Source organism: Pseudomonas sp. GW822-FHT05A08, assembly GCF_058800485.1.
Genome location: NZ_CM179511.1, coordinates 3,928,556 through 4,832,622, shown reverse-complemented (window position 1 = coordinate 4,832,622; position 904,067 = coordinate 3,928,556). Strand labels below are relative to the sequence as shown.

Genomic DNA, 904,067 nt, shown 5'->3' with positions numbered 1-904,067 from the left:
GAACTGTGAGCCCCGCAACCTATGTCATTGCTTTCGCCTGTCGCTATTTCGTGCCCATCCGGGGCGGATAGCTGGATGAATACGACCAAAGGTAGCTCCTCATGGCAAACGAATCGAAATGCCCGTTCAACCATGCCGCCGGCGGTGGGGTAACCAACCGCGACTGGTGGCCGAACCAACTGAACCTGAAGATCCTGCACCAGCACTCGTCCCTGTCCGACCCCATGGGCGAGGACTTCAACTATGCCGAAGCCTTCAAGCGCCTGGATTTCCAGGCCCTGAAACAAGACCTGCATGCGCTGATGACCGACTCCCAGGACTGGTGGCCCGCCGACTTCGGCCACTATGGGCCGCTGTTTATCCGCATGGCCTGGCACAGCGCCGGGACCTACCGCGTCGGTGACGGCCGTGGCGGCGCCGGTTCCGGCCAGCAGCGTTTCGCCCCGCTCAACAGCTGGCCGGACAACGTCAGCCTCGACAAGGCGCGCCGGCTGCTGTGGCCGATCAAACAGAAGTACGGCCGCAACATCTCCTGGGCCGACCTGATCGTGCTTACCGGCAACGTCGCCCTGGAATCCATGGGCTTCAAGACCTTCGGTTTTTCCGGCGGTCGCCCGGACGCCTGGGAGCCGGACGAAGACGTCTATTGGGGCTCGGAAAACAAATGGCTGGGCGGCGACACCCGCTACGGCAAACCGGATAAAGCCGCCATGCAAGAACCCGGCGAGGGCCAACTGGTGGCCGAGCCTGGCAATGAAGAAAGCCGCACCGACCAGGGGCGCAACCTGGAAAACCCCCTGGCCGCGGTGCAGATGGGCCTGATCTATGTGAACCCCGAAGGCCCCGAGGGCAACCCGGACCCGGTGGCCGCCGGGGTAGATATCCGCGAAACCTTCGCCCGAATGGCGATGAACGACGAAGAAACCGTGGCCCTGATCGCCGGCGGCCACGCCTTCGGCAAGACCCACGGCGCCGGCCCCGCCGACAATGTCGGCGCCGAACCCGAAGCCGCCGGCCTGGAACTGCAGGGCCTGGGCTGGAAGAGCACCTTCGGCAGCGGCAAGGGCGCCGACACCATCACCAGCGGCCTGGAAGTGATCTGGACCACCACGCCCACCCGCTGGAGCAACAACTACCTGGAAAACCTGTTCGGCTTCGAGTGGGAACTGACCAAGAGCCCGGCGGGCGCGCACCAGTGGACGCCCAAAGGTGGCGCCGGCGCCGGCATCATCCCCGATGCCCACGACCCCTCCAAGCGACGCAACCCGACCATGCTGACCACCGACCTGTCGCTGCGCTTCGACCCGATCTACGAGCCGATCTCGCGACGCTTCCTGGCGAACCCCGATCAGCTGGCCGACGCCTTCGCCCGCGCCTGGTTCAAGCTGATCCACCGCGACATGGGCCCGCTCTCGCGTTACCTCGGCCCGGAACTGCCCCATGAAGAACTGCTGTGGCAAGACCCGATCCCCGCGGTGGACCATGCCCTGGTCAACGACAGCGATATCGCCACACTCAAGGCCAAATTGCTGGCCTCGGGCCTGTCGGTGTCGCAACTGGTGTCCACCGCCTGGGCGGCAGCTTCCAGCTTCCGTGGCTCCGACAAACGCGGCGGCGCCAACGGCGGGCGCCTGCGCCTGGCCCCGCAAAAGGACTGGCCAGTCAACCAGCCCGAGCAACTGGCCAAGGTGCTGGCGACCCTCGAAGGGGTCCAGAAGGACTTCAACAGTGCGCAATCCGGTGGCAAGAAAGTCTCCCTGGCCGACCTGATCGTGCTCGGCGGTAGCGCCGGCATCGAACAGGCCGCGAAAAACGCCGGCCTCGACATCAGCGTGCCGTTTTCCCCAGGGCGCATGGACGCTAGCCAGGAGCAGACGGACGTCGAGTCGTTCGGCTACCTCGAACCCATCGCCGATGGCTTTCGCAACTACCTCAAGACCCGCTACGCGGTACCGGCCGAAGCGCTGCTGATCGACAAGGCGCAACTGCTGACCCTCACCGCCCCCCAAATGACGGTGCTGATCGGCGGCCTGCGCGTGCTCGACATCAACGTCGGCCACACCCCCCACGGCGTCTTCACCACACGGCCGGGCGCGCTGACCAACGACTTCTTCGTCAACCTGCTGGACATGGGCGTGGAATGGAAACCTGTCTCCGACGCCCAACAAGAGTTCGAAGCCCGCGACCGCAAGACCGGCCAGGTCAAATGGACCGGCACCCGCGTCGACCTGGTCTTCGGCTCCAACGCCCAGTTGCGGGCATTGGCCGAGGTCTATGCCAGCGCGGATGGGCAGGGGCAGTTCGTGCAGGACTTTGTCGCGGCCTGGGTCAAGGTGATGAATCTGGATCGGTTTGATCTGAGGTGAGGGGAAGCGCCTTGAGGTCTGGAAACAGGGCTCTCGACCCGATGGTTCAGGTCGGGGGCACCAGGCCGGAGGTAGGCGCCTCATAAACCATTCGGTGTTTTTGAAAGTTGCTGACGCCTCCCAGTGTGGAGGCGTTTTTTTGTCCGAGGGGAAGGTAGCGGTGACTGTTCGCGGGGTGGAGATTGCCTGGGCTCATTGGGACAGAACGGGGGATATCCATCTCTTGATAGGTGTCGATGACCTGTCCTTTCTCTGACTGCTCAAGTGCATTTGATCTGATCAGGATCAGGTTTTCCTTACGGCAATTTTGGATAATTCCTACCCCTATACCTTCGTCTCTTTGGGTATGGTGGCAAGCCTGATTTGGACGCCTGATGTGGCGGCCACAGGCCCATCAGATCGGGCGTCGAGAACATGCAAACGGTGTGAGTGCGGAGTTGACCCTCGTGCATTTTTACAAATAGGTTGCTGCCGTCAAGGATGATGAGAACGGCAGTTACAACGGTTGGTTCCGCCGTGGCCTGCCTGCTGTGGTCGAAGGTCCGCTACGGTTTGCCGTGACACAGGAGTCATCTGGCAGCGGTGGGGACGGGACCGTTCCCACCGACTCCGGACTGGCCCCCGGCAGAGCCGGCATCAAGGCCAGCTTCCGCCAGGGCGGCAAGGGCGTCGGGCAGTACAACACCGACAAAGGCTACGAACATCAAAAAAGCTACAACGACAAACGTGCCCAATGGGCCACTCTCTATGGCGTTATCAAGATTGCCCAGCATGCTGACTGGGCAGGAGGTTCATGATGCGCCGGCGTCAGTTCTTCGCTGTTCTTGGCATGGTCGCCTTGACCAGTATCACCAGTTGCACATCATTCTCCTCTTCTCGGAACCCTTCCATGGACAAGACCGGATGGATTACCCATTGCTTTGGCAGATTCCTGATTGATTTGCCGCCCCAGGCGGAAATTAGAGCGGGGTACTATCTCTGGGGCGACAACATCGAAGCGCTCGATGAAACACCGGTCACTCTGGCTGCCAGAATTAATTAGCGTGAACAGGAACTGAAGGCCCAACTGCATAGAAGGCAACAAGGCAGTCTGTTTCTTCGCCGACTAGACCTAGGGGGGAACTCGACGGGACTGCTTTCCTGGAAATCCAATGCTAGTACAGCGATGTATCTATTGGATGCTTATGCTGTTTCCAAACCGACTTGGCGTGCTTACCGTTGGATGGGCGGTGTATCGAAAAGCCTTGAAGCGCAGGGTATTGAAAGTGCGACTTCTCTGGCCCACAGCCTACGTTCTCGTGAAGTCGACGAGATTCCCTCTGAGCCTGGTTTTTGTATTGACCGAGCCTATATCGCGGGTAACAGCTTTCAAGGTGAGCGTTTCGATATCGGCGTGACCTTCCCGGATCATCCCGGCGCCCACTTCGAATTCACTTCTAGCACCGGAGCAGAAGAGAACCGTCTGCTGGATCGAGTGAGTGGTTTCCTCGCAGGTGCCGCCAGGATGGTGCTGGGGATCGAGACCCTGCGCAAAAGGGAGCGTGGTGGACCGGTTCCGGCCGACGAATACCTGTTGGCCAGTACTGACAAGGGGCAGCGTATCTATACCTTTGCCTGGGAAACCCAGGGCAAGGGTGGCTCGATCATCGAACCCAATATCTCCGCCGCGCTCGGTGTACTTCAACGTAGCCCCGACAGCAACGGCAGGCTGCCAGCGCCGCCATTCAAATCAGACAAAGAAGCGCTGGCGTTCTGGGACACCATCATCGGCTCCGTCCGCCTGCGCCCGGTGTCTTCGCATGACGGTAATACAGCAGGTTCCTGAATATTTATCCTTCGGAGGGCGCAAGGCCCAAGGAGAGAGGAGTGTTTGTGAGTACAACGGAAAAGGAGCAGACATGGACATCATCCGACTCGGCGATTCCACCAGTCACGGTGGAACCGTGATCGAAGCGTTCAACCAGACCGACCTGAACGGCAAACCCATGGCCGGGGTCGGGCACAAGGTCACCTGCCCTCTATGCAAAGGTGTGTTTCCTATTGCCGAGGGCAGTGCCTTGCTGGATGTCGGCGGTGTTCCCGTGGCGCTCCATGGAATGAAAACCGCCTGTGGCGCCAGCCTGATCGCCAGCGGGCCCAAAGGCGACGCCGGGAGTTAGTCAGGTAGAGGGTGGGTAGCTACACGGACTTGCCCACCCGTTTGCATTCGACCTGCCATGACATCTCCTCGTTTTGATTCGTTCTTAACTAGCGAAAGACAACCGCTCCCTACCATTGCGTCAAACTCGACGATCCGTGCTTCACCGCGCCAACCTCTGCGAAGGCGACGACGCAACCGGAGAAGGGAATCTGTGCTCTCAAACCAGCATCGACTGCTGGGCGAAGATACCCGCCATCGCGCCTTGCCATGATGCCGTGGTGACCGATGCCATGAGGGGGTTTGCCAGGTCGCCGGCAGCGTAGATGCCAGGCATGCTGGTTTCGCGGCGCTCGTCGACCTTGAGGGCGATGCCCAGGGGTGTATCGACCGTGTCGAGGCCCAGCGATTCATGCAGGCGTGCGGACGGCTTGTTGCGCGGATGGGCGAACAGGATGTCGACCGCGACAGAGGGGCCGGCGTCGAGCCTGACGGTGGCGTTATGGCTCTCGTCATGGTCGATTTCGGTGAGTCGGCCATCGACGACAGGGATGCCGCGGCGCGTCAGATCGGCCCGGATGTCGGGTGGAATGTCGTGACCATTGGCGAAGACCGTCAATGTGTCGGTCCAGTCGTGGTACAGCTTGACGTAGTTGTGCGACGGCGGGCCGGACCAGACGAGGCCCCAATGCCGGCCGGCAACTTCAAAGCCGTCGCAATAGGGGCAGGGCACGATGGAGGAGCCCCAGCCTTCGGCAAAGCCGGGAACTTCAGGCATCTGGTCGGCGACGCCATAGCTCAGGATCAGGCGGCGCGCCCTGAGGCTTTCGCCATCGCCAGTGAGGACGGAGAAATCGTCGATGACGCCGGAGATGCTCTCGGCCCGCGCAGTGGCCAGCCTGACCGTGGGATAGCGCGCCAGCTGCTGCCGCGCCTCGGCCAGGATCTCCAGCGGTGGCTTGTGGTCGTGGCCGAGCAGGCCATGCGAGTGGTCGGCGAAGCGATTGCGCGGCAGGCCGGTGTCGAGAACGGTGACCTTGCGCCGGGCACGGCCGAGCTGCAAGGCGGCGGCAAGACCGGCAAAACTGCCGCCGATGATGATGACGTCATTCATGGTGATGGGCTCCGCGCTGTGGATGAAGGGAGATCGGCTTGCACACTTAAGATACTTTGGAGTACCCTAATTCAAGAATTAGAATACTGTCAAGTACTGGAATTTTTATGAGCGAAAACAGCCAGAGCCGGCGCGGCCGGCCCGCCAACGAGGCGCTTGGCCAAACGATAGCCGACGCCGCGTGCGAACTTTTTGTGGAATTGGGTTTTCAAGCGACGACCATGGATAAGGTCGCCAAGCGGGCGAAGATATCCAAGCTAAGCATCTATCGGCACTTCGAGAACAAGGAGGCGCTGTTCAGCGCGGCCATCGCGGCCCACTGCCAGCAGTTTGCACCTCAGGCCCTTTTTGAAGGTGTCGACGGTTCGGCCGAAGATCAGCTCATGGCGGTGGGATCAACCCTGCTTCGCACGCTGTTGAGCCCGGACGTGCGCAGTGTCGAAGCCATGATCATGGCCGACAAGACCAATCAAAAGTCGTTAAGCAAGCGCCAATATGAAGCCGGCCCCGCCTATGTCATCGCCCAAATCGAGGCCCTGTTGCGTCAGTTGCACGCGAAGGCGGTTCTGAACGTGCCCGATCCTCTACGGTCAGCTCGCTTGTTTGCCGCGCTTTTCAAAGGGTCCGATCTTCTGATTATCGCGCGCTTCGATGAGGCGAGAGCCGAGGACGATAACGAAATCGAATCCTATTGCCGGTCGGCCGTCGCCATGTTCATCGCCGCGCACGGTGGCAACGACCATGCGGGCGGATAAGCATTTGATTGCTCCGGGCAGCTTGGCCTGGGCGGTCGTCCAGGCGCTTCGTCATATTGGGCTGGCGCGCGTCAATATGGCGACAGTATCGAAACGTTGCTTTGGTGGATCAATGGCAGCCCTCGGAAAACCCTAAACTACGAAACGCCCGCTGAACGATTTAGCCAGTCTGTTGCATCGACCGGTTGAACCCACAGCCAGAAGCGGGCATTCGTTCGTGTTGGCCAACGACGAAATGAAAGCGAGTCAGCACGCGTTGTGCGACATCCATCTATCTCCTCTACGACTGAGTCTGCGATTGGCTAGATAATGATTCGGTCATTTGCGCGTGACACACCGCCAGAATCTCATCGGCCAGCGCCGAGTCGTCAGGACAGGCGCGCGACAAGATGATCGCCCCGACCGCGCGCGCCAGCAGGTCGATCATTTTCACCCTCGCTTCACCCGGCGCCGCATCCGGCCCGGTCGGGTATTTTTCGCCGAGCGTTTGCAATGTGCGCTCGATGCCTTCGGCGAATGCCGACTTCAAATCGTCCGACTGACGCGCCGCGTCACCGCACAACGCCGCCATGGTGCAACCCGTGGCGCGCCCATCGCGATGATCCCTGGACACATACACATCGATGAAATCCTTCACGCTCAATTCTTCGGCGCTGGCAAGTGACTGCGCAAGGCTGTTAGCCGAGGCTTCGGCCATCAGGTCCGCCTTCGAACCGAAATGTTTGTAGAAACCGCCATGGGTGAAACCGGCGGCGGCCATCAAGTCGGCCACGCCGACACCGTCAAAACCGCGCTCGCGAAACATGATTGAGGCCGTTTCGACGATGTGCTCCCGATTTAGCTGGGCCTGAGCCTTGGACACTCGCATGGGAAATACCTCGCTACCGCTGGAAATTCATCGGCTGATGATACATAGATGTTGACCATAATCAAAATCGTTGACAGTTTAGATTTCGATCATCATCCTAATAGCAAGCGACCTGACCATTTCCCAACGGACACGGAACAAACACCCATGAGCGACCTGAATCTGTTTACCCCTTACACGCTTGGCGCGCTGACGCTGGCGAATCGCGTGGTTCTCGCGCCACTGACGCGCAATCGCGCAGGCAAAGGCTTTGTGCCGAGCGAGTTCGCGGCTGCCTATTACGGCCAGAGGGCCAGCGCGGGCTTGCTGATTTCCGAAGCCTCGCAGATCTCGCAGCAGGGGCAGGGCTATCAGGACACCCCGGGCATTTACACGCAGCCGCAGATAGAGGGATGGCGCAAGGTGACCGATGCCGTGCACGCCAAGGGCGGGAGAATTTTCCTGCAGTTGTGGCATGTGGGCCGCGTATCCCATGTGGATCTGCAACAGCACGGCGCGGCGCCGGTAGCCCCTTCCGCGCTTCGTCCTGCGACCAAGGTGTTCGTCAACAATCGCTTCGAGGACGTTTCCGAGCCGCGAGCGCTGGAGACTGACGAACTGCCGGGCATCGTCGACGATTTCCGCCAAGCGGCGGCAAACGCCATTGCGGCAGGCTTCGACGGCGTGGAAATCCATGGTGCAAACGGCTATTTGCTGGACCAGTTCATCAAGGACGGCTCCAACCAGCGTACGGATGCGTACGGCGGCTCGATCGCCAACCGTGCGCGCCTGCTGCTGGAAGTGACGGCCGCCGTGGTCGCCGAAATTGGCGCTGATCGCACGGGCATCCGCCTTTCGCCTGTCTCGCCGGCCAATGGCATATCGAGCAGTGACCCACAGGCTCAGTTCGATTACATCGTCGAGCAACTCAATGCTCTGGACATCGTTTATCTGCACGTCGTCGAAGGCGCGACCGGTGGGCCACGCGATGTGGCGCCCTTTGATTTCGATGCCTTGCGCCGGCGCTTCAAGAACACTTACATCGCCAACAACGGCTATGACCTGGACCTGGCCACGGCACGCCTTGCGCATGACAAGGCTGACCTGATCGCCTTTGGCCGTCCATTTATCGGCAACCCTGATCTGGTGGAGCGGCTCAAGACCGGTGCGCCACTGTCCGCCTTCGACCCCACCACGCTCTACGGCGGCGGTGCGGCGGGATACATCGACTACCCGACGCTTGCCGAATCAAGCGCTGCCGCGAACTAGGCACTGGCCGATCGAGCCTGGTTTTACTCGTGCATCAATCCCCATCCATGTTCCCGAACAAGAGCTGACATCATGACGACTCGCCCCACCGTTCTCATCACTGGCGCTTCCACCGGCATCGGCGCGGTTTACGCCGAGCGTTTCGCCCAACGCGGGCATGCTCTGGTGTTGGTCGCCCGCGACCACTCGCGGCTGGAGACGCTCGCCGCAACGTTGCGTGGCGAACACAACGTCGCCATTGAAGTGCTTCCGGCCGACCTGACTCAACTCAGCGACCTGCACATCGTCGAAGCACGCCTGCGGGATGACGAGCGCATCGGCATCCTCGTCAACAATGCCGGCGTCGCACAGTCCGGCCACTTCATCGAGCAAAGCACCGACAGCGTTGCACAACTGGTGGCCCTCAACACCACCGCGCTGGTGCGGCTCGCCAGCGCCATCGCGCCACGCCTGGCCAAGGCAGGTGAAGGCGCGATCATCAACATCGGTTCGGTGGTGGGGCTGGCGCCGGAGTTCGGCATGTCGGTCTACGGGGCGACCAAGGCGTTTGTGCTATTCCTTTCCCAAGGCCTGAGCCTGGAACTTTCGCCGCAGGGTGTTTATGTGCAAGCCGTACTGCCCGCCGCCACCCGCACGGAGATTTGGGATCGCGCCGGTATCGACATCAACACCTTGAGCGAAATCATGGAAGTGGGTGATCTGGTCGATGCCGCACTGGTTGGTTTCGACCGTCGCGAACCGGTGACCATTCCTCCGTTGCAAGAAGGCGAGCGCTGGGATGCCTTGCAAGCCGCGCGCCAGGGGCTTTTGTCGCAGATCAGGCAATCCGCCGTGGCGCAACGCTATTTGACTCAGGTCTGAACCCTGTCGAGCAGGTCGGCCTCGCCCCGCAATCGGAGGGAATAAACATGACCCCCATGGCTAGCAGCAATCACCCGGGTTCGCAGCCGTCATTTATCAATGCGGTGAACCAGTCGGTTCTGATTGGCGGGATACCCTTCGCCTATCGTGACCTGGGACCCAAGACGGAGGTTCCGCTGGTCATGTTTAACCATTGGGGGGCCGTGCTGGATAACTTTGACCCCCGCATCGTCGACGGTCTGGCAAAAAACCGGCGTGTCATCACGACCGATTACCGCGGTATCGGTGGCTCGGGTGGCTCCGCGCCATTGACCGTCGGTGAAATGGCTGACGATGCCATCGGCCTGATTCGTGCGCTGGGTTTTGACCAGGTTGACTTGCTCGGTTTTTCACTCGGTGGCTTCATCGCTCAAGACATCGCCCTGAAAGCTCCCGAACGAGTGCGCAGATTGATCCTCACCGGAAGCGGACCGGCCGGTGGCACAGGCATCGACAGCCTCGGTTCGGTGACCTGGCCCTTGATGATCAAAGGTTTGCTGACGCTGCGAGACCCCAAGTTCTACCTGTTCTTTACCACCACGGCCAATGGCCAACGCGCCGCGTCCGAGTATCTGCAACGTTTGAAAGAGCGCCAGGAAGATCGGGACAAAGGCCCGACACCCCGCGCGTTTCTACGGCAGTTCAAAGCCATTACCGCGTGGGGCAGGCAGGCCTCGCAAGATCTCGGTCGCCTGCGGATGCCGACCCTGATCGTCAACGGGGACAACGACATCATGGTGCCCACCGTGAACTCGATCGAGCTGGCGCAGCGAATCCCCAACGCGCAACTGATCATTTATCAGGACGCCGGGCACGGCAGCATTTTCCAGTACCACACCGATTTCGTGGCCAAGGCCGTGGCGTTCCTCGACGCCTGACGGCCTGCACGTCTAATCGCATCAAGGTTGCCGTGGCCGCGCCCATTCTCACTTCACCGACAAGAGTATCTGCAACATGAAGGCATTTTTTATCGACCGCTACGGCAAGCAGGACGGAGTGCTTGGCGAAGTGCCCGACCCAGCGGTCGGTGTGCATGACGTTCTGATCCAGGTGCATGCAACGAGCGTGAACCCGTTGGACTCAAAGATCAGAACGGGGGAGTTCAAGTTGATCCTGCCCTATACCTTTCCATTGGTATTGGGCAACGACCTGGCCGGAGTTGTTGTTCGCACAGGATCGGCGGTGAAGCGATTCAAGCCAGGAGACGAAGTCTATGCCCGTCCTCCCGAGGCCCGGATCGGCACCTTTGCCGAACTGATCGCCGTGAACGAAAGCTCGCTCGCGCTGAAACCCTCGAATCTCGATATGGCCGAAGCGGCTTCCATTCCCTTGGCCGCCTTGACGGCCTGGCAGGCGCTGGTTGAGACCGCCCAGGTGAAAAAGGGCCAGAAGGTGTTGATTCATGCCGGATCCGGCGGTGTCGGCACGCTTGCCATCCAGCTCGCCAAACACCTCGGCGCCTTCGTTGCGACCACCACCAGCACGGCGAATGTCGAATGGGTGAAAGCACTCGGGGCGGATGTGGTCATCGATTACAAACAGCAGGATTTTGCAAACGAGTTACGTGATTTCGACGTGGTGTTGAACAGCCTCGGCGCCGATGTACTGGAGAACTCGCTCAAGGTTCTCAAGGCTGGCGGACAGCTCATTTCCCTTTCGGGGCCGCCGACCGCGCAATTTGCCCAAGAGCAAGGTTTGTCCTGGGTGCTGGGGCAAGTCATGCGCCTGCTGAGCAGCGGTATTCGCAGAAAAGCCCGCAAGCACGGGGTGAACTATACCTTTTTGTTTATGCGCGCCGACGGGATGCAACTGCAGAAAATCACCTCGCTTATCGAGGCTGGCGTCATCAAACCGGTCATCGATCGTTCCTTCCCTTTTGAATCGATTGCAGAGGCGTTGCGGTACATCGAGCAGGGCCGATCAAAAGGCAAAGTCACCGTCACAATCAAATAGCGCACTACAAAACATGTCGGTAGATAACCTAGACGCCACCCAGTATCAGGCTCCCGCGCCTGAACCAGAGTCGCCGCCCACCATGCCCACACAGGAGCCGTTGCCACCGAAAGTCGTGCCTGCAGAAAAGCCGACGATCATCTGGCGCAGTTTGCTGCTTGAGCAGTAACGAGAAATGCTTCATTGCAATTGAAACGATGCTTGCTGCGTCACCGGTTTCCAGCGAATGGCAAGTTCGCCGAAAACCGCCATTCACGAAAGGGCCATCGGACGACCAGAACCCCCGCGCACCAAGCCCCGCCAGCCGCCGAACTATAATTAACAAGCACCCCATCTGCCTGGCGAGTACCGCTGCGCCCATCGGTTACCCAGCAAGCTCACCCGCCCGGCAGAGGGCAGTCCAACCAATGGGACGGGACGCCCAACTGATGACACGAGAGGGACCCGCCATGAAACTTCATTCCTTCCAGCATTACTCCCATGGCCTGGAAATGGCCGTTCACGATGCATGGGTCACCACCAAGGTGAGGTCGGCCCTGACCTTTGCCGAATCGACCCGTGGTTTGCCTATCCATGTCAAAACCCATGCCGGCATGGTTACCTTGAGCGGTCGGCTCAACACCCATAAACAGTGTGAGCAGGCTGTCAGCCTGACCCGTGGGGTACACGGCGTCGCCGGCATCGATGCCAGCGATTTGCAGACCCATATGTTCACGCCGGGAAGCCTGCCCGAAGCGCCCAACGCCGAAGAGAGCAGCGAATACCCTTCGCCGTCGGCGACGAAGAGGGACGACAAATGACCAAGGCGAAGGCTTGAGCGTCGCGCCGGGAGGCCAGGGCGGCGCAGGGTTCGCTAGCCTTTTCGGCGGGGCCTCAGGAGGATCGCCAGCACGTTGAAAGCCCTGCCCGGTCGGGTGGGGCTTTCTCTCAGTTGCCAAAGGGTTGCACCCAGCCAGGCTGTATCTGACCCGTTGCAATGCGCAGGCAGTCCCTTCAGCCCAGCGCGGCCAGCATCAAATCCAGATTCTCCACCGCCGCCCCTGCCGCGCCTTTGCCCAGGTTGTCGAACACCGCCGCCAGCAACACCTGGCCCTCACCCTCGAACACCATCAAGCGCATAGCGTCGCTATCGTTCAGCGCCCGCGGATCAAGCCCCGTGAGTTCTTGTGCATGCCGAAGCGACATCACCTGTACACAACCGCTCCCGGCGTAGTGCTGCTCCAGGCAGGTCTGGATACGCGTGGCGTCCACGCCTGGAGCGAGCAGGCGCAGCTGTAGAGGAATGGTCAGCACAATGCCCTGGCGAAACGCACCGTAGGCCGGGACGAACAGCGGCCGTTCGCTCAGGCCACTGTGTTGTTGGATTTCCGGCACATGCTTGTGGGCCAGGCCCAGGCCGTAGACCTGGAAAGGGGCGGTTTGGGAAGCATTCGGCCCTTCGTGGGCTTTGACCGCGGCGCGGCCGCCGCCGGAGTAACCGGAGATGGCGTTGATGCTGATCGGGTAGTCCTTCGGCAGCAGTCCGGCTTGCAGCAAGGGGCGCAGCAGGCCGATGGCGCCAGTGGGGTAGCAGCCGGGGTTGCTCACGCGCTTGGAGGTGGCGATGCGTTGTGCCTGTTGCGGGTGCATCTGGGCGAAACCGTAGGTCCAGTGGGGGTGGGTGCGGTGCGCCGAGCTGGCGTCGATCACCCGCACCGCCGGGTTGCGAATACTGGCGACCGCATCACGGGCGGCGGCGTCGGGCAGGCAGAGCAGGGCGATGTCGCAGGCGTTGATGGCTTCGGCGCGACGTTGCGGGTCTTTGCGCTGGTCGGCGGCGAGGGTCAGCAGGTGCAGGTCGCTGCGGCCTTGCAGGCGCTGGTGGATCTGCAACCCGGTGGTGCCCTGGTCGCCGTCGATAAATACGAGGGGTGTGCTCATGCTGTGTGCTCGCAAGCGGGAATAGATTGGGCAAATCTTCCGGCTGAAGCTGAAATAGAGAAAGTTGAATTTAATAACGCTAAGATTCAGTTTTTCTGAATCTGGAGCAGGCCATGCGTGAGATCAGCCTCGACCGGCTGCGCACCCTGGTGGCGATTGTCGACCTGGGGTCCTTTGCCGAAGCGGCCCGCGCGCTGAACCTGGCGCCGCCCACGGTCAGCCTGCATATCGCCGACCTGGAGGCGCGGGTGGGCGGCTCGCTGTTGTCGCGCACCCGCGGTCGGGTGCAGCCGTCGGCCATTGGCGAAACCCTGGTGGAACGGGCGCGGCGGCTGTTGGCCGATGCCGAGCAGGCGCTGGAGGATGTGCAGCGCCAGGTGCTGGGCCTGGCCGGGCGGGTGCGCCTGGGGGCGTCCACCGGCGCCATTGCCCAATTGCTGCCCCAGGCCCTGGAAACCCTTGGCCAACGCCATCCGGGCATCGACCTGCAGGTGGCGGTACTGACCTCCCAGGAGAGTTTGAAGAAGCTCGCCGAAGGTTCGCTGGATATTGGCCTGGTGGCCTTGCCGCAAACCCCGGTCAAGGGTTTGCGCATCGAGCCCTGGCGCAAGGACCCGGTCATGGCTTTCCTGCCGGCCCGCTGGCAATGCCCCGATCCGGTGACGCCGCAATGGCTGGCCGCCCAGCCGCTGATCCTCAACGACCACAGCACCCGGCTGTCGCGCCTGACTTCGGAGTGGTTCGCACTGGGCGGCCAGCAGCCCACGGCGCGCATCCAGCTCAACTACAACGACGCGATCAAGAGCCTGGTGGCCGCCGGTTATGGCGCCACCTTGCTGCCCCACGAAGCCGCCACGCCGCTGCCCGACACCCGGATCGCCATGCGCCCGTTGCAGCCGCCGCTGTGGCGCCAGCTGGGCATTGCCCATCGGGACGGCGACGTGGAGCGCTCGACCCAGCATGTGCTGGAGGTGCTGTGGGGGCTGAGCGCCGATTGATAACGGAGCGCCTTAGCCCAGCAGGTGCCTGGAAATGTGCTTCGAGATTTCCACCATCGAAGTCTTGCCGGTGAATTCAAACTTCACCTGGCCCAGCGATGAAAAGTAGATCTCCAGCTCGGAGTCCAGGTCGAAGGTGCCGGAGGTTTCCACCGAGTAGGCAACGATGTTTTTGTAGGGCAGGGAGGTGAAATCCTTTTTGCTGCCGGTGATGCCCTGCACGTTGACCGCGATGATGCGCTTGTTGGTAAACACCACGCCGTCGCGCATGGCTTTATAGGCGTCGATCACCTGCTCGCCTTCCAGCAACAGGTCGCTGACCCGCTCGGCGTATTCGTCGTTTTGCTTGAGCTTGAAGAAGCCTTTGTTGTTGAAGTCGATCATGGGGAGCGTCCTTATTTTTGAAGTAATATTCCAGGTTTTTGCTAGCTGTTAAGGCGTATCGGACCCGGCTCAGGTTCCATCGCCGCTTGGGTACAGCGTTATACCAAGAGTTTGCTGGTAGCAGATACCAGTTAAGGCGATGTCTCTGATGGCCTTTGAATTATTCTGATCGACTTTTAACTGGAATTAATAATTCATGAGGTAGCTACTACTTTGGATTGCACATGATTCTCGGCATCACTGGAAGAGCAACTATTAGGAACTGAAAGGATGAAACGGATTTTAGCGGTATGGCTGTTGATTGCCGGCAACATGGGGAGTGTTGCCTATGCTGGGGGCGATATTACAGCGGCCCGGCAGTCGTTGAAGAATTACGGCCTTGGCTATTGCATCGTTAATCAGTTCAAAAATGAGTCCGATGTGAAGAGCGATATAGAGTCGGCTATTGGCGCCTATTCCTTCATGGGGAGTGGTATGCACACCATTCTTCAGAGTGAAGATACCCTGGAGACTCTGCATAATCCTTATGATGCAACGACGAATTTTGTATTCTCCATGTATGAGAAAACCCAAGCCAGTAGCAAATATACGGATAAGAAAGTCGTGTTTTATGCCTGCCTCGATATCTATAACTCCAAGGCACTCGACGACTTTATCAAGATACAGGACCCGTACATTACACAATGATGGGTAAAGAACTGGCCGAGCGCGATATCCCATATCGCGCTCGCCACCCTGCCTTAAAACAACTTCCAGCTATAACTCAGCAACAACCGGTTCTCATTGATATCGGTCCGATAATTCGAGCGCGCCAGCACATTGCGCACCTTGATCCCCAGCCCGCCCAACGGGCCGGACTGGATCACGTAACCGATATCCAGGTCGCGCTCCCAGTCCTTGCCTTCATAACCCTTGCCGGTGTCGACGTTGTCGCCGCGGATGTAACGCACGGTGCTGGTCAGGCCGGGCAGGCCGCGGGCGGCGAAGTCGTAGTCGTAGCGCAGTTGCCAGGAGCGTTCGTCGGTGTAGGCGAACTCGTAGGTGGGCACTTCGTTGCCCAGCGGGGTGATGTTGGCGAAGACCCGGGGAAAGGCGCTGTCGCCGAACATGCCCTGGTAGCCGACATAAAAGGTGTGGCCACTGCGCTTGGCCGATAGCAGGGAGAAGAAGGCCTGGTTGTCGATGGCGCCGAGCAGCTGTTTGCCGTCTTCTTCGCTGTCGTAGTAGCCGAGGTTGGCGCCGAGTATCCAGTTGCCCAGCGGCTGGCTGTGTTTCAGGCCGAGGAAGCGCTGGTGGTAGATGTCTTCCAGCTGGCCGTACCAGGCGCTGACGCTGCTGCGTTTGTCGTTGAAGGCGTAGTCGGCGCCGGCGTAGTTGAAGGCGTCGCTGCTGACGGCGCGTTTCGGTACGTGGCCGAGCATGGCTTGCAGTTTGCCGTCGCCGGATTCGTTGCGCAGGCTGGTGGAGCGCAGGCGGCCGCCTTGCAGGGTCAGGCCGTCGATGTCGTTGGAGACGATGCTCGCGCCCTGGTAGGACGGCGGCAGCAGGCGGATGTCGCTGAAGCTGAGTACCGGCAGGTTGGGTTGCAGTTCGCCGATGCGCAGCTCGCTTTTTGCCAGGCGCAGTTTCAGTGCCAGGCCGAGGCGGCTGTAGTTGTCGGCGGCTTCGCCATCCTCCTGCACCGGCAGTAGGCCGCTGTTGACCCGGCCCTTGCCGCTGTCGAGCTTGAGCCCCAGGGTGCCGATGGCATCCAGGCCTAGGCCTAGGGTGCCGGGGGTGTAGCCGGACTTGAGGTTGAGGATAAAACCCTGGGCCCATTCCTGGGCCATGGACTGCTCGGTGCCGCGGATATCCGAATAGTCGCGGCTGAAGAAGTAGTTGCGGGCCTGGAGGGTGGCGGTGGCGTCCTTGATAAAACCGCCTTCTGCGGCCAGCAGCGGCTGGGGCGCGCTCAGGCACACCGCGCTGGTGCCCAGCGCGGCGAGGGTCTTTGCAGGTTTCATTGCTTTTACTCTTATTGTTATGGAAAGCAGTTCACTGCCCGGCAGGCTAGGGGCGGGTGTGGGGCGGGTGCTATCCATTGCCTGCAGACCTGTATCCCTTTTCTGCAGGTGCGCTTTTTTGCGGTAAGGGGAGGTGGGCGCAACCGCGAGTCGGCTGCGCGCGAGGAGTCAGGCCTCGGGGTGTTCGGCGCGCAGTTCGTCGATCATGCGCAAGCAGTGGCTGAGCCCCGCCGACACATCGCCGACCCTGCGGCTGATGATGATCGGCGAGGTGGCGTTGGCTTCCAGCAGCGGGCTGAAGCCGATGTCGTCGCGGTGCAGCAATTGCACCGAGGCCGGCACCAGGGTGATGCCGATGCCGGCGCCCACCAGGCCGATGGCGGTCTGCAGTTCGTTGGTCCACTGCACGATGCGGATGTTCAGGCCGTGGGTGTTGAACAGCGCGATCACATGGTCGGCGTAGCTCGGGCGCGGGTTGCCGGGGTAGAGCACGAAAGGCTCGTCGGCCAGTTGCGCGAGGCTCACCGGCTGGCCGATCAGCGGATGGCCGGCGGGCAGGGCGGCCACCAGGCGATCCTCGGTCTGCACCTTCTGCACGATGGCCGGGTCGTCGATGCGGATCCGCCCGAAGCCGATATCGATGCGCCCGGCCTTGAGCGCTTCCACCTGTTGCAGGGTGGTCATTTCCGACAGCCCCAGTTCCAGGGCCAGGGTCTCGTGGCTGCGCAGGCGGCGGATCAGTTCCGGCAGCAGGCCGTACAGGGTCGAGGGGGCAAAGCCGATGCCGAGCCAGGTCTTTTCGCCGTGGCCGATGCGCCGGGTGTTGTCGCAGACCTTGGCCAGTTGCTCCAGCAGCACGCTGGAATGCTCATAGAAAAAGCGCCCGGCTTCGGTCAGGCGCAACGGCCGGCCGCGCTCCAGCAGCAACACCCCGAGTTCCTCTTCCAGTTGCTGGATCTGCCGGCTCAGGGGCGGCTGGGCGATGTGCAGGCGCTCGGCGGCCTTGGTGAAGTTGAGGGTCTGGCCCAGCACCTGGAAGTAACGCAGATGACGCAGTTCCATAAGGCCTCCGCGGGCAAAGGTTGGATACCTTCAAGGTATCGAGCCAGACCAATTCTATATTGGAACCCCGGAAAAAGCCGTACGAGAATCGGTTCCATAACTTCAAGAACCTGATGGGTATGGAAATGCTTTCAAGTGTCATTGAATCGATCGAAACGATCATTGTCGATCTGCCCACCATCCGCCCGCACAAGCTGGCGATGCACACCATGCAGAACCAGACCCTGGTGCTGATCCGCCTGCGCTGCGCCGACGGCATCGAAGGCCTGGGCGAAGCCACCACCATCGGCGGCCTGGCCTATGGCAATGAAAGCCCGGACAGCATCAAGACCAATATCGACCGCTTCTTCACGCCGCTGCTGCTCGGCCAGGACGGCGCCAATATCAATGCCGCCATGCAGCGCCTGGAGCGCAGCATCCGCGGCAACACCTTCGCCAAATCCGGTATCGAAAGCGCCTTGCTCGACGCCCAGGGCAAACGCCTGGGGCTGCCGGTCAGCGAACTGCTCGGCGGCCGGGTGCGCGACGCCTTGCCGGTGGCCTGGACCCTGGCCAGCGGCGACACCGCCAAGGACATCGCCGAAGCAGAAAAGATGCTCGACCTGCGTCGCCACCGCATCTTCAAGCTGAAGATTGGCGCTGGCGAGGTGGACCGCGACCTGGCCCACGTGATCGCGATCAAGAAGGCCCTGGGCGACCGCGCCAGCGTGCGGGTCGACGTCAACCAGGCGTGGGACGAAGCGGTGGCGGTGCGTGCCTGCCGGGTGCTGGGCGGCAACGGTATCGACCTGATCGAACAGCCGATCTCGCGCAACAACCGCGCCGGCATGGTGCGCCTGAATGCCATCAGCCCGGCGCCGATCATGGCCGACGAATCCATCGAGTGCGTGGAGGACGCCTTCAACCTGGCCCGCGAAGGCGCGGCTTCGGTGTTCGCCCTGAAGATCGCCAAGAACGGCGGCCCGCGCGCCGTGTTGCGCACCGCGGCGATCGCCGAGGCGGCGGGCATCGGCCTGTACGGCGGCACCATGCTCGAAGGCGGCATCGGCACCCTGGCGTCGGCCCATGCTTTCCTGACCCTCAATACCTTGAGCTGGGACACCGAACTGTTCGGCCCACTGCTGCTGACCGAGGACATCCTCGCCGAGCCGCCGCTGTACCGAGATTTCCAATTGCACGTATCCCGGGCGCCGGGCCTCGGCCTGAGCCTGGACGAGGAGCGCCTGGCGTTCTTCCGCCGCGACCAAGCCTGAACTGCCATTCATCACGTCTTAAGGAGAGCACCATGCTGTTCCACGTCAAAATGACCGTGAACCTGCCGGTCGACATGAACCCCGAGCGCGCCGCCCAGCTCAAGGCCGACGAAAAGGCCCTGGCCCAGCGCCTGCAAGAGCAGGGCAAGTGGCGGCATCTGTGGCGCATCGCCGGCCTGTATGCCAACTACAGCGTGTTCGACGTCGACAGCGTGCAGGAACTGCACGACCTGCTGATGCAACTGCCGCTGTACCCGTACATGGCTATCGAAGTGAACGCGCTGTGCAGGCATCCTTCGTCCATTCGTGCGGATGACCGCTGAGCCCGCGCCAGCCTGCTCCACACTCTAATAAATACAAGATGAGGAATAACCATGAACGTCCGAATTTCCCACACTGCCAGCGCCCAGAAATTTCTCGAAGAAGTCAGCGGCCAATTCAACGATCAGGGCAACCCTCGCACCAAGGCCCTGGTGTACCGCATCCTGCGTGACACGGTGAACATCATCGAAGACCTCGACGTGACCCCGGAAGAATTCTGGAAGGCGGTCAACTACCTCAACGTGCTCGGCGCGCGCCAGGAAGCCGGGCTGCTGGTGGCCGGCCTGGGCCTGGAGCACTACCTGGACCTGCTGATGGACGCCGCCGACGAACAGGCCGGCAAGACCGGCGGCACCCCGCGCACCATCGAAGGCCCGCTGTACGTGGCCGGCGCGCCGCTGAGCCAGGGTCAAGCGCGCCTCGACGATGGCGTCGATCCGGGCGTGGTGCTGTTCATGCAGGGCCAGGTGCGCAACACCGCTGGCGAACCGCTGGCCGGGGCCATTGTCGATGTCTGGCACGCCAACACCGGCGGCACCTATTCCTACTTCGACACCACCCAGTCCGAGTTCAACCTGCGTCGGCGCATCGTCACCGATGCCGAAGGCCGCTACCGTTTTCGCAGCATCGTGCCTTCGGGCTACGGCTGCCCACCGGACGGTCCGACCCAGCAGTTGCTCGACCAGTTGGGCCGCCACGGCCAGCGTCCGGCGCATATCCACTTCTTCATCTCGGCCGATGACCACCGTCACCTGACCACCCAGATCAATCTCGATGGCGACGAATACCTGCACGATGATTTCGCCTACGCCACCCGTGACGAACTGATCGCCAAGATCACCTTCAGCGACGATCAGCAGCGTGCGGCGCAGCATGGGGTCAGCGGGCGTTTTGCCGAGATCGACTTCGACTTCACCCTGCAGTCGTCGGCCCAGCCCGAAGAACAGCAGCGCCTGGAGCGGGTGCGAGCGCTGGAGGACTGACAGCGCGGCAGATCCCGATTCGGGGCCACGGGATAACGTGAGTGATCCCGTGGTTTTTGCCGTTGTGAGCCGTGGTCGAAGTCTTGCGTGATGGGCCAGCGGTGGCGAACGATCACCGCCCGGCAATAACAATCCCAATAACAAAAACGGGGAGTGACCCGCTTATGGAAACCCATCTGTTGAGTGAGCGCAGCCGGGTATTCGCCCAGGCCGATCCCTACGCTGTGTCCGGCTATGTCAACCAGCATGTGGGCAGCCACTGCATCCGTTTGCCCAAGGCCGGCAGCCCCCAGGCCAGCCTCAATCATCGGCAGTTCGCCAGCCTCGACCTGTGCTCGATCAGCTACGGCGGCAGCGTGCGCGTCACCTCGCCGGCGCTGGAAACCATCTACCACCTGCAAGTGTTGCTACGCGGCCACTGCCTGTGGCGTGGCCATCGCCAGGAGCATTACTTCGCCCCCGGCGAGTTGCTGCTGATCAACCCTGACGATCCGGTGGACCTGACCTACTCCGACGACTGCGAGAAATTCATCATCAAGGTGCCCACCCGCCTGCTGGAGTCGGTGTGTGAGGAGCAGCGCTGGCTGTATCCGGGGCAGGGCGTGCGCTTTGTGGGCAACCGCTACCAGTTGGATGAGCTGGAAGGTTTTATCAACCTGCTGAACGTGGTCTGCCGCGAAGCCGAAGCCGCCGAATGCATCCCCCGGGTGCAGGAGCATTACGCGCAGATCGTTGCGAGCAAGATGCTCAGCCTGATGAAGACCAACATCCGGCGGGTGGGCCTGGGCTCGTCGTCGGCGACCTTCGAGGCCATCGCCGACTACATCGAGCGCAACCTCAAGCAGGACATCGGCTGCGAAGAGCTGGCGCAACAGGCGCAGATGAGCCTGCGTTCGCTGTATGCGCTGTTCGAGCGCAACGCCCGCACCACGCCCATGCGCTACATCCGCCAGAAGAAACTCGAGCGGATCCACGCCTGCCTGCGCGACCCCGGCTGCAACGTGCGCAACATCACCGAACTGGCCATGGACTTCGGTTTCCTGCACCTGGGACGCTTCTCGGAAAGCTACCGCAAACAGTTCGGCGAACTGCCGTCCGACACCCTCAGACGCCGGCATTGACCCGCCCATGCTTCTGTAGGAGCGGCCGGTCGACGTTCGATTGCCGGCGATGGCGAACGACGCGCAGGCGTCTGATCCGACGCCCTCGCGAGCAAGCTTCGCTCCTACAGAAGCCGTGCCCGCCACGTCATCCCCGATTCCTCGTAGCCGCTGCCGAGCCCGCGAGGCTGCGATCGACTGCGTAGCAGTCGCAAAACCTGAAACCGTATTCGCTCTGGATAAATGCGCGGCCCGAGTAGCGGCCGCTACGTCGGAATGCCGCCCAACCCGATCGCAGCCTCGCAGGCTCGGCAGCGGCTACAGCAGCGGCTACCCATGTAGGACTTGCCCTACAAAACTCTGCAGAAAACGGATAGTGGTCTGCACGCAACGGATATTGCCCCCGCGTACCCCGCCCTAGCATGAGCCTTGCCTGAATAAAAACAATGGAGGCGGCGGCCATGACCCTGCGACCCGAATACCTTCACTCCCTGCTTGAAGAAGACCGTGACCGGGGCGTCTACCGCTGCAAGCGGGAGATGTTCACCGACCCCCGGTTGTTCGACCTGGAAATGCAGCACATCTTCGAGGGCAACTGGCTGTACCTCGCCCACGAGAGCCAGATCCCCAACAACAACGACTACTACACCACCACCATGGGCCGGCAGTCGGTGTTCATCGCGCGCAACAAGGACGGTGAACTCAATGCCTTCCTCAATGCCTGCAGCCACCGCGGCGCCATGCTCTGCCGGCACAAGACTGGCAACAAGTCGTCCTACACCTGCCCGTTCCACGGCTGGACCTTCAACAACTCCGGCAAGCTGCTCAAGGTCAAGGACCCGGCCGCCGCGGGCTACCCGTCGAGCTTCAACTGCGAAGGCTCCCACGACCTGACCAGGGTCGCGCGCTTCGAGTCCTATCGCGGCTTCCTGTTCGGCAGCCTCAACCCCGACGTGTTGCCCCTGGTGGAGCACCTGGGCGAGTCGGCGAAGATCATCGACATGATCGTCGATCAGTCCGCCGACGGCCTGGAAGTGCTGCGCGGTTCCTCGAGCTACATCTACGAAGGCAACTGGAAACTCACCGCGGAAAACGGTGCCGACGGCTACCACGTAAGCTCGGTGCACTGGAACTACGCGGCCACCCAGAGCCAGCGCAAGCAGCGCGAAGCCGGGGAAGCGATCAAGACCATGAGCGCCGGCAGCTGGGCCAAGCAGGGCGGCGGTTTCTATTCCTTCGACAAGGGCCACATGCTGCTCTGGACCCGCTGGTCCAACCCCGAGGACCGCCCGCTCTACGAGCGTCGCGATGAGCTGGCCCGGGACTTCGGCCAGGCTCGCGCCGACTGGATGATCGAGAACTCGCGCAACCTGTGCCTGTACCCCAACGTCTACCTGATGGACCAGTTCAGCTCGCAGATCCGCATCGCCCGGCCGATCTCGGTGGACCGCACCGAAATCACCATCTACTGCATCGCGCCCAGGGGCGAAAGCGACGAAGCCCGCGCCATGCGCATCCGCCAGTACGAGGACTTCTTCAACGTCAGCGGCATGGCCACCCCGGACGATCTGGAGGAATTCCGTTCCTGCCAGATGGGCTATCAGGGCTGCAACAGCGCCTGGAACGACATGTCCCGCGGCGCCGAACACTGGGTCGAGGGCGCGGACGACGCGGCCCGGGAAATCGACCTGCAACCGATCCTCAGCGGCGTGCGCACCGAAGACGAAGGCCTGTTCGTGATGCAGCACAAGTACTGGCAGCAAACCATGCTCGAGGCGCTTGCCGCCGAAGCCGCGCGAACCATTGCCGTGGAGGCTGTGTGATGAGCATTTCCCATGACACCGTGCGCGACTTTCTCTACCGCGAAGCGCGCTACCTGGACGACAAGGACTGGGACAGCTGGCTGGAGCTCTACGCCGCCGACGCGACCTTCTGGATGCCGTCCTGGGACGACAACGACGAACTCACCGAAGACCCGCAGCGGGAAATCTCGCTGATCTGGTACGGCAGCCGCTGCGGCCTGGAAGACCGGGTGTTCCGGATCAAGACCGAGCGCTCCAGCGCGAGCATTCCCGACACCCGCACCTCACACAACCTGAGCAATATCGAGCTGCTGGAGCAGGCCGACGGCCTGTGCAAGGTGCGCTTCAACTGGCACACCCTGAGCTTTCGCTACAAGACCGTCGACAGCTACTTCGGCACCAGCTTCTACACCCTCGATGTGCGGGGCGAGACCCCGCGGATCCTGGCCAAGAAGGTCATCCTGAAGAACGATTACGTTCGTCAGGTCGTCGATGTCTACCACCTCTGAGGCGACCGCCATGACTCATCACATCGCACTCAATTTCGAAGACGGGGTGACCCGCTTCGTCGCCGCCAACGCCGGCGAAACCGTGGCCGATGCCGCCTACCGCCAGGGCATCAATATCCCCCTGGACTGCCGCGACGGCGCCTGCGGCACCTGCAAGTGTTTCGCCGAAGCCGGGCGCTACGACCTGGGCGAGGAATACATCGACGATGCGCTGACCGCGGCTGAAGCCGAGCAGGGCTTCGTGCTGACCTGCCAGATGCGTGCCTTGAGCGACTGCGTGGTGCGGGTGCCGGCTTCGTCGCAGGTTTGCCGCACCGCCCAGGCCACCTTCGACGCCACCATCAGCACGGTGCGCCAGCTATCCGACAGCACCATCGCCCTGTCGATCAAGGGCGAGGCCCTGAGCAAGCTGGCGTTTCTGCCGGGGCAATACGTCAACCTCGGCGTGCCCGGCAGCGAGCAGACCCGGGCCTATTCCTTCAGCTCGCTGCAGCGCGACGGCGAGGTCAGCTTCCTGATCCGCAACGTGCCGGGCGGCCTGATGAGCAGCTTCCTCACCGGCCTGGCGAAAGCCGGTGACCCCATGAGCCTGGCCGGGCCCCTGGGCAGCTTCTACCTGCGCGATATTCGCCGGCCGCTGTTGCTGCTGGCCGGGGGCACCGGGCTGGCGCCGTTCACCGCGATGCTGGAGAAAATCGCCGAGCAGGGCAGCGAGCATCCGCTGCACCTGATCTACGGGGTGACCAACGATTTCGACCTGGTGGAAATGGATCGCCTGGAAGCCTTAGCCGCGCGCATCCCCAACTTCAGCTTCAGCGCCTGCGTGGCCAACCCCGAGAGTCGCCACCCGCTCAAGGGCTACGTGACCCAGCATATCGAGCCCAGGCACCTGAACGACGGTGATGTGGATGTGTACCTGTGCGGCCCGCCGCCGATGGTCGAGGCGGTGAGCCAGTTCATCCGCGAGCAGGGCATCGCCCCGGCCAATTTCTATTACGAAAAATTCGCCGCCAGCGCGGCCTGACAGCCCCCGCGCCCTATGTAGGAGCGAGGCTTGCCCGCGATGGCGATAGTGGGGCAACGCTGACCTTTCAGCCTGTCGGCTGATCGCGGGCAAGCCTCGCTCCTACAGATGAAGGGGGGTGGTGCGTCGGTACATTGGCATGAGGTTTTGAAATGAGCAGATTCGAGGAAAAAGTCGCCCTGGTCACCGGGGCGGCGCAGGGCATTGGCCGGCGGGTCGCCGAGCGCCTGGCCGCGGAGGGTGCGCGGCTGGTGCTGGTGGATCGCTCCGAGCTGGTGTTCGAGTTGCAGGCCGAGCTGGCCCCCAGGTTCGAGGTGCTGGCGCTGACCGCCGACCTTGAGCAGTACGCCGAATGCAGCCGGGCGATGGCCGCGGCCGTCGAGCGTTTCGGGCGCATCGACGTGCTGGTCAACAACGTCGGCGGCACCATTTGGGCCAAGCCGTTCGAGCACTATGCAGAGCAGCAGATCGAAGCCGAAGTGCGTCGTTCGCTGTTCCCCACCTTGTGGTGCTGCCACGCGGCGCTGCCGTACATGCTGGAGCAGGGCAGCGGCGCCATCGTCAATGTGTCGTCCATCGCCACCCGCAGCATCAACCGCGTGCCCTATGGCGCGGCCAAGGGCGGGGTGAATGCCCTGACCGCCTGCCTGGCGTTCGAGACCGCCGGGCGCGGGGTGCGGGTCAACGCCACCGCCCCCGGCGGCACCGAAGCGCCGCCACGGCGCATTCCGCGCAACAGCGCCGAGCAGAGCGCCGAGGAACAGGTCTGGTACCGGCAGATCGTCGACCAGACCGTCGACAGCACCCTGATGAAACGCTACGGCACCATCGACGAGCAGGCCGCGGCGATCCTGTTCCTGGCCTCCGACGAGGCGTCCTACATCACCGGCCTGGTCATGCCGGTAGGCGGTGGCGACCAGGGCTGAAGTATCAGGCGTCATTGAAAATTGCACCCTGACGGTAGGAGCGAGGCTTGCCCGCGATGGCGTCCGGCCTGGCACACCGCAGCGCTCCAATCGCGGGCAAGCCTCGCTCCTACAGGACTGCGCAAACGCACATCCGGTTTCTCATAAAACAACAACAAGAGTCAGATGCCATGCGAAACATAGACAGCAATCAATTGATCGACGGGGCACGCTTCAATGCCTTCCACTGGCGCGTGCTGTTCTGGTGCGCGCTGATCATCATCTTCGACGGCTACGACCTGGTGATCTACGGCGTAGTGCTGCCGGTGCTGATGCAGGAGTGGGGCCTGAGCCCGCTGCAGGCCGGGGCGCTGGGCAGTTATGCGCTGTTCGGCATGATGTTCGGCGCGCTGTTTTTCGGCACGCTGTCGGAGCGCATCGGCTGCAAGAAAGTCATCGCCATCTGCGTGGTGCTGTTCAGCGGTTTCACCCTGCTCAACGGCTTCACCACCACGCCCACCCAGTTCGGCATCTGCCGCTTTATCGCCGGCCTCGGCATCGGCGGGGTGATGCCCAACGTGGTGGCGCTGATGAACGAATACGCGCCGAAGAAAATCCGCAGCACCCTGGTGGCGATCATGCTCAGCGGCTACTCGGTGGGCGGCACGCTGTCCGCCGGCCTGGGCATCGTGCTGCTGCCGAATTTCGGCTGGCAGGCGGTGTTCTATGTGGCGGCGATCCCGTTGTTGCTGTTGCCGCTGATTCTCAGATTCCTGCCCGAATCCCTGGGCTTCCTGCTGCGCCAGGGCCGGGACGACGAAGCGCGCCAGGTGCTGCAATGGGTCGAGCCGGGCTTCGTCGCGCAACCCGGCGACTCGTTCGTCAAGGCCAACCTCAAGACCGCCGGCGCACCGGTGGTGCAGCTGTTCCGCGAAGGCCGGGCGCTGGGCACCCTGATGCTCTGGGTGGTGTTCTTCTGCTGCCTGCTGATGGTCTACGCGCTCAACTCCTGGCTGCCCAAGCTGATGGCCAGCGCCGGTTACAGCCTGGGCTCGAGCCTGATGTTCCTGCTGGTGCTGAACCTCGGGGCGATTTTCGGCGCCGTGGGCGGCGGCTGGATCGGCGATCGCCTGCAGCTGCAAAAGGTCCTGGTGGCGTTTTTTATCGTGGCCGCGGTGTCTATCAGCCTGCTCGGCTTCAAGAGCCCGCACGGGTTGCTGTACGCCCTGATCGCGATTGCCGGGGCCACCACCATCGGCACGCAGATCCTGGCCTTCGCCTGCGTCGCCCAGTTCTATCCGGTGACGATCCGCTCCACCGGCATTGGCTGGGCCTCGGGGATCGGCCGCAGCGGGGCCATTGTCGGGCCGCTGCTGGGCGGTGCCTTGGTGAGCATCGAGCTGCCGCTGCACTATAACTTCATGGCCTTTGCCATTCCGGGGGCGGTGGCGGCGCTGGCGATGTGCTTCGTCTACCCGCGGCCCGCCAAGGCGCTGCCGGTCAGCCAGGCCAGCGCGCCGTCCCTGTAGCTGGGGCCATGACCGGTGCGGGCGCCCAGGTGCCGGCACCGGTGGTTCAGTCATGCCATGCCTCAGGGCTTCGGGGCTTGCATGCAGCCGTTGATCAAGGATTTTTCATTGTCGGCGCTGGTGGCCGGGTTTATCGCCACGCTGATTTCCTATGCCGGGCCGCTGGTGATCATCTTCCAGGCGGCCCTGGCCGGGCTCGCCCTGTTCGCCGCCCTGTTCGCCGCCGTGGGCGGCGCCCTGAGCAGCGCCATGGCCGTGTCGCGGGATCGCGAGGCGGCGTTGATCACCTTCCTGGTGACGGTGTCGGGCATGTCGCTGTTCGGCTTGTCGGCGGCCTTCTGGGGGCTGCTGTTTGGCCTGGTGGCCCGTGGCGTGCTGACCCTACCGTCGGCGGGGGAGGCACAGGCGCGTAATTGACAGTGCCGCGGCATTGGCCATGTATCGAAATCCTTGCACAGGCCAATCACCTCCGGCCCGGCCAGGGGCTGCGGGGTTGCCGTTCGCTGCTGCCGAAATGAGCGTGCAGGTCCCTGGAAACCTGTGGGTTTTTCGATACAACCCTTACCCATTCTTTACCTTCATGTGGTGCTCGATGTCGCACAAACGCTGTCTGAAACGGCGAGAAACTTGTGGTTCTCGTCCTGAAAGAGAGTGAAGCGATGATATTGAGTCGAGTTGCAAAAGTGGCGGTAGTGATCGCCTTGTTGTCGTCCCTGTCGGGCTGCTGGATGTTCTTCCCGCCGGGTGGCGGCGGTGGCGGGCATGGCGGCGGTGGCGGCGGCCCGCATGGCGGTTTTGGCGCAGGTCCCGGCGGTGGCGGTCCACGCTGACCACGACTGACCTGCTTCTGTAGGAGCCAGGCTTGCCGGCGATCGAGGCGCCGCGGTGTATCAGGCCGGACGCCATCGCGGGTAAGCGGCTGGTCGGATACGCCGTCGCGAACCCCTTCTTGCGCCTGGGGCGCAAACCCCCAGCACCTATACTCAATCCAGGCATGGTCGTGTGGTATCCGGTTGAAGCCTGCCCCGTCGTGAGCGGGTGGCCGTGGTCGACGCTGTGCGAGGGTTGCCATCTTGTACCTGCGTGCGCTGATCGTCGTGATGCTGCTGGTGCTGGCCGGATGCGCCGCGACCCAGCGTGTCCGCGAGGTGGTGGCGCCGGTGGTGGTGCCGGCCAGCACCTGGCGCCAGGTGGACCGGGAGATCGCCGAGGCTTCGCAGCAGGCGGTGATCCAGGTCAAGGTCTTTGCCCGCGGCTCCATGGAGCACTGGCGGGTGCGGGTCTATGCCGTTACCGAGGAAACCTTCATCCCCTGGTTCAGCAGTTACTGGACCCAGGAGTGGATGGCCATGAAAGTCAGTTGGTACAGCCTCACCGCCGGCGACGAGCAGGACGCGGCGGCGACGCGGCTGGCGGAGTACCTCAAGGAACAGTATCAGGAGCAGGTGCTGGCACCGGTGGCGGTGGAGATCGACCCGGATGCGATTCTCAACCAGGCCACGGAGTTCTATATCGAGCTGCTGGACAAGCAGGTGCAGGTTATCGCCCAGCGTTATCGGTTGCCGGCCAAGCAACTCGATCAACGGCTCAATGGCATCCAGGCGATTCGCCTGGGGCCGCCGCCGGCGCGCGATGCGTCGTTGTATCAGGTGTTGCATGCCAAGCCCCTGACTACGCTGCCGGCCTACTCGGCGCTGTACCAGCAGATCCATAGCGCGCCGGCGGGCACCGGCGAGGTGTCGTCCGAGGCCGGGATTGTCTCGGTGGCCAGGCAGGCCAGCGAAAAATTCGAAGCGCAGATGGCCGGCCGTGGCATTGCCGGCGCCGCGTCGGCGGTGGCCGGCAAGGTCGCCGGCGCGGTGATCTCCCTGGGCGCCGCGGGGTTTCGCGCGATTGCCCATGAGAGCGACCGGGCCGAGACCGAGGCGCAGATTCGCCAGAGCCTGGGCAAGGCGTTCGACCAGGCCTGGTTCAAGCTGTTGAACAACACCGGCAACGGGGTGATGGCCGGGGTGTATTACCTGGCCGGGCATATCGAGGGCGAACTGGGCCAAAGCGCGGTGCCGGAGCCCCCGCTGGAGACGGTGCCGGGCACTGTGCATCCGCCCGCGACGCCGGGCCTGAGTGCCCCGCAAACCGGTTGGCAGCCGGAGCCATGAAGCCCGTCGGTCGGTCGATTCAGGTTTTTTCGCGCCGACTTGTCGATTGTCGGCGATGCGGATCGACCAGTTCCCAGAGTGACCGACAGCAAGGTCGGGATCCGATGTTCAACCCCAATCAGCAGGAGCAGGAGCAGGATCATGTCTTATGTCGATGGTTGTGTACTGGCGGTACCCACCGCCAACCGCGAGGCCTTCAAGCAGCATGCGCAGGTCGCGGCGAAGGTGTTCAAGGAGTTCGGCGCCTTGAGCGTGGTCGATTGCTGGGGCGACGACGTGCCCGAGGGCAAGCTGACCTCGTTCCCCATGGCGGTCAAGCTCAAGGCGGACGAGACGGTGGTGTTCAGCTGGATCATCTGGCCGTCCCGCGAAATTCGCGACGCGGGCATGCAAAGAGCCATGGAAGACCCGCGGCTCAAGCCCGATGTCTGCCCGATGCCGTTCGACGGCCAGCGCATGATTTATGGCGGGTTCACGATGCTGGTGAATGCCTGAGGCGTCACCAGCGGAACATCGGTAGCGGCCGCAGCGGCGTACGCAGCAACTGCCGGGCCGAAGCGCGTGCCAGCATCCAGTGAAACCCCTGGTCGGGGTAGCGTGCCTGCACCTCGCGGATAAACGGGCGGGGCAGGCCGAAGTTGAGCAAGCCCAGGGAGACGTCGATCGTGTCGGCCTGCCGGAACGCTTCGACGCTCGCGGCGCGGGCCTGGTGATAGGGGCGCAGTGTGTGATGCTGCTCGATCAGCGCGCTGACCTGCTCCGCCAGCCGTGACTCGCCGCGCTCGGCCAGAAAGGCCCGGGCCAGCTGGATCGACGGCGTCAGGTAGTCGAGGGTGCCGTGGGTCCAGATACCCAGGTCATGAAAGGCCGCGGCGATCTGCACCGCGCAGGACAGCGGCCGGTCCTGCGGATTGAGCGCGGTGTAGAAGCTCAGCACGCGATACACATGATTGCGATAGCCGGGCAGGTCCTTGCCGATCACCGTGGCGAAAGAGGCAAGGATCTGTTCGGTGAGCGGGCATTCGAGAACGACGTCCATGTGGTCTGCCCCGGGTCTGGAGGGGCGACAGTATAAGGCTCGGCGCAGGGCTTGAGGATGCGGGCGTCGCGGCGTATTCGGCAGGTCGCGGATCGATTCAACGCCAGGAACAAAGGGCGGACCCGATGCTGGCCCGCCCTTTTTTCATTGCGCCGTTCGCTGGCGGTATTCGGTGGTGGTCATGCCGGCGTAGCCCCAGTTGTCGGTGTCGACTTCCTCGATGACGATGTGGGTCAGTTCCGGGGCCTTGTTCAGCACCCGTTGCAGGGTTTCGGTGATCTCGCGGATGACCTGGGCTTTCTGTTCGCGGGTCACGCCGTCACGGGTGATGCGGACGTTGACGAAAGGCATGGCATTACTCCTGAGGAAAAGATTGGGGGGTGCAAGGGACGGGAGGCACGCGGGCCTCCCGCCGGGTTTACCATTTGCCGCTGCTCATGCCGCCGTCCACCGGCAGCACCACGCCGGTGGTGAAGCCGGCGCCGGACAGGTAGAGCACCGCGTCGGCGATTTCCTCGATGCGTCCGACCCGTCCGGCCGGTTGCAGGCCGTCGAGGAAGGCGCGGTGCGCCGGGTCGTGCATCGGCGTGTCGATGATCCCCGGGGCCACCGCGTTGACCTGGATATTGAACGGCGACAGCTCCAGGGCCAGGGCGCGGGTCATCTGGTTCACGCCGCCCTTGATCAGCACCGGCAACGCCGCCGGGACCGCCAGGTTCGGTTGCAGCGCGACGCTGGCGCTGATGTTGATGATGCGGCCCCGGCGCCGTTCGATCATGTGCCGCGCGGCGGCCTGGGAGGCGTAGACCACACCCTTGAGGTTGGTCTCCAGCAGGCTTTCCAGCTCCTCGGGGCTGTAGTCGATAAACGCCTTGGGCAGGAAGAAGCCGGCGTTGTTGACCAGCACATCGACCTGGCCGAAGCGGTCGATGGCGCGTTCGACCAGTTGTGTGGCGGTGGCCGGGTCGGCAATGTCGCCTTCGACCCCGAGAAAACGCTCGCTGTGGCCCAGGGTTTCGGCCGCCGCGGCCAGCCGCTGTGCCGAGCGGGCATTGCCGACCACGTTGTAGCCGCGGGCCAGGTAGGCCTGGGCCAGGCCGAGGCCGATGCCGCTGGAGGCGCCGGTGATGATGACGGTGCTGTTGTGGTTCAGGGTGTGGCTCATGGGGATAGTCCTGTTTTGCGGTGAGAGGGGTTCCAGCGCTGTTGGGCAGAACTATATTTGTGTGCGGAATGCTGATAAACAGCGCTTCAGGTACTTCACTTGATACATGGTGTAATCAATGACTCGGCAATTCGACGACGTGCTGCTGGGCAGCATCGAGCTGTTCTGCATGGCGGCGGAGATCGGCAGCTTTACCGGCGCGGCGCTGGCGGCCGGGGTCACGCCGGCGGCGGTCAGCCGCTCGGTGTCGCGCCTGGAAGAACGGCTCGGCGTCCGCCTGTTCGTGCGCACCACCCGCAGCATCCGCCTGACCGACGGCGGGCGTGACTATCACCAGCAATGCCGCAGCGCGCTGAACCAGATGCTCGAAGCCGAGCGCCAGTTGACCGGGCAGCAGCTGGCGCCTTCCGGCACCTTGCGCATCAGCCTGCCGACCACCTACGGCCATCTGCGGATCCTGCCGCTGCTGCCGGAGTTTCGCCGGCGCTACCCGCAGATGCGGGTGGAGGTCAACCTGAGCAACCGCAATATCGATTTCGTCGAAGGGGGCTACGACATGGCGATCCGGGTGCGCGCGCAGCCGGATTCCGGGCTGGTCGCGCGGTTGCTGGAGGACGCCGAACTGGTGGTGTTCGCCGCCCCGGATTACTTGGCGCGGGCCGGTACCCCGCAGCGGCTCGACGACCTGGCGCAGCACGAGTGCATCCAGTTCGAGCTGCCCAGCAGCGGCCGGCGCATCGCCTGGCTGTTCAACGGCGCCGATGGCCCCTGCGAAGTGCTCGCCGAGGGGGCCTACGTGTGTTCGGAAGACCTACAGGGGGGCGTGATCTTGGCCAGGCACGGCGCCGGCCTGTTCCAGACCTACCGTTTCATGGTCGAGCGCGAGCTGGCCGAGGGTTCCCTGGTGGAGGTGCTGCAGCCTTACGGCGGCCGTTCGCGGCCCTTCAGCCTGCTGTATCCCCACAACCGGCACGTGCCGTTGCGTCTGCGCGCCTTTATCGATTTCCTGCTGGAGAAACAGCCGGGCTGGAAGACCTGAAGCAGGGATGGGCAGCCCGGGATGGATTGGTTAGTATGGCGGCCGGGCTTCCTGGGCGCCCACCTCGCGAAAGCGCAAGCACCTTCAATTCCCGCAAGCAGCACGCTTGCATACCCCCTCCGGGCCAATAGCGAGCAGGCCGATTCTCTTGGAGTTGGTATGCCTATCCAGAAATCCGTTCCCCGTTCACCCGCCAGTCAGGCCGCCAGCCTGGTACTGCGCGAAGCCAAACGCCTGCATCGCACTGCAACCAGTGGTTCGCTGGCCGGCGCCTTGCCGATCCTGCGGCGCTTGCTGGCGAGCAACAGTTTGCCTGGCCTGTCGTTGCCCGAGCTGTATCGGCAGCGCGACAAGGTGCAGCGCAAACACCTGTTGCGCACCCTGGCCAGCGAGGCCGGTTTTGCCAGTTGGGAGACCTACCGCCAGGTTCTCGACGAGCTGGCGCCCGAGCAGTTGCAGCATTTTGAACTGGTCTACCGCCAGGCGGGCCATCTCAACTGCTGGTTCTCGTCGCCGGACGAGGCCCGGGAGTATGTGGCCCATCATGGCGGGCGGCTGTTGTGCGTAGGGCAACAGGCGGTGGTGCTGGTGGATCTGCCGGCGGCGTAAGACAGGCACGGCACCCGGGATTTCCCCGAGTGCCGTTTTTTCATTGGCATGCGGCACCTGCGTGTCCCCGTAGGAGCGAGGCTTGCCCGCGATGGCGCCCTCCCTGAGCCACCGCGGCGCCCCGATCGCCGGCAAGTCGGATCGCCGCCCGCTGGCTCCTGCAGGATCGCATCGCTCGCACGATCCTCCTTCATTTACGTGCCTCGAGAATCAGGTTGAACGGCGTCTCCGCGGCCCGGCGGAACTGGCTGAAGCCGGCTTCGCTGAAGACCTGGCGCAGGCGCGCTTCGCCGGCCTGGGCACCGAGCCCCAGGCCGACTTCCTGGGACAGCGAGTTGGGCGTGCAGATAAAGGTCGAGGCGGCATAGAACAGCCGGCCGACCGGGGTGATGTTCTGGTCCAGTTTATCGTTGGCGAACGGCTCGACCAGCAGCACGCTGCCGTCGTCTTTCAGCGCCTGGAAGGCATGTTGCGCGGCGCCCACCGGGTCGCCCATGTCGTGCAGGCAGTCGAAGAAGCAGATCAGGTCGTAGTCGTTGCCGGGGTAGGTCTTGGCGCTGGCCTGGGAGAACTGCACGCGGGCGGTCACCCCGGCTTCCTCGGCGCGTTGTGTCGCAGTGGCGATGGAGGGCTGGTGGTAGTCGAAGCCGAAAAACTGCGAGGCGGGATAGGCCTGGGCCATGATCACTGTCGAGGCGCCATGCCCGCAGCCGACATCCGCCACCTTGGCCCCGGCCTGCAGTTTTTCCACCACGCCGTCCAGGGCCGGCAGCCACTCGGCCACCAGGTGCGCCCGATAGCCGGGGCGGAAGAAGCGCTCGGTGCCGCTGAACATGCACGGATGGTGGTCGCCCCAGGCCAGGGCGCCGTCGCCGCGCATCGCCGCCAGTAGTTTGTCCTTGTCGTGAAACAGCGCGGAGACCACCACGGCGCCACCGGCCACGTACACCGGCGAGTCCTCGATAGCCAGCGCCAGGGCCTGTTCTTCCGGCAGGCGGAACTGGCCGCCCTGGTGTTCCATGTAGCCGGACGCGGCATGGGCGCTCAGCCATTCGCGCAGCAGCCGTGCGTTGCAGCCGGTCTTGGCGGCCAGCGCTTCGGGGCTGACGAAACGACTGTCGGCCATGGCCCGGTACAGGCCCAGTTCTTCGCCGACAATCATATTGGCGAGCATCGCCGCGCCGCCCATGTCTGACACCAGCTTGCCCATGAAATCGTTGAGCTTGGCTTCGTCCATGGCCTGGTCCTCCGCTGTGAGGGTCACTGCCGCCGACGGCCCGGCAGTGGCCGGATGGAGATACGCGGCGTGCGCGGGGAGGCCATGTCCCGGCGCTGCCGAATGAGCGGGCCTGGCAGGGCCGGCCCGTATTCTGAAGAGCTGACGCAGGCCTCCCGCGGGGGACGGGGTGCGTGCCTACCGTTCAGGCAGGTGAGGCTGGCCATCGGGCCTGGGCGTCGAACCCGTGGCGGCAGGCGAGGCTGCGCGCGGGTTCCGGGACGCCCGGAGCAAGCGATTGCCGGTCGGTAGATGAGTCAGTTTAGTTGCCCGGCGGGGGCGGCGCGGGGTTGGCCGATGAGGGGGCGGGGCGCCGCTGACGGCGCCCCGGGGCAAGGTCGGTCAGGCCGTCAAGGCGTGCCGAACATCGCGGTCCAGTAGATGCCGGCATCGCTTTTCGGATCGACCGCATAGGACGCGCCCAGCTCGCGATACTGCGGGTTCATCAGGTTGGCGCAATGGCCCGGGCTGGCCAGCCAGCCATCGACCACCTTGCGCACGCTGTCCTGGCCGGCGGCGATGTTCTCGCCGATCTGCTGGCCGGCATAACCCGCCAGTTCGGCGCGGTCGCCGGGGGTGCGACCGTCGCGGTCCTTGTGATCGAAGAAGTTGTGATTGGCCATGTCCCGGGTATGGTCCTGGGCCGCGCTGGCCAGGGTGGCGTTCCAGGCCAGCGGGGTGGCGGCGGCGAAGATCTGGTTGCCGCACTGGCGCGGCTGCGCGCGGGCGCTATTGAGGGTTTCCAGGAGCTTCTGGCCCTCGGCCTGCCAGTCGCCGAGGCGTGCGGTCAACAGTGGCCGGGCGAGGACGATGCGCCATTCCTGGCCGGTGCGGCTGACACCGATATCGACGAACTGCGGGTCCAGCACCACCTGGCAGAAACTTTCCTGCACCGCCTTCATGGCCGCCTGGGCATTGCGCGGTCCGGACAGGCTGATGGCCTGCACATTGACCATCGGGTAGGCACTGCTGGCCAGGGCCTGTTGCAGATTGCCGATGCTATTGGCTGGCAGCACCAGGCGCGGGTCGGCGGCCAGCGGCGGCAGTTCCTGGGACACCTGGCCGGCGCAGCGCTGGACCTGGCTGCGGTAGCTATTGATCGATGTCACCAGTTGCGTCTCGTCGCTCGCCACGGCAGCGGTGGCGAAGGCCATGCTCAGCGACAACAGGGTCAGCGGCAGAACGGAGGATAGGCAGCGCATGGAGGTCTCCCTTGAGCGAATTGCGCCCATGATGCGCGATTTTGCCCCGTTCGGCGCAAGGTCTTTTTGCCGAAAACCGGCGCCGTTATCCGTCCTTGCCGTTGCTGGCGCGGTGCAGGTTACGGGCGGACGGCGGCGAACTACACTCAAGTCCAGTCGCTGCCAGCCGGCAGGCTGGCGGCGGCTTTTCCGTGCCCGGATCGGGTTTTTGGCGAAGGTACGAGCATGCGCCCGACAGCGATTGCCGGCGGTTTTCTGATCCTCCTGTGCGGGGGGCTGGCAATGGCCGCGGGTGAAACAGCGGACCCCGAAGTGGCGCAGGACAAGGCCCAGGTCCTGGAACAGAAAGCCGCGGACCAGCAGCCGGCGCCACGCGGCGAAACCATTACCCCTCCCGAGGCCCAGGCGGTGGACCCGGCGGGCGCCGCGCCGCTGGACGACGCCATTACTTGCCTGGCGCGGTCCATCTACTGGGAAGCCAAGGGCGGGGCCGCCGCCGACATGGAAGCCGTGGCCAGCGTGGTGCTCAACCGGCTCGGCCATGAGGGGTTTCCCGATACGGTGTGCGCGGTGGTCAAGCAGGGGTCGGAGCAGCGCGCCTGTCAGTTTTCCTGGTGGTGCGACGGGCGTGCGGATCAGGTGAAGGAAGATGAGCCCTACATCGCGGCCAAGGAAATCGCGCGCAAGGCGCTCAACCAGCAACTCGCGGACCGCACCCACGGCGCCCTGTATTTCCATGACCGGCGCGTGCGGCCCGATTGGGCCAGGCAATACCGCAAGACCGCCGAGACCGGCAAGTTCCTGTTCTACAAGCCACGAGGCGACAGCGCCCGTTAGCCCCGCGTGGCCCTGTAGGAGCGAGGCTTGCCCGCGATGGCGTCATTCCTGACACACCGCGGCGCCTGGATCGCCGGCAAGTCGGATCGCCGCCCGCAGGCTCCTACAGAGGCAGATCGCGGTACGGCCTTGGCGCGACAACGGGTTATCATGCCGGCCCGCCGCCGACGCCTGCTGTCCCAGGCGTGCCTCAACCTTTGGAGCCCACCGCGCAATGCCGATCATCAGCCACTTCCAGACCCCGTGCCCGGAAGCCGTCAACAGCCAGATCCTGCAAATGGTGGTCGACTACCTGACCGACATCAGCGCGGTAGCGATCCCGCCCAGCAACCTGCTGTACAACATCTACCAGTACGCCATCGGCTTTGAGGTGCATCTGTATCTGCAGGCCCTGGACGGCTCCCGGGGCATCGCCGTGGAACTGCTGGTGGCCACTGACGAGGACGACCCGCAGCAGGTGCTGGGTTTTGTGCTGTACCTGCCGGTCAAGGACGATCCCGAGGCGTGCGGCGTGGCCTATATGGCGGTGCGTGCCAGCCATCGCCGGCAGGGGATCGCGCGGGCGCTGCTGGCACGGATGCGCGAGCGCTACCCCCATGCCGAACTGACCTGCGCGGTGGGCAAGGTGGCCTGGTTCGAAGCGCTGGGTTTCCAGGTGCTGGGCGTGCGTGGCCCGCAGGTGCTGATGAATACCCGCGATCACGCTACCGACGGTTTGATGGGCCTGCTGGACACGGCGCCGATCTATCGCTCGCTGGAGGTACGGCAGATCCACAGCTACCTGCTGCAAAAGCATGGCAAGCGGGCAATGCTCGATGCCGAAAAACAGCGTGACCGCCACCTCGACCAGATGACCCGCAACGCCCAGGCCCTGGTCCGCGAGCGCCTGGGGCAGGGCTGAAGCCGCCCGGTTTCACCTGCCAGGTTTCAGCCGCAAGACCCCTGGTACCGGGCGGTCAGGCTGCTTGTACTGGTCGGCGGCCATGATCGACGGCGTCAGGGAAATCCCCGTGAGCAGGCAGATGGCCGTGAGCGGCACCTTCTGCTTCTGGAAGGTGTTGGCCAGGTCCTGGACGGCTTCCTTGACGTTAAGGCCGAACTCCTTGATGACCTCGCTCTGATCGAACAGGAATCCGTAGGCCAGCAGTTCCGGGGTGCGCGATTCGTCCTTGGGCACTATGACGATTTTCCAGAAGCGGGTCGGGTAGCGCACCGGGCCCTTGCCGAAGTCCTGTTCCACGCAGGAGGTCTGGTCCAGTACCGGGCCGGCGAAGATGATCGCCTGGCCGCCGCCCGTTTCGATCTGCTCGGCCAGCTCGTTTTCGAAGTAACCCCAGACCCCTTTGCGATTGCGGTATTCGGCACCGTCGGGCGATTCCTGGTTGAACAGCTCGTGCTGCGGCGTGCAGTTGGTCCAGTGGTAGGTGTCGGCGTTGGCGTACTCGGTATCGAGCCCCGGCTGCCCCCAGCAGCTGTCTTCGCGGCGCACGATATGGCCACGATCGAAGTTGCCGGCCGGCCCGTAGATATCGCCGTTGGTGAGCTGGTAGCGGCTCGGCACCCGGCGGTCGAGGCGCCAGCTTTCGCCACCGTACTTCTTGCGCGCGCGGGTATCGCCACGGACCTCGGGCCGGTAGTCGACATTGCAGGCGGTCCACATCGGCATGCGGTAATCCTTGTTCATCACCAGCGAATAGTGGTGGTAGGGCAGGGCCAGCGGCGCCTCGTCATCCAGGCCGGCAAGCGGCACTGGCGGTACGTTGCGGGCCGAGGCGAAGTGTTCGCGGTAGTCGCCGACCCGGTAGAGCTGGGCCAGCCGCATGCCCTCGATAGCGGGCGGCGGGACGGGCACCCCAAGAAAATCCGGGTCGTAGCCTTTGCGGGCGGCGTAGTCGAGGTCGAAGGTCAGGGTCTTTTCCAGCGCCGCGGCTGCCGGAGCCGGCGCGGCAGGCACCGGCTCGGCAGGCGCCAGGTTGAGGATGGGCATGACGCTGGCCGGGCTGTCCGCGGCGTGGCTGACGATGTTGATGGTGGCGGGGCCGGAGATATGAAAGATGTTCTGCGACATATCGGGCGCTCCTGGGCGGTGTGGCGCCGCGGGCAGGGTTTCGTTGGTGCTGAGCACGGCTAGCGGGTCGGGGGTCAGCTCCATGAGCTGGGCCAGCAGCTCGGCCGGCCTGCCACTCAGTTGCAGGGCCTTGAGCGCGCCAATGATGCTGCTGACCCGGGTGCCCTCGTTGGCCACCCAGTCCACCGTGCTTTCCTCGTCCCCTTCGGGGTTCCAGATGCTGTGGTCGGTCTTGAGGATGTTGCCGGCTTCGTCGGTCCTGGGGATGCCGCAGTGGTGCAAGGCGATCAGCTCCCAGTTGTCGCTGAACACCGGGGAGCCGGAAGCGCCTTCGGCGGTGTCGGTTTCGTAATGCAGGAAGCCCTGGTCGAGGATGTCCAGCAGCCGGTTGTGGGTGGTGGCGTACTGGCGCGGGCCGCCATCGGGGTGCTGGATGATGTTCATCGGCCGGCCACGCAGGGTCTTGCCGGTGGCTTCGATCAGGCGGATGCAGCCGTAGTCCGACAGCGCCTCGCCGCGTGAGCCCTGCGTGGAGATGGCCACCAGGCAGAAGTCCAGCGCCTCGTCGGCGAAGTAGAACTGGTCCGGCTGCAGGTTGAAGTAGGTGCCTTCGTTGATGCCGCGCTCCTGCCTTTCGTAGAGAAAGTTGGCGGCGCAATCCACGGCATCCACATACCGGGGGAATACATGCTGGTTGGTCAGCAACAGGCTGGGCGAGACCAGGAAACCGGTAGCGAAACCCTCGACCACCGTGCCCGGGCGTGGCGCATTGACCAACCGCGCCACCGGCCTTGCCGCCTGGCGGGCGGCCTCGCTGGGGGCGTAGAAGGTCGGGTCCCAGGTGCCGATCCGGCGTTCCAGCCCGGCCCGGGTCAACAGGGCACGGGCGTTCTCGCGGGCGATCCACTTGGCCAATTGCTGCGGTGAGTCGCCGGCGCCCGGGCCCAGTTCGCGGATGCGCGACTGCGATTCGCTGCGTGCTCCGGCCTGCTGGTTCCAGCGTTGCAGGGCTTTGGCCATGTTGCTTCGGCGGGCAGTGGCAACGGCATCTGGCGTCTTGCTCATGGGCAGCTCCTGGCGAGTACGGGATTCCTTTCAGGCTAGCCATTTGAGCGTAGACAACCAGCGCGCTGGCAGACGGCTGGCGGCATGCCGGCTCGTCGGATCCACCGGCCTTTACGCGCCTTTGCCGGCACGCTCCTGCAAGCGTTCCAGCAACACCTTGGCCACGCCCTGGGCCGAGCCTGGGTTCTGCCCGGTCACCAGCTCGCGGTCGATCACCACGTTCTCGCTCCATGGCGAGCGGTTGCTGCGGTACAGGCCGCCGGCCTGTTCCAGGGCGGTTTGCGGGTAGAAGCGCATGGCGCCGCCGCCCAGCAGGCCCTTGGCCAATTCCTCTTCCTGGTTGCTGATCACCGTGAACCGGTAGCCGGCGTAGATCCAGCCCGGGGCGCTGGCCTTGCCGCCGCTGGCCAGTTGCCGGGTGAAGTCCTGCGCCTGGGGCAGGGTTGACAGCAGGGCGATCGGGCCGTGGCAGACCAGGGCGGTGGTTTTGTTGTTCTGATGGAAATTGCTCAGCAGCCGGCCCAGCTCGGGGCTGTGCAGCAGGTCCTGCATCGGCGCGTGGCCGCCGGGCACGTACAGCGCATCGAAATGCTCGTAGCCGATCTGCTCGACCCGGGCCAGGCTGATCACCGGCGATTCGCCGGGGGAGGTGATTTTCAACTGGTCGAGCAGCGCCTGGTGCGCCTGCAGCGCGGCGACATCGTTGTTGAAATACATCTTGTCGGTGGACGAGCGGTCCAGGGTCGGGGCCTTGCCCTGCGGGGTGGCGAAGGTCACCGAGTGGCCGGCGTCGAGCAGCTGTTTGACCGGCTGCATCAGTTCGTTGAGGTAGAAGCCGGTGGCAAACACCTTGCCGTCCTTGAGGTCGAGGTGGTCGGCGTCCGAGAGCACCACCAGGACGTTTGCGGCCTGGGCATTGAAGGTGGCGGCGGTGATGCTCATGGCAAGAGCGAGGGTACTGAGTGGGCGCATGTGGGTTTCCAGGGTGTGAGGTCAGGGAGCCGGCGGTGGCCGACGGGTGATTCACTGTATTCATGCCTTTGTGGGCGATAAACTCGCGCCACTGGAAATCACTTGTTCCCTGGAGATAAAGGTGAGCCGTCGATTCGATTATCTGGCTGACGTCGAGGTGTTCGTCAGCGTGGTGGAAAAGGGCTCGTTGAGCGCTGGCGCGGTGGCCTTGGGCACCACGCCTTCAGTGGTCAGCCGGGCGATTTCCCGGCTGGAGGCGCGCCTGGGCGTGCAGTTGCTACGGCGTACCACCAGACGCCTGAGCCTGACCGAAGCCGGCCTGTTGTACCTGGAACAGTCGCGGGCGGCGTTCGAGCTGATCGACGGCGCGGAGCGCAGCATCCAGGGCCAGGACGGCGAGCTGAACGGGCGGGTGCGCCTGAGCGTGCCGACCACCTATGGCCATTACCGGCTGCCGGCGCTGCTCGGCGGCTTTGCCCGGCACTACCCGCAGGTGCGCATCGAGCTGAGCATCAGCAACCGCAATGTCGACCTGGTGGCCGAGGGTTACGACCTGGCGATCCGCCTCGGGCCACTGCCCGACAGCGGCCTGGTCGGGCGCAAGCTGGAGGACGCGCCGCTGTGCCTGGTGGCGTCCCCCGACTACCTGCGCCGCGCCGGCACGCCACGGCGCCTGGAGGACCTGGCGGCCCATGCCTGCCTGCCGTTCATCATGCCCAGCAGCGGGCGGGTCGCTGCCTGGCTGCTGCGCGAGCAGGGGCGGGACCTGGAGTGGACGCCCCAGGCGAATATCCAGGTGGCCGACGATGTGCTGGGCATCGTGTCCCTGGCCGAACACGGCATGGGCATTTGCCAGACCTACGAGTTCATCGTCCGCGAGCGGATCGCCAGCGGCCGCCTGGTGGAACTGCTGCCGCAGGCGGGCGGACGTTCGCGGCCTTTCTCGGTGATCTACCCGCCGCACCGCCAGCTGTCGGCGGCGGCGCGGGCCCTGATCGATCACCTGACCCAGGCCGTGGCGCAGTGACAGGCCGACTGGCCATCAGTCCCGCCGTTGCTCGGGAGAAGGATTAAAAAAGCGCCAACTCCCGTGGGGTAGGGGATTTACTGAGAATCAGGCGCTGATTACAATGATAATCATTGCTATTCATGTCCTTCCCTCCCTTGAGTGCACACCTTGAAGTCATCCTGTCCGCGTGCCCGCCGTAAAACCCTGATCAAACGCCTGTTACCGACACTGTCCTGCTGTCTGGTCGCCAGCCCGCTGTGGGCCCAGGAGGCGGTCGAACTGCCGACCACCGATATCCAGGCCGATCGCCTCGGCCAGGACACCGGCTACACCACCTCGCAAGCCAGCACGGCGAGCAAAAGCAATGTGCCGATCAAGGAGGAGGCGCAGTCGATCAACGTGGTGACCCAGCAGACCCTGGCCGACTATCAGGTGCGCTCGCTGAGCGACGCGATGAAGTTCGTCAGCGGCGTCAGCCAGGGCAACACCCTGGGCGGCTCCCGGGACTCGCTGGTCAAGCGCGGTTTCGGCACCAACGACGACGGCTCGATCCTGCGCGATGGCGTGCGTTCCAACCTGGGGCAGAACTTCAGCGCCACCACCGAGCGGGTCGAAGTGCTCAAGGGCCCGGCGTCGATGCTCTACGGCGCCCTGGAACCCGGCGGCCTGGTGAACATCATCAGCAAGCAGCCGCAGTATTCCCAGAGCACCACCCTCAGCGGCTCGGCCTACAGCGAGGGTGGCGGCAGCATGGCCCTGGACACCACCGGGCCGCTGGGCGATACCGGCCTGGCCTACCGCCTGATCGCCGAGCGCGGCCATGAGGACTACTGGCGCAACTACGGAGTCAACGAGCACACCCTGGTGGCGCCGTCGCTGACTTGGACTGGCGAGCGCGCCAGCCTGACCCTGAACTACGAATACAACGACTACTCCAGCCCCTTCGACCGCGGCACCGTGTTCACCAACGGGCACCCGGCGGACATCGACTACGACAAGCGCCTGGACGAACGCTGGGCGAAAAGCGTGGGCATTCGCGAAGTGGCCAGCGCGCGCTTCGAGTACCAGTTGAGCGACGCCTGGAAAACCCGCGTCACCTACGGCTGGAACAACGACCGCTACAGCCTGTCGATCGCCCAGCCCAACAGCCTGACCGGCAACACCCTGCGCCGGGCCGCCAACGGCGCCCACTACGACGACGAAACCCGCTACGCCAGCTGGGACTTCATCGGCCAGCAGGAGCTGTTCGGCCAGCGCCACGACCTGCTGGTGGGCGTCGACAGCGAGCACTCCGACCAGTACCGCGGCAAGACCTACCGCAACACCGCCCAGGGCGGTTTCAACATCACCGCGCCGGTCTACGGCAATCTGGCCGAGCCGAGCCTGGTCAGCACCGCCCAGAGCAACCTGCGCAACCAGCTGACTTCGAGCTCGCTGTACTTCAAGGACAACTGGCATTTAAGTGAACAGTGGATCCTGGTCTTCGGTGGCCGCCAGCAGCATTACGACCAGTACAGCGACCAGGGCCTGGGCAAGAGCTACAAGGTCAACCGCGACAGCAACGGCGACACCTTCGTGCCGTTCCTCGGCCTGGTGTTCAAGGCCACCGACAGCCTGTCGCTGTACGGCAACTACAGCCGTTCGTTCAAACCCAACACCGATGTCGACGACACCGGTAAGACCTTCGATCCGGAAGAGGGCCGCAGCTACGAGGTGGGGGCCAAGTACGATCCGCTGCCGGGCCTGAACATCAACCTGGCGCTGTACGACATCGAGAAGAAGAACGTGGTGACCACTACCACGGTCAATGGCGTGAGCCTTTCGGAAGCCGCCGGCAAGGTCGGCTCCCAGGGCGTGGAACTGGACGTCACCGGGCGCATCGCCGAGCGTTGGGACCTGATCGGCACCTACGCCTACAACCACACGGAAATCCTCGACGACCCGAGCAACGAAGGCCATCGCCTGGCCAACGCGCCCAAGCACACCGCCAGCCTGTACCTCAGTCATCACCTGAACGTACCTGCGGAATTCGGTGCCTGGCATGCGGGCGGCGGCGCCCGTTATGTCGGCGAGCGCGCGGCCAACAACGCCAACGATTTCTGGCTCAGCAGCTACACCGTGGCCGATGCCTTCGTGCGCTGGGAGTCGCCGCTGTTCGGCTACCAGACCAGTTTGCAGTTCAACGTCGACAACCTGTTCGACAAGCAGTACTACCCGTCGTCCACCGGCAGCCAGCTGCAGGTCAACGTCGGCGAGCCACGCACCGCACGCCTGAGCGCCAGCGTGACCTTCTGACCACCACCGGACCGCTGCGCGTCGCCCTGCGGGGTGGCGCGTCGGCGGGATCCGTCTCACCGCTGTCGCTCTTCCCCCGTCCATTGCGCCCTTCATGGCATTCCCGCCAATCTCCCGACTTTGCCCACTCGCGGCCCGACTCCCCGCGGCCCGGCGTCAAGAAAGCCCTGGCCCGGTCGATAGTTGAAAGGCGAATTGGGCTATTTGCCACTATCGTTGCTGACTGAACCGCTCGCCGAAGGCGGTCATTCCGTTTTGCCCTCTGCCGTTTTTCTTCCCGCCCCGTACATGGAGTAAGAGTGCATGGCTTTCCCCCCACGTTTTCTCGAGTATTACCGCAAAGCCGACCGCATCATGATGGGCCTGATCTGGCTGATGTTCGCCTATGCGCTGGGCCTGGCGTTCTGGCACGACACCTTCACCCAGGCGCTGCTGGTGGGCGGTGGCACCACCCTGGTCCTGAGCCTGCTGTACCGCGCCATCAGCGGCACGCGCCTGATGCGCTGCTGCATCGCCATCGGCTTCATGCTCATGGCGGCGCTGCACATCAACCAGGCCAAGGGATTGATCGAAGCGCACTTCGGTATTTTTGTGCTGCTGGCGGTGCTGACCTTCTATCGCGACTGGCTGCCGATCCTGCTGGCAGCGGTGACCATCGCCCTGCATCACGTGCTGTTCCATGTGCTGCAGCACCAAGGGTTTCCTGTCTACGTCATGGCCCATCACGGCGGTTTCGGCATGGTGGCGGTGCACGCCTTCTATGTGGTGGTGGAGACGGTGATCCTGCTGTACCTGGCCCTGCACAGCCATGCCGACGCGGTGGAGAGCCAGGACATGCTGGACAAGATGCTCGCCGCCACCTCCCAGCTGACCGTCGAGGTTCATCAGGGCGAAAGCGCCAAGGCGCATGTGTCGCTGGCCCAGCGTTTCGACCACTTCATGCAGCAGATCACCGCCCTGGTGGATGGCGTGGTGCGCGACACCCACGGCTTGCGCGAACTGGGCCAGGACCTGGCGAAAACCAGCCAGACCCTGGAGCAGGGCGCCCAGCACCAGTTGACGGAAATCACCCAGATGACCGGCTCCATGCAGCGCATGGGCGATGCCATGGGCGACATCGCCGTGCATGTCGAGCAGGCGGTCGAGCGCGCCGGCCAGGCCAGCGCGCAAATCAGCCGCGGCCAGCAAAGCGTCGATCGCGCCCAGGCGGAAATCACCCAGTTGGCGTCACGCATCAACGGCACCAACGAAACCGTGCAACGCCTGGCGGGGCAGGCGCAGCAGATCGGCAACGTGCTGGAGGTGATCGGCAGCATCGCCGCCCAGACCAACCTGCTGGCCCTCAACGCCGCCATCGAGGCCGCCCGCGCAGGCGAAGCCGGCCGCGGTTTCGCCGTGGTCGCCGATGAGGTGCGCAACCTGGCCCAGCGCACCGCGCTGTCCACCCAGGAAATCAAGACCATCATCGAAGCCCTGCAACAGGGCAGCCGCCAGGCCGCCGAAGCCATGCACGACAGCCACGAAGGCGCCCAGCGCTGCGTCGAAGACAGCCGCCAGGCCTCCGCGATGTTCCAGGCCGTCGGCACCGACATCTCCCATATCGACCAACTCAACGGCCGCATCGTCAGCACCACCCGCGAACAATCCAGCGCCAGCCTCGACATCGTCGGCCGCCTGCACTCGGTCCAGGCCATCGCCCAGAACACCGCCGACGACATGGGCAACCTGGCCCTGAGCAGCCAGCGCCTGCCACCGATCGCGATCCGGTTGGAGGCGTTGGGGCAGACGTTTCACAAGTAACGGGGAGTGGCGCCTGCTCGCCGATAGGCAGCGGGCGCCATCACTGCTGCTGGTTCGCAGGCCCTGACCGGAATCCGGACTACAGGTCATTCAGACCGGTCAACGTCAATCTCAGAGTTCTCCAAGTTTCCAAGGGCGAGCCGTTTCGCCAACTTGAGATATCGACAACCTGAGTGTCGTTACACCGAAACATCACATCGACATTCACGGAGATGGATGACGTTTATCAATGAAGAACAACATCACTGACTTTACCGAAGACGAATTTGTCAGCTATCTGAAAGAACTGCTCACCGCTAACAAGACCGCAACCGACGATGTACTTGACGACCTTCTAGAGAAGTTCTGCGAGATTACCGGTCATCCAGACGGCACCGATTTGATTTACTACCCGGAGGACGGTTCAAGGGGAACCGCTGAAGACATCACGCGCGTTGTGAAAGCATGGCGTGCCGCGCATGGTTTGCCGGGCTTCAAGGGTTAAGGTGCTTATGAAAAACAACTTCTCTGATTACACAGAGTCCGAGTTCATCAAGCTTTTGGAGGAGCTTCGTAGAGCAGACGAGGAAGATGAAACAGACGCTCGTGCGGACGTGCTTTTGTTGCACTTCAAGAAAGTCAGCCAGCACCCGGCAGGCTCCGACCTCATCTACTACCCCGAAGAGGGTGCAGATAACTCGCCCGAAGGTGTCACGCAAATTGTAAAAGCATGGCGTGCCGCGCATGGTTTGCCGGGCTTCAAGGCGGGATGACTTAGCTGGTTGAGCACCAAGTAGAAACGAAAAAAAGCCCCGCTCATGCGGGGCTTTTTCATGGCCGGGAACGGCTCAGCCGGGTGGCAGGCTGGCGCGGATGTGGCCGACGCGTTGTTTCACGCCTTGCCACGGCGCCTGGCCTGCCAGGTCCTGGCGCAGGAAGCCCAGCAGGTCGGCGATCTGCTGGTCGTCGAGGCTGTGGCGGAACGCGGGCATGTAGCCCAGTTCCGGGTTGGCCGGCTGGGCGATGCCTTCGAGGATCACGCGGATCGCGTTGTCGGGGCTGTCGGCGTAGAGGTTGCTGTTGAGGGCCAGGGAAGGGCGCACGCCGGTCAGGGTCGGGCCTTTTTCCTGGGCGTGGCAGGCCATGCAGGCCCCCGAGAACAGGCGGGCGCCGGGGGAGCCTAGGGGTTCGGTGCGTTGCTCGGCCTGGTGGTTCAGGGTGGCGGCGCTGGCTTGCGTGGCGCTGGCCGGCTGCAGGCTGGACAGGTAATGGGCGATGGCCTGCAGGTCGGCGTCCGGCAGTTGCGCCAGGCCTTCGTGGATCACCGGCGCCATCGGGCCGGCGGCGACGCCGTGGCGCGGGCTGTAGCCGTGGCGCAGGAAGTCCAGCAGGTCCTGCTCGGTCCAGGCCAGCGGCGCATTGCCGCCGGCCAGGGCATGGGCGCTCCAGTCTTCGGCGATGCCGCCGCTGAGGTGGAGGGCACCGCCGCGTTCGCCGAACAGCGGGTCGCGGGGCGAGTGGCAGGCGCTGCAATGTCCCAGGCCCTCGCTCAGGTAGGCGCCACGGTTCCACTGGGCGCTGCGCCCGGGATCGTCGGCCATGGCGCCGGGCCTGAGGTAGAGCCAGTTCCAGGCGAGGATGCCCGGGCGGATATTGAAGGGGAAATGCAGGTCGGTCTGCGGTGGCTGGTGGCGGACCGGCGGCTGGCTCATCAGGTAGGCGTAGAGCGCCTTGAGGTCTTCGTCGCGGGTCTTGGTGAAGGCGGTGTAGGGGAACGCCGGGTACAGGTAACGCCCGTTGCGGTCGATGCCGTGGCGCATGGCGCGCTCGAAGGCCGGATAGGACCAGCTGCCGATCCCCGTCTCGGGATCGGGGGTGATGTTGGTGCTGTACAGGGTGCCGAACGGGATGCGCATGGCCAGGCCACCCGCGTTGCGTGCCCCGCCCGGCGCGGTATGGCAGACCGCGCAATCGCCCACGGCTGCCAGTTGCTCGCCCCGGGCGACTTGCTCATGGCTGAAGTACTGGGTGTCGTGATTGTCCAGCGGCGCGATAGCCGGCTGCCAGCTGAGAAAGGCGCCTGCGGTGGCGACCAGGCTCAAGGCGGTCAGGCTCCAGCCGGCGATGCTCTTGAGTTTGCTCATGGGCGGGCCTCCTGGCCAGGGCGGTCAGTCTCGGGAGCTCGCTGCAAGGCTTGCAACACCCGCTCCGGGGTAAAGGGCACTTGCCGCAGGCGCACGCCGACTGCGTCGAAGATCGCGTTGGCGATGGCCGCCGCGCTGGGTACCGAGGCCGACTCGCCGGCGCCCATGGACGGTTCTTCCGGGCGGTCCAGCAGCTGCACATCCACCTCGGGCAATTCGTCGAAGCGCAGGATCGGATAGCCGCCCCATTCCAGGGAGGTGCTGCCGGAGCGGTCGAAGCTGACGTATTCCTTGAGCACCCGGCTGCACGACTGGACGATATTGCCGTGCACCTGGTGACGCACGCCGGCCGGGTTGACCATGCGCCCGCAGTCGTGGCTGACGAAGATCTTGTCCAGGCGAATCTGCCCGGTGCGCCGGTTGACGCTCAGGTCGCAGACCCACGCGGCCCAGGCGGCGCCGAAGCCGGGGAACTTGCTGTGGAAATACCGGGCATAGGCAAAACCCCGGCCCTTGGCCCATTCCTGCGAGGCCGGCGCCGGGTAGCGGTGGGCGCTGCCGTCCTGCCAGCCGGCCTGTTTTTTCAGCGCCTCGATCAGCGCCAGGGCCCGCGGGTCGTCCAGGTAGCGCAGGCGGAAGGCGATCGGGTCCTGCTGGGCGATGTAGGCCAGCTCGTCGATCCAGGATTCGTGGGCGAAGACATTGGGCAGCGCGGAGACCCCGCGCATCCACGAGGCGCGAACGATCGGCGTGGCGTCCTGGCAGACGATGCGCATCTGCGGGAAGCGGTATTGCGGGATCGCCGTGCGGTCGCCCATCTGCTGGATGTCGGGGCGGTTGGCGACGGTGCCGGTGAGCAACAGCGCCAGGGTCCGGGCGTTGTTCGAGGGGTAGCAGGTCTTCAATTCGTAGGCGGCCACTTCGCGTTTGCCGTCGAGGCCACCGCGGACCTGCATCAGCTGCGCGGTGCCCTTGGGTTCCCAGCCGGCCTCCTGCTCGCGCATCAGTTGCACCCGTACCGGCCGCCCGACCGCCTGGGAGAGCAGGGCGGCGTCGGCGGCCACGTCGTCGGCGCAGTTGCGTCCGTAACAGCCCGAGGCCTCCATGCGGTTGATCTGCACCTGTTGCGGCGCGCGCCCCAGCAGCAGGGCGATGTCCTTGCGCAGGTCATGGGGGTTCTGGCTGCCGGTCCAGACCTCGGCGCGCTCGGCGTCGATCATCGCCACCGCGCAGGACGGGCCGATGGAGGCATGCAGGTGGTAGGGCCAGACATAGTCGACATCGAGCGGGCTGTTGAGCGTGCCCAGGCTGCTGTCGATACCGGGATCGTCACGCAGCACGCGGTCCTGCTTGGGGTGGGCCTGGAGCGTTTCACGCAGGATGTCCGGCCGCAGGTCGGGCAGCGCGTCCCAGGGTTTCCACTGGACCTTGAGCTGGCGCATGGCGTCGATGGCCTGCTCCTCGCGCTCGGTGACGATGCCGACAAAGTCACCGATCACCACCAGTCTGACGATGCCCGGCAAGTGCGCGATGGACGCTGCGTCCACCGCGATCAGTGCGTGGCCCAAGGGCGCGCTGGCGTCGGCGCCGGGGTAGGGCGGGCGTACCACGCGGCCGTGGAGCATGCCGTCCAGGCGCAGGTCGTGGACATAGGTCAGTTGGCCGGTGACCTTGGCCGGGATGTCCACGCGCGGGGTGGACTGGCCGACATAGCGACCGGCGCCGACCGCCTTGAGTTTGACGCGCGGGTCCAGGGGCAGGTGCAGGTCCTGCCCGCGGGCCAGTTCGGCGTAGCTCAGGCGCCGTTTGGGGCGCGCACTGGCGTAGATCTGCCCGCGCTCGACCCGCAACCCGGCAATCGGCTGGTCGAGGATTTCCGCTGCGCCTTCCAGCAGCCACTGGCGCAACTGGGCGGCGGCCTGGCGCAGGGGCAGGGCGCTGACCTGCAGGGTCGCGCTGGCGATGGTCGGGCCCTGGTCCGGGGTGCTGGCGGTGTCGCCGAGAATCATCCGCACCTGTTCGAAATCGACATCCAGTTCGTCGGCGACGATCTGTGCCAGCGCGGTGCGTACCCCGGTGCCGAGATCGACATGACCGCAGAACGCGGTGACGTGGCCGTCGGCGTCCAGGGCGATGAAGCTGTCGATGTGGTCCGGCGTCGGGTCCGCTGGCAATGCGCCCGAGTTAAGAATCTCGGCCGTGGCCAGCAGGGGTTTGGGCAGCAGGGTGCTGATCATGATCAGGCCGCCGGCCTGGAGCAGGCGGCGACGGGTCAACGGCAGGTCGTTCATGGCCGCCCCCGCTCTGCCAGCAGCTGGCGGGCTCGTGCCGCCGCTTGCAGAATCTCGAAGTGCGCGCCGCAGCGGCAGAGGTTGTAGGCCAGTTCGTTCTTGATCCGCTGCTCGTCGGCCTCGGGTTCGCGCTCGAACAGCGCCACCAGGGTCATGATCATGCCGTTGCTGCAATAGCCGCATTGCGCGGCCTGCTCATCGATGAACGCCTGTTGCACCGGGTGCAGGCGCTCTTCCTGCACCAGGCCTTCCAGGGTGGTGACGTGTTTGCCTTGCACGCTGGACAGCGGCAGGGTGCAGGAGCGGGCGGCGATGCCGTCCACCAGCACCGTGCAGGCGCCGCATTGGCCCAGGCCGCAGCCGTACTTGGGGCCATTGAGGCCGAAGTCGTTGCGCAGGGCATACAGCAAGGGAGTGTTCGGCGGCAGCTGATCCAGTAAAAGGCGGCGGCCGTTGAGGGTAAAAGTCATGGCAGCTGGGGTCCTGTGGGTGAGTGGCGTGGCGCGTTGAGAACGCGGCAGCGGTCAGGGCAGGTGTGAGCCGGCAACGTGTCCCGGTCAGAGACTGGACAACCAGGTTGCGCTCAGGTGCTGGGCAGATTTGCGGGGGCGAAGCATGCGGGGTTTGAGCTGGTCGATAAATAAGACGATTCTGGTTTTTTGTAGGCCAAAGCCAGGGGGGGATTCGGTTTTATCTGATCCGAGGCCTGAGAAAATGATGGCTAGTAGCCATAATTGTCGCTTGTGACAGCCTTGGTCACGGCGTAGGATGCGCGCCCTGATCAGCCTGGCTGAACCGTTTTACCCGAATGCGACATGGATTGTTATGACCCACTCCCCCCGTTTTTTCTCGCCGTTGCTCATCCTGGCAATGGCGACGATGCCGGCTTTCGCCGATCCCGGTGCCCAGCGTGCCGAGCTGCTGCAGGTTTACCGCCAGGCCGTCGAGCATGACGCCCAGCTGTCCGCGGCGCGCCACGAGTACCAGGCCCAGCGCGAAAGCGTCCCCCAGGCCCGGGCCGGTTTGCTCCCTACACTCAATGCCGGCAGCACCGTGGAGTCGGTGCGCCTGGAGCGGGATGAGCCCGGCCTGACCCGCACGCGCAGCACCAGGGTATTCCAGGCCAATCTCAACCAGCCGCTGTTTCGTGCCGATCGCTGGTTTCAACTGGAAGCCGCCCATGCCAGCACCGCCCAGGCCGAGCTTGAATTGGGCGCGAAGGAGCAGGGGCTGGTGCTGACCACGGCCCAGGCCTATTTCGAAACCTTGCGCGCCCTGGACCTGCTCGCCGCCTCCAAGGCCGAGGAAGCGGCGCTCAAGCGCCAGCAGCAACAGGCCCAGGCCCGCCTGGAAAACGGTGCCTCGAGCATCACCGATGTGCTCGACGCCCAGGCCGCCCATGACAACGCCGGGGCCAATCGCAAACTCGCCGAGCGCAAGGTCGACGATGCCTTCGAGGCCTTGTCCCGCCTGACCCGCCAGGACTATTCGACGATCGAAGGCATTCAGCATCAACTGCCGGTGGAGCTGCCGGTGCCCAACGATGCCAACGAATGGGTCAGCCGCGCGGTGCGCCAGAACCTGGCGTTGCAGGCCAGCAGCTACGCGGTGCTGGCCGCCGAACAGACCCACCGCCAGCGCAAGGCCGGTTATGCGCCGACCGTCGATGCGGTGGCGTCCTGGCGCAAAGGTGAAAACGACAGCTTCGGCTACAGCAACCCCACCGATTTCGGACGGGATGGCTATCGGGGCAATGTCACGCAAAGCAGCATCGGCCTGGAGCTGAATATTCCGCTGTACTCCGGCGGCATGACCCGCTCGCAGGTGCGCGAGGCGACCGAGCGGCTGGCCCAGAGTGAAGACGAGCGCGAGGACCGTCGCCGTGAAGTGGTGCAGAACACGCGCAATTTCTACCGCGCGGTGAATTCCGATATCGAGCAGGTCATTGCCCGGCGGCAGACGATTCGTTCCGGCCAGGCCTCGGTCAAGGCCAATCAGGTAGGGCGGGACCTGGGCTCGCGTAACACCGCGGATGTGCTCAATGCCCAGCGTCAGCTGTACAGCGCGGTGCGTGAGTACAACAACGCGCGCTACGACTACATCATCGACACCCTCAAGCTCAAGCAGGCGGCGGGAACCCTGAGCCCGAAGGACCTGAGCGATCTGGCGATGTACCTGACGAAAGACTACGACGCCGATCGGGATTTCCTGCCACCGCAGGAGCGCAAGGCGCTCTGACGGGCAGCTCATACAGCTGAGTGAAATAAATCTCAATCAATGATGTCGTATTGATACTAATTGTTTCTTGTTTGATATAACATCTTGAAATATTAGGACTTTACGGCCGCAACGCGGCATGCATGGAAGCTTATGAGCGAACAAGGAAGGGGCGCCGAGTCGCCCACGCCAGACACTGGCCTGGTCTGTCTGGTGATGCTGGCCCGGTTTCATTCGGTGGCGGCGTCCGCCGAGCAACTGGCCCATGAATTCGCTCCAGAGAACCAGCCGTTCACCCAGCGCGAACTGCTGCTCGCCGCCCGCAAGCTGGGGCTCAGGGCCAAGTCGGTCAGCACTTCCATCGCGCGCCTGGAGCGCACGCCATTGCCGGCGATCGCGGCCGATGGCGACGGCACATTCTTCATCATCGCCAAGCTGGATCAGGGCCAGGCGCTGATCCAGGACCCGCGTGCGGACCGGCCTGAGGTGATCTCCTTCGAGGCCCTGGCCGCGCGCTGGACCGGCAAGCTGGTGCTGCTGCGTTCCGAAGCCGGGTTGCCGGAGGAAACCTCGCGGTTCGATTTCACCTGGTTCATTCCCGCCATCGTCAAATACCGCAAGTTGCTGGGCGAGGTGCTGCTGGTGTCCTTTGCCCTGCAGCTGTTTGCCCTGGTGACGCCGTTGTTTTTCCAGGTGGTGATGGACAAGGTGCTGGTGCACCACGGGCTGACCACCCTGGATGTCATCGCCGCCGGGTTGCTGGGCATCATGCTGTTCGAGTCGGCCTTGAGCGGCTTGCGCAGCTACGTGTTCGCCCATACCGCCAGCCGTATCGATGTGGAGCTGGGCTCGCGCTTGTTCCGTCATCTGATCAACCTGCCGCTGGCGTATTTCCAGGCGCGCCGGGTCGGCGATTCGGTGGCCAGGGTGCGTGAGCTGGAGAACATCCGCAGCTTCCTGACCGGCAACGCCATTACCTTGTTGCTGGACGTGCTGTTCTCGCTGGTGTTCGTCCTGGTGATGTTCTACTACAGCGGCTGGCTGACCCTGGTGGTGCTGTTGTCGCTGCCGCTGTATGTGCTGGTCTCGCTGTTTGTCACCCCGCTGCTGCGCGCCCGCTTGCAGGACAGTTTCACCCGCGGTGCGGAGAACCAGGCGTTCCTGGTGGAGACGGTGAACGGCATCGACACGGTGAAGTCCATGGCCGTCGAACCCCAGGCGATTCGCAAGTGGGACAACCAGATGGCCGCTTATGTCGCGGCCGGGTTCAAGACCCAGACCTTGTCCACCATCGCCAACGAGAGCGTGTCGCTGATCGGCAAGCTGGTCACGGTGGCGACCCTCTGGCTGGGCGCGCGGTTGGTGATCGACGGACAGCTTTCGGTGGGCGAACTGATCGCCTTCAACATGCTGGCCGGCCGGGTCAGCGGCCCGATCATGCGCCTGGCGCAGTTGTGGACCAGCTTCCAGCAGACCGGTGTTTCCGTGCAGCGCCTGGGCGATATCCTCAACACCCGTACCGAGCTTTCCCAGGCCACCCGCAGCGCCTTGCCGCCGCTCAGGGGGCAGATCGAATTCGACCAGGTGCATTTCCGTTATCGCGCCGACGGCTCGGAGATCCTGCGTGGGATCAACCTGCAGATCGCCGCCGGCGAGGTGATTGGCGTGGTGGGGCGTTCCGGCTCGGGCAAAAGCACGCTGACGCGCTTGCTCCAGCGCCTGTACGTGCCCGAGCGTGGGCGGGTGCTGGTGGACGGCATGGACCTGGCGCTGGCGGACGTGTCCTCGCTGCGCCGGCAGATCGGCGTGGTGTTGCAGGACAACATGCTGTTCAACCGCAGCATCCGCGAAAACATCGCCCTGAGCGATCCGGGCGCGCCGCTGGAAACGGTGATGCATGCCGCCAGCATGGCCGGGGCCCACGAATTCATCCTGGAGTTGCCCGAAGGCTACGACACCATGGTCGGGGAACATGGCACCTCGCTGTCCGGCGGCCAGCGGCAACGCATCGCCATCGCCCGGGCCTTGATCGGCAACCCACGGATCCTGATTTTCGACGAGGCCACCAGTGCGCTGGACTACGAGTCCGAACGGATCATCCAGCAGAACATGCAAAGCATCTGCGCCGGGCGCACGGTGATCATCATCGCTCACCGGTTGTCGGCGGTCCGCGATGCCAATCGCATCCTGGTGGTCGACCGCGGGCAGATCGTCGAGCAGGGCAACCATGCCGAACTGCTGGCGCACCAGGCCGGCCACTATTCGCGTCTGCACCGCATGCAGCAGGGCTGAACAGCGCCCGATTCACAGGTTATTTGTTCGGCCAACGCCCTCGCCGCAGGGGGCGGGGCTGGATGCCATCCGGATTCAAGGACCGATTGCCCATGAGCGCCACTCCTTCGTTATTGCAGCGCTACCGCGACGCCTGGCAGCACGCCTGGCGCCAGCGCAAAAGCATGGACAGCGTGCAGCGCCTGCCCCATGAGGCGCAGTTTTTGCCCGCCGCCCTGGAGTTGCAGGACACCCCCGTGCACCCGGCGCCGCGGATCTTTATCTGGAGCATCCTCGGCTTTGCCGTGCTGGCCTTGCTGTGGGCCTTTATCGGCAAGATCGAAGTGGTGGCGGTGGCGCCGGGCAAGATCGTGCCCAATGGCAAGACCAAGCTGATTCAGTCCAGCGAAACGGCGGTGGTCAGGGCGATCCACGTCAGTGACGGCCAGGTGGTGAAAGTCGGCGAGCTGCTGGTGGAACTCGACCCGACGGCGGCGGATGCCGACGTCAGGCGGATCCAGAGCGAGCTGCTGGCGGCCCGCGTCGACAGCGCCCGTGGCGCGGCCATGCTCGATGCAATCAACCAGCAACAGCCACCGGCCTCGCTGCTCGGCCCGCTTGCCAACGCCGGCGCCAACGCCAACCCGGAGCAGGTGCAGAGCGCCCAGCGCTGGTTGCAGGGGCAGTACCAGGAGTACCGCAGCAACCTGGAGCTGGTGGACGCGGAAATCCTCCAGCGCAGCGCCGAAATCCAGTCGGCCCAGGCCCAGGTGGCCAGCCTGCGGAAAACGGTGCCGATCGCCACGCAATTGGCCGAGGACTACCGGCGGTTGCTGGAGCAACAGTACGTGGCGCGCCACGAGTACCTGGAAAAGGAGCAGGCGCGCCTCGACCTGCTGCGCCAGCTGAGCGTGCAGCAGGCCAGTGTCTTGCAGTCCACCGCCGCCCAGGCCGAAGCGCGGCGCCGGCGCGAAGGCGTGGTCGCGCAGAACCGCCGGGCCATGCTCGACCTGCAACAGGAAGCCAATCAGAAAGCCGCGAGCCTGGTCCAGGAACTGGCCAAGGCCCGTTACCAGGAAACCCTGACCAGCCTCAAGGCCCCGGTGGACGGCACCGTGCAACAACTGGCGATCCACACCGTCGGCGGCGTGGTCACCCCGGCCCAGCCTCTGATGGTCATCGTGCCCGCCGACCAGCCGGTCGAAGTCGAAGCGATGCTGGAAAACAAGGACGTGGGCTTCGTCCGCGCCGGCCAGCCGGTCACGGTGAAAGTGGAAACCTTCACCTTCACCAAATACGGCACCGTCGACGGCGAAGTGCTGAATGTCTCGAACGACGCCATCGAAGATGAGAAGCGCGGACCGATCTACAGCAGCCGCATTCGCCTGAAGTCCGATCACCTGATGGTCAATGGCCAACGCGTGGCGCTGTCGCCGGGCATGTCGATCACCGCGGAAGTGAAGACCGACCAGCGCCGGGTGATCGACTACTTCCTGAGCCCCTTGCAACAGCATGTGGATGAGAGTCTGCGCGAGCGCTAGGACGGTTGAAGTGAAGTTCCCGGCGTATCGCCAGGCATCAATGATTTTTTCAGTGTGTGGGGAGTAACCGGTATGGCCAGATCCGTAAGTCGAAGTCTGTATTGGCTTGGTGCGGCAGCGGCAGTCGTGCTGCTTCTGTACTCCTTGCTGCCAACCACGCAAGACAGCCCCAATATGAAACTTCATTCAACGGGGGATGGCAGTGTTTTTACCGGGTGTGAGTTTTCATCCATCAAGCACGACGTGCCTGCCTTTCGATTCGCCATGAGTCCGCAGGCCTGTCGCCTGGTGCGTTATGACGGCAGCAGCGGCATCGAATTCACCCTCGAGTATCCAACGGCAGAGGTGGTCAGCGACGACGCCAAGGGCAGCCGTTACCCGATAGCCTTGTTTATCGAGCGTATCTCCATGGAAGGCTTCGACGCCGACAGGCACCTGCGCGGGAAGCATCCCGTGGCGCTGGCGGATGGGGTCGAGGGTTATGAGGTCGGTGGTTTCCAGGAGCGCAAGTTCACAGGGAAAGACGGTGTCTCGGTGTATGTCTCGGACTATGTGGCGACGGTCCGGGCGAACCGCCTGTATGGCAGCGGATTATGGGTTTTCTACCAATACCCAAAGGAACTTACGGATGTAAGGGCAGTGGACGATTTTGTTCTCGGTGCCCTCGGTAAGGTAATAGTGAAATAAGGAAATAGAGCGTGGCACTGGTAACCTTTAATGAAGCACAGTTACAAGAATTGCAGCGTCTCTCGGATAAGAAAGATTATCCGGGAGCCTATGGCTATATACGCGATGTGGTCGCGGGTGAAATTGCCAAAGGTAACAGGCCCGAGGACATGGCCGACCTGCAGGCGGTAGCGACGTGGTTGACGACGGCCAAAGCCATCAACTCGAATGATCGCAGCAACTTTCTGACCGATCTGGTTCGCGGGTCGATCCAGTACTCGGTAGCGAAAACCGGGCGCCCACTCAGTGATGACGCCTTCCAGGTTGTCTCCGACAAACTTGCCATCGATACCATCAGCAATGTGCTGAAAGGCGGCGGTGTGACCTCGGCCAACATCGTCACGGTTCTTGAAACCAAAGGCATGGTCAAGGAGCTGAAGCTGGAAGCCTGGCAATGGCCCGGTGCGATTGCCGATATGCTGCCGCCGCCTTTTGGCATGGGCCGTGACTTCATCGAGGTTTCGGGGGCGACCAAGACCGAGACTGCGCTCAATATCATGAGCTCCATGGTGTCCAACATGGCCGGCCTCGAGCGGGTGATCAACAGGGATTCGGTGCTCGATGCCAGCCCAACCTGGAAGCTCTGGCGCGAACTCAACAGCTTCATGGCGGATAACCGCTACCGGCTGTTCGAAGGTGGCACAGGGGCAACGCCGGAAAAGGACCTGATCAATATCACGATCAACCCATCCCCCCAACCCCAACAACACATCCAGGGAGAAAGCAAAGCCCAGCAGGACGTCGCCAACGGTTATATCCAGAACGCCGCGACGCACAATATCTTTGCCGTCGGTGGCATCCTCAACAAAACCGACTTCACCTCGACCCAGATGGCCAGCCTGGCCTCGGGCGGTATTCGTCCTGGTGAGATGCAGCTCGACCTCAACGCCCGGCCCAACACCTACCTGTCGAATTTCTACCAGACTCCGGACAGCACCAAGCCGGACTTCAGCCTGCGCAATGCCGTGACCCTGAACGGTCTGTCGGCCATGACCACCTTCAACACCTACGTCGATCCGCTGCTGCTGGACCTGACCGGCAACGGCGTGCACATGACCGACATCCGTGACGGCGTGCTGTTCGACACCGACCACAGCGGCACGCTCAAGCGCAGCGGCTGGGCCGATCGCAGCACCGGCATGCTGGTGATCGACGATGGCAGCGGCCAGATCAAGGACGTCAGCCAGATGTTCTCCGAGTACTACGGCGGCAAGGCCGGCGTGAATGGCGCGGCGGGCGAGGCGAAGTTCAAGGACGGTTTTGCCGCCCTGGCCAGCGAGGATGGCAACAAGGACGGCGTGATCGATCAGCGTGATCCGATCTGGAGCAAGCTGCGGGTCTGGGTCGACGGCACCCATGACGCGAAAGTCGATGCCGGCGAACTCAAGACCCTGGCCGAGCTGGGCATCACCCAGATCAACGTGCGGGCCGCGGCGTCCACTCAAACCGAAGTGCGGGACGGCAACCGGGTGCTCGCCACCGGTTCCTTCACCATCAACGGCAAGAGCCAGGAAGCGCTGGCGGTGGATTTCCTCGGTGACCCGGTCAGCAACACCTTGAGCGCCCAGGGCGCGGGCACCAAGGTGACCTCGACCAGCAACGGCATCACCACCACCGCCTATGCCAGCCAGAGCACCACGGGCGAAACCCTGGACGCCGCGCAGCTGGGCGTGGGCAACCTGTACGGCGGCAGCGGCAACGACACGCTGATCGCCGCGCCGGCCGGTGGCTGGCTGGTGGGTGGCGGCGGCAGCAACACCTATGTCGGCGGCAAGGGCGACGATGTGTTTGTGGTCAGCGCCTCGGATGACATGAAGAACCTCCACGGCAACGGCGGCCACGATACGGCGATCGTCGTCGGCGACAAAGGCGTGGTGTTGAACATGGCCCAGGCCGGCCTGACCATCGCCCAGGGTGGCAGCGGCGACGACACCCTGATCAGCGGCGGCAACGGCAGCGCCTTCATCAAGGGCGGCTCCGGCAACTCGACCCTGGTGGGCGGTGGCGGCAGCGACGTGCTGGTTGGCGGCAGCGGCCACAACACCATCATCGGCGGCAGCGGCAAGGCGGTGATCTACGCCGGGCCCCAGGGCGACGTGATCTACGCCGCCGAAGGCGGCAGCATCATTCACGCCGGTGGCGGCGCCGACCGGATTTTCGGCGGCGCGGGCAATGACGTGATCGAAGTCGGCCACGGCAACGCAACCATCGACGGCGACGGCGGGATCAACCTGGTGACGCTGCATGGCAACCATGGCGACTACCGCATCACCCGCACCGCCAGCGGCTATGAAGTGGCCGACAAGGTCGCCGGGCGCGACGGTACGGTGACCCTGAAAAACATCCAGAAGCTGAATTTCTCGGATATCTCGGCGGTCGATCTGCAGACCCCCAACGCCATGCCGGTGGCCGACGTGCTGAGCCTCGATAAGGACGGCAAGGCCTTCAACCGGACCCAGCCTCACCTGATTGCCGCACAGAGCCTGCTGGCCAACGATCAACACCTCAACAGCCAGGGCGCGCTGCGCATCGCCAACGTCGGCGACGCGGTTGGCGGCTCTGTCAGCCTCACGGCCCAGGGCGACGTGCTCTTCACTCCGGATGCCCGCTACACCGGCCTGCTCAGCTTCAAGTACGGCGTGGTCGATGCCGCCGGCAACCTGTCGGCTTCGGTGGTGGACCTGAGCAGCGGGCAGACCGCGCCGATGCGCGCCGGGGTGACCTTGCTGACGCCGGAAGTGCCGCTGGACCCGTTGGCGGCCCAGGAGTGGTACCTCAGCGATACCAATGTGCTGCCGGTCTGGCAGGACTACACCGGCAAGGGCGTGCGCATCGGCCAGTTCGAGCCGGGCGGCCAGTTCGCCACCGCGCCCGAGATCTTCGACATCGCCCACCCGGACCTGGCCGCCAACGTTGACCAGGCCTGGCTGCAGACCCAGCAGAGCAACGGCAGCTTGCCGGGCCTGGTGTCCAACCACGCCACCATGGTGGCGGGGGTGATGGTCGCGGCCAAGAATGGCACGGGCGGGGTAGGGGTGGCCTACGGCGCGACGCTGGGCGGCTATTACCTGGCCAACAGCGGCGCCGACCTCGCCGGGCTGGGACACATGGTCAGCTTCGACATAGCCAACAACAGCTGGGGCTTCACCAACGATTTCGCCCTCAGCAGCTTTCAGGACGGTTTCGTCAACACCGCCACGGCGCTGAGCATGAATGCCCAGTACGCCGCGAGTAACGGTCGCGGTGGCCTGGGCACGATCATTGTCGCGGCCGGCGGCAACAGCCGTGCAACCGGCGGCAATGCCCAGGGCTCCTTGACCAACAACAACCGCTTCTCGGTGGAAGTCGGCGCGATCAATGCCCAGGGCGACTTGTCGACCCTGCAGATCGGCTCCTCGCCGTTCTCCAACCCGGGCGCCAGCCTGCTGGTGTCGGCGCCGGGCAGCAACGTGGTGTCCACCAGCCATATGCTGGAAACCGACCGTGGCTCGACCTTCGGCAACGACTACACCAGCATGCAGGGCACCAGCTTTGCCGCGCCGATCGTCTCCGGCATCGTCGCGCTGATGCTCGAGGCCAACCCGAACCTGGGCTACCGCGACGTGCAGCAGATCCTCGCGTTGTCGGCGCGCAAGATCAACGATCCGTCCAGCCAGTGGAGCGACAACGCCGCCCACAATTGGAACGGCGGCGGCATGCATACCAGTAACGACTACGGCTTCGGCGAAGTCGATGCGCGGGCCGCGGTGCGCTTGGCCGAAGCCTGGATGACCCAGAGCACCGGCGCCAACGAGTATGTCTACAGCGCCTCCAGCGGCGCCCTGGGCAAGAACCTGGTGGCGGGGGGCACGCTGAGCACGTCCATCGCCATGAATGCCGGCCTGAATGTCGAGCACGTCGAGATCGACTTTGACGCCCAGGTGGGCCGCCTTGGCGACCTGACGCTCAAGCTGATCTCGCCCGACGGTACCCAGAGCATCCTGCTCAACCGCCAGGGCAAGGTGCCGGACGGCATGCCGGGGGCGAGCGCCACGGACCTTGGCAGCACGCAGTCGGGATCGTTCAAATACACCTTCATGACGACCCATGACTTCGGCGAGCGCTCGGCGGGCAACTGGACCTTGCAGGTGAGCGATTCGGCTTCCGGCCTGCCGGTCACGCTCAATGCCTGGTCGCTGCGTTTGTACGGCAGCAAGAGCACCCCGGACGACACCTACTTCTACACCGACGAATACCTCAAGTCGGTGGTCGGGCATGCCAACCGTGGCGTCCTGGACGACGCGGTCAACGGTGTCGCGGGCGGGCGCAATACCCTCAACGCGGCGGCCGTTTCGGGGGATAGCTCGATCAACCTGCTGACCGGTGTCGCCAGCCTCGGCGGCGCGGCGTTGACGGTGAAAAATCCGGCGAGCATTCAGAACATCGTCACCGGCGACGGCAACGATGTGCTGGTGGCTGGCAATGCCGATGCCTTGCTCGACGGTGGGCGTGGCAACAACAGCCTGACGGGGGGCGCGGGCAAGGACTTCTTCGTGGTCCATCGCCGCGATGGCGGCAGCGATGTCATCAGCCACTTCGAGGCTGCCCGTGGCGAGATCATCGACCTGGTGGGGTTTGCCGGGAAGAAGTTCACCGACCTGGTGCTCAGCCAGCAAGGTGCGGACGTCAAGATCGACCTGGCCAAGGGCCAGAGCATTGTCCTGAAGAACCAGTCGCTGGCCGGGATCGGCGCGGCGAACTTCAAGTTCCAGGACACCTTTGTCGCCCCGACGGCCTACGTCAACAGCGACGCCTCGGCGGTCCAGCCGCAGGAAGGCCTGGGCACCGTGCTGCTCAACGGCGGCGGCAAGGGCGTGATGTACAGCAGCGACGCCCAGGGCAAGATGGTCGCTTCGTTGAGCGGTACGATCTACAGCCATGACAGCGCGACTTCGGATGTGTTCGTGGTGGCGGCCCAGTCGGGCGTCAAGGACTACAACAACGCCCTGCGCGGCTTCCGTCATGGCATCGACAAGATCGACCTGCGCCAGACCGGAGTGACCGATTTCAGCCAGCTGACCATCGAGCACAAGAATCGCGCGACCCTCAACGGCCTGACGCAGATTCACGGGGTGTATGTGACGCGTACCGGCGCCCAGGGCGCCGACTCGAACGTCAACCTGCTGTACCTGGATGCGCTGGATGTGGCGCAGGTCAGCGCCTCGGACTTCATCTTCGCCGAGCATGCACCGCAGGTGGTGGCGCCAGTCGGCCCGGTGGTGGCTCCGGTGGAACAGCCGACGGTGACTGTACCGGGTACGCTGACGCCAATTGTCGAGCGTCCTGGTGTCGACAAGCCTGTCGTGGTGCCGCCGCTGCCGCCTGTCGATCTGCATCCGACCGTCAGCGTTCCAGTGGTCGATCCGGTGCTGCAACCTTCGGTGACCATCCCGGACATCACCCTGCCGGAACACAAGACGATCGAGCAGATCCTCGCCGAACGCGGTGTCGACCTGAATCCGAAAGTGCCGGAACACAAGACCATCGACCAGATCCTGGCCGAGCGTGGCGGCAATCAGGGGCCGACGGTTCCCGAGCGCAAGACGATCGAGCAGATTCTCGCCGAGCGCGGCATCGGTTCGCTGCAGCCGTCGAAGCTGCCGGATATCGGCCCGGTCGGGCGCGATCAAGGGGGACGCACGCCGGTGGATGTGCCGAGCCCGCGGCCGATTGTGATTCCCGATATCCCGGTGGTCGATACCAGCCATCGCGACCTGGATATTGTGAGTCGCCCGCGGGTTACTGTGCCCGATTTCCCGACGGCGTCGGACCCGCGGTTCAAGTTCGATGATCCGGTGCCATCGGTGACTGACACCGAGGATTTCTCGTTCGCGTCGATCCGCGACAGAATCCGTTCGCGTCCAACGCCCACCACCGTGGACCCGGTGACCAGCTCGTCGCGCGACCCGCTCACGTTGAGCCCGTTGCCGAGCGTCGATCCCGCGCCCGTGGCCAGCGATCCCAACACCATGACGGTCAAGGGCTTCTTCGCCAACGTCACCTTGGGCGACGAAAGCAAGACCATCAACGTCGAGGCGTCGAGCGCCAAGCTGGTGGCCGGCAACGGTGACAACAAGGTTAACGTGACGGGCAGCCGCGCCGAGATCACCCTGGGCAACGGCAACAACGTGATCGCCGGCGACATCAACAAGCTCACGGTCGGCCATGGCAACAACAGCATCACCGACAGCGGCTCCTTCGCCACGGTGAAGCTGGGCGATGGCAACAACAAGGTGCTGGTCAGCGGCAGCATGCCCACCGTGGAAGTCGGGCACGGGGTCAACGACCTCGAGTTCAGCGGCAGCATGGGCCAGCTGGTGTTCGGCCAGGACATCAGCCCCGAACGCCTGTGGTTCCAGCATGAAGGGCAGGACCTGCAGATCTCGGTGATCGGCAGCCAGCAGGAGGTCACGCTGCACAACTGGTACGCCGCGACCCCCGAGCGTCCACGGGACATCATGACCGGCGACCGTCACCGCTTGCTGGGCAACGATGTGGAAAACCTGGTCCAGGCCATGGCGGCGTTCGCGCCGGCAGCACCGGCGACCATGACCTTCGGCGCGGCCGAGCAACAGGCCTTGCAACCTGTGCTGGCGGCCAACTGGACGTGACCGCGCAAGCTTGACCGGTAACAGGGCCCGCGATGCTTGTCGCGGGCTTTTGCCGCTCTCGTTCGGGAGCGGTTCTTTTCTCATTCCCCTGTCTCGATAAAACCGGTGTTGAAGTCCTGCAACGGGGCTGCCGCCAGGTCGCCGACATTTCCCATATCGACCCACTCAATGGCCGCATCGTCAGCACCTCTCGCGACCGGACAGGCCCCGGCTGGAATGGAGTCCAGACTACAGGTCATTCAGACCTATCAACGTTAATCTAAGAGTTTTCCAGGTTTCCAGGGCGGGGGCGATTCGCCAGCTTGGGAGACTTCGCGCTGGGCATGCCAGTGACGAAGTCTTCTTGGGGGAAACAGGAAACGACCTGGATGAGTGGGGATGTCCCGGATTGAGGATTACACCGAGAATGAGTTCCTGCAGCTCATCAACGAGTTCTTCAGTGAGACCAACAATCTCGAGGGGGCCAAGCTCGAAAAATACCTGAGCAGGCTAGCCGCTCATTTCGAAGCAATCACAAGGCACCCCGCCGGTTACGGACTCATTTATTACCCGGACCAGAACGGCATAGAGGATAGTCCTGAGGCTGTTCTGAATGAGGTAAAAGCCTGGCGCGCGGCTAATGGGTTGCCTGGGTTCAAACGGTGATGTCTCGATCCAGGGATCTTAACGAAGCCGATAAGAGACAGGTCCAAAGGACTTGCCTCTACCTATCCGGAATCTGGTGCTCAGGGGATGAGTTTCCCGAGTAGTGAGCCAATCAACGCACCAATAGCGCCGGCAAGTGCGGTCCACCAACGTTTGTCCTTCTGATGTTCAAGTGCTCGTGAGTGGAGATTCACCGCGGTATCCACAAGCGCCTTGATATCTGAGGAGGGTAAAGGTAGTCGGGAGACTCGAGTACTTTTTTTCGAAGCGTCGAGCTTTTGATAATCCTCCAGGCTCAGCACTCGCTCAGCATCTACATCGTATCGGCGGGGAAACTGCCGGCGCCACACCAAGGAAGCCTTTTCCCTGGCGCCGTCCAGGCGAAAGAATTCAGGGTGTTCAATGAAAATGGTTTTCCATTTTTCGGAGTCGTTTTTATCTGCTGATATTCGATCAGCCCATTCTTCGAACGACAACTTATAGAACTTGTACACCGACATCACTTGAATCGCGGCGATCACATCGCCCAGTCGGGATGAGTCCTTCAGATATGGTGACGTTGCCATGATGCCTCCGAGGTGATGGACATGAGCTGCGTTACTAACGATAGCTGTCACTTTGATATTATCTAGCAGCCCTCGTAACTGCGATGACTATGGAGTTGTGTTCGGGCAGTTGTATCGGGAGTGTAAATCCGTGGCGCACATTGATCCGCTTAACAGGCCTGACTGACCAACTCTGGTTGGACGATATGAACGTGCACAGCCGATAAATGAAGTGCCGAACTCTCTTGGGCCTGGCCGGCCGAACGGTATGTTGTTGCGGAATATTTTCGCCTACTGCCCATCCTGAGTGATGGTTGTCAGAGAGCTGTGGGAGTAGCTGATTTGGGTCGAAATCTGAGGCTGTTTCAGATTTGCCTGGGGAGCGCTCGATCCCCTTTGTTGTGCTCGCTACCTTAGTTCGCGTGGTGCTAACGGGTAGGTAAGCCCTAGATACACCTGAGTACCGAAGAAGCCCTGAGCAACGCTTGCGAAATCCTCGAGTCCGCAGCAAGCGCCACTTATCAATCTATCGACGATATGCTTGTGACGAGCCGCAAGGTGGTACTGGCAGGCGTGCGCTTGATCGAGATGACGCAGGTGCTAGTGGAGGCGGTGTTGGCGAGGGAAGAGGGGAGTGGGCGTAGGTAGTTATTAAAGAGCCTCGCGGATGCGGGGCTCTTTTTTATAGAGAGTTGAGTGTGCTAGCAGAAAATTTCTGTAAGTTGCTGTTTGTCGGTTGTTGGCCTAGAGGGGACTGTCAGAAGTTTTGTGTTCGGGCAATAACTTATGAAAAAGGTGCATGTATGCCAATGAAAAAGAAACCGGCTCGGCCCGGCCATCGCCCAGAACACCGCTGATACGATGGGCTGCCTGGCCTGAGCTGCCAGCGCCTGCTACTTATCGCGCTTCGCTGGAGCCGCTAGGGGCAGATGTCTCATTGATACGAGTGGGAGGGAGGCGAGCGCATAAGTAATGTAGACCTCCTCGTGCATGTCGTTTTTTTAGCGATAGACCTTAGGGGAGGGTTGGTTTAGAGGCCGGTTTTGCGTTGTTACGGTTGAAGAGAACAGGTTCGACGGACGAAATGTGCATATTAACTCTGGTAGGAGGTGGTGAGGTGCTTGAGGGATGTGAACGGTATTTTTAGATATTTTGTTTTTAAGATGGTGGTGTTTTTGCATTTGATTGATATGGGGTAATTGAATAGTAGGTGGCTTGTTTTTTATGGTAATGATTGGCTGTTGTGATGGGGGATTTCATGGGGAGGCGGACCCCATGGGGTCCGCTGGTGTTTTGTGATGTTGATATTTGTATTTTTATGTGGGTAAGTTTAGTTATTTTATTCTTAGCACGTCTCTGTAGCTTGGGTGTACTTCCCAAGACATTCCATCATCAAGATTGACGTTGGAGGTAAGTAGGTTTGGTCGTTCCTCGTGGCGTATGAAGCCCAAACCTGTAACGTTAGTTTCATCTCGGGCTGCAATAAAGCCACATCTGAAAAGGAAGTGTGCTACAGATAGAGCTCCTTTTTCAGCGCTTATTCCATCAATTGCAGGGATGCCGATCCGTTTGATTACTTTATCTGTTATGTGATTGGTTAACTGATTGGTGGTGAAGCGATAGACTCCGCCACTGAAAGACTCAATAATTTCCTGCAACATCGGGCATTGATGGCGATGCTCTTTGTATAGGTCGCTAACACGGAATTTTCCGTATGTTCTTAGAACTTCTTTGATGTGTCCCATAGAAATGTGGGAGTAGGCTTTGTCATATGCGTCACGACCGGCGAGTTTGCATAATTGAGCTGCCCATCTAGGTCGTCCGGCTGACAAAATATGAATTGGTCTGAAGGAATCTAATGGCCGGCCAGACCAATGAAATGGCTCCTTGAATATGATCTTTCGAATCTTCGCTCCATCAGTTTCAGGGCGTAAGGATGTGAATTTTGGGTCGTCACTATAATAACGAGAGAAATAGCTGCTAATTTTATTTTCTAAAATTCGCCCTGTTTCTGTTGTACTCCAGGCCAAGTCAAGCATGTACTGTTCACATTTGTCTAGTGCTTCATCATGTTGGGCCAGTACGGACCATACATCACTTCTGACAGACGCACGAATGCAAAGACCTTTCACAGAGCTTATTAGGTTTCGGCATGCGCTGAAGAATGTGCTTGCCTTAAGACGTTCATGTTCAGTGTTGACAAAAGTAGCGTCTACATCATCAACAAATAGCCATACGGTTACATCTTTGTTTTCAAGTACTCGTTGAAGTACGGCGTGAGAGTCAGTTGCTTTAAGTCTTGTACGTTCGATTTCAGCCCCCAAGCCTTTTATTTTAAGCCTGTAAAATAAAGCACTTACAATGTTTCTGTTTCTAAAGCCTGCGATCTCTGCTGACTCAATTAATAGCATTGAATCATCGGTAAATCCAAATTGTAATGCTGCTCCCAATTCTAAGTTTATTTGTGAGCAGATTCGTTGTTGCCAGCCATAGAGTAATTCATCGGGTGAGCTTGACTTTACATCTTGCATGGCTATTAGGTCTGCAGCTTTGACATATATTAATATGTCTCCTGTCTTCTTTTCTTGTTGTAGATACATTGTCTGTTTTAGTAAGGCTGACTTTCCCACACCTTTCCTTGATCTGACGAATGAAAGCCGAGTGTTGGTTGAATAAAATCGCTCAAACTCTGGCTTGCCTAAAAAGTAACTATTTAATACTTCGAGGTCTTCGTCGTCGCCAGCTTCGTTTCCAAATAGTTCTGGATTAATTAGATCGCTGCGCTTTGAATTTGAAATATTCTTACTGTTTTGAGTAGGGGGTGAAGCGCTCATTTTTACGTCCTTGATATTGGTTTTTGTAAGGTTTATGGTTGAGCTAGAGTTGTTTGTTATAATTAATTATTATTATGATAAGCTTCTCGGCGAACTATTTTGGCAGAGCGTTGGAAGAGCAAAAATGCATGTCTTTAATGGTCTATTGGTTGATGACGCTAGCAAATAGCCATCCTGGTGTCCAACCCCTTGAGTTTTCTGTTGAGGAAATTCGAATCATGACTCATGGGGGAGAGAAGAATCAGCTGATCAAGCATTCATCTCATTGCAAGCTTGAACCAATTGCCGCCTTTAATAAGAAGCATTACTATTCACGCCTCCCCACCCTCAGCACGCCGCAATGACCCCCAAGCCTCCCCGCCGCCCAGGCTTTTTCGAGCACTACGAAGAGTTGATCGGCACCTGGACGCGTCGGCTGAAGAACCGTTCGCAGGCGGAAGACCTGGCTCATGACACCTTTGTCCGGGTGCTGGAGGCGGATGCGGCGGCGGTGCAGCAGCCGCGGGCGTATCTGCACCAGACGGCGCGTAATATCGCGGTGGATGCTTATCGCCGCGAGGATCGGCGCGGCGCCATGGAGGCGGTGTATCCAGTTGCGTCGCCCAGCGGCGACCCGGAGCATTTCATGCATGCGATCCAGCTGGCTGATTCCATCGAACGGGCCCTTGGCGAGTTGCCGTTGAACTGCCGCAAGGTGTTTGTCTGGCAGAAGCTCGAAGGCCTGACCCAGGCCGAGATTGCCGAGCGCCTGGGGCTGTCAAAAAACATGGTGGAAAAGTATATGATCCGCACCCTGCGGCATCTGCGCGAGCGCGTGGACGGGCCGCGCTGATGAATGCCATGACTGTTTCACCCCCAGCCCAACAGGATGTTCCATGACGCAGACTCGTGAGTGCGCGTGCGGGCAGGCGACGGTTCGCGATGAGGCGGCGCTGTGGTTTGTGCGCCTGCAAGAACCGGCGATCGATGCCGAGGAGCGGCAGCGTTTCGACGCCTGGCTGGCGCAGCACGAGGCGCATCGGGATGAATTCCAGCTGCTGCACACCCTGTGGGCGGCCACGGATCGGGTGCCCAAGGCGCGTTTGCAGGCGCTATGCGCAACCCCGAGCCCGAGCATCAGGCGTCGCTCGTTGTTGCGTTATGCGGTGGCGGCCAGTGTGCTGGCGGTGGCCGTGGGCCTGGGGTTGTTCAGCGGCCTGAACCAGCCTGCCGGGTACAGCGCCGAGTTCGCCACGGCCCCGGGCGAGCGCCGCCATGTGGCCTTGCCCGATGGTTCCCAGGTGGACCTGAACAGCCGCAGTCGCTTGCGGGTGCGTTATGAACAAGGCCTGCGCAGCGTCGAGTTGAGCGAAGGCGAGGCAATGTTCAGTGTCGAGCACGACAGCAGCCGGCCCTTTGTGGTGGCGGCCGGGCCCGGCAAGGTCACGGTCACCGGCACGCGCTTCGATGTGCGCCGCGATGCTGCCCAGACCCGGGTGGCGGTGGAGCAGGGCACCGTGCGGGTGCAGGGGCGCGATGCCGCCGACAGCGACTTCGTCAACCTGACCGCGGGCCTGGGCACCGCAGTCGATGCCCGGGGCCAAGTGGCCGCGGCCTACGCGGTGGATCCCCAGGCGCTGACCGCCTGGCGCAGTGGCAAGCTGGTGTTCAACAACGCCAGCCTCAACGAGGTGGCCGCCGAGGTGTCGCGTTATCGCGCCCAGCCGCTGCGGGTCGGCAGCGAGGCGGTGGGCAGGTTGCGCCTGACCAGTGTGTTCAAGGCCGACGACACCGACGCGCTGCTCAAGGCCTTGCCGAGCATCCTGCCGGTGGCGGTGAAGACCCACGCCGACGGTAGCCAGGAAATAATTGCGCGATAGATTCAGGTTTTTTTCGAGTTCTTCGTCTTCTTGTCCAACTGCAACTGGTTTGCATTAACAGACGCATCTTCTTGCGATCAACAGGACTGCTCGAACTTGAAACGCCTCGACCTGAATAACAACAATCCTTGCTCGCCTTCCACCCGCTGGCTGCCGCTGGCCCTGGCCCTGGCGGTCAGTGCCGCGCTGCCCCAGGCCCATGCCGAGCAGGCGCCGAGCGCTATCCATATCCAGGCCCAGCCGTTGGGCCAGGCCCTGAGCCAGCTGGGGCTGCAAACCTTGCTGCAGGTGTTTTTCAGCCCTGAGCTGGTGGCCGGCAAGCAGGCCCCGGCCGTGGACGGCAAGCTGTCGCCGGAGCAAGCGTTGCGCCAGTTGCTGCAAGGCAGCGGCCTGCAATACCAGATCGACGGTGGCTCGGTGACCCTCAGCCCGGCGCCGTCGGCGGCGGGTGGCGGTCCTCTGGAACTGGGCGCCACCAGCATCAGCGTGGTGGGTGACTGGCTGGGCGACGCCAACGCGGCGGTGGTGCAGAACCACCCGGGCGCGCGTACGGTGATCCGCCGTGAAGCCATGCTCGAGCAGGGCGCGATGAACGTCGGCGACGTACTGCGTCGGGTCCCGGGCGTGCAGGTGCAGGACGCCAACGGCACCGGCGGCAGCGATATTTCCCTCAACGTCGGCGTGCGCGGCCTGACGTCGCGCCTGTCGCCGCGCTCCACGGTGCTGATCGACGGCGTGCCGGCGGCCTTCGCCCCTTATGGCCAGCCACAGTTGTCGATGGCGCCGATCTCCTCGGGCAACCTCGACAGCATCGACGTGGTGCGTGGCGCCGGTTCCGTGCGTTATGGGCCGCAGAACGTCGGCGGGGTGATCAACTTCGTGACCCGGGCCATCCCGGAAAAAGCCACCGGGGAAATCGGCAGCACCCTGGAAACCTCCCAGCGCGGCGGCTGGAAGCACATCGACACGGCCTTCCTCGGCGGCACCGCGGACAACGGCATCGGCGCCGCGCTGCTGTACTCCGGGGTCAACGGCAACGGTTATCGCGCCAGCAACAACGGCAACGACATCGACGACGTGATCCTCAAGACCCATTGGGCGCCCACCGACCAGGACGATTTCAGCCTCAACTTCCACTACTACGACGCCAAGGCCGACATGCCCGGCGGCCTGACCCAGAAGCAGTACGACGCCGACCCCTATCAGTCGGACCGCGACTGGGACAACTTCAGCGGCCGCCGCAAGGATGTGTCGTTCAAGTACCTGCGCCAGATCGACGACCGCACCCAGTTCGAAGTGCTGACCTACTACTCCGACAGCTTCCGTGGCAGCACCATCGCCGCCCGCGACCAGAAGACCCTGGTGTCCTATCCGCGCACCTACTACACCTTCGGCATCGAGCCGCGGGTGTCCCATGTGTTCGACCTCGGCCCGACCACCCAGGAAGCCAGCGTCGGCATGCGCTACCTGAAAGAAGGCATGCACGAAGAAGCCAGCCGCCTGGCCCTGGTCAACAACCAGCCGGTGGTGCGCCCGGGCTCCGACGGCCATGTGTACCAGGACCGCACCGGCGGCACCGAGGCCACCGCCTTCTACATCGACGACAAGATCGACGTCGGCAACTGGACCATCACCCCGGGGATCCGCTTCGAGAACATCCGCACCGAATGGCACGACCGCCCGGTGGCCGGTACCAATGGCGTGCCGGTGCAGGAGAAGCGCCGCGAGATCAACAGCAACGAGCCGCTGCCGGCGCTGAGCGTGATGTACCACCTCTCCGATGCGTGGAAGCTGTTCGCCAACTACGAGACGTCGTTCGGCAGCCTGCAGTACTTCCAGCTGGGCCAGGGCGGCGTGGGCGACCAGACCGCCAACGGCCTGAATCCGGAGAAGGCCAAGACCTACGAGATCGGTACGCGCTACAACGATGAGGTGTGGGGCGGTGAGCTGACGGCGTTCTACATCGACTTCTCGGACGAGCTGCAATACATCAGCAACGATGTCGGCTGGACCAACCTCGGCGCGACCAAGCACCAAGGGATCGAGGCATCGGTGCACTACGACCTGGCCGCGCTGGACCCGCGCCTCGACGGCCTGACCGCCAACGCCGGTTTCACCTACACCCGCGCGACCTATGAAGGGGGCAGCTCGGCGTTCAAGGATCGCGACCTGCCGTTCTATTCGCGGCAGGTCGCGACGCTCGGCCTGCGTTACGACATCAACCGCTGGACCTACAACATCGATGCCTTCGCCCAGTCCAAGCAGCGCTCGCCGGGCAGCATGGTCAACGCCGACGGCAGCTTCAACGACAACTACATCACCGAAGGCAGCGCCGACGGCCAGTACGGTGATATGCCGGGCTACGTCACCTGGAACGTGCGTGGCGGTTATGACTTCGGTTCCCAGCTGTCGAACCTCAAGCTCGGCGCCGGGGTGAAGAACCTCTTCGACAAGCAGTACTTCACCCGCTCCAGCGACAACAACTCCGGCATCTACGTCGGCGCGCCACGGACCTTCTTCGTCCAGGCCAGCGTCGGCTTCTGACCGACCGCGTCGCGCCCATCGCGGGCAAGCAGAAGCGAGGCTTACCCGCGATTTTTATGCCCGGCGCAAACCCCTGTAGCCGCTGCCGCAGGCTGCGATCGAGCGGCACGCTCGTGGAGATCTTGCGGGCGCTGGAGACCCTGCGGGTCTATCGCAGCCTCGCAGGCTCGGCAGCGGCTACAGGGATGGGGGACATCCTCGATATTCTGGTCAGGCCCGATGTTTGTGTAGCCGCTGCCGCAGGCTGCGATCGAGCGGCACGCTCGCGGGGATCTTGCGGGCGCTGGAGACCCTGCGGGTCTATCGCAGCCTCGCGGGCTCGGCAGCGGCTACAGGGAGCGGTGACGCCCTCGATATTCCTGTCAGCCCCGATGCTTGTGTAGCCGCTGCCGCAGGCTGCGAAAAGGCCCGCAGGGCCTTCCTGCGATCTCGAAAACGATGGCCCGCGAAAGGGCTCAGACCTTCAACACTTTGCCGCTGGCCGCCACGCCAATCAGCATCACCGCGATCAGGCCGAAGGCGATGCTCAGGCTGCTGCCATGGGCGATAAAGCCGATCAGCGCCGGGCCGGCGAGGATGCCGGCGTACCCCAGGGTGGTGATGGCCGGTACGGCGATGGCTTCGGGCATGACGGTCTGTTTGCCCACCGCGGTGTACAGCACCGGCACGATGTTCGAGCAGCCGACGCCCACCAGCGCGTAACCCACCAGCGCGGCTTCCCAGGCCGGTGCCAGGGTCGCCAGCAGCAGGCCCGCGGCGGCCACCGAGCCGCCCATGACGATCACCCGCGTGGCCCCCAGCTTGTGCACGATGGCATCGCCGGTCAGGCGGCCGACGGTCATGGTCAGGGCGAAGGCCGCGTAACCCAGGCCGGCATAGGCGGCATCCACCTGGCGCTCGGCGCTGAGGAACACCGCGCTCCAGTCCAGCACCGCGCCTTCGGCGAGGAACACCACGAAGCACAGGCAGCCAATGAACAGCACCACGCCGTGGGGCACGGCAAAGGCCGGGCCCGAACTCTGGCTGCCGTACGGCAACATGTGCGGCGCCGCCTTGAGCAGGGCGATGATCAGCAAGGCCACCACCACCAGGGTCGCGCCCAGCGGCGACAGGCCCAGGCCGAGCATGGCGCTGACCCCGGCCGCGCCGACGATGCCGCCGAGGCTGAACAGACCATGGAAGCCCGACATCATCGGCCGGCCGCTGGCCCGTTCGACGATCACCGCCTGCAGGTTCACCGTGGAATCCACCGTGCCCAGCCCGGCGCCGAACATGAACAGCCCGGCGATCAGCAGCGGCACCGTGCTTACCGTGGCCAGCAGCGGCAGGGCCAGGCAGATCAGCAGGCTGCCGGCGGCCATCACCCGCCGGCAACCGAAGCGCCCGGCAAGCACCCCGGCGATCGGCATCGCCAGGATCGAACCCACGCCCAGGCACAGCAGCAACAGGCCCAGGGTGCCTTCATCGAGCCCGGCCCGGGCCTTGGCGTAGGGCACCAGCGGCGCCCAGGCGGCGATGCCGAAACCGGCGATGAAAAAGGCGATGCGCGTGGCCATCTGTTCCAGGCGGCCGGGGCTGATCTGTTGCTCTGAGGTGTGGGTGTTGAGGGCTGTCATAAAAATCCTTGGCGGTCAGCTCCAGGCGCCTGTCGGGCAATCGGCGGTTGCCGCTGGAGGACCGGGCCGGCCGTTTCACCGACCCGTTGTTGATACACCGCCGGCGACATGGCGCCTTCGGTGTGGATAAGCAGGACGCGCGAGTGGGCGTCGAGGTGCGCGACTTTGCGCCGCGCGCCATCCTTGCACATCAGGCTCAGTCCCGCGAGGCCCGCGGCAGCGGATTCGCCGGCCAGCAGGGGAATGTCCCGGGCGCTGCCGGTGGCCAGCTGGCGCATGGCGCCGGCGGTGAGCGCGTCGGGGAGTGTGACCAGGCAATCGTTCGAAGGTTGCAGGAAGCGCCAGGCCGGGTCAGCCATCGACGAGCCCAGCGCGCCACTGGCCAGGCCCCGGCTCGCAGCCCTGGAAATAATATTGCGTGGCTGGCGAATTTGTTTCGCATAATCGCCAGCCTTTGCACAATTTCATTCCATTGATTGCCCACCACTGATTGCCCGCCCATGGATTGCCCGCATGACCACCAGCCTGGATACCTACGACCTGAAACTGCTCGCCGAACTGCAACGCGATGCGCGCACCCCGCAAAGCGAGCTGGGGTTGCGGGTGAACCTGTCCACCGCGGCGGTCAACCGGCGCCTCAAGCGCCTGAGCGATGAAGGGGTGATCGAACGCTACAGCGCGGTCATCGCTCCCGAGGCCCTGGGCTATGAGCTGAGCATCATTGTCGAGGTGGAGGTGGAGAGCGAACGCATCGATCAGCTCGATGCGCTCAAGCGCAGCTTCCAGGCCTGCCCGCAGGTGCAGCAGTGCTACTACGTGGCGGGCGAGTGCGATTTTGTGCTGATCTTCACCGTGCGCAACATGGCCCAGTACAACGAACTGACTCGTGAGCTGTTCTTCGAGAACAACAACGTCAAGCGCTTCAAGACCCTGGTGGCCATGAGTCGGGTCAAGGTCGGGCTGGATGTGCCGACCACCCCTTGAAACACCTTAATTCCCTGTAGGAGCGAGCTTGCTCGCGATCAGCCGCCAGGCTGAAAGACATGGCGGTGCATGCGGGATTTTTATCGCGAGCAAGCTCGCTTGTATGTCTTAAGGTGGGCAAGGGGCTCTTGTCACGAAACAAAACGACAACGCGGCGCCCTTGGGCGCCGTGTTGTCGTGGGGAGGCCGATCAGCCCTGGCGACGGGCATCCAGGCTGAAGCGACCGGCGCCGAAGGCCACCACTTGCAGCAGGCCGCCGGCCATGGCGATGTTCTTGAAGAAGTGGATGAATTGGTTCTGGTCGCCCAGGTTGTTGTGGAAGGCCAGGGCGGTGGCCACGCTGAACACGGCCAGGCCCAGGGCAACCAGGCGGGTGCGGTAGCCGGCGATCAGCAGCAGGCCGCCACCCAGTTCCACGGCGATGGCGATGCCCAGGGCCAGTTGCGGGAAGGGCAGGCCGACCGATTGGATGTAGCCGACCATGGCGGCCGGCGCGGCGATTTTCGAGAAGCCGGAAAGGATGAAAATGGCGCTGAGCAGGACGCGCCCGATCAGGCTGATGCTGGCGTTGCTGTTCGAGGTAGTGGACAGGCTGTTGGTCAGTGTGGACATGCTGGATTCTCTCAGTGGGTTCGGCCTCACCACCTTGGTGCGCCGCGATGGAGAGAAGTTTGCCACTGGCGTTATGAACGTAATAGCCGAATAATTTCGAGTGTCAGGTTCGATTTTTTAGAACGTAGCCTTTGCGAGAACAACCCCATGTCCAGCAACCCCGGTACGCCCACCCTCGATCAATTGCGCATCTTCCTCACCATCGTCGAGGTCGGCAGCTTTGCCGGCGCGGCGCGCAAGCTGCATCGCGCCACCTCGGTGATCAGCTATTCCATGGCCAACCTGGAGCTGCAACTGGGGGTCAGCCTGTTCGACCGCAAGACCACCCGCAAACCCCAGCTCACCGAGGCCGGGCGCACGGTGCTGGCCGAGGCGCGGAGTATCTATAACGGCATCGACGGCCTGCGGGCCAAGGTCAAGGGGCTGCTGCAAGGCCTGGAAGCAGAGGTTCACCTGGTGATCGACGTGATGTTCCCGGCGGCGCGCATCGTCGATGCGCTGAAAAACTTCCGCCGCGAGTTCCCCACGGTGCAGCTGCACCTGCACATGGAGGCCCTGGGCGCGGTGGCCGAGATGGTGCTGGCGGGGCGCGCCGCGGTGGGTGTCAGCGGCATGGTGAACCGCAATATTCCCGGTATCGAGCGGGTGCAGGTGGGGTTCGTCCGGTTGATCCCGGTCGCCGCCCCGGAACACCCGCTGGCGCAAGCATCGGTCAACCTGCCGGGGGCTGGTCGCGAGCATGTGCAGCTGGTGCTGTCAGACCGTTCCGAGCTGACGCGCAATCAGGATTTCGGCGTGGTTGGCACCCACAGCTGGCGCCTGGCGGACCTGGGCTCCAAGCATATGCTGCTCAGGGAAGGCATCGGCTGGGGCAACATGCCGGCGCCGATGGTCGAGGAGGACCTGGCCGGTGGGCGCCTGGTGCAACTCGATCTGCCGGGCGGCCAGGGCCTGCCTTATGGCTTCGACGCCATCTACCGCCTCGACACGCCACCGGGGCCGGCGGCGTCCTGGCTGATCGATTGGCTGGTGGCCCAGGCTCAGTCCGCCTGAGGCATTGCCTGATCGGCTTCCTGGAGCGGGCCGAGGGCCTGGGCCAGGAAGTCGACGAAGAAGCGGATCTTCTGCGACACATGGCGATTGCTGGCATACACCGCGTAGATGGTCCGGCGTGGCATGGAATAGCAGGGTAGGACCCGCTGCAACTGGCCGCTGTCGAGCAGCGGCTGGGCGATGAACGAGGGCAGGGCGCCAATGCCCAGCCCGGCCTGGAGCATGTCGCTGAGCATCAGGCTGTTGTCCACGGCAAAACGCACCGGCAGTTCCAGGCGGCTGCTGCCTTGCGGGCCTTCCAGCTGCCAGTGGCCGGGGTGTTCGGCCAGGCGATAGGCCAGGCAGCTGTGCTCGCGCAGATCATCGACCGTCTGTGGGCTGCCCTTGGCCTGCAGGTAGGCCGGGGCGGCGCAGATCACCTGTTCGATTTCCCCCAGGCGCCGGGCGATCAGCGACGAGTCGCTCAACTGTCGGCGTATCCGCAGCGACACGTCGAAGCCTTCGCTCACCACATCCAGCAGGCGGTCGTCGAGGGTCAGGTCGATGTGAAATTGCGGGTAGCGCCGCATGAAGTCGGCCAGGATCGGCGACAGCACCTTGAGGCCGAACGACAGCGGCGCGTTGACCCGCAAGCGGCCGCCGGGCTCGCGGGTGCCGGCGCGGGTCGCGCATTCCAGGGCCGTCAGTTCGTCGAGCAGGTGGCAGCACTCGCTGAAGTAGGCCTGGCCGGCGTCCGACAGGCTCATGCGGCGCGTGGTACGCAGCAGCAACAGGCTGCCCAGGTGTTCCTCCAGCTGGCGCACCTGCTTGCTGACCGCGGCGGTGGATTGCCCCAGGTCGTTGGCCGCGAGGCTGAAGCTGGCGCGCTCCACCACGCGGCGAAAGGTGCGCATGGCTGCCAGCACATCCATATTGTTTCTCCTGGGTTGAATATGTCTTAACGAAACGGCTGATTATCGCCGAATTGTTAATCCATACCATGGGCACTTCATTTCACAGGAGTGTCGTCATGGCTGTTTCCCGTTTGTTGTCTGTCATCCCCGGCCTGGCCGCCTTGTCGCTGTTCAGTGCGCTGTGCGGCGCCGCGCCCCAGGCCGAAGTCGGCGTCAGCCCCTGGGGGCCGAAGGATGAGATCGGCCGCCTGAACCTGATCACCGAGCAGTCGCGGGCGGCGATCATGGCTCGGGTCAGCGGCAGCCAGGCCTACGACCTGGCGGTCGAGTATTTCGTCGGCATGCCCAGCTGGCAGGCGGCGGGCGATCCGCCGTACCAAATGTGGATGACCCACACCCCGCACGGCAATGTGATCGCCGACCCGATGCAGGTCGGCGAGCCGATGAACCGGCATGTCAGCTATACCGGCTCGGCGGTGTCGATGTATGCCCACATGGGCACCCATATCGATGCGCTCAACCACTTCGGCCTCGACGGCAAGATCTGGAACGGCTTTCGCGCCGACCAGCACCTGGGCGACCGTGGCTGGAATGTCACCGGCGCGGAAAAACTGCCGCCGATCGTTGCCCGCGGGGTGCTGATCGACGTTGCCGCGGCCAAGGGCGTGGACATGCTGGCGGACAATTACCGGGTGACCCGCGCCGACCTGCAACAGGCGCTGAAGGCGCAGAAGGTCAGCCTGGAAAAGGGCGACGTGGTGCTGATCCGCACCGGGCGCATGCGCGACTATGAAAAGGCCCAGGCCTATATGGCCAACCCGCCGGGCATGAGCCTGGACGCGGCGAAGTTCCTGGTGGAGGAGGGCGGCGCGATGGTGGTGGGCGCCGACAACCTGAGTTTCGAGACCTTCCCGTCGGAGGTGGAAGGCAATTACTTGCCGTTGCATACCTACCTGCTGGCGATGCAGGGTGCGCCGATCCTGGAGCTGGTCAACCTCGAAGGCCTGTCGCGGGACCGGGTGTACCAGTTCGCCTTTATCGGCGCGTCGTTGAAGTTGCGCGGTGCCGATGCCGCGCCGATTCGGCCGATTGCCTTGCCGATTCGCTAGCCGCCAGTCGTGCGACCTGTAACCGCTGCCGCTCGCTCAGCCCCGATGTTTATGTAGCCGCTGCCGCAGGCTGCGATCGAGCGGCACGCTCGCGGGGATCTTGCGGACGCTGGAGACCCTGCGGGTCTATCGCAGCCTCGCGGGCTCGGCAGCGGCTACAGGAGGGGGCACCCTCGATATTCCGCTCAGGCCCGATGTTTATGTAGCCGCTGCCGCAGGCTGCGATCGAGCGGCACGCTCGCGGGGATTTTGTGGGTGCTGGAGACCCTGCGGGTCTATCGCAGCCTCGCGGGCTCGGCAGCGGCTACAGGGGCTGTCGGCGTTAGTCTTGCTCGCATAACGCCCGCAGGGCCGGGTCGCGCACTTGCATCAGCTCGAACAGCCCCAGGACCCTGAGTGCCGGCAGGGCTGCCCGCAGATCCTCCTCGGCTATGCGCCGCTGCTGCGCCGAGGTGCCCGGGTCGCTCCACAGCCGGGCATTGATCAGAAAGGCCCCCACCGTACCCTTGCGTACCCGGGTGCCGTTGAAGTCGCCATGGTTGAGTTGATCGGGTAACAGGTCTTCGGCGCGCATGGATCGATCCTCGTGTGAATGAGCGCTCAGTCTGCGGCCTGGGGATTGGCTAAACTGCCTGGTTCTTGCCATTGAATAACGTAAAACAGCCAATGTCCCAACCTTTGGTTTCCCCCTTACTCGCTCAAGCCGAGGACGGCCCTCTGCTGGTTGCGACGTGGCAACACAGCCCGATCGAACGGCAGACCGCCGCCCACAGTCATGCCCGCGGCCAATTGCTCGGCGCCCGGCGCGGCCTGCTGTCGGTGACGGCGGCCGACAGCCAGTGGGTGGTGCCGGCGACCCATGCGGTGTGGGTGCCGCCCCGCTGCGAACACGCCCTGCGTTCCCATGGCCCGTTCGACGGCTGGAGCATCTATGTCGAGCCCGAGACCTGCCACGAACTGCCGGCGCAACCACGGATCATTGCCACCTCCGGGCTGTTGCGGGAGGCGGTGATGCGTGCGGCGAGCTGGCCACAAGGCGCGCTGGATGAGCCGCAATTGCGCATCGCCCGGGTGATCCTCGATGAACTGGGCAGCCTGCCGGTGGAACCCTTTGGCCTGCCATTGCCTGTGGACCCGCGGTTGCGGCGGATCTGCCAGGTGCTGGCCGACGACCTGGCGGACAGCCGCGGCCTGGAGGCCTGGGCGCAATGGGCGGGGATCTCGCCACGAACCCTGGCCCGGCGTTTTGTCGCCGAGACCGGTTTTGCCTTCAGCCAGTGGCGGCAGCGCGCGCGATTGCTGCGGGCCCTGGAGCGCCTGGCGGCGGGCGATGCAGTGACCCGGGTGGCGCTGGACCTGGGCTACGACAATGTCAGCGCCTTTATCGCCATGTTCCGCCGTCAGTTCGGGGTGACGCCGGGGCGCTATTTCGCCCGGCACGGAACAGGCTGAGCGTCGCTACCCCGGTACAAGCGGGCGCATGCCCTCACCCCGCGGAAAACCGCTCCCGGCTGTTGCTCAGGTGGGTCCACATCGCCGCCCGCGCCGCATCCGGGTCCTGGCGGCGGATGGCGGCGTAGAGGGTTTCGTGTTCCTGGTTGGCCAGGGTCGCCAGTTGCGCCAGGTCGACATCGCCGCGCTCGGCGTCGCGCACCCGGGTCCGGGGGATCAGGGCGTTGCCCAGCGATTGCAGGATCTGCACGAAATAGGGGTTGCCGGTGGCTTCGGCGATCAGCAGGTGGAAACGCTGGTCGGCCTCCACGCAACTGTCGTTGTTGGCCAGCAGTTGCTGGTAGTCGTCCAGCGCCTGGCGCATCTGCGCCAGTTGCTCGGCGCTGCGCCGGCGGGCGGCGAGAGCCACCGCCTGGGTTTCCAGGCCCAGGCGCAATTCGAGGATGTCGCGCACGCTCAGGGCGGTATCGACGTTCAAGCGCAGGCCGTGGGTGTCCTGGCGCTCCAGGACAAAACTGCCGACGCCATGGTGGGTTTCCACCCAGCCGGCGGCCTGCAGTTTGGAGATGGCTTCGCGCACCACGGTGCGGCTGACGCCATGGGCGCGGACGATGGTGCTTTCCGACGGCAGCTTGTCACCGGGCTTGAGCAGGCCGCGCATGATCTGTTGGGTCAGGTCGCTGACCAGGTCATGGGCCAGGTTGGTGGAAGGGCGACGGCGGCCCGGGGCGATATCGGATTCGGTGCTCATGGCAAGGTCGCGCGGGGAGGAAGCAAAAAGCTTATCACCGAAGTGGCCGAGCAGGGCTCAACTTGTCTGACATGTATGACAAGTTGTCGGATAAGTCACTTCAGGGTTCAGTGCAGGTTCTTAGCGCGAGTGCAGCCTGAAAAATATTTCAGTGCCTGTGTTTTTTATTTATATGAATTAAATCAATCAGTTAAGTTTATTTTTCAACATTCTCTTCGATCAGTAGAGCCTCGCGTACTGACTTCTGCGACGAGTCTGCGCTTGTGACGCTATTTTTCTACTTGTATGATGACTGTTAACTGAGGCGCTCGCCCAGTCACCCGCACACAACAACAAACAAGTGGGAGAGGCATCGTGAATACCACCCTCAATCCGGCCGGCGACGATTCCCTGCTGGCCATCGCCGTGGCGAAGGTCAAGCGCCATGTGCTGCCGCTGTTCGTCATCATGTTCATCGTCAACTACATCGACCGGGTCAACATCGGCTTCGTCCGCACCCACCTGGAACATGACCTGGGCATCGGTGCCGCGGCCTACGGTTTTGGCGCCGGGCTGTTCTTCATCGGTTACGCGTTGTTCGAAGTGCCGTCCAACATGCTGTTGCAGCGGGTCGGCGCGCGGATCTGGCTGACCCGCATCATGTTCACTTGGGGGTTGGTGGCCACGGCCATGGCCTTCGTGCAGAACGAAACCCAGTTCTATGTGCTGCGCTTCCTGCTGGGGGTGGCCGAGGCCGGGTTCTTCCCCGGGGTGATCTACTACTTCACCCGCTGGCTGCCCGGCGTGGAGCGGGGCAAGGCGATCGCCATTTTCCTAAGCGGTTCGGCCGTGGCTTCACTGGTCTCCGGCCCATTGTCCGGAGCGCTGTTGCAGATCGAGGGCCTGGGCTGGCACGGCTGGCAGTGGATGTTCATCGTCGAGGGCATGGCCTCGGTGCTGCTCTGCGGTTTTGTCTGGTTCTGGCTCGACTCCACGCCCCGCGACGCCAAGTGGCTGAGCCCCGCCGAGCAGGAGGCGCTGGTGCGGGCGATCGACAGCGAACAGCGCGAGCGCGAAGCGGCGATGCCGGTCAAGCCGTCGCTCTGGACCCTGCTCAAGGACCGGCAGATCCTGCTGTTCTGCCTGATCTACTTCTGCATCCAGCTGACCATCTACGCCGCGACCTTCTGGCTGCCGAGCATCATCAAGAAGATGGGCGACCTCAGCGACCTGCAGGTGGGCTTCTTCAATTCCATTCCCTGGCTGATCTCGATCATCGCCATGTATGCCTTCGCCGCGGCGTCCGGCAAATGGAAGTTCCAGCAGGCCTGGGTCGCCAGCGCCTTGCTGGTGGCGGCTGCGGGGATGTTCCTGTCCACCACCGGCGGGCCGGTGTTCGCCTTCGTCGCCGTGTGCTTCGCCGCTATCGGCTTCAAGTCGGCATCCGCGCTGTTCTGGCCGATTCCCCAGGCCTACCTGGATGCGCGCATCGCCGCCGCGGTGATCGCCCTGATCAACTCCATCGGCAACCTCGGCGGCTTCGTCGCCCCGGCCACCTTCGGCCTGCTGGAGCAGCGCACCGGGTCGATCCAGGGTGGCCTGTACGGCCTGGCGGCGACCTCGATCATCGCCGCGATCATCGTGTTTTTCGCCCGCACCCGGCCCAAGGCCCATGTCATGCCGACGCCCTTGGACGATGCCCGCCCGCTGCTGGACAAAACCCACTGACTTTTGCCGACAGGAACCGACCCATGACTTTTGAATCCACCCATCATCACCCTGGCCAGACACCACTCATCACCCGACTGCAAGTGGTGCCGGTGGCCGGGCATGACAGCATGCTGCTCAACCTCAGCGGCGCCCACGGCCCGTTTTTCACCCGCAATATCGTGATCCTTACCGACAGCGCCGGTAACACCGGGGTCGGTGAAGTGCCGGGGGGCGAGCGGATTCGCGCCACCCTCGAGGAGGCCCGCGAACTGCTGGTCGGCCAGCCCATCGGCCATTACCAGAAGCTGCTCAACCAGGTGCGCCATCGTTTTGCCGAGCGCGATGCCGGCGGGCGGGGCCAGCAGACTTTCGACCTGCGCATCGCCATCCATGCGGTGACCGCGCTGGAAGCGGCGCTGCTCGACCTGCTCGGCCAGTTCCTCGGGGTGCCGGTGGCGGCGCTGCTCGGCGAAGGCCAGCAACGCGAATCGGTGAAGATGCTCGGCTACCTGTTCTACATCGGCGACCGGCACCAGACCGACCTGGCCTACCGCAACGAAGCCGAGGCCGACGATGCCTGGCTGCGCCTGCGCCATGAACCGGCCCTGAACGCCGAGAGCATCGTGCGCCTGGCCGAGGCGGCCAAGGCGCGGTATGGCTTCAACGACTTCAAGCTCAAGGGCGGCGTGCTGCGCGGCGAAGAGGAAATGGAGGCCGTCACCGCCCTGGCCGAATGCTTTCCCAAGGCGCGCATCACCCTCGACCCCAACGGTGCCTGGTCGCTGAAACAGGCAATCGCCCTGTGTCGCGATCAACACCGGGTGCTGGCCTATGCCGAAGACCCCTGCGGCGCGGAAAACGGTTATTCCGGGCGCGAGGTGATGGCCGAATTCCGCCGCGCCACCGGGCTGCCCACCGCGACCAACATGATCGCCACCGACTGGCGGGAAATGGGCCACGCGATCCAGTTGCAAGCGGTGGACATTCCCCTGGCCGATCCGCATTTCTGGACGATGCAGGGTTCGGTGCGGGTGGCGCAGATGTGCCATGAATGGGGCCTGACCTGGGGCTCGCATTCCAACAACCACTTCGACATTTCCCTGGCCATGTTCACCCATGTGGCGGCCGCGGCGCCGGGCGAGATCACCGCCATCGACACCCACTGGATCTGGCAGGACGGCCAGCACCTGACCCGCAATCCGCTGCAGATCGTCGAGGGCTGCGTGGCGGTGCCGCAGACGCCGGGGCTGGGCGTCGAACTGGACCTGGACGCGCTGGCCCGCGCCCATGAGCTGTACAACAGCCGGGGCCTGGGGGCGCGGGACGACAGCGTGGCCATGCAGTTCCTGATCCCGGGCTGGCGCTTCGACAACAAGCAGCCGTGCCTGGTGCGCTGAGCCAGGCAGGAGAAGCTTGGCCGGGCCGCTGCATTCACAGTAATGTCAGCGGCCCGTCTGCTTTTGGAGCCCTGCAATGACTGCTTTCTACGATGCCCGCGGCAATCTTTACGGCGTGGTGGCGCCCGAGGCGGTACGCCGGTTGGGGATCGCCTTGCCGGCCAGCGCGGCCGAGGCGGCGCTGGCCCGGGCCAATTGGAGCGAGCAGGCCATCGAAGCCCTGTGCAGTTGGCCCTCCGGCACCCGGCCGGAAGGGGCCAAGGCCCATCGCAGCGACGGTTTGCTGGTCGGGCCGTTCCAGGACGCGCCGCCGTTCGACCTGCTGATCGTCAACACCGACGGCACCCTGGCCGAGCGCAGCGGCAACGGCCTGACCATCTTTTCCCAGGCCTTGACCGAGCAAGGGCTGCTGCCGGCCCAGGGGCCTGCGCAGCTGCGGGTGCATCACGACAAGCCGGACGGGGTGTCGCCGCTGGCGACCCTGGTCGAGCCGGCACAGGTCGCCGGGGTATCCGGCTTCTGGCTGGACCTCGGGCAACCGGCGTTCGGCCCGCACGCCGTCGGTGCGCAACACGGGGTCGAGCATGACGGTTCGAGCTGTGTCGAGCTGAGCCGGGTGCGCGGGCTGGCGCGGTTGCACCCGCAATGGTGCCGTAGCCAGTTCGTGCGTATTGGCAACCCCCATTGCGTGACCCTGGTCAGTGACGCCAGCGCCTTGCCGGGCAACCGGCAGATGAGCGAAGCGCCCCTGGCCGAGGCCCTGACCCGTATCGCCTACGCCCTGCCCACCGGCAGCGGTGAACCCTGTCCGGCCGGGGTGAACCTGCAATGGGCGTGGCTGGAGGGCCCGCAGCGCATCGCTGCACGGGTGTTCGAACGCGGCGAAGGCCCCACGGCATCCTCCGGCACCAGCGCCAGCGCGGTGTGGCGGGTCGGTTGGGTCAAGGCCGGCGAAGTCGCGGTGGTGATGCCCGGCGGCACCGCGCCGCTGCGCCTGGAAGCGCGGGGTGGGGAGTTGGTGCGGGTCAGTCTGTTCGGTACCGCCCGCGCCCTGTAGCCGCTGCCGCAGGCTGCGTAAAGATCCGCAGGATCTTCCGACGTCCTTGAGATCGCTGCGACCGTGCCGGTCGATCGCAGCCTGCGGCAGCGGCTACAGAGGAGGCGATGACGTCAGCGGTCGTTACACAAAACCTGCGTCGCCCGGCAGCTCGACCTGGGCCATCTGCCGTTTCATCAGCACCTTGCCGTCGCGGATCGAGTACAGCGGCAAGCCCTGGCTGCGGATCATTTCGTAGTCGCTGTCGGCCGACAGGATCAGCAGGTTGGCCGGCCGGCCTTCTTCCAGGCCGTAGCGCTCGCCCAGGGCCAGGGCCTTGGCGCTGTTGTCGGTGACCAGGTCGAGGGCGCTCTGCAGGTTGCGGTAGCCGAGCATGTGGCAGATATGCAGGCCGGCTTCCAGCACCCGCAGGATGTTGCCGTTACCCAGGGGGTACCAGGGATCGACGATCGAGTCCTGGCCGAAACACACGTTCATCCCGGCTTCCAGCAGCTCGTTGACCCGGGTCACGCCGCGGCGTTTCGGGAAGCTGTCGAAGCGCCCCTGCAGGTGGATGCTTTCGGTGGGGCAGGAGACGAAGCTGATGCCCGAGTGGCCGAGCAGGCGGAACAGCTTGGCGCAGTAGGCGTTGTCGTAGGAGCCCATGGCGGTGGTGTGGCTGGCGGTCACCCGCGAACCCATGTCGCGGCTGCGAGCTTCCTCGGCCAGCACTTCGAGAAAACGCGAATGCGGGTCGTCGGTCTCGTCGCAATGCACGTCCACCAGGCAGCCGGTGCGTTCGGCCAGGTCCATGAGGAACTTCACCGAGCTGACGCCCTGGTCGCGGGTGTACTCGAAGTGCGGGATACCGCCCACCACATCGGCGCCCAGGCGGATCGCCTCTTCCATCAACTCGCGGCCGTTGCGGTAGCTTTCGATGCCTTCCTGAGGGAAGGCGACGATCTGCATGTCCACCAGGTGCGCGCTTTGCTCGCGCACTTCGAGCATGGCCTTGAGCGCGGTCAGCTCCGGGTCGGTGACATCGACATGGGTACGCACGTGCTGGATGCCGTGGGCGGCGAGGGCGCGCAGGGTTTTCCGGGCGCGGGCCTTGGTGTCTTCCTGGGTGATGGTGACCTTGCGCTCGCCCCAGCATTCGATGCCTTCGAACAGGGTGCCGCTCATGTTCCAGCGCGGCTCGCCCGCGGTGAGGGTGGCGTCCAGGTGAATGTGCGGCTCGACGAAGGGCGGCACCACCAGGTTGCCGCCGGCGTCGAGGTCGTCGGGGCCCAGGGTCGGGGCTTCGGTCTGCCGGGCGATGCTGGCGATGCGACCGTTCTCCAGGTGCAGTTCGTGCAGGCCTTCGCGGTTGCGCAGGCGGGCGTTGATGATGAGCATCGGAGCGATTCCTTTTTCAATCCAGGCGGTCAGGGTACGGCGCTCGGGCCGGCGGCCGCAACGTCGCGTGGCCCGGGCTCATGCCTGGATGTCCGCGGCGGTGGTGGCGCGTGCGCCGAGCAGGCTGCTCAGCAGCATGTAGCTCAGGGCGGCGGCTGCGATGCCTACCAGTGGAGCGACCCAGGGCGAGCCGAAGGCCGCCACGGTGCCGATGGCATAGGCGCCCAGGCCGGCCCAGTTGAACGCCGGCAATTTGCTGTCGGCCAGGCGCGGGTACTGGCCGCGGTAGCGATAGAAGAAGTCGGCCATGATCACCCCGCCAATCGGCGGGATCACCGTGCCCAGCAGAATCAGGTAGGGCACCAGCATGTCGTACATGCCCAGCAGCGCCAGCAGGGTGCCGATCACCGCCCCGGCCAGGGTCACAGTCTTGCGTCGGCCAGTGCGCAGCAGGTTGCAGCCGGCGACGGCGAAGTTGTAGATGGTGTTGTCCTGGGTGCTCCAGATATTCAGCAGGAGCATGGCCATGGCGGCCATGGCGAAGCCCTGCAACAGCAGCACTTCGACCACGTCCGGCTGCTGGTAGACGATGGCGCCGTAGGCACCGATCAGCACCATCAGGCCGTTGCCGATAAAAAAGCCGATCAGGCTGGCCAGCACGGCGACCCTGGCCGAGCGGGAAAAACGCGTCCAGTTGGTGGCCTGGGTGGCGCCGCTGACGAAGGTGCCGAACACCAGGGTGATGGCCGTGGACAGGTCGAGGCTGGCGCTCGGCACCACGGCCAGCAACCCCTCGAGGCCGCCGACCTTGACCGTGGCCACCCACATCGACAGCAACAGCAGCAGGGCCATGGCCGGCACCGCGATCCAGGAGAGGATTTCCAGCCCGCGATAACCGACGTAGGCGGTGACGCAGAACACCAGACCGAACAGCACCATCAGCCCCAGCACGGTGCCCTGGCCCAGTTCGAAATACTTGCCCAGCACCACCGCGGCGGTGGCGGTGCCCCAGGCGTACCAGCCGATCTGGGTGAACCCGAGGATCAGGTCGCTGAGCTTGCTGCCCACCTCGCCGAAACAGAAGCGCCCCATCAACACCGAGTTCAGGCCGCTCTTGAAGGCGATATAGCCCAGGCCCGCCGCATACAGGCCCAGCAGCAGGTTGCCGAGGACGATCACCCCGAGCATCTGGCCGAAGCTGAAGGCCACGCCGAGCTTGCCGCCGGCGAACATGGTGGCGGTGAAAAAGGTGAAGCCCAGCAGCACCATGGCCGTGGAGGCCAGGCCCTTGCGCGCGTGCATCGGCACTTCGCTGAGCGGGTAGTCGTTGCCTGGATCGTTCTGCGTCATGTGCCTTCCCCTGATTGGCCCAGGCGTGGCCTGGTGCGTAAGCGACGCAGGCATCTGCTGCAGTCGCCGTGCCAACGCCCCCAGGGTCAGGGGCGTTCGGCTGGCGCTGTGCAACCTGCAGGAGATTTATAGACAAGCAGGGGATTTTTGCTTTCCGGCGCGGCCGATTGGCCGGCTCAGGCGCGAAAGCGGTGCGCCGGTGAGACAAATTGGATCACGGACGCCCGATCAATCGAACAGGGTCAGGCGGGTTTCGCCGCGGTGGAAGGCAAAGGCGGCTTCGATATCGCTTTCCACGGTGCGGCCGCGGGACAGTTCGGGCAGGGCGTCGAGGGCGAAGAACCCGGCGTCGCTGACTTCCGAGCCGGCCACCGGGGCGCTGCGCTCACTGCGCTCGCAGAGAAAATACAGCTTGTAGAAGTCCCGGGTGTCGGGGGTGAAGGGGCCCTTGGCCTTGTGCCGGACGCTGTAGAGGGCGCGGGCCGAGACGCTGAGCCCGGCCTCTTCGTGGATCTCCTTGACGATGTTTTCGGCGGCCGACAAGCCGATGTCGGCATACCCGCCGGGCATGGCCCAGCGCCCGTCGGTCTGTTCGCGGACCAGGAGGATGCGCTGGTCTTCGATCAAGGCGCCGCGCACATCCACCAGGGGTGTCGAGTAGCGTTTGGCGAAGTCCGACACCAGGCCGGCGATGCGTTCCAGGGGCACGTCGGCCAGTTGCGCGAGCATGCTGTGGGCGATGTCGGCGACTTCCTGGTAACGCTCGCGATCGAACGGGTCCTTGCAAAAATGCAGCCCGGTGGAGGCCAGGGCCTGCAAGCGTTTGGCGTGGGTGAGCCAGGTGTTTTCCATGGTGCGTGTCCTCAGGTAATCGCTGGGGCTGAATCCGTCACTGTAGGCGCGAGCTTGCTCGCGATGAGGCCCTTGAGCATTGCATCGGCCTTGAAGACTTATCGCGAGCAAGCTCGCGCCTACAGGGGAGGGGGCGGCCGTTGCCGTGCGAGATAAGCGGCCAGGCGCGGCAGGGCTTCTTCGGCGCTGCCGCTGTGGCCGGCCCAGGTGCAGGCCAGCATCAGGTTGCGCGGCAGGTGGAAGTCCTCCACCAGGAAACCTTCGGCGTCGCGGCCGTCGGCGTCATGGGGCACCTGTTCGCGCAGGGTCGCGGGCGCCTCGAACCAGGCCCACACCGGTTTGCCCAGGGCGATGGCCATGCCCACCTCGAAGGCGGTGCCGGAGTCCGGCTCCAGGCCGCGAAAGTCGTTGAGGTTGGCCAGCACCGCGTCGCAGCCGCGGATTAGCTGCATGTTCTGCTGGCAGATCAGCTGCGCGGTCTGCTCCGGCGTCGGCTGGGCCGGCACCTGCTGGTCGAAGGGGTAGAGGCCTTGCAGGCCCTGGGCGTGGCACAGGTGCTTGAGGTATTCGCCGCGGGCGATGGCATCGCGGCGAAACAGGTCGAAGCCGGCGAGGTAGATACGTGGGTTCATGCCTGGCTCCCGGCCTGGGGCAGAAAGCGCAGCAGCGCGGCGATGATGGCTTCCGGTGCGTCTTCCTGCAGCAGGTGGCCGGCGTTGGGCACCGCCTGGAACCGTGAGCCGGGGATCAGCCGGTGCAACTGGCGCCCGCGTTCGATGGGGATCCACTGATCGTCCTCGCCCCAGAGGATCTGGGTCGGGCAGCGAATGCTCGGATAAAGCCCGGCCACCTCCGCGGTGTAGCGCTCGTCCATTTGCGCGATCTGCCGGTAGAACGCGGCCTGGCCGCTGGCGCCGAGCCAGGGCTGGACGTAGGGCGCCAGTTCCCGGTCGGGGATCTCGCGCTGGATCGCTCCACGAATGTAGGCCGGCACTATGGCGCGCTGGATATAGTCCGGCACCCCGCTGAAGGCCTGTTCATGCTGGCGCACGTGCTGCACGAACGGCGAGCCCCAGGGCGACAGCGCCACCGGGTCGAGCAGGGTCAGGCTGCGGTAGTCCTTGCCGTTGAGCAGGTGGGCGCGCAGGGCGGTGGCGCCACCGAAGTCGTGGGCCACCACGTCCGGGCGCTCCAGGCCCCAGTGTTCCAGCAGTTCGGCCAGCAGCTGGTTCTGCACGCCGAGGGACACATCCTGGCCGGCGGACTGTTCCGACTGGCCGTAGCCCAGCAGGTCGAAATAGTGCACCCGGTGGCTGGTGCTGAAATGCGGGGCGATGCGGTGCCAGACGTAGGAAGAAAAGGGTGTGCCGTGCACGAATACCAGAGGCGGCCCATCGCCGTGAATGGCGTAGCGCACCTTTTGTCCGTTGAAGCTGTAGGTTCGATCCAGCGGCCAGTCACTCATGTTGTGGTCCTCTGTGGGTGATCGGTCCGGCGCCTTGCTCATGCAGGCCCGGCGCAGCCCATGCTCCTCGGCGCGATGAGTCTCGGTGTCAGCGCGGCGCGAGCACAGGCGATGTTTTCGCTCATGGCTGGGTTGGTGTAAAGCCGGATGTGGCTATGACCCGAGGGTCGAGCGGGCAAGCATAGGCATAAAAAAACCACCGCGGGCGGTGGTTTTTTTCAGGCGGCGACGGTTTATTCGCCGCGATAGATGCAGCCGCTGGTGCAGGTCTCGTGAATGCGGATCGCACTCAGCTCCGGCAGCAGGGGTTTGAGCTCGTTCCAGATCCACTTGGCCAGCACTTCGCTGGTGGGGTTTTCCAGGCCGGGGATGTCGTTCAGGTAGTTGTGGTCCAGGCGCTCGTAGAGCGGCTTGAAGATCTCCTTGATCTCGGAGAAATCGCGAATCCAGCCGGTGTGCGGATCGAGGTCGCCGCTCAGGTGGATGGCCACCTTGAACGAGTGGCCGTGCAGGCGCCCGCACTTGTGGCCTGCAGGCACGTGGGGCAGGCGGTGGGCGGATTCGAAGGTAAATTCTTTGAAGATTTCCACAGTGTCGGTCAGCTCGGTCAGGTGGCTATCGCCGCGGGCGATGTAAGGCAGGCGGCGAGTTTACCAGCTTGGTTATACGGTTGCGGGAAAACACTGACTAAAGGGTCAATAGCTGTTCGCCGAGACGACCGCTACCGGCCAGCTCGAGGAACTCGTCGCCCAGGCGCCGGCTTTCGTCCATCGCGCTGCGCCAGTATTTCTGGCGGCTGGCGTCGTCGCCCATGAAGCGCTTGAAGTCGTTGCGGTCCGGCAGTTTGCCGTAGGGCAGGCGCGCCAGGTATTCCTTCGACGGTGCCAGCAGCAATACGTCCTGCAAACGGCCCGGGTTGCCGCGGCGCCAGGGCAGGGTCTTGTCGAACCAGCCGGGAATCACCCGGTCGGTGAAGTGCGGGTAGAGCACGATATCGTCGCCGCTGTAGGGCAGGTCGAGGTGGTAGTCCAGCAGGCCGCCGTCGCGGAAGGTGCCGGCCCCGGCGCCGGGCAGGTCGCGCACGCCTTGCATGACCATCGGGATCGAACCCGAGGCCAGCAGGGCCTGGCGCAGGTTGCCGGTGTCCAGCGGCACGAAGCGTGAGGGGAAGTCTTCGAGGGCATGCAGCGGCGGCGCCAGGCGCGGGTCATGCAGCACCAGGCGTTCGAAGTGCCGCGCCAGGCGCGCGCGACCACGCAGGTTGTCGGCGATCACCGAGGACAGCCCCAGGCCCAGCCGCCCGCGATGGTCGTCGGCGAGCAGGCCGTGGCTTTTCACCACCATGATGTTCAGCCGGTAGTGCGGGTTGTCGAGAATGCTTGCGTCGCGGCCGTCGAGCAGCTCGTGCAGCATGCGTTGCGAGCTCTGGCTGATCTGCGCCATGCTCACGCCCTTGGCGAAACTCTGGGCGTTGTACAGCTGGCCCAGGCGGCGGATGCCTTCGGCGGCGTCCGGCAGGCAGGCGCTGGCGAAGCGCCAGGAACCCACCGAGGCGCCAATCAGCGAACGTTCCCGTGGCGCCGCTGGCAGCCATTCGCCGAACAGCGCCAGGTCCAGCCCCTGGATGCCCAGGGCTTTCGGCCCGCCGGCGGCGCCGGGCAGGGTGCCGACTTCGGCCGCGCTCAGGCCGTTGGCGCGAATGCGCGCCAGGGCGCGTGGGCCGGCCTTGAGGGTCAGGGCGGGGAACTTGATGTGGATAGCGGTCATACCGGCCTCAATCTCGAGCGACAGCCGAGTATAAAAGCTCGGGCCCGCGGCGCCGAATGAAACCTGCGCGGCGCCGATGATGGCCATTCAGTTTCAATTAAGTTCGACCGGCTATCGTGAGCCCCGTAGCAACACATAACGAGAAATTCGGAGACACCCCATGAAAACCCTGACTGCCCTGTTCACCGCGACCCTCATCGGTATGACCGCCAGCCTGGCCCATGCCCGCGACCTGGGGCCCGACGAGGCCCTGAGACTGCGCGACGCTGGTACCATTGTGTCCTTTGAAAAACTCAATGCCACGGCATTGGCCAAGCACCCGGGCGCGACCATCACCGAAACCGAGCTGGAAGAGGAGTACGGCAAGTACATCTACCAGATCGAGATGCGCGACCCTCAAGGGGTTGAGTGGGACCTGGAATTGGACGCAGTGAGCGGCCAGGTGCTCAAGGATCATCAGGATACGTAATGAAGGTGAATCTACGCGCCGGCAGCAGGGTGGCCCTGGCGCTTCTGGCTTTTTGCTCGGTGGCGCTGGCCCGCGACCTGGACCAGGACGAAGCCCTGCGCCTGCGCCAGCAAGGGGTGATCCTGCCGCTGGAGCAATTGCTGCAGCAGGCCCTGGACCGTTACCCCGGGGCCAAGTTGCTGGAGGCCGAGCTGGAAGAAAAACACGACGTCTACATCTATGAAGTCGAGCTGCTGACCGCCGAGGGCGTGGTCCGCGAGCTGGACCTGGAGGCCACCACCGGCCGCTTACTGAAAGACAAGGAAGATGACTGATGCGCCTGCTCCTGGTGGAAGACCACGTCTCCCTGGCCGACGAACTGCTGGCCGGGCTCAACCGCCAGGGCTACGCCGTGGACTGGCTGGCCGACGGCCGTGACGCGCTGTACCAGGGCGCCAGCGAGCCCTACGACCTGATCGTGCTCGACCTCGGCCTGCCGGGGGTGCCGGGCCTGGAAGTGCTGACCAAATGGCGCGCCGGCGGCCTGGCGACCCCGGTGCTGATCCTCACCGCCCGCGGGTCCTGGGCCGAGCGCATCGAAGGCCTCAAGGCCGGCGCCGACGACTACCTGACCAAACCCTTCCACCCGGAAGAATTGCACCTGCGCATCCAGGCGCTGCTGCGCCGTTCCCATGGCCAGGCCAACCAGCCGACATTGCAGGCCGCCGGGCTGCACCTCGACGAAGGCCGCCAGTGCGTGCTGCGCGACGGCGTGGACATCCAGCTGACCGCCGCCGAGTTCCGCCTGTTGCGCTACTTCATGCTGCACCCGGAGCAGATCCTTTCGAAAAGCCATTTGGCCGAACACCTCTACGACGGTGAGACCGAGCGCGATTCCAACGTGCTGGAAGTCCACGTCAACCACCTGCGGCGCAAGCTCGGGCGCAGCGTGATCGAAACCCGCCGCGGCCAGGGCTACCTGTTCGGCGGGAACGCCCAGTGAGGTCGATCCAGCGCCGCCTGAGCCTGGGCCTGATCAGCGTGATGGTGATTGTCGGCCTGGTGCTGGCGCAGACCAGCCTGTGGCTGTTCGAGATGGGCTTGCAACGCTACCTGGAAGCCGGCTTGCGCAACGACAGCGAAAGCCTGCTGGTGGCGCTGGTCCGGGGCCCCCAGGGTTTGCAGCTGGACGAGCGGCGGTTGTCGCCGGCTTATCAGCGGCCGTTTTCCGGGCATTACTTTCGCATCGACTTCGATGACGTGCACTGGCGCTCCCGCTCGCTGTGGGACCAGGACCTGCCAGCGCTGGCGCAGACCGGCCTGCACAGCAACCTGCAACTGGGGCCGGAAGGCCAACGCCTGCTGGTGCTGCGCACCGACTACCGGCGCCTCGGGCAGTCGATTTCCATCAGCGTGGCCCAGGACTACACCCCAGTGCGCGAGAGCTTCCTGCGCATGCAACAGGTGGGCCTGGGCCTGGGCCTGGCCGGCCTGCTGCTGATCCTGATCCTGCAGCGGGTTACCGTGCGCCGCGCCTTGCGCCCGCTGGAGCAGGCCCGCGAGCAGATCGCCCAATTGCAGCGCGGCCAGCGTTCGCAACTGGACGAACAGGTGCCGCTGGAGCTGGAACCGCTGGTGGCGCAGATCAACCATTTGCTGGCCCATACCGAAGACAGCCTGAAGCGTTCGCGCAATGCCCTGGGCAACCTCGGGCACGCGCTGAAGACCCCGCTGGCGGTGCTGCTGAGCCTGGCGTCCAACCCCAAGTTGCAGGCGCACCCGGAGCTGCGCCAGTTGCTCGAGGAGCAGCTGGCGCAGGTGCAGCAGCGGCTCAACCGCGAGTTGAACCGCGCGCGCCTGGCCGGCGATGCGTTACCCGGCGCGCTGTTCGATTGCGACGCCGAGCTGCCGGGACTGCTGGCGACCCTGAACATGATCCATGGCGAGCACCTGGACCTGAGCTATCAGGCGGCCCCCGGCCTGCAACTGCCCTGGGACCGGGAAGACCTGCTGGAACTGCTGGGCAACCTGCTGGACAACGCCTGCAAGTGGGCCGATGCCGAAGTGGCGCTGAGCGTGTGGCAGACCGCCGAGGGTTATGGCCTGGCGGTGGACGACGACGGGCCGGGGATTCCCGAGGAGCAGCGCAGCCAGGTGTTCAGCCGTGGCACGCGCCTGGACGAGCAGACCGACGGCCACGGGCTCGGCCTGGGCATCGTGCGCGATATCGTAGAAAGCTGGGGCGGGGCACTGCGCTTGCTGGAAAGCCCGCAGGGCGGCCTGCGGGTGTTGATCGAGTTGCCTGGGCGCTGATATTGCCGGTGCTGAATCCCTGAATCCCTGAATCCCTGTAGCCGCTGCCGAGGCACGAGGCTGCGATCGGGTTGGGCGGCATTCCGACGAAGCGCCCGCCAACCCTATGCCTGCGGTGTATCTGATCGACCGAGTCGCCGGGTCTACGACTGCTGCGCAGCCGATCGCAGCCTCGTGCCTCGGCAGCGGCTACACCGAGGCGTTTTTGAAAGGGGAGGTCAGACCCGGAACTGGTCCATCAGGCTCTGCTGCTGGTTGGCCAGGCTGTTCAGTGACTGGCTGACCCGCGCCGATTCGTTGGCCTGTTCCGACAGCGATTCGGTGACGTCGCGGATGGTCGCCACGTTGTTGTTGATCTCCTCGGCCACCGCGCTTTGCTCTTCGGCGGCGCTGGCGATCTGCAGGTTCATGTCGCTGATCACCGTCACCGCGTCGCCGATCTGCCGCAGGGCGGTGACCGCCTGGCCGACCTGTTCGACGCTGCCCTGGGCCTGGCGATGGCTGTTGCCCATCGAGCCGACCACCTCCTGGGTGCCGCTTTGCAGCTGCTCGATGACCTGGCGGGTTTCCTCCACAGACTCCTGGGTGCGCCGGGCGAGGTTGCGCACTTCGTCGGCGACCACCGCGAAACCACGCCCGGCCTCGCCGGCGCGGGCGGCCTCGATGGCGGCGTTGAGGGCCAGCAGGTTGGTCTGCTCGGCGATGGCGCGAATCACTTCCAGCACCGAGCCGATCTTTTCACTGTTGGCGGCCAGGCCTTCGACCTGGGTCATGGCGGTGCTCATGTCGGCCGCCAGGTGATCGATGCTCGCGGTGGTGCGGTCGATCACGCTCAGGCCCTGGCGCGTGGCCTGGTCGGCATCGCGGGCGGCCTGCGCGGCCTGGGCCGCGCTGCGGGCGACGTCCTGGGCGGTGGCGCTCATCTCGTGGGAAGCGGTGGCCACCTGGTCGACCTGGCGATACTGCTGCTCCATGCCGGCGCTGGTCTGGGTGGCGATGGCCGAGGACTGGTCGGCAGTGCCGCGGGCGTCCTGCACCGAGCGTTTCACCTCGGCGATGATCGGTTGCAGCTTGTCGAGGAAGCGGTTGAACCAGCCGGCCAGCTGGCCCAGTTCGTCTTTCTTGTCGTAGGCCAGGCGCCGGGTCAGGTCGCCTTCGCCGCTGGCGATGTCTTCCAGCATGTGCGCCACGCCGAGGATCGGCCGGGTCACGCTGCGCGCCATCAGCCACACCAGTAGCAGGCCGAGCACCGCGGCCAGCAGGCCCAGGCCCAGTTCGACCAGGGTGCCGGCCTTATTGCTCTGGTCTAGCTGGTTCTTCAGAGCTTCGGCCGGGCCCACCAGGACCCGCTCCGGCACTTGCAGCAGCACGCCCCAGGGCTTGCCGCCGGGAATCGGGGTGAAGGGCGCGAGCACTTTCAGGGCGTTGTCGTTGTGCAGGCTCTGGGTCTGGGTGCTGGCCGACAGCAGGCGGATCAGCTCGGTGCCGTTGGCTTGGTCCAGTTGGTCCAGGCGCTGGCTGAGCTTGCTGGCGTCGGCGCTGTAGCCGGCGAGCAGGCCGACCGGGCTGATGATGCTGACCGTGGTCTGGCCGTCGTAGAGCGCCTTGCTCGCTTGCTGGCTGACCGATTGCAGGCTGTTGAGGTTGATGTCCACCGACAGCGAGGCGATGACTTTGCCGTTCACCAGCAGCGGGAACACGATGCTGGTCATCAGCACGTTCTGGCCGTCGATCACATAGAAGTAAGGCTCGATCACACAAGGCTTGAGGGTGCTACGCGGGCAGGTGAACCAGGCGTTGGCCGGCTGGCCGCTGGGGCCGGTGGTGGTGTCGCTCATGTCGCTTTCCGGCAGCGCCATGGAGGTCAGCTTGCCCGGGGTCGGCTGCGACCAGTAGAGGGCGAAGCGGCCCTTGTCGTTGCTGCCCAGTTCGCTCTGGCCGCTGAAGAGTTCGTCCTTGCCGTCCAGCGCGTTGGCTTCGAACACCAGCGACAGGCCGAGCAGGTCGGGGTTGGCCTGCAGCGCCGACTTCACCTGGCGGGTCAGGTCCTCGCGCAGGTCGAAGGCATCGAGGAAGCGCTTTTCGGCCTGCTCGCGCAGGAACAGCACCTGGCGCGAGAAGCCGTGGCCGTATTGATAGGCGTCCATGAATTGCTGGCGGATGCCCAGCGCCTGAACCTCGCCCTGGGCCTCGATGCGGGCCTGGGCGGCTTCGTTGAGCATCTCCATGCTCGAGGCCTTCACCAGTGCGGAGCTGTGCTCCATGCGGTACAGCGAAAGCCCCACCAGCAGGGTCACTACACCGGCCAGGCAGAGGCCGGCGAGCAGGGTGATTTTCCACTGGATGGAAAGTTGTCTGAGCGACATGGAGACGTCCTTATTCGATATTTATTTGAGACTTTGCAGCGTATCGGCCGAAGAACGGCCTTCTTTAAACGCTCGTTCGAATGCCGCTCCCTGTAGCCGCTGCCGCAGGCTGCGATCGAGTGCGCAGCACTCGCAAAGGCACGCAATGCGACTGGCCTGGAAGACTCGATCCTCAGCCCGGCGTCCGCTGCGCGGCCGATCGCAGGCTGCGCCAGCGGCTACAAGTGACGGCGGAGCTGCCGGCGCAGGCGGTAGTCGGTCGGGCAGCGAGTGCCCGCCGGTTTTGACAAGCGTTGCCCGCTGCTGCAAAGTGCGCGCCCTCTAATAAGACCCTCCTTTTTCAATCCGGCGTCGGCAATGGTTGCCCTCTGGCCGGACTCATTCCTTTTGCGGCGTTTTCCCGCCGCAGTGCCATGAGGTAACGATGATTAATGCAGTAATTGCCGCGGTTGGCGTCATGCTGGTCCTCAGCCTGTCCCGCGTGCATGTGGTGATCGCGCTGATCGTAGGCGCGCTGGTGGGAGGGCTGACCGGTGGCCTGGGCATCGAGGCGACCCTCAAGGCTTTCAACAATGGCCTCGGCGGCGGGGCGACGGTGGCCTTGTCCTACGCCTTGCTCGGCGCCTTTGCGGTGGCGATCGCCAAGTCCGGCCTGGCCCACGCCCTGGCGGACAAGATCCTGCTGCTGGTGGACCGCCAGGACGCCAACGGCGGCGGCAACGTCAAATGGCTGCTGATCGGCCTGTTGTGGGTGGTGGCGATCGCCTCGCAGAACATCCTGCCGATCCATATCGCCTTCATCCCGCTGCTGGTGCCGCCGCTGTTGTATGTGCTGAGCAAACTGCAGCTGGACCGACGGCTGATCGCCTGCGTCATCACCTTCGGCTTGATCACCCCGTACATGTTCCTGCCGGTGGGGTTCGGCAACATCTTCCTCAACGAGATCCTGCTGGCCAACGTCGCCCGCAGTGGCGTGGACATCAGCAATATCAATGTCACCCACGCCATGGGCATTCCGGCCCTGGGCATGGTCTTCGGCCTGCTGCTGGCCTTTGTCAGCTACCGCAAGAAGCGCGTGTATGACCTGGAACTGATCGAGAAAGTCGAGCAGGTGACGGTGCAATACAACCCGCGCACGCTGCTGGTGGCGGGTCTGGCGATTGTCGCGGCCTTTGTCATCCAGCTGTTGCTGGACTCGATGATTATCGGGGCGTTGTCTGGTTTCCTGATCTTCTCGGTGTCGGGCATCGTGCGCTGGCGCGAGACCGACGACCTGTTCACCGAAGGCATGAAGATGATGGCGATGATCGGCTTCATCATGATCGCCGCCGCCGGTTTCGCCGAAGTGATGAAGGCCACCGGCGAGGTGAAAAGCCTGGTGGAGTCCTCGGCCAGCTGGATCGGCCACAGCAAGGGCGTGGGTGCCTTGTTGATGCTGCTGGTGGGGTTGCTGGTGACCATGGGCATCGGCTCGTCGTTCTCCACCGTGCCGATCCTGGCGACCATCTTCGTGCCGCTGTGCGTGCAGCTGGGCTTCAGCCCGCTGGCCATCGTCTGCATCGTCGGCACCGCCGGCGCATTGGGCGACGCCGGCTCGCCGGCCTCGGACTCGACCCTGGGCCCGACCTCCGGCCTGAACATCGACGGCCAGCACCACCACATCTGGGACACCGTGGTCCCGACCTTCCTGCACTACAACCTGCCGTTGCTGGCGTTCGGCTGGGTGGCCGCCATGGTGCTCTGAGCCCGCGGGGGTTCAGTTGCACCGCGTTGTCCTTATCGCGAGCAAGCTTCGCTCCTACAGAAGCGTGAAGCTTGCTCGCGAAAGATCTCAAGGGCGCTGCGCGGCCGCAGATTCAGCGCATCGTCCTGCGGGGCTCAACTTTTGTTCCGGCGTGCCGTTAAGTCTGTATCACGCCAACAACATCAAGAGTGAACCTCCTATGCGCTTAAGTCTGAAGGGCAAAGTCCTGTCCCTCGCGGTCCTCCCGGTCCTGTTGTTTGCGCTGGTGATCAGCCTGACCACGGTCGTCATGCTCAAGGAGCAGGCGCAGAACGAGGTGGACGAGACCCGGCAGCGCCTGCTCGGCGAGGCCAAGACCACGCTGCAAAGCTATGTGGAGGTGGCCCTGAGCACCATCAAGCCGCTCTACGACGCGGCGGCGCCCGGCGATACCGCGGCCCGCGCCCAAGTGGTGAAGCTGCTGTCGAACATCACCTACGGCAAGGACGGTTACTTCTTCGGCTACGACTCCGAGACGGTGCGCCTGTTCAAGGGCAACAGCCCGGACGGCGTCGGCAAGAGCTTCAAGGACAACCGCGACCCCAACGGCGTGTACGTCAACCGCGAGCTGGTCAAGGTCGGCAAGGACGGCACGCATTATGTGCAGTACAGCTCGACCCAACCGGGCAGCGACGTGCTGGTGCCGAAGCTGGGGTACACCGAATACCTGCCCAAGTGGGACCTGATTGTCGGCTCCTCGGTGAACCTGGACGGCATCGACGCCCAGGTGGCCGAGGTCGAGGCCAGCGTCAACCAGCGCATGCGGGGCATGGTCCTGAGCATCATCGGCATCGCCGTGGTGGTGCTGCTGGTGATCGCCGCCATCGGCCTGCTAGTGGCCAATACCATCCTGCGGCCGCTGAACCTGATGAAGCTCAACCTCGACGATATCGCCGCCGGCGAAGGCGACCTGACCCGCCGCCTGGCCATCACCAGCCAGGACGAGCTGGGCGACCTGGCCAGTTCCTTCAACCGTTTCGTCGACAAGATCCACGGCCTGGTGCGGCAGATCACCGAGATGACCGGCCAACTCACCGGCCTGGTGACCCAGGTGTCCGAACAGGCCCAGCGTTCCGAGCAGGCCATGGAGCGCCAGCGTCACGAGACCGATCAGGTGGCCACGGCGATCAATCAAATGTCGTCGGCGGCCCAGGAAGTGGCGCGCAGTGCCCAGGGCGCGGCCGTGGCGGCGCAGCAGACCGACGAGGAAGGCCAGGCGGCCAAGCGCGTGGTGGATGGCAGCATCCAGCAGATTCACGCGCTGGTCAGCGATATCCGCAGCAGCGGCACCTCCCTGGACAGCCTGCAGAAGGACGTGGCGTCGATTGTCAGCGTGCTCGACGTGATCCGCTCCATCGCCGAACAGACCAACCTGCTGGCCCTCAACGCCGCCATCGAGGCGGCGCGGGCCGGTGAGGCCGGGCGTGGCTTCGCGGTGGTGGCCGACGAGGTCAGGGCGCTGGCCAGCCGCACCCAGCAGAGCACCCAGGAAATCCAGGGCATGATCGACCGCCTGCAACAGGGCACGCGCACTGCCGTGGAGGCCATGCGCCGCTCCAGCGACGCCGGCGACGGCACCTCGCACCAGGCCAACGAGGCCGGGGCGTCGCTGGATGCCATGGCGCAACTGATCGGCACCATCAACTCGATGAACGCGCAGATCGCCAGTGCCGCGGAAGAACAGACCGCGGTGGCCGAAGAGATCAACCGCAGCGTGCACCAGATCGCGGTGGCGGTGGACAGCGTCGCCGACGAAACCCAGCTTGGCGCCCAGACCTCGCGCAGCCTGGCCGACCTCGGCCAGCGCCTGGGCAAGCTGGTGGGGCAGTTCCGTATCTGACGCTGGAGGCTCTTTTGTAGCCGCTGCCGCAGGCTGCGATAAGGTCCGAAGGACCTTCCGAGGCCCTCAAGAGCACGGCTCCTTCGGAGCCGATCGCAGCCTGCGGCAGCGGCTACAGGGGCTGTCAGGCATTCACATCGAGCCAGCCCCTGTACCCCGATAAAAACCGCCTCACGGCTTGCTCGGTTTGCCGCTGCCCGGGATATGCAGGTAGGACATCACGCTTTCGGTCAGCTCGGTCGCCAGCTTGACCGCTTCCTTGTTGCGCGCCATCACCCCGGCCACCAAGCCTTCGATCAGGGCCAGCACCGCGATGTTGGAGCTGGTCATCACCGGATGGTCGGCGGGGGCGAACAGCACATGTTCGGCAATGCTGGTCAACGGCGAGGCGGGGGAGTCGGTGATGGCCAGCACCGTGGCGCCGCGTTCGTTGGCGAAACGGGCGAGTTGCAGGGTATCGAGGGAGTAGCGCGGCAGGGAGATGGCCAGCAGGACGTCCTGATCGGTGATCGCGGCCAGGCGGTAGGCGGCGTTTTCGTTGCCGCCCTCCATGCTGATGGCGGTGGCGTCGGCACAGAAGGGCATCAGGGTCGAGGCGGCGAGGCCGGCGAAGTAGACGCTGTTGCCGAAGCCCAGGATGTAGATCTTGCGCGCCTGGACCAGGCTGGTGACGAAGGCGTCGAAGGTCTGGGCATGATTGTTGGTCGCCGCCATGGCGAGGTTGCTGCTGGCGCTCTGGATCTGCTCGTGCAGGCCGAAGGCGCCACCGGGACGATGGGCCAGTTCGTTGCGCAGCTTGTCGACCGGCGAGACCATTTGCTGCAGCGTCGTCACCAGCTCGGCCTTCATGCCGGTGTAGCCGCCGAGGTCGAGGGTCTTGGCCAGCCGGTTGACCGCCGCCGGCGAGGTCGAGGTTGCGTGGGCCATCTCCTCGATGGTCAGCGTCGCGGCCTTCAACGGATGGCGCAGGATAAAGTCCGCGACCTTGCGCAGCGACGGCGGCAGGTCGGCAACGATTTGTGCCAGTTTGCGCATCACCGGCGCGGCATAGACCGTGGTGTCTTTCAGTGGGGTCGGCATATCCGGCTCAACATGTCCTGAGGATGGGAGGAGGGGCACAAGGTTGACGGAGTGTATCCGAAGCCGCCCCCTGGCGTGCAGCGCCAGGCCAGGGGGGCGCCGCGTCGGGTTATTTCAGGCTGCCGGCGAGGAACTGCCGCAGGCGTTCGGACTGGGGCCTGGCCAGCACTTCGCGCGGCTCGCCGCGTTCTTCGACCAGGCCCTGGTGGAGGAATACCAGCTGGTTCGAAACCTCGCGGGCAAAGCCCATTTCGTGGGTCACCACGACCATGGTCCGGCCTTCCTGGGCGAGGTCCTGCATCACCTTGAGCACGTCGCCGACCAGTTCCGGGTCGAGTGCCGAGGTCGGCTCGTCGAACAGCATCACTTCCGGTTCCATGGCCAGCGCCCGGGCAATCGCCACGCGCTGCTGCTCGCCGCCCGACATATGGGCCGGCCAGGCGTCCATACGGTGCGCCACGCCGACCTTGTCCAGGTAGTGCCCGGCTTTTTCCCGGGCCTCCTGCTTGCTCAGGCCCAGCACATGCACCGGTGCTTCCATGACGTTTTCCAGGGCGCTCATGTGCGACCACAGGTTGAAGTGCTGGAACACCATCGACAGCCGCGAACGCATGCGTTGCAACTGCCTGGGGTCGGCCGCCTTGAGGCTGCCGAGTTTACTGGCGCGCAGTTCGAGGGGGTCGCCATTGAGCACGATGCTGCCTGCGCTGGGCTGCTCCAGCAGGTTGATGCAGCGCAGGAAGGTGCTTTTGCCGGAACCGCTGGAGCCGATGAGGCTGATCACGTCGCCGGCTTTCGCCTGCAGGGACACACCCTTGAGCACCTGGTGCGCGCCGTAGCTTTTGTGCAGGTCCTGAATTTCAAGTTTGTACATGGTTGCGATTCTCTGGAGTCAGTCGCTGAGCAGGCGACCCTGGCGGATGGGGGTATTGCCGGCCACCTTGGCCAGCCACAGACCGGGTTGGGCAAAACGCAGGCGCTCGCGGGCATAAAGGATGCCGTTGGTCTCGGCGCGCACCAGGCTGTGGTGATCGGTCAGCGGGTCGATGACCTCGAACAGCGGGTCGCCGACCTTGACCCGGGCCCCCAGGGGTTGCAGAAAACTCACCACCCCCGGGTGCGGCGCATAGGCGTACTGCGCGCCGGCGAAGGGCGTCGCTTCGCAGATGCACGGTGGCGCTGGCGGCCAGCCGCCGCTGATCAGGCCCTGGTCGGCGAGGTAGCCGAGAATGGCCTGGGCGCTGTCGGCGCAGGGCTCGCGCTCGGTGTCGGCCATGCCGCGCAACTCGATGGTAGTGGCCACGCACGCCAGCGGAATATCGGCCGCCGGAAAGCGCTCGGCCAACTGTAGCCAGGGGATCGCGCAGGCTTCATCGAAGGCGCTGCCGCCCGCGGCCTCGGCCAGCAGGGCGGCCCCTGCGTACAGGCGCGCGGCCAGAGAGCGCAGGTGTGGCCAGTTCTGCGGCATGGCGTACAGCAGCATCACCGACTCGAAGTCGCAGTGCAGGTCCAGCACCACATCGGCATCGCAGGCATGCTGCAACAACAGGCGGCGCAGGCCGTCGAGTTCCGAGTCTGGCGCCGGCATGTCTGCCAGGGCATCGAGCAGGGCGCGGCGGATCAGCGCGATGTTGGCGCTGGCGTCGTCGCCCAGCCGGCCTTCCAGCAACGGCGTCACGGCCTCGGTCAGCTCCGGGAAATCGCGATTGAAGTTCTTGCCGCTGCCGAACTCGAAGCGGCCTTGGTGGGTGGCCTGGAACATCTGGGCGATGCCGATCGGGTTGGCCATCGGCACCAGCTCTATCACCCCCGTCAGGCGGCCTTGTTCTTCCAGTTCGAGCAGGCGCCGCTTGAGTTCGACGGCCACCCGCATGCCCGGCAGCTCGTCGGCGTGCAGGGACGCCTGGATGTAGGCCTTGCGCGACCCGCTGCCGAAACGAAACAGCGTCAGCTGGCGTTCGGTACCCGAAGCGCTCCAGGGCAAGCGGTATTGAATGTGTTCCATAACAGCTCCTCAGTGCTTGCGCGGTGCCAGGTACGCCAGCCAGCGGCGCTCGGCGAGCTTGAACAGGCGGACCAGGATGAAAGTCAGGACCAGGTAGATGAGCCCGGCGGTGATGAACGCCTCGAACGGCAGGTAGAAGCGCGAACTGACGGTGCGCGCGGCGCCGGTGATGTCGACGAGGGTGACGATGGAGGCCAGGCTGGTGGTTTGCAGCATCATCAGCACTTCGTTGCTGTACTGCGGCAGCGCCCGGCGCAAGGCCGAGGGCAGGAGAATGCGCCGGTACAGGGTCAGGCGCGACATGCCCATGGCCCTGGCGGCCTCGATCTCGCCGTGGGCCGTGGCCTTCAGGCTGCCGGCCAGCAGTTCGGCGCTATAGGCGCCGGTGTTGAGCGCGAAGGCCAGGCAGGCACAGAAGGTGGCGCTGGAGAGGTAAGGCCAGAGCAGGCTCTGGCGTACCGCTTCGAACTGGGCCAGGCCGTAGTAGATCAGGAACAGCTGCACCAGCATCGGCGTGCCGCGGATCACGTAGGTGTAGAGCCACGCCGGGAAGTTGATCAGCGGCGAGCGGGACACCCGCATCAGCGCCAACGGAACCGCCAGCAGCAGGCCGCAGGCCAGGGAAATCAGCAGCACTTTGAGGGTCACCAGTACGCCACCGAAATACAGCGGCAGGTTCTCCCAGATCAGGTGGTAGTCGAGAATCATGGGGGCTCCCAATCACAGTTCGGCGGCTTTGAGGCCGACCGAGTAGTGTTTTTCCAGATAACGCAGCACCAGCAACGACAGGCTGGTCAGCAGCAGGTAAAGCGCCGCCACGGCGAGAAAGAAGGTGAAGGGTTCGTGGGTGGCGTCCGCCGCATTCTTGGCCTTGAACATCATGTCCTGCAGGCCGATCACCGAAATCAGCGCGGTGGACTTGGTCAGTACCAGCCAGTTGTTGGTGAAGCCGGGAATGGCGAAGCGAATCATTTGCGGCACCAGAATCCGCCAGAACACTTGGGCGCCACTCATGCCATAAGCCGCGCCAGCCTCGGCCTGGCCCTTGGGGATCGCCATGAAGGCGCCGCGAAAGGTCTCCGAGAGATAGGCGCCAAAAATGAAGCCCATGGTGCAGACGCCGGCGATAAACGGGTTGATGTCGAAATAGCGGGTGTAACCGAGCGCCAGGGCAAGGCGGTTCACCAGATCCTGGCCGCCGTAGAAGATCAGCAGGATCAACACCAGGTCGGGAATCCCGCGAATCAGGGTCGTATACCCTTCGCCCAGCATCGCCAGCCATTTCAGCGGCGACAGGCGAAAGGCCGCGCCGACCAGGCCCAGGGCAATGGCCAGGGTCATGGAGGTCAGCGCCAGGTTGATGGTCAGCCAGGCGCCATCGAGAATGCTCGATCCGTAGCCGTGGAGCATGATGAAGTTCCTCAAGCGAGCGCCGCGAGGCGCAAGGCGGGCGCGGCACCGGCAACGGGCCGGCGCCAGGGCCCTGGGTCAGGCTTATTCGCCGTAGATATCGAACGCGAAGTAACGGGCCATTACCTGCTGGTACTTGCCGTTGGCGCGGATGGCGTCGATGGCCGCATTGAGGCGCGCGGCATTGGCGCTATCGCCCTTGCGCACGGCGATCCCGGCGCCCCTGCCGAAATAGTTCGGGTCGCTGATGTCCGGCCCGACCAGGGCGAAACCCTTGCCTGCCGCGGTCTTGATAAAGCTCTCGTCGGTGTTGACGATGTCGGCGAGGGTGGCGTCCAGACGGCCCGAGGCGAGGTCGAGGAAGGCTTCGTTCTGCGAGGCATAGCGAACCACCTCGATCCCGGCGTTGGCCAGTTGCTCGGTGGCGAAACGGTCGTAGGTCGAGGAGCGTTGCACGCCGACTTTCTTGCCCTTGAGGTCCTGCACCGGGTCGTTGATCACGTTGCCGGCCTTCATCGCGAACTTGCCCGGCGTGTGGTAGTACTTTTTGCTGAAGTCGACCGACTTCATCCGGTCCTCGGTGATCGACATCGACGACAGCACGGCATCGATCTTGCGCACCTTGAGCGACGGGATCATGCCGTCGAATTCCTGGATGACCCACTCGCATTTCACCTTCATCTCTGCGCACAAGGCGTTGCCGATGTCGTAGTCGAAACCACTGACGTTGCCCTCAGGCGTCTTGAAGGAAAAGGGCGGGTAGGCGGCTTCGATGCCGATACGCAGGCGGTCTTCGTCGGCATGGGCCAGGAAGCTTGCGGCGCACAGCGCCAGAGCACCTAGAAGTTCTGTCTTGTTCATATTGTTGACTCCTTGGAGGGGCGTTGGGGTGGTACGGGTACAAGCCGTCCGGTCTGGCGTGCTTCGGTCCTGGTGATTTTGGTGTGGCTATAAATGACATGTATTATTTCAGAAATCAATATTGTGAAAATAATAATGTCAGAATAGCCCGTGCGGATATCTGGTCGCACCGGTCGGCGCAGCCTGTTGGGATGGATTTGGGGGAGGGGGGCGTACGTGATGCAGGGGCAGGGTTATTGCGGTGTAGAAGCGAGCGGGCGGCGATCCGGCTTGCCCGCGATGGCGTCATCAGCGACGCCACCTCAATCAGGATTACACCGCGCTGTTCGCCGTCACATCGCGCATCAACAAGGCAAAACGCAGATCCACCGCGTCCGGGATCGGCAGGTACACGGTGTGTCCGTCCCCCGGCGCGACCTCGATCGGCTCGCCGCGCACGTTGTGCAACTGGTGCAGGTCGAAGTGGAAGTTACCCTTGGGGGTCATCAGTTCCATATGGTCGCCCAGGGCAAAGCGGTTCTTCACCTTCACTTCTGCCAGCCGGTCGCGGCGTTCGCCGGTGAGTTCGCCGACGAACTGCTGGCGTTCCGATACCGAGCTGCCGTTCTGGTAGTTCTGGTACTCGTCGTGCACGTGGCGGCGCAGGAAACCTTCGGTGTAGCCACGCTGGGCCAGGGACTCCAGGTCGTTCATCAGGCTGCGGTCGAACTCGCGGCCGGCCACTGCGTCGTCGATGGCCCGGCGATAGACCTGGGTGGTGCGGGCGCAATAGAAGTGCGACTTGGTGCGGCCCTCGATCTTCAATGAGTGCACGCCCATGCGCGTCAGGCGCTCGACATGCTGCACCGCGCGCAGATCCTTGGCGTTCATGATGTAGGTGCCGTGCTCGTCCTCGAAGGCCGGCATCGCTTCGTCCGGGCGATTGGCCTCGCGCAGCAGGAACACCTGGTCGGTCGGCGCGCCCAGGCCCAGGGTCGGTTCCGGCTGGAACTGCCGGACGATCTCGCCGACGGTATTCTCCGTGGCTGCCTCGGCCTGGTATTTCCAGCGGCAGGCATTGGTGCAGGTGCCCTGGTTGGCGTCGCGCTTGTTCATGTACCCCGACAGCAGGCAGCGCCCGGAATAGGCCATGCACAGCGCGCCGTGGACGAATACCTCGAGCTCCATGGCCGGCACTTGCTGGCGGATTTCCTCGATCTCTTCCAGGGACAGCTCGCGGGACAGGATGATCCGGCTCAGGCCCTGTTGCTGCCAGAACTCGACGCTGGCCCAGTTCACCGTATTGGCCTGCACCGACAGGTGGATCGGCATCTGCGGGAAGTGCCGGCGCACCAGCATGATCAGCCCCGGGTCGGACATGATCAGCGCGTCCGGGGCCATGGCGATCACCGGCTCCAGGTCCTTGAGGAAGGTCTTGAGCTTGGCGTTGTGCGGGGCGATGTTGACCACCACGTAGAAGCGCTTGCCCTGGGCCTGGGCCTCGCGAATGCCGAGGGCCAGGTTGGCGTGGTCGAATTCGTTGTTGCGCACCCGCAGGCTGTAGCGCGGTTGGCCGGCGTACACCGCGTCGGCGCCATAGGCGAAGGCGTAGCGCATGTTTTTCAGGGTGCCGGCGGGGGCGAGCAGTTCGGGGCGGGTCAGGGGCGTCATGGCGATTGTCGATGGCAAAAGGTCGCGAGGGTAAGGCCAGGGCCGGTTGGCGGCATTGATCTGGGTCTATGCTCGACGAATAAAACAGGGCACTTGGCCGAACGCCGGCGGACTAACGCTGTAGGAGCGCTTTGCGGCGTCCTGGACCTTATTGACGGGGAGCGGACATGAACCAGCACCTCATGCAACACAAAAGCCTGTTGCTTCTGCTGACCCTGGTGACCGTCGCCTTTATCTGGCTTCTGCTGCCCTTTTACGGCCCGGTGTTCTGGGCGGTGATTCTCGGCATCCTGTTCGACCCGCTGCAACGGCGCCTGCAACTCAAGTTCGGTTGGCCACGCAACCTGACCGCCCTGTGCACCCTGAGCATCTGCCTGGTCATCGCCATTCTGCCGGTGGCGATCATCAGCACCTTGCTGGTGCAGGAGGGCGCCAACCTCTACCAGAGCATCGAAAGCGGCAAGCTGGACATCGCCGGTCACCTGGACCGGTTCAAGCACAGCCTGCCGCCGTACTTCCAGCAACTGCTGGACCGTTTCGGCCTGGGTGAGCTGGAGAGCGTGCGCGAGAAAATCGTCAAGAATGCGCTGCAAGGCAGCCAGTTCTTCGCCACCCAGGCGTTCAGCGTCGGCCAGGGCACCTTCAAGTTCGTGGTGAGCTTTTTCGTGATGCTGTACCTGTTGTTCTTCTTTTTGCGCGATGGCCCCGAACTGGTACGCAAGGTGCGCATCGCGGTGCCGTTGGCCGAGCACCAGAAACGCCGGCTGCAGCTCAAGTTCAATCGGGTGGTGCGGGCCACGGTGAAGGGTAACGTGCTGGTGGCGATCAGCCAGGGGCTGCTGGGCGGGTTGATCTTCTGGTTTCTGGAGATTCCCAGCCCGCTGCTGTGGGCGGTGCTGATGGCCCTGCTGTCGTTGTTGCCGGCGGTGGGTGCGGCGATCGTCTGGGGCCCGGTGGCCCTGTACTTCCTGTTCAGCGGGGCGATCTGGCAAGGGGTGCTGCTGGGCTTGTACGGGGTGTTCGTGATCGGCCTGGTGGACAACGTGCTGCGCCCGATCCTGGTGGGCAAGGACACCAGGATGCCGGATTACCTGATTCTGATTTCGACCCTGGGGGGCCTGGCGATCTTCGGCCTGAACGGCTTTGTCATCGGGCCATTGATCGCCGCGCTGTTCATCTCCAGCTGGGGTCTGTTCGTCGATACCCGGCCGCGGCCACAGCTGCCGTTGCCTTAGGCATGCAGGACGCGCTGCTCGATCTTTTGCGACAGGGCCTGGGCGGCGGTCAGCGAAGTGAGCGGGCCGCTGACCGGCTCGCCGTCGCGCACCAGGTACCAACACGCCAGCAACCCCAGTTCCCTGAGCGAGGTGGGAACGGCGCTACCGATAACGGACATGATCTGAACCTTGGGCATAAGTACCTCCATCAATCTGTGGAGTTACCTTACGGACCGGCAGGTGCTACGAAAAATCACCGCGCTCGATAGTGGACATCGATACCGGCGAAAAAAGCGCCAGCCCGATCAGTCGACGACCTGATCGAGCATGTAGACCACTTCCGGGTCGTGCAGCAGGCCCTTGCGCACCAGGTGCTCGGCCAGCAAGGCCAGGAACTTGGCGCTGCGGTGGCCTTCCAGGTGCTTGAGTTCGGTCAGGGCGCTGTACACCTTGCTCGCGGTACCCAGGGTGGGGGAGTGATGGGGGTTCTGTGTCGGCATGGGAGTCGTCCTTGTTGTTATGGGGCTGTTTTGTGGACAGATCCGATCTTGCGGACCTGGCATGACATAAATATGACAGTCGTGGGCTCGCCTGCACGGGCTGCCGTTGGGCAACACTATTGCCGGATTGAATCGCAAAAACTGTTCCAGCAACGACCTTTGCAAGATTTATTCAGACGTTTGGCAAAACGCAACAGGCCCCGCTGGTGAAGGCGGGGCCTGTAGGTGTGTGGTCGCCTGGCTTACCAGCGGCCGGGGCCATAGTAGTAATGGCGGGGCGGGCCGTAGTAGCCACGAGGTGGGCCGTAGTACACCGGGGCCGGGCGGTAATAGACCGGCGGGCCTTCCACGTACACCGGCTGTGGCTGGTAGTAGACCGGTGGCGGCGCGGCATAGACCGGCTGCGGCTGGACGTAGACTGGCTGTTGCACGTAGACCGGGCGGCTGTGGCTGGCGATCACCGAACCCACTACCGCGGCGCCGACCACCGCACCGACTACCGCCGGGCCACCCCAACCACCGCCACCGTGGGCGGACGCTTGACCGGCGACAGCAAGTGCACCAATGAGCAAGGCTATCTTGGGGATTTTACGCATCATGGCTATTCCTCGGTTCCGACCCCGGCGCTCGGTCTGCAATAGACGCGAGGACTGTCGCGGGGATACTTCTAAGACCGCTTTTTTCTGAAAAACTGCACAGCCGCCGGGTAAATTTTGTGTAAGGTCTGTACCGGTTTATTGACCCTCGTCCGTGGGCGGCAGGCCCGTCTTTCAGGCACGTCGATATGATCGGGCAGAACCCGATGACTGGCTAATCCCGTCTATCCGAAAGTGCGTTCCAAGGAGATCAACATGCAGATGAACCCCAACAAAGACACCCAATTGTGTATGTCGCTGTCAGGGCGTCCGGGGAATTTCGGCTTGCGCTTTCACAATCACTTGTATGAACAGCTGGGCTTGAACTTCTACTACAAGGCCTTCAGCAGCCAGGACCTGCCAGGCGCCGTCGGCGGGATCCGCGCCCTGGGCATTCGTGGCTGTGGCGTGTCCATGCCGTTCAAGGAAGCCTGCATTGCCCTGGTGGACGAACTGGACGCCTCGGCCAGCGCCATCCAGTCGATCAACACCATCGTCAACACCAATGGCCACCTCAAGGCCTACAACACCGACTACATCGCCGTCGCCCAGTTGCTCGAGCGCCACCGGATTCCCAAGGACACCCGCTTTGCCCTGCGCGGCAGCGGCGGCATGGCCAAGGCGGTGGCCAGTGCCTTGCGCGATGGTGGCTACCGCGATGGCCTGATAGTTGCCCGCAATGCCCAAGCCGGGCAGGCCCTCGCCGACTCCTTGGGCTATGCCTGGCAGGCGGAGCTGGGCGAATTGCGCCTGCAGATGCTGATCAACGTCACCCCGATCGGCATGAGCGGCGGTCCGGAGGCCGACCAGCTGGCGTTCCCGGTCGAGGCGATCGAGGCTGCGCGCACGGTGTTCGACGTGGTGGCGGTTCCGGCGGAAACCCCGCTGATCCTGCGCGCCCGGATGGAGGGCAAGCAGGTGATCACCGGCCTGGAAGTGATCGCCATCCAGGCCCTGGAGCAGTTCGTGCTGTACACCGGTGTGCGCCCCAGCGCCGAGCAGTTCCAGCAGGCGGTGGCTTTCGCACGGGCCTGATCGACGGCGGGATCGGGGCAGGTCCGTGGGGCGCAAAGCCCTGCCTATACTGGTCGCCAGCAAGCTCAGACTTGCCCCTGTTCCCTGCCACCGTGATCGAGGTCTGTATGCCACCTGCCATTCTCAATCTGGATCAGGCGGACCTTCAGCCGCTGCCTGAAGCCCTGAGCCCCACCGGCGAGACCGCCGGCCGTTATGTCCAGCGCATCGCCCGCATCGGCCAGCAACTGGGCGCCCAGAAGCTCGGCTACCGGCTGATTGCCCTGGGCCCGGGGATGCGTGCCAGCCCCTTCCATAACCATCGCGTCAACGAAGAGATGTTCTACATAGTCACCGGCGAGGGCGAGATCCGCCTCGGCGCCGAGCGTTTTGCCATCCGCGCCGGCGATGTGATCGCCTGCCCGCCGGGCGATATGGACAGCGCGCACCAGATCATCAACACCAGCCAGGGCGAATTGCGCTACCTGGCGGTCAGTACCCAGGAAGCGCCGGACATCTGCGAATACCCGGACTCCGGCAAATATGTGGTGATGAAGGACTTCAAGATCGACGATGAGGGCAACGCCTCGGGATTCGTCGCGGTGGCGCGGCATGCGGACGGGGTGGATTACTGGGACGGGGAGTAGCGGGAAGTCTTCTGAGGCTTTACCCCGACTGCGTCGGCGATCGCAGCCTGCGGCAGCGACTATAAGGCGCTGCCGCAGGAGCGGGGATCAGCCTTCGAGTTTCGCCAGGCGTTCTTCGAGGGCGGCGATGCGCGCTTCCAGCTCTTCGATGCGCTCCGCCGATACGCCGCTGGCCGAGCCGCGTTCCACCGGGTTCTGCCGGGCGGCGAGGATCGCTTCGATATCCGCCGGGTCGCCCAGGGCATGCATGTAGCGATCTTCGCGCTGCCCGGCCTGGCGCGGAATCAGCAGCGCCAGGCCACGGGCGATCAGGCGTTCCAGTTGGTGCACCACCTGTTCGCTGTCTTCGAAGTCGTGCATGCGGCCGCTGCGGGTCAGCAGTTCGTTGACGGTCTGCGGACCGCGCAAGAACAGCAGTCCGGCCAGGGCCACCTGTGCTGGTACCAGCTCCAGCGCCTTGTCCAGGCGATGCTCCCAGCGGTCGGCGCGGCTGCCCATCACCAGGCGGGCGAAGCCGCGGTTTTCCAGGGCGCGCAGGCTCTGGCCGACCTGGCCCTGGGTGAGGTTCATCACCGGTTCGCGGCTGGTTTTCTGGTTGCAGGCGATGACCAGGGCATTGAGGGTCAGCGGATAGGTTTCCGGGCTGGTGGCCTGCTTCTCGATCAGCGATCCGAGAATGCGCAGTTCGGTGCTGCTCAGTTGCAATTGCTCGCTCAAGGTTTCTTGCTCGATGCTCATCGCGCGTTCCCTATGCTGTCGAAGGCGACTAGCCTAATCCTTGCTGGATAAAAGACAAGCCGCCGGCGGCACCCAAGCAGGTCTATAATCGCGCCACCTTTGTTTGTGCTTTTTTCCATCAGCCTGTCGAGATCACCATGACTATTTCCCTGTACGCCGCCTCCGTTCCTGTCTTCAAGCAAATGCTCAACGCCCTGAGCGATGTCCTGAACAAGGCCGAAGCCCACGCCACCGCCAAGAACATCGACCCGAATGCCTTCCTCCAGGCGCGCCTGTACCCGGACATGTTCCCGCTGATCCGCCAGGTGCAGATCGCCGTCGATTTCGCCAAGGGCGTTTCCGCTCGCCTGGCCGAAGTCGAACTGCCGAAGTACGACGACACCGAAACCACCTTTGCCGAGCTGCAGGCGCTGCTGGCCAAGGTCCTGGCCTTTATCGACGGCATCCAGCCAGCGCAGATCGATGGCAAGGAAGGCATCGAGATCGTCACCCGTCCGGGCACCCCGAAAGAGAAGCGCTTCAGCGGCCAGTCCTACCTGCTGAGCTACGGCCTGCCGCAGTTCTTCTTCCACGTCACCACCACCTACGCGATCCTGCGCCACAACGGCGTGGAAATCGGCAAGCGCGACTACATGGGCGCTTTCTGATGTAGTTGGGGGCCAGGCCCATAAAAAAGCCCGGCAAGGTGCGAGCCTTGCCGGGCTTTTTAGTGCGCGCTATTCGTGCAGGATCAGGCGGTCTGGCGGACCTTCTCTTCCTGGGCCATGCACGCGGCGGCGGTGAAGAGCACGTCGGTGGAGGAGTTCAGCGCGGTTTCCGCCGAGTCCTGCAGCACGCCGATGATGAAGCCGACGGCGACCACCTGCATGGCGATTTCGCTGGGGATGCCGAACAGGCTGCAGGCCAGCGGAATCAACAGCAGCGAACCGCCGGCCACGCCGGAAGCGCCGCAGGCACAGATGGCGGCGACTACGCTGAGCAGCACGGCGGTGGGCAGGTCGACGGCGATACCCAGGGTATGCACGGCCGCCAGGGTCAGCACAGTGATGGTGATGGCGGCGCCGGCCATGTTGATGGTGGCGCCCAGCGGGATCGACACCGAATAGGTGTCTTCATGCAGGCCCAGGCGCTTGCTCAGCTCCAGGTTGACCGGAATGTTGGCTGCCGAACTGCGGGTGAAGAAGGCGGTGATGCCGCTTTCGCGCAGGCACATGAGCACCAGCGGGAACGGGTTGCGGCGGATTTTCCAGAACACGATCAGCGGGTTCATCACCAGCGCGACGAACAGCATGCAGCCGATCAGCACCGCCAGCAGGTGCATATAACCGAGCAGGGCGCCGAAGCCGGAGGTGGCCAGGGTCGAAGCCACCAGGCCGAAGATGCCCAGGGGGGCGAAGCGGATCACCACTCGGACGATCAGGGTCACGCCGTTGGACAGGTCGTCCAGCACGGTGCGGGTGGTGACGCCGGCATGGCGGATGGCCACGCCCATGCCGATGGCCCAGGCCAGGATGCCGATGAAGTTGGCGTTCATCAGCGCGCTGACCGGGTTGTCCACCACGCTCAGCAGCAGGCTTTGCAGGACTTCGCTGATGCCGCCGGGGGCGGAGATGGCGACATCATGGGTGCTCAGCACCAGGGAGGAGGGGAACAGGCTGCTGGCGATCACCGCCACCACCGCCGCGGCGAAAGTGCCCAGCAGGTAGAGCCAGAGGATCGGGCGGATATGGGTTTCCTGGCCGTGCTTGTGGTTGGCGATGGAGGCCATCACCAGCACGAACACCAGGATCGGCGCCACGGCTTTCAGCGCCGAGACAAAGACCTTGCCGATAAAGGCGGTGGACTTCGCCAGTTCGGGGGCCAGCAGCGCCAGGGCGATACCGGCGATCAGGCCGATGACGATCTGCGTGACCAGGCTGGTGCGTTTGAGTTTTTCCAGGAGCGACGGGGGCGAAGCAGTCATAGCGGTATCTCTGATTTTTTTAATATGCCGTGCGTCGACGTGGGACGCCGTGCTGATGAGTTGCTGAAGGTACGGGGTGTTGCGGCAGGGGGCGGACTTTATCACACGGGGTTCGCCCACGGATGTGACGATCTGCCACCTGAGCCTTCAGAGTAGCCTGCGGTTTTTTCGCCGCTGCCCCCAGACACGGGCGGACACATTCTGTTAGGATTCGCCATCCTCTTCTCATCTCCAGTCAGCGGGCCACCAGGCCATCGCTGATGTCGTCGTTTCCGGAGTTTTCCATGCTGTTGCCCATTCTGCTGTTGTCAGCCGCCGGTTTTACCGTGCTGACGACGGAGTTCATCATTGTCGGCCTGCTGCCTTCGATTGCCCGGGACCTTGCGGTCAGCGTGCCGCAGGCCGGCCTGCTGGTGACCTTGTTCGCCTTCACCGTGGCGGCGTTCGGACCGTTCCTGACGGCCTACTTTGCCCGCTTCCAGCGCAAGCGCCTGTTCATTTCGGTGCTGGTGATGTTCGGCCTGGCCAACACCCTGGCGGCGCTGGCGCCGAATATCTGGGTGATGGCGGTGGCGCGGTTGATCCCGGCGCTGGGCTTGCCGGTGTTCTGGGCTTTGGCCAGCGAAACCGCGGTGGACATCGTCGGCCCCGACTACGCCGGGCGGGCCATCGCCAAGATCGGCTTCGGCATCGTCTGCGCCACGGTGTTCGGCATTCCGGTGGGTACGCTGATTTCCGATGCCTTCGGCTGGCGCGCCGCGTTCGGCATCCTGGCGCTGGTGGCCTTTGCCAAGGCGTTGCTGCTGTATGTCTACCTGCCGCAGACCCGCGTGCACAACGAGCAGGCCAGCCTGCGCTCGCAGTTCGGCATCCTGCGCAGCCCCTTGATGCAGGGGCATGTGCTGCTGTCGATCCTGGTGTTCAGCGGCATGTTCACCGCCTACACCTACCTGGCGGATATCCTCGAGCGCCTGGCCGGTTTCAACGGCACGCTGGTCGGTTGGTGCCTGATGGGCTTCGGCGCGGTGGGGCTGATCGGCAACTCGCTGGGCGGCCGCGCGGTGGACCGCCATCCGTTGCTGGCCTCCATGGGCTTCTGCGCCTTGATGATCGGCAGCATGGTGGCGCTGGTGCCGAGCATCCACTCGCCGCTGGGCCTGGCCGCGGCCATGGGCATCTGGGGCGTGACCCAGGCGGCGCTGTTTCTGGTCAGCCATGTCCGCCTGATCAAGGCTGCGCCCCAGGCGCCGGCGTTTGCCGCTTCGCTGAACATCGCCGGAGCCAACCTGGGCATCGGCCTGGGCGCCATGGTCGGCGGCCGAGTGATCGACACCCTGGGGCTTGGCAGCCTGGGGTTCGCCGCCGCCGGTTTTATCCTGGTGTCGATCCTGCTGGCCCTGCTGTTGATGACCCTCAAGCCACAGGCCAGCTGCGCCTGACTCTCCTCAAGCGCCCATGGCGGTGAACAGCTCGCGGCGGGCGCCTTCGGTGATCGCCACGATGCCGGGGTGCTTGACTTTTCGTTCGACTGAAATGGCGTAGAACGACTCGCTGACCGCATCGGTCTGGCCGATCAGTTGCACGCCGTATTGGCGCCGCACTTCGTCGGCGATCACGCTGGGGCTGATAAAGATCCCGCTGCCCGACTGGCCGAATGCCTGCATCAAGGCGCTGTCGTCGAACTCACCGATGATCCTGGGTTGTATCTGCTGCTCGGCCAGCCAGCGCAGCAGCCGGCTGCGCACCACGGTTTCCTGCCCGGGAATCAGCAGCGGAGCGCCATGCAGGCTATGGGGAAAGTTCGTTCCATAGCGCTCGGCCAGTTCTTCGGTGGCGAAAAAACTGATGCCGCATTCGCCGAGTTTCTGGCTGTAGCCCTTGATATCCAGGTGCGAAGGCATGGGGCTGTCGGAAATCACCAGGTCCAGGCGCTGGATGGCCAGGTCGGCCAGCAGGCGTTCGAGTTTGTCCTCGCGGCAGGTGATGCGGATCGGTTCGTTCAGCTCCATGGTCGGGGCGATCAGGCGGTAGACGATCGATTTGGGCACCACATCGGCCACGCCGACCCGAAACAGGATCTGCTGTTCGTTGGGCTGGGCCTGGAACATGGCTTCCAGCTCGCCGCCGAGCTGGAACATCTGCTCGGCGTAGGGCAGGGTCTGGCGCCCGGCTTCGGTCAGTTCCAGTTGCCGGCCGACCCGGCGAAACAACTCGATGCCATAGGTTTGTTCGAGCAGGGTGATCTGGCCGCTGATGGTTTGTGGGGTCAGGTTCAGTTGCTCGCAGGCCCGGACGATGCTGCCGGTCTTGGCGACGACCCAGAAGTAGTGCAGTTGGCGATAGTTGAGCATGGCTGGCTTTGATTCGTAAAAATCGAAGTATAGCTGTTAAAAATACGAATTTTCCTGAAGTGTTCGGGTCCATAGAATGCCTCGCTATTGACGGGCCATCATCTCGGCCCGGTCCGTTCTAACGAGGAAAGCGCAATGACCTATAAATCCATCGCCGCATCGTTGCTGGCGTTGTCGTTGATCACCCTTGCCGGTTGCGAGCAGGCGGAAAAAAGCGCGCAGCAGCTGTTGGGCAAGGCCGCGGAAAACGCCAAGCAGGCGATCGACGACACGCACAAGGCTGCCGAACAGGCGATCAGCGACGCGACCCAAGGCTTGATCAGCAAGCAGGAAAAGCCGGCTGACGAGGCCAAAGAAGCCACCTCGTCGTCCCAGGAAATCTGATCTCCCATACCCCCGACTCAGGACTGAGCCATGGAATACCTTTTACAACTCGCCGCCAGCCCCACCGCCTGGGTCGCCCTGGCAACCCTGGTGGTCATGGAAATCGTGCTCGGCATCGATAACCTGATCTTCATTTCGATCCTGACCAACAAGCTGCCCGAGCAGCACCGGGCCAAGGCCCGGCGGATCGGTATCGGCATGGCCCTGATCCTGCGTCTGGCACTGCTCAGCACCATCGCCTTCATTGTGCAACTGACCGAGCCAGTGATTGATGTCTTCGGCCAGGTCTTTTCCTGGAAGGACATGATCCTGATTGCCGGCGGCCTGTTCCTGCTGTGGAAGGCCACCACGGAGATCCATCACAGCATGGACCCGGAGCCGCAGGACAGCAAAAGCGAGACCGCTGGCGTGTCCTTGGGGTTCGCCGCGGCGATCGGCCAGATCCTGATGCTGGACATGGTGTTCTCCATCGACAGCATCATCACCGCGGTCGGCATGACCGAGCACTTGCCGATCATGATCATTGCGGTGGTGGTGTCGGTACTGGTGATGTTGCTGGCGGCCGAGCCTCTGGCCAAGTTCATCAATGACAACCCGACGGTGGTCATGCTAGCCCTGGGCTTCCTGATCATGATCGGCATGACCCTGATCGCCGAAGGTTTCGGTGCCCATGTGCCAAAAGGTTATGTGTACGCGGCCATGGCTTTCTCGGCGGCTATCGAGGGGCTGAATATGCTGGCTCGTCGTGCCCGGCAGAAGCGGGTGGTGGCGGAGGCGGAAGTCGAAGCCTGATTTACGGCAATAACCGACGGCGGCCTGTGTTCAAGGACACAGGCCGCCGTTTTTTATTGGGCAGAAGAAAAAGTGCCAGTCAGTGCGCGGTGGCGTGATGCCGGGACGGTTTTGCGGTTTTCGCCGCGGGAGTCGGCAAACGCGGATGATGGTGCCGGCGAACGATCCGCAAGACACCCCAGAGCATGGCAGCGGCAACGGCCAGCCAGCCGCCGATCAGCATCAGGATTGTCGTTGTCAGGCTCATGTATGCCTCCTTGTTGCCCTGTCCAGGGCACACACTCTTCGCAATGGACAGTCTAGTCGCGGATGTGTTTCAAGCCATTGACCAATAGTCGAGTGTCATCGACCGCTTTGCTCTATGGGGCGCAAATTACCGCGGCTTAACGCTATACCCCTGCATCGCGGCGCCCTATGATCAGCGTTTCGGCCGGGGCTCCTGGCTTGGCGTCTGCACAAGAGAGTCATGATGGAACGGATGTTTCTGCGATTTCGAACACTGTTGTTGGCGGGCGCTTGCGCCCTGACGCTGGCCGGTTGCGCCAGCAGCGTGCAGCCGGAGATTCAGCGCCTGCCCGAGCGGGTGGAACTCAACGGCGTGCCGTTTTTCCGCGGCGAAACCTATCAGAGCGGCCCGGGCACCCTGGCCAGCATGCTGTCCCAGCAAGGCATCGCGATCACCCCAGGTCTGCTGGACAAGCCGCTGCATCTGCCAGGCGCCGAGGCGAAGTTGCAGCAGAACATGCTGACCCTGGCGCGTGAGTACGGGATGGTGGTCTATCCGCTGGACGACAATTTATCGGCGCTGCTGACTCAGGTTGCCGCCGGATACCCGGTGATGGTGCGTTACACCGAAGGTTCGGCGTTCTGGGCCGAACCTCGTTATGCCGTGCTAGCGGGCTATAACCGGCATAAACAGACGGTGCTGCTGCGAGCGGGAATGAATCGTCGTCTGTTGATGGACTTTGCCAAGTTCGAGTCGGCCTGGAGCAGTGCGGGGCACTGGGCGGTGTTGATTCAGGGGCCGACCCAGGTGCCAGCCCAGGTCGATCGCCAGCGTTGGTTGAAGGCAGCCGATGAGTTGGCCCAGGCCGGGCAGGAGAACGCGGCGGCACGGGCGACCAAGGCGTTGAGCGCGAACTGAGGTTGCAGAAACGCTGACGGCGCCCAGGGGCGCCGTCTTTGAAAGGGCCGCGATCGACAGATCCGCGGCCTTTTTTGTGTCTGCCAGCTTCTATTCGGCAGTCTGGGCGACACCGCTCTGACGGCTTTTCAGGTTTTTGCCGGCCTTGTAGCTCAAGGCGGCATTCGGTACCGAGCCGCTTTTACCGGTTTCCAGCCACTGGCGGATACGGCTGGCATCGGCGAAGTGCGTGTATTTGCCAAAGGCGTCGAGAATCACCAGGGCCACCGGGCGATTGCTCATGCTGGTCACCAGTACCAGGCAGTGGCCTGCTTCATCGGTAAAGCCGGTCTTGGTCAGCTTGATGTCCCAGTTGGCCCTGTTGACCAGGTGATCGGTGTTGCGAAAGCCCAGGGTGTAGTTGGGTTTGCGGAACGCCACGGTCTTTTCCTTGGTGGTGCTCAGCTCGCTCAGCAGCGGGTATTTGCGCGCCGCCAGCAACAGTTTGCTCAGGTCGCGGGCGGTGGACACGTTATGGACCGACAGGCCGGTCGGCTCGACATAGTGCGTGCTGGTCATGCCCAGTGCCTTGGCCTTGGCGTTCATGGCGGCAATAAAGGCTGCGTACCCGCCCGGGTAGTGGTGGGCGAGGCTGGCGGCGGCACGGTTTTCCGACGACATCAGGGCGATCAGCAGCATCTCTTTGCGCGGGAGTTCGCTCTTGAGCTTGACCCGGGAAAACACGCCTTTCATTTCCGGGGTGTTGCTGATGTCCACGGAAATGTACTCATCCAGTGGTTGTTTGGCGTCGAGTACGATCAGACCGGTCATCAGCTTGGTCACCGAAGCGATGGGCACGACCACGTCGGGGTTGCTGGAATAGATGACCTTGTTGGTCTGCAGATCCAGGAGCATGGCGCTGCCGGAGGCGATGTGCAGTTGGGAGGGGTCGCGTGGCGCTTCGGTGGTTTCGCGAGCGACGGCGCTCTGCGCGATAAAGGTGCCTGTAAATGCAAAAAATAGGCTCAGGATAGAAAGACGGATTTTCACGCGGGCGGACTCATGAAGTGGATATGCCGTTCTGCAACGGGCTGCTTTCAGAAAAACGTTACATTTTATGAGTATGTGCCAGGAAAGAGCTACACGCCCGTAGGTAAAGGGCTTCAGGTAAATTAAATTTCATCCTGTATCAGTTTTGTATCAGTTCGGTTCCCTCCTTTCTGATGAGTTATCGTCACTGCAAGCGGGGGCTACTCGCTTCAGGCTTTCGGCGAGCAGAAACAAAGAACCCCGCCAGTGGCGGGGTTCTTTTATCCGGGCTATTTCCCAGCGTCAGTCGTGCAGCGTTTCTGCCGCATACAAGGTGTTTTCCAGCAGGCAGGCGCGAGTCATCGGGCCAACACCGCCCGGTACCGGGGTGATCCAGCCGGCGCGGGGCAGGGCGGTCTCGTAGACCACGTCGCCCACCAGCTTGCCGTCTTCCTGGCGGTTGATGCCGACGTCGATGACGATGGCGCCTTCCTTGATCCACTCACCCTTGACCAGGCCCGGCTTGCCGGCGGCCACGACCACCAGGTCGGCACGCCCGACGTGGCCGGCCAGATCCTTGGTGAAGCGGTGGGTAACGGTAACGGTGCAGCCGGCGAGCAGCAGCTCCATCGCCATCGGGCGCCCGACGATGTTGGACGCACCGACCACTACCGCATCCATGCCGTACAGATCGGCACCGGTGCTTTCCAGCAGGGTCATGATGCCTTTCGGCGTGCATGGGCGTAGCAGAGGGATACGTTGGGCCAGGCGGCCGACGTTATAAGGATGGAAACCATCCACGTCTTTATCCGGGCGGATGCGCTCCAGCAGCTTGGAGGCATCGAGGTGTTCGGGCAGTGGCAGTTGCAGCAGGACGCCATCGATGTTCGGGTCATCGTTGAGGCGGTCGATCAGGCCGGCCAGTGCTTCTTGAGTGGTGTCAGAAGGTAAGTCATAGGCTTGTGAAAGAAAGCCGACCTCTTCGCAGTCTTTACGCTTGTGCGAGACATAAACCTGAGAGGCCGGGTCGCTGCCGACCAGGATCACCGCGAGGCCTGGAGTACGCAGGCCTTGCTGGCGACGCTCGGCGACACGTTTGGCGATCTGCTGGCGCAGGCTAGCGGCGATCGCTTTGCCGTCGATTAGTTGTGCAGTCATGACGCGTGATTAACCATCGAGAGGGAGAGAAAAAGAGAACGCATTCTCGCATGCCAGGACGTGAGGGCAAAGGCGCTTGGTCTGCAAATTCCCCTAACTCCTTTAATTAAATGAATTTTTTTCAAAAAAGAGTTGACGACCTAACGGCTCGTCTATAACATTCGTCGCACTTGTCGGGCACAGCCTAGCACTGGTTAAGAAGGTCGGGCAGAGTTGATGTTTAACTCGTAACGACTGAAAGCACTTAGTTTGTAATCATTAAAGAATACAGATTAATAAGGCGCCCGTAGCTCAGCTGGATAGAGCATCCGCCTTCTAAGCGGATGGTCGCAGGTTCGAGTCCTGCCGGGTGCGCCATTAGGCAGCTTTGGCACAGGTAACGCAACAACGCAATATGGTGGGCGTAGCTCAGTTGGTAGAGCACAGGATTGTGACTCCTGTTGTCGTGGGTTCGATCCCCATCGTCCACCCCATATTCCGAAAGGCGCCAGATTAATAGTCTGGCGCCTTTGCTTTAAAAGCTTGATACGCGGACGTGGTGGAATTGGTAGACACACTGGATTTAGGTTCCAGCGCCGCAAGGTGTAAGAGTTCGAGTCTCTTCGTCCGCACCAATTAAGTAGCTATTTATATAGCAGATAACGGCGCAGCACCTGAAAAGGGCTGCGCCGTTTTCGTTTCAGAAGTCTGTATTTCCAGCAGGTCGCAGGTGGTGGGCCGGGGAGGCGACGAAACACTCGTCCTTTTGTCGCTGGAATGCTGAAGGTTTACCGGTCGGGCTGTGGTTTGGTCCGGTCATCCGGGGTGTGACGCGCCGTTCCTTCTATATATAGAAGCACGGGTGCAGAGGCCCTGGTTTGATTCGCTGTATTTGCTCTCAGGGCGCGGCTCAACCGTTGGTCCCCGCCTTTAAATCGCCAGCTGTTTTTTTACCCGTTTTCAGTAGGGTGACTTCTTGAGTTTGACCCACTAGAATGCATGCCCTTGATTCTGGGGTCGGAAACGGCCGGCTAACGTCTGTGCAACGAGGAATATCCATGCAAGTTTCTGTTGAAAATACTTCTGCTCTTGAGCGCCGCATGAGCATCACCGTGCCGGCTGAGCGCATCGAGACACAGGTCAACAAGCGTCTGCAGCAGACTGCCCAAAAGGCCAAGATTCCAGGCTTCCGTCCTGGCAAAGTCCCAATGAGCGTGATCCGTCAGCGTTATGAAGCTGATGCGCGTCAAGAAGCTGTGGGCGACGTGATCCAGGCTTCCTTCTACGAAGCTGTTGTCGAGCAGAAGCTGAACCCGGCTGGCGCTCCTTCGGTTGAGCCAAAGGTTCTGGAGAAGGGCAAGGATCTGGAATACGTTGCAACCTTCGAAGTGTTCCCTGAGTTCACCGTTGCTGGTTTCGAGTCCATCGCTGTTGAGCGCCTGAGCGCTGACGTGGCTGATGCCGACCTGGACAACATGCTGGAAATCCTGCGCAAGCAGAACATTCGCTTCGAAGTGGCCGACCGCGCCGCCCAGAACGAAGACCAACTGAACATCGATTTCGTCGGCAAGGTCGACGGTGAAGTGTTCGCTGGCGGTTCCGCCAAGGGTACTCAGCTGGTGCTGGGTTCCGGCCGCATGATCCCAGGCTTCGAAGAAGGCCTGGTTGGCGCCAAAGCGGGTGAAGAGCGTGTTCTGAACCTGACTTTCCCAGAGAACTACCAGAACCTGGACCTGGCTAACAAAACCGCCGAGTTCACTGTCACCGTCAACACCGTTTCCGAGCCTAAGCTGCCAGAGCTGACCGAAGAGTTCTTCGCTCAATTTGGTATCAAAGAAGCCGGTCTGGAAGGTTTCCGCGCCGAAGTTCGCAAGAACATGGAGCGCGAACTGCGTCAGGCCATCAAGTCCAAGGTCAAGAACCAGGTAATGGACGGCCTGCTGGCTGCCAACCCGATCGAAGTGCCTAAGGCTCTGCTGGACAACGAAGTGAACCGTCTGCGCGTTCAGGCCGTTCAACAGTTCGGTGGCAACATCAAGCCTGATCAACTGCCGGCCGAGCTGTTCGAAGAGCAAGCCAAGCGTCGCGTTGTACTGGGTCTGATCGTGGCCGAAGTGGTCAAGCAATTCGACCTCAAGCCTGACGAAGCCCGCGTGCGTGAGCTGATTCAGGAAATGGCTTCTGCTTACCAAGAGCCAGAGCAGGTCGTGTCCTGGTACTACAAGAACGAGCAGCAACTGAACGAAGTCCGTTCGGTTGTGCTGGAAGAACAAGTTGTGGATACTGTTCTGCAGAAAGCTAGCGTGACCGACAAATCGGTCTCTTACGAAGAAGCGGTCAAGCCGGTAGAAGCACCACAAGCCGACTGATTTTTTACTCGTTCGAAAATACACACCATAAGCCAGCCTTCGCGCTGGCTTATGCGTATTCAAGACATGACTATTTGGGAGTGACTGCAGGACATGTCCCGCAATTCTTATTATCAGCAGAGCTCTGACATCCAGGCCGCAGGCGGCCTGGTCCCGATGGTTATCGAGCAGTCCGCCCGTGGCGAACGCGCCTATGACATCTACTCGCGCCTCCTCAAGGAGCGGGTGATCTTCCTGATTGGCCCGGTAGAAGACTACATGGCCAACCTGGTCGCGGCACAATTGCTCTTCCTTGAAGCGGAAAACCCGGACAAGGACATCCATCTCTATATCAACTCGCCAGGCGGTTCGGTGACAGCAGGCATGTCGATCTACGACACCATGCAATTCATCAAGCCGGACGTTTCCACCATCTGCATCGGCCAGGCCTGCAGCATGGGGGCCTTCCTGCTCGCCGGTGGCGCAGCGGGCAAGCGTCATTGCCTGCCTAACTCGCGGATGATGATTCACCAGCCATTGGGCGGTTTCCAGGGTCAGGCATCGGATATCGACATCCATGCCAAGGAAATCCTGCACATCCGTTCGCGTCTGAACTCGCTGCTGGCTCATCACACCGGTCAGAGCCTCGAGACCATCGAGCGCGACACCGAGCGCGACAACTTCATGAGCGCAGAGCGTGCGGCTGAATACGGCCTGATTGACTCCGTGATCACCAAGCGTCAAATGCCTGCCTAAGCAACTCAAATGTAGGTGGTTGGTTTAACCGGCCACCTGTGGGCCTTGAAAAAGCCCGCAATTGCCTTCATCTTGTGTTGCAAGCCTATCGGATTTGGATCGATCGAATGACTGACACCCGCAACGGCGAGGACAACGGCAAACTGCTTTATTGCTCCTTCTGTGGCAAAAGCCAGCATGAAGTACGCAAATTGATTGCCGGCCCCTCGGTCTTTATCTGCGACGAGTGCGTCGACCTGTGCAATGACATCATCCGTGAGGAGGTGCAGGAAGCACAGGCCGAAAGCAGCGCGCATAAATTGCCTTCGCCTAAAGAAATCAGCGGCATCCTTGATCAGTATGTGATTGGTCAGGAACGTGCGAAAAAGGTTCTGGCAGTAGCGGTATACAACCACTACAAGCGCCTCAACCAGCGTGACAAGAAGAATGACGAGGTCGAACTGGGCAAGAGCAACATCTTGCTGATCGGCCCTACAGGTTCGGGCAAGACTCTGCTGGCAGAGACCCTGGCACGCCTGTTGAATGTACCGTTCACCATTGCCGACGCCACCACCTTGACCGAAGCCGGTTATGTGGGTGAGGACGTCGAGAACATCATTCAGAAACTGCTGCAGAAGTGCGATTACGATGTAGAGAAAGCTCAAATGGGCATCGTCTATATCGATGAAATCGACAAGATTTCCCGCAAGTCTGACAACCCTTCGATTACCCGTGACGTTTCGGGTGAAGGCGTTCAGCAGGCCCTGTTGAAACTGATCGAAGGTACTGTGGCTTCCGTTCCGCCTCAAGGTGGGCGCAAGCATCCGCAGCAAGAGTTCCTGCAGGTCGATACACGCAACATCCTGTTCATCTGCGGTGGTGCGTTCTCGGGTCTGGAAAAGGTTATTCAGAACCGTTCGACTCGCGGCGGCATCGGCTTCAATGCCGAAGTACGCAGCAAGGAAGAGGGCAAGAAGGTCGGTGAATCCCTGCGTGAAGTCGAACCGGACGATCTGGTCAAGTTCGGCCTGATTCCGGAGTTCGTGGGTCGTCTGCCGGTTCTGGCAACCTTGGACGAGTTGGATGAAGCCGCGCTGATCCAGATCCTCACCGAGCCGAAGAACGCCTTGACCAAGCAGTATGCCAAGCTGTTCGAGATGGAAGGCGTCGATCTGGAGTTCCGTACCGATGCCCTCAAGTCGGTCGCCAAGCGTGCGCTTGAGCGCAAGACCGGTGCTCGCGGATTGCGTTCGATCCTCGAAGGCGTGTTGCTCGACACTATGTACGAAATCCCCTCGCAGTCCGAGGTAAGTAAAGTAGTGATCGACGAAAGCGTTATAGAAGGCAAGTCCAAGCCACTGTATATCTATGAAAACAGTGAGCCGACTGCCAAGGCAGCCCCGGACGCCTAAGCGCCGGACTGCTGGTTTGACAGAAGGGGCCTTAGGGCCCCTTTGCTTTTACTGCCTTTAAAGTACTGTCTTTGAGCTTGTTTTTTTTCGAGGCAGCCCCCATCTTGGTTTCAAGCTTACTTCCATCTGTTTACGGCCTTATGGCCGCCGTAGAGGCGAAATCATGAAGACAACCATCGAATTGCCTCTCCTGCCATTGCGTGATGTCGTGGTTTATCCGCACATGGTTATCCCGCTGTTCGTGGGGCGCGAGAAGTCTATCGAAGCCCTCGAGGCCGCGATGACGGGCGACAAGCAGATTCTTCTGTTGGCTCAGAAAAATCCTGCTGATGATGATCCCGGTGAAGATGCACTCTATCGCGTAGGTACCATTGCCACTGTTCTGCAATTGCTCAAGTTGCCCGACGGCACCGTCAAAGTACTGGTCGAGGGCGAGCAGCGGGGCGCTGTGGAGCGTTTCAGCGAAGTGGATGGCCACTGCCGTGCCGAAGTCTCCCTGATTGACGAGGTGGACGCTCCTGAGCGCGAGTCGGAAGTCTTTGTCCGCAGTCTGCTGTCCCAGTTCGAGCAGTACGTGCAGTTGGGCAAGAAAGTCCCCGCCGAAGTGCTGTCGTCCCTCAACAGCATCGATGAGCCGAGCCGCCTGGTAGATACCATGGCCGCCCATATGGCGCTGAAGATCGAGCAGAAGCAGGAAATTCTCGAAATCATCGACCTGTCGGCGCGTGTCGAACACGTGCTGGCGTTGCTGGATGCGGAAATCGATCTGTTGCAGGTCGAGAAGCGCATTCGCGGTCGCGTGAAGAAACAAATGGAGCGCAGCCAGCGCGAGTACTACCTGAATGAGCAGATGAAGGCCATTCAGAAAGAGCTGGGCGACGGTGACGAAGGTCACAACGAAGTCGAAGAGCTGAAAAAGCGCATCGACGCCGCCGGCTTGCCAAAGGATGCCCTGGCCAAGGCCCAGGCCGAGCTGAACAAGCTCAAGCAAATGTCGCCGATGTCGGCTGAAGCCACAGTGGTGCGTTCGTACATCGACTGGCTGGTTCAGGTGCCCTGGAAGGCCCAAAGCAAGGTTCGCCTGGACCTGGCGCGTGCCGAAGACATCCTCGACGCCGACCACTATGGCCTGGAAGAAGTCAAAGAGCGGATTCTCGAATACCTCGCCGTGCAAAAGCGCGTGAAGAAGATTCGTGGTCCGGTACTGTGCCTGGTCGGACCTCCAGGGGTCGGTAAAACCTCCCTGGCAGAGTCGATTGCTCACGCCACTAACCGTAAATTCGTACGCATGGCCCTTGGCGGCGTGCGCGATGAAGCGGAAATTCGCGGCCATCGTCGTACCTATATTGGTTCGATGCCGGGAAGATTGATTCAAAAGATGACAAAGGTGGGCGTTCGCAACCCGCTGTTCCTGCTCGATGAAATCGACAAGATGGGCAGCGATATGCGCGGCGATCCGGCTTCGGCATTGCTCGAAGTGCTCGATCCCGAGCAGAACCACAACTTCAACGACCACTATCTGGAAGTCGATTACGACCTCTCCGATGTGATGTTCCTTTGCACCTCCAACTCGATGAATATTCCGCCAGCGTTGCTGGACCGGATGGAGGTGATTCGTCTGCCGGGTTACACCGAGGACGAGAAGATCAACATCGCGGTCAAATACCTGTCGCCGAAGCAGATCCAGGCCAACGGCCTGAAGAAAGGCGAGCTGGAGTTCGACGAAGAAGCGATTCGCGACATCATCCGCTACTACACCCGCGAAGCCGGTGTCCGTGGGCTGGAACGCCAGATCGCCAAGGTTTGCCGCAAGGCGGTGAAGGAGCATGCGCTGGAAAAACGCTTCTCGGTGAAGGTCACTTCCGACCTGCTGGAGCACTTCCTCGGCGTGCGCAAATTCCGCTACGGCCTGGCCGAGCAACAGGATCAGATCGGTCAGGTAACGGGCCTGGCCTGGACCCAGGTCGGTGGCGAGCTACTGACCATCGAAGCCGCCGTGGTACCTGGCAAAGGTCAGTTGATCAAGACCGGTTCGCTGGGCGACGTGATGGTCGAATCGATCACCGCGGCACTGACGGTGGTGCGCAGCCGTGCGAAGAGCCTGGGAATCCCCCTGGACTTCCACGAGAAGCGCGACACCCATATCCATATGCCGGAAGGGGCGACCCCGAAAGACGGCCCTAGCGCTGGCGTAGGCATGTGCACGGCCCTGGTTTCTGCACTGACCGGTATTCCGGTGCGGGCTGATGTGGCTATGACCGGGGAAATCACCCTGCGTGGTCAGGTGTTGGCTATCGGTGGTTTGAAAGAGAAACTTCTTGCAGCACATCGTGGTGGAATCAAGACCGTCATCATTCCAGAAGAGAATGTGCGCGATTTGAAGGAAATTCCTGACAATATCAAGCAGGATCTGCAAATTAAGCCAGTTAAATGGATTGACGAAGTCCTCCAAATTGCGCTGCAATACGCGCCGGAGCCCTTGCCGGATGTGGCTCCAGAGATAGTTGCAAAGGATGAAAAACGCGAGTCTGACTCTAAGGAAAGAATTAGCACGCATTAGTACCCATTAGCCTGGGGGGCTTCCTTGACAGCTTTTTAGAGCCCTTGTTATAAAGCGGCTCTTAAGTGTCTGTAGGCCATTCAGCACTGGTTTTTGCTTTCACCAAAAAACTTAGAATCATACTCAAATAGATATATAAGGGGACTTAGAGTGAACAAGTCGGAACTGATTGATGCTATCGCTGCATCTGCTGATATCCCGAAAGCTGCTGCTGGCCGTGCGCTGGATGCAGTAATCGAATCCGTCACTGGCGCTCTTAAGGCTGGCGACTCCGTTGTACTGGTTGGTTTCGGTACTTTCTCTGTTACCGATCGTCCTGCTCGCATTGGTCGTAACCCACAGACCGGTAAGACGCTGGAAATCGCTGCAGCCAAAAAACCAGGTTTCAAAGCCGGTAAAGCACTGAAAGAAGCCGTTAACTAAGCTTCCTTCAAGCCTTTGCCTACCCGGGTCGGGGTCTTTCCCGACCTGGCAGCGGAGCGGTAGGGCAGCCGGTTAGAAATCCGGTTTGTCACATCGGGGATCGAAGGTTCGAACCCCTGTCCGCTCCGCCAGTTACGAGAAAGGCGCATCCTCGGATGCGCCTTTCTTCTATCCGGACTCTACCCACGCTCCACGGTTGCTTAATTTGAAGTACAACCGTTTCTGGGGGACGCATGCTGCAGAATATCAGGGACAATTCACAAGGCTGGATTGCCAAGACCATTATCGGGGTCATCGTCGCACTGATGGCGCTGACCGGTTTCGATGCCATTTTTCAAGCCACTTCCACCAGTCAGGACGCGGCCAAGGTCAATGGCGAAGAAATCACCCAGAATGAGCTGAGCCAGGCGGTTGATATGCAACGCCGCCAGCTCATGCAACAACTGGGCAAGGATTTCGACGCTTCCTTGCTCGACGAGAAGCTGCTGCGTGAAGCCGCTCTCAAAGGTCTGATCGACCGCAAGCTGCTGCTGCAGGGCGCGGAAAACTCCAAGTTCGCTTTCTCTGACGCCGCTCTGGATCAAGTGATCCTGCAAACGCCGGAATTCCTGGTGGACGGCAAGTTCAGCCCTGAGCGTTTCGACCAGGTGATCCGTCAGCTGGGTTATAGCCGGATGCAGTTCCGTCAGATGCTGGCGCAGGAAATGCTGATCGGCCAGGTACGCGCCGGTCTGGCTGGCAGCGGTTTCGTGACCGATGCCCAGGTGCTGGCATTCGCTCGTCTGGAAAAGCAGACCCGCGATTACGCTTCCCTGACCATCAAGGCCGACCCCGCGGCAGTCAAGCTGACCGACGATGAGGTCAAGGCTTACTACGACGAACACGCCAAGGAATTCATGTCGCCGGACCAGGTGGTTATCGACTATCTGGAGTTGAAGAAGGCTTCTTTCTTCGATCAGGTCAGCGTCAAGGACGAAGACCTGCAGGCGCTGTATCAGAAAGAAACCGCTAACCTGTCCGAGCAGCGTCGTGCCGCGCACATCCTGATCGAAGTGAACGACAAGGTGAACGAAGCGCAGGCCAAGGCCAAGATCGAAGAGATCCAGGCGCGTCTGGCCAAGGGCGAAAGCTTCGAGGCGCTGGCCAAGGAGTTCTCCCAGGATCCGGGTTCGGCGAACAACGGTGGTGACCTCGGTTATGCCGGCCCTGGCGTCTATGACCCGGCCTTCGAGGAAGCGCTGTACGCCTTGAACAAGGACCAGGTATCGGCACCGGTACGCACCGGTTTCGGTTTCCACCTGATCAAGCTGCTGGGCGTCGAGGCACCTGAAGTGCCAAGTTTCGCCAGCCTGAAAGACAAGCTGACCCGCGAGCTGAAAACCCAGCAGGTCGAGCAACGTTTTGTCGAGGCGACCAAGCAGCTGGAAGACTCCTCGTTCGAAGCCTCGGATCTGGCCCAGCCGGCTCAAGAGCTGAAACTGACCGTACACACTTCCGCACCGTTCGGGCGTGAAGGGGGCGAGGGCATCGCCGCCAACCGCGCCGTGATTCAGGCTGCTTTCAGCCCTGAAGTGCTGGATGAGGGTGCCAACAGCACCGCTATCGAGCTGGACCCGGAAACCGTAGTGGTCCTGCGCGCCAAAGAGCACCGCAAGCCAGAGCAGCTGCCGTTGGAAAGCGTCGCCAGCAGCATCCGCGCGCAATTGGCCAAGGAGCACGCCAGTGCTGCCGCCAAGGCCAAGGCCGATGCCTTGATCGCCAGCCTGCGTGAAGGCAAGACTGCGCTGAAGGCGCCTGTCGACGGTCAGAGCTGGAAGGTTTCCGAAGCGGTGACCCGTGGCCAGGAAGGCGTCGAGCCGATCGTGCTGCAGACCCTGTTCCGCATGGCCAAGCCAGCGGCCAAGGACAAGCCGACCTTCAGCAGCGTGACGCTGCCGAACGGCAGCCTGGTGGTCTTGCAACTGAGTGGTGTGAACGAAGCCGCTGCTCCAACCGATGAAGAGAAGGCTCAGTACCGTCGCTTCCTCGCGTCGCGTGTGGGTCAGCAAGACTTCGCCGCGTACCGCAAGCAGTTGGAAAACCAGGCTGACATCAAGCGCTTCTGATGCCCGACTGAAGTAACAAACAGGGACCCCGGCCAACGCGCCGGGGTTTTTGTTTTCAGCGTATGGCGGGAAACCCATGGCGTCGGGCGTTCACGGCCACCAGCAGGCAAGCCAGCAACAGGCCGATGATCACCCAGGGAAACGACAATACGCCCGGGCCTTCCAGCAGCACGCCACCCACCAGCCCGCCCCCGGCGATCGCCAGGTTCCAGGCGGTCACCAGCATCGACTGCGCGGCATCGGCAGCGCTCCCGGCAGCCTTGGCCAGCGCGGTTTGCAGCAACGTGGCCAGGCCTCCGAACGACAATCCCCAGAGGGCTATCGAGGCATAGACCGCCATCGGCGTATCGGCCTGGAACGCCAGCAGCAGCGCCGAAAGAGCGAACAGGACGCAACTGACCAGTACCAGTTGACGCAACCAGCGATCGATCAGCAGGCCGACGATCCAGATGCTCAGCAGTGCGCTCAGGCCGAACGTCAGCAGTACCCGGTCAATTTGCCCGCCGATGCCGGCCGGCTCCAGAAACGGTGCGATATAGGTGTACAGGATGTTGTGGCCCAGGACATAAGCGAAGGTCACGAACAACACCGGCTTGACCCCGGGCAAAGCGAACACGCCCGTGAGCGGCAAGCGTTTGTCGGCGCGCTGGCCGGGAAAGTCCGGCACCTGCCAGCGCACCCAGCCGAGCAACAACAGCGTCAGCAGAGTCATCAGGGCAAAGCTCACCCGCCAGCCCACCAGCGTGCCGAGCAGTGTGCCCGCAGGGATCCCCAGGGACAGTGCCAGTGGTGCGCCAAGCATGGCCACGGCGATGGCCCGCCCCTGCAGGTGCGGCGCGACCATGCGGCTTGCGTAGCCGGCCAGCAGGGCCCAGAGCAGCCCGGCAAATACCCCGGCGAACAAGCGGGCGACCAGGGTCAGGCTGTAGTTGGTGGAGATCGCGGTGACACTGTTGACCAGGGCAAAACCGCCGATTGCGATCATCAGCAAAGGGCGGCGGCGCCAGCCTTGGGTGAGGATCACCAACGGGATCGCCGCCAGTAGTGAGCCAATGGCGTACAGGGTGACCAGTTGGCCGACCAGCGCCGGGGACACCGCCAGGTCCTGGCTCATCTGCGGCAGCAGGCCCGCGGGCATGGCCTCGGTAAGAATGGTGATGAAGCCGGCGGTCGCCAGCGCCAGCAGGCCACCCAGTGGAAGTCGGTCGCGACGCCTGGACTCGATGTCCAGCAGGTCGGCGGTGCCAAGAGGTTTGGTCATGGTGTCAGGCTCGCTACAGGTTTCAGGAAGTAGGGAGGCTGAGGGTAGGGCGCTGTGGTAAAGAGAAAAATAGGCTAAGGTTCCGAACTTATCGGACATCTGTGTCCGTAATGGTGAGGTCGGCGATGGACTGGTTGAGCAATATCTCGGTCTTCCTGCATGTGGCGAAAACCCGCAGTTTCACCGAGGCGGGGCGGTTGTTGGGGGTATCCTCGTCGGCTGTCGGCAAGAGTATCGCGCGGCTCGAGGAGCGCCTGGAGACCCGGCTGTTCCATCGCAGTACCCGCAGCATCACCCTGACCGCCGAAGGCGCGAGTTTTCTCGAGCGCTGCCGCAGAATTGTCGCCGAGGCCGAGGCGGCCGAATTCGATCTGTGCAAGTCTTCCAGTGCCCCGCGGGGCAAGTTGCGAGTCAGCCTGCCGCAGGTTCACGGCCTGGTGATGCCGGTATTGGTGGAGTTCATGCAGCGTTATCCGCAGATCGAACTGGATATCGAGCTGACGGACCGCATAGTGGATGTCGTGGAGGAGGGCTTCGATGCCGTGATACGGACCGGCAGCCCCGGCGACTCGCGGCTGGTGGCCCGGTCGCTGGGCCAGTTCCGCCTGGTGCTGGTGGGCACGCCTGGGTACTTTCGCGAGCGGGGCGTTCCGCAGGCCCCCGCGGACCTGGCTAACCACGGGTGCTTGCGGCATACCTTCCATAACACCGGCAAATTCGAGCATTGGCCGCTGCGACGAGCGGTCGATGCCCCGGAGCCGCTGTTGCCGACGCGTTTTGTCAGTACCTCTATCGAAGCGGTGGACCACGCCGTGCGCAGTGGGCTGGGGATCGCCTGCCTGCCCGATTTCATGGTGCGTGAGGCGGTTGCACGGGGCGAGTTGCAGCAGGTGCTCGATGAGCATCTGGAACACAGCGGCACCTTCTGGCTGCTCTGGCCTGCGAGCCGGCACACCGCCGCCAAGCTGCGGGTGTTCATCGATCATCTGTGCGCGCGACTTTTTCCGGCAAACCGTGGTCAGTAACCTTGTATTAATTTTTAAGACACTAATCCGCGCGCCCTGGGGCCTCGAACTGTTGCACAATACGCCCCGGACCGTTTTCCTCAGGATTTTCGATGCATAGATCATTTCACCTGCGTGCTGCCGGGTTGACGCTGCTGCTGGCGGCCGTCGCCGGTTGTTCGTCGCAGAAGACCGCCATTTACGAGCATGAAAACTTCGATGACTCCGGCACTTTTTCGCGCAATTACCCGGTGAATGAGACGGCGTCCTGCGAGGCCGCCCGTCGCGCCTTGCTCAGCCAGGGCTACATCATCACCAGCAGTGATCCGAAGCTGGTCAGTGGTCACAAGAGCTTCCAGCAGACCGGCGAAACCCACATGGAGATCAGCTTCAGCGTGGTGTGCGCCCAGGATGGCAACAGCGGCCACCGTTCCACGGTGTTCGCCAACGCCCTGCAAGACCGTTATGCCCTGAAGAAGGTCAACAACTCGGCAAGCCTGGGGGTGGGTGTGCTGGGCTCGGTATCGATGCCGATCGGCTCGACCGACGACTCGATGGTCAAGGTCGCCAGCGAGACGGTTTCCTCGGCGAAGTTCTACGAGCGTTATTTCGCTCTGGTGGAGCTGTTCCTGCCGCAGGAAGCGAAAAAGGCCGCGCACATCATCGAGAAACCCAAGACCGATCTGGGCGTGCCTGAACCCAAGCCCGCCGAGCCTGCCGCAGCGCCGGCCCCGGCGCCAGTGATGCCACAACCGGCGCCTGTCGTACCGGCCGTCGAGCCGGCCCCGGCCACCCCTCCGGTTGTGCCAGCCGAATCGAACCTCTCGCAACCGCTGGCACCACCGGCGGAAGCGGCGCCCATTGCGCCGGGCGCACCTGCCGAGCCGACGCCGCCCACCGAGATCGTTACCCCGCCTCCCGCCAGCACCTTGCCGGCCCCGACAGAGCCGATTCCGGCGCTGCCACAGTAAGCATCTGCAGATAGCTGCGAGATCGACCCAGGTGTCGATCCCGCGGTTGCCGAGCCTCTCTGAAAATTTCTTTGCCAGCCCACGGTAAATCCGTTGCCAACTGCTACGTTCCATTTAAGGGACGCAGATTGCGCGCGGTATTTTTTCTGTCACACCGGCACTTTATGCTGGTGGCCAAGGTCAGTAAGAAGACTACTCAGCGAGCAGATTACCTACACCCCACACACAAGGAGTCCGCCATGGACGATTACCAAGAAGAACTGCTGGAATTCCAGGCTTTCGAACTGGACCCGCTGGAACCCGCAGAAGACGCCACCGAGCTGTAACGCCGGTGGCGTTTTTTTTAGGCGGACTGCCGGTGGCTGCGACGAAACTCCCCCGGTGTCTGGCCGCTCCAGCGCTTGAAGGCGCGTTGAAACGCCTCGGCTGAGGCAAACCCCAACAGATAGGCAATTTCCCCGAAGGCCAGTTCGGTATCGCGAATGTAGGTCATGGCCAGGTCGCGACGGGTGTCGTTGAGAATGGCGCGAAACTGCGTGCCTTCCTCGGCCAGTTTGCGGCGCAAGGTCCAGGTTGGCAGCTTCAGGCGTGCCGCCACTTCTTCCAGGTCGGGTTCCCGGCCACCATTGAGCAAAGGCCCCAGCAACTGAGTGATGCGTTCACGCAGGCTGCGGGTACGGGTCAGTTGCTCCAGTTCCCGTTCACAGAGTTGCAGCAGATGGCGCCAGGTACTGGGGCAGTGCTCGACATTGCGCTGGGCCAGGGTGGCCTGGCTCAGGCGCAGCTGATTGTGCTCGGCGCCGAACTGGATCGGGCAATCCCCCAGGCTGGTGTAGCGTTCGCGGTAATCGGTCTGGGCAAACTCGATCTCGATGCGTTCGGCCTTGACCGGTAAACCGAGGCTGCCCAGTTGCTGGAGCCAGCCGGCCAGGATCGAGTCCACCACAAAACGGTTGTAAGCGTTATAGGGGCTGATGGAGTAGAAGCGCAGCCAGGCGCCGTCGGCGTCTTCGTGGAAGCTCGACTGGCCGCGATAGTTCGAGCCATACAGGGCCTCGAAGCGGGTCAGGCAGCGTGCGGCTTCACGTACGGTCGGCGCCTGGGCGGCGGTGACGCCCGCCAGCCCGGCCTGGCTCAGACGGCTGAGCTGGCCCATGCGCAGCCCCAGCGCCGGATCGCCGGTCAGTTGAATCGCCGCGTGGCCCAGGCGCATGTAACGGGGAATCGACAGCCGCGCCCCGGCCTCGGCCAGGCGTGCGGTATCCAGTCCGTATTGTTCCAGCAGCGGCTGCGGGTCGAGGCCATGGCTGCGCACCGCGTCGGCCAGGCTATGGACGAAGCCCACCGACAGGTCTCCGAGGCGCATCGGCTGGGGCTTCATGGATTTACAACCAGATATTCAGCAAGCGCGCGCCACGGGCATCGCCATCGGCGAAGTGCTCGCCGTTGCTGTTGATGAAACTTTGTCCGGCGCTGCCCTGATCCCAGAACTGGCCGCGCAGAAACACGCTGACGCCGGCGCTGGCCAGGCTGCTGGGCGCGCGGCCGGTCAGGGTCAGGCGGCGCCAGGCTTCGCCTTCGCTGACTTCTTCCGGCTTGAGGCTGACCTCGCTCGGGGTCGAGAGGTTCTTGTAGCCACGCCACGGCCGGTCCCAGGCGCCACGGCCCATGACGAAGGCCGGGACCGCCACCAGTTGCGCGCCCTGGGCGTTGAGCTTGCGGTAGTTGTCCGGGTACCAGCTGTCGCTGCCGATCAGCACCCCCAGGCGGCCGGCCGGGGTGTCGACCACCTGGACAGCCTGGTCGGTGCTGGCCTGGATAAAACCGCGCTCGTCGAAGGTCGGGTACAGCTGGCGTTGCGGCTGGCCGATCGGCAGGCCGTCGCTGCCGAAGACCAGGGTGGTGTTGTACAGCGCGCCGCTGCCGATGCGCAGGTTGCTGCCTTCGATCACCGGCTCGGGCAGGACAATGGAGCCGGCCACCAGGGTGATGCCAAATTCCTTGGCCAGGCCACCGAACAGCCGCTGGTATTGATCGGCCATGCTCCTGGCCTTCATCCGCAGGTGCGCGTCGTCCAGGCGATTGTCACCCTTGGCAGTGATCAGCGCGCGCAGGAAGGGCAGTGGGTTGCTCACCGCCAGCCAGTTCATCGCCTCTTTCAGGCTGGCGGCCTGGTACAGCTCGTTTTTCTCGCCGCTGACCATCAGCCAGGTGCCGATGTGCTCCGGCAGCACCACCACGGTCTTTTCATTCAGCAGCCCCTGGTCCCGGGCCTGCTGCAGGTAGGCCGCAAGCTTGCGGTGCAGGCGCTCGGGGCTCTGGTAATCGGTGGGGAACAGCTCGGGCTGGATGCCCAGCAGATTGCCGTGATCGGCCGGAGTGCCCTGGTCCACCGCGAGCTGGATGCGCAGGTCGGACAGGTAGTGACCGATCGGCCGCTCGCGGGTCCACAAGGCGTAGCTGGTCAGGGCGGCAATCAGGGCCAGGGTGAAGGTGAAGTACAGAAGTTTGCGCATGGGAAGACAGTCGGCAGCCGTGTGCGGGATTCGCTGACTAGGGTAGGGCCCATGTCCGCGATTGCCAAGGCCGGGCTGCGCATTTGGATCAATAAGTTGTCAGTTACGGTCATTGAGCGCCTCGGGGGCTGCTCTTAGTCTGTCGAACATGACCGACGGAGGCCGCAGAGCTTCCGCATTTTTTCCGTGATCGTTCGATGTGGAGTTACCGATGGCCGCCGCTCACTACCCGCATTTGCTGGCCCCGCTGGACCTGGGCTTTACCACCCTGCGCAACCGTACCCTGATGGGCTCGATGCACACCGGCCTGGAAGAAAAACCCGGTGGTTTCGAGCGCATGGCCGCCTACTTCGCCGAGCGCGCCCGTGGCGGCGTCGGCCTGATGGTCACCGGCGGCATCGGCCCCAACGACGAAGGCGGCGTGTACTCCGGCGCGGCCAAGCTGACCACCGAGGAAGAGGCGCTCAAGCACCGCATCGTCACCCGCGCGGTCCACGAGGCAGGCGGCAAGATCTGCATGCAGATCCTCCACGCCGGGCGTTATGCCTACAGCCCGAAGCAGGTGGCGCCGAGCGCGATCCAGGCGCCGATCAACCCGTTCAAGCCCAAGGAGCTGGACGAAGAAGGCATCGAGAAACAGATCCGCGACTTCGTCACCTGCTCCAGCCTGGCGCAGCAGGCCGAGTACGACGGCGTCGAGATCATGGGTTCCGAGGGCTACTTCATTAACCAGTTCCTCGCCGCGCACACCAACCATCGGACCGACCGCTGGGGCGGCAGCTACGAAAACCGCATGCGCCTGCCGGTGGAAATCGTCCGCCGCGTGCGCGAAGCGGTAGGCCCGAACTTCATCATCATCTTCCGCCTGTCGATGCTCGACCTGGTGGAAGGCGGCAGTACCTGGGAAGAAATCGTGCAACTGGCCCAGGCCATCGAGCAGGCCGGCGCGACCCTCATCAACACCGGGATCGGCTGGCACGAAGCGCGGATCCCGACCATCGCCACCAAGGTGCCGCGTGCCGCCTTCAGCAAGGTCACGGCCAAGCTGCGCGGTTCGGTATCGATCCCGTTGATCACCACCAACCGCATCAACACCCCGGAAGTGGCCGAGCAGATCCTCGCCGAAGGCGACGCCGACATGGTCTCCATGGCGCGGCCGTTCCTCGCTGACCCGGAGTTCGTCAACAAGGCGGCCGCGGGGCGTGGCGACGAAATCAATACCTGCATCGGCTGCAACCAGGCCTGCCTGGACCATACCTTCGGCGGCAAGCTCACCAGCTGCCTGGTCAACCCGCGGGCCTGCCACGAGACCGAACTCAACTATTTGCCGGTGCAGCAGATCAAGAAGATCGCCGTGGTCGGCGCCGGCCCTGCCGGGCTGTCCGCCGCGACCGTGGCGGCCGAGCGCGGCCACCAGGTGACGCTGTTCGATTCGGCCAGCGAAATCGGCGGCCAGTTCAATGTCGCCAAACGCGTGCCGGGTAAGGAGGAGTTCTTCGAAACCCTGCGCTACTTCAAGCGCAAGCTGCAGACCACCCACGTCGAGCTGTGCCTGAACCGCCGGGTCGATGTCGAGCAACTGGTGGCCGGCGGCTATGACGAAATCATCCTGGCCACCGGTATCGCCCCGCGCACGCCGGCGATCCCGGGTGTCGACCACGCCAAGGTCCTGAGCTACCTGGACGTGCTCTTGCAGCGCAAGCCGGTGGGCCAGAAAGTGGCGGTGATCGGGGCCGGCGGCATCGGCTTCGACGTCTCCGAGTTCCTCGTGCATCAGGGCGTGGCCACCAGCCAGGACCGTGAAGCGTTCTGGAAGGAGTGGGGCATCGACACGCACCTGGAGGCCCGTGGCGGCGTCGCCGGCATCAAGCCCGAGCGCCATGCCCCGGCGCGCCAGGTGTTCCTGTTGCAGCGCAAGACCTCCAAGGTCGGCGACGGCCTGGGCAAGACCACCGGCTGGATCCACCGTACCGGCCTGAAGAACAAGCAGGTGCAGATGCTCAACAGCGTCGAGTACCTGAAGATCGACGACGCCGGCCTGCACATCCGCATCGGCGAGAGTGGCGAACCGCAGGTCTTGCCGGTGGACAACATTGTGATCTGCGCCGGCCAGGACCCGCTGCGCGAACTGCACGAAGGCCTGGTGGCCGCCGGGCAGAACGTGCACCTGATCGGTGGCGCCGACGTGGCCGCCGAGCTGGACGCCAAGCGCGCGATCAACCAGGGCTCGCGCCTGGCCGCCGAACTCTGATCCAGCGGTAATCAAGGCCACTGCGATTCCGGATCGCGGTGGCCTTGTTGCGTCCGCTGCGCGGCCGATCGCAGCCTGCGGCAGCGGCTACGAAGTAGGGGTGTAGCCGCTGGCGAAGCCTGCGATCGGGGCCGCAGGACCCACTATCAGGGACTCCGCGGTTTTGCTGATAGACTCCCCGCCTCATTCCTTCCAAACCTCCCCATCCATGGCGTTTCCTGCTTCCTTCGACTGGCTGCCCAGCGCACCCTTGCAACCCCTGGACCTCGACTGGCTGACCGAGGCCGGGGTCGAGGTGGCGGTCTTGCGCCTGGACCAGATCGATCCGCTGATCTCCGGCAACAAGTGGTTCAAGCTCGCCCCGCATCTGGCGGCGGCTCGCCAAGCCGGCGCCCGGGGCATCATCAGCCTGGGCGGCGCGCACTCCAATCACCTGCACGCGCTGGCGGCCGCCGGCAAGCGTTTTGGTTTCGCCACCGTGGGGCTGCTGCGCGGCCATCCGCAGGACACGCCCACCGTGCTCGACCTGCAAGGCTTCGGCATGCAGCTGCACTGGCTCGGTTACGCCGGCTACCGGGCGCGGCATGAGCCTGATTTCTGGCAACCCTGGCAGGCGCAGTACCCCAGGCTGTTCCCGGTGGCGGAGGGCGGCGGTGGCTTGCTTGGGGCAACCGGCTGCATGCCGCTGGTGAAGCAGCTGCGCAGCCAGCTGGATGCCCTGGGTTGGGACGACTATCACGGCTGGTGGCTGGCCGCCGGCACCGGCACCACCCTGGCCGGGCTGGTGTTGGGGGAAGCCGGCGCCCGGCCGGTGTATGGCGCGCTGGCGGTGCCGGACGATCATGGCGTCGCGCAACAGGTGGCGGCGATTGTGCGGGAGGCGGGGCTGCAGGCTGCGGGCTATGAACTGCTCGATAGCAGTCGTGGCGGTTTCGCCAAGGTCGACCCGCTGCTGCTGGAATTTATCGAGGAGAGCGAACGGCACAGCGGCATCCCCCTGGAGCCGCTGTACACCGGCAAGGCCTTGCTGGCCCTCAAGCAACAGGTCGAGGCCGGGCGGTTTGCCGCCGGCAGCCGGCTGATCTTCGTCCATAGCGGCGGCTTGCAGGGCCGCCGGGGTTTCGCCGCGCCAGCGCAGCCTTAGCCGCGCTTGGGCAGCATGCGTTGCAGGGTGTTGTCGCGCATAAAGTAGTGGTGATAAAGCCCGGCCACCGCATGCAGCCCGATCAGCCAGTAGCCGGCGGTGCCCAGCAGCACGTGCCAGCCTTCGACCTGCTTGGCGAACTGTTTGTCTTCAGCCACCAGCAGCGGCAGGTCGATGCCGTAGAACATCACCTGATGGCCTTCGGCGCTGGTGATCAGCCAGCCGAGGATCGGCATGGCGATCATGAACAGGTACAGGGCCCAGTGCATCAGCTTGGCCAGGACCGTCTGCCAGCTCGGCGGTGTGGGCAGGATCTTCGGCGCCACCCCCAGGCTGCGGGCGAACAGGCGCAGCCAGACCAGCACGAACACGGTCAGGCCGAGCATGAAGTGCGCTTCCTTGATCAGCGTCCGGCCACCGCTGCCCTTGGGGAAAATGCCGCGCAGTTCGATGCAGGCGTACACCGCGATCAACAACACCAGCATCAGCCAATGCAATGCAATCGACACCGTACTGTAACGGCTGTCGGAGTTCTTCCAGGGCATAGATCCTTCCTCGTTCATCAGGTCAGTTGTCTCCGTTCTTAACGACGGAGTGCTGTAACTGTAATCCTGTTTCCGAGGCTCTGCCCGGGGCAAATGCGTGGTTTGAGCGGGTATCGGAAAAAAACGGCAGCCGCGGATCGGGGCTGCCGTTGGGGGGCAAGTGGCCGATCAGCTGCTTTGCGGCATCTCGCCGCTGGCCAGGCGCTGGTTGATGTCGGCGATCACCTGCGGCAGGTCGCTGATGGTGTCGATCATGTAGTGCGGGCGCGAACCTTCGAACAACGCGTGGATGCGCTGGCGCTCGCCGGCCAGGGTGTCGCTGCCCAGGGCGCGATAACCTTCGTAGGTCAGCCCCAGGGCGTTGCCGGAGCAGATCAGGGCCACGGTCCACATGCCCGCGCGCCGTCCTTCGAGAATGCCCGGCACGGTGTCGTCGATCTTCACGCAGGCGGCAACATCGTCGATCCCCAGGGCGATCACGTTGGCCAGGGCCTGGGCCGGCCATGGGCGGCCGTTCGGTACTTCATCGGTGGCCACCACATGGTCGGCGACGTAGCCATGGGTCGCGGCCAGTTCCACCACCTTGTCCATGACCGGTTTCGGGTAGCCGGAGCAGGAGCCGATCTTTATGCCTTGCTGGCGCAGGTTGGCGATGGTCTCCAGGGCGCCGGGAATCAGCGCCGAATGTTCGGCGATCTTTTCGATCTGCAGCGGCATGAAGCGCTGGTAGATGGCGGTGACATCCTCATCGGTCGGGGCGCGGCCGAACACCTGGCGATAACGCTCGGCAATCTGCGGCAGGTCGCACAGGGTGCGGATATGGTCCCACTTGCCCATACCCATCGGGCCGCGGGCTTCTTCGATGGAGACCTGCACATCGAACTCGGCGAAGGCTTCGACGAAGATCTGGGTCGGCGCGAAGGAGCCAAAATCGACCACGGTGCCGGCCCAGTCGAGGATGGCGGCTTGCAGCTGGTTGGGGGTGTTGTAGTTCATGTGTCGAAGACCTGTGTGGGGGAGAGGCTTGCCCGCGATGATGAGGTTGACCTGAAAGAGCGCGGTGCCCGCATTCGCGGGCGAGCCTCGCTCCTACAGGTTGTGTGTCGGGGTCAGATATCCAGTACTTGCATTTCCCGCAGCACGTCGGCGATGGCCTGGACCGCGGTGCGCATCCCGGGTGGGTCGACATGGCCGATGCAGCCGACGCGGAAGGTTTCGACCTGGGTCAGCTTGCCGGGATAGAGGATGAAACCCTTGGCCTTGACCCGTTCGTAGAACTCCTTGAACTGGTAGCGCGGATCTTTCGGCGCGTGGAAGGTGACGATGATCGGCGCCTGGATCGCCGCCGGCAGAAAGCTGCGCAGGCCCAGTCGCGCCATGCCGTCGAGCAGCGCCTGGCAGTTGGCGGCATAGCGCTGGTGGCGCGCCGGCAGGCCGCCTTCTTCGTGGTATTGCAGCAGCGCTTCGTGCAGCGCCGCGACCACATGGGTCGGCGGTGTGAAGCGCCATTGCCCGGTCTTGACCATGTAGCTGTGCTGGTCGTGCAGGTCCATGGCCAGCGAGTGCGAGTTGCCGGCGGCCGCGGCCAGGGCTTCCTTGCGGGCGAAGACGAAGCCCATGCCGGGGACGCCTTCCAGGCATTTGCCGGACGCGGCGATCAGCGCGTCGAATGGCACCTGTCGGGCATCGATCGGCAGCGCGCCGAAGGAACTCATGGCGTCGATGATCAGGCGCTTGCCATGCCCGGCCACGACCTGGGCGATCTCCGGCAGCGGGTTGAGGATGCCGGTGCTGGTTTCGCAGTGGATCAGCGCCACATGGCTGATGGTGGCATCGGCGCGCAGTAGGCGATCGACGTCGGCGGCGCTGGTCGGCTGGTCCTCGGCGGTTTCGAAGGTGCTGAAGTCGCGCCCCAGCACTTCGCAGATCTTCGCCAGGCGCTTGCCGTAGGCACCGTTGATCAGCACCAGCACCTTGCCGCCCCGTGGCACCAGGGTGCCGATGGCGGCTTCCATGGCGAAGGTGCCGCTGCCTTGCAGGGGCACGCAGTGGTGGCTGGCGGCGCCGTTGACGATGGCCAGCAGCTGTTCGCAGAGGCTGGCGGTCAGTTGGTTGAAACGGTCATCCCAGGAACCCCAGTCCACCAGCATCGCCTGGCGGGTGCGAGCCGAGGTGGTCAGGGGGCCGGGAGTGAGCAGGATCGGCGCGGCAGTACTCAATTCAGGTGTCCTCGCAAAAGCGTTATGGGATGCGCTTGGGATAAAAACTACGGGGCCTAAATTGCAGTTTGGCTCTTTATCAATCAAATTGTTTGTCGTTATGCCAGCCATAAGTGAGGCCGATAGATATGAACCTGTTCCAACTGCGCGCATTCGATGCCGTGGCCCGTGAAGGCAGCTTCACCCGCGCCGCGGCGCGGCTGTTCATCAGCCAGCCGGCGGTCACCGGGCATATCAAGGCGCTGGAGGAGCACTACCAGATCACCCTGCTGCGCCGCACCGCGCGCCGGGTCGAACTGACGGAAGAGGGCACCAGGCTGGCGGCGATCACCCGCGCCATGTTCGGCCTGGCCGAAGAGGCCCAGGCCATGCTCGAAGCCAACCGGCAACTGCTCACCGGGCGCCTGGAAGTGGCGGCGGACGGCCCGCACCTGGTGATGCCGATGCTCGCCAGCCTGCGCGAGCGCTATCCGGGGATTACCGTCAACCTGCGCCTGGGCAATGCCCAGGAAACCCTGGCGGCGCTGCTTTCGGAGCACGCCGATGTGGCGGTGCTGACCGAGGTCGAGCCGCGCAAGGGCCTGCATCTGCAAAGCCTTGGCGAGTCGCGGATCTGCGCGCTGGTGCCGCAAGGCCATCCATGGCTGGCCAAACCCGAGGGTGTGCGGCTGGAGCTGCTGGACCAGGTGATCATGGTCCTGCGTGAACCCAGCTCGATTACCCGCCGCACCTTCGACCAGGCCTGCGCCCAGGCTGGGGTCAACCCCAAGGTGCTGCTGGAGCTGGACAGCCGCGAGGCGGTGACCGAGGCGGTGGCGGCGCAACTGGGGGTGGGCGTGGTGTCGTCGCTGGAACTGAGCCCCGACCCGCGGGTGCGGGCGGTGCCGATCATCGGCGAGGGGCTGTTGAACCGGCACATGCTCGGCTGTATGGAGCGGCGCCGGGACTTGCGCTTGATCCAGGCCTTCCTGGGGCTGGCCCCCACAGGCTGACACTGAACCTGTAGCCGCTGCCGCAGGCTGCGATCGGCCCGGAACGGGACGCGCTCTTGAGGCCCCGGGAAGTTTGTCGCAGCCTGCGACCGCGGCTACAGGTCGCGGATCTGACTTTTTGGTCGATTGGTGCCTTCAGGCCGTATAAACTTGCCCATCGCGTCGGCCACATCCAACTCGACGCCACAGATCAAAGAGAGTGAGTAATGGGCGCACAGTGGAAGGTTAAACACAAAGAAGCAGCAGCCAACGCCAAGGGCAAGATCTTCGGCAAGCTGGTCAAAGAGATCACCATTGCTGCCCGCAACGGCGCTGACGTCGCCACCAACGCACACCTGCGTCTGGTGGTGGAGCAGGCGAAAAAGGCCTCGATGCCCCGCGAGACCCTGGAGCGTGCGATCAAGAAAGGTTCGGGCCAGCTCGGCGAGACCGTGCAGTACCACCGCGTGACCTACGAAGGTTTCGCGCCGCACCAGGTGCCGCTGATCGTCGAATGCGTGACGGACAACATCAACCGCACCGTGGCGGAGATCCGCGTGGCCTTCCGCAAGGGCCAGCTGGGCGCTTCGGGTTCGGTGTCCTGGGACTTCAACCATGTCGGCATGATCGAAGCCGCGCCGGACAGCCCGGACGCCGATCCGGAGCTGGCGGCCATCGAAGCCGGGGCCCAGGATTTCGAGCCTGGGGACGAGGGCGCGACCCTGTTCCTGACCGAGCCTGCCGACCTCGACGCGGTGCAGAAAGCCCTGCCCGAGCAAGGCTTCACCGTGCTCTCGGCCAAGCTCGGCTACCAGCCGAAGAACCCGGTCAGCGGCCTGTCCGACGAGCAGATGGCGGAAGTCGAAGCCTTCCTCGAAGGCCTGGACAACCATGACGACGTGCAGGACATGTTCGTCGGCCTGGCGGGTTGAGCCCGGCCCGGTGAATCGCGCTACTTGAGCGATTCTTGCGCCAGCCGGCAAGCTCCAGCAGGAGCGAGTTGGCTGGCGATGCTCTTCAAATCCCCCGCAACACGTCCCCGACTTCGGCAAATCCCGGTCGCGCCAGCACCTGCGGCTGACAGCAGTCGTTGACCAGCGCCGCCAGGCGTTCATGCTGCCGCGGGCTCAGGCCCGACTCGATCCTTGCCAGCAGCTCCTCCAGCAGAATGCCGAAGGCCCGCACTTCGATGCGTTGCAGGGCCCGGGTTTCCTCGGTGTCGGCCAGCGCATGGAAGGACGCCGCGCCAAAATCCCCCAGCAGGCACTCGCCCTGTGGGTTCCACAGAATGTTATGGCCGTACAGGTCGCCGTGGGTGATGCCCTGGTGGTGCAGGTGTGCGCCGACCGAGGCGATGCCACGGGCCATGCGCAAGGCCGCGTCGGCGCTGAAGCGGGTGCGCTCGTCGTAGATGTCCCGGGTGCAGGAGGCCAGGCTCGGCAAGGCCGCCAGGTTGCGGTAGCTCGGCTCGATCAACTGCATCACCAGGCCGTTCTGCCCTTCGGGATGATCGCTGATCCGGCCTTCGACCCGGATCAGGTTCGGGTGCCGGCCGGCGCTGATGCAGGCGTTCATTTCATGCAGCGGCGAGCCGTCGCTGGTCATGCTGCCCTTGTACAGCTTGACCGCCACCTCGCTTGGCGCTTGCCCGGGGGGCTGCCAGCGCGCCTGGTGAATCACTCCGGACGCGCCTTCGCCCAGGCGCTGCTGCACTTCCAGCTCGGCCCAGGGAATGCGTGCCACCGATTCCAGCGCCGCGGCGTCGGCCTCGGATTCCAGCGGGTTGCCGGCATAGGCCAGCCAGGTCAGGCGCGGCAGGCCAAGCAGGAAGGCCGGCAGTGCGCTGAGCCGGTTGGCGGCGATGCGGATCAGCTCCAACTGCTGGCATTGGCCGAGGCTCTGGGGCAACCGGGTCAGGCGGTTGCCGGAGAGCATCAGCTTTTGCAGGTGCGGGCGCTGGCCCAGCTCGTCCGGCAGTTCCTCGATGCGGTTGTCGGTGAGGATCAGCCAGCGCAATAGCGGCGGCAGGGCGGCGGCGGGCACCCGCGCGATGCGGTTGGCCTTGAAGCCGACCATGCTCAGTTGTGCGCACTGGCCGACACAGGCCGGCATCTCGGTGAAGAGGTTATCGGAGCAGAACAGCACCCGCAGGCGGGTCAGGCGGTGCAAGTCGTCCGGCAGGCTGCTCAGGGCATTGCCGCTGAGGTTGAGGACTTCCAGCGAGTCCGCCAGGTCGAAAATTTCCCGGGGGAATTCGCTCAGCCCGCAAGACAGGTCCAGACGCTTGAGCCCGGTCAATTGGCCGGCTCGCAGTTGGGCAAGGGTATCCATGAACAGGTTCGACACTCAGGCAGGAGGAGGGCGCGTGGCCCTGGAAATGGCCGCCATGATAGCGGCGTGGAGCAGTGGGTGGCGACCGCCGGTTCAGCCCGGCGGCGTATCCGTGCTGATTTCCTGCAGCTGGCCCAGGCGGCTGCGGGTGCGCGCCAGGTCGATGGCGTTACCGCCCAGGCTTTCGCGCAGGGAGCGTTCGCCGATCAAGGTCAGGTGCTTGTCCTGGTCGTACAGCACGTCGATCAGGTTGATAAAGCGTTGCTGCACGGCAATTGGGCATTCGCCCAGCTCGGGCAGCTCGTCGATGATCCAGTGGTCGAAACGCCGGCTCAGCTCCAGGTAGTCCATGACCGCGGTCGGCTGTTCGCACAGGTCACTGAAGGCAAAACCCACGCTGTGTTGTTCGCACAACCGTACCTGGAGCTGACGCGCGCCGACCATCAGCGCCGAGGTCGGGCCGTTGCGCCGCGGCAGGCCCAGGCTCAGGCGTTGCTGCTCGCTGCCGGGCCACAGGTAGCGGCCCTGGGTGAATACCTGCTGCGAATGGCTGCGGGGCTGGCTGCGGTAGTCGTGGGGGCCGCCGACCTCCATCACCTGCATGCGGCTGGCGATCAGGTCGATCACCGGTTTGAAGCGCGCATGGTAGAGCGGGTTGGGCAGCAAGCCCTGGGGCGCGTAGTTGGAGGTCACCAGCAGCAGGATGCCGCGCTGGAACAGGGCCTTGAACAGCCGCGTGATCAGCATCGCATCGCCGATGTCGTGGACATGGAACTCGTCGAAGCACAATACGCGGCAGTCGTTGAGCAGTTCGTCGAGGGTGGCCTGCAGGGCGTCGGGCTGCTCGCGGTGGCGGAACATGCCTTGATGCAATTGGGCGAAGAAATCGTGGAAGTGCAAGCGCTGTTTTTCCGCCAGCGGGATGGCGCGGAAGAAACCGTCCAGCAGCCAGCTCTTGCCCCGTCCCACCGCGCCATACAGGTACAGGCTGCGGCTGGCGTTTGGCTTGGCGTCTGGCTGGAGCAGGGCGTTGGCCTGCTGGGCCATGTAGTCGATCACCCGCTGCTGGCTGTGGCTCAGGGTGTAGCCCTGGTCGTGGGCCTTGTGCCGGAAATACTCGTGAATCACTCGGCCGTGGCTGGTGCTGGCGGCGGGCCGGGCGAAGGCCTTGCCGAAGAACGCGCGCAGCCTGGGCCAGCGCGATGGGCGTAGCGAGCGGTTTGGCGGTAAAGCGGCCAATGGTGTCACCCCGATGGTTCCAGGCCCGCTCCCCCCCTGGAACCGGCGCGGTAATTTAACCAATCCCCGGCCCGGCATCCAGCGCTGTCTGAAGGCGCTGATTTATTCTACGAAAAGTTCTGGTCGGTACAGTTTTTTGCCCGTGTCACTGTGTTCGACCCTGGTGCATCGGGCGCCCAAGGGGTTGTTTCATTGGCGGGCGGCTTGCCCCCGGCGCTGGCGATTTCCCCGGCGCTGACTAACCTGAGCTGTACCTATCGTTCCTCAAAAGGATTGAGGCGTTGAATGGCAAGCCGGTTTTTTGCAGTCATGAGCATGCTGCTCGCCGCAACAGCATCGGCCGTGGAACTCCAGGTGGAGGTCCGGGTCGACGTGCAGCGTGGCTGCCAGCTGGTGGGACAGCAGCGCGACGCCGGCGTCGAGCAACTGGGCGTGCTGGATTTCGGCAGCAGCCCGCGTCTCGACAACCCCGCCGGCCCCCTCAGCGCGGCGTTGCTCGACACTCGCCTGCCCAGGCTCGAGTGCAACCCGGACACCCCTTATCAAGTGCGCGTCGATGGCGGGCAACACGGGGGCGTCGGCGAAGTGCGCTACCTGGCCGGCAGTGCCGCACACAGCAAGCCCATTCCCTATCGCCTGTACCAGGACGCGGCCCGGCGCATTCCGCTGCCGGTGAATGTGCCGGTGAGCGGCCGGGTGCCGGACTCGGGTTCGGTGGACCTGCCGTTGTACGGGCGGATCGAGCCGCTGGCCGAGATCCCGCGGGTCAGCCGTTATTCCGATCTGCTGAAAGTGACGGTCACCTGGTAGTGGCGGCGCGGGAGCTGCCCGGTGGATCCGGGCAGCGCAGGGAGACCGCGCACCAAGGGCGGTCAAGGTGAGAGAGCCCATGGCTCCAGGAGGGCGGCGATGACGATCAGAAGCTGGACGCTGGCCGCCCTGGGTTCGTTGCTCCTGCCGGCTGGTGACACGCAAGCGGCGATCAGCGGGCAGATACACGCGCGGCTGACCATCATCGCCGGCTGTGAAGTGACCAATGGTGCGATCCGCACGCCCGAGAATCCGGTCGACGACTTCGGCCTGCTGGATTTCGGCCAGCATGGCCCGACCTGGAGTGCGCCCCTGAGAGCCAATGTCAGCGGTAGCGGCAGCGGGCGCCTGGAGGTGGCCTGCAACCCTTCGGTGACCGGTTTCACCGTGACCATCGACGGCGGCCGCAATGGCGACGGCAACACCCGGCGCCTGAGCAATGGTCGCCAGACCATTGCCTATCGGCTGTTCCTCGATGCCTCCGGCAGCGACAGCTACAGCATCGGTCAGCAACGCAATTTCGCCGTTACCAGTGGGGCCCAGGTACCGATCCCGGTGTTTGGCTCGGTGGTCGCGAATAGCCATGCGCTGCCGGCGGGGGTCTACACCGACACCCTGACGGTGACGCTGGATTGGTAAACCCAAAGAGGACGAATGTCATGCACATGCTTGTATCCCGGATCGCCTTGTCGCTGCTTGGACTGGCCATGTTTTCCGTGGCCCAGGCCGCGACGGTCACCGGCCAGATCACGTCCAGCCTGATTCTCACCAGCAGTTGCCAGGTCAATGGCGCGGGCGGCAGCAGCGGCCTGAACTTCGGCGCCCTGAACTTCGGCACCACCGACAGCCTGTTCACCCAGGCTACGGCCCAGGTACTCGGTGGCGGCGGCGGGGCCTTGTCGATCCTCTGCTCCAGTGGCACCAGCCCGGTGGTGACGGTCCGCGCGGGCACCCATGACGGCCAGTCCGCCGGCGGCACCCGGGCCCTGGCCGATGGCAGCGGCAACTTCGTGCCTTACGACTTGTACACCGACTCCGGGCACACGCAGCTCCTGGCCATCGACGATGCCATCAACCTGGCCACCAGCACCGGCGTGGCGCAGACCGTCAATATCTACGGCAAGGCGCTCGGCAAGGCTGGCCTGCCGGCGGGCACCTACACCGATACCGTCGCCGTCGAACTGACCTTCTGACGCCATGACCCGTCACGCGTGCGCGGCGCTGGTACTGCTCGGTGCCAGCAGCCTGCCGCTGCCCCTGGCGGCGGTGACCAGCCAGAGCTTCCAGGTCAGCGCCACGGTGGTCGCCGGGTGCCTGGTGGTGGGTGGCGTGAGCAATTACGGCAACCTGAACTTCGGCAGCCAGTCGGCGTTGTCCACCAGCACGCTGCAGGTCGCCCTGGCGAACAGCGTGCAACTGCAATGCACGCCGGGGGTGACCCTGAACATGAGCGTCGACGGCGGCCAGTACAACAGCAGCGGACGACACATGCAGCTCGATGGCGGCAGTGCGCGGGTGGCTTATCAGCTGTTTCGCGACGCGGCATTCAGCCAGAGCCTGGGCATCGGCCAGAGCGTGGCGGTGGCCTATAGCGACGCGAACAACATCAGCCTGCCGATCTACGGCCAGGTGCAATTACCAGGTAATCAGCCTGGGGGGACGTACAGCGATGTGCTGCAGGTGCAGCTGTCGTGGTGATGGGGCAAGACCATAAGGAGTAGCGGTATGTATTCGACTTCCCGGCGGTTGCAGGTCGTTGGTTGTGCCGTGCTGGCCATGGCGTTGCTGGGGGCGGTTCAGGCAAGGGCCGCCAGCTCGGTGCTGATCTGGCCGATCGACCCGGTGCTGGAGGCCGACCAGCAGGCCAGCGCGCTGTGGCTGGAAAACCGCGGCACGGAAACCGCGAACCTGCAGATCCGGGTCTTTGCCTGGAGCCAGAGCGGCTTCGAGGACCAGTACCAGAACCAGAGGGAGGTGATCGGCAGCCCGCCGGTGGCGAAGATCGCGCCCGGGCAGAGGCAACTGGTCCGCCTGACCCGGACCCGCGAAGTCCCGCCCGGCCAGGAGCTGGCCTACCGGATCATCATCGATGAAATCCCCTTGGCGCAGCCGCCGATCCCCGAAGGCGAGGGCAAGACGGCGGCGGCCATCCGTTTCCAGATGCGTTATTCGGTGCCGCTGTTCGCCTACGGTGCCGGGCTCTGGAGCAAGGAAGACAGCACTCGCCAGCGTGATCCGAAAAGCGCCGGCGTGCCCCAGCTGAGCTGGCGCAAGGTGGCGGTGGATGGCCGCAATTACGTCGAGGTACGCAACCAGGGCGCGGTGCATGCGCGCCTGACCGACGTGGCGCTCAAGCAGGCGGGGCAGACCCGGTCGCTGGTGGAAGGGCTGCTGGGCTACGTGCTGCCGGGGGCGATCATGCGTTGGCCGGTGCCCGCCGCGCCAACCGCGGACGCGGCGTTGCAGGTGCGGGTCAATGGCGCGCCGCAGGTGCAGAACGTTGCGCCGGCCCGCTGAGGCCATCTACCGCTGCGGGCAGACAAGGTTGCGGGGCTGTCCGGCGATCGGCGATTCAGGCTGACCGGTAGCGGCAGTCACTGCAAGCCATGGAAGAAAGGTGTCCATCGATGGGCGTAACGCTTCAATGAACCTCGGCGCGGCTCGTCGTTTCTGGCGCCCGGGGTGGGCGGTGAGCGGGCTGTGTTGCTGGGTGTTCGCCTCCGGCAGCCTGGGTGGCGAACTGCCGCCGCCGCCCAGCGGCATGGAAGCGATCAGCGATGCCCAACTGTTTCTGGAACTGGTGGTCAATCAGATGAATACCGGGCGAGTGATCGCCGTCGAGCAACGTGCCGGACGCCTGTTCGTACCGGCCCAGGCCCTGCGGGAAAGCGGGATGAAATTGCCCGAAGGGCTCGACGCCCAGGTCGCCCTCGACAGCCTGCAAGGGCTGCACAGCGACTACGACAGCCAGGGCCAGCGGCTGTTGCTGGAGGTGCCGCCGGACTGGCTGCCGGAGCAATTGATCGGCAGCCGCCAGGCCTATCCACGAACCCCGGCGCTGAGCAGTTTCGGCGCCTTGCTCAATTACGATCTGTACCTCAACGACACCGACGATGCCGGCACTTACCTGGCGGCCTGGAACGAGGTGCGGCTGTTCGACGGCTGGGGCACCCTGTCTAACACCGGCCAGTACCGGCGGACCTTTTCCGGCCTGGGCGAGGGCGTGCTGAACAATGGCTACCGGCGCTATGACACCACCTGGCGTTACTCCGACGACGAGCGGTTGCTGACCTACGAGGCCGGCGACCTGGTCAGTGGCGCCTTGCCCTGGAGCAACTCGGTGCGCCTGGGCGGTGTGCAACTGTCGCGCGATTTTGCCGTGCGCCCGGACCTGGTGACCTACCCCTTGCCGCAGTTCGCCGGGGAGGCGGCGGTGCCGTCCTCGGTGGACCTGTTTATCAACGGCTACAAGTCCAGCAGCGCCGACCTGCAGCCGGGGCCCTACACCCTGACCAATATCCCGTTCATCAACGGTGCCGGCGAAGCCGTGGTGGTGACCACCGATGCCCTGGGGCGACAGGTGTCCACCACCGTGCCGTTCTATGTCACCAGCAGCCTGCTGCAAAAAGGCCTGAGCGATTTCTCGGTGGCCGCCGGGACCCTGCGCCGCGACTACACGCTGCGGGATTTCAGCTACGGCCCCGGCGTCACTTCCGGCAGCCTGCGCTACGGTCTGAGCGACAACCTGACCCTGGAAGGCCACGCCGAGGCGGCGCAGTCCCTGACCCTCGGCGGTTTCGGTGGCAACCTGCGCCTGGGCAATTTCGGTGTGCTCAACAGCGCCATCAGCCAGAGCCGCTTCGACGGCCAGGGTGGGCAGCAGGTCAGTCTCGGTTATCAGTACAGCAGCCGGCGCTACAGCCTGTCCTACCAGCGCATGCAGCGCCGCGACGGCTACGCCGACCTGACGGTGGTGGACAGCCCCTACGCCAGCCTCAGCCAGCGCAGTGAGCAACTGACCCTGAGCCTCAACCTCGAGCGCTACGGCAGCCTCGGTGTTGGCTATTTCGATGTGCGCGCCACGGACGATTCGCGCACCCGCCTGCTCAACCTGACCTGGAGCAAGCCGCTGTGGCGCAGCAGCAGTTTCTACCTGTCGGCCAACCGCGAGATCGGCGACAGCAACTGGGCGGTCCAGGCCCAGCTGGTGATTCCGTTCGACCTTCACGGCAGCCTGAGCCTGAGCAGCGAGCGCAGCAAGGACGGGCAGGACCGACAGCGGGTCAACTACAGCCGGGCGGTGCCCAGCGAAGGTGGTGTCGGCTTCAATCTCGGTTATGCCCAGGGCGATGCGCCGGCCTACCGCCAGGCCGACCTGACCTGGCGTTTGCAGTCGGTGCAATTGCAGGCCGGGGTCTATGGTTCCAGCGAGGCCGAAACCCGTTGGGCCGATGCCAGTGGTTCGCTGGTGTGGATGGACCATCAGGTGTTCGCCGCCAACCGCATCGACGACGCTTTCGTGGTGGTCAGCACCGACGGCTACCGGGATATTCCGGTGCGCTATGAAAACCAGCTGGTGGGACGCACCGATAAGAACGGCCATCTGTTGGTGCCCTGGAGCAGCGCCTATTACCGCGGCAAATACGAGATCGACCCGCTGAACCTGCCGGCCAACGTGCAGAGCCCGCTGGTCGAACAGCGGGTCGCGGTGCGTCGCGGCAGTGGCTACCTGGTGGCGTTCCCCTTGACCCGCATCGTCGCCGCCAGCGTGGTCCTGGTGGACGCCCGGCACCAGGAGCTGCCCCTGGGCAGCCTGGTGACCCACGAGCAGAGCGGCGCCCAGGCAGTGGTGGGTTGGGATGGCCTGGTGTACCTGGAAAACCTGGCGCCGAACAACAGCCTGCGGGTCAGCCTGGCCGACGGCAGCAGTTGCCAGGTGAGCTTTACCCTGGAGCCGGAGCAGGAACAGGTGCCGTTGATCGGGCCTTTGCTGTGCCAGTGAGGATTCATGAACGGAATCGGGAGGCGGTGAACATGGACAGGTTGTGTCGCTATTGGGGCCAGGGGCTGTTGCTGATGGCGCTGCTGTCGCCGGGGGCGGCCCAGGCCCTGTGTTCGGTGGTCAGTACCTCGCCGGCGAGTTTCGGCACCCTCAGCTCGATCCTGGTGCGCACCACCTCGCAGTCCGCTTCCAGCACCAACGCCGGCCTGGCCTGTACCGGCTCGTTGGCGACCCTGATGGCCAGCAACGACCATTTCTACGCCACCATCACCTCCTCGCAGAGCGGGCTGTTGGGCCCCACCGGCGATGTCATCGGCTATACCATCTACGGCGACAACAGCACCAACTACCCCATCAACCGTGGCGTGCAGTTCGACTTCGCGCGCAACTCCATCGTCGATGCCCTGGGGCTGCTGGGCAGCCCGACCGTGGCCAAGGCCATTCCGGTCTACCTGGGTAGCATCACCGGCAGCAACGTCGCCGCCGGCATCTACACCGAGACCCTGAGCATCGCCTGGAGCTGGAACTACTGCGCGGGGATCGGTGTGCTGGGCGCATGCCTGGGGCGCGATATCGGCAGCGGCGTCGCCAGCCTGACGGTCAACCTGACGGTGGCCAACGACTGCGTGATCACCGCGCCCAATATCAGTTTCGGCAGTGCGCCGGTGATCAGCGCCTTCGCCACCGTCAGCGGGCAGACCATCAACCTCGCCTGTACCAAGGGCAGTGCCTACACCGTGGGCCTGGACGATGGCCAGCATGCCGTCAGCGTCGGCGGGCGGCGGCGGATGATCTCGGGGAGCAATTACCTGGCCTACGACATCTTCAAGAGTGCCGGCACCACCCGCTGGGGCAGCGTGGGCGCGGCACGGCGGGCCAGTTCCGATGCCGAGGTGAACCCGGGCAACGGCCTGGGCACCGGCAGCCAGGTGTTCAACTACAACGCCCGGATCTACACCGACCAGGCCACGCCGCCGGCGGGGACCTATATCGACAATGTGGTGCTGGATGTGGGGTTTTAAGGGAGGAGGGACCCTATTGCGCTAGTCGCAAGTGTTTGTGGCGTGGCGCAGATCCTGCGGCTGCTTCGCTGCCGATCGCAGCCTACGGCAGCGGCTACAGGAGGGGTAACGGCGTTCGGGAGAGGTGTAGCCGCTGCCGAAGGCTGCGATAGGTCCGAAGGACCTTTGGCGGTTTCAAGGCTGGCCCACGGGGTGCGGGTACTGTGGCTCAAAATTTCTGGGTGTCCTGCAGCCGCTGCGCCACCGCCGAACCACTGGGGCTGACCATGGCGTAGTTGTAGCCGCTGTCGGACCAGTAGTCGGCCTGCAGTTCGCCATCGCTGCGGCTGCCCCGGGGCAGCAGGTAGTTTTTCGGTCCCGGCGGGCGGATATAGAAGCTGATCTTGTGCCCGCCCTGGTCCTCGTACAGCACCATCGCCGCCGGTCCTTGATCGGTGCTCAGCAGGCGCCCGCTGACCGCCTGGAACCCGGATTCGCGCAGGTCCGGCAGGCGCTCGGCCTGGGTGAAGTAACGGTCGAGCCAGGCCTGCATGGCGCCATTGCCCTGGACCTTGAGGTCGGCCGGGAGGACGCCTTGCTGGGCAAACAGGCGGTAGGCCTGCAGGGCGTCGGTCATTGGCAGCGGGGCGCTGGCCAGGGTCATTTCCCGCGCCTGCCAGCCACTCAGGCCGCCGATGCCGAGGGCGATCAACAGCAGCGCGGCACTGGCCAGCTGGCGGCGCGACTGGCGCTTGAGGCGCTGGCGAATCAGCGCCGGGTCGAGGTCGGGGTTGGCCGGTTGTTGCAGGGCGCCGCCGAGGGCCGCGCGCAACTGCTGGGCGTCCTGTTGCCAGGCCTGGACCTGGGCGGCGAGCTGCGGGTGGCTGCTCAGGTAGGTTTCCAGCAGGCGCCGGTCACTCTCGTTGAGCCGATGATCGACATAGGCGTGCAGGTCGCGTTCGCTGGGGGGCAGGCTGATCATTTGAGTATCCGCAAAGAAGGGCTGCTGATTTCGCCGTCGCTGAGCTGGCGCAGGGCCTGGCGCGCCCGGGACAGGCGAGACATCACGGTGCCGGTGGGCACCTCGAGGATGGTGGCGACTTCCTTGTAGCTCAGGCCTTCCACCGAGACCCAGAGCAGCAGCGCGCGCTGCTCGGCGGGCAGGCGGTCGAAGGCTTCCAGGGTCGATTGCGCGACCACGCTGCGTTCCACCGAAGGCTGGGCGTCGTCACGCCCGGTGAAGAATTCCAGCATGCGCGCATAACGCCGTGAGCGGCGGTGCGCGTCGAGAAACTGCCGGTAGAGGATGGCGAACAGCCAGGCCCGCAGATCGCCCTCGGGGCGTTTTTCGCTCCAACTCGACAGCGCCCGTTCCAGGCTCGCCTGCACCAGGTCGTCGGCGCTGCTGGGCTGACGGCTCAGGGACAGGGCGAAGCGCCGTAGCCGGGGGATGATTTCACGCAGCTGTTCGTCGATATCGTTCATGGGTTCCTGCGGGTCGTTGGCCAGTCGCTACGCTTGCAACAGCACACTTGCGCCAGACGCCCGGCAACGCAGGTTATTCCCGTGCCGGAAAAATAAATAGCGGGCCAGGGAATAACCGCTGCCGGGGTTCGTCTGACCTGTCCTTTCCACCTGTGGCCCGCGGCCCTGGAGATATTCATGGTAGATCGCCCATCACCCCCTGATCGTCCGCCCTTGAGCGCGGCCAGCCTGAGCCTGCGTCTGGCCGGGATCGCCCTGGTGGTCGCGGCCCTGGCCGGCGCCATGGCTTATGTAAACGGCACTTTCGATCCGCAGCGCCTGACCCCCAAGGCCCTGGTGGATGTGCTGGAGAAAAACAACGGCGTGCATCCGGGCTTTCGTCGCAACCACGCCAAGGGCGTGTGCGTGGCCGGTTATTTCGAGAGCAGCGGCGAGGCCCGCAGTTATTCCAGCGCCCAGGTGTTCAACGAAGCGCGGACCCCGGTGGTCGGGCGTTTCGCCTTGCCCCCCGGCAACCCCTATGCGCCTGACGGCAGCGTGCCGATCCGCAGCCTGGCCCTGCGTTTCACCCAGGCCAACGGTCAGCAGTGGCGCACCGGGATGAACAGCATGCCGGTGTTCCCGGTGGGCACCCCCGAGGCGTTTTACCAGTTGCAGCAAGCCAGTTCGCCCGACCCGGCGACCGGCAAGCCGAACCCGGCCAGCGTGCCGGCGTTTTTCGCCGCCCACCCCGAAGCCATGCCGTTCCTGCAATGGATCAAGGGCGCCAAGCCCTCGGCCAGCTATGCCACCGAGACCTACAACGGCATCAACGCGTTTTACCTGGTGAGCGCCAGCGGGCAACGCCAGGCCGTGCGCTGGGGGGTGGTGCCGCTGACCCAGGACGCACCCGGCGCGATAGCGCCAGAGGGTAACGACTTCCTGGAAAAAGACCTGGTGCAGCGCCTGGCCGCGGGGCCGTTGCGCTGGCGCTTGAACATCACCCTGGCCAACCCGGGCGACCCGACCGACGACGCCAGCAAGGCCTGGCCCAGCGAGCGCAAGGTGCTGAATGCCGGGACCCTGGTGCTGGAGCGCAGCCAACCGCAGAACGATGGTGAATGCCGCGACATCAACTACGACCCGCTGGTGCTGCCGAGCGGCATTGTCGCCTCCGACGACCCGCTGCTGGCGGCCCGTTCGGCGGTCTATGCCAGTTCTTATCTGCGCCGCACCAGTGAAGTCGGCCAATTGCCCAGTGCAGCCCAGGAGTCCCGCCCATGAGCGCCCAACCGAACCACTTCGCGCCACTGGCGCGCCTGCTGCACTGGCTGATGGCGCTGATGATCATTGCCATGCTGTTTATCGGCGCCGGCATGGTGGCCTCGGTGTCCGAGCGTCACCAATGGCTGATCCACCTGCACAAGCCGCTGGGCATTGCCATTCTGTTGCTGGTGATCGTGCGTCTGGTCGTGCGCTTTTCCACCCGGCAACCGCCCTTGCCGGCGGACCTGCCGGGCTGGCAGGCGGTGGCGGCCAAGGCCTCCCATGTGCTGCTGTACGTGCTGATGCTGATCCTGCCGCTGCTGGGCTGGGCGATGCTTTCGGCGGCCGGCGACCCGGTGATGCTCGGCAGTTCGCTGCAGTTGCCGGCGATCCTGCCGGCGATCCTGCCGGCGAATGCCCAGCTGTTCGCCTTGCTGCGCAAGGCTCACGGCTTTCTCGCCTACCTGCTGTTTTTGACGGTGCTGCTGCATCTGGCGGCGGCGCTGTTCCATGGCTGGGTGCGCCGCGACGGGGTGTTGGAGAGCATGCTGCGCGGCAAGGAGTGAGGGGGGGCGGTGCGGTCGAGAAGGACCGCACGGGCCCCGTCTCAACCGGCACATACCAGGGTTTTGCGCGGGTTCAGGCTCCATAGCCAGTACAGCAGCGCCACGCCATTGATCGCGGCGCCCAGCAGGCACACCCCGGTCCAGCCCGCCCAGGCGTACATGGCGGTGGCGCCGATCGAGCCGCTGGCGCTGCCGATCGAATAGAACAGCATGTAGCCCGCGGCCAGGCGGCTCTGGGCCTCGGGGCGGGTGCTGTAGATCAGGCTCTGGCTGGTGACATGCACCGCTTGCAAGCCCAGGTCGAAGACGATCACCCCCAGCAGCAGGGCCCAGAGCGACGACTGGGTATAGGCGATGGGTAACCAGGAGGCCAGCATCAGGCTCAGTGCCAGGCCGCTGGTCCACTGGCCCAGGCCACGGTCGGCCAGGCGTCCGGCGCGCGAAGCACCCAGGGCCCCGGCCGCGCCGGCGAGGCCGAACAGACCGATCTCGGTATGGGACAACGACAGCGGCGGGGCGCTCAGGGGCAGCACCAGCGGGGTCCACAACACGGTGCCGGCGCCGAAGATCAGCATCGCCAGCACCGCCCGATCGCGCAGGATTTTTTCTTCGCGAAACAGACCGAACAGCGAGCGGATCAGCTGGCTGTAGCCGTGCAGCGCCGCCGGTTGCTCGACCTTGGGCAGTACCCGCCACAACAGCAGCGCCATGACCAGGGTCAGCCCGGCCGACAGCAGGTACACCGAACGCCAGCCGGCCAGGTCGGCCATGGTGCCCGATACCGTGCGCGCCAGCAGGATTCCGAGTACGATGCCGCTGGTCACGCTGCCCACCACCCGGCCACGTTCGCCCGGCGCGGCCAGGTTGGCGGCATAGGCCACCAGCACCTGGGTCACCACCGCGAGCAGCCCGGTCAGGGTCATGCCCAGCAACAGCCAGGTGCTGTCCGCGGCCAGCGCCACCATCAACAGGGCCGCGACCGACAAGCTCGTCTGGCCGACGATCAGCCGCCGCCGGTTCAGCAGATCGCCCAGCGGCACCAGGAACAGCAGGCCGAGGCCGTAGCCAACCTGGGTCAGGGTGATGACCAGGCCGATGGTCGCCGGCGGCATGCCCAGGCTGTGGGCCATGGCATCGAGCAGGGGTTGGGCGTAATAGACATTGCCCACCGCCAGCCCGCAGGCAATGGCAAAGAGCAGCACCACCGACGCCGGAATGGTGGCGGATGGCAGAGGGGCAATTGCGGCTGTCATGCTCGGCTCCGTGAGTTATGGTTGCGTTATGAAACCAGTTGTACGGTAGAGAGGCTGGTTTTATATTGCAACCACTTTCCTGTCGCGAGTCTGCATCATGGTCAAACGCACAAGCCTGGAGGGCGCCGAATGCCCGGTGGCCCGTTCCCTGGACGCTATTGGCGACTGGTGGTCGCTGCTGATCATTCGCGATGCCTTCGACGGTATCCGCCGCTTCAGCGAGTTCCAGCGCAACCTGGGGATGGCCAAGAACATCCTCGCCGCCCGCCTGCGCACCCTGGTGGCCCATGGCATCTTCGAGGTGCTACCGGCGTCGGATGGCAGTGCCTATCAGGAGTATGTGCTGACGCAGAAGGGCAACGGCCTGTTCAACCTGATCATCGGTCTGCGGCAGTGGGGCGAGGCGTATTTCTATGAGGCGGGGGAGGCGCATTCGCTGATGGTCGACCGCGAGCAGGGGCAGCCGCTGCGACCGCTGGAGTTGCGCTCGGCGGACGGGCGCCTGCTCGGGCCCGAGGATTGCCGGCGGGTGCCGGTGCAATAGACGCTGGCCGCGGTTCGAGCCGCGGCCAGCGCAGCAGGATCAGCGCAGGATGCCGACCATGTCGGCCACGGTGCTGAGGACGTCCTTGCCCAGCTGCATCGAGCGTTTGCCCGACCAGCCGGTGAGCGGGTTGGGGTTGTCGTCGTGGTCCTTGAACGGCATTTCCAGGGTCAGCGACAGGCAGTCGAACTTCTCGCCGACGCTGTTGCAGGCCAGGGTCATGTTGGCTTCGCCGGGTTTGTCCCTGGTGTAGCCGTGGGTGGTCTGGAAGTCCCGGGTCTTGTGTTTCAGGTGGCTGCGGAAATGCTCCTCGAGCTTGGCCAGGCGCGGCGTGTAGCCCGGGTTGCCTTCGCAGCCGGCGGTGAACACATGGGGGATTTCTTCGTCGCCGTGCACGTCGAGGAACAGGTCGACACCGTACTGCTCCATCTGCTGCTGGACGAACAGCACTTCCGGGCTGAGCTCCTGGCTGGCGCTCTGCCAGGCGCGGTTCAGGTCCTGGCCCATGGCATTGGTGCGCAAATGACCGTGGAAAGCGCCGTCGGGGTTCATGTTCGGCACCAGGTACAGGTCGGCGCTGGCCAGCAGCCTGTTCAGCTCGGCATCGTCACGGTGCTGCAGGCGCTCGATCACGCCCTCCATGAACCATTCGGCCATGTGCTCGCCAGGGTGCTGCTGGGCGATGATCCAGACCTTGCGCCGGCCTTCGTCGCCGTTGCCTTTGCGCAGCAGCTGGATGTCACGACCCTCGACGCTTTTGCCGGTGGCCAGCAGTTCGGCGCCGGCCTTGGTCAGTGCCTGATCGATCAGCCAGTCGTGCCGACCGCGGCTGTAGGGTTCGAAGTAGGCGAACCAGGCGTGGGTCTGGGTGGCTTCCAGGCAGAAGCGCAGGGTGTCGCCTTCAAAAATCGTCGGCACGCGGAACCAGTTGACGTGATCGTAGGAGGCCACCGCCTGATAGCCGCTCCAGGCCTTGTTGTACGAGGATTTGCTGGCATTGCTCAGGCGGAACCAGTGTTCCTGGCCGACATGCAGGCCGCTGGCCTTGAAGTGGAACCACTGGAAATGCGCGCTGCGGGTGTCGGGCTTGATGGCCAGCAGGACTTGCGAGGGGTTGCTGGCATCCAGTACTTCGATATTGCCGCTGTCGAAATTGGCAGAGATTTGAAACGAGCTTTGGGCCACGGTCATGATTCCTGAGCAGGATTTTTATGGCCGTTACTTTAGCAAGGCGGGGGAGTTACAGGGGGGCAATTTCGGCGGGAGAGGGGGGGCGTCGTCCTTGACGCGAAAGCAGCTTAGAAGCTATGCGATTGATTCTCAAGCGCTGTTTTTACATTTGCGAGCCGTTGCGGCGGGCGTCGGCTTGCAATGAGGCATTCTTTTGCTATCATCGGCGCCAATTTAGCGGTACCCAGTCTTCATTAGCCTGAAGCCAAGCCAGAAAAACTGGCAGAAAAAAAAGACCCGGCAAAAAGCCGGGTCAAAAACCGTGATTAGCCTGATGAGGAGATAATCCAGGAGTCCGACCTAAGGTCTCTTGGGTTATCGACTGATCTCGCGACCAGCTGCTTGCAATAATAATCATTATCATTTGCAAGTCAAATGTTTTTCCCCGCCTTTTAGAAAATAATTTCCTGCCCCTGTTGCCAGCCCTGTTCATCGGCCGGATCGCCCGTGGGCGAATTCTGCCGTGGCGCTCATTCCGGGCGATGGCTGTCCAGCGAGCGATCCACCAGCGCCTTGGCCATGTCGATCATGTGCACCACGGAAAACGCCAGGTCGCGGCGGGTACCCCGCAGGTGGTCGGCGGCCTCGTAGGCACTGGCCGCGGCGCAACGCAGCAGGTCGGAAGCGTGGATCATCGCTTCCTCGCTGCTGATGCTGTGTTTGACCTCGAAGAACTTCTCGTCGATCGACGATTCTGCAATAGCCGGTTTCAAGTAGTAGTCCATGGCCCGGCGAGCGGCCTCGCTGTCCTTGAGGGCGTTGAAGCCGACATCGGTTTCCAGTTCCGGTGCATCTTTGCTGGTTGTGCTCATGAGCGGTTCCATCCTTTGACGTGGAATAAGAGGGTCTGAGGAATGGTAATACTTAATGTATTTGTGACTAGGTTTCAAATACTACAACTTGTGTGTTGAGGGCCGAAATACACAACGTATTGTTCCGCTCCATGGACAAATGGATCGAGTTGGTTAAATCCAACATGAAGGACCGCAAGGTCACACAAGAAAAGCTCGCGGAACGCCTGGGCATGTCCCAGGGCGGCATCGGCCACTGGCTGAGCAAACGGCGCCAGCCGAAGATCGAAGACATGAACCGGGTGCTGGAAGAAATCGGCCTGGGTTTTCTCGAAGTCGCGCTGGTGATCCGCGAAAAACCACAGGTGGATGACGAGGGCCAATTGCTGCTGGAAGGGCCGTCGTTGGTGCAGAAGTACAACCCGTACTTCCGCTATCCGGTCAGCGACTGGCGGGGCGTTGGCGAGGTGCGCGAGGCCGGTGGCGTGGGCTACGCCAGCGAGCGTTACGAGCTCTCTGACTACCAGGCCGAAGGCTCGGCTTTCTGGCTGGTCGTGGTGGGCGACGCGATGATTGCCCCCAGTGGCCTGAGCATCGCCCAGGACATGTTGATCCTGGTGGATCCGGCGGTGGAGGCGGTTCCCGGCAAGCTGGTGATCGTGCAATGCCCGGGCAGTACCGAAGCGATTTTCCGCAAGCTGGTGGAGGAGGGTGGGCAACGCTATCTGGTGCCGCTGAATCCGACTTACCCGAAGGTGCTTTACAGCGATGACTGTCGGATTATTGGTGTCGTGGTGCAGGCTACCGCTAAATTCTGACGTAAAAATACGATCGTTCCCGCAAGGCTGCGGGAACGATCTTCTGCCTCAGGAGCTTATTCCAGCTCCACCAGGGCACTTCCCTCACTGACCATCTCGCCTTCTTGGCAATACAGCGCCTTGACCACCCCGGCTTGCGGTGCGCGGATGCTGTGTTCCATCTTCATCGCCTCCAGGACCACCAGTTGCGCGCCGGCTTCGACACTCTGCCCGGCCTGCACCAGGACCCGCACGATGCTGCCGTTCATTGGCGCGGTCAGGCCGCCATGATGACTGTGGCTGGCCTCCACCGCGGCAATCGGGTCATAGGCCGTGACCCGGTGCATCTCGCCCTGCCACTGCAGGTACAGGCTGTCGCCCTGGCGAATCGCCCGATGCTGCTGGCGCAGCCCCTTGTGTTCGATCGACAGCTGCTCGCCGTGCAAGGCCATGGCCGCGTTGTGGGGGTCCAGCTTGATCGCCCGGTCCTGGCCCTCGCAGTCGAGGTGCAGCACGGTTTCCCGCGGCAGGCCGATGCGCAGGCCGCTGGCCTTGGCCCAGGGGGAATAGCGGTCGTCGGCGCGCGTCTGGTCCGGCTGGCTCTGGGCGAACGCCTGGGCGGCGGCTTGCCAGAACTCGTCGCTCAAGGCGCTGGCCGGTGGCAGCAACTGGTCCTGATAGCGCGGGATAAAACCGGTATCCAGCTCGGCGGCGGCGAAGGCCGGGTGGGCGATGATGCGCCGCAGGAACGCCAGGTTGGTCTTCAGCCCGCCAATGGCGAACTCGTCGAGCATGCCCAGCAGGCGCAAACGCGCCTGCTCGCGGTTTTCGCCCCAGGCGATCAGCTTGCCGAGCATCGGGTCGTAGAACGGCGACACGCTGTCGCCTTGCTCGACACCGCTGTCCACCCGACGTCCAGGACCCGCCGCCGATTCGCGGTACAGCGCCAGGCGCCCGGTGGCCGGGAGGAAGTCGTTGCCCGGGTCCTCGGCGTACAGCCGCACTTCGATCGCGTGCCCGATCAGCGGCACCTGGTCCTGGGTGATCGGCAGCGCTTCGCCCTGGGCCACGCGGATTTGCCAGGCCACCAGGTCCAGCCCGGTGATGGCTTCGGTGACCGGGTGCTCCACTTGCAGGCGGGTGTTCATTTCCATGAAGAAGAATTCGCCGCGCGAATCCAGCAGGAACTCCACGGTGCCGGCGCCGACGTAACCGATGGCCTGCGCCGCGCGCACCGCGGCTTCGCCCATGGCCTTGCGCTGCTCGACGCTCAGGCCGGGGGCCGGGGCTTCTTCGACGACTTTCTGGTGGCGCCGCTGGATCGAGCAATCGCGCTCGTTGAGGTACAGACAGTTGCCGTGCTGGTCGGCGAACACCTGGATCTCCACGTGACGCGGCTTGAGCACGTACTTTTCCACCAGCATCCGCGAATCGCCGAAGGACGACTGCGCCTCACGCTGGGCCGAGGCCAGGGCTTCGGCCAGCTGGCTGACGTCCTCCACCACTTTCATGCCCTTGCCGCCACCGCCGGCGGTGGCCTTGAGCAGCACCGGGTAGCCGATGCGTTCGGCGGCGACGCTGAAGGTTTCCAGGTCCTGGGCTTCGCCGTGGTAACCGGGGACCAGGGGCACGCCAGCGGTTTCCATCAGTGCCTTGGCCGCCGATTTGCTGCCCATGGCGTCGATGGCCGACGCCGGCGGGCCGAGGAAGATCAGGCCAGCGGCTTCGATGGCGCGGGCGAAGCCGGCGTTCTCCGACAGAAAACCGTAGCCCGGGTGAATCGCCTGGGCGCCGCTGGCCTTGGCGGCGGCAATCAGTTTGTCGATCTGCAGGTAGCTGTCGGCGGCCTTGCTGCCGCCCAGGTCGATGCGCAGGTCGGCTTCGCGGCTGTGGCGGGCGTCACGGTCGGTGGCGCTGTGCACGGCCACGGTGGTCAGGCCCAGGGCCTTGGCGGTGCGCATCACGCGGCAGGCGATCTCGCCGCGGTTGGCCACCAGCAGGGTGGTCAGGACAGGGGCGCTCATTAACGCGACTCCTTGGTGATCTGGTCGGGCTGCCAGTTGGGCGAGCGCTTTTGCAGAAAGGCGCGCAGGCCTTCCTGGCCTTCGGGGCTGACGCGGATGCGGGCAATGGCGTTTTCGCAGTAACGGCGCAGGGCCGGGGTCAGGGCGCCGTTGCCGACTTCGCGCAGCAGGTCCTTGCTGGCGCGCATGGCGCACGGGCTGTTGAGCAGCAGGTTGTCGATCCACGACGCCACTTGCTGTTCCAGCTCGGCCGCCGGGTAGCTTTCCGCCAGCAGGCCGATTTCCCGGGCCCGCTGGCCGCTGAAGCGCTCGGCGGTCAGGGCGTAGCGGCGCGCCGCGCGTTCGCCGATGGCTTGCACCACGAACGGGCTGATCACCGCCGGGGCCAGGCCGATGCGGACTTCCGACAGACAGAACTGCGCGTCGTCGGCACCGATGGCCATGTCGCAGCAACTGATCAGGCCCAGGGCCCCGCCAAAGGCCGCGCCTTGCACCACGGCCAGGGTCGGGATCTTCAGCTTGGCCAGGTTGTACATCAGCTCGGCCAGCTCGCGGGCGTCGTCGAGGTTGGTGTGGTAGTCGAGTTCGGCCGACTGCTGCATCCAGGCCAGGTCGGCGCCGGCGCTGAAGTGCTTGCCGCGGCCGCGCACCAGCAAAAAGCGCAGGGCCGGATCGCTTTGCACCTGATCCAGGGCGAGGATCAGCTCGCGGATCATTTCGGCGTTGAAGGCGTTGTTCTTTTCCTCACGGCTGAGCCACAGGGTGGCAAAACCACGCGGGTCCTTCAGCAGTTCCAGGGTGTTGAAGTCGTTCATGTCGGTTTCGCTCCGGGTCACATGCGGAACACGCCGAAGCGGCTCTGTTCGATAGGGGCGTTGAGGGACGCGGACAAGGCCAGCGCCAGGACGTCGCGAGTCTGCGCCGGGTCGATGACGCCGTCGTCCCACAGCCGGGCGCTGGAGTAATACGGATGGCCCTGGTGTTCGTACTGGTCGAGGATCGGCTGCTGGATCTCGGCTTCCTGGGCGGCGCTGAACGTCTGTCCGCCGCGTTCGGCCTGTTCGCGCTTGACCTGCACCAGCACCCCGGCGGCTTGTTCGGCGCCCATCACGCCGATCCTCGCGTTGGGCCACATCCACAGGAAACGTGGGTCGTAGGCGCGGCCGCACATGCCGTAGTTACCGGCGCCGAAGCTGCCGCCGATGATCACCGTGAACTTCGGCACCTTGGCGCAGGCCACTGCGGTCACCAGCTTGGCGCCGTGCTTGGCGATGCCGCCGGCTTCGTATTTCTGCCCGACCATGAAGCCGGTGATGTTCTGCAGGAACAGCAGCGGGATGCCGCGCTGGCAGGCCAGTTCGATGAAGTGCGCGCCTTTCTGCGCGGCCTCGGCGAAGAGGATGCCGTTGTTGGCGAGGATGGCGATCGGGTAACCGTGCAGGTGGGCGAAGCCGCACACCAGGGTGGTGCCGAACAGCGCCTTGAACTCATCGAAGACCGAAGCGTCCACCAGCCGCGCGATGACTTCGCGCACATCGAAAGGTTGTTTGGCGTCCGCCGGGATCACTCCGTATAGCTCGTCGCTGGCATACAGCGGGGCGATCGGCGCGCGTTGCTGCAACTCGCCCTGTTTGCGCCAGTTGAGGTTGGCGATGCTGCGCCGGGCCAGGGCCAGGGCGTGTTCATCGCTGTCGGCGTAGTGGTCGGCGACACCGGAGATCTTGCAGTGCACATCGGCGCCGCCGAGGTCTTCGGCGCTGACCACTTCACCGGTGGCGGCTTTCACCAGCGGCGGGCCGGCGAGGAAGATGGTGGCCTGCTCGCGGACCATGATCGCTTCGTCGGCCATGGCCGGCACGTAGGCGCCACCGGCGGTGCAGGAGCCCATGACCACGGCGATCTGCGGGATGCCCAGGGCGCTCATATTGGCCTGGTTGAAGAAGATCCGCCCGAAGTGTTCGCGGTCGGGGAACACCTCGTCCTGGCGCGGCAGGTTGGCGCCGCCCGAATCCACCAGGTAGATGCAGGGCAGGCGGTTCTGCTGGGCGATGGTCTGGGCGCGCAGGTGTTTTTTCACGGTCAGCGGGTAATAGGAGCCGCCTTTCACCGTGGCGTCGTTGGCCACGATCATGCATTCGACGCCTTCGACCCGGCCGATGCCGGCAATCACCCCGGCGGCCGGCACGTCTTCGCCATACACCTGATACGCCGCCAGCTGGCTGACTTCGAGGAAGGGCGAGCCCGGGTCGAGCAGGCGGTTGATGCGCTCGCGCGGCAGCAGTTTGCCACGCGAGGTATGCCGTTCCTGGGCCTTGGCGCCACCGCCTTGCTGGACCTGGGCGAGCAGGGTGTGCAGGGCGTCGACCTGGGCCAGCATGCTGGCAGCGTTCTGCGCGAATTCCGGCGATCTTGGGTTTAACTGAGATTTCAGAATCATTGAGGCTCCCAGCGCAGCTCGAAGCGACAAGCTTCAAGCTGCAAGAGTAAATCGGCGTTACGGCAGCTATGGCTTGCCGCTTGTAGCTCGCAACTTGCAGCTGCTCTTACTTGGTTTCGTTGAACAGTTCGCGACCGATCAGCATGCGGCGGATTTCGCTGGTGCCGGCGCCGATTTCATACAACTTGGCGTCACGCAGCAGGCGGCCGGCGGGGAACTCGTTGATGTAGCCGTTGCCGCCAAGGATCTGGATTGCGTCCAGGGCCATCTGGGTGGCGCGTTCGGCGCTGTAGAGGATCACCCCGGCGGCGTCCTTGCGCGTGGTCTCGCCGCGCTCGCAGGCCTGGGCCACGGCATACAGGTAGGCGCGGCTGGCGTTGAGCTGGGTGTACATGTCGGCGACCTTGCCCTGGATCAGCTGGAACTCGCCGATGCTCTGGCCGAACTGCTTGCGGTCATGGATGTAGGGCACTACCAGGTCCATGCAGGCCTGCATGATCCCGGTCGGGCCGCCGGAGAGCACCACGCGCTCGTAGTCCAGGCCGCTCATCAGCACCTTAACGCCGCCATTGAGCACGCCGAGGATGTTCTCTTCCGGCACTTCCACATCGTCGAAGAACAGCTCGCAGGTGTTGGAGCCGCGCATGCCCAGCTTGTCGAACTTGTTGCTGCGGCTGAAGCCTTTCCAGTCGCGCTCGACGATAAACGCGGTGATGCCGTGCGGGCCCTTTTCCAGGTCGGTCTTGGCGTAGATCACATAGGTGTTGGCGTCGGGGCCGTTGGTGATCCAGGTCTTGCTGCCGTTGAGCACGTAGCGATCGCCACGCTTGTCGGCGCGCAGCTTCATCGAGACCACGTCGGAGCCGGCGTTGGGTTCGCTCATGGCCAGGGCGCCGATGTGTTCGCCGCTGATCAGCTTGGGCAGGTAGTGGCTTTTCTGTTGGTGGTTGCCGTTGCGGTTGATCTGGTTGACGCAGAGGTTGGAGTGGGCGCCGTAGGAGAGGGCGACCGAGGCCGAGCCGCGGCTGATTTCTTCCATGGCCACCACGTGGGCCAGGTAGCCCAGGCCGGCGCCGCCGTATTCTTCCGGCACGGTGATGCCCAGCAGGCCCATGTCGCCGAACTTGCGCCACATGTCGGCGGGGAACAGGTTGTCGATGTCGATCTGTGCCGCCCGTGGCGCCAGCTCGGCCTTGACGAAGGCCTGCACCTGGTCGCGGAGCATGTCGATGGTTTCGCCGAGGGCAAAGTTCAGGGTCGGATAGCTCATGGGGGCACCTTCAAACTTGTTTTTATGTAAGGGAGTCGGGCTGTGGAGAGCGGCTGATTCGGCTCTCACCTTTACGTTAACGTAAGCCTGCGACGGGTGGCTGTCAATCACCCTTTACGTAAACGTCAACTTGCGCGAATCTGTAGGAGCCGAGCTTGCTGGCGATGAAGGATAACGCGGTCGTATAGCGACACCGCGGCGCTCCAATCGCGGGCAAGCCTCGCTCCTACAATAAAGACAATAGGGGGTCATCATGGATCAACCCGCATCCGCGCCGGGGCGCAGCTACACTCGCGGCACGCAGGACAAGGCCTTGCTGGTGCTGACCATCGGTCAGGCGTTCGATCGCACGGTGGCGTCATACCCTCGGGGCGAAGCCCTGGTGGTGCGTCATCAGCAGCTGCGCTACAGCTGGCAGCAACTGGCCGAAACCGTCGATCTGCATGCCCGGGCGCTGCTGGCCCTGGGGCTCAAGACCGGCGACCGGCTGGGCATCTGGGCCCCCAACTGTGCCCAGTGGTGCATCAGCCAGTTCGCCAGCGCCAAGATCGGCGCGATCCTGGTGAACATCAATCCGGCCTATCGCAGCTCCGAACTGGAATACGTGCTCAAGCAGTCCGGCTGCCAGTGGCTGGTATGCGCCGGCGCGTTCAAGACCTCCGATTACCACGCCATGCTCCAGGGCCTGGCGCCCGAACTGGCGCAGCAGTCCATCGGCCAGCTGCAAAGCGAGCGCCTGCCGGATTTGCGCGGCGTGATCAGCCTCGATGCCCAGCCGCCGTCGGGCTTTCTGCCCTGGTCGCAGCTGGCCGACCTGGGGGCCGGCGTCAGCGTCGAAGCGCTGCGCGAACGCCAGGACAGCCTGGACCCCGACCAGGCGGTGAATATCCAGTACACCTCCGGCACCACCGGTTTCCCCAAGGGCGCGACCCTCAGCCACTACAACATCCTCAACAACGGTTACATGGTCGGCGAGAGCCTGGGCCTGGGCCACGAGGACCGCCTGGTGATCCCGGTGCCGCTGTACCACTGCTTCGGCATGGTCATGGGCAACCTGGGCTGCGTGACCCACGGCACGACCATGATCTACCCCAACGATGCCTTCGATCCGCTGCTGACCCTGGGCGCCGTGGCCGAGGAAAAGGCCACCGGGCTGTACGGTGTGCCGACCATGTTCATCGCCATGCTCGACCAGCCACGGCGGGCCGAGTTCGACCTGTCGAGCCTGCGCACCGGGATCATGGCCGGGGCCACCTGTCCGATCGAGGTGATGCGGCGGGTGATCAGCGAGATGCACATGAGCGAAGTGCAGATCGCCTACGGCATGACCGAAACCAGCCCGGTGTCGTTGCAGACCGGCCCGGCGGACGACCTTGAGCTGCGCGTGACCACGGTCGGGCGCACCCAGCCGCAGCTGGAAAGCAAGATCATCGACGAGGCGGGCAATATCGTGCCGCGCGGCACCATCGGCGAGCTGTGCACCCGCGGTTACAGCGTGATGCTGGGCTACTGGAACAACCCCCAGGGCACGGCCGAAGCCATCGACCAGGCCGGCTGGATGCACACCGGCGACCTGGCGACCATGAACGAGCAGGGTTACGTGTGCATCGCCGGGCGTAACAAGGACATGATCATCCGCGGCGGCGAGAACATTTATCCGCGCGAGCTGGAGGAGTTTTTCTTCACCCACCCGGCGGTGGCCGACGTGCAGGTGATCGGCATCCCGTGCTCGAAATATGGCGAAGAGATCGTCGCCTGGATCAAGTTCCACCCCGGCCACAGCGCCAGCGAGGAGGAACTGCAGGCCTGGTGCAAGGCGCGTATCGCTCACTTCAAGACGCCGCGGTACTTCAAGTTCGTCGAGGAATTCCCGATGACCGTGACCGGCAAGATCCAGAAGTTCAGGATGCGCGAGATCAGCATCGAGGAGTTGCGCGGGCGTTCCTGACCCTGTTCCAGCAGGCTCCCGCACGTGAATACCTGCGGGAGCGGCTCGCGAGCCGTTTTGGAGGCCGCAGCCGAGCCAGGAGAGGGGAGGGAAACAGGAAGGCCGGAAAGCACAAAGGGGAGCCGAAGCTCCCCTTTAATTTTTGTCGTTGCGTGCTCTTTTTTTATTATTGAGGGGCGGTCTGTTGTTGTTTTTGGCAACCGTTACCCTTTACCGCTGTTTTTGGCGATCCCCATCCGGGATCAAGAGCAAACGTATTTTTTTGAGCGCTGATCTATTTTCTCGCTTGAGCGACCAACCAGTTCGGGAGCTACCTTGGGGTAGTTTTATTGTTCTCTGCCCGGTTGCGGGTGGCTCTTATTGTTAAAGACACCCTGGAAAACACATCCTCTCCAAAAAAATCTGTTAGCTGCGTCTCTGCCGTGTTGTTTTTGTTATGTCAGAGTCGTTTCGTCTTATTTTTATTAGCTTTGCTGCTTTTTATTCTTGTTATGCCAGAGATATAGCAGAAGCCATGCCAACTTTTTAAAATCCTTTAAAATCAATGGTTTGATAAAATTGGTCTTTCATCTGTACCGCTAGAAAATCGACAAACTGTTTCCGTGTTACCCGTTTCGAGCGTGCGCCAGGGCGGCCGGTAACACCCTGAAACAGGCGTGCCCCTCAACCTGGGTAACGGGCCTTGGCGACGCGCGAGCCGGTGGGCCGCCCCAGCACCGAGCAGATCTGCTGGCCGGCGAGGATCAGGCGCTCCATGTCGATACCGGTTTCGATGCCCAGCCCGTTGAGCAGGTACAGCACGTCCTCGCTGGCGACGTTGCCGCTGGCGCCCTTGGCATAGGGGCAGCCGCCGAGCCCGGCGATGGAGCTGTCGAACACCGCGATGCCTTCCAGCAGGCTGGCGTAGATATTGGCCAGGGCCTGGCCATAAGTGTCGTGGAAGTGCCCGGCGAGCTTGTCCCGCGGAACATGGGCGGCCACCACCTCGAACATGCGGCGGGTAGCGCCGGCGGTACCGGTGCCGATGGTGTCGCCCAGGGACACTTCGTAGCAGCCCATGCTGTACAGCTCGCGGGCGACCACGGCGACCTGTTCCGGCGCTACCTCGCCTTCGTAAGGGCAGCCCAGCACGCAGGACACGTAACCGCGCACGGTAACGCCGTGCTGTTTCGCTGCTTCCATGATCGGCACGAAGCGCTCCAGGCTCTCGCTGATGGAGCAGTTGATGTTGCGCTGGGAAAACGCCTCGGAGGCGGCGGCGAACACCGCGACTTCCTTGACCCCGGCGGCCAGGGCGTCTTCGAAACCGCGCAGGTTCGGGGCGAGGGCGCCGTAGGTCACCCCCGGCTTGCGCTGGATCTGCGCGAATACCTCGGCGGACCCGGCCATCTGCGGCACCCATTTGGGCGAGACGAAACTGCCGACTTCTATATAGCCGAGCCCGGCCGCGCTCAGGGCATCCACCAGTTGCACCTTGTGGGCGACGTTGATGGGCTGGGCTTCGTTCTGCAAACCGTCGCGAGGACCGACTTCGACCAGGCGGACATGGGTGGGGAGGGACATGAGAGCTTTACCTATATTAAGTGGGCACTAATGTAGCCGCTGCCGCAGGCTGCGCTCGGCGACGAAGTCGACGCAAAACCAGGCGCTACGGTCTGTCTGGCAGATTGTCTGTGTTGCTGGCGCGGCCGCTTTGCGAGCGATCGCCGCCTGGGGTGGTTACTGCACGGCGCTTTTCTGATTCTGGATGGTCTGCTCCAGCGCCTGGGTGCAGCGCTCTTCCGCGGTGTCCAGCTCCAGCTTCATCTGTTCGATGTCCAGCAGCTGCTGTTCCAGCTGTTCGCGGCGCTCGGCGATTTTCGCCAGCATGCTGTGCAGCTGTTTCAGGTTGCCGCTGCTGGGGTCGTAGAGTTCGATCAGCTCGCGGCATTCGGCCAGGGAGAAGCCGATGCGCTTGCCGCGCAGGATCAGTTTCAGGCTGACCTTGTCCCGTGGCGAGTAGATGCGTTCCTGGCCACGGCGTTCGGGGGCGAGCAGGCCTTGTTCTTCATAAAAACGGATGGCCCGGGTGGTGATGTCGAGCTCGCGGGCGAGGTCGGAAATGCTGTAGGTCTGGCTGCTCATGGGGGCACTCGAAAAAGGTCTTGGCGTTAAGCTAATTCGAGGTTGACGTATACGTCAAGCAGGATGCCGCCCTATCCGTAGGAGCGAGGCTTGCCCGCGATGGGTCCGCAGAGGTTTCCCTTAACCACCACGTTCTCCCTTATCGCGGGCAAGCCTCGTTCCTACCGGTCACTTCTCGAGTTTTTTCTCGTGGGCCGTCACCTGCTGGCACAGCTCGATCATCTGCTCGCGCATCCAGCGGTTGGCCGGGTCCTGGTCGGTGCTTTCGTGCCAATAGAGGTGGGTCTCCAGCGGTGGCACGTCGTTGACCGGCAGGTTGAACGCCTGCAGGTCATGGCGGCGGGCGAAGCGCTCGGGCACGGTCATGACCATGTCGGTCTGTTGCAGCACTTGCGAAGCCATCAGGTAATGCTGGGAACGCAGGGCGATCTTGCGCTGGATGCCCATCTTGCCCAGGGCCAGGTCGACGTAACCCAGGCCGCTGCGACGGCTGGAAATATGGATGTGGGTCAGCGACAGGTAGTCGTCGAGGCTGAGTTTTTCCTTGTTCGCCAGCGGGTGGCTCTTGCGCATGGCGCACACATAGCGGTCTTCCATCAGCTTGACGTGGCGGACCTGCGGGTCGGTGTTGAGCGGGGCATCGACGGCGAAATCCAGGCGGCCGGCGGCCAGTTCCTTGGTGGTTTCCCGGCGTTTGGACAGGAAACTCTCGATGATCACCGTGGGCGCCAGGCGCCGCAGGCGCTGGAACAGCGGCGGCAGGATCACTGCCTCGGTCAGGTCGGTCATGCTGATGCGGTAGGTCTTGACCGCCTGCAAGGGGTTGAAGATGCGGCTTTCCTGCACCGACACCCGCAGCAGCGAAAGGGCGTTGCGCACCGGGCCGATGATGTTCTGCGCCATGGGCGTGGGCACCATGCCCTGGGCGGTCCGCACGAACAGCGGGTCGTTGAAGGTCTCGCGCAGGCGGGCCAGGGCATTGGAGACAGCGGGCTGAGTGATGCCGACGATTTGCCCGGCGCGGGTCAGGTTGGCTTCGGTGTAGATCGCGTCGAAGACGATGAAAAGGTTGAGGTCGACCTTGCTCAGATTCATTGCGCTGCACTCTTATTGTTAGGGGCCGGTATTGTCAGGGGCCGGAGGCTGGACTGATTGGCCTGCCCAATCAGTCAATCATATATCGGTGATGAATGTTAATACACGCCGAGAATAGGCTAGGTAAATTTTCGTAAGCTGTTCTAGCATCGATTCCATGCCCTCAACCACCTCGCCAAGAAGGTAGCTGCCCATGGATTTCGCCTATTCACCCAAGGTTCAGGAACTGCGTGAGCGCGTGACCGCGTTCATGGACACCTATGTCTATCCGGCTGAAGCGGTGTTCGAGCGCCAGGTCGCCGAAGGCGATCGCTGGCAGCCGACGGCGATCATGGAAGAGCTCAAACTCAAGGCCAAGGCCGAGGGGTTGTGGAACCTGTTCCTGCCCGAGTCGGAACTCGGCGCCGGCCTGACCAACCTGGAATACGCGCCGCTGGCGGAAATCATGGGCCGCTCCCTGCTGGGGCCGGAACCCTTCAACTGCTCGGCACCGGACACCGGCAACATGGAAGTGCTGGTGCGTTACGCCAATGAAGAGCAGAAGCAACGCTGGCTGGAGCCGCTGCTGCGCGGCGAGATCCGCTCCGCCTTCGCCATGACCGAGCCGGACGTGGCGTCGTCCGACGCCACCAACATGGCGGCCCGCGCCGTGCGCGATGGCGACGAATGGGTGATCAACGGGAAGAAGTGGTGGACCTCGGGGGCCTGCGACCCGCGTTGCAAGATCCTGATCTTCATGGGCCTGAGCAACCCGGACGCGCCGCGCCACCAGCAGCATTCGATGATCCTGGTGCCGGTCGACACCCCCGGGGTGAAGATTGTCCGGCCGCTGCCGGTGTTCGGTTACGACGACGCGCCCCACGGCCATGCCGAAGTGCTGTTCGACAATGTGCGGGTGCCGTACGAGAACGTGCTGCTGGGCGAAGGCCGTGGTTTCGAGATCGCCCAGGGCCGCCTTGGCCCGGGCCGGATTCACCACTGCATGCGTTCGATCGGCATGGCCGAGCGCGCGCTGGAACTGATGTGCAAGCGTTCGGTAAGTCGTACCGCATTCGGCAAGCCACTGGCGCGCCTAGGCGGCAATATCGACAAGATCGCCGACTCGCGGATGGAGATCGACATGGCACGCCTGCTGACCCTGAAGGCGGCATACATGATGGACACCGTCGGCAACAAGGTGGCGAAAAGCGAGATCGCGCAGATCAAGGTGGTGGCGCCGAACGTGGCCTTGAAGGTGATCGACCGGGCCATCCAGATTCATGGCGGGGCCGGGGTCTCCAACGATTTCCCGCTGGCCTACATGTACGCCATGCAGCGTACGCTGCGCCTGGCCGACGGCCCGGACGAAGTGCACCGCGCGGCCATTGGCAAGTTCGAAATCGGCAAGTACGTGCCCAAGGAAATGCTGCGCAGCGGGCATTAAAGTGATCGCGGGCAAGCCTCGCTCCTACGGAAGAATCTGTAGGAGCGAGGCTTGCCCGCGAAGCGGCCTCGATTACACCGCTGGTTTCTCTCTCAATACACCCAGACTTCCACCCGCCGATTCTTGATCCGCCCCTCGTCCGCGGTATTGGCCGCGACCGGCATCTGCGCGCCAAAACCGCGGATCTCGCGCAACACCACACCGTTTCTCACCAGCTCCCGGCGCACGGTCATGGCTCTGAGCTTGGACAACAGCGCCGCGCGTGCCGGATCGTTCTTGGCATCGCCGAAGCCGACCAGGGTCACGCGCTTGGCCAGCTTGTCGTGGCGCTTGAGAAAGTCCAGGACCCGTGGCAGGTCCTGGCGCGCCTTGTTGTCGAGGGTGGCGCTGCCTTCCTCGAAGCGAAAATTCACGGTCAGGCGCTGCGCCTGCCGGGCGATGGCCTGGTAACCCTCGGGCATCTGCGGGGCGGGGGCGACACTCATGGCCAGCACCGTCTGGGCAATAAAACCGTTGGCCGCGACTATGGCCTGGCCCCTGGCGCTCTGGGCGAAACGCACCAGGGCCCTGGCCCAGGGGTTTTGCTCATCGGGCGGCAGGTAGAAGTACAGGCGCCGTGACAGTGGGTAGTCCTCGGTGGCGATCAGGCTGTCGAGGGGCAGCATCGGTTGCGAGCCGCCGTCGACGATCGCCACGGTCTTGGCCTGGCGCACATAAGGCAGGCCGATAAAACCGATGCCCTGGGGATCGCGGCTGACCGCGTCAGAGAGTTGTTCGCTGGACTCGAAGCGTTTCGCCGCGGGGCTCAGGTTCTTGTCGCGGCGGGCCAGCACCAGTTCCTTGAAGGTGTCGTAGGTGCCGGAGCGGTCATCGCGGGCGTACAGGTGAATGGCGCCGCCGACGCCGCCCAGTTCTTCCCAGGTTTTCACCTCGCCGCTGAACACCCGCGACAGTTGTTCGGTGTCCAGCCGCGCCAGCGGGTTGTGCGGGTGGAGGATGATGGCCAGGCCGTCGATGGCGATCACCTGTTCGGCGTCGGGGTCTTTCAGGTCGCCGAGGGCTTCCAGCTCCACCAGTTCGCTGTCCTTGATCGGTCGCGACGCGGCGGCGAGGTCGGCGCTGGCGTTCTTCAACGCAGCAAAGCCGGTACTGGAGCCATGCGCGGCGATCTCGACGACAACGCGCCGGCCCTGGGCACTCTGGCCGGTCACCCGACGCTCGTTGTCTTTGCCCGTCGCCTCAATCCGTATGTCGAGCAAACCCTGTTCTTGCATCAGGCCCTTGACCAGGGCCGGGCCCAGCGCGGCACCGATGGTGTTGGAACCCTGGATGCGCAGCACCGGCTGGTCGTCGCCGGCCAGGGGCAGGGCGGCGAACACCGACCAGGGCAGGGCGTAGCAGACGAAGCCGACCAGCAGCAGGCAGAGGGTTCGGCACCAGAGGTCCGGTTCACTGACGGTACAAACGCGTGACATGCGGCAATGGCCTTCTATGGCGGGAGCGAGTGCGGCGAGATTAAGTCAGGGAGGTGACGGGGATGTGACGGTTGATGGGGGTAATCGGAGCGTTCCCCTGGCTTTTCAGAATGCTCTTAAAGACCCGGCAGGGCGGGCTCAGTAGAGTTGAAAACTTTGTCTGGAGGGGAATTGGCGCACGCCGACTCTCGTCGTCACCAGGCGTCGATGCAGCCCTGGCTGCAATTTGCTTGTGTCAAAGGAGTATGAAATGAGTGGCTGGTTCGAGCTGAAGCAATATGGCAGCGGTGGTTTCAGGTTCTTGCTGAAGTCCAAGGACGCGCAGACCATGCTTCAAAGCGACCGTTACCCTTGTCGTGAGAGTGTCGAGGCAGCCATTGCGCTGCTCCGCAAGCACTGCACGTCCCCGGGTAGTTACGAAAAGAAGATCGCCCCCGGTGGCAAACCTTACTTCAATCTCAAGGCCGGCAAGGAGGTGATCCTGGTCAGCCACTTGTATGACTCGGAGCCGACCCGTGAGTCCGCCATCGAGGCCATCATGCAGGCTGGCACCAGCACCCGGATCGAGCTGTGTTGAGACGCTGAAGCATTAAAAAAGCCCATCTCAGGATGGGCTTTTTTGTGCCGGGCGATCAGCTCAGCTCGAGCCAGATCGGTGCGTGGTCGGAAGGTTTCTCCATGCCGCGCAGGTCGTAGTCGACCCCGGCATCCTTGATCCGTGGCAGCAGGCCGCGAGAGGCCATGATCAGGTCGATGCGCAGGCCGCGCTTGGGCTCGTCCTCGAAACCGCGGCTGCGGTAGTCGAACCAGCTGAAACGATCGGCCACCTCGGGATTGAGGTGACGGAAACTGTCCACCAGGCCCCAGTTCTTCAGGCGGGCCATCCACTCGCGCTCTTCCGGCAGGAAGCTGCACTTGCCGGTTTTCAGCCAGCGTTTCATGTTGTCCGGGCCGATGCCGATGTCGCAGTCTTCCGGGGAAATGTTCACGTCGCCCATGACCAGCAGCGGCTGCTCGTTGCTGAAGCGGGTTTCCAGCAGGTGCTGCAGGTCGCTGTAGAAGCGCTGCTTGGCCGGGAACTTGGTGGGGTGGTCACGGCTTTCGCCCTGGGGGAAGTAGCCGTTCATGATGGTCACCGGGGTGCCATCGGCATCGGCGAAGGTGCCCCAGATAAAACGTCGCTGGGCATCTTCATCGTCGCCATCGAAGCCTTTGTACAGGTCCAGCGGCGCCTGGCGCGAGAGCAGGGCGACGCCGTAGTGGCCTTTCTGCCCGTGGTAATGCACGTGATAACCCAGCGCCTGGACTTCGGCCAGGGGGAACTGGTCGTCCGACACCTTGGTTTCCTGCAGGCCGATGACGTCCGGTTGATGCTTTTCGATCAGCGCCGCCAACTGATGGGGGCGGGCGCGCAGCCCGTTGATGTTGAACGAGACGATCTTCATGGTCGGCAGTCCTGGCAAAACTGCGATGCTAGCCGACAAGTCGCGCGGCGGCCAGCGTGGCGGCAGTGCAGATGCGCTGCTAAGGTCCATGGGCGGTGGAACGATCACGAGCCTGAAAGGCTCGTAGCTATAACAACCGCGCAGAAGAACGCCGTCACCCAGCGCGGCCACTTCAAGCCGGGCCCAGGGGAGACCAATCGCCATGCCTGAAACCTCGACTGCCATCGCCGACATTCACATGCTCGACAGCGGCTATGCCCGCGAAGCCCGTTCCCTGCTGTATCAGGCTTATCGCCACGAGCCGACCTTCGCTTATCTGTTCGAGTCCGAACGCCCGGGATACGAACAACGGGTGCGGGCCACGGTACGGGAGCTGGTCAAGCAGCACTTCATTCAGGACCTGCCGGCCATCGGCCTGTTGGTCAATGACCGGCTGATCGGCATCGCCCTGATCGCGCCGCCCCAGCGTCGCCTGGGCATTACCGAGAGTTGGGCCTGGCGCCTGCGGATGGTGCTCAGTACCGGTTTCCGTTGCACCCGGCGTTACCTGGACTATCACGCCGCGGTGCTGGGTTGCCTGCCCAGCGATTCGGTGCACGTCCTGCCCTTGCTGGGGATTCATCCGCAATTCCAGGGCAGGCACTTCGGTGAGCAGTTGCTGCAGGCGGTGCACAACTGGTGCGCGGTGGACGAACACTCCCAGGGTGTGGTGCTGGACACCGGCAACCCGCGTTACCTGGCGTTCTATGAGCGCCAGGGTTATGAAGAGATTGGCGAGATCGCCGTCGGTCCGGTCCGCGAGCACGTTTTCTTTCACGCCAACCCGCAGGTTCTGCAAAGCGCGACCGGCTGAACAGAACTTTCCTCACATTTGTGCGCTCTATCGGGCTCCCAGCTCGTGATAGCATTCGCGCCTATGAAGTTTTCAGGAAGATTCACCAGCGGCTTGTTGCTGCTGTTCACAAGCTGTGCGGCACTGGCGCAAAGCGAATTGGACGTCAGGGTCAAACCCTCCAACGATGAACTCAAGGCCAATGTGGAAGGCTACATCGGCGGGGTGGGCGATCGCGACGAGGAAGCCCTGCTGCGTTTCAGCCGTGGCGCCGAGGAGCAGGCCCGCAAGGCCGCCCAGGCCCTGGGCTACTACCAGCCGCAGATCAGCAGCGAAGTCAAAGGCGGCGAAAAGCCGCGTTTGGTGCTGAATATCGATCCTGGCGAGCCGGTGCACCTGCGCAACGTCACCATCCGGGTCGACGGCCCGGCGGCCTCCCTCAAGGGCTTTCGGGTGCCCAGGAGCGACCAGCTGAAAAGCGGCGCGGTCCTCAATCACGGTCATTACGAAGACGCCAAGCGGCTGATCCAGAACCAGGCGTCGCGCTATGGCTTTTTCAGTGGGCGTTTCACCCGGCAGAAGCTGGCCGTGGACCCCCAGGCCGGGGTGGCGGATATCGAGCTGGTCTACGAAAGCGGTCCGCGTTACGCCCTGGGCAAGGTCAGTTTTGCCGGCGATACACCGTTCGACGAAGACCTGCTGCAACGCATGGTGCCGTTCAAGGCCGGCACTCCCTACGATTCCGAGCTGATCGCCGAGCTTAACCAGGCACTGCAATCGAGCGGTTACTTCGAGGGCGTGCGGGTCGACGCGGCGCCGACCGCGGCCGCCGCCGAGGTGATTCCGGTGGCGGTCCAGCTGGAAACCCGCAAGCCGCGCACCATGGGCCTGGGCCTGGGCTTTTCCACCGACGTCGGGCCGCGGGCCAAGGCCAACTGGACCCGGCACTGGGTCAACGCCCAAGGCCACAGCTACGGCTGGGAGGCGGAAGTCTCCGCGCCGCGACAGAACGTCGGCCTGTTCTACGACATACCGCTGGACCCGCCGCTGACCGACAAGCTGCGTTTTGCCGGCGGCTACCAGAACGAAGAAATCGCCAATACCGACACCCTGAGCAAGCTGCTCACCCTCGGTCCCGAGTGGCACAGCAAGTTGCCCAGCGGCTGGCAGCGAGTCATCTCGTTGAAGTGGCAACGCGAGGAATACCGCCTTGGCGACGACTCGGGCCTGAGTACCCTGTTGATGCCCGGCATCAGCTATTCCTACCTGCGCAGCGATAACCGCATCGACCCGCACAACGGCTATCGCCTGCAATTCGACAGCAAGGTGGCCAAGGAAGGGCTGGGTTCGGACACCAACCTGTTATATGGCACCGTGCTGCTCAAGGGCCTGACCACGGTGTGGGACAACCATCGCTTCCTCGGCCGGGTGCAGTTCGGTGGCAGTGCCACCAACGGTTACAAGAAGATCCCGCCGTCGCTGCGCTTTTTCGCCGGTGGCGATCAGAGCGTGCGCGGTTACGACTACCAGAGCCTGTCGCCGGAGAACTCCGACGGCGACCGGATCGGCGGGCGCTACATGGTGGCCGGCAGCGTCGAGTATCAGTACTCCATCGCGGAAAAATGGCGCCTGGCGACCTTTGTCGACCAGGGCAACTCCTTCGACAAACTTGAACTGCCGAACCTCAAGACCGGGGTCGGTGTCGGCGTGCGCTGGGTGTCCCCGGTGGGGCCGATCCGCCTCGACCTGGCCCATGCGCTGGACGATGACGGCGGCATTCGCTTGCACTTTTCCATGGGGCCTGAGCTGTGAAGCGTGGTTTGAAGATCGCGGCGCTGGCGCTGCTTGTGCTGGTGGCGGTGCTGGTACTGGCGCTGGCTTCGATACTCGGCACCCAGGCCGGCAGTCGCTGGGCCCTGGGCCTAGTGCCGGGCTTGACCGTGGAAAACTTCGCCGGCCACTTAGGGGGACAGTGGAGCGCCGATCACCTGTTGTGGCAGCAGGGCAGCAGCCGGGTCGAACTCCAGGCGCCGAAATTCGCTTGGTCGCCGGCGTGCCTGATGCGCATGACCCTGTGCATCGAGCAACTGGACGTGGAACAGGTCAGCCTGCAATTCCCGCCGGGCGCGGAAGAACAAAGCAGCGGCCCGATCAGCCTGCCGGATCTGCAGTTGCCCCTGGCTATCGAGCTGGGGCAGGTACGGGTCGGCAGCCTGCAGTTCAATGGCAGCGAGGAACTCAAGGGCCTGCAGCTGGCGGCGCAGTGGACGGCCAAGGGCCTGCAGATCGACTCGGTGAGCCTGCAACGCGACGACCTCAGCCTGAATCTTTCGGGGTTGCTGTCGCCCAGCGGCGACTGGCCACTGAGTGCCACCGGTACCCTGACCCTGCCGGCGCCGGGCAGTGAACCCTGGGCTCTGGCGCTGAAGGTCGATGGCGACCTGTTGAAGACCCTCAAGCTTGCGGCGGACAGCAGCGGTTACCTGCAAGGCCAATTGAGCGGTGAGCTGCAACCGTTGGTGGAGAACCTGCCGGCCCAGGTGCGGATCACCGCCGATGGCTTCAAGGCCAGCGCCGAGCTGCCCGATACCCTGATGCTCAACCAGCTGGAGCTGACCGGCAAAGGCGACCTCAAGGCGGGTTACCAACTGCTGGGCAAGGCCAGCCTGCCGGCCGAGCAGGGGCCGGTGGCCCTGGCGCTGCAAGGCAAGGTCGACGCCAAGGGCGCGCAGATCGCCGCGCTGGACCTGAGCGCCAACGACAAGCAGAACCTCAAGCTGACGGGCCAGCTGGACTGGAGCCAGGGCCTGAACGCCGAAGCCAGGCTCGACTGGCTGGATTTCCCCTGGCATCGCCTGTACCCGCTGATCGAAGAGCCCGCGGTGGCGGTGCGCCGCTTCACTGCCGAGGTCGCCTACCGCGATGGCAACTACCTGGGCAACTTCAAGGGTGACCTCGATGGCCCGGCGGGGGCGTTCAGCCTCAGCAGCCCGTTCAGCGGCGACCTGACGAAAGTCTTCCTGCCCCAGTTCAAGCTGGCCGCCGGCCAGGGCAAGGCTGAAGGCCACCTGAACCTGCAATTCGCCGACGGCATCGCCTGGGATACCGCCCTGGATCTGTCGGCGATCAACCCGGCGTACTGGGTCGCCGAGCTGCCGGGCACTTTGGCCGGGCCGCTGCGCAGCCAGGGCGAAATGAAGAACGAGCAACTCAAGCTCAACGCCGACCTCGACCTCAAGGGCAAGCTGCGCGGCCAGCCCGCGGTGCTGCAGGCCAAGGCCGATGGCGCTGGCGAGCAGTGGAACCTGAATACCCTGGACATCCGCCTGGGCGACAACCGCATCAACGGTTCCGGCCGCCTGCAACAGCGTTTGGCCGGGCAACTCGATATCAAGCTGCCGCGTCTCGGCCAGCTGTGGCCCGAGCTGCGTGGCCAGCTCAACGGCCGCCTCGATGTGGCGGGCACCCTGAAGGCGCCGCAGGGCAAGCTCGACCTGCAAGGCCAGCAACTGGTGTTCGTCGACAATCGCCTGCAGAGCCTCAAGCTCGATGCCAGCCTGGACAGCGCGCAACGGGCGCAAATCGACCTCAAGGGGGCCGGCATCCAGGTCGGTGAAACCGCGCTGGGCACGCTGACGGCCAGCGGCCAGGGCGATATCAAGAGCCAGAAGCTGCAACTGGACCTGCAAGGCCCGCAGCTCAAGCTGGCACTGGGCCTGGACGGCAAGCTGGACCAGGGCAACTGGCGCGGGCGCCTGGCCAGCGGCGATATCCAGACCGGTGGCCAGGACTGGAGGCTGCAAGCCCCGGCCAGGCTCGAATACCTGGCCGACGGCAAGCTCAACTTCGGCGCCCATTGCTGGGCCAGCGGCGATGCCAGCCTGTGTGGCGAGGATCAGCGGCTGATGCCCGAGCCCAAGTTGCGCTACCACCTCAAGCAGTTCCCGATCGACAGCCTCGCGCAGTGGTTGCCCAAGGACTTCGCCTGGAAGGGCCGGCTCAATGCCGATATCAAGCTGGACGTACCGGCTGGCGGCCCGCAGGGGCGGATCCTGCTGGACGCCAGCGGCGGCACCTTGCGGGTCAAGGAAAAGCAGCAGTGGCTGGACTTCCCGTACCAGACGCTGAAACTCGACACCACCCTCAACCCCAAGCGTATCGACACCCAGCTGGCGTTCAGTGGCGGCAAGCTCGGTGAGCTGATGCTGCAGGCGCAGATCAATCCGCTGCCGAAAAACAAGCCGCTGTCCGGCGAGTTCCGCCTCAGCGGCCTGGACCTGGCGGTGGCGCGGCCGTTCGTGCCAATGGTCGAAAAGCTCACCGGCACCCTCAATGGCAGCGGGCGCATCTCCGGCGGTCTGCTGGCGCCGCAGGTCAATGGCAACCTGGCCCTTAGTGGCGGCGAAGTTTCCGGCCCTGAATTGCCCATCAGCCTCCAGGACCTGCAATTGCAGGCGCTGATCGCCGGTGAAAGCGTGCAGTTGAGCGGTGGCTGGAAGAGTGGCAAGGCCGGGCAGGGTAGCCTGAACGGCAATATCGCCTGGGGCCAGGCGCTGGTGGTGGACCTGAGCCTGAAAGGCTCGCAGCTGCCGGTCACCGTCGAACCCTATGCGGTGCTGGACGTGGCGCCGGACCTGAAGATCTCGATGAAGGACGACAAGCTGGCGATCGCCGGCAAGGTCCATGTGCCCAAGGGTGAAATCACCATCCGTGAATTGCCGCCATCGACGGTCAAGGTGTCGGACGACACGGTGATCATCGGCCACCAGACCGAGGAGGGCAAAGCACCGATGGCCATGGCGATGGACATCGATGTGGTGGTCGGCGAGGACAAGCTCAGCTTCACCGGCTTCGGCCTGACCGCCAACCTGCAAGGCCACGTGCACATCGGCGACAACATGGACACCCGTGGCGAACTGTGGCTCAACGACGGCCGCTACCGCGCCTACGGCCAGCGCCTGACCGTGCGCCGGGCACGCCTGCTGTTCGCCGGGCCGATCGACCAGCCGTACCTGGACATCGAGGCGATCCGCCAGACCGATGACGTGATCGCCGGTATCCGCCTCAGTGGCAGCGCCGAACAGCCGACCACGCAGATCTTCTCGGAGCCGGCCATGAGCCAGGAGCAGGCGCTGTCCTACCTGGTGCTCGGGCGTCCCTTGAGCACCACCGGCGAGGACAACAACATGCTGGCGCAAGCTGCCCTGGGCCTGGGCCTGATGGGCAGCTCGAACATCACCGGCGGGCTGGCCAAGGACCTGGGGATCGACGACTTCCAGCTCGACACCCAGGGCAGCGGCAACACCACCAGCGTGGTGGCCAGCGGCAATATCTCCGAGCGGCTCAGCCTGCGTTACGGGGTGGGGGTCTTCGAGCCGGCCAACACCATCGCCCTGCGCTACAAGCTGAGCAAAAAGGTCTACCTGGAAGCGGCCAGCGGCGTCGCCAGCTCGCTGGATATCTTCTACAAGCGCGACTTCTAGCTCGTCGGCAATCCAGTCCCCTTTGGCGAGGGGGCTGGTGTTCACCACGCCGCCCCTCCAGCCGGTATTTCTCCCGCCGATTTTCGACTTCAAGGCTTTCCCATTAATTAGCTTAATAGTAAGCATGCTAATTATTGTTTGGATATTGGCTGCCTAGGCAGTAACATCTCGACATACTTTCGCTGCCTAGGCAGCTAACAGGTGGTCAGATGAAGCACTTCACCCCAGACGATTTCCACAATTGCCACCTCGGGCTCTTGCTGGGCCGCGCGGCCCTGCTCAAGGACCGGATCATCGACACCCACATGGAACCCCACGGCATCACCGCCGCGCAGTTCAAGGTGCTGATCATCATGGCCCAGTTCGGCGTCGACACCCCGGCCGAGCTGTGCCGCCACCTGTCCCTGGACAGCGGTTCCATGACCCGCATGCTCGATCGCCTGGAGCAGAAGGACTTCCTCGCCCGCCAACGCTCGGAGCACGACCGTCGTCAGGTGCGCCTGGTGCTCACCGAGGAGGGCCAGAAGCTCGCCGACTGCCTGCCGCACATCGGCGCCAACGCCATGAACCAACTGGCCGGCGCCATCACCCCCGAAGAGTTGAAAACCCTGGAACAGATCCTCAAGAAAATTTTGCTGGCGGCCGGTGACCCGATCACCGTGTTGCGGGTAGGTGATAAGTAAATGAGCAGTAAAACCTTGCGTGCCCGTTTGAGCCTGGTGCTGCTGGCCATGAGCCTGGCGGGATGTGCCAACTACAGCGGCCTGACAACCGAAGGCGTGAGCCTCGATGCCAAATCCCTCAAGGCCGGACAATCCCTGAGTGGCGTGACCCTGTCGCCGGCGGCCTGGCCGAAGAGCGACTGGTGGAAGAGCCTGGGCGATCCACAGCTCGACGGCCTGATCCGCGAGGCCCTGCACGACAGCCCCGACATGCAGATCGCCCGCGCCCGCGCCCACCAGGCCAGCGCGGCGGCCTATGCCGCGGACGCGGCACGCATGCCGACCCTGGACGCCAGCGGCAGTGTCAGCCGCTCGCGCCTGTCCCGTTCGCAGGACCCGAGTGGGCAGGGCGACAACTACAGCACGATGCGCAGCCTGACAGGCAACTTCAATTACACCTTCGACCTCTGGGGCGGCCAGCGCGATACCTGGGAAGCCGCCCTGGGCCAGGCGCGCGCCGCCGAGATCGATCGCCAGGCCGCGCAACTGACCCTGGCCGCCGACGTGGCTCGGGCCTACAGCGACCTGGGCCAGGCGCATATCGTCCATGACCTGGCCACTGAAGACCTCAAGCGCACCCGGCAGATGCTCGACCTGAGCCAGAAGCGCCTGAGCTCGGGCATCGACAGCCAGTACCAGTACCAGCAGACCGAAAGCCTGGAGGCCAGCTCCGAAGCCAGCCTGATCGACGCCGAGAAAAACCTGCAGAGCGCCAAGATCGCCCTCGCGGTATTGCTCGGCAAAGGCCCGGACCGGGGCAACGAAATCGCCCGGCCGAAAGTCCTGCAGGCCAGCGCGGTGGCACTGCCGTCGGTGCTGCCGGCGGAACTGCTGGGCCGCCGTCCGGACCTGGTGGCCGCGCGCTGGCGGGTCGAGGCGGCGAGCAAGAGCATCGACGCCGGCAAGACCAACTTCTATCCCAACCTCAACCTGAGCGCCGCTGCCGGCACTCAAGCGTTGCTGGGGGACGCGATGTTCGGATCGGCCAGCCGCTTCTTCAACATCGCCCCGACCGTGTCGCTGCCGATCTTCGACGGTGGCCGCCTGCGCGCCGACCTGGATGCCCGGGACGCCGACTACGACCTGGCCGTGGCGCAGTACAACAAGAGCCTGGTGAATGCCCTGGGGGATGTCAGCGACACCATTTCCCAGCTGCGTGACATCGGTCGGCAGATCGCCGCCCAGCAACACGCCACCGACATCGCCCAGGACTCCTACGACACCGTGGTCCAGCGTTATGGCTCGGGGATCGGCAATTACCTGGACGTGCTCAGCATCGAGCAGCAATTACTGCAGGCCCAGCGTCAGCTGGCGACCCTGAATGCCCAGCAGATCGACCTGTCGATCCAACTGATGCAGGCCCTGGGCGGTGGTTTCCAGACCGACAATCTGGCCGCGGCCACCCCGACCCCAGCCTCGCGCACTCAATAATTCAAGGTACTCATCATGGCCACTGCCGCAACCAACAACGCTCCTGAAAACACCCCGGACACCGCCAACCCGCGCAAGCGCAAGGTCATGCTGCTGGGCCTGGTGGCGCTGATCGTCCTGGGCGGGCTGGGGGTCTTTGCCTGGTATGAACTCTACGGACGCTGGAACGAAGGCACCGACGACGCCTATGTGAACGGCAACGTGGTGGAAATCACCCCGCTGGTCACCGGTACGGTGGTCAGCATCGGTGCCGACGATGGCGACCTGGTCCACGAAGGCCAGGTGCTGATCAACTTCGACCCCAACGATGCCGAGGTCGGCCTGCAAAGCGCCGAGGCCAACCTGGCCCGCACCGTGCGCCAGGTGCGCGGGCTGTACAGCAATGTCGACGGCATGCGCGCCCAGGTGGCGGCGCAGAAGGCCGAAGTGCAGAAGGCCCAGGACAACTTCAACCGTCGCCGGACCCTCGCCAGCAGCGGGGCGATTTCCCAGGAAGAACTGTCCCACGCCCGCGACGACCTGACCTCGGCGCAGAACGCCCTGGCCAATGCCCAGCAGCAGCTCAACACCACCAACGCGCTGGTGGACGACACCGTGGTATCGAACCATCCGGACGTGCAGGCGGCCGCCGCGCAACTGCGCCAGGCCTACCTGACCAACGCCCGCAGCACCCTGATCGCCCCGGTGACCGGTTATGTCGCCAAGCGCACCGTGCAACTGGGCCAGCGGGTACAGCCGGGCACTGCGTTGATGGCGGTGATCCCGCTCGACCAACTGTGGATCGACGCCAACTTCAAGGAAACCCAGCTGCGTGACATGCGCATCGGCCAGCCGGTGGACATCGAGGCCGATATCTACGGCAGCGACGTCAAGTACAGCGGCACCATCGACAGCCTGGGCGCCGGTACCGGCAGTGCCTTCGCCCTGTTGCCGGCGCAGAACGCCACCGGCAACTGGATCAAGATCGTGCAGCGGGTACCGGTGCGCATCCATGTGAATGCCGAAGAACTGGCCAGGCACCCGCTGCGGGTCGGCCTGTCGACGGTGGTCAACGTCGACCTGCATGACCAGAGCGGCCCCGTGCTGGCCCAGCAGCCGCCACAAAAGGCGTCGTTCAGCACCAGCGTCTACGACCGCCAGCTGGGCGAGGCCGATGCCCTGATTGCTCGCCTGATCCACGACAACAGCGCCGTCATCGGCAAGACCGCGCAGCGCTGATTCGCCGATCCCTCTGCTGCGGCCGTTAGCGGCCGCGGCGCCTGCCTCGCTTCATAGGATTCGCGATGAGCAATAACGCCTCTTTCACGCCGCCCAGCCTGTTGCTCAGCACCATCGGCCTGTCGCTGGCGACCTTCATGCAGGTGCTCGACACCACCATCGCCAACGTGGCCTTGCCGACCATCTCCGGCAACCTCGGGGTGAGTTCGGAGCAGGGCACCTGGGTGATCACCTCGTTTGCCGTGAGCAACGCCATCGCTTTGCCGCTGACCGGCTGGCTGAGCCGGCGCTTCGGCGAAGTGAAGCTGTTTATCTGGGCCACCCTGCTGTTCGTGCTGGCCTCGTTCCTCTGCGGGATTTCCACTTCCATGCCCGAGCTGGTGGGCTTTCGTGTGCTGCAAGGGGTAGTGGCCGGGCCGTTGTACCCGATGACCCAGACCCTGCTGATCGCGGTCTACCCGCCGGCGAAAAGGGGCATGGCCCTGGCGCTGCTGGCGATGGTCACGGTGGTGGCGCCGATTGCCGGGCCGATTCTCGGTGGCTGGATCACCGACAGTTACAGCTGGCCGTGGATCTTTTTCATCAACGTGCCGATCGGCCTGTTCGCCGCCTGGGTGGTCAAGCAGCAACTGAAGGCGCGGCCGGTGGTGACCAGTCGCCAGCCGATGGACTACATCGGCCTGCTGAGCCTGATCGTCGGCGTCGGTGCCTTGCAGATCGTGCTCGACAAGGGCAACGACCTGGACTGGTTCGAATCCAACTTCATCGTTATCGGCACGCTGATTTCGCTGATCGCCCTGGCGGTGTTCGTGATCTGGGAAATGACCGACCGCCATCCGGTGGTCAACCTGCGGCTGTTCGCCCACCGCAACTTCCGCATCGGCACCATCGTGCTGGTGGGCGGTTATGCCGGCTTCTTCGGCATCAACCTGATCCTGCCGCAGTGGTTGCAGACCCAGATGGGCTATACCGCGACCTGGGCCGGCCTGGCGGTGGCGCCGATCGGCATCCTGCCGGTGCTGATGTCGCCTTTCGTCGGCAAGTACGCGCACAAGTTCGACCTGCGCTTGCTGGCCGGTCTGGCGTTCCTGGCGATCGGTCTGAGCTGCTTTATGCGCGCCGGGTTCACCAACGAGGTGGACTTCCAGCACATCGCCCTGGTGCAGCTGTTCATGGGCATCGGCGTGGCGCTGTTCTTCATGCCGACCCTGAGCATCCTGATGTCGGACCTGCCGCCGCAGCAGATCGCCGATGGCGCCGGCCTGGCCACCTTCCTGCGGACCCTGGGCGGCAGCTTCGCCGCGTCGTTGACCACCTGGATCTGGATCCGCCGGGCGAACGAGCACCATGCCTACATGAGTGAACACATCAGCAGCTTCGAGCCGGCCACCCGCGATGCCCTGAACGCCCTGGGCGGTGCCAGCAACCAGGCCTACGCGCAGCTGGACCAGGTGCTGACCGGGCAGGCGTACATGATGTCCACCGTGGACTACTTCACGTTGCTGGGCTGGAGCTTCATGGCGCTGATCCTGCTGGTGTGGCTGGCCAAGCCACCGTTCACGGCCAAGGCCGGGCCGGCGTCGGCGGGTCATTGAGGGTGCGGTAGGGCAGAGGAATTATCGCGAGCAAGCTCGCTCCTACAGGGGAGGTACCTTTTTGTAGGAGCGAGCTTGTTTGCGATAGAGCGCGCAGCGTTCGCCTGGCAGGCCTCGCGAGGCCCTTCGGGCCTTATTGCAGCCTGCGGGGCGCTACAGGCGGGGCAATGCCTGCTGTGACGGCACGAAGTCGAAAGCCGCCAGCTGGAAGCCCTGTTCATCCACCTGCAAGGCCCAGCCCTGACGGTCCCAGTCCCCCAGCACGATGCGCTTGGCGGCCTGGTCGCCGATCTGCAACTTGTGGATGGCCGGGCGGTGGGTGTGTCCGTGGACCAGGGTCCGCACCTTGAACGCCTGCATGATCCGCGGCACTTCGTCCGGGGTCACGTCGACGATGTCGTTGGCCTTCATGCGGGTTTGCGCGCGGCTTTCATTGCGCAGCTTGCGCGCCAGCTTGTGCCGGGTGCGCAGCGGCAGGTGCCTGAGGATCCACAACGAAACCGGGTTGCGCAGGTAGCGGCGCATGCGCATGTAGGCTTCGTCGCGGGTGCACAGGCTGTCGCCGTGCATCAGCAGCACCGGCTCGCCGTAGAAGTCGACCACGCTCGGGTCCTTGAGCAGGGTCGCGCCCGCGGCTTTGCAGAAGGCCTTGCCGAGCATGAAGTCGCGATTGCCATGCATCAGGAAAACCTGCGTGCCGCTGTCGCTGAGCTCGCGCAGTGCCTGGCAAATGGAAAGCTGGTAGGGGGTCATGGCGTCGTCGCCGATCCAGACCTCGAAGAAATCTCCCAGGATGTACAGCGCCTGCGCCGAGCGGGCACGCCCGCCCAGTAAATCCAGAAACGCCCGGGTAATGTCCGGGCGCTCCTCTTCCAGATGCAAATCTGAAATCAGCAGTATCACTCAACGATCTCGGCTTTCTCGATGATCACGTCTTCTGCCGGTACGTCCTGGTGGCCGGCCTTCATGGTGGTGGCCACGCCTTTGATCTTGTCGACCACTTCGGTGCCGGCAACCACTTTGCCGAATACCGCGTAGCCCCAGCCCTGCACGGTCTTGCCGCTGTGGTTGAGGAAGCTGTTGTCAGCGACGTTGATGAAGAACTGCGCGGAAGCCGAATGCGGCTCCATGGTGCGGGCCATGGCGACGGTGTACTTGTCGTTGGAAAGACCGTTGTCGGCTTCGTTCTGGATGCTTGGACGCTTGTCTTTCTTTTCTTTCATGCCTGGCTCGAAACCGCCGCCCTGGATCATGAAGTTACCGATGACGCGGTGGAATACGGTGTTTTCGTAATGACCGGCTTTAACGTATTCGATGAAGTTGGCCACGGTGACCGGGGCTTTCTCGGCGTTCAGTTCCAGCACGATGTCGCCGTGGTTGGTGGTCAGTTTGACTTGGGTCATGATCGGTACTCTTTATAAGGAGGAGCGTTTTCAAGGAATTCCCGGGTTCCGGGAGACAGGCATGGGGCCCGCAGGCCGGAACCGCGCCGGCAAAAATCCGCCAAGGTGCGCAGTTTAGCGTGCCGGGCGTGAAATTCGAGGCTGTTTTTTCATTTGCGACGGATTAATCGCGGCAGATTTAAAGCCCGCTCTGTCAGGGGCTTGACCGCATCGGCTATGATATCCGTTTTGATTTATCAGGCCGCACCGGCCGCGCACTTGTACGTTCAAGGATCCTATGAGCAAGCCCACTGTCGACCCTACCTCGAATTCCAAGACCGGACCGGCCGTTCCGGTCAACTTCCTGCGCCCGATCATCCAGGCGGACCTGGACTCGGGTAAGCACACACAGATCGTGACCCGCTTCCCGCCGGAACCCAACGGCTACCTGCACATCGGTCACGCCAAGTCGATCTGCGTGAACTTCGGGCTGGCCCAGGAATTCGGCGGCGTCACCCACCTGCGTTTCGACGACACCAACCCGGCCAAGGAAGACCAGGAATACATCGACGCCATCGAAAGCGACGTCAAGTGGCTGGGCTTCGAGTGGTCCGGTGAAGTGCGCTACGCCTCGCAATACTTCGACCAGCTGCACGACTGGGCGGTGGAGCTGATCAAGGCGGGCAAGGCCTATGTCGACGACCTGACCCCCGAGCAGGCCAAGGAATACCGTGGCAGCCTGACCGAGCCGGGCAAGAACAGCCCGTTCCGCGATCGCAGCGTCGAAGAGAACCTGGACCTGTTTGCCCGCATGCGCGCTGGCGAATTCCCGGACGGTGCACGTGTGCTGCGGGCCAAGATCGACATGGCCTCGCCGAACATGAACCTGCGCGACCCGATCATGTATCGCATCCGCCATGCGCATCACCACCAGACCGGCGACAAGTGGTGCATCTACCCGAACTACGACTTCACTCACGGTCAGTCGGACGCCATCGAAGGCATCACCCACTCGATCTGCACCCTGGAGTTCGAAAGCCATCGCCCGCTGTACGAATGGTTCCTGGAGAACCTGCCGGTGCCGGCACAGCCGCGCCAGTACGAGTTCAGCCGCCTGAACCTGAACTACACCATCACCAGCAAACGCAAGCTCAAGCAACTGGTGGACGAGAAGCACGTCAACGGTTGGGACGACCCGCGCATGTCGACCCTGTCGGGCTTCCGTCGTCGTGGCTACACGCCGAAATCCATCCGCAATTTCTGCGAAATGGTCGGCACCAACCGTTCCGACGGCGTGGTGGACTTCGGCATGCTGGAATTCAGCATCCGTGACGACCTCGACCACAGCGCCCCGCGCGCCATGTGCGTGCTGCGTCCGCTGAAGGTGGTGATCACCAACTACCCTGAAGGCCAGGTCGAGAACCTCGAATTGCCGCGTCACCCGAAAGAAGACATGGGTGTGCGGGTGTTGCCGTTCGCCCGTGAAATCTACATCGATCGCGACGACTTCATGGAAGAGCCGCCAAAGGGCTACAAGCGCCTGGAGCCGGCCGGCGAAGTGCGCCTGCGCGGCAGCTACGTGATCCGCGCCGACGAGGCGATCAAGGACGCCGATGGCAACATCGTCGAGCTGCGTTGCTCGTACGACCCGGACACCCTGGGCAAGAACCCGGAAGGGCGCAAAGTCAAGGGCGTGATCCACTGGGTGCCGGCCGCCGCCAGCGTCGAGTGCGAAGTGCGCCTGTACGATCGCCTGTTCCGTTCGCCGAACCCGGAGAAGGCCGAGGACAGCGCAAGTTTCCTGGACAACATCAACCCTGACTCCCTGCAGGTCCTCACTGGTTGTCGTGCCGAACCCTCGCTGGGCAACGCACAGCCGGAAGACCGTTTCCAGTTCGAGCGCGAAGGTTACTTCTGCGCGGATATCAAGGACTCGAAACCGGGCGCACCGGTATTCAACCGTACCGTGACCCTGCGCGACTCCTGGGGTCAGTGATCAGTTAAGGAACTCCTTGTGCTAACGATCTACAACACGCTCACCAAGAGCAAAGAAGTCTTCAAGCCGCTCGATGGCAACAAGGTGCGCATGTACGTGTGCGGCATGACCGTGTACGACTATTGCCACCTGGGCCACGGCCGCAGCATGGTCGCCTTCGACCTGGTGACCCGCTGGCTGCGCTTCAGCGGCTACGACCTGACCTATGTGCGCAACATCACCGACATCGACGACAAGATCATCAATCGGGCCAACGAGAACGGCGAATCGTTCGAGGCGTTGACCGAGCGCATGATCGCGGCGATGCACGAAGACGAAGCGCGCCTGAACATCAAGAAGCCGGACATGGAACCGCGTGCCACCGACCATATCGCCGGCATGCACGCGATGATCCAGACCCTGATCGACAAGGGCTACGCCTACGCGCCGGGCAACGGCGACGTGTACTACCGGGTCGGCAAGTTCCTCGGTTACGGCAAGCTGTCGCGCAAGAAGATCGAAGACCTGCGCATCGGCGCGCGCATCGAAGTCGACGAGTCGAAGCAGGACCCGCTGGACTTCGTGCTGTGGAAAGCCGCCAAGCCGGGCGAGCCGAGCTGGGAATCGCCATGGGGCGCCGGGCGTCCGGGCTGGCACATCGAATGCTCGGTGATGTCGACTTGCTGCCTGGGCGAGACCTTCGACATTCATGGCGGCGGCAGCGACCTCGAGTTCCCGCACCATGAAAACGAGATCGCCCAGAGCGAGGCGGCCACCGGCAAGACCTACGCCAATGCCTGGATGCATTGCGGCATGATCCGCATCAATGGCGAGAAGATGTCCAAGTCCTTGAACAACTTCTTCACCATCCGCGACGTGCTCGACAAGTACCATCCGGAAGTGGTGCGTTACCTGCTGGTGTCGAGCCACTACCGCAGCGCGATCAACTACTCGGAAGACAACCTCAAGGACGCCAAGGGCGCCCTGGAGCGTTTCTACCACGCCCTCAAAGGCCTGCCGACTGTACCGGCCGCCGGTGGCGAAGCCTTCGTCGAGCGTTTCACCGAGGTGATGAACGACGACTTCGGCACGCCGGAAGCCTGTGCGGTGCTGTTCGAGATGGTGCGCGAGATCAACCGTCTGCGCGAGAGCGATCTCAATGCGGCGGCCGGTCTGGCGGCGCGCCTGCGGGAACTGGCGGACGTGCTGGGTGTGCTGCAGCTGGACGCCGATGACTTCCTGCAGGCCGGTGCCGAAGGCCGGGTCGACGCGGCGCAGGTCGAAGCGTTGATCCAGGCGCGCCTGGCTGCCCGGGCCAACAAGGACTGGGCCGAGTCCGACCGCATCCGCGACCAGATCACCGCCATGGGCGTGGTGCTGGAAGACGGCAAGGGCGGGACTACCTGGCGCCTGGCTGACTGATCGTTGTACTGGCGACAAACAGAAACCCGCCTTGTGCGGGTTTTTGTTTGCCTGCGATTTATCTGTGCGGGATCAAACCAGAATGGCCAGGGAGCTGTACTTGGCGACTAGCGGGTCGGCGGTCAGCAGTTTCATCGGTTCGCTGATCGCGGTGGCCACAATCAGCCGGTCAAAGGGATCGCGGTGGTGATGTTCAAGGTCTTTGACCGCAATGGCGTGTTCCGAGGTGATGGCCAGTTCGATGAAACCGCTCGCCAGGCAATATTCGCGAATCTCTTCCAGGTCCACATCAAGCTTGCCCAGGCCAACCTTGATGGCCATCTCCCAGAAAGACGCGGCGCTGATATAGATTTCGGCAGCGCTTTCAATCAGCTTTCGGGCCTTGGCCGACAACTTCGGATCGTCGCTGAGGGTCCAGAGCAGAATATGCGTGTCGAGCAGGACTCTCACTCCCGGGTACCTTCGAAGGCGTCGAGCATGTCGTCCGGCAGCGGGGCGTCAAAGTCGTCGGGAAGCACCAGTTTGCCTTTCATTGCACCAATGCGCTGCCCCGACGGTTTGCCGACGGGAACCAGGCGGGCGAGGGCACGACCGTGTTTGGCGATGGTAATGACCTGTCCTGCCGCGGCATCGTCGACCAGTTTGGACAGGTTGTTTTTGGCTTCTGCCAGCGGGACAGTGATCATGAGGTTTCTCCAATATTCTGGACAAATATAGCCAGAATATTCGATCCCGGCCAAGCCGAGGCAGACGGCAGGTCAGGTTTTATGTATCCAGCTGTCGCAAGCGCTTGTACAGGGTATTGCGACTCACCCCCAGGCGCCGGGCCAATAGGGAGATGTTGCCACCCACGGCCTTGAGCTGGCGGTGCAGGTCGGGGGTGTCTTGCAGGTCGATGTCGCCGGGCGGTTCGTGGCTGGTGGCTGGCTCCATGTCCAGGTCGACAAAAAAGTCGTCCGGCAGGTGCTCGGCGCGGATCGGCTGTTCTTCGGCCATGGCCAGTGCTACCTGCATCACACTGCTGACCTGGCGCAGGTTGCCCGGCCAGGGATGGCGCTCGAACAGTTCCTGGACATCGCGGCTGAGCCCGGCCCATTGGCCGGACTCGCGATGCTGTTCCCAGATGCGCTTGAACAGCGCCTGTTTGTCGCTGCGTTCGCGCAGGGGCGGCAACTCCAGGGTCAGGCCGCCGATGCGGTAATACAGGTCCTCGCGAAAACGCCCGAGTTGTACCTGTTCGCGCAGGGAGCGGTTGGTCGCCGAGATGATGCGGATGTCCACCGGGAACAGCTCGCTGCTACCCACCGGTTGTACGCAGCGCTCCTGCAGCACACGCAACAGGCGGGCCTGGGTCGGCAAGGGCATGTCGCCGATTTCGTCGAGGAACAGCGTGCCTTTGTCGGCCTTGCGGATCAGGCCGATGCTGCCTTTCTGGCTGGCGCCGGTGAAGGCGCCTTTCTCGTAGCCGAACAACTCGGACTCCACCAGTTCGGCGGGAATCGCCGCGCAGTTGACGGCAATGAACGCCTGTTTGCTCCGCGAGCTGGCTTGGTGCAGGGCCTTGACGAAAACTTCCTTGCCGACGCCGGTTTCGCCGTGGATCAGCAGCGGAATGTCCTTTTCCAGCAGCCGTTCGGCCTGGCGCACGGCTTTCTCCACCCGGCTGTCGCCGAAGTGCAGGGTGTTCAGGCTGATGGCATCTGTGTTGGCGGGAGCCGGACGGGAAGGTGGCTCGACGAAGACTCGGGCCTGGATCGGCATCTGCCTTGGACGCTTGAGCAGGCAATGGAAGCGGTTGCGACCGGCAGCCTGCAGGGCGAAGGGCAGGCCTTCGGGCTGGTTGAGCAATTCCAGCAGTGACACCTTGAACAGGCTTTCGATGCCGACCCGCGACAGGCTGATGCCCAGCAGGTTGTCGGCGCGGCGGTTGGCCGAAAGCACCTGGCCGCTGTCATCGAAGATCAACAGGCCGGCCCATTGGCTGTCGAGGTTGTTCAGGCCGGTGTTGAAGGTCAGCTGGAAATGCCGGCCCTCAAACAGGTTGAGGATCAGCCGGTTCTCCACGGTCTGGCTCATCATCTTGACCATGCCCAGGGTATGGGAGGGCGGCAGGTAGCTGTCGCTGGAGACGTCCAGCACCGCGATCACCCGGCGCTCGGCATCGAAGATCGGCGCGGCCGAGCCGGTCATGAAGCGGTTGGCCTTGAGAAAGTGTTCATCGTGCTCGATATGCACCGCCTGTTCGCAAGCCAGGGCGGTGCCGATGGCGTTGGTCCCGCTGCAGTGTTCCAGCCAGCTGGCGCCGGCGCTGAAACCACGGGCCAGGCTCGGCTCGATAAAACGCTGGGTGCCCCAGGAGGTCAGCACCTGGCCCTGGTTGTCGGCGAGCATGATCAGGCAATTGGAGTTGCTGAGGATGTTCTCGTAGTAGGGCAGGACTTCCTGGTGGGTGGTCTGCACCAGGGCATGCTGGCTCTCCAGCAACTGGGCGATGCGCTCGGCGGGCAGTTGGTCGAAGGCGGGCGCGCTCTGGTGGCTGAGGCCAAAGGCCCGGCAGCGACTCCAGGAGTCCTTGATGATGGTCTCGTGAGACAGCGGTGAGGCAGGTGCGCTCATGGCGGTAGGTCTCTGAAAACGCTTTTATTGTTGTTATTGGCCTAGGCCCGGGACTGTGGCGTTTACGGGCAAAAGCGTCCATCCAGTGTTGTTCACTCTTGTTCATTGTCAACCGCCGGACTGTTCAGTTGTTCAGTGCGGGTTGTTCATTTCTGTTCAGCTGTGAACCTTCCAATAGCCGGTCTTTTAATAAATATCAGGCTTATCAGTGGCTTGGTTTGGTGCCGCGGTTCTGGCACGAAAGTCGCTCTGCTGCTGCGGTCGCTTGACTCCAATAATAAAAAAGGCCGAGCCATGTCATTAACGCTGGAGCACGTCAGCCGTGTCGTCGAGGGCCAGACCTGGATCGATGACATCTCGCTGCGCTTTGAACCCGGTTCCTTCAATGTCCTGCTGGGGCGCACGCTGTCCGGCAAGACCAGCCTGATGCGCTTGATCGCCGGGCTCGACAAGCCCGCCAGCGGGCGCATCCTGATGAACGGCGTGGACGTCACCGGGCGCCCGGTGCGGTTGCGCAACGTGTCGATGGTCTATCAGCAGTTCATCAACTACCCGACCATGACCGTGTTCGAGAATATTGCCTCGCCGCTGCGCCAGGCCGGCGTTTCGGCGCAACTGATCGAGAGCAAGGTGCTGGAGACGGCGAAGATGCTGCGGATCGAGAAGTTCCTGCAGCGCCATCCGCTGGAGCTGTCCGGCGGCCAGCAGCAGCGCACGGCGATGGCCCGGGCGCTGGTCAAGGATGCCGAGCTGATCCTGTTCGACGAACCGCTGGTCAATCTCGACTACAAGCTGCGCGAAGAGCTGCGCCAGGAGATGCGCGAGCTGTTCCAGGCCCGCCACACCATCGCCATCTATGCCACCACCGAGCCCAACGAGGCGCTGGCCCTGGGCGGCACCACCACCATCCTCCACGAGGGGCGTCTGGTGCAGAGCGGCAAGACCGCCGAGGTCTATCACCAGCCCCAGACCGTGCTGGCCGCCGAGCTGTTCTCCGAGCCGCCGATCAACCTGATGCCGGGGCGCATCGCCGGCAATGAAGTGAGCTTCGCCAATTTCGTGCACTTTCCGCTGAACGTCGATCTGCGCCCGGTCGGCGAGGGCGAGTTCCGCTTCGGCGTGCGGCCCAGCCATATCTCCCTGGTGCCGAGCAACGACGACGACCTGGAGCTGGCGGTGACCGTCGAGGTGGCGGAAATCAGCGGCTCGGAAACCTTCCTGCATGTGCGCAACGAACAATTCCTGTTGGTGCTGCACCTGCCCGGCGTGCACGAATACGACGTCGACGCGCCGATCCGTATCTATATCCCCACCCACAAACTGTTCGTCTTCGATGCCCAGGGCCGTCTGGTCCAGGCGCCGGGGCGGCGCGTCGCGAGGGTTGCCTGATGGCCGAGATCCGTTTGCACAACCTCGCCCACAGTTACACCAGTAGCCCGGCCGGTCCCGAGGACTATGCGATCCGCGAGATGAACCACGTCTGGGAGCAGGGCGGCGCCTATGCCTTGCTCGGGCCGTCCGGCTGCGGCAAGTCGACCTTGCTCAACATCATTTCCGGGCTGCTCAGCCCGTCCCAGGGGCAGGTGCTGTTCGATACCCGGGTGGTCAACGAGCTGACTCCCGAGAAGCGCAACATCGCCCAGGTTTTCCAGTTCCCGGTGGTCTACGACACCATGACGGTGTTCGACAACCTGGCCTTTCCGCTGCGCAACCAGGGCCTGGCCGAGGCCAAGGTGCACAGCAAGGTGCAGGAGATCGCCGAGGTCCTCGACTTGCAGGCGCTGCTGAACAAGAAGGCCCGCAACCTCAGCGCCGACGAAAAGCAGAAGGTTTCCATGGGCCGCGGTCTGGTGCGCGACGACGTGTCGGCGATCCTGTTCGACGAGCCGCTGACGGTGATCGACCCGCACCTGAAGTGGAAGCTGCGGCGCAAGCTCAAGCAGATCCACGAGCAGTTCAACATCACCATGGTCTATGTCACCCACGACCAGCTCGAAGCCTCGACCTTCGCCGACAAGATCGCGGTGATGTACGGCGGGCAGATCGTCCAGTTCGGTACCCCGAGGGAGCTGTTCGAGCGGCCGAGCCACACCTTTGTCGGCTACTTCATCGGCAGCCCGGGGATGAACCTGATCGAGGTCCGGGCGGAAGCCGGCGGTGTCGGCTTCGCGGGCACCCACCTGCCATTACCTGAAGCCTTGCAGCAGCGAATCGCCGAGACCGATTACCAGAGCCTGAAAGTCGGCATTCGCCCGGAGTTCATCCATGTCTGGGACGAGCCTTACGAGGAGGCGCTGCAGGCCGAGGTGGTCCATATCGAGGATCTGGGCACCTACAAGATCATGACCCTGAACCTCGACGGCGCGGTCTTGAAAGTGCGGCTGGCCGAAGACAAAACGGTGCCGCAGGGCAGGGCCTGCATCAGCTTCCCCGCGCAGTGGCTGATGGTCTACGCCGACGAATACCTGCTGGAGGCCCACGCCACGAACGAGGTTCAGCCATGAACAAAGTGCAGAACAACAAGGCCTGGTGGCTGGTATTGCCGGTGTTCCTGCTGGTGGCCTTCAGCGCGGTGATCCCGATGATGACCGTGGTCAACTATTCGGTGCAGGACATTTTCGACCAGTCCAGCCGCTACTTCGTCGGCGCCGACTGGTACCGCCAGGTGCTGCTCGACCCGCGCCTGCACGACTCGCTGCTGCGCCAGTTCATCTATTCGGCCTGCGTGCTGCTGATCGAAATTCCCTTGGGCATCGCCATCGCCCTGACCATGCCGAGCAAGGGGCGCTGGTCGTCGGTGGTGCTGATCATCCTCGCCATTCCGCTGCTGATCCCGTGGAACGTGGTGGGCACCATCTGGCAGATCTTCGGTCGCGCCGACATCGGCCTGATGGGCTCGGCGCTGAATGCCCTGGGTATCGATTACAACTACGCGGCCAACACCATGGATGCCTGGGTCACGGTGCTGGTGATGGACGTGTGGCACTGGACCTCGCTGGTGGCGCTGCTCTGCTTTTCGGGGCTGCGGGCGATCCCGGACGTGTATTACCAGGCGGCGCGCATCGACCGGGCGTCGAACTGGGCGGTGTTCCGCCATATCCAGTTGCCGAAGATGAAAAGCGTGCTGCTGATCGCGGTGATGCTGCGTTTCATGGACAGCTTCATGATCTACACCGAGCCGTTCGTGCTCACCGGCGGCGGGCCGGGCAACGCCACGACCTTCCTCAGCCAGACCCTGACCCAGATGGCGATCGGTCAGTTCGACCTGGGCCCCGCCGCAGCGTTCTCCCTGGTGTACTTCCTGATCATCCTGCTGGTGTCCTGGCTGTTCTACACCGCCATGACCCACTCCGACGCCAATCGCTGAGGACGGCCGCCATGACCAAGCGCAAGCTGATACCGCTGCTGATCTACATCCTGTTCCTGCTGGTGCCGATCTACTGGTTGCTGAACATGTCGTTCAAGAGCAACAACGAGATCCTCGGCAGCCTGACCCTGTGGCCCCAGGACTTCACCTGGCACAACTACAAGGTGATCTTCACCGACCCCAGCTGGTACACCGGCTACCTCAACTCGCTGTATTACGTCAGCCTGAACACGGTGATTTCCCTGAGCGTGGCGCTGCCGGCGGCCTACGCCTTTTCGCGCTACCGCTTCCTCGGCGACAAGCACCTGTTCTTCTGGCTGCTGACCAACCGCATGGCGCCGCCGGCGGTATTTCTGCTGCCGTTCTTCCAGCTGTATTCGTCCATCGGCCTGTTCGATACGCACATTGCCGTGGCCCTGGCCCACTGCCTGTTCAACGTGCCGCTGGCGGTATGGATTCTCGAAGGCTTCATGTCCGGGGTGCCGAAGGAAATCGACGAGACCGCCTACATCGATGGCTACAGCTTTCCCAAATTCTTCGTGAAGATCTTCGTCCCGCTGATCGGCTCGGGGATCGGTGTGACGGCGTTCTTCTGCTTCATGTTTTCCTGGGTCGAGCTGCTGCTGGCGCGGACTTTGACCTCGGTGAACGCCAAGCCGATCGCCGCGGTGATGACCCGCACCGTGTCCGCCTCCGGTATCGACTGGGGCGTGCTGGCGGCCGCCGGGGTGCTGACCATCCTGCCGGGCATGCTGGTGATCTGGTTTGTTCGCAACCATGTGGCCAAGGGCTTCGCCCTGGGCCGGGTATGAGGAACCGTTGATGGAATGGATGAACTGGACCGCCCCGACGGCGGCATTCTTTGGTGTCATTGCCTTGATCCTGCTGGGCATGACCACGTGGGAGCTGCGTTCGCCGAGCATCCCTCGGCGTGGCTTCCTGCCGATTGCCACCACCCGTGGCGATCGTCTGTTTATCGGTCTTCTCGGCAGCGCCTACCTGCATCTGCTGGTAATCGGCGCCACCGACTGGAGCATCTGGGCGGCGTTCGTGCTGTCCCTGGTGTGGCTGTTGGCTGTGATGCGTTGGGGCTAGCCGGGCGCGGGCGCGGCGGTCCTGCTTCGAAATTCAACCGGGAGGTCTCTATGTTCGACAAAAACAATAAGCTGCGACATAGCGTTTCATTGGCGGCCATGCTGGCATTGAGCGGCCTGAGCGCGACGGCCTGGGCCGACGCCTATGAGGACGCCGCGAAAAAGTGGATCGGCAGCGAGTTCAAGCCATCCACGCTGACCGCGGAACAACAGCTGGAAGAGCTGAAGTGGTTCATCAAGGCGTCCGAGCCGTTTCGCGGGATGAAGATCAACGTGGTCTCGGAAACCATCGCCACCCATGAGTACGAGTCCAAGGTGCTGGCCAAGGCTTTCAGCGAAATCACCGGGATCAAGCTGACCCACGACCTGCTGCAGGAGGGCGACGTGGTGGAGAAGCTGCAGACCCAGATGCAGTCGGACAAGAACATCTATGACGGCTGGGTCAACGACTCCGACCTGATCGGCACGCACTTTCGTTATGGCAAGACCGAATCCATCACCGACCTGATGGCCAACGAAGGCAAGGACTACACCTCGCCGACCCTGGACATCAAGGACTTCATCGGCATCTCCTTCACCACCGCGCCGGACGGCAAGATCTATCAGTTGCCCGACCAGCAATTCGCCAACCTGTACTGGTTCCGCGCCGACTGGTTCGAGCGGGCCGACCTGAAAGCCAGGTTCAAGGAGAAGTACGGCTACGAGCTGGGTGTACCGGTGAACTGGTCGGCCTATGAGGACATCGCCAAGTTCTTCAGCGAGGACGTCAAGGAGATCGACGGCAAGCGGGTCTATGGGCATATGGACTACGGCAAGAAGGACCCGTCCCTGGGCTGGCGCTTCACCGATGCCTGGTTCTCCATGGCCGGCGGTGGCGACAAGGGCTTGCCCAACGGTTTGCCGGTGGACGAGTGGGGGATCCGCGTCGAGGACTGTCATCCGGTGGGCTCCAGCGTGACCCGCGGCGGCGACACCAACGGCCCGGCGGCGGTGTTCGCCACCACCAAATACGTCGACTGGATGAAAAAGTACGCGCCACCGGAGGCGGCGGGCATGACCTTCTCCGAGTCAGGGCCGGTGCCGTCCCAGGGCAATATTGCCCAGCAGATCTTCTGGTACACCGCCTTCACTGCCGACATGACCAAGCCGGGCCTGGCGGTGATGAACGCCGACGGCACGCCGAAATGGCGCATGGCGCCGTCGCCGCGTGGACCGTACTGGGAAGAGGGCATGAAGCTGGGGTATCAGGACGTGGGTTCCTGGACCTTCATGAAGTCCACCCCGGAGAAGCAGAAACTCGCGGCCTGGCTCTATGCCCAGTTCGTGACCTCGAAAACCGTGTCGCTGAAGAAAACCATCGTCGGCCTGACACCGATCCGTGAGTCGGACATCAACTCCCAGGCGATGACCGACCTGGCGCCGAAGCTCGGTGGCCTGGTGGAGTTCTATCGCAGCCCGGCCCGCGTGCAGTGGACGCCGACCGGCACCAACGTGCCGGACTATCCACGCCTGGCGCAGTTGTGGTGGAGCCATATCGCCGAAGCCGCCAGCGGCGAGAAAACCCCGCAACAGGCGCTCGATGGCCTGGCCAAGGACCAGGACGCGATCATGACCCGGCTCGAGCGCTCGAAAGCCCAGGCCACCTGCGCGCCGAAAATGAACCCCGAGCGCGACGCGCAATACTGGTTCGACCAGCCGGGCGCGCCGAAACCGAAACTGGCCAACGAGAAACCCAAGGGGGAAACCGTGAGCTACAACGAACTGCTCAAGTCGTGGGAGGCAGCGCGCAAATAAGGTTGTGGATCGGTAATGCGCAACGGCACCTTCGGGTGCCGTTGTGTTTTGGGAATGGCTGTTGTGCTGTCAGGGCAATCGCTGTCGCGGGCAGACCAGGTGGCGAAGACACTGCTTGTCTGTAGGAGCGAGGCTTGCCCGCGATGATGTCCCTCGAACCGGCGCAGATCTTCAGGCCAGTGCTGCCAGCCGCTCCACCGTATCGGGAAAGCGCTGTACCAGGCGGATCAGGGTGGTGGCCTGAGCGTTGGGTTTTGCCCGTCCTTGCTCCCAGTTCTCCAGGGTTCGAGTGTTGGTGCGCAGGTACATGGCAAATACCGATCTGGACAGGTTCAGCTGTTCGCGCACTGCCAGCACTTCTTCGGCGGTGATCGGGAGCAATGCGCTCAGCTTGACCTTGTGGCTACGCAGCGTGAGCTTGCCTTGGCGCTCTTTGGCCAGGGCGTCGAAACCTTCGACCAGTTCGGAAAAGATGTCACGTTTCATGATGGGTCCTTGCCTCGACTTCTCTGTTCAACAGTTGCTTGAGCAGTTTTTTCTGTTGGGGTGTCAGGTCGTTCTGCTCGTTCTTTGCGTAAAGGGTGAAGAGCCAGAACTGGGCGCCTCCGGACCACCAGTAATAGATCACCCTGATTCCGCCGCGTTTGCCCTTGTGTCTTCGCTCATCGACAAAACGGATCTTGCGCAAGCCACCGGTTCCTTCGATGAGATCTCCGGCTTCGGGGGCTTTGAGCAATTCAAGCTGCAGGCTACGAAAAAGCTCGTCGTCCAGATAGTCCTGTCGATAGCGCTGGAACGGGGGTAACTCAATAAAAAGTGCGTCCATGCTTTGTACGTAACCTACGTATATTTTTGATTGGATAGGTCAAGAGGTCAAGGCGTTGCGCATGACGCTCGTCGCCTTTTAATGACCTTAGACTTAGCAATCAGGATGAGACGTAGGACGCGTCTTTGAAGCCTGAAAGGCAATTCCTTTCAGGCGGCAGGAGGAAGGGCAGGGCGGTTTTCTTCGGAAAACAAAACGGCGCCCGAAGGCGCCGTCTTGTTTTACTGCGGATCGTGCTTGAGCGATCAGCCCGCCAGACCGGATTGCTGGACCAGGATCAGCAGCGGTTGTGGGTAGACGCCGAGGAAGAACGCCAGGACCGCGATGGCCAGCAGCATCACGCCGCCGGCTTTCTGTTCCCAGTGCAGCTGGGCGTCGACGCGGCGCAGGTTCGGCTCGATCAGGTACAGGGTGACCATGACGCGCAGGTAGTAGAACACGCCGATGGCGCTGCCCAGGACCAGGGAACCGACCAGCCACCATTGGTGCGCTTCGACACCGGTGGCGATGATGTAGAACTTGCCGATGAAGCCTGCGGTCAGCGGGATGCCGGCCAGGGACAGCATCATCACGGTGAGTACGGCGGTCAGGTACGGACGGCGCCAGAACAGGCCGCGGTACTCATACAGGGCATCCGCGTCGCGACCCTTGTAAGGCGAGGACATCAGGGTGATCACACCGAAGGCGCCGAGGCTGGTGATCACGTAAGTGACCAGGTAGACGCCGATGGCTTCCATCGCCAGGCCCTTGCTCGCCACCAGGGCGATCAGCAGGTAACCGAAGTGGGCGATGGACGAGTAACCCAGCAGACGCTTGAGGTTGCTCTGGGTCAGCGCCAGCAGGTTACCGAACAGGATCGAGGCAATCGCGATCAGGGTCAGCACGGTGTTCAGGACACCGCTGCTGGCCACCGGCGAGATCTGGAACAGACGCACCATCACCGCGAATACCGCCACCTTGCTCGCGGTGGCCAGGAAGGCCGCCACAGGCGCCGGGGCCCCTTCGTAGACGTCCGGGGTCCACAGGTGGAACGGTACCAGCGACAGCTTGAACGCCAGGCCGATCAGCATCATGCCCAGGCCCAGTTGGGCCAGCGGGCTAGGCAGGCCGGTCGCGGCCAGGGCCTGACCGATGCCGTTGAAGCTCAGGCTGCCGGCTTCGGCGTAGAGCAGGGCCATGCCGAACAGCAGGAACGCGGAACCAGCGGCCGACAGCACCATGTACTTGATGCCGGCTTCCAGCGAGCGCTTGTTGAAGAAGGCATAAGCCACCAGGCCGTAGACCGGTACCGAGAGCAGCTCCAGGCCGATGAACAAGCCGGCCAGGTGCTGTGCGCTGACCAGGACCAGGCCGCCGGCGGCGGCCATCAGGATCAGCAGGTACAGCTCTTCGCGGTTGCCTGGGTAGCCGGTGCCGCCGTCGCCCAGGTAGGCGTGGGCGAGGGTGACGCAGGCCAGGGTGGCCACCAGGATCAGCGCCATGTACAGGCAGGCGAACTGGTCGATCTGCAGCAATGGAGTCACCGCCAGAGGGGTGACTTTCAGGGCCGGCAGAATCGACAGCAACGCCAGGTTCAGACCGGCGACCGACAGCAGGAAGGTTTGCGAGTGGTTGCGACGCCAGGCGATAGCCAGCATCACCACAATGATGGTGAGGCTGGTGATCAACAGCGGCGCAAGCGCGATAAAGTGTTGAATCGTAAAGTCCATAGCGCTCTTACCGGGCCGAAGCGAGTTGAGTGAAGGCGGTGCCGAGCCATTGCTGCACGCCACTCATGGTGGCGGCAGAGGTATCGAGGAACGGTTGCGGGTAGATGCCGATGTAGATCAGCAGCGCCGCCAGTCCGACCACCATGATCAGTTCGCGAGCGTCCATGCCGTGCAGGACCGCGTCCGACTTGGCCGGGCCGAAGTAGGCGCGGTGAATCATGATCAGCGAATAGACCGAACCGAACACCAGGCCGGACGTCGCGAGCACGGTGACCCATGGCGCGCTGGCGAAGGTGCCGATCAGGATCAGGAATTCGCCGACGAAGTTACCGGTCGCCGGCAAGCCCAGCGAGGCCGCGGCGAAGAACAGGCTGATGGCTGGCAGGTAGGCGATCTTCGACCACAGGCCGCCCATTTCACGCATGTCGCGGGTGTGGGTGCGTTCGTACAGCTGGCCGCACAGGATAAAGAGTGCTGCCGCCGACAGACCGTGCGCGAGCATCTGGATCACCGCGCCCTGCAGGGCCAGCTGGCTGCCGGAGTAGATGCCGATCAGCACGAAGCCCATGTGCGAAACGCTGGAGAATGCCACCAGGCGCTTGATGTCGGTCTGGGCGAAGGCCAGGAAGGCACCGTAGAAGATCCCGATCAGACCCAGGGTCATGGCGATCGGCGCGAACTCGGCCGAGGCATTCGGGAACAGCGGCAGGGCGAAACGCAGCAGGCCGTAGGCCGCGGTCTTCAGCAAGATACCGGCGAGGTCCACGGAGCCCGCGGTCGGTGCCTGGGCGTGAGCGTCAGGCAGCCAGGAGTGGAACGGCACCACCGGCAATTTCACCGCGAAGGCGATGAAGAAGCCGAGCATCAGCACGTACTCGGTGGTGGTCGACATCTTGGTCTTCAACAGGTCGGCGTAGTTGAAGGTGATCACGCCGGTGTCGTTGAAGTTGACCAGCACCAGACCGAGGATCGCCACCAGCATGATCAGGCCGGAAGCCTGAGTGAAGATGAAGAACTTGGTCGCGGCGTAGATCCGGGTTTTCTTGCCGTCCGAAGAACTGTGACCCCAGAGCGCGATGAGGAAGTACATCGGCACCAGCATCATTTCCCAGAAGAAGAAGAACATGAACAGGTCGAGGGCGAGGAACACGCCGACGACACCGCCCAGGATCCACATCAGGTTCAGGTGGAAGAAGCCCACGTGACGCTGGATCTCTTTCCAGGAGCAGAGGACGGACAGCACGCCCAGGAGGCCGGTCAGCAGGATCATCAACAGCGACAGGCCATCGAGGGCCAGGTGCACGTTGATGCCGAAGCGCTCGATCCAGACGTGCTTGAACTCCAGGGTCCAGGTCGGATCGGCGCCAGGTGCCGGAGCGAGTGAATAGTCGCCGTGGGCCCACAGCCAGAGGCCGAGGGTGAGCAGCAGGGACATGGTGATCAGCGCAATCCAGCGGGGGAGGGTGGCGCCGAAGCGCTCACCCATCCAGCACAGCAGGCCGCCGATGAAGGGGATCAGGATTAGCCAAGGCAGAATCATGACGGGCTCAATTCCTTTCGCAAGTTCGCAAGGTTCATATCAGACCGCTACCAGCACGACGGCGCCGATAACCAGCACGGCACCAGCAGCCATCGAGGCGGCGTACCAACGCAGTTGACCGGTTTCCGTACGGCTCAGGGAGTTGTGGCCCCCTTTGGCCAGGCGCGGGATCAGACCGATGGTCTGGTCGAGCGGGTCTTTGCGCAGTACATGGCTGATCGCCAGATATGGCTTGACGAACAGTTTGTCGTAGATCCAGTCGAAGCCCCAGGCAGCGAACCACCAGGCCGAGAGGATGCGGCCGATGCTGCTGTTGGCGACGGCGGTAACGAAGCGACGCTTGCCGAGGAACAGCAGCGCGGCCAGCAGGATACCGGCGATGGCGATGGCGCCCGACGCCAGTTCCAGGCTGTGCTTGGCTTCGCCACCGGCATGGCCGACGCTTTGCGGCAGCACACCGTGCAGCGGTGGAGTGATCATGGCGCCGACGGCGGTCGACAGAATGATCAGCACCGACAGCGGCAGCCAGTGGCTGATGCCGTGGCCGGCATGGGCTTCGGTCTTGGCTTCACCGTGGAAGGTGATGAAGATCAGGCGGAAGGTGTACAGCGAGGTCATGAAGGCCCCCACCAGACCGGCATACAGCAGGCCGTGGTTACCGCTGGCGAAGGCTTCCCAGAGGATCTCGTCCTTGGAGTAGAAACCGGCGGTGACCAGTGGCAGGGCCGCCAGGGCCGCGCCGCCGACGATGAAGCTGGCGTAGGCCAGTGGCAGTTTCTTCCACAGGCCGCCCATCTTGAAGATGTTCTGCTCGTGGTGGCAGGCAACGATCACCGCACCGGAGGCAAGGAACAGCAGGGCCTTGAAGAAGGCGTGGGTCATCAGGTGGAAGATCGCGCCGTCCCAGGCGCCAACGCCCAGGGCCAGGAACATGTAGCCGATCTGGCTCATGGTCGAGTAGGCGAGAATCCGCTTGATGTCGGTCTGGACCAGCGCGGCGAAGCCGGCCAGGACCAGAGTCACGCCACCGACGACGCCCACCAGGTGCAGGATATCCGGCGCCAGGGCGAACAGACCGTGGGTACGGGCGATCAGGTAGACACCGGCAGTCACCATGGTTGCGGCGTGGATCAGTGCCGAAACCGGAGTAGGACCGGCCATCGCGTCCGCCAGCCAGGTCTGCAGCGGCAGCTGGGCGGATTTACCGACCGCGCCACCCAGCAGCATCAGGGTCGCCAGGACGATCCAGAAGTCGCCGGCCTGGAACTTCGCAGGCGCCGCGACCAGCAGTTGCTGGATATTCAGGGTGCCCAGCTGCTGGAACAGGATGAACAGGCCGATGGCCATGAACACGTCGCCGATGCGAGTGACGATGAAGGCCTTGAGTGCCGCGTTACCGTTGTTGCGGTTGCTGTAGTAGAAACCGATCAGCAGGTACGAACACAGGCCCACACCTTCCCAGCCGAAGTACAGGAACAACAGGTCATCGCCGAGCACCAGGAACAGCATGCTGGCGATGAACAGGTTGGTGTAGGCGAAGAAGCGCGAGTAACCGTCTTCACCGCGCATGTACCAGGACGCGAACAGGTGGATCAGGAAGCCCACGCCCACCACCACGCCGAGCATGGTCACGGACAGGCCATCCAGATACAGGGCGAAGGTCGGCTTGAAGTCGCCTACGGTCATCCACTGCCACAGCACCTGGGTGTAGTGGCCACCTTCCGGCGGGGCGACGTTGAATTGCCAGATCACATAAGCCGCGACAATCGCCGACAGGCCAACGGAGCCGACACCGATCAGGGCGGCGAGGTTTTCCGAGAGGCGTCCACGGGAGAACGACAGCAGCAGGAAACCGATCAGGGGGAACAGGAAAGTCAGATAGAGAAGGTTCATCCGCGCATCTCGCTGGCAGCGTCGATATCGAGAGTGTGGAAGCGGCGATACAGCTGCAACAGGATCGCCAGGCCGATACTGGCCTCGGCGGCTGCCAGGCTGATCACCAGGATGAACATGATCTGTCCATCCGGCTGCGCCCATCTGGCACCTGCGACGATGAAGGCCAGGGCGGAGGCGTTCATCATCACTTCCAGGCTCATCAGCACGAAGAGAATGTTGCGGCGCACCATCAGGCCGACCAGGCCGAGGCAGAACAGGATGCCGGCAACGGCCAGGCCATGCTCCAGAGGGATAGTTCCGATAGTAGGCATGGTCTTACTCCTTCGCCTCGTTGCGGCCCAGGTGGAACGCCGTGACGGCTGCGGCGAGCAGCAGCATCGAGGCGAGTTCGACCACCAGCAGATAAGGACCGAACAGGCTGATACCCACGGCCTTGGCGTCCACGGTGGTGTGGCCGACACCGGTACCGCTCTGGTGGCTGAACAGCACGTACAGCAGCTCCACCAGCAGCAGGGTGGCGAGCACCACCGGCCCCAGCCAGATTCCGGGCTTGAGCCAGATGCGTTCCTGCTGAACCGAGGCAGGCCCCAGGTTCAGCATCATCACCACGAACACGAACAGCACCATGATGGCGCCAGCATAGGCGATCACTTCCAGTACGCCGGCGAACGGCGCGCCGAGGCTGAAGAAGGTCATCGCCACGGCGATCAGCGAAATGATCAGGTAGAGCAGGGCGTGCACAGGGTTGGTGTTGGTCACCACGCGGAGCGTGGAGACAACGGCGACACCTGACGCGAAATAGAAAGCGAATTCCATCTTTCTTCCTTAAGGCAGCAAGCTCTTCACGTTGATCGGCTCGGCTTCGTTTTGCGCGGAGCCTTTTGGCTTACCGGCAATGGCCATACCTGCAACACGATAGAAGTTGTAATCAGGGTTCTTTCCGGGGCCGGAGATCAGCAGATCTTCTTTCTCGTAAACCAGGTCCTGACGTTTGAACTCGGCCATCTCGAAATCCGGGGTCAGCTGGATCGCGGTGGTCGGGCAGGCTTCCTCGCAGAGGCCGCAGAAGATGCAACGCGAGAAGTTGATGCGGAAGAAGTCCGGGTACCAGCGACCGTCTTCGGTTTCAGCTTTCTGCAGCGAGATGCATCCCACCGGGCATGCCACGGCGCACAGGTTGCAGGCTACGCAACGCTCTTCGCCATCGGGGTCGCGGGTCAGCACGATGCGGCCACGGTAGCGGGGCGGCAGGTAGACCGGCTCTTCCGGGTATTGCAGGGTGTCGCGCTTGCGAAAGCCATGGCCGAAGACCATCACCAGGCTGCGCAGTTGGGTACCAGTACCCTTAACGATGTCGCCAATATATTTGAACATGGGTCAAATCCTCACTGAACCGCGCCTGCTGGCGTGTTCAACAACACAAGCGCAGCAGTCACCAGCAAATTGATCAGGGTCAGCGGCAGGCAGAATTTCCAGCTGAAGTCCATCACCTGGTCATAACGCGGACGCGGGATGGAAGCGCGCAGCAGGATGAACAGCATGATGAAGAACGCGGTCTTCAGGGCGAACCAGACGAAGGACAGTTGCGGCAGGATGCCGAACGGACCGTGCCAGCCACCGAAGAACAGGGTGACCAGCAGTGCCGAGATCAGGATGATGCCGATGTACTCGCCAACGAAGAACATGCCCCATTTCATGCCGGCGTATTCAATGTGGTAACCGTCGGCCAGTTCCTGTTCCGCTTCCGGCTGGTCGAACGGGTGACGGTGAGTCACGGCCACGCCAGCGATGAAGAAGGTACAGAAGCCGAAGAACTGCGGAATGATGAACCACAGGTTCTGCGCCTGGTAGTCGACGATGTCGCGCATGTTGAACGAACCGACCTGGGCCACGATGCCCATCAGCGCCAGGCCCATGAACACTTCATAGGACACGGTCTGGGCCGAGGCGCGCAGGCTGCCGAGCAGGGCGAACTTGTTGTTGCTCGACCAGCCGGCGAACAGCACCGCGTAGACCGACAGGCCGGCCATGGCGAAGAAGAACAGCAGGCCGATGTTCAGGTCCGCCACGCCCCAGGTCGGGGTGATCGGGATGATCGCGAAAGCGATCAGCAAGGCGCTCATGGCCACGACCGGTGCCAGGGTGAAGATCACCTTGTCGGCAAACGGCGGGGTCCAGTCTTCCTTGAAGAACATCTTCAGCATGTCGGCGGCGATCTGGAACATGCCGAACGGGCCAACGCGGTTCGGACCGTAACGGTCCTGCCACCAGCCCAGCAGGCGACGTTCGACAAAGCTGAGCAAGGCACCTGCGACCACCACGGCCAGCATGATGACCAGGGCTTTGACGACCGCCAGGATCACGTCGATCACTTCGGGGGTGAACCAGGTCATTGCGCTGCCTCCTGCAGACCGTCAACGGATTTGCCAAAGAACGCCGGTGGAATGCCCGCCAGGCCTGCCGGCAGGGCCACCAGGCCAGCGCCCAGCTCTTCGTTGATGCGCAGCGGCAGACGCAGGGTCTGGCCCGCCACGCTCACGGCGAGCAGCGCGCCATCGTTGACGCCCAGGCGGTCGGCTTCGGACTTGGCCAGGGAGACGTAGGCGGCCGGGATGCGTTCCTGGACCGGAGCGGCTTTCGAAGAGTTCTCCTCGCTGCCGAACAGGTGGTAGAACGGCACCGCCTGCCAGGTGCCCTGGGCAGGAGAGAAGGCGCGCGGCACGTTGGCGAACCAGCCGAGGCTGTCGCCCTGGCTTTCGATCAGGCGGGTGCCCGGATCGCCGGCACGCAGATGACCACCGACTTCGTCCTGGAACTTGTTCCAGGCTTGCGGCGAGTTCCAGCCCGGCGACCAGGCGAACGGCACCTGGGAGCGCGGTTCCACGGAGCCCGAGTAACCTTCCATGGAGAAGGAAAACGCGGTGTCCTGGTCCTGCGGGGTACGTGGCTCGTGCACGCTGATATCGGCGCGCATGGCGGTACGGCCGCTGTAACGCAGCGGTTCGCGAGCCAGCTTCAGGCCCTTGATGCGGAACGACGCCGATGGCGCGGCATCGACGATGTGCGCCAGTTGCGGGTTGCTCTGGGCGCAGGCGGCGGTCACGTGGTCCAGCTGGGTCCAGTCCACCGGCTTGTTCAGCAGGGTAGAGCGCAGGGCATGCAGCCAGCGCCAGCCTTCGTGAACCAGGATGCTGGCATCCATATAGGTTGGATCGAACACCTGGAAGAAGCGCTGGGCACGGCCTTCCTGGCTGACCAGGGTGCCGTCGCCCTCGGCGAAGCTGGCCGCTGGCAGGACCAGGTGCGCGCGATCGCTGGTGGCGGTCTTCTGGTGGTCGGCGACGATCAGCACTTTCGCGGCGTTTAGCGCGGCATCGACCTTGGCAGCGTCGGTGCGGGTGTACAGATCGTTTTCCAGCACGACCAGGGCGTCGGCCTTACCGTCGATCACCGCTTGCAGCGCGGCGTCCACCGATTCGCCACCGAGCATGGCCAGGCCGAGGCTGTTGGCCTCGGGCACGATCAGGCTGATGGAACCGTTCTTCTCGCGCAGCTTGAGGGCCTTGGCAATGTTCGCCGCGGCTTCGATCAGCGCCTTGGAACCCAGGGAGGTGCCGGCGATGATCAGTGGGCGCTTGGCGGCGAGGAGGGCGTCGGCGATGCGCTTGGCCAGCTCAAAGGCTTCGCTGTCCAGACCTTCGACGGCCGGGGCGCTGGCATCCAGGGCGTGGGCCACGGCAAAACCGATGCGCGCCAGGTCGTCGGGAGCGGCGTGTACACACTCTTCGGCGACGTCGTCGAGCTTGGTTTCAGCAATGCTTGCAATGAACAGCGGGTTCAGCGCGTGCTGGCCGATGTTTTTCACCGCGGCGTCGAGCCATGGCTGGACGCGCATGGCGTCGGCCATCTCTTCGGCCTTGCCCTTGACCGACTGGCGCAGGGCCAGGGCCATGCGGGCGGCGGTCTGGGTCAGGTCCTCGCCGAGGACGAACACCGCATCGTGGTCTTCGATGTCGCGCATGGTCGGCACAGGCAGCGGGCTGTTTCTCAGCACTTGCAGGACCAGGCGGATGCGCTCCAGTTCGGCGGCTTCGATACCGCTGTAGAAGTGCTCGGCGCCTACCAGTTCACGCAGGGCGTAGTTGCTTTCCAGGCTGGCGCGAGGCGAACCGATACCGACAATATTGCGCCCGCGCAGCAGGTCGGCGGCCTTGTCCAGCGCCTGGTCCAGGTTCAGCTTGGTACCGTCGTTCAGCAGCGGCTGGCGTGGACGGTCTTCGCGGTTGACGTAGCCGTAGCCGAAACGGCCACGGTCGCACAGGAAGTACTGATTCACCGAACCGTTGTAGCGGTTCTCGATGCGCCGCAGTTCGCCGTAGCGCTCGCCCGGGGAAATGTTGCAACCGCTGGAGCAGCCATGGCAGATGCTCGGCGAGAACTGCATGTCCCATTTGCGGTTGTAGCGCTCGGAGTGAGTCTTGTCGGTGAACACACCGGTCGGGCAGACCTCGGTGAGGTTGCCGGAGAACTCGCTTTCCAGGGTGCCGTCTTCAACACGACCGAAGTACACGTTGTCGTGGGCGCCGAACACACCGAGGTCGGTGCCGCCGGCATAGTCCTTGTAGAAACGCACGCAACGGTAGCAGGCGATGCAGCGGTTCATCTCGTGGGCGATGAACGGGCCGAGTTCCTGGTTCTGGTGGGTACGCTTGGTGAAGCGATAACGGCGCTCGTTGTGGCCGGTCATCACGGTCATGTCTTGCAGGTGGCAGTGACCGCCTTCCTCGCAGACCGGGCAGTCGTGCGGGTGGTTGGTCATCAGCCATTCGACGACACTGGCGCGGAAGGCCTTGGATTCTTCATCGTCGATGGAGATCCAGGTGTTGTCGGTGGCGGGAGTCATGCAGGACATGACGATGCGACCACGGGTGTCGTTCTCGTCGGTGTACTGCTTGACCGCGCACTGGCGACAGGCACCGACGCTACCGAGAGCGGGGTGCCAGCAGAAATAAGGGATGTCGAGGCCTAGTGACAGACATGCCTGTAACAGGTTGTCCGCCCCATCGACTTCGAGCGCTTTGCCGTCTACGTGGATAGTGGCCATGGTTCAAAGTTCTTCGTTGGCCCGGTGTCAGCGGGCGTGGCTAATGGAATCTTGGTGCTCGCCTGGCGCGTCGCGGCGTCTTCAGGCGATACGAGGGCGGCACGGACCACCCTCGTTCGATACGTTTACGCGCCGACTACGATCGGCCGGGCCAGGGGCGGGACGGCGGCAGCACTGGTGGCTGCGATGCCGGCCTCGAACTCTGGACGGAAATACTTGATGGCACTGCCCAATGGCTCCACGGCGCCTGGTGCGTGAGCACAGAAGGTCTTGCCTGGGCCGAGGAAACCGACCAGACCCAGTAGGGTCTCGATATCGCCGGCTTGCCCTTCGCCTTTCTCGAGGGCGCGCAGCAGCTTGACGCTCCACGGCAGGCCATCGCGGCAAGGGGTGCAGAAGCCGCAGGATTCGCGGGCAAAGAACTCTTCCATGTTGCGCAGCAGCGACACCATGTTGATGCTGTCGTCGACCGCCATCGCCAGGCCGGTACCCATGCGGGTGCCTACCTTGGCGATGCCGCCGGCGTACATTTGCGCATCCAGGTGTTCAGGCAACAGGAAACCGGTACCGGCGCCGCCGGGCTGCCAGCACTTGAGCTTGAAACCGTCGCGCATGCCACCGGCGTAGTCTTCGAACAGCTCGCGCGCGGTCACGCCGAACGGCAGCTCCCACAGGCCAGGGTTCTTCACTTTGCCGGAGAAGCCCATCAGCTTGGTGCCGTGGTCTTCACTGCCTTCGCGAGCGAGGGATTTGTACCACTCCACGCCGTCGCCGATGATCGCCGGCACGTTGCACAGGGTCTCGACGTTGTTCACGCAGGTCGGCTTGCCCCACACGCCGACGGCGGCAGGGAAGGGCGGTTTGGAGCGCGGATTGGCACGGCGGCCTTCGAGGGAGTTGATCAGTGCGGTTTCTTCACCGCAGATGTAACGCCCGGCGCCGGTGTGGACGAACAGCTCGAAGTCGAAGCCCGAGCCCAGGATGTTCTTGCCCAGCAGGCCTGCGGCCTTGGCTTCTTCCACGGCACGGTTGAGGTGCTTGGCGGCGGTGGTGTACTCGCCCCGCAGGAAGATGTAGCCGCGGTAGGTTTTCAGCGCGCGGGCACTGATCAGCATGCCTTCGATCAGCAGATGGGGCAGTTGCTCCATCAGCATGCGGTCTTTCCAGGTGTTGGGTTCCATTTCATCCGCGTTGCACAGCAGGTAGCGGATGTTCATGGATTCGTCTTTGGGCATCAGGCCCCACTTCACACCAGTGGGGAAGCCCGCGCCGCCGCGGCCCTTGAGGCCGGCGTCCTTGACGGTCTGGACGATGTCGTCCTGGGACAGGTCGGCGAAGGCCTTGCGCGCAGCGGCGTAGCCGTTCTTGGCCTGGTACTCGTCGAGCCATACCGGCTCGCCGTCGTCGCGCAGGCGCCAGGTCAGCGGATGAGTTTCCGGGCTGCGCTGGATGCGGTTGGCAGGGCCGAAGGATGTCAGGGTCATACGTAGCCCTCCAACAGTTTGGCCACGCCAGCAGGTTGCACGTCGCCGAAAGTGTCGTCGTCGATCATCAGCGCCGGGGCCTTGTCGCAGTTGCCCAGGCAGCATACCGGCAGCAGGGTGAAGCGGCCGTCGGCGGTGGTCTGGCCGAGGCCGATGCCCAGCTCGCTCTGGATTTGGCTGACCACGGACTCGTGGCCGCCGATGTAGCAAACCATGCTGTCGCAGACACGGATGATGTGACGGCCGACCGGCTGACGGAAGATCTGGCTGTAGAACGTCGCAACGCCTTCTACGTCGCTGGCCGGGATGCCGAGGATCTCGCCGATGGCGTAGAGCGCGCCATCAGGCACCCAGCCACGTTCCTTCTGGACGATCTTCAGGGCTTCGATAGACGCCGCGCGCGGGTCTTCGTAGTGATGCAGCTCGTGCTCGATGGCCGAGCGCTCGGTTTCGCTCAGGGCGAAACGGTCTGTCTGGATAAGCGTGCTGTTCATGCTTAGCGGTCCACGTCGGCCATAACGAAGTCGATACTACCCAGGTACGCGATCAAGTCCGCGACCATGCTGCCGCGGATCACCGAAGGGATCTGCTGCAGGTGGGCGAAGCTCGGGGTGCGAATCCGGGTGCGGTAGCTCATGGTGCCGCCATCGCTCGTCAGGTAATAACTGTTGATGCCCTTGGTCGCTTCGATCATCTGGAAGGACTCGTTGGCCGGCATGACCGGGCCCCACGAAACCTGCAGGAAGTGCGTGATCAGGGTCTCGATGTGCTGCAGCGTGCGCTCTTTCGGCGGCGGCGTGGTCAGCGGGTGGTCCGCCTTGTACGGGCCTTCCGGCATGTTGCGCAGGCACTGGTCGATGATCTTGATGCTCTGGCGCATCTCTTCGACGCGGACCATGCAGCGGTCGTAGGCATCGCCGTTGGCCGCCAGCGGTACTTCGAATTCGAAGTTCTCGTAGCCGGAGTAGGGGCGCGCTTTACGCAGGTCGAAATCGCAACCGGTGGAACGCAGGCCGGCACCGGTGACGCCCCATTCCAGGGCTTCCTTGGTGTTGTAGGCGGCGACGCCGATGGTACGACCCTTGAGGATGCTGTTCTGCAGGGCGGCCTTGGTGTATTCGTCGAGGCGCTTGGGCAGCCAGTCGACGAAGTCTTTCACCAGTTTTTCCCAGCCGCGCGGCAGGTCGTGGGCGACGCCGCCGATGCGGTACCAGGCCGGGTGCAGGCGGAAACCGGTGATCGCTTCGATCACGGTGTAGGCGCGCTGACGGTCGGTGAAGGTGAAGAACACCGGGGTCATGGCGCCGACGTCCTGGATGTAGGTGCCCAGGAACAGCAGGTGGCTGGTGATCCGGAAGAACTCGGCCATCATGATGCGGATGACGTCGACCTTCTCCGGCACCTTGATCCCGGCCAGTTTCTCGACCGAGAGCACGTACGGCAGGTTGTTCATCACGCCGCCGAGGTAGTCGATACGGTCGGTGTACGGGATGAAGCTGTGCCAGGACTGACGCTCGGCCATCTTCTCAGCGCCACGGTGGTGGTAGCCGATGTCCGGTACGCAGTCGACGATCTCTTCGCCGTCCAGCTGCAGGATGATGCGGAAGGCACCGTGGGCCGAAGGGTGGTTCGGGCCCAGGTTGAGGAACATGTAGTCCTCGTTGGCGCCGGAACGCTTCATGCCCCAGTCTTCCGGCTTGAAGCGCGCGGCTTCTTCTTCCAGTTGTTGCTTGGCCAGGGTCAGGCTGAACGGATCGAACTCGGTGGCGCGCGCCGGGAAGTCCTTGCGCAGCGGGTGACCTTCCCAGGTCGGCGGCATCATGATGCGCGACAGGTGAGGGTGGCCGGCGAAGTCGATGCCGAACATGTCCCAGACTTCACGCTCGTACCAGTTGGCGTTCGGCCAGATACCGGTCACGGTCGGCAAGCTGAGGTCGCTCTCGGACAAGGCGACCTTGATCATTACGTCACTATTACGCTCGATCGACAGCAGGTGGTAGAACACGCTGAAGTCGGCGCCTGGCAGCCCTTGACGCTTGGTGCGCAGACGCTCGTCCACGCCATGCAGGTCATAGAGCATGACGTACGGCTTGGGCAGGTTGCGCAGGAAGGTCAGGACTTCGACGAGTTTGGCGCGGGTAACCCACAGCACCGGCATGCCGGTGCGGGTGGCCTGGGCGGTGAACGCCTCAGGGCCAAAGCGGTTATTGAGTTCGACGACCACATCCTGGTCGTCTGCCTTATAAGGCGGGATGTACAGAGCACTGCCTGTAGTCATGGTTTTTTATCGCTTTCGGTCAACGTAAAGAATGAAGCCAGTTTTTCGTTCTTTGTAAGAAGCGTTCTGGAATCAGACTTCGTCGGGGCTGCGCAGGTTGGTTACCTGAATACGCTGTTCGCGGCGCTGTTCCTTTTGCGACGGCATTTCGGCGCGATACACGCCTTGGTCACCGACGACCCAGGAAAGTGGGCGACGCTCCTGGCCAATCGACTCCTGCAAGAGCATCAGGCCTTGCAGAAAAGCTTCAGGGCGGGGCGGGCAGCCAGGCACGTAGACGTCCACGGGCAGGAACTTGTCCACCCCTTGAACGACGGAATAGATGTCGTACATGCCACCGGAGTTGGCGCACGAACCCATGGAGATGACCCACTTCGGCTCGAGCATTTGCTCGTAGAGACGCTGAATGATCGGCGCCATCTTGATGAAGCAGGTTCCAGCAATAACCATGAAATCCGCCTGGCGCGGTGATGCCCGGATAACTTCGGCGCCGAAGCGCGCGATGTCATGGGGCGCCGTGAAGGCGGTGGTCATTTCCACGTAGCAGCAGGACAGGCCGAAGTTGTACGGCCACAGGGAGTTCTTACGCCCCCAGTTGACCGCGCCGCTCAGCACGTCTTCCAGCTTGCCCATGAAGATGTTTTTGTGGACTTGATCTTCTAACGGATCGGAAACGGTTTCCCGTTCGCCGATCGGATACTGCTCGTTAGGAGCATCGGGGTCGATCCTGGTGAGATTGTATTGCATCGCCAAAGCCTCATTGTTTTAGCTTCGCCTGCCGCTTACGGCGACCTTCCGGAGCCCAATCAAGAGCCCCCACCCGCCAAAGGTAGACAAGACCTGCCAACAGAATTGCTATGAAAACGAGAGCTTCGACGAATCCGGTCCAGCCGCTTTCGCGGACGGACACAGACCAGGCAAAGAGAAAGAGGGCTTCGATATCGAAGATCACGAAGAGCATCGCGACCAGATAGAATTTGGCTGAGAGCCGCAAGCGGGCGCCACCGGTAGGTAGCATGCCGGACTCGAACGGTTCGTTTTTGCTGCGGCCCCAGGCTTTTGACCCGAGGAGGCTGGAGACGCCGAGCATGAAGGCGCAGAGGCCGCCTACACCCAGAAGGAAAATGGCAAAGCCCCAGTTGTGGGCCATGAGTCCTGTCGCTTCGGGCATGCTGGTAATCCTTAACAGAGAGCAAAGGTCTCTGAGCTTGATAAAGAAATAAAGCAGTGACGATATGTCGCAGTGCAATCAATCGCCGTGATTTTATGGCTAAACACCGGGCAAGTAAATTTTCATGGCGAAATTATTTAGCGGAATAAGGACATAGCTCCCCTTGCAAGCCCCGTAAGCCACGGCCTGTGGGCATTAGCGGGTGTTTTGTTAATTATGTTTTGTCCTCGCTGTAACGAACATTACTGCCTCTAAATGATAATCAATATTATTTAGCGCTGCTTTTAAACAATGGTTCCCATGAAGAGCCGCTAAGTTGTCTTTTATATGCTCGTTACTGCAAGTTGCGAGCGAGCCCCTTTTACCCGCTTTTTTCTCCACGCATACCGCTCTGGATCAATGTTTTGCCTGATTGGCAGGGTGTCCGGGCCGATGTCGTCGCGAGCAGGCTCGTTGTTGTCGCAGCTTGGGGGTTGCCGGTGATGCCTGCAAAAGCTGCAGGCAAAAAAACGCCCCGAACCAGTCGGGGCGTCAGATGTGCAGCACTGCAGTTAGCTTTTACCGGGTCTGCAATGGCCGTTTTTCAGCGCGAAGTCGAATCAGTGGAACTGTTCTTCTTCGGTGGAGCCGGTCAGTGCGGTTACCGAAGACGAGCCGCCCTGGATTACGGTGGTCATGTCGTCGAAGTAGCCGGTGCCCACTTCCTGCTGGTGAGCCACGAAGGTGTAACCCTTGGCGGCGTCGGCGAATTCCTGCTCCTGCAGCTTCACGTAGGCGGTCATGTCGTTGCGGGCGTAGTCGTGCGCCAGGTTGAACATGCTGTGCCACATGTTGTGAATGCCGGCCAGGGTGATGAACTGGTGCTTGTAGCCCATGGCGGACAGTTCGCGCTGGAACTTGGCGATGGTCGCGTCGTCCAGGTTCTTCTTCCAGTTGAAGGAAGGCGAGCAGTTGTACGACAGGATCTGATCCGGGTATTCCTTCTTGATCGCTTCGGCGAAGCGGCGGGCTTCGTCCAGGTCCGGCTTGGCGGTTTCGCACCAGATCAGGTCGGCATACGGCGCGTAGGCCAGGCCGCGAGCGATGGCCTGGTCGAGGCCGGCGCGCACTTTATAGAAGCCTTCCTGGGTGCGGGTGCCGGTCACGAACGGCTGGTCGTACGGGTCGCAGTCGGAGGTCAGCAGGTCGGCGGCGTTAGCGTCGGTGCGGGCCAGGATGATGGTCGGTACGCCGGCAACGTCGGCCGCCAGACGGGCAGCGGTCAGCTTCTGCACGGCTTCCTGGGTCGGAACCAGTACCTTGCCGCCCATGTGGCCGCATTTCTTCACGGAAGCCAGCTGGTCTTCGAAGTGAACGCCAGCGGCGCCTGCTTCGATCATGCTTTTCATCAGCTCGTAGGCGTTCAGCACGCCGCCGAAACCGGCTTCGGCGTCAGCCACGATCGGTGCGAAGTAGTCGATATAGCCTTCGTCGCCCGGGTTCTTGCCGGACTTCCACTGGATCTGGTCGGCGCGACGGAACGAGTTGTTGATGCGCTTGACCACGGTTGGCACGGAGTCCACCGGGTACAGCGACTGGTCCGGGTACATCGATTCGGCGGAGTTGTTGTCCGCGGCAACCTGCCAGCCCGACAGGTAGATCGCCTGGATGCCGGCTTTGACTTGCTGTACAGCCTGGCCGCCGGTCAGGGCGCCCATGCAGTTGACGAAATCTTTCTCAGGACGGAAGGACGGTTTGGCACCCTGGGTCACCAGGTTCCAGAGCTTCTCGGCGCCCATGCGTGCCAGGGTGTGCTCAGGTTGAACCGAGCCACGCAGACGGACAACGTCGGCAGCGGAATAAGTGCGAGTCACGCCTTTCCAGCGCGGGTTTTCAGCCCAGTCTTTTTCAAGGGCTGCAATTTGCTGTTCGCGTGTCAGTGCCATGGAGATAAACCTCGTCGCGTCTTGTGTGAAAAGTCGTTCTTGGGCGGAAAATTCCGACTCGCCAGATACGCAGGTCAAAGGGTGCGTAGTTGGCTGCTCGCTGACCAGAAGCTTAGGCGGTCAAGTCGGGTATGACGCGATGGCGACGGTTGAACGATGGGCTCAAGGGGAAAGTGAGCAGGTGAGGGCCAGCTGTCGGGCGCATTCGGGCGTCGTGGGCCTTCATACGAACCATCAGTGTGTTGCCGATCTACCTAATTAGCTTCCGTCCCTCGGGACAACCTCGTTCCAGTCGCAATCTCGTCAAACACACCTTGTGGGCGGTACAGACACGAATCGGCTCAGGTGGGTAGGTTAGAGCTGCGATCCGAAGGCCCTTGCCAGGGCCCCTGATTAGCGGGAGCGAGGCCATCATGCCTTCGGTTTTTTGCCTCGTCAAACGTTTTGTAGTGCTTTTTTTTCACCACTACATCTTTGGTCTAATACGACTAATCAGTCAGTTTCCGGTGCTTTAGTCCAAGGCGTCGACTTTCACTCGCAAGGTCATGTCATCCCGGCCCTGAGTCGAGTAGCTGCGGGTTGTAGCCTGTTTGTCGGCCTGGTTCTGGCGATTGACGCCGGCCAGGGTGATCCACTCGCCAAGACGGCCGCTGACAGTTGTGTCGGTACTTTGCACATTCACTACATCGGGACGTTCCTGGCTCATGCGGTCACGGTTGGTACTGATGCTCAGGTGGACGGTTTCGCCGGTGACGCTGGCCGTGACGTAGAAACCCTGGGTGACGTTGCGATACTGGGTCTGGTTCTGCAGGCGGCCGTAAGGATCGGTCTGGGTGGTGGTCAGCGGCACGCTCTGGCCGACCTGGATCAGGGCCGGTATGCCTTCGCTGGCCTGGATCTGCTGGATGCCGCCATCGCGGCTGACGGTGCTGCGGCTGATGATGCGGGTTTGCGGCGCGCCGTTGAGCGAATAACCCTGGTTGTTCTGGGTGTTGTTTTCGTTGGTGTCGACCGTGATCAGCAGGCGTTTGGCGGCGGTATCCAGTTGCGCGATGAAGGCGCGCAGTTCCTCGATCTTCTCAGGTTCCGCATTGACGATCAGCTGGTTGCCGTAGGCGCTGACCTGGCCTTCCTTGCCGAGGAAGTTCTGTGCGACGGGCAGCAGGTCGGCGCTGGTGCGGTTGTTCAGGGGCACGATCTCGGTCGCGGCCGAGACTGAAAAGCTTGCAGTCAGCAGCAGCGTCGTGAGCAGGGTGCGTAGGGACATGTCCGTTATCTCCGCTAGGGGTGGAAGCCTTGAGTTTGACAGTTTGTCGGCCCGCGGTGGGGCAAGTTGAATCGCCGATGGCAAAACGCCCCAGCCTCCCTGGAGCCAGCTTAGCTTGCTGGATCCGGGGAGGCCGGGGCGTTTTGTGACGCTTGGCAGGGCATCGTCAGCAGGTTCGCTGCTGCGCGGGGCTTGTCAGGCGTTGCCGCGAACCATGTCGACGTGAGGAATGCCCGCTTCCAGGAACTCCTCGCTGACGATGCTGAAACCCAGGCGCTCATAGAAGGCGGTAGCCTGGACCTGGGCGCTGAGCATCAGCTGCTTGAGGCCACGTTTCTCGGCTTCGCCGATCACTGCCTGCATCAGCGCATCGCCGACCTTCAGGCCGCGCCAGTCCTTGAGCACCGATACCCGGCCGATCTGCCCATCGGGCAGCAGGCGTGCGGTGCCGATCGGAAAGTCGCCTTCGAGCGCGAGGAAATGCACCGCGCTGTCGTCGTCGGCGTCCCACTCCAGTTCAGGGGGGACGGATTGCTCGATGATGAACACCGCTTCACGAATGCGCCGGATCTCGGCGTTATCCTTTTGCCAGTCTGCGACACGTACGCGAATCTTATTCATCGGCAAATCCCAGGCTTCCTTGCTTGACCAGTTCGCACAGCAGGCTGCGTCCATCGTCGTCCGCCAGCCATGGGCCAAGGTTGTCGAGGTGCAGCGCGTCGGCGGCGCAAATCATCTTCAGCAGTTCGCGCAGCTTGCCCGGCAGGTAGCGGCTCTGGCCGCTGGCGAACAGCAGCAGGTCGTCGTCGACTTCGGACCAGGCCAGGCGCGCGCTCGGGTTGCGGATCAGGATGGCGCCCTGCTCGAGGCTGCCGAGCAGGTCTTCTTCTTCCAGCTCGGGGCCGACCACCAGTTCCGGGTAGCGCGGCTCGGTCATGAACTGGCCGAACCAGGTCAGCAGCATGCGCTCGTCGCTCATGTGCTCGGCCAGCAGGCCCTTGAGGCGATCGAGGGCGTCGTGCTGGATCTGGTGCGGGTCGCTGACAGGTTGCACGTCGGCGTCGGTATAACGCTCTTCATCCGGCAGGTACTGGCTGAGGAAGTCGGTGAAGTGGGTCAGCACTTCGGCGGCGCTCGGCGCGCGGAAGCCCACCGAGTAGGTCATGCAGTCGTTCACCGCGACGCCGTAGTGGGCCAGGCGCGGTGGCAGGTAGAGCATGTCGCCGGGTTCCAGGACCCAGCTTTCGGTTTCTTCGAACTCGGCGAGGATGCGCAGGTCCGCGTGCTGCAGCAGCGGGCTTTCGGCGTCGCACATCTGGCCGATCTTCCAGTTGCGCTTGCCGTGGCCTTGCAGCAGGAACACATCGTAGTTATCGAAGTGCGGGCCGACGTTACCACCGGGAGCGGCGAAGCTGATCATCACATCGTCGATGCGCCAGCTCGGCAGGAAACGGAAATGCTCCAGCAGTTCGGCGACTTCCGGCACGAACTGGTCGACGGCCTGGACCAGCAGGGTCCAGTCACGCTCCGGCAGCTTGCTGAACTCGTCTTCGGCGAACGGGCCGCGGCGCAGTTCCCAGGGGCGTTCGCCATGCTCGATGACCAGGCGCGATTCGACCTCTTCTTCCAGCGCCAGGCCGGCCAGTTCGTCGGCGTCGATCGGGCTTTCGAAGTCGGGCAGGGCCTGACGGATCAGCAGGGGCTTTTTCTGCCAGTAGTCACGCAGGAATTCCCGTGCGCTGATGCCGCCCAGAAGTTGAAGAGGAATATCAGGATTCATGTGTAACCTATTGAAAAAATGCACTTTTCATACGGGAATAAAAACGCCCGGCGCTGCCGGGCGTCAAAGGTCTTGCCATCGATCAGATGCGTTTGGCTTGCGCCGCGGCATTGCCGATGTAGCTGGCCGGGGTGAGCTTTTTCAGCTCGGCCTTGGCGGCTTCAGGCATTTCCAACGCGTCGATGAAGGTCTGCAGTGCTTCAGGGCTGATGCCCTTGCCGCGCGTCAGTTCCTTGAGTTTTTCGTACGGGTTTTCGATGTTGTAGCGGCGCATCACGGTCTGGATCGGCTCGGCCAGGACTTCCCAGCAGGCATCCAGGTCTTCGGCGATTTTCTGGGCGTTGAGCTCCAGCTTGCTGATGCCTTTGAGGCTGGCCTCGTAAGCGATCACGCTGTGGGCGAAACCGACGCCCAGGTTACGCAGGACGGTGGAGTCGGTCAGGTCGCGCTGCCAGCGGGAGATCGGCAGTTTGCTCGCCAGGTGCTGGAACAGCGCGTTGGCGATACCCAGGTTGCCTTCGGAGTTTTCGAAGTCGATCGGGTTGACCTTGTGCGGCATGGTCGAGGAACCGATTTCGCCGGCGATGGTGCGCTGCTTGAAGTAGCCCAGGGAGATGTAACCCCAGATATCGCGATCGAAGTCGATCAGGATGGTGTTGAAGCGCGCGATGGCGTCGAACAGCTCGGCGATGTAGTCGTGCGGCTCGATCTGCGTGGTGTACGGGTTGAAGCTCAGGCCCAGCTCGTCTTCGATGAAGGCGCGGGCGTTGGCTTCCCAGTCGATTTCCGGGTAGGCCGACAGGTGTGCGTTGTAGTTGCCCACGGCACCGTTGATCTTGCCCAGCAGTGGCACGGCGGCGACCTGAGCGATCTGGCGCTCCAGGCGGTACACCACGTTCGCCAGTTCCTTGCCCAGGGTGGTCGGCGAGGCCGGCTGGCCGTGGGTACGCGACAGCATCGGCACGTCGGCGAAGCGCAGGGCCAGTTCGCGGATGGCCCCGGCGGTCTGGCGCATCAGCGGCAGCATCACTTCGTCGCGGCCTTCGCGCAGCATCAGGGCGTGGGACAGGTTGTTGATGTCCTCGCTGGTGCAGGCGAAGTGGATGAATTCGCTGACGTTGGCCAGTTCAGGCAGCTTGGCGGCCTGTTCCTTGAGCAGGTACTCGATGGCCTTGACGTCGTGGTTGGTAGTGCGTTCGATCTCTTTGACACGCTCGGCGTGCTCCAGAGAGAAGTTTTCCGCCAGGGTGTTCAGCACGGCGTTGGCTTCGGCGGAGAACGCCGGCACTTCGCTGATGGCGGAATGGGCGGCCAGGCGCTGGAGCCAGCGCACCTCGACCAGGACGCGAGCACGGATCAGGCCGTATTCGCTGAAAATGGGGCGCAGGGCCTGGGTTTTGCCGGCGTAGCGGCCGTCAACAGGGGAAACCGCAGTGAGCGAAGAGAGCTGCATGGGGTGTTCTCGGACAGTCGGGCAACGAAATGGGGCGCGTATCATACATGAAAATATCCGCCGGTCCGTTGCCAACTGACCAGCGTCTTACGCGTTACTGACTACAAAAGGTCTTGCGGGCGCAGTTCAGCTGCTGCGCATCAGCGGATAAAGCTCTTTGAGCAGTTTGCGGCGGCTGATCACCAGCTGCCAGCGATGGCCGCCCAGTTGGCGCCACAGCCGCGCCGAACGGATGCCGGCCAGCAGCAGGGCGCGGATCTTCGAGGCATTGCTCGGCTGCTGCAGGTTGCGCATGTCGCCATGCACCTGGATCCGCTGGCGCAAGGTGCTCAGGGTGTCCTGGTACAGCGAGCCGCAAGCGGCAACCACGTTTTCGTGGGCCGGGCCGAAATGTTCGACCTGGGACTGAATCTGCGGCAGGCGCTTGCCGATGATTTCCAGCAGGTCGTCGCGCTTGGCCAGCTGGCGCTCCAGGCCGAGCATCGACAGGGCGTAGCGCAATGGTTCGCGCTGCAGGGTGCTGGGGTCGCGTTCCAGGGCGCCGATCAGGGCGCGATAACCTTCACGCAGGTTGATGTCGTCGCCACCGTAGACTTCCAGGGTGTCTTTCGGGTCGCGGATCAGCAGGCTGCCAAGCATGCAGCTCAAGGCTGCTTCGGTGACCTGGCCGGTCTTGGCGATCTTGTCCACCAGCACGGCGGCGAGAAACACGCCGCCCAATGCCGTCAGTTGCTCCTGGGTCGGGCTCATGCCTTGCTGCTCCAGGGCTCTGCGACTTCGATCACGCCGCCGCCCAGACAGATTTCGCCGTCATAGAAGACTACGGATTGGCCGGGGGTGACCGCGCGTTGCGGGTCATCGAAGGTGGCGCGGTAGCCGCTGACGGTCTGTTCCAGGGTGCAAGGCTGGTCGCTCTGGCGGTAGCGCACTTTCGCGGTGAGGCGGCGCGGTTGGCTCAGGTCGATCGGGTTGACCCAATAGATGTCGGAGGCGAGCAGGGCGCGGGAGAACAACCACGGGTGATCGTTGCCCTGGCCAACGATCAGCTCGTTGTGTTCCAGGTCCTTGATCAGCACGTACCACGGCTCATCGCCGGCGTCCTTGAGGCCGCCGATGCCCAGGCCCTGGCGCTGGCCGATGGTGTGGTACATCAGGCCGTGGTGGCGGCCGATCACTTCACCTTCGGTGGTCTTGATCTCGCCGGGCTGGGCCGGCAGGTATTGCTTGAGGAAGTCGCTGAAACGCCGTTCACCAATAAAGCAGATACCGGTGGAGTCCTTCTTCTTGGCGGTGGCCAGGTCGTGTTTCTCGGCGATCGCGCGGACTTCGGGCTTTTCCAGCTCGCCGACCGGGAACAGGGTCTTGGCGATCTGTTCGCCGCCGACAGCATGCAGGAAGTAACTCTGGTCCTTGTTCGGATCCAGGCCCTTGAGCAGTTCGGTGCGCCCGTCGATGTCGCGGCGGCGCACATAGTGGCCTGTGGCGATCAGGTCGGCGCCAAGCATCATGGCGTAGTCGAGGAACGCCTTGAACTTGATTTCACGGTTGCACAGGATGTCCGGGTTCGGCGTGCGGCCGGCCTTGTATTCGGCCAGGAAGTGCTCGAACACGTTGTCCCAGTACTCGGCGGCGAAGTTGGCGGTGTGCAGCTTGATGCCGATCTTGTCGCACACGGCCTGGGCGTCCGCGAGGTCGTCCATGGCGGTGCAGTACTCGGTTCCGTCGTCTTCCTCCCAGTTCTTCATGAACAGGCCTTCCACCTGGTAACCCTGCTCCATCAGCAGGAGGGCGGAAACGGAAGAGTCCACGCCGCCGGACATGCCGACGATGACGCGCTTCTTTTGGGTGTCAGAAGGGGCTGGATCACGCATAGGAATTCAACGGGTGTCTTGAAAAAGGACGCGATTCTAACAGGCTGAGGCCTGCAAGGCTAAAACTGCGGTTAAAGCGACGGACGGATCAGCTCGAGGCTGTGCAGTTGGCCGGCCAGATAGTCGTCGACACAGCGGATAATCAGCTCGCTGCGCCATTGCGGGCGCAAGGCCAGCAGTTCGTCGCGGCTCAGCCAGCGCGGGCCGATGATGCCGTCGTCCAATTGATAGTCAGGGTGGTGCCTGAGCGGTTTGCCGGCAAAGCAGACGCGTTGGTAGGTCACGCCATTGCTGGGGGCGGTGTACAGGTAGATGCCGACCACGCCGGTCAGCTCGATGTCCCAGCCAGTTTCTTCCAGGGTTTCGCGAATGGCCGCCTGGAGCAGGCTTTCGTCCGGGTCCAGGTGCCCAGCGGGCTGGTTGAACACCGCCTGCTCGCCCTGGAACTCCTCGACGAACAGGAAGCGCCCCTGATCCTCAACGATGGTGGCGACGGTGATGTGGGGTTGCCATTCCATATACAAAGCTCTGTCTTGAGTGGGTGGTCATCATAAGGCGAACGCCAGTCCTATGGGTGTTGTCCAAAAAGCACAAACCCCGGCACCTGGCCGGGGTTTGTATGACAGCGGTGTTGCTTAAACCAGCGCAGCGATAGCCGCGTTGAGGGTGGTGCTTGGACGCATGGCCTTGCTCACCAGTTCAGGGTTGGCGCTGTAGTAGCCGCCGATGTCCACTGGCTTGCCTTGAACGCCGTTGAGTTCGGCGACGATGGTCGCTTCGTTCTCGGTCAGGGTCTTGGCCAGGGTGCTGAACTGCGCTTGCAGGGCGCTATCTTCAGTCTGGGCGGCCAGGGCCTGGGCCCAGTACAGCGCCAGGTAGAAGTGGCTGCCGCGGTTGTCGATGTTGCCGACTTTGCGCGATGGCGACTTGTTGTTGTCCAGGAACTGACCGGTTGCCTGGTCGAGGGTCTTGGCCAATACCAGCGCTTTCGGGTTGTTGTAAGTGTTGCCCAGGTGCTCCAGGGAAGCGGCCAGGGCCAGGAACTCACCCAGGGAATCCCAGCGCAGGAAGTTCTCTTCCAGCAGCTGTTGTACGTGCTTCGGAGCCGAACCGCCGGCGCCGGTTTCGAACAGGCCGCCACCGTTCATCAGCGGCACGATCGACAGCATCTTGGCGCTGGTGCCCAGTTCCATGATCGGGAACAGGTCGGTCAGGTAGTCGCGCAGCACGTTGCCGGTGACGGAGATGGTGTCCTTGCCTTCGCGGGTGCGGGCCAGGGTGAACTTCATGGCATCGACTGGCGACATCACGCGGATGTCCAGGCCGACGGTGTCGTGATCCTTCAGGTAAGCCTGAACCTTCTCGATCATCACGCCGTCGTGGGCGCGCATCGGGTCCAGCCAGAAAATCGCTGGCGTGCTGCTGGCGCGAGCGCGGTTGACGGCCAGTTTGACCCAGTCCTGGATCGGCGCGTCCTTGGTCTGGCACATGCGGAAGATGTCGCCGGCTTCGACGGTCTGTTCCAGCAGCAGGTTGCCCTTGCTGTCGGTGACGCGAACGACGCCGTCAGCCTTGATCTGGAAGGTCTTGTCGTGGGAGCCGTATTCTTCGGCTTTCTTCGCCATCAGGCCAACGTTCGGCACGCTGCCCATGGTGGTCGGGTCGAAGGCGCCATTGGCCTTGCAGTCTTCGATCACGGCCTGGTAGATGGTGGCGTAGCAGCGATCCGGAATCAGCGCCTTGGTGTCGTGCAACTGGCCGTCGGTGCCCCACATTTTGCCGGAGTCACGGATCATGGCTGGCATCGAGGCGTCGACGATCACGTCGCTCGGCACGTGCAGGTTGGTGATGCCTTTGTCGGAGTTGACCATGGCCAGGGCAGGGCGCACGGCGTAGACGGCCTGGATGTCGGCTTCGATCTGCGCTTGTTGCTCCGCGGGCAGGGCCTTGATGCGGGCGTACAGGTCGCCGATGCCGTTGTTCAGGTTGAAGCCGATCTGGCTCAGCACATCAGCGTGCTTGCTCAGGGCGTCCTGATAGAACTCGGCAACGATCTGGCCGAACATGATCGGGTCGGAAACCTTCATCATGGTGGCTTTCAGGTGCACCGACAGCAGTACGCCTTGCTTCTTGGCGTCTTCGATCTCGGCGGCAACGAAAGCCCGCAGGGCCTTCTTGCTCATGACTGCGCAATCGAGGATCTCGCCGGCTTGTACGGCGGTTTTTTCCTTCAGGACGGTAGTGCTACCGTCTTGAGCGATCAGCTCGATCTTCACAGTGTCCTGGGCGTCGATCAGGGCGGCTTTTTCGCTGCCGTAGAAATCGCCCTGGCTCATGTGAGCAACGTGGGACTTGGAGTCTTTGGCCCAGGCGCCCATTTTGTGCGGGTGCTTGCGCGCGTAGTTCTTGACCGACAGCGGAGCGCGGCGGTCGGAGTTGCCTTCACGCAGGACCGGGTTCACGGCGCTGCCCTTGACCTTGTCGTAGCGCGCCTTGGTGTCTTTGTCGGCGTCGCTGGTCACGGTTTCCGGGTAGTCCGGCAGGGCGTAGCCCTTGGCTTGCAGTTCTTTGATCGCGGCCTGAAGCTGCGGTGCCGAAGCACTGATGTTCGGCAGCTTGATGATGTTGGCTTCAGGCGTTACGGCCAGGTCGCCCAGCTCGGCCAGGTGGTCTGGTACGGCTTTGTCGCCCAGCAGCTCCGGGAAGCTGGCAAGAATACGCCCTGCGAGAGAGATGTCGCGGGTTTCCACGGCAATATCAGCGGAAGCGGTGAAGGCTTCGACGATAGGGAGCAGCGAGTAGGTGGCGAGGGCGGGGGCTTCGTCGGTGAAGGTATAGATGATCTTCGAGCGGGTGGGCATATTCGGATTAACTCTCTTCTTTGCTAAAGCGTGCGCAGAAACTCGAGGGGGCGCCGGGTAAGCGCGTTCGTTCAAAGTCATCCGTGAACCGAATGTCGAGGTTTCTTAGCGGTGATGTTGGGTGCATCAGTCGAGCGTCAAGCGGGTGGGCTGCGGTAACAACCCGGCTTTGGGCGGAAAGTCTCGGCTCCTTTTTTCCAGTAGCAGAGCGCTCAGCCGTCGTGACTCTGTGGTCAGCGGCGGCATTATACATAGGTAGCTGGCAAAACGCCGACGGTTCATATGCAACCGATCTCGTCCATTGGTCTAAAGGTCGCAGGCGGGGCGGCGGCGTAGAGTCCTGCGCAGTGCTCAAGTTTGGCGCTTTTCCCTTTGCTTTCAGGCTTGTAGGCCACGAACTGCGCAGCCTTCACGGCATATGAGCGGAACATGAGGTTCCCGTCCAGATTCAACTGGGGTACGCTCGAACGCAGCCAGATGTTCAATCCACACAACGGAGTTCAGCATGGGATACAAGAAGATTCAGGTTCCAGCAGTCGGCGACAAAATCACCGTCAACGCAGACCATTCTCTCAATGTTCCTAACAACCCGATTATCCCTTTCATCGAAGGCGATGGTATTGGCGTTGATATCAGCCCGGTCATGATCAAGGTTGTCGATGCTGCTGTTAAGAAGGCCTACGGCGGCGAGCGCAAAATCTCCTGGATGGAAGTCTATGCCGGCGAGAAAGCAACTCAAGTGTACGACCAGGACACCTGGCTCCCTCAGGAAACCCTGGACGCAGTCAAGGATTACGTGGTTTCCATCAAGGGCCCGCTGACCACTCCGGTAGGTGGCGGTATCCGTTCCCTGAACGTGGCCCTGCGTCAGCAGCTTGACCTGTATGTGTGCCTGCGCCCGGTGCGCTGGTTCGAAGGCGTGCCGAGCCCGGTGAAGAAGCCTGGCGATGTCGACATGACCATTTTTCGTGAGAACTCGGAAGACATTTACGCCGGTATCGAATGGAAGGCCGGCTCCGCCGAAGCCACCAAGGTCATCAAGTTCCTCAAAGAAGAAATGGGCGTCACCAAGATCCGTTTCGACGAAAACTGCGGTATTGGCGTCAAGCCGGTTTCCCTGCAGGGCACCAAGCGTCTGGCGCGCAAAGCGCTGCAATATGTGGTCGACAACGACCGCGATTCGCTGACCATCGTGCATAAAGGCAACATCATGAAGTTCACCGAAGGTGCCTTCAAGGAGTGGGCCTATGAAGTGGCGGCGGAAGAATTTGGCGCGACGCTGCTCGATGGCGGCCCGTGGATGCAGTTCAAGAATCCGAAAACCGGCAAGAACGTGATCGTCAAGGACGCCATCGCCGATGCGATGCTCCAGCAGATCCTGCTGCGTCCGGCCGAATATGACGTGATCGCGACCCTCAACCTGAACGGTGACTACCTGTCCGACGCACTGGCGGCTGAAGTGGGCGGGATCGGCATCGCTCCGGGCGCCAACCTGTCCGACACCGTGGCCATGTTCGAGGCGACCCACGGTACGGCGCCGAAGTACGCGGGCAAGGACCAGGTGAACCCGGGTTCGCTGATCCTGTCCGCGGAAATGATGCTGCGTCACATGGGCTGGACCGAAGCGGCCGACCTGATCATCAAGGGCACCAACGGCGCCATTGGTGCCAAGACCGTGACCTACGACTTCGAGCGCCTGATGGAAGGTGCCACGCTGTTGTCGTCTTCGGCGTTCGGCGATGCGCTGATCTCTCACATGTAAATTGACGCGCTCCAAATGAAACGGCCGGCTCAATCGATTGAGCCGGCCGTTTTTTTATGACTGTTTTTATGACTGGATGCTGAAGATTTTCAGCTCAGGGCCGTTTCCTGGTAGGAGGGGGCTGCGACGGGGGTGTTCTGGGTCTTGATGGATTGGATTTTCACGGCGTGCAGGCCCTTGGGTCCTTGAGTGATCTCGAAGCTCACGGCCTGGCCGGCTTTCAAGGTTTTGTAGCCTTCCATCTCGATGGCCGAGTAGTGGGCGAAAAGGTCGTCGCTTTTACCCTCCTCATTAATGAAGCCATAACCCTTGGCGTTGTTGAACCACTTGACCTTGCCGCTTGCCATGCTCATATCCCTCTGCAACAGACTCCATCACTGGAGTATCATCCAGTTCATCCGTACCGGAATCCGAAAATATAGGATTGACGGTACGGACCTTTATTACCCAATGTGGGCTCTATTGGTTGTAACACCGTTTTGCCGATAGTCAAGGTGACCCGGCGGTCGGAGTTGAAATCCCCCTGGAGTGCCCCCACCACTGTATTTGCTCAACTAACGAACCTTTCTTTCCATGCATGCAATCAGCCAGATTCGACTAACATTCAATCAGGATCGCCCGGATTTCCAAGACGACGATTCCGCTGGCTTGGCTGTACAGGAAGCTAAGCCGACGTTGCAGGCTCCGCCGATGTACAAGGTGGTTTTGTTCAATGATGACTACACACCGATGGATTTCGTCGTCGAAGTGCTCGAGGTGTTTTTTAACCTGAATCGCGAGCTGGCGACCAAGGTAATGCTGGCCGTTCATACAGAAGGACGGGCAGTATGTGGATTGTTTACCCGCGACATCGCCGAGACCAAGGCCATGCAGGTCAACCAGTACGCCAGGGAAAGCCAGCATCCGCTACTCTGTGAAATCGAGAAGGACGGTTAACGCCGACCACTTGGGTATGAGGTGAAGCTATGTTAAACCGCGAGCTCGAAGTCACCCTCAATCTCGCCTTCAAAGAGGCTCGTTCGAAGCGTCATGAGTTCATGACCGTCGAGCACCTCTTGTTGGCTCTTTTGGATAATGAGGCCGCCGCCACCGTTTTGCGTGCCTGCGGAGCAAACCTCGACAAACTCAAGCACGACCTGCAGGAGTTCATCGACTCCACCACGCCGCTGATTCCTGTGCACGACGAGGATCGCGAAACCCAGCCAACCCTGGGCTTCCAGCGTGTGCTGCAACGTGCTGTCTTTCATGTGCAGAGCTCGGGCAAGCGCGAAGTGACCGGCGCCAATGTGCTGGTTGCGATCTTCAGTGAGCAAGAGAGTCAGGCGGTGTTCCTGCTGAAACAGCAGAGCGTTGCCCGCATCGATGTCGTCAACTACATCGCCCATGGCATCTCCAAAGTGCCGGGGCATGGCGATCATTCCGAAGGTGAGCAGGATATGCAGGACGATGAAGGCGGTGAGTCTTCCTCTTCAGGTAATCCGCTGGATGCTTATGCCAGCAATCTCAATGAGCTGGCGCGCCAGGGGCGTATCGACCCGTTGGTCGGGCGTGAGCAGGAAGTCGAGCGTGTGGCGCAGATTCTTGCGCGCCGGCGCAAGAACAACCCGCTGCTGGTGGGCGAGGCCGGGGTCGGTAAAACGGCCATCGCCGAAGGTCTGGCCAAGCGCATCGTCGACAGTCAGGTGCCTGACCTGTTGGCCAGCAGCGTGGTGTACTCCCTGGATCTCGGCGCGTTGCTGGCGGGTACCAAATACCGCGGCGATTTCGAGAAGCGCTTCAAGGCGTTGCTGGGCGAGTTGAAGAAACGTCCGCAGGCGATCCTGTTCATCGACGAGATTCATACCATCATTGGCGCTGGTGCGGCGTCCGGTGGGGTGATGGATGCCTCGAACCTGCTCAAGCCGCTGCTTTCCTCGGGCGACATCCGTTGCATCGGTTCGACCACCTTCCAGGAATTCCGTGGAATTTTCGAGAAGGACCGGGCCTTGGCTCGCCGTTTCCAGAAGGTCGATGTGTCCGAGCCTTCGGTAGAGGACACCATCGGCATTCTGCGCGGCCTCAAGGGGCGTTTCGAGCTGCACCACAGCATCGAGTACAGCGATGAGGCATTGCGCGCCGCCGCCGAACTGGCGTCGCGTTATATCAATGACCGGCATATGCCCGACAAGGCGATCGACGTGATCGACGAGGCGGGCGCCTATCAGCGTCTGCAGCCTGTCGACAAGCGCGTAAAACGCATAGAGGTTGCTCAGGTCGAGGATATCGTGGCGAAAATCGCGCGGATTCCGCCGAAACACGTCACCAGTTCCGACAAGGAGCTGCTGCGTAACCTCGAGCGCGACCTGAAGCTGACGGTGTTCGGCCAGGATGCGGCGATCGACTCGCTGTCGACCGCGATCAAGCTGTCCCGTGCCGGCCTGAAGTCGCCGGACAAGCCTGTCGGTTCGTTCCTGTTCGCCGGGCCTACCGGTGTCGGTAAGACCGAGGCTGCACGGCAGTTGGCCAAGGCGCTGGGTATCGAACTGGTGCGTTTCGACATGTCCGAGTACATGGAGCGTCACACCGTATCGCGTCTGATCGGTGCGCCTCCGGGTTATGTCGGTTTCGACCAGGGCGGTTTGCTGACCGAAGCGATTACCAAGCAGCCTCATTGCGTATTGCTGCTCGATGAAATCGAAAAGGCCCACCCGGAAGTCTTCAACCTGCTGCTGCAGGTGATGGACCACGGTACCTTGACCGATAACAACGGGCGCAAGGCGGATTTCCGCAACGTGATCGTGATCATGACCACCAACGCAGGTGCCGAGACTGCGGCGCGGGCTTCCATCGGGTTCACTCATCAGGATCACTCTTCCGATGCCATGGAAGTGATCAAGAAGAGCTTCACGCCGGAATTCCGTAACCGTCTGGACACCATTATCCAGTTTGGTCGCCTCAGTCATGAGGTCATCAAGAGCGTGGTGGACAAGTTCCTTACCGAACTGCAGGCGCAGCTGGAGGACAAGCGCGTTCAGCTGGAAGTCACCGATGCGGCCCGCAGCTGGCTGGCGGCTGGTGGTTACGATGTGACCATGGGCGCTCGTCCTATGGCGCGCCTGATCCAGGACAAGATCAAGCGTCCGCTGGCGGAGGAGATACTCTTTGGCGAACTGGCCGAACATGGCGGTGTGGTGCACATCGACATCAAGGATGGCGAGCTGACCTTCGAGTTCGAGACCACCGCAGAAATGGCCTGACCGGCCGCAATAAAAAAGGCGCCGCAAGGCGCCTTTTTTATATCTGTTCTGTAGGCAGGCAGAGTAAATCGCAGGCAAACAAAAACGCCCGGCATGGGCCGGGCGTCTTGTATTGACTTGCTTAGCGAGCGCGGTAAGTGATGCGCCCTTTGCTCAAGTCATAGGGCGTCAGTTCGACGCGCACTTTGTCACCGGTAAGAATACGAATGTAGTTCTTGCGCATCTTGCCGGAGATATGCGCGGTTACGACGTGCCCATTTTCCAACTCCACACGAAACATGGTGTTGGGCAGGGTGTCGACGACAGTGCCTTCCATTTCGAAGCTGTCTTCTTTCGACATGCAGTAAAGCCCTCGGTGTCCAATGAATGGCCCGGTGCAACTGCGCCAGGCAAAAGCGGCGTGCATTGTGCCCGAAAAGTGGGGTTCAAGCCAAGGGCTTCTAGTTCAGGATGACCCATCTCTGGTTAATCAGCAGCTCAATGGGCCGATATTGGGTCTTGTAGTTCATCTTTTTGCAGTTCTTGATCCAGTATCCGAGGTAGACCGCGTCCAGACCCAGGCGCAAGGCTTCGCCGATCTGCCACAGAATGGCGTAGCGGCCGAGGCTGCGGCGCTCTTCATCGGGTTCGTAGAAGGTGTAGACCGCGGAAAGGCCATTGGGTAGCAGATCGGTGACGGCCACGGCGAGCAGGCGCCCATCGAGGCGGAACTCGTAGAATCTGGAGAAGGGCAGATCGCGAACCAGAAAGGTCGAGAACTGATCGCGGCTGGGTGGGTACATGTCGCCATCGGCGTGGCGTTGCTCGATATAACGCTGGTAAAGGTCGAAATACTCTTCGCTGAACCCCGGTTTGGCAGGCTGGACTTTCAGGTCGGCATTGCGTTTGAGAATACGTTTTTGCTGACGATTGGGTACAAACTGCGCGGCAGGAATGCGTGCCGGAACACAGGCATTGCAGTTCTGGCAATGCGGCCGGTACAGGTGGTCGCCACTGCGGCGAAAGCCCATTTCCGACAGATCTGCGTAGACATGCACATCCATGGGCTGACTAGGATCGAGGAACAGCGTGGTCGCCTGTTCTTCGGGCAGGTAGCTGCAAGAGTGGGGCTGAGTGGCATAAAACTTCAAACGCGCCAACTCGGTCATGAATCAACCCTCGGGATTAGCTTTGAATTAAGTGTAAGCCACACCGGCAAAACCCGCCTAGGAAACCCATATGGCGCGGCTGGGCTGGTCCAGATGGCGCCGCAGATAGCCGGCGAACTCCTGGCGGGGGATGGCGCGGGCGCCCAGGCTGTGCAAGTGGTCGGTGGGCATCTGGCAGTCGATCAGGGCGAAGCCCCATGCCCGTAAATGTTGGACCAGCGTGACGAAGCCGAATTTCGACGCATTGTCGGCCCGACTGAACATCGATTCGCCAAAAAACAGCTGGCCCATTGCTAGCCCATACAGCCCGCCCACCAGCAAACCCTGATCCCAGACTTCGACCGAATGGGCATAACCGCGCTTGTGCAGTTCAAGGTAGGCATCCTGCATCGATTCGGTGATCCAGGTGCCGTCGGCATAAGGGCGTGGCGCCGCGCAGGCGCTGATGACCGCGGCAAAATCCTGATCGAAGGTGACCTGGTAGCGTTGCTGGCGCAGCAGCTTGCCCAGGCTGCGGGATACATGCAGTTCGTCTGGAAATAACACTGTGCGTGGGTCGGGTGACCACCAGAGGATGGGCTGGCCTTCGGAAAACCAGGGAAAGCAGCCGTGGCGATAGGCCTGGATCAACCGGTCGGCCGACAGGTCGCCGCCGGCGGCCAACAGGCCGTTGGGGGTGCGCAGGGCCTTTTCCAGCGGGGGAAAGTCGAAGGTGTTGCGTTGTAACCAGGTCAGCATGGCATTCAGACTTGCGGAAGGGGAGGGCGGTGGCGGGCCTGCAAGGCCCGCCGCAAGCGTAGGTCGGGAGGTCAGTTGTCGTCGAGGAATTTCTCTGCATCCAGGGCCGCCATGCAGCCCGCGCCCGCGGAAGTGACGGCCTGGCGGTACACATGGTCGGCTACATCGCCCGCGGCGAACACGCCCGGGATGCCGGTAGCCGTGACTTCACCTTCGCTGCCACCCTTGACCAGCAGATAGCCATCGCGCATTTCCAACTGGCCCTTGAACAGATCCGTATTGGGCTTGTGACCGATGGCGATGAATACGCCGGCCAGCGCCAGTTCCTGGGTCTCTCCGGTCAGGCTGTCGCGCAGTCGGGCGCCGGTGACGCCGCTGGCATCGCCCAGCACCTCATCGAGATTCTGGTTCCAGTGCAGACGGATATTGCCCTTGGCGGCTTTGTCGAACAGCTTGTCCTGGAGGATTTTCTCCGCGCGCAGCTTGTCGCGCCGGTGCACCAGGTGAACCTCTTTGGCGATGTTGGAGAGGTACAGGGCTTCCTCCACGGCGGTGTTGCCGCCACCGATTACGGCAACTACTTGATTGCGATAGAAAAAGCCGTCACAGGTAGCGCAGGCGGATACACCCTTGCCGGCGAAGGCTTCTTCGGAGGGCAGGCCCAGGTACTGGGCCGATGCACCCGTGGCGATGATCAGTGCGTCGCAGCTGTAGGTGCCGCTGTCGCCCTTGAGGATAAAGGGTCGCTGCTGCAACTCCGCGGTATGGATGTGGTCGTAGACGATCTCGGTGTCGAAGCGTTCAGCGTGTTTTTGCATGCGCTCCATCAGCACCGGGCCGGTCAGGCCTTCGACATCGCCAGGCCAATTGTCGACCTCGACGGTGGTGGTCAGTTGACCGCCCGCTTGCAGGCCGGTGATGACGGTCGGTTTGAGGTTGGCGCGGGCGGCATAAACGGCAGCGCTGTAACCGGCAGGGCCGGAGCCCAGAATGATCAGGCGTGAATGCTTCGCTTCGGTCATAAAAACACCTCATAAGCCTTTGTCACAAAAGAGAATGCATGCTCAAATTGAATACTGCGTAAAGTGTTCCTGATTATGCTACACCCAGTATTGAGCAGCGTGGCACGGCGCTTACAAACCCGTACAATGCGGGTTTGTATCCCTATATGGAATACATCGGCATTGCACGCGGCAGCTCTTACAGTTTCGCAATGCGTGGGCAGAATGTTAAAAGTAGCCCCAGTTACGCTCGTCAACTTTTTTACCTGCCTGGATTGGGCAGTATTTTTTAGTCGATCAACAGTTGGACGCGCCCATGGCGCAGGAAAAGACGCGTTTTGAAGAAATCCACCGCAGCACCTAAAACAGTAGTCCCACTCTGGCGCCAGCAATTGCACTACCGGCTCAAGGAAGGTGCGTTGATCGCCATTGGGGCCTTGTGCCTGTTCCTGATGATGGCATTGCTGACATATGGCAAGGACGATCCGGGCTGGAGTCATAACAGCAAGATTGAAGATGTACAGAACTTCGGTGGTCCTGCGGGCTCTTACAGCGCCGATATCCTGTTTATGGTGTTGGGTTACTTCGCCTATATCTTCCCGTTGTTATTGGCGATCAAGACTTATCAGATCTTCCGTCAGCGCCATGAGCCGTGGCAGTGGAGCGGCTGGCTGTTTTCCTGGCGTTTGATCGGCCTGGTATTCCTGGTGCTGTCCGGTGCCGCGTTGGCGCATATCCATTTCCACGCGGCGACCGGCCTGCCGGCTGGCGCAGGTGGGGCGCTGGGTGAAAGCCTGGGCGACCTAGCCAAGAACGCGCTGAATATCCAGGGCAGTACCCTGATGTTTATCGCGCTGTTCCTGTTCGGCCTGACCGTTTTTACCGATCTTTCCTGGTTCAAGGTCATGGATGTGACCGGCAAGATCACCCTCGACCTGTTCGAACTGTTCCAGGGCGCCGCCAACCGCTGGTGGGCGGCCCGTACCGAGCGCAAGCAACTGGTCGCCCAATTGCGTGAAGTGGATGCCCGGGTCGACGAAGTGGTCGCTCCGACCGTGACCGACAAGCGTGAGCAGGCCAAGGTCAAGGAGCGCCTGATCGAGCGCGAGCAGGCCCTGAGCAAGCACATGTCCGACCGTGAGAAACAGGTCCCGCCGGTGATTGCCCCGGCCCCGGTCAAAGCGCCCGAACCCAGCAAGCGCGTGCAGAAAGAGAAACAGGTCCCGCTGTTCATCGACAGCGCGGTCGAAGGCACCTTGCCGCCTATCTCTATTCTCGATCCGGCGGAAAAGAAACAACTCAACTACTCCCCCGAGTCGCTGGCCGCTGTCGGCCATCTGCTGGAAATCAAGCTCAAGGAGTTCGGGGTCGAGGTGTCGGTGGACTCGATCCACCCGGGCCCGGTGATTACCCGTTACGAAATCCAGCCGGCCGCCGGTGTGAAAGTCAGCCGTATCGCCAACCTGGCCAAGGACCTGGCGCGTTCGCTGGCGGTGACCAGCGTGCGGGTAGTGGAAGTGATTCCCGGCAAGACCACCGTGGGTATCGAGATTCCCAACGAAGACCGGCAGATCGTGCGCTTCTCCGAAGTGCTGTCGACCCCGGAATACGACAACTTCAAATCCCCGGTCACTCTGGCCCTGGGCCACGATATCGGCGGCAAGCCGATCATCACCGACCTGGCCAAGATGCCTCACCTGCTGGTGGCCGGGACCACCGGTTCCGGTAAGTCGGTGGGTGTGAACGCGATGATTCTGTCGATCCTGTTCAAGTCCGGCCCGGAAGACGCCAAGCTGATCATGATCGACCCGAAAATGCTCGAGCTGTCGATCTACGAAGGCATCCCGCACCTGTTGTGCCCGGTGGTGACCGACATGAAGGACGCCGCCAACGCCCTGCGCTGGAGCGTGGCCGAGATGGAGCGGCGCTACAAGCTGATGGCGAAGATGGGCGTGCGTAACCTGTCGGGCTTCAACGCCAAGGTTAAAGAAGCGATCGAAGCCGGTACGCCGCTGACCGACCCACTGTACAACCGCGAAAGTATTCACGACGAAGCGCCGCTGCTGACCAAGCTGCCGACCATCGTCGTGGTGGTCGACGAATTCGCCGACATGATGATGATCGTCGGCAAGAAGGTCGAAGAACTGATCGCGCGGATCGCCCAGAAAGCCCGTGCCGCGGGGATCCACCTGATCCTGGCGACCCAGCGTCCGTCGGTGGACGTGATCACCGGCCTGATCAAGGCCAACATCCCGACCCGCATGGCGTTCCAGGTATCGAGCAAGATCGACTCGCGGACCATCATCGACCAGGGCGGCGCCGAACAGCTGCTGGGGCACGGTGACATGCTCTACATGCCGCCGGGCACCAGCCTGCCGATCCGCGTCCATGGCGCCTTCGTCTCCGACGATGAGGTGCACCGTGTGGTGGAGGCCTGGAAACTGCGTGGCGCACCGGAGTACAACGACGACATCCTCAACGGTGTCGAAGAAGCCGGTAGCGGCTTCGACGGCAGCAGCGGCGGTGGTGACGGTGACGACGCCGAGACCGACGCGCTGTACGACGAGGCGGTGCAGTTCGTCCTCGAGAGCCGCCGGGCATCGATCTCCGCGGTTCAGCGCAAGCTCAAGATCGGCTACAACCGCGCGGCCCGCATGATCGAAGCCATGGAAATGGCCGGTGTGGTGACCGCCATGAACACCAACGGCTCGCGCGAAGTGATAGCGCCGGGTCCGATGCGCGACTAATGACCCGACACAGGCGGCGCGCCCCAGCGCCGCCGGTTTTTTCCACGAATCTAATGAGGACTCCCATGCGTCTTATCCGCATGTTGCTGGTACCGGTACTGGCTTTAACGACGCTGTCGGCCCATGCCGATCAGAAAGACGTGGCGCGCCTGACCCAGTTGCTCGAAAAGTCCCAGACCCTGACCGCGCGTTTCTCGCAACTGACCCTAGACGGCAGCGGCACCCAGCTGCAGGAAACCGCTGGCGACATGGCGCTGAAGCGCCCGGGCCTGTTCTACTGGCACACCGATGCGCCGCAGGAGCAACTGATGGTCTCCGACGGCAAGAAGGTTTCCCTGTGGGACCCGGACCTGGAGCAGGTCACCATCAAGACCCTGGACCAGCGCCTGACCCAGACCCCAGCCTTGTTGTTGTCGGGCGATGTGTCGAAAATCAGCGAAAGCTTCGACATCAGCGCCAAGGAAGCCGGTGGCGTGGTGGACTTCATCCTCAAGCCGAAAACCAAGGACACCCTGTTCGACAGCCTGCGCCTGTCGTTCCGCAATGGCCTGGTGAATGACATGCAACTGATCGACAGCGTTGGCCAGCGCACCAATATCCTGTTCACCGGGGTCAAGGCCAATGAGCCGATCGCCGCTTCCAAGTTCAAGTTCGACATCCCCAAGGGTGCCGACGTGATCCAAGAATAAGTCGACGCCAAGAGGTTTCAATCGTCCGCCATGGATCTGTTTCGCAGTGACCCGATCGCCCAACCCCTGGCCGCGCGCCTGCGCCCGGCCAACCTGGACGAGTACGTCGGTCAGGAACATGTGCTCGCCCGCGGCAAGCCTCTGCGCGAAGCGCTGGAGCAGGGGGCCTTGCACTCGATGATCTTCTGGGGGCCGCCGGGCGTGGGCAAGACCACCCTGGCGCGGCTCCTGGCGAAAGTCTCGGATGCGCACTTCGAAACGGTCTCGGCGGTACTGGCCGGGGTCAAGGAGATCCGCCAGGCGGTGGAAATCGCCAAGCAGCAGGCGGCCCAGTACGGGCGTCGGACCATCCTGTTCGTCGACGAAGTGCACCGTTTCAACAAGTCGCAGCAGGATGCCTTCCTGCCCTATGTCGAAGATGGCACCCTGATTTTCATTGGTGCGACCACCGAGAACCCGTCCTTCGAGCTGAACAACGCACTGTTGTCCCGGGCCCGGGTGTATGTGCTCAAGAGCCTCGACGAGGCGGCGCTGCACAAGCTGGTACAGCGGGCCTTGACTGAGGAACGCGGGCTGGGCAAGCGCCAGCTGAGCCTCAGCGACGAAGGCTTCCAGATGCTCCTGGCAGCGGCGGACGGCGATGGCCGGCGCCTGCTCAACTTGCTGGAGAATGCCTCGGATCTCGCCGAAGACGGGACGCAAATCGGTGTCGAGCTGCTGCAAAGCCTGTTGGGCGATACCCGCCGGCGTTTCGACAAGGGCGGCGAAGCCTTCTACGACCAGATATCGGCGCTGCACAAGTCGGTCCGCGGTTCCAACCCGGACGGGGCCCTGTACTGGTTCGCGCGGATGCTCGACGGCGGTTGCGACCCGCTGTACCTGGCGCGGCGCGTGGTGCGCATGGCCAGCGAAGACATCGGCAACGCCGATCCACGGGCCCTGAGCCTGTGCCTGGCGGCCTGGGACGTGCAGGAGCGCCTCGGCAGCCCCGAAGGCGAGCTGGCGGTGGCCCAGGCCATCACCTACCTGGCCTGCGCGCCAAAAAGCAACGCCGTGTACATGGGCTTCAAGGCCGCCATGCGCAGCGCTGCCGAGCATGGGTCGCTGGAAGTGCCGCTGCACCTGCGCAATGCGCCGACCAAACTGATGAAGCAACTGGGTTACGGCGACGAATATCGTTATGCCCATGATGAGCCGGATGCCTACGCGGCCGGCGAAGACTACTTTCCCGAGGCGCTGGAGCCGCAACCCTTCTATCAACCCGTGCCCCGTGGCCTGGAACTGAAGATCGGCGAGAAGCTCAAGCACCTGACGGAGCTTGACCGGGCCAGCTCCAAGCAGCGGAGAAAACCGTGATCCCGTTGATCCTTGCCGTCTCGGTGGGTGGTATTGCCGGAACCCTGTTGCGCTTTGCCACCGGTAACTGGATCAGCGCCAATTGGCCGCGGCACTTCTATACCGCGACGCTGGCCGTTAATATCGTGGGCTGCCTGCTGATCGGCGTGCTGTACGGCCTGTTTCTGATACGCCCGGAGGTGCCCATCGAGGTGCGCGCCGGGTTGATGGTGGGCTTCCTTGGCGGCCTGACGACTTTTTCATCCTTTTCACTGGATACGGTGCGTCTGCTGGAAAGCGGACAGATACCGCTGGCCCTGGGCTATGCGGCCATCAGCGTATTCGGCGGGCTGCTCGCGACCTGGGCCGGCCTGTCCCTGACCAAACTTTGATAAACGAGAGACCGACATGCTCGATTCCAAACTGTTACGTAGCAACCTTCAGGACGTAGCGGACCGCCTGGCATCCCGTGGCTTTGCCCTGGATGTAGCACGCATCGAAGCGCTGGAAGAACAGCGCAAGACCGTCCAGACCCGCACCGAACAACTGCAGGCCGAACGTAACGCGCGCTCCAAGTCCATCGGTCAGGCCAAGCAGCGCGGCGAAGACATCGCGCCGCTGATGGCCGACGTCGAGCGCATGGCGGGCGAGTTGGCGGTCGGCAAGGTTGAGCTGGACGCCATTCAAACCGAGCTGGATGCGATCCTGCAGGGCGTCCCGAACCTGCCCCACGAATCGGTGCCGGTTGGCGACGACGAAGAGGGCAACGTCGAAGTGCGCCGCTGGGGCACGCCGACGGCGTTCGACTTCCCGATCCTGGACCACGTCGCCCTGGGCGAAAAACACGGCTGGCTGGACTTCGAGACCGCGGCCAAGCTGTCGGGCGCGCGTTTTGCCCTGCTGCGCGGACCGATCGCCCGTCTGCACCGCGCACTGGCGCAGTTCATGATCAACCTGCACACCAGCGAGCACGGCTACGAAGAGGCCTACACCCCTTACCTGGTGCAGGCACCGGCGTTGATGGGTACCGGTCAGTTGCCGAAGTTCGAAGAAGACCTGTTCAAGATCAGCCGTGAAAACGAAGCCGATCTGTACCTGATCCCGACCGCCGAAGTGTCGCTGACCAATATCGTGGCCGGCGAGATCCTCGATCCGAAGCAGCTGCCGATCAAGTTCGTCGCCCATACCCCGTGCTTCCGCAGCGAAGCCGGTTCGTCGGGCCGCGACACCCGCGGCATGATCCGCCAGCACCAGTTCGACAAGGTCGAGATGGTCCAGATCGTCGAGCCATCGACCTCCATGGAAGCCCTGGAAGGTTTGACCGCCAACGCCGAGAAAGTCCTGCAACTGCTGGAACTGCCTTACCGCACCCTGGCGCTGTGCACCGGCGACATGGGCTTCAGCGCGGTCAAGACCTATGACCTGGAAGTGTGGATCCCGAGCCAGGACAAGTACCGCGAGATTTCGTCGTGCTCCAACTGCGGCGACTTCCAGGCCCGTCGCATGCAGGCGCGCTTCCGCAATCCGGAAACCGGCAAGCCGGAACTGGTGCATACCCTGAACGGTTCCGGCCTGGCGGTCGGTCGTACCCTGGTGGCGGTGCTGGAGAACTACCAGCAGGCCGACGGTTCGATCCGTGTGCCTGAGGTGCTCAAGCCTTACATGGGCGGCCTCGAGGTCATCGGCTAAATGGAATTTCTGCCGCTGTTTCATAACCTGCGCGGCAGTCGTGTGTTGGTGGTCGGCGGCGGGGAGATTGCCTTGCGCAAATCCCGCCTGCTGGCCGACGCCGGTGCGCTGCTGCGGGTAGTTGCACCTGAAGTGGAACCCCAGTTGCGCGAGCTGGTCACGGCCAGCGGCGGCGAATGCCTGTCGCGCGGTTATGTCGAGGCGGACCTGGACGGCTGCGTGCTGATCATCGCCGCCACCGACGACGAACCGCTCAATGCCCAGGTCTCCGCCGACGCTCATCGGCGCTGCGTGCCGGTCAATGTGGTGGACGCGCCGGCCCTGTGCAGCGTGATCTTCCCGGCGATCGTCGACCGTTCGCCGTTGGTGATCGCGGTCTCCAGCGGCGGCGATGCGCCGGTGCTGGCGCGCCTGATCCGGGCCAAGCTGGAAACCTGGATTCCCTCGACCTACGGTCAACTGGCCGGCCTGGCCGCGCGTTTTCGCAATCAGGTCAAAGGCCTGTTTCCGGACGTGCAGCAGCGTCGTGCCTTTTGGGAAGACGTGTTCCAGGGACCGATCGCCGACCGGCAGCTGGCCGGGCAGGGCGAGGAGGCCGAGCGCTTGCTGCAGGCCAAGATCGCCGGCGAAGCGCCCCATGCGCCGGGCGAGGTGTATCTGGTGGGGGCCGGGCCGGGCGATCCGGACCTGCTGACCTTCCGCGCCTTGCGCCTGATGCAGCAAGCCGATGTGGTGCTCTACGACCGCCTCGTAGCTCCGGCGATTCTCGAGCTGTGCCGGCGCGATGCCGAGCGGGTGTATGTCGGCAAGCGCCGCGCTGATCACGCCTTGCCCCAGGAACAGATCAACCAGCAATTGGTGGACCTGGCCAAACAGGGCAAGCGCGTGCTGCGTCTGAAGGGTGGCGATCCGTTCATCTTCGGCCGTGGTGGCGAAGAGATCGAAGAGCTGGCGGCCCATGGCATTCCGTTCCAGGTGGTGCCGGGGATTACCGCGGCCAGTGGCTGCGCGGCCTATGCCGGCATTCCTTTGACCCACCGTGACTATGCGCAGTCCGTGCGTTTCGTCACCGGACACCTGAAGGATGGCACCACCGATCTGCCCTGGGCCGACCTGGTCGCGCCTGCGCAGACCCTGGTGTTCTACATGGGCCTGGTGGGCTTGCCGGTGATCTGCGAGCAACTGATCCGGCATGGCCGTTCGGCGGATACGCCGGCCGCCTTGATCCAGCAGGGCACGACCGCCAACCAGCGAGTGTTCACCGGCACCCTGGCGGATCTGCCGAAGCTGGTGGCGGAGCATGAAGTGCATGCGCCGACCCTGGTGATCGTCGGCGAAGTGGTGCAGCTTCGCGAGAAGCTCGCCTGGTTCGAAGGCGCGCAGTCGCAGGTCTGACAAAAGCATCGCGAGCAAGCTCGCTCCTACAGGTATCCGCGATCCCTGTAGGAGCGAGCTTGCTCGCGATAGCGATCTCAACCTTTGCGCCAAACTCCACGCCCGCTCAAACGCTCGCGATCATGCGCCGCATCGAAGTCCTGCGCCGGCCCTTTCGGCACGATGCCGGTCGGGTTGATGGTGCGATGGCTGGCGTAGTAGTGCCCCTTGATATGGGTGAAGTCCACGGTTTCGCCGATCCCCGGCCATTGGTACAGCTCGCGCAGCCAGTTCGACAGGTTCGGATAGTCGGCGATCCGCCGCAGGTTGCACTTGAAGTGACCGTAATACACCGCGTCGAAGCGGATCAGCGTGGTAAACAGGCGGATGTCCGCTTCCGTCAGGTATTCGCCGGCCAGGTAGCGTTGGCCGCCCAGGCGCCGTTCCAGCCAGTCGAGTTCGGCGAACAGATCGTCGAAGGCCGCTTCGTAGGCTTGTTGCGAAGTGGCGAAGCCGGCGCGATACACGCCATTGTTCACCGCCGGATAGATGCGCGCGTTCAGTTCGTCGATTTCGCGGCGTAGCGGCTCCGGATAGAAATCCAGGCCGTTACCGCTCAGGTCATCGAAGGCGCTGTTGAACATGCGGATGATTTCCGCCGATTCGTTGCTGACGATGCGTTTCTGTTGTTTGTCCCAGAGCACGGGCACGGTGACGCGGCCGGTGTAGTCGCGGGTGTCGGCGGTGTAGCGTTGGTGGAGGAAATCCAGATGATCCAGATGGTCGCCGCTGGAGCCCAGGGCCCGGTCGAAAGTCCAGCCCTGTTCCAGCATCAGCCAGCTGACCACCGACACATCGACCAGGCTTTCCAAACCCTTGAGCTTGCGCAGGATCAGCGTGCGGTGCGCCCAGGGGCAGGCCAGGGATACGTACAGATGATAACGGCCGGCTTCCGCGCGAAAACCGCCTTCGCCGCTAGGGCCTGGTTTGCCGTCAACGGTCACCCAGTTGCGGCGTTGCGCCTGTTCGCGCTGGAAGGCGCCGTCTTTGCTGCTTTCGTACCACTGGTCGTGCCAGCGTCCTTCAATCAGCAGGCCCATAAAAAACTCCTCGGTCAGCGTGCATTGGAGTGCAGTCTAATCCGAGGGGTTCGAACGAATTACGCAAAAGTCCGGCAGTTATGATCGGTTAAATCGATCTATCGCGAGCATCCCAGTAGTGCTGAGCTTGCTCGAAAGCCTGTTCCCGGGGTATGCCGAGCCCGCGCAGGGCCAGGGCCATGGTGGCGATCAGCGCCAGCTGCGGGTAGCTGTCCTGCACATCGCCGCGCCAGACGGCTTTCAGGTGCTCGGGGTCGAGGCTGGCCGGTTTGACATGGCGCTGCTCGGACAGCGCCGGCCATTCCTCATCCCAACTGATACCGCCGGTGCTGCCATACAGATGGCTGGCGCTGTCCGGGTTGATCTCGATTTCGCCGCCGTCGCCCTTGATCACAATGACGTTGTCCCCCAGCAGGCCGCTGGCATCGCGATGCACGCCCTGATAGCCGGGGTGGAAGATGCTTTGCAGGCCGCAGCGCGCGCCCAACGGGTTGAGGATGCGCGCCAGGGAGTGGATCGGCGAGCGCAGGCCCAGGGTGTTGCGCAGGTCGATCATGCGTTGCAGTTGGGGTGCCCAGTCGCCCAGGGGGATGAAGGCCAGGTTGCCCTGGGCCAGCGCGGCATCGACCGCCTGCCAGTCGCGGCACAGCGGGATGTGCAGTTGCTCCAGCAATTGCTCGGTGTACAGCCGGCCGGCGGTATGGGCGCCACCGCCGTGCAGCAGGATACGCACGCCGTTTTGCGCCAGGCACTTGGCGGCCAGCAGGAACCAGGGCAGGTGGCGCTTTTTGCCGGCATAGCTGGGCCAGTCCAGGTCGACCTTGATTGGTGGCGCCTGCAGTCGCTGGCGCAGGGCTTCGGTAAAGCCCGCCAGCTCCTCGGGGCTTTCTTCCTTGTGCCGCAACAGCATCAGGAAGGCGCCGAGCTGGGTGTCCTCGACCTTGTCGTCGAGCAGCAAGCCCATGGCTTCCCGGGCTTCTTCGCGGGTGAGGCTGCGGGCGCCGCGTTTGCCTTTGCCGAGAATGCGTACGAACTGCGCGAAAGGATGCTCGGCGGGCGTCTCGATGGTCAGCGGGGTGTAATCGGTCATAAGCAATTGGTCGGCTTGGGCAGGCCCGCCAGCTTGGCGGCAAGTTTGGCGGGAGTGCCTTTGAACAGTCGGTTCAGGTGCAGGCTGTTGCCCTTGTCCGGGCCCAGCTTCAAGGCGGTGTATTTGATCAGTGGGCGGGTCGCGGGCGACAGCTGGAACTCCTGGTAGAAGCCGCGCAGCAGCTCGAGGATTTCCCAGTGCTCGGGGGTCAGTTCGATCTGTTCCGCCGCGGCCAGGGCAGCGGCCACTTCGCTGGACCAGTCGCCCAGTTCCACCAGGTAGCCGTCCTTGTCCAGGGCGATGGCGCGTTCGCCGACAGTCAGTGCGTTCATAACCAGCTGTTGACCTTGTCGTACTGGATCGACAGCGCGACGAACGCCGGGTAATCGATACTCGTGGCCCAGGCCGGAACCTCCAGGCCTCGGGCCTGGTGGTCTTCCGCCAAAATGTAGAGCGACAGCGTCTCGCCGCGTGCCTGCAGGGCCGCCAGCGGCGCGCTGCCAGGCTGCAGGGCGTACACCGCATCGCCGCACAGGAGGATGGCATCCTGCGGGCCGAGCAGGCGCAGACAACTGGTCAGCCGGGAGTCGGTGAAGGGCGAGTGGGACAGCACGTGCAAGGTCGACATCAGAGGGTGATCACCTGGTCAAAACGGTCAATAAGTGCGCCGAGTTCGGCCGGGGCCAGAACCTGCACCTCGTCCAGGTTCAGCGCGGCCGGGTCCAGGCCGCGTTCCGCCACGCTGGCGCCGCAGGCGAACAACTGCTCCACACCAAACAGCGGCAGGGCCTGCAGATTGGCGCTGAGGTCCTTTTGCTGCACGGCAGCGGCTTTTTGCCCGGGGGCCAGCTGAAACACGCCATCGTCAAGAAACAGCAGGCCGATCGGCAAGTCGAAGGCGCCGCCCGCCAGCACGATATCCAGGGCTTCGCGGGCACCGGGGCCGGACCAGGGTGCCTGGCGGCTGATGATCAACAGGGATTGCGCCATGTTTCATGGCCCTCCGAAACAGATCAAGCGGTCGGCCGCCTGTACGGCGTCGTGCAACTGGCCGAGCCCGGAAAGCTCCCAGGGCGCGCTCAGGTTGACGGCCGGGCGCTGGTAGCGCGCGGCTTCCTCCTGGTTCAACACCCCGCGGCGCAGGGCCGCGGCAATGCACACCACGCCATCGAGCTGGTGCTCGCTGACGAAGGTTCGCCATTGCGCGGGCAGGTCCGGTTCGTCCTGCGGGGTGACGATGTTGTCCGATGCGCTGTGCACGCCATCCTGATAGAAAAACAGCCGCACGATCTCGTGGCCGCCAGCCAGCGCTGCCTGGGCGAATGCCAGGGCGCGGCGCGAGGAGGGCGCGTGAGCGGCGGAAAAAAGGGCAATGGCGAACTTCATGTAGAACTCTGTCTGCAAACCTGGGGCCATGATAAAGCTTTATGCCGGGCCCGGCGAAGTGGCTTTAGCGCGGCATATAGCCCAGCTGCCAGCGATGGGGGATCTTCAGCGACAACAGCCCCAGCAGCGCCGACAGCAGGCCGCTGACGAACAGGGCCGCGAGGCCCAGATGCTGTTCCAGAACGGCGCCCAGCACGGCGCCGGCGAACATGCCGCCCCAGGGCACCAGCTGGATGCGCCAGCCATTGCGCCGCTCGCCGAGCATCCAGCGGCCCAGGCCGCGGCCAAAGCGCGACAGGGCGCCGGTGACATAGGTCAGGCCCACGGGCAGCCCGTTCACTTCCTCGACGGCAGCATTGAGCATGCCCATGGCGATGATCGCGGCCAGCACCGCCGGTAGCTGTTGTTCAAACGGCCAGGCGGCTGCCGCGCACAGCAGCGTGGCAATGCACAATAGCAGCGGCAAGGCCCGGCGGCCGCCCAAGCGGCTGACGACGATGCCCAGGGCGTTGCCGGCGATGAAGGTGACGACCAGCAGCACCAGATGCAGGGTCAGGGCCAGGTCGGTATCGCTGATGGCGACGGCCAGGCGCGTGGTGTTGCCGCTCATGAAGGAGACGAAGTCCCCGGTGGCCATGAAGCCGATGGCGTCGGTCATGCCGGCCAGCACCGACAGGCTGGCGACCAGGCACAGGCCTATGCGGCCGCGCCATTTCTGGCGCCGCAGCAGCTCCGGGTTACTGCGAAGGCTGGTGGAAGAGGGCAGCATCAGCGTTGACTCATGGTGACAATGATCCTTTATCGAAGGCCCGAGCTGTGCTCAATCGCGTGGCAGGCCGTGTAGCTCGCAATACTCGCTCCAGGGCATGCCGGCCATTTCCGCCACTTCCCGGTGCACTTCGAGCCGCCGCGCGGCAAATTCCTCCACGCTCTGCACGGTCAACTGCAGGCTCAGTTCCCAGGCAAACAGACCCTGGCGTTCCGCCTCGGCCTCGAAGGCTTCGTGCAGTCGCTCCGCGCGGTATTGCTCCTGGGTTTCGCCCCTGGCCTGGGCGGCCAAGGGATTGAGGTGATCGAGTGCTTCACGAAGCTCCGGGCGCGCTGCGAGAAACTTTTGCAGGGCCACTTCATGCGGGTGTTCGGGTGCGGCCATCGGCGATCCTGGATGGGGTTGAAGGAAGGCGTTTCGGATTTGGGAGGTGCGAAAGCCCAGCGACCATAACGCCTGGCCGGTCCAGCGTCAAAATGCTCCCGGGTGGAGTTGCCGCGACGGAAGGTCAGGGCCGTGCTCGCACCGTGCCACTGAGCGGATTGGCCAGGTAAAAATGCGTGCTGGATAACACTTCCAGTGAATGCCTGGGTATGAGCCCCGTTCTTGTGACCTACTCTCAACGGGCACTCTCTCCAAATGGCGCCGCCAAGGAGGAATTTCTCATGCTCTCGATGGACGAGCTTCGCCAGATCCTGGAGTCCGGTTTCCTGCCGCTTTCCTGCACCTGCACCGTCAATCCCGACGGCTCCCTGGCAATCAAGGTTTTCGAGCCGCAAAGCGGACGGATCGATCTGTTCATTACCGGGGTATCGACCGAGCATCTCACCAGTGTTCGCTCGGCGGCCAATCTCGTCGGTGAGTTGCGGACTGAAATCAGGGCGGGGCGTCGGGCATTTGCCGGCGGTTTCTAGTCGTTGTGCAAGTGGATCATCGGGCAGGTTGAGCGCTTCCTTGCGCCAGTGTCGGACGTCTGAGTTGTGCGGGGAGGGCTAGTTTTCAGACAACTCTCTCCAGTTCGCCAGCGTGACGCCGCTGCGCTCGGCGAATATCTGCATGGTGCGGTAGGTCCCGCCGCAGGGGGTGTCGTGGGTAATCAGGCACCCGGAATGCAGAAAGGCCAGATACCAGGTGTCGCTGTCGCTCAATCGCGCGCCCTGGTAAGTGAAGGTTCTTTGCGAACCTGCGAAACAGTAGCGAATTTCGAAAGTCTTGATGCTGTTCATCGCCGCGTCCTTTGGGCTGTGTTAGGTGGTGGCGATTCAAGATTATTCCCAAAAGGACGCGTTGACTTGCACCACTCATCCGAACTGCATGGACAGTCGCCGTTCGTTCCTCAAATGCCTCGCGGCATTCTCCTGTATCCCAAACGCCGCTGGCTGAAACCGCCCTCAATGGGTGTCATGTTGCGCCAGGCAGCGGGCGTTTTCCGTCAATCGAGGCCTTTGTGGACAAACTGTCATTTGCCTGTCCGGGACGTGATGGGGTTAACGTTTTTTTGACCGGTATCAGGTGATGATCGCGGGGCGGGAATACCGTTCGGCGAAAGAAGCAAGTGTTTCTAACGATAAGCCCGGGCAAGTGATACATTTCTCGATTTTTTAGGGATGAGGAAGATATATGCGAGTTTGGCTAGGCGCGTCGCTGATGGGACTGTTGGCCGGGTGTTCGTTACCCACGGCTTTGGCACCGGGCAAGCCGAATGTCAGTGAGCTGACTGGCAAAACGCCGAAAGATTACGCGCAGTGTGTCCTGCCGGCCTGGCAGCGCGAGACGCCCAGGAGCACCCAGTCCGATATCTCCAACGGCTATCGGATCACCGCTCCTGGCAGCCTGGCATCGGATGAGATCGTGGAAGTGGTGAAATCGAAGAACGGCAGCCTGGTCTCGCTCTACCAGGGAACACCCTGGGCCAAGTCCGCGGTGCTGAAAAAGGCCGTGCATGATTGCCTGTAGGCCGCTTCATGCCTTCTGTGAAGGGCTTGTCAAAGTGACAGCCCATTGCTGTTGAATCGCGCGTTCCTGCCCACAAAAAAGCCCTGACTAATCAGGGCTTTTTTTGTGCCGGGTCTTGTCCGGGCCTCACCTTGTTCGCCTTCAGGCGAACTCTTGAATCATCAAGGTCCTTTTCTGCATAAAAACAGGACAAATCTGACAGTTTTTTTGACGGCTTTATCCGTCCAGTAGACAATGGCGCGTTAGCCACCACCCATGATGGCCATTATGTCCGTTTTCAGCAGGAGGGCTGCCAGGGTTGGGGGCGATCCCTGTATGCGATACCCGTGGCCTTGCCGCTGTCAGGCGGTGATCGAGGGCGTTGGCAGCAGGCCGATCATAGTACCGGGTGTTGTTGACTCACTCCTTCGGTTACACCCGACTAGTCTCTCTATGGGAATGTGGTTTTAGCGGGCGTTTCGGACCGTCGATCGATGCTGTCCGAAGGCGTCCCAACAAAATAGTGTCACTCAAGTAGCTGAAGCCAATAGCGAATAAGAAGTCAGCGCAGGAGCGACATATAAACTGAGGTCGATAGTGTCATGTCGGCCTTGTGTGCCCACCCTTCAGTTCTTCTGAGTGCGGGAACCCATGGCGGTGCCGGGGCGACTGATGATCGAGAATGGGGGGGCGGATGGCGTTCTATCGTAGGAACTACTGTATGTTGAAAAAAGTGAACACGGCCCTGCTGGGCTTGGCGATGACGATGGGGCTCAGCTCCGCGTACGCCGCCGAGACCAAGAAAGTGGATGTGCTGCTCATCGGTGGCGGCATCATGAGTTCGACCCTGGGTGTCTGGCTCAATGAGCTGGAGCCGGGCTGGTCGATGGAAATGGTCGAGCGTCTCGACGGCGTTGCCGAAGAAAGCTCGAACGGCTGGAACAACGCCGGTACCGGTCACTCTGCCCTGGCGGAGCTGAACTACACCCCGGAAAACAAGGACGGCAAGGTCGAGATCGCCAAGGCCATCGAGATCAACGAAGCGTTCCAGATTTCCCGCCAGTTCTGGTCGTGGCAAGTCAAGAACAATGTCCTGAAGGACCCGCGTTCGTTCATCAACTCCACTCCGCACATGAGCTTCGTGTGGGGCGATGACAACATCAAGTTCCTGAAGAAACGCTACGAAGCGCTGCAGGCGAGCCCGCTGTTCGCCGGCATGCAGTACTCCGAAGACCCGGAGCAGATCAAGCAGTGGGTCCCGCTGATGATGCAAGGGCGCGATCCGAAGCAGAAGATCGCCGCCACCTGGTCGCCGCTCGGCACCGACGTGAACTTCGGCGAGATCACCCGTCAGTTCGTCGGCCATCTGAAAGCCCAGCCGAACTTCTCGCTCAAGCTGTCGAGCGAAGTGGAAGACATCAAGCGTAACGAAGATGGCTCCTGGCGCGTGGTGTACAAGAACCTGAAAGACGGTACCGAAACCCAGACCGACGCCAAGTTCGTGTTCATCGGCGCCGGCGGCGGTGCCCTGCACCTGCTGCAGAAGTCGGGCATTCCTGAAGCCCAGGAGTATGCCGGTTTCCCTGTGGGCGGCTCGTTCCTGGTGACCGAGAACCCGGCGATCGCCGAGCAGCACCTGGCGAAGGCCTACGGCAAGGCGTCGGTCGGCGCTCCACCGATGTCGGTTCCGCACCTGGACACCCGCGTGCTGGACGGCAAGCGCGTGATCCTGTTTGGCCCGTTCGCGACCTTCTCCACCAAGTTCCTCAAGGAAGGTTCGTACCTCGACCTGCTGACCACTACCACCACTCACAACATCTGGCCCATGACCAAGGTCGGCATCAAGGAGTACCCGCTGGTCGAGTACCTCGCCGGCCAACTGATGCTGTCGGATGAAGATCGCCTGAATGCCCTGAAAGAGTACTTCCCTAACGCCAAGGCTGAAGACTGGCGTCTGTGGCAGGCCGGCCAGCGCGTGCAGATCATCAAGCGCGACGAGCAGCTGGGTGGCGTGCTGAAACTGGGCACCGAGATCGTCAGCGCCAAGGACGGCAGCATTGCCGGCCTGCTGGGTGCTTCGCCAGGTGCTTCGACCGCCGCGCCGATCATGCTCAGCGTGTTGGAGAAGGTCTTCAAGGACAAGGTCGCGACTCCGGCCTGGCAGGCGAAGCTGCACCAGATCGTGCCGAGCTACGGCACCCAGCTCAACGGCAGCCCTGAGCGTGTCGCTCAAGAGTGGGCCTACACCAGCGAAGTGCTGCAATTGACTCCGCCACCGGCCATCGGCCAGATGGCTGCACCTGCGCAACCTGCGGCTGAAAAGCCAAAGGCGCCAGTGAGCAACCCGTCGGCTGACATGGCCCTGTAATACCGGCCGCGCCCGACCTGTCGGGTGAACCGGAACCTGGGGCGGATATCCGCTCCAGGCTAAAAAAACGCCGCTCCCAGGAGCGGCGTTTTTTGTTTGTGCGGCGTATTCAAGAACCTTTGCCCTCGCGTCCTGCAACCCTGCCTTGCGCCCATGGCGCATTTCTAACCGAAACATCCAAGTCACGCCTGCCCGGGAACTATTGCCGGGAAATCCCTTTCCATAAGCTCGACGCAATGATGCCTGGAGAAGGCGATGTTCAGAGCTGGCTCGTTAATCTCGATCGTCTCGATTCTGCTGTCGATCCCGCTGGATGCCGGCGCGGATTCCGGCACGCAGGCAAATGCCCGATACTCCAACGATCATGCGAATTGGGAGCGCCTTCCCGTGGTCAATGACTACCAGGTGAGAGCGCTGTTGCAGGCTTCGAAACGGGACTGGAACCCGGCCGCGGCGCTGCCGGCCGATGCCAGGCAGAACCTGCGCCGGGGCAGGACGTTGCCCAGGCAGCAATCGCGACGCTTGAACCCCAGGCTGCTCCAGCAGTTGCCGCGTTACGACGGCTACCAATGGTGGCGCGCGGGCTCCGATCTGCTGCTGGTCAGGACCTCGAATCGGATGATCTTCGACGTCCTGGCCGATGCCTTCCAGTAGGACTGACCCCGATCAGAAGTTGATCGAGGCACTCAAGCGCGCGGTCAGGGGCGCGCCCTGGAACAGGTAGCCATCGCCCATGTATTCGCCGGCGTCACGCCAGTAGCGCTTGTCGAACAGGTTGTCCACGGTCAGCCGGAACACGGTGTCGTAACCGTCGATGCGGGTGCTGTAGCGACTGCCGATGTTGAACACGGCGTAGCTGCCGGTCTGCACTTCACCCTCGCGGTTGGCGTATTTTCGACCGCTGTACTGTACCCCGCCGAGCAGCGCCAGGCCGTCGAACCAGGGCAGGGCGTAGTCGCCATAGAGGCTGGCGCGCAGGGTCGGCACGTTGAGCGCCTGGTGACCTTCGTACTCCGGGGTGTCGCTGCCGGTGACCCGCGCGCGGATCGCTGCGACACTGGCCGAGACTTGCAGGCGTTGGGTGGCCCAGCCATTGGCCGAGAGTTCCAGGCCGGTGTTCTTCTGTTCGCCCTGCTGGGTGAAAGTGAAGGTGCCGTCGCCATTCGGTCGGGAATACTGGTAGGCCTGGCGGATCTGGAACAGCGCCGCGGCCAGGCTGATGCGCTGCCAGTCGTATTTGATGCCGGCCTCGATCTGCCGCGACACGGTGGGCGCGAGGATCTCGAAGGCATTGCTGGCGAACCACGGCGCTTCCCCGCCCAGGGACAGGCCCTTGCTGTAGCGGGTGTACAGCGCCAGGTTCTGCACCGGCTTGTAGATCAGCGCGGCCTGGGGCAGGAACACATAACGCTGGGTGTGGCGGGTGGTGTCGCCCTGGCTGTCGAAGGTTTCCTCGTCCAGGCGTACCTCGCGCCCGCCGAGCACGGTCTGCCAGTGTTCGTTGAAACTGATGCGGTCGTTGAAGAACAGGCCGTACTGGCGGCTGTCCAGGCGGCGGTAGGAGTCGTTGAGCGGTCCGTCGTAACGGGTGAAATCCGCTGGCTCGCCGTCGATGTTGGCGCTACCGATCATCTGGTTGATCGGGTCGCGTTTGTCCACCACGCGGCGGAATGCGCTGGTGCCGATACTGAGTTCGTGGCCCAGGCCGCCGGTGTCGAAGTTGCCGCTGAGGACGGCCTGAACCTCGTCGTTGCGCCGGGTATCGTCCGGGCTGCGGAAATCGTAGAGGTCGTAGTCGCCCTCGGGGCTGAAGTGGTTGGGCACCGCGTCGCCGGCGCAGCTGGCGGCACCGTAGCAGCCCCAGGCGAACGAGCTGTAGTCGTCGATCACCACCCGGCTGCGCGAGGCACTGAGGTTGCCTTTCCACTGATCGTTGAAGCGGTACTCGAAGTTGCCGTTGAGGTTCAGCGCGTCGGTGCCGACCGGCTTCGAACCGCTCTGGTGCGCCAGGAGCTTTTTCGGCGAGGCGTGGTGCGGCAGGCTGGAGCCGCCGAGCAATTGATAACCCGGGGCCGAGCGCTGTTCCTTGGTCTGGTACTCGATGTCCAGTTGCAGCAGGGCGTCGGGGCTGATATTCCAGTCGAAGGCCAGGGAGGCGAAGTCGCGCTGGCCATTGGTGTGTTCGACATAGGAGTGGATGTCCTCGTGGGCCAGGTTGGCGCGCAGCCCGAACTGCTGCTCGCTGCCGAACCAGCCACCGACATCGGTGGCCACATAGCCGCTGCCGCGATCGTCGGTAGAGACTGTGACCGAGCGCACGTCGGTGGGGCGCTTGGTCACGTAGTTGATCAGCCCGCCGGGCTCGCTGACGCCGCTCTGCAGGCCGTTCAGCCCCTTGAGCAATTCCACCTGCTGCTTGTTTTCCAGGCCGACGTTCTGCTCGCCGGTGATGCTGCGGCCGTTGATCCGATAGCTGTTGGCGGCATTCAGGGAGAAGCCGCGCACTGTGAAATTCTCGTAGTAGCCGACCGGCGCATAACTTTCGCCGACCGAGGCGTCGTTCTTCAGCACCTCGCTGAGCAGGCGGGCCTGCTGGTCCTTGATCAAGTCTTCATTGATCACTGCAATCGAGGCGGGTGCATCGAGCAGGGGAGCCGCCTCGAAACCACCAACCGCGGCGCTGCTGGCCTGATAACCGGAGCGGTCTTCGCCGGTCACGGTCAGTGCCGGCAGTTCGGTCTCGGCGGCCTGGGCCACGGGCGCGGCACCGGCCAGCAGCAGGCTCAGCAGATTGCGCGCGAACCGCGGGGCGGGCAGCCCCTGGCGGGAGGCCCGGTAAAGCATATCCATGAAAACTCCTCGACGATGGCGATCCCGGCCCCGGCGAATACCAGGCACAAAGGGCCAGGCGCGCTCGGGAAAGCGTCGTGCTGTTTAAGACGGGGGAAGCGTGTGTGCCCTGAAGGCGTCAGGCCGAATGTACTCCGGTGGTCATTGGCAAGACGAAATCGGCGACCCATTCTTGAGGCGCGCCATCATACAAGAGATCGGGCCTGCGGCATGCCCCGGCGTACCGCGTCGCTTGGATCGCCAGCAAGCCTGGCTCCTACAGAAGCGATAGCGTGTGGGGGCGTTCAGCCGGCCTTTCTGCTCTGATGCACCGGAAGTTCGACGCGGAAGGTGGTGCCGACACCGACCTCGCTGCGTACCGAGATGTCGCCGCGGTGTTTCTTGACGATGCCGTAGGACAGCGACAGCCCCAGCCCCGTGCCCTGGCCCACGGGTTTGGTGGTGAAAAACGGGTCGAAGATTTTCTGCAGGCTGTCCGGCGGGATGCCCGAGCCATTGTCGGCCACTTCGATCCACACGTTCTCGCCCTCGACGCCGTTGCGCAGGGTGATGGTGCCCCGTTCGTTGCCCATGGCCTGGGCGGCGTTGACGATCAGGTTCATCACCACCTGGTTGATCTGCGAAGGCAGGCACTCGACCTCCGGCAGCTCGGCGTACTCCTTGATCACGTCGGCCTTGTACTTGATCTCGGCGGCGACGATGTTCAGGGTCGAGTCGATGCCCTGTTGCAGGTTCGCCCATTGCCATTCCTGGGTCGAATCGACCCGGGAAAAGTCCTTGAGGTCCTTGACGATCTGGCTGACCCGGCCGATGCCGTCCTTGGACTCCTTGATCAGCAGCGGAATGTCCTCGAGGAGGAAATCCAGCTCGATATCCGTGCGCAACTGTTTCAGCCGATCGCGCAGCTCGCTGGCGCCGATCCCGGTTTCGGCATTGCCGTAAGCCTCGAGCATCTCCTGCAGGCGCTTGAAGTAGCTGTCCAGGGCGCCGAGGTTGGAGGAAATGAAGCCGACCGGGTTGTTGATTTCATGGGCGACCCCGGCGGCCAGCTGGCCCAGGGAGGCGAGCTTTTCCGATTGCACCAGCTGGCTTTCCAGCAGCTTGCGCTCGTCGATCTCCCGTTGCAGCGCGGCGCTGGCCTGCTTGAACGCCAGGGTACGTTGCTCCACCCGTTCTTCCAGCTCGCTCATCTGCAGCTGAGCGCGCATGGTCATTTCCCATTTGGTGGTGAGGGTATTGGCCATCTGCTGGACTTCGATATTGTCGAAGGGCTTTTTCAGGATCAGCAGCCGGTCGTGGCCGTTCAAGCGATCGAGCAGCTCGTCCCAGGAATAGTCGGAATAGGCGGTGCACACCACCACTTGCAGCAATGGGTCGTGCTTCCACAACTCTTCGATGGTTTGCGCGCCGTCCCAGCCATCGGGCATGCGCATGTCGACGAAGGCCAGGGCATAGGGTTGGCCCTTGCCCGCCGCCTCCAGCAGTTTACCCAGGCCTTCCTGGCCACCGTAGGCCGAATCCAGTTCGAACACCGTGGCGGCGGTTTTTGGCGCGCTGCCGAACAGCGCGTTTTCCATCGCATCGAGGTCGGCGCTGTCGCCGGTCTTGGGCGTGAGGATCTTGCGGAAATCGTCGTGGATCGCCGGGGTGTCGTCGATCAGCAGCACGCGCCGGTTTATCGGGTTGTTCATGCCTCAACCTCGGCGGTGATCAGGGGGATCTGCAGGACGAACAGCGCGCCTTTGCCCGGGCCGTCGCTATGGGCGGTCAGGTGGCCATTCATCTCGATGGCCGCCAGTGCGCAACTGTGCAGGCCGAACCCATGGCCTTCCTTGCGGGTGGTGAAGCCGTGGGCAAAGATGCGGGTCATGTTTTCCGGAGCGATGCCTTCGCCTTCGTCGCGCACGCTGATCTGCAAGGTCTCGTCGTCGATCACCGCTGCGGCCAGGGTCATGTTGCGCGTCTGGTTGGACAGGTCGGACATGGCGTACTTGGCGTTGCTGATCAGGTTGATCAGGATCAGCAGCAGGCGGTGCTTGTCGCCCATGATCAGTGGTACGTCGGCGTATTCCTTGCGCACGGTCACATGATGGCGGGTGAGGGCGCCGGAGTTCATGCGCAGCGCATCTTCGAGCAGTTCGCTGACCGACAGCGGTTCCAGCAGGCTGCTGGCACCCGCATAGGATTGCTGGGTGGCGACGATGTCCTTGATGTGATCGACGCTTTTGCTCAGTTGCGTCAGCTCCTCGGTCATGCCTTGCTGTTCCAGGTCGATGGCCTCGACCAGCTGGTTCAGGTAGCCGGGCAGCAACTTGCCTTTTGCATCCTCGGTGAGAAAGCTGCCCAGGTCCTCTTTGTGCTCGTTGATCAGTTGCATCGCCTTGCCCAGCCCCTGGGCCTTGCTGTTGCGCAGCTTGCGGCTGACCAGGTCGGCGGAGATGTTCACGCTGTTGAGCACGTTGCCGACGTTGTGCAGGACGTTGGTGGCGATTTCCGCCATGCCGGCCTGGCGGGCAGTGGCAAGCAGCTCGCTCTGGGTGTCCTTGAGCTGGCGCGTGCGTTCTTCGACCCGTTGCTCGAGTTCGTCGTTGGCGGCCACCAGGGCGCGGTTCATCTGGTTGATCTCGGCAAAACTGCGGATCAGGCGGATGCCCAGCCAGATCAGCAGCAGCACCAGCAACGAGGAAAACAGCAGCAGGTAGAAATGGTACTGCTGGTCGACGGCCTCGGCCTGCTGCTGGTCGCGGTTGAGCAGAACGGTGATGTCGTCCAGGCGTTCGTCGACCGGCACCACTTCGATTTCCTCGAGCAGGCGGTTGACCTTGGGTTGCTCGCGCAGGATCAGCCCGACGTGGTTGCTGAGGGTATCGATCAGCTCATGGAAGTCCGTGGGCAAGCGCTCCTTGTTGACCGCCAGCTTGTTCAGGCCCACCAGAATATCCGCGGCCCTGTCGTCGGAGGTGACCTGGGCGAACTCCAGGCTGCTGAGCAACAGGTCGTAGGTATCGGTGGCGATGTTCTGCAGTTGCAGTTTGTCCGCGTCGTGCAGTTGGGCGAGCTCCTGCTGGATATCGTCCTCGGCGGTCGGCAGGAAGGCCAGGGAGTTGCGCAGCACGGAGTTGTGCGACTTGAACTGTTCCACCAGCCGGGTCTTTTCCTTTATCGCGTTCAGGTAGCCGTCATGGGCATTGCGCCACAGCGGCGAATCGTTGCGCTGGTTCTGCGCCTCCATCGAGTCGAATTTCTGCCACAGGCGCATCATCTCGCCCAGGGGTGAAACCAGCGGGTCGTAGTTGTGGGTGATGGCCACCCTGGCCTTGAGTATTTCGTTTTCCCACAGCGAGTCCTGCTGCTTGATCTGGCGGATCAGGTCGCGCGATTCGGTGTAGGTCACGGTCTGGTCGGACCTGGATTTGAGGTAGAGAAACAGCAGGATCGAAGCCATCAATACCGCCAGGGCGGCGAGCAACAGGATGCTTACGCGACGGGATACTTTCATAAAGGTTTGCCTTCCCATTCGCCGGTCAGGGTCTTGAGGAATTTGACGATCAGGCGTTTGTCTTCCTCGGACGGCGTACGTCCCAGCTGGTACTTGAACATCACCGCCACCGCGCCTTCGAGGGTGGCTTGCGAACCGTCGTGGAAGTACGGCGCCGTGACCGCGACGTTACGCAGGCTCGGCACCTTGAACACATTGCGGTCGTCTTCTTCGCCCGTGACGTTGAAGCGCCCCAGGTCGGCCTCGGTAGGGTTGCCCCGGGCCGCGAAGTAGTCGCCGAGCACGCCGAACTTCTGGAACATGTTGCCGCCGATATTCACCCCCTGGTGACAGGCGATGCAGCCGTATTCCTGGAAGCGCTGGTAGCCGTACTTTTCCTCGATGTCGAGGATCTCGGTGTTGCCCGCCAGGTATTGGTCGAAGCGCGAGTTGGCGCTGAGCAGGGTGCGTTCGTAATCGGCCAGGGCGCCCTGGATGTTGGCCTGGGTCACACCACCGGGGTAGGCATCGGCGAAGGCGGTGCGATAGGCCGGGTCGTCGGCGATGCGCTGCGTCACGACTTTCCAGTCGCTGCCCATTTCGCTGGGGCTTTGCACCACGATGTGCACCTGGTCTTCCAGGGTGTCGGCCCGACCGTCCCAGAACTGGTGGAAGTTCAGGCTGGCGTTGAACACGCTCGGGGTGTTGACCGCCACGGGCTTGCCATCGAAACCCAGGGAGTGCGGAACGGTATCGGCACCGCCCCGATCAAGGCGATGACAACTGGCGCACGACAGGCTGTTGTTCACCGACAGGCGCGGGTCGTTGAACAAGCGTCGTCCCAGTTCGACTCGCTTGCTGTCCAGCGCCGGTGCTGCGGGGAGGGGTTTGAGCGGTCCTTCCAATGGCGCGGCCTCGGCGCCTGGAGCGAGCAGCAGGTTGGCCGAAAGGAGTAATGCAAATGACGACATGGTCGGTATCCTTACCAGGCACAACTTCATGGATGGGGCAGGTGAGGTCGCTGGGATTCGGTCAGGAAGCGGGCGAATGCCTCGGGCTCCACGGCCTTGCTGAAGTAGAAACCCTGGCCTTCCTCGCAGTGGTGACGCTTGAGAAAGTCCAGTTGTTCGGCGGTCTCCACGCCTTCGGCGATGATGCTCAGGTTGAGGCTTTTACCCAGGTCGATGATGCTGCTGACCAGTTTCGCGTCGTTGCTGTCGGTGCCCAGGTCACGCACGAACGACTGGTCGATCTTCAACACGTCGACCGGGAATTTCTGCAGGTAGCTCAAGCTCGAGTAGCCGGTGCCAAAGTCGTCGATGGCCAGGCGAACCCCCAGCTGCTTGATGGCGCAGAGCGTGGCGATGGTGGCGTCGACGTTCTGCATCAGCACGCTTTCGGTGATTTCCAGTTCCAGCAACGTCGGGTCGAGCCCGGTCTCGGCCAGCGTGCGGGTGAGGCGTTCGACATAGTCGTGCTGACGGAAGTCGATGGCCGACACATTCACCGACATGCAGATGGGCGGCAGGCCCTGCGCTTGCCAGGTCTGCGACTGCAGGCAGGCACGGCGCAATACCCATTGGCTGAGGGGGACGATCAGCCCGCTGTCTTCGGCCACCGGGATGAAGTCCGAGGGGAACACCCAGCCATGGCCGGGCCGGTTCCAGCGCACCAGTGCCTCGGCACCGACCACCGTGCCTCGCGCCAGGTCCAGCTTGGGCTGGTAGTGCAGGACGAACTCCTCACGCTGCAACGCCAGGCGCAGGCCGGTTTCCAGGGTCTGCTGCTGGCGCGCGCGCAGGTTCATGTCTTCGATGAAAAAGCTGAAGTTGTTGGGGCCGCAGTCCTTGACGTTGCGCATGGCCGTCTCGGCGTTCTTGATCAGCGTTACGGCATCGGCGCCGTCGTAGGGATAGATGCTGATGCCCAGACTGGCGGTGACCGTCAGGTCGTGGCCCGCCACGGAATGAGGGGTATTGATGGCGGCCAGGAGTTTTTCGGCCACCCCTCGGGTCTGCTGTGGGTGCAGGATGTCGCCGATAATCACCACGAACTCGTCCGAACCGTAGCGAAATACCGAGTCGGTTTCGCGCACCGTGGTCGCCAGGCTGCGGGCGACGAGCTTGAGCATCTCGTCTCCCGCCGGGTGTCCGAGTGCGTTGTTGATGCGCTTGAAACGGTCCAGGCCGATGAACATCACCGCCAACTGGCGGTCATGGCGGCGGGACTGGGACAGATGCTGGGTCAGGCGATCACCGAGCAGGGTACTGTTGGGCAGCCCGGTGAGCACATCGTAGTGCAGCAGGTGCGAAACGCTCAGCAGTTCCTGGACCCGTTCCTCGATGGTCTGTTCCAGGTTGCGCATCTTGCTCGCCGCGTCCTGCGCCAGCTGCCATTTCCAGGTCAGGGCGCTGGCCATCTGGCGAATTTCGAGGCTGTCGAACGGCTTTTTCAGGATCAGCAGCTGGTCGCCGAACTCGATACGTTCGGCCATGGCTTCCCATGAGTAATCGGAGAACGCGGTACATAGGGCGATCTGCAACTGCGGATCGGTTTTCCACAGATGCTCGATGGTCTGCAGGCCATCCCAGCCGGGTGGCATGCGCATGTCGATAAAGGCCAGGGCATACGGTCGGCCTTCGGCCTGGGCGCGCTTGACCAGTTCCACGGCTTCCTCGCCCTGGTAGGCCGAGTCAAGCTCGAAGTGCTGATGGGGTCTGCGGCTGGCGCCCAGCAGCAAGGCTTCGGTGTTGCCCAGAGGCCCTTCGTCTTCGGGGCTGAGAATCTTGCGAAAGTCCTGATGGATCGCCGGTGTGTCGTCGATGATCAGAATTCGCCGATTGGGCACCACGGATAACGGGCTCACCTGAAATTCTCCGACGTCGGATCCGCCGACCTGGTGCTGCCATCCACAGCAGCAGACCTGGCCTTGAGCAGTTCGCCAGCCTGGTCGCTGTCGACCGCCGCACCGAGCGAGTGCCCCAGTGACGTGCCGCTGGATATCAAGGTCGTACGCTGCTCCTGGGTTTCCACCCCTTCAGCGGTGACCCCGATGCCCACCTCGCGGGCGAAGTTGAGGATGGCCCGGAGCGTCATGGCGTTGTCCGGGTCGCTGCTGGCGCTGTCGAGAAAGCGCTGGGCAAGCTTGAGGTGGTTGACCCTGTAGGTCTTGAGGTAGTCGAACGAGGAGTATTCGGTGCCGAAATCGTCGATGGCGATCTTCACGCCCAGCTCGCACAGCCTGGGCAGGATGTCGTTGTGGGTCCACTTGGTCTGGGCCAGGGTGCCCTCGGTCACGTCGAATCTCAGGTCCCACGGGCACAGGTCCCAGCGCGCGGTGGTGCGCAATACGTCGTAGATCAGTTCTGGCCCGGTCTTGAGCTGGACCAGGGACAAATGGATCGCAATCAATGGCGGTGCCACGTTCTGGTCGCGCCAGGCGCGCATCTGCCGGCAGGCCTGGTCTAGCAGCCAATGACCGAGGGCGATGACGATGCCGGTCTTCTCGGCTGCGGGCATGAAGTCCTCGGCCTCGAGCCAGCCGCGCAGGGGGTGGAGCCAGCGAACCTGGGTCGCCATGCCGAGGATCCTGCCGGTACCCAGATCGACTTCCGGCAGGTAATGCAGGTGCAGTTCGTCGCGTTCCAGGGCCAGCTTCAGGTCGTTGGCCAGGGTCACCCGCTCCGTGACCTCCTGGTTGATTTCCTCGCTGTGGAAATGGAACTGGTTGCGGCCCTTGTCCTTGGAGCGATACAGCGCCATGTCCGACTGCGCCATCAGGCTGTCGGCACTCAGGGTCTGCGGGCTGTAGAGGCTGATGCCGATGCTCACCGAGATGCGTACCTCGTTGCCTTCCAGAGAGTAGGGGAGCAGCAGGGTGTCGCGGATTTTCGTCGCTAGCGCGGCGCAATGCGTGGCCTCGTCGACGTCCAGTTGCAGGATCGCGAACTCGTCGCCGCCCAGGCGCGCCACCACATCGTTTTCCCGGGTGCAGGCCTTGATGCGCCGGGCCACTTCCTGCAGCAGCAAGTCACCAATGGGGTGGCCGAGGGTGTCGTTGATGCGCTTGAAGTGGTCCAGGTCCAGGTAAAACATCGCGAAGGGCGCGGCTCCCCGTCGGGCCGCGGCGAATGCCTGGTGCAGGCGCTCGATCAGGGTGGCGCGGTTGGCCAGCCCGGTCAGGCTATCGGTGCGGGCCATCAGGGCCATTTTTTCTTCGGCCAGCCTGCGTTCGGTAATGTCGAGGATGATCCCTTCCACCTCGACCAATTGGCCCTGGTCGTTGCGTACCGGAATATAGCGGTTTTCCACCCAGCGAAAGGCACCATCGCCGGTGCGCATGCGGAACTCGATGGACGCTCCCGCCACATCCCGATCGAGGATCCGCAGCATGGCGTTCTTGACCTTGGCCTGGTCGTCGGGGTGGATCAGGGTCTGGGCCCAGTCGGCCGAGGCCACCAGTTGCGCCGCCACATGGCCGAACTTGGTGATGTTGTGGGAGATGTACATCAGCGTGAACGATGGCTCGCCCCGCAGACGATAGAGGATGGTGGGGCTGTTCTGCACGATGATGTTGGCGTCGGCCAACTCGCGGGTGCGTTCCTCGACCGCTTGCTCCAGCTGATCCATTTTCAGCTCGGCGTCTTCGGTCATCTGCCATTTTACGGTCAGGGCGCTGGCCATCTGGCGGATCTCGATGGCGTCGAAGGGCTTTTTCAGGATTAGCAGGCGGTCGCCCAGTTGCAGGCGCTCGGCGATGTCTTCCCAGGAATAGTCGGAGTAGGCGGTGCACAGGGCGATTTGCAGCTTGGGGTCGACCTGCCACAGCCGCTCGATGGTTTCCAGGCCGTCCCAGCCGGGCGGCATGCGCATGTCGATGAACGCCATGGCATAAGGCGCATCGTGATCCAGCGCTGCCTGCACCTTGTCCAGCGCCTCCCGGCCCTGAAACGCCGAGTCGAGGAAAAAATGCTCCAGCGAGGCACTGACGGGCGTACCGAAAAGGGCGGCTTCGGCGTCGCTGAGGCTGTCCCCGGGGGCATCCGTGCAGGCGAGGATCTTGTGAAAGTCCTCATGGATCGACGCCGTGTCGTCGACGATCAGAATTCGCCGGTTGGTCCGGTCTGCCGACACCATCATCGGCGTGCTCCAACTCGGTGCGGGCACCTTGTATATAAGCTCATCGGGCTTCCCTTCCTGCTTCCTGAACATGCAGTCCATTTTGGCCTTGAGCATAGTCAGGCTCCCCCGTATGCGCTAATCGGCCGGCGTCAAATTCATGCCGAAACACTACAAGTCATCTAGCCTGTCCCAGAAGGCGGGTCTGATCGCAGTCAAAGGGGAGGGGGAACCATGGAAGAACATACAGCGGGCACAGCCCAGGACAGACCGACGGTACTGCTGGTCGACGATGAGGAATCGATTCTCAATAGCCTTCGTCGGCTGTTACGCAGCCAGCCTTACGACATCCTGTTGGCCGACAGCGGTGCCAAGGCCCTGGAGATCCTCGAACAACGGCCGGTCGACGTGGTCATGAGTGACGCCCGCATGCCGAGCATGGACGGTGCGACCTTGCTGGCCCATATCCATCAGCGTTATCCATCGACGCTGCGCATCCTGCTCACTGGTTATGCCGACATGACCTTGATCGCCAAGGCCATCAACGAAGGGCAGATCCATCGGTATATCAGCAAGCCCTGGAACGACGAGGACATGCTGGTGACGCTGCGCCAGGCCCTGGCGCATCACAATTCCGAAAGCGAGCGCCAGCGTCTGGAAGCCCTGACCCGGCAACAGAACGAGCAATTGAAAACCCTCAACTCGACCCTGGAAAAGCATGTGGCGGCGCGCACCGCCGAGCTGCAACAGACCGCCGACATGCTCGATCTGGCGTATGAAGAGCTCAAGCGCAGCTACGTGACCGGTACCGAGGTGTTTTCGCTGCTGGCCAACCTGCGCTTGCCCAAGGCCAAGCAGACCAACCGGCAGATCATTGAGCTGATTCGTGTCTATTGCATCACCCATGGCCTGGACGAAGCCGACAGCCGCAACATGACCATGGCCGCCGCGCTGTACAACATCGGCAAGCTGAGCTGGACCGACAGCATGATGACCGCGCCCGCGGACCTGCTGCACCACAACGAGCGCGACCTGTACCGGGCCTACCCGAAGCAGAGCGAGTCGCTGCTGATGACCCTGGAGCCGATGAAGGACGCGGCGCGCATCATCCTGCATCACCAGGAACGCTGGGATGGCAGCGGTTTTCCCGATCATCTCAAGGGCGAGGCCATTCCGCTGGGCTCGCGCTGGCTCAAGCTGGCCGTGGACTTCATCGAGCTGCAACGCGGGCTGATACTCGAACGGCAGATGAACAGCGATGAGGCGCTGCTGTTCATTCGCAAATACGCCGGTAAACTCTACGACCCCGACCTGGTGGAGGATTTCGTCGGTGTCTGCGCGGTTTATCAGAGCGATGTCACCTTGGCCGATCCGACGGTCAGGGTCCTGACGACGCGTGACCTGGCCCCGGGCATGACCCTGGCGCGTAACCTGAATGCCGACAATGGCATGCTGTTGCTCAATGCCGGCAAGGTGCTGAGCGGCCCGCTGGTGGACAAGCTCATCGCCTTCGAAGCGATGGAGGGGGCGAAGTACAGCATCTTCGTCAAAATACCCGAAGAGCCGGAAACGGCGGCCTCGGCCGCCGGTTAAGGAGCGAACGGGTTAACCGCCGCTGGCGGCGACAATGCTGGCCACCTGGCGTGGTTGGCAGTTGAGGTAGGGCGAGGATTTCAGCCAACGCTGGTCGGGGTACCAGGAAAACATGAACTGACCGTCCTTGAGGCGGTCGATCACCTGGCGCGCCACCTGCGGACGCACGGCCGGGCAACCCAGGCTGCGGCCGATGCGCCCTTGGCGTCGGCTCCACAGGGGGCTCACATAGTCGGCCGCGTGAATCACGATATCCCGATCGCGGGCGAGGTCATTGAAACCTGGCTCCAGGCCGTCCATGCGCAGCGAATAACCGTGGCTGCCTTCATAACTTTCCTGGGTGCGGAACAGGCCGAGGCTGGACTGGAAGCTGCCCATGCGATTGGAAAACTGGGTGGCGAAGTTCTCCCCGGATTTCTGCCCGTGGGCGACCAGGTCGCGCAGCACCAGGGTTCTTTTATTCAAGTCGAAGATCCACAGGCGGCGGGCGGTGGAAGGTTGCGAATAGTCGATGACCGCCAGGTGCCGGGCCTGCCTGGCGCCGCTGTTGACTGCGCATTGCATGGCGCTCAAGGCACTTTTCAGCACTTGGGGATTGAGTTCTGGAGCGGCGTGGGCGAGGCTGTTGTAAAGCAGCGGTGTCGTGTTGTTGGCGGCGAGCGCGGGGCTGCAGATCGCGCCTAGGGTGGTCATTGCCAGACAGAGCCGGCGCAAGAAGGTCAGCATTCTAGAGTGTCCCCACAGTCACTTTGGCTCCTGACGTCCTGTCGCTCTCCTGGCAGTTCTGGTTACAGGTGGTTGGATGATTTTTCGCAGCCACTGCCGAGGTTGACCATCACAATGATGGCCATGATTGGAGTAAAGCAGTTGTTCAAAAAACACGCATGTTACTTGAGCCTTTTCCTGCTCGCTGCGCCGTTGGTCGCGACTGCTCAGGATGTACCGGTCGATCATGAGAACCCTGTGCAACAGGTATTCACTCGATTGTCCGATGCCTGTCCGGGGTTGGCGGTGCACCTGGACATTCCCGCCCAGAGCCTGTTACAGGCTTTTTACCAACAGCAGGGTGACCAGCCGGTCTGGTCGTCCAGCGCACGTTTGGAGGCGTTGCAGGCCCAGTTGCAGCAACTGGCCGACGATGGCCTGGACCCGGCCGACTACCGTTCGCCGGCCAGTGCGCTCGCGGGCGACGCGCTGTGCGCCGACCTGAGCTTCAGCCAGCATTACCTGCAGGCCTTGCATGACCTGCATTACGGCCGTCTGTCGCAGGCCCGTTTCGAGCCGATGTGGCACGCCCATCCCTCACAGCTGGATCGCCAGGCACAGGTGCTTGCCATCGCCGGGCCCGGCCTGCAGGACATTCCGGCGGCCTTCGCGCTGGCGCGGCCGAGCCTCGAGCAATATCAGAACCTGCGCCAGCTGTATGCCCAGCAGCGCCAGCTGGCGTTACCCCATTGGCAGCCGCTTCCCAGCGGGCCGCTGCTGCGTCCGCAGATGCAGGACGCGCGAGTGCCGGAACTGGCGCAACGGTTGTTCAAGGAGGGGTACCTGGGCACCCTCGCCAACGAAGGCGACACCCTTTACAGCAGCGACCTGGTGAGTGCGGTGAAAAGCTTCCAGCTCAGCCATTCGCTGCAAGCCGATGGGGTGATCGGCGCGGGGACCTTGAATGAACTGAACATCAGCCCGCAGATGCGCCGCGAACAGCTGCGCATCAACCTCGAACGCTTTCGCTGGCTGGCGCAGGACATGGAGCCCGACAGCCTGCTGGTCAACCTGGCCGCGGCGCAGTTGATCGTCTATCAGGGCGGCGTGCCGGTCTGGCAGACCCGGACCCAGGTGGGGCGTGCCGAGCGCCAGACGCCCTTGTTGAAATCCCAGGTCACGCGCCTGACCCTGAACCCGACCTGGACGGTGCCGCCGACCATTTTCCGCGAAGACAAACTGCCGGAAATTCGCCGCGACCAGTCCTTCCTCAATCGGCAGAACCTGCAGGTGCTCGACAGCGAAGGGCATCCCCTGGCGGTGGAGGATATCGACTGGGACAACCCCGGCAATATCCTCCTGCGCCAGGAAGCCGGACCGAGAAACCCGCTGGGACAGATGGCGATCCGCTTCCCCAACCCGTTTTCGGTGTACCTGCACGACACGCCCAGCCAGGCGCTGTTCAACAAGGGACCAAGGGCCTTCAGTTCGGGCTGCGTGCGGGTCGAGCATGCGTTGCAGCTGCGCGATCTGCTGGTGAGCCCGGCGGAACGGGTGCGCACCGACGAATTGCTGAGCACCGGGCTCACTCATGAGTTCAGGCTATCGACGCCAGTACCAATCCTGCTCACGTACTGGACGGCGCAAGCCGACAGTCATGGCCAGCTGTCCTATGCCCCGGACATCTACGGACGGGACGCGGCCTTGCTGGTGGCGCTGGACAGCAAGCTTTGAGGGCTTGGCCACTGGCATGGCACGCTGTGCCTTTGGTCAGGAACCGCTGAACATCTGTCGGCGCGCGACGATCTGAATAAGTAAGAGGGCCATGAAGGAGAATCGGAAATGGTTCAGCGTCGCCGTCATCACATCTCGCAGTTGTCCCTTCGTATCGAAGGCCTGCGGGCCAATGTCCTGCAATTCAGGCAGGATGAGTTCCAGATCCAGCAAGCCCTGTGCGGCGCTTCGGCGACAGCAAAGGTGCGCGATCTGGAGGATGCCTTCGATGAGATCCGGGAATCGATCAATCACACCGAGGCCTTGCTGGAAGCCCTGGTCCAGGTCGCAGTTGGAGCCGGGGAAGAGGGTGCAGGAGCTTGCCAGGCCGCTGGACGTTAAGGAAGGCCGGCGCTGGGGGCGCCTACGGGCACCGTTAAACGATTGATGAAAACCCGGCCGCTGCGCCGGGTTTTTTATGGCGACACGAATGGCTATCATCGCTCGGTGATTTTTCAGCGTAGGGCGCCATGGCCTTTTTCGAGTTATTCGACCAATTCATGAGAAGCATGCTGGCGGCCTGGCTCTTTGTCGGTATCTGCCAGCTGGCCCGGTTCGTCTTCTCGCAGACTCCGTCCAGGTTGTCCGGATGGATCACCCTCGCCGGGCTGGCCTTCTTGATGGTCTACCCCTGCGGTTGGGACTGGGCTTCCGGCTTCATGGAAAACGCCTGGGTGGCGATGTGCAGGGTCTACCAGCATTCGGCCTCTCAACTGGCGCTGTTTCTGGCCGATGCGGCGGGCGCGGCATTGGGCGGCCTGGTCGCCTACCTGATGTCCCGCTATGTCATGGCCGCCCCGGCGCCACTGAAACCTGCCGGCTGAAGCGCTGACAGATACAAAAACAGCCTCGCCACTGTGCGGGGCTTTTTATTGCCTTCGCAAAATCGGACCTGTCGTCTCTAACCCTTGATGGGGAGTGGCCACCGACTGGCGTGAATCAATGGGCTGTGCCTTACTCGAACTTCATTTACTGAGGGATGCGGCCATGACTGAGCGTCATTTGAATCACAGTGAAACGCTTTCGAATGGATGCAAGATCAAGGTGCGATCAGAGATGGCTCGCTCAAGATGTTCATCGGCATCTACACGCCGGATGGCAGCGTTATCGTCGAAGACAATGACCTGGCCCCGGATGGCCTGGACATGGAGGATGCGTTTGAGTGGGGGATCGACAGGGCCAAGAAGATTGGCAGCGGGCAGAAGGTTCAATGACAGGTAAGGCCGCGTACTAAATAGGCCGGCAATGCAGAGAACCAGGTAAATTGGCCGGCCAAGGAACTGAATGGATGCAAGAGCATGTTCAAGTTGAACGCCCTGGTGCCGGAACTGATCGTTTCGGACCTGCAGCAGAGTCTGTATTTCTACTGTGATGTGTTGGGTTTCAGGGTCGAGTACGACCGCCCCGAAGACCAGTTTGCCTTTCTCTCCTTTGGCAACAGCCAGATCATGCTGGAGCAGGACTGGCACGACGATTCGCCATGGCGCGTGGGCCCCTTGGAGCCTCCCTACGGACGTGGCATGAACCTTTCCATCGAGTGTCCGGATGCACAGGCTCTGGTTTGTGCGCTTGAAAAGGCGGGCTGCCCGATCAGGAGGCCTGTCGAAGAGCATTGGTACCGTAGCAATGACCGGCAATTCGGGCAGAGGAATTTCCTGGTCCTGGACCCTGATGGTTATCTGCTTCGTTTTGCAGAAGATATTGGCGTGAAATAGCTGCCAGGCGATGCCGGAAACCTGTGCAGTCCAATTGGCTCCACACCGTTTGCCGGCTATCCGCTCGCGCAGGGGCTGTTGGCGATTGAGGCGTAGAATAGCGGTGCTACCTCGTCAAAAGGAGCCCCATATGATCGCCGACCAAGTAAGCAAACAGGCGTCGGAGCAAAGAGTCTGGGATCAATACTTCTGCGCTGCGTTGATTGCCGAAAGCAATCTGACGGCACCGGTCGTAGGAGAGGCCACTCATGAAGACAGGCAGAACCTGTTGATCGAAAGAGCCAAAACTCTCGCCGACAAGATGATGGCATGTAGAAAATAATCGAAGCCCAGCCAGAGTGCTGGGCTTTTTGTATCCTCCTCCTTCTTCTTGCACAGGGACGCGATCATGAATTGGCAAATCAGACAGGCCGTCTTGAGCGATATCGAATGGTTGGTGCGTGTGGATCCTATCGCGGCAAAAGATCACGGCCGTCGAGCACAAATAGAAAGGGTAGTAGGCACGGGCGAATGCTGGGTTGCTTGTGAGACGAACGATCCCAGTGTCCCGATCGGTTACGGCTGTTTGGACACAAGTTTTTTCGGGGAGTGGTTCATCCCGCTTGTAGTCGTCTCAAACGCTCATAGACGTTCTGGTGTAGGTCGGCAAATCGTTGCTCACTTAGAGCATTGTTCCTCTGCCAGAAAGATCTTCACTTCGACCAACACGTCCAATACACCCATGCGGCAATTGTTGGTACAGCTCGGATATCAATACAGCGGGACTGTGGAGAATCTTGACCCTGGTGATCCAGAGCTGATTTTTGTGAAATTTTTGAATTAACTCCGCACAACAACGGCGGCAAGGTCTTCACCATCCATGTTGCGCTGTCGACGCTGGTTACCTTTGTGGTGGGACTTCCAAAAGCAGCGTCGATCCTCAAGCCCCAGAAACGAAAAAGCCCCGAAAGATCGGGGCTTTAGCGTGACGAATATGGCGGAGGCGATGGGATTCGAACTCATGGACCTGTTACAGTCGACGGTTTTCAAGACCGTTGCCTTAAACCACTCGGCCACACCTCCGTTTTTGTTGCGGGCGCCATAATACCTGAATGAAACACACTGTCAAACTCTCTGCATGGTGTGTTGCAGAGCGTCTGTTATGATCTTTGCCACTGAACGTTTCAAACCAACAGGAGTGTCGCCATGCGCGAACAGGATTACGCAGTTAATAACAGCGTGCAGGCCGAGCAGCTAGAAGTTAGCCGCGTCCTGCGCAACACCTACGGCCTACTCGCTCTTACTCTCGCCTTCAGTGGCGTGATGGCTTACGTGGCCCAGCAGATGCGGGTTGGTTATCCGAACATTTTCGTGGTGCTGATCGGTTTCTACGGTCTGTTCTTCCTTACCAACAAGCTCCGTGATTCGGCCTGGGGCCTGGTGTCGGCGTTTGCCCTGACCGGTTTCATGGGCTTCCTGCTCGGCCCGATCCTCAACCGTTACCTGGGCATGCAGGGCGGCGCGGAAGTGGTCAGCTCGGCCTTTGCGATGACCGCGCTGGTGTTTGGTGGTCTGTCGGCCTACGTGCTGATTTCCCGCAAGGACATGAGCTTCCTCGGTGGTTTCATCACCGCCGGTTTCTTCGTCCTGCTGGGGGCGACGCTGGCCAGCCTGTTCTTCCAGATCAGCGGTCTGCAACTGGCGATCAGCGCGGGCTTCGTGCTGTTCTCCTCGGTGTGCATCCTGTACCAGACCAGCGCCATCATCCATGGCGGCGAGCGTAACTACATCATGGCGACCATCAGCCTGTATGTATCGATCTACAACCTGTTCGTCAGCCTGTTGCAGTTGTTTGGCGTCATGGGTCGCGACGACTGATCGTCAAGCCTGAAACAAAAAGCCCGCTTCGGCGGGCTTTTTGTTGTCTGCGATCTGGTCGCTCGGCCAGGGTCAAGGTGGACCGTGGTAGTGCCCGCAGAGTTTGCTGCCATCCAGGGACGCTATTCGGCAATGATCAGGCTGCCATCGGTTTGTTGCTGATAGATGGTGTAGGGCAACAGCAAGGTGTCGAGTACGCCTGAGACGGCCATGTCGAGCAGCATGGCTTGGTTCGAGGCCGGGCCGGTATGAGTTGTGCCGTTCTCTGGCTCAGGGGCATGCAGGCTGCAGAAATCGTAAGTCACGCCACTGTAGATACGCGGGACGCCACCGCAGTAGGTTTTTCGCTCCTTGAGTTTCTCGCTGGCCACCGCATCCTCCCTGAAGACGGTATCGATGGTTCCACAACCTGGGAGCATCAATGCCGCCAGCAACAGAAAAGAGGTTTTCACGGTGCGAATCCTTCGTCGACGAGGTCCTGAGTCTAGCCAGTTTTCTAGGTGCCAGGGCAAACGCCGTGTGTGAGCCCAGGCATTACACCATCGGCGGCAGCCGCCGTTTCACCGGGCTTTTCTTGACGATCGCGGTGTTGGTTTCCGCGCAGCTGTTGAGGTGGTCGAGCAGGCTGTCCAGTTGCTCCATGTCGCGTACATGCAGGCGGGCGATAAAGCAGTCCTCGCCCGTGACCTTGTCGCATTCGGTGAACTCGGGGATGGCCAGGATCTGTCGTTCGACCTCCTGGAGTTTCCCCGGCAGCGGCCGGATGCGTACGATGGCCTGCAATTGATAGCCGAAGAACTTCGGGTCGACTTCGACGGTATAGGCCTTGAGCACACCACGCTCTTCCAGGCGTCGCAGGCGTTCGGCGACGCTGGGCGAGGACAGCCCGCTGATCTGCGCCAGGGCCTTGAGCGAACGGCGTGAATCTTCCATCAGGGCGCTGATCAGCGCCTGGTCAATTTCGTCGATCATGTCAGCCTCATTAGGTAAAACCTAAGAAATACCTTGATAAAAAAGGTGTAAGACGATTTTAGCCTACCGTTGAGTCTTGAGCGGGGCAGGAGCCGATTGTCATACTTTTGGCTCTTGTTGAGGAGAATGATCATGGACAAATTGTTACGCCGCGGCTCACTGGAAATGACCGCCGCCATGTTGATTTCCGGCACCATCGGCTGGTTCGTGCTGGTGTCCGGGCAGCCGGTGCTGGACGTGGTGTTCTGGCGCTGCGTGTTCGGCGCCGCGACCCTGCTGCTGATCTGTGCCGGCTTCGGCTTTCTGCGCCCCGGCATCCTGACGCGCACCACCTTTCTCCTCGCGGTGCTCAGCGGTGTCGCCATCGTCGGCAACTGGGTGCTGCTGTTCGCCTCCTATTCCCGGGCCTCGATCGCCATCGGCACCGCGGTCTACAACGTCCAGCCGTTCATGCTGGTGGGGCTGGCGGCGCTGTTCCTCGGCGAGAAAATCACCGCGCAGAAACTGTTCTGGCTGAGCATTTCCTTCGCCGGGATGCTGGCGATCGTCAGTGCCCATGGCGAGCAGGGCGCGGCGGGCAATGACTATCTGCTGGGGATCGCCCTGGCGCTGGGGGCGGCCTTGCTGTATGCCTTCGCCGCGCTCTTGATCAAGCGCCTGACCGGCACGCCGCCGCACCTGATCGCGTTGATCCAGGTCTGCACCGGGGTGTTGCTGCTGGCGCCCTGGGCCAACTTCTCCGCGCTGCCCGCCGCTCCCGGTGCCTGGGCCAGCCTGCTGACCCTGGGCATCGTCCACACCGGGGTGATGTACGTGCTGCTGTACGGCGCGATCCAGAAACTGCCGACCGCGCTGACCGGCGCGCTGTCGTTCATCTATCCGATCGCGGCGATCTTCGTCGACTGGTTTGCCTTCGGCCATCGCCTGGAGCTGCTGCAATGGATCGGCGTGATCGCCATCCTGCTGGCGGCGGCCGGCATGCAGCAGGGCTGGAGCCTGGGCTTGCGCCGTCGGGTGGCGGCGCAGTGAGCATTGGGTACCGGTGAGTGACTGGTCGCCGAATTAATACGAATGATAAGCAACTACCCGATTTGCCAGCTATTTATTGCCTTGACAGGCGGGGACGCACCACTAAGGTTTTAACTCAGGGTGAAAGATTCAAGCGCAACCCTTCGTCGTTGATTCAAAGGTTTCAAGTCCTCAAACCCGGTTCTGGGTTGCGTGTCTTTTTTGCTGTTCAGATGTGACATCTACCGTCCCCCGATTCGGGTCGGTAGGTCGTTACCGAATGCCGCCATGGCGGCGGATCCCAGGCAACCAACGACTCTCGTCTACAGGGCAGGGGGCGTATGGGGAGCGATCATGACGACTCGACGCAAGGTACCCGGTGTTCGTAACTACGACGGTCCCGCTGGCGGCTGGGGGGCGCTCAAGGCCACCGCGACAGCGGTTAGAGAGCAGATGGATACGCTGAAAGCGCCCATCACCCTGATGCGCACCAACCAGCCTGATGGCTTTGACTGCCCAGGCTGCGCCTGGCCCGACAAGGAGCACAAATCCACCTTCCAGTTCTGTGAAAACGGCGCCAAGGCGGTGACCTGGGAGGCGACCAACAAGCGGGTCACCCCGGACTTCTTCGCCAATCATCCGGTCGCCTCGTTATTGCACCGCAGTGATTACGAGCTGGAGGACCTGGGACGTATCACCCATCCCCTGGTATATGACCGTGCCAGCGACACCTACCAGCCGATCGAATGGGAGGCGGCGTTCGCGCGAATAGGCGAGATACTCCGGGGGCTGCAACCGGAGCAGGTCGAGTTCTATACCTCTGGCAGGGCCTCCAATGAAGCGGCCTATCTGTACCAACTGTTCATCCGGGAATACGGCAGCAACAACTTTCCCGATTGTTCCAACATGTGCCACGAACCGACCAGCGTCGGGTTGCCGCGATCCATTGGTATCGGCAAAGGCACGGTGTCGCTGGACGACTTCGATACCTGCGAACTGATCATCTCCATCGGCCACAACCCCGGCACCAACCACCCACGCATGATGGGCACGCTGCACGAGGCCTCGCGGCGCAAGGTGCCGATCATGGTCTTCAATCCCCTGCGCGAACGCGCGCTCGAGCGCTTTGCCGATCCGCAGAACATGATTGAAATGGCGACTTACGGCTCCACCCGGATCGCCTCGTCCTACTTCCAGGTAAAAGCCGGAGGCGACGCGGCGGCGATCAAGGGGATCATGAAAGCGCTGCTGGAGCTGGAGCGGATGGTGGGCGAAGTCCTCGACCATGACTTCATCGCCCAGCACACCCAGGGTTTCGACGAGCTGGTCGCCGATTTGCACGCCACGGCCTGGCCCGATATAGAACAGGCCAGCGGCCTGCAGCAGGCCGAGCTGGAAAAGGTCGCCGCCGCTTACGCAAAATCCAACGCCACCATCGTCACCTACGGCATGGGCATCACCCAGCACAACGAAGGCACGGCCAATGTCCGGCTGATCTGTGACCTACTGATGTTGCGCGGTAACTTTGGCAAGCCTGGCGCGGGCATTTGCCCGTTGCGCGGCCATTCCAATGTCCAGGGCAACCGGACCGTGGGCATTACCGAGAAGCCGTCGAAGGCATTTCTCGACAGGCTGGAGAAAGTATTCGGCTTCAAGCCGCCAGCGGCCCACGGCCACGATTCGGTAAAAGCGATGCAGGCCATGATCGCGGGCACGGCCAAGGCGCTGATTTGCCTGGGAGGCAATTTCGCCGTCGCCTTGCCCGATCCGGGCCAGTGTTTTCCGGCCATGGGCAAGCTCGACCTGAGCGTGCATATCGGCACCAAGCTCAATCGCTCCCATCTGCTGGTCGCCAAGGAGTCCTATCTGTTCCCCTGCCTGGGTCGCACCGAACTGGATGTGCAGGACGGGATGCGCCAGTCGATCACCGTCGAGGATTCGATGTCGATGGTCCACGCATCGGCCGGCAAGCTGACCCCGGCCTCCGAGTTCCTGCGCTCGGAACCGGCGATAGTGGCCGGCATTGCCCGGGCCACGCTGCCAGGCAGCAAGGTGCCCTGGCAGGAACTGGTCGCCGACTACGACAAGATCCGCGACCTGATCGAGAAAACGGTGCCCGGCTTCGAGGCGTTCAACCAGCGCATCCGCGTGCCGGGCGGGTTCCGCATGCCGCTGCCGCCCACCGAGCGCATATGGCTCACGCCCTCGGGCAAGGCCGAGTTCTTTGTCTTTCCCGGGCTGCATGAAGACAAGGTGGTCGATGGCGCGGACGTCCTGCGCCTGATCACTATTCGCAGCCATGACCAGTACAACACCACCATCTATGCCATGGACGATCGTTATCGCGGGGTATTCGGCCGGCGCGACGTGCTGTTCATCAATCAGGCGGACCTGGATGCCCGTGGCCTGGCCCATGGCGACCTGGTGGATATCGAGACGGTCACCCAGGGGCGCAAGCTGCGCTACGAGAAAATCACCGCGATCGAATACAAGATTTCCCCGGGCTCGGTCGCGGCCTATTACCCCGAAGCCAACCAGCTGGTGCCGCTGGATTACATCGACGTGGATAGCGGGACGCCGTCCTACAAATCGGTTCCGGTACGGATTGTGCGCTCGACGCTGAACTGACCCTGGCGATCCAGGGAAGGGGGCGCATGGGGCGCCCCTTTTTTCATCGGTGGGCTTTCATGAGCGCGAGACTCGCTGCCGGACTGCAGCGCCGCGATTATTTGCTACTCTGCGGTCTTTCCCGTTCCGCCGAGTGGTCATGCCCATGTCCAACGATATTCCTGAACCGCAATCCGTCTGCAACCCGATTACCAGCAGCGCGATCTTTATCGTCGCCACCCTGGCCCCCGGCGGTGACGCCGCCGCCAAGGTGCGGGGCTGGTGCGAGGATGTGGCGAGCCTCACCCGTTCGGTCGGCAAGCGGGTGCCCGCGGGTAACCTGTCGTGCGTCTGCGGTTTTGCTTCGGCGGCCTGGGACCAGCTGTTTGGCGGTCCGCGCCCGGCCTCGCTGCATGCCTTTCGCGAGTTCGGCCCGCAAGAGCGCCGGGCCGTGGCGACCCCCGGCGACCTCCTGCTGCACATTCGCGCGGACCAGATGGACCTGTGCTTCGAACTGGCGACGCAACTGATCGGGGCATTGGGCGATGCGATCTCGGTGGTCGATGAGGTGCAGGGTTTCCGCTACTTCGACATGCGCAGCATCATCGGTTTTGTCGATGGCACGGAAAATCCGGTCGGGCGCAAGGCCATCGAGTTCACCCTGGTCGGCGATGAAGACCCGGCGTTCAGCGGTGGCAGTTATGTGCTGGTGCAGAAGTACCTGCACAACATGAACGCCTGGAACGAGCTGTCGGTCGAGGCGCAGGAACGTATCATCGGGCGCAAGAAGCTGTCCGATATCGAACTCGACGATGCGGTCAAGCCGACCTCTTCCCACAGTGCCTTGACCACCATCACCAAGGACGGCGAGGAGGTGAAGATCCTGCGCGACAACATGCCGTTCGGCCGGCCCGGGGCGGGGGAGTTCGGCACCTATTTCATCGGTTACGCGCGCTCGCCGGAGCCTATCGAGCAGATGCTGGAAAACATGTTCGTCGGTCGGCCGGCGGGCAACTATGACCGTCTGCTGGATTTCAGCACGGCGGTGACCGGCGGCCTGTTCTTCGTGCCTTCCGCCGATCTGCTGGAAGCGTTGGCCGAACGCCAGCCCTGATCCAGATGTAAAGAGCCCGCGAGGTGAGGGCCTCGCGGGCTCGTTGCATCTGGCGGATGCTATTCAATGGTTGCCGGGACCGCGCACCGGGAAAGGCGCCGGGCCTTTACCGGTGCGATCAGCAATCAGTGAGTGGTCATGCCGGCCATGTGCATCATCAGCCGCAACAGACTGGCCACCGCACCCAGGGCCAGCACACTGCCCAGCCAGATGCCCACCAGCCACGCCAGCCGCCGATACCAGGGGGCGCTCGGGTGGCCGGTGGTCGATACCTCAGAGCGTTCCATAAGCCAACTCCATCATCAGTGCGGTGGCGGCGGCCAGCATCACCAGCCCGCCGAGGAACAGCAGGCTCAGCTGCGCCACCTGCTGGTAGAAAGGCCTCAGCCTGGCAGGGGGGCGAAGGGTTTCGCTGTCAATGGTAACCATCGCCGATCCTCACTTTGCCGCGGAACACGTAGTAGCTCCAGCAGGTGTACATCAGGATGATCGGCAGGATGAACAGGGTGCCGATCAGGATGAACAGCTGGCTGGACGGGGGGGATGCGGCCTGCCACAGGCTGATGGAAGGCGGCACGATGTTCGGCCAGATGCTGAAGGCCAGGCCGATGTAGCCCAGGAACACCAGCGCCAGGGTGAACACGAACGGCCAGTGCGAGTGATGCTGGCGCAAGGTGCGCAGCAGCCCGAACAGCGCCAGCAGCGCGAGAACCACAAGAGCGCCGAAGACCACGATATGCGCGTGGGTGAACCAGCGGCTGGCGATCTCCGGGTGCAGCATGGGCGTCCACACACAGAGCACCGCGACCACCGCCATCAGCACGAACGCCAGCGGCCGGGTGTAGTGGCGCATGCGCGATTCGAGCATGCCTTCGGTCTTGACCAGCAGCCAGGTGCTGCCCAGCAGTGCGTAGGCGACGATCAGGCCCAGGCCGCAGAACAGCGGGAACGGCGCCAGCCAGTCCAGGTTGCCGCCGGCGAACTGGCGATCGACCACCGGGATCCCGGCGATATAGCTGCCAATCACGATGCCTTGGCAGAAGGTCGCCAGCAGCGAGCCGCCGATGAACGCCATGTCCCAGATATGGCGTTTTTCCGGGCTGGCCTTGAAGCGGAACTCAAAGGCCACGCCGCGGAAGATCAAGCCGGCCAGCATGAAGATCAGCGGCAGGTACAGGGCCTCCAGAATCACCGAATAGGCCAGCGGGAAGGCCCCGTACAGCGCCGCGCCACCGAGGATCAGCCAGGTCTCGTTACCGTCCCAGACCGGCGCCACGGTGTTCATCATCACATCGCGCTCCTGCGCGTCCGGGATGAGCGGGAAGAGGATCCCCAGTCCCAGGTCGAAGCCATCCATGATGACGTACATCATCACCCCGAAAGCGATGATCACGCCCCAGATCAACGACAGATCTATACCTTGAATGCCCATGGGCAAGCTCCTTGTTCAGTTGGCGGGGTTGCCGGACGCGAAGGTCTCGGTGACCGCGGACAGCGGCCGGCACGGCGTGCGGTCCTGGCCGGGGCCGCCTTGTGGCGGATGATCGTGATGCGGCTGCGGGCCTTTGCGGACCAGCTTCATCATGTAGGCGATGCCGACGGTGAACACCGAGAAGTAGATCAGCACGAACAGCGCGAGCGAGATGCTCAACTGGCTGACCGAGTGGTTCGACGCCGCATCGGCGGTGCGCTGCAAGCCGTACACCACCCACGGCTGGCGGCCGACCTCGGTGGTGATCCAGCCGGCCAGCATGGCGATCAGGCCGGTCGGGCCCATGAACAGCACCAGGCGCAGGAACAGCCGGTTGCGGTACAGCGCGCCGTTGCGGCGCAAGGCCAGGCCGAGCAGGCCGGTGAGGATCATCAGCATGCCCAGCCCGGCCATGATCCGGAAGCTGAAGAAGATGATGGTCGCGTTCGGCCGGTCCTCTTTCGGGAAGCTCTTGAGCGCCGGGATCTGCTTGTCCAGGCTGTGGGTCAGGATCAGGCTGCCCAGGTAAGGCACTTCGAGCGCATAACCGGTCTTCTCGGCGTCCATGTCGGGGATGCCGAACAGCACCAGCGGCGTCGGTTCATTGCCGATGTTTTCCCAGTGGCCTTCGATGGCGGCGATTTTCGCCGGCTGATGTTCCAGGGTGTTCAGGCCGTGGGCATCGCCGACCACCGCCTGGATCGGCGCGACGATCAAGGCCATCCACATTGCCATCGACAGCATCTTGCGCACTTGTGGCGTGTCGTTCTTGCGCAGCAGGTGCCAGGCCGCGGACGAGCCGACAAAAAACGCCGTGGCGACGAACGCGGCAATCGCCATGTGCGCCAGGCGGAACGGGAACGACGGATTGAACACGATGGCCAGCCAGTCCATCGGCACGATCCGCCCATCGACGATGGAGAAGCCCTGTGGCGTTTGCATCCAGCTGTTGGAGGCGAGGATCCAGAAGGTCGAGATCAGCGTGCCGATCGCCACCATGACCGTGGAGAAGAAGTGCAGCCCACGGCCGACCCGGTTCCAGCCGAACAGCATCACCCCGAGGAAACCGGCCTCGAGGAAAAACGCGGTCAGCACTTCATAGGTCAGCAGGGGCCCGGTAATGCTCCCGGCGAAGTCCGAGAAGCGGCTCCAGTTGGTGCCGAACTCATAGGCCATGACCAGCCCGGAGACCACCCCCATGCCGAAGTTGACGGCAAAGATTTTCGACCAGAAGTGATACAGGTCCTTGTAGACCGAGTTATTGCTTTTCAGCCAGAGGCCTTCGAGCACTGCCAGGAAGCTGGCCAGCCCGATGGTGATGGCGGGAAAGATGATGTGGAACGAGACCGTGAACGCGAATTGAATTCGCGCCAGGTCGAGCGCTTCCAGGTTTGGCATGACGATACCCTCAGAGTGGCTCGATACCTGTGCACAGCCCGGCCGACCGCGGTGAACCTCGCGGCTCGCGGTCAACGGCAGTGCAGGTTTCGAAAGGGCCGGGGCGACGCTCGCCGCCCCGGGCAGGTTCAATCGACGGAGGACTGGATCAGGTTGCTGACCGGCGCCGGTTCAAGGCGAATCGCGATGAACTTCGAGGTCGGGGTGAAGGTGCGGTCGCCGTAGCTTTCCAGTGGCACCAGAGGGTTGGTTTCCGGGTAGTAGGCGGCGGCCTGGCCGGCGGGAATGTCGTAGGCGATCAGGGTGAAGCCGCTCACCCGGCGCTCGCGACCGTCGCCCCACAGCGAGATCATGTCGACCTTCTGCCCCGGCTCGTAGCCCAGCTTGCGAATGTCCTGCTCGTTGACGAAGACCACGTCGCGCATGCCGTAGACCCCGCGATAACGATCGTCCAGGCCATACAGGGTGGTGTTGTACTGGTCGTGGGAACGCATGGTCTGCAGGATCAGCTCCGGCTTCACGCCCAGGTCGCGCACGCCCTGGCTCACCAGGTGTTCCGGCAATACGCCGGGGGTGAACTGGGCCTTGCCGGTGGCGGTTTTCCAGATGCGCTGGGCGGCGTCGTTACCCAGGTGGAAACCACCGGGGTGCAGCAGCTTCTGGTTGAAGTCCTTGAAGCCGGGAATGGTGTCGGCGATCAGGTTGCGGATGCGGCTGTAGTCCTCGATCACCCAGAGCCAGTCGATGGGGTGGCTGCCGAGGGTGGCGTTGGCGATCCCGGCGATGATCGCCGGTTCCGAACGCATCAGCGGCGACTTGGGTTTCAGCTGGCCGTGGGAAATGTGCACCATGCTGAAGGTGTCTTCCACGGTGACGCCTTGCGGGCCCTGGGCTTGCAGGTCGATATCGGTGCGCCCCAGGCATGGCAGGATCAGCGCCTCGCGGCCGGTGACCAGGTGGCTGCGGTTGAGCTTGGTGGCGATGTGCACGGTCAGCTCGCAGTTGCGCAGCGCGGCATGGGTGCGCGGGCTGTCGGGGGTGGCCTGGGCGAAGTTGCCCCCCAGGCCGATGAACACCTTGGCCCGACCTTCTTCCATGGCGGCGATCGCCATCACCGTGTTGTGCCCGTGCTTGCGCGGCGCCTTGAAGGCAAAACGCGCTTCCAGGGCATCGAGCAACTCGGTGGGGGCCAGTTCGTTGATGCCCATGGTGCGGTCGCCCTGCACGTTACTGTGGCCGCGCACCGGCGACAGCCCGGCGCCCGGACGGCCGATATTGCCGCGCAGCAGTTGCACGTTGACCACTTCCTGCACGGTCAGCACCGAGTGGGTGTGCTGGGTCACGCCCATGGCCCAGCACATGATCACCCGCTTGGCCTTGCGGTACATGCGCGCGGCCAGCTCGATGTCCTCCAGGGACAGCCCGGACTGTTCGAGGATGTGCTCCCAACTGGTGGCGTCGACTTCGGCCAGGTAGGCGTCCAGGCCCGAGGTGTGCTCGGCGATGAAGGCGCGGTCGAATACCGCCTCGCCGTTGTTGGCCAGGGCTTCGCGTTCCCACTGCCAGAGGAACTTGGCGATGCCGCGCATGGCTGCCATGTCGCCGCCCAGGGCCGGGCGGAAGTAGGCGGAGGAGGTGGGCTCGGAGCCGTTGGTGAGCATCTCCAGCGGATGCTGCGGGTGCTGGAAGCGTTCCAGGCCACGCTCTTTCAGCGGGTTGAAACAGATCACCTGGGCACCGCGTTTCACCGCTTCACGCAGCGGTTCGAGCATCCGCGGATGGTTGGTGCCGGGGTTCTGGCCGATGACAAAAATCGCGTCGGCTTCCCCCAGGTCCTCGAAGGTCACCGTGCCCTTGCCCACGCCGACGCTGTCGTCCATGCCCAGGCCGCTGGCCTCGTGGCACATGTTCGAGCAGTCGGGGAAGTTGTTGGTGCCGTAGGCGCGCACGAACAGCTGGTAGAGGTAGGCGGCCTCGTTGCTGGCCCGGCCCGAGGTGTAGAACTCGGCCTGGTCGGGCGACTCCAGCCCGTTCAGGTGCCTGGCGATCAGGGCGAAGGCGTCGTCCCAGCTGGTTTCGACGTAGCGATCCAGGCTGGCGTCGTAACGCATCGGGTGGGTCAGGCGACCCTGGTATTCGAGCCAGTAGTCGCTTTGCGCCGCCAGTGCCGACACCGTGTATTTGTTGAAGAAGGCCGGGTTGACCAGGCGCCCGGTGGCTTCCCAGTTGACCGCCTTGGCGCCGTTCTCGCAGAACTTGACCATGCCGTTTTCCGGCGACTCGCCCCAGGCACAGCCCGGGCAGTCGAAGCCGCCGTTCTGGTTGGTCTTGAGCATGGTGCGAATATTCTTGAAAGCGTTTTCGCTGCCCAGCCAGTTCCTGGTCACGGCAATCAATGCGCCCCAACCGGCCGCCGCCCCCTTGTACGGTTTATAGCGTTCAACTTCGCTCATGATACTTCTCCAGGACATTGCACGTAGGCTGCGCCTAATGCCGAGTCATTGTTAATGACTGTTTTCTTGTGTGCATGAATAACCAACTTTAAGTAGCCGTTAATTACAGGCTGCACAGGTTTATGCACTTCGCGGATATTGCTTCAGGACTGCGGGGTCAAGCCTAAGCCGCTTATAAAGTGCCTGTCTAATCGCAAATAATGACCGGATGATCGAAATGCTCTATCAAGGAAAAAATCGATAATAATCAATTAAATAACTACTTAATGTGGTTCGGAATTGGATGATTTTTCTTCTGATAAATCCCATCGATCAACCGGTTGTTAATAGCAATTAGACGGTGATTTGAAATGTCCTTAGTCTTGCCTCAAACAAGGCCCTCTATAACGGTGGCCTTCCAATAACGGCACTCGGGTCGATACACCTGAAGTGCTGACGGAGGCGGTAATGTCAGATCGAATCCTGCAGGATGGTTTTTCCAGGCGAGTCGACTATCTGCGAATGTCGGTGACCGATCGCTGCGATTTTCGCTGTGTGTATTGCATGGCCGAAGACATGCAGTTCCTGCCGCGGCAACGGATCCTGACCCTGGAGGAGCTCTATCAGCTGGCGCAAAGTTTCGTCGCCCTGGGCACCCGGAAAATCCGCCTGACCGGGGGCGAACCCTTGATCCGCCCGGGCGTCGTCGAGCTGTGTCGGCGCATCGCCGCGCTGCCGGGGCTGCGCGAGCTGTGCATGACCACCAATGGCTCGCAGCTGGGCAAGCTGGCGGCACCCTTGTTCGAGGCCGGGCTCAAGCGCCTGAACATCAGCATCGACAGCCTCGATGCCAGGCGCTTTCGCGAGCTGACCCGCACCGGCGACCTGGCCCAGGTGATTGCCGGCATCGATGCGGCGAACGCCGCCGGTTTCCAGCACACCAAGCTCAACTGCGTGGTGATGAAAGGGCGCAACGATCACGAGATCAACGACCTGGTGGGCTTTGCCATCGACCGTGGGCTGGACATCTCCTTTATCGAAGAGATGCCCCTGGGGGTGATCAGCGAACACAGCCGCGCCGATGCGTTCTTTTCCAGCGCCCAGGTGCGCGAGCGCATCGCCGAGCGCTACACCCTGATCGACTCCACCGAATCGACCCAGGGGCCGTCGCGTTACTGGCGCCTGGCCGAGGCACCGGAGATTCGCCTGGGGTTCATCTCGCCCCACAGCCACAACTTCTGCGCCACCTGCAACCGGGTGCGGCTGACCGTCGAGGGCCGGCTCCTGCTGTGCCTGGGCAACGAGCATTCGGTCGATTTGAAGCAGGTGCTGCGCAGCCATCCGGGCGAGCCGCAGCGCCTGGAGCGGGCAATCATCGAGGCGATGAAAATCAAGCCGTACCGCCACAACTTCGCACTCAATGACGAGGTGCAAGTGGTGCGGTTCATGAACATGACCGGCGGCTAGCCCGCGCGGTTTTCCCCTCTGCAAAAAGGCTGTCTTGCGATGATCGTCAGATCCAAACCCAACCTGATCAATGTGCTGATCTCCCTCAAGGGCTCGATTGCCAAGCGCATCGCCCTGCGCAGCCTGCTGGTGACCCTGCTGGCCTCGGCCATCGTGTTTATCGAGACCCTGTACCCGACCTATTTCTCCAGGGTCAATGCCACGCCGTTCACCCTGCTGGGCCTGTCGCTGTCGATCTTCATGAGCTTTCGCAACAACGCCTGCTACGACCGCTGGTATGAAGCGCGCAAGGCCCTGGGCACGCTGGTGACTGAGGTGCGTTCGATGATCCGCGAAACCCAGGCGATCAAGGACCCGCGGCAGCGCGGCAGGATCCTGCGCGACCTCTGCGGCTTCGCTCATGCGCTCAACGCCAGGCTGCGCCAGGAAGACGAGCTGAGCGCGGCGGGCACCTGGCTGAGCCAGTTGCCGCCGGCCCAGGCGCCCAACGTGCCGGACAGCATCCTGCGCCATGTCGGGCAACAGTGTTCGACCCTGGCCGAATCCGGGGCGATCAGCGAATGGCGCTACACGCTGATGGCCAATCACCTGAGCAGCCTGACCAACGCCCAGACAGTCTGCGAGCGGATCAAGGGCACGCCATTGCCTTTTCCCTACACGCTGTTGCTGCACCGCACCAGCTACATGTTCTGCATCCTGCTGCCCTTTGCCATGGCCGAGCCCCTGGGCTGGCTGACGCCGATCTTCACGGCCATCGTCAGTTACACGTTTTTCGGCCTGGACGCCATTGGCGACGAGCTGGAAGACCCTTTCGGCCGGGACGAGAACGACCTGCCGACCAATGCCCTGGTGCGCACCATCGAGCGTGAAGTGCTCGATGCCCTGGGGGCCACCCAGTTGCCGCCGGTGCTGCAACCGGTGGACTTCGTGCTGAGCTGACCGGCGCCCATGCATTCGCCCCGGTTCCCCCGGGCCACATCACTCAACCCAGCCAACAGGCTGCGAGGATAACCATGAACCACGATTCCACGATCCTGACTCACCTGGACGCCGAAGGCCGGGCCAACATGGTCGATGTCAGCGACAAGCCGCCCACCGACCGCGAAGCCCAGGCCCAGGCCTGGGTACGCATGCAGCCCGCCACCTTGCAACTGATCCAGCGCAACGGCCACCCCAAGGGCGACGTGTTCGCGGTGGCGCGCATTGCGGGCATCATGGCGGCGAAGAAAACCCATGAACTCATCCCGCTGTGCCACCCGTTGCTGCTCAGCTCGATTCACCTCGATCTGAAGGCGGTCGAGCCCGACAGCGTCAGGATTGTCGCCACCTGCCGGCTCAACGGCCGCACCGGTGTCGAGCTCGAAGCCCTCACCGCGGCCAGCGTCGCCGCGCTGACCATCTACGACATGTGCAAGGCGGTCGATCGCGGAATGGTCATCGACAGCATCCAGCTGCTGAAGAAACAGGGCGGGCGATCGGGCAGCTTTGACGCGGGAGTCACAGCATGATCCTGGTCAACTACTTTGCCCGTTATCGCGAGCAACTCGGTATCGGCGGCGAGAAGATCGCGCTGGATGATTCGTTGCGCAGCGTCGGCGACGTGAGGACGTTGCTGATGGCCAGGGGCGAGGCCTGGCAGGCGGTGCTCGGCGAAACCAGCCTGATGTGCGCGCTGAACCAGGACCTGTGCAACCTCGACGCGCCCATCGAGGACTTCGACGAGATCGCGTTTTTTCCGCAAGTCACCGGGGGCTGAGCCATGACCGTGCACGTCCAGGCCGAGGCCTTCGACCTCGATCGACTGCACCGCGAGGTGCACGGCGAGGACCCCGGCGTTGGCGCGCTGGTGACTTTCGTCGGCTATGTGCGTGACCTGAACCTGGGGGAACAGGTCGGCAGCCTGTTCCTCGAACATTACCCGGGCATGACCGAGCGTTCGTTGCAGCGCATCGTCGATGAGGCCAATGAGCGCTGGCCATTGCAACGGGTCAGGGTCGTGCATCGAGTGGGGGCGTTGCAGGTGGCTGAGCCGATCGTGTTTGTCGGCGTCGCCAGCGCCCATCGGCAGGCGGCCTTCGAAGCCTGCGCCTTCCTGATGGATTACCTGAAAACCCGCGCGCCGTTCTGGAAGCGCGAACAGACCTCGTCCGGCGAGCGTTGGGTGCAGGGCAGGGAGAGCGACCAACTGGCCGCCAGTCGCTGGTAGGGTGGGGATGCGCCCTGCGGCGCAGCACCTTCAGTCGGCCGTGGGCGCTTGCCCGGCAAACAGTTTCCTGGCTTCGGCAAAGCACTTTTCGGCAATGGCCGAGCGCGGTTCGGTCTTGCGCATCACCAGGCCCAGGGGCGCCAGCACACTGGCATCCGGCAGGTTGATGAAGGCCAGGTTCTCGATCGGGTTTTCCAGGGTGCTGGACAGCGGCATGATCGAGCAGCAGAAGCCTTCGTGAATCGCCTGGAACAGCTGATAGGTCGAATCGCTTTCGAGGATTGGCTGCAGGTCGAGGCCGCGGCTGCGGAAACTCAGGTCGATGGATTTGCGGTAGTGCATGCCATTGCTGATCATCCCCAGGGGCAGCTCGGCGGCTTCTTCCCAGCTCATTTCGCTGCCTTCGAAATGGAAGTGGCGGGTGTCGTACAGCAGGCCGACGCGGGTTTCGCCGATCTCGAAAAACTCGAAATAGTTCGGGTTCACGTGGTCCAGGTAACACACGCCCAGGTCCAGCTGGTTGTTGCCCAGGCCTTCGATGATCTGGTCCGAGCTCATGGACGACAGGGCGAACTTGAGCTCCGGGAAACTCCTGGAAAGGCCCTGGACGTAGCCGATCGGGTTGAAGCTGCTCAGCGGCACCAGGCCCAGGCGCAGGCTACCGACCAGTTGGCCACGGCACGCGGCGGCCTCGGCGAACAGCCCGTCATGGGCGGCGAGCAGGGTCCGCGCCCAGGCCAGCACCCGTTCGCCGGCCTCGGTGAAACCTTCGAAGCGCTGGCCGCGCTTGACCAGCACCAGGTCCAGTTCGTCCTCCAGGTTGCGCAAGCGCATGGACAGGGTCGGCTGGGTAATGTGGCAGCGCGCCGCGGCCTGGCCGAAGTGTCGGGTCTGGTCCAGGGCGATAAGGAACTTGAGTTGTTTGATGTCCACGATGGCACCTGTTGAAGAAGAGGGTTGATGTCAGGGGTAAGTCCAGGATGCACGAAGCGCCGGGAAATCCCGATCCGACTTTTGGAGGAAAAGACTGTGCGTCCGTTCGGTGACACGCGGAGCTGTTAAAAAAGCCGTTAAAAAAATGCCGTTAAAAAAGTAGCTCAGGGGTATTGAAGTTGCTCAGGCGCGGGTCGTCCTCGGCGCAGACCAGGGCCTGCGGCCGGTGCTTCGACAAGGCGCGCTGCAGGCTGCGTTCGCCGGCGTCCCAGTCGTGTTGCAGGCTTGCCAGCAAGGCCGTGGGGATCAGGCTGAACATGGGTTGCCAGTGGCCGGCCTGTTGCACCATCAGCACCGAGTCCGGGGCAGGGCGCGCCGCCAGCATGGCGCCGATCAGCGCGCCGTCGATTTTCGGCGCGTCGCAGGCGAACACCAGCAGCCACGGATGACGCGCCACTGCCAGGCCGGCGAGCACACCCGCCAGGGGCCCCGGGAAATCCCTCTGCGAGTCTTCGACCAGTTGGTCGGCATAGGCCCGATACTGCTCGGCGTTGCGGTTGCAGGAGATGATCAGGTCGTCGGTGAAAGGTCGGACCGCCGCCTGCACATGGGCGATCAGCGGCTTGCCCTGCCAGGGCAGCAGGCCCTTGTCCCGGCCACCCATGCGCGCGCCACGGCCGCCGGCCAGCAGCAGCACCGAGCAGGGGATGGGCGAAGGGGCGGCGGGGCAGGTCGGGGTCATTGTTCGAGGCACGCTGGTTGGGGGCTCAGACGATCTCATTGTCGCCCCTTCGAGTCCAATCGGAAGTATCGAATGAGCGATCAAAAGGCTCTATCGGCCGCGGATTTCACCGGCGTGGGCCGGCACGTCAGGGGGAAAGAGTCCTTGATAGATATGCTCGATAAAGTGGTCGGCCAGAGTGATTAGACACCGACGGTTTCAGCGCTTTAGCCTCTGGCCATGGTTTTTATGACTGCCCGCCGGAGAAAGACATGAGTGTGAAATCGGATGCATTGTTTGTCCCCCTGAATATTGCCGTGCTGACCGTCAGCGATACCCGCGAATACGCCACCGACACCTCCGGTCAATTGCTCGTCAGCCGCCTGCTGGAAGCTGGCCACACCCTGAGCGAACGCAACCTGCTCAAGGATGACCTGTACAAGATCCGCGCCCAGGTCGCCCTGTGGATCGCCGATGAGGCTATCCAGGTGGTGCTGATTACCGGCGGCACCGGGTTCACCGGGCGCGACAGCACGCCCGAGGCGGTGAACTGTTTGCTGGACAAGCGGATCGACGGTTTCGGCGAGCTGTTCCGGGCGATCTCCATCCTCGATATCGGCACCTCCACCGTGCAGAGCCGGGCCCTGGCCGGGCTGTCCAACGGCACCCTGGTGTGCTGCCTGCCGGGCTCCACGGGCGCCTGCCGGACCGCCTGGGAAGGCATCCTCGCCGAACAACTGGACGCCCGCCACCGGCCGTGCAATTTCGTGCCGCACCTCAAGCAGGTGCAAGCCTGCGGGACCCGCGGATGAGCGCCTCAGCGCTGATGCCGGTGGAGGAGGCCATCGCCCGCTTGCTGGCCATGGCCGAGGCGCAACGTTTGCAGGACAGCGAGCCGGTGGCGCTGGGCGAGGCGCGGCAACGGGTGCTGGCCAGCGACCTGGTGGCGACCCTCGACCTGCCGCCCTGGCCGAATAGCGCCATGGACGGTTATGCCTTGAACCTCGATGCCTGGGACGGCCAGCCGCTGGCGGTGTCGCAACGCATTTTCGCCGGCCAGGCCCCCGAGCCGTTGCGGCCGGGCACCTGCGCGCGAATCTTCACCGGCGCGCCGCTGCCCGAGGGCGCCAACAGCATCGAGATGCAAGAGAACGTCGAGCTGCTTGACGACGGTCGCGTGCGCTTCAAGCAGCCGCTCAAGGCCGGCCAGAATATTCGCCCGCAAGGCCAGGAGAACCGCGCCGGACAAGTGCTGCTGCGCACCGGCAAACGCCTGGGGCCTTTCGAACTGGCTATCGCCGCGGCCCAGGGCTGCACCCATCTGCCGCTGGTGCGGCGGCCACGGGTGGCGTTGCTGTCGACGGGCGATGAACTGGCCGAGCCGGGCACCGCCTTGCGCCCCGGCTGCATCTACAACAGCAATCGCACCCTGCTCAGCCACTGGTTGAATGTCCTGGGCTGCGAGGTGGTCGATGCCGGAATTCTCCCCGACCAGCCGCAGCAGACTCGGCTGCGCCTGGAACAATTGCAGTGCGCCGCGGACCTGATCCTGACCACCGGCGGCGTGTCCGCCGGCGACGCCGATTGCCTCGGCCAGGTACTGCGCGAGTGCGCCACCCCGGTGTTCTGGAAGCTTGCGATAAAACCCGGCAAGCCGCTGACCGTGGGGCGCTTCGGTAGCGTGCCGGTGATCGGCCTGCCCGGCAACCCGACCTCGGCCCTGGTGACCTTTGGCCTGCTGGCCCGGCCGTATCTGTTGCGCATCCAGGGCGTCGAAGAGGTCATGCCCTTGAGCTTCCCGGTCAGCGTCGGTTTCGACTGGCCGAAAGCGGGAGGCCGCCGCGAATACCTGCGGGCCAGGCTGGAGGAGGGCCGTGCGGTGCTCTATCCGAACCAGAGTTCCGGTGTGTTGCTGGGCGCTTCGTGGGCCGATGGGCTGGTGGAAATCCTCGAGGGCAGCACCTTGCGGGCCGGCGAGCCGGCGCGCTTCATTCCGTTCAGCGAGTTGTTCTAGCCGGCGCGGTCTGGCGGCAGGCGTGGCGCACTCAGATCTTCCACTGCTCCGAGCTTTTCGCCAGGCGCTGGCGCATCTCGTCGAGGGTGGCCACCAGTTGCCGGGTCAGCAGGCGGTAGCCGTCCAGCGCGCTGTAGACCGAGGTGTCGAGGGGCGAGGAGGCCGGGCCATCCAGGGGCCGCCCCAGGCGTCTGGTGGCGCCGGATTGCAGGGCGCGGGCCATGCCCACCAGCTGTATGCGCACCTGCCGGTGCTCATGTTTCATGAGCTGTTGCAACTGTTCGCGGGCCTGTGGGTCGCTGAGGTCCGGCCGGGTATTGCCGAGGATTTCCAGGGTGCTGAAGCACATGCGCAGGTTGCGCTGGATGGCATCCAGTTCGGTCATGGAGATCCGCACTTCCTTGGACACCGAGGGCATCAGCGAGCGCAGTTGCAGCAAGGTGCTGTTGAGGCGCCCGAGCAACTTCAGGTGTTCGTCGTCGGTCACCGACTGACCGCCGATGATGCGTCCGTAAAGGGTGGCGCAGTCGCGCAAGGCGCTGGCCAGGTTGTAGCGCCAGGAGTAGACCGCATACAGCGGAATGGCGAAGGAAAACGCCAGGGCCAGGGCGATACCGATGAGGATATCCACGGTGCGCCACAGGCCATCGCTGACGTGGTTGTCGCCGTGGCCGGCGACGATGAACACGGTGATCGCCGCCAGCAGCGCGGTGTAGCCGCCCTTGCCGATGGCGTGATAGGAGAAATACCCGCACACCACCGACATCCCCAGGTAGGTCAGCCAGGACAGGCCCAGGTAAGCCTGCTGTACCACCAGCACCAGGCCGACGCCCGCGCCGATCAGGGTACCGATGGCCCGTTCCGCGGCCTTCTTGCCAATGTTGCCGTGGTGCTGCAAGCCGCCGATCACCACCAGCATGGTCACCGACGCCCATTCGCCGTGGGGCAGATTGAGGCCGGTGGTCAGCGCGATGGTGGCCAGCAACCCCAGGGCCACGCGCACCGCATGGATCAGCTTGGCGTAGCGGTAGCGCCGATACGGGTCCAGTACCGGGAGCAGGAAGCGGCGCAACAGCGGTGGCAGGCGGAAGGTCTGGCCCAGGGGAGTTCTCCGTTTCTAGAAAATGTAATCGGTGGTCAGGAAGCTCGACTCGCGGTTACGGATGATGTCGCTGATCAGCTCCTTGTTGCTCTCCTGGAACTTGGTGGCCACCAGGGTGCGGATCGAGAAGGTGCGCAACGCATCATGGACCGACAGCGTACCTTCGGCGGAGTTCTTGCGCCCGTTGAACGGGTAGGTGTCCGGGCCGCGCTGGCACTGGGCGTTGAGGTTGATCCGCCCGACCTGGTTGGCGAAGGTGTCCACCAGATGCCCGACTTGTGCCGGCTCGGTGCCGAAGATACTCAGCTGCTGGCCGAAGTCCGATTCCAGGACGTAGTCGATCACCGTTTCCAGATCGCGATACGGCACGATCGGCACCACCGGCCCGAACTGTTCTTCCTGGTACACGCGCATCTGGCTGTTCACCGGGTACAGCACCGCCGGGTAGAAGAACGACGCCCGCGCCTCGCCTCCGCCGGGGTTGACCACCTTGGCGCCCTTGTCGATGGCGTCGGCCACCAGGGCGTGCAGGTAATCGACCTTGCCCGACTCCGGCAGCGGCGTCAGCGCCACCCCTGGTTCCCACGGCATGCCGGGCTTGAGGCTGAGCAGCTTGGCGTTGAATTTCTCGATAAAGGCATCGACCACGCTTTCATGGACGAAGAGGATCTTCAGCGCGGTGCAGCGTTGGCCGTTGAACGACAGCGAGCCGGTGACCGCCTCGTTGACCGCGTTATCCAGGTCGACTTGCGGCAGCACGATGCCGGGGTTTTTCGCGTCCAGGCCCAGGGCGGCGCGCAGGCGGTGCGGCTTGGGGTGCAGTTTCTTCAGGTCGCTGGCGGCCTTGTTGGTGCCGATGAAGGCGAAGATATCGATCTTGCCGCTGGCCATCAGCGCGCTGACGGTTTCCCGGCCGCTGCCGTAGATCACATTGATTACCCCGGCCGGGAAGCTGTCGCGGAAGGCTTCCAGCAGCGGGCGGATCAGCAGCACGCCGAACTTGGCCGGCTTGAACACCACGGTGTTGCCCATGATCAGCGCCGGGATCAGGGTGGTGAAGGTTTCGTTCAGCGGGTAGTTGTACGGCCCCATGCACAGGGCCACGCCCAGGGGCACGCGGCGGATCTGGCCGAGGGTGTCCTGCTCCAGCTCGAAGCGGCTGGAACGGCGGTCGAGTTCCTTGAGGGCGTTGATGGTGTCGACGATGTAGTCGCAGGTGCGGTCGAACTCTTTTTCCGAGTCCTTGAGGTTCTTGCCGATTTCCCACATCAGCAGCTTGACCACCGCCGAGCGCTGTTCGCGCATGCGCCCGAGGAAGGCTTCGACGTGCTGGATGCGTTCGGCCACGCGCATGGTCGGCCACGCGCCCTGGCCACGGTCGTAGGCGCGCACGGCGGCGTCGAGGGCGGTCAGCGCGGTGTCGGCGTCGAGCAGCGGGGTGCTGCCGAGAATCACTTGTTCGTCGCCATGGGCGGTGGCCAGGTACACCGGGCTGCGCACCAGGGCCAGGGGCCCGTTCCAGGTCTGCAACTGACCGTCGATCAGGTACTCACGTTGCTCGACCTGGCTGTCCAGGCGGTACTGCTCGGGGATGTCGGCGGCGACGGGAAACAGCGTGTTCAACAGAGGGGCTGTGGTCATGACTCTATTCCGTAATGGCAATGGGCAATGCACCGGCGGGCTGGAGAGTGCGCCGGCGCTGACGGGCGAGACGGGTCTTCAAGGTTTGTTTCTACGGGTATACGCCTTGATGTCTCGGGTCTTTAGCAAAAAGCTGGGCCAAAATGGCGGAAAGTCGTGCAGCAGAGGTGTGATGGTGTGGTTCTTTGGGCCAAGAGTAGCCGCTTTTTCCCATGGAAAAACAGCCTTTGTTTCAACCGGCGCTGAACAATTGGCGGATCAGCCTGGGTGTGCTGCCGGTCCAGCGCTTGAACGAGCGGCGGAAATTCGCCGCGTCGTTGAAGCTCAGGTACTCGGCGACTGCCTCGTTGCTCAGGCCCTTGATCCGGTACAGGTACAGCGCCACGTGCTTGCGCACCAGGTCCGCCTGCTGCTGGAAACCGCTGTCGTGCTTGTGCAGCTTGCGCTTGAGGGTGGCCGGGCTCATGCCGAAGGCCTGGGCCGTCTGTTCCAGGCTCGGCGCCTGGCGCACCTGGCCTTGCAGGTAGCGGTAGACGCAGTCGAGAAAGCTTGAGGCAAACCCCAGTTGCTCGAGCTGGCCCTGGGCTTCCTGGCGCGCCACCTGGCCGGCGGTGGCCGAGGCGTTGGGCCAGGGCTGGGTGAGGAATTCCCGGGGGATGCGCATCAGGTCCATGGGCCGCTTGAACTGGGTGTGCTCGCCCAGGTGCACCCAGTACTGCTCGACATAACGCGGCTCGGCATGGCTGAAGCTGCACTCCCAGGGCAGGCGCTGGCCGCTCAGCCACTGACTCATGGCCACCAGCGAGGTCATGCTGGCCTCCAGCAGGAAACGCCATTGTTCGCCGGCGCCACAGCTGTCCAGCCAGTAGAAATAGGCGTGCTGGTCGTCCAGCAGCAAGCGCGGGCTGGCCAGCGGGCTGAGCAGCGCCTGTTGCTGCACCAGAGTGTCGAGAGCCTGGTGCAGGTTCTGCGCGTGGCGCAGGGCGTGGCTGGCGGCGCCGTAGTGGCCGGGCAGCAGGCGCTGGCCGAACAGGAAACTGCTGTCGTCGGCGTCCAGCAGCCGTCGGCTGTTGCCAATCAGGCCGAGAAACTGCTGTGGGCTGAGGCGGGTCTGGCCGGCCAGGATGTCCTCGTGGAACAGCCCGGTGCCGCGCAGCAGGCGATGGCTGTCGATGTCCCGCGACAGCGCCAGGTCGATCAGGCTCGCTGGCTGGTAATGCCCGGGAATGAACCGGCTGTCGTTTTCGTACCAACGGGTCTTCAGGGTCATGGCCAGGCCTCAGGCGCTTTTTGCCAGCGGCTGCTTGGCTCGGGCCAGGGCCAGGTTGAGGCGCTTGAGCAGCACCTCCGGCGTTTCGTCGAGGGCCATCACCACCGCGGTACAGGCGCACAGCTGCAAGCGTTCGCCGTGCTGGCGGCTCTTGTGCGCCAGGCTCCGTACCGCCTGTTGCAGCTCCTGGGCCAGCAGCCGCGCCTGGCTCTCGCCGGTGTTCGGCAGCAGCACCACGAAGCGGTCGCCGGCCAGCCGGCAGAGCAGGTCCTGGCGACGCAGGTTGAGCAGCAGCAAATGGCTCAGCGCCTGTAGCACCGCGTCGCCCTCGGCGTGGCCGAAGTCCTGGTTGATCGCGGCGAAGTTGTCCAGGTCCAGGGCCAGCAGCGACAGCGGCTGCTGCTGGCGCTGGCTGTCCTGCAGGCTGTCGGCCAGCTGGCGCTTGAGGTAGTCGGCGCCGCCCAGCGGGGTGAGCTTGTCGAACAGCCGGTGCTCGCGGAACAGCCGTTCGCGTTTCTCCATCTGCGCGCTGATCGCCAGCTGTTCGCGGTGCCAGTGGTAGATGCCGATGGTCAGCAGGACCATGCCCACCGGCATCGGCGCGGATTCCAGCCAGTGGTCCCAGGCGATGCTGTCGGGCAGGCGGATGAACTCGTCGAGGCTGTCGATCCACCAGGAGAAAAAGATGCAGCTCAGGCCCAGGGCCAGGTAGTTGGTGACCCGTCCCGCCGGGCGGCTTTTCAGCACCAGGCCGAGCCAGATCAGGGCCAGCAGGGCGGTGCCGCCTTCGCCGATTATGTCCAGCCAGACCCATTCGCTGACCGCCTTCAACTCGCCACAGGCCAGGTGCAGGAGCAGGCCGAGATTGGCCGCCAGCAGCAGGCTGGCGAGTTTCCATCGGTGGGGTTTGAGCACTGAGAACATGGCCGCGATCCTTTGGCGAAGAAGCAATGCGCGCCAGCACAGCAGATGTGTGTGACAGCCGGGTGACGGCGGCGAAGCGGGTGGGGGAGGTCGAATCAGCTCACCGTGGTGGTGGGTTTTTTTGCGATCTGCTCGGCCATTGAACGGTGGTGTGGCCGCTGACGCTATCGCCAGTCCCGCGACAAAGGTCATTTCAGCTCACTTTGCCCCTCGGATCCGGGCAAAACCCCGGTTCGAGGGCCTTCCTGCCAACCCCTGTCACGGAACCGTCATTCGCCGACCCTAGCTTGCCCTCCCAGTTGCCGGGCCCCTTGCCTGGCGTCACTGGACTCTTGGGGGAGGACCATCATGTACAAGCGCAGCAGCACCGCCGGCCTGCTCGGCTTCACGCTCACCGCCCTGGCCATGGCGATCGCCAGCGAACGCCTGAGCGCCGCCGACGCCGACTCGAGTAAAACCACCGAACACCTGGAAGTGGTCGGCCAGGCCGCGAGCATCGACCAGGCGCTCAAGGAGCAGCGCAGCGCCGACAGCATCAAGAGCGTGGTGCACGCCGACGGCGTGGCCCAGTTGCCGGACGAGAACGTCGCCGAAGCGGCGCAGCGCCTGCCGGGCATCAGCGTCGAGCGCGACCAGGGCGAGGGGCGCTTCGTCAGCGTGCGTGGCCTGGGCCCGGACCTCAACAGCGTGACTATCAACGGCACCCTGGTGCCGGCCCCGGAAAGCGAACGCCGCGCCGTGGCCCTGGACGTGCTGCCCTCGGAGCTGGTGCAGTCGCTGTCGGTGATCAAGACCCTGACCCCGGACATGGACGCCAACTCCCTGGGCGGCACCGTCGATGTGCAGAGCCTTTCGGCCTTCGATCACAAGGGCCTGTTCTACACCGGCAGCAGTGAAGCCAGCTACGACCGGAACACTCACCAGACCAGCCCGAAATTCTCCGGCGCGGTCAGCGACCGCTTCAGCCTCGGCGACGGCATCGACAACTTCGGCGTGGCCGCGGCCCTGAGCTGGCAGAAGCGCGACTTCGGTTCGGACAACGTCGAGACCGGCGGCACCTGGGACTTCGAACAGGGCGCGAAACTGCAGGAGTTCGAACAGCGCGACTACGACATCAGCCGCGAGCGCGCCGGCGGCGGCCTGAACTTCGACTACAAGCCGGACGACCTCAGCAGCTACTACCTGCGCACCCTGTACAGCCGCTACAAGGACAGCGAGACACGCAACGCCGCCAGCCTGGAGTTCGCCGAGCCCCAGGCGGCCGGCGAGCTGGGCGACGCCGAAGGTAAACGCAAGCTCAAGCAGCGCGAGGAAACCCAGGAGATCCAGTCCTACGTGTTCGGCGGCGAGCGCATGTTCGGCCTCTGGACCCTCAGCGGCCAGGCCGGCTACAGCCGCTCCAGCGAAGACAGCCCGGGGCATATCGCCAACGCGGTGTTCGAAGGCAACGACGACTTCGCCGACAGCGGTTTCTACGACAAGGACAAGCCGCGGCCGATCGTCGGCCAGGGTTTCTACAACCCGTCGAATTTCAGCCTGGACAAGGTCGAGTGGGAAAAGCAGCGCACCACCGACACCGAGAAAAACCTGCGCCTGGACCTGGCCCGCGACTACGACCTCAGCGGTTATGCGTCCCAGGTCAAGTTCGGCGGCAAGGTCAGCCGGCGCAACAAGGACAACGACCTCGACGCCTGGGTCTATGAAGACTTCGACGACCTGGGCTTCAGCGACGAGCAGCTCAACCTCGACCGCTTCCGCAAAGGCAGCGTCGACTATCGCCTCGGCCGCTTCGGCCCGGGCATCAGCGGCGGCTCGATCAAGCAGTTGATCGGCGGCCTGGACCGCGATGCGTTCTTCGACGAAACCGAATCCCGGGTCAACGACTTCAAGATCCGCGAAGACATCAACGCCGGCTACCTGATGAACACCGTCGATATCGACGACTGGCGCTTTATCGCCGGCCTGCGCTACGAAGGCACCGAGTTCGAAGCCAAGGGCACCGGCGCCACCGACGGCGAGTTCCAGTCCACCGAAACCAAGCGTCGTTACCACCACTGGCTGCCGGGCCTGCACGCGCGTTACCAGCTGGACAAGAACACCCAGGTGCGCGCGGCCTGGACCAAGGCGGTGGTGCGCCCGACCTTCGGCCAGCTGGCGCCGGGTTTTGTCATCGACGATGACGAGGCCAGCTTCGGCAACCCGGACCTCAAGCCGCTGGAGTCGAGCAACCTGGACCTGGGCATCGAGCACTTCATGGGTCGCGCCGGCACCGTCTCGGCCTTCGTGTTCTACAAGGACATCAAGAACTTCGTCTACAACACCGACCTGGCCGGTACCGGCGCCTGGACCGACTTCGCCGAGGCGCACACCTTCGCCAACGGCGACAGCGCCAAGCTGTACGGCCTGGAACTGGCCTACTCGCAGAAATTCGACTGGCTGCCGGGGCCGTGGAACGGCCTGCTGCTGGGGGCCAACGCCACCTTCAGCCGCTCCGACGCCGAGATCAAGGGCTTCGACGCCGCCAGCGGGGTCAACCGCAAGCGCAGCATCGACCTGCCGAACCAGTCGGACACCGTCGGCAACCTGATGCTCGGCTGGGAAAACGAAAAGCTCAGCCTGCGCCTGTCGGCCAACTACAAGTCGGACTACCTCTATGAGCTGGCCTCGATCGACGACAAGGCCCACGACCTGCACGTCGATGCCCAGACCTTCGTCGATTTCAGCGCCCGCTACTCGCTGACCAAGAGCCTGCAGCTCAGCTTCGAGGCGCAGAACCTCACCGACGAGCCGTACTTCGTCTACACCGGCCACCGCTCCTACAACGGCCAGTACGAGGAGTACGGCCCGACCTACAAGCTCGGCCTGACCTTCACCCACTTCTAACCCACACCGCACACGCTGTAGGAGCGAGCTTGCTCGCGAAGGTCTTGAACGATGACGCGGGCTGTTTGTAAGCACGCGGGGTCTTGAGGTTTTTCGCGAGCAAGCTCGCTCCTACAGAGGGCGGTTTGCCTGACAAGGATTTTGCCTGTTCATGAGAAGTTCCTACCTGTACCTGTACCTGTTGATGGCTGCGTTGACCTGCGGCCAGACGATGGCCGCCGATCTGGCTCTGCGCCCTTGGGCACCGGCACTTGAGGCAGATGCCATCACCTTCCTGCCCAACGGCTCCGAGCGCCTCGCCGCGAGCAACCGTGACGGCCTGCTGTTGCTGGATGCCGAGGGGATCGAGCTGGCTCGCTTCAAAGGCAACTTCAGCAGCCTGGATACCCGCGCCGCCGGCCGCCAGGTGCTGGTCGCGAGCCTGGACAACGATCGCCAGCAGGCGCTGCTGGTCAGCCTCGATCCACAGAGCCGCCAATGGGGCCAGCCGCTGTACCTGCCGGCGCGGGACTTCCCGGTCAACGGCCTGTGCCTGTACCGCGACGAGGCCAGCAACCTGTTCCTGTTCCTGGTGGGTGAGGAGGGCAAGGGCGAGCAATGGCTGGTGGGCGCTGGCGCCCGGCTGAGCGCCACGGCGCAACGGGTACGCGGCGTACCGCTGCCGCCGGCGGCGCAGTTCTGCCAGGTGGACGATGGTGCCAATCAATTGCTGGTCAACGAAGAGAACGTCGGCTGGTGGGCCTACCCGGCGCACCCCGAAGCCGAGGTCGAGCGGCGGCCGGTGGCCATGCGCGCGCCCTTCGGCGACATCGCCAAGGCCGCCGGCGCCATGGCCCTGGTGCCGGGCGGCGTGCTGGCGCTCGACCCCAAGGCGGCGCGGCTGCACCTTTATCAGCAGGGCGACCAACAACAGGGCGAAGGCTGGTCGCCCAGGGCCAACCTGAGCTTGCCCGGCCTGAAGGAGCCGGAAAACCTCGCCGTGCAGGCCAGCGCCAAGGGCCTGCAAGTGCTGGTGCGCGACGATGACGACGGGCAGATCTACCAGGGCCGGCTGGACTGGCAGGCCACCCCGGTGCCGCTGGCGCCGGTGCTGCCGAATGTGCCGGCCCTGAGCCAGAGCGAGCCGGTGGGGCGCCAGGGCGATGCGGCGGATGACCCGGCGATCTGGATTCATCCGCGCCAGCCGGCGCTGAGCCGGGTGCTGGGCACCAACAAGAAGCAGGGGCTGCTGGCCTACGACCTGCAAGGCAAGTTGCTCCAGGAGTTGCCGGTGGGGCGGCTGAATAACGTCGACCTGCGGGCGAATTTCAAGCTGGGCACCCAGGTGGTCGATCTGGCGGTGGCGAGCAACCGCGATCACAACAGCCTCAGCCTGTTCAGCATCGATCGCGCCAGCGGCGAGCTGCGCGAAGCCGGGGAGATCCCCACGCCGCTCAAGGAAATCTACGGTATCTGCCTGTTCCAGCCGGCCAGCGGCGAGCTGTATGCCTTTGCCAACGGCAAGGACGGCCGCTTCCTGCAATACCGCCTGAGCGCCCCCGATGGCCGGGTCCAGGGCGAGCTGGTGCGCCAGTTCAAGGTTGACAGCCAGCCGGAAGGCTGTGTCGCCGACGATCAGCGCCAGCGCCTGTTCCTCGGCGAGGAAGACGTCGGCGTGTGGGCGGTGGATGCCCGCGCCGACCAGCCGGCCAAGCTCGCCAGCGTGATCAAGGTCGGCCCGCAGCTGCATGCCGATGTCGAGGGCCTGGCGCTGTACCAGAGCGAGACGCATGACTACCTGGTGATTTCCAGCCAGGGCAACGACAGCTATGTGCTGCTCGACGCCGAGCCGCCGTTCGCCTCCCGCGGGGCCTTCCGGGTCGGCCTGAATGCCGCCGCGGGCATCGACGGGGCGTCGGAAACCGATGGCCTGGAGGTCACCTCGGCCAACCTCGGCGGGCCCTGGAGCCAGGGCTTGCTGGTGGTCCAGGACGGCCGCAAGCGCATGCCCGAGCAGACCCAGAACTTCAAGTTCGTGCCCTGGGCCGAGGTGGCCAGGGCGCTGCAACTGCCCTGAGCTGTCATTAACCGTTCATCAACATGTCATCGAATAGCCCCGGCGCCGTCGCGCATTGACGGCCCGGGCGCACAGGCAAAGGAGTTTCATCATGCAGGCGACACTGGAACACATGACCATCTGGGGGCTGATCAGCGATGCCAGCCTGTTGGTCAAGGCGGTCATGCTCACCCTGTTGCTGGCGTCGTTGCTCAGCTGGTACCTGATCATCCAGCGCAGCAGCGTGCTCAAGCGCAGCGAACGCCAGCTCGACGCCTTCATCCAGCGCTTTCGCGGCAGCGCCGAACTGACCCCGCTGTACCGCGAAAGCCAGCAACAGGCGGACGGCGAGGGCGGGGTCGAGCCGATCTTCCAGGCCGGTTTCCAGGCCTACAGCCAACTGCGCCAGCAGGGCGGCAACCCGGCCGAGGTGGTACTCGAAGGGGTGGAGCGTTCGCTGTACGTGGCCATCAGCGAGCAGGAAATCCGCCTGGAAAAAGGCCTGCAGTTCCTCGCCACGGTCGGCTCGGTCAGCCCCTATATCGGCCTGTTCGGCACCGTGTGGGGGATCATGAATTCCTTCCTCGGCCTGTCCCAGGTGCAGCAGGCGACCCTGTCCACCGTGGCCCCGGGCATCGCCGAAGCGCTGATCGCCACCGCCATCGGCTTGTTCGCGGCGATCCCCGCGGTGATCGCCTACAACCGCTTCGCCGCCCGTGGCCAGACCTTGCTGACCCGCTACTACGCCTTCGGCAACGAACTGCAGGCGCGCCTGCATCGCCAGCTGCACGGCGCGTCGTCGAACCTGGCCGTCGCGGCCTGAGAGGAGAGTGCAGATGCTAGTCAGGCCGCAACGCAAGCATGGGCCCAAGGCCGAAATGAACGTGGTGCCCTATATCGACGTGATGCTGGTGCTGCTGGTGATCTTCATGGTCACCGCGCCGATGCTCACCCAGGGGGTGAAGATCGAGCTGCCCAAGGTCGCCAGCGAGGCCCTGGCCACCGATACCCGGCAGCAGATCCTGACCCTGTCGGTGAAGGCCGAGGGCGGCTACTACTGGAACCTCGGCGGCGAACTGGATACCCGGCAGCAGACCGACAGCGCGGTGGACCTCGACGAGATGCGCACCAAGGTCGCGCAAATCGTCGCCGCGCGCAGCGATACCCAGGTCTACATCCGCGCCGACCAGGACGCCGGTTACGGCCTGGTGGTGGCGGCCATGGCGGCGTTGCAGCAGGGCGGGGTGAGCAACCTGGGGCTGGTGACCGAGGCCCCGCAATGACGGCGATGATCATGCACAGTCCACGGCAGGCTTTCGACGAATTCTCCCTGCGACCCTCGCCCAGGCACTGGCGGTCCCATGCGCTGGCCGCGGCGGTGGCGGTGGCGCTGCACGCCGGGGTGCTGGCGCTGCTGGTGGCGGGCTGGTCGGTAGAGCCGCCGGCCGCCGAACAGCCGACGGTGTTGCGTACTCAACTGGTGATGCTGCCGCCGCCAGCGCCCGAGCCTGCACCGGCCGTGGTCGAACCCACACCCGCACCGCCAGAACCGGTGGTCGCGGCTCCGGTCGAGCCGGTCAAGCCTGCTGTCGATCCACAGCTCCAGGCGCGCAAGCTCGAACAGGCGGCCCTGGCGCGCAAACGGGTCGAAGACAAGAAGCGCGAGCAACTGGCCGAGCAGCAGCGCGAGCGCCAGGAAAACCAACAGCGCAGCCGCGAAGCCGAGCAGCAGCGCCTGGCCCAGGAGCAAGCGCAACAGCAGCAGCGTGCCGAACAGGCGCGCTTGGCCGCCGAGCGCGCCCGGCAACAAGCTGCCGCCCAGGCCGCGGCCGACAGCCGCCAATACCTGCCCCTGAGCAAGGAGGCCCCGGACTACCCGCAACGCGCCCTGGACAAGCACATCGAGGGCGACTGCACCGTGGAATACAGCGTCAACCCGCAAGGCAAGGTGGAGCACCCCAAGGTGCTCGATGGCTGCCACCCGCTGTTTATCCGCCCCTCGCTGGCGGCGGCCAACACCTTCCGCTACCAGCCGCGCATCGTCGACGGCCAGGCGGTGTCGGTGCCCGCGGTGCGCAACACCTTCCATTACCGCATCAAATAGCCCCGGCTGTTGTTCTCCAGCAGCAGCGGCCGGCTGTTGCTCGATTGCCCGCGTAGCGGCGGTCCCCAGGCCCCCGCGTTATCGTTCATCGCGGGCAAGTCGGATCGCCGCCCGCTCGCTCCTACAGAATTGCGGGGGCTTCTGTAGGAGCGAGGCTTGCCCGCGAAAAACCGTTAACGATAACGCGGTCCACCGGTAAACCGCGGCGCCCCCATCGTGGGCAAGCGTCTGCCCCTGGCCGCAGATGCCCCCCTCGCTGGCCCGCAATGCCCTCAGGCCGTGGCCGCGCCTGGCTTAGTGTTGGCTCTGGGTCGATCCCGACCGTCACCCGAGAGGAACACCATGCCGGCACCGACTGCCTCGCTGCGGCTTTCATCCGTCGTCACGCCGTATCGCCTGGGGCGCGTTGCCCTGTGGCTGGCGCTGGGCGGGCTGCTGGTGGCCTGCGGCGACAAGCCCGCGCCGCCATCGGCGGCCACCCTGCAACAGCTGCCCGACGATCCGGCGCTGGAGCGGATCTACGACAGCAGCTGCAAGCTCTGCCACGCCAACCCGGCGTCCGGCGCGCCGCTGACCGGCGATATCCAGGCCTGGCGGCCGCGCATCGCCCAGGGCGCCGATACCCTGCTGGACCACAGCATCAACGGCTACAACGGCATGCCGCCGATGGGCCTGTGCATGCAGTGTTCCGAGGAGCAGTTCCTCGGCCTGATCCGCTTCATGTCCGCACAAGACCTCCAATAATCCGGCACAAGGACACTGGCATGAGCATGCCCCTCACACGACGTCAGCTGTTGCAACGCGCCGCAGTGGCCGGGACCTTCAGCGCGCTGGCCAGCAACCCGCTGCTGGCCGAGCTGGCGCGGGCGCCACGGCTGATTCCCTGGCGCAACTGGTCCGGCGCGCAAAGCTGCCTGCCCCTGGCGCGGCTGGCGCCCAAGGACCTGGACGAGCTGGTGCAGGTGATTCGCCAGACCCCGGGCAAGATCCGCCCGGTGGGTTCGGGGCATTCCTTCAGCGCCCTGGTGCCCACCGACGGCACGCTGCTGTCGCTGAGCTTTTTCAGCGGCCTGCTCAGCCACGATGCCACCACCTTGCAGGCCGAGTTCGCCGCCGGTACGCCGATGTCGCGCATGGGCGCGCCGCTCAAGGCGATCGGCCAGGCCCTGCCGAACATGGCCGATATCGACTACCAGACCCTGGCCGGGGCCATCGCCACCTCGACCCACGGCACCGGCGTCGGCTTCAAGTCCTATTCGGCCCAGGTGTGCGGCCTGCAACTGGTGACCGCCAGCGGCGAGGTGCTGGACTGCGACAGCCGCCGTAACGCCGAAATCTTCAGCACCGCGCGGGTCTCCCTCGGTGCGTTGGGCGTGACCACCCGGGTGCGTCTGCAGAATCGCCCGGCCTATCGCCTGCGGGAAAAACAGTGGATCGCCAAGACCGAGGAACTGCTCGAAGACCTGGCGAAAAACACCCGCGAGAACCAGCACTGGGAAATGCTGGTGGTCACCCATTCCGACTACGCGCTGTCGATTGCCCTGAATGAAACCGAAGACCCGGCGACCCCGCCCGTGGACCCGGCCGAAGAGGGCGGCAACGAGTTCGTCAGTCTGATCGAGAACCTCGATAAATACCTCAGCGACTTTCCCGAAACCCGCCGCACCCTGCTCAACAGCCTGCGGCATTTCGCCCGCTTCGACGACCGGGTCGGCGACTCCTACGAGGTCTACGCCAACGTGCGCAACGTGCGCTTCAACGAAATGGAGTACTCGGTGCCGGCCGAGCACGGCCCGGCGTGCCTGCGGGAAATCCTCAAGCTGATCCGCGACAAGGACCTGCGCACCTGGTTTCCCATCGAGTACCGCTATGTCCAGGCCGACGACATTGCCCTGAGCATGTTCGAGGGCCGCGACAGCTGTTCGATCTCGGTGCACCAGCACTACGCCATGGACCACCACAACTTCTTCGCCGCCATCGAACCGATCTTCTGGAAGTACGCCGGCCGCCCGCACTGGGGCAAGTTGCACAGCCTCAACGCCCGGCAGTTGCAGGCGTTGTACCCGCGCTGGCGGGAATTCACTCGGGTGCGCGAAGCGCTGGACCCCGGCGGCAAGTTCCTCAATGCACACCTGTCGTCCATCCTGGGCGTGGTCTGAAGGGAGATAAAAAGCATGAATCGACGCAACTTCCTGCTCGGTACTGCGGGTGTCGGCGCCTTGTTGGCGGGGGTGGGTACCTGGCTGCGGCCCGCCGACCGGGGCGGGCCCTACAGCGACTATTTCCGCGCGCTGAACCAGGAACTCAAGGCCCACGGCCCGATGCGCCCGGTGCTGCTGATCGACCTCGATCGCCTGGACCACAACATCGATGTGGTGCTGCAGTCGGTCAAGCGCGGCGGCAAGCAGCTGCGGCTGGTGGAGAAATCCCTGCCGTCGCCGGGGCTGCTGGCGTACATCGGCCAGCGTGCCGGCACCCAGCGCCTGATGTCGTTCCACCAGCCGTTCCTCAATCACGATGCCCTGCGTTTTCCCGAGGCCGATATCCTGCTGGGCAAGCCGCTGCCGGTGCGCTCGGCCGAGCTGTTCTACCAGGGCCACAAAGGCCGGTTCGACCCGGCCCGGCAGTTGCAATGGCTGATCGATACCCCGGAACGTTTGCAGCAATACCTGGCCCTGGCCCGCGGCCTGGGCACCCGGCTGCGGATCAATCTCGAGCTGGACGTCGGCCTGCACCGCGGTGGGGTGAAGGACAGCAGCGGCCTGGGGCCGCTGCTGACCCTGATCGCGGCCAACCCCCAGCACCTGGAGTTCGCCGGTTTCATGGGCTACGACCCCTTTGTCGGCATGGGCGTGCCGGGCATTCTCGGCTCGCCCGAAGCGCTGTTCGCCAAGGTCATGCAGCGCTACCAGAGCGCCGTGGACTTCACTCGGCAACGCCATCCGGCGCTCTGGCAGCCGGGGCTGACTCTCAATACCGCCGGCAGCCCCAGCTACCGCATGCATGAGCGGGAACAGTTGAGCAGCGAGGTGTCGGTGGGCACGGCGATGCTCAAGCCGACCCATTACGACCTGCCATCCCTCAGCGAACATCGGCCCGCAGCCTACATCGCTACCCCGGTGCTGAAAAACACTGGCCCGGTGCGCATCCCGGCGCTGGACGACAAGTCGAAGCTGTTGGCCTGGTGGGACCCGAACCAGCGCGAGACATTCTTCATCTACGGCGGCAACTGGCAGGCCGAGTTCGAGTCGCCGGCGGGGCTGCAAAGCAACGGTCTGTTCGGTCGCAGTTCCAACCAGGAGATGGTCAACGGCTCGCCCGCCGTGGGCCTGGGACCGGACGACCAGGTGTTCCTGCGGCCGATGCAGAGCGAAGCGCTGCTGCTGCAATTCGGCGACCTGCTGGCGGTGCGCGCTGGGCGGATCGTCGAGCGCTGGCCGGTCTACAGCTAGGTTTTTGCGCTGCTGCCGAGGGCCTCATCGCGGGCAATCGAGCAGGCGCGTCCTTCTTCTGTAGGAGCGAGCGGGCGGCGATCCGACTTGCCCGCGATGACCGTGACGCGGAATGTCTGAACCACCGCGTTATCGTTCATCGCGCGCAAGCTGCGCTCCTCCATTACAAAGAGAACGGAATCGTCAGCTTGGCCCACAGCATCTCGCCCTCGGGGCGGTTCTCCACGTCGAACTCCTTGGTCCAGCGGATCTCCGCGCTGGCGTACTTGAGGAAGGTCAGGTACAGCGCCGGGCCGATGGCGAACACTTGGCCGCGCACGCCGTCGTCCACGTCCTCGCCGAGAAACTGCACGGTGCGCCCGTACTGTTTGTCGTCGCTGGTCTGCTTCAGGTAGTAGCCGTTGAGCCCCAGGCTCAGGTTGTCGGTCACCTTATAGCTGGCGGAATAGTCGAAATGGAAAATCTGCCCGGACTTGTAGTCGGTGGCGTGGTTTTCCTCGTTGAAGCTGTAGGTGGTCTTCAGCGACAGCTCGGTGCGCGGGGTCGGCAGCCAGGTCACCGAAACCAGCGGCTTGTAGGTGTAGAAGTTGTTGCTGGTGTTGGCCAGGCGCGTCGCGTCGTACTTGCCGGTGGGAATGGTGATTTCCACGGCGGCGCCCAGGGTCAGGTTCTTGCCCAGGTCCCACAGGATGATCGGCGCGATGGTGGTGTCGCCCATGCTTTCGCGCTGGTCCTTGAGGCCGAAGACCCCCACCTGCTGGCGCAGATAGGGCTGCGCCACGTAGCCGCCGAGGCGCCCGCCGAATACCCGCAGCGGGCTCAGGTAGTCGAGGCGGGGAATGATCGCGTCGGAGACGATCCGCACGTCCGGTACCTTGCCGCCCAGGGAGCTGATATTCAGCTTCCGCGCTTCGTAGTGGTTGTAATACAGGTTGAAGGCGAACATGTGGTCCGGCAGGCCGTTGACGTCCAGCGGCAGGATGAAAAAACCGTCGGTGCCGGGGCCGATATTGTCGACCCCGGATTCGCTGGCCGGGGCCAGGGTGGGCAGGGCGGCGAGGCAGGCCAGGCTGGCGGCGAGGCGCCGGGGGAGAGGGGTGCGGGTCGAATTCATGTTCGGGCTCTTATTATTGTCAGTGGGCGCGCAGTGGGCCGGTTTCCGGCCGCCCCATAGGAATAAGCCTTCGACGCCCGGGGAGGCAGGGTATTGGCGGCCACTGAGGGGGACTTTCGCGGCCAGCCTGCAATGACTTGTTACATCCTTGCGTGAACGCGAGCGGAAAACGCTATGCTGAGCGGGCGCTCGCCTCGCCCTGGCGGTGATGGGAGCGGGGCGCATAACCAGAATAAGCATTGCAGCCGAACCGGCTCGGGACCCGATGCCCATGCAGACGAAAGCCGTCGATCCACAGTACCAACTGGCCCTGGTGTCGCCCTTTTTGTTGCAGACCCTGGCCGAAGTCGCCGGCAGCCACGGCGTCGACCCGCACGCCCTGTGCCGCGGCCTGGGCTTTACCCTCGACGACCTGCAGGACCCTGCGCAACGCATCTCCTACCGCCAGGCCGTGGCGATGATCCAGCGCGCGCTCAAGGCCTTGCCCCGACAGGGCCTGGGCCTGTGGGTCGGGCATCAGAACGTGCTCGGCACCCTGGGCCTGCTGGGGCATGTGCTGTCGCTGTGCAAGACCCTGCGCGATGCCTTCGACATCGGCATCCGCCACCAGCACACCTCGGGCGGCATTGTCAACTGCACGGTACGGCAGCAGGGCGACGAGTTTTTCGTCGAGGCCGAATGCCGGCTGCCCTACAGCGAGGTGCAGATCTTTGCCGTCGAAGAGTTCTTCGCCAGCCTGCCGGTCTATGGCCGCGCCCTGGTCGGCGCCGATTTCAAGGCGCTGCGGGTCGAGTTCATGCACGCCGCCCCGGCCTACCAGGACGAGTACCAGCGCCTGCTGGGGCCCGACGTGCACTTCGGCTGCCTGCACAACCGCATGGTCATCGCCGGCGAATGGCTTGATACGCGCCTGCCCAACCACCACGCCGTGGCCCTGCGCCAGGCGCTCAAGCTGCTGGAACTGGAAAGCGCCCAGGTGCACCGCAAGCTGGACCTGATCCAGGCGGTGGAGCGGGCCATCTCCCGCGACCTGACCCAGGGCAGCCATATCGACCAGGTCGCCAGCGACCTGAACATGAGCGGGCGCACCCTGCGCCGGCGCCTGAGCGAGCACGACCTGACCTTCGACGCATTGCTGGAGCAGGTGCGCCGGGCGCGCACCCTGAGCCTGCTGGCCAACCCGCAGCTGTCCATCGAGCGCATCACCGAGGCGGTGGGCTACAGCGACGTGCGCAGTTTTCGCCGGGCGTTCAAGCGCTGGACCGGCCTCAGCCCCAGTGCCTATCGGGAGGAGGGCGGTCAGGCGTAGGGCAGGGGCGTGGCCATTCACCGCATCACTTCATGGGTGTCTAAACCCCCACAAATTGTGGTGCTCCGGGTAAACTCCGGGCTTTCTTCAAGGAGTCGCTATGAGTTACTACCAGCCGGGCATTCTTGCCACCCCCGTTCCGAGCCAGGCTCGTCACCTGTTTTTCGCCCTCGAATCCATCGAGGCGCTGCCGGCGGCGATCGATCGTCTGCTGACGCTGGTGGACGGGAAAACGGCGGTGGCAGGGTTTGGCGCGTCGCTGGTCAAGGCGCTGGGCGCCCGCGTACAGGGGCTCAAGGCCTTCCCGGCGCTGACCGGCGTCGGCGTCGACAACCCTTCGACCCAGCATGCGCTGTGGGTCTGGCTGCATGGCGAAGACCGCGGCGAGCTGCTGCACCGCGGCAACGCCCTGGCGGCCGCCCTGGCCCCGGCGCTGCGCCTGGTGCAGATGAACGAAGCCTTCCGCCACAAGACCGGCCACGACCTGACCGGTTACGAGGACGGCACCGAAAACCCCCACGATGAAGAGGCAGTTTCCGCGGCCCTGGCCGACGGCAGCGACGGCCTGCGCGGTGGCAGCTTCGCCGCGATCCAGCAATGGCAGCACGACTTCAAGGGCTTTGCCGCGATGCATCAGGAGGAGCGCGACAACATCATCGGCCGCCGCCTGAGCGACAACGAAGAGCTGGACGACGCGCCGGCCTCGGCCCACGTCAAGCGCACCGCCCAGGAGAGCTTCACCCCCGAGGCCTTTATGGTGCGCCGTTCGATGCCGTGGATCGAAGGCGACAAGGGCGGCCTGATGTTCCTCGCCTTCGGCCACAGCCTCCAGGCCTTCGAAGTCCAGCTGCGACGCATGAGCGGCCTGGAAGACGGCATCGTCGACGGCCTGTATCGCATGAGCCGGCCGATCACCGGCGGCTACTACTGGTGCCCGCCGCTGCTGGACGGCCGCCTCGACCTGCGCGCCCTGCAAGCGGTCTGACCGGCCCATGGGCACCGCAGGAGAAGGCATGCCGCCTGTGCGCTGGGGCATGATCGGTTGTGGCAGCGTCACCGAGCGCAAGAGCGGCCCGGCCTTCTACAAGGCACCGGGCTCGGCCCTGGTGGCGGTGATGGGCCGGCGCCTGGAAGCGGTGCGGGACTATGCGGCGCGCCACGGCATCGCGCGTTTCTACACCGATGCCCAGGCGCTGATCGACGACCCCGAGGTGGACGCGGTGTACATCGCCACGCCGCCCGACAGTCACCACGCCTACAGCTTGCGGGTGGCCGCCGCCGGCAAGCACTGCTGCGTGGAAAAACCGATGGCGTTGAACGCCGCGCAAAGCCTGGAGATGCAGCAGGTTTTCCAGCGGGCCGGCTTGCACCTGTTCGTGTCCTATTACCGCCGTTCCCTGCCGCGCTTCCAGCAGGTGCGGCAATGGCTGCGGGACGGGCGCATCGGTGAAGTGCGCCACCTGAGCTGGACCCTGACCAAGGCGCCGTCCGAGGCCGATCGCAATGGCGGCCGCAATTGGCGTACCGACCCCCGGATCGCCGGCGGCGGCTACTTCGCCGACCTGGCGAGCCACGGCCTGGACCTGTTCCAGTATCTGCTGGGGGACATCACCGAGGTTGCCGGTTTCACCGCGCGGCAGGCCGGGCTGTACAGCGCCGAGGACGCGGTGAGCGCCAGCTGGCGCTTCGCCTGCGGCGCCCTGGGCACGGGGGCCTGGAACTTCGTCGCGGACCGTCGGCTGGACCGGGTGGAGATCATCGGCAGCCAGGGGCGTATCGCTTTCTCGGTGTTCGACGAGCATCCGCTGCACTTGGACGCCGATGAACAGCTGAGCCTGTTCATCGACAACCCCGAGCACATCCAGTGGCATCACGTGCTGGGCATGAACGCCCATATCCGTGGCCAAGTGCAGCATCCTGCCCTGGCCGCCGAGGCGGTGAAAACCGACCGGGTCATGGACCTGATCCTCAAGCGCGGTTAGACCCTACGGAACGTGCGCGATCTTCTTCTGTAGGAGCGCAGCTTGCTCGCGATGAACGATAACGCGGTGTATCAGATACCCCGCGTCGCGGCCTTCGCGAGCAAGTCGGATCGCCGCCCGTTCGCTCCTACAGAAGCCAAGCGCTATCCAGCGGCGCTAGTGCGCCGCGGTCATGTTCGGCCGGCACGAATGGAAGATGTCCAGCTGCGGCTGGTACAGGCTGGTCTTGACCTCGAACAGCCCGAGCACCGAGTGGAACAGGTTGTCGTGGCTCAGGTCCGGCTCGCCGCTCTTGCCTTGCAGGCAGTCGCGCTGGATGCCCAGGTCATTCAGGGCCTGCTGGCCGAACCACATCAGCATCGGCACATGGGTCTGCGCCTGCGGCGCCAGGGCGTAGGGCGCGGCGTGCAGGTACAGGCCGTTTTCGCCGAGGGACTCGCCATGGTCGGAGACGTACAGCATCGAGGTGTCGAAGCGTTGCTGGTTGTGCTTGAGCAGCTCGATGACCCGGGCCAGGAAGTGGTCGGTGTAGAGGAGGGTGTTGTCGTAGACGTTCACCAGTTCCTCGCTGCTGCAACTGCCCAGCTGGTTGGTGTGGCAGATCGGGGTGAAGCGCTCCAGGCTCTTCGGGTAGCGCTCGTAGTACTCCGGACCGTGGCTGCCGTCGGCGTGCAGGACGATGATCGCGTTGTCGCCGAGGCGGTCGATGTACTGCTGCAGGTCCACCAGCAGGGCTTCGTCCAGGCAGTTCTTGCCGTCGCAGAAGGGGCTCGGCTGGGTCTTGGGAATGTCGCGGTTCGGCACCCGCAGGCAGGTGCCCTTGCAGTCGCTGTTGTTGTCCAGCCACAGCACCTGCACGCCGGCCCGTTGCAGCACATCCAGCAGGCCTTCGTAGGTCTTGCCCTTCTTGTCGCTGTAGTCCTCGCGGGGAAACATCGAGAACATGCACGGCACCGAGACCGCGGTCGAGGTGCCGCAGGAGTGCACCTGGGTGAAGTTGAGGATGTCCAGCCTGGCCAGCTCCGGGTTGGTGTCGCGAGCATAGCCGTTGAGGGAGAAATGGTCGGCGCGGGCGGTCTCGCCGACCACCAGGATCATCAGCGACTTCTTCTCCCGGGTGCTGGCCTGGGCGCTCATCGCCGCGTCCTGGCCGATCGGCTGGATCACCAGGTGTTGCTTGATCCCCAGGCTCTGCTTGGCGTATTTGCCGAGGGCGTAAATGTAGTTGGTCGGGTTGATGAAGTGGGTCAGCTTGTCTTCTTCGCGAAAGATCGGCGCGTAGGTGGAATAGAAGGCGCCGACCGAGACCGCGATCACCAGCACACAGCCGGCGATCACCAGCAGCTTGTTCAGCAGGCCGCGAAAGAACGGCCGGTAGCGCACTGGGGTGCGCCAGATCAGCGCTACCGGCAGCAGGCCCAGCACCAGCAGGTAGCCCAGCAGCTTGAAATTGAACAGCGCGGCGGCTTCGTCCGGGTTGGTCTCGAACACGTTCTGCACCATCACCGTGTCGATGGTGATGCCGTACTGGTTCATGAAATATGCGGCGGCGGCCGAGGTCAGGGCCACCAGGGTCAGCGCTGGCTTGAGGGTCCAGCGGAAGGACACCAGGGTCAGCAGCAGGGTGATGGCGGCCCACAGGAACAGCCCGAAGGAAGCGAAGAACACCAGCTTGTGCAGGCCTTGCAGACTGATCAGGTTGCCCAGCGCGTGCCAGGTGGCGAAGTTGTAGAGCAGCACCAGCGCCAGGGAAAACAGCAGCACCAGGCGGGTCGATGTGATTGACGCGAATCGCAGTCCTTTGCCCAAGACCATTTCAGTTCGTTCCTCTACCTGCGATGAAGGCACCAGCAGTTGCACTGCCGACTATAGAGAGGGATTGGTAAAAAAAATGTCGAAAGGGCGCTGTTTTTCGTATCGGCTCACGCCGACCAGCGCCCGCGGGATTCAGAAGGTCTTCCTGGCACTGGCGACCCAGGTCGCGCCACACAGGTCGCTGAACCCGTAATTGCCGGTGCACTGGCTTTTCGACAGGTCGGTATCGATATAGCTCAGACCCAGCACCACGCCCGCCACTTCACGGGTCAATCTGGCTTCCCATTCGTGGTAGGCATCCTCGCCCTGGCCCGAGGCCGAGATCAGCCGCGGGTCCTTGAAGTCCATCTCGCCGTAACGCAGCTTCAAGCCCAGGCCCAGGGGCAGCTCGGTTTCGTAGCCGAGGTAGCGGTACAGGGTGCTCTGCTGGCTGTCGATGCCCGGCGCATCGTTGGAGTAATAGGCCGCCAGGCTGAACCCGTAGACGCTGAAAATCCCGTAGACCTCGCTCTGGTTGAATTGCCCTTCCCTGGGGTAGCTGTACTTGAGGTAGCCCAGGTCGAGGCTGACCGCGTCGCTGGCCTGCCACAGCCAGCCGGCGTAGTAGTCGACTTCCTGGCGGGTCTTCAGGCCGCCGCCGAAATCGACGTTGGAGGTCCAGGCACCGAGGTACAGGCCGCTGCTGTGCAGCAGGGTCGCGGCGGCCTGCGCGGCGGGGTCGTTCTGGGTCTGGGAAATGCCGCGGGTGCGGTAGTCGCTGGCCAGGGTCAGTTCCAGTTCCACGGCAACGTCATCGGTCAGGGGCAGGGCCTGGCTGCCCGGGGGCAACAGGCTCAAGGCACCGATGGCGAACAGGCTGAGGGTCTTCATGTGGGCGTCCCGTATTGTTGTGATTGTTATGGGCAGGTTTCGGGCAAGGCTGCGCCGGCCCCATGTGCGCAAGGACATGGGGGCGGGCAGTGGATCAGCTGGTTTTCAGACGGATCGGGTTAGAGAGGCCGGGCGTAGACTTCGCGGCCGGCGAACCAGGTCTGCAGCACCTGGGTTTCGTGCAGGGCCTTTTCGTCGACCTTGAACACGTCGCGGTCCAGCACGATGAAATCGGCCTGTTTGCCGGCGCTCAGCGAGCCGATCTGCCGCTCCAGGCCGATGGCGCGGGCGGCATTGAGGGTGTAGGCGTAGAACATGGTTTCGCGGTCCAGGCGCTCGTCGGCGTTGAGCACCCCCAGCGGCCCCTTGCGGGTGATGGCCTGGGCGATGGCGTTCCACGGGTTGGGCGAGGACACCGGCCAGTCGCTGGCCCCGGCGAGGGTCGCGCCCTGCTTGAGCAGGGAGTGCGCCGGGTACTGGTAACGGAAGGCCAGGGCGCTGACGTAGGGCTTGATCATGTCCAGGGTGTAGTCGTCGGCCGAGGCCCACAGCAGTTGCATCGAGGCGATGACCCCCAGCGGCTTGAAACGGGCGAACTCTTTCGGGTTGACCATCTGCAGGTGGGTGATGGAGTGGGCGATGCCGCTCTGGCGGTCCTTGCGCGCCTGGGCGATGCCGTTGAGGGATTCACGCACCGCGCGGTCGCCGATCGCATGGATGTGCACCCGCCAGCCGCGCTGGTCGATGGCGCTGACCAGTTCGCCGAAATGCTCGGGATCGATCAGCAGTTCGCCCTGTTTGTGCGAGTTGCTGTAGGGATCGATCATCGCCGCGCTCTGGGCCGGGTACTCGATCACCCCGTCGGCGAAGATCTTGACCCCGGGCAGGGTCAGGTTGGCAATGCCCTGGAATTGCTGGCGCACCTGCTCCAGTGCGTCGAGGTCGGCAGGAAGGCTTTTCGGGTTGGCCACCAGCAGCGCGGCGACGTGGGCACTCATGCCACCGCTCTCGGCCAGGGCCTTGTAGGCCGGCAGCACACCGACGGTCTGGGCGGTGGGCTTGAGGGCGAATACCGCCTCGCCGGGAGCCGCGTTGGCTGCCGGGTCCATCCAGGCGGTGATGCCCAGGCTGTTGTTGTAGCGCACCGCCGATTGCGCCGCGTTGAGCAGGGCGGCGCTGCTGGGCACCGGCATTTTCGCCGCGACCCGGTCCCAGCCGGCGTCCACCAGGAAGCCGTTGGGGCGGCCGTCGGCGAGCTTGCCGATGGTGTCGCGCTCGGCCTGCGGCAGGTTCTTGAGCAGGGCGGCGTCGATGCCGGCGCGCTCGAGCATCGCATTGTTGGCCCAGGCGGTATGGTGATCGCTGCCGGTGAACACCACCGGCACCCTGGCCCATTCGCCGGCGTTGAAGCGCTGGCCCAGGGCTTCGGCCTGGGCCCAGTAGGCCGAGCTCATGCCGGCGATGCTGAGCACATCGCCATGCCTGGCCTTGCCGTCGTCGCGCCAGGCACGCAGCTTTTTCTCCAGCTCGTCGAGGCCGACCACCTCGTCCTGCATGTTGGCCGAGGTCATTTCCAGGCCGCCGAAGATCGCGTGGGAATGGCTGTCGATCAGGCCGGGCATCAGGGTCTTGCCGCCCAGGTCGATGACCCGGGTGCCGGTTTCGATCAGGGCCTTGATCTGCGCGTCGCTGCCCACCTGCAGCACCTTGCCGTCGGCCACCGCCAGGGCCTGGGCCTTGGGTTGGGCGCGGTCGGCGGTGAACACCTGGCCGTTGAACAGCACCAGATCGGTGGCGGCCATGGCTTCCATTGAGGCAAAACTCACTGCAATCGTCAGCAGATTCGGGATGAATCTTTTCATTGAGTATTTCCTTGTTATTGCGTCTGATGGCCAGCTTATTGGCTTGCCAGAGCCGACAGAACGCCTCGCTGACGAAAAACGTTTTTGCCTGAATGGAAAAAGCATGGACAAGTTGAGTGCACTGAAAATGTTCGTGGTCACCGCGCAGCTGGGCAGTTTCAGCCGCGCCGCCGAGCAGTTGGGCAAGACCCCCTCGGCCCTGACCAAGGCGGTCAATCACCTGGAGGTCGAGCTGGGCGCGCGCTTGTTCGAGCGCAGCACCCGACGGATCCTGCTGACGGAAGTGGGGCGGCTCTATCTGGACACCGCGCGCCAGGTCCTGCAGCGGCTGGAGGAGGCCGGCGAGGAAATCGAGCAGTTGCAGCATGGCCTGCGCGGCAACCTGAAGATCACCGCGCCGCTGGCCTATGGACAGGCCTTTCTCGACCAGGTGTGTGGCGGTTTCCTCGAGCAGTACCCGCAGATCGACCTACAGGTGGACCTGTGCGACGAGTTCGTCAACCTGCTGGAAAGCGGCTACGACCTGGCCCTGCGCGAAGGCCATGACGACCTGCCGGGGCTGATCGCCCGGGTGGTCGGCAGCAATTGCCTGGCCCTGTGCGCCAGCCCGGCGTACCTGGCGCGCAAGGGTGTGGCGGTGACGCCGCAGACCCTGGATGAACACGAATGGCTGCTCTATCGCCATCCCTTGCTCAGCCGCGAGTTCTGGTGGGTCGAACGGGACGGGCAGCGCCTGAGCCTGCTGCAACCTCGGGCGCCACGCTTGCGCAGCGACAATTACGACCTGCTGCTGGCCAATGCCCTGGCCGGGCGCGGGCTGCTGCACACCCCGTTGTGGAGCGCCGCGCCTTACCTGGCCGACGGCCGCCTGGTGCGGGTGATGGCCGACTACGCCATCGACCCCGACTGCTTCGGGCCGCACATCCTCGCGGTCTACCCCAGCCACCGGCGGGCCACGGCCAAGGTGCTGGCGTTCATCGATTACATCAGCGCGTTCCTGGCGAGCCGTGGCCTGGGCTGACTGGCGGTTCTTGTCAGGAAAACCCGGGTGGAGTACAAATGTACTCCATGACCACTTTATCTCCCCGCCGCAGTGCCATCCTGACCTTTATCCGCGAGCGCATCGCCGAACATGGCCAGCCCCCGAGCCTCGCTGAAATCAGCGAGGCCTTCGGCTTCGCCTCGCGCAGCGTGGCGCGCAAGCATGTCGTGGCCCTGACCGAAGCCGGCTTCATCGAGGTCAACCCCAACCAGGCCCGGGGCATCCGCCTGCTCAACCAGCCGCCGCGCCCCGAACTGCTCGACATCCCGGTGCTCGGCCGGGTCGCCGCCGGCCTGCCGATCGGCGCCGATGCCGAGGTGCACAGCCGCTTGCTGCTCGACCCGGCGCTGTTTTCCCGTACCCCCGATTACCTGCTGCGGGTCCAGGGCGACTCGATGATCGAGGACGGCATCCTCGACGGCGACCTGGTGGCGGTGCGCCGCGACAGCGAGGTGCGCAACGGCCAGATCGTGGTGGCGCGGCTGGACGGCGAGGTCACCATCAAGCGTTTCGAACGCCTGGCCGATGGCGTGCGCCTGCTGCCGCGCAACCCGGCCTATGCGCCGATCCTGATCGGCGAGGACCGCGACCTGGCCATCGAAGGGGTGTTCTGTGGCCTGGTGAGGCAAGGCTGATGGGCGCTGTCGTGGCACTGGAGACGCTGTTCAATGCCGGCCGGGTGTGGAAGGGCCGCCCGACGGCGCCCGCGGCCAGCCCGCAACCCACCGGCCACGCCATGCTGGATGCGGCCTTGCCCGGCGGCGGCTGGCCGGAAGCGGCGCTGACGGAAATCCTCATCGCCGCCCAGGGTGTCGGCGAGCTGCAACTGCTGTGGCCGACCCTGGCCCGGCTCTCGGCCGCCGGCGAACGCATCGTGCTGGTGGCGCCGCCCCATGTGCCGTATCCCCAGGCCTGGCAGAGCGCCGGGGTCGACCTGCGCCAGTTGGCGGTGATCCAGGCCGGCGAGCGGGATGCCCTGTGGGCCGCCGAGCAATGCCTGCGTTCGGGCAGTTGCGGGGCCGTGCTGTGCTGGCCGCAACAGGCCGACGACCGCGCCTTGCGGCGTTTGCAGGTGGCGGCCGAGACCGGCCAGACCCTGGCCTTTGCCTACCGCTCCCTCAAGGACGCCATCAACCCTTCGCCGGCGGCCCTGCGCCTTGCCGTGGAGGCGCGGCCGGCGCAGCTGCGGGTGCTCAAGTGCCGTGGCGGCCTGGCCCATTCGGCGCCGATCGCCTTCGCCCCGGGGCCCTGAGGTTGCCATGCGCTGGGTCTGTATTCTGTTCCCGCAATTGGCGCTGGACGCGGCGCTGCGCCAGCGCCCCGAACCGGAGGCCGCGCTGGCGTTGCTCAGCGGGACGCCGCAGCGCCGGGTGATCCAGGCGGTGAATGCCGCGGGCCGCGAGCTGGGGTTGCGCCCCGGGCAGTCGTTGACCGCCGCCCAGGCCCTGAGCAAGGACTTCGCCAGCGCCGAATACGACGCCGAGGAAATCGCCCGTTGGCAGCAGTTTCTCGCGGCCTGGGCCTACCGCTTCAGCTCCCAGGTCAGCGTGCATTACCCGCGCACCCTGGTGTTCGAGATCGAGTCGAGCCTGGGCCTGTTCGGCCCCTGGCCACAGCTGGAGGCGCGCCTGCGCCAGGAGCTGGGCGAGCTGGGTTTTCGCCACCGCATCGTCAGCGCGCCGAATCCGGCGGCGGCCCGGGTGCTGGCCAATGCCTACGACGGGCTGGCGGTGACCAACCTGGAACCGTTGCGCCAGGCCCTGGGGCGCATGCCCGTGGAGCGTCTCGGCCTGCCGCCGGGCACGGCCACCGCCTTGTCGCGCATGGGCCTGCGCACCTTCGCCCAGGTGCGTGGGCTGCCGCGGGACACCCTGGCCCGGCGTTTCGACACGGGCCTGCTCAAGCACCTGGACACTCTTTTGGGCGAGCGCTCCCTGGCGCTGGCGTTCTATCAGCCGCCGGATCGTTTTGACCTGCGCATCGAATTGAATTTCGACGTGCTGTCCCATCAGGCCCTGCTGTTTCCCCTGCGCCGCCTGACCTGCGATCTGGCGGCGTTTCTCTGTGGCCGTGACAGCGGGGTGCAGCGCTTCGAGCTGCACCTGGAGCATGTCGAGCTGCCCGACACCCTGGTCAAGGTTGGCCTGCTCAGCGCCGAGCGCGAGCCGGGGATGCTGTTCGAACTGGCGCGCGGGCGCCTGGAGCAAATCCAGGTGCCGGCGCCGGTGCGTGGCGTGCGCCTGGTGGCCGAGGATTTGCCGCGCTTCGTGCCGCAGCACCGCGAGCTGTTCGACGAGCGCCCGCAGCAATCCCTGCCCTGGGAGCAACTGCGCGAGCGCCTGCGCGCCCGCCTGGGGGACGAGGCGGTGCATGGCTTGCGCTTCCACTCGGACCACCGCCCCGAATGCAGCTGGCAGCCGGTCGGCGACAGCCAGGCCTGCCCGCTGCTGCCCGGGCCCCGGCGCCCGGGCTGGCTGTTGCGCGAGCCGCTGGTGCTGGCGGAGGGGGCGGCGCGCATCCTCATGGGGCCGGAGCGCATCGAGTCCGGCTGGTGGGACGGCGGCGACGTGCGCCGCGACTATTACCTGATCGAAACCCGCGGCGGCCAGCAGGGCTGGGCATATCGCCCGGTGGGCGAGGCGGGGCCCTTGCTGTTGCAGGGCTGGTTCGCATGAAGGGCTACGCCGAACTGCACTGCCTGTCGAACTTCAGTTTCCAGCGCGGTGCCTCCAGTGCCCGCGAGCTGTTCGAGCGGGCGGCGGCCCAGGGCTACCAGGCCCTGGCGATTACCGACGAGTGCAGCCTGGCCGGCATCGTCCGGGCCTGGCAGGCCTCGAAGGACTGCAATCTACCGCTGATCGTCGGCAGCGAAATGCGCCTCGACGACGGCCCGAGGCTGGTGTTGCTGGTGGAGAGCCTGGAGGGTTACCAGGGCCTGTGTCGGCTGATCACCCGTGGCCGGCGCCGGGCGCAGAAGGGCCAGTACCAGCTGCTGCGCGAAGACTTCGAACAACCCTTGCCGGGGCTGCTGGCCCTGTGGCTGGCGGACGGTCAACCAGAGGGTGAGCAGCAAGAAGCGGGGCGCTGGTTGCAGCAGGTGTTCGCCGACCGGTTGTGGCTGGCCGTGGAGCTGCACTGTGGCCAGGACGATCAGCGGCGCCTGGGCGAGTCGCTGGCGCTGGCCCGAGGGCTGGGCATTGCCGCCGTGGCCTGCGGCGATGTGCATATGCATGTGCGTGGGCGGCGGGCCTTGCAGGACACCATGACCGCGATCCGCCATCACGTGCGGGTGGCCGAGGCCGGCCAGCGCCTGCACCCCAATGGCGAACGGCATTTGCGCAGCCTCGAGGCCTTGCGCGGGCTGTATCCGCCGGCCTTGCTGGAGGAGTCGCTGAGGATTGCCGAGCGCTGCCATTTCGACCTCGGGCAGTTGCACTACCAATACCCCCGGGAACTGGTGCCGCAAGGGCAGACGCCGGCCAGCTGGCTGCGCGAGCTGACCGAGCGCGGCATCGTCAAGCGCTGGCCCGGGGGCGCCAAGCCCAAGGTGCTCAAGCAGATCGACGATGAGCTGGAACTGATCACCGAGCTGGGGTACGAGAGCTATTTCCTCACGGTGCACGACATCGTCAACTTTGCCCGCGGCCAGTCGATCCTCTGCCAGGGCCGGGGCTCGGCGGCCAACTCGGTGGTGTGTTTCGCCCTGGGCATCACCGAGATCGACCCGGACCGCTCGACCCTGCTGTTCGAGCGTTTTCTCTCCCGCGAGCGCAACGAGCCGCCGGATATCGACGTGGACTTCGAGCACGATCGCCGCGAGGAAGTCCTGCAGTACGTGTTCCAGCGTTACGGCCGTCATCGCGCCGCGCTGACCGCGGTGGTCAGCACCTACCACGGCGCCGGCGCGGTGCGCGATGTGGCCAAGGCCCTGGGCCTGCCGCCGGACCAGGTCAACGCCCTGGCCGATTGCTGCGGCCACTGGAGCGACACGCCGCCGGCCGTCGAGCGCCTGCGGGAGGCCGGTTTCGACCCGGACAGCCCGGTGCTGCGCCGGGTCCTGAGCCTGACCGGGCAACTGATCGGCTTTCCCCGGCACCTGTCCCAGCACCCCGGTGGCTTCGTGATTTCCGAGCAGCCGCTGGACACCCTGGTGCCGGTGGAAAACGCGGCCATGGCCGAGCGCACCATCATCCAGTGGGACAAGGACGACCTGGACGCGGTCGGGCTGCTCAAGGTGGACGTGCTGGCGCTGGGCATGCTCAGTGCGATTCGCCGCTGTTTCGATCTGGTGCGCGGTTATCGTGGCCAGCAGTGGACCCTGGCGAGCATTCCGCCGGATGACCCGGCCACCTACGAGATGATCGGCCGCGCCGACACCATCGGCGTGTTCCAGATCGAGTCGCGGGCGCAGATGTCGATGCTGCCCCGGCTCAAGCCGAAGGATTTCTACGACCTGGTGATCGAGGTGGCCATCGTCCGGCCGGGACCGATCCAGGGCGGCATGGTCCATCCGTACCTGCGCCGGCGTGACAAAAAGGAGGAGGTGACCTATCCCTCCAGGGCACTGGAGGTGGTACTGGAGCGGACCCTGGGCGTGCCGCTGTTCCAGGAGCAGGTGATGCAGATCGCCATCGTCGCCGCCGACTACACCCCCGGCGAGGCCGACCAGTTGCGCCGTTCCATGGCCGCCTGGAAACGCCACGGCGGCCTGGAACCCCATCGCCTGCGCCTGCGCGACGGCATGCGCGCCAATGGCTACAGCGACGAGTTCGCCGCGCAGATCTTCGAGCAGATCAAGGGCTTTGGCAGCTACGGTTTCCCCGAGTCCCACGCCGCCAGTTTCGCCTTGCTGACCTATGCCAGCTGCTGGCTCAAATGCCACGAGCCGGCGGCCTTCGCCTGCGCCCTGATCAACAGCTGGCCCATGGGTTTCTACAGCCCCGACCAGATTCTCCAGGACGCGCGCCGGCATCAGTTGGCGATTCGTCCGGTGGACGTGCGCGCCAGCACCTGGGATTGCAGCCTGGAGCCGCTGGCCGGCGCGCAGCCGGCGTTGCGCCTGGGGCTGCGGATGATCAAGGGCTTTCGCGAAGACGACGCGCGGCGGATCGAGGCGGCGCGTGGGCATGGCCCGTTTGTCGACATCGCCGACCTCGGGCAACGGGCGCGCCTGGACAGCCGCGCCCAGGAGCTGCTGGCCGATGCCGGCGCCCTGCGCGGGCTGGTCGGGCACCGGTATCGGGCGCGCTGGGAAGTGGCGGGGGTGCAGCAACAGCTCGGCCTGTTCGCCGGCCTGCCGCGCCAGGAGGAAGCGCCGGTGGTCTTGCCGCGGCCGACGGTCGGCGAAGACCTGCAGGCCGATTACCTGAGCGTCGGCACTACCCTGGGGCCGCATCCGCTGGCCTTGTTGCGGGGCGAGCTCAAGGCCCGGCGCTGCCGCAGTTCCCGCGAGCTGCTGGAGGTCGAGCACGGGCGCCCGGTGAGCATCGCCGGGCTGGTCACCGGGCGCCAGCGACCGGGCACCGCCAGCGGCGTGACCTTCGTCACCCTGGAAGACGAGTTCGGCAACGTCAACGTGGTGGTCTGGCGTGACCTGGCCGAGCGCCAGCGCAAGGTCCTGGTGGGCGCGCAGTTGCTCAAGGTCGATGGCACCCTGGAAACCGAAGGCGAGGTCCGCCACCTGATCGCCGGGCGCCTGAGCGACCTCAGCGACCTGCTGAGCGGTATCTCCGTGCGCAGCCGGGATTTCCGCTGATGTAGCCACTGCCGCAGGCTGCGACAAGGCTGAAGGCCTTCAGCGATCTTGAGACTTTTACGGCCGTTGCGGCCGATCGCCGCCTGTGGCAGCGGCTACAGGCCGGGGTTGTTTGCCCGGCATCATGGCGATTTGTCCGACAAGCGCGAAAATGCGGTGAAACCATCCGCGTGGCCTGTGCTCCAAATCTTGAGTACCTGTCCGTGGCGTTCGGGGCGCGGCCGGGAATGCCGTCATTCAATCGTGTTCACTGGGTCAAGCGATGCCGTTCTTATCCGATCCTCATGGTTGCCAGGGCTGGAGAGGCGAGATGGCCGGGCGCATCCAGGCGTTCGACTGGTCCGTCACCGAGCTGGGCGCGCTGGAGCAGTGGTCGTCGAGCCTGTGCAGCGCCGTGCAACTGTTGCTGGCCTCGCCGGTGCCGCTGGTCATGCTCTGGGGCCGCTCGGGCTACATGGTCTACAACGATGCCTACGCCGAATTCGCCGGCGGCCGGCATCCGTACCTGCTCGGCCGCCAGGTGGAGCTGGGCTGGCCGGAAGTGGCGGATTTCAACCGCCATGTGCTGGACACCTGCCTGGCGGGCGGGACCCTGTCGTACCGCAACAAGGAGCTGGTCCTGCTGCGCAACGGCCAGCCGGAACATGTCTGGATGGACCTCTACTACAGCCCGGTGGCCGGCGACGACCAGGCCCCGGCCGGGGTCATGGCGATCGTGGTCGAGACCACCGCCCACGTGCTGTCCGAGCAGCGCCGCCAGGAAGTCGAGAACGCCTACCGCGCGGAAAACGAACGGGTGCAGCTGGCGCTCAATGCCGGGGCGCTGCTGGGTTCCTTTGTCTGGGACATCAAGGCCGATCGGCTGTCGGGCGACGAGCGTTTTGCCCGGACCTTTTCCTACCCGCTGGAGCAGCCGCTGGACGACCTGTCGATGGCGGTCGCCGACGGCCGGGTGCACCCCGAGGATCTGCCGCGGATCAAGGAACAGGCAGCCTACAGCGTGAAAAAGGGCGTGCCCTACAACACCGAATACCGGATCCGCCGGGAGGACGGCAGTTACCTGTGGGTCATGGGCTGTGGCCGTTGCGAGTTCGACGACACAGGACAGGCCTTGCGCTTTCCCGGCGTGCTGATCGATATCCACGAACGCAAGATGGCCGAAGAGTCGCTGCTGCAACTGACGCGCAACCTCGAGCAGCGGGTGGCCGAGGAGGTCAACGCGCGGGTCTCGGCCGAGGAGCAACTGCGCCAGGTGCAGAAGCTCGAAGCCATTGGCGGCATGACCGGTGGCGTGGCCCACGACTTCAACAACCTGCTGCAAGTGATCGCCGGCAACCTGCACCTGCTGGCGCGCCATGAGCCGGACAATGCCAATGTGCAGCGCCGGGTCGGCGCGGCCATTACCGCGGTCGAGCGCGGCGCCAAGCTGTCCGCGCAATTGCTCGCGTTCGCCCGGCGCCAGCCGCTGTCGCCCGAGGTCTACAACCCCCGCCGGATCCCCGACAGCCTGAGTGAGCTGCTGCAACGGGCCCTCGGCGAAACCATCGACATCGATGTGCAACTGCCGGCGAAGCCCTGGTGCATCAAGGTCGATCGCAGCCAGCTGGAAAATGCCTTGCTCAACCTGGCGATCAACGCCCGCGACGCCATGAAGGGCGAGGGCACCATCGGCATCCGCGGCGAAAATGTGGTGCTCGACCGCGGTTTCTGCGCCGGCAAGGGCATCAGTCCCGGTGACTACCTGTGCCTGTCGGTGGCCGATACCGGCGATGGCATGCCCCCCGAGGTGCTCAAGCAGGCGTTCGAGCCGTTCTTCACCACCAAGCGCGACGGCCAGGGCACCGGGCTGGGACTGAGTATGGTGTTCGGTTTCGTCAAGCAGAGCGGCGGCCATATCGAGATGCTCAGCACGCCGGGGCAGGGCACCACGGTGCGCATGTATTTCGTGCGCAGCACCGAACCGGAACCGGGAGAGGCGCCCCGGCGCGGGCAGCGGCCTGGCCACGGCCAGGAAACCATCCTGGTGGTGGAGGACAACGAGGACGTCCGCGCGGCGGCGGTCGAGCTGCTGGAGAGCGCCGGCTACAAGGTGCTGGTGGCGGCCAATGGCGATGCGGCCATGCAACTGCTGCTGAGCGGCGCCCGGGTCGAGCTGATCTTCACCGATGTGGTAATGCCCGGCCTGATCAAAAGCACTGACCTTGCGCTCTGGGCCAAGACCCAGTCGCCGGCCGTGGCGGTGCTGTTCACCTCGGGGCATACCCGCGACATCATTTCCTGCAATCACCAGCTCAGCCCGGACACCCACCTGTTGAGCAAGCCCTACAGCCCGGATGCCCTGACCGCCATGGTCAGGTCGGTGCTGGAGGCGTGAGGCCATAAGCGGGGAAAAGTCCGCCAAACGTTCGACATCCGCGGTTGCTCAAAACCCCGGGCCCATGCACCCTGCACCTCGGTCGGGTGGCTGCCGGTCGCCGGTGCTGGCGCCGTGGGGCTTTCTGACTTGACCTCTGTTCCGACACCTCCGATACAAGGCTGTCCCATGACTTCAGCGCGCAACACGCCTTCGCCCCAGGTTTTGTCTTCCTTGCCCGCGAACAGCTCGGGTTTTGTCAGGGTGCGCGGCGCCCGCGAACACAACCTGCGCAACGTCGACGTGGATATTCCCCGCGATGCGCTGGTGGTGTTCACCGGGGTCTCCGGCTCCGGCAAATCGTCCCTGGCGTTCTCGACCCTGTATGCCGAGGCCCAGCGCCGCTACTTCGAATCGGTGGCGCCCTACGCTCGGCGCCTGATCGATCAGGTCGGGGTGCCGGATGTCGACGCCATCGAAGGCCTGCCGCCGGCGGTGGCTCTGCAACAGCAGCGCGGCACGCCGAGCACCCGCTCTTCGGTGGGCAGCGTCACCACCTTGTCCAGCCTGATCCGCATGCTCTATTCCCGGGCCGGCAGCTACCCGCCGGGACAGCCGATGCTCTACGCCGAAGACTTCTCCCCCAACACCCCGCAAGGGGCCTGCCCCAACTGTCACGGCCTGGGCCGGGTCTACGAGGTCAGCGAGGCGTCCATGGTCCCGGACCCTTCGCTGACCATCCGCCAGCGCGCGGTGGCGTCCTGGCCGCTGGCCTGGCAGGGGCAGAACCAGCGCGACATCTCGTGACCCTGGGCTACGACGTCGATATTCCCTGGCGCGACCTGCCGCAAGAACAGCGCGACTGGATCCTGTTTACCGAAGAAACCCCGACCGTGCCGGTGTACGCCGGGCTGACCCCGGAGCAGACCCGCGAGGCCCTCAAGCGCAAGCAGGAGCCGAGCTACATGGGCACCTTCAGCGGGGCCCGGCGCTATGTGCTGCACACCTTCACCCATTCGCAAAGCGCGCTGATGAAAAAGCGCGTGTCGCAGTTCATGCTCGGCAGCCCGTGCCCGCTGTGCGAGGGCAAGCGCCTGAAGCGCGAGGCGCTGTCGGTGACCTTCGCCGGCCTCGACATCGGCGAGCTGTCGCAGATGCCCCTGCTGCAACTGGCCGAGGTGCTCAAGCCGGTGGCCGCCCAGGCTTACCTGGAACAGGCCGAGGAGGCCGGCGAGGTCTGGAGCCACGAACAGACCCAGGCCGCGCGCCAACAACGGATCGCCCAGGGTGCGCCGGGGCATGTCGGAGGGCCGGATGTGCGGCACACGCCGAACCTGTCCCTGGAAAAACGCCTGGCCGCGCAACGCATCGCCCAGGATCTGCTGGAGCGGGTCAGCACCCTGACTGGCCTGGGCCTGGGTTACCTGGCCCTGGAACGCAGCACGCCGACCCTGTCGTCCGGCGAGTTGCAGCGTCTGCGCCTGGCGACCCAGCTGGGTTCGCAGCTGTTCGGGGTGATCTATGTGCTCGACGAGCCTTCGGCCGGCCTGCACCCGGCGGACGCCGAGGCGTTGTTCGAGGCCCTGCAGCAGCTCAAGGCTTCGGGCAATTCGCTGTTCGTGGTCGAGCACGACCTGCAGACCATGCGCCGTGCCGACTGGCTGATCGACGTCGGCCCGGCGGCGGGCGAGCAGGGCGGCCAGGTGCTGTACAGCGGTCCGCCGGCGGGGCTGGCCCAGGTCGCGCAGTCGCAGACCCGCGCCTACCTGTTCGCCGAACAGGCGCCGGCCCGTCGTACCGCGCGCCAGGCCCAGGGCTGGCTGCGCCTGGAGGGCATCAGCCGCAACAACCTGAAGGACCTGAGCGCGCAATTCCCCCTCGGCTGTTTTACCGCGGTGACCGGGGTCTCCGGTTCCGGCAAGTCGAGCCTGGTCAGCCAGGCCTTGCTGGAACTGGTGGGCGCGCACCTCGGGCGGCCGCAGAGCAACGAAGAGCCGGAGGAGCTGAACCTGGAAGACGACGCCCCGCAGGCCAGCAGCGGCGAAGTCACCGCCGGGCTGGAGCGGATCAAGCGCCTGGTGCAAGTGGACCAGAAACCCATCGGCCGTACCCCGCGCTCGAACCTGGCGACCTACACCGGGCTGTTCGACCACGTGCGCAAGCTGTTCGCCGCCACCCCCGAGGCGCGAGCGCTGGGCTACGACGCCGGGCAGTTCTCCTTCAACGTCGCCAAGGGTCGTTGCCCGGCCTGCGAAGGCGAAGGTTTTGTCAGCGTCGAGCTGCTGTTCATGCCCAGCGTCTATGCGGCGTGTCCGACCTGCCACGGCGCGCGCTACAACCCGCAGACCCTGGCCATCCAGTGGCAAGGCCTGGACATCGCCCAGGTCCTGCAACTGACGGTGCAGGAGGCGGTCGAGGTGTTCGCCGGACAGGCGAGCATCCGCCGTTCCCTAGAAGTCTTGCGCGATATCGGCCTGGACTACCTGCGCCTCGGCCAGCCGGCCACCGAACTGTCCGGCGGCGAAGCGCAGCGGATCAAGCTGGCCACCGAGCTGCAGCGCAACCCCCGCGGCGCCACTCTGTATGTGCTGGACGAGCCGACCACCGGCCTGCATCCGCGGGATGTCGATCGCCTGCTGGAGCAACTGGACAACCTGGTGCGGGCCGGCCACAGCGTGGTGGTGGTCGAGCATGAAATGCGCGTGGTGGCCCAGGCCGACTGGGTGATCGATATCGGCCCGGGCGCTGGCGACCAGGGCGGCAAAGTAGTGGTCAGCGGGACGCCACAACAGGTGGCCAGGCACCGCAAGAGCCGCACTGCGCCGTTTCTGGCCCAGGCGCTGGGGTGAGTCGCGGCACCCTCCGCGGGGCTTCGCTCGTGGCGGGTTGTGAGGCGGGCGGTGGGGCGCGGGAAATGTCGCTGCAGGCGACGAACGGTTAGCGCTGTGGTCTGATTGACGGTCGACAGACTGCGGTGGTGGAGGTCATTCTGGTAACTGGCGAGTGCCTGTAAGTGCGCTTGCTACCGATCAACAAACGGAGGTGTTTCATGCCGGTGCCCCACGACCTGTATCAGGACCTGAGCTACAGCAAAGAAGACATTCAACAGCGCCGGGCCAGTGACCCGCACTTGAATGCCTTGTTCGACAAATACTCCAGCATTGATGATCAGGTGCTCAAAGCGGAGGCCGCGGCGGCCGCTGACGAGGAGCTGAAACGACTCAAGGAAAAGCGGCTGCTGATCAAGGACGAAATCTCCGAGAAGCTGACCGCCCGCTTCTGACCCCGACCCTGTCCTGAGCGAGATGTCCCGAGGCTTCGGGCGTCTCGCCAGGTTCTACGCAATCCAGAGCATTGGCTGCTCTTTCCGCTATTTGCCCGTTTACTCCCCTGTATCGACCCGCACCCTTGGCGAGACGCGCCCGAGTCGGGCGCGCCTGTTTCAGCGCCTGCCTGCCTCAAGGGCACTCGCAGGTGCTCGGGCCGAATACCGGGCCTGCACAGGGATCTTCGGACGGTCCGAACACCGGGCACGCGGCCAGCGCCGACAGGGATGAAGTGAGCAGCAGGGAAGCCAGGAGGATTTTGATTTTCATGGGGGATCCACTCTCAATGTGATGGGAATCAATCGGATTCGATTGTTTGTCTTTCCTTGGTGGGCGCCTGTGACGGCGCCGCGCGGGACAGCTTAGATCAGAATCTGGCGAGCATGCCGGTGCCCATGCCGTTATCGCATCAAGGCGCCTTTGACAGCGCGACGCTCAGCGGCAGGCGCGCCATGTGCGTGGCCTTGAGCGAGCCGAAGTACAGCGCGTCGCCGTATTCGCGCACCGTGGTGATGGGGGCGTAGTTGCCGGCGCTGGCGTCCTGCAGGTTGGCGATGACCTGGCCCTGGGTATCCAGGCCGAGGACGAAGCCGCGTTTTTCCACCGGCTTGGGCAGCACGGTCATGGCCCGCACGATCATCTTGCGCATCAGCGGGTAGGGCGCGGTGCCGTCCAGCAGGACATTGCGCGGGGCGTAGAGCGCCACCCAGAAACGCCCCTGGCCGTTGAAGCTGAGGTTATCCGGCAGCCCCGGCAGGTTGTCGATGAACAGGTCGTGGGTGCCGGCCTTGGCGCCGCTGAGCCAGTAGCGGCTGATCCGGTAGGCGCCGGTTTCGTTGACCAGCACATAGGCTTCCTGGGGCCCGAGGGCCACGCCGTTGGCGAACTCCAGGCCGTCCAGCAACTGTTCGGTCTGGCCGGTCTGGAAGTCATAGCGCAGCAGACGCCCGTCGCCGCCGTGCTCGATCACCGCCTCGCCATCCTGGCCGTAGCCCCAGCGGCTGGTGGCATCGCTGAAGTAGGCATAACGCCCGGCGGCGTCCACCGCCACGTCGTCGGTAAAGCCGAAGGGCAGGCCGTTGGCGGAGGTGGTGAGGGTGCTCAGCTGGCCCTTGGCGTCCAGCGCCAGCAGGCCCTTGACCGCGTCGGCGATGATCAGCCGGCCATCCGGATGCCGGGCCAGGCCCAGGGGGCGTCCGCCGGTATTGGCCAGTACCTGCAGGGTGCTGCCGTCCAGGGCGGTGCGGATCACCCGCCCGTCATGCAGGCCGCTGATCAGCGAGCCGTCTTCCAGCAACAGGGCTTCCGGCCCGTCGATATTCAGCGCGCCCACCGTCTGCACGCCCTTGAGCTTCTGGTTCTCGGCGTACAGGCCGCTCTTCAGCGAAGGTGCTGGCGACGGGGTCCAGGCCAATGGCTGGACCTTGGTCGGCATCAGCAGCAGAAAGGCGCCGATGGCGATGACCACGATCAACAGCAGATGGCGAAACTTGATCCGACGGGGTGCGGCGGGCTTCATTGAGGGCGGCTCCTGGGTGATGGGTTCAGGTCGCGCTCTGCGGCGCGACGTCGGCGCCCCGGGGAATCGCCCGTTGCGCCATCTCGCACAAGGCTAGCAGGGAGTCGGCGGACTCCCGTTCTATCCGCCTGCTGAATAGCAGGCGATTGCCCAGGCGCATCAGCAAGCCGTCGAAGCGGTATTCCAGGGTGCGGATAAAGCGCGTGCGGTGGGCGTCCAGCGCCTGGCACTCGTAGGTCACCACCAACTCCAGGCCATGATCGCCCTTGGCCGCGGCGCTCCAGCGATGCCCGGGCAGGTACTCGTCGACCCGCCAGCTCAGGTGCCCGCTGCGCCCGCCGGCGTGGATGTCTTCCTCGAAGCGCGCGCCGGCGGGCAGGGCCCCGGCCGGACCCTGGACCTTCAGCGACGAGGGGTGCCACTCCGGCCAGCGGCTGGAGGCGCAGGCGTAGTCGAGCAGGGCCACCGGGTTGCGCGGAATATCGATCTGATGCTGCATGCGGGTCATGGACGAGGACCTTGTCGATAGAGAGGAGGTGGCGGGTTCCGGCTCCCAGTACAGGGTGCCGAACAGGTAATCCATCAGCGGCAGGACGATGTTGAAATTGCGCTCCTGCATCAGCTCGCGACGGTGATGCAGCTCATGCAGGCGGCGCATCTGGCGGATCCACGGCAGCCGTGCCAGCGGGTGCTCGGCCGGCAGGTGTTCGCAGGCATGGAACACCTCGTAGGCCAGGTAACCGATCAGGGTGCAGCTGGCGAACAGCGCCGCGACATTGGCATTCCAGAACTTCAGCAGCCACCACAGCGGCAGGGCGAACAGTAGGCTGTGGACCACGATCAGCCAGGCCGGAAACAGGATCACCCGCCAGTCCCGGGGGCCGTCGTAGGTCATGTGTCCGGGCACGAAGAAACTGTGGTGATCGCCGCTGTGGCGGGCGTAGAACATCCGCGCGAAGGCCTGCTTGTGGTGGCCCAGCCAACGGTGCACGACGTAGATGCACAGGTTGAAGAACAGCAGCGCCACCGGCACCGCCAGCCACTCCAGGGGCTGTACCTGGTGCAGGGTGCTCCACAGCAGGGCGATGCCCGCCATGCCATAGGCCAGCACGAAACCGCCGTGCAGCCACGGGTTGTAGCGCGGATGAACCGCGGCGCGGTAACGCTCGCGAAATGCCAGGGTGGTTTGCCTCAAGGCCGTTCTCCTGTGGGTTTTATTGTTCTTGTTGACAGCAGATTAGTCCTGCTCGAATTATCCAGCTAATGGATATTCGGAATGGGCATTATTCATGAAGCTGAATTTGCGGCACCTGGATCTCAACCTGCTCTTGGTGTTCGACGCGCTGATGCAGGAGCAGAACCTGTCCCGCGCGGCGGTGCGCCTGAACCTCAGCCAGCCGGCCGTGAGCAACGCCCTGGCGCGCCTGCGCAGCCAGCTCGACGAGCCGCTGTTCATCCGCACCGCCCGGGGCATGCAGCCCACGCCGCGGGCCCATGTGCTGCACGGTTCGGTGCGCCAGGCCCTGCGCCTGCTGCAGGAAGGCCTGGACCCGGGTAGCGAGTTCGACCCGGCGGCGGCCGACCAGACCTTTACCCTGTCGATGAACGACTACGCCCAGGCGCGCCTGTTGCCGGCGCTGTCACGCCGTTTGCAAAGCGCAGCGCCCAAGGTGCGCCTGGCGGTGCGCAGCGATGCCGCCGACTCCCTGCCGGCCTGGCTGACCACCGGGATGCTCGACCTGGCGGTGGACTATCTGTACTTCGACGATCCCGACCTCTGCTACCAGCCGCTGCTGGAAGAACAGCTGGTGGTGATCGGCCGTATCGACCACCCGGCCTTCGAGCCGCAGCTCGGCCTCAAGGCCTATGAGCAGAGCCGGCACGTGGCGATTCCGGACCGGGGCGGGCGTGGCTCGCCGCTGGAGATCGTCCTCGGTTCGGCCAAGGTCCAGCGCCATGTGCAGCTGTTCGTCCCGCATTACCTGAGCATTCCCTTGATCGTCGCCCAGTCGGATTTGCTGGGCACGGTGCCGCGGCGCCTGGCGGAGCACTTCTGCGCGCTGATGCCGATCCGCATCGCCGAGCTGCCCTTGGTGGCGCCGCCGGTGCAGGTCAGCCTGATCTGGCATCGCCAGCAGGAGCGGGTGCCGGGGCATCGCTGGCTGCGCGAGGAAATCATCGCCCTGGCCGCCCGGTTCGCGCAGCAGCCGGAGCTGTCCGGGCGTTGATGACAAAAAACCAACAAAAGATTGGGACTGGTCCGATTGGCACCGCGGACACCGCCTGTATCCTTTGGGGCCCGCTTGACGAGCAGCCGTGCTGACTCAGAGGCGTCAACCCATTGGAGATTGCATGCGTCACTCGATTCTGAACATTGCCCTGGCAGCCAGTTGCCTCTTTGGCCTGGCCGGGCAGACCGCCATGGCGGCGGTGGATGCCAGCCAGTACGTGGAACTCAAGGATGCCGTGCCGCAGGTCGTGCCCGGCAAGATCGAAGTGGTGGAATTGTTTTCCTACGGCTGCGGCCACTGTTACAACCTCGAAGCTTCGATCAACCCCTGGGCCGCCCAGCTTCCCGAAGACGTGAACTTCGTCAAGCTGCCGGCCATGTTCGGCGGGATCTGGGATGTCTACGGCCAGCTGTACCTGACCCTGGCGACCATGGATGCCAAGCCCGAAGCGCACCACGCGGTATTCGAGGCGATCCACCGCGGCAACCGCCTGAAAACCCCAGAGGCCATGGCCGAGCTGCTCAAAGGCCAGGGCATCGAGCCGGCGAAGTTCCTCGCCACCTACAACTCCTTCGCCGTGCAGGCCAAGGTGATGGACGCGAAAAAACGCACCGCGGCCTACCAGGCCACCGGCGTGCCCTCGCTGGTGGTGGACGGCAAGTACCGCTTCGGCATGACCAACGACGGCGCCAAGGGCCTGTTCGCGGTGGCGGACCAGTTGATCGCCCAGGTGCGGGCGGCAAAATAAGCCCTCGATCCCCTGGCCGCTGTCCAGCCGGCGAGGCTCGGCAGCGGCCCAAGGGCATCGAGCGGTAGTCAAAAAGGGCGTCGCTAGCGATGCCCCTCACAAGCGCTGTCAGTCCTTGATCCGCGGCGCCTGCGGATGCGGGCTCGGGAACGCCTGCTCATAAGCGCGGCACAGGCGCAGCACCTGATCATCGGCAAACCGCGCCCCCACCACCTGCAGGCCCACCGGCAAGCCGTCCTCGGCGAAGCCGCACGGCACCGACGCGGCCGGTTGCTGGGTGAGGTTGAAGGGGTAGCTGAAGGGCGTCCACTCCATCCATTCGCCCAGGCCGGAACCCGGTGGCACGTTGTGCCCGGCAGCGAAGGCGGTGAGCGGCAGCATGGGCGAGACCAGCAGGTCGTAGCGCCTGTGGAACCCGGCCATGTGCGCCACCAGCGCCGCGCGGGCTTCCAGGGCCAGGGTGTAGTCGTGAAGGCTGATGCCTTCACCCTGCCGGGCAATGCGCAGCAGGCCCGGGTCGAGCTGCTGGCGTTGCTCCTGGCTCAGTTGCCCGGCCAGCCGCGCGGCGCCGGCGAACCACAGGGTATTGAACAGCTCCAGCGGGTCGCTGAACCCCGGGTCGACCTGCTCGATGTGGGCGCCCAGTTGCGCCAGGCGTTCCACCGCCCGGGCCACCACCCGCGCCACCTGTGGCTGCACCTTCACGTAGCCGAAATCGGCGCTGTAGGCGATACGCAGGCCTTTGAGGTCAGTGCTCTGCGGCAGCCAGGGCGTGCTGCGTGGGGCCCCGGCAAGGCCGTCGCGGGCATCCGGGCGGGCGACGGTTTGCAGCATCAGCAGCGCATCGTCGACGGTGCGGGTCATCGGCCCCAGGTGCGAGAGGATAGTCATGGCGCTGGCCGGCCACTGCGGCACGTAGCCGAAGGTCGGCTTGATCCCGAAGGTGCCGGTGAAGGCGCAGGGAATGCGGATCGAACCACCGGCATCGCTGCCCTGGTGCAGCACGCCGAGGTTCAGCGCGGCCGCGGCGGCCGCGCCACCGGAGGAGCCACCGGCGGTGGTGCGGGTGTCCCAGGGGTTGCGGGTGATGCCGTACAGCGGGTTGTCGGTCACGCCTTTCCAGCCGAACTCCGGGGTGGTGGTCTTGCCCAGCAGCACCGCGCCGGCGTTGCGCATAAAGGCCGGGAAGGGCGCATCGACGTCCCAGGGGCCGCTGGCGGAGGTGGTTTTCGAGCCCTTGCGGGTGGGCATGCCACGGGTCAGGGTCAGGTCCTTGATCGAGGCCGGCACGCCGTCCAGCGCACCGCAGGGCTGGCCCTTGAACCAGCGCTGCTCGGAGGCTTTTGCCGCGTCCAGCGCGCCTTGCGGGTCGACATGGCAATAGGCGTTGACCTGCGGGTTGAAGCGCTCGATGCGCGCCAGGGCGTCCTCGGTCGCTTCCACCGGCGACAGGCGCTTGTCACGGTAATGGGCGAGCAGTTCGACGCCGCTCATCTCGGCGATTTCGCGGTGTCGGGTCATGCCGTCGCTCCTGCTTGCGCCGCGTTGACCATGGCCCGCAGCAACACGGCGCAACCGTCGGCCAGGTCCTGGGGCGCGGCGTTTTCGATTTCGTTGTGGCTGATGCCGCCTTCGCAGGGCACGAAGATCATTCCGGCGGGGCCCAGCTCGGCGATGAAGATCGCGTCGTGCCCGGCGCCGCTGACGATGTCCATATGGCTCAGGCCCAGCTGTTCGGCGCCCTGGCGTACCGCGGCGACGCAGGCGGGGGCGAAGTCCAGTGGCGGGAAATCGGCGGTGGGGGTCAGTTCGAAGCCCAGGCCGTGCTGCTGGCAGGTGTCCTCGATCACCTGGCGCACCTCGTCGACCATGGCTTGCAGTTTGTCGGCATGCAGGTGGCGCAGGTCGAGGGTCATCTGCACCTGGCCGGGAATCACGTTGCGCGAGCCCGGGTGCAGGCTCAGGCAGCCGACCGTGCCACAGGCGTGAGGCTGTTGCTCGTGGGCGATGCGGTTGACCGCGCCGATCACCTGGGCGGCGCCCACCAGGGCATCCTTGCGCAGGTGCATCGGCGTCGGCCCGGCATGGGCCTCGACCCCGGTCAGGGTCAGGTCGAACCACTTCTGGCCGAGGCAGCCCATGACCACGCCAATGGTGGTCTGGCGGTCTTCCAGCACCGGGCCCTGTTCGATGTGCGCCTCGAAATACGCGCCCACCGGATGGCCGAGCACCGCCCGCGAGCCGGCATAACCGATGCGTCGCAACTCGCTGCCCACCGACAGCCCCTGTTCGTCCTGCTTGCGCAGGGTGTCGTCGAGGTCGAACTTACCGGCGAACACCCCCGAGCCCATCATGCACGGCGGGAAGCGCGACCCTTCTTCGTTGGTCCAGACCACCACCTCGATCGGCGCCTCGGTCTGCAGGCCGAGGTCGTTGAGGGTGCGGATCACCTCCAGGCCGGCCATCACCCCGTAGCAACCGTCGAACTTGCCGCCAGTGGGCTGGGTGTCGATATGGCTGCCGGTCATCACTGGCGGCAGCTGCGGGTTACGCCCGGCGCGGCGGGCGAAGATATTGCCGATGCCGTCGATGCTGACGCTGCACCCGGCCTCTTCGCACCAGTGCACGAACAGGTCGCGGGCCTGGCGGTCGAGGTCGGTCAGGGCCAGGCGGCACACGCCGCCCTTGGCGGTGGCGCCCAGCTGCGCGAGGTCCATCAGCGATTGCCAGAGGCGTTCGCGGTTGACCAGCGGGGTGCTGTCTTGCAACGGGGGTACGGACACAATCGGACGGTTCATTTCATCTCTCCCCTCAGGCGCTCAGGGCCAGGTAGCGGTTCTTGATGCTCGGGTCGGCGCGGAAGTCGGCGGCGCTGCCCTGGTAGACCACGCGACCCTGTTCGAGGACGTAATGGCGGTCGGCGAGCTTGTCGCAGACCATCAGGTTCTGTTCCACCAGCAGCACCGGCAGGCCGTCGTCCTTGATCTTGCGCAGGATCTTCACCAGCTCGTCGACGATCACCGGGGCCAGGCCTTCGGTGGGTTCGTCGAGAATCAGCAGCTTGGGATCGTTGAGCAGGGCACGGGCGATGGCGAGCATCTGCTGCTCGCCGCCGGACAGCGCGTGGCCGGCGTTTTTGCGCCGCTCCTTGAGGCGCGGGAACATGCCGTAGACATCCTCCAGCTGCCAGCGGCTGCTCTTGCGCTGGGCGATGCGCAGGTTTTCCTCGACGCTGAGCAGGCGGAAGATGCCGCGGTGTTCCGGCACCAGCGCCAGGCCCTGGCGGGCGATCTCGAAGATCTTCTTGCCCACCAGCTCCTGGCCGTTGAAGCGGATCTGCCCCTGGCGCGGGCAGATGATCCCGAGGATGCTGCGCAGGGTCGTGGTCTTGCCCGCGCCGTTGCGCCCCAGCAGGGTCACCAGCTCGCCGGCGTCGACCTGCAGCGAGACGCCTTCGAGGACGTGGCTCTTGTCGTAGTAGGAATGGATATTCTCGACGGTCAGCATCAGGCGGCTTCTCCCAGGTAGGCGCTGCGCACGCGCTCGTCGGCGCGGACGAATTGCGGTGTGCCCTCGACCAGGATCTGGCCGTGGCTCATGACGGTGATGCGTTGGCTGATGGACATGACGATGCTCATGTTGTGTTCGATCAGCAGCACCGTGTGGTCGCGGCCCAGGTCGCTGATCAGCTGGGTCATGATCGGGATGTCGTCGATGCCCATGCCGGAGGTCGGCTCGTCGAGCATCAGCAGTTTCGGCCTGGAGCAGATCGACATGCCGACTTCCAGCACCCGCTGCTGGCCGTGGGACAGTTCGCCGGCGAGGGTGTCGGCGCGTGCCGTCAGTTGCAGGCGTTCGAGCACCTGGTCGGCCATCTCCAGATGTTCGCGGCGGCTGTCGACGTGGCGCCAGAAGTTCAGCGCCGCCAGGCCATCGCGGCCCTGGGCGGCCAGGCGCAGGTTTTCCCGCACGCTGAGGTTCTGGAACAGGCTGGTCAGTTGGAACGAACGGGCCATGCCCAGGCCGACCCGGCCGTGGGCCGGTTTCTTGATGATGTTCTTGCCGTTGAACAGGATCGCCCCGGCGGTGGCCTGGCGTTCGCCGGTCAGGCAGTGGAACAGGCTGGTCTTGCCGGCGCCGTTGGGGCCGATGATGGTGTGGATGGTGCCGGCCTCGACCTTCAGGTTGACGCCGTTGACCGCGTGGAAGGCGCCATAGGCCAGCTCCAGGTCCTGGGTTTGCAGCAGGTACTGCGTCATGACAGTTTCTCCTCGGTCGGCAGGGCCGCCTTGCGTGGCCCCCGGATGCGTTCGCACAGGCTCGACAAGCCGCCCCACAAACCGCCGCGCATGAACACCACCACCAGGATCAGGATGATCCCCAGCAGCATCAGCCAGCGTGGCCAGAGGTCGGACAGGAACTCGCCGAGCAGCACGATGGAACCGGCGCCCAGCAGGGAGCCGAACAGCGAGCCGGTGCCGCCGACTATGGTCATGATCAGGATGTTTTCCGACATCGCCAGGTCGATGTTCGACAGCGGCACGAAATGCAGGAGCATGGCGTACAGCGCCCCGGCGATCCCGGTGACCGCGCCGGACAGCATGAACACCAGGATCTTGAAGTGCCGGGTGTCGTAGCCGATGGCGGCGGCGCGGGTTTCGTTCTCGCGGATCGCCATCAGCGTGCTGCCGAACGGCGAGGCGATCACCCGGCGGGCGCCGATGAAGATCAGCAGGAACAGCACTGCGACAAAGGCGTAGAAGTAGCGCGCGTCGCCGAGCGACAGCAGCACGGTGTCGCCGAGGCGGATCTCCGGGCGCGGCACGCTGAGCAGGCCGTTGTCGCCGCCGGTCCAGTCGCTCAGGGTGTAGGCGATGAAGTAGGCCATCTGGCTGAAGGCCAGGGTCAGCATCACGAAGTAGATGCCGGTGCGCCGGATTGCCAGGGCGCCCACCAGCAACGCCAGCAGCGCGCCCACCAGGGCCGCGCCGAACAGGGCGCTGAACAGGCCCAGCTGCAGGTGGATCATCAGCAGCGCGGCGCAGTAGGCCCCGGCGCCGAAGAAGATGCCCTGGCCGAACGACAGCAGACCGGTGTAGCCCAGCAGCAGGTTACAGGCCAGCGCCGCGAGGGCGAAGATCAGGATCTCGGTGGCCAGGGTCGCCGACGGCAGTACCAGCGGCAGGCCGATCAGTACCGCGACCACCAGCCACGGCAGGGCGCGCGACTGGGTCTTGGCGAACGGCAGGGGGTTTTTCTCGCTCATGTTCATGCTCTCCCGAACAGGCCGTAGGGACGGACCAGAATCACCGCCGCCATGGCGCCGTAGATCATCAGGCTGGCGCCTTGCGGCCAGAGGGTGGTCATCAGGCTCTGCACCACGCCCACCAGCAGGCCGCCTACCAGCGCGCCGCTGAACGAACCCATGCCGCCGATCACCACCACCACGAAGGCCACCCCGAGGATTTCCGGGCCGACAAAGGGCTGGGCGCCACGCAATGGGGCGAACAGCACCCCGGCGATCCCGGCCAGGGCCACGCCGAGGGCGAAGGTCATGGAGAACAGGCGAAAGATGTTGGTGCCCAGCAGCGATACGGTCTCGGTGCTTTCGCTGCCGGCGCGCACCAGGGCGCCGAAGCGCGTGCGCTCCAGCAGCAGCCACAGCGCCAGCCCGACCAGCGCCGAGAAGACGATGAGGAACAGGCGGTAGTAGGGGTAGACGAAGTCGCCGACGATCAGCACGCCGCGCAGCAGTTCCGGCACCGCGACGCTTTTGCCGACGGGGCCCCAGATCAGCACGCTGGCTTCCTGGATGATCAGCGCGATGCCCAGGGTCACCAGGATCTGGAAGGTGTGGGGCAGGTGGTAGATGCGCTGGATCAATAATCGCTCGATGGCCCAGGCCAGGGCCGCGACCACCAGCGGCGCGACTAGCAGCGCCAGCCAGAAGCTGCCGGTGAGGCTGACGGCGGTGTAGCAGATGTAGGCCCCGAGCAGGAAGAACGCGCCGTGGGCGAAGTTGACGAAGTTCAGCAGGCCGAAAATGATCGTCAGGCCCACCGCGATCAGGAAGTAGATCATCCCCAGGCCGAGGCCGTTGAGGATCTGGAACAGGTAAAGATTGAGCATGCGGGTATCCTCGACAGGGGGCCGGCGACTGTCTTCGGGCGGCCCGCTGCCTCTAGCCAGCGATGAAAAGGTCGGTCGGGGTCAGGCCAGGTTGCAGCCGGTGGCGCCGACATCCGGGAACGAGCGCCCGGAGCTGAGCACTTCGGCCAGGTCGTCCTTGTCGCGCATGTTGGCCGTGGCCTTGCCCTGCAGCAGGTAGTAATCCTTGATCACCTGATGGTCGCCGGCGCGGATGCTTTCCTCGCCGGTCGGGCCCTGGTACGTCAGGCCTTGCATGGCCTTGGCCACGGTCGCGCCGTCGAAACTGCCGGTGGCGACTATGGTGTCGAGCATGATCCGGGTGCCGATGTAGTCGGCGGCCAGCGGGTAGGTGGGGTTGATGCCGTACTTGGCCTGGGTCAGCTTGACCAGCTCGCGGTTGAGCGGGGTGTCGACCTGGTGCCAGTACTGCGCGCCGAGGTAGACGCCTTCGAGCACGTCGCTGCCCAGTTCCTGGAACTGGTCGAGCCCGGCGGACCACACCAGCAGCACTTTCATGCGTTCCTTGATGCCGAAGTTGACCGCCTGGCGCAGGGCGTTGGAGGACTGGCTGCCGAAGTTGAGCAGCACCAGCACGTCGGGTTGGGCGGCGATGGCGTTGGTCAGGTAGCCGGAGAATTCCTGTTCCTGCAACGAGTGATAGCTGTTGCCGACGTGCTCGATGCCATGCTCGGTGCAGACCTGTCTGGCGCCTTCCAGCAGGGCTTCGCCGAATACGTATTGCGGGGTGATGGTGTACCAGCGCTTGGCCTCGGGCAGGCGCTTGATCAGCGGCACCATGGTTTCGCGAATGGCGCCGTAGGTCGGCACCGACCAGCGAAAGGTCGAGGCGTTGCAGTCCTTGCCGGTGACTTCGTCGGCGCCCACCGGGGTCATGAACACGCCGTTGACCTTGCCCACCTCCTTGGCTACCGCCAGCGCCGAAGACGACAGGGTGCAGCCCTGGAAGAATCGCGCGCCGTCCTGGGCAATCGCCTCCTGCACCTTGCGCACCGCCTTGCCGGCGTTGCCTTCGGTGTCGATCACCTTGTAGTTCAGCGGGCGGCCGAGCAGGGTCGGGTACTGTTCCACCGCCAGGCGCGAGCCCATGTCGGCGAACTTGCCGTAGCTGGCGAAGGCCCCGGACATCGACTTGAGCCCGTAGAAGGTAAAGGGTTCGGCGGCAAAGGCGTTGCGCACCCCCAGCGGAAGGCTGAGGCCTGCGGCAACGGTCAGACTGGCTTTCAACAACGTACGACGCTGCATGGGGTAACTCCCTGGTTTAGTTATTGGCAGGAGTGGCAATGGCAAAACGGCGCAGCAGCCTGTGTTCAGGCTTTGTTATTGGCGAAGCGGCGTGTGGCGGGTGCGGCGGTTATCAATGGTGGTGGTCGAACTCCAGCAGGAAGTGTTGGGTGACCTCGCCCTCGAGGGCACTCATATGGTGTTCGGCGTCGCACATGTGTTCGTGCATCAGCTGGCGTACCGCGGTTTCGTCCTCGGCTTTGAAGGCCAGCAACAGGCGCTTGTGGTAATCGAGGTTGGCGGCGTCGAACTGCTTGCGCTTGGGCTTGTAGGCCTTCTTCAGCACCACCAGGTCGCGCAGCAGGTCGTTGAGGAACTGCGCCATGAAACTCAGCAGCGGGTTGGGGCAGGCTCGGCCCAGCAGGTTGTGGAATTCCAGCTCGGCGATGCGCTGTTCGCGCTGGCCGGCCTCGCTGTCTTCCGGGGCGCTGCAGAAGTCGATATTGGCCTGCAGCGCTGCAAAATCGTCAGCACTCAGGCGGCCGATCACCGACACCGCCAGCTCCACTTCGATGACCTTGCGCAGCTGGTACACCTGCTCGCCGTCCATCTGCTGGAAGTGCAGGTAATTGCGCAGGGCGCGACTCGCCGGCTCGGTGCCGGCCTGGTTCAGGTAGGCGCCGCCGCTGGGGCCGGTGCGGGTGTTGACCAGCCCTTCGACCTCCAGCGCCTTGAGCGCTTCGCGGGCCGAACCCTTGGAACACTGGAAGCTTTCCATCAGCTCGCGCTCGGTCGGCAAGCGATCGCCGGGACGCAGGGCGTTGATCACAATGGAACGCTTGACCGACTCGACAATCACGTCGGAAAGCTTCTGGCGTTTGCGGCGAACAGGTCGTTTGAGCATGTTTTCGATTTATCGTATTAATGCGGATAAATAGTACTTAATAGGGCTGGGCCCGCTGCGTCAATCGTCCTGGGGGCGAGCTGTCGTTTTCGATGTGGGAGGGTCGTAATCAGAATCAGGACGAGTGGCGACGAGGCGCTTGCCGAAGGTCCTCCATCCTGTGTCCAGCCACTAAGCTGATGGCAGGCCATGCGCTGCCATAGACGGGAGGAAATCATGATTCTGTGCAAACGCGCCTACGAGCCGGCGAGCCCCGACGACGGTTATCGGGTGCTGGTGGACCGCCTGTGGCCGCGCAACTGTCGCAAGGACCGGTTGCCGCTGGACGAGTGGTTGAAAGACCTGGCGCCGTCCAGCGGATTGCGCCGTGCCTTCAAGTCCGGCGAGCTGGATTTCGCCACCTTCCGCAGCCGTTACCGCCAGGAACTGGCGGCCCGCCCCGAGCATTGGTGGGCGTTGCTGGAACGCGCGCAGAAAGGCCGCTTGACCCTGGTGTACTCGGCCCACGATGAAGCGCACAACAATGCCCGGGTGCTGGCCGAGTGGCTGGAGGACGAGCTGGACCGCCAGGGCGAGGGCAGTTCGCCGGTGTGCTATGCGCACCTGTCGCCGCCTGAATGAAGACGCTGCGCTTCAGGGCTGCTTCAACATCACATAGGCCTCGCCGCCGCGCCGGTCGTGCATCAGCAGGAAGGTCTGCTGGTCGAGGGTGATTTTCGCCGGCAGGTGCTGCGCCACCGGGGTGCTGGAGAACTGCTCGGCCAGCTTGAGAAATTGCGCGGTCAGGGTCTTGTCCCGCTGTGACGGCGTGGTCACCGCGCATTGCTTGCCTTTCTGTACCTGGACCCCAAGGCTGTGGTCCGGCCTGAGCCCCATCCGCGCATACCCGGCATTGTCCAGCCTGGCGATGCCATAGGCCTTGGCCGCGCTGTCGGCCCCGGCGAAGGAGGGCGCGGACTTCAGGCAGATATCGCGAAAGGCCAGCACGCCTTCGGCGATGGTCGCCGCTTCCTTGTCGATGACTTCGGGCGGGCTGGCGCAGCCGGCCAACAGGGCCAGGGCCAGGCTCAAAGGGCTCAGGATCGTGCGGTTCATCGGACCTCCCAGGCATTCACGGGGCATGCTTATAGCCTAGCCAAGCTTCTGCCTGCGGGAGGACCTGGGTGATGGGCGCCTTATAGGCGTCGCGGAAAGAAGCGGCTCAGTTGACCCCGACCGACCATCGGTTCACTGTTTCCGGCTCATGGCGCTGGCTCGGGTCGGTTTCGTAATTGCACTGGGGGCCGCTGCAGGCGTGCTCCAGGGTGATCGGTGCCTTGAACTCCAGGTGGAATTTCGTCGGCTCCTGCTCTGCTGCAGAGCCAGCCGTTGCCTCTGCCAGGGCGGGCATCGGGTAGCTCAGGTCCAGGCCTTCGGCCTGTGCCGGCAGGGCCAATACACAGAGCACAAGGCTCGCCAGGAGGGTGTTGTCGCTGAACATCGTGGGTACCGCGTTTGCACAAAAGGGTTGCCGAGTATAACGAGCGTCTTGCCGGAAATTTAAGCCGAAGGCTCTATCACGGGCTTTGTGCGACAAAGAGTCGCTGTTGGCGCCTCGCACCATGAAACATTTGTCATGGGCCGCCGGCGCCACCAGCCCCTACACTGGCTTTCACCTCCATGGCTCACGGACACCCCCATGACGGCAGCAGCGGCGGCAAGCATCCTCGAAACGGTCGAAGGCCAGCGCCTCAATGGCGAGGCCTGCGAACCCTGGCGCGAGTGGGGGCCGTACCTGAGCGAGCGGCAGTGGGGCACGGTGCGCGAGGACTACAGCGCCGATGGCGATGCCTGGGCCTACTTGCCCCACGACCATGCGCGCAGCCGTGCCTACCGCTGGGGCGAGGACGGGTTGGCGGGGTTCTCCGACAAGGCCCAGCACTGGTGCCTGGGGCTGGCCCTGTGGAACGAGCGCGACAGCATTCTCAAGGAGCGCCTGTTCGGCCTGAACAACGCCGAAGGCAATCACGGCGAAGACGTCAAGGAGCTGTATTTCTACCTCGATGGCGTGCCCAGCCATGCCTATATGCGCATGCTCTACAAATACCCGCAGGCGGCCTTTCCCTATGAGGACCTGCTGCGGGAAAACGCCCGGCGCGGCCTGGACGATACCGAGTACGAGATCCTCGACACCGGGGTATTCGAGGACGATCGCTACTTTGACGTGACCGTGGAATACGCCAAGCACGCGGTCGACGACATCTTCATGCGGGTCACGGTGCACAACCGTTTTCATCAGCCGGCGCGTTTGCGGGTCTTGCCCCAGGTATGGGCGCGTAATACCTGGAGCTGGGGCGGCGACTCGCGCAAGCCGAGCTTGCGCCTGGAGAGCGAGCAATTGCTGGCCCGGCATCCACGGTGCTCGCCGATGCAGGTCAGCGCCTGGGGGCCGGAGCGTTGCGAGTGGTTGTTCTGCAACAACGAAACCAACTTCCCGAGACTCGATGGCCTGGCCGCGCCCGGTCCGTTCAAGGATGGGATCAACGACTACCTGCTGGGAGGTTCCGCCAGCGCCATTGCCCGCGACGGCGGAACCCGCGCCGCCGCCCACTTCACCCTGGAGCTGGCCGGGCTGGAGAGCAAAAGCGTATACCTGCGTTTTGCTCCGGCTGGCTCGCCCCAGGTCAGCGCCCGGCGCCTGTTCGAACAACGGCGGGCCGAGGCCGACGCGTTCTACGCCGCGCTGCAACAGGGCATCGCCGATGCCGACGCACGCAATGTGCAGCGCCAGGCCCTGGCCGGGCTGCTGTGGTCCAAGCAACTCTACGATTTCGACGTCAACCGCTGGCTCGATGGCGACCCTGGCCAGCCCGCGCCGCCGGCGTCACACGCCCATCTGCGCAACAGCCATTGGCGGCACCTGGCGAACTTCGACATCGTGGCCATGCCCGACACCTGGGAATACCCCTGGTACGCCTCGTGGGACCTGGGTTTCCAGGCGGTGGCCCTGGCCTTGATCGACCCGGGCTTCGCCAAGCACCAGCTGTTGCTGCTGGTCAAAGACCGCTTCATGCATCCCAACGGGCAGTTGCCGGCCTACGAGTGGCGCTTCGACGACGCCAACCCGCCGGTGCATGCCTGGGCCAGCTGGCGGGTGTACCAGCGGGAAAAAGCCCTGACCGGCCAGGGCGACATGGACTTTCTCGAACGGATCTTCCACAAGCTGCTGCTGAACTTCTCCTGGTGGGTCAACCGCAAGGACGCCGAAGGGCGCAACCTGTTCCAGGGTGGTTTCCTCGGCCTCGACAACATCGGGCTGTTCGACCGCTCGGCGCCCTTGCCGCCGGGCTACACCCTGGACCAGGCCGACGGCACCGCCTGGGTCGCGGCCTATGCCCTGGACCTGATGCGCATTGCCCTGGAACTGGCCAGGCGCAACCCGGTGTACGTGGACATCGCGGTGAAGTTCTTCGAGCACTTTCTGTACATCGCCGGCGCTATCAACCGGCTGGACAACGGCGACACAGGGCTGTGGGATGAGCAGGACCGGTTCTTCTACGACGTGCTGCATCGCCCCGACGGTGGCAACGAACCGCTGCGCCTGCGCTCCATCGTCGGCCTGATGCCGCTGTTCGCCGTGCAGGTGCTGGAGCAGCATGAACACGAATGCCTGCCGGGGCTGCGTGAGCGTTTGCTGGAGTTCATGCACCATCGGCCGGACCTGGCCAGCCTGGTGTCGCGCTGGAACGAGCCGGGGCAGGGCAATCGCCTGTTGCTCGCACTGCTGCGCGGCGAGCGCACCAAGGACTTGCTCAAGCGCATGCTCGACGAGGCGGAGTTTCTTTCCGAGTTCGGTATCCGCTCGCTGTCCAGGGTCTTCGCCGAACACCCCTTCGCCCTGCAGGTCGACGGTCATCAGTTGCGCGCCCGTTACGCGCCGGCCGATTCCGACTCACGGCTGTATGGCGGCAACTCCAACTGGCGCGGGCCGCTGTGGATGCCGATCAACTACATGCTGATCGAGTCGCTGCGCGAGTTTCATCGCTACTACGCCGACAACTTCTCGGTGGAATACCCCAGCGGGTCCGGCTACCTGGCGTCCCTGGAGGAAGTCGCCGACAGCCTGAGCCAGCGCCTGACCCGCCTGTTCCTGCGCGACGAGGACGGGCGCCGCCCATCGATGTGCGCCTACGCGCAGTTGCAGGCCGATCCCCGGGACCGGGATCTGCTGCTGTTCCATGAATACTTCCACGGCGACACCGGCCGCGGCCTGGGGGCCAGCCACCAGACCGGCTGGACGGCGCTGGTGGCGTTGTTGTTTCAGCGCTGATTTCTACGCAGCAGTACGATGCGCCGAATGTTTTGAGTTACGTGATCATTGCAGTCGCGCATGCAAGCTAGGTCCAATAGGCGTAGGGCTTCTTCAGGATCATTGAGCTTTTCCAGTTGGTAGATTGCTTCATCAGCGTAGAGCACGGGGTCGCGAGTGCCTGCTTCGATTCTGGTCATGCGTGATTTGGAGGCTTCTGGGCCACGATCCAGTTTCTCGAGTACCGTGCCTCGGATGGATACGCTGTAATCGTTGGAACACTGGCGTTTGCTGGCAAGGTCCAAAAGGCGTAATGCTTCATTGGCATCATTGCGTTGCACCAACTGGTATCTGGCTTCGTCGTTGTAGAACGCGGGATTCTTACTGCCGTTGTTGATGGCCTGACGACGTTGAGCAGAGGCTTCTGGGCCACGATCCAGATTCTCGAGGACTTTGTTCCGGATGGCTAAGCTGTGATCGTTGGAGCACTGGCGTTTGATGGCAAGATCCAAAAGGCGCAAAGCCTCGTTGGCATCATTGCATTGCTCCAACTGGTATTTGGCCTCTTCGGTGTAGAACGCAGGGTTCCTACTACCGTCCTCTATGGCTTGGCGGCGCTGAAGTGTGGCCTCATTTGGATCTCCTACGAGCTTTTGGCAACGGTTCTGGATGGACTGGACATGGTTGTTGATGGCTTCAGGGTAGGCCTTCTGGTGCTTCTCAAGTCGTGCTAGAAACTCTTCAGCCCCACTCGTGCCTCGCCCCAAGAGGAGTTTGCCGAGATTAGCCAGGTAGGGCGGAAATTGCGGACTGAGCTCCAATGCCTTTTCAAAGGCTTGCAAGGCTTCATTGCAGCTGTTTCCCCGGGTCTTCTGCAGGCATTCGCCCAGAAAACGTTGGGCCTTGTGCTCGCGAGGGTGAATATTGGTCAGCAACTGCAGGACTTCCTGCTGTCGTTCAGTCGACTCACCTGCATCGCGGCGACGGTGGTAGATGGCCCACAGGGCCTCGTTGCTCCAGCCGGTTTCCTTCCCGGTGAGATGATCGACCCACTCCTCGATGGTTCCCAGTTCGTTGCCACACAACAGGTGGTAGAAGCTTTCATTGGCCCGCTGGAAGTTGATCTGCTCTTTCTGACGCCCGATCTGGCGCTGCCAGCAATGGGCGATCAACAGGTGCATGTCCGCTACTTCTGCCGGGATATTTTCTGCGTAGTCGGGAGTGAGTTCGATGTCTTTAAGCGCCAGTTTTTTCTGCCGCGTCCAACTGGCGATGAAACCATGCAGGTAGTGATCTTTGTTGTTGTCGAGAGGCAGCAGGCCGCGCCTTCTCAGGTTCTGCCAGGCGTCCTGGATACCCAGGCGGTCCTCCAGATAGTCGGCATGGTCCTGTGGAATCGCATTACGGTAAAGCGCCAGGACCTTGAGCAATCTTTGCTCTGCATCGCCGAGTATTTCATCGTGAATGATGCCGAGCAGTTTCTCGTCCAGGCGCTCGATGACTTCATGACGAAGGTTTTGATAGACCGCCAGGGGAGAGCTTTGCTTTTCTGCCGCGATAGTGGCGAGCAACTCGATTGCCAAGGTATGGGCAGTGCCGCCTTGTCCTCCACCCAGCCACTGGTAGAGTGCTCTCAAGTTATTGCCGGTATACGTCCACTCAGCTCTCTGCTCTTGAGGTGCCTTGGCTGCCAGAAGGGAAGCCAAGCCTGCCCGGTCGAGCCCGGGTATCTCCTGTAGCGCACAGTCGCGACCAAAACTGCCTTCTTCCGGTTTTTCGCTCAACTCATAGACCCACTTCCAGTCGGGGAATGCCTGCGACAGGGCTGTCAGGAGTGTGCGAATCTCGGGGTTGCGCCAGCCCGACGATTCGAGCAGCAGGTGGGCACCGTCGATCCAGATGAACGCATTCTGGGCATGGGGATAAAGCCGTTTAAGTTCTTGCGCCTGTTCCTCGATGCTCCCGCTGGGTGGAAGCGGATCTTCCCGTCGGTTATTCAGCGCATCCAGCAGGCGACGAAAAAGCTCACCCACCGTCATCTGGCGGCTTGAGTGAATGTCCACAAAGACCGTTCCTTGAAAGGCTGCTTGTCGGTGCAGCGCCTTGATCAGGGTTGTCTTGCCATTACCACTCAAGCCGTACAACGCAATGGATGGCTTTTCCTTGAGCGTGGCGGTGAGGGTGGAGATCAGCTTGTCGCGACCAAACAATTCCGGCGGTTTTGGGATGTCATCGGACGGTAGATTGTCCGGCACTGATAATGGCGGTGCTTCTACGCTGCCCGGGACCGCGACAGATGAAACCGGGGCCGTGCGCACCGAATGTTCGAAAGGCCAGAGCCCGTCCGGTGCCATATCGGCAACCGTCTGTACTTTCCAGCCATTCTTGTATTCGAACAGATGGGCGACCCCGCTACCCTGCTGCAGGTCGAGGCTGACCAGGTTGAAGCCGAACTGGTCATCGGTCTCGGCACCTATGGCGCCTGCTTCCAGTTTGATCAGGCGTTGCCCGGGATCGAGCCAGGGGTTGTGACTATGCCCATGCAGCCAGAACTGGAAGTCATGGGCCTTGCGTTTTTTGATGATCTCGATTTCGGCCTGATTGAACCAATCCCGGGGATGGTGAATCAGGCCAATCTTCAGGTCAGCCCCTTCCAGGGCGCTGCTCATGTGGTTGAACTGCCAATCCGCCCCAAGCCACATTTGCCCCTTATCGTCGTTGTCGTAGCAACTCCATGCGGAGTTGAAGCCGGCGATGCCAACCTTGATACCGCTCAGATCGATCTGTCGGGCATAGAGGTGTCGCACGGGGTCATGCAGATGCGGCAGGTACTGCGCGGTAAAGACGCCATAGTCCTCCATCCGCTTCATGTCCGCCGTGAACTCTGCCGACAGGCTGTCAAAGCGGGAGCTGATTTCCTGTGTGTGCCGCATGGAGGCTTTGGCCATGGTCCGCAGGTGGTGCTGCTGGCCCGCGAGGACTTTCTTGCGGTTCACATCATGATTGCCCGGTACGACGAACAGTCGCTCCCGCTCCAGGCCACAACAGGCAAGCAACTGGTCGAAGAAGTCCTTGGCCGGCTGGTACTGCTCAGGCATTGGACAGTCTGGCGTCTGCCCAAAAGCGATATCGCCCGTGCAGAAGATCAACTGTGGTTTGGGCAGTTTGCCGTCCCGGAACTTTTGAGTCAGGAACTCCAGTAACTTGCGGCGTGCATGGCTGTCTGACCAGGCGGTTTTTTTATGAAAGTGGATATCTGACAGATGTAGCCAATGCAGCTGGTTGTGGGTGGGCATAGTTTTGGGCAAATAGTGATGAGCGGCGGGAGGGGGTCGATGGACGCTAGCATAACCATGCTGGCAGATAGGATCCAATGTGCGTGAGGCTTATGTCGCCGTCGCGACCGAAAGTCTCGTTTTGCGCACCACGGAGCCTTGAGACACCGCGGTGCAGGCTGGCAATCAAGCCCGAAGGAAGCGGGCCGGTCAGGCACTCAAGGTATCCGGCTGCGGCACGGCCCAGTCCTCGATCAACCGCTGCGGCGTGCAGCAGGTCTTGCGCTTGTAGACGAAGCCGGCGCATTTCTCGGCGAAGCCGTGGCGGTTCTGCACCATGTCCAGGTGCATCTGTTCCAGCTCGGCGTTGCGGCAGTGCTGCATCAGTTGTGGGTCGGCGTTGGCCTTGCGCTCGCGCAGGGCCTGGTATTTCGGTTCGGTCAGCACGGCGTTGGCCCGCTGCAGCAGCCACAGGCCGAACTCGTCGGGGCAGCGCGGGCCGACTTCCTGGACCATGCCCATCTGCAGGGCCTGGAAAGCGTTGATCGGCAGGCATTGGTCGGTGAGCTTGTGCGCCATGGCCTGGCCGACCGCGCGGGGCAGGCTGTAGGTCCAGTATTCCGAACCGTACAGGCCCATGCTCTTGTAGTGCGGGTTGTAGACGGTATTGGCCCGGGCCAGCACCACGTCGGCCGCCAGCGCCAGCATCAGGCCGCCGGCCCCGGCATTGCCGGTGAGGCCGCTGACCACCAGCTGGCGGGCGCTGAGCAGCTCCTTGCAGACGTCGTCGATGGCCTGGATGTTGTTCCAGGCTTCCAGGCCCGGCACCGGCGCGGCCTGGATTACGTTGAGGTGCACGCCGTTGCAGAACGCGCCACGTCCGCCCTTGATCAGCAGCACCTGGGTGTCCCGGGCCTTGGCCCATTGCAGCGCGCTGACCAGGCGCTGGCAGTGTTCGGTGCTCATGGCGCCGTTGTAGAACTCGAAGGTCAGCTCGCCGACGTGGCCCGACTCGCGGTAGCGGATCGGCTGGTAGGCCTCGTCGCTGAACGGCTCGCTGGCGACCGACCAGTGCAGGTGAGGCACGCCGTCCAGTTGGCCGGCCAGCACATGGCGGGCCGGCAGCTTGAAGTGTTCCGTGCCCGGCCGGGCCTTGCGCTTGAGGGAGCCGATCCACAGGCTGCGGTCGCCGCAGGCCACCAGCACCGCATCGTCGTGCACCGCCAGCAGTTCGCCGGGGATGCCGCTGCGGCTATCCAGGTGCGCGTCATACAGGTAGTACTGCCCGCCGGCGAGGCTGGCCAGGACCCCGGGCTGGCCGTCGGCGGCGTCGATGCAGCGCTTGATGAAGGCGGCGCTGTCGTGCCAGCTGAAGCTGCGGTCGTCCTGTTTCATGTTCGGTTGCAGGCGGCCGCGCACCTGCGGCTGGCTGTAGTCCAGGGGCACAGGGACGAAGTCGCTGCCGAATTTTTCCACCACATCGCGGATGCAGTAGATCGCCGCGTCGGCCACCGGCCCGTTGTACAGCTCGGACTTGCGCACCTGCGCCGGCACCTTGAATTCCCTGGTGGACCAGACCGGCCCGGCGTCCATTTCTTCCACCGCCTGCAGGGCGGTGACGCCCCAGCGCTCGAGGTTGTTGCTGATGGCCCAGTCCAGGGCGCTGGCGCCGCGGTCGCCGACGATGCCCGGGTGGATGATGATCACCGGGCGGGTCGGGTGGCGCCACAGTTGCTCGGGCACCCGGTCCTTGAGGAAGGGGCAGATCACCAGGTCGGCGTCCGCCTGTTCGATCTGCCGGCAAACGTCTTCTTCGTTGGTGAACAGCACCACGCTGGGACGATGGCCGGACTGGCGCAGGTCCAGCCAGGCACGCTGGGTGAGACCGTTGAAGGCGGTGGACAGCAGAATGATCTTCAGCGATTGCATAGCGACTCTTCCTTGAGGATGAAGCGGGGCCGGCCGTTCCGAAAGCCGTCCCTGGCCGATGGAGGCGCCAGAGTAGAGAGGACCTTTGGGCGTCCTGCTGACCGAGATCAATCAAGTGCGTCGGGCGGCGCCGCGAGGCGCCGGATTACATATATTCGTTAGTTAGCCTGGGTAAATTTTTAATTACTTCCAAATGGATTCAGCCCTGTTGCACAGTCGCTCCCCTAATCCTGGGTCGGCAATGTCCCGAACCAGCCAGACGATTTCGAGAGGGGGAGCTGTCTTGTGAGGGAGCCAGGCATGGGTGCGAATCGGAACCCTCATTACTCACTGATCGGGCAGATGTTCAAACGCGACTATCAGTGGCTGTGTGCCTCGGTGGGTCGCGTCCTGGGCTGCCATCACAGTGCCCAGGACATTGCCTCGGAAACCTTCGTGCGGGTGCTGGCCCTGCCGGACCCGGCGGCCATTCGCGAGCCCCGGGCGCTGCTGACCACCATCGCCCGGCGCCTGGTCTACGAAGGCTGGCGGCGCCAGGACCTGGAGCGCGCCTACCTGGAAAGCCTGGCCCTGGCGCCGACGCCGGTGCACCCGTCACCCGAGGAGCGGGCGCTGGTGATCGAAGCGCTGCTGGCCGTGGACCGCTTGCTCAACGGTTTGTCCGCCAAGGCCAAGGCGGCCTTTCTCTACCATCAGCTCGACGGCCTGACCTACGCCGAAATCGGCCAGCAGTTGGGGGTGTCCACCAGTCGCGTGCAGCAGTACATGGCCGAGGCGTTCAAGCGCTGTTATCAGGCGATGGTCGACGCATGAGCCGGCCGCGCGCGAACGAGGCGCTGGTGGATGAAGCCGCGCAATGGATGGCCCTCCTGCAATCGGGGCAGATGAACGCCCAGGAACGCCAGGCATTCCACGACTGGCGCGCCGCCGACCCGCAGCACGAGCAGATCATCGTGCTGATGGGGGGCGGCCTGGGGGTGCTGCGCAGCCAGGCGTTGCGCAACCTGTCCCGGGACAGCCTGCTGCACAGCCTGAATGCGCCGTCGAGCCGCCGGCGTTTTATCGGCGGCAGCCTGAGTGTGATGGCCCTGGCCTTGGCCGCGACCTTGCTCGGCCGGCGCTACAACCTGCTGCCCGAGACGGGCGCCCTGTACACCGGCACCGGCGAGCGCCGCGACTTCACCCTGGCCGACGGCAGCGCCCTGACCCTCAACGCCCGCAGCCAGGTCGTGAGCTGTTTCGATGCCCAACAGCGGTTGTTGCAACTGCGCAATGGTCAACTGCTGGTGGATGTGGCCAGGGACCCGCAGCGGCCCTTCGTGGTGGAAACCGAACACGGGCGCATGCGGGCTTTGGGCACGAAGTTCCTGGTGGAGCGCGGCGAGGACTGGACGCGCCTGGTGATGTTGCATTCGCAGGTCGAGGTGCTCACCGCCAGTGGCGCGCGGCAGGTGGTCGAGGCCGGCGAAAGCCTGCGTTTCGACGCTCGGCGCCTGTTGCTGCTGGAGCGTGCCAAGGGCCATGAAAGCGCCTGGACCTCGGGGGTATTCGAGGCCCGCGACCGCCCCCTGAGCGAGGTGATCGACAGCTTGCGCGGCTACCGGCGCGGCATCATCCGCCTCAGCCCCCAGGTGGCCGACCTGCGCCTGAGCGGCATCTATCCCCTGGACGACAGCGACCGCAGCCTGCAGTTGCTCGAGCGTTCGCTGCCGATCCGCGTCAGCTACCACAGCCCATATTGGGTCAGCATCGAGCCGCGCTGAAGGGCGCGGTTATAACCCCATAACCCCTTGGCCTAACCGCCACCCTATAAAAACCCGTCAGTCGCTGCTCATTCCCTGCAACCGCATTCAACAGGGAATCGCTCCATGCACTCATCGAACCTTTTCAACCCGCCGCGCCTGTCACTGGCGTTGGCCCTGGCGTTCGGCGCTTGTGGCAGCGCCGCCTGGGCCCAGCAGGCAGAATCCCGGCAGCTAGAGGCCAGGCAGATCACCTTCGACATTGCCGCCGGCCCGCTGGACGAGGTGCTGCTGGATATCTCGCGGCAGAGCGGGGTGCCGATTTCCTTCCGCCAGGACCTGGTGCAGGGCAAGCGCAGCCCGGCCATTCGTGGTGCCCTGGGCGGCCAGCAGGCGGTGGACAGGGCCCTGCAAGGCAGCGGGCTGGAGGCCCAGCACAGCGAACAGGGGCTGACCATTCGCAATGCCCCGGCCAGCGCCAAGGCCAGGCCTGAAGTCAGCGCCGTGGCGCCGGTTCGCGCGGCGGACACGCAGTTGGAAAAGGTCACGGTGACCGGCTCGCGCATCGCCCGCGCCCAATCCGACGGCGCCACTCCGGTGAACGTGATTACCCATGAAGAGATGGAGGCCCGCGGTTACCGCAACGTCTACGACGCCCTGGCGACCCAGACGCAGAACACCGGCATGACCCAGGGCGAGGACTACGGCAACACTTTCCAGCCCGCCGCCAGCGCCCTCAACCTGCGGGGGCTGGGCCCCAACCACACGCTGGTGCTGATCAACGGCCGGCGAGTGGCGGACTATCCGACGGCCTATGGCGGCCAGGTCAACTTCACCAACCTGGCCAACATCCCCTCGGCGATTATCGACCGCATCGAGGTTCTCAGCAGCGGCGCCTCGGCCATCTATGGCTCCGATGCGATCGCCGGGGTGGTCAACATCATCCTCAAGGAGAAGGCCAGCGGCATCGACGTCAACCTGCGTGGCGGCACCACCGAGCGCGGCGGCGGCGATAACCAGCGCCTGCAGATCAGCGGCGGTGGCAGCTGGGGGGATTTCGATGGCCTGTTCGGCCTGGAACTGACCCATCGCCAGCCGATCTGGGCCGACGACCGCGGCTTCATGGATCGCGGGCCGGCCCTGGACGTCGGTTATCGGCGCAACCTCGACAGCGGCAAATACATCGGCCCTGGCTGCGGCGCCTACTCCGGGGTGTTTGCCAACCACCTCAGTGGCAGCGGCGGGCGCTGCACCACCGACCAGGTCTACAACGATTACTGGACCTTGCAGACGCAGAAGGAAAACTACGACGGCTACACCCGCGGCACCTGGCATTTCAGCGACAGCGGCAAGGTCTTCGCCGACCTGATGTATGGCCTGGACCATATCCAGAACAACACCCGCGGGCCGAGCTTCACCTCGCCCGACTTCATCAACCGGAACACGGGTAACCTGGAGCGCTGGTTCCGGCGTTTCTCCGAGGAGGAAATCGGCGGCCGCACCAGCAACAACAGCAAGTGGCGCGACACCTCCTGGACCGGCACCCTGGGCCTGTCCGACCGGATCGCCGACACGGCCTGGAGCTACGAGCTGGCGGCCAACCGCTCGGAGTACCGCAGCGTGCGCACCACCCGCTATACGCCGTCGGCCACTATTCGCGATTTCTACCTGGGGCCGCAGCTGGGCGAGCAGGGCGGGTATCCGCTGTTCGCCCCGGATGCCTCACGGCTTGACCGCCCGCTGACCGAAGAGGAGTGGCGGCAGTTTCGCCGCAACCTGACCCAGACCAGCAAGTCGGTGTCGCAGAGCTACAACGCCTCGCTCAACGGCGAGCTGTTCGACTTGCCGGCCGGGCCGGTGGGCTTCGCCGGCATCCTGGAGCTGGGCAAACAGGAATACCGCATCGACCCGGACGATGGGCTTAACGACGGCAGCTTCTACGGCACCACCCCGGCGCAGAGTTCCGGTGGCTCGCGCAAGCGTTATGCCGCCGGCGGCGAGTTCAGTGTGCCGATCAGCGACAGCCTGTTGGCGTCGCTGGCGGGGCGCTGGGACCAGTACAAATTCAGCGGCCGCACCGAGCAGCAGAAGACCTACAACCTGGGCCTGGAATGGCGCCCGCTGAACAGCCTGCTGCTGCGCGGCAGCTACGGCACCAGCTTCCGCGCCCCGGACCTGAACTACATCTACCAGGCCGACACCAACGGCTATGTGCCGGACCAGATCGACTACTACGGGTGCAGCCAGGGTGTGGAGGGCGCCTGCGATCGCGGGCGGGTGGACTACACCCAGAGCGGCACCGCCGACCTCAAGTCCGAGCGGGGCAAATCCTGGACCTACGGGTTCGTCTGGTCGCCGTCGCGCAACTTCGATGTGTCGGTGGATTACTGGCGCGTGCAGATCGAAGACCTGCTGACCACCGTCGACCAGAACCGCCTGTTGCAAGAGGAAAACGCCTGCCGCAGTGGCGCCATGGACATCAATTCGGCCAGCTGCCAGGCGACCCTGGCGCGCATCCAGCGCAACCCGGGCACTGCCGCGGTGGACCCGAACCGTTTGCAGAGGGTGCAGATCAATGCGATCAACGCCGCCAGCGAACGGGTCAGCGGGCTCGACCTGAAAAGCAATATCCGCTGGGGCGCCGGGGAGTACGGGGCCTTCAGTTCGACCCTGGGCTACACCCTGGTGCTCTCGCATTTCTACAAGGAATCGGACGACGCGCCGACCCAGGACTGGCGCGTGGACCGCAGCAATCATGACTGGCGCAGCAAGGTCAACGCCAGCCTGACCTGGGATTACCAGCACTACACCGCGACCCTGCTGGGCATCCGCTATGGCAGCGTGACCAACGGCAACTCGGACGGGCGCCTGTCGCCCTGGACCGTGTTCAACGCCAGCGCCCGCTACAAGGTCAACGACCGCGCCAGCGTCGGCCTGACCGTCAACAACCTGCTGAACCAGGTCAAGCGCGACGACTCCGGCGGCTGGCCGTATTACCCCACCGGCAACTACGACCCCTACGGCCGCCAGTGGTGGCTGGATGTGAGTTATCACTTTGGCGGCTGAACCCTCCCTGTGGCTGATGGTGTCTGGCCTGATGCAGCGCGGCGCCTGCATCGCGAGCAAGCTGCGCTCCTACGGGGCAGATGAACAGGCATAAGCTCATCACCCAACGGTCTAGACCGGCCTCTATAAAAACCTCCGGGCCGTTGCACATCCCTGCATACACCTAATGCAGGGATGGTTGTCCATGAGTCTGTTCGTACCCCGTAGATCCCCTTTGAGCCTGGCCTTGCTGGCGGCGCTGAATGTATTGCCGGCCTGGGCCGCGACCACCCCGTTCAACCTGCCCGCGGGGCCGCTGGACCAGACCCTGCTGCAGATTTCCCGACAGACCGGTCTGCCGATTTCCTTCGAGCAGAAGCTGGTGAGCGGCCGTTATGCGCCGGCGATCCAGGGCCAGCTCGACCAGCACCAGGCGCTGACCCTGGCCTTGCAGGACAGCGGCCTGAAGGAGCAGCAGGACACCCAGGGCGTGACCCTCGTGGCGGACACCAGCACCGCCAGCAGCGCCCCGGCATTTGCTGAGCCCACCACCCAGTTGCAGCGGGTGGAAGTGACCGGCACCGCGATCCGCCGGGTCGATGCCGAAACCGCGGTGCCGGTCACTGTGCTGCGGGTCGAGAAGCTGCGCGAGCAGGGCGTGACCACCACCGAAGAGCTGATCAACCGGATTTCCGCCAACCAGTCCTCGGTCGGCTCCGGGCGCTCGGTGGGCTCCAGCAGCGGCGGGGCGGCCTATGCCGACCTGCGCGGCATAGGCCCGAACAAGACCCTGGTTTTGCTCAACGGCCGGCGCCTGAGCAACAACGCGACCAATGCCATCAACGGCTCCGGGGTCGACCTCAACACCATTCCGTTTGCCGCCATCGACCGGGTCGAGGTGCTGCGCGACGGCGCGTCCGCGCTGTACGGCACCGACGCCATCGGCGGGGTGATCAACTTCATCACCAAGAAGAGCCTGACCCGCGGCCAGGTCAGTACCGGCTACGACACCCCGAGCCATTCCGGCGGTGGCCAGAGCAGGAACTTCAGCGGCAGCTGGGGCATCGGCGATCTGGAGGAAGACCGCTTCAACGTGTTCGGCGTGGTCAGCTACGACAAACAAGAGCGCCTGGCCGCCAAGGATCGCGGCTACACCTACAACTACCAGCCGGGCCGGGGCCTGGACTACACCTCCGGCACCGCCTCGCCGGCCAACTGGAGCCAGGGCGCCAATGCCACCAACCCGCTGGCCGGCTCCGGCTGCAACGCGCCGGGCTTGCTGTCGCGCAACGGCATTTGCCGCCAGAGCCTGTGGAGCTACCTGGACCTGGTGCCGGAAACCGAAAAGACCTCGGCCTTCGCCAAGGCCACCGGCAAGCTCAGCGACGATCACAACGTCAGCCTCGAATACTTCTGGGCGCGCAACGAGAACCGCACCCAGATCGGCCCCGGCACCCTGATGGGCAATCAGGTCAACCCGGGCACCGCGTTCTATCCGGGCAATGGCATCACCCCGGGGCCGAGCGGCTTTGCCCTCGACCCGACGCAACCGGTGGCGGCCAACTGGCGGGAAACCGATGTCGGCGCCCGCCGCCATGAAGACGACAACACCGGCCAGCGCCTGCTGCTGAGTTTCGATGGCAGCGCGGCGGGCTGGGACTACAACATCGGCGCCTCGTACAACCAGAACAAGGTGGTCAGTACCATCCGCAGCGGCTACGTGAACGATGTGGCAGTGTCCGAGGGCATCGCCAATGGCGTGATCAACCCCTTCGGCCCGCAGACCGCGGCAGGCAGCGCGCTGCTGGCGGCCAATACGGTGGACGGCGATTACGCCACGGCGGTCGGGCGGGTCAAGGCCATCGACGGGCGGGTCAGCCGCGAGATCGGCGACTGGTTCGGCTCCGGCCCCGCGGCCCTGGCCCTGGGCGGCGAGTACCGCAAGGAAGACTTCCACCAGGATTTCGCCCAGTTCGCCGGCAATGTGCAGAGCCTGGGCATCGACCCCAACGGCAGTGTGTCGGGCGACCGCAGCGTGCAGGCGCAGTACGCCGAACTCAACGTGCCGGTGCTCGACAGCCTGGAGCTGACGGCGGCGATCCGGCATGACAAATACAGCGACTTCGGCAGTACCACCAACCCCAAGTATTCGTTCCGCTTCCAGCCCTTCAAGGAGCTGGTGCTGCGCGGCGCCTACAGTGAAGGCTTCCGCGCGCCGTCGCTGTACGAGCTGTACAACCCGACCTTTACCACCTTCACCAACGCCAACTACAACGACCCGCGGCTATGCCCCGGCGGCACCCCGGCCAATGGCGGGATCGGCAACCGCGACTGCGCCCAGCAGTTCAACCGCAGCACCGGCGGCAACACCGAGCTGAAGCCGGAAACCGCGCGCAACGTGACATTCGGCTTCGTCTACCAGCCGTTCGAGCGGCTCAATGCCGGGCTGGATTTCTGGTGGATCAAGGTCGCCAACCAGATCGCCGAGTTTCCCGAGTCGGCGCCGTTCGACAACCCCGACCTGTACGCCGACCGGCTGGTGCGCAAGGCCGACGGCTCCATCGATCATGTGGTCACGGGCATGGCCAACCTGGGCAAGCTCAAGACCAGCGGGGTCGATGTCAGCCTCGACTATCGCCTGCCAGCCACTGCCTGGGGCGAGTTCGGCCTGGGGCTGCAAGGCACCTACGTCACCCGCTACGACTACCAGCAACAGCTCAAGGGCGAATACATCGACAAGCTCGGGGATTTTCGCGGCGGCGACTTCGCCTCGGCCGGCGCGGTGGCGCGCTGGCGCCACAGCCTGACCGCGACCTGGAACCAGGGGCCGCTGGGCGCGACCCTGACCAACCGCTACACCAGCGGTTACCACGACTCCGATCGCGACAGCCATAACCGCGTCGGCTCCTACAACGTCTGGGACCTGGCCGGCACCTACACCTGGCGCCAGGCCCTGGGCGTGACCCTCGGGGTGAAGAACCTGTTCGACCGCGAGCCGCCGTTCAGCAACCAGACCTACACCTTCCAGAGCGGCTACGACCCACGCTACTCGGACCCGTTCGGACGGACCCTGTATACGCGGCTCAGTTACAACTTCTGAGTCGACCGGCAATAAAAGGTCCGGACGCTTTTTAGTAACCAAAGGTTCTAAAACCCGCTCTATAAAAATGCCCGGTCAGTTGCACATGACAGGCAGGAGCGGGGTGTTTCGGGTGGAGAGATAAGGCTGGGAGTCGAGTGGCGGCTGGACGATCTTTCGCGAGCAAGCTCGCTCCTACAGAAGTGCACAGGTCCTCTGTAGGAGCGAGCTTGCTCGCGATGACGCCGGTACAGACACCGTCATCCTGGCCCCTGTTCAAAGAGGCATCATTCCATGTTGTTGCAACGCGCTGTGCTGTTCTGGCTCTGCCTGCTGCCGAGCCCCGTGCTGCTGGCCGCCGTGCAACCGTCGCTGACGGTCTACGGCGAAGCCCCGAAATACCCCGCCGGCTTCCAGCATTTCGACTATGTCAACCCGGACGCTCCCAAGGGCGGCAGCCTGCGCCGTTCCTCCCTGGAAAGCGGGCCCTTCGACCATCTGATTCCGTATATCGACAAAGGCACCGGCGTGGCCGACATCGACGGCTGGCTGTACGCGCCGCTGGCCTATCGCTCAAAGGATGAGCCCTACACCGTGTACGGCCTGGTGGCCGAAGGCCTGGAGCTGGCCGCGGACCGTTCCTGGCTGCGCTTTTACCTCAACCCGCGGGCGCGCTTCGACGATGGCAGCCCGATCACCGCCGAGGACGTGCGCTACACCTTCGAGCTGCTGATGACCCAGGGCAGCTTCAAGTACCGTCAGCAGTTCGCCGATGTCGCCGAGGTGCAGGTGGAATCGCCGACCCGGGTGCGTTTTGTGTTCAAGAACACTGAGAGCCGGACCTTGCCCCTGGACCTGGCATCGCTGCCGGTGTTGCCCGAGCACTGGTGGCGCGGCCGCAATTTCGCCGACGGTGGCGGCTTCGAAGCGCCCCTGGGCAGCGGGCCGTACCGGGTGAGCGCGGTGGACGCCGGGCGCAGCGTCGACTTCGAGCGGGTCAAGGACTGGTGGGGGCAGGACCTGCCGGTGGTCCGTGGACGCTACAACTTCGACCGGCTGCGGGTGGAGTTCTTCGCCGACACCGATGTGTCGCGGCAGATCCTCAAGGCCGGCGGCTACGACTACAACCGCGAGTTCTCCGCCACCGGCTACACCATCGGTTATGCCGGCACCGCGCTGGAGCAGGGGCGGCTGGTGCGCGAACACCTGGCGCCGGGTTCGGCCCTGGGCGCCCAGGGCTTTATTTTCAATCTGCAGAAACCGCAGTTCCGGGACCGCCGGGTGCGCCAGGCGATCGCCATGCTCTGGGACTTCGAGTGGAGCAACCGGCAGATGATGCGCAGCCTGTATCTGCGCCAGCAGAGCTTCTTTTCCCACAGCGAACTGGCGGCAGCGGCGCTGCCGGACGCGCAAGAACTGAAGATCCTCGAACCCTGGCGCGGGCAGGTCCCGGACGAGGTCTTTACCCAGGTGTTCCAGGCGCCGCGCACCGACGGCAGCGGGATCATCCGCCCGCAGCAGTTGCAGGCGCTGAAGCTGCTGGAACAGGCGGGCTGGAAACCCCAGGGCGATCAGTTGCGCAACGCCGCCGGCGAGCCCCTGCATTTCACCTTTCTCAATGGCCAGAAAGGCCTGGAGCGTTTACTGCTGCCGTTCAAGCGCAACCTGGTGCAGATCGGCATCGGCTTCGATATCCGCCAGGTCGACACCGCGCAATATACCAACCGCGTGCGCAGCCGCGACTACGACATGATCATCGCCGCCTACCCGGTGTCCCAGGCGCCGGGGCGCGAGCTGTTCAACTACTTCGGTTCGGTGAGCGCCGACGACCCGGGCTCGAACAACTACATGGCGCTGCGCGACCCGGTGGTGGACGGGCTGATCAGCGCCCTGGTGCAGGCCGACAGCCGCGTCAGCATGCTGGCCCACGCCCGGGCGCTGGACCGGGTGTTGCAGTGGGGCTACTACTGGATTCCCAACTACTACCCGCCGGGCATTTCCTCGGTGTGGTGGAACCGCTTTGGCCGGCCGGCCATCGCCCCCCTGTACGACGCCGGGCTCGACACCTGGTGGGAGGTCAGCGCCGAGGCACTGACCCTGAGCCAGATGCGCCAACGTAGCGGGGAGGCGGTCCATGCTGGCTTATAGCGCGCGGCGCCTGCTGCTGATCGTGCCCACCTTGCTGTGCATCCTGCTGGTGAACTTCGTCATCGTCCAGGCGGCGCCCGGCGGCCCGGTGGAGCAGGCCATCGCCCGCCTGCAAGGCATTGGCGGCGCCGCGGCGGTGGGCGGCGGGCATGTCGAGACGGTGGGCGGCGAGTCCCGCGCCACCCGTGGCCTGGACCCCAAGCTGCTGGCCGATATCGAGCGCCAGTACGGCTTCGACAAACCCGCCGGCGAGCGTTTGTGGCTGATGCTCAAGCACTATGCGCGGCTGGATTTCGGCGACAGTTTCTTTCGTGGCGCCAAGGTCACCGAGCTGATCGCACAGAAACTGCCGGTGACCTTGTCGCTGGGCCTGTGGGCGACGCTGATCACCTACCTGGTGTCGATCCCGCTGGGGATTCGCAAGGCCATTCATGACGGCTCGGCCTTCGATGTCTGGAGCAGCGCGGCGATCGTCATCGGTTATGCGATGCCGGGGTTCCTGTTCGCCCTGCTGCTGATCGTGGTGTTCGGCGGCGGCACCTTGCTCGACTGGTTCCCGGTGCGCGGTTTGGTCTCGGAGAACTTCGCCCAGCTCTCGGCCTGGGGCAAGGTCGTCGATTATTTCTGGCACCTGGTGCTGCCAGTCAGCGCCCTGGTGATCGGCGGTTTCGCCACCTTGACCCTGCTGACCAAGAACAGCTTTCTCAACGAGATTTCCCGCCTGTATGTGGTCACCGCCCGGGCCAAGGGCCTGAGCGAGCGGCAGGTGCTGTACGGCCATGTGTTTCGCAACGCCATGCTGCTGGTGGTCGCCGGCTTGCCCCAGGCCCTGGTCAATGTGTTCTTCGGCGGCTCGCTGCTGATCGAGGTGATCTTCTCCCTCGACGGCCTCGGGCGCCTGAGCTACGACGCCGCGGTGTCGCGGGATTACCCGGTGGTGTTCGGCTCGCTGTTCATCTTCACCCTGTTCGGTCTGCTGATAAAACTGCTCGGCGACCTGTGCTACACCCTGGTCGATCCGCGCATCGACTTCAGTGCAAGGAGCGCCTGATGTTGACCTTGTCTCCCATAGGCCAGCGGCGCTGGCAGCGCTTCAAGTCCCACCGGCGCGGCTGGTGGTCGTTGTGGCTGTTCATCGCGCTGTTCGCCCTGAGCCTCGGCGGCGAGCTGATCGCCAACGACAAGCCTTTGCTGGTGGCTTACCAGGGCCAGTGGTATTTCCCGGCGTTCAAGCGTTACACCGAGCAGCAGTTCGGCGGCGAGCTGCCGTTCCAGCCGGATTACCGCAGCGCTTCGGTGCGCCAGTTGATCGAAGGGCAGGGCGGCTGGTTGCTGTTCGCGCCGATTCCTTTCGCTTTCGACACGGTCAACTACGACCTGACGCAACCGGCGCCCAGTCCGCCTTCGGCGCAGAACTGGCTGGGCACCGACGACCAGGCCCGGGACGTGCTGGCGCGGGTGATCTTCGGCACCCGGGTGTCGCTGCTGTTCGCCCTGGCGCTGACCGCCGCCAGCGCGCTGATCGGCATCGCCGCCGGCGCCCTGCAGGGCTATTACGGCGGCTGGATCGACCTGTTGGGGCAGCGCCTGCAGGAGGTCTGGTCGGGGCTGCCGGTGCTGTATCTGCTGATCATTCTCTCGGGGTTCGTCGAGCCGGGTTTCTGGTGGCTGCTGGGGATCATGGCGCTGTTTTCCTGGCTGGCCCTGGTGGATGTGGTGCGCGCCGAGTTCCTGCGCAGCCGCGGCCTGGAGTACGTCAAGGCGGCGCGGGCCCTGGGTGTCGGCGATACCCAGGTGATGCTGCGGCACATCCTGCCCAACGCCATGAGCGCCACCCTGACGTACCTGCCGTTCATCCTCACGGGGGCCATCGCCACCCTGTCGGCCCTGGATTTCCTGGGCTTCGGCATGCCGGCCGGCAGCGCGTCCCTGGGCGAATTGATCGGCCAGGGCAAAAGCAATCTGCAGGCGCCCTGGCTGGGGCTGACGGCGTTTTTCGCCCTGGCGCTGATTCTGTCGTTGCTGGTGTTTATCGGCGAAGCCTGCCGCGACGCCTTCGATCCGAGGCATTGAGATGAGTGAACGACTGATTGAACTGCGCGGCCTGCGGGTGGCGTTCAAGGCCACTGAGGTGGTGCATGGCATCGACCTGGAGATCCGCGGCGGCGAATGCCTGGCGCTGGTGGGCGAATCCGGCTCCGGCAAGTCGGTGACGGCCCACAGCCTCCTGCAATTGCTCGACCCGGGCAGCACGCGCATCGCGGGCAGCATCCGTTATCGCGGCGAAGAGCTGCTCGGCGCCAGCCCGGCGCGCTTGCGCCAGCTGCGTGGCAACCGCATCGCGATGATCTTCCAGGAGCCCATGAGCTCGCTGAACCCCCTGCATAGCCTGGAGCGACAGCTGGGGGAAACCCTGCGCCTGCACAAGGGGTTGGCCGGCAGCCAGGCCCGCGAACGGATCCTGGAACTGCTGCATCTGGTGGGCATCCAGCAGCCGGAGCAGCGCTTGCAGGCCTATCCCCATCAGCTCTCCGGCGGGCAACGCCAGCGGGTGATGATCGCCATGGCCCTGGCCTGCGAACCGGAGCTGCTGATCGCCGACGAGCCGACCACCGCCCTCGACGTGACGGTGCAGCGCAAGATCCTGCTACTGCTCAAGGATTTGCAGCAGCGCCTGGGCATGGCCTTGCTGCTGATCAGCCACGACCTCAACCTGGTGCGCAGCATCGCCCAGCGGGTGGCGGTGATGCGTGCCGGGGAGATAGTCGAAACGGCGGGCTGCGCGCAGCTGTTCGCCGATCCCCGGCATCCCTACAGCGTCCAGCTGCTGAATGCCGAGCCTGGCGGCCAGGCGCTGCGCCGCGGGCCCAGCGCGACCCTGCTGGCGGTGGACGGGCTGAAGGTCTGGTTCCGCCAGGGCGGTGGCTGGCTGCGGCCCAGGCGTTACCTGAAGGCGGTGAACGGCATCGACCTGCAACTGCAACGGGGCAAGACCCTGGGCATTGTCGGTGAATCCGGCTCGGGCAAGTCGACCCTGGGCCAGGCGATCCTGCGGCTGATCGAGTCCGAAGGCCGCATCCGCTTCAAGGGGCAGGACCTGCACAGCCTCGACGGCAAGCAACTGCGGCCATTGCGTCGGCAGCTGCAAGTGGTGTTCCAGGACCCCTTCGGTAGCCTCAGCCCGCGCCTCAGCGTGCAGCAGATCATTGCCGAAGGCTTGCTGGTGCATAGCGAGCTGAATGCGTGGCAACGCGAGCAGGCGGTGATCGAAGCCTTGCAGGAGGTCGGCCTCGACCCGGCCAGCCGCCATCGCTACCCCCATGAGTTTTCCGGCGGCCAGCGCCAGCGCATCGCCATTGCCCGCGCCCTGGTGCTCAAGCCGGAACTGATCCTGCTCGACGAACCGACTTCGGCCCTCGACCGCACGGTGCAGAAACAGGTGGTGACGCTGCTGCGCCGCTTGCAACAGGAGCATGGTCTGACCTACCTGTTCATCAGCCACGATCTGGCGGTGGTGCGGGCGCTGGCCCATGACCTGATCGTGATGAAGGAGGGCGAAGTGGTGGAGCGCGGCGAGACCGAGCAACTGTTCGGCACGGCGCGCCATCCCTATACCCGGGAGCTGCTGGCGGCGTCCTCGGTGATGGCGGCTCCCGTCACCGGTTTGCCGCTGGCCGAGCCCCTTGGCGCCGACTGAACGCGCGGGCCTGAAACGACGAATCCCGCCGGAAGGCGGGATTCGTGGGCAAACAAGGGCTTCCCTGGGGAAGCGCTTACTCAGGCCGGGAACAGTTCGCTCAGCTTCATCGCCAGCATCATGTCGCCTTCGGCGCGCAGTTTGCCGCCCATGAAGGCCTGCATGCCGTCGGTTTCGCCGCTGACGATGCCTTGCAGGGTTTCGCCGTCCATTACCAGCGTGACCTGGGCGTCCGGGTTCTCGCCTTCCTTGAGCTCGCAGGTGCTGTCTTTGACGATCAGCGAGAAGTTCTTGGTGTCATCGATACGGAAACCGAAAACCAGGTCCAGGCCGGCAGCGGCAGCTGGGTTGAACTTGGCTTTCATGGCTTGTACGGCGTCGGCTACGGAGGTCATGGTTCGATCCTTTTATGGGTTGTTACAGCAAGGGTCACAGTGATCCGGACTCAGCGGAAAGTGATGAGTTCCGGGGCCTTCAGCAGTTGCAGATGGGCATGGCTGTTGAAGGAAGCCAGGGCAACCTCGCGACCGCGAAACTTCAGCTGGTTGAGCGAGGTATTGACGATTTGCCAATTCAGTTCGAAGGCCTGGGCGGCAGGCATCCGGGTAATCAGGTGGAGCAGGGCGGTGATGGTGCCGCCGGAGGTGAACACGGCGATTTTCTGGGTGTTGTCGGCCTGTTCCAGAATGCGCTGCAGGCCGGCCTGCACCCGTTCGACGAATCCCAGCCAGCTTTCCAGGCCCGGTGGATCGTAGGTGCCGGCCAGCCAGCGCTCGATGATCAGGGCGAAGATGCGCTGGAATTCGGCGCGGTTCTGCGCGGCGTTGCGCAGGATGTCCAGGGCGTCGGGTTCTTCGGACAACATGCCGGGCAACAGGGCGCGGATCACCGCGTCGGCATCGAATTCGTTGAACGCCGAATCGGTTTCCAGGATCGGTGTGGGCAGGCCCGCGGCGCTGAACTGCTGCAGGGCGGAATGGGCAGTGTGTTGCTGGCGACGCAGGTCGCCCGCCAGGCAGCGATCGAAGTTCACGCCCAGTTCGACCAGGTGTTGACCGAGCACTTCGGCCTGGCGCACACCCGTGGTCGACAGGACGTCGTAGTCGTCCGCACCGAAGGAGGCCTGGCCATGTCGAATCAGATAGATGCTGCCCACGTCCGCGTCATCCCGGTACGTTGAAAGTTTTGCGAGGTTATGAGGATGCCGGTGAGCTGTCAATGAAAAAACATACGCTTGTTTGAAATGCCCGTTAGAGCACGGTAACAGGAGGTTTCGCGACTGGTCGACGCCTGGCTGCGCCGGTATGCTGGAGCCATTCCGCCACGTGTTGGCAGTGATGCACGTCTTTAAGGAGTCCCTGTGGAGTTTCTCTCCGAGTACGCCAGTTTCCTGGCCAAAACCGTCACCCTGGTCATCGCCATCCTGGTGGTGCTGATCACCGCTGCCTCGCTGCGCAGCAAAGGCCGGCGCAAGGGCGCCGGGCAGTTGCATGTGAGCAAGCTCAACGATTTCTACAAGGGCCTGCGCGAGCGTCTGGAGCAGAGCCTGCTCGACAAGGACCAGCTCAAGGCACTGCGCAAGTCCGAGGCCAAGGCCGAGAAAAAACACAAGAAGCAGCACGAGGAAAAACCGCGGGTGTTCGTGCTGGATTTCAGCGGCGACATCAAGGCCTCGGCCACCGAGGGGCTGCGCCACGAAATCACCGCGCTGCTGAGCCTGGCCACGCCCAAGGATGAAGTGGTGCTGCGCCTGGAAAGCGCCGGCGGCATGGTGCACAGCTATGGGCTGGCCTCGTCGCAACTGGCGCGGATTCGCCAGGCCGGCGTGCCGTTGACGGTGTGCATCGACAAGGTCGCGGCCAGCGGCGGCTACATGATGGCGTGCATTGGCGAGAAGATCATCAGCGCGCCGTTCGCCATCCTGGGCTCGATCGGCGTGGTGGCGCAGTTGCCCAACGTCAACCGCCTGCTGAAAAAACACGATATCGACTTCGAAGTGCTGACTGCCGGTGAGTACAAGCGCACCCTGACCGTGTTTGGCGAAAACACCGAAAAGGGTCGGGAGAAATTCCAGGAAGACCTGGATGTCACCCATCAGTTGTTCAAGAACTTCGTTTCCCGTTATCGGCCGCAACTGGTCATCGACGACGTGGCCACCGGTGAAGTCTGGCTGGGTGTCGCGGCGTTGGAAAAGCACCTGATCGACGAGCTGAAAACCAGCGACGAGTACCTGGCCGAGCGCGCCAAGAGCGCCGAGCTGTTCCACCTGCACTACGCCGAGCGCAAGAGCCTGCAGGAGCGGGTAGGGCTGGCGGCCAGCGGTTCCATCGACCGTGTGCTGCTGACCTGGTGGAGTCGCCTGACCCAGCAGCGTTTCTGGTAAGAGGCACCACGGGAACGTGTTTCTTCTGTAGGAGCGAGGCTTGCCCGTGATCGCGGGCACCGCGGTAAAGATGCCGGACACAAAAAAGCCCTGAACCGGTTTCCCGGTCCAGGGCTTTTTGTTGGCGCGGGCCTTAGCGGCGACGGAACAGCGGCAGCGGTTCGTCGGTGGCGGCCTGGTAGGTCACGGAGAAGTCCTTGAGGCTTTCCAGGGCTTCGTACGGGTCCTTGTCGGCGCGCAGGGCGTAAGCGTCGAACCCGCAGCGGCGCAGGTAGAACAGCTGGTCGCGCAGCACATCGCCGATCGCCCGCAGTTCGCCCTTGAAGCCGTAACGGTCGCGCAACAGGCGGGCGTTGGAGTAGTTGCGGCCGTCGGTGAAGGCCGGGAAGTTCAGGGCGATGACCTGGAAGTGCTGCACGTCATCGCCGATCTCCTCGGCTTCTTCATCGGCGTCCAGCCACACGCCTAGGCCGCCGTCGCGGGCCTTGAGGGCGTGAGCGTGCTCGCGCCACAGGGCCAGCGGCACGATCAGGTCGTCGCAGTTGGAAATGCCGTCGAGGGTCGCGTCCTTGGGCAGCAGGTGCCAGGTTTCGTCGATGACCTCGTTGTTCTTAATGATTCGCTGCATAGACGCGCTCCTTGAAGAGGTCGATGCCAATACGTTGGTAGGTGTCGATGAAGCGCTCGTCTTCGGTACGTTGTTCCACGTACACGTCGATCAGCTTCGAGATCACATCGGGCATGTCGTCCTGGGCGAAGGACGGGCCGAGGATCTTGCCCAGGCTGGCGTCGCGGCTGGCGCTGCCACCCAGGGAAACCTGATAGAACTCTTCGCCTTTCTTGTCCACCCCGAGGATGCCGATATGGCCCACGTGGTGGTGGCCGCAAGCGTTCATGCAACCGGAGATGTTCAGGTCCAGCTCGCCGATGTCGAACAGGTAGTCCAAATCATCGAAACGGCGCTGGATGGACTCGGCGATCGGGATCGACTTGGCGTTGGCCAGGGAGCAGAAATCACCGCCCGGGCAGCAGATGATGTCGGTCAGCAGGCCGATGTTCGGCGTGGCGAAACCTTGTTCGCGCAGCTCGCCCCACAGGGTGAACAGTTGGCTCTGCTCGACGTCGGCGAGAATCACGTTCTGCTCGTGGGAGGTGCGCAGCTGGCCGAAGCTGTAGCGGTCGGCCAGGTCGGCGATGCCGTCCAACTGCTTGTCGGTGACGTCGCCCGGGGCTACGCCCGTGGGTTTCAGCGACAGGGTCACGGCGACATAGCCCGGCTTCTTGTGGGCCAGGGTGTTGCGCGTGCGCCAGCGGGCGAAGCCCGGATATTGTTTGTCGAGTTCGGCCAGCTCGGCGTCCTGGTTGGCCAGGGCCTTGTAGTCCGGATCGACGAAGTGCTTGGCCACGCGATGCACTTCGGCGTCGGTCAGGGTGGTCTGGCCGCCGCGCAGGTGAGCCATTTCCGCTTCGACCTTCTCGGCGAACACCTCTGGGGTCAGGGCCTTGACCAGGATCTTGATCCGCGCCTTGTACTTGTTGTCACGCCGCCCGTAGCGGTTGTAGACCCGCAGGATGGCGTCGAGGTAGCTCAACAGGTCCTGCCACGGCAGGAACTCGTTGATGAAGGCGCCGACCACCGGGGTCCGGCCCAGGCCGCCACCGACCAGGACCCGGAAGCCCAGCTCGCCAGCGGCGTTGTGCACCGGCTCCAGGCCGATGTCGTGGACTTCGATGGCCGCGCGGTCCGAGGTCGAACCGTTGATGGCGATCTTGAACTTGCGCGGCAGGTAGGCGAACTCAGGGTGGAAGGTGGTCCACTGACGGACGATTTCACACCAGGGGCGCGGGTCGATCAGCTCATCGGCGGCGACGCCGGCGAACTGGTCGGTGGTGACGTTGCGCAGGCAGTTGCCGCTGGTCTGGATGGCGTGCATCTGCACGGTCGCCAGCTCAGCCAGGATGTCCGGGATGTCTTCCAGCGCCGGCCAGTTGAACTGCACGTTCTGCCGGGTACTGATGTGGGCATAGCCCTTGTCGTAGTCGCGAGCGATCCTGGCCATCATCCGTGCTTGGCGCGAAGTCAGCTGGCCATAAGGCACCGCCACCCGCAGCATCGGGGCAAAACGTTGGATATAGAGGCCATTCTGCAGGCGCAGAGGGCGGAATTCTTCTTCGCTCAGCTCGCCTGCCAGATAGCGCCGGGTCTGATCACGGAACTGCTTGACGCGGTCCTCGATGATCCGCTGATCGTACTCGTCGTATACGTACATATAGATCCTGTTCTCAGGCTTATCAGGTGACGCAGAGGCGGATGTCACCCAAGAAATTCTGCGCGCACGGCCGCGCACTCCCAACGGAGCCGGGCGAAGATACCAGTTTGCAGTTATGCGCAAAAGTGATGTTTGAGTATATGCAAAGAACCAAAACGACTAACGGTATCCGGCCGGCTCAAACCCACATTTGTGGTAAGGGCAATCCTCGACTTAACTGTGCTCGAGTCTTTGTGCAGTCACCGATAAAACCGACAAGAGGCGATGCTATGAGCAATCCAACCAAGGCAAGGAAAAGCGACAGCGCTGTCGATGCTTGGGCCATTCTCTTTCTGATCATTCTGGTCGTGGGAACGGCGGTGTTCTGGGTCAGTCATCAATAGTTGCGGTCAAGCGATGAGCAGAGTCCGAATTGTCTGTGGGAAATGACGATTTGCCGATATAGGCCAGTATTTTGCCAGTTATACTGCGGGCAATATTCCGGGACTCTGGTCGCAATGTTCAAGGCGTTTGGTAAGTGTCTGCTGCTGGTGCTGCTTGTACTGAGTCCAACGTTCTGGGCCATGGCCCATGCCACCTCGGTCGTGTTTTTGAATCCGGGCCACTCCACTGAAACCTTCTGGGTCGGGTATTCCCAATTCATGCAGGTCGCGGCCAATGACCTCGGCCTGGATTTGCGCGTGCGTTATTCGCAGCGCGATTCGCAAACCACCATCCGCCAGGCCCGGGAAGCCTTGCAGGGCCCGGACCGACCGGATTACCTGGTGGTGGTCAACGAGCAATATGTCGCGCCGGAGATCCTGCGCCTGTCCCAGGGCAGCGGGGTGAAGCTGTTCGTCGTCAGCAACGCGCTGACCGCCGATCAGCAACGCTTGCTGGACGAGCACCAGAACCGTTATCCCGACTGGATCGGCAGCATGATCGCCAACGACGAAGAAGCCGGCTACCTGATGCTCAAGGAGCTGATCCGTCGTCATGGCCCGCTCGCTCCCGGGCAGTACATCGACCTGCTGGCGTTCTCGGGCGTGAAGAACACTCCGGTGGCGCAATCACGCGAACAAGGCTTGCGGCGGGCATTGGCGGAGCATCCCGAGGTGCGCCTGCGGCAACTGGTGTATGGCGAGTGGAATCGCCAGCGCGCCTTTGAGCAGGCCCAGCAGTTGCTCAAGCGCTATCCGCAGACGCAGTTGATCTGGTCGGCCAACGACGAGATGGCCCTGGGAGCGATGGAGGCGCTGGAGCAGCAAGGGCGGCGGCCGGGCAAGGATGTGCTGTTCAGCGCCCTGAACAGCTCGCCGCAGGCCTTGCAGGCATTGATCGACGGACGCCTGACGGCGTTGATCGCCGGGCACTTCACCCTGGGGGGCTGGACAATGGTGGTCCTCAACGACGATGCCCGGGGGCTGAACCCTGCGACCCATGGCGGCCCGGACTGGCAACTGGGCGTGTTCCAGTTCCTGGACAAGGTCCAGGCGCAGCGTCTGCTGGAGTTGCAGGGGACACAGCAATACGGCGTGGACTTTCGCGGGTTATCGGCCGAGGGCAAGCCGGCCGGCTACCGTTATCCCTTCTCGCTGAATCTGTTATTGCACTGACAGGCGTTCAAAGCCCCGCCAGGTGCACGACCAGCTTGACGATACCGAACAGGGTCAAGGCGAACACCGCGGTGAACAGAATGCCCAGGATCATGAAATGGCTGGGTTTGCCGTGGGTGAAGTCGCGCTTGCGGTTCTTCCCGCTCTGCACGCCAAAGGCGGCAGCGGCGACGCTTTGCAGCATCTGCCAAAGGGTCGGCGGCTTGTCGTTGGTGGGGTCGTCCATAAATCCCTCGACACAAATGGGTGTGGGGAAAGCATAGACAATACCGCTTGTTCCAGCTTGCGGGAGCGCCGACTGGCGGCTCCCACAAGTGAAGCGAGCTGGGCTTTTAGTTGTCGTAGCCCAGGTTCGGCGCCAGCCAGCGCTCGGTCACGGCCAGGTCCTGGCCTTTGCGTGCGCTGTAGCTGCTGACCTGGTCCTTGTCGATCTTGCCCACGGCGAAGTACTGCGCCTGCGGATGGGCGAAGTACCAGCCGCTGACCGCCGCCGCCGGAAACATGGCGAAGTGTTCGGTGAGGAACACGCCGCTGCGCCCGGCCTTGCCTTCGGATGCCTCGGGGTCGAGCAGGGCGAACAGGGTGCTCTTCTCGGTGTGGTCCGGGCAGGCCGGGTAACCCGGGGCAGGGCGGATACCGCTGTACTGCTCCTTGATCAGCGCCTCGTTGTCCAACTCTTCGTCCTTGGCATAGCCCCAGTAGTTTTTACGCACTTGCTGGTGCAGCCACTCGGCGCAGGCCTCGGCCAGGCGATCGGCCAGGGCCTTGACCATGATCGAGTTGTAGTCGTCGCCCTTGTCCTGATAGGCCTTGGCCACTTCTTCGGCGCCGATGCCGGCGGTGGTGATGAAACCACCGACGTAGTCGGTCACGCCGCTGTCCTTGGGCGCGACGAAGTCGGCCAGGGAGAAGTTCGGCTTGCCGTCGGTCTTGATGGTCTGCTGGCGCAGGTGGTGCAACCTGGCCAAGGGCTGGCCGTCGGCGCCATAGACTTCCAGATCGTCGCCCTGCACCTGGTTGGCCGGCCAGAAGCCGAACACCGCGCGGGCGCTGATCAGCTTCTCGTCGATCAGCTTGTCGAGCATTTCCCGGGCGTCCTTGTACAGCGCGGTGGCGGCTTCACCCACCACTTCGTCCTCGAGGATGCGCGGGAACTTGCCGGCCAGGTCCCAGGAGATGAAGAACGGCGTCCAGTCGATGTATTCGGCCAGGACCCGCAGGTCGATATTGTCCAGTACCTTGGCCCCGGTGAAGGTCGGCACGGTCGGCTGGTAGCTGCTCCAGTCGAACTGTGGCTTCTTGGCCACGGCCGCCGGGTAGCTCAGGCGCTCGGTGCGGGCACTGCGGTTGGCGGTACGCTCGCGGACTTCCACGTACTCTTCGCGGGTGCGCTCGACGAAACCGGCCTTGAGCTCCTTGGACAGCAGCTGGGTGGCCACGCCCACGGCGCGCGAGGCGTCGGTGACGTAGACCACCGCGTCATTGCTGTACTTGGGCTCGATCTTCACCGCCGTGTGCGCCTTGGAGGTGGTGGCGCCACCGATCATCAGCGGCAGGTGGAAGTCCTGGCGCTGCATTTCCCGGGCGACGTGGACCATCTCGTCCAGCGACGGGGTGATCAGGCCGGACAGGCCGATGATGTCGCACTTCTGTTCCTTGGCCACCTGCAGGATTTTCTCCGCCGGCACCATCACACCGAGGTCGACGATGTCGTAGCCGTTACAGCCCAGGACCACGCCGACGATGTTCTTGCCGATGTCGTGCACGTCGCCCTTGACCGTGGCCATGAGGATCTTGCCCTTGGCTTGCGGCTTGTCGCCTTTTTCCAGCTCGATGAACGGGATCAGGTGGGCCACGGCCTGCTTCATCACCCGGGCGGACTTGACCACCTGGGGCAGGAACATTTTGCCGGCGCCGAACAGGTCGCCGACGATGTTCATGCCAGCCATCAGCGGGCCTTCGATCACTTCGATCGGGCGGGCGAAGGACAGCCGCGACTCTTCGGTGTCCTCGACAATGTGGGTGGTGATGCCCTTGACCAGGGCGTGCTCCAGGCGCTTGTTGACGTCCCAGTTGCGCCACTCTTCGGTCTCGGCTTCCTTGACGCTGCCGTCGCCCTTGTACTTGTCGGCGATGGCGAGGAGGGCGTCGGTGCCTTCCGGCGTGCGGTTGAGGATCACGTCCTCGACGGCGTCGCGCAGCTCCTGCGGGATCTGGTCGTAGATCTCCAGCTGGCCGGCGTTGACGATACCCATGGTCAGGCCGTTGCGGATCGCATACAGCAGGAACACCGAGTGGATCGCCTCGCGCACCGGGTTGTTGCCGCGGAAGGAGAACGACACGTTGGACACGCCGCCGGAGCTCAGCGCATAGGGCAGCTCGTCGCGGATGTAGGCGCAGGCGTTGATGAAGTCCACCGCGTAGTTGTTGTGCTCCTCGATACCGGTGGCCACGGCGAAGATGTTCGGGTCGAAGATGATGTCTTCCGGCGGGAAGCCGACGTCGTTGACCAGGATGTCGTAGGAACGCTTGCAGATTTCCTTCTTGCGCGCCTCGGTGTCGGCCTGGCCGGCTTCGTCGAAGGCCATCACCACCACGGCGGCGCCGTAGCGCTTGCACAGCTTGGCGTGATGAATGAACTGCTCGACGCCTTCCTTCATGCTGATGGAGTTGACGATGCCCTTGCCCTGGATGCACTTGAGGCCGGCTTCGATCACTTCCCACTTGGAGGAGTCGATCATGATCGGCACGCGCGAGATGTCCGGCTCGCCGGCGATCAGGTTGAGGAAGGTCACCATGGCCTTCTTCGAGTCCAGCATGCCTTCGTCCATGTTGATGTCGATCACCTGGGCGCCGGCTTCGACCTGCTGCAGGGCGACTTCCAGGGCTTCGGTGTAGTTCTCTTCACGGATCAGGCGGGCGAACTTGGCGGAACCGGTGATGTTGGTGCGTTCGCCGACGTTGACGAACAACGACTGGCGATCGATGGTGAACGGCTCCAGGCCCGACAGGCGGCAGGCCTTGGGAATGTCCGGGATCTGCCGCGGGGCATAGCCGGCGACGGCCTTGGCGATGGCCTCGATGTGCCCCGGGGTGGTGCCGCAGCAGCCGCCGACGATGTTCAGGAAGCCGCTCTGGGCGAACTCTTCAATGACCTTGGCGGTTTGCGCCGGCAGTTCGTCGTATTCGCCGAATTCGTTGGGCAGGCCGGCGTTGGGGTGCGCGGAGACGTGGGTGCTGGCCTTGTTCGACAGCTCTTCCAGGTAGGGGCGCAGTTCGCTGGCGCCGAGGGCGCAGTTGAGGCCGACGGAGATCGGCTTGGCGTGGGCCACCGAGTTCCAGAAGGCTTCGGTGGTCTGCCCGGACAGGGTGCGGCCCGAGGCGTCGGTGATGGTGCCGGAGATCATGATCGGCAGTTCGAGGCCCAGCTCTTCGAACACGCCCTGCACGGCGAAGATCGCCGCCTTGGCGTTGAGGGTGTCGAAGATGGTCTCGATCAGGATCAGGTCGGCGCCGCCCTCGATCAGGCCCTTGGTGGCCTCGGTGTAGTTCTCCACCAGTTCGTCGAAGGTGACGTTGCGGTAGCCGGGGTTGTTGACGTCCGGCGACAGCGAGCAGGTGCGGCTGGTCGGGCCCAGTACGCCGGCGACGAAGCGCGGCTTGTCCGGGGTCTCCAGGGTCTTGGCGTCGGCCACCTTGCGCGCCAGGCGCGCGCCTTCGACGTTGAGCTCGTAGACCAGCGCTTCCATGCCGTAGTCGGCCATGGAAATCTGCGTGGCGTTGAAGGTGTTGGTCTCGAGGATGTCGGCGCCGGCATCCAGGTAGGCTTTCTCGATGCCGCCGATCACGTCCGGGCGGGTCAGCACCAACAGGTCGTTGTTGCCCTTGACGTCGCTCGGCCAGTCGGCGAAGCGTTTGCCACGGTAGTCCTGCTCCTCGAGCTTATAGCTCTGGATCATGGTGCCCATGCCGCCGTCGAGAATCAGGATGCGCTCTTTGAGGGCTTGCTGAAGGGCTTGGAGGCGCGTGCTGCGATCGGACATGAAAGACTACCTGGAAGGGCCATTACGAAGGGCGAGGATCATAGCAAACCTGTGCGCTTTTAGAGCATGCGGCACTTTTGCATGAATATCGCTCATGTTGGTGGCCGTGCTGGCCCGGTAGAATCGCCGGATTTTCTTATGGATTGGACCAGGGATATGTCTTACCGCGTTGTCATCGGCAGTCTGCTGCTGCTTTTAAGTTCGCTCGCCAGCGCCCAGGGTCCCGCGCCAGCGATCTCCTACACCCGCGATATCCAGCCGATCTTCACCGAGAAGTGCGTGGCCTGCCACGCCTGCTACGACTCGGCCTGCCAGCTCAACCTGGGCAGCGGCGAGGGCGCGGCCCGCGGCGCCTCGAAGATCCCGGTGTACGACGGCGAGCGCAGCAAGGCGCAGACGCCGACCCGCTTGTTCTACGATGCTTCCGGCAAGCACGCCTGGCAGGGCATGGGCTTCTACTCGGTGCTCGACGCCCAGGGCAGCCAGGCGGCGCTGATGGCGCGCATGCTGGAACTGGGCCACAAGACGCCGTTGCAACCCAACGCCAAGCTGCCGGACAACATCGTCCTGGGCCTGAACCGCGAGAACATGTGCGCGCAACCGGCCGAATTCGACGGTTATGCCCGGGCCCATCCGCGCGAAGGCATGCCGCTGGCGGTGACCGGCCTGACCGATCAGCAATACCAGACCCTGCAACGCTGGCTGGCTTCCGGTGCGCCGATCGACGAGCAGGGCCTGGCGCCGAGCGCCAGGGAAGCGATGCAGGTGCTGCAGTGGGAAAACCTGCTCAATGCCCCGGGCGCCCGGGAAAGCCTGGTGGCCCGCTGGCTGTTCGAGCACTGGTTCCTCGCCCATATCTACTTCGAGGGCGGCGAGCCGGGGCATTTCTTCCAGTGGGTGCGTTCGCGCACGCCGAGCGGCCAGCCGATCGACCTGATCAACACCCGCCGGCCCAACGACGACCCGGGCACCCAGGTGTATTACCGCCTGTGGCCGGTGCAGGGGGTGATCGTGCACAAGACCCACATCACCTACCCGCTGAGCGCGGCGAAGATGGCGCGGATCAAGACCCTGTTCTACAGCGGCGACTATCAGGTCACCGCGCTGCCGGGTTATGGCCCGGGCCGCCGCGCCAACCCGTTCGAGACCTTCGAGGCGATTCCGGCCAAGGCCCGTTACCAGTTCATGCTGGATAACGCCGAGTACTTCGTGCGCACCTTTATCCGTGGCCCGGTATGTCGCGGGCAGATCGCCACCGACGTGATCCGCGACAACTTCTGGGCGCTGTTCCAGGCCCCGGAACACGACCTCTATATCACCGACCCGGCCTACCGCGGCCAGGCCACGCCGCTGCTGGCCATGCCCGGGCAGAACGACGACGTCGGCAGCGTGCTGAGCCTGTGGCTGGCCTACCGCGACAAGCGCAACGAATACGAGATCCTGCGTCGCGATTCCTACGCCGATGCGCCGCCGCCAAGCTGGTCGACCCTGTGGGCGGGCAACGACAACGCATTGCTGAGCATCTTCCGTCACTTCGACAGCGCCTCGGTGACCAAGGGCCTGATCGGCGAGGTGCCGCAGACGATGTGGCTGTTCGACTATCCGCTGCTGGAGCGCACCTATTACCAGTTGGCGGTCAACTTCGATGTGTTCGGCAATGTCTCGCACCAGGCGCAGACCCGGCTGTACTTCGACCTGATCCGCAACGGCGCCGAGCAGAACTTCTTGCGCCTGATGCCCGCCGGCACCCGCGAGGATTTCCTCGACGATTGGTACCAGAACAGCGGCAAGTTCAAGATGTGGCTGGACTACGAGTCCATCGACGACGACAAGGCCAGCGCCCTGGTGCTGGACGAAAAGGACCCGAAACGCGACTTCGCCAACCAGTTGCTGAACCGTTACGGCGACCTCAATGCGCGGCCCGATCCGATCAACCGCTGTGACGGCGCCTACTGCTCGCGGCCGAATATCGACCCGGCACTGCAGAACGCCGAACAGGCTCTCAGCGGCCTGGTTTCGCGGCCGGCGGCCGGCATGCGGGTCATCGACCTGTTGCCGGAGGCCACCATGCTGCGTATCCAGGCACCGAGCGGCAAGCGGGTGTTCTACAGCATGCTGCGCAACCGCGCCCACAGTAACGTAGCGTTCCTGCTGGGCGAGTCGCTGCGTTACCAGCCGGGCCTGGACACCCTGACCATCTATCCGGGCGTGCTCAGCAGCTACCCGAACTTCATGTTCAACATTCCCGCCGGGCAGGTGCCGGAGTTCGTGGCCGAGATGGAAAACGCCAAGGACGCCCACCGTTTCGAGAAAATCGTCGAGCGCTGGGGGATCCGTCGCAGCCATCCGCAGTTCTGGCAGTACTTCCATGACCAGACCCAGTACATCCTCGAGACCGATCCGAAAGAGGCGGGCGTACTGGACATGAACCGCTACGAGAACCTCTGAAGGCACCAGGCCCTTGAAATTCCGGGCCGCAGCCCTCAGGTTGCGGCCCGGCCCATCCCGGAAAAGCCTTGAAAAAAATCCCAGGCGTTACGTTGACCACGCAGCGCGGGCCTATCGACCAAGGTCTATCCCGACAAAAATACTAGGACTTTGTCCGGCACGCCGATTGGCGTAAACTGCGCCCACGCCTGCGAGGAATTTCCATGACCGCTATTACCATTACCGACGCCGCCCACGATTATCTGGCTGATCTGCTCTCCAAGCAGAACACCCCGGGCATTGGCATCCGCATCTTTATCACCCAGCCAGGGACTCAGTACGCCGAGACCTGCATCGCCTATTGCAAGCCGGGTGAAGAAAAACCCGAAGACAAAGCCCTGGGGCTGAAGAGCTTCACCGCCTACATCGACGCCTTCAGCGAAGGTTTCCTCGATGACGCGGTGGTCGACTACGCCACCGACCGCATGGGCGGCCAGTTGACCATCAAGGCGCCCAACGCCAAGGTGCCGATGGTCAACGCCGACAGCCCGGTCAACGAGCGCATCAACTACTACCTGCAAACCGAGATCAACCCGGGGCTGGCCAGCCACGGCGGCCAGGTCAGCCTGATCGATGTGGTCGAGGACGGCATCGCCGTGCTGCAGTTCGGTGGTGGTTGCCAAGGCTGCGGCCAGGCCGACGTGACCCTGAAGGAAGGCATCGAGCGCACCCTGCTCGAGCGCATTCCCGAGCTCAAGGGAGTACGTGACGTCACCGACCACACGCAGAAAGAAAACGCCTACTACTAAGGCGTTCGCTGCGAACATGAAAAACGGCGCCCCGTGAGCGCCGTTTTTTTATGCTTGATGCTTGTGATTTCAGGTGCGCCGTGTCGCCTGGATCGCGAGCAAGCTTCGCTCCTACAGAGGCATGCGCATTTTCTGTAGGAGCGAGCGGGCGGAGATCCGACTTGCCCGCGATGCTCTTCAAGGCCGATACAAATGCGCATGCCCCGCGCGATACAGCGACGACTCACTGAAACTGTCCGTGGCCAGCACCCGGCCCACCAGGATCAGCGCCGTGCGCCGAAAACCCTTGGCCTGGACCTTCTCGGCAATGTCCGCCAGGGTGCCCAGCACCCAGTCCTGGTCCGGCCAGGTCGCCCGGTGCACCACGGCAATCGGGCAGTCGGCGCCGTAGTGGGGCAGCAGCTCGGCGACAATCTTTTCCAGATGGTTGACCCCCAGGTGAATCGCCATGGTGGTGCCGTGGGCGGCCAGGCTGGCGAACGCCTCGCCGGCGGGCATCGAGGTCTTGTCGGCATAACGGGTCAGGATCACGCTCTGGGCGACGTCCGGCAGGGTCAGTTCGGCCCCCAGCAAAGCCGCGCAGGCCGCGGTGGCGGTCACGCCGGGGATGATCTCGAAGGGGATGCCCAGCTCGCGCAGGCAGCGAATCTGCTCGCCGATGGCGCCGTACAGGCTGGGGTCGCCGGAATGTACCCGGGCCACGTCCTGGCCTTTGCCATGGGCGTCCTTGATCAGCTCGATGATCTGCTCCAGGTGCAGTTCGGCGCTGTTGACCAGCTGTTCGGCGCGATGGCCCTGGAGCACCGCTTCGGGCACCAGGGAGCCGGCATAGATGATGACCGGGCAACTGTGGATCAGCCGCTGGCCCTTGACGGTGATCAGTTCCGGGTCGCCGGGACCTGCGCCGATAAAAAAGACGGTCATGGCGTTCTCCTGTGAAAAAAGGGGCGAGGCAACCTCACAGATGAAGATTGCTCATGATCAGCGGCGGGGATTATCGAAGATTTACCCGGAGCAGGCCAAGGCGAGGGTCGCCTGGGCGTATTTCTGCCGCGGGACCAGCAGCTTTGCCGGGCTTCGGGCCAGGCGTTCGGCCAGGGCCAGGGCGGCACTTTCGGCGACCCCGTAGCAGCCGGTGCGTTCGTAGGCGATCTGCGAACGATGGCTGAGTTGCAGCACATAAGGCGTCAGCTGGTTACTGCTGAAACAGGTCAGGGGCAGGTCCAGGTGCGCGGCCAGGGCCAGCAGCCCGGGTTCCTCGCATTTCAGGTCGATGCTGGCCAGGGCCTTGATCTGCCCAAGGTCGATGCGGTGGGTGCTCAGGGTCTGGTCGAGCAGGGTGCGCAAGGTCTCCACCGGGCAGCCCCGCTGGCAGCCCAGGCCGACCACCAGGGTCGGCGCTGTGCTGGCCTGCGTCATGCCGAGTACTGATCGTCGCTCTTGCGGCGGAACAGCCAGGCGCTGATCAGGCCCAGGGCCAGCCAGAACGCGGCGTTGGTCAGCTGCGAAGCGATCTTGAACTGCGCCTCCAACTCCTCCGGGGCGAGCATCGAATGCACTTGCGGCTGTGGCGCGCCGATGAGGTGCGGCACGGCGAGGATGGCCACGCCCAGCGCTTTCAGCAGCCAGTTCCGGGCGAAGACGATCAGGGCAATGCCGGCCGCGGTGGAAGCGGCGGTACCGACCCACCAGACCTGCCGTTGCGCCAGGTCCGCGGCGGCGGTGCCCGGCAGTTCGGGCGGCAGGCCGAGGGTCGGCGCCAGGCAGAAAGTGGCATAACCGGCCAGGCCCCAGAGCAGGCCCTGGGAAGTACGGTTCGGCGCGCGCAGGGTGTAGAGACCGGCGAGCATCAGGGCGAACCCCACGGCGACCACCAGGTTGCCGCCGGTGGTGGACAGCACGCGCTGCCAGCCGTCTTGCGGCTCCCAGGCTTCGGCGTCGTGGCTGTGGGCGGCGGTGCCGGCGGCATGCTCATGCGCTTCTTCATGCTGGGCGGCCGGGGCCTTCTCGTAGGTTTCCGCCTCCAGGATCAGCGGTGCGACCCAGAAGCTTTGCAGCAGGGTCAGCAACAGGGCCGCCAGCAACCCGGTGAACCCCGCGGTTTGCGCGATACGCTTGATCATGTCGGCAGGTCTCAGTGGCAAGGGAAGGCGGCGCTGTGGCGGGTATCGTGGGCGGCGTTGTGCACCGCTTCGATATGGGAGAAGCCGGCGAAATACACAAGGCACGCACCGAGGATCGAGGCGCCGATGGCGGCGACCAGGCGTTGGCTCAGGGTGGCGGTACTGCTGCTGGAATGGCTGGTGCTGCTGATGATCGACATGGCGCTTCCCTCTGGTGTGTCAGCGGGTGAATCGAGCGCAGCAAAACCCCGCGAGACGGGCTCGCGGGGAATTAACAGCGCCCGCCCACCGCGGGTTTGTTATGACTGTGCAGCGGGCCGGTCTCCGGGCTCGCGAGGGGCGGGGCTTGCGCCACGCCTGCAAGAATCGCCTTCCCATGCCGGACTGCTGGCACAGTGGATCTGATTCTTCGCTCGCTTACCGTTGCGGGGGCAGCACCGGACTGATCAAGGCTTTTGGCCTGTGACGCACCGGTTTCCCGTTTCACCCTGTGAAGGGCACCCGTAACAAGGTGTGTAGGAGAGCATGGGCGAGGGAGGGGCGTCAATTGGCAAGGGTTCTCGTTTTCGATCGCAATTGGCCTGTCCTCGCGCTGCATGAACATTGACCGCCCCCCAAGCTCTGCGTAGCCTTGCGCTTTCGAGGTTCTTCGGCGTCTGTCGAAGCTAAGAAGGGAACGCGGTCCAAGCCGCGGCTGCCCCCGCAACTGTAAACGGTGATGAACGATGCAAGGCCACTGCCAGGCGGCGGGAAGGCGCATCGTTGGCCAGTCGAACGACCGGCACGCCGTCAGCCAGGAGACCTGCCTCGGACCTGATTCTCACTACAACCGGGCGGGGTGATCCGGTGGCGAACCCTTCCGTGCAGTTGCCTGCGCGGCTCTCGTCCCGTATGCCCGCCACCTTGCCAAAGGGCATCCGATGAAAACACTGGCCAAACTTCCCGTCACCATCGTTACCGGCTTCCTCGGCTCGGGCAAAACCACCTTGCTGCGGCACATGCTGGACAACGCCCAGGGTCGACGCATCGCGGTGATCGTCAACGAGTTCGGCGAGCTGGGCATCGACGGCGAGATCCTCAAGCAGTGTTCCATCGGTTGCACCGAGGAAGAAGCCAGCGGTCGCGTCTTTGAACTGGCCAACGGCTGCCTGTGCTGCACCGTGCAGGAAGAGTTCTTCCCGGTGATGCGCGAGCTGGTGGCCCGTCGCGGCGACCTCGACCATATCCTGATCGAAACCTCTGGCCTGGCCCTGCCCAAACCTTTGGTCCAGGCATTCCAGTGGCCGGAAATCCGCAGCGCCTGCACCGTCGACGCGGTGATCACCGTGGTCGATAGTCCGGCCGTGGCCGCCGGCACCTTCGCCGCCTTCCCGGACCAGGTCGACGCCCAGCGCAAGCTCGACCCCAACCTCGACCATGAATCGCCGCTGCACGAGCTGTTCGCCGACCAGCTGTCCAGCGCCGACCTGGTGATCCTCAACAAGGCCGACCTGATCAGCCCGGCAGACCTGGCCAAGGTGCGCCTGGAAGTGGCCGAGGAGCTGCCGCCGGCGGTGAAAGTCATCGAAGCCAGCAGCGGTCGCCTGCCGCTGGACGTGCTGCTGGGCCTGGGCAACGGCTCGGAAGAACATATCGACGGCCGCCACAGCCATCACGATCATCACCACGATGGCGACGATCATGATGATCATGACCACGACGCCTTCGATTCCATCTCCATCGAGCTGCCCCAGGCCGACGAAAGCCTGCTGCTGGACGCCCTGACCCAACTGGTGGTGCAGCACGGCATCCTGCGGGTCAAGGGTTTCGCGGCGATCCCCAACAAGCCGATGCGCCTGTTGATCCAGGGCGTGGGCACGCGTTTCGACAAGCACTTCGACCGCCAGTGGGGCGCCGATGAAGCCCGTGCCACGCGCCTGGTGCTGATCGGCCAGGAACTGGACGCGACCCTGCTCGAAGCGCAATTGCGCGCCGCGCTTAGCGTGTAAGTCATGCACCTGCTCAGGACCCAGCCCGGCGGTTTCGTGTCGGATGACAACATTGCCGACCTTGGACAAACCCCCGCCGAGCTGGTGATCCTGTGCAGCGGCGACTCCAGCCTGGCGCTGCTGGCCGAAGCGGCGCAGCAACTGCCGGAGGATTACCCGAGCTTTCGCCTGGCCAACCCGATGCAGGTGCAGAACCATGCCTCGGTCGACCTGTATGTCGACCAGGTGCTGCGCCACGCCAAGGTGATCCTGATTTCCCTGCACGGCGGCATCGCCTATTGGCGTTATGGCATCGAGCAACTGGTGCAGCTGGCGCAACGTGGCGTGCAGCTGATCCTGGTGCCGGGCGACGATCGTCCGGACCCGGAACTGAGCGACCTGAGCACGGTGCCCGCCGCCGACCGCGAGCGCCTCTGGCACTTTCTGCGCCAGGGCGGCATGGGCAATGCGTTGAACCTGTACCGCTGCCTGGCCAGTGGCTGGCTGGGGCGTGATTACCCTTGGTCCGAGCCGCAGACCCTGCCGCGCACGGCGATCTACCACCCGCACCAAAGCAGCGCCGCCCTCAGCGACTGGCACGCCGATTGGCGGGCTGGCCAGCCGGTGGCGGCGCTGCTGTTCTACCGCTCGCATTTGCAGGCGGCCAACACCGCCTTTATCGATGAGTTCTGCCGGCGCTTGTTGGCGGCGGGCCTGAACCCGCTGCCGATAGCCCTGGCCAGCCTGAAAGAGCCCGGTTGCCTGGCGGTGGTCGAGGACCTGCTGGATGAAGTGCAGGCAGGGGTGATTCTCAACACCACCGGCTTTGCCCAGTCCAGCCCGGAGGCGCCGCACTTGCGGCCGTTCCGCCGCGATATCCCGGTGATCCAGGCCATCTGCGCCCAGGACAACGAACCCGGCTGGCGCGCCAGCGAGCAGGGTCTGGGCCCGCGGGACCTGGCGATGCACATCGCCTTGCCGGAACTGGACGGGCGCATCATCAGCCGGCCCATCAGCTTCAAGGACCTGGCCTGGCGCAGCGAGCGCAGCCAGTCGGACGTGGTCTGCTATCGCCCGGCCCCCGAGCGCATGGATTTTGTCGCCGAACTGGCGCGGCGCTGGGTCGATCTGGCCCGGCTGCCGAATGCTGAAAAACGCATCGCCCTGATCCTCGCCAACTACCCGACCCGCGACGGCCGCATCGGCAATGGCGTGGGCCTGGATACACCGGCGGCGGCGCTGAATATCCTGCGCGCGCTGCACGCCGAGGGTTATCCGTTGCCGGCCGAGTTGCCGGACAGCGGGACGGCGCTGATCCAGCAACTGCTCGGCGGCGTCAGCAACGACCTGGACAGCCTCGACCTGCGCCCGTGCCAGCAAAGCCTGGCGCTGGAGGAGTACCAGGCCATGTTCGACGCGCTGCCCGAAGCCAACCGCCTGGCGGTGACGGAACGGTGGGGCGGGCCGCAAAACGACCCGATGTTCCGCGGTGGGCGGCTGATGATCGCCGGCCTGCGTTTTGGCCTGACCTTTGTCGGCATCCAGCCGGCGCGCGGTTATCAGGTCGATCCGAGCGCGGTCTATCACGACCCGGACCTGGTGCCGCCCCACGGGTACCTGGCGTTCTACTTCTGGCTGCGCCAGAGCTACGGCACCCATGGGCTGATCCACGTCGGCAAGCACGGCAACCTGGAGTGGCTGCCGGGCAAGGGCGTCGGCCTGTCCGAAAGCTGCTGGCCGGACGTGCTGCTGGGGCCGCTGCCGAATATCTATCCATTCATCGTCAATGACCCGGGCGAGGGCGCCCAGGCCAAGCGCCGGACCCAGGCGGTGATCATCGACCACCTGATGCCGCCGCTGACCCGCGCCGAAACTTACGGCCCGCTGCGCGACCTGGAACTGCTGGCCGACGAGTACTACGAAGCCCAGTTGCTCGATCCGCGCCGCGCCCGCGAGTTGCAGAAAGACATTCTCAAGCTGGTGCGGGTGACCCGGATCGACCGTGAACTGCAACTGGACGGGCAGCTCGACGGCGAGGCCGACGCGGCGCTCTGGCTGCCGCGCCTGGACACCTACCTGTGCGACCTGAAGGAGTCGCAGATCCGCGATGGCCTGCATGTGTTCGGCGAATCGCCCGCGGGCCGCCTGCGCATCGACACCTTGCTGGCCCTGCTGCGCATTCCCCGTGGCGATGGCCGGGGCGCGCAGTCGAGCCTGTTGCGGGCCCTGGCCAAGGCCTTCGAGCTGGGCTTCGATCCGCTGGACTGCGCCTTGGCCGAACCCTGGAGCGGGCGCCGGCCACAGTTATTGCAGGACCTCAGCGAGCAGCTGTGGCGCACTGCCGGCGATACCCGTGAGCGCCTGGAGCTGTTTGCCGGGCGCTTGATAGAAGCGGCCTTGGCCGGTGAGGTCGAGCAACTGAACGAGCCCGGCTGGAGCGAGGTCAAGGCGATCATCGACAGCCTGCGCGAGGTAGTGGCGCCGCGCCTGGATGCCTGCGGCCCGGCGGAAATGCGTGGCTTGCTGGATGCCCTGGGCGGGCGTTTCGTGCCGGCCGGGCCCAGCGGCGCACCGAGTCGTGGACGCCTGGACGTGCTGCCCACCGGGCGCAACTTCTACTCGGTGGACGTGCGCAACCTGCCGACCACCACCGCCTGGCGCATCGGTTTCCAGTCGGCCAACCTGATCCTCGAACGGCACCTGCAGGACCATGGCGACCACCTGCGCCAACTAGGCCTGTCGGTGTGGGGCACGGCGACCATGCGCACCGGCGGCGACGATATCGCCCAGGCCATGGCGCTGATGGGCGTGCGCCCGGTGTGGGCCACCGGCAGCCAGCGGGTCGACGACTTCGAGATCCTGCCGCTGAGCCTGCTGGACCGCCCGCGGGTGGACGTGACCCTGCGGGTGTCCGGGTTCTTCCGCGATGCCTTCGCCAACCTGATCCGCCTGTTCGACGCCGCGGTGCAGGCGGTGGCCGCGCTGGACGAGCCGGACGACCTCAACCCGCTGGCGGCCAAGGTCCGCGCCGAGCGTGAAGCGTTGCTGCAGTCCGGTCTCGATGCCGAGGCCGCGCAGCGCCAGGCCGGCTGGCGGATCTTCGGCGCCAAGCCCGGGGCCTATGGCGCGGGCGTGCAGGGCGCTATCGACGCTCGCTTGTGGCAGAGCCGCGAGGACCTGGCCGAGGTCTACCTGAACTGGGGCGGCTACGCCTATGGCGGCGCCGACGAAGGCACCGCGGCCCGTGGCCAGTTCGCCCAGCGCCTGAGTCAGGTGCAGGCGGTGCTGCAGAACCAGGACAACCGCGAGCATGACCTTCTGGATTCCAACGACTACTACCAGTTCCAGGGCGGCATGCTCGCGGCGGTGGAAAGCCTCAGCGGCGAAAAGGCTGCCAGCTACCACGGCGACCACAGCCAGCCGGACCTGCCGAAAATCCGCAGCCTCAAGGAAGAGCTGAACCGGGTGATCCGCTCCCGCGCGGCCAACCCGAAGTGGATCGCAGGGGTGAAACGCCACGGCTACAAGGGCGCCTTTGAAATGGCCGCCACCGTGGATAACCTGTTCGCCTTCGATGCCACCACCGAACTGATCGACGATCACCAGTACGCCTTGCTGGCCGACGCCTATCTGCTGGACCCGGCGACCCGCGAATTCATCCGGCAGCACAACCCCCATGCGTTGCGCGACATGACCGAGCGCCTGCTCGAGGCCCAGCAGCGCGGGATGTGGCAGGCGCCCGGCGAGTACCGCGAGGCCCTGGAAAACCTGTTGCTGGATATAGAAGAAGATGGCTGATGCCCCTGTAGCCGCTGCCGCAGGCTGCGATCGGGCCCGCAGGGCCCGCTGGGCCCGCTGGGGCAGGCAACGCGGCCGGTCAGATGCCAAAGCGTCGCCTGTTTTATGCCGACTGCGTCGTCAATCGCAGCCTGCGGCAGCGGCTACATCGATTGATGTTCGTGCACCCCTTTATCGAGAACCGACATGAGCGATACCCCACATTTCCCGCTGTCCGCCGTGGTCGGCGCCGATGACCTGAAACTGGCGCTGTGCCTGACGGCCATCGACCCGAAAGTCGGCGGGGTGTTGATCGAAGGCCCGCGGGGCATGGCCAAGTCCACCCTGGCCCGCGGCCTGGCGGACCTGCTGGCGAGCGGGCAGTTCGTCACCTTGCCCCTGGGCGCGACCGAAGAGCGCCTGGTTGGCACCCTGGACCTGGACGCGGCGCTGGGCGAAGGCCGGGCGCAGTTTTCCCCGGGCGTGCTTGCCAAGGCCGATGGCGGGGTGCTCTACGTCGATGAAGTGAACCTGCTGCCGGACCATCTGGTGGACCTGCTGCTGGACGTGGCCGCCAGCGGCACCAACCTGATCGAGCGCGACGGTATTTCCCACCGGCATTCGGCCAGGTTCGTGCTGATCGGCACCATGAACCCGGAAGAGGGCGAGCTGCGTCCGCAACTGCTGGACCGCTTTGGCCTGAATGTCGCCCTGAGCGGGCAGACGCCGCCCACTGAGCGGGGGCAGATCATTCGCCGGCGGCTGGATTTCGACAGCGATCCCCAGGGCTTCTGCCAGCAGTGGGCCGCCGAGCAGGAGGCGCTGCGCCAACGCTGCCAGCAGGCGCGGGGGTTGCTGGCGGAGATTGCCCTGGACGATCGAGCGCTGGAGCGGATCACCGAGCGCTGTTTCGCCGCCGGCGTCGATGGCCTGCGCGCGGACCTGGTGTGGCTGCGTGCCGCCCGCGCCCATGCGGCCTGGCGCGGTGCCCGGGCCATCGAGGAGCAGGACATAGACGCCGTGGCCGAATTCGCTCTGCGCCATCGCCGTCGCGACCACCCGCCGAGCGCAGCGCATCCGCCGCAGCTGTCTCCCGCGCCATCCCCGGCCCAATCCAGCCCCGCCGAAGGCCAGGGCCAATGGGGTGAATTGCCGGCCCAGGCGCTGGCCACCGGCGCCCGGCGTGAAGTGCCGAGCTGGCCAAAAAAGCCCTAGGCATTCGCCCCCGGTCCGACGCGGGGGCGAATGCCAAGTCCCGCGCCGGGCGGTTGGACAAGGGCAGGCAAGGCCGCGCGCGCGCGGCCGTCCACGGCTCGATCAACTGGCCCGGCACCTTGCTCAACGGCCGGCCCCGCCAGCGTGACGATCTGTTGTGGCACCTGCGCAGCCGTTCGCCCCATGAGCTGTGGCTGGTGGTCGTCGATGCCTCGGCCTCGACCCGCCGCCATCAGGCGTTGAGCGATGCCAAGGGCCTGCTGGCCCAGCTGTTCGACGATGCCTACCGGCAGCGCGCACGCCTGGCCTTGCTGACCGCCAGCGGCCGCGCGCCGAACTGGCAGGTGCAGGGCCTGAAGGCCTCGAAGGATTTGCGCGCCTGGCTCGACGGCCTGGGAGCGGGCGGCGGCACGCCGTTGCTGGCGGCCTTGGCCGAGGCGGGACGGTGGCTGGTCTCGCGGCAGAAGCGTTACCCGGCCGAGCAGCAACGGGTACTGCTGCTCACCGATGGCCGGCTCAAGACCTTGCCGCCCTTGGAGCGCCTGGGTTGTCCGACCCTGTTGATCGATATCGAACGCGGGCCGATCCGCCTCGGCCGCGCTCGCGAGCTGGCGCAGCAGCTGGATGCACAGTACCGGCATATCGATGGGGTGTGATGGGGTGAGGGCAGTCCGGCCGTGAGCCGGCCGACGACTGCCCCCGGATCAGCGTTTCAGCCGCCGAAAGGAGCGGAACGGATGGCTTCGCCTTTCCTGGCGCAGGAAGGCGGGTTGGTCATGCCCAGGGTGAGCAGATTGCCGCCGTTGATGATGCAGTTGAACTCCTTGTTGTCGTTGGTTTTCAAGGCCACGTAGGTGTTGGTGCCTTCGGTGCGACGGCTGACGATGCTGACGTCCGAGGGCGCATAACCCAGGGCGCCGCTGGTCTGGGATTTGATCTGTTCATCGCTCAGGGTATTGGTCTTGCCGGCGATGGAGTTGCAACCGGCGAGTCCGAGGGTGAGGGCACAAGCCAGGGCAAGGGGGACGACTCTCATGTGTTGCTCCTTATTATTAGGGGGGGAGGTCCGCCAGGAATCCTAGCAGCGGTGTATTTTTTTTGCTGGGTATGCTGCTGGTTTTTTGCGATCCGCTGCGCGAATTGAACATTACCAGCCGACGGACGGATGCGTTTGCTCAGGCGCCCCGTCCGTTCCCTTGAGAGCGGGCAAGAGCGCCCCCTTGCTGGCGCTCTTGCATCGGCTATTACCTGGCCATTTCCTGTCGGTACTGGCGCGTGCGCCTGGCGCTGCTCAACTGGTCGAGCAGCAGCGCCAGCCAGGGGCGTACTTGAGGTTTGGGCGCGCGCCCGCGACTCAGGCGATGCATCTGCAGGCGGACGATGGCCATGGTCGCCAGGGAGGCCAGGGGCTTGCGTTTCCAGCGTAGCGGCGGCAGTTGCGGATGGCTGTGCTGGCCGCTGCGCCAGAGCCGGGGCAGGGCTGGCTCGAGGGCCAGGGCGGTGGCGATGCCGGCCATCGCGATACCGCTGTCCAGCACTTGCTGCACCACCGGCAGGCGGCGGATGCCGCCGGTGACCATCACCGGCATCCGCGCCACGGGCGCCAGTTCGCTGGCCATTTCGATGAAGTAGGCTTCGCGCGCCAGGGTCCGGCCGTCGCGCACCTCGCCCTGCATGGCCGGGGACTCGTAGCTGCCGCCGGACAGCTCCAGCAGATCCACCGGCAGGCCGTTGAGCATCTCGATGACCTGGTGCGCGTCCCCGGCATCGAAGCCGCCGCGCTGGAAGTCGGCGGAGTTGAGCTTGACCGAGACACAGAACGTGGCCGAAACCCTCTCCCGTACCGCCTTGATCACCTCTACCAGCAGACGCGCGCGGTTTTCCTGCGAGCCGCCCCATTGATCGGTGCGGCGATTGGTCAGGGGCGAGAGGAACTGGCTGATCAGGTAGCCGTGGGCGGCATGGATCTGCACCCCGGAAAAACCGGCCTGTTCGGCCAGCCAGGCACTGTTGGCGAAGCGCTGGATGATCTCGGCGATGTCCTCTTCGCTCATGGGCCTGGGTTCGGCGAACATTTTCGAGAACTGCCCCATGTCCAGGGCCACCGCCGATGGCGCCAGGGCCTGCTGGCCGAGGTTGGCCATGGTCTGGCGCCCGGGGTGATTGAGCTGCATCCAGAACTGCGCGCCCTTGGCACGACCGGCACGGGCCCACTGGCGGAACTGCTCCAGGTGCTGCTGGTCTTCCAGGGCCACGCCGCCGGGGCCGGTCATCGCGCGGCGGTCGATCATCACGTTGCCGGTCAGGATCAGCCCGGCCTCACCCTCGGCCCAGGTCTGGTAGAGCCGGATCAAAGCCGCGGAGGGTGCCTGCCGGCGGTCGGCGAGGTTCTCCTCCATCGCCGCCTTGGCGATGCGATTGCCGATCGTCTGGCCGTTGGGCAAATTCAAGGCTTGAAAGGGTGACATGCTTGACTCCTCATCAGTGGAGGCCTGAGGCTAAGCTTAAAGTTAACTTTAATGTCAAGCAGGTTATCGAGGTCGAAATGAACATTGGCCAATTGGCACAACTCAGCGGGCTGGCGGCATCGCGCATCCGTTTTTACGAAGCCCAGGGCCTGCTGCCCCAGGTCCAGCGCCAGGCCAACGGCTATCGCCGTTACCCTCCGCAGATCCTGCAGACCCTGGAGATCATCCAGTGCGCCCAGCAGGCCGGGTTCAGCCTGGACGAACTCAAGCAACTGCTGCCGGGCTGCGAGTCGAGTGACCTTGACCATCAGGCCCTGCTGCAAAGCCTGGAGCGCAAGGTCGGGCAGATCGAGGATATGCAGCGGCATCTGGCCCAGAGCAAGGCGCAACTGCTGGAGATCATCGACAACATACGCGATCGTCCGGAAGGCATGGATTGTTCCGAGAACGCCGAGCGGGTCATGGCGTCGATCAAGGGTAGGGGGTTCTGAGCCGCCTGTGTTTCGGGACGCTTGAAACAATTTGGGCGACCATCGCGGTCGCCCAAAAGGTGTTCCAGGTTTGGCGGATCGAACCGCTTACTGCGGCCTATCGTTGCCTTTGCCCCGAATGTTGCCGGACTGGTCCAACAATACCGGGGTGGCGAGCAGGTCATTGTGGTGCGATGCGCGGTTACTGTACGAGTGGATGAGCCGGCGGATCAGGGCGATTGCCACGCCGAGCATCAGGCCCAATACCAGCGACAGCATGACGATCAGTACTCGTTTGGGCTTGACCGGGCTTACTGGCTGCAAGGCCTTGCGATCGATGGTGACCAGTTTCAGCCGGTCCATATCGATGTTCAGGTTGCGCAGGCGAGCCACTTCAGCCCTGAGCGGAAAGACGTCCTTCAGGAAAATGTCCTCGTTGGAACGCTTGTTCAGTTCCTGCACCTGGCGGTTGACCTGCAGCATCTGCAGTTCCTTGCCGATTTCGGCGATACGCTTCTCGGTGAAATCGTCAGAGGTGCGTTTTTGCAGGGCTGCACGCTCGGCCTCGAGGGTTTCATAACCCATGAAGTACAGCGGGATGCTCTGAGTGTTGACCTCGGTGCGCATCACCTGGGTCGAGCCGGCGCGGGAGGCGTCGGACATCGAGGATGGCGTGGTCGGCGTACGGATGCCCATCGACTTGGCGATGGTGATCGCTTCGGCCAGTTCGGCCAGACGGTCCTTGCGCTGTTCTTTCAACTGCCCGCGCAAGGCCTTGAGTTCGTCCTCGAGCTGCGCGCGGCGAATATTATCGCTTTCGAGCAAGGCCGCGATTTTCGATTCCTTGTCGGTTTCATAGTTGGAGCGCGCCGCGGCAATCTTGCCTTTGAGTTCATTGAGCCGGTTGTTGACGATGACCTTGAGGTCGGCGCCAATGCGTTCCCGTTCAGCATCGATGGCGTATTCGACGAAACCGTTGAGGATCTCTACCCCGTTGACATCCTTGGGATATTGCATTTCCAGCTTGATGTAGCTGCTCAGGGCGTTGGTGATCTTCGGATCCGGAAGGATCAGATTGATCGAGTCCCGGTTGAAGTCCTCGAAACTCTGTTCAAGGGTTTGCCCAGGGCGTTTAAAAGCCTGGAACAGATCCTGGTGCGAGCGGAAGAAGTCCAGTCGTGTTTCATAGGACTCAAGTGCTGCGCCGACCTTGGACAAGGCATCTGCGGGCGGCAGTTTGTAGACTTCCGAGCGATTGAGGGCGTCGAGTTCATTCAGGGCGGCTGGGCGTAATACGCTGCTCACCTCATATACACGGGGAGCCAATAGCGCATAAGCCAAGCCCACCAGTGTCACGGCAACGGTACAACCGATTACCAGCTTCTTTTGCTGCCAGATGGATTGGAACAATGCAAACAGATCAATTTCATCCGCGTCAGCATTCATCTGAGGCCGGGGAACAATATTCAAAATCAGCACACCTCTAATTCATGTGAATCCTAACCCTGTCATGCCGTACCCCCGACGGAGCATGCATGCAGGGCCGCCCCCGTGATGAGGCTCCTTGCCGATGGGCGCCACTCGTTGCCAGAAAAAACCATGAGATGGGGCTGTTTTCTTGCGAGAGATAGTTGGCAGGCCACTTTCCGAGGTAGGTCCCGGAAATGGCTGTTTCGATGCCGAGCGCTTTTAACGTAACTCTGAATCCTGCAGGCACTTTGCCATTTACGAATGGTGAAGACGTTAAGTGGGCGAATATTACAGGAATGCTCGGGAGGATAAATATATGAATTTAACCGTACCTTCATAATTCGCCTTATCTATTGCTGTTCGGATGGCAAAGCGGCCTGTTTGCCATATGGAAGTTTATCGGTGCCCCATAAAAGGGCGGGTAGGCTTACAAGTTGTGAGTATTTATCTAATAGCCTGGCAGTTGGCCTCAAAAGAATGGGCGATAGAACACCCTGAGGTTTTATTGGTGCCGGGCAGATCATGACTGGCCTGATACAGAGTTGCCGCACCTTGAACGCGAGAGGGGGCGAGCCCCATGAGTGTTCACTCCACGCTCAGGGTCAAAGGCCGCGGCTGCGGGATGGGATTGCGCATCAGCGTACCCACCGTTACCGCCGCCAGCAGCGCCAGCAGGCCGGCCACCCCGAGCACCACGCCGAAACCGTCGACGAAGGCCTGGCGGGCCAGCGGTTCGACCAGCTCTTTCGCCGAGTCGGGCAGCAATGCCAGGGCTGCGGGCATGTCGCCGGCCACCACCCGGGAGGCGATGGCCTGGGCCTGGTCGAGCCATTGCGCGGCGCTTGCGCCCAGGCTGGCGTGCAGGCGTTGCTGGGTATGGCTGCCGAGCAGGGCGCCGAACACGCCGATGGCCAGCATGATGGCGCTGAAGCGCATGGTGGTGCTCAGGCCCGAGGCCATGCCGGCGCGGTCGCGGGGCACGCAGGCCATGATGTTTTTCTGCGTGTCGCCGTTGAGCAGGCCGGCGCCGGCACCGGTCACCGCGATGGCCAGGGCAAAGTTCAGGTAGCCGCCAGCCTGCACGGCCCAGGCGGCGAGCAGGTTGCCGCAACCGACCAGGGTCAGGCCGGCGGCCATCAAAGTCGCCGGGGCATAACGCGTTGCCAGGCGCACGCCGATGCGCGGGCAGATCAACATGGTCAGGGCGAACGGCAGCATGCCCAGCCCCGAGGCGATCGCCGAGAAGCCCAGGCCGTTCTGCAGGTAGAAGGGCAGCAGGGTCATCATCACCTGGGCGCAGCCGGCGTAGGCGAACATTCCCAGCAGGGCACCGATGAAGCGCGGATGGCGGAACAGCTGCAGGTCGACCATGGGCCGGCGCTGCACCCGCTCGATCAGCACGAACAGCCCGAGCAACGCCACGCCGCCCAATAGTCGGGCGTAGGTCAGCGGGTGGCTCCAGCCGATGCGATTGGCTTCGATCAGGCCCCAGATCAGGCACAGCAGGCTGGCGCTGAAGGCCAGGCTGCCCCAGGGATCGAGACGGGCGGCCTGGGTGTCGCGGGACTCGGGTATCGCGCGCAACACCATCAGCACCAGCAGCCCGCCCACCGGCAGGTTGAGGTAGAAGATCCAGCGCCAGCCGATGAACTCGGTGATCAGGCCGCCGACGGTGGGCGCGGCGGTCATCGCCACGCCCATGCAGGCCCCCCAGAACGCCCAGGCCTTGGCTCGTTCGACCTCGTCATGGAAGGTGTGGCCGATGGTGGCCAGGGCCGAGGTCAGCAGCAGCGCCGCGCCGACCCCCTTGATCGCCCGGGCGATATCGAGCAACAGCACGTTGGGCGCGGCGCCACAGCCGAGGGAGGCGAGGATGAACAGCCCGAGGCCGCAGAGCAGGGTGCGCTTGCGTCCGAAGCGGTCGGCCAGGCTGCCGGCCGGCAGCAGCAGCGCGGCGAAGGCCAGCATGTAGGCGCTGACCACCCATTCGATATCGGCGAAGTTGGCCCCCAGGTCGCGAGCGATGCTCGGCAGGGTCACCGCGACTATGTTGGTGTCGAGCACGATCAGCGAGCACACCCCGGAAGCGGTGAGCAGGGTCAGGCGCGGGCTGGCCGGCCTCATGGCTGCACCCGTTGACCCAGCGCGGCGAGGGCGGCCTGGGCGATTTCATCGTCGTGGGCCGGGGTGTCGGCGCTGATGCCGATGGCGCCGATCACCTGGCCGTCGACGCGGATCGGCTGCGCGCCTTTCATCATCAGCAGGCCCGAGGTGATGGCCGCCTGGCGCCCGCCATTGATGGCGTTTTCCAGGTCGCCGGAAGGGCGCTTGAACAATGCCGAGGTCCGCGCCTTGCCCTGGGCCAGTTCGATGCCGGCCACCACCGGCGCACCGTCCATGCGCGCGCTGAGGATCGGCCAGCCGCCGTCGTCGACGATCGCCACGGCGCAGGGCCAGCCCTTGGCCGAGGCGGTTTCCTGGGCGGCCTTGAGCAGTTGTTGGGCGGTGGCGAAATTGAGGATTGCCTTCTGGGCAACGTCGGCGTCTTTCTCGGCGGCGAAAGTCGTGGGCACGCTGCAGCAAGTGATCATGGCCAGAAACAGTGGTTTGACGTGCATGGCGTGGGCTCTCTACTGTGAAGGTCTGGCCAGCTTATCCCGGGCTTTCGCCCGTTCTGTTAGGCGAGCTGGAGCACTTTATTACCTTTGAGCTAATGCACTTATGGAAATCCGTCATTTCCGCTATTTCCTGGCGGTGGCCCGGCAACGCAATTTCACCCGCGCCGCCGAACAGCTGGGCATCGCGCCGCCAACCCTGAGCCGGCAGATCCAGGACATGGAACAGGCCCTGGGCACCCGCTTGTTTGTGCGCCAGCAGCGCGAGGTCAGCCTGACCGAGGCCGGCGCGGCCCTGGTGCGCGAGGCCGAGGCCACGGTGCGCCAGTTCGAGTTCGCGCAACGTAACGCCCAGCGCGCCGGGCGTGGCGAAATCGGCCATATCGAGCTGGGATACGTGGCCTCGGCGGTGTATTCGGGGCTGCTGCAAAAACAGGTGCAGCGCTTCAGCCAGGACTGCCCGGACGTCAGCCTGAGCGTGCGCGAAAGCCCGATGGCGGCATTGCCCGGATTGGTGGCCGAGGGGCGGTTCGACATCGGTTATATCCGCTCGCCCATGACCCTGCCCGAAGGGGTGGAGGCGGTCCGCCTGGATGGCGAAGGTTTTGTCTTGGCGCTGCCCGCCGAGTCGTGGCTGGGGCGCTTGCCGGAGATCGCCCCGGCCCATCTGCACAACGAGACCTTCGTGCTTCCGGAACAGATCAGCGGCACCTTGCAGGTCGCCGCCGAGGGCGGTTACGCGCCGAAACTGGGGCCGCAGCCCGGCGGCCTGGTGGCGGTGCTGGCCCTGGTCTCCCTGGGGCAGGGGGTGGCCGTGGTGCCGGAATCGGTGGTCGGGCACGTGGGGCTGCCCAATGTGTTGTACCGGTCGATCCAGGGCAGCACGGCTGCGTCCTGGCTGTCGCTGATCCACCGCCGCTTCGAAAAGGCCCCGGCGGTGGCGCGGTATATCGAGCAGGTCAGAAGCCCATTGCGGAGGTAGGTGAATGATGCCCGCGATGCGGCGTTCTATCGGTGTTTCTTGCGCCTACGCAAGATGACTTGAGACCGTACGGAGTGCTCATGGACACATTCAAGCGTTTCAATTTCAAGCTGAGCTTTGATAAGCAGAAGATTGCCCAGGTTACCGAGCAGGAACAAATCGACAGGAGCCTGGCCTTTCTCAAGGCGATAGGCGAGATCGACCCCATTCTCAAGAACTGGTTCTTGTGCGCCGAAGGCAAGGATGACGGCCTGACGCACAATGTGCTCCTCGATCCGAGCAACTTGCGGCGTGAAATAGCCTCCTGGAAAGACTCGGACTTCGACGTCAACGACATGAGTTTTGTGTTGTGGAACGGGATACCCGACCCGCTCAAGGGCGGGCTTTCGATCACCTATCACGCACGAAGCGGTGGTTCGTTGCCCGCGGGCATCGAGTTTTCCGAAGCCGGGACACTGGTCCGTTGCTTGCAGGATCCTCGACAGGGCATTGTCGAGTTGATGAACGCAGTGGTCGATCTCTGGCCGGAAATCTATTGGGGCGTGGCCGCTCCCAACGAGTACTTTCGCAAGCAGCGGGTGTTCCAGGACCGGCAGACCATCGGCTGGATCGGTTATTGCCCGCACCCTCTGTCGGCGGCCGATTTTCCGGAAGTCGCCGAGCTGCGTCCCACTCAATCGAAGGGCGCTATTGTCGTTGCCTGCCCCGGCATCATGGACGAGAAGAACGTCCAGCATGTGCAGGTGGTGGGTGACACCGATATCAAATTGGTGGAACTCGGGCTGTTGCCCGGACGCTATTGAGTCGCACGGGCAGGCTGGCTTTTGCTGGGGCGAGCTTGCCTGCGATGGCTGTGGCCAGACACCCCGATAAGATTTTGAAATGATTTCCCCATGGGAAATTCCCCTTGGGGTTGTAGGATTCAAGTCCGTTTTTCTTCACAGGACTTGCATGAACACCCTCTCGGAGCCTCCCAGTCGTCCTTATCTTTGGACGCCTCAGCCTTTCCCCGCTCGATCCGCCTCACGGTGCCTTTCGCCAGTCATAAGGCGCGGACGTTACCTCGAACTCGCTGTTTTTCGCTGCTCGCCGCCGGTCGTCGCGACCGTTGGGCGCTGGCCTGCGTTCGCCGTTCAAAGGCCTTGTGGCCTTGCCTTGCCGTGTCCGGCTGCCTGAATTCACTGGAGAGATAGAGTCGTTTTATGGAATGGATAATGGACCCCACGGCCTGGCTTGGCCTGTTGACCCTGATCGTGCTGGAGCTGGTGCTGGGGATCGACAACCTGGTGTTTATCGCGATCCTCGCGGACAAGTTGCCGCCCCACCAGCGTGACCGCGCGCGGATCATCGGCCTGTCCCTGGCGCTGATCATGCGCCTGGGCCTGCTGGCGAGCATTTCCTGGTTGGTGACCCTGACCGCGCCGCTGTTCGAGGTGTTCGGCAAGAGCTTCTCCGGTCGCGACCTGATCATGCTGTTCGGTGGTGTGTTCCTGTTGTTCAAGGCCACCATGGAGTTGCATGAACGCCTGGAAGGCCATGTCAGCCAGCGCGCCGGTAATGCCGCTTACGCGCTGTTCTGGCCGATCGTTGCGCAGATCGTGGTGCTCGATGCGGTGTTCTCCCTGGACGCGGTGATTACTGCTGTGGGCATGGTCGACGAACTGGCGGTGATGATGATCGCGGTGATCATTTCCATCGGCCTGATGATCGTCGCCAGCAAGCCGCTGACCCGCTTCGTCAACGCCCACCCGACGGTGATCATGCTGTGCCTGGGCTTCTTGATGATGATCGGTTTTGCCCTGACCGCCGAAGGCCTGGGTTTCCACATTCCGAAAGGCTACCTGTACGCGGCCATCGGTTTCTCGATCCTGATCGAGGTGTTCAACCAGATCGCCCGTGCCCGCCGCAAGAAATCCATGCAGGGCCTGCGGCCGATGCGCGAGCGCACGGCCCACGCGGTGATGCGCCTGCTCGGCGGTCGCCAGTTGGCGGTGGAGGAGGTGGGCGAAGAGATCGCCGACCTGCTGGACAATGGCCAAGCGCCGAGCGCCGAGCTGTTCGACCGCCGCGAGCGGGTGATGATCAGCGGCGTGCTGCAACTGGCCGAGCGACCGATCCGCACCTTGATGACGGTGCGTGCCGACGTCGACTACATCGACCTGGCCGACGATGCCGAAGCCATCCGCAACAGGCTGATGCATTCGTCCTACTCGCGCCTGCCGCTGATTCGCGACGGCGCGGTGGAAGAGCCGCTGGGCTTCGTGCACAAGAAGGAGTTGCTCAAGGAATACCTGGCCGGCAACGAGCCGAACCTGGAACACCTGGCGCGCACGGCGATCAACCTGCTGGACAGCTTCTCGATCCTCAACGCCCTGGAGCAGATGCGCAAGGCCTCCACCCACATCGCGTTCGTGATCAACGAATTCGGCGATTTCGTCGGCGTGCTGAGCATGACCGACATCCTCGAATCCATCGCCGGCGAGCTGCCCGACGCCAGCGAGATCGAAGGCCCGGACATTGTCGAAGAGCAGGGCGGTTTCATGGTCAGCGGCGCCTTGAACCTGGCGCAAATCCGCCAGCGCACCGGCTTCGACGCCGAACCGACCGAGGACTACCAGACCCTGGCCGGGCTGGTGATGAGCCTGCTGGACCGCTTGCCGGTGATTGGCGACCGACTGCAATGGCAGGACTGGACACTGCAGGTGGTGACGGTGGAAGAGCGGCGAGTGACCCGGGTGCTGCTGCACCGGCAGGATGCCGCCTGAGCCATGAGCTGACAGAAAGCCGGACGCGAGTCCGGCTTTTTTTTTTGGCCTGGAACATGACCCGAGCCAAGGCCAGGCTCCGGCTGATTAAGTTTTACTTAAAAGCTTTCAACCCCGTGGCTGATTATCATTGCCGGGTAGCTGCCGCAGACTGGTTTCGTATCTCCATGCACCCTCGTTCTTGCAGCGCGGGTCTTGAAACGAGCGGTCTATGTCAGTCAATCCCGCAATACCCCCGCAGCCAGCCTTGGTCGAATGCCCCGCCATGGCGGAGCTTTCCGCCACGGCGGCCGTCCACTCGGCCCTGGCCTGTTGCCAACTGCTGCTGCAACTGACCCAGGAGCGCGCGCCACAGGCCGCCGACCCGGGAACCGAACGCGACCTGCGCCGGGCGCTCAAGGACTACGCCCGGGGCGCCGGTGCCGACCTGCGCCTGGAGCGTCTGGCGCTGGCCCGGCTGACCCCGAAGATGCTGCCCCTGGTCTGGCGCGACCGCAGCGGCGCGTTCATCCTGCTGGCCCGGTTGTCCGACGCGCAGGCGCTGATCCAGCGACCCTCAGCCCATACCCCGGATGTGCTCGATCGCGCGCAGTTGGCCGAAGAGTGGAGCGGCGAGGTGATTCGCCTGCGCCAGGGCGGCCTGCGCTTCGATCTGTCCTGGTTCGTTCCGGAACTGCTGCGCCACCGGCGGATACTCGGCGAAGTGCTGCTGTGCTCGCTGCTGCTGCAAGTGCTGGCCCTGGCGACGCCGTTGTTCTTCCAGGCGGTGATGGACAAGGTCATGGTGCACCGGGCGCTGTCGACACTCGACGTGCTGGTGATGACCCTGGTGGTGGTCGGCCTGTTCGAGGTGCTGCTCAAGGGCTTGCGCGAATACCTCTCGGCGCACACCGCCAATCGCATCGATATCGGCCTGGGGGTCAAGCTGTTCCGCCATCTGCTCGGCCTGCCGCTGCTGTACTTCAAGCAGCGCCAGGTCGGCGCGATCATCACCCGGGTCCAGGAGCTGGACAGCATCCGCGAGTTCCTCACCGGCTCCTTGCTGACCCTGTGCGTGGATGTGGCCTTCACCCTGGTGTTTTTTGCGGTCATGGCCTGGATCTCCTGGCCGCTGACGCTGCTGGTGCTGCTGACCCTGCCGCTGTATGTGCTGCTGGCCTGGGCCAGCAGCGGCCCGCTGGAGAAGCGCATCGAACGGCAGTTCTACAGCGCCGCGCGCAACACGGCCTTTCTCAATGAGACCGTGAGCAGCAGCGAAACCATCAAGAGCCTGGCGGTGGAGCCGCGCATGCAGCGGCGCTGGGAGGCGCAGACGGCGGAGATGGTCGAGGCCGGTTTTGCCAGCCAGACCCTCGGCAGCGCGATCAGCCAGATGGTCACGCTGTTGCAGAAAGTCACCGCGGTGGCGGTGATCTGCTGGGGCGCGAGCAAGGTCATCGACCTGCAGATGACTATTGGCCAACTGATCGCCTTCAATATGATGCTGTCCCACGTCAGCCAGCCCCTGGCCAAGCTGATCGAGGTCTGGCAACAGTTCGTCCGGGTGCGGGTGTCGGTGGACAAGCTGGGCGACATGCTCAACCTGCCGGTGGAGCAGGCCGAGGGCGACCAACGCCCGGCGCAGGCCCTGCGCGGCGAGGTGCGCATCGAGCAAGTGATGTTCCGCTACCGCCCGGAACTGGAGCTGGTGCTGCGCGGCCTGGACCTGCACATCGCCGCCGGCCAGACCCTGGGCATCGTCGGGCCGTCCGGGTCGGGCAAGAGCACGCTGACCCGCCTGCTGCAAAAACTCTATACCCCCGATGCCGGGCGCATCCTCATTGACGGCATGCCGCTGCAGCAGCTGCAACCGGCCTGGTTGCGCAGCCAGATCGGCGTGGTGCTGCAGGAAAACTACCTGTTCAACCGCAGCGTGCGGCACAACATCGCCCTGCGTCATCCCACGGCGTCCCTGGAAAGCGTGATCGCCGCGGCGCGCCTGGCCGGCGCCCACGATTTCATCCTGCGCCTGCCGCTGGGCTACGACACGGTGCTGGCCGAAGCCGGCAGTTCCCTGTCCGGAGGCCAGCGGCAACGCATCGCCATTGCCCGCGCGCTGATGGGCGATCCGCGGATCCTGATTTTCGACGAAGCCACCAGCGCCCTGGACGACGAATCCCAGGCGCTGATCCAGGACAACATGGCGCGCATCGCCGAGGGCCGCACGGTGATCATCATCGCCCACCGGCTGTCCGCGGTCCGCCATTGCCAACGCATCATCGCCCTGGAGCAGGGGCGTATCAGCGAGTCGGGCAGCCATCAGCAACTGCTGGCCAACGGCGGTTGTTATGCGCGCTTGTGGGCGCTGCAACAGGCGCTGCGCAAGGAGGCCCAATGATGCTCGGCGCATTGACCCATTTGCGACGCGCCTGGCAGCAGCTGCGCGAGGCGCCGGCGCTGCGGGGGCGTAGCCGCGACGAATACGAGTTCCAGCCCGGTTACCTGGAGATCGTCGAGCGCCCGCCCGCGCCCTGGGCGCGCGGCACGGCACTGCTGTTGATCCTGTCGATCCTGCTGGCCCTGGGCTGGGCAATCCTCGGTTTCCTCGACATCCATGCCAGCGCCGCCGGGCGCCTGATGGTCTCCAGCTACACCAAGGTGATCCAGGCCCATGAGGCCGGCGAAGTGCGGGCCATCCATGTGCGGGACGGGCAGCGGGTCAAGGCCGGCGACGTGCTGGTGGCGCTGAACCCGATCGGCATCGACGCCGAATTGAGCGAGTTGCGCGCGCAACTGGCGTTCAAGCGCCTGGAGCTGGCCCGGGCCCGCGCGCTGCTGACCCCGGACCCGCTGGGCAGCTACCAGGCGCCGGACGGTCTGGACGCGGAACAGCTCGCGGCGGCGCGGGAACAGTTGGCGAGCGCCTGGAAGGAGATCCGCGCCAACCTCGACAGCCTCAATGCCGAGATCGCCATCAACCAGGCCAACCAGCGGGCCCGCAATGGCGAGATCGCCGCCCTGGGCAAGCTGGCCAGCAACGTCCGCCGGCGCCTCGATGCGCGCCGGGCGATGGCGGCCGAACAACTGATGCCCCGGGTCGAATTGCTCGAGCAGGAAAAGGAACAGCTGGAGGTCGAGCGTTCCCTGGCCCAGCAACATGCCGAGCTGCAGGTGCTCAAGGCCCAGGCGCAGAACCGCCGGGAGCAGCGCGACAGCTTCCTGGCCAGGACCCAGCGCGAACAGCACGACCTGCTCAACCGCAGCCACCAGGATGTCGCGGTGCTCGAACAGCAACTGATCCGCGGCCGCGACCGGCAGCGCCTGCAAACCCTGCTGGCGCCGGTGGACGGGGTGGTCCAGCAACTGGCCGTGCATACCCTGGGCGGCGCGGTGCAGCCGGCGCAGCAACTGCTGGTGATCGTGCCCGAGGGCGCCGAGCTGGATGCCGAGGTCATGGTGCTGAACAAGGACGTCGGTTTCGTCAGGGCCGGGCAGCCGGTGGAGATCAAGGTCGACGCCTTTCCCTACACCCGCTACGGCACCCTGCGCGGCACGGTCGAGCATGTCTCCGGCGACGCCATCAAGGACGAACAGCTGGGTCTGGTGTTCCCGACCCGGATCCGCCTGGAGCGCGCCGCGATCGCCGCGGGGCAGGGGTGGATGCCCTTGCAGGCCGGGATGAGCGTGACCGGCGAGATCCGCACGGGCGAGCGGCGGGTGATCAATTACCTGCTGAGTCCGATTCGCGAGTATCAGTCCGAAGCGTTGCGGGAGCGTTGAGCATGACCACAGCCTTCAATCCCGCGGCCGAACAGTCGCCGACTGTCCTCGATACCGGCCTGCATGCACTGGCCTGGGCCGCCCGACGGTTTGACCTGAGCATCAGCGTGGCACAACTGAACCACCGCCTGGGGCGGGTCGAGGGCCTGGCCGACAGCCTCGACCTGCGGCGCTGCGCCGGCTGGATCGGCCTGCGGGCGCGGGCGCTGCAAAGCCAGGTGCAGCGTTTGCAGCACCTGCCGTTGCCGGCCCTGCTGGAAACCTCCCAGGGCTGGGCGGTGCTGGACGCGGTGGACGGCGACCAGGTGCGGCTGTTCTGGCCGTTGCAGGGGCAGTGCCAGAGCTTGTCTCGCGAGGAACTGGCAGCGCTCTGGCAGGGCCAGGTGCTGCTGCTGGCCGAGCGGCATGTCGAACCCAGGGCGCGCGGTTTCGGCATCGGCTGGTTCCTGCCGTCGATCCTCAAGCATGTGCGGCAGTTTCGCAGCGTGCTGCTGGTGTCGCTGATGCTGCAACTGGTGGCGCTGGTCACGCCGCTGCTGTTCGAGAACATCATCGACCGGGTCCTGGTCAGCCGCGGCCTGTCCAGCCTGCAGGTGCTGGGCATCGCCATGCTGGCGTTGGCGCTGTTCGAGCCCTTGTTCGGCCTGCTGCGTTCCTGGCTGTTCAGCAACGTGGCGAGCAGGATCAACGCCGAGTTGTCCGCGCGCCTGTACCAGCACCTGATCCAGCTGCCGCTGGGCTATTTCCAGGGGCGGCAGACCGGCGAGATCATCGCCCGGGTCGGCGAGATGCAGCAGATCCGCCAGTTCCTCACCGGCTCGGCCCTGACCCTGGTGCTGGACCTGGCCTTCTGCGGGCTGTTCATCGCCGTGATGTATGCCTACGCGCCGCTGCTGACCTGGGTGGTGGTCGGCTCCCTGGCCTTGTACTTCCTGTTCTGGCTGTGCGTGGGGCCCTTGCTGCGCAGCCGGGCCTTGCGCGAATACGAGTTGAACGCGACCAACACCGCCTTTCTCACCGAGGCCGTGACCGGCATCGAGACCATCAAGACCGGGGCCATCGAAAGCGGCTTCCAGCAGCAGTGGCAACGCCAGCTGGCGGCCTATGTGCGCGCGGCGTTCCACACCCGCATCGTCGGCATCTGGGCCGGCCAAGGCATCGGCGTGATCCAGAAACTCACCGCGGCGCTGTTGCTGTGGTGGGGGGTGATGCTGGTGCTGGACGGCCAGCTGAGCCCCGGCCAACTGGTGGCCTTCAACATGCTGGCCGGCCATGTGGTGGAGCCGATCCTGCGCCTGGCCCAGGTCTGGCAGGACTTCCAGCACACCCTGATTTCCCTGCGGCGCCTGGGCGACATTCTCGACACTGAGTGCGAAAGCGGCAGCGGCGGCCTGGCTTCGGTGCCGGCGTTGCAGGGCGGGGTGAGTTTCCAGGGTGTGCGCTTTCGCTATGAGGAGGACGGCCAGGAAGTCCTGCGTAGCCTCGACCTGGAGATCCGGCCGGGGGAACTCGTCGGCATCACCGGGCCTTCCGGCTCCGGCAAGTCGACCCTGACGCGCCTGTTGCAGCGCCTCTATGTGCCCCAGCACGGCCGGGTGCTGGTGGACGGCATCGACCTGGCCATCGCCGACCCGGTGGCCCTGCGCCGCAACATGAGCGTGGTGCTGCAGGAAAGCGTGCTGTTCGCCGGCAGCGTGGCCGAGAACATCCGCCTGTGCCGGCCCCAGGCCAGCGATGCCGAAGTGCAGCATGCGGCCAGCCTGGCGGGAGCGGCGGCCTTTATCGAAGCCCTGGCCCAGGGCTACGAGACCCAGGTCGGCGAGCGCGGCGGCCAGCTTTCCGGTGGCCAGCGCCAGCGCATCGCCCTGGCCCGGGCGCTGCTGAGCAACCCCGGGATCCTGCTCCTGGACGAGGCCACCAGCGCCCTGGACTACGAGTCGGAAGCGGCGGTGATGGCCAACCTGCAGGGCATCGCCCAGGGCCGCACGGTGATCAGCGTGGCCCATCGCCTCAATACCCTGCGCCACGCCGACCGGATCCTGGTCATCGATCAGGGCCGGGTGCTCGAACAGGGCACCCACGAACAACTGCTCGCCCTGGACGGGCTGTATGCCCGGCAGTGGGCCTTGCAGATGAAGGATTGAACCCACTGACGGCAGGAGTACGCACGAACCAGGCATGCCTCCCCATCCCGGATATTCATAGCGACAGGCAGCCTTTCGCGACACGAAGGGCTTCGCTCAAAACAGACAAAGGATCACTGCAATGGCTTCCATGTCCAAGGACTTCACGCGCCTGCTCAATACCCTGATCGATCAACAGGTCAAGGCGGCAGGCAGGCAAACCGAATGGTTCAACATGAGCGCCGACGAGCGCGCCGCGTACATCGCCCAGGTCGGCGAGCGCCTGCTGGAAATGCAGCAGAGCACCCTGAGCGTGCTGGCCGCACAGCATTATCAGATGCAGGACAACCCGGTCTCGGTCGGCGACCAGTTGCAGACCCTGCAACAGCGCCGCCAGCAGATGAACGCCATCCCCGACACCCCGGCCATCAGCGCCTACAAGCTGCAACTGGACCGCGACATCCAGTTGTACAGCCGCCAGCAGACGGCGATCACCCACTATGACAGCACCTGGAACAAGGCCCTGGGCATGCTCAGCCCCGGTGGCGCCAAGCAGCTGGACATCAAGGGCCTGAAGGCCGATGCGCTGGCCAAGCAGGACAAGCTCAACGGGCGGATCAAGCGCCTGGAGCAGCAGTTGACCATCCAGGTGGCCGACTCCACCTTCAGCCAGGCCTACGTGACACTGTTCTCCGAACTGCAGGCCTACAAGGACGTCAGCGCCCGCTACAACACCTTGCTCAAGGCCACGCCCGAGCAGCAGGCCGCGAGCCTCGGCGCGCTGGCCAAGGCGCCCCGGGCCTCCGACGATCTGCCGGTGAATATTTCCCTGCTGATGATGGAAGAGCGCCCCGGCTATATCCGCATGAACGTGGCGCTGGTCAATGCCAGCACCGATGGGCGTTTCAAGGACTTCTTCCTGGAGAACGGCAGGCTGGTGGTGCCCACCGACGGGGTGCTGAACTTCTCCTTCGGCACCGCGGCCCGCTCCCTGGCCTGGCAGCAACAGTACCGGCTGAAGAACGAGCCGCCGTCCTTCCGCTCGCCGACCTACGCGCCGATTCGCTCGGTGCTGGTCAAGACGTCCTTTGTCGAGCAGTACTTCGCCAACCACCTGGTGTCGGAAAGCTCCTTGCGCGAAGGCTTCAAGGCCCAGGTGCTGGGCAACGGCCACAAGCTGCTGTTGACCAGCGTCGATCGCAAGGTGCCGAACCAGGTCGGCATCCAGGTTTCCGGCCAGTCGCCCAGCACCACTGTCACCCGCGAAGTGCCCCTGGCGGGCGCCTTGAGCGAGCTGATCAACCAGAACGCCGACATCGCCAGCTTCCAGACCATCGGCCTGGAAGGTTTTCGCCAGAACAGTTACCACCCCGACCGTGACGGCGTCTTCGTCAATATCCACGAGCTCGAACGCTCGGTGGGCCTTGCCGAGCGCCAGTACCTGCTGGAAATGCCTCAGGGCGGCGAGTACCGCGCTGCGACGCCTTTTGCGCTGATGACCGTCGACGGCGACAAGGTCAGCAGCAGCCACCTGAGCAAGGCACAGACCGACGCCCTGTATCAATACAACGCGGCGTTTTTTGACAAGCTGGAGCAGCTGCGCGACGGTGGCATCAAGGCCAGCCGCCTGTTCGAAGGCAGCCGCGAACGTACGGCCTTCACGCAGCAGCTGACCCGCTTGCTCGAACGCAACCACATCACCCCGGCCGGGGTGCTGATGCCGGAACACAGCCGCGCCAGCCTGCGCGATATCAAGGGCAACAACCTGAACAAGGTGCTCTGGGAGCAGGCCTTCGCCGCGTCGGTCTGGCAGAGCCGCGACAACGACGCGCTGCTGTTCGGCCTGGCCGACAAGCTGGTGAACAACCAGGCGGTGGCCAAGGTCCTGCAAGGCGGTTATGTGCAGAGCGACATTGCCCAGGCCAAGTTGCTGCTGGCCCCGCTGTACGAGTCATGGCGGGCCCGGGCGATCGACGCGGAAACCCAACGGGTCGCCGCGGCCAACGCGGCGCAGCATCCTGGCAACCCGAAAGTGCATGTCTTCGATCAGGTGGCGGTCGAGCGTTCCCTGGACAGTAAGTTGTTGACCCTGTTGTTGCGCGGCCCCGAGGGGCTGGAACCGGCCGATGGCGCACTGCGCCCGAGCGTCGAGGCGGCGTTGTCCAGTGACCAAGGCCGCAGCCTGCGCAAGCAGGCGCTGTTCCATGCCCTGCGCCCGGTGGCCGACAGCTTTTCCAAGGCCGCGGTGCCGGTCAATGCCCATGCCGCGCTGGCGCCGCAGAGTGGCGCCGACAAGGTCATGATCAACAACCGGCTGAATCAGCCCGACCCCTACCTGATCCTCAATACCCACCCGGAGCAGGCGCAGGCCGATGCCACGTTCCTGATCGCGGACGACAAGTACCGCAGCTACAGCCAGTTCCGTCCCGACCCGGGCAATGCCGCGACCCGCTACATGAACGACCTGGACACGCCCTTCGTGGGCGGCATTTCCGGGACCACCCAGACCGTCAGCAATGCCTTGCCGGAATTGTTCGGTGGTGCACCGAGCATCAAGCAGTACTGGCAGTTCCAGATGGCCAACGCGGCCTTCATGATCCGCAACGGCTATCACTCGTTCTTCGAGACCCTGTATGTCGCCGCCCGTTATGAACCCCAGGGGCCGGGTAGCATCGGCCAGGACCTGCTGCAGATGTTCGACCGCTACCGCGCCGAAGGCAGCCAGGAGGCGCTGCACGGCGAGCTGTACGACGGGGTGATGGCCCGCGTGCTGCCGATCGTCAACCAAGGCTTGCCGGTGGCCGAGGAGTTCCATCCGCCGCGTTTCACCAGCGTTGGCCCGCTGCCCGCGCTGCTGGGGCAGGCGGCGAAGGACCTGCAGCTCAAGACCGGGCTGGCCTCGTTAGGAGCCGGGTTCGAGCCGCGCCAGGGCAGCGCCGACATTCGTCAGTTCGCCGCCGACCCTGTGCAGTTCGCCAAGACCCATACCCTCAGTGCCGAGGCGCTGGTCAAGTCGGGACGCTTGCCGGCCCAGGGCAACGTGCAGTTGGTCAAGGTCGCGCCGAACCTGTACGAGCTCGAATACACCGAGCACAGCGCCAATGACGTTGCCGGCGGCAACAGCGTGCCGGCGTATTTTCTCGGCTACAACGGCCCGAACCAGGCCAATGCCGCGCCGGCCTATGTGGACATTCCCAAGCACGCGGCCGCGGGCAGCTTCCTCTTCACCGGCACCTTGTCGGGCTGCTCGCTGGTGGTGACCAGCCTGGACGCCAATACCTTCCGGGTCTACCACGACGGCCGGGTCAACAGCTCGCTGCTGTACGACAACGTGGTGATGGCGGTCGACTACAAGGACTATCAGGTCGCCGGCACCGCCGAGGGCCTGGCCGCGGCCTACATGCAGTACGTCGACGGCCAGTGGCAACTGGTGTTCCAGCGCCAGGAGTACCAGCGCGAAGGCCAGATGGTCTGGCCGAAGCTGCGCGACGGCGCGCAACCCCTGCAGATCCAGAACGCCGACCCTCAGGTGGTGGAACGCAACCGGGCCGAGTTCGCCGCCTACCGCGAGCAGGTGCACCAGAACCTGAAGAAAGTCGCGACCCAGTTCGGCGTGTCGGTCGACGGGGTGGCCGACGGTGTCTACCGCGATGGCGCCTTTTCTCCCGAACATCCGGCGATCGCCGCCTGGAACCAGCTGCGCGAAGCGGTCCAGGCCAAGGTCAACGCCGACATCCAACAGCTGGCCGACAAGCGCTACCAACTCCAGCAAGACCGGCGCGGGGCCAGCGACAAGGGCCTGATCGACCAGCAGATCAAGCAGCTCAACCTCACCCAGGACTACTACCGGGCGCAGTACGACCCGGTGTTGCGCGAAGCCGGCTCGGTGGAAAAGACCTGGCTCTGGCAGCAGATCAAGGCCAAGGACGGCACCACCGCGGTGGTGCGCACCGACGATACGGCGATCCAGGGCGCAGGCGAGGAGCGCGCCAGCAGCGTCGGCGAGCGTTATGCGATTGCCGAGGCCTATCAGCGCGGCGCGCGGGGCACGGCGTTCAGCGACGGCTTGCGGGATTTTCGCGAGATCAAGATTCCCGGGGTGGACGACCGGATGTCGGCCCTGAAGATGAAGCAGCTGTTTCTCGACGGCACCCTCACGCCCCGCGAGCGTGGCGCCCTGAGCGGGCGCATCACGGAAACCGCCCAGGCCGAGTACATCGACAAGGTGCTGCGCCAGACCGCGGTGTTCAGTGAAGACTTCCACAAGGCCGGCAGTGTCTTCGACCGGCTGGCGCCGCAGGACTTCTACCTGTCGCTGGTGGGCGACCGCTCCGGCGGCCGTTGCTACCCCCTGGTCCGGGCGATGGCCGTGGCCCTGGCCAGCGGTGGCGAGGCGGGCGTCAACAGCCTGGTACAGAAGCTGTTCCTGGCCTCCGCCGACCCTCAGGCGGGCAGCTCGACGCTGCTCAAGAACAGCCTGATCCGCCTGCATTCCAATGTCGAAGCGGTCCAGGCTTCCAGGGAGCTGGGGCAGGTCAAATTGTCCGAGGTGGTGTCGCGGCTGGCCGCCAGCAGCGGCACCTCGATGTTCGCCCTCAATACCCAGAACCACTCGATGATGGTGGGCAGCACGCAGACCGCCGAAGGCCGTCGCTACTACTTCTATGACCCGAACGTGGGGATCTTCGCCTTCGACTCCAGCAAGGGCTTGGCCAAGGCCATGCAGCAGCACCTGGTGACGCGCAACCTGGCCGCGCACTATGGCTCGCTCGGCACAAAGTCGCTGCCGGCCTTCAACCTGATCGAGATCGACACCGGCAAGATGGCCGAGGTGCCGGTGGGCAACGGGCTGAATGTGGCCGATCTGTCGCGGCCCGAAGAACTGGCCGGGGTCATCGGCCAGCGCCGCCAGGTCGAGCAGGCAGTAGACGCCCGGCAGCGCGTCAGCGAAGACCTGCGCCTGGGGGCGGCGTTGACCACCTTCGACGCCGAGCAGTGGGGCGCGCGCTTCGAAGTCGCCAGCACCCGGCTGGCCCGGGAACACCAGTTGGGCAGCCAATGGATACCGATCATTGCCAACATCGAGGCACAGCAGGAGGGCGGCTATCGGGTCCAGTTCATCAACCGTGACCAACCCGAGCAGACTCGCTGGCTGGCTACCGACGATGGCACCTTTGTCGAGTTCCGGCGTTTCGTCGATGAGCACATGCGGGTGTTCAACCAGCACTTCACCCTGGAGCACGGGCAGATACGGCCGCGTGCCGGCGTTAGCGAAGCATCGCCGGTGGATGGCTTGAACGCCGGCTTCGCGGTGCAGACGCTGATCCAGTGGTTCGCCGACAAGAACCGCAAGGACACAGCCCAGGGCACGGTTTCGCCGGACCTGGCCACTGCGCTGAAGATCCACAGCTACCTGGGCCTGGCGCAGATCGGCCATGGCACCTTGCAGGACGTGGTCAAGGTCACCGAACTGGTGCAGACCGCGTTGCGCGGCGAAGCCATGGCTGCCGAAACCTCGCTCAAGGACTTTGCCTCGACCCTGGGCCACACCGTCAACGAAGGCGCGGGCGTGCTGTTTGGCGGGGCCATGGTCGGCCTGGATGCCTATGAACTGGCCCATGCCGAGAACGACGTGCAGAAGGCGGTGTTCGGCACCCAGCTGGCATTCGATTCGGCCAGCTTCGTCACCGGCGCGGCCGGGGTCGGCGCCGGGCTGCTCGGCGCCTCGACGGCGGCCGCGGTGCTCGGCGGCGCGGGGGTGATCCTCGGTGGCCTGGCGGTGGGTTTCACCGCGCTGGCCCAGGCCTTTGGCGCGGTGGCCGAAGACGCCAAGGCAGTCGGGCGTTACTTCGATACGGTCGACAAGGCCTACAAAGGTAATGGCTACCGTTATGACGTGGAGAAGAAGGTGCTGGTGCCGCTGGCCGGCGCGGTGGTCAAGCGCCTGGACCTGCGCAACAACCAGATCGGTTTCGACAGCCAGTACATTTACCGCACCCACCACGGCTCCACCGGTTCCGGGGCGATCAACTACTTCTTCTGGGCCGGGGATTTCCCGCGGATGATCCACGACCGTGGCCAGGCGATCGAGGTGCGCAGCGGTATCGGCTACAAGGACGCCACGCGCACGCTCGAGCATGGCGACAGCACGGCGGTGATCCTGCCGGGCACGCCCAAATCCTACATCAGCTACGAGTACATGATCCTGCCGGGGTCCACCACCCGGCATGACACCGGCTTCGACGTGATCCGCCGGCTCGAGGAGGACCGGCGCTTCGACTACGACTTCTACATCTTCCCGAGCGAGGAGACGATCCGGCGGATTCGCCAGGAATACGTCGAGACCCCGATCGAGGTGCTGCTCGACTCGCGCGACCGGCAACTGGTGATACCCGAGCTGCCCAAGGAGCTGCACGGCTATCTGAACTACCAGATCAAGGGCGCGGGCGGGCGTTATCTGGTGGGCCTCAATGAAGGCACCCGGGTCGATCTGTCCAGCGAGTCCGGCACGCCGTCGCGCTGGATCATCGACAGCAGCCAGCTGGCGAGCGAGAGCATCAGCGTGTCCAAGGATCAGCTGGTGGTCGGCGGCGTGGTGGTCAAGCTCGACCCGGCGCATAACGGCCAGGTGCTGGTGGTCAACGCCAAGGGCGAGGTGCGCGAAGTCGATTTCGCCGGCATGAGCGCCCGGGTGGTGGAGGAAGACGCGAGCAAATGGCAACTGCCTGGCCAGCGTATCGAACAGCACCTGAGCGAGCTGGCCAAGGCCCATCAGCTGCACGGTCAGTACGTGGTTGTCGATAACTACCGCCACGAGGGGCGCAATGTCGGCCGGGCGTTCTACGACGTCGCCAACGACCGCATGCTGTTCACCGACACCCAGGTGGAACAGGCCAGGAACGCCCAGCTGGGGGCGGTCATCGGCGAGCATGCCTACTTCGTCGACGCCGAGAATTCCGCGGCATGGCGGGTCGAGATCGCCACCGGCAAGGTCGACGCGCAGTTTGCCCCGTCGTTCAACCAGAGCGCGGGCCGGATCAGCCGGTTCTGGCAGGAGGGCGACGCGGTCTACCTGGCCCGTCGTTATCAGCTCAAGGAGCGCGAGGCCGAGCTGAACTTCCGCATCACCGGTGACCGGATGGAGCTGGTCGGGGTGGTCGGCGATGACGCATTGCTGCAACTGTCGGCACGCACCGGCCAGCATGGCGATGCGCTCAAGGCCCTGCTCCAGGGCTACCAGAACCAGTCCACGCAACGCGCCAGCCCGGTGTACAGCCTGGGCGCGCCGATGATGGAGCCGAGCGCGGCGGCGCTGGTGACGGTGTTTGGCCTGGATAACGCGAAAGTCGCGCACCGCTACTGGGTGCGCACCAGCGACGGCACGGTGATCAAGCCGAACCTGGCGCCCCCGGCGGGTCAGCAGCCGCCGCTGGATGCCCAGGGCAAGCCCCAGAGCGCCTGGCCGATTCCGGCGGACCTGGTGTTCGCCGGCAGCATGCCGCAGCGGGCTGGCCAGGAGGTGTTTTTCTTCTACAGCCAGAAGCAGAAGGTGCTGTTCCGCCAGGAAGGGCCGGGGCAGAAAGTCCTCGACGGCAGCCAGCCGAGCGCCTTGCGCCTGGCCACGCCGACCCTGGCCAATGTGCTCGAACTCAACGGCCATCTGCTGGCCGTGACCGAGGATGGGCTGGTCGCGCGGATCGAGGCGACAGGGCGCCTGAGTTATGAAGCGGTCAATGAGCATTGGCTCAAGGGCCGCAGCACCTGGTGGCAGGACCTGGCCAGTGTCAACGGCGGCAGCGCCACCCTGGCGGTATTCGGGGCCAAGGCCGCCGACGGCAAGAGTGCGCTGCCGGTGTGGTACCACAACGGCCAGGTGGTCGTGGCGGCGTCCTCGCTGCAAGGCAAGCCGCTGCAATTTCTCGGCTTCGACAGCGCCAGCTCCAGCGCGCGGCTGTTCGAGCCCGAGAGCGGCAAGCTCTACCTCCAGGCACCGCTGACGTCCGAGGCGTTGGCCGCTGCGTTTGGCAGCGACGAGGTGCTTGAGGCCTCGGCGCAATTGCCCGCCGCCACGCTGCCGATGCCCGAGGTGCAACTGCGTTCGGCGGTCCAGGTGGATGCCGGGCTGCGGTTGACGACGGTGCAGGGCGAGATCCTGCTGCGCGCCAATAACGGCGATGTGCAGCTGGTGGCGCTCGACAAGGGCTGGCAGCAGCAACACCTGGGCAATCTGTCCCAGGCGCTGGCGCAAGTGGCTGGCCAGTGGCGAGCCAAAGGCGTGCTGACCTTGCAAGGCGCCGAGAGCCAGGGCTGGTTCGATGTCGCCAGCGGGCGGATGTTCGCCAGCACGGGCATTCCCGCCGCAAGCGACCTGCGTTTTATCGGGGTGGCCGCCGAATCGCAGCGCTCGGCCTACGTCTACAGCCCGACGGAACAGGCGCTGTACAAGGTCAAGGAAGGGGCTGCGCAGAAGCTCGGTCATTACGCCAATGTCGAGCGTATCGGCTCGTCGCTGCTGCTGCAGGGCGGCGGTCGTCAGGACGAGCTGGCGCCGCCGCTGATCGCCGGGGTCGACAGCGTGGTGCTGCATGGCGGCGGTGCCAACGACACCTATCGCTTCAGCCCGGCGATGTGGGCGCATTACCGCACGGTGGTGATCGACAACGATGACCCGGGCCAGGCCCTGGACCGCCTGATCCTGCCGGTGGCCGATGGCAAGAACATCCTCGTCAGCCGTCGGGGCGAGGACGTGCTGCTGACCGACGCCGGCTCTGGCACGGCCCTGGTGCTGCGCCAGGTGTTGGGCAGTGAGGCCGCGGCGCACCGGCATCTGCAGATCGAGCTGCAAGGCGACTCATCGGTGATCAGTGTCGATCATCTGGTGAAGGGCTTTGCCCAGGCGGGATCGGCCAAGGACGGGTTGTTCGAGCTGTCCTCGCGCGAGCGCCAGGCCGTGCCGATGGCGAACGACATCGCCTCGGTGACGGAGGCCGAAGGGCCCAGCCTGGCCAAACTGAGCGGGGCCATGGCGGCCTTCGCCGACACCGGCGGGGCGCGTGAGCACCTGCCGCAAAACCGTCAGGCCGCCCAGGCGGTGCTGGTGCCTTCACTGACCTGACCACGCGGGAGCAACCACAGGAGGGGCGCCAAGCCTCTCCTGTCTCCTGGCCCACCTTGTTTGGAAACAGAAACAGACCATGACCAACCCCATGATTTCGCGGCAGCGAGCCCTTGCCGGCTGGCTGCCCGTCCTGCTATCGCTGGCCGCGTTGCCGGCGGCCTCCCTGGCGGTGGCCGCCGAACAGCCGCGCCAGGCCATGCCCAGCGACCTGTGGCGGGTGTACCTGGATGCCCAGCACAACAACAGCGAGCTGGCGGCGGCCCGTGCCGACCAGGCCGCCCGCGCCGAGGCGGTGCCCCAGGCCCGGGCCGGGCTGCTGCCCACGCTGTCGGCCAGCGCCGAGCTGAATGGCACCAGCACTTCCCTGCAACAGCCACGGCAGGACACCCGGCGCAGCGGCACCAGCTACCAGGCGGTGCTGAACCAGCCGATCTTCCGAGCCGATCGCTGGTTCAGCCTCAAGGCCGCCGAAGCCGAGGACCAGCAGGCCCGGCTGGAGCTGGCGGCAGCCGAACAGAAACTGATGCTCGACAGCGCCCAGGCCTATTTCGGCCTGCTCAAGGCCCAGGACGCCCTGGCGGCGGCCAAGGCGGAAGAGGCGGCGCTCAAGCGCCAGCTGGAACTGGCCGAGAAGGGCTTGCAGCTGGGCCTGTCGGACCGTACCGATGTGCTCCAGGCCGAGGCCGGGCATGACACCGCGCGGGCCAACCGGATCGTCGCGCAGAAGCGCACCGACGATGCCTTCGAGGCCCTGGACACCCTGACGCACCAGCAATACGCGGCGATCCAGGGCGTGCGGCACGACATGCCGGTCTTGTTGCCCGAGCCCAACGATGCCCGGCGCTGGGTCGATACCGCGGTGCGCCAGAACCTGACCCTGCTGGCCAGCCAGCAAGCCCTGGATGCGACGCAGCAGACCCTCAGCGCGCGCAAGGCCGGGCACGCGCCGACCCTCGACGCGGTGCTGCGTTACCAGACCGGCGACAACGACAACCTGGGGTATGGCAACAGCGATATCCGTGGCAGCGGCTACGGCGGCAATGTCGAGCAGCGCTCCGTCGGCCTGCAGTTGAACATTCCGCTGTTCAGCGGCGGCCAGACCTCTTCCCAGGTGCGCGAGGCCCACCAGCGGATGAATCAGCGCGAGTACCTCAACGACAACCTGCGGCGCCAGGTGGTGGAGCAGACCCGCAACCTGCATCGCGGCCTCAACAGCGGCGTCGATCAGGTCAAGGCCCGGCGCCAGTCGATCATCTCCAACCAGGGCGCGGTGCTGGCCTCGCAACTGGGCTTCCAGGTCGGCACCCGCAATATCGTCGATGTGCTGGAAGCCCAGCGCCAGTTGTATAACGCCGTGCGCCAGTACAACGACAGCCGTTATGACTACATTCTCGACACCCTGCGGCTCAAGCAGTCGGTGGGAACCTTGTCGCCCCAGGACCTCAAGGCGCTTGGTGATTACCTCAAGGCCGACTACGATCCCGACCGCGATTTCCTGCCGCCGGAGTTTCCACGCCGGCTGGCGGCGCGTTGAGCTGTTTGTCAGGGCACAGGCGTATGCGCACGGGTTTATCAGGTAAAGGGGCGAGGTGTTGCACAGGCTAACCAACTTCTTCGACAGCCACAGACGGTGTTGCTACGCCCTGGGCGTGGTGCTCGCGGTCGGTGCCGCGGTGGCGCTGGGCAACTACTACCGCCTGCAGGTCGAGGACGTCTACCAGGCCAGTATCGAGATGCAGACCCAGGAGTACGCGGCGGATCTGCAGCAGTGGAAGTCCGACGGTTTTGCCATTGGCGCGCTGTCGATCCTGGGGCGCCACAACCCCTCGCTGAAACGGGTGATCCTGGAGCGCGAGCCCTCGGCAGAATTGATGGCGCAGGCGGCGATCCCGTTGAAGACGCTGTCGATGGTGGTGGGCGCCAACCACGCCTTTGTCCTCAACCGCGACGGGGTGGTGGTGGCGGCCCACGATCACCAGGGCCAGGCGCCGCTGGGGCTGAATGTGGCCTTCCGGCCCTACTTCAAGGTGGCGCTCAACGGCGGCAGCAGCGTCTATGGCGCGATCAGCGTCACCACCGGTACCCGCATGTTCTACATGGCGGTCCCGGTCTACGAGTCGCGCACGCGCCAGGACCAGGTGATCGGGGTACTGGTGGCGCGTTTCGACGGCAAGATGCTCGACACCAGCCTGAGCAAGCAGTATGGCGACGACCTGAAAATGATCCTGTCGCCCAGCGGCGTGGTGCTGGCCGCCAGCACCCCGGATTTTCTGCTCAAGGCCGATCGCGCCTGGTCGCTGCGCGAATTCGGCGGCGAGATCCGCCGCCAGTTCGGCGACTACCCGTTCGCCCACGGGGTGCCCGAACGCTTGCCCTTCGATGCCCATCAGCCGCAGGTCAAGCTGGACGGCCGGCGCTACAGCCTGTCCCGGGCCGATTTCGACTGGAACGATCCCAGCGGTCCCTGGACCCTGGTCACCCTGGGCGACCTGGATACGGTGCTGCCGGCCGAGCAGGTGCTGCTGATCAAGGGCTTGAGCGCCGTGGTGTTCCTGCTGTTGCTGTGGGGCGGCCTGCGGCGCCTGGCCGATGCCCGGCGACACAAGGCCGACGTGGCGCGGATCGAGCAAAGCGAGCGACGCCTGGACATGGCCCTGCAAAGCGGCGCGCTGGGGCTGTGGGACTGGAACGTCAGCCTGGGAATCGTCATCAACAACGATGTCTGGCTGCGGATCCTCGGCTACAGCAAGGAGGAGTTGGACCAGACCTTCGGCAATGGCCTGGATCGCTGGGCCTGCCTGGTCCATCCCCAGGACCATGAGCCGGTCATGGCCAGGCTCAGGGCGCACCTGAACAACGAAGTCGAGGAGTACCGCGCCGAGTACCGCATGCGCAGCAAAAGCGGGCGCTGGTTGTGGGTGCTGGACATCGGCCGGGTCATGCAGCGCGATGCCCATGGCACGCCGACGCGGGTCACCGGCGTGCTGCAGGACATCACCCAGGCGGTCGAGGTGCAGCAGTCGATCGTCGACAGCCAGACCAAGTTGCAATCGATGATCGCCAACATTCCGGGGGTGGTGTTTCGCAGCCTGCCGGACGCCTCGCGGACCATGGTGTTCGTCAGCGAGGCCATCGAGGGCCTGAGCGGTTTTGCGGCGGCGCATTTCCTCGCCGGGCACAGCTATCGCGACCGGGTCCACCCCGACGACCTGGAGATTTTCGCCGGCTGCCTGGGCAGCGCCAGCTACATGCTCGAATACCGGATCATCACCGCCAGCCAGGAGGTGCGCTGGGTCTACGACAAGGGCCAGACCATTGTCGTGGACGGGGTGCCGCAGTACCTGGACGGGGTGATTTTCGACATCAGCGAACGCAAGGCGGTGGAAGCCCAGGTCCAGCAATCGCGGCGCGACGCCGAGCTGGCGACCCAGGCCAAGTCGGAGTTTCTCGACAGCATGTCCCATGAAATCCGCACGCCGCTGAACGCGATCATCGGCATGGCCCACCTGGTGCAGGACATGCCCCTGGAGCGGGTGCAGCGCGACTACATCGAGAAGATCGACCGCGCGGCGCGCAACCTGGTGGGCACCATCAATGGCGTGCTCGACCTGTCGAAGATCGAAGCCGGCAAGCTGAGCATGGAGCAGGTCTGCTTCGACCTGCGCGAACTGGTGGACGATGTGTTGCTGCTGGTGCGCCAGCGCGCGGAAGAACAGGCGCTGCAGCTGCGCCTGGACATTCCGGCCCTGCTGCCGCGCAGCTATGTCGGCGATCCGCTGCGCCTGGCCCAGGTGCTGACCAACCTGGTGGACAACTCGATCAAGTTCACCGAGGCCGGCCATGTGTGCATCGGCGTGTGCCTGGTGCGCCAGTGGAACGACAAGGCTCTGCTGTGCTTCAGCGTCACCGACACCGGGGTGGGCATCAGCGACGAGCAGCAGGCGCGGCTGTTCAATGCCTTTGTCCAGGCCGACCTGTCGATCAGCCGGCGTTACGGCGGCAGCGGCCTGGGGCTGACCATCTCGAAAAAAATCGTGCAGATGATGCAGGGCGACATCTGGGTGCACAGCAAGCCGGGGCAGGGCGCAGTGTTCAAATTCACCGTGCAGTTGAACGTGCCGCAACAGCGGCCGCAGGCGTTGCCCGCGGCGAGTTGCAGCGCGCCGGCCACGCCATCGATGGCGGGTGCGGCGGGGCTGTGCACGGTCAACGACTATGCGCGGTTGCTGGCGGGGACGCGGGTGCTGGTGGTCGAGGACAACCGGCTGAACCAGGATGTGTTGCAGGGGCTGTTGCAGCGCGCCGGGGTCCAGGTGGTGCTGGCAGCCAACGGCGCCGAGGCCTTGCAGCGGTTGCTCGAGGACGGGCGCTTCGACGGGGTGCTGATGGATTGCCAGATGCCGGTCATGGACGGCTACGGCACCACGCGCAAGATCCGCGGTTACCCGCACCTGCGCTCGCTGCCGATCATCGCGGTGACCGCCAGCAGCCAGGCCGATATCCAGGGCCGGGTGCTGGCCGCCGGCATGAGCGACCTGGTGAGCAAGCCGCTGGAGGTCACGGCCTTCTATCGGACCCTGGTGCGCTGGATCAAGCACCTGGAACTGCCACCGGGGGAGATTGCGACAAGCCTGCCCAGCGCCGTCTCGACCCCGGGCTACGAGGGCATCGACTCGGCGCTGGGGCTGGCGGTGGTGAACCAGGACCTGGCGCTGCACCAGAAGCTGCTGGCGGATTTTCGCGATGACCAGCAGCAGGTCATCGAGCGCCTGTGGCTGGCCCACGCCGCCGAGGACTTGCAGGCCATCGGCTTTCTGGCCCACAGCCTGCAGGGGGCGGCCGGCAACATCGGCGCCACCGCGGTCCGGCAGGCCGCCAGGCAACTGGAGGAGCAATGTGTCGGGCAGGCCGACCTGGTGCCCTTGATCCGCCAGCTGGCGCGGTGCCTGGAACCGCTGCTGGCCGGCCTGGTGGGCTTGCCAACGGCGGGTGTCGAGCCTCCGGTCCGGGAGAACCAGGCACTGGGCACTGAGCAGCTGTTAAAACTGGAGCGGCTGGCCAAGCTGCTGCACAACCATAATGCGCAGGCCCTGGCGCTGATCGATGAACTGTGCGAGCAGAGCCGTAGCGGCGCCCTGCGGGCGATTCAGGAGCGGATCTACCGGCTGGAGTTCCAGCAGGCTTATGCGCTGCTGGTCGAGTTGCGCGCGGCCCAGGGCTAGCGCGCGGCGCAGGTCAGTTCGAGGTAGCGCGCCATCCGGTCCGTGCAGTGCTCCACCAGGCACTGGTGCAGGGCCCGCAGCGACTCGGTGATTTGCGAGCGGTGCGAAACCACCAGGCTCAGCGGCGCGGCGTCGGCCTGCCAGCCGGGGAGCAGGGGCAGCAGGCGCCCGGCGAGCAGGTCCTCGACCACGTTCAACAGCGGCAGGTAGACCACGCCGTGGCCGGCCACCGCCCAGCGCCGCGCGGCATCGCCATCGTCGCAGCAGAAATGCCCCTGTACCCGCACGTCCTCGACCTGGCCCGGCGCATGGAAACGCCAGCGGCTCTCTGGCCGGCCAATGCTGTGGCAGATGATGCACTCGTGCTCGCTCAGCTGTTCCGGCGATTCGGGCGTGCCATGTTCGGCCAGGTAGCCGGGCGCGGCGCAGGCGATGAAGTGGTGCTGCTTGAGCACCGGCAGTTCGACCAGGTCCAGCGCCAGGCTTTTGCCGTAGCGCAGCGCCGCGTCGAAGCGGCCCTTGAGCAGGTCCTCTTCCTTGTCGCTCAGGGCCAGCTTGATATACAGCCGCGGGCGTTCCTGCTTGAGCCGGGCGAGCAGGTCCAGCAGCAGGTTGCGGCCCAGGTCGGAAGACACCGTGAGCTCCAGCATGCCGTCGTCGTGGGTCAACGAGCGCTTGCCGTTGGCCAGGATCTTCAAGGCGTGCTGCGCGCTTTCCAGGTAACGCACGCCTTCGGGTGTGAGTTTCAGGGTGCGCGTGGAGCGGGTGAACAGGCGCACGCCGAGACGGTTTTCCAGGCGCTTGAGCGCCAGGCTGGCGGCGGCCGGGGTGATCGACATGATGCGCGCCGCGGGCGACAGGCCCTGCAGCTCGGCAATCAGCACGAACAGTTCCAGGTCGGCGAGGTTAGGCATGGGCAAGGCTCACTGTCCGTTCACAGGCCGAAAAAGCTCTGTGACGAACTCAGCAAGGCCGCCGAGAGCGACGCCGGGCCGCAGGCGATGCATTGCTCGAACCCCGGCTGTTCATACATCCGCGCCATGGCCTGGGCGTGCCGGCCGGGAAGGTCGCCGCCGGGTTGCAGCAGGCTCAGGTGGTAGTCCAGCGCCAGGGCGAAAAGGCGGGCCGAGAGCGGGAGATCGAGGCTTGCCGGGCTGCGGTCGCCCTGGAGCAGCGCCTCGGCATGGGTGATTTTCCAGGCGAGGTTGAGGATGCGGTCTTCCGGGTCGGCGTGGGCGAGGATCTCCTCGATCAGCACCCGGCTGTGGGCCAGGGCCTGGCCGATGCTGCCGCCGGGCTGGTTGAGGCCCATCAGGGCCAGGCAGGCGGCGCTGCGAAACGCCGCGGGGTCGCTCTGGGTCACGCCGCTGTCGAGCAGGATCGACAGGGTGTCGAGCAGCGCCTCGAGGCGGATCCGTGGGTTGCCGGTCAGCTGCAAGGCCAGGGCGCCGACGAAGCCGTCGCGCATGTCGCTGCCGGCCGAGGGCTCGGCCGCCGGTTGCGGGCTGTGCAGGGGTTTGTCGCGGTAACCCAGTTGTGTCGCCACCCGGGCCAGCACCACCGGCGGCGAAATCGGCTTGGCGATGTAGTCGGCGGCGCCGAGCAGCAGGCCCAGGCGTTCGTCTTCGACGCTGCTGCGCGAGGTCAGGAAAATCACCGGGATGGCCGCGGTCGCCGGGTGGCGCTTGAGTTCGCTGAGCACCTGGAAGCCGTCCATCTCGGGCATCAGGATGTCGAGGATGATCAGGTCGGGGCTGGCGCTGCGGGCCAGGGCCAGGCCACGCTCGCTGTTCTTCGCCAGCAGCACTTCATATTCGCTCGTCAGGGTTTTCGAGAGCACGATCAATGACTGCGGGTCGTCGTCGATCGCCAGGAGGGTATAGGGCTTGGGGGCGTGCTCTGCGGGCATGACGGGGGCGCCTGATCAAGAGAGGGCGGCAGTTTATCTTATTTGATCGGCCGGTCGCGCTGGTGCGTTGCCGCAGGGGTCACGGGTGAAAGGTGTAGCGATCCTTGCCCGTGTGCTTGGACTGGTACAGCGCCTTGTCGGCCTTGAGCAGCGCCTGGTTCAGGCTGTCGTCGTCCTCGACCCGGGCCAGGCCGATGCTGACGGTCACCGGGTATCGGGCCCGGGCTTGGCGCACCACCTGGCACAGGCGTTCGGCCAGTTGCTCGACGTCGTCGCGCCGTACCCCGCCCAGGTAGATGGCGAACTCCTCGCCCCCCAGGCGCGCATAGTCGAAGCCGGCCATGACCGTGCGGATATCCGTGGCCACCCGCTTGAGCACCTCGTCGCCGATGTCGTGGCCGTACAGGTCATTGATTTTCTTGAAGTTGTCGACGTCGATCATCGCCAGGTAGTGGTCATGCTCCCGGGGCTGCGCCGCCAGTTGTTCGCCGGCGCGGGCCATGAACGAGCGGCGGTTGGGGATGCCGGTCAGGCTGTCGTTGTAGGCTTGCTCGAGCAACAGTTTGGACATGATGTAGGTGTGCAGCTTGGCCTGGCGCAGCTTGATGAAGCTGTAGAGGGTCAGGGCGGTGAGGAACAGCGCGTAGATCAGCAGCATGGCGCCCTTGAGTTCCAGCACCGAGGTCTGGGTCATGATGAACGGGTCGAGCACCACCCAGGTCAGCACGAGGGTGGCGAAGAACGACCAGCGCCGCAGGGGCAGCACCGAGGCGCTGTAGAGAATGCTCGAGGCGCCGAGGATCAGCCAGTCGGGGCGCAGGTCCAGCGGCATGCCTTCGATCACCAGGCGGATACCCGCGCCGATGATCAGCACGAAAAGCAGGTTGAGCCACTGGAAGTACCGGGCGTTCTTGATGAAGGCCAGCATGATCGCGTTGATCGCCAGGGCGACCAGGAACGCCATCGAGTACAGGGTGAAGCCCTGCTTGCCGGGGAAGCTGACGATCAGGTTGAACAGCAGCCAGATGCTGATGCTGGCGACGTAGATCAGCAGGCAGAAACCGTGCAGCCGTTCGAAGTCGTACTGGGCGAACTCGGCCTTGAGGGCCGGCGGCGTGGCCTGTTTCAGCACTTGCGCTTCAATGGTCTTGAGCATTACGGGCCTTGGACGTGAACGGGTGGACGGGAGCGATAAGCCTCCTGGCGAGCGCGCGGACTGCGCAGGGCCTCGGGGCTGAATGAAAGCAGTGGGCGTGGGACTTGTCCAACCGCGGCGGGCGCCAGTGTGGGCGTCCTTCAACGTTGTGGTGCGGTTTGTTCAAGGTGGGGCGGCTTGGCGATCAGGTTACGCGCTTGAGGGCGCCGCAGATACGTGATGGCGGCTGTCGGAGCGCGTAAGTGCGCGGAGCATGCCGGTCGACATGCGCAGCAGCAGAGGCCTCGACGAGACCTCTGCGCCTGGGCTTCAGCCAGGCTGACGCTGTTTCAGCGCCGCATCCTGGGCATTGAAAGTACGCGCCGCGGCGGCCACTTCCTTGCGCACGATGGTCTTGCCGATCGGCGCCAGGGCGATGCCCGCCAGCTTCAGGTGCTGGATGCCGAAGGGAATGCCGATGATGGTGATAAAGCACAGCAGCGCCGACATCACATGCCCCAGCGCCAGCCAGATCCCGCCGAACACGAACCACAGCACGTTGCCGATCACCCCCAGGCCGCTGGTGCCGATATCGTCCTTGTTGTTCAGCTCGCGTCGGCTGATGGCTTCCTTGCCGAACGGAAAGAACGAGAAGGCACCGATCACGAAACAGGCCCGGCCCCAAGGGATGCCGACGATGCTGATAAAGGCCAGGATGCCCCACAGCCACCAGCACAGGCCCATGAAAATGCCGCCGAGGATAAACCAGAGAAAATTGCCGATGGCGCTCATGTAAAGCTTCCTTGTTTGAACCGTGAAAGGTATCGCACAGGCCCCGTTCGAGGCCCGTGCAGGTATAGACGCTTATTCCTTGCGCCGAGTCAGGCCGGAGACGATCGCCACCAGCAACAGGCTGATGCCCCAGCCGATCAGGGTTTCGAACCACACCAGAAAGCGGATGCTATGTCCCCAATCCCAGTTCCAGAACTCCACCCAGGCGTTGGGGGAAGGGGTAGTGGTGATTGGTCCCCAGTCCTTCTCCTGTTGCAGATCGACCAGTGACAACAGGATGTCCAGCGAATAGGCACCAGGGCTGAAGCCAGTGTATTCACCACGCAAGGCATCGCAGGTGTACCAGTTGCCGATCCCTGAAGGGATGGGCGTATCGGGTGAGCGCTTTTGCCAGCCTTCTCCATACTCCTTTCGGCAGGTGGTATAGGCGTCGCTCTGGAACACCAGCGGGTTGCTTGGGGCGAACACGTTCTGCTCGACGGCGGCGTACCAGTAGACGGTGGTGAAGGCTAGCCAGATGCCGAGGATCCAGGCCAGCAGGCGCATGGGGCGATAACCGTAGCCGGTGAGGGCGCCATAGAGCACATGCGGGACAATACCAAGCCAGCGAAATCCCCGAGGCCAGTGAGCCGTTCTCTTGCCCACGGAGCCTACCTCGCGCAAACGCCTCTCGAAGGCGATCCCGACTTCCTGGGCTTCATCGGCATGTCCCATTTCTTCGAGCTTGTGTTTCAGATGCCGCCAGGGCTGTGGGCGAAACCCGCTCTTTTCGCCTCTTGAACCATCGGTTCCCGCAGCAGACGGTATTTGTTTATCTAGCCAGGCAAGTCGGGTTTTGGCTTTTGCTCCATTACTCAGGAAGTCATAGGTAAACCCGTCCAGTTGCAAACCCTCTCCCCAAGACTGTGCATCATCGGTCAGCGTCCTGACTTTTGTATTGTTGAGAAGGGCTTTTTGGAGGGGGATCGCCAGTCCCTTAACAATTAACGAGCCTGCGATAAATGCGGATTGGGCAATCAGGGCGTAACCGCCCCTACCATCGAGTCGAGCGCCGGTGAAATTGAGCTGACCTCCGATGTTGGCTCCTGAAAGTCGCACGGTACCTTCAGATCTGAAGTCGGTTGACAGATTGACGTTGCCTTTAATGACAGAACCGTCCATTGCCAATGAGACATCTTTAACCGCAATGATGCGACAGGACGTGCAATTCAACTGGCCATTCAGGGTAATGCCCGCCAGGCTAACTTCACCAATGGAGGAGAACCCTCCTCGCATGTTCAGGTTTCCGCTGATCTGGATGCGGTCGGCGCGTATGGCTGCAAAACCTCGGCCATCGATAGAACTCTCGCTAAGGGTTAATGAACCTTCAATCTTGGCGCCGAGCAGGTTGATCGATCCGAAAGAGAACAGCTGCCGTATGGAAAAAGAGCCTGCTATTGACACGAGTGGGGCCTGGATTCCTGCCCAGGCACTACCATCCAGGCTCACTCGACCATCGATGGACGCATTGTTCAAAAAGAGCGTATTGAAGCAAAGGCAGTTTTGCAGCAAGAAGGCGGTAGGTATCTTGCTTGAGCGAAGGTCCAGTATTCCCTCGATGTAAGCTCCACGGAGCCTTACACCCTGTTCATGCACGATGTTTACCTTGTCCCCTCCCATAATCAGGAAGCGAAGGAAGTCCGCGCGAATGGTATTTTCCGATGTCGCCTGTTCCGGTCGGTGTGCGCTGAAGCTGGCGACTTTTCCTGAAAGCGTACATCTCAACAGTTTTTCTTCAGCAGGCTTTAAAGGTCGAAAGTCATTCAGCACACGACTCATTTGGCAGCCTCGTCGACTTGAGGCGTGCCGGTAGGCAGTACCTCAATCTGCAAGCCGTTGGCCTGCATGGCATCGCGATTGGCCTCGGCAAAGCCTGGGTGAACTCCTGCAACCAGGGTTGATTCGACGGGGGTAACCTGTTGTTCGATGCTGCAACCAGCAAGAAGGGACAACGCGCAAAGTGTGAGCAAGGAACGCATAAAAACATCCATGTAAGATCGCCGACCGGCAAAAAAGTGGCGCTATGCTATCGGCTTGTCGCCCCTGACAAAAGCGCAAACCCTGGCTTCCCCCAGAAGTAACCGCTTGATGCTTCTACAGATTGGCCACGACCGGTCGACACAGCGACCTTTGGCGGTTGCCGGGGCGAATACTAAATAACGCACGCTTCACTCGTTAGTGAAAGGACGCATTTAGTCCTGCGCACCCGCACGACTTCCCTCTTTATCCGAGAGTTTCGAACAAATGGAATTGAGTCCGTTGTCCAGTCCATCCCGTCTTGTCGCCCCCTGGCTGAGGCTACCGTTGATCCTGGCCAGCCTGTTGTCCCTGGCCGGTTGCCAGATGCCAAAAAGCACCGCGCCGGCCCTTCAGACCACGGCAGAAGCATCGCTACAGCAGAACGCCCAGGCCTTCAGCGATCAGTTCAGGGCTTTGATGGTGCGCAATGCCTTTGCCGCCAACAGCCAGGCGTTGGTAGGGACAGTGGATCTGGTGGTGAAGATCGATCGCCAGAACGAGCTGCGCAGTTGCGAGACCCGGCCCAACGCCCACCTGGCCCCGGTCCCGGCCCTGGAAAGCCTGGCCAGGCAAGTGTGCTGGGATAGCCTGTTTCCCAAGGTGCCGGTCGAAATGTACGGAACCGAGGAGGAGATGGTGATTGTCGCGCCGCTGGTATTTCCGGCCCTCGACGAGTCCGAACCTGAGCGTCAGTGGCGAGCGCGGACGGTCCAGGCTTATGCGCAAAGCCGCTTCTTCTGGACCCAGGCCCTGGGCCAGCAGCCCGTCGACAGCATTGGCAAGGCCCATGTGCGGTTTGTCGCCAATGCCCAGGGGCAGGTGCAGGAGTGCCTGATGAACCTCGATCCGGTTGCCGAGCGGCGGGACGCTTTCAAGCTGGACAGCGACCTGCAGGCGCGCCTGACTGCGCAGTGCAAGCAGCTGAACCTGAGGCAGATGCCCGGCTTCAAGGTGGATGACAAGGGGCTAGCGCGGGGCAGTGTGCTGGTGGAATACGCGCCGTGGAAAGGCGGTCCGAAATACAACTGACCGCCGTCACAGGGATCTGCAGGAGGAGCCGCTCGACCCTCGATGGCTTGCGATCAGCGAAGCTGAGGCGGTCAGGCGCAGCGCGTTTTCGTTGACGATTTATCGCGAGCAAGCTCGCTCCTACAAAGGCGACATGCAGTTCAGGCGCCGCACTCAGGGATCGACCTGGGCCATCAGCTCCGGGATCGACTCCGGGCGTTTGGCGTAACGCTGGGCCAGCACCGCGCAGACCATCAGCTGGATCTGGTGGAACAGCATCAGCGGCAGGATCAGCACGCCCATGGTGCTGCCGGCGAACAGCACCTGGGCCATGGGCACGCCGGTGGCCAGGCTTTTCTTCGAACCGCAGAAGAGGATGGTAATGCGGTCTTCCTGGTTGAAGCCGAAGAGCTTGCTCAGCAGGCTGGAGGCCAGCAGCGCCAAGGCCAGCAGCACGCAGCAGGCCAAGACCAGCCCGCCCAGGTTCCACAACGGAATCTGGTGCCAGATGCCTTCGTTCACCGCTTCGCTGAAGGCGCCGTAGACCACCAGCAGGATCGAGCCCTGGTCGACGAACTTCAGCCAGTTCTTGTTGCGGCCGACCCAGGCGCCGATCCAGCGGCGGGCGATCTGCCCGGCGATGAAGGGCAGCAGCAATTGCACGCTGATCTTGACGATGGCATCCACGGTCGAGCCGGCATCGCCGTGTACATTCAGCAGCAGGGTCACCAGCAGCGGCGTGAGGAAAATCCCGAACAGGCTGGACGCCGCGGCGCTGCAGATCGCCGCCGGCACGTTGCCCCGCGCCAGCGAAGTGAAGGCAATCGCCGACTGCACGGTGGCGGGCAGGGCGCAGAGGTAGAGCATGCCCAGATACAGGTCGTTGCCGATCAGCGGCGACAGCAGCGGCTTGAGCGCCAGGCCCAGCAGCGGGAACAGCACGAAGGTCAGGCTGAAGATCAGCAGGTGCAGGCGCCAGTGGCCGGCCCCGGCGATGATCGCCTCGCGCGACAGCTTGGCGCCGTGGAGGAAGAATAGCAGGGCGATGGCGGCGTTGGTCAGCCAGCCGAAGCCTAGGGCCACCTGGCCGCTGGCGGGCAGGAAGCTGGCCAGCAGCACCACGCCGATCAGGGTCAGGGTGAAATTGTCGGGCAAAAGACGTGAGCGACTCATAACGGGATCATCCAGGGGTTGCCAGGGCGGTGGGCTGACTCTAACGTGATGGCGGACTGCCGACTAACGCCAATGAGCCAGTAAATGCCGCCTAAAGGACATGAAAAGATCGTCCGCCGCAGTATTCCCGGTCTGCCGAGCCTGCCGCGACCGGTGTACGGGCGCACCGAATCCCTGCCCAACCGGGCGCTGACCCGGCGCCACAGCCACCCTTGGGTGCAATTGTCCTACGCCATCCAGGGCGTGCTGGAAGTGCAGACCAGCGCCGGGCGTTTCATCGCCCCGCCGCAACGGGCGGTGTGGATTCCCGCCGGCATGCCGCACAAGGTGTTCAGCTCGCCGCGCACTGAAATGCGCAGCCTGTACCTGGATTGCCGTGTCACTGCCTGGGCCGGCGAAACCTGCCAGGTGCTGGCGGTGAGCGGCCTGCTGCGCGAATTGATCCGCGCCTTCAGCGAGCTGCCGGTGGAATACGCCGAAGATGGCGCCGACGGGCGCCTGGCCCAGGTCCTGCTGGATCAACTGGCCGCCGCGCCGCAACTGGACTTGATGCTGCCGCTGCCCCAGGACCCGCGCCTGCGGCAGATCTACCGCAGCCTGCAAGCGCACCCGGACCAGCCGACCACCCTGGGGCGGTGGAGCGAGAAACTGGGGGTGACGGAGAAAACCCTGAGCCGCCTGTTCCTGCGGGACACCGGCCTGACCTTCCGCGCCTGGCGCCAGCGCTTGCGCCTGCTGGGCGCCCTCACGCCCCTGGAGAACGGCGAGCGGGTGACGGACGTGGCGCTGGCCTGCGGCTACGACTCAACCTCGGCTTTTATCGCCGCGTTCCGCCAGCAGTTCGACGCCACGCCCGGGGAGTTCTTCCGCCCGTAACGGTAGGAGCGAGCTTGCTCGCGATGGCGGTGCATCTGACCCACCGCGGCGCTTGCATCGCCAGCAAGCTGGCTCCTACAGGTTCGGTAGTGGTCGTGATGGCAGCGCCGTACCCGAGCCTTTGTAGGCGCGAGCTTGCTCGCGATGGCGTCGGCGGCTGCAACCTCAATCTAAGCCGGCGTCAGCCGCTCGGCCCTGGACGGCGCGGCCACGGCCAGTGGCGCGAAGCTGTGGGGTTGGGCCATGTTCCACATGCGCGCGTAGAACTCCGAACTGATGGGGCGTTGCAGCAGCTCGCCGGGTTCGAGGAACACGTGGATCTGCGAGAACAGCCGGACCTCGGTGGTGGTCAGGCGCCGTACCAGGTGCTTGGCCTGCAACTGCGCCGGGTGGTCGAGGCCGGCGGCGCTGAGCATCTCGCCGAGGGCGACCAGGGTGTTGCGATGGAAGTTGTGCACCCGCTCGGCCTTGTCCGTAACCTGCAGCGCTTTCTGGCGCAGCGGGTCCTGGGTGGCGACGCCGGTGGGGCATTTGTTGGTGTGGCAGCTTTGCGACTGGATGCAGCCGATGGCGAACATGAAACCGCGCGCGGCGTTGACCCAGTCGGCGCCGATGGTCAGCACGCTGGCGATGTCGAAGGCACTGACCACCTTGCCGCTGGCGCCCAGCTTGATCTGCGAACGCAGGCCGGCGCCGACCAGGGTGTTATGCACGAACAGCAGGCCCTCGCGCATGGGCATGCCGATGTTGTCGGTGAACTCGCGAGGCGCGGCGCCGGTGCCGCCTTCCTTGCCGTCGACCACGATAAAGTCCGGCTGGATGCCGGTCTCGAGCATGGCCTTGACGATGGCCATGAACTCCCAGGGATGACCCACGCAGAACTTGAAGCCCACCGGCTTGCCACCGGACAGGTTGCGCAGCTTGACGATGAATTCCAGCAGTTGCATGGGCGTGCTGAACTCGGAGTGCCGCGCCGGCGACACGCAGTCATGGCCCATCTGCACGCCACGGGTCTTGGCGATTTCGGCGGTGACCTTGTGCTTGGGCAGGATCCCGCCATGACCGGGCTTGGCGCCCTGGCTGAGTTTGATCTCGATCATCTTCACTTGCGGATGGCTGGCCTGCTCGGAGAAGCGCTGGGCATCGAAACGGCCGTCCAGGGTGCGGCAACCGAAGTAGCCGCTGCCGATTTCCCAGATCAGGTCGCCGGCGAATTCCTGGTGATAGGGGCTGATGCTGCCTTCCCCGGTGTCGTGGGCGAAGCCACCGAGCCGGGCGCCTTTGTTCAGGGCGCGGATGGCGTTGGCGCTCAGCGCGCCGAAGCTCATGGCCGAGATGTTGAACACCGAGGCGCTGTAGGGCTGCAGACAGTCCGGCCCGCCCACCACCACGCGGAACTGGCTGGGGTCGCAGGCATCGCCCGGGACCATGGAGTGGCTGATGAATTCGAAGCCGGGCTGATAGACGTCGGCCAGGGTGCCAAAGGCCTTCTCCGCGGGCTGGTTCTTGGCGCGGGCGTAGACCATCGAACGCTGCGAGCGGGAGAAGGGCAGCTTCTCGTCGTCGCCTTCCAGCAGGTACTGGCGGATCTCCGGGCGAATCGACTCGATCAGGTAACGGATATTGCCGATGATCGGATAGTTGCGGCGCACCGCATGGTGGCTTTGCAGCAGGTCGTTGAGGCCGACCAGGCTGAGCACCCCGGCCAGCACGATCAGCCCCTGGCCCCAGAGGCTGGCGGGCCAGAACAACAGGCCGAACAAGGTAAGGGCAAGGCAAAGGATCAGGGTCGCGTAGCGACTGAGCAGCGATATCTTCATGGTCGTTCCTTGGGCAAATCGCAAGACATGGGTTCAGGCGGGCAGGGCGGGCTCAATCCGAGTTGCGGATCTGCCGATAGCGCTCCTGCAGCTCCTGGCGCTGCTGTTTGCGCAGCAAACCCTGGGCGTAGCGGCGTTGTTCGGTGGCGGTTTCCGGCACGAAGGCGCGCACCGGGTGCGGGCGCCCGTCGGGGTCGACGGCGACCATGGTGAAGTAGCAACTGTTGGTGTGGCGCACCGTGCGTTCGTGGATGTTCTCGGTCATCACCTTGACCCCGACCTCCATCGAGGTGCGCCCGGTGTAATTGACCGAGGCGAGGAAGGTCACCAATTCGCCGACATGGATCGGCTCCTTGAAGATCACCTGATCCACCGACAGCGTGACCACATAGCGCCCGGCGTAGCGCTTGGCACAGGCGAAGGCCACCTCGTCGAGCAGCTTCAGCAGGGCGCCGCCGTGCACGTTGCCGGAGAAATTGGCTTTGTCGGGCGTCATGAGCACGCTCATGCTCAATTGATAACTGCCTGGTTCCATGGGTGACCTCATCAGTAATCGATGCTGTCCGCATAGGCAGGCTAGAGCCCCGCGGACAGCATTTGGCTGGAGATCGGAGGGTAATAAGAAGTCTTGATAGTTAGCTAGCTATCTTTTGCAATGAGCTGTTGTGGGGATTGCAATAATGCGTGGGGAGGGGGCGATACCTAGCGCTTGTTATTCAACGGTGAGTCGCTTTGGTTGCAGTCAGGGCTAACAACCCTGCCGAGTTCACGCGCATGGGTAGCAGATTCGTTCAAGCCTATCGGTAATACCGCGAACTCTGTAGCCGCTGCCGCAGGCTGCGATCAGGCGCTTGCGCCTGCCAAACCTGATCCACGACTTGAACGACTGTTTCTTTGCATGACACCGACCTGTAGGAGCGAGCTGGCTCGCGATAGCGTCCGTGCTGGCGCTGCCGTTTTTTGGACGGTGTCATAGATAGCCAAAGAATCGAATACAGGGTCAATAATGATAACGACGGATTGCTTGTTCAAGACGGAATTCCGTCTTCGGAGGATTGTCCACGAGCCGCGCAACAATGAAGAGCTTATCGACATCATCGACCATGTGTCGCATGTAACAGTTGACCATTCGGTAGCGTTCTATGGCGAAATAGGTGTTCATTATTTTGACTTTTTCGTCCATATCACCGTCATCGCCTACGTTGCCAGCACCTGGCCCGAAAACATTGTGGCTTTCAAACAGTAGGTAGCCACCCGGCTTTAGAAACGACACCAGGCGCTTCATGTAGTTTTCAAACCCCATATTGAGGTTGCCATCAATGGTGTGATGATTGGAAAACGACAGCACCACATCAAATTTTTTATCTGTGGCAAATACCGAAAAATCGCTTTCTATAAACTCTATATTGTCGCGCTTCAAATAACGCGCGGTATCCTTTGCCACTTTATTGAGAAAAGGGTTGAGTTCGACGGCTGTCACGGATTTTGCCAGTCGCGAACAATAAGCTGAGACAAAACCGCAGTTGCTGCCGATGTCCAGTACGTCAGCGCCCTTCAATTCTTCATCGATGGCGTATTGCTTGAACCGAAAGCCCGTAGGCTTCAGGCCTGTGATTCCCAGTTCCTCCAAGCCCTGATAGAAATATCCTTGGCTGTATTGTTGCTTCTTCGGCCAGTTCTTCTGCTGCTCCTTCAAGTGCCCTCGCAAACGTTTCTGGATGAAAAGCGTGCCTTTGAAGAGCCCCTTCCAGAAATCAAAAAATGAAAGCCTGACGCTGTATGGAATTTCCATTGATAACCCTGAAATAAGACGTCGATACTGGTGAACCTTCCAGACTATCGGCCGCAGGTGGATTCACATTAGGCGTGCAGCCTTAACAAGATGACCACGGCGTTGCTGGATCGGCTGGCACACCGTCGAAACAGGCAGCAACGAGTCCTACCGCCTGCAACACAGCAGGTTGGTCGCCCAGATAAAGATCAAACACGACATATCCATTGCTGCGGTCACGGCGGCTTATGGCCTCACCCTTACGGCGGGGCACTTTTTACACGCTTCTGTAGGAGCGAGGCTTGCCCGCGATGGCGTCTGTGCTGGCGCTGCATTTTTTGGACGGGGTACATATCCATTTCTGCGGTCACGGCGGCTTATGGTTTCGCCCTGACGGCGGGTCACTTTTTACTAGCTTCTGTAGGAGCGAGGCTTGCCCGCGATGGCGTCTGTGCTGGCGCTGCATTTTTTGGACGGGGTACATATCCGTTTCTGCGGTCACGGCGGCTTATGGTTTCGCCCTTACGGCGGGTCACTTTTGGCAAACGCCCGGAATGCCGGCCCAGCCAAAAGTAACCAAAAGGTCTCGCCCCTGGCGTACGGCCTTCGCTGCGCTCAGGTTCCCTCGCTCCGGCGTCCATCAGGGGGCATCGACTCCGGTCGGCTTCGCTTCGACCTCCATACGATGTCCTCGACTACGTCGAGGGGCGCTGCGCGCCATCCCCCTGATGAACGCCTCCACTCGGCCTCCCGATGGGGCGGGTGGATCAAAAGCCAAAGCCAAAGCCAAAGCCAAAGCCAAAGCCAAAGCACAGCAAGAGCAAAGGCCAGGGCGGTTCGGTTTAAGGCTCTGGCAGCTCCATCGCCCGTTGTTCAACCACTTGCAACACGTCGCATCCGTCCTGCAACAACAAGGTTGCCACGCTGGAGAAGCGCATCAGGTCGAGGTCGTCGGCGTTGCGGCTGGTCATGCCGGACACACTATCCAGCATGTCCCGGGCAGCGCGGATGCGCAGACCGGCGTAGGTGAGCAGGTCAAGCAAGGGGGCTTGCGGGTTGATAAAGGCGACGGGGTGGTCGGTGGTGTTGGAAGAGGTGAGGGGTTGGAAATCCATGACGGTGACGCTCCATGAAGGAATTTTAGGGTGTGCTCATGGAGATTCGGACGGCCAAATCCGGTCGCAGCGTTGGGAGCGACGAAACGGAATATAGGAGGCGTATCGCGGGGTAACAAGCCTGGAGGGCATGTTTACACCAGATACAGAAACGCCTTACACGAGCCGTCATTAATGGCTGAATAAATGGGGGTAGTAGCATTTATTTCAGGCCTGTTCTCTATCTCCTTGGTTCCAGATGTGTTGCCTATCCTCTGTTATCCCTCTCTTTCCCATGGCACACTCTTCGTGAATTTTCCGTTGTTGTATATTTTGATCTGTTATAGCGGAATAAATGTCTCCTGGAATTACGCGAAGCGCCTTTTTAGGAACGGCTTATTCTGCTCAACCTTCCCTTTACTTAGGAGAACACCCCATGAGCATCACTCGCTACGGCACCGGCAGCACCGCCGGCGGTGGCCAGCCTCGTCCTTTCGCTCGTGCCGTTGAGGCCGATGGTTGGTTGTATGTGTCCGGCCAGGTGCCGGCGCTGGATGGTGAAATTATTCATGGCGGGATCGTTGAGCAGACCCATCAGACGATGCGCAATGTGGTGGCGATTCTGGAGGAGGCGGGGTATGGCCTGGAGGATGTGGTGCGGGTTGGGGTGTGGCTGGAGGATCCGCGGGATTTCTGGAGTTTCAACAAGGTGTTCGGTGAGTATTTTAAGCCGGAGCATGCGCCGGCGCGGGCCTGTGTGCAGGCCAGCATGATGGTGGATTGCAAGGTTGAGATCGATTGCGTGGCTTACAAGAAGAAGTAGGGCTGTAGGCCGCTGATCGCGAGCAAGCTGCTCCTACAGGGGCGGGTTCGTTCGTTGTAGCCGCTGCCGAGTTTTGGCGAGGCTGCGATCGATCTGGGCGGCATTCCGACGAAGCGGGCGCGCGGTCTTGAGATCGTTGAAGGTCCTGCGGACCTTATCGCAGCCTCGCGGGCTCGGCAGCGGCTACGGGGATAGGGGCAATGCCGGGGTTTTGGGGCGCCGGAAATTTCGCGGTTTTTTGCAAAAGGCACAGACATGACCGAAGACACCATCAAGCGCCGGGCCAAGGGGTTGGACCGGGCGTTCGATATTCTCGATTTCCTCAAGGAGATCGGCCAGCCGTTGCGGCCCAACGATATCGCCAAGGGGATCGGCAGCCCCAAGTCCACGGTGTACGAGCTGGTGGCGTCCTTGCTGGAGCGGCGGGTTCTGGAGCCGGTGGGCCAGGATGGGCATGTGTACCTGGGGCGTCAGCTGTACTTCCTGGGGCAGGCCCATCTGCGCCATTTCGACCTGACCCGCGAGGCCGATTCGGCCTTGCAGGAGATCGTCAGCCAGACCCGCGAGACCGCACAGATGTGCCTGCTCAACGGGCGCAAATACACGGTGGCGCTGATGAAGGAGGGCGAGCGGCATTTCCGCATTTCCTCGAATATCGGCGAGAACGCGCCGATTCCCTGGACCGCTTCCGGGCGGCTGTTGCTAGGGCATTTGAGCGATGAGCAGATCGTCGAGTTGATCGACGAGCGCGACTTCATGCTCCCCGACGGGGAACGCCTGCCTGTGGCGACCTTCCTCAAGGAAATCCGCCAGGCCACGCAGGACGGTTTCTTTTCCTTCGACAGCGTGGCCGACACCTTTACCCATTGCTTCGCCGCCCCGGTGCGGGACGAGCGCGGGGTGTGCATCTGCACCCTGTGCATCGTCGCGCCACGGGCCGATGCCCAGAACAATTACGCCGACTACCGCCGGGTGCTGATCGACAGCGCGAATCGCCTGGCCCGTCGCATCAACGACTAATGTCAGCCCCTGTGGCTGCGCCGTAAGGAGTTCGAATATGCCTTCTGCCTTGATCAATGCCGCGGTGGAAAAGGGCGCCGCCCAACCGGGCGTCAGCCTGGTGCGCGATGTCAGCTTGCCGGCCCTGGTGCTGCATCGCGCGGCGCTGGAACACAACATTCGCTGGATGCAGAAGTTCGTCAGCGACAGCGGCGCCGAGCTGGCGCCCCACGGCAAGACCAGCATGACCCCGGCGCTGTTCCGTCGGCAGCTGGAGGCGGGCGCCTGGGGCATCACCCTGGCCACCGCGGTGCAGACCCGCGCGGCCTATGCCCACGGTGTGCGCCGGGTGCTGATGGCCAACCAGCTGGTGGGTACGCCGAACATGGGGCTGATCGCCGAGCTGCTGGCCGACCCGACGTTCGACTTCTATTGCATGGTCGATCACCCGGACAACGTCGCCGACCTCGGGCAATTCTTCGCCGCGCGCGGGGTGCGCCTGAACGTGATGATCGAGTACGGCGTGGTCGGTGGTCGTTGTGGTTGCCGCAGCGAGCAGGAAGTACTGGCGCTGGCGCAGGCGATCCAGGCGCAACCGGCCCTGGCCTTGTGCGGCATCGAGGGTTACGAAGGGGTGATCCATGGCGATCACGCGGTGAGTGGCATTCGGGAGTTTGCCGGGTCCCTGGTGCGCCTGGCGGTGCAGTTGCAGGACGACGGGCTGTTCGCCATCGATAAGCCGATCATCACCGCCTCGGGGTCGGCCTGGTATGACCTGATCGCCGAGTCCTTCGAGGCGCAGAACGCCCAGGGGCGTTTCCTCAGCGTGCTGCGCCCCGGCAGTTACGTGGCCCACGACCATGGCATCTATAAAGAGGCGCAGTGCTGCGTGCTCGACCGGCGCAGCGACCTGCACGAAGGCCTGCGCCCGGCGCTGGAAGTCTGGGCCCATGTGCAGTCGCTACCGGAGCCGGGGTTCGCGGTGATCGCCCTGGGCAAGCGTGACGTGGCCTATGACGCCGGTCTGCCGGTGCCGTTGTTGCGCTACAAGCCGGGCGTGCTGCCGGCCAGGGGCGATGATGTCAGTGCCTGCAAGGTCACGGCGGTGATGGACCAGCATGCGTTCATGACGGTGGCGCCGGGGGTTGAGTTGCGGGTGGGGGACATTATTGCTTTTGGTACTTCACACCCGTGTTTGACCTTTGATAAGTGGCGCACCGGGTTGCTGGTGGATGAGCGGCTGGATGTGCTGGAGAGCATGGAAACCTGTTTCTAGGGTAGGGCTGGCACCTGCTGCGCAGGTGATCGCGGGCAAGCCTCGCTCCTACAGATTTCCGTAGGAGCGAGGCTTGCCCGCGATGACGTCCTTTCCAATAACAAAAAATCGTCAGAGACACCTCCATGAACACTTCCAGCACCGGGAAACGCATCGCCCTGATCGGCGAATGCATGATCGAACTGCAACACCGCGCCGACGGCAGCCTGCAACAGAGCTTCGGCGGCGACACCTTGAACACCGCGGTGTACCTGGCCCGTGAACTGGGCGAGGGCGCCCATGTCGACTATGTCACTGCACTCGGTGACGACAGTTTCAGCGATGCGATGTGCCAGAGCTGGGCCGAGGAAGGCATCGGCCTGGGCATGGTCCAGCGCCTGCCGGGGCGTTTGCCCGGGTTGTATTGCATCCAGACCGACGCCAAGGGCGAGCGGCGCTTTCTTTACTGGCGCAACGAAGCGGCGGTGCGCGACTGTTTCACCACCCCCGCGGCCGAGCCGATCCTCGCGGCGTTGCCGACCTACGCGGTGCTGTATTTCAGCGGCATCACCCTGGCGGTGCTCGGCGAGTTGGGGCGCAAGAAGCTGATCGAGACCTTGGTTGAAGCACGCAAGCGTGGGGCGCAGATCGTCTTCGACAACAACTACCGGCCACGGCTCTGGGCCTCGGTGGAGCAGGCGCAGGCGGCTTATCGCGAGGCGCTGGCCTATGTCGACCTGGCGCTGCTGACGGTGGATGACGAGCAGGCGCTGTTCGGTTATGCCGACAGCCAGGCGGTATTGGCGGCCTACGCGGACACGCCGGAAGTGGTGCTCAAGCGTGGCGCCGAAGCGTGCCTGATCCGCTGTGGCGGCGAGTCGTTCGAGGTGCCGGCGCAGCGGGTGGAGCAGGTGGTGGACACCACGGCGGCGGGGGATTCGTTCAGTGCGGCGTATCTGGCATGTCGCTTGAAAGGCGGCAGTCCGCAGCAGGCGGCGCAGGCCGGGCATCGCTTGGCGAGCCGGGTGATCCAGGTGCCGGGGGCGTTGATCCCAAGACCCTGACGCCAGCCTGTAGCCGCTGCCGAGCCTGCGAGGCTGCGATCGGCACCGCAGGGGCCGCAAAACCTGGCGGCGCGGTCTACCTGAAAGATTGGGGATATCGCCCTTGCGCCGGCTGCGCCGTCGATCGCAGCCTCGCAGGCTCGGCAGCGGCTACAGGGGCGTGGTCGAAGCGTGGTGAGCGACGCGGTCAATCGCGGTAGAACACCTGCACCAGGTGATAGCCGAACTTGCTCTTGATCGGCCCGTGCACGGTGCGCAGGGGCTTTTTGAAGATCACCTGGTCGATGGCCCCGACCATCTGCCCCGGCCGCACTTCACCCAGGTCGCCGCCGCGTTTGCCGGAGGGGCAGGTGGAGTACTTCTTCGCCAGCACGTCGAAGGCTTCGCCCTTGGCGATGCGCTGCTTGAGCTGTTCGGCCTCTTCGGCGGTTTTCACCAGGATGTGGCGGGCTTGGGCTTTCATGGGGCAGTTACCTTGGAACGGTGCGGACGGCGGGGGCGGATTATGCCTGAAATCAGCCCTGCCGGCCGATCATCTGACGAATCTTCTGGGCCAGCGCCTCGATGGAAAACGGCTTGGCGATCAGGTCCATGCCAGCGTCGAGAAAGCCCTGGCGCTCGGCGGCCTTTTCCGCGTAACCGGTCATGAACAGCACCTTGAGCTCCGGTCGCTGCTGGCGGGCGATCTCCGCCAGCTGCCGGCCGTTCATGCCCGGCAGGCCGACGTCGGTCACCAGCAGGTCGACGCGCCGCTCGGACTCCAGCAACGGCAGGGCGCTCTTGGCGTCCTCGGCCTCGAAAGCGCTGTAGCCCAGTTCGCTCAGCACGTTGAGCACCAGCATGCGCACCGCTGGGTCGTCCTCCACCAGCATCACCGATTCGCCGGCCACCGCGTACGGCGCTTCGACGCTGGCCGGTGCCGGGCTGTCGGTTTGGGCACCGCTGTACAGGCGCGGCAGGTACAGGCGCACGCAGGTGCCCTGGCCCGGTTCGCTGCTGATGGTCAGGTGGCCGCCGGATTGCTGGGCGAAGCCGTAGATCATCGACAGCCCCAGGCCCGTGCCCTGGCCGATGGGCTTGGTGGTGAAGAACGGGTCGAAGGCCTTGGCCAGCACTCGCGGGGTCATGCCGGCGCCGTTGTCGCTGACGCCGAGCATCACGTAGTCGCCGGCCTTGACCGGTTCCAGGGTGCCCAGGTCGCTGCCGTTGAGGTAGCTGTTGGCGGTCTCGATGGTCAGCACGCCGCCGTCGGGCATGGCGTCGCGGGCGTTGATCACCAGGTTGAGCAGGGCGTTTTCCAGCTGGCTGGCGTCGCTGTTGATCGACCAGACGTTGGCGCCCAGGTTCATCTTCAGCTCGATATGCTCGCCCTTGGTGTGGTTGAACAGGTCCTGCAGCGAACGCACCAGCTGGTTCGGTTCCAGCGGCCGGCGGTCCAGCGACTGGCGCCGGGAGAACGCCAGCAGGCGGTGGGTGAGGGCGGCCGCGCGCTTGGCCGAGGACATCGCAGCCTCGGTGAAACGGCCGATTTCCGCGCTGCGGTCGGCGTCGATGTAGCGCTGCATCAGCTCCAGGCTGCCGATGATTCCGGTGAGCATGTTGTTGAAGTCGTGGGCGATGCCGCCGGTGAGCTGGCCCACGGCTTCCATCTTCTGTGCATGGCGCAGGGCGTTTTCGGCGCGTTCGCGTTCGAACATCTCGCTCTGCAGGCGCTGGTTGGCGGCGGCCAGCGCCTGGGTGCGCTCGGCCACCCGTTCTTCCAGGGTTTCGTTGAGGTTGCGCAGGGCTTCCTCGGTCTGTTTGCGCTCGGTCTCGTCGATCACGAAGATGTAGAAACCATTGATCGCGCCGTCGGCGCCGTAGCGTGGCAGGTACTTCATCAGCGCGTGCCGCGCGCGCCCGTCGCGGTGCGGCGAGTTGGCTTCGAAGCTGCAGGGTTTGCCGGCCAGGGCGGCGGCGATCTTGTCGGCGCGGGTGGCGTAGATCTCGTCCCCCACCACTTCGCGGATGGTCCGCCCGTACAGCTCCTGCGGGGTCAGGCCGTACCAGTCGAGGTAGGCGCTGTTGTTCAGACGAAAGCGCTCTTCGTGGTCGACGTAGCCGATCAGTACCGGCATGGCGTTGATGATCAACTGCAATTCGGTCTGGCTCTGGCGCAGCGCCTGTTCCATCTGCTTGCGGTCGGTCAGGTCCAGGGCGGCGCCGAGGAAGCGCACCGGCCGGCCATGGTGATCCTTGTAGCAGCGCCCGCGGGCGAAGACCCAGCGGATCTGCCCGTCGGGCTGTTGCAGGCGGTATTCCTCGGCGTATTCGGTGCCGTGGGTGATGCAGTGCTTGATGCTGCGCGCCACCATGCTGCGGTCTTCCGGGTGCACGCCTTTGAGGTAGTCGCTGATGGGCAGTTGCCCGGCCTGGGCCGGGTTGATGCTGTGCAGCTGGGCGAAGTGGGCGTCGGCGATAAAGCGGTCGTCGCCGATGTCCCAGTCCCAGGTGCCGACCGCGTCGGTCGCCGCCAGCGCCAGTTGCAGGCGCTCTTCGGTTTCGTGCTGGGCCTTGAGGCTGGCCGCCGAGCGCTGCTCCAGTTCCAGGGCGATGCGTCGGCGCTCGTTGGTTTCGATGCTGGTGACCAGGATCCCGGCGACTTCGCCACTTTCGTCGCGGATCGGGCTGTAGGTCAGGTCCAGCCAGACGTCCGACTCGCGGCCGTGGCGCAGCAGGGTAAAGGGTTTTTCGCTGAAGGTGCGCACCTGGCCTTGCAGCACGGCTTGGTAGATCGGCGCGGTGAAGTCCTGGAGTTCCGGCCAGGTCAGGTGGGTCGACTGGCCGAAGGCGCCAGGGTGCTTGTTGCCGGCCAGCAGGGCGAAACCGTCGTTGTAGATCTGTGTCAGTTGCGCGCCCCACAACAGCAGCATCGGCATTGGCGAGTGAATCACGATGTCCACCGCGGTGCGCAGGCTCTGCGGCCAGTGGTCGACCGCGCCCAGCGGCGTGGCGGCCCAGTCCAGCCGGGCAATCAGGGTTTCGGCTTCGCTGCCGGAGGGGGAGGCGTTCATGTCGGGGGTGTCCTGAGCGTGCATCACGCCGGCATTGTAGCCGCTGCCGCAGGCTGCGATCGACGGCGTAGCCAGCGCAAGGGCGGTTTTCCCGATCCAGCAGGTGGACCGGGTTGCCCGGTTTGGCGGCCCCTGCGGTGCCGGGCGCAGCCTGCGGCAGCGGCTACAACTGGCACCGCGCCCAGCCCTTGTAGCCGCTGCCGAGCCTGCGAGGCTGCGTAAAGGCCCGCAGGGCCTTCAGCGGTCCTGAGATCGCGCCCCTGCGGGTTGTTCGCAGCCTGTGGCAGCGGCTACAGGGGCAACGATCAGTCGCGCAACTCGGGGCGATCGCGAAACTGCTCCAGCGCCTCGGGGTTGGCCAGGGCGTCGGTGTTTTTCACCGGCAGGCCGTGCACCACGTTGCGCACCGCCAGTTCGACGATCTTGCCGCTGATGGTCCGCGGGATGTCGCTGACCGCGAGGATCTTCGCCGGCACGTGCCTTGGCGTGGTGTTGGCGCGGATGACCTGGCGGATCTGCTCCTGCAGGGCGTCGTCCAGTTGCACGCCGTCCTGCAGGCGCACGAACAGCACCACCCGCACGTCGTTGTCCCATTGCTGACCGATGGCCAGGCTTTCCAGGACCTGCTCGAGTTTCTCCACCTGGCGGTAGATTTCCGCGGTGCCGATGCGCACGCCGCCGGGGTTGAGCACGGCGTCCGAGCGGCCGTGAATCAGCCAGCTGCCATGGGCCAGTTGCTCGGCGTAGTCGCCCTGGGCCCAGACCCCGGGGAACTGGCTGAAGTAGGAGGCGCGCAGCTTCTCGTGCCGCGGGTCGTGCCACAGGCCGATGGGCATGGCCGGGAAATGCCGGGTGCAGACCAGTTCGCCCTTTTCGCCGACCACCGCCTGGCCCTGGTCGTTCCACACCTCGACCGCCATGCCCAGGCCCTTGCCCTGCATTTCGCCGCGGTGCACCGGCAACAGCGGGTTGCCGATGATGAAGCAGGAAATGATATCGGTGCCGCCGGACATCGAGGCCAGGCACAGGTCCTGTTTGAACGCGCGGTACACGTAGTCGAAGCTCTGCGGCGACAGCGGCGAGCCGGTACTGAGCAGGGTCTTGAGGCTGGCCAGGGAATGGCTCTGGCGCGGCTGGATGCCGGCCTTTTCCAGGGCCACCAGGTACTTGGGGCTGGTGCCGAAAACGTTGATGCCTTCCTGGTCGATCAGGTCGATCAAGTGTTCGGGCGCCGGGTGGAACGGCGAGCCGTCGTACAGCAGCACCGTGGCGCCCACCGCCAGGGCGGAGACCAGCCAGTTCCACATCATCCAGCCGCAGGTGGTGTAGTAGAACAGCACTTCGCCGGCGCGCAGGTCGGAGTGCAGGCCGTGCTCCTTGAGGTGCTGCAACAGCACGCCGCCGGTGCTGTGGATGATGCACTTGGGCACGCCGGTGGTGCCGCTGGAATAGAGGATGTACAGCGGATGGGCGAAGGGCACGGCGACGAACGCCGGCTCGCCGCCGGGGCGGTAGAAGTCGTCCCACAGCGCGACGCTGGCCGAGGTGCGAAAGTCTTCGGCGCGGGCTTCGGGCCGCGCGTACGGCACGATGATCAGCTGTTGCAGGGACGGCAGGCGTTCGAGGATCTCGTTGACCTTGGCCGTCTGGTCGATCTGTTTGCCGGCGTAGCGGTAGCCGGCGCAGGTGATCAGCACCTTGGGTTCGATCTGGCCGAAACGGTCGATCACCCCCTGGGTGCCGAAGTCCGGCGAGGAGCTGGACCAGACGGCCCCGAGGCTGGCGGTGGCGAGCATGCCCACCAGGGTCTGCCAGGTGTTGGGCATGCAGGCCGCGACCCGGTCGCCAAGGCCGACGCCGGCCGCCCGCAGGCTGTGTTGCAGGCCGGCGACATGGGCCGCCAGCTGGTTGTAGGTCAGCTGTTCGCGCTGGCCGTTCTCGTTGATCGCCACCACCGCGACGCCATCGTCACGCCGCTTGAGCAGATGCTCGGCGAAGTTCAGGGTGGCGTCGGGAAACCACTGGGCGGCGGGCATGCCGCGGCCTTCGATCAGCACCGCGCTGGGGGGCGCGTGGAACTCGACATCGAAGAAATCGACTATGGCCTGCCAGAAGGCTTCGCGCTGCTCGATGCTCCATTGGTGCAGGGCGGGGTAGCCGTCGAGGTCCAGGTCGTGACGGTGATTGATCAAGCGCCGGAAGGCTTCCATGCGGGTCTTGCTGACGCGTTCGGCACTGAGTTGCCAGAGTAATTCGGACATGGGTGGCCTCTTGTTTTTCTAATGCACGCAAAGCGATTTTCAAACGCCCTGTAGCCGCTGCCGCAGGCTGCGATCGACCGGAACGGTCGTGGCGATATCACTGGCGCTGAAAGACCCTTCGGGTCTTATCGCAGCCTGCGGCAGCGGCTACAACGGCTTACTGCGCCAGCCAGCCGCCATCGATATTCCACGCCGCGCCACGCACCTGGCTGCCGGCCTCACTGCACAAGAATAGGACCAACTCGCCCAGCTGCGAAGGCGTGACGAACTCCAGGGACGGCTGTTTTTCCGCCAGCAGGTCGTGCTGTGCCTGTTGCGGATCGACCCCCGCGGCGATGCGGTCGTCGATTTGCTTTTGCACCAGTGGGGTCAGGACCCAGCCCGGGCAGATGGCGTTGCAGGTGACGTTGCTGGTGGCGGTCTCCAGGCCGACCACCTTGGTCAGGCCGATCACCCCGTGCTTGGCCGCCACATAGGCGGCTTTGCCCACCGAGCCGACCTGGCCATGCACCGAGGCGATGTTGACGATCCGCCCCCAGCCCTTGGCGCGCATGCCGGGCAGGCTCAGGCGGGTGCTGTGGAACACCGACGACAGGTTGATGGCGATGATCGAGTCCCAGCGCTCCACCGGGAATTCCTCGACCGCCGCCACATGCTGGATGCCGGCGTTGTTGACCAGGATGTCGACGCCGCCGAACTCGCGCTCGGCGTAGGCGAGCATGTCGGCGATCTGCGCCGGGTCGCTGACATCGGCCGGGTGATGGCCGACCTTGCCGCCGCTGTCTTTGTTGAGGCGCGCGACCTCGGCGAGCACCGTCGAGGCATCGCCGAAGCCGTTGAGGATCAGGTTGGCGCCGGCCTTGGCCAGGCTCAGGGCGATCCCCAGGCCGATGCCGCTGGTGGAGCCGGTGACGAGGGCGGTCTTGCCCGCAAGATTGCTCATGAATACCTCACACAATGCCGGTGGCGTAGAAAGTGGCGATCACGACGAAGACGGCCAGGGTCTTGATCAGCGTAATGCAGAAAATGTCCTTGTAGGCTTGGCGGTGGGTCAGCCCGGTGACCGCCAGCAGGGTGATCACCGCGCCGTTGTGCGGCAGGGTGTCCATGCCGCCGCTGGCCATGGCGGCCACGCGGTGCAGCACTTCCAGCGGGATGTTGGCGGCGTGGGCGGCGCTGATGAAGGTCTCCGACATGGCCGCCAGGGCGATGCTCATGCCGCCCGAGGCGGAGCCGGTGATGCCGGCCAGCAGGGTCACGGTGATGGCTTCGTTGACCAGCGGGTTGGGGATGCTTTTCAGCCAGTCCGACAGCACCAGGAAACCCGGCAAGGAGGCGATCACCGCGCCGAAACCGTATTCCGAGGCGGTGTTCATCGCCGCCAGCAGGGCGCCGCTGACCGCGCTCTTGCTGCCCTCGGCGAGCCTGCCGCGAATGGCCGAGAAGCCGAACACCAGGACCATAATGATGCCCACCAGCAAGGCGGCCTGGACCGCCCAGATGGCGGTGAGCTTGGCGACGTCGGTCTGCACCGGGGCGGCCATGCCGGCCAGGGCCAGGCTGTGGGTCTTGCCGTACCACTGGGGAATCCAGTGGGTGAACAGCAGGTTCATCAGGCCCACCAGCAGCAGCGGCGACAGGGCGATCCAGGGGTTGGGCAGCTGGATGTCGGCGGCGGTTTCCGGCTCGTTGCGCAGGTCGCTGCCGTAGCCTTCACCGGCCTTGTGCGCCTTGTTGCGCTGGTGCTGGAGAAACAGCATGCCGGCGCAGAACACGAAAATGGTGCCGATCACCCCCAGCCAGGGCGCAGCCCAGGCGGTGGTGTTGAAGAAGGTGCTGGGGATGATGTTCTGGATCTGCGGGGTGCCAGGCAGGGCGTCCATGGTGAAGGAGAACGCGCCGAGGGCGATGGTCGCCGGGATCAGGCGCTTGGGGATATTGCTCTGGCGGAACATCTCCGCGGCGAACGGGTAGACCGCGAACACCACCACGAACAGCGACACGCCGCCGTAGGTCAGCAGGGCGCAGACCAGCACGATCACCAGCATCGCCTGGCGGGTGCCGAGCAGGCGGATGGCCGCCGCGACGATGGAGCGGGAGAAGCCCGACAGCTCGATCAGCTTGCCGAACACCGCGCCGAGCAGGAACACCGGGAAGTAGAGTTTGATGAAGCCGACCATCTTCTCCATGAACACGCCGGTGAAGGCGGGCGCCACGGCGGACGGGTCGGTGAGCAGGACGGCGCCGAGGGCGGCGATGGGGGCAAAGAGGATAACGCTGTAGCCACGGTAAGCAGCCAACATCAGCAGCGCGAGGGCTGCTAGGGCAATGATCACACTCATGGTGTGTCTCTCCAGGATTGTTATTTTTGTAGGGTGTTGCGGGTGTGGGAGGGGCTATAGCGAGTTTTGTGCCAGATGATTAAGTATTTGATAAATAAGGATATTTGTATGATTTTTGAGGGGTGGAGTGATGTTTTGTCTCTGTTTTGAGACTTTGGGTGGCTGAAAGGGCGTCATCGCGGGCAAGCCTCGCTCCTACGGAAACACTCCGCGCTTGTGTAGGAGCGGCCGGTCGACGCTCGATTGCCCGCGATCAGCGCGTAGCGCTGGGCCTTTCTCTGTATGGAGACGTGCGTCTCTTTATTGAGACTCTTCGATCCCCAGCGCCGCCATCTTCTTGTACAGGGTCGAGCGCCCCAGCCCCAGGCGCGCCGCTGCTTGCCCCACCTTGCCGCCACAGTGCGCCAGGGCCGACTCGATCACCTGGCGGTCGAAACGCTCCCGCGCGGCGGCGAAGGTTTCGTCGGGCTGCACTTCGGCGGCCTGGGGGCTGGCCGCGCGCGGCACCGGGCTGAAGGTGCCGATGGCCGCGCGCAGGTCGCCGGCGTTGAGCATCAGGTCGTCGCTGAGCAGGGCGGCGCGTTCCAGCACGTTGCGCAGTTCGCGGATATTGCCCGGCCAGGCGTGCTGGCCGAGCAGGGCCAGGGCATCGGGGGCCAGTTCGTGCTGGCTGCGCAGTTCTTCGAGGATGGCTTCGCTGAGGGCCGGCAGGTCGTCCAGGCGTTCGCGCAGCGGCGGCACCTGGATCGGCAGCACATTGAGGCGGTAATACAGGTCGGCGCGGAATTCGCCGCGCTTGATCGCCGCTTCCAGGTCGGTGGAGGTGGCGGCGATCACCCGCACGTCGCTCTGGATCACCTCGTTGGAGCCCACTGGCTCGAACTCTTTCTCTTGCAGCACCCGCAGCAGCTTGCTTTGCAGCGGCAGGGGCATGTCGCCGATCTCGTCGAGAAACAGCGTGCCGCCCTGGGCGATCTGCAGCTTGCCGGCGCGACCCTTGCGGTCGGCGCCGGTGAAGGCGCCGGGGGCGGTGCCGAAGAACTCGGCCTCCAGCAAGGCCTCGGGAATCGCCGCGCTGTTGATGCTGACGAAGGCCTTGTGCGCCCGTGGCGACGCGGCGTGGATGGCCTGGGCCAGCAGCTCCTTGCCGGTGCCGGTCTCGCCTTGCAGCAGCACCGGCGAGTCGGCGCTGGCGCTGCGCCGGGCACGGCGTTTGACTTCCAGGCTGGCGGCGCTGGTGCCGATGAAGTGGGCGAAGTTGTATTTGGCCTGCCGTGCCCGCAGCAGCGAGCGGGTCGAGGCCAGCTCTTCCTGCATGCTCAGGTAGCGCTTGAGCATCGGCGACAGGCTGCGCAGCTCGTCGAACAGGGCAAAGCCGATGGCGCCGATCACCGCCCCGGCGTCGTCGTGGATCGGCAGGCGCATCACCACCAGCGGGTCCTTGGGGGTGTCCTGCATGTCCAGCAGGATCGGCCGCCCGGTGCGCACCACTTCGCGCAACAGGCTGCCGGGGATCACGCTTTCGCAGGCCTTGCCGATGGCGAACGCCGCCGACTCCAGGCCGAAGCGCCGGGCGTAGCGCTCGTTCATCCAGACGATATTGGCGTCGCGGTCGACGATCACCGTGCCCTCGCTGGATTGCTCGATGATCTCGAACAGCGAACGGATCGCCAGTTGGCGGACCCGCTGGTAATCCTTGAGGCTTTCGGTGTCGTTCATGGGGGAGGTCCTGAAGGGAGCGCGCGCAGATTATGCCGGGAATCTTCACGGTGACGCGACCATCAGGGTTGACGCTATCCCTGTAGCCGCTGCCGCAGGCTGCGAAAGGTCCGAAGGACCTCCGGCGGCCTCCAGACCCTGCGCCCGCTTCGCGGTCGATCGCAGGCTTCGCCAGCGGCTACAGAGTGGTGCGTCTGTAGGAGTGAGGCTTGCCCGCGATGGGTTCGGCGCGGTGGGCCTGCAATACCGCGGTGCTTGCATCGCGAGCAAGCTCGCGGCTACAGGGGAATGCGGATTCAGGCCGGGTGGGCGGCGGCCAGCAGTTCCTGGGTGTAGGGATGCTGCGGCGCGTCGAACACTTCGTGGCTGGGGCCGCGTTCGACCACCTTGCCATCCTTGATCACGATCATGTCGTGGGCCAGGGCACGCACCACCGCCAGGTCGTGGCTGATAAACAGGTAGGTCAGGCCGTGGCGTTCCTGGAGCTGGCGCAACAGCGCCACCACCTGTTTCTGCACCGTGCGGTCGAGGGCCGAGGTCGGTTCGTCCAGCAAAATCAGCGCCGGCTTGAGCACCAGGGCCCGGGCAATGGCGATGCGCTGGCGCTGGCCACCGGAAAACTCGTGGGGGTAGCGATGGCGGCTGGCCGGGTCCAGGCCGACTTCTTCCAGCACCTGGATCACCTGCTGCTCGCACTGCTGGGCGGTGGACTGGCTGTGCACTTCCAGGCCTTCGCTGATGATCTGCGCCACCGACATCCGCGGGCTGAGGCTGCCGAACGGGTCCTGGAACACCACCTGCATCTGCTTGCGCCACGGCCGCAGCTGCTTCTGGTTGAGGCCGTCGAGGGCCTCGCCCTGGAAGCGGATGCTGCCTTCGGAGTCCAGCAGGCGCAGGATCGCCTGGCCGAGGGTCGACTTGCCGGAGCCGGACTCGCCGACGATGCCCAGGGTCTTGCCCCGTTGCAGGCTCAGGCTGATACCGTCCACCGCCCGCAGGTATTGCTTGCGGCGGAACAGCCCGCCGCCGATCTGGAACTGCACGTTGAGGTCATCCACCTGCAACACCACTTCGCGCTCGTCCCGGGGCAGGGCTTCGCCTTCCGGCTCGGCATTGAGCAGCACGCGGCTGTAGGGGTGCTGGGGCGCGCTGAACAGGGTTTCGCACGGCGCCTGCTCGACAATCTGCCCGGCCTTCATCACACAGACGCGCTGGGCGATGCTGCGCACCAGGTTGAGGTCGTGGCTGATCAGTAGCAGCGACATGCCCAGGCGCTGTTGCAGGGATTTGAGCAGCAACAGGATCTTGCGCTGCACCGTCACGTCGAGGGCGGTGGTCGGTTCGTCGGCGATCAGCAGTTCCGGCTCGCAGGCCAGGGCCATGGCGATCATCACCCGCTGGCGCTGGCCGCCGGAAAGCTGGTGCGGGTAGGCCTTGAGCCGTTCCTCGGGTTTCTGGATGCCCACCAGGCGCAGCAGCTCGAGGATCCGCGCCTGGGCCGCCTTGCCGCCCAGGCCCTTGTGCAGCAGCAGGGTTTCGCCGATCTGCTTTTCGATGCTGTGCAGCGGGTTCAGCGAAGTCATCGGCTCCTGGAAGATCATGGCGATGCGGTCGCCACGCAGCTTCTGCAAGGTCCGTGCTTCGGCACCGAGCAATTCCTGGCCACGGTAGCGGATGCTGCCGCTGCTCTGGGTGTCGCAGTCGGGCAGCAGTTGCAGGATCGAATGGGCGGTCACCGACTTGCCCGACCCCGACTCGCCGACCAGGGCCAGGCACTCGCCGGGGCGGATATCCAGACACAGGTCGCGCACCACTTTCTGACCGTTGAAGGCCACATTGAGGTCGCGGATTTCGATCAGGTTGTCAGTCATTTAACAGTCCGCTTGATTCAGGAGCGTGGATCGAAGGCATCGCGCAGCGCCTCACCGATAAACACCAGCAGCGAGAGGATCAGCGCCAGGGTGAAAAACGCCGTCAGGCCCAGCCAGGGCGCTTGCAGGTTCTGCTTGCCCTGGCCAATCAGCTCGCCCAGGGAGGCGCTGCCGGCGGGCATGCCGAAGCCGAGGAAGTCCAGGGCGGTGAGGGTGGAAATCGCTCCGGTGAGAATGAACGGCAGGTAGCTCAGGGTGGCGTTCATCGCGTTGGGCAGGATGTGCCGCACGATCACCTTGCGGTCGTTGAGGCCCAGGGCCCGGGCGGCCTTGACGTATTCCAGGTTGCGCCCGCGCAGGAACTCGGCGCGCACCACGTCCACCAGGGCCAGCCAGGAGAACAGCGCCATGATCCCCAGCAGCCACCAGAAGTTCGGCTCGACGAAACCGGAAAGGATGATCAGCAGGTACAGCACCGGCAGCCCCGACCAGACTTCCAGCAGGCGCTGGCCCAGCAGGTCGACCCAGCCGCCGTAATAGCCCTGCAGGGCGCCGGCGGCGATGCCGATCAGGGCGCTGATAAAGGTCAGGGCCAGGGCGAACAGGATTGACACCCGGGCGCCGTAGATCACCCGGGCCAGCACGTCACGGGCCTGGTCGTCGGTGCCCAGCCAGTTGACCGCGGTCGGCGGGCTTGGGGCCGGGCGGCTGAGGTCGTAGTTGGGCGTGTCTTCGCTGAACGGGATCGGCGGGAACAGCAGCCAGCCACCGTCTTGGCGGATCAGCTGCTGCACGTAGTCGCTGCGGTAGTCGGCCTGGAACGGCAGCTGCCCGCCGAACTCCTGCTCGGTGTAGCGCTTGAGCACCGGGAAATACAGCGAGCCCTGGTAGCTGACCACCAGCGGTTTGTCGTTGGCGATCAGCTCACCGCCGAGGGTAAGGATGAACAGGCCGATAAACAGCCACAGAGACCACCAGCCACGGCGGTTTTTCTTGAAGCGGTCGAAGCGCCGGCGCGCCAGCGGGGAGAGCTTGAGCATCAGGCGTTCCTCGCGGCGAAGTCGATACGCGGGTCGACCAGGGTGTAGCAGAGGTCGCCGATGAGTTTTATCAGCAGGCCGAACAGGGTGAAGATGAACAGCGAGCCGAACACCACCGGATAGTCCCGCGACACCGCGGCCTCGTAGCTCATGCGGCCGAGGCCGTCGAGGGAGAAGATCACCTCGATCAGCAAGGAGCCGGCGAAGAACACGCTGATAAAGGCCTGGGGAATGCCCGAGACCACCAGCAGCATGGCGTTGCGGAACACATGGCCGTAGAGCACCCGGCGCTCGCTCAGGCCCTTGGCCCGGGCGGTGACCACGTACTGGCGGGTGATCTCGTTGAGGAACGAGTTCTTGGTGAGGATGGTCAGGGTGGCGAAACCGCCGATCACCAGGGAGGTCACCGGCAGCACCAGGTGCCAGAAGTAGTCGGCGATCTTGCCCAGGGTGCTCAGTTGCTCGAAGTTCTCCGAGACCAGCCCGCGCACCGGGAACCAGTTCAGCGAGGTGCCGCCGGCGAACATCACGATCAGGAACATGGCGAACAGGAAGGCTGGCATGGCGTAGCCGATGATGATCGCGGTGCTGCTCCAGATATCGAAATGGCTGCCGTGGTGCACCGCCTTGCGGATCCCCAGGGGGATCGACACCAGGTAGGTGATCAGCGTCGCCCAGAGCCCGAGAGAAAGGGTCACCGGCATTTTCTGCAGGATCAGCTCGGTGACCGTGGCGCCGCGGAAGAAGCTCTTGCCGAAGTCCAGCTGCGCGTAGCTCTTGAGCATCAGCCACAGGCGCTCGTGGGCCGGCTTGTCGAATCCGTACTGTTTCTCGATGTCCTTGATCAGCTGCGGGTCGAGGCCACGGCTGGCCCGCGAGTTGCCGCTGATGCCGTCGCTCGAACCGCCGAGGTTGCCGCCACTGCCTATGCCTTGCAGGCGGGCGATGGCCTGTTCCACCGGGCCGCCGGGGGCGGCCTGGACGATGGCGAAGTTGACCAGCAGGATGATCAGCAGGGTCGGGATGATCAGCAGCAGGCGCCGCAGGATATACGCCAGCATCAGTGCGGTCCTCCGGGCTTGCCGCGCTGGACGCGCTCGGCCGCCATTTGCTCGTTGGTCAGGGGCGTGCGGCTCATTTCCCACCAGCTTTCGATGGCTTCGTCATTGCTGGCGGGAATGGCCGGCATGCCGAAGCGGTTCCACCACACGGTGGAGGTGCCCGGCGGGTAGTAGTTGGGGATCCAGTAGTAATTCCATTGCAGCACCCGGTCCAGGGCGTGGGCGTAACTCAGCATCTGTGGCTGGCTGGTGGCCTTGACCAGGCCGCTGATCAGGCTGTCCACCGCCGGGTTCTTCAGCACCATCAGGTTGCTGGAGCCGGGGTCGTTGGCCGCCGCCGAGCCGAAGTAGTTGTACAGCTCCAGCCCCGGCGAGGTGGTCACAGGGTAGCCGGTGACGATCATGTCGTAGTCGCGGGCCATCAGCCGGTTGACGTACTGCGAGGCGTCGATGCGGCGGATTTCCAGGGTGATGCCGATCTGCGCCAGGTTGCGCTTGTAGGGCAGCAGCAGGCGCTCGATGCCGTTCTGGCTGTTGAGGAAGGTGAAGCGCAGCGGCTCGCCGTCGGCGTTGACCAGCTGGTCGCCGTCGGGTTTCCAGCCGGCCGCTTCGAGCAGGGCCAGGGCTTGCAGCTGTTTATCGCGGATCAGGCCGCTGCCGTCGGTTTTCGGCGCCTCGAAGACCTGGGTGAAGACTTCGTCGGGAACCTGCCCGCGCAGCGGTTCGAGGATCTTCAGTTCTTCGGCATCCGGTAGCGCCCGCGCGGCCAGGGCGCTGTTGGAGAAGAAGCTCTGCTGGCGGATGTACAGGTCGCGCATCATCTGCCGGTTGCTCCACTCGAAGTCCCAGAGCATGGCCAGGGCCTGGCGCACGCGGCGATCCTGGAACATCGGTTTTTGCAGGTTGAACACGAAGCCCTGGGCCGGTTGTGGCGCCTCCTTGGCCAGGTGGGCCTTTTGCAGGCGGCCGTCGCTCAGGGCCGGGCTGTCGTAACCGATGGAGAAGCCGGTGGCGGAGAACTCGCGGTTGTAATCGTAGGCGCCGCCGCGCAGCACCTGGCGGGCGACGTCGGTGTCGCCGAAGTACTCGATGCTGAAGCGGTCGAAGTTGTACAGGCCGCGGCTGACCGGCAGGTCCTTGCCCCACCAGTCGGCATCGCGGGTGAAGGTGATGCTGTTGCCGTTATCGACCTTGCTCACCTTGTACGGGCCGCTGCCCAGGGGCGCTTCGTAACCACCGCCGCCAGCGAAGTCGCGACTCTTCCACCAGTGCTCGGGCAGTACCGGCAGGGTCGCGATATCCAGGGGCAGGGTGCGGTTTTCGTTGCTCTTGAAGTCGAAGCGGATCACCCGCGGCGACTCGACTTCGACGTCCTTCACGTCGGCGAACTGGGTGCGATAACGCAGGCTGCCCTGGGTCATCAGCAGGTTGTAGGTATAGCGCACGTCTTCGGCGGTGATCGGCTGGCCGTCGGCGAAGCGCGCCTTGGGGTTGAGGTAGAAACGCAGCCACAGGCCGTCGTCGGCGCGCTCCATCTTTTGTGCCACCAGGCCGTACACGGTGTAGGGCTCGTCCAGCGAGCGCTGGGCCAGGGGGGAATAGATGTAGCCGTCGAGTTGCGAGACGCCGATGCCTTTGTCGATGTAGGGCAGCACGTGGTCGAAGCGGCCGATCTCGATGGCCGAGCGGCGCATGCTCCCGCCCTTGGGCGCCTGTGGGTTGGTGTAGGCGAAGTGGCTGAAGCCGGCGGGGTACTTGGCCGGTTCGCCATAGACGGTCAAGGCGTGTTGCGGTGCGGCGTCGGCACTCGCGGTGCCCAGCAGCAGGGCCAGGGTGGTGAAGATCAGGGAGGGGAAAAGCAATCGCATTGTCAGCCTTAAGAGCCGGGTGATCGATGATCACGATTTGTACGCTACCGGCGCGCTGCTGACCAGCGCGGGCCGTAGCCCAAACACAACGGCCCACCAAAGGGCGGGCCGTCGTTCACGCAAATCGCGACAGGATCAGTCCTGGCGGCTGGTCACTTCCAGCAGGTGATAACCGAACTGGGTTTTCACCGGGCCTTGCACGACGTTGACCGGGGCGCTGAACACCACGGTGTCGAATTCCTTGACCATCTGGCCCGGGCCGAACGAGCCGAGGTTGCCGCCGTCACGGCTGGATGGGCAGGTGGAGTTCTTCTTGGCGACTTCGGCGAAGTCGGCGCCGGCTTCGATCTCGGCTTTCAGTTCGTTGCACTTGGCTTCGCTGGCAACGAGGATGTGACGGGCAGTGGCTTTGGCCATGGGGAGTTGCTCCTTTCAAGAAAGTGGTGAGCCTACCGGATTGTGTAGCCTAATTCTCGTCAAAGTTCCGTCAAAGCATTGCAGCAAGGGATGGTCGGCAGCTCCACCTGTAGCCGCTGCCGAGCCCTGGCGAGGCTGCGATCGACCGCCCGGCGGTCGTCTGGCCGGACGAGCGCGCAGCCCAGGCATGCCGCATCCTCAGGTTTACGGGGCTGCGCCCCGATCGCAGCCTGCGGCAGCGGCTACAGGCCCAGCTCTTGCCCGCGATATAGGCGATGCGAAAGGTCAGTTACACCTCGTTATCGTTCATCGCGGGCAAGCCTCGCTCCTACGGGGGCGGGATCAGGCGGAAGCCGGAATGGCTTGCCGGGCGTTGCGCAGTTGCCGGGCGGCATTGCGCAGCAGTTGCTCGGTGGCGTTCCAGCCCAGGCAACCGTCCGTCACCGAAACCCCGTAGCGCAGCGTCGGGCTCAGGGGCTGGCAACCCTCGAACAGATGGCTCTCCAACATCACCCCGACCAGGGACGAATCGCCCTGCAGGCGTTGCTCCAGGACCTCGTCGAATACCGCCGGTTGGCGCAACGGGTCCTTGCCGCTGTTGGCATGGCTGCAATCGACCATGATCCGCGCCGGGATCTTCAGTTTCTGCAGGTCGTGCTGGACCTGGGCCATGCTCTGGCGATCGTAGTTCGGGCCGCGATGGCCGCCACGCAGCACCAGGTGAGTGTCGGGGTTGCCCGGGGTCTGGATCACCGCCGGATGGCCCTGACTGTCGACGCCGAAATGGCGGTGCGGGTGCGCCGCCGAGCGCATGGCGTCGCAGGCGATGCCGACGCCGCCGTCGGTGCCGTTTTTGAAGCCCACGGGCATGCCCAGGCCGCTGGCCATTTCCCGGTGGATCTGCGATTCGGTGGTGCGCGCGCCGATGGCGACCCAGCTCAGCAGGTCGTCGAAGTAGCCGGCGGCCATGGGTTGCAGCAGCTCGGTGGCGATCGGCAGGCCCAGGCGGAGGATTTCGCGCATCAGTTCGCGGGACAGGGTCAGGCCGCCGGCCATGTCGTCGCTGCCATCCAGGCGTGGGTCGTAGGCCAGGCCTTTCCAGCCGACGGTGGTGCGCGGTTTTTCGACGTAGGCGCGCATCACCAGCAGCAGGTCGTCGCTGACTTCGGCGGCCAGGCTGGCCAGGTTGCTGGCGTATTCCAGGGCGGACTGGGGATCGTGGATCGAGCAGGGGCCGACGACGACCAGCAAACGGGAGTCTTCACCGTTGAGGATGGCGCGCACCGCCTGGCGATGGGCGGCGACTTGCTGGCCGAGGGCCGGGCTGAGCGGCAGTTGCTGCTTGAGCTCCAGCGAGCTGGGCAGGCGCTGGCTCAGGGTTTCGTTGGCGCAGTTGCGGGTGGACAGTGGCAGAGCGGAGACGGACGAGTTCATGTTCAAGGCTTCCTGGGCAGGCGGCGGGTAGTGTCCCGCGCGCGGCCCTACTGGGGTGTTCGACAATTGGCCGGATTGGCTGTGCAGGTGTGTTTGCCACCAGTAGGTGACCGATCGGAGGCGGCAGGCTGTCCCGAACGGAGGCTGCTAAATCGCCAGGTGGTGCAAGTGTCGTAACGGTAATAGGTGGCGTAGTTCATGGTTTCAATCCTCGGTAAGTTCGGTGTGTTGCTGAAAGTCGTGGTTAAAAATCGTTGGCCCAGAAAAACAAAACCCCCGGTCGGGAGGCCGACCGGGGGTGAGATTTTCTCTGGTAGGCGACCCGTTCAAGTGGGCGCCGTTTGGGTATCAGGCGCGCCAGTGGCTAAACCAATACCCAAAATAAAAGCTCACGGTCGCGCAGGCGTTTTTCACCCAGGCAGCCGCACCGACGCGCGAGGCGCTGGCAGTGTGACGATGCATGGAAAGGGTGAGGGACGACATGCTGTTTCTCCGTGAAGTGGGCCGAGCTTACTAGAGGCCGGGGTGGCGGTTCAATCAGAAATTCCTATTACCTGGCCAGTAAGTGCCTATGAGTGAAGCGTTTTGAAGTTTTATGACACACTCGCCACGCCCTCATTTGTGCTCATTCAGGACGAATCATGACCTCCCTGACCCTTGCCGCCGCCCAATCGATTTCCGTTGCCGGAGACCTGCCGGGCAATATCGCCCGGCACCAGGCCTTTATCCGCGCCGCGGCAAAGCAGGGCGTGCAATTGTTGGTGTTTCCCGAGCTGTCCCTGACCGGCTACGAGCCCACGTTGGCGGCCGAGCTGGCGGTGTTGCCCCAGAGCCCGTCGTTGCAACCGTTGCGCGACCTGGCCCGGGAGCTGGGGGTGACGGCGGTGGTGGGCATGCCCATTCGCCTGTCGGCCGAGGGGCCGTTGTTGATCGGCGCCCTGGTGCTGGCGGCCGATGGTTCGTTGGCGGTCTATAGCAAGCAGCATCTGCATGCCGGCGAGGAGTTGGTGTTCAGCCCAGGCACGGGTGGCGCGAACCTGAGGTTCGCCGAGGACCGGGTGGCCCTGGCGGTGTGCGCCGATTTCTCCCAGGCCAGCCATGCACGTGCGGCGGCGCAGTCCGGCGCCGGCATCTATGCCGCCGGCGTGCTGATCAGCGAAAACGGCTACGCCGCGGACAGTGCCTTGTTGCAGGGGTACGCGGTGGAGCACGCAATGCTGGTGCTGATGGCCAACCACGGCGGACCGACCGGGGGCTGGGTGTCGGCGGGCCGCAGCGCGATCTGGGGGCCGGATGGCGGGTTGATCGTGGCCGCCGCAGGCTGTGGCGACGAGTTGCTGATCGCCCGGCGCGACGCCGGTCGCTGGAGTGGTCAACAAGTGACGGTCGAAGCGCCTTGAACGGTTTCCAACTGCGTCCGGCCAGCACCTCGGAGGATCTGCTGTTCGCCCGCGACCTGACCCGCAGCACCATGCTGGGCTATTACATCCGTCACGACCTGTTGTGGCTGGACGAAGCCTTCGATGTGGCCTGGGCCGGGCGGGAGAACCTGCTGATCTGCCAGGGCGCCGAGGTGCTGGGGTTCATCAGCCTGAGTCGCGATTCCAGGGCCTTGTATATTCGCGAGTTGCATGTGCTCGAAGCGTTTCGCGGGCAGGGTGCCGGGGCCTGGACCATCGAACAGGTGCGGGCGATGGCGCGCGGCGAACGGCGCGGGCTGCTGCGGCTGACGGTGTTCAAGGACAACCCGGCGCAGGCGCTCTATGGGCGCATGGGGCTGAAGGTGGTCGGGGAAGACGAGTGCTTTCTACGGATGGAGCGAAGCAGCGCCGCGGATGCGTAGCCGCTGGTTTTTGTGTGGGACGGCGGTTGTCCCGAGCAGTGTGGCGACAGTCGAGGATCAGGCGGGCGCCTGATCGGGATCCTCCGGCTCGGCCAGGATGATGCCGTCTTTCATACCCAGCAATACGGCCACCTTGTGCGCCTCTCCGCGTCGTCCTTTCTTGCGGCCGGCCAATACCTGGTAGGTGGTGGCTGGGTCGACCCCGTGTTCACGGGCGAACTGTTGAACCGATTTACCTTGATGTTCAAGCCAGGCCTTGGCTTGTGCGGCAGTGCGGATACCGGGCATAGTTCAAAACCGTTCAAATTTGTTCAATGCTTGAAGGGTGTAACACCCCTAGGGGTGCATAAAAAAGGATCATACATCCAAATGAGTGGAATCGGTTCGCGGTTAAGACAGGAAAGGGAACGCCTGGGGTTGTCGCAGAAAAAATTTGGTGAAGTTGGCGGCGTGGAAGCCAATGCCCAAGGCAGATATGAAAATGGAGACCGTGTGCCCAAGGCGGATTACTTGTCCCGGGTGGCGGCAAAAGGGGTCGATGTCCTTTATATAGTGACTGGCAGGCGGACCCCGACCAGGGCCGATAACCTCAGCCAGAGCGAAGAGAAAATCCTCGTCAGTTATCGGGCTTTGTACAAGGAAGATCAGGACGCGATCCGGCACCTGACCCATACCCTTGCCGAGCTTTCGGTTTCCAGCCTCATGAAAAGAAAGGCGGACGCCCGAGAGCCTTAGGGCAGGGCGTTCGCAGCGCATCAACCATCCACCGGATACCCCTGGTGAACAAGTGCTTTTTATATGGTGTTTGTCATTAGGTCAGCACGCTGCTTTTTTGCTAAGGTGTCCGGCAACCTATAAGACCAAATCGCGAGGTGTCTGCTTGATTAGGGTGCTAGTAGTCGATGACCATGATCTCGTTCGTACAGGTATTACACGAATGCTGGCTGACATCGATGGCCTGCAAGTGGTCGGTCAGGCCGAATCAGGGGAGGAATCCCTGATCAAGGCCCGGGAATTGAAACCCGATGTGGTCCTCATGGACGTCAAGATGCCCGGGATCGGCGGTCTTGAAGCCACGCGCAAGTTATTGCGCAGTCACCCGGATATCAAAGTCGTGGCCGTCACCGTGTGTGAAGAAGATCCGTTCCCGACTCGCTTGCTGCAAGCCGGCGCGGCGGGTTACCTGACCAAGGGCGCGGGTCTCAACGAAATGGTGCAGGCCATCCGCCTGGTGTTTGCCGGCCAGCGTTACATCAGCCCGCAAATTGCCCAGCAATTGGTGTTCAAGTCATTCCAGCCGTCCAGTGATTCACCGTTCGACGCCTTGTCGGAGCGCGAGATCCAGATTGCGCTGATGATTGTCGGCTGCCAGAAAGTGCAGATCATCTCCGACAAGCTGTGCCTGTCTCCGAAAACCGTGAATACCTACCGTTACCGTATCTTCGAGAAGCTCTCGATCAGCAGTGATGTCGAACTGACGTTGCTGGCGGTTCGCCACGGCATGGTCGATGCCAGCGCCTGACAATGACCGACCCGTTTGATCCCAGTGCTTTTCTTTCCACCTGCAGTGGCCGTCCTGGCGTGTATCGCATGTTCGACGGCGATGCACGTCTGCTTTACGTCGGTAAAGCCAAGAACCTGAAGAGCCGCCTGGCCAGCTACTTTCGCAAGACCGGCCTGGCGCCGAAGACTGCTGCCCTGGTGGGGCGCATCGCACAGATCGAAACCACCATCACCGCCAACGAAACCGAAGCCCTGCTGCTGGAGCAGACGCTGATCAAGGAGTGGCGGCCGCCGTACAACATCCTGTTGCGCGACGATAAGTCCTATCCCTATGTGTTTCTGTCGGACGGCGAGTTTCCGCGTTTCAGCATCCATCGCGGGGCGAAGAAGCAGAAGGGCAAGTACTTCGGCCCGTACCCCAGCGCCGGGGCGATTCGCGAGAGCCTGAGCCTGCTGCAAAAGACCTTCATGGTCCGCCAGTGCGAGGACAGCTACTACAAGAACCGCACCCGGCCGTGCCTGCAATATCAGATCAAGCGCTGCAAGGCACCGTGTGTCGGCCTGGTGGAGGCCGAGGTGTACGCCGAGGATGTGCGCCACTCGGTGATGTTCCTCGAAGGCCGCAGCAATGCCCTGACCGATGAACTGTCGGCGGGCATGGAGCAGGCGGCCAGCACCCTGGACTTCGAGAAGGCCGCCGAGCTGCGCGACCAGATTTCCCTGCTGCGGCGGGTGCAGGACCAGCAGAGCATGGAAGGCGGCAGCGGCGACGTCGATGTGGTGGCGGCGTTCGTCAACCCGGGCGGCGCCTGCGTGCACCTGATCAGCGTGCGTGGCGGTCGGGTTCTGGGCAGCAAGAACTTCTTTCCCCAGGTGGGTATCGAGGAAGAGGTGGCCGAGGTCATGTCGGCATTCCTTGGCCAGTACTTTCTCAGCAGCCCGGAGCGCGACCTGCCCAGCGAGTTGATCGTCAACGTGGTCCATGAAGATTTCCCGACCCTGATCACCGCGATCCAAGCCTTGCGCGGCCGTGAGCTGAGCATCAGCCACCGGGTGCGCGGCACGCGGGCGCGCTGGCAGCAACTGGCGGTGACCAACGCCGAGCAGGCCCTGAGCGCGCGGCTGGCCAATCGGCAGCATGTGGCCGCACGTTTCGAAGCCCTGGCCGAAGTGCTGAACCTGGACGAGCCGCCGCAACGCCTGGAGTGTTACGACATCAGTCACTCCAGCGGCGAGGCGACCGTGGCGTCCTGCGTGGTATTTGGCCCGGAAGGTCCACTGAAGTCCGATTACCGGCGCTACAACATCGAAGGCGTCACCGCCGGCGACGACTATGCGGCGATGCACCAGGCCCTGACCCGACGCTTCAGCAAACTCAAGGACGGCGAGGGCAAACTGCCGGACATCCTGTTGGTGGACGGCGGCAAGGGCCAGCTGTCCATGGCCCGCGACGTGCTCAACGAACTGGCAGTGCCCGACCTGATCCTGCTGGGGGTGGCCAAGGGCGCGACGCGCAAGGCCGGCTTCGAAACCCTCTACCTCAACGATGCGGCCCATGAGTTCACCCTCAAGGGGGACTCACCGGCGCTGCACCTGATCCAGCAGATCCGCGACGAGGCTCACCGTTTTGCCATCACTGGCCACCGCGCGCGCCGCGGCAAGACCCGCCGCACCTCGACCCTCGAAGGCGTGGCCGGCGTCGGCCCCAAGCGCCGCCGCGACCTGCTGAAACACTTTGGCGGATTGCAGGAACTGTCTCGCGCCAGCATCGAGGAGATCGCCAAGGCGCCGGGGATCAGTAAAAAGCTCGCTGAACTGATTTATGCGAACTTGCATAGTGAGTAGGGGAGAGTTCAGGGGCGGAAAGGGTCATTTGTCGTCCTTGCATTAGTTGATCCGCGAGTCTCTTTGTCGAGCTTTGCGAACCTGGCAAGTGGCAAGTGGCGATGGGCAAGGTTTTAGGACGCTTCTGAACGTGGATGGAGCCTGTGCGGGTTTGAGTACCTGGCATGCGGAGTACCCATGCCTGATTCTTGTCGCGCTCGTTCAGGCCTCCTGAAGTTGCTCTTTCCAGGCGCTCAAAGTCTTGGAACAGTGTTAGACACGCTGTGCGAGAAGCCCGTAGAATGGCCGTGCCTAGCTCATCTGCTGTCTTTTTCGAGTAGATTGCCAACTCACCTCGTAGCCAGTTGTGCCGATGAATATCCCTAATCTGATCACCGTTCTACGCGTTCTGCTCATCCCGATCTTCATTTTGCTGTTTTACCTGCCTTACTCCTGGAGCTACATGGCCGCCAGTTCCGTCTTCGCGTTCGCCGCGGCCACCGACTGGCTCGATGGTTACCTGGCGCGGCGTCTGGAGCAAAGCACACCGTTCGGGGCCTTCCTCGATCCGGTGGCCGACAAGTTGATGGTGGCGGTGGCCCTGGTACTGCTGGTGCAAGAGCACGGCAACCTGTGGCTGACCCTGCCGGCGGCGGTGATCATCGGACGTGAAATCGTCGTTTCCGCCCTCCGCGAGTGGATGGCCGAACTGGGTGCACGCGCGCAAGTGGCGGTATCCAACATGGGCAAATGGAAAACCGCCGCGCAGATGCTGGCGCTGGTGATCCTGCTGGCCAACCCGCCGGCCTTCACCTTCTGGGTGCTGCTGGGTTATGCCCTGTTGCTGATCGCGGGAGGGCTGACCCTGTGGTCCATGCTGCAGTACCTGCGCGCCGCCTGGCCGCATCTGAAGACTGATGTGGAAAAGAAATAAAACTTTTTTGAATCAAGGGGTTGACGCAGTTTCGAATTTCTATAGAATGCACACCACCAAGACGCGGGAATAGCTCAGTTGGTAGAGCACGACCTTGCCAAGGTCGGGGTCGCGAGTTCGAGTCTCGTTTCCCGCTCCAATTATTGTTCTACAGGCCTCTATTGAAGTCTGCAGAAACTGAAAAAGAGGCTTCGGCCTCTTTTTTCGTTCCAGTAAGTTTTTCTCGAAAGTATTAGCAGCCACGATTTTTTAGTACATTTTTTAGTACATTAATCCGGCGCTTTGCCCCCTGATCCGAGTGAAACAGTAGGTCCTGCGGATCCAGCACAACCGCCAGATAGTGCCATTTATCCTGGGCCCAGATGTAAGTGATGTCCCCGCACCACACCTGGTTGGGTGCCGGCACATCGAACTCCCGACTCAAAATGTTCGGGATATCCAAGCATTCGGCCGTCGCTCTTTTGGTTAACGGAGTGCCGCAGTCAATCACACAGACCACGCGGCGGGTATGGATCTCGCGATGCTCGATGGAGACCTCAACCGCCTAGGCGCAAAGCTGCCAAAGGGCTGATGCCAATACCCCGGCCTTGACCCGTTGCTGCCTTGCGGTCCTATTCGACGCGTTCAGCGGCGAGGTTAGCTCTCCAGCGCAGCATGCCTTGAGTCGCAGACGTCGATAGGCCAATGACGTTAACCAGCAGCAGCGTCATGTGTTGATTGTCACGCTCAGCGTGCCGCTGCTTGCTCGTCCGGGCATGGCATCCCAGCCTTGGCCCAGAGCTCCAATCGCTCGATAAACTGATCGTGTGTGATGCTTGGCGTGGATCGACCAGCACCGGGATCCCAAGCCCATAGCACCAGCGGATCGGTTCTCATATGTTCGATGACTTCTTCGGGTGTTTTACGATTGCCATTGCGTTTGGGGTCCTGCATTTGATGGCATATCTGCGCACTGGTCAGCCCCTCCCAGACCATAGGCAACGGTGGCATATGCCACCCGCGAGCACCTGGCACCTTGCCGTCGGCGGTGTTCTTCTCTTGATGGCAGGCAATACATTGCATCGTGGGTGCTCCCAGACCTGCCGTGCCACGCACTACATTCTGGATATGAGCAATCATCGAATCTTTTTGGGTCGGCCGTGCACTCTGATGGCAGTTCATACAGCGGGGGCTTTGTAAGACGCTCACGACTGGATCGAACAATTGATAAGCGTTGGGCTCCTGAGCCTGTGCGTCGAATGACATAATACTCAGCGCGGCAGACAGCCGCAGAATCGTCGCTCTTGTGATGTACATGTCAGGTTACCTTAGACAACACGAAAGGAATGGCGTAGCGGTAGCGACCGTACTGGCTGCCCGGTCGCCCATAGGATTGCGTTGGCCAGCGCTGGAGCCACGCCAGCAACGCCAGGCTCCCCTGCGCCACCGGGAGACTCGGCGCTTTCTACTACCATCGTTTCGATCTGCGGCATCTGACTCATGCGGACGACTGGATAGTCATCGTAGTTGCCCTGCTGTACCTCGCCTTTGTTCAGGGTAATTTCGCCGTACAGCGCTGACGAGAGACCAAAAGCAATGCTCGACTCCATCTGCGCCTTGACCAGGTCGGGATTAACCGCCACGCCGCAGTCAATGACGGAGTACACCTTATGCACGGTAAGCGTTTGATCAGTCGCGACGCTAGCCTCGACCACGGTCCCTACAAAACTGCCGTATGACTCGTGCACCACAATGCCTCGGAATACGCCTGCTTTCGGTTGCGTCGACCAATTGGCCAACTTGGCCACTGCATCGAGTGTGGCAAGGTGACGCGGCTTTTCTTGCAGCAGTTCACGACGCATTTGGTAAGGATCCTTGCCTATCCCATGCGCAATCTCTTCAAGAAAGTGCTCAACGGCGAAGGCTGTATGCGAGTGCCCCACTGAGCGCATCCACAATACGGGAACCTGGAAGCGTGGCGTGTGCAAGTCGACTCGCAGATTCGGGATGGCGTAAGGAATATCTTCAGCTCCTTCAACCGAGAGCGAGTCAATGCCGTTTTTGACAATGAAGCGTTCCATCACTGTGCCCGTACCGATCGACTGCACGGCGATACGGTTGGTCCAAGAGGTAATAGTGCCCTGAGAGTCAAGAGTCGCACTGAGCCGATGGTAGGCACTGGGACGATAATAACCGCCCTGGATATCTTGATCGCGTGTCCAGATCATCTTGACCGGCCGACGAACTGCCTTGGCGATGTGCGCGGCCGCGATGATGACGTCGAAACCGAGCGAAGAGCGTCGACCAAATCCACCGCCGGTCAACAGGGTATTGAGTTTTACCTGCTCCGGTTTCAGCCCAAGTACCGAGGCCGCCGCATGTTGGTCACCTTCGGGCCATTGCGTGCTCATCCATACTTCAGCAGTGTTTCCTCCGCGATAATCGATGGTGGCATTGAGTGGCTCCATCGGCGCGTGAGTGAGGTAAGGAAACCAGTAGTCGGCGGTGAATGTTTTCGCGGCGCTCCGTTGTGCCAATTCTATATCGCCAGTGCTACGTGCCACCGTTCCTTCAAGTGACATCAGATGACGATACATAATGCGCTGTTCATCCGTCGAAACGCGCTCGCCATTCACATCGCTATACATCAGAACGAGGGCATCACGAGCTCGCTTTGCCGACCAGAAATCCTTGGCCACCACAGCGACCCCCTGCGGCGTTTCATAGACACCAACGACATTGGGCATAGCCTTGGCCACTGTTGCGTCGACGTGTGAGATTTTGCCACCGAAAAGCGGCGCGCGCGCGAGCACCGCGATGAGCATGCCAGGTACATAGGCATCCATGCCAAACTTGCCCGAACCGTCGACCTTGGTCATGGCGTCGATACGGCGGAGTGGTTTGCCGATGATCTTGAAGTTCTTCGGGTCCCTGAGCTTTGGATTTTCTGGCGGCTCAATACCCACGGCATCGACTGTTAGCTCACCGTAAGTGGCGCTACGATCGCTCGCGTCGTGGATCACGCGGCCGGTGTCGGTACGCAGTGATGACACATCGACGTGCCAGCGCTTTGCGGCGGCAGCTAGCATCACTTCGCGGACAGCGGCACCGGCTTTACGCTGAGGCTCGTATTGGGCGATTGTCGTCAGGCTGCCACCCGTAAGTTGCTGATGCATTAGAGGGTTCTGATAGGCGGGTGCCGTGGGTGCCTGCTCCCAACGCACACGTTGCCAATCAGCGTCCATTTCCTCGGCAACCAGCATTGGGATTATGGTTGTGACGCCTTGCCCCATTTCGGTATGACCCACAATTACCGTGATCCAGTTGTCAGCAGTGATACGTACAAAAGCATTAGGCTGCACGGTTTTATGGGGCATCTGTACAGGGGTACCTGCCATCACTTCGGGTAAATGAAAACCCACCATGATCCCGCCACCGGCAATTGCGCTTAATTGAAGAAAATGTCGCCGACTAAGGCCTGTGACTGAGGCAGAGTGCTTCGTTCCAAAGGTATCCAGAATGCGTTTCATGCCAGGCTCTCCGCAATCTGGTGAATGGCTGCCCGAATACGCGGGTACATCCCACATCGACAGATGTTGCCTGACATGGCCTGATCAATATCAGTGTCGGTGGGCTTCGGTATTTGTGTAAGTAATGCCACCGCGGCCATTACTTGACCCGATTGACAGTAACCGCATTGGGGGACATTGAGGTCCGTCCATGCCTTCTGCACACGCTTGCCAATATTAGAACTCCCCATCGCCTCGATGGTGGTGATGGACCTGCCTGTCACAACTTCGGCAGGCGTCACGCAGGATCTAACGGGTATGCCATCGAGAAGCACGGTGCAGGCACCGCACAGCGCCGCACCGCAACCAAACTTGGTTCCCGTGAGTTGCAAGTCTTCACGTAATGCCCATAAAAGAGGACGACCATTCGAGGCGTCAACTTCTCGCCAATCTCCATTAACTTTAATCTTAGCCATGATATTCCCTCTTTATTGGACGGAAAAATATGGAGCAATCTCACCTACGGCTGTAGCGATGATGCCGGTGGCAAGAGTGGCGTGGATATAGTAGAAGTAGGCACCCTACGGCCTGGTTACTCGAGCGGGTAACGTGGTGGTATTAAAGCCAAGCATGTGCCTGCAACTCGGAATCAACGGGTGATGACCAGGTAACTGTAAGACAATAGACGTGCCTACAAAGCGCCAAAGCATGAGGTGACGATAGAGCAGGTTTTGCCTGGGATACCACTTCGGCATCCAAGGCTTTGATCCCAACAAATAGTCGTACCTGGATCGCTTTTACTCGATGCGTTGTTGCAGTAAATCACTAGTGTGCTTCCCTGTTGTGCCAAGTCGCGAGGAATCAATCCACCTGTTTTCTGTTCCCCCGTCGATGAAAACGATTTCACTCTTGATCGAGTGGCCTGCTACATGGCCTGCTCCTGGAGGCAGGAGATATCACTTACTTTAAAACGTTCGAATTTAAAAATAAGCTAGTCATTTATGGATAGACAATCCTTGATTTCTGAACAATGGAAGTATGCCTCCGAATATCCGGTCCCGCACACTTAAACCGGCTCCCATCTATGAGGGTAGCGACTTGGTAATATCACTTGCCCGTTGAATCGAGATGAAGGGTAATGGGTTAAACGATTGTAATAAGTTCGTAGCATTTGAGACTGTAATCCAGCGCTTTGCTAATAACCGAGTCGCCGTGTACGAGCTGGCTCTGGGCGATCATCCAGGCGTGCAAGAGGTCCATCACTGGCACGGCCCTATCGTCACATACCAACTTGACCTTCCTATCTTGCAGGAAGTTGCGAGGGTGTTTTCCGCCGCGGACTGCGTCTTTTCAGGACGTCGTGCTGCCTGCACGCCAGTTGGTGATGCCAAGATGTCGACAAGTATTTCTGTCAGATGACGGAACCCGGCTCTGTTGTCGGCGGATTCGATTTCGCTGGATCGATGCGATCCAGGCTTGAACCAGGAATTGCTGGATACGGCCCAAGCTCTTCAAGCTCCCGCAGGAGTCCGCTGTCGATGTAGCCAGGAATCTTTCGATACTCACCCAGCACTCGCGCGTAGAACTCAGGGTCTTGATGCCAACTGGATTTGTCGACGCAGAAATAATTGATCCACCGCGCACTTATCGAGGGTTCGGGCCAGTGGCGCCGCAGCGTCATCAGGTATCGCCGCGCCGAGCAAACCTTGCCGACGACAAGGACGCTACGCCGCTCTTCGGGAGCAAGTTGCGATTGCGCCAGCGCACGCGCAAAGCGAACGTTCTCGCCGGTGTTCGTGGCTGTGGGCTCTATGAGGAGGGCGGTCTCCGGAATGCCGAGTTCCATCAGCCGGCTCGCGATGACGCGCGCCTCGATGGTGGAGAATTCTCCAGTTTGGCCGCCCGAGACGATAGCCCGCAGAAACATCTGAGCGCGCCACAGGGTAGCGATCTCCGCACAGAACTCTTCAACGCCGTGCCGCGTGCCAAAGATCAACGCCAGATCGGAACGGGTGGCCGGTATCTCCGGCATTACGTAGTCACCGATCGCCTGCAGCTCTTCGTTCGTCATCAGATCACCTTGTGCAAGGAGGGTCGAATTCGAGAATGCGGATCATACGAGGAAGGGTGTCGCTTGGTTGTCATCCCGAAAGCGTCCGCCATTGCCAAAATGGAGTCTGGATCGGCGAGTACAGCATGTCACCGCTGATTACTGTGCGCAGTGGCGGGCACGGTGGCCGATAGCCAAACAGAAAAATGCCCGATGACATGATGGCTGACATCAAGTTGTTGTCTTTTATGAAAAAGGCAGTTTGAACTGGGCGGAATTTTGGGATTGTCTATCCAGATTGGGCGAGTTTATCTGTCAGTCCCTCTTACCTAGACTTCAACGCTATCCAGCAGGCAGGGCGGATATTTCCCATGGTCGCCATTCTGTCACTGGAGCAATTGTATTTCTCGCCGGTAGTGAGGCCAGGGTCTTGGGTGGTCTGCTTGCACGCGACCTGAACCAGAGGGTTTCGCTTGACTGCAACAGAGCTGTACGCCTGTGGGCTGTCGTCGCGGTTCCTGCGGTAGGGCACAGTCTTGCAGGGGGGCGATTCTACGCGAAGCGCCGCGGCTCCCTTTCGATTGCCCATGCAGGGTAGCGCACCCGATGCATGGGCGGTTTGTGCCTTCTCAACATCGGTATTTTCGCCTGTGCCCGCTAGGCGCAACAGCGTTTTTTGCTTATTGCGCGAGGCTTGTCGGGGCAGGGCGTTTTGCCCAGCCTGACGTTGCGCGAACCAGGAGGTTGGACATGCATGTACTGATGGTCATGGCGGGAGGTCTGCTCCTTCTGTTGGTGTTTATTCTGTTCGGCTGGCTTTGGGGCGGGGACAGCCTGGGCATGGCACTGGCGGCCAAGGCCTTTGTCCCTTTCTGGCTGCTGATGGCAGGCATCAATATGTGGGTGGGTGTCACCTACGCGGGTTATAGCGTGCGCCAAGAGTTGCCTATCCTGTTGCTGGTCTTCGCCATGCCTACCCTGGCCGCGGGCATTGCTCTCTGGCAGTTCGCCCGTGCCTGACATGCCTTGGATACGGGAGATTCATTTATGTCGGTAGAGGGCAGCGCGGGTGATCTGGTCAAGGTCGTGACCTTACTGGGGGCGGCGGTGGTGGCAGTGCCTCTGTTCAAACGCCTGGGCCTGGGCTCCGTACTGGGCTATCTGGCGGCGGGGCTGGTGATCGGCCCCTTCGGGCTGGGCCTGTTCAACGACCCGCAGACCATCTTGCACACCGCCGAGCTAGGGGTGGTGATGTTTCTCTTTGTCATCGGGCTGGAAATGCGCCCCTCTCATCTGTGGAGCATGCGGCGCGACATCTTCGGCCTGGGCAGTCTGCAGACACTGACCTGCGGTGTGTTGCTGACCGGGGTAGGGTTGGCGTTCGGTTTTCCGCTGGCGGTGTCTTTCGTCAGCGCGATGGGCTTTGTGCTCACGTCCACCGCCATCGTCATGCAGTTGTTGGGCGAGCGTGGCGACATTGCCGCAGCACGCGGGCAGAAAATCGTGGCGATACTGCTTTTCGAAGACCTGTTGATCGTACCGCTGTTGGCGCTGGTGGCGTTTATCGCCCCTCTCGATCCTTCTGCGCCGGTTGCCGACTCGCGCTGGGCCAGTATCGGCATCGCGGCAGGTTCACTCGCGGCGCTGGTCGCCGTGGGGACCTGGCTGCTCAACCCGTTGTTTTACATCCTGGCCAACTCCAGGGCGCGCGAGGTGATGACCGCGGCCGCATTGCTGGTGGTGCTGGGCGCAGCACTGTTGATGCAACTGGGCGGTCTGTCCATGGCCATGGGGGCCTTCCTCGCCGGGGTGCTGTTGTCGGAGTCGACTTTCCGTCACCAGCTCGAGGCGGATATCGAACCCTTCCGTGGTTTGCTGTTGGGGCTGTTCTTCCTGGGCGTCGGGATGTCGCTGGACTTGACGGTGGTCGCACACAATTGGCCGCTCATCGTCGCCGGTGTGCTGGCGATGATGGCCGTCAAGTCACTGTGTATCTACAGCCTGGCGCGGCTGACGAGGAGTTCCCACGCCGATGCCATGGACCGGGCCGTGCTGATGGCCCAGGGCGGTGAGTTCGCCTTTGTGCTCTTTGGCGCCGCCTTGGCCAGTGGGGTGATAGCCCCGCAGGTCAACGCCAACATGACTGCCGTGGTCGTGCTCTCCATGGCACTGACGCCGTTGGTGGTCATCGTCTACCGGCGTTGGGGACCCAAGCACGGAGCCTCCCTGGAAGGCACGCAGGCGCCGGAGAATCTGGCCGGCAGCGTGCTGATCATCGGCTTTGGCCGTTTTGGGCAGATCGTGAGTCAGCATGTGCTGGCGATGGGCGCCGATATCTCCATCATCGACAACCAGCCTCAGGTTATACGCGACGCCAAGGATTTCGGCTTCAAGGTGTACTACGGCGACGGCACCTACCCCGACATATTGCATGCCGCCGGGGCGCACCACGCCCGCGCCATCCTGGTATGCGTCGACGACCGCAAGGCCGCCACGCGAATCGTCGAGTATGCCAAGACCCGGTTCCCCCATGCCCGTGTGCTGGCACGCGCACTCGACCGGGAGCACGCTATCGAACTGATCAACGCCGATGTGGATTACCAGATCCGCGTCACCTTCGAGTCGGCCATGACCTTTGGGCAAGAGGCATCGAAGGTGCTGGGCGCGACACCCGATGGGGCCGAGGAGATTGCCGCCGATCTACGCCGCAAGGACGCCGAGCGTCTGGCGCTGGAGGTAGCGGGTGGCATTTATGCCGGCAAGTCCATGATCCTGGGCAATGCAGTCGCCAAGGACCGATGATCATGGCCTCTATCATCGACACGCAGGCAACTGCCGTTGTCCGGTTCTGGCGGGAGGCGGGCGCCAGTCAGTGGTTCGCCAAGGACCCAGCGTTCGACCGACGCTTTCGCGAGCGTTTTCTCGACCTGCATCGGTCGGTGGTTCGCGGTGAACGCGACGCTTGGCTGGATACCCCCGAGGGCGCGCTGGCGCTGCTGATCCTGCTCGACCAGTTTCCGCGCAACGCCTTTCGTGGCACCGCGGACATGTACGCAACGGACACCCTGGCCAGACATGTCGCCCGCCTGGCGCAGGCAGCGGGGCATATGGAGGCGGTCGATGCTGACCTGAGGCTGTTCTTCTGCCTGCCCTTTGCCCATTCCGAGGACCTCGTCGACCAGGATTTTTCGGTCCTGCTCAATACTCGATTGGGGCAACCCTGGCTCGCCCATGCCGAAGGGCATCGGGATGTCATCCGCCGATTTGCTCGTTTCCCCCATCGCAATCGGCTGCTCGGACGCGAGAGTACGCCTGAGGAAAAGCGTTTTCTGGAGGAGGGGGGCTTCGCCGGTTAGGCATTATTATGGACAAGCTTATCCAGTACCGTATTTTCATCCAGGTCTCCGAAATGGGCAGCTTCATCAAGGCGGCCCACATGCTCGAATTGCCGCGGGCTTCGGTATCTGCCGCTATTCAGGAGTTGGAGACAGATCTGGGCGTACGGCTATTGCATCGAACGACACGACGGGTGCAATTGACCGCCGATGGCACTCAGTTGCTGGAGCGGGTACGACGGCTACTGGCGGATGCTGACGACATCCAGCGGCTGTTTCAGCTGCATCAACACCAGGTCTCTGGACGCTTGAACATCAATGTTCCCAGCCGTATCGCCCGAAGGCTGATCGCACCGGCCCTGCCGACTCTCAAGCGCAGCTTTCCAGAGCTGCAGCTCGCCTTGGGCTCCACAGATCGCGCTATCGATCTGGTGCAGGAAGGGGTCGACTGCGTCGTCCGCGTTGGCCATCTGCTCGACAGCAGTCTGTTCGCCCGGACGATCGGGCATATCGCGCTGATCAACTGTGCCTCTGTTGATTATCTTCGCCAGCATGGCACCCCGAAGGAGCCGGGAGACCTGACACATGGGCATTTCTCGGTAGGGTATGCCTCGCCGAATAACGGTCGTGAGCTACCTTGGGAGTATGTAAGCGATGGCAAGACCCATGAGGTGGCAGTACCCAGCTGGGTGATCGTCAATAACGCCGAGAGCTATATCGCTTGCTGCATGGCGGGAATGGGGTTGATTCAGATCCCCCGGTTCGATGTGCAACACCTGCTCGATTCCAGGCAACTGGTGGAAGTCATGCCCGAGTTTCGGGCCGCGTCGATGCCTGTCTCGCTGCTGTACCCACATCGACGCCAACGCTCGCGTCGGCTCAATGCGTTCATCGAATGGTTTGAGGTGTTGATGCTGCCATCTCTTGAGTCTCCGGATTCGCTCTGATCCGCTCATGTTCGTTCAGCATCCGCCACTCGCGGCGCGGACTTTGCCTCGGCCTGTCATCAGCTTGACCTCCAGTACTTCGCCAATGTCGGAGGCGCTATGCAAGGGCGCAATATTTGTATCGAAGTTGAAGTCCTGGAGGGTGGTCGGACCGATGTGGTCGTCTCATCTATATATGTGTCAGTCGCCGTGGCCGTTATCCAGACTGATAGACACTTGCTGATTCTGATGTTCAGAGACGAACAAACACGGAGAGGTTTGCCACTTCGAATAAAGCGATCTATCAACCAGCCTATCAAGTTGAGGTCATAGAACTTGACGCCTCGAAGTCAGAAACGGTTGCCAAGCTGTACAAGCAGTATCCGCAAGGGATTGGACGTGTTTCCTGGATTGTTTGTCTGGATTTTATGGGCTTTCCATTGAAGCCCGATTAATTACACTTAATCTTCAGACATAGAGGACTATCTGGCTGTAAACAGGATGACCGTGATCGACGACTTCGTCGAATTCACTCACATACCCCACGCCTCCAGTTTTATTCAACGCAGTTAATTAACAGGAGTATGCAGTCATGAGTTTGCAAGGAAAAGTTGCAATAGTCACGGGATCGTCCAAGGGGCTCGGGCGCGCCATTGCGCTACGCCTGGCCGAACGCGGTGCCAATGTCGTGATCAATTACTCGAGAGACAAAGCACCTGCTGATGAAGTAGTGGCTGCGGCGATAGCTGAAGGTGTCAAGGCGATCAGCGTACAAGCAGATGTGTCCAACGTTGTTGAAATTGAAGCGTTGTTTCAGGCCGGGCTCAGGACATTCGGCAAAATCGATATTGTCGTGGCCAACGCGGGCATAGAAAAGGTCAACATTCAGGTGGTCGACGTGACCGAGGAGGACTTTGATCTACTCTTTCGCGTTAACACCAAGGGTCCCTACTTCGTCATGCAGGCTGCAGCTCGCCACATCGCTGATGGCGGCCGAATCATCAATATTGCCTCCAGCTCGACATCGCGCCCGCAACCAGGACTTGGTCTTTACGGGACTAGCAAATCCGCGCCGAAATATCTCGTGCGGGTGTTAGCCCAGGAAATCGGTCATCGCAAAGTCACCGTCAATTCACTTGTCCCTGGCCCGATCGACGGCGCCGGCATCTTCACCGGAGTCGGTGACGACGATCCTTACAAAAAGAGTTTGCTCGAGACGATCCCGATTGGGAGGCTCGCAAAGGCACAAGATGTCGCTGATATCGCGGAATTTCTCGCCAGCGACCAATCGTTCTTCATTACCGGTGAAGAGATTCTGATGAATGGCGGCTCAAGCAACTGAATCGGGCAAACGAAACCGCATCCGGTTTCTATTGCCCTCTAATTGGGAGGTGTGTAATGACTGAGACAATGCTAATGAAGGCGGTACAGGCCGTAGAGGTAGGGGGAACTTTCGTCGTGTCCCAGGTTCCCGTACCCGTACCTGGTCCACGACAGGTTAGGGTCAAAGTACATGCGTGTGGCGTCTGTGCTGGGGAAAATATTGCTCGAATGGGCATGCTGGGTGTGACTTATCCCCGAGTACCTGGGCATGAAGTGGCCGGTGAGATCGACTCGGTAGGCGCCGAGGTGACGACCTGGAAACCTGGAGACCGTGTGGGAGTTGGCTGGCACGGGGGGAGTTGTTCTAACTGTGAGTATTGCCGTCAGGGCGACTTCACCAACTGCACCGACCGTATGATCGTGGGGGCGAGTTACGATGGAGGGTATGCCGAATATATGGTGGTACCGCAAGATGCTTTAGCGCGGATTCCCAATGTGCTGTCTTTTGCGGAGGCTGCTCCGCTGATGTGTGCGGGTATTACAACATTCAACGCGTTACGTCATTCTGGCGCTCGTCCGGGCGATACGGTTGCGATTCATGGCGTGGGAGGGTTAGGCCATCTTGCCGTTCAGTTTGCGAATAAAATGGGGTTCCGCACGGTAGCGGTGAGCCGTGGTCGCGCCAAGGAAGCCCTGGCCCGCAAGCTTGGAGCTGACGAATACATCGACAGTACTGAGGGGAGTGCAGGGGAGGCCCTGGCCCGTTTAGGTGGAGCGACAGTAGTGCTCTCAACGGTAGGATCAGGCGCAGCACAGGCGGATCTGACCTTGGGTCTCAAGCCTAATGGTCGTCTTGTGTTTGTAGCGACCGACCATCAGCCTCTGGGTGTTTCCCCTGACTTACTGGTATTTGGTCGGCGTAGTATCGCTGGTTGGTATAGTGGCAATGCCAAAGACAGCGAGGAAACTATGGCATTTGCGGCGCTCAAGGGGGTGCGGGCAATGATTGAAACCTATCCGCTTGAAGACGCAGAGGAAGTCTTCCTGAATATGAGCAAAGCGAAATTTCGTTCGGTACTTACGATTTAACGCATTGTGTAGAAGTGCGGGCCTGATCTGACAGTTGCTAGGCTCTCTAGTTTTGACTGTCAGATCGATCCTCAATCGACCCCAAGTTGATGGAATACCAGAAGGTGCAACTCACCTGCCCTTACCAACAGCAGTATGTCAGCCACGTGTTGAGCGATGTGATGGCGACACAAGCTGGAAAGTCGAAGTAAGCAGAAAATTAAGATGAATTCCGAATTGAGGTACTTACTTCTCGTCTTGGTTGTTACCTGTGGTGTTTCTGGCTGTGACTCGCGAAAGAGTTGGCTGCAAAGGTCGCCAGGCCGGGCACCATTCTCGAAATGCTTTCAGGAATGCTGTTAATGTCACCAGGTGATTCTCCGGATGCCGGGCGAGCGCCAAGTCTATTACAGGCGGGGCATCAACCAGCGGTCGAGCCACTACATCTTGTGAAAACAGGCGCGCTGGCTTGATGATCGTTCATCCGATTGACTATGGGTAGAATCCAGTAGCGTAGCTTGGAATCACTCCTTCTTGGCCCTTGATACACCCCAAAAACAAGTCCAGAGTTGAGTCTTTTCCTACTTTGGCAAGAAAAGAAATCCCTTAGATTTCAATGGGTAGGACGCTAGATGCGAGTCTCGTTTCCCGCTCCAAACATAGCGCTTTAGGATTCCACTGAATTCTGCAGCGATCGCAAAAGGACCTTCGGGTCCTTTTTGCGTTTCTACCAGAAATCCTGGATTCCAGTGGTAGCCAGTACGTTTAAGTCCTTTTTCAGGACCGGTTCAAAACTGTATGAGTGCCGGATCCCTTTTGCTCACCAGACGAGCGTCGGGTACTGGCTCTTTAACAGGAGTTCACCATGCTTCTCTTGGAAATGACCATTCGGCATGCCCGAATCACCCCAGGCACCCGCGAATTACATCTTTCACATTTTCTCTGCCTAAGCACTGCCACCTCAGGCTGCTTGCGTCATTTCATGTCTTTGGTCTGCACCCACAGCACCGCGTCTTGCGACAGGGGTTTGCCCTTATGGGTTTTCGTGGCGCCGATGTCCAGGGCTGCCAGGCCCCACCAGCCGGCCCGGGGCAGGCCGATGGTTACGATGCCCTGGGCGTCGGCATACGTGCTCAGGACGTTGAATGACGGGTTAGGCGCCGTGACATGGGCTTGCTGGCCGAAGGTGTGCTGCTCGATATCGACGGAGTAATTGAGGTATTCGACTTCGACCTTGGCGAGCGGCACGGGCTTGCCGTCGGCCAGCACCCTGGCGCGGAACACGCTGCCAGTCCAGTTTGCATAAGGCTTGCTCAGTGGCTGGATCTCCACTGGCAAGCCCTGCGGCTGCAGCCACTGACCGGGGACTCCGCCGACATTGACGATCAGCTTGGTGAACTGTTGGATGTAGACGTCTTCCTCGGTTTCCAGGTAGGGCTCGGGCTCGAGTACGAAGGCATGGTCACCCAGTGAGCGCATCAACTCGCGGGGAATCGACGCGCGGTAGGCGCTCGCGCGATTCTCGCGACTCTGCCATTCGATGGGGCGCAAATATTCGCGCAGGTCGGTCTTTTTCCCGCCGTGCGCGCTGGTATGGCTGAAGGCGCGGGGTTCGTCCATGGCCAGGGTGGGGCCGCCGAGGAAGGGATGGCTGAACACGAGCGCGAACTCCAGTTTTTCCGCGCGCTGCAGCGCTGTCTCCTCAAGGTAGAGCATCTGGAAATGCGCCTCTGCGGCGTCGGCCAGGCAGCCGAGTGTCGCCGCGGCAAGGGTTTGGAGCAGTCGTCGTTTGGTCGGCATGGTCGATCTCACCTTGAAATGTCGGCGGACTGAATCGTCGCGTCATGGCCGTCTCCGCCGAGGAACACCACGGAGTAGTTTGCGGAGGGAGGGGCGAACGTGTAGCTGTTGTCCTGGTCGAGGCTTGCTTCGAGCAACACCTTTCCGCCGGGGTCCTGGACATTGATTTTCCGGCCAGCGGCCGAGCTGCCGTCGGTGTAACCCGCCTCGCACTTCACCAGGTCATCGCGCTCGAGGTAGCAGTCGATGACCGGGGCATGGGCGAAGGCTGCCTGGCAGAATGACAGGGCGCCTGCCATCAGTAATCGAGGTGCTGAGTCCAGGGGTTTCATAAGGTCTTCGGTCTCCAGGGTCGAGGTTGGTCATTGGCGCGACGAGCGATCATCGCCGCTTGTTGTGTTGCCAGCCGGCGCGAAGGCCGCCAGCAAGGCATCCAGGTTCGAACTCAGGAGTGCGTCGTACCCGCTGGCCGTGTCGGCGAGCATTCCCGGATTGCCCGTATCCAGGATCAGCAAGCGTGCGCCGCCGTCCTCGATGGCCTGGGCAATCCTGGCGTCCGGTGGCCACTTGTGGACCACCACGCGGATGTCCCGCTCGCGCAGGTAGCGGGTCAGCGCGGTTCGGTCGGTGTCGCTCCAGTCGATGTCCTGTCGGACGAACCAGCCGTCGACAAAAATGCCGAACTCGCCGAACAGGTAGATGAGCTCATTGGCCAGCGACAGCACGCGCAGGTCCGGCACGTCCATCAGCCGCGCCCCATAGTTGGCCTTGAGCCGGCGCAGTCGGTTTTCGAGTGAGGCGAGGTTGCGCTCGATCCGCGGCGCATCCGCGGGGGACAGGCGCGCCAGGTCGGCGGCGATAAGCGCCGCCATGCGCATGGCGTTGACGGGGCCGAGCCAGGCGTACGGCGACAGGCCGCCGTCGACATCGCGTGCGGCGGCCCAGGGGACGTCGTTTGATGGCATGCGGGTCACGGCCACGCCGGGCTTGATGGTGTCCCATGAGCGCGAGGCATCGATCTCGACGATGCGCAGATTGTGGCGGCGTGCCGTCGCATACAGCGGGTCCGCGCGCCACAGACTGCCCAGGGTGACCACGGCCGCGGCCTGCCGGAACACGGTGGCCTCCAGGCGCGACAGCGCGCTGGCCTGGCTTTCCATAGGCACCGCGGTGCCTGGCGGCAGGCGGACGGCCTCGATGCTCGTGCCGTCGCTGAGTGCCGAAGTGAGCGCATACACCGCCGGCAGGGCGACAAGCACCTGCTGCTTGCGGGCTTCCGCGAAGGCCGCAGGCTGGCTGCCCAGCAGCAGCGCCAGCAGCGCCAGCCAGGGGTGACGTGACAGGCAAGGCCATTTCATACGCTGGGACCTCTGAAGCGGGACGCGGTAGTGCGGATCACGGTGGTGATGGCGAACACCAGGGCGGCGACGATCACGATCGCGCCACCGGTCGGCACGGGGATGTGGAACTGCATCGGCGCGAGGATGCCGACCATGCAGGAAAAAGTCGCAATCAGGATGGCGCGCGTGACCAGCCCCGGGAGGGACCGGCTGACGTTGCGTGCCGCCGCTGCCGGTATCAGCAGCAGGGCTTCGACGAGCACCGCGCCGATGATCTTCAGGCAGGCCACCGTCACCAGGGTGAGCAGCACCACGAACAGGTACTCGACGCCGCGCACCGGCACGCCGCGAGCCTGCGCCAGGCTCGGATTGAGGCTGGCCAGCAGCATGCCGTTGTACAGCGGCAGCCCGACGAGGGCGGTGGCCGCAGTGACGGCAAGCAGCACGTTCATGTCGCGGTGGTCCACCGCCAGGATGGAGCCGAACAGCACGCTTTCCATCACGTGGGTGTTGATCTTCGCCGACACGAACAGCAGCAAGGAGGCCCCGACCGCCAGCGAGATGGACAAGAACACACCGATTAGCGTGTCGTTGGACAGGGTGGTGCGATGCTGCGTGTACTTCAGGGTCAGGGCGAACAACAGGCAGCAGCCGAACATCGACAGGTAGGGCGAGGTGTAGGACTCGCCGATCAGCACGCCAATGGCGACGCCGGTCATCGCCGCATTGCCGACCGACTGGCTGAAGAACGCCATGCGCTTGATCATCACCATCGAGCCCAGCACCCCGAGCAGGGGGCCGATGAGCAGTGCGCAAAGCAGCGCATTGATCACGAACTCGTACTCGAACGGTTGCGGCAGGAGGCCACCCGCGGAGAGCGCCTGGAGCTGGTCGCGAATGAAGTCGTACAGGGTGCTCATTGGCTGGCCTCCGGTTGGCGGGCGATCTGGTCGCTGGGGCCATGGAACAGCACCCGCCGGTTGATCACGGTCACCGATTGCGCGATACGCCTGACCTGTTCGAGGTCGTGGCTGATCCAGAGGATGGTGACGCCGCGGCCGTGCAGTTCGGCCACCAGCGCCTCCACCAGTCGCACCCCCGGCTCGTCGATGCCGGCGGTCGGTTCGTCGAGGATCAGCAGCCAGGGCGAGGGGCTGATCGCCTGGGCCAGCAGCACTCGCTGACGCTCGCCGCCGGACAGGCTGCCAAAGGGTTGTCCAGCCAGTGTGGCAATGCCGGTACGCGCCAGCGCTTGGACATTCGCTGCCCTGGCGGATCGGCCAGACCCGAGGAAGGCCGGCCGGCGTTGACCGAACAGGGCCATGACATCGTTGACCGTCATCGGCACGTTGCGGTCGAAGTCCGGCAATTGCGGGACATAGCCCATCGGCGTCGTCATTTCGCCCTCGAACCGGACCGCCCCGGAATGCGGCATCTGCCCCAGCAGCGTGCGCACCAGCGAGGTCTTGCCGCCGCCGTTCGGGCCGACCAGGCAATGAAGCGCACCGGCCTCCACCCGGAAGCTCACCCCGTCGAGCACCTGCGTGCCTCCCAGTTGCAATGAGACGTTATCGAACACTACAGCGGGTCCGCGCATCGCTTGTTGCTCCTTCATCGCTGTGTGAATTCAATGGCCGCGGCCAGGGTCTCGAGGTTTTCACTCATCGCCACCTCGAATTCGTCCGGGCTGTAGGCACTGCCGGTGATGTGAGACAGCGCGAAGACCTTCACGCCGGTGACGGCCTCGATCGGCTTGGCCAGGTCGATGGAGAAGTGCTTCTCGGCGAACAGCACGCGCACGTCGGCCTTCTTGATCGCGTCGATGGTGTTGGCCAACTGGCGCGCGGTCGGCGTGACGCCGTGGCGCGGCTCGATGACGGCGCTCACAAACAGGCCGAATTCCTGCATCAGGTAGTCGTAGCCGGCGTGCGTTGTCGCGCACCGGAACGCAGACAGGTCGCGCTCGGCAAAACGGGTCATGAAGCGGGCCCGCAGCGCCCGCAGGCGCGCGGCGAACGCCAGGGCGTTGTGTCGATAGGCCGCGGCGTTGTCCGGGTCCAGTGCCCCCAGCCGGCGGGTGATCTCGAACACCTGTTGTATCGCTGCCGTGGTGGAGACGAAGGTATGCGGGTTGACCACCTTGGCGCCGCCCTGGTCGCCGCCGATGGGAATAAGGGCCACCGAGGCATTGGCCTGGATGATTGGCAGGGTCGCCCCGCGGCCGGCGGCCTTGATGATCTCGAAAGCCCACTCATCGTGTCCGATGCCGTTGACGACCAGGGCATCGAGGCTCATCGCGCGGGTGATGTCGTCGGCCTGCGGCTGGTAGTTGTGCGGGTTCGCCTGCGCCGGGATGAGCGCCACGACCTCCGCCTGGTCACCGACGATGTTTGCCACGAAGCTGTAGTAGGGGTGCAGTGTGACACCGATTTTCAGCTTCTTGGCCGAAGCTGGGGCCGGGTCGGCGAGTGCGATGGTGGGTATCAGTAGCAGCAGCGCGATGCAACGGCGCCACAGTGCGCGGTGTTTCAGGGAGGCGGTCATGGCTGGGTTCCTTTTACGTGTCCGACTTCGCTGGCACCATCGTAGGGAATGACCTGGCGCCAGCCTTTGCCGACCAGCGATTCGGGCTTGACGATGCCGGGGTAGGGAGCGTTCGGGTCGGGGTGGACCCAGATCGTCGCTTGGTTGGCCCACATGACACCGGCATGCGCATGCCCGATGACCAGCAGGTAGGCGCTCTGGCCCGGCGCGCGGCCGGCGGCGCCGTAGTAGACCGTGGCGCCCTGGCCCTGGGTGGCTTGCGAGACCTGGCTGGCTGCCTGGTCCGCGGGCGTGGCGGGGGCATCGACGGTCAGGGCATGGGGCTGCTGGGTGCCGGGCAGAATCAATTGCCAGCGCACCTCGCCATTGGTCTTCCAGAACGCGTCACGGTAGAAGGGCGGCAGCACAATCTTCTGAGCGTGCTCCAGGGTGATCCAGCCGCCGGTATCGTTGTTGAACCAGATGATTTCTTCACCGGCGGGTAACAGCGCGCTATGGATAGCCTGATCGACCGAGCCCAGGCCATCGAAGGAGCGCACCTGCCAGCTTAAGGGGGTCGGTGGGCCCGCTTTCTCGGGGCGCAGCATCACATTGCCGCTGACGCTGGCGACGACTGCCAGGGCCACCATCAGGATCGCCAGCGCTTCCCAGCGGCCAGAGGCCGGGCGCACAACCTTGATTGCGCGGTGTGCGTCAGCTTCGGGTGCGCGGCGCCAACGTCGCGACAGGCCAGCCATCAGGAAAACGCGATCCAGCGGCCGAGGCAGATCACGCCCGCCCACAACGCCAGCGAGCTGAACCCGGCGACACGCGCCTGGCCGGGAGGCGGCAGCCTGGTGTCCCATTCGTCGATCCGGCGAAAGGCGCCCAGGTGGAATATCCCCATGTTGAGGCCCGCCAGCAGCAACAGGCCCATCTTCCACAGGAACACGCTGTTCTGCGCATAGGTCGTGGCATTGGCGACGAACATCAGCGCGCCGGTGATCACGCAGGCGGCGAAGGCGACCCAGGTGTACGGCAGCAGTTCCTGGATCAGCCGGAGCGCGCTGCGGCGATGGGAGGCCACGCCGAGCAGGCGTAAATCGACGACGGCGATGGTGCCGAAAACGAGAGCGATGCCGATCACATGCACCGCCTCCAGGGCCGGGAAGGCCGAGCCCGACTCGCGGATGAAGGTGGCGACAGAGGTTTCCTGGAGGGTTTGCAGCAGGGCTTGAATGTCCATGGCGAATACCTGAGAGCTTTCGTTGAAAACGCTTAGATCGTGTAGGCGATCCAGCGACCGCAGATGATCACGACGCACCACAAGCCGATCGACAGCCAGGCAAGCGCCTTGGCGAGACGGGGCTCGGCAGCGCTTTGCGCATCGTCGGCAGGGCGTAGCAGGGGGCGCCGCAGCAGCCAGGTCAGGGTGAACGCACTCACGACCAGGGCCATCTTCAGCCAGAACGCCGTGTTGACGAGGACGCGATCAGGCTCGCCGATGGTCATGATCAACCCCGTGAAAAACAGGACGACGAGCGCATTGCGCATCCACGGGTAGTAACGGCGAACGACGCCACCCAAGGGCTCGTCCGTGGCGAGCACGCCCGCCAGCCGAAGGTCGGAGATCAGCGCGGAGCCGAAGATCACCGCGATGGCCAGGATGTGCACGCTCTGGACGGTGGGTACGACCCAGAGCATGTCCCTGATGGCTGTGCTCAAGGGGGACGCGTAGATCCAGGTAATGACGAGTTCTGATGACATCGGCTTTTCTTCCACTGTGGGTTAGAAGTCTTGAGGGGTTGCGATCGAACGCAGGCCCGGCGCGTCTTCCGGAAGCAGGTAGCCTTCCTTGATCGACAGGCCCTTGGCGTCCTCGAACTGCTGTTGGTAGTTGCTGAAGCTTCCATAACGCTGGCCAAGCAGGTCCTTCGAGTAAGCCACCTTGGTGTCGTAGATCAGGCCGCAGCCGGTCTCCTGTTCCGTGAGGTAGGTCGCGCTGGGCACCTGGACCCACGGCGGGCGTACGCCCCCTTGCAGGTTGCCGGTCACGGGGTCGCGCGCGGCGGCCTTGCCCTCACGGGCGACCCGCGGGGCTTTCGGCATGGGTTTGTCGTCGCGTACCCATTGGTCCATGCCATCCAGGAGCGCCGAGACGACCAGCTCCACCGGCTCGTCGTAGAGCGTCCGGCACCGTGGGTCGTCGCCCCTGCCAAGGTCGGCAGCGAGCCGTTCGGAGTGCTCCGTGCCGAGGTCGGCCTGCCGCAGGTGCGGCATGCCGGTCACTTCGTAGTAGCGAACCTGCGGGCTGTCGGTGTCTGGTGGCAGGCTGATACCTTCGAGCACGTCGTGCATCAGCTCGGACTGGCTGTAGACGGTCACGAACGGCACGCCGTCGGGCATCTGGCGGGGCAGCCGGATGACGTCGCCGCCCACCTCGCCATAGGCCATGCGGCCGGTCATGTAGGCATCGATCAGCGGCGTCGCGTCGGGCATGCGCCATTGCTGGTGCCGGCCCTGGTCTAGGTAGTCCATCCAGACTTGCGCGGTCACGGCCCAGCTATTGACATAGACCCGTCGCACCGCGAAGCCGGCCAACGGGCTTTGCACCGCAGGGGTTTTCAGCAGGAGCGCCAGCTGCGCCGCGATACCCTGGGATTGCGGGGTGAACGGATCGGGACCTTCGCCGCGGGTGAAGTGTCGCGGATCGTAATAGCTGCCCAGCGGCGCGTAGCGGGCATAGTCGAAACGGCGCATGAACTCGAAGTTCACGATCCGTCCGTACTGGGCGATCGCCTCGGCCTCGGCGGCCGGGGTGGCGGCGATGAACTTGGGATCGACGGGCGGCTGGTTGACGTTCAGCGTGTACCCGACGTACGCGTAGCCGCGGCGCAGCAAGTAGTCGCGGGTCAGGATCCAGCCGGCGCCGCGCTCGCCGAACCAGCTGAACGGCTCGATCACCACCGTGCCATTGAAGCGCGCGGGGTCGGCTGGCCTGCGCACCAGGATGCGTGTGGTGTAAGGCGCCTCGAAGAGGTTCTGGCCCGAGGCGGTGATGGTCGGGGCGACGCCTTGCAGGTAAAACTCCTCCTCGATGTAGCCGTACTTGTCTAGGTCGCTGTATTCGGTACCCGGGCGTTTCGCCGACGACAGCGGTGGCACGCCGGAGGGCGGCACAGCGATGGCCGTGGGCATGCGGGGCACCTGCGCGAAGCTGTTCGACGCGAGGAGCAGCGCAAGCAGGGCGCTGTGCAGCATCGGCCGCAGGATGCCGCGGGTTGTCGGTCGTTTCATCCGCTCACCTCCAGGTGGCTGCTGATAGGGGCTTCACTCGCGGCTGAGGGTCGCCTTGCCCTCGCTGTCGATCACGATCTGGTTGTTCTCGCAGACGTACTCTTGAATGCGGTAGTCGGAGCGCTTGTAGTCGAACGTGAAGCGATACGGGGTGTTGAGCACCTGCGGGTCCTCGATCACGACCTGGTTCTCCAGGCGGTCCGGCGCCCGCAGCCTGATGCGTTCGGTGATCTTCATCTCCTTGCCGTGCGGAACGTCGTAGAAGCTCACGTCGGTTCGCACGCCTTGTGTCTCCACGACGAGGGTGTCGCCTTCCCAGTGGCCGCGCGAATGGCCCTGGTAGGCAGGGTCCAGCGTCTCCCTCGCGGGCAGCGCTTCGTTCAGGAGGATCCGGCGCACCTGCTGGAGGTACTCGCCGAGGACTATCACTTGCTGGTCGTCGTGAATGATCTGGATCGGAAAGAGCGCCGCCATCAACGTCGGCATGCCCTCGGGCAGGCATCTGGCACTGGTTGTGGCCAGTGGCGTCCCGGCTGCGTTGGCTGCGGCTTGTCTCTGTTTCAACGCGGCGTATTCGCTGGCATAGGGCGCCTTCAGGTCCATCGGGCCGCCCGGGTGCACCGGATCGTCCGGGTTCGCGCCGAACCAGTCGTCCGGGGTTCTTTCCCAGGTGCCGCTGATGTCGGGGCGGGTGCCCGTGGGATGTTGCTCGCCCTGGGGGGGCGACGGGGCCGCGATGCTCATCCAGGCGCCGCTCATGAGCAGGGCGCTCAGCAGGATCGTGACCGGGCTTGAGGTTCGTGTCGGTTTCATTCAGGCATCTCCACCCCGAGGGTCTGTTCGGTTCGCTACTCATGAAGCAGGGCAGGAGTTGCGCTTATCCGCCCCCCGAGAGCACGACGTCACCGATCTTGATTTCCACCAGCAACCCTCCTGGCTCACCGTTTTTCAGCGGCTTGAAGGAAACCTCGGCGCTCTCGCCGGCCTTGATCGAATCAGTCGTCCAGCCCATGCGCTTCAGCGCGTTGACACTGCCGGTCTCGATCTTCAAGCGCTGGGGCGGCGGGCCGGGCGTATCGAGGTAAATCGCGACGTGAGGGTTGGTCCAGGCAAAACGCTCGACCACGCCCTTGTGCGTGATCGTCCGGGTCTGGTCGAAAATCGCGAACGAATGGTGGGCCGCGACCACCGATGGCAGGGCGCCGCAGGCAACCATGCCCAGCAGGCAAAGCCCCCGGCGTAACAGTGGTGAGGGTGGCGAAGGGGTCATGGCGGGGCCTCGGTTCTTATGCGTTCTTATGGCCACAGGATAGGGGGCCGCACTCGCTGTGCCGTAGCCCAAAACGGCAACCATTCAAGGCACCGGGAATGTTTTGCAGGGGGGAGGTATTGCGTGCAGGGAAGGGGCGGCGAGCCCTTTGCAAGTGCTGATTTGGGTTACCGATTGCGTGACACCCGCCGGAACACTCGTGGCTCGCCTCATAAATATAAAAACAGGAGAGACGTCATGCGCACCCCCCATTACGCCCCATTGCTTTCGCTGGTTGCCCTCTGCTCGTTCGAGCCATCGGCGCAGGGCTACGAGCTCTACAAAGAAGACGATGGCGGAACCGTCCTGAACGCCGATCTCTGGGCGGGGCTTGGCTGGTTCGGCAGCAACAAGAACTACCTCGGCGACCCGCAGCAGGAGCCCGGGAAGATGCGCTGGCAAGAAGGCTTCGCCAAATATGGTGTCAGCGGCGCGACGGACAAGATCGCTGCCGGCTCGATCCACGGCGGCTTCAGCCTGATCAGCACGGCGTCGTGGGGTGACGGGGACGCGGGTGGGATCAGCGCGGGTAATGAAAGAAGAACGGCTGTGGAGGACGCTTACCTGGGTTGGAAGTCTGGCGATCTGATTCCCGTGCTGGGCCGAGACGGCGTCGAGTTCTCCTTTGGCCGGCAACTGGTTACGGTGGACGGCTTCCTGATCACCGACGATGGGTTCGCTCCCGGGAGAGCCTTCAGCCCCATCGAGGGCGTCTCGGATGGCCGCTTCAATCGCGGCGGCGCCTACTACCTTGGCCCGCGGCTGGCGTTTGGGCACACCGCGGTCTTGAAGCTGGGAGGTTCACAGGGCCTGCACGGAAGCCTGATGTGGCTGAAATCGGATAACCCCGGGCAGTCGAAGGCCGAAGTGGCGGCCGCCACCCTCGACTACAGGACGCCCATCGGCTCGATCGGTTCGACCTACGTGCGCGGCCTGGATGTCGACGAGCGATATGCCTTTGCTGAGCGGCTCGAGCGCAAGGGCCTGGATGCCTACAGCATTCGTGGCCAGGGCAATGCCGGGATCGAGCATGCCGACTTCGCGTTCGAGGTGGTGCGTCAGGAAAAGCGTTCGGGGTCGCAGCGGGCGATGTTCTTCGACGTCGGCTACACCTTCGCCGATACCCGGTGGCAACCGACGGTGAGCTATCGCTATGCGCGCTATTCCGAAGGCTGGGACTTCCTGTTCCAGGGCGGTTATCGCAAGCGCTACCAGGGTGAGGTCGCGGTGAATTACGCCGCCTCGGTGACCTCGAACATGCAGATCAACGATCTGCTGTTCGCGGTCCGGCCGACTGACACCTTGACCCTTAACGCGATGTTCTTCGACTACCACCAGCTCTCCGACCGTGATGCGCAGGACTCCAGCGCGCGCGAGGTCGACCTGTTTGTGGACTGGATGGTGACGGACAACATCACGCTCTCGCCGCTGCTTGGCTTCTACAAGCCCGAGAAGTGGCTTGGGGACGGAGGCCAGCAGAGCGGGAACGCATCGGTGAATACCTACTTCCAGTTCATCGTCTGGGTGACTTTCTGAGCGGCCGTCCACGCCGCCAACCAGCGTCAGCGCATGCTGATTTGGGATACCTCCCCGGTAGGGGGCCTGAGTATCGTCCCCATGGCATTAACGACACCCACGCTCCTGGCGCTGGTCGTCAGATCCTTCACGGGGCTGGCGACCGCCGGGATGCCAGGCACTGCCAACGTGGGGAAGCCATCAACGTGGGGAAATCATCAACGGAGGAGATACAAGCCATGCCTATAAAAACCATCCCTCGTTCTCGCGCGGTCATCGCGTTGCTGGCCGCCCTGGCCGCATCCGCCTATCCCCTGTGCGCCAGCGCCGCGACGCCCGGCGAGACGTCCGGCGCGGCCAAGGCGAAGGCCGGACCGCCCGACATCAGCGGGCTCTGGATGCCGGTGGGGAGTTCCGTGGACCCGCTCGTCAACAGCACCGGTGCCGATAACCCCGATACCAATATCGGCCCTCCGTTCGGCAGCGTGCCGGAGCTCAAGGGGGTGTACCTCGAGAGCTTCAAGAAGCGCACTGCGGCCCTGGCCGCGGTGGGCAGCGAGTTCAAGACCTCGTGCAAGGTGCTGGGCATGCCGACGAATATGGTCGGGCCCTACGCGGTAGAGATCATGCAGACGCCGACGCAGATCAACTGGGCGCAGGAGTTCCTGCGCGAGACCCGGCGCATCTACCTCGATGGGCGCGCCCACCCCAACCCCGAGGAAGCGCCCCCGACATTCGAGGGCCATTCGGTCGCGCGCTGGGAGGGCAAGGTGCTGGTCGTCGAGACCGCCAACATCCGGCAGGAGACCACGTTGAACGAGTATGGCCACGCCGACGACGCGCTCGGCCATGGCCCCCGCATGGTCATCAAGGAACGGATCTTCATCAACGACGAAGGTCTGCTGCAGGTGGACGGCCTGGTCGAAGACCCGGATGCGCTGGCCAAAACCTGGCGTTGGGCGCCGCTGACCTTCCGCCGCGCGCCCAAGGGGGTCGAGTTCATGGAGTTCGTCTGCGAGGACAGCAATAACGAGTCGATCGATCCCGCGACGGGAGCGGAAGTCACGACGATTCCCCAGCGCCGGAACCTGAGCCCGGCGGACAACAATCCGCAAGGAGAGACAAAGTGAATCTCAAACCCATGCTGTTCAGTCTGGCGCTCCTGGGCTTGCTGGCACCTGCCGCTTTTGCCCACCACTCCTACTCGGCCTTCGACATGACCAAGGTGGTAGAAATTGCCGGTACGGTGGGTGAGGTGCAGTACAAGAATCCCCATGTCTGGTTGTTCGTCGATGTGCAGAGCGGTGGCCAGACAGCGACCTGGGCGATCGAGGCCGGCGGCCCGAACATCCTGATGCGCCAGGGCTGGATGGCCAATACCCTCAAGCCGGGCGACAAGGTCGATGTGCAGCTCGCGCCGATGAAGGACGCGACGAAGACGGGCGGTGCCCTTCAGGCGCTGCGCCTGACCGATGGGAAAACCATCGGAGCCTGGAAATGAAAGCCCTGCGCGAGATCCGCCTGCCCCCCTTATCCCTGGCGACTGTCCTGGCCCTGACGGCGGCCGGGCCCGCCGGTGCGCAAACGCCATCCATGCCGCAAATCGCTCAGGTGCCTTCGAGCGGCCGGTTGCCTCTCGGGTCCGCGTCAAGGCACGGCACGGAGTATGTCGACCTCAAGAGGCTCGGCTACGTCGAGGAGGAGTACTACATGCTGGGGCTCGCGCCGGCGATCAGCGCGTCTGGCGAGCAATTGTTCGACGCGCCCTACGTGACGCGTTTCCTTATCCGTAAACCCAAGGACCCCGGGCGATTCAACGGCACGGTGGTGATCGAGCCGTTCAGCTGGATGGGCGAGCGCGGCGCGGGCTGGATCCTCAGCCGCGACTACCTGCTGCGCAAGGGCTACGCATTTGCCGGCTACACCCTCAGCATCAACAGGCCGGCGAACGATCCCAAGACCCTGGAGTGGGACCCCGAGCCGCGCAACTTGAACCTGGACTTCATGCGGCGCTACGACTACAAGCGCTACGCGCCGCTCGGCAGCTACTACGACAGCGACCGCTTCCGGCGCGGCAGCGGCCCCGACCAGTACCCGCCGCAGTCGCAGGGCATTGCCGCGCAACTGGCGTTGCTGCTCAAGTCCAACCTCGCGAGCGGTCCCACGCAGGGGCTCGACGTCAAGCGCATCTATGTCAATACCTGGGCAATCAACGGCCAGCTCTGGCTCGATTATCTCGACCAGGGGCGCCACCAGCAGTGGCGCATGCCTGACGGGCAGCCGCTGATCGACGCCTATATGACGGGGCATGTGGTGTACGGCGACCTGGGTGGCGAGGTTCTCAGGGTGCCGCAGAACATGCCCGCGGATGCTCCGTTCGTGACGGTCTACAGCCAGACCGAGACGGTGCACGATGCGGGCCAGGAGATCGCGCTACCGCCCGATACGGACCAGCCGCGGCTGCGTTACTACGAAGTCGCCGGCATGCCGCACCTGCGCCTTGCCGACCAGGGCACCGACGGGGTTGAGCCGCATCCGGCTGACGGCGCCAGGCGCGACGATGGGCAATGCCAGTTCCTCTATGACGAGCCCGTGGAGACGGTGGTGGCCGCGATCCTGGACGCGATGGATCGCTGGGTACGTAAAGGCACGCCGATGCCCAGGGCGGCACGGGTCGCTCGCGAGGGCAAGGCGGTTGCCCGCGACCCGCAGACCGGCAACCTGCTGGGTGGCGTGCGTCCGCCGTGGATCAAAGTGCCCAGCGCCAGCTACATGACCGACCAGGAGACCGGCTGCGGTTCGGTCTACGACACGAAGGTGCCGTATTCCGCGCAGCGGCTGAAGGCGCTCTATGGCAGTTATGCAAACTATGCGGGTCGTTTCGAGGCCGCCAAACAACAGGCGATCCAGGAGGGTTATCTGCTGCCGGAGGATGCGCGACGGGTCAAACCGGTCGCTTTGCCGGAGGACTTTAGCGGGGGGCCGCGGTCCCAGCCCTGATGGGGCTGGCGTCCTTCGTCGCCGCTGCACGACGTCACAGTATGCGGCGCAGGACATCGCTGCGTGCGTCCTGGTCGACGAACCGGTGCTTGAGGGCCCCCGCGACATGCAACAGGATCAGTCCGAGCAGGGTATAGGCGAGCACTTTGTGCAACCACTGGAAGACGACGAACCAGTCGTCATTCTTCGCCAGGAGTTCCGGGAGGTTGACCCCGAAGAAGAACACCCCGTCGCTCATCGTGTAGGTGCTCGACATCGAGTAACCCATCAGGGGCACAATCACGAGCAGGGCATACATGGTCCGTTGCGCGAGCCTCGACAGCACTTGTTCATACCTCGCCAGTGTCTCGGGCGGCTGCGGAAGCCTGGGGGCGCGCACGCGCAGGGTGATCTGGACCAGGACCAGCAACAGGGTCAATACCCCAAAGGATTTGTGCCACGGATAATAGAGCTCGTACTTCGTCGCCAGCTCATCGTCGAGCCCGGTCATATGCCAACCGCTCCAGAGGAGGCCCATTAGTAGAATGGCACGCGCCCAGTGCAGGATTCGCAGGGGCGCCGGATACCGCTCGATATTCTGTTGATTCGTCTGGTTCATCGCAGTCTTTCCATCGATCATCAAATGCTGAAGGTGCACACCCACCCTTGCCGCACAAGGCTGCGAGGGTGGGGGCGGTCAGGGCGGGGTTGTTCTCAGGTGGGCAGGAGCACGGTGATGACTTTCTCTTCGGTGTAGGCCAGCGCACCGCCAAACCCGCCTTCGCGGCCGATGCCACTGGTCTTGACCCCGCCCCAGGGCAGGTTGGCGTCCAGCGGGCTCCAGCAATTGACACCCACGGCCCCGGCCTTCACCGCGGCGGCTACGCGGTGCGCACGTACCAGGTCGGTGGTCCAGACCGTGGCCGCCAGGCCGTAGCTGGAATCGTTGGCCAGGGCGATCGCTTCCTCTTCGCTGTCGAAGGTGATCACCGTGCCGACGGGGCCGAAGATCTCGTCCCGGGCGATCGCCATGTCGTTGCGCGCGTTGGCAAAGATGGTCGGGCGGACAAACCAGCCGCGCCCAGGGTTCGAGACACCGCCGGCCAGCAGCGACGCGCCTTGCTCGATGCCCAGTTGGATGTAGCGGTTAACGCGATCGAACTGGGCTTTCTTGGCCACCGGTCCCATCTGTACGTCGGGCTGTCGCGGGTCGCCGACCTTGACCGCTCGCGCGGCATCGGCCAGCGCCGCGGCGAAGCGCTCGGCGAGGCTGCGGTGGACCAGGATGCGCGAGCCGGCGGCACAGACCTGGCCCTGGTTGGCGAACAGGCCGAGCGCACAGCCGCGCAGCGCGTCCTCGAAGGGCGCATCGGCGAAGACGATCTGTGGGCTCTTGCCGCCCAGCTCCAGGGCCACGCGTTTGAAAAGCACGCCGGCGGTGCGCTGAATCTCGCGTCCGGCCTCGGGGCTGCCGGTGAAGCTGATCTTGGCGACGTGCGGGTGTTCGCACAGGGCGCGCCCCACCTCCTCGCCGTAGCCGGTGACCACGTTGATCACGCCGTCGGGGAAGCCCGCTTCCTGCGCCAGCGCCGCCAGGTGCAGGGCCGATTGCGGCGTCTCTTCCGAAGGCTTGATGACCACGGTACAGCCCGCCGCCAGCAACGCGGCGAGCTTCCAGACCGTGATCATCAGCGGTGAGTTCCAGGGCACGATGGCGCCGACCACGCCCACGGGCTCCCGTACCGTGTACGAGAGGGTCTTGCTGCCGAAGTAGCCACCGGTGGGAATGGTGCGCCCCTCGAGCTGGTTGGCCCAGCCGGCGGCGGCGCGCAGGTTGGCGATCGTGTTGGGCACGTCCAGCCGGCGCGGCTCGAGCGGTGAGCGACCGATGGCGTTGGCATCCAGATCGGCCAGCCATTCGCTGTCGCGTTCTAGCAAGTCTGCCAGTTTCAACAGCAGCCGAGCGCGCTGGGCGCCGTCAAGCCGGCTCCAGGCACCACGCTCGAGCTGGGTGTGCGCGGCCCTCACGGCACGGTCCACGTCCTCGGCCGTGCCGCGCGCGGAGCTCCCGTACACCTGTTCTGTCACGGGGTTGACGAGGTTGATGCGACGGCCGTCGGAGGCCTCGAAGGACGCGCCTTCGATAAAGTGATTCAGGTGCTGGGTCATGTTGGGGTCCCTGAGTGAGATGGAGGGGGCGGGGCATGCACCCGTCATGCCTTGAGCGAGGCCAGGGCGTTGCCGAAGATCTCCAGTGCCTTGAAGAACAGCGAGCGCGAGATCGTCAGCGAGGGCATGACCCGCATCACGTTGCCGTAGCGACCGCAGGGAATCATCAGCACGCCGTGGTTCAGCAGGTAGCCCATGAGCTGGCCGATCCTGTGGGGCTCCAGGGGGGCCTTGGTGGCCGGGTCTTCGACCAGCTCGATACCGATCATCAGGCCGCGGCCGCGCACTTCACCGACGAACGGGCTGTTGAACCCGCGGATCCGTTCCTGCGCCTCCAGCCCCAGTGTGTGGGCGCGGTTGAGCAGGTCGAACTCGGGGTCCTGCAGGATGCCGATGTTGGTCAGCGCCACTGTCGCGGACAACGAGTTGGCGGCGAAGGTATTGGGCATCGAACCGTCAGGAATCATGGCCGCCAGGTCCGAACGCATGATCAGGCCCGCCATCGGCAGGTCGCTGCCGATCCCCTTGCCGAAGGTCAGCATGTCGGGCTTTACGCCCGAGTGCTCGACCGCCCACATCTTGCCGGTGCGCCCCGCGCCGGATTGCACTTCATCGACGATCAGCAGGGTGCCGCTGCGGTCGCAAGCCTGGCGCAGAAGCTGCAGGAATTCGGCCGTGGGGGGCACGTAGCCGCCTTCGCCCTGGACCGGTTCGACGATCACGGCGGCCACGTCATCGGCGGCGGTGTAGGGGGTGTTCAGCAGGTAGTCCACGTACTCGCCGGCGATCTGCTCGGCGCTTTTGTGAGTGGTGTCGAAGGGAAAGCGGTAGGCGTAAGGGTAGGGGGCGTGAATGACGCCGCCCATCTGGGCGCCGAAGCCCTTGCGGTAGGCCGTGCCTGTCGTCAGGGAGCCCGAGGCGTTCCACACGCCGTGGTAGCCACCGTGGAAGGCGATGATCTGGTGGCGCCCGGTGATGCGTTTGGCCAGCTTGATGGCGGCCTCCAGCGCATCGCTGCCGCTTTGCGTGAAGAAGGTGATGCAGTCGCCACGCAAGCCGTCGGGCGCGATCTCGGAGAGCTTGGCCGCCAGTTCGGTGCGCCGGGTGCTATTGATTTCCAGGGCATGCATCAGCACCCCGGACTGGTCGCGGATGGCCTGGACCACCTTCGGGTGGCAGCGGCCCACGCTGCTGACGCCGACGCCCGCGGACAGATCGATGTAGGTGTTGTCGTCAGGGTCCTTGAAGGTCGCGCCGAAGGCGCGGTCCATGGCCACGGGCATGCGTCCGCCGCCGCGCGCCATCGACTCGGTACGCGCCGACAACGCCAGGGCCTCGCGGGTCCTGGGGCCGGGGAGGGTGCTGGAGGTAATCCGCGGGGCGTCCGCGAAGTGTAGGGATTCAAGTTTGGCTTCACTCATGACGGCTTCTCTGGATGTCGGTTGCAATGTGCCGATCATCCCCGCGGCGTGTCCCTGGCCGGTAGCCCGAATCGGCACATGGACGGGCTGCCCCGATCCTCAGCTCCAGCGAATTGACAATGCTCTGAAGAATTTGCAGGATTCCTGCATTGTGCGAATATAACTTTGGATTGCGGTCAAAAAACAAAAATAGTGCAGAGGTTTCCGCATATAATGAGAAACAAGACTTTCAGTCACTTTCAAGACATCCATGTCCATGCCGCCACCGTGCAAGAGTGGAGCCAGGACTACAGCCAGTTGACCGCCGGTTCGGCCGAGTGTTCGCTCATGCAGTTGACGACCGCGGGTTGCCACATATTTCGCGAGCAGATCAACCAGCGTGTCGTGCAGCACGGCGTGGCGCCCCGCGGCAAGATGTGCTTCGCGGTGCCGATCACCGTCCCGGGCGCGGTGCGGATGCAGGGCCGGGAAGTGGACGACAGCAGCCTGTTCTTTCTTCACGGGGGCGAGGAGTTCATGTTCCACATGCCGATGGGCATGGAGCTGCTGTCCATCACCTTCGAGCGTGAATTGTTCGAGCAGGCGCTGGCGCAAACGGCGTCGGCGAAGGAAGTCGGCTTGTTGCTGCGTCAGCCGGTGATCAGGGTTTCCTCGCAGCGCTTCGCCGAGGCCCGTCATCGATTGCTGGCGGTGATCTCCCTGGCCCTGGTGAATGAAGAACTCGACAGCGCGCGCGATCGGGAACGCGAGCTGGAGCTGGAGCAGGCCATGCTCGACGAGTTGCTGCAACTCTTGACCGACCCAGCCTGCGACAAACAGCAGCGCGCGGCCAGCTCCACGCGCAGTTTCATCGTCGAGAAATGCCACCGCCTGGCGACCGCGCAGATGCTCAACGTGCCCAGTGTGATCGAGTTGTGCCAGCGCCTCCACGTGAGTCGGCGCACCGTGCAGAACAGCTTCCGCTCGGTTGCCGAGACGACGCCGCTGAATTACTTGCGCTCTGTAAGGCTCAACGGCGTGCGCCGGACCTTGATGTCCACCCGCGCCTCGCATCTTTCGATCGGCGATGCAGCCGCCCAATGGGGCTTCTACCACCTCAGCCATTTCGCGGCGGAGTACCAGGAGCTGTTTGCGGAGTTGCCGTCCCATACCGCGCGCGCCGCCATCACCGGTTGCGCTCGTGCCTGAACGCCCGTCGCGCCCGGCGGCGCGGCGACTCTCCACCAGGATGTAGAGAACGATGAATAGCCTTCGCCGCCTGCTCATGGTCTTCGATCTGTTCCGTCCGGAACAGCCGGTCATCGACGTGGAGATCATTTGCCGGGAACTCGGCTACACCTCCGCCACCGCCTATCGTTATCTGCGTGAACTCGGCGACGCGGGCTTTCTGAAGCGATTGCCGCGCGGTTACGCGCTCGGCCCGCGAATCGTCACGCTGGAGCATCAGATGACGAACTACGATCCGTTGTTGGCATGCAGCCGCGATCTGGTCGACAAACTGGTGGTCGACACCGGCCTGGATGCGCTGGTCAGCGAGTGGCATGGCGACTCGGTGGTCAACGTGCTGATCCGTCGTGGCCCCGATGCCGGGCCGGAAGGGGGTGGCAGGGGTCGGCCGATCGATCTCTTCCACAGCGCGACTTCCCGGGTGGTATTGGCTTATCTGCTGCCGCGCCAGATCCGCCGCATCTACGACGCTCACGCGAACCAATCCGAAGCGCTGAGCCCGGGGCAGTGGAAGCCGTTCAGCAAGAGCCTGCTCGCCATCCGCAAGCAGGGCTACTGCATCAGCGAAGGCGAGCTGTACCCGGGGCGCAGTGGCGTCGCGGCGCCGATCTTCGACGAAAAGCAGCGGGTCCTCGGGAGCATGACCCTGGTTGGGCGTAACGAGCGCTTCCAGGCGTACCAGCAGGGCTACCTGTGTGACCTGGTCACCGGCGCGGCGGCGGAGCTGACGGCGCGTATCGCCCGGCAGTGAGGCGAGGGACGAGTGGCTGTCCCCCGCTAAAAAAACGCAACCCTCTGCCGTTGGCTCATACCCGGAAATGACCCACCAGCTGTTGCTGGTGGTTCGCCATGGCATGCAGCGAGTGACTAGCCTGCGAGGCGTCCTGCATGCGGGTGGTCAGGGTTTCGCTGACGCTTCGAATATCGCTGACCCGATGGCTGATGTCTTCGACTACCGTGCTTTGCTCGAGGGCGGCGCTGGCGATTTGCTGGTTCATCTGTTCGATCACCTCCACCGCGCTGGAGATACGCTCCAGGGCCGCGCGGGTCTGTTCCACCTGGGCCACGCTCTGACTGGCTTGTTCGCGGCTCAGGTGGGTGCTGTGCACCACGTCCTGGCTCAAGTGTTGCAGCGCTTCGATCACCGTGCGGATTTGCTCGACCGAGCTTTGGGTGTTGCTCGCCAGGTGCCTGACCTCGTCTGCCACCACGGCGAAACCGCGCCCCTGTTCGCCGGCCCTGGCCGCTTCGATGGCGGCATTCAGGGCCAGCAGGTTGGTCTGTTGGGCAATGGCGCAGATGACATCCAGCACCTGGCCGATCTGCTGGCTGTTGTCCGCCAGCGTGTGCACTTGCTTGAGGGTTGTCTCGAGGCGCTGGTCCAGCAGGTCGATGCTGTGCACCGCGCTAGCGAATACCTGATGGCCCGACTGGCTCGCGCTCTCGGCGTCCGCCGCCGCCTCGGCCGCGAGGTGGGAGTGGCGCGCCACTTCTTGGGCGCTAGCGCTCATCTCATGCAGCGCGGTGGCGGCCAGCTCGACCTCGCGGTACTGCCGTTGCATGCCCACGCTGACTTCCTGGGCAACCAGTGATGATCTGTCGGCGGTGTCGCGGGTATCCCGGGACGCCGACTGGATATCGCGAATAATGGGCTGCAATTTATCGAGAAAGCGATTGAAGCCGTCAGCCAACTGGCCCAGTTCATCGTGACGGCCACCCGGCAGGCGCTGGGTCAGGTCGCCGTTGCCTTCGACAATGGCGTCCAGCAGGCCGGCCACCTTGAGCAGCGGGCGGGTTATTCCATAGGCGGCGAACCAGATCAGCAGCAGGCCCAGGCCGCTTGCCAGCAAGCCGAGCCCAAGGTTGAGCCAGTTGGCCTGGCGGCTCTTGTCGTCCAATTGCCTTTGCATCTGTAGCGCGGGGGTCTGTACCAGGGCCTGTGGAACCTTGATCTGGAGTTGCCACGGCGGGTTGCCAGCCACGGGTTGCAGGCTTTGCCCTACGTCAACGGTGGCCTGCGAGACGCTACCGCTATGGCCGGCCACCCGGCCCGCGGCCGACAGGAGGGACACTTCGCCCTGGCCCCCATAGAGCGCTTCTCTGAATTGGCTGGTGAGCGTCTGCAAGGTCTCGAGGCTGATGTCCATGCCCACGACCCCGATGGCTTTACCCTGGTCGATCAGCGGCACGGAAATACTGCTCATCAGGGTCTTGCGACCTTCCACCTCGACCGCATAGGGCTCGACCACGCAGGTGCGCAACTGGGTCTGGGGGCAGATGTACCAGGCATTCTCCGGTTCGCTGCCGGCGGGGGCATTGTTGATGGTGATCTGCGGTTCACTGAGCACTTCCTGCACCAGCCGTCCCGGCTGGCTCTGGGACCAATACAGGGCAAAGCGGCCCTTTTCATTACTGGCCAGGCCGCGCTGCCCGGCGAAGCCGGCATCGCTGCCCGCGAGCGCATTCGGCAGTAACACGACGTACAGGCCGAGTACCTTGTCGCGGTTCGACAGGGTCTGGCGCGCGACGCCGATCAGGTCGTGGCGCAGTTGCTCCGCCGTTAGGCGACCGTTGAGCGTCTGTGCGCGCAATAGAAGGACCTGCTGGGCGAACCCCTGGGCATAGAGCGCGGTTTCGTTGAAAAAACCTTCGACTCGCTGGCCGTTGGCGGCGGCCTGGGCTTGCAGGTTGTGCAGGGCGGACTCTCCGAGCAATTGACTACTCTGCTGTTTCAACAGCGCTGCGCTTTGCTGGTTCTGATACATCGTGGCGCCGATCAACGCGCCCATGACTGTCAGCAGGCACAGCCCGCTCAAGAGGGTGATGCGTGACTGGAGGGTAAGACGAGTGAAGAGCATGGCTTGGACTTCCTACGTCGAAGTGGATGGACACGGCGCGATCCCACCAACGTAAGGGTATGACGGCCCGCTTCAGGGTCGAGACCTCGCGAGGCTATGTTGCGGGCATGAAAAGCCGGGCGGTTATCCTGAATCGGCATGAGCCTGAGGGGCGTCATGACCTGTTTTGGGGCGGGCCCTCTAATGTTACCGATTTGGGATAGCGGGGCATTCAGGGCGAGGCATAGGATCAAATCCAGCGTGCGACAAGAACAAAAGCGATTCGGCAACAGTGCGCGGTTGACTGCGCCGATCCCACAGCGACTGCCTCATACAATAAGGTCAAGAACATGAGTGTATCTATCCCGATCAACAGCTCGACGGAGTTGAAGCGTGGCGCCCTGGGTGTCGGTTTCATCATCTTCTTCGTGGTTTCGGCGGCGAGCCCACTAAGTGTCATCGCCGGTGGTTTTCCCATTGGCATCATGCTGGGCAACGGTGCCGGCACCCCGGCCTTGCTGCTCCTGGCCTTGCTGGTGCTGCTGGCGTTTTCGGTGGGCTACACCAGCATGTCCCGGCATGTCACCAACGCCGGCGGTTTCTATGCCTTCACCTCCCGAGGCCTGGGGGGGACCGCGGGAGGCGCGGCGGGGGTGTTGGCGATGTTCGCCTATAACATCCTTCAGGTCGGCCTCTATGGCATGTTCGGGGGCGTGGTCAGTGGCACCATGGCCAGCGTTTTCGGCCTGGAGCTGCCCTGGTGGTCCTACTCGCTGATGGCGATGGCCAGCGTCGCGATCCTGGGTTATCGCAAGATCGATCTCTCGGCCCGGCTGCTGTCGGTCGTGGTGATCGCCGAGTACCTGGCCATCCTGACCCTGGATTTCGCCATTCTTAAAACCGGTGGCGACAGCGGCATCAATCTCGACTCGTTCGACCGCAGCCATGTGTTCAGCGGAACGCCGTCAATCGGTCTGCTGTTCTGCTTCGCCGCGTTTATCGGCTTCGAGGCCACGACCATTTACGGCGAAGAGGCGAAGAACCCGCAACGCACCATCCCGATCGCCACCTACTGCTCGGTATTGCTGATCGGTGGCTTCTACGCGCTATCGGTCTGGTCGATGGTGGTGGGCGTGGGCTCGGACAAAATCGTCGCCACGCTGCAGGCCTTGCAGGATCCGACCACCTTCATCTATGGCATGTCCGACCACTTTGTCGGCCCGTATCTGACCCAGACTATCCGGGTGCTGTTCATGGTCAGTATCTATGCCGGGCTGCTGGCCTTTCATAACGCGGCGGCCCGCTATTTCTACGCCATCGGGCGTGACGGCCTGTTGCCGCGCCAGTTGGGCACTACCCATCGCGTGCACCAGAGCCCCCATATGGGCTCGGCGTTGCAGAGCCTGATCTCGGCCGTGGTCGTGCTGGTTTTCGCCGCCATGGATGCCGACCCGATCCTCCAGCTGTTTGCCTGGCTGTCCAACCTGGCCACGCTTTGCGTGATTGTGCTGATGGCGATCACTTCGGCGGCGGTATTGGTCTTCTTCTGGCGTCACCCCGAGTACCAGTTGGGGATCTGGCGCGGACGGATTTTTCCTGGCTTCTCCTGCCTGGCGCTGCTGGCGGTGCTGGTGCTCGCGGTGGTGCATTTCGATGTCCTGACGGGCGCCAGCCGGGCCTTGTCATACGGCCTCTGCGCCATCATTCCTGCGGCCCTGCTGGCCGGCGTGTTCCTCGCGGCCAGGCTGCGCAAGGCGTCGCCGGAGCGATACCTGGCATTGGGTAGCCACAAGCTTTAAGGCCCCACGCAACACCGTTCAACCCACACGAAAATACCGATCTGCCCCTGTCCCGGACGGCTTGTCGGTGCGCGAAAGGAAAGTCTCCATGCACGAATATCAAATGCTCATCAACGGCTTGCAGGTTGACGGTGAGGACGGTCACTTCGAGGTGATCAACCCGGCGACCGGTCGCGCATTCGCCCGGTGCCCCGCGGGTTCCCTGGCCCAGTTGGACCAGGCGGTCGCCGCGGCACAGTCGGCCTTCGGCACGTGGCGCTGCACTCGCCATGAAGATCGTTGCGAGCGCCTTTTGGCGATCGCCGCGGATATTGAGCAGGACGCCGAGGCGCTGGCGCGGCTTATCGTGCTGGAGCAAGGCAAGCCTCTGGCATTGGCGCTCTCCGAAGTCATGGGAGGCGCCGCCTGGACGCGTTACGCCGCGCACCAGCAGATCCCCGTGGAATTGGTGGAGGAAACGCCCACCCAGCGCATCGAATTGCACCGCAAGCCATTGGGTGTGGTGGCGTCGATCACCCCCTGGAACTGGCCCTTCATGATCGCGGTCTGGCACATCATGCCGGCGCTGCGGGCCGGTAACTGCGTGCTCAGCAAACCCTCCAGCCTGACTCCCCTGAGTACCTTGCGCCTGGTCGAAATCATCGCCCGCCATGTGCCGCGAGGCGTCATCAATTGCGTGACCGGTGAGCAAGGTTTTGGCAGTGCCATTACCGCCCATCCCGGTGTTCAAAAAATCGTATTCACAGGTTCGACCGCCACCGGGCAGCGGGTGATGCGTGGCGCTGCCGGCAATCTCAAGCGCCTGACCCTGGAGTTGGGTGGCAACGACGCCGCGATCGTATTGCCCGGCACGCCGGTCGATGAGGTGGCCGAAGATATTTTCCAGGCGGCCTTTCTCAACATGGGGCAGACCTGCGCGGCGCTCAAGCGTTTGTACATCCACGAATCCCAGTACCAGGACTTCGCCGCAGCCCTGACTGCCATTGCGGCGCGTCAAGTCATCGGCGATGGCCTGGAGCCGAGCGTCACCTTTGGCCCGGTGCAGAACCTGGAGCAACTGGAACTGGTCGAGGCCCTGGTCGCCGACGCCCGGGCAAAGGGTGCCCGGGTGTTGTGCGGTGGGGCCCGGGTGAACCGTCCAGGGTTTTTCTATCCGCCCACGCTGGTGGCGGATGTCACGGACGGGCAAGGCCTGGTCGACGAAGAACAATTCGGTCCCGTGTTGCCGCTGATCGCCTACCAGGAGGTGGAGGATGTGCTGCGTCGCGCCAATGCTGGTGACATGGGGTTGGGCGGCTCGGTCTGGGGGGCGGACGCGGACCAGGCAACGGCGTTGGCCGCTCGTTTGGAAAGCGGCGTGGCCTGGGTCAACTGCCATGCGCAGATCCAGCCGAACACCCCGTTTGGCGGCAGCAAGATGTCCGGGTTCGGCGTGGAGTTCGGGCTCGAAGGGTTGCTGGAGTTTACCGGCCAGCAATTACTGTTTGTACGCAAGCGTGACACTGAGTGAGGAACTGAATCATGTACGAGAAATACAAGACAGCGCAGAAGAAGTTCTGGCACCCGATGGGTTCTTCCGCACCGGCGCATCGGTCCAGGACCTTGATCATCGCCAGCGGTGACGGCAACTACATCACCGACATCGAGGGGCAGCGCATGCTCGACGGCGTGGGCGGCTTGTGGAACGTCAACATCGGGCACAATCGTGCCTCGGTCAAGGCCGCCATTGCCGCGCAGCTGGATGAGCTGGCGTACTACCAGACGTTCGACGGCATCGCCCACCCCCGGGTGTTCGACCTGGCCGAACGCCTGACGTCCATGTTTGCCCAGGAGCAGATGGAGCGGGTGTTGTTCAGTTCCGGCGGCTCCGACGCCGTCGAGACCGCGCTGAAAATGGCCCGCCAGTATTGGGTCGCCAGCGGCGAACCGGGTCGTACCCGCTTCCTGTCGTTGCGCAACGGTTATCACGGCGTGCACATGGGCGGCACCTCAGTGGGGGGAAATGGCGTTTACCATTACAACCACGGGCAATTGCTTGCGGGCTGCCATTTGCTCGACACGCCGTGGCTGTATCGCAACCCCTGGGATTGCCGTGACCCCGAGGAGCTGACGAACCACTGTATCCGCCAGCTTGAAGAGCAGATCGCGTTTCTTGGGGCGCAGACCATCGCCGCGCTGATCGCCGAGCCTGTGCAGGGCGCGGGGGGCGTGATCGTGCCGCCAGCGAACTATTGGAAGCGTCTGCGCGAAGTCTGTGATCGCCACGGTATTCTGCTGATCGCCGATGAGGTGGTCACCGGCTTCGGCCGTTCAGGCTGCATGCTCGGCAGTCGAGGCTGGGGCGTCGCCCCGGACATTCTGTGCCTGGCCAAGGGCATCACCGCCGGCTACATCCCCCTGGGGGCCACGGTGTTCAACCGGCGTATTGTCGATGCGATCGAAAACGGCCCGGGTTTCAGCAGCGTGATCATGCACGGCTACACCTATAGCGGGCACCCGACCGCCTGTGCGGCGGCCCTGGCTGTACTGGATATCGTCGAAGCCGAGGATCTGCCGGGGAATGCGGGGAGGGTGGGCGCGCAGTTGCTGGAGCAACTGCGACCACTGGCCGAGCGTTATGACGTGGTGGGTGAAGTGCGCGGCAAGGGCTTGATGATCGCGCTCGACCTGGTGGCGAACAAGGCCACCCGCGAGCCGCTCGATCCGGCCTCCGGCCGTGCCTTGCGCATCGCCGATGAAGCGCGCCGCGCTGGGGTATTGGTGCGGCCGATCGCTAATAAAATTGTGCTTTCGCCCCCCTTGACCCTCACGTCCGCCGAGGCCGGCTTGATCGTGTCCGCCCTGGATACGGCGCTTGCAAACTGCCGCTAGGCGGTGGATCTGGCCGCGCGGCACACGCCGCGCGCTGCGGTTTCTGTCCCGAGAAAGCAAAAAAAGAAGGCCTGGAAGGACGTGAAAGGAGCATCAACATGCGGCATCCGACATTCAACAACGTCATGAGCGGTGGGCTGGCCCTGGCCCTTGGCCTTGGTGCCATCGGCCAGGCCCGGGGTTATGAGCTCTATGCCGATGACGACCGCCATCTCAATGCCGATGTTCTCGCCGTGTTCGGCCTGTTCAACAGCCGGAAAAACTACGATGGCACGCCGGGCGGTTCCACCTGGCGGGAAGGTTTCATCAAGTATGGCGTGAGTGCTGACCAAGGGCTGGGAGCTAACGGCACGGGCTATGGCGCGCTCAATTGGGTCAGCTCCGGCACCTTCGGCGACGGCGATACGGCCGGCAACGCCGATGGCTCGGAGCGCACCACTAAAATCGAGGACGCTTACCTGGGCTGGCGTTCCGCCGGGTTGTTCCCGGCGCTGGGAAAAGATGGCGTGGATTTTTCCGTCGGTCGCCAAGTGGTCAAGCTCGGCAGGGGTTTTTTGATCAACGACGACGGACCCAACCTGGGCAAGGGCCCGGCTGGCGGAGCACTGAGCCGCGGCGGCGCCTTTTACCTCGCCGCGCGGCATGCCTTCGACCGTACCGCGGTGCTGCGCCTGGGCGGCCTGGACGGCCTGCATGGCAACCTGCTGTGGCTCAAGTCGGACAACCGAGCCCAGGTTGAAACCGAGCTGGCGGCCGGCACCCTGGACTACACGGGCAAGGCCGGCACGTTGGGCCTTACCTGGGTCCATGGCATCGATATTTCGAAGCGGTGGGCCAGCGACTTCCAGCAACAACGCAAGGGCATGAATGTTTACAGCGTGCGCGCAGAGGGCGATGGCGGCATCGAGAATGCCAGCCTGGCGTTCGAATATGCGTGGCAGGACAAGGATGCCGGGCCCGAAAAAGCCTGGTATGCCGAAGCGGGCTACACCTTTGCCGAGCTCCCCTGGTCACCGAAACTGACGTATCGCTATACCCGTTACTCGCAGAAGTGGGATTCCCTGTTCACGGGTCAGAGTACGGGTTACGGCACCTGGTTCCAGGGCGAGGTCGCCGGTAACTACGCCGGCCCTTTCAATCGCAACACCGGTATTCAGCATGTCGGCCTGAAAGCGACACCCTTGGAAAACGTGACGGTAGGAGCGTTGTATTTCGATTTCACCACGCTGCGTAAAAGCAACGCGCTCGATCTGGATGCGCGCGAGCTGGACCTGTATGCCGAATGGGCGGTCAACAGCCACTTGATCATCACCCCGCTGGTCGGCCTGTACCAACCGAAAAAGGATGCAGCCAGCGGTGGCAACCAGGTAGGCGGCAACGGCACCAATGTCTATAGCCAACTGACCGTCGCGGTTCCGTTCTAACCCCGAGCCGCCGGCGCTTGCAGCTTCTCGGCGATGCGCCGGGCGGTTTCCATCACCATATCGGTGACCGTTTCCTGGCGCAGCAGCTGGAAGTTGCTGCTGGTGCCCACGGCGGACAGGCTACCCACGACCTCGTCCAGGTCGGGGTTGATGATGGGCGCGGCGATCCCTGTCAGGCCGAGGTTCAGCTCGTCGTGGGTGATGCAGTAGCCGTCCTTGCGGATCTTCTTCGCGGCCTTGGAGAAACTCTCCCAGTCGTAGGCGCTGCCAGGGTCGCTGGCCATCTGTTGTTCGAACAGGCGCTGCAGGCGCCGACCTTTCTGGAAGGCGATCAGCACCTTGGATTGCGCGCCGCGGAAAAATGGCAGTGGCTGGCCGCGACCAAAGGCAAAGTGATAGGTATCGCTGGGTTCGGCGATGTAGGTATTGATGATGCGCCCGTCGTAGAAAACGCTGGCGAATACCGCCAGCCCGGTCTTCTCCGACAGCTCGTGCATCAACTCGCGCCCGGCCACGAGGATCGGGTCGTACTGTCGCATCATCCAGTCCAGCTCGATGATGCGTGGCCCCAGGCCATAGCCCCCGGCATCCACCCGGGTCAGCAGGCCCGCCTCGCAGAGATCCTTCACGTAGCGATACACGGTCGCCCGGGACAGTCCCATGTGCTCGGCGATGGTTTCAGGATCGATCTTCAGGTGCTGTGGGCCGAATAGGTCCAGGACGCTCAGCATTTTGCTCAGGCTACTCATTTCTTTCCTATGGGGTTGCTTGGCTCGTTTCGCGCCAGTAGGCGGTCGGGGCGGCTTGGTGAGCACTATAGGTAGCGGCGCCCCGTATTGAAAGTCTGCCGGTTGCGCCGATCGGGCGAGGACGGGGTACTTCCATGGGTGATAATTTTCGACTGATAAGGCAATGGAATTCAATATAAATTAATCACAAATCTCAAATAATGAGTTTTATGCTTAAAAAATGATTGTTGATGTGGCTTTTTTGTGTGATAAATCTCAGCACTCCAAAACGCTCGAGTGAGAGGGCTGAAAATGAAGGGTGCCGAACTGATAGTGAAGGCCGCGGTGGCGAGCGGAATCGAGTACTGCTTTGCCAATCCTGGAACAACCGAGATTCCCCTGGTGGCGGCCATGGCCAGCGCGCCAGCCTTGAAACCGGTGTTGTCGCTGTTCGAGGGCGTCTGCACGGGGGCCGCTGACGGTTACGGGCGTATCGCCGGCAAGCCGGCCATGACCCTGACCCACCTGGGCCCCGGTTTCGCCAACGGGATTGCCAATCTGCACAACGCCCGGCGCGCCAACACACCGATCGTCAATGTCATCGGCGACCACGCTTCATGGCATGTCAATTACGACCCGCCGCTTGCCAGCGATATCCAGGCACTGGCCGGGACGGTGTCCGCCTGGGTGCGGACTTCACGCACGGCGTTGGGGCTGGGGGAGGATCTGCAGGAAGCGGTGCGTTCGGCCTGGCAAGCCAAAGGGCAGATTGCCAGCCTGATTTTGCCCATGGACCTGCAAGCGGATTCAGTGCCGCAGGAGACGTCGTTCAGCGCGTTACGCCCTCCGGTTCGCCGTTTTGCCGGCGACCAGATCGAACACGTGGCCAAGGCCCTGCGCGCCGGCCAGCGCCTGGTGTTCATCGTCGGTGACCAAGGGCTGTGCGTGCCGGGGCTGGAGGCGGCGGGGCGTTTGGCCCAACTGCCGGGCGTTCGCCTGTTTGCCGAGACCTTTCCTCGCCTGAGCTATCGCGGCGGCGGCCTGCCTGACCTCGATCGCCTGCCGTACTTTCCTGAAGTCGCGATTGAGATTCTCGAACAATACGACGCCGTGGTCTGTGCTGGCGTGCCCGAGCCGATCAGCTACTTCGGTTATGAAGGCATCCCGTCGCGGCTGGCCGAGCGTGAACGACTGTTGTCCCTGGCCGATGTCGGCGACGACGTGGCCGGGGCACTGACAGCCTTGGCCGATGAACTCAACGCACCGGCCTATGTGCCCACTGCCATCGGTGTCGAATTGCCTGAGCCGCAAGCGCAGCTCAGCCCCAAATCCGTGGGGCAGGTACTTGCCGCCTCGTTGCCGGATGACTGCATCGTTTCAGTTGAGGGCGGGACCTGCGGTTATCCGTTCTTCACCGCCTCGGCCCATGCCGCCCGGCATCGGGTCCTGACCAATACCGGCGGTGCAATCGGTCAGGGTATTCCCGTGGGGTTCGGCGCGGCCCTGGCCGAACGCGGCAATCGGGTGTTCTGCCTGCAGTCCGACGGCAGTGCCCAGTACACCATCCAGACCCTCTGGAGCATTGCTCGCGAGCAACTGCCGGTGGTGATTCTGATCGCAGCCAATCACCGCTACGCCATCTTGCAGAACGAGCTGCGCCGTTTTGGCATGAGCGAATTCGGCCCGCAGGCACTGAGCCTGACCGAGCTGGATCGCCCACGAATCGACTGGAAGGCCCTGGCCAAAGGGTATGGCCTGTCGGCCACGACCGTTCACACCAACGCCGGGCTGCAACGGGCATTGGCTGATGCAAAAGCCACCAGTGGCCCATGCCTGATCGAAATGGCGCTTTGAAGGAGGGGATATGAGTCAGATCCAACTGTTACCTGCCGTCGAGGCGTTTCTGTCTCGGCCAGGTCGCTTGTTCATCGGCGGCACCTGGCAGGACGCCGCCAGCGGTCGGCGCTTTGCCGTGGAGAACCCGGCGAGCGAATCGATGCTGGCCGAAGTCGCTGAAGGCGCGGAGCGGGATGTGGATGCGGCGGTCGCCGCAGCGCGAGCGGCGTTCACCGGCGCCTGGCGTTACGAGTCCGCCGCGCAGCGCGGCGTGTTGCTGTTTCGTCTGGCTGAACTGCTCGATCAGCATCGCGAAGAACTGGCGCAACTGATCACCCTGGAAAATGGCAAGCCGATTGGCAATGCCCGTGGCGAAGCGGCCAGCGCCGCCAACATCATTCGCTACTTCGCGGGCTGGCCCACCAAGATCGAGGGCAGCACGCTGCCGGTATCGCCGGCCAATGGCGTGCCGATGCTCAACTACACCTTGCGCGAGCCCGTGGGCGTCTGTGCGTTGATCGTGCCGTGGAATTTTCCATTGACCATGTGTATCTGGAAACTCGGCCCGGTACTGGCGACCGGCTGCACAGCGGTGCTCAAGCCGGCCGAGCAGACGCCGCTGGTTGCCATTCGCCTGGTGCAACTGATCGAAGCCGCGGGGTTCCCGGCCGGCGTCGTCAACCTGATCACCGGCCTGGGCGCCCACACCGGCGCGCCGCTGGCCCGGCACCCCGACGTGGACAAGATCGCGTTCACCGGATCGACTCAGGTCGGACGACTGATCGCCCAGGCGGCCACCGGCAACATGAAAAAGGTCTCCCTGGAACTGGGGGGCAAGTCGCCCAACATCATCCTCCCCGACGCCGACATCGCGCGGGCCGCCAAAGGCGCGGCGGACGGCATCTTCTACAACCAGGGCCAGGTGTGCACCGCCGGTTCTCGACTTTATGTGCACGCCAGTGTCCTCGACCAGGTACTCGAAGAACTGCAACGCCATGCCGCCGCCCATGTGCTGGGCCCGGGGCTGGACCCGGCCAGCAGCATGGGCCCGCTGGTCTCCGCACGCCAGCTGGGTAGCGTCAGTGGCTACCTGCAGCAGGGCATGGAGGAGGGGGCCGAGTTGATCTGTGGCGGTGGCCGGCCCTTGCACCTGGAGCGGGGGCACTTCATCCAGCCCAGCGTGTTCCTCGACCGCGCCGAACGTGCCTGCGTCGCTCGCGAGGAAATCTTCGGCCCGGTGCTGACGGTCATGAGCTGGTCGGACATCGACGAGCTGGTGGTGCGGGCCAACGACTCGCCTTACGGCCTGGCGGCGGGGCTGTGGACGCGCGACCTGCGTTCGGCGCACCGGGTGGCGGCGCAACTCAAGGCTGGCTCGGTCTGGATCAACTGCTGGAACGTGGTCGACCCGGCTTCGCCCTTCGGCGGCTACAAGCAATCCGGCTGGGGCCGGGAGATGGGCAAGAACGTGATTGATGTCTACACCGAAACCAAAAGTGTCTACGTCGATCTCGCCTGAACCGAACTATCACAAGAGGAACTGTCATGGATCTGCAATTGAAAGGCCGCGTGGCTATCGTTACTGGCGGCGGCATGGGGATCGGCAAGGAAGTCGCGCGCTTCCTGTCCGAGGAAGGCTGCAAGGTCGTCATCTGTGCCCGCCGAATGGCGTATCTGGAAGAGGCCGCGCGGGAAATCACCGCGCAAACCGGCAACGAGGTGCTGCCGCTGTTCTGCGACACCAATGAAATGTCCGCGGTGTCGCAAATGGTGGAGGCGGCGAAGAACCACTTCGGTCGTATCGACATCCTGGTCAATGGCGCTGCGGCGCCGTCAGGGGTGGTGCGCAACGACATCGAGCACGCCGGCGATGAAGAGCTGTTGTCCGACCTGAACACCAAGGTCATCGGCTACTTCCGTTGCGCCAAGGCGGTGACCCCGCACATGAAGGCCGGCGGTTTCGGCCGCATCATCAATATCGGTGGCTTGACCGGTCGCGGTAGCAAGGTGCTGTCGGGCATGCGCAACCTGGCCATCACCCACATGACCAAAACCCTTTCCGACCAGTTGGGCCCGTCCGGGATCACGGTCAACCTGATTCACCCGGGCGTGGTCGATACCCCGCATATCCAGGAGCTGTACGAGCGCGAAGGGATCAAGCAGGGCAAGACGCCGCAGCAAGTGGAGCAGGGCTACATCGACGCCACGCCGATCCGCCGCACGCTCCAGCCGATCGAGATGGGCTGGCTGATCGGTTTCCTGGCCTCGCCCAAGGCGGGTGCAGTGACCGGCGAGTCCATCGGTATCGATGGTGGCTTGACCCGTGGCATCTTCATTTGAGGAATGGCAGCTATGAGTAATGGAACGCTTTTCGTCGCGACCGTCGGCCAGGCGCTGATCCGCAGTGCCGACGACGGTGCCACCTGGCACCGCTTGGGGGTCGATCAGGTCCTGGAGTTCGACGCGATCACCCGTTCGCTGAGCGTCAACCCCGATGTGCCGGAGGTCATCTACGCCGGCACCGATATCGGTCTGTGCGTCAGCCGTGATACCGGCGGCACCTGGGAGCGGGTGGATGCGCCGTTCAATGGCCAGACCGTGTGGAAGGTGGCCGTCGACCCACTGGATGCGCAGCGGATCTTCGTCGGCACCGGCGCGCCCTCCCGCGCGGTGTTGTGGCGGACGACCGATGGCGGGCAACGCTGGGACCGCGCACCGGTGGAGATCCCGGAGTTCTGTGACGGGGTCAACCGTCCACGGCTGCTGGCATTCGCCTATGACCCTACCGACCGCAACCAGCTCTGGTTCGGCCTGGAAGAGGGTGGCCTGTTCCACAGTCGCGACGGCGGCGATACCTGGACCCGGGTCGACGACCGCTTGCTCTGGGACTACAACTCCGACGTTCACAACATCCTGATCCTGCCCAACCACGGCAAGAAGGTCGTGGTGGTGGTGTGCGTCAACGCGATCTATCGCAGTTTCGACGAGGGGCAGACCTGGAGCGGCATCGTTGCCAGGGAAGCCTTCGGCCTGTACTACGCGCGGGCGATGAACGCGCCGCTGGGCAGCGAGAGCACGCTCTACCTGAGCATTTCCGACGGCACTCCGGGGACCACCAGCAAAGTCCTGGTCTCGCGGGACGCCGCCGAAAGCTGGGAAGTGCTGCCCCTGCCGCAGCAGCCGAACTCCTGTGTCTGGGCCATCGCCTTCAACCCGGCCAATCCACGGCAGGTCCTGGCGGGGACCAAGTACGGTCATCTGTTCACTTCCGGGAATGGCGGCGATGGCTGGCAGAAGCAGTGGCGCGAGTTCAGTGAAATCGCCGACGTGCTCTGGACCCCGGCGGTCGCCCGGATCAAGGCCGGGCATCAATCCATCGTTAAAAAGAACTGAGGTGTCGCGCGATGAACATCGAGATCGTTCGTACGCACTTGTCCTTGTTCGTGTCCGACCCGGACCGCTCCGCGCTCTGGTATGCCGACATCCTCGGCATGCATGAAAGTGCCCGGGGCGAGAGCTGGGTCATGATGGCGTTCGGCACCAAGCACCATGACATCGCGCTGATTCGCGCCGAGCCCGGCGCGCACCAGGGCGGGCTGGGCCTGCAGCACTATGGCCTGGAGATCGCCGGGGACTTGGACACCCTGCGCCGGCTCTACGGCATGCTCCTGGAGAAGCAGGTCGAGGTGGTGAAAATCACCGACCACGAAATTGGCAACGGCCTGTACTTCAACGATCCCGACGGCAATCGCCTGGAATTCTTCCTCGAGACCGAACACGACGATGCGCAGGGCAAGGCCCGCTTCAAGAGCGCCGGCGCACCCAGTCGCGACATCAAGCTTGATCCACTTTACTGAAAGGAACGACCGATGAAACCGAACAATTTCGCCAGCTATCACATCCGCAAATGGTACAGCTTCGTCGAAGAGACACTGGCCAACGAAAGCGGGCAACTGGCCGATGGCGAACCGCTGTTCAAGTACGCCATCGCGGCGGTGATCGACAATCCCTATGCTGGGCGCTTCAGTGAGGACCTGTCCGAGCTGGTGGTGCCGTCCCCGTTGCTGGGCAAGGAATTTGGCCGGCGTATTCGCGCACTGGCCGGCGAGCGCGCCATCGTCAGCTATGGCAAAGCCTGCCTGGTCGGCAGCCAGGGCGAATACGAGCATGGCAACGCCTTCCTCACCAACCCCGCAGCCGATCCGATTCGCGAAGCCCTGGGCGGTGGCAAGTCCTGGGTCCCGTCCACCGGCAAGCGCGGTGGCCCGGGAGCGACCATCGATGTGCCGCTGGCGCACAAGGACGCGCTCTATGTGCGTTCCCACTACGACTCCATTTCCCTGTCCTTTGGCGACGGCCCGGCCCCCGATGAAGTCGTGATCATCTGGGCATTCGCCACCCGCGGTCGCCTGCGGGCCCGTCTTGGCGGCCTCGCGGCCGAAGACATCCAGGGCGAAAACGGTCTGGTCTGAGGTCGATCCAACTGGGTGGAGCAAGCCGATGTCTGCAGAAAGCTGTTTTTTCATCAATCGTTCGGGGTTGCGCCTGCACTATCTGCGCTGGGGGAGCGCGCAGGGTCAGCCCCTGGTGCTGCTGCACGGGTTGCGGGCGTATGCGCAGACCTGGGAGTCCCTGGCCCAGGCCCTGGGCGATGGCTACTGTTGCTACGCGCTGGACCAGCGTGGCCGCGGCTTGAGCGATTGGGCGCCGAGTTCCAGCTATCGCACCGACTTCTATGTCGGAGATCTGGAAGACCTGGTAGAGCATCTGGGGCTGCGGCGTTTCGTGCTGGTCGGGCACTCGCTGGGCGGGACCAATGCGCTGGAGTATTCACGCAAGAATCCGGGGCGGCTCGATGCGCTGGTGATCGAGGACATAGGTCCCGGGTCGTCGATCAGTGGCGACGGGGCGGCGCGCATTCGCCGTGAAATGAATGAGACACCGCTGCGGTTCGCCGACTGGGACACGGCACGCGCCTTCTGGCGCAAGTCGCGCCCGGGGCTGTCGGAGCCGGGGCTGGTCTCCCGGCTGGAGCATTCCATGAAAGACACCGGCGCCGGGATCGCCTGGCGCCACGACCAGAAGGGCATCGCCGAGGCGCGCTTGAGCATTGTGCCCACCGACCTGTGGCCCGCGGTCCGGGCGCTGGAGTGCCCCACGCTGTTTATCCGTGGCGGGCGTTCGGACTTTCTCCCCGTGGCGACCCTGGCTTCGGTAAAGGCCGCCAATGCGCATGTCCGGACCGTGGAAATAGCCGACGCCAGCCACTATGTACATGATGACCAGAGTGAAAGGTTCAACCGTGTCGTGCTGGCCTATCTGAATGGCCAGGGCGAACGACAACTACAAGAAATCGGTGAAGAACGATGAAACAGCAAAGAACCCAGGTCGTCATTGTCGGCGGTGGACCGAACGGCATCAGCGCCGCGCATTACATGGGGCTTTATGGTATCGACTGCGTGGTGCTGGAGGTTTGCGACGAGATCCTGCCCTATCCCAGGGCGGTGGGCATGGACGACGAAGCCTTACGCGTATTGCAGACCATCGGGATCGCCGAGCTGGCGGTGCGCGACATGATCTGCGACGTGCCCTTGCGTTACTACAACGCCCGTGGTGTGTGTTTTGCCGAGGTCAAGCCGACCACGGCTCACTACGGTTGGCCCATGCGCAATATCTTCATGCAGCAACTGCTCGAGGCGACCTTGCGTGAGGAACTGAAGAAGCATGCCTGCGTCGAGTTGCGTCTGGGCCACGAGATGCTCGACCTGCATCAGGATGCCGAGGGCGTCACCCTGCAGGTCAAGGGCGCCAGCGGCGAGCCGTACCAGCTTCGGGCGCAGTACGTGATCGGTGCCGACGGCGGCCGCTCCGGTGTGCGCAAGAAGCTCGGTATCGAGCTGCTCGGCCTGACTCACCCGCGCAAATGGGTGGTGGTGGACACCGGCAACGACCGGCTCGACGCGCCGTACACTGCCCTGCATGCCGACCCGCAGCGGCCTTTCGTCTGCATCTACCTGCCTTACCGCCAGCGGCGCTGGGAGTTCATGCTGATGGAAGGCGAGGACGAGGCGAAAATGTGCGAGGAGGCGACAATCCGCGGGCTGATTCGCGGGCATATCGGCGACGCCGCGGACGAGCTGGAGATCATCCGCATTCGAGCCTACACCCACAATTCCCGGGTGGCCGCGCGCTTTGTCGAGGGCCGCGTGGCCCTGGTGGGGGACGCCGCGCATATTTCCCCGCCCTGGGCCGGGCAGGGGCTCAACTCCGGTTTGCGCGATGTGGCCAACGTGGTGTGGAAGATCGCCGCCATCCTCCAGGGGCGGGCCAATGCCTCGATCTTCGCCAGCTACGATCTGGAACGTCGCGGCCATGCCACAGACCTGATCGCCCTGGCCGACAATATGGGTGCCGTGCTGGGGCTGACCAATCCGTTGATGGCCGGTGTGCGCGACTGGCTGTTTCAGGCCGTCAACAGCGTGGACAACCTGCGTTCGCATTTGCTCGAGTTCAAGTTCAAGCCGAAAGCGACGATCACCAAGGGCCTGGTTTATCACGAGCGTGCCGAACTGCTTGAAGGCGACCTGGTCGGCCAGTTGTTCGTGCAGCCCTTTATCGAAGATGCCACAGGCCAGCGGCGCCGGCTGGACGAGGTGCTGGGCCATTCGTATGCGGTACTCGGCTACCGGGTCAATCCGCTCGAGTCGCTCAGCGATGAAAGCCGAGCGTACTGGGCTGGCTGGGACACCCGGTTCATCCAGGTCAACCGTTCTCGCAGCGGCTCGGGGCGTAACCAGCCGCTGAGCAGCGAAGGGGCGATCAGCGTGGAAGACGTGGATAACCGCCTGGGCGACTGGTTCTCGAAGGTCCGCGATTGCATCGTGGTGGTCCGGCCAGACCGCTTTATCGCGACCATTACCACGCCTGAGCGCCTCGAAGGCGTGCTGCTGAAACTCGCGAGACAACTGTCATGAACAAACTGTCGGAAATGCTCGTCCAGCTCAGGGACGCGGCTCGATCCAGGGTGGCGTTGGCGCCGGTCGCAGGCGCGGAGATAGACCTGCTCAGCGGTTACTTCATCCAGTACCAGGCGCTACAACAGCGCCGGGCCTCGGGTGAAGTGCTGGTCGGCTGGAAGGTCGCCTTCGCCGGCGCCGCGACGCAGAAGCGTTTCGGTCTGAATGAACCGGTATTCGGGGCACTGACCGATGTCATGGGCATCGAACCGGGCAGCCGGGTGGATCTCGCTCGACTGATCCAGCCCAAGCTGGAGATCGAGCTGGCGTTTGTCCTGGGGCGGAGCCTGGCTCCCGGTGAGTATTGCGACGAGGAGATCCTGGCCGCGATTGCCCAGGTAGCGCCGGCTTTTGAAATCGCCGACAGTCGTTGGCAGGGATGGCGCTTTGGTGCCGGTGCCTTCCTCGCCGACAACGCCGCGGCAGCCCTGTACTGCCTGGGGCCGCGGCAGTACTTCGATCCTGTTCGACATACCGATGTGGCGTATCGCCTGGAACATCAGGGCGAACTCTGCGGGCTAGGCAGCACCTTCGGTCGGGAAGATGCGCCGCTGACCAACCTGTGTTGGTTGATCCGTCGCTTGCTGGCCGACGGTCATCCGCTGGAGGCCGGGCAGGTGGTATTGTCCGGGGCATTGTTACCGCCCCTGGACATCCAGCCTGCCGAGTACCGGCTCTACATGCTTGGCACGGAACTGGCTTTATGGTTCGAGCCGGCACCGGGCCTTGACTGACAGGTTGCCGCACCAGCGATGATCCCTACCAGGCCGATAATATAGGGAGCGATGATCATGTTCGCCGAAGTCCGTTCCTTCAATGATTCCCAGCAGCACGCCGGCTCGATCCTGGGCTGGCGCCAGGTCTACGATCAATTGGGCCGTGGCTGCCTGTCGAGCGAGCTGCGCCAGATCTGCGCCGATCGATTCCAGATTTTCCAGGAGGTCCTGGACAAACGCATCGTGCAGCACGGCTGCGCCCCAAAAGGGCGCCTGTGTATTGCGATGTCGCTGGGCGCGGGGCGCTCTCCCGTGGTCCAGGGGCACGAAGTGGGGGCCCACAGCGTGGTGTTGCTGCGTGACGGCGAGGAGTTTCTGTTGCATGCCCCGGAAGGCCTGCGATTTTTCGCGGTAAATGTCGACATCGTCCGCTTTGCAAAACTGGCGGCCCTCGAGCTCTCGAACGAACAGATCCGCCGCTTGAAAACCATGCCGCAGATCGGTGTTTCCAGCGGGGTGCTGGTCAATGTCCTGAAGCGGATAAACCCGGTCTTCCAGCGCATGCTCGAGCGCCCGGAAGAGATCAATACCGCAGTGGAGAGAATGCTCGAGGACACCCTGCTGGAGGTTTTCCTCGACCTGTTCAGCCACGCCTCGGATGAAGTGCGCTGCCGGCGGGGCAACTTCGCCGTTAGTGCCTACCTGGTGAAGAGAAGCCAGGAGCTGTCCCTGGCCAGCCAGGACACGCCCCTCAGTATTCTCGACCTGTGCGAACAGTTGCACGTGAGTCGCAGGACCTTGCAGAACAGCTTCCAGGTGGTCACCGGCCTGCGCCCGGTCGAATACTTGCGCAATCTGCGCTTGAACGCGGTCCGGCGCCGGCTGGTCACGACGACGGCGACGGAGCATAACGTGGGTGAGGTCGCGGTCGAGATGGGCTTCTATCACCTGAGTCATTTTGCTGGCCACTATCGGGAGCTCTTCGGTGAATTGCCCTCAGAGACCCAGCGGGCAGGGTAATTGCCGGCACACAGCGGGCGGCGGGATGGGATGGCGCCTCTTCTCCAATAAGCGCCATCCACAGGTTCCATGGCCGAACTCAGCCAGGTATTGCGAATACCGCTTCGACCTCGATATTGACCTCTGGCGAGAACAAGCCGGCCACCCTCACCAGCGAGCTGGCCGGGTAGGCACCGTCATAGTTTTTCGACAGGACTTCACGCAATGCGCCGACTTCGTCCATCGAGGTCACGAAGATGGTCACCTTGATGAGGTCGCGCATGCCGATTCCCTCAGCCTGGGTGACGCGCTTGACCTGTTCGAATATGGCTTCGGCCTGCCTGGCGATGTCCTTGCCCTGGGCCGGCGTACCGAAGGCTGTCATGCCGGACAGGTACAGGGTGCCGTTGTGACGAACCGAAACGGAGTAGGGGCCGGCCGGTTCGGGCAGGGAGGGATAGTTTTTTCGGGTGACCACTGAGGTTTCTCCATTACCGGAAATGGGGCTATCTGCCGCCGATGCGGGCAGAGCATTGACCAAGCCTGCCAACACACAGGCAACTGCGAGAGCTTTCATAACGCTACTTCTCCTTCGACAAAAAATGCTGCTTCAGCTGGGCTGCCAGCCGCCTCCCTGGGCCCGATAGAGGGCACCTGTTGCGGTCCAACGGAGCATCCCGTCAGCAGGAGCGCGGCCAGGCCGATGTGGACGGGGGATGACAGGCGATTCATGCCTTGTCCTCCCAAAGCATCTTCTTCATGGTCGCGCGCCGTTGGGCGCGTCTTTCCACCAGGCGACGTAGCCATACATAGAAGACCGGGGTCAGGAGCAGGCCGAAGAAGGTGACACCGACCATCCCCGAGAACACCGCGATGCCCATGGCCCGGCGCATCTCGGCGCCGGCACCGGAGGACAACACCAAAGGCACCACGCCCATGATGAAGGCGATGGACGTCATCAGAATCGGGCGTAACCGCAGATGGCAGGCCTTTAGCACTGCGCTGACGCAATCCAGGCCCTGCTGCTGTTTCTCCCGGGCAAACTCCACCAGCAGGATGGCGTTCTTGCACGCGAGCCCTGCCAATACGATCAGGCTGATCTGGGTGAAGATGTTGTTGTCGCCGCCGGTGAGCAGCACCCCGGCGATGGCTGACAGCAGGGTCATCGGGACGATGAGGACCACCGCCAGCGGCAGGCTCCAGCTCTCGTACTGCGCGGCCAGTACCAGGAACGCCAGCAGCACGCACAAGGGAAAAACCAGCAGGGCGGTATTGCCGGCGAGAATCTGCTGGTAGGTCAGTTCGGTCCACTCATAGGCCATGCCGTTGGGCAGTTCCTGCTGCAACAGCCGCTCCATGGCTGCCTGGGCCTGGCCGGAGCTGTACCCCGGAGCCGGGCTGCCGTTGATCTCGGCGGACAGGAAACCGTTGTAATGCATCACTCGGTCGGGACCGGACGACTCCCGTATCCGGACGAAGGATGACAACGGAATGAGGTCGCCCTGCCGGTTGCGTACTTTCAGCCTGCCGATCTGCTCCGGCGCCACGCGGTATGCCTGCTCGGCCTGGACATTGACGTGGTAGGTCCGCCCGAAGCGGTTGAAGTCGTTGGCGTACATCGAGCCCAGGTAGACCTGTAACGTGTCGAAGATTTCGTCGATCGCCACCCCATGGACCTTTGCCTTGTCCCGATCGATATCCGCGTCGATCTGCGGGACGTTCACCTGGTAGCTGGAGAAGACACCGGCCAGTTCGGGTAGCGCCCTGGCTTTGTCCACCAGCGACTGAATCTGCTGGTAGAGCGCTTCATGCCCCAGGCTGCCGCGGTCCTCGATCTGCACCCGAAAGCCCCCGATAGAGCCCAGGCTTTCCACTGGCGGTGGGGGAACCACCATCACGAAGGCCTCCTGGATCCGCCCATACTCGGCGGCCAAGGCCTGGGCGATGGCGGTGTCGGACATCGAGGCGTCCTTGCGTTCATCGAAGGATTTGAGCGGGATGAACATGAGCCCCGCGCTCACGCTATTGACGAAGCCGTTGATGGACAGGCCGCTGAAACTCACGGTATTGGCCACCCCCGGATGCTTCAGGGCAAGCTCGGACATCTTCAGGATGACGGCCTCGGTACGGTCCAGGCTGGCGCCTTCGGGCAACTGGGCAAAGGCGACCAGGTACTGTTTGTCCTGCTGAGGGATGAAGCCTGTGGGGGTTTTCTCCAGCCCCAGATAGGCCAGTCCCACCAGGCCGACATACAACATCAGGACGATGGCGCCCGCTCGCAGCAGTCGCGTGGCGAGGCTGACATAGCCCGCACTTGCCCGTTGGAACAGTCGGTTGAACGGAGCGAACAGCCAGCCCCCGAACAGTCGGTCGATCAGCTTCGACAGACGATCCTTGGGCGCGTCCTTGCCTTTGAGCAGTATCGCGGCCAGGGCGGGCGACAAGGTCAACGAGTTGAACGCCGAGATCACCGTCGATATCGCGATGGTGAGCGCGAATTGCCGGTAGAACTGCCCGGTGAGGCCGGAGATGAAAGCGCTCGGAATGAACACCGCGCATAGAACCAGGGCGGTGGCGATGACCGGGCCTGTCACTTCCTTCATCGCCTGGCGGGTCGCTTCTACCGGCGACTTGCCCATGTCGATGTTGCGTTCGACGTTCTCCACCACGACGATGGCGTCGTCGACCACGATACCGATAGCCAGCACCAGGCCGAACAGCGATAGCGCGTTGATGGAAAAGCCCAGCAGTTGCATGACCGCGAGCGTGCCGATCAGAGACACTGGCACTGCGGCTAGCGGAATGATCGACGCGCGCCATGTCTGCAGAAAGAGGATGACCACCAGCACGACGAGCGCGACGGCCTCCAGCAGCGTATACACCACCGCGGTGATGGAACTGCGCACGAAGATCGTGGGATCGTAGCCGATCGAGTACTCGACGCCCGGTGGGAAGTCTTGAGCGAGCTCGCTCATCCGCTTGCGAATCCGGTCGGACAGCTCGATGGCGTTAGCATCCGCGTCCTGGAAAATCTGCAGGGCGGTGGAAGGGCGACCGTCGAGGTGCGCGCGCAGGGCGTACTGGCTCGAGCCCAGTTCGATGCGTGCGACGTCGCGCAGGCGGACGATTTCGCCGTGCTCGCCGACATGCACGATGATGCGCTCGAACTCGTCCTCGTCGACCAGCCTGCCTCGGGCGTTAATGAGCAACTGGAAGGCGTTGTCGCTCGCGTTTGGCGGTGCGCCGAGCGAGCCGACGGCGACCTCCCGGTTCTGCTCGCGGATAGCGCGTATCACATCCGTCGCGGCCAGGTTGTAGGAAGCCACCTTGTCCGGATCCAGCCAGACCCGCAGGGCATAATCGCCCATCCCCAGCAGGCGGATGTCGCTGACACCCTCGATCTTGTACAGCTCGTCGATGACGTGAATGGTCAGGTAGTTGGCAAGATAGGTCGGGTCGTACTGGCCGCTCGGCGAATACAGGTGAACGACCTGGGCCAGTGCCGGCGACGTCTTGTCCACCGTCACGCCCAGCCGCTGGACATCGGGAGGCAGCTGGGTGGTCGCGCGGGTGACCCTGCTTTGTACCTGGACCAGCGCGGCATTGAGGTCCGTGCCCAGTGCGAAGGTCAGGGTCAGGGTCATCGAGCCGTCCGAGGTCGACTGGGAGGACATGTAGAGCATGTTCTCCACGCCGGTGATGGCCTGCTCCAGCGGTGAAGCTACGGTTTTGCCGAGCACGTCGGGGTTCGCGCCCGGAAATTGTGCCCGCACCACAATAGTGGGCGGCACGACTTCCGGATACTCACTGACCGGCAACTGGAACAGAGAGACGATTCCGCCGATCAGAATGAGCAGCGACAGGACGATGGCGAAGATCGGGCGTCGCACAAAGAACTGCGAGATGTTCATGGCGATGTCCTCCGCTCCGGGCCTTGTTGTGCGACAGGCGTCGGTTCGGTAGAGGCATTCAGCCGCGTCAAACGGGCCAGCACCTCAGCGGTCGCCATGGCCACCGCTTCCGGTGTAACCCTGGCACCGGGACGGGCATGCTGCAGGCCATTGACCACGATGCGGTCTCCTGCCTTCAGGCCCTCGCGGATCACGCGCAGGCCTTCGACCTTGGGGCCAAGCTGGACGGCGCGATAGCTCACCACCGCATCTTTGCCCAGCACCAGTACGAAGCGATTGCCCAGGTCGGTGCCAATCGCTTCGTCTCGGACCAGGGTGGCGGGGTAGCGGTCGCTGGCGGGTAATTGCAGGCGAACGTAGAGCCCGGGGGTCAGCTCGTTTTCGCCGTTGTCGATGACAGCACGTGCCTGCAGGGTACCGGTACGTGGATTGACTTGGTTGTCGAGGAAGTCCAGGCGACCTTCATACGCGGGTCGTTCGTCGGTACTCAGTGCCAAATGCACCGGCACACGGGAAGGGGAGAAGGCCTTTTCGCTTCGTATGCGGCGAATCTGCTTCAGGTAGGTGGCTTCGTCGATATCGAAGTACGCATAGAGCTCCTTCGTGCCCACCAGCGTGGTGAGCAGTGTGGCCCCCTCATTGACCAGGTTCCCGGCGGTCACCTGCGCGCGGCCGATGCGGCCGTCGATGGGCGCCGTGATGCGAGTGAAGCTCAGATTCAGGCGCGCGGCGTCGAGTTGGGCGCGGATCGCCGCAACGGCGGAACTGGCTTCGTGGTACGCCGTCTTGCGTGCGTCAGCCAGCTCGGCGGAAATCGCCTGGTTGGCCCTCAGCTTCTCGCCGCGCTGGGCTTCACTGGCGGCGCGGGTCTGTTTGGCGCGGGCCTGCTGAAGTTGTGCGTCGAGGCGATTGACCTCCGCCTGCAAGGGCCTGGGGTCGATCTGGAACAACAGTTCGCCTTTCTTGACGAGCGAGCCGTCTCGAAACAGCACGCGGTCGATATGCCCGGAGACCCTCGGCCGTAGATCGACTGACTCCGGGGCTTGAAGCCTGCCCGAGAATTCGTCCCAATCGGCGAGAGACTGGACGACGACCTCCGCGACGCTGACGACGGGGAGGGGGTGTTCCGTACTCGCTCCCTGGTTGGGCTGGCCGCAGGCGCTCAGCGTGCTGACGGCGACCAGCGCCAAGGCGTGCTTGAGGCTGTTGGAACTGGAGATACGCATGATTGACTCCCAAAGATGGTTCACCTGGCCCTGACGGCGGCGTCAGAGCGACTGGGCCCAAGCGCCTGGTTGCTTTGCCAGCCAGCTGTCATGCAGCCATTTCTCGGTCTGGCGCTTTCCGGGGAAGGTGATCCAGACGATGTCGCGTTCGAACACCATGGGCTTCCCGTCGCTGCCGACGATGATCCAGAACCAGCGACCGTCGGCCAGATTGCGTGCCTTCACTTTCATGCCGCTCAAGGTCACGACCTCTTCGTGGCCGTCGCGCGTAACCTTCAACGGTTCATCGTGGGGTTCGATCCAACTGATCTTCATACGCTCGATCAGGTCGGGGGCATGCTGCTCGAGAAACAGCCTGGCAATTTCCTCGGAGCGTTCGCGCGACGGCAGTGGCTTGCCGACCAGCTCCAGCGACATATTGGCGAAGCCCTTGAGCACGCCAGCGTCCGAAACCACGGTGCTGAAGTGTTCGCCATCCAGTCCTGAGTTGCGGCCATCGCTGCGCACGTAGCGGGTGAGTAGCGCTTGCTCGCCGTCGACAGTCACCTGGCGGCGAGCGGACTCCTGGTAGATGGAAGGCACTGCGATCGGGCGGGTGGCGGGCTGGTTCATGGCAGGTTTCTCCTTGGGCGAATCGGTGTTGGCGGTGGCAGTGATCGCTGCCAGAGCCATGGCGAGGGCAATGCTTGCGGTGCGAACCGGCGAGTTCATGGAAGGCTCCTTTCGAGTGGTTGACTGCCAGGCGTGGCAGGGGCTGCGGGCTGTACAGCTGGCCATGATTGGGGCTCGCCTTGAACGAAGAGCAGTGCCACCAGGCCTATCAGAACCAGCGTCATGTGCACCGATTGAATGGCGCCCTGCTTCAGCCAGTAGCCGAACCACAGGCCTCCGCAGATGAAGCCGAACCACAGCAACAGGAAGCAGGTCAGGGCGACGACGGCGCGGTTGCGGGCGACGTCCAGCGCGGTACGACTGCCCAGGCGCCAAGCCTTGGCGTAGGCGAATGCCGCATACCAGAGCAGCATCGAAACGACGATCTGGATGCCTGCCACCGCGTACAGCGCCGTTTCGGCCCAGTGCGCTGGCCAGGCGCGCCATCGTAGGGCCGCGCCCAGCAGTTCCTCTTCTTCCAGCAACACCATGGAAAGGGTGTTGCCGATATGGAAGCGGTTGGTTTCCGGGTCGGTGAGGTTGTTGAGTACGGCGATGCTCAACCAGAGGGCAAGACTGGCCACCACCGCCAGGCGGCTGAAGGAGAACGGGTGAAACGACATCATGGTTCTCCTCGATGCAGGGACGCGTCGGGGTAGAGGATGGGCCAGTCACGTTGCTCCGCATGCCTGACCAGGGCCGGGTCGCCCGCCACTACCGTAGGATTCCCGACGCTCATCAAGAGGGGGAGGTCCGTCAGGTGATCGCCGTACCCGTAGCAGTCGGCTGGATCGACGCTGAGCGTATCCATCAGGCGCAAGGCGGCTTGCTGTTTGCCCAGGCCAATGGTTTGCGGCGGGATGAGCTGGCCGGTAAAACGCCCGTCGCGCGTCTCCATTCGATTTGCCAGAACGTGGGTGACCCCGAGTTCCGTCGCAAGGGGGGTGAGAAACTCCACGGCCGAGCCCGAGACGAAGGCGACTATGTCTGCGTTGCTCTGGTGCTCCTGAAGTGCCTGCAGGACTGGACGGATGAAGAATTTCGAGCGCGTCCTTTCCTGGACGTACCAGGCCTGGGCCGCGTCGGCCACCAGATCCGGCTGGTGGTCGCGGAAGTCTTCGTAGAACAGCGTGTTGATGGCAGAGCGATCGAAACCTTTCCTGACGTACTCATCGATACGTCTGGCAGAGGCAACTTCCGCCTCATTGCCACGTTCCTCTCCCCATAGCCGACGGAAGTAGAACCCTCGGAAACTGAACATGCTCTTGAGGTCGATGAGGGTTTCATCGACGTCGAAGAAAGCGATTCTTCGTGCTGTCATTACGATTACTCGAAAGGCGCTTGCACCTGGGTGCAAGCGGGCGATGGGATCAAAGGGTGGGAATCGGCTCGGTCATCAACTGCGCATGCGGATGCGGGGTCATGCGCAAGCGGCGGCGCAAGGTGTCGACTTGTGAGGACAGGGCGCGAGAGGCGAGCGTGGCCTCGCGCAGACCGAGGCGCTCGGCATCCATGACGCAGAACTTGACCTCTACGCCAGTGACGGATTGTTCGCCCTGCCAGACCTCCATCGTCGCCTGCACTTCGACGCGGTCGGGGCGCGGTTGCTTCAGGTCGATCAAGCGATAGCGGATCTGCGCCGGCAGCGGGAAGGCGAAGGCGGTGTAGCGGACATTCATCTCGTTGAGGACGAAGTAGCGTTTATGCGGTTTGTAGTCGTCCAGATGGAAGCGCTCCGTCACCGCCAGGAACATCTGGCGGCACGCTTCGAGCAGCACCATGCCTTGCACATGCTGTCCAGTGAGGTGGTCGAGCATCAGCTCGTTTTCGGCATGGAGCAGGAGGCTGGCGGTATAGAGGCCTTCCTCGTTCCTCTCCGGAACGGAGATCAGCACGTTCTTGCGCTGGCGCTTGTGGGCGAGCTCCTGGCCCGCCAGCTCCGCGCCCGTCCACAGGTCCCAATGATCGAATTCATCGGCATGCCCGCTGGCGATCGCCATGCGATAGGCATGCTGAATTTCCTTGCGGCCAAGCCCCTGCCCGGCAACGACCTTGCAACCTCTCAGCACGGATGGTCCCGGTGTCTTTAGCACCAGCAGCAGCGTGCTGTAGGACATCACGTTTTCATGCCTTGCGAAGTCTTCGAACTGGTTTGCAACTACAACGTAGATACTCATCAATGGATTCCCTTTCTATACCCGGGGCCTTCGGCAGGTCGTTTGGCCGATACCGGATTACTACAAAAACAGACCCGCTTCCCACTGACGTCCTGCGTGGAAACCAGGGCCGCTCGACTAGCGCACACGGGAGCTGTCATCTACCCGTGCAGCGCTGTACAACGCTGCAGCGCCGAGCCCCGCTGCGAGTACCAGAAGAAAAGATTCCACCTGCCAGGCGCGACTGATGTTTGCCAGCCACGGTCCAAGGCTCGCCCCGACAAAGAGCACGAAGGTGTAGAAGGACACCGCCAGGCCGCGAACATCGGGCGATGCCGCCGCGGCGATTCGAGCGATCAGCCCGGGGACACTGATGGCCACTCCCACGACATAGACGACACTGGCTGCCAGCAGCAGGGGAATGTGTTCTTGACCGGCGCTTGCACAGAGCACCAGTCCAAACGCCGCGACGCCAAGCCCCGTGGTAGCGACCCGCTTGGCTCCCCAGCGACCAATCAATTTGGCAGCGAGCAGTGGCGCGAGAAACGCCGGCAACGCCACGCCACGTGCTTGCATTCTGCTGATGCCCTGGCTTTCGATGAGCTCGCCCAGGTGCATATCCAGTCCTATGTAAAAGGCGACGAATGACATCAGCAGCAGGAGTGCGGGCAGATAGACACGGCGCAGGGCCGGGTTACCGAGCAAGGTGAAGATGGGTCGATATCCTTCCCACATCGAGCCCTTCGGACGTACCGCTCGAACTCCTTCCGGGACTGTGGCCAGGCGCAACGCGGTCGCGGCATAGATCACCACCAGTGGCATGAGGGCGTAACCCAGGCCCCAACGCCCCGCAACGAGGCTGCCGTAGATCTGCCCGAGCACACCTGCCGACAGGAACGCCGTACTCATCCAGGCCACTCCCCACACACGTTGCTTGGGGGTACCGCGCTCGGACAAGTAGGCGAGGGCCACGGGCGGGAAGGAGGCGGCGGCGAATCCCTGCAATGCCCGGCCGCAGATGAACAGGGTTGGCGTCTGCGCCCATGCGAGCCCCAGCGTGATGATGGCCAGCAGCACCAGGCCGCCGACCATGACCGTCCTGCGGCCAAGGCGATCGGACAAAGGCCCGAACACCAGAAAACCCGTGGCGTATGCGAACCCGAAGGCGCCCAGTGCGAGGCCAGCCTGTTCCTGCGGCAACTGATAGGCCTGTGCCAAAAGGGGCAGGATAGGCACCGGGATATACAAGAGAGAGACCACGGCGAGCGCGCAGAACACCATCTGCACCAGCAAAGTCGCTGTGGGTTGTTGAGCCATATCCTGTGTAGATGTGTGCATTGCTACATATCTCGATCAATAGAGGCGCCAGGGCATTGAAGTCGCGGCGTTACTGGCCGCGACGCGAGGGAGCCGCCCAAGGTTTAATTTTCTGTAGGTTGCTGTGTAGCGTGCTACATGATTTTTAAAAGACTCGGCCGATCAGCCGAGTTCCGTTTCCAGGCGCATTGTCCGCAGGGCAGGGGCCACCCTCATCATCAGCTTCACCAGAAGCTCGCGCTCATCGTCTTTGAAGTGGCTCATGAACCTGGCGACCCACTCGTAGTGTTTGGGCAGCACCCGGCCAAGGGTGCTGTCGCCCTCCGGGGTCAGCCGGACGATCCAGTAGCGCCCATCGTCCGGGTCCGGATGTTTCGTACAAAGACCGGCAGCTTCCATCTGCTTGATGGCGCGCGTCATCGTCTGCGAAGCCACGGCTACCCCATCAGCCAGCGCGCCGATCGAGAGCCCGCCGGGGTTACGCTTGAGCAGCAGCAGGACGAAGAACGGTGTTTGGGCAAGATTCTCGTGCGCGAGGTTGGCATTAAAGGCCGAGAGCATTTCATCCGTCGCCGACGCCCATACCAGCCAGGTATAGAGCCCCTCGACATCGGGGTTGTCATAGAGCTTGCCGAAGTGCTCGAGGGTTTCGCGCGAAGGCAGGTCTTTCAGTTCGAACATGGTATCTGTGCATGGCTGTGTAGTCGGCTGCATGTTGGTGACCGAGTCGTCGGGATGTCAAGCCAACGCTAATTGGGCTGACCAATTCAGATAAATCATGGAGGGGCAAGAAACAGTCGTACTCATTGTGCGGTATTCGTCTGTCAGCCCCTGCCTTCGATGGTCTAGGATGGGCTATTTGCCGCCGGCAAAGCCGCCAAGACCTAGAGTTGCAATTGAGTTCACGACATTTTCGACCGCGCCGCAGTGACCGCCTGCGAATCGCCACCTGCCGCAAATCCCGCAAATCCCTCAAGGAAGGTTCCCCATGCTACTGAGGTCCCTCGCAGCTATTGGCATTCTGTTGCTGGGTTTTCTTTCACCGATATTTCCGGCTCACGCGCAAGACATTGCGTTGTCCGGTCGGATGACCACCAGCAGCCACCCCTGGCTGGACCCCAGGGCGCGGCACTGGCTGGAAGGGCGGGGGCCGCTCACGATCGGGGCCGTGCGTCTCGATTATCCGCCCCTGTCAGTGCTCTATGGCGACCGCTACCAGGGCATCACCGCCGACTATCTGGCCCTGATGTTCGAGCGGCCGCCCAAGGTGCGCGCCTACTCGTCGCGGGCATCCGCACTGGCGGCCTTGCGCAGTGGCGAGATCGACCTGCTGGGCGCGGGCAGCGATGTCGAAGGCCGGGAAAATGGCCTGCTGCTCAGCGAGGCTTACCTGCCCGACCGGCCGGTGCTGGTGACGTCGCAGGCCCAGCCCTTCGATCCCGAGCAGGCCGGTAGCGTTCTGGGAATGACCGTCGGCTATCTTCAGCAACAGGCGGTACGAGAGGTCTATCCCCATAGCAAGGTCGAGCTTTTCGATTCGCCCCAGCGCGCGCTCGAGGCGCTGGTGCTGGGGGACGTAGACGCGGTGTTGGGGGACGCCGTGTCCTCGCATTACTTGATGCAAACCCATTACCTGCTGGGCCTGCGCATCGACAACTTCGCTCCTGTCGACAGCCAGGGTTTCCGCTTCCTTCTGCGTCCGGGCGACGAGCCGCTGAGGGGCATCATCGACCGGGCGATCCCCGGGATATCCAGGCGCTATGGGGACGATATCCTGCGCAGCTGGAGCGCCGGTCGCCGCTTGAGCATCGACGAAGCGCGGGTGAAGCTGGCGCCCGCGGAACAGCGCTGGCTGGACAGCCACCCGCAGGTCCCCGTGGCCATCAATTACTCGCTTGGAGCGCTGGGCGAGCTGGGACGGGACCGCGATGTCACCGGCATTGGCCGCGACTACCTGGAGTTGATCAGCCAGCGCAGCGGCCTGAAGTTCTCCTACCTGGGTACGCCAAACACCCTTGAAACCAACAAGCTCATCGCCGAGGGGCGCGCGCTGTTGACCCCGGCCATGCCTCAGTCCGAGCTGTTCGAGACGCCACTGGATGTCTTGCCGCCGTACCTGCGCAGCTCCACCGTATTGATGACCGCGACCAGTGCTGGCCGCCGCGCCGGCCGGCGTTTCACCGGGCTTGACGATCTGCATGGGAAGACGCTGGCGACGGGTGAAGGCTACTTTTTCATCGATACCATAAGACGTGACTATCCGGCGATTCGGCTCAAGGTATACCCCACGTTCCTCGAGGCCATGCGCTCGGTCGATTCGGGGCAGAACGAGGTGTACCTGAGCAGCGACTACACCGGCCGCTATCTGTCGGCCCAGTACTTCGACAATCGCATCCAGGTCACCGGGATCCTGCAGAGCACCTCCACGCCCATCGGCATCGGGGTGGCGAAGCACCAGCCGGAGTTGCGCAGCATCCTGGAGAAGGCGCAGCTGGCAATCACGCCTGAAGAGGTCGCGGAAATAGTCAAAGCCTGGGCACCGCGTTTCTCCAGGGGCGGGAGCGACTTCTGGCGTGACCATCGCGACAAGATTCTCCAGCTGGGTAGCCTCTTCGCGATCCTGATCGCCATCTCGCTGATCTGGGCCTTCTACCTGCGACGCCAGGTCCGCAGGACCCGGGCGGCCGAGGAACGGGCCGAGGCCGCCAACCAGGCCAAGAGCGTCTTCCTGTCAACGATGAGCCATGAGATACGCACGCCGTTGAACGCGATCATCGGCCTGCAGGAACTCGCCCTGCGCAGAGCGAAACAGGGGGAGGCCGACAGCGTATCCCTGTCCGTGGCCCAGGACGCGGCCCAGGGGCTGCTGTTGTTGCTGGGCAATGTGCTGGATATTTCTCGCATCGAGTCCGGAAAGATCGATTCGTTTCCTGAGCCGGTGCTCATCAAACACCAGATTGAAGGCGTCGTCTCGGTAGTGGTGGGCATGGCGCGACAAAAAGGCCTCACCCTGGACGTCAATGTGGAAGGCGACCTGCAGGCATGGGTGCTGCTGGACCCGCTGCATTTCAAGCAGGTGCTGTTCAACCTGCTCAGCAACGCCATCAAGTTCACCGAGCGCGGCGGCGTCACCCTGCAGGCCCGCACCCGCCGTGAGGGGGACAGCTTGTGCCTGGACCTCGATGTCATCGATACGGGCGTCGGCATTTGTGCCGAGGACATGGGCAAGCTGTTCAAACCCTTCTCCCAGGTGGGCGTACCAGGCACTGAGCAGATGTCCGGAAGCGGCCTGGGACTGAACATCAGCCGCCGCCTGGTGCAACTGATGGGGGGCCAGATCAACCCGCGTAGCGAACCTGGCAAAGGGTCGTGCTTCAGCCTCGAATTGAGCCTGCCCATCTGCGACCCTCCAGCTGCTGTCGAGGGCGAAGCTGCGCAGCAGGTCCAGCCCGTTTCTGCCCAAGTGCAGCCATTGTCCATCTTGCTGGCCGAAGATAACGCCTTCAATCGCGTCACCCTCAACACCCAGCTTGAGACCCTGGGGCATCGGGTCGTGGTTGCGGAAGACGGGCAGGAAGCCTTCAAGCGCTGGCTGAGCGCGGACTTCGACATCGTGCTCACGGACGGCATGATGCCCAGGATGGACGGCTTCGAACTCGCCAGGCGGATCCGCTGGGAGGAGGGCCACAGCGGCCTGCCACGCTGTCGCATCATTGCCCTGACGGCCAGCATCGAGGCGAGCGCCGTGGAGCGCTGCATGGCCGCCGGGATGGACCAGGTCTTGTTCAAGCCTGCAACCCTCGAAACGCTCCGGCAGGCTATCGCGTCCGTCCCGTCAGGCGGAACCGGCCCCGAGGAACCCCGATAAGCCGAAGCGGCCCTTTGCACGCCGGGTATCGGCCACCCTCGCAAGCGCGGCCGACTCGATGAACCCGGGAGCAGGGTTACCGGGATCGCTCCTTATGGATGAACGGGGTAATCGATGTATCCGCGCTGATCGCCACCAAAGAAGGTGCTTGGGTCGGGGGCATTCAGCGCCAGCCCGTCGCGGATCCGCCGGGGCAGGTCGGGGTTGGCTAAAAAGGGCCTGCCAAAGGCGATCAGGTCGGCGCGGTTGGCGGCCAGGGCCTGCTCCGCCGATTGCGGATCGTAGCCGCCGGCGAGCATCAGCACGCTGTTCCACTCTGAGCGCAGTTGCCCGATGATCGCGTCCCAGCGCGGGTCGAAGTTCTCGTCCTTGACGGTGCCGACCACGGCCGGTTCCACAAGGTGCAGATAGGCCAGGGGCCAGCGGTTCAGGGCGCGGACGATATGGCCGAAGGTTGCCTCGGGCGTTGCGTCGCCCATGCCCATGAAGCGACCCATGGGAGTGAGGCGTACCGCCACTCGTTCGGCGCCCACCTCATCGGCGACGGCCTCCACGACCTCCAGCAACAGCCGGGCGCGATTTTCCACGCTGCCGCCGTACGCGTCCTCGCGCTGATTGCTGTTGCTGTTGATGAACTGGTCGAGCAGGTAGCCGTTGCCTGCGTGGATTTCCACGCCGTCCATGCCGGCCTTCAGGGCGTTACGCGCCGCGCGCCGATAGTCGTCGACGATCTGCGCGATCTCCGCCACTTGCAGGGCGCGCGGCACCGGCACATCGCCCCAGACGCCGTTGCCCTCGTCGTCGACGATAAAGGTCTTGCCTGGAACCGGCAGTGCGCTGGGCGCCACCGGCAGGGCGTTGTCGGGCTGGAAGCTCGGGTGAGAGACACGCCCCACATGCCACAGCTGCATGAAAATCAGCCCGCCGGCTTCGTGCACTTGGGTGCTCACCTGGCGCCAGGCCGCCACCTGGGTATCGCTGTAGATCCCTGGGGTCCAGGCGTAGCCCTGGCCCTGGCGGGAAATCTGCGTGGCCTCGGTAACGATCAGCGCGGCACTCGCGCGTTGCCGGTAATACTCGGCGTTCATGGCGGTGGGCAGGTCGCCCGGCTGGCCGGCGCGGGAGCGGGTCAGTGGGGCCATGGCCACGCGGTGAGCCAGGGTGTAGGGGCCGACCGCAAGGGGTTGGAACAGGTGCTGAGTCATGGGTATTTCCTTATGAGGGCATCGATCGGGATGCCGTGGGTGCTCAGGCGGACGGTGCCTGGTTGAACAACAGGTGATTGCCGAATGCGTGTCTTTGTTGGGCTCTAACCTAATCCGCCGGGCCGTGGCTGATAATCCAGCCGCCGCTCTACGCTGCATTGCGTGAAACGCAACGTCCTGAAGGGCGACGGGTGCATGGCGCGGCGGGCGGGCAGTCGATGGCGGGCGCGGCGATTGGCCCGCTCGATCCTCGATGCCTTGGCAGACTGCGAAAGGGCCGCCGCCGAAGCAGCGGCCCGGCCCTGCGCCGGACTCCAGGCTAGGCCGGCTGCTCGGAGCGGGTCAGGGGCAGGTTCAGCCAGCGCCGGCCGGTGGCATTGGCCACGGCATTGCCGATGGCGGCGGCCATGGGGCCCTGGACGATCTCGGCGGCGCCGAGGAATGGCTGTCCCGGCTGATCGAGCAAATGCACCTCGACCTGCCGAGGCAACTGCGGAAAACGCAGGATCGGATAACCGCTCCAGTCGTAGCTGCGCACGCCGCCCGGGTCGTAGCCGACCTTTTCGAACAGGGTCCAGCTGGCGGACTGCACGATGCCGCCTTCCACCTGGTTGCGCAGGCCATCGGGGTTGACGATCTGGCCCACATCCACCGCTGTGACCACTCGATCGAGCTGCACCTCGCCGGTCTGTGGATGCACCCGCAGCAGGACGGCGATGGCGCAGTAGCCCATGATGTTTTTGTAGCGGGCAAACGCGAAGCCGATGCCTGCGCCGGGCTCCTTGCCCTTGTGCGGCCAGCCGCTGGCGTCCCGCACCCGTTCGACCACCGCCCGTGCCCGCGGGTCGCTCAGGTGGGCGAGGCGCAAGGCCACCGGATCGGCGCCGGCCCGGGTGGCCAGTTCATCGATGCAGGCTTCGATGGCGAAGATATTGATGTGGGCCCCCAGCGAGCGCATGGCGGAGGTGCGAAACGGCATGCGGGTGACGAAGTTCATGTCGATGCGGGTGGACGCCAGGGTGTACAGCGGCACGGCGTTGCGATCGCCATCCCCTTCGGGCTGGGCAATGGGGATCGACGGCGCGGAAACGAATGGCCGGGCCAACAGCCGCGCGGGAATCAAGCGGCCGGCATTGACGATGCGTTCGTTGTGCGGCGTGGTCCACAGCTCATAGGCCCAGTCCTGCAATCGGCCCTGGGCGTCGAGGCTGGCCTGGACCTCGGTAAGCATGGCGCAGCTGTAGGGCTCCCAGAGGTTTTCCTGCTCGCGCATCCACTGCACGCGCACCGGCGTGCCGGCGAGCCGCATCGCGATCAACGCGGCATCGGCCGCCGCATCGTCCGCGCCGTTGTGGCCGTAGCACCCGGAGCCCTCGGTATGGATGCAGCGCACCCGCTCCGGCGCTAGCCCGACCATCTCGGCGATCCCCGCGCGCAGCGGGTAGACCCCCTGGGTGTGGGTCCAGACCGTGAGCACGCCGTCCTTGAACCAGGCCACGGCGCAGGACGGGCCGATGGAACCGTGCATCAGGTACTGCTTGCTGAACCGCGCGCGATAGCGGGTGCTGGCGCCGACCGCCGGGTTGCCTTCATGGCTGATCGGGTAGCGGCGCGCGGGCAGGCGGGTCAGTAGCGCGTGGATGTCCCGCGCTTCGGGGATCGCCTCTCCAGCGCTCCAGCGGGCCTGCTCATAGCCGCTGCGCATCGCCTTGATGGCTTGCCACTCATCCCGGGCGACCACCGCCAGGTAGTTGCCGTCCTGCACCACCCGCACCACGCCGGGCAGGGCCTTTAGCGCCTCGGCATCGAAGGCTTCCAGGCGGCAGCCAGGGCGGGGCGGGCGGATCACCCGGGCATGCAGCATGCCCGGCAGGCGCAGGTCCTGGACGAACGCGGCGCCGCCACTGACCTTGGCTGGGATATCCAGGCGAGGCAGCGAGTGGCCGATCAGCTTGAACGCGGACGGCGGCGTCGAGGGCGATTGCGCCTGCGCATAGTGGTGCAGGTCCACGCCCTTGACCGCCTCGGCATAGGGCATGCGCTGCCCGGCCGGGCCCTGGATCTGGCCCTCGTGCGTCGTCAGCAGCGCGGCGTCGACGGCCCAGCTGCGCGCGGCCGAATCCAGCAGCAATTGCCGGACCTGGGCCGCGGCGTTGAACAGGGCCGTGCCGCTGTCGAAAATGCTGTGGCTGCCGGCGGTGTAGCCTTCGTTAGGGGTCAGGGCGGTGTCCGCGGTAAGCAGGGTGATCGCGCCTGGCGCGAGGTCCAGGCGTTCGGCGGCAATCTGCAACAGCGCGGTTTTCACCCCCGTACCCAATTCGGCCTTGCCGGTGTAGACGGTGACGCCTTCGGCCGCGACGCGGATCCAGGCATCGAGGTAGGGGTTGGTGCGCAGGCTGCCCGGGAGATCGGGCGCCAGTACTACCGTGCCGAGGGTATCGACTTCGCTGTCGGCCAGCGCCTGGTGCACCGCCGGGACCAGGGTGAACGCCAGCACCAGCGCGCCACCACGCAGGAACGCGCGGCGCCCCTGGTCGACTTCATGGTGCCGGGTCATGGGGCGCTCCGCTCTTGCCTGGCCACGCGGCCGATGGCGTCGATGATCCGCAGGTGGGTGCCGCAGCGGCACAGGTTGCTCGCCATATGCTCGCCAATGGTGGCTTCGTCCGGATGAGGGTCGCGCTCCAGCAGCGCCTGGGCGCGCATCAGCATGCCGGCGATGCAGTAGCCGCACTGGGCGGCCTGGGCCTCGATAAAGGCTTTTTGCAAAGGCCCCGGGCGCTCCGCCGTACCCAGGCTCTCCACCGTGCGGATGGCCTTGCCCTCCAGGCCGCTGCAGGGCGTCAGGCAGGAAAATACCGGTCGGTCATCCACCAGCACCGTGCAGGCTCCGCATTGGCCCAGGCCGCAACCGTACTTGGCGCCATTGAGCCCCAGGTGATTGCGCAGGGCATACAGCAACGGCATGTCGGGCTCCAGCTCCAGCGCATGGGGCGAGCCGTTGACGTTGAGGGTCATGTGGGTCATTGCGCCTCCTGGCGTAATTCGTGAAGGGTGGAAGAAAGGTCGGCCCACGGCTGGCCCGGACTGGCCTGTTCGCGCAGGAATGAGGCCAGTGCCGCCAGCTGCTGATTGTCCAGGCTGGCGGTGAAGGGCGGCATGACCGGGCCGGGCAACCCCGGGGTGGCGGGCACGCCTTCGAGCACGGTCTTGAGAAAGTTGCGCGCGCTTGAGGCATGCAGCGCCGATGTCCGCTCCAGGGCCGGGCGCCCATCGATCTGGCGCATCGGTGCGGCCGGGCCATGGCAACCGGCACAGGCGCTCTGGAACAACTGGGCGCCAGGCGCCTGCTCGACCACTTCGGTGGGGCGCGCGGTGGCTGAAGCGGGTGCGGCGGGAGCGGGGTCCTTGAGGCTCAGCAGGTAGTCGGCAATCGCCTCGGCGTCGCTGGTCTGCGTGTTGCCCAGGCTGAGGCTGACCGGGCGCATCGGCCCGGCGGCGGTGCCATGGCCCTCGACCACCTCAGCCCGCAGGTAGCCCGCCAGTTGCTCGCGGCTCCAGGGCGCGGCGCGGTTGGCCAGGCCCAGCAGGGACGGCGCCTGCCAGCCGTCCACTATGCCGCCGCCAAGATGCTGGGCAGACTGCTCGGCGCCCAGCGGGTTGAGCGGAGAATGGCAGCCGGCGCAATGGCCGGGGCCTTCGACCAGATAGCGGCCACGGTTCCAGGTTGCGGATTGCTGCGCCACGGGCGCCAAGGGCTCCGCGTGCAGGAACAGCAGGTTCCAGAACGACACCAGCGGGCGGATGTTCATCGGGAAATTCATCCGGTTCTGCATGGCCGGCGAATGCACGGCGGGGCCGCTCATCAGATAGGTGTAGAGGTCCGCGATGTCCCCGTCCGTCATGCGCCGGTAGTAGGCGTAAGGGAAGGCCGGATACAGCAAGTGCCCGTCGCGGGCGACCCCTTCGCGCATCGCTCGCTCGAAGGCCGGCAATGACCATTGGCCAATCCCGGTCTCGGCATCCGGGGTGATATTGGTGCTGTAGAGCGTGCCGAACGGCGTCACCAGCGCCAGCCCGCCGGCCAGGTAGCGGCCGCCGGGGCGGGTATGGCACACCGCGCAATCACCGGCTTCGGCGACCCGCGCGCCGCGTTGCACCTGGGCGGCATCGAAGCGTTGTGGCGGTTCGGCCGGCGCGATCGCCGGGCGCCACATCAACAGCGCGGCGCCTATCGCGCCTGCCGTGGCGAGAACCACGGCGCCCAGCCACAGCTGCCTGGCGTTCATCGGGTCACCCTTCATTGGTCCGTGGAATCCGCGCGGGCGGACAGTGATGCAGTCGAGGTCATGGAAGTCTCCTTGAGCCGAAGCGCAGTGCGGTGACGGACCGCCCCGTGGCAAGTGCCCAAGGGTAGAGAAGGGGGGTGGACGGCGGTATTGGCAAACCGCGCAAAGACCTTTTGCGTCATCGGCAACGCCGGGATCGTTGCGTGATGCGCATTGCTCAATTGCCCCGGCGGTGGATTCTCCCGATTGAGCGTCGCGCCTAGCCTTGGCGAAACTTTTCTCCACGCGAACGAGGTTTCACCATGCCTACCGGCAATTTTGCAACGACGGCCAGCACGGCGGTGAAGGGCGAACGGTCCGCCACCCTCTCTGGCGCCCTGGTGGCCTTGCTGGCCTTCTGTTGTGGCGCGGTCGTCGCCAACCTTTACTACGCCCAGCCGATCGTCGAGCTGATCGCCCCGCAGATCGGCCTGTCGAATGCCCATGCCAGCCTGATTGTCTCGCTGACCCAGCTCGGCTACGCCGCAGGCCTGCTGCTGTTGGTGCCCCTGGCCGACCTGATGGAAAACCGCCGCCTGGTGGTGGGGTTCACGCTGGCCGTGAGCCTGTGCCTGATCGCCGCGGGCTTTACTGAGTCACCTTCGCTGTTCCTGGCGTTGTCGTTGCTCATCGGCCTGACTTCGGTGGCGGTGCAGATTCTGGTGCCGTTGGCCGCGCACATGGCACCCGAGGAAAGCCGCGGGCGGGTGGTCGGCAACATCATGAGCGGGCTGCTGCTGGGCATTCTGTTGTCGCGCCCGCTGTCAAGCCTGCTGGCCCAGGCGTTCGGCTGGCGCGGGGTGTTCTTCAGCGCCGCGGGCCTGATGGCGGTGATCGCCTGCGTCATGGCCGTTGCCCTGCCACGGCGCATGCCGACGCATCAGTCTTCCTATGGCGAGTTGATCGGCTCGGTCTTCGCCCTTGCGCGCCGCCATGCCGGCCTGCGTGAGCGCTCCTTGTACCAGGGTTTGTTGTTCGCCAGCTTCAGCCTGTTCTGGACCATCGTGCCCATCGAGCTGATTCGCCAGCACGGCTTCAGCCAGGCACAGGTGGCGGTGTTCGCCCTGGTGGGCGCGGTGGGGGCGATCGCGGCGCCTATCGCCGGCCGGCTGGCCGACGCCGGGCATGGCCAGCGCGGCACTCTCGTGGCCTTGTTGCTGGCGCCGCTGTCCCTGCTGATAGGGGCGCTGCCGGGCAGTGGCTACCTGTGGCTAGTGGTGTGCGCGGTGCTGCTGGATTTTGCCGTGCAGTTGAACATGGTGCTTGGCCAGCGTGAGGTGTACGCCATCGACCCCCACAGCCGGGCGCGCCTGAATGCGGTGTACATGACCAGCATCTTCGTCGGCGGCGCCCTGGGCTCGCTGGTGGCCAGCCCGCTGTATGAGCAGGTGGGATGGAGCCTGTCGGCGACTTTGATTGCCGCGGTTCCTGGCTTGGCGCTGCTGCTGTTTCTCAGCCGTCGGTACCGCCAGGGGTGAGCCACGTTGAATGCCCCAGGGCGCGGGCCGCGGCGCTTGAGCACAACCATACAAGACACTTCATGCACCCTCAGGCATAGTCCTTCGATTGATTTTTTGCTCGCGGAATCGGCTTATGGACAAGTTGCTGGCGCTGAAGATGTTTGTTGAAACCGTGCGCTGTGGCGGCTACTCATCGGCGGCGCGCAAGCTCGGTCTGTCGACGTCTTCGGTGACGCGGCAGGTGGCGGGGCTGGAAAGCGAGCTGGGCGCCAGCCTGCTCAATCGCACCACGCGCAACACCAGTGTCACGCTCGCCGGGCAGGCCTATTTCGACAAGGCCGTGGCGATTCTCGAGGCCATCGACGAAGCCGACGCCAGCGTCGCCGATCGTGGCAGCGAAGCCCAGGGGCATCTGCGGGCCAGCGTTCCGGTGGAGTTCGGCCGGCGCATCATCGCCCCGCACCTGGGGCGCCTGCTCGAACGCCATCCGGGGCTGGAGATCAGCCTGTCGTTGAGCGACCGGGTCAGCGACCTGATCAGTGAGCGTATCGATGTCTCGGTGCGCCTCGGTTCCTCGGTGGTCAGCGATGACATCGTCAGCAAGAAGATCGGCGACTTCCAGCGTTGGGTCGTGGCCAGCCCCGACTACCTGGCACGCACCGGCCTGCCGCGCCAGCCGAGCGACCTGCTGGAGCACCAGTGCCTGCGGTTCGACTATGGCGGCGTGCACCAGGACTGGACCTTCCAGGGCGACGAAAACCCCCAGCGCCTGGGGGTGCAGGGACGCTTGCAGAGCAACAACGCCGACATCCTGCGCGAGGCGGCGCTGGCCGGTGGTGGTGTGGCGCTGCTGGCCGACTGGCTGGTGCGCGACGATGTCGGCCAGGGTCGCCTGACCCGCGTGCTGGAGCAGTACGAGGTCAATCCCGGCACCGCCAGCACCTGCATCAACGCGCTGTACCTGCCCAACCATCGCGGCTCCAGTCGCATCAATGTGTTTATCGAGTTCCTCGAGGAAATCCTTGCCGCCTGAGCCGCGCCCAGGTCTCGAGCAAGACAGCGTTGCGCGCCCTGTGGCTACTCGTCCGGCAGGTGCGCGCCTAGAGTCTGGCCATCATTGGTAGAAGCAAGGTGGTCGCTATGGGTAACGTCATTCATCTGGCGTACGACTTCATCAATCCCTGGTGCTGGATCGGCGAGCTGAACCTGCGCCAGGCCATGGCGGCGGCGCACCGGCCACGGCCGATCGTCTATGTGCCGAGCCGCTCCACGTTTGATCTTCCCGCCAGCCGCATCGAGCAGGGCGAGTACGCCCGGCGCCGGTTCGGCAGCCTGGCGCGCAGCCGGTTGTTCGAAGCGCAGATCACCCGGGCCGGCCAGGCGCTGGGGCTGCGTTTTGCCTTCGAGCGAATCGAGCGCCTGGTCGACAGCGACCCGGCGCACAGCCTGATGCTCGAGCGTGCCGCCCGCGGTGGCGACTGCGCCGCGCTGTTCGCGCGGATCTTCCGTGCCTATTTCTGCGAGGGCCGCGATATCGGCGATGCGCGGGTGCTCGCGGAGCTGGGCGGGGACGGCAAGCGCGAGCAGGAGCGGCTGCTCGACTACCTGCGCAGTGGTGAAGGACGGGCTGCGTTGCAGTGCCACAAGCGCGATGCCGCGGACTGGTCGGGCGGGGTGCTGCCAGCCTTTCGCATCGGCGACACCCGGGTCTCGGGCGCCCAGCCCGGCGCCTTGCTGGCGCGGGTGTTGCGGGACGTGACGGTGCCAGACGCGCAGGTGGCCCATGCCTTGGGTTAGCCGTCATCTGGCCGCTGCCAACGGGCCTGCCCGGTGCACGGCCCGAGCAGGCTCGGCCCACCGCGCAGGATCAGAACGGCCCGAGCTTGAGCGGGTACTGAATGACGATGTACAGCCGGTCGATGTCGTCGCCGGCCTGGGCGGCGTTGGCCCGGTGGCTGACGTGGGACAGTTGCAGCGACAGGTCCTTGGCCGGGCCCGATTGCACGATGTAGTGCAGGTCCAGGTCGCGTTCCCAATGGCGTCCGCCCCGGCCCTGTTGCGGGCTGTAGGTGCCGCTGGCGGGATCGAAGGGGTTGTAGGCGCCGCCCTGGGGCGCGTGGCTGCCGTCGACGCCGCGACCGCTCACATAGCGCGCCATGAAGCTCAGGCCGGGAATGCCCAGGGCGCCCAGGTCGAGGTCGTAGCGCGCTTGCCAGGAGCGTTCGCCCGGGCCATTGAAGTCGGCGTACTTGATCGAGTTGGCGAGGTAGATGGAGTCGCCGCCGACGAAGTCGAAGGGCGTATCGCCGTGGATTTTCTGATAGGCCAGGGTGAATGCCTGGGCGTCGATCCGGTATTTGCCGGAGAGGCTGTAGGCCGTGGTGTCGATGGCGCCGGCCGCGGCCTGGCCCTGGTCGCGGGTGCGGTACAGGTTGCCGTCGAGGAACCACTGGCCAAGGCTGGCATGCAGGTTGGCGTAGTACTGGCGCCAGGTGTCGCTCAGCTCCGAGGCGTAGAGGGCGCCACCCAGCGTCTGGCCGGCGAACAGGTCGGCGCCGATGAAGTCGATGCTGGCGTGGCGGGTGGTTGCCCCGTAGCCGGAAAAGTCGCCCTTGGCGGTGGAGGCGTCCTGGTTCTTGAAGGCGTTGAAGTGACCGGCCTGCAGGTCGAGCCCTTCGAGTTCCCGGCTGGAGAGCAGCAGGCCACTGGCGTATTCCGGTTGCAGGCGTTTGTCGGCGGTGTCGAACACCGGGGTCGCCACGCTCATTTCACCGAGCGCCAGGGTGGTCCGCGATGCCTTGAACTTCAGCGCGCCGCCGGCGCTGGAATAGCTGCCTTCGCTGCGCCCGTCATGATCCAGCGGCAACAGGCCCGTCCCGGAATGCCCCTTGCCACCGTCCAGTTTCAAGCCCAGGAAACCGTGGGCATCGACCCCCACGCCGAGGGGGCCGGGGGTGAAGCCGGACGCGAACGAGGCGATGAAGCCCTGGGCCCATTCCTGCTGGTAGCTCTTGCCGGCCGGGGTCGGGGAGCGATAGTCGTTGTTGAGGTAGAAGTTGCGGCTGAGCACTTCAAGGCTCGCCCCCTCAAGGAAACCGGGGGTGTCCTGCGCGCTCTGTGCCGCCAGCGCCGGGGCGCCGCCGCTGAGCAAGGCGAGCAGCCACAGCGGCTTCAGGCGGATGCGCATCGGCCCTGGGGCGGTGAGGTGTTTGGAGGCAAGCAGCATGCTGATTTCCCGCGTCAAGGTGGGTGGCCCAGGACGCGGTTGGTCGCGGTTCCGGCAACTGCCGGCACGCCTTCGGTCAACCCGCGTCCGCTCGGCGTGGCCATCGGATCGAGGCAAGGCATGGTTGCCTATTACAGGGCGCGGGGATTGTACGGCTGTGCTGCATTCGGCCGTTTGCGCGGGCGGGCAGGCGGCAGGTGCCGTTCGCAGTGGGTGCTGCGGCAGTTTTTGAATTGTCACTGTTTTGGAATCAATGAGTCTCTGTTTTGCTGGATTGTCCCTTTTTGTTTTGACCCCTAAATTAGCCACCAAGCCGGCAGCAAAGCCTCCCCAGCGGAACCCGCGCCGAGCTCCCGAATTGTGCAACTCAACGCTTGAACCGACTCGACAGCAAAAGGAACGCGCCATGTCTATCCGTGAACTGCTCAACCCAAACAACTCCGCCCTGATCCTGATCGACCACCAGCCGCAGATGTCCTTCGGCGTGCAGTCGATCGACCGCCAGACCCTGAAGAACAACACCGTGGGCCTGGCCAAGGCGGCGAAGATCTTCAATGTGCCGACCATTTTCACTTCGGTGGAAACCGAGAGCTTCAGCGGCTACATCTGGCCGGAACTGCTCAGCGTGTTCCCCGACCATCAGCCGATCGAGCGCACCTCGATGAACTCCTGGGAAGACAAGAAACTGGTGGACGCGGTGAAGGCCACCGGGCGCAAGAAACTGATCATGGCCGCGCTGTGGACCGAGGTCTGCCTGAACTTCCCGGCTCTGGAAGCCCTGGCCGAAGGCTATGAGGTGTACATCGTCACCGACGCTTCCGGCGGCACCAGCCAGGAAGCCCACGACATGTCGGTACAGCGCATGATCCAGGCCGGCGCGGTGCCGGTGACCTGGCAGCAAGTGCTGCTCGAGTTCCAGCGCGACTGGGCGCACAAGGACACCTACGACGCGGTGATGGACCTGGTGCGCGAGCACAGCGGCGCCTACGGCATGGGTGTGGATTACGCCTACACCATGGTGCACAAGGCGCCGCAGCGGCAGGTCAAGTAAGCCTGTCGCCAACGACCATCGGCCGACGCAACCCGCTTGCCTCGGCCGATGGTCGTTAGCGGTAAAAAACATCCGGACTGCACAGCGTTCCCACGACTCAAGGACCGTCATGAAACAGACCCTCGATTCCTCCCGTAGCGCGGCCTCCCTTTCGCCCTGGAGCCCGCTCAAGCATGGCCTGTTTCGCGGGCTGTGGCTGGCCAGCATCGCCTCGAACATCGGCACCTGGATGCACGAGGTGGGCGCCGGCTGGCTGATGACCTCGCTGTCGGCCAGCCCGATGACGGTGGCGCTGGTGCAGGTGGCCGCCGCGGCGCCGATGTTTTTCCTTGCGCTGCCGGCGGGGGCGCTGGCCGATATCGTCGACAAGCGCCGCTACCTGTTGCTGGTGCAGGGCTGGATGGCCAGCGTCGCCATGCTCCTGGCGTTCCTGACCCTCAGCGGCCTGATGACGGTGCCCTTGTTGCTGCTGTTGACCCTGGCCATGGGCATCGGCACGGCCCTGATGATGCCGGCCTGGTCGGCCCTGACCCCGGAACTGGTGCCCGCCGGCGAGTTGCCCGCGGCCATCGCCTTGAGCAGCGTCGGGACCAACGTGGCGCGCGCCGTCGGCCCGGCCATCGCCGGTGTCCTGGTGAGCCTGGCCGGTCCCTGGGCGACCTTCGCGGTGAATGCGCTGTCGTTCTTTGCGGTGATCGCCGTGCTCGCCTGCTGGCGGCGCGAGCCGAAGGTCGCGGTGTTGCCGGCGGAGCGGCTGTTCAGCGCGATCCGCGTGGGCTGGCGCTACGCCCGCAGTTCCCACCCTCTGCAACGGGTGCTGATTCGTACCCTGGGGTTTTTCTTCGGCGCCAGCGCCGGCATGTCCTTGCTGCCGTTGATCGTGCGCGGCGAGTTGCAGGGCAGCGCGACCCAGTTCGGCGTGTTGCTCGGCAGCGTCGGCCTCGGCGCCGTGCTGGGGGCGATGCTGTTGCCAAAGCTGCGCCAGCGCCTGGCGGTGGATCGCCTGGTGGCGCTGGCCAGCGTGATCTACGCCCTGGTGCTGTTCGCCCTGGCCTGGCTGCGCGACTTCTATCTGTTGATCCCGGTGATGCTGATCAGCGGCGGCGCCTGGATCGCCGTGCTCTCGAGTTTCCAGGTGGCGGCCCAGACTTCGGTGCCGGCCTGGGTGCGGGCACGAGCGCTGGCGGTGTATATCCTGATGTTCTTCGGCAGCATGGCCCTGGGCGGGTTGCTCTGTGGCTGGGTGGCCAGCCTGTTGTCCATGAGCGTTGCCCTGAGCCTGGCGGCAGCAGTGCTGCTGGCCGGGGTCGGGCTGACCTGGCGGGTCGGCTTGCCCCAGCGCAGCGCCGAAGACCTGGCGCCGTCGCTGCACTGGCCGCAACCGCTGCTCGGCGCCGACCAGGACCTGGAACGCGGGCCGGTGATGATCAGCCTGGAATACGACATCGCCCCCGAACACGCCCAGGCCTTCCAGCAGGCGATGAACCCGGTGCGGCGCATGCGCCAGCGCAACGGTTCGTTTTCCTGGTGCCTGCTGCAGGACAGCGAAAACCCGCGCCTGTGGTGCGAGATGTTCTTCGACGAATCCTGGGTCGGCCACCTGCGCCACCACGAGCGGGTGACCCGCGCCGAGCTGAAGATCGAGGCCGCCGCCCGCCGCTTCCAGAGCGACGGGGTGAAGATCCGGATCCGTCATTTGCTCAAGGGGCAGGGCTGAAGGGGCATCTGGTGGTCGGATGCGGGCTTTCACGTACCTGTAGCCGCTGCCGCAGGCTGCGATAGGACCGAAGGTCCTCCAGCGGTCTCAAGACCCAGCGCCCGCTATGCGGTCGATCGCAGCCTGCGGCAGCGGCTACAGCGATTGGGCGTTCTCAGGTTGTGCATTTGGCCTTTGTAGGAGCAGCCGGTCGACGCTCGATTGCTCGCGAAAAAAGCTCGTGGCTTGAGCGGCTTTTCTCTTTGATTTGTAGGGCATTTCCGAGAGAATCGCCGGGTTACATTTCTGCGGTTTTGGCGTCTTGTGCCTGTTGAATGTTCGGGGCTAGGCTGCCCCGGTTGCTGCAAAATCAGCGATCGGGACTGCAAGCCCGAACAAGCAAGAAGCGCTAGACGCACACACGGAATCGTTGAGATGTCAGCTCGATTTATGGTGGCTGCGTGCGGGAGACTTTCGGGTCTGCCGGGTTTGCTTCTTCTTCCCGGTCTTGCAGACCTGCACGTAGCCGCCACCCATCATCTGCAAGTGATGCTGGCGGTCTTCATCAAAGAAGGAGCCGCGTCATGAAAAAGATCGTCCCCGATCCGCCCATTCTTTCGCCCAGCCGCGAACAAATAGTTCAGCTGGAAATTCCCAATCAAACCCTTCTTCAGGCACTGGAAAGTCGCGTTGAGGGTGAGCCTTTGCACCGTGCCTTGCAGGAAACCGGCAGCAGCACGTTCGGTTGTCATGACGGCAACGGCCGTCCGCTATTCGCCGTTCGCCCTGGCGTCAGCGCCGAGGAGGCGTTGTTGCATGTGTCGTTGTTGCTCAAGTGCGCCGAGGAGACGGCGGATGAGATCACCAGTGCCAGCGGGATCGAGCGGGGCTTGATCTGGTCGATGATTCATTCGGTGGAAATGGCGCGGGCGGTGGTGGATGCGTTGCTGGATGGGGCGCGAAGGCAGGGAGCAGCGCAGACGTTTTGAGGCGGGAGGGCATCGCACACCCGTCGAACGGCCGCAGAGGGGCAGGGGAAAAAGGCGAACGCCCCTTGTGCAACTCGGTCAGGCTGGTTGACGCGAACGAATAGGCGCTAGCGGCTGTCAGCCGCTGCGGTCGAGGGCTTCCACCGGCCCCTGGGCGCCTGTCAACGTCGAAAAAAGGCCCGGGGACGCAAGCCCCCGGGCCGGTGCCGGTCACGGCATTTCCGGCAGTTCCTGCGCACGCAGATCGAACACCAGCACTTCGGCATCCACGCCCTTGCTCAAAGTCAGCGCCTGTTCCTCGCGGACCCGCACACCATCGCCTTCCTGCAAGAGCAGGCCGTTGAGGTCGACCGAGCCGCGGGCCACATGCACGTAGGCGTAGCGGTTGGCGTCGAGCTTGAGGGTGGCGCTTTCCTGGCCGTCGATCAGCCCGGCATACACCCGCGCATCCTGGCGCACCTGCAGCGAACCGTCGGCCCCCTCGGGGGAGATGATCAGTTGCAGGCGGCCGCGTTTTTGCCGTGGGCTGAAATGCTCTTGCTGGTAACGTGGCTTGGCGCCGCTGACGTCCGGCACTATCCAGATCTGCAGGAAGTGCACCGGCTGGGTGGCCGAGTGGTTGTACTCGCTGTGCGCCACGCCGCTGCCGGCGCTCATCAGTTGCACGTCGCCAGGGCGGATCACCGAACCGGTGCCCAGGGTGTCCTTGTGTTCCAGGGCGCCTTCGAGCACATAGGAGAAAATCTCCATGTCCCGGTGCGGGTGTTGGCCGAAGCCTTTGCCGGCGGCGACCCGGTCGTCGTTGATCACCAGCAGGTCGGAAAAACCCTGCTCCCGCGGGTTGCGATAGTTGGCGAAGGAAAAGGTGTGGAACGACTTCAACCAACCGTGGTTGGCGGCGCCGCGATCAGAGGCTTTGCGAAGGGTCAGCATGAGGGAATCTCCTGTCGGAACGGGAATTCGTCCGGTTGAGGAGAAGGCTAATGTTTACCCTGCGGCGCAATAAGTAGATGGAAACTGAAATACTGTCCTGTTCAGGTTGACAATTTTGTGCGATGAATCACGTATTCTTGCCCGATGAGCGCGCGCCGTCCGGGCATAATGTCCAGGGTCGGCGTTATGCTTCCAACCCTTTGATATCAGTGATATTTACCCATGAAAACCGTGGCAATGGTGTTGTTTCCAGACTTTCTCCTGCTCGACATGGCCGGGCCCATGGAGGTGTTTTCCATCGCCAACCGTTATCTGGAGCCGAAGGACCATTACCAGCTCTCGACAATCGGTACCGAGCACGGCGCGTTGCGCGCTTCCAACGGCGTCAAGGTGCAGGCCGATCTGCATATCGACCAGGCGCGCGGCAGCTATGACCTGCTGCTGGTGCCCGGCGGGCCGGGGGCCTACAACGAAAAGCACCGCCCCTTGCTCGACTGGCTGGCGGCGGCCGTGCGCCGCTCGGCGGTCTATGGCTCGATCTGCACCGGGGCCTTCATCCTCGGGCATGCCGGTTTGCTCGACGGGTATCGGGTGACAACCCACTGGCACTACACGGAACGCCTGATCCGGGCTTTCCCCGAGGCGACGGTGGAGACCGACCAGATCTTTGTCGAGGATCGCAACCTGATCACCTCGGGCGGGGTCACCGCCGGCATCGACCTGGCGCTGGCGGTGGTCGCCCGGGACCACGGCAAGAAAGTCGCCCAGGACGTGGCCAAGGTGTTGCTGGTGGTGATGAAGCGCCAGGGCGGGCAGGCGCAGTTCAGCCCGTTGATGGCCACGGTGGCGCCGCAGGAGACGCCGGTGACCCGGGTGCAGAACCATGTGCTCGAACACCTGGAAGAAGCCTTCAGCATCGAGCGCATGGCCAGCCTGGCGAACATGAGTTCGCGGCATTTCGCCCGGGTGTTTGCCCGGGAGGTGAACATGACGCCCATGGAGTTCCTGCAAAGCGCGCGCATCGACCGCGCCAGGAACCTGCTGGAAACCAGCGACCTGCCGCTCAAGACCGTGGCCTACAAAAGCGGCTTCGGCAGCGTGCGGCACATGCGCTTCCTGTTCGGCGAAAAGCTCGGCCTGACCCCCACCCAGTACCGTGAACAGTTCAGCTAGCGCCGGCTTGTCCGTCTGGCGCACCGCGATGGCCGTGACGCTCCCTCCAGGGCGGTTGTACCGTCATCGGTGCCTGCCAAGATACCGGGGAACTCTAGGAAATGGAGGTGCGGGAGCCTGGCGCCGGCCAGGTTTCCAGCATGTGGATGGGCATGAACAGCATCAGAGATTTGAACGGCGATGGGCTGCTGCGGTTCGGCCCCTACGCCTTCCACCTGCGGCAGCGGCTGGTCCTCGACGGCGACCGGCCGTTACGCATGGGCGGGCGTGCCCTGGACATCCTGCGGGTGCTGGTCGAGCGCGCCGGCCAGGTGGTGGGCAAGGACGAATTGATCGCCTGCGTCTGGCCGGACTCGGTGGTCGAGGACATCAACCTGCGCGTGCACATCGCCGCCCTGCGGCGCGCCCTCGGCGAGGGCCAGGACGGGCAAGGCTACATCGTCAACATTCCGCAGCGCGGTTACTGCTTCACCGCCCCGGTGCGGCGCGAGGCGCAAGGGGAGCCGGTCGCGCTGGCGAGCCTGCACAAGCCCCAGCACAACCTGCCGGCACGGCTGACCCCGGTCATCGGTCGCGACCCGGTGGTCGGCAGCCTGGTCCGGCAGTTGCCGGTGCGCCGGTTCATGACCCTGGTCGGTCCGGCGGGGATCGGCAAGACCACGGTCGCGCTGCAGGTCGCCGAGCTGCTGTTGCAGCACTACCGCGACGGCGTGTGGTTCATCGACCTGGCAAGCATCGACAACCCGGCGCAATTGGTCGAGCACCTCAGGCACAGCCTCGAACTGGACGCCGGCCTGGAGGCGCTGGCAACCCGGCATGCCTTGCTGGTGCTGGACAATTGCGAGCATCTGCTCGAACGCTGCCGGGCCGTGGTCGAGCCGTTGCTGGCCTCGGCGCCACGGCTGTCGATCCTGGCCACCAGCCGCGAACCGCTGCGGGTTTCGGGGGAGACGGTGCATGGCCTGGCGGCCTTGTCGGTGCCGCCAGCTTCGTCGTTGCACAGCGTGGCGGAAGTCATGAGCCATTCGGCGGTGCAGCTGTTGGTCAGCCGTGCCCGGGCCCGCCAGCAAGGCTTTGCCTTGCGGGAACAGGACCTGGCCGCGGTGCGCGAAATCTGTCGCCGGCTCGATGGCTTGCCATTGGCCATTGAGCTGGCGGCGGCGCAGATCGATGCGCTGGCGCTGGTGGGGCTGCAAGCGCAGCTGGACAACTGCTTTCAATTGCTGACCCAGGGCCGGCGCACCGCCGTGGCCCGGCATCGGACGCTCGAGTCCGCCCTGGACTGGAGCTATCTGCGGCTGAGCCCGCTGGAGCAAAGCCTGTTGCAGCGCCTGGCGGTGTTCGACATGGCCTTCACCGTGCAGGCCGCCACCGACGTCATCAGCTGTGCGGTGCTGCGGCCCGAGTGCGTGGCCGAGGTGATGGCGCAACTGGCGCGCAAATCGCTGCTGGTGGTGGAGCCCGGCCAGGGCACGACGCATTACCGCTTTCTCAACACTACCCGCGCCTACGCGCTGCAGAAGCTGGAACACAGCGGGCAATTGCGGGTGTTCGAAAGGCGGCATGCCCACGCCATCGGCAAGGCCCGCTGGCTGTCAGTCAGGCACCTGTCGTTGCAGCTCATCGAGCAGCTCCCGGACGCGGGTTAGGTCCGGCGTGGCAAAACCTTCGGTGAAGCGGGCGTAGAGCGGTTCGAGCAGCTCATGGGCGCGCCGGGCCTGGCCCTGGCGCTGCCAGAGCCGGGCCAGCGAGGTGGCGCTGCGCAATTCCCAGGTCAGCGCGCCCTGGGCCCTGGCCACTGCCAACGCCTGGTGCAGCGCCGCTTCGGCGGCGTCAGGCGCATTGTCGGTCAGCAGCGCCTCGGCCCGGGTGCGCAGGATCTCCGCCGTGCTCCAGCCCGCGGTGCCGCTTTCGGCCCGTTGCAGCAAGGCGTTGTCGATGAAAGCGCCGTCCAGGGTCACCATGATTTCGCCGATCAGCCCGGTGCCGGATTGCGGCGGCGAGAACTCCGGGGCGCCTTCGATGACCTGCGCATAGTGCCGGCCCCAGGTGTAGAACAGCAGCACCGAATGCTTCTGCGCCTGCTCCAGCAGCAGGCGCAGGAGTTCGCGGGCGGTCGCGGCGTCGCCGTTGTAGTGGGCGATCAGGCAGCCGGCCAGGGCCAGGGTGTAGCAGATGGAGGTGCCGTGGTTGATCTGCAGGGCGATGTCCAGGGCCTGGCGCGCGGTGCGCCAGGCCTGTTCCGGATGGCCTTGCAACCAGAGGATCCGCGCCAGGATCGTCAGGGCGGCGACGCTCTGGTCGTACTGCACGCCAAAGCCGCGGGTGAAGCGGCTCAGATTGCCGCTCTGGGCCATCAGCTGGATGACTTGCTCGGCCTGGTCCCGGGCCCGTGGTTGGTCGCCGGCGAAGTGCAGGGCCAGCACCTGCAGGCGCTGGGTGCTGAGGGACATCGCGGTCGGGCCGGCGCCGCGCCGCGCCAGGTGGTCGAACTGCCGGCTTTGCTCCAGGGCCAGTCGGTAGTGACCGCAACTGAGGTTGACCGCCATGTGCCCGGACACCGCCTTGAGCTGGGCGGCCACATCGTCGGTGCTTTCGGCCAGGGCCCTGGCCGCGACGAAGGCCTCGATGGCCTCGGTGCTGCTGCCCTGGGTGTGGTAGCAGGCGCTGCCGAGGGCCAGCTTGAGGGCCTGGGTCAGGCGCGGGCAGGCCTCGCCCGCCGTATGAAGCAGGGCCAGGGCCTGGCGCACATAGCCGCCGTGTTCCTTGAGCAGCGACAGCTCCTGCCACAGCGGTGCGGAGGCCGCGGCCAGGTGGATCGCCAGCTGTTGCGGACCCTGGGCATTCAAGCCCCAGTCGAGCGCCGCGCGGATGTCTTCCAGGCTGCGAGCGTGCCGCTCGACCCACAGCGTCGAGGGCGTCTGCTCCCAGTCGTCCCGGGCCTGATGCATCAAGGCCAGGCAACGTTCGGCGTGGCGCCTGCGGGTAGCCGGCAGTTCGGCGGCCTGCTCGAGTTTTTCCAGGGCATAGCTGCGGGTGGTGTCCAGCAGGCGATAGAACACTTCCTCGTCGCCGACCTCCACGTTCAGCAGGGACTTGGCCACCAACTGGGTGATCGCGGTAAAAACCGCGCTGGCTTCGATGTGCGCGTCGACGATCACCGCCGCGGCCGATGGCAGGGTGAAGCCGCCCCTGAATACGCCCAGCCGGCGCAGGCAGGTCTGCTCGCAGGCGCTGAGCAGGTCGAAGCTCCAGTCCAGGGTGGCGCGCAGGGTCTGATGACGGCCCGGGGTGATCTGGCCGCCCTGGGGCAGCAGGCGGAAACTGCCGTGCAACTGGCTGAGCAAGCCGGCGAGCCCCAGGTTGCCGACCTGGGCGGCAGCCAGTTCGATGGCCAGGGGAATGCCGTCCAGGCGCCGGCAGATCTCGATCGTCAGGGGCAGTTCGTCCTGGCTCAGTTCGAAGCTGTCGTGGCTGGCCATCGCCCGCTCGACGAACAATTGCAGGGCCGAGAAGGTCAGGGCCTGGTCGCGGTCCAGCACCGCGATGGGCGGTGGGCAATCCAGGGATTCCAGGCGTTGCACGAATTCGCCCTCGGCCCGCAGGCTCTCGCGGCTGGTGGCCAGGACATGCACCTGTGGCGCCGCGCGCAGGATGCTTTCGCAGAGCGGCGCGATGGCATCGAGCAGGTGCTCGCAGTTGTCGATCACCAGCAGCATCTGCCGTTCGCGCAGGAAGTTCGCCAGGCTGGCCAGCGGTTCGTCGTCGTGCAGAGCCAGGTCGAGCAGGGTCGCCAGGTGGCTGGTGATCATCCGCGGGTCGTTGAGCGGGGCCAGGTCCAGCAGGCGGATGCCGTCCCGGTACTGGCCGATCAGCTGTTCGGCGACCCGCAGGGCCACGGTGGTCTTGCCGATGCCGCCGGGGCCGACCAGGGTGATGAAGCGCTGGCGCGCCAGTTGCGTCATCACATTGTCCACCAGGGCCTGGCGCCCGATCAGGCGGGTGCGGCGCACCGGCAGGTTATGCCCGCCCGGCTCGGCCGAAGGGGCTTTGGAGCCTTGCTCGAAGCGCTCGGGGGCGAACGGCTCCAGGGCGAAGGGCGCGACGAAGCTGTAGCCGCGCTGGGCCACGGTGACGATATAGCGCTGGCCGGCCTGGCCGTCGCCCAGGGCCTTGCGCAGCGCCGCCATGTGCACCCGCAGGTTGGTGTCTTCGACCACGCTCCTGGGCCAGACCCGGGCGATCAGTTGCTGCTTGCTGACCACTTCGCCGGCGTGTTCCAGCAGGATCAGCAGGATGTCCATGGAGCGGCGGCCCAGGCGCAAGGGCCGCTCGGCTTCCAGGATCAGGCGTTGCCCGGGGTAGATCCGGTAGGGGCCGAAATGCACAGCCTGTTCGGGGGGTAGGGTCAACGGCTCACTCCTGTTGCTGTTTTTTTTATCCTCCCCGTGGCACCTGCGCGGGGCGGGCGGACGAAGGGCACGGCCTTCTATCCCGCGGTTTTCGAGCATGTTCCTCAGGTTTCCTGAACAACGCAACGCAACGCGGACGGGCGTGCCTCGAGTGCGCTAGCCGCAGCAATCTTCTTGCCAGCGATGGGCCCCGTATTTATTGGCCGCGGCCTTGGCGACGAGCGGGCAGGGGCGGTGCCTGGGCCCTTGAAAATTAACAACGTTTAACTCGCCCTGGGTCCGCCCTACGGCCAAAACTCCAGACCTTCACGGTCGCCAACCGCAGGGACGGTCGGGTGTGCCGCGCGCAGGAAAAAGGGATGAACACCTCTGGAGGATGCCGGAATGAGCAAGGTGGTGGTGGTCTATCACAGTGGCTATGGCCATACCCGGGTCATGGCCGAAGCCGTGGCCCAGGGGGTGGAGAGTCACCTGGGCAGCGCCTGCCGGCTGATTCCGGTGGAGGAGGTGCACGACCAGTGGGAGTGCCTGCACCAGGCCGATGCCATCATCTTCGGCGCCCCGACCTACATGGGCAGCGCCTCGGCGCCCTTCAAGGGGTTCATGGAGGCCAGCGCGGCGTTCTACCTGGCCCAGCCCTGGCGCGACAAGCTCGCCGCCGGCTTCACCAATTCCGGTTGCCTGTGTGGCGACAAGCTCAACACCCTGGTGCAGATGGCGGTCTTCGCGGCCCAGCACTCGATGATCTGGGTCGGCCTCGACCTGCTGCCGGCGCGTTCCAGCCGCGGGGTGTTCGATGGCCAGTTGAATCGCCTCGGCAGTTCCCTGGGCGCCATGGCCCAGTCGAATGTCGAACAGTCCCCCGAACACGCGCCGCCCCTGGAAGACCGCCGCACCGCCGCGCATCTGGGCGAGCGGGTGGCGCGCCTGGCCGAGCGCCTGGGCCATTCATCGATTTGAGTCACCCAACCCCCTGAAGGAGCAAAAACGCCATGAGCACATTCACCACCCGCGACGGTACCGAGATCTATTACAAGGACTGGGGCAGCGGCCAACCCGTCGTCTTCAGCCATGGCTGGCCGCTGAATGCCGACAGCTGGGAGGCGCAGATGATCTTCCTGGCATCCAGGGGCTACCGGGTCATCGCCCATGACCGCCGCGGGCATGGCCGTTCCAGCCAGCCCTGGTCCGGCAACGAGATGGACACCTACGCCGACGACCTGGCGCAGTTGCTCGAACACCTGGACCTGCAAGACGCGGTGCTGTTCGGCTTCTCCACCGGCGGTGGCGAAGTGGCGCGCTATATCGGTCGCCACGGCACGGCACGGGTCGCCAAGGCCGGGCTGATTTCCGCGGTGCCGCCACTGATGCTCAGGACCGCGGCCAACCCCGGCGGCCTGCCGATCGAGGTCTTCGACGGCCTGCGCGAAGCGTCCCTGGCCGACCGTTCGCAGCTGTACAAGGACATCGCCAGCGGGCCGTTCTTCGGCTTCAACCAGCCTGGCGCCAAGCCGTCCCAGGGCATGATCGACTGGTTCTGGATGCAGGGCATGACGGCGGGCCACAAGAACGCCTATGACTGCATCAAGGCCTTCTCCGAAACCGACTTCACCGAAGACCTGAAGAAGTTCGACGTGCCGACCCTGGTGGTGCACGGCGACGCCGACCAGATCGTGCCGATCGAAGCCGCCGGCATCGCCTCGGCCAAGCTGGTCAAGGACGCGAAGCTGCTGGTCTACCCCGGCGCGCCCCATGGCCTGACCGACACCCACAAGGACCAGCTCAACGCCGACCTGCTGGCGTTCATCGAGGCCTGAGTGGTTCGGCGACCTGCGCCTGATCCATAAAAAAACGCCGGGAGGTTTTGCCCCCCGGCGTTTTTTATTGTCGGCCCTCGAGCGTGCCGCGGCCTTATGCGCTCGCCTGGTCGAGGCAGGGGCGGGCGCCCAGGACCCGGCACCGCCAGGCGAACGGATTGATGCCTTCGCTGTGGGTGAAGATGTGGCAGAAGTGCGCCTGGTCGCAGAAGCCGCATTCCAGGCTGATCTGCGTCAGGGTCAGGTCGGTGTTGCGGATCAGTTGCTTGGCCCGGGCGATGCGCTGGCAGCGAATCCATTCCTGGGGCGACAGGCCGGTGCTGCACTTGAAGGCGCGGGAGAAATGACTGCGGGACAGGGCGCAGGCGCGGGCGAGTTCGGTGACTTCCAGGGTGTCGCTCAGGCCGTCGAGGATCATTTGCTTGACCAGGCTTTCGCGCCAGGGAGAAAGGCCGCCAGGGGTGGTTTTTCGGGGTTGCGGGACGGACGCCCTGACGGCGTTGTGCTGAGCGTGGGCCATGACGAAATTCCGTGTCGGTGGGCATGCGCCGGCGCACCGCGGAGTGAGCCGGGCGCTTCCCGATTTAGAAAACAGGTCTGCGCAGAGGGCTTCATTCTTGGTGGCGGGGCGGTGGGCTTGCGAGTTAAACGTTGTTAATTCCGCTCAGTCGCAGGTTGCGTATCCGCGGCAACTGAGCACATGGCTGCAATTTTTCCGTGGGGCAGGCGTGCATGCTCCCGCAAGCCGCAAGCCGGGGCGGCCTACCGCTGGATAGTTCGTACAGGGCTGACAAGACAAGGGGACCGTACCGATGAACCGTAACGATCTGCGCCGCATCGACATGAACCTGCTGGTGATTTTCGAGGCCCTGATGTTCGAAAAGAACCTGACCCGGGTCGCCGAAAAACTGTTCATGGGCCAACCCGCGGTGAGCGCCGCGCTGGGCCGCCTGCGCGACCTGTTCGACGATCCGCTGCTGTTGCGCAACGGTCGCGGCATGGAGCCGACGGCCCGGGCGCTGGTGATCCTCAAGGAGCTGCAACCGGCGATGGACGCGATTTCGGGCGCGGTCAGCCGGGCCAAGGAGTTCGACCCGGCGACCAGCTGCGACCTGTTCCGCATCGGCCTCTCGGACGATGCCGAGTTCGGTCTGTTTCCGCCGCTGTTGAGCCGGTTGCGCGAGGAGGCTCCGGGCATAGTCGTGGTGGTGCGCCGGGCCAACTACCTGTTGATGCCGGCCTTGCTGGCCTCCGGGGAGATCTCGGTCGGGGTCAGCTACACCACTGAATTGCCGGCCAATGCCAAGCGCAAGAAGCTGCGGGACATCGGCTGCAAGGTGCTGCGCGGCGACAACCGGCCCGAACCCTTGACCCTCGATGAATACTGCCGGCGGCCCCACGCCATGGTGTCGTTCTCCGGCGACCTGAGCGGCAATATCGACCTCGACCTGGCCAAGGTCGGGCGCAGCCGCCGCGTGGTGTTGGGGGTGCCGCAGTTCAGCGGTCTGCGGGCCTTGCTCGCCGGCACCGAGATGATCGCCACCGTGCCCGACTACGCGGCCTGTGCCCTGGTCGAAGGCTGCGCCTTGCGCGCCGAGGACCCGCCGTTCGCCATCGAGGCGGCGCAGCTGTCCATGGCCTGGAGCGGGGTGCATGACAACGATCCGGCCGAGCGCTGGTTGCGCTCGCGGATCGCCCAGTTCATGTCCGAGCCCTTGAAGATCCACGGCGCCTAGGCGCGGGGGGTCGCTCCGGACCCTGCGGCAAGAGAGCACATACATTCAATTTTTCCCGACCGCGCAGCGGCACCATGCAATCTCGGCGTCGATGCCGGGGATCTTTCAAATTGTGCGGGTGCGCCAATGAACGCTTCACCATGGGATGCACGGGCCCGGGACCTCGGGCTGTTGTTTTTGCGGGTCAGCGCCGGGCTGTTTCTGCTGTGGGTGCACGGCCTGCCGAAACTGCTCGACTACAGCGCGCAACTGCAACGCATCGAAGACCCGTTCCGGCTGGGCGCCAACCTGACGCTGATGCTGGCGATTTTCGCCGAGGTGCTGTGCCCGTTGCTGATTGTCGCCGGGGTGGCGGTGCGCCTGGCGTGCCTGCCGATCCTCGCGGTGCTGCTGGTGGCATTGTTGGTGGTGCATCCGCAGTGGAGCCTGGCCGAAGGCCAGTTCGCCTGGCTGTTGTTGATCCTGTTCAGCAGCATTTTTATCGCCGGCCCGGGACGGCTGGCCCTCAATGATCGTTTCGCCGGAGCCTTGCGTCATGTCTGATTCCAATCGCCTCGAGGCCAGCGCGCGGCCGGACTCCGATGAGGTCGTGACGCTGATCGTCAAGCACCGGGTCAAGGCTGGCCTGGAAGCGCCCTATGAAGCCTGGTTGCGGCGCATTGTCGGGGTGGCCGGGCAGTACGAGGGGCACCTGGGCGTGGACGTGATTCGCGGCAAGAGCGGCGGCCTCGACCTGTTCACCTGCGTGCTGCGCTTTTGCTCCACCGAGGCGATGCAGCGCTGGCTCGACTCGCCGCAACGCCGGACGCTGGTGGACGAAGCCGCGCCGATGCTGGCCGACGGCGACCAGACCGAAGTCCACCCGGTCCATGAGTTCTGGTTTTCCATCCAGACCGACGCCGCTTCGCCACCGCCACGCTGGAAGCAGGCGCTGTTGACTATGCTGGTAATTCTGCCGCACACCCTGCTGGTGCCGCTGATCTGGGGGCCTGTGCTGCAACTGAATGCCTGGCTTGGCAATTACGTGGTCGCCACTTTCCTGATCACCCTGACCATCGTGCTCTCGGTGGTCTATCTGTTCATGCCCTTGGCGACCCGGCTGTTCGCCCCCTGGTTGCAAGCCTCTGCCACCGATCGACACCTGGAGCCCGGCCATGGCCAATAACGATGACCCGACCGATCCGCTGCGCCGCCACTTGCTCGCAGCCGGGTCCTTGCTCAGCGCCGCGGCGGCTTTCTGGCCGCGCCTGTCCCTTGCCTCTTCCCATTCAGAAGGACATCCGATGAACGCCGATCTGATTCTGTTCAATGGTCAATTCCACACCGTCGACCGCGAGAAGCCCCGCGCCAGCGCGGTCGCCATCAGCCAGGGGCGCTTCGTCGCCGTGGGCACCGATGCCGAGGCCATGGCCCTGCGCGGCAGCGCCACCCAGGTCATCGACCTCAAGGGGCGCACGGTGATTCCCGGTCTCAACGACTCGCACCTGCACCTGATCCGCGGCGGCCTGAACTACAACCTGGAACTGCGCTGGGAAGGCGTGCCGTCGCTGGCCGACGCCCTGCGCATGCTCAAGGACCAGGCCGACCGTACGCCAACCCCGCAGTGGGTGCGGGTGGTGGGCGGCTGGAACGAGTTCCAGTTCGCCGAAAAACGCATGCCGACCCTGGAAGAACTCAACCAGGCGGCGCCGGACACCCCGGTGTTCGTCCTGCACCTGTACGACCGCGCCTTGCTCAACCGCGCAGCCTTGCGGGTCGCCGGCTACACCCGCAACACGCCGAACCCGCCGGGTGGCGAGATCGTGCGCGACAGCAACGGCGAGCCCACCGGCATGCTGGTGGCGCGGCCGAACGCGATGATTCTCTATTCGACCCTGGCCAAGGGGCCGAAGCTGCCGCTGGAATACCAGGTCAACTCGACCCGCCAGTTCATGCGTGAACTCAATCGCCTCGGCCTGACCAGCGCCATCGATGCCGGCGGCGGTTTCCAGAACTACCCGGACGACTACGCGGTGATCGAGCAACTGGCCCGTGAGCAGCAGTTGACGGTGCGCATTGCCTACAACCTGTTCACCCAGAAGCCCAAGGAAGAACTCACCGACTTCAAGAACTGGACCGGCAGCGTCAAGCTGCACCAGGGCGACGACTTCCTGCGCCATAACGGCGCCGGGGAAATGCTGGTGTTCTCCGCCGCCGACTTCGAGGACTTCCTCGAACCGCGTCCGGACCTGCCGCAGACCATGGAGCAGGAACTGGAACCGGTGGTGCGCCATCTGGTGGAACAGCGCTGGCCGTTCCGCCTGCACGCCACCTACGACGAATCGATCTCGCGCATGCTCGACGTGTTCGAGAAGGTCAACCGCGACATTCCGTTCAATGGCCTGCCGTGGTTCTTCGACCACGCTGAAACCATCACGCCGAAAAACATCGAGCGGGTTCGTGCCCTCGGCGGCGGCATCGCGATCCAGGACCGCATGGCGTTCCAGGGCGAATACTTCGTCGATCGCTACGGCGCCAAGGCCGCCGAACAGACCCCGCCGATCAAACGCATGCTGGCCGAAGGTGTGCCGGTGGGCGCCGGCACCGATGCCACCCGGGTCTCCAGCTACAACCCCTGGACGTCCCTGTACTGGATGGTCAGCGGCAAGACCGTGGGCGGCATGGAGCTGCATGCCGAAGGCCTGCCGCGGCAGACCGCGCTGGAACTGTTCACCCATGGCAGCGCCTGGTTCTCCTCGGAGCAGGGCAAGAAGGGCCAGATCAAAGTCGGCCAGCTGGCGGACCTGGCGGCCCTGTCCGCGGACTTCTTCAGCGTCGAGGAAGAGGCCATCAAGTGGATCGAGTCGGTGCTGACCGTGGTCGACGGCAAGGTGGTGTACGCCGCCGGCGACTTCTCCAAGCTCTCGCCACCGATGGTGCCGGTGCTGCCGGACTGGTCGCCGGTGGTCAAGGTGCCGGGGCACTGGCGTCCGACCTCGCCGCTGGTGGCCCAGGTGCACCAGTGCAGCGGCCCGTGCGCGGTGCATGCCCACAGCCACGAGCGGGCGCGCCTGTCGAATGTGCCGGTCAGTGACTTCCAGGGTTTCTGGGGCGCCTTCGGCTGCTCGTGCTTTGCCTTCTGACGATCAACAACAGTGCCGGCCACAGTGGCCGGCACCCATAGCGACATCCATCCACCTAGGAGTTTCACATGAGCAACGTACCCTACAAACGTCTGGACATTAATGACGCCGTTGTCCTGCTGGTCGATCACCAGACCGGCCTGATCTCGCTGGTCCAGGATTTCTCGCCCAACGAGTTCAAGAACAACGTGCTGGCCCTGGCCGACTGCGCCAAGTTCTTCAAGCTGCCGACCATCCTCACCACCAGCTTCGAATCCGGCCCGAACGGCCCGCTGGTGCCCGAGCTGAAACAGATGTTCCCGGACGCGCCCTATATCGCTCGTCCAGGCCAGATCAATGCCTGGGACAACGAAGACTTCGTCAAGGCAATCAAGGCCACCGGCCGCAAGCAACTGATCATCGCTGGCGTGGTGACCGACGTCTGCGTGGCGTTCCCGACCCTGTGTGCACTGGAAGAAGGTTTTGACGTGTTCGTCGTGACCGACGCTTCCGGTACCTTCAACGAGGTGGTGCAGCAGGCTGCCTGGGCCCGCATGGCCGCCGCCGGCGCACAGCTGGTCAACTGGTTCTCCGTGGCGTGCGAGTTGCAGCGCGACTGGCGCAACGACATGGAAGGCCTGGCCAACCTGCTGTCGCAGCGTATCCCGAACTATCGCAACCTGATGAACAGCTACTCGGCGTTCACTGCCAAGTAAACCTTGCGCTACCGCTGGCACGAATGAATGCCCGCCATTGTGCGGGCATTTTTTTGCCTCGCGGACACCGCGATCCCTGTAGCCGCTGGCGTAGCCTGCGATCGGCGGCGCAGCCGTCGTCAAACCAGGCGAGGTGGTTTTCCAGGCAGATCGCGGACTCAGGTTTTGCGGCAACTGCGTTACCGTTCGCAGCCTCGCAAGCTCGGCAGCGGCTACACAGGCATCGCGGTCCTTGTAGCCGCTGCCGCAGGCTGCGATCGGCGGCGCAGCCGTCGTCAAATCAGGCGAGCTGGTTTTCCAGGCAGATCGCGGACTCAGGTTTTGCGGCAACTGCGTTGCCGTTCGCAGCCTCGCAAGTTCGGCAGCGGCTACACAGGTATCGCGGTCCCTGTAGCCGCTGCCGCAGGCTGCGATCGGCGGCGCAGCCGTCGTCAAACCAGGCGAGCTGGTTTTCCAGGCAGATCGCGGACTCAGGTTTTGCGGCAACTGCGTTGCCGTTCGCAGCCTCGCAAGCTCGGCAGGGCTACACAGGTATCGCGGTCCCTGTAGCCGCTGCCGCAGGCTGCGATCGGCGGCGCAGCCGTCGTCAAACCAGGTGATGTGGTTTTCCAGGCAGATCGCGGACTCAGGTTTTGCGGCAACTGCGTTGCCGTTCGCAGCCTCGCAAGTTCGGCAGCGGCTACACAGGCATCGCGGTCCTTGTAGCCGCTGCCGCAGGCTGCGATCGGCGGCCCAGCCGTCGTAAAACCAGGCGATGTGGTTTTCCAGGTGGAATGAGGTGCCGGAACGCGAAAAAGCCGCTATAAAGCGTTCAGCTGTCAACCAGAGAGTGACAATGAACCCGTTCGAAGACATGCGTATTTTTTGCCAGGTCATGGACGCCGGCAGCTTCACCGCGGCGGCGGATCAGCTGGGCCTGTCCAAGCAGTTCGTCAGCCGGCGCCTGATGCAGCTGGAAGAGCGCCTGGGCGTGCGCCTGCTCAATCGCTCGACCCGGCGCCTGGACGTGACGCCTCTGGGCCAGAGCTACTACGAGTCGGCCCTGCGCCTGCTCAGCGAAGTCGAACAGGTGGAGCAGGGCATCGCCGGCCAGACCGTCGAACCCCGGGGCACCATTCGCCTGAGCGCGCCGCTGTCGTTCGCCATGGCCCATCTGGGGGAGCTGTTGCCGCTGTTCCTGCGGCGTTATCGCGATGTCGCGGTCGAGATCGATCTCAGCGACCGGCCGGTGGACTTGCTCGGCGAGGGCTACGACCTGGCCTTGCGCATCGGCGTGCTGGAAGATTCGACGCTGATCGCCCGGCGCATCGCCTCGATCCAGCGGGTGTATTGCGCCAGCCCGGCGTACCTGGCCGAGCGCGGCACCCCGTTCAGGCCCGAGGAGTTGCAGGGCCACGACTGCTTGCCCTACGGCCACGGCCGCCAGGTGCAGTGGCGTTTCGAAGGGCAGGGCAACAAGCCCTTGCTGGTCAACGTCACCGGCAGGATGCGGGTCAACAACGGCGAATTGCTCAAGGACGCGGCCATCGCCGGCATGGGCATTACCTACCTGCCGACCTTTATCGTCGAGGCCGCGCTCAAGGACGGGCTGTTGGTGTCGGTGCTGGACGGCTTCGAGCCCGCGCCCCTGGCCTTGTCGGCGGTCTACCCGCAGCACCGCCAGGGTTCGCGGCCGGTGCAGGTGTTTATCGAGTTCCTGCGCGAACAGCTGAATCGCGGCGTGGCTTCGGTCGCGCGATAAGGCGTGGGGAGAATGCGCTGGCGTTAGTGGGGGCTGTCTGGTGTAGCCCGGTGCCATCCGGGGCAGCTGCCGGCTCAGCGCCCGAACCCCGCCGGCTCTCCCAACAATGCCTTTTGCCGCCAGGCGGGTGCGCTGGTGGGGAACAGCACTTCGGTCGGCCGCAAGCGCGCGATGCCGCATGCCGCGGCGATTCGCTGGCGTTGCTGGCCGCGGATAAGCGCTTGCCGATAACTGCCTTCGCTCTGTTGCAGCCCCAGCACATAGCCCACGCCTGCCTGGAAATCGCCGCCATGGGCTTGCCACCAGGCGGCGATCAACGGCGGGTCGGGCCAGGGCAGGTTCTCATCGGGGTCCATGGCGACATTGGCATCCTCAGGGTCGTCGTTCGGGCCGGCATCGAAATCCGGCAGGTCCTGCAATTCCAGATCGAGCAGCGCCAGGTCGGCGCCAGTCATCAGGCTGAAGGCCTCGCCAGCGACGCGGGCATGCGGCAGGTCGCTCATCTGCTGGATCAGCCAGGGCACACTGACCGGATCGCCCAGTAGCCCGACGGCCTGGATGCCGATGCGCCGCTGCCCGGGGTTCTGCATCAACTGGCGGATCCAGGCGATGCTGTGCTCGCGCTTTTGCCAGGCCAGCCATACGCAGAGCGCGCGGTACTGGAATTCGCCCGGTTGCTCGGCGAACTGGCGCAGCGGCTCCAGCGCTTCTTCATCGCCCATCTGCACGGTGGCCCAGTTGGCCCAGAAGCGTGGGGCTGCCTCCTGATGCTGGCGGTGGGCACGAATCGCCGACATCAGGTCACGACGGCGCAGCTCGCCGGCAGTACGGGCGGCCCGCGCCAGCACGCCGGGGTCGGCATGGGACAGTCCGGCCAGCAGGGCGGGGCCGGGATCGTGGCGGTGCATACCGCAGGCGGCCAGGCCCAGGCGGCGGAACAGGGGCTCGGGGGAGGCGAGCATGCGCTCGATCCAGGGCGATACCCGCTCCCAGTCGAGCCAACCCAAGGCCATCAGATAGCCGCGCTCCGTTTCCACGGCACTGCGCAAGTGCTCGCTGAGCCGCGACAGCACTTGCGCGTTACCCGCCTCGAAGGCCAGCACCACACTGGCGAACAACTCGCCGATAGCGTGCGGGCCGAGTTGAGCCAGCAGAGTCTCGAGGCCGGAGGTGCCGGCGATTCGAAGGCCGTCGAGGTGGGCTTCGAGGCGATTGTCGAGTTTGCTTAGGTCGTCAAGGTTGTAATGCGGTGCACGCATGGCGTAATCGCGCAGGATGGCGAGGAAGCTGGCTTCTTCGGTGTGTTGGAGGAGCGTTTGTGGTATCGAAAAATGCACGGACAGTATCCAATCAGCGATTATCGGGATGTTTCACTTCCGTCCAGCGGTCACCATCGAATACGTAGATATCGCTTTCACCAATCGACCAGAGCAGCCCGTCCTTGGCATTGAGTCGATGGGTAGTGATAGGCGTTTCTGCCACCTTCACTGCAACGATGGTGTTGTCCTCGATACGAGCGATTTCCGCATTTCCCGCAAGATAAATATCCCCGTTGAAACTTTCCAAACCGTACCAGTTGCCGGTGAAGCCCTCTGTCTCAATCAACTGCCAGTGGTTGAACGACCCCTTAAGGACAATGCCTCGGTCACCGCTGATGAAAACGGTGCCATCGTCCAAGCATTTCACACTGGATAAATGTGCGGTCGTTGGGCTGTCATCCTTGAGCCAGCGACTACCGTCGTAGAAATAGATTTCCCCCTTCCAGCCAACCGCATAAAGGTTGTCGTGATCCAGCCCGTCGATATCAAAAAAACCGGTTGCTTTCTCGCGAGTGAGTATCGAATCGGCAATCGACCTCCAGCCGTTACTGTCGCGTTTGTATACCTGGCGACCATAGCCGCAGGCGTACAAAGTATTCCGAATGTTCTTCAGCGACTCCAGGTAACCATAAGGCTGGGTGCGATTGAGCCCGGCACCGGCGATTTGTTCCAAGTTTGTAGGGCCGCCAATCACCAGTTCAGCGACCTCCCCATTTTTTCCCAGTACCCACCAAGCCTTGTAGCCGCTGTGCTCGTCGATAATGGCGCTGACGGCTTTCGCCTGGAAATCGAAGTCAGTGTGAAACCAACGGTCGTCGGGGGTTTTGCTGAAGAAACGGCAGAAATTGGTCCTTCCATCGAGACTGTTTGGGAAGGCGATGAGGCCCAGAGAGTTTCGCCGTGGGGAGTGGCCATTCAAAAAAGTGACACTTGTGTTATCCATCACATTCCTGCTCCGCTATTGGTATTGCTTTTTGGCACAAAGCCTTCAGGCGTACGAGTGCCGAATGAGTCGGCCCGCAACATGAGTTTGTCCGACTTACCCGGCCCAACATCCAGGCCCATCTGTTTGTGGGCGGACTCGCTCTGCGCCTGCATGCATGCGGAATCACAACCCTTGACACTGCTGATGGCATCGCAACCGGCTTTGTTCGCCTGGGCGAAATTCCAAGTGCCGGCCGTTTTCTTGACGGCTTGCTGGCCACCCTCCATCTTCGGTTTGCCAGTGGGGGTAAAGAGTTTTTCTTCGTTCATGAACTTATCTTCTGCCACATCGACGATAGCGTGGACGCGGCCATGCTCCTTCACGTTTCCTGCCGCATCGCTGTCGCTCTTGGTCGCACCTTCAAGACAGATACAGGGTGCCTTCACATCATCGTATTTCTCTGTGCCTGGATAGCGGGCGCCTGTTTCGCTTTTCCGCTCCCCTGAAGGAAGGAAGCAATGCGCGGGCACGACATGGTGAGGTGTTTGGCCTCCGCAGCAGCCAAAATCAAAAGGAACGAGGTTGCACTGGAACTGGTCTTTACAATCATCGTCCTTGCACATGCTCTCGCGGGCACCTTTCTTGTTGTAGAACTCGCCCTTACCCGCATCCTTTTCCAGCAATTCAGTCCAGTCCACAGCAGCGTCATCGGTCATGGCGGCCTTCTTTGTGGTGCCGGGTTTGTGGTGCGCCTTTCTTTTATCTTTGTGGGTGTTCTGCTTGACGTGCTTTTCCATGCACTTCGTTGTTTTCTTTGTCTGCTCTTTGCATTCCCCTTCGGGCATGCTCATGGCATCCATGTACATCCAGGGAGGGGTATTACCGGGCAAAGAGGCGTGGTTGTGCGTAGTCATATCCATATGCCGAACCACATTCTCCCCCTCGAACTTCACATCCATCGACCAGGAAGTGAAGTACACCTTGCCTTTGATCTTGCTGGTGATGATGCCCTTTTTCGGCGCGCAACCGGCTTCGTCGCCATAGCTGGTCTTGAAGTAACTCTTGTCCTTGAGCATCACCTCTTTGCGAGTGATCTTGACCGTTCGTGTGCCCCTGGTGGTGTCCTTGGCCATGCCGGTATTGGGGTAGGGAATGGGCACTCCCATCGGAGTCGGCGGAGCCTGGGGCGGAGTGAAGCAGACATCCGGAAAGCAGGCCACTGACTTGCCAGCCGCCGCCTTGCAGGAAACTTCCATATTGTTGGCATACACCTCGTTGCCCATCAGGGGGCCCTCACAGTCTGATAACTGAGCAGCGCGGCGGCGCGTTGGCCGGCGTCGTTGCCGAGGTGGCAGAAGATATTCGGGCCTTCGCCGTAGCCCTTGCGGCTGGCGGCCAGGGCCACGGCGAGCATCGCCGGGCCGATGGCGGCGCCGGTTTCGCCGATGCAGTCGGCGGGGTGCCAGAGGTGGAAGAATTCCTTGCGCACCCGCAGGGTGCGGCTCAGGGCCAGGGAGGCTTCCTTGAAGTAGTACTGCTCGCCGGAGATATCGGTCAGGCGGTAGTCCATCTGCTCCAACCCGCAGCCGGCTTCGCTCAGGGCCGCGCGCACGGCCTGGGTCAGGCCGTCGGCGCGCAGCGGAAGGTCTTCGGCCTCCACCGTGGCTTTTTCCACGCCGAAACCCAGGCCGATGCAGGCCAGCTGCGGTGCTTCGCTGGCGGTCGGGGCGTTGACCAGCACGGCGGCGGCACCTTCGCCGGGGATAAAACCGTTGGAGTTCTGGCTGGTGAGCAGGCGTTCGCGCTCTTCGAAAGCGGCCAGGGTCGCTCCGCTGAGGAAGGAGTCGACGCCGGCGATCAGCACGTGGCGATGGCCTTGCTGGTAAATCAGTTTGCGCGCATTGAGCAGGGCGACCGCGCCGCTGACCCGACCACGGGGAATGACATTGGAGCTGCCGTGAAAACGCACGCCCAGCTCATGTTCAATGTCGTGCAGCAGGCTGAGGTCCAGGCCGTCGAGACGGCCGGGGCGGTCGGCCTCCGCCACCCCGAGCAGCAGCGGGGTTTGCTCCGGGTCGACGCCCGGCGTGCCCTGCAGCGCCTCGGCGATGGCCCGCGCCGCCATCTTGACCAGCTTGCTGCGCCCGCGCCAGGGCTGTTCCAGGGGCACGCTGGCAGCGATCAGCCATTCGCCGCCGCGGTCGATAAAGCGGGTCTCCTGGAAGTTATCGATAGCGCAACGGATCGCCGCGCAGCTCGCGGGGGCGCTAAGACCTACGGCGCTGACCATGCCGGAGCCGATGATGCACAGCGCGGTCATCAGGGCGTCTCCTCGGGCGTGCGTTTGGCTTTCACCAGGGCCGACAGCGACGGGTAGTAATCCTTGCCCAGTTCGCGGGCGCGCCACCAGCCCGTGGACATAGTGCCGACCAGCACCTGAGCGATCTCGAACATGTTGCGTTGTAGCGGACGGGAGACACGCCAGGTCAACTGCACCTGGCACGTGTCGGTGTCGATCAGCAGGGTGTCGATCACCGCCTGCACGGTTTCATGGCCGCCTTTCTTCAGAAAGAAGGTTACCGGCACCTCCATCTGGGGAATGCGAAAGCCCGCGCGCTCCTGGGGCGTGAGGTTGAGCAACAGCACATCCTCGCCACCGCGCAGGTAGTGGGTTTGCTGATCCTCAGGGGCCGCCTGAAAGTAGCGGTGGTCGAAATCCGCCGGCAGAAAGGGAAAGCAGTCGGCCAGCCAGGCCTCGTCGTAGGTGCCGGCGAAGCGGGCGCGTTGTGGCCAGCCACGGCCAAGGGGGCCGAGGGCCATGGGGCGGAAGTCGCCAGAGGGACTGTCGATCGGTTTGCCCAACTCCTCGGTGCTCGGCATCGGCATGCCGACGATGTCGGCACTGTCGGCGCTGCGCGGGTACCAGCCGCAACCGGTCGGATTGTCCAGGTAGCAGTGGCGCAATTGGGGGTCGTTGGCGATCGGATGGCTGCCGCCAAACGCCCGGGCGTAGGAGATCTCCTGCTCGGTAAACGGCTGCGGCAAGCCGGGAGCAACGCCCAACAGCCCCGACTGCCATTGCCGTGGACCGAGGACGGAAAAGGCCTTGCTCATCCGCCCGACGCGAATGCCCGCGGTCAGTTGCGTCACGGGACGCCCGCCTGGGGCGTAGGCCTTGCCGCGCACCAGGACATCGCAGCATGGCTTGACCGGGGCGAAGTCCATTTCCTGCAGCGGCGCGCTGAGGCCGGGCTCGCCGAGAAAAGTGTCGGCCATCAGTAAGGGTTGCTGGGTGTCGGCGAGGGTGGCCGCGCGGCCGTCCAGGGGCAGGTTGAACGTGCCCTTGGCCACCACCACCAGGGATTCGCGGCCATCGGGCGCCAGGCCCTGGGTATAGGCCGCAAGCAGTTGGCTGGCGTTGAGCAGTTCCATAGGCCGGATACCTGTCTAGTTGATCTGCACCGAACCGCCCTTGATGCGGTTGACCCCGCTGGAGCGGCTGGACAGGTAGGCGCCCTGGATGATCACCTTGCCCGCGCGGGTCAGGGTGATGCTGGCCTTGCCGCAACGCAGCACGATTTCGCGCTCGGCGCTCAGTTCCAGGCAATGGTCGTCCAGCCGCACGCTGGCGGCTGGCTCGGGCGGGGCGTCCGCGCCGAGCAGGCGGCCGATCACCAATGGGCAAGCCGGGTCGCCGCCTTCGAACATCAGCGCGACCTGGCCGCCGATATCCGCGGGGCCAAGCCGCGCGGTGCAACGGGCAACGACGCCGCTGCCATCCGGGCAACCCGGGTAAAGGACCCTGGGCGTACTGGCGTGCGGCAGCTCGAGCAGGGTGCCGATGACCACTGCATCGATGCGGGCCTGTATGGGTAGCGGGTGTTGAACCGTCATATACATACCTCCACTGTGCTGGCTCTGTACGAAAAGTGGCTGTGCGCTGGGCGCCTTCGGCGCTACGCGGGCCATGCTGCGTTAAAAACAGGCTTGCCTGACCTTCGCTCGCCGACTTTTCGTACAGACCCTAGTTCTGCAGGATCTTCTGGCCCTTGACCACCACGTTCCGGTTGGCCTTGATGTTGATGGCGCCGGAGCCGTCGATGGTGATGTCCTTGCCGCGAATCATGATGGTGCCGTCCTTCTTCATGGTGATGCTGGCCGCGCCCGTGGTCAGGGTGATGGAGTCGCCGGCGGTGAGGGAGAAGTTCTTGCCGACGTCCAGGCTGTCGTTCTGCTGGATGTTGGTGGTGCGGTTCTGGGATACGTCGCGGGATTCGTTCTGGCCGATCTGGGTGCTCTGGTTGCCGTTGATCTCGATACCTTCGTTGCCCTTGACCGTTTCGTTGCGGTTGCCGGTGATGTCGATGGTCTCGTTGCCGCCCACGTCCTCGGTGCGGTTGCTGACGATGCTGATGGTTTCGTTGGCACCGACCTTTTCCGTGCGGTCCGCGCCTATGGTGATGGTCTCGTTGTTGCCCACCTTCTCGGTGCGGTTGGCGCCGATGGTGATTTTCTCGTCGCTGCCGACATCCTCGGTACGGTTCACACCGATGGAGATGGTCTCGTTATTGCCGACCTTTTCCTTGCGATCCACGCCTATGGTGATGGTTTCGTTGTTATCGACGGTTTCGGTGCGGTCGTGTTTGACGTGCACGGTTTCGTCGTTGTCGATGGTCTTGCTGCGGTCGTGGCCGACCCAGTGGGTCTCGTCGTTCTCGACCTCGATGTCCTGGTTCTTCTCGGCGTGGATGAACAACTGCTCCGCGCCCTTTTTGTCCTCCATGCGGATTTCATTGAAGTTGGCGGGCGAGCCCTCCTTGCTCGAGCGGCTTTTCACCCCGCTCTGGGTGGCATTGGCCGGCAGCTCGTAGGGCACGGTCTGTTCGGCGTTATAGACCCGGCCAGTGATGATCGGGCGATCCGGGTCGCCTTCGAGGAAACCGACTATCACTTCCTGGCCGATCCGCGGGATCTGCACCGACCCCCAGTTCTTGCCGGCCCAGGCCTGTGACACGCGCATCCAGCAGGAGCTGTTTTCGTTGGACTGGTCGTGGCGATCCCAATAGAAATGCACCTTGACCCGGCCATACTGGTCGGTCCAGATCTCCTCGCCAGCGGGGCCTACCACCCTGGCGGTCTGCGGCCCGCGGACAATCGGCAGGGGCGTCAGGGGCAGGGGTCGGAAGGCCTGGCTGGCATCCATGCAGTCCAGTTCGCTGGTGAACTGCTCGGCCAGGTCCAGTTGCCCGCTTTCATAAAGCTCCTGGCGGATCTGGTAGCGTGCGACCACCACCAGGTATTCGCGATTCTGGTCGGCGCGTTCGTAGCCGGTCAGCTTGAACAGATGCCCGCAGCCCAGGCCACGCGCACGACCGCGCAACTGCACGCGCTCGAACTGGCTGTGAATGGCCTGGATACGGGTGCGTGCGTAATGCTCGCCATCCTTGCTCTGGACGTATTCGCCCGGGTAGTCGTAGAGCGGATGGTCGCCGTTACTGTGGCTGCGCGACACGCTGGAGCGCACTTCGAGGCTGGCGCCGGGGCGCTGGAAGTCGTAGTCGTTCAACGCCAGCGAGCCCGGCTGGACTTCCCGCGCCAGTTGCCAGTCGTAGAAGTGGTCGCGCTCGCGCATCTGCTGATCGGGCGGGTAGAAGGGCACCGAAGCGTAGTCGGCCACCGTCGAGTGGGCGCCGTAGGCGTCGGCCAGCACCAGGACATGCCGCGCTTTCTCATGGCGGAAGTAGTAGTAGATGCCTTCCTGCTCCATCAGCCGGCTGATGAAGTCGAAGCTGGTTTCGCGGTATTGCACGCAGTATTCCCACTCGTGGTAACTGCCGCTCAGGTTGTCTTCGAAATCGGAGAAACCGAGGTCGCGGAACACCTGCTTGATGATGTCCGGCACCGTCTTGTTCTGGAAAATCCGGCAGTCCGAGGTGCGCGTGAGCAGCCAGAACCAGGGCCGCAGGCTGACCCGATAACCGGCGAACTGGCCGTGGCCGGTCAGTTGCCGGCAGCCGCAGGCAATGCCATGGAAGTAGCGTTTGCCGCCGCCGTGCAGCTCCAGGGTCAGGCCCATCGGCTTGCCCAGCAACTGGTCGAACTTGATCGCCCGGTCTTCGGAGGTGAGGTCCAGTTCGTAATGGAACAACCGCCCCAGCTCCTCGCTGCCTTCCATGCCCTGCAGCAGCAGGACCTCGCCACCGAGGGGGCTGTCGACCTGCACCAGGCGGGTGCTTTGCGTGATTGCCATAAACGGCTTCCTCCGGCTCGCGTTCGGGCGTCAGTCGGTCGTCTCGCCAACATGCGGGTCGAATACGTAATGCAGCGCATTGTCCCGTTGGCTGATGCGCACGCCCGCCAGCGGCTTGCCCTTGAGCATGCGGGTGAGAAACTCCCGGCTCATATCCGGCAACAGGGTATTGGTCAGGATGGCGTCGATCATCCGTCCGCCGCTCTCGATCTCGGTGCAGCGCGAGACGATCAGGTCGACCACGCTGTCGTCGTAGGCGAAGGGCACCTTGTGCCCGCTTTCCACGCGCCGCTTGATCCGCTCCAGTTGCAGGCGGGTGATGGCCTTGAGCATCTCGTCGCTCAGCGGGTAGTAGGGGACGGTCACCAGGCGCCCGAGCAGGGCCGGCGGGAACACCTGGAGCAATGGCTCGCGCAGCGCCTTGGCAATGGCATCGGGATCGGGCAGCCGTTGCGGGTCGCGGCACAGGCTGGCGATCATCTCGGTGCCGGCATTGGTGGTGAGCAGGATCAGGCAGTTCTTGAAATCGATCAGGCGGCCTTCGCCGTCCTCCATCACCCCCTTGTCGAACACCTGGAAGAAGATTTCGTGCACGTCCGGGTGGGCCTTTTCCACCTCGTCCAGCAACACCACGCTGTAGGGTTTGCGCCGCACCGCCTCGGTCAGCACGCCGCCTTCGCCGTAACCGACATAGCCGGGCGGGGCGCCCTTGAGGGTGGAGACGGTGTGCGCCTCCTGGAACTCGCTCATGTTGATGGTGATGATGTTCTGCTCGCCGCCGTACAGGGCCTCGGCCAGGGCCAGGGCGGTTTCGGTCTTGCCCACGCCCGAGGTGCCGGCGAGGAGGAACACGCCAATCGGTTTGCTGGGGTTGTCCAGCCCGGCGCGCGAGGTCTGGATGCGCTTGGCGATCATCGCCAGGGCATGGTCCTGGCCGATGATGCGTTTTTTCATGTGCTCGTCGAGCCTGAGCACGGTGTCGATTTCGTTGCGCGCCATGCGCCCGACCGGGATGCCGGTCCAGTCGGCGACCACCGCGGCCACCGCCTGGTAATCCACGGTGGGCAGGATCAACGGGCTTTCGCCCTGCAAGGCCGCGAGGCGGCTCTGCAGCTCGCCGAGCTTGTCGCGCAATGCCGTGCGTTCGGCTTCAGCCAGGCGCGGCGATGCAGCACCGACCTCGCCGCTGGTGTCGTCCAGCGGTTCGGCGGCGGCGCGCAGGGTGGCGCGGGTCGCCAGTAGTTCATCGACCAGGGCTTTCTCTTCGCTCCAGCGACTCTCCAGGGTCGCCAGGCGTTGGCGTTCCTCGGCGAGGGCCGCCTCTACCTCCTGCTGGCGAGTGCCGATGGCGATGCCAATGGCCTGCTCGCGGCCGATGATCGCCTGCTCGGTGCTCAGCGCCTCGATGCGTCGGCGGCTGTCGTCCACTTGCGCCGGTACCGCATGCAGGCTGATGGCGACCCGCGCGCAGGCGGTATCGAGCAGGCTCACCGATTTGTCCGGCAGCTGCCGGGCCGGAATATAACGGTGCGACAGCTTGACCGAGGCCTCCAGCGCCTCGTCGAGGATCTGCACCTTGTGGTGCTGCTCCATGGTCGAGGCGACGCCGCGCATCATCAGGATCGCCTTGGCCTCGGACGGCTCGTCGACCTGCACCACCTGGAAGCGCCGGGTCAGGGCCGGGTCCTTCTCGATGTGCTTTTTGTATTCGGCCCAGGTGGTTGCCGCCACGGTGCGCAGGGTGCCACGGGCCAGGGCCGGCTTGAGCAGGTTGGCGGCATCGCCGGTACCGGCCGCGCCGCCGGCGCCGACCAGGGTATGGGCCTCGTCGATAAACAGGATGATCGGCTTGGGCGAGGCCTGCACATCCTCGATGACCTGGCGCAGGCGCTGTTCGAACTCGCCCTTCATGCTCGCGCCGGCTTGCAGCAGGCCGACGTCCAGGGTGCGCAGTTCGACGTCCTTGAGGCTCGGCGGCACGTCGCCGGCGACGATACGCAGGGCGAAACCCTCGACCACCGCGGTCTTGCCGACCCCGGCTTCGCCGGTGAGGATGGGGTTGTTCTGCCGGCGGCGCATGAGGATGTCGACCAGTTGGCGAATCTCCTCGTCGCGCCCGACTATGGGGTCGAGTTTGCCGCTGCGGGCCTGTTCGGTGAGGTCTACGGTAAAGCGCTTGAGCGCCTCCTGCTTGCCCAGCGCGCTGGGCGCCAGGGCACCGCTCGCTTCGCCCGGCGCGGCGGTGGCGTTGAAACCGTCGCTGGCGGCCAGGCCATTTTCCGGCGAGTCGCCGAGGTACTCGTCGAAGCGCTCGATCAGGTGCTCCACCTTGATCTTGTCGAACTCGCGGGAGATGGCCGAGAGGGCGTGGCGCAGGCTCGGTGTCTTGAGCATGCCGACGACCAGGTAGGCGCTGCGCACCTGGCTCTCGCCGAACAGCAAACTGCCATAGACCCAGCCGCGCTCCGCGGCTTCCTCGACCTGCAAGGACAAGTCGGTGATTGAGGTCGAGCCGCGCGGCAGGCGGTCCAGGGCGTCGGTGATATCCCTGGACAGGCGCGCCGGGTCGAGGCTGAACTGGCGGACCAGGCGGTGCAGGTCAGAGTCCTGCAATTGCAGGAGCTGATGCAGCCAATGCACCAGTTCCACATAGGGGTTGCCGCGCAGTTTGCAGAACACAGTGGCGGCTTCGATGGCCTTGTAGGCCGGGCTGTTCAACTTGCCGAACAGCGCGGCGCGGCTGATCTCACTCATGATCGCGGCTCCTTGAGGGGGGGGGTATGGCTGGCGTATTCGCGGGCCAGCAGCAGGTCGCCGGCATCCGTCGACGGGCTGCCGAGCCAGGTGTCGAAGCCCAGGCGGGTCTGGCCGTCGAGATCGATGCGCGGCACTTCCTGGTGCCGCAGCAGCAGATTGACTTCCCAATCCAGCTCCTCGCCCTGGTACTCGGCGACCCAGGCGGCCAGTTCGCCGAAGCTTTCCTGGCCGGGCAGCAGGCGGCGGTATTGCTCCAGGCTCAAAGGCCCCAGGCGGATGCGGAATTTATGCTGGCGATCCCAGACGTGGGTGCCCAGGCTCAGGTCGCTGCCGAGCGAGCAGAGCGCCACGCCCAGCTGGCTGCGCTGCGGCAACTCCAGCCACTGGCCGACGTATTCCTCGATGCTCACCGGCACGCCGAAATAGTCTTCCAGGATCGCGCGCAGGCCGTCCGGGTAGCGGGTTTGCGCCGCCAGGTGGCCGGTGAAGTGGTAACGCGCCGAGTCGGCGATCGGGCCCTGGCCGAGCAGGCTGGTCATGCCCCGCCCGGACAGCGCGGCCAGGCGCATCGACCAGTAGTCGTGGGCGGGGCGGTCATGGCTGACGGTCGGCCGCGCTTCGGCCCAGGCGCGGTAGAACAGGCACAGCAAGCGGTGATTGAACACGTCGAGAAAGCGCGTGAAGCTGGCGTCGTCGTTGTTGCGCTGGCGATCGCGGGCGTATTCGGTCAGGTGCAGCGGCAGCGGGCCATTGGGCCCGGTGAGGCCGAAGAACAACTGCTCGATGCGCGGCGCGGCGCCCTCGGGGCCGGTCTCGATGCTGGCCAGGGTCGAGGGGGCGAAGCCGCAGTCGGGTTTCTGCCCCAGGCGCAGCGGGTCGTCGTGCAAGCGCAGGGAATGGCCGATGCGCGGTCGGTCGCTGGCCTCGCACTCGATGCGCCGTAGCGCCTGGAAGAAGTCGTAGGCCCAGGGCTCGTCGGCCATCCGCTCGATGCTGTGCAGCGGTTTCAGAGGTTCGGTCGACATCCGGGGTGCGCCTGCCATCGCATGATTTCGCCGCGCTCGGTGGTGCGCAGTACGGTTTCGGTGAAGCTGTTGATCGACACGTAACGGGCCAGGAAACGCTCGAACACCGCGCCCAGCAGGTACACGCCGGTGCCGCGGAAGGCGTTTTCGTCGAACTCCAGGCTGATCTCCAGGCCACGGCCAAAAACGATCGGCCCCGGCATCGGCAAGCGGCGGGTGCAGGGCGTGCTGCGCACCTGGCGCAGGCCCTCGATTTGCAACTGCAGCGCCGCATCGCCGGGGTCGCCGTACAGGCGCAGCAATTCGCGCAGCGCCGCGGCCCCCTGGCCCTGTTCGCTCAGCGACAGGTAGTTCAGCGACAGCTGGCTGATCAGCCGCCAGGCGCTGGCATCGTGCGCGCGGCTCGGCCGCGGCCGGCTTGGCCCGGCCAGGCAGCGCACGGCCAGCACCGGGGCGCTGTCTTCCAGGGTGAAATCGCTTTTGCCGGTACCCACCGGCATCAGCAGCGGCAGGTCGCGGTTGGTGCACAGGGCGCTGAGGCCGAGCTGGCGCAAGTCGTGGCGATAGGGCGCCTGGTTGACATCCACCAGCGAGACGAAGGTTTCGCTGCCGATATAGGTCGAGCGTGGCCCGCGTCGCCGTTGCTGGCTGGACAAGCGACGCGGCTCGCGGCGGACGATGTAGTAGGCCTGCTCGCGGCCATAACGCAGCGGATCGCGGATCGCATAGAACGGCTGGAACGGCTGCTCGGGGCCGCTGCCATGGCCGGTGACCTGGGTCAGGGAATGGATCTCGAAATCCAGCGGCCGGGTGCGGTCGGCGATCACCTGGTGCTCATGCACCCGCTCGTTCAGGTGAATGCGATCGGTGCGGCGTGCAAACAGGTTCACCGCCGGGGTGCAGAAGGGCACGAACTGGGTCGCCGACACCGTGCCTTCCAGGGTGCTGTCGAGGCGATCGAACAGCACCACCAGCTCCAGTTCCTGGCTGGTGCAGCGCTGCACACCGGCGCTCAGCCCGGTGAAGTCGACGAACAAAAAACGATTGGGCAGGGCGAAATATTCCTGCAGCAGGCGATACCCCTGGAAGGCCCGGGGCACCACCGGCAGCACCGCGTCCCGATCGTCGAAGCCGCGCGCCTTGAGACTCTCCAGAGGCAAACGCTCGACCCAGTCGCCATCGACGCTCTTGATAAACACCGCGCAGGCGTTGCCGAGCAGCTGCTCGTACAGACGGAAAGGCTGCTCGTCGGCGCCGTTGAGGTAGAGCGGCAGGCTGTCCAGCGCCAGGGCGTTGAACGGCAACCCGGCGCCGCAACGCAGGCGCAGGCGCAACCCGGCCTTGGCCTTGGGTTCGCTGGCAGCAAGTCGGCCGAGGGTCGCGGCCGGGTTGCCGAAGTATTCGGCATGGCTGACCTGCAACGGCCACAGCGTCACGGCATGGGCGCTACGGTACTCGCAGGCGGTCTGCTCGCCATGGCCCAGCTGGCCGCGCAGGGCGGCGTGGCGTTCGACCGTGAAGCCGCTGGTCAGCGAACCCTCGTTGGGGTCGGCGACCAGTTGGACCACCACCACCGAAGGCGTTGGTGCCAGGTAATGGGGGTAGGCGATTTCCAGCAGATTGTGGGTGAAGGTCGGGTATTCGGCGTCCAGCTTCAGGTGGACCCGCGCGCTCAGGTAGGCGAAGCCCTCCAGCAGACGCTCGACATAGGGGTCGGCGCATTCGATGCCGGACAGGGTCAGGCGGCTGGCGATCTTGGGGAACTCCTGGGCGAACTCGGCGGCGCTCTCGCGGATATGCTGCAGCTCCTGGTTGTAATACTCGAGCATGCGCGGGTTCATTGGCGTCTCCTGGCGGGCTCGGCCGGCGTCACCTTGACGTGCCCGGTTTCCAGGTCGAGGGCGGTGCTGAGCAGCAAGCGCAGGGGCACCGGCTCGGCCCACAGATCGCCCTCGATCTCGAAGCTCAGGGCGTTGTGGCTCATGTCATTGCCGTCGAGTCGCGCGCGAACCTTCAACGAGCCTTTGAGGATGCGCGGCTCAAAAGTGGCGATGGTGTCGCTGAACAAGGCTTCGATGGCCTGAACATCGACACTCGAGGCGGTGTGTCCGGCCAGGGGCGGCAGGCCGAAATTCAGCACCGAGTTGCCCGCTGGCATCTGCGCGGCCTGCTCCGGATCGAACAGCACGCAGGTGTTGAACAGCCAGGCCAGATCGCGCAGCACGCAGGCTTTCAGCTGGGTCAGCGACATGACGCGGCGCTCGGCGGCTTCTTTCGGGTTGTGCGGATCGTCGTCGGTCAGGCGATCGAGCAACGAGGGTTGCAGGCGTTCTTGCAGGGTCAGCTCGGCCATCTTCGGTTATCCCTGTCGGTGAAGCTGAGGCTGTGCCGTTCGAACAGCCCGGTTTCGCCGTTGTCGGTGGTCAACGGGCGCTGGCCGACGGCGTGCGCCGGCTCCTCGGCGTTCATCGTCATCTCCTGGTTCGCAGGCTTCGCGCCGAGCCCTGGCGTGCGTTCAAGCGTCGGGTTCGAACAAGCCGATAAACATTTTCTCATCCCACTGGAAGGGCGGGCAGGCCGTCACCCGGCTCACCGCCGACGAGGCTTCCAAACCCTGCCCGGTACTGCGTATCGCCTGGATCTCGGTGCGACAATCCCGACTGGGCGAGGGCAGTTGCTCGCTGCTTTCCACCAATATCACCTGGCGTGTCCCCACCTGCTTGGTGCGCAGGGTGCCGCTGGGGTCGCGGTGGAACTGGCAAGGCCATTTCAGGCTCAGGTCGATGCCGGGTTGCTGCGGGACCAGCACACGACAGTTGCCATTGCGCTCTTCCAGCAGCAGGTCCCGGGCCAGGAAGCGCGCCTGGGTGGCGCTATCGGCCGGGTTCTGCGCACAGGCGGGCAACATCAAACCCGCCAGGCCCGCGAGGATAAGGCGAAGCAGGCGCTGACTCATGACAGCTCCCAGAACCACACCTGGGCGGAGTGGTTGGCCGGGTCGTCGTAGGTCTTGGTGAAACCGCGGCTCCACAGGTCGATATGGTCGCCGGCCGCGCGACTCTCGCCACTGCGGGTAAAGCAATCCTTGAAAAAAATGATCCCGTTCTTCTCATTGAGCTGCAGCTTGGCCTTGGCCGCATCGGTAAAGATGCTGGGCCGGCCCAGATGCTGGCGCCACAGCCAGTTCGCCAGCGACTCGGCACCGCGGGCGTGGCCGTGGCTGCAGCGCGGTTCCGAATAGGTGTGGCCATCCACGAGGATGCTTCGCTCGGCGTTGAGCGTAATGCTCAGGCGGATCGCGCATTGATTTTCCCAACCGCCATCGCAAGGCTGGCTTTCAGCCGGGTAGTTGTTCCACAGATTGATGAACGCGGGTCTGGCCATCATCGAACCTCCTGTTGCGTCGTGGCCCCTGGTACAAGCCGAGCACCCTGCGGCAGGGCTGCAGGGTGGCTGGCGTCACACCTTGACGTTTTGGCGGATATTCCAGCCGTACTTGACCGGGCCGCCGTCCTTGGAGCCGTCCTGCTTCTGCGGTTGGTAGTCGACCAGCACCTGGCCGAAATTCAGCGCGATGTTTTCGGTCAGGCGATCCGCGCCGCCGCTGCCGCCGGTGCCGATCGAGGACACCAGGACCTCCTTGAGGGTGATGGTCAGGTACTCGACCGGATCGTCGCCGCCGGCCTTGCGCACCGTCAGCTTGGCCTCGTCGTAATGCTTGCCGCTGGAGCAGGCCATCATCAGGTTGGGGGAGGATTTATCCACCCACTTGGTCAACGTCAGGTCGTGGATATTGACCTTGCCGGCACCGCCGCCACCGCCCACATGCATGTTGCCGGACTGGGCCATGGCCCAGCTCCAGGAGAGCACGTCGATCTCCTCCTTGTGGTTCTTGTCCTGGGACTCGCCCTTGACGTCGCCGATCTTGATAAACATATCAACAGCCATCATGCCTCCTTAAGTGGTTTGCACCACTGTGTGCCAGTGATTCGCCACGCTGCGTCACAGGGCACCCGCCACCACGGCGAATGCCTCCTGAGATGAATCAAACCGCCTTGGCGGATGGAAGTTTGGATACCAGCCGCAGCGATACCGTGAGCCCTTCGAGCTGGTAGTGCGGGCGCAGGTAGAACTTGGAGCTGTAGTAACCGGGGTTGCCCTCGATCTCCTCGACCACCACCTCCGCCGCGGCCAAGGGGTGCTGCGCCTTGGTGGTTTCGGTGGAGTGGGCCGGGTCGCCGTCCACGTAATTGAGAATCCAGTTCTGCAGCCAGCGCTGCATGTCGTCCTTTTCCTTGAACGAGCCGATCTTGTCGCGAACGATGCACTTCAGGTAATGGGCGAAGCGGCAGGTGGCGAACAGGTAGGGCAGGCGCGCCGCCAGGTTGGCGTTGGCGGTGGCGTCGGGGTCGTCATACTCGGCCGGCTTCTGCAGCGATTGCGCGCCGATGAAGGCGGCGAGGTCGGTGTTCTTCTTGTGCAGCAGCGGCATGAAACCGTTCTTCGCCAGCTCCGCCTCGCGCCGATCGGCGATGGCGATTTCGGTCGGGCACTTCATGTCCACCCCACCGTCGTCGGTCGGGAAGGTGTGCGTCGGCAGGTTCGGCACCTCGCCGCCGGACTCCACGCCGCGAATCCGCGAGCACCAGCCATAGAGCTTGAACGAGCGGTTGATGTTCGCCGCCATGGCATAGGCCGAGTTGGCCCAGGTGTACTTGGAACTGTCGGCGCCGTTGGTTTCCTCTTCGAAGGCGAAGGCGTCCACCGGGTCGGTCTTGGCGCCGTAGGGCAGGCGGGCGAGGAAACGCGGCATGGTCAGGCCGATGTAGCGCGAGTCCTCGGAGTCGCGCAGCGAACGCCAGGCAGCGTATTCCGGCGTGGTGAAGATCTTGGTCAGGTCGCGCGGGTTGGACAGCTCCTGCCAGGAGCCCATGCCCATCACCGTCGGCGAGGCCGCGCTGATGAAGGGCGCATGCATCGCCGCGCAGACCTTGGCCAGTTCGCCGAGCAGCTCGACGTCCGGCGACGACTGGTCGAAGTAGTAATCGCCCACCAGGCAGCCGAACGGCTCGCCGCCGAACTGGCCGTATTCCTCTTCGTACATTTTCTTGAAGATCGGGCTCTGGTCCCAGGCGGTGCCCTTGAACTTCTTCAGGGTCCTGTGCAGGTCGCCCTTGGCGATGCTCATCACGCGGATCTTCAGCTGCTCGTCGGTTTCCGTGTTGTTGACCAGGTAGCTCAAGCCGCGCCAGGCGCTTTCCAGTTGCTGGAAGTCGGCGTGATGCATGATCAGGTTGACCTGCGCGGTGAGCTTGGCATCGATCGCGGCGATGATCGATTCGATGGATTTGATCGCGTCGTTGGAGATCAGCTCGGTCTTGCTCAGGGCCTGTTCGGCCAGGGTGCGCACGGCGCTTTCCACCGCCTCGCGGGCGTGCTCGGTCTTGGGTTTGAACTCTTGCAGGAGCAAGGCGGCGAAGTCGCTCGGTGCGGTCGCGGCGTCTGCCTGGGCCTGCGGGTCTTTCATCAAGTCGGCCATGGTCTGCGTCCTCTGTCAGGCTTGCGGCTCGGGTTCGGTCGGTTTCGGCGCACTGGCCAACGCCTGCAACAGCGCCGGGTCCTTGATCACCTTCATGATCATGTCCTCGGCGCCGGTCTTGCCGTCCATGTAGGTCAGCAGGTTGGCCAGCTGGGTGCGGGCTTCGAGCAGTTGGTTGAGGGCATCGACCTTGCGCGCCACCGCGGCAGGGCTGAAGTCGTCCATGCTCTCGAACGTGATGTCCAGGCTCAGGTTGCCTTCCCCGGTCAGGGCATTGGGCACGTTGAACGCCACCCGCGGTTTCATGGCCTTGAGCCGCGAGTCGAAGTTGTCGACATCGATCTCCAGGAACTTGCGGTCGGCCACCGCCGGCAGCGGCTCGGCAGGCTTGCCGACAAGGTCGGCCATCACCCCCATGACGAAGGGCAACTGCACCTTCTTCTCCGCGCCGTAAAGCTCTACGTCGTACTCGATCTGCACCCGGGGAGCACGGTTACGGGCGATGAATTTCTGGCTGCTGGTGTTAGCCATTTTTCCTCCTGCGCTGCCTATGCGGCTGTGTTGGATGGGCATCGGTTAAGCGTTTTCACTCGGACTATTCACCCTCGGGCCCGCGCAATTTTTCGAACTGGGAAAAGCCGTCCGGAATCAGGTTGCTCACGATGGTGGCGAAATCGGCGCTGACCAGTCTCTTGGCGCGGCTCAGGAGCACCGGCACGGGGCTTGAGGGCTCGTGCCTGGCGTAATAACCGAGGATCCGGTCGAGGCTGCGCAGCACATCGTCACGGCTGCCGATCTCGCCGGCGATGCGCGGCGCGGCGGCGCCGGGGGCCGAGGACATGGTGGCATCGACAGGCTCGCCGGCCTGCGCGGCAGCGCCGGGAGCGCCTGGCTGAGGGGCGTGCTCGGCGATGATTTGCACGGCATGCCGAAGCAGTTGCTTGATCGTGCCCAGGTCCGCGCCGTGGGTGGAGCCGACCCGTTCGTTGACCTCGCGCTCTATGGTCAACAGCGTGCCATGGGCATCGTTCAGGGCGGCGCGGCAGGCCTCGAGCTGTTCGCCCGCGCAGTCCTGAAAGGCCGCGCCGAGCTGGTCCGGGCTGAGGCTTTCACTGGCGAAGCGCTGCAAGCCCGCGGCATTCAGCGCGGCCCGCAGGCCGACGCTGCCAAATGCCCGCGAGCTGATCAGCGGCATGCCCCAGAGCAGGTGAATGACCGGCTCGGCGTTGAGGCCGGCGAGGGCGTTGATCCTAAAGGTGGGGTCATTGTTATCTTCTGCATCCAGCTTGGGATGCAGGTCGTCCCAATACTGCGCGAGCAACTGCTGGATCAGCTGTAACCCTTGCACCAGGCCGGGCAAGCCGTGCAGGGCAATGGCGCTTTGCAGGAAGTAGTTGGCGATGCGCAGGTCTTTGCTGCGCGTGAACAGCTCGACGCAGAGGTCGCGGACCTGGCGCCATTCCGGCGGTGCGGCGGGTAACACGGCATCGCCCATCTGCCGTTCGGGTTGGCCTTGTGCCGCGCGTTCAAGCTCGAGAAAGGCGGCGTCGTACTCGAGGTCGCCGCCACAGGGGGAGTCGGGGGAAATGGTTTCCAACAAGCGCTGTACATCCACCACGGACGTGATCTCCATATCGGCCCGACAATCGGCGCCCGGTCAGGGTGAGCGCACGACTAAATCCCTTTTCCTACGGATGAGTGTTCTATCCAGAGCCACTTTCTGGCGTCATTTCTGAATTCAACAATTGACCTGAAGTTTTAGCCCAGTTCAATTGTTGTCAAGAAACTCTCCGACCAGTGGGGGAACACTGTGATGTTTGAAGATAGGCGGTCGGCGGTGGTTTTTTTAGTTTCTTTTGTTATAGGGCTTATTTGAAAAAAGCGAATATAAGCGCAGGAACTTTGAGGGCACGGAAATCTTTTAGGGGGCTATACTCGCTTTGCACTCGCTGGCATGCCCGAGCTGTTGTTATTGAGCAATACCGTACAAGGAGTTCCAATGCCGCTGCGTTTGACAATCACCAGTTATCACAAGCTGACCCCCGGCCAACGCGCGGAGTTCGAGCTTGATCGCGGTGAGCTGAAAATCGGTCGCAACCCCGAGAACGACTGGATACTTCCAGACCCGGAGCGCCTGGTGTCCGGCCAGCATTGCGTCATTCAACTGCGTGACGGCACCTACTACCTGACCGACACCAGCACCAATGGCGTACAGCTGGTGAATGCCGGCGTGCGCATGCACCGTGGCAACAGCGAACCCTTGCGCGACGGCGAACTGCTGCGCGTCGGCGAGTACGACATCCTGGTGCAGATCAACGGCGCCCCACAGATCGCCAACGGCGCGCCCGGGATGAGCGATCCCTTTACCGGCTTCGATGCGCTGATCAAGCGCCAGGCGCCCGGCGAGATGCCCGGCGCAGCGGCGGCGCCCCCCGCCAGGGTGCAGATCCATGCGGGCGGTTCGCCCCTGGACACCAAGCCTGACCTGTTCGATTTTCTCGCGTCCCCGGCCGTCCCCCCTCCGGCCCTGGCCGACCACGTGCCGCCCGAACGCCATGATTTTCGCCCGCCTGAGCCACAACGCCCGAGTGCCCCTGCGGCCAGCGAAACCGGCGCGGCACCGGCGATTCCGGCGGATTGGGACCCCTTCACCGAACTGGGGGCGGGCCCGGCGCCGGTGGCGCCGGCCACTGTGCAAGCCACCGCGCAAGCCCAGCCGCAACCATTGCCAGCGGCATCGGAGAATATTGCCGGCAGCGCACCCGAACCGGCCGTGCAACGGGCCGCGGTTGCGCCTCCGGCGCCGGCAAGCGGGGGCGACAAGGAAGAGGTGCTGGAAGCCTTTCTCAGGGGCGCGGGGCTCGAGCCATTGCGTATCGACAGAGGCGAAACCCTCGCGCAAATGGAGGCCATCGGCCGCAGCTACCGGCATATGGTCGAGGGGTTGATCGAGGTGCTGCGCGCCCGTGCCAGCCTCAAGGGTGAGTTCCGCATGGCCCAGACCATGATCCGCCCTGTGGAGAACAACCCCCTCAAATTCGCCCCCAATGTCGATGAGGCGCTGCTGTTATTGCTGCGTTCCGGCAACCAGGCCTTCATGCCGGCCGACCAGGCGATCAAGGAAAGCTTCGACGACCTGAAAGCGCATCAACTGGCCGTCATGGCGGGCGTACAAGCCTCGATCCAACACCTGCTCAAGCGTTTTCAGCCCGCGGTACTGGAAGCGCGTTTAAGTCAACCTTCGGCTATTGGCGCTTTGCTGCCCGGTAGACGTCAAGCGCAATACTGGGAGTTGTTCACGGAACTCTATGCAAGCATTTCCAGGGAGGCCGAAGATGATTTCGAGGATTTGTTCGGGCGCGAATTCAGTCGTGCCTATGAGGAACAAAATACCAAGTTGCGAAAAGGCTGAGCGCCATCGGTTAGTTGGATAAAGGCCAATGGCTATTAAATAGTGAGTTGATCTTGTTTGGCGATCGGTAGTTTCGATTTGGAATAATAAACGTCATGGAGGACGACATGCCAAAGTTCTTGTTGTTCGCAACAGTACTACTGCTGACGGCCTGTGCTTCGAGCCCGCCGCCGCCCGCTGCGCCTACTGTCGTTGTCATGCATATCCAGGCTGCTGCCGATCTGAATCTTTCGGCGGGCGGCCAGGCGACGCCGGTGCGGGTGCGTTTGTATGAGTTGAAGAGCGGTGGAGCTTTCAGTCGCGCCGACTATTTCTCCCTGGTGAATGCCACCGGCACGACCTTGTCCGCGGACCTGGTGGCGCAGGACGAATTACTGGTCCAGCCGGGTCAAAGGCTGACCCTGGAGCGCACGCTCGACGAGCAGAGCCGTTTGCTCGGCCTGGTGGTGTCCTACCGTGAACTGGACAGCGCCGTGTGGCGCCAGATGGTCAATATCCCGAGCCATGCAACCACGCCATTGACGGTTTCCCTGACAGCCAGGGCGATTAGCGCGGCAGCCACGAAACCTGCGAATTAGTCCTGTCGAGGAAGCCAGTCCATGTCCTGGAATAACCGTGTGGTGTGGTCCGAAGGAATGTTTCTGCGGCCGCAGCATCTCCAGCAACATGATCGCTATATGGAAGCCCTGATCGATGGCCGTTGCCGCCCGTTGAGCGCCGGTGGCTGGGGGTTCTCCGAGCTGCGCATCGACGAGTCCCTGCTCGGCCAGGGCAAGGTGGCGATTGTCAGCGCGCGCGGGGTGCTACCCGATGGCACGCCTTTCGACATTCCCGGCGACGATCTGCCGCCGCCGCCATTGAACGTCAACGACAACCTGCGCGATGCGCAGGTCTTCCTGGGCTTGCCGCTCAAGCGTGCCGGCAGCCGCGACACCGTGGGGGAGGGCGAAGCTCCGGGCGGTGCGCGCTATATCAGCCAGGTGCGTGAGGTGCGCGATGACAACGCCGCCTTCGAGAGCCGGGCGTCGCTGGCGATCGGCGGCAAAGCCCTGCGCCTGCTGACCGAGCGCGACGGCCTCGGCGAATATGCCTGCCTCGGTTTGCTCCGGGTGCTGGAAAAACGTGCGGACAATGCCGTGCAACTGGACGACGACTATATTGCGCCGCTGCTCGATGTGGCCGCCTCCAGCGTGCTGGCGGCCTTTCGCAGCGAGCTGCAAGGGTTGTTGCACCAGCGCGGCGAGGCTCTGGCCGGTCGGGTGGTGGCCTCGGGGGCCGGCGGCGCCTCGGAGATCGCCGACTTTCTGCTGTTGCAACTGGTCAATCGCGCCGAGCCCTTGCTCAGCCACCTGGCCCGGTTGAGTCCCTTGCACCCGCAGGACTTCTATCGCGAGGCGGTCTGCCTGGCGGGGGAGTTCGCCACCTTTTCCGCAGCCGGACGTCGCCCCAGCGACTACCCGGCCTATGCCCACGACGACCTGGCGAGCAGCTTCGCCCCGGTGATGCATGACCTGCGGCAAGCCTTGTCGATGGTCATCGATACCCGCGCCACGCCGATTCCGATCGTCGAGAAATCCTACGGCGTGCATGTGGCGATGCTGGCCGACAAGAGCTTGCTGGAGATGGCCAGCTTCGTCCTAGTGGTGCGTGCCGAGGTGCCGGCCGAAACCCTGCGCACGCATTTCCCCCAGCAGGCCAAGATCGGCTCGGTGGAACACATCCGCGACCTGGTCAATCTGCAGTTGCCCGGCATCGCCTTGCTGTCCATGCCCGTGGCGCCGCGGCAGATTCCCTATCACGCCGGTTCAAGCTATTTCGAACTGGATCGTGGCAGCGAACACTGGAAACAGTTGACCCACTCAGGGGGATTCGCCTTTCACATTGCCGGCCAGTTCCCGGGCCTGAACCTGGCCTTCTGGGCCATTCGAGGATAGTTCGTCATGCACCCGATCGATGATCCCTTCGGCAGCTCTGGCATAGGCGGCACTTCAGGCGGCGCCTCGCCGGGCGGCAACGACCATACCCTGATCATGCCGCGGCCCGGCGGGCGCTCCGTCGATGCCTCTGCCCCAAGGAAGGATGGCGCCAGCGCCGCCGATCCGCACATTGCGATGCCGGGCGCGCCGGTGGCGAGCAGCCTGGCCCAGGGCCTCAACCCGCTGGAGCGGGCGGCCGGCCCGATACTGGCGCTGCTGGCCCGCTTGCGCAGCACCCTCGCTCACCCGCAACCGGCCAGCCTGCGCGCCCAGTTGCTGGCCTACCTGCGCCAGTTCGAGGAGCAGGCGCGCGCCGCCGGCGTCGCCCAGGATGAGGTGATGCTCAGCCGTTATGTGCTCTGTACCGCGCTGGACGAGGCGGTCCTCAGCACCCCCTGGGGCAGTACCAGCGATTGGGGCAAACAGAGCCTGCTGATCACCCTGCACAACGAAGCCTGGGGCGGCGAAAAAGTCTTCCAGCTGCTCGAACACTGTCTGCAGAACCCGCAGCAGCGCCTGCACATTCTCGAGCTGCTGTACCTCTGTATCTGCCTGGGCTTCGAGGGCCGTTACCGGGTCATGAATGACGGCCGCAGCCAGCTGGAAGCCTTGCGCGAACGCACCAGCGCGACCATTCGCAGCGTGCGCGGCGAATTCGAGCGCGAGCTGTCGCCGCATTGGCGGGGGCTCAGCGTGGTGCGCGATCGCTTGTCGCAGTTCCTGCCGCCCTGGGTTGGCGTGGCCATTTGCCTGGCCGTGCTGTTGCTGCTGCTGTTCGGTTTGCGCCTGAAGCTGGCGGCCGACGCCGAGCCGGTGTTTCGCAATATCCACGCCCTGGGCGAGATCCCGGTGCAAACCATCGACCGTCCACCGCAGCAGCCCAGGTTGATCGAACGCCCGCGCCTGGCGCGCTTCCTCGCCGAGGACATCAAGGCCCAGCGCGTTGCCGTGGAGGATGCGCTGGATCGCTCGGTGGTGACCATCCGTGGCGACGAGTTGTTCGCCTCGGGCAGCGCGAGCATTTCCGAACAGTTGCAGCCCTTGCTGCTGCGCGTCGCCGATGCCCTGCGCCAGATCAAGGGCACGGTGCAGGTCACCGGGCACAGCGATAACCGACCGATCGCCACCTTGCGCTACCCCTCGAACTGGAAGCTGTCGCAGGATCGCGCGCAGCAAGTGATGGAGATCCTCGCCGCCCGCAGCGGGCAACCGGAGCGCTTCACCGCCGAAGGGCGCAGCGACGCCGAACCGGTCGCCTCCAATGACAGCGCCGCCGGACGCGCCAGGAACAGGCGCGTGGAGATCACCGTGCTAGCGGAGGGCAACCAGTGAAGGCCTTTATCAATTTCCTGGTGCGCTGGGTGGTGCCGCTGCTCGGCCTGCTCGCCCTGAGCCTGGTGATCTGGTTCCTCGGTCCGCTGATCATCGTCGCGGCCTATGAACCCCTGGCCCCGGCGGCCGTACGCTGGGCGCTGATCGGCCTGTTGTTCCTGGCCTGGATCGGGGTGCGCGTATTGCGCATCGTCCAGGCCCGGCGCAACGCCGCCAAGGTCATGCAGGGCCTGGCAGCGGTGGCGCCGGATGCGGCCAGCGTCGCCACCGCCGAAGAGCTGGCGACCCTCAAGCAACGCATGGACGAAGCGCTGCAATTGCTCAAGCGCAGCAAGCTCGGCGGTAACGAGCGGCGCAACCTTTACGAGCTGCCCTGGTACGTGATCATCGGCCCGCCGGGCTCGGGCAAGACCACCGCGCTGGTCAATTCCGGGATGCACTTTCCGCTGGCCGAACAGATGGGCAGTGGGGCGATCCGCGGAGTCGGCGGTACGCGCAACTGCGACTGGTGGTTCACCGACGAAGCGGTGCTGCTGGACACCGCCGGGCGCTACACCACCCAGGACAGCCATGCGGCGGTGGACAAGGCGGCCTGGCTGGGCTTTCTCGACCTGTTGAAGAACCAGCGCAAGCGCCGGCCGATCGATGGCGTCTTCGTCGCCATCAGCCTGTCCGACCTGCTATTGGGCAGCGAGGCCGAGCGCAGCGCCCATGCCCGGGCCATCCGCACGCGGGTGCAGGAGTTGTATGGCCAGCTCGGTGTGCGCTTCCCGATCTACGTGATGCTCACCAAGTTCGACCTGGTGCCGGGGTTCATGGAGTTCTTCGACGCGCTGAGCAAGGAAGAGCGCGCGCAGGTCTGGGGCGTCACCTTTGCCCTGGACGATGGCAAGAGTCCCCAAGGCCCGCTGGCACGTTTCGATGAGGAATTCACCGCCCTCGAGGCGCGTCTTACCGAGCGCTTGGTCGAGCGCCTGCAACAGGAGCGCGACCCCAACCGACGCGATCTGATCTACGGCTTCATCCAGCAGTTCGCGGCGTTGCGTCACAACCTGTCGTCCTTCCTCGAGGGGGTATTCAAGCCCAATCCCTATGAAGAGCGTGCGCTGTTGCGCGGGCTGTACTTCACCAGCGGCACCCAGGAAGGCAGCCCCATCGACCGTCTGATCGGCAGCATGGCGCAAAGCATGAACCTGGATCGCCAGCACCTGGCGCGCCAGACCGGCACAGGCCGCAGTTACTTCATCACCCGCCTGTTCCGCGATGTCGCCTTCGGCGAGCGCGGCCTGGTCGGCAGTAACCCCAAGGTCGAGCGCCGGCATCGCTGGATCAATCGTGGCGTACTCGCCGCCAGTGCCGTGGTCTTGCTTGCGGTGACGGCCATCTGGGTCGCCAGCTACCGCGCCAACCAGGCCTATATCGCCGAGGTGGACGCGCGCCTGGCGCCGCTCAAGGGGCAGGTCGAATCCCTCAGCCCGGCGCAGCGTGAGGTATTGGCCGTGCTGCCGCTGCTCAACGCCGTTCGCCATGTCGCCGACAATTCGCTGTCCTGGGCCGAAGGCTATGGCCTGTTCCAGGGCGACATGCTCGGCGCCGAAGCCGCCAGCGTGTACCGCAAGCTGCTGATCGCGGTGCTGGCGCCGCGTCTGCTGACCCGCATCGAGGAGCAGTTGCGCAGCGGCGGCAACACCGAGTTTCTCTACGAAGGCCTCAAGGTCTACCTGATGCTGGCCAGCGCCGAGCACTATGACGCCGATGCCATCAAGACCTGGATCAACCTCGACTGGGACCACAGCCTGCCGCGCGACCTGGCCCCGGAACAGCGCCTGGCCCTGGCCGAGCATCTCAATGCGCTGTTCGCCCACAAGCCACCGCCGGCGAGGCTGGATGAGGAACTGCTGGCCGACCTGCGTCGGCAGTTGCAACAGATGTCTGTGGCGCAGCGGGTCTACAGCCGGGTGAAACGCCAGAAGCTGCCCGAGGGCGTAGCGGATTTTCGCCTCAGCGAAGCGGCCGGGCGTGACGCCGCCCTGGTGTTCACGCGCAAGAGCGGCAAGCCGCTGAGCGATCCGTTATCCGGTTTCTATACCTACCGTGGCTACCGCCAGGCGTTCATGGTCGCCAGTCTCAGCCAGTCCGGCGCCCTGGCCGAGGAACAGTGGGTACTCGGCCGGCCATTGAACGACAACCAGGATGTCGCCAGCCTGGCCCTGGAGGTGCGTGCCCTGTACTTCCAGGATTTCCTCAACCAATGGGAAACACTGCTCGGCGATCTCGATTTCGTCACGATCAACGGCATCGCCCAGGCCGCCGATGTGCTGCGGGTGCTCTCCGGGCCAAACTCGCCACTGAAGAAACTGCTCGATGCGGTGGCCAGGGAAACCAACCTGCAACAAGAAGATCGCCTGCTGGCCGAGAAGCTCAAGGCCGCCGACGGCACCGTGGACAAACTCAAGCAGCAGCTCGGCTCGCTGGTCGGACAAGCGGCCCAGGAAGATTCGTCGGCAACCTCGCAGGTCGACCCCATCACCGCGCGCTTCGCCGAGCTCAATAGCCTGGTGACCAGCCATGGGGATGGGCCAGCGCCGATCGACGATCTGCTGGCCCAGCTCAATGAGCTTTATGTGCAGGTCAGCGCCATGAGCGGCGCCAGCGGCGAGGCCCTGCTGGGCGAGGCGAAGAACCAGGCGGTAGCCACGGCATCGCGGGTCAAGCTCGGCGCCGAGCGTCAGCCGCCACTGGTGCAGAAGCTGGTCAACTCGGTGGTCAGCGCCACCACCAGCAGCATGATGGGCAGCATCCGCACCCAGCTCAACGCGGCCTGGATCAGTGAGGTGGTGAATGTCTACCGCCAGTCCCTGGCCGGCCGTTATCCCTTGGTCAACTCCAGTTCGCGGGAGGCCACCCTGGAGGACTTCGGCAACTTCTTCGGCGTGGGCGGGGTGATGGACAACTACTTTCGCAAGTACCTGCAACCCTACGTCAACACCTCGACCAGCAACTGGCGCTGGCAGCCGGGCGCCGCGGAAAAACTCGGCATCGGCCCGGGCGTGCTGCAAACCTTCCAACGCGCCGCGGCCATTCGCGATGCCTACTTCCGCGCTGGAGGCACCCAGCCGGCGGTACGCTTCGAGCTCAAGCCCGTGGCCATGGACGCCTCTATCAGCCAGTTCCTGCTCGATCTGGACGGCCAGCAGCTCAGCTACGACCATGGCCCCAGCCGGCCGATGGCGATGCAATGGCCCAGCCCCAACAGCCTGGGGGTGGTGCGCCTGTCCGTCACGCCGCCCACCAGCGCCGGTCGTTCGGGACTGACCCTGGAGGGACCCTGGGCCTGGTTTCGCTTGCTGGAGCAGTCCGACCTGACCCAGGGCAATGCCCCGGACCGCTTTACCCTGCGGATGCGCGTCGACACTGCGAGCATCTCCTGCGAACTGCGCGCCAGCAGCGCGTTCAACCCGTTCAAGGGTCGGCTGGTGTCCGGCTTCAGCCTGCCGGAGCGCTTGTGAGCAGCCCGGGTTTCTACGGCAAGCTGGCCGGCCGCGGGGATTTCATCCACCGCGGCCTGTCGCCGACCTTTATCGAGCGCTGGGATGCCTGGCTCTCCGCCGGCATGGCCAGCAGCCAGGCGGCTCTGGGGGCGGCCTGGCTGGACGCCTACCTGGTCAGCCCGCTGTGGCGCTTTGCCGTGGCGCCGGGCCTGCTCGGCAGTGAGGCGGCGGTGGGGGTGATGATGCCCAGCGTCGACCGGGTCGGGCGCTACTTCCCGCTGACCATCGCGCTGCTGCTGGAGGCCGATACCGATCTGGGCGCGCTGGTGGCCGGCCCGGATGACTGGTTCGAGGCCGCCGAGGTCCTGTTGCTCTCGACCCTGGAGCCCGAGGCCGCTGTCGAGGCCTTCGAGGCCGCGGTGCCGGCCCTCGGTAGCCCGGTCTGTAGCACGCAGGTGCCGGGCATGCAGGCGCTGCAGGGGCAGGTGCGCTTCGCCGCCACGACTGCGGCGGCGCGCGGGGCGGTGCTGATGCAGCACGCCTGCGAGGGCGCGAGCCTCTGGTGGGGCAAGGGCTCCGGACGGGTCGCCGCTGGCCTGCTGCGTTGCCAGGGGTTGCCGGCGGCGCAGGACTTCAGCGGTTTTCTGCTGGGCGAGGGCGGCTACGCGGCGCTTGCGCAAACCGCGCAGTTCGATTTCGGGAGCTGATTTTGGAAATTAGGGACATTTCGGGAGCCAGGGCATGTCGTCAGCCGTAACGCGTTACGAATCCGCCAGTCACAGCCATGTCGGCATGGTGCGTCAGGTCAACGAGGACGCCTGCCTGGATGCGGTGCAAGCCGGCCTCTGGGTGGTGGCCGACGGCATGGGCGGGTATACGGCGGGCGATTTCGTCAGCAGCCTGATCGTCGATACGCTGCGCGCCATCCCGCCCGAGCCCGCCTTGGCGGCCTATGTCCAGGCGTTGCGGGCGGGGCTGGAGCAGGCCAACGCGGCGGTTCGCCAGGAAACCGCGCAGCGCGGTGTCGGCATCATGGGCAGCACCCTGGTGCTGCTGGCCGCCCGAGCAGACAAGGCCACCTGCCTGTGGGCCGGCGACAGCCGCCTGTATCGCCTGCGCGAGGGCCAGCTGGAGGTCATCAGCCATGACCACAGTTATGTCCAGGAGTTGCTGGACAGCAGGCTGCTCAGCGAGGACGAGGCGCGGGAGCACCCCATGGCCAACATCGTCACCCGCGCCGTGGGCACCCAGGACCGGCTGGAACTCTCGGCCGTGGACCTGGAGGTGCGTCCCGGCGACAGCTTCCTGCTGTGCAGCGACGGGCTGACCAAGACCGTCGAGGACCATGAACTGCGCGAGGTGCTGGGCAACGCGAGCCCCTATGAGGTGGTCCGCAGCCTGGTGCACCTGGGGCTGACCCGGGGCGCTCCCGACAACATCACGGCGGTAGTCGTCAATGCCCACTGAAAACGCATCAGCCGAAGAACGCTCGAGCATGGACATGGACATTCCCGGCTATGGGATCGAGCGCGAGCTGGGCGAGGGCGCCATGGCCACGGTCTACCTGGCGACCCAGCGCTCGCTGGAGCGCAAGGTGGCGCTCAAGGTCATGGCCGCCGCGCTGGCCGCCGACCGCAGCTTCTGCGAGCGCTTCCTGCGCGAGGGCAAGACCCTGGCGCGGCTCTCCCACCCGCACACCGTGACCATTTACGACATCGGCAATGCCGGCCACTTCTATTACATGGCCATGGAGTACCTGCCGAACGGGACGCTGAAGGAACGGATCGCCGAGGGGCTCAGCCCGCAGCAGGGCCTGGTCTACCTGCGCCAGATCGCCCTGGCCCTGGGGTATGCCCATGCCCAGGGCCTGGTGCACCGGGACGTCAAGCCGGCCAATATCCTGTTCCGCGCCAACGGTTCGGCGGTGCTCTCGGACTTCGGCATCGCCAAGTCCCTGGAGGACAGCACCCAGTTCACCCAGGCCGGTTTCGCCGTGGGCACACCCAGCTACATGAGTCCCGAACAGGCCCGCGGCCAGCAGATCGACGGGCGCACCGACCTCTACGCCCTGGGGGTGGTGCTCTACGAGATACTCACCGGCAAGCTGCCCTATACCGGCAGCGACTCGCTGTCCACGGCCCTGGCCCACTTGACCGAGCCGCTGCCCGAACTGCCCATGACCCACGGCCGTTACCAGGGGATTCTGCGCAAGCTGCTGGCCAAGGATCCGGCCGAGCGTTTTGCCGATGCCGATGCCCTGATCGCCGCGCTGGACAACCTGCCGCCCGCCGGGCCGGCCGATGCCGAGGCGACGCAGATCCGCCCATTGCCGTTGCCCACCGCGGCGGCCGCCGGCCAATCCGCGACGACCGGCCTGGGCGGGATGACGCCGGTTTCCCTGGACATGCCGCCGCTCGCTGCGCCAGAGCCCGAGCCAGCCGCCATGGCCGGATCCGAACGGGCCACAAGCCTCGGCGCACAGCCGCCGGCCGGGTCGCGCGGGCCGTTGCTGGCGCTGCTCGGTGTGGCCGTGGTCGGCGCACTGGCCCTGGCTGGCGGGGGCTACTGGTGGCTGCGCTCGGCGCCGCCGGCGGAACCGGAAAACGGCCAGGTCGAGGCCAAAAAAACGCCGGCTGACGAGGTGCGGGACTCGCCCGCCAAGACGGCCAGCGCAGCGCAACCGCCGCTGACGACGAACGCCGACGGCGGCGACCGGCCACTGCTGATGCCGGGCAAGAAAACCCTGTTCCAGCGCGTGCTGAGCAAGCCCGGCGCACAGGTGTCCGGCCAGCCCGGGGCGGCGCCCAGCGGTGCCGCGCTGCCGGCGTTCTCGGTGCTGTATGTCTATCAGCGCCAGGCGGTGGCGGGTGGCACCTGGCTGGAGGTTGGCGCCGCCAGCGATGGCCAGCGCGATGGCTGGTTGCCGGCCGAGCAGGTCAGCGACTGGAAGCAGAGCCTGGTGCTGAAATTCACCGAGCGCTCCGGTCGTTCGCCGGTCATGTTCCTGCGCGAAGCAAGCACCCTCGAGCGGTTTCTGGCGGACACGGCGCAGGCCCGCGCGGCCCTGCACAAGGCGCAGAACGAAGGCAGCGTGGACCCGCAGATCGTCGCGCTGGAGCCTGTGGCCAGCGCCATTCCCCAGGACCAGTTCTACCTGCTGCCGATTTTCGAGGCCCGCGAGAGTTTCGATGCCGACGGTCAGCCGGTGCAACTGCTCAATGTGGCCTCCATCGACCCTGGCAATACGCCCCTGGGCAAGGCCGGGGGAGCGGCCAAGGCCGGCAGCGATGCCTTCCGCACGGCGATCGTGCTGGTGGTCGACACCTCGGTGTCGATGCAGCCCTACATCGACCGGGTGCGCCAGGTGGTGCAGGCGTTGCATCGGCAGATCGCCAGCCGTGGCGACCTGGACAGCGTCAGCTTCGGCCTGGTGGGGTTTCGCAGCAATGTCGAGAAAACCCCGGGCCTGGAATATGTGGCGCAAACCCTGGTGAGCCTGGAGCAGGGCCGCGATCCACAGCGCTTCCTCGAGCTGGCTGGCCAGGTCAAGGCCGCCCAGGTGTCCAGCCACGCCTTCAATGAAGATGCCTTCGCCGGTGTGATGGCGGCGGTCGAGGGCATGGACTGGAGTCCCTATGCCGGGCGGCTGATCCTGCTGGTCTCCGATGCTGGCGCCCTGCGCAAGAACGATCCGCTGGGGCACACCCAGATGAACGAAGCCGAGGTGCACGAAGCCGCCCTCAGTAAACGGATCAAGCTCTATGCGCTGCACTTGCGCACCGAAGCGGGCCGGAAAAACCATGACTTCGCCGAGCAGCAGTACCGCAGCCTGACGGCCGACGCCAACCCGCAGATCGGCGACCTGTACATTCCGGTGGCGGGCGGCGATGTCGGTCGCTTCGGCGATACGGTCGCCGAGATCGGCTCGGTATTCGCCGAACAGGTGCATCAGGCGCGCAACAACCAGCTGCCGAGCCTGCCGCCGCTACAAGGGGCACCGAGCGTCGCGAGCAAGGCCACGGCCATCGGCTACGCCATGCAAATGGACTTTCTCGGTCGCCAGTCGGCGGTCCGTGCACCGCAGCTGATCACCGCCTGGACCTCCGACCATGACCTGACCAACCCCTCGCTGCCGGCCTTCCAGGTCTGCGTGCTGCTGACCAAGCTGCAACTCAACGACCTGCAGCAGTCGCTGAAACTGATCGTCGATGCGGCCCGCCGTACCCAGACCTCGCCCAAGGATTTCTTCCAGGAAATCGCCAGCGCCAGCGCCCACATGAGCCGCGACCCGACGCGGTTGAAGCAGGGCGGCAACCTGGTGGAAGGCGGCATCCTCGGCGAGTACCTGGACGGCCTGCCGTATCGCAGTAAATCGCTGACCATGACCCAGGACCTCTGGCTGTCCCTGAGCGTGGCCGAGCAGCAGGACTTCATCGACGAACTGGAGTCGAAGATCCGCCTGTACGAGACCTTCCACAACGACAGCGCCAACTGGGTCCGCTTCGGCGAGGCCCAGCCGGGCGATGCGTTGTACCGCGTACCCCTGGCGACGCTGCCCTGATGCTCAAGCTCAGAGATATTCGCAAGACCCGCGGCGAGGGACCACAGCGCTACAGCCTGGTGGTGCCCCAGCTCGACCTGCGGCCGGGCCAGCGCCTGGCCCTGGTAGGTCCCAGCGGCAGCGGCAAGAGCACCCTGCTGGACCTGCTGGCCCTGGTGCTGTCCCCGGACCCGGGCGGCGTTTTCGAATGCCGCGCCGACGACCGGACGCTGGATGTCGCCGGGCTCTGGCGCAGCGGTCGCCAGGATGTGCTGGCCGGGCTGCGCAGCCGGGTCATGGGCTATGTGCTGCAGACGGGCGGGTTGCTGGGTTTTCTCGACGTGCAGCGCAACATCGGCTTGTCGCGGGCGCTGCTCGGCCTGCCGGCCGATGCCACGGTCTGGCGTCTGGCCGAGCAGCTGGAAATCGCCGACCAGCTGCACAAGCTGCCGGCGGCACTGTCCGTGGGCCAGCGCCAGCGGGTCAGCATCGCCCGGGCCCTGGCCCATGGGCCGAGCATCGTGCTGGCGGACGAGCCCACCGCCTCGCTGGACCCGCTGAATGCCGAACGGGTCATGCAACTGCTGGTGGCCCAGGCCGAGGAGCGTGGCGTGTGCATCCTGGTCGCCACCCATGACGAGGCGCTGGCCCGGCGCGCCGGGCTGCAGCTGCATCCCTTGCAGGTGCTGCGCGGCGCGGATGGCGGGGTCACCGCGACCCTGGCGGGAGGTGGCTGATGCGGCTTGCCCTGATGGCCCTGCTGGCCTGGCACGACTACCGCGCCGAGGTGCGCCTGTCGGTTTGCGCGGTCCTGGCCCTGGTCGCCGTGCTCGCGCCCTTGCTGGTGCTGTTCGGCCTCAAGTTCGGCCTGGTCACCACCCTGACCGAACGCCTGGAGCGCGACCCCGCCGTGCGGGAAGTGGTGCCCATGGGCGGCGGGCGCTTCAGCGCCCAGGCCATCGCCGAGCTGGCCGCGCGTCCCGAGGTTGCCTTCGTCGTGCCGCGTACCCGACAGATCGCCGCGACCGCTGACCTCTACCCGGACTCGGCCGGCCAGGCGTTGACGGTCGAGATGATCCCCACCGCCGCGGGCGACCCGCTGGTGGCGCCCGCGCTGCTGCCCCAGGCGCCGGACCAGATACTGCTCAGCCAGCGGGCGGCGGAGAAACTCGGGGTCCAGGGCGGCGACGTGCTGAGCGCCGCGTTCGGCCGTCAGGTCGGCGGGCGCCAGGAATACCAGCGCACCCGCCTGCGGGTGCAGGGGGTCTTGCCACTCGCGGCCTTCCCGCGTGATGCGCTGTTCGCGCCCCTGGCCCTGCTGGAAGCCGCCGAAGACTACCGCGACGGTCAGGCCTGGCCTGGGTACGAGCCACAAGCGAACACGGCGCGGGTGTATCCGGGGTTCCGTCTCTACGCCGCGGACCTGGACGGCGTGGAGCGCCTGCGCCGGTATTTCGCCGAGCGCCAGCTGGAAGTCGCGACCCAGGCCGGCGTCATCGCCCAGGTGCGCTCCCTCAGCCACAACCTGACCCTGGTGTTCTGGATCATCGCCAGCCTGGCCCTGGCCGGGGCCTTCGCGGCCATGACCGCCAGCGCCCTGGCCGCCGTCGAGCGCAAGCGCAGGGCCTTGTCGGTGTTGCGCCTGCTGGGTTTTTCGACAGGCGCCCTGATCGCTTTCGTCGTGCTGCAGGCGCTGTACACCGGGGTGTTCGGCCTGCTGCTGGCCTGGGGCTTGTACGGCATGGCCGAAACCGGGCTGAACCGGCTGTTCGCACCGGCGACGGGGGAGTTCGCCTGCCGGCTGCTGCCGAGCCACTACCTGCTGGCCCTGCTGCTGACACTGCTCTGCTGCCTGCTGGCGGCGGCCTCCGGTGGCTGGCGCGCGGCGCGGATCGAAGCATCGGAAGGGCTGCGCGATGTGTAACTGGCGGAGGGTTCTGGTCTGTCTGAAGGGCCTGGTCTGGCTGAGGGGCTTAGTCTGGCTGAGGGCTCTGGTCATGCTGGCGCTGGCCGGCGCGGCGCAGGCGCAGGACGCCCCTGCGGATAACCCGAAACCGCTGCCCGATGACCTCAGCCTGCCGCTGCCCTGCGAAGGTGAATTGGTGTTCCGCTATGTCTATGTCCTCGCCAAGGGCACCCTGGACGACCGTGAGGTCAATCTCGGCTACCCCTTCAGCGATGACGATCCGGGCTACCGGCAATCCTTCATCTCCGGTTATCGACGCGACTACATCAACGGTCAGTTCGTCCTCGACGACCTGCCGGCCGACTGGCAAGCCAGAATCGCCCCGACCCTGCCCAAGAGCGAGGCCGACAGCCTGCTCAAGCCGATGTTCTATTTTGTCGGCAAATACGAGGTCACCGAGCGCCAATACGCCCTGGTCATGGCCCAGGAGGCGGCCTTGGCGGGGCAGGGCGAGGCACCGGCCTGCGCGCCCATGAGCGACATGTCCGCGCGCTTGCCCAAGGTCAAGTTGTCGCGCCTCGAGGCCGAGCGCTTTGCCGCGGTGTATAGCGCCTGGTTGCTCAAGTACCACCGCGACCGGTTGCCGGTCAGCGGCCGCGGCAAAGCGGCCGAGGACGGCGGGATGGGCTTCGTCCGCCTGCCGACCGAAGTGGAGTGGGAATTCGCCGCCCGCGGTGGCCATGCGGTCAGCCGCCAGGCGCTGGAGGCGCGCTTGTTTCCGCGCAAGGTGCAAGGCAGCGACAGCGATGGCCCGCTAGGGGACTGGGCGGTGTTCAGCCAGGTCGCCGGGGGCACGGGGCAGGGCGCGCGGCTGTTGCCGGTCGGGCTGAAAAAACCCAATCCGTTGGGCCTGTTCGACGTGATCGGCAATGCCGCGGAGATGGTCCAGGAGTCCTTCCAACTGGTCCACGCCGGTCGCCGCCAGGGCAGTTACGGCGGCTTTGTGGTCAAGGGCGGCAACTACCTGGAAGGCGAGTTGACGCTGTTCACCGGCATGCGCCGGGAATACCCGCTGTTCGCCGCCGACGGCAGCGAGCAGCGCAACGCCACCACCGGTTTCCGGGTGGCCCTGGGCGCGTTGTCGGCACCGCGCTCACGCTACGAGGAACTGTTCGAGCAGTGGCAGAAGGAAGGCCGCCTGGCAGGCCTGACCGATGAAATCGAGGCTGCCGAAGACCCGACCCAATTACTGGACAGTCTCATCGCCAGCAGCACCGACCCGAACCTGCAGGCCCGCCTGGCGCGGGTGAACGAAGAGCTCAAGCGCAATGTGTCGCTGATCGCCCGGCAGCGCGAGGAGGCCGCAGGCAACCTGATCCAGTCGGCGGCCCTGGTGGCCGAGACCGTCAACAACTACAACATTCGCCTGACCAACCTGAAGAAGGATCGCGATCAGGCGCGGGCCTCCCAGGACGAAGCCACCGCCAAGCTCTATGAAACGGCCATCGCCAATGGGCGCAGTGCGCTCGAGGGGGCCCTGGCGATCTACATCGACAACCTGGCGACCGGAACGCGCTACACCGACGAGGTGATCCAGACGCAGTTCCAGCGGACCCGGGAAGAGCTCAATCACAAACCGGTGCTGGGAAAAAGCCTCATGGCCCGTGCCACGCTTTTCGTCAGGCATGTGGGGCAGTTTCGCCAGCAGCACCGAGCCGATCCGGAGACGATCCTGAAGGAACTTCTTGCCCCCTGAGCAGGGTGTCGGAACGGTCGTCGGTGGCGGCGAAGACCAGCTAGGCTGGAGGTAGCGTCGGCAGGCTTGGCTCACGCTGGACGCAGCCCGCTCTGCGCGAAGCCGAAACGGAATTGACCCACAAAACAAGGAGAGACACGACCATGGATACTTCACTCAAGAACTGCGTTTCGATCCTGGCTCGTACCCTGCCATTGCCTGGCGTGGTCTGCTGCGCCCTGCTGCTGAGCGGATGCGCGGGCTTCGGGGCTCCAAGCTCGAAGGTCGCGGCCCAAACCAAGGTCGAGTACTACCCGCAATGCTATGAGCCGGTCAGCCAGCTGCGCAGTTCCGACAAGTCGATGACCAAGTCGGTGGCCACTGGCGCCATCGCCGGTGGCCTGCTCGGCGGCCTGACCGGGGCCCTGGTCGGCAATAGCGGCGATGCCGGCCGCAATGCCCTGATAGGCGCTGCCGCCGGGGCTCTGGTCGGGGGCGCGACCGGCTACTACAGCGAACGCCAGAAGCAGATCAGCGACGACCGTGCGCGCATTGCTTCCTACGCCAGCGACTTCGACCAGAGTACCGGCGAAATCGACCGCAGCATCAGCTACACCCGTACCGCGCAGAACTGCTACCAGCGTGAGTTCACCTCACTGCTCAATGCGCGCAAGGCGAAGAAGATCGGCGACAGCGAAGGGCGCCTGCGTTTGGCCGAGATCGTCAGCGGCCTGAAGGAAACCAACGAGCTGATGGCCGCCGTGGATGGGCGTGCCGGCGAGAGCATCGATGTCTACACCCAGGCCTATGAGAAAGACTTGCAGACGGTCGGTGTGCAACGCCAGGACGTCGCTCAGGTGGCCGCCGTGAAATCTCCGGCCGTCACCGATAAGAAGGCGGCGACCCGCAAGAAGGCCAGCGCCAAGCCGGCGACGAAGACGAATGTGCCCAAAGAAGCCGTCACCACCGAGCGCACCTTGCAGCAAGCCACGGCCAAGCGTGCGGAAGGCCAGAAAATCGCTGCTCGTGGCCAGACCATGGTCAACGACGTGTGCAGCAACCCCGACATGGGTGACTGGGCACCGCCTGCCTGCTCGAAAGCCTGATGCGGGAAAAGGCAGCGGGATCCTGTCTATGGCCATCGCCGGCAAGTATCTGGCTCGTCACGTTGATCGCCTGGTCGAGGGCTCTGGTCAGGAAGTGACGGGCCTCTGTCCAACAGTGGTTTTAAGTCAAATTCTGTCTGTTTTTGGAGTCCTTGCTCATCGAACCAGGCATCACGCTATAGCAGCATCGACGACTCTTGATTGACGCCGTGGCGCAGCACCTGGGCGAGCATTGCGAACCCATCGTGGAGTGCCTGATCACCGCCAGAGGCGTTACTGACGCTCGCGCGGACGAATTGTGGAACTGTGCCTTTACCGATGCTGAATGCATCGGCGATCGAGATCAGGTGATTGCGCTGGCGTAGTGAGTGCTCGATTTCCGATGCGCGCCAGGGAGCCGGTACCTCGATCCAGAAGTGAGGGCTGTATTGATGGGTTCGGTAGGTCAGTCCTTGCAGTAGTTTTTCGACCGCCTGCTTACGGCGCTCCATTTCCGCTATCTGCTGATGCAACAGTGAGCGTGCAGTGCCATCTTCAATCCAGAGGCAGGCGATCTCATGGGGCAGTGGCGAGGCCATCCAGCAGCTGTTGCGAATCGCTGCGGCGTGGCGCCCTACCAATGCCTGCGGTACATGGACATATCCAGCCCGAAGCCCCGCGGCTACTCCTTTGCTCAAGCTGCTGATGATGATCCCGCGCTCAGGTGCGTACATGCTGATTGGTATTGGCCTGTCCTGCATCAGCACGCCATGGGTTTCGTCCTCGATGATCAGCACATTGTGTTCGCGGCATATCTGCGCAATTTCTTTACGGCGTTCGGGGCTGAGAATCGCTGTCGTCGGATTCTGTATCGTCGGCGTGCAGTACAAGGCGGAGACTCGATTGATGCTGCAAATCTCAGCAAGCGATGCAGGGATCAACCCTTCCTCATCCATTTCTATACCCAGGACCTTGATACCCAGAAATCGAGCGACGCTGATGAGGCCCGGATAGGTGAGGTGTTCTGTGACCAGCGTGTCTCCAGCACGCAGCATTGCAATGAGGACGGTCAGCAGGCCGTGCTGGCTGCCATTAACGCAGAGGATCTGCTCGGCCGATGACCTGAAGTTGCCATGCGCCAGCCATTGGGCGCCCGCTTGCCGGTGGCGCTGAATACCCGTATCTGGCGTGTAGAGCATCAATTCCTGCAGCCGCTCCACATCTCCTGACAACTGCGCCATCGTGCGCGCCAGCAGCGTGGCTTCCATTCCGGGGATGTGCATGTTGCGACTCATATCGTGGCATTCATCCGGCGCCTCGATGAAATTGCGGAAGCCGACATCGCGAGAACGTTCCTGCTCGCATGCACGAACAAAGGTGCCATCGCCCACCCGCGCCATGACCAGCCCCATGCGCTCCAATTCTGAATAGGCCCGACTGACTGTTCCGGCAGTAACGCCAATCTTGTCGGCAAGGATGCGATGTGGCGGAAGTTTGAGGCCTTGTCCGATAGCGCCGTTGTTGATGGCCTGCTCTATGCCCTGAGCAAGCCGCATGTACTTAGGCCCAGGGCCATCTCGTAGGGCATTCTTGAAGATTGAATCGGTGTCAATAACGGGTTTGACAGACATATTTTCCTCAAATTAACCTGATATCGAGTCAATGAGTTGAGTTGATAAGAATATTCTTGCGAATAAATCAGATCAATCTTAAAGAACTTACCTTAAGAGCCAAATAAAAACATGTCAATTAGCGTAGGTGTGCAGGATCAACCTGCAGCGGGGAGATGGATGGCGGGCTTGGTCACCACATTGCTCTTTCTTGTGGTTTGTCTCAGTTGGGGGACCACATGGCTTGGCATCAAGATAGCGGTGGAGAGCGTGCCACCACTGACATCTGCAGGTTTGCGTTTTTTGATCGCCTTTCCGCTGTTCCTCGGGTTTGCGTGGGTACGGCGCGAATCGATATTTTTCCCCCGCAAGAACTTCGAGTTTTTCATCTTCGTCACCCTGTGTTACTTCAGCTTGCCGTATTACCTGCTGAATTACGGCGAGCAGTATGTTGCTTCCGGGCTGACGGCACTTTTGTTCAGCAGCATGCCGGTCTTCATCCTGATCTTTTCGTCCATCTTCTTGAGAGAAAAGATATTTTTTTTGCAAGTTGTCGGCATAGCCATTGGCTTCGGCAGCTTGTTCATGATTATCAAGACACAGGGGCTGCATCTCGATTACTCGGAGCTTTTCGGAGTGATCGCTATCCTGATCGCGGCGGTGATGCACGCTCTTTGCTATGTCATTACCAAGCAGAGAGGTGCCGAGATAGGGGTCATTACATTCAATACTCTACCGATCGGCATTGCCGGGCTGGGGCTGTTCATGACTGGCTTGGTGCTGGAGCATCCCGATCTTGCCAGCGTGACGCAGCGCTCCTGGCTGGCATTGACCTATCTCGGTCTGGTGGCTTCCGTGGGCGGCTTCATTGTCTATTTTTTCCTGCTCAAGCGCTTGAGCCCGGTCATTCTGTCGTTCGTATTCATCATCTTTCCAGTATTCGCCGTCCTTATCGGCGCCTGGTACGAAGGCACGCCCATCTCTCGACAGTTGATCCTCTATTCGATGCTGCTGCTGGCAGGCTTTGCCATCACCAAATTGCCGGTAGAACGGCTTCGCGGATGGCGCAGATAACCAATCTCTGGCCCGCAGCCCTCCGATCGAAATCAGCCGCTTGCAGATAGAAGCACCCCCTCCCGCCTACCCGATATCCGCTACGAGCACACCGCTGGTCATCGCAAGGCCGGCCGGCCAATCCAGTAACTAGACTCATTGGGATACCCCGGCGCAGCGCGCACTGCAGCTGTCGCTACCGACAATCGGATTCTTCTGTGCGAAGCAGGTGTGCGGCGAACCTGTCGCGCGCCTGGAAGGCCTGTCCCGGCATTCCGCGGCGCCCCTGCAGCCGCCACCTCCCATTCGCCCACTATGGCGCCAAAAGCCCGTGCCAGAGCCCTCTGGTTTCCAAACTGCGGGGCGCTTGCGCGTGCTTGCCCGTCTGGCCGTTGCCGGGGGCATTGCGGGTGCCCGAGGCGATCCGGCCAATGGCTGCGCGCAGCTGTCCGGGGTGATCTAAGCTCCACAAAGGCTGGCCTTTCGAGCAGAGGTTTCAATGCAAAGCACACCAGAAAACAGTCTGAAAAATGCGTTGAAGGTCTGTAGAGACAGCTTTGTGTTCGTCGGCTTTTTCAGTTTCTTCATCAATGCGCTGATGCTGGTCCCGACCTTCTACATGCTTCAGGTGTATGGACGGGTGATGACCAGCGGCAGCCTGACCACCCTGACCATGTTGACGTTGATCATGACCCTGCTGGTGATCACCCTCGGCTCCCTGGAATGGGTTCGTTCGCGCATCATGGTCCGGGTCAGTACCCGGCTGGATGTGCTGCTCAGTCGCCAGGTCTACAAGGCCAGTTTCAAACGGGCCCTGGACAGCGGCGGCATGGATGCCTCGGCCCAGTCGCTCAACGACCTGACGGGCTTGCGCCAGTTTCTTTCCAGCAGCGGTCTGTTCGCCTTTTTCGACGCACCCTGGCTGCCGATCTACATCGCCGTGATGTTCCTGTTCCACCCCTGGTTCGGCTGGGTCGCGACGGGCAGCGCGTTGCTGTTGATAGTGCTCGCCTTCGTCAACGAGAAGCTCACGGGGCCGGTACTGGCCCAGGCCAACAGGGAGCATATCGGCGCGACCCTCCATACCACCAAGAACCTGCGCAACGCCGAAGTCATCGAGTCCATGGGCATGCTGGAAACCTTGATGGATCGCTGGGGGCGCCGGCAAAGAAACGTTCTGCTGCTGCAATCCCTGGCGAGCGACCGGGGCGGCATGGTCACCACGCTTTCGCGGACTTTCCGCCTGCTGGTGCAATCGCTGGTGCTGGGCCTGGGGGCCTACCTGGCGGTGGATCATCAGGTGGGGGCCGGCCTGGTGTTCGCCGGGGCCGTGCTGCTGGGGCGGGCACTGGCGCCCATCGACCTGATGATCGGCAGCTGGAAGGGCTTTATCGCGGCCCGTTCGCAGTACAACCGCTTGAATGACATCCTTGGCAAGCAACAGGCGCAACCCGAGCGTCTGTCCTTGCCCGCGCCTGAGGGCCAGGTGCAGGTCGAGAACCTGATTGTCACGGCACCAGGCTCCAGTACCCCGATCCTCAAGAACATCAGTTTCAGCGTACCGGCCGGTTGCGTGGTGGGCATCATAGGTCCGAGCGCCTCGGGCAAGTCGACCCTGGCCAGGGCGCTGATCGGCGTCTGGCCGCCACAGCATGGGGTGGTCCGGCTGGATGGCGCGGACATCAGCACCTGGGACAAGCATGAGCTTGGCCCGCATATCGGTTATTTGCCCCAGGACATTGAACTGTTCGAGGGCAGCGTCGGCGAGAACATTGCCCGTTTTGCCGAGATCGATTCGGCGAAGGTCATCCAGGCCGCCAGGACTGCTGGCGTCCACGAAATGATTCTGTTGTTGCCCGATGGCTACGACACCGTCATCGGCAGCGAGGGCGTCATGCTGTCGGCAGGGCAGCGCCAGCGCATCGGGCTGGCCCGCGCGCTGTACGGCAACCCGCGGCTGATCATTCTCGACGAGCCCAATTCCAACCTCGACGAAGTCGGCGATCGCGCCCTGGCGGCCGCCATCCAGCAGATCAAGCACACCGGCGCGACCCTGTTCGTGATTACCCACCGCACCAACATCGTGTCGCAACTCGACCGGCTGCTGGTGATGAAAGCCGGGGTCGTCGGTCTCTATGGGCCGCGCGAGGAAATACTGGCCGAACTCAGCGGGCAGCAACCGCCGGTACCGAAACACGCCGGGCCCGTACCGGTGGCTACCAACGTGGCGTCGATCGATGCCCGCAAGGACGATGGCGGTGAATCCTATGCCTAATCGTCAAATCGAAAGCTTCTCCGACCTGCCGGTGTCCGATCGCAAGGCCCACCGCCTGGGCATCGGCATCGTCGGCTTGACCTTCGGCCTGTTCGGTACCTGGGCGGCGCTCGCGCCCCTGGACGGCGCTGCTTACGCGCCGGGGGTGGTCACCGTGCAGACTTACCGCAAGACGGTCCAGCACCTTGAGGGCGGTATCGTCAAATCGGTCTTGGCCCATGATGGCGATATCGTCAAACGTGATGATCCGCTGATCATCCTTGAAGATGCCCAGCTGCGCTCCGAATACGAGGCGACCCAAAGCCTGCTGATCGCGGCCAGGGCCATGGAGTCAAGGCTGATTGCCGAGCGCGATGGGTCGCCGGCGATCGACTTCGGGCCGATGAGCGACCCTGTCAGCGTGCGGGGAGAGGAAGCGCGCCAGGGCGAGACCCAGGTATTCAACGCTCGGCGGGGCTCGCGGTTGGGCCAGATAGCGGTGCTGCGCGAGCGCATCGGCCAATTGCACCAACAGATCAAGGGCCTGGAGTCGATGATCGCGGTCAAGGTGCGCCTTGAGCAATCCTACAGCGGTGAAATCGGCGAATTGTCCGAGCTACTCAAGCAAGGGTTCGTCGACAAGCAACGCCTGCTGGAGCAGGACCGCAAGCTGGGGATGCTCAGGTCGGAGGTGGCCGATCACCGTTCCGCCATCGACAAGACCCGTCTGCAGATCAACGAAACCCAGCTGCAGATCCTCCAGGTCGACAAGGATTTCAATTCCGACGTGGCCAAGCAGCTGGCCGAGGTGCAGACCAAGATCTACGACCTGCAAGAGAAGAACTCGGCCTTGGAAGACCGCCTCAGCCGTATTGTCATCCGCGCCCCCGACGCGGGCATGGTGATTGGCATGACGGTGCACACCATCGGCGGTGTCGTGCGTTCGGCGACGCCCTTGCTGGACATCGTGCCATCGGTTTCCGAACTGGTCATCGAGGCCCAGGTGGCGCCGGTGGACATCGATCGCATCGGCATCGGCAAGCGCGCCGATATCCGTTTCGGCGCGTTCAAGAGCTCGACCACGCCGGTGATCGAAGGCGAGGTCAGCAGCGTCTCGGCCGACCGGCTGACCAACGAAAAGACCGGGACCGCCTATTACCTGGCGCGGGTCCGGGTCACCGAGAACGGTGCGCGCACCTTGGGTGAGCGCAAGTTGTTGCCGGGGATGCCGGCGGACGTGTTGATCATCACCGGGCAACGCACGCTGTTGCAGTACTTGATGCAGCCGGCCCGGGATGTGATGTCTCAATCAATGATCGAGGAGTGACCGTGGGAGAGTCGTCAGTTCTGCTAGGGAGTGCATTCATGCTGGCAGCGGGGGCCGCCTTGGCGCAAACCGCTGCAGTAACGTCAACCGGGGTCAATGCCTCGACCTATTCCACCGACCTCATGCAGCTGTATCGCGAGGCGCGGCTGGAAGATCCACAGGTCCTGGCCTCCTATGCGCAAGCGCAGGCGGGCAAGGAACATCAACGCGAGGCGCTGGGGGCGCTGTTGCCGCAACTGTCGCTGAATGCCGGGGCGAACCGGATCCACCAGGAAAACGACCTGATACAGGAACGCAGTTTCGATAGCGAAAGCTACAGCCTGGTGCTGCGTCAGTACCTCTACAACAAGGCCGCGTGGGAGAACTACCAGAAGTTCAAGAGCCTGGCCAAGCAGTCCGAGTCGCAAGCGCTGGACGCCCAGGCCGAGGCCACGGTGGAACTGGCGCGGCGCTACTTCACCGCGCTGGCGGCCGAGGATGAGCTGGAGCTGGTCAGGGCAGAGCGTCGAACCACGCAAAAGAGCCTGGACCGGGTCAATGCGTTGTACGAAAAGCAGCTGGCGATGATTACCGACCAGCTCGACCTCAAGGCCCGGGTGGACCTGCTCGCGGCCCAGGAGCTGGATGCCCGCAACCAGGCCAGCATCAGCCGCGAGGCGCTGGCGGAGCTGGTCGGCCGGCCGGTCAAGGAGAAGCTCAACCGGATTCGCAATGACGCGCAACTGCGGGTTTCGGCGCAGAGCCTGGAGTCCTGGGTGCGCGAGGGCATGGAGCTGAACCCGACGCTCAAGGCCAGCGAGAGCGGCGCCGAAGCCGCGAACGCAGCGTTGCGCAGCGGCAAGGGCGGGCATTACCCGACGGTGAGCCTGAACCTCAGCGCGCAACAGACCAACGAGGGCTACAACAATACCCTGGCGCCACGCACCGACAGCTATGTCGCCGGCATCGGCGTTCAGGTGCCGCTGTACAGCGGCGGCTCGACCTCGGCGCGGGTCCGTGGGCTCTACCAGGACCAGCTGGTCGCCGAGCAGGAGTTGGAAGCGATCCGGCGGCGGGTGGTCAAGGAGATCACCAGCGCCTACCTGACCGCCAATTCGAACGGCGAAAAGATCGACGCCAGCCGTTCGGCCCTGGCCTCGGCCCAGCTGTCCAGGGTGGCGGCGGAGAAGGGGCTGAGCTACGGCATGGTCAATGCCGTCGACGTACTGACCAGCGTACGCAACGAGTTCCGCGCCCGGCGCGACCTGCTCAAGACCCAATACGAGTTCCTCAGCAATGTCTTCACCCTCAATCGCTGGGCGGGAAAACCACCGGTCGAAAGTGTCGAGAATGTGAATACCTGGCTGAGTCCCGGTAGCGCCGGCCAGGCCATGGGCGTTGGGACCGAGGACTTGGAGTAAAGGCCGCCTGGCCATTCGACTGCTGTGCTCTACAGCCCCGGAGCCGGAGAAGTCCGGACTCGCCAGGGGCTGGTTGCGTCTGGCCCAACGGCAAGTGAGCGCGCGTCGGCGCCCCTGACGGGAACGCCATCCGCACCTCGAAGATCATTCTTTGGTTCATCCATCCGGTTTGCCACGCCGCCGAGACATTTCTGTCCCGGCAGGCGAGTCGCTTGTGCGGGGGATTGACGTTGAACCGGCGATTCATGGCGCTGCCGGCTTCGTCGACAAATTGACGCTTTCATTGCTTGCGTCGTTGTCCGCACGCCATTCGTCCGTTAATTGACGAGCCTGGTTGGATCCGATTCTGCCCGCAGATCGCCCGTGGCGAGCCTAAGAGCTTGATTTGCGGGGGGCAGGGCGCCCCCGGGGAGCATCGGCCCGGCGACCCGCACCAGGCTTGAGTCGAAGACCGACGGATGGGTTGGCAGGCATTGCAGTGGGCTGGCCTAGACTCAATGGAGGGCTCGCGGACGCCCTGCGGTACGTGCAAGCTATTGATAGTTATTCTTATTTATGCTGTTTCGATAGCTTCGCCCGGCTTTGGGAAACCTCCGCAACTTCTGCCTGTACCGCGGGTCGCCAAGACCCGGGCGGGCACTTTCAGGGCCTGTCGGTGCTCGCATCCATCCTTCAAGAGTGAGTGGCCGATCAAGGAAGGCCAACGCGTATGAAGGTCATCGTTTTTCAAGGGGAGGCAGGAAGATCATGCCAGACCATACAAAAACGATACGCGTGATGCTGATCGATTGCCGTCCCCTCGTGCTCATGGGGCTTCACGATTTGATCAATGCGAGGAGGCCCCGGATGGAGGTGAGCGGCCAGGCCACCACCTACACCAATGCGCTGGACCTTGCCGATCAGTTGCGCCCCAATGTGATTTTCTTCAGTTTTTTTCCGGATGCGCTGAACCCGCTGGAGGTCGTCGCAGGGCTCACCCGCAGCCCGGAAATGAAACTGCTGGTGCTCAAGGGCCTGTACGAATCCGTCCCGGTTGCCCAGGCGATCGAGGCGGGCGCGCGCGGCATCGTGCTGGCGGAAGACCCGACGGAATCGATCGTCCGGGCCATCATCAAGGTCCACCATTACGACGTCGGACTGGACCGAGCCTGGTCCGGTGGGCTTTCCGGCTATGCCGCGAGCAGGCATGTACCCATACGATGCAACCTGGAGCAGGCGAAACAGGCGCGGCTGACGCTGCGCGAGCGGGAGCTGATTCGCGCCATCGTCGGCGACCCGTCCGCCAAATACATGAGCATCGCCGAGCACCTGGGCATCAGTGAGCACACCGTGCACAACCACCTCAGCAACATCTATCAGAAGCTCAACCTGATCAACCGCATCGACTTGCTGATGTATGCGCTCAAGCACGGGCTCACCGACAACGAAGAGCCGCCCGACTCCACGTGGGTGGAACTGGATTGAGGTGATCAAGGCAAGGCAGTTCTGTCGCTGTCCTTGTCGGTGGCCAGGATGTCCGGGTCGAGGGTGATGCCGTGTTCATTGTTTCCTGCCCCCCATGAATGCGCAGGTATGTCGCCGTGCTCTGTGAGCCTTGGGCTGCCAGGGCATTCGCCGCGGATACGCTCGGGGAATTTCGGACTGGGATGGCAAAAAAAGCGAGGGTGGTTTCCAGGCCACCCTCGCTTTTGTTCGCATGCGCGAGGTTTCAGACGCTGCCCAGCACAATGTCGGTATTGAGCAGATCGACCCCGACCAGGGTAATGGTCGTGATCTGTCCGCCGGTCTCGGCCACCGTCACGACGCTGTCGGCGCCAGCGTTGTTGATCGACTGCACAGTGGCGCCCGGGTCACCAATGAGCACCACGGCATCGCGCTGGCCTGCTCCCGCGTCGAAGCCTGTGACCTGGTACTGGTTCTCGGTGCCTGACAGGTCGATGTTGAAGGCATCCCGCTCACCCGTGGTGCCCACCAACCTGAAGTCGAAGAGGGCGTCGGCCGGGTCGTTGGCGAACAGGTTGGCGTCGAATGCGCTGGTCGCGGTGTCGCCATCCTTGTCCGTCACTGTCGCGTTGAACGCCAGCTTGACGTCGCTGGCCAGGCTCTCGGTCTCGTGGGTGAACAGGATCGTCGGGATCTTGATCTCGCCCCGGGCCATGGTCAGCTGAACGGCATCGATCAACGAGGTGGCCGATTTCTCGACGGTGAAGGACACCTGTCCACCGGCCTCCGGAGTCAGGGTGTTGACCTCGATCAGGTTGGAGAAGGTGCCATCCTCGTAGAAGACCCTGTAGTACAGGTCCTCGGTTGCCGTGTTGTAACCGCCCACGGAGTTGTCGATGAAGACCTTCATGCTCGTCAGCAGGCTTTCCGGGTTGACGACGAAGCTTTCATCGGCCGCGCCGATCGCCGCCAGGTTGTCTCCCTGGAGCAGGTTGTTGGCGATGCCGATACCGGCCGTGCTGACGTTCAAGGCCGCCGAGCCGATGAATGACGGCAGGGGGTTGGTCTGCAACTGCGCTTCGGTAGGGTCGGGCGCCCCGACCCCGATGCCGGTCAGGATGCTGTTCGCGCCGCTTGGCGGAGCCAGCGGGTTGGCGCCGAAGAACACGATGTGTTCGCTACCTATGGTCAGCGTGCGCACCGGGTCCGGGCCACCGGCATCCAGCGCGCCGTCGGCGCTGCTTAGGACGATGGTCGAACGGAAGCCTTCGTCCAGGTCCAGGGCATAGGTGCCGTTGGCGTAGGCGCTCAGGGTGTAGTGAACGGTGGTGTTCGCCGTGGCCGCGTTGTTGTCGAAGTCACCGGTCAAGGTTCCCGCGAACTGGTACGCGCCATTGGCGTCCGGTGACGGCGACTGCTCGACGAGCGTGCCGGTTCCGGTGGTGGTCGTGTCGTCCGGCCGGACCAGGGTGAACTGGCCGTTCACCAGCGAAATATCCAGGCCGGCCGCGTTCAGCCCGTCGGCGCCAGGCCCCAGGTTCCAGTAGCCTTGTTGCGCATGGACGGTCCCGGTGCCGATCAGGTTGCCGAAGGCAAGGGTCGGAGTATCGTCATCGACGGTGATCACCAGCTTGTTGGCGGCGGCGGTCACTGTGTCACCGTCCTTGTCGGTGGCCTGCAGCAGGGTACCCAGGTTGAGGGTGAGGTCGTTCTCGTCGTTGCCCGCCGCGTGATCCAGGTGCTGGAGCAGGGTGAAGGTGTAGGCACCCGCTACCGTGAGGCTGAGGGTGAACACGTCAGTCGCGCCGGCCTTGGCGGTCAGGGTGTTGCCCAGGACGCTGTAGGCCAGCGCCACCCCACCGGAACTCAGGGCTGGCAAACCGCTGGTGTTGCTCGACAAGGAGTAGCTCAGCGGTACGTCGGCCCCGGACTGGAAGATACCGGTGACGCTGCCGCTGGCGACAGTCGCCTCACCGGCCACATCCCCGACACCACCGGCGATGCCATTGGCCAGGCCGTCTTCATCGACGGTGCCGGTCACGGGAGCGCCGGTTGCCGTTGGCGTGTCGTCATCGACGGTAATCACCAGTTTCTCGGCCGCGGCCGTCACTGTGTCGCCGTCCTTGTCGGTGGCCTTCAGCAAGGTACCCAGATTGAGGGTGATGTCGTTTTCATTATTGCCTGCAGGGTGATCCAGAGGTTTGAGCAGGGTGAAGCTGTAGGCACCCGCCGCACTGAGGCTGAAGGTGAACACATCGACTGCGCCCGCCTTGGCGGTGAGGGTATCACCGAGGACGCTGTAGACCAGTGCCACCCCACCGGAGCTCAGGGCCGGCAGGCCGCTGGTATCGTTCGACAAGCTATAGGTCAGCGGTACATCGGCACCGGATTGGAAGATGCCGGTGACGCTGCCGCTGGCGGTTGTCGCCTCACCCGCCACATCCCCGACACCACCGGCAATACCGTTGGCCAGGCCGTCTTCATCGACGGTGCCGGTCACGGCGGTCCCGGTTGCGGTTGGTGTGTCGTCATCGACGGTAATCACCAGTTTCTCGGCCGCGGCCGTCACCGTATCGCCATCCTTGTCGGTGGCCTTCAGCAAGCTACCCAGGTTGAGGGTGATGTCGTTTTCATTATTGCCGGCTGGATGATCCAGAGGCTGGAGCAAGGTGAAGCTGTAGGCACCCGCGGCGCTAAGGCTGAAGGTGAATACATCGACTGCACCCGCCTTGGCGGTCAGGGTATCGCCCAGGACGCTGTAGGCCAGTGCCACTCCGCCCGAACTCAGGGCTGGCAGGCCGCTGGTGTCGCTCGACAGGGCATAGCTCAGCGGTACGTCGGCCCCCGACTGGAAGATGCCAGTGACGCTGCCACTGGCCACGGTGGCTTCACCCGCCACGTCGCCCACACCACCCGCGATGCCGTTGGCCAAACCGTCTTCATCGACGGTGCCGGTCACCGCGGTTCCGTTGGCTGTCGGCGTGTCGTCATCGACGGTAATCACCAGTTTCTCGGCGGCGGCCGTCACCGTATCGCCGTCCTTGTCGGTGGCTTTCAGCAAGCTACCCAGATTGATAGTGATGTCGTTTTCGTCATTGTCGGCTGCGTGATCCAGTGGACGGAGCAGGGTGAAGCTGTAGGCACCCGCGGCGCTAAGGCTGAAGGTGAACACATCGACGGCGCCCGCCTTGGCGGTCAGAGTGTCGCCCGCGACGCTGTAGACCAGTGCCACCCCACCGGAACTCAGGGCCGGCAAGCCACTGGTATCGCTCGACAAGCTATAAGTCAGCGGTACATCGGCACCCGACTGGAAGATACCGGTGACACTGCCGCTGGCCGTGGTCGCCTCGCCGGGTACATCGCCAATACCACCGGCAATGCCATTGATCACCCCGTCTTCATCGACGGTGCCGGTCACGGCGGTTCCGTTGGCGGTTGGCGTGTCGTCATCGACGGTGATCACCAGTTTCTCGGCGGCGGCTGTCACCGTGTCGCCGTCCTTGTCGGTGGCCTTCAGCAAGGTACCCAGGTTAATGGTGATGTCGTTTTCATCGTTGCCCGCTGGGTGATCCAGAGGCTGGAGCAAGGTAAAGCTGTAGGCACCGGCTGCGCTAAGGCTGAAGGTGAATACGTCAGTTGCACCGGCTTTAGCCGTGAGGGTGTCACCCGCGACGCTGTACACCAGCGCCACCCCGCCCGAACTTAGGGCTGGCAAGCCACTGGTGTCGCTCGACAAGGCATAACTCAGCGGCACATCGGCCCCGGACTGGAAGATGCCGGTGACGCTGCCGCTGGCCGTGGTGGCTTCGCCAGCCACGTCGCCCACACCTCCTGCGATGCCATTGGCCAGACCGTCTTCATCGACGGTGCCGGTCACGGCGGTCCCGGTTGCTGTTGGCGTGTCGTCATCGACGGTGATCACCAGTTTTTCGGCCGCAGCTGTCACCGTGTCGCCATCCTTATCCGTGGCTTTCAGCAATGTGCCCAGGTTGATGGTGATGTCGTTTTCGTCATTACCGGCCGGATGGTCCAGAGGCTGCAACAGGGTAAAGCTGTAGGCACCCGCGGCACTGAGGCTGAAGGTGAACACATCGACCGCGCCAGCCTTGGCTGTGAGGGTGTCGCCCGCGACGCTGTACACCAGTGCCACCCCACCCGAACTCAGGGCTGGCAAGCCGCTGGTATCGCTCGACAGGGCATAACTCAGCGGTACGTCGGCACCGGATTGGAAGATGCCGGTGACGCTGCCGTTGGCAGTAGTCGCCTCACCCGCCACATCCCCGACACCACCGGCAATACCGTTGGCTAGGCCGTCTTCATCGACAGTGCCAGTCGCAGCGGTTCCGTTCGCGGTGGGCGTGTCGTCATCGACGGTGATCACCAGCTTCTCGGCCGCGGCCGTCACTGTGTCGCCGTCCTTGTCGGTGGCCTTCAGCAAGGTGCCCAGGTTAATGGTGATGTCGTTTTCATCGTTGCCCGCTGGGTGATCCAGGGGTTGGAGCAGGCTAAAGCTGTAGGCACCCGCGGCGCTGAGGCTGAAGGTGAATACATCGACCGCGCCCGCCTTGGCTGTGAGGGTGTCACCCGCGACGCTGTACACCAGCGCCACGCCACCCGAACTCAGGGCTGGCAGACCGCTGGTATCGCTCGACAAGGCATAGGTCAGCGGTACGTCGGCCCCGGATTGGAAGATGCCGGTGACGCTGCCGCTGGCGACGGTGGCTTCGCCGGCCACGTCGCCGACACCGCCGGCAATGCCATTGGCCAATCCGTCTTCGTCGACGGTGCCGGCCGCAGCGGTGCCATTCGCGGTTGGGGTGTCGTCATCGACGGTAATCACCAGTTTCTCGGCGGCGGCCGTCACCGTATCGCCGTCCTTGTCGGTGGCCTTCAGCAAGGTGCCCAGGTTAATGGTGATGTCGTTTTCATCGTTGCCGGCTGGATGATCCAGAGGTTGCAGCAGGGTGAAGCTATAGGCACCCGCGGCGCTGAGGCTGAAGGTGAAGACATCAGTTGCACCGGCCTTGGCCGTCAGGGTGTCACCCAGGACGCTATACACCAGCGCGACCCCACCGGAGCTCAGGGCTGGCAAGCCGCTGGTGTCGCTCGACAAGGCGTAACTCAGCGGTACGTCGGCCCCAGACTGGAAGATGCCCGTCACGCTGCCGCTGGCCGTGGTGGCTTCGCCAGCCACGTCACCCACACCGCCGGCAATACCGTTGGCCAGGCCGTCTTCATCGACGGTGCCGGCCTCGGCGGTTCCGACTGCCGTTGGCGTGTCGTCATCGACGGTAATCACCAGTTTCTCGGCGGCAGCCGTCACTGTGTCGCCGTCCTTGTCGGTGGCCTTCAGCAAGGTACCCAGGTTAATGGTGATGTCGTTTTCATCGTTGCCCGCTGGGTGATCCAGGGGTTGGAGCAGGGTAAAGCTGTAGGCACCCGCGGCGCTGAGGCTGAAGGTGAACACATCGACTGCACCCGCCTTGGCGGTCAGGGTGTCACCCGCGACGCTGTAGACCAGTGCCACCCCGCCCGAACTCAGGGCTGGCAGACCGCTGGTATCGCTCGACAGGGCGTAGCTCAGTGGCACGTCGGCGCCCGACTGGAAGATACCGGTCACGTTGCCGCTGGCCGTCGTTGCTTCGCCAGCTACGTCGCCCACACCACCCGCGATGCCATTGGCCAGACCGTCTTCATCGACGGTTCCGGCCTCGGCAGTCCCGGTTGCCGTTGGCGTATCGTCATCGACGGTAATCACCAGTTTCTCGGCGGCAGCCGTCACTGTGTCGCCGTCCTTGTCGGTGGCCTTCAGCAAGGTACCCAGGTTAATGGTGATGTCGTTTTCATCGTTGCCCGCTGGGTGATCCAGGGGTTGGAGCAGGGTAAAGCTGTAGGCACCCGCGGCGCTGAGGCTGAAGGTGAACACATCGACTGCACCCGCCTTGGCGGTCAGGGTGTCACCCGCGACGCTGTACACCAGCGCCACCCCGCCCGAACTCAGGGCTGGCAGGCCGCTGGTGTCGCTCGACAAGGAGTAACTCAGTGGCACGTCGGCGCCCGACTGGAAGATACCGGTCACGTTGCCGCTGGCCGTCGTTGTTTCGCCAGCTACGTCGCCCACACCTCCCGCAATGCCATTGGCCAGGCCGTCTTCATCGACGGTTCCGGCCTCGGCAGTCCCGGTTGCCGTTGGTGTGTCGTCATCGACGGTAATCACCAGTTTCTCGGCGGCGGCCGTTACCGTGTCGCCATCCTTGTCCGTGGCCTTCAGCAATGTGCCCAGATTGATGGTGATGTCGTTTTCGTCGTTACCGGCTGGATGGTCCAGTGGCTGCAGCAGGGTGAAGCTGTAGGCACCCGCCGCGCTGAGGCTGAAGGTGAAGACATCAATTGCACCGGCTTTAGCCGTGAGGGTGTCGCCGGCAACGCTATACACCAGCGCCACTCCGCCCGAGCTCAATGCCGACAGGCCGCTGGTATCGCTCGACAGGGCATAACTCAGCGGTACATCGGCACCGGACTGGAAGATACCGGTCACGCTGCCGCTGGCTACAGTAGCTTCGCCGGCCACATCGCCGACGCCACCGGCAATACCGTTGGCCAATCCGTCTTCGTCGACGGTGCCGGCCGCAGCGGTGCCATTCGCGGTTGGGGTATCGTCATCGACGGTAATCACCAGCTTCTCGGCGGCAGCCGTTACCGTATCGCCATCCTTGTCCGTGGCCTTCAGCAAGGTACCCAGATTGATGGTGATGTCGTTTTCATCGTTGCCCGCTGGATGGTCCAGGGGCTTGAGCAGGGTGAAGCTATAGGCACCCGCCGCGCTGAGGCTGAAGGTGAACACATCGACTGCGCCAGCCTTGGCGGTCAGGGTGTCGCCGACAACGCTGTACACCAGTGCCACTCCGCCTGAACTCAATGCCGGCAGGCCGCTGGTATCGCTCGACAAGCTAAAGCTCAGCGGCACATCGACGCCGGACTGGAAGATCCCGGTCACGCTGCCGCTGGCGTTGGTGGCCTCGCCAGGCACGTCGCCGACACCGCCGGCAATGCCATTGGCCAGGCCGTCCTCATCGACGGTGCCGGCCGCAGGGGTACCGGCCGCTGCCGGTCCATCGTCCTCGAAGATCATCTTCGAGCCGATTTCGCTGGTGCTGATAGAGGCTTGACGCAGGGTGAAACCACCGATATCGAAATCGGCGTGGTTATCGCCCTTGACGTCGACGGCTGCCCCGTTCTCGACCAGCACGCGGTTGTGGTCCGCGGTGGTGGTGTATTCGATCTGGTAGCCGGCCTTGACGCCGGTGATGGTTGCCACTCCGCCGGAAAAGCTGATGGCAATGCTCGGATCATTCACCGAGCCGTCGGAGTTCTCGATCACCAGCCCGGTGGTTTTGTTGATCACGCGAACATTGGTGATTGCCACCGATGCGTCATTCGCATAGCCGTTGATGAAATTCACGCCAGGTTCGGCCGCGGTGCTGTATGCGCTGACTTTCACCATCGCACTCTTGCCGCCTTGCAACTGCACGACATCGAAACTGGCCGACTTGGTATTAAAGACCGCGGTGAAGTCGATATTGGACTCCACATCCGCTTCGTTCTGGTCCAGGTTGGGCACGGTCACGTTCTGCCGGGCGCCGGTGACGAACGAAACACGAATGCCTTCCTGTTCCACGATCATCTGGTTGTTGGTGCCCAGGGTGGTCGGGCCACCGCCCTGGCTGGTGTTGATCGTGTCGCCAGTGTTTATGTTCGCGCCGCTGGACTGGTCTGCCGGGTCTTTACCGGTGGCGATCAGCGTCGGATTGGTGATCCGCAACACACCGCCGTCATTGATCACAGTCGGGTTCGCCGCGGTGAACATCAGGAACAGGTTCTGCCCGGAAGGCGCATTGGTCAGGCTGAATCCCGCGTCCTGGACGGCGCTGACAAACACCTTGTTCAGCAGGTTGAGGGCATCGTCCGGGTTGCTGGCATCCGGGTGCTTGAGCGGTTGGTATTCCACGGTCCAGAGCTTGCCGCCGGATACCGGCGATCCGGTTTCTTCGATATAACCGGCGAACACGATCGCGCCGGCAGGGCCTCCGGCCCGACCCACAAGGATGTTGTTGTTCGTATCCGTGTAGAGAAGGATGCTGGTGCCATCGAGGGTATCCAGCCCGCTGTCCAGGCCATTGAGCGGCGCGCCGAGGCTGTCGGTGAATTTGATATCGGTAACGTTGGTGCCGGGCGCCAGGGTGAAGGCATTGCTGCCGGTATTGCCCACGGCACCGGTGTAGCCACTCAAGGCTGCATCCGTTGCGGTACTGGCCCCAAGGGCCGTCAGTCGGGTGGCAAAGGCCGAGGGCAGGGCCGCCAGCAGGATGTCATTGTCGTCAGCGTCTCCCGCGGGGCTTGGTGTGGCGGTGGCGTTCTGCAACCCGGTGGTTTCGTCCAGGGTCACGCTCGCACCGTTCACCAGGATGGACGAAGCGCTGCTCGCCTGGGCCGTGCTGACGGCCAGCGTGTTGTCGCTGGGGAAGACAGGGTATAGAGCGGTACTGGTGTCAGCGGTCAGGTCGTTCGTGAGGGATGGGGTTTTTTTAGAAATAGTCATGACGTTCTCCCGGGCAATTCCAGTCGTCGAAGCCGCACCTGGGCCCTCTGTTGGCAGATACGACAACTATGAAGATGCGTCGCAGATTGCGCATTGGCCGATACTCCCAAGCCGGATGGGAGTTTCAGCCTATGCGGCAGGGGGAGGCGGGAGGAGGCGCAGCAGCGATCGCAAAAAGGACTTCGGGGTCCTTTTTTGCGTTAGCCCGCGAGGGCAGCAAAAGGCCGTTGTAGAGCTGTTCTCATATTGGCGCGCAAAAAAAACGAGGGTGGTTTCCAGGCCACCCTCGCATGGGTTTGACGTGCCAGGTTTCAGACGCTGCTCAGGACAATATCGGTGTTGAGCAGGTCGACCCCGACCAGGGTAATGGTCGTCAATTGTCCGCCGGTCTCGGCCACCGTCACGATACTGTCGGCGCCGGCGTTGTTGATCGACTGCACAGTGGCGCCCGGGTCACCAATAAGCACCACCGCATCGCGCTGGCCTGCTCCGGCATCGAAGCCGGTGACCTGGTACTGGTTCTCGGCCACCGACAGATCGATGTTGAAGGCGTCCCGCTCACCCGTGGTGCCCACCAGCCTGAAGTCGAACAGGGCGTCGGCCGGATCGTTGGCGAACAGGTTGGCGTCGAACGCGCTGGTTGCCGTATCACCATCCTTGTCCGTCACCGTCGCGTTGAACGCCAGCTGGATATCGCTGGCCAGGCTCTGGGTCTCCTGAATGAACTGGATTACCGGCACCTTGATCGTACCCTTGCCCATGGTGAGCTGGACCGCATCGATCTTGTGGGTGTCGTCCCACTCTACGGTAAAGGATTTCTGGTTTCCGGCTTCCGCGTGCAGGTCAGCGGCCAGCACCTTGGTGGGGGCCCCCGAGGTTGTGCCGTCCTCGTAGTAGATCGTGTAGTACAACTCTTCCGTGGCCGGGTCGTAGCCCTGCACCGAGTTGTCGATAAAGATCTTCATGGCCGTCAACAAGGTCTCGGGGTTGATGACGAAACTCTCGTCGCCGGCATTGATACCCGCCGTGTTGTTGCCCTCCAGGTTGTTGTTGGCGATGCCGATGCCGGAGGTGCTGACGTTCATGGCCGCGGTGCCGATGAACGAGGGCAGGGGGTTGGTCTGCAACTGGGCTTCGGTAGGGTCGGGCGCTCCGAGCCCGATGCCGGTCAGGATGCTGTTCGGACCCGTCTGCGGCGCCAGCGGGTTAGCGCCGAAGAACACCACATGCTCGCTGCCTATGGTCAGCGTGCGTACCGGGTCCGGCCCGCCGGCATCCAGCGAACCGTCGGCACTGCTGAGGACGATGGTCGAACGGAAACCTTCCTGCAGATCCAGGGCATAGGTGCCGTTGGGGTAGGCGCTCAGGGTGTAGTGGACGGTGGTGTTCGCGGTGGCCGCGTTGTTGTCGAAGTCACCGGTCAAGGTCCCGGCGAACTGGTAGGCGCCGTTGCCATCCGGTGACGGCGACTGCTCGACCAGCGTGCCAGTGCCGGTGGTGGTGGTGTTGTCCGGCCGGACCAGGGTGAACTGGCCGTTCACCAGCGAGATATCCAGGCCGGCCGCGTTCAGCCCGTCGGCGCCAGCCCCCAGGTTCCAGTAGCCTTGTTGCGCAAGGTCGGTGCCGGTGCCGATCAGGTTGCCGAAGGCGAGGGTTGGGGTGTCGTCATCGACGGTGATCACCAGTTTCTCGGGCGCGGCCGTCACCGTATCGCCGTCCTTGTCGGTGGCTTGCAGCAGCGACCCCAGGTTGAGGGTGATGTCGTTCTCGTTATTGCCTGCCGCGTGATCCAGGTGCTGGAGCAGGGTGAAGGCATAGGCCCCCACGGCATTGAGGCTGAAGGTGAACACATTGACTGCGCCCGCCTTGGCCGTCAGGGTGTCACCCGCAACGCTGTAGGCCAGCGCCACCCCGCCCGAACTCAGGGCTGGCAGGCCACTGGTATCGCTCGACAGGGCATAGCTCAGTGGCACATCGGCACCGGACTGGAAGATCCCGGTGACGCTGCCGCTGGCGACGGTGGCTTGGCCAGCCACGTCGCCCACACCACCGGCAATGCCATTGGCCAGGCCATCTTCGTCGACGGTGCCGGTCACCGCGGTTCCGTTGGCGGTTGGCGTATCGTCATCGACGGTAATCACCAGTTTCTCGGCCGCGGCGGTCACCGTGTCGCCATCCTTATCCGTGGCCCGTAGCAAGGTGCCCAGGTTGAGGGTGATGTCGTTTTCGTTATTGCCTGCGGGGTGATCCAGAGGCTTGAGCAGGGCGAAGTTGTAGGCACCCGCGGCGCTGAGGCTGAAGGTGAACACATCGACTGCGCCAGCCTTGGCGGTGAGGGTATCCCCCAGGACGCTATAGACCAGCGCCACACCGCCGGAACTCAGGGCCGGTAGGCCGCTGGTATCGCTCGACAAGGAAAAATTCAGCAGTCCATCGGCACCGGACTGGAAGATCCCTGTCACGCTGCCACTGGCGGTAGTCACCTCGCCAGCCACATCACCGACCCCGCCAGCGATGCCGTTGGCCAGGCCGTCTTCGTCGACGGTGCCGGTCACGGCGGTTCCGTTGGCGGTTGGCGTATCGTCATCGACGGTAATCACCAGTTTCTCGGCCGCGGCGGTCACTGTGTCGCCATCCTTATCCGTGGCCCGTAGCAACGAGCCCAGATTAAGGGTGATGTCGTTCTCGTTATTGCCGGCGGCGTGGTCCAGCGGCTTGAGCAGGGTGAAGCTATAGGCACCCGCGGCACTGAGGCTGAAGGTGAATACATCGACGGCGCCCGCCTTGGCGGTCAGAGTGTCGCCGGCGACGCTATACACCAGCGCCACGCCGCCCGAACTCAGGGCTGGCAGGCCGCTGGTGTCACTCAGCAGGGTATAACTCAGCGGCACGTCGGCACCGGACTGGAAGATCCCGGTCACGCTGCCACTGGCGGTAGTCGCTTCACCTGCCACATCACCGACACCACCGGCGATGCCATTGGCCAGGCCATCCTCGTCGACGGTGCCGGTCACGGCGGTTCCGGTTGCGGTTGGCGTGTCGTCATCGACGGTGATGACTAGTTTTTCGGCTGCGGCCGTCACCGTATCACCGTCCTTGTCGGTGGCCTGCAGCAGGCTACCCAGGTTGAGGGTGATGTCGTTTTCGTCGTTGCCGGATGGGTGATCCAGCGGCTTGAGCAGGGTAAAGCTATAGGCACCCGCGGCGCTGAGGCTGAAGGTGAACACATCGACTGCGCCAGCCTTGGCGGTCAGGGTGTCGCCGGCGACGCTGTACACCAGTGCTACTCCGCCGGAACTCAATGCCGGCAAGCCGCTGGTATCGCTCGACAAGCTAAAGCTCAGCGGCACATCGACGCCGGACTGGAAGATACCGGTGACGCTGCCGCTGGCGTTGGTGGCCTGGCCGGCCACATCACCGACACCACCGGCGATGCCATTGGCCAGGCCGTCTTCATCGACGGTACCGGCCACGGCGGTTCCGGCCGCTGCCGGCCCATCGTCCTCGAAGATCATCTTCGAGCCGATTTCGGCGGTCGTGGTGGAGGCCTGGCGCAGGACGAAGCCACCGATGTCGAAGTCGGCGTGGTTATTGCCCTTGGCGTCGAGGGCTGCGCCGTTCTCGATCAGGACGCGGTTGTGGTCCGCGGTGGTGGTGTACTCGATCTTGTAGCCGGCCTTGACACCGGTGACGGTTGCCACCCCGCTGGCAAAGCTGATGGCAATGCTCGGATCATTCGCCGATCCGTCGGAGTTCTCGATCACCAGCCCGGTGGCGTTGTTGATCACGCGAACATTGGTGATGGCCACCGACGTATCGTTCGCATAGCCGTTGACGAAGTTCACGCCGGCTTCGGCCGCGGTGCTGAAGGCACTGATTTTTACCACGGCGCTCTTGCCGCTTTGCAGCTGCACCACATCGAAATTGGCCGCCTTGGCATTAAACATCGCGGTGAAGTCGATATTGGCTTCGACATCGGCTTCGTTCTGGTCCTCGTTGGGAATGGTCACGTCCTGCCGGGCGCCAGTGACGAAGGTGAAACGAATGCCTTCCTGTTCCACGATCATCTGGTTGTTGGTGCCGAAGGTGGTCGGGCCTCCCGCCTGGCTGGTGTTGATGGTGTCACCGGTGTTGATGTTGACGCCTGTTGACTCGTCGGCGGGGTCCTTGCCGGTGGCAATGATCGTCGGGTCGCTGATCCGCAGGACCCCACCGTCATCGACCACCGTCGGGTTGGCCGTGGTGAACATCAGGAACAGGTTCTGTCCGGAAGGCGCATCGGCCAGGCTGAACTTCAGGTCCTGGCTGGCGCCGACGAACACCTTGTTCAGCAGGTTGAGGGCATCGTCCGGGTTACTGGCATCCGGGTGTTTGAGCGGTTGGTATTCCACAGTCCAGATCTTGCCACCCGATACCGGCGATCCGGTTTCCTCGATATAGCCGGCGAACACGATCGCACCGGCAGGGCCTCCGGCCCGGCCCAGCACGATGTTGTTATTGTCCGTATCGGTATAGAGCAGGATGCTGGTGCCATCGAGAGTATCCAGGCCGCTGTCCAGGCCATTGAGCGGCGCGCCCAGGCTGTCGGTGAACTTGATATCGGTAATGTCCGCGCCGGGCGCCGGGTTGAGGGTGAAGGCATTGCTGCCGGTGTTGCCCACGGCACCGGTGTAGCCACTCAAGGCCGCATCCGTTGCGGTACCCGCGCCAAGGGCGGTCAAGCGGGTGGCGAAGGCCGAGGGCAGGGCGGCCAGCAGAATGTCATTGTCGTCGGCGTCTCCCGCAGGGGCTGGCGTGGCCGTGGCGTTCTGCAGCCCGGTGGTTTCGTCCAGTGAGACGTTAACGCCGGTCGCTACAACGAGCGGGTCGTTCGTGAGGAGTGTGTTTTCTTGCAGGGTGGTCATGACATTCTCCAGGGCAGTTCCAGTCGTTGGGGCCGCACCCTGGCCCTCTGCTGGCAGATGCCTCAACTATGGTGATGCGCCGGAGAATGCGCATTGGCCGATACTCCCAGGCAGCCTGGGAGTTTCAGCCTACCTGGGAGGGGGACGCGGGGTGAGGCGAAGGCGCCGGTCCATTGCCTGCCCTTCAAGCCTTGTGCTGCTTGAGCGTCCGGCGCGGCAAAAAAAACGAGGGTGGTTTCCAGGCCACCCTCGTATGGGTTTGACGCGTCAGGTTTCAGACGCTGCTCAGGACAATATCGGTATTGAGCAGATCGACCCCGAGCAGGGTGATGGTCGTCAGCTGTCCGCCGGTCTCGGCAATCGTCACGATGCTGTCGTTGCCGGCATTGTTGACCGACTGCACAGTGGCGCCCGGGTCACCAATAAGCACCACCGCATCGCGCTGGCCCGGGCCGGCATCGAAGCCGCTGATCTGGTACAGGTTCTCGGCCACCGACAGGTCGATGTTGAAGGCATCCCGTTCACCCGTGGTGCCCACTAGCCTGAAGTCGAAGGCCTGGTCGCTCGGGTCGTTGGCGAACAGGTTGGCGTCGAACGCGCTGGTTGCCGAATCGCCATCCTTGTCCGTTATTGTCGCGTTGAACGCCAGCTGGATATCGCTGGCCAGGCTCTGGGTTTCCTTGATGAACTGGATCACCGGGACCTTGATCGTGCCCTTGCCCATGGTGAGCTGGACCGCGTCGATCAGGTGGCTGCCATCCCACTGGACGGTGAAGGATTTCTGGTTTCCGGCTTCCGCGTGCAGGTCGGCGGCCAGCACCTTGATGGGCGCCCCCGAGGTCGTGCCGTCCTCGTAGTAGGCCGTGTAGTACAGCTCTTCCGTGGCCGGGTCGTAGCCCTGTACCGAGTTGTCGATAAAGATCTTCATGGCCGTCAACAAGGTCTCGGGGTTGACCACGAAACTCTCGTCACCGGCATTGATGCCGGCCGTGGTGTTGCCCTCCAGGTTGTTGTTGGCGATACCGATGCCCGAGGTGCTGACGTTCATGGCCGCGGTGCCTATGTACGACGGCAGGGGATTGGTCTGCAACTGCCCTTCGGTAGGGTCGGGCGCCCCGAGCCCGATACCGGTCAGGATGCTGTTCGGGCCGGTCTGCGGCGCCAGCGGGTTAGCGCCGAAGAACACCACATGTTCGGTGCCTATCGTCAGCGTGCGTACCGGGTCCGGCCCGCCGGCATCCAGCGAACCGTCGGCACTGCTGAGGACGACGATCGAACGGAAGCCTTCCTGCAGGTCCAGGGCATAGGTGCCATTGGCGTTGGCGGTCAGCGTGTAGTGCACGGTGGTGTTCGCCGTGGCCGCGTTGTTGTCGAAGTCACCGGTCAGGGTCCCGGCGAACTGGTAGGCGCCGTTGCCATCCGGTGACGGCGACTGCTCGACCAGTGTGCCAGTGCCGGTAGTGGTGGTGTTGTCCGGCCGGACCAGGGTGAACTGGCCGTTCACCAGCGAGATATCCAGGCCGGCCGCGTTCAGCCCGTCGGCGCCAGCCCCCAGGTTCCAGTAGCCTTGTTGCGCCAATTGGGTCCCGGTGCCGATCAGGTTGCCGAAGGCGAGGGTCGGTCCATCGTCCTCGAAGATCATCTGCGAGCCGATTTCGGCGGTGGTGGTGGAGGCCTGGCGCAAGGTGAAGCCACCGATATCGAAGTCGGCGTGGGTGTTGCCCTTGGCGTTCAGGGCGGCGCCGTTCTCGATCAGGACGCGGTTGTGGTCCGCGGCCGTGGTGTATTCGATCTGGTAGCCGGCCTTGATGCCGGTGACGGTGGCCACGCCGCTGGCAAAGCTGATGAGGATGCTCGTGTCATTCACCGAGCCGTCCGAGTTTTCGATCACTTGTCCCGTGGCGATGTTGATCACGCGAACATTGGTAATGGCCACTGACGTATCGTTCGCATAGCCATTGACGAAACTCGCGCCACTTTCAACCGCGGTGTTGAAGGCACTGATCCTGACCACCGCACTCTTGCCGCCTTGCAGTTGCACGATATCGAAATTGGCCGCCTTGGCATTGAACATCGCGGTGAAGTCGATGTTGGCTTCGATATCGGCTTCATTCTGATCCAGGTTGGGAATGGTTACGTCCTGCCGGGCGCCCGTGACGAAGGTGAAGCGAATGCCTTCCTGTTCCGTGATCATCTGGCTGTTGGTGCCGAAGGTGGTCGGGCCACCCGCCTGGCTGGTGTTGATGGTGTCGCCGGTGTTGATGCTGGCGCCCGATGACTGGTCGGCGGGGTCCTTGCCGGTGGCGATGATCGTCGGGTCGCTGATCCGCAAGACGCCGCCGTCATCGACCACCGTCGGATTGGCCTTGGTGAACATCAGGAACAGGTTCTGCCCGGAGGGGGCATTGGCCAGGCTGAACGTCAGGTCCTGGCTGGCGCCGATAAACACCTTGTCCAGCAGGTTGAGGGCATCGTCCGGGTTACTGGCATCCGGGTGCTTGAGCGGTTGATATTCCACGGTCCAGATCTTGCCGCCCGACAGCGGCGACCCGGTTTCCTCGATATAGGCGGCGAACACGATCGCGCCGGCAGGGCCTCCGGCCCGGCCCAGCAGGATGTTGTTATTGGTATCGGTATACAGAAGGATGTCGATGCCATCGAGGGTATCCAGCCCGCTGTCCAGGCCATCGAGCGGTGCGCCCAGGCTGTCGGTGAAGCTGATATCGACATTGATCGCACCGGGCGCCAGGTTGAGGGTGAAGGCATTGCTGCCGGTGTCGCCCACGGCGCCGGTGTAGCCGCTCAGGGCGGCGTCCGTCGCGGTACCCGCGCCAAGGGCGGTCAGCCGGGTGGCGAAGGCCGAGGGCAGGGCGGCCAGCAGGATGTCATTGTCGTCGGCGTCCCCCGCGGGGGATGGCGTGGCCGTGGCGTTCTGCAACCCGCTGGTTTCGTCCAGCGCAACGTTGGCACCGGTCGCTACCACGAGCGGAGCGCCATCCGCCAGGGCGGTGAGGGTCAGTGTGTCGTTGCTGGGAAAGGCGGGGTACAGATCGGTAGAGGTATCGGCGGTCAGGTCGGTGGTGGGGGATTGGGGTGTGGTCATGGCAGGCTCCTCGGCGGTTCTAGTTGTGGGGGTCGCACCTGGGCCCCTCTGCTGGCAGATGTCACAACTATGGGGATGCGCCGCAGGTTGCGCATTGGCCGATACTCCCAGGCGGCCTGGGAGTTTCAGCCTATTGGGGCGGGGAAACGGGATGAGGCGAAGGCGTCGGTCTATTGCGTGCCTTTCACGCCTTGCACGGCTTGAGCGTTCGGCACGGCAAAAAAACGAGGGCGGTTTCCAGGCCGCCCTCGCTTGGGTTTGCCGTGCCAGGTTTCAGACGCCGCTCAGGACAATGTCGGTATTGAGCAGATCGACCCCGAGCAGGGTGATGGTCGTCAGCTGTCCGCCGGTCTCGGCAATCGTCACGATGCTGTCGTTGCTGGCATTGTTGATCGACTGCACAGTGGCGCCCGCGTCACCAATGAGCACCACCGCATCCCGTTGGCCTGCGCCTGCATCGAAGCCAGTGACCTGGTACAGGTTCTCGGCCACCGACAGATCGATGTTGAAGGCATCCCGCTCACCCGTGGTACCCACCAGCCTGAAGTCGAAGGCCTGGTCGCTCGGGTCGTTGGCGAACAGGTTGGCGTCGAACGCGCTGGTTGCGGTGTCGCCATCCTTGTCCGTCGTCGTGGCGTTGAACGACAGCTGGATATCGCTGGCCAGGTTCTGGGTCTCCTGAATGAACTGGATCACCGGGATCTTGATCGTACCTTTGCCCATGGTGAGCTGGACCGCATCGATCAGGTGGGAGTCGTCCCACTCCAGGAGGAAGGACTTCTGTCCTCCCGCCTCCGCGTGCAGGTCCGCAGCCAGCACCTTGATGGGGGCGCCCGAGGTCGTGCCGTTGTCGTAGTAGATTGTGTAGTACAGCTCTTCGGTGGCCGGGTCGTAGCCCTGTACCGAGTTGTCGATATAGACCTTCATGGCCGTCAGCAGCGTCTCGGGGTTGATCACGAAACTCTCGTCACCGGCGTTGATGCCCGCCGTGGTGTTGCCCTCCAGATTGTTGTTGGCGATACCGATGCCGGAGGTGCTGACGTTCATGGCCGCCGAGCCGATGTAGGACGGCAGGGGATTGGTCTGCAACTGCGCTTCGGTAGGGTCGGGCGCGCCAAGCCCGATGCCGGTGAGGATGCTGTTCGGACCGGTCTGCGGAGCCAGCGGGTTGGCACCGAAGAACACTACATGCTCGGTGCCGATGGTCAGCGTGCGTACCGGGTCCGGACCACCGGCATCCAGCGAGCCGTCGGCACTGCTGAGGACCACGGTCGAGCGAAAGCCTTCCTGCAGGTCCAGGGCGTAGGTGCCGTTGGCGTTGGCGGTCAGGGTGTAATGGACGGTGGTGTTGGCCGTGGCTGCGTTGTTGTCGAAGTCACCGGTCAGGGTGCCGGCGAACTGATAGGCGCCATTGCCATCCGGTGAAGGCGACTGCTCGACCAGCGTACCGGTGCCGGTGGTGGTCGTATCGTCCGGCCGGACCAGGGTGAACTGGCCGTTCACCAGGGAAATATCCAGGCCGGCCGCCCCTAGTCCGTCGGCACCGGACCCGATGCTCCAGTAACCTTGTTGCGCATGGTCGGTACCGGTGCCGATCAGGTTGCCGAAGGCCAGGGTCGGGGTGTCGTCATCAACGGTGATCACCAGCTTGTCGGCCGCGGCGGTCACTGTGTCGCCATCCTTGTCGGTGGCCTGCAATAGTGTGCCGAGGTTGAGGGTAAGGTCGTTCTCGTCATTGCCGGCCGCGTGATCCAGAGGCTTGAGCAGGGTGAAGGTGTAGGCGCCCGCTACCGTCAGGCTGAGGGTGAACACATCCGTCACGCCGGCCTTGGCGGTCAGGGTATTGTCCAGGACGCTGTAGGTCAGTGCCACCCCGCCGGAGCTCAGGGCTGGCAAGCCGCTGGTGTTGCTCGACAGGGAATAGCTCAGCGGTACGTCGGCTCCGGACTGGAAGATCCCGCTCACGCTGCCGCTGGCAATAGCCGCCTCGCCTGCGACGTCACCGACGCCCCCGGCAATACCATTGGCCAGGCCGTCCTCGTCGACAGTATTTGCCTCTGCGGTTCCATTCGCTGTGGGCGTGTCGTCATCGACGGTGATCACCAGCTTCTCGGCCGCGGCCGTCACCGTGTCGCCATCTTTATCCGTGGCTTGCAACAGCGTGCCGAGGTTGAGGGTGATGTCGTTTTCGTTATTGCCTGCGGGGTGATCCAGCGGCTTGAGCAGGTTGAAGCTGTAGGCACCCGCTGTGCTGAGGCTGAAGGTGAATACATCGACGGCGCCGGCCTTGGCGGTCAGGGTGTCGCCGGCGACGCTATAGACCAATGCCACTGCGCCGGAAGTCAGGGCCGGCAGGCCGCTGGTATTACTCGACAGGGAATAGGTCAGTGGCACGTCGGCCCCGGACTGGAAGATCCCGGTGACGCTGCCGCTGGCCGTCGTTGCTTCGCCCGCCACATCACCGACCCCGCCAGCGATACCACTGGCCAGGCCGTCTTCATCGACGGTGCCGGTCACGGCGGTCCCGGTTGCGGTGGGCGTATCGTCATCGACGATGATCACCAGCTTCTCGGCCGCGGCCGTTACCGCGTCACCGTCCTTGTCGGTGGCCCGCAACAACGAACCCAGGTTGATCGTGATGTCGTTCTCGTTATTGCCGGCCGCGTGATCCAGAGGCTTGAGCAGGGTGAAGCTGTAGGCACCGGCGGCGCTGAGGCTGAAGGTGAACACATCGACGGCGCCGGCCTTGGCGGTGAGGGTGTCCCCGGCAACGCTGTACACCAGTGCCACTCCGCCAGACGTCAGGGCTGGCAGACCGCTGGTATCGCTCAACAGGGTATAACTCAGCGGCACGTCGGCCCCGGACTGGAAGATACCGGTGACGCTGCCGCTGGCATTGGTGGCCTGACCCGCCACATCCCCGACACCACCGGCGATGCCATTGGCCAGGCCGTCCTCGTCGACGGTGCCGGTCACGGCGGTCCCGGTCGCTGTGGGGGTATCGTCATCGACGGTGATCACCAGTTTCTCGGCCGCCGCGGTGACCGTATCGCCGTCCTTGTCGGTGGCCCGCAACAACGAGCCCAGGTTGATCGTGATGTCGTTCTCGTCGTTGCCGGCGGCGTGATCCAGGTGCTGCAGCAGGGTAAAGCTGTAGGCGCCCGCGGCGCTGAGGCTGAAGGTGAACACATCGACCGCGCCGGCCTTGGCCGTCAGGGTATTGCCCACCACGCTGTAGACCAGCGCCACCCCGCCCGAGCTCAATGCCGGCAGGCCGCTGGTATCGCTCGCCAAGGCATAGCTCAGCGGTACATCGACACCGGACTGGAAGATACCGCTGACGCTGCCGCTGGCCACGGTGGCCTCGCCGGCCACGTCACCGACACCGCCGGCCACACCGCTGGCCAGGCCGTCCTCGTCGACGGTGTCCGCCACGGCGGTTCCGGCCGCTGCCGGACCATCGTCCTCGAAGAGCATATGCGAGCCGATTTCGGCGGTGGTGGTGGAGGCTTGGCGCAGGGTGAAGCCACCGATATCGAAGTCGGCGTGGGTATTGCCCTTGGCGTCCAGGGCGGCGCCGTTCTCGATCAGTACGCGGTTGTGGTCCGAGGTGGTGGTGTATTCGATCTTGTAGCCGGCCTTGATGCCGGTGACGGTGGCCACGCCGCTGGCAAAGCTGATGAGGATGCTCGTGTCATTCACCGAGCCGTCCGAGTTTTCGATCACTTGTCCCGTGGCGTTGTTGATCACACGAACATTGGTGATGGCCACCGACGTATCGTTCGCATAGCCATTGACGAAACTCGCGCCACTTTCAACCGCGGTGTTGAAGGCACTGATCTTGACTACCGCACTCTTGCCGCTTTGCAGCTGCACGATATCGAAATTGGCCGCCTTGGCATTAAACATCGCGGTGAAGTCGATGTTGGCTTCGACATCGGCTTCGTTCTGATCCAGGTTGGGAATGGTCATGTCCTGCCGGGCGCCGGTGACGAAGGTAAAACGAATGCCTTCCTGTTCCGTGATCATCTGGCTGTTGGTGCCGAAGGTGGTCGGGCCACCGGCCTGGCTGGTGTTGATGGTGTCGCCGGTGCTGATGTTGACGCCCGATGACTGGTCGGCGGGGTCCTTGCCGGTGGCGATGATCGTTGGGTCGCTGATCCGCAATACACCGCCGTCGTCGACCACCGTCGGGCTGGCCTTGGTGAACATCAGGAACAGGTTCTGCCCGGACGGCGCATTGGCCAGGCTGAACGTCAGGTCCTGGCTGGCGCCGATGAATACTTTATTCAGCAGATTGAGGGCATCGTCCGGGTTGTTGGCGTCCGGATGCTTGAGAGGCTGGTATTCCACGGTCCAGATCTTGCCGCCCGACAGCGGCGACCCGGTTTCCTCGATATAGGCGGCGAACACGATCGCGCCGGCAGGGCCTCCGGCCCGGCCCAGCAGGATGTTGTTATTGGTATCGGTATACAGAAGGATGTCGATGCCATCGAGGGTATCCAGCCCGCTGTCCAGGCCATTGAGCGCCGTGCCCAGGCTGTCGGTGAAGCTGATATCGACATTGATCGCACCAGGCGCCAGGTTGAGGGTGAAGGCATTGCTGCCGGTGTCGCCCACGGCACCGGTGTAGCCACTCAAGGCCGCGTCTGTTGCGGTACCGGCCCCGAGGGCGGTCAAGCGGGTGGCGAAGGTCGAGGGCAGGGAGGTCAGCAGGATGTCATTGTCGTCGGCATCCCCCGTTGGGCTGGCCGTGGCCGTGGCGTTCTGCAACCCGCTGGTTTCGTCCAGGGCAACGTTGGTGCCGGTCGCTCCCACGAGTGGAGCACCATCCGCCAGGGCGGTGAGGGTCAGTGTGTCGTCGCTGGGGAAGACGGGGTACAGATCGGTAGAGGTATCAGCGGTCAGGTCGGTGGTGGGGGATTGGGGGGTGGTCATAACAGGCTCCTCGGCGCTTCTAGTTGTGGAGGCCGCACTTGGGCCCCTCTGCTGGCAGATGTCACAACTATGGGGATGCGCAGGAGGTTGCGCATTGGCCGATACTCCCAGGCGGCCTGGGAGTTTCAGCCTATGCGGCAGGAGAAACGCGAAAGCGCTGGCGCCTTACCTGTCCTCGGCGAATGCTTCCTCGATGAAGGCCTCCAGCTCCGCCTCCTCAAGCAGCTCGATGGAGAAATGCCCGAAGCGTTTCGGTAGCCAGAGGATGCGTGTGCCGCTGGGGGAGTGGAGGTTGTCGCGCGACAGAGGGTTGCCGTTCTCGTCTTCCGGCTGCACTCCCGCGGCCATCAACTCGTCGTAGGCGGCCTCGATGTCCGGAGTGCTATAGCAGTGACGGTAGATCGTGCCTTCGCCGTTGCTGTCCATCAGCGCCTTGAGATTGCCGGCAAAGGGTTGCACCAGCATCAGGCGCTCCGTGCCAAACATGACGATCGCATAACGCACATGCAGGCCGTCGCGCTGCCAATCCAGGGTCCTGGAAATCCTTGCGCTGAAGACCCGGGCGTAATACGCACACGCTTGCTCGAGGTCTTTGACGAGCACATCCACGTGGCTGAACTTTAATTTCAATGGTTTCTCCTGACGAAAAAGGCAGCAGGGTGCTGCACCGATTTTGAGAATCCTCTGATTCATCCCTTGCAGTGGCCCTGTGTAGAGTGCCGCCCCTACGCCGATTCCCACCAAGGGAAGCTGCAACGCCACTCTGAGCTCGTATCGAGGGGAAACATTTTTGAAAATGCTACGACAGGCGGGACTGCTTGCATTGGCTCTGGGCTGCATCATGGGAGCTTCCGCCTACGCAGCGGATTATTGCGGCAGGCCTGAGTATGGCTCACCGAGTAATCCGTCGATCATTGCCAATCTTCCCACCATTACAACTTTGAAGTACGCCCCCATGGGCGGGGTAATGGCTTCCTACGACGTAGCGGTCGGACGCCGTTCTGGAGGGTGGGCATGGTGCAGTGAGTCTCAATGGGGATTGACCGGAGTTGTTACCAGCCTTGTATCAAGAGGCAGTCCAGGACTTTACGACTCTGGTGTGCCTGGGGTCGGCATTCGTATTGGGCACCTTGCCACCACTGCCTGGAGCACCCCCTCTTATCCACCTTTTACCTATACGGGATTAACTGGGGGCATCCTCTATTTTTTCGATAGAGTGAGAATAGATTTTGTGCGTACAGGTATAGGTGTCGGAAAGGGAGATATGCCTTCTTTCAACTACAAGACAAGTTTTTTTATTGACACCAACTACACCACTCCGGCACGAGCGGTTTATGCCATCGAAGGCACGGGCCTTAAGACCAAGTTTGAACATAATGCCTTCTTCACCACTTGCTACACCCCCAAGAGCAGTACCGAGGTCAATATGGGGCGTCCCGCAGCAGAGCAAGTCAAGCGCGGATCGGTCCAGGACCATCCCTTCGCCCTGGATGTCGTTTGCGAAGGTCTCAATCCCACGGTCAAGCCACCGGTGAAGGTCTATTTCGAGGGGAACTCCGTTCGTGATGGCTTGTTGAATCTGAACGGTTCCGGACAATCTGGCGTCGCCAAAGGCGTTGCCATCTCGCTGACCAGCGACAAAAACGTGGCACTCCCATTCAGCAAAGCCAAGGCGGTGGCCCTGGATTGGCAAGCCAGCGGCCCTGGCAACGAGATGTACCGCTTTGCCGCAAAGGCACGCTACGTCACCACGGGCACGGAAGTCGCCGCTGGCAAGGCCGATGCGACGCTGACCTATGTACTGGAATACAACTGATCGTGTTTCCCGCCCTGGGATGCAGAAAAAAGCCACTCGATCAGTGGCTTTTTTTGTGCCTATCAGCCGCGTTGCCGCAGCGCATCGACTCAGAGTTTCGGCAGCTGGCCGATGCGGCCGAACATCTCGGTGACGATCTGCAGGTCCAGCTGGAACTGCTCGACGGTCTTGAACTCGTTGTCGTTGTGGCCGGTGTACTTGACCTCGGGACGGGCCAGGCCGAATTGCACGCCGTTGGGCAGTTCATGCACCGAGGTGGCGCCGGCGGAGGTGCCGAACTCGTGCTTCATGCCAAGGTTTTCGCTGGCCACCGCCAGCAGCGCCTTGACCCATTCACCCTCGGGGTTGCGGTACATCGGCTCGGCGATCGAATAGTCGAAGTTCACCGCGACCTGGTTCTGCTTGCTCCAGGCGGCCAGCTTGTCGGCAATTTCCTTTTTCAACACCTCCGGGGTCTTGCCCTTGGGCACGCGCAGGTTGACCGCCAGCTTGAAGGCTTTTTCGTCCTGGCCGACATAGGTCAGGGAGGTGGTCAGCGGGCCCATGAAGTCATCGGCGAAACCGACCCCCAGCGTGTTGCCCAGGTAGTCCAGGCCCCAGTTGTCGGCGGCATAACGCGCCGCGTCGGTGATCGGGTTGTGCTTGAGCGCGACCTTGCCATCGAGGCCGTTGATGAAGTCGAGCATGCGCGCCACCGGGTTGACCCCGGACTCGGGCTCGGAGGAGTGGGCGGACACGCCGGTGACCGTCAGCTTGACGTCCTTGCCTGCGACCTTGGCGGCCACGCTGAAGTCGCCGCCATGGGCCTTGGCGTATTCGGCGCCGGCCTTCTGCAGGCTGGCGGCCAGTTCCGCGGGTTGGTCGGTCACCAGGGTGGCGACCGAGGCGCCCGGGATCTGGTTGGTGGCCAGGCCGCCGGTCATCGAGACGATCTCCGCGCCTTTGCCCTCGGCGGCACGCCGCGGGAAGCTGGCCATGACGGTGCCGTAGCCTTTCTCGGCGATCACCACCGGGTAGCCGCCGTCCAGCGCCAGGTTGTAGTTGGGTGTCGGGTTGCGTTCGAAGTAGTAGGGAATCGCGTCGCCGCTGGTTTCCTCGGTGGTGTCCACCAGCAGCTTGAAGTTGCGCACCAGGGGCAGCTTCTCTTCCTTGATGATTTTCATGGCGTACAGGGCCACGACTATGCCGTTCTTGTCGTCCTCGGTGCCGCGGCCGTACATGCGGTCGCCGACCAGGGTGACCTTGAACGGGTCGAGCCTGGTGCCGTCCTGCAGCACCCAGTTCTCCGGCGTCACCGGCACCACGTCGGCATGGGCGTGGATGCCCACCACTTCTTTGCCGCTGCCTTCCAAGGAGATCTCGTAGACACGGTTATCGATGTTGCGGAAGTTCAGGTCGAAGGCCTGGGCCAGGGCCTTGATTTTGTCGGCGATCTTGAGGAACTCGGGGTTCTCGTGCTGCGGCACGCCATCGACGCGCACGGTGGGGATCGCCACCAGCTCGCGCAGGGTCTCAGTGGCGGCCTTGCCGTACTTCACCCGCGCATACAGGCCGAGCAGGCGATGGATCTCGTTCTGCTGCTCGGCGGAAAGCGTCTTGTTGTCGAGGAAGGCATTGATGGCCGGGCCGAGGTTGGCTTCTTTGACCACCTCGCTCTTGGCCGCCTCATTTTTGCTCAAGGTGCCGAGGAACTGGCGGAAATCCGTGACCGAGGCATCGGCGAAGCGCTTGAGGATCGCCGCGTTCTGCTGCGGGGTGATGTTGGCGTGGGCGGTGGTGGTGAAGGCTGACAGGCTGGCCAGCACCAGGGTGGCCGCGGCCAGTTGCTTGAGGGAGAAATCCATTGCGGGAGGCGTTCCTTGCAGATTGTTAGGAAATATCTGGCCTCCCAACCTAACACCACAAGGGAAGGGTACGGGAGCCCCCGAAGTGGGATCTGTCGCACAGAAATGCAAAAGCGGCGCAGAAACGAAAAAAAACGGCCCCGGGGCGCCTGGCAGATCGGCTGCTTTTTAGCCGGCACGCAAGGCTCAAACTCGAGGCTTGGCGGCCGTTTTTTTAAGGCCGCGCCCTGGCCGATATTTTCTGCCCCTGTGGGCCTGCGGGGCAGTAGAATCCCGTCGCCCGGTAACGCCTGCGAGGTTGACACGGCAGGCCACGGCGGCGTTGTTGGCGCTGGCGTCCGGGCAGGTTTCTTGGTGTGGGCAGTGCCGGGTTTCTCCGGTGATTTACACTGAAACCGCATTGGGTCGGGTAAGACAGGCGAGGGCGTATGGCGGTTGAACGACGGGATTTCAGTGGCGGCATGAAGGGCAAGAACCTGCGTTACCTGGAAGAGGCGCGGGTGGCGCCCGCGGCCCATGCGCGGGCGGGCTTCCTGCTGCTCGAGCACTTCTCGTTGCCGGCCTTCACCCAGGCTCTGGATACCATCGTCACCGCCAACCTGCTGCGTCCCGCCTTGTTCTCATCAACGACCTTTGGCTTGCAGGACGGTGAGGTCACCAGCGATCTCGGGCTGGTGATCCGCCCCGATGCGCGCCTGACCGCGGCGGCGCTCAAGGACCTCGACCTGCTGGTGATCTGCGGCGGCTATCGCACGGAGCTCAAGGCCGATACCCAGTTGAGCAGCCTGCTGAAAACCGCCGCCGAACTGGGCATCGCCCTGGCCGGGTTGTGGAACGGGGCCTGGTTCCTCGGCGTCGCGGGGCTGCTCGAAGGCTACCGCTGTGCGATCCACCCGGAGCATCGTCCCGCGCTGGCGGAGATTTCCAAGGTCACCCATGTCACCAGCGAGGCCTTTGTGGTGGACCGCGACCGGCTCACGGCGTCCAGTCCCGCCGGCGCCTTCCATATGGCCCTGGAGTGGATCAAGGGGTTGCACGGCAAGGCGCTGGTCGAGGGCATCGAGGACATCCTGTCGTTCGAGGAGTCCCGCTACCGGCGCATCAAGCCGACGATGCATGTGTCGTTGAGCGCGCCCTTGCGCGAGGTGGTCAATCTGATGGACGCCAACCTCGAGGAACCGCTGCAAATGGACCAGCTGGCGGAGTATGCCGGGCGTTCCCGGCGGCAGATCGAGCGCTTGTTCAAGGAGCAGCTGGGCACCACCCCGCAGCGCTATTACCTGGAATTGCGCATCACCGAAGCGCGTCGATTGCTGCAGCACACCGAACTGTCCCAGGTCGAGGTGCTGGTGGCCTGCGGCTTCGTCTCACCGAGCCATTTCAGCAAGTGCTACAGCTCGTATTTCGGCTATCGGCCATCGAAGGAAAAACGCCTGGTGAAATGATCGCGGGCGTCAGTATCTATCAGCTTTCGAGCCACCAATATAAAAGTGTTTCATCCTCGTCATCATCCAGGTTTTTATAGATGTTGGAGTAGTACCACTGAATCCCTGTTCTATCTCGGAACCTGTTAAAGAGGTCGTTGATCTTCTCCAGCCGATTGCGCGCCGGAACCGCGAATGACAGGTTTCCCTCAAATACACCGTCCAGTGTTCCACCCAGCTCACAAGCTACACCGTTTTCCAGCCAGGCTATTTCTTCTTGAGGAATAGCGTCCGCATAGATCTGGATGCAGAAATTTCCTCCTCGTTTCAGGACGACGGCAGGTGCTTCTCTGTCTTTGATTGAAACAATGTCTCCCCGTGCCAGATTCAGCGCGATGCCAGGAGAGGAGAGCAGCTCGTAAGTATCTTGGTCAATCTTGCGAGCAGGCAGCTCTTCAAAAAAAGGGCCGTCATCATCTGTGACATAAACTTGAATCAGAACAGGTGCTTCTTTATCGCTCATACACTACTCCGTAGCTGTTCTGCTCAATGCATGCATCCATGTTGATAGGGAATGAAGCTTCTGGCACCAAGTGGAGTTGAATTTGTAGGGGAGATATTTAAATCAATATTGTTCATTAGCGATGTGCTCGTGAGAGGCCGACTGACTCAGGGTCATCGATTTTTTGAAATCACACTGTTCATGTATTGATTCAAATCGCGCAGGTCCTGAATGCTCCAGGCGTGCGGCGGTATCTTTACACCATTCTCTCGCAAGGTTCTTGGAATCAGGTCGCCGTTTGGGCGAAGTATGATCGATGACACGATAACGCCCGGATAATCGTTGAGCCGTTTCTTGAAAACGGGTGTTGTAAGGTCAGGTGTTGGAGGATTGCTTTTATTGGCGAGTGCTCCGGTTCCTTTGATATCGGCTCCGTGGCACACGGCACATCGCTGCGAATAGAGGTTTTTCCCATTGTTATCCGCGAAGGACAGTGATGTTTGAGTGAGCGATAGAACGCCTAGCGAAGCGATGAGCAATACCTTTACTTTCATTTTCCATACGTCCTTGTCGTGTCAATCAGTCTGAATCGAGGGCAAACGCTTGTCAGCCTTCCATCCAGACATCTTCGTAGCCTTGGTTGTCGATGATGAACTTGGCGCCAGCGGGCAGGCAAAGGTAATTCATCACCTGTGGCAGCATTTCACTGAGATGCTCAGTGTGAACCGCTTGATAAAAATCACCAGCGTTCGAATGTTCTCCGCAGTGAATAAACCAACTGATATTCCCCCCCTCCGGCAGCGAAATGCGTGCGCCATAAATAGGTGACTTGCCCAGAGTGGCAATCGCGATGGCGACCATTTCGTCTGGAGGAAGTACGGGTAGTCCGTATTTTTTACAGATGTCTTTCTGGTGGAAAGCCTTATTCAGCGCCTGACGGCGGCCAGATCATCGACAGCGCACGCTGACACCCGGCCCTGTGCTGTCGGTTGGGTTAACGCCCACCACCGCTCACGCCGCCACGTTCGCTGCCATGAAAGGCTTGCGCGTGGCGGCGCGGGCGGCCAGTACCGCCAGCACGGCGGCCACCGCCAGCAGTGCCGCGCTCAGTTCGAAGGTCGCCCGATAACCGCTCAGGTCGAAGGCCAGGCCGCCCACCGTAGCGCCCGCGGCAATCGCCAGCTGGACGATCGCCACCATCAGTCCGCCGCCGGCTTCCGCATCGTCCGGCAGCGCCCGGGTCAGCCAGGTCCACCAGGCGACCGGAGCGGCGGTCGCCACCAGGCCCCAGAGGCCCAGCAAGACCGTGGTGACCGACACCGAGGCGCCAAACGCCACCAGGGCCATGGCGATCGCCGCCATCATCAGCGGGATGATGATCAGCGTGCGATACAGGGCGTTTTTCAGGAAGGCTTCGATCAGGAAGGTGCCCGCCAGGCCGGCCAGGCCGATCACCAGCAACATCAGCGACAGGGTGGTGACACTGACCTGGGTGACCGTCTCCAGGAAGGGCCGCAGGTAGGTGAACAGCATGAACTGGCCCATGAAAAACAGGCTGACCGCGAGCATGCCCAGGGCCACCGGCATTCTTTTCATCAGGCTGAAGACATTGCCGGTGCCGGCGGCCGGCTGCGCTTTCAGCGACGGCAGGCTGGCCAGCAGCCAGACGGCGGCGAGGGCGGCCACCGGCACCACGCAGAAGAACGCCCCGCGCCAGCCGATCAGGGAACCCAGGAAGCTGCCCAGGGGCGCCGCGATCACGGTCGCCAGGGCGTTTCCGCCATTGACGATGGCCAGGGCGCGCGGCACCTGGTCTTCGGGTACCAGGCGCATGGCCGTGGCCGCCGACAACGACCAGAAACCGCCGATGGCCACGCCGATCAGCGCGCGGCCGGCCATGAAGGTCAAGTAGTCCGGGGCGAACGCCACCACGGTTCCGGAGACGATCATCAGCAGGGTCAGGGACAGCAGCAGCCGCTTGCGCTCGACCCGGGCCGCCACCGAGGCGATCGCCAGGCTGGTGAACAGGGCAAACAGCCCGGAGACGGAAATGCCCTGGCCAGCTTGCCCCTCGCTGACCTGCAGATCGGCCGCGATCGGAGTCAGCAGGCTGACCGGCATGAACTCGGAGGCCACCAGGGCAAAGGCGGCGAGGGCCATGGCCAGCACGGCGCCCCAGGTGTGTCGGGGGGCGGGCGACTCGGCGTGAGAAGTAGCGGTCATGGCGACAGGTTTCCTGTGTGACTGGAAGCGTCCGTGCTGACCGCCGGGCGTTGCCGGCCGGGCCTTGCGGACGCTTCGATGCATAAATGGGTGCACGCCGCCGGTGGAAGACCGGGCAGGCGCGTGAATGGCGATCGGGGCCGGCCCGGTGCTGGAGCGGCTCCGGTCGCGGCAGAAGGAAAACGCGACACCGGATTCGGTGCCGCGAAGCGAAGGGTGCCCAAGCCGGGCACCCAACGGACTACCAGAGGTTGTTCTGCATGAGCGGGATCAGGCGCTTGCCGCGCTCAGCCCGCCAGGGTGGCGTTGTCGATGACGAAGCGGTACTTGACGTCGCCCTTGAGCATGCGTTCGTAGGACTCATTGATCTGGTCCGCACGCACCAGCTCGATGTCGGCGACGATGCCGTGCTCGGCACAGAAATCGAGCATCTCCTGGGTCTCGGCAATGCCGCCGATCATCGAGCCGGCGAGGGTCCGGCGTTTCATGATCAGGTTGAACACATTGGGCGAGGTATGCGGGGTCGCCGGGGCGCCCACCAGGGTCATGCCGCCGTCGCGCTTGAGCAGCACCAGGAAGGCGTCGAGATCGTGGGGCGCGGCCACGGTATTGAGGATCAGGTCGAAGCTCTTGGCGTGGGCGGCCATTTCCTCGGCATTGCGCGACACCACCACTTCGTCGGCGCCCAGCTGGCGAGCGGCCTCGCGCTTGGAGTCGGAGGTGGTGAAGGCCACCACGTGCGCGCCCAGGGCATGGGCCAGCTTGATGCCCATGTGGCCCAGGCCACCGATGCCGACCACGCCGACTTTCTTGCCAGGGCCGACCTTCCAGTGGCGCAGCGGCGAATAGGTGGTGATGCCCGCGCACAGCAGCGGCGCGACGGCGGCCAATTGCTCCTCGGGGTGGCGGATGCGCAGCACGTAGCGTTCGTGGACCACGATCTGTTGCGAGTAGCCGCCCAGGGTCCAGCCCGGGGCGTCCGGCGTCGGGAAGTTGTAAGTGCCGATCATGCCGTCGCAGTAGTTCTCCAGGCCGTCCTCGCAGTCGGCGCAGTGCTTGCAGCTGTCGACGATGCAGCCGATGCCGACCAGATCGCCCGGGCGGAAATCGTGCACATGGGCACCGACCGCCGCGACCCGGCCGACGATCTCGTGGCCGGGCACGCAGGGAAACTGCGTGCCGTGCCACTCGGCGCGCACCTGGTGCAGGTCCGAGTGGCAGATGCCGCAGAAGGCGATGTCGATCTGCACGTCATGGGCACCGGGGGCGCGGCGGGTGATCTGCAGTGGTTCCAGAGGTTGGTCGCCCGCATGGGCGCCATAGGCGTTGACTAACATTGCACACTCCATCCAGCGTTACGTTGGACGGTCATTTTCCCGGGCAGGCGCAGGCGGCCAGTAGTGCATTTCGCTGGAATTCTTGCCTGATTCTCTGGACTTTGGTTTTTTTGGTAGGACCGTCACCGGGGCCGGGTTAACGTCTGGCAAGGAGGGTCCATACCGACATGACACGCCCACATGACACCCGCGCCCAGGCGCCCCAGGAAACCCTCGCGCGCCTCATTGGCGCCTGGATCAAAGACTCGGGAGACTGCTCGACACCCATCCCCGGCCTTGGCTTCTTTCGCCGCGACATCCCTTCGCCGCCCTCTGTGTGCATGGTCGAGCCGAGCATCATCCTCGTCGCCCAAGGGGCGAAACAGCTGTGGGTCGGCGGCGAAGCCTACCCGTACGACCCCTCGCGCTTTCTCGTGACCTCACTGGACCTGCCGGCCAATTCCGAGGTGACGGCGGCCAACCTGGAACAACCCTGCCTGGGGCTGGGCTTCAAGCTCGACCCGCGCATGCTGGCGGAGCTGGTCGCCCAGGGCGGGCTGCTGCAACCTCGCGATCGAGGCACAGGCAAGGGCGTGGGCATTGGCACCGCGACGCCGGCCATGCTGGCCTCGTTCGTGCGCCTGCTGGAGTTGCTGGACGAGCCCGAAGCCATCCCGGTGCTGGCGCCGCTGATCCAGCGCGAGATCCACTACCGCTTGCTGCTGAGCGACCAGTCGGCGCGGCTGCGGCAGATCGCCTCCGTCGACGGCCAGGGCCACCGCATCGCCAGGGCCATCGACTGGCTGAAACTGAATTACACCGCGCAACTGCGGGTCGACGAACTCGCCGCCCGGGTACAGATGAGCACGCCGACCTTTCACCACCACTTCCGCCAACTCACCGCCATGAGCCCGTTGCAGTACCAGAAATGGCTACGCCTGACCGAAGCCAGGCGCCTGATGATGAACGAACATCTGGACGTCTCTAGCGCCGCCTTCAAGGTCGGCTACGAAAGCCCCTCGCAGTTCAGCCGCGAGTACAGCCGGCTGTTTGGCGCAGCACCCAGGCGGGATATTGCGCAGTTGCGGGGGGTGTAGGGGAGGGGGCGAGTGGGAGGTGCTGGGGCTTGCGGGCATTTGATTTGGGAAAGATGTGCGATTGCGGCTAGGGCTTTTTTTGTCAGCTTCATAGAGGCGAGATAAGGGGTTGTGTGATTGGTAGGGCGATGCAAACGAAAGGGGGTAAAGGCTGTGCAAGACACCCTCGGTTGAACGTCTGCGGTTTCTAGAGACCGCGATACCGACGCAGCTATGCTATTCGTGAAGGGCAACAATCGGCCAGAAGCAGCCACTCGGCCCACGGCACCAAACGGTCCATTGAGCTCAAAGGTGAGGATGAAAATCTCGGTTGAGAAGGCTAATTAGCTCGGCGATCAGACACTGGCTGCTTGAAAGCACATTACTACCCCGCATTGAGAAGGCATACTGCCACTCTGAGAAACTGCTTAGATGGTTAGATGGAATCTGAAAGACAGTTCAATAGAGGTCAAGGAAGGTAGAAATGAAGCTATTGAAATCGGTACTTGCACTGCTCAAAAACACTTCGATTTTTAAAATGCTGGCACGTCGATTTCAAACTGAACGACCTCTTCGCAACGAATTTTTTGATTTAGCCCCTATCGATGCTGCTGATCAAGATGGTCTCTATCAAGCGGCGCTTGAGTTTGCCATGCGCAATTCAGCGGTGCGAAACGTCGCCATCACAGGTCCTTATGGGTCAGGCAAGACCAGTGTCATCAAGACCTTCGAAAAAAACTCTTCATACCGCTTTCTGAATGTTTCCCTAGCGACATTCAGTGATCCCAACGCGTTGAACGCTCAAGATCAAGATCCGGAAAAGGATGTAACTGTAAGGGTCGAACGCAGCATCCTCCAACAAATGTTGTACGGTGCCGGTGCCGGAACCTTACCGTATTCACGATTCAAAAGAATTTCCAGGCCCCGATGGATTGAACTCAACGCCATCCTATTTGTAGGCTGGGCAGTGGCCATCGGTTTACTGTACAAGAATCATGATGAGTTACTAAAAGCGCTCAGCTCTGGCACGTTAGGTTGGCCTTGGATTTTTACTGTTGCCTATACCTTATTATACTTGGCAAGGTTGATCTCAAAAGCTTTGAGGGCTTCACACTCAATATCGGTAAAGAAGTTGTCTCTGCAAAGTGGTGCGGTGGAGTTGGACGGAATACCTGAGAGTTCAATACTTAATAAACATCTTGACGAAATCATCTATTTCTTCGAAGAAAATGATTATGATTTGGTGGTTTTTGAGGATCTGGATCGATTCGGAAACCCCGAGATATTTATAAAGCTACGGGAAATAAATAAAATAATAAATGATCGACCACAGCGGTCGTTCTTGTTTTCTTCTTTCAGGAGAAGTCAGCCGCTGAAGTTTTTTTACGCAATCAAAGATGATATTTTTTTCAATAAGGATAGGGCTAAATTTTTCGACTTTATCGTTCCTATTATCCCGGTAATCAATAATTCCAACTCCCGTGAGATTCTTAAAAAATGCATTCATGCGGCGGGGTATGCTGAGGATGTAAGTGACAGATTTATTGGGGAAGTTGCGCTGTATCTAGATGATATGCGTCTAATTAAAAACATAAGCAACGAATTTTTTATCTATGAGAAAAAAGTTGGATCGAGCAAGCTGAATTTCAGCAAGCTTCTAGCAGCGATTATTTACAAAAATGCTTATCCCAAAGACTTCGAAAATCTACACCATGGAAACGGTGCGCTGTTCGAAATTGTCCAGCAGCGAACATGCATCTTGACCCAGTCAGCAAAGAAAATAGATAGTGAAATTGAATCTTTGAGGAGCCTCATTGCAGACTCTGAAGAAGAAAATTGCAAAGACGTCATAGAGCTGATTAAGATATTTTGGGGGCACTTGTGTAGCGCTTTCACTGAATATGACATTGCTAGTGTCTATGCGGGGGATACCATCTTTACGGCCCAGCAAATACTTGAATGGAATAACTTTGAGCAACTTTTCAAAGAGGCGAATTTAGCCATCCACGGTAAGACCAGGAATAATTATTACAATAACGAGCAAAAAATCCATCTGTCGTTGTCGTTTAGAGCGCTTGAAGAAACTATTACACCTGGCATCACCTTTGTCGAGCGATACAAAAACATCATCAATAAGGCTGTCAAAAGCAGGATCGAGATCAACTTAAAAATCGAAAAGCTGAAAGAGGAGAGATCTTCTCTGGCTCGACAGCCGCTATATCATCTTCTGAGCTTGGTAGAGTTTCAGATAGGTAATGTAACAGAGCTACACCAGATTATAGATAGTCGCCTACTTAATTACTTAATTCGAAACGGCTATCTTGACGAGACGTATCACCTCTATATATCCATTTTTCACGAAGGTCGGATGTCCCGTAACGATTGGGATTTCATCCTGGCAATCCGCGACTTCAGGACATCTGATCCAACACTGATGATCGATAACCCATCAGAAGTTATAGAAGAGCTTCGCGAAGAAGACTTTGGTTCAGGAACCACTTTAAACGTCAATCTCATTGATTACCAACTCGACGGAGCTCCGGATTCACCAAGGATGCAGTTAATCATCAACTACTTGTCGAAGCACCTGCCGGAAACCAGCCAATTCTTCGAGGCGTACTGGCTCATCGGCAAGCACTCGTCGTTGTTGACTCAGGCCATAGCTACACATTGGCCAGATTACGGAGTAGGGTCTATCGACACGACCCTTGCAACACAGCACATCGCGCGAATCATTGCCCACCTCGATCCGTCTTATATCTCTAGCCAAATGAATGCTGATTTGGCGTTAACCAACTACATCTCCGCACAAGCTGCAGTGATATTCTCTGAGAACTTGGTTTTCGAACAAGGGTTCGAGGTACTTTGGTTGCTGGGAGTAAAAGTTGAGCAACTCAGCGATATTTCGAACCTCATCGAACTTTTTGAATATGCTCATCAAAAAGATCTTTATCGACTGTCTGTAGGTAATGTCAGATTTTTGCTGACTCATGCTTTCGCACCAACTGCTGAATACAAAGAGAGCACTACTCGCTTCGACCCTGAAAAATCAAATTATACTGCGATCAGCACTTTCGGGAGCGCCTGTTTAAAGGCTTATATTGACAGAGAGATCAATACGTATTTGCGTGATGTTGCATGCGCAATAGAAGGAAATGTACAAGAGTCTCCCCAGGCGATACTTAACTTGGTCAATCACCCAAAAGTTGATGAAAGCCTAGCAATTCAGTTTATATTACAGCAAGACCACGTTTTTTCGACCTTCGATGGCTTACCGACCTATCTGTGGGACGACCTTGTGTATGACGAGCACATTGCCATGACGTGGGTCAATATCCTATGCTTCCACGCTGTTGAGGGACTCAACGAAGACCGACTCAATGAAGTTCTTAATCGTGAAAATGTCTTTCAACCACTTTCTGAAAAGAAAATCCCACAATTAAGTGATGCTTCCGAGCAAGCCAAAAATTTGAGCAGGTTCATAATTTCCAATACAGTGCTGAGCGATACAAGTTATCGACACCTTTGTAAAAGCATCCCCTTTCAGTATGTGAGCTTTCCAAGCGATCTTCCTGAAGAACGGCTATTGGTTTTGGCTGATTTGCTCATTGTCCGCCTTAATGAAAAATCTTTTGCGATGACCGAGGCTTCAACAGTACTCAGAAAGACTCTAATCATCAAGAACTTCGAAACTTATAAGAACGGAGTAAAACAGTATCCTCTAAGCCCCGAAATTAAAGGACTGCTTCTGGCATCCGCTCTCCCGTTAGACCAAAAGTGTTATTTATTAAGTAATTTGACCGTGGATGAACTCAATTCGGACGCATCGCTCGTCCAGTGTGCCGGGCAAGTACTTGGGCGAGAAGATCTCAATGAGAGAGCAGTCGAACTCTCATTAATCTCCCATTGTCTCACCTATGTCAAAGAAAAATCTAAACGCAAAGATATCCTTTATAACTTTATTGATATATTGCCCGTCGAAGAAATTCTTGGCGTATTGTCAGGCTTGGATTATCCTTATTCGGATTTGTCACAGCGTAAAAAACGACCCAAACTGGAAGGAACCGAACGAAATAGACGCTTTGCAGAGTCTTTAAATAGTAGAAATATCATTTCATCTATAAAGGATGAAGGCTCATTCATTAGGTTGAACACTTATCGGTAAGTTCCTTCTGATCTGCTATTCCAAATAGGATTATAGCGTCATTGTTAACGACGCTCCCCTTTGGCCCGGTAACAGGCAAAGCTTTCTATTATAATTTGTCGTTCAGAAGTCTCCCTGTCGCATCGATAGGCTGACCAAGTTGGCGAAATCAACGAGATGTATTGCGCTTTGTAGTCAGACTTCAATCTAAACAAGGCAATCTCCGATTTTGGCCGATTTTAACCTGTCACGAACGACTGCAATTGGTCGATTCCAGACTGTCGCGCCGGGCAGCAGCCTCTGCTTGCCATCGTTGTGCAGCAGGACCAGGTACTCCTGGCCGCTGTCGAGGATGTCGCGAATCGTCCAAGAGGAGATGTACCTGACCACGCAATCTTGTGCTTATATCGCCCGTCTCGAAAAAGGCCAGGAACATCAGGATGAAGACCCAACGGCTGCCAGCGATGCCGCGCTCATGAAAACACTGTTGATCGCAACCGCCCTGACGCTGCTGGCGGTGTTCTATGTCGGCTACTACCAGGCGCTCGAGGATGGCGATATAGAGACGATCGTGTTTATAAAGCAGCATCCGACGCTTCAAATGAAGTTCTACAACCTGCACGCCAACGATGGCGAGATCAGGAGAGTCGAGCGCCTCACCGAGCAGGAGCGACGCTGGATCATCGACTACTGCCGCTACCGGCTGGGCATCGACACTGCCTTGACCCTTCAGGACGATGTGGAAACCTGTGGGAAAAAATAGCCATGGATTGAACGCCCGGAATGCTCCGCCGGCCACCACCTAAACCCCACCATACCGATACACCGTCGCACTCCAATAGCGGCTGCCGCCAGGTGTCTGGCGAACCCATCCCTGTGCCTCCAGTTGCCTGGCGATCAGTCGGTTCATGAAGCCATGGCCGAGCGTTCGAGGCATCGTTCTGGTGGCCAGTACGAAACCGCAGCAATGCAAGGCGAGACCAGCGGCTTTGGGGCGCGACGGTCACGCCATCGGCAACAAGTCAGTCTTCGGCCATGGCACGGGCGTGTCTTGCACCCTGGGTTTCAAACCAGTCGCGGTCGCGGTACCACGCCACGGTGTCGCTAATCGTCAGCTCCAGTGCCCGGAAATTCAGGCCCAGTTCTTGTTCGCTCTTGTGGTGGTTGAAACGGCTGCGGTCCTTCTCCCGTACCAACAGGCGCAAGGTGGCCAGGCTCAGCAGGATGGGCTTGCCGGTCAGGCGCGCGTAGACCTCCTGCACCGCCGCCAGGGTGTAGAGAAGGGGCAGCGGCACGTAGCGAGCAGGGGGCTTGACCCCGGCGATACGCCCAAGCACAGGCATCAGCTCGGCCATGGTCATATGCCGGCCCGCCGCCAGATAACGTTCACCGCTGCGCCCGTGCCTGGCCGCGGCAATCTGCGCCAAGGCCACATCGCGGGCATCGACGACGGAAAAGCTGCCGGGGATCAGCCCGGGCAACTTGCCGTGCAGGACATCGTTGACCAACTGCCCCGAGGATGTGGGGCCCAGGTCGCCAGGGCCCCACATCCAGCCCGGCAGGACCATGCAGGCCTGCATCTCGGGATGGGCCTCGAGGAACGCCAGCACGGCACGGTCGGTGAGGATCTTGCTGCGGTAGTAGCCATCCGCGTTGGTGTCGGCGCGCAGGCAGGTCTCATCGATGGAGCTGCCAGGCGCGCCGTCGAGCACGGCGATCGAGGACGTATGGATGAGCCGGCGGATACCGGCGCGGTAGGCCTGGTCGAGCAGTTCCCGGGTGCCGATGACATTGATCTTTTCCAGTTCCTGCCAGTGGCTGCCGCCCTTGTAGTTGTCGCGAAAGAACGCCGCGGTGTGAAACACCGTATCGCAGCCTCGCAGGGCCGCGGCGAAGGCCTCGACATCGCCCATGTCGCCAACGACCAGTTCCACGCCCGACAGGTTCTTGAACTGCTGTTCACCCTTGGCCCTCGAGCGCACCAGGGCCTTGACCGCGCAGCCACGCGCGAGCAATTCACGCACCAGGTTGTTGCCCAGCAAACCGGTGGCGCCAGTCACGAATGCACGACGCATGGCTCAACCCTCACTCGGTTCGGCTGACGGCATCAACACCGCGCTGTCGAAGAACACCTCTTGATGGATGGCCAATCCGTCCTTGAAGGTGAAGTGTGCGGCGTAGTGCACGGCAATAAAGCGTCCATGGGGCGCAAGCACCCGGTCCGGCAGCACCAGGGGCGCTGCAAAGGTGCCGCTCAGCATGGCCGTTAGCGCCAGGCGATCGGCCCCAACGGCGAACGGGTTGAAGATCACGTGGGCATCGGGGAAGGCTTCGAACAACGCGGTTTCTCGTTGGCGCATGGCCTCGCGGCCCACTTGTATTCCCATGCCATCGAGGTAGGTGAAGTCTTCGCTCACCAGCGCCAGCAGCGCCTCCACATCACGGCGATTGAAGGCATTGGCGGCGTGTTGCGCATAGTCGTTGGGGCCAATCGGCATACAGTCCATTCCAGTCGTTTCCAGGGCCTGTAGATATACCGTCGAGCCCCCTCTCGAAAAACAGCGACTCCTGCATAATGGCTTTGCATATATGCAAATCGGGGAGCAGATGAAACATGGTGTCGGAAGCGAATTGGGACGATCTTCGCCTGCTGTTGGCCGTCTCGCGGCGTGGCAGCTTTCTGCAAGCGGGCCAGTTGCTGGGGATCGCGGCGTCTACCGTGTCCCGTCGGTTGACCCAGCTTGAGGAGGCCCTGGGCGAGCCGCTCGTCGAGCGCGGTGTCGAAGGATGCCGGTTGACCTCGCGGGGCCAGTCCCTGGTGGAAGTCGCCCAGGCGGCGGAAGCGGGCTTGAGGCGGCAAACCGTGACCGGCATGTCCGCGCTGGACAGCGAGCTGTCGGGCAGTGTGCTGGTCAGTGCGGGAGAGGGCTTTGCGTCGTGCGTGCTGGAAGCTGCGAGTCGCTTCACCGCGCTTCACCCGCGTTGCACAGTGGAATTGCTGGTAGCCGCCGACTTTCACAAGATCGTGCGCGGCGTGGCCGACATCGCGGTGCGCACTGCGCACCTGGGCGAGCCGTCATTGATTTATCGACCCATGGGCCGGCTCGCCTACGGGGTCTTCGCCGCTGCGGATTATCTGCGGCGGTTTCCACAGGTGACGCCGGCCACGGCCGTCAATATCGGCCTGCTGCCGCCGCTGGACATGTTGCCGCAAGTGCGCGCGGCCAAGGCCGCCGGCCTGGAGCGCGCGCAGATCAGCGTGAACTCGTTCGCCCTGCAGCTGGACGCGGTGAGGCGTGGCCTGGGGGTGGCAGTACTGCCACGTGTTCTGGCGCAGGACCTGATCGGCTTGTTCCCGCAGATCCAGATTCCCGATATGGAGGTCTACCTGGTGACCCGGCCACAGGCATTGAAGCAGGCTCATATCAGCTGTTTCTTTGCCATTCTGCAGCAGGTGTTGCTCGACGCCCTTGCCCTGGAAACGGTTGAAAGTGACGCCTTGGGGGCGAGGGCTGAGGGGTGAAGCGACCCCCGGTTTTCCTGTGTGTTATGCATGATCGGCAGAGCGCGGTCAGAAGCAGGCACTCGGAAACTCAACCCTGCACCAGATAGGCTCCGGACGGAACCCGATCGCGCAGCTTCTTGCATTTGCCGGGTTTGGGCTGATGCCCCGGCGGGCGATCGGGAAACCAGATTCGACATTTACCAGGAGGCGGCCGATGGCCGCGGGGAATTTCAACCTCGTCGTACCTGGGGGCTGGCTCGGCGGAAGTCATTCGCAGTTGCCCTTCGGGGCTTGGCCTGCCATCCGTCGGCCAGTCTGCTGCGCTCTGCGCCGCTTCGCGGGTGAAGTTCTCAGTGCGGCGCTCAGTGTCTGGAGTGGGCTGCTCAGCCGCGACAGTTTCTGCTGCACGGCGCCTTTTAACCTCTTCTTCCAGGCCCTCCCGTACGGCAACCAGACGCTCGTCGGCGTTGGGTGGGTTATTCGACGCCAGGGCCTTCTGCGCCGCCTGGATCAATTGGAGGTTGCGATTGCGTAACGCGACGTTGTGACCCACCCGCATATTGGAGCGCGTCGCCAGCGCTTCTGCCTGCTGATACTGCCCCTGCTGGAGACGCAACACTCCGAGGTAATGCAGCGTCGCGGGATTGTTCGGCTGGATATGCAATGCACGCTCCAGCGTGGCGGCGGCCCGGTCCAACTGGCCATCTGCATACTGCTGCGAGGCGGATTCAATCAGGGTTGTTGAAGCGTTGTTACTTTGCTGAGAGGCTTTGCGCTCGGCCGCAACCGAACAATGCGACGCGGCTGCGCAGAGCGCCAGGATCAGACCCGGCAGAAAACTCTTGGTTGGCATCAGGGGGCAGACTCGGTTGATCATCGACGGCACTGGCGTAAAACAGGCCTTCAGCGCTGCTCGGCCGGGGTTTGTTCACTATCCCGTCATGACCGATGAAGGGGCTGCTATCGACCTGGCCCGTACCCTGAAGTTCCTGCAGGAACGGCCAACAGGTGGGCAAGTCCTTGCAGTTATCCATGAAAAAAAGCAGAGGTGTGTATGCCGCCATTCAAAATGCGCGAGCTAAGCCGTACCGATACGCAAGCGCTGCTGGCGTTCGAAACCCGGAACCGTGAGTGGTTCGAATCCCATATCGAGGCGCGCGCCCCGGCCTTTTATTCGTTGCAGGGCGTCGCCGAGCATATCGAGGGCTATCTGGCCGCTTTCGCGGCCGGCACCTGGCATCCCTTGGTGATCGAGGATTGCAGCGCAAACATCATCGGTCGCGCCAACCTGAAAAACATCGATACCGCGCAGCGCTCCGCCGAAGTCGGCTATCGGATTGCCCAAAGCGCCTGCGGCCAGGGGCTTGCGACACAGGCGCTGCGGCAACTGATCGAGCAAGCGCGGACGCGCTGGCAGCTGACGCAGCTGGTGGCTTATGTCTACCCGGAAAATCTCGGCTCGACCAAGGTCGTGGAACGCTGCGGGTTCCTGCCGGAGCAGCCCGCAGAAGACGGCAAGGAGGGAGCCGAGCGCCGGTTCGTTCTCCCGATCTAGATAAGGGTTGTGGCCCTTTACCGCACTCGCGACTCTGACTGCTGGCCTGTAACCGCTACATCGCATCAGTCAGCCGGATAGCGCTTACCCGCGCCGCTCGGCCACCAACAGCAACGACTGCGGCACCGGGCTTTGTGGGTGCTGCGGTTCCTGCAGGCTGGCGAGCTGGAAGCCGGCCATGTCCAGGGCGTTGAGCCAGCTGGACAGGGTGCGGAAGTACCACGGCATGGGTTGCCACTGGCCCTTGAACCCGGCGAAGGTCTCTTCGCGCCAGCCATCCTGATAGTCGCCGGCCGCGGCGCTCCAGGGATGCAGGGTCTGGATCGCCAGCGCGCCGCCCGGGGCGAGCAGGGCGTGCATGGCGGCCAGCAGCGGGATGATGTCCTGGTGCAGCAGGGCGAAGTTGGCGCAGATCAGCTCGTAGTCACGGCCGATGTCTACTTGCGCTTCCGCCAGCGCTGCATAGCTGGCCACATGCACCGTTGCCGAGCCCGCCGCCCGCGCCGCCTCCACCAGGGCCGCATCGCCATCCACCCCGACCGCCTCGACGCCCCGTTGCGCCAGGGCGCGCAACAGCCAGCCCTCGCCGCAACCCAGATCGAGCACGCGCTCGGGCTGGCGGCCCAGCACCGCCAGCAGGATCGCCTGGTCGGTGACCTCGACGCGGCTTTGAATGGCGCCGCCGCGGATGGCGTCGATCCAGGCCTGGGCGTTGTACTGCCAGCTGTGCAGCAGGGTGGATTCGGCAGTGGGCATGTCGGTGTCCAGCGTCAGTGGTGGGGGGCTACGGAGTCGCTAGCGCTGACGTTAGCAGGCGGGGCGCCCGGGTCCAATACGTCGTTCGCCGCTCAGGCGCTTTCTAGAGGATGCGCATCCGGTCCTCGTCGGGCGATTTGTTGCGACTGGTGATCAGGCTCAGCAGCACCGAAGCCAGAATGATCCCGCCGACAGTGGCCAGCGACCATTCCACCGGCATGTGCAGCCAGGGCATCAGCGTCATCTTGCTGCCGATGAACACCAGCACGATCGCCAGGCCGTACTTGAGCAGGTGGAAGCGCTCGGCCATGTCGGCCAGCAGGAAGTACAGGGCGCGCAGGCCCATGATCGCGAAGATGTTCGAGGTGAACACAATGAACGGGTCGGTGGTGATGGCGAAGATCGCCGGGATGCTGTCGACCGCGAACATCAGGTCGCTGGCCTCGATCAGCACCAGCACCAGGAACATCGGCGTGGCCCAGCGCCGACCGTCCTGCTTGACGAAAAAACGCTCGTCATGAAAGCCGCTGGTGATCCGCAGATGGTCCTGTATCCAGCGCAACAGGGGGTTCCTGGCGAGGTCGGGCTGCCGATGGGCGAACAGCAGCATCTTGATCCCGGTGATGATCAGGAACACACCGAACGCATACAGCAGCCACGCGAACTGCGACACCAGCCACACGCCGGCGAAAATCATCGCCCCGCGCATCACGATCGCCCCGAGCACACCGTACAGCAACACCCGGCGTTGCAACTCCGGCGGCACGGCAAAGTAGCCGAAGATCATCACGAAGATGAACATGTTGTCGATCGACAGCGATTGCTCGATCAGATAGCCGGTAAGGAATTCCAGGGTCTTGCGTTGGGCGATCTCAGGCCCGAACTCGCCCTGCAGATACCACCAGAGCAATCCCGCGAAGGCCAGCGCCAGCGTGGACCAGGCAATCACCCAGCACGACGCTTCGCGTACCGATACGCGATGGGCCTTGCGCCCGCCGAGGACAAACAGGTCCAGGGCCAGCATGGCCAGAACGAAGATGATGAAGGCGAACCACATCCAGGGTTCGCCGATGTGCAGGGACTGCATGCCGTTCTCCCGGTCCGGGCGTGTGCTGAAGCCACGGTTCATGCTAGTGGGGAGATCGCGCGGAAGAAAAATCGATTATTCCTCACCCATGGTTCGTTATTTACGAAGTGTCGCTGAAGGTTCTCCCGCGAGGTTCATTCGGTCAGCAAAAAAAGATCACTCCAGCCCGACGTTGTGGTGACCTGAGGGGACACGGGAAAATCGGGCCCAGCTCGGTGGGTTTTTGCCTCAGTGAGTGCCCGCCGCCTTGTTCAAGTCGCTTTCGGCCCATTCGGTATAGAAGCAGGCGTCGGTTGCTAGCTGTTGCTGTCCAGCGTTCTTCAGAACAATCTGAATCTCCATTCCCACGTTTTTTGCAAGACCAAGATCGTGCATTGTGGCAGCTCGAATCAGTGGCGCTTTCAAGGGGTGATTGAGTGGATGGCATGAAGTTCGTTAAATCTTTTCCTGTTTTGCTTGGCTTGGGCATGGCACTGGGAAGCATGAACGCCTGGGGGCTGCCGAACGACAGTGAGCAACTCATTCGAGTTCAGGCCGACCGCAGTCAAATTGATAACAGGCAAGGTTTTGCGACTTATACCGGCAACGTCATCATTACCCAGGGTTCGATGAAGATCACCGGCGACACTGTGACTGTCACCATGAAAAAGGGCAGCCACAACGAGGTCGATGTCGTCACCTCCGTGGGCAACCTGGCCTATTTCGAACAATTGCAAAAAGCTACAGACCCTGAACCGGTCCAGGCATATGCCGTGACCATTCAATATCTGACCCAGCAGAATCGCATCATTCTGATCGACAGAGCCAAAGTAATCAGCGCAGGCAATACCACCTTGGGTGAGAAAATTGTCTACGACACCGTCAAGCAGATTGCCAGTGTTGGTCGCGCCACCGGTAGCAAGATCACCGAGTCGCGCCCTCGGACCGACATGGTCATCCAGCCGAAAAAGAAAAATGAGATGCAAAGGGCCCAGTAATGGGCACTGACAAGATCCGCCGCATCGAGGGACTGCCCCCTTCAGGCGATGTGGCTCATAACCATAGTTGGAAACGCGAAAGTTTCGGTGCTGTCGTTTCGTTCTCTAAAACAACAAAGAAATGGACTTGCCCATGATCAAAAAGGCGTTGTTCCTATCGTTTGCCAGTAGTCTTGGTCCTGGGTCCGCGCTCAAGCGATCGCAACTTCCTCTCCCTGTTCCAGCTTTATAGTCTTCGGCGATAGCCTCAGCAGTTCCGGGCAGATTGCTGACCCCGGCGGTCGCGCGGAGACTTCATTATTTCCATGTGCAAGATTCACTAATTGATCATGGAGAATGAAGCTGATTTTTAGGAAATATCTTATATCGACTGTCGAAGCTTCTATGTAGCGTTGCCGCACAAGTCGTTCAATTCCTGAGGAGTATTTCTTGTTCCGCATTTGTGGGCTCAGTGCCTGGACTGTAGGGCTTACGGCGGCCGGCAGCATGTTCTCCCCGTACTCGGTCGCCGCCCTTTCCGATGTCTGCCTTCCTTTAGGTTCCGCTGTTATCAGTGTTCCTTTTTCCAGCTCGCTGGTTGTGCAACGGGACGTCCCGGTTGGCGGCGTACTGGCGTCCGTGGAGGTCAAGACCCCTATTCGATGTAATAACCGCTTCTTTCCAACCGGGAGCTATGCCCAATACTTCAAGTCGTCTTCCAATGCGGCGGTTGGGGTCAGTCGTGGGGCATTCAGGACGAGCAACAGTGGGATCGGATTGAGGTGGAACCTGTCGTCGCCCCTGGGAAACTATGCGTTCAGCAGTACCGATCTCAACAGCACCAGTCCCATGACTGGCGTCGCCTTTCCCTATCTGGGAGGGGACAAATATTACTCGCTCCAACACACCTTCGAGTTGATCAAGCTGGGGGATGTGGCGGGGGGGAGTTTTCGATTTCCAGACTTCTCCGTGATGAGCAGCCCTGACTCTGTCCTGGGTGGCCTGTATGACAAGAAGCTCAACACCTTCACTTTTCCCCTGGTCAATGTGGCGGTGTCGTCCTGCTTCGTGATGGAGAACAGCATCCTGGTGAAGATGGGCAGGGTGGATGCCAACAGCTTTCGCGGCCCGGGCAGCATGACGCAGGAAAAGAACTTCTCCATCGACCTGCGCTGCGATGCGGGAGCCAGGGTCAACCTGACCCTGGATAATACCTATCAGGTCGGTGGCTACCCGGGGACCATCAGGTTGGCCTCTTCGGCGCAGTCGGCGACAGGGGTCGGCATCCAGGTGCTCAATGCTTCCACGGCAAACCACACGCCAATGCTCCTGGGGCAGCCGCAGATGATGGGGCTGGCCAGCGGCGGGATCAATTCGTTGAAGCTGGCGGCCCGGTACATCCAGGTTGCCAATCAGGTTTCCAGTGGCAAGGCCGACGGTACGCTGACCTTCGTCCTCAGCTACCTTTGACGGCTGGGCTGCCGATTGCGGTTCCTGCGTGCCGAGCCATCCTCAACCCGCCGCGAATGCTTGCCGCCCTCCAGGCGTCCGCAGCGGCGGGGCTGTCCAGGGCCGGACAGCGCGCTGCGCCATAACGGCATAAGCCAGCACCTTTGATTATTGGACAGGCCAAGTTCGCCCGGTCGATGCTGCGGGGCCGCTTGACCCAGGAGCCGTCACAAGGAGCTTGCCATGCCTGCGCAACGCCAACTCAAGCTGGGCGCCTTCATGCGTCCGGTCAGCATCCACACCGGCGCCTGGCGCTACCCGGGCGCCTATCGCGATGCCAACTTCAACTTCGCCCACCTCAAGCGTTTCGCCCAGACCCTGGAGCGGGCGCGTTTCGATGCGTTTTTCATGGCCGACCACCTGGCCTTGCTCAACATGCCCATCGACGCCTTGAAGCGCAGCCATACCGCCACCTCGTTCGAACCCTTCACCCTGTTGTCCGCCCTTAGCCAGGCGACCGAACGTATCGGCCTGGTGGCGACGGCCTCGACCACCTACGACGAGCCATTCCATATCGCCCGGCGCTTCGCCTCCCTCGATCATTTGAGCAACGGTCGCGCCGGCTGGAACATCGTCACCACCGCCAACCCCGACGCCGCGCTGAACTTCGGCCTGGAGCAGGCCTTTGCCCACGACCAGCGTTATGCCCGGGCGCGGGAGTTCTATGAGGTGGTCACCGGGCTCTGGGACAGCTGGGCGGACGACGCCTTCGTGCGCGATGCCGACAGCGGGGTGTATTTCGACCCGGACAAGCTGCACCGCCTCGACCATGCCGGCCGCCACCTGAACGTGCGCGGACCGCTGCACATCGCGCGCCCGGTGCAGGGCTGGCCGGTGATTGTGCAGGCCGGCGCGTCGGAGCCCGGGCGCCAGCTGGCCGCGGAAACGGCGGAGGTGATTTTTGTCGCTCCCGGCACGCTGGAGGAGGGCCGGGCGTTCTATGCCGATATCAAGCGGCGCATGCTCGCCGTCGGCCGCGACCCCGAACACCTGAAGATCCTGCCCGGGGCCTTTGTGGTGGTCGGCGACACCCAGGAGGAAGCACGGCGGATTCGCGCGCACCTCGACAGCCTGGTGCACTACGAGAGCGCGATTGCCTCGCTGTCCATCGCCCTGGGCACGGACGCAACGCAGTTCGATCCGGACGCTTTCCTGCCGCCGATTCCCGAGACCAACGCCAGCCAGAGCGCCCGCGAGCGGGTATTGGCCCTGGCCGATCGCGAACAGCTGACGGTCCGCCAGCTGGCCCAGCGCCTCGGTGGATACGCCGGCCTGTCGTTTGTCGGCACCGCCCGGAGCATCGCCGACGACATGCAGCAATGGCTGGAGACGCGCGGCAGCGACGGTTTCAACATCATGTTTTCCTGGCTGCCGGGCGGCCTCGACGACTTCGTCGCCAAGGTGATTCCCGAATTGCAGGGGCGGGGGATTTTCCGTCGCGAATACGAGGGCGCCACCTTGCGTGAAAACCTCGGGCTGCCACGTCCGGCGAACCGGTTTTTTGCCTAGGCGAGCGATTGCGCGGGTTAGCCGTCAGGGCGGTTCCGCATCGCGATCAAGGACAGCCAGCCCCAAGGTCGAAGGGGAGGGTTGTCGCTCCAACGCGGCTGGAGCCGCGGCCACAGGTATTTGTTGCAAGCCGCGATGGCGTACATGACAATGCGAGTCATTATCAGTCGCGAATTATTCCATCGTCATGCCCGCCAACGACTTGTCCTTACGCAGTGCTGTCAACGATCTGTATTGTGACCATCACGGTTGGCTCCAGGGCTGGCTGCGCAAGCGCCTGGGCAACGCCTTCGATGCCGCGGACCTGGCCCAGGACACCTTCGTCCGGGTGATCAAGGCCCGCTCCGCGCTGGACATCCGCGAGCCGCGCTCGTACCTGTCGATGATTGCCAAGGGCCTGCTGATCGACCTGTTTCGTCGGCGTTCGCTGGAGCAGGCCTACCTCGACGTGCTGGCCGCCATGCCCGAGGCCCTGCAGCCGTCGCCGGAGGAACAGGCGATCCTGTTCCAGGCGCTGATGGAGATCGACCGTCTGCTGCAAGGGTTGGGGCCGCGGGTCAAGCAGACCTTTATCCTGTCGCAGTTCAGTGGCCTGACCTACCCGCAAATCGCCGAGCAGCTGGGCGTCAGCGTGCGCACGGTGAACAACCACATGGCCAAGGCCATGGAGCATTGCTGTCTGATGCAGATCCAGTTGCAACTCCCATGAGCCTGCCCGCCGAAGAAATGAAAGCCATCGGCGTCGCGGCGCGCTGGTATGCCCGCCTGCATTCCGGCACCGCGACCGACGCCGACCGGGCCGCCTGGGACAGCTGGCTGGCGGCCGATCCACTGAATCGCCAGGCCTGGCAGAGAATGGCCGCCGTGGCCGAGCAGATGGCCAGCGTGCCGGGCGCCCTGGCGGCGCCGACCTTGAGCCAGGCCGGCAATAGTTCCCGACGCCAGGTGCTGCGCAGCGCCTTGCTGCTGACCTGCGCCGGTTCCCTGGGCTGGCTGGGCTGGCGCAGCCAGGCCGCGCAGAACCTGATGTGCGACTACCGCACCCGGGTGGGCGAGCGCCGCGAATTGCGCCTGGCGGACGGCAGCAGCCTGCTGCTCAACACCGACACCTCGGTCAACCTGCGTTTCGATGGGCGCCAGCGGGTGCTGGAGCTGCTGTGGGGCGAGATCCTGGTGAGCACCGCGCCTGATCCATTGCAGCGGCCCTTCAAGGTGGTCACCCGCCACGCCGAGGTGCTGGCGCTGGGCACGCGTTTTATCGTGCGCAGCCAGGCCGGGGGCGGCGAGGTGGCGGTGCTGGAAAAGGCGGTGGAGGTCAGCGTGCCGGGCGGCGGTCCGGCGATGCGCGTCGAGGCCGGCAAGCGGCTGGCGTTCGACGAGCGCAGCCTGGGCACGCCACGGGGCAACGACGTTTCGGTGGGCGCCTGGCAGCAGGGCAGCATCATCGCCATCGACCGGCCGTTGGCGGCGCTGCTCAATGACCTGTCGCGCTATCGCCCCGGCGTGCTGCGCTGGGACCCGGCCATCGGCGACCTGAAAGTCTCCGGGGTCTTTCCCATCGATGACACCGACCTCGCCCTGGCGGCGCTGGAGAGTGGGTTTGCCTTGCGCGTGACCCGCTACAGCCGTTTCTGGGTCCAGGTCGCCCGGGCCGATTCGCGCTGAACAGGTGCCTTGGATAAAAAATTCTGCGGCGCCTGCACTTTTCGAGCGCACCGTTCGGCTCATCCCTCAGTGAGTTGTTATTGACCGTTTTGGGGGAGGGAGCATGTCTCGGGTGAACGCGCCAGGTCGTCTGGCGAACGCAGTGAAAGTCGCTTTGCTGGCAACCACCATGGCCAGCGCCTGTTCGGTGAATGCCGACCCGGCCACAGGGGCCGCGGCGCAGCAGAGCCAGGTCCGCGCCTACGACATCGGCGCCGGCAGCCTGGTGGATGTGCTGACCCGTTTTTCCAGCGCCGCCGGGGCGGCGATTTCCTTTGATGCGCAGCAAACCCAGGGCCGGCAATCGCCCGGGCTCAAGGGCCAGTTCGGGGTCGACGAAGGTTTCGCGCGGATTCTGCGCGGCAGCGGCCTGCGCGCCGAGCCCCAGGCCAACGGCAGCTATGTGCTGCGCGCGGTGCCGGTGCTCGGCTCGGCGCTGGAACTGGGCGCCACCAACATCGACGGCCAATTGCTGGGGGCAACCACCGAGGGCAGCGGCTCCTACACCACCGGGGCGGTGACCATCGGCAAGGGCCAGCACTCGCTGCGCGAGACCCCGCAATCGGTGACGGTGATGACCCGCAAGATGCTCGACGACCAGAACCTGCACAGCATCGACCAGGTCATGGAAAAGACCCCGGGCATCACCGTCTACGACTCGACCATGGGCGGCAAGTATTTCTACTCCCGCGGCTTTCGCATGTCGGGCCAGTATCAGTACGACGGTGTGCCGCTGGACATGGGCAACCAGTATGTCCAGGCCGACAGCTTCAGCGGCGACATGGCCTATTACGACCGGGTGGAAATCCTCCGTGGCGCCGCCGGGATGATGAAAGGTGCGGGCGGCACCGCCGGCGGGGTGAACTTCGTGCGCAAGCGCGGCCAGAGCACGCCGCAGACCGAAGTCACCTTGTCCGGCGGCAGTTGGGACAACTACCGCGGCCAGGTCGACACCGGCGGCCCGCTCAACGAATCCGGCACCCTGCGTGGCCGCGCGGTGGTGGCCGAGCAGAGCCGGCGTTACTTCATCGACGACGCCAGTCGCAAGGACCAGGTGTATTACGGTGCGCTCGACTTCGACCTGAGCCCCGACACCACCCTCGGCCTGGGCATCGCCTATGAAGATGTCGACGCCAACCCGTGCTGGGGCGGCCTGCCGCGCTACAAGGATGGCAGCGACCTGAAGCTCGGCCGCTCGACCTGCCTCGACCCGTCCTGGAACACCTGGCGCAGTAAGCGCACCACGGTGTTCGGCGACCTCAAGCACCAGCTCAACGACGACTGGGCGCTGAAGGTCGCCGGCGTCTACACCAAGAACACCCAGGACATCAAATACGCCTTCGCTTCCGGCGCGGTGACCCCCGGCGTCGACACCACCGGCATGCTCGGCAGCCTGTACGACTACGACCAGGTCGATTACGGCCTCGATGCCTACCTGGATGGCAAATTCACCGCGTTCGGCCTGCAGCATGAGCTGGTGGTGGGGGTCAACGGCAGTCGCGCGGACAAGGACGATTTCTTCTCGGTGGCCTTCCTGCCGCAGCAGCAGAACGTGTTCAACCCGGACCGGCATATCCCGAAACCGGACGACAGTTACTTCATCGAGAACTCGACCCGCGGTGGCCCGGTGAAGACCGTCACCGAACAGCGTGGCCTGTATTCGACCCTGCGGCTCAAGCTGGCGGAACCCCTGACCTTCGTCGTCGGCGGCCGGGTCAGCTGGTACCGCTCGAAAAGCGATTCGGTGTTCCTCAACTCGGGCACTTCGGAGCACGCCAGAAGCACCGAGACCGGCCAGGTCACGCCCTTTGCCGGTCTGTTGCTGGACCTCAACGACAACCTGACCGCCTATGCCAGCTACGCGGAGATCTTCACGCCCCAGGGCAACTACCGCTCGCAAAGCGGCTCGGCGCTCAAGCCGCTGGTGGGGGAAAGTTACGAGCTGGGGATCAAGGGCGAATGGTTCGACGGGCGCCTGAACAGCGCCTTCAACCTGTTCCAGACCGTGCAGAAGGACCAGGCGCAGACCGACTACAACTCCAGCTGCGCGTCATCGGACGGCTACTGCTACCTGAACTCCGGCAAGGTCCGCGCCCAGGGCTTCGAAGCCGAAATCAGCGGCGAGGTCATCGAGCGCCTGCAACTGCTGGCCGGCTACACCTATACCCAGACCAAGACCCTGGACGACATCGACAGCGGGCTCAATGGCGCCGCATTCAACAGCTATGTGCCGCGCCATATGCTGCGCCTGTGGGGCGACTATGCCCTCGATGGCGCGTTCGAGCGCTTCAGCATCGGTGCCGGGGTCAACGCGCAAAGCGATAACTTCCGGGTCTCGCCGGCCACCAGCGAAAAAATCACCCAGGCCGGCTACGCGGTGTGGAACGGCCGTATCGGCTACCGCATCGACGACACCTGGTCGCTGGCGCTCAACGGCAACAACCTGTTCGACAAGCGCTACTACTCCACCATCGGCATCGAAAGCTTCGGCAACTACTACGGCGATCCACGCAACTTCACCATGACCCTCAAGGCGCAGTTCTAAGTCGCTCGGGCAATAAAAAAACGCCACTCCCGGGAGTGGCGTTTTTGTCTGCGGCCGACTCAGCCGATTTCCACCCATCCCCGGGTATTGCCAGCGCCTAGCAGATCAGCGACCGGCTTCACGGCAATCCGGCCATCCACGGTGCCCAGCGCCAGTTGCCCGGCGTGGGCGTCCATGGCGTGGATGAGGGTCGGCAAGCCGTCGATCCGCGCCTTGGCGTTCAGCCGTAGCTGCCCGCTGCGGGCATCGATCAGCATGAGCGTTCCGTCCAGGAAAGCCGCCGCCACCAGGCCGGCTTCGGGCAGGTGGACGATCGCGCTGGGCGAGGCCGGCGTGGGATGCCGCCACCGTTCCTGGCCGCGCTCCAGGTGCCGGCGGTAGATGAAGCCCTGGTACGCATCGCCGACCGAAGGGTTGTAGTGCTGGCCGGCGATGACCACGCTCGCGCCCAGGGTATCCGCCACATAAGCGCCGCGGCATTCCATGGCGTGGCTGGCCCGGGTGCCGTCCTGCTTGAGCAGCGGCCAGAGTCTTTGCACGGTTCCGTCGGGCTGGACGATGCACAGGTACTTGTGTTCGTGGGAACTGGCCGGCGTGCCCTGCAGTGCGAACAGATGGGGCGCGCCGCTGATGCCGATGTAATGGTTGAAGCAGTCGTAGTGGCCGATATCGACGGGCTGCACGTTGTCGCGAGCGGGGTCCAGCAGCAGATCGACGGCCTTCGAACCGGGGCTTCTCAATCGGTTGCGCCGCCCCAGCAGACGGCCGTCGCGGGCAGCCGAAAAGGTGTATTCATCGTCGTATTCCTGTACCAGCACCAGGCCGTTGTCTGTCAGGGCATACAAGCGGGAATCGCGGCGATAGGCCTCGGGGCCGTCCTGCACCAGCACCCCGTGCACATGCACGCCGGCCCCGCGCAGGATCTCGGCGCCGTAGCCTGGACCCGTGTGGTGGGCGAGCAGGGTACCGTCCGTGCCGTAGATGTCCAGCAGGCAGCCGTCGTGGGTGACGCCCAGGCGGTCCGGGCCGAGCCAGGCGATATCGCGGATCGCGCCCCGGCATTCCAGCTCGGGCAGACCCAGCCAATGGGCCAGGCGCATGGCTGGTGGGCGCTGGTCATCCGCGGCAAGGCCCGAGGCAGCGACGGTCGCGGCCGGGTCCAGTTCCAGCACTGGCGGCGTCCTGGTCGCCCAGGTCGCTTCGCTGTCATCGGCCTGCACCAGGAACAGGGTGTCGAGGATCACCGACCAGTCGCTGTCGTCCAGCCCGTCCCATTCTTCGTTCCATGGCCGCACCCAGGCTTCGATCCGCTCGCCGCTGGCGTCGTAGCGGCAGCGCACCACTTCGGGGATATCGGCAAAAGGGCGACGGCTCTGGCCGGTCTGCCAGTTCCACACCGCCAGCTCGCCTTCGAACAGGTAGCCGCCGTCATAGCGGCCGGCGCCGATCACGATGCGGGGCAGGGTGGGGTGGAAACCCACATCGTTGATCGGCAGGCACAGTTCGTCGAAGATGGCGAACGGCACCGGCTCGCCACGCCGGTACAGGCCGAGCCGATAACGCAAGCCGGTGCCGCCATAGGCCGCGCGCGCGGGCGGATTGACCAGCAACGCAAACTCCGAGACCACCGCGGCGATATCCCCCGCCGGGTTGAAGAACTCGCCGGTGATCCTGCCGGTTCCGCGCAAGGTGGGGTCCATGAGGCTGGTCATTGCTGCTCCCTGAGTGGTGGTGTGCTGGCGTTGCCTGCGCATGCTACCCGCAGCCCGCGCGTACGGGAAATCATCACGCCAGTCCTGGCGGTTCGCTGTGGCAATGCCGGCTTTCTTGATTGACGTCAACCGCGCCAGCGGGGCGGGGCGGTAGTCTCGCGGCAACGTGCGAGGCCGGGGCGATTCCGTCTGGTCCGAGCCCATCGCATCCTTAGTCGAAACCACAAGGCTTCTTGTCCATGAACGACGCGGTACTGACCCACCTCGATTCTCTCGGCCGTGCGCGCATGGTCGATGTCACCGATAAACCTGTGAGCTTTCGCGAGGCGGTGGCCGAGGCCTGGGTGCATATGCGCGCCGAGACCGCGCGGCTGATCGTCGGCGGCGGGCACCCCAAGGGCGATGTGTTCGCGGTGGCGCGCATCGCCGGCATCCAGGCGGCCAAGCGCACCAGCGAGCTGATCCCGCTCTGTCATCCGTTGCTGCTGAGCAGCGTGGTGGTCGAGTTGAGCCTCGAGGATGAGCATCGCGTGCGCATCGTTTCGCGCTGCAAGCTGGCCGGGCAGACCGGGGTCGAGATGGAGGCGCTGACCGCCGCCAGCGTCGCCGCCTTGACGCTGTACGACATGTGCAAGGCGGTGGACCGCGGCATGCATATCGAATCGATCCGGCTGTTGCGCAAGTCCGGGGGCAAGAGTGGCGATTACCAGGCGCCGTCGGCATGAGGCTGCAGGTGCAGTATTTCTCCCGCTACCGGGAAACCCTGGGCTGCGCGAGCGAGGTGGTCGAAGGCGATTTCGCCTGCCTCGAGCACTTGCGCCGGCACCTGGCGAGCCGCTGCGGTATCTGGCGGGTGCTGGACGAACCGAGCCTGATGTGTGCCCGCAACCAGGACCTGTGCGGGCTCGACGAGGCGCTGGACGACGGCGACGAGGTGGCGTTTTTCCCTACGGTGACCGGAGGCTGAAGCGATGATCTATCCGCTGCTGCTCACTCTGCACCTGTTCGCCGCGCTGGTCTTCATCGGCACGGTGTTTTTCGAAGTGCTGTTCCTGGAACACATCCGCCAGCAACTGCCCGCCAAGCTCATGGTGCTGCTCGAACAGGGCATCGCCCGGCGTGCCCGCCAGCTGATGCCCTGGGTGCTGCTGGTGCTGTTCGGTGCCGGGCTGGGCATGGTCTGGGCGCGTTATCTGCCGGTGCTGGCAGCGCCCTTGGCGTCGTCGTTCGGCACCTTGCTGCTGCTGAAGATTGTGCTGGCCGCCAGCGTGCTCGGGCATTTCCTGGTGGCCATGCTGCTGTTCCGGAGCGGGCGCATGAATGCCCGCTATTCGCGCTTTATCCATCACAGCCTGTTCAGCCATATGCTGCTGATCGTGCTGCTGGCCAAGGGCATGTTCTACCTGAACTGGTAGGTCGGCGCCGACCCCACGCTTGATGCAAGTCAAGGAGCCCCGGGCGTTAACGCCGGACACTGACCCTCCACCGCCAGCCATGGAGCCCAGTCATGCCCGATCTACTCCCGCACCGCAGCGAGCCGGTCGTTCGACGCGATCAAGGCGTGCTCGACCCCAACTGCCATGTCGACACCCGCCGCTTTCACGGCGGCATCGGCTCCCTGGACCTGCTGCGGGCATTGCGCAACAGCCGGCAGAAGCGCCGGCCGCTGTCCTTGAACGTGCAGTTCCCGCCGCGCCTGGCGGGCCCGCCGGTGGACGCTGGCGCAAGCTACCTGCGGCGGCTGGAACGCGAGATCGACCTGGTGGGCTGCCACCTCGCGCCGGAGCAGCGTATCGAGCAGTTCCACCTGGGCGGCGGCACCCCGGAGGCGGCGCAGCTGCAACGCTTGATGCAGCACCTGCGCCAGCGCTTTCACTTCCTCGAACACGATTGCGGCGACTACAGCATCGACGTCGATCTGCACCACACCGACTGGGCGACCATGGGCCTGCTGCGTGACCAGGGGTTCAATCAGGTCAATATCGGGGTGCCGGATATCGGCAGCGACAGCCAGTTGTCGGTGGCCTGCTACCAGAACCCGGCGCCCATCCATTCGCTGATCGACGCGGCGCGGACCTTTGGCTATCGCTCGGTGAATGTCGACCTGGGGTATGGCCATGCCTGGCAGACCCCTTCGAGCTTCGCCTTGAAGCTGGGCACCCTGATCGAGCTGGAGCCCGATCGCCTGCAGGTGTTCGACTATGCCCAGCCACCGTTGCGCTACCGGCGCCAGAGCCAGGAGCGCCCCGCGGCAGCCTGCAGCCAGGAGGCCAAGGAGACGATGCGGCGCATCTGTTTCGAGCGCCTGCTGGCGGCGGGTTACCAGTACATCGGCCTGGGCCAGTTCGTGCGCCCCGACGACGACCTGATGATGGCCCAGGAGCGCGGCCGGCTGCGCCGCAACTGCCAGGGGTTTACCTGCCACGGCTACTGCGACCATGTGGGCTTCGGCCTGGGCGCCATCAGCCAGTTCGACGAGCTGTATACGCAGAACAGCGAGCGGCTCGACGACTATCTGCAACAGCTGGACCTGGGCCAGCTGGCGACCCGTCGCGGCTGGCGCTGCGAGGCCGGCGACCAGGTCCGGCAGCTGGTCATGGAGCGCCTGGCGTGCGACCTGGAGCTGGACATCCTGGCCATCGAAAGCCGCTACGGGCTGATCTTCCGCCAGTATTTCGCGTCCGCCTGGCTGCGCCTGCAACAGCTGAGCTGGAACGGCCTGGTGGAGCTTTCGGAGCGCTTTATCAGCATCCTGCCCGCCGGCCGGTTGGAGGTGGACAGCATCTGCCAGCTGTTCCAGGAGGACCTGGACAGCCCGGGGCAAGCCTCTGGTTGCGAGTGCGTCGAGCCCGATTGCGAGCGTTGATTGCAGGCAGTTATTTCGAGGCCTGAGCGCAGCCCGGCGCGGCCCGCTTGACGGCGATCAAGTTTGCCCGCCGGTTCGCTTGCCGCTCCCTTGCGTGGCGCCTTAGCGTGGTCCCCGAACCCCGCTGTGAATCAGGTAGCCCATGGATCTCGGAACGGCTTGCGAACCCTTCTATCAACCCTTGAACAATGAACAGGCGCTGTTCGAACAGGCCTGGCGGCACGGCATGCCGGTGCTGATCAAAGGCCCCACGGGCTGCGGCAAGACCCGATTTGTCCAGCACATGGCACACCGCCTGGACCTGCCGCTGCACACCGTGGCCTGCCACGACGACCTCAGCGCCGCCGACCTGATCGGCCGCCATCTGATCGGCGCCCAGGGCACCTGGTGGCAGGACGGGCCGCTGACCCGGGCGGTGCGCGAGGGCGGCATCTGTTACCTCGACGAAGTGGTCGAGGCGCGTCAGGACACGGTGGTGGTCCTGCACCCCCTGGCCGACGACCGCCGCGAGCTGTTCCTGGAACGCACCGGCGAAGTGCTGCGGGCGCCGCCGTCCTTCATGCTGGTGGTGTCCTACAACCCCGGCTACCAGAACCTGCTCAAGGGCATGAAACCCAGCACCCGCCAGCGCTTCGTGGCGATGCGCTTCGACTATCCGCCGCCGGCCGAGGAGGAACGCATCGTCCAGCGCGAGGCGCAAGTGGATGCTGCGCTGGCGCGGCAGATTGTCGGGCTGGGGCAGGCCCTGCGCCGCCTGGAGCAGCATGACCTGGAGGAGGTGGCGTCCACCCGGCTGTTGATTTTCACCGCGCGCATGATCGGCGCCGGCATGCCGCCGCGCGAAGCCTGCCTGGCGTGCCTGGCCGAACCCCTGAGCGACGACCCGGTGACGGTGGCGGCGCTGATGGACGTGGTCGATGTGCACTTCGGCTGACTCCGCCGCGGCAGCCACCGAGGCCTCGCGGCGCCACCTGCCGGGGGACCTGGCGATGTGGTTGTTCATCCTCGCCGAGCTGTCGGTGTTCGCCATCCTGATCCTCGCGTTCGCGGTGACCCAGCGGCTCAAGCCACAGCTGTTCGCCGAAAGCCGCCAACTGCTCGACAGCTCCACCGGCCTGGCCATGACCCTGAGCCTGCTCAGCGCCGGGCTGCTGGCGGCGCTGGCCCAGGAACGGGTGCGTCGGGCGCGGCCACGCCAGGGCGCGGCGCTGCTGCTGGCGGCCGTGCTGGTGGCCACGGTCTACCTGCTGCTCAAGCTCGGCGAGTTCCGGCACCTGCTGGGCCTGGGCTTGGGGCTGGAACACAACACCTTCTTCACCCTGTACTGGATCCTCAGCGGTTTTCATTTCCTCCATGTGCTGCCGGGCATGCTGATTTTCGCCTGGCTGGCGCAGCGCTGCCTGCGTGGTCGATATGGCGCCGAAAACTGCTCGGGTTTCGAATCCGGGGTGCTCTATTGGCACATGGTCGATCTGGTCTGGGTGCTGCTGTTTCCGCTGGTCTACGTTCTGGATTGACGAGGTGCGCATGTCCGCTGGCAGGTTCTTGCTGAGCTGTTGGGTCGCACTGGCCGGCCTCAGCGTCGGCACGGTGTGGCTGGGCAGTTGGCTGGGGCCGGGTGCGCCGCGCGGGTTGGCGCTGCTGATCCTGCTGCTGGCGGTGGCCAAGGCCTGGCTGATCGCCGACGGCTTCATGGAGCTGAGCCACGGGCCGCGCCTGTGGCGCTGGCTGCTGCTCGGCTGGCCGCTGGCGCTGGCCTTGCTGCTGGGGCTGATCCTCAGTCTGGGCCGGTAATACCCGAGTAAAACCATCGGCGTTTCTTGATTGCCATCAAGCGGGTTTATGCCCCGCGCTTCCTATCATGGCCGGGCCAAGCCAAGAGGAAGCGAGCATGTCGCAGAACTTCACCAAAGGCATGGCCAGGAACATCTATTTCGGGGGAAGCGTGTTCTTCTTCCTGATCTTCCTGGCCTTGACCTATCACACGGAGCAGACCTTTCCCGTACGCAGCAACGACGCGCTGTTGAGCGCGGCGGTGGTGCGCGGCAAGACGGTCTGGGAACAGAACAACTGCATCGGCTGCCACACGCTGCTGGGCGAGGGCGCCTACTTCGCGCCGGAGCTGGGCAACGTGTTCCAGCGTCGCGGCGGCGAGGAGGGCTTCAAGCCCTTCCTGCAAGCCTGGATGAAGATGCAACCCCTGGGCGTACCCGGACGCCGGGCCATGCCGCAATTCAACCTGAGCCCGCAGGAGGTCGATGACATCGCCGAATTCCTCAAGTGGAGCTCGAAGATCAATACCAATGGCTGGCCGCCAAACAAGGAGGGCTGAACGATGCGTCTTGCCAATCCACACCTGAAATTCGCCTCGCAGGCCGTGGCCAAACCCTACTTCGTGTTTGCCCTGATGCTGTTTCTCGGCCAGGTGCTGTTCGGTTTGATCATGGGCCTGCAATACGTGATCGGCGATTTCCTGTTCCCGATCATTCCTTTCAACGTGGCGCGCATGGTCCACACCAACCTGCTGATCGTCTGGCTGCTGTTCGGCTTCATGGGCGCGGCCTACTACCTGATTCCGGAGGAGGCCGACCGCGAACTGCACAGCCCGAAACTGGCGCTGCTGCTGTTCTGGGTGTTCGCCGCCGCCGGCGTGCTGACCATCCTCGGCTACCTGCTGGTGCCCTACGCGGGCCTGGCCCGGCTGACCCACAACGAGCTGCTGCCGACCATGGGCCGCGAGTTCCTCGAGCAGCCGACCATCACCAAGATGGGCATAGTGCTGGTGTGCCTGGGCTTTCTCTACAACATCGGCATGACCCTGCTCAAGGGCCGCAAGACCACGGTCAGCATGGTGATGATGACCGGGCTGATCGGCCTTGCGGTGTTCTTTCTGTTCTCCTTCTACAACCCGGCCAACCTGGCCCGCGACAAGTTCTACTGGTGGTGGGTGGTGCACCTGTGGGTGGAGGGTGTGTGGGAGCTGATCATGGGCGCGATGCTGGCCTTCGTGCTGATCAAGGTCACCGGCGTGGACCGCGAAGTGGTGGAGAAATGGCTCTACGTGATCATCGCCATGGCGCTGATCAGTGGGATCATCGGCACCGGCCACCACTTCTTCTGGATCGGCGCGCCCGAGGTCTGGCTGTGGGTCGGCTCGATCTTCTCGGCCCTGGAGCCGCTGCCGTTCCTGGCCATGGTGATCTTCGCCTTCAGCCTGGTGAAGAACCGCCGCCGCCAGCACCCCAACCGCGCCGCCACGCTGTGGGCCAAGGGCACCACGGTGACCGCGTTCTTCGGCGCCGGGGTCTGGGGTTTCCTGCATACCCTGGCGCCGGTCAACTACTACACCCACGGCACGCAGCTGACCGCGGCCCACGGCCACCTGGCGTTCTACGGCGCCTACGCGATGATCGTCATGACCCTGATCAGCTACGCCATGCCGCGCCTGCGCGGGCTCGGCGAAGCGGCGGACGAGCGCTCGCAGACCCTGGAAGTCTGGGGCTTCTGGCTGATGACCCTGTCGATGGTGATGATCACCCTGTTGCTCACCGCCGCCGGCGTGGTCCAGGTGCTGCTGCAACGCTGGGCCGAGGACGGCACGGCGATGCCGTTCATGGCCACGGTGGAGCATCTCAATGGGCTGTTCTGGGCACGCCTGATCAGCGGGCTGGGGTTCTTCGCCGGGCTGCTGTGCTACCTGCTGAGCTTCCGCCAGCGCGGCCGCGCCGCCTTGCGCGCACCGGCCCCGGTGGTGTCTTCATGAACGACCACTAACCTGTAGCCGCTGCCGAGCGCAGCGAGGCTGCGATCGGTCTGGGCGGCATTCCGACGCAGCGGCCGCAAATCCGGCAACGCGGTCCTTCCGACAAACCGGGTGCGCAGGTTTTGCGAGGACTACGTCCTCGGTCGCAGCCTCGCAGGCTCGGCAGCGGCTACAGGACAACGTACGACGACGGTCTATGTAGCCGCTGCCGAGCGAAGCGAGGCTGCGATCGGCTGCGTAGCGGCCGCAAACCGGGCCATGCGGTCTTTCAGGCAAACCGCGTGCACAGGTTTTGCGAGGACTACGTCGGAATGCCGCCCAGACCGATCGCAGCCTCGCGGGCTCGGCAGCGGCTACAGCGGGCCGTTTTCCTGCATTCGAAAAAGGAGGCTCCATGGCCTTTACCCTGGAACTGGAAGAGTGGGTCGGCAGTGTCTGGCATCGTTTCATTACCCGGCGCGCCAGCGTGGATTTTCCCGAGGCGCGAATCGAGCTGGCGCCGCGCCAACATTCCCTGGCCCTGCTGTTGCGGGCCATGGGCGGTGCCGGCCGCGGCGTCGAGGCGGCCAGCGAGCGCGACCTGCTGTTGCGCCGCAGCCTGTTGCAGCAGATCGCCGGCACCTGCCGGCAAACGCCCCTGGCCTGGTGCGACGCCGACAACCTGCGCCTGCCGGCCAGCCTCGCGGTGTTCCCCGAGGCGGCGTTGAACGAGGAACTGTACCGCTGGCTGGCCCTGCTGGCGGCGCAGTCCGGGCCGATGCGCCACTGGGGCCGGGACAATCAGCGCTGGACCCGGCGCCTGCTGCAACGCTACCCGGCGTTGCGTGAGCGCTACCGGCGGCTGGTGGAGGCGCACCTGCAACTGCGCCCCGATCCAACCTCGTTGAGCCGCCCCGAAGCCGCGCTGGAACGCGCCCTGTGCCAGGCCCTGCGCGAACCCGGCAGTGTCGCCGAGTTTCCCCGCAGCGAACGCGCGGCCTGGCCCGTGCCGCTGTGGCTGTACCCGCCGCTGCACCTGGCCAGCCCGCTGGCCGCCGATCTCGAGGACTCGGTGGAGGACCTGGCCACCGCTGCCGGCGAGCAGGCGGGCGGGCGCAAGCGCGCCAGCCGGGTCGAGGACCACAGCCGCGACGGCGGCCTGCTGATCGTGCGCCTGGAGAACCTGTTCAGCTGGACCGAGCATGTGGACCTCGACCGCTGGGCTGACGACAGCCAAGACCCGGACGCCGCCCAGGTCGCCGCCGACCTGGATGAGCTGACCCTGTCGCGCACCCGCCTGCGCAAGGGCGGCGGCCTCAAGCTGCACCTCGACCTGCCGCCGGCCGACGTCGACGACATTCCCCTGGGCGAGGGCATCCACCTGCCGGAATGGGACTACCGCAAGGGCCGCCTGCAAGAGCACTTCGTCAACCTGCAGATGCTGGTGCCGCGCGATTGCCAGGCGCAGCCGCTGCCGTCGCGCCTGAAACCGTCGGCGCAGTTGTTGCGGCGACAGTTCCAGCCGTTGCGCAACGAGCGCCAATGGTTGCGCCAGCAGCCCCAGGGTTCGGAACTGGACCTGCAGGCCTGGCTGGATTTTCACGTCGAGCGCGCCCATGGCGCCTGTGCCGAGCGCGGCCTGTTCATGGAGCAGCGCCAGACCCGGCGCGACCTGGCGTGCCTGTTGCTGGCCGATGTCTCGATGTCCACCGACGCCCACCTCAACGACGAGCACCGGGTGATCGAGGTGATCCGCGACAGCCTGCTGCTGTTCGGCGAAACCCTGGCTGGCCTCGGTGATGACTTTGCCCTGTACGGGTTTTCCTCGTTGCGCCGCCAGCAGGTGCGCATGCAGGAACTCAAGGCCTTCGACCAGCGTTACGACGACCACACCCGCGGGCGCATCCTGGGGCTCAAGCCGGGTTTCTACACGCGCATGGGCGCGGCGATTCGCCAGGCCACGCGCCTGCTCGGCAGCTGCAAGCGCCAGCGCAAACTGTTGCTGTTATTGACCGACGGCAAGCCCAACGACCTGGACCTCTACGAAGGCCGTTATGGCGTCGAGGACACCCGCGAGGCGGTACTGGAAGCGCGGCGCCAGGGGCTGACACCGTTCTGCATCACCATCGATCGCGAGGCCGCGGCTTACCTGCCGTACCTGTTCGGCGTCAATGGCTACACCCTGATCCGCCGGCCCGAGCAACTGCCGCTGCGTCTGCCGCAGTTGTATCGGCAACTGACCCAGCCTTGAGGCGCCCGCCGCCTGGGACACCTTCGCCGGCCAGGGCAGGCGAGGGGGAAGGGTTCAATGTTCCAGGCAAACCAGATGTGCAGGCCTTGCGAGGACTGCGTCCTCGATCGCAGCCTCGCAGGCTCGGCAGCGGCTACAGGACCGCGCACGACTCCAGACCTGTAGCCGCTGTCGAGCGTTAGCGAGGCTGCGATCGGTATGGGCGGCATTCCGACGTAGCGGTCGCAACGGTGTTTCAGGCAAAAGCATCTGCTAGGAGCGCGGCAGCCAGAAGAACATTGCCACGCAAAAGATCGTCAGGCCGATGCAGAACCCGCTGAAGCGCCGCAACCGCCGTTGTTCGGCGTGCGCCGCAGTAGCGGGAAGGGGCATGCCGCAATGGCGGCAGGAGGTTTGCCCGGGCGGGTTGGAGCCGTGGCAGTACAGGCAGACCGGCCCGGCGCTCATTCGAATTGCTCCAGCCGCGGACGGTCGAGAATGACGATCTGGCGGCCGTCCTGGCTGATGATCTGTTCATCGATCAGGCGCCGGATGATCCGCGAGAACGTCTCCGGCTGGATCGCCAGGTGGCCGGCGATCAACTGCTTGGCCATCGGCAGCTCGAACCGGCGCTCCACCGGTTGCAGCTGCATCAGTTGCGTCAGCAGATAACGCACCACCCTGTGGGTGGCGTTCTTCAGCGACAGGGTTTCGATCTCGTTGACCCGCTGGTGCAGGCGCACGCAGAGCTTGCCGAGCAGGGCGAAGGTCAGGCGGCTGTTGCTTTGCAGCAGCCGCAGGTAGGTGTCGTTGGACAGCCGATAGAGCTGGGTCGGGCCGATGGCTTCGGCGCAGGCCACATAGTCCGGCGTGTCCATCAGCATCATTGCCTCGGCGAAGGTCTGGCGCGGGCCGATGACCTCGAGCACTTTTTCCTGCCCATCCGGCGTCAGGCGGTAGACCTTCACCGCGCCGGCGATCACGAAATAGAAAGCCTCGGCCGGCTCGCCCTGGCGGAACAGCGGGTCGCCCTTGTCGAGGCTGAGCAACTGGCTGGCCGCCATCAGCTCGTCCAGCTGTTCCTCGTTCAGGGGCTCGAACAGGTGATGGCTGCGCAGGATCTGGTGATGCACGCGATGTAGCACCATGAATATTCATCCTTATGGCTGGGGGAGAGGTGCTGCCGTGGTTCAGACGAGGCCCAGGGCGACGCGGCTGGCGAGGGCCAGGATCGCGCCCAGGACGACAAACCACGTCAGTGGCTGGAGGGTCTTTTTCAGGGTGGCTCCGGCGGTATTCATGGTGGCTCCGGTCATTTGGGAGGGATTTGGGTGCCCTGTGTTCAGCAAGACCCGGGCCAGGCGCCAGGCCTCCTGTATTGGGGGAGATTTCCAGCGGCGTGGTCAAAAAGACCTGGCGATTTCGGGTGTAAATGACTAGCGAATGGTCATTTTGACCCTCGCGCTGTAAGGCGAGCCCCGGCACCGCGCCGGCCGCAACCCCGGCCCGCCGGCTTACGGCCGTTCCTGGTGGTGATCGGGCCCCGGGGCACGGCCCTTGCACTGCCAGACAGGACGGCGGGCACAACAGCCCGCCGCATCCCGGGCAAGCTTGATTTGCGACAACGGCAAGGGCACGCCAATGGCCGATGATGGCCGGGGATTTCATTCGCCGCGTGTCGACCGTCGCCGGGTCGGCACGCTGGGTAAAGGAGTGGGCTTGATGCAAGTACTTGAGCGTCGTGCGGCGATGGCAATCGTGCCGCTGTTACGCCTGGCCTTCCGGCCGTTTTTCCTCGCCGGTGGTGTCCTGGCGCTGCTGGTGGTGCCGCTGTGGCTGGCGGCGCTGCAGGGCGCCCTGGGCGACTGGCAACCGGCGGGAGGCTGGCTGGGCTGGCACCGCCACGAACTGCTGTTCGGTTTCGGCCTGGCGATCATCGCCGGCTTCCTGCTGACCGCGGCGCAGACCTGGACCGGCCAGCCGGGCCTGAGCGGCAAGCCGCTGGCGGCCCTGGCCTTGCTCTGGCTGGCCGCGCGCCTGGCCTGGCTGGGCAGCGCGCCCTGGCCGCTGCTGGCCGTGCTGGAACTGGGGTTTCCCCTGGCGCTGGCCGGGTTGATGGGCCGCATGCTGTGGAAGGTGCGCCAGCAGCGCAACTACCCGATTGTCCTGGTGCTGCTGTTGCTCGCCGCGGCGGACGGCCTGTCGGTGGCCGGCCTGCTGCAAGGCCACGAAGGCTGGCAGCGCCAGGGCGTGCTGAGCGGTCTGTGGCTGGTGGCGGCGATGATGAGCCTGATCGGCGGGCGGGTGATTCCGTTTTTCACCCAGCGCGGCCTCGGTCGGGTCGCGGCCGTGGCGCCCTGGCCATGGCTCGACTATTTGCTGCTGGCGGGCTCGGCCCTGGTGGCGCTGCTGTATGCCGCCGGGCCGGCGCTCATCGCCAATACCTGGGTTGGCGCGCTGTTCCTGCTGCTGGCGGCCGCGCATCTGCTGCGGTTGTGGCGCTGGCAGGACCGCGGGCTGTGGCGCGTGCCGCTGCTGTGGTCGCTGCACCTGGCCTACGGCTGGCTGGCGCTGGCGTGCCTGGGCATGGCGCTGTGGCATTTCGGCGCGCCGCTGAACCCCAGCCTGGCCGTGCACGGCCTGACCGTCGGCGCCATGGCCGGGCTGATCCTGGCGATGATCGCCCGGGTCAGCCTGGGTCATACCGGGCGGCCGCTGGAGCCGCCAGCGGGCATGACCCTGGCGTTCATCCTGCTCAACCTGGCCTGCCTCAGCCGGGTGCTGCTGGTGCTCTGGTTGCCGGTGGCGGCGTTGTGGCTGGCGGGCCTGTGCTGGGCCCTGGCCTTTGCCCTGTACGTCTGGCGCTACGGGCCGATGCTGCTGCGGTCGCGGGTCGACGGGCACCCGGGCTGAGCCCTGAATGCGGAGCAAGGAGAAGGGCAATGATTTATCCCTGGTTAGTGGTTATCCACCTGCTGGCGGCCATCGGTTTTATCGGCACGCTGTTCTTCGAGGTGTGCATCTGGCACACGGCGCGCCGGCAACTGGCGACGGACGCCCAGGTGGCGGCGGACCAGGCCATCGCGGTGCGTTCGCGCAAGGTCCTGCATGGCGTGGTGCTGCTGTTGTACGGCGCCGGTATCGGCCTGGCCTGGCAGCATCGCGGGGCCTTGAGCCAGCCCTTGAGCAGCAGTTTCGCCAGCCTGTTGAGCCTGAAGATCGTCCTGGCCCTGAGCATCATCGGCCATTACCTGCTGCTGGCGTACTGGTTGAAAACGTTGCGGCTGAGCGCCGGCCGCGCCTGCTGGATCCGCCGCAGCGTGCTGGGGCACATGCTGCTGATCGTGGTCCTGGCCAAGGCGATGTTCTATTGGCATGGCTGAATGAACGTGCCAGCCACCGGGCTGGCACGCAGGGGCGGGGATCAAGCGTTCAGGGCGTTGGCGAACAGCACGTTGTTTTCCAGATGGATGTGCTGCATCAGGTCGTCGCGAAATTCGCTCAACCCGCGGTACAGCGCGCGCCAGGTGTTGCAGGCGTCGGCGGGCGGGGTGATGTGGTCGGTCAGCACCAGCAGTTTTTCCAGGGCCTCGCCATGTTGCTCGTGCTCCAGGCGCAGCACATGGATCGGCGGCGCCGCCCGGCGGCCCAGGCCCTGTTGCAGCATCGGGAACAGCACCTGTTCTTCCTTGAGCATGTGGCCTTCGAGTTCCTGCTGCATGTCCCGCAGGTGATCGGCCAGGCCGTTGGGGCAGGTGTCGCGGGCGCCATGCACTTGCTCCACGCGACAGGCCAGGCGGATCAGTTCCGGCAGCTGTTCGCGGTGGCGGGCGTGGTAGCGGGTGAGGATATGGGCGATCAGCGCCTCGCTCGGTTCATCGCGCCAGTCGTGCCGCCGGGCGTCGCTGTCTTGCAGCAGGTGCAGGGCCTCGGCGATCTGCACGGGGTCGAGGCCTTTGCCGAGGGCGGCGTCGCGCAGGGTTTTCTGCCCGCCGCAGCAGAAGTCCAGGTTGAACTCATGAAACACCCGGCTGGCGCCGGGGATGTCGCAGGCCAGCTGGCCGAGGCTTTGCTCCAGGAGGTTGGGCTGCGAAGCGTCTTGTCGGGCAAGACCGGGTCGTTCCAGCAGTGTCGGGTTCATCAGGTTTTCCTTGTTGTGGCAACGGTTCCCCTGGGCCGTTGCATCCGCCATGCCAGCTGTAACTTATTGAAAATAATGGACTGATTTTTTGTCGTGGTGCGGATGACCCTGAAATCTCGGGGTCGGAACCACCAGAAAGGGTGATGACTACCATGTTGCGTGAAAGTCTGGCGGCCGACCTGATTGTCGAGTTGCCCAATGCCGTGCGGTTGCAGCGTCTGGTGCAGACCCTGCGTGAGTACTTCAAGGCCGGGGCCGTGGGCCTGCTGCGCCTGGACGACGACAGCCTGCGGCCGCTGGCCACCGTCGGCCTGGTGCATGAAGCCCTCGGGCGGCGCTTCGTGATCGCCCAGCACCCGCGCCTGGCGGCGATCATGGCGTCCCGCGAGCCCACCTGGTTCGAGCCCGACAGCCGCCTGCCGGACCCTTATGACGGGCTGCTCGACCACCCGGACAGCGGGCCGCTGGCGGTGCACGACTGCATGGGCGTGAGCCTGTATGTGGAAGGGCGGGTCTGGGGCGCCATCACCCTCGATGCGCTGCGGCCCGGGACTTTCGACCGCCGGGCGCGGGATGAGCTCAAGCGCTGCAGCCTGCAGATCGAGGCGGCGCTGCGGGTCACCCGCCTGGAGCAGGAAAACCGCAGCCTGCGCCTGTCGCGCAGCGAGCCGCAGGATGCCCGCGGGCCGGTGGAGGAGGGCGAGATCCTCGGCCAGAGCGAAGTCCTGCATCAGTTGCTCAACGAGTTGGACGTGCTCGCCGATTCCGAGCTGCCGGTGTTGCTGCTGGGCGAGACCGGGGTCGGCAAGGAGCTGTTCGCCCGGCGCCTGCATCGCCTGTCCCGGCGCGCCCACAAGCCGCTGGTGCAGGTCAACTGCGCGGCGCTGCCGGAATCCCTGGCCGAGAGCGAGCTGTTCGGTCACGTCAAGGGCGCCTTCTCCGGCGCCACCAGCGACCGCGCCGGGCGCTTCGACGCGGCCAACGGCGGCACGCTGTTTCTCGACGAGGTCGGCGAGCTGCCGCTGAGCGTGCAGGCCAAATTGCTGCGCACCCTGCAGAATGGCGAGATCCAGCGCCTGGGGGCGGACAAGCCGCTGCATGTGGATGTGCGCATCATCGCCGCGACCAACCGCCAACTGCCGGACAGCATTCGCGACGGGCTGTTTCGCGCCGACCTGTACCACCGGCTTTCGGTGTACCCGGTGCCGATCCCGCCGCTGCGCGAACGCGGCTCCGATGTGTTACTGCTGGCCGGGCATTTCCTCGAACTCAACCGCAGCCGTCTCGGCCTGCGTGGCTTGCGCCTGTCGCCGGCGGCCGAACGGACGCTGCTGGCGTACCCCTGGCCGGGCAATGTGCGCGAGCTGGAACACGTGATCAGCCGCGCCGCGCTCAAACAGCTCAGCCGTGGCGGCAGTCGCAACCTGATTTTGACCCTGGAGCCGGAAGTCCTCGATCTCGACAGCACGCTGAAGGGCGCGGAGCCGCTCGAACAGTCGCCGCCGGCGGCCGACGACGGGCCGTTCCAGCCCCTGAGCGAAGCCGTCGACGAGTACCAGCGGCAGAAGATCCACCAGGCCCTGAGCCGCTGCCGCAACAACTGGGCGCGCGCCGCCCGGCTGCTGGAAGTCGACCCGAGCAACCTGCACAAACTGGCCCGGCGCCTGCGGCTCAAATAGCAGGCCGGCCGACGTTCGATTGCTTGCGATGGTCGTCAACGATGACGCGCATAACCTGACACCCCGCGTCGTCCTCAGGTTCATCGCGAGCAATCGAGCGTCGACCGGCTGCTCCTACAGAAGCAACTGCTGGCCCACCTCGGTCGCAACCTCGCAGGCTCGGCAGCGGCTACGGAACATGGGTGTCTAGAGGGGCGCGGCGCAATTGCTACAGAAAATAGGGATCGGCAGCTGCCGTTGATGGCGGTCAAGGTCATGCCAGGCGGCTCCTCGCAGACTGCGGCAAACCCCAACGGAGATCACCCTCATGCCGCTTTCCCTGGCCCAGATGCGCCGTAACTATTGCCGCGATGGCCTGGCCGAGGAGGCCGCGCCGGACGATCCGCTGCCGCTGTTCCGTCAGTGGCTGCAACAGGCCCGCGACACCGAGCAGGCGCCGGTGGAGGCCAACAGCATGTGCCTGGCCACGGTCGACGAACAGGGCCAGCCCCATTGTCGGGTGCTGTTGCTCAAGGGCCTGAGCGATGAAGGTTTCACCTTCTTCGGCCACTACCAGAGCGCCAAGGGCCTGGAGCTGGCGGCCAATCCCCGGGCCGCCATGACCTTCTTCTGGCCGGCCCTGGAGCGCCAGGTGCGGATCGAAGGATGGGTATCGCGGTTAGCGCCGCGGCTGTCGGATGTGTATTTCGATTCGCGCTCCCTGGCCAGTCGCCTCGGTGCCTGGGCCTCGCCGCAAAGCCAGCCCTTGGCCAACCGGCTGCAACTGGAATCCCTGCTGGCCAGCACCACCAGCCGTTTCGACGGCCAGCCGCTGCCGCGCCCGGAACACTGGGGCGGCTACTGCCTGCGCCCGCAGCGCATGGAGTTCTGGCAAGGGCGCAGCGACCGTCTGCATGACCGCCTCGACTACCGCCTGCACCAGGGCGTGTGGTGCCACGGCCGGCTGGCGCCCTGAGGGTCGTCGTCCCGTCGAGGTACCTCCTTGGAGGAATAGGTTCGTCGGCGGATTCGGTTCAGGCTGGGGCCAATCTCAATTCACGGGAAGGCTTGGATATGGCCCATCTGGCGCAACGCACGTTTCAACCCCTGAACATCGCCGTGCTGACCATCAGCGATACGCGCACCCTGGAAACCGACACCTCGGGCCAGACTCTCTGCGACCTGTTGCAGAGCGCCGGCCATGTGCTGGTCGATCGAGGCCTGGTGCCGGACGACATCTACCAGATCCGCGCCAGCGTCTCGCGCTGGATTGCCGACCCCCAGGTGCAGGTGGTGCTGATGACCGGTGGCACCGGTTTCACCGCGCGGGACAACACGCCCCAGGCGGTGCTGCCACTGCTGAACAAGCATGTGGAAGGTTTCGGCGAGCTGTTCCGCCAGGTGTCGGTGGAAGAAATCGGCATGTCCAGTCTGCAGTCGCGGGCCCTGGCCGGGGTCAGCAACGGCGTGCTGGTGGTGTGCGTGCCGGGCTCGCCGGGGGCCTGCCGCACGGCCTGGAACATGATCCTGCGCCCACAGCTGGACAGCCGCACCGGTCCGTGCAATTTCGCCCCCCACCTCAAGCCGCAGACCCATGAGGGACCGCCACAGAACATCGAGGCCTGTGGGGCGCGGTCGTGACCGGCTGTGGCTGCGACAGCGGCCAACTGATCCCGGTGGACCAGGCCATCGCCCATCTGCTGGACCAGGCGCCGCCGCCACCGACGACCCAGATCATCGCCCTGGAGCAGGCCCTGGGCCGGGTGCTGGCGGCGGACCTTCATTCGCCGCTGGACCTGCCCGGCTGGGACAACAGCGCCATGGACGGCTACGCCTTGCGCGCCGCCGACCTGCCGCCCGCCGGTGGCCGCCTGACCCTGGGTGGACGGATTGCTGCTGGGCAAGCAGGTGAGACTCCCTTGGCGGCGGGGCAGGCGGTGCGCATCTTCACCGGCGCGCCCTTGCCGCCGGGGGCCGATACGGTGGTGCCCCAGGAGAACTGCCAGGTCGAGGACGGGCAAGTCTGGTTGCCGCCGACGACTGTCGGCGATCATGTGCGCCAGCAGGGCGAGGAGGTGCGGCGCGGCGATCTGTTGCTCAAGGCCGGCAAGCGCCTGCGCGCCCAGGAACTGGGCTTGCTGGCGGCGGCCGGGATCGCCCGGGTCGAGGTCTATCGGCCGTTGCGCGTGTGCCTGCTGAGTAGTGGCGACGAGCTGCGCGAACCCGGCCAGCCCCTGGCACCGGGGCAGATCTACAACAGCAATCGCTATTGCCTGTCCGCACTGCTGCGCGGCTGGGGCGTGGAGGTGCACGACTACGGGGTGATGGCCGACGAACTGGCGGCCAGCCGCCACGCCTTGAGCCTGGCCTCGTCGGAGTGCGACCTGCTGCTGACCTCGGGCGGGGTTTCGGTCGGCGAGGAAGACCACCTCAAGCAGGCGATCGAGGAGCTGGGCCATGTGGATTTCTGGCGCCTGGCGATCCAGCCGGGCAAGCCCCTGGCCTTTGGCGCAGTGGCCGGCAAGCCGTGGCTCGGCCTGCCGGGCAACCCCTCGGCGGCGCTGGTGACCGCGCTGGTGGTGGTGCGCCCGTTCCTGCTGCGGGCCCAGGGCGTCACGGATGTGCTGCCGCGGCCCATGGTGTTGCCGGCGGGCTTCGAGTGGTTGCAGCGCAACCGCCGGCGCCAGTACCTGCGGGCCCGCCTGGTGCCCGGCGACGATGCCCAGGTTCGTGTGCAACCGCACCCGCAGCAAAGCTCGGCGATGCTCGCCGCGGCCTGCTGGGCCGAGGGCCTGGCGCTGGTGGAAGGCGAGCGCTTGGTACGTCCGGGCGACCCGGTGCCGTTCCTGTCGTTCGCCGAACTGATGCAGTGACGGCAATTGATTGCGGTCAAGGCCGTGGCTGTCGGTCTGGCTAGACTGGCAGCGCATTTCCGATCGCTGCGCACGCGTCGCTCCGGCGCGTTCTTTGATGAGGAACCCCCATGCAACTGGTCTGCCCCGCAGGCAACCTGCCTGCGCTCAAAGCGGCGGTGCGCCAAGGCGCCGATGCCGTCTACGTCGGCTTTCGCGACGACACCAACGCCCGGCATTTCGCCGGCCTGAACATGGACGACAAGCAGTTCGACGCGGCGGTCGCGCACATTCGCCAGCACCAACGCAAACTCTATGTGGCGGTCAACACCTACCCCCAGCCCCAGGGCTGGGCGCGTTGGCAACGGGCGGTGGACCGCGCCGCCGAGCATGGGGTCGACGCGCTGATCGCCGCCGATCCGGGCGTCCTGGCCTATGCCAGCCAGCGCCATCCGCAATTGAACCTGCACCTCTCGGTACAGGGCTCGGCGACCAATGCCAGCGCCCTGGCGTTCTACGCCCGGCACTACAACATCCGCCGCGCCGTCCTGCCGCGGGTGCTGTCCCTGGCCCAGGTGCGCCAGGTGGCGGCCAGCAGCACGGTGCCGATCGAAGTATTCGCCTTTGGCAGCCTGTGCATCATGGCCGAAGGGCGTTGCCACCTGTCTTCCTACATCACCGGCGAGTCGCCGAACCTGTGCGGCGTCTGCTCGCCGGCCAAGGCGGTGCGCTGGAGCGAGGACGCCGAAGGCTTGAGCGCGCGCCTCAGCGAAGTGCTGATCGACCGCTATCAAGCCGACGAGCCAGCCGGCTACCCGACCCTGTGCAAGGGCCGCTTCCTGGTCGAAGGCAAGCGCTTCCATGCCCTGGAGGAACCCACCAGCCTCGACACCCTGGACCTGCTGCCGGAGCTGGCGGCGATCGGCGTCGAGGCGGTGAAGATCGAAGGCCGCCAGCGCAGCCCGGCCTATGTCGAGCAGGTCACCCGGGTCTGGCGCGCGGCGCTGGATGCCCATCGCGCCGCGCCCGCCAGTTTCGCGGTCAAGGACCAGTGGCGCCAGGTGCTGGCCGGCCTGTCCGAGGGCAGCCAGACCACCCTGGGTGCCTACCATCGATCATGGCAATGAGGAATTCGCGATGAAGCTCAGCCTGGGCCCCGTCCTGTTCTACTGGGACAAGGAACAATTGGAGCGTTTTTATGCCGAGATGTCGGCCTTGCCCCTGGATGTGATTTACCTGGGGGAAACCGTGTGTTCGAAACGCCGGGCGCTGTCCCTGGACCAGTGGCTGGGCCTGGGGCGCGAACTGCAGGGCTGCACGTCGGCGCAGATCGTGCTCTCCAGCCTGACCCTGATCGAAGCCGCCTCGGAGCTGTCGAGCCTGCGGCGCCTGTGCGACAACGGCGAGCTGCTGGTGGAGGCCAACGACATGGGCGCGGTGCAGTTCCTCGCCGAGCGCAAATTGCCGTTCGTGGGTGGCCCGGCGCTGAACCTGTACAACGGCCACGCCCTGGCCCAGTTGCAGGGCTGCGGGATGATCCGCTGGGTGCCGCCGGTGGAGTGTTCGGCGGCGCTGATCCGCGCGGTGCTGGATCAGGTGCGCGAGCTGGGCCAGGCGCTGCCCGAGGTCGAAGTCTTCGCCTATGGGCATCTGCCGTTGGCCTATTCCGCGCGCTGCTTCACCGCCCGGGCCCAGGACCGACCCAAGGACGACTGCCAGTTCTGCTGCATCCAGTACCCCGACGGCCTGGCGCTGAGCAGCCAGGAAGGCCAGGCGCTGTTCACCCTCAATGGCATCCAGACCCTGTCCGCCGAGGTCACCAATCTGCTGGCGGACTATGCCGGGCTGGTGGCCTGCGGCGCCGACCTGCTGCGCCTGAGCCCGCGGGCCCAGGGCATGGGCGAGGTGATCGAGGCCTACCAGCGGGTGCGCCAGGGCGCGACGCCACCGCTGTTCGTCGAGGGCTGCAACGGTTATTGGCATGGCCAGGCCGGGATGTTGCGCGTCGAGGAGGTGGGCCTGTGCTGAGTGGCAAATCCAAACGCAAGGACTGGCTGCTGCGCAGCGCCGACCGGCTGCTGCCATTGCTGCGGCGGGTGCCGTTCGGCGTGCAGCGCCTGGCCTTGCAGCAGGGGCTCAACCGCTGTTTGGCCGAGCCGCTGCGCGCCGGCGAATTCGACCTGCTGCGCCGGCGCTGGCTGTGCCTGCGGATTCCCGACCTGGGCCTGGCCTGGTACCTGACCCGCGACCGCGACGGCCTGCGCATCGCCGAACACGCCCGGGCCGATGTGACCATCAGCGGCAACTGGCGCGAGTTCCTGCTGCTGGCCAGCCGCCAGGAAGACCCGGACACCTTGTTCTTCCGCCGGCGCCTGGTGATCGAGGGCGATACCGAGCTGGGCCTGACCCTGAAAAACCTGATCGACAGCCTCGACCCGGACGTGTTGCCGGTCTGGCTGTGGCGCAATCTGGAACGGGCGGGCAAGGGGTTGGCCGCAGGCTGAACATCTCTGTAGGCGCTGGCTTGCCGGCGATTGGGGCGACGCCAGGCGAGCGGCGGCGGTTACGCGTCGTACGCCGCCAGCTCCTCGGCGCCGGGGATCTGGATAGTGCGCCGCTCCATGGCGATCAGGCCGCTTTCCACCAGCCGATGGAGGATGCGCGAGAAGGTCTCCGGCTGGATCCCCAGCTTGGAGGCCACCAGGCGCTTGGACACTTGCAGCACCACCTCGCCGCTGTGCGGGTCGCGCTCCTGCAACAGGAAACTCACCACCCGCCGGCTGGCGCTGCCCAGGGTCAGGGTGTCGATGTCCTTGAGGCGCTGGTGCAGGTGCACGCTCATGCTCGCCAGGATCGCCAGGCACACCTGCGGCTGGTCCTCCAGGGCGTGGCGGTAATGGTTGCCGTCGATGCTGACCAGCACGCTGTCTTTCAGCGCAGTGGCGTTCACCGGGTAGAAGCGCGCCTGGCTGAACAGCAGGGCCTCGGCGAAGGTCTGCCCGGGCTGGATGATTTCCACCAGGTTCTCCTGGCCTTCGCCGCTGATGCGGTACAGCTTGACCTGGCCGCTGACCAGCAGGAAAAAGCGCTTGGCCGGGTCGCCCTGGTGCATCAGGGTGTTGTGGCTGGGCAGGCGCCTGAGCATGGCCCGGGCACAGACCTCCTCGAAGACCTTGTCCGGCAACTGGCTGAACAGATGGTGGCGACGCAACAACAGCACGATGGAAGGGTGGGTCAGCATGGGTACCTCCGCTGCCGGCCATGGTAGAGCGCGCGGCTGCCAGGGCCTATGCCTCCGCCGGCCTACCTCGAAAGGGGGGGGAAAGGTAGGAACAGCGGCGGAGCGTTGCTCAGCCGGCGTTGCGCAGGTGCTCCATGGCCCACACGGCGGCCTCGACCCGCGAGCGCAGGCCGAGCTTGTGCAGCAGGTTCTTCACATGGACCTTGACCGTGCCTTCGGTGATACCCAGCTTGTGGCCGATGACCTTGTTGCTGTAGCCGCTGGCGATGGTGCGCAGCACCTGGCGCTCGCGCTCGGTCAGCTCGACCTCCGGCTGGCGCGGCGGCGAACGCAGGGCCTGGGCCATGACCCGGGTCAGCCCCGGGCTGATCACCAGGGCGCCGCTCAGGGCATCGCGCAGGTACTGGATCAGCAACTCGGGCTCCATGTCCTTGAGCAGGTAGCCGTCGGCGTCCAGGCGCAGGGCGTCGCGAATGTCGTCCTCGGCGTCGGACACGGTGAACAGCAGCACCTTGCCGCGGTAGTCCATGGCCCGCAGGCGGCGCAGGGTCTCGATGCCGTTGAGTTGCGGCATGTTGTTGTCGAGCAGCACCAGGTCGGGCTGCAAGGGTTCGATCAGGCCCAGGGCTTCTTCGCCGTGGCTGGCTTCGCCGACGATCTGCAGGTCGTCTTCCAGTTCGAGCATCTGGCGGATGCCGCGACGCATCATCGGATGGTCGTCGACCAGCAGGATCCGGTAGGTGGGGGATGGGTTCATGCGGCGCTACCTTGTGTGGGGACGGCGAGAAACTCCGGACGGAATTCCATCTGCACCAGGGTGCCCTGGGGCGTCCTGGAAGAAATCTGCAACTGGCCATGCAGGCTGCGGGCCCGCTCATCCATGATGTTCAGGCCGTGGTGTTCGCGCTGGTTGCCACTGTTGTCGTGGTCGCCGCTGAAGCCGCGGCCATCGTCCTCGATCGACAGGCGCAGGGTTTCGCCATGCTGGCGCAGTTGCAGCCAGACATTCTCCGCGTGGGCGTGGCGCAGGCAGTTGGAGAGCGCCTCGCGGGTGATCTGCAGCAGGTGGATCTGCTCGCTGGCCGACAGCTCGAAGGCCAGACTGTCGAGTTGCACATGCACCTGGAAATCGCCGCGGCGCGAGAACTCCTCGGTGGTCGCCTCAAGCTCGCGCACCAGCCCGGCGTCGTGGATCTGCAAACGAAAGGTGGTCAACAGTTCGCGCAGCTGGCGGTAGGCGTTGTTCACCCCCTCGCGCAGTTCGGCGGTGACGTTCTCCAGGGTGCTCAGTGGTTCGCCACGGCGCATCAGGGTCTGCATGCGGCTGACCTGCAGCTTCATGTAGGACAGGGCCTGGGCCAGGGAGTCGTGCAGCTCGCGGGCGATGATCGCGCGCTCTTCGAACAGCAGCAGGCGATGGTCCTGTTCGCGCTGGCGCTTGAGCGACAGCGAGGTGCCGATCAGGTTGGCCAGGGCCTGGATCAGTTCGGTTTCCCAGGCTTGCGGGGCATGGCCGTCGACGAAGTGCGCCTTGAGCTCGCCCAGTTCGCTGCCCTGGTTGCTGATGCTGAAACGCTGCCGGGCGATCGGCTGCTGCCGCTGGCAGCTGGCGCAATCGCTGACCGCGCAGACCTCCCGGCTGTCGGCGCCATGCAGGGCGATCAGTTGCTGCGCCGGGGCCTGCAACTGGCCTTGCAGGCACAGCGACAGGCGCAACCCCGGCAGGCGTTGCTGGAAGCGCCGGATCAGTTCGTCCAGGCCTTCGGCGTTGGCCAGCCGCGTGGCCAGGCTGCGGCTGCTCTGGTACAGCAACTCGAGGGCGGCGTTGGCCTGTTGCAGGTTGTGGGTCTTTTGCCGCACCAGGGTTTCCAGGGTGCGGTGGGATTGCTCGATGGTCTCGGCCATGGCGTTGAAGCTGGTGGCCAACTGGCCCAGCTCGTCCCGGGACTGGTGGTTGACCCGCACCTGGAAGTCGCCACGGCGAAAGCGCTGGGTGGCTTCCACCAGTTCCTGCAAGGGCGTGACCACGCCGTACTGCAGTTCGTACAGGCCCAGCAGCAGGACGAACAGGGTGGTGAACAGCGCCGCGCCCTGGATCAACTGTTGCCAGGTCTGCTTATGTTCGCTCTGGCGTTGCAGCAGGCTGACGAACTGGTTCAGCTGTTCGACGAAGGGCAGGGCCAGGGCCTGGAACGCGGCGGCATCGCGTTGTTCCAGGGCTGGCTGCAACTCAGCGTTCCAGCGTTGCTGGATCTGCCGGTAGCTGTCCACCAGCTCGGGGTCGGCGCCGTCTTCCAGCACCGCCCTGAGCGACTGGCTGTCGAGGCGCTGTTGCAGGCTCTGGCGGATCTGTCCGATCTCTTCGGCGCTGGCGCCCGCGGCCAGCTTCCAGCTCAGGTGGTAGGTCTCCATGCGCACCGAGCCCGCGGTGTTGATGGCCGCCGCGTCGCCCTGGCTGAACCAGGCGATCAGCCCGGCGCTCAGGGAACTGGCCAGCGCCAGCACGGCGATCAGGATCACCGCCAGGCCGGCGCGGGCGGGCAGGGAACTGCGCAGCCAGCGGATCAAGGGCGCGGGCCGGATGTGAACGGGGGAAGGGTGGACATAGCAGGCTCCAGGGACGACTGGCGATGGTTTTGCAGCCGGTCCCTGGCGCTCTACCTCTAAAGAGTTGTTGTTCATCGGATCCGTGCAACCGCCTCGTGGAGCCAAGGCAAGAGCCTGATAAACAAAGGGTTCAGAGGTTTTTCGGCACTACCTCGTTGGAGGTAGGCGGCGCAAGCATAGGCCCATGAGGCCCCGGGCTTCCTTGACCCGGGTCAAGTTTTTACCGGGTTCGCCTCTCTAGTCTGCGGCCATGAATGACTGACTGGAGAGCGAGATGACCCAACTGCGTGTACGACAAGGCCTGGTGCTGGGCATGAGTACGCTGGCCTTCACCGTGTGCTTCATGGTCTGGATGATGTTCGCGGTGCTCGGTGTGCCGATCAAGGCGCTGCTTGCGCTCAACGAAACCCAGTTCGGCCTGCTGGCCGCCACTCCGGTGCTCACCGGTTCGCTGGCACGCCTGCCGCTGGGCCTGCTGACCGATCGCTTTGGCGGGCGCAGCGTGTTCTTCCTGCTGATGCTGTGCTGCGTGTTGCCGCTGTACTTGATCAGCCACGCCACGGCCTACTGGCAGTTCCTGGTCCTGGGCCTGTTCGTCGGCCTGGCCGGCGGTTCGTTTTCGGTGGGCATCGCCTACGTCGCCAAGTGGTTCGACCAGGACAACCAGGGCTTCGCCATGGGCATCTTCGGCGCGGGTAACGCCGGTGCCGCGCTGACCAAGTTTCTCGCTCCGGCGCTGATCGCCGCCGGCAGCTGGCAGCTGGTGCCGAAAGCCTTCAGCGCCATCCTGTTCGTCACCGCGCTGCTGTTCTGGTTTCTCAGCGCCGACAACAAGGCCCATCGCAGCGCCTCTGGCGCTACCCTGCGCGAGCAGTTGGGCGCGTTGAAGGACCCGGCGGTGTGGCGCTACTGCCAGTACTACTCGATCGTCTTCGGCGGCTACGTGGCCCTGGCGCTGTGGATGACCCAGTACTACGTGCAGGAATACGGTTTCAGCCTGCAGAGCGCGGCGCTGCTGGCCGCCTGTTTCTCGCTGCCGGGTGGGGTGCTGCGCGCCGTCGGCGGCTGGATGTCGGACCGCTGGGGCGCCCAGAGCGTGACCTGGTGGGTGCTCTGGGTCAGCTGGATCTGCCTGTTCCTGCTGTCCTACCCGCAGACCCAGCTGCAAGTGCGCACCGTCGACGGCGCCCTGGATTTCCACATCGGCCTGAATCCTGCGTTGTTCACCGTGCTGCTGTTCGTCATGGGCATCGCCTTCGCCTTCGGCAAGGCCTCGGTGTTCAAGTACATCGCCAACGACTACCCGCAGAACATGGGCGCGGTGTCCGGCATCGTCGGCTTGGCCGGCGGCCTGGGCGGCTTCGTCCTGCCAATCCTGTTCGGCGCCCTGGTGGACCTCACCGGCGTGCGCTCTTCCTGCTTCATGTTGATGTACGGCGTGGTCTGGGTGTCGCTCACCTGGATGTACTTCAGCGAAATCCGCAAGCGCCCGCTGCTGGGCAAACAGCCGCCGGCCACCTCGTCCCCGTTTTCCAGCATTGCCCAAGGAGAAGAACATGTCGGTTCTTGATAAGCCCGATTCAGGCCCGTTGATTCATGACTGGCGCCCGGAAGACCCCGCTTTCTGGGGGCGCAGCGGCAAGCAGACGGCGACCCGCAACCTGTGGATCTCGATTCCCGCGTTGCTCTTGGCCTTTGCCGTGTGGATGGTCTGGAGCACGGTGATCGTGCGCCTGAACGCCATCGGCTTCAGCTTCAGCACCGACCAGCTGTTCTGGCTGGCGGCGTTGCCGGGGCTGTCCGGCGCCACTTTGCGGGTGTTCTATTCGTTCATGGTGCCGATCTTCGGCGGCCGCCGCTGGACCGCCCTGAGCACCGCCTCGTTGCTGCTGCCGTCGCTGTGGATGGGCTTTGCCGTACAGGACCCGAACACCCCCTACAGCGTGTTCGTGCTGATCGCGCTGCTTTGTGGTTTCGGTGGCGGCAACTTTGCCTCGAGCATGTCCAACATCAGCTTCTTCTACCCCAAGTCGCAGCAGGGCACGGCCCTGGGCCTGAATGCCGGGCTGGGCAACCTCGGGGTGTCGGTGATGCAGTTCTGCGTGCCGCTGGTGATCACCTTCGGCCTGTTCGGCTGGCTTGGCGGGCAACCCCAGGTGCTGGCCGACGGCAGCCAGCTGTGGCTGCAGAACGCCGGGTTTGTCTGGGTGCCGTTCATTATCGCGGTGACCCTGCTGGCCTGGTTCGGCATGAATGACCTGTCCAGCGCCAAGGCTTCGTTCAGCGAGCAGGCGGTGATCTTCAAGCGCAAGCACAACTGGCTGATGTGCTGGCTGTACCTGGCGACCTTCGGCTCGTTCATCGGTTTCTCGGCGGCTTTTCCAATGCTGATCAAGACCGCGTTCCCGGACGTGGTGGCGCTGAAGTTCGCCTTCCTCGGCCCGCTGGTGGGCGCCCTGGTGCGGCCGCTGGGCGGCTGGCTGGCGGACAAGCTCGGCGGTGCCCGGGTGACCTTGTGGAACTTCGTGGCGATGATCGTGATGGTCTTCGGGGTCTTGCACTTTCTTCCGCATAACGGCGCCGGCGGCAACTTCTACGGCTTCCTCGGCCTGTTCATGCTGCTGTTCATCACCACCGGCATCGGCAACGGCTCCACCTTCCGCATGATCCCGGTGATCTTCCGCACCCTGCATGAAAAAGCCGCCGCCGGGCAAAGCGCCGCGGTGCGCGAGCAGGCGCAAAAGAACGCCGGCAAGGAGTCGGCCGCGGTGCTCGGCTTCAGCTCGGCCATGGGCGCCTTCGGCGCGTTCTTCATCCCCAAATCCTTCGGCACTTCCATGGCCCAGACCGGCGGCCCGGAGATGGCCTTCTACATGTTCGTCGGCTTTTACCTGAGCTGCATCGTGGTGACCTGGTGGTGGTACGCGCGCAAAGGCGCGGCGACTCCCTGCTGACACGACCCGAATCCAAACCTTGCCCGGTCGGGGCATAGAACCCCGCGGCAAGCCTGAGAGGAAAGCACCATGAGTCATTTGTTGGATCAACTGCGGTTTTTCAACCGCAAGCAAAGCGAGTTCGCCGAGGGCCACGGGGAAACCCGCAAGGAGTCCCGCGACTGGGAAAACGTCTACCGCTCGCGCTGGCAGTACGACAAGATCGTGCGCTCCACCCACGGGGTCAACTGCACCGGTTCCTGCTCGTGGAAGATCTATGTGAAGAACGGCCTGATCACCTGGGAAACCCAGCAGACCGACTACCCGCGCACCCGCAACGACCTGCCCAACCACGAGCCGCGCGGCTGCCCGCGGGGCGCCAGCTACAGCTGGTACATCTACAGCGCCAACCGCCTGAAGTACCCGAAGATCCGCAAGCCGCTGCTCAAGCTGTGGCGCCAGGCGCGGCAGACTATGGCGCCGGTGGAGGCCTGGGCGAGCATCGTCGAGGACCCGGCCAAGGCCGAGTCGTACAAGAGCAAGCGCGGCATGGGCGGCTTCATCCGTTCCAGCTGGGATGAGGTCAACGAGATCATCGCCGCGGCCAACGTTTACACCATCAAGCAGTACGGCCCCGACCGGGTCGTCGGCTTCTCGCCGATCCCGGCCATGTCGATGGTCAGCTACGCTGCCGGCGCCCGTTACCTGTCGCTGATCGGCGGTGCCTGCCTGAGCTTCTACGACTGGTACTGCGACCTGCCACCGGCCTCGCCGATGGTCTGGGGCGAGCAGACCGACGTGCCGGAATCGGCCGACTGGTACAACTCCAACTACATCATCGCCTGGGGTTCCAACGTTCCGCAGACCCGCACCCCGGACGCACACTTCTTCACCGAGGTGCGCTACAAGGGCACCAAGACCGTGGCCATCACCCCGGACTATTCGGAAGTGGCCAAGCTCACCGACCTTTGGCTCAACCCCAAGCAGGGCACCGACGCGGCGCTGGCCCAGGCCTTCAACCATGTGATCTTCAAGGAGTTCCACCTCGACCGCCCGAGCGCCTATTTCACCGACTACGCCAAGCGCTACACCGACCTGCCGGTGCTGGTGCTGCTCAAGCCGATGCTCGGCACCGCGCCGGGGGCCGGCTACCAGCCGGACCGCTTCCTGCGCGCCTCGGACCTGGCCGGCAACCTCGGCCAGGACAACAACCCGCAATGGAAGACCATCGCCATCGACGCCAGCGGCGAGCTGGTGTCGCCTCAGGGCTCCATCGGCTACCGCTGGGGCGAGCAGGGCAAGTGGAACATCCTCGCCCGGGAAGGCGGCGCGGGGCGTGAGATCGACCTGAGCCTGAGCCTGATCGGTGGCGATGTCGCCGAAGTGGCCTTCCCGTATTTCGCCGGGGAAATCCAGGAGCACTTCCAGCATGTGGCCGGCGACGCCGTGCAATACCGCCGCGTGCCGGTGCGCAGCCTGACCCTGGCCGACGGCAGCCAGGTCAAGGTGGCCACGGTGTTCGACCTGTCGGCGGCCAACCTGGCCATCGACCGTGGCCTGGGCGGCGCCAATGTGGCCAAGGACTACGACGACGCCAGCGTGCCCGGCACTCCGGCCTGGCAGGAGCAGATCACTGGCGTCAGCCGCGAGAAGGCGATCCAGATCGCCCGCGAGTTCGCCGACAATGCTGACAAGACCCGTGGCCGCTCGATGATCATTGTCGGTGCGGCGATGAACCACTGGTACCACATGGACATGAACTACCGCGGGCTGATCAACATGCTCATGCTCTGCGGTTGCGTCGGCCAGACCGGCGGCGGCTGGGCCCACTATGTCGGCCAGGAAAAACTCCGCCCGCAATGCGGCTGGCTGCCCCTGGCGTTCGGCCTGGACTGGAGCCGGCCGCCACGGCAGATGAACGGCACCAGCTTCTTCTACGCCCACAGCTCGCAATGGCGCCACGAGAAGATGAGCATGCACGACGTGCTCTCGCCGTTGGCCGACAAGAGCCAGTTCCCCGAACACGCCCTGGACTACAACATCCGCGCCGAACGCGCCGGCTGGCTGCCCAGCGCGCCGCAGCTCAACAGTAACCCGCTGCACATCTGCCGGGACGCCGCAGCACTCGGCATGACGCCCAAGGACTATGTGGTCAAGTCGTTGCATGAGGGTTCGCTGCGTTTCGCCTGCGAACAGCCGGACAGCCCGCAGAACTTCCCGCGCAACATGTTCATCTGGCGTTCCAACCTCCTGGGCTCCTCGGGAAAGGGCCACGAGTACATGCTCAAGTACCTGCTCGGCACCCGTAACGGGGTGATGAACGAGGACATCGGCCAGGTCGGCGACTGCAAGCCGCAGGAAGCCGAATGGGTGGACCAGGGCGCGATCGGCAAGCTCGACCTGGTCACCACCCTGGACTTCCGCATGTCCTCGACCTGCGTGTATTCCGACATCGTCCTGCCGACCGCGACCTGGTACGAGAAGGACGACATGAACACCTCGGACATGCATCCCTTCATCCACCCGCTGTCGGCGGCCATCGACCCGGCCTGGGAATCGCGTTCCGACTGGGAGATCTACAAGGGCATCGCCAAGGCGTTCTCCAGCATGGCGGTGGGGCACCTGGGCGTGGAGCAGGACCTGGTCACCGTGCCGCTGATGCATGACAGCGTCGGCGAGCTGGCCCAGCCGTTCGGCGGCACCGACTGGAAAACCGCGGGCGTGGCCCCGCAGCCGGGCAAGAACGCGCCGAACCTGCAAGTGGTGGAGCGCGACTACCCGAACATCTACAAGCAGTTCACCTCCCTCGGGCCGCTGCTGGAAAAACTCGGCAACGGCGGCAAGGGCATCAACTGGAACACCGAGGAGGAGGTGAGATTCCTTGGCGAGCTGAATTACCGCGAGGGCGCGGCGGGCATCAGCCAGGGCCGGCCGAAGATCGACACGGCGATCGACGCCGCCGAGGTGATCCTGTCCCTGGCCCCGGAAACCAACGGCCATGTGGCGGTCAAGGCCTGGGCCGCGCTGTCCGAGTTCACCGGCATCGACCACAGCCACCTGGCGCTGTCCAAGGCCCACGAGGCGATCCGCTTCCGCGATATCCAGGCGCAGCCGCGCAAGATCATTTCCAGCCCCACCTGGTCGGGCCTGGAGGACGATCACGTCAGCTACAACGCCGGCTACACCAACGTCCACGAGAACATCCCGTGGCGCACCATCACCGGCCGCCAGCAGTTCTACCAGGACCACCCGTGGATGCAGGCGTTCGGCGAACAACTGATGAGCTACCGGCCGCCGGTCAACACCCGGACCATCGAGGCGGTGAAGGGCAAGCGCACCAATGGCCACCCGGAAATCGTCCTCAACTGGATCACCCCGCACCAGAAATGGGGCATCCACAGCACCTACAGCGACAACCTGCTGATGCTCACCCTGAGCCGTGGCGGGCCGATTGTCTGGCTCTCGGAAATCGATGCGAAGCGCGCCGGCATCGAGGACAACGACTGGATCGAATGCTTCAACGCCAACGGCGCGGCGACCGCCCGGGCGGTGGTCAGCCAGCGGGTCAAGGAGGGCATGGTGATGATGTACCACGCCCAGGAACGGATCGTGAACGTTCCCGGCTCCGAGACCACCAAGACCCGCGGCGGCCACCACAACTCGGTCACCCGGGTGGTGCTCAAGCCGACCCACATGATCGGCGGCTATGCCCAGCAGGCCTACGGTTTCAACTATTACGGCACGGTCGGTTGCAACCGCGACGAGTTCGTCGTGGTGCGCAAGATGGCCCGGGTCGACTGGCTCGATGGCTCGGACGGCGATGAGCTGCCACGCCCCCTGCCGACCGAGATGGATTGAGGAGTTGTCATGAAGATTCGTTCACAAATCGGCATGGTCCTGAACCTGGACAAATGCATCGGCTGCCATACCTGCTCGATCACCTGCAAGAACGTCTGGACCAGCCGCGAAGGCATGGAATACGCCTGGTTCAACAACGTCGAGACCAAGCCCGGGATCGGCTACCCGAAAGAATGGGAAAACCAGGACAAGTGGAAGGGCGGCTGGGTGCGCAACGCCAACGGCTCGATCAACCCGCGTATCGGCGGCAAGTTCCGGGTGCTGGCGAACATCTTCGCCAACCCCGACTTGCCGAGCCTCGACGACTACTACGAGCCGTTCGACTTCGATTACCAGCACCTGCACACCGCGCCCCTGGGCGACCATCAGCCGACCGCGCGGCCGCGTTCGGTGGTGTCCGGCAAGCGCATGGAAAAGATCGAGTGGGGGCCGAACTGGGAGGAGATCCTCGGCAGCGAGTTCGCCAAGCGGCGCAAGGACAAGAACTTCGACCAGATCCAGGCGGACATCTACGGCGAGTACGAAAACACTTTCATGATGTACCTGCCGCGCCTGTGCGAGCACTGCCTGAACCCGGCGTGCGCGGCGTCCTGCCCGAGCGGGGCGATCTACAAGCGCGAGGAGGACGGCATCGTCCTGATCGACCAGGAGAAGTGCCGCGGCTGGCGCATGTGCATCAGTGGCTGCCCGTACAAGAAGATCTATTTCAACTGGAAGAGCGGCAAGTCGGAGAAGTGCATCTTCTGCTACCCACGGATCGAGGCGGGCATGCCCACCGTGTGCGCCGAGACCTGTGTCGGGCGCATCCGCTACCTCGGCGTGCTGCTGTATGACGCCGACCGCATCGCCGAGGTGGCGAGCACCGCCAGCGAGCAGGACCTGTACGAGAAGCAGCTGGAAATCTTCCTCGATCCGCATGACCCGGCAGTGATCCGCCAGGCCCTGGAAGACGGGGTGCCGCAGTCGGTGATCGACGCCGCGCAGCGTTCGCCGGTGTACAAGATGGCGGTGGACTGGAAGCTGGCGCTGCCGCTGCACCCGGAATACCGCACCTTGCCGATGGTCTGGTACGTGCCGCCGCTGTCGCCGATCCAGAACGCCGCGGCCGCCGGCACCGTGGGCATGAACGGAGTGATCCCGGATGTCGACAGCCTGCGCATCCCCCTGCGTTACCTGGCCAACCTACTGACCGCCGGCGACGAAAAACCGGTCAAGCGCGCCCTCAAGCGCCTGCTGGCGATGCGTGCCTACAAGCGCGCCGAGCAGGTCGAAGGCGTGCAGGACCTGCAAGTGCTGGAGGAGGTCGGCCTGAGCGTGAGCCAGGTCGAGGAGATGTACCGCTACCTGGCCATCGCCAACTACGAAGACCGCTACGTGGTGCCCAGCGCGCACCGCGAGGAAGCCATGAGCGATGCCTTCGCCGAGCGTTCCGGTTGCGGCTTCAGTTTCGGCAGTGGCTGCAGCGGCAGCTCCGACACCAACATGTTCGGGGCGAAGAAGGCCAACCGCCGCGACGTCCTGAAAACCGTGCAACTGTGGGAGGAATGAGCATGCGCATCCTGAAAGTGATTTCGCTGCTGCTCGACTACCCGAGCGCAACCCTGGTCGAGGGCCGCGACGAACTGGAGCAGGCGATCATCCAGGCCCGGGAAATCAGCCCGAAGCAGCGCGGCGCGCTGTTCGAGCTGTTGGAACTGCTCTGCAACAACGACCTGATGGATGGCCAGGAGCACTACGGCGCGCTGTTCGGTCGTGGCCGCTCGCTGTCGTTGCTGTTGTTCGAGCATGTGCACGGCGAGTCCCGCGACCGCGGCCAGGCCATGGTCGACATGCTCGCCCAGTATGAAGCCGCGGGCTTTGCCATCGGTATCAAGGAGCTGCCGGACTACATCCCGCTGTACCTGGAGTTCCTTTCCACCCGCGACGATCTCGAGGCCCGCGAGGGCCTGGCCGATGTCGCGCACTTGCTGGCCCTGCTCGCGGCGCGCCTGGAGGAACGCGAGAGCGCCTATGCCAGTTGCTTGCGCGCCTTGCTGCAAATCGCTGGCGCGGAGCCGCACCAGGCGGTGGCCGACCTGCGCGAACAGGTGGCGGCCGAGCCGCGCGACGACTCCCTCGAAGCCCTGGACCGGATCTGGGAAGAGGAGGCGGTGGACTTTCTCAAGGCCGAGCAGCAGGAACGTTGCAGCTCAATGCCAAGCGCGCCGGGCAAGGCCCGGGAGGAAAGCGCGGTACCGCTGCACTGGGTGGATTTTCAGCATCAGGGGCTGGCCGCCGCGCCAGCCGGGGAGGTGGGCAATGTCTAAGTGGAATCTGTTGGTGTTCGGGATCTATCCCTATGTCGCTCTGGCGATCTGCCTGCTGGGCAGTTGGGCACGCTTCGACCTGTCGCAGTACAGCTGGAAGGCCGGCTCCAGCCAGATGCTCGACAAGCGTGGCATGCGCGTGGCCAGCAACCTGTTCCATGTCGGCGTGCTGTTCGTGCTGGCCGGGCACTTCGTCGGCCTGCTGACCCCGGCCTCGGTCTATCACCATGTGATCAGCACCGAGCACAAGCAGTTGCTGGCGATGGTCTCCGGCGGCTTCTTCGGCCTGCTGTGCCTGGTCGGCCTGCTGATGCTGATCAAGCGCCGCCTCACCGACCCGCGGGTACGCGCCGCCTCCAGCCCTTCGGACATCCTGATCCTGCTGGTGCTGCTGGCGCAGTTGCTGCTCGGCCTTTTGACCATAGTCGCCTCCACCGCCCATATGGACGGTTCGGTGATGGTGATGCTTGCCGATTGGGCGCAGAGCATCGTGCTATTGCGGCCCATGGACGCGGCGGCGGCCATCGCGCCGGTCGGCCTGACCTACAAGCTGCACGTGTTCCTCGGCCTGACCCTGTTCGTGCTGTTCCCCTTTACCCGCCTGGTGCACATGGTCAGCGCGCCGGTCTGGTACCTGGGGCGGCGTTATCAAATCGTTCGGCAGAAAATCTGAGGAGGCAGTCATGTCAGGTGGATGTGGATGTGGCGGCGGTAACGGCGGCAGCGGCGGTTGCGGGTCTTCGGCCCGCGAGGAAACGCTGGTGCCAGAGAGCGAAGTGGAGGTGGGCGTGCAGGCTTTCACGCCGCCGGGGCATGAGCCCGTGGCCGCGGACGAGGCGCCTGTGCAACTGATCGCCAGCAGTGAGCAGGAGTGGCCGATCATCAGTGTCAACCAGGTGTCGATCACCCCGCAGGCGCTGGCCCAGGAGCTGCAATACCACCCGGCGGCCAGCCGCGAGGAGGCGGTGTACCTGGCGGCCAGGGCCCTGGTGATCCGCGAGCTGTTGCAGCAGCGCATCGCCGAACTCGGCCTGACGTTGCAGATTGGCGCCGGCGAGAACGAGGAGGAGGCCGCCACCCGCCTGCTGCTCGAACGCGAGGTGCAGGTGCCGGAGTGCGACGAGGCGGCGTGCTGGCGTTACTACGACAACAACCGCGGGCGTTTTCACAGCGCGCCGTTGCTGGCGGTGCGGCACATCCTGCTCGAATGCGCGCCGGACGATGCCGGGGCGCGCAGCACGGCCCAGGTCCAGGCGGAGATTTTGCTGCAACGCCTGGACGAGCAGCCCGACAGTTTCGCTGCACTGGCGCTGAAGTATTCGGCCTGCCCGTCGAAGGCCCAGGGCGGTTCCCTGGGGCAGATCAGCAAGGGCCAGACCGTGCCGGAACTGGAGCGCCAGCTGTTCAGCCTGCCGACGGGACTGGCGGCCAAGCCGCTGGAAAGCCGTTATGGCTGGCATGTGGTCTGCGTTGATCAGCGGGTCGAGGGCCAGGCCTTGCCCTATGAGGCAGTGGCTTTGGTGATCCGCAACCAGCTGCAACAGGGCGTCTGGCAAAAGGCCGTGGTGCAGTACCTGCAGACCCTGGTCGGGGCCGCGGACATCCGTGGCATTCATCTGCAAGGCGCCGACTCGCCGCTGGTGCAGTAAGGGGAAGGCCATGAGCAATGTGATGCAGGACGGCTTCGGGCGGCAGATCGACTATCTGCGGATGTCGGTGACCGACCGTTGCGATTTTCGCTGCGTGTATTGCATGGCGAAGAACATGACCTTCCTGCCGCGCCAGCAGGTGCTGACCCTGGAGGAGTTGCAGCGGCTGGCGGCGCTGTTCGTCGGCCAGGGCGTGGGCAAGATCCGCCTCACCGGCGGCGAGCCGCTGATTCGCCCGGGCATCGTTGGCCTGTGCCGCGACATCGCCGCCTTGCCGGGCCTGCGCGAACTGGTGATGACCAGCAACGGCTCGCAGCTGGAGCGCCTGGCTCGGCCGCTGGCGGAAGCCGGGGTCAAGCGGATGAACATCAGCCTCGATAGCCTGGACGGGCAGAAGTTTCGCGCCATCACCCGCAACGGCGATCTCGACCAGGTGCTGCGCGGTATCGAGGTGGCGCGCGGGGCGGGGTTCGAGCGGGTCAAGCTCAACTGCGTGGTGATGAAGGGGCGCAACTTCGAGGAAGTGCCGCAATTGGTGCGGTACGCCATCGAGCAGGGCATCGATATCAGCTTTATCGAGGAAATGCCCCTGGGCGACGTCGGCCGTTCCCGGGGCGAATCCTTCTGTTCCAGCGACGAGGTACGGGCGCTGATCGCCAGCCGCCATGCCTTGCTCGACAGCGCCGAGAACAGCGGCGGGCCGGCGCGTTACGTGCGCCTGGAGCGCCATCCGCAGACGCGCATCGGTTTTATCTCGCCCAACAGCCACAACTTCTGTGGCAGCTGCAACCGGGTACGCATGACCGTCGAAGGCAAGCTGTTGCTGTGCCTGGGGCAGGACGATGCCCTGGACCTGCGCGGCCTGCTGCGGCGTTATCCGCTGGACGACCAGCCGCTGATCGATGCCTTGCAGCAGGCTTTGCGGCGCAAGCCGTTGCGGCATGATTTCAACCCGCAGGGCACGGTGCAGGTGGTGCGGTTTATGAATATGAGTGGGGGGTGAAACTTGTGTGTATATCCATTGCTGCGGTAACGGCGGCTTAGGGTTCCGCCCTTACGGCGGCTTACTTTTGAAGAGCACAAAAGTAAGCAAAACGCTTTGCCCCACCACTCGGCACCTCGCTGAGGCTCGGTGTGCCCGAACGCAGGCATTACGGAGCGGGCCGCCGCCACGGGCCATCCATGGCCCGGGGCGGCTAAACCGGCATCCCTGCCGGTTTACCCGCTCCGTAATACCTCCGTTCGGCCAGCGTGGTTAACGGGGCGTTGGAGATCAAGATCAAGATCAAGATCAAAAGCCAGAGCCAGAGCCAGAGCCAAAACAAAGCCTTCGCCGGGCGAAGCTTGCTGTTTTTGCCACGCTACGGCTCTTCTGCCGGACATGCTTTGTGTAGCCGCTGCCGAGCGCAGCGAGGCTGCGATCGGCCCGCAGGGCCGCTAAACCTGACACCTCGCAGGATCTGGGGAAATGCGATGCCCGCCTGGCGAGTCCTTCGGCCTCGATCGCAGCCTCGCTGCGCTCGGCAGCGGCTACAGGGAATGCGTTCTCAGGCCGGCCGGTAGGCCGCCGTCCTGCTTTTGATCTGAGCACCCCGTTAACCGCGCTGGCCGAACGCAGGTATTGCTCCGGGGGCACGCCGCCACAGGCCATCGCCACGCTACGGTTCTTCTGCCGGACACGCTTTGTGTAGCCGCTGCCGAGCGCAGCGAGGCTGCGATCGGCCCGCAGGGCCGCTAAACCTGACGCCTCGCAGAATCTGGGGAAACGCGGTGCCCGCCTGGCGAGTCCTTCGGCCTCGATCGCAGCCTCGCTACGCTCGGCAGCGGCTACAGAGCCCACGTTCTCAGCCAGGCCGGCCGGCAGGCCGCCGTCTTGCTTTTGATCTGAGCGCCCCGTTAACCGCGCTGGCCGAACACAGGCATTGCTCCGGGGGCACGCCGCCACAGGCCATCGCCACGCTACGGCTCTTCTGCCAGACACGCTTTGTGTAGCCGCTGCCGAGCGTAGCGAGGCTGCGATCGGCCCGCAGGGCCGCTAAACCTGACGCCTCGCAGGATCTGGGGATATGCGATGCCCGCCTGGCGAGTCCTTCGGCCTCGATCGCAGCCTTGCTGCGCTCGGCAGCGGCGACAGGGAATGCGTTCTCAGCCAGGCCGGCCGGTAGGCCGCCGTCTTGCTTTTGATCTGAGCGCCCCGTTAACCGCGCTGGCCGAACACAGGCATTGCTCCGGGGGCACGCCGCCACAGGCCATCGCCACGCTACAGCTCTTCTGCCGGACATGCTTTGTGTAGCCGCTGCCGAGCGCAGCGAGGCTGCGATCGGCCCGCAGGGCCGCTAAACCTGACACCTCGCAGGATCTGGGGAAATGCGGTGCCCGCCTGACTAGTCCTTCGGCCTCGATCGCAGCCTCGCTGCGCTCGGCAGCGGCTACAGGGCCCACGTTCTCAGCCAGGCCGGCCGGCAGGCCGCCGTCTTGCTTTTGATCTGAACGCCCCGTTAACCACGATGGCCGAACGCAGGCATTGAGCCGTGGGTAACCCGGCAGGGATGCCGGGTTAGCCGCCCCGGGCCATGGATGGCCTGTGGCGGCGGCCCACGGATCAATGCCGGAGTGAGGGCATGCCGAGCCTAGGCGAGGCACCGAGTGGTGGGGCAAAGCGTTTTGGTTACTTTGGCGCTTTTCCAAAGTGACCCGCCGTAAGGGCGGAACCCTAAGTCGCCGTTACCCAAAAAACGGATATGTACACAAACCAAAAAATACTTGATCACGATCAATGGCAACCCAACCGCCACTCCGTAATCTCACTGCATCTTGTGTTTTAAGAATTAAAAACATCTATATGTAGTATCTGGAGGTCAAATGCACAGCACGCTGATCAGGGTGGGCAACAACCGCCTGCACAAACGCGATGGCAGCCGGGTTGCCTTCGATGCGGACAAGATCCGCCAGGCGTTGATCGCCGCCGGCAAGGCCAGCGGCGAGTACGCCGAAGTCGAGGCCGAGGGCTTGCTCAAGGCGGTGCTGGCCCATCTTGAGGGACATGCGCGGCTGCATGTGGAGCAGATCCAGGACCGGGTCGAGCGGGTGCTGATGGACGCCGGATTCTTCCTCGCCATGCGCGCCTACATCGTCTACCGCGAACAGCACGGGCGCCTGCGCCGCGACCGCAAGACCCTGGTCGAGGTGGCGGCCTCGATGAACGAGTACCTCGACCGCGAGGACTGGCGGGTGCAGGCCAACGCCAACCAGGGGTATTCCCTGGGCGGGCTGGTGCTCAACGTGTCCGGCAAGGTCACCGCCAACTACTGGCTGGACGAGGTCTACAGTGAAGCCATCGGCCGCGCCCACCGCGAGGCCGACCTGCATATCCACGACCTCGACATGCTCGCCGGCTACTGTGCCGGCTGGTCCCTGCGCACGCTGTTGCATGAAGGCCTCAATGGCGTGCCGGGGCGGGTCGAGGCCGGGCCGCCCAAGCACCTGAGCAGCGCCCTGGGGCAGATGGTGAATTTCCTCGGCACCCTGCAGAACGAATGGGCCGGGGCCCAGGCCTTCAGTTCCTTCGACACTTATCTGGCGCCCTATGTGCGCAAGGACCGCCTGAGCTACCCGCAGGTGCGCCAGGCGATCCAGGAGTTCATCTACAACCTCAACGTGCCGTCGCGCTGGGGTACCCAGACGCCCTTTACCAACCTGACCTTCGACTGGGTCTGCCCGGAGGATCTGCGCGAGCAGGTCCCGGTGATCGGCGGCGAGGAAATGCCCTTCGCCTATGGCGAGCTGCAAGCGGAAATGGACCTGCTCAACCGCGCCTATATCGAAGTGATGCAGGCCGGCGACGCCAAGGGCCGGGTGTTCACCTTTCCGATCCCGACCTACAACATCACCCATGATTTTCCCTGGGACAGCGAGAACGCCGACCGCCTGTTCGAGATGACCGCCCGCTATGGGCTGCCGTACTTCCAGAACTTCCTCAATTCGGACATGCAGCCCAACCAGGTGCGTTCCATGTGCTGCCGCCTGCAACTGGACGTGCGCGAGCTGCTCAAGCGCGGCGGCGGCCTGTTCGGCTCGGCGGAGCAGACCGGCTCGCTCGGCGTGGTGACGCTCAACTGCGCGCGCCTGGGCCATGTGTTCAAGGGCAATACCAGCGGCCTGCTGCAACGCCTGGACGCGCTGATGGAACTGGCGATGGAGAGCCTGGAGGTCAAGCGCAAGGTGATCCAGCACCACATGGACGCCGGCCTGTACCCCTACACCCAGTGTTACCTGGGCACGCTGCGCAATCACTTCTCGACCATCGGCCTCAATGGCCTGCACGAAATGCTGCGCAACTTCAGCGGCGACGAGCAGGGCATGCACACCGAACAGGGGCGCCAGTTCGCCCTCAGGCTGCTGGACCATGTGCGCGCGACCCTGGTGCGCTTCCAGGAGGAAACCGGCCATCTCTACAACCTCGAGGCGACCCCGGCCGAAGGCACCACCTACCGTTTCGCCAAGGAAGACCTCAAGCGTTACCCCGGCATTCTCCAGGCCGGCAGCCGCGAGGCGCCGTACTACACCAACTCCTCGCAGTTGCCGGTGGGGCATACCGACGATCCGTTCGAGGCCCTGGAGCTGCAGGACGAACTGCAATGCAAATACACCGGCGGCACCGTGCTGCACCTGTACATGGCCGAGCGGATTTCCTCGACCGCGGCCTGCAAGCAGCTGGTGCGCAAGGCCCTGGGGCGCTTCCGCCTGCCGTACCTGACGGTGACCCCGACCTTTTCCATCTGCCCGGTGCACGGCTACCTCGACGGCGAGCACGAGTTCTGCCCCAAGTGCGACGAAGCCCTGCTGCAGGCCCAGGCCACGGGCATGGCCACCGCGCACTGACCTGTCTTCCCCCAACCGCAAGGAGTTCCACCATGAACGCACAATCCACATTGCCCCAGGCGCAACGCCAGCGCTGCGAAGTCTGGACCCGGGTGATGGGTTATCACCGCCCGGTCTCGGCCTTCAACCCGGGTAAACAGTCCGAGCACCGCGAGCGCGTGCACTTCACCGAACAGGCCACCGCGGCCGGTTGCCAATGAGCCGAAAGATGCGGGTCGGGGGCATGGTGCCCCTGACCACTCTCGACTACCCGGGGCTGCTCGCCTGCGTGCTGTTCTGCCAGGGCTGCGCCTGGCGTTGCCGCTACTGCCACAACCCGCAACTGATCCCGCCGCGCGGCAGCGAGGAGCTGGACTGGTGCCGGGTCCTGAGTTTCCTGCAACGCCGCCAGGACCTGCTGGACGCGGTGGTGTTCAGTGGCGGCGAGCCGACCCTGCAGGATGGTTTGCCGGCGGCGATGGATGAAGTGCGGGCCATGGGTTTCCGCATCGGCCTGCACAGCGCCGGCATCAAGCCGGCGGCCTTTGCCCGGGCGGTGGCCGGCGCCGACTGGGTCGGCTTCGACGTCAAGGCCCTGGCCGAAGACGGCCCGATGATTACCGGCGTGCCGGGCAGCGGCAAGGCCAACTGGCGCAGCCTGGAGCTGCTGCTGGCCAGCGGCGTCGACTACGAATGCCGCACCACCGTGCACTGGCACCTGTTGCAGCCGGCCCGCCTGCTGCTCCTCGGCCAGCGCCTGCAAGCCCTGGGGGTCAGGCGCTTCGCGGTGCAGATGGTGCGCACCGCGCGCATGCTCGACCCGCAATTGCCGAGCACGCCGCAACAGGTGCTGGTGCCGGACCTGTGGCAGCACCTGCGCGAGATGTTCCCGGTGTTCGTGCTGCGCGGCTGAGGCGCTGGCGCGGATCGAACGGTCGCCGCCGGGGAGGGCAGGCGACCCCCACGATCAATCGGCCTGCGGCTCGCCGGGGATCGCGATTTTCTGGTCCCCCAGCCAGCGCCGGGCGCCGCAGCCGTTGCGCGAGTAGATGTCCTCGGGGTTGTTGAGCTGGCAGTGTTCCATCGACATGCAGCCGCAACCTATGCATTCCTCCAGGCTCATGTTCAGCCGTTCGAGTTCGGCGATGCGTTGCTGCACCCGGGTTTTCCAGGTGGCGGTCAGGCGCCGCCAGTCCGCGCCCGCCGGGGCGGTGTTGATGGGCAGGCCGGTCAGTTGCTGGATGATTTCATCCAGCGAGAAACCGATGCGCTGGGCGAACACGATATAGGCGACCCGCCTGAGGATCGAGCGCGGGTAGCGGCGGTGGCCGCTGCCCACGCGGATCGAGTGGAGCAACCCGCGGGTCTCGTAGAAACGCAGTGCCGAAGCCATGACGCCACTGCGTCGGGCCACTTCGGTGATGGTCAGCAGCGGTTCGCTGGGCTTTTTCATGGGGCCTCCGAAGGGGCTTTACTTAAAGTTAACTTTAACTTTTATATTCCGTCTGCCTATAAATCAATACCTCTGGTGCAGCGGGAGTCCACGTTCATGAATCGAATTCGCCGAGTAGTCGGTCGAGGCTGTTCTTCAACCCATCGATTGGGCGCGTTGTGCCTCCTCTTGGCGCTGGGCGGCTGTAACGAAAAGGGCGAGCCGGTCGCCGCCGCGGCGCCGGTGGTCGAGGTGACGACCGTGAGCGTGCAGGCGGTGCGTGAGTGGGACCTGTTCAATGGCCGTATCAGCGCGATCGACGCGGTCGACCTGCGGCCACGGGTCAGCGGTTATGTCGACCGGGTGGCGTTTCGCGAGGGCGACGAGGTGGAAAAGGGCCAGACCCTGTTCGTCATCGATCCGCGCCCTTACCGCGAGGCGCTGGCCAGCGCCCAGGCCCGGCTGGCCCGGGCCCGCGCCACGGTGCGCCTGGCCACCGAGCAGGACCGCCGCGGCCAGGCCCTGGTCAAGCAGTCGGCGCTGTCGCGGGAGGAGGGCGACATTCGCAGCGCCTCCCTGGCCCAGGGCGTGGCGGACGTGAACGCGGCCGTCGCCGAGGTGGCCACGGCCCAGCTCAACCTCGACTTCACCCAGGTCCGCGCGCCGTTTTCCGGGCGTGTCGGCCGGGCCATGCTGACCCTCGGCAACCTGGCCCAGGCCGACCAGAGCGTGCTGACCAGCATCGTTTCCCAGGACCCGATGTACGTCTATTTCGACGCCGACGAGCAGAGCCTGCTGCGCTACACCGAGCTGCTGGGCAAGGGCCAGCGCCCAGGGGTGAGCAATACCGTGCGGGTCGGCCTGGCCAACGATGTCGGGACCTTCCCCCTGACCGGCACCGTGGACTTCCTGGATAACCAGGTCGACCCGGCCACCGGCACCATCCGCGTGCGCGCGGTGCTGCCCAACCCCGAGCGTCGGCTGACCGCGGGCCTGTTCGCCCGGGTGCGTCTTGAAGGCGGCAGCGAGACCCGCGCCGTGCTGATCGACGACCGCGCGGTGCAAACCGACCAGGACCGCAAATACGTGTACGTCATCGGCCCGCAAAACCAGGCCCTGCGCAAGGACGTGACCCTGGGCCGCCAGCTCGATGGCCTGCGGGTGATCAGCGCCGGGCTGGCCGCCGGCGACCGGGTGGTGCTGAACGGAGCGCAGAAGATCTTCTACCCGGGCATGGCGGTGGAGCCCAGGGACATCGCCGCGCCGCCGCAGCAGGCCGCGGCCGCCGCGCCCCAGACACCCTTGGCGAATTAAGGAAGAGCAGCCATGGATTTTTCCAAGTTTTTCATCGACCGACCGATCTTCGCCATCGTCCTGTCGATCATCATTTTCGCCCTCGGTCTGATCGCCATCCCGGTGCTGCCGTCGGGGGAATACCCCGAGGTGGTGCCGACCAGCGTGGTGGTGCGCGCCACCTACCCGGGGGCGAACCCCAAGGAGATCGCCGAGTCGGTCGCCGTGCCTCTGGAAGAGGCGATCAACGGCGTCGAAGGGATCATGTACATGAAGTCGGTCACCGGCTCCAACGGTAGCCTGGCGCTGAGCATCACGTTCGTCCCCGGCGTCGATCCGGACACCGCCGCGGTGCGCGTGCAGAACCGCGTGAGCCAGGCGTTGTCGCGGCTGCCGGAAGAGGTGCGGCAGTATGGCGTGACCACCCAGAAGCAATCGCCGACGCCGCTGATGTACGTCAGCCTGCTGTCCCCGGACAACAGCTACGACTCGCTGTACCTGCGCAATTACCTGACCCTGCACGTCAAGGACGAGCTGTCGCGGCTGTCCGGGATCGGCGATGTCGGGGTCTACGGTTCAGGCGACTACGCGATGCGCATCTGGATGGACCCCAACAGCCTGTCCGCCCGGGGACTGACCGCGGCCGACGTGGTGAACGCGATCCGCGAGCAGAACGTGCAGGTCTCGGCCGGCCAGCTGGGCGCCGAGCCTTCGCCCCAGGGCGCCGACTTCCTGGTGTCGATCAGCGTGCGCGGGCGCTTGCGCAGCGAGCAGGAGTTTGCCGATATCGTCCTCAAGAGCGGGGCGGACGGGCAGCTGGTGAAGCTGTCGGACGTGGCGCGGGTCGAGCTCGGTGCGGGCGACTACACCCTGCGCGCGCACCTGGACGACCGCAACCAGGCGACGGTGGGGATTTTCCTCTCGCCGGGGGCCAACGCCTTGCAGGTCGCCGAGGCGGTCTACGGCAAGCTCGACGAACTGTCCCAGCATTTCCCCGAGGGCGTGGCCTACAAGGCGGTGTGGGACCCGACGGTGTTCGTCCGGGAATCCATCAGCGCGGTGCAGCACACCCTGATGGAAGCGGTGGTGCTGGTGGTGCTGGTGGTGATCCTGTTCCTGCAGACCTGGCGCGCCTCGATCATCCCGCTGATCGCGGTGCCGGTGTCGGTGATCGGCACCTTCGCCTGGCTGTATTTACTGGGGTATTCGATCAACACCCTGACCCTGTTCGGCCTGGTGCTGGCCATCGGCATCGTGGTCGACGACGCGATTGTGGTGGTGGAAAACGTCGAGCGTTTCATCGAGAAGGGCTATGACCCGCGGGAGGCCGCGCACCGGGCGATGAAGGAGGTGTCCGGGCCGATCATCGCCATCGCCCTGGTGCTGTGCGCGGTGTTCATTCCCATGGCCTTTCTCTCCGGCGTCACCGGCCAGTTCTACAAGCAGTTCGCGGTGACCATTGCGATTTCCACGGTGATCTCGGCGATCAACTCCCTGACCCTGTCGCCGGCCCTGGCGGCCAAGCTGTTCAGGCCCCACGGCGCGCCGCAGGACTGGCTGGAGCGGGGCATCCAGAAGGTGTTCGGGGGCTTTTTCCGCGCCTTCAATCGGATGTTCAAACGCCGCTCCGACGGTTATCACGGCCTGGTGTCCTACTCCCTGGGGCGGCGCGGCTCGGTGTTCTTCCTCTACGCCTTGCTGCTGATCGGCACGGCCTGGCTGTTCAACCTGGTGCCGGGCGGGTTTATCCCGACCCAGGACAAACTCTACCTGTTCGCCGGCGCCAAGCTGCCGGAAGGCGCGTCCCTGGCCCGCACCGATGCGGTGACCCGCGAGCTGATCGAGACGGCACTCTCGGTGGAGGGCGTGGAGACCGTGCCGGCCTTCAGCGGCCTGAATGCCTTGCAATCGGTCAACACGCCGAATGTCATGGCCGCCTACGTGATCCTCAAGCCGTTCGACCAGCGTCAGCGCGGCGCGGTGGAGATCAATGCCGAACTCAACGCCAAGCTGTCCCAGGTCCACGAAGGTTTTGCCTATGCGCTGTTGCCGCCGCCGATCCAGGGGCTGGGCAACGGTTCGGGCTATTCGCTGTACCTCGAAGACCGCGCGGGCCTGGGTTACGGCGCCTTGCAGAATGCCTTGAGCGCCTTCCAGGCCGCGGTGGCGCAGACCCCGGGCATGACCTACCCGGTCAGCTCCTACCAGGCCAACATCCCGCAGCTGGAGGTGCAGGTGGATCGGGTCAAGGTCAAGGCGCAAGGGGTGTCGTTGAGCGATGTGTTCAATACCTTGCAGACCTACCTGGGCTCGGTCTACGTCAATGACTTCAACCTGTTCGGCCGGGTCTACCGGGTCATGGCCCAGGCCGATAGCTCCTACCGGCAGACCGCCGAGGACATCACCAGCCTGCGGGTGCGCAACGACCGGGGCGAGATGGTGCCGCTCGGTGCGATGATCACCGTGACGCCCAGCTACGGCCCCGACCCGGTGGTGCGCTACAACGGCTACCCGGCGGCCGACCTGATCGGCGACTCCGATCCCAAGCAGCTGTCGTCGGGTCAGGTGATCGCCAAGCTGGAAGAGATTGCCGCCCGGGTATTGCCCCGCGGCATCACCCTGGAATGGACCGACCTGAGCTACCAGCAGGTCACGCAGAGCCATGCCGCGGCGGTGGTGTTCCCGCTGGCGGTGATGCTGGTGTTCCTGGTCCTCGCCGCCCTGTACGAGAGCTGGACGCTGCCCCTGGCGGTGATCCTGATCGTGCCGGTGTGCATGCTCGCGGCCTTGTCGGGGGTGTGGCTCAGCGGCGGCGACAACAACGTCTTCGTCCAGGTGGGGCTGGTGGTGCTGATGGGCCTGGCCTGCAAGAACGCGATCCTGATCGTCGAGTTCGCCCGGGAGCTGGAGCTCCAGGGCAAGGGCATCATCGAGGCGGCGCTGGAGGCCTGCCGCTTGCGCCTGCGGCCGATCGTCATGACCTCGGTGGCGTTTATCGCCGGCTCCGTGCCCTTGCTGATCGGCAGCGGCGCGGGCAGCGAGATTCGCCGCGCCACCGGCGTCGCGGTGTTCTCCGGCATGCTCGGGGTGACCCTGTTCGGGCTGTTCCTGACCCCGGTGTTCTACGTCGCCTTGCGCAAGCTGGCGGTGCGCTACGCGCCGGCGGTCACGGCGTAACAGGTGGCCCGGGGTGCCAAGACGAGCGCCCCGGGCCTGTCATTCTTGACCCCGATCAAGGGTATTTCCCCGCGGGCGTCGTAGCCTGGGAGCCATTCCCAGTCCCACCCGCACTCGGGGAACGCCATGGCCAAGCACTTTCCCATCAGCCCCAAGCACCCCGAACGCATCTGCTGGGGCTGCGACCGCTACTGCGCGGCCAATGCCCTGGCCTGCGGCAATGGCGCGGACCGCACCATGCACCCGGCCGAGATGCTCGGCGACGACTGGTACCTGCACGGCGACTGGGGCATCGAGCCGCCGATCGCGTCGGACAAGGCGCTGGACGAGGAGCGGTCCTGAGCCGGCGCCTTGCCGGAAGGCCGGCGCGCTCACAGCCCGCTGCGGAGCAGTTCCAGGAACCCTGGGCTCGCGGCTATCGAATTGTGCCCCGCGCCCGGGACGACCTCGAGCCTGGCCACGCCGGGGGCGAAGTGCGCATAGAGCGTCTCGGTGCTCGAACGCGGGATGACTTCGTCGTGTTCGGCGGCGATCAGCAAAGTCGGCACGGCGATGCGCGGTGCGTATTTCCAGGATTCGAACTTGTCCTGCAGCAGCCACCTCACCGGAAGATAGGGAAACCGGCTGGCGGCGAACTCCTGCAGGCTGTGGAACGGCGTGATCAGCACCAGGCGCGATGCCGGACGCTGGCTGGCCAGGCGCACGGCGACAGCCGCGCCGAGGCTGCGCCCGACCACCACGATATGCGGGTGGGCGGCTTGCACCTTGTCGAACAAGGCCATGGCATCGCGCGTGATGGCCGCCTCGGAGGGCGATCCGGAACTGCCGCCATAGCCTCGGTAGTGCAGCAGGTAGAGTGCATGCTCGGGAAAGGCCCGGGTAAATTCCGGCAGGTTGAGGGACACGTCCTCGGCGTTGCCGCCGAAGTAGAGCAACGCCTTCGGGCCGTCGTGGGGCCTCACGGAAACCAGCACCTCGGCGTCGGCGACCGGCAGCCTGAGCAGTGTGGCGGGGCTGGCGATGGCGCGGGGCTGGGGGAAGTAGATGAGCGAACGCTGCAACACCCACGCCGCGACGCAGAGCGCCAGGTACAAGGCGCCGAGCAATGCCAGGAGCGAAACCATTCGTGACATGTGGCTCACCTCCGTTGGGCGACGAAGCGCTGCTGAACGACCGCCGGCGGTCGCTTGCGGCGCCCCAGGATAGGCTCATATGCCGGCATTGCGCACTCGACCCGGCGCCCGGGGGTTGGCGTCGGCGCCTGCTCCGCTAAACTTGTGGCATTGCTCACCGCCAGAAGGATCGTCCCCAGCCAGGAGCAGCGCGAAATGCCAGGACGGCGGTAGACGGCGAGCCGGGAACTATCGGAAAAGTTCCCCGCTCTTAATTGATTAGAGACCTGATCCGACGGGTGACATTCGGCCCGACAGTATCGGCGATCCCCCAATCAGTGGCTGCGCACGGATTCTTTCATGGACGAACGATTACCCGAGATACCCGGCTACAGCGTGCATAGCCGGCTTGGCCAAGGCGGGATGGCCGAAGTCTACCTGGCAACCCAGGAGTCGCTGCACCGCAAGGTGGCGGTGAAGGTACTGCTCAACGCCAATGACGAGGCGTTCAGCAAGCGCTTCATCCGCGAGGGGCATATCGTCGCCTCGTTGCACCACCCCACGATCATCACCATCCACGACATCAACAGACTGGCCGATGGCCGCTACTACCTGGCCATGGAGTTTGTCGGCGGCGGCGACCTGGCCCGGCACAAGGGCGAGGTGTTCGAGCCGACGCGTGCCCTGGATATCGTCCGGCAGATCGCCACCGGCCTCGCCGTGGTGCATGAGCAGGGCCTGATCCACCGTGATATCAAGCCGGCGAACATCCTCTTCCGCAGCGACGGCACGGTGGTGATCACCGATTTCGGCATCGCCAAGGCGCTGGAGATGGACAGCGAGCTCACCGGGCTCGGCATCGCGGTCGGCAGCCCGGCCTACAGCAGCCCGGAACAGACGCAGTGCCAGCCGCTGGATATCCGCACCGACATCTACAGCCTGGGCGTGATCTTCCTGGAGATGCTCATCGGCACCAATCCGTTCCGCGGTGCCAGCTATACCCAGACCGTGATGAACCACGTGCAGATGCCGGCGCCGAGCTTGCCGGCGCACATCAGCCCGTACAAGGCGCTGCTCGAGCGGATGCTGGCGAAGGACCCCAACCAGCGCTTCGCCGACTGCCGGGCGCTGCTGCAGGCACTCGATGAGCTGGACCAGCCAGAGCAACCGGGCGAACCGGACGAGCCCAGCGAGGTGGAGCTGGAATCTACCCGCTTCGTGCCGGCCCTGATCGATCCTGCGCCGCCCCAGGCCGAGGCCGAGCCCGCCCGCCGGCGCAGCCCGAACAGGCGCCTGGCGCTGTGGGCACTCGGCAGCCTGCTGCTGCTCGGCGCTGCCAGCGGCACTGGCCTGTACCTGCAGCAGCGGATCGAGATCGCCGAGCTGCTGGCACGTGGCGAACAGCGCCTGGCGACGGGCCAGCTGTTCGAGCCGGCGCAGGACAATGCCGAGTATTTCTTCAACCAGGCCTTGCAGCTCGACGAAGCCAGCGCGCAGGCCCGGCAAGGACTGCAACGGGTAGCCGCGGCGCGGATCGCCGGCTACCGGCAACTGGCCGAGCAGCGCATCGCCGAAGAACACCTGCTGGAGCCCGAGGATGACAGCGCGGTGTTCTATTACCGGCAGATACTCGACCTGGAGCCGAGTAACGCCCAGGCGCTGACCGGGTTGAACCAGGTGGCGCTGCTCTACGCCGAGATGAGCGAAAGCGCGTATGCCAAGGGCGATAAAGACCTGGCGCGGGCCTATATCAAGCATGGCCTGGAAGCCCGTCCGGACAGCCCCGAACTGCTCGCACTCCGGGACCGGCATGAGCAGCGCAAACGCACTGGCCAAGCGCCGCGCCCGTCCGCTGCGCCGCCTTCCCCGCGGCCCTCGGCACCTCAATCGACCGGCGAGCGGGCGGAACAGCCGAATGCGCTCAAGCGCCTGTGGAACAGGCTCTTTTGACCCAAATTACCTGGGCTGGCGCCGCATGCTGGAACGTTATCAGCAGGGTATTCGACCGGATCACTGCATCCAGGAGGCAGTCGGGTGCACCATGCAACACGCTATTGGGACATAGCCTTATAGATAGCGTTTTTTCCCAGAACTCCTGGTCAAAGGCTTGGCCGTACAGCGTCATGGAGCTGCCCTTGGTTGCACCTGTGAAGCCGTATTTATTTGCGCTGTTTGCAGCCGATGCGTGAGCCGCACCGGTGACGCTATGGCCCTCAATCCTTGAGCAACCCCGGCGTCTGGGACGGCACATCGCCGCGCAAGTCCGGATGGTCGCGTTCGCAGAAGCGGCGCAGTCCTTCCTGGGTTTCCGGCTGATGGATGGAGCGATTGAAACACTCGGCTTCGATGCGCAGGCCCTCGGCCAGGGGCTGGCCGTAGCCGCGGATGACCGCTTCCTTGTCCGAGCGCATGGCGGGCTGGGGCAGGGTGCAGAGCAGGCGCGCCAGTTCCAGCGCGCGCTCCAGCGAGCGGCCCTTGGCGACGACCTCGTTGACCAGGCCGATAGCCAGTGCCTCGCTGGCGCAGATCACCTTGCCGGTGAGGATCAACTCCAGCGCCCGGCCCATGCCGACGATACGTGGCAGGCGCTGGGTGCCGCCATCGCCCAGGCCGATGTTCCAGCGGCGGCAGGTCACGCCGAAGGTGGCGTGTTCCTCGGCGATGCGCATATCGGCGAAGCAGGCCCACTCCAGGCCGCCGGCGTAGGCCAGGCCATTCACCGCGGCGATCACCGGTTTGTAGATATCCGTCCAGCGGCTCGGGCCGATGATCCCGGGGCGCTCGCCGCGATTGTGCGCGGCGATTTCGTCCGGGGTGGTGGGCACCAGGTCGAGCGCCGCCTTGAGGTCGCCGCCGGCACAGAAGGCCTGGTCGCCGGCGCCGGTGATGATGGCCACGAGGGCGCGCGGATCGTCGCGAAAACGGCTCCAGGCCTCGATCAGTTCCAGGTGGGTGGTGGGGCCGATGCAATTGCGTTTCTGCGGCCGGTTGAAGCGGATGATCCTGATCGGTCCCTGGGTTTCGTAGTCGATTTCGGTGAAGGCCATGGCCGCCGCACCTCCTGTGGTTGGCGAGGGATATCCAGTACCCGGCCAGGCTTTCGGGCGCAGGCGAGGCACAACCTGCGAGTGTAGTCCCTGGTTTTTTCCGGCCTTCCCGGTCGCTCGATATTTACCGATCGGAAGTCTGCAGCTCGCCTTTCGCCAGGGCGGATGGAAGGGCCTCGATCCTGGCCAGGCGCCGGAGCAACGGGGTGGTCATAAGGGTGGTGGCGATGGCCACCATCAACAGCAGGAAGAACGCGCTCTGGGAGATCAGCCCCATGTCCAGGCCCACGGAGAGCACGATGATCTCGATCAGGCCACGGGTGTTCATCAATATCGCGACGCTGCGCGAGACCTCCACGGACAGGCCGGCCAGGCGTCCGGCGAGGTAGCAGCCGGCGGTTTTACCCAGCACCGCGGCGACGAAGAAGGCCAGCAGCCACAGCCAGCTGTCGAGCGGCGCCAGGGCGCCGAGGTCCATCTTCAGCCCGGTGGCGGCGAAGTAGAAGGGCACCAGAGCGATGTTGACGAAGCCTTCCATATGGCGGTGCCAGTGCTGGCGCCGCTCGCGCAGCAGCCAGCCGGCGATCAGCCCGCCCAGGGCGCTGTGCAGGCCGATCAGGGTGGTGATCCAGCCACACAGCAGGGCGGTCGCCAGCATCAGCGCCATGCTCATATCCGCGGCGGGGGCCGCGCTGCGGGTCGCGGGCAGCCGGGTAAACAAGGTGTGCAGCAGCGGGCGCAAGCCCCAGCGGGCGAGGACGAGGAACAGGACGATGAAGCTCAGCTGGCGCAGCACCCCGAACAGCGAGCTGTCGCTGCTGGACAGGGCGACGATGACCGTCAGCAGTACCCAGCCAATGATGTCGGTGATGGCGGCGGCCGCGATGCCGACGGTCCCGGCCAGAGAGTGCTCCAGCCCCAGGTCGCTGATGATTCGCACCAGCACCGGCAGGGCGGTGATCGACAGCGCGATGCCGCAGAACAGCACATAGCCGAGCCGGGGTTGGGCGGGCGCCAGGGCGCTGTGGGAGAGCAGCCCGACCATGGCCCCGAGGGCGAAGGCCAGGATCACCCCGCCGGCGGCCACCGAGAGGGCGCTGAAGCCGATCTTGTGGTTGCCCAGGTGATTGCTGTCGAAGCGCAGGCCGATCTGGAACATCAGCAGGACCAGGCCGATATTGCCCAGGGTCTCGATGCCCAGGCGGATGGCCGCCGGAAAGACCGCGGCATGCCACTGCGCGCCGAGGGCCAGCAGCAGGCAGGGGCCGAGCAGGATGCCCACGCAGATTTCGCCGATCACCCGCGACTGCCCCCAGCGGGCCAGCAGCGCGCCGCACAGCTGGCTGGCGACGATGATCACCGCCAGCTGGAAAAACGGCAGGGCCGAGAACAGTTGCTGGAGCGTCGACATGGCGTCCTCCGCCTATTTTTCCGCGAACGACTCCGCGGCCGTGGTCAGGGCGCCCAACCGGCGCCGCGCCGTTTCGCCAAAGGGTTTCGAGCGCCGGCTCTGGGCGTCGATCTGCACGATCACGGTGCTGGCCAGGGCCGCGCAGCGCCCGTCCTGGAACAGCGCCTGCTCCAGGGTCATCGAGCTTTTGCCGAGGGTCGCGACCCGGGTGCCGATCTGCACCGTGCCGGGCCAGCGCAGTTCGGCGCGCAGGTCGAGTTCCAGGCGCGCGATGACAAATTCGCTGCCGGGCTCGGCGAGCGGCGCATGCGGGTCGTAGATGATCTCCACCCGCCCGGTTTCCAGGAAGGTGGCGAACACCGCGTTGTTCACATGGCCCTGGCGGTCGGTGTCGGCGTAGCGGATCTTGTCCGAGGAACGGACGGCGAAGTCGTGCAGGGCGGGATCATTGGACATGGCGTGCTCCAGTCTCGAGGGGGGTGGCCAGGGTGGCCGCGCGCGCCAGCCCGCCAAAGGCATCCAGCAGGCGTTCGCGCCAGGCATGCAGGGCGTCGTTGGGGGCCAGCAGTTCCTCGCTGCTGGTGCAGCGCGCCCACATGAACATGCCGAACACACAATAGTCGGCGTAGGCCGGGGCTTCGCCGGCCAGGAAGGGCTGGCCCTTGAGGGTCTGGCGAAGCGGGGTCAGGACCTGGCGCAGCTGTTCCAGATGCTGGGCCCGGGGGGCCACCAGCTGTTCCAGCGAGGTGCCGAAGTGCGCTTCGCGGGAGCTGCGGAAATAGGCCCGGTCCTCGGCGGCCAGTTGTGCGTAGACATCCAGCAGGATCACCCGGGCCACGGCGGGCAGCAGCATGCTGTCGGCCCAGCGGTTGACGAAAGCCGACAGCGCGACGGCCTCGCGGCCACCGAACAGGGACGGGCGCTCGGGGTAACGCTGTTCCAGGTGCAGGGCGATGCGCCAGGAGTCGCTGATGCTCTGGTCGCCATCCACCAGCACCGGGACCGCGCCCTGCCTGGAGAAGTCGATACGCGCCTTGTCGCTGAAACGCCAGGCGATGCGCTGGCTTTGCAGCCCCTTGTGGGCCAGGGCCATGCGGGTCTTCCAGCAGTGCGGGCTGAAGCGCAGGTCCGGGTCGGCGCCGGCCAGTTCGTAGAGGGTCAGGGGTGCGCTGCTCATGCTTGGTTTTCCTTGGTTGTGGACAGTGGCCGCTGTCCGCTCATGTAGCTCGTTCATGGCGTGGGTCCTGGTGGCCGGGGTGTCGGCTGGCCGATGGCGCCCGGCAGCGGGCGCGGGCGTTGCGGCAGCAGGGTCAGGAGCATGCCGGCGGTCACCACCAGCAAGCCGGCGATGGCGCTGCTGTCCGCTTGCTCGCCGAGCAACAGGGCGGCCAGCACCATGGCCGTGCCCGGCACCAGCGCGGCGAAGGTGGAGCCGAGCGAAGCGCCGAGCAGCTGGACCGAGCGGCTGTAGAAGAACAACGCCACCGTCGACACCAGCAGGCCCTGGTAGACCACCTGGATGCCGATATCCCAGAGCGGCGCCTGGAGGATCCGCAGCCCGCGGCTGGCCAGGTAGACCGGCAGGTACAGGACCATCGAGCACACCGAGACGATCGCCGTGGCGTGCAGCGCGGCGCTGCCGGACCATTTCGACACCAGGGTGTAGATCGCCCACAGCAGGCCGCCGAGCAGGAACATCAGGTAGGCGTAGGGCGAGGCCTGGGCCCCGGCGAAACTGTGCCAGCCGGCCAGCAGCACGCCGCCGATGATCAGTGCGGTGCCGGCGTTCGCCCGGGCGCCGAGGCGGGTGCCGAACAGCCGTGCGCTGATCAGGATCGACAACAGGATCATGCTGCCGGGAGTCACCACCGCGAACAGCTCCACCGGGGCCAGGGCCAGCCCCTGGGCCACCACCAGCATGTACGGCGCGCCGATGCCGATGACCATCAGGCCGATGCTTGTCCAGCTCAGGCCCCGGCGGCCATGGCGGAGCAGGTACGGCAGCAGGATCAGCCCGGAGACGCTGTAGCGGATGCAGGTGATGTCGTAGGCATCCAGCGGCGTGCGGGTCAGCCCCAGCCGGGTGACCACCGGGAACGCGCCCCAGATCAAGGCCGCGGCGAGGCCGCACAGAATGCCGGCCCAGCGCTGTTCGGGACTGACGGTGAGCGTCATGAGCGGGTCCTCGCTGCGGCGCCTGGGGGCTAGCGGTGGCCGATCTTCACCGAGCCGGCGTTGCCGCGCTTGCGCAGGTAGGCGTACTCGATGTCGTTGAGCAGCATCTGCGCCCGGTTGATGTGGCGCGAGGCGTAGTTGACGCTGGTGAGGAAGTGCGCCAGCTCCTCGGTCTCGGCGAAGTGGCCGTTGTCATGGGCGACCTTGGAGAGGTCCAGGTTGCGGCGGTTCTCCAGCTTGTCCAGGTAGTCGATGTCGATCACCCGGAACGCCGCGCCGATGCTCAGGCCACGGGCATTGAGCACCTTGTGCCATTCGAAGGGTGGGTTGATCAGCACGTCGCCCGGCTCGACGTAGACGGTGTCGGCCTCGTAGTCGCCGCCTGGCGCTTCGCGGCCGCTGCTGGTTTCGAACATCAGGTCGTAGTCGCGGAACTGGTCGCCCAGCTGCGGTGGGCGGGTGCTCCACTTCTTGGTGCCGGCAATCATCACGAAAATATTCAGGGTCGGGAAAATGTGCCAGTCGCTGCCCACCGCGCCGCGGGCCGGCTCGCCGTATTCCTGGGTGCTGTAGCCGAGGAACATGTGGCCGGTGACTTTCCAGGCGTCGATGTTGAACCAGGGTTTGCTGAAGACGTGCTGCTTGACCAGGTTGAAGGCGTCCTTGCCCCACTCGTAGGGGTCGTTGTAGCTCGAGGAAATGGTGCCCAGGTGCGAGTAGACGTCGAGGTGGTGGGTGAAGATGTCGTCGAGGAATTCCTGCCCGGTGCCGACGCGGCCGGTGACGTAGTTGTAGTCCGAGGCGCCGTTTTCGTCGCGCATCGACACCGGCTGGTCGCCGGACTTGACCCGCCATTGCAGGTTTTTCCCCGAGCCGACCTGATCGAAGAACGCCCGTTGCGAGAATTCCTCGCCGATGGGCGCGAGTTTGCGCAGCAGGGCCGGTTTGCTGAAGCCCTCGGTGAAGCGCTCGACCTTGTCGCGGGTGAGCTCGCCCTTGTGCTCGGAGGGCTCGATGACGTTGATGTAGCCATACTGGATACGACTGTTCGAAACCATTTCGAAGACTCCTTTTTCCTGACGTAAAAAGAGAAAACCGCTCGCGCCCACGACCGCTGTTACCGGGTGTGACTGCGCAGGTGAAGCCGACTTCCTTCCGTGGCGCGGAACGAAAGTCGTGGACCAGTACATCAAGCATGCTTACCGGACAGCGCCTATCGGCTATGATTGACAAGGCTGTCAAAGATCGCAGTGTTGGTATCTTTGACAACGTTGTCAACAATTATGTGAGCAGTGATTTTTATGGCGGGTGTCAGGCAGTTTGACGAAGAAAAAGTGTTGTCGGCGGTCCTTGAAGTGTTCTGGCGCAAGGGCTGGCAGTCCACCTCCATGGCCGACCTGGCCGAGGCGGCCGAGGTCCAGCGCGGCTCGCTGTACCATGCCTACGGCGGCAAGGAAGCGTTGTTCCTGCTGGCGTTCGAAGCCTACGCCACGCGCTTTTTGGGCAACGCCGCCAAGGCCCTCGAGGCTGCGGACGCCGAGACCGCGCTACGGCGGTTTTTCCAGGTGGCGATCAGCAACATGACCAGCGGCACGCCGGCCAAAGGCTGCCTGACCACCAAGACGGCCACCGAAGCCGATGCGATCGGCCCGCGCATCCAGCAACGCTTGCGCGAGCTGCTGGACGCTCTGCAACTGACCATCAGCACTGCGCTGTCGGCCGAGCGAATCCGGGGCGATCTGGTCCTGGCGCCGGATGAAGCGGCGCAGGTCATGGTCACCTTCACCCGCGGGCTGGCGGTGATGGAACGCATCTACCAGGAGCCGGAGCGCTTGCGCAGCACGGCCGACTCCCTGGTGCGCATGCTGGTGCCGAGCGTCCAGGCGCGGGCCTGAGCCTCTGCGCCGTTTTAGCGGTTGTCGCGCCCGAGGGACTGCTTCCAGTCCCGCAGCACCTCGATCAGGGCGCGCAGCTTGGGCGGGACGTGCCGGCGGTTGGCGTAGTACAGCCACATGGCCGGCAGCGGCTGGCAGGTGCCGGGCAGGACTTCCACCAGTTGGCCGCTGTCGAGGTCGGCGGCGATCCGTTCGCGAATGAACACATGGGCAATGCCCACGCCGGCGCGGGCGGCCTCGATCACCGCCTGAGTGTCGGTGCTGATGAAGCGCCCGGGCACATCCAGCTTCACCTCGTGCTGGCCGTCGTGCAGCTGCCATTTGTGCATCTGCCCGCTGCTGGGAAAACGAAAGCGCACACAGGAATGCTGGTGCAGCTCGTCGATGCTGCGCGGCGCCGGGTGGCGCGCCAGGTACTGCGGGCTGGCCACCAGGGCGCATTGCAGCGGCGGGGTGATCTGCACCGCGTGCATGCCCGGGTGCAGGGCGTCGGCCAGGCGGATGCCGGCGTCGAGCTGTTCCTTGACGATGTCCACCAACTGATCTTCGTAGCGTATTTCCAGGGTGACCCTGGGGTAGCGCTGGAAGAAGTCCTCGAGCAGCGGGGCGACGATCAGGTGCTTGGCCATGTGCAAGGCACTGATGCGCAGATGCCCTGAGGGCTCGCCCTGGGTTTCCCCCAGCTCCTCCCTGGCCTGCAGCAGGCTGCGGTAGCCGGCTTCACTGCCTTCGTGAAAACGCTGGCCGCTTTCCGTCAGGCTGACGCCGCGGGTAGTGCGATGGAACAGTTTGGTCTGCAGTTCGCTTTCCAGTTGGTTGATGGCCAGGCTCACGGCCGCCGGGGTCACGCCCAGCACGGCGGCGGCGCGGGTGAAGTTGCCGGTCTCGACCACCGCCATGAAGAGGTGCAGCCCGGCCAGTGGATCGCGTCGGCTCATTGTTAGGAATACTTAATAGTCTTGTAGGGAGAATGCGGATTCTCTTAAAGCTACGAGCTTCATAGACTCTTTTCAACCGCAAAGGAGTCCCGCCATGCACTGGCCCGTCACCCTCAAACCCGCCCGGCAGATGCTCGACAAGGGCATCGCCAAAGCCCTGCAGATGCAACTTTCGGTGTGCATCGCCATTGTCGATTCGGGCAGCAATCTGCTGGCGTTCGTGCGCATGGACGACGCCGTGCCGGGGGCGATCGACCTGGCCCAGCGCAAGGCCCGGACTTCGGCGCTGTTCCGGACCGCCAGCGCCGAACTCGGCGCCTTGTCCGGGCCGGGGCAGTCGTTGTGGTCGATCGAGCAGAGCAACGGCGGCTTGACCAGCTTTGCCGGTGGCCTGCCCATCGTCGATCAGGCGGGGCGCTGCCTGGGCGCCATCGGCGTCTCCGGCGGCACTGCGGTTGAAGACGACATCATCGCCCGGGCTTGCCTCTGAGCCCTGGCCCCCGACATTCTCCTGGAGAACCCAAGATGAGCAAAAAACGTATTCTGGTCACCGGCGCCGGTTCGGGCTTTGGTCGTGCGGTGGCGCTGCGCCTGGCAGCCAACGGCCATGAAGTGATCGCCGGGGTGCAGATCACCCCGCAGGTCACCGAACTGCGCGAACTCGCAGCCAGCCTGGACCTCAAGCTGCGGGTGGAGAAGCTCGACATCACCTCGGCCCGCGACCGGGCCCATGCCTGGCAGTGGGACATCGACGTGCTGCTGAACAACGCCGGCGACGCCGAGACCGGCGCCATAGCGGAAATCCCGGTGGATATCCTGCGTTCCCAGTTCGAGACCAACGTGTTCGCCAACCTGGAGCTGACCCAGGGCTTCGTGCGGCAGATGGTCGAGCGGCGCAAGGGCAAGATCGTCTTCGTGTCGTCGATCGCCGGCCTGCTCACCGGGCCCTTCACCGGCGCCTACTGCGCCTCCAAGCATGCCCTGGAGTCCATCGCCGAGGCCCTGCACATGGAGCTGGCGGAGTTCGGCATCCAGGTCGCGACCATCAACCCCGGGCCGTATTCCACCGGCTTCAACGACCGAATGATGGAAACCTGGAAAAGCTGGTACGACCCGCAGAAACACTTCACCGATCACTCCGGGCTGAAGTTCCCCTTCGAGCAATACGATCCCGAGGAAATGGTGGCGAAAATGGTCGAGGTGGTGGAGGCGGATGGTGGGGCTTTCAGGAACCTGCTGCCGGCGCACTTCGTCGACATCGTCAAGCAGGACCAGCAGGACGCCTGGACGCGCCAGCAGTCCTGAGGCCGGTTCAAAAGGTCTGCCCCATGGAGAACTGGAATACCTGGGTGTCGGCGTTGTCGGGTTTGCGCACCGGGTACGCCAGGTTGAAGCTCAAGGGGCCGAGCGGGCTGTACCAGGTCACGCCGACTCCCACCGAGCTGGCCATCTGGGCGAGGTCGACGCCGTCGCAACCCTGGGTGGTGCTCAGGTAGCACTTGTCCGAATAGACGCTGCCGACGTCCCAGAACACCGAGGTGCGCACCGACTTGTTGTCCTTGATGAAGGGCATCGGGAACAGGTATTCCACGCCTCCGGTGATCAGGATGTTGCCGCCCAGGGCGTCGGTGTCGCGGTCGGAGTAATACGCCTGGCCGGCGCTGGCATAGGTACCGGTGGCGGGGGTGTTGCGCGGGCCCAGGGTGCCGCTTTCGAAGCCGCGCACCGAGCCTTCGCCGCCGGCGGTGTAGTTCTCATAGAAGGGCAGGCCGTCGGTCGAGCCGTAGCCGTTGCCATAACCGAGCTTGGTATGGAAACGCAGCGAGGTGGCGCTGCTGAGCGGCAGGAAGGCCTGCCCGCTGTAGTCGAGCTTGTAGAAACTCAGGTCGCTGCCGGGCACCGTCAGCGTCAGGTTGAGGCTCTGCGAGTGCCCGCGGCTGGCCAGCACACCGCGGTTGAGGGTCGATTCCGACCAGCCGAGGTTGGCCTTGAAGTTGGTGAATTCCTTGCCCTCGCGCTCGATGAAGTCGTAGATCTCGTCGGCGCTGTAGGTGCCCGGCTCGATGCTGTCGTGTTGCACGGTCAGGCCGAAGTTCAGACGCGAGGTTTCGTTGATCGGATAGCCCAGCGAGGTGCCGGCGCCATAGCTGTTGATGGAGTAGTAGGAGACGCCGTCATCGTAGTAATCGTTGTAGTCGGTGCTGCTGTAGAACAGGTTGTAGCCCAGGCTCACGCCGTCCGGGGTGAAGTAGGGGTTGGTGAAGCCGAAGTTGTACTTGCTTTGGTATTCCGAGCGGGTCAGGCCCAGGCTGGTGTAGTTGCCGGTCCCCAGGAAGTTGTTCTGGGTGATGGAGCCGCCGAGGATCAGACCGGAGTTCTGGGCAAAACCGACACTGGCGGTAATCGAGCCGGAAGCCTGCTCTTCAACCGCGTAGTTGACGTCTATCTGGTCGTCGACCCCGGGCACGGCCGGGGTCTCGACATTGACCTCCTTGAAGAATCCCAGGCGCTCCAGGCGAGTCTTGGACTGGTCGATCAGGTAGGTCGATGCCCAGCCGCCTTCCATCTGGCGCATTTCCCGGCGCAGTACCTTGTCGTCGGTCTTGGTATTGCCGCGAAAGTTGATGCGGTTGGCGTAGGCGCGCTTGCCTGGGTCGACCACGAAAGTGATATCGACGGTGTGATCCTCGTCGTGGGGCTGTGGTACACCGTTGACGTTGGCGAAGGTGTAACCGTCGTTGCCCAGCCGGCGGGTGATCAGCTCGGACGTGCTGGTCATCAGTTTGCGCGAGAACACCTGGCCCTTTTCCACCAGCAACAGCGACCGGACCTGCTCTTCAGGCACCTTCAGCTGGCCGCTGAGCTTGACCTCGCGAACCGTGTATTTCCGGCCTTCGTTGATGTTGACCGTGATGTACACGTACTTCTTGTCAGGGGTCAGGGAAACCTGGGTCGAGGCGATGTCCATGTTGATGTAGCCGCGGTCCAGGTAATAGGAGCGCAGGCGCTCCAGATCGCCGGAGAGTTTCTCGCGGGCGTACTTGTCGTCGTTCCTGAAGAAGGACAGCCAGTTGCTGGTCTTGAGCTGGAACTGATCGGTCAGCTCCTGCTGGGTGAACACCGTGTTGCCCACCACGTTGATGTGCTGGATGGCGGCCACGCTGCCCTCGTCGATGCCGATCTTCAGTTGTACACGGTTGCGCGGCTGCGCCAGTACTTCGGCGTCGACCGTGGCCGAGTAGCGACCCTGGGCGACATATTGGCGTTGCAGTTCGTTGCGCACGCCTTCCAGGGTGGCGCGCTGGAAGATCTCGCCTTCGGCCAGGCCGGATTGCTTGAGGCCTTTCATCAGGTCGTCGGTGGAAATCGCCTTGTTGCCTTCTATGACGATGCCGGAGAGCGACGGTCGTTCGACCACGGTGATGATCAGCACGTCACCGTCGCGCCCCAGTTGGATGTCCTGGAAGAAGCCGGTCTTGAACAGGGCGCGGGTGGATTCCACCAGACGCTGGTCATCGACTTCGTCGCCGACGTTCAGCGGCAAGGCGCCGAACACGCTGCCGGCGGAGACCCGTTGCAGTCCGTTGATCCGGATATCGGAGATTTTGAAACCTTGGGCGTGGGCCAGAGTGGCATTGAGCAGCAGCGCAACCGAGCAGAGCAGGCGCGAAAAATTCATCGGGATCTTTTCCAGGACACATCGACAAGCAGCGCAGGCGCGTTTGAATGACCCGCCGCAGACGGGACAACCCACAGCGGCCTGGCGGGTGGAGGTCAAGCATAAGAGTGCGGGGTGTTTGGTGCGGTTAACCGAATGTCAAGTTAGGTAAAGGTTGGGCCTGGGGCGATGACGCTGCATGGCGCGCAGGGGATAATGCGCCGGTGCCCTTTCAAGAGTTCGCCATGATTTGCGTATTGCTCGTCGACGATGACCAGGAACTGACTGGCATGCTCATCCAGTACCTGGAGCGTGAAGGTTTTGCGGCGACCGCCGTGCACTCGGGCGAGGAGGGCGAGGCCCAGGCGCTTTCCGGAGGCTATGACATCGTGGTGCTGGACGTGATGCTACCGCGCCTGTCGGGCATCGAGGTGCTTCGGCGCATCCGTGCCAGCAGCCAGATCCCAGTGGTGTTGCTCACCGCCCGTGGTGACAACATCGACAAGATCACCGGCCTGGAACTGGGCGCCGACGACTACGTGCCCAAGCCCAGCTCGCCGGGCGAACTGGTGGCGCGCTTGCGGGCGATCATGCGCCGGGTGCAGCCGGCCGAGCCGCCGACCAAGGAGGTGATCAGGACCGGCACCCTGGCCCTGTGGCCCGGCAAGCGCCAGGCCCAATGGCAGGGCAGCGAGCTGGAGCTGACCAGCACCGAGTTCAGCCTGCTCGAAGAGCTGGCCCGTTGCGCGGGGCAGGTGGTGAGCAAACAGGACCTGTCGCTCAAGGCCCTGGGGCGTCCCTTGACCCGCTACGACCGGCGTATCGATGTGCATATCAGCAGCATTCGCCAGAAGCTTGGCCCGCGCCCCGACACCAAGGCCTGGATTCAGAGCGTGCGTGGCCTGGGCTACCTGTTGATCGCCGGATGATGAAGCCCAGCCGGCTGTTCTGGAAACTGTTCCTGGCTTTCTGGCTGGCCACCAGCCTGACCTTCCTGGTCGGGCTGGGCATCCTGCTGCTGGGCAGCTTCGTTCCCGGAGATCCGCATCTGGAAGCGATCCTGGCCAGCGAGGAGCAGTTGCTGCAACAGTACGGCATCGATTCCGGCAGGCAGCTGTTGACGGTCTGGCAGCACCCGCCGGACCAGGCCATTGGCGTCTATGACAGCAGCGGCCAACTGTTGGCCGGATCGCCAGTCGCGCACCTGGCCTATGAAAAGACGCTGGTCAGCAAGGAAGGGCTCAGGCTTTCGCTCAGGTCTTCCTTGGTGCCTGGCGATCACCGCCGACCGCCGGGGCGTTTGATTCCGCTGTTGATCGGTACGCTGATGAGCGCGCTGTTCAGTGCTTACATGGCCTATTACCTGGCCTGGCCACTGGCCTATCTGCGACGGGCGATGGGCGACGTCGCCCAGGGGCGTTTCGAGACCCGGGTCAAGCCGATGATGGGCTCGCGCCGCGATGAAATCGTCGACCTGGCCGAAGACTGCGACCGCATGGCCAATCAGTTGAAACTGTTGGTGGAGGCCCAGCAACATCTGCTGCATGACATTTCCCACGAACTGCGCTCGCCCTTGACCCGCATGCAGGCGGCCATTGGCCTGTTGCAGCAGGACCCGGTACGCCAGGAAATGCTTGGGCGCATCGAGCGCGAGTCGGAGCGCATGGACACGCTGATCGAAGCGCTGTTGACCCTGGCGCGCCTTCAGGGCCGGCCCGAGAGCATCGAGAGCGAGCCGCTGGATATCATCGAGTTGCTGGCGGTGATAGTCGAAGACGCGCGGTTCGAGGCAGGCATGAAAAGCTGTCAGGTCAGTCTGCAGGCCTGTCCGGATTTTGTCAGCCGGTGCAACGGCGAGCTGCTGTATCGCTGTTTCGAGAACGTCATTCGCAATGCGGTGCGCCATACCGCGGCGGGAACCGGGGTCCAGGTCAGCGCGCGCAGCGATCTGCCCGGCCAGTGCCTGATCGTGCGCATCATCGACCAAGGCCCTGGCGTCGAAAGCACGCGCTTGCAGAGTATTTTTCAGCCGTTCGAGCGTGGCCCGGGCGAGGCGGCCAGCGGTTTCGGCCTGGGCCTGGCGATCGCCGCCAGGGCTGTGGAGCTGCACGGTGGCAGCATCGAGGCCCACAACGAGCCGGGCACCGGGCTGGCCGTGGCGATCCGCCTGCCTCGACGGGCCTGATCTTTACACGAAATTACACTGCCTTGACGGCCCTGTACGTCGCCCCTCAGTAGACTTGCGGCTCAAGCGTACTTCAGCGTTTTTGCTGTTCTGGCGGGGCCATTGAGTGGAGGTGGCGATGTTTCTGGTGCATAAAAAGGGATTCGTTTCCGGCAAGAAAATGGTCGATGGGCTGGTGCCCTACGACTTCTTCTGTGAGGACAATCCGGCCATCAACCTGTTCGTGTTCACCGGTTCCAGCGCCCCCGGCAAGGTGGTGGAGGAGCAGACACTCTGGGGGTTCACCCGTCTGGAGCGTTTCGAGGCGCTGACCCGGACCCTGGTGTTGAACAAGAAGGGCCAGGGCTGGTTTCAAACGGTCAACGTGCTCACGGGCCCCGCGCAGAATGGCACCCAGAGCCTGAAGTTCCAGCGGGTGCTGAAGATCATCAAGCATACCGACCCCTCGGGACGCGTCGCCAGCAAGGTGGAGTACGAGATCCACACCGACGAAGGCGATACCTATTTCACCCGCCGGCCCGCGGCCACCAACAGCGGAAAGACTGTCATCTATGCAGCGGATTGCTGACTTCTGAAGGGATGCGGGGCTGGCGTGCTCCTGTAGAAGTAGGAGCGAGGCTTGCCCGCGATGGCAATAGATCAGGCGGCGCCGGTCCGCCGGATCGTCACGGCCGTACCGGCCGATCGCAGCCTTCGGCAGCGGCTACAGGTGTGCGGTCGGTCGACACTCGATTGCCCGGACTGTGCCGGGCCACAAGATCACCGCCTAGCCGAACCTCACTCCTGCCGCGAGTTGCGGGTACTGGTTTTTCATTTCGTCCAGGCATTGCCGCAGCAGCCGGGCATCCCTCGGCAAGCGCGTGGCCAGATCGTCCCAGCCATGGAATTTCAGCTGCACGGGCATTTCCACCAGGCCGCTGATGGCGTCCCAGAAGGCGTCCCAGTTGGCGCCGTACCCATTGGGGAAGCCCAGGGCCTCGCGCAGGGTGGCGTGCAGTTCGGCGGTGCTGGTCACCGCGTTCAGGTCAATGTCCAGCCGCTGGAGTCGGGGCATGTTGTGCGCCTTCGAAATTCTCGGCTGCGCAGGATACCCCGGCTTGGCGCGATTGCTCAGCCCGGCAGCGCGCCCAGTTCGAGTTTGTAACCCACTCCGTACAACGACTGGATCGGGTCTTCCCCGGGGCAGGCCTGGGCCAGTTTGCGCCGCAGGTTGCGCACGTGACTGTCGACGGTGCGGTCGGTCACCACCCGGTGGTCGGAGTACAGGCGGTCGAGCAACTGGTCGCGGGAGAACACCCGGCCAGGGGCGGCAGCCAGGGTCTTGAGCAGGCGCAGCTCCACCGGGGTCAGGTCCAGGGCGATACCGTCGAACGAGGCGCGGTAGCGCTCTTCGTCGATCTGCAGGCGGGCCTGTGCGAGTGCCGTCAGTTGCGGGCTGCGGCGCAGGATGGCCTTGACTCGGGCCACCACTTCACGCGGGCTGAAGGGCTTGCAGATGTAGTCGTCGGCGCCCAGGTCGAGGCCCAGCAGGCGGTCCACTTCCTCGACCCGGGCGGTGATCATGATGATCGGCACTTCGCTGAACCGCCGCAGCTCCTGGCACACCTCCAGGCCGTCGCGCCCGGGCAGCATCAGGTCGAGCAGGATCAGTCGCGGCCGGTGGGCGCGTACCGCTGGCACCACGTCCAGGCCGTTGTCCAGGCTCAGGCTGGGGTAGCCGGCGGCATCCAGGTAGTCGCGCAGCAAGGCGGCGAGTTTCGGTTCGTCTTCGACGATCAGGATCGGTTGTCCGGTGCTCATGCTTCAGCCTTGCCGGGCAGGCGCAGGGTCAGCCACAGGCCGCCCAGGGGCGAGTGATCGGCGTCGAGGCTGCCGCCGTGGGCCAGGGCGATGCTGCGACAGATCGCCAGGCCCAGGCCGGCGCCGCCGCTGGCGCGGTTGCGCGAGGCCTCGCCACGGTAGAAGCGCTCGAACAGCCGCGGCAGTTGTTCGGCGTCGACCCCGGGGCCGGAGTCGATGAAATCGACCCGCAGGTTATCGCCCTCGACGCAGGCGCGGATGCGCAGCTGGCCGCCGGTATCGGTGTAGCGCAGGGTGTTTTCCAGCAGGTTGGCGAACAGTTGTTGCAGGCGCTTGGGGTCGGCGTCCAGCTGCATCGGCCGCTCCGGCAGTTTCAACTCGACCTCAAGCCGTGCGGCCTGGCAGCGCTCCTGGAACATCGCCACGCTGGCCTGCAGCAGCTCGTTGAGCGAGCACTCGCTCTTGCGGTAGGTGAGGGCGCCGACGTCGGCCAGGGACAGCTCGTACAGGTCGTCCACCAGCTTGCTGAGCATGCCCACTTCGTTTTGTAGCGATTGCATCGAGTGCCGGTCGAGCTTGCGTACGCCGTCCTCGATGGCCTCCAGTTCGCCACGCAACACCGACAGCGGGGTGCGCAGCTCGTGGGAGACATCGGCCATGAATTCGCGGCGCATCTGTTCGTTGCGCTCCAGGGTGTAGGCCAACAGATTGAAGTCGCGGGCCAGTTGGCCGACTTCATCGTTGGAGGCCACGGCCACCCGGTTGCTGTACTCCCCGGCAGCCAGGCGGTGGGTGGCCGCGGCCACGCGCTTGACCGGGTCGAGCAGGGCGCGCGAAATCCACCAGGCAATCAGCATCGCCAGCAGCAGCGAGGCCACGCCCACCGCCAGGCTGGTGCGCAACTGGTACTGGAAGAAACGTTCGCCGCCGGCTTCGCTGACACTCTGGAACGGCGATACCGCCAGCCAGCCGACCGTGCTGCCGGCCACCTCGATCGGCCGCAGCAGGGCATCGTCGGCGATCGCCGCATAGCCGATCACCAGCTGCTTGTCGCGGTCCAGCAGGGCAATGCGAAACAGCGCGCCGGTCAGGTCCGAGGTCAGCGGCAGTTTCAGCTTGCGGATCTGCGATTGCTCTTTGGGTCCCGGGCGCATGATGTCGAACCAGCGGTCGGGGTTGTCGCGGATGAATTCCCAGTCACCTGCCTGCGCGTAGGCCTGGGCCAGGCGCGGCAGCACTGGCTCCATGCGTTGCAGCGCCTGTTCGTTGAGGTAGCCGAGGAAGCCGCGGCCGAAGCTCCAGCCGGTGGCCAGGCCCATGCTCAGGATGACGAATAGCACGCTGGCCAGGACGGCGCCGAACAGTTTGGTGGAGATACTCAGTTTCATGGGCTCGCGCGGCTGGAGGAATGGCCCGCTCATTTAGGCCCCGGCGCGGCAAAGATTCAAGGTCGCCGGGTAATCTTCAATTTTCCTGCACATTTGCTTCGCAGCATGGCGGACAGGCACAAGCCATCCCGTTTTGCAGAGGCATTTATGTCGACCAAACTTTTCGCCAAATCCCTGGTGACCGCCGCGGTCATCGTTTCCCTGATGCTGCTGTTGGTGTTGAGCGGTTGTTCGCCAGCGGCGCCCGAAGCCGCCGCCGAGGTCCCCAAGGTCTCGGTGATCACCGTGCAGCCGCAAAGCCAGGCCCTGAGCACCGAGCTGGCGGGGCGCACCCAGGCGTTCCTGGTGGCCGAGATCCGCCCCCAGGTCGGCGGCATTGTCCAGAAGCGGCTGTTCGTCGAAGGCGCCGAAGTCAAGGCCGGGGACAGCCTCTACCAGCTGGATGCCGCCAGCTACAAGGCGGCCCTGGCGGAAGCCCAGGCCACCCTGGCCAAGGCCCGCGCCACCCTGAAGTCGGCCCAGGCCACCGCTACCCGCGATGCCCAACTGGCGAAGATCGATGCCATCAGCCAGCAGGACAACGAAGACGCCCAGGCCAGCCTGTTGACTGCCCAGGCCGATCTGCAGGTGGCCCAGGCCGGCGTCGAGACGGCGCGCATCAACCTGGCCTATACCCGCATCGGCTCGCCCATCGGCGGGCGCATCGAAACCTCCACCGTGACTCCCGGGGCCCTGGTGGTGGCCAACCAGGACGCGGCGCTGACCACGGTGCAGCAACTGGACCCGATCTATGTCGATGTCACCCAGTCCACCACCGAGCTGCTGCGCCTCAAGCGCGACCTGGCCAGCGGCGCGCTGCAAGGCAACGCAGCGGATGAAATGCCCGTCAGCCTCAAGTTCGACGACGGCAGCACCTATGCTCATGAGGGCCGCCTGAAGTTCAGCGGGGTCAGCGTCAGCCAGGGTACCGGCACCGTGACCCTGCGTGCCGTGTTCCCTAACCCGGAGCGCCTGCTGCTGCCGGGCATGTACGTGCGGGCGGTGCTGGAGCAGGCCCGCGACGAACAGGCGATCCTGATTCCGCAACGGGCAGTGAGCCGTAGCGCCAGTGGCATGACCTCGGTGCTGGTGGTGGTCGAAGGCAAGGTCGAGCAACGCCAGGTGACCATCGACCGCGCGGTGGGCAACCAGTGGTGGGTGACGGCCGGCCTCAGCGCTGGTGATCAACTGATAGTCGAGGGCGGGCAGAAGGTCCGGGTTGGCGCCGCGGTGGTGGCGCAGAACAACGGCACCGGTACCCGCAGCCGTGTGCCGCAGGCACCGTCCACCGCCCTGGCGCAGGAGGGTTGAGCATGGCGCGTTTCTTTATCGACCGACCGATTTTTGCCTGGGTCATCGCCATCGTCATCATGCTCGCCGGGGCCTTGTCCATCAGCCAGTTGCCCCTGGAGCAGTACCCGGACATCGCGCCGCCGACGGTGCGGATCTCCGCCACCTACACCGGTGCCTCGGCCAAGACCGTGGAAGACTCGGTGACCCAGGTCATCGAGCAGCAGCTGACCGGCCTGGACAACCTGACCTACATGTCGGCCACCAGCAGCTCGGCGGGCAGCGCCAGCATCAACCTGACCTTCGCCGCCGGCACCGACCCGGACGTGGCGCAGATGCAGGTGCAGAACAAGCTGCAGCAAGCCGAGTCGCGCCTGCCTCAGTCGGTGCAGAGCGAAGGCCTGACCGTGACCAAGGGCGGTTCGGACTTCCTGATGATCGCCGCCCTGGCCTCGGACGACGAGAGCGTCACCGGCACCCAGATCGGCGACTACATCTCCAGCACCTTGCTTGACCAGATCAGCCGGATCGATGGCGTCGGCGAGGTGCAGACCCTGGGCTCGGGCTACGCCATGCGCATCTGGCTGGACCCGGCCAAGCTGGAGAAATATGCCCTGATGCCGTCCGACGTCAGCGCGGCCCTGGAGGCGCAGAACACCGAAGTCTCCGCCGGGCAGTTGGGCGCCATGCCGGCGGTGCCCGGGCAGCAACTGAACGCGACCATTACCGCGCGCAGCAAGCTGCAGACCGAGGACGAGTTCCGCAATGTGGTGGTCAAGTCGTCCAGCGACGGCGCGGTGGTGCTGCTGAGCGATGTGGGGCGAGTCGAACTGGGCAGCGAAAGCTATGACATGAGTTCGGCGCTCAATGGCCGGCCTGCTTCGGCCATGGGCATCAAACTGGCGACCGGGGCCAACGCCCTGAGCGTCGGCGACGCGGTCAAGGCCAAGCTCAAGGAACTGGAACAGTTCTACCCGGCGCAGATGCAACTGAAGAACGTCATCGCCTACGACACCACGCCCTTTGTCAGCCTGTCCATCGAGGAGGTGGTCAAGTCCCTCGGCGAAGCCATCGTCCTGGTGGTGCTGATCATGTTCCTGTTCCTGCAGAACTTTCGGGCCACGCTGATCCCGGCGATCACCGTGCCGGTGGTGCTGCTGGGTACCTTCGGCGTGTTGGCGCTGCTCGGCTATTCGATCAACACCCTGACCATGTTCGCCATGGTTCTGGCCATCGGCCTGCTGGTGGACGACGCCATCGTGGTGGTGGAGAACGTCGAGCGGGTGATGGTTGAGCAAGGGCTGCCGCCCCTGGAGGCCACGCGCCAGTCGATGGCGGAAATCACCAGCGCGTTGATCGGCATCGCCCTGGTGCTCAGCGCGGTGTTCATTCCCATGGCGTTTTTCGGCGGTTCCACCGGGGTTATCTACCGGCAGTTCTCGGTGACCATCGTCTCGGCCATGCTGCTCTCGGTGCTGGTGGCGATGACTCTGACCCCGGCGCTGTGCGCGACGTTGCTCAAGCCAACCGATGCCCAGGGGCATGGACCGCAGCGTGGTTTCTTCGGCTGGTTCAACCGCCATTTCGAGCGCAGCGCCCAGGCTTATCAGCGGCTGGTCGGCGGCATCCTGCAACGCAGCCGTAGCAGCCTTCTGCTGTACGGGGTGCTCCTGCTGGTCATGGGTGTCGGCTATGTCAATCTGCCGACTTCGTTCCTGCCGGACGAAGACCAGGGCACCCTGATGGCGCAGATCCAGCTGCCGGTGGGCGCCACTGACAGTCGCACCCAGGCGGTGATGAAACAGTTCGAGAGTTACATGCTCGAACAGCCGGAGGTCGAGGCTTTGATCAGCATCAGCGGCCTGGGCATGGGCGGCAACAGCCAGAACACCGGCCGCGCCTTTATCAAGCTCAAGGACTGGAGCCAGCGCCTGGGCGCCGGCCAGGACTCGGCGTCGATTGCCCAACGCGCGACCCTGGCGCTGGCGAGCATCGGCGATGCCAATGTATTCGTCATGCAGCCGCCGGCGGTGCGCGGCCTGGGGCAAAGCTCGGGCTTCGACCTGCAGCTCAAGGACCTCGCCGGCCTGGGCCACGACGCCCTGGTGGCGTCTCGCGAGCAGTTCATTCAGCTGGCGCAGCAGGACCCGCGCCTGCTCGGGGTCCGCAGCAACGGCCTGGACGACACGCCGCAGCTCAAGGTCAGCATCGACGATCGCAAGGCCGGAGCCCTGAGCCTGAGCACCAGCGACATCAACAGCACCCTGTCCACGGCACTGGGCGGCACCTACGTCAACGACTTCCTCAACCAGGGTCGGGTGAAGAAGGTCTATGTGCAGGGCGAGGCCGCGGCGCGGATGCAGGCGCAAGACCTGGACCATTGGTTCGTGCGTAACGCCAACGATGAAATGGTGCCGTTCTCGTCCTTCGCCAGCAGCGCCTGGAGCTACGGTTCGCCGTTGCTCGAACGCTACAACGGCATCTCCTCCCTGGAGGTGGTGGGCGATCCGGCGCCGGGGGTGAGTTCCGGGGTGGCCATGGACGTGGTCGAGTCCATCGTCAAGCAACTGCCCGAGGGTATCGGCTATGAGTGGACCGGGCAGTCCTATCAACTGCGCCTGTCCGGCTCCCAGGCGCCGTTGCTCTACGGGATTTCGATTCTGTTCGTGTTCCTCTGCCTGGCGGCCTTGTACGAAAGTTGGTCAGTGCCGTTCTCGGTGATGCTGGTGGTGCCCCTGGGCGTGGTCGGGGCGGTGCTGGCGACCCGGTTCAGTGGGCTGAGCAACGACGTGTACTTCCAGGTGGGGCTGTTGACCACCGTGGGGCTGTCGGCGAAGAACGCGATCCTGATCGTCGAGTTCGCCAAACACCTGCAAGAGCAGGGCGCCAGCCTGCTGGAGGCGACCCTGACCGCGGTGCGCCAGCGCCTGCGGCCGATCCTCATGACTTCTTTGGCCTTTATGTTTGGCGTGCTGCCCCTGGCCTTGAGCTCCGGCGCCGGTTCGGCCGGACGCCGGGCCATCGGCACCGGGGTGCTGGGCGGCATGTTCAGCGCCACGGTGCTGGGGATCTTCTTCGTGCCGCTGTTCTTCGTGCTGATCCGTCGCCGCTTTACCCGTGCTTCCACCCCCTCCACTCAACCCGCTGCAACAGGTGACGCATGATCAATTTTCGTTGGGCCCTGGTGCCTGCCCTGGCGCTGTTCGGTGGCTGCATCAATCTGGCGCCCGAGTACCAGCGCCCCGAGGCGCCGGTTGCCGAGCAATGGTTGCCGGGCAGCAAGGCATCCACCGGGGAGGCCGCCGCCGATATCCATTGGCAGCAGTTCTTCACCGACAGCCGCCTGACGCGCTTGCAGGCCCTGGCCCTGGCCAACAACCGCGACCTGCGCCTGGCCAGTCTGAATATCGAAAAGGCCCAGGCGCAGTACCGCATCCAGCGCGCGGCGCTGTTCCCGGCGATCGATGCCGGGGTCAGCGGCACCCACAGCCGCACGCCGGGCTCGACATCCGGCACGGGCGTGGCCAGCACCAGCCATGACTACAGCGCGCAACTGGGCCTGAGCAGTTACGAGCTGGATGTATTCGGCCGGTTGCGCAACCTCAAGGACGAGGCGCTGGAAGACTACCTGTCGCTGGCCGAAACCCGGCGCAGCACGCAGATCAGCCTGGTGGCCGAGGTGGCCACGGCCTGGCTGACCCTGGCGGCGGACAACGAGCTGTTGCACCTGGCCCAGGAGACCCTGCGCAGCCAGCAGGCGACCTACGAGCTGACCCAACGTAGCCATGCGTTGGGCGGTTCCTCCGGACTGGCCCTGGCCCAGGCGCAGACCACCGTGGAGTCGGCCCGCGGCGATGCGGCGGTGTACGCCAGCCAGATCCTCCAGGACCGCAACGCGCTGCGCCTGCTGGTGGGCAGCGAGATCCCCGACGAACTGCTGCCCGGCGCCAGCCTGCAATCGGCGGCGCTGCTGGTGCGGGTGCCGGACGAGTTGCCGTCCAGCCTGTTGCAACGCCGTCCCGACGTGCTGGCGGCGGAACATACGCTGAAGTCGGCGAACATCGATATCGGCGCGGCGCGGGCGGCGTTCTTTCCCAGCATCAGCCTGACCGCCAACGCCGGCTCGGCGAGTTCGGCGCTGTCCGGGTTGTTCAAGGCCGGCAGCGGCGCCTGGACCTTCGCCCCGAGCATCAGCCTGCCGCTGTTCGACGCCGGCAGTAACCGTGCGACCCTGGACGCGGCCAAGGTCGAGCGCGAGATCCAGGTGCAGACCTACCAGCAGACCGTGCAGAGCGCCTTCAAGGAAGTTGCCGATGCCCTGGCCGAACGCAGCACCCTGGCTGAACGCCTGGACGCCCAGCAGGCCCTGACCGACGCCAGCCGCAAAAGCTTCGAACTGGCCGACGCGCTGTATCGCGGTGGCTCGCAAAGCTACCTCGAAGCCCTGGACGCCCAGCGTTCGCTGTACAGCGCGGAGCAGGACCTGATCAGCCTGCGCCTGACCGAGCAGAGTAACCGGGTGACCCTGTACAAGGTGCTGGGCGGCGGCTGGCAGTGAGCGCACGGCCTATATCAGGTGGGCGGCGAAGCCTTGCTGGCCGGTGGCGATCTCCGGCTGCAAGGTAAGCTCCGGGATCCGGTAGGCGCCGGCGTTCTGTGGGCGGAAGGCGATGGGCGCGGATTGTTGCAGCTGGTCGAGGCGCTGCCCGAGCTGGTCGCAGATCGTGGCGAAACGCGCCGCGTCGATGCGCCCGGTGCGGTAGATCACGAAGGGCGGCAGCACGTCGAAGCCCGGGTAATAGAGGATGCCGTGGTGGATCGGGAACAGCAGGTCGTCCATCGGCCCGTTGATGCCCCGCGGGCCATAGTGGGATTCCCAGCCGCCGGCGCTGACGATCAGCATCGCCCGCTTGCCGGCCAGGGTGCCTTCGCCGTAGCGATCGCCCCAGCGCGCATCCGAATGCTCGCCCACGCCATAGGCGAAACCATAGGCGTAGACCCGTTCCACCCAGCCCTTGAGAATCGCCGGCATGGAGAACCACCACAGGGGAAATTGCAGCAGCACGGTGTCGGCCCAGAGCAGTTTTTCCTGCTCGCGGGCGATGTCCGCCGACTGCCGGCCTTCTTCGAAGGCGCGCTTGGAGTCCAGGGACGGATCGAAGCGGCTGTTGTCCGCCCGGCCCAGGCTGTCGTCGGCATCCAGCGGCGCCTTCCAGTTCATCGCATACAGGTCCGAAACCTGGACCGCGTGGCCGGCGGCCTGCAGGCGCTTGATCGTGAAGTCCTTGAGCGAGCCGTTCAAGGAGCGGGGTTCGGGGTGGGCATACACCAGCAGTACATTCATCACAGGGTCTCCAATGTCGGGAGACAGCAGGATCGGTCGCTGCCAGGTATATTGGAAATGAATATCCAATATCCCAGGTATTGTCGTGAATAATTTAAGGCGCTTGGACATCAACCTGCTGCTGACCCTGGATGTGCTGCTCGCCGAGCACAACGTGACCCGCGCGGCGCAACGCCTGAACCTGTCGCAACCCTCGGTCAGCGTGCATCTGGCCAAGCTGCGGGAGATTTTCGGCGACCCGTTGTTGCTGCCAGGGCCGCGGGGTATGCGGCCCACTGCCAGGGCCGACGAATTGCGCGAGCCGTTGCGCCGGGCGCTGGAAGCATTGGAGCTGGCGGTGTCGCCGGCCAGCCCGTTCGACCCGGGCGCGGCGGCCAATACCTGGAGCGTATCGGCGTCCGACTACGGCGAGTCGACGGTGATCCTGCCGGCGCTGGCCGGCTTGCGCGCGGCGGCCCCCGGAACCCGGCTGGCGGTGCTCGAACTGGAGCCGGGGCGTCTGGTCCAGCAGGCTGAGCAGGGCATCATCGACCTGGCCCTGCACACCAGCGAGGACTCGCCGCCGGGGCTGCGCCGCCGCGTGCTGTTCAGCGAGCGTTACGTGCTGACGGGCCGCGCGGGCCATCCACGCCTGCAACGACGCCCGAGCCTGGCGCAGTTCGCCAAGCTGGAACATGTGGTGGTGTCGCCCGATGGCGGCGGTTTCCAGGGTGTCACCGACAGCGCGCTGGGCGAGGTGGGCCTGACGCGCCGGGTGGTGCTGTCGGTGCCGCATTTTCTGTTTGTGCTCTCGGCGCTGGCGAGCACCGACCTGGTGGCGATGCTGCCGTCGCGCCTGGTGCGCGACAACCCGGCGCTGAAGGTGGTCGAGCCGCCGCTGGAAGTCCCGGGTTATGACATGGCCATGCTCTGGCACGAGCGCTGCCACCGCGACCCGGCCCATCAATGGCTGCGGGAGTTCATCGTCGCTTCGCTGTGAACGCTGCTACGGCTCGTCCCTGGCCGGCGTTTCCCAGGGCGCGCCCTGGGCAAAGCGCGCTTCGATCCAGTGCTTGAAGGCCTGGGTGGTGGCGCTGCTGAAACGCGCCGACGGGCGCAGCAGGAAGATCCCCGAGTCGCTGTCCAGCTGCCACTGCGGCAGCACCCGGACCAGGTGCCCCGAGGCCAGGTCCTGGTTCATCAGCCAGTCGCCGCCGGCAAGAATGCCGACGCTCGCCCGGGCCGCGGCGAGCAGCGCTTCGTTGTCGTTGCTCTGCAAGGTGCCGTGGATACGCACGGTTTCCAGCCGGCCCTGGCGGGTCAGCCGCCAGTCGGGCCAGGAACGCAGGCCGGTAAAGCCCAGGCAGTTGTGGCTGGCAAGATCGGCGGGCAGCCGCGGTTCGCCATGGCGTTGCAGGTAGTCGGGCGACGCGCAGAGGATGCGCCGGTGCGCACAGAGTTTACGCGCCACCAGCTGGCTGTCGGCCAGTTCGCCGATGCGGATCGCCGCGTCGAAACCTTCGCCGACGATGTCGACGAAACGGTCCGAATATTCGGTCTCCAGCGTCACCCCGGGATGGGCCAGGGCGAATTCTGCAAGGATCGGGCTGAGCCAGCGCCGGCCCATGGCGGCCGGCAAGGCCAGGCGCAGGCGCCCGCGGATCTGCGCGGCGCCCTGGGAGGCTTCGTGTTCGGCTTCGCTGATCAGGCCCGCCGCCTGCCGCAAGCGCTCCACTAACCGCGCGCCTTCGTCGGTGAAGCGCAATTGCCGGGTTGTGCGTTGCACCAGGCGAATGCCCAGGCGGCTTTCCAGTGCCGCCAGGCGCTTGGACAGCACCGAAGGGTGGCGCTGCAAGGCACGCCCGGCGGCGGCGAAAGAGCCGTGCTCGAAGAGCGCCATCAAGGTGGCGAGTTCATCGGCCTGTCGGCTGTCGAACGGATCCATGTGCCTGGGCTGCCTCGTTGTGCGGCCAAATGGCCGGAAGGAACGGAAAGGATCGGCCTCAAGGTATCAGCACAATGGCGCCTTGCGCGCGTCCGTCGTGCAGGTCGGCGTGGGCCTGGGCCACGTCGGCCAAGGGATAACGCTGCCAGATCCGCGGCTGGATGATACCCGCGGCGAAGGCGTCCAGCACATCGGCGGCGCGCATCTGGTATTCGCTGGCGCTGGCGGTGTGGGCGGCGAGGGACGGGCGGGTGAGAAACAGCGAGCCCTTGGCGTTGAGCGTGCCGACCTGCACCGCCTGGGGAGCGCCCGACGCCGTGCCGAAGGACACCAGCAGGCCGCGTGGACGCAGGCTGTCGAGGGAGGCTTCGAAGGACACCCGGCCGATCGGGTCGTACACCACATCGACCTTGTGCCCTTGAGTGACCTCGACGACCTGTCGGGCGAGGGTCGCGGCGTCGAACACCAGCACCTCGTCGCAACCGGCGGCCCGGGCCCGCTCGACGCTTTGCGCCTTGGAGACGACGCCGATGACCGTGGCCCCCAGGTGCTTGGCCCAAGGCACCATCAACTGGCCCAGGGCCCCGGCGGCGCCATAGATCAGCACCCGGGTGCCAGGGCCGACGGGGTAGGTGGTCTTGAGCAGGTACTGGGCGGTGATGCCCTTGAACAGCAGGGCCGCGGCGGCGTCCGAGGCCAGCGCCGGCGGCAGCTTGACCAGGCGCTCGGCCGGGTACAGGCGGGCGCTGGCATACGCGCCGAGGGGCCCGGTGGCATAGGCGACGCGATCACCCACCTGGACCTGGGTGACGCCGGGACCAATCGCCTTGACCAGCCCCGCGCCTTCCAGCCCGAGCCCGCAGGGCAGGGCAACCGACACCGCGCCGCTGCGCTGGCTGAGGTCCAGCGGATTGACGCCGATGGCCGTCTGCTCCAGCCAGACCTCGCCGGCACCGGGCGCCTGGGTTTGTGCCTGTTCGAACTGCAGGACCTGAGGGGCGCCGACTTGGTGAAGCTGTACGCGGGTGACCATGCTCGATCTCCTTGGAAGCTTTGCGGTAGGAAGCTGGGTGTAGGAAACGAGGATAGGGCTACGCTCCATGATCAACAATCCGGCCTGTTTGCATTTGACTGCTGCATGTGGTGCAGCAGTTGACAGGAAAATCTCGGCGCGTGGCCGGGATTTCCAGGGGCAATGCAGGCGCTTTCGCGACGCTACAGCACGGCGCCGCAGAAGCGGCGGATGGCCTCGCAGGCCTGGCGCAACGATCGATCGTCCAGGGCATAGGCGATGCGAATGTAGGGGCCCAGGCCAAAGGCGCTGCCATGCACCACCGCGACATCGGCTTCGTCGAGCAGGGCATGGGCCACGTCCTCGTCGCTGGCCAGTAAACGCCCGCCGGGCGAGGTGCGCCCGATCAGCCCGGCGCAGCTGGCGAAGGCATAGAACGCCCCGGCCGGCCGGGCGCAGTGCAGCCCGGGCGTGTCGTTGAGCAACTCGACCATCAGGTCGCGGCGGCGCTGGAACGCCGCGCGGCTGTGCTGGATGAAGTCCTTGGGGCCGCTCAGCGCGGCCAGCGCCGCCTGCTGGGAAATGGCGCTGGCGCCGGAGGTCTGTTGGCCCTGGAGTTTTTCCATGGCGTCCAGCAGCCAGCGCGGACCGGTGGCGAAACCGATGCGCCAGCCGGTCATGGCGTAGGCCTTGGACACACCGTTCATGGTCAGGGTGCGCGCGGCCAGGCGCGGCTCGACCTGGGCCAGGGTATGGAACGGCTGGTCATCGAAGATCAGGTGCTCGTAGATGTCGTCCGCCAGGATCAGCACCTGCGGCTGGGCCAGCAGCACCTTGGCCAGGGCCTGGAGTTCGTCGCGGTTGTACACCGCGCCGGTCGGGTTGGAGGGCGAGTTGAGGATCAACCAGCGGGTCCGCGGATTGATTGCCGCGGCCAGGGCCGCCGGGGTCAGCTTGAAGCCGCTCGCGGCGTCGCAGGTGACGATGTTCGGCGTGCCGCCGCACAACTGGACCATTTCCGGGTAGCTGACCCAGTAGGGCGCCGGGACTATCACTTGATCGCCGTCGTTCAAGGTCGCGGCCAGGGCGTTGTAGATCACTTGCTTGCCACCATTGCTGACGATGCTGTCCTGCCAGCCTGCTTCCAGGCCGTTTTCGTCGCGGAACTTGGCGGCCACCGCTTCGCGCAGCGCACGCACGCCGGCCACCTGGGTGTAGCGGGTATGGCCGCTCTCGATGGCCTGGATGGCGGCCTGGCGTACGTGCTCGGGGGTGTCGAAGTCCGGCTCGCCGGCGCACAGCGAGATGATCTGCGCGCCTTGTGCCCGGCGTTCCGCCACCCGGTCCATGATGCGGTAGGTCGCCGAAGGCCGGGCACTGGCCAGGCGCTGGTTGAGGCGCTGGATATCGTTACTCATGCACGGCTTCTCCACTCGGTCAGGTTCATCAGTTCCAGGGTCGAGCGGCCTTCGCTCAGCGCCTGCATCATCTGCGCTTCCTTGTGGGCGCGGGCCTCGCCTGCGGCCAGGGTGCGGGCGGCGTCGGCCTGGGGAATGACGATCACGCCGTCATCGTCGGCCACCAGCAGATCGCCCGGCGCGACCCAGGCACCATTGAAATTGAACGGACGACCCACCGAGGGCGCGCTGGCCTTGAGGGTGCCCTTGACCGAGATACCGCGGGCGAAGACCGGGAACCGGCGCTTTTTCAGGGCGGCGATATCGCGCACGCCGCCGTCGATCACCAGCCCGACCACGCCGGCCGCTTCGGCGGCCACGGTGAGCACTTCGCCCCAGTAACCGGCGATGAAATTGTCGGTGCCCACCACCAGCACGCTGCCGCGGGGCACCCGTTCCATGGCCAGGTGCAGGGCCAGGTTGTCGCCCGGTGAGCATTGCAGCGGGTAGGTCGGGGCGGCGATGAAGGCGCCGTCCCAGACCGGACGGATCGCGCTGTCGACGGCGCAGGGCAGGTGCGAGGCTTCATACAGCGTCGAGCTGCCGAGTACTTTGGCCCGCTCGTGGAAGTCGAGGGGCAGGGGGAGCGTGGTCATCGGACTTGCCTCTGCAGATGGTGGTAACCCAGGGCGGCCCGGGCTTCCTTGAGGGTCTTGCCTTGATCGATCAAGGCACGGATATCGGCTTCGACCGCTTCGATCTGCCGGGCACAGGCCGCCACTTCGGCGGCGCGGGCGCGGGGCACCACCACCACGCCGTTGGCGTCGGCGACCACGATGTCGCGGGCACAGACCCGGGCGCCGCCGATGGACACCGGCTGGTTCACCGACTGCACTTGCACCCGATCCTTGCCGGTGCGCATGAAGCGGCCCTGGCTGAACAGCGGATAGCCGTCGCCCAGGGCCTTGCCGACATCGCGGCAGACACCGTCGATCACCGTGGCGGCGATCCGTCGGCTGCCGGCGTACTGGGTCATGATGTCGCCCCAGACGGTGCAGTCGGTGCGGCCGCCGTTGGCAATCACCACCACGTCGCCCGGGGCCACGTCGTCGATGAAGTCACCGACGGTGCCGGGTGGCACGCTGGCCGAGACGTACTGCACGGTGAACGCCGGGCCGACCACCACCTGGCGGTAGTTGTCCAGCGGCGCTATGCCAAGGCACTGGCCGGGCAGGCCGAGCTTGTCCAGGGCATCGGAGACGCCGGGGGTATCCAGGCCGGCGAACAGCTCGACCAGTTGCTGATCATTCATGTGCGTGCTCCACCGCGATGGCTTCGAACTGGCGGTCATGCATCACCTCGGCGACCGAGCGGCCAGCGCGCACCGCCTCGACCATGGCGTGCTGGCGACGGTCGATGCGCTCGCCCAGGTCGAGGACTTTTTCGATATGCCGGGCGGCGACAAACACCGTGCCGCAGCGGTCGGCGATCACGTAGTCGTCTTCGCTTACCTGGACCCCGGCAATCTGCACCGGCACGCCGGCGTCGAGCTGGATCACCCGGTTGCGCGCGCTGATCATGGTCACGCCACGGCCATAGACCGGGTAGCCGATGGCGGCGCTGCCGTCGATGTCACGGCTGCAACCGTCGATCACGCTGCCGCGGATCCGTTTGTGGCGCGCCGCGTTGGCGAGGATGTCGCCCCAGCAGGAAATGCCTTCCAGGCCGCCGGCGATCACCAGGATGCGATCGGCGCTGGCGATCCGTTCGACCACCGGGGAAATCAGGTGCACGGTCGGTGCGCTGTCGGTCTTGGCGCCCAGCAGCACGGTGCTGGCGCGGCCGACGATCTTCGGGCAGTCCCACAACGGCCGCAGGCCGACGATGGCGCCGGGCAGGCCAAGGAAATCGAGAGCGTCGGACACCGTGTTGGTGTCCAGCGCCGTCAGGCGATCAAGCAAGGTGGCAGTGCTCATGGGGTAACCCCTGTGGTGACGGAGGGCCCCAGTGTCGATGAGCGCATTTGATAGGTATATTACGAATCAAGTAAGCCTTGCATACGAAAAACCTATGGTGCCGCCATGATCAATTTTCGCTTGATTCGTCATCTCTGGCTGTTCCTGGCAGTGGCCGAGGAACAGAACTTCAGCCGCGCCGCCAAGCGCCTGGGCATGTCGCAACCGCCGCTGACCGAGCAGATCCAGGTGCTGGAGCAGGCCCTCAAGGTCAAGCTCTTCGACCGTTCGCGCCGGGGTGCCAAGCTGACCCCGGTGGGCCAGGCCATCCTGCCGGCGGTGCGCAAGTTCGCCGAGCAGCTGGAGCGCCTGGAGCTGGCCGTGCACGAGGCGGTGGCAGGGCAGTCGGGGGTGCTGACCATCGGCGCCATCACCACGGCGATGCTCGACGTACTGCCGGCGCTGATCGAGAAACTGAAGGCCCGGTATCCGCAGCTCACGGTGTCGGTGCGGGAGATCGACAGCGTCGAGGCAATCCCGGCCCTGGAGGCCGGCGACATCGACCTGGCCTTCGCCCGCGTGGAAGGCGAGCTGGGCAGCAGCGTACGCTCGATTGCGCTGACCGAGGATCGCCTGGCGGTGGCGCTGCCCAGCGACCATCCATTGGCCGCGCGTTCGCGCATCAGCCTGGCGAGCCTGGCGGGCGAGCCGCTGGTGCTGTCGTCGCGCAAAGTCAGCCCGATGTATTTCGACAACCTGATCGCCACCTGCCGCGCCAGCGGCTTTTCCCCGCGGGTGTTGCACGAGGTACGTTCGGTGGCTTCACAGATAGCCTTTGTCAGTTGCGGGCAGGGCATTGCCCTGGTGCCGGCGTCCTTGAAAAAGGTCGCGCCGAGCAATGTGGTGCTGCGCCCGCTGAGCCAGCGGCTGAACGTGGTCACCACCGCGCTGGCCTGGAACCCGACGCGCACCAACCCGCTGGTGGAGGAACTGGTGGCGCAGTTCCAGGGCAAGGGCCGGGTCAACGTTCCATAGGTTTGCCGTATGGATGCCTTCTTGAATCCGGAATTTACATAAGCCCCGCGTCCCCGGAGAGTGCGCGATGCACCGGCCGTCACCGTCTGCCGGCGGCGATTCGTCAAAGGAGCGTTCAACGTGGCTGCGCAAGCAGAATTCATCGCTACACAGGTGCCGCTGACCGTGCAGGGCGTCGAGCTGAGTATCGCCAGCCTGCATCGCGCCGGCGAGCGGGCGCCGATCCTGTTCCTGCACGGGTTTGGCTCGACCAAGGAAGACTACGCCGACATCGTGCGGCAGGCGGCTTTCGCCGGGCGGCCGTTCGTGGCCTACGATGCACCGGGCTGCGGCGCCAGCCACTGTGCCGACCTGGGAAAAATCTCCATCCCGTTCCTGCTCGACACCGCGCTGCAGATCCTCGAGCACTTCCAGATCGAGCGCTTCCATCTGGTCGGGCATTCCATGGGCGGCCTGACCGCGCTGATGCTGGCCCATAAGCTTGCGGGGCGGGTGCTGAGCTTCGTCGACATCGAAGGCAATATCGCCCCGGAAGACTGCTTCCTCAGCCGGCAGATAGTCGACTATCCCGAGGTCGACGCCGAGCGCTTCTTCGACGATTTCATCGAGCGCGCCCGACAGGCGCCGGCCTACGCCAGCGCGCTGTATGCCGCCAGCCTGCGGCACAAGGTGCGCCCCGGCGCGGTGCGCGGGATCTTCGAGTCGATGGTCTGGCTCTCGGATCATGGCGAGCTGATGGACACGTTTCTCGGCCTGGGCTGCCCGCGGATGTTCATGTACGGCGAGCAGAATGCCCACCTGTCCTACCTGGCGCATATCCAGGCCCGAGGTGTACAGCTGGCGCAGATCCCGGCCTGTGGCCATTTCCCGATGTATTCCAACCCCGTGGCGATGTGGCAGCACATCGCCGAGTTACAGGCCGGCGTGCGCGCCGGTTGAAGCCTGTAACCTGCCGCGCTTGCGCTACAGCGTTTTTACGAGGAGCCGCCCCATGCTGATCGATCACCTTGACCATCTGGTTCTGACCACCGTGGACCCCGAGGCCTGCCAGGACTTTTACCTGCGGGTGCTGGGCATGACCCTGGAAACCTTCGGCAACGGCCGCATGGCGTTTCGTTTCGGCAACCAGAAGATCAACCTGCACGTGCGCGGGCAGGAGTTCGAGCCCAAGGCGCATCTGCCGGTGCCGGGCGCGCTGGACCTGTGCTTTATCAGTGCCCAGCCGCTGGAGGCAGTGGTCGCCCATCTGCAGCGGCACAACTGGCCGATCGTCGAAGGGCCGGTGCAGCGTACGGGCGCCACGGGGCCGATCCGTTCGGTCTACGTGCGCGACCCCGACCTCAACCTGATCGAAATCTCGCAATACCTGTAGCGCGCAAACGCGTCGCCCCGTTGGCTCGGGGCCTTGCGCATCCCCATCCCTCTGGCGGCATTAGTCTTGAACGATCATTCACGGTTACCGGGCGTCCCCGGCATTGTTGTCCTGGGGCTATTGCAGATCCTGGTCTGGGGCGGTTCGTTCTTCCTGATGGCGGTGATGGCCGGGCCGATCATCAAGGACACCGGCTGGGCCAGCCAGTGGGTGTATGGCGCGCTGTCCCTGAGCATCCTCGTCTCGGCGTTGCTGGCGCCCCTGACCAGCCGGCTGATCGCCCGGCATGGCGGGCGCGGGGTGCTGGCCAGCAGTGGCCTGGCGGTCGCCGCGGGTCTGGGTCTGATGGCCGCTTCGACAACACTGGCGATGTTCCTCCTGGCCTGGGTGGTGATCGGCCTGGGCATGGCGCTGGGTTTGTATGAAGCCTTGTTCGCCAGCCTGGGTGCGCTTTATGGCGAGCGGGCGGACAGAGCGATCACCGGCATCACCTTGATTTCCGGGTTTGCCAGCACCCTGGCATGGCCACTGGTGGCGCTGCTGATCGAGCACATCGGTTGGCGTGGCACCTGTCAGGTGTATGCCGTGCTGCTGGCGCTGACCGTGGCGCCGCTGTACCTGTGGGCATTGCCGCGCGGGTGCGGGTCCCTGGCGAAACAGCAAACCGCCGTTGCTGCCGTGGTCGCGATCGACCGGCGTATTTATGGGCTGCTGACCACGATCTTCGCCCTGGGCGCAGTGATCATGACGGCGATCTCCGTGCAACTGGTTTCCCTGCTGCAGGGCCTGGGATATTCCCTGGCCGCGGCCATTGGTTTTGGCGCGTTGCTGGGGCCCAGCCAGGTAGGCTCGCGGGTGCTGCAAGTATTCGCGCGCAAGCGGCACCCGGTGTGGACTGCCTTGATCTCCGTCACCCTGGTGGCCATGGGGCTGCTGCTGGTGGCGCTGGCGCCTGGCGCGACGGCGCTCGGCCTGGTGCTTTACGGCGCCGGTAATGGCCTGCGCGCCATCGTTCGCGGCCTGTTGCCGCTGGCCCTGATGTCACCGGCGGACTATGTCCTGCTGATGGGGCGCATGTCACGGCCATCGCTGATCGGCCAGGCCCTGACGCCTCTGGCCGGCGGCTTCCTGTTGCAAGCGCTGGGGGCGGGCGGGGTGCTGGCAACACTCTGCTCGCTGGCGCTGCTGAATGTGTTGTTGGTGGGGTGGTTGATCAGGCTGGTATCACGCGCTCCGCAAAGACCGTCATGACAGTCCTGTTAGTCTGTCGATGCCCGCCACAGGATAAAAGAAGCAGGGAAGGGGGCTTGCGCCAGACACGACGGATGCCGGCGCCGGGCATTGAATTATTTTATTCCTGTTCTTGACATGCCCGGCGAACAAGTCCAGAATTGCGTCCATTCCTGATTCAGGAACGCGAAAAACCCCTTAGAATTCAAAGGGTTGGAAGCTAGATCAAGTTCAGGTTTCCAGCTTCGAGTTGTATGCCTTTGATGCGGTTGCAAAGCATCGAAAGTTTGGCCGAGTAGCAAAATGGTTATGCAGCGGATTGCAAATCCGCCTACGCCGGTTCGATTCCGACCTCGGCCTCCAAACTGAAAAGCCCGTAGATCAATGATCTACGGGCTTTTTTATTGGCTGGAAGAAAGTAGGCGTTCCATTACTTTTTATGGAGTGTTCCAGAACTTTGCTACTTTGATGGCTTTGCAATGGCACCGATTCGGCGATATACCCGTTTCGTAATTTCCTGCTCCGAGTGACCCAGCAGCAGGCTGGCATCTGCAATATCGAGGATCTCAGATGCAGCTTTTGGACGAATATCCTTGAACTGAAATTGAGAGATTTTCTCCGCAATTTCAGGTTTTGCTTCGGCGATCGCCCGAAGTCGAGCCGCCTCCCGGGCATCGTCCCAGCGGTTGCGCAGCATTTGCTGTGACACTCGTTTTCCACTCTTGTTGAGTATGAAGTGCTGGCCCCCGTGGTGCCTTGTCCTGCCGGTTATCCTTTGGATGAGTTCACCGAGGCTGTTTTTCTGGCCTTCTACCTCCATCAAAATACGCAACCTCTTGTCCGTCTTCCCTTGGCGAACGAGAAGATAGGCGCCCTCAACATCTCCCTTCTGCATCGCCAGGACATCTGCCGGGCGCTGGCCGGTCAAATAGGCTAGGTCCATAGCATCCTTCAATTCAGGTGGTGCTTCGGCGTAGACAGCCGCCCAGACCACGTCATTGGCGTAATAGTCCCTCGGCTTCTCCTTGTTCTTTCGAACGCCCTGACAAGGGTTCTCCCTGTCGGTGAATCCCCACTCTCTGGCCATGTTGAATACGTGCGATAAAAGCGCGATCTCTCGATTCGCCCGCGTCTTCGCAACTCTGGCATCCCGATACTGGGCGATTAGCGATGGGGTAATGGCATCGATCGGGGCAGTGTCGAATCCTGCCCGAAGGTGCTTCATCTCTGCCTTGTTGTCCTTCTGGGTCCGTGGAGCTTTTTTCGGGACAATGTCCCGCATGTACCGATCAAACACTCCCTTCATCGTCATCAAGTCGAGCGGCTTGTCCTTCGCCTCAAGTTCAGCCCATTTCATTCTGGCCAGGTCCAGGTCTTTCCCGAGGGGGATATCTTTGCCGGTGGAGTCTCGGTAGTAGTAAGCCACCCAGACCTTTCCGTTTTTCCTGGTCCTGGATCGTTCGTACATTCTTGGGGGGAGGTGTCGGTTTTCGGTCTTGCGGGGGCGCATATCAATTCACTCGCGAAAAATCAGCAGTCCATGTAGGAGCGGCCGGCGGCGGGCTGGGGTCGATGATTGTTGGCGTGACCAGGCCGAGCTTCATTCGTGCGTACATTCGGCCAACCAGGGGGCGTTTCCCGCGGCTTTCGACGTATTGCCAGTTCCGGTCATCAAGCCAGCGGCGCTGGTAGGCCCTGGCCTTGTAACCGGTGATCTCGGCGAGTTCATCGTCCGAGAGGATTTCAGATGTCATGGTGTGCTCCATGCTGCCTGCGGCGGCAGAGAATGAGTTCAGGGCCTGGCCCGCTGGATGATGTAAACGATGCCGCTGGCGGTGGCGATCAGCCACAGCATCGAGCCAGTGACGGCGGCAATGAGTGCGGCTTCAGTCCCGCTCTCCCACATGCCGGGAACGGCGTAGAAGAACCAGAGCAGGGTGATCAGCAGGTAGGCCAGCATGCCGACCAGGATCTCGAAGAGTTTTTTTGCAGACATGGGGATTCCTTGCCCGCCAACGGCAGGCCTTCAGGTTTATTCAGAATTGTGTTCGGGACAGTTGTTGCGACAGTTTGTAGAGTTGCGCCGCCCGGCCGGTTCAGCGCGTTCGTAAAGGGGCGAGAGTGCTGGCCGGTACGGGCGCCAGTTCAGATTGTTGATGCAGGGTTTCCGGAAAGGTCTTGCAGACGCCGGCGTTGCGCCGGTCTATGGTTTCAGCGTTCGCCCGGCCCGTTGTCCTGGCTATCCGTCGACTGCAATACGGGCTGTGGCGAACTCCTATTGCGCAGCAGCCATGGCGTCGTGAAACACGTCCATCTGTGCTGCACCGGCGAGCCAGGCCTCTGCGATCCGGCGTTCAGCCATGACGGCATAGCTCGGGTTGATCTCACAGAGCAATGATTTTCGCCCCTCCTGCATTGCGACGATGGTTGTGGTGCCAGCTCCGCCGAACGGGTCCAGCACCGTGCCACCGCGGGGCGCGCCGGCAAGAACACAGGGCCGGATAAGTTCAGGCGGGAAAGTGGCGAAGTGCGCACCCTTGTAGCTCGCGGTGGCCACCGTCCATACGCTGCGCTTGTTACGGGTTTCGTCGTAGTCGAAATCGTCCCGTCCGGAGCGATGCTGAGCGGTCTGCCCATGCTCTCCAGCGGTGTACTTCGTCTCCCGGGCAAAGCTGTTGCGCTTGCTGCGACCTACGGCTTTCATTGGCCCGTTGTTCTTGCCTGGAACGCGATCGCTGCCAGCCTGGCCGTCGATATCCTGGTTCAACCGGGTAACCGTGCTGGCCATCGCCGGTTCGCGGATCGCGTCCTGGTCGAAGTAGTAGCGCGGCCCTTTGCTCAGCAGGAACATGTACTCATGGGCCTTCGTGCATCGATCCTTGATGGATTCCGGCATCGGGTTCCGCTTGCTCCAGATGATGTCTTGGCGCAGGTACCACCCGTCATCCTGGAGAGCAAAGGCGAGCCGCCAAGGGATACCCATGAGATCCTTTTGCTTCAGGCCTTCTGGCGGGGCTCGCCGGCGCCCACGCAGCACCGCGCCCCGGGTCGCCTTGGAAACCGTGTCGTGCTTCCCTGCTGAGCCCTCGGGCGCGTAGCCGCCGGCGATCGAAGCGTAGGTATCGCCCATGTTCAACCACAGCGTTCCGTCGTCGCGCAGTACCCGGCGTACTTCGCGGAAGACGGCCACCAGGTTGTCGACGAACTCCCCAGGGGTGTCCTCCATGCCGATCTGGCCGTCATGGCCGTAATCACGCAGCCCGAAGTAGGGCGGGCTGGTGATGCAGGTGTGTACCGACTGATCCGGCAGCGTCCGCATCATATCGATGCAGTCTCCGACCAAGATTTGATGTTGTTCTGTCATCGCTTCGGCCCTCGGTAGATGTGCTGGCCCAGGAACAGCAGTGCGGGGATGCTGAACAGGATCATGGTTGAACCCTCCTGAACTCGACGACCCAGACCCAGGGGTTGGTGTTCCAGTCGCCGCCGGTGGACTGCCAGAGGCCGGCAAATCCATGAATCACGGCTTCTTTGCACTGGTGCCGGCTTGGTGAGGTTTCGAGGAACTGTTGACACATTGCGGCATCGACGCCCTCGGCTTCAGCCTGGTCCCCGCTGATGTCCTGCAGGCGCTCGACGCGAACGTCGGTTATCTCCAGCAGGATGCGGCAGGCGCGCCGCGGCATGAATATGCTCGGCTTCCATGGGCCGCCGTAGTCGGTTCGATTGTCACACTCGCGGTAGACGATCCATTCCTGGTCAGGCGCTTGTGCGACCTTGACCTCGGCCCAGGTCTCGCGCACCCACAGCCGTTCGCCGCGGCGCCCGTATGGGCAGGCGCCATAGGTCGCCAGCTCGGCCGCGCACTCCTCGGCTGTTGATCCCGCAACAAGGAATCCATAGCGCGCGTCTTTCTGGCCGATAGCGGTCCAACGCAGGCGCCCGCATTCGTCCGCATTCTCTTTCGGGATCTGATCACCTTTCACCGGCCGGCGCGTGACCGTCTTCCGGCCTTCCAGAATGGCGCGCACCATCGGCGCCGAGAACAGGATCGGCCGTTCTTTAGGTTGAGTTGAGATGGTCATCAGCACTCGCTCCAGTTCATCGCCTGGATGTATTCGTACGGAACCATCAGGTGGTCGGGTGGCGCTGTGCTTTCGGTCTTGGTATCGCCGAAATACGCAATGGCGGCCTGGGCGCGCTCGAGCGACAGCTGGGCATGGCGCATCTGCCAGGACTTGCGCTGCTTGTACGAGCGCAGCGCCAGGGCCTTATCGGTGTAGGCGAATCGCCGGCCGTGCTCACCGCGATCTTTCAGAACCCGCTTGCGGTACTTCTTCAGCAGGGATTCACGCTGCGAGCCACCGAAGAGGTTGTTGTGGAATTCCTCCACGATGTACCAGCACCGCTCCGTTTCGCCGACGACCACGTACTTTTTGCAAGTGACTTCCAGGCCTTTTGGGTCCATCTCGTCGACGTAGCGATAATGGTCCGGGCCGAGTTTTTTCTTTTCCATGGGCGAGCTCGTCCTTGCCGCTATAGCGGCTGACTTTGAAGGGAGGAGAAAATTCGGAGTAGGTTAGGCAGCTCAAGGAGAGCTGCCGGATTAAAAACTAGGTCAAAACAGCGTTTTTACTAAGTCGTAGATGGGAGATGCAACGAAGCGAATGATGCCAGAAATAGATGCAACTATTGCTAAAGCACTTATTGTCTTTGCGTGCCGTTCAAAGAAGTTTCTTATTTTGAAGGAGACTCGCTCCTTACTCGTAACCCATTTTTCTCCATTGAAGTAAGTTAGGTAAAAGTCAATGTAATGCTCTCCGGGGCTCAATGCTTTCTTCGTTTTTAGGGTGTATTCAAATGGTGCGTGGTTGAGTTTTTTTTCAGAAGCAAGAATAGGTTTTTTTGAGAGCGGCTCAACGTCGAAAATCATTGTTGATTCATCATCTGGTTTGTAGGAAAGCCCGGCCATCACGCACGTAAAACCAGTTTCTGATAGTTTGTCCTTTTGGTTTCCCCAAGATAATTTCAGCTCCATATCTGTATGTTCTGTTACTAGGCTACTAAGGATATAGGAGTATTCTAAGTCAAAAGCATCTGTAGATATATAAGCCTGTAGCTTTGCTGTTTGTATATTTCCGTAACCCGTTACATATTGCTCGAATATTAAAGTTTCTCCCGGGTTAATTGTTGTTTTTCCTGACCGAGTGGCGATCTGGTAAGAGCCAGGCTTTTCACCATTAAGAGCACTTCTATAAGTCATATGCGAGCATCCCTGTTTATGAACGGTTGATGGTAGTTTAAAGGTAATACTTTATCTTGTGATTGATAGTCCGTTTGGATGCATAACCGCCATGCCAACTTGAGCTCGTTCAATCATCAGTGCCGGTGTAGGTGCGCCAAGGCACATTTACGCCGTTGACCAGAAAACCCCGGTCACCGCGCCATTTGCTGGTGATGAACAGGGTGAAGACGCCACCAGGGGATATCTGGTCGATCTGGTGGTACTCGCCGTGGTTGAGGCGTGCGGTGTCGCCGGTGCACCGGTCGATGTATTCGGTAGCCTGTGCGCTAGATGGAACGTTGAGGCCTGCCAGCACCGGGTCCAAAAGTGATGTCAAGGGGGGAGAAGTGAGAGAAAGTTTCGACCTGTAGCAAGGGCTGCTACAGGTTTCCGGTATACAAGTGAGTTCGTCGTGACATCAGAATCAGTGGCACCTCAACTAAGTGGTGCCAAGCATGAAACGACTGACAGAGTGGATAAACCTGATTGCCTCTATGATCCGTTTGGCTGACGTGATCCTCCGTACCGGACTCATTGAGTGGATCAATGATCGATTGCAGTGAGGTGCTACGATGGCGCCTTCCTCAAGTCGGGTAGGCCCATGACAAAGCACGATATCTATGACGAGTTGGAAGGATTTCAGCTCTGGAACTACATGGAGTGCGAGAAAGACGAGGAAGGCCGAGAGACATGGCGGATCAACGTCGAGGTGAAGCGGGGCGGGGAAGTGGTGGTGCCGGTTGTCGCTGGTGATCGCACCTTTCCCGACCGCGGCCTGGCCCAGGTCGCCGGCCGAGAGCTGGGGGCGAAGCTGGTGGAGGCTCTTGCTGAATAAGTCGACCATCGGTCATCTATTGCTCCTATTCAGCCACCACTTCTGGAATATATTGAAGCGATTCAAATGTTGGGGGATGCTTGATGAAATCTGCAAGACCGATGTTTACCGTCAAGCAACATAGCGATGGCCGTTACTGGATTTGCATTGACGAGGGGCCTAATAAGCATGAGCTTACCGATGGCTCCTATGGCTTTTACCTTGCGCCAGGAACCACGCGCGAGCAGGCAGATGGAATCGCTCGGTACATGGGTGAGAAGCTCGAGTACTTCATCAAGCAGTGATCAAGCTTCAAGCTGACGCAGAATCTGAATTCCAACCCATCGAACCACGGTGACAGCCTTGCTGTTGCCGATCGCCTTATAGCGGGGCCCGTCCGGGCATTCCTCGGCAGGCTTGCCGCGCCAGGGGATCAGCGTGTAGTTGTCGGCCATGCCCTGGAGGCGCTCGCACTCGATGGGAGTGAGGCGCCGCACAGCCGAATTAACCAGCGCATGAGCCTTGTCGCCACCGCCGGCCGAAGCCCTGAGGCAGTTCTGCACATCGCCGCCGAGTTCGGCGGTTCCGCCGCCATCGCGTCCTCGAAGCGTCACGGATATAGGGCGGACATCAAGCAGCGCGTTCTCGGCCCCGTTGTTCCTGCCCAGCGTGTGCGCCTGGTCTACTCGGATGTCAGGGTCTTGTGTTCCGTGCACCACCAGATGGCTATGGCCGTGATTTGCATCTTGGTGACTGCACCCGTGGAGCCGGCCGTAACTCGCGTCAATCGGCGGCACGACGAAAAATGTCTCGCTCTCCATGTCCAGCCGGCTGTCTTTCGCAGTGAGCGTCGCCGCTCGCTCAATCGAACCGCCCAGGCTGTGCCCGCCGAATGCCGGAATTCCGCCGAACATGCTGACCGCCGGCCCTTCGTCGCCCTCGCAGTTCGGGCAGCCGTAATGCCCTAGAGATTCGGCGAAGACGTATCCGCATCCGCACTGGAGCGCAGGGCCGAAAGGAGCTGTTCCGGTAACGTCTTGCCCCTCGCCTCGGCGCGGCGCAGTATCCCGGCGCATGCCTTCGCGCTCAAAAAGAACCTCGGTGGGATCGAACCCGTCTCGAGCACTTGCGACAACGAACACACGACGGCGTCGTTGGGCCAGGCCGAAATATTGGGCGTCCAGGACCCGCCACGCGATTGTTCTTTTGGGTCCATACACACAACCAGCGTCCTGCCACTTTTTCCCTGGAGGCTGCAGCTCGCAGTCTTCCCCAGCAAGCGCGCCAAGAAAGCATCCGAAGGCGTTCCCCTTGTCACTGAGGACGCCGGGGACGTTCTCCCAGGTGACGATGCAGGGTGGCCTTCGCTGGCCTGCTCGAACATAGTCAACTGCATCTGCAAGCTCCACGTATTTGATGGTGAGTGCGCCGCGGGGATCGGTGAGACCTTCGCGCATGCCTGCCACACTGAAGGCCTGGCACGGTGTGCCGCCGACGAGGATGTCCGGCGCGGCGACCTTGCCGGCCAGCACCAGGGCAGCCAGGTGGGTCATGTCGCCGAGGTTTGGCGTGTTCGGGTAGTGGTGGGCCAGCACCGCGCTGGGGAACGCTTCGATCTCGGCGAACCATGTGGCGCGCATGCCGAGCGGCTTCCACGCAAGCGTTGCCGCCTCGATGCCGGAGCAGACCGAGCCGTATTCGATTTCCATAGGGGATCCTCGCGGCTATAGTTCCGCCATTAGGAATGATGTGTGAGGGGAGTAGAGGATGTTCAACGTGATGGGGGAGGCCGAAACTACCCAACGCTATAGATCAACAACTTGGGTGTGTTACGCGTTGGTTCTGTTTCTGATAGCGGCTGCGATGGCCGCACCTCTCTATGCGTGGCTAGGTCATTGGACGCCAGCGGGTGAAAGTCGGCCGATCTGGATTCAGCGAAGCGGAGCTGTTACCACGCTTTTTTCATTCATCGCGGGTGCTATGGTCGTGTTCACCAGTGGGCGGCTTTACACCCCGGGGTTCTTTGGCGATGCCGTCCGAATTCCTGTCCTGGTTGAGTTTAAAACCAGATTCAGAATTGCGGAGTCATTGATTTTTACCTTGAGTGTCATCGGGACAGCTATATGGGGCTACGGCGATCTCTTGTACAACTGGTGGATCATTAGCTAGTCGCCACAGAAGCAGGCAATTGCCTCTGTGGCGTCAGTGAACATGTCGAATTGGGTGTCTGAGTAGTCGAGCATCTGTTGGTAGCTTGGGCGGTCACTGCGGAAGCGGTCGCCGTCACCGGTGAACTTGCCACCAGACACCACCGAGCTTTCCATGCGCGCCCACCATTCGGCCTTGGGGCGGTCGCTGGCGATGATCGAATAGACCTGGTGTACGCCCTTCAGGAAGCAGAGGTCGCAGTTGCCTTCCAGTGTCCGACCGTTGATCGTCGGCAGCATCAGGTCGAATAATTCGCTGGCCCAGAAGTCAGTCACGTCCTGCACGCCGACACCAGCGTCGGCTAGGGGCATAACCATCGTGGCCCACTTGCTTTCGCTGGTGCTCTTCCGGTGTCGGATCTTTGCGACTCGACGCGGTTCATCAGCACGAATGCCCGTCATCATGTCCACGGGGTTGTCTTCGTTCGACAGGCCCTGGCTACGTAGATATTTATGAATGATTCGGATCTTCAGGTCGATGGTGCAGAACCTGGTCACCGGATTGGGTAAGTACTTCCGCTTGCGGATGAGCGCTTCGAACGGTTCGCCCTGCCGGCTGGCGCTGGCAAAGTCCACCACCTCAAACCCGGTATCGTTGTCCCGGAACTCCAGCCAGACTATCGGCACAGCCCAGCGCTCGGAGCATTCCCGAACGAACTCCAGTGTGGCCTGGTGCTCCTTGCCGGTGTTGGCGAAGGTGACGACCAGATCGGCCAGGTCATCGTTGTTGTCCAGCACCTGGCGAAGCATGTAGGCGCTGGTGCGGCCGCCGGAAAAGCTGACGACCGTCGTCCCGGACAATTTGTAGGGAGACATAGGGGATCCTCGCCGGCTGGCGTGATTCGTAGAAGTGGGGTATTTGTGTTCGGACCGGCATGGAGCCGGATAAAGGGGACGAGTTTGGAAGCAGCAACGTGGGCGAATGTGATCGCAGGTCTAGCCCTTTTTGTATCTGTAGCAGCTGCGGTATTTTCGTGGAGATCCGTATCACAGGCGAAGCAGGCTAATAACATCGCCATTCATCAATACCAGAAGGAGCTTCATCGCGCGTTTTTCGAAGTTCGAAAGCTCCTTAGTGGCCGCGGACTATTTCTGAAACAGCAGGACTTAGCTCCGTATGGAATGATTCTCAGGTCGTCCTCGCTCTATGTCAGCGAGGCGCTTTCTACGAAGCTGATTGAGTTCTTCGATGGCTGTTTTCAGGTAGAAAATTTACACACCTGCCTCGAAATGAATCGCGATTACGCACGACTTATGGCAAACGAGGAGACCGGTTTAACCGGCGCTGACTTGGAAGCGCACCGAGCGAGCGCTGATGATCAAGTAGTCAAAGCGCGTAAGGATTTAATGGACTGCCTGACGCTGACAACAGCGCTAGGAGCGGTAATTGAATCTAAATTTGTGAAAGAGATAAAGCTGAGCTGACGTTGTAACCCCGCCCTCCGTGATGGGTGGTGGCAATTTGGTTTGGGTTGGGGGTAGATTGCTGAGGACCATCATCAAGGGGCGACAGAGCATGGCAATCAAGGAAGTCACGCTGGATCGCATCAAGGCAGTAAAAGCTGCTGCTGAAGCGAATGGAATAGAGCTGAGCCCAGAGGAGGCGTACAAAGCTGCCGGAAAAAAGTTTTTCGATAAAGTCGCCAAGCGGAAGAAAAAGAATGCGAAGAAGCGCAAAGGCGGCTCGCCGTTTCTGCCTGGAAGCTTCGAAAGTTCCTCCAGATAATGTCGACATTTCCCGGATTCAGCGAGTAGGGCGGGTTATGCGGGGTCGACGATTTCGTCTTCTGGCTCGCCTGGGTGTTTGGCGAGGTATTGCAGGCCGGCGGCCCTTAAATGTCGCAACACCTTTTCGCTTGGCTCGTAAGGTGTCGTGACATTCCGAAGCATCCAGGCTTGAACTTCGAAGTCGGCGCCTATCAGGTTCTTCAGCAGCCGCTGGTGAATGTCCTGCTGGTTGTTGATGCCGTGGGCGGCCATGACGCGCTTGAGGTCAGGCTTGAACACGCCGGCAACCTCAACAGTGAACTTCTCGATGCCCAGCGCTGCATTCTTGGCGGCTTCCTTCTCGCGCTTCCTGCGCTGCTTCTTGGCTTCCTCCGTCAGTTCCTTTTCCTCGGCCATGGCCTACCTCTTCAATTCCACTGGCCGGCATGCCGAGCCAGGTTTGTCGTTTGCGCTGCTGGATGCGGGCTATGCGGCGCATGAATCGACCTTCAGCTGATTCCAAGCACCGACCGCTTCGAAGATCCGCGCGGCATGATCCTCGTCGAGCGATATTGCCTCGGGAATGGCGATCCAGCCCGAGGCCACCATCTGGCCCTGGTTCGCTGAGTCGCGCAGATCTTTGTAGCAATGCTCGATCACGTCCTCTAGGTGGTCGGAGAGGTAGACGCCTTCCGGGGCCACCTCAATCGACTTGCTGTAGCGGTCACCGCGGGCATCGATACACAGGGCGCTGAGGTAGATCGTCCAGCGGTGGGGGATGCCGCAGACAGCCTGGCCGATCTTCCCGGGGGCGATGCTCTTCAGCGATCTGTAATTGATCATGCCCTGGCGACCACTCGGGTCGATGTTCACCACTGCGACGTGGTTGGTGGCCAGCAGGGCCCGGCAGGATCGTTCGATCCTGGCCTTGAGGTTGTGAGGCTTGCGCTTACTCATAGTGAGTCCGCCATTTTTCGAAGGGCGCGGCGCTCGGCCAGGGTCATCGGTCTCGGTTTGCGCTTGAGGACCGTTTCAGGATCTACCCGGGTTGAGCGGGGAGGCGGCAGGGGATTTCGCGGCGGGCTTTTCAGCTGGGCGATCTGACCGCCGGAGGCCAGGTACTGCGCAACCTGGTCACTGAGTGATTCCGCGCTCTGCCGCTGTTGCTCGATCAGGCTCAGGTGGTTGCTGATCATGCCGCCACCTTCACCAGCCTCACGCCGGCCATGCTGAACTTGGCACCCTGGGCTGCGACCATCGCGTCGAGTGCTTCCCAGTCCACCGTCAGCACCGTGATAGGCGCATGACCTCCGGCGACGGCATGGATCAGCGCCTCCAGATCGAATACTTCCGCTTGAAGGTTTACCGGCGCCGCGGCGCTGGCCACCGGCTTCGTGGTGGACTGCACAGGTGCGGCGGGTTTCACCGACGCCGGGCTGGCGACTGGTGTAGGCTCAACCGGCGCCCTGGCCTTCGCCTCGTCTTCGATTCGCTTCAGTTCCTGCTGGCGGATCTGTTCGCGTTGGGCCTCGGCTTTCTGCTCCTCGGCCTTCTGGTGTTCGGAGATCCGCACCTTGATCAGCGCGACTAGGTCGTCGTTCGCCTTCATCACCAGTTGCTGAACGTCGTTAAACAGGAAGGCGTAGTCGGCGGCCAGCTCCGCAAGGCTCGTCAGGTTCAGTCGAATGCCGTCGGCGGTCTGGCTGGCGGCAATTTTCGCCCGAGCCAGCTCGGTATCGACGGCGTCCTGCAGACTGGCGATCGTGCGCTTGTTCTTCATGGCGCCGTTGAAGTCGGCCGCCACAGCCGGTAGGGTGATCTGGCCAAGCGTCTTGTTGATCGCGGACACATGATCCGCCAGCGCCTGCTCGGCCTTCTGCTTGATGTGGGTCTTCACAAGCAGCTCTTGAGCTTTCACCAACTTGTCGACCTTCAGGCGCGTTTCGCGGGCGTGGGCGCTGATCCGATCCAGCGACGAGAACAGTTCGTCGATAGTCTGAGTCTGGGACAGTGCTTGTTTCTTGGCCGTGGCCACTGCACTTTCGACATCTCCGCACCACTTCACAGCCTTTTTGGCATCAGCGAAGTCCTGGTCGGTCTGCAGCGTGGTCTTCACCGAGTCGATGACAGCCAGCGCCGATTCCTCGAACACCTTGAGGTTGCTCGCGGTGACCGTGCCGGTCAGCTCGATGCGCAGTGCGGGCAGTTCGTCTGGGGCCTTGCCGACAACGATCGACGGCGCCTCGGCCATTTCGAAGTTGGCCAGGTCGGCCTCGAACTGTTTCCAGCCTTCGACTAGTTGCGCCGCGCGACCGGTGACAGGCCGGTATTCCATGTGCACGAAGTTCTCGGCGGTGCCGTCGGAGCAAACGAAGATTACACGCTCTGCGCCGCTCACCAGCAGTTGCTGCTCAAGCTGCCAGTAGTAGTGCGGTTCCAGCTCTCCTGCCTTTACCTGGGCAACCAGCGACTCGTTCCACAGCTTGTGCTCGAACAGGGTCTCGCCAAGCATCGTGGCGCCGTCCATGGAGGCCAGCAGTTTGCCGTCGGTGCCCACGACAGGGTAGAGCTCTTCGCCGATCATGGCCTCGACGAGCGGCCGGGCCAACGCTTCGGTGGCGTGGCCCTTGTCGAAAATGTGCTGCTGGGCCGGGGTGACTTCCGGCGTGATGCCGGTTTTCTTCACGGTCAGCAGTTCGGTTCGGGTCTGGTATTTCGAGACCCCCATCATGGCGGGAGCCTCGGAGGCGGTGTCGTGCTGGGCGCGGAGGGCATTCCACTCGGCGGAGCCTTGGACTACGTTGTGAATTTTCATACCGGCTCACCTTCAATCGGCGCGAGGCCTTGGATGGTTTCGATCTGCTGATCGGTCAGGGTGTACTTGCTGGCGATGGTCGCGATGACCTTCTCGGGTGTTGACCGGCCCGCGTCGATCGCGGCGCGCCATTTCGGCAGGTTCTCGGCGAGCTTGTCTTCGGAGTAATCGGGGAGTTCGTCGGGAGAGGCTGTCGGGCGTGGTGAAACGTCGCGGAAAGCTGGCGCGCTTTCTTCGAGTTCGTCCGGGCTGTATACGCCTAGAATCACGTCCGGGCAGTAGAGGCGCGACCAGCGTTTGGTGGCCAGGTAGGCCAGTTGCTGGCGAGGATCGTCCGCCCAGAGTGTGCTGTTGCGAGTGCGGGCCTGGGCCAGAAGCAGCTCAAGGACGCGCGGTTCGTCCTCGCCGCGGAAGGTGGCCCAGACCTTTACGCCTAGACCTTGCTCGTCCTCCAGCTTCCAGCCCGGGACGCGGTATTCGCCCTTATCGCCGTTCTTGATGGTGAACTGTCCGATCACCTTCTCCCAGGCCCCGAACCACTCATAGTGCAGGCGATCCATCACCGGTGCGCAGGTGGTAATGACCGCGTTGACCAGCTGAGCCTCATAGCCAAGGACGCCGTTGACCAAGTGCGTTTTCTGGGCCACCGCAAATGGATTCATCTTCCACTGCATCGATTGCATGACGACCGCCAGACAGTCCGCAGGGTTTCCATTGAAGTGCTTCGGCAATGTGGCGCGGCCGGTGGCCATGACTTCGGCCAGGCGCATCATCTTGTCCAGGCTGTCGCCATCCAATACCAGGGCGCTGGTGCTGGTTGCGGCATGCGGCAGGACGTGAAGGTTTCGTTCGTGCGCCACCGGCGCCACGTTTTGTGCGGACATGACTGTTCCTTGCCGCGCCAAGCGCAGCGATGAATGCTTGATTTAGGAGGTGATGCGGTCGGCGAGGGCGCCCAGCAGCATCAGGAAGGTGCAGAAGAGAAGGGTGATTGCAGATCCGCGCCAGTAGGCCGCGCGGCGGGCGACTTGGAGGCGGCTCACGCCTTTACCTCATAGGCTACTGTCCACTCTCCGCAAAGGCAGGCCCGGCCGCTCCAGGCATGCACGTTCGGGATGCCCGCATCGTGAGCCAGCGAAAGGGCGCCAAGCCACTTGGTGTGAGTGAAGGCCAGGATCATGCGGTCGGCGGGCAGCTCTTCAAGCTGCTCATCGATCAGGGACTTAACCGGTGCAGTACTCATGCTGCCTCCTTGCGCCGCTGACAGGCTTCCAACAGGCGCTTGCAGTAGTGGTTGAACTCGTCAGTGGTGATTGCGCCATCGGTGAACAGGCGAGTGATGAGCGCCTGCACCAGGACGTCGATGTCCGACTGGCTGTTTGGGTCGGCGACCCCGTCCAGGGCCTGGTCGATGAGGATGTGCGGGCTCATAGATCGCCATCCACATCGTCTTCCCGCTCTTCCAGCTCAGCTGCCACCGCGTCGGCGGCGTAGGGCCTGAGCAGGGCCATGGCGATCTGTTCCAGGGCCTGAACAGGTCTTTCTGAACCGAGCAGGTCGCCGGCATGGCTGTAGGATTCGCTCTGGCTCCCAACGACCGCGGCAAGAACCAGGCGAGCGAACGAATCACGCTCGTCCAGGTCGTCGATCTGCCGCTGATTCAGGTGGCCCTGGAGGTAGGTGGCGAACTGGCCAGCCGTGACGGTGACGGGTTTGCTGTAGCGCCGCTTCCACGACACGTCAGCGCCGCACACAAGCTGCTCCGCCGCATGCTCCAGCCATTCACGCTCGGCTTCGCTGTCGTCGGGTGCCTCAGCAGGCAACAAAGCGTCGTAGCGCTCCTGGCAGATCTTCAGTGCTGCGCTCATGGCTTCGTCCTCGCAGTGTTCGCCCGGTAACGGCGCATGTAGCCGTCTGTGAGGCGCTTGATGATTCGCGGGTAGCGATCAGGGTGGTGGAGGCGGCAGGGCAATTCCTCGCGCCCCCACATCTCGTGATCGCAGTAATCGCAATCGCAGTGCTTATTCAGCAGCGCTCGGGCCTCTGCCTTGCATGCAGCGCGCAGCGTGAACCACCGGCGCCCACCGCCACGGAACACCGTGGCATTCTCAGTCGTGACGTTCATGGTCGCCTCCAGGGTGGCGGGTTACTCGGTGGGCGGGGCGGGAAACAGCTGCCAATGAGTTATGGTTTCCAAATCCATGAAGTCGTAATCGCCGCCGTACAACTTCCAGCTCCCATCCTGGCGCATGTGGCCCATAGCAAGGCTTTGCGGGTCGTGAATGCTGGTAAGCAGGAGCGAATGCGAAACCATGGTGTGATCCGTCGTGCACTCATGCGGGCACTCCGGAAGCCTGTCGCTGCACTTGATCCAATCGCTCATGGCGACCTCCAGTGTTTGGGGTTAGGCGGCCGATGCTTCCGGCTCGTCCTTGTCGTACTTCTCGCCGCAGAACATGCAGTAGTTGGCCTGCATGCTCATCGACTGCTTCTTGTCCTTCATCACGCCAGCCTTGGTCGGGGCCTGATACGTGACTTCAATCGGCATGACCTGCCTGGACTGCATGGCGCCATCACTGAACATCAGCGCATAGCCAGTCAGGCGCGCACTTAGGTTCTTGTGGCCTTCCGGAAGTTGGGCTGGCAGCACCTCGAGCAAGTGGCGCTCTGTGTTCTGTCTGCAATCGCACATCGCTGATACCTCAGTGGTTGGCTCACCTTTATTCGTCAACACTCATGCATCCCGCTGGTTGCCGATGGGCGCGGGGGAGAGTGCTGACGGGTAGAGGTGGGAAAGGGGGGGGGCCGCTTACGGCGGCGAGTCGTTGATGCGAACGCGGAGGATCTTAGAAATCGGTCGTGACGTTGATGCTGGCCAGCTTCTGTCCTTCGCCGGCGGCGGTGATTTCCAGTCGGGCCTTGTGGTTTGAGTCTCGGCTCATCTTGGCGAAAAACGTGTCCGCCGAGTCAGGTTCGAAGATTCGAATACCTTGGCCTTTCTCTAAAACATCTGAATCCTCGCAAAGCACCAGTAGGGGCAAGTCCGGATCGAGCTTCTGCAGCTGCGCGATCATGTCCTTAACTTTCATAGTGAAGTCCTTAAAGTTGGGTAAGTTGCGGCAAGCAATTTACTGTAGCTGGCAGCAACTTGGTCCGCATCGAGGTGTGATCTGGCTGGTTAGGCTGAGTCGCCCATTCTGTTTCCGCTCGAGGCGTCAGCGCATTGCGCCCGGTATGGAGTCGCTCGTTACAGATCACACTCCGATGCAGCCTCTTTCGAGGTGATCGGGCCGCATGTGCGGGCACTGATCGCGGCGCGGGCCAATTCCTGAAAGCTGGCCATGCTTCGCCGGCAGTTAACGACAGGCTGTCGTGGCGCTGGTTGGTCAGCAGTCGAATGGTGGTTTATCACCAATGCGCTTCAGCTTTTCTTGCTGGAATGCTTCGGCGATATCGAAGGCTTTACTCGCGATCAGTTCCGGCGGCACACCACCGGCCGAGATAAGGCCGATCATCGCTGCAAGTGCGTAGCTTTCGACTTCTTCATGTTCATTTCGCGTCATCGTGATTCTCCGGTTGTTTTCCCGCTGCCACCGATGCGGTGGCAGAAGTGAAAAGGTCCGTCATGCCACGAACAGCTCTTGCTGGCCCGGCTGAATAGGTTTCGACTCCTCTTTCTTCTCTTCAGGCCAGGGCCCCTGACCCGCCATGTACAAGCATTTCGCTTCAACTCCGTACTCGCGCTGCGTATCCGGATGAACGATCGTCATCACGCCGCCGAAGGCCTGCAGGATCAACGCGTGCTCTTCTGCCAACTTCCCGATGTGGGCATAGGCTTCTTCTCTGGTCATTTCTGCCATTGCCTTGTTCTCCTGAGTCGTCATCGCGTCACCGCTCGGATTGTGGAGAGCGGCACCTTTGCCTCGATCATCCGGGCCAGCGTGAAACGCACTGTCCCGCCGCGCTTCTTCGCTTCCAGGCACTGCCGGCGGCACTCCTTGTCAGCTTTTTCCTGATTATTCGAGCATCCGAATTTCTGCATTTTCTGGGCTCCGGTTGTTTTCCCAATGCACCCGGTCGCCCAGGTGCATCAGTGAAAAGTTCGGATATGAGGCTTTATGAGCCATCCAGCTCATAACCGGCTCATAGCTACTTCAAGGCCTCTGCAATTCGCTCTTGCAACCGTGGCTCGTAGCAGTCGATATCGATGCCGGCTGAGTCGGCCATTTTCTTCACTCGACGGATGTCTCTGTTGCCACCCTCACCGCCAAGAAGATCTTTGCTGAAGTGCATGTCGTTGAACTTCAAGATGATCGCGTCGTAGGTTCGCGCAGTGTTCTGCCTGCGCTGGATCTGAATGCCTGTGAGATTCAATTCAGTTTCTCCTGGTTGTCATCCCAAGCAGCCCTCGCATGAAGGCTGCTCAGTGATGCTTTCCGCCGTGACCCGCTACTGGCGGCCGTCATCGGCTTGAGTCTTGTTGTTCCTCCAGCCGCGGGCCTTTCGGCTTGTTCTCCCGCTGGATAACTGTTCTTGGCGCTTTACGCTGCACGCCCGGGTCAGTTGCCAACCCTCTGAACCGTTGAGGCCGGTTCATCGCTGCCTTTGAAGCTGGGCCGGTGGTGATCCGGCAAGGGGTGTCGCTAAAGAGCTGCGGGTCTCTTGAGGCCCTGTCCAAGTGCAAGTGGACTTGCATTTATAAAAGCATGCTTGTGTTTTTAATGCAAGCATGCTTGTGCTTATTTTTAATACTGTATGCATGTACAGCTATTCAAGAGGTGCAGTATGAGTAGGCAGAAGAAGAGCCAGGGGCCGCAGGAGCGGCCAGAGCTAACTGGCCTGGAGAGGTTGGGGCTCAGGGTTTCAGCAATGATTGGTTCGCCGGTGGCGCAGATTCAGCGGTGGGTGACGATCCATCGTCTGGACACGGACGGCGACCAGGAATGGGAGGCCGTTCTCGAGTTGCTCGCCGAAACCGACGGCATCGACATCACCTTCAACGATGACGGCACGGTTACCTTGAAATGGGATAAGCCGAGTGATGAGGATCGGGTGATCGAAGGAGGGGAGTTGGAGGAGGTGGATGAACCGCCACCCTTTTAATCAGGGCACAAAAAAGCCCGCTCAATTGCGGGCATTTAAAAGGAATGATAGTAAATACTAGCAGCTCATCTCTGCTTTCAGAGGCTCTATATGAAGCTGCTGGGGTAGGGGGTATCAGATATCTACGCCTTGTTTTGAGCAAGCATATTTAGTCATTCCATGGTTTTTGCATAATTTCAGAATTAAGAATGATATTTACATTTCGTGAAATATTTCTAATTCGTTCGGCAGACGCTGATATTGGTCGTCTCGAAGATTCTGCGTCCAGCGTGCAATATCTTCGAAGCATCATAATCTCGTGATTCGGTATTTTTACCTGACGCAGATGATTGAGGTTTTTTAAGCTGGCGACAAGTCTTGAGTGCAGATTAATTAATTGATAAGTCTTTATTTTACTTTCTTTATCCATCCAAAAAGAGCAGGCCGCATCTTCAAGTTCAATTAGAGATTTTGAGGCTCTATCGATGGAGTCGCTCACGTCTTTCTTGATTGCTAGCCGTAAAGCATTTGCGCCATTTACGTTCCATCCTTTTATGTTGATAAAAAGACTTGCTATGACAAGGCAAATACTAGCTGCCCAGAAGATTATTTGTAGGGTTTTTATTGATTCTTGGTCGTTAGGCATTTTGCAATCTTTCAGCTGCCTCTTTAATATACATTCTGATTTCGTCTTTTAGGGATTCGTCCTCAGTTGATATTATGTCGTTGCAGAGCTTCAAAGCAGTGTCCAATGTAATTCCTCTTCTTATTAGACCCCCAAATGCTTCTTCCAGAAACGAGGATCCATAACCTGCCGTGCCATCGAGTACAATGGCAACGTCTTCTATTGGGGCTGTCCTTAGCGCAGGAAGCAGAACCTCCTCTCTAAATCTCTCTCCAGAATTTGGGCCAAGCCTTTCGTATCGGGGACCGGGAAACTCTGAAAAATCGCTAACATAAATTCGTTTCATTTTAAATGTCCTGCACTGGCACGATCCACTCAGTAAGAGTACCACGTATGGAGTTTCTATGATTTAGTGTCGATTCCGTTCTATTCGTTCCATCCACATATCGCCTAGATGATGACTTTTTCAAGGCAGGTGCTTTGTCCCCAGTGAGAAAGAACGCCCCCTTGTTGCTTCGAACGATAAGCGTAGCGGTTGGGAAAGCTTTTGCAATGCTTCTGAAGTCAGCGCCACCTTTTCCTCGGTTTGGCATTTTGGTGCTGGTCGACAAATGACTTCTTGTTTCTTTTATGTGGGTTGACGCTCTAATTAGCTCTGCATCAGAGTTGTCAAAAATACTGAACTTTGCCTTGATGGCATTGAGAAGGTTTTCTGGGTGTTTTTTTGGTAGGGTAAATGGAATGCCTACTCCAAGATCGCAAATGATTACTGTCAAATATGCGTCATCACACCCAACCAGCATCCACCATCTAGAGTCTAGCGTTTCAATACCATCGTTTCGGACAGTTGGATACGCGTGCTCGACTGAGTTCGCGATCGCTTCAATTGCCCCACGATAAAGCTTCTTTTTCGATGCAGCAGAGATTACAGCAGGAAGGGAATTTAGTAATGACCCGGCAAGGCTTCCATCTGCTGTTGATCCAGACAGCTGATTCCATCTTTTAATGCTTGGCTCTTTAGAAAGCCTATTGCACTCCTGCTTGATAAGTTTGAAGAACCCTATTTGATTGAGGGCGCTTTCAACCGTATTTTGGTTGTTTCTATATTTTCCCTCTATGATCGTTGGAGGGAATGAGCATTTGATTGTGGCAGATGGAAATGCTGTAACCAGCCTGTCTGTTTCGGCAACAAGCAGTAATCCTGCTGCAGCGGTGATCCTGGTAGAGTTACGAAAACTTATAAAGGTTTTTTTATTGGATCTTACACTGCGGCGAAATGCATCAAGGAAAGCCACAAAAGCTGCATGGTTCTTTGCACTGTAAATATCTAATTTTGCAGGTGCGTCGATGTTGCCATTTCGTGAGCGTCTGCCCGCTCGTCGCATTGAAATTATTTCTCGTTCTTCAGGTGTGGTATTCCTGCGAAATAAATCTCTTCTTGCTCTCTTGCTACCAATTAATAGGTTTTTAATTTGTTTTTCCCTAGTTATTTTTTTCATCCATAAGGCCTATTAACTGGTAATTAGTAGTCGTTACTAGGTTTTAATCATCATCCACAGGTTTCAGATGAGGACCCCGACAATTAAAGCTTCCGAGCATTCCAAACCAGCAGTACCTTAGCGTGGATGATCACGTCACCAATAGGGACGACTCGGTCCTTGTGCTTCGGGTTGTCCGAGATCATTTCGAAATGCTCGGCGTCGTGCACCTGGAGCCGCTTGATGTACAGCAGGTCGTGCCAGGTGATGACGTACACACCATCGCCAGCAAACTCATTGATGCCTCGATCAACGATGACAGGATCCTTGTCGTTGATCGTGCCCTCCATGCTCTGGCCCCAACCTGTAATCATCGCGAGACTGGCCGCGGTCGAGTACTGGATGCCTTTATCGCGCAGAACATCCTCGCTTATCACAACGTTCCTGATCGCTTCGGAATAGTCGGCCGGCACCTGGCCATGGCCCATGGCGCCGCGGATGTCGTATTGCGGGATGGAGATATCGCCTGGCTGCAGGCGACGGCCTGAAAAGTCGGCAGAGATAACGTTTCCGGCTTGGCCGCTTGCTGAGCCATCTGCGACAGCGTCAACGATCTTCTGACGAGCTTCTTCAGGTAAACCTTTTCCGTGCTTTTCCAGCATCTTCTGGACTAGATCGGCCGCACTGGAATTGCCTGCTGAATCCTCAGCTACTGTCGTCGATCCCTTCCTTCTTGGCGGCTCACCTTTGCCAGACAAAAGCCAGTCGACAGTAGTGTCGTAGCCCTCAGAAATCGCTACCAAGTTCTCGTTCTTGATGTTCTCGGTATCGCCAGCGAACCACTGACGCACAGCCTCATAGCTGATGCCGCATGTGGTTGCGATATCGCGCTTAACGTTGCGCACGCCAATGGTCGGCTTTCGGGCCATTACCAGCTTGGTGATTCGTTCAGTGGTTTTCATGGCTGCAATCTACAAGAGTGCTTGTCAAGCATGCTTGTTTTGCAAACACAAGCATGCTTGAATATTGGTAAGAGCAAAGGAGGTCGGTATGACCAAGTCGCAAGCAATCAAGCATTTCGGCTCCATCTCCGCGCTGGCCAAGGCCCTCAACGTTACCTACGAGGCAGTGCGTCAGTGGGAGGTGGTGCCCGAGCTGCGCCAGTACCAGATCGAGCGAATCACCCAGGGCGCCTTGAAAGCCAGCCAGCACGACGCCGCTGCGTAAGTCGTACCGCCCGCTTGATTGACGTTTTTCCATTTCTGAAGCCAGGAGCAAGAAGCATGTACATGGATCCCAACCAAAAGCGCGCCATCCCGGTGAAGGTTCGTTTCGAACCGGTGCTTGACCGGATTCTGCGCAAGGCCGCAACGAAGACTCGCATGCAGCACGCGACCTACCTGTACGAAATCATCGAGTGGGCAGTGGCCAACGGTGTGATCGAGGAATTGATGCAGGACAAACAAGAAGATATCGCGGGCTAAAGCCCCTTTGGAGGGCCGAATGACCGTAGAGCTCGAAAGGCTGCCGCCGAAGACGCGGGAGCGGGTAGAGGAGTTGATGCGCGCGAATGGCTGGAACTTCAGCCGCGCCATCAACGAAGTGATGGAAAACGCCATTGCCTGTGGCGCGCTTTCCGAAGTTGGAAGGAAGAAGGCCAAGGTCCTTCAACTGGTGACCCCAATGAGGGCCTCTGGCAGGGACTCTTAAGGGTAACCCGGAGGGCCTCTGCCGAATTCCAGGCACAAAAAAGCCGGGATTGCGCCCCGGCTAATTCATTACAACTTGATGGGGCCGATTATGCATACCCATACCGATTCAATCAACACCCAGACAAATGTCGCGACACGTTTTTCAAACTCTGAAAACGTGTCGCGGACCACCATGTCGTCTCGCGAGATCGCCGACCTGGTGGAGGCTCGTCACAACGACGTGATCGCCACTATCGAACGCCTGTTCGCCAAAGGCCTTTTACGATCAGCTCGTAAAACCCGTCGCGAAGCTACTGGCGGTCGACCCACGGACGTCTACGACCTCACCGAGCGAGACACGCATCTTGTTGTTGCCGGCTACAGCGATGAACACCGTGCCCGCGTCATTGATCGTTGGCAGGAGCTGGAAGTCCAGACGGCCAAGCCACAACAGCTGACCACTATCGAAATCCTGCAGATCGCTATGGAGTCTGAAAAGGCCCGCTTGTTGCTGGCCACCCAGGTCGAACAGCAGGCCACCAAGATCCACTCCCTGGAGAACCTGTTCAAGGAAGGGATGACCCACACCCAATTCTGCAAGGGCCTCAATGGGGTCAACGTCATGCAGGTGGGCAAGTACCTGGAGAGCCGTAACTGGCTCTACAACGAGAGTAAATCCGGCCTGCGCCTGCGCGTGGCGTCCTACGCTCGCGACAAGTACATGACCGAGCACCAGAACGAAGTCACCCCGCACGGTCACGAGGCCTTCATCTCCTTCACTCCGGTCCTGCTCAGGAAGGGCGCCGTGCGCCTGTATGACCTGTACCTGGCCGGCGAGCTGCCCATGAAGAAGACCTGGGACGGTCTTTATACCCATGACAAAGCCCTGCGAGGTGCCGCGTGAGCATGGGCCTTATGGTCGCCGCGATGAAGCTTCGCGTCGGCAATCCATTGCGCAAGCTGGTGCTGATCAAGCTGGCCGATAACGCCAGTGACATTGGGGAGTGCTGGCCGTCTTATCAGCACATTGCTGACCAGTGTGAGATCAGCAAGCGCTCGGTCATGAACCACATTTCCGCCCTGTGCGACTCAGGACTTCTTCGCAAGGAAACTCGGAAGGGCGGGCCAAAAGGTAACTCGTCCAACGTGTACTTTCTGACCCTAGATGGTGGTGCACCTCCTGCACCAGGGGTAGTGCAGGAGATTCACCAGGGTAATGCAGCTGATACACCCCCTAGTGAATCTGCTGCACCAGGGGGTAGTGCAGGAGCTGCACCCAGAATCAGTCACTCTTTTGAACCTGTCATAGAACCAGTCATTGAACCAATTGCGCCCCAGGCTTCCGCCAAGGTCGCGAAGGGGCAAGTTGTCTTGTTCACAGCTCAGCAACCGCGGTGCGAGATCCCGGCCGACATGCCAGGGCCGAAAGACCAGACCTGCAAAACCTTCAAGGCATGGGCCAACTACGCCATGGCTTACCGAAAGCGCTACAACGCTTGGCCGGTCTGGAATGCCAAGGTCGCCGGGCAGGTTGGCCAACTGATCGATCGCCTGGGTACCGACGTTGCCCATCACGTCGCCGCGTACTTCCTGACCATCGATGACTCGCGTTTGATCAATGGCTGCCATGGCATTGGCGACCTGCTGGCCAAGGCCGAGGCCTACCACACCCAGTGGGCCACCAACCGCCGCATGAACTCGACCACTGCCCAGCAGATCGAGCGCAAGCAAGCGAACCTGACCGCGGGCCAGGACGCTGCCAATCGCATCATCCAGCGAGCAGGGGGGCAGCCAAATGAATTCCTCTGATCGCATGGCGCCGGAACAGGTTGCGCGGCTGGCATTGGCGATCACTGCGACTGCCGAGGTGTTGGGGCAGTCCCTGACCGCCGATGCGACCGAGATGATGGCCGGTGACCTGGCCGAGTATCCGGCTGAGGTTGTGGCCGGTGCGCTGAAGGCGTGTCGCCGGGAGCTGGTCGGCAAATTGACCCTGGCTGCCATCCTGCAGCGCGTCCAGGCCACCGACGGCCGCCCGGGAAAAGACGAGGCCTGGGCCATCGCCATGACGACCAACGACGAGTTCGAAACCGTGGTGCTGACCGACGAGATCCAGCTGGCCCTGGCCGCGGCGAAGCCCGTCCTCGACGCCGGCGACAAGATCGGTGCCCGGATGGCCTTCATCAGCGCCTACGAGCGATTCGTTGCCCAGGCCCGGGAAGACGCCAAGCCGGTTAACTGGCACGTCTCTGTGGGCTTCGACGCCAGCCGCCGTATCCAGGCGGTTACCAAGGCCGTGGAGATGAAGCGTATCCCTCAAGAGCGCGGGCGGTTGTACCTGGCCGACCTGAGCGTCACGCCAGTTACCGAAGACGGCCGGGCAGTCGTGGCGCTGCTCACGGGGGCGGTGGCCAGGCCATCGCCAAAGCTGCGCGCAAAACTCGCAGCGGTGAAGACTTCAATGCTGGAGATGCAGTCAGCATCAGCCAAAAGGAAGGACGAAATGCGGATTGAAGCGGCCAATGAACTGGCTGATCGCCGGGCGATGCTGGTTCAGCAGGCCCAGGAATTGGAAGCGGGGAGGGCGGCGCAATGAACATCGACAAGACAAAACTGAAATCGCTGCTGTGGTCCGTAGTGGCCTCCTGGAAGGCTGGCGATGGCGACCTGCAGCGTCACACTACGGCGCTGGATGAAATCCTGGGCGACAAGACGGTGGAGGAGGTGGCGCTGCTGCTGATCGAGGAGAACGAGCGTCTGCGCGCTGATCTGAATGGCGAGATATCCCAGGCGCGTGACTTCAACATCGAGCACGAAGAGCTGAAGAGTGAGCGTGATCACCTCAAGGCTGAGAACGAGGCGCTGCGCAAGGAGCGCGACAAGCTGGCCGAGGACAAGCAAGGCCTGCTCGAAGACTTCGCGGGGTGTCTATGACTGACAAAATCTCCGTCAACTGCCAGGCCAAGCTCTCCGAGGCCATCACTTGCCTGACAACCATGTACCGGGAGAAGAAGTTCGTGGTCGTCTCCCTGCGCCCAGGGAAGGACCGCACCCTCGACCAGAACGCCCTGTGGTTCGCCATGTACAGGCGCATTTCCGAAATGACCCAGATCGGCGATGCAGGCGACGCGCGTCGGTACTGCAAGCTGCACTTCGGCGTGCAGATCCTGCTGAATGAGGATGCCGGGTTTCAGGCTGAGTGGTACCGGGTCATGCGCCATCTTCCCTACGAGACGAAGCTCTCCATGATGGGGGGATGCAAGCTGTTTGGCCCGGATGGCTTCCCGGTTACCAGTCTGTTCAATCGCGCCCAGGGCATCCAGTACACCGACCGCATGGCTGCGTACTTCACCGGCCATGGCGTGGTTTTCAGTGACCTGCTGAGCCAGGAGGCCGCATGACGATTGAGCGGAAACCGCCCAAGCCGAAGAAATGCCGCGTCGATACGTGCAGGGCCTCATTCGTCCCTGCGCGCCTGGGTCAAGCCGTATGCAGTCCGGCATGCGCGATCGTCGACGCCCCGCGCAACCAGGAAAGGGCGCGCAAGTCGCTTGCTGAGGTAGGCCGCAAGGAGATCCGCGCAGCGAAGGAGCGAGTGAAGACGCGCGGCGATCACGCCCGGGAGGCTCAGCAGGCTTTCAACGAGTGGGTCCGCCTGCGTGACGCCGCATTGCCCTGCGTGAGCTGCGGGCGCCATCACGAAGGTCAATACCACGCCGGGCACTACCGCACCGTAGGAGCGAACCCCGAGCTTCGCTTCGAGCCGCTCAATGTCTGGAAGCAGTGCGCCCCCTGCAACAACCACAAGTCGGGCGACATCGTGAATTACCGCATCGAGCTGGTGAAGCGGATCGGCGCTGAGAAAGTGGATTGGCTCGAAGGGCCTCATAAGGCCCGCAAGTACACCATCGAAGAATTGAAGGCCATCAAGGCCGAGTACAAAGCCAAGATCAAGGAACTGAAGGGGGAAGCAGCATGAACTACCACAACGTCATTTCAGCGGTGGTGCGTGCACTGGCCGCTGAGACCATCAACAGCGCAGGCGGCTGCGACTTCGAACCCAAGGTCCAGATGGCCAAGCAGAAGGGCGAGATCTCCGGCAAGGATGCCGCGCTGCTGGCCGATTGCATCGTCCACAAGCTGCTACACGCCCAGCTCACCCCGCGGCACTGGAACGCACTTGTGGCGAAGTACAGCACCCATCGAGGCCGCAAGATCGATTCCATTGGGCGGCTGGTCGCCGTTGTGTCGAGCCCGGCACCGCTGCGGTTCACTCAGCAGTCGGTGCTGACCTGGGCCGTGCCCCATCAGCGTAAGGGGGTTCAGCGAAAAGCTGTCCAGGTTAAGGCGCCAGAGATACGAGAGAACGACAGGGAAGGTCAGTGGGACTGGCGCAACAAGGCTGCTGCTGAATCCGTCGCCAGAGCGAACCGTCACGCCAGTGTCGTCGCGGAGGCGAAGCCGGGCGAGATGATTGTCCTGGCCGAGTCCAACTACGACATGACGAATTGGGATTCACAAGGGCTCACCGAGCGCACCTATCAGCGCTGGAACAAGGCGATCCGCGACAACCTGGAGTCGATGGTGGACGAGGCGTTGGTTGAAGCGCAGCACATGCTCGAGGCGGTCGGCGTGCTGTCGGGGGAGGCGGCATAAAAAGTCCCTCAAAAGGGCTTGCAATATCATGTCGCCATGTCGCATTATTCACCCATCCTGTCATTCCTGCGCGTTTTAGGAATGGTGAAATTTCTCTCCGGAGCGGTTGCAACGCCCATCCAGGCTGGAGTCTTAGCCGGCATCGTCGTAATAGGGTTGATACTGTTGTTTGCGTCAAACCTGCTGTATGCGAAAGTGCAAGAGCCGAGCGTAGCGGAAGAGTCTACGAAGGAGGTTACCGGGATGAAAAAACTAGACACTGCGGTTCTGAAAACGAGTCAAGATGTCGGTGCCGGTATAGTCTCCAGCCTAATAGTTGCGCTGATTCGAGCCTTTTGAGGCTCACCTAAAACCCCGCCACTGAGCGGGGTTTTTATTGCCCGCGAGAAACCAACCACCGCAGCCAGGGCGGCCTTCGGGAACATCCGGACGTCGATAGCCGGATAGTGCGACGTACGGAATCAACACCGGCAGCCCGTGTGCCCTGACCTCACATGCTTTCAGGGTGGCGCGAGGCCTGAGCGGCGAGACCGATGCAGTAGGGTGTCGGCGTTGTGATGGTCACGGCGGACGGCGGGAGAGACCGCGCACCTATTCAGGGCCTCGGCATTCGCCGGGGCTTTTTTTGTTTTGGGCTATGCCCGGGCCAACGCAGGCCCTTTTTAATCCCCATGGAGACACCCAATGGCAGAACCAACGAGCACTGCCGCCAGCGTATTGCTGGTCAAGTACGGCGTGGTCATGGCTGCATTCATTGGCTCGATCTTGTCCCTCGGTTTCCTGAAGGACCTGACTCGGGGCCAGGCGGCCGCGGCTGTGGCTACTGGCTTCTTTTTCTCGGTGTACTTGACCCAGCCTGTTACTGCCTGGCTCGCAACAAAGCTGAGCCTTGTAGTGGATGACAACCTCCTGTGTGGGGTGGCATTCGTGCTGGGCCTGACCGCGATGAACATCATCCCGGCCATCAAGAAGGTCATCGGGTCGTTCCCTGCGACGCGAGGTGCCTGACATGAACAGCATCCTGGTATCGGCGCTGAGTGTGACCGATGCGGTTCTGTGCATCCTGGTCGCCCTGGCAGCCTGTGATTACCTGCGCCGTGTTCGCCCGATCGACCAGCCCCTATTGAGTATCGCCTTCTACCTGGTGGCCATCGGCGCGTTCGGTTCGTTCGTGACGACCATGCAAGGTCAATGGGTTAACCCCTTAGGCGTAATGCTGCATGGCGGTGTCGTGGCGTATGTCTGGGCTCGCCGCGGGCACGTGTTCGACGTGAAGGGGTAGAGCGGTGGAGTACCTGATCGGCAACAACCAGTACTCGGCCAGCTACCAGGACCTGCGCGAGGAACACGCCCGATTCGTCGGGATGACCGACAAGCGCTTCCTGAAGGAACTACCCGCGGCGCTGCACTTCGCTGTGTTCATGTGCTGGTTCAAGGAGCTGCCGTCGAGCGTTGTCCTTTCGGATGAAGGGATCGTCCACCAACTGGCCCACCTGATCAACTTGAAGGGTGAACCGCTGGTGATGGCCAGGCTTGGCGAGATACGCGAACTGTTCAACAAGCAGCTGCAGCTTGCAGCGTAAGTCGCGGCACGTTTCGCGAATCATCAAATTGTGTCGCGACAATAGGTAATGCCGACGATTAAGTTACCCTTCGAGAAATTCAGCCACATTCTCTAGGTGACTCCCATGTCGCGATTCGAGGTTTTCAGTAACGGGCAGCATATCGGTTGGTCCGATCTGGAACTTGGCGACCCGCCCATGGGGGTGGCTTTCGGTGTATTTGTTCCAGCTCCTGGCTACTCCAGCATCCAGGAGCAAGTCAGAGCCTTTACTCAGCGTGATCAGAAGCGCTTTAACTTCGCTGTTCGCATTGCGGGAGGCCAGGAGGTTCGCGCTTCCGGCGTATCCATTGCGGACTACTCGGCCGATTGCGGGCCGGATGAAATAGAGGTCACTGCTCTCGGTATCGAGTACCCGGACTATGGCGAGATCTTTCCTGGGCACGTCGCTGCTTATCGACGCCAATTTGATGTCTAGCGGCATCAGGAATTGAGAGTTTTGGGTGTGGTAGGTGTGCCGCAGGTGAGTGCGGCACTACTACTTATCAGACTTTTAATGCGTCTTGTATCAGTTTTACGTATCCGGAAAGCCTTTCCATCTCCCAGGGGAGCTGTTCGTTATTGCCTGGGGAGTTTGAAACCTTTTCTGCAATCAGTTCTAGGGCAGCAGAAACAGCAAATGCTCTTTGTGCTTCTGGCTTGAGGTTGTGGTATGCCTGCCCGCCGAGAGTAGTTAATGCTTTGATAGCTTCTGACATGTCGCGCTCCTTGCGTTGAGTTGAAACTCACCAATACCGGCAACCCGCCGCCATTTCAAGTATCAGGTGACCTATGGACAGACCAATGCCGCCTGGAGTGCTGCTTGGGCTATCCGGCTTGTCTGATCTCTGCATCCACCTGACCCCAGCACCTGAAGTGTGGGAATGGCTCCAAGCCGAGATCCTTGCCGACACCGGCAGCATTCACAACCCGGACCACGCCCACCTGCTGGATGCAGACATCCGGGTCATGTGGGCATCGTCGAGCTTCGAGAAACAGGGCCGTCGAGTACTTGGTCAGGCCGAGCAAGTGGCGTTCCGTGCTGGTGGTTGGCAGAAGGCGCGGATGGAGCAGCAGATGATGGATTGGTTCGGCGATGTGCCGGCCTTCATCATCACCCTGGCTGCCGACTACTGCGTCCAGTGCTCCGACGCTGAGTTCTGCGCCCTGATCGAACACGAGCTTTACCACCTGGCCCACGCCAAAGACAAATACGGCCAGCCAGCCTTCACCAAGGAAGGCGCACCAAAGATCGAGATGCGTGGCCACGACGTCGAGGAGTTCGTCGGCGTGGTCCGCCGCTACGGTGCCAGCCGAGAAGTGCAGGCCCTGGTGGACGCTGCAAACAATCCTGCTGAGGTGGGGAAATTGAACATATCGAGGGCCTGCGGAACCTGTCTGCTCAAGTCGGCCTGATTCTAGACAGGCTCTAGACGGATGAGACCCTATGGCAACCCTGAAAAATGAGGTGAAGAGCTTCATCGTTCAGGCTCTGGCGTGTTTTGACACACCTTCTCAGGTGGTCGACTCCGTCAAGAACGAATTTGGGGTGGTGGTGACCCGCCAGCAAGTGGAGACACACGACCCAACCAAGGCCGCGGGCAAGGGGCTCGCGATCAAATGGCAGACCCTGTTCCACGACACCCGTAAGCGCTTCCGTGAGGACACGGCAGAAATCCCGATCGCCAACCGTGCGTTCCGGCTTCGCGCCATGAATCGCTTTGTCGAGCGCGCCGAAGGGATGAAGAACATCGTCTTGGCTATGCAGATCCTGGAGCAGGCAGCCAAGGAGTGCGGCGACGTCTATGTGAATCGCCAACGGAAGGACGAGCCTGACGACGAGCCGGTGATCCCGACCCGGATCCAGGTTGACGTAGTGGATGCGAGGAAGCCGAATGCCGAGCCTTAACGTTCCGCAGTCGCAGTTCCTTCTGTTGCCCCACAAATTCCGCGCATTCGTTGCTGGCTTCGGCTCTGGGAAGACCTGGGTTGGATGCTCGGCGCTGAGCAAGCACTTCATGGAGTGGCCAGGCGTCAACGCTGGGTACTTCGCGCCGACCTACCCGCAGATCCGGGACATCTTCTATCCGACCATGGATGAGGTGGCCTATGACTGGGGGCTGAAGACCAAGATCAACCAGGCGAACCATGAGGTTCACATCTACAGCGGCCGACAATGCCGCGGCACTGTGATCTGCAGGTCGATGGAGAAGCCGCAGACCATCGTCGGCTTCAAGATCGGCCACGCCCTGGTGGATGAGTTGGACGTGCTGACGTCGATCAAGGCACAGCAGGCCTGGCGCAAGATCATTGCCCGGATGCGCTACAACCTGCAGGGCCTGAAGAACGGCGTGGACGTCACCACGACGCCGGAAGGCTTCAAGTTCGTGTTCCAGCAGTTCGTGAAGCAGCTGCGCGACAAGCCGGCGCTCAAGGACATGTACGGCCTGGTCCAGGCCAGCACGTTCGACAATGAGTTGAACCTGCCGGACGACTACATCCCATCGCTGATGGAGTCGTATCCCGAGCAGTTGATCAGGGCTTACCTGAATGGCCAGTTCGTCAACCTGACCTCTGGCTCGATCTACCACGCTTACGACCGCAAGTTGAATCAGTGCTTCGACACTGTTCAGCCGGGCGAGCCGCTGTTCATCGGCATGGACTTCAACGTCGGGAAGATGGCTGCGATTACCCACGTCAAACGCGACCACGGATTGCCCAGGGCAGTGGATGAGCTCATGGATGGCTATGACACGCCGGACATGATTCGCCGCATCAAGGAGCGCTACTGGGAACACACCGGCAACGACTTCAGGAAGACCTGCGAGATCCGGATCTATCCAGACGCTTCCGGCGATTCGCGCAAGTCGGTCAATGCCAGCCTCACCGATATCGCCATGCTGAAACAGGCAGGCTTCACGGTCATCGCGCCGGCGGCCAACCCACCGGTTAAAGATCGGATCAACGCCATGAACGCCATGTTCTGCAACGCGCAGGGCGAGCGGCGCTACCTGGTCAACCCGTTCACCTGCCCAGCCTACGCCGACGGCCTGGAGCAGCAGATCTGGGCGCCCAATGGCGAGCCAGACAAGACACAAGGTAACGACCACGCCAACGATGGCGGTGGTTACTTCATTCACCGCGAGTACCCGATCATCAAACCGGTCACCGCTATCAAAATGGGATACGCCCGATGAGCAACGACGTCTCCTTCAAGCGGGCGGACTACCTCGAGGCGCTCGATCGTTGGTCAACAGTGCGTGGTGTGTGCGCCGGCCAGCATCGGGTTGTCGACCGACTGCCGTACATCAACGCACACGACAAGTCGCCTGAGAACCAGGACCGCAACAAGGCATACCGTGAGCGCGCGGTGTTCAAGAATGCTACCGGGCACACCCGTAACGGGTTGCTCGGCCTGGCCTTCCACAAAGACCCGACGCTGACGGTACCGAAGAAGCTGGAGTACCTGCAGGACAACGCCAACGGCTCCGGCGTGAGCATCTACCAGCACTCCCAAGGCACGCTTGAGAAGGTGCTTGAGGCTGGCCGGCATGGCCTGTATGTCGACTACCACCAGGATGACGGCGTCGGTGGCCACTCGGTGATCCTGTCGTACTGCGCCGAGGACATCATCAACTGGCGCACCGGCATGGTGAATGGGCACAGCGTTCTGACCCTGGTGGTGCTGCGGGAGGCGCCGGAGGTGGAGGACGGCTTCGGTTTCAAGGTGCTTGAGCAGTATCGCGAGCTGGCACTGGAGCCGGACGGATTTGTTTGCCGAGTCTGGCGGCGGTCTGGTCCTAAAGGTGGCGGCCCGCTGGCCATTGTTGAGGAGTTCAGGCCTGAGGGCATCACTGGACGCTTGAAAGAGATCCCGTTCACCTTCGTTGGCGCGCAGAACAACGACCCGAGCATCGACGAGTCGCCGCTCTACGACATCGCGATGATCAACCTGGGCCATTACCGGAACAGCGCCGACTACGAGGACAGCGTCTTCTGGTGTGGTCAGGCCCAGCCGTGGATCTCCGGCTTGGATGAGCAGTGGCGCGACTGGATGGAGAAGAACGGCGTCTATGTTGGCTCCCGCGCGCCGATGATGCTGCCTGTCGGTGGCGCATTCGGTTACGCGCAGCCGCAGCCGAACACACTGGTCAAGGAGGCCATGGCCGACAAGAACCAGATGATGATCGAGCTGGGCGCTCGCATGGTGGTGGCTTCGCTTTCGTCCAAGACGGCAACTGAAGCCCGCGGCGATCAATCGGCATCGACTTCGGTGCTGGCTGGTTGCGTGGCCAACGTCAGCGAGGCTTACACCCGGGCGATCATGTGGTGCTGTGCCTATATGGGCGTCGCCGACAAGAAGGTCGCCTACCAGGTGAACCAGGAATTCGTTGAGCTGACGGCTGATCCGCAGATGATCACCGCACTGGTGGGGCTCTGGCAGAACGGCGGGTTCGCGAAGGCTGACCTGCGGGCCTACTTGCGCAAGCTGGGCCTTATTGCGCCGGAGCGCACGGACCTGCAGATCGATGGCGAGCTGCAGGAGCAGGGCGACGGCCTGGGCCTGGACGACGAGGACAATCCAAATGGCGGCAAACCAAGCGATCCTTGATGCCACAATTCGGCACGCCGTCTTTCTCGAGCAGTTGAAGGCGGGGGAGGTGGGCAAGTTCGCTCCCTTCCTCAAGGAGATTGACCGGTCGATCCGGGGTCGCCTCACTCAGTCGGATCTGACCGAGTACAACACCAAGCGGTTGGAGGCGCTGCTGAAAGAGGTCGACAGCCTGCTGCTGGGCATCTTTGACCGCTACAGCGCGCAGCTGAACCTCGACCTGATCGACATCGCCAACTACGAGGCCGAGTTTGAGGTTACGAGCTTGGCCAGGTCGGCGCCGGTTGGTGTCTCGCTGGATGTCGTGGCACCCACAGCAGCTGCGATCCGCACAGCGGTGCTGACGAACCCGCTCAGCGTGCGTGGCGCCGGCGGCGGCAAGCTGCTGAAGTCATTCATCAAGGGCTGGACCGTCGCAGAGCGCGACCGGGTCACCGGCACGATCCGGCAGGGCTTCTTCGAGGGGCAAACGAACTTCCAGATCATCCGCAACATTCGCGGTACCAAGGCGGCCGGATACAAAGACGGCATCCTGGCGACCACAAGTCGCAATGCCAGCACAGTCGTGCACACGGCGATTCAGCATGTGTCGTCCCAGGCGCGCATGGAGGTGGCCAAGGCCAATACGGACATCGTGTCCGAGGTCGAGATGGTCGCCACTCTGGACAGCAAGACCAGCCAGCAATGTCGGTCGATGGATAAGAGGCGGTTCCCAGTCGATTCCGGGCCCAGGCCGCCATTTCACCCGAACTGCCGCACAACCTTCGTCCTACTGACCAAACTCAGCGAGATATTTGCAAAGGGCGCCACGCGAGCCGCAGTGGGCGCAGATGGAGCAGGGCAGGTCAGTGCGAGCCTCGACTATTACCACTGGCTTCAGCAGCAGCCAGCATCGTTCCAGGACGTGGCGATCGGGCCGGTCCGGGCAAAGCTATTTCGCGAGGGCGGCCTGAGCGTCGAGCGCTTCGCGGAACTGCAGCTTGATCGCAACTTCGCGGCGCTGACCTTGGCGCAGATGAAAGCACTAGAACCTTTAGCATTCCAACGGGCTGGGATTAGCACGGCTTGACATTAAGGAGTCTGATATCAAGCCCCATGCCTCTCTGTATTGTTCAAGTTCAGGTAAGTGATTCAGATTGACTTTGCCCCAGCCCTCGGAGCGACGAAGTGCCTGGACAGTTGCAACTGGCAAAACGTAGTAATGCGGCGGCATAGGTAGCTTTTTCCCGTCAGGAGACCCGCGGTTGAGGAACACCGCTACCACAAACTCGCACTCGAAATTCTTGATTGGGAATCCATTCGCGCCAGTTTTCCATCGACTTTTTACCTGGATCCTCACGGAAGAGCTGTGCTCAGCGTTGGTTGCAACGATGTCGTAACCCGGCATGTTCGTGTAGGTCTTGTAGGCCGCGATCTTGTGAATCAGTAATTGCCCTAAGACAAGAAATTCAGCTCCCTCGCTTTCTAGTCTTGTGTCCATCCGCGCCATAACTCTCTCCATTTCGAGCGCCCCTAAATTGAGGGGCGCGATTACCTATGCCTGCGAGGCAGGCTAATCCAAACCCAAGGGGTGCATCAACGTGGCAGAAGAAAACGAAATCGACCTGGAAAACCCGGCAATCAAGGCCGCTATCGCGACTGCCGTTGAAGCATCCGTTTCCGGGCTGAAAACCAAGAACACTGAACTGCTGGGCAAGCTGAAGGACGCCTCCGGCAAGCTCAGCCAGTTCGAGACCCAGTTTGAAGGCCTGGACCTCAACGCCGTGAAGGGCCTGCTGACCAAGGCTGGTCAGGACGAAGAAACCAAGCTCCTGACCGAAGGCAAGATCGACGAAGTCTTCACTAAGCGCACCGAGCGCCTGCGTGGTGATTTTGATAAACAGCTCAAAGTCGAGAAGGACCGCGCCGACAAGGCCGAGTCCTTTGCCAGTAAGTTCCGGGACAAGGTCCTGGGCGACTCTATCCGCTCCGCCGCGATCAAGGCCGGAGCGCTGCCTGAAGCTGCCGACGATCTGATCCTGCGCGCCAAAGGGCAGTTCACGCTCAACGAAGAGGGCGAAGCGATCGCTGTCGACAAGGAAGGCCAGGCCATCCTCGGCAAAGACGGCAAGACCCCTCTGACTCCGCTCGAATGGGCGGAATCCCTGCGCGAAAGCGCACCTCATCTGTGGCCAAGGGCTTCAGGGACCAATGCCCCGGGCGGGGGTGGCGGTAATGCCGCATTGAAGCGCTCCGAAATGACGTCTGTGGCCAAGCGTGAATTCATCACGAAGAACGGCCAGGACGCGTACCTGAAATTGCCCAAATAATGGAGTAACCCATGGCGACTACCGTCAACTCGGACATGATCGTTTATAACGACCTTGCCCAAACCGCCTACCTGGAGCGCATCCAGGACGTGATCGATGTGTTCAACGCTTCTTCCAACGGCGCACTGGTGCTGGATAACGAGCTGATCGAAGGCGATTTGCGCAAGCGCGCTTTCTACAAGCTCGGCGGCTCCATTGCTCACCGTGACGTCAACTCGACTGCTGCGGTGGCCGGCCAGAAGATCGGCTCTGGTGAAATGGTCGGTGTGAAGGTGCCGTTCAAGTACGGCCCTTACGAAACCACCGAAGAAGCTTTCAAGCGCCGCGCGCGTTCGCCGGAAGAGTTCTCCGAACTGGTCGGTGTCGACTATGCCGACGCAGTGCTGGAAGGCTACATCCAGTACGCGATGGCGGCGCTGAAGGCCGCTATCGGCGCCAACCCGAACATGGTCGCCACCGCCAGCTTCGCCACCGATGGTAAGAAGGCCCTGACCAAGGGTATGCGCAAGTTCGGTGATCGCTTCGGCCGTATCGCACTGTGGACCATGGACTCGGCGACCTACTTCGACATGGTCGACCAGGCCATCACCGAGAAGGTCTACGAAGAAGCGGGCGTGGTCATCTATGGCGGCCAGCCGGGCACCATGGGTAAGCCGGTTCTGGTGTCGGACACCATCCCCGCGGAAACCATCTTCGGCCTTCAGGCGGGCGCGATCAAAATCACCGAATCCCAGGCCCCGGGCTTCCGCTCCTACCCGATCAACACCCAGGAAAACCTGGCGATGGGCTTCCGCGCCGAGGGCACTTTCAACTTGGACCTGCTGGGTTACAGCTGGAAGGACTCCACTGGTGGTGTGAACCCGAACCTGGCCGCGATCGGTGCCGGTGCCAACTGGACCAAGTACGCCACCAGCGACAAGGTCACCGCCGGCGTCCTGATCGACCTGTCCGCGCCTTAATCGGCGTCTACTTCAGCGGGCGGCCTGTAATGGGCCGCTTTGGAGATCTACATGGAACTGACTTACTCTGCGCAGACCACGGACTTCGATCCGGACAAGCGCTATCGCAACCCGCAGTACTTCGACAAGCCAGAGTCCGGTGTGACAAAGGTCACCGTTGTGGGTGATTGGCCGGTCGTTGTTAAGGCCTATAAGGCCGCCGAGATTGAAGTGGATGTCGTCGAGCCCGGCGGCGCCGTTGAAACTGACCCGACCAAAATGGGCGTGGCAGACCTGCGTGATTGGCTCGCCGCCCAGGGCATCGAGTTCGATCCGAAGGCCCCGAAAGCCGAAATTGTGAAACTCATTCCAGCGAGCTGATTCATGACTCTCATCATCGAGGACGGTACCGGTAAGGCTGACGCCGAAAGCTACGCCTCCGCCGAGGACTTGGCCATGTACGCCGTGAAGTTCGGTGTGACCATCCCGGCAGAAGTGCCGGTACAGGAAGCGCTGCTTCGCCGGGCCGCCTTGGCGATGGATGGCATGACCTGGAAGGGGCGCAAGATGGATAGCGACCAGGCGCTGGCCTGGCCTCGGCGAGGTGTTGAGCTTGATTGCGAGATCAAGCCTGACAACTACCTGCCGGCGCGCATCCAGTACGGCCAGATGGCCCTGGCCGCCGAGATCCATACCGACGATATCGACCCGATCGAGAAGCGCAAAGGTGCGGTCACCCGGGAACGGGTTGAAGGTGCAGTTGATCGCGAGTACGCGACGATCCCGAACACGAGCGGCCGCCTGTTGCCGGCGGCGCCGAATCGGCCGAGTGCAACGCAGTTTGCCGACTACCTGTTAAAGCGTGGGTTGTTTGCTGTGCGCGCATAATGTCAAATGGCCGCTCAACGAAAAGGAGTTTCAAATGAGCAAGGTATTGAAAGGTCAACAAGAGGTTTGGGTGCAATTTGCGGCAGCAGCACTAAGTGGCTACTTGGCTACTGCAAAATGGGATGATACGGCTGCTAACAAGGCAGCTCAGCAGGCAGATGAGCTACTAAAAGAGTTCGAAACTCGTGTAAAAAATGCTAACGGAAAATAATAGCTAGCTTAGACAGCCCAGCTATCGCGCTGGGCTTTTCACATCTGGAGCCACCATGGCCTTCTACGACGAAATGGCCGTGATGGCTCTGGAGATGATCACAGAGTTCGGCCAGCCCGTGCTCATCCGCGACATAAAACCCGGCGAGTACGACCCGGATACTGGAACAGCAGGTCCTGATACCGTTACCGAGCAAGTCGCCCAAGGCATTTTGCTCGACTTCACTGGCCAGGAGTTCCAGTCCAACAGCCTGATCAAGGTCGGCGACAGAAAACTCAAGATTGCTGCCCGCGGGCTTGAGTGGGCGCCGAGCCTGCTGAACAAGGTCGTTGTCCAGGGGCGCACCTGGTCAATTGTCCCGCCGCTGAAAGAGATCAACCCGGCCGGCACACCCATTCTGTACGAGCTGCAGGTGAGATCGTGAGCAAGTATGCAGGCCTCAACGGCAGCTTCGCCGAAAACATCCGCCAGTTCGCCGAGCAGGCGCAGGCTGGTCTCGACGCCACCTTCCGCGAAATCGTGATCGAGATCGGCAGCAGCGTGATCCGCATGTCCCCCGTGGGCAATCCCGAGATCTGGGCGGCCAACGTGGCGCATCGTGCGACCAATACTCGCGCGGCCGATGACTACGATTTCAAAGTGGCCGTCCGCAACACGCTGATCAATCTGGATGAAAGCAACTTCACCAAGGCCGGCAAGCTTCGCCGCGGCGTGAAGTACGCCAAGCCCCTGACCAAGACCGAGCGTGACCAGAACTTCAACGTGAATGGCCTGGTCGCCGGCAAGGATTACGTCGGCGGCCGATTCCGCGGGAACTGGCAGTTCTCGATCGGGGCACCGGCTGAAGGTGAACTTGATCAGGTTGATCCAGCCGGTGGCGTCACGCTTGCGAAGCTCAGGCTTCAGATCAAGCAGCTCAGCATTGGCCAAACGGCCTACATCGTTAACAACCTGCCTTACGCTGTGCCGCTCGAGTACGGCCACTCCAAGCAGGCACCAGGCGGCATGGTCCGTATCACGCTCGCTCGGTTCCAGCAGATCGTCGACGAAGCCACCAGGAGCAATCAGGTATGAGCCACCAGATAATCGCTTCAATCTATGAGGCCAGGCTGATTGCCTGGGCCGGCACTCTGCCAGATCCTTTGAGGGTGGAGCTTGAGAATGGCGTGTTTTCACCTGAGGACGGGGAAACCTATCTACGGGCATTCGCCTTGCCTGCCGACACTGCGAGCAACACGCTCGGCGGCGATCACCGGCTATACACCGGCGTGTTTCAGGTCAGCATCGTGACGCCGTCGGGCAAGTACCGCGGCGTTGCAGGTGCGCTGGCTGATCAGATCGCGGCCTTGTTCCCGCTTTACGAGCGGAATACGAAAGACTCGCTGACAGTGGTGACCATGACGCCGCTGGACCAGGGGCCAGGAATCTCGGCCGACACCACATACACGGTCCCGGTCTCGTTTCAGTACCGCGCCGACACCAACTAATCCGCCCATTGGGCAAACCCAGAACCCGCCATTGAGCGGGTTTTGTCATTTCTGAGAGAGGAAGAACCCATGGCCGGCATTCAAATGCCCAACGGCGCAACGTTCGAAATTGCTTCCGCCTATGGCGCTGCAATCCCATTCACTGCCCTGACTAATGCAAACCCGGCAGTGGCCACGGCCGCGGCGCACGGGCTTGCCGAAGGCGACATCATCGCCGTCAGTTCAGGCTGGACGCGCCTGGACGGCCGCGCTGTGCAAGTGGGTGAGATTGCCAGCGGCACTTTTGCGCTGGACGGCGTGAACACTACCAACATTCAGCAGTATCCGGCCGGTTCGGGCGTCGGTAGCGCACGAGAGGTGACGACCTTCACCGAGATCTCGAAAATTACCGAGCTCGGATCGAGCGGCGGCGATCAGCAGTTTCTCACCTTCGGCTTCCTGGCTGACGATGATGACCGCCAGATGCCGACCACCAAGAACCCGATCACGCTCACAATCACGGTCGCCGATGATCCGTCGCAGCCTTATGTTGATGTCTGCGAGGCGGCGGACGACGACAAGCAGGCCCGTGTTCTGCGCCTAAACCTGCCAGGCGGTAGCCGCATCATCTACAACGGCTATGTCTCGATCACTTCGACCCCGACCATGTCGCGCAACAACCTGATGACTCGCGTGATCAGCATCGCGCTGACCGGTCGCCCAACTCGTTACAGCGCCTCGGCGTAAGGAAGGCACATGGCAAAGTTCACACTCGCCCGGAACCCAACCTTCAATCACGTCGTGATGCTGCCAACGGTCGGCGGCGATCCGGTGGGCGTCGAATTCGAGTTCAAGTATCGCGATCGAACCGAATTGGCCGGCCTCTATGCAGAGTGGGGTGAGCGTCATAAAGCCCTCAAAGAAAAAGCGGAAGAGACCGGCATTGAGCAGTTCACTGCTTTGCTAATCGATCTGCAGGTCGAGCAGTTGAAGGCGATCGTCGCCGGCTGGGATATCGCCGAAGAGTTCACCGACGAGAACCTACGCATCCTGGTCAAATCCATCGCCGCCACTCCTGGCGTGGTACTGGCTGCTTATTCCGATGCCTTCAGTAACGCACGCCTGGGAAACTCCTAAGCGTCTCCCGCAAGCTGTACGAGCCGGGGCCGTCAGTCGAATCGCTGGCGGCCTTCGGCCTTTCTCTTCGTGACATACCTGATGAAGTCTGTGAGGTCTGGCCTGATGTCTGGCAGTCCTTCAGGGTCTTCGAGGCCATGTACACCCAGTGGCGTACAGGCGCGTGCGGCGCTACCGGACTCGATTACACATCAATTCGCCATGTCGCCGGCTTCCTCGGGCTTACCCGGTCGGAAGTCGCCGACGTCTTTCCAGATATCCGCGTCATGGAAGCCGAAGCCCTGCGGGTGATGGCGGAGCAGAGGGACAGTAAATGAGCACTACCTTCGCGTCCCTCGGTATCGAGGTGAATTCCTCGTCTGCCTCCAAAGCGGCTGATGATCTCGACAAGCTGGTGGATTCGGCAGTTGATGCTGAGAAAGCCATTGATGATCTCGGTAAGTCGGGCGAAGGCCTGGCCAACACCAGCAAGAAGATCAGCCAGGCCGAGACTGAGGCCGCTCAGGGTATCGACAAAGCCACGGGGGCCAAAGAGCGCCAGGTCAATGCCAGCCGCAAGGCTGGTGCAAGCGCTGCCAGCGAAATCGCAATCATCAGCCAACTCGACAAGGCAATGTCCGGCAACATCGGCAGCATTGAGCAACTGATTCAGGCTGAAGGTTTGCTGGAGCGCGCCCGAAAGGGTGGTCTCGTCACTATCGAGCAGCAGGAGTCCTATCAGGATCGGCTCGGCAAGGCGTATGAGCGGATCGAGAAAGCCGAAGCCAAGGAGATGGCTCAGAAACAGCGGCTGATCGAGGCTGAAAATCGCCAGATCGAAGCGCTGAAACGCACGGTCAACAACATTGATCCGGTCACCGCGAAGTTGGCCAAGCTCGAGGCCCAGGAGAAGGCGCTGGAGGCTGCGCATAAGGCGGGTGTGATCGATGCGAACCGCTACAACGAGGCGCTGGCCAAGATCGGCAAGGACCGTTCCGCCCTTACGGCCACAGAGACGGCTTTCGACAAACTGAAGCTCGGTACCCGTCAGGCTCAGGAAAACGTTACCCAGCTGGGCAACGCTTTGGCCTCTGGCGACTTTGGTAGCGGCGCGCGGGCGATAGCGCAATTGGGGGTAGGGGCTGGGGCTTCGGCAAAGAGCATGGCCGCGCTGCTGCTTCCCGCGGGCGCCTTGACTGGCGTGATCGGTGGGTTGGCCTACGCCTACTTCGATGCGATGAAGCAGGCGCGCGAGTTCAACGCCGCGATCAATGGCGGCTCGAACGATGCAGGCCAGACTATCGGCAGCCTCAAGTCCATGAGCGAGTCGGCAGGCGTGCTTACTGGCAACTTGTCAGGCGCGCGGGAGGCCGTCATTGCCCTGGCGTCTGGTGCTGCCACCAGCAGCACCCAAATGCAGAACCTGGCTCAGGCTGCCGCAGCCATCGGCGAGGTGACGGGGAAGGGCGCTGGCGACATCGCGAAATCGCTGGCCAATGCCGGTGACACCGCTACAGAAGCCGCGTCGAAGATCAGCGACCAGTACGGCCTGCTGACCTACGAGCAGTACCAGGTCATCAAGGCGATCGACGAGCAAGGAGATCATCAGCGCGCCCTGGACACCCTCAGTGAGAACCTGAACCAGTCGGCCCAAGAGCGCCTGAAGGCTTACCGGGCCTCCCTATCTGATATTGAGCGTGACTGGGATGACATCAAGGTCGCGATCAAGGGGGCTTATGCTGTGGTCCGATCCGAAGTCTTTCCTGACTTGGCCAAGCAGATCGAAATCACCCAGCGGGTACTGGACACCCGGAAAGGTGGCGGCGTTGCTGGTGCGGTATCGAACGGGCTCAGCTCGCTCAATTCCTTCTTGGGGCTGAACGATGGCGAGAACGACGACTCGACGCCGGCCTTGGAGGCGAAACTGGCTTCGCTCAAGGCGCGCCAGGCTGCAAGTGAAGGGCTTACCGCTTCCACCGGTGAAGCAACTCATGCAAACAAGGAACTGATCGCGGTCCAGAAGGAACTGGACAAGCAGCTCGATAACTTGAACCCGCTGGCTAAGCGCCAAGAGGCCTACAAGAAGCTCGACGACCAATTCACCAAGCTTTACCAAAATGCCGAAAAGACAGGGCAAAAGTCGGCGACCCTTGATGGCGTGCAGTTCGATGGGAAGAGGTTCTCCGGCGGTGCCTACGACAAGTTGCGCAAGGCAATCGACGAACAGAACAAGGACCCAAAGTCAGCAACTGGCGCCGTCGACCTGACCAGCTTCAACAACTCGAAAAACGCGCTCACCGGCATTCTCTCCGAGTACAAGAACGCCCAGAAGGAACTGGAAGCGGCGCAGAAGGCCGGCCTGGTCTCCCAGGCGGATTACCTGCTCAAGCGTCAGGCCATGATCGGCAACGAACGCGACGAGGTCACCGCGGCTTACGAGGCGGAGATCTCGGCGCTCGAAGCGACCAAGGGCAAGGCCGGCACCTCGGCGGCTCAGCGCATTCAGCTGGACCAGAAGATTGCCGACGCGCGCGCAGCGATGGTCAAGGCGCAAAAGGATGCCGACTCGGAACTCACTGTGCTGGCCTCGAACGAGGAGGGTAGGCTCAAGAAACAAGCAGCCAGCCTTAAGACCTATATCGATGCGCTCAACTTGCAAACTGAGGCGCTGCGCCGATCCGGACAGCGCGCCGTACTCGGCGTTGGCAGGGGAGACAGGGAAAATGCCCTATCTGGAGAGCTGAACTCCCAGGATGATCGTTTCGCCAACGCTTCCCGAGAGCTGGCGAGTCAGCGCAGCGCAGCGGCGCTTCAAGGGGCTTCTGAAGCCGATCTCGATAAAGAGTTTGGCCCTCGGGTGGCTGCACTCGCCAAGCAGAACCAGGAAGCCACCGACCAGATTCGGCAAAACTATGCCGATATCGAAACGGCACAGGGTGATTGGACGAAGGGCGCGACCTCTGCCTGGGCCAACTACCTGGATTCGGCACAGAACGTTGCCGGCCAGACGAAAAGCCTTTTCACCAACGCCTTCAGTTCCATGGAGGATTCGCTGGTCAACTTTGCCGTTACTGGCAAGGCGTCGTTTGCTGACTTCACGAAGTCGATTTTGGCGGACATGGCTCGGATTGCTACGCGCCAGGCGAGTTCTGCATTACTGGGCAGCCTAGTGGGGGCAGCAACCAACTACTTCGTAGGCAGCGGTACCGGGTCAACCTCGCCGGGTAGTACGCAGGCCGGCTACACGGGTAGTGATTTCTCGGGCTGGGTTTCTGGGCAGCGAGCTGCTGGTGGTCCTGTCGCGCCAAATTCTCTGTACGAGGTCAACGAACTCGGACCGGAGTTGTACAACGAGGGCGGTCGGTCATTCCTGATGACCGGGGCGAATGGCGGCAGTGTTACGCCCCTGAGCAGTGGCGGCGGGCCTGCTCTGGCAGCGATGTCTGGAGGCGGAGGTGGTAACACCTACAACTTCCCGGTAGCCGTCTCGGTGCAAACATCGGGCGCCGGTGATGGAGCCACCCAGGAGGACACGACGCAGCTGGGCAAAGGCATTCAGCAGGCTGCAAAGACTGAGGCTGAAACGGCAATCGCCAGAGGGCTGCAGCCAGGTGGTTCTATCTGGCGCGTGATAAACGGGAGGGGGTAATGGCGATTGAAACGTTCACCTGGCCAACGCAGAACGGGGACGCACCCGAGATCACCTATCGGGTGCGAACCGCACAGTTCGGTGACGGCTACAAGCAAACCGCCGGCGACGGGCCGAACAACAAGGAAGACTCCTACCCGGTCACCTACACCGGTTCGAAGGCTCGGGTGCTTGAGATCATGGCCTTCTACGATCGGCACGCCGGCGCGAAAGCCTTTCTCTGGACGACCCCGCTCGGTGAGCTGGGCCTGTTCACCTGCGTCAATCCTGTTCCCACCCCGGTCGGGGGCGGGGTCTTCAAACTCACAGCCACGTTCAACCGGGCCTTTCATCCATAAGGGGCAATCATGCCGCTGATCAGTGACATCCAGGCCCTTGAGCCTGGCAGTGAAGTGCTGCTCTTCGAGTTGGACGGATCGGACTACGGGGCGGACGTGCTGCGCTTCCACGGGCACGCGATCCCGCACTCGCCCGAAGAGCTGCTGGCAGCAGGGCCAAACGCCGACCAACTGCCGGCCAAGGCGATCTGGTGGCAGGGCAACGAGTATGGCGCCTGGCCCATGCAGATCGACGGCATCGAAGCAAACGGCGACGGCACCGCGGTACGGCCCACGTTATCGGTCGGCAACATCAACGGTCTCATCACGGCCCTGTGCCTGGCCTTCGACGACCTGCTCGAGTTCAAGCTGACCATGCGGCACACGCTGGGCAGCTACCTGGATGCGCAGAACTTCCCGAGCGGCAACCCAACGGCCGACCCCACCCAGGAAACGATCGAGGTCTGGTACATCGATCAGAAGACCAACGAAGACGGGGAAACGGTCAGCTGGGAGCTGGCCAGCCCTGGCGACGTTGGTGGCGAGTCCATCGGCCGGCAGGCGACCACGCTTTGCCACTGGTGCCTCACTGGCGGTTACCGCGGCCCGAGCTGCGGCTACACCGGCGGCTACGTCGACAAGGACGGATTGCCCACGGACGACCCGGAAAAGGACGAGTGCGACGCCACCCTTGGGCGGGGATGCATTCCGCGCTTCGGCGAGGGCAACGAGCTGCCTTTCGGTGGTTTCCCTGCCGTTTCCATCATTGCCCGGAGCTGACTATGCGCAAACACATCCTGAGCGCGATCCAGGCGCACGCGGCGGCCGAGTACCCGAAAGAGTGCTGCGGTCTGTTGCTGGCCGTCGGGCGCAAGCAGCAGTACTTCCCGTGCCGCAACATCGCTATGGAACCGAACGAGGAGTTCCGGCTGGATCCGGAGGACTACGCCGCGGCCGAGGACCAGGGCGAAGTGATCGGCATCGTGCATTCGCACCCAGACGCCACCAGCCGGCCGTCGCCGCGCGACCTGGCCATGTGCGAGGCCACAGCGCTGCCCTGGCACATCCTGAGCTGGCCCGAAGGGGATCTGCGCACCATCGCGCCGGCGGGCCACACGCCGCTGCTGGGCCGACCATTCGTCCACGGCGCCTGGGACTGCTGGCAGGTCTGCGCGGATTGGTACAAGCGAGAGTGGGGGCTGGAGTTCGAAGCCTTCCAGCGCGCTGATGGCTGGTGGGAAGACCCGGCCGGCCCGAGCCTCTATGAACAGGCCTATGAAACGGCGGGATTCGTGCAGGTCGACAAGCCGCAACGTGGCGACATGATTGTCATGGAGGTGGGCCGCACCGCCCACCCGAACCATGCAGGAATTTATCTCGGCGCAGATCCGACTCTGCCCGGGGAGGCCGCCGAGGTGTTCGGCCCTGGACCTTTCCTGCTGCACCACCTGTATGGCCGCCCAAGCGAAATCATCGTTTTCGGCGGGCCCTGGCTCGATCGAACGCGCCTGATCCTCAGGCACAAAGATGCACAACCAATCACATGATGCGGCATGGCCGCTGGAGAACGTTATGAGTCAGCCTTTTGAGGTTACCGCTGATGGGCAGGTGCGCATTGTCGGCGCAGCAATCCGCGACAATGCGCCGGTCGACACTAGCGAGGTTTAGCGCCTACGCCATTGCTGATTGCTTTTTCAATATTGCTAAGGTCTCCACCGACCGCATCCAGCGGAAGAACGTAGGCGGCCTTATCGACACCGTCCTGAACTGTGTTTTTGAAAAAGTTGACGTACTTCTGCAGTTCGGCAGCGTCATAGTCGGGGCGAGATCTAAGATAAAGGGAAACGGCGCCTAAAGCTGCGACCACGCCAGCTTCGAAAGTTGAGACAGGGGTTTTACTCACATCGACCTCCTAGGTCATAAACGCGCCGAAGTTGGCGCAATCCCAGTCCTTGGGTTTGCAGGCAAGGACTGGGCTACATCCAGAGCTGCAGAGTCAAGCTTTTGTTTGAGTCCTCACGACCAGCTCCCATTGCACAGGTTTACCCTGACATTGGTGCTGCGTCTTGTTCTGCGGTGGAAACGGATCGCCTTGGTTTGAGGTGATTTCGTCACCACAGTGGTAGCAACGATAGATGCCGGACACTGGCACTGTTTGACCGATTTTATAGATATGGGTCCAGTGCTCGTTCTTGGGCTTATCAGTGGTCACCACATACTTTCTCGTTTCTTCCGTAACGAATGCCATACCAGCCTCCTGTGCGGTAGTTCGGCGGCACAACGCTACTATGGCTTCACTGCTTCCAGTTACTGGCCTTTCATCCACACTGGATACCCGGACAGCTTGGCGCCGAGACGAATAGGGCTATGATGGCGCTTTGCACTCTCAGGGATTAGAGCCATGGCATTTCGCATCCGGAAGAGCTTCAAAGTCGCCCCAGGCATTCGCCTCAATGTCAGCAAAAGCGGTCTCAGTACGTCTATCGGGGGAAAAGGCACGACAGTGAACCTGAGCAAGCGCGGCACGAAGGTCACGAGCAGCATTCCAGGAACCGGAATTTCTACGTCGAAGCTTTATGGCAGTGGCAAGGCGCCCAAGACCAGCCATAGCGCGCCGACAGCAAGACCAGGCTTCGGCTCCTATTTGCTCACTTTCTTGATTATCGCCGGAGTGCTTTGGACAATCTTTCACAAGTGACCCGTGCGTCGAGGGGACAGCCCAGCCCTGCGCTGGGCTTTTTCGTTTCTGGCTACCCAGTGCTACATTGCCCGCATTTCCACAGGAGTGATCTGCATGAGACTTTTCGTAGGAGCGGTAGCGGTGGCGCTGCTGGCGGGGTGTGTGTCGCCAGGCGATCTGGAGTCAAAAGATCCAAGTATTGCTGTCAGCACCACGAAAGACCCGAAACGCTACGCTCTTTGCGTATTTCCTAAGTGGCAGGATGCCCGCAGCGATGTGTCGATGTCCGAGACGGAGCACGGGTATCGGCTGATAGCCGCAAGTAACAACATGACCGATGAGCTTCTGAGCATCCGCAAGGCTTCAAAAGGCAGCTCAGTAAAACTTTACCAGCGTATGGCTTGGGGCCCGGGTTATGGGCGAAGCGATATGGAGAAGGCAGTTAGAAGCTGTCTCTAAAACCAACACTTTTTAAGCCGCCTACGGGCGGCCTTTTTACGCCTGGAGGAAACGATGTCAGCGATCACCACTGGCGACCATTCGATGACGACCATCCTGCTTTCGGGCCCTCTCATCAAGATGTTTGGTCGAGTCCACCGACGTGAGCTCGGGAGCAAATCAGTAGGGGAGGCGCTCAAGGCATTGAAGTGCACGCTCGAAGGGTTCGAAGCGGCAATCAGGGATCTTGAGAAGCGAGGCTTGTGTTTTGCGATTTTTCGCAACAAGAAAAACGTAGCAGAGAAGGATTTCGCCCTGGGCGGCGCGCAAGAGGTTCGGATCGTTCCTGTGATCTCGGGCAGTAAGCGCGCAGGGCTGTTGCAAACCATCATCGGCGCCGTATTGATCGCCGCGTCGTTTATTCCTGGATTTCAGGCCTTGGCACCTACTGGCATCGCTCTCGTCGCCGGCGGGGTGATCCAAATGCTCAGCCCTCAAAAGGGTGGCTTGTCACAAAGCGCATCCCCCGAAAACCTACCCTCATACGCCTTCGGTAGCGCCAAGAACACCACCGCCAGCGGCAACCCTGTCCCGATCTGCATCGGCGAGCGCCGGTGGGGCGGGATGATCATTTCTGCATCGATCTATGCCGAAGACAAGACATAAGCAAAAGATTAAGGCTGTCTGGTAACCGCTGTTCTTGGTTGCTTTTTGAAGCTTGAGGTTCGCACGTATCTGCCAAACAACCACAGGCCATAGGCAATGGCGACCGCGAGGACGGACGTGATCAAGTTGAAGGTTGCTCCACCAATTTCCTGTGGTGTGGCATACGCCGAAATCATGACCGTGATGGAGGTGATGATTATTTTAGCGGCCAGAATCCCAACTCCAATTGAAGTGGCGTACACCAAAACTGAAAGCAAAAAGCGTAACGAACGAACCATGTTATTCATCAGCAATGACTTCCTTGAGGAGCCGAATAAAAAGCCCTGCATGTTATGAATTTCTCACGCCAAATCCAACAGCGTGAGAGTTTTTGAATAGCCCGATTTTATCAACCGTCCTTGAGGCGGTTTTTTTATGCCTGGAGGAAAGCATGGGCGCAGCAGCACAGATTGAGATTCATGGCGCCAAAGGCGGTAGCAGCAAGCCGAAGTCGCCGACTGAGGCCAACGACAGCCTGCGCTCGACCAACTTGGCAAAGATGTTGATCGCGGTGGGCGAGGGCGAATTCGATAGCGTCCCGACCGACTACGACATCTACCTGGACAACACGCCGATCAAGGACGCGAGCGGGAACATCAACTTCCCGAACGTGAAGTGGGATTGGCGCTCTGGTTCTGTGGATCAGTCATATATCCCGGGCATCCCCTCGGTCGAGAACGAGACCACGCTGAACATCGAGCTGCGCAGCGATACCCCTTGGGTGCGCTCGATCACCAACACCCAGCTGTCGGCCGCGCGCGTTCGGTTCGCCTGGCCGGCCTTGCAGGCTCAGGACGAAGAAGGGAATGTCGGCGGCTACCGCATCGAGTACGCGATCGACGTGGCCACCGATGGCGGCGCCTATCAGCAGGTGCTGCTCGAGGCGGTGGACGGCAAGACCACTACCCGCTACGAGCGGTCCCGCCGCGTGGATCTGCCGCCTGCCACCAGTGGCTGGTTGATTCGTGTGCGCCGGCTGACGCCCAACTGGAACAGCAACAAGGTCGCCGACACCATGCTGATCGCCGGCCTGACCGAGGTGATCGACGCGAAGCTGCGTTACCCAAACACCGCGCTGCTCTACATCGAGTTCGACGCCGAGCAGTTCACCAACATTCCGGCTGTCACCGTGAAGTGCAAGGCGCGCAAGTGGCAGGTGCCGAGCAACTACGACCCTGTCGCCCGCACCTACACCGGGACCTGGGACGGCACCATGAAGCAGGCTTGGACCAACAACCCGGCCTGGATTACCTACGGGATTTGCACCGAGGACCGCTTCGGCCTGGGCAAGCGCATCAAGCCGTATATGGTCGACAAGTGGGAGCTGTACCGGATCTCGCAGTACTGCGACCAGAACGTGCCGAACGGCCTGGGCGGCCAGGAGCCGCGCTTCCTCTGCGACATGAACCTGCAGGGCAAGGCCGATGCCTGGTCGCTTCTGCGCGATATCGCTGGCATCTATCGAGGCATGACCTACTGGGCTCAGGGCCAACTGGTGATGCAGGCCGACATGCCGCGCGCCCAGGACTACGACTATGTCTTCACCCGGGCCAACGTCGTCGACGGGAAGTTCTCCTACGGCAGTGCCTCGGCCAAGACCCGGTACACCCGCGCCCTAGTCAGCTACGACAACCCGGCGAACAACTACGACACCGACGTCATTCCGTTTGCCGATCTGGAGCTGCAGCGCCGTTTCGGCGACAAGCCAACCGAGCTGACGGCCATTGGCTGCACCCGCGCTTCCGAGGCCCAGCGCCGTGGTAAGTGGGCGATCCTGAGCAACAACCAGGACCGGACCGTCAGCTTCAAGACTGGCATGGAAGGGGTGATTCCGCTGCCTGGGCACATCATCCCTGTGGCGGATTCGCTGCTGGCCGGCCGGCAAATTGGCGGCCGGATCTCGGCAGTGGCCGGGCGCGTGGTGACGCTCGACCGCGACACCCAGGCCAAGGCCGGCGATCGCCTGATCATCAACCTGCCGGGCGGACGCGCCGAAGGCCGGACCGTGCAAAGCGTCACAGGGCGCGCTGTCACCGTGACCACGGCCTACAGCGAACCACCGCTGCCACAGTTGCAGTGGGCACTGGATGCCGACGACCTGGCAATCCCGCTTTACCGGGTGCTGAGCACCAAGCGCACCGCCGAGGGCGACTTCGAGATCAGCGCCCTGCAGTACGAACCCGGCAAGTTCGCTTTCATCGACACCGGCGCCCGCCTGGAGGAGCGGCCGATCAGCGGGATCCCGGTCACCGTCGTTCCGCCGCCGGCGAGCGTAACTCTGACTTCGAACTATGCAGTCGACCAGGGCATCGCCGTCAGCACCATGAACATTTCGTGGCCGGCCGTAAACGGTGCTGTGGCCTACGACGTGGAATGGCGCAAGGACAGCGGCAACTGGGTCAAGGTACAGCGCACTGGCGCGACCAGCGTTGACGTGACCGGGATCTATGCCGGCGCCTACCTGGCTCGGGTGCGGGCGGTGAGCGCCTTCGACATTTCGTCGATCTGGAAGGCGTCGAGCCTGACCCAGCTCAAGGGCAAGGAGGGGTTGTCGCCGTCGGTGTCGTTCCTGACCACCACCAGCGAGCTATTCGGGATCGGACTCAAATGGGGATTCCCGTCCGGCGCCGAGGACACTCAACGGACCGAGATCTGGTATGGGCCGGCGAACGACCTGGGCACCGCCACCAAGCTCGCCGATCTGGCGTATCCGCAGGCGGACTATCGCATGCAGAGCTTGCTGGCCGGCGCAACCTTCTTCTTCTGGGCGCGCCTGGTGGACCGGACCGGCAATATCGGCCCGTTCTATCCGGTGGTCAATGGGGTGCAGGGCCAGGCCAGTTCGGAGGCTGGACCGATCCTCGACATGCTCGCGGGCAAGATCAGCCGAACAGAGCTGGGGCAGGACCTGATCACAGAGATCGACGGCCTGCAGGACCAGATCGACGCCCTGGACAACATCCTGCTGTACGACGCCGAGAAGACTTACATCAAGGACGACATCGTCCAGCAGGGGCAGCGGTTGTACCAAGCCATTCAGGCGGTACCGATGAACACTCCACCGCCGAGCCCAACCTACTGGCTGGACGTGGGCCAGTCGATCGAGACGGCCAATGGCCTGGCGCAGCAGGTGGCGACCAACACCGCCGATATCACCGAACTGGATGGAGTGGTAACGGCTCAGGCGGCCTCAACGAACACACTCAGGGCTTCCTGGCGGGAGGACGATGGGGCTGGCGAGCTGGCGGATGCCATGAAGGGCTGGAACAGCACCGCGGCGATCGTCACGGAAGAGAAGGTCAGGGCGTCGGAGATCGAGGCAGAGGCCACGCAGAGGATTCAGCTGCAAGCCACCGTTGGCCAAAACACGGCAGCAATCCAGCAAACCTCGTCGGCGCTGGCGAACACCAACGGCCAGCTGGAAACGCTCTGGTCGGTGAAGATGGAGACCACCGCCGGTGGTCAGAAGTACGCGGCATCGTTTGGCCTGGGCCTGCAGGTCGACCCCTCTGGAGTGTCGTCGCAGTTCGTTGTGCGTGCTGACACTTTCATGCTGCTGAACCTGGCCAACGGTACGCCGGTGTCACCGTTCGCGGTAACCGGCGGGCAGACCTTTATCAACTCGGCCTTCATCCAGGACGGCACGATCACCAACGCCAAGATCGGCAACTACATCCAGTCGAACAACTACGTCGCAGGCAGCGTCGGATGGCGGCTGTGGTTTGACGGGACGTTCGAGATCAACAGCCCATTTGGAGGAGGGGCCCGCCAGGTTATCAATAACGCGGGTGGGAAGGTCTTCGATGAAAACGGCGTCAAACGCTACCAGTGGGGAGACCTATCCGCATGAGCTACGGCATACGAATCTGGGGGCCTAATGGTGAGGTCCAAGTAGACGAAAATACTTTCACCATGCGAGTTGTGTATAGCGCGTTGGTGACAGGGAATAATTTGACTATCCCGCAAACAATAGCTGTGCCTGGTATCACACCACAGAATGGCGCCGCTTTTGTTGTTCCTGTGGGTGCTTACAGTACAGTAAATGACAAGCAGCTTGAAACAGAAGTTGTTGTTGATGCTGTTCGTGTATATAGCTTTATAAGGGGTAGGGAGCAGTACAGTAATACTACTGGTATTACAATGAGGCTTATAGTGATAAGGTTTTATTGATGGCTTATGGAATGCAATACTCTAACGGCAGTAATGTCGTAACCATTGACTCAGAATTTACGCGGCTGGTAGTTCTTGCAAAGGGCAACTACCAGCCAACAGAAGAGTCTGGTCTTGGATCAACAACTCAGTTTCCATCAGTAATTACAAGCCAAGAGCCACCTTTGGTTTTTGTTCGTCCTGCTGGGACTTCCGGTATTGCTGGTCTTTGCCGGATGCGGGTAAACGGATCTCCTGGCGCTTGGACTGGATTTTATGTTCGGGCTTATGATGTAAATACGCTACAGCCGAATGGCACATATTTTGTATGCGGCTTTGCTGCCACAGCTGTAGCAAAATATGGTGTTCGGTTGTGGGATGGGAATTCAAAGTTAATATTTGACTCAGATACACCATTTGCCCTGTTTACTCGATCTTTTCAGAACTGGAGCTATGTGAAAACAGATTATGAAAGCCAAGGGATTCCAAGAAATTACTATCGCGTTAATTTCAATTTTCCGGCTGGCGAACACATGCTGATAAATACATTCGGTATGCCAATGTTGAATGACGGCGTGCAAAATAGGCAGCTGTACTGCTGGTGGGATTTCTCCGGTGGTAATCTATATGCATTAACCATCGGGCTTGGTAATCCATTCGCATTTTTCTTGCCTGCGGTATTCGCCAAACTGAACACCTGACAACCATCTCAATATCCAGCCGGCCATGAGCCGGCTTTTCATTGCCAGACAAAAGGATAAACCTATGCCCTGGTATAAAACGGGAACGGTGAGCGTTACCCAAAACTCCAACGCGGTGATCGGTACCAACACTGCATTCATCGCGAACAGCCGCGTCGGGGATGCATTTCTCGGTCCTGATGGGCGATGGTATGAGGTCACGAACATTGCCAGTGACACGGCAATATCGATTTCGCCGAACTATCAAGGCGCGACCAACGCTTTCGGCAACTATGCGTTGGTGCCGATACAGGGTTACCAGAAAACTCTCGCGGATGAAGTCCGCGCATGGGTGAACGCCTATGGCGCGAAGATGGCTGCCCTCGGCACCACTGGTAACTACGACACCCTTCCCGTTGCAAAAGGAGGGACCGGTGGCACAACCCAGGGCAGCGCTCGTGCTGGGCTTGGGCTTGGGGTTGTTGCTGTCGAAAACGTTGTCCCGGTTTCAAAAGGAGGGACAGGCGGTGTTGATCAGGCCGCCGGCCGAGCAGGCTTGGGCCTGGGCTCCGCAGCGACAGCGGCCATCGGCTATGAAACTGGAAACGTGGCTGGTGCATATTCAACTGGACGGACGAGCACAAGCCTGGTTCAGAGCTGGTACACGAACGTCGCGCATGGCGTCGACCCGAATCTCTATCCGCCAGGCTCATCCGGTCTACCCACTGGCGGCACCGGGTACTGGTACAAGCAGGTTTTCAGGCATACGGATACATCCAATCGCCTGACAATCGCTTGGCCCTACGGGCTGTCCGGCAGCTCGGGCACGGTTAAATTCCAGTCGATCTATGACGGCAGTCCGACACCCTGGATCGAGTTCTACCACACCGGCAACACCACTCGCGGTTCTGGCGGCGTGCTGTCTGCTGCATCGCCGATCCTGCGCATCGCCAATGTCGCCGATAGCCAGCGCCGGGATCTCGACGAGCAGACCTTCGAGCCGGCCGGTGCCTGGGGCATGGCGAACAGCGAGGCCCGCGGCGTGAGTGTCGAGCGCCTGGGCGTTGGTGAGTACCGTGTAACCGGCAGCCTGGGCCTGGCACTGGAAGGCTGGCGAACGCAGGACCCGTGCTCGCCGGACGGCGGCGGCACGCTCGGAATCACCGAGACCGAGCAGGATCCCGACGGCACGGTGGTCGTCCGGCTGTTCAAGCAGCGCTGGACCCTGTCCGAAGACGGCGAAATGATCCCCGGTCGCGGGGCTCCGCTGGACGTGCCGCTCAATAGCTGGATCGACGTGCGCCTGGAAATGCCCGCCGTAGAGCCGCCCCCGCAACAGTTCGCCGAAACCGAATAACAGCCCGCCACTGAGCGGGCTTTTTCTTGCCTGGAGAAAAGTATGCCGAACACCGAAACCCGCGGGGTGCGCAATCGCAACCCCGGCAACATCGATTACAACCCGGCCAACAAGTGGCAGGGCCAGCTCCCACCAAACCCAGCACTTGAGAAGCGGTTCGCCCGGTTCGATACGCCAGAGAATGGCATCCGCGCCCTGGGCAAGCTGCTGCTGACCTATCAGCGAAAGCACGGGCTCAGGACAGTGAAGGCCATTATCAGTCGCTGGGCGCCGGCGGTAGAGAACGACACGGCTGCCTACGTGCGCTCCGTCGAGGCAAACACCGGTACACGGCCGGGGGCGGAGATCGACCTGACTCAAGCCCAGGTCATGGCCGGATTCGTCAAGGCGGTCATCCATCACGAGAATGCCGGGTATGCCTATCCGGACGCCGTGCTGGCCGAAGGCGTGCGGCGGGCGCTGACATGACGCCGGCGCAGAAGTTGCTCGGCGCCCTGGTGCTGGCCGGCCTGCTGATCGCCGCTGGCACAGGGCTCGGCCTATGGCTTGCCGCCGGACACTACCGACCCTTGCTCGACGCCGCCCAGGACGACCTGGCAACGACCAAGGCCGGCCGGGCCAATCTGGAAGCGTTGGCGGGGGAGCAGGGCAGGAAGCTCGGCGAGCTGGTGCTGGCCGGTAGAGAGCGTGAGCAGCGCGCCGCCCAGGCCCAGGCCGACGCCCGAGAGCTGGCCCAGGGCGAGTATGCCGCGGCGAACCGCCTGTTGCAGGAACGAACCGGTGGCGACCAGTGCGTAGCAGCGGCGGCCATTATCGATCGGGAGCTTGGATTATGAAGTTGCTGCTGGTGGGGATTGTGGTGTTGCTGGCGGGGTGCGCCGGCCGGGAGCCGGAAGTGCGCACTGTGCGGGTGGATGTGCCGGTGCCGGTGCCGTGTCGTGCGCCGGAGGTTGTCGTGCCGCAGTGGGCAGTCGCCGGACTGAAGAAGACTGATAGCCTGGAGGTGAAGGTGAGAGCGTTGCTGGCTGAGCGCCGGCAACGGGTCGGGTATGAGCGGGAGCTTCTAGCTGGCTCTCGATCCTGCAGCTAAGTAATACCCCTCCCATAATGAGGAGGGGTATTAAATACCCGAGCTATTATGCCGTAAAGGTGGCAATAACTTCATTTTTCAAGGTGATAGGGCTTGCTCCCTCTTGCGTGATTGTTCCGGAAAACTTAATGCAGAAACCAATCTTATTGCCTCCGTATATGAATTCAAGGGTTGCACCCTCTTGCAATGTGTAAACGCCATAGACTTTGTCGCCTTTTAGTGTTGCTGTCGTAGCGGCTTTTGAGATGTTTTCAGTCCACGCTTGATGCCCATCAAGGTTGATTGAAACTGCCGTATCAAGCATTGTGTTACTTGATTCTCCGTTAAAGCTTGACTCTGCGGTGCAGTTACTCTTTAGGGCTGCGATGTTGGTAATTGGTAAAGACATGATGAACTCCTTTTCAACTTTTGGGTGAGACTTAGAGTCTAGGCTTTAATTGGGTGAAAAATAGTGTCAGTTTTAAAATAAATATCCGTATCAGATTGATATAATTAATTGCTATTGCTTTGTTGGTTCTTAGGTTCTTAGGTTCTTAGGTTCTTAGGTTCTTGTACTTTTGTACTTTTGTACTTTTGTACTTTTGTACTTTTGTACTTTTGTACTTTTGTATTTTTAGATGGCGGTCTAGTCAAATCTATTGGCCTAGGGTTATGTAATGTTAAAAGTAAATATTCAGACTCAACCACTAAGATAAGTCTATGAGTTCATGGAACCACGTGAGCCCAACTTGATCCGGCGCATGCTCAACGAATTATCGGCATCACCGACGACGGCGACCAAAGACTGATCGCCCTGCAGGCGTGTCAGGCATATGTTCGAGCGCTTACGCGCTGATCGACTCGATCAGCCGTTATTCACGAATGCTCCGCCGTGGATTTCGCTGATGGGATCGATCAAGTGCGCCCCCTGATTTTTTGTGTTGCCCGCGGCGCGGTCGACCTTGAACCACTCGAACGCCTCGGACGGTTCGCTCTGGTGCATCAGCATCAGCTCGGCTCGCTCCTTGGGTGTCGCCGGGTCAAGCCATTCCCGGGCCAGGTCCGGCGCTAGGACTACTGGCCGCCGATCGTGAATGTCGACCATGCCACCGGCGGAGTCCGCAGTGACGATCACAAAGCCGTCGTGCTCCCGAGGAGGCTCGTCAGCATGCGGCCAATGGCCAATCGAGGCGCACAGGCTGGGCAAGCCATCACGTCGCCGGATGTAGTAGGGCTGTTTTCCACCTTCTTCCACAAGCCATTCAAACCATCCGTCTATTGGCGTGATCGCTCGATTTGGCCAGGCTGCCCGGTAATAGGGGTTGTGCGCGACCTTTTCGGCGCGGGCATTGGGTTCGGCTCGATTGGTTGCCCAGTGCGGCTTCCAGGACCACCTGATAAGGTCGGCATGTAGCGCGCCATTCTCTATGTGGAGCAGGGCGACATTTGTTGTCGGCGCCACGTTGTACCGCTCCAGAGGTTGATCGCCGGCGTTGTTGACCAGCGCACCCGGCATGCTGAGCACGGCCACAAAGTCGTGAATGCCGTGGTACTGCGCGATACGTCCGCACATGCTCGCCTCCGAAGTGATGGTCCACTTTATTCAACGTAGACCAACGGGCAGGCCACTCGTCAGCGCCCGATTGATGGTCGGGGCGCTGTGAGTAATATGCTGTGTTTTTATACAGTATAGGTTTGTCCGATGTACTTCTTGATTACTCCGCGCCGAGTTCTAGGCGTTGCGCTTTCCAAGGAGGAATTGCGGAGGACCCCCGCGATTCGAGGCGACATTCACATCTATGAATGTCAGAACGAAGAGCTTGGCCGGGCGGCTTTCAGTGCTTGGGTTTTCAATCCAGGCCCTGGCCCTGACATCATTCCGCGGCTTCATGACGTGAAAATCACCGGGATGGCCCAGGGTGGGATGAACTTGAATGGCATCGAGCAGATCGGCGATGCCTTCTACGCGCAGTCGTGGTGGTGTCGTACTGAATGAGGGGAATTGTGTCCGGTCGGCAGAACGCCGGAGGAGGGGCTGAAAACAGTTCCATAACTCGAACGGCACCCCCTTATAGAATGCGGTCTGTAGAGCATCGAAATCTGCTTAGTAATGGAACGCGAAACACAGTGCAGCCCAGGAAATACAAGGCTTTGCCTCTCGGATTGCAAATCCGCCTACGCCGGTTCGATTCCGACCTCGGCCTCCAAACTGAAAAGCCCGTAGATCAATGATCTACGGGCTTTTTTATTGGCTGGAGGAAAGTAGGCGTTCCATCGTTGAGGCCAGGCGGTAGACGCGACGGAGCCGCTGGATCGGGTGGCTCTGGTCGGCGAACCCGCCTTCATGGGAGCCTTCGTTCATGCGCAGGACTTTGGCTGCGAGATAGGGTGGAGTGGGCGCCATTTTGTTCCGGCCGGTTCTTTCGGGGGGGGCATCGTCCGCTGTGTGGAGGCGATGGGCTCGACTGGCGAAGCCTCCTGCCGTTGGTTCGAAGGAGGCAAACAGGATAACGAGCGGGAAGGGTTACCGATAATCCAGAAACACGGTCATTGCTCCGTTTACCGTTCCGGGTGTAGCCGTCGCATCAGTCCTGATGTAGGACGCCTGCATCGGAATGGCAAACGAGCCACCTGCCGTTTTGTTGTATCCATCGACCGTTATCGAGTTCCCCATGGTTGCCGGAGCGCCCTGGGCGTTTTCAACCCGGATCTTTATGCCGCTGGCGGTCGAACCGCCAGTAAGCGGCAATACCCCAGGCGAGTTCGCAATCACGCCGCCAACCGGATCAAGGGTATAGCCAATCCGGTTATAGCCCTTGGGGCAGTTGTTGATCTGTATCTGGAAACTCTGGGTGCCGGCTGTCGAGCCGATGCGGTCCAGGCGGTTCAGCAAGGTCTTGGGTAGCTTTACCGTCTGGCCCGGCACCGAGCAGGTGCCGTCGATCGGGGTGATAGTGCCGTTCAGGTAAATGTACAGGCGCGAGCCTGTCATTTCGAGTTTGTAGTAGTTCGCAAGGGCCTGGTTGCCAGATAGGGAACCGCCTAGATTTGTTCGACCATCGCCGAGTAACTGTACTTCGATTGGCTGGGTGAACTCGACCCCTGGATATGAAGTTCCGTAGGCTCTTCCATTGATCAACAAACGAGTCGATATGCCCGAGACGTTCGTGGTGATTACTGTTGCACTTGAGGTCGATACGCCGCCCTCTGGGTAGGCGTAAAGGTCTCCGGCTCTGCACTTCGATGCGCCGCATGCCTCCTGCGGAGTAATGTAGTGTCGAGCCAGTATGGTGCCGCTGGAGGTGTTCTTCGGAATCGAAAGTTCCTGCCCGAATGCTGATACCCGTGCATCTACTGCCCTCGCGGGCGGCGACACGGCGAGGGCCAAGAGTGCAATGACGCAAAGTTGCGGCGCGATGAATAGGGTGTTGATCATTTTTCTTGCTGTGGTCTTCATTGCCTGTTTCTCTCTGATCGGCCTTGAATAGGGTTCGTGGGTGAATCGTTCTTGCGCACCCTGGCTCCATGCGTTCGGAAATGATTTTCTTTGTTTGGGGTGAAGGCTATTGGCGAAGTGTGTATTTCATAAGAGGTGATATTCAGCCGATAACAAAACACTGGGTTAATCAACAAACAAAAAATTCTGATCTTTAACCAAGATCAGCTGGATATGTCGCCTGAGTGCTGTACGGCTACTCCATCGTCGTTGATGCTCTCGAACTCGATCTTTATTGGTCCGCCAGAAGTCAAGGAAGAAGCCTCCTCGATCGCGAATGATTGGCTTGAGTAGGGGGCCAGCATTTCTGCTGGAATCGGATAGTTGTTTGAACCGCTCTTGACGTTTACCGTGCCGAAAGAGATGTGAAACGCGGAGTCATTCCTGATTTCCAGGCCGGGCTTGCCCTCCTTGAGCGTCATGCGCCATTGCAGCCTGGAAGGGGCCTGGTCCACGTCGCCGGGCAAGTCGGCGGGCCGGTAAAACAACTTGATGCGCTGGCGCACGGCAATCTGCAGGGTGTTTTCATCCTTCGACTTCTGGGGGATTTCCTGCACGCTCAACCAGAACACCGACTCCCTGTCCGTGGGTAGCCCCAGGCCCTGATACAGGACACGCAACTGCTGTCGGGCGTTCCCGCTCAGGCGTTTCAGGGGAGGGGTGAGGGCAAAGGGGACGTCCTGATCGGAGCTTGTGCCGAAGGGCTCGATCCAGGACTGGATCATGATGGGCGTCGATTCATCGTTCAGCACCAGCATGGAAGTTTCTTTCTTCGGTCCGGTCAGTACCACTCGAGTTCCATTCAATGAGATACCGGCATGGGAGGGCAGGGCAAACAACGACAGAAGTCCGGCAAACGCCACACTCATGGCAAGGGACTTTTTCATGGAGTTTCTCGAAAGTGTTGAAAGAGACATCGGTGCGCTGCTTTCTTATGGCGTGTTCATTAGTCAATGCGGGTGATTGTGGGACTTTCATCGCATGCCTTTATAAATGCCTGGGGGATACTAATGGCACTGGACTTTCCCAGGTATCAGTCGATTCTTAAAACGCTGCTGACCCCTGGGGCCCAGGGATAGAAGTGCACAATCGGGAGTATTCCGCGACTTTTGGCAGGTATAGCGCGACCTACTCGCTGTATTGATGGAGCCCCATCCACCGGCTTGCTATCGCAGTCCGTTCAAGATATTGGCTTGGCGGGTAAGGGAGTTCTGTGCCCTGTTCGCCGAGTTGGATAAGCAGCAAGCCAGCCCCGCCTCGAACGCTTGCGTCGATACGCTAGCCCGTCCGATCACCGCTCAACCGAGGTACTCGCACGCGTGCTTCTGACGGCTACGTCCAGGTTTGCTCACGCCGTTCAGGTTTCTTCAGAATTGTCTTCGAGACATGCGCGTCTGCTCTGATTAGAGTGGTCGCGCTTGCCCGGCCAGGTGTGTTTACGATGGATTGCTGAACGGCCAACAGCTGGTCAGGGTGGGCGCCAATTCAGATCCGGCATTGTGCCGGGTGATGTTGTGGTGCCTTTGAATAATCCCTCGCTGAAAAAATCCGGAAGAGTGATGCAGCTCTTTCTCTGCCCTTAGGCTTCGCTGATCGCTCCTTCGCGGTTTGGCCTATGGCCTGTGTCTTCGGCTCCGCTGGCCCATGAGTTCAGCCATCCCAGGATCCCTGCGCCGGTTGGGCAAAATCTGCCTTTGCCTGTCTCGTAATTGATAATTCTTTTAAAATCATATGGTTATGATTTTTTTGGTGTGATAGCCTGCTGGCATCTCTGGTTTTATCAGTGGCATGCAGCTTCCTTCTGCGCCGGTTCGATTCCGACCGTAGCCCCCACCGATAGAAACAGCTCTGTAGATCTATGATTTACGGAGCTTTTTGTTTATTGGCCGGCTCGATATTCAGTCTTGAATTTGACGCCAACGAACTTGCTTCAAAGGGAGGGGATGTATATATTTCACCCCCTTGCCGCAAGGCGCTGAAACGGCTCAAGCCTTTCAGACTGCAACACCGCGCTACCGCCCGAATGGCGAAACTGGTAGACGCATGGGACTTAAAATCCCCCGCTCGTAAGGGCGTGCCGGTTCGATTCCGGCTTCGGGCACCATCTATTTCAAGGGTTTGCTGGCGAAAGCTGATGCAAACCCTTGTTCGTTTCCGGTCTGCAAATTCAAATCCGGTCTGCGATTTACGCGGTTGGAGAGGCTTTCTTGCCTTTCTGCTGGCGGATGTATTTCTCTGTCATTGCCATTGGGCAAAAGTCACTGGCGTATTGCAGAGACGTCTACGCAGCTCTGCAGATGGATGTAATAAGGACATTAGGTGTTTCGGAAAGTGATTCTGTTGGTGTTGGTCAACTGCCTGAGCGGCTGCGCCGCGGTGGCGATGCGCATGGACTACGACCACCCTTGCCCCTACAAGGGCGTGCGCCTGGACTGGTGGTTGGTAGGCACCTCCCATGGAAAGCTGATTCCCTTTTTACTGATCGATGCACCGTTTTCCTTGGTGGTCGATACGGTGTTTTTTCCATTCGAGTATCAGTACAGCTGCAATGACTAATCTGTTTTGGGATTTCGTCTGCAAAGCGGCAGCCCTGCGCGATTTGCCGATGCTCTTGGGTGATGCGTATTCGCCATTAGCACACCAGCCCTAATCGTCTGCTGCCGAGGCCGGGCATATAGTGCGGATGACCATCCTCGTCGGGGTGGCTCTCACAAGAAAGTGCCGATACGAAAAAGGAGATTCACCATGCCATTCAAGAAAATCGTCTACGCCTCCGCCGTGGTCCTGGCCCTCACCGCCTCGAACGCCCATGCATTCGCCAGAGACTGTAACGACTCGCTGTGGAAGTTCAGCGGCATCGAAGCACTGACCTGCATCTTCTCGGGCCAATGGTAATCCGCCGTTTCCCGGGTTGAAGCTGTCCCAACGACAAGGCTGACTGTGAATGGCCGCTCAATCCGGTCAGCCTTGTTGTTTTTCCATTCCTGCGGATTCATCGCGCGGTTCTCAATCCTCCATCCGGCCATTGGTCAATATTTGCCGGTTGCGCAGGGGACGGTTCTGCTGGCTGGCAAAACGCAGCAGTCTGCATGAGTGGTAATGAGTACGTGGTGAACTGGGTGACACCACAGTTCTACTTTCACCTCGTCACGGCCTACAACATCCTGCGACATAACGGCGTACCACTCGGTAAAGCCGACTATGTGCAGCACATGCTCGCCTACTTGCGGCAGTAAGCGACTGTCTGATTTCCCAGGCGGACTAAAAGAAAAGTGCTGAACCGGGCGTCAAGTCTCGGTTCTATCGCGTTTTTCAGGTGAGCTTTTTCTGTTGAAGCGCGCCGAGATGTCTTGGTAGGTCTCGTTATCGGTTGCAGCGAGCAGTGTCTGGCCATCCTTCAAGGTGGCCAGAAATGTCACTTCGGTATTGTGACCCGCCAGAAGATAGCCGGCGACGGCTCCGACCGGCCCAAGAAACATGGCACCCACCACTCCAAGGCCTATGGCGCTCTTTATGTTCTTGTTCGAATCGGTATTTTCGACGGTGAGTTCCTTGAATTCGGAGACGAGAAAGCTTTTCCCCATTAGCGGTTTATTGGGGGTCTTGAGCGTGATGGTTCCGCGCAGATACTCCGCGTCACCCTGGGGGAAGTCACCGGCCAGCACTATGATCTTTGCCATCTGGAAAGGCCCCAAGGCGATCATTTTTAGGGGGCCATTGCGCGCCTTAAGGGATAGAGCGTCAACGCTGTGACGACGACTGGCGGCACCATTGGTCTATGGCAGGGCGAAAACACCGTCAGACCTGGGTATGGGCAGGCATGCGCGGCAGTTCAAGGCTGTGCTTGAGCGGCGTGGCTTTCCAGATCCGGATGCGCCAGGTATCGATAAAAAGAAGATATCGAGTGCCGATATGCTCAAGTGCTGGCCGGATGAGTTGGGACGGGCGCGGAACAGGGGATACACTTGCCGCCAAGCCCCTGGTGGGCTGGACGGATGAACCAAGGAAGAGCTTCAGTGATAACTATTCAAAACGCGGCACCCAGACTTTCTTATGCAGAACTTGCCAAGATGGTTGAGCAAAAGAGGGCGGTAGAGCATGTCAATCTGCTTGAAGCCAAATTGAACCCAGCCTTCCTGGCCAAACTTGAGGCCGCGACAGAAAACGCGGATATGAAGCAGGAAGTTCAGCCGACTTTCCCTATCGAAGTTTGACCGACCTGGGCCGGGTGATACTCGGCCAGATCCGACAACAGTGCTCAGTTTCAAGACAAGGACGAAGGATGCGAATTTTTACCGGTGAACGGGCTCGATGGCTGATGGCGGCTGGTATCACCGCCTTGGCAATGGCGACTAACGCGCAGGCGCAAACGACGCCTCAGGCAGCCCGGGAGATAAAGGGCTTGCTGGATTTTGTCGAGCACAGCCAGTGCCAGTTCGTGCGTAATGGCACCGAGTATCCAGCCCCCCAGGCACGACAGCACCTGGAGAAAAAACTGAATTACCTCGAAGGCAAGGACATGGTGAGCAGCGCGGAGGACTTTATCGATCTTGCGGCCACTAAAAGCAGCATGAGTGGCAAGGCCTATGAGGTGCGCTGCGCTACTGGATCGCAACCGGCAAGCAGCTGGTTAAAGGCAGAGTTGCAGAGGCAGCGTCAGCCTCATTGATTCAGTTTTTGGCCAGGCAAAGCCCAGCTCGTACGCTGGGCTTTTTGGTTTTTTGGAGGGCAATAAAAAGCCAGGGCTGGATATACCGTGACGGGCTACATGGATCAGAGCGGGGTGCTGCTCATAAGGTATTCCTGCTGCCCCGTTTGCTCATCCGTCTGCTCGTGGGTCACAACAAAGCCTTGTGCCAGGTAAAAGCCGCAGCTGGCCGTATTGTCCTTGTACACCGCCAGGCTCAACACGGGACGCTGTGCCCTGGCATGGGCGAGCAGTTGCTTGCCAATCCCCTTGGCCTGGAATGCAGGTGCAACAAAGAGAGCGGCCAACTGGTCGGCGTGCAGCGAATAGAAACCCCGCACTTTGGATTGTCGCTCGATGACATAGGTCTCTGACGCCGGGAGGTACAGGTTGCGCATGTTGTCGACTTGCGACTGCCAGAATGAGGCGTCGATAAAATTGTGGGCTTTCAGCGAGGCCTGCAGCCAGATGTCCAGCACGGCATCCATATCTTGCTGTTCAAATCTTCTGATCATTTCTCTTGCGCTTTTCCTGATAACGGGTTGCAGGCTAGAAGCAGGCGCTGGCCAGTTCAAGAGCCGACATATTAAAAGATGCAGGAGTGCGGCGGGGGAGGCGACCGACTGATTGAGGATCAGGCGGCCGCAGTCGGATATCAAGGCTCCACTGATTCAGTACGGATCAGTCAGGAGATGTGTGGGATTTCGTCGATATACGCGATTCGTTCGCCGTTGTGGAAGATTTCAATCGCGCTGTAGAGCGTGGCGTTGGGCGGCAGCACCCGGGTGAACCTGACTTGCGTGCAGGTGATTGTCTGAATCCATTGCCCTGGCCTTTGGTACAGGTGCAGATCCAGTAGGAGTATTGCCGGGTTGATACCCTGCGGGACTCGTACCGTCAGATAGGCCTTGATCCCTGGGTTGGCGACTTCAACGTCTCCGACTACATGAAGTTCGTCCGGTTTGGGTGGCATGGTGTCCAGCCAGGCATGCCAGTTCGTGCAGTTCGTGATCATTTTTCCGTTCCTTGAGAAATGAAACTCGAAGCTTGAGGTACTGCGGTTTCGCATGGCGCTTCGTGTGCCATCGAATCGAATGTCGGCTGCCCAATCCTCCATATCCAAGAGCGGCGCTGAAGTGGTCGGATGAATACGACCGGAAGTCCATGGTTAAAGGTGTAGATGAGGAACGGGACAGGGCGTCACGGTCTGGACGAGCGGTACCCATTGGCTGTGCCCGGACCGTCATTTTCCCCTGACTTTTGGCGCATATCGAACGTGATCTTTATTCGTTTGCGTGTCCTTATAGGCCGCTGAAGCACTGGCGTTTTGCCGCGCTCACAAGGAGGTTCCCAGTGATAGCAAAGCTGTTTGTGACGATCGGGATTATCTTCTACGCCGTTGTGGTGCCGGTGCTGGAGATCAATGAGACTCATGTTTTCAACCCGGCCTGGGAGTCGCATGCACGGTTGCATGAGGTCTGGCAGCTGTTCACCAATACGACGATCGGTGCATTCAGCCTGTGGCTGGTGTGGTTGAAGAGCAACCTTCGCCTGTCCAGCCTCCTGACGGTGTTCGTCACGGGTGGCTTCTTGCTGGCTTACGGGCTTCGGCAGTCTTACGGTGGGTCGATGGTGCTCACCGATGGCTCTGAGAAGTTGATCCTGGGCATCAACCTGGGGCTCTTTGCCTACACCCTGGCGATCCTGCTGGCGGCGATCGCGGTTGCGATCGACCGGCGCCAGCCAAGGGCGCGACTCTGAGTCAGAGCGGTTCTGTAGAAGCAAGAAAGCAGAAGCCCGGACATGGCCGGGCCTCATTGGATGGGTGCCCGTTCAGCGTGAAGAATAGGGCTTGCCTTCACGCCCCGCGTTTTCTACCGACAACCTGCGTCTACGCCTTTGAACCCAGTTCCAGAGTGCGTGCACAGGATGAATGAACACCGCCAGCACGCACAGCAGCAGGACAATGAAGATGGACATCAGACCGAGACCTTCATGGGAAAACATCGTGGGTTACTCCTGTAGTTCACTTTGTCGGTCCCGCAAGGGTAGGCACTCAGACGCTTCGCTTCATGAAGGTTACTTAAAGATAGTTTCATCTGTGCCCGAGCCATGAGGGTAGAAGAGGGCGCCGCCGGGCGAAGGCAGGAACGAAAAAGCCCGGCGCTGGGCCGGGCTTTTCATGCGGGGAGATGCTGACCAACCGAGGGTATTGAAACCGATTCAGCTGGAGAGCATGAGGCTGGGTCTATCGATCATTCTTGCTCGAGGAGACGCTGGCGTTGCCCAGGCCTTTCGAGTTGTGGTCCCCGGGCGTGGTGTCCGAGATCGCAGTGGCTTTTGACAGTCCGCGGGTATCTTTGGAATGAGCCACGCCGGAAGTGGTCGAGCCATGGCCGTTGCTGTCATTACGAATGCTGCCGTAATGGTTGCCATTTTCTCCAAGATTGCGAACCGACTTGCCGGCTGGGTCGCTTTTCAGGCCGCCGTTATGGCCCTTGCTGCTGGCCCCTCCCGAGTGACCACCTGCCTGGCCACCATGACCACCACTGTTACCACCGCCATGCCCCCCGCCGTTGCCACCGCCATTTCCGCCACCATGGCCACCGCCGTCCTTGGCATAAGCGGACGTCATGGGAAGCAGAGGAGCCGCTGCCAGCATCAGTACACAGGTCACGGCAGTCACGAGATTTTTTTTCTTTAAAAGCATGATTGCTTCCATAGATAGGGAGAGGTTTGCATGAACTAAGACGCAATCGGCTGTCTATAGTTCGGGTGTCATGACGAATGGCACCACGGCTGGATTCATGCAGAGGACTGCAGAGATGACGACTCGTTCGGTTGTAGCTGTTTTAGCAAGCGCCGCGTTTTTATTCGGCTCGACTGCCTTGTATGCGGACCCAGGGAACGGCAAGGGCAACCCCCATGGCAATCAGGGCGGACATGGCAATAAAGGCAACAAATCCCAGGACTACAAGCAGGGCGGGAGGTATGACGGCCCTCAAGTCGATGTCGGTGGTGTTCGCGTGATCATCGGCGACAGTCGTGACTACTGGTCACCCGGGCCGGCCCTGCCGCCGGGCATCCAGAAAAACCTGGCCCGAGGCAAGCCACTGCCGCCGGGCATCGCGAAAAAACTCGATGGCCGGATGCTCGGCCGCCTACCTCACTATGACGGCTATGAGTGGCAACAGGCCGGCACTGATTTGATCCTGGTCGCCATCGCCACAGGCATCATCTACGAAGTTCTGCACGACGCCCTGGACTGATTCCGGGCCGGCCCACCAGCAAGCCCGGTGCAAGACCGGGCTTTTGCCTGACATGCGGCGTCCGGCACTCCCCCAACATCCTGATGCTGGTTAGATTCCAGTGCCCCCTGTTTTCGTTGGCTCAAGTACGGATAACCGCCTTGGCGGAGATTTTGCCGAGCCTCCTCTTCAGCAACATTCCAGCGCGATCTGATAATTGAGTGGAGCGTTTCGGAAGTGTCCTAGGGACGCCGATTTGGCGCCGTTCTAAGGTTTCAGCGTTCGCCGTGTGCGCTTTTTTGACGGGTACCGACTATCGAGCCGGCTGCGTTTCGTCCATTGAAAAAGTGCATGGCGACAGACAGGAAGAGTGGCCTGGGTGGCTGCTCCGGACTGAACCGATCGCATGTTTGCATTCAATTAAAGGAATAAATAATGCCCACTCAAAATGTTGGTAAGTTCTTTGACTTTCGCGCCAGGGTTACCGCTCCCACGTGGACGATCGATCCTGATAATGGCCTGGGGGCGAGTGGCGTTCCCGGCGCCTCACGTCGGCGCTCCAGCGGCATGGAGCGGGTGGTCGAACTGGGTACATCGAGCCTTGATGTGCTTCAGGCGGGTGGCAGCCTTCCGCAGTTTTTCAGCGTCGAGCTGAACGAAGACAGGCTCAAGGGGGCGAGCAAGGTCCAGGTCTACTTTGATGGCATCACCAGTGATGGTGTGATCTTGATGAATGACTATGAAGAGGCCGGCTCCGCACGCAATGTGGGCGTTCAGCTGCTGGACAGCGAGGGAAAAGTCGTGCTTCTGGGCCATGAAGGGCGTGCCGAATACCCGGTGGCACCGGGTTTCAGGCTGTCCTTCGCGGCAAGGTTGGTCAGCGCCAACGGGCCAGTGGAAGCCGGTGAGTTTTCCTCGTTTTCGGAGTGCGTGATCCTGTATGCCTGATGGCGGGCAAGCGGTTCACGCAGGCGTAGTCATGCGAAAAGAAGGGCGGTGGCGCTTTTTTGCTGGCGCCAACAAGGTGACGAATCGGCCATTGCCAGAAAAAACATGTGGTTATTTAAGGGCTTAGAAAATATTTAGGGTAAAAATAACCTCAAAATATATTGTTACATGTTCTTCGGGACGTTAAGATAGCCCCGCGTTCACCTACCACGGTTTATGCATTTTTAGCCCCAAGTGTCCATCAGCTACTTGGGCTTTTTTTTGCCTGGAATTTGCCTTCGGCGGGCCTTCCCGCCACTCGATGCCACTTTGGCTCCTTTCTCAAGGGCCTCCTGCAAGGCAAAAAAAAGCCCGCGGGGAGCGGGCCAATAGTTGAATGAGCAGGGTGGAATCTACCCGCCTGGCGCTCGGCTCACAGTGAAAGAAATTTCATCTGGCCATGCCCACCCGCAATCGCCGCCAATTCTGGCCAGCGCTGCTTAATAGCCGCCACCCATGTCTCCCGTGTCGCTGCCTGGAGCCCTGGCTTTCTGCTGGGCGTGGCTCCATTCGGCGCAAGTGAGGAAGCTTTTGTGATCGACTTTGCCGTTGCCGTCGAAGCTGACATTGAACGGCTGGTTATGGCCGGCCTGGGTCAACACATAGTCGAAGCAGGTGCCGAGTTCCACGGTGCGAGGGGTGACGGCCACAGGTTCGCCGCCGATCTGCCGGACTTGTTCCTGGGTCATGCCGGTCTCGACCTTCGCCACCAGCGGCTGATTGCGGTAGACATGAGCGTCGCTGGTGCAGCCGGCGACGGCTGACAGCAGAGCGGTCATGACGATAAGTGTTTTGTTCATGGCAGGGCTCCCGATGGTAGGTGTCATGAAGAGACACCTGGGTGCATCAGTTGAAGTAAAGCCGAGCGACGAGGGCAGCGGGTCGTATTCGCGAAAGACGGGACGCGGGGAGGGCGGATAGACAAAAAGCCCGCATGGGCGGGCTTTTTGCAGAGGGGGAGCTGATCCGTCAGCTGCAGCCAGTGTGCGCTTGCGCTATGGCCCTAGCAACGACAGGGCGACGAAACGCAGGCCTGGGTACGGGCTGATAACGTGGCTGATGATCCGGCTCTGGCAGACCTGCCAAAACGCCATAAGCACGGCAGAAAACGCTGTTTGATCGATTACCATTCGTCAGCTGTTTTGCACCCTGCATGAGAATGGCCCTCTCATTGAAAGACATTCCATCGTGGTCGGGAGGTATCCATGAGTACGAACAGGCCAACGGGCCCGCGTTCATCCGAGCACGCTTCCGGCAAGGACGAACTAGGCTTCGACCCTGACTCTCCGGATCTGGCCGATCCGCAGGTGGACCCCATAGGTCCGGCGAAAGCGCCCAGGGACAACAGGCCGGAGAAAGAACCCAAGTCCCGGGCGTATGACCCTCTGGGAAACCTGAAGCCCAAGTGAAAGACCGGCAGCGCGTTCCTGCCCCGTGGCGATGGGTGGAACCCCCACCCGCGCGGACCGGGTGTAAGGTGTTCGCGACAACCTCGGCCGATCTCTACCGAAAGGGAGGCGATTATGAGCGTTCCAATGCTGAACAAGATGCACATGAACGGCTATGACGTGGTCAGCGTCAACAGCGGCCCCTGGCGGGTCTGCACCAAGGGCGACCGTCTTGGCTCCTTTGGCACCCGGGAGGAGGCCCTGGCCTACGCGGCAGCCTTGCCGGCCTACAAGGCGAAGGCCAAGAAGACTGCGCGAGGGGCCAATACCCGATAACCCCATCCACGACCCTGCCCGGCAGCCTGGCTTGTTCCCTGGCTGTCGGGTTTTCTTTTGCCCTCAGGCCGGCGACTGGGCCTGGGCGGATTTCCAGCCCTTGAGCTCCTCTGCGATGAAGTGTTGCACCAGGTCGCTGTAGAGCTTTTCGATGGCGTCGGCGCTCAGGCCTTCGGCCTGGGCCCATTCCCGGCGTTGCAGGAGCATGGCGCGAAAGCGCTCGGGCGCGCGCACGGCAGTTTCCGAGGTCTTGAATTTCGACGCGGCCAAGACGTACCGGAAACGTTCGCCCAGCAGCTTGATGACAGCCTGGTCGAGGCGATCGATCTCGCGGCGGATATCCTCCATGCCTGCGCATTGTTCGGGGGCTCGCGACTGAATGACATCCATGTGAATACTCCAGGTGGGAAAGGATCGGCGGTTATCCGCTGGCGGATTTAATCACGGACAGGCTCGCCCTTGGCATCGCCTTGCAGGCCGCTGCGGCAACCGCGCCCGGCATGCTCCCCATCGCCCCCCGCGGAGGGTCTGTTACCATCGCGTTTTTTTGCGACCCCGCCCGGGTTCAGGGCAGGGTCGCGCCGGTCAAAGGAGAATGCCGTGATTATCACTACCACCCACGCGATCGCGGGGCGAGAGATCGCCGAGTACCTGGATATCGTAAGCGCCGAGTCCGTGCAGGGGATCAACGTCGTGCGGGATGTCTTCGCCGGGATGCGCGACTTTTTCGGTGGGCGTTCCCAGACCCTGGAGCGGGCGCTGAAAGAAGCCCGGGTGCAGGCGACCGACGAGATCAAGGAGCGCGCCCGCGATCTGCGCGCGGATGCGGTGCTCGGCCTGGACTACGAGATCAGCATGCCCAGCGGCCGTGGCGGCATGGTGGTGGTGTTTGTCACCGGCACCGCTGTCAGGCTCAAGTAAGCGACGGCTACCCGCATCGCACAGCCCGCCCGTGTGCGGGGCTTTTTTATGCCTGGCATGCTCTGCCAGGCCGCCGCCCGGCCCTTGTTGATCGCCCATAAAAAAGACCCACCAGGGGAGCGGTGGGCCAGTCGGGAGTCTTCAATAAGCGTGAGCCACTTTAGCGAAGCCTTGGCGGGTTCACAGTGAAAGAAATTTCATCATTGCCAGCGAGTGGCCGCGGCCCCCGGTTGTCCACGGTTTCAGGCGCGGCGGCTGGCGGCATTGAGCCGGCGGCATTCGCGCACGGCGTCCTCTTGCAGGTCGTAGCCATCGCCGATGAAACCATCGGTGCGGGTGTCGGCGATGCGGTACCAGTGGGCGGCGATCGGCGCGCCGTGGGCGGCTTCCCCGGCGCGTCGACCCTGGATGATGATCTTGTTGCAGCGCTTTACGACAAAAATGTCTTCCATGGCGCTTCCCTGGTTGATAGCTGCTCAGAGCAACTATAGAAGCAACTTTGAAATTCGTGCAAAAGCCTGTTCATTGGTTTTCCTCGTCCAGTCTCCAGCCGGCTGGCGTCCATTGCAGCCGGTGGCTGGGCGCCATGGCGGCGAGGAACTCGCGGTCGTGGGACACCACCAGCATCGCGCCCGGGAAATCGCGCAGCGCGCTTTCGAAGGCTTCCACCGATTCCAGGTCCAGGTGGTTGGTCGGCTCGTCCAGGAGCAGCAGCTTGGCCGGTGTGTCGCGCCACAGGGCAATCGCCAGCGCGGCCTTGAGCCGTTCGCCGCCGCTGAGCCGACCACAGGGCTGGGTCACGCGCTGGGCGTCGAGTTGCAGCAAGGCCAGGCGGCTGCGCAACAGGCCTTCCTGCAGTGGCCGGTCGAGGGCTCCCAGGTGGTCGAGGATCGAACGCTGCGGATCGAGCAGCGACAGGCGCTGGTCAAGGCAGGCGCTGGCCACCCGCACTTCGCATTGGCCGCGCAAGGGCTGGATCTCGCCGGCCAGCATCTTCAGCAGGGTGGATTTTCCGCAGCCGTTGGGCCCGCTGACTGCGATGCGCATGGGCCCGGTGACGGTCAGGTCGAGGTAGCTGGCAGCGGCCTCGGGCGGCAGCCAGGGCAGTTGTGCTCGGGTCAGGCAGAACACCTGTTGTCCCTGGAGCACCGCGGTGCCGGGCAGCGTCACCAGGGTTGGCGCCTGCGGCACCAGCCGCGCGTAGGCGTCGCGGACCTGCTGATCGAGACTGTCTTTGTGGCCCTGCTGGCGGTTGCGTACATGGCCCATGATGTCCCGGGCGGCGCCCTTTATCTTCATCCGTTCAAAGCTGGCGATGTTGGCAGTGTCGGCATAACGTCGGGCGCCGGCGGCGTGGCGCTGGATAGTGTCGTGCTCGCGCTGCAGGCGCTTTTGTTCGCGACTGCGTTCGGTTCGGGCGTGTTCCAGGGCGGCCCGCGCAGCGCCGTGCTCGGCTTCGCGCTGGGCGCGGAACGCCGCGTAGTTGCCGCCGTAGATTCGCGTGCCCTGGGGCGTGAGTTCGACGATGCGCTGCATCTGCGCCAGCAACTGGCGGTCATGGCTGATCAGCAGCAGTCCGCCGCGCCACTGCCGAAGCTGCGCCAGCAGCCACTGGCGACCGGGCTCGTCGAGGTGGTTGCTCGGTTCGTCGAGTATCAGCAGCTGGGCATCGCTGAGCAGGGCGCCGATCACCGCGATACGCGCGCGTTGCCCGCCGCTGAGGCTGGCGGCCGGATCGTCGGGGCCAACCGTGCCGAGACCGGCCTCGTCCAGCAGGCGGCGCAGGCGTTCGCCAAGGTCCCAGCGCTCATCTGCCTGCGCCAGGTCGGCCATCGAGGCCTGGCCCGCGGCGAGGCGCCCGAGGGCGGCCAGGGTCTTAGCGATGCCGGCGACCTGGGCAACGCTCTGGCCCTCCTGCGCCAGATGTTCCTGGGCCACATAGGCTACGCGGGCGAAGCGCGTGACGCTGCCCGAGGACGGTGAAAGTTCACCGGCGATCAGGCGCGCGAGCACGCTCTTGCCGGTGCCATTGCGCCCGACTATGCCGGTGGGCAAGGCATCGAATGTCAGGTCGAGCGAATCGAACAGGGTTTCGCCATGGGCGAACTGGAAGGTCAGCTGGTTCAGGGAGACCAGCGCAGGCAGCCGTGTGACGTGAGTCATCAGCACCTCCGGAAAATGTCGAAAAAGGCCAACAAGCGCTGCAAGGCGGCTTGTCGCGAATACATTTCTGGAAGGCTTAGTTGTTCACGTCGGCAATCGTCCGGTGACGGGGAAGGTCGGCTAGCCTAACGCGCCAGCGTCCCGGATGACAACCCGGCGGTACCCGGGCGGCTATTGCGAAAAGCCTCAGGTCTGCTGCGTCAGGCGCTCGAGAAACATCCTCAGGCCGACTTCTTCGGTCCGCAGCCCTTTGCGTTTGCGCGGTCTCGGCAGGGCGGCCAGGTGCCCCTGCACAAAGCCCTCGAGCAGCGCTGGATGGATGTAGCACTTGCGGCACACGGCGGGGGTATTGCCCAGTTGCCGGGCGACGTCCTTGACCATCTCGACGATGTGCTTTTTCGCATCGGCTTCGGGTTCCCAGCGCAGCTCGCGCAGCACCGCCAGGGCCAGGGTGCTGCCGGCCCAGGTGCGGTAGTCCTTGGCCGTGAAATCGGCACCGGTCAGCTCCTGCAGGTAGGCGTTGACGTCGGAGGAGCTGACGCTGTGGCGCTCGCCGTTCTCGTCGAGGTACTGGAACAGGTTCTGTCCGGGCAGCTCCAGGCAGCGCTTGAGGATCCGCGCCAGGCGCGGGTCCTTGACGCTGATCTGGTGTTCGATGCCGCTCTTGCCGCGGAACTGGAAGAGGATCGAGCTGCCTTTGATTGCCACGTGCCGGTTGCGCAGGGTGGTCAGGCCGTAGGAGCGGTTGTCGCGGGCGTACTGGCTGTTGCCGACACGAATCAGCGTGGCGTCGAGCAGGCTGATGACCGTGGCCATGACCTTGTCGCGGCTGAAGCCGGGCGTGGCCAGCAGGGCTTCCAGTCGCTGGCGCAGGCGCGGCAGGGCGCTGCCGAATTCCAGCAGGCGCGAGTACTTGTCGGCGTCGCGCACTTCCCGCCAGCGCGGGTGGTAACGGTACTGCTTGCGCCCGCGAGCGTCGCGGCCGGTGGCTTGCAGGTGACCGCGCGGGTCGGCGCAGATCCACACCTGGGTATAGGCCGGCGGCACGGCCAGGGCGTTGATCCGCTGGATCTCGTCGGGCGCCCGGATACGCTGGCCTTGCGGGTCGAAATAGACGAACGTGCCGCGCACTTTCTTGCGGCTGATCCCCGGCTGCGTGTCGTCGACGTAATGCAGGTCCGTTGGCAGGTCTTGGTGCAGTGGGCTGTCGGGCATGGCGGAATCCTTGGCAATCAATCGATCAGGCCTGTCTGGCGATTGACCGCGGCGCGGCACAGGGGTGCCAACCCATTTGCCGGGGACTCAGGCGAGCACGGCCACCGCCTTGATCTGGGCCCAGAGTTGCTGGCCCGGGTGCAGCTCCAGCTGGTCGCGGGAATAGCGGGTGATCCGTGCCAGCAGCGGGTTGCCGGCGACATCCAGGCGCACCAGGACATGCGCGGTGTTGTCGGCGGGGATTTCGCCGCTGACCGTCACCGGCAGGCGGTTGAGGATGCTGCTGTGCTCGCCCGCTTGCAGGCTGAGGCTGACGTCCCGCGCCTGGACCTTGAAGCGCAAGTGCTTGCCGATGACCATCGGCGCATGGGCGACCCGCACCCGCAGCTGGCTGCCGGGCAGTTGCAGGGCGAGCAACTGGTAACCGGCGTCGTAGTGGCTGACCTGGCCTTCGATCACTACCCCGGCGTCGTCGCCCAGGGCCAAGGGTAGGTCGAGACGGGCCAGGGTTTCGCCGATCGGCCCGCTGGCCAGGGCGCGGCCGTTCTCCAGCAGGACGATATGGTCGGCCAGGCGCGCCACTTCATCCTGCGAGTGACTGACGTACAGCACCGGGATTTCCAGCTCGTCATGCAGGCGTTCGAGGTACGGCAGGATCTCGCCTTTGCGTTTGCTGTCGAGGGCCGCCAAGGGTTCGTCCATCAGCAGCAGCCGCGGGCTGGTGAGCAGCGCGCGGGCAATGCCGACACGCTGGCGTTCGCCGCCGGACAGGTTGTGCGGGTGGCGCAGCAGCAGGTGGCCGATGCCCAGCAACTCGCTGGCCTGGGCCATGTCCACACGACGCTGCGCGCGTGGGATGCGTTTGAGGCCGAACTCCAGGTTGGCCTGCACCGACAGGTGGGCGAACAGGCTGGCTTCCTGGAACACATAACCCAGGGAGCGTTTGTGCGGCGCCACGAACAGTTGGCGCTGGCTGTCCTGCCAGACTTCGTCGTTGATCCGCACCAGGCCCTGTTCGGCCTGTTCCAGGCCGGCGATGCAACGCAGGCAGGTGGTCTTGCCGGAGCCGGAGTGCCCGTACAGCGCGGTGACGCCACGGCCTGGCAGCTGCAGGTCGAGGTCGAGGCTGAAATCTTTATAGGTGCGCTTGAGGCGCACATGGATCGATGCACTCACGATTCAACTCCAGCCAGCGCGGGGTTTGCGGCTGGAGTACAGCGCCAGCAACACCAGGAACGAGAACACCAGCATGGCACCGGCCAGCCAGTGGGCCTGGGCGTATTCCAGGGCTTCGACGTGGTCGTAGATCTGCACCGAGACCACCCGGGTCTTCTCGGGAATATTGCCGCCGATCATCAGCACCACGCCGAACTCGCCGACGGTGTGGGCGAACCCGAGAATGGCCGCGGTGATGAAGCCGGGCCTGGCCAGCGGCAGGATCACGCTGAAGAAGGTGTCCCAGGGATTGGCGCGCAAGGTCGCCGCCACTTCCAGCGGACGGCTGCCGATCGCGGTAAAGGCGTTCTGCAGCGGCTGCACGACAAAGGGCATGGAATAGATCACCGAGCCGATCACCAGGCCGCTGAAACTGAAGGTCAGGGTGCCCAGGCCGAGGGCCTGGGTGAGCTGGCCGATGGAGCCGTTGGGGCCGAGGGCGAGCAGCAGGTAAAAGCCGATCACCGTCGGCGGCAGGACCAGGGGCAGGGCGACGATGGCGCCGATCGGCCCCCGCAGCCACGAGCGCGTGCGCGACAGCCATAACGCAATCGGCGTACCGACGATCAGCAGGATCAGGGTCGTCAGCGACGCCAGTTGCAGGGTCAGCCAGATGGCGGAAAAGTCGGCACTCGATAGCGGCATTTAGCGTTGGTAACCGTAGGACTGGATGATGGCAGCGGCTTTCGGTCCCTTGAGGTAGTCAACCAGGGCCTTGGCCGCTGGGTTGTCCTTGCCCTTGTCGAGGATCACCGCGTCTTGTTTGATCGGGTCGTGCATCTCGGCCGGGACTATCCAGGCCGAGCCGCTGCTGACTTTGCCGTCTTTGTAGATCTGCGACAAGGCGACAAAGCCCAGTTCGGCGTTGCCGGTGGAGACGAACTGATAGGCCTGGGTGATGTTCTGGCCTTCGACGAGCTTGCCCTTGATCTGCTCGCTCAGGCCCAGCCTGGCCAATACCTGGGTGGCGGCCAGGCCGTAAGGCGCGGCTTTCGGGTTGGCGATGGACAGGTGCTGGTACTGGTTGGCCTTGAGCACCTGGCCCTGGCTGTCGACGTAGCCAGCCTTGGCCGACCACAGCGCCAGGGTGCCGATGGCGTAGGTGAAGCGCGAGCCTTTGACGGTGGCGCCTTCGCTGTCGAGTTTTTCCGGGGTGCTGTCGTCGGCGGCGAGGAACACTTCGAACGGCGCACCGTTCTTGATCTGGGTATAGAACTGCCCGGTAGCGCCATAGGCGGCCACCAGCTTGTGCCCGGTGTCTTTCTCGAAGTCGGCGGCGATGGCCTGGATCGGCGCGGTGAAGTTGGCGGCGACCGCCACCTGCACTTCAGCGGCCTGGGCCGGGCCCAAAGCGCAGGCGGCGAGCAAGGCGGCAAGGCAGGTCGGGGCAAAACCTGAGAGACGACGGTTCATGAACAGCTCCATTGGCGAAGGGACGTTGGGCGGTTGGCGGTATTGGAAATGGACGGCACCGGGGGTGGGTGAAACGCTGTATACGGAAATATATAGCGAATCGCCAGCGAACGGAACTGCAAAGGTCGCGCGGCCTTGAGGGCAAATGGAGGTTTTGCGCAAAACGCCGCGACCGCAGTCGCGGCGTGCCGGGTTTAGCGGCCGGTCAGCTTGGCCAGGGCCTGGGCGGCCAGGGTGCGGGTCAGTTCCGCGGTCGGCAGTTCGACCCCGAGGCGCAATGCCTGGCCGGACCAGAGGCTGGCGAAGTCGGCGTCGTCCTTGGCGCGCAGCGGCATCAGCGCGCCACCGGCGAGGGGGAAGGCCGGCGCCAGGGGGCTGAGCGGGCCGATGTCGCGCATCACCCGGTTGAGAATGCCCCGCGCCGGGCGCCCGGTGAACAGATTGGTCAGGGCGGTTTCGCTCTCCTTGGCGGTACGCAGGGCCTTGTGGTGGGCGGCGCTGACCTTGGCTTCCGGGGTGAACAGGTAGGCGGTGCCCAGTTGCACCGCCGAAGCGCCGAGGGCGAAGGCCGCGACTATGCCGCGGGCGTCGCCGATCCCGCCGGCGGCGATCACCGGCACCCGCACCGCATCGACGATCTGCGGCACCAGGGCCATGGTGCCGACCTGACTGTTGAGGTCTTCACTGAGGAAGATCGCCCGATGGCCGCCGGCCTCGTAGCCCATGGCGATGATCGCATCGCAGCCGTGCTGTTCCAGCCAGACGGCTTCATCGACAGTGCTGGCCGACGACAGGATTTTCGCCCCGGTGGCCTTGACCCGCGCGAGCAGGGCCGGCTCCGGCAGGCCGAAGTGGAAGCTGACGATTTCTGGGCGCAGTTCTTCCACCAGTTCGCAACTGACGGTGTCGAAGGGCGCGCGGCTGCTGACCGGGGTCGGCGCATCGAAATCGACGCCGAGCTCGCGGTAGTAGGGTTCCAGGGTATTTTTCCAGCGGGTTTCCCGTTCCGGGTCGGGTGTCGGGTTCTGGTGGCAGAAGAAATTCAGGTTCAGCGGCGCGCGGGTCGCCTGGCGGATGCTCTGGACATCCTGGCGGATCTGCTCGGCCGTCAGCATGGCGCAGGGCAGGGAACCCAGGCCTCCCGCCTGGGCGGCGGCGATCACCATGGCGGTAGTGGTCGCGCCGGCCATCGGCGCCTGGATGATCGGCAGCTCGATGCCGAGCAGGTCGAGAATACGGGTGTCAGGCCATTGGCTCATGTTGAATGATTCTCCGACGTCAAAAAAAGAAGGACGGCAACCCGGGGTTTGTATCAGGTGACAGGCGATCAAGGCCAGTCGACTTTGGCCGCTACCCGGGTTGCCAGCGATAACGCTATCGCGGGCAAGCCTCGCTCCTACAGACAGGACAGGGCGCGAGCGTCCTACGACGAAAAGAGCGTGGATTTTTTGCGCCCGGGCTGGGAAGGTGGCGACTTTGTAACCTGAAACTCAAGTTCACGGCCCGGCCATGGGCCTGGTGGGAGGCAGTGATGTTCAAGGGGATCTTGATCGAGAAAGACGACGCCGGTTATCGCGCGGCGCTGCGTGATATTGGCGAAGAGCAGCTGCCCGAGGGCAACGTGACGGTGCGGGTGGCCTACAGCACCCTGAACTTCAAGGACGGCCTGGCCATCACTGGCAGCAGCCCGGTGGTGCGCAAGTTTCCCATGGTGCCGGGGATCGATCTGGCAGGCATTGTCGAGTCCAGCAGCCACCCGGACTATCAGCCCGGCGACTCGGTGCTGCTCAACGGTTGGGGCGTGGGCGAAGGACATTGGGGCGGCCTGGCGCAGAAGGCACGGCTGGACGGCGACTGGCTGATTCCCTTGCCCCAGGCGTTCAGCGCGGCCGGGGCCATGGCCATCGGCACCGCCGGGTACACGGCGATGCTCAGTATCCTGGCGCTGGAGCGCCATGGCCTGACCCCGGACCAGGGCGAGGTGCTGGTCACCGGGGCCAATGGCGGGGTCGGCAGCTTTGCCATAGCCCTGTTGGCCCGGCTGGGTTATCGGGTGGTGGCGTCCACCGGGCGCATTGCCGAGCAGGACTACCTCAAGCGCCTGGGCGCCAGCGAGGTCATCGACCGCGCCAGCCTGTCCGCGCCGGGCAAGCCGTTGGCCAAGGAGCGTTGGGCGGCGGTGATCGACTCGGTGGGCAGCCATACCCTGGCCAATGCCTGCGCCAGCACCAAGGCCAACGGCACCGTGGCCGCCTGCGGGCTGGCCCAGGGCATGGACTTCCCGGCGTCGGTGGCGCCCTTCATCCTGCGGGGCGTGACCCTGGCCGGGATCAACAGCGTGACCCAGCCCAAGGCCCGACGGATCGAGGCCTGGCAGCGCCTGACCCGCGATCTGGACCCGACCCTGCTGCCGTTGATCAGCCATGAGATCGGCCTCAGCGAAGCCATCGCCGCCGCGTCGCGCCTGTTGGCCGGCGAGCTGCGCGGGCGCGTGGTGGTGGATGTGAATCGCTGATACCGTGCGCGCCGATCACCCAGATAAACGCCAGACAGGAGTACCCAGCATGGATGTCAAACTGCGAGAGGTTCAGCCGTTCTGTGTCTCGGGCTTGCAGGTACGCACCTGCAATGCCGACGAGCAACAAGCGGACAGCGCGCGGATCGGGCCGATGTGGGAGCGGTTTTTTGTCGAAGGCTTGTTCGACAGCATCGGTCACCGGCAGTCGGATTCGTTCATCTACGGTGTGTACTCCAACTACGAGTCCGATGCCTCGGGGCACTTCGATGTCACCGCCGGCGTAGCGGTGGGCGAAGGCAACGCCGGTTATCCGTTGGTGCAGGTGCAGGGCGGCGAGTACCTGGCGTTCTCCGCCAAGGGGCCGATGCCGGACGTGGTGATCCAGACCTGGGGCCTGGTCTGGGCTTACTTCGAGGACAACCCGCAGGTCCGCCGGCGCTTCGCCACGGACTTCGAGGTGTACACCGGGCCGGAATCGGTGTCGGTGTACATCGGCATTCAGGCCTCGGACGAGTTCTCGCGTTCGAGCAACTGACGCTTGCGCTCCACGCCCCAGCGGTAGCCGGACAAGTTACCGTCGCTGCGCACCACCCGGTGGCAAGGGATCGCCACCGCCAGGCTGTTGGCCCCACAGGCCTGGGCCACGGCGCGAAAGGACTTCGGCGCGCCGATGCGCTGGGCGATCTCGGCGTAGCTGGCGGTGCTGCCCGGCGGAATCTCCTTGAGAGCCAGCCACACCCGCTCCTGGAACGCCGTGCCTTGCAGGTCCAGCGGCAGGTCCAGGCCAAGCGCCGGTGCTTCGATAAACCCCACCACCTTGGCCACCAGTTGCTCGAAACCCTGGTCGGCGCCGATCAGGTTGGCCCGCGGGAATTTGTCCTGCAGGTCTTGCACCAGGGCATTGGGGTCGTCGCCCAGCAGGATCGCGCAGACCCCGCGGTTGCTCTGGGCGACCAGGATCGCGCCCAGGGAGCACTGGCCGACGGCGAAGCGGATATCGGCGTTCAGGCCGCCGGCGCGGTAGTCGCTGGGTTTCATGCCGAGCAACTGGTCGGCGGTTTCGTAGAAGCGGCTGTTGGAATTGAAGCCGGCGTCGTACAGCGCGTCGGTCACCGAGTGGCCGTGCTCCAGTTGGCGCCGCACCCGCCGAGAACGGTGGGCGCTGGCGTAGCCTTTCGGGGTCAGCCCGGTGGCGGCCTTGAACACCCGGTGAAAGTGGAAGCTGCTCATGCCGGCTTGCTCGGCCAGCTGTTTCAGGCTGGGCAGCGCTTCGGCCGACTCGATCTGCCGGCACGCGGCGGCCACCAGGCTGGCATGGTGCGCGGCCACCTGGGTCTGGTCGCTGGCGCTGCGTTTGCTCGGCCGGTAACCGGCGGCTTCGGCTTGCTCCGCGGTGTCGAAGAATTCGACGTTCTCCGGCCGTGGCAGACGCGACAGGCTGCTGGGGCGGCAGTAGACCCCGGTGGTTTTTACCCCATAGACGAACTGGCCATCGGCGCTCGCATCACGGGCCAGGACGGCGAGCCAGCGTGGATCGCTGGCGGTGGTGGGCTTGGGCTGGACCATGGTCATGGGCTCTACTCGGTGGTGGATGTCGCTCAGATTAACCAAGGGCAGGGTGCCTGGCACTCTGAGTCTTGCGCTTGAATTCTCGCGGGATCAACCGGCCCGGCGAAAGGTCAGGTTGATGCGCCGTGGGCCCAGCAGCGGGTGCGTGCCTTCCTTGAGTGGCAGCACGCCGTGATAACGCAGACGGTCGACACCGCCCCAGACCACCACATCGCCATGCAGCAGCGGCACCCGCAACGGGCGGTCGCTGCGGCGCTCGCCACCCAGCTGAAACACCGCCGGCAAGCCCAGGGAGACGGAGACGATCGGTGCATCGTAATCGCGTTCGTCCTTGTCCTGGTGCAGGGACATGCGGGCGCCGGGCACATAGTGATTGATCAGGCAGGCGTCCGGTTCGAACCCGGCAAAACCGGCCTGGGTCGCGGCGGCCCGGGCCAGTTCGCGCAACACCTCGGGCATCGCCGGCCAGGGCTGGCCGCTCTGCGGATCGATGGCGGTGTAACGGTAGCCACTGCGGTCAGTGGTCCAGCCCAGCTGGCCGCAACTGCTCAGGCCCACCGACATGGTGAAACCGCCCGGCGTGACCATCTGCCGGAACGGCGCGGCGCGCAGCACGCCGCGCAGGGCCGGCAGCAGGCGCTCGACCCAGGGCAGGGCGAAGCCGCGAAGCACAAAGGACTGCGGGCCGACCTGTTCGGTGCGCGGGGCCTGTTGCGGCTCGGGTTCGCCGAACAGCTCGCCGGTGAAATTACTGGGCATCGTGGAAGATCACTCCTAGCGTATGGCGGCGACCGCTGTGCAGGCGGCTGATGCCATGGCGCAACGTCACCCGGTAATGGCCGCGCACGCCGGGTACCGGACGATGATGCACGGCGAAGATCAGCGCATCACCCTGCTTCAGACCGATGACCTGCGGCCGCGACTGCATGCGCGGGCGCTGTTCGGTGATGACGAATTCACCGCCAGTGAAATCGATCCCGGGACGGGACAGGAGGATCGCGACCTGCAGGGGGAATATGTTGTCGCCATACAAGTCCTGGTGCAGGCAGTTGTAATCCTGCGGGCCATATTGCAGCAACAAGGGTGTCGGCCGCTGCTGACCGGCGGCGTGGCAGCGCTGGAGAAAATCTTCATGCCGGGGCGGGTATTGCACGGGGATATTCATCAGCTGGTTCCAGCGATTGGCCAGCGGCACCAGGCGCGGATAGAACTGGCCGCGCAATTCGGCGACCCGTTGCGGCAAGGGGTAGGCGAAATACTGGTATTCGCCGCGGCCGAAACCGTGGCTGGCCATGACCACCCGCGAACGAAACAACTCGCTGTGGGGATACAGACTGCCGAGCTCGTGACATTGGTCGGCGCTGAGCAGGTTGTCGATCACCGCGCTGCCGTCCTGGTCGAGCTGCTGCTCGATCGAGGCCCAGTCCAGGCAGGCGAGACGTTGTTCGAGGGAGGGGGCGGACATGCTGGCGGTTCCCGGAGTAGAGGCTGAGGTCCGCCATTCTGGGAAGTGCGCGGGCCGCTCACACTCCGCCGCTTGCGCTCGAATTCGTCACAGGCTCTACGGGCAGGGACTTACAGCGCCTTGCTCACGCTGACGTCGCTGATGACGTCGTCGGTCTGGCCATGCAGGGCTTCCAGCGCGGCCTTGGCTTCTTCCTGAGTGCCGCTTTCCAGCTGGGCGAACTCGAAACGGCGCTCGCCGTTGAGTTTGTATTTGATGACGTACTTGGTCGTTTGGGCCACGGTGATACCTGTTGGTCGCGGGCTGGGGCGGGGTTCAGCGCAGTTTCGAGCTGGACCGGCGGATGATCTTGATCGAGTGGGTCAGGTTCGGCTTGCGGGTAACGCTGATGGGCCGGCGGTTGACGGTGTCGATGGTGATATTCCAGAAGCCGGTGCTCGGCGCGGTGATCTTGGCCGGGAATTTGTCGAACGCGCCGCCATGATAGGTGTGACGTCCGCCGTTCTTGAAGCTTCGGAAGTTGGCGTCGTTCATCAGGCGGATGTTGCAGACCTGGGAGCATTCGATGACGACGATATCGTCTTCGTTGAGGTGCTCGCGCTGGTGGATAAATTTCATGGGCGCCTCCAGAAGGGCTTTTGCTACAAAATCAAAACGATGGCGCAGTTTATCAGGCCGCGGCAGGCGGCTTTGACAATTTAAAACAGTTATTTGCCGATTATTTAGGATAAATCTGACTGATCCGGAGAAAAATGCCATTTCTGCGGTCGGACGGTCTTTATCGGAGGAAATGTATGAAGTGGGGTGTGTTGATTCTGGCTTTGGCGATCAGTGGCTGTGCGACGGTCTCGGATATTAACCAGACATTGCCCACCCTGAACGTGATTTCAGGGAAAAAGCCGCAGGAGTACGCCAAGTGTGTCAGCGACAAACTGGCTGACAGCCGTGGTCAGTTGCAGGTCGAACCGCATAAGGACGGCATGCGCATTATCGTTCCGCAGAAAGTCTCGTCGGGCCCGACCGCGGTATTCGATATCGAGGAGCGTTCCGGCGGCAGCAGCATCAAGCTGCATGAAAGCATGTCCAATGTGCCCATGCGTCCGGGCGATATCCGCAAGGCGGCGGAGGACTGCATTTCCGGCTGATGGCCAAGCGATTTTTCAACAGCCCGCCCTGGCCCGGATTTCCGTGGCGAGGGCGGGTTTTTTTGTGCCCGGTGGCAAGGCAGGCCCGGCTGGTTTCGCGTTGTAGCCAAAGGTCTATTGGCCTACTCTTTGTAGGCTTATATAAAATAAGCCTAAGAATATAACTAGAAAAATGGAGTTCGCCATGATCCCTGTGGATCGAATACTGCTGAGCAGCCTGATGCTGTTTTTTGTCGCCAATGCCCAGGCCGTGGATGGGCAGAAAGTCTTTACCCAGGGTGGAGCGCAGCCCGGCGCCACGGCGTGCCTGGCCTGTCATGGTGGCGATGGCCTGGGCCTGGCAGCCGCCGGGTTTCCGCGCCTGGCGGGATTGTCGGCGGGTTATCTGCGCAAGCAGCTGGAAGATTTTCGCAGCGGTGCGCGCAGCAACCCGGTCATGCAGCCACTGGCCAAGGCCCTGAGCGATGACGAGATAGAGGCGGTGAGCCAGACCCTGGCGGCCATGCCGGCTGCGACGCCAGCGCCGATCAACCGCAGTTCCCTGGCTGAAGGCGTGGGTGCGAGGCTGGCCTTGCGCGGCGCCTGGGAGCGGCAGGTTCCGGAGTGCGTGACCTGTCATGGGCCGGGTGGCGTGGGCGTGGGAGACGCCTTTCCGCCGTTGGCCGGGCAACCCGCGGCGTACCTCGCCGGGCAATTGAATGCCTGGCGCGACGGCACGCGCCGCAACGATCCGAACGACCTGATGGGACACATCGCCAAGGCCCTGAGCCCCGAGGAAATCACGGCGGTGGCCGATTATTTCGCCAAGGTCGGCAGTCAGTTGGCCAAGGCCGATAACCAGGAGTCCAAGCCATGAAGCGTGATCTTCTATTGGGCTTTTCCCTCGCCTTGCTGACGGCCCAGGCTTATGGCGCCGCGGTCGCCATGGAGGACCAATCACAGTTGCGGGAGCCGGCGGTGAACGCTGCCCATCCCGGGTATTTCCAGCCACCGGCGGAGAGCGAGCTACCGGACAATGCCTACGGCAAGATGGTCCGCGACGGTTATGCGCTGTTCGTCGATACCAAGCGCCTGGCGCCGAAGTTCGTCGGCAATGGGCTCAATTGCAGCAACTGCCACTTGGATCAGGGGCGGCTGGCCAACTCCGCGCCGCTGTGGGGCGCCTATCCGATGTACCCGGCGTATCGCAAGAAGAACAACAAGGTGAACACCTACGCCGAACGCTTGCAGGGCTGCTTCCAGTTCAGCATGAACGGCACGCCGCCGGCCGCCGACAGCTACGAGATCACTGCGTTGTCGGTGTATTCCTACTGGCTGGCGAGCAAGGCGCCGATCGCTGTCGAGTTGCCCGGGCGGGGTTACCCCGAGGTGCCGCAGCCGGCCCAGGGCTACGACCTGGCCCGTGGCGAGCAGGTATACCGGGCGCAATGCGCGGTTTGCCATGGCGATAACGGCCAGGGCCAGAAGGTTGGCGCGGACTATGTCATGCCGCCGCTCTGGGGCAAGGACTCCTATAACTGGGGCGCGGGCATGCACCGGATCAACACGGCCGCGTCCTTTATCAAATACAACATGCCCCTGGGCAAGGCCGGCAGCTTGAGCGACCAGCAGGCCTGGGACGTGGCGGCGTTCGTCAACCGCCATGAACGACCACAGGACCCACGCCTGGTGGAGGGCTCCATCGAGAAGACCCGGCTCAAGTTCCACGCCAACGACGGGGTCAATCTGTATGGCCAGACGGTAGATGGCGTGCTGATTGGCCAGGGCATCCGATAAACTGTCGGCCATTGTCAAAGATGCCGTCGAAACCCAGGTTTCGGCGGCATCGTTTTTTGGGAGAAAGCATGAAGCGCGAAACAGTCCGGGAGAGGCATGCAGAGGGGCATATCTCTGCGACCCATGTGATTCAGAATCCGGCGAATTCCGGGGAATGGATCGTATTCTTCAAGAAAAGTGCGGGGCGCAGCTATTTTCTGGTGGATGACAACGATGAAGTCGAGTCATTCGACCGACTGGACGACCTGATCGAAACCATTCGCAACCTGGGCATCAAGTTTGCCGAGATTCATATGTAGGCCGTGCGCCTGCTACTTGCAGACCACCACCACGCTGCGGCTTTTGTAGTTGCCAACGTCCGCCCCCAGGGTCTTGTCGCTTTCCTTGAGCGACGGCGTGCCGTCGGTGCCAATGATCCGATAGCCGGTGCCGGCACAGGAGGCGTCGGCCTTTTCATAGCAGCTGGCCCAGGAGCTGGCTTCGCCGGAGCAATCGATGCTCAGGCCTTGCTCGCCGTTTTCCAGGTAGGTATCGGAAACGGTGGCGCATCCGCTCAGGGCCAGTACCGCGGTCAGTGCCAGAAGTTTGTGCATGGGTGTGGTCGTCGTCGAGAAGTTTGAGCCCCGGGGGAGGGCTGGACACCCTTGGCGAGCGTCTGGGACGAGATGCTATAGCGAACCGCCACTGCGGTATAGATCGGCATGAAAAAGCCCTGCGCGGGGCAGGGCTCTTTAGTGCGGAGGCGGTCTCAGGACTTGGGGCTGCGACGCGCCGAGGCGTGACCTGCGGAATCTTCGAACACCGATGCCACTTCGACCGCCATCGCCTCGCTGGCGAAAGGTCCGGCGACGTTCTCGCCCTGGGCGCTGACCAACCACCACTGGCCGTCTTTCAACTGCTTGATCTGGTAACCGTTTACGCTTTTTGTTGCCGACATCTATCTGCCTCGTTGGCGGGATTCAAGGGCGCCATGATAGCGGTAAACGAGTTCCTGTAAGAGGGTGGACAAGGGCGGGGCGCAGAAAATTCAGGCTTTGCAGCCAGATGGCGGTTTACGGCGCGGGCTATCTGTACGATGCTGCGAAGCTGTGTCTGCAAGCCTGTTCGAAACTATGTGCGGAGCGTGCAGAACAAGGTGGGGAGCTATGTGGGGAACTATCCGCGGCAATATTTCTCTTAGATGGCAGCGGTTAGCCACTGCGACCCATTGTAAGGCGCACGCGGCCTGATTAGACTGCGCCGAAATTCGTACGTACAGCCCTTTTAAGGACTCATATGATCAAGAAATGCTTGTTCCCAGCAGCCGGTTACGGTACTCGCTTCCTGCCAGCGACTAAAGCCATGCCTAAAGAAATGCTGCCGGTGGTGAACAAGCCACTGATCCAGTACGGCGTTGAAGAAGCACTGGATGCCGGTCTGAACGAAATCTCCATCGTCACCGGTCGCGGCAAGCGCGCCCTGGAAGACCACTTCGACATCAGCTACGAGCTGGAAAACCAGATCAAGGGCACCGACAAGGAAAAATACCTGGTCGGTATCCGCCGTCTGCTGGACGAGTGCTCGTTCTCCTACACCCGCCAGACCGAAATGAAAGGCCTGGGTCACGCGATCCTGACCGGCCGTCCGCTGATCGGTGACGAGCCGTTCGCCGTGGTGCTGGCGGACGACCTGTGCGTCAACCTCGAAGGTGACGGCGTGCTGAAGCAGATGGTCAAGCTGTACAAGCAGTACCGCTGCACCATCGTTGCAATCATGGAAGTCGACCCGCAAGAAACCAGCAAGTACGGGGTGATTGCCGGCGACCTGATCGGCGACGACCTGTACCGCGTACGCAACATGGTTGAGAAGCCGAAGCCGGAAGATGCGCCGTCGAACCTGGCGATCATCGGTCGCTACATCATGACCCCGGACATCTTCAAGCTGATCGAAGAAACCGAGCCGGGCAAGGGTGGCGAGATCCAGATCACCGACGCCCTGATGAAGCAGGCCCAGGACGGCTGCGTGATTGCCTACAAGTTCAAGGGCAAGCGTTTCGACTGCGGTGGCGCCGAAGGCTACATCGACGCGACCAACTTCTGCTTCGAGAACTTCTACAAGACTGGCAAGGCTTACTGATAGCCCGCTTGATCCTTGTACTGAAAAGCCACCTTCGGGTGGCTTTTTCGTTTTATGCCCCTATGTAAATCCTCTAGCGCTGACCGGATACGCATCTGCGGTTATGCTGTCAGCCTGCCTGGGAGAGTGAAATGGCCTACGATTTTGATCTTTATGTAATTGGCGCCGGTTCCGGCGGTGTGCGTTCGGCGCGGTTCGCCGCGGGTTTTGGCGCGAAAGTCGCGGTCGCCGAAAGCCGCTATCTGGGCGGTACCTGTGTCAACGTCGGCTGCGTGCCGAAAAAGCTGCTGGTGTACGGTGCCCACTTCGCCGAAGACTTCGAGCAGTCCGCAGGCTTCGGCTGGAGCCTGGGCGAAGCCGATTTCGACTGGGCCACGCTGATCGCCAACAAGGATCGCGAGATCAATCGCCTGAACGGCATCTATCGCAATCTGCTGCTCAACAGTGGCGTGACCCTGCACGAAGGCCACGCCAGGCTGATCGACCCGCATCAGGTGGAGGTCAATGGCCAGCGCTACACAGCCAGGCACATCCTGATCGCCACCGGCGGCTGGCCGCAGATCCCGGACATTCCGGGGCGCGAACACGCCATCAGCTCCAACGAGGCGTTTTTCCTCAAGGAACTGCCCAAGCGCATCCTGGTGGTGGGCGGCGGTTATATCGCGGTGGAGTTCGCCGGGATCTTCCATGGCCTGGGCGCGGACACCAAGCTGCTGTATCGCGGCGAGCTGTTCCTGCGTGGCTTCGATGGTGCGGTGCGCAAGCACTTGCAGGAAGAGCTGACCAAGCGTGGGCTCGACCTGCAGTTCAATGCCGATATCGAGCGCATCGAAAAGCAGGCCGACGGTATCCTGAAGGTCACGCTCAAGGATGGTCGCGAGCTGGCCACCGATTGCGTGTTCTACGCCACCGGCCGGCGGCCGATGCTCGACAACCTGGGGCTGGAAAATACCGGGGTGAAGCTCGACAAGCGTGGCTTCATCGAGGTCGATGAGCAGTACCAGAGCGCCGAGCCGTCGATCCTGGCGATTGGCGATGTGATCGGGCGTGTGCAGTTGACGCCGGTGGCCCTGGCCGAAGGCATGGCTGTGGCGCGGCGTCTGTTCAAGCCGGAGCAGTATCGTCCGGTGGACTACAACATGATCCCGACCGCGGTGTTCAGCCTGCCGAATATCGGCACCGTTGGCCTGACCGAAGAGCAGGCGCGGGAAGCCGGGCACAAGGTGCAGATCTTCGAAAGCCGCTTCCGGCCGATGAAGCTGACCCTGACCGAGTGCCAGGAGCGCACGCTGATGAAGCTGGTGGTGGATGCCGAGACCGACAAGGTGCTGGGCTGCCATATGGTCGGCCCGGACGCCGGCGAGATCGTCCAGGGCCTGGCGATTGCCTTGAAGGCCGGCGCCACCAAGCGTGACTTCGACGAAACCATCGGGGTGCACCCGACGGCCGCCGAAGAGTTCGTCACCATGCGCACGCCGGTCGCCGGTTAAGCCTGCTCTGGCGGCTCCGGCCGCTGCTCTCCTGTTTCTGGCTGCGCCTCGGCCTTCGCGGCGGCAGCCAGTTGCAGGGCCTCCAGGCTGGCCTCGGCCTTGGTAGCGCGCAGTTCCAGTTGTCGATTGTCCTGCAGCTGCTGCTCCAGGTTCTGCTTGAACTCATGACTTTCCAGCAAGGCGACGCGCAGGCGTTCCTGGAGGAGGGTGTGTTCGCTGTTCAGACGGGTGGATTGCTCCAGCAACTGGCCAAGCTTGCTGTCGGTTTTCTGTGCCTGCTCCTGTGCCCGGCGCAACTCTTTCTGGGTGGCGCGTTGCTCGCTGGTCAGGCGTTCGTTGTCGCGGTGCAGTTGGGTGATCTCGTCCTGGCGCACCAATGCGCTTTGCTGAGCCTGGCGCAGTTCCTGCTGCACCTGCTGCAGCTGGCCTTCATGGCGGCGCTGATCCTGTTCGCGCTGCTCCTTGACCGCGCTGCGGTAATGCTCGAGGGCGTCCCGGGCGTGCAGGTGCTTTTCTTCCAGTGAACGAATCTGCTCGTCCTTGTCTTTCAGGCGCAATTCGAAGTCGGCCAGGGCCTGGTTCAGTCCGGCATTGCGCGTCTGTTCGCTCTGCAGGGTGGAGCGGGTCTCCTGCAGCAGCGTGCTTTCGCTGGCCAGGGCCGCAGCCTGGGTCTGCAATTGCTGCTGCAGCTGGGCCTGCGCCTGTTTGGCCGCAGCCTGCTGCGCCGCCAGTTCCAGGTTCATTTCCTCCGCTTGCGCCTGGGCCTGCGCCACGGGCTCCTGAGCTTGTTCGCGCAGGCGCTGGGCCATGCGCTGGATCAGTTCCGTCAGTTCTTCTTCCAGGGCTTCCTGTGGCGCGGCACGGCGGGCTTCGCTTTGCTCAAGCTCCTTCAGGTAGCGGTGAATGGTGGTTTTCGAGCCGGTATTGCCCATTTCGATGCGCACCGCATCGATGCTGGGGTGTTCGCCGCGAGCGAGGATTGCCGAACGGGCGATTTGCACCACCGCCTTGTTAACGCCGCCACGAGCCATGGGATCTCCTACGATTACGTACTTTTTTACGTGGTATGTATAAAGTGTAATTGTATAATAAAATCAAAGATAAATATTCTAATTATTGACATGGGATATACTGGTATTACCCCGTGTCATAGCCAGAACGCCCTGTTGCAACCCGCCATTTCCGTACGCAAGACGAGTCGAGCAAGCCATGAGTGATCTGGATCGTTATCTGCACGCCGCGACCCGCGACAACACCCGGCGCAGTTACCGGGCGGCCATCGAGCATTTCGAGGTGACCTGGGGCGGGTTCCTGCCGGCGACCAGCGACAGCGTGGCGCGTTATCTGGCGGCGTATGCGGGGGAGCTGTCGATCAACACCCTGAAACTGCGCCTCTCGGCCCTGGCGCAGTGGCACAACAGCCAGGGTTTCGCCGACCCGACCAAGGCCCCGGTGGTGCGCCAGGTGTTCAAGGGCATTCGCGCGCTGCACCCGGCGCAGGAAAAACAGGCCGAGCCTTTGCAGTTGCAGCATCTGGAGCAGGTAATCGCCTGGCTGGAGCAGGAAGCCAGCCAGGCCCGGCTCGATGACAACCAGCCGGCGCTGCTGCGGGCGCGGCGTGACAGCGCGCTGATTCTCCTGGGATTCTGGCGCGGCTTTCGCAGCGACGAGTTGTGCCGGCTACGGATCGAGCATGTGCAGGCGGTGGCGGGTTCAGGCATCAGCCTGTATCTGCCTCGCAGCAAGAGCGACCGCGACAACCTTGGCAAGACCTGGCACACCCCGGCGTTGCGCCGGCTGTGCCCGGTCCAGGCCTATATCGAGTGGATCAGCGCCGCGGCCCTGGTGCGTGGGCCGGTGTTCCGTGGCATCGACCGCTGGGGCCATCTGGGCGAGGAGGGCCTGCACGCCAATAGCGTGATCCCGTTATTGCGCCAGGCGCTGGAGCGCGCCGGGGTCGCCGCAGACCAGTACACCAGCCACTCCCTGCGCCGCGGCTTTGCCACCTGGGCCCACCGCAGCGGCTGGGACCTCAAGTCGCTGATGAGCTATGTCGGCTGGAAGGACATCAAGTCGGCCATGCGTTACGTTGAGGCCAGCCCATTTCTCGGCATGGCCCTGAGCCAGGAAAAGCCGGTCGGCGAGTAAATACGCATTTCTTCTATTAATACTGCGCGCTAATAGCCAAACCTAATCAGCAGCATCAGCTTTGCCAATGAGCCTTGGCTGGGAGCATTGGTTAGGATTCTCCCCATCAAGTTTTCAACCCAAGTTTTTACCCACTGATGGAGAATCACCGATGCCTATCATCAACAGCCAAGTCAAACCGTTCAAAGCAACCGCCTTCAAGAATGGCGAGTTCATCGAAGTGTCGGACGCCACCCTGAAAGGCAAATGGTCCGTCGTGTTCTTCTACCCGGCTGACTTCACCTTCGTTTGCCCAACCGAGCTGGAAGACCTGGCAGACAACTACGCCGAATTCCAGAAACTGGGCGTGGAAATCTACAGCGTTTCGACCGACACCCACTTCGCCCACGCTGCCTGGCACAACACTTCGCCAGCCATCGGCAAGATCCGCTACACCATGATCGGCGACCCGACCCTGGCCATCTCCCGCAACTTCGACGTGCTGATCGAAGAAGCCGGTCTGGCTGACCGTGGCACCTTCGTGATCAACCCTGAAGGCCAGATCAAGATCGTTGAAATCAACGACGGCGGTGTTGGTCGTGACGCTTCCGAGCTGCTGCGCAAGATCAAGGCCGCTCAATACGTCGCTGCCCACCCAGGCGAAGTCTGCCCAGCCAAGTGGAAAGAAGGCGAGGCTACCCTGGCTCCTTCCCTGGACCTGGTCGGCAAGATCTAAGCCTGTGACTCGCTACAGCAGGGCGGACCGCCGCACCTAAGTCAGCTGCACCGCCCCCAAGAACGCCCGGGCGAGATTCGCTCGGGCGTTTTTTTTCGATCTGAATAAAAGGAAATCGCCCGTATGTTGGACGCCAATCTTAAAGCCCAGTTGAAGTCATACCTGGAACGGGTCACCCAGCCGATCGAGATCGTTGCCTCTCTCGACGACGGTGCGAAATCCCAGGAAATGCTCGAATTGCTGAAAGACGTTGCCAGTCTTTCCAGCCAGATTACCTTGCTCGACAACGGTAGCGATGTTCGTAAACCATCGTTCTCGATCAATCGCCCGGGAAGCGACATCAGCCTGCGTTTCGCCGGCATCCCCATGGGCCACGAATTCACTTCCCTGGTGCTGGCCTTGCTGCAAGTCGGCGGCCACCCCTCGAAAGCCAGTGTCGAAGTGATCGAACAGATCCGCGCCCTCAAAGGCGAGTTCAACTTCGAGACTTACTTCTCGCTGTCCTGCCAGAACTGCCCGGACGTGGTCCAGGCGCTGAACCTGATGGCGGTGCTGAACCCGAACATCCGCCACGTCGCCATCGACGGCGCGCTGTTCCAGGACGAAGTCAACGATCGCAAGATCATGGCGGTCCCCAGTGTCTACCTCAATGGCGTGAACTTCGGCCAGGGCCGCATGGGCCTGGAAGAGATCCTCGGCAAGCTCGACACCGGGGCCAGCGAGAAACAGGCGGAAAAAATCAGTGCCAAGGACGCCTTCGACGTCCTGGTGGTCGGCGGTGGCCCGGCCGGTGCGTCGGCAGCGATCTACGCGGCCCGCAAAGGCATCCGTACCGGTGTCGCGGCCGAGCGTTTCGGCGGCCAGGTGCTGGACACCATGGCCATCGAGAACTTCGTCTCGGTCCAGGAAACCGAAGGGCCGAAACTGGTCAGCGCCCTGGAAGAGCACGTTCGCCAGTACGACGTCGACATCATGAACCTGCAGCGTGCCAGCGCGCTGGTGCCGGCCAAGGAAGTCGGCGGCCTGCACGAAGTGCGTTTCGAAAGCGGCGCGAGCCTCAAGGCCAAGTCGCTGATCCTGGCCACCGGTGCCCGTTGGCGCGAAATGGGTGTGCCCGGCGAGCAGGAATACAAGGCCAAGGGCGTGTGCTTCTGCCCGCACTGCGACGGTCCGCTGTTCAAGGGCAAGCGCGTGGCGGTGATCGGTGGCGGTAACTCCGGCGTCGAAGCGGCCATCGACCTGGCGGGTATCGTCAGCCACGTGACCCTGCTGGAGTTCGACAGCAAGTTGCGCGCCGATGCCGTGCTGCAACGCAAGCTGTACAGCCTGGCGAACGTCAACGTGATCACCAGTGCGCTGACCAGCGAAGTCAAGGGTGACGGCCAGAAGGTCACCGGCCTGGTGTACAAGGACCGTGATTCGGGCGAGTTCAACACCGTCGACCTGGAAGGCATCTTCGTGCAGATCGGCCTGCTGCCGAACACCGACTGGCTCAAGGGCACCGTCGAGCTGTCGCCCCGTGGCGAGATCATTGTCGATGCCCGTGGCGAGACTTCGCTGCCTGGCGTGTTTGCCGCCGGTGACGTGACCACCGTGCCGTACAAGCAGATCGTGATCGCGGTAGGCGAGGGCGCCAAGGCCTCGCTGAGCGCCTTCGACCACCTGATCCGCACCTCCGCGCCGGCCTGAGCCGACCGCGGAAAAAACAAAACCCCATGAGCCTTGGCTCATGGGGTTTTTTGTTTGTACTCATCGCTTCTGTAGGAGCGAAGCTTGCTCGCGATCAACGATGACGCGCTGGATCAGCCAAGTTGCTGCCTACCGTGGGCGCGTCCCGCTCCCGCAGGAAGCGCGAGTTACAGCGGTGCCGGCTGGATGATTTCAACCCAGTAGCCGTCCGGGTCCTTGATAAAGGCCAGGCTCTTCATGCGGCCGTCGTTCAGGCGCTTCTGGAAATCGCAGCCCAGGGCTTCGAAGCGCTCGCAGGCGGCGACGATATCCGGCACCGAAATGCAGATATGGCCAAAGCCGCGCGGGTCGGTGTTGCCGTTGTGATAGGCGAAGTCCGCATCGTTCTCGGTGCCGTGGTTGTGGGTCAACTCGAGGATGCCGGGGATCGACTTCATCCACTCGGTACGGGCCGCGGCGTCGACGGGGATCTGCGCCTTGTCCACCAGGGCGAGGAAGTACAGGCTGAATTCGGCTTCGGGGAAGTCGCGTTTTTCCACCAGCGAGAAACCCAGGACCCGGGTGTAGAAGTCCAGGGACCTGGTGATGTCCTTGACCCGCAGCATGGTGTGGTTGAACACGAAGTTGGCGGTGGCGGTGTCAGGCTGGGCGGTTACGCCGGGGAAAGTATTGAGTTCGTGCAGGCTCATGGGCCCTCCGGAAAAGAAGTGGGCAAGAACACTGATGCTAATGAGCCCCTTGGCTTGCAGGGCTTCGGGCGTCCTTGCGGTCGGGTAATGATACGCAAGAGCGGCAGGGCGTACCAAACACAAAGCTACGAATCTGTTGCCCGATACTCGTGCCAGCCTCAGACTTCAAGGCTCGTCCCTTACGTGTTCATGACCATGCGCTTATCGTTCAAGACCCTGTGTCTGCTTGCCCCCTGGCTTCTGGTTCCGGCCCTGGCCGAAGCGGCGGACCCGGTGATCACCTGGCCCAGCGGCTGGCAGATCGAAGAGTTGCCACAGGCGCAAGAACAACCGGCCAAGGTATTCCGCCAGCGTGCGGTGAAGAGCGATGCCGGCGGCACGCCGCTGATGGTCATGGAGTTGACCATGACTCAAGTTGAAAGCGGGCATCAGGTCAATCTGCAGGCGGTCTTGCTGGAAATGCGCAAGTCGGTGCAGAAGGACTTCGGGCGCGGCGGTTATCAAAGTGTATGCACGCGTATTCATGACACGACATTGAGTCGCCTGGCGGCGCTGGAAACCACTTGCACCATTACCGAAAACGGCCGTCATGTGTTGTCGCAAACACTGGTGGCGGCTGTCGATGGCGATAAGGCCTATGTATTGTCTTATGCCGGACAGGCTGCGGTTTATGCCGAAAGTCAGGAGGAAATCCGCGGGGTGAGAAGTAGCCTGAAACTTTAGCAGGGGGCGATTGTGCTACGTCGGCCAGCACGACTCGTGCATTTGAACTAAGTACAAAGTTGTAGGATCGAGCGCGGGATTGGGTACGTAGCTGCAGTTTCGGCTGGGTGTTTATTGCCGCCCAGGCAATCCAGGGCTTGCAACTTATTCGATTTCGAAACAAAGCGCCTTCGCTTAAAGCTAAAGACCCTGCATTGGCAGGGTCTTTTATATACATCGGTTGCTTAACCGCGCAGCCAGGAATCTACAGTGGCGGCGCCGTACTGTTCTTTCCAGGCTTTAAGGCCACGGTGATTGCCGCCCTTGGTTTCGATCAACTCGCCGGTGTGCGGGTTCTGGTAAACCTTGACCACGCGTGCACGACGGGTTTTCGGCGCGCCCGAGAGCGGCAGAGCGGATTTGCCCGGATTAGGATCGAGAATGGCGATAATGTCGCGCAGGCTTTTGCCGTAGGTCTTCATCAGGCCCTGGAGCTTTTCTTCGAACTCGATTTCTTTCTTGAGTCCGGCGTCGTTCTTCAGGGATTCCAGCTGGGCGAGCTGTTCTTGAAGGGCCTTTTCTGCTGCACGAAATTCAGCGAGTCTGGACAATATCTTTACTCCAATAGTGTATTTGGCTGATACCAACCGCAAACAAAGCTATAAGCCAAGAGCCTTGGAACGACTCGATTATAATGGCCCACCTGTGAATCTTGTACAGGCTTGAAAAATTGTAGTAGTTAATCTGGCGCAAGTAAATCACGTCGTTGTTGATGCACGCAATTTGTCATCTTCTGATTCAAATTGGTGCGCGAAACAATTACCGAGTTCAATAAATCTTCATGAAAAATGGCTATTTAGTGGCGCGCCAGTGCTTGTAGGAATTCTTCCCCGGGCATTGGCCTGCCGAATAAGTAGCCCTGCAGGAAGTCGACGCCGTGGGCGGCCAGATAGTCCTGTTGTTCCACTGTTTCCACGCCCTCGGCGACTATCCCCAGTTCGAGCTTGCCCGAGAGTTCGATGATGCTGTCGAGTATGTGCCGGGACAGGGCGTCGACTCCAATCATGGCCACGAAGCTCTGATCGATCTTCAGGTAATCGACATTGAACTTGCGCAAGTAACCCAGGCTTGAATGGCCGGTACCGAAGTCGTCGATGGCGATCATTACCCCCAACTTGTGCAGTTCCTCGAACAGGCTGTGGGTGATCGCAGTCGGTTCTATCAGTTCGCGTTCGGTCAGTTCCAGGACCAGTCTTACCTTGTCTGGCGGGAACATGCCGAGAAACTGCCGGCAGTCCTCCAGCAACTCCAGGTCCTGGCAATGGCTGGCGGTGATATTGATGCCGATATGAAAGTCGTCGATGAAGGCCGGGGCGTGGGGCGCCAGCAGCAGGGCGGTCTGCTGCATCAGCGAACGGGTCATGGGCACGATCAGGCCGGAGTGCTCGGCGAAGGGAATGAACAGGTCCGGACGCACCAGGCCTTCCCGGGGATGTTTCCAGCGCATCAGCACTTCGATGCCGGCCCACTGTTTCGTGTCGCCGCGCACCACGGGCTGGAAGTACGGGATGAACTCCGCCGCTTCCAGGGCGCGCTGCAGTTCATGGCTGGGCGACGACGAGCGTTTTTGCAGCCAGTGGCCAAGGGCCGCCGCCAGCACCCCGAAGAAGATCAGCAGGCTGAACAGGGCAGGGTACTGGGACTTCATGTAGAGCCAGATATCGCCTTCGGGGAACCCCGCGTTGACGCTGTAGGGGTAGCGCGAAGAGGCCATCTGATAAGGGGTGACCGGGGGCGGCGGAGCGATGGATTCATGGACCTGGCCATCGTCGGCCAGCCAGTAGGGGCCGACTTGCAGTTGCAGTTCGGCAAAGCGGCTGATCAGGCGCAAGGCGTTGCTCAGGTGATAGCCGTCGATGGTGGCCAGGACCGCGCGTTCACCCTCTTGCAGGCGATAGACCAGCAGCGCGGTGTTGGGCGTGACCTGGTTGCCGTCCATCAACCACAACTTGCCGTCGACATAGTCCGCCGGGTCCAGTAGGAACGAGGATTGGCCGAGCAGCGAGCTGCAGTAATTGTCATTGCGCCACACCAGATTGGTCGAGCGCACGAACGGGCGGCGGGTCACCTGTTCGCGCAGGGCCAGTTGCCGGAAGTCGTCGCAGGGCTGGCCGACTTGCGCCATCAGTGCCCGGGCGGCGAGGTCGGCGTTATCGAGCATCAGGTCGAACTGGCGGATCGCTTCCTCGGCAGTCTGCTGGCTGCTGTGAGTCAGCGCGCGCTCGGCTTGCATATAAAGGATCGCCACGCCCAGCACCACCGGCAGCAAGCCGATCAACAGGGTTCGCAGGTTGCGGGTGGAGCGTTTCAACGGGCCTTTGGCGGTCAATGGCATGGAGGAAAAACCTGTGGCGAAGTGGGGGCCAGAGAACGCTTAAAAGCCGCTGGGCGGTATGGCGGCAGGTCCGGCGGCATCCGGTCCATGGGCATGATAGACGGCGCCTCCGGGTTGCGCTCAGTCACCGCGATACAGACTCCGTGCCTGCTCGATAAAGGCCAGGGTCGCTGGTGACGCTTGCCGCCGGTCCAGCACCGCCAGCCCTACCTGGCGCCGGGCGGGAGGTGACAGCGGCTTGATCAGGTAGCGCGGGTCGCTGGCCTCGGGCAGCGACAATTGTGCGACCAGGGTCAGGGCCTCGCCGCGGGCCACGGTCTCCAGGGTGCTGAGCAGTTGCGAGCTGCGATAGCGGATGTTGGGGCTGAGCCTGGCCGCGACGAACAGCCGGGAAACCAGCTCGGCGGAACCGGCCTCGGTGAGGATGAACGGGTCGTCGCACAGCTCGGCGAGACTCACCGAGTCCTTGCTGGCCAGCCCATGCTGGCTGGGGATCAGCGCCACCATCTGGTCTTCCACCAGGGCGAAGCAGTCGAAGCGTTCCTGGGGTAGCACCACGAAGCCAACATCGATGCGCCGTTCCTCCAGCCATTGCAGTACCTGGCGGTCGGGCCCCTCGTCGATGTGCACCTCGATACCGGGATGGGCCTGGCGGTAACGCTGGAGGATCGCCGGCAGCAGTTTCATCGACGAAGTCGGGCCGAACGAGCCGATGCGCAAGGTGCCGCGTTTCATGCCGCGGGCGTCGGCGGCTTCCTGTTCCATGGTGGCGGCCAGGCCGAGGATGGCGCGGGCCCGCAGCAACAATTGCTGGCCGATATCGGTGAGTTCCACCAGCGACTGATGCCGGCGGATCAGCTCGACCCCCAACTCCTGCTCCAGGGACTTGAGCGCGTGGGACACCGCGGACTGGCTGATGCCCAGCCGGCTGGCGGCGCTGGTGAAACCGCGCAGCTCGGCCACCAGGGAGAAGATCTGCAGTTGGCTCAGGGTCATGAGTAAAAGCTCATTTTACGATGATCGGGCATTAGTCGAAGAATACCCGAACCTTCCTTTATCCGCGCCTCGGGGCCTTATGAAAACTGTCGATCAAACCTGTGCCGGGCCTTCCGATTGGCCGGTGTATTGCAAACTGGCGGCGGTCACCATGATCTGGGGCGGCACCTTCGTCGCCGGGCGCCTGCTGGCCGGCACCCTGGAGCCTTTGCTGGCCGCCAGCCTGCGTTTTCTCCTGGCCAGCCTGGCCTTGCTGCTGTTCATGGCGATCGCCCGGATTGTCCTGGTGCGCCCGAGCCTGGCGCAGTTCGTCCAGCTGGCGCTGCTGGGGTTTTTCGGGATCTTTTTCTACAACCTGTGTTTCTTCGAGGGCCTGCAGTCGATCAATGCCTCGCGTGCCTCGTTGATCGTCGCCCTCAATCCGGCGGTGATCGCCCTGGCATCCTGGGCGCTGTTCAAGGAGCGCTTGAGTGGCGCCAAGCTGTTCGGCATTGCCTTGTGCCTGGGGGGAGCGGGGGTGGTGATCCTCAGCCGCGACCCGGGGGCCTTCTCCAGCGGGCCGGGCAGTTGGCGCGGGGACCTGCTGATTTTCGGCTGTGTGCTGGGCTGGGGCGTCTATTCGTTGTTTTCGCGCACCCTGAACCAGACCCTGGGCCCGTTGCAGACCGTGACCTATTCGATCCTGCTGGGCACGGCAATGCTCTGCAGCACCGCGGCCCTGCGCGGCGAGGTACGCCTCGAAGCGCTGTCGAGCCTGACCCTGGAGCAGGGCCTGAGCCTGCTGTACCTCGGCGTGCTGGGCTCGGCCCTGGCGTATATCTGGTATTACGACGGCCTGCGCAAGATCGGCGCGACCCGCTCGGGGGTGTTTATCGCGCTCAATCCGCTGACTGCGGTGATCCTTGGCGCGCTGCTGCTGGACGAACGCCTGAGCCTGGCCATGTGCCTGGGCGGCGGGTTGATCCTGTGGGGCATTTACCAGTGCAACAAACCCCTTGCGAGCCTGGAAAAAAAGCGGATTTTATAGAGAGTGCGGACAAACAGTTTTACGCTGTGTAGAATCTGGTTACGCATACAATAATAAAGTCTTCTGGCAGCAGAAGCCTCGCCCCCCAGCCGGTAAGACAAGGGTCGACATGAAGATTCTCGGGTTTCAACTGATTTACGGTGACTTCCTCGCGCGCAGCGTGCGGGGCATCTCTTGCGCGCCACCTGCCTACCTCAGCATTGCTAGCAACTAACGATCCGTTAATTCCAAGCTATTGATTCTAAAAGCATGATGAGGCGCCAACCATGGCAGATATCTTCGAAAACCCGATGGGCCTGATGGGCTTTGAATTCATCGAATTCGCATCGCCTACTCCCAATACCCTCGAGCCGATCTTCGAGATCATGGGTTTCAGCAAAGTCGCGACCCACCGTTCCAAAGACGTGCACCTGTATCGCCAGGGCGCGATCAACCTGATCCTCAACAACGAGCCCCACAGCGTCGCTTCGTACTTCGCCGCCGAGCACGGTCCGTCGGTGTGCGGCATGGCGTTCCGCGTCAAGGATTCGCAAAAGGCCTACAAGCGTGCCCTGGAGCTCGGTGCCCAGCCGATCCACATCGAAACCGGCCCGATGGAGCTGCACCTGCCGGCGATCAAAGGCATCGGTGGCGCACCGCTGTACCTGATCGACCGCTTCGGCGAAGGCAGCTCGATCTATGACATCGACTTCGTGTTCCTGGAAGGCGTCGACCGTCATCCAAAAGGCGCCGGCCTGAAGATCATCGACCACCTGACCCACAACGTGTACCGCGGGCGCATGGCTTACTGGGCCGGCTTCTACGAGAAGCTGTTCAACTTCCGCGAGATCCGTTACTTCGACATCAAGGGCGAATACACCGGCCTGACCTCCAAGGCCATGACCGCGCCCGATGGCATGATCCGCATCCCGCTGAACGAAGAGTCGTCCAAGGGCGCCGGGCAGATCGAAGAGTTCCTGATGCAGTTCAACGGCGAGGGCATCCAGCACGTGGCCTTCCTTACCGACGACCTGATCAAGACCTGGGATCAGTTGAAGAAGATCGGCATGCGCTTCATGACCGCGCCACCGGATACCTACTACGAAATGCTCGAAGGCCGCCTGCCGAACCACGGCGAGCCGGTGAACGAGCTGCAGTCGCGGGGCATCCTGCTGGACGGCTCCTCGGAAGAGGGCGACAAGCGCCTGCTGCTGCAGATCTTCTCGGAAACCCTGATGGGCCCGGTGTTCTTCGAATTCATCCAGCGTAAAGGCGACGATGGTTTCGGCGAAGGCAACTTCAAGGCACTGTTCGAATCGATCGAGCGCGACCAGGTCCGTCGTGGCGTGTTGTCCACCGACTAAGCCGCATCCTGCCTGACAATCGAGCCCGGTCGGGGAATTCTCGACCGGGCTTTTTCTTGCCTGTCGGTTGGCGATTGTGAATGTGTTAATGTTCGGCCTTTGTGACGCTCCGCGTCGCCATCCAGCCCTGTGAACGACCCGCACATGACCAACCCAAGACCTTCCCTGACATTGACCCTGCTTCAGGCCCGCGAAGCGGCCATGGCGTTTTTTCGCCCATCCCTCAACCAGCACGACCTGACCGAGCAGCAGTGGCGGGTGATCCGCATCCTGCGCCAGAACGGCGAACTGGAAAGTCATCAACTGGCGAAAATGGCCTGCATCCTGCCGCCGAGCATGACCGGCGTGCTGACCCGCCTGGAGCGCGACGAATATGTCAGCCGGCGCAAATCCCCTGAGGACCAGCGCCGGCTGTTCATCACCCTGACGGAAAAGGGCGAGGCCTGTTTCGAGTCCATGAGCGGCGACATGGAAATCAACTACCAGCGCATCCAGCAGCAGTTCGGCGAGGAGAAGATGCAGGCCTTGCTGGCCCTGCTCAACGAACTGAAGCAGATCAAACCCTGACCCATCTTCCGTAGGAGCGAGGCTTGCCCGCGATGCCGACAACTCGGAGCAACCGGTGATCCTCGTCGCATCGCGAGCAAGCTTTGCTCCTACAACAGCAACAGCCGCGTCAGCTTCTGCGCTGACGCATCAAGTGCTTGAACCCCTCGTACACCAGCACCAGCACCGCCAGCCAGATCGGCAGGTAGGTCAGCCATTCCCCGGCCTTGATGCTTTCCCCCAGCAGCAGGGCCACGGCCAGCAGCAACACCGGTTCGACATAGCTCAACAAGCCGAACAGGCTGAAGGGCAGCAGGCGGCTGGCGATGATATAGGCCACCAGCGCCGAAGCACTGATCAACCCTAGCAACGGAATCAGCAGGTACAGCCAGGGGTGTTGATCGACCACGGCAAAACCCTGCTCGCCGCCTTGCACGAACCACAGCGCGATCGGCAGCAGCAGGGCCATATCGAGCCACAGGCCGCCCAGGTTGTCGGCGGCCAGGCGTTTGCGTAGCACGAAATAGACGGGATAACCGATGGCCACCACGAGCGTCGCCCAGGAAAAACTGCCCACCTGATACAACTCGTTGAGCACCCCCAGGGTCGCCAGGCCGGCGGCGATCTTTTGCAGCCGCGACAGCTGTTCGCCATAGACGATGCGCCCGGTCAGGACCATGGTCAGCGGCAGCAAAAAATACCCCAGCGACACATCCAGGCTGTAGCCATTCAACGGCGCCCACATGAACAGCCACAGCTGCACCCCGAGCAGCGCCGCGGACAGCGGCAGCGCCAGCAGCAGAAGCGGTTGGCCCAGCAGTCTCTTGAGGATGGCGCCGACATGCCGCCATTCGCCGCTCACCAGCATGAATACCGTCATGCATGGGGCGGTGAGCAGCATGCGCCAGCCGAAAATCTCCACCCCGGTCAGGGGCGCCAGCAAGGAGGTGTAGAAATACATGACGGCAAACAGCACCGACGCCAAGACCGATAGAGCAATACCTTTAGACAAGCTGTCCTCGTGTGACCTGAACCAGGCAAATGGGATGGTGGGAAAACTGCGGGGAATATAGAGGGTTTGGCGCGAGACGTTTACTCGGATTTATCGCAAGTTACGGGAAAATATCCCGTTTGCCGCCACTGACCGGCAGCGCGGCAGCAGGTGGCCCGCGGAAGGGGCCACCGCTGTGGGGGAGGTCAGCGCGGCGTGCGTCCGGAGACGAAGTGGCTGACGTCGTTGAAGCCCGGGGTCGAGGCATGCCCCGGAGTGACCAGCGAATCGATGAAGGCTTCATCCTCGGCGCTGATCTTCACGTCCAGCGCCTTGGTGTAGGCGTCCCACTGTTCCTCGGTGCGCGGGCCGACGATTGCTGAGCTGACCGCGGCATTGTTCAGCACCCAGGCGATGGCGAACTCGACCATGCCGACCCCACGGCCCTGGGTGTACTGCTGGATCTGCTGGGCGATGCGCAGCGACTCGACGCGCCATTCGGTTTCCAGGATGCGTTTGTCCTGGCGCCCGGCGCGGCTGTTGCTGTCGGGGGCGACATCCGGCGCGTACTTGCCGCTGAGCACGCCACGGGCCAGCGGGCTGTAGGGCACCACGCCGAGCCCGTAGGCCTGGGCCGCGGTGATCTGTTCGGTCTCGGCCTGGCGGTTGACGATGTTGTACAGCGGTTGGCTGATCACCGGCCGGTCGACGCCGAGCCGGTCGGCGACGCGGATCACCTCGGCGATGCGCCAGCCGCGGTAGTTGGACAGGCCCCAGTAGCGGATCTTGCCCTGGCGCAGCAGGTCGCCGATGGCCGACACCGTGACTTCCAGCGGCGTGTTGTGGTCTTCGCGGTGCAGGTAGTAGATGTCGATGTAATCGGTGCCCAGGCGGGTCAGGCTGGCGTCGATGCCATTGAACATGTGCTTGCGGCTCAGGCCGCTGCGGTTGGGCACGCCATCGACGGGGCCGAAGCCGACCTTGGTCGCCAGCACCCATTGGTCACGCTGGCTGGCGATGGCTTCGCCGACGATCTCTTCGGAGCGGCCGCTGGTATAGACGTCGGCGGTGTCGATGAAATTGATGCCCTGGTCCCAGGCCTTGTCGATGATGCGCAGGGAGTCCTCGGTGCTGGTCTGTTCGCCGAACATCATGGTGCCGAGGGTCAGGGGGGACACGTGCAGCCCGGAATGGCCGAGGATGCGATAGCTCATGTACGAAATCCTTGTGCGTGAGGTAAGGCCGGCGCGACAACGGCCAGCGACCGGTCATGGGACGCCCATCAAATACCAGAACGGGCGTAGGGGGCAATCTGAATTATCCCGCCAGCAACTGGCAGCGGGCCTGCAAAAAGCGTTGCAGCACCTTCACCCGTTCCGAGACCTGCAAACGGTGCGGGCACAGCAGGTTGAGCGGCACGCTTTCGCCTTGCCAGTCGCCGAGCAGGGGCACCAGGCGCCCGGCGCGGATATCGCTGGCCACATCCAGCCAGGCCTTGTAAGCGATGCCATGGCCGGCCAGGGCCCAGCGCCGCGCCACTTCGCCGTCGTCGCTGAGGTAGTCGCCGCGCACCTGGACCTCCTGCACCTCGCCGTCGCGGCTGAAATGCCAGCTGTTGTAGGGGCGACCGTTGCGCAGATAGATCAGGGCACTGTGCTCGCCCAGTTCGGCGGGCGTCTGCGGGGTGCCGTGGCGCGCCAGGTAATCGGGGCTGGCACAAGCCAGCCGGTGATGCCGCGGCAGGATCGGCAGGGCCACCAGGCTGGAGTCGCTGGGCACGCCGAAGCGCAGGGCGACGTCGACGGTCTCGCGGAACAGGTCGCTGTGCCGGTCGTTGAGCAACAGTTGCAGGCGGATATGCGGGTGTTCGCGCTTGAAGTCGTCCAGCCAGGGCAGCAGCAGGTTGCGCCCGAAGTCCGACGGCGCCGCCAGTTGCAGCACGCCGCTGAGGCCCTGGCTCTGTTGCTTCAACGCCTGTTCGCCCTCCGCCAGGGCCGCCAGCGCCACGCGCACGCTGTCCAGGTAGCGCCGGCCTTCTTCGGTAAGGCGCATGCTGCGGGTCGAACGCGCCAGCAAGCGCATGCCCAGGCGGGTTTCCAGGCGCTTGAGGGCGATGCTGGCGGCGGCGGGGGTCAATTCCAGGCTGCGGGCGGCGGCGGAAATGCTGCCGGAATCGGCGGTACGGACGAAGACTTCAAGGTCGAGAATCGAGCTCATTGCTAAAAATCCTTTAAAGATCTTTGCGTTTTACCGGGATTTTTCCTCGATTATCAAGCTGAGAATATGCAGTCACTTCCATCGCACCAGGGTGACCCCATGAAAACGCTCAGTACGTTCTTGCCGGATCGCACCGCCGTCATCGGTGGCGGAGGTGTGTCATGACCTGGCACTTCGACCATCTGGCCTTCAACACCGCCGAGGGCGATGCCTTGCAGCAGGCATTCCAGGCCCTGCTCGGGCTGCAGGCCGGACGGCGCCCGCCGTTTCCCTTTCCCGGACGCTGGTTGTACCAGGACGGGCAGGCGCTGGTGCATGTGATCGAACAACCGACCTTCGCCGAGACCGCGCTCAGCCATATCGCCTTCAGGACCGAGGAGGATGCCGCGCAGCTATTGCAGCGGGTCCAGGCCAGCGGCTTGCCGCATCAGGTGGCGCAAGTACCGCAGGACGGCACCTGGCAGATTTTCGTGCGGATGCCGGGTGGCCTGGTACTGGAACTGGATGCACCGGCGAGCCCCGACCTGCATCCGGGGTATCGCTATGCGGCGGACGGCGGCGCGCCGGCCTGAAACATGGCCGCGCCAATACGGGGGGCGCAAGCATCTGCTCCGTCAGCGCAGAAGCCGAAACTGTAGCCGCTGCCGCAGGCTGCGATCGAGGCCGCAGGACTCGCCATCAGCCATGACGCGGTCTGTCAGCAAAACGGCTTCTCTCCGGTCACGGCTGCTTCGCAGGGAGTGCCGCCCAAACCGATCGCAGCCTGCGGCAGCGGCTACAGGTGAATGCCTTGAAGCGCGGCGACCCCGATGGCCGGGGCCGCCGGCAATTCACGCCGAATGCAACTGGTAGCGCACCGCATAACCGCTCAGGCGCTGCTCCAGAGCCGCACGGCGGGTGGCATCCAGGCCGGGCACATGGATATCCACCCGTTGTCCATGGCGCTCGTCGCTGAGGGCTTCGACGCGGATGCCCTCGGCAACCTGCCGCACCTCGTCTTCGAACACCCGGCGAATGGCGTCCAGGCGCAGGGCCGGCTTGAAGGTCTTGCCCACGGCCGTCAAGGGGATCTGCTCAAGCAGCCAGACGTCCTTGGGCAGCGCGGCCCGTTCATGGATATGCCGCGCGGCGTGCTCCAGCAATTCGGTCGGGTCGGCGCTGGCGCCGGCCTTGAGCTGGACGTACACCACCGGCAGCTCGCCGGCCTTGATATCCGGCTTGCCCACCGCCGCGGCCATGGCCACGGCCGGGTGGCGATGCAGGGCTTCTTCGATCATCTGCGGGTCGATGTTGTGGCCGCCGCGGATGATCAGGTCCTTGCTGCGCCCGGTCAGCCAGATGTAGCCATCCCGGTCGATGCGCCCCAGGTCACCGGTGTTGAACCAGCCGCCGTCGAGCCACAGGTCCTGGTTCTTGTCGGCCTGCAGATAGCCCTTGAACACTGTCGGCCCGCGCAGGCAGACGTTGCCGGGTTCGTCGGTGGCGGCGTCGCGCAGGTAATGGCCATCGCTGTCGAGCACGGCGATCTTGACCTCGCAGTACGGCAGGCGCAGGCCGATGGAGCCGGGGCGGCGCTCGCCATTCTGAGGGTTGCAACTGGTAGCGCAGGTGCCTTCGGTGAGGCCGTAGCCCTCGATGATCTTCAGCCCCGAACGCGCCTCGAACTGGCGGATCAGTTCCACCGGCATGGGCGCGGCGCCACATACGGCAAAACGCAGGCTGGAGACATCGATGCCGTCGTTGGGCACTTGCAGCAAGGCGGCATAGATGGTCGGTACGCCGCTGAAACAGCTGACCCGATAACGCTCCACCAACTGCCAGAAATCCTTGATCAGGGTCGGGTTGCGGTAGCCCTGGGGGCCGGCCAGCAGCACCCGGGCGCCGCGGTGGAAGGCGGACAGGCCGGTGACCATCACCCCGTTGACATGGAACAGCGGCAGCCCGCAGAGCAGCACATCGCTGCTGTCGTAGTCGCCGTGCAGGCCAATGATCTCGGCCATCGCCACTTCATTGAGGTGGCTGTGGGGCGCCAGTTTCGGCGTGCCGGTGGTACCGCCGGTGTGGAAGTACGAGGCAATGTCGTCCGGCTGGATCGTCCGGCCGCTTTCCAGGTGGTCGGCGGGGCAGGCGGCCAGCAGTCTGTCGAAGTCCAGCACGCCTTCCGGCATCGCCGGGCGCTGGCTCTTGATCGCACTGCGTTGCGGCTCGGGCAGCAGGTTGGCCAGGTCGATGGTGACAATGGCTTCCAGCTCCGGCAAGCGCTCGCGCAGGTGGGCGACCTTTTGCCAGAGGTCGGTACCGGGGAAGGGCGCCAGGGTCACCAGCACCGTGGTGCGCGAGGCGCGGACCAGTTCGGCGATGTGCGCAGGCTCCAGCAGCGGGTTGATGGCGTTGACGATCCCGGCGGCCTCGCCGCCCCAGATCACGTAATGGGTCTGCGGTAGATTGGGCAACAGGAACGACACCGCCTTGCCCGGGCGGATGCCCAGCCGGTGCAGGGCGTTGGCGGTGCGGGTGACCTGGGCGAACAACTCGGCGTAGCTGATGTTCCAGGGCTGGTCCTGGATGCTGCCCTGGGGCAGGAAGGTCAGGGCGGTGCGCTCGCCGAAACGGCTGGCCGAGCGTTGCAACAGTTGATAGGTGCTGGCGGGAAGATTGCGCTGGGCCAGGGGCTGCTGCTGTTCGAGGGCTTGGATATCGCTCAGGCGGGCGAGGGAGAAGGGCGCGGTCATGATCGTGTGGGTCTTCCTTCGGTAAGGTCTGCGAGGGAGTCATCAATCGATCCAGCCAATGGAAAACTGCCGCGGCCGGACGTCTGTCCGATATACCACGGGGGCGCGGAGGTCGGCTGTTGCTTTTTGTAGCGAGGCGGTGACAAACCCGTGGTTTATCCCGGGAAGCCGGGCCCGCCAGAAGGTGAGCCCGGTAAAGCCGGTCAGCGTTTCAGCGTGCGGGTCATACGCAGCGCCAGCAGGCTGCCAGCGACGATGACCCCGGCCAGCAGGTACAGCGCGGCGTCGGTGGAGCCGGTGCTGTCCTTGACCCAGCCGACAATATAGGGGCTGAGGAAGCCGGCCATCTGGCCCATGGAGTTGATCAACGCCAGGCCACCCGCGGCGGCGCCGACGCTGAGCAGCGCGGTCGGCACCGGCCAGAACATCGGCAGGCCGGTGAGGGCGCCCATGGTGGCAATGGTCAGGCCGAGGATGGCGAGGGTCGGGTTGGCGGCGAAGTTGACCGCGATCACCAGGCCGATGGCGCCCATCAGCATCGGTACCACCAAATGCCAGCGGCGTTCCTGGCGCAGGTCGGCCGAGCGACCGACCATCAGCATGAACAGCGCCGCCAGCAGATAGGGAATGGCGCTGAGCCAGCCGATCACCAGGTTGTCGCTGAAACCGAGGTTCTTGATGATCGACGGCAGCCAGAAGTTGATGGCGTACACACCGCTCTGGATGCAGAAGTAGATCAGGCCGAAGGCCCAGATGGCCGGGTTCTTGAACACCGCCGCCAGGGAGTCGCCGCTGGTGCGTGGCTTGCTCGCGGCGTCTTCGGCCTGGTCGGCTTCCAGCAGCGCGCGTTCCTGCGGGCTCAGCCACTTGGCGTGGGCGAAGTTGTCATGGAGCAGGAAGTACGCCAGGGCGCCGAGGATCACCGTGGGGATGCCCTGCAGCAGGAACATCCACTGCCAGCCGGCCATGCCGCCCTGGCCCGCGGCGAAGTGATTGAGGATCCAGCCGGAGAACGGGCTGCCGAGCAGGCCGGACACCGGGATCGCCGACATGAACAGGGCCATGATGCGGCCGCGGCGAAAGCTCGGGAACCACTGCGAGAGGTACAGCACCACGCCGGGGAAGAAGCCGGCTTCGGCGGCGCCGGTGAGCAGGCGCAGGCTGTAGAACTGGGTCGGGGTGGTGACGAACAGCAGGCAGGTCGACAGCGTGCCCCAGGCGATCATCATCAGCGCGATCCAGCGCCGCGGGCCGAACTTGTTCAGCGCCAGGTTGCTCGGCACGCCGCACAGCACGTAGCCGATGAAGAAGATCCCGGCACCGAGGCCGTAGACGGTTTCGCTGAATTTCAGGGCATCGAGCATCTGCAGCTTGGCAAAGCCGACGTTTACCCGGTCCAGGTAGTTGAACAGGTAGCAGATGAAGATGAAGGGGATCAGGCGCAGGGTGATGCGCTTATAGACGGCGTTTTTATCGTCATCGGTGGCCAGGGTGGCAGCGGCGCTCTGTGACATGGCGTGTCTCTCTTTATTATGATTTTTTGCGATGCGAGGTTAACGTTGATCGCCCCGAGAGTCTCGGTCACCCCATGGGCCGCTGTCTTTGTGCCGGCGCACAGGCTTTGCCGGCATCCCCTGTGCCGGTGAACAAGCCTTTGCCATCGCCCCGAGCCCGCCTTCCTAGGAACACGCCGCTATGTTCGAACTGGATCACGACCTGGCGCAGGATATCGTCGACCGGACGATGGCCATCCTGCCCTACAACGTCAACGTCATGGACAGCCAGGGCCTGATCCTTGGCAGCGGCGAGCCCGAGCGCATCAATACCCGCCACGAAGGCGCGCAACTGGTGCTGGCCAACGGCCGGGTGGTGGAGATCGACGCGCAGACCGCCAAGCACCTCAAGGGCGTGCAGCCGGGGATCAACCTGCCGCTGCTGCACGACCAGCGGCTGATCGGCGTGCTGGGCATCACCGGCGAGCCGGAACTGCTGCGCACCTATGCCGAGCTGGTGCGCATGACCGCCGAGATGCTGGTGGGCCAGCGCCACCAGCAGGCCGAACAGCAATGGCGCCGCCAGCGTTGCGACGACTTGCTGGCGCTGTTGCTCAGCGACAGTGGGGATTCGCCGCGGCTGGTGGACGAGGCGCAGCAGATGGGCCTCAAGCCGCAGTTGCCGCGCACGCCTTATCTGTTCGAACTGGGCCAGCCCCAGGAGGGCGGGGCGCAGACCGTCGAGGCCCTGAGTGCCTGGCTGATGTCCCGTTACCCGGACAGCTGGTGTGTCAGCTCGGCCAAGTCCTCGTTGCTGTGGTGCCGGCCGGCGACCCTGAGTGTCGATAACCCGCGACTGCTGGAAAAGCTCGACAGCCTGGGCTGGAACATCCTGCGCATTGCCGTGGGCGGCCAGGCCGACGGGCTGGCGGGGCTGCGCCGTTGCTACCGGCGGGTCGGCGACCTGCTCGCCTATGGCCGTGATGTGCTGCCCCAGTCGCGCTTGCTGACCCTCAATCGTTTCCGCCTGCCGGTGATGCTCTGGCGCCACCGCAATGACGATGCCCTGGACGAGTTGCTCAGCCCCTTGCGCAAGGTCATCGCCAAGGACAGCAATGGCCAGCTGCTGGCGACCCTGCGCAGTTGGTGCGACCACGACGGCCAGAGCCAGGCCTGCGCCGACGCCCTGGGCATCCATCGCAACAGCCTGCGCTACCGCATGGAACGCATCGCCGAACTCAGCGGCGTCGACCCGCTCAAGCTCGACGGCATGCTGGCGCTGTACCTGGGGGTGCAGCTGTTGCCGCAGACCGAGCCATCCCCGTTGTAATGCCAGGCCCTGTAGCCGCTGCCGTAGGCTGCGATCGGGGCAGCGCCCCGTATGTCTGTCTATCGGTGTGGCGCGGTTCTGCGACCGCTGCGCGGTCGTGCGCAGCCTCGCCAGGGCTCGACAGCGGCTACAGACGCGGGCGATGCAGCTATTGTGAAAATGAACAATAAAGCCGCCCCACACTTGTGCAGCGGACCGGGGTCAAGGTCGCGGCCAACTGGCAGCATGGGCGCCATAAGAACCGGAGATAGCCCATGAAAATCATCATCGCCCCCGACTCCTTCAAGGACAGCCTGAGTGCCTCTGGCGTGGCCAGCGCCATCGCCGACGGCCTGGCGCGGGTGTGGCCGGACGCGCAGCTGATCCAGTGCCCGATGGCGGACGGCGGCGAAGGCACCGTGGAGTCGATCCTCGATGCCTGTGAGGGCCAGTTGCGCACCACCCGGGTCCAGGGACCGCTGGGCGCACCGGTGGAGGCGCGCTGGGGCTGGCTGCCGCAGAGCCACACCGCGATCATCGAAATGGCCGAGGCCAGTGGCCTGCAACTGGTGCCGCCGGGCCAGCGCGATGCCTGTACCAGCAGCACCCTCGGCACCGGCGAGCTGATCCGCGCGGCCCTGGATGCCGGCGCGCGGCGGGTGATCCTGGCCATCGGCGGCAGCGCCACCAACGACGCCGGCAGTGGTGCCTTGCAGGCGCTGGGCGTGCGCCTGCTGGATCGCGATGGCCAGGCCTTGCCCCTGGGCGGCCTGGCCCTGGCGCGGGTCGCGCGGGTCGACCTGAGCCACCTCGATCCACGCCTGGCCGAGGTGCGTTTCGAGATCGCCGCCGACGTCGACAACCCGCTCTGTGGTCCTCACGGCGCCTCGGCGATTTTCGGCCCGCAGAAGGGCGCGTCGCCGCAGCAGGTCGAACAACTGGACCAGGCCCTCAGCCAGTTCGCCGACCAGGCCGCGCGGGTGCTGGGCAAGGACGTGCGCGACGAACCGGGCAGCGGCGCCGCCGGTGGCCTGGGGTTCGCCGCCAAGGCGTTCCTCGGCGCGCGGTTTCGTCCAGGGGTGGAAGTGGTGGCCGAGCTGGTGGGGCTGGCCGAAGCCGTGCAGGGCGCGGACCTGGTGATTACCGGCGAAGGTCGCTTCGACGCCCAGACCCTGCGCGGCAAGACCCCCTTTGGCGTGGCGCGCATCGCCAAGCAGCACCAGGTGCCGGTGATCGTGATCGCCGGGACCCTGGGCGAGGGCTACGAGCAGATGTATGAGCACGGGGTGGATGCGGCCTTTGCCCTGGCCTGCGGCCCCATGACCCTGGAGCAGGCCTGTGCCGAGGCGCCGCGCTTGCTGCGGGACAGGGCGGCGGACATCGCCCGGGTCTGGCGCCTGGCGGCGCGCCAGGGTTGAGGCCATTGCGGGCGCAGACCTGTAGCCGCTGCCGAGCCCGCGAGGCTGCGAACGACTGCGCAGCAGGCGCAAAACCTGTGATTGCTTTGGGTCTGGATAACCGCGTTGGCCCCGTTGCGGCCGCTGTGCGACCGATCGCAGCCTCGCGGGGCTCGGCAGCGGCTACAGAGGCTAGTAGACCCCGCCACCCGAGGTAGGCGTCGCCACCTCCTTGTACTGCCCCAGCAAGCCCTGCAAGCCCTTCATCAGCACCGTGGTGTCCACTCCCACGGCGACGAAGTTCGCTCCCAGCTCGATATAGCGCTGCGCCAATGTCCGGTCGGCGCTGAGGATCCCGGCCGCCTTGCCGGCCTTGCGGATGCGCGCGATGGCGTCCTCGATCGCCGCGACCACCTCGGGATGCCCCGGGTTGCCGCGATGGCCCATGGACGCCGAGAGGTCGGCCGGGCCGATAAACAGGCCATCGACCCCGTCCAGGGCGGCGATGGCATCCAGGTTGGCCAGGCCTTCGAGGTTCTCGATCTGCAGCAGCAGGCACATCTGCTCGTCGGCCTGGTCCAGGTAACCGGGAATGCTGTTCCAGCGCGAGGCCCGGGCCAGGGCACTGCCGACACCACGAATGCCCGCGGGCGGATAACGCATGGCGCGCACCAGTTGCCGGGCCTGCTCGGCGCTTTCGACCATGGGGATCAGCAGGGTCTGGGCGCCGATGTCCAGCAGTTGCTTGATCAGTGCGGTGTCGCCCACCGGCGGGCGAATGATGCCTTGCACCGGGTAGGGCGCGATGGCCTGCAACTGGCCGAGCAGGCTGTTGAGGTCATTGGGCGCGTGTTCGCCGTCCAGCAGCAGCCAGTCGAAACCGGCGTTGGCCGCCAGCTCCGCGCAATAGGCATTGGCCAGGCCCAGCCACAGGCCGATCTGCGGCGCGTCCTGGCGCAGGCGTTGCTTGAAATGATTGATCGGCAGTTGCATGAGCGTTCTCCTCAGACAAAACGGCAGGCGATGCTGCCGAGCTGATCGTAGTCGACGTGGAAGGTATCGCCGGGGCGGGCCGCCACCGGGCGGGTGAAGGAACCGCCGAGGATGATCTGCCCGGCCTCCAGGCCGACGTCGTAGGCCGCCAGTTTGTTGGCCAGCCAGGCCACGCCCTTGGCCGGATGGTTGAGTACCGCGGCGGACACCCCGGACTCCTCGATCACGCCGTTGCGATAGAGCACCGCCGGCACCTTGCGCAGGTCGATATCGTTGGGGCGCACCGCGCGGCCGCCCATGACTACCCCGGCGTTGGCGGCGTTGTCGGAGATGGTGTCGAACACCTTGCGCGTGACCTGGGTTTGCGGATCGACCTGCTGGATGCGGGCGTCGATGATCTCCAGGGCCGGGATCACCCATTCGGTGGCGTCGAGCACATCGAACAGCGTGCAGTTCGGGCCCTTGAGCGGCTTGCCGAGGATGAACGCCAGTTCCACCTCGACCCGCGGCACGATAAAGCGCTGGAACGCAATGTCGCTGCCTTCCTCGAACAGCATGTCGTCCAGCAGGGCGCCGAAGTCCGGTTCTGTGATGTTCGACGACACCTGCATGGCCCGCGAGGTCAGGCCGATCTTGTGCCCGACCAGCTTGCGCCCGGCGCGGATCTTGTGTTCCACCCAACTGCGCTGGATGGCGTAGGCGTCCTCGATGGTGATGCCGGGAAACTCCAGCGACAGCTGGGCGATCTGTTCCCGGTTGCGTTCGGCAGCGTCGAGGCGGGCGGCGGCCTGCTGGATGTCCGAAGTGCTGAGCATGGTTACTTCTCCTGGGGATTGACGATAAGGGCTGGCACCCGCAATACCAGCCAAGCGCCGAAGGCGATCAGCAGGGCCAGGGCATACAGGGCGAGGCTGGCGCTCTGGGTGGCGTCGCGGACCACGCCGATCAGGTAGGGCGCGAGGAAGGCGGCGATGCTGCCGAAGGAACTGATCAGGGCGATTCCCGCGGCCTGGGTGTTGCTGGCGAGAAAGGCCGGCGGCAGTTGCCAGAACATCGGCAGCGCGGCGCTGGCGCCCATGCCGGCCACCAGCAGCCCGGCCATCACCAGCCAGGCGTTGTCCGGGGCGACGCCTGCGACGATCAGGCCGAGGCTGGACATCAGCAGCGGCACGCCGAGGTGCCAGCGCCGTTCGCGCAGGCGGTCGGAGGAACGGCCGACACCGATCATGAACAGGCAGCCGGCCAGGTACGGCAGGGCGCTGAGCATGCCGACGCGGCTGTCGCGGGCGATGCCGGCGTGGTGGATCAGGGTCGGCATCCAGAAGGCGATGGTGTTGACCGCCAGCATCACTGCGAAATAGATGCACACCAGCAGCCAGATATGTTTGTCCTGGAGGATGCCGGCGAAGCGGGTGATCGGCTTGTGCTGTTCTTCCTCACTCAGGGCCGCGTGCAGTTGCTGCTTTTGTGGGGTGCTCAGCCAGGCGACGCTGTCGATGCTTTCCGGCAGCGCCTTGAGCACCACCAGGCCGAGCAGGACCACCGGCAGGCCTTCGATCAGGAACATCCATTGCCAGCCGCGCATCCCGCCCAGGTCATGGAAACTTTCGAGAATCCAGCCCGACAGCGGCCCGCCGATCACCCCGGCCATGGGCACGGCAATGGCGAACAACGCGGTCATCTGGCCGCGGCGGCTGGCCGGGAACCAGCGGTTGAGCAGCACCAGGATGCCGGGGAAAAACCCGGCCTCGGCCACCCCCAGCAGAAAGCGCAACAGGTAGAAGCCGGCGGCGCTGTCCACCAGCAGCATGGCGCTGGACAGCAGGCCCCAGACCACCATCAGGGTGGCGATCCAGCGGCGCGGCCCGACCCGGTCCAATGCCAGGTTGCTGGGCACGCCGAACAGCGCATAGGCGATGAAGAACAGACCGGCGCCGAAGCCGTAGACGCTGTCGCTGAAGCCCAGGTCCTGGGTCATCTGCAACTTGGCGAAGCCGATGTTGATGCGGTCCAGGTGGGCGAAGATGTAGCAGGTGAACAGCAGGGGCATCAGCCGCCAGGTGATCCGGCGATAGGTGTCGTTGGTCTCCACCGCGCTGGGCAGGGCAAGGGTCGAGCTGGACATGGGCGGGTCTCTTTTATTGTTCTTGTCGATAGGGCTCGGACTCTGTAGCCACTGCCGAAGGCTGCGATCGGCCGGGACGGCCGCAGCGACTTCAAGATCGCTGAAGGCAGCCTGCGGTAGCGGCTACAGGTCAGGCTTGCCGCTTGAGAAACTCATGCACGTTGTTGTGCTTGAAGTTCAGCTCGGCATCCAGCTCGCTCATCTCGAACGACAGCGCCAGCAGGCGCTGGGCCTGGAGCTCGGCGAAGTGCGCCTTGATGATCTCGAACAGGTCCTCCGCGACCTTGCGTCTTGTCGCCAGGTCGCGCCCGGCGCCGACCTGCAGGCGCATATGGACGAAGGCGTAGTCGTGCTTGCCGTCGGCCATGCGCCAGGTGTCCAGGCGCACGCCGCGGCTGCGGATGCCACCCAGCGGAAACACGCCGCTGGCCCCGAGGCAGTCATGGACCTTCTCGAACAGCCCTGGCAGGTCGGCGGCTTGCTCGATGTTGTCGGTGTATTCAGCGATGAAATGCGGCATAGGGGCCTCCTTTGGAGGCAGCGGCAAGCTACAAGCTACAAGCTGCAAGCGGCAAGATAACTCTCTTGCGGCTTGTGGCTTGCAGCTTGCCGCTGCTTCAAATCTCAAAAATGGCGTTGATCTGGCCGGTGCCGGAGCTGCCGAAAGGCGCGGTGACGATTTCCGCCGGCCGGTTGTATTCGGGGCCGCCGAGCAGGCCCAGGAGCATGGCGGTGTCGTGCATCCGGCCTTCGCCGAAGCAGTGCTCGGCATAGTCCGGGAGCATCGAGCAGAACTCGCGGAAGCGCCCCTGTTGCCACAGCTCGACCACTCGCAGGTCCATCTGTTTGTCGAACTCGCGGGTCCAGTTGTGGATGTTGGCTTCGGCCTCGCGGTCGTCGGAGAAGCGGTGCGACAAGGAGCCTGAGGCCAGCACCAGGACCTTGCGGTCGCTCTTCTCGATGGCCCGGCGCACCGCGGCGCCGAAGGTGAAGCTGTCTTCGAGCTTGTGCCAGGCACACCAGGCGGCGATGGAAATCACCTTGAAATGCTGCTCCGGCGGTACGTCCATGTGCATGTAGCGCATCGGCACCAGGGTGCCGTATTCCAGCTCCAGGCTGGGGATGTTGTGGGCGAGGGTGCGCACATCGGCGGCATTGGCTTGGGCGGCAATCAGCTCGCCCAGTTCCGGGCAGCCGTGGTAGTCGTAGTCCATGTTCTTGATGAAGTGCGGCAGTTCGTTGCTGGTGTAGGTGCCCTTGAAGTGCTCGCCGCAGTTGATGTGGTAACCGCTGTTGACCAGCCAGTGCACGTCGAACACCACCGCGGTGTCGGCCCCCAGCTCACGGGCGCGACGGGCGATTTCCTTGTGCCCGGCGATCGCCGCTTCACGACAGCCGTGGTGCTTGCCCGGCAGTTCGGACAGGTACATCGATGGAACGTGGCAGACCTTGGCGGCCATGACGACTTCGCCCATGGTGCTTCTCCTGAAACATCTTATTGTTCGGCCCGTAGCCGCTGCCGCAGGCTGCGATAAGTCCCGCAGGGACTTCAAAGAGCGGCGTCTCGTTCCGAGACGAGCGCAGCCTTCGGCAGCGGCTACAGGATTTCAAAACCTTACACGCCCCAGCGCGGGATGTGGTGGCTGCCCATGGAGATACAGATGTTCTTGATCTCGGCAAACACCTCGAAGCTGTACTCGCCGCCTTCGCGGCCGGTGCCGGAGCCCTTGACCCCACCGAACGGCTGGCGCAGGTCGCGCACGTTCTGGCTGTTGATGAACACCATGCCGGCCTCGATGCCACGGGCCAGGCGATGGGCCTTGCCGATGTCCTGGGTCCAGATATAGGAGGCCAGGCCGTACTCGGTGTCGTTGGCCAGTCGCAGGGCCTCGGACTCGTCCTTGAACGGGATCAGGCAGACCACCGGGCCGAAGATCTCTTCCTGGGCGATGCGCATCTGGTTATCGACGTCGGCGAACACCGTCGGCTGGATGAACTGGCCACGGCCCAGGTGCGCCGGCAGGTTGGCCGGGCGCTCCAGGCCACCGGCGAGCAGGGTGGCGCCTTCTTCGATGCCGATGCGGATATAGCCGGTGACCTTGTCGTAGTGGGCCTGGGTGATCATCGAGCCGACCTGGGTCTTAGGGTCCTGCGGGTCACCGACAATCAGGCGCTTGGCGCGGGCGGCGAACTCGGCGACGAACTGCGGGTACACGCTTTCCTGGACGAAGATCCGGCTGCCGGCGGTGCAGCGTTCGCCGTTGAGCGAGAAGATGGTGAACAGCGCCGCATCCAGGGCGCGCTCCAGGTCGGCGTCTTCGAAGATCAGCACCGGCGACTTGCCGCCCAGTTCCATGGAGTACTTTTTCAGCCCCGCGGTCTGCATGATCTTCTTGCCGGTGGCGGTGCCGCCGGTGAAGGAGATCGCCCGCACGTCCGGGTGGCGCACCAGGGCATCGCCGGCGGTGGCGCCGTAGCCCTGGACGATGTTCAGCACACCATTGGGAATGCCGGCTTCGACCGCCAGGCGCCCCAGTTCGTTGGCGGTCAGCGGCGACAGCTCGGACATCTTCAGCACCGCCGTGTTGCCCAGCGCCAGGCACGGCGCGGTCTTCCAGGTGGCGGTCATGAACGGCACGTTCCACGGCGACACCAGCGCGCAGACGCCGACCGGCTGGTACAGGGTGTAGTTGAGCATCTGGTCGTCCACCGGATAGCTGTGGCCATCCATGCGGGTGCAGACCTCGGCGAAGAAGTCGAAGTTGTGCGAGGCGCGCGGGATCAGCACGTTCTTGGTCTGGTGGATCGGCAGGCCGGTGTCGAGGGTTTCCAGCTCCGCCAGGTGCGGCACGTTCCGGTCGATCAGCTCGCCCAGCTTGCGCATCAGCCGCGCCCGTTCCTTGGCCGGGGTGTTGGCCCATTTCGGAAAGGCTTCCTTGGCCGCCGCGACCGCCTGGGCGATTTCCCCGGCGCCGCCGCTGGCCACTTCACCGATGGCCTCGCCGGTGGCCGGGTTGTAGTTGACGAAGGTGTCTTGGCTTTCGACCTCGCGGCCGTTGATCCAGTGTTTGATCATTTATGCGTGCTCCTTGGCCGCCAGTTGCGTGTCGTGTTGTGCCTTGATCCTGAAGAACTCCGCCTCGCTGACGATGCGGTTGACCAGCCGGCCGACGCCTTCGACTTCCACCACCACTTCGTCGCCGGGCACCACGTCGGACAGGCCTTCCGGGGTGCCGGTAGCGATCATGTCGCCCGGTTGCAGGGTCATGAAGCTGGACAGGTATTCGATCAGGTAGGGGATGTCGAAGATCATGTCGCAAGTGCTGCCTTCCTGGCGCAACTCACCGTTGACCCAGGTGCGCAGCTTCAGCCGGTTCGGCTCGGGCACGTCGGCGACATCGACTATCCACGGCCCGACCGGGGTGGTGGCGTCGCGGTTCTTCACCCGCAGGTTGGGCCGGTAGTAGTTTTCCAGGTAGTCGCGGATCGCGTAGTCGTTGCACACCGTGTAGCCGGCCAGGTAATCCAGGGCGTCCTCGCGCTTGACGTTGCGCGCGGTCTTGCCGATCACCGCCACCAGTTCGCACTCATAGTGCATGTAGGCGACGTTGTCCGGGCGCCAGGTGACCTGGTTGTGGCCGGTGTAGGTGCCGGGGGACTTGATGAATACCAGCGGCTCGGTCGGCGGCTTGAAGGCCAGTTCGGCGGCGTGGTCGGCGTAGTTCAGGCCCAGGGCGAACATGCTGCCGGTGGCCGGTGGCAGCCACTCGACCTGATCCTCGGCGAGCACGCGGCCATCGGCCAGTTTCACGCTGTTGGGCGCGTTGACCACGACCTCGTGGACCTGGCCTTGATAACGGATGCGGGCGTGTTTCATGGCAGCTCCTTATTCGGCGGCTACTTCGGCGGCTATTTCTTCTGCGACAACGTGATTGGCGAGACGGCCCAGGCCGCTGATCTCCACTTCGATGCGGTCGCCGGGCTTGACGTCGACCCGGCCTTCGGGGGTGCCGGTGATCAGCACGTCGCCCTCGTGCAGGGTCATGAACTCGCTGATTTCGGCGATCAGCTGGGGAATACCGCGCACCAGGTTGGCGGTGCTGTTGCGTTGCAGCAGTTCACCGTTGACCCACAGTTTCAGTTCCAGGTCATGGGGGGCGCGCACCTGGGCCGCCGGCACCAGTTCCGGGCCGAAGGCGCAGAAACCGTCGCGGCACTTGGCTTTGACGGCGGGGCGGTAGTAGCTGTCTTCCGGCAGGCTGAACTCGTTGACGATGGTGTAGCCGGCCACGTGCTGCAGGGCGTTTTCCACGCTGACCCGGCTGGTGCTCTTGCCGATCACCACGCCCAGCGCCGGGCCGGGTTGCAGGCGCTCGACGCCTTGCGGATAGATCACGGCGCCGCCGTGGACATTGCGCGTGTTGGGGGTCTTGATGAACAGCACCGGCTTGACCGGTGGCTTCTGGTAGGGCGGCTGGGTGAAGGATTCCAGATGGCTGCGCAACAGGCCCTGGTAGTTCAGCGCGACGCCGAACAGGGTGCCGGTGGCGACTTCATGCAGTGCACGGCTCATTGTGGTGTTCTCCTGAGCATCGCGGAAACGAGGTGATTTCGTTAATGTGTTAACGTTATATTTAATATGTTAACGATCGTCAAGCGCCGGCCAGGAGCCGATCACCAACTGTCTGCCGCGTACTGGTGAACAGGCCGCGAATCACGCAGGATGTGGGCGCTTGCCGCAGGTAAAAAATAAAAGCGCCGCGGGCGAAAATAAAAAGCACCGCGAGCGAAAAAAGAGACATGCCACCATGAGCGATCGCCAGCCGATCCCCAATATCAACATCGGCCAGGTCTACGACCAGCGCTACGCCGACTCGCAGGTGCATTACGACAAGCTGAGCAACCTGGCCGGGTTCTTCGGCCGCAACATGCCGGTGCACCGCCACGACCGGTTTTTCCAGGTGCACTACGTGAAAAGCGGCGCGGTGCGGGTCTACCTCGACGACCAGCAATACCTGGAATCGGGGCCGATGTTTTTCCTCACGCCGCCGACCATTGCCCATTCCTTCGTCACCGAGGCCGACAGCGAAGGCCACGTACTGACCGTGCGCCAGCAGCTGGTGTGGGAGCTGATCGAAGCCGACAGCCGCCTCGCCAGCGGCCCCCAGGTGGCGCCGGCCTGCGTGGCCCTGGCGCGCCTGGACCCGGGGTTCGCCGGCGAGGCGCGGCGCCTGGCGCTGCTGTTCGATGAGTTGCAGGAGGAAGTCGCCGGGCAGGGCGCCGGGCACGCGCCGGCGCTGGAGGCCCTGACCCGGTTGATCCTGATCAGCCTGCTCAGGCTTTCGGCCAATTCCCTCAAGGCCCGCCCGGCGCGGCATGAAGACCTGCACATCTTCCATCGCTTCAACGAACTGATCGAAGCCTGCTATCTGGAGCATTGGCCGCTGTCGCGCTATGCCGGGCAGATCGGCGTCACCGAGGCGCGTCTCAACGATGTCTGCCGGCGCATCGCCGACCTGCCGTCGAAACGCCTGGTGTACGAGCGCCTGATGCAGGAGTCCAAGCGCCTGCTGCTGTTCACCGCCAGTTCGGTGAACGAAATCTGCTACCAGCTGGGGTTCAAGGACCCGGCGTATTTCAGCCGGTTCTTCCAGCGCTACGCGAAGATGACGCCGGGGGAATACCGGGCGCGCCAGGGCGCGGCGAAACCCTCGTCCTGAGGGCAAAAAAGCTGGGAGCGCCAGCGCGCTGCGTGGGACAATCGGCGCTTTTACCCGACAAGGAAAGTCCCATGTTGCAGCGCACCCTGATGGTTCTTTTGCTGACCGCCAGCGCCGCCCAGGCGCTGGCGCAGAGCGCCGCGGAAAAGGTGCCGTTGCTGCGCCAGACCAAGGAATGGATCACCGGCTGCGACAACCTGCGCAGTTGCCACGCCCTGAGCGCGCCCAACGGTGAGCACGGTGTGCAGTACAGCAGCCTGACCCTGCATATCCAGCGTCGCGCCGGCCCCGACGGCCCGCTGGAAATACGCCTGGACCAGCGCGGCGACCCCGCCGAGCTGACGGCCTTGCGCCTCGACGGCCAACCACTGGAGCCGCAGCTGCTGGATGCCCTGGTGCTGTTGCCGGAGAAGAAGGGCGCGCAGATCCAGGTCACCCGCTATGAAATCGCCGACCCGGCCCGGGCCCGCCAGTGGCTGGAACGCCTGCGCAATGCCGAGGAACTGAAGCTGGAGGGGAACGACGAAGCCCGGGTGCCATTGTCCGGGTTGTCGGCGGCGCTGCTGCTGATGGACTCGGTACAGGGCCGGGTCGATGGCGTGACGGCGTTGTGGCGGCCAGGTCAGCGTCCGGCCAGCGAGGTGCCGGCGCGGCCGCTGCCGGCTCAGCTGCGGGCTTATCCGGGGGCACCGGAACTGACGGAGGCGCAACGCACGCGGATCTCGGCGGCCGCGGTGAAATTCGCCGCGCCAGGCACGCCCAACGACGATGAAGACTTTGTGGCCGAGCCCCAGGTCGAGGTCTATCCGCTGACCGCGCAGCGGGCGTTGACGGTGGTGCTGAGCGACTGCGCGGCCTACAACTGCGACTACCTGATCAGCAGCTGGTCGCGCGGCAACCCGCCGCAGCTCGAGGAGTTGCGCCGACAGGCCTTGCCCATGAACAACGCGGACGGCTCGGGCGGCGCCCACTACGACCCCAAGACCGGGGTGCTGACCACCTTCTATCTGGCGCGCGGCATCGGCGACTGTGGTGAAACCGGACGCTGGCTGTTCGACGGCGAAAGCTTCCAGCTCAGCGATTACCGGCAGATGCCGACCTGCAATGGCTTGTCCTCCGAAGACTGGCCGCGGCTGTGGAACATCGCGCCGCCGGCCAACCGCTGAGGCGTTTCAGGCCAGGCCGGGATGGCGGCGCGCGAACTTCTGTTCCAGCACGGTCTTGCCCCATTGCGCCGCCGGCTGTTCCTCCACCAGCTGGAAGCCGAAGGCTTCGTACAGGTGCCGGGCGGCGTCCAGGCCGCTGAAGGTCCACAGATAGCAGGAGGTTGCCCGCACCCGGTCGCAATGCTCCAGCGCCGCCTTGAGCAGCAGGCGGCCGGTGCCGGTGCCGCGGGCCGCCTCGTCGAGGATAAACCAGCGCAGATGGGCGACTCTGTCGGCCTGAGGGCGATCCGCGGTGTCGCCGAGGTCGATGGCGATCGAGCCGACGATCTGCTCGTCCAGCACCGCCAGCCAGACGCCGTTATCGGGGTTGTCCAGGCGCTCGCTGAACTCCGCCAGGCCCGCCGCGACGCGCTGTTCAAAGAACTGCCCGAAACCCACCAGGCGTGAGTAGTAATGCGCATGCAGTTCGGTGATGCGGCCGATCATGCCCGGCCGATAGCCACGGAGCACGCTCGGGATAGCCGCGGCGATCTGCGCATGGCCCAGGCGGCAGGCCTGCAGCGCCTGGCCATAACGGCGCAGTCCGGCGACCACCTGGCTTTGCTCGCGGGGTGCCAGCAGGCGCAGCGCCTGTTGCACCTGGGCGCTGCCAAAGGCATGGAGCGCGGCGACCTGTTTGCGCCCGCTGGCGGTCAGGCCCAGGTGCTTTTCCCGGGCATCGGTGGGGCTGGGGCTTTCCTGGATATCGCCGCGCTCGATGAGCTTGCCCAGCAGGCGGCTGACCGAGGACTTTTCCAAATTCAGGGTCTTGCCCAACTGGGCGGCGGTGAGCGGGGCGTGCAGGTCGAGTTCGATCAGCGCATGCACCGCCGAGGGCGGCAGATCGGAACCGGCCAGGGTGGCGCCCATAAAGCCCAGCTCGCGCACCAGTTTGCGCGATTCATTACGGATCTGTTCCACCAGCGGCGAAGACGATGACATGGCGTGGCTCTCGATATAGTTGTGCGATGCAACTATATGCCTGGGGTACGGCAAAATCCATACACCTGCCGGCCCGTGGGCTAGCACTTGCCGGTGCGATGCCGAATCGCTGTCGACACGGACGCTCCTACGGATTCGGCGCGCGAACACGAAACCCGTAGGGGGTTTTTTAGCCAATCGCCAGGGTGGATACCGGCTCCTCCAGGAGAACAGGGTTTTCCATCGTCGGCGCCGGTTTACCCAGCAGCAGGTCCGCGGCCTTTTCGCCGATCATGATCGCCGCCGCGTTGGTGTTGCCGGTGGTCAGGCTCGGCATGATCGACGCGTCGGCCACCCGCAGGCCCTGCACGCCGTGGACCCGCAACTGGTCGTCGACCACCGCCTGGGCGTCATGGCCCATCTTGCAGGTGCCGACCGGGTGGAACACGGTGCCCAGGCTGTCGCGAATCCACTGCTCGATCTGCGCCTGGCTCTCGACCTGCGGGCCGGGCACCAGCTCGCCCTTGAGGTGCCGGGAGAAGGCCTGGCTCGCCGCCAGCTGGCGCACCAGGCGCACGCCCGCCACCAGCTTGCGCAGGTCTTCCGGGTGGCTGAGGAAGTGACTGTCGATGATCGGCTTGTCATGGGGATCGGCGGAGTTGAGCCGGACCTGGCCACGGCTGTGCGGGTGCATCACCGCGATGTGCAGGCTGACCCCATGGCCCAGCGGCACCAGGCGCTGGGGCTGGTTTTTCAGCGCCGGGGCGACGATCAGGCCCAGCTCCGGGGCGGCGTCCTCGGGATGCAGGCGCAGGAAACCGCCGGACTCCACGGTATTGGAGGTCAGCGGGCCGCTGCGCCGGCTCAGGTACTGCCAGGGCGAACGGGCCAGGGGCAGCAGGCCTTTGGCCGACACGCCGTAGGTCAGCTCGCTGTCGCAGCGGTACATCAGCACCACGTCCTGATGGTCCTGCAGGTTGTGGCCGACTCCCGGCAGTTCATGGCGCTGGGCGATGCCATGGCGCGCCAGTTCCTCGGCCGGGCCGATGCCGGAGAGCAACAACAGTTGCGGCGAGTTGATCGCCCCGGCGCTGAGGATCACTTCGCGCCGGGCCTGCAGCCGGAACACCGCGCCATCCTGGCTGACCTCGACGCCGCAGGCGCGATTGCCCTCCAGCAACACGCGGTGGGTCAGGGTCGAGCTCAGTACGCTGAGGTTGGGCCGCGACAGCGCCGGGTACAGGAAGGCCCGCGCGGCGCTGCAACGCTCGCCGTTGATCTGGGTGACGTGGAAGGGGCCGTAGCCTTCCTGTTCCTCGCCGTTGAAGTCCGGGTTGTAGCGCCAGCCCAGTTCCTGGGCGGCCTGGTAGAACACTTCATTGATAGGGCTCGGGCTGCGTTGCGCGGCGACGTTGAGTTCGCCGCCCTGGCCGTGCCAGGGCGAGGCGCCGGGCTCGAAATGCTCCGAGCGCAGGAAGTACGGCAGCAGTTCGTCGTAGCTCCAGCCCTGGTTGCCGGCCGCCGCCCAGCGGTCGTAGTCGCTGCGGTGGCCGCGGATGTAGATCATGCCGTTGATCGCGCTGGAGCCGCCCCAGAGCCGGCCGCGGGGGCAGGGGATCGGGCGCTCGCCGCTGGCGGCCTGGGCGCTGAACTGATGCATCCAGTTCCACTTCGGGTTGGCGATCAGGCGGATGATGCCTGCCGGGGTGCGCACATAGGCGCCGGGAAACAGGCTGCGGTCGCTGGGGCCGGCTTCGATCAGGCAGACGCTGAGCTGCGGGTCGGCGGACAGCCGGTTGGCCAGCACGCAACCGGCCGAGCCGGCCCCGACCACGATGTAGTCGAACGAACGCGGGGCAGAGTCAGTCATGGGAGATACCTCGTTGGCAGTGAAAAGCAGGTTTACAGCCCCAGCGCCGCGCCGACGTCGTACATGACTTGCAGGCCGACGACAAAACCGTTGCCGCTGAGCTCGCGGGCCTCGGGGTTGTAGAAGTTGTCCGGGTTGATCAGGTACTGCACGCTGGGTTCGAGCGCCAGGTGCCGGGTCAGGGCGAAGTGGCCGTTGGCCTCGATGGCGTACACGTTGCGTTCGCCCAGGCTGGGGTCGCCGCCGTTGGCGATCCGCGCCTGTTGCTGGAAGCGCAGTTGGTGGTCGTTGAGACGCAGATAGCTGGCCTTGAGGTTGAGCTTGTCCTGGACGCGGTCGAAGGGCGCCAGGTAAGTCAGGCCGATCTCGGCGAAATGGCTGAAGGGCTGCTTGTCGTCGGCCGCCAGGGACAGCGAGCCGAACGCCAGCAGCGCCTGGGGCGCGGTGCCCTGGCCGCCGTCGGCCCGCCAGAAGCCTTGCTGGAACTTGAAGAAGGCGCCACCGGTGCCGTGCTCGCTGGCGCCGGTCAGCGGGTCGTGCTGCTTGGCGGTGTTGTAGTAGCCATTGAGTTCATAGTGGGCGCTGTAGGCGCCGTCGTGCTTGCTGCCGATGCCCAGCAACAGGCTGGTGCCGCTGGCGTCGTCGGTGCTGAAGTCCAGGCCCTTGCGTTTTTTCAGGTAGTCCACCGGGTTCGATTCGAAGGCACCGGCATGCACATAGAACCCCGGCGTCGCCTGGTACTTCAGGTAGCCGCCCCAGCTGCCGTAGGGCGGCGGCAGGATGCCGGTGGACGAATCGATGATCGGGTCGTTGCAGGTGACCACGGTTTCGCAGTTGTAGATATAGAAGTAGCGCCGCGCGTTGGTGCGCCCCAGGCTCATGTCGACTTGGCCGTCGAGCCAGGTCTGCTGGTAGGTCAGCAGGCTCAGCTGGTTGCTGGTGATGTCGTTGTGGATCGGCGCGCCGGCGAAATAGCTGCCGGCGGCGCCTTGCCAGTTGCGCGAGGTCGGCTGGCCGGTGGCGGTGTCGAGGATGAAGAAGGTTTCTTCGAAATGAACGGCCGCGCCTGTAAGGCCGGCGAGGGTATCGAGGTCGAAGTCGGCGCCGACGAACAGGTCGCCGCTGTTGCCGAAGCTGTGTTGCCGCGGACCGGTGTCGAGATTCTTCATCGACAGGCTCCAGAACTGCACATGGGGTCGGATGCCGTAGCCGGCCAGTTGCTCGCCGAGCCCGGCCAGCGGGCCTTCGCGGTTGGGTGCTGGAGTCTCGGCGTGGCACAACGGGGTGAACAGGACCGCCGCCAGCAGCGGGCACAGCAGGAGAGTGCTTTTCATGGTCGATACTCGTTTCTTGTTGTTTTTGTGAGTAGCCGCTGCCGAAGGCTGCGATCGGACGCGCAGCGTTCGCCAACGGGTTACCAGGGTGCTGCCGATTGCGCTGGCGAGGACTGCGTCCTCGATCGCAGCCTGCGGCAGCGGCTACAGGTCATGCCTTGGCCAGTTCGGGGTTGGGATTGACCAGCACCTTGATCTGGCTCTTGTCCCGCAGCAGTGCCTCGAAGCCGTGCTCCACGGCCTGGTCCAGGGTCACGCAGCGGGTCACGGCGCGGGTCAGGTCCAGGCGGCCGCTGGCCAGCAGCTCGATCAGCGGCGGGTAGGCGTTGCGATAGCCCACGCTGCCGAGCAGGCGCAGTTCGTGGTTGACCAGGTGGAAGGCATCGACGCTGACCTCGCCCATCAGGCCCACCAGCACCACCTCGCCGCCCTTGCGCAGCGAGTGCAGGGCCAGGCTCAGGGTCTGCTGGCTGCCGGCGGCCTCGAAGGCCGTGTCGACGCCGCCACCGCTCAGTTCGTGCAGGCGTTGCGACAGGTCGGCGGCGTGGCCATCGAGCACTTCCAGGGCGCCGAAGTCGCGGGCCAGCCGCCGACGTTCCGGGCTGATGTCCACGGCAAAGATCCGCTCCACACCGCGCAGGCGCGCCAGCAGGATCAAGAGCAGGCCTATAGGACCGAGGCCGAACACCACGCAGCTGTCGCCGGCCAGCAGGCTGCTCTGGTTCAGCGCGTGAAAGGCCACCGCCGCCGGCTCCAGCACCGCGGCCTGCTTGAAACTCACCGAATCCGGCAGCGGGTGCAGCATGTAGGTCGGCACCAGCACCTGTTCGGCGAAACCGCCGTCGCCCATCAGGCCGATGAACCCCATGGACTGGCAGAGGTTGTACTGGCCGACGCGGCAGTACTGGCAATCGCCGCAGCGATACTCCGGCTCCACCGCCACCCGGCTGCCGACCCGGACCCGGTCGACGCCCGCGCCCACCGCCAGGACCTGGCCGCAGAACTCGTGGCCGAGGGTCAGCGGCGCGCGGCAACCGGACAGTGGGTGGGGCACCTGTTGCGGAATCGAGTGCGGGCCGTCGGCGTATTCGTGCAGGTCACTGCCGCAGATGCCGCAGTAGGCCACCTGGACCAGTACCTCGCCCGGGCCGGGCTGTGGCAGTTGCAGATCGCTCAGGCGCAGGTCGCGGGCGGCATGCCAACGCAATGCTTTCATGGCTGGTTTCCTTGCAGGACAGGAGAGGGGGAAGGTTCGGCGCGGCGGCCGCGCGCCAGGACCGCCGGCGCGGTTTCCTTGAGGAACAGCGCCAGCAGCGCCGCCAGCAGGGCGCCGCCGCAGGAGATCCACATGACGATGGACAGGCCGAAACGGTCGGCGGCAAAGCCGGCGATGGTCGGCGAGACAAAACCGCCCACCAGCTCGCCGATGCCCATGATCATGCCCAGGGCCGTGGCCATGACCTCACGGGGCACGGTTTCCGCCGGGATGGTCGCCATGAACAGGGTGAAGCAGCCCAGGCCCGTGTAGGTCAGCAGCATCAGCACGCCCATCAGCAGCGGGCTGTTGGCGTAGAGCAGGGCGATCGGGCAGCAGGCGGCGATCAGCGAGAACAGCACCAGGGTCGGGCGACGGCCGAAACGGTCGGAAATCGCCGCCACGCCGAAGCCCCACAGCACCCAGGCGCCGCCCAGGCAACTCATCACCGTGCCCATGCTCGCCGGGCTGTAGCCACGGACCTTGACCAGGAAGGTCGGGGTGAAGGAGATGAGGATCACGAACCAGGTGAGGAACACGCAGCTGATCAGGGTGCAGAGCACGATGTTGCGGCTTTTCAGCAGGGCCAGGCGGTTGACCGGAGCAGCAGGAGCGTTGTCCGTGATCGGTGCCGGCGGCGCGTCGTTGCGCACATAGCGCCAGATCAGCAGGGCGATCAGCAATCCGGGGATCAGCGAGACGATAAAGGCATGGCGCCAGCCGTAGGCCTCGGCCAGGGCGATCAGTACCGGCGGGCCGATTACCGCGCCCAGCAGCCCGGCCGCCGAGCCTTGCAGCAGGCCCATGTTCAGGCCCCGGCGATGGGGCGAGGAGGCCTCCACCATCAGCGATTGCGAGAGCGGCAGGATCGGCCCTTCGGCCAGGCCCATGATGCCGCGGAACAGCAGCAGGCTGAGAAAACCGGTGACCAGCCCCGACAGCGCCGAGCACAGGGAAAACAGGATCACCGCAACGATCAGCAGCGGCTTGCGCTTGCCACGGCGGTCCGACCAGGCCCCGACCAGCGCGCCGGACACCGCCCAGGCCAGGGCCAGGATCGACGACAGCATGCCCAGGTGGCTGTTGCTCAGTTGCAGCTCGTCGGCCATGAAGGGGAACAGGAAGGACAGGGCCAGGCGATCGAAAAAGACGAAGCCGAACGTCAGGAACAGCACGCCCAGCAGGATGTTCTCGTAACCGGCTTTATTGTTGTTGTAAGCCATGGTCGTTCTCCGCGGGAGGGACAGGTGAAGTCGAGACTTCAGCGAAACAGCGTGTCGATATAGGCCGCGCCGAGGCCGATCTTTTCGTAGTGCGTGCGGCACAGGGCGATGTAGGAGTGCACGTCGAAATAACCCTCCGGCTCGCCCTGTTCGTCGAGCCAGATCAGCGGGCCCTTGACGATGAAAAACGCGCGCATCGGTTGCTCGTGCTCGTAGGCCACCAGGGTGTGGCCTTCGCCCGGGGTCTCGTAGACGAAGTCGCCGGCGGTGGCGGTCCAGTCGTGCTCCAGGTAGCCCCACTTGCCGGACAGGGTGTAGGCGAACACTTCGTGGGGGTGGTAATGCCGGTTCACCAGGCCGGCGCTGCTGGCCATGAGGATGTCGCACCAGCGGTTCTCGCTCGGCGAGATCCACAGCGGCCGCGAGGACACGGTTTCGGTGAAGGGCACATACAGCTTCAGGTCGTCGCTGGCGGCATTGGCCAGGTAGACCTCGGGCTTGGCGTCCGGCTTGAAGCAATTGGCGATCGGTTGCAGGTCTTTCCAGAATTCACGGCGGGCGGCTTCGGGCATGGTCGGCCTCTATTCGTTGTGGGAGTCGAGGCGACTTTAGGCGCGGCGCGCGGGCGGGGTTTTATCCAATCGGACGGGATTGTTGACTGGATCGGACGAGACTTTTCCTACAGGCTTCAGGGACGCCGTTTACCCTGGCAATCGACTTGTGCCCACTGCGTTTCACGTTGACAGGGCATAAGCTTCATATGTTAATGAATCGCCGCGAGCGCCACCTGTCGCGGCCTCGGAATCCGGTCACTGCCTTGCCGACCGGGAATGCTTCCTAGCCATGAGAAGAATAAAAATGTCTCCATGCGCCTTGCTCGAAACCCGGCATGCCTGCACCCAGAGCATCGCCCTGGATCAGCGGCTGGCCTTCTGGGAGGACTACAACGCCTCCACCCTGGTCGGCCTCAAATGCACTTCCTTTTGTGAAAGCGGTTTTGCCGCCAGCCAGGACAACCTGCAGCTGGAGGGCATGCGCCTGGCGCGGATCGAGGGCAACGAGCACGTGGTCGAGCGTGACAACTCGATGATCCGCGCGGTGCCCAAGGAGTCGGTGTTCGTGTCCTTCGTCACCGGCAGCGGCTCGTTCTTCTATCAGGATGGCGCCTGCCAGTTGCTCGAACCGGGCGAGCTGATCGTCTACCGCACCGACAAACCCTATCTGTTCGGCTTCTCCGGGCCGATGCGCCAGTTCATTTACGACATTCCCCAGGCACTGTTCGCCGAGCGCTGCCTCAAGCGTTTCGACCGTCCGCTGAAGATCGGCGGGCAAAGCGGCGTGCAGCGCCTGTTGCTGCGCACCCTGGGCGAGCGCACCGGAGGCTTTTTCCAGCAGCCGCTGAGCGAGGACGCCGAGAGTTATCAGAACCAGGCGCTGGAGCTGTTGGCCAGCCTGATCGCCGGGCAGGCGGGAGGGCGGCGGATCAATGCCCTGAGCGCGTCCTATCTGCTGGCGGCCAAGCAGTGCATCAGCGAACAGCTGGCCGATCCTGGCCTGAGTTGCGAGCGGGTGGCCGCGCAGACCGGCATTTCCCCACGGCACCTGAGCCGCCTGTTCGCCCTGGAAGACAGCCAGCCCAGCCGCTTTATCCTGGAAAAACGCCTGCAACAGGCCCATGACCTGCTGAGCAGCCCACGGGGAGCCGGCCTGGATATCGGCGAAATCGCCTACCGCCACGGCTTCACCAGCCAGGCCCATTTCGCCCGGGCGTTCAAGACCCATTACGGCCAGACCCCAAGCGAAGTCCGCAAAACCCTGTAGCCGCTGCCGCAGGCTGCGATAGGTCCGAAGGACCTCCAGCGGTCGGGAGATCGCTACGCCCGTTCCGGTCGATCGCAGCCTGCGGCAGCGGCGACAGGTCGGTGGCCAGCCAGACGCATTTCGCGGCATTTAAGCCCCGTTACGGCCAGCCTCGAGCGAGATTCGCCAACCCATGTAGCCGCTGCCGCAGGCTGCGATAGGTCCGAAGGACCTCCTGCGGTCGGGAGATCGCAGCGCCCGTTCCGGTCGATCGCAGCCTGCGGTAGCGGCTACGGTCAGTGGTCGTTGAGGAAGGTTTGTGCCAGATCGTCGATCAGCTGGCGCTGAAAGGCCTGGAACCCAGGATTGGGCTGCTGCAGTTGCACGAACTCCAGCATCGGGTCGGTCACCGCGGTCCTGACGCCGGCCAGCTCCTCGACCGTCGCCAGCCCGCAGAAGGGCACATAGGCTTCGGAATAACCGCCCTCATGCACCAGCACCAGGCGGCCCTGGCACAGGCGCTCGGCGGCTTCGCGCACCTGGCGGGTCATGGCGCGGAACGAGTCGCTGTGCAGCAGCATCCGCGCCAGCGGGTCGACCGCGTTGGCGTCGTAGCCGCAGGCAACGATGATCAGCTCCGGCTCGAAGCGCTCCAGGGCCGGGATCACGATGCGTTGCAGGGCATGCAGGTATGCATCGTGGCCGCTGCCGGGCAGCAGCGGGATATTGATGTTGGCCCCCAGCCCGGCGCCGCGGCCGCGGTCCTGTTCGCCGCTGTAGCCGGGCGGGAAGCAGCCGTCCTGGTGCAGGGAAAGGGTCAGCACGTCGCCGCGCTCCTCGAAGATCGACTGGGTGCCGTTGCCGTGGTGCACGTCCCAGTCGATCACCGCGACCTTGCCCAGGCCGCGCCTGGCCTTGGCCGCCTCGATGGCGATGGCGATATTGGCCAGGAAGCAGAAGCCCATGGCGCCGTCGGCCAGGCAATGGTGTCCCGGCGGACGCGACAGCGAGTAGGCGTTGTCGGCTTCGCCGCCGAGCACCGCGTCCACCGCGGCGATGGCCAGGCCGGCGGAGAGCCGGGCGATTTCGTAGCTGCCCGGGCCGATCGGCGCTTGCGGGCCGAGCTCGCCGCCACCGGCCTCGCTCAGGGCCTTGAAGCGTTGCAGGTACTCGGCGCTGTGCACCCGCAGCAGGTCCTCCTCAGTGGCGGCCGTGGCGCTGCGAACCTGCAGGTGGCGGGTCAGGCCGGAGACGTCCAGCAGGCTTTTCAGGCGGCGCTTGGTTTCCGGCGATTCGGCGTGCCCGGCCGCGGCGGGCGGTTGCACCCAGCCGCCCACCGGCAGCGTCAGCGCATGCAGCCCGGCGCTGTGCCAGAGGCTGAGTTCATCGAAGAAAAACGCGGTTTTACGGGTCATGGGCATCTCCATCTATGAGGGAATCTGTAGCCGCTGCCGCAGGCTGCGATCGACCGGAACGGTCGCTGGGATCTCCCGGGCGCCAGAGGTCCTTCGGACCTATCGCAGCCTTCGGCAGCGGCTACAGGGGTTCAGGGGATTCAGGGATTGCGCCGGCAGCCGAGGATCAGCGCCAGCGACAGCAGGGTCAGGCCGGCCCCGCCGATCAGCAGGGGCTGGAAGCCACCGGTGCTTTCGATCAACCGCCCGGCCAGCGCGGGGCCGATGGCCAGGCCGCCGCCGATCACCAGGTTGGAGGCGTTCATCAGCTTGCCGGAGCGGTCGAGGTCGGCCAGGCAGGCGAGGATCAGCGGCAGGATGAAGGTCCAGGTGAACTTGAAGACCAGGGCGGCGAGGGCGAAGCGCGCCAGGGGCGGCGCGCCCAGCAGCAACAGCACCGAGCCGGCCATCAGGCTGTAGCCGAACAGCAGCAACAGCAGGCGCGGCAGGCGATTGCCGATCAGCGAGGCGCAGCCGGCGCCGACGATGCCCATGACCGTGGCGACGGCCAGCAGCTCGCCGCTGGCTTGCGCGGAGATGCCGGCCTTGGCACTGATCGAACCGATAAAGGTCCAGACCCCGCTGAGGCTGATATAGAAGCCGAGGATGCCGAGAATGCCGCACAGGGCCTTCCACTTCGGTGCGGCGGCTGCCTGCCCCGCGGTTTTTTCCGGGGGCGGCGCGCCCTGGGGAAAGTAGCGCGCCAGGGGCAGGCACAGGCTCATCAGCAGCGCCAGCAGCAGGTAGCAGGCCGCCAGGCCGTAATGCTCGAACAACCGCGGCAGAATGCTCAGGCCGATTGCCCCGACCACCAGTTGGCCCATGACCCACAGGCCGTAGGTCCGGCTGGGGTTGGCGGTGGAGGCGGCGCTGGACAGGCAGATGATCATCAGCGAACCGCCGGCCAGGGCACTGCAGAAACGCAGGGCCAGCAGCGCGCCATAACCCTGGGCCCAGATCGACAGCAGGTTGGCGACTATGAACAGCGCCCCGGCCAGCAGCGCCGCGCGGCGCCAGTCGACGCGCTTGAGCCACCAGAAGGCGGGCAGGGTGGCCAGGCTCATGGCCCCCAGTTCAGTGGAGAACAGGTCGCCGATCTGCGACGGGCTCAGTTGCCATTGGCTGGCCAGTTGCGCGGCCACCGCCGGGGCGGTCATGAGGATGGTCGGGGTGATGGCGGCGAACAGCACGATGGCCGCCAGCAAAGCCAGGGATGAGGCTGTGTGCGGCTGCTCGCCGGTGAGCGCCTGGCTCTTGTCGATCATGGGGGTCGTCATGGTGGGTAGCTCCGGAAAAACGCTTCAGAACACGTGGACCAGGCGCAGCAAGGCGTCGGTGCCGTGGTAGCCGTTACGGGTGGCGACGTTTTGCGAGAGGCCGAACATCAGCTGGTTCTGCTGGTCCAGCCAGTGGCCGACCTCGAAGCCGACCTGGGTGTAGCGCTTGTGGGTGTCGTCGATGCGCTGGTCGTTGATCCGCAGCTCGCCACCGTCGGCGTGGATCAGCCGCAGGGCGCCATAGGTACTGCTGGTGAAGTCATAGGAGGCGAAGGCTTGCAGGCGGTACAGCGGGTCCTGCTTCAGGTCGCTGCCGAAGTAATCGTCGTTCTTGGCGTAGAGCTGGGCTTCGAGGTTGGCTTCCAGCACCCACTTCTCGCCGACGCCCTGGGTGTAGTTGTAAACGAAGGTCGCGCCCCAGCGGTTGGCGCCCGGCGAGACATCCGGGTTGTCGCCGTGGTATTCGCCCACCGGCAGGGTGATCAGGGTCAGCAGGCCGCTGTAGGTTCGGCTGGCCGGGTCGTTGATGAAAAACAGGGTGCCGCCGACCTGCGGGTCGCCGAAGCCGCTTTCCCCGGTGTGGCGATTGGCGCCGGGCAGGCGCGCGTCGATATCGGCGAAAGGCACGATGAATTGCGGGGTGCACAGGGTGCCGCAGATGTCGGTGAAAAATACCTGGCGATAGGCCAGGGCGTTGACCTTCAGCTCGGCCTTGCCGGTGCTGTCGGCAGGACCGTGGAAGTCGTCGGCGCGGGTCGCCGGCAGGTACAGCACGCCCAGGCTGGTGCCCGAGGGCGCGCCGAAGAAGTCGCGGGCGTTGAGGTCGGCGGCGCTGGCGTCCAGGCTCAGCAGGGCGCCGGTGAAGGCCAGGGCGGTGTGGTGCGCAAGCGTTCTGGTCATGGGCGTAACGTCTCTTCTTTGAGTTGTTGTGCGGCGAAGTGCTCGCCGGTACGCGGCAGTGGCTGGAAAAAGGGCAACAGCGGCCCGTGGCCGTCAAAACGACAGCGCGAAAGTCAGTCAGCGAGGGAGGTAAACGTCAGTCGGGTGGGGCGTGCAGCAGATGGGCGATGCGGGTCTTGTCCTTGACCCCGAGCTTGTTGTAGATGGCGCGGATGTGATGGCGCACGGTGTTCGGCGACAGGCCCAGCTCGCGGGCGATTTCCTTGTAGGTCTTGCCTTCGCCGAAGCCCAGGGCCACGTCGTTTTCCCGTGGGCTCAGCTGGGTCAGCAGCGTGCGGCCGCGGGCGGCGAGCAGGAACAGGTCGCCCACCGGCGAGGCCTCGAACTGCAGGTGCCGGCCTTCGTAACCGCCATCGACCATGGGCACGGGCAGGCAGGGGCCGCTCCAGTCCGGCCACTCGCCGAGCAGCAGGTCGACGAAGCCGCGTTCGGCGCAGTGCAGGGTGCCGCGCTGGTCGCACACCGCCAGCGCCAGGTTGCGCGGGCTGGTGAGGGTTTCGCGCATGGCCACCAGGGTGCGGATCTGGTTGGCCGACACCGCGGCCACCAGGTGCAGCATCAGGTTGTTCAGCAGCAGGCAGTCGTCGGCGTCGAAGCGTTTGGCGCCGGGCGCGCGGTACAGCGCCAGGTGGTCGCTGAGGTGGGTCTGCGGGTCGATGTACACCACGCACAGCAGCTCGCCGATGCCATAGGTCGTGCCCAGCCAGTTCAGGCCGGGGCCGTTGGCCGGGTCGCGCATGTCGACGATCACCGCCCGGCCCGGGTGGGCATGGACCCGGCCGACGGTGACGTCGACGTGCTTGATCGACTGCCAGTCCGGCAGGTAGCTGGGGGGCAAGTGATGGAGGTAGGAGCTGTGTTCTTCCGGCAGGCCGTCGATCAACGCGGCGCGGCCCCACCAGGCGCTGTCGAAGGGCAGCAACTGGCCGATGCGGTTCAGCGCATGGCCATGGAAATGTTCGATGTCCTTGTGCTGCGCCAGGCGCTGCAACTCCAGGGTCAGCGAGCTGAAGGCTTCCAGCAGGCTGGCGTGAGCATGATCATGACGGCTCATCGGGTGTTCCTCTGTGCGACGTTCTTATTGTTTTCGTCACGGAGTCAGTAGGGACCGGAACGTCCAGGGACGTGGGCAGGGCCTGGGCACGAGTATCGTCGGGTTGGCGGGGGATCGCTATCCTACAGATGCAGGATGAAGGGGAGGCCTGGCGGAGATATTGGCTTCTGTAGGAGCGAGGCTTGCCCGCGATAGCCGCGCAGCGGCGATGGACCTGACAACGCGCGTTATCGTTGTAGATTTATCGCGAGCAATCGAGCGTCGACCGGCCGCTCCTACAGAAGATCAGAAGATCAGAAGATCAGAAGAGCTGCAGATCAGGCCGCCTGGACGGCCCGCTGCAACCGATGGAAACCACGGCTGAAATACACCAGCGAGTCGCCGTGTTCGCGCACGCAGATTTCATCCAGCTGCACCAGCATCACCGAATGGGTGCCGACCTCCTGCACCTCGGTGATGCGTCCCTGCAGGCTGGCCAGGGCGCCGTCGAGCACCGGCAGGGCGCCCTGGCCGTCGCGCCAGGGGTGCAGGCTGAAGCGCTGCTCCATCTCCACTCCGGTCATGCCGGCGAAGTGCCGGGCGACCTCTTCGTGTTCACCGCAGAGCACGTTGACGCAGAGCTGGCCGTTGCGCTTGAACACCGGGTTCAGGGCGCTGTTGCGGTTGACGCAGACCATCAGGCTGGGCGGACTGTCGGTGACCGAGCAGACCGCGGTGGCGGTGATGCCGCAGCGTCCGGCCGGGCCGTTGCTGGTGATGACGTTGACCGCCGCGGTCATGTGCGCCATGGCATCGCGAAAAGCCTGTTGCTTGGGATCGAGTTGAGTCATGACAGATTCCTTGGGTGAACCCGCGGGCGCCGGCAATCGGGGGGCGCCCCGCGGGTCATTCAGGTCGGACGGCGCTTACTGGCGGATGCGGTCGAGCATGTTGATGTCGTCCGGATTGGTCAGGTGCGGCACCGTCCAGCCGTCGAGGTCGTAGTCGCCCAGGCATTGGTCCACCAGATCGGTCATGGCTTTCATCGAGCCGGTGGCCTGGGCATGGCGCAGGCACTGCATGCGGATTTCGTCCTGGCTGCCGGCGTAGTTGATTTCGTACAGCTCGTGGCGGCCGCCGAACTCGGTGCCGATGGCGTCCCACAGCAGCTTGAGGATCTTGATCCGCTCCTCGTGGCCCATGCCCGCCGAACCCCGGCAATAGGTGCTCAGGTACTGGTTGAGCATCGGGTCCTTGAGGTCGCGGGAGCCGGACGGCAGGTAGATCAGGCCGCTGGCCACCACCTGCTCGATGATCTTCTTGATGTCGGTGTAGGCCTGGGGCGCCAGGACCCGGTAGGCCTGCAAGGCCTGGGCGCTGGGCAGGAAGGCGCCATTGAGCCATTCGCTGGCGTTGCCGTGCATGGCGTCGGTCAGCGACCAGAACAGGTTGCGCCAGGCCACCACCTCGCCAACCTGCGCCTGCACCCCGCGAAACTCCAGGGAACCGGTGCACTGCAAGGCCTTGACCAGCAGCCCGGTGATGAAGTCGAGCTTGACCGCCAGCCGGGTGCAGCCCTGCATCGGGAACAGCCGGCCGAAACCGCCTTGTGGGAACCACTGCCGGCAGCGTTCGAAGTCGCGGTAGATCAGCACGTTTTCCCAGGGGATGAACACCTTGTCCATGATCAGGATCGCGTCGTTCTCGTCGAAGCGGCTGGACAGCGGGTAGTCGAACGGCGAACCGGTCATGCCGGCCTGCAGTTCATAGGACGGGCGGCAGATCAGCTTCATGCCGCGGGTGTTCATCGGCGCGATGAACATCAGGGCGAAGTCGGTGTTGTCCCCCAACAGCTGCGCCGAACCCTGGCCGACGAAGTTGTAGTGGGTCAGGGCCGAGTTGGTGGCCACCACCTTGGCGCCGCTGACGATGATCCCGCCTTCGACTTCCTCGTCCACCGAGATGAACACGTCCTTGACCTGGTCCACCGGCTTGTCGCGGTCGATCGGCGGGTTGACGATGGCGTGGTTGAGGTACAGGCAGGCTTCCTGGATGCGCTTGTACCAGGTGCGGGCGTTGTCCGCGAACTTGCCATAGAACTCCGGGTTGGCGCCCAGGGCGCTGCCGAAGGCGGCCTTGTAGTCCGGGCTGCGGCCCATCCAGCCGTAGGTCAGGCGCGACCACTCGGCGATGGCGTCGCGCTGCTGGCGCAGGTCGTCGGCGCTTTTCGCCGAGCGGAAGAACTTGTGGGTGTAGCCGCCGTTGCCGGTGTCGGTGGCCCAGCACAGCTTGTCCTTGGTAGCGGGGTCGTGCAGGGCGTCATAGAGGCGCGCCATGGAGGCGGCGGAGTTGCGGAACGCCGGGTGGCGGGTCACATCCTTGACCCGGTCGCCATAAATGTAGATTTCGCGATCATCGCGCAGGCTGGCCAGGTATTCGGCGCCGGTCAGCGGGCGGTTGGTCTCGGCACGGAAGTCTTCGGGTTTCATCATCCACTCCAGTCGTTGTTGTTATGAATTGCCATTGCGAGCTGGGCCCATGATGGGCAGGACGGGGCGGCGACTGAATGGCTTTTCCGGCGAATGAATTGCACTTTTCATGGGGCTGGTCATGGAGTAGGTCATGGGCCTGGTCATGGGGCAGATCATGGACGCGGAACCGATCCGGCAAGGCCACCCGTTTCACCGTTGAAACACTTTCGCGGCGACGAAAAATATTTTCGCCGGGGCCTGCAAAAAACCTAAAGCCCGGCCGATATCGCTATTAGGCCCACAGACCAACTACAACAGTGGCGCCCACCTGTCAGGCCGCCAGCCATCGCTGGCGACAGGGTTCAGTGCATGGATGCTCGCAGTCCTCAATTCCCGAGAGTCATCCTATGTCCCTACGTAATATGAATATCGCGCCTCGAGCTTTCCTCGGTTTTGCGTTCATCGCGTTGCTGGTCATCGCGCTGGGTGTGTTCGCCGTCAACCGCATGTCGATCATCCGACAGGCCTCCCTGGAAATGGAAAGCAACCAACTGCCCAGCGTAGGGTTCCTCGGCAACGTCACCGAAAACGTGCTGCGCCTGCGGATTCTCTCGTTCCGGGTACTGGTCAACCGCGAGCCGGCCGGCCTGCAGGAAGCGCAGACGCGCATTGGCGTGCTGGTGGACAAGCTCAAGCAGGCCCAGGCCAGCTACGCCGCCTTGCCGGCGGGGGAAGAGGAAGTGGCCCTGTACAAGACCTTCGCGGCCACCCTGGAAAAGTACCTGCAAGCGCAGAACGACATGCTGGAGCTGTCGCGACAGAACAAGCTCGAGGAGCTGCGCACCCTGATCAATACGCGGATCAAGGACGGCACCGACCAGATGGGCGAACAGCTGAACAAACTGGTGGCGATCAACAAGGCCGGGGCCACCCAGGCGTCTGACCTGGCCGGTGAGCATTACCACGGCGCCATCACCGGCATCATCGCCGTGGCGGTGGTCGCGGCCCTGCTCACGGTGGTGCTGGCCCTGCTGCTGACCCGCAGCATCGTCACCCCGTTGAACCGCGCGCTGCTGGCCGCGCAGACCATCGCCGCGGGCAACCTGACCCAGGCCATCGAGGTCGACGGCAAGGACGAGCCGGCCCGCCTGCTGGTGGCGCTGAACGAGATGCAGGGCAACCTGCGCAAGACCATCGAGCAGATCTCCGGCTCGGCCACCCAGTTGGCCTCGGCCTCGGAAGAACTCAGCGCGGTCACCGAGGAAGCCTCCCGTGGCTTGCAGCAGCAGAACAACGAAATCGAACAGGCGGCCACCGCCGTCAACGAAATGACCGCCGCCGTGGAAGAGGTGGCGCGCAACGCCGTGTCGACCTCCGAAGCCTCGCACCAGTCGACCCAGGCCGCCCGTGAAGGCCGCGACCGGGTGGTGGAAACCGTCGACGCGATCCAGACCATGACCCACGACGTGCAGAGCACTTCGGTGATGATCGAAGGCCTGGCCACCCAGGGCCGCGACATCGGCAAGGTGCTCGACGTGATCCGCGCTATCGCCGAGCAGACCAACCTGCTGGCCCTCAACGCGGCCATCGAGGCGGCCCGCGCCGGCGAGGCCGGGCGCGGTTTCGCGGTGGTGGCCGACGAAGTGCGGGCGCTGGCCCATCGCACTGCGCAATCGACCCAGGAAATCGAAAAGATGGTCGCCGGCATCCAGAACGGCACGGGCGAGGCGGTGCAGTCGATGCAGCAAAGCAACCAGCGCACCCAGAGCACCCTGGAAATGGCCCGCGCCGCCGGCGTGGCCCTGGAGCAGATCGCCGAATCGATCAACCTGATCAACGAGCGCAACCTGGTGATTGCCAGCGCCTCCGAAGAGCAGGCCCAGGTGTCCCGCGAGGTCGATCGCAACCTGGTGAATATCCGCGACCTGGCCACCCAGTCGGCCGCCGGGGCCAACCAGACCAGCGCCGCCAGCCATGAGCTGTCGCGCCTGGCGGTGGATTTGAATGCGATGGTGGCGCGCTTTGTGATTTGAGTTAGGGTTGTTGGAATGCGTGCCCAAGGAGAGCGAGATGCGCTATTCAGCCCTGACCCAACGGATCGCCGGCGAAGGTGCCGCGGCCTGGCAGATTCACTACCGCGCCCTGGAGCTGCGCGAGGAGGGCGTCGATGTGCTGCTGACCATCGGCGACCCGGATTTCGACACCCCGCGGCCGATCGTCCAGGCCGCCATCGATAGCCTGCTGGCGGGCGACACCCACTATTCGGAGGTGCGCGGCAATCGTTCGCTGCGCACCCGCATCGCCCACCGCCATGCCACCCGCAGCGGCCAGGCGGTGGGCGCCGAGCATGTGGTGGTGTTGCCGGGGGCGCAATGCGCGGTGTTCTCCGTGGCCCAGTGCCTGCTCGACCCCGGCGACGAGGTGCTGGTGGCCGAGCCGATGTACGTCACCTACGAAGGGGTGTTCGGTGCCTGCGGGGCCAAGGTGTTGCCGATTCCGGTGCGCCCGGAGAACGGTTTTCGTGTCGAACCCTCCGTGGTCGCCGCGCGTATCACGCCGAAGACCCGCGCGCTGATGCTCAACAGCCCGAACAACCCCTCCGGCGCCAGCCTGTCCCGGGAAACCTGGCAGGCCCTGGCGCGCCTGTGCGTCGAACACGACCTGTGGCTGATTTCCGACGAGGTCTACAGCGACCTGCTGTTCGACGGCGAGCACATCAGCCCCGGCAGCCTGCCGGGCATGGCCGAACGCACGGCGACCATCAACAGCCTGTCCAAGTCCCATGCCATGACCGGCTGGCGGGTCGGCTGGGTGGTGGCGCCCCAGGCCCTGGCCGGGCACTTGAGCCATCTGGCGCTGTGCATGTTGTACGGGCTGCCGGATTTCGTGCAGAACGCCGCGGTGGTGGCGCTGGACGCCGACCTGCCGGAACTGGAACAGATGCGCGAGGAATATCGCCAGCGCCGCGACCTGGTATGCGCGCAACTGAGCCAATGCCCGGGGTTGAAGCCGGTCAAGCCCGATGGCGGCATGTTCGTCATGGTCGATGTGCGGGAAACCGGCCTGGGCGCCCAGCAATTCGCCGAGCTGCTGCTGGAAGGGCACGGCGTCTCGGTGCTCGCCGGCGAGGCCTTCGGCCCCAGCGCGGCGGGGCATATCCGTATCGGCCTGGTGGTGGATCAACAGCGTCTGGCGGACGCCTGCCAGCGGATCGTGCGTTGCACCCAGGACCTGCTCGAAGGCCGAACCTCAAAACGCCGCTGAGCCTGTAGCCGCTGCCGCAGGCTGCGATCGACCGGAAGAACGGTCGTGGCGATCGTCGAAACGCCGCTGCCCCTGTAGCCGCTGCCGTAGGCTGCGATCGACCGGAACGGTCGTGGCGATCTCCAGGACGCCGAGGTCCTGCGGACCTATCGCAGCCTGCGGCAGCGGCTACAGGGTGGATCGGACGGTCGGGCAGCTACAGCGTCACACCGCGGCCTTGCGCCGCTCCCAGGCCTGGGGGTTGACCAGGTTGGCCGGACGCTGACCGGCCAGGGCCGCCAGCAGGTTGTCGACCGCGCAGCGGGCCATGGCCTCGCGGGTCTCGAAGGTCGCCGAGCCGATGTGCGGGGTGGCCACCACATTGTTCAGTTGCAACAGCGGCGAGTCGTGACCCAGGGGTTCGCGCTCGAACACATCCAGCCCGGCCGCGCGAATCCGCCGTTGCTGCAAGGCTTCGATCAGCGCCTGTTCGTCCACCACCTTGCCCCGGGAAATATTGATGAAGATGCTTTCCGGACGCATCAGGGCGAACTCTTCGCGGCCGATCAGGCCCAGGGTCTGGTCCGTCAGCGGCAGGGTCAGGCAGATGAAGTCGGCCTGTTGCAGCAGCTCCGGCAGGCTGCAGTAGCGGGCGCCGAAACGCTGTTCCACTGCCGGTTTCGGGCTGTTGCTGTGGTAGATCACCGGCATGCCGAAGCCGAAATGACCGCGCTGGGCCAGGGCTTCGCCGATCCGCCCCATGCCGATGATGCCCAGGGTCTTGCCGTGCACGTCGCTGCCGAAATGCAGCGGGCCGATATTGCGGTTCCACTGGCCGGCGCGCACCAGGTTGGCCAGCTCCACCACGCGCCGGGCGCTGGCCAGGATCAGGGCGAAACCGGTGTCGGCGGTGGTTTCGGTGAGCACATCCGGGGTGTTGCTGAGCAGGATGTCGCGGCGGGTCAGGTAGTCGATGTCGTAGTTGTCGACGCCCACCGAGACGCTGGCCACCGCTTCCAGGCGTGGCGCCAGGTCCAGCAGCTCGGCGTCCAGGCGCAGGCTGGCGCCGAGCAGGCCCTGGGCGGCGGGCAGGGCGTTACGCAGTTTGGCCAGGCCCTGGGCGCCGAGGTCCTCGATCAGGGTCACCTGGGCCTGCTCGTGCAGGCGGGCCATCAGCGGCGGCGAGAGTTTCTTGTACAGCACGACCTGTTTTTTCATGGGGTTCACCTTGTTCGATTCAGGAATGCGCCAGGCGGCGACGTACCGGCAGCGCGCTGCGCTGGCGGTCGCTGGCGCCCGGGTTGAGAAAGAGGGTCAGCAGCACCGACAGCAGCAGCGCGCCGCTCATCAGCAGGTAGGAGGCGCCGGGCGAGCCGGTGGCGCTGTTCAGGTAGCCCACCAGGTAGGAACCGCCGAACGAACCCAGGGCGCCCATGCTGTTGATCAGCGCCATGGCGCCGCCGGCGACGTTGGCCGGGAGGATCTCCGGGACGATGGCGAAGAACGGCCCGTAAGGCGCGTACATGCAGGCGCCGGCGATCACCAGCAGGCTGTAGGACCACCAGAAGTGCTCGGCGCCCAGCAGGTAGGAGCCGTAGAAGGCGAAGGAGGCGATCAGCAGCGGCGGCCAGACGAAACGCTTGCGCTTCTGGATCCGGTCCGAGCCCCAGGACACCCCGAGCATGGCGATCACCGCAGCCAGGTAAGGCAGCGCCGACAGCCAGCCGGCCTCGACCATGTCCATCTGCGCGCCGTGCTTGAGGATCGACGGCAGCCACAGCACGAAGCCGTAGACGCCGATGCTCCAGCAGAAGAACTGCAGGGCGAGGATGATCACCTTGGGCGAGCGGAAGGCTTCGGCGTAGTTCTTCACCGCCTTGATGCCCACCTGTTCGGCGGCCAGGGCGCTTTCCAGGTCGTGTTTTTCCTGGTCGCTGAGCCACTTCGCCGCGCTCGGGCGGTCATCGGCCAGGCGCCACCAGATAAAGGCCCAGAGCACCGCCGGCAGGCCTTCGATGATGAACATCCAGCGCCAGCTGAAATGCTCCACCAGGTACCCCGAGACCACCGACATCCAGAGCATGGTCACCGGGTTGCCGAGGATCAGGAAGGTGTTGGCCCGCGAGCGTTCGGCCCGGGTGAACCAATGGCACAGGTAGACCAGCATCGCCGGCATCACCGCGGCTTCGACCACCCCGAGCATGAAGCGGATGGCGATCAGCCAATAGGCGTTGGACACCACGCCGGTGAGGGTGGCCAGGCCGCCCCAGAGGATCAGGCTGACGAAGATCAGCTTCTTGACGCTGTGTTTTTGCGCGTAGATCGCCCCCGGTACCTGGAAGAAAAAGTAACCGAGGAAGAACAAGGCGCCGAGCAGGGACGACAGGCCCGGGGTGATCATCAGGTCGGCGGCCATCCCGGAGGCGGCGGCGAACCCATAGTTGGCGCGGTCCAGGTACGCCAGGCTGTAGGTGATGAACACGATGGGCATGATGTACCACCAGCGGCGGGTGGCGAGTTTCAGCGTTTGCATAAGGGTGCTCCTGAGCTTGTTGTTTTTGTCGCAACAGGTAACGCGTTGGTTCAATCAGGCGGTGTTGTTTTCACGGTTTTATCGCGAGCAAGCTCGCTCCTACAGAACTTGCGCAGCCACTGTAGGAGCGAGCTTGCTCGCGATCGGTCGCGCAGCGACCGTCGGTAATTCATCGCGGCTCGGCAGGCCTTCCATGTCACCGCGGCTCTGCACCGCGCGGCTGCCGATCCAGTTGGCGCGCTGCACCGCTTCGGCGACGCTGTGGTTTTCCAGCAGGGCGCTGATCAGGCCGACGGCGAAACCGTCGCCGGCGCCCACGGTGTCGACCACCTGGGTCACCGGTACGGCCTCGACGAAACCTTCGTGCAGCTGGGTGCGGTAGTAGGCGCCATGGGCACCGAGCTTGATCGCCACGACCTCGACGCCCTGGTCCAGGTAAAACGCCGCGATATCGGCCGGGTCTTCATAGCCGGTCAGCAGGCGGCCTTCGCTCAGGCCCGGCAGCACCCAGTGGGCGAGCACGGCCAGGCGGTTGATTTCGTCGATCATCAGTTGTTCGCTGCCCCATAGGCCGGGCCGCAGGTTCGGGTCGAAGGACACGCTGCGGCCGGCCGCGCGCATCTTGCTCATCAGGCTGTGGGACAGGTCACGGGCCGAGGTCGAGAGCGCCGGGGGAATGCCGGTGGCGTGCAGGTGCCGGGCGCGCAGCAGCTGGGGGGCGATGTCGGCGACGCTCAGGTGGCTGGCCGCCGAACCGCGGCGGAAGTACTCCACCCGCGGATCGTCGCCGTGCTCCTCCAGGGACTTGAGCTGGAAACCGGTGGGATGTTGCCGGTCGGTGGCGACGTAGCGGCAGTCCACGCCTTCGGCCTGCAGGCTGTCGACGACGAAGCGCCCCAGGGAGTCGGCGCCGACCCGGCTCAGCCAGCCGACCTTGAAACCCAGGCGCGACAGGCCGATGGCCACGTTGCTGTCGGCGCCGGCGATGCGTTTGTGGAAGTGGCCGACCCGGGCCAGGTCGCCGCTCTGTTCGGCGACGAACATCGCCATGGTTTCACCGAACGACAGGATATCGAGCTCAGACATGGGCGTGCTCCAGGCGGGACTGGCCGAGGCGGGCGAGGGTGGCGACGTGTTCGCGGGTCAGCTGCACCAGGTCTTCGCCTTGCAGCGGGTACTCCACGGCCCGGGTCACACCTTGAGTCATGTGCCGCAGCAATTGTTCCCACAGGTGCAGGTCGGCCATGCCCGGCGGTATCGCCACCAGCTTGCCGTCGGCGCGCCGGGCCACGGCCTTGCAGTGCACGTAGCCGACATGCCGGCCGAGCAGGCGCGCGGCGGCGGAGGCGGACTGGTCCTGCCACTGCCAGTTGCCGATATCGAAGGTCATCTGCACCGGCAGGCGGTGGCGCTCGACCTCGGCGAAGAAGCGCTGGAAGGGTTCGATGCGCCCGCCGTGCAGGGTCTGGTCGTTTTCCACCAGCAATTGCACCGGGGACTGCGCCAGCAGCAGGGCCAGCTGGGGCAGGTCGTTGTGCTCGGTGAAATACCCCAGGGAAACCTTGAGGCTTTTCGCGCCGAAGGCTTCGGCCCGTTGCAGCGCCTGTTCCAGCAGCGGGTTGGCTCGGGAACGCCCGGCCACCCAGAGTTCCAGCGGCGAAGAAAACACGCTTTCCAGTTGCCGCTCGCGGGTGGCCCGGGCCAACTGGGACGGGTCTTCGACGGTCAGCAGCTCTTCGCGCCATTCGATGCGCGACGCGCCGGCGGCGGCCAGCACCTCGATGAAACTGCCTTGGCCCTGCTCACGGACGCGGTCGGCGCCGTAGCTGGACAGGCTGATGGAGACAGGCGATTTATTCATGGTCATGGCCTCTGAAACCGGTTTCATTTCTTTGCAAAAAAAAGCGTAAAGTTTGCTGCCTGCATTCCGTTGCTTGCCGCATTCCCTGTAGCCGCTGCCGCAGGCTGCGATCGGCGGCGTAGCCGTGGTAACCCGGCCGAAGCGTTTTCCAGGCAGATCGCAGATACAGGTTTTGCGGCAACTGCGTTGCCGATCGCAGCCTCGCTGGCTCGGCAGCGGCTACACCGGCACCGCGATTCCCGAGTCGATCAGTGGTTACAGAGATCCTCGCTGTCGGGTGGAACCGCGGACGATCAGCTCGGCCGGGAAATCCAGCACCCGCAGCGGCTCGACATCGCCGCGCAAACGCTTGAGCAGGCACTCGAAGGCGCTGGCGCCGATGCGTTCGGTGGGTTGGGCGAGGGCGGTGATGCCGCTGCCCACCAGCGGATACCAGTCGAGGTCGTCGAGGGCGATCAGGCCGATCTCGTCGAACAGCGGGCAGCCCAGCTCGCGCAAGGCCCGGGTCGCGGCCAGGGCGGCGACGCCGTTGGCGCAGAACAGCGCTTTCGGGCCATGGCCGGGGGCGGCGAGGAACTGTTGCAGTTGCTGGTTCAGCGCGGCGCCGGTTTCCACCGCCGCGCCTTGCAAGGCCGGGCGTTGCTCGATCTGCGCCTTGAAACTGTTGCTGCGCTCGATCCGCGAGCTGGTGCCGTCATGGGGTTCGCTGACCAGCAGCAGGTCGCGGTAGCCGCGTTCTTGCAGATGTTCGATGGCGCTGCGCACGGCTTGCGGGTTGTCCAGGCCGACCAGGTCGCTGTGCAGTTGCTCGACCTTGCGGTCCACCAGGACCATGGGCATTTCCCGGTGCAGTTCGCGCAGTTCGTCCAGATGATGGCCCAGGGTGTTCACGATCAGGCCTTCGATGTTGTACGAGCGCAGGTTGGCCAGGTGCTGGCGCTCCTGCTCGTCGTCGCGGTCGGTGTTGCACACCACCAGGCTGTAGCCGTGCTGGCGGCAGGCGGTTTCCACGCCATGCATCACGGCAATCGAATAGGGGTTGCGGATATCGGCCACCAGCATGCCGATCAGGCGCGTGCGCCCGCGTTTCAGGCCACGGGCCATCTGGTTCGGGCGGTAGCCCAGCTCGGCTATTGCCTGTTCGATGCGCAGGGCGATGGCATCGGAGAGCAGGGCGCGGTCTTCGCCGATAAAGCGCGACACGCTGGCCTTGGAGACCCCGGCGCGTTCGGCGACATCGAGCATGGTGACGCGGCTGCGCTGGGCGGCGGAAAAACTGTTCACGGGCGGCGACCTGTCTTTGGCGTTCTTGTTATGGGGTGTATCCGCTCCAGGTGCGACGTTCTGCCGCATCGCTGAAACCGGTTTCAGGAAACAGCAAAGCGCTTTCGCCGTCAAGCGCGATCAGCGCCAGCGGCATGAAAAAAATGTCATGCAGTCGATCGTGGGCGGTCTTCTTCGGCAGAGGAGGTGTCTGGCACCTGCGTTGCAGGTGATCGCGGGCAAGCCTCGCTCCTACGGGGGGAAGTCATGCGCGTGACGGGCTCTTCGTAGGAGCGAGGCTTGCCCGCGAAAAGGGCCGCGCGGTTTCGCTGAAGAAAGACTATCCGAGGCAGGCCCGCAGGTAGTCGAGCAGGGCGCCATACAGCGCATCCACCTCCGGCGCCAGGCCCCGGGCGCGCAGGCAGCCATGCACCAGGCCGAGGCCCGGGTACAGCTGGCTGTGGCCGTCGGCGGCCAGCAGTCGCTGGTGATACAGCTCGCCGTCGTCGCGCAGCGGGTCGAACTGCGCCAGGGCGATAAAGGCGGCGGGCAGGCCGCGCAAGTCCGTGGCCAGCAAGGGCCGGGCATAAGGCGAATGCCGTTCCGGGCCGGGCAGGTACAGGGCCTGGTAGGCGTCCAGGTCGTTGCTGCCGAGCAGCGGCGCGTCGGCGCACTGGCTGCGCGAGGGCAGGTCGGCGCCTCCGCCGAGGCCGGGGTACAGCAGCACCTGGGCGGCTGGCAGCTGTTCGCCGGCATCGCGCAGGGCCAGGCACAAGGCCGCGGCGAGGTTGCCGCCGGCGCTGTCGCCGATCACCAGCTGCCGCCGGGCATCCAGGGCAAAGGGGCTGGCGCCGGCCTGCAAGGCGCGCCAGGCCGCCAGGCAATCGTCGAAGGCGGCGGGGAACGGATGTTCGGGCGCCAGGCGGTAATCCACGGCAATCACCAGCACCTGCAACTGCGCCGCCAGGTAGGCGGTGATGAAGTCGTGGGAATCCAGGTCGCCCACCACCCAGCCGCCACCGTGCAGGTACAACAGGCAAGGCCAGCCGTCCGCGGGCATCGGGTGGGCGGGGCAATAGGCACGTGCCGGCACCCCGGCCAGTTGCAATTCGCTGACCCGCAGGCCCTCGGGACGGGGCGGGGTGAAGGCACGGCACATGCGGCTGTAGCTGTCGCGCAGGCCCTTGAAGCTGTTGTCGGGGCTGGTGAAGCTCAGGGTGCGCTCGACGAAGGCGACGAGTTGGGGGGAGAGCGGGTAGTGGCGCATGGCTGGAGGTGTCCGTTGTCTGGAAGAGGGCCATCGCGAGCTGGCTCGCGATGAGACCGGCAGGACGCCACTATTTCAGGCTGGCCTGCACCGCCGCCACGCCGTCCTTGCCCTCGAAGCTGCTGACCCCGGCCAGCCAGCGTTGCAGGTCTTCGGGGTGCTCGCGCAGCCATTGCCGCGCCACGTCCTGGGGCGTCTTGCGTTCCATGATCGGCACCATCAGCTGGCTTTCCTGGGCCGCGCTGAAGGTCAGGTTCTGCAGCAGGCGCTGGACGTTGGGGCAGCGCTCGGCGTAGTCCGGCGCGGTGACGGTGGACACCCTGGCCGCGCCTTCGTTGGGCCCGTAGACGTCTTCGCTGCCGGTCAGGTAGGCGATTCGCATGTTGATGTTCATCGGGTGCGGGGTCCAGCCGACGAAGACCACGAACTCCTTGCGGTTGATCGCCCGTTGCACCGCCGCGAGCATGCCGGCCTCGCCGGACTCCACCAGCTTGAAGCCCTTGAGGCCGAAGCGGTCGCTGTCGATCATCGTCTTGATGGTGGTGTTGGCGCCGCTGCCGGGCTCGATGCCATAAATCTTGCCGCCCAGTGGCTCCTTGAAGCGGGCGATGTCGGCGAAGGTCTTCAGGCCCGCGGTGGCGACATAGTCCGGCACGGCGAGGGTGGCCTGGGCGTCGGCCAGGCTCGGTTGGTCCAGGACCTTGACCTGCCCGGCCTCGAGGAACGGCGCGATGTTCTTGTCCATCGCCGGTTGCCAGTAGCCGAGGAAGACGTCCAGGCGCTTGTCGCGGATGCCGGCGAAGATAATCTGCTGCACGGCGCTGGTCTGTTTGCTGTCGTAACCCAGGCCGGTCAGCAGCACGTCGGCCATGCCGCTGGTGGCGATGACGTCGGTCCAGTTGACCACGCCCATGCGCACGGTCTTGCAGGAGGCGGGCTCGCTGGCCCAGGCATTGGCGCTGAGCAGCAGGGCGCCACAGAGCAGCGGGAGACAAGGCTTGAACAGGGTTTTCATCGGAGGGTCTCGTTCGGCAGGTCGTTATTGTCGGGGGCGGCGTCTTGTTGCGCCGTGCCCACCACTTTAGGTAACCCTGATCGTTATGAAAGCGCCCTGAGGCGACTGGCTTTTGCACTGGGGCGACGGCGGCCAGCCTCTTCAGGCCCACAGGCTCGCCCAGGCCGAGACCAGCAGCAACAGTGCCATGCCCTGGTTGAAACGCTGCAGGGCCAGCGGCGAACGCAGCAGCCGGGCGGAGCCGGCGCCGAGCAGCGCCCAGGCGCCGAGGCAGGGCAGGGACACCAGGAAAAACACCAGCGACAGGTACAACACCTGGTCCTGGCGTTCGCTGCCGTTGCCGGCGAACACGCTGATCACGGCCAGGGCCATCATCCAGGTTTTCGGGTTGACCAGTTGCAGGCTGGCGGCGCCGAGCAGGCCCAGGCGCCGGTGGTGGGTGTCCGCTTGTGGGTCGAGGGACGCGGCCGGGGCACGGAAGATCTGCCAGGCCAGGTAGCTCAACCAGATCACCCCGGCCCAGCGCATGGCGCTCGGCAGGCCGGGCACTTCCATCAGCGTGCGGCCGAGGCCGCTGCCCACCAGCACGACTATGCCGGCGGCGGCCACGCAGGCGCCGACAACGATCGGCAGCGCGGCCTTGAAGCCGTAGCGGGCGCTGTTGCTCAGCACCAGGATATTGGTCGGCCCCGGGGTGATCGAGGCCACGAAGGCGAACAGCAGGAAGGGCAGCAGGCTAGGCAGGGAAGGCAAGAAGGAGAACATCGTGGGCAGGCTCCAGTGAAGATCGAGGGAGGCGATCTTCGCCGGTGCGGGTTCAGGCGTCTGGAAGGTTTGAGCAGCGCTTGCGGTAGGCCGCCGGGGTCAGGCCATAGGCGCGGACGAACCAGCGGCCCATATGGCTCTGGTCGGCGAACCCCAGGGCCATGGCCACCTCGGCCGGCTGTTCGCCGCGGGCCAGCAGGCGCCGGGCCTTGGCCAGGCGTAATTGCACCAGGTAGGCGTGGGGCGGCAGGCCATAGGCGGCCTTGAAGGCGCGGGTCAGGCGGAAGCGATCGACGCCGCAGACCGCGCCCAGCTCGTCCAGGCTGATGTCCTGCTGGGCGTGGGCATGCAGATAATCCCGGGCCTTGTGCGCCACCAGGGGCAGGCGCGGGTCTGCGTGGTAGCGCTTGCGCCAGTGCAGGTGGCCGGTGAGCTGGTCGAGCAACTGGTCCATGGCGCTCTGGCGGACGATGCGCAGCTCGCCGTGGTGCAGGCTGTGGAAGGCATTGCTGGTGGCCAGGGCCAGGCGCTGGTCGCTGGCCAGGGTGGTGGCGAAACTCAGTTGGCTGTCGGCCGGCGCCTCTTCGAACAGCGCGCTCAGTTCACGCTCCAGCCAGTGCGGGTCGAGGTACAGCATGCGGTAGGTGAAGCCGCTTTCGGTAGGGGCATCGCCGTCATGGATTTCCCCGGGCTCGAGCAGGAACACCTTGCCCGGGGTGCTGTGAAAACGCTCGCGCCGGCAGTGGAATTGCTGCACGCCTTCTTCGGTCACGCCCACCAGGTAGCTGTCATGCCAGTGAGGGTCGTAGGCATGGCCGGTGAAATGGGCGCGCAGGGTTTCGATGCCGGTGTCGGCGTCCTGGGCCAGATCGATCCAGTTGTGCGCGTTCATGAAGTGTCCGTGGCAAGGGCGAGCGTGACAGTTAGCACCCGCCGGCCAGGGCGGGTCTAGAAGATTTGTGCGGCTTCAACCGAACAGCCCGGCGGCGATGTTGATGGAAAACCCGAGGATCGCGGTGTTGAACAGAAAGCCGATCAGCGACTGGGCCAGGACGATCTTGCGCAGCTCGCGGGTGGCGACGCCGACGTCGGAAGTCTGCACCGCCACGCCGATGGTGAAGGAGAAGTACAGGAAGTCCCAGTAATTGGGGGTGGTCAGGCCTTCGGGAAAGCGCAGGGCCGGGTCCTTGCCGTTCCAGGTGTAGTAGAGGCGGGCGTAGTGCACGCTGAAGATCACCCCGATCAGCAGCCAGGAGCCGATCACCGTGAGGCCGGTAAAGGCGTAGTGCAGCAGGCGCCGGCCGGTTTCCAGGTCCTTGCTGCCGGACAGCGAGAGGGTGATGGCGGCGAGGCTGGCGATGGCCGCGATGCAGACCATGAGCAGTACCAGCCCGGCGTTTTCGTCCTCGACCTCGGCAATGCGTTTCACATCGTCGGCCTTGGAGCGCGCGGTGAGCCAGCACATCAGCGCCAGGTAGCTCCAGACCCCGGCGTTCCAGCCGATGAGAATCTTGCTGATCAGGGTGTCGGCCGGCACCAGGACGCCCGCGGCCAGGCCGATAAGGGCGCCGATGGTCAGGCGAGGGTGGGTACGTACAAGAAGGGACATGGCGGCTCGCAGTGGCGGATTTGCCGCAAACCTTAGCATGCCGTCGCCGCAGGGGCGGGGCCCCTGCGGTTACATGGCTCTTGTGTAGGAGCGAAGCTTGCTCGCGATGAGTCTTCAACGATGGCTTGATAAGCCTTCAACGATCACGCGGTACGCTGAAGACCCGCCGCCGCATGACTATTCGGCCGCTCCTGGCGCCGTGACGCTCACCGCTTGTTTGCCGTTGCGCCTGACCAGCCTCATCACCACCACGAAGAACACCGGCACGAATACCACCGCCAGGGTCGCGGTGATCATGCCGCCGATCACCCCGGTGCCGATGGCCTGCTGGCTGGCCGAACTGGCGCCGCTGGCGATGGCCAGGGGCACCACGCCGAGGATGAACGCCAGCGAGGTCATGACGATCGGCCGCAGGCGCAGGCGCGCGGCCTGCACCGTGGCGTCCACCAGGTCGTGGCCTTCGTCGTACAGGCTCTTGGCGAACTCGATGATCAGGATCGCGTTTTTCGCCGACAGGCCGATGATGGTGATCAGCCCGACCTTGAAGAACACGTCGTTGGGCATGCCGCGCAGGGTCACTGCCAGCACCGCGCCGAGCACACCCAGGGGCACTACCAGCAGCACCGAGGTCGGAATCGACCAGCTCTCGTACAGCGCCGCCAGGCACAGGAACACGATCAGCAGCGACAGCCCGAGCAACAGCGGCGCCTGGCTGCCGGACAGGCGTTCCTGCAACGACAGGCCGGTCCATTCCTGGCCCAGGCCGGTGGGCAGCTGGCTGACCAGGCGCTCGATTTCCGCCATGGCCTCGCCGGTGCTGTGGCCCGCGCTCGGCTCGCCGGAAATGCTGATGGCCGGGTAGCCGTTGTAGCGGGTCAACTGGGTCGGGCCCTGGGTCCAGCGCGCCTGGGCAAAGGCCGACAGCGGCACCATCTTGCCGAGGTTGTTGCGCACGTTGATCTTCAGCAGGTCTTCCACCTGGCTGCGTCGATCGCCCTCGGCCTGGACCACCACCCGCTGCATCCGCCCCTGGTTGGGGAAGTCGTTGATGTAGCTGGAACCGACCGCGGTGGACAGCACATTGCCGATGTCGGCAAAGGACACGCCCAGGGCGTTGGCCTGCTTGCGGTCGACTTCCAGGTGCACCTGCGGCGCCTCGGCCAGGGCACTTTCGCGCACGTTGACGAGGATCGGGCTCTTTTCCGCGGCGGCCAGCAAGTCGGTGCGGGCCTGCATCAGCGCGGCATGGCCGAGGCCGCCGCGGTCCTGCAGGCGGAACTCGAAGCCGCTGGAGGTGCCCAGGCCGTCCACCGGCGGTGGCAGCACGGCGTAGGACACCGCGTCCTTGATTTCACTGAAGGCGGCGTTGGCCCGGTCGGCGATGGATTGCGCCGAGTCGTCGCTGCCGCGTTGCGACCAGTCCTTGAGGGTGGTGAAGGTCAGTGCGGCGTTCTGCCCGCTGCCGGAGAAGCTGAAGCCGAGAATCACCGTGCTGTCGCCGACCCCCGGTTCGCTGGCGTTGTGCGCCTCGATCTGTTCCACCACCTGGATCGTGCGGTTCTTGCTCGCGCCCGGTGGCAGCTGGATGTCGGTGATGGTGTAGCCCTGGTCTTCCACCGGCAGGAACGAAGAGGGCAGGCGGCTGAACAGCAGCCCCAGGCCCACCAGCAGCACGCCGTACACCAGCAGGTAGCGGCCGCAGCGTTTCAGCGCATAGGCGACCCAGCGCTGGTAGCCGTCGCTGAGGTTTTCGAAGCGCCGGTTGAACCAGCCGAAGAAGCCGCCTTTTTCATGGTGCTCGCCCTTGGCGATCGGCTTGAGCAGGGTGGCGCACAGGGCCGGGGTCAGGGTCAGGGCGAGGAAGGCCGAGAACAGGATCGAGGTGGCCATCGACAGCGAGAACTGCTGGTAGATGACGCCCACCGAACCCGGCATGAAGGCCATCGGCAGGAACACCGCCACCAGCACCAGGGTGATGCCGACGATGGCGCCGGTGATCTGTTGCATCGCCTTGCGCGTCGCCTCCCTGGGCGACAGGCCCTCGCTGGCCATGATCCGTTCGACGTTCTCCACCACCACAATGGCGTCGTCCACCAGGATGCCGATGGCCAGGACCATGCCGAACATGGTCAGCACGTTGATCGAGAAACCCAGCGCCAGCATGGTGGCGAAGGTGCCCATCAGTGCCACGGGCACCACCAGGGTCGGGATCAGGGTATAGCGGATGTTCTGCAGGAACAGGAACATCACCGCGAACACCAGCAACATGGCTTCGCCCAGGGTGTAGACCACCTTGGTGATCGAGACCTTGACGAAGGGTGAGGTGTCGTAGGGGATCTTGTATTCCACGCCGGCCGGGAAGTAGCGCGACAGCTCGTCCATCTTCGCCCGGATCAGGGTCGCGGTGCTCAGGGCGTTGGCCCCCGGCGACAGCTGCACGCCGACCGCAGTGGAAGGCTTGCCGTTGAGGCGAGTGGAGAACTGGTATTCCTGGCTGCCGACTTCCACCCGGGCGACGTCGCCGATGCGCACGGTGGAGCCGTCCGGATTGGCCCGCAGGACAATGTCGGCGAACTCTTGCGGGGTCGACAGCTGGCCCTTGACCAATACCGTGGCGGTGATTTCCTGGCTCGAGTGGCTCGGCAGGTCGCCGATGCTGCCGGCCGAGACCTGGGCGTTCTGCGCGACGATCGCCGCGTTGACGTCGGCCGGGGTCAGGTTGAAGCCGATCAGCTTCTGCGGGTCGATCCACACCCGCATGGCGCGCTCGGCGCCGTACAGCTGGGCCTTGCCGACCCCGTCCAGGCGGCGGATCTCGTTCATCACGTTGCGCGCCAGGTAATCGCTGAGCGCGGTGTCGTCGAGCTTGCCGTCGCTGGAGGTGAGGGTGATCAGCAGCAGGAAGCCGGCCGAGACCTTTTCCACCTGCAGGCCTTGCTGAGTCACCGCTTGCGGCAGGCGCGGCTCCACTACCTTGAGGCGGTTCTGCACGTCGACCTGGGCCATTTCCGGGTTGGTGCCCGGCTGGAAGGTGGCGGTGATGGTGGCGCTGCCCAGGCTGCTCTGGGACGAGAAGTACAGCAGGTGGTCGGCGCCGTTGAGTTCTTCCTCGATCAGGCTGACCACGCTTTCGTCCACGGTCTGCGCCGAGGCGCCCGGGTACACGGCGTAGATCTCGATGCTCGGCGGGGCGACGTTGGGGTACTGCGCCACCGGCAACTGCGGGATGGAAAGGGCGCCGGCCAGCAGGATAAACAGGGCGACCACCCAGGCGAACACCGGACGGTCGATAAAGAATTGCGGCATGAGGGTTCCTACCTACTGTCCAGTGGTCTGGGCAAGGGGAAGAGGGCTGTCGTCGATCTGCACCTTTTCGCCCGGACGGGCGTGCTGCAGGCCCTCGACGACGATACGGTCGCCGGCCTTGAGGCCGTCGCTGACGATCCAGCGGTCCTGTTGCACGGCGCCCAGTTGCACCGGACGCTGCACCACCCGCTGCTCGGCATCCACCAGCAGCACCTGGGCGATGCCGGCGCTGTCGCGCTGGATGGCCCGCTGCGGCACGCTGATGCCCTGGCGGTTCACCGCCTGCTCCAGGCGTACGCGAATGAAGCTGCCGGGCAGCAGGTCGAGGTCCGGGTTGGGGAACTCGCTGCGCAGGATGATCTGGCCGGTGCTCGGGTCGACGCTGAGGTCGGCGAACAGCAGCTTGCCCGGCAGCGGGTAGAGGCTGCCGTCGTCCTGGATCAGCGTGGCCTTGGCCTGGTCCTGGCCGACCTGCTGCAACTGGCCGGCGCGGAAGGCGCGGCGCAGGTCGTTGAGCTCGCGGGTCGACTGGGTGAGGTCGGCGTGGATCGGGTCCAGTTGCTGGATCAGCGCCAGCGGCGTGGTTTCGTTCTGGCCCACCAGTGCGCCTTCGGTGACCAGGGCGCGGCCGACGCGCCCGGAAATCGGCGCGGTGACGGTGGCATAGCCCAGGTTCAGCCGGGCGCGCTGCACGGCGGCCTGGTTGGCGGCTACGTCGGCGGCGGTCTGGCGCGCATTGGCCCGGGCGTTGTCGTATTCCTGGGCGCTGATGGCCTGGTCTTCGATCAACTGGGCGTAGCGCTGCTCCTGCAAGCGGGCCTGGAAGGCGTTGGCCTCGGCCTTGCGCAGGCTGGCCAGGGCGCTGTCGAGGTCGGCCTTGAACGGTGCCGGATCGATGCGAAACAGCACGTCGCCCTGCTTGACGTCGGTGCCTTCGCGGAAGGTCCGTTGCAGCACCACCCCGGCCACCCGTGCGCGCACCTCGGCGATACGCGGCGCGGCGATGCGCCCGCTCAGTTCGCTGCTGATCGACAGCGGGCGAGTCTCGACGGTTTCGATCCGGACCTTGGCCAACGGCGCCTGTTCTTCGGCGGTGGAGGCCTGGTCGCAAGCGCTCAGCGCGGCTGCCAGCAACAACAGGCAGAACGGCGCAAACAGGTTTTTCGACATGCTGATACCCCAATGATGACTGCGGCATGCTAAGGGCATGCCGCCAGGACCGCTGTGAAGCTGTGTAGGTGCTGTGTGAAAAAGTGTGAAACGAATGCTCGGGCGGGCGCGAGGTTGTATATCCTTTGTGTCTCGCTGATCGGGCGACGGCTTCCCAGGGAACATTCTAAGGAACGTTGTCGCTGTGTTTTTATTCACTCAAAGACTTCAATCCCCATGCCCAACATCCTTCTGGTCGAAGACGACTCCGCGCTCTCCGAACTGATCGCCAGTTACCTGGAGCGCAACGGCTATCAGGTCAATGTCATCAGCCGCGGCGACCAGGTGCGCGAACGGGCGCGGGTCAACCCGCCGGACCTGGTGATTCTCGACCTGATGCTGCCCGGCCTGGACGGCCTGCAGGTCTGCCGCCTGCTGCGGGCCGATTCGGCGTCGCTGCCGATCCTGATGCTGACCGCCCGTGATGATAGCCATGATCAGGTGCTGGGTCTGGAAATGGGCGCCGACGATTATGTGACAAAGCCTTGCGAGCCGCGGGTGCTGCTGGCGCGAGTGCGCACCCTGTTGCGCCGCAGCAGCCTCGGCGAGCCGCAGACTGCCAGCGACCGGATCCTCATGGGCAACCTGTGCATCGACCTGTCGGAGCGCACCGTGAGCTGGCGCGACCAGCTGGTGGAGCTGTCCAGCGGCGAATACAACCTGCTGGTGGTGCTGGCCCGGCATGCCGGCGAGGTGCTGAGCCGCGACCAGATCCTGCAACGCCTGCGGGGCATCGAGTTCAACGGCACCGACCGCTCGGTGGACGTGGCGATTTCCAAGCTGCGGCGCAAGTTCGACGACCATGCCGGCGAGGCGCGCAAGATCAAGACCGTGTGGGGCAAGGGTTACCTGTTCAGTCGTTCCGAATGGGAATGCTGAGTCGATGCTGAGAATCCTGATTCGCCTGTACCTGGTGACCATCGTCTCGTTCAGCGCGGCGATCTACCTGGTGCCGGAGCTGGTGGTGAAGGTCTTCCACGAGCGTTTCGTCACTTACAACCTGGATTATTCCCGGGGCCTGCAGACCCTGATCGTCAAGCAGTTTCGCGGCGTGCCCTCAGAGCAGTGGCCGGCCCTGGCCGCGGAAATGGACCAGGAATTCCAGCCGCTGCACATCGTCCTGACCCGCAACGACGATGCCGATTTCACCCTGTACGAGCGCGAACGCCTGCAACGCGGCGAGAACGTGGTGCGGGTCGGCGACTGGGGCTGGCGCACCCTCGCGGTGGCGCCGCTGGACGAGCAGATGGCGGTGCAGATGGTGGTGCCGCCGGACCCGATCGACGTCAGCCTGCTGTACTGGAGCATCAACGTGCTGATCGGCGCGACCATGCTCGCCTGCCTGTTGCTCTGGCTGCGGCCGCACTGGCGCGACCTGGAGCGTCTGAAACACGCCGCCGAGCGTTTCGGCAAGGGTCATTTGAGCGAGCGCACGCAGATCCCCTCGAGCTCCAATATCGGCAGCCTGGCCAATGTCTTCGACACCATGGCCGGCGACATCGAGAACCTGCTGAACCAGCAACGCGACCTGCTCAACGCGGTGTCCCACGAGCTGCGCACGCCCTTGACCCGGCTCGACTTCGGCCTGGCGCTGGCGCTCTCCGACGACCTGCCGGCCACCAGCCGCGAGCGCCTGCAAGGGCTGGTGGCGCATATTCGCGAGCTGGACGAACTGGTGCTCGAGCTGCTGTCCTACAGCCGTCTGCAGATCCCGGCGCAGTTGCCGGAGCAGGTCGAGGTGTCGCTGGACGAGTTCATCGACAGCATCCTCGGCAGCGTCGACGACGAACTGGAATCCCCGGACATCGTCATCGATGTGCTACTGCACGGCAGCCTGGAGCGCTTCAGCCTCGACCCGCGGCTGACCGCCCGGGCGATCCAGAACCTGCTGCGCAACGCCACGCGCTATTGCGAAAAGCGTATCCAGGTGGGGGTGCACGTCAGCGAGCGCGGCTGTGAAATCTGGGTCGACGACGATGGCATCGGCATTCCCGACGACGAGCGCGAGCGGGTGTTCGAACCCTTTTACCGCCTGGACCGCAGCCGCGATCGCGCCACCGGCGGCTTCGGCCTCGGCCTGGCCATCAGCCGCCGGGCCCTGGAAGCCCAGGGCGGGACCCTGACCGTCGAAGCCTCACCGCTGGGCGGCGCGCGTTTTCGCCTGTGGCTGCCGATGCCGGCCTGAGCCTTGCCGGGCACCCCCGGCGACGGGGAATGCCCGGCACACCGACGTTTAGGGAAGGTGTTGTTTCAGCACAATGCGGTCGGCTGCAGCTCGCTGGCCTTGATCAGGTTCACCCCCGCCGCGCGCATCTGCCGGGTGGCCTTGTCCAGCGAGCCGTCCATGTCGATGGCCCGGCAGGCATCGACGATCACGAAGGTATTGAACCCCGCCGCCCGCGCATCCAGCGCCGACCAGGCCACGCAATAGTCCAGGGCCAGCCCCACCAGATACACCGTGTCGATGCCGCGCTGGCTCAGGTAGCCGGCCAGGCCGGTCGTGGTGCTGCGGTCCGCCTCGACGAAGGCCGAGTAACTGTCGATATCCGGATTGCAGCCCTTGCGCAGGATCAACTGGGCGTGGGGCAGGTTGAGTTTGGGGTGCAGTTCGGCGCCACGGCTGGCCTGTACGCAATGGTCCGGCCAGAGCACCTGCGGACCATAGGGCAATTGGATGATGTCGTTCGGTGCGTGGCCGTCGTGGCTGGAGGCGAACGAGATATGCCCGGCCGGGTGCCAGTCCTGGGCGATCACCACCTGCTTGAAGTGGCTGCCCAGGCGATTGATCAAGGGTACGATCTGGTCGCCTCCGGGCACGGCCAGCGCGCCACCGGGGATGAAGTCGTTCTGTACGTCGATGACCAGCAGCGCCTTGCGTGAGCGACGGCTGCTGGCGGTTTTGGCAGTAGGCATGTGCAAGCTCCCTGGGTTGAGCAATGAGTCCATTCTCCCAGAGCATAGCGTGCCCGTTCCATGGCGCCGTTCCGCCGGTCAGGGCGTGGGAATCGACTGACTTCGGGTCTTGCCGCCAGCGGCGATGGCCTCTTCGTAGCGGTCATGGGAGAGCAGGCCACTGGCCTGGTCGGCGTCCGGTAGCCGGGTGGTGCGCTGGCTGACGCAGCGCTGGTTCTTGCTGTCCCAGACCTGGCCGTCCGGGCAGTTGGCGGCGACCGCCAGCAAGGTCGTCAGCAGGCCGCCGGCGAGCAGCAGCGGGGCGCCGAAGGCGAGGGGAGGGAGGTTCATCGCGCGGTCTCCATGCGGATAGCGGTCCCTCCATTAAAGGTCCATCGCCCTGGCCGCGCTGCCCAAACTGACAGATTTTTCATGCCGTCAGTCGCCTGGGCGGGGCTATGCTGGGCAGCACTGGCCAATGATCTGGAGCCGACCGATGAAAGACCCGCAACCTGCGATCCATCATGCTGCCGCCGACGGCTACAAGGGCGCGGCCGACACCTATGTGCGTGGCCGCCCGGACTACCCGCCGGCGCTGGATCAGTGGCTGCGCACCTGCCTGGGCTTGCAGGCCGGCCAGGTGGCGGTCGATCTCGGCGCCGGCACCGGCAAGTTCACCGGGCGCCTGCTGGCGACCGGGGCGCGGGTGATCGCCGTGGAGCCGGTGGCGCAGATGCGCGCCAGGCTCGCCGCCAGCTATCCCCAGGCCGAAGCCCTGAGCGGCACCGCCACTGCTATTGCGCTGGCCGACGAATCGGTGGACGCCGTGGTCTGCGCCCAGGCCTTTCACTGGTTCGCCAGCCATGAAGCGTTGAGCGAAATCGCCCGGGTGCTCAAGCCGGGCGGCCGCCTGGGCCTGGTGTGGAACCTGCGCGATGCGCGGGTGCCGTGGGTGCAGCGCCTGGACCGGATCGTCAACGCCCTGCAAGGCGATACGCCGCGCTATTACACCGGGGCCTGGCGCCAGGCCTTTCCCCATCCGAGTTTCACGCCCTTGCAGGAGCAGCACTTTCGCAACAGCCACAGCGGCGCGCCGCAGAACGTGATTTTCGATCGGGTGCGCTCCACCAGCTTTATTGCGGCCTTGCCGGATGCGCAGAGGGCGGAGGTCGACCGGCAGATCGCCGCCTTGATCGCCGAAGAACCGGAGCTGCGGGATAAATGCGTGGTCAGCGTGCCTTACGAAACCGCGGCGTTCTGGGCCCACAAAATCCCGTGATCCGCCAATCCTCCTGCCCACAACCCATAGAGAATAGATAGGCCGTTGTGTGGCCAGTCCCGGTTTTGGCCGATGCGCTGCCTTACTGCGCGGCACAGGCCCTTGCTATAGTTCGGGCCTCATTTTTTTGCCCGGTAAGGAATGCTGCCATGTCCGAATATCAAGCCTTTCGCGTCGAACTTGCTGACAACATCGCCCATGTGCAGATCAACCGGCCGGAAAAGATCAACTCGATGAACGCCGCGTTCTGGAGCGAGATCATCGAGATCTTCCGCTGGATCGACGATACCGACGCGGTCCGCGTGGTGGTGCTGAGCGGCGCCGGCAAGCACTTTTCCTCGGGCATCGACCTGATGATGCTGGCCGGCGTGGCCAACGAACTGGGCAAGGACGTCGGGCGCAACGCGCGCCTGCTGCGGCGCAAGATCCTGCAGCTGCAGGCATCCTTCAATGCCGTCGACAACTGCCGCAAGCCGGTGCTGGCGGCGATCCAGGGTTACTGCCTGGGCGGCGCCATCGACCTGATCGCCGCCTGCGACATGCGCTACGCTGCCGCGGACGCGCAATTCTCGATCAAGGAAATCGATATCGGCATGGCCGCCGATGTCGGCACGTTGCAACGTTTGCCACGTATCATCGGTGACGGCATGCTGCGCGAACTGGCTTACACTGGGCGCACCTTCGGCGCCGAGGAGGCGCGCAGTATCGGCCTGGTCAATCGCACCTACGCCGACAGCGAAAGCCTGCTCGACGGCGTGATGGGCATTGCCTGGGAAATCGCCAGCAAGTCGCCGATCGCCGTCAGCGGTACCAAGGAAATGATCGGCTACATGCGCGACCATCGCATCGACGACGGCCTGGAATACATCGCTACCTGGAACGCCGCCATGCTGCAATCCACCGACCTGCGCGTGGCCATGGCCGCCCATATGAGCAAACAGAAACCTGAATTTCTGGACTGATTGAACATGACTTCACGCTGGACCACCGCAGTACTGGATATCGACCTTCCCGGCGGCTGGGCCGTGGCCCGCGGCCCGCAGGGCTTTCTGTTCGACGACAACGGCGCGCTGTTCCCCCGCGAATGGCTCAAGCGCCAGGACCTGCCGATCCTCGCCGAGCACGGCATCGGCCACCTGGATGGCGAGCCGGTCTACCTGCTGGAGCTCAAGAGCGTTTCCGAGGTGCCGGGCTGCAACTGGAAAGGCCTGCGGGCGTTCATGCTCGACGGCGATCACACCCTGTACAAGGTCCTGGGGTATGCCGCGCAGATCGGCACCTGGGCCCGCGAGCACCGCTTCTGCGGCAACTGCGGCCAGCCCATGACCCAGGTGATGCGCGAGCGGGCGATGTACTGCGAGCCCTGCGACCTGCGCAGCTACCCGCGGATTTCACCGAGCATGATCGTGCTGATCACTCGCGGCGACGAGGTGTTGCTGGCGCGGTCGCCGCGTTTCGTCCCCGGGGTCTACAGCACCCTGGCCGGGTTCGCCGAACCGGGCGAATCGGCCGAGGACTGCCTGGTGCGCGAGGTGCGCGAAGAGGTGCAGATCGAGGTCAAGAATATCCAGTACATCGGTAGCCAGTGCTGGCCGTTCCCGCATTCGATGATGCTGGGTTTCCATGCCGAGTACGCCGGCGGCGAGATCGTGCCGCAGGAAGACGAGATCGAGGATGCGCAGTGGTTCAACGTGCATGCGTTGCCGCCGCTACCGGCGTCACGCTCGATTGCCCGTTACCTGATCGATCTGTATGTGGCGCGGCGCCTGGGCTTGGCGGAGCCTGTATTGCCGGGTTGAGCCCCGGCTGGAAGGAGCTGGAAACAAACAGCGCGGGCGAATCCATTGGGTTCGCCCGCTGTCGTTTCAGTGGGTCAAACGGCGCTGAACCAGTGCTGCCAGGCCAGGCGCACGGTCAGGCCCAGGACCACGGTGATGAACACCGGGCGAATGAATTTCGCGCCACCGCTGATCGCGGTACGGGCGCCGAAGAAGGCGCCGACCATCAGCGACAGGCCCATGCTCAGGCCGATGGCCCAATCCACCTGGCCGGAGAAAATGAAGATCGACAGCGCTGCCGCGTTGCTGACGAAGTTCATGCTGCGCGCCACGCCGCTGGCCTTGACCAGGTCGATGGGGTAGAGCAGCAGGCTGCTGACGGTCCAGAAGGCGCCAGTGCCGGGGCCGGCCACGCCGTCGTAGAAACCGAGGCTGAAGCCTTGGGTCGATTGCCACTTTTTCTTGATCGGCGCCTCGCTGTCCAGCGGCGCTTTCGGCGTGCCGCCGAACAGCAGGTACACGCCACAGGCGAAGACGATCACCGGCAGCATCTTGTTCAGCCATTCGGCCGGCAGGTAATGGGCCACCACCGCGCCGCTCAGCGCACCCACCAGGGTGCCGACGATAGCGTGGGTCCATTGCCGCGGGTGGAACAGCTTGCGCCGGTAGAAGGTGAAGCTGGCGGTGGCCGAGCCAAAGGTCGAACTCAGTTTGTTGGTGCCCAGCACCAGGTGCGGCGGCAGGCCGGCGGTGAGCAGCGCCGGGGTGGTGAGCAGGCCGCCGCCGCCGGCAATGGCGTCGATAAAGCCGGCAATGAAGGCGACGAGGGCCAGAATGGCGAGGGTGGTCAAATCTACGCTGAGTTCGAAAGGCATGGGATCGACTTATTTCGGCGGGGCGCAGAAGAGCTGCGCGAAAGGTCGGTATCTTACCCATAACCTTTCACGCCCGCGACCGTCCCAATTCTGTAGGAGCGGCCGGTGAGGCTGCTATTGGCGCTGTGGCCCGTTGCCGATCTGCCACACGAACGGCGGTTCGCTGCCATTGATCAGCCAATCGCCGACGATGCGCGCCTTGTAGATCACCGGGTTGTGCGACGACAGGGTACGGGCGTTGCGCCAGTGGCGGTCGAGGGCCTTGCCCTGGCGGATATCCGAAGCGCCCAGGGCATTGAACAGCTCGCTGGTGGCGCGCTGGATCAGCTCGCTGACCACCACCTGGGCCGTGGCCGACTGGATTTCCGCGGCGACATTGGCTGCCCGCTCTGCCTCGTCATTCCCGGCAAAGCGTGCCAGGTACGCCTGCTGCGCCGGTTCCGCCGCGCGCACCGCGCTGGCCTCGGCGGCATACACCAGGGCCGAGATTTCCCCGACCACCTGCTGCACCTGGGCATCCTCGCTGACCCGGGGCGCGTTGCCGTGGCTGTAGATGCGCTTGCGCGCGCGCACCTCGTGGGCCACATCGCGCACTGCGGCGCGGCCGACGCCCGCCAGTGTCGCCAGCAGCACCAATTGATAGAACGCGGTCTGGTATTTGAAGCGGGTGGCGAAGTCGATAAGGTTCTCGGCCTCCACCTCGGCATCGACAAAGCGCGAGGTGCCGCTACCCGTGGTGCGCTGGCCGAAGCCGTCCCAGTCGTCGCTCTGCACGATGCCCGGCTGGCGGGTGCGCACCGCGGCGATCACGTCGCCACCGGTGTCGCTGCGCCGGGCGTAGACATCGATCCAGTCGGAGAAAATGCTCCCGGTGCTGTAGAACTTCTCGCCGTTGAGCCGCCACTTGTCGCCGGCCGGCGAGACCTGGGTGATCACCTCGCCAATGGCCACGCTGCCGATCTCGGTCCAGGCGCAACCGACGATGTCGCCCTCGACGAAACGCTTGAACCACAGGTCCCGTGCCGGTCCCGGGGCAGCGTTGAGGCGGTCCTCGGCAAAGGCGAAATGCCCGCGCAAGGCTTGCGGCACGTTGGAGTCGGCCTCGGCCAGTTCGATCAGCAACTGGAACAACTGCGGCAGGGAGGCGCCGCCGCCACCGTATTCCACCGGCACCCGCACCGCGCCAAAACCGGCCTCCTTGAGCCACCCGATCGCCTCGTACGGCAGGCTGCGCGATTGCTCGCGCTCCACCGCGCCGGCGGCGATCCGCTTGAAGATCGGGCGGAAGCGCCCGGCCAGGGCTTCGTAGTCGACGCCTACGGACAATGGATTGATCACCTGGTGTTCGGTCATGGGCACAGCTCCTTGAGTCGGCAGTGAAAGCGTGGTTTGCGCGGAGGGGATTGCATGGTCCGTGCCGGGAGGCGGGCGGCTGTAATCAGCGGGCCAGGCGCAGGGCGGTTGGTCGGCAACTGTTGCCCAGCCAACAGCGCATCAACAAATCGACCTGTTGATGGAGCAGATGACGGTCTACCTGTAGCCGCTGCCGCAGGCTGCGATCGGCTGCGCAGCAGACGCTGCCTTTGCCGACGCAGGAAGGCCCTTCGGGCCTTTGCGCAGCCTGCGGCAGCGGCTACAGGGGTGCGCGGCCCTGGAGTTTTCCGGCTGGCACGGTTGCTGCTCTGTTCCCCGGACACTTCAGTCGCGAGGACACGCCAATGAGTCAGCAAGCCGTCAAATTTGCCTACTGGGTACCGAACGTCAGCGGCGGGCTGGTGGTCAGCAAGATCGAGCAGCGCACCCACTGGGGCATCGACTACAACCGCAAGCTGGCGCAGCTGGCCGAGGCCGCCGGGTTCGAGTACGCCCTGACCCAGATCCGTTTCACCGCCGGTTACGGCGCCGAGTTCCAGCATGAGTCCGTGGCGTTCAGCCATGCGCTGCTGGCCGCCACCGACAAGCTCAAGGTGATCGCGGCGATCCTGCCCGGCCCCTGGCAACCGGCGCTGGCGGCCAAGCAGCTGGCGACCATCGACCAGCTGACCCATGGCCGGATCGCGGTGAATATCGTCAGCGGCTGGTTCAAGGGCGAGTTCCAGGCCATCGGCGAACACTGGCTGGAGCACGACGAGCGTTATCGGCGTTCCGAAGAATTCATCCGTTCCCTCAAGGGCATCTGGAGCCAGGACAACTTCACTTTTCGTGGCGACTTCTATCGCTTCGACAACTACAGCCTCAAGCCCAAGCCGCTGGGTCAGCCGGAAGTGTTCCAGGGCGGCAGTTCCCGCGCTGCGCGGGACATGGCGGCACGCGTCTCCGACTGGTATTTCACCAACGGCAACACGCCGGAAGGCATCAAGGCCCAGGTCGACGACATCCGTGCCAAGGCCGCGGCGAACCATCATTCGGTGAAAGTCGGGGTCAATGCCTTCGTGATTGCCCGCGACACCGAGGAGGAAGCACACGCGGTGCTGGCCGAGATCATCGACCAGGCCGATCCGGAAGCGGTGAATGCCTTTGGCGACGCGGCGAAACAGGCGGGCAAGGCATCGCCGGAAGGCGAGGGCAACTGGGCCAAATCCACCTTCGAGGACCTGGTGCAGTACAACGACGGGTTCAAGACCAACCTGATCGGCACGCCGCAGCAGATCGCCGAGCGCATCGTCGCCTTGAAGGCCGTGGGCGTGGACCTGGTGCTGGCGGGGTTCCTGCATTTCCAGGAAGAGGTGGAGTACTTCGGCAAGCGGGTGTTGCCACTGGTGCGCGAGCTGGAAGCCAAGGCGGCGCTGAAGCGGCAGGATGCCGCGGCTTGAGGTGGACTGTAGGAGCGAAGCTTGCTCGCGATAGCGGTTTAGCGGACACACCGCGTCGCCAGCATCGCGCGCAATCGAGCGTCGACCGGCCGCTCCTACAGAAGAAGGTTACAGGCCCAGGTCGGACAGCCCCGGATGGTCATCCGGGCGCCGGCCCAGCGGCCAGTGGAACTTGCGCTCGCTTTCCTTGATCGGCATGTCGTTGATGCAGGCGTAGCGGTTGGCCATCAGGCCGTGCTCGTCGAACTCCCAGTTCTCGTTGCCGTAGGAGCGGAACCAGTTGCCCGAGTCGTCGTGCCATTCGTAGGCGTAACGCACAGCGATGCGGTTGTCGGTAAAGGCCCAGAGTTCCTTGATCAGGCGATAGTCCAGTTCCTTGGCCCATTTGCGGGTCAGGAATCCCTTGGCTTCTTCACGGTTGTGGGCGAACTCGGCGCGGTTACGCCATTGGGTGTCCAGGGTGTAGGCCAGGGACACCCGCTGCGGGTCGCGGGAGTTCCAACCGTCTTCGGCCAGGCGGACCTTTTCAATGGCCGATTCGCGGGTGAAAGGGGGAAGTGGCGGACGAACTTCAGCGTTAGATGACATTTAAAGTCTCCAATGAAAGTTGAGGTTCAGCAGTGTCGAACTTGTTTTAAACGATTACAGGTCCAATAACTTTCGCGCCATGCATTGCGCATTATCGGCGGCACTGCGATCACCCATCACAAGTGCAACGGTAATGGCCCCGTCAATCAGGATCAGCAGCTGTCTGGCTTGCTCCTCCGGATCTTCGGTGCCGGGTTTTTCCGAGGCGTGTTCCTTGCAGAGCTCGAACACGTAGTCGAACAGTTTCTGTTTGTGCGCCCTGGCCACCACCCGTACCGGGTCCTGCGGGTCGCCGGTCTCGCCGCTGGTATTGATGAAGGCGCAGCCGCGAAAGTCCTCCGAGGCGAACCAGCCGCCCAGCACCGTGAACAGGTTGAGCAGGCGCGCGGCCGCGGTCGGGGCCTTGTCCACTTCGCTGCGAAACCAGTGCATCCAGCGCAGGTCGCGGCGTTGCAGGGCGGCCACCACCAGTTCGTCCTTGGTGGTGAAGTAGCGGTAGATGCTCTTTCTGGAGACGCCGGCGGTCTTCACCAGAAGATCCATGCCCGTGGCGGCGATGCCACTTTTATAGATCAACTTTTCGGTGACATCCAGAATGATGTCGCGTGTGTCGTTGCTAGTGATTTCGTTCATGTGGCGTACAGTAGAACGATCGTTCTCCTTGGTCAACAAGTTATTTTCGATCGATGAATTTATTATCGCGACCCATCCCGTCACCCGCGCTTGCGCGGCAGGCGCCAGAGGGCAGGCGACAAATCTTCACAGCGCCCCGCAAGACCCGGGCCGGCACCTTGGTGTAAGCTCTTGCGCTCTTTTGGATTCGACCTTCTGCGAGCCCTATGCCGTCGCTTTTCAAACGTTCCCTGCTGCCAAAATTGCGCAGCTTCCCGCTGGCTGCCGATGACCTGTCCATCCTCAATGGCGCCGCCGAATTCCGCCGTTGCCTGCTGGAGAAGATCGCTCAGGCCACCCGGCGCATCTATATCGTCGCGCTGTACCTGCAACAGGACGAGGCCGGCCAGGAAATTCTCGATGCCTTGCACGCCGCCAAGGCCGCGCGTCCGGAGCTGGACGTGGTGGTCGTGGTCGACTGGCTGCGCGCCCAGCGCGGGCTGATCGGCGCCGGCAAGCAGCCGGGCAACTCGGCCTGGTACCAGGAAATGACCCGCACCCACGAAAGCGTAGTGCCGGTGTACGGCGTGCCGGTGCAGACCCGCGAGCTGTTCGGCGTGCTGCACCTGAAGGGGTTCGTGATCGACGATTGCGTGATCTACAGCGGCGCCAGCCTGAACAACGTGTACCTGCACAAGTTCGACAAATACCGCTTCGACCGCTATCACCTGTTGCACAACCGCGAGCTGGCCGACTCCATGCAGCACCTGGTCCAGCATGGCCTGGTAGCGTCGCGGGCGGTGCATCGCCTGGACCTGCCGAACCTGCCGACCACCCGCAGCCTGCGCAACGACATCGGCGACCTGCGCAGCCGCCTCAAGCACGCGGCCTACGACACCAGTGCCGGCGGGGTGCTCAAGGACCAGTTGTCGGTCAGCCCGCTGCTCGGGGTGGGCAAGAACAACCCGCTGAGCCGGGTCATCTGCGAACTGATCGCCAGCGCCCAGCAGCAACTGACGATCTGCACGCCGTACTTCAACCTGCCGCTGGCGGTGACCCGGGAAATCAACCGCGCCCTGGCGCGCGGGGTGAAGATCGACATCATCGTCGGCGACAAGACCGCCAACGACTTCTACATTCCGCCGAGCGAGCCGTTCAAGGTCATCGCCGCGCTGCCGTACCTCTATGAGATCAGCCTGCGGCGCTTCGCCAAGAGGCATCAGAAGGCCATCGACAGCGGCCGCCTGAACCTGCACCTGTGGCGCGATGGCGACAACACCTACCACCTCAAGGGCATGTGGGTGGACCAGCGCTACACCTTGCTCACCGGCAACAACCTCAACCCGCGGGCCTTCCGCCTCGACCTGGAAAACGCCTTGCTGCTCGACGACCCCAAGGGCGAGTTGCTGGAACCGCGGCGCCAGGAGCTGGAAACGATCTTCCGCCACACCCGGCGCATCGAGCACTTCCAGCGCCTGGAAACCCTGGTGGACTACCCGGCGGCCGTCGGCAAGTTCCTGCGCCGGGTCAGCCGGGTGCGCATCGAGCGGTTGCTCTACCGCATCCTCTGAGGTCCGCGGCGAACGATCCACGATGGAGTCGTTCTTGCTGGCCCTGAAGCCCCTGCGGGGCTTATCGCAGCCTTCGGCAGCGGCTACACGAAGCCAGGCCCCGATCCTGTAGCCGCTGCCGAGCCTGCGAGGCTGCGACAAGGCCCGCAGGGCCTTCATCGGTCTTGAGATCACCGCGCCCCTTCGGGACGTACGCAGCCTGCGGCAGCGGCTACACGAAGCCAGGCCCCGATCCTGTAGCCGCTGCCGAGCCCGCGAGGCTGCGACAAGGCCCGCAGGGCCTTCATCGGTCTCGAGATCGCCGCGCCTCTTCGGGACGTATGCAGCCTGCGGCAGTGGCTACAGCTGTATCAGCGGCCGGATCAGCTGGGGCTTTTCGCCGCCGGCCAGGCCGCCACCAACAGCAGCAACAGCGTGGCAATCAGGTAGGGCAGGCGCGGTTCGACGGCGTAGATCAGCGAGCCGGCCAACGGGCCGATCACCACGCCAAACCCCTGGGCCGCGCCAATCGAACCGGCGGTGGCGCCTTGTTCCGAGGCGTCCACGGCGTTGGCCGCCAGGGCAGAGAAGGACGGGAAGATCGCACCCATGCCCGCCGCCGAGACGAAGAACCCCAGCCACAGTCCCCAGGCGGTCTCCACCAGCATGCAGCCGGCAAAACCGCTGGCGGCCAGCAGCGCGCCGGCGCGGATCATCCGCAGCGGCGGCCATTCGAGTTTGCGCACCACCAGTTGCGAGCAGATCAGCGCCACGCCGACCATGGCCAGGGCGATACCGGCGGCCTGGGCGGCGTCGGCGCTGTCCAGGCCCAGGCGGTCGAGGGCGTAGAAGCTCACGGTGATCTGCGCGATGGACACGCAAAGCATGGCGACGAAGGCCACCGCCATCGGCCGGCGCAGCCGTGGGTCGCTCAGGCGTACCGAGCGCGGCGCCTGCTTGAGGTGCAGTTCCTGGCGCGGCAGCTTGTACAGCAACACCAGGAACGCCGCCAACGGCAGCACGGCCATGGCATACAGCGGCAGGCTCAGGCTGACCCGGGCCAGCAGCGCGGCCACGGCCGGCCCCAACACCAGGCCGACGGCGTTGGCGGCGCCCAGGGTGGCCATGGCGCGGGCCCGATGTTCGGGTTCGACGTTGTCGGCGATCAGGGCAAAGCCGCCCACCGGAATGGCCGCGTAGAACACCCCGATCAGGCCGCGCCCGAGCATCAGGCCGATAAAGGCCAGCCACATGCCCGGCAGCAGGTGCAGCGAGACATCGATGAACAGGCACAGCGCCCAATAGGCGAGGGTGAAGCCGGCCGTGCCGAGCAGCAGCACCCGACGGCGCCCGAAGCGGTCGCTGGCCTGGCCCCAGGGGCGCGCCAGGAGCATCCAGATCACCCCGGAAACGGTCACCGCCGCGCCGGCCTGCCAGGTGGCCAGGCCGAGCACGCGCACGATCGGGCCGATCAACGAGACGAAGGCCATCATCGACATGGTGCAGGCCATGTAGGCGAGCATCAGCGGTAGCAGTTTGAACGGCGCGGCGGTCTGCGGCGGTTGGGCCGTGGCAGTGGACATGCAGGGTCTTCCATGAAAGTCGGGAGTGCGCGGGACGTTATCGCTAAAACGCGCCCGCGCCCAGGGTTATTGGCGCAGGTGATGGTAGCCCAGCAGGGCAGGTGACGGGGCGAGTCATCGGCACGCCGGCCGGACGGCTGCCTGTAGGAGCGAAGCTTGCTCGCGATAGCCGCGCAGCGGCGGTCGTCAAATTTCACCGCGTTGTCCTGGCGGGTTTATCGCGAGCAAGCTTCGCTCCTACGCAAGATCGGGCCGGGTACCCGGAGCTCAGTCCAGGCCCAGCTTGCCGCGCAGGGTCGAGAGGTCTTCGGCCAGGGTATTGACCGGGCCCACCAGCGCCTTGCGGTCGTTGTCCTTGACCTTGTCGTAGGTCTCGAAGCCGCCGTCGGCGGTTTTGTACTTGGCCAGGATCTTGTTCACCGTGGCGAAGTTCTTGTCGACCTTGGCGACGAAGGCCGGGTCCTGCTGCTCGATCTGCGCACGGAACAGGTCGACGATTTTCTTCGCCCCGTCGATGTTGCCCTGGAAGTCGTAGAGGTCGGTGTGGCTGTAGCGGTCTTCCTCGCCGGAGACCTTGGTCGCGGCCACTTCCTCCAGCAGGGCGGCGGCCCCGCCGACGACTTTTTCCGGTGGGAAGGTCAGGCCGGCGACGCGGGCCTGCAGGTCCTTGACGTCCTTGTTCAGGCGGTCGGCCAGGGCGTCCAGGCCCTGGGTGGAGTTCTGCGCGAACAGCGAATACTCGATGCGGTGGAAGCCGGTGAAATCCTCGGCCTCGACGCCTTGTTCGTGGTCGTCGACCCGCGAGTCGATGGCCGCGTCGAGGTCGCTGAACAGTTCGGCGATCGGCTCGATCGACTCGTAGTACACCCGGGTCGGTGCGTAGAGTTTTTTAGCCGTAGCCAAATCACTTTTCTTTACCGCGTCGGTAAAGGCCTGGGTGTGGCTGGCCAGCTCGTCGAGCTGCTCGGTGACGTAGATCTTGTAGTCGGAAATCGGCCCCACCAGCTCCAGCGGCGAGGTGGCGGCAACCGCCGACAGCGGAACATGCAGCAGGCCAAGGGTCAGCAACACAGCGAGGGGCGACTTTTTCATGGGACGTTTCCGTAGGGGGGTGGGTGGTGGTCAGGCGCTGGTTTTCGCTTGGGTGGCCTCGAGCAGCGTGCGGCCGAGGAAGTCCTGCTCGCCGCTGACGCCGGGCAGGCTGAAGAAATAACCGCCGCCCACCGGCTTGAGGTATTCCTCCAGGGGCTCGCCGTTAAGGCGGGTCTGTACCGCGATGAAGCCTTGCTCCAGGTCGGCCTGGTAGCAGATGAACAGCAGGCCCATATCCAGCTGGCCGTTCTTGTTCACCCCGTTGGAGTAGTTGAACGGCCGGCGCAGGATCAGGTTGCGCTGGGTTTCGGCGGTACGCGGGTTGGCCAGGCGGATGTGGGCGTCGAGCTTGGTCAGCTGGCCGTGCGGGTCCTTGCGGTAGTCCGGCACCTGGTGTTCCTGCTGGCCGTCCATGGGCGCGCCCGAGGCCTTGACCCGGCCGATGATGCTTTGCTGTTCCTGCAAGGGTGTGCGGTCCCAGCGTTCGACGAAGTTGCGGATGATGCGCACCGCCTGATAGCTGCCGTGGGCGGCCCAGGCCGGTTCGTCGCTGCCTGGCTGGACCCAGACGATCCGCTCCATGGCCTTGCGGTCGTTGGAGTCGGGGTTGGCCGAGCCGTCGCGAAAACCCAGGAAGTTGCGCGCGCTCTGCGCCGGCTCGCCAGGACGCGCCGGGGCCTGGGGCGGCACGCTGCCTTCCTGCTTCCAGCGCACCAGCAGCAGGTCCGGGAGGTTTTTCACGATGTCGCGCAGGGCGTGGATATTGGTGTCGGCGGTGTTGGCGCAGAACTGCAGGCTCAGGTCGCCGTGGCAGCAGTCGGGTTCCAGCGCATCGTTGGGGAAGCCGACCATGCGCATCAGGCGCTTGGGTTTGGCCGCGGCCAGGCCGAAGCGCTCGTCGAACAGCGAGGCGCCCACCGAGACGGTGATGGTCAGGTTGTCCGGGGGCACCACCGGGCCGAGGATGCCCGAGTCCAGCGGCGGCAGTTTCGGATCGACCTGGGGCACCGGGCCGCCGGTCATCAGGAACTTGATGCGCTGGTCGAGGGTGCGCAGCAGCCGCTCCAGGTCCTCGCGGTCGCTGGCCAGCACGTCGAACGCCACCAGCATGCCGGCCGCCGGGCGCGGGGTGACGATGCCGCTTTGATGCTGGCCGTGGAAGTCGTGGCGGTCCAGGGTCTGGTCGCTGCTCGGTGCTTGCGTGACCTGGGCGGCGGCTTTCCCGGTCTGGGCTGCCAGCGCCGGGCAGCTCAGGCTGCTGCCGGCCAAAGCCACACCGGCGGCGCCCATGCCGAGCAGTACGCGACGGCGTTGGGCGGAGAAAGCTGGATTGGAAGCGTCTGAATCGTTCATCGGGCGGAGGTCTTCTGCTTACAGGCCGGAGAGGCCAAGGGCGGGATCGATTCCATCGAGTGCATCGGCCAGAACCTTGGCCTGGTCGGCGATCCGCTTGCGCTGATCGGCGCCGACACTGTCGTAGGAGGCGTAGCCATCGGCGCTGCGCAAAGCGCTGTACTGGCTGTCGAGGGCGCCGAGGGCGCTGTCGATCTGCGCCAGCAGCGGGGCGGAGGGCTTGGCCAGCAAGGGTCGCAGCAGGTCGACGACCTTGCGCGTGGTCTCCAGGTTGGCGGCAAAGCCGTTGAGGTCGCTGTGGCTGTAGCGTTCTTCCTCGCCGCTGGCGGCGCGCACCTCGGCGATGCTGCGCTGGGTGCGCGCGACCAGGCTGACCAGTTGCTCCGGTGGCAGCGACTGGGCCAGCAGTTGTTGCTTGAGCGTGGTGACATCGCTGAGCAGGCGCTGGGCGATCGGCGCCAGGCCGCTCAGGTCGCGTTGCTGGAACAGCGCGTATTCGAGGCGGTGGAAGCCGACGAAGGCGGGGTCCTGCTCGCGTTTTTCGAAATAGTCGGCGCGGGCGTTGATGCTGTTGTCCAGCTCGCCCAGGCGCTGGGCGGCCGGAGCAAGACGCTGGTAGGCCGCGCGCGCCGGCAGGTACAAGGCCCGGGCCTGGGCCAGGTCGCCGGCCTGGATGGCGTGCTCGAGCTCGGTCACGGCCTTGATCAGGGCGCTGCTCTGGCGGCTCAGGTAGACCCGGAACTCCGACAGCGGGCCGATAAAGGCGACCATCGACGGCCGGGCCTTGGCCTGGGCGTCGGACTCGGCCGTCGGGGTCACATGCAGGGTGCCGCGCGGGTTGCTCAGCAGGCCGCAGGTGATGGCGTAGTCGCCGGGCTGCAGCCTGGCGTTGATCACCTGGCTCAGGCCCGGCGCGATGTTTTCCCGTTCTTCGACCACCAGCACGCCGTCGAGGATTTCCCATTCCACAGCGCGGTCCGAGCGGTTGACGATACGAAAGCTCGCTGGCCCGGCCGGCACGCTCAGGGCGTTCGGCTCGCAGCTGCGGGGGTGGATGGTCACGGTGATTTCGTCCTGGTGCGCCTGGCG

At 63.6% G+C, this 904,067-nt stretch carries 812 protein-coding genes, 7 tRNA genes, 17 pseudogenes and 2 riboswitches (1 of these 838 cut by a window edge); of the genes and pseudogenes, 425 read left to right on the top strand and 411 right to left on the bottom strand.

The annotated features are described in order from the left end of the window. Window positions 1-101 precede the first annotated feature (101 nt). The 5 genes and pseudogenes from katG to AC3RCP_RS21635 all read left to right on the top strand — a co-directional run bounded on the left by katG (window position 102) and on the right by AC3RCP_RS21635 (window position 4,525). Window positions 102-2,366, top strand: coding sequence for a catalase/peroxidase HPI (gene katG / locus AC3RCP_RS21655; RefSeq protein ID WP_492570889.1), 2,265 nt, complete (start codon window positions 102-104; stop codon window positions 2,364-2,366). Between the two features lie 467 nt (window positions 2,367-2,833). Then, window positions 2,834-3,163: pseudogene (locus AC3RCP_RS21650) on the top strand (esterase/lipase family protein); the annotation flags it as partial. Beyond that, window positions 3,163-3,408 (top strand): hypothetical protein, encoded by a 246-nt coding sequence (locus tag AC3RCP_RS21645; RefSeq protein WP_492570890.1) that lies wholly within the window; start codon window positions 3,163-3,165, stop codon window positions 3,406-3,408. The pseudogene AC3RCP_RS21650 and the gene AC3RCP_RS21645, both read left to right, overlap by 1 nt. 123 nt (window positions 3,409-3,531) lie before the next feature. Then, on the top strand, window positions 3,532-4,191 hold the full coding sequence (locus tag AC3RCP_RS21640; protein ID WP_492570891.1) for a T6SS immunity protein Tli4 family protein: 660 nt from the start codon (window positions 3,532-3,534) through the stop codon (window positions 4,189-4,191). Window positions 4,192-4,264: 73 nt separating this feature from the next. Continuing rightward, window positions 4,265-4,525 carry a PAAR domain-containing protein gene (locus AC3RCP_RS21635; RefSeq protein WP_053261975.1) on the top strand — a complete coding sequence of 87 codons (261 nt, stop codon included), beginning with the start codon at window positions 4,265-4,267 and terminating at the stop codon, window positions 4,523-4,525. A 198-nt stretch (window positions 4,526-4,723) separates the two neighbouring features. Here the strand turns inward: AC3RCP_RS21635 and AC3RCP_RS21630 are convergent, their stop codons facing one another. Further along, a complete protein-coding gene (locus AC3RCP_RS21630) occupies window positions 4,724-5,617 on the bottom strand; it encodes an NAD(P)/FAD-dependent oxidoreductase (RefSeq protein ID WP_492570892.1) in 894 nt (297 codons plus the stop codon). A 107-nt stretch (window positions 5,618-5,724) separates the two neighbouring features. Between AC3RCP_RS21630 and AC3RCP_RS21625 the strand changes: the two genes are divergently transcribed. Further along, window positions 5,725-6,372, top strand: a complete 648-nt coding sequence (locus AC3RCP_RS21625; protein WP_009044753.1) for a TetR/AcrR family transcriptional regulator — start codon at window positions 5,725-5,727, stop codon at window positions 6,370-6,372. A 280-nt stretch (window positions 6,373-6,652) separates the two neighbouring features. Here AC3RCP_RS21625 and AC3RCP_RS21620 read toward each other — a convergent pair whose 3' ends face one another. Continuing rightward, window positions 6,653-7,240: a TetR/AcrR family transcriptional regulator gene (locus AC3RCP_RS21620; RefSeq protein WP_009044752.1), complete on the bottom strand. Its 588-nt coding sequence runs from the start codon at window positions 7,238-7,240 to the stop codon at window positions 6,653-6,655. 147 nt (window positions 7,241-7,387) lie between these two features. Here AC3RCP_RS21620 and AC3RCP_RS21615 point away from each other — a divergent pair, with 147 nt between their 5' ends. The 5 genes from AC3RCP_RS21615 to AC3RCP_RS21595 all read left to right on the top strand — a co-directional run bounded on the left by AC3RCP_RS21615 (window position 7,388) and on the right by AC3RCP_RS21595 (window position 12,141). Further along, complete coding sequence (locus AC3RCP_RS21615) at window positions 7,388-8,488, top strand: alkene reductase (RefSeq protein ID WP_492570893.1); 1,101 nt, start codon at window positions 7,388-7,390, stop codon at window positions 8,486-8,488. Window positions 8,489-8,560: 72 nt separating this feature from the next. Continuing rightward, on the top strand, window positions 8,561-9,349 hold the full coding sequence (locus tag AC3RCP_RS21610) for an SDR family NAD(P)-dependent oxidoreductase (protein WP_492570894.1): 789 nt from the start codon (window positions 8,561-8,563) through the stop codon (window positions 9,347-9,349). 47 nt (window positions 9,350-9,396) lie between these two features. Further along, window positions 9,397-10,266: an alpha/beta fold hydrolase gene (locus AC3RCP_RS21605; RefSeq protein ID WP_492570895.1), complete on the top strand. Its 870-nt coding sequence runs from the start codon at window positions 9,397-9,399 to the stop codon at window positions 10,264-10,266. A gap of 76 nt (window positions 10,267-10,342) precedes the next feature. Then, window positions 10,343-11,341 carry an NADP-dependent oxidoreductase gene (locus AC3RCP_RS21600; RefSeq protein ID WP_492570896.1) on the top strand — a complete coding sequence of 333 codons (999 nt, stop codon included), beginning with the start codon at window positions 10,343-10,345 and terminating at the stop codon, window positions 11,339-11,341. Window positions 11,342-11,790: 449 nt separating this feature from the next. Next, window positions 11,791-12,141 carry a BON domain-containing protein gene (locus tag AC3RCP_RS21595; protein WP_101338568.1) on the top strand — a complete coding sequence of 117 codons (351 nt, stop codon included), beginning with the start codon at window positions 11,791-11,793 and terminating at the stop codon, window positions 12,139-12,141. A 193-nt stretch (window positions 12,142-12,334) separates the two neighbouring features. Here AC3RCP_RS21595 and argC read toward each other — a convergent pair whose 3' ends face one another. Continuing rightward, complete coding sequence (argC, locus tag AC3RCP_RS21590; RefSeq protein ID WP_492570897.1) at window positions 12,335-13,261, bottom strand: N-acetyl-gamma-glutamyl-phosphate reductase; 927 nt, start codon at window positions 13,259-13,261, stop codon at window positions 12,335-12,337. A 113-nt stretch (window positions 13,262-13,374) separates the two neighbouring features. Here argC and AC3RCP_RS21585 point away from each other — a divergent pair, with 113 nt between their 5' ends. After that, a complete protein-coding gene (locus tag AC3RCP_RS21585; RefSeq protein WP_087091721.1) occupies window positions 13,375-14,259 on the top strand; it encodes a LysR family transcriptional regulator in 885 nt (294 codons plus the stop codon). 12 nt (window positions 14,260-14,271) lie between these two features. Here AC3RCP_RS21585 and AC3RCP_RS21580 read toward each other — a convergent pair whose 3' ends face one another. After that, window positions 14,272-14,643: a PH domain-containing protein gene (locus AC3RCP_RS21580; protein WP_009044741.1), complete on the bottom strand. Its 372-nt coding sequence runs from the start codon at window positions 14,641-14,643 to the stop codon at window positions 14,272-14,274. A gap of 270 nt (window positions 14,644-14,913) precedes the next feature. Between AC3RCP_RS21580 and AC3RCP_RS21575 the strand changes: the two genes are divergently transcribed. Beyond that, a complete protein-coding gene (locus AC3RCP_RS21575) occupies window positions 14,914-15,330 on the top strand; it encodes a T6SS amidase immunity protein Tai4 family protein (RefSeq protein ID WP_492570898.1) in 417 nt (138 codons plus the stop codon). 53 nt (window positions 15,331-15,383) lie between these two features. Here AC3RCP_RS21575 and AC3RCP_RS21570 read toward each other — a convergent pair whose 3' ends face one another. Together AC3RCP_RS21570 and AC3RCP_RS21565 are read right to left on the bottom strand one after the other, a co-directional pair. Then, window positions 15,384-16,646 (bottom strand): OprD family porin, encoded by a 1,263-nt coding sequence (locus tag AC3RCP_RS21570; protein WP_492570899.1) that lies wholly within the window; start codon window positions 16,644-16,646, stop codon window positions 15,384-15,386. 168 nt (window positions 16,647-16,814) lie between these two features. Beyond that, window positions 16,815-17,708: a LysR family transcriptional regulator gene (locus AC3RCP_RS21565; RefSeq protein ID WP_492570900.1), complete on the bottom strand. Its 894-nt coding sequence runs from the start codon at window positions 17,706-17,708 to the stop codon at window positions 16,815-16,817. 125 nt (window positions 17,709-17,833) lie between these two features. On the opposite strand from AC3RCP_RS21565, the gene AC3RCP_RS21560 reads away from it, so the two are divergent. The 13 genes and pseudogenes from AC3RCP_RS21560 (at window position 17,834) to AC3RCP_RS21500 (ending at window position 29,788) form a co-directional block, all read left to right on the top strand. Then, on the top strand, window positions 17,834-18,961 hold the full coding sequence (locus tag AC3RCP_RS21560) for a muconate cycloisomerase family protein (RefSeq protein WP_492571087.1): 1,128 nt from the start codon (window positions 17,834-17,836) through the stop codon (window positions 18,959-18,961). A 32-nt stretch (window positions 18,962-18,993) separates the two neighbouring features. Further along, window positions 18,994-19,284, top strand: coding sequence for a muconolactone Delta-isomerase (gene catC / locus AC3RCP_RS21555; RefSeq protein ID WP_007922462.1), 291 nt, complete (start codon window positions 18,994-18,996; stop codon window positions 19,282-19,284). 51 nt (window positions 19,285-19,335) lie between these two features. After that, the gene (catA, locus tag AC3RCP_RS21550; RefSeq protein ID WP_492570901.1) at window positions 19,336-20,265 is read left to right on the top strand and encodes a catechol 1,2-dioxygenase; all 930 of its coding nucleotides are present in this window, start codon (window positions 19,336-19,338) and stop codon (window positions 20,263-20,265) included. A gap of 164 nt (window positions 20,266-20,429) precedes the next feature. Continuing rightward, window positions 20,430-21,386 (top strand): AraC family transcriptional regulator, encoded by a 957-nt coding sequence (locus tag AC3RCP_RS21545; RefSeq protein ID WP_150052321.1) that lies wholly within the window; start codon window positions 20,430-20,432, stop codon window positions 21,384-21,386. A gap of 440 nt (window positions 21,387-21,826) precedes the next feature. Next, a complete protein-coding gene (gene benA, locus AC3RCP_RS21540; protein ID WP_492570902.1) occupies window positions 21,827-23,188 on the top strand; it encodes a benzoate 1,2-dioxygenase large subunit in 1,362 nt (453 codons plus the stop codon). Further along, entirely contained in the window at window positions 23,188-23,676 is a 489-nt protein-coding gene (gene benB, locus AC3RCP_RS21535; protein WP_007922866.1) for a benzoate 1,2-dioxygenase small subunit, read from the top strand. Before benA ends, benB begins: the two co-directional genes overlap by 1 nt. Before the next feature lie 10 nt (window positions 23,677-23,686). Continuing rightward, complete coding sequence (gene benC / locus AC3RCP_RS21530; RefSeq protein ID WP_492570903.1) at window positions 23,687-24,700, top strand: benzoate 1,2-dioxygenase electron transfer component BenC; 1,014 nt, start codon at window positions 23,687-23,689, stop codon at window positions 24,698-24,700. 152 nt (window positions 24,701-24,852) lie between these two features. Further along, window positions 24,853-25,626, top strand: coding sequence for a 1,6-dihydroxycyclohexa-2,4-diene-1-carboxylate dehydrogenase (locus AC3RCP_RS21525; protein WP_150052317.1), 774 nt, complete (start codon window positions 24,853-24,855; stop codon window positions 25,624-25,626). A 170-nt stretch (window positions 25,627-25,796) separates the two neighbouring features. Then, window positions 25,797-27,134, top strand: a complete 1,338-nt coding sequence (locus AC3RCP_RS21520) for an MFS transporter (protein ID WP_492570904.1) — start codon at window positions 25,797-25,799, stop codon at window positions 27,132-27,134. A 117-nt stretch (window positions 27,135-27,251) separates the two neighbouring features. Further along, window positions 27,252-27,551, top strand: a pseudogene (locus AC3RCP_RS21515) (benzoate/H(+) symporter BenE family transporter); the annotation flags it as partial. 242 nt (window positions 27,552-27,793) lie between these two features. Next, window positions 27,794-27,964 carry a hypothetical protein gene (locus AC3RCP_RS21510; RefSeq protein ID WP_177323779.1) on the top strand — a complete coding sequence of 57 codons (171 nt, stop codon included), beginning with the start codon at window positions 27,794-27,796 and terminating at the stop codon, window positions 27,962-27,964. Between the two features lie 243 nt (window positions 27,965-28,207). Beyond that, window positions 28,208-29,293 carry a hypothetical protein gene (locus AC3RCP_RS21505; RefSeq protein ID WP_492570905.1) on the top strand — a complete coding sequence of 362 codons (1,086 nt, stop codon included), beginning with the start codon at window positions 28,208-28,210 and terminating at the stop codon, window positions 29,291-29,293. 141 nt (window positions 29,294-29,434) lie between these two features. Then, a complete protein-coding gene (locus AC3RCP_RS21500; protein ID WP_492570906.1) occupies window positions 29,435-29,788 on the top strand; it encodes a DUF1428 domain-containing protein in 354 nt (117 codons plus the stop codon). 4 nt (window positions 29,789-29,792) lie between these two features. Here AC3RCP_RS21500 and AC3RCP_RS21495 read toward each other — a convergent pair whose 3' ends face one another. The 3 genes from AC3RCP_RS21495 to AC3RCP_RS21485 form a co-directional block, all read right to left on the bottom strand. Beyond that, window positions 29,793-30,332, bottom strand: coding sequence for a phosphohydrolase (locus AC3RCP_RS21495; protein WP_101338560.1), 540 nt, complete (start codon window positions 30,330-30,332; stop codon window positions 29,793-29,795). 144 nt (window positions 30,333-30,476) lie between these two features. Continuing rightward, complete coding sequence (locus AC3RCP_RS21490; RefSeq protein WP_007922853.1) at window positions 30,477-30,683, bottom strand: tautomerase family protein; 207 nt, start codon at window positions 30,681-30,683, stop codon at window positions 30,477-30,479. Window positions 30,684-30,750: 67 nt separating this feature from the next. Further along, complete coding sequence (locus AC3RCP_RS21485) at window positions 30,751-31,497, bottom strand: SDR family NAD(P)-dependent oxidoreductase (RefSeq protein WP_492570907.1); 747 nt, start codon at window positions 31,495-31,497, stop codon at window positions 30,751-30,753. 118 nt (window positions 31,498-31,615) lie between these two features. Here AC3RCP_RS21485 and AC3RCP_RS21480 point away from each other — a divergent pair, with 118 nt between their 5' ends. Next, complete coding sequence (locus AC3RCP_RS21480; protein ID WP_101338558.1) at window positions 31,616-32,536, top strand: LysR family transcriptional regulator; 921 nt, start codon at window positions 31,616-31,618, stop codon at window positions 32,534-32,536. Window positions 32,537-32,695: 159 nt separating this feature from the next. After that, a complete protein-coding gene (locus tag AC3RCP_RS21475; protein WP_007922843.1) occupies window positions 32,696-33,145 on the top strand; it encodes a hypothetical protein in 450 nt (149 codons plus the stop codon). Window positions 33,146-33,335: 190 nt separating this feature from the next. Here the strand turns inward: AC3RCP_RS21475 and AC3RCP_RS21470 are convergent, their stop codons facing one another. Both AC3RCP_RS21470 and AC3RCP_RS21465 read right to left on the bottom strand, forming a co-directional pair. After that, on the bottom strand, window positions 33,336-34,382 hold the full coding sequence (locus AC3RCP_RS21470; protein ID WP_492570908.1) for a class I SAM-dependent methyltransferase: 1,047 nt from the start codon (window positions 34,380-34,382) through the stop codon (window positions 33,336-33,338). Between the two features lie 389 nt (window positions 34,383-34,771). Next, on the bottom strand, window positions 34,772-35,623 hold the full coding sequence (locus AC3RCP_RS21465; protein WP_007922840.1) for a CAP domain-containing protein: 852 nt from the start codon (window positions 35,621-35,623) through the stop codon (window positions 34,772-34,774). A 225-nt stretch (window positions 35,624-35,848) separates the two neighbouring features. Here AC3RCP_RS21465 and AC3RCP_RS21460 point away from each other — a divergent pair, with 225 nt between their 5' ends. Together AC3RCP_RS21460 and AC3RCP_RS21455 are read left to right on the top strand one after the other, a co-directional pair. Then, window positions 35,849-36,460 (top strand): cell wall hydrolase, encoded by a 612-nt coding sequence (locus AC3RCP_RS21460; protein WP_007922838.1) that lies wholly within the window; start codon window positions 35,849-35,851, stop codon window positions 36,458-36,460. A 214-nt stretch (window positions 36,461-36,674) separates the two neighbouring features. Next, the gene (locus tag AC3RCP_RS21455) at window positions 36,675-37,361 is read left to right on the top strand and encodes a GNAT family N-acetyltransferase (protein ID WP_007922837.1); all 687 of its coding nucleotides are present in this window, start codon (window positions 36,675-36,677) and stop codon (window positions 37,359-37,361) included. Between the two features lie 12 nt (window positions 37,362-37,373). Here AC3RCP_RS21455 and AC3RCP_RS21450 read toward each other — a convergent pair whose 3' ends face one another. Continuing rightward, window positions 37,374-39,593 (bottom strand): DNA/RNA non-specific endonuclease, encoded by a 2,220-nt coding sequence (locus AC3RCP_RS21450; RefSeq protein WP_492570909.1) that lies wholly within the window; start codon window positions 39,591-39,593, stop codon window positions 37,374-37,376. A 111-nt stretch (window positions 39,594-39,704) separates the two neighbouring features. After that, window positions 39,705-40,565 (bottom strand): type 1 glutamine amidotransferase domain-containing protein, encoded by an 861-nt coding sequence (locus AC3RCP_RS21445; protein WP_007922829.1) that lies wholly within the window; start codon window positions 40,563-40,565, stop codon window positions 39,705-39,707. Between the two features lie 121 nt (window positions 40,566-40,686). Between AC3RCP_RS21445 and AC3RCP_RS21440 the strand changes: the two genes are divergently transcribed. The 5 genes from AC3RCP_RS21440 to AC3RCP_RS21420 all read left to right on the top strand — a co-directional run bounded on the left by AC3RCP_RS21440 (window position 40,687) and on the right by AC3RCP_RS21420 (window position 46,421). Continuing rightward, window positions 40,687-41,592, top strand: a complete 906-nt coding sequence (locus tag AC3RCP_RS21440) for a LysR family transcriptional regulator (RefSeq protein WP_101338553.1) — start codon at window positions 40,687-40,689, stop codon at window positions 41,590-41,592. A 150-nt stretch (window positions 41,593-41,742) separates the two neighbouring features. Then, window positions 41,743-43,869, top strand: a complete 2,127-nt coding sequence (locus AC3RCP_RS21435; RefSeq protein WP_492570910.1) for a TonB-dependent siderophore receptor — start codon at window positions 41,743-41,745, stop codon at window positions 43,867-43,869. Between the two features lie 303 nt (window positions 43,870-44,172). Next, complete coding sequence (locus AC3RCP_RS21430; protein WP_492570911.1) at window positions 44,173-45,669, top strand: methyl-accepting chemotaxis protein; 1,497 nt, start codon at window positions 44,173-44,175, stop codon at window positions 45,667-45,669. A 229-nt stretch (window positions 45,670-45,898) separates the two neighbouring features. After that, window positions 45,899-46,153: a bacteriocin immunity protein gene (locus tag AC3RCP_RS21425; RefSeq protein WP_101338550.1), complete on the top strand. Its 255-nt coding sequence runs from the start codon at window positions 45,899-45,901 to the stop codon at window positions 46,151-46,153. 7 nt (window positions 46,154-46,160) lie between these two features. Next, a complete protein-coding gene (locus AC3RCP_RS21420) occupies window positions 46,161-46,421 on the top strand; it encodes a bacteriocin immunity protein (RefSeq protein ID WP_101338549.1) in 261 nt (86 codons plus the stop codon). A 75-nt stretch (window positions 46,422-46,496) separates the two neighbouring features. Here AC3RCP_RS21420 and AC3RCP_RS21415 read toward each other — a convergent pair whose 3' ends face one another. Genes AC3RCP_RS21415 through AC3RCP_RS21405 form a run of 3 tightly spaced genes read right to left on the bottom strand, consistent with a single transcriptional unit; the run spans window position 46,497 to window position 50,553 of the window. Further along, window positions 46,497-47,792 (bottom strand): cytochrome c, encoded by a 1,296-nt coding sequence (locus tag AC3RCP_RS21415; protein WP_492570912.1) that lies wholly within the window; start codon window positions 47,790-47,792, stop codon window positions 46,497-46,499. Beyond that, window positions 47,789-50,083: a xanthine dehydrogenase family protein molybdopterin-binding subunit gene (locus AC3RCP_RS21410; RefSeq protein ID WP_101338547.1), complete on the bottom strand. Its 2,295-nt coding sequence runs from the start codon at window positions 50,081-50,083 to the stop codon at window positions 47,789-47,791. Before AC3RCP_RS21410 ends, AC3RCP_RS21415 begins: the two co-directional genes overlap by 4 nt. Continuing rightward, window positions 50,080-50,553, bottom strand: coding sequence for a (2Fe-2S)-binding protein (locus AC3RCP_RS21405; RefSeq protein WP_007922813.1), 474 nt, complete (start codon window positions 50,551-50,553; stop codon window positions 50,080-50,082). The genes AC3RCP_RS21410 and AC3RCP_RS21405 overlap by 4 nt, the downstream gene beginning before the upstream one ends. A 355-nt stretch (window positions 50,554-50,908) precedes the next feature. On the opposite strand from AC3RCP_RS21405, the gene AC3RCP_RS21400 reads away from it, so the two are divergent. The 6 genes from AC3RCP_RS21400 (at window position 50,909) to AC3RCP_RS21375 (ending at window position 64,133) form a co-directional block, all read left to right on the top strand. Next, window positions 50,909-52,321, top strand: a complete 1,413-nt coding sequence (locus AC3RCP_RS21400) for a TolC family outer membrane protein (protein WP_492570913.1) — start codon at window positions 50,909-50,911, stop codon at window positions 52,319-52,321. Between the two features lie 132 nt (window positions 52,322-52,453). Beyond that, entirely contained in the window at window positions 52,454-54,592 is a 2,139-nt protein-coding gene (locus AC3RCP_RS21395) for a type I secretion system permease/ATPase (protein ID WP_492570914.1), read from the top strand. 92 nt (window positions 54,593-54,684) lie between these two features. Beyond that, entirely contained in the window at window positions 54,685-56,112 is a 1,428-nt protein-coding gene (locus AC3RCP_RS21390; RefSeq protein WP_492570915.1) for an HlyD family type I secretion periplasmic adaptor subunit, read from the top strand. Between the two features lie 72 nt (window positions 56,113-56,184). Further along, complete coding sequence (locus AC3RCP_RS21385) at window positions 56,185-56,799, top strand: hypothetical protein (protein ID WP_492570916.1); 615 nt, start codon at window positions 56,185-56,187, stop codon at window positions 56,797-56,799. A gap of 149 nt (window positions 56,800-56,948) precedes the next feature. After that, complete coding sequence (locus tag AC3RCP_RS21380; protein WP_492570917.1) at window positions 56,949-63,488, top strand: SPM autocatalytic domain-containing protein; 6,540 nt, start codon at window positions 56,949-56,951, stop codon at window positions 63,486-63,488. A gap of 378 nt (window positions 63,489-63,866) precedes the next feature. Beyond that, window positions 63,867-64,133 carry a bacteriocin immunity protein gene (locus AC3RCP_RS21375; protein ID WP_274300163.1) on the top strand — a complete coding sequence of 89 codons (267 nt, stop codon included), beginning with the start codon at window positions 63,867-63,869 and terminating at the stop codon, window positions 64,131-64,133. Between the two features lie 80 nt (window positions 64,134-64,213). Here AC3RCP_RS21375 and AC3RCP_RS21370 read toward each other — a convergent pair whose 3' ends face one another. Next, window positions 64,214-64,699: a hypothetical protein gene (locus tag AC3RCP_RS21370; protein ID WP_274300164.1), complete on the bottom strand. Its 486-nt coding sequence runs from the start codon at window positions 64,697-64,699 to the stop codon at window positions 64,214-64,216. Window positions 64,700-65,128: 429 nt separating this feature from the next. On the opposite strand from AC3RCP_RS21370, the gene AC3RCP_RS21365 reads away from it, so the two are divergent. Next, a complete protein-coding gene (locus AC3RCP_RS21365; RefSeq protein WP_492573216.1) occupies window positions 65,129-65,326 on the top strand; it encodes a DUF6124 family protein in 198 nt (65 codons plus the stop codon). Between the two features lie 686 nt (window positions 65,327-66,012). On the opposite strand, the gene AC3RCP_RS21360 is transcribed toward AC3RCP_RS21365, so the two are convergent. After that, a complete protein-coding gene (locus AC3RCP_RS21360) occupies window positions 66,013-67,512 on the bottom strand; it encodes a P-loop ATPase, Sll1717 family (protein ID WP_492570918.1) in 1,500 nt (499 codons plus the stop codon). A gap of 128 nt (window positions 67,513-67,640) precedes the next feature. Between AC3RCP_RS21360 and AC3RCP_RS21355 the strand changes: the two genes are divergently transcribed. The 4 genes from AC3RCP_RS21355 (at window position 67,641) to AC3RCP_RS21340 (ending at window position 71,915) form a co-directional block, all read left to right on the top strand. Then, entirely contained in the window at window positions 67,641-67,856 is a 216-nt protein-coding gene (locus AC3RCP_RS21355) for a hypothetical protein (protein ID WP_492570919.1), read from the top strand. Beyond that, window positions 67,853-68,344, top strand: coding sequence for a sigma-70 family RNA polymerase sigma factor (locus AC3RCP_RS21350; protein WP_457241928.1), 492 nt, complete (start codon window positions 67,853-67,855; stop codon window positions 68,342-68,344). The genes AC3RCP_RS21355 and AC3RCP_RS21350 overlap by 4 nt, the downstream gene beginning before the upstream one ends. 43 nt (window positions 68,345-68,387) lie before the next feature. Then, window positions 68,388-69,371: a FecR family protein gene (locus tag AC3RCP_RS21345; protein WP_492570920.1), complete on the top strand. Its 984-nt coding sequence runs from the start codon at window positions 68,388-68,390 to the stop codon at window positions 69,369-69,371. Between the two features lie 96 nt (window positions 69,372-69,467). Then, entirely contained in the window at window positions 69,468-71,915 is a 2,448-nt protein-coding gene (locus AC3RCP_RS21340) for a TonB-dependent siderophore receptor (protein ID WP_492570921.1), read from the top strand. A 455-nt stretch (window positions 71,916-72,370) separates the two neighbouring features. Here AC3RCP_RS21340 and AC3RCP_RS21335 read toward each other — a convergent pair whose 3' ends face one another. Together AC3RCP_RS21335 and AC3RCP_RS21330 are read right to left on the bottom strand one after the other, a co-directional pair. Next, the gene (locus AC3RCP_RS21335) at window positions 72,371-73,531 is read right to left on the bottom strand and encodes an MFS transporter (RefSeq protein WP_087091688.1); all 1,161 of its coding nucleotides are present in this window, start codon (window positions 73,529-73,531) and stop codon (window positions 72,371-72,373) included. Beyond that, window positions 73,528-73,890: a hypothetical protein gene (locus AC3RCP_RS21330; protein ID WP_492570922.1), complete on the bottom strand. Its 363-nt coding sequence runs from the start codon at window positions 73,888-73,890 to the stop codon at window positions 73,528-73,530. The genes AC3RCP_RS21335 and AC3RCP_RS21330 overlap by 4 nt, the downstream gene beginning before the upstream one ends. Before the next feature lie 154 nt (window positions 73,891-74,044). Between AC3RCP_RS21330 and AC3RCP_RS21325 the strand changes: the two genes are divergently transcribed. Continuing rightward, entirely contained in the window at window positions 74,045-74,515 is a 471-nt protein-coding gene (locus AC3RCP_RS21325; protein ID WP_492570923.1) for an Lrp/AsnC family transcriptional regulator, read from the top strand. 190 nt (window positions 74,516-74,705) lie between these two features. Here the strand turns inward: AC3RCP_RS21325 and AC3RCP_RS21320 are convergent, their stop codons facing one another. Continuing rightward, the gene (locus AC3RCP_RS21320; protein WP_007932743.1) at window positions 74,706-75,128 is read right to left on the bottom strand and encodes a DoxX family protein; all 423 of its coding nucleotides are present in this window, start codon (window positions 75,126-75,128) and stop codon (window positions 74,706-74,708) included. A 147-nt stretch (window positions 75,129-75,275) separates the two neighbouring features. Between AC3RCP_RS21320 and AC3RCP_RS21315 the strand changes: the two genes are divergently transcribed. Then, window positions 75,276-76,181 carry a LysR family transcriptional regulator gene (locus AC3RCP_RS21315; protein ID WP_492570924.1) on the top strand — a complete coding sequence of 302 codons (906 nt, stop codon included), beginning with the start codon at window positions 75,276-75,278 and terminating at the stop codon, window positions 76,179-76,181. On the opposite strand, the gene AC3RCP_RS21310 is transcribed toward AC3RCP_RS21315, so the two are convergent. Continuing rightward, the gene (locus tag AC3RCP_RS21310) at window positions 76,169-77,092 is read right to left on the bottom strand and encodes a LysR family transcriptional regulator (protein WP_101338536.1); all 924 of its coding nucleotides are present in this window, start codon (window positions 77,090-77,092) and stop codon (window positions 76,169-76,171) included. The genes AC3RCP_RS21315 and AC3RCP_RS21310 overlap by 13 nt on opposite strands. A gap of 98 nt (window positions 77,093-77,190) precedes the next feature. Between AC3RCP_RS21310 and AC3RCP_RS21305 the strand changes: the two genes are divergently transcribed. Then, the gene (locus AC3RCP_RS21305; protein ID WP_101338535.1) at window positions 77,191-78,183 is read left to right on the top strand and encodes a cyclase family protein; all 993 of its coding nucleotides are present in this window, start codon (window positions 77,191-77,193) and stop codon (window positions 78,181-78,183) included. Between the two features lie 322 nt (window positions 78,184-78,505). Here the strand turns inward: AC3RCP_RS21305 and AC3RCP_RS21300 are convergent, their stop codons facing one another. After that, entirely contained in the window at window positions 78,506-78,757 is a 252-nt protein-coding gene (locus AC3RCP_RS21300; protein WP_101338534.1) for a DUF7709 family protein, read from the bottom strand. Between the two features lie 92 nt (window positions 78,758-78,849). On the opposite strand from AC3RCP_RS21300, the gene AC3RCP_RS21295 reads away from it, so the two are divergent. Further along, window positions 78,850-79,635 carry an AraC family transcriptional regulator gene (locus tag AC3RCP_RS21295; RefSeq protein WP_101338533.1) on the top strand — a complete coding sequence of 262 codons (786 nt, stop codon included), beginning with the start codon at window positions 78,850-78,852 and terminating at the stop codon, window positions 79,633-79,635. 34 nt (window positions 79,636-79,669) lie between these two features. Here the strand turns inward: AC3RCP_RS21295 and AC3RCP_RS21290 are convergent, their stop codons facing one another. Beyond that, window positions 79,670-80,386, bottom strand: a complete 717-nt coding sequence (locus AC3RCP_RS21290; protein WP_007930610.1) for a FadR/GntR family transcriptional regulator — start codon at window positions 80,384-80,386, stop codon at window positions 79,670-79,672. A 354-nt stretch (window positions 80,387-80,740) separates the two neighbouring features. On the opposite strand from AC3RCP_RS21290, the gene AC3RCP_RS21285 reads away from it, so the two are divergent. From AC3RCP_RS21285 to AC3RCP_RS21275, 3 genes are all read left to right on the top strand, one after another. Continuing rightward, a complete protein-coding gene (locus AC3RCP_RS21285; RefSeq protein WP_062825267.1) occupies window positions 80,741-82,093 on the top strand; it encodes an MFS transporter in 1,353 nt (450 codons plus the stop codon). Window positions 82,094-82,116: 23 nt separating this feature from the next. Continuing rightward, window positions 82,117-83,472, top strand: coding sequence for a glucarate dehydratase (gene gudD / locus AC3RCP_RS21280; protein WP_492570925.1), 1,356 nt, complete (start codon window positions 82,117-82,119; stop codon window positions 83,470-83,472). 76 nt (window positions 83,473-83,548) lie between these two features. After that, window positions 83,549-84,529 (top strand): diaminopimelate epimerase, encoded by a 981-nt coding sequence (locus tag AC3RCP_RS21275; RefSeq protein WP_492570926.1) that lies wholly within the window; start codon window positions 83,549-83,551, stop codon window positions 84,527-84,529. A 123-nt stretch (window positions 84,530-84,652) separates the two neighbouring features. Here the strand turns inward: AC3RCP_RS21275 and codA are convergent, their stop codons facing one another. The 7 genes from codA to AC3RCP_RS21240 all read right to left on the bottom strand — a co-directional run bounded on the left by codA (window position 84,653) and on the right by AC3RCP_RS21240 (window position 91,340). Next, entirely contained in the window at window positions 84,653-85,906 is a 1,254-nt protein-coding gene (gene codA, locus AC3RCP_RS21270; RefSeq protein WP_007930597.1) for a cytosine deaminase, read from the bottom strand. A 78-nt stretch (window positions 85,907-85,984) separates the two neighbouring features. After that, a complete protein-coding gene (codB, locus tag AC3RCP_RS21265) occupies window positions 85,985-87,256 on the bottom strand; it encodes a cytosine permease (protein WP_492570927.1) in 1,272 nt (423 codons plus the stop codon). Window positions 87,257-87,484: 228 nt separating this feature from the next. Beyond that, a complete protein-coding gene (locus AC3RCP_RS21260) occupies window positions 87,485-88,108 on the bottom strand; it encodes an NUDIX hydrolase (RefSeq protein ID WP_053261915.1) in 624 nt (207 codons plus the stop codon). Between the two features lie 119 nt (window positions 88,109-88,227). Next, window positions 88,228-88,740 carry a nucleoside 2-deoxyribosyltransferase gene (locus AC3RCP_RS21255; protein WP_492570928.1) on the bottom strand — a complete coding sequence of 171 codons (513 nt, stop codon included), beginning with the start codon at window positions 88,738-88,740 and terminating at the stop codon, window positions 88,228-88,230. Beyond that, a complete protein-coding gene (locus AC3RCP_RS21250) occupies window positions 88,737-89,573 on the bottom strand; it encodes an alpha/beta fold hydrolase (protein WP_492570929.1) in 837 nt (278 codons plus the stop codon). Before AC3RCP_RS21250 ends, AC3RCP_RS21255 begins: the two co-directional genes overlap by 4 nt. A gap of 233 nt (window positions 89,574-89,806) precedes the next feature. Continuing rightward, window positions 89,807-90,163: a 6-carboxytetrahydropterin synthase QueD gene (gene queD / locus AC3RCP_RS21245; RefSeq protein ID WP_007930577.1), complete on the bottom strand. Its 357-nt coding sequence runs from the start codon at window positions 90,161-90,163 to the stop codon at window positions 89,807-89,809. A 97-nt stretch (window positions 90,164-90,260) separates the two neighbouring features. After that, on the bottom strand, window positions 90,261-91,340 hold the full coding sequence (locus AC3RCP_RS21240) for a patatin-like phospholipase family protein (RefSeq protein ID WP_101339458.1): 1,080 nt from the start codon (window positions 91,338-91,340) through the stop codon (window positions 90,261-90,263). Between the two features lie 160 nt (window positions 91,341-91,500). Between AC3RCP_RS21240 and AC3RCP_RS21235 the strand changes: the two genes are divergently transcribed. Genes AC3RCP_RS21235 through AC3RCP_RS21220 form a run of 4 tightly spaced genes read left to right on the top strand, consistent with a single transcriptional unit; the run spans window position 91,501 to window position 94,101 of the window. Continuing rightward, a complete protein-coding gene (locus tag AC3RCP_RS21235) occupies window positions 91,501-91,809 on the top strand; it encodes a PepSY domain-containing protein (protein WP_007930566.1) in 309 nt (102 codons plus the stop codon). Then, window positions 91,809-92,123 (top strand): PepSY domain-containing protein, encoded by a 315-nt coding sequence (locus tag AC3RCP_RS21230; RefSeq protein ID WP_007930564.1) that lies wholly within the window; start codon window positions 91,809-91,811, stop codon window positions 92,121-92,123. The genes AC3RCP_RS21235 and AC3RCP_RS21230 overlap by 1 nt, the downstream gene beginning before the upstream one ends. Beyond that, complete coding sequence (locus tag AC3RCP_RS21225; RefSeq protein ID WP_101338527.1) at window positions 92,123-92,791, top strand: response regulator transcription factor; 669 nt, start codon at window positions 92,123-92,125, stop codon at window positions 92,789-92,791. The genes AC3RCP_RS21230 and AC3RCP_RS21225 overlap by 1 nt, the downstream gene beginning before the upstream one ends. Continuing rightward, window positions 92,788-94,101, top strand: coding sequence for a sensor histidine kinase (locus tag AC3RCP_RS21220; protein WP_492570930.1), 1,314 nt, complete (start codon window positions 92,788-92,790; stop codon window positions 94,099-94,101). Before AC3RCP_RS21225 ends, AC3RCP_RS21220 begins: the two co-directional genes overlap by 4 nt. Before the next feature lie 218 nt (window positions 94,102-94,319). On the opposite strand, the gene AC3RCP_RS21215 is transcribed toward AC3RCP_RS21220, so the two are convergent. After that, window positions 94,320-95,075 (bottom strand): methyl-accepting chemotaxis protein, encoded by a 756-nt coding sequence (locus tag AC3RCP_RS21215; protein ID WP_404940529.1) that lies wholly within the window; start codon window positions 95,073-95,075, stop codon window positions 94,320-94,322. A gap of 102 nt (window positions 95,076-95,177) precedes the next feature. Then, window positions 95,178-95,324, bottom strand: a pseudogene (locus AC3RCP_RS21210) (HAMP domain-containing protein); the annotation flags it as partial. 1,570 nt (window positions 95,325-96,894) lie between these two features. Between AC3RCP_RS21210 and AC3RCP_RS21205 the strand changes: the two are divergent. Together AC3RCP_RS21205 and ctpM are read left to right on the top strand one after the other, a co-directional pair. Further along, entirely contained in the window at window positions 96,895-98,211 is a 1,317-nt protein-coding gene (locus AC3RCP_RS21205) for a Na+/H+ antiporter family protein (RefSeq protein WP_162096424.1), read from the top strand. A 199-nt stretch (window positions 98,212-98,410) separates the two neighbouring features. Then, complete coding sequence (gene ctpM, locus AC3RCP_RS21200; RefSeq protein ID WP_492570931.1) at window positions 98,411-100,090, top strand: methyl-accepting chemotaxis protein CtpM; 1,680 nt, start codon at window positions 98,411-98,413, stop codon at window positions 100,088-100,090. Window positions 100,091-100,261: 171 nt separating this feature from the next. Here the strand turns inward: ctpM and AC3RCP_RS21195 are convergent, their stop codons facing one another. From AC3RCP_RS21195 to trhP, 7 genes are all read right to left on the bottom strand, one after another. Then, on the bottom strand, window positions 100,262-101,170 hold the full coding sequence (locus tag AC3RCP_RS21195; RefSeq protein ID WP_492570932.1) for a MurR/RpiR family transcriptional regulator: 909 nt from the start codon (window positions 101,168-101,170) through the stop codon (window positions 100,262-100,264). Window positions 101,171-101,279: 109 nt separating this feature from the next. After that, a complete protein-coding gene (locus AC3RCP_RS21190; RefSeq protein ID WP_492570933.1) occupies window positions 101,280-102,044 on the bottom strand; it encodes an ABC transporter ATP-binding protein in 765 nt (254 codons plus the stop codon). An 18-nt stretch (window positions 102,045-102,062) separates the two neighbouring features. Next, entirely contained in the window at window positions 102,063-103,175 is a 1,113-nt protein-coding gene (locus AC3RCP_RS21185) for a succinylglutamate desuccinylase/aspartoacylase family protein (RefSeq protein ID WP_492570934.1), read from the bottom strand. 9 nt (window positions 103,176-103,184) lie between these two features. After that, the gene (locus AC3RCP_RS21180) at window positions 103,185-103,883 is read right to left on the bottom strand and encodes an ABC transporter permease (RefSeq protein ID WP_007927258.1); all 699 of its coding nucleotides are present in this window, start codon (window positions 103,881-103,883) and stop codon (window positions 103,185-103,187) included. A 12-nt stretch (window positions 103,884-103,895) separates the two neighbouring features. Then, on the bottom strand, window positions 103,896-104,585 hold the full coding sequence (locus AC3RCP_RS21175; RefSeq protein ID WP_053261906.1) for an ABC transporter permease: 690 nt from the start codon (window positions 104,583-104,585) through the stop codon (window positions 103,896-103,898). An 84-nt stretch (window positions 104,586-104,669) separates the two neighbouring features. Continuing rightward, window positions 104,670-105,446, bottom strand: a complete 777-nt coding sequence (locus AC3RCP_RS21170) for an ABC transporter substrate-binding protein (protein ID WP_007927242.1) — start codon at window positions 105,444-105,446, stop codon at window positions 104,670-104,672. Between the two features lie 312 nt (window positions 105,447-105,758). Beyond that, window positions 105,759-107,096, bottom strand: coding sequence for a prephenate-dependent tRNA uridine(34) hydroxylase TrhP (gene trhP / locus AC3RCP_RS21165; RefSeq protein ID WP_492570935.1), 1,338 nt, complete (start codon window positions 107,094-107,096; stop codon window positions 105,759-105,761). Window positions 107,097-107,263: 167 nt separating this feature from the next. Here trhP and AC3RCP_RS21160 point away from each other — a divergent pair, with 167 nt between their 5' ends. Continuing rightward, window positions 107,264-108,331, top strand: a complete 1,068-nt coding sequence (locus AC3RCP_RS21160; protein ID WP_007927238.1) for an AI-2E family transporter — start codon at window positions 107,264-107,266, stop codon at window positions 108,329-108,331. Here the strand turns inward: AC3RCP_RS21160 and AC3RCP_RS21155 are convergent. From AC3RCP_RS21155 to AC3RCP_RS21145, 3 genes are all read right to left on the bottom strand, one after another. After that, window positions 108,328-108,510, bottom strand: coding sequence for a hypothetical protein (locus AC3RCP_RS21155; protein WP_007927236.1), 183 nt, complete (start codon window positions 108,508-108,510; stop codon window positions 108,328-108,330). The two genes, AC3RCP_RS21160 and AC3RCP_RS21155, sit on opposite strands and share 4 nt — an antisense overlap. A 108-nt stretch (window positions 108,511-108,618) precedes the next feature. Further along, window positions 108,619-108,813, bottom strand: a complete 195-nt coding sequence (locus tag AC3RCP_RS21150; RefSeq protein ID WP_007927235.1) for a hypothetical protein — start codon at window positions 108,811-108,813, stop codon at window positions 108,619-108,621. Window positions 108,814-109,055: 242 nt separating this feature from the next. Beyond that, entirely contained in the window at window positions 109,056-109,412 is a 357-nt protein-coding gene (locus AC3RCP_RS21145; RefSeq protein WP_007927233.1) for a hypothetical protein, read from the bottom strand. Between the two features lie 252 nt (window positions 109,413-109,664). Between AC3RCP_RS21145 and AC3RCP_RS21140 the strand changes: the two genes are divergently transcribed. Together AC3RCP_RS21140 and AC3RCP_RS21135 are read left to right on the top strand one after the other, a co-directional pair. Then, a complete protein-coding gene (locus AC3RCP_RS21140) occupies window positions 109,665-110,483 on the top strand; it encodes a shikimate 5-dehydrogenase (RefSeq protein ID WP_492570936.1) in 819 nt (272 codons plus the stop codon). 107 nt (window positions 110,484-110,590) lie between these two features. Further along, window positions 110,591-111,109 (top strand): cupin domain-containing protein, encoded by a 519-nt coding sequence (locus AC3RCP_RS21135; protein ID WP_101338519.1) that lies wholly within the window; start codon window positions 110,591-110,593, stop codon window positions 111,107-111,109. A gap of 87 nt (window positions 111,110-111,196) precedes the next feature. Here AC3RCP_RS21135 and AC3RCP_RS21130 read toward each other — a convergent pair whose 3' ends face one another. Continuing rightward, window positions 111,197-111,847: a YceH family protein gene (locus tag AC3RCP_RS21130; protein ID WP_097138935.1), complete on the bottom strand. Its 651-nt coding sequence runs from the start codon at window positions 111,845-111,847 to the stop codon at window positions 111,197-111,199. A gap of 137 nt (window positions 111,848-111,984) precedes the next feature. On the opposite strand from AC3RCP_RS21130, the gene AC3RCP_RS21125 reads away from it, so the two are divergent. Continuing rightward, window positions 111,985-112,494 carry a DUF1993 domain-containing protein gene (locus AC3RCP_RS21125; protein WP_492570937.1) on the top strand — a complete coding sequence of 170 codons (510 nt, stop codon included), beginning with the start codon at window positions 111,985-111,987 and terminating at the stop codon, window positions 112,492-112,494. A gap of 83 nt (window positions 112,495-112,577) precedes the next feature. Here AC3RCP_RS21125 and sstT read toward each other — a convergent pair whose 3' ends face one another. Further along, window positions 112,578-113,810, bottom strand: coding sequence for a serine/threonine transporter SstT (gene sstT / locus AC3RCP_RS21120; RefSeq protein ID WP_274304069.1), 1,233 nt, complete (start codon window positions 113,808-113,810; stop codon window positions 112,578-112,580). Between the two features lie 284 nt (window positions 113,811-114,094). On the opposite strand from sstT, the gene AC3RCP_RS21115 reads away from it, so the two are divergent. After that, complete coding sequence (locus AC3RCP_RS21115) at window positions 114,095-115,249, top strand: MFS transporter (protein WP_492570938.1); 1,155 nt, start codon at window positions 114,095-114,097, stop codon at window positions 115,247-115,249. Between the two features lie 6 nt (window positions 115,250-115,255). Here the strand turns inward: AC3RCP_RS21115 and nhaR are convergent, their stop codons facing one another. Next, on the bottom strand, window positions 115,256-116,161 hold the full coding sequence (nhaR, locus tag AC3RCP_RS21110; protein WP_101338517.1) for a transcriptional activator NhaR: 906 nt from the start codon (window positions 116,159-116,161) through the stop codon (window positions 115,256-115,258). Window positions 116,162-116,296: 135 nt separating this feature from the next. On the opposite strand from nhaR, the gene AC3RCP_RS21105 reads away from it, so the two are divergent. Together AC3RCP_RS21105 and AC3RCP_RS21100 are read left to right on the top strand one after the other, a co-directional pair. Further along, window positions 116,297-116,545, top strand: a complete 249-nt coding sequence (locus AC3RCP_RS21105) for a hypothetical protein (RefSeq protein ID WP_009044657.1) — start codon at window positions 116,297-116,299, stop codon at window positions 116,543-116,545. A gap of 30 nt (window positions 116,546-116,575) precedes the next feature. Beyond that, a complete protein-coding gene (locus tag AC3RCP_RS21100) occupies window positions 116,576-117,337 on the top strand; it encodes a TerC family protein (protein WP_025804782.1) in 762 nt (253 codons plus the stop codon). 79 nt (window positions 117,338-117,416) lie between these two features. Here AC3RCP_RS21100 and AC3RCP_RS21095 read toward each other — a convergent pair whose 3' ends face one another. Further along, on the bottom strand, window positions 117,417-117,584 hold the full coding sequence (locus AC3RCP_RS21095) for a hypothetical protein (RefSeq protein WP_007927216.1): 168 nt from the start codon (window positions 117,582-117,584) through the stop codon (window positions 117,417-117,419). Between the two features lie 222 nt (window positions 117,585-117,806). Here AC3RCP_RS21095 and AC3RCP_RS21090 point away from each other — a divergent pair, with 222 nt between their 5' ends. Further along, window positions 117,807-118,481 carry a PA2778 family cysteine peptidase gene (locus AC3RCP_RS21090; RefSeq protein WP_101338516.1) on the top strand — a complete coding sequence of 225 codons (675 nt, stop codon included), beginning with the start codon at window positions 117,807-117,809 and terminating at the stop codon, window positions 118,479-118,481. Window positions 118,482-118,571: 90 nt separating this feature from the next. Here the strand turns inward: AC3RCP_RS21090 and pbpG are convergent, their stop codons facing one another. Together pbpG and folD are read right to left on the bottom strand one after the other, a co-directional pair. Further along, window positions 118,572-119,510 (bottom strand): D-alanyl-D-alanine endopeptidase, encoded by a 939-nt coding sequence (pbpG, locus tag AC3RCP_RS21085; RefSeq protein WP_101338515.1) that lies wholly within the window; start codon window positions 119,508-119,510, stop codon window positions 118,572-118,574. Between the two features lie 282 nt (window positions 119,511-119,792). Further along, complete coding sequence (gene folD, locus AC3RCP_RS21080) at window positions 119,793-120,647, bottom strand: bifunctional methylenetetrahydrofolate dehydrogenase/methenyltetrahydrofolate cyclohydrolase FolD (RefSeq protein ID WP_007927213.1); 855 nt, start codon at window positions 120,645-120,647, stop codon at window positions 119,793-119,795. Between the two features lie 280 nt (window positions 120,648-120,927). Here folD and AC3RCP_RS21075 point away from each other — a divergent pair. From AC3RCP_RS21075 to AC3RCP_RS21035, 9 genes are all read left to right on the top strand, one after another. Further along, window positions 120,928-121,004: transfer RNA gene (locus AC3RCP_RS21075), tRNA-Arg, on the top strand. 40 nt (window positions 121,005-121,044) lie between these two features. Further along, a tRNA-His gene (locus AC3RCP_RS21070) sits at window positions 121,045-121,120 on the top strand. Window positions 121,121-121,176: 56 nt separating this feature from the next. Beyond that, window positions 121,177-121,261: transfer RNA gene (locus AC3RCP_RS21065), tRNA-Leu, on the top strand. A gap of 423 nt (window positions 121,262-121,684) precedes the next feature. Further along, a complete protein-coding gene (gene tig, locus AC3RCP_RS21060) occupies window positions 121,685-122,995 on the top strand; it encodes a trigger factor (RefSeq protein WP_492570939.1) in 1,311 nt (436 codons plus the stop codon). 93 nt (window positions 122,996-123,088) lie between these two features. Beyond that, entirely contained in the window at window positions 123,089-123,730 is a 642-nt protein-coding gene (clpP, locus tag AC3RCP_RS21055) for an ATP-dependent Clp endopeptidase proteolytic subunit ClpP (protein WP_007927205.1), read from the top strand. A gap of 107 nt (window positions 123,731-123,837) precedes the next feature. Further along, the gene (gene clpX, locus AC3RCP_RS21050) at window positions 123,838-125,121 is read left to right on the top strand and encodes an ATP-dependent Clp protease ATP-binding subunit ClpX (protein WP_007927204.1); all 1,284 of its coding nucleotides are present in this window, start codon (window positions 123,838-123,840) and stop codon (window positions 125,119-125,121) included. Window positions 125,122-125,284: 163 nt separating this feature from the next. Then, entirely contained in the window at window positions 125,285-127,681 is a 2,397-nt protein-coding gene (gene lon, locus AC3RCP_RS21045; protein ID WP_009044652.1) for an endopeptidase La, read from the top strand. Window positions 127,682-127,774: 93 nt separating this feature from the next. Further along, the gene (locus AC3RCP_RS21040; RefSeq protein WP_020296819.1) at window positions 127,775-128,104 is read left to right on the top strand and encodes an HU family DNA-binding protein; all 330 of its coding nucleotides are present in this window, start codon (window positions 127,775-127,777) and stop codon (window positions 128,102-128,104) included. Between the two features lie 233 nt (window positions 128,105-128,337). After that, window positions 128,338-130,209, top strand: a complete 1,872-nt coding sequence (locus AC3RCP_RS21035; RefSeq protein WP_492570940.1) for a SurA N-terminal domain-containing protein — start codon at window positions 128,338-128,340, stop codon at window positions 130,207-130,209. A gap of 55 nt (window positions 130,210-130,264) precedes the next feature. Here the strand turns inward: AC3RCP_RS21035 and AC3RCP_RS21030 are convergent, their stop codons facing one another. Further along, the gene (locus AC3RCP_RS21030; RefSeq protein WP_492570942.1) at window positions 130,265-131,470 is read right to left on the bottom strand and encodes an MFS transporter; all 1,206 of its coding nucleotides are present in this window, start codon (window positions 131,468-131,470) and stop codon (window positions 130,265-130,267) included. 125 nt (window positions 131,471-131,595) lie between these two features. Between AC3RCP_RS21030 and AC3RCP_RS21025 the strand changes: the two genes are divergently transcribed. The 3 genes from AC3RCP_RS21025 (at window position 131,596) to AC3RCP_RS21015 (ending at window position 133,771) form a co-directional block, all read left to right on the top strand. Next, window positions 131,596-132,495 carry a LysR family transcriptional regulator gene (locus tag AC3RCP_RS21025; protein WP_492570943.1) on the top strand — a complete coding sequence of 300 codons (900 nt, stop codon included), beginning with the start codon at window positions 131,596-131,598 and terminating at the stop codon, window positions 132,493-132,495. A 92-nt stretch (window positions 132,496-132,587) separates the two neighbouring features. Continuing rightward, on the top strand, window positions 132,588-133,445 hold the full coding sequence (locus AC3RCP_RS21020) for a DUF2242 domain-containing protein (RefSeq protein ID WP_101338512.1): 858 nt from the start codon (window positions 132,588-132,590) through the stop codon (window positions 133,443-133,445). Between the two features lie 128 nt (window positions 133,446-133,573). Continuing rightward, entirely contained in the window at window positions 133,574-133,771 is a 198-nt protein-coding gene (locus AC3RCP_RS21015; protein WP_146021805.1) for a hypothetical protein, read from the top strand. Between the two features lie 17 nt (window positions 133,772-133,788). On the opposite strand, the gene AC3RCP_RS21010 is transcribed toward AC3RCP_RS21015, so the two are convergent. Continuing rightward, window positions 133,789-134,826 carry an AraC family transcriptional regulator gene (locus AC3RCP_RS21010; protein ID WP_007927193.1) on the bottom strand — a complete coding sequence of 346 codons (1,038 nt, stop codon included), beginning with the start codon at window positions 134,824-134,826 and terminating at the stop codon, window positions 133,789-133,791. Window positions 134,827-134,830: 4 nt separating this feature from the next. Continuing rightward, window positions 134,831-135,961: a carbon-nitrogen hydrolase family protein gene (locus tag AC3RCP_RS21005; protein WP_492570944.1), complete on the bottom strand. Its 1,131-nt coding sequence runs from the start codon at window positions 135,959-135,961 to the stop codon at window positions 134,831-134,833. Between the two features lie 211 nt (window positions 135,962-136,172). On the opposite strand from AC3RCP_RS21005, the gene AC3RCP_RS21000 reads away from it, so the two are divergent. Together AC3RCP_RS21000 and AC3RCP_RS20995 are read left to right on the top strand one after the other, a co-directional pair. Further along, window positions 136,173-138,212, top strand: a complete 2,040-nt coding sequence (locus AC3RCP_RS21000) for an oxidoreductase (RefSeq protein WP_492570945.1) — start codon at window positions 136,173-136,175, stop codon at window positions 138,210-138,212. 208 nt (window positions 138,213-138,420) lie between these two features. Continuing rightward, window positions 138,421-139,356, top strand: a complete 936-nt coding sequence (locus AC3RCP_RS20995; protein WP_492570946.1) for a 1-aminocyclopropane-1-carboxylate deaminase/D-cysteine desulfhydrase — start codon at window positions 138,421-138,423, stop codon at window positions 139,354-139,356. On the opposite strand, the gene AC3RCP_RS20990 is transcribed toward AC3RCP_RS20995, so the two are convergent. The 3 genes from AC3RCP_RS20990 to AC3RCP_RS20980 form a co-directional block, all read right to left on the bottom strand. Then, window positions 139,353-139,901: a cytochrome b gene (locus AC3RCP_RS20990; RefSeq protein WP_492570947.1), complete on the bottom strand. Its 549-nt coding sequence runs from the start codon at window positions 139,899-139,901 to the stop codon at window positions 139,353-139,355. The two genes, AC3RCP_RS20995 and AC3RCP_RS20990, sit on opposite strands and share 4 nt — an antisense overlap. Before the next feature lie 168 nt (window positions 139,902-140,069). After that, entirely contained in the window at window positions 140,070-140,897 is an 828-nt protein-coding gene (gene phnX / locus AC3RCP_RS20985) for a phosphonoacetaldehyde hydrolase (protein ID WP_492570948.1), read from the bottom strand. 113 nt (window positions 140,898-141,010) lie between these two features. After that, window positions 141,011-142,120, bottom strand: a complete 1,110-nt coding sequence (locus AC3RCP_RS20980) for a 2-aminoethylphosphonate--pyruvate transaminase (RefSeq protein WP_492570949.1) — start codon at window positions 142,118-142,120, stop codon at window positions 141,011-141,013. Window positions 142,121-142,248: 128 nt separating this feature from the next. On the opposite strand from AC3RCP_RS20980, the gene AC3RCP_RS20975 reads away from it, so the two are divergent. Then, window positions 142,249-143,112, top strand: coding sequence for a LysR substrate-binding domain-containing protein (locus AC3RCP_RS20975; RefSeq protein ID WP_101338508.1), 864 nt, complete (start codon window positions 142,249-142,251; stop codon window positions 143,110-143,112). A 206-nt stretch (window positions 143,113-143,318) separates the two neighbouring features. After that, complete coding sequence (locus AC3RCP_RS20970; RefSeq protein WP_007927175.1) at window positions 143,319-144,023, top strand: YebC/PmpR family DNA-binding transcriptional regulator; 705 nt, start codon at window positions 143,319-143,321, stop codon at window positions 144,021-144,023. An 85-nt stretch (window positions 144,024-144,108) separates the two neighbouring features. On the opposite strand, the gene AC3RCP_RS20965 is transcribed toward AC3RCP_RS20970, so the two are convergent. After that, entirely contained in the window at window positions 144,109-145,422 is a 1,314-nt protein-coding gene (locus AC3RCP_RS20965; RefSeq protein ID WP_492570950.1) for a leucine-rich repeat-containing protein kinase family protein, read from the bottom strand. A 93-nt stretch (window positions 145,423-145,515) separates the two neighbouring features. Then, the gene (gene zapE, locus AC3RCP_RS20960) at window positions 145,516-146,661 is read right to left on the bottom strand and encodes a cell division protein ZapE (protein WP_457276774.1); all 1,146 of its coding nucleotides are present in this window, start codon (window positions 146,659-146,661) and stop codon (window positions 145,516-145,518) included. A 285-nt stretch (window positions 146,662-146,946) separates the two neighbouring features. Here zapE and AC3RCP_RS20955 point away from each other — a divergent pair, with 285 nt between their 5' ends. The 7 genes from AC3RCP_RS20955 (at window position 146,947) to AC3RCP_RS20925 (ending at window position 153,495) form a co-directional block, all read left to right on the top strand. After that, window positions 146,947-147,471: a Csu type fimbrial protein gene (locus tag AC3RCP_RS20955; RefSeq protein ID WP_007923574.1), complete on the top strand. Its 525-nt coding sequence runs from the start codon at window positions 146,947-146,949 to the stop codon at window positions 147,469-147,471. A 99-nt stretch (window positions 147,472-147,570) separates the two neighbouring features. Then, window positions 147,571-148,110 carry a Csu type fimbrial protein gene (locus tag AC3RCP_RS20950; protein ID WP_101338505.1) on the top strand — a complete coding sequence of 180 codons (540 nt, stop codon included), beginning with the start codon at window positions 147,571-147,573 and terminating at the stop codon, window positions 148,108-148,110. A 20-nt stretch (window positions 148,111-148,130) separates the two neighbouring features. Then, entirely contained in the window at window positions 148,131-148,664 is a 534-nt protein-coding gene (locus tag AC3RCP_RS20945; RefSeq protein WP_092421881.1) for a Csu type fimbrial protein, read from the top strand. A 4-nt stretch (window positions 148,665-148,668) separates the two neighbouring features. Continuing rightward, the gene (locus tag AC3RCP_RS20940; protein WP_009044634.1) at window positions 148,669-149,169 is read left to right on the top strand and encodes a Csu type fimbrial protein; all 501 of its coding nucleotides are present in this window, start codon (window positions 148,669-148,671) and stop codon (window positions 149,167-149,169) included. A gap of 27 nt (window positions 149,170-149,196) precedes the next feature. After that, window positions 149,197-149,988, top strand: a complete 792-nt coding sequence (locus tag AC3RCP_RS20935; RefSeq protein ID WP_101338503.1) for a fimbrial biogenesis chaperone — start codon at window positions 149,197-149,199, stop codon at window positions 149,986-149,988. Window positions 149,989-150,115: 127 nt separating this feature from the next. Further along, window positions 150,116-152,473 (top strand): fimbria/pilus outer membrane usher protein, encoded by a 2,358-nt coding sequence (locus AC3RCP_RS20930; protein WP_101338502.1) that lies wholly within the window; start codon window positions 150,116-150,118, stop codon window positions 152,471-152,473. A gap of 32 nt (window positions 152,474-152,505) precedes the next feature. Continuing rightward, window positions 152,506-153,495 (top strand): Csu type fimbrial protein, encoded by a 990-nt coding sequence (locus tag AC3RCP_RS20925; RefSeq protein ID WP_007923592.1) that lies wholly within the window; start codon window positions 152,506-152,508, stop codon window positions 153,493-153,495. 208 nt (window positions 153,496-153,703) lie between these two features. On the opposite strand, the gene AC3RCP_RS20920 is transcribed toward AC3RCP_RS20925, so the two are convergent. Continuing rightward, window positions 153,704-154,456 (bottom strand): anti-sigma factor family protein, encoded by a 753-nt coding sequence (locus AC3RCP_RS20920; protein ID WP_101338501.1) that lies wholly within the window; start codon window positions 154,454-154,456, stop codon window positions 153,704-153,706. Further along, window positions 154,453-154,959, bottom strand: a complete 507-nt coding sequence (locus AC3RCP_RS20915; RefSeq protein ID WP_007929687.1) for an RNA polymerase sigma factor — start codon at window positions 154,957-154,959, stop codon at window positions 154,453-154,455. Before AC3RCP_RS20915 ends, AC3RCP_RS20920 begins: the two co-directional genes overlap by 4 nt. Window positions 154,960-155,136: 177 nt before the next feature. Here AC3RCP_RS20915 and AC3RCP_RS20910 point away from each other — a divergent pair, with 177 nt between their 5' ends. After that, window positions 155,137-156,222, top strand: a complete 1,086-nt coding sequence (locus tag AC3RCP_RS20910; RefSeq protein WP_492570951.1) for a catalase family peroxidase — start codon at window positions 155,137-155,139, stop codon at window positions 156,220-156,222. Then, the gene (locus AC3RCP_RS20905) at window positions 156,219-156,770 is read left to right on the top strand and encodes a cytochrome b (RefSeq protein WP_492570952.1); all 552 of its coding nucleotides are present in this window, start codon (window positions 156,219-156,221) and stop codon (window positions 156,768-156,770) included. The genes AC3RCP_RS20910 and AC3RCP_RS20905 overlap by 4 nt, the downstream gene beginning before the upstream one ends. 41 nt (window positions 156,771-156,811) lie before the next feature. Here the strand turns inward: AC3RCP_RS20905 and AC3RCP_RS20900 are convergent, their stop codons facing one another. Further along, on the bottom strand, window positions 156,812-158,023 hold the full coding sequence (locus AC3RCP_RS20900; protein ID WP_492570953.1) for an MFS transporter: 1,212 nt from the start codon (window positions 158,021-158,023) through the stop codon (window positions 156,812-156,814). A 97-nt stretch (window positions 158,024-158,120) separates the two neighbouring features. Here AC3RCP_RS20900 and AC3RCP_RS20895 point away from each other — a divergent pair, with 97 nt between their 5' ends. Continuing rightward, window positions 158,121-158,567, top strand: coding sequence for a winged helix-turn-helix transcriptional regulator (locus tag AC3RCP_RS20895; protein ID WP_053261870.1), 447 nt, complete (start codon window positions 158,121-158,123; stop codon window positions 158,565-158,567). 39 nt (window positions 158,568-158,606) lie between these two features. Here AC3RCP_RS20895 and AC3RCP_RS20890 read toward each other — a convergent pair whose 3' ends face one another. Next, window positions 158,607-159,758: a M14 family metallopeptidase gene (locus AC3RCP_RS20890; RefSeq protein WP_101338497.1), complete on the bottom strand. Its 1,152-nt coding sequence runs from the start codon at window positions 159,756-159,758 to the stop codon at window positions 158,607-158,609. A gap of 509 nt (window positions 159,759-160,267) precedes the next feature. Next, the gene (locus AC3RCP_RS20885; protein ID WP_007929666.1) at window positions 160,268-160,609 is read right to left on the bottom strand and encodes a DUF6124 family protein; all 342 of its coding nucleotides are present in this window, start codon (window positions 160,607-160,609) and stop codon (window positions 160,268-160,270) included. Window positions 160,610-160,740: 131 nt separating this feature from the next. On the opposite strand from AC3RCP_RS20885, the gene AC3RCP_RS20880 reads away from it, so the two are divergent. Beyond that, on the top strand, window positions 160,741-161,406 hold the full coding sequence (locus AC3RCP_RS20880) for a LexA family protein (protein WP_087091641.1): 666 nt from the start codon (window positions 160,741-160,743) through the stop codon (window positions 161,404-161,406). Between the two features lie 56 nt (window positions 161,407-161,462). On the opposite strand, the gene AC3RCP_RS20875 is transcribed toward AC3RCP_RS20880, so the two are convergent. The 4 genes from AC3RCP_RS20875 to AC3RCP_RS20860 form a co-directional block, all read right to left on the bottom strand. After that, complete coding sequence (locus AC3RCP_RS20875; protein WP_492570954.1) at window positions 161,463-163,409, bottom strand: acetyl/propionyl/methylcrotonyl-CoA carboxylase subunit alpha; 1,947 nt, start codon at window positions 163,407-163,409, stop codon at window positions 161,463-161,465. Further along, entirely contained in the window at window positions 163,409-164,224 is an 816-nt protein-coding gene (locus AC3RCP_RS20870) for a gamma-carboxygeranoyl-CoA hydratase (protein ID WP_101338495.1), read from the bottom strand. The genes AC3RCP_RS20875 and AC3RCP_RS20870 overlap by 1 nt, the downstream gene beginning before the upstream one ends. A 17-nt stretch (window positions 164,225-164,241) precedes the next feature. Continuing rightward, a complete protein-coding gene (locus AC3RCP_RS20865; RefSeq protein ID WP_101338494.1) occupies window positions 164,242-165,846 on the bottom strand; it encodes a carboxyl transferase domain-containing protein in 1,605 nt (534 codons plus the stop codon). 106 nt (window positions 165,847-165,952) lie between these two features. After that, window positions 165,953-167,116, bottom strand: coding sequence for an isovaleryl-CoA dehydrogenase (locus AC3RCP_RS20860; protein ID WP_085534106.1), 1,164 nt, complete (start codon window positions 167,114-167,116; stop codon window positions 165,953-165,955). A gap of 253 nt (window positions 167,117-167,369) precedes the next feature. Here AC3RCP_RS20860 and AC3RCP_RS20855 point away from each other — a divergent pair, with 253 nt between their 5' ends. Beyond that, window positions 167,370-169,064 (top strand): AMP-binding protein, encoded by a 1,695-nt coding sequence (locus AC3RCP_RS20855; protein WP_492570955.1) that lies wholly within the window; start codon window positions 167,370-167,372, stop codon window positions 169,062-169,064. A gap of 663 nt (window positions 169,065-169,727) precedes the next feature. Here the strand turns inward: AC3RCP_RS20855 and AC3RCP_RS20850 are convergent. The 3 genes from AC3RCP_RS20850 to AC3RCP_RS20840 all read right to left on the bottom strand — a co-directional run bounded on the left by AC3RCP_RS20850 (window position 169,728) and on the right by AC3RCP_RS20840 (window position 172,283). Continuing rightward, window positions 169,728-170,627 (bottom strand): hydroxymethylglutaryl-CoA lyase, encoded by a 900-nt coding sequence (locus AC3RCP_RS20850; protein ID WP_492570956.1) that lies wholly within the window; start codon window positions 170,625-170,627, stop codon window positions 169,728-169,730. 156 nt (window positions 170,628-170,783) lie between these two features. Then, on the bottom strand, window positions 170,784-171,188 hold the full coding sequence (locus tag AC3RCP_RS20845; protein WP_007929654.1) for a MerR family transcriptional regulator: 405 nt from the start codon (window positions 171,186-171,188) through the stop codon (window positions 170,784-170,786). Window positions 171,189-171,356: 168 nt separating this feature from the next. Further along, entirely contained in the window at window positions 171,357-172,283 is a 927-nt protein-coding gene (locus AC3RCP_RS20840; protein ID WP_009044615.1) for a LysR family transcriptional regulator, read from the bottom strand. A gap of 193 nt (window positions 172,284-172,476) precedes the next feature. Between AC3RCP_RS20840 and AC3RCP_RS20835 the strand changes: the two genes are divergently transcribed. Beyond that, window positions 172,477-173,706, top strand: coding sequence for an acyl-CoA dehydrogenase (locus AC3RCP_RS20835; RefSeq protein ID WP_007929649.1), 1,230 nt, complete (start codon window positions 172,477-172,479; stop codon window positions 173,704-173,706). Window positions 173,707-173,798: 92 nt separating this feature from the next. Here the strand turns inward: AC3RCP_RS20835 and AC3RCP_RS20830 are convergent, their stop codons facing one another. Continuing rightward, window positions 173,799-175,181, bottom strand: coding sequence for a substrate-binding domain-containing protein (locus tag AC3RCP_RS20830; protein WP_492570957.1), 1,383 nt, complete (start codon window positions 175,179-175,181; stop codon window positions 173,799-173,801). A 250-nt stretch (window positions 175,182-175,431) separates the two neighbouring features. On the opposite strand from AC3RCP_RS20830, the gene AC3RCP_RS20825 reads away from it, so the two are divergent. After that, a complete protein-coding gene (locus AC3RCP_RS20825; protein WP_007929647.1) occupies window positions 175,432-175,758 on the top strand; it encodes a YegP family protein in 327 nt (108 codons plus the stop codon). 55 nt (window positions 175,759-175,813) lie between these two features. Here AC3RCP_RS20825 and xthA read toward each other — a convergent pair whose 3' ends face one another. After that, window positions 175,814-176,626, bottom strand: coding sequence for an exodeoxyribonuclease III (xthA, locus tag AC3RCP_RS20820; protein WP_087091635.1), 813 nt, complete (start codon window positions 176,624-176,626; stop codon window positions 175,814-175,816). 202 nt (window positions 176,627-176,828) lie between these two features. Here xthA and AC3RCP_RS20815 point away from each other — a divergent pair, with 202 nt between their 5' ends. The 7 genes from AC3RCP_RS20815 (at window position 176,829) to AC3RCP_RS20785 (ending at window position 187,907) form a co-directional block, all read left to right on the top strand. Beyond that, entirely contained in the window at window positions 176,829-177,479 is a 651-nt protein-coding gene (locus AC3RCP_RS20815; RefSeq protein ID WP_007929645.1) for a GNAT family N-acetyltransferase, read from the top strand. A 63-nt stretch (window positions 177,480-177,542) separates the two neighbouring features. Beyond that, the gene (locus AC3RCP_RS20810) at window positions 177,543-179,270 is read left to right on the top strand and encodes an autotransporter assembly complex protein TamA (RefSeq protein WP_037035517.1); all 1,728 of its coding nucleotides are present in this window, start codon (window positions 177,543-177,545) and stop codon (window positions 179,268-179,270) included. Beyond that, window positions 179,267-182,941, top strand: coding sequence for a translocation/assembly module TamB domain-containing protein (locus tag AC3RCP_RS20805; RefSeq protein WP_492570958.1), 3,675 nt, complete (start codon window positions 179,267-179,269; stop codon window positions 182,939-182,941). Before AC3RCP_RS20810 ends, AC3RCP_RS20805 begins: the two co-directional genes overlap by 4 nt. 209 nt (window positions 182,942-183,150) lie before the next feature. Beyond that, window positions 183,151-183,624, top strand: a complete 474-nt coding sequence (locus tag AC3RCP_RS20800) for a MarR family winged helix-turn-helix transcriptional regulator (RefSeq protein WP_007929642.1) — start codon at window positions 183,151-183,153, stop codon at window positions 183,622-183,624. Next, entirely contained in the window at window positions 183,625-185,094 is a 1,470-nt protein-coding gene (locus tag AC3RCP_RS20795; RefSeq protein ID WP_101338490.1) for an efflux transporter outer membrane subunit, read from the top strand. Window positions 185,095-185,109: 15 nt separating this feature from the next. Continuing rightward, complete coding sequence (locus AC3RCP_RS20790) at window positions 185,110-186,312, top strand: HlyD family secretion protein (protein WP_492570959.1); 1,203 nt, start codon at window positions 185,110-185,112, stop codon at window positions 186,310-186,312. A gap of 65 nt (window positions 186,313-186,377) precedes the next feature. After that, window positions 186,378-187,907: a DHA2 family efflux MFS transporter permease subunit gene (locus tag AC3RCP_RS20785; protein ID WP_492570960.1), complete on the top strand. Its 1,530-nt coding sequence runs from the start codon at window positions 186,378-186,380 to the stop codon at window positions 187,905-187,907. A gap of 153 nt (window positions 187,908-188,060) precedes the next feature. Here the strand turns inward: AC3RCP_RS20785 and lpxH are convergent, their stop codons facing one another. Together lpxH and AC3RCP_RS20775 are read right to left on the bottom strand one after the other, a co-directional pair. Then, on the bottom strand, window positions 188,061-188,810 hold the full coding sequence (lpxH, locus tag AC3RCP_RS20780; protein WP_007929635.1) for a UDP-2,3-diacylglucosamine diphosphatase: 750 nt from the start codon (window positions 188,808-188,810) through the stop codon (window positions 188,061-188,063). Continuing rightward, window positions 188,807-189,310 carry a peptidylprolyl isomerase gene (locus AC3RCP_RS20775; protein ID WP_009044603.1) on the bottom strand — a complete coding sequence of 168 codons (504 nt, stop codon included), beginning with the start codon at window positions 189,308-189,310 and terminating at the stop codon, window positions 188,807-188,809. The genes lpxH and AC3RCP_RS20775 overlap by 4 nt, the downstream gene beginning before the upstream one ends. A gap of 277 nt (window positions 189,311-189,587) precedes the next feature. Between AC3RCP_RS20775 and AC3RCP_RS20770 the strand changes: the two genes are divergently transcribed. Both AC3RCP_RS20770 and cysS read left to right on the top strand, forming a co-directional pair. Beyond that, complete coding sequence (locus AC3RCP_RS20770; RefSeq protein ID WP_101338487.1) at window positions 189,588-191,285, top strand: glutamine--tRNA ligase/YqeY domain fusion protein; 1,698 nt, start codon at window positions 189,588-189,590, stop codon at window positions 191,283-191,285. A gap of 18 nt (window positions 191,286-191,303) precedes the next feature. Next, window positions 191,304-192,686, top strand: a complete 1,383-nt coding sequence (cysS, locus tag AC3RCP_RS20765; protein ID WP_053261852.1) for a cysteine--tRNA ligase — start codon at window positions 191,304-191,306, stop codon at window positions 192,684-192,686. Window positions 192,687-192,758: 72 nt separating this feature from the next. Here cysS and AC3RCP_RS20760 read toward each other — a convergent pair whose 3' ends face one another. The 3 genes from AC3RCP_RS20760 to AC3RCP_RS20750 are packed head-to-tail and all read right to left on the bottom strand — an operon-like array spanning window position 192,759 to window position 195,302. After that, entirely contained in the window at window positions 192,759-193,136 is a 378-nt protein-coding gene (locus AC3RCP_RS20760) for a type II toxin-antitoxin system VapC family toxin (RefSeq protein ID WP_007929631.1), read from the bottom strand. After that, window positions 193,133-193,426 carry a type II toxin-antitoxin system Phd/YefM family antitoxin gene (locus AC3RCP_RS20755; protein WP_256593410.1) on the bottom strand — a complete coding sequence of 98 codons (294 nt, stop codon included), beginning with the start codon at window positions 193,424-193,426 and terminating at the stop codon, window positions 193,133-193,135. Before AC3RCP_RS20755 ends, AC3RCP_RS20760 begins: the two co-directional genes overlap by 4 nt. A gap of 25 nt (window positions 193,427-193,451) precedes the next feature. Beyond that, entirely contained in the window at window positions 193,452-195,302 is a 1,851-nt protein-coding gene (locus AC3RCP_RS20750; RefSeq protein ID WP_492570961.1) for a sigma-54-dependent Fis family transcriptional regulator, read from the bottom strand. 294 nt (window positions 195,303-195,596) lie between these two features. Between AC3RCP_RS20750 and AC3RCP_RS20745 the strand changes: the two genes are divergently transcribed. From AC3RCP_RS20745 to AC3RCP_RS20720, 6 genes are read left to right on the top strand one after another with little or no spacing between them, the layout of a single operon-like run. Next, window positions 195,597-196,691 (top strand): ABC transporter ATP-binding protein, encoded by a 1,095-nt coding sequence (locus AC3RCP_RS20745; RefSeq protein WP_007929624.1) that lies wholly within the window; start codon window positions 195,597-195,599, stop codon window positions 196,689-196,691. Beyond that, entirely contained in the window at window positions 196,691-197,806 is a 1,116-nt protein-coding gene (locus AC3RCP_RS20740) for an ABC transporter ATP-binding protein (protein ID WP_492570962.1), read from the top strand. Before AC3RCP_RS20745 ends, AC3RCP_RS20740 begins: the two co-directional genes overlap by 1 nt. After that, window positions 197,803-198,669: a carbohydrate ABC transporter permease gene (locus AC3RCP_RS20735; protein ID WP_007929620.1), complete on the top strand. Its 867-nt coding sequence runs from the start codon at window positions 197,803-197,805 to the stop codon at window positions 198,667-198,669. The genes AC3RCP_RS20740 and AC3RCP_RS20735 overlap by 4 nt, the downstream gene beginning before the upstream one ends. Window positions 198,670-198,680: 11 nt before the next feature. Next, window positions 198,681-199,481 (top strand): carbohydrate ABC transporter permease, encoded by an 801-nt coding sequence (locus AC3RCP_RS20730; RefSeq protein WP_007929618.1) that lies wholly within the window; start codon window positions 198,681-198,683, stop codon window positions 199,479-199,481. Between the two features lie 10 nt (window positions 199,482-199,491). Next, the gene (locus AC3RCP_RS20725) at window positions 199,492-199,764 is read left to right on the top strand and encodes a DUF2160 domain-containing protein (RefSeq protein ID WP_492570963.1); all 273 of its coding nucleotides are present in this window, start codon (window positions 199,492-199,494) and stop codon (window positions 199,762-199,764) included. A 50-nt stretch (window positions 199,765-199,814) separates the two neighbouring features. Then, window positions 199,815-201,557, top strand: a complete 1,743-nt coding sequence (locus AC3RCP_RS20720; RefSeq protein ID WP_492570964.1) for an ABC transporter substrate-binding protein — start codon at window positions 199,815-199,817, stop codon at window positions 201,555-201,557. A gap of 171 nt (window positions 201,558-201,728) precedes the next feature. On the opposite strand, the gene AC3RCP_RS20715 is transcribed toward AC3RCP_RS20720, so the two are convergent. The 24 genes from AC3RCP_RS20715 to AC3RCP_RS20600 all read right to left on the bottom strand — a co-directional run bounded on the left by AC3RCP_RS20715 (window position 201,729) and on the right by AC3RCP_RS20600 (window position 228,722). Next, window positions 201,729-202,043 (bottom strand): helix-turn-helix domain-containing protein, encoded by a 315-nt coding sequence (locus AC3RCP_RS20715; protein WP_007929615.1) that lies wholly within the window; start codon window positions 202,041-202,043, stop codon window positions 201,729-201,731. Further along, complete coding sequence (locus AC3RCP_RS20710) at window positions 202,033-202,383, bottom strand: type II toxin-antitoxin system RelE/ParE family toxin (protein WP_092304518.1); 351 nt, start codon at window positions 202,381-202,383, stop codon at window positions 202,033-202,035. The genes AC3RCP_RS20715 and AC3RCP_RS20710 overlap by 11 nt, the downstream gene beginning before the upstream one ends. Before the next feature lie 245 nt (window positions 202,384-202,628). Further along, a complete protein-coding gene (gene nuoN, locus AC3RCP_RS20705) occupies window positions 202,629-204,092 on the bottom strand; it encodes an NADH-quinone oxidoreductase subunit NuoN (RefSeq protein WP_007929613.1) in 1,464 nt (487 codons plus the stop codon). Window positions 204,093-204,099: 7 nt separating this feature from the next. Next, window positions 204,100-205,632, bottom strand: a complete 1,533-nt coding sequence (nuoM, locus tag AC3RCP_RS20700) for an NADH-quinone oxidoreductase subunit M (protein WP_101338483.1) — start codon at window positions 205,630-205,632, stop codon at window positions 204,100-204,102. Between the two features lie 39 nt (window positions 205,633-205,671). Beyond that, a complete protein-coding gene (nuoL, locus tag AC3RCP_RS20695; protein ID WP_101338482.1) occupies window positions 205,672-207,525 on the bottom strand; it encodes an NADH-quinone oxidoreductase subunit L in 1,854 nt (617 codons plus the stop codon). Then, on the bottom strand, window positions 207,522-207,830 hold the full coding sequence (gene nuoK / locus AC3RCP_RS20690) for an NADH-quinone oxidoreductase subunit NuoK (RefSeq protein ID WP_085985111.1): 309 nt from the start codon (window positions 207,828-207,830) through the stop codon (window positions 207,522-207,524). Before nuoK ends, nuoL begins: the two co-directional genes overlap by 4 nt. A gap of 13 nt (window positions 207,831-207,843) precedes the next feature. Continuing rightward, window positions 207,844-208,344 (bottom strand): NADH-quinone oxidoreductase subunit J, encoded by a 501-nt coding sequence (gene nuoJ, locus AC3RCP_RS20685; RefSeq protein ID WP_101338481.1) that lies wholly within the window; start codon window positions 208,342-208,344, stop codon window positions 207,844-207,846. A 9-nt stretch (window positions 208,345-208,353) separates the two neighbouring features. Further along, a complete protein-coding gene (gene nuoI, locus AC3RCP_RS20680) occupies window positions 208,354-208,902 on the bottom strand; it encodes an NADH-quinone oxidoreductase subunit NuoI (protein ID WP_003223795.1) in 549 nt (182 codons plus the stop codon). Window positions 208,903-208,913: 11 nt separating this feature from the next. After that, complete coding sequence (gene nuoH, locus AC3RCP_RS20675; RefSeq protein WP_007929607.1) at window positions 208,914-209,921, bottom strand: NADH-quinone oxidoreductase subunit NuoH; 1,008 nt, start codon at window positions 209,919-209,921, stop codon at window positions 208,914-208,916. Beyond that, complete coding sequence (gene nuoG / locus AC3RCP_RS20670; RefSeq protein ID WP_492570965.1) at window positions 209,918-212,632, bottom strand: NADH-quinone oxidoreductase subunit NuoG; 2,715 nt, start codon at window positions 212,630-212,632, stop codon at window positions 209,918-209,920. Before nuoG ends, nuoH begins: the two co-directional genes overlap by 4 nt. Before the next feature lie 125 nt (window positions 212,633-212,757). Then, window positions 212,758-214,116 carry an NADH-quinone oxidoreductase subunit NuoF gene (gene nuoF, locus AC3RCP_RS20665; RefSeq protein WP_009044590.1) on the bottom strand — a complete coding sequence of 453 codons (1,359 nt, stop codon included), beginning with the start codon at window positions 214,114-214,116 and terminating at the stop codon, window positions 212,758-212,760. After that, on the bottom strand, window positions 214,113-214,610 hold the full coding sequence (nuoE, locus tag AC3RCP_RS20660) for an NADH-quinone oxidoreductase subunit NuoE (protein ID WP_007929184.1): 498 nt from the start codon (window positions 214,608-214,610) through the stop codon (window positions 214,113-214,115). Before nuoE ends, nuoF begins: the two co-directional genes overlap by 4 nt. A 2-nt stretch (window positions 214,611-214,612) precedes the next feature. Continuing rightward, window positions 214,613-216,394: an NADH-quinone oxidoreductase subunit C/D gene (gene nuoC, locus AC3RCP_RS20655; protein WP_007929185.1), complete on the bottom strand. Its 1,782-nt coding sequence runs from the start codon at window positions 216,392-216,394 to the stop codon at window positions 214,613-214,615. 72 nt (window positions 216,395-216,466) lie between these two features. After that, complete coding sequence (locus AC3RCP_RS20650) at window positions 216,467-217,141, bottom strand: NuoB/complex I 20 kDa subunit family protein (RefSeq protein WP_007929186.1); 675 nt, start codon at window positions 217,139-217,141, stop codon at window positions 216,467-216,469. Window positions 217,142-217,151: 10 nt separating this feature from the next. Continuing rightward, window positions 217,152-217,565, bottom strand: a complete 414-nt coding sequence (locus tag AC3RCP_RS20645) for an NADH-quinone oxidoreductase subunit A (RefSeq protein WP_007929187.1) — start codon at window positions 217,563-217,565, stop codon at window positions 217,152-217,154. A 599-nt stretch (window positions 217,566-218,164) separates the two neighbouring features. Continuing rightward, on the bottom strand, window positions 218,165-219,490 hold the full coding sequence (gene aceA, locus AC3RCP_RS20640) for an isocitrate lyase (protein ID WP_007929188.1): 1,326 nt from the start codon (window positions 219,488-219,490) through the stop codon (window positions 218,165-218,167). A 511-nt stretch (window positions 219,491-220,001) separates the two neighbouring features. Further along, complete coding sequence (locus AC3RCP_RS20635; RefSeq protein ID WP_087091622.1) at window positions 220,002-220,757, bottom strand: secretin N-terminal domain-containing protein; 756 nt, start codon at window positions 220,755-220,757, stop codon at window positions 220,002-220,004. A gap of 195 nt (window positions 220,758-220,952) precedes the next feature. Continuing rightward, window positions 220,953-221,378, bottom strand: coding sequence for a GNAT family N-acetyltransferase (locus AC3RCP_RS20630; RefSeq protein WP_007929190.1), 426 nt, complete (start codon window positions 221,376-221,378; stop codon window positions 220,953-220,955). Beyond that, window positions 221,371-222,537 carry a ribosomal protein uL16 3-hydroxylase gene (locus AC3RCP_RS20625; RefSeq protein ID WP_007929191.1) on the bottom strand — a complete coding sequence of 389 codons (1,167 nt, stop codon included), beginning with the start codon at window positions 222,535-222,537 and terminating at the stop codon, window positions 221,371-221,373. The genes AC3RCP_RS20630 and AC3RCP_RS20625 overlap by 8 nt, the downstream gene beginning before the upstream one ends. Window positions 222,538-222,619: 82 nt before the next feature. Continuing rightward, entirely contained in the window at window positions 222,620-223,990 is a 1,371-nt protein-coding gene (gene purB, locus AC3RCP_RS20620) for an adenylosuccinate lyase (protein WP_007929192.1), read from the bottom strand. Window positions 223,991-224,116: 126 nt separating this feature from the next. Next, a complete protein-coding gene (hflD, locus tag AC3RCP_RS20615) occupies window positions 224,117-224,740 on the bottom strand; it encodes a high frequency lysogenization protein HflD (protein WP_007929193.1) in 624 nt (207 codons plus the stop codon). Beyond that, complete coding sequence (gene mnmA / locus AC3RCP_RS20610; RefSeq protein ID WP_007929194.1) at window positions 224,737-225,861, bottom strand: tRNA 2-thiouridine(34) synthase MnmA; 1,125 nt, start codon at window positions 225,859-225,861, stop codon at window positions 224,737-224,739. Before mnmA ends, hflD begins: the two co-directional genes overlap by 4 nt. A gap of 71 nt (window positions 225,862-225,932) precedes the next feature. Then, window positions 225,933-226,379: an NUDIX hydrolase gene (locus AC3RCP_RS20605; RefSeq protein WP_053261842.1), complete on the bottom strand. Its 447-nt coding sequence runs from the start codon at window positions 226,377-226,379 to the stop codon at window positions 225,933-225,935. A 117-nt stretch (window positions 226,380-226,496) separates the two neighbouring features. After that, entirely contained in the window at window positions 226,497-228,722 is a 2,226-nt protein-coding gene (locus AC3RCP_RS20600; protein ID WP_492570966.1) for an NADP-dependent isocitrate dehydrogenase, read from the bottom strand. A gap of 505 nt (window positions 228,723-229,227) precedes the next feature. Between AC3RCP_RS20600 and icd the strand changes: the two genes are divergently transcribed. Further along, window positions 229,228-230,484: an NADP-dependent isocitrate dehydrogenase gene (gene icd, locus AC3RCP_RS20595; RefSeq protein WP_007929208.1), complete on the top strand. Its 1,257-nt coding sequence runs from the start codon at window positions 229,228-229,230 to the stop codon at window positions 230,482-230,484. Window positions 230,485-230,573: 89 nt separating this feature from the next. Here the strand turns inward: icd and cspD are convergent, their stop codons facing one another. Then, complete coding sequence (cspD, locus tag AC3RCP_RS20590) at window positions 230,574-230,831, bottom strand: cold shock domain-containing protein CspD (RefSeq protein ID WP_007929210.1); 258 nt, start codon at window positions 230,829-230,831, stop codon at window positions 230,574-230,576. A gap of 226 nt (window positions 230,832-231,057) precedes the next feature. On the opposite strand from cspD, the gene clpS reads away from it, so the two are divergent. Then, window positions 231,058-231,420, top strand: a complete 363-nt coding sequence (clpS, locus tag AC3RCP_RS20585; RefSeq protein ID WP_009044582.1) for an ATP-dependent Clp protease adapter ClpS — start codon at window positions 231,058-231,060, stop codon at window positions 231,418-231,420. 29 nt (window positions 231,421-231,449) lie between these two features. After that, window positions 231,450-233,720, top strand: coding sequence for an ATP-dependent Clp protease ATP-binding subunit ClpA (clpA, locus tag AC3RCP_RS20580; protein WP_007929214.1), 2,271 nt, complete (start codon window positions 231,450-231,452; stop codon window positions 233,718-233,720). A 121-nt stretch (window positions 233,721-233,841) separates the two neighbouring features. Here the strand turns inward: clpA and infA are convergent, their stop codons facing one another. From infA to trxB, 4 genes are all read right to left on the bottom strand, one after another. Then, window positions 233,842-234,060: a translation initiation factor IF-1 gene (gene infA / locus AC3RCP_RS20575; protein ID WP_002553999.1), complete on the bottom strand. Its 219-nt coding sequence runs from the start codon at window positions 234,058-234,060 to the stop codon at window positions 233,842-233,844. A gap of 100 nt (window positions 234,061-234,160) precedes the next feature. Next, the gene (locus tag AC3RCP_RS20570; RefSeq protein WP_087091617.1) at window positions 234,161-234,868 is read right to left on the bottom strand and encodes an arginyltransferase; all 708 of its coding nucleotides are present in this window, start codon (window positions 234,866-234,868) and stop codon (window positions 234,161-234,163) included. Between the two features lie 57 nt (window positions 234,869-234,925). Beyond that, a complete protein-coding gene (gene aat, locus AC3RCP_RS20565) occupies window positions 234,926-235,606 on the bottom strand; it encodes a leucyl/phenylalanyl-tRNA--protein transferase (protein WP_102679835.1) in 681 nt (226 codons plus the stop codon). A 71-nt stretch (window positions 235,607-235,677) separates the two neighbouring features. Further along, complete coding sequence (trxB, locus tag AC3RCP_RS20560) at window positions 235,678-236,628, bottom strand: thioredoxin-disulfide reductase (RefSeq protein ID WP_492570967.1); 951 nt, start codon at window positions 236,626-236,628, stop codon at window positions 235,678-235,680. A gap of 317 nt (window positions 236,629-236,945) precedes the next feature. Here trxB and ftsK point away from each other — a divergent pair, with 317 nt between their 5' ends. From ftsK to cysG, 6 genes are all read left to right on the top strand, one after another. Beyond that, window positions 236,946-239,354: a DNA translocase FtsK gene (ftsK, locus tag AC3RCP_RS20555; RefSeq protein ID WP_101338475.1), complete on the top strand. Its 2,409-nt coding sequence runs from the start codon at window positions 236,946-236,948 to the stop codon at window positions 239,352-239,354. Between the two features lie 65 nt (window positions 239,355-239,419). Beyond that, window positions 239,420-240,043: an outer membrane lipoprotein periplasmic chaperone LolA gene (lolA, locus tag AC3RCP_RS20550; protein WP_007929220.1), complete on the top strand. Its 624-nt coding sequence runs from the start codon at window positions 239,420-239,422 to the stop codon at window positions 240,041-240,043. 30 nt (window positions 240,044-240,073) lie between these two features. Beyond that, entirely contained in the window at window positions 240,074-241,399 is a 1,326-nt protein-coding gene (locus AC3RCP_RS20545; RefSeq protein ID WP_492570968.1) for a replication-associated recombination protein A, read from the top strand. Next, window positions 241,396-241,770 carry a fluoride efflux transporter CrcB gene (gene crcB / locus AC3RCP_RS20540; protein ID WP_007929222.1) on the top strand — a complete coding sequence of 125 codons (375 nt, stop codon included), beginning with the start codon at window positions 241,396-241,398 and terminating at the stop codon, window positions 241,768-241,770. Before AC3RCP_RS20545 ends, crcB begins: the two co-directional genes overlap by 4 nt. A gap of 16 nt (window positions 241,771-241,786) precedes the next feature. Continuing rightward, window positions 241,787-243,067, top strand: coding sequence for a serine--tRNA ligase (serS, locus tag AC3RCP_RS20535; protein WP_492570969.1), 1,281 nt, complete (start codon window positions 241,787-241,789; stop codon window positions 243,065-243,067). Further along, a complete protein-coding gene (cysG, locus tag AC3RCP_RS20530) occupies window positions 243,068-244,462 on the top strand; it encodes a siroheme synthase CysG (RefSeq protein WP_274303979.1) in 1,395 nt (464 codons plus the stop codon). Window positions 244,463-244,539: 77 nt separating this feature from the next. Here the strand turns inward: cysG and AC3RCP_RS20525 are convergent, their stop codons facing one another. The 8 genes from AC3RCP_RS20525 to AC3RCP_RS20490 form a co-directional block, all read right to left on the bottom strand. Further along, window positions 244,540-245,541: a glutathione S-transferase family protein gene (locus tag AC3RCP_RS20525; RefSeq protein ID WP_492570970.1), complete on the bottom strand. Its 1,002-nt coding sequence runs from the start codon at window positions 245,539-245,541 to the stop codon at window positions 244,540-244,542. An 88-nt stretch (window positions 245,542-245,629) separates the two neighbouring features. Beyond that, on the bottom strand, window positions 245,630-246,631 hold the full coding sequence (locus AC3RCP_RS20520; protein WP_492570971.1) for a glycosyl transferase family protein: 1,002 nt from the start codon (window positions 246,629-246,631) through the stop codon (window positions 245,630-245,632). Then, a complete protein-coding gene (locus AC3RCP_RS20515; RefSeq protein WP_007929238.1) occupies window positions 246,628-246,963 on the bottom strand; it encodes a TusE/DsrC/DsvC family sulfur relay protein in 336 nt (111 codons plus the stop codon). The genes AC3RCP_RS20520 and AC3RCP_RS20515 overlap by 4 nt, the downstream gene beginning before the upstream one ends. After that, on the bottom strand, window positions 246,960-247,259 hold the full coding sequence (tusB, locus tag AC3RCP_RS20510; protein WP_087091608.1) for a sulfurtransferase complex subunit TusB: 300 nt from the start codon (window positions 247,257-247,259) through the stop codon (window positions 246,960-246,962). The genes AC3RCP_RS20515 and tusB overlap by 4 nt, the downstream gene beginning before the upstream one ends. Next, window positions 247,259-247,621: a sulfurtransferase complex subunit TusC gene (gene tusC / locus AC3RCP_RS20505; protein WP_085534145.1), complete on the bottom strand. Its 363-nt coding sequence runs from the start codon at window positions 247,619-247,621 to the stop codon at window positions 247,259-247,261. Before tusC ends, tusB begins: the two co-directional genes overlap by 1 nt. Before the next feature lie 3 nt (window positions 247,622-247,624). After that, complete coding sequence (gene tusD / locus AC3RCP_RS20500) at window positions 247,625-248,017, bottom strand: sulfurtransferase complex subunit TusD (RefSeq protein WP_007929241.1); 393 nt, start codon at window positions 248,015-248,017, stop codon at window positions 247,625-247,627. A gap of 64 nt (window positions 248,018-248,081) precedes the next feature. Next, complete coding sequence (locus AC3RCP_RS20495; RefSeq protein ID WP_492570972.1) at window positions 248,082-248,786, bottom strand: YoaK family protein; 705 nt, start codon at window positions 248,784-248,786, stop codon at window positions 248,082-248,084. A gap of 51 nt (window positions 248,787-248,837) precedes the next feature. Next, a complete protein-coding gene (locus AC3RCP_RS20490) occupies window positions 248,838-249,170 on the bottom strand; it encodes a DUF6388 family protein (protein ID WP_101338470.1) in 333 nt (110 codons plus the stop codon). Window positions 249,171-249,451: 281 nt separating this feature from the next. On the opposite strand from AC3RCP_RS20490, the gene AC3RCP_RS20485 reads away from it, so the two are divergent. After that, window positions 249,452-249,700 carry a DUF1652 domain-containing protein gene (locus tag AC3RCP_RS20485; protein ID WP_101338469.1) on the top strand — a complete coding sequence of 83 codons (249 nt, stop codon included), beginning with the start codon at window positions 249,452-249,454 and terminating at the stop codon, window positions 249,698-249,700. Window positions 249,701-249,778: 78 nt separating this feature from the next. Here the strand turns inward: AC3RCP_RS20485 and AC3RCP_RS20480 are convergent, their stop codons facing one another. After that, on the bottom strand, window positions 249,779-250,012 hold the full coding sequence (locus AC3RCP_RS20480; RefSeq protein ID WP_007929246.1) for a DUF6555 family protein: 234 nt from the start codon (window positions 250,010-250,012) through the stop codon (window positions 249,779-249,781). A 394-nt stretch (window positions 250,013-250,406) separates the two neighbouring features. Between AC3RCP_RS20480 and AC3RCP_RS20475 the strand changes: the two genes are divergently transcribed. From AC3RCP_RS20475 to AC3RCP_RS20465, 3 genes are all read left to right on the top strand, one after another. Beyond that, complete coding sequence (locus tag AC3RCP_RS20475; protein WP_007929247.1) at window positions 250,407-250,742, top strand: hypothetical protein; 336 nt, start codon at window positions 250,407-250,409, stop codon at window positions 250,740-250,742. A gap of 700 nt (window positions 250,743-251,442) precedes the next feature. Further along, window positions 251,443-253,089, top strand: a complete 1,647-nt coding sequence (gene mqo, locus AC3RCP_RS20470; RefSeq protein WP_053261826.1) for a malate dehydrogenase (quinone) — start codon at window positions 251,443-251,445, stop codon at window positions 253,087-253,089. A gap of 255 nt (window positions 253,090-253,344) precedes the next feature. Beyond that, window positions 253,345-253,743 carry a hypothetical protein gene (locus AC3RCP_RS20465; protein WP_101338468.1) on the top strand — a complete coding sequence of 133 codons (399 nt, stop codon included), beginning with the start codon at window positions 253,345-253,347 and terminating at the stop codon, window positions 253,741-253,743. A 12-nt stretch (window positions 253,744-253,755) separates the two neighbouring features. On the opposite strand, the gene AC3RCP_RS20460 is transcribed toward AC3RCP_RS20465, so the two are convergent. The 6 genes from AC3RCP_RS20460 to AC3RCP_RS20435 all read right to left on the bottom strand — a co-directional run bounded on the left by AC3RCP_RS20460 (window position 253,756) and on the right by AC3RCP_RS20435 (window position 264,556). Beyond that, a complete protein-coding gene (locus AC3RCP_RS20460; RefSeq protein WP_492570973.1) occupies window positions 253,756-255,939 on the bottom strand; it encodes a TonB-dependent siderophore receptor in 2,184 nt (727 codons plus the stop codon). Between the two features lie 284 nt (window positions 255,940-256,223). Next, window positions 256,224-257,630 carry an ATP-binding protein gene (locus tag AC3RCP_RS20455; RefSeq protein WP_492570974.1) on the bottom strand — a complete coding sequence of 469 codons (1,407 nt, stop codon included), beginning with the start codon at window positions 257,628-257,630 and terminating at the stop codon, window positions 256,224-256,226. Further along, the gene (locus AC3RCP_RS20450; RefSeq protein ID WP_492570975.1) at window positions 257,627-259,438 is read right to left on the bottom strand and encodes a DAHL domain-containing protein; all 1,812 of its coding nucleotides are present in this window, start codon (window positions 259,436-259,438) and stop codon (window positions 257,627-257,629) included. The genes AC3RCP_RS20455 and AC3RCP_RS20450 overlap by 4 nt, the downstream gene beginning before the upstream one ends. Then, window positions 259,435-260,388 carry a cytochrome-c peroxidase gene (locus tag AC3RCP_RS20445; protein ID WP_492570976.1) on the bottom strand — a complete coding sequence of 318 codons (954 nt, stop codon included), beginning with the start codon at window positions 260,386-260,388 and terminating at the stop codon, window positions 259,435-259,437. Before AC3RCP_RS20445 ends, AC3RCP_RS20450 begins: the two co-directional genes overlap by 4 nt. Window positions 260,389-260,414: 26 nt before the next feature. Then, window positions 260,415-262,283 carry a putative bifunctional diguanylate cyclase/phosphodiesterase gene (locus AC3RCP_RS20440; protein ID WP_492570977.1) on the bottom strand — a complete coding sequence of 623 codons (1,869 nt, stop codon included), beginning with the start codon at window positions 262,281-262,283 and terminating at the stop codon, window positions 260,415-260,417. Then, a complete protein-coding gene (locus AC3RCP_RS20435; protein WP_101338462.1) occupies window positions 262,280-264,556 on the bottom strand; it encodes a GGDEF/EAL domain-containing response regulator in 2,277 nt (758 codons plus the stop codon). Before AC3RCP_RS20435 ends, AC3RCP_RS20440 begins: the two co-directional genes overlap by 4 nt. Window positions 264,557-264,769: 213 nt before the next feature. Between AC3RCP_RS20435 and nosR the strand changes: the two genes are divergently transcribed. Next, window positions 264,770-266,128: a response regulator c-di-GMP phosphodiesterase, NosR family gene (gene nosR / locus AC3RCP_RS20430; protein WP_101338461.1), complete on the top strand. Its 1,359-nt coding sequence runs from the start codon at window positions 264,770-264,772 to the stop codon at window positions 266,126-266,128. Between the two features lie 12 nt (window positions 266,129-266,140). Here the strand turns inward: nosR and AC3RCP_RS20425 are convergent, their stop codons facing one another. Beyond that, window positions 266,141-266,854: a murein L,D-transpeptidase catalytic domain family protein gene (locus tag AC3RCP_RS20425; RefSeq protein ID WP_009044554.1), complete on the bottom strand. Its 714-nt coding sequence runs from the start codon at window positions 266,852-266,854 to the stop codon at window positions 266,141-266,143. Window positions 266,855-266,995: 141 nt separating this feature from the next. Between AC3RCP_RS20425 and AC3RCP_RS20420 the strand changes: the two genes are divergently transcribed. Further along, the gene (locus AC3RCP_RS20420) at window positions 266,996-268,567 is read left to right on the top strand and encodes a L,D-transpeptidase family protein (protein WP_101339457.1); all 1,572 of its coding nucleotides are present in this window, start codon (window positions 266,996-266,998) and stop codon (window positions 268,565-268,567) included. Between the two features lie 36 nt (window positions 268,568-268,603). Here the strand turns inward: AC3RCP_RS20420 and AC3RCP_RS20415 are convergent, their stop codons facing one another. Beyond that, window positions 268,604-269,047, bottom strand: coding sequence for a hypothetical protein (locus AC3RCP_RS20415; RefSeq protein ID WP_492570978.1), 444 nt, complete (start codon window positions 269,045-269,047; stop codon window positions 268,604-268,606). Between the two features lie 59 nt (window positions 269,048-269,106). Here AC3RCP_RS20415 and AC3RCP_RS20410 point away from each other — a divergent pair, with 59 nt between their 5' ends. The 5 genes and pseudogenes from AC3RCP_RS20410 to AC3RCP_RS20390 all read left to right on the top strand — a co-directional run bounded on the left by AC3RCP_RS20410 (window position 269,107) and on the right by AC3RCP_RS20390 (window position 271,144). Continuing rightward, window positions 269,107-269,430, top strand: coding sequence for a hypothetical protein (locus tag AC3RCP_RS20410; protein ID WP_206429743.1), 324 nt, complete (start codon window positions 269,107-269,109; stop codon window positions 269,428-269,430). Window positions 269,431-269,593: 163 nt separating this feature from the next. Continuing rightward, window positions 269,594-269,820 (top strand): annotated as a pseudogene (locus AC3RCP_RS20405) (hypothetical protein). 84 nt (window positions 269,821-269,904) lie between these two features. Next, the gene (locus tag AC3RCP_RS20400) at window positions 269,905-270,321 is read left to right on the top strand and encodes a bleomycin resistance protein (protein WP_101338457.1); all 417 of its coding nucleotides are present in this window, start codon (window positions 269,905-269,907) and stop codon (window positions 270,319-270,321) included. Window positions 270,322-270,451: 130 nt separating this feature from the next. Next, window positions 270,452-270,643, top strand: coding sequence for a hypothetical protein (locus AC3RCP_RS20395; RefSeq protein WP_007929308.1), 192 nt, complete (start codon window positions 270,452-270,454; stop codon window positions 270,641-270,643). Window positions 270,644-270,709: 66 nt separating this feature from the next. Then, complete coding sequence (locus tag AC3RCP_RS20390) at window positions 270,710-271,144, top strand: GNAT family N-acetyltransferase (RefSeq protein WP_101338456.1); 435 nt, start codon at window positions 270,710-270,712, stop codon at window positions 271,142-271,144. A gap of 151 nt (window positions 271,145-271,295) precedes the next feature. Here AC3RCP_RS20390 and AC3RCP_RS20385 read toward each other — a convergent pair. Continuing rightward, window positions 271,296-271,383 (bottom strand) — tRNA-Ser (locus AC3RCP_RS20385). Window positions 271,384-271,506: 123 nt separating this feature from the next. Here AC3RCP_RS20385 and AC3RCP_RS20380 point away from each other — a divergent pair. Next, window positions 271,507-272,178, top strand: coding sequence for a Bax inhibitor-1/YccA family protein (locus tag AC3RCP_RS20380; RefSeq protein WP_492570979.1), 672 nt, complete (start codon window positions 271,507-271,509; stop codon window positions 272,176-272,178). Between the two features lie 122 nt (window positions 272,179-272,300). Here AC3RCP_RS20380 and AC3RCP_RS20375 read toward each other — a convergent pair whose 3' ends face one another. Together AC3RCP_RS20375 and AC3RCP_RS20370 are read right to left on the bottom strand one after the other, a co-directional pair. Further along, window positions 272,301-272,630 (bottom strand): YceK/YidQ family lipoprotein, encoded by a 330-nt coding sequence (locus tag AC3RCP_RS20375; protein ID WP_101338455.1) that lies wholly within the window; start codon window positions 272,628-272,630, stop codon window positions 272,301-272,303. A gap of 82 nt (window positions 272,631-272,712) precedes the next feature. Next, complete coding sequence (locus AC3RCP_RS20370; protein WP_101338454.1) at window positions 272,713-273,150, bottom strand: Lrp/AsnC family transcriptional regulator; 438 nt, start codon at window positions 273,148-273,150, stop codon at window positions 272,713-272,715. A 132-nt stretch (window positions 273,151-273,282) separates the two neighbouring features. On the opposite strand from AC3RCP_RS20370, the gene AC3RCP_RS20365 reads away from it, so the two are divergent. The 3 genes from AC3RCP_RS20365 (at window position 273,283) to AC3RCP_RS20355 (ending at window position 277,879) form a co-directional block, all read left to right on the top strand. Next, window positions 273,283-274,179: a DMT family transporter gene (locus AC3RCP_RS20365; RefSeq protein ID WP_085534424.1), complete on the top strand. Its 897-nt coding sequence runs from the start codon at window positions 273,283-273,285 to the stop codon at window positions 274,177-274,179. Between the two features lie 333 nt (window positions 274,180-274,512). Next, on the top strand, window positions 274,513-276,786 hold the full coding sequence (locus AC3RCP_RS20360; RefSeq protein ID WP_492570980.1) for an FdhF/YdeP family oxidoreductase: 2,274 nt from the start codon (window positions 274,513-274,515) through the stop codon (window positions 276,784-276,786). Window positions 276,787-276,925: 139 nt separating this feature from the next. Continuing rightward, window positions 276,926-277,879, top strand: coding sequence for a Dyp-type peroxidase (locus tag AC3RCP_RS20355; protein ID WP_492570981.1), 954 nt, complete (start codon window positions 276,926-276,928; stop codon window positions 277,877-277,879). 125 nt (window positions 277,880-278,004) lie between these two features. Here the strand turns inward: AC3RCP_RS20355 and AC3RCP_RS20350 are convergent, their stop codons facing one another. From AC3RCP_RS20350 to AC3RCP_RS20330, 5 genes are all read right to left on the bottom strand, one after another. After that, window positions 278,005-278,166, bottom strand: coding sequence for a DUF2474 domain-containing protein (locus AC3RCP_RS20350; RefSeq protein WP_007929314.1), 162 nt, complete (start codon window positions 278,164-278,166; stop codon window positions 278,005-278,007). After that, window positions 278,153-278,308 (bottom strand): hypothetical protein, encoded by a 156-nt coding sequence (locus AC3RCP_RS20345; RefSeq protein WP_007929315.1) that lies wholly within the window; start codon window positions 278,306-278,308, stop codon window positions 278,153-278,155. The genes AC3RCP_RS20350 and AC3RCP_RS20345 overlap by 14 nt, the downstream gene beginning before the upstream one ends. After that, the gene (cydB, locus tag AC3RCP_RS20340; RefSeq protein ID WP_053261802.1) at window positions 278,295-279,311 is read right to left on the bottom strand and encodes a cytochrome d ubiquinol oxidase subunit II; all 1,017 of its coding nucleotides are present in this window, start codon (window positions 279,309-279,311) and stop codon (window positions 278,295-278,297) included. Before cydB ends, AC3RCP_RS20345 begins: the two co-directional genes overlap by 14 nt. Window positions 279,312-279,326: 15 nt before the next feature. Next, the gene (locus AC3RCP_RS20335; protein WP_492570982.1) at window positions 279,327-280,748 is read right to left on the bottom strand and encodes a cytochrome ubiquinol oxidase subunit I; all 1,422 of its coding nucleotides are present in this window, start codon (window positions 280,746-280,748) and stop codon (window positions 279,327-279,329) included. A gap of 128 nt (window positions 280,749-280,876) precedes the next feature. After that, window positions 280,877-283,201 carry an FdhF/YdeP family oxidoreductase gene (locus AC3RCP_RS20330; protein WP_007929318.1) on the bottom strand — a complete coding sequence of 775 codons (2,325 nt, stop codon included), beginning with the start codon at window positions 283,199-283,201 and terminating at the stop codon, window positions 280,877-280,879. Between the two features lie 447 nt (window positions 283,202-283,648). On the opposite strand from AC3RCP_RS20330, the gene moaA (AC3RCP_RS20325) reads away from it, so the two are divergent. From moaA (AC3RCP_RS20325) to moaE, 5 genes are all read left to right on the top strand, one after another. Beyond that, window positions 283,649-284,647, top strand: a complete 999-nt coding sequence (gene moaA / locus AC3RCP_RS20325) for a GTP 3',8-cyclase MoaA (RefSeq protein WP_007929319.1) — start codon at window positions 283,649-283,651, stop codon at window positions 284,645-284,647. Between the two features lie 39 nt (window positions 284,648-284,686). Then, window positions 284,687-285,586, top strand: coding sequence for a bestrophin family protein (locus tag AC3RCP_RS20320; RefSeq protein WP_101338449.1), 900 nt, complete (start codon window positions 284,687-284,689; stop codon window positions 285,584-285,586). A 92-nt stretch (window positions 285,587-285,678) separates the two neighbouring features. Further along, complete coding sequence (gene moaC / locus AC3RCP_RS20315; protein ID WP_178081111.1) at window positions 285,679-286,155, top strand: cyclic pyranopterin monophosphate synthase MoaC; 477 nt, start codon at window positions 285,679-285,681, stop codon at window positions 286,153-286,155. Continuing rightward, window positions 286,152-286,403, top strand: coding sequence for a MoaD/ThiS family protein (locus AC3RCP_RS20310; RefSeq protein WP_009044519.1), 252 nt, complete (start codon window positions 286,152-286,154; stop codon window positions 286,401-286,403). Before moaC (AC3RCP_RS20315) ends, AC3RCP_RS20310 begins: the two co-directional genes overlap by 4 nt. A gap of 3 nt (window positions 286,404-286,406) precedes the next feature. Further along, the gene (gene moaE / locus AC3RCP_RS20305) at window positions 286,407-286,853 is read left to right on the top strand and encodes a molybdopterin synthase catalytic subunit MoaE (RefSeq protein ID WP_101338447.1); all 447 of its coding nucleotides are present in this window, start codon (window positions 286,407-286,409) and stop codon (window positions 286,851-286,853) included. A 30-nt stretch (window positions 286,854-286,883) separates the two neighbouring features. Here moaE and AC3RCP_RS20300 read toward each other — a convergent pair whose 3' ends face one another. Together AC3RCP_RS20300 and mobA are read right to left on the bottom strand one after the other, a co-directional pair. Then, a complete protein-coding gene (locus tag AC3RCP_RS20300) occupies window positions 286,884-287,786 on the bottom strand; it encodes a LysR family transcriptional regulator (RefSeq protein ID WP_101338446.1) in 903 nt (300 codons plus the stop codon). Window positions 287,787-287,937: 151 nt separating this feature from the next. Then, a complete protein-coding gene (gene mobA, locus AC3RCP_RS20295) occupies window positions 287,938-288,528 on the bottom strand; it encodes a molybdenum cofactor guanylyltransferase MobA (protein WP_101338445.1) in 591 nt (196 codons plus the stop codon). A 251-nt stretch (window positions 288,529-288,779) separates the two neighbouring features. On the opposite strand from mobA, the gene moaB (AC3RCP_RS20290) reads away from it, so the two are divergent. Beyond that, on the top strand, window positions 288,780-289,319 hold the full coding sequence (gene moaB, locus AC3RCP_RS20290) for a molybdenum cofactor biosynthesis protein B (RefSeq protein ID WP_101338444.1): 540 nt from the start codon (window positions 288,780-288,782) through the stop codon (window positions 289,317-289,319). Beyond that, window positions 289,316-290,521, top strand: a complete 1,206-nt coding sequence (locus tag AC3RCP_RS20285) for a molybdopterin molybdotransferase MoeA (protein ID WP_101338443.1) — start codon at window positions 289,316-289,318, stop codon at window positions 290,519-290,521. The genes moaB (AC3RCP_RS20290) and AC3RCP_RS20285 overlap by 4 nt, the downstream gene beginning before the upstream one ends. A gap of 31 nt (window positions 290,522-290,552) precedes the next feature. Here the strand turns inward: AC3RCP_RS20285 and AC3RCP_RS20280 are convergent, their stop codons facing one another. The 4 genes from AC3RCP_RS20280 to AC3RCP_RS20265 all read right to left on the bottom strand — a co-directional run bounded on the left by AC3RCP_RS20280 (window position 290,553) and on the right by AC3RCP_RS20265 (window position 295,458). Then, on the bottom strand, window positions 290,553-291,593 hold the full coding sequence (locus tag AC3RCP_RS20280) for an FUSC family protein (protein WP_492570983.1): 1,041 nt from the start codon (window positions 291,591-291,593) through the stop codon (window positions 290,553-290,555). A gap of 45 nt (window positions 291,594-291,638) precedes the next feature. Continuing rightward, window positions 291,639-293,264, bottom strand: a complete 1,626-nt coding sequence (locus AC3RCP_RS20275; RefSeq protein WP_492570984.1) for an NADP-dependent glyceraldehyde-3-phosphate dehydrogenase — start codon at window positions 293,262-293,264, stop codon at window positions 291,639-291,641. Between the two features lie 232 nt (window positions 293,265-293,496). Continuing rightward, window positions 293,497-294,534: an AraC family transcriptional regulator gene (locus AC3RCP_RS20270; protein ID WP_009044511.1), complete on the bottom strand. Its 1,038-nt coding sequence runs from the start codon at window positions 294,532-294,534 to the stop codon at window positions 293,497-293,499. A 9-nt stretch (window positions 294,535-294,543) separates the two neighbouring features. Further along, a complete protein-coding gene (locus AC3RCP_RS20265) occupies window positions 294,544-295,458 on the bottom strand; it encodes a GGDEF domain-containing protein (protein WP_101338441.1) in 915 nt (304 codons plus the stop codon). 348 nt (window positions 295,459-295,806) lie between these two features. On the opposite strand from AC3RCP_RS20265, the gene AC3RCP_RS20260 reads away from it, so the two are divergent. From AC3RCP_RS20260 to AC3RCP_RS20225, 8 genes are all read left to right on the top strand, one after another. Further along, window positions 295,807-298,341 carry a TonB-dependent receptor gene (locus tag AC3RCP_RS20260; RefSeq protein WP_492570985.1) on the top strand — a complete coding sequence of 845 codons (2,535 nt, stop codon included), beginning with the start codon at window positions 295,807-295,809 and terminating at the stop codon, window positions 298,339-298,341. 151 nt (window positions 298,342-298,492) lie between these two features. Beyond that, window positions 298,493-300,397: a phytase gene (locus tag AC3RCP_RS20255; RefSeq protein ID WP_492570986.1), complete on the top strand. Its 1,905-nt coding sequence runs from the start codon at window positions 298,493-298,495 to the stop codon at window positions 300,395-300,397. A gap of 91 nt (window positions 300,398-300,488) precedes the next feature. Then, on the top strand, window positions 300,489-301,199 hold the full coding sequence (gene tolQ / locus AC3RCP_RS20250; RefSeq protein ID WP_492570987.1) for a protein TolQ: 711 nt from the start codon (window positions 300,489-300,491) through the stop codon (window positions 301,197-301,199). A 13-nt stretch (window positions 301,200-301,212) separates the two neighbouring features. Beyond that, window positions 301,213-301,659, top strand: coding sequence for a protein TolR (gene tolR, locus AC3RCP_RS20245; RefSeq protein ID WP_101338437.1), 447 nt, complete (start codon window positions 301,213-301,215; stop codon window positions 301,657-301,659). Next, window positions 301,656-302,480, top strand: coding sequence for an energy transducer TonB (locus AC3RCP_RS20240; RefSeq protein WP_492570988.1), 825 nt, complete (start codon window positions 301,656-301,658; stop codon window positions 302,478-302,480). Before tolR ends, AC3RCP_RS20240 begins: the two co-directional genes overlap by 4 nt. 342 nt (window positions 302,481-302,822) lie before the next feature. Further along, the gene (locus tag AC3RCP_RS20235) at window positions 302,823-303,224 is read left to right on the top strand and encodes a c-type cytochrome (protein WP_492570989.1); all 402 of its coding nucleotides are present in this window, start codon (window positions 302,823-302,825) and stop codon (window positions 303,222-303,224) included. 86 nt (window positions 303,225-303,310) lie between these two features. Then, on the top strand, window positions 303,311-304,639 hold the full coding sequence (locus AC3RCP_RS20230) for a D-arabinono-1,4-lactone oxidase (RefSeq protein WP_492571089.1): 1,329 nt from the start codon (window positions 303,311-303,313) through the stop codon (window positions 304,637-304,639). Between the two features lie 84 nt (window positions 304,640-304,723). Beyond that, window positions 304,724-305,932, top strand: a complete 1,209-nt coding sequence (locus tag AC3RCP_RS20225; protein ID WP_492571090.1) for a DSD1 family PLP-dependent enzyme — start codon at window positions 304,724-304,726, stop codon at window positions 305,930-305,932. Here AC3RCP_RS20225 and AC3RCP_RS20220 read toward each other — a convergent pair. Both AC3RCP_RS20220 and AC3RCP_RS20215 read right to left on the bottom strand, forming a co-directional pair. After that, window positions 305,929-306,081, bottom strand: a complete 153-nt coding sequence (locus AC3RCP_RS20220; RefSeq protein WP_157832263.1) for a hypothetical protein — start codon at window positions 306,079-306,081, stop codon at window positions 305,929-305,931. The two genes, AC3RCP_RS20225 and AC3RCP_RS20220, sit on opposite strands and share 4 nt — an antisense overlap. Window positions 306,082-306,095: 14 nt before the next feature. Continuing rightward, entirely contained in the window at window positions 306,096-307,046 is a 951-nt protein-coding gene (locus AC3RCP_RS20215) for a SphA family protein (protein WP_101338432.1), read from the bottom strand. Between the two features lie 271 nt (window positions 307,047-307,317). Between AC3RCP_RS20215 and AC3RCP_RS20210 the strand changes: the two genes are divergently transcribed. From AC3RCP_RS20210 to AC3RCP_RS20200, 3 genes are all read left to right on the top strand, one after another. Continuing rightward, a complete protein-coding gene (locus AC3RCP_RS20210; RefSeq protein ID WP_492570990.1) occupies window positions 307,318-308,355 on the top strand; it encodes an AraC family transcriptional regulator in 1,038 nt (345 codons plus the stop codon). Window positions 308,356-308,455: 100 nt separating this feature from the next. Then, a complete protein-coding gene (locus AC3RCP_RS20205; protein ID WP_101338430.1) occupies window positions 308,456-309,340 on the top strand; it encodes a Dyp-type peroxidase in 885 nt (294 codons plus the stop codon). A 28-nt stretch (window positions 309,341-309,368) separates the two neighbouring features. Next, entirely contained in the window at window positions 309,369-310,337 is a 969-nt protein-coding gene (locus AC3RCP_RS20200; protein ID WP_101338429.1) for a Gfo/Idh/MocA family protein, read from the top strand. Window positions 310,338-310,493: 156 nt separating this feature from the next. Here AC3RCP_RS20200 and AC3RCP_RS20195 read toward each other — a convergent pair whose 3' ends face one another. From AC3RCP_RS20195 to AC3RCP_RS20185, 3 genes are all read right to left on the bottom strand, one after another. Continuing rightward, window positions 310,494-312,152: a phosphoethanolamine transferase gene (locus tag AC3RCP_RS20195; RefSeq protein ID WP_492570991.1), complete on the bottom strand. Its 1,659-nt coding sequence runs from the start codon at window positions 312,150-312,152 to the stop codon at window positions 310,494-310,496. A gap of 132 nt (window positions 312,153-312,284) precedes the next feature. Beyond that, window positions 312,285-313,022 carry a TorF family putative porin gene (locus tag AC3RCP_RS20190; RefSeq protein ID WP_101338428.1) on the bottom strand — a complete coding sequence of 246 codons (738 nt, stop codon included), beginning with the start codon at window positions 313,020-313,022 and terminating at the stop codon, window positions 312,285-312,287. Window positions 313,023-313,141: 119 nt separating this feature from the next. Next, the gene (locus tag AC3RCP_RS20185; protein WP_492570992.1) at window positions 313,142-314,884 is read right to left on the bottom strand and encodes an amidohydrolase; all 1,743 of its coding nucleotides are present in this window, start codon (window positions 314,882-314,884) and stop codon (window positions 313,142-313,144) included. Between the two features lie 103 nt (window positions 314,885-314,987). On the opposite strand from AC3RCP_RS20185, the gene AC3RCP_RS20180 reads away from it, so the two are divergent. The 8 genes and pseudogenes from AC3RCP_RS20180 to AC3RCP_RS20145 all read left to right on the top strand — a co-directional run bounded on the left by AC3RCP_RS20180 (window position 314,988) and on the right by AC3RCP_RS20145 (window position 327,317). Continuing rightward, the gene (locus tag AC3RCP_RS20180; protein ID WP_007929350.1) at window positions 314,988-315,905 is read left to right on the top strand and encodes a LysR family transcriptional regulator; all 918 of its coding nucleotides are present in this window, start codon (window positions 314,988-314,990) and stop codon (window positions 315,903-315,905) included. Window positions 315,906-315,943: 38 nt separating this feature from the next. Continuing rightward, window positions 315,944-316,561, top strand: a complete 618-nt coding sequence (gene lexA, locus AC3RCP_RS20175) for a transcriptional repressor LexA (protein ID WP_007929352.1) — start codon at window positions 315,944-315,946, stop codon at window positions 316,559-316,561. Then, window positions 316,561-317,178: a translesion DNA synthesis-associated protein ImuA gene (imuA, locus tag AC3RCP_RS20170; RefSeq protein WP_007929354.1), complete on the top strand. Its 618-nt coding sequence runs from the start codon at window positions 316,561-316,563 to the stop codon at window positions 317,176-317,178. Before lexA ends, imuA begins: the two co-directional genes overlap by 1 nt. Window positions 317,179-317,185: 7 nt before the next feature. Next, entirely contained in the window at window positions 317,186-318,601 is a 1,416-nt protein-coding gene (locus AC3RCP_RS20165) for a Y-family DNA polymerase (RefSeq protein WP_492570993.1), read from the top strand. Next, window positions 318,598-321,681, top strand: coding sequence for an error-prone DNA polymerase (locus AC3RCP_RS20160; RefSeq protein ID WP_492570994.1), 3,084 nt, complete (start codon window positions 318,598-318,600; stop codon window positions 321,679-321,681). Before AC3RCP_RS20165 ends, AC3RCP_RS20160 begins: the two co-directional genes overlap by 4 nt. A gap of 262 nt (window positions 321,682-321,943) precedes the next feature. Next, entirely contained in the window at window positions 321,944-324,055 is a 2,112-nt protein-coding gene (locus AC3RCP_RS20155) for a hybrid sensor histidine kinase/response regulator (protein ID WP_101338423.1), read from the top strand. Window positions 324,056-324,223: 168 nt separating this feature from the next. Beyond that, window positions 324,224-326,883, top strand: a pseudogene (locus tag AC3RCP_RS20150) (excinuclease ABC subunit UvrA). A gap of 200 nt (window positions 326,884-327,083) precedes the next feature. Further along, complete coding sequence (locus AC3RCP_RS20145) at window positions 327,084-327,317, top strand: DUF465 domain-containing protein (RefSeq protein ID WP_007932361.1); 234 nt, start codon at window positions 327,084-327,086, stop codon at window positions 327,315-327,317. A gap of 175 nt (window positions 327,318-327,492) precedes the next feature. On the opposite strand, the gene AC3RCP_RS20140 is transcribed toward AC3RCP_RS20145, so the two are convergent. From AC3RCP_RS20140 to AC3RCP_RS20130, 3 genes are all read right to left on the bottom strand, one after another. After that, the gene (locus AC3RCP_RS20140; protein WP_007932359.1) at window positions 327,493-327,630 is read right to left on the bottom strand and encodes a PA0050 family protein; all 138 of its coding nucleotides are present in this window, start codon (window positions 327,628-327,630) and stop codon (window positions 327,493-327,495) included. 139 nt (window positions 327,631-327,769) lie between these two features. Next, complete coding sequence (locus tag AC3RCP_RS20135) at window positions 327,770-328,879, bottom strand: SMP-30/gluconolactonase/LRE family protein (RefSeq protein WP_492570995.1); 1,110 nt, start codon at window positions 328,877-328,879, stop codon at window positions 327,770-327,772. 25 nt (window positions 328,880-328,904) lie between these two features. After that, on the bottom strand, window positions 328,905-330,074 hold the full coding sequence (locus AC3RCP_RS20130; protein WP_492570996.1) for an SRPBCC family protein: 1,170 nt from the start codon (window positions 330,072-330,074) through the stop codon (window positions 328,905-328,907). A 94-nt stretch (window positions 330,075-330,168) separates the two neighbouring features. Here AC3RCP_RS20130 and bsrA point away from each other — a divergent pair, with 94 nt between their 5' ends. Together bsrA and AC3RCP_RS20120 are read left to right on the top strand one after the other, a co-directional pair. Then, complete coding sequence (gene bsrA / locus AC3RCP_RS20125) at window positions 330,169-331,107, top strand: LysR family transcriptional regulator BsrA (RefSeq protein ID WP_007932353.1); 939 nt, start codon at window positions 330,169-330,171, stop codon at window positions 331,105-331,107. A 124-nt stretch (window positions 331,108-331,231) separates the two neighbouring features. Further along, complete coding sequence (locus AC3RCP_RS20120; RefSeq protein WP_101338418.1) at window positions 331,232-331,858, top strand: thiol:disulfide interchange protein DsbA/DsbL; 627 nt, start codon at window positions 331,232-331,234, stop codon at window positions 331,856-331,858. 108 nt (window positions 331,859-331,966) lie between these two features. Here AC3RCP_RS20120 and AC3RCP_RS20115 read toward each other — a convergent pair whose 3' ends face one another. The 8 genes from AC3RCP_RS20115 to AC3RCP_RS20080 form a co-directional block, all read right to left on the bottom strand. After that, window positions 331,967-333,379 (bottom strand): amidase, encoded by a 1,413-nt coding sequence (locus tag AC3RCP_RS20115; protein WP_101338417.1) that lies wholly within the window; start codon window positions 333,377-333,379, stop codon window positions 331,967-331,969. Then, window positions 333,376-334,656, bottom strand: a complete 1,281-nt coding sequence (locus tag AC3RCP_RS20110) for a Zn-dependent hydrolase (protein ID WP_492570997.1) — start codon at window positions 334,654-334,656, stop codon at window positions 333,376-333,378. The genes AC3RCP_RS20115 and AC3RCP_RS20110 overlap by 4 nt, the downstream gene beginning before the upstream one ends. A 13-nt stretch (window positions 334,657-334,669) precedes the next feature. Then, window positions 334,670-335,365: an ABC transporter ATP-binding protein gene (locus tag AC3RCP_RS20105; protein ID WP_007932342.1), complete on the bottom strand. Its 696-nt coding sequence runs from the start codon at window positions 335,363-335,365 to the stop codon at window positions 334,670-334,672. Continuing rightward, the gene (locus tag AC3RCP_RS20100) at window positions 335,365-336,117 is read right to left on the bottom strand and encodes an ABC transporter ATP-binding protein (RefSeq protein ID WP_085534251.1); all 753 of its coding nucleotides are present in this window, start codon (window positions 336,115-336,117) and stop codon (window positions 335,365-335,367) included. The genes AC3RCP_RS20105 and AC3RCP_RS20100 overlap by 1 nt, the downstream gene beginning before the upstream one ends. After that, complete coding sequence (locus AC3RCP_RS20095) at window positions 336,114-337,124, bottom strand: branched-chain amino acid ABC transporter permease (protein WP_087091542.1); 1,011 nt, start codon at window positions 337,122-337,124, stop codon at window positions 336,114-336,116. The genes AC3RCP_RS20100 and AC3RCP_RS20095 overlap by 4 nt, the downstream gene beginning before the upstream one ends. 2 nt (window positions 337,125-337,126) lie before the next feature. Further along, entirely contained in the window at window positions 337,127-337,987 is an 861-nt protein-coding gene (locus tag AC3RCP_RS20090; RefSeq protein WP_009044477.1) for a branched-chain amino acid ABC transporter permease, read from the bottom strand. An 81-nt stretch (window positions 337,988-338,068) separates the two neighbouring features. Beyond that, entirely contained in the window at window positions 338,069-339,271 is a 1,203-nt protein-coding gene (locus tag AC3RCP_RS20085; RefSeq protein WP_492570998.1) for an ABC transporter substrate-binding protein, read from the bottom strand. A 112-nt stretch (window positions 339,272-339,383) separates the two neighbouring features. Then, a complete protein-coding gene (locus AC3RCP_RS20080; RefSeq protein ID WP_085534255.1) occupies window positions 339,384-340,154 on the bottom strand; it encodes a FadR/GntR family transcriptional regulator in 771 nt (256 codons plus the stop codon). Between the two features lie 216 nt (window positions 340,155-340,370). Between AC3RCP_RS20080 and AC3RCP_RS20075 the strand changes: the two genes are divergently transcribed. Beyond that, window positions 340,371-340,775, top strand: a complete 405-nt coding sequence (locus tag AC3RCP_RS20075) for a DUF488 domain-containing protein (RefSeq protein ID WP_101338414.1) — start codon at window positions 340,371-340,373, stop codon at window positions 340,773-340,775. Between the two features lie 12 nt (window positions 340,776-340,787). Here AC3RCP_RS20075 and AC3RCP_RS20070 read toward each other — a convergent pair whose 3' ends face one another. Beyond that, window positions 340,788-341,249 (bottom strand): hypothetical protein, encoded by a 462-nt coding sequence (locus AC3RCP_RS20070; protein ID WP_101338413.1) that lies wholly within the window; start codon window positions 341,247-341,249, stop codon window positions 340,788-340,790. A 106-nt stretch (window positions 341,250-341,355) separates the two neighbouring features. After that, the gene (locus tag AC3RCP_RS20065) at window positions 341,356-341,634 is read right to left on the bottom strand and encodes a hypothetical protein (RefSeq protein WP_492570999.1); all 279 of its coding nucleotides are present in this window, start codon (window positions 341,632-341,634) and stop codon (window positions 341,356-341,358) included. A 198-nt stretch (window positions 341,635-341,832) separates the two neighbouring features. Between AC3RCP_RS20065 and AC3RCP_RS20060 the strand changes: the two genes are divergently transcribed. After that, the gene (locus tag AC3RCP_RS20060) at window positions 341,833-344,463 is read left to right on the top strand and encodes an MGH1-like glycoside hydrolase domain-containing protein (protein ID WP_492571000.1); all 2,631 of its coding nucleotides are present in this window, start codon (window positions 341,833-341,835) and stop codon (window positions 344,461-344,463) included. On the opposite strand, the gene AC3RCP_RS20055 is transcribed toward AC3RCP_RS20060, so the two are convergent. Beyond that, window positions 344,454-347,738, bottom strand: a complete 3,285-nt coding sequence (locus tag AC3RCP_RS20055; protein WP_101338411.1) for an AAA family ATPase — start codon at window positions 347,736-347,738, stop codon at window positions 344,454-344,456. The two genes, AC3RCP_RS20060 and AC3RCP_RS20055, sit on opposite strands and share 10 nt — an antisense overlap. Window positions 347,739-347,927: 189 nt before the next feature. Next, window positions 347,928-349,646 carry a hydrogenase maturation protein gene (locus tag AC3RCP_RS20050; protein WP_492571001.1) on the bottom strand — a complete coding sequence of 573 codons (1,719 nt, stop codon included), beginning with the start codon at window positions 349,644-349,646 and terminating at the stop codon, window positions 347,928-347,930. A 300-nt stretch (window positions 349,647-349,946) separates the two neighbouring features. Here AC3RCP_RS20050 and AC3RCP_RS20045 point away from each other — a divergent pair, with 300 nt between their 5' ends. The 8 genes from AC3RCP_RS20045 (at window position 349,947) to AC3RCP_RS20010 (ending at window position 363,357) form a co-directional block, all read left to right on the top strand. Then, entirely contained in the window at window positions 349,947-350,459 is a 513-nt protein-coding gene (locus AC3RCP_RS20045; protein ID WP_007921828.1) for a sigma-70 family RNA polymerase sigma factor, read from the top strand. Then, window positions 350,456-351,409 (top strand): FecR domain-containing protein, encoded by a 954-nt coding sequence (locus AC3RCP_RS20040; protein WP_492571002.1) that lies wholly within the window; start codon window positions 350,456-350,458, stop codon window positions 351,407-351,409. Before AC3RCP_RS20045 ends, AC3RCP_RS20040 begins: the two co-directional genes overlap by 4 nt. A gap of 105 nt (window positions 351,410-351,514) precedes the next feature. Then, window positions 351,515-354,454, top strand: coding sequence for a TonB-dependent receptor (locus tag AC3RCP_RS20035; RefSeq protein WP_492571003.1), 2,940 nt, complete (start codon window positions 351,515-351,517; stop codon window positions 354,452-354,454). A 184-nt stretch (window positions 354,455-354,638) separates the two neighbouring features. Next, complete coding sequence (locus AC3RCP_RS20030) at window positions 354,639-357,533, top strand: TonB-dependent receptor (protein ID WP_492571004.1); 2,895 nt, start codon at window positions 354,639-354,641, stop codon at window positions 357,531-357,533. Between the two features lie 273 nt (window positions 357,534-357,806). After that, window positions 357,807-359,660, top strand: a complete 1,854-nt coding sequence (locus AC3RCP_RS20025; protein ID WP_492571005.1) for an extracellular solute-binding protein — start codon at window positions 357,807-357,809, stop codon at window positions 359,658-359,660. Further along, window positions 359,647-360,711 (top strand): microcin C ABC transporter permease YejB, encoded by a 1,065-nt coding sequence (locus AC3RCP_RS20020; protein WP_087091530.1) that lies wholly within the window; start codon window positions 359,647-359,649, stop codon window positions 360,709-360,711. Before AC3RCP_RS20025 ends, AC3RCP_RS20020 begins: the two co-directional genes overlap by 14 nt. Further along, a complete protein-coding gene (locus tag AC3RCP_RS20015) occupies window positions 360,711-361,733 on the top strand; it encodes an ABC transporter permease (RefSeq protein WP_492571006.1) in 1,023 nt (340 codons plus the stop codon). The genes AC3RCP_RS20020 and AC3RCP_RS20015 overlap by 1 nt, the downstream gene beginning before the upstream one ends. 1 nt (window position 361,734) lies before the next feature. Beyond that, a complete protein-coding gene (locus tag AC3RCP_RS20010) occupies window positions 361,735-363,357 on the top strand; it encodes an ABC transporter ATP-binding protein (RefSeq protein ID WP_101338403.1) in 1,623 nt (540 codons plus the stop codon). A gap of 80 nt (window positions 363,358-363,437) precedes the next feature. On the opposite strand, the gene AC3RCP_RS20005 is transcribed toward AC3RCP_RS20010, so the two are convergent. Together AC3RCP_RS20005 and AC3RCP_RS20000 are read right to left on the bottom strand one after the other, a co-directional pair. Next, the gene (locus AC3RCP_RS20005; RefSeq protein ID WP_007921837.1) at window positions 363,438-363,752 is read right to left on the bottom strand and encodes an SCP2 sterol-binding domain-containing protein; all 315 of its coding nucleotides are present in this window, start codon (window positions 363,750-363,752) and stop codon (window positions 363,438-363,440) included. A 50-nt stretch (window positions 363,753-363,802) separates the two neighbouring features. Next, complete coding sequence (locus tag AC3RCP_RS20000; protein WP_101338402.1) at window positions 363,803-364,513, bottom strand: histidine phosphatase family protein; 711 nt, start codon at window positions 364,511-364,513, stop codon at window positions 363,803-363,805. Window positions 364,514-364,717: 204 nt separating this feature from the next. Between AC3RCP_RS20000 and sohB the strand changes: the two genes are divergently transcribed. Further along, window positions 364,718-365,740 (top strand): protease SohB, encoded by a 1,023-nt coding sequence (sohB, locus tag AC3RCP_RS19995; protein WP_007921839.1) that lies wholly within the window; start codon window positions 364,718-364,720, stop codon window positions 365,738-365,740. A gap of 133 nt (window positions 365,741-365,873) precedes the next feature. Here the strand turns inward: sohB and AC3RCP_RS19990 are convergent, their stop codons facing one another. After that, complete coding sequence (locus AC3RCP_RS19990) at window positions 365,874-366,368, bottom strand: DUF934 domain-containing protein (protein WP_007921840.1); 495 nt, start codon at window positions 366,366-366,368, stop codon at window positions 365,874-365,876. Beyond that, on the bottom strand, window positions 366,352-368,010 hold the full coding sequence (locus AC3RCP_RS19985) for a nitrite/sulfite reductase (RefSeq protein ID WP_007921849.1): 1,659 nt from the start codon (window positions 368,008-368,010) through the stop codon (window positions 366,352-366,354). Before AC3RCP_RS19985 ends, AC3RCP_RS19990 begins: the two co-directional genes overlap by 17 nt. 497 nt (window positions 368,011-368,507) lie before the next feature. Here AC3RCP_RS19985 and AC3RCP_RS19980 point away from each other — a divergent pair, with 497 nt between their 5' ends. Then, complete coding sequence (locus AC3RCP_RS19980; protein ID WP_492571007.1) at window positions 368,508-369,605, top strand: ABC transporter substrate-binding protein; 1,098 nt, start codon at window positions 368,508-368,510, stop codon at window positions 369,603-369,605. A gap of 7 nt (window positions 369,606-369,612) precedes the next feature. On the opposite strand, the gene AC3RCP_RS19975 is transcribed toward AC3RCP_RS19980, so the two are convergent. Both AC3RCP_RS19975 and metH read right to left on the bottom strand, forming a co-directional pair. Then, on the bottom strand, window positions 369,613-369,831 hold the full coding sequence (locus AC3RCP_RS19975; RefSeq protein ID WP_009044467.1) for a DUF2970 domain-containing protein: 219 nt from the start codon (window positions 369,829-369,831) through the stop codon (window positions 369,613-369,615). 106 nt (window positions 369,832-369,937) lie between these two features. Beyond that, window positions 369,938-373,648, bottom strand: coding sequence for a methionine synthase (gene metH, locus AC3RCP_RS19970; RefSeq protein ID WP_492571008.1), 3,711 nt, complete (start codon window positions 373,646-373,648; stop codon window positions 369,938-369,940). A gap of 156 nt (window positions 373,649-373,804) precedes the next feature. On the opposite strand from metH, the gene AC3RCP_RS19965 reads away from it, so the two are divergent. Together AC3RCP_RS19965 and nfuA are read left to right on the top strand one after the other, a co-directional pair. Continuing rightward, window positions 373,805-376,096, top strand: coding sequence for a fatty acid cis/trans isomerase (locus AC3RCP_RS19965; RefSeq protein WP_492571009.1), 2,292 nt, complete (start codon window positions 373,805-373,807; stop codon window positions 376,094-376,096). A 203-nt stretch (window positions 376,097-376,299) separates the two neighbouring features. Beyond that, a complete protein-coding gene (gene nfuA / locus AC3RCP_RS19960) occupies window positions 376,300-376,884 on the top strand; it encodes a Fe-S biogenesis protein NfuA (RefSeq protein WP_007921862.1) in 585 nt (194 codons plus the stop codon). A 177-nt stretch (window positions 376,885-377,061) separates the two neighbouring features. On the opposite strand, the gene cobM is transcribed toward nfuA, so the two are convergent. From cobM to AC3RCP_RS19940, 4 genes are all read right to left on the bottom strand, one after another. Continuing rightward, window positions 377,062-377,808: a precorrin-4 C(11)-methyltransferase gene (gene cobM / locus AC3RCP_RS19955; protein WP_085534276.1), complete on the bottom strand. Its 747-nt coding sequence runs from the start codon at window positions 377,806-377,808 to the stop codon at window positions 377,062-377,064. A gap of 81 nt (window positions 377,809-377,889) precedes the next feature. Further along, complete coding sequence (locus AC3RCP_RS19950) at window positions 377,890-378,303, bottom strand: cobalamin biosynthesis protein (protein ID WP_492571010.1); 414 nt, start codon at window positions 378,301-378,303, stop codon at window positions 377,890-377,892. Beyond that, window positions 378,300-379,007, bottom strand: a complete 708-nt coding sequence (locus tag AC3RCP_RS19945; protein WP_492571011.1) for a CbtA family protein — start codon at window positions 379,005-379,007, stop codon at window positions 378,300-378,302. The genes AC3RCP_RS19950 and AC3RCP_RS19945 overlap by 4 nt, the downstream gene beginning before the upstream one ends. A gap of 11 nt (window positions 379,008-379,018) precedes the next feature. Beyond that, entirely contained in the window at window positions 379,019-379,207 is a 189-nt protein-coding gene (locus AC3RCP_RS19940; protein ID WP_007921866.1) for a CbtB domain-containing protein, read from the bottom strand. 98 nt (window positions 379,208-379,305) lie between these two features. Further along, a riboswitch (cobalamin riboswitch) is annotated at window positions 379,306-379,527 on the bottom strand. A gap of 105 nt (window positions 379,528-379,632) precedes the next feature. Next, window positions 379,633-379,831, top strand: a riboswitch (cobalamin riboswitch). A gap of 96 nt (window positions 379,832-379,927) precedes the next feature. On the opposite strand from AC3RCP_RS19940, the gene cobW reads away from it, so the two are divergent. The 4 genes from cobW (at window position 379,928) to AC3RCP_RS19920 (ending at window position 386,622) form a co-directional block, all read left to right on the top strand. Further along, window positions 379,928-380,995, top strand: coding sequence for a cobalamin biosynthesis protein CobW (cobW, locus tag AC3RCP_RS19935; protein ID WP_053261739.1), 1,068 nt, complete (start codon window positions 379,928-379,930; stop codon window positions 380,993-380,995). A 3-nt stretch (window positions 380,996-380,998) separates the two neighbouring features. Then, entirely contained in the window at window positions 380,999-384,772 is a 3,774-nt protein-coding gene (cobN, locus tag AC3RCP_RS19930; RefSeq protein WP_492571012.1) for a cobaltochelatase subunit CobN, read from the top strand. Between the two features lie 186 nt (window positions 384,773-384,958). Continuing rightward, the gene (locus tag AC3RCP_RS19925) at window positions 384,959-385,966 is read left to right on the top strand and encodes a magnesium chelatase ATPase subunit I (RefSeq protein ID WP_492571013.1); all 1,008 of its coding nucleotides are present in this window, start codon (window positions 384,959-384,961) and stop codon (window positions 385,964-385,966) included. Window positions 385,967-386,019: 53 nt separating this feature from the next. Beyond that, a complete protein-coding gene (locus AC3RCP_RS19920; RefSeq protein ID WP_492571014.1) occupies window positions 386,020-386,622 on the top strand; it encodes a vWA domain-containing protein in 603 nt (200 codons plus the stop codon). A 56-nt stretch (window positions 386,623-386,678) separates the two neighbouring features. Here the strand turns inward: AC3RCP_RS19920 and AC3RCP_RS19915 are convergent, their stop codons facing one another. Continuing rightward, window positions 386,679-387,002 carry a hypothetical protein gene (locus AC3RCP_RS19915; protein WP_009044456.1) on the bottom strand — a complete coding sequence of 108 codons (324 nt, stop codon included), beginning with the start codon at window positions 387,000-387,002 and terminating at the stop codon, window positions 386,679-386,681. Window positions 387,003-387,210: 208 nt separating this feature from the next. Further along, entirely contained in the window at window positions 387,211-388,434 is a 1,224-nt protein-coding gene (locus AC3RCP_RS19910; RefSeq protein ID WP_492571015.1) for an NADH:flavin oxidoreductase/NADH oxidase family protein, read from the bottom strand. A gap of 77 nt (window positions 388,435-388,511) precedes the next feature. On the opposite strand from AC3RCP_RS19910, the gene AC3RCP_RS19905 reads away from it, so the two are divergent. Next, window positions 388,512-388,925 carry a MerR family transcriptional regulator gene (locus AC3RCP_RS19905; protein WP_101338393.1) on the top strand — a complete coding sequence of 138 codons (414 nt, stop codon included), beginning with the start codon at window positions 388,512-388,514 and terminating at the stop codon, window positions 388,923-388,925. An 87-nt stretch (window positions 388,926-389,012) separates the two neighbouring features. Here AC3RCP_RS19905 and AC3RCP_RS19900 read toward each other — a convergent pair whose 3' ends face one another. From AC3RCP_RS19900 to AC3RCP_RS19890, 3 genes are all read right to left on the bottom strand, one after another. Continuing rightward, window positions 389,013-390,350, bottom strand: a complete 1,338-nt coding sequence (locus AC3RCP_RS19900; RefSeq protein ID WP_256593407.1) for a Wzz/FepE/Etk N-terminal domain-containing protein — start codon at window positions 390,348-390,350, stop codon at window positions 389,013-389,015. 609 nt (window positions 390,351-390,959) lie between these two features. Further along, window positions 390,960-392,498, bottom strand: a complete 1,539-nt coding sequence (locus AC3RCP_RS19895; RefSeq protein WP_101338392.1) for an MFS transporter — start codon at window positions 392,496-392,498, stop codon at window positions 390,960-390,962. After that, on the bottom strand, window positions 392,495-392,992 hold the full coding sequence (locus tag AC3RCP_RS19890) for a GlcG/HbpS family heme-binding protein (RefSeq protein WP_007930475.1): 498 nt from the start codon (window positions 392,990-392,992) through the stop codon (window positions 392,495-392,497). The genes AC3RCP_RS19895 and AC3RCP_RS19890 overlap by 4 nt, the downstream gene beginning before the upstream one ends. Window positions 392,993-393,095: 103 nt before the next feature. Between AC3RCP_RS19890 and AC3RCP_RS19885 the strand changes: the two genes are divergently transcribed. The 9 genes from AC3RCP_RS19885 to AC3RCP_RS19845 all read left to right on the top strand — a co-directional run bounded on the left by AC3RCP_RS19885 (window position 393,096) and on the right by AC3RCP_RS19845 (window position 416,958). Beyond that, on the top strand, window positions 393,096-393,971 hold the full coding sequence (locus AC3RCP_RS19885; protein ID WP_492571016.1) for a LysR family transcriptional regulator: 876 nt from the start codon (window positions 393,096-393,098) through the stop codon (window positions 393,969-393,971). Between the two features lie 80 nt (window positions 393,972-394,051). Beyond that, window positions 394,052-394,774: a hypothetical protein gene (locus tag AC3RCP_RS19880; RefSeq protein WP_492571017.1), complete on the top strand. Its 723-nt coding sequence runs from the start codon at window positions 394,052-394,054 to the stop codon at window positions 394,772-394,774. Window positions 394,775-395,173: 399 nt separating this feature from the next. Next, on the top strand, window positions 395,174-396,736 hold the full coding sequence (locus tag AC3RCP_RS19875) for a TerC family protein (RefSeq protein ID WP_492571018.1): 1,563 nt from the start codon (window positions 395,174-395,176) through the stop codon (window positions 396,734-396,736). A 265-nt stretch (window positions 396,737-397,001) separates the two neighbouring features. After that, on the top strand, window positions 397,002-399,113 hold the full coding sequence (locus AC3RCP_RS19870) for a type I secretion system permease/ATPase (RefSeq protein ID WP_492571019.1): 2,112 nt from the start codon (window positions 397,002-397,004) through the stop codon (window positions 399,111-399,113). After that, a complete protein-coding gene (locus AC3RCP_RS19865; protein ID WP_492571020.1) occupies window positions 399,110-400,495 on the top strand; it encodes an HlyD family type I secretion periplasmic adaptor subunit in 1,386 nt (461 codons plus the stop codon). Before AC3RCP_RS19870 ends, AC3RCP_RS19865 begins: the two co-directional genes overlap by 4 nt. Window positions 400,496-400,497: 2 nt before the next feature. Then, window positions 400,498-402,639, top strand: a complete 2,142-nt coding sequence (locus AC3RCP_RS19860) for a type I secretion system permease/ATPase (protein WP_492571021.1) — start codon at window positions 400,498-400,500, stop codon at window positions 402,637-402,639. A 121-nt stretch (window positions 402,640-402,760) separates the two neighbouring features. After that, a complete protein-coding gene (locus tag AC3RCP_RS19855) occupies window positions 402,761-411,733 on the top strand; it encodes a TcdA/TcdB pore-forming domain-containing protein (RefSeq protein WP_492571022.1) in 8,973 nt (2,990 codons plus the stop codon). Window positions 411,734-411,812: 79 nt separating this feature from the next. Then, window positions 411,813-413,270 carry a TolC family outer membrane protein gene (locus AC3RCP_RS19850; RefSeq protein ID WP_492571023.1) on the top strand — a complete coding sequence of 486 codons (1,458 nt, stop codon included), beginning with the start codon at window positions 411,813-411,815 and terminating at the stop codon, window positions 413,268-413,270. Window positions 413,271-413,388: 118 nt separating this feature from the next. Further along, entirely contained in the window at window positions 413,389-416,958 is a 3,570-nt protein-coding gene (locus AC3RCP_RS19845; protein ID WP_492571091.1) for a PAS domain-containing protein, read from the top strand. On the opposite strand, the gene AC3RCP_RS19840 is transcribed toward AC3RCP_RS19845, so the two are convergent. The 6 genes from AC3RCP_RS19840 to AC3RCP_RS19815 form a co-directional block, all read right to left on the bottom strand. Then, window positions 416,955-417,872, bottom strand: a complete 918-nt coding sequence (locus AC3RCP_RS19840) for a LysR family transcriptional regulator (RefSeq protein ID WP_492571024.1) — start codon at window positions 417,870-417,872, stop codon at window positions 416,955-416,957. The genes AC3RCP_RS19845 and AC3RCP_RS19840 overlap by 4 nt on opposite strands. Window positions 417,873-417,892: 20 nt before the next feature. Next, the gene (locus AC3RCP_RS19835; RefSeq protein ID WP_492571025.1) at window positions 417,893-418,867 is read right to left on the bottom strand and encodes a response regulator; all 975 of its coding nucleotides are present in this window, start codon (window positions 418,865-418,867) and stop codon (window positions 417,893-417,895) included. A 79-nt stretch (window positions 418,868-418,946) separates the two neighbouring features. Then, window positions 418,947-420,023, bottom strand: coding sequence for a GGDEF domain-containing protein (locus tag AC3RCP_RS19830; RefSeq protein ID WP_053261726.1), 1,077 nt, complete (start codon window positions 420,021-420,023; stop codon window positions 418,947-418,949). A 309-nt stretch (window positions 420,024-420,332) separates the two neighbouring features. Continuing rightward, window positions 420,333-420,794, bottom strand: a complete 462-nt coding sequence (locus AC3RCP_RS19825) for a YccF domain-containing protein (RefSeq protein WP_009044436.1) — start codon at window positions 420,792-420,794, stop codon at window positions 420,333-420,335. A 72-nt stretch (window positions 420,795-420,866) separates the two neighbouring features. Continuing rightward, complete coding sequence (locus tag AC3RCP_RS19820) at window positions 420,867-422,612, bottom strand: hypothetical protein (RefSeq protein WP_101338382.1); 1,746 nt, start codon at window positions 422,610-422,612, stop codon at window positions 420,867-420,869. Next, window positions 422,609-422,812 (bottom strand): hypothetical protein, encoded by a 204-nt coding sequence (locus AC3RCP_RS19815; RefSeq protein WP_101338381.1) that lies wholly within the window; start codon window positions 422,810-422,812, stop codon window positions 422,609-422,611. Before AC3RCP_RS19815 ends, AC3RCP_RS19820 begins: the two co-directional genes overlap by 4 nt. A 280-nt stretch (window positions 422,813-423,092) precedes the next feature. Here AC3RCP_RS19815 and AC3RCP_RS19810 point away from each other — a divergent pair, with 280 nt between their 5' ends. Continuing rightward, on the top strand, window positions 423,093-423,881 hold the full coding sequence (locus AC3RCP_RS19810) for a hypothetical protein (RefSeq protein WP_492571026.1): 789 nt from the start codon (window positions 423,093-423,095) through the stop codon (window positions 423,879-423,881). Between the two features lie 153 nt (window positions 423,882-424,034). Here the strand turns inward: AC3RCP_RS19810 and AC3RCP_RS19805 are convergent, their stop codons facing one another. Beyond that, the gene (locus AC3RCP_RS19805; RefSeq protein WP_101338379.1) at window positions 424,035-425,033 is read right to left on the bottom strand and encodes a bile acid:sodium symporter family protein; all 999 of its coding nucleotides are present in this window, start codon (window positions 425,031-425,033) and stop codon (window positions 424,035-424,037) included. A gap of 84 nt (window positions 425,034-425,117) precedes the next feature. Here AC3RCP_RS19805 and AC3RCP_RS19800 point away from each other — a divergent pair, with 84 nt between their 5' ends. Further along, window positions 425,118-425,909, top strand: coding sequence for an AraC family transcriptional regulator (locus AC3RCP_RS19800; RefSeq protein ID WP_101338378.1), 792 nt, complete (start codon window positions 425,118-425,120; stop codon window positions 425,907-425,909). A gap of 170 nt (window positions 425,910-426,079) precedes the next feature. Here AC3RCP_RS19800 and AC3RCP_RS19795 read toward each other — a convergent pair whose 3' ends face one another. From AC3RCP_RS19795 to AC3RCP_RS19785, 3 genes and pseudogenes are all read right to left on the bottom strand, one after another. After that, window positions 426,080-427,729: an FMN-binding glutamate synthase family protein gene (locus AC3RCP_RS19795; RefSeq protein WP_007930525.1), complete on the bottom strand. Its 1,650-nt coding sequence runs from the start codon at window positions 427,727-427,729 to the stop codon at window positions 426,080-426,082. Window positions 427,730-427,762: 33 nt separating this feature from the next. Beyond that, window positions 427,763-428,264, bottom strand: a pseudogene (locus AC3RCP_RS19790) (acyl-CoA thioesterase). A gap of 465 nt (window positions 428,265-428,729) precedes the next feature. Next, window positions 428,730-429,521 (bottom strand): class I SAM-dependent methyltransferase, encoded by a 792-nt coding sequence (locus AC3RCP_RS19785; protein ID WP_492571027.1) that lies wholly within the window; start codon window positions 429,519-429,521, stop codon window positions 428,730-428,732. Between the two features lie 87 nt (window positions 429,522-429,608). On the opposite strand from AC3RCP_RS19785, the pseudogene AC3RCP_RS19780 reads away from it, so the two are divergent. Further along, window positions 429,609-429,714 (top strand): annotated as a pseudogene (locus tag AC3RCP_RS19780) (AAA family ATPase); the annotation flags it as partial. Window positions 429,715-430,342: 628 nt separating this feature from the next. Here AC3RCP_RS19780 and AC3RCP_RS19775 read toward each other — a convergent pair. Continuing rightward, complete coding sequence (locus tag AC3RCP_RS19775) at window positions 430,343-430,615, bottom strand: hypothetical protein (RefSeq protein WP_492571028.1); 273 nt, start codon at window positions 430,613-430,615, stop codon at window positions 430,343-430,345. A 415-nt stretch (window positions 430,616-431,030) separates the two neighbouring features. On the opposite strand from AC3RCP_RS19775, the gene AC3RCP_RS19770 reads away from it, so the two are divergent. From AC3RCP_RS19770 to AC3RCP_RS19755, 4 genes are all read left to right on the top strand, one after another. After that, a complete protein-coding gene (locus AC3RCP_RS19770) occupies window positions 431,031-431,417 on the top strand; it encodes a RidA family protein (RefSeq protein ID WP_007927369.1) in 387 nt (128 codons plus the stop codon). 255 nt (window positions 431,418-431,672) lie between these two features. Beyond that, window positions 431,673-432,437, top strand: a complete 765-nt coding sequence (locus AC3RCP_RS19765; protein WP_009044425.1) for an IclR family transcriptional regulator — start codon at window positions 431,673-431,675, stop codon at window positions 432,435-432,437. Window positions 432,438-432,474: 37 nt separating this feature from the next. Further along, window positions 432,475-433,692: an amino acid deaminase gene (locus AC3RCP_RS19760; RefSeq protein WP_492571029.1), complete on the top strand. Its 1,218-nt coding sequence runs from the start codon at window positions 432,475-432,477 to the stop codon at window positions 433,690-433,692. A gap of 125 nt (window positions 433,693-433,817) precedes the next feature. Beyond that, the gene (locus AC3RCP_RS19755; RefSeq protein ID WP_492571030.1) at window positions 433,818-434,735 is read left to right on the top strand and encodes a sugar kinase; all 918 of its coding nucleotides are present in this window, start codon (window positions 433,818-433,820) and stop codon (window positions 434,733-434,735) included. Between the two features lie 187 nt (window positions 434,736-434,922). Here the strand turns inward: AC3RCP_RS19755 and AC3RCP_RS19750 are convergent, their stop codons facing one another. The 13 genes from AC3RCP_RS19750 to AC3RCP_RS19690 form a co-directional block, all read right to left on the bottom strand. Further along, window positions 434,923-435,198: a peptidylprolyl isomerase gene (locus AC3RCP_RS19750; RefSeq protein WP_007932676.1), complete on the bottom strand. Its 276-nt coding sequence runs from the start codon at window positions 435,196-435,198 to the stop codon at window positions 434,923-434,925. A 52-nt stretch (window positions 435,199-435,250) separates the two neighbouring features. Beyond that, window positions 435,251-437,788 (bottom strand): PAS domain-containing protein, encoded by a 2,538-nt coding sequence (locus AC3RCP_RS19745; protein ID WP_492571031.1) that lies wholly within the window; start codon window positions 437,786-437,788, stop codon window positions 435,251-435,253. 305 nt (window positions 437,789-438,093) lie between these two features. Next, window positions 438,094-440,049, bottom strand: a complete 1,956-nt coding sequence (locus tag AC3RCP_RS19740) for an acetoacetate--CoA ligase (RefSeq protein ID WP_492571032.1) — start codon at window positions 440,047-440,049, stop codon at window positions 438,094-438,096. 157 nt (window positions 440,050-440,206) lie between these two features. Beyond that, complete coding sequence (locus AC3RCP_RS19735; protein ID WP_007924463.1) at window positions 440,207-440,992, bottom strand: 3-hydroxybutyrate dehydrogenase; 786 nt, start codon at window positions 440,990-440,992, stop codon at window positions 440,207-440,209. Between the two features lie 7 nt (window positions 440,993-440,999). Then, window positions 441,000-442,391 carry a GntP family permease gene (locus AC3RCP_RS19730; protein ID WP_101338369.1) on the bottom strand — a complete coding sequence of 464 codons (1,392 nt, stop codon included), beginning with the start codon at window positions 442,389-442,391 and terminating at the stop codon, window positions 441,000-441,002. A 300-nt stretch (window positions 442,392-442,691) separates the two neighbouring features. Next, window positions 442,692-444,110: a sigma-54 interaction domain-containing protein gene (locus AC3RCP_RS19725; protein WP_101338368.1), complete on the bottom strand. Its 1,419-nt coding sequence runs from the start codon at window positions 444,108-444,110 to the stop codon at window positions 442,692-442,694. 296 nt (window positions 444,111-444,406) lie between these two features. Continuing rightward, the gene (locus tag AC3RCP_RS19720; protein WP_007924455.1) at window positions 444,407-445,981 is read right to left on the bottom strand and encodes an ABC transporter ATP-binding protein; all 1,575 of its coding nucleotides are present in this window, start codon (window positions 445,979-445,981) and stop codon (window positions 444,407-444,409) included. A gap of 17 nt (window positions 445,982-445,998) precedes the next feature. After that, window positions 445,999-447,021 carry an ABC transporter permease gene (locus AC3RCP_RS19715; RefSeq protein ID WP_101338367.1) on the bottom strand — a complete coding sequence of 341 codons (1,023 nt, stop codon included), beginning with the start codon at window positions 447,019-447,021 and terminating at the stop codon, window positions 445,999-446,001. After that, the gene (locus tag AC3RCP_RS19710) at window positions 447,021-448,082 is read right to left on the bottom strand and encodes a microcin C ABC transporter permease YejB (protein WP_492571033.1); all 1,062 of its coding nucleotides are present in this window, start codon (window positions 448,080-448,082) and stop codon (window positions 447,021-447,023) included. Before AC3RCP_RS19710 ends, AC3RCP_RS19715 begins: the two co-directional genes overlap by 1 nt. Beyond that, window positions 448,082-449,950: an extracellular solute-binding protein gene (locus tag AC3RCP_RS19705; RefSeq protein ID WP_492571034.1), complete on the bottom strand. Its 1,869-nt coding sequence runs from the start codon at window positions 449,948-449,950 to the stop codon at window positions 448,082-448,084. Before AC3RCP_RS19705 ends, AC3RCP_RS19710 begins: the two co-directional genes overlap by 1 nt. A 135-nt stretch (window positions 449,951-450,085) precedes the next feature. Beyond that, entirely contained in the window at window positions 450,086-450,367 is a 282-nt protein-coding gene (locus AC3RCP_RS19700; protein WP_007924449.1) for a peptidylprolyl isomerase, read from the bottom strand. A 342-nt stretch (window positions 450,368-450,709) separates the two neighbouring features. Next, complete coding sequence (locus tag AC3RCP_RS19695) at window positions 450,710-451,801, bottom strand: 3-deoxy-7-phosphoheptulonate synthase (protein ID WP_492571035.1); 1,092 nt, start codon at window positions 451,799-451,801, stop codon at window positions 450,710-450,712. Window positions 451,802-452,149: 348 nt separating this feature from the next. Next, window positions 452,150-452,284, bottom strand: a complete 135-nt coding sequence (locus tag AC3RCP_RS19690) for a hypothetical protein (RefSeq protein ID WP_255313558.1) — start codon at window positions 452,282-452,284, stop codon at window positions 452,150-452,152. 158 nt (window positions 452,285-452,442) lie between these two features. Here AC3RCP_RS19690 and AC3RCP_RS19685 point away from each other — a divergent pair, with 158 nt between their 5' ends. Beyond that, window positions 452,443-453,201 (top strand): carbon-nitrogen hydrolase family protein, encoded by a 759-nt coding sequence (locus tag AC3RCP_RS19685; RefSeq protein WP_492571036.1) that lies wholly within the window; start codon window positions 452,443-452,445, stop codon window positions 453,199-453,201. Next, the gene (locus AC3RCP_RS19680) at window positions 453,198-453,644 is read left to right on the top strand and encodes a GNAT family N-acetyltransferase (protein WP_492571037.1); all 447 of its coding nucleotides are present in this window, start codon (window positions 453,198-453,200) and stop codon (window positions 453,642-453,644) included. Before AC3RCP_RS19685 ends, AC3RCP_RS19680 begins: the two co-directional genes overlap by 4 nt. Before the next feature lie 57 nt (window positions 453,645-453,701). Here the strand turns inward: AC3RCP_RS19680 and AC3RCP_RS19675 are convergent, their stop codons facing one another. Next, entirely contained in the window at window positions 453,702-453,932 is a 231-nt protein-coding gene (locus tag AC3RCP_RS19675; protein ID WP_007924438.1) for a DNA-binding protein, read from the bottom strand. A gap of 81 nt (window positions 453,933-454,013) precedes the next feature. Between AC3RCP_RS19675 and AC3RCP_RS19670 the strand changes: the two genes are divergently transcribed. The 5 genes from AC3RCP_RS19670 (at window position 454,014) to AC3RCP_RS19650 (ending at window position 458,044) form a co-directional block, all read left to right on the top strand. Continuing rightward, window positions 454,014-454,379, top strand: a complete 366-nt coding sequence (locus AC3RCP_RS19670) for a helix-turn-helix domain-containing protein (RefSeq protein ID WP_009044410.1) — start codon at window positions 454,014-454,016, stop codon at window positions 454,377-454,379. A gap of 145 nt (window positions 454,380-454,524) precedes the next feature. Next, on the top strand, window positions 454,525-455,166 hold the full coding sequence (gene gacA / locus AC3RCP_RS19665; RefSeq protein ID WP_009044409.1) for a response regulator transcription factor GacA: 642 nt from the start codon (window positions 454,525-454,527) through the stop codon (window positions 455,164-455,166). Between the two features lie 2 nt (window positions 455,167-455,168). Continuing rightward, window positions 455,169-456,992, top strand: coding sequence for an excinuclease ABC subunit UvrC (gene uvrC, locus AC3RCP_RS19660; protein WP_009044408.1), 1,824 nt, complete (start codon window positions 455,169-455,171; stop codon window positions 456,990-456,992). Window positions 456,993-457,344: 352 nt separating this feature from the next. Continuing rightward, complete coding sequence (gene pgsA / locus AC3RCP_RS19655) at window positions 457,345-457,905, top strand: CDP-diacylglycerol--glycerol-3-phosphate 3-phosphatidyltransferase (protein WP_007924430.1); 561 nt, start codon at window positions 457,345-457,347, stop codon at window positions 457,903-457,905. Window positions 457,906-457,968: 63 nt separating this feature from the next. After that, a tRNA-Gly gene (locus AC3RCP_RS19650) sits at window positions 457,969-458,044 on the top strand. A gap of 141 nt (window positions 458,045-458,185) precedes the next feature. Here AC3RCP_RS19650 and AC3RCP_RS19645 read toward each other — a convergent pair. The 5 genes and pseudogenes from AC3RCP_RS19645 to AC3RCP_RS19625 all read right to left on the bottom strand — a co-directional run. Beyond that, window positions 458,186-458,383, bottom strand: a pseudogene (locus AC3RCP_RS19645) (IS3 family transposase); the annotation flags it as partial. A gap of 248 nt (window positions 458,384-458,631) precedes the next feature. Continuing rightward, the gene (locus tag AC3RCP_RS19640) at window positions 458,632-459,201 is read right to left on the bottom strand and encodes a hypothetical protein (RefSeq protein WP_009044406.1); all 570 of its coding nucleotides are present in this window, start codon (window positions 459,199-459,201) and stop codon (window positions 458,632-458,634) included. An 11-nt stretch (window positions 459,202-459,212) separates the two neighbouring features. After that, window positions 459,213-461,414, bottom strand: coding sequence for a xanthine dehydrogenase family protein molybdopterin-binding subunit (locus AC3RCP_RS19635; protein ID WP_492571038.1), 2,202 nt, complete (start codon window positions 461,412-461,414; stop codon window positions 459,213-459,215). Next, complete coding sequence (locus AC3RCP_RS19630; RefSeq protein WP_009044404.1) at window positions 461,411-461,869, bottom strand: (2Fe-2S)-binding protein; 459 nt, start codon at window positions 461,867-461,869, stop codon at window positions 461,411-461,413. The genes AC3RCP_RS19635 and AC3RCP_RS19630 overlap by 4 nt, the downstream gene beginning before the upstream one ends. Window positions 461,870-462,804: 935 nt before the next feature. Then, window positions 462,805-463,464 (bottom strand): YdcF family protein, encoded by a 660-nt coding sequence (locus tag AC3RCP_RS19625; protein ID WP_492571039.1) that lies wholly within the window; start codon window positions 463,462-463,464, stop codon window positions 462,805-462,807. A gap of 729 nt (window positions 463,465-464,193) precedes the next feature. On the opposite strand from AC3RCP_RS19625, the gene AC3RCP_RS19620 reads away from it, so the two are divergent. From AC3RCP_RS19620 to AC3RCP_RS19595, 6 genes are all read left to right on the top strand, one after another. Beyond that, on the top strand, window positions 464,194-464,463 hold the full coding sequence (locus tag AC3RCP_RS19620) for a hypothetical protein (RefSeq protein WP_009044401.1): 270 nt from the start codon (window positions 464,194-464,196) through the stop codon (window positions 464,461-464,463). A 27-nt stretch (window positions 464,464-464,490) separates the two neighbouring features. Beyond that, window positions 464,491-466,245 carry a monovalent cation:proton antiporter-2 (CPA2) family protein gene (locus AC3RCP_RS19615; protein WP_101338359.1) on the top strand — a complete coding sequence of 585 codons (1,755 nt, stop codon included), beginning with the start codon at window positions 464,491-464,493 and terminating at the stop codon, window positions 466,243-466,245. Then, window positions 466,242-466,799, top strand: a complete 558-nt coding sequence (locus AC3RCP_RS19610; RefSeq protein ID WP_085534361.1) for a DUF924 family protein — start codon at window positions 466,242-466,244, stop codon at window positions 466,797-466,799. The genes AC3RCP_RS19615 and AC3RCP_RS19610 overlap by 4 nt, the downstream gene beginning before the upstream one ends. A gap of 8 nt (window positions 466,800-466,807) precedes the next feature. Continuing rightward, window positions 466,808-467,725: a LysR family transcriptional regulator gene (locus tag AC3RCP_RS19605; protein WP_101338357.1), complete on the top strand. Its 918-nt coding sequence runs from the start codon at window positions 466,808-466,810 to the stop codon at window positions 467,723-467,725. Window positions 467,726-468,296: 571 nt separating this feature from the next. Further along, on the top strand, window positions 468,297-469,046 hold the full coding sequence (locus AC3RCP_RS19600) for a glucose 1-dehydrogenase (protein ID WP_087092257.1): 750 nt from the start codon (window positions 468,297-468,299) through the stop codon (window positions 469,044-469,046). Window positions 469,047-469,102: 56 nt separating this feature from the next. Next, window positions 469,103-470,116: an alcohol dehydrogenase catalytic domain-containing protein gene (locus tag AC3RCP_RS19595; RefSeq protein WP_101338356.1), complete on the top strand. Its 1,014-nt coding sequence runs from the start codon at window positions 469,103-469,105 to the stop codon at window positions 470,114-470,116. Window positions 470,117-471,070: 954 nt separating this feature from the next. On the opposite strand, the gene AC3RCP_RS19590 is transcribed toward AC3RCP_RS19595, so the two are convergent. The 12 genes from AC3RCP_RS19590 to AC3RCP_RS19535 form a co-directional block, all read right to left on the bottom strand. Then, window positions 471,071-471,895, bottom strand: a complete 825-nt coding sequence (locus AC3RCP_RS19590; RefSeq protein ID WP_492571040.1) for a DUF4198 domain-containing protein — start codon at window positions 471,893-471,895, stop codon at window positions 471,071-471,073. A gap of 8 nt (window positions 471,896-471,903) precedes the next feature. After that, entirely contained in the window at window positions 471,904-472,227 is a 324-nt protein-coding gene (locus tag AC3RCP_RS19585) for a hypothetical protein (protein WP_492571041.1), read from the bottom strand. Window positions 472,228-472,257: 30 nt separating this feature from the next. Beyond that, window positions 472,258-473,253, bottom strand: coding sequence for a metal ABC transporter solute-binding protein, Zn/Mn family (locus tag AC3RCP_RS19580; protein ID WP_492571042.1), 996 nt, complete (start codon window positions 473,251-473,253; stop codon window positions 472,258-472,260). Then, the gene (locus AC3RCP_RS19575) at window positions 473,250-474,155 is read right to left on the bottom strand and encodes a metal ABC transporter permease (RefSeq protein ID WP_492571043.1); all 906 of its coding nucleotides are present in this window, start codon (window positions 474,153-474,155) and stop codon (window positions 473,250-473,252) included. The genes AC3RCP_RS19580 and AC3RCP_RS19575 overlap by 4 nt, the downstream gene beginning before the upstream one ends. Continuing rightward, window positions 474,152-474,832, bottom strand: coding sequence for a metal ABC transporter ATP-binding protein (locus tag AC3RCP_RS19570; protein ID WP_492571044.1), 681 nt, complete (start codon window positions 474,830-474,832; stop codon window positions 474,152-474,154). The genes AC3RCP_RS19575 and AC3RCP_RS19570 overlap by 4 nt, the downstream gene beginning before the upstream one ends. A 14-nt stretch (window positions 474,833-474,846) precedes the next feature. Continuing rightward, window positions 474,847-475,779 (bottom strand): metal ABC transporter solute-binding protein, Zn/Mn family, encoded by a 933-nt coding sequence (locus AC3RCP_RS19565; protein WP_492571045.1) that lies wholly within the window; start codon window positions 475,777-475,779, stop codon window positions 474,847-474,849. After that, on the bottom strand, window positions 475,776-476,450 hold the full coding sequence (locus AC3RCP_RS19560) for a DUF6162 family protein (RefSeq protein ID WP_492571046.1): 675 nt from the start codon (window positions 476,448-476,450) through the stop codon (window positions 475,776-475,778). Before AC3RCP_RS19560 ends, AC3RCP_RS19565 begins: the two co-directional genes overlap by 4 nt. Window positions 476,451-476,515: 65 nt before the next feature. Then, window positions 476,516-477,004 (bottom strand): DUF6644 family protein, encoded by a 489-nt coding sequence (locus AC3RCP_RS19555; protein ID WP_492571047.1) that lies wholly within the window; start codon window positions 477,002-477,004, stop codon window positions 476,516-476,518. 32 nt (window positions 477,005-477,036) lie between these two features. Next, the gene (locus AC3RCP_RS19550) at window positions 477,037-477,525 is read right to left on the bottom strand and encodes a DUF6644 family protein (RefSeq protein WP_492571048.1); all 489 of its coding nucleotides are present in this window, start codon (window positions 477,523-477,525) and stop codon (window positions 477,037-477,039) included. Between the two features lie 21 nt (window positions 477,526-477,546). Beyond that, complete coding sequence (locus AC3RCP_RS19545) at window positions 477,547-479,055, bottom strand: alpha/beta hydrolase domain-containing protein (RefSeq protein ID WP_492571049.1); 1,509 nt, start codon at window positions 479,053-479,055, stop codon at window positions 477,547-477,549. Between the two features lie 33 nt (window positions 479,056-479,088). After that, complete coding sequence (locus tag AC3RCP_RS19540; protein WP_492571050.1) at window positions 479,089-479,868, bottom strand: hypothetical protein; 780 nt, start codon at window positions 479,866-479,868, stop codon at window positions 479,089-479,091. Between the two features lie 64 nt (window positions 479,869-479,932). Next, entirely contained in the window at window positions 479,933-480,325 is a 393-nt protein-coding gene (locus tag AC3RCP_RS19535) for a DUF6152 family protein (RefSeq protein ID WP_492571051.1), read from the bottom strand. A gap of 237 nt (window positions 480,326-480,562) precedes the next feature. Here AC3RCP_RS19535 and AC3RCP_RS19530 point away from each other — a divergent pair, with 237 nt between their 5' ends. The 4 genes from AC3RCP_RS19530 to AC3RCP_RS19515 all read left to right on the top strand — a co-directional run bounded on the left by AC3RCP_RS19530 (window position 480,563) and on the right by AC3RCP_RS19515 (window position 484,879). Beyond that, entirely contained in the window at window positions 480,563-481,900 is a 1,338-nt protein-coding gene (locus AC3RCP_RS19530) for an alginate export family protein (RefSeq protein WP_492571052.1), read from the top strand. Window positions 481,901-482,118: 218 nt separating this feature from the next. Further along, window positions 482,119-483,009, top strand: coding sequence for a hypothetical protein (locus AC3RCP_RS19525; RefSeq protein ID WP_492571053.1), 891 nt, complete (start codon window positions 482,119-482,121; stop codon window positions 483,007-483,009). After that, window positions 483,006-483,380 carry a DUF6152 family protein gene (locus AC3RCP_RS19520; RefSeq protein ID WP_492571054.1) on the top strand — a complete coding sequence of 125 codons (375 nt, stop codon included), beginning with the start codon at window positions 483,006-483,008 and terminating at the stop codon, window positions 483,378-483,380. Before AC3RCP_RS19525 ends, AC3RCP_RS19520 begins: the two co-directional genes overlap by 4 nt. Continuing rightward, window positions 483,377-484,879 (top strand): alpha/beta hydrolase domain-containing protein, encoded by a 1,503-nt coding sequence (locus AC3RCP_RS19515; RefSeq protein ID WP_492571055.1) that lies wholly within the window; start codon window positions 483,377-483,379, stop codon window positions 484,877-484,879. Before AC3RCP_RS19520 ends, AC3RCP_RS19515 begins: the two co-directional genes overlap by 4 nt. Window positions 484,880-484,913: 34 nt before the next feature. Here the strand turns inward: AC3RCP_RS19515 and AC3RCP_RS19510 are convergent, their stop codons facing one another. From AC3RCP_RS19510 to AC3RCP_RS19500, 3 genes are all read right to left on the bottom strand, one after another. Beyond that, on the bottom strand, window positions 484,914-485,477 hold the full coding sequence (locus AC3RCP_RS19510; RefSeq protein ID WP_492571056.1) for a cytochrome b: 564 nt from the start codon (window positions 485,475-485,477) through the stop codon (window positions 484,914-484,916). 95 nt (window positions 485,478-485,572) lie between these two features. Next, the gene (locus AC3RCP_RS19505) at window positions 485,573-487,027 is read right to left on the bottom strand and encodes an aldehyde dehydrogenase family protein (protein ID WP_492571093.1); all 1,455 of its coding nucleotides are present in this window, start codon (window positions 487,025-487,027) and stop codon (window positions 485,573-485,575) included. A gap of 44 nt (window positions 487,028-487,071) precedes the next feature. Then, on the bottom strand, window positions 487,072-488,448 hold the full coding sequence (locus tag AC3RCP_RS19500; RefSeq protein WP_492571057.1) for an aspartate aminotransferase family protein: 1,377 nt from the start codon (window positions 488,446-488,448) through the stop codon (window positions 487,072-487,074). A 213-nt stretch (window positions 488,449-488,661) separates the two neighbouring features. Between AC3RCP_RS19500 and AC3RCP_RS19495 the strand changes: the two genes are divergently transcribed. Continuing rightward, on the top strand, window positions 488,662-489,636 hold the full coding sequence (locus tag AC3RCP_RS19495) for a helix-turn-helix domain-containing protein (RefSeq protein ID WP_492571058.1): 975 nt from the start codon (window positions 488,662-488,664) through the stop codon (window positions 489,634-489,636). Window positions 489,637-489,688: 52 nt separating this feature from the next. After that, a complete protein-coding gene (locus AC3RCP_RS19490) occupies window positions 489,689-490,426 on the top strand; it encodes an IclR family transcriptional regulator (protein ID WP_492571059.1) in 738 nt (245 codons plus the stop codon). A gap of 55 nt (window positions 490,427-490,481) precedes the next feature. On the opposite strand, the pseudogene AC3RCP_RS19485 reads toward AC3RCP_RS19490, so the two are convergent. Further along, a pseudogene (locus AC3RCP_RS19485) lies at window positions 490,482-491,075 on the bottom strand (methyl-accepting chemotaxis protein); the annotation flags it as partial. A gap of 264 nt (window positions 491,076-491,339) precedes the next feature. Then, window positions 491,340-492,440 (bottom strand): annotated as a pseudogene (locus AC3RCP_RS19480) (PDC sensor domain-containing protein); the annotation flags it as partial. A 422-nt stretch (window positions 492,441-492,862) separates the two neighbouring features. Here AC3RCP_RS19480 and AC3RCP_RS19475 point away from each other — a divergent pair. The 4 genes from AC3RCP_RS19475 to AC3RCP_RS19460 all read left to right on the top strand — a co-directional run bounded on the left by AC3RCP_RS19475 (window position 492,863) and on the right by AC3RCP_RS19460 (window position 498,606). After that, window positions 492,863-494,311 carry an APC family permease gene (locus tag AC3RCP_RS19475; protein ID WP_492571060.1) on the top strand — a complete coding sequence of 483 codons (1,449 nt, stop codon included), beginning with the start codon at window positions 492,863-492,865 and terminating at the stop codon, window positions 494,309-494,311. 88 nt (window positions 494,312-494,399) lie between these two features. Beyond that, the gene (locus AC3RCP_RS19470; protein ID WP_492571061.1) at window positions 494,400-495,821 is read left to right on the top strand and encodes an aldehyde dehydrogenase family protein; all 1,422 of its coding nucleotides are present in this window, start codon (window positions 494,400-494,402) and stop codon (window positions 495,819-495,821) included. Window positions 495,822-495,832: 11 nt separating this feature from the next. Then, window positions 495,833-497,182 (top strand): aminotransferase class III-fold pyridoxal phosphate-dependent enzyme, encoded by a 1,350-nt coding sequence (locus AC3RCP_RS19465; protein ID WP_492571062.1) that lies wholly within the window; start codon window positions 495,833-495,835, stop codon window positions 497,180-497,182. A 98-nt stretch (window positions 497,183-497,280) separates the two neighbouring features. Continuing rightward, a complete protein-coding gene (locus tag AC3RCP_RS19460) occupies window positions 497,281-498,606 on the top strand; it encodes an alginate export family protein (protein ID WP_492571063.1) in 1,326 nt (441 codons plus the stop codon). Here the strand turns inward: AC3RCP_RS19460 and AC3RCP_RS19455 are convergent. Further along, entirely contained in the window at window positions 498,603-499,355 is a 753-nt protein-coding gene (locus AC3RCP_RS19455) for an IclR family transcriptional regulator (RefSeq protein ID WP_492571064.1), read from the bottom strand. The two genes, AC3RCP_RS19460 and AC3RCP_RS19455, sit on opposite strands and share 4 nt — an antisense overlap. Before the next feature lie 291 nt (window positions 499,356-499,646). On the opposite strand from AC3RCP_RS19455, the gene AC3RCP_RS19450 reads away from it, so the two are divergent. From AC3RCP_RS19450 to AC3RCP_RS19405, 10 genes are read left to right on the top strand one after another with little or no spacing between them, the layout of a single operon-like run. Beyond that, window positions 499,647-501,188 (top strand): acetolactate synthase large subunit, encoded by a 1,542-nt coding sequence (locus tag AC3RCP_RS19450; RefSeq protein ID WP_492571065.1) that lies wholly within the window; start codon window positions 499,647-499,649, stop codon window positions 501,186-501,188. Between the two features lie 10 nt (window positions 501,189-501,198). Beyond that, window positions 501,199-502,689 (top strand): aldehyde dehydrogenase family protein, encoded by a 1,491-nt coding sequence (locus AC3RCP_RS19445; RefSeq protein ID WP_492571066.1) that lies wholly within the window; start codon window positions 501,199-501,201, stop codon window positions 502,687-502,689. 26 nt (window positions 502,690-502,715) lie between these two features. Further along, window positions 502,716-503,510, top strand: coding sequence for an SDR family NAD(P)-dependent oxidoreductase (locus AC3RCP_RS19440; protein ID WP_492571067.1), 795 nt, complete (start codon window positions 502,716-502,718; stop codon window positions 503,508-503,510). A gap of 12 nt (window positions 503,511-503,522) precedes the next feature. Continuing rightward, on the top strand, window positions 503,523-504,563 hold the full coding sequence (locus tag AC3RCP_RS19435; RefSeq protein WP_492571068.1) for a WD40/YVTN/BNR-like repeat-containing protein: 1,041 nt from the start codon (window positions 503,523-503,525) through the stop codon (window positions 504,561-504,563). Window positions 504,564-504,574: 11 nt separating this feature from the next. Further along, window positions 504,575-505,027 (top strand): VOC family protein, encoded by a 453-nt coding sequence (locus AC3RCP_RS19430; RefSeq protein WP_492571069.1) that lies wholly within the window; start codon window positions 504,575-504,577, stop codon window positions 505,025-505,027. A gap of 12 nt (window positions 505,028-505,039) precedes the next feature. Beyond that, window positions 505,040-505,642 (top strand): amino acid synthesis family protein, encoded by a 603-nt coding sequence (locus tag AC3RCP_RS19425; RefSeq protein WP_492571070.1) that lies wholly within the window; start codon window positions 505,040-505,042, stop codon window positions 505,640-505,642. A 28-nt stretch (window positions 505,643-505,670) separates the two neighbouring features. Continuing rightward, the gene (locus AC3RCP_RS19420; protein WP_492571071.1) at window positions 505,671-506,540 is read left to right on the top strand and encodes an alpha/beta fold hydrolase; all 870 of its coding nucleotides are present in this window, start codon (window positions 505,671-505,673) and stop codon (window positions 506,538-506,540) included. Next, window positions 506,537-508,144: a bifunctional 3-(3-hydroxy-phenyl)propionate/3-hydroxycinnamic acid hydroxylase gene (locus AC3RCP_RS19415; protein WP_492571072.1), complete on the top strand. Its 1,608-nt coding sequence runs from the start codon at window positions 506,537-506,539 to the stop codon at window positions 508,142-508,144. Before AC3RCP_RS19420 ends, AC3RCP_RS19415 begins: the two co-directional genes overlap by 4 nt. After that, complete coding sequence (locus tag AC3RCP_RS19410; protein ID WP_492571073.1) at window positions 508,141-508,920, top strand: 2-keto-4-pentenoate hydratase; 780 nt, start codon at window positions 508,141-508,143, stop codon at window positions 508,918-508,920. Before AC3RCP_RS19415 ends, AC3RCP_RS19410 begins: the two co-directional genes overlap by 4 nt. Before the next feature lie 57 nt (window positions 508,921-508,977). Continuing rightward, window positions 508,978-509,922: a helix-turn-helix domain-containing protein gene (locus AC3RCP_RS19405; RefSeq protein WP_492571074.1), complete on the top strand. Its 945-nt coding sequence runs from the start codon at window positions 508,978-508,980 to the stop codon at window positions 509,920-509,922. 79 nt (window positions 509,923-510,001) lie between these two features. Here the strand turns inward: AC3RCP_RS19405 and AC3RCP_RS19400 are convergent, their stop codons facing one another. The 9 genes from AC3RCP_RS19400 to AC3RCP_RS19360 form a co-directional block, all read right to left on the bottom strand. Further along, the gene (locus AC3RCP_RS19400; protein WP_492571075.1) at window positions 510,002-510,478 is read right to left on the bottom strand and encodes a RidA family protein; all 477 of its coding nucleotides are present in this window, start codon (window positions 510,476-510,478) and stop codon (window positions 510,002-510,004) included. A gap of 151 nt (window positions 510,479-510,629) precedes the next feature. Further along, on the bottom strand, window positions 510,630-513,812 hold the full coding sequence (locus tag AC3RCP_RS19395) for an efflux RND transporter permease subunit (protein ID WP_492571076.1): 3,183 nt from the start codon (window positions 513,810-513,812) through the stop codon (window positions 510,630-510,632). Further along, window positions 513,809-515,038 carry an efflux RND transporter periplasmic adaptor subunit gene (locus AC3RCP_RS19390; RefSeq protein ID WP_101338351.1) on the bottom strand — a complete coding sequence of 410 codons (1,230 nt, stop codon included), beginning with the start codon at window positions 515,036-515,038 and terminating at the stop codon, window positions 513,809-513,811. The genes AC3RCP_RS19395 and AC3RCP_RS19390 overlap by 4 nt, the downstream gene beginning before the upstream one ends. A 42-nt stretch (window positions 515,039-515,080) precedes the next feature. Further along, a complete protein-coding gene (locus tag AC3RCP_RS19385; RefSeq protein ID WP_492571077.1) occupies window positions 515,081-515,749 on the bottom strand; it encodes a hypothetical protein in 669 nt (222 codons plus the stop codon). Next, window positions 515,746-516,312: a DUF2165 family protein gene (locus AC3RCP_RS19380; protein WP_492571078.1), complete on the bottom strand. Its 567-nt coding sequence runs from the start codon at window positions 516,310-516,312 to the stop codon at window positions 515,746-515,748. Before AC3RCP_RS19380 ends, AC3RCP_RS19385 begins: the two co-directional genes overlap by 4 nt. Next, window positions 516,312-517,010: an HAD family hydrolase gene (locus AC3RCP_RS19375; protein WP_492571079.1), complete on the bottom strand. Its 699-nt coding sequence runs from the start codon at window positions 517,008-517,010 to the stop codon at window positions 516,312-516,314. Before AC3RCP_RS19375 ends, AC3RCP_RS19380 begins: the two co-directional genes overlap by 1 nt. A gap of 49 nt (window positions 517,011-517,059) precedes the next feature. Further along, window positions 517,060-517,866 carry an AfsA-related hotdog domain-containing protein gene (locus AC3RCP_RS19370; RefSeq protein ID WP_101338347.1) on the bottom strand — a complete coding sequence of 269 codons (807 nt, stop codon included), beginning with the start codon at window positions 517,864-517,866 and terminating at the stop codon, window positions 517,060-517,062. A 117-nt stretch (window positions 517,867-517,983) separates the two neighbouring features. Further along, complete coding sequence (locus tag AC3RCP_RS19365) at window positions 517,984-519,162, bottom strand: MFS transporter (protein ID WP_256593404.1); 1,179 nt, start codon at window positions 519,160-519,162, stop codon at window positions 517,984-517,986. 162 nt (window positions 519,163-519,324) lie between these two features. Further along, complete coding sequence (locus tag AC3RCP_RS19360; protein ID WP_492571080.1) at window positions 519,325-519,843, bottom strand: MarR family winged helix-turn-helix transcriptional regulator; 519 nt, start codon at window positions 519,841-519,843, stop codon at window positions 519,325-519,327. 307 nt (window positions 519,844-520,150) lie between these two features. Here AC3RCP_RS19360 and AC3RCP_RS19355 point away from each other — a divergent pair, with 307 nt between their 5' ends. Next, entirely contained in the window at window positions 520,151-523,030 is a 2,880-nt protein-coding gene (locus AC3RCP_RS19355) for an ATP-binding protein (RefSeq protein ID WP_492571081.1), read from the top strand. 92 nt (window positions 523,031-523,122) lie between these two features. Here the strand turns inward: AC3RCP_RS19355 and AC3RCP_RS19350 are convergent, their stop codons facing one another. From AC3RCP_RS19350 to AC3RCP_RS19335, 4 genes are all read right to left on the bottom strand, one after another. Continuing rightward, on the bottom strand, window positions 523,123-524,235 hold the full coding sequence (locus AC3RCP_RS19350) for an alkene reductase (protein ID WP_101338344.1): 1,113 nt from the start codon (window positions 524,233-524,235) through the stop codon (window positions 523,123-523,125). 319 nt (window positions 524,236-524,554) lie between these two features. Then, on the bottom strand, window positions 524,555-526,792 hold the full coding sequence (locus AC3RCP_RS19345) for a xanthine dehydrogenase family protein molybdopterin-binding subunit (RefSeq protein ID WP_492571082.1): 2,238 nt from the start codon (window positions 526,790-526,792) through the stop codon (window positions 524,555-524,557). After that, the gene (locus AC3RCP_RS19340) at window positions 526,789-527,262 is read right to left on the bottom strand and encodes a (2Fe-2S)-binding protein (protein WP_053261686.1); all 474 of its coding nucleotides are present in this window, start codon (window positions 527,260-527,262) and stop codon (window positions 526,789-526,791) included. The genes AC3RCP_RS19345 and AC3RCP_RS19340 overlap by 4 nt, the downstream gene beginning before the upstream one ends. Continuing rightward, window positions 527,259-528,524, bottom strand: a complete 1,266-nt coding sequence (locus AC3RCP_RS19335) for a c-type cytochrome (protein WP_492571083.1) — start codon at window positions 528,522-528,524, stop codon at window positions 527,259-527,261. Before AC3RCP_RS19335 ends, AC3RCP_RS19340 begins: the two co-directional genes overlap by 4 nt. A gap of 302 nt (window positions 528,525-528,826) precedes the next feature. Between AC3RCP_RS19335 and AC3RCP_RS19330 the strand changes: the two genes are divergently transcribed. From AC3RCP_RS19330 to AC3RCP_RS19320, 3 genes are all read left to right on the top strand, one after another. Beyond that, window positions 528,827-530,041: an MFS transporter gene (locus AC3RCP_RS19330; RefSeq protein ID WP_101338341.1), complete on the top strand. Its 1,215-nt coding sequence runs from the start codon at window positions 528,827-528,829 to the stop codon at window positions 530,039-530,041. A gap of 115 nt (window positions 530,042-530,156) precedes the next feature. Next, window positions 530,157-531,056 carry a LysR family transcriptional regulator gene (locus AC3RCP_RS19325; RefSeq protein ID WP_101338340.1) on the top strand — a complete coding sequence of 300 codons (900 nt, stop codon included), beginning with the start codon at window positions 530,157-530,159 and terminating at the stop codon, window positions 531,054-531,056. A gap of 107 nt (window positions 531,057-531,163) precedes the next feature. Further along, the gene (locus AC3RCP_RS19320) at window positions 531,164-531,820 is read left to right on the top strand and encodes a DsbA family protein (protein ID WP_101338339.1); all 657 of its coding nucleotides are present in this window, start codon (window positions 531,164-531,166) and stop codon (window positions 531,818-531,820) included. Window positions 531,821-531,890: 70 nt separating this feature from the next. Here the strand turns inward: AC3RCP_RS19320 and AC3RCP_RS19315 are convergent, their stop codons facing one another. Beyond that, window positions 531,891-533,249 (bottom strand): OprD family porin, encoded by a 1,359-nt coding sequence (locus tag AC3RCP_RS19315; RefSeq protein WP_492571084.1) that lies wholly within the window; start codon window positions 533,247-533,249, stop codon window positions 531,891-531,893. Window positions 533,250-533,655: 406 nt separating this feature from the next. Here AC3RCP_RS19315 and AC3RCP_RS19310 point away from each other — a divergent pair, with 406 nt between their 5' ends. From AC3RCP_RS19310 to AC3RCP_RS19300, 3 genes are all read left to right on the top strand, one after another. Then, the gene (locus AC3RCP_RS19310; RefSeq protein ID WP_092421007.1) at window positions 533,656-534,300 is read left to right on the top strand and encodes a hydrolase; all 645 of its coding nucleotides are present in this window, start codon (window positions 533,656-533,658) and stop codon (window positions 534,298-534,300) included. Window positions 534,301-534,409: 109 nt separating this feature from the next. Further along, window positions 534,410-536,017 carry an MFS transporter gene (locus AC3RCP_RS19305; protein WP_492571095.1) on the top strand — a complete coding sequence of 536 codons (1,608 nt, stop codon included), beginning with the start codon at window positions 534,410-534,412 and terminating at the stop codon, window positions 536,015-536,017. 563 nt (window positions 536,018-536,580) lie between these two features. After that, on the top strand, window positions 536,581-536,985 hold the full coding sequence (locus AC3RCP_RS19300; protein WP_101338336.1) for a DUF3077 domain-containing protein: 405 nt from the start codon (window positions 536,581-536,583) through the stop codon (window positions 536,983-536,985). A 210-nt stretch (window positions 536,986-537,195) separates the two neighbouring features. On the opposite strand, the gene AC3RCP_RS19295 is transcribed toward AC3RCP_RS19300, so the two are convergent. Beyond that, window positions 537,196-537,918, bottom strand: coding sequence for a pirin family protein (locus AC3RCP_RS19295; protein ID WP_101338335.1), 723 nt, complete (start codon window positions 537,916-537,918; stop codon window positions 537,196-537,198). A gap of 222 nt (window positions 537,919-538,140) precedes the next feature. Between AC3RCP_RS19295 and AC3RCP_RS19290 the strand changes: the two genes are divergently transcribed. Next, a complete protein-coding gene (locus AC3RCP_RS19290) occupies window positions 538,141-539,091 on the top strand; it encodes a GlxA family transcriptional regulator (protein WP_101338334.1) in 951 nt (316 codons plus the stop codon). A gap of 152 nt (window positions 539,092-539,243) precedes the next feature. Then, window positions 539,244-540,740 (top strand): ATP-binding protein, encoded by a 1,497-nt coding sequence (locus AC3RCP_RS19285; protein WP_492571096.1) that lies wholly within the window; start codon window positions 539,244-539,246, stop codon window positions 540,738-540,740. On the opposite strand, the gene AC3RCP_RS19280 is transcribed toward AC3RCP_RS19285, so the two are convergent. After that, window positions 540,687-543,503 (bottom strand): ATP-binding protein, encoded by a 2,817-nt coding sequence (locus tag AC3RCP_RS19280; RefSeq protein WP_492571097.1) that lies wholly within the window; start codon window positions 543,501-543,503, stop codon window positions 540,687-540,689. The genes AC3RCP_RS19285 and AC3RCP_RS19280 overlap by 54 nt on opposite strands. 384 nt (window positions 543,504-543,887) lie before the next feature. Here AC3RCP_RS19280 and AC3RCP_RS19275 point away from each other — a divergent pair, with 384 nt between their 5' ends. Together AC3RCP_RS19275 and AC3RCP_RS19270 are read left to right on the top strand one after the other, a co-directional pair. Further along, the gene (locus AC3RCP_RS19275; RefSeq protein WP_097136783.1) at window positions 543,888-544,463 is read left to right on the top strand and encodes a flavodoxin family protein; all 576 of its coding nucleotides are present in this window, start codon (window positions 543,888-543,890) and stop codon (window positions 544,461-544,463) included. Between the two features lie 32 nt (window positions 544,464-544,495). Then, on the top strand, window positions 544,496-545,320 hold the full coding sequence (locus AC3RCP_RS19270) for an alpha/beta fold hydrolase (protein ID WP_492571098.1): 825 nt from the start codon (window positions 544,496-544,498) through the stop codon (window positions 545,318-545,320). 94 nt (window positions 545,321-545,414) lie between these two features. Here AC3RCP_RS19270 and AC3RCP_RS19265 read toward each other — a convergent pair whose 3' ends face one another. Beyond that, window positions 545,415-545,840, bottom strand: a complete 426-nt coding sequence (locus AC3RCP_RS19265; RefSeq protein ID WP_009044359.1) for a helix-turn-helix domain-containing protein — start codon at window positions 545,838-545,840, stop codon at window positions 545,415-545,417. Between the two features lie 292 nt (window positions 545,841-546,132). On the opposite strand from AC3RCP_RS19265, the gene AC3RCP_RS19260 reads away from it, so the two are divergent. The 6 genes from AC3RCP_RS19260 (at window position 546,133) to AC3RCP_RS19235 (ending at window position 552,614) form a co-directional block, all read left to right on the top strand. Further along, a complete protein-coding gene (locus tag AC3RCP_RS19260; protein ID WP_007924360.1) occupies window positions 546,133-547,056 on the top strand; it encodes a LysR family transcriptional regulator in 924 nt (307 codons plus the stop codon). Window positions 547,057-547,182: 126 nt separating this feature from the next. Further along, a complete protein-coding gene (locus AC3RCP_RS19255; protein ID WP_101338329.1) occupies window positions 547,183-547,599 on the top strand; it encodes a DoxX family protein in 417 nt (138 codons plus the stop codon). Next, a complete protein-coding gene (locus AC3RCP_RS19250; RefSeq protein ID WP_492571099.1) occupies window positions 547,592-548,221 on the top strand; it encodes an antibiotic biosynthesis monooxygenase in 630 nt (209 codons plus the stop codon). The genes AC3RCP_RS19255 and AC3RCP_RS19250 overlap by 8 nt, the downstream gene beginning before the upstream one ends. 118 nt (window positions 548,222-548,339) lie before the next feature. Beyond that, on the top strand, window positions 548,340-550,178 hold the full coding sequence (locus AC3RCP_RS19245; protein WP_053262080.1) for an amidohydrolase: 1,839 nt from the start codon (window positions 548,340-548,342) through the stop codon (window positions 550,176-550,178). A gap of 68 nt (window positions 550,179-550,246) precedes the next feature. Further along, window positions 550,247-550,873: an isochorismate family cysteine hydrolase YcaC gene (ycaC, locus tag AC3RCP_RS19240; RefSeq protein ID WP_007924341.1), complete on the top strand. Its 627-nt coding sequence runs from the start codon at window positions 550,247-550,249 to the stop codon at window positions 550,871-550,873. An 835-nt stretch (window positions 550,874-551,708) separates the two neighbouring features. Then, the gene (locus AC3RCP_RS19235; RefSeq protein WP_492571100.1) at window positions 551,709-552,614 is read left to right on the top strand and encodes a LysR family transcriptional regulator; all 906 of its coding nucleotides are present in this window, start codon (window positions 551,709-551,711) and stop codon (window positions 552,612-552,614) included. A gap of 74 nt (window positions 552,615-552,688) precedes the next feature. Here AC3RCP_RS19235 and AC3RCP_RS19230 read toward each other — a convergent pair whose 3' ends face one another. The 19 genes and pseudogenes from AC3RCP_RS19230 to tssA form a co-directional block, all read right to left on the bottom strand. Then, entirely contained in the window at window positions 552,689-553,957 is a 1,269-nt protein-coding gene (locus tag AC3RCP_RS19230; RefSeq protein ID WP_492571359.1) for a TIGR02270 family protein, read from the bottom strand. A 7-nt stretch (window positions 553,958-553,964) separates the two neighbouring features. Continuing rightward, a complete protein-coding gene (locus AC3RCP_RS19225) occupies window positions 553,965-554,876 on the bottom strand; it encodes a beta propeller repeat protein (protein ID WP_492571101.1) in 912 nt (303 codons plus the stop codon). Further along, window positions 554,876-555,394: pseudogene (locus tag AC3RCP_RS19220) on the bottom strand (HNH/endonuclease VII fold toxin-2 domain-containing protein); the annotation flags it as partial. The gene AC3RCP_RS19225 and the pseudogene AC3RCP_RS19220, both read right to left, overlap by 1 nt. 264 nt (window positions 555,395-555,658) lie before the next feature. Further along, window positions 555,659-556,141: pseudogene (locus AC3RCP_RS19215) on the bottom strand (DUF4150 domain-containing protein); the annotation flags it as partial. After that, a complete protein-coding gene (locus tag AC3RCP_RS19210) occupies window positions 556,141-557,181 on the bottom strand; it encodes a 3-oxoacyl-ACP synthase (protein WP_101339449.1) in 1,041 nt (346 codons plus the stop codon). The gene AC3RCP_RS19210 and the pseudogene AC3RCP_RS19215, both read right to left, overlap by 1 nt. Beyond that, window positions 557,178-558,290: a DUF2169 family type VI secretion system accessory protein gene (locus AC3RCP_RS19205; protein ID WP_101338323.1), complete on the bottom strand. Its 1,113-nt coding sequence runs from the start codon at window positions 558,288-558,290 to the stop codon at window positions 557,178-557,180. Before AC3RCP_RS19205 ends, AC3RCP_RS19210 begins: the two co-directional genes overlap by 4 nt. Window positions 558,291-558,305: 15 nt before the next feature. Beyond that, window positions 558,306-558,752 carry a DUF6484 domain-containing protein gene (locus AC3RCP_RS19200; RefSeq protein ID WP_101338322.1) on the bottom strand — a complete coding sequence of 149 codons (447 nt, stop codon included), beginning with the start codon at window positions 558,750-558,752 and terminating at the stop codon, window positions 558,306-558,308. A gap of 130 nt (window positions 558,753-558,882) precedes the next feature. Next, on the bottom strand, window positions 558,883-561,108 hold the full coding sequence (locus AC3RCP_RS19195; RefSeq protein WP_492571102.1) for a type VI secretion system Vgr family protein: 2,226 nt from the start codon (window positions 561,106-561,108) through the stop codon (window positions 558,883-558,885). A gap of 30 nt (window positions 561,109-561,138) precedes the next feature. Next, window positions 561,139-563,862: a type VI secretion system ATPase TssH gene (tssH, locus tag AC3RCP_RS19190; protein ID WP_492571103.1), complete on the bottom strand. Its 2,724-nt coding sequence runs from the start codon at window positions 563,860-563,862 to the stop codon at window positions 561,139-561,141. Next, entirely contained in the window at window positions 563,859-564,890 is a 1,032-nt protein-coding gene (gene tssG, locus AC3RCP_RS19185) for a type VI secretion system baseplate subunit TssG (RefSeq protein ID WP_492571104.1), read from the bottom strand. Before tssG ends, tssH begins: the two co-directional genes overlap by 4 nt. Continuing rightward, window positions 564,872-566,731, bottom strand: coding sequence for a type VI secretion system baseplate subunit TssF (tssF, locus tag AC3RCP_RS19180; protein ID WP_101338319.1), 1,860 nt, complete (start codon window positions 566,729-566,731; stop codon window positions 564,872-564,874). The genes tssG and tssF overlap by 19 nt, the downstream gene beginning before the upstream one ends. After that, complete coding sequence (gene tssE, locus AC3RCP_RS19175; RefSeq protein WP_009044342.1) at window positions 566,728-567,243, bottom strand: type VI secretion system baseplate subunit TssE; 516 nt, start codon at window positions 567,241-567,243, stop codon at window positions 566,728-566,730. The genes tssF and tssE overlap by 4 nt, the downstream gene beginning before the upstream one ends. Further along, window positions 567,231-567,359, bottom strand: a complete 129-nt coding sequence (locus tag AC3RCP_RS19170) for a hypothetical protein (RefSeq protein WP_255313573.1) — start codon at window positions 567,357-567,359, stop codon at window positions 567,231-567,233. The genes tssE and AC3RCP_RS19170 overlap by 13 nt, the downstream gene beginning before the upstream one ends. A 46-nt stretch (window positions 567,360-567,405) precedes the next feature. Then, entirely contained in the window at window positions 567,406-567,846 is a 441-nt protein-coding gene (locus AC3RCP_RS19165) for a hypothetical protein (RefSeq protein ID WP_101338318.1), read from the bottom strand. Further along, on the bottom strand, window positions 567,843-568,274 hold the full coding sequence (locus tag AC3RCP_RS19160) for a type VI secretion system amidase effector protein Tae4 (RefSeq protein ID WP_037005248.1): 432 nt from the start codon (window positions 568,272-568,274) through the stop codon (window positions 567,843-567,845). The genes AC3RCP_RS19165 and AC3RCP_RS19160 overlap by 4 nt, the downstream gene beginning before the upstream one ends. A 75-nt stretch (window positions 568,275-568,349) precedes the next feature. Continuing rightward, on the bottom strand, window positions 568,350-568,838 hold the full coding sequence (locus AC3RCP_RS19155; protein WP_009044340.1) for an Hcp family type VI secretion system effector: 489 nt from the start codon (window positions 568,836-568,838) through the stop codon (window positions 568,350-568,352). 97 nt (window positions 568,839-568,935) lie between these two features. Beyond that, the gene (gene tssC, locus AC3RCP_RS19150; RefSeq protein WP_492571105.1) at window positions 568,936-570,429 is read right to left on the bottom strand and encodes a type VI secretion system contractile sheath large subunit; all 1,494 of its coding nucleotides are present in this window, start codon (window positions 570,427-570,429) and stop codon (window positions 568,936-568,938) included. Window positions 570,430-570,444: 15 nt separating this feature from the next. Further along, complete coding sequence (gene tssB, locus AC3RCP_RS19145) at window positions 570,445-570,960, bottom strand: type VI secretion system contractile sheath small subunit (protein WP_087092181.1); 516 nt, start codon at window positions 570,958-570,960, stop codon at window positions 570,445-570,447. Between the two features lie 64 nt (window positions 570,961-571,024). Further along, a complete protein-coding gene (gene tssA / locus AC3RCP_RS19140; protein WP_492571106.1) occupies window positions 571,025-572,062 on the bottom strand; it encodes a type VI secretion system protein TssA in 1,038 nt (345 codons plus the stop codon). A 366-nt stretch (window positions 572,063-572,428) separates the two neighbouring features. On the opposite strand from tssA, the gene tagH reads away from it, so the two are divergent. From tagH to tagQ, 12 genes are all read left to right on the top strand, one after another. After that, a complete protein-coding gene (tagH, locus tag AC3RCP_RS19135; RefSeq protein ID WP_101338316.1) occupies window positions 572,429-573,841 on the top strand; it encodes a type VI secretion system-associated FHA domain protein TagH in 1,413 nt (470 codons plus the stop codon). A gap of 107 nt (window positions 573,842-573,948) precedes the next feature. Further along, window positions 573,949-574,419 (top strand): type VI secretion system lipoprotein TssJ, encoded by a 471-nt coding sequence (gene tssJ, locus AC3RCP_RS19130; protein ID WP_101339447.1) that lies wholly within the window; start codon window positions 573,949-573,951, stop codon window positions 574,417-574,419. A 21-nt stretch (window positions 574,420-574,440) separates the two neighbouring features. Further along, window positions 574,441-575,775, top strand: coding sequence for a type VI secretion system baseplate subunit TssK (gene tssK, locus AC3RCP_RS19125; RefSeq protein WP_101338315.1), 1,335 nt, complete (start codon window positions 574,441-574,443; stop codon window positions 575,773-575,775). A gap of 6 nt (window positions 575,776-575,781) precedes the next feature. Beyond that, window positions 575,782-577,149: a DotU family type VI secretion system protein gene (locus AC3RCP_RS19120; protein WP_007930440.1), complete on the top strand. Its 1,368-nt coding sequence runs from the start codon at window positions 575,782-575,784 to the stop codon at window positions 577,147-577,149. After that, window positions 577,146-580,658, top strand: a complete 3,513-nt coding sequence (tssM, locus tag AC3RCP_RS19115) for a type VI secretion system membrane subunit TssM (RefSeq protein WP_492571107.1) — start codon at window positions 577,146-577,148, stop codon at window positions 580,656-580,658. The genes AC3RCP_RS19120 and tssM overlap by 4 nt, the downstream gene beginning before the upstream one ends. Continuing rightward, entirely contained in the window at window positions 580,655-581,347 is a 693-nt protein-coding gene (tagF, locus tag AC3RCP_RS19110; protein WP_492573237.1) for a type VI secretion system-associated protein TagF, read from the top strand. The genes tssM and tagF overlap by 4 nt, the downstream gene beginning before the upstream one ends. A 34-nt stretch (window positions 581,348-581,381) precedes the next feature. Beyond that, on the top strand, window positions 581,382-582,107 hold the full coding sequence (locus tag AC3RCP_RS19105) for a PP2C family protein-serine/threonine phosphatase (protein ID WP_101338312.1): 726 nt from the start codon (window positions 581,382-581,384) through the stop codon (window positions 582,105-582,107). A 28-nt stretch (window positions 582,108-582,135) separates the two neighbouring features. Next, on the top strand, window positions 582,136-585,201 hold the full coding sequence (locus AC3RCP_RS19100; protein WP_492571361.1) for a protein kinase domain-containing protein: 3,066 nt from the start codon (window positions 582,136-582,138) through the stop codon (window positions 585,199-585,201). Then, window positions 585,201-585,917 carry an ABC transporter ATP-binding protein gene (locus tag AC3RCP_RS19095; protein ID WP_101338310.1) on the top strand — a complete coding sequence of 239 codons (717 nt, stop codon included), beginning with the start codon at window positions 585,201-585,203 and terminating at the stop codon, window positions 585,915-585,917. The genes AC3RCP_RS19100 and AC3RCP_RS19095 overlap by 1 nt, the downstream gene beginning before the upstream one ends. After that, complete coding sequence (locus AC3RCP_RS19090; RefSeq protein ID WP_492571109.1) at window positions 585,917-587,104, top strand: ABC transporter permease; 1,188 nt, start codon at window positions 585,917-585,919, stop codon at window positions 587,102-587,104. The genes AC3RCP_RS19095 and AC3RCP_RS19090 overlap by 1 nt, the downstream gene beginning before the upstream one ends. Window positions 587,105-587,177: 73 nt before the next feature. Further along, window positions 587,178-588,842 carry a formylglycine-generating enzyme family protein gene (locus AC3RCP_RS19085; RefSeq protein WP_492571110.1) on the top strand — a complete coding sequence of 555 codons (1,665 nt, stop codon included), beginning with the start codon at window positions 587,178-587,180 and terminating at the stop codon, window positions 588,840-588,842. A gap of 143 nt (window positions 588,843-588,985) precedes the next feature. Next, the gene (gene tagQ / locus AC3RCP_RS19080) at window positions 588,986-589,927 is read left to right on the top strand and encodes a type VI secretion system-associated lipoprotein TagQ (RefSeq protein WP_101338307.1); all 942 of its coding nucleotides are present in this window, start codon (window positions 588,986-588,988) and stop codon (window positions 589,925-589,927) included. Window positions 589,928-590,103: 176 nt separating this feature from the next. Here tagQ and AC3RCP_RS19075 read toward each other — a convergent pair whose 3' ends face one another. Next, a complete protein-coding gene (locus AC3RCP_RS19075; protein ID WP_492571111.1) occupies window positions 590,104-591,537 on the bottom strand; it encodes an aminotransferase-like domain-containing protein in 1,434 nt (477 codons plus the stop codon). Window positions 591,538-591,696: 159 nt separating this feature from the next. On the opposite strand from AC3RCP_RS19075, the gene AC3RCP_RS19070 reads away from it, so the two are divergent. The 5 genes from AC3RCP_RS19070 to AC3RCP_RS19050 all read left to right on the top strand — a co-directional run bounded on the left by AC3RCP_RS19070 (window position 591,697) and on the right by AC3RCP_RS19050 (window position 599,014). After that, the gene (locus AC3RCP_RS19070) at window positions 591,697-592,590 is read left to right on the top strand and encodes a DMT family transporter (RefSeq protein WP_492571362.1); all 894 of its coding nucleotides are present in this window, start codon (window positions 591,697-591,699) and stop codon (window positions 592,588-592,590) included. A 478-nt stretch (window positions 592,591-593,068) separates the two neighbouring features. After that, window positions 593,069-594,844, top strand: a complete 1,776-nt coding sequence (locus AC3RCP_RS19065; protein WP_492571112.1) for a type I secretion system permease/ATPase — start codon at window positions 593,069-593,071, stop codon at window positions 594,842-594,844. Further along, the gene (locus tag AC3RCP_RS19060) at window positions 594,837-596,150 is read left to right on the top strand and encodes an HlyD family type I secretion periplasmic adaptor subunit (RefSeq protein ID WP_210477678.1); all 1,314 of its coding nucleotides are present in this window, start codon (window positions 594,837-594,839) and stop codon (window positions 596,148-596,150) included. Before AC3RCP_RS19065 ends, AC3RCP_RS19060 begins: the two co-directional genes overlap by 8 nt. A gap of 38 nt (window positions 596,151-596,188) precedes the next feature. Further along, a complete protein-coding gene (locus tag AC3RCP_RS19055) occupies window positions 596,189-597,550 on the top strand; it encodes a TolC family outer membrane protein (RefSeq protein WP_246888773.1) in 1,362 nt (453 codons plus the stop codon). Window positions 597,551-598,297: 747 nt separating this feature from the next. Beyond that, window positions 598,298-599,014, top strand: a complete 717-nt coding sequence (locus AC3RCP_RS19050) for a response regulator transcription factor (RefSeq protein WP_492571113.1) — start codon at window positions 598,298-598,300, stop codon at window positions 599,012-599,014. Between the two features lie 244 nt (window positions 599,015-599,258). Here the strand turns inward: AC3RCP_RS19050 and AC3RCP_RS19045 are convergent, their stop codons facing one another. The 5 genes from AC3RCP_RS19045 to AC3RCP_RS19025 form a co-directional block, all read right to left on the bottom strand. Next, window positions 599,259-607,592 carry a T1SS-143 repeat domain-containing protein gene (locus tag AC3RCP_RS19045; RefSeq protein WP_492571114.1) on the bottom strand — a complete coding sequence of 2,778 codons (8,334 nt, stop codon included), beginning with the start codon at window positions 607,590-607,592 and terminating at the stop codon, window positions 599,259-599,261. A gap of 311 nt (window positions 607,593-607,903) precedes the next feature. Further along, window positions 607,904-612,496, bottom strand: a complete 4,593-nt coding sequence (locus AC3RCP_RS19040) for a T1SS-143 repeat domain-containing protein (protein ID WP_492571115.1) — start codon at window positions 612,494-612,496, stop codon at window positions 607,904-607,906. A 274-nt stretch (window positions 612,497-612,770) separates the two neighbouring features. Next, complete coding sequence (locus tag AC3RCP_RS19035; RefSeq protein ID WP_492571116.1) at window positions 612,771-615,599, bottom strand: DUF5801 repeats-in-toxin domain-containing protein; 2,829 nt, start codon at window positions 615,597-615,599, stop codon at window positions 612,771-612,773. A gap of 273 nt (window positions 615,600-615,872) precedes the next feature. Beyond that, window positions 615,873-620,537, bottom strand: a complete 4,665-nt coding sequence (locus tag AC3RCP_RS19030) for a T1SS-143 repeat domain-containing protein (protein ID WP_492571117.1) — start codon at window positions 620,535-620,537, stop codon at window positions 615,873-615,875. A 165-nt stretch (window positions 620,538-620,702) separates the two neighbouring features. Next, window positions 620,703-621,167, bottom strand: a complete 465-nt coding sequence (locus AC3RCP_RS19025) for a VOC family protein (protein WP_492571118.1) — start codon at window positions 621,165-621,167, stop codon at window positions 620,703-620,705. Window positions 621,168-621,333: 166 nt separating this feature from the next. Between AC3RCP_RS19025 and AC3RCP_RS19020 the strand changes: the two genes are divergently transcribed. Beyond that, complete coding sequence (locus AC3RCP_RS19020; RefSeq protein WP_492571363.1) at window positions 621,334-622,353, top strand: fimbrial protein; 1,020 nt, start codon at window positions 621,334-621,336, stop codon at window positions 622,351-622,353. A gap of 89 nt (window positions 622,354-622,442) precedes the next feature. On the opposite strand, the gene AC3RCP_RS19015 is transcribed toward AC3RCP_RS19020, so the two are convergent. Continuing rightward, on the bottom strand, window positions 622,443-624,197 hold the full coding sequence (locus AC3RCP_RS19015) for a dipeptidase (protein WP_492571119.1): 1,755 nt from the start codon (window positions 624,195-624,197) through the stop codon (window positions 622,443-622,445). A 428-nt stretch (window positions 624,198-624,625) separates the two neighbouring features. Here AC3RCP_RS19015 and AC3RCP_RS19010 point away from each other — a divergent pair, with 428 nt between their 5' ends. Further along, on the top strand, window positions 624,626-625,642 hold the full coding sequence (locus AC3RCP_RS19010) for a GlxA family transcriptional regulator (RefSeq protein ID WP_492571120.1): 1,017 nt from the start codon (window positions 624,626-624,628) through the stop codon (window positions 625,640-625,642). A gap of 19 nt (window positions 625,643-625,661) precedes the next feature. Here the strand turns inward: AC3RCP_RS19010 and AC3RCP_RS19005 are convergent, their stop codons facing one another. The 5 genes from AC3RCP_RS19005 to AC3RCP_RS18985 form a co-directional block, all read right to left on the bottom strand. Next, complete coding sequence (locus tag AC3RCP_RS19005) at window positions 625,662-626,144, bottom strand: DUF4265 domain-containing protein (protein ID WP_492571121.1); 483 nt, start codon at window positions 626,142-626,144, stop codon at window positions 625,662-625,664. A 152-nt stretch (window positions 626,145-626,296) separates the two neighbouring features. Beyond that, window positions 626,297-626,677: a c-type cytochrome gene (locus AC3RCP_RS19000; RefSeq protein WP_101338292.1), complete on the bottom strand. Its 381-nt coding sequence runs from the start codon at window positions 626,675-626,677 to the stop codon at window positions 626,297-626,299. Between the two features lie 52 nt (window positions 626,678-626,729). Beyond that, the gene (locus AC3RCP_RS18995) at window positions 626,730-627,026 is read right to left on the bottom strand and encodes an immunity protein Imm33 domain-containing protein (RefSeq protein WP_492573223.1); all 297 of its coding nucleotides are present in this window, start codon (window positions 627,024-627,026) and stop codon (window positions 626,730-626,732) included. Between the two features lie 108 nt (window positions 627,027-627,134). Beyond that, window positions 627,135-628,346, bottom strand: coding sequence for an MFS transporter (locus AC3RCP_RS18990; RefSeq protein ID WP_492571122.1), 1,212 nt, complete (start codon window positions 628,344-628,346; stop codon window positions 627,135-627,137). A 287-nt stretch (window positions 628,347-628,633) separates the two neighbouring features. Next, a complete protein-coding gene (locus AC3RCP_RS18985; protein ID WP_492571123.1) occupies window positions 628,634-629,683 on the bottom strand; it encodes an NAD(P)-dependent alcohol dehydrogenase in 1,050 nt (349 codons plus the stop codon). A gap of 167 nt (window positions 629,684-629,850) precedes the next feature. Here AC3RCP_RS18985 and AC3RCP_RS18980 point away from each other — a divergent pair, with 167 nt between their 5' ends. The 3 genes from AC3RCP_RS18980 to AC3RCP_RS18970 all read left to right on the top strand — a co-directional run bounded on the left by AC3RCP_RS18980 (window position 629,851) and on the right by AC3RCP_RS18970 (window position 635,645). Further along, on the top strand, window positions 629,851-630,759 hold the full coding sequence (locus tag AC3RCP_RS18980) for an AraC family transcriptional regulator (RefSeq protein WP_492571124.1): 909 nt from the start codon (window positions 629,851-629,853) through the stop codon (window positions 630,757-630,759). Window positions 630,760-631,222: 463 nt separating this feature from the next. Next, window positions 631,223-634,903, top strand: a complete 3,681-nt coding sequence (locus AC3RCP_RS18975) for a YobI family P-loop NTPase (protein WP_492571125.1) — start codon at window positions 631,223-631,225, stop codon at window positions 634,901-634,903. A gap of 454 nt (window positions 634,904-635,357) precedes the next feature. Continuing rightward, window positions 635,358-635,645, top strand: coding sequence for a hypothetical protein (locus AC3RCP_RS18970; protein ID WP_087092138.1), 288 nt, complete (start codon window positions 635,358-635,360; stop codon window positions 635,643-635,645). Window positions 635,646-635,684: 39 nt separating this feature from the next. On the opposite strand, the pseudogene AC3RCP_RS18965 reads toward AC3RCP_RS18970, so the two are convergent. From AC3RCP_RS18965 to AC3RCP_RS18955, 3 genes and pseudogenes are all read right to left on the bottom strand, one after another. After that, window positions 635,685-635,807, bottom strand: a pseudogene (locus AC3RCP_RS18965) (histidine phosphatase family protein); the annotation flags it as partial. Between the two features lie 97 nt (window positions 635,808-635,904). After that, on the bottom strand, window positions 635,905-636,957 hold the full coding sequence (locus AC3RCP_RS18960; RefSeq protein WP_492571126.1) for an SDR family oxidoreductase: 1,053 nt from the start codon (window positions 636,955-636,957) through the stop codon (window positions 635,905-635,907). Between the two features lie 3 nt (window positions 636,958-636,960). After that, complete coding sequence (locus AC3RCP_RS18955) at window positions 636,961-637,380, bottom strand: ester cyclase (protein WP_087092136.1); 420 nt, start codon at window positions 637,378-637,380, stop codon at window positions 636,961-636,963. Between the two features lie 116 nt (window positions 637,381-637,496). Between AC3RCP_RS18955 and AC3RCP_RS18950 the strand changes: the two genes are divergently transcribed. Beyond that, a complete protein-coding gene (locus AC3RCP_RS18950; protein ID WP_492571127.1) occupies window positions 637,497-638,405 on the top strand; it encodes a LysR family transcriptional regulator in 909 nt (302 codons plus the stop codon). 70 nt (window positions 638,406-638,475) lie between these two features. Here the strand turns inward: AC3RCP_RS18950 and AC3RCP_RS18945 are convergent, their stop codons facing one another. Next, window positions 638,476-639,240, bottom strand: coding sequence for a tetratricopeptide repeat protein (locus AC3RCP_RS18945; protein ID WP_492571128.1), 765 nt, complete (start codon window positions 639,238-639,240; stop codon window positions 638,476-638,478). A 201-nt stretch (window positions 639,241-639,441) separates the two neighbouring features. On the opposite strand from AC3RCP_RS18945, the gene AC3RCP_RS18940 reads away from it, so the two are divergent. Beyond that, a complete protein-coding gene (locus tag AC3RCP_RS18940; RefSeq protein WP_492571129.1) occupies window positions 639,442-639,942 on the top strand; it encodes a GNAT family N-acetyltransferase in 501 nt (166 codons plus the stop codon). A gap of 84 nt (window positions 639,943-640,026) precedes the next feature. On the opposite strand, the gene AC3RCP_RS18935 is transcribed toward AC3RCP_RS18940, so the two are convergent. Together AC3RCP_RS18935 and AC3RCP_RS18930 are read right to left on the bottom strand one after the other, a co-directional pair. Continuing rightward, window positions 640,027-640,698 (bottom strand): class I SAM-dependent methyltransferase, encoded by a 672-nt coding sequence (locus AC3RCP_RS18935; protein WP_101338286.1) that lies wholly within the window; start codon window positions 640,696-640,698, stop codon window positions 640,027-640,029. A gap of 103 nt (window positions 640,699-640,801) precedes the next feature. Then, entirely contained in the window at window positions 640,802-641,785 is a 984-nt protein-coding gene (locus tag AC3RCP_RS18930; protein WP_007923428.1) for a TerC family protein, read from the bottom strand. Window positions 641,786-642,210: 425 nt separating this feature from the next. Between AC3RCP_RS18930 and lptA the strand changes: the two genes are divergently transcribed. From lptA to AC3RCP_RS18900, 6 genes are all read left to right on the top strand, one after another. Next, complete coding sequence (lptA, locus tag AC3RCP_RS18925) at window positions 642,211-642,762, top strand: lipopolysaccharide transport periplasmic protein LptA (RefSeq protein WP_101338284.1); 552 nt, start codon at window positions 642,211-642,213, stop codon at window positions 642,760-642,762. Window positions 642,763-643,248: 486 nt separating this feature from the next. Then, window positions 643,249-644,211 carry a fimbrial protein gene (locus tag AC3RCP_RS18920; RefSeq protein ID WP_492571130.1) on the top strand — a complete coding sequence of 321 codons (963 nt, stop codon included), beginning with the start codon at window positions 643,249-643,251 and terminating at the stop codon, window positions 644,209-644,211. Between the two features lie 222 nt (window positions 644,212-644,433). Next, window positions 644,434-645,759, top strand: a complete 1,326-nt coding sequence (locus AC3RCP_RS18915) for an LLM class flavin-dependent oxidoreductase (RefSeq protein WP_492571131.1) — start codon at window positions 644,434-644,436, stop codon at window positions 645,757-645,759. A 187-nt stretch (window positions 645,760-645,946) separates the two neighbouring features. Continuing rightward, window positions 645,947-646,468: a sigma-70 family RNA polymerase sigma factor gene (locus AC3RCP_RS18910; RefSeq protein ID WP_007923435.1), complete on the top strand. Its 522-nt coding sequence runs from the start codon at window positions 645,947-645,949 to the stop codon at window positions 646,466-646,468. Beyond that, window positions 646,465-647,424 (top strand): FecR domain-containing protein, encoded by a 960-nt coding sequence (locus AC3RCP_RS18905; RefSeq protein ID WP_492571132.1) that lies wholly within the window; start codon window positions 646,465-646,467, stop codon window positions 647,422-647,424. Before AC3RCP_RS18910 ends, AC3RCP_RS18905 begins: the two co-directional genes overlap by 4 nt. Before the next feature lie 103 nt (window positions 647,425-647,527). Continuing rightward, window positions 647,528-650,008 (top strand): TonB-dependent siderophore receptor, encoded by a 2,481-nt coding sequence (locus tag AC3RCP_RS18900; protein ID WP_492571133.1) that lies wholly within the window; start codon window positions 647,528-647,530, stop codon window positions 650,006-650,008. Between the two features lie 59 nt (window positions 650,009-650,067). Here AC3RCP_RS18900 and AC3RCP_RS18895 read toward each other — a convergent pair whose 3' ends face one another. Next, on the bottom strand, window positions 650,068-651,720 hold the full coding sequence (locus AC3RCP_RS18895) for a hypothetical protein (RefSeq protein WP_492571134.1): 1,653 nt from the start codon (window positions 651,718-651,720) through the stop codon (window positions 650,068-650,070). Window positions 651,721-651,959: 239 nt separating this feature from the next. Here AC3RCP_RS18895 and moaC (AC3RCP_RS18890) point away from each other — a divergent pair, with 239 nt between their 5' ends. The 10 genes from moaC (AC3RCP_RS18890) (at window position 651,960) to AC3RCP_RS18845 (ending at window position 660,579) form a co-directional block, all read left to right on the top strand. Next, window positions 651,960-652,445: a cyclic pyranopterin monophosphate synthase MoaC gene (gene moaC / locus AC3RCP_RS18890; RefSeq protein WP_007929119.1), complete on the top strand. Its 486-nt coding sequence runs from the start codon at window positions 651,960-651,962 to the stop codon at window positions 652,443-652,445. Continuing rightward, window positions 652,442-652,687, top strand: coding sequence for a MoaD/ThiS family protein (locus tag AC3RCP_RS18885; RefSeq protein ID WP_007929122.1), 246 nt, complete (start codon window positions 652,442-652,444; stop codon window positions 652,685-652,687). Before moaC (AC3RCP_RS18890) ends, AC3RCP_RS18885 begins: the two co-directional genes overlap by 4 nt. Before the next feature lie 4 nt (window positions 652,688-652,691). Then, a complete protein-coding gene (locus AC3RCP_RS18880) occupies window positions 652,692-653,135 on the top strand; it encodes a CopD family copper resistance protein (protein WP_492571135.1) in 444 nt (147 codons plus the stop codon). A gap of 92 nt (window positions 653,136-653,227) precedes the next feature. Further along, a complete protein-coding gene (locus AC3RCP_RS18875; protein ID WP_492571136.1) occupies window positions 653,228-654,586 on the top strand; it encodes an oxygen-independent coproporphyrinogen III oxidase in 1,359 nt (452 codons plus the stop codon). Between the two features lie 142 nt (window positions 654,587-654,728). Further along, window positions 654,729-655,520: a CbbQ/NirQ/NorQ/GpvN family protein gene (locus AC3RCP_RS18870; RefSeq protein ID WP_198919018.1), complete on the top strand. Its 792-nt coding sequence runs from the start codon at window positions 654,729-654,731 to the stop codon at window positions 655,518-655,520. Beyond that, entirely contained in the window at window positions 655,504-656,103 is a 600-nt protein-coding gene (locus AC3RCP_RS18865) for a cytochrome c oxidase subunit 3 (RefSeq protein WP_492571137.1), read from the top strand. Before AC3RCP_RS18870 ends, AC3RCP_RS18865 begins: the two co-directional genes overlap by 17 nt. A gap of 10 nt (window positions 656,104-656,113) precedes the next feature. Then, the gene (locus AC3RCP_RS18860; protein ID WP_492571138.1) at window positions 656,114-656,380 is read left to right on the top strand and encodes a cytochrome C oxidase subunit IV family protein; all 267 of its coding nucleotides are present in this window, start codon (window positions 656,114-656,116) and stop codon (window positions 656,378-656,380) included. Window positions 656,381-656,477: 97 nt separating this feature from the next. Beyond that, the gene (locus AC3RCP_RS18855) at window positions 656,478-656,918 is read left to right on the top strand and encodes a c-type cytochrome (protein WP_007929128.1); all 441 of its coding nucleotides are present in this window, start codon (window positions 656,478-656,480) and stop codon (window positions 656,916-656,918) included. 3 nt (window positions 656,919-656,921) lie between these two features. Next, window positions 656,922-658,349 carry a cbb3-type cytochrome c oxidase subunit I gene (locus tag AC3RCP_RS18850; RefSeq protein WP_087092116.1) on the top strand — a complete coding sequence of 476 codons (1,428 nt, stop codon included), beginning with the start codon at window positions 656,922-656,924 and terminating at the stop codon, window positions 658,347-658,349. Between the two features lie 394 nt (window positions 658,350-658,743). Beyond that, window positions 658,744-660,579, top strand: coding sequence for a nitric oxide reductase activation protein NorD (locus AC3RCP_RS18845; RefSeq protein ID WP_492571139.1), 1,836 nt, complete (start codon window positions 658,744-658,746; stop codon window positions 660,577-660,579). Between the two features lie 252 nt (window positions 660,580-660,831). Here the strand turns inward: AC3RCP_RS18845 and AC3RCP_RS18840 are convergent, their stop codons facing one another. Together AC3RCP_RS18840 and AC3RCP_RS18835 are read right to left on the bottom strand one after the other, a co-directional pair. Continuing rightward, window positions 660,832-661,026 (bottom strand): protein DnrP, encoded by a 195-nt coding sequence (locus tag AC3RCP_RS18840; RefSeq protein WP_492571140.1) that lies wholly within the window; start codon window positions 661,024-661,026, stop codon window positions 660,832-660,834. Beyond that, window positions 661,023-661,706, bottom strand: a complete 684-nt coding sequence (locus tag AC3RCP_RS18835) for a Crp/Fnr family transcriptional regulator (RefSeq protein WP_492571141.1) — start codon at window positions 661,704-661,706, stop codon at window positions 661,023-661,025. Before AC3RCP_RS18835 ends, AC3RCP_RS18840 begins: the two co-directional genes overlap by 4 nt. A 574-nt stretch (window positions 661,707-662,280) precedes the next feature. Between AC3RCP_RS18835 and AC3RCP_RS18830 the strand changes: the two genes are divergently transcribed. Continuing rightward, a complete protein-coding gene (locus tag AC3RCP_RS18830; RefSeq protein ID WP_492571142.1) occupies window positions 662,281-663,471 on the top strand; it encodes an NnrS family protein in 1,191 nt (396 codons plus the stop codon). 29 nt (window positions 663,472-663,500) lie between these two features. Continuing rightward, the gene (locus tag AC3RCP_RS18825) at window positions 663,501-663,941 is read left to right on the top strand and encodes a hypothetical protein (protein WP_492571143.1); all 441 of its coding nucleotides are present in this window, start codon (window positions 663,501-663,503) and stop codon (window positions 663,939-663,941) included. A gap of 41 nt (window positions 663,942-663,982) precedes the next feature. Here AC3RCP_RS18825 and ytfE read toward each other — a convergent pair whose 3' ends face one another. After that, complete coding sequence (ytfE, locus tag AC3RCP_RS18820) at window positions 663,983-664,699, bottom strand: iron-sulfur cluster repair protein YtfE (RefSeq protein WP_087092111.1); 717 nt, start codon at window positions 664,697-664,699, stop codon at window positions 663,983-663,985. 152 nt (window positions 664,700-664,851) lie between these two features. On the opposite strand from ytfE, the gene norR reads away from it, so the two are divergent. The 7 genes from norR (at window position 664,852) to ubiT (ending at window position 671,713) form a co-directional block, all read left to right on the top strand. After that, window positions 664,852-666,378, top strand: coding sequence for a nitric oxide reductase transcriptional regulator NorR (gene norR / locus AC3RCP_RS18815; RefSeq protein WP_492571144.1), 1,527 nt, complete (start codon window positions 664,852-664,854; stop codon window positions 666,376-666,378). Between the two features lie 307 nt (window positions 666,379-666,685). Beyond that, entirely contained in the window at window positions 666,686-667,333 is a 648-nt protein-coding gene (pdxH, locus tag AC3RCP_RS18810) for a pyridoxamine 5'-phosphate oxidase (RefSeq protein WP_492571145.1), read from the top strand. 98 nt (window positions 667,334-667,431) lie between these two features. After that, entirely contained in the window at window positions 667,432-667,998 is a 567-nt protein-coding gene (gene moaB, locus AC3RCP_RS18805) for a molybdenum cofactor biosynthesis protein B (protein ID WP_492571146.1), read from the top strand. Then, the gene (locus AC3RCP_RS18800) at window positions 667,995-669,230 is read left to right on the top strand and encodes a molybdopterin molybdotransferase MoeA (RefSeq protein WP_492571147.1); all 1,236 of its coding nucleotides are present in this window, start codon (window positions 667,995-667,997) and stop codon (window positions 669,228-669,230) included. Before moaB (AC3RCP_RS18805) ends, AC3RCP_RS18800 begins: the two co-directional genes overlap by 4 nt. Window positions 669,231-669,340: 110 nt before the next feature. Then, window positions 669,341-670,336, top strand: coding sequence for a ubiquinone anaerobic biosynthesis protein UbiU (gene ubiU / locus AC3RCP_RS18795; RefSeq protein WP_492571148.1), 996 nt, complete (start codon window positions 669,341-669,343; stop codon window positions 670,334-670,336). 10 nt (window positions 670,337-670,346) lie between these two features. Next, window positions 670,347-671,237 (top strand): U32 family peptidase, encoded by an 891-nt coding sequence (locus tag AC3RCP_RS18790; protein ID WP_492571149.1) that lies wholly within the window; start codon window positions 670,347-670,349, stop codon window positions 671,235-671,237. Further along, window positions 671,231-671,713: a ubiquinone anaerobic biosynthesis accessory factor UbiT gene (ubiT, locus tag AC3RCP_RS18785; protein ID WP_053261554.1), complete on the top strand. Its 483-nt coding sequence runs from the start codon at window positions 671,231-671,233 to the stop codon at window positions 671,711-671,713. The genes AC3RCP_RS18790 and ubiT overlap by 7 nt, the downstream gene beginning before the upstream one ends. Window positions 671,714-671,772: 59 nt before the next feature. On the opposite strand, the gene AC3RCP_RS18780 is transcribed toward ubiT, so the two are convergent. The 3 genes from AC3RCP_RS18780 to AC3RCP_RS18770 all read right to left on the bottom strand — a co-directional run bounded on the left by AC3RCP_RS18780 (window position 671,773) and on the right by AC3RCP_RS18770 (window position 675,018). Beyond that, window positions 671,773-672,450: a Crp/Fnr family transcriptional regulator gene (locus tag AC3RCP_RS18780; protein WP_492571150.1), complete on the bottom strand. Its 678-nt coding sequence runs from the start codon at window positions 672,448-672,450 to the stop codon at window positions 671,773-671,775. 109 nt (window positions 672,451-672,559) lie between these two features. Further along, on the bottom strand, window positions 672,560-673,207 hold the full coding sequence (gene narL, locus AC3RCP_RS18775) for a two-component system response regulator NarL (RefSeq protein WP_007928738.1): 648 nt from the start codon (window positions 673,205-673,207) through the stop codon (window positions 672,560-672,562). Next, entirely contained in the window at window positions 673,204-675,018 is a 1,815-nt protein-coding gene (locus AC3RCP_RS18770) for a HAMP domain-containing protein (RefSeq protein ID WP_492571151.1), read from the bottom strand. The genes narL and AC3RCP_RS18770 overlap by 4 nt, the downstream gene beginning before the upstream one ends. Window positions 675,019-675,331: 313 nt before the next feature. Between AC3RCP_RS18770 and AC3RCP_RS18765 the strand changes: the two genes are divergently transcribed. The 11 genes from AC3RCP_RS18765 (at window position 675,332) to AC3RCP_RS18715 (ending at window position 691,576) form a co-directional block, all read left to right on the top strand. Then, a complete protein-coding gene (locus AC3RCP_RS18765; RefSeq protein ID WP_492571152.1) occupies window positions 675,332-676,627 on the top strand; it encodes an MFS transporter in 1,296 nt (431 codons plus the stop codon). Then, entirely contained in the window at window positions 676,614-678,011 is a 1,398-nt protein-coding gene (locus AC3RCP_RS18760) for a NarK family nitrate/nitrite MFS transporter (protein ID WP_101338267.1), read from the top strand. Before AC3RCP_RS18765 ends, AC3RCP_RS18760 begins: the two co-directional genes overlap by 14 nt. 69 nt (window positions 678,012-678,080) lie before the next feature. Further along, window positions 678,081-681,848, top strand: coding sequence for a nitrate reductase subunit alpha (locus tag AC3RCP_RS18755; RefSeq protein ID WP_492571153.1), 3,768 nt, complete (start codon window positions 678,081-678,083; stop codon window positions 681,846-681,848). 9 nt (window positions 681,849-681,857) lie between these two features. After that, entirely contained in the window at window positions 681,858-683,396 is a 1,539-nt protein-coding gene (narH, locus tag AC3RCP_RS18750; protein ID WP_053279553.1) for a nitrate reductase subunit beta, read from the top strand. Window positions 683,397-683,398: 2 nt separating this feature from the next. Continuing rightward, entirely contained in the window at window positions 683,399-684,154 is a 756-nt protein-coding gene (gene narJ / locus AC3RCP_RS18745; RefSeq protein WP_053261547.1) for a nitrate reductase molybdenum cofactor assembly chaperone, read from the top strand. After that, window positions 684,147-684,827: a respiratory nitrate reductase subunit gamma gene (narI, locus tag AC3RCP_RS18740; protein ID WP_492571154.1), complete on the top strand. Its 681-nt coding sequence runs from the start codon at window positions 684,147-684,149 to the stop codon at window positions 684,825-684,827. Before narJ ends, narI begins: the two co-directional genes overlap by 8 nt. 10 nt (window positions 684,828-684,837) lie before the next feature. Continuing rightward, complete coding sequence (locus tag AC3RCP_RS18735) at window positions 684,838-685,803, top strand: peptidylprolyl isomerase (protein ID WP_492571155.1); 966 nt, start codon at window positions 684,838-684,840, stop codon at window positions 685,801-685,803. A gap of 10 nt (window positions 685,804-685,813) precedes the next feature. After that, window positions 685,814-686,806, top strand: a complete 993-nt coding sequence (gene moaA, locus AC3RCP_RS18730; protein WP_492571156.1) for a GTP 3',8-cyclase MoaA — start codon at window positions 685,814-685,816, stop codon at window positions 686,804-686,806. Window positions 686,807-688,665: 1,859 nt separating this feature from the next. After that, window positions 688,666-690,684, top strand: coding sequence for a ribonucleoside triphosphate reductase (locus tag AC3RCP_RS18725; protein WP_492571157.1), 2,019 nt, complete (start codon window positions 688,666-688,668; stop codon window positions 690,682-690,684). Window positions 690,685-690,716: 32 nt separating this feature from the next. Then, a complete protein-coding gene (nrdD, locus tag AC3RCP_RS18720) occupies window positions 690,717-690,884 on the top strand; it encodes an anaerobic ribonucleoside-triphosphate reductase (RefSeq protein WP_053261543.1) in 168 nt (55 codons plus the stop codon). Beyond that, complete coding sequence (locus AC3RCP_RS18715) at window positions 690,881-691,576, top strand: anaerobic ribonucleoside-triphosphate reductase activating protein (protein WP_178081074.1); 696 nt, start codon at window positions 690,881-690,883, stop codon at window positions 691,574-691,576. The genes nrdD and AC3RCP_RS18715 overlap by 4 nt, the downstream gene beginning before the upstream one ends. A 54-nt stretch (window positions 691,577-691,630) precedes the next feature. On the opposite strand, the gene soxR is transcribed toward AC3RCP_RS18715, so the two are convergent. After that, a complete protein-coding gene (soxR, locus tag AC3RCP_RS18710; protein WP_007923596.1) occupies window positions 691,631-692,116 on the bottom strand; it encodes a redox-sensitive transcriptional activator SoxR in 486 nt (161 codons plus the stop codon). Between the two features lie 96 nt (window positions 692,117-692,212). Here soxR and AC3RCP_RS18705 point away from each other — a divergent pair, with 96 nt between their 5' ends. The 3 genes from AC3RCP_RS18705 (at window position 692,213) to AC3RCP_RS18695 (ending at window position 696,907) form a co-directional block, all read left to right on the top strand. After that, complete coding sequence (locus AC3RCP_RS18705) at window positions 692,213-693,409, top strand: efflux RND transporter periplasmic adaptor subunit (RefSeq protein WP_101338259.1); 1,197 nt, start codon at window positions 692,213-692,215, stop codon at window positions 693,407-693,409. A 12-nt stretch (window positions 693,410-693,421) separates the two neighbouring features. Further along, window positions 693,422-696,565: an efflux RND transporter permease subunit gene (locus AC3RCP_RS18700; RefSeq protein ID WP_492571158.1), complete on the top strand. Its 3,144-nt coding sequence runs from the start codon at window positions 693,422-693,424 to the stop codon at window positions 696,563-696,565. Window positions 696,566-696,691: 126 nt separating this feature from the next. Next, window positions 696,692-696,907 (top strand): DUF3079 domain-containing protein, encoded by a 216-nt coding sequence (locus AC3RCP_RS18695; protein ID WP_101338258.1) that lies wholly within the window; start codon window positions 696,692-696,694, stop codon window positions 696,905-696,907. A 29-nt stretch (window positions 696,908-696,936) separates the two neighbouring features. On the opposite strand, the gene AC3RCP_RS18690 is transcribed toward AC3RCP_RS18695, so the two are convergent. Beyond that, window positions 696,937-697,698, bottom strand: a complete 762-nt coding sequence (locus AC3RCP_RS18690; protein ID WP_492571159.1) for an alpha/beta hydrolase — start codon at window positions 697,696-697,698, stop codon at window positions 696,937-696,939. 339 nt (window positions 697,699-698,037) lie between these two features. On the opposite strand from AC3RCP_RS18690, the gene AC3RCP_RS18685 reads away from it, so the two are divergent. Beyond that, window positions 698,038-699,627, top strand: a complete 1,590-nt coding sequence (locus AC3RCP_RS18685) for a protein kinase domain-containing protein (RefSeq protein ID WP_492571160.1) — start codon at window positions 698,038-698,040, stop codon at window positions 699,625-699,627. A 4-nt stretch (window positions 699,628-699,631) separates the two neighbouring features. Continuing rightward, window positions 699,632-699,742, top strand: a pseudogene (locus AC3RCP_RS18680) (IS1595 family transposase); the annotation flags it as partial. Window positions 699,743-699,890: 148 nt separating this feature from the next. Here AC3RCP_RS18680 and AC3RCP_RS18675 read toward each other — a convergent pair. The 6 genes from AC3RCP_RS18675 to AC3RCP_RS18650 form a co-directional block, all read right to left on the bottom strand. Next, complete coding sequence (locus tag AC3RCP_RS18675) at window positions 699,891-700,724, bottom strand: enoyl-CoA hydratase/isomerase family protein (protein ID WP_492571161.1); 834 nt, start codon at window positions 700,722-700,724, stop codon at window positions 699,891-699,893. Window positions 700,725-700,848: 124 nt separating this feature from the next. Further along, on the bottom strand, window positions 700,849-702,135 hold the full coding sequence (locus AC3RCP_RS18670; RefSeq protein ID WP_492571162.1) for a cation:proton antiporter: 1,287 nt from the start codon (window positions 702,133-702,135) through the stop codon (window positions 700,849-700,851). A gap of 12 nt (window positions 702,136-702,147) precedes the next feature. Next, on the bottom strand, window positions 702,148-702,591 hold the full coding sequence (locus AC3RCP_RS18665) for an acyl-CoA thioesterase (RefSeq protein WP_007923604.1): 444 nt from the start codon (window positions 702,589-702,591) through the stop codon (window positions 702,148-702,150). Next, complete coding sequence (locus AC3RCP_RS18660; RefSeq protein WP_492571163.1) at window positions 702,581-703,369, bottom strand: glutathione S-transferase family protein; 789 nt, start codon at window positions 703,367-703,369, stop codon at window positions 702,581-702,583. The genes AC3RCP_RS18665 and AC3RCP_RS18660 overlap by 11 nt, the downstream gene beginning before the upstream one ends. Then, complete coding sequence (locus AC3RCP_RS18655; RefSeq protein ID WP_492571164.1) at window positions 703,366-704,310, bottom strand: DMT family transporter; 945 nt, start codon at window positions 704,308-704,310, stop codon at window positions 703,366-703,368. Before AC3RCP_RS18655 ends, AC3RCP_RS18660 begins: the two co-directional genes overlap by 4 nt. A gap of 29 nt (window positions 704,311-704,339) precedes the next feature. After that, the gene (locus AC3RCP_RS18650; protein WP_007923607.1) at window positions 704,340-705,368 is read right to left on the bottom strand and encodes a cupin domain-containing protein; all 1,029 of its coding nucleotides are present in this window, start codon (window positions 705,366-705,368) and stop codon (window positions 704,340-704,342) included. A gap of 276 nt (window positions 705,369-705,644) precedes the next feature. Here AC3RCP_RS18650 and AC3RCP_RS18645 point away from each other — a divergent pair, with 276 nt between their 5' ends. Beyond that, window positions 705,645-706,205 (top strand): TetR/AcrR family transcriptional regulator, encoded by a 561-nt coding sequence (locus AC3RCP_RS18645; RefSeq protein WP_492571366.1) that lies wholly within the window; start codon window positions 705,645-705,647, stop codon window positions 706,203-706,205. 14 nt (window positions 706,206-706,219) lie between these two features. On the opposite strand, the gene AC3RCP_RS18640 is transcribed toward AC3RCP_RS18645, so the two are convergent. Next, entirely contained in the window at window positions 706,220-707,143 is a 924-nt protein-coding gene (locus AC3RCP_RS18640) for a LysR family transcriptional regulator (protein WP_492571165.1), read from the bottom strand. 94 nt (window positions 707,144-707,237) lie between these two features. Here AC3RCP_RS18640 and AC3RCP_RS18635 point away from each other — a divergent pair, with 94 nt between their 5' ends. Both AC3RCP_RS18635 and AC3RCP_RS18630 read left to right on the top strand, forming a co-directional pair. Then, window positions 707,238-707,633, top strand: coding sequence for a GlcG/HbpS family heme-binding protein (locus tag AC3RCP_RS18635; RefSeq protein WP_101338248.1), 396 nt, complete (start codon window positions 707,238-707,240; stop codon window positions 707,631-707,633). Between the two features lie 35 nt (window positions 707,634-707,668). Further along, window positions 707,669-708,448 carry an SDR family oxidoreductase gene (locus AC3RCP_RS18630; RefSeq protein ID WP_101338247.1) on the top strand — a complete coding sequence of 260 codons (780 nt, stop codon included), beginning with the start codon at window positions 707,669-707,671 and terminating at the stop codon, window positions 708,446-708,448. Window positions 708,449-708,455: 7 nt separating this feature from the next. On the opposite strand, the gene bamA is transcribed toward AC3RCP_RS18630, so the two are convergent. After that, window positions 708,456-710,822, bottom strand: coding sequence for an outer membrane protein assembly factor BamA (gene bamA / locus AC3RCP_RS18625; protein ID WP_492571166.1), 2,367 nt, complete (start codon window positions 710,820-710,822; stop codon window positions 708,456-708,458). Between the two features lie 224 nt (window positions 710,823-711,046). Between bamA and AC3RCP_RS18620 the strand changes: the two genes are divergently transcribed. From AC3RCP_RS18620 to AC3RCP_RS18610, 3 genes are all read left to right on the top strand, one after another. Then, window positions 711,047-711,730 (top strand): response regulator transcription factor, encoded by a 684-nt coding sequence (locus AC3RCP_RS18620; RefSeq protein WP_102680436.1) that lies wholly within the window; start codon window positions 711,047-711,049, stop codon window positions 711,728-711,730. Beyond that, the gene (locus AC3RCP_RS18615) at window positions 711,727-712,986 is read left to right on the top strand and encodes a sensor histidine kinase (protein WP_101338245.1); all 1,260 of its coding nucleotides are present in this window, start codon (window positions 711,727-711,729) and stop codon (window positions 712,984-712,986) included. The genes AC3RCP_RS18620 and AC3RCP_RS18615 overlap by 4 nt, the downstream gene beginning before the upstream one ends. A gap of 118 nt (window positions 712,987-713,104) precedes the next feature. Further along, on the top strand, window positions 713,105-713,554 hold the full coding sequence (locus AC3RCP_RS18610; RefSeq protein WP_492571167.1) for a hypothetical protein: 450 nt from the start codon (window positions 713,105-713,107) through the stop codon (window positions 713,552-713,554). Between the two features lie 198 nt (window positions 713,555-713,752). Here the strand turns inward: AC3RCP_RS18610 and AC3RCP_RS18605 are convergent, their stop codons facing one another. The 3 genes from AC3RCP_RS18605 to baeS are packed head-to-tail and all read right to left on the bottom strand — an operon-like array spanning window position 713,753 to window position 716,207. Further along, the gene (locus tag AC3RCP_RS18605) at window positions 713,753-714,040 is read right to left on the bottom strand and encodes a barstar family protein (protein ID WP_101338243.1); all 288 of its coding nucleotides are present in this window, start codon (window positions 714,038-714,040) and stop codon (window positions 713,753-713,755) included. Window positions 714,041-714,096: 56 nt separating this feature from the next. After that, window positions 714,097-714,786 (bottom strand): response regulator, encoded by a 690-nt coding sequence (locus tag AC3RCP_RS18600; protein ID WP_101338242.1) that lies wholly within the window; start codon window positions 714,784-714,786, stop codon window positions 714,097-714,099. Beyond that, window positions 714,783-716,207 (bottom strand): sensor histidine kinase efflux regulator BaeS, encoded by a 1,425-nt coding sequence (gene baeS / locus AC3RCP_RS18595; RefSeq protein ID WP_101338241.1) that lies wholly within the window; start codon window positions 716,205-716,207, stop codon window positions 714,783-714,785. Before baeS ends, AC3RCP_RS18600 begins: the two co-directional genes overlap by 4 nt. Window positions 716,208-716,321: 114 nt before the next feature. Between baeS and AC3RCP_RS18590 the strand changes: the two genes are divergently transcribed. Genes AC3RCP_RS18590 through AC3RCP_RS18580 form a run of 3 tightly spaced genes read left to right on the top strand, consistent with a single transcriptional unit; the run spans window position 716,322 to window position 722,061 of the window. After that, complete coding sequence (locus tag AC3RCP_RS18590; protein WP_101338240.1) at window positions 716,322-717,524, top strand: efflux RND transporter periplasmic adaptor subunit; 1,203 nt, start codon at window positions 716,322-716,324, stop codon at window positions 717,522-717,524. A 2-nt stretch (window positions 717,525-717,526) separates the two neighbouring features. After that, window positions 717,527-720,667 carry an efflux RND transporter permease subunit gene (locus AC3RCP_RS18585; RefSeq protein ID WP_101338239.1) on the top strand — a complete coding sequence of 1,047 codons (3,141 nt, stop codon included), beginning with the start codon at window positions 717,527-717,529 and terminating at the stop codon, window positions 720,665-720,667. Next, the gene (locus tag AC3RCP_RS18580; RefSeq protein ID WP_101338238.1) at window positions 720,664-722,061 is read left to right on the top strand and encodes an efflux transporter outer membrane subunit; all 1,398 of its coding nucleotides are present in this window, start codon (window positions 720,664-720,666) and stop codon (window positions 722,059-722,061) included. Before AC3RCP_RS18585 ends, AC3RCP_RS18580 begins: the two co-directional genes overlap by 4 nt. Window positions 722,062-722,070: 9 nt before the next feature. On the opposite strand, the gene AC3RCP_RS18575 is transcribed toward AC3RCP_RS18580, so the two are convergent. Next, a complete protein-coding gene (locus tag AC3RCP_RS18575) occupies window positions 722,071-722,847 on the bottom strand; it encodes an NAD(P)H-dependent oxidoreductase (protein WP_101338237.1) in 777 nt (258 codons plus the stop codon). An 85-nt stretch (window positions 722,848-722,932) separates the two neighbouring features. Between AC3RCP_RS18575 and AC3RCP_RS18570 the strand changes: the two genes are divergently transcribed. Further along, on the top strand, window positions 722,933-723,826 hold the full coding sequence (locus tag AC3RCP_RS18570) for a LysR family transcriptional regulator (RefSeq protein ID WP_101338236.1): 894 nt from the start codon (window positions 722,933-722,935) through the stop codon (window positions 723,824-723,826). 6 nt (window positions 723,827-723,832) lie between these two features. Here AC3RCP_RS18570 and AC3RCP_RS18565 read toward each other — a convergent pair whose 3' ends face one another. The 6 genes from AC3RCP_RS18565 to AC3RCP_RS18540 form a co-directional block, all read right to left on the bottom strand. Next, the gene (locus AC3RCP_RS18565; protein ID WP_492571168.1) at window positions 723,833-724,771 is read right to left on the bottom strand and encodes a LysR family transcriptional regulator; all 939 of its coding nucleotides are present in this window, start codon (window positions 724,769-724,771) and stop codon (window positions 723,833-723,835) included. Between the two features lie 58 nt (window positions 724,772-724,829). Next, window positions 724,830-725,804, bottom strand: coding sequence for a quinone oxidoreductase family protein (locus tag AC3RCP_RS18560; protein ID WP_492571169.1), 975 nt, complete (start codon window positions 725,802-725,804; stop codon window positions 724,830-724,832). Between the two features lie 182 nt (window positions 725,805-725,986). After that, window positions 725,987-727,201 carry a pyridoxal phosphate-dependent aminotransferase gene (locus AC3RCP_RS18555; protein WP_492571170.1) on the bottom strand — a complete coding sequence of 405 codons (1,215 nt, stop codon included), beginning with the start codon at window positions 727,199-727,201 and terminating at the stop codon, window positions 725,987-725,989. Continuing rightward, window positions 727,198-727,836 (bottom strand): RraA family protein, encoded by a 639-nt coding sequence (locus AC3RCP_RS18550; protein ID WP_101338232.1) that lies wholly within the window; start codon window positions 727,834-727,836, stop codon window positions 727,198-727,200. Before AC3RCP_RS18550 ends, AC3RCP_RS18555 begins: the two co-directional genes overlap by 4 nt. Then, a complete protein-coding gene (locus AC3RCP_RS18545; protein WP_081002297.1) occupies window positions 727,833-728,492 on the bottom strand; it encodes an RraA family protein in 660 nt (219 codons plus the stop codon). The genes AC3RCP_RS18550 and AC3RCP_RS18545 overlap by 4 nt, the downstream gene beginning before the upstream one ends. After that, a complete protein-coding gene (locus AC3RCP_RS18540) occupies window positions 728,485-729,156 on the bottom strand; it encodes an RraA family protein (protein ID WP_492571171.1) in 672 nt (223 codons plus the stop codon). The genes AC3RCP_RS18545 and AC3RCP_RS18540 overlap by 8 nt, the downstream gene beginning before the upstream one ends. 105 nt (window positions 729,157-729,261) lie before the next feature. On the opposite strand from AC3RCP_RS18540, the gene AC3RCP_RS18535 reads away from it, so the two are divergent. The 5 genes from AC3RCP_RS18535 to AC3RCP_RS18515 all read left to right on the top strand — a co-directional run bounded on the left by AC3RCP_RS18535 (window position 729,262) and on the right by AC3RCP_RS18515 (window position 733,135). Further along, window positions 729,262-730,170: a LysR family transcriptional regulator gene (locus tag AC3RCP_RS18535; protein ID WP_101338230.1), complete on the top strand. Its 909-nt coding sequence runs from the start codon at window positions 729,262-729,264 to the stop codon at window positions 730,168-730,170. Window positions 730,171-730,290: 120 nt separating this feature from the next. Further along, window positions 730,291-731,109, top strand: coding sequence for an alpha/beta fold hydrolase (locus tag AC3RCP_RS18530; RefSeq protein ID WP_492571172.1), 819 nt, complete (start codon window positions 730,291-730,293; stop codon window positions 731,107-731,109). Between the two features lie 55 nt (window positions 731,110-731,164). Continuing rightward, window positions 731,165-731,542, top strand: a complete 378-nt coding sequence (locus AC3RCP_RS18525; RefSeq protein ID WP_101339444.1) for a VOC family protein — start codon at window positions 731,165-731,167, stop codon at window positions 731,540-731,542. A 66-nt stretch (window positions 731,543-731,608) separates the two neighbouring features. After that, window positions 731,609-732,793 carry an MFS transporter gene (locus AC3RCP_RS18520; protein WP_492571173.1) on the top strand — a complete coding sequence of 395 codons (1,185 nt, stop codon included), beginning with the start codon at window positions 731,609-731,611 and terminating at the stop codon, window positions 732,791-732,793. Between the two features lie 268 nt (window positions 732,794-733,061). Next, window positions 733,062-733,135: transfer RNA gene (locus AC3RCP_RS18515), tRNA-Cys, on the top strand. A gap of 97 nt (window positions 733,136-733,232) precedes the next feature. Here the strand turns inward: AC3RCP_RS18515 and AC3RCP_RS18510 are convergent. From AC3RCP_RS18510 to AC3RCP_RS18475, 8 genes and pseudogenes are all read right to left on the bottom strand, one after another. Next, complete coding sequence (locus AC3RCP_RS18510; protein ID WP_492571174.1) at window positions 733,233-734,282, bottom strand: tyrosine-type recombinase/integrase; 1,050 nt, start codon at window positions 734,280-734,282, stop codon at window positions 733,233-733,235. Between the two features lies 1 nt (window position 734,283). Next, on the bottom strand, window positions 734,284-734,526 hold the full coding sequence (locus AC3RCP_RS18505) for a DUF4224 domain-containing protein (protein WP_492571175.1): 243 nt from the start codon (window positions 734,524-734,526) through the stop codon (window positions 734,284-734,286). Between the two features lie 38 nt (window positions 734,527-734,564). Beyond that, complete coding sequence (locus tag AC3RCP_RS18500) at window positions 734,565-734,768, bottom strand: hypothetical protein (RefSeq protein WP_492571176.1); 204 nt, start codon at window positions 734,766-734,768, stop codon at window positions 734,565-734,567. Between the two features lie 279 nt (window positions 734,769-735,047). Beyond that, window positions 735,048-736,136: a DNA-methyltransferase gene (locus tag AC3RCP_RS18495; RefSeq protein WP_492571177.1), complete on the bottom strand. Its 1,089-nt coding sequence runs from the start codon at window positions 736,134-736,136 to the stop codon at window positions 735,048-735,050. 61 nt (window positions 736,137-736,197) lie between these two features. Further along, a complete protein-coding gene (locus tag AC3RCP_RS18490) occupies window positions 736,198-736,857 on the bottom strand; it encodes a hypothetical protein (protein ID WP_492571178.1) in 660 nt (219 codons plus the stop codon). Next, a complete protein-coding gene (locus AC3RCP_RS18485) occupies window positions 736,857-737,288 on the bottom strand; it encodes a hypothetical protein (protein WP_492571179.1) in 432 nt (143 codons plus the stop codon). The genes AC3RCP_RS18490 and AC3RCP_RS18485 overlap by 1 nt, the downstream gene beginning before the upstream one ends. A gap of 102 nt (window positions 737,289-737,390) precedes the next feature. After that, a complete protein-coding gene (locus tag AC3RCP_RS18480; protein ID WP_492571181.1) occupies window positions 737,391-738,035 on the bottom strand; it encodes a DUF8164 family protein in 645 nt (214 codons plus the stop codon). Between the two features lie 109 nt (window positions 738,036-738,144). After that, window positions 738,145-738,378 (bottom strand): annotated as a pseudogene (locus tag AC3RCP_RS18475) (hypothetical protein); the annotation flags it as partial. 279 nt (window positions 738,379-738,657) lie between these two features. On the opposite strand from AC3RCP_RS18475, the gene AC3RCP_RS18470 reads away from it, so the two are divergent. Together AC3RCP_RS18470 and AC3RCP_RS18465 are read left to right on the top strand one after the other, a co-directional pair. Next, complete coding sequence (locus AC3RCP_RS18470) at window positions 738,658-738,891, top strand: hypothetical protein (RefSeq protein ID WP_492571183.1); 234 nt, start codon at window positions 738,658-738,660, stop codon at window positions 738,889-738,891. 83 nt (window positions 738,892-738,974) lie between these two features. Continuing rightward, entirely contained in the window at window positions 738,975-739,175 is a 201-nt protein-coding gene (locus AC3RCP_RS18465; protein WP_492571184.1) for a hypothetical protein, read from the top strand. Here AC3RCP_RS18465 and AC3RCP_RS18460 read toward each other — a convergent pair whose 3' ends face one another. Next, window positions 739,176-740,579 carry a DNA cytosine methyltransferase gene (locus AC3RCP_RS18460; RefSeq protein WP_492571185.1) on the bottom strand — a complete coding sequence of 468 codons (1,404 nt, stop codon included), beginning with the start codon at window positions 740,577-740,579 and terminating at the stop codon, window positions 739,176-739,178. Window positions 740,580-740,637: 58 nt separating this feature from the next. On the opposite strand from AC3RCP_RS18460, the gene AC3RCP_RS18455 reads away from it, so the two are divergent. Further along, window positions 740,638-741,039, top strand: a complete 402-nt coding sequence (locus AC3RCP_RS18455) for a hypothetical protein (RefSeq protein WP_492571186.1) — start codon at window positions 740,638-740,640, stop codon at window positions 741,037-741,039. On the opposite strand, the gene AC3RCP_RS18450 is transcribed toward AC3RCP_RS18455, so the two are convergent. Then, a complete protein-coding gene (locus AC3RCP_RS18450) occupies window positions 741,036-741,893 on the bottom strand; it encodes a phosphoadenosine phosphosulfate reductase domain-containing protein (RefSeq protein WP_492571187.1) in 858 nt (285 codons plus the stop codon). The genes AC3RCP_RS18455 and AC3RCP_RS18450 overlap by 4 nt on opposite strands. Window positions 741,894-741,977: 84 nt before the next feature. Between AC3RCP_RS18450 and AC3RCP_RS18445 the strand changes: the two genes are divergently transcribed. Together AC3RCP_RS18445 and AC3RCP_RS18440 are read left to right on the top strand one after the other, a co-directional pair. Then, the gene (locus tag AC3RCP_RS18445; protein WP_492571188.1) at window positions 741,978-742,502 is read left to right on the top strand and encodes a hypothetical protein; all 525 of its coding nucleotides are present in this window, start codon (window positions 741,978-741,980) and stop codon (window positions 742,500-742,502) included. 91 nt (window positions 742,503-742,593) lie between these two features. Next, on the top strand, window positions 742,594-742,803 hold the full coding sequence (locus tag AC3RCP_RS18440; protein ID WP_492571189.1) for a hypothetical protein: 210 nt from the start codon (window positions 742,594-742,596) through the stop codon (window positions 742,801-742,803). A gap of 35 nt (window positions 742,804-742,838) precedes the next feature. On the opposite strand, the gene AC3RCP_RS18435 is transcribed toward AC3RCP_RS18440, so the two are convergent. From AC3RCP_RS18435 to AC3RCP_RS18360, 16 genes are all read right to left on the bottom strand, one after another. Further along, window positions 742,839-743,201, bottom strand: a complete 363-nt coding sequence (locus AC3RCP_RS18435) for a hypothetical protein (RefSeq protein WP_492571190.1) — start codon at window positions 743,199-743,201, stop codon at window positions 742,839-742,841. 69 nt (window positions 743,202-743,270) lie between these two features. Further along, on the bottom strand, window positions 743,271-743,741 hold the full coding sequence (locus tag AC3RCP_RS18430) for a hypothetical protein (RefSeq protein ID WP_492571191.1): 471 nt from the start codon (window positions 743,739-743,741) through the stop codon (window positions 743,271-743,273). Then, the gene (locus AC3RCP_RS18425; RefSeq protein WP_274300232.1) at window positions 743,738-743,980 is read right to left on the bottom strand and encodes a hypothetical protein; all 243 of its coding nucleotides are present in this window, start codon (window positions 743,978-743,980) and stop codon (window positions 743,738-743,740) included. Before AC3RCP_RS18425 ends, AC3RCP_RS18430 begins: the two co-directional genes overlap by 4 nt. Beyond that, window positions 743,977-745,599 carry a YqaJ viral recombinase family protein gene (locus AC3RCP_RS18420; protein WP_492571192.1) on the bottom strand — a complete coding sequence of 541 codons (1,623 nt, stop codon included), beginning with the start codon at window positions 745,597-745,599 and terminating at the stop codon, window positions 743,977-743,979. The genes AC3RCP_RS18425 and AC3RCP_RS18420 overlap by 4 nt, the downstream gene beginning before the upstream one ends. Next, window positions 745,596-746,483, bottom strand: a complete 888-nt coding sequence (gene recT, locus AC3RCP_RS18415) for a recombinase RecT (protein ID WP_492571193.1) — start codon at window positions 746,481-746,483, stop codon at window positions 745,596-745,598. Before recT ends, AC3RCP_RS18420 begins: the two co-directional genes overlap by 4 nt. 155 nt (window positions 746,484-746,638) lie before the next feature. Continuing rightward, a complete protein-coding gene (locus AC3RCP_RS18410) occupies window positions 746,639-746,842 on the bottom strand; it encodes a hypothetical protein (RefSeq protein ID WP_274306156.1) in 204 nt (67 codons plus the stop codon). Then, window positions 746,839-747,030, bottom strand: a complete 192-nt coding sequence (locus AC3RCP_RS18405) for a hypothetical protein (RefSeq protein WP_492571194.1) — start codon at window positions 747,028-747,030, stop codon at window positions 746,839-746,841. The genes AC3RCP_RS18410 and AC3RCP_RS18405 overlap by 4 nt, the downstream gene beginning before the upstream one ends. Further along, window positions 747,027-747,467: a hypothetical protein gene (locus AC3RCP_RS18400; protein ID WP_492571195.1), complete on the bottom strand. Its 441-nt coding sequence runs from the start codon at window positions 747,465-747,467 to the stop codon at window positions 747,027-747,029. The genes AC3RCP_RS18405 and AC3RCP_RS18400 overlap by 4 nt, the downstream gene beginning before the upstream one ends. Further along, window positions 747,464-747,724, bottom strand: coding sequence for a hypothetical protein (locus AC3RCP_RS18395; RefSeq protein ID WP_492571196.1), 261 nt, complete (start codon window positions 747,722-747,724; stop codon window positions 747,464-747,466). Before AC3RCP_RS18395 ends, AC3RCP_RS18400 begins: the two co-directional genes overlap by 4 nt. A gap of 21 nt (window positions 747,725-747,745) precedes the next feature. After that, window positions 747,746-747,982, bottom strand: a complete 237-nt coding sequence (locus AC3RCP_RS18390; protein ID WP_492571197.1) for a DUF551 domain-containing protein — start codon at window positions 747,980-747,982, stop codon at window positions 747,746-747,748. A 21-nt stretch (window positions 747,983-748,003) separates the two neighbouring features. Further along, a complete protein-coding gene (locus AC3RCP_RS18385) occupies window positions 748,004-748,258 on the bottom strand; it encodes a hypothetical protein (RefSeq protein ID WP_492571198.1) in 255 nt (84 codons plus the stop codon). A 187-nt stretch (window positions 748,259-748,445) separates the two neighbouring features. Further along, entirely contained in the window at window positions 748,446-748,688 is a 243-nt protein-coding gene (locus AC3RCP_RS18380; RefSeq protein ID WP_492571199.1) for a hypothetical protein, read from the bottom strand. 297 nt (window positions 748,689-748,985) lie between these two features. Then, the gene (locus tag AC3RCP_RS18375; RefSeq protein WP_492571200.1) at window positions 748,986-749,162 is read right to left on the bottom strand and encodes a hypothetical protein; all 177 of its coding nucleotides are present in this window, start codon (window positions 749,160-749,162) and stop codon (window positions 748,986-748,988) included. Window positions 749,163-749,222: 60 nt separating this feature from the next. After that, window positions 749,223-749,459, bottom strand: coding sequence for a hypothetical protein (locus AC3RCP_RS18370; RefSeq protein ID WP_274358621.1), 237 nt, complete (start codon window positions 749,457-749,459; stop codon window positions 749,223-749,225). Between the two features lie 20 nt (window positions 749,460-749,479). Beyond that, complete coding sequence (locus AC3RCP_RS18365) at window positions 749,480-749,641, bottom strand: hypothetical protein (protein ID WP_492571201.1); 162 nt, start codon at window positions 749,639-749,641, stop codon at window positions 749,480-749,482. Window positions 749,642-749,748: 107 nt separating this feature from the next. Beyond that, window positions 749,749-749,973, bottom strand: coding sequence for a hypothetical protein (locus AC3RCP_RS18360; protein WP_492571202.1), 225 nt, complete (start codon window positions 749,971-749,973; stop codon window positions 749,749-749,751). A 411-nt stretch (window positions 749,974-750,384) separates the two neighbouring features. Here AC3RCP_RS18360 and AC3RCP_RS18355 point away from each other — a divergent pair, with 411 nt between their 5' ends. Next, window positions 750,385-750,702 carry a DUF1654 domain-containing protein gene (locus AC3RCP_RS18355; protein ID WP_492571203.1) on the top strand — a complete coding sequence of 106 codons (318 nt, stop codon included), beginning with the start codon at window positions 750,385-750,387 and terminating at the stop codon, window positions 750,700-750,702. Between the two features lie 148 nt (window positions 750,703-750,850). Here AC3RCP_RS18355 and AC3RCP_RS18350 read toward each other — a convergent pair whose 3' ends face one another. The 4 genes from AC3RCP_RS18350 to AC3RCP_RS18335 all read right to left on the bottom strand — a co-directional run bounded on the left by AC3RCP_RS18350 (window position 750,851) and on the right by AC3RCP_RS18335 (window position 753,746). Further along, window positions 750,851-751,327, bottom strand: a complete 477-nt coding sequence (locus AC3RCP_RS18350; protein ID WP_492571204.1) for a hypothetical protein — start codon at window positions 751,325-751,327, stop codon at window positions 750,851-750,853. Further along, window positions 751,320-751,652 carry an STAS-like domain-containing protein gene (locus AC3RCP_RS18345; RefSeq protein ID WP_492571205.1) on the bottom strand — a complete coding sequence of 111 codons (333 nt, stop codon included), beginning with the start codon at window positions 751,650-751,652 and terminating at the stop codon, window positions 751,320-751,322. The genes AC3RCP_RS18350 and AC3RCP_RS18345 overlap by 8 nt, the downstream gene beginning before the upstream one ends. 1 nt (window position 751,653) lies before the next feature. After that, the gene (locus AC3RCP_RS18340; RefSeq protein WP_492571206.1) at window positions 751,654-752,805 is read right to left on the bottom strand and encodes a hypothetical protein; all 1,152 of its coding nucleotides are present in this window, start codon (window positions 752,803-752,805) and stop codon (window positions 751,654-751,656) included. An 83-nt stretch (window positions 752,806-752,888) separates the two neighbouring features. Continuing rightward, the gene (locus AC3RCP_RS18335) at window positions 752,889-753,746 is read right to left on the bottom strand and encodes a S24 family peptidase (protein WP_492571207.1); all 858 of its coding nucleotides are present in this window, start codon (window positions 753,744-753,746) and stop codon (window positions 752,889-752,891) included. Window positions 753,747-753,834: 88 nt separating this feature from the next. Between AC3RCP_RS18335 and AC3RCP_RS18330 the strand changes: the two genes are divergently transcribed. The 14 genes from AC3RCP_RS18330 (at window position 753,835) to AC3RCP_RS18265 (ending at window position 761,170) form a co-directional block, all read left to right on the top strand. Continuing rightward, window positions 753,835-754,011, top strand: a complete 177-nt coding sequence (locus AC3RCP_RS18330) for a Cro/CI family transcriptional regulator (protein ID WP_097138315.1) — start codon at window positions 753,835-753,837, stop codon at window positions 754,009-754,011. Between the two features lie 56 nt (window positions 754,012-754,067). Beyond that, a complete protein-coding gene (locus AC3RCP_RS18325; protein WP_039012569.1) occupies window positions 754,068-754,268 on the top strand; it encodes a hypothetical protein in 201 nt (66 codons plus the stop codon). Window positions 754,269-754,287: 19 nt separating this feature from the next. Beyond that, window positions 754,288-754,494: a hypothetical protein gene (locus AC3RCP_RS18320; RefSeq protein WP_492571208.1), complete on the top strand. Its 207-nt coding sequence runs from the start codon at window positions 754,288-754,290 to the stop codon at window positions 754,492-754,494. A 174-nt stretch (window positions 754,495-754,668) separates the two neighbouring features. Next, window positions 754,669-755,379, top strand: coding sequence for a Rha family transcriptional regulator (locus AC3RCP_RS18315; protein ID WP_492571209.1), 711 nt, complete (start codon window positions 754,669-754,671; stop codon window positions 755,377-755,379). Beyond that, window positions 755,376-756,284, top strand: a complete 909-nt coding sequence (locus AC3RCP_RS18310) for a helix-turn-helix domain-containing protein (protein WP_492571210.1) — start codon at window positions 755,376-755,378, stop codon at window positions 756,282-756,284. Before AC3RCP_RS18315 ends, AC3RCP_RS18310 begins: the two co-directional genes overlap by 4 nt. Then, window positions 756,271-757,071 carry a hypothetical protein gene (locus AC3RCP_RS18305; protein ID WP_492571211.1) on the top strand — a complete coding sequence of 267 codons (801 nt, stop codon included), beginning with the start codon at window positions 756,271-756,273 and terminating at the stop codon, window positions 757,069-757,071. Before AC3RCP_RS18310 ends, AC3RCP_RS18305 begins: the two co-directional genes overlap by 14 nt. Then, the gene (locus AC3RCP_RS18300) at window positions 757,068-757,409 is read left to right on the top strand and encodes a hypothetical protein (RefSeq protein ID WP_492571212.1); all 342 of its coding nucleotides are present in this window, start codon (window positions 757,068-757,070) and stop codon (window positions 757,407-757,409) included. The genes AC3RCP_RS18305 and AC3RCP_RS18300 overlap by 4 nt, the downstream gene beginning before the upstream one ends. Further along, entirely contained in the window at window positions 757,406-757,876 is a 471-nt protein-coding gene (locus tag AC3RCP_RS18295) for a hypothetical protein (protein WP_492571213.1), read from the top strand. The genes AC3RCP_RS18300 and AC3RCP_RS18295 overlap by 4 nt, the downstream gene beginning before the upstream one ends. After that, window positions 757,873-758,454, top strand: coding sequence for a recombination protein NinG (locus AC3RCP_RS18290; RefSeq protein ID WP_492571214.1), 582 nt, complete (start codon window positions 757,873-757,875; stop codon window positions 758,452-758,454). Before AC3RCP_RS18295 ends, AC3RCP_RS18290 begins: the two co-directional genes overlap by 4 nt. Then, on the top strand, window positions 758,451-759,131 hold the full coding sequence (locus AC3RCP_RS18285; protein ID WP_492571215.1) for a hypothetical protein: 681 nt from the start codon (window positions 758,451-758,453) through the stop codon (window positions 759,129-759,131). Before AC3RCP_RS18290 ends, AC3RCP_RS18285 begins: the two co-directional genes overlap by 4 nt. Window positions 759,132-759,815: 684 nt before the next feature. Then, the gene (locus AC3RCP_RS18280; protein WP_009048032.1) at window positions 759,816-760,139 is read left to right on the top strand and encodes a hypothetical protein; all 324 of its coding nucleotides are present in this window, start codon (window positions 759,816-759,818) and stop codon (window positions 760,137-760,139) included. A 1-nt stretch (window position 760,140) separates the two neighbouring features. Continuing rightward, complete coding sequence (locus tag AC3RCP_RS18275; RefSeq protein ID WP_492571216.1) at window positions 760,141-760,413, top strand: hypothetical protein; 273 nt, start codon at window positions 760,141-760,143, stop codon at window positions 760,411-760,413. A 4-nt stretch (window positions 760,414-760,417) separates the two neighbouring features. Next, window positions 760,418-760,714 (top strand): hypothetical protein, encoded by a 297-nt coding sequence (locus AC3RCP_RS18270; protein ID WP_492571217.1) that lies wholly within the window; start codon window positions 760,418-760,420, stop codon window positions 760,712-760,714. Between the two features lie 105 nt (window positions 760,715-760,819). Next, the gene (locus tag AC3RCP_RS18265) at window positions 760,820-761,170 is read left to right on the top strand and encodes a hypothetical protein (protein WP_492571218.1); all 351 of its coding nucleotides are present in this window, start codon (window positions 760,820-760,822) and stop codon (window positions 761,168-761,170) included. Window positions 761,171-761,237: 67 nt separating this feature from the next. Here the strand turns inward: AC3RCP_RS18265 and AC3RCP_RS18260 are convergent, their stop codons facing one another. After that, window positions 761,238-761,450: a hypothetical protein gene (locus tag AC3RCP_RS18260; protein ID WP_492571219.1), complete on the bottom strand. Its 213-nt coding sequence runs from the start codon at window positions 761,448-761,450 to the stop codon at window positions 761,238-761,240. Between the two features lie 73 nt (window positions 761,451-761,523). Between AC3RCP_RS18260 and AC3RCP_RS18255 the strand changes: the two genes are divergently transcribed. The 5 genes from AC3RCP_RS18255 to AC3RCP_RS18235 are packed head-to-tail and all read left to right on the top strand — an operon-like array spanning window position 761,524 to window position 766,412. Then, window positions 761,524-762,147 carry a putative metallopeptidase gene (locus AC3RCP_RS18255; protein WP_492571220.1) on the top strand — a complete coding sequence of 208 codons (624 nt, stop codon included), beginning with the start codon at window positions 761,524-761,526 and terminating at the stop codon, window positions 762,145-762,147. 31 nt (window positions 762,148-762,178) lie between these two features. Continuing rightward, a complete protein-coding gene (locus tag AC3RCP_RS18250; RefSeq protein ID WP_492571221.1) occupies window positions 762,179-762,640 on the top strand; it encodes a DUF2280 domain-containing protein in 462 nt (153 codons plus the stop codon). After that, complete coding sequence (locus AC3RCP_RS18245) at window positions 762,627-763,928, top strand: terminase large subunit domain-containing protein (RefSeq protein ID WP_492571222.1); 1,302 nt, start codon at window positions 762,627-762,629, stop codon at window positions 763,926-763,928. Before AC3RCP_RS18250 ends, AC3RCP_RS18245 begins: the two co-directional genes overlap by 14 nt. Next, window positions 763,925-765,343 (top strand): DUF4055 domain-containing protein, encoded by a 1,419-nt coding sequence (locus AC3RCP_RS18240; protein ID WP_492571223.1) that lies wholly within the window; start codon window positions 763,925-763,927, stop codon window positions 765,341-765,343. The genes AC3RCP_RS18245 and AC3RCP_RS18240 overlap by 4 nt, the downstream gene beginning before the upstream one ends. Further along, entirely contained in the window at window positions 765,318-766,412 is a 1,095-nt protein-coding gene (locus AC3RCP_RS18235) for a minor capsid protein (RefSeq protein ID WP_492571224.1), read from the top strand. Before AC3RCP_RS18240 ends, AC3RCP_RS18235 begins: the two co-directional genes overlap by 26 nt. Here AC3RCP_RS18235 and AC3RCP_RS18230 read toward each other — a convergent pair. Further along, window positions 766,377-766,832: a hypothetical protein gene (locus AC3RCP_RS18230; protein WP_492571225.1), complete on the bottom strand. Its 456-nt coding sequence runs from the start codon at window positions 766,830-766,832 to the stop codon at window positions 766,377-766,379. The two genes, AC3RCP_RS18235 and AC3RCP_RS18230, sit on opposite strands and share 36 nt — an antisense overlap. A 91-nt stretch (window positions 766,833-766,923) precedes the next feature. On the opposite strand from AC3RCP_RS18230, the gene AC3RCP_RS18225 reads away from it, so the two are divergent. From AC3RCP_RS18225 to AC3RCP_RS18155, 15 genes are all read left to right on the top strand, one after another. Further along, window positions 766,924-767,652, top strand: a complete 729-nt coding sequence (locus AC3RCP_RS18225) for a hypothetical protein (protein ID WP_274306188.1) — start codon at window positions 766,924-766,926, stop codon at window positions 767,650-767,652. A gap of 11 nt (window positions 767,653-767,663) precedes the next feature. After that, window positions 767,664-768,611 carry a major capsid protein gene (locus tag AC3RCP_RS18220; RefSeq protein WP_123410853.1) on the top strand — a complete coding sequence of 316 codons (948 nt, stop codon included), beginning with the start codon at window positions 767,664-767,666 and terminating at the stop codon, window positions 768,609-768,611. A gap of 51 nt (window positions 768,612-768,662) precedes the next feature. Further along, window positions 768,663-768,971, top strand: coding sequence for a hypothetical protein (locus AC3RCP_RS18215; protein WP_492571226.1), 309 nt, complete (start codon window positions 768,663-768,665; stop codon window positions 768,969-768,971). A 3-nt stretch (window positions 768,972-768,974) separates the two neighbouring features. Then, window positions 768,975-769,478 carry a DnaT-like ssDNA-binding protein gene (locus tag AC3RCP_RS18210; RefSeq protein WP_492571227.1) on the top strand — a complete coding sequence of 168 codons (504 nt, stop codon included), beginning with the start codon at window positions 768,975-768,977 and terminating at the stop codon, window positions 769,476-769,478. Between the two features lie 34 nt (window positions 769,479-769,512). After that, entirely contained in the window at window positions 769,513-769,689 is a 177-nt protein-coding gene (locus AC3RCP_RS18205; RefSeq protein WP_492571228.1) for a hypothetical protein, read from the top strand. A gap of 55 nt (window positions 769,690-769,744) precedes the next feature. Further along, window positions 769,745-770,113, top strand: coding sequence for a hypothetical protein (locus AC3RCP_RS18200; RefSeq protein ID WP_492571229.1), 369 nt, complete (start codon window positions 769,745-769,747; stop codon window positions 770,111-770,113). Next, on the top strand, window positions 770,110-770,763 hold the full coding sequence (locus tag AC3RCP_RS18195) for a hypothetical protein (RefSeq protein ID WP_492571230.1): 654 nt from the start codon (window positions 770,110-770,112) through the stop codon (window positions 770,761-770,763). The genes AC3RCP_RS18200 and AC3RCP_RS18195 overlap by 4 nt, the downstream gene beginning before the upstream one ends. Continuing rightward, window positions 770,760-771,176, top strand: coding sequence for a phage tail terminator-like protein (locus tag AC3RCP_RS18190; RefSeq protein WP_492571231.1), 417 nt, complete (start codon window positions 770,760-770,762; stop codon window positions 771,174-771,176). The genes AC3RCP_RS18195 and AC3RCP_RS18190 overlap by 4 nt, the downstream gene beginning before the upstream one ends. Window positions 771,177-771,245: 69 nt before the next feature. Continuing rightward, the gene (locus AC3RCP_RS18185; protein WP_492571232.1) at window positions 771,246-771,902 is read left to right on the top strand and encodes a phage tail protein; all 657 of its coding nucleotides are present in this window, start codon (window positions 771,246-771,248) and stop codon (window positions 771,900-771,902) included. 9 nt (window positions 771,903-771,911) lie between these two features. After that, window positions 771,912-772,292, top strand: a complete 381-nt coding sequence (locus tag AC3RCP_RS18180) for a phage tail assembly chaperone (RefSeq protein ID WP_123410846.1) — start codon at window positions 771,912-771,914, stop codon at window positions 772,290-772,292. Between the two features lie 14 nt (window positions 772,293-772,306). Continuing rightward, window positions 772,307-772,609 (top strand): DUF1799 domain-containing protein, encoded by a 303-nt coding sequence (locus AC3RCP_RS18175; RefSeq protein ID WP_492573222.1) that lies wholly within the window; start codon window positions 772,307-772,309, stop codon window positions 772,607-772,609. Continuing rightward, window positions 772,606-775,920: a phage tail tape measure protein gene (locus tag AC3RCP_RS18170; RefSeq protein WP_492571233.1), complete on the top strand. Its 3,315-nt coding sequence runs from the start codon at window positions 772,606-772,608 to the stop codon at window positions 775,918-775,920. The genes AC3RCP_RS18175 and AC3RCP_RS18170 overlap by 4 nt, the downstream gene beginning before the upstream one ends. Continuing rightward, a complete protein-coding gene (locus tag AC3RCP_RS18165; protein WP_492571234.1) occupies window positions 775,920-776,258 on the top strand; it encodes a phage tail protein in 339 nt (112 codons plus the stop codon). The genes AC3RCP_RS18170 and AC3RCP_RS18165 overlap by 1 nt, the downstream gene beginning before the upstream one ends. 9 nt (window positions 776,259-776,267) lie before the next feature. After that, window positions 776,268-777,017, top strand: coding sequence for a phage minor tail protein L (locus AC3RCP_RS18160; protein ID WP_492571235.1), 750 nt, complete (start codon window positions 776,268-776,270; stop codon window positions 777,015-777,017). A 2-nt stretch (window positions 777,018-777,019) separates the two neighbouring features. Continuing rightward, window positions 777,020-777,784, top strand: coding sequence for a C40 family peptidase (locus tag AC3RCP_RS18155; protein ID WP_492571236.1), 765 nt, complete (start codon window positions 777,020-777,022; stop codon window positions 777,782-777,784). A 107-nt stretch (window positions 777,785-777,891) separates the two neighbouring features. Here AC3RCP_RS18155 and AC3RCP_RS18150 read toward each other — a convergent pair whose 3' ends face one another. Both AC3RCP_RS18150 and AC3RCP_RS18145 read right to left on the bottom strand, forming a co-directional pair. Then, window positions 777,892-778,140: a hypothetical protein gene (locus tag AC3RCP_RS18150; RefSeq protein ID WP_492571237.1), complete on the bottom strand. Its 249-nt coding sequence runs from the start codon at window positions 778,138-778,140 to the stop codon at window positions 777,892-777,894. A 93-nt stretch (window positions 778,141-778,233) separates the two neighbouring features. Next, window positions 778,234-778,485 (bottom strand): protein L, encoded by a 252-nt coding sequence (locus AC3RCP_RS18145; RefSeq protein ID WP_492571238.1) that lies wholly within the window; start codon window positions 778,483-778,485, stop codon window positions 778,234-778,236. A gap of 153 nt (window positions 778,486-778,638) precedes the next feature. Between AC3RCP_RS18145 and AC3RCP_RS18140 the strand changes: the two genes are divergently transcribed. The 11 genes from AC3RCP_RS18140 (at window position 778,639) to AC3RCP_RS18090 (ending at window position 787,336) form a co-directional block, all read left to right on the top strand. Beyond that, complete coding sequence (locus AC3RCP_RS18140; RefSeq protein ID WP_492571239.1) at window positions 778,639-778,935, top strand: DUF4236 domain-containing protein; 297 nt, start codon at window positions 778,639-778,641, stop codon at window positions 778,933-778,935. A 96-nt stretch (window positions 778,936-779,031) separates the two neighbouring features. Continuing rightward, complete coding sequence (locus AC3RCP_RS18135) at window positions 779,032-779,376, top strand: hypothetical protein (protein ID WP_492571240.1); 345 nt, start codon at window positions 779,032-779,034, stop codon at window positions 779,374-779,376. A gap of 54 nt (window positions 779,377-779,430) precedes the next feature. Beyond that, the gene (locus AC3RCP_RS18130) at window positions 779,431-780,021 is read left to right on the top strand and encodes a tail assembly protein (RefSeq protein ID WP_492571241.1); all 591 of its coding nucleotides are present in this window, start codon (window positions 779,431-779,433) and stop codon (window positions 780,019-780,021) included. Window positions 780,022-780,138: 117 nt separating this feature from the next. Continuing rightward, complete coding sequence (locus tag AC3RCP_RS18125) at window positions 780,139-780,357, top strand: hypothetical protein (protein WP_274336188.1); 219 nt, start codon at window positions 780,139-780,141, stop codon at window positions 780,355-780,357. A gap of 94 nt (window positions 780,358-780,451) precedes the next feature. Further along, window positions 780,452-783,910, top strand: coding sequence for a TipJ family phage tail tip protein (locus AC3RCP_RS18120; protein ID WP_492571242.1), 3,459 nt, complete (start codon window positions 780,452-780,454; stop codon window positions 783,908-783,910). Then, window positions 783,907-784,230 carry a hypothetical protein gene (locus AC3RCP_RS18115; protein ID WP_124320281.1) on the top strand — a complete coding sequence of 108 codons (324 nt, stop codon included), beginning with the start codon at window positions 783,907-783,909 and terminating at the stop codon, window positions 784,228-784,230. Before AC3RCP_RS18120 ends, AC3RCP_RS18115 begins: the two co-directional genes overlap by 4 nt. Beyond that, window positions 784,230-784,910: a hypothetical protein gene (locus AC3RCP_RS18110; protein ID WP_492571243.1), complete on the top strand. Its 681-nt coding sequence runs from the start codon at window positions 784,230-784,232 to the stop codon at window positions 784,908-784,910. The genes AC3RCP_RS18115 and AC3RCP_RS18110 overlap by 1 nt, the downstream gene beginning before the upstream one ends. A gap of 64 nt (window positions 784,911-784,974) precedes the next feature. Continuing rightward, complete coding sequence (locus AC3RCP_RS18105; RefSeq protein WP_492571244.1) at window positions 784,975-786,246, top strand: phage tail fiber protein; 1,272 nt, start codon at window positions 784,975-784,977, stop codon at window positions 786,244-786,246. A gap of 42 nt (window positions 786,247-786,288) precedes the next feature. Then, a complete protein-coding gene (locus AC3RCP_RS18100) occupies window positions 786,289-786,714 on the top strand; it encodes a structural protein (protein ID WP_492571245.1) in 426 nt (141 codons plus the stop codon). Next, window positions 786,711-787,082 (top strand): hypothetical protein, encoded by a 372-nt coding sequence (locus tag AC3RCP_RS18095; RefSeq protein ID WP_492571246.1) that lies wholly within the window; start codon window positions 786,711-786,713, stop codon window positions 787,080-787,082. The genes AC3RCP_RS18100 and AC3RCP_RS18095 overlap by 4 nt, the downstream gene beginning before the upstream one ends. Then, window positions 787,079-787,336, top strand: coding sequence for a hypothetical protein (locus AC3RCP_RS18090; protein WP_492571247.1), 258 nt, complete (start codon window positions 787,079-787,081; stop codon window positions 787,334-787,336). The genes AC3RCP_RS18095 and AC3RCP_RS18090 overlap by 4 nt, the downstream gene beginning before the upstream one ends. A gap of 46 nt (window positions 787,337-787,382) precedes the next feature. Here the strand turns inward: AC3RCP_RS18090 and AC3RCP_RS18085 are convergent, their stop codons facing one another. Beyond that, window positions 787,383-787,724: a hypothetical protein gene (locus AC3RCP_RS18085; RefSeq protein ID WP_492571248.1), complete on the bottom strand. Its 342-nt coding sequence runs from the start codon at window positions 787,722-787,724 to the stop codon at window positions 787,383-787,385. A gap of 333 nt (window positions 787,725-788,057) precedes the next feature. On the opposite strand from AC3RCP_RS18085, the pseudogene AC3RCP_RS18080 reads away from it, so the two are divergent. Next, a pseudogene (locus AC3RCP_RS18080) lies at window positions 788,058-788,171 on the top strand (lysis protein); the annotation flags it as partial. Window positions 788,172-788,180: 9 nt separating this feature from the next. On the opposite strand, the gene AC3RCP_RS18075 reads toward AC3RCP_RS18080, so the two are convergent. Continuing rightward, a complete protein-coding gene (locus AC3RCP_RS18075) occupies window positions 788,181-788,888 on the bottom strand; it encodes an SOS response-associated peptidase (protein WP_492571249.1) in 708 nt (235 codons plus the stop codon). Between the two features lie 129 nt (window positions 788,889-789,017). On the opposite strand from AC3RCP_RS18075, the gene AC3RCP_RS18070 reads away from it, so the two are divergent. After that, a complete protein-coding gene (locus AC3RCP_RS18070) occupies window positions 789,018-789,311 on the top strand; it encodes a hypothetical protein (RefSeq protein WP_492571250.1) in 294 nt (97 codons plus the stop codon). Between the two features lie 528 nt (window positions 789,312-789,839). On the opposite strand, the gene AC3RCP_RS18065 is transcribed toward AC3RCP_RS18070, so the two are convergent. Further along, complete coding sequence (locus AC3RCP_RS18065) at window positions 789,840-790,772, bottom strand: fimbrial protein (protein ID WP_492571251.1); 933 nt, start codon at window positions 790,770-790,772, stop codon at window positions 789,840-789,842. Between the two features lie 203 nt (window positions 790,773-790,975). Beyond that, entirely contained in the window at window positions 790,976-791,698 is a 723-nt protein-coding gene (locus AC3RCP_RS18060) for a fimbrial biogenesis chaperone (RefSeq protein ID WP_492571252.1), read from the bottom strand. A 1,130-nt stretch (window positions 791,699-792,828) separates the two neighbouring features. Between AC3RCP_RS18060 and AC3RCP_RS18055 the strand changes: the two genes are divergently transcribed. The 4 genes from AC3RCP_RS18055 to AC3RCP_RS18040 all read left to right on the top strand — a co-directional run bounded on the left by AC3RCP_RS18055 (window position 792,829) and on the right by AC3RCP_RS18040 (window position 794,047). Next, window positions 792,829-792,915 (top strand) — tRNA-Leu (locus tag AC3RCP_RS18055). A gap of 215 nt (window positions 792,916-793,130) precedes the next feature. Continuing rightward, window positions 793,131-793,367, top strand: coding sequence for a YceK/YidQ family lipoprotein (locus tag AC3RCP_RS18050; RefSeq protein ID WP_007921679.1), 237 nt, complete (start codon window positions 793,131-793,133; stop codon window positions 793,365-793,367). A 189-nt stretch (window positions 793,368-793,556) separates the two neighbouring features. Next, window positions 793,557-793,706: a hypothetical protein gene (locus AC3RCP_RS18045; protein WP_178081073.1), complete on the top strand. Its 150-nt coding sequence runs from the start codon at window positions 793,557-793,559 to the stop codon at window positions 793,704-793,706. 137 nt (window positions 793,707-793,843) lie between these two features. Next, window positions 793,844-794,047, top strand: a complete 204-nt coding sequence (locus tag AC3RCP_RS18040) for a DUF1993 family protein (RefSeq protein ID WP_371860908.1) — start codon at window positions 793,844-793,846, stop codon at window positions 794,045-794,047. A gap of 51 nt (window positions 794,048-794,098) precedes the next feature. Here AC3RCP_RS18040 and AC3RCP_RS18035 read toward each other — a convergent pair whose 3' ends face one another. Then, a complete protein-coding gene (locus AC3RCP_RS18035; protein ID WP_492571253.1) occupies window positions 794,099-794,491 on the bottom strand; it encodes a hypothetical protein in 393 nt (130 codons plus the stop codon). Between the two features lie 336 nt (window positions 794,492-794,827). Here AC3RCP_RS18035 and AC3RCP_RS18030 point away from each other — a divergent pair, with 336 nt between their 5' ends. Further along, entirely contained in the window at window positions 794,828-795,025 is a 198-nt protein-coding gene (locus tag AC3RCP_RS18030) for a hypothetical protein (RefSeq protein WP_178081072.1), read from the top strand. Window positions 795,026-795,093: 68 nt separating this feature from the next. Continuing rightward, the gene (locus tag AC3RCP_RS18025; protein ID WP_101338227.1) at window positions 795,094-795,480 is read left to right on the top strand and encodes a YfeK family protein; all 387 of its coding nucleotides are present in this window, start codon (window positions 795,094-795,096) and stop codon (window positions 795,478-795,480) included. A 104-nt stretch (window positions 795,481-795,584) separates the two neighbouring features. Here AC3RCP_RS18025 and AC3RCP_RS18020 read toward each other — a convergent pair whose 3' ends face one another. After that, window positions 795,585-796,013 carry an N-acetyltransferase gene (locus AC3RCP_RS18020; protein WP_101338226.1) on the bottom strand — a complete coding sequence of 143 codons (429 nt, stop codon included), beginning with the start codon at window positions 796,011-796,013 and terminating at the stop codon, window positions 795,585-795,587. A gap of 170 nt (window positions 796,014-796,183) precedes the next feature. Then, window positions 796,184-796,513, bottom strand: a complete 330-nt coding sequence (locus AC3RCP_RS18015) for a hypothetical protein (protein ID WP_101338225.1) — start codon at window positions 796,511-796,513, stop codon at window positions 796,184-796,186. A 338-nt stretch (window positions 796,514-796,851) separates the two neighbouring features. Here AC3RCP_RS18015 and AC3RCP_RS18010 point away from each other — a divergent pair, with 338 nt between their 5' ends. Further along, entirely contained in the window at window positions 796,852-797,259 is a 408-nt protein-coding gene (locus AC3RCP_RS18010; protein WP_101338224.1) for a hypothetical protein, read from the top strand. Window positions 797,260-797,331: 72 nt separating this feature from the next. Here the strand turns inward: AC3RCP_RS18010 and AC3RCP_RS18005 are convergent, their stop codons facing one another. Further along, entirely contained in the window at window positions 797,332-797,505 is a 174-nt protein-coding gene (locus AC3RCP_RS18005; protein ID WP_178081071.1) for a hypothetical protein, read from the bottom strand. Between the two features lie 241 nt (window positions 797,506-797,746). Next, the gene (locus tag AC3RCP_RS18000; RefSeq protein WP_101338223.1) at window positions 797,747-798,208 is read right to left on the bottom strand and encodes a hypothetical protein; all 462 of its coding nucleotides are present in this window, start codon (window positions 798,206-798,208) and stop codon (window positions 797,747-797,749) included. Between the two features lie 115 nt (window positions 798,209-798,323). On the opposite strand from AC3RCP_RS18000, the gene AC3RCP_RS17995 reads away from it, so the two are divergent. Both AC3RCP_RS17995 and AC3RCP_RS17990 read left to right on the top strand, forming a co-directional pair. Continuing rightward, entirely contained in the window at window positions 798,324-798,767 is a 444-nt protein-coding gene (locus AC3RCP_RS17995) for an anti-virulence regulator CigR family protein (protein WP_007921700.1), read from the top strand. A 414-nt stretch (window positions 798,768-799,181) separates the two neighbouring features. After that, entirely contained in the window at window positions 799,182-799,694 is a 513-nt protein-coding gene (locus tag AC3RCP_RS17990) for a fimbrial protein (RefSeq protein WP_007921701.1), read from the top strand. A gap of 479 nt (window positions 799,695-800,173) precedes the next feature. Here the strand turns inward: AC3RCP_RS17990 and osmE are convergent, their stop codons facing one another. Beyond that, a complete protein-coding gene (gene osmE / locus AC3RCP_RS17985; protein ID WP_101338222.1) occupies window positions 800,174-800,533 on the bottom strand; it encodes an osmotically-inducible lipoprotein OsmE in 360 nt (119 codons plus the stop codon). Window positions 800,534-800,938: 405 nt separating this feature from the next. On the opposite strand from osmE, the gene AC3RCP_RS17980 reads away from it, so the two are divergent. Then, window positions 800,939-801,142 carry a DUF6021 family protein gene (locus AC3RCP_RS17980; RefSeq protein ID WP_007921703.1) on the top strand — a complete coding sequence of 68 codons (204 nt, stop codon included), beginning with the start codon at window positions 800,939-800,941 and terminating at the stop codon, window positions 801,140-801,142. 114 nt (window positions 801,143-801,256) lie between these two features. After that, entirely contained in the window at window positions 801,257-801,457 is a 201-nt protein-coding gene (locus tag AC3RCP_RS17975; RefSeq protein WP_492571254.1) for a DUF2188 domain-containing protein, read from the top strand. A 63-nt stretch (window positions 801,458-801,520) separates the two neighbouring features. Here AC3RCP_RS17975 and AC3RCP_RS17970 read toward each other — a convergent pair whose 3' ends face one another. Next, window positions 801,521-801,847: an isochorismate lyase gene (locus tag AC3RCP_RS17970; RefSeq protein WP_007921706.1), complete on the bottom strand. Its 327-nt coding sequence runs from the start codon at window positions 801,845-801,847 to the stop codon at window positions 801,521-801,523. Between the two features lie 210 nt (window positions 801,848-802,057). On the opposite strand from AC3RCP_RS17970, the gene AC3RCP_RS17965 reads away from it, so the two are divergent. After that, window positions 802,058-802,378 (top strand): YbjQ family protein, encoded by a 321-nt coding sequence (locus tag AC3RCP_RS17965; protein WP_007921708.1) that lies wholly within the window; start codon window positions 802,058-802,060, stop codon window positions 802,376-802,378. A 242-nt stretch (window positions 802,379-802,620) separates the two neighbouring features. Here AC3RCP_RS17965 and AC3RCP_RS17960 read toward each other — a convergent pair whose 3' ends face one another. From AC3RCP_RS17960 to AC3RCP_RS17930, 7 genes are all read right to left on the bottom strand, one after another. Beyond that, window positions 802,621-802,830 (bottom strand): hypothetical protein, encoded by a 210-nt coding sequence (locus AC3RCP_RS17960; protein WP_007921709.1) that lies wholly within the window; start codon window positions 802,828-802,830, stop codon window positions 802,621-802,623. Window positions 802,831-802,900: 70 nt separating this feature from the next. Then, window positions 802,901-804,541, bottom strand: a complete 1,641-nt coding sequence (locus AC3RCP_RS17955; protein WP_492571255.1) for an ABC-F family ATP-binding cassette domain-containing protein — start codon at window positions 804,539-804,541, stop codon at window positions 802,901-802,903. 186 nt (window positions 804,542-804,727) lie between these two features. Beyond that, on the bottom strand, window positions 804,728-805,756 hold the full coding sequence (locus AC3RCP_RS17950; RefSeq protein ID WP_492571256.1) for a DNA topoisomerase IB: 1,029 nt from the start codon (window positions 805,754-805,756) through the stop codon (window positions 804,728-804,730). Window positions 805,757-805,843: 87 nt separating this feature from the next. Next, window positions 805,844-806,932: a molybdenum ABC transporter ATP-binding protein gene (gene modC / locus AC3RCP_RS17945; protein ID WP_492571257.1), complete on the bottom strand. Its 1,089-nt coding sequence runs from the start codon at window positions 806,930-806,932 to the stop codon at window positions 805,844-805,846. A gap of 3 nt (window positions 806,933-806,935) precedes the next feature. Next, on the bottom strand, window positions 806,936-807,616 hold the full coding sequence (gene modB, locus AC3RCP_RS17940) for a molybdate ABC transporter permease subunit (RefSeq protein WP_101338218.1): 681 nt from the start codon (window positions 807,614-807,616) through the stop codon (window positions 806,936-806,938). After that, window positions 807,617-808,384, bottom strand: coding sequence for a molybdate ABC transporter substrate-binding protein (gene modA / locus AC3RCP_RS17935; RefSeq protein ID WP_101338217.1), 768 nt, complete (start codon window positions 808,382-808,384; stop codon window positions 807,617-807,619). Window positions 808,385-808,578: 194 nt separating this feature from the next. Beyond that, on the bottom strand, window positions 808,579-809,643 hold the full coding sequence (locus AC3RCP_RS17930; RefSeq protein WP_101338216.1) for an NAD(P)H-dependent flavin oxidoreductase: 1,065 nt from the start codon (window positions 809,641-809,643) through the stop codon (window positions 808,579-808,581). 272 nt (window positions 809,644-809,915) lie between these two features. Between AC3RCP_RS17930 and acuI the strand changes: the two genes are divergently transcribed. Both acuI and AC3RCP_RS17920 read left to right on the top strand, forming a co-directional pair. Then, window positions 809,916-810,899 carry an acrylyl-CoA reductase (NADPH) gene (gene acuI, locus AC3RCP_RS17925; protein WP_492571258.1) on the top strand — a complete coding sequence of 328 codons (984 nt, stop codon included), beginning with the start codon at window positions 809,916-809,918 and terminating at the stop codon, window positions 810,897-810,899. A 49-nt stretch (window positions 810,900-810,948) separates the two neighbouring features. Next, entirely contained in the window at window positions 810,949-811,437 is a 489-nt protein-coding gene (locus tag AC3RCP_RS17920; protein ID WP_101338214.1) for a GyrI-like domain-containing protein, read from the top strand. Here AC3RCP_RS17920 and ada read toward each other — a convergent pair. The 5 genes from ada to AC3RCP_RS17895 all read right to left on the bottom strand — a co-directional run bounded on the left by ada (window position 811,401) and on the right by AC3RCP_RS17895 (window position 814,554). Further along, window positions 811,401-812,474 carry a bifunctional DNA-binding transcriptional regulator/O6-methylguanine-DNA methyltransferase Ada gene (gene ada, locus AC3RCP_RS17915; protein WP_101338213.1) on the bottom strand — a complete coding sequence of 358 codons (1,074 nt, stop codon included), beginning with the start codon at window positions 812,472-812,474 and terminating at the stop codon, window positions 811,401-811,403. The genes AC3RCP_RS17920 and ada overlap by 37 nt on opposite strands. Before the next feature lie 87 nt (window positions 812,475-812,561). Further along, window positions 812,562-813,230, bottom strand: coding sequence for a DNA oxidative demethylase AlkB (alkB, locus tag AC3RCP_RS17910; protein WP_101338212.1), 669 nt, complete (start codon window positions 813,228-813,230; stop codon window positions 812,562-812,564). Beyond that, window positions 813,220-813,936, bottom strand: a complete 717-nt coding sequence (locus tag AC3RCP_RS17905; protein ID WP_492571259.1) for a 2OG-Fe(II) oxygenase — start codon at window positions 813,934-813,936, stop codon at window positions 813,220-813,222. Before AC3RCP_RS17905 ends, alkB begins: the two co-directional genes overlap by 11 nt. Before the next feature lie 110 nt (window positions 813,937-814,046). Beyond that, window positions 814,047-814,217, bottom strand: coding sequence for a hypothetical protein (locus AC3RCP_RS17900; RefSeq protein ID WP_007921734.1), 171 nt, complete (start codon window positions 814,215-814,217; stop codon window positions 814,047-814,049). A gap of 34 nt (window positions 814,218-814,251) precedes the next feature. Further along, window positions 814,252-814,554 carry a DUF1883 domain-containing protein gene (locus AC3RCP_RS17895; RefSeq protein WP_007921735.1) on the bottom strand — a complete coding sequence of 101 codons (303 nt, stop codon included), beginning with the start codon at window positions 814,552-814,554 and terminating at the stop codon, window positions 814,252-814,254. 176 nt (window positions 814,555-814,730) lie between these two features. On the opposite strand from AC3RCP_RS17895, the gene AC3RCP_RS17890 reads away from it, so the two are divergent. From AC3RCP_RS17890 to AC3RCP_RS17875, 4 genes are all read left to right on the top strand, one after another. Beyond that, window positions 814,731-815,081 carry a hypothetical protein gene (locus AC3RCP_RS17890; RefSeq protein WP_053261499.1) on the top strand — a complete coding sequence of 117 codons (351 nt, stop codon included), beginning with the start codon at window positions 814,731-814,733 and terminating at the stop codon, window positions 815,079-815,081. A 184-nt stretch (window positions 815,082-815,265) separates the two neighbouring features. Continuing rightward, window positions 815,266-815,937, top strand: coding sequence for a c-type cytochrome (locus AC3RCP_RS17885; protein WP_492571260.1), 672 nt, complete (start codon window positions 815,266-815,268; stop codon window positions 815,935-815,937). After that, complete coding sequence (locus AC3RCP_RS17880) at window positions 815,934-816,857, top strand: c-type cytochrome (RefSeq protein WP_007921738.1); 924 nt, start codon at window positions 815,934-815,936, stop codon at window positions 816,855-816,857. The genes AC3RCP_RS17885 and AC3RCP_RS17880 overlap by 4 nt, the downstream gene beginning before the upstream one ends. Window positions 816,858-816,925: 68 nt before the next feature. After that, on the top strand, window positions 816,926-817,156 hold the full coding sequence (locus AC3RCP_RS17875) for a hypothetical protein (RefSeq protein WP_007921740.1): 231 nt from the start codon (window positions 816,926-816,928) through the stop codon (window positions 817,154-817,156). A 12-nt stretch (window positions 817,157-817,168) separates the two neighbouring features. Here AC3RCP_RS17875 and AC3RCP_RS17870 read toward each other — a convergent pair whose 3' ends face one another. Together AC3RCP_RS17870 and AC3RCP_RS17865 are read right to left on the bottom strand one after the other, a co-directional pair. Beyond that, entirely contained in the window at window positions 817,169-817,450 is a 282-nt protein-coding gene (locus AC3RCP_RS17870; protein WP_007921741.1) for a hypothetical protein, read from the bottom strand. A 155-nt stretch (window positions 817,451-817,605) separates the two neighbouring features. Next, window positions 817,606-817,794, bottom strand: coding sequence for a hypothetical protein (locus AC3RCP_RS17865; protein WP_007921742.1), 189 nt, complete (start codon window positions 817,792-817,794; stop codon window positions 817,606-817,608). A gap of 338 nt (window positions 817,795-818,132) precedes the next feature. On the opposite strand from AC3RCP_RS17865, the gene galU reads away from it, so the two are divergent. Together galU and gorA are read left to right on the top strand one after the other, a co-directional pair. Next, window positions 818,133-818,972 carry a UTP--glucose-1-phosphate uridylyltransferase GalU gene (galU, locus tag AC3RCP_RS17860; RefSeq protein ID WP_007921743.1) on the top strand — a complete coding sequence of 280 codons (840 nt, stop codon included), beginning with the start codon at window positions 818,133-818,135 and terminating at the stop codon, window positions 818,970-818,972. Between the two features lie 131 nt (window positions 818,973-819,103). Then, the gene (gene gorA, locus AC3RCP_RS17855; protein ID WP_492571261.1) at window positions 819,104-820,462 is read left to right on the top strand and encodes a glutathione-disulfide reductase; all 1,359 of its coding nucleotides are present in this window, start codon (window positions 819,104-819,106) and stop codon (window positions 820,460-820,462) included. Here gorA and AC3RCP_RS17850 read toward each other — a convergent pair. Beyond that, window positions 820,459-821,493, bottom strand: coding sequence for a DNA-binding protein (locus AC3RCP_RS17850; protein ID WP_492571262.1), 1,035 nt, complete (start codon window positions 821,491-821,493; stop codon window positions 820,459-820,461). The two genes, gorA and AC3RCP_RS17850, sit on opposite strands and share 4 nt — an antisense overlap. 178 nt (window positions 821,494-821,671) lie before the next feature. Here AC3RCP_RS17850 and AC3RCP_RS17845 point away from each other — a divergent pair, with 178 nt between their 5' ends. The 3 genes from AC3RCP_RS17845 to ahpF all read left to right on the top strand — a co-directional run bounded on the left by AC3RCP_RS17845 (window position 821,672) and on the right by ahpF (window position 825,014). Beyond that, a complete protein-coding gene (locus AC3RCP_RS17845; RefSeq protein WP_492571263.1) occupies window positions 821,672-822,610 on the top strand; it encodes a site-specific integrase in 939 nt (312 codons plus the stop codon). A gap of 151 nt (window positions 822,611-822,761) precedes the next feature. After that, entirely contained in the window at window positions 822,762-823,325 is a 564-nt protein-coding gene (gene ahpC, locus AC3RCP_RS17840; protein ID WP_007921754.1) for an alkyl hydroperoxide reductase subunit C, read from the top strand. A gap of 123 nt (window positions 823,326-823,448) precedes the next feature. Next, window positions 823,449-825,014 (top strand): alkyl hydroperoxide reductase subunit F, encoded by a 1,566-nt coding sequence (gene ahpF / locus AC3RCP_RS17835; protein ID WP_492571264.1) that lies wholly within the window; start codon window positions 823,449-823,451, stop codon window positions 825,012-825,014. 167 nt (window positions 825,015-825,181) lie between these two features. Here the strand turns inward: ahpF and gloA are convergent, their stop codons facing one another. Further along, on the bottom strand, window positions 825,182-825,703 hold the full coding sequence (gene gloA / locus AC3RCP_RS17830; RefSeq protein WP_492571265.1) for a lactoylglutathione lyase: 522 nt from the start codon (window positions 825,701-825,703) through the stop codon (window positions 825,182-825,184). Window positions 825,704-825,898: 195 nt separating this feature from the next. On the opposite strand from gloA, the gene AC3RCP_RS17825 reads away from it, so the two are divergent. Further along, complete coding sequence (locus tag AC3RCP_RS17825) at window positions 825,899-826,426, top strand: DUF4946 domain-containing protein (RefSeq protein ID WP_457296856.1); 528 nt, start codon at window positions 825,899-825,901, stop codon at window positions 826,424-826,426. Window positions 826,427-826,650: 224 nt separating this feature from the next. Here AC3RCP_RS17825 and AC3RCP_RS17820 read toward each other — a convergent pair whose 3' ends face one another. From AC3RCP_RS17820 to AC3RCP_RS17810, 3 genes are all read right to left on the bottom strand, one after another. Continuing rightward, window positions 826,651-827,016 carry a histone-like nucleoid-structuring protein, MvaT/MvaU family gene (locus tag AC3RCP_RS17820; protein ID WP_007921761.1) on the bottom strand — a complete coding sequence of 122 codons (366 nt, stop codon included), beginning with the start codon at window positions 827,014-827,016 and terminating at the stop codon, window positions 826,651-826,653. Window positions 827,017-827,261: 245 nt separating this feature from the next. After that, complete coding sequence (locus AC3RCP_RS17815; protein ID WP_492571266.1) at window positions 827,262-828,800, bottom strand: EAL domain-containing protein; 1,539 nt, start codon at window positions 828,798-828,800, stop codon at window positions 827,262-827,264. A 120-nt stretch (window positions 828,801-828,920) separates the two neighbouring features. Next, on the bottom strand, window positions 828,921-829,796 hold the full coding sequence (locus tag AC3RCP_RS17810; RefSeq protein ID WP_492571267.1) for a LysR family transcriptional regulator: 876 nt from the start codon (window positions 829,794-829,796) through the stop codon (window positions 828,921-828,923). A gap of 79 nt (window positions 829,797-829,875) precedes the next feature. Between AC3RCP_RS17810 and AC3RCP_RS17805 the strand changes: the two genes are divergently transcribed. From AC3RCP_RS17805 to hpaR, 3 genes are all read left to right on the top strand, one after another. After that, window positions 829,876-830,823, top strand: a complete 948-nt coding sequence (locus tag AC3RCP_RS17805; RefSeq protein WP_492571268.1) for a DMT family transporter — start codon at window positions 829,876-829,878, stop codon at window positions 830,821-830,823. Between the two features lie 266 nt (window positions 830,824-831,089). Then, window positions 831,090-832,166: a 4-hydroxyphenylpyruvate dioxygenase gene (gene hppD / locus AC3RCP_RS17800; protein WP_101338205.1), complete on the top strand. Its 1,077-nt coding sequence runs from the start codon at window positions 831,090-831,092 to the stop codon at window positions 832,164-832,166. 144 nt (window positions 832,167-832,310) lie between these two features. Next, a complete protein-coding gene (hpaR, locus tag AC3RCP_RS17795; protein ID WP_007921772.1) occupies window positions 832,311-832,733 on the top strand; it encodes a homoprotocatechuate degradation operon regulator HpaR in 423 nt (140 codons plus the stop codon). Window positions 832,734-832,842: 109 nt separating this feature from the next. Here hpaR and rarD read toward each other — a convergent pair whose 3' ends face one another. From rarD to AC3RCP_RS17780, 3 genes are all read right to left on the bottom strand, one after another. Then, the gene (gene rarD, locus AC3RCP_RS17790; protein ID WP_009044210.1) at window positions 832,843-833,724 is read right to left on the bottom strand and encodes an EamA family transporter RarD; all 882 of its coding nucleotides are present in this window, start codon (window positions 833,722-833,724) and stop codon (window positions 832,843-832,845) included. Between the two features lie 185 nt (window positions 833,725-833,909). Continuing rightward, window positions 833,910-834,917, bottom strand: a complete 1,008-nt coding sequence (locus AC3RCP_RS17785; protein WP_087090569.1) for an aldo/keto reductase — start codon at window positions 834,915-834,917, stop codon at window positions 833,910-833,912. Window positions 834,918-835,020: 103 nt separating this feature from the next. Continuing rightward, a complete protein-coding gene (locus tag AC3RCP_RS17780) occupies window positions 835,021-835,920 on the bottom strand; it encodes a LysR family transcriptional regulator (RefSeq protein WP_007921776.1) in 900 nt (299 codons plus the stop codon). Window positions 835,921-836,081: 161 nt separating this feature from the next. On the opposite strand from AC3RCP_RS17780, the gene AC3RCP_RS17775 reads away from it, so the two are divergent. Continuing rightward, window positions 836,082-836,492: a VOC family protein gene (locus AC3RCP_RS17775; protein WP_101338204.1), complete on the top strand. Its 411-nt coding sequence runs from the start codon at window positions 836,082-836,084 to the stop codon at window positions 836,490-836,492. 258 nt (window positions 836,493-836,750) lie between these two features. On the opposite strand, the gene AC3RCP_RS17770 is transcribed toward AC3RCP_RS17775, so the two are convergent. Beyond that, window positions 836,751-838,652 (bottom strand): acyl-CoA synthetase, encoded by a 1,902-nt coding sequence (locus tag AC3RCP_RS17770; protein ID WP_492571269.1) that lies wholly within the window; start codon window positions 838,650-838,652, stop codon window positions 836,751-836,753. Window positions 838,653-838,855: 203 nt separating this feature from the next. Beyond that, window positions 838,856-840,166 (bottom strand): MFS transporter, encoded by a 1,311-nt coding sequence (locus AC3RCP_RS17765; protein WP_492571270.1) that lies wholly within the window; start codon window positions 840,164-840,166, stop codon window positions 838,856-838,858. A gap of 181 nt (window positions 840,167-840,347) precedes the next feature. Between AC3RCP_RS17765 and AC3RCP_RS17760 the strand changes: the two genes are divergently transcribed. Continuing rightward, window positions 840,348-841,475 (top strand): sugar diacid recognition domain-containing protein, encoded by a 1,128-nt coding sequence (locus AC3RCP_RS17760; RefSeq protein WP_492571271.1) that lies wholly within the window; start codon window positions 840,348-840,350, stop codon window positions 841,473-841,475. 254 nt (window positions 841,476-841,729) lie between these two features. Next, on the top strand, window positions 841,730-842,872 hold the full coding sequence (locus AC3RCP_RS17755; protein WP_492571272.1) for a glycerate kinase: 1,143 nt from the start codon (window positions 841,730-841,732) through the stop codon (window positions 842,870-842,872). Window positions 842,873-843,043: 171 nt separating this feature from the next. On the opposite strand, the gene hpaI is transcribed toward AC3RCP_RS17755, so the two are convergent. The 8 genes from hpaI to AC3RCP_RS17715 all read right to left on the bottom strand — a co-directional run bounded on the left by hpaI (window position 843,044) and on the right by AC3RCP_RS17715 (window position 850,542). Next, window positions 843,044-843,844: a 4-hydroxy-2-oxoheptanedioate aldolase gene (hpaI, locus tag AC3RCP_RS17750; protein WP_492571273.1), complete on the bottom strand. Its 801-nt coding sequence runs from the start codon at window positions 843,842-843,844 to the stop codon at window positions 843,044-843,046. An 11-nt stretch (window positions 843,845-843,855) separates the two neighbouring features. Beyond that, window positions 843,856-844,659: a 2-oxo-hept-4-ene-1,7-dioate hydratase gene (gene hpaH, locus AC3RCP_RS17745; protein WP_457240952.1), complete on the bottom strand. Its 804-nt coding sequence runs from the start codon at window positions 844,657-844,659 to the stop codon at window positions 843,856-843,858. A gap of 2 nt (window positions 844,660-844,661) precedes the next feature. Next, window positions 844,662-845,969 carry an MFS transporter gene (locus AC3RCP_RS17740; RefSeq protein ID WP_492571274.1) on the bottom strand — a complete coding sequence of 436 codons (1,308 nt, stop codon included), beginning with the start codon at window positions 845,967-845,969 and terminating at the stop codon, window positions 844,662-844,664. Window positions 845,970-846,099: 130 nt separating this feature from the next. Then, entirely contained in the window at window positions 846,100-846,489 is a 390-nt protein-coding gene (locus AC3RCP_RS17735; RefSeq protein ID WP_087090587.1) for a 5-carboxymethyl-2-hydroxymuconate Delta-isomerase, read from the bottom strand. Window positions 846,490-846,586: 97 nt separating this feature from the next. Further along, complete coding sequence (hpaD, locus tag AC3RCP_RS17730) at window positions 846,587-847,444, bottom strand: 3,4-dihydroxyphenylacetate 2,3-dioxygenase (RefSeq protein WP_087090589.1); 858 nt, start codon at window positions 847,442-847,444, stop codon at window positions 846,587-846,589. Between the two features lie 140 nt (window positions 847,445-847,584). Continuing rightward, on the bottom strand, window positions 847,585-849,045 hold the full coding sequence (hpaE, locus tag AC3RCP_RS17725) for a 5-carboxymethyl-2-hydroxymuconate semialdehyde dehydrogenase (protein ID WP_492571275.1): 1,461 nt from the start codon (window positions 849,043-849,045) through the stop codon (window positions 847,585-847,587). Further along, entirely contained in the window at window positions 849,046-849,846 is an 801-nt protein-coding gene (locus tag AC3RCP_RS17720) for a fumarylacetoacetate hydrolase family protein (RefSeq protein WP_007923540.1), read from the bottom strand. A 9-nt stretch (window positions 849,847-849,855) separates the two neighbouring features. Continuing rightward, the gene (locus AC3RCP_RS17715; RefSeq protein ID WP_492571276.1) at window positions 849,856-850,542 is read right to left on the bottom strand and encodes a fumarylacetoacetate hydrolase family protein; all 687 of its coding nucleotides are present in this window, start codon (window positions 850,540-850,542) and stop codon (window positions 849,856-849,858) included. A 235-nt stretch (window positions 850,543-850,777) separates the two neighbouring features. Between AC3RCP_RS17715 and hpaA the strand changes: the two genes are divergently transcribed. Both hpaA and AC3RCP_RS17705 read left to right on the top strand, forming a co-directional pair. Next, complete coding sequence (gene hpaA, locus AC3RCP_RS17710; protein WP_087090596.1) at window positions 850,778-851,689, top strand: 4-hydroxyphenylacetate catabolism regulatory protein HpaA; 912 nt, start codon at window positions 850,778-850,780, stop codon at window positions 851,687-851,689. A gap of 71 nt (window positions 851,690-851,760) precedes the next feature. Next, entirely contained in the window at window positions 851,761-852,855 is a 1,095-nt protein-coding gene (locus AC3RCP_RS17705) for a DUF1176 domain-containing protein (RefSeq protein ID WP_492571277.1), read from the top strand. A 6-nt stretch (window positions 852,856-852,861) separates the two neighbouring features. Here the strand turns inward: AC3RCP_RS17705 and AC3RCP_RS17700 are convergent, their stop codons facing one another. The 6 genes from AC3RCP_RS17700 to AC3RCP_RS17675 all read right to left on the bottom strand — a co-directional run bounded on the left by AC3RCP_RS17700 (window position 852,862) and on the right by AC3RCP_RS17675 (window position 860,069). Beyond that, window positions 852,862-853,836 carry a bifunctional helix-turn-helix transcriptional regulator/GNAT family N-acetyltransferase gene (locus tag AC3RCP_RS17700; protein ID WP_492571278.1) on the bottom strand — a complete coding sequence of 325 codons (975 nt, stop codon included), beginning with the start codon at window positions 853,834-853,836 and terminating at the stop codon, window positions 852,862-852,864. 169 nt (window positions 853,837-854,005) lie between these two features. Beyond that, window positions 854,006-855,685 (bottom strand): GMC family oxidoreductase, encoded by a 1,680-nt coding sequence (locus AC3RCP_RS17695; protein ID WP_492571279.1) that lies wholly within the window; start codon window positions 855,683-855,685, stop codon window positions 854,006-854,008. A gap of 32 nt (window positions 855,686-855,717) precedes the next feature. Next, the gene (locus AC3RCP_RS17690) at window positions 855,718-857,019 is read right to left on the bottom strand and encodes a carbohydrate porin (protein ID WP_492571280.1); all 1,302 of its coding nucleotides are present in this window, start codon (window positions 857,017-857,019) and stop codon (window positions 855,718-855,720) included. Between the two features lie 151 nt (window positions 857,020-857,170). Beyond that, window positions 857,171-858,235 (bottom strand): 2,3-butanediol dehydrogenase, encoded by a 1,065-nt coding sequence (locus AC3RCP_RS17685; protein ID WP_492571281.1) that lies wholly within the window; start codon window positions 858,233-858,235, stop codon window positions 857,171-857,173. After that, a complete protein-coding gene (locus AC3RCP_RS17680; protein WP_274303419.1) occupies window positions 858,232-859,497 on the bottom strand; it encodes an MFS transporter in 1,266 nt (421 codons plus the stop codon). Before AC3RCP_RS17680 ends, AC3RCP_RS17685 begins: the two co-directional genes overlap by 4 nt. 38 nt (window positions 859,498-859,535) lie before the next feature. Continuing rightward, window positions 859,536-860,069, bottom strand: a complete 534-nt coding sequence (locus AC3RCP_RS17675) for a 2,4'-dihydroxyacetophenone dioxygenase family protein (protein WP_492571282.1) — start codon at window positions 860,067-860,069, stop codon at window positions 859,536-859,538. A 286-nt stretch (window positions 860,070-860,355) separates the two neighbouring features. Here AC3RCP_RS17675 and AC3RCP_RS17670 point away from each other — a divergent pair, with 286 nt between their 5' ends. Continuing rightward, window positions 860,356-861,318: a helix-turn-helix domain-containing protein gene (locus AC3RCP_RS17670; RefSeq protein ID WP_101338186.1), complete on the top strand. Its 963-nt coding sequence runs from the start codon at window positions 860,356-860,358 to the stop codon at window positions 861,316-861,318. Between the two features lie 275 nt (window positions 861,319-861,593). Here AC3RCP_RS17670 and AC3RCP_RS17665 read toward each other — a convergent pair whose 3' ends face one another. The 6 genes from AC3RCP_RS17665 to hpaB form a co-directional block, all read right to left on the bottom strand. Further along, entirely contained in the window at window positions 861,594-862,712 is a 1,119-nt protein-coding gene (locus AC3RCP_RS17665; protein WP_492571283.1) for a class II histone deacetylase, read from the bottom strand. Window positions 862,713-862,852: 140 nt separating this feature from the next. Next, the gene (locus AC3RCP_RS17660; protein ID WP_101338184.1) at window positions 862,853-864,016 is read right to left on the bottom strand and encodes an MFS transporter; all 1,164 of its coding nucleotides are present in this window, start codon (window positions 864,014-864,016) and stop codon (window positions 862,853-862,855) included. A gap of 36 nt (window positions 864,017-864,052) precedes the next feature. Continuing rightward, window positions 864,053-864,928, bottom strand: coding sequence for a transporter (locus tag AC3RCP_RS17655; protein ID WP_492571284.1), 876 nt, complete (start codon window positions 864,926-864,928; stop codon window positions 864,053-864,055). Window positions 864,929-865,064: 136 nt separating this feature from the next. Then, window positions 865,065-866,042, bottom strand: a complete 978-nt coding sequence (locus AC3RCP_RS17650; protein WP_101338182.1) for a helix-turn-helix transcriptional regulator — start codon at window positions 866,040-866,042, stop codon at window positions 865,065-865,067. Window positions 866,043-866,359: 317 nt separating this feature from the next. Continuing rightward, a complete protein-coding gene (gene hpaC, locus AC3RCP_RS17645; protein WP_007930913.1) occupies window positions 866,360-866,872 on the bottom strand; it encodes a 4-hydroxyphenylacetate 3-monooxygenase, reductase component in 513 nt (170 codons plus the stop codon). Between the two features lie 75 nt (window positions 866,873-866,947). Then, entirely contained in the window at window positions 866,948-868,510 is a 1,563-nt protein-coding gene (gene hpaB / locus AC3RCP_RS17640; protein WP_492571285.1) for a 4-hydroxyphenylacetate 3-monooxygenase, oxygenase component, read from the bottom strand. A 389-nt stretch (window positions 868,511-868,899) separates the two neighbouring features. On the opposite strand from hpaB, the pseudogene AC3RCP_RS17635 reads away from it, so the two are divergent. The 3 genes and pseudogenes from AC3RCP_RS17635 to AC3RCP_RS17625 all read left to right on the top strand — a co-directional run. After that, window positions 868,900-869,667 (top strand): annotated as a pseudogene (locus AC3RCP_RS17635) (MCP four helix bundle domain-containing protein); the annotation flags it as partial. Beyond that, window positions 869,662-870,525 carry a methyl-accepting chemotaxis protein gene (locus tag AC3RCP_RS17630; protein ID WP_371356829.1) on the top strand — a complete coding sequence of 288 codons (864 nt, stop codon included), beginning with the start codon at window positions 869,662-869,664 and terminating at the stop codon, window positions 870,523-870,525. The pseudogene AC3RCP_RS17635 and the gene AC3RCP_RS17630, both read left to right, overlap by 6 nt. A gap of 37 nt (window positions 870,526-870,562) precedes the next feature. Continuing rightward, window positions 870,563-871,756 (top strand): pyridoxal phosphate-dependent aminotransferase, encoded by a 1,194-nt coding sequence (locus AC3RCP_RS17625; protein ID WP_492571286.1) that lies wholly within the window; start codon window positions 870,563-870,565, stop codon window positions 871,754-871,756. A gap of 204 nt (window positions 871,757-871,960) precedes the next feature. Here the strand turns inward: AC3RCP_RS17625 and AC3RCP_RS17620 are convergent, their stop codons facing one another. The 12 genes from AC3RCP_RS17620 to AC3RCP_RS17565 all read right to left on the bottom strand — a co-directional run bounded on the left by AC3RCP_RS17620 (window position 871,961) and on the right by AC3RCP_RS17565 (window position 886,524). After that, a complete protein-coding gene (locus AC3RCP_RS17620) occupies window positions 871,961-872,953 on the bottom strand; it encodes a 2-hydroxyacid dehydrogenase (protein ID WP_492571287.1) in 993 nt (330 codons plus the stop codon). 19 nt (window positions 872,954-872,972) lie between these two features. Next, window positions 872,973-874,268, bottom strand: coding sequence for an MFS transporter (locus AC3RCP_RS17615; RefSeq protein ID WP_009044177.1), 1,296 nt, complete (start codon window positions 874,266-874,268; stop codon window positions 872,973-872,975). A gap of 99 nt (window positions 874,269-874,367) precedes the next feature. Beyond that, window positions 874,368-875,354 (bottom strand): sugar kinase, encoded by a 987-nt coding sequence (locus AC3RCP_RS17610; protein ID WP_492571288.1) that lies wholly within the window; start codon window positions 875,352-875,354, stop codon window positions 874,368-874,370. Then, on the bottom strand, window positions 875,347-876,129 hold the full coding sequence (locus tag AC3RCP_RS17605; protein WP_101339439.1) for a sugar phosphate isomerase/epimerase family protein: 783 nt from the start codon (window positions 876,127-876,129) through the stop codon (window positions 875,347-875,349). The genes AC3RCP_RS17610 and AC3RCP_RS17605 overlap by 8 nt, the downstream gene beginning before the upstream one ends. A gap of 255 nt (window positions 876,130-876,384) precedes the next feature. After that, a complete protein-coding gene (locus AC3RCP_RS17600) occupies window positions 876,385-877,413 on the bottom strand; it encodes a LacI family DNA-binding transcriptional regulator (RefSeq protein ID WP_492571289.1) in 1,029 nt (342 codons plus the stop codon). Window positions 877,414-877,732: 319 nt separating this feature from the next. Continuing rightward, on the bottom strand, window positions 877,733-878,659 hold the full coding sequence (locus AC3RCP_RS17595) for an alpha/beta hydrolase (protein WP_492571290.1): 927 nt from the start codon (window positions 878,657-878,659) through the stop codon (window positions 877,733-877,735). Between the two features lie 70 nt (window positions 878,660-878,729). Next, complete coding sequence (locus AC3RCP_RS17590) at window positions 878,730-879,674, bottom strand: choline ABC transporter substrate-binding protein (protein WP_087090633.1); 945 nt, start codon at window positions 879,672-879,674, stop codon at window positions 878,730-878,732. Window positions 879,675-879,815: 141 nt separating this feature from the next. Further along, window positions 879,816-880,439, bottom strand: a complete 624-nt coding sequence (locus AC3RCP_RS17585; RefSeq protein WP_101338172.1) for a LysE family translocator — start codon at window positions 880,437-880,439, stop codon at window positions 879,816-879,818. 52 nt (window positions 880,440-880,491) lie between these two features. Beyond that, entirely contained in the window at window positions 880,492-881,331 is an 840-nt protein-coding gene (locus AC3RCP_RS17580) for an AraC family transcriptional regulator (protein WP_114761028.1), read from the bottom strand. A gap of 75 nt (window positions 881,332-881,406) precedes the next feature. Continuing rightward, complete coding sequence (locus AC3RCP_RS17575) at window positions 881,407-882,048, bottom strand: DUF1345 domain-containing protein (RefSeq protein ID WP_007923170.1); 642 nt, start codon at window positions 882,046-882,048, stop codon at window positions 881,407-881,409. 177 nt (window positions 882,049-882,225) lie between these two features. Continuing rightward, window positions 882,226-885,354 (bottom strand): multidrug efflux RND transporter permease subunit, encoded by a 3,129-nt coding sequence (locus AC3RCP_RS17570; protein ID WP_492571291.1) that lies wholly within the window; start codon window positions 885,352-885,354, stop codon window positions 882,226-882,228. Window positions 885,355-885,366: 12 nt separating this feature from the next. Continuing rightward, on the bottom strand, window positions 885,367-886,524 hold the full coding sequence (locus tag AC3RCP_RS17565; protein ID WP_087090641.1) for an efflux RND transporter periplasmic adaptor subunit: 1,158 nt from the start codon (window positions 886,522-886,524) through the stop codon (window positions 885,367-885,369). A gap of 216 nt (window positions 886,525-886,740) precedes the next feature. On the opposite strand from AC3RCP_RS17565, the gene AC3RCP_RS17560 reads away from it, so the two are divergent. Continuing rightward, a complete protein-coding gene (locus AC3RCP_RS17560; RefSeq protein WP_009044166.1) occupies window positions 886,741-887,442 on the top strand; it encodes a response regulator in 702 nt (233 codons plus the stop codon). 4 nt (window positions 887,443-887,446) lie between these two features. After that, the gene (locus AC3RCP_RS17555) at window positions 887,447-888,748 is read left to right on the top strand and encodes an ATP-binding protein (protein WP_007926529.1); all 1,302 of its coding nucleotides are present in this window, start codon (window positions 887,447-887,449) and stop codon (window positions 888,746-888,748) included. A 65-nt stretch (window positions 888,749-888,813) separates the two neighbouring features. On the opposite strand, the gene pncA is transcribed toward AC3RCP_RS17555, so the two are convergent. Together pncA and AC3RCP_RS17545 are read right to left on the bottom strand one after the other, a co-directional pair. Then, the gene (gene pncA, locus AC3RCP_RS17550; RefSeq protein ID WP_053261447.1) at window positions 888,814-889,476 is read right to left on the bottom strand and encodes a bifunctional nicotinamidase/pyrazinamidase; all 663 of its coding nucleotides are present in this window, start codon (window positions 889,474-889,476) and stop codon (window positions 888,814-888,816) included. A gap of 78 nt (window positions 889,477-889,554) precedes the next feature. After that, window positions 889,555-889,806 (bottom strand): hypothetical protein, encoded by a 252-nt coding sequence (locus tag AC3RCP_RS17545; RefSeq protein WP_492571292.1) that lies wholly within the window; start codon window positions 889,804-889,806, stop codon window positions 889,555-889,557. 145 nt (window positions 889,807-889,951) lie between these two features. Here AC3RCP_RS17545 and AC3RCP_RS17540 point away from each other — a divergent pair, with 145 nt between their 5' ends. From AC3RCP_RS17540 to nudC, 3 genes are all read left to right on the top strand, one after another. Continuing rightward, window positions 889,952-890,734: a class I SAM-dependent methyltransferase gene (locus tag AC3RCP_RS17540; RefSeq protein ID WP_492571293.1), complete on the top strand. Its 783-nt coding sequence runs from the start codon at window positions 889,952-889,954 to the stop codon at window positions 890,732-890,734. Between the two features lie 149 nt (window positions 890,735-890,883). Next, the gene (locus tag AC3RCP_RS17535; RefSeq protein ID WP_101338168.1) at window positions 890,884-891,696 is read left to right on the top strand and encodes a crotonase/enoyl-CoA hydratase family protein; all 813 of its coding nucleotides are present in this window, start codon (window positions 890,884-890,886) and stop codon (window positions 891,694-891,696) included. Between the two features lie 6 nt (window positions 891,697-891,702). Beyond that, complete coding sequence (gene nudC / locus AC3RCP_RS17530) at window positions 891,703-892,533, top strand: NAD(+) diphosphatase (protein WP_009049279.1); 831 nt, start codon at window positions 891,703-891,705, stop codon at window positions 892,531-892,533. Between the two features lie 74 nt (window positions 892,534-892,607). Here nudC and AC3RCP_RS17525 read toward each other — a convergent pair whose 3' ends face one another. Together AC3RCP_RS17525 and AC3RCP_RS17520 are read right to left on the bottom strand one after the other, a co-directional pair. Beyond that, window positions 892,608-893,387, bottom strand: coding sequence for a TSUP family transporter (locus AC3RCP_RS17525; RefSeq protein WP_007926540.1), 780 nt, complete (start codon window positions 893,385-893,387; stop codon window positions 892,608-892,610). A 114-nt stretch (window positions 893,388-893,501) separates the two neighbouring features. Beyond that, window positions 893,502-894,740, bottom strand: a complete 1,239-nt coding sequence (locus tag AC3RCP_RS17520; RefSeq protein ID WP_492571294.1) for an acyl-CoA dehydrogenase family protein — start codon at window positions 894,738-894,740, stop codon at window positions 893,502-893,504. A 365-nt stretch (window positions 894,741-895,105) separates the two neighbouring features. Between AC3RCP_RS17520 and sfnG the strand changes: the two genes are divergently transcribed. Then, the gene (sfnG, locus tag AC3RCP_RS17515; protein WP_492571295.1) at window positions 895,106-896,200 is read left to right on the top strand and encodes a dimethylsulfone monooxygenase SfnG; all 1,095 of its coding nucleotides are present in this window, start codon (window positions 895,106-895,108) and stop codon (window positions 896,198-896,200) included. Between the two features lie 108 nt (window positions 896,201-896,308). Here sfnG and AC3RCP_RS17510 read toward each other — a convergent pair whose 3' ends face one another. Together AC3RCP_RS17510 and AC3RCP_RS17505 are read right to left on the bottom strand one after the other, a co-directional pair. Further along, the gene (locus AC3RCP_RS17510) at window positions 896,309-896,788 is read right to left on the bottom strand and encodes a nuclear transport factor 2 family protein (RefSeq protein WP_053261441.1); all 480 of its coding nucleotides are present in this window, start codon (window positions 896,786-896,788) and stop codon (window positions 896,309-896,311) included. A 54-nt stretch (window positions 896,789-896,842) separates the two neighbouring features. Then, complete coding sequence (locus AC3RCP_RS17505) at window positions 896,843-897,421, bottom strand: TetR/AcrR family transcriptional regulator (RefSeq protein WP_007932924.1); 579 nt, start codon at window positions 897,419-897,421, stop codon at window positions 896,843-896,845. 206 nt (window positions 897,422-897,627) lie between these two features. Between AC3RCP_RS17505 and pssA the strand changes: the two genes are divergently transcribed. Next, on the top strand, window positions 897,628-898,971 hold the full coding sequence (pssA, locus tag AC3RCP_RS17500) for a CDP-diacylglycerol--serine O-phosphatidyltransferase (protein ID WP_007932925.1): 1,344 nt from the start codon (window positions 897,628-897,630) through the stop codon (window positions 898,969-898,971). Window positions 898,972-899,333: 362 nt separating this feature from the next. Here the strand turns inward: pssA and AC3RCP_RS17495 are convergent, their stop codons facing one another. From AC3RCP_RS17495 to efeO (AC3RCP_RS17480), 4 genes are all read right to left on the bottom strand, one after another. Then, on the bottom strand, window positions 899,334-900,533 hold the full coding sequence (locus tag AC3RCP_RS17495; protein WP_101338165.1) for an MFS transporter: 1,200 nt from the start codon (window positions 900,531-900,533) through the stop codon (window positions 899,334-899,336). 267 nt (window positions 900,534-900,800) lie between these two features. Beyond that, complete coding sequence (efeO, locus tag AC3RCP_RS17490; RefSeq protein WP_492571296.1) at window positions 900,801-901,625, bottom strand: iron uptake system protein EfeO; 825 nt, start codon at window positions 901,623-901,625, stop codon at window positions 900,801-900,803. Between the two features lie 30 nt (window positions 901,626-901,655). Next, complete coding sequence (efeB, locus tag AC3RCP_RS17485) at window positions 901,656-902,978, bottom strand: iron uptake transporter deferrochelatase/peroxidase subunit (RefSeq protein WP_492571297.1); 1,323 nt, start codon at window positions 902,976-902,978, stop codon at window positions 901,656-901,658. A gap of 18 nt (window positions 902,979-902,996) precedes the next feature. Continuing rightward, window positions 902,997-904,067: the 3' portion of an iron uptake system protein EfeO gene (efeO, locus tag AC3RCP_RS17480; RefSeq protein WP_492571298.1), read on the bottom strand. Its footprint extends 129 nt past the window's final position; 1,071 of the gene's 1,200 nt are visible here — the last part of the coding sequence; its start codon lies beyond the right edge, outside the window; it ends in the stop codon at window positions 902,997-902,999.

Excerpts from the sequence above, each read along its gene's own strand:
- katG (WP_492570889.1), top strand. The coding sequence starts at position 102 with ATGGCAAACGAATCGAAATGCCCGTTCAACCATGCCGCCGGCGGTGGG.
- AC3RCP_RS21645 (WP_492570890.1), top strand. The coding sequence starts at position 3,163 with ATGCGCCGGCGTCAGTTCTTCGCTGTTCTTGGCATGGTCGCCTTGACC.
- AC3RCP_RS21640 (WP_492570891.1), top strand. The coding sequence starts at position 3,532 with ATGTATCTATTGGATGCTTATGCTGTTTCCAAACCGACTTGGCGTGCT.
- AC3RCP_RS21635 (WP_053261975.1), top strand. The coding sequence starts at position 4,265 with ATGGACATCATCCGACTCGGCGATTCCACCAGTCACGGTGGAACCGTG.
- AC3RCP_RS21630 (WP_492570892.1), bottom strand. The coding sequence starts at position 5,617 with ATGAATGACGTCATCATCATCGGCGGCAGTTTTGCCGGTCTTGCCGCC.
- AC3RCP_RS21625 (WP_009044753.1), top strand. The coding sequence starts at position 5,725 with ATGAGCGAAAACAGCCAGAGCCGGCGCGGCCGGCCCGCCAACGAGGCG.
- AC3RCP_RS21620 (WP_009044752.1), bottom strand. The coding sequence starts at position 7,240 with ATGCGAGTGTCCAAGGCTCAGGCCCAGCTAAATCGGGAGCACATCGTC.
- AC3RCP_RS21615 (WP_492570893.1), top strand. The coding sequence starts at position 7,388 with ATGAGCGACCTGAATCTGTTTACCCCTTACACGCTTGGCGCGCTGACG.
- AC3RCP_RS21610 (WP_492570894.1), top strand. The coding sequence starts at position 8,561 with ATGACGACTCGCCCCACCGTTCTCATCACTGGCGCTTCCACCGGCATC.
- AC3RCP_RS21605 (WP_492570895.1), top strand. The coding sequence starts at position 9,397 with ATGACCCCCATGGCTAGCAGCAATCACCCGGGTTCGCAGCCGTCATTT.
- AC3RCP_RS21600 (WP_492570896.1), top strand. The coding sequence starts at position 10,343 with ATGAAGGCATTTTTTATCGACCGCTACGGCAAGCAGGACGGAGTGCTT.
- AC3RCP_RS21595 (WP_101338568.1), top strand. The coding sequence starts at position 11,791 with ATGAAACTTCATTCCTTCCAGCATTACTCCCATGGCCTGGAAATGGCC.
- argC (WP_492570897.1), bottom strand. The coding sequence starts at position 13,261 with ATGAGCACACCCCTCGTATTTATCGACGGCGACCAGGGCACCACCGGG.
- AC3RCP_RS21585 (WP_087091721.1), top strand. The coding sequence starts at position 13,375 with ATGCGTGAGATCAGCCTCGACCGGCTGCGCACCCTGGTGGCGATTGTC.
- AC3RCP_RS21580 (WP_009044741.1), bottom strand. The coding sequence starts at position 14,643 with ATGATCGACTTCAACAACAAAGGCTTCTTCAAGCTCAAGCAAAACGAC.
- AC3RCP_RS21575 (WP_492570898.1), top strand. The coding sequence starts at position 14,914 with ATGAAACGGATTTTAGCGGTATGGCTGTTGATTGCCGGCAACATGGGG.
- AC3RCP_RS21570 (WP_492570899.1), bottom strand. The coding sequence starts at position 16,646 with ATGAAACCTGCAAAGACCCTCGCCGCGCTGGGCACCAGCGCGGTGTGC.
- AC3RCP_RS21565 (WP_492570900.1), bottom strand. The coding sequence starts at position 17,708 with ATGGAACTGCGTCATCTGCGTTACTTCCAGGTGCTGGGCCAGACCCTC.
- AC3RCP_RS21560 (WP_492571087.1), top strand. The coding sequence starts at position 17,834 with ATGCTTTCAAGTGTCATTGAATCGATCGAAACGATCATTGTCGATCTG.
- catC (WP_007922462.1), top strand. The coding sequence starts at position 18,994 with ATGCTGTTCCACGTCAAAATGACCGTGAACCTGCCGGTCGACATGAAC.
- catA (WP_492570901.1), top strand. The coding sequence starts at position 19,336 with ATGAACGTCCGAATTTCCCACACTGCCAGCGCCCAGAAATTTCTCGAA.
- AC3RCP_RS21545 (WP_150052321.1), top strand. The coding sequence starts at position 20,430 with ATGGAAACCCATCTGTTGAGTGAGCGCAGCCGGGTATTCGCCCAGGCC.
- benA (WP_492570902.1), top strand. The coding sequence starts at position 21,827 with ATGACCCTGCGACCCGAATACCTTCACTCCCTGCTTGAAGAAGACCGT.
- benB (WP_007922866.1), top strand. The coding sequence starts at position 23,188 with ATGAGCATTTCCCATGACACCGTGCGCGACTTTCTCTACCGCGAAGCG.
- benC (WP_492570903.1), top strand. The coding sequence starts at position 23,687 with ATGACTCATCACATCGCACTCAATTTCGAAGACGGGGTGACCCGCTTC.
- AC3RCP_RS21525 (WP_150052317.1), top strand. The coding sequence starts at position 24,853 with ATGAGCAGATTCGAGGAAAAAGTCGCCCTGGTCACCGGGGCGGCGCAG.
- AC3RCP_RS21520 (WP_492570904.1), top strand. The coding sequence starts at position 25,797 with ATGCGAAACATAGACAGCAATCAATTGATCGACGGGGCACGCTTCAAT.
- AC3RCP_RS21510 (WP_177323779.1), top strand. The coding sequence starts at position 27,794 with ATGATATTGAGTCGAGTTGCAAAAGTGGCGGTAGTGATCGCCTTGTTG.
- AC3RCP_RS21500 (WP_492570906.1), top strand. The coding sequence starts at position 29,435 with ATGTCTTATGTCGATGGTTGTGTACTGGCGGTACCCACCGCCAACCGC.
- AC3RCP_RS21495 (WP_101338560.1), bottom strand. The coding sequence starts at position 30,332 with ATGGACGTCGTTCTCGAATGCCCGCTCACCGAACAGATCCTTGCCTCT.
- AC3RCP_RS21490 (WP_007922853.1), bottom strand. The coding sequence starts at position 30,683 with ATGCCTTTCGTCAACGTCCGCATCACCCGTGACGGCGTGACCCGCGAA.
- AC3RCP_RS21485 (WP_492570907.1), bottom strand. The coding sequence starts at position 31,497 with ATGAGCCACACCCTGAACCACAACAGCACCGTCATCATCACCGGCGCC.
- AC3RCP_RS21480 (WP_101338558.1), top strand. The coding sequence starts at position 31,616 with ATGACTCGGCAATTCGACGACGTGCTGCTGGGCAGCATCGAGCTGTTC.
- AC3RCP_RS21475 (WP_007922843.1), top strand. The coding sequence starts at position 32,696 with ATGCCTATCCAGAAATCCGTTCCCCGTTCACCCGCCAGTCAGGCCGCC.
- AC3RCP_RS21470 (WP_492570908.1), bottom strand. The coding sequence starts at position 34,382 with ATGGACGAAGCCAAGCTCAACGATTTCATGGGCAAGCTGGTGTCAGAC.
- AC3RCP_RS21465 (WP_007922840.1), bottom strand. The coding sequence starts at position 35,623 with ATGCGCTGCCTATCCTCCGTTCTGCCGCTGACCCTGTTGTCGCTGAGC.
- AC3RCP_RS21460 (WP_007922838.1), top strand. The coding sequence starts at position 35,849 with ATGCGCCCGACAGCGATTGCCGGCGGTTTTCTGATCCTCCTGTGCGGG.
- AC3RCP_RS21455 (WP_007922837.1), top strand. The coding sequence starts at position 36,675 with ATGCCGATCATCAGCCACTTCCAGACCCCGTGCCCGGAAGCCGTCAAC.
- AC3RCP_RS21450 (WP_492570909.1), bottom strand. The coding sequence starts at position 39,593 with ATGAGCAAGACGCCAGATGCCGTTGCCACTGCCCGCCGAAGCAACATG.
- AC3RCP_RS21445 (WP_007922829.1), bottom strand. The coding sequence starts at position 40,565 with ATGCGCCCACTCAGTACCCTCGCTCTTGCCATGAGCATCACCGCCGCC.
- AC3RCP_RS21430 (WP_492570911.1), top strand. The coding sequence starts at position 44,173 with ATGGCTTTCCCCCCACGTTTTCTCGAGTATTACCGCAAAGCCGACCGC.
- AC3RCP_RS21425 (WP_101338550.1), top strand. The coding sequence starts at position 45,899 with ATGAAGAACAACATCACTGACTTTACCGAAGACGAATTTGTCAGCTAT.
- AC3RCP_RS21420 (WP_101338549.1), top strand. The coding sequence starts at position 46,161 with ATGAAAAACAACTTCTCTGATTACACAGAGTCCGAGTTCATCAAGCTT.
- AC3RCP_RS21415 (WP_492570912.1), bottom strand. The coding sequence starts at position 47,792 with ATGAGCAAACTCAAGAGCATCGCCGGCTGGAGCCTGACCGCCTTGAGC.
- AC3RCP_RS21410 (WP_101338547.1), bottom strand. The coding sequence starts at position 50,083 with ATGAACGACCTGCCGTTGACCCGTCGCCGCCTGCTCCAGGCCGGCGGC.
- AC3RCP_RS21405 (WP_007922813.1), bottom strand. The coding sequence starts at position 50,553 with ATGACTTTTACCCTCAACGGCCGCCGCCTTTTACTGGATCAGCTGCCG.
- AC3RCP_RS21400 (WP_492570913.1), top strand. The coding sequence starts at position 50,909 with ATGACCCACTCCCCCCGTTTTTTCTCGCCGTTGCTCATCCTGGCAATG.
- AC3RCP_RS21395 (WP_492570914.1), top strand. The coding sequence starts at position 52,454 with ATGAGCGAACAAGGAAGGGGCGCCGAGTCGCCCACGCCAGACACTGGC.
- AC3RCP_RS21390 (WP_492570915.1), top strand. The coding sequence starts at position 54,685 with ATGAGCGCCACTCCTTCGTTATTGCAGCGCTACCGCGACGCCTGGCAG.
- AC3RCP_RS21385 (WP_492570916.1), top strand. The coding sequence starts at position 56,185 with ATGGCCAGATCCGTAAGTCGAAGTCTGTATTGGCTTGGTGCGGCAGCG.
- AC3RCP_RS21380 (WP_492570917.1), top strand. The coding sequence starts at position 56,949 with ATGGCCGACCTGCAGGCGGTAGCGACGTGGTTGACGACGGCCAAAGCC.
- AC3RCP_RS21375 (WP_274300163.1), top strand. The coding sequence starts at position 63,867 with ATGTCCCGGATTGAGGATTACACCGAGAATGAGTTCCTGCAGCTCATC.
- AC3RCP_RS21370 (WP_274300164.1), bottom strand. The coding sequence starts at position 64,699 with ATGGCAACGTCACCATATCTGAAGGACTCATCCCGACTGGGCGATGTG.
- AC3RCP_RS21360 (WP_492570918.1), bottom strand. The coding sequence starts at position 67,512 with ATGAGCGCTTCACCCCCTACTCAAAACAGTAAGAATATTTCAAATTCA.
- AC3RCP_RS21355 (WP_492570919.1), top strand. The coding sequence starts at position 67,641 with ATGTCTTTAATGGTCTATTGGTTGATGACGCTAGCAAATAGCCATCCT.
- AC3RCP_RS21350 (WP_457241928.1), top strand. The coding sequence starts at position 67,853 with ATGACCCCCAAGCCTCCCCGCCGCCCAGGCTTTTTCGAGCACTACGAA.
- AC3RCP_RS21345 (WP_492570920.1), top strand. The coding sequence starts at position 68,388 with ATGACGCAGACTCGTGAGTGCGCGTGCGGGCAGGCGACGGTTCGCGAT.
- AC3RCP_RS21335 (WP_087091688.1), bottom strand. The coding sequence starts at position 73,531 with ATGACAGCCCTCAACACCCACACCTCAGAGCAACAGATCAGCCCCGGC.
- AC3RCP_RS21330 (WP_492570922.1), bottom strand. The coding sequence starts at position 73,890 with ATGGCTGACCCGGCCTGGCGCTTCCTGCAACCTTCGAACGATTGCCTG.
- AC3RCP_RS21325 (WP_492570923.1), top strand. The coding sequence starts at position 74,045 with ATGACCACCAGCCTGGATACCTACGACCTGAAACTGCTCGCCGAACTG.
- AC3RCP_RS21320 (WP_007932743.1), bottom strand. The coding sequence starts at position 75,128 with ATGTCCACACTGACCAACAGCCTGTCCACTACCTCGAACAGCAACGCC.
- AC3RCP_RS21315 (WP_492570924.1), top strand. The coding sequence starts at position 75,276 with ATGTCCAGCAACCCCGGTACGCCCACCCTCGATCAATTGCGCATCTTC.
- AC3RCP_RS21310 (WP_101338536.1), bottom strand. The coding sequence starts at position 77,092 with ATGGATGTGCTGGCAGCCATGCGCACCTTTCGCCGCGTGGTGGAGCGC.
- AC3RCP_RS21305 (WP_101338535.1), top strand. The coding sequence starts at position 77,191 with ATGGCTGTTTCCCGTTTGTTGTCTGTCATCCCCGGCCTGGCCGCCTTG.
- AC3RCP_RS21300 (WP_101338534.1), bottom strand. The coding sequence starts at position 78,757 with ATGCGCGCCGAAGACCTGTTACCCGATCAACTCAACCATGGCGACTTC.
- AC3RCP_RS21295 (WP_101338533.1), top strand. The coding sequence starts at position 78,850 with ATGTCCCAACCTTTGGTTTCCCCCTTACTCGCTCAAGCCGAGGACGGC.
- AC3RCP_RS21290 (WP_007930610.1), bottom strand. The coding sequence starts at position 80,386 with ATGAGCACCGAATCCGATATCGCCCCGGGCCGCCGTCGCCCTTCCACC.
- gudD (WP_492570925.1), top strand. The coding sequence starts at position 82,117 with ATGACTTTTGAATCCACCCATCATCACCCTGGCCAGACACCACTCATC.
- AC3RCP_RS21275 (WP_492570926.1), top strand. The coding sequence starts at position 83,549 with ATGACTGCTTTCTACGATGCCCGCGGCAATCTTTACGGCGTGGTGGCG.
- codA (WP_007930597.1), bottom strand. The coding sequence starts at position 85,906 with ATGCTCATCATCAACGCCCGCCTGCGCAACCGCGAAGGCCTGCACGAA.
- codB (WP_492570927.1), bottom strand. The coding sequence starts at position 87,256 with ATGACGCAGAACGATCCAGGCAACGACTACCCGCTCAGCGAAGTGCCG.
- AC3RCP_RS21260 (WP_053261915.1), bottom strand. The coding sequence starts at position 88,108 with ATGGAAAACACCTGGCTCACCCACGCCAAACGCTTGCAGGCCCTGGCC.
- AC3RCP_RS21255 (WP_492570928.1), bottom strand. The coding sequence starts at position 88,740 with ATGAACCCACGTATCTACCTCGCCGGCTTCGACCTGTTTCGCCGCGAT.
- AC3RCP_RS21250 (WP_492570929.1), bottom strand. The coding sequence starts at position 89,573 with ATGAGTGACTGGCCGCTGGATCGAACCTACAGCTTCAACGGACAAAAG.
- AC3RCP_RS21240 (WP_101339458.1), bottom strand. The coding sequence starts at position 91,340 with ATGACCGCTATCCACATCAAGTTCCCCGCCCTGACCCTCAAGGCCGGC.
- AC3RCP_RS21235 (WP_007930566.1), top strand. The coding sequence starts at position 91,501 with ATGAAAACCCTGACTGCCCTGTTCACCGCGACCCTCATCGGTATGACC.
- AC3RCP_RS21230 (WP_007930564.1), top strand. The coding sequence starts at position 91,809 with ATGAAGGTGAATCTACGCGCCGGCAGCAGGGTGGCCCTGGCGCTTCTG.
- AC3RCP_RS21225 (WP_101338527.1), top strand. The coding sequence starts at position 92,123 with ATGCGCCTGCTCCTGGTGGAAGACCACGTCTCCCTGGCCGACGAACTG.
- AC3RCP_RS21215 (WP_404940529.1), bottom strand. The coding sequence starts at position 95,075 with ATGGAGCAGCAGTATCGCCAGGTCGACCAGGTGGCCACCGCTTCCCAC.
- ctpM (WP_492570931.1), top strand. The coding sequence starts at position 98,411 with ATGCGCTTAAGTCTGAAGGGCAAAGTCCTGTCCCTCGCGGTCCTCCCG.
- AC3RCP_RS21195 (WP_492570932.1), bottom strand. The coding sequence starts at position 101,170 with ATGCCGACCCCACTGAAAGACACCACGGTCTATGCCGCGCCGGTGATG.
- AC3RCP_RS21190 (WP_492570933.1), bottom strand. The coding sequence starts at position 102,044 with ATGTACAAACTTGAAATTCAGGACCTGCACAAAAGCTACGGCGCGCAC.
- AC3RCP_RS21185 (WP_492570934.1), bottom strand. The coding sequence starts at position 103,175 with ATGGAACACATTCAATACCGCTTGCCCTGGAGCGCTTCGGGTACCGAA.
- AC3RCP_RS21180 (WP_007927258.1), bottom strand. The coding sequence starts at position 103,883 with ATGATTCTCGACTACCACCTGATCTGGGAGAACCTGCCGCTGTATTTC.
- AC3RCP_RS21175 (WP_053261906.1), bottom strand. The coding sequence starts at position 104,585 with ATGCTCCACGGCTACGGATCGAGCATTCTCGATGGCGCCTGGCTGACC.
- AC3RCP_RS21170 (WP_007927242.1), bottom strand. The coding sequence starts at position 105,446 with ATGAACAAGACAGAACTTCTAGGTGCTCTGGCGCTGTGCGCCGCAAGC.
- trhP (WP_492570935.1), bottom strand. The coding sequence starts at position 107,096 with ATGACGCCCCTGACCCGCCCCGAACTGCTCGCCCCCGCCGGCACCCTG.
- AC3RCP_RS21160 (WP_007927238.1), top strand. The coding sequence starts at position 107,264 with ATGAACCAGCACCTCATGCAACACAAAAGCCTGTTGCTTCTGCTGACC.
- AC3RCP_RS21155 (WP_007927236.1), bottom strand. The coding sequence starts at position 108,510 with ATGCCCAAGGTTCAGATCATGTCCGTTATCGGTAGCGCCGTTCCCACC.
- AC3RCP_RS21150 (WP_007927235.1), bottom strand. The coding sequence starts at position 108,813 with ATGCCGACACAGAACCCCCATCACTCCCCCACCCTGGGTACCGCGAGC.
- AC3RCP_RS21145 (WP_007927233.1), bottom strand. The coding sequence starts at position 109,412 with ATGATGCGTAAAATCCCCAAGATAGCCTTGCTCATTGGTGCACTTGCT.
- AC3RCP_RS21140 (WP_492570936.1), top strand. The coding sequence starts at position 109,665 with ATGCAGATGAACCCCAACAAAGACACCCAATTGTGTATGTCGCTGTCA.
- AC3RCP_RS21135 (WP_101338519.1), top strand. The coding sequence starts at position 110,591 with ATGCCACCTGCCATTCTCAATCTGGATCAGGCGGACCTTCAGCCGCTG.
- AC3RCP_RS21130 (WP_097138935.1), bottom strand. The coding sequence starts at position 111,847 with ATGAGCATCGAGCAAGAAACCTTGAGCGAGCAATTGCAACTGAGCAGC.
- AC3RCP_RS21125 (WP_492570937.1), top strand. The coding sequence starts at position 111,985 with ATGACTATTTCCCTGTACGCCGCCTCCGTTCCTGTCTTCAAGCAAATG.
- sstT (WP_274304069.1), bottom strand. The coding sequence starts at position 113,810 with ATGACTGCTTCGCCCCCGTCGCTCCTGGAAAAACTCAAACGCACCAGC.
- AC3RCP_RS21115 (WP_492570938.1), top strand. The coding sequence starts at position 114,095 with ATGCTGTTGCCCATTCTGCTGTTGTCAGCCGCCGGTTTTACCGTGCTG.
- nhaR (WP_101338517.1), bottom strand. The coding sequence starts at position 116,161 with ATGCTCAACTATCGCCAACTGCACTACTTCTGGGTCGTCGCCAAGACC.
- AC3RCP_RS21105 (WP_009044657.1), top strand. The coding sequence starts at position 116,297 with ATGACCTATAAATCCATCGCCGCATCGTTGCTGGCGTTGTCGTTGATC.
- AC3RCP_RS21100 (WP_025804782.1), top strand. The coding sequence starts at position 116,576 with ATGGAATACCTTTTACAACTCGCCGCCAGCCCCACCGCCTGGGTCGCC.
- AC3RCP_RS21095 (WP_007927216.1), bottom strand. The coding sequence starts at position 117,584 with ATGAGCCTGACAACGACAATCCTGATGCTGATCGGCGGCTGGCTGGCC.
- AC3RCP_RS21090 (WP_101338516.1), top strand. The coding sequence starts at position 117,807 with ATGGAACGGATGTTTCTGCGATTTCGAACACTGTTGTTGGCGGGCGCT.
- folD (WP_007927213.1), bottom strand. The coding sequence starts at position 120,647 with ATGACTGCACAACTAATCGACGGCAAAGCGATCGCCGCTAGCCTGCGC.
- tig (WP_492570939.1), top strand. The coding sequence starts at position 121,685 with ATGCAAGTTTCTGTTGAAAATACTTCTGCTCTTGAGCGCCGCATGAGC.
- clpP (WP_007927205.1), top strand. The coding sequence starts at position 123,089 with ATGTCCCGCAATTCTTATTATCAGCAGAGCTCTGACATCCAGGCCGCA.
- clpX (WP_007927204.1), top strand. The coding sequence starts at position 123,838 with ATGACTGACACCCGCAACGGCGAGGACAACGGCAAACTGCTTTATTGC.
- lon (WP_009044652.1), top strand. The coding sequence starts at position 125,285 with ATGAAGACAACCATCGAATTGCCTCTCCTGCCATTGCGTGATGTCGTG.
- AC3RCP_RS21035 (WP_492570940.1), top strand. The coding sequence starts at position 128,338 with ATGCTGCAGAATATCAGGGACAATTCACAAGGCTGGATTGCCAAGACC.
- AC3RCP_RS21030 (WP_492570942.1), bottom strand. The coding sequence starts at position 131,470 with ATGACCAAACCTCTTGGCACCGCCGACCTGCTGGACATCGAGTCCAGG.
- AC3RCP_RS21025 (WP_492570943.1), top strand. The coding sequence starts at position 131,596 with ATGGACTGGTTGAGCAATATCTCGGTCTTCCTGCATGTGGCGAAAACC.
- AC3RCP_RS21020 (WP_101338512.1), top strand. The coding sequence starts at position 132,588 with ATGCATAGATCATTTCACCTGCGTGCTGCCGGGTTGACGCTGCTGCTG.
- AC3RCP_RS21010 (WP_007927193.1), bottom strand. The coding sequence starts at position 134,826 with ATGAAGCCCCAGCCGATGCGCCTCGGAGACCTGTCGGTGGGCTTCGTC.
- AC3RCP_RS21005 (WP_492570944.1), bottom strand. The coding sequence starts at position 135,961 with ATGCGCAAACTTCTGTACTTCACCTTCACCCTGGCCCTGATTGCCGCC.
- AC3RCP_RS21000 (WP_492570945.1), top strand. The coding sequence starts at position 136,173 with ATGGCCGCCGCTCACTACCCGCATTTGCTGGCCCCGCTGGACCTGGGC.
- AC3RCP_RS20995 (WP_492570946.1), top strand. The coding sequence starts at position 138,421 with ATGGCGTTTCCTGCTTCCTTCGACTGGCTGCCCAGCGCACCCTTGCAA.
- AC3RCP_RS20990 (WP_492570947.1), bottom strand. The coding sequence starts at position 139,901 with ATGCCCTGGAAGAACTCCGACAGCCGTTACAGTACGGTGTCGATTGCA.
- phnX (WP_492570948.1), bottom strand. The coding sequence starts at position 140,897 with ATGAACTACAACACCCCCAACCAGCTGCAAGCCGCCATCCTCGACTGG.
- AC3RCP_RS20975 (WP_101338508.1), top strand. The coding sequence starts at position 142,249 with ATGAACCTGTTCCAACTGCGCGCATTCGATGCCGTGGCCCGTGAAGGC.
- AC3RCP_RS20970 (WP_007927175.1), top strand. The coding sequence starts at position 143,319 with ATGGGCGCACAGTGGAAGGTTAAACACAAAGAAGCAGCAGCCAACGCC.
- AC3RCP_RS20965 (WP_492570950.1), bottom strand. The coding sequence starts at position 145,422 with ATGGATACCCTTGCCCAACTGCGAGCCGGCCAATTGACCGGGCTCAAG.
- AC3RCP_RS20955 (WP_007923574.1), top strand. The coding sequence starts at position 146,947 with ATGGCAAGCCGGTTTTTTGCAGTCATGAGCATGCTGCTCGCCGCAACA.
- AC3RCP_RS20950 (WP_101338505.1), top strand. The coding sequence starts at position 147,571 with ATGACGATCAGAAGCTGGACGCTGGCCGCCCTGGGTTCGTTGCTCCTG.
- AC3RCP_RS20945 (WP_092421881.1), top strand. The coding sequence starts at position 148,131 with ATGCACATGCTTGTATCCCGGATCGCCTTGTCGCTGCTTGGACTGGCC.
- AC3RCP_RS20940 (WP_009044634.1), top strand. The coding sequence starts at position 148,669 with ATGACCCGTCACGCGTGCGCGGCGCTGGTACTGCTCGGTGCCAGCAGC.
- AC3RCP_RS20935 (WP_101338503.1), top strand. The coding sequence starts at position 149,197 with ATGTATTCGACTTCCCGGCGGTTGCAGGTCGTTGGTTGTGCCGTGCTG.
- AC3RCP_RS20930 (WP_101338502.1), top strand. The coding sequence starts at position 150,116 with ATGAACCTCGGCGCGGCTCGTCGTTTCTGGCGCCCGGGGTGGGCGGTG.
- AC3RCP_RS20925 (WP_007923592.1), top strand. The coding sequence starts at position 152,506 with ATGGACAGGTTGTGTCGCTATTGGGGCCAGGGGCTGTTGCTGATGGCG.
- AC3RCP_RS20920 (WP_101338501.1), bottom strand. The coding sequence starts at position 154,456 with ATGATCAGCCTGCCCCCCAGCGAACGCGACCTGCACGCCTATGTCGAT.
- AC3RCP_RS20915 (WP_007929687.1), bottom strand. The coding sequence starts at position 154,959 with ATGAACGATATCGACGAACAGCTGCGTGAAATCATCCCCCGGCTACGG.
- AC3RCP_RS20910 (WP_492570951.1), top strand. The coding sequence starts at position 155,137 with ATGGTAGATCGCCCATCACCCCCTGATCGTCCGCCCTTGAGCGCGGCC.
- AC3RCP_RS20905 (WP_492570952.1), top strand. The coding sequence starts at position 156,219 with ATGAGCGCCCAACCGAACCACTTCGCGCCACTGGCGCGCCTGCTGCAC.
- AC3RCP_RS20900 (WP_492570953.1), bottom strand. The coding sequence starts at position 158,023 with ATGACAGCCGCAATTGCCCCTCTGCCATCCGCCACCATTCCGGCGTCG.
- AC3RCP_RS20895 (WP_053261870.1), top strand. The coding sequence starts at position 158,121 with ATGGTCAAACGCACAAGCCTGGAGGGCGCCGAATGCCCGGTGGCCCGT.
- AC3RCP_RS20890 (WP_101338497.1), bottom strand. The coding sequence starts at position 159,758 with ATGACCGTGGCCCAAAGCTCGTTTCAAATCTCTGCCAATTTCGACAGC.
- AC3RCP_RS20885 (WP_007929666.1), bottom strand. The coding sequence starts at position 160,609 with ATGAGCACAACCAGCAAAGATGCACCGGAACTGGAAACCGATGTCGGC.
- AC3RCP_RS20880 (WP_087091641.1), top strand. The coding sequence starts at position 160,741 with ATGGACAAATGGATCGAGTTGGTTAAATCCAACATGAAGGACCGCAAG.
- AC3RCP_RS20875 (WP_492570954.1), bottom strand. The coding sequence starts at position 163,409 with ATGAGCGCCCCTGTCCTGACCACCCTGCTGGTGGCCAACCGCGGCGAG.
- AC3RCP_RS20870 (WP_101338495.1), bottom strand. The coding sequence starts at position 164,224 with ATGAACGACTTCAACACCCTGGAACTGCTGAAGGACCCGCGTGGTTTT.
- AC3RCP_RS20865 (WP_101338494.1), bottom strand. The coding sequence starts at position 165,846 with ATGATTCTGAAATCTCAGTTAAACCCAAGATCGCCGGAATTCGCGCAG.
- AC3RCP_RS20860 (WP_085534106.1), bottom strand. The coding sequence starts at position 167,116 with ATGAGCTATCCGACCCTGAACTTTGCCCTCGGCGAAACCATCGACATG.
- AC3RCP_RS20855 (WP_492570955.1), top strand. The coding sequence starts at position 167,370 with ATGGATCAACCCGCATCCGCGCCGGGGCGCAGCTACACTCGCGGCACG.
- AC3RCP_RS20850 (WP_492570956.1), bottom strand. The coding sequence starts at position 170,627 with ATGTCCCTCCCCACCCATGTCCGCCTGGTCGAAGTCGGTCCTCGCGAC.
- AC3RCP_RS20845 (WP_007929654.1), bottom strand. The coding sequence starts at position 171,188 with ATGAGCAGCCAGACCTACAGCATTTCCGACCTCGCCCGCGAGCTCGAC.
- AC3RCP_RS20840 (WP_009044615.1), bottom strand. The coding sequence starts at position 172,283 with ATGAATCTGAGCAAGGTCGACCTCAACCTTTTCATCGTCTTCGACGCG.
- AC3RCP_RS20835 (WP_007929649.1), top strand. The coding sequence starts at position 172,477 with ATGGATTTCGCCTATTCACCCAAGGTTCAGGAACTGCGTGAGCGCGTG.
- AC3RCP_RS20830 (WP_492570957.1), bottom strand. The coding sequence starts at position 175,181 with ATGTCACGCGTTTGTACCGTCAGTGAACCGGACCTCTGGTGCCGAACC.
- AC3RCP_RS20825 (WP_007929647.1), top strand. The coding sequence starts at position 175,432 with ATGAGTGGCTGGTTCGAGCTGAAGCAATATGGCAGCGGTGGTTTCAGG.
- xthA (WP_087091635.1), bottom strand. The coding sequence starts at position 176,626 with ATGAAGATCGTCTCGTTCAACATCAACGGGCTGCGCGCCCGCCCCCAT.
- AC3RCP_RS20815 (WP_007929645.1), top strand. The coding sequence starts at position 176,829 with ATGCCTGAAACCTCGACTGCCATCGCCGACATTCACATGCTCGACAGC.
- AC3RCP_RS20810 (WP_037035517.1), top strand. The coding sequence starts at position 177,543 with ATGAAGTTTTCAGGAAGATTCACCAGCGGCTTGTTGCTGCTGTTCACA.
- AC3RCP_RS20800 (WP_007929642.1), top strand. The coding sequence starts at position 183,151 with ATGAAGCACTTCACCCCAGACGATTTCCACAATTGCCACCTCGGGCTC.
- AC3RCP_RS20795 (WP_101338490.1), top strand. The coding sequence starts at position 183,625 with ATGAGCAGTAAAACCTTGCGTGCCCGTTTGAGCCTGGTGCTGCTGGCC.
- AC3RCP_RS20790 (WP_492570959.1), top strand. The coding sequence starts at position 185,110 with ATGGCCACTGCCGCAACCAACAACGCTCCTGAAAACACCCCGGACACC.
- AC3RCP_RS20785 (WP_492570960.1), top strand. The coding sequence starts at position 186,378 with ATGAGCAATAACGCCTCTTTCACGCCGCCCAGCCTGTTGCTCAGCACC.
- AC3RCP_RS20775 (WP_009044603.1), bottom strand. The coding sequence starts at position 189,310 with ATGACCCAAGTCAAACTGACCACCAACCACGGCGACATCGTGCTGGAA.
- AC3RCP_RS20770 (WP_101338487.1), top strand. The coding sequence starts at position 189,588 with ATGAGCAAGCCCACTGTCGACCCTACCTCGAATTCCAAGACCGGACCG.
- AC3RCP_RS20750 (WP_492570961.1), bottom strand. The coding sequence starts at position 195,302 with ATGAGCGCACCTGCCTCACCGCTGTCTCACGAGACCATCATCAAGGAC.
- AC3RCP_RS20745 (WP_007929624.1), top strand. The coding sequence starts at position 195,597 with ATGTCATTAACGCTGGAGCACGTCAGCCGTGTCGTCGAGGGCCAGACC.
- AC3RCP_RS20740 (WP_492570962.1), top strand. The coding sequence starts at position 196,691 with ATGGCCGAGATCCGTTTGCACAACCTCGCCCACAGTTACACCAGTAGC.
- AC3RCP_RS20735 (WP_007929620.1), top strand. The coding sequence starts at position 197,803 with ATGAACAAAGTGCAGAACAACAAGGCCTGGTGGCTGGTATTGCCGGTG.
- AC3RCP_RS20730 (WP_007929618.1), top strand. The coding sequence starts at position 198,681 with ATGACCAAGCGCAAGCTGATACCGCTGCTGATCTACATCCTGTTCCTG.
- AC3RCP_RS20725 (WP_492570963.1), top strand. The coding sequence starts at position 199,492 with ATGGAATGGATGAACTGGACCGCCCCGACGGCGGCATTCTTTGGTGTC.
- AC3RCP_RS20720 (WP_492570964.1), top strand. The coding sequence starts at position 199,815 with ATGTTCGACAAAAACAATAAGCTGCGACATAGCGTTTCATTGGCGGCC.
- AC3RCP_RS20715 (WP_007929615.1), bottom strand. The coding sequence starts at position 202,043 with ATGAAACGTGACATCTTTTCCGAACTGGTCGAAGGTTTCGACGCCCTG.
- AC3RCP_RS20710 (WP_092304518.1), bottom strand. The coding sequence starts at position 202,383 with ATGGACGCACTTTTTATTGAGTTACCCCCGTTCCAGCGCTATCGACAG.
- nuoN (WP_007929613.1), bottom strand. The coding sequence starts at position 204,092 with ATGGACTTTACGATTCAACACTTTATCGCGCTTGCGCCGCTGTTGATC.
- nuoM (WP_101338483.1), bottom strand. The coding sequence starts at position 205,632 with ATGATTCTGCCTTGGCTAATCCTGATCCCCTTCATCGGCGGCCTGCTG.
- nuoL (WP_101338482.1), bottom strand. The coding sequence starts at position 207,525 with ATGAACCTTCTCTATCTGACTTTCCTGTTCCCCCTGATCGGTTTCCTG.
- nuoJ (WP_101338481.1), bottom strand. The coding sequence starts at position 208,344 with ATGGAATTCGCTTTCTATTTCGCGTCAGGTGTCGCCGTTGTCTCCACG.
- nuoI (WP_003223795.1), bottom strand. The coding sequence starts at position 208,902 with ATGTTCAAATATATTGGCGACATCGTTAAGGGTACTGGTACCCAACTG.
- nuoH (WP_007929607.1), bottom strand. The coding sequence starts at position 209,921 with ATGACCTGGTTCACCCCCGAAGTGATCGACGTGATCCTGGCGGTCGTC.
- nuoG (WP_492570965.1), bottom strand. The coding sequence starts at position 212,632 with ATGGCCACTATCCACGTAGACGGCAAAGCGCTCGAAGTCGATGGGGCG.
- nuoF (WP_009044590.1), bottom strand. The coding sequence starts at position 214,116 with ATGACCCTGACATCCTTCGGCCCTGCCAACCGCATCCAGCGCAGCCCG.
- nuoE (WP_007929184.1), bottom strand. The coding sequence starts at position 214,610 with ATGAACAGCACGCTTATCCAGACAGACCGTTTCGCCCTGAGCGAAACC.
- nuoC (WP_007929185.1), bottom strand. The coding sequence starts at position 216,394 with ATGACTACAGGCAGTGCTCTGTACATCCCGCCTTATAAGGCAGACGAC.
- AC3RCP_RS20650 (WP_007929186.1), bottom strand. The coding sequence starts at position 217,141 with ATGCAATACAATCTCACCAGGATCGACCCCGATGCTCCTAACGAGCAG.
- AC3RCP_RS20645 (WP_007929187.1), bottom strand. The coding sequence starts at position 217,565 with ATGCCCGAAGCGACAGGACTCATGGCCCACAACTGGGGCTTTGCCATT.
- aceA (WP_007929188.1), bottom strand. The coding sequence starts at position 219,490 with ATGGCACTGACACGCGAACAGCAAATTGCAGCCCTTGAAAAAGACTGG.
- AC3RCP_RS20635 (WP_087091622.1), bottom strand. The coding sequence starts at position 220,757 with ATGTCCCTACGCACCCTGCTCACGACGCTGCTGCTGACTGCAAGCTTT.
- AC3RCP_RS20630 (WP_007929190.1), bottom strand. The coding sequence starts at position 221,378 with ATGAATAAGATTCGCGTACGTGTCGCAGACTGGCAAAAGGATAACGCC.
- AC3RCP_RS20625 (WP_007929191.1), bottom strand. The coding sequence starts at position 222,537 with ATGAATCCTGATATTCCTCTTCAACTTCTGGGCGGCATCAGCGCACGG.
- purB (WP_007929192.1), bottom strand. The coding sequence starts at position 223,990 with ATGCAGCTCTCTTCGCTCACTGCGGTTTCCCCTGTTGACGGCCGCTAC.
- hflD (WP_007929193.1), bottom strand. The coding sequence starts at position 224,740 with ATGAGCCCGACCCAGGAGCAACTGACGGCATTGGGCGGCGTGTTTCTC.
- mnmA (WP_007929194.1), bottom strand. The coding sequence starts at position 225,861 with ATGCGTGATCCAGCCCCTTCTGACACCCAAAAGAAGCGCGTCATCGTC.
- AC3RCP_RS20605 (WP_053261842.1), bottom strand. The coding sequence starts at position 226,379 with ATGGAATGGCAACCCCACATCACCGTCGCCACCATCGTTGAGGATCAG.
- AC3RCP_RS20600 (WP_492570966.1), bottom strand. The coding sequence starts at position 228,722 with ATGCCCACCCGCTCGAAGATCATCTATACCTTCACCGACGAAGCCCCC.
- icd (WP_007929208.1), top strand. The coding sequence starts at position 229,228 with ATGGGATACAAGAAGATTCAGGTTCCAGCAGTCGGCGACAAAATCACC.
- cspD (WP_007929210.1), bottom strand. The coding sequence starts at position 230,831 with ATGGCAAGCGGCAAGGTCAAGTGGTTCAACAACGCCAAGGGTTATGGC.
- clpS (WP_009044582.1), top strand. The coding sequence starts at position 231,058 with ATGCATGCAATCAGCCAGATTCGACTAACATTCAATCAGGATCGCCCG.
- clpA (WP_007929214.1), top strand. The coding sequence starts at position 231,450 with ATGTTAAACCGCGAGCTCGAAGTCACCCTCAATCTCGCCTTCAAAGAG.
- infA (WP_002553999.1), bottom strand. The coding sequence starts at position 234,060 with ATGTCGAAAGAAGACAGCTTCGAAATGGAAGGCACTGTCGTCGACACC.
- AC3RCP_RS20570 (WP_087091617.1), bottom strand. The coding sequence starts at position 234,868 with ATGACCGAGTTGGCGCGTTTGAAGTTTTATGCCACTCAGCCCCACTCT.
- aat (WP_102679835.1), bottom strand. The coding sequence starts at position 235,606 with ATGCTGACCTGGTTACAACGCAACACCTTCGACTTTCCCCCGCTGGAA.
- trxB (WP_492570967.1), bottom strand. The coding sequence starts at position 236,628 with ATGACCGAAGCGAAGCATTCACGCCTGATCATTCTGGGCTCCGGCCCT.
- lolA (WP_007929220.1), top strand. The coding sequence starts at position 239,420 with ATGCGTCTTATCCGCATGTTGCTGGTACCGGTACTGGCTTTAACGACG.
- AC3RCP_RS20545 (WP_492570968.1), top strand. The coding sequence starts at position 240,074 with ATGGATCTGTTTCGCAGTGACCCGATCGCCCAACCCCTGGCCGCGCGC.
- serS (WP_492570969.1), top strand. The coding sequence starts at position 241,787 with ATGCTCGATTCCAAACTGTTACGTAGCAACCTTCAGGACGTAGCGGAC.
- cysG (WP_274303979.1), top strand. The coding sequence starts at position 243,068 with ATGGAATTTCTGCCGCTGTTTCATAACCTGCGCGGCAGTCGTGTGTTG.
- AC3RCP_RS20525 (WP_492570970.1), bottom strand. The coding sequence starts at position 245,541 with ATGGGCCTGCTGATTGAAGGACGCTGGCACGACCAGTGGTACGAAAGC.
- AC3RCP_RS20520 (WP_492570971.1), bottom strand. The coding sequence starts at position 246,631 with ATGACCGATTACACCCCGCTGACCATCGAGACGCCCGCCGAGCATCCT.
- AC3RCP_RS20515 (WP_007929238.1), bottom strand. The coding sequence starts at position 246,963 with ATGAACGCACTGACTGTCGGCGAACGCGCCATCGCCCTGGACAAGGAC.
- tusB (WP_087091608.1), bottom strand. The coding sequence starts at position 247,259 with ATGTCGACCTTGCACGTGCTGTCCCACTCGCCCTTCACCGACTCCCGG.
- tusC (WP_085534145.1), bottom strand. The coding sequence starts at position 247,621 with ATGGCGCAATCCCTGTTGATCATCAGCCGCCAGGCACCCTGGTCCGGC.
- tusD (WP_007929241.1), bottom strand. The coding sequence starts at position 248,017 with ATGAAGTTCGCCATTGCCCTTTTTTCCGCCGCTCACGCGCCCTCCTCG.
- AC3RCP_RS20495 (WP_492570972.1), bottom strand. The coding sequence starts at position 248,786 with ATGCTGCCCTCTTCCACCAGCCTTCGCAGTAACCCGGAGCTGCTGCGG.
- AC3RCP_RS20490 (WP_101338470.1), bottom strand. The coding sequence starts at position 249,170 with ATGGCCGCACCCGAACACCCGCATGAAGTGGCCCTGCAAAAGTTTCTC.
- AC3RCP_RS20485 (WP_101338469.1), top strand. The coding sequence starts at position 249,452 with ATGCTCTCGATGGACGAGCTTCGCCAGATCCTGGAGTCCGGTTTCCTG.
- AC3RCP_RS20480 (WP_007929246.1), bottom strand. The coding sequence starts at position 250,012 with ATGAACAGCATCAAGACTTTCGAAATTCGCTACTGTTTCGCAGGTTCG.
- AC3RCP_RS20475 (WP_007929247.1), top strand. The coding sequence starts at position 250,407 with ATGCGAGTTTGGCTAGGCGCGTCGCTGATGGGACTGTTGGCCGGGTGT.
- mqo (WP_053261826.1), top strand. The coding sequence starts at position 251,443 with ATGTTGAAAAAAGTGAACACGGCCCTGCTGGGCTTGGCGATGACGATG.
- AC3RCP_RS20465 (WP_101338468.1), top strand. The coding sequence starts at position 253,345 with ATGTTCAGAGCTGGCTCGTTAATCTCGATCGTCTCGATTCTGCTGTCG.
- AC3RCP_RS20460 (WP_492570973.1), bottom strand. The coding sequence starts at position 255,939 with ATGGATATGCTTTACCGGGCCTCCCGCCAGGGGCTGCCCGCCCCGCGG.
- AC3RCP_RS20455 (WP_492570974.1), bottom strand. The coding sequence starts at position 257,630 with ATGAACAACCCGATAAACCGGCGCGTGCTGCTGATCGACGACACCCCG.
- AC3RCP_RS20450 (WP_492570975.1), bottom strand. The coding sequence starts at position 259,438 with ATGAAAGTATCCCGTCGCGTAAGCATCCTGTTGCTCGCCGCCCTGGCG.
- AC3RCP_RS20445 (WP_492570976.1), bottom strand. The coding sequence starts at position 260,388 with ATGTCGTCATTTGCATTACTCCTTTCGGCCAACCTGCTGCTCGCTCCA.
- AC3RCP_RS20435 (WP_101338462.1), bottom strand. The coding sequence starts at position 264,556 with ATGATGGTGTCGGCAGACCGGACCAACCGGCGAATTCTGATCGTCGAC.
- nosR (WP_101338461.1), top strand. The coding sequence starts at position 264,770 with ATGGAAGAACATACAGCGGGCACAGCCCAGGACAGACCGACGGTACTG.
- AC3RCP_RS20425 (WP_009044554.1), bottom strand. The coding sequence starts at position 266,854 with ATGCTGACCTTCTTGCGCCGGCTCTGTCTGGCAATGACCACCCTAGGC.
- AC3RCP_RS20415 (WP_492570978.1), bottom strand. The coding sequence starts at position 269,047 with ATGATAGCCATTCGTGTCGCCATAAAAAACCCGGCGCAGCGGCCGGGT.
- AC3RCP_RS20410 (WP_206429743.1), top strand. The coding sequence starts at position 269,107 with ATGAGAAGCATGCTGGCGGCCTGGCTCTTTGTCGGTATCTGCCAGCTG.
- AC3RCP_RS20400 (WP_101338457.1), top strand. The coding sequence starts at position 269,905 with ATGTTCAAGTTGAACGCCCTGGTGCCGGAACTGATCGTTTCGGACCTG.
- AC3RCP_RS20395 (WP_007929308.1), top strand. The coding sequence starts at position 270,452 with ATGATCGCCGACCAAGTAAGCAAACAGGCGTCGGAGCAAAGAGTCTGG.
- AC3RCP_RS20390 (WP_101338456.1), top strand. The coding sequence starts at position 270,710 with ATGAATTGGCAAATCAGACAGGCCGTCTTGAGCGATATCGAATGGTTG.
- AC3RCP_RS20380 (WP_492570979.1), top strand. The coding sequence starts at position 271,507 with ATGCGCGAACAGGATTACGCAGTTAATAACAGCGTGCAGGCCGAGCAG.
- AC3RCP_RS20370 (WP_101338454.1), bottom strand. The coding sequence starts at position 273,150 with ATGATCGACGAAATTGACCAGGCGCTGATCAGCGCCCTGATGGAAGAT.
- AC3RCP_RS20365 (WP_085534424.1), top strand. The coding sequence starts at position 273,283 with ATGGACAAATTGTTACGCCGCGGCTCACTGGAAATGACCGCCGCCATG.
- AC3RCP_RS20360 (WP_492570980.1), top strand. The coding sequence starts at position 274,513 with ATGACGACTCGACGCAAGGTACCCGGTGTTCGTAACTACGACGGTCCC.
- AC3RCP_RS20355 (WP_492570981.1), top strand. The coding sequence starts at position 276,926 with ATGCCCATGTCCAACGATATTCCTGAACCGCAATCCGTCTGCAACCCG.
- AC3RCP_RS20350 (WP_007929314.1), bottom strand. The coding sequence starts at position 278,166 with ATGGAACGCTCTGAGGTATCGACCACCGGCCACCCGAGCGCCCCCTGG.
- AC3RCP_RS20345 (WP_007929315.1), bottom strand. The coding sequence starts at position 278,308 with ATGGTTACCATTGACAGCGAAACCCTTCGCCCCCCTGCCAGGCTGAGG.
- cydB (WP_053261802.1), bottom strand. The coding sequence starts at position 279,311 with ATGGGCATTCAAGGTATAGATCTGTCGTTGATCTGGGGCGTGATCATC.
- AC3RCP_RS20335 (WP_492570982.1), bottom strand. The coding sequence starts at position 280,748 with ATGCCAAACCTGGAAGCGCTCGACCTGGCGCGAATTCAATTCGCGTTC.
- AC3RCP_RS20330 (WP_007929318.1), bottom strand. The coding sequence starts at position 283,201 with ATGAGCGAAGTTGAACGCTATAAACCGTACAAGGGGGCGGCGGCCGGT.
- moaA (WP_007929319.1), top strand. The coding sequence starts at position 283,649 with ATGTCAGATCGAATCCTGCAGGATGGTTTTTCCAGGCGAGTCGACTAT.
- AC3RCP_RS20320 (WP_101338449.1), top strand. The coding sequence starts at position 284,687 with ATGATCGTCAGATCCAAACCCAACCTGATCAATGTGCTGATCTCCCTC.
- AC3RCP_RS20310 (WP_009044519.1), top strand. The coding sequence starts at position 286,152 with ATGATCCTGGTCAACTACTTTGCCCGTTATCGCGAGCAACTCGGTATC.
- moaE (WP_101338447.1), top strand. The coding sequence starts at position 286,407 with ATGACCGTGCACGTCCAGGCCGAGGCCTTCGACCTCGATCGACTGCAC.
- mobA (WP_101338445.1), bottom strand. The coding sequence starts at position 288,528 with ATGACCCCGACCTGCCCCGCCGCCCCTTCGCCCATCCCCTGCTCGGTG.
- moaB (WP_101338444.1), top strand. The coding sequence starts at position 288,780 with ATGAGTGTGAAATCGGATGCATTGTTTGTCCCCCTGAATATTGCCGTG.
- AC3RCP_RS20285 (WP_101338443.1), top strand. The coding sequence starts at position 289,316 with ATGAGCGCCTCAGCGCTGATGCCGGTGGAGGAGGCCATCGCCCGCTTG.
- AC3RCP_RS20275 (WP_492570984.1), bottom strand. The coding sequence starts at position 293,264 with ATGACCACAGCCCCTCTGTTGAACACGCTGTTTCCCGTCGCCGCCGAC.
- AC3RCP_RS20270 (WP_009044511.1), bottom strand. The coding sequence starts at position 294,534 with ATGACCCTGAAGACCCGTTGGTACGAAAACGACAGCCGGTTCATTCCC.
- AC3RCP_RS20265 (WP_101338441.1), bottom strand. The coding sequence starts at position 295,458 with ATGTTCTCAGTGCTCAAACCCCACCGATGGAAACTCGCCAGCCTGCTG.
- AC3RCP_RS20260 (WP_492570985.1), top strand. The coding sequence starts at position 295,807 with ATGTACAAGCGCAGCAGCACCGCCGGCCTGCTCGGCTTCACGCTCACC.
- AC3RCP_RS20255 (WP_492570986.1), top strand. The coding sequence starts at position 298,493 with ATGAGAAGTTCCTACCTGTACCTGTACCTGTTGATGGCTGCGTTGACC.
- tolQ (WP_492570987.1), top strand. The coding sequence starts at position 300,489 with ATGCAGGCGACACTGGAACACATGACCATCTGGGGGCTGATCAGCGAT.
- tolR (WP_101338437.1), top strand. The coding sequence starts at position 301,213 with ATGCTAGTCAGGCCGCAACGCAAGCATGGGCCCAAGGCCGAAATGAAC.
- AC3RCP_RS20240 (WP_492570988.1), top strand. The coding sequence starts at position 301,656 with ATGACGGCGATGATCATGCACAGTCCACGGCAGGCTTTCGACGAATTC.
- AC3RCP_RS20235 (WP_492570989.1), top strand. The coding sequence starts at position 302,823 with ATGCCGGCACCGACTGCCTCGCTGCGGCTTTCATCCGTCGTCACGCCG.
- AC3RCP_RS20215 (WP_101338432.1), bottom strand. The coding sequence starts at position 307,046 with ATGAATTCGACCCGCACCCCTCTCCCCCGGCGCCTCGCCGCCAGCCTG.
- AC3RCP_RS20210 (WP_492570990.1), top strand. The coding sequence starts at position 307,318 with ATGCAGACGAAAGCCGTCGATCCACAGTACCAACTGGCCCTGGTGTCG.
- AC3RCP_RS20205 (WP_101338430.1), top strand. The coding sequence starts at position 308,456 with ATGAGTTACTACCAGCCGGGCATTCTTGCCACCCCCGTTCCGAGCCAG.
- AC3RCP_RS20200 (WP_101338429.1), top strand. The coding sequence starts at position 309,369 with ATGCCGCCTGTGCGCTGGGGCATGATCGGTTGTGGCAGCGTCACCGAG.
- AC3RCP_RS20195 (WP_492570991.1), bottom strand. The coding sequence starts at position 312,152 with ATGGTCTTGGGCAAAGGACTGCGATTCGCGTCAATCACATCGACCCGC.
- AC3RCP_RS20190 (WP_101338428.1), bottom strand. The coding sequence starts at position 313,022 with ATGAAGACCCTCAGCCTGTTCGCCATCGGTGCCTTGAGCCTGTTGCCC.
- AC3RCP_RS20185 (WP_492570992.1), bottom strand. The coding sequence starts at position 314,884 with ATGAAAAGATTCATCCCGAATCTGCTGACGATTGCAGTGAGTTTTGCC.
- AC3RCP_RS20180 (WP_007929350.1), top strand. The coding sequence starts at position 314,988 with ATGGACAAGTTGAGTGCACTGAAAATGTTCGTGGTCACCGCGCAGCTG.
- lexA (WP_007929352.1), top strand. The coding sequence starts at position 315,944 with ATGTACTCCATGACCACTTTATCTCCCCGCCGCAGTGCCATCCTGACC.
- imuA (WP_007929354.1), top strand. The coding sequence starts at position 316,561 with ATGGGCGCTGTCGTGGCACTGGAGACGCTGTTCAATGCCGGCCGGGTG.
- AC3RCP_RS20165 (WP_492570993.1), top strand. The coding sequence starts at position 317,186 with ATGCGCTGGGTCTGTATTCTGTTCCCGCAATTGGCGCTGGACGCGGCG.
- AC3RCP_RS20160 (WP_492570994.1), top strand. The coding sequence starts at position 318,598 with ATGAAGGGCTACGCCGAACTGCACTGCCTGTCGAACTTCAGTTTCCAG.
- AC3RCP_RS20155 (WP_101338423.1), top strand. The coding sequence starts at position 321,944 with ATGCCGTTCTTATCCGATCCTCATGGTTGCCAGGGCTGGAGAGGCGAG.
- AC3RCP_RS20145 (WP_007932361.1), top strand. The coding sequence starts at position 327,084 with ATGCCGGTGCCCCACGACCTGTATCAGGACCTGAGCTACAGCAAAGAA.
- AC3RCP_RS20140 (WP_007932359.1), bottom strand. The coding sequence starts at position 327,630 with ATGAAAATCAAAATCCTCCTGGCTTCCCTGCTGCTCACTTCATCCCTG.
- AC3RCP_RS20135 (WP_492570995.1), bottom strand. The coding sequence starts at position 328,879 with ATGAAGCCCGCCGCACCCCGTCGGATCAAGTTTCGCCATCTGCTGTTG.
- bsrA (WP_007932353.1), top strand. The coding sequence starts at position 330,169 with ATGAAGCTGAATTTGCGGCACCTGGATCTCAACCTGCTCTTGGTGTTC.
- AC3RCP_RS20120 (WP_101338418.1), top strand. The coding sequence starts at position 331,232 with ATGCGTCACTCGATTCTGAACATTGCCCTGGCAGCCAGTTGCCTCTTT.
- AC3RCP_RS20115 (WP_101338417.1), bottom strand. The coding sequence starts at position 333,379 with ATGACCCGACACCGCGAAATCGCCGAGATGAGCGGCGTCGAACTGCTC.
- AC3RCP_RS20110 (WP_492570997.1), bottom strand. The coding sequence starts at position 334,656 with ATGAACCGTCCGATTGTGTCCGTACCCCCGTTGCAAGACAGCACCCCG.
- AC3RCP_RS20105 (WP_007932342.1), bottom strand. The coding sequence starts at position 335,365 with ATGCTGACCGTCGAGAATATCCATTCCTACTACGACAAGAGCCACGTC.
- AC3RCP_RS20100 (WP_085534251.1), bottom strand. The coding sequence starts at position 336,117 with ATGACGCAGTACCTGCTGCAAACCCAGGACCTGGAGCTGGCCTATGGC.
- AC3RCP_RS20095 (WP_087091542.1), bottom strand. The coding sequence starts at position 337,124 with ATGAGCGAGAAAAACCCCCTGCCGTTCGCCAAGACCCAGTCGCGCGCC.
- AC3RCP_RS20090 (WP_009044477.1), bottom strand. The coding sequence starts at position 337,987 with ATGCTCAATCTTTACCTGTTCCAGATCCTCAACGGCCTCGGCCTGGGG.
- AC3RCP_RS20085 (WP_492570998.1), bottom strand. The coding sequence starts at position 339,271 with ATGCAGCGTCGTACGTTGTTGAAAGCCAGTCTGACCGTTGCCGCAGGC.
- AC3RCP_RS20080 (WP_085534255.1), bottom strand. The coding sequence starts at position 340,154 with ATGCTCAAACGACCTGTTCGCCGCAAACGCCAGAAGCTTTCCGACGTG.
- AC3RCP_RS20075 (WP_101338414.1), top strand. The coding sequence starts at position 340,371 with ATGATTCTGTGCAAACGCGCCTACGAGCCGGCGAGCCCCGACGACGGT.
- AC3RCP_RS20070 (WP_101338413.1), bottom strand. The coding sequence starts at position 341,249 with ATGAACCGCACGATCCTGAGCCCTTTGAGCCTGGCCCTGGCCCTGTTG.
- AC3RCP_RS20065 (WP_492570999.1), bottom strand. The coding sequence starts at position 341,634 with ATGTTCAGCGACAACACCCTCCTGGCGAGCCTTGTGCTCTGTGTATTG.
- AC3RCP_RS20060 (WP_492571000.1), top strand. The coding sequence starts at position 341,833 with ATGACGGCAGCAGCGGCGGCAAGCATCCTCGAAACGGTCGAAGGCCAG.
- AC3RCP_RS20055 (WP_101338411.1), bottom strand. The coding sequence starts at position 347,738 with ATGCCCACCCACAACCAGCTGCATTGGCTACATCTGTCAGATATCCAC.
- AC3RCP_RS20050 (WP_492571001.1), bottom strand. The coding sequence starts at position 349,646 with ATGCAATCGCTGAAGATCATTCTGCTGTCCACCGCCTTCAACGGTCTC.
- AC3RCP_RS20045 (WP_007921828.1), top strand. The coding sequence starts at position 349,947 with ATGGGTGCGAATCGGAACCCTCATTACTCACTGATCGGGCAGATGTTC.
- AC3RCP_RS20040 (WP_492571002.1), top strand. The coding sequence starts at position 350,456 with ATGAGCCGGCCGCGCGCGAACGAGGCGCTGGTGGATGAAGCCGCGCAA.
- AC3RCP_RS20035 (WP_492571003.1), top strand. The coding sequence starts at position 351,515 with ATGCACTCATCGAACCTTTTCAACCCGCCGCGCCTGTCACTGGCGTTG.
- AC3RCP_RS20030 (WP_492571004.1), top strand. The coding sequence starts at position 354,639 with ATGAGTCTGTTCGTACCCCGTAGATCCCCTTTGAGCCTGGCCTTGCTG.
- AC3RCP_RS20025 (WP_492571005.1), top strand. The coding sequence starts at position 357,807 with ATGTTGTTGCAACGCGCTGTGCTGTTCTGGCTCTGCCTGCTGCCGAGC.
- AC3RCP_RS20020 (WP_087091530.1), top strand. The coding sequence starts at position 359,647 with ATGCTGGCTTATAGCGCGCGGCGCCTGCTGCTGATCGTGCCCACCTTG.
- AC3RCP_RS20015 (WP_492571006.1), top strand. The coding sequence starts at position 360,711 with ATGTTGACCTTGTCTCCCATAGGCCAGCGGCGCTGGCAGCGCTTCAAG.
- AC3RCP_RS20010 (WP_101338403.1), top strand. The coding sequence starts at position 361,735 with ATGAGTGAACGACTGATTGAACTGCGCGGCCTGCGGGTGGCGTTCAAG.
- AC3RCP_RS20005 (WP_007921837.1), bottom strand. The coding sequence starts at position 363,752 with ATGACCTCCGTAGCCGACGCCGTACAAGCCATGAAAGCCAAGTTCAAC.
- AC3RCP_RS19990 (WP_007921840.1), bottom strand. The coding sequence starts at position 366,368 with ATGCAGCGAATCATTAAGAACAACGAGGTCATCGACGAAACCTGGCAC.
- AC3RCP_RS19985 (WP_007921849.1), bottom strand. The coding sequence starts at position 368,010 with ATGTACGTATACGACGAGTACGATCAGCGGATCATCGAGGACCGCGTC.
- AC3RCP_RS19980 (WP_492571007.1), top strand. The coding sequence starts at position 368,508 with ATGTTCAAGGCGTTTGGTAAGTGTCTGCTGCTGGTGCTGCTTGTACTG.
- AC3RCP_RS19975 (WP_009044467.1), bottom strand. The coding sequence starts at position 369,831 with ATGGACGACCCCACCAACGACAAGCCGCCGACCCTTTGGCAGATGCTG.
- metH (WP_492571008.1), bottom strand. The coding sequence starts at position 373,648 with ATGTCCGATCGCAGCACGCGCCTCCAAGCCCTTCAGCAAGCCCTCAAA.
- AC3RCP_RS19965 (WP_492571009.1), top strand. The coding sequence starts at position 373,805 with ATGTCTTACCGCGTTGTCATCGGCAGTCTGCTGCTGCTTTTAAGTTCG.
- nfuA (WP_007921862.1), top strand. The coding sequence starts at position 376,300 with ATGACCGCTATTACCATTACCGACGCCGCCCACGATTATCTGGCTGAT.
- cobM (WP_085534276.1), bottom strand. The coding sequence starts at position 377,808 with ATGACCGTCTTTTTTATCGGCGCAGGTCCCGGCGACCCGGAACTGATC.
- AC3RCP_RS19950 (WP_492571010.1), bottom strand. The coding sequence starts at position 378,303 with ATGACGCAGGCCAGCACAGCGCCGACCCTGGTGGTCGGCCTGGGCTGC.
- AC3RCP_RS19945 (WP_492571011.1), bottom strand. The coding sequence starts at position 379,007 with ATGATCAAGCGTATCGCGCAAACCGCGGGGTTCACCGGGTTGCTGGCG.
- AC3RCP_RS19940 (WP_007921866.1), bottom strand. The coding sequence starts at position 379,207 with ATGTCGATCATCAGCAGCACCAGCCATTCCAGCAGCAGTACCGCCACC.
- cobW (WP_053261739.1), top strand. The coding sequence starts at position 379,928 with ATGAAAACACTGGCCAAACTTCCCGTCACCATCGTTACCGGCTTCCTC.
- cobN (WP_492571012.1), top strand. The coding sequence starts at position 380,999 with ATGCACCTGCTCAGGACCCAGCCCGGCGGTTTCGTGTCGGATGACAAC.
- AC3RCP_RS19925 (WP_492571013.1), top strand. The coding sequence starts at position 384,959 with ATGAGCGATACCCCACATTTCCCGCTGTCCGCCGTGGTCGGCGCCGAT.
- AC3RCP_RS19915 (WP_009044456.1), bottom strand. The coding sequence starts at position 387,002 with ATGAGAGTCGTCCCCCTTGCCCTGGCTTGTGCCCTCACCCTCGGACTC.
- AC3RCP_RS19910 (WP_492571015.1), bottom strand. The coding sequence starts at position 388,434 with ATGTCACCCTTTCAAGCCTTGAATTTGCCCAACGGCCAGACGATCGGC.
- AC3RCP_RS19905 (WP_101338393.1), top strand. The coding sequence starts at position 388,512 with ATGAACATTGGCCAATTGGCACAACTCAGCGGGCTGGCGGCATCGCGC.
- AC3RCP_RS19900 (WP_256593407.1), bottom strand. The coding sequence starts at position 390,350 with ATGAATGCTGACGCGGATGAAATTGATCTGTTTGCATTGTTCCAATCC.
- AC3RCP_RS19895 (WP_101338392.1), bottom strand. The coding sequence starts at position 392,498 with ATGAGGCCGGCCAGCCCGCGCCTGACCCTGCTCACCGCTTCCGGGGTG.
- AC3RCP_RS19890 (WP_007930475.1), bottom strand. The coding sequence starts at position 392,992 with ATGCACGTCAAACCACTGTTTCTGGCCATGATCACTTGCTGCAGCGTG.
- AC3RCP_RS19885 (WP_492571016.1), top strand. The coding sequence starts at position 393,096 with ATGGAAATCCGTCATTTCCGCTATTTCCTGGCGGTGGCCCGGCAACGC.
- AC3RCP_RS19880 (WP_492571017.1), top strand. The coding sequence starts at position 394,052 with ATGGACACATTCAAGCGTTTCAATTTCAAGCTGAGCTTTGATAAGCAG.
- AC3RCP_RS19875 (WP_492571018.1), top strand. The coding sequence starts at position 395,174 with ATGGAATGGATAATGGACCCCACGGCCTGGCTTGGCCTGTTGACCCTG.
- AC3RCP_RS19870 (WP_492571019.1), top strand. The coding sequence starts at position 397,002 with ATGGCGGAGCTTTCCGCCACGGCGGCCGTCCACTCGGCCCTGGCCTGT.
- AC3RCP_RS19865 (WP_492571020.1), top strand. The coding sequence starts at position 399,110 with ATGATGCTCGGCGCATTGACCCATTTGCGACGCGCCTGGCAGCAGCTG.
- AC3RCP_RS19860 (WP_492571021.1), top strand. The coding sequence starts at position 400,498 with ATGACCACAGCCTTCAATCCCGCGGCCGAACAGTCGCCGACTGTCCTC.
- AC3RCP_RS19855 (WP_492571022.1), top strand. The coding sequence starts at position 402,761 with ATGGCTTCCATGTCCAAGGACTTCACGCGCCTGCTCAATACCCTGATC.
- AC3RCP_RS19850 (WP_492571023.1), top strand. The coding sequence starts at position 411,813 with ATGACCAACCCCATGATTTCGCGGCAGCGAGCCCTTGCCGGCTGGCTG.
- AC3RCP_RS19840 (WP_492571024.1), bottom strand. The coding sequence starts at position 417,872 with ATGCCTAACCTCGCCGACCTGGAACTGTTCGTGCTGATTGCCGAGCTG.
- AC3RCP_RS19835 (WP_492571025.1), bottom strand. The coding sequence starts at position 418,867 with ATGCCCGCAGAGCACGCCCCCAAGCCCTATACCCTCCTGGCGATCGAC.
- AC3RCP_RS19830 (WP_053261726.1), bottom strand. The coding sequence starts at position 420,023 with ATGCTCAAGACCATTGAAGCGCAAGTGCTGAAACAGGCCACGCCGCCG.
- AC3RCP_RS19825 (WP_009044436.1), bottom strand. The coding sequence starts at position 420,794 with ATGAGCGCCATCGGCAATTTTCTCTGGTTTATCCTCGGCGGCATTTTC.
- AC3RCP_RS19820 (WP_101338382.1), bottom strand. The coding sequence starts at position 422,612 with ATGAGTCGTGTGCTGAATGACTTTCGACCTTTAAAGCCTGCTGAAGAA.
- AC3RCP_RS19815 (WP_101338381.1), bottom strand. The coding sequence starts at position 422,812 with ATGCGTTCCTTGCTCACACTTTGCGCGTTGTCCCTTCTTGCTGGTTGC.
- AC3RCP_RS19805 (WP_101338379.1), bottom strand. The coding sequence starts at position 425,033 with ATGAGTCGCTCACGTCTTTTGCCCGACAATTTCACCCTGACCCTGATC.
- AC3RCP_RS19800 (WP_101338378.1), top strand. The coding sequence starts at position 425,118 with ATGCCGCCTAAAGGACATGAAAAGATCGTCCGCCGCAGTATTCCCGGT.
- AC3RCP_RS19795 (WP_007930525.1), bottom strand. The coding sequence starts at position 427,729 with ATGAAGATATCGCTGCTCAGTCGCTACGCGACCCTGATCCTTTGCCTT.
- AC3RCP_RS19785 (WP_492571027.1), bottom strand. The coding sequence starts at position 429,521 with ATGGAAATTCCATACAGCGTCAGGCTTTCATTTTTTGATTTCTGGAAG.
- AC3RCP_RS19775 (WP_492571028.1), bottom strand. The coding sequence starts at position 430,615 with ATGGATTTCCAACCCCTCACCTCTTCCAACACCACCGACCACCCCGTC.
- AC3RCP_RS19770 (WP_007927369.1), top strand. The coding sequence starts at position 431,031 with ATGAGCATCACTCGCTACGGCACCGGCAGCACCGCCGGCGGTGGCCAG.
- AC3RCP_RS19765 (WP_009044425.1), top strand. The coding sequence starts at position 431,673 with ATGACCGAAGACACCATCAAGCGCCGGGCCAAGGGGTTGGACCGGGCG.
- AC3RCP_RS19760 (WP_492571029.1), top strand. The coding sequence starts at position 432,475 with ATGCCTTCTGCCTTGATCAATGCCGCGGTGGAAAAGGGCGCCGCCCAA.
- AC3RCP_RS19755 (WP_492571030.1), top strand. The coding sequence starts at position 433,818 with ATGAACACTTCCAGCACCGGGAAACGCATCGCCCTGATCGGCGAATGC.
- AC3RCP_RS19750 (WP_007932676.1), bottom strand. The coding sequence starts at position 435,198 with ATGAAAGCCCAAGCCCGCCACATCCTGGTGAAAACCGCCGAAGAGGCC.
- AC3RCP_RS19745 (WP_492571031.1), bottom strand. The coding sequence starts at position 437,788 with ATGAACGCCTCCCCCTCCGGCAGCGAAGCCGAAACCCTGATTGCCCGG.
- AC3RCP_RS19740 (WP_492571032.1), bottom strand. The coding sequence starts at position 440,049 with ATGTCCGAATTACTCTGGCAACTCAGTGCCGAACGCGTCAGCAAGACC.
- AC3RCP_RS19735 (WP_007924463.1), bottom strand. The coding sequence starts at position 440,992 with ATGAGCAATCTTGCGGGCAAGACCGCCCTCGTCACCGGCTCCACCAGC.
- AC3RCP_RS19730 (WP_101338369.1), bottom strand. The coding sequence starts at position 442,391 with ATGAGTGTGATCATTGCCCTAGCAGCCCTCGCGCTGCTGATGTTGGCT.
- AC3RCP_RS19725 (WP_101338368.1), bottom strand. The coding sequence starts at position 444,110 with ATGAACGACACCGAAAGCCTCAAGGATTACCAGCGGGTCCGCCAACTG.
- AC3RCP_RS19720 (WP_007924455.1), bottom strand. The coding sequence starts at position 445,981 with ATGACTGACAACCTGATCGAAATCCGCGACCTCAATGTGGCCTTCAAC.
- AC3RCP_RS19715 (WP_101338367.1), bottom strand. The coding sequence starts at position 447,021 with ATGCTCAAGCTCTCCCCGCTGGCGCGCCGGCGCTTCGACCGCTTCAAG.
- AC3RCP_RS19710 (WP_492571033.1), bottom strand. The coding sequence starts at position 448,082 with ATGCTGGCGTATATCCTGCGGCGCCTGCTGCTGATCATCCCGACCCTG.
- AC3RCP_RS19705 (WP_492571034.1), bottom strand. The coding sequence starts at position 449,950 with ATGCGATTGCTTTTCCCCTCCCTGATCTTCACCACCCTGGCCCTGCTG.
- AC3RCP_RS19700 (WP_007924449.1), bottom strand. The coding sequence starts at position 450,367 with ATGGCCAAAGCCACTGCCCGTCACATCCTCGTTGCCAGCGAAGCCAAG.
- AC3RCP_RS19695 (WP_492571035.1), bottom strand. The coding sequence starts at position 451,801 with ATGAACTCGTCCGTCTCCGCTCTGCCACTGTCCACCCGCAACTGCGCC.
- AC3RCP_RS19690 (WP_255313558.1), bottom strand. The coding sequence starts at position 452,284 with ATGTCGTCCCTCACCCTTTCCATGCATCGTCACACTGCCAGCGCCTCG.
- AC3RCP_RS19685 (WP_492571036.1), top strand. The coding sequence starts at position 452,443 with ATGACCTCCCTGACCCTTGCCGCCGCCCAATCGATTTCCGTTGCCGGA.
- AC3RCP_RS19675 (WP_007924438.1), bottom strand. The coding sequence starts at position 453,932 with ATGCCCGGTATCCGCACTGCCGCACAAGCCAAGGCCTGGCTTGAACAT.
- AC3RCP_RS19670 (WP_009044410.1), top strand. The coding sequence starts at position 454,014 with ATGAGTGGAATCGGTTCGCGGTTAAGACAGGAAAGGGAACGCCTGGGG.
- uvrC (WP_009044408.1), top strand. The coding sequence starts at position 455,169 with ATGACCGACCCGTTTGATCCCAGTGCTTTTCTTTCCACCTGCAGTGGC.
- pgsA (WP_007924430.1), top strand. The coding sequence starts at position 457,345 with ATGAATATCCCTAATCTGATCACCGTTCTACGCGTTCTGCTCATCCCG.
- AC3RCP_RS19640 (WP_009044406.1), bottom strand. The coding sequence starts at position 459,201 with ATGTACATCACAAGAGCGACGATTCTGCGGCTGTCTGCCGCGCTGAGT.
- AC3RCP_RS19635 (WP_492571038.1), bottom strand. The coding sequence starts at position 461,414 with ATGAAACGCATTCTGGATACCTTTGGAACGAAGCACTCTGCCTCAGTC.
- AC3RCP_RS19630 (WP_009044404.1), bottom strand. The coding sequence starts at position 461,869 with ATGGCTAAGATTAAAGTTAATGGAGATTGGCGAGAAGTTGACGCCTCG.
- AC3RCP_RS19625 (WP_492571039.1), bottom strand. The coding sequence starts at position 463,464 with ATGACGAACGAAGAGCTGCAGGCGATCGGTGACTACGTAATGCCGGAG.
- AC3RCP_RS19620 (WP_009044401.1), top strand. The coding sequence starts at position 464,194 with ATGCATGTACTGATGGTCATGGCGGGAGGTCTGCTCCTTCTGTTGGTG.
- AC3RCP_RS19615 (WP_101338359.1), top strand. The coding sequence starts at position 464,491 with ATGTCGGTAGAGGGCAGCGCGGGTGATCTGGTCAAGGTCGTGACCTTA.
- AC3RCP_RS19610 (WP_085534361.1), top strand. The coding sequence starts at position 466,242 with ATGATCATGGCCTCTATCATCGACACGCAGGCAACTGCCGTTGTCCGG.
- AC3RCP_RS19605 (WP_101338357.1), top strand. The coding sequence starts at position 466,808 with ATGGACAAGCTTATCCAGTACCGTATTTTCATCCAGGTCTCCGAAATG.
- AC3RCP_RS19600 (WP_087092257.1), top strand. The coding sequence starts at position 468,297 with ATGAGTTTGCAAGGAAAAGTTGCAATAGTCACGGGATCGTCCAAGGGG.
- AC3RCP_RS19595 (WP_101338356.1), top strand. The coding sequence starts at position 469,103 with ATGACTGAGACAATGCTAATGAAGGCGGTACAGGCCGTAGAGGTAGGG.
- AC3RCP_RS19590 (WP_492571040.1), bottom strand. The coding sequence starts at position 471,895 with ATGCCGACCAAACGACGACTGCTCCAAACCCTTGCCGCGGCGACACTC.
- AC3RCP_RS19585 (WP_492571041.1), bottom strand. The coding sequence starts at position 472,227 with ATGAAACCCCTGGACTCAGCACCTCGATTACTGATGGCAGGCGCCCTG.
- AC3RCP_RS19580 (WP_492571042.1), bottom strand. The coding sequence starts at position 473,253 with ATGAAATGGCCTTGCCTGTCACGTCACCCCTGGCTGGCGCTGCTGGCG.
- AC3RCP_RS19575 (WP_492571043.1), bottom strand. The coding sequence starts at position 474,155 with ATGAGCACCCTGTACGACTTCATTCGCGACCAGCTCCAGGCGCTCTCC.
- AC3RCP_RS19570 (WP_492571044.1), bottom strand. The coding sequence starts at position 474,832 with ATGCGCGGACCCGCTGTAGTGTTCGATAACGTCTCATTGCAACTGGGA.
- AC3RCP_RS19565 (WP_492571045.1), bottom strand. The coding sequence starts at position 475,779 with ATGACCGCCTCCCTGAAACACCGCGCACTGTGGCGCCGTTGCATCGCG.
- AC3RCP_RS19555 (WP_492571047.1), bottom strand. The coding sequence starts at position 477,004 with ATGGACATTCAAGCCCTGCTGCAAACCCTCCAGGAAACCTCTGTCGCC.
- AC3RCP_RS19550 (WP_492571048.1), bottom strand. The coding sequence starts at position 477,525 with ATGTCATCAGAACTCGTCATTACCTGGATCTACGCGTCCCCCTTGAGC.
- AC3RCP_RS19545 (WP_492571049.1), bottom strand. The coding sequence starts at position 479,055 with ATGAAACGACCGACAACCCGCGGCATCCTGCGGCCGATGCTGCACAGC.
- AC3RCP_RS19540 (WP_492571050.1), bottom strand. The coding sequence starts at position 479,868 with ATGAAACCGACACGAACCTCAAGCCCGGTCACGATCCTGCTGAGCGCC.
- AC3RCP_RS19535 (WP_492571051.1), bottom strand. The coding sequence starts at position 480,325 with ATGACCCCTTCGCCACCCTCACCACTGTTACGCCGGGGGCTTTGCCTG.
- AC3RCP_RS19530 (WP_492571052.1), top strand. The coding sequence starts at position 480,563 with ATGCGCACCCCCCATTACGCCCCATTGCTTTCGCTGGTTGCCCTCTGC.
- AC3RCP_RS19525 (WP_492571053.1), top strand. The coding sequence starts at position 482,119 with ATGCCTATAAAAACCATCCCTCGTTCTCGCGCGGTCATCGCGTTGCTG.
- AC3RCP_RS19515 (WP_492571055.1), top strand. The coding sequence starts at position 483,377 with ATGAAAGCCCTGCGCGAGATCCGCCTGCCCCCCTTATCCCTGGCGACT.
- AC3RCP_RS19510 (WP_492571056.1), bottom strand. The coding sequence starts at position 485,477 with ATGAACCAGACGAATCAACAGAATATCGAGCGGTATCCGGCGCCCCTG.
- AC3RCP_RS19505 (WP_492571093.1), bottom strand. The coding sequence starts at position 487,027 with ATGACCCAGCACCTGAATCACTTTATCGAAGGCGCGTCCTTCGAGGCC.
- AC3RCP_RS19500 (WP_492571057.1), bottom strand. The coding sequence starts at position 488,448 with ATGAGTGAAGCCAAACTTGAATCCCTACACTTCGCGGACGCCCCGCGG.
- AC3RCP_RS19495 (WP_492571058.1), top strand. The coding sequence starts at position 488,662 with ATGAGAAACAAGACTTTCAGTCACTTTCAAGACATCCATGTCCATGCC.
- AC3RCP_RS19490 (WP_492571059.1), top strand. The coding sequence starts at position 489,689 with ATGAATAGCCTTCGCCGCCTGCTCATGGTCTTCGATCTGTTCCGTCCG.
- AC3RCP_RS19475 (WP_492571060.1), top strand. The coding sequence starts at position 492,863 with ATGAGTGTATCTATCCCGATCAACAGCTCGACGGAGTTGAAGCGTGGC.
- AC3RCP_RS19470 (WP_492571061.1), top strand. The coding sequence starts at position 494,400 with ATGCACGAATATCAAATGCTCATCAACGGCTTGCAGGTTGACGGTGAG.
- AC3RCP_RS19465 (WP_492571062.1), top strand. The coding sequence starts at position 495,833 with ATGTACGAGAAATACAAGACAGCGCAGAAGAAGTTCTGGCACCCGATG.
- AC3RCP_RS19460 (WP_492571063.1), top strand. The coding sequence starts at position 497,281 with ATGCGGCATCCGACATTCAACAACGTCATGAGCGGTGGGCTGGCCCTG.
- AC3RCP_RS19455 (WP_492571064.1), bottom strand. The coding sequence starts at position 499,355 with ATGAGTAGCCTGAGCAAAATGCTGAGCGTCCTGGACCTATTCGGCCCA.
- AC3RCP_RS19450 (WP_492571065.1), top strand. The coding sequence starts at position 499,647 with ATGAAGGGTGCCGAACTGATAGTGAAGGCCGCGGTGGCGAGCGGAATC.
- AC3RCP_RS19445 (WP_492571066.1), top strand. The coding sequence starts at position 501,199 with ATGAGTCAGATCCAACTGTTACCTGCCGTCGAGGCGTTTCTGTCTCGG.
- AC3RCP_RS19440 (WP_492571067.1), top strand. The coding sequence starts at position 502,716 with ATGGATCTGCAATTGAAAGGCCGCGTGGCTATCGTTACTGGCGGCGGC.
- AC3RCP_RS19435 (WP_492571068.1), top strand. The coding sequence starts at position 503,523 with ATGAGTAATGGAACGCTTTTCGTCGCGACCGTCGGCCAGGCGCTGATC.
- AC3RCP_RS19430 (WP_492571069.1), top strand. The coding sequence starts at position 504,575 with ATGAACATCGAGATCGTTCGTACGCACTTGTCCTTGTTCGTGTCCGAC.
- AC3RCP_RS19425 (WP_492571070.1), top strand. The coding sequence starts at position 505,040 with ATGAAACCGAACAATTTCGCCAGCTATCACATCCGCAAATGGTACAGC.
- AC3RCP_RS19420 (WP_492571071.1), top strand. The coding sequence starts at position 505,671 with ATGTCTGCAGAAAGCTGTTTTTTCATCAATCGTTCGGGGTTGCGCCTG.
- AC3RCP_RS19415 (WP_492571072.1), top strand. The coding sequence starts at position 506,537 with ATGAAACAGCAAAGAACCCAGGTCGTCATTGTCGGCGGTGGACCGAAC.
- AC3RCP_RS19410 (WP_492571073.1), top strand. The coding sequence starts at position 508,141 with ATGAACAAACTGTCGGAAATGCTCGTCCAGCTCAGGGACGCGGCTCGA.
- AC3RCP_RS19405 (WP_492571074.1), top strand. The coding sequence starts at position 508,978 with ATGTTCGCCGAAGTCCGTTCCTTCAATGATTCCCAGCAGCACGCCGGC.
- AC3RCP_RS19400 (WP_492571075.1), bottom strand. The coding sequence starts at position 510,478 with ATGAAAGCTCTCGCAGTTGCCTGTGTGTTGGCAGGCTTGGTCAATGCT.
- AC3RCP_RS19395 (WP_492571076.1), bottom strand. The coding sequence starts at position 513,812 with ATGAACATCTCGCAGTTCTTTGTGCGACGCCCGATCTTCGCCATCGTC.
- AC3RCP_RS19390 (WP_101338351.1), bottom strand. The coding sequence starts at position 515,038 with ATGCGTATCTCCAGTTCCAACAGCCTCAAGCACGCCTTGGCGCTGGTC.
- AC3RCP_RS19385 (WP_492571077.1), bottom strand. The coding sequence starts at position 515,749 with ATGAACTCGCCGGTTCGCACCGCAAGCATTGCCCTCGCCATGGCTCTG.
- AC3RCP_RS19380 (WP_492571078.1), bottom strand. The coding sequence starts at position 516,312 with ATGTCGTTTCACCCGTTCTCCTTCAGCCGCCTGGCGGTGGTGGCCAGT.
- AC3RCP_RS19375 (WP_492571079.1), bottom strand. The coding sequence starts at position 517,010 with ATGACAGCACGAAGAATCGCTTTCTTCGACGTCGATGAAACCCTCATC.
- AC3RCP_RS19370 (WP_101338347.1), bottom strand. The coding sequence starts at position 517,866 with ATGAGTATCTACGTTGTAGTTGCAAACCAGTTCGAAGACTTCGCAAGG.
- AC3RCP_RS19365 (WP_256593404.1), bottom strand. The coding sequence starts at position 519,162 with ATGGCTCAACAACCCACAGCGACTTTGCTGGTGCAGATGGTGTTCTGC.
- AC3RCP_RS19360 (WP_492571080.1), bottom strand. The coding sequence starts at position 519,843 with ATGTTCGAACTGAAAGACCTGCCTTCGCGCGAAACCCTCGAGCACTTC.
- AC3RCP_RS19355 (WP_492571081.1), top strand. The coding sequence starts at position 520,151 with ATGCTACTGAGGTCCCTCGCAGCTATTGGCATTCTGTTGCTGGGTTTT.
- AC3RCP_RS19350 (WP_101338344.1), bottom strand. The coding sequence starts at position 524,235 with ATGACTCAGCACCTGTTCCAACCCCTTGCGGTCGGCCCCTACACCCTG.
- AC3RCP_RS19345 (WP_492571082.1), bottom strand. The coding sequence starts at position 526,792 with ATGACCCGGCACCATGAAGTCGACCAGGGGCGCCGCGCGTTCCTGCGT.
- AC3RCP_RS19340 (WP_053261686.1), bottom strand. The coding sequence starts at position 527,262 with ATGACCCACATGACCCTCAACGTCAACGGCTCGCCCCATGCGCTGGAG.
- AC3RCP_RS19335 (WP_492571083.1), bottom strand. The coding sequence starts at position 528,524 with ATGAACGCCAGGCAGCTGTGGCTGGGCGCCGTGGTTCTCGCCACGGCA.
- AC3RCP_RS19330 (WP_101338341.1), top strand. The coding sequence starts at position 528,827 with ATGCCTACCGGCAATTTTGCAACGACGGCCAGCACGGCGGTGAAGGGC.
- AC3RCP_RS19325 (WP_101338340.1), top strand. The coding sequence starts at position 530,157 with ATGGACAAGTTGCTGGCGCTGAAGATGTTTGTTGAAACCGTGCGCTGT.
- AC3RCP_RS19320 (WP_101338339.1), top strand. The coding sequence starts at position 531,164 with ATGGGTAACGTCATTCATCTGGCGTACGACTTCATCAATCCCTGGTGC.
- AC3RCP_RS19315 (WP_492571084.1), bottom strand. The coding sequence starts at position 533,249 with ATGCTGCTTGCCTCCAAACACCTCACCGCCCCAGGGCCGATGCGCATC.
- AC3RCP_RS19310 (WP_092421007.1), top strand. The coding sequence starts at position 533,656 with ATGTCTATCCGTGAACTGCTCAACCCAAACAACTCCGCCCTGATCCTG.
- AC3RCP_RS19305 (WP_492571095.1), top strand. The coding sequence starts at position 534,410 with ATGAAACAGACCCTCGATTCCTCCCGTAGCGCGGCCTCCCTTTCGCCC.
- AC3RCP_RS19300 (WP_101338336.1), top strand. The coding sequence starts at position 536,581 with ATGAAAAAGATCGTCCCCGATCCGCCCATTCTTTCGCCCAGCCGCGAA.
- AC3RCP_RS19295 (WP_101338335.1), bottom strand. The coding sequence starts at position 537,918 with ATGCTGACCCTTCGCAAAGCCTCTGATCGCGGCGCCGCCAACCACGGT.
- AC3RCP_RS19290 (WP_101338334.1), top strand. The coding sequence starts at position 538,141 with ATGAAAACCGTGGCAATGGTGTTGTTTCCAGACTTTCTCCTGCTCGAC.
- AC3RCP_RS19285 (WP_492571096.1), top strand. The coding sequence starts at position 539,244 with ATGAACAGCATCAGAGATTTGAACGGCGATGGGCTGCTGCGGTTCGGC.
- AC3RCP_RS19275 (WP_097136783.1), top strand. The coding sequence starts at position 543,888 with ATGAGCAAGGTGGTGGTGGTCTATCACAGTGGCTATGGCCATACCCGG.
- AC3RCP_RS19270 (WP_492571098.1), top strand. The coding sequence starts at position 544,496 with ATGAGCACATTCACCACCCGCGACGGTACCGAGATCTATTACAAGGAC.
- AC3RCP_RS19265 (WP_009044359.1), bottom strand. The coding sequence starts at position 545,840 with ATGGCCCACGCTCAGCACAACGCCGTCAGGGCGTCCGTCCCGCAACCC.
- AC3RCP_RS19260 (WP_007924360.1), top strand. The coding sequence starts at position 546,133 with ATGAACCGTAACGATCTGCGCCGCATCGACATGAACCTGCTGGTGATT.
- AC3RCP_RS19255 (WP_101338329.1), top strand. The coding sequence starts at position 547,183 with ATGAACGCTTCACCATGGGATGCACGGGCCCGGGACCTCGGGCTGTTG.
- AC3RCP_RS19250 (WP_492571099.1), top strand. The coding sequence starts at position 547,592 with ATGTCTGATTCCAATCGCCTCGAGGCCAGCGCGCGGCCGGACTCCGAT.
- AC3RCP_RS19245 (WP_053262080.1), top strand. The coding sequence starts at position 548,340 with ATGAACGCCGATCTGATTCTGTTCAATGGTCAATTCCACACCGTCGAC.
- ycaC (WP_007924341.1), top strand. The coding sequence starts at position 550,247 with ATGAGCAACGTACCCTACAAACGTCTGGACATTAATGACGCCGTTGTC.
- AC3RCP_RS19235 (WP_492571100.1), top strand. The coding sequence starts at position 551,709 with ATGAACCCGTTCGAAGACATGCGTATTTTTTGCCAGGTCATGGACGCC.
- AC3RCP_RS19225 (WP_492571101.1), bottom strand. The coding sequence starts at position 554,876 with ATGGATAACACAAGTGTCACTTTTTTGAATGGCCACTCCCCACGGCGA.
- AC3RCP_RS19205 (WP_101338323.1), bottom strand. The coding sequence starts at position 558,290 with ATGGAACTGCTCAACGCCAGCCAACTGCTTGCGGCCTATACCCAGGGC.
- AC3RCP_RS19200 (WP_101338322.1), bottom strand. The coding sequence starts at position 558,752 with ATGACGGTTCAACACCCGCTACCCATACAGGCCCGCATCGATGCAGTG.
- AC3RCP_RS19195 (WP_492571102.1), bottom strand. The coding sequence starts at position 561,108 with ATGGCAATCACGCAAAGCACCCGCCTGGTGCAGGTCGACAGCCCCCTC.
- tssH (WP_492571103.1), bottom strand. The coding sequence starts at position 563,862 with ATGAGTGAGATCAGCCGCGCCGCGCTGTTCGGCAAGTTGAACAGCCCG.
- tssG (WP_492571104.1), bottom strand. The coding sequence starts at position 564,890 with ATGTCGACCGAACCTCTGAAACCGCTGCACAGCATCGAGCGGATGGCC.
- tssF (WP_101338319.1), bottom strand. The coding sequence starts at position 566,731 with ATGAACCCGCGCATGCTCGAGTATTACAACCAGGAGCTGCAGCATATC.
- tssE (WP_009044342.1), bottom strand. The coding sequence starts at position 567,243 with ATGGCCGAGCTGACCCTGCAAGAACGCCTGCAACCCTCGTTGCTCGAT.
- AC3RCP_RS19170 (WP_255313573.1), bottom strand. The coding sequence starts at position 567,359 with ATGAACGCCGAGGAGCCGGCGCACGCCGTCGGCCAGCGCCCGTTGACC.
- AC3RCP_RS19165 (WP_101338318.1), bottom strand. The coding sequence starts at position 567,846 with ATGAGTCAGCGCCTGCTTCGCCTTATCCTCGCGGGCCTGGCGGGTTTG.
- AC3RCP_RS19160 (WP_037005248.1), bottom strand. The coding sequence starts at position 568,274 with ATGGCCAGACCCGCGTTCATCAATCTGTGGAACAACTACCCGGCTGAA.
- AC3RCP_RS19155 (WP_009044340.1), bottom strand. The coding sequence starts at position 568,838 with ATGGCTGTTGATATGTTTATCAAGATCGGCGACGTCAAGGGCGAGTCC.
- tssC (WP_492571105.1), bottom strand. The coding sequence starts at position 570,429 with ATGGCCGACTTGATGAAAGACCCGCAGGCCCAGGCAGACGCCGCGACC.
- tssB (WP_087092181.1), bottom strand. The coding sequence starts at position 570,960 with ATGGCTAACACCAGCAGCCAGAAATTCATCGCCCGTAACCGTGCTCCC.
- tssA (WP_492571106.1), bottom strand. The coding sequence starts at position 572,062 with ATGGAGATCACGTCCGTGGTGGATGTACAGCGCTTGTTGGAAACCATT.
- tagH (WP_101338316.1), top strand. The coding sequence starts at position 572,429 with ATGCCGCTGCGTTTGACAATCACCAGTTATCACAAGCTGACCCCCGGC.
- tssJ (WP_101339447.1), top strand. The coding sequence starts at position 573,949 with ATGCCAAAGTTCTTGTTGTTCGCAACAGTACTACTGCTGACGGCCTGT.
- tssK (WP_101338315.1), top strand. The coding sequence starts at position 574,441 with ATGTCCTGGAATAACCGTGTGGTGTGGTCCGAAGGAATGTTTCTGCGG.
- AC3RCP_RS19120 (WP_007930440.1), top strand. The coding sequence starts at position 575,782 with ATGCACCCGATCGATGATCCCTTCGGCAGCTCTGGCATAGGCGGCACT.
- AC3RCP_RS19105 (WP_101338312.1), top strand. The coding sequence starts at position 581,382 with ATGTCGTCAGCCGTAACGCGTTACGAATCCGCCAGTCACAGCCATGTC.
- AC3RCP_RS19100 (WP_492571361.1), top strand. The coding sequence starts at position 582,136 with ATGGACATGGACATTCCCGGCTATGGGATCGAGCGCGAGCTGGGCGAG.
- AC3RCP_RS19095 (WP_101338310.1), top strand. The coding sequence starts at position 585,201 with ATGCTCAAGCTCAGAGATATTCGCAAGACCCGCGGCGAGGGACCACAG.
- AC3RCP_RS19090 (WP_492571109.1), top strand. The coding sequence starts at position 585,917 with ATGCGGCTTGCCCTGATGGCCCTGCTGGCCTGGCACGACTACCGCGCC.
- AC3RCP_RS19085 (WP_492571110.1), top strand. The coding sequence starts at position 587,178 with ATGCTGGCGCTGGCCGGCGCGGCGCAGGCGCAGGACGCCCCTGCGGAT.
- tagQ (WP_101338307.1), top strand. The coding sequence starts at position 588,986 with ATGGATACTTCACTCAAGAACTGCGTTTCGATCCTGGCTCGTACCCTG.
- AC3RCP_RS19075 (WP_492571111.1), bottom strand. The coding sequence starts at position 591,537 with ATGTCTGTCAAACCCGTTATTGACACCGATTCAATCTTCAAGAATGCC.
- AC3RCP_RS19070 (WP_492571362.1), top strand. The coding sequence starts at position 591,697 with ATGGCGGGCTTGGTCACCACATTGCTCTTTCTTGTGGTTTGTCTCAGT.
- AC3RCP_RS19065 (WP_492571112.1), top strand. The coding sequence starts at position 593,069 with ATGCAAAGCACACCAGAAAACAGTCTGAAAAATGCGTTGAAGGTCTGT.
- AC3RCP_RS19060 (WP_210477678.1), top strand. The coding sequence starts at position 594,837 with ATGCCTAATCGTCAAATCGAAAGCTTCTCCGACCTGCCGGTGTCCGAT.
- AC3RCP_RS19055 (WP_246888773.1), top strand. The coding sequence starts at position 596,189 with ATGCTGGCAGCGGGGGCCGCCTTGGCGCAAACCGCTGCAGTAACGTCA.
- AC3RCP_RS19050 (WP_492571113.1), top strand. The coding sequence starts at position 598,298 with ATGCCAGACCATACAAAAACGATACGCGTGATGCTGATCGATTGCCGT.
- AC3RCP_RS19045 (WP_492571114.1), bottom strand. The coding sequence starts at position 607,592 with ATGACTATTTCTAAAAAAACCCCATCCCTCACGAACGACCTGACCGCT.
- AC3RCP_RS19040 (WP_492571115.1), bottom strand. The coding sequence starts at position 612,496 with ATGACCACCCTGCAAGAAAACACACTCCTCACGAACGACCCGCTCGTT.
- AC3RCP_RS19035 (WP_492571116.1), bottom strand. The coding sequence starts at position 615,599 with ATGACCACACCCCAATCCCCCACCACCGACCTGACCGCCGATACCTCT.
- AC3RCP_RS19030 (WP_492571117.1), bottom strand. The coding sequence starts at position 620,537 with ATGACCACCCCCCAATCCCCCACCACCGACCTGACCGCTGATACCTCT.
- AC3RCP_RS19020 (WP_492571363.1), top strand. The coding sequence starts at position 621,334 with ATGCTACGACAGGCGGGACTGCTTGCATTGGCTCTGGGCTGCATCATG.
- AC3RCP_RS19015 (WP_492571119.1), bottom strand. The coding sequence starts at position 624,197 with ATGGATTTCTCCCTCAAGCAACTGGCCGCGGCCACCCTGGTGCTGGCC.
- AC3RCP_RS19010 (WP_492571120.1), top strand. The coding sequence starts at position 624,626 with ATGGCGGTTGAACGACGGGATTTCAGTGGCGGCATGAAGGGCAAGAAC.
- AC3RCP_RS19005 (WP_492571121.1), bottom strand. The coding sequence starts at position 626,144 with ATGAGCGATAAAGAAGCACCTGTTCTGATTCAAGTTTATGTCACAGAT.
- AC3RCP_RS19000 (WP_101338292.1), bottom strand. The coding sequence starts at position 626,677 with ATGAAAGTAAAGGTATTGCTCATCGCTTCGCTAGGCGTTCTATCGCTC.
- AC3RCP_RS18990 (WP_492571122.1), bottom strand. The coding sequence starts at position 628,346 with ATGACCGCTACTTCTCACGCCGAGTCGCCCGCCCCCCGACACACCTGG.
- AC3RCP_RS18985 (WP_492571123.1), bottom strand. The coding sequence starts at position 629,683 with ATGTTAGTCAACGCCTATGGCGCCCATGCGGGCGACCAACCTCTGGAA.
- AC3RCP_RS18980 (WP_492571124.1), top strand. The coding sequence starts at position 629,851 with ATGACACGCCCACATGACACCCGCGCCCAGGCGCCCCAGGAAACCCTC.
- AC3RCP_RS18975 (WP_492571125.1), top strand. The coding sequence starts at position 631,223 with ATGAAGCTATTGAAATCGGTACTTGCACTGCTCAAAAACACTTCGATT.
- AC3RCP_RS18970 (WP_087092138.1), top strand. The coding sequence starts at position 635,358 with ATGAAAACACTGTTGATCGCAACCGCCCTGACGCTGCTGGCGGTGTTC.
- AC3RCP_RS18960 (WP_492571126.1), bottom strand. The coding sequence starts at position 636,957 with ATGCGTCGTGCATTCGTGACTGGCGCCACCGGTTTGCTGGGCAACAAC.
- AC3RCP_RS18955 (WP_087092136.1), bottom strand. The coding sequence starts at position 637,380 with ATGCCGATTGGCCCCAACGACTATGCGCAACACGCCGCCAATGCCTTC.
- AC3RCP_RS18950 (WP_492571127.1), top strand. The coding sequence starts at position 637,497 with ATGGTGTCGGAAGCGAATTGGGACGATCTTCGCCTGCTGTTGGCCGTC.
- AC3RCP_RS18945 (WP_492571128.1), bottom strand. The coding sequence starts at position 639,240 with ATGCCAACCAAGAGTTTTCTGCCGGGTCTGATCCTGGCGCTCTGCGCA.
- AC3RCP_RS18940 (WP_492571129.1), top strand. The coding sequence starts at position 639,442 with ATGCCGCCATTCAAAATGCGCGAGCTAAGCCGTACCGATACGCAAGCG.
- AC3RCP_RS18935 (WP_101338286.1), bottom strand. The coding sequence starts at position 640,698 with ATGCCCACTGCCGAATCCACCCTGCTGCACAGCTGGCAGTACAACGCC.
- AC3RCP_RS18930 (WP_007923428.1), bottom strand. The coding sequence starts at position 641,785 with ATGCAGTCCCTGCACATCGGCGAACCCTGGATGTGGTTCGCCTTCATC.
- lptA (WP_101338284.1), top strand. The coding sequence starts at position 642,211 with ATGAAGTTCGTTAAATCTTTTCCTGTTTTGCTTGGCTTGGGCATGGCA.
- AC3RCP_RS18920 (WP_492571130.1), top strand. The coding sequence starts at position 643,249 with ATGTTCTCCCCGTACTCGGTCGCCGCCCTTTCCGATGTCTGCCTTCCT.
- AC3RCP_RS18915 (WP_492571131.1), top strand. The coding sequence starts at position 644,434 with ATGCCTGCGCAACGCCAACTCAAGCTGGGCGCCTTCATGCGTCCGGTC.
- AC3RCP_RS18910 (WP_007923435.1), top strand. The coding sequence starts at position 645,947 with ATGCCCGCCAACGACTTGTCCTTACGCAGTGCTGTCAACGATCTGTAT.
- AC3RCP_RS18905 (WP_492571132.1), top strand. The coding sequence starts at position 646,465 with ATGAGCCTGCCCGCCGAAGAAATGAAAGCCATCGGCGTCGCGGCGCGC.
- AC3RCP_RS18900 (WP_492571133.1), top strand. The coding sequence starts at position 647,528 with ATGTCTCGGGTGAACGCGCCAGGTCGTCTGGCGAACGCAGTGAAAGTC.
- AC3RCP_RS18895 (WP_492571134.1), bottom strand. The coding sequence starts at position 651,720 with ATGACCAGCCTCATGGACCCCACCTTGCGCGGAACCGGCAGGATCACC.
- moaC (WP_007929119.1), top strand. The coding sequence starts at position 651,960 with ATGAACGACGCGGTACTGACCCACCTCGATTCTCTCGGCCGTGCGCGC.
- AC3RCP_RS18885 (WP_007929122.1), top strand. The coding sequence starts at position 652,442 with ATGAGGCTGCAGGTGCAGTATTTCTCCCGCTACCGGGAAACCCTGGGC.
- AC3RCP_RS18880 (WP_492571135.1), top strand. The coding sequence starts at position 652,692 with ATGATCTATCCGCTGCTGCTCACTCTGCACCTGTTCGCCGCGCTGGTC.
- AC3RCP_RS18875 (WP_492571136.1), top strand. The coding sequence starts at position 653,228 with ATGCCCGATCTACTCCCGCACCGCAGCGAGCCGGTCGTTCGACGCGAT.
- AC3RCP_RS18870 (WP_198919018.1), top strand. The coding sequence starts at position 654,729 with ATGGATCTCGGAACGGCTTGCGAACCCTTCTATCAACCCTTGAACAAT.
- AC3RCP_RS18865 (WP_492571137.1), top strand. The coding sequence starts at position 655,504 with ATGTGCACTTCGGCTGACTCCGCCGCGGCAGCCACCGAGGCCTCGCGG.
- AC3RCP_RS18860 (WP_492571138.1), top strand. The coding sequence starts at position 656,114 with ATGTCCGCTGGCAGGTTCTTGCTGAGCTGTTGGGTCGCACTGGCCGGC.
- AC3RCP_RS18855 (WP_007929128.1), top strand. The coding sequence starts at position 656,478 with ATGTCGCAGAACTTCACCAAAGGCATGGCCAGGAACATCTATTTCGGG.
- AC3RCP_RS18850 (WP_087092116.1), top strand. The coding sequence starts at position 656,922 with ATGCGTCTTGCCAATCCACACCTGAAATTCGCCTCGCAGGCCGTGGCC.
- AC3RCP_RS18845 (WP_492571139.1), top strand. The coding sequence starts at position 658,744 with ATGGCCTTTACCCTGGAACTGGAAGAGTGGGTCGGCAGTGTCTGGCAT.
- AC3RCP_RS18840 (WP_492571140.1), bottom strand. The coding sequence starts at position 661,026 with ATGAGCGCCGGGCCGGTCTGCCTGTACTGCCACGGCTCCAACCCGCCC.
- AC3RCP_RS18835 (WP_492571141.1), bottom strand. The coding sequence starts at position 661,706 with ATGGTGCTACATCGCGTGCATCACCAGATCCTGCGCAGCCATCACCTG.
- AC3RCP_RS18830 (WP_492571142.1), top strand. The coding sequence starts at position 662,281 with ATGCAAGTACTTGAGCGTCGTGCGGCGATGGCAATCGTGCCGCTGTTA.
- AC3RCP_RS18825 (WP_492571143.1), top strand. The coding sequence starts at position 663,501 with ATGATTTATCCCTGGTTAGTGGTTATCCACCTGCTGGCGGCCATCGGT.
- ytfE (WP_087092111.1), bottom strand. The coding sequence starts at position 664,699 with ATGAACCCGACACTGCTGGAACGACCCGGTCTTGCCCGACAAGACGCT.
- norR (WP_492571144.1), top strand. The coding sequence starts at position 664,852 with ATGTTGCGTGAAAGTCTGGCGGCCGACCTGATTGTCGAGTTGCCCAAT.
- pdxH (WP_492571145.1), top strand. The coding sequence starts at position 666,686 with ATGCCGCTTTCCCTGGCCCAGATGCGCCGTAACTATTGCCGCGATGGC.
- moaB (WP_492571146.1), top strand. The coding sequence starts at position 667,432 with ATGGCCCATCTGGCGCAACGCACGTTTCAACCCCTGAACATCGCCGTG.
- ubiU (WP_492571148.1), top strand. The coding sequence starts at position 669,341 with ATGCAACTGGTCTGCCCCGCAGGCAACCTGCCTGCGCTCAAAGCGGCG.
- AC3RCP_RS18790 (WP_492571149.1), top strand. The coding sequence starts at position 670,347 with ATGAAGCTCAGCCTGGGCCCCGTCCTGTTCTACTGGGACAAGGAACAA.
- AC3RCP_RS18780 (WP_492571150.1), bottom strand. The coding sequence starts at position 672,450 with ATGCTGACCCACCCTTCCATCGTGCTGTTGTTGCGTCGCCACCATCTG.
- narL (WP_007928738.1), bottom strand. The coding sequence starts at position 673,207 with ATGAACCCATCCCCCACCTACCGGATCCTGCTGGTCGACGACCATCCG.
- AC3RCP_RS18765 (WP_492571152.1), top strand. The coding sequence starts at position 675,332 with ATGACCCAACTGCGTGTACGACAAGGCCTGGTGCTGGGCATGAGTACG.
- AC3RCP_RS18760 (WP_101338267.1), top strand. The coding sequence starts at position 676,614 with ATGTCGGTTCTTGATAAGCCCGATTCAGGCCCGTTGATTCATGACTGG.
- AC3RCP_RS18755 (WP_492571153.1), top strand. The coding sequence starts at position 678,081 with ATGAGTCATTTGTTGGATCAACTGCGGTTTTTCAACCGCAAGCAAAGC.
- narH (WP_053279553.1), top strand. The coding sequence starts at position 681,858 with ATGAAGATTCGTTCACAAATCGGCATGGTCCTGAACCTGGACAAATGC.
- narJ (WP_053261547.1), top strand. The coding sequence starts at position 683,399 with ATGCGCATCCTGAAAGTGATTTCGCTGCTGCTCGACTACCCGAGCGCA.
- narI (WP_492571154.1), top strand. The coding sequence starts at position 684,147 with ATGTCTAAGTGGAATCTGTTGGTGTTCGGGATCTATCCCTATGTCGCT.
- AC3RCP_RS18735 (WP_492571155.1), top strand. The coding sequence starts at position 684,838 with ATGTCAGGTGGATGTGGATGTGGCGGCGGTAACGGCGGCAGCGGCGGT.
- moaA (WP_492571156.1), top strand. The coding sequence starts at position 685,814 with ATGAGCAATGTGATGCAGGACGGCTTCGGGCGGCAGATCGACTATCTG.
- AC3RCP_RS18725 (WP_492571157.1), top strand. The coding sequence starts at position 688,666 with ATGCACAGCACGCTGATCAGGGTGGGCAACAACCGCCTGCACAAACGC.
- nrdD (WP_053261543.1), top strand. The coding sequence starts at position 690,717 with ATGAACGCACAATCCACATTGCCCCAGGCGCAACGCCAGCGCTGCGAA.
- AC3RCP_RS18715 (WP_178081074.1), top strand. The coding sequence starts at position 690,881 with ATGAGCCGAAAGATGCGGGTCGGGGGCATGGTGCCCCTGACCACTCTC.
- soxR (WP_007923596.1), bottom strand. The coding sequence starts at position 692,116 with ATGAAAAAGCCCAGCGAACCGCTGCTGACCATCACCGAAGTGGCCCGA.
- AC3RCP_RS18705 (WP_101338259.1), top strand. The coding sequence starts at position 692,213 with ATGAATCGAATTCGCCGAGTAGTCGGTCGAGGCTGTTCTTCAACCCAT.
- AC3RCP_RS18700 (WP_492571158.1), top strand. The coding sequence starts at position 693,422 with ATGGATTTTTCCAAGTTTTTCATCGACCGACCGATCTTCGCCATCGTC.
- AC3RCP_RS18695 (WP_101338258.1), top strand. The coding sequence starts at position 696,692 with ATGGCCAAGCACTTTCCCATCAGCCCCAAGCACCCCGAACGCATCTGC.
- AC3RCP_RS18690 (WP_492571159.1), bottom strand. The coding sequence starts at position 697,698 with ATGTCACGAATGGTTTCGCTCCTGGCATTGCTCGGCGCCTTGTACCTG.
- AC3RCP_RS18685 (WP_492571160.1), top strand. The coding sequence starts at position 698,038 with ATGGACGAACGATTACCCGAGATACCCGGCTACAGCGTGCATAGCCGG.
- AC3RCP_RS18675 (WP_492571161.1), bottom strand. The coding sequence starts at position 700,724 with ATGGCCTTCACCGAAATCGACTACGAAACCCAGGGACCGATCAGGATC.
- AC3RCP_RS18670 (WP_492571162.1), bottom strand. The coding sequence starts at position 702,135 with ATGTCGACGCTCCAGCAACTGTTCTCGGCCCTGCCGTTTTTCCAGCTG.
- AC3RCP_RS18665 (WP_007923604.1), bottom strand. The coding sequence starts at position 702,591 with ATGTCCAATGATCCCGCCCTGCACGACTTCGCCGTCCGTTCCTCGGAC.
- AC3RCP_RS18660 (WP_492571163.1), bottom strand. The coding sequence starts at position 703,369 with ATGAACGAGCTACATGAGCGGACAGCGGCCACTGTCCACAACCAAGGA.
- AC3RCP_RS18655 (WP_492571164.1), bottom strand. The coding sequence starts at position 704,310 with ATGACGCTCACCGTCAGTCCCGAACAGCGCTGGGCCGGCATTCTGTGC.
- AC3RCP_RS18650 (WP_007923607.1), bottom strand. The coding sequence starts at position 705,368 with ATGGTTTCGAACAGTCGTATCCAGTATGGCTACATCAACGTCATCGAG.
- AC3RCP_RS18640 (WP_492571165.1), bottom strand. The coding sequence starts at position 707,143 with ATGAGCCGACGCGATCCACTGGCCGGGCTGCACCTCTTCATGGCGGTG.
- AC3RCP_RS18635 (WP_101338248.1), top strand. The coding sequence starts at position 707,238 with ATGCACTGGCCCGTCACCCTCAAACCCGCCCGGCAGATGCTCGACAAG.
- AC3RCP_RS18630 (WP_101338247.1), top strand. The coding sequence starts at position 707,669 with ATGAGCAAAAAACGTATTCTGGTCACCGGCGCCGGTTCGGGCTTTGGT.
- bamA (WP_492571166.1), bottom strand. The coding sequence starts at position 710,822 with ATGAATTTTTCGCGCCTGCTCTGCTCGGTTGCGCTGCTGCTCAATGCC.
- AC3RCP_RS18620 (WP_102680436.1), top strand. The coding sequence starts at position 711,047 with ATGATTTGCGTATTGCTCGTCGACGATGACCAGGAACTGACTGGCATG.
- AC3RCP_RS18615 (WP_101338245.1), top strand. The coding sequence starts at position 711,727 with ATGATGAAGCCCAGCCGGCTGTTCTGGAAACTGTTCCTGGCTTTCTGG.
- AC3RCP_RS18610 (WP_492571167.1), top strand. The coding sequence starts at position 713,105 with ATGTTTCTGGTGCATAAAAAGGGATTCGTTTCCGGCAAGAAAATGGTC.
- AC3RCP_RS18605 (WP_101338243.1), bottom strand. The coding sequence starts at position 714,040 with ATGCCCCGACTCCAGCGGCTGGACATTGACCTGAACGCGGTGACCAGC.
- AC3RCP_RS18600 (WP_101338242.1), bottom strand. The coding sequence starts at position 714,786 with ATGAGCACCGGACAACCGATCCTGATCGTCGAAGACGAACCGAAACTC.
- baeS (WP_101338241.1), bottom strand. The coding sequence starts at position 716,207 with ATGAGCGGGCCATTCCTCCAGCCGCGCGAGCCCATGAAACTGAGTATC.
- AC3RCP_RS18590 (WP_101338240.1), top strand. The coding sequence starts at position 716,322 with ATGTCGACCAAACTTTTCGCCAAATCCCTGGTGACCGCCGCGGTCATC.
- AC3RCP_RS18585 (WP_101338239.1), top strand. The coding sequence starts at position 717,527 with ATGGCGCGTTTCTTTATCGACCGACCGATTTTTGCCTGGGTCATCGCC.
- AC3RCP_RS18580 (WP_101338238.1), top strand. The coding sequence starts at position 720,664 with ATGATCAATTTTCGTTGGGCCCTGGTGCCTGCCCTGGCGCTGTTCGGT.
- AC3RCP_RS18575 (WP_101338237.1), bottom strand. The coding sequence starts at position 722,847 with ATGAATGTACTGCTGGTGTATGCCCACCCCGAACCCCGCTCCTTGAAC.
- AC3RCP_RS18565 (WP_492571168.1), bottom strand. The coding sequence starts at position 724,771 with ATGGATCCGTTCGACAGCCGACAGGCCGATGAACTCGCCACCTTGATG.
- AC3RCP_RS18560 (WP_492571169.1), bottom strand. The coding sequence starts at position 725,804 with ATGGTCACCCGCGTACAGCTTCACCAAGTCGGCGCCCCTCAGGTCCTG.
- AC3RCP_RS18555 (WP_492571170.1), bottom strand. The coding sequence starts at position 727,201 with ATGAGTAACGATATCCAGCGCCTCAACCAGCGCCTGGCCAGTGCCCGG.
- AC3RCP_RS18550 (WP_101338232.1), bottom strand. The coding sequence starts at position 727,836 with ATGACCACGCTCCCCCTGCCCCTCGACTTCCACGAGCGGGCCAAAGTA.
- AC3RCP_RS18545 (WP_081002297.1), bottom strand. The coding sequence starts at position 728,492 with ATGAATGATCAGCAACTGGTCGAGCTGTTCGCCGGCCTGGATACCCCC.
- AC3RCP_RS18540 (WP_492571171.1), bottom strand. The coding sequence starts at position 729,156 with ATGAGCACTGCCACCTTGCTTGATCGCCTGACGGCGCTGGACACCAAC.
- AC3RCP_RS18535 (WP_101338230.1), top strand. The coding sequence starts at position 729,262 with ATGATCAATTTTCGCTTGATTCGTCATCTCTGGCTGTTCCTGGCAGTG.
- AC3RCP_RS18510 (WP_492571174.1), bottom strand. The coding sequence starts at position 734,282 with ATGCGCCCCCGCAAGACCGAAAACCGACACCTCCCCCCAAGAATGTAC.
- AC3RCP_RS18505 (WP_492571175.1), bottom strand. The coding sequence starts at position 734,526 with ATGACATCTGAAATCCTCTCGGACGATGAACTCGCCGAGATCACCGGT.
- AC3RCP_RS18500 (WP_492571176.1), bottom strand. The coding sequence starts at position 734,768 with ATGTCTGCAAAAAAACTCTTCGAGATCCTGGTCGGCATGCTGGCCTAC.
- AC3RCP_RS18495 (WP_492571177.1), bottom strand. The coding sequence starts at position 736,136 with ATGACAGAACAACATCAAATCTTGGTCGGAGACTGCATCGATATGATG.
- AC3RCP_RS18490 (WP_492571178.1), bottom strand. The coding sequence starts at position 736,857 with ATGACCATCTCAACTCAACCTAAAGAACGGCCGATCCTGTTCTCGGCG.
- AC3RCP_RS18485 (WP_492571179.1), bottom strand. The coding sequence starts at position 737,288 with ATGGAAAAGAAAAAACTCGGCCCGGACCATTATCGCTACGTCGACGAG.
- AC3RCP_RS18480 (WP_492571181.1), bottom strand. The coding sequence starts at position 738,035 with ATGACTTATAGAAGTGCTCTTAATGGTGAAAAGCCTGGCTCTTACCAG.
- AC3RCP_RS18470 (WP_492571183.1), top strand. The coding sequence starts at position 738,658 with ATGACAAAGCACGATATCTATGACGAGTTGGAAGGATTTCAGCTCTGG.
- AC3RCP_RS18465 (WP_492571184.1), top strand. The coding sequence starts at position 738,975 with ATGAAATCTGCAAGACCGATGTTTACCGTCAAGCAACATAGCGATGGC.
- AC3RCP_RS18460 (WP_492571185.1), bottom strand. The coding sequence starts at position 740,579 with ATGGAAATCGAATACGGCTCGGTCTGCTCCGGCATCGAGGCGGCAACG.
- AC3RCP_RS18455 (WP_492571186.1), top strand. The coding sequence starts at position 740,638 with ATGTTCAACGTGATGGGGGAGGCCGAAACTACCCAACGCTATAGATCA.
- AC3RCP_RS18450 (WP_492571187.1), bottom strand. The coding sequence starts at position 741,893 with ATGTCTCCCTACAAATTGTCCGGGACGACGGTCGTCAGCTTTTCCGGC.
- AC3RCP_RS18440 (WP_492571189.1), top strand. The coding sequence starts at position 742,594 with ATGGCAATCAAGGAAGTCACGCTGGATCGCATCAAGGCAGTAAAAGCT.
- AC3RCP_RS18435 (WP_492571190.1), bottom strand. The coding sequence starts at position 743,201 with ATGGCCGAGGAAAAGGAACTGACGGAGGAAGCCAAGAAGCAGCGCAGG.
- AC3RCP_RS18430 (WP_492571191.1), bottom strand. The coding sequence starts at position 743,741 with ATGAGTAAGCGCAAGCCTCACAACCTCAAGGCCAGGATCGAACGATCC.
- AC3RCP_RS18425 (WP_274300232.1), bottom strand. The coding sequence starts at position 743,980 with ATGATCAGCAACCACCTGAGCCTGATCGAGCAACAGCGGCAGAGCGCG.
- AC3RCP_RS18420 (WP_492571192.1), bottom strand. The coding sequence starts at position 745,599 with ATGAAAATTCACAACGTAGTCCAAGGCTCCGCCGAGTGGAATGCCCTC.
- recT (WP_492571193.1), bottom strand. The coding sequence starts at position 746,483 with ATGTCCGCACAAAACGTGGCGCCGGTGGCGCACGAACGAAACCTTCAC.
- AC3RCP_RS18410 (WP_274306156.1), bottom strand. The coding sequence starts at position 746,842 with ATGAGTACTGCACCGGTTAAGTCCCTGATCGATGAGCAGCTTGAAGAG.
- AC3RCP_RS18405 (WP_492571194.1), bottom strand. The coding sequence starts at position 747,030 with ATGAGCCCGCACATCCTCATCGACCAGGCCCTGGACGGGGTCGCCGAC.
- AC3RCP_RS18400 (WP_492571195.1), bottom strand. The coding sequence starts at position 747,467 with ATGAGCGCAGCACTGAAGATCTGCCAGGAGCGCTACGACGCTTTGTTG.
- AC3RCP_RS18395 (WP_492571196.1), bottom strand. The coding sequence starts at position 747,724 with ATGAACGTCACGACTGAGAATGCCACGGTGTTCCGTGGCGGTGGGCGC.
- AC3RCP_RS18390 (WP_492571197.1), bottom strand. The coding sequence starts at position 747,982 with ATGAGCGATTGGATCAAGTGCAGCGACAGGCTTCCGGAGTGCCCGCAT.
- AC3RCP_RS18380 (WP_492571199.1), bottom strand. The coding sequence starts at position 748,688 with ATGAAAGTTAAGGACATGATCGCGCAGCTGCAGAAGCTCGATCCGGAC.
- AC3RCP_RS18375 (WP_492571200.1), bottom strand. The coding sequence starts at position 749,162 with ATGACGCGAAATGAACATGAAGAAGTCGAAAGCTACGCACTTGCAGCG.
- AC3RCP_RS18370 (WP_274358621.1), bottom strand. The coding sequence starts at position 749,459 with ATGGCAGAAATGACCAGAGAAGAAGCCTATGCCCACATCGGGAAGTTG.
- AC3RCP_RS18365 (WP_492571201.1), bottom strand. The coding sequence starts at position 749,641 with ATGCAGAAATTCGGATGCTCGAATAATCAGGAAAAAGCTGACAAGGAG.
- AC3RCP_RS18355 (WP_492571203.1), top strand. The coding sequence starts at position 750,385 with ATGAGTAGGCAGAAGAAGAGCCAGGGGCCGCAGGAGCGGCCAGAGCTA.
- AC3RCP_RS18350 (WP_492571204.1), bottom strand. The coding sequence starts at position 751,327 with ATGCCTAACGACCAAGAATCAATAAAAACCCTACAAATAATCTTCTGG.
- AC3RCP_RS18345 (WP_492571205.1), bottom strand. The coding sequence starts at position 751,652 with ATGAAACGAATTTATGTTAGCGATTTTTCAGAGTTTCCCGGTCCCCGA.
- AC3RCP_RS18340 (WP_492571206.1), bottom strand. The coding sequence starts at position 752,805 with ATGAAAAAAATAACTAGGGAAAAACAAATTAAAAACCTATTAATTGGT.
- AC3RCP_RS18335 (WP_492571207.1), bottom strand. The coding sequence starts at position 753,746 with ATGAAAACCACTGAACGAATCACCAAGCTGGTAATGGCCCGAAAGCCG.
- AC3RCP_RS18330 (WP_097138315.1), top strand. The coding sequence starts at position 753,835 with ATGACCAAGTCGCAAGCAATCAAGCATTTCGGCTCCATCTCCGCGCTG.
- AC3RCP_RS18325 (WP_039012569.1), top strand. The coding sequence starts at position 754,068 with ATGTACATGGATCCCAACCAAAAGCGCGCCATCCCGGTGAAGGTTCGT.
- AC3RCP_RS18320 (WP_492571208.1), top strand. The coding sequence starts at position 754,288 with ATGACCGTAGAGCTCGAAAGGCTGCCGCCGAAGACGCGGGAGCGGGTA.
- AC3RCP_RS18315 (WP_492571209.1), top strand. The coding sequence starts at position 754,669 with ATGTCGTCTCGCGAGATCGCCGACCTGGTGGAGGCTCGTCACAACGAC.
- AC3RCP_RS18305 (WP_492571211.1), top strand. The coding sequence starts at position 756,271 with ATGAATTCCTCTGATCGCATGGCGCCGGAACAGGTTGCGCGGCTGGCA.
- AC3RCP_RS18300 (WP_492571212.1), top strand. The coding sequence starts at position 757,068 with ATGAACATCGACAAGACAAAACTGAAATCGCTGCTGTGGTCCGTAGTG.
- AC3RCP_RS18295 (WP_492571213.1), top strand. The coding sequence starts at position 757,406 with ATGACTGACAAAATCTCCGTCAACTGCCAGGCCAAGCTCTCCGAGGCC.
- AC3RCP_RS18290 (WP_492571214.1), top strand. The coding sequence starts at position 757,873 with ATGACGATTGAGCGGAAACCGCCCAAGCCGAAGAAATGCCGCGTCGAT.
- AC3RCP_RS18285 (WP_492571215.1), top strand. The coding sequence starts at position 758,451 with ATGAACTACCACAACGTCATTTCAGCGGTGGTGCGTGCACTGGCCGCT.
- AC3RCP_RS18280 (WP_009048032.1), top strand. The coding sequence starts at position 759,816 with ATGGCAGAACCAACGAGCACTGCCGCCAGCGTATTGCTGGTCAAGTAC.
- AC3RCP_RS18275 (WP_492571216.1), top strand. The coding sequence starts at position 760,141 with ATGAACAGCATCCTGGTATCGGCGCTGAGTGTGACCGATGCGGTTCTG.
- AC3RCP_RS18265 (WP_492571218.1), top strand. The coding sequence starts at position 760,820 with ATGTCGCGATTCGAGGTTTTCAGTAACGGGCAGCATATCGGTTGGTCC.
- AC3RCP_RS18260 (WP_492571219.1), bottom strand. The coding sequence starts at position 761,450 with ATGTCAGAAGCTATCAAAGCATTAACTACTCTCGGCGGGCAGGCATAC.
- AC3RCP_RS18255 (WP_492571220.1), top strand. The coding sequence starts at position 761,524 with ATGGACAGACCAATGCCGCCTGGAGTGCTGCTTGGGCTATCCGGCTTG.
- AC3RCP_RS18250 (WP_492571221.1), top strand. The coding sequence starts at position 762,179 with ATGGCAACCCTGAAAAATGAGGTGAAGAGCTTCATCGTTCAGGCTCTG.
- AC3RCP_RS18245 (WP_492571222.1), top strand. The coding sequence starts at position 762,627 with ATGCCGAGCCTTAACGTTCCGCAGTCGCAGTTCCTTCTGTTGCCCCAC.
- AC3RCP_RS18240 (WP_492571223.1), top strand. The coding sequence starts at position 763,925 with ATGAGCAACGACGTCTCCTTCAAGCGGGCGGACTACCTCGAGGCGCTC.
- AC3RCP_RS18235 (WP_492571224.1), top strand. The coding sequence starts at position 765,318 with ATGGCGGCAAACCAAGCGATCCTTGATGCCACAATTCGGCACGCCGTC.
- AC3RCP_RS18230 (WP_492571225.1), bottom strand. The coding sequence starts at position 766,832 with ATGGCGCGGATGGACACAAGACTAGAAAGCGAGGGAGCTGAATTTCTT.
- AC3RCP_RS18220 (WP_123410853.1), top strand. The coding sequence starts at position 767,664 with ATGGCGACTACCGTCAACTCGGACATGATCGTTTATAACGACCTTGCC.
- AC3RCP_RS18215 (WP_492571226.1), top strand. The coding sequence starts at position 768,663 with ATGGAACTGACTTACTCTGCGCAGACCACGGACTTCGATCCGGACAAG.
- AC3RCP_RS18210 (WP_492571227.1), top strand. The coding sequence starts at position 768,975 with ATGACTCTCATCATCGAGGACGGTACCGGTAAGGCTGACGCCGAAAGC.
- AC3RCP_RS18205 (WP_492571228.1), top strand. The coding sequence starts at position 769,513 with ATGAGCAAGGTATTGAAAGGTCAACAAGAGGTTTGGGTGCAATTTGCG.
- AC3RCP_RS18200 (WP_492571229.1), top strand. The coding sequence starts at position 769,745 with ATGGCCTTCTACGACGAAATGGCCGTGATGGCTCTGGAGATGATCACA.
- AC3RCP_RS18190 (WP_492571231.1), top strand. The coding sequence starts at position 770,760 with ATGAGCCACCAGATAATCGCTTCAATCTATGAGGCCAGGCTGATTGCC.
- AC3RCP_RS18185 (WP_492571232.1), top strand. The coding sequence starts at position 771,246 with ATGGCCGGCATTCAAATGCCCAACGGCGCAACGTTCGAAATTGCTTCC.
- AC3RCP_RS18180 (WP_123410846.1), top strand. The coding sequence starts at position 771,912 with ATGGCAAAGTTCACACTCGCCCGGAACCCAACCTTCAATCACGTCGTG.
- AC3RCP_RS18170 (WP_492571233.1), top strand. The coding sequence starts at position 772,606 with ATGAGCACTACCTTCGCGTCCCTCGGTATCGAGGTGAATTCCTCGTCT.
- AC3RCP_RS18165 (WP_492571234.1), top strand. The coding sequence starts at position 775,920 with ATGGCGATTGAAACGTTCACCTGGCCAACGCAGAACGGGGACGCACCC.
- AC3RCP_RS18160 (WP_492571235.1), top strand. The coding sequence starts at position 776,268 with ATGCCGCTGATCAGTGACATCCAGGCCCTTGAGCCTGGCAGTGAAGTG.
- AC3RCP_RS18155 (WP_492571236.1), top strand. The coding sequence starts at position 777,020 with ATGCGCAAACACATCCTGAGCGCGATCCAGGCGCACGCGGCGGCCGAG.
- AC3RCP_RS18145 (WP_492571238.1), bottom strand. The coding sequence starts at position 778,485 with ATGGCATTCGTTACGGAAGAAACGAGAAAGTATGTGGTGACCACTGAT.
- AC3RCP_RS18140 (WP_492571239.1), top strand. The coding sequence starts at position 778,639 with ATGGCATTTCGCATCCGGAAGAGCTTCAAAGTCGCCCCAGGCATTCGC.
- AC3RCP_RS18135 (WP_492571240.1), top strand. The coding sequence starts at position 779,032 with ATGAGACTTTTCGTAGGAGCGGTAGCGGTGGCGCTGCTGGCGGGGTGT.
- AC3RCP_RS18130 (WP_492571241.1), top strand. The coding sequence starts at position 779,431 with ATGTCAGCGATCACCACTGGCGACCATTCGATGACGACCATCCTGCTT.
- AC3RCP_RS18120 (WP_492571242.1), top strand. The coding sequence starts at position 780,452 with ATGGGCGCAGCAGCACAGATTGAGATTCATGGCGCCAAAGGCGGTAGC.
- AC3RCP_RS18115 (WP_124320281.1), top strand. The coding sequence starts at position 783,907 with ATGAGCTACGGCATACGAATCTGGGGGCCTAATGGTGAGGTCCAAGTA.
- AC3RCP_RS18110 (WP_492571243.1), top strand. The coding sequence starts at position 784,230 with ATGGCTTATGGAATGCAATACTCTAACGGCAGTAATGTCGTAACCATT.
- AC3RCP_RS18105 (WP_492571244.1), top strand. The coding sequence starts at position 784,975 with ATGCCCTGGTATAAAACGGGAACGGTGAGCGTTACCCAAAACTCCAAC.
- AC3RCP_RS18100 (WP_492571245.1), top strand. The coding sequence starts at position 786,289 with ATGCCGAACACCGAAACCCGCGGGGTGCGCAATCGCAACCCCGGCAAC.
- AC3RCP_RS18095 (WP_492571246.1), top strand. The coding sequence starts at position 786,711 with ATGACGCCGGCGCAGAAGTTGCTCGGCGCCCTGGTGCTGGCCGGCCTG.
- AC3RCP_RS18090 (WP_492571247.1), top strand. The coding sequence starts at position 787,079 with ATGAAGTTGCTGCTGGTGGGGATTGTGGTGTTGCTGGCGGGGTGCGCC.
- AC3RCP_RS18085 (WP_492571248.1), bottom strand. The coding sequence starts at position 787,724 with ATGTCTTTACCAATTACCAACATCGCAGCCCTAAAGAGTAACTGCACC.
- AC3RCP_RS18075 (WP_492571249.1), bottom strand. The coding sequence starts at position 788,888 with ATGTGCGGACGTATCGCGCAGTACCACGGCATTCACGACTTTGTGGCC.
- AC3RCP_RS18070 (WP_492571250.1), top strand. The coding sequence starts at position 789,018 with ATGTACTTCTTGATTACTCCGCGCCGAGTTCTAGGCGTTGCGCTTTCC.
- AC3RCP_RS18065 (WP_492571251.1), bottom strand. The coding sequence starts at position 790,772 with ATGAAGACCACAGCAAGAAAAATGATCAACACCCTATTCATCGCGCCG.
- AC3RCP_RS18060 (WP_492571252.1), bottom strand. The coding sequence starts at position 791,698 with ATGAAAAAGTCCCTTGCCATGAGTGTGGCGTTTGCCGGACTTCTGTCG.
- AC3RCP_RS18045 (WP_178081073.1), top strand. The coding sequence starts at position 793,557 with ATGCCATTCAAGAAAATCGTCTACGCCTCCGCCGTGGTCCTGGCCCTC.
- AC3RCP_RS18035 (WP_492571253.1), bottom strand. The coding sequence starts at position 794,491 with ATGGCAAAGATCATAGTGCTGGCCGGTGACTTCCCCCAGGGTGACGCG.
- AC3RCP_RS18025 (WP_101338227.1), top strand. The coding sequence starts at position 795,094 with ATGCGAATTTTTACCGGTGAACGGGCTCGATGGCTGATGGCGGCTGGT.
- AC3RCP_RS18020 (WP_101338226.1), bottom strand. The coding sequence starts at position 796,013 with ATGATCAGAAGATTTGAACAGCAAGATATGGATGCCGTGCTGGACATC.
- AC3RCP_RS18015 (WP_101338225.1), bottom strand. The coding sequence starts at position 796,513 with ATGATCACGAACTGCACGAACTGGCATGCCTGGCTGGACACCATGCCA.
- AC3RCP_RS18005 (WP_178081071.1), bottom strand. The coding sequence starts at position 797,505 with ATGTTTTCCCATGAAGGTCTCGGTCTGATGTCCATCTTCATTGTCCTG.
- AC3RCP_RS18000 (WP_101338223.1), bottom strand. The coding sequence starts at position 798,208 with ATGCTTTTAAAGAAAAAAAATCTCGTGACTGCCGTGACCTGTGTACTG.
- AC3RCP_RS17995 (WP_007921700.1), top strand. The coding sequence starts at position 798,324 with ATGACGACTCGTTCGGTTGTAGCTGTTTTAGCAAGCGCCGCGTTTTTA.
- AC3RCP_RS17990 (WP_007921701.1), top strand. The coding sequence starts at position 799,182 with ATGCCCACTCAAAATGTTGGTAAGTTCTTTGACTTTCGCGCCAGGGTT.
- osmE (WP_101338222.1), bottom strand. The coding sequence starts at position 800,533 with ATGAACAAAACACTTATCGTCATGACCGCTCTGCTGTCAGCCGTCGCC.
- AC3RCP_RS17980 (WP_007921703.1), top strand. The coding sequence starts at position 800,939 with ATGAGTACGAACAGGCCAACGGGCCCGCGTTCATCCGAGCACGCTTCC.
- AC3RCP_RS17975 (WP_492571254.1), top strand. The coding sequence starts at position 801,257 with ATGAGCGTTCCAATGCTGAACAAGATGCACATGAACGGCTATGACGTG.
- AC3RCP_RS17970 (WP_007921706.1), bottom strand. The coding sequence starts at position 801,847 with ATGGATGTCATTCAGTCGCGAGCCCCCGAACAATGCGCAGGCATGGAG.
- AC3RCP_RS17960 (WP_007921709.1), bottom strand. The coding sequence starts at position 802,830 with ATGGAAGACATTTTTGTCGTAAAGCGCTGCAACAAGATCATCATCCAG.
- AC3RCP_RS17955 (WP_492571255.1), bottom strand. The coding sequence starts at position 804,541 with ATGACTCACGTCACACGGCTGCCTGCGCTGGTCTCCCTGAACCAGCTG.
- AC3RCP_RS17950 (WP_492571256.1), bottom strand. The coding sequence starts at position 805,756 with ATGCCCGACAGCCCACTGCACCAAGACCTGCCAACGGACCTGCATTAC.
- modB (WP_101338218.1), bottom strand. The coding sequence starts at position 807,616 with ATGCCGCTATCGAGTGCCGACTTTTCCGCCATCTGGCTGACCCTGCAA.
- modA (WP_101338217.1), bottom strand. The coding sequence starts at position 808,384 with ATGAACCGTCGTCTCTCAGGTTTTGCCCCGACCTGCCTTGCCGCCTTG.
- AC3RCP_RS17930 (WP_101338216.1), bottom strand. The coding sequence starts at position 809,643 with ATGAGCCAATGGCCTGACACCCGTATTCTCGACCTGCTCGGCATCGAG.
- acuI (WP_492571258.1), top strand. The coding sequence starts at position 809,916 with ATGTTCAAGGGGATCTTGATCGAGAAAGACGACGCCGGTTATCGCGCG.
- AC3RCP_RS17920 (WP_101338214.1), top strand. The coding sequence starts at position 810,949 with ATGGATGTCAAACTGCGAGAGGTTCAGCCGTTCTGTGTCTCGGGCTTG.
- ada (WP_101338213.1), bottom strand. The coding sequence starts at position 812,474 with ATGACCATGGTCCAGCCCAAGCCCACCACCGCCAGCGATCCACGCTGG.
- alkB (WP_101338212.1), bottom strand. The coding sequence starts at position 813,230 with ATGCCCAGTAATTTCACCGGCGAGCTGTTCGGCGAACCCGAGCCGCAA.
- AC3RCP_RS17905 (WP_492571259.1), bottom strand. The coding sequence starts at position 813,936 with ATGTCCGCCCCCTCCCTCGAACAACGTCTCGCCTGCCTGGACTGGGCC.
- AC3RCP_RS17895 (WP_007921735.1), bottom strand. The coding sequence starts at position 814,554 with ATGAAATTTATCCACCAGCGCGAGCACCTCAACGAAGACGATATCGTC.
- AC3RCP_RS17890 (WP_053261499.1), top strand. The coding sequence starts at position 814,731 with ATGAAGTGGGGTGTGTTGATTCTGGCTTTGGCGATCAGTGGCTGTGCG.
- AC3RCP_RS17885 (WP_492571260.1), top strand. The coding sequence starts at position 815,266 with ATGATCCCTGTGGATCGAATACTGCTGAGCAGCCTGATGCTGTTTTTT.
- AC3RCP_RS17880 (WP_007921738.1), top strand. The coding sequence starts at position 815,934 with ATGAAGCGTGATCTTCTATTGGGCTTTTCCCTCGCCTTGCTGACGGCC.
- AC3RCP_RS17875 (WP_007921740.1), top strand. The coding sequence starts at position 816,926 with ATGAAGCGCGAAACAGTCCGGGAGAGGCATGCAGAGGGGCATATCTCT.
- AC3RCP_RS17870 (WP_007921741.1), bottom strand. The coding sequence starts at position 817,450 with ATGCACAAACTTCTGGCACTGACCGCGGTACTGGCCCTGAGCGGATGC.
- AC3RCP_RS17865 (WP_007921742.1), bottom strand. The coding sequence starts at position 817,794 with ATGTCGGCAACAAAAAGCGTAAACGGTTACCAGATCAAGCAGTTGAAA.
- galU (WP_007921743.1), top strand. The coding sequence starts at position 818,133 with ATGATCAAGAAATGCTTGTTCCCAGCAGCCGGTTACGGTACTCGCTTC.
- gorA (WP_492571261.1), top strand. The coding sequence starts at position 819,104 with ATGGCCTACGATTTTGATCTTTATGTAATTGGCGCCGGTTCCGGCGGT.
- AC3RCP_RS17850 (WP_492571262.1), bottom strand. The coding sequence starts at position 821,493 with ATGGCTCGTGGCGGCGTTAACAAGGCGGTGGTGCAAATCGCCCGTTCG.
- AC3RCP_RS17845 (WP_492571263.1), top strand. The coding sequence starts at position 821,672 with ATGAGTGATCTGGATCGTTATCTGCACGCCGCGACCCGCGACAACACC.
- ahpC (WP_007921754.1), top strand. The coding sequence starts at position 822,762 with ATGCCTATCATCAACAGCCAAGTCAAACCGTTCAAAGCAACCGCCTTC.
- ahpF (WP_492571264.1), top strand. The coding sequence starts at position 823,449 with ATGTTGGACGCCAATCTTAAAGCCCAGTTGAAGTCATACCTGGAACGG.
- gloA (WP_492571265.1), bottom strand. The coding sequence starts at position 825,703 with ATGAGCCTGCACGAACTCAATACTTTCCCCGGCGTAACCGCCCAGCCT.
- AC3RCP_RS17825 (WP_457296856.1), top strand. The coding sequence starts at position 825,899 with ATGCGCTTATCGTTCAAGACCCTGTGTCTGCTTGCCCCCTGGCTTCTG.
- AC3RCP_RS17815 (WP_492571266.1), bottom strand. The coding sequence starts at position 828,800 with ATGCCATTGACCGCCAAAGGCCCGTTGAAACGCTCCACCCGCAACCTG.
- AC3RCP_RS17810 (WP_492571267.1), bottom strand. The coding sequence starts at position 829,796 with ATGACCCTGAGCCAACTGCAGATCTTCTCCCTGGTGGCCGAGCTGCGC.
- AC3RCP_RS17805 (WP_492571268.1), top strand. The coding sequence starts at position 829,876 with ATGAAAACTGTCGATCAAACCTGTGCCGGGCCTTCCGATTGGCCGGTG.
- hppD (WP_101338205.1), top strand. The coding sequence starts at position 831,090 with ATGGCAGATATCTTCGAAAACCCGATGGGCCTGATGGGCTTTGAATTC.
- hpaR (WP_007921772.1), top strand. The coding sequence starts at position 832,311 with ATGACCAACCCAAGACCTTCCCTGACATTGACCCTGCTTCAGGCCCGC.
- AC3RCP_RS17785 (WP_087090569.1), bottom strand. The coding sequence starts at position 834,917 with ATGAGCTATCGCATCCTCGGCCATTCCGGGCTGCACGTGTCCCCCCTG.
- AC3RCP_RS17780 (WP_007921776.1), bottom strand. The coding sequence starts at position 835,920 with ATGAGCTCGATTCTCGACCTTGAAGTCTTCGTCCGTACCGCCGATTCC.
- AC3RCP_RS17775 (WP_101338204.1), top strand. The coding sequence starts at position 836,082 with ATGACCTGGCACTTCGACCATCTGGCCTTCAACACCGCCGAGGGCGAT.
- AC3RCP_RS17770 (WP_492571269.1), bottom strand. The coding sequence starts at position 838,652 with ATGACCGCGCCCTTCTCCCTCGCCCGCCTGAGCGATATCCAAGCCCTC.
- AC3RCP_RS17765 (WP_492571270.1), bottom strand. The coding sequence starts at position 840,166 with ATGTCACAGAGCGCCGCTGCCACCCTGGCCACCGATGACGATAAAAAC.
- AC3RCP_RS17760 (WP_492571271.1), top strand. The coding sequence starts at position 840,348 with ATGTTCGAACTGGATCACGACCTGGCGCAGGATATCGTCGACCGGACG.
- AC3RCP_RS17755 (WP_492571272.1), top strand. The coding sequence starts at position 841,730 with ATGAAAATCATCATCGCCCCCGACTCCTTCAAGGACAGCCTGAGTGCC.
- hpaI (WP_492571273.1), bottom strand. The coding sequence starts at position 843,844 with ATGCAACTGCCGATCAATCATTTCAAGCAACGCCTGCGCCAGGACGCG.
- hpaH (WP_457240952.1), bottom strand. The coding sequence starts at position 844,659 with ATGCTCAGCACTTCGGACATCCAGCAGGCCGCCGCCCGCCTCGACGCT.
- AC3RCP_RS17740 (WP_492571274.1), bottom strand. The coding sequence starts at position 845,969 with ATGTCCAGCTCGACCCTTGCCCTGCCCAGCGCGGTGGAGACCAACGAC.
- AC3RCP_RS17735 (WP_087090587.1), bottom strand. The coding sequence starts at position 846,489 with ATGCCGCATTTCATCGCTGAATACACCGACAACATCGAGCAAGCCGCC.
- hpaD (WP_087090589.1), bottom strand. The coding sequence starts at position 847,444 with ATGGGCGAAGTCGTCATGGCCGCCAAGGTCTGCCACGTTCCATCGATG.
- hpaE (WP_492571275.1), bottom strand. The coding sequence starts at position 849,045 with ATGATCAAACACTGGATCAACGGCCGCGAGGTCGAAAGCCAAGACACC.
- AC3RCP_RS17720 (WP_007923540.1), bottom strand. The coding sequence starts at position 849,846 with ATGAAACACGCCCGCATCCGTTATCAAGGCCAGGTCCACGAGGTCGTG.
- AC3RCP_RS17715 (WP_492571276.1), bottom strand. The coding sequence starts at position 850,542 with ATGAGCCGTGCACTGCATGAAGTCGCCACCGGCACCCTGTTCGGCGTC.
- hpaA (WP_087090596.1), top strand. The coding sequence starts at position 850,778 with ATGAGCGATCGCCAGCCGATCCCCAATATCAACATCGGCCAGGTCTAC.
- AC3RCP_RS17705 (WP_492571277.1), top strand. The coding sequence starts at position 851,761 with ATGTTGCAGCGCACCCTGATGGTTCTTTTGCTGACCGCCAGCGCCGCC.
- AC3RCP_RS17700 (WP_492571278.1), bottom strand. The coding sequence starts at position 853,836 with ATGTCATCGTCTTCGCCGCTGGTGGAACAGATCCGTAATGAATCGCGC.
- AC3RCP_RS17695 (WP_492571279.1), bottom strand. The coding sequence starts at position 855,685 with ATGACTGACTCTGCCCCGCGTTCGTTCGACTACATCGTGGTCGGGGCC.
- AC3RCP_RS17690 (WP_492571280.1), bottom strand. The coding sequence starts at position 857,019 with ATGAAAAGCACTCTCCTGCTGTGCCCGCTGCTGGCGGCGGTCCTGTTC.
- AC3RCP_RS17685 (WP_492571281.1), bottom strand. The coding sequence starts at position 858,235 with ATGAAAGCATTGCGTTGGCATGCCGCCCGCGACCTGCGCCTGAGCGAT.
- AC3RCP_RS17680 (WP_274303419.1), bottom strand. The coding sequence starts at position 859,497 with ATGGCTTACAACAACAATAAAGCCGGTTACGAGAACATCCTGCTGGGC.
- AC3RCP_RS17675 (WP_492571282.1), bottom strand. The coding sequence starts at position 860,069 with ATGCCCGAAGCCGCCCGCCGTGAATTCTGGAAAGACCTGCAACCGATC.
- AC3RCP_RS17670 (WP_101338186.1), top strand. The coding sequence starts at position 860,356 with ATGTCTCCATGCGCCTTGCTCGAAACCCGGCATGCCTGCACCCAGAGC.
- AC3RCP_RS17665 (WP_492571283.1), bottom strand. The coding sequence starts at position 862,712 with ATGACCCGTAAAACCGCGTTTTTCTTCGATGAACTCAGCCTCTGGCAC.
- AC3RCP_RS17660 (WP_101338184.1), bottom strand. The coding sequence starts at position 864,016 with ATGATCGACAAGAGCCAGGCGCTCACCGGCGAGCAGCCGCACACAGCC.
- AC3RCP_RS17655 (WP_492571284.1), bottom strand. The coding sequence starts at position 864,928 with ATGACCAGAACGCTTGCGCACCACACCGCCCTGGCCTTCACCGGCGCC.
- AC3RCP_RS17650 (WP_101338182.1), bottom strand. The coding sequence starts at position 866,042 with ATGAGCCGTCATGATCATGCTCACGCCAGCCTGCTGGAAGCCTTCAGC.
- hpaC (WP_007930913.1), bottom strand. The coding sequence starts at position 866,872 with ATGACTCAACTCGATCCCAAGCAACAGGCTTTTCGCGATGCCATGGCG.
- hpaB (WP_492571285.1), bottom strand. The coding sequence starts at position 868,510 with ATGAAACCCGAAGACTTCCGTGCCGAGACCAACCGCCCGCTGACCGGC.
- AC3RCP_RS17630 (WP_371356829.1), top strand. The coding sequence starts at position 869,662 with ATGCAGGGCAACCTGCGCAAGACCATCGAGCAGATCTCCGGCTCGGCC.
- AC3RCP_RS17625 (WP_492571286.1), top strand. The coding sequence starts at position 870,563 with ATGCGCTATTCAGCCCTGACCCAACGGATCGCCGGCGAAGGTGCCGCG.
- AC3RCP_RS17620 (WP_492571287.1), bottom strand. The coding sequence starts at position 872,953 with ATGAAAAAACAGGTCGTGCTGTACAAGAAACTCTCGCCGCCGCTGATG.
- AC3RCP_RS17615 (WP_009044177.1), bottom strand. The coding sequence starts at position 874,268 with ATGCAAACGCTGAAACTCGCCACCCGCCGCTGGTGGTACATCATGCCC.
- AC3RCP_RS17610 (WP_492571288.1), bottom strand. The coding sequence starts at position 875,354 with ATGTCTGAGCTCGATATCCTGTCGTTCGGTGAAACCATGGCGATGTTC.
- AC3RCP_RS17605 (WP_101339439.1), bottom strand. The coding sequence starts at position 876,129 with ATGAATAAATCGCCTGTCTCCATCAGCCTGTCCAGCTACGGCGCCGAC.
- AC3RCP_RS17595 (WP_492571290.1), bottom strand. The coding sequence starts at position 878,659 with ATGCGCCACTACCCGCTCTCCCCCCAACTCGTCGCCTTCGTCGAGCGC.
- AC3RCP_RS17590 (WP_087090633.1), bottom strand. The coding sequence starts at position 879,674 with ATGAAAACCCTGTTCAAGCCTTGTCTCCCGCTGCTCTGTGGCGCCCTG.
- AC3RCP_RS17585 (WP_101338172.1), bottom strand. The coding sequence starts at position 880,439 with ATGTTCTCCTTCTTGCCTTCCCTGCCTAGCCTGCTGCCCTTCCTGCTG.
- AC3RCP_RS17580 (WP_114761028.1), bottom strand. The coding sequence starts at position 881,331 with ATGAACGCGCACAACTGGATCGATCTGGCCCAGGACGCCGACACCGGC.
- AC3RCP_RS17575 (WP_007923170.1), bottom strand. The coding sequence starts at position 882,048 with ATGTCCCTTCTTGTACGTACCCACCCTCGCCTGACCATCGGCGCCCTT.
- AC3RCP_RS17570 (WP_492571291.1), bottom strand. The coding sequence starts at position 885,354 with ATGCCGCAATTCTTTATCGACCGTCCGGTGTTCGCCTGGGTGGTCGCC.
- AC3RCP_RS17565 (WP_087090641.1), bottom strand. The coding sequence starts at position 886,524 with ATGTCGAAAAACCTGTTTGCGCCGTTCTGCCTGTTGTTGCTGGCAGCC.
- AC3RCP_RS17560 (WP_009044166.1), top strand. The coding sequence starts at position 886,741 with ATGCCCAACATCCTTCTGGTCGAAGACGACTCCGCGCTCTCCGAACTG.
- AC3RCP_RS17555 (WP_007926529.1), top strand. The coding sequence starts at position 887,447 with ATGCTGAGAATCCTGATTCGCCTGTACCTGGTGACCATCGTCTCGTTC.
- pncA (WP_053261447.1), bottom strand. The coding sequence starts at position 889,476 with ATGCCTACTGCCAAAACCGCCAGCAGCCGTCGCTCACGCAAGGCGCTG.
- AC3RCP_RS17545 (WP_492571292.1), bottom strand. The coding sequence starts at position 889,806 with ATGAACCTCCCTCCCCTCGCCTTCGGCGCCCCGCTGCTGCTCGCCGGC.
- AC3RCP_RS17540 (WP_492571293.1), top strand. The coding sequence starts at position 889,952 with ATGAAAGACCCGCAACCTGCGATCCATCATGCTGCCGCCGACGGCTAC.
- AC3RCP_RS17535 (WP_101338168.1), top strand. The coding sequence starts at position 890,884 with ATGTCCGAATATCAAGCCTTTCGCGTCGAACTTGCTGACAACATCGCC.
- nudC (WP_009049279.1), top strand. The coding sequence starts at position 891,703 with ATGACTTCACGCTGGACCACCGCAGTACTGGATATCGACCTTCCCGGC.
- AC3RCP_RS17525 (WP_007926540.1), bottom strand. The coding sequence starts at position 893,387 with ATGCCTTTCGAACTCAGCGTAGATTTGACCACCCTCGCCATTCTGGCC.
- AC3RCP_RS17520 (WP_492571294.1), bottom strand. The coding sequence starts at position 894,740 with ATGACCGAACACCAGGTGATCAATCCATTGTCCGTAGGCGTCGACTAC.
- sfnG (WP_492571295.1), top strand. The coding sequence starts at position 895,106 with ATGAGTCAGCAAGCCGTCAAATTTGCCTACTGGGTACCGAACGTCAGC.
- AC3RCP_RS17510 (WP_053261441.1), bottom strand. The coding sequence starts at position 896,788 with ATGTCATCTAACGCTGAAGTTCGTCCGCCACTTCCCCCTTTCACCCGC.
- AC3RCP_RS17505 (WP_007932924.1), bottom strand. The coding sequence starts at position 897,421 with ATGAACGAAATCACTAGCAACGACACACGCGACATCATTCTGGATGTC.
- pssA (WP_007932925.1), top strand. The coding sequence starts at position 897,628 with ATGCCGTCGCTTTTCAAACGTTCCCTGCTGCCAAAATTGCGCAGCTTC.
- AC3RCP_RS17495 (WP_101338165.1), bottom strand. The coding sequence starts at position 900,533 with ATGTCCACTGCCACGGCCCAACCGCCGCAGACCGCCGCGCCGTTCAAA.
- efeO (WP_492571296.1), bottom strand. The coding sequence starts at position 901,625 with ATGAAAAAGTCGCCCCTCGCTGTGTTGCTGACCCTTGGCCTGCTGCAT.
- efeB (WP_492571297.1), bottom strand. The coding sequence starts at position 902,978 with ATGAACGATTCAGACGCTTCCAATCCAGCTTTCTCCGCCCAACGCCGT.